We start from the raw sequence: 909184 nt of genomic DNA on the forward strand, positions 1-909184 counted from the left end.
CCGGCCAGGCCGTAGCGCCGGGCGATCTGCCGCCGCAGTTCGGGATGGCCGGGGGTGACGTAGGCGGTGAAGTCCTGGGCGGGCAGGTCGCGCAGGCCGTGGGCCATGCTGCGGGCCAGGCGCGCCAGGGGAAAGAGATCGGGGCTGGGAAAGGCCGAGCCGAAGGGCACGATGTCCGGGTCCTGCAGCGACTGCAGCACCGAATAGACCAGGTCGCTCACCGCGACTTCGGTGCCCTCCAGGGGCGCCAGCAGTGGCGCCGCGTCCCGCGCCCGGGCCGGTTCGCGGACGAAATAGCCGGATCGCTCGCGGGCCTCGATCAGCCCGCGACTCTCCAGCAGGTAATAGGCCTGGAACACCGTGGAGGGGCTGATTCCGTGGGTCTGGCTGGCGTTGCGCACCGACGGCAGCCGCTCGCCGGGGGCGAGGACGCCGCGGATCATCAGGGTGGCGAGCTGGTCGGCGAATCTTTCGTAGCGCTTCATGCAGGGCCAGGGCAGGGGAGACCGTCACTATAGCGAGCACGGCGCAATCTGATCCGGTTTTTCCTGTGTCTACCTGCTGCTGTAACGCGAGCGCCTTGGGGCCTAAGCTTTACCCATCCCTTTCTGGCATCCCTCGGAGGCAGCCATGGACGATGGTATCTTCATGATTCTCTTCAGCCTGCTCGCGCTCATCCTGCTCGGCGGCGGCTACTACGCTTGCGTGGTACTGAACAAGGACCGGCGCGACGTGGAAAAGAACGATCAGCTGCGCTGATCGCCCAGCGCGCAGACATCCACCCAGCGCGCCTCGCTGAGGGCGGCCAGCCGCTCCGGCGTGAGGCGCACGCAACTGTGGATGGCACCCGCGGCCGGTAGCACCTCGTCGAAGGCTTTCAGCGATTCGTCGCAATAGACCGGCAGCGGGGTGGTCAGGCCGAACGGGCAGACGCCACCCACCGGATGCCCGGTGAGGCCTTCCACGGTGTCAGCATCGAGCAGCTTGGCCTTGCCACCGAAGGCGGCCTTGAGCTTGCGGTTGTCCAGGCGTGCATCGCCGCGAGCCACCAGCAGCAACAGCTGTTCCCCAACTTTCAGTCCCAGGGTCTTGGCGATCCGCCCCGGTTCCACGCCGTGGGCGGCCGCGGCGAGGGTGACGGTCGCGGTACTGGTGGTGGCCTCGAGGATCTCGAGGTCGGGAGCGATGCGGGCGAGGTGCTGGCGGACGGAGTCGAGGCTCATGGGCGTTCCTTGTGTCTAGGTCAGAGCCGACCGTGCCGTTTCAATCGGCTGCTGTCCAGTTCTCGCAGGCCAGATCGGCGACCCGGCTGAATTCCCGCAGATTGTTGCTGACCAGGATCAGCGCCCTGGCGCGGGCATGGGCGGCGATCCACAGATCGTTGTTGCCGATGATCTTGCCCTGGCGCTCCAGCTCGGCGCGGATGGCGCCATAGTGTTCGGCGCATTCCGTATCCAGCTCCAGCACGGCGATCTGCTGGCGGAGCTGTTCCAGGATCGTCCGGGTGTGCTCGGGTTGCTGACTCTTGGCCGCGCCATGACAGAGCTCACCCCAGGTGATCGCAGACATCGCCAGTTCATCGCGACCATGCCGGGCGAAGCGCTCACGGACCTGCGGCGGATTGTGCTTGGCGATGTAGATGCAGATTTTGGTGTCGAGCAGGTAGCGAGCAGGCACTAGAACTCTTCCCGCGCCTGGGGTGGGCTGTCTTCCCGTTCCAGGGTCGCCAATGACAGCGCGGCCAGGGTGTCGAAGATATCGGCGGCATCTGGCCGCAATTCCCGCAGGACGATCTCGTCGCCGCGGCGGAAGATTTCCACCCGATCCGATTCGAAGCGAAATTCCTTGGGCAGGCGCAAGGCCTGGCTGTTACCGGACTTGAACACGCGGGCTTCGGCCATGGACGTCTCCTAGAGGCGTATATACGCAGGAGTATATACGCCGCACTGGAGTGATCAAGCGCCTCTCAACACTCCACGAAGGTCACGGCCAGACCGCCGCGCGAGGTTTCCTTGTACTTGCTGTGCATGTCCGCGCCGGTTTCCTTCATGGTACGGATCACCTGGTCGAGGGAGATGAAGTGCTCGCCGTCGCCGCGCAGGGCCATCTGGGCGGCATTGATCGCCTTGACCGCGGCGATGGCGTTGCGCTCGATGCAGGGCACCTGCACCAGGCCGCCGACCGGGTCGCAGGTCAGTCCCAGGTTGTGCTCCAGGCCGATCTCGGCGGCGTTTTCCAGTTGCGCCGGACTGGCGCCCAGCACCTCGGCCAGACCGGCCGCGGCCATGGCACAGGCCGAGCCGACCTCGCCCTGGCAGCCCACCTCGGCACCGGAGATGGAGGCGTTCTTCTTGCACAGGATGCCGACTGCGGCAGCGGCCAGCATGAAGCGCACCACATCGTCGTCACAGGCGTCGGGATTGAATTTCATGTAGTACATCAGCACCGCCGGGATGATTCCGGCCGCGCCGTTGGTGGGGGCGGTGACCATGCGCCCGCCGGCGGCGTTCTCCTCGTTCACCGCCAGGGCGAAGAGGTTGACCCATTCCATGGCGGAGAGGGTGGAACCGATGACGTTGGGCTTGCCGATGGCCTGCAGACTCTGGTGCAGGCGGGCGGCGCGCCGGCGCACCTTGAGGCCGCCGGGCAGGATGCCCTCGTTGGCGAGACCGTTCTGCACGCATTCGCGCATCACGTTCCAGATGCGCAGCAGGCCGCTGCGGATCTCCTCCTCGGAGCGCCAGCTTTTTTCGTTGGCCAGCATCAGCTCGGCCACGCCCAGGCCATGGCTGCGACACAGGTGCAGCAGCTCGGCGCCGCTGGAGAAGTCATAGGGCAGTTCGGTGGTGTCGCTGTCCAGCACGCCGCTTGCGGCCTGGGCGGCGTCCACCACGAAGCCGCCACCGATGGAGTAGTAGGTGGCTTCAGCCACTTCACCGGTGGTGCCAAAGGCGGTCAGGGTCATGGCATTGGGATGGTAGGGCAGGCTTTCTTCCAGCAGCAGCATGTCTTCCTGCCAGTTGAAATGGACCGCCTGGCGGCCGGCCAGCAACAGCGTGCGCTCGTTGCGCAGGACCTCGATGCGCGGTTCGACAGCGGCGGGATCGACGCGATCCGGCCATTCGCCCATCAGACCGATCAGGGTCGCCCGGTCGGTGCCATGGCCGATCCCGGTGGCCGACAGTGAGCCATAGAGGCGCACCTCGACCCGCTTGACCTGCTCCAGCAGACCTTCGTCGACCAGGCGCTGGGCGAAGAGGGCACCGGCCCGCATCGGGCCCACGGTATGGGAACTGGACGGACCCACGCCGATTTTGAACAGGTCGAAGACGCTGATGGCCATGTCGGTAATCCCTGATTGAGCTTGAATGGTCGCCAGACAAGCTGCCGGCGGATGGCTCATAGTGGTGATAAGCCTTCAACTCGCACAAACGAAAGCTTCTAAGCGATCCTTTAGCGGAACTCATCGATGAGCCGGATCCTCAATGCTCAAACCCAGGCCTGGTTGCAGGTGTTCGTCTGCGCCGCTCGGCACCTGTCCTTCACGCGCTGCGCCGAAGAGCTGCATGTTACGCCTGGCGCCATCAGTCAGCAGATGCGCCAGCTGGAAGAGCGCCTGGGCTTCAAGCTGTTTCACCGGGTGGCCCGAGGCCTGGAGCTGACCGCCGAGGGCCAGCGCCTGGCGACCACCCTGAACCAGGCCTATGGGCTGATCGACGCCGAATTGCGCCGCCTCAATGCCGGTCAGTTCGGCGGCGTGGTGCGCCTCAGGTCGATTCCCTCGTTTCTGGGCAAATGGCTGACCCCGCGGCTGCCGCGGCTGCAGGCGCGCTTTCCCGACCTGCAACTGCGGCTGGTGGCCGAAGACAGCAGCTGGTCGCTGCGCGAGGGCGAATTCGACCTGGCCATCGATCTCAACGACGGCAGCTATCCGGGCCTGGCCTCGACGCCGCTGATGGCCGAAGAGATCTTTCCGGTCTGCGCCCCCAGCCTGCTGGTGGGACGACCGCCGTTGGAGCGGCCGGAGGACCTGGAATTCTATCCGCTGCTGCACGACATCACCGCCTGGCGCGGCAGTTACGAATACGCCGAATGGGAGTTCTATCTGGCCAGTATCGGCGCGCCGGCGCTGGATGTGCGGCGGGGTCACACCTTCAATCGCAACCACCTGACCATCGAGGCGGCCATCGCCGGCATGGGCGTCGCCATCGCGCGCCGCGCCCTGATCACCGACGAACTGGCCCGGGGCGTGCTGGTGGTGCCGCCCTTCGGGCGTTCGGTGCCGGCGCAAAAGAGATACATGCTGCTCTATGCCCAGGGCGCCCTGGCCGATCCCCGCCTGCGCGCCCTGCACGACTGGCTGGTGCAGGAGGTCGACCAGATGGTGCTGGTGCAGCCGGCCTGAAGGGCCGTGATAGCCACGTAGCGTGGAAAACGGCGCAATCTTTTCCGTTGGTGAGTTCTTCGTGAGGCGCGCCCTCACCCCAGCCCTCTCCCCAAGGGAGAGGGGGCTTTCCGAGCGGTTAGGGGCTTGTGCAGGCTTCGTAGCGTGGAAAACGGCGCAGCCTTTTCCACGGGTGAGTTCGTTGTGAGGCGTGCCCTCACCCCAGCCCTCTCCCGGGGGGAGAGGGGGCTATCCGAATGGGGAGTGGCGGTAATAGGTCTTGGAAACGCTTGATCGATCCGTGCGCGGCCTACCCGTAGGAGCGGCCGCATCGGCGGACCGCCATGACCGCGAGGGCTGTAACCCAGCCCCTTGAGCTACGCCTTCAACGTCCCAGCTTGCGCAGCTCGTCCGATTCCACCACCCGCACGCCCTTGCCTTCTTCCAGGGCCAGGCGCCACAGCGCGCGGGCCAGGACGGCGGCTTCGATGCCGTGCCATTTGCCGGGCAGCCACTGCGACAGGGGGGCGGCCAGGCGCTCGCCGAGGCGCTCTTCCTGGCGCTGGCCGATCAGCAGCGACGGTCGCGCCAGGGTCAGTTGCGTCCAGCCCTGGGCACGCAGGGCTTCTTCCAGCTCGCCCTTGACCTTGTTGTAGAAGATCGAGGACTGGGAGTCGGCGCCGATGGCGCTGACCACGATGTAGTGGCGGGCCCCCAGTTCCAGGGCGCGCTGGCCGACCGCCAGGGGCAGGCCGTAATCCACGGCGCGAAAGGCCGCTTCGGAGCCGGCCTGCTTCATGGTGGTGCCCAGGCAGCAGAAGGCCACGTCCAGCGGGCCTTCCAGGGTCGGCAGCAGGCTGTTGAGATCACCCACCGGATTGTCCAGCCGGGCGTGCTCCGCCAGGGGACGGCGCGTTGGCGCCAGCACCCGGGGGACCGTCGGCTCGTTGAGGAGGCGGTCGAGCAGGTGTTCGCCGGTCAGGCCGGTGGCGCCGGCGATGAGGGCATGCTGAGGCGTCAGGTACACGGGGCTCTCCTTGTAGCGGCGACCGCTGATGTCAGGTTGGACCTCAGACGTTCCGGTTGTTCGTCAAAGCCCTGGTCGAAGCCGGCAGTCAGCGACTCGCGCGCCAGGCGCGCCACTTCTGCAGGACGGCGGGCGGTGCCCACAGCTGGGGCTCGGACGGATCGAAGCCTTCGGTCTTCTCGCGTACCGACACGGTGTCGCGGGCACGATGGAAGGCCTGCTCGGGATCGTCGGTGTGCTGGAAGGCCTCGGCGAACAGGGCGCGGCCGAAATAGGTGAAGTCGGCTTCGTCGGTGCAGCCGAAGGAGGTGCGATCGGCCTTGGACGCGGTCATCACCAGGGTGTGGTCGTCCTGCAGTTGCGGGATGAAGCCGCCGCTGTAGCAGCTGGAGACGATGATCAGCTTGTCGCGGCCGCGCAGGGGCGCGAGCAGACGACCGAGCTCCGCTGCCGGCAGGCTGGAGAGATCCAGGCCCGGCTGGGAGAGCACCAGCTGATGGTCGGCCGAGCCGTGACTGGTCAGGTAGATGAGGATCAGGTCTTCGGGACCGGTGCGCTGGGCCAGCGCCTGCAGGCTCTGGTAGAGATTCTCGCGGGTGGCCAGCGGATGGTCGCTGCGGATGTCCTTGGCGTTGATCAGATGGACGACGTCGCGGGCGCCCCAGGTGGTGGTCAGGAAGTTGGCCACATAGTTGGCTTCGCGCTGGAACACGCCCTGGCCACCGTCACCGGCCAGGACCAGGCCATAGAGTTCGGTGGCGGGGGTGGACGCCGGGATCTGCTGCAATTCCTGGTCGAGCACCTTGCCCTGGTCGAGCAGGGCGCGTTCCAGGGGATCGGCGATGTACTGGCCCTGATCGTCGCGGATGCGCTTGCCGCCCTCCCAGAGACCCCGCTCCACCTGACCGTCGGCGCGGGTCAGGACGCCCATGCCGGCATAGACGCCGTCGGCGAAGTTGCCGCGGTAGACGCTGCCGTCGCTGTTGGTGAGCACGCCCTGGCCGTCGAACTTCCAGTTGCGGAAGGCACCGCGATACTGGCTGCTGTCGCTGCCGACGAATTCCCCGTTGCCGGTCAGCTCGCCGCCACTGAAGCGCCCGCGCCAGAGATCGCCGCCGGCACTGCGATAGACGCCGGCGCCTTCGAACTGGTCGTCGACGAATTCGCCGTCATAGCGATCGCCGCCCGGCTCCTGCCACTGGCCGACACCGTTGAGGTGGCCGTCGTTGAAGGTGCCGATGGTCTGGGTGCCGTCGCTGTCGAGCTTGGACCCCTGGCCCTGCATGCGGCCGTTGACGAAGCTGCCGTGGTATTCCCAGCCGCTGCTGCTGATCAGGTTGCCCTGGCCATGGTAGAGACCGCGGCGAAAGGTGCCCTGGTAGTAGGTGCCATCGGCGAATTGCTGCTCGCCAGGCCCCTCGGCCAGGCCGTCCTTGAAGCGGCCCTTGAGCCAGTTGCCGTTGGGCCACTCGATGCGTCCGCTGCCATTGAGCAGGCCGCTGACGATTTCGCCGGTATAGACCCCGCCATCGGGCAGTCTCACGCTGCTCGCGTTGGGCGCCGCCTGGACAGCGCAGGCCGCCAGCAACAGCGCGGCAAGGGCGAGACGGGGCAGGAGGGCGCTCATAGGTGGGGTCGGCGGGCGCGTTACCGCGCCTCGAGCCGGACCAGGTGACGCTCCAGCGTCGCGGAGTAGGGTTCCAGGAGACGTTCCACGCAACTGGCCCCGGCGGGGCTGGCGATGGTGCGGATACGGGCGCGTTTACGCAGCAGCTCGTCCTCGGCGATGCTCTGCTCGACCAGCAACAGGTTGCGACTGTGGCGACTCAGCGCCTGGGCATTGCGTACGGTGGTGTTTTCCAGCAATTGGGCAAGCTCCAGGCCGGCGAGGCGTTCGCCCTGCGTCAGACCCAGTTGCAGCTGCAGGGTTGCACCGCTGCCGACCACTTCCACCTGCAGCGCATGACCGAGGGCGCGCATGATCTCGCCGCAGCAGAGCGCGCGGGTCAGGTAGTCGTCGTCGTCACTGCGTTCGTGGAAGAGAATCAGGCTGCCGCCGTCCTTGAGGGTGTGGAGTTCGCCATCGTAGAGCTCGGTGGCCTGCTGCAGGCAGTCGCGATAGCGCTCCAGCAGCTGTTCGAGGCGGCTGCGTGGCAGCCGGCTAAGCTGGTCCTGGGCGCCGAGCTGGATGGACAGCACCGCCGAGGTGACGATGTCGGGCTCGGTGGGCACCGCCGGGGCCGGGGTGGGTGGCGGTTCGGTAAAGGACTCAGGCACCAGCTCGGCGAAGGCCTCGGCGTCCGGTTCGCTGTCGGCGCCCGCGGCGGGCGCCTTGCGCGCGGCCGGTTTGGCGGCGGCAGCCTTGCGTGCGGGCGGCTTGACGCTCAGGCCACCCTGCTCGTCGGCGAAGGGATCGTCGTCCTCGGCCTCAGCCACTTCCGCCTTGGGCGGCTTGGGCGGGACCAGGCGACTCTGCAGCTGGCGAGCCAGGTCGCCCAGTTCGTCGAGACGGCCGGCGCCCGGTGCGGGGTCATCGGGATCGCGCAGCCAGACGCGCAGCTCCAGCAGCGGAATCGACAGCTGACGACCGAGCCGCAGGCTGAGAATCAGCGTGAGCGCCAGCAGGATCAGGCCCAGCAGACCCATGTTCTGCAGGCTGATCATCATCGGCTGCTGGAACTGGTCCATGTCCAGCGCCAGGCGCACCTGACCGGCGGTGACGTCCTGGAAGCGGATCGGCGTGCTGTAGATGCCATCGGTGGCGGTCAGCAGGCCCTGGCTCGGGCGCGTGCCGGACTCGGCCAGCACGCGGTTGTCCGGGCTGTAGACCGCGGCATGGGCCACCAGCGGATTGCGCGCCAGGTTGCTCAGCAGCACGTTGAGGCTGAGATTGTCGTTGGCCACCAGCAATTCGGCGGCGGAATTGGCCGTCTGGGTCACCAGGCTCTGGCCGACGGCGTCGGCCTGCTGCTGCATGGCATGGCGGAACTGCATGCTCATGATGCCGGCATAGATCACCAGGGCAGCCGCCACCAGCAGCAGGCTGTGGGAAACGATGCGCAAGGCCACCGGCACACGACGCTGGCGCAGGGCTCGGTAGATCAGCAGGAAGAAATTATCGGGCTTGACGGTCGCGGGGCGGGTCACAGAAATCGTTTCTTTGGACAAAAAATGTGCGGCCAGTATAACCAGCGCGCCAGGGGTGCGAAAACGGCGAATGCAGGGCTTCGCCCGCAAAAGAGGCCGGCGGTGGACTCACTCCGCCAGCCGGTGCCCGCGGCTCGGCACCGCCGAGGCGAAAGGGTAGACTGCGCGCTTTTCCGCGAGGGGATCGCCATGCAAGACGTTATCGGACTCCAGGCCGTGGGCATCCTGCCCGCCGACTGGTTGGCTGCTCTCACCGGCGCCCTGGCCGCAGCCGGTGCCCGGCTGGAATCGCTGCAGCAGCAGGGTCTGGACAACAGTGCCGCGGTGACCCTGCTGGTCAGTCCGGCGAGTGCCGGCGCGGCGCTGGGGCAGGCGCTGCAGGCCCTGGGTCTGCAGGTGGCGCCCCTGGCGCAGCCCGCACCGGAGACCGGCGAAGCCCATGTCCTGACGCTGATGGGCCGCGCCCTGGCTGATCTGCCGCTGACCCGCCTGGCCGCGCTGTGCCGCGAGCAGGGCCTGAACATCCACGCCATCCGCGCCCTGAGCGAACCGGGCGCGACCGAACGGGCCGCCCTGGAGCTGCGCGTCACCGGCGAGCCCCACGAACCCCAGGCGCTGCGCGCGAGCCTGCTGGCGCTGGCCCAGGAAGGCCAGGCCGACATCGGCTGGCAGCCGGATGAGCTGCAGCGTCAGCATCGCCGGCTGGCGGTGTTCGACATGGACAGCACCCTGATCCAGGCCGAGGTCATCGACGAGCTGGCCAAGGCCGCTGGTATCGGCGAGCGGGTCGCGGCCATCACCGAGCGCGCCATGCGCGGCGAGATCGACTTCCGCGCCAGCTTCACCGAGCGCATGGCGCTGCTGCAGGGCCTGTCCGAAGAGGTGCTGGAGGACATCGGTGCCGGGCTGCGCCTGACCGAAGGGGCCGAGCGGCTGTTCGCCGAGCTGAAGCGGCTGGGCTACAAGACCGCCATCCTTTCCGGCGGCTTCACCTACTTCGCCCGCCAGGTGCAGGCACGGCTGGGCATCGACTACGTCTATGCCAACGAACTGGAGATCGTCGACGGCAAGCTGACCGGTCGCGCCGTCGAGCCCATCGTCGATGCCCAGCGCAAGGCCGATCTGCTGCAGGAACTGGCCAGCGGTGAAGGCTTGACGCTGGAGCAGACCATCGCCGTGGGCGATGGCGCCAACGACCTGCCGATGCTGGCCCTGGCCGGGCTGGGCGTGGCCTTTCGCGCCAAGCCGCTGGTGCGCCAGTCCGCGCGCCAGTCGGTGAGCGTGCTGGGCCTGGATGGCGTGCTCTATCTGCTCGGCGTGGAAGATCGCCTGACCCGCGGTTGAGTCCGCGCGCTACGAGTTCCAGGCCGAGCCCTAGTGCTCGGCCTGGAACTCGTAGTCCATCGCCTGGCTGGGCTCCTGCAGATAGTAGCCCTGGATGAAGTGCACCCCGACCTGCCAGAGCTGGGCCAGCACGCTGGCGCTCTCGACGAAGGGGGCGATGGTCTGGACGTTCTGCGCGCTGAGTTCGGCGACCAGGGCCTTGAGGCGCTCCTGATGGTCCGGTTGCGCCAGGTCCTTGATCAGCTTGCCCGACAGCTTGACGTAATCCGGTACCAGCAGGCGCAGCGCCGCCAGCGGCGGATCGCCGGCGGCAAAACCGCTCAGGGTGACCGGATGACCCTGGCGACGTAGCCGCTGCGCCATGGCCAGGGCCTGCTCCGGCTGGGCCAGCAGGTCTTCTTCGCTGAGCTGGAAGATCACCGCCTCGGCGTCCAGCTGCTGCGCCTGCAGGGTTTCCCGCAGCCAGGGCAACAACTCCAGATCGCCGAGGGTCGCCCCCGAAAGATGCACGAAGATGCGCGTGCCATGACCGCGGGCGCGGTGCTCGCCGAGCTGGCGCATGGCCTGGTGGATCACCCAGCGATCGATCTGGCCGCTCAGGCCGCTGTCGCGGGCGGTGCGGGCGAATTCGGCCGGTGAGACCTCTTCACCCTGGGGATTGATCAGGCGCAGCAGCGCCTCGTAGTACTCGTGGCTGCCGCCGCGCAGGCTGATCACCGGCTGGAACAGCAGGCGGAAGCCGTTCTGCTGCAAGGCCTGCTTGACCATCGCCACCAGATTGCCGCGATTGGCGGCGGCGGCCAGCTCTTCCTGGGGATCGTAGCGTTTGCAGGCATTGCCGCCGCGCTGGGCGACCTGGCGCGCGGAGCGGTGCGCGCGGTCCACCAGGTCGCCGGCGCTCTTGGTATGGCTGTCCAGGCTGACCACGCCGATGGAATAGCTGATGGCCAGGGTGCGCCCGGCCAGGGTCAGTGGCTGGCGCTCCTGGCGGCCGAGCAGGCGTTCGAAGGCACTGTCCAGGCTGGCGTCGGCCGCCTGCGGCAGGAGGGCGGTAAAGGCGTCGTCGGCGAAGCGCGACAGGGTCACCAGGGTGCCGAAATGCTCGCGCAGGCGCTCGGCCAGGACCACCAGCAATTCGTCCATGGCGCCTATGCCCAGCTCGGCCACCAGGGTCGGATAGCGATCGATGCTCAGGTAGGCGAAGCTGGCTGGGGCGCCGAGCCGAGCGCGTTCCAGGGCATCCTCGAGCAATTCGAGCATGCGGCTGCGATTGAGCAGACCGGTCAGGATGTCCTGGAAGCGCACCTCGCGCAGCTGTTCCTCGAGGGCCTCGGCGCCCGGGGCCGCGCGTTCCTCGCGCAGGTGCAGCTGCACGCAGGGTTCGTCGAGATAGATGGCCGGCGTCAGGCGCAGGCGCACACCAAGGGTGCTGCCGTCCGGACGGACGCAGCGGCAGTCCAGTTCGAGGGGGCGGGGATCGTCGCGCAACTGGCGAAAGGCCTCGCGCAGCGCCGGCTGGTCGGCGGCTACGATGAGGTCCATCAGCGGAGTGATTTCGAGGTCTTCCGCGGACGGATAGCCCAGCAGCTCCACATAGGCCGAGTTGACGTGGATATGCAGACCGTCGTGGACATAGGCGACCGCTTCCACGGCGTTGGCCAGCAGCAGCTGGCAGCGCTGCTCGGCCTCGGCCAGGGCCTGTTCCAGGCGCCGGCGTTCGTGGCGCTCGGCCAGGTTGCCGAGTTCGCGCAGACTGGCCAGCAGCAGGTGTTCGTCGTTGTCGCTGGCGATGCCGTCGCGGGCGCCCAGGCGCAGGGCGTCGAGCACCGCGGCGGGATCGTCCGGTGCCACCCGCTGGATGACGGCGAGCTGGGGTACGCGGCGGCGCAACTGGCGCAGGGCTGCCAGGCTGTCGAATTCCGGCGAGGGGGGGGCGAGGATGGCGAGGTCCCAGGACTGGGACAGCAGTTCGTCGAGACCCGCGGGGTCGGCCAGGCGCTGGGCCCGCGTCGCCCGTCCGGCATTGCGGAACAGGCTGACCAGGCGTTCCGCCTCGTTCTGCGATGCTTCGAGCAGTAACAGGCGGATCGCGCTGTGTTCGGCGGCCATGGTCTATTCGCGCCCTGGCGATAACGATGATTCAGCGAAGCTACAGAGACTTCCACAGCGAGTCAAAGTCTTCTTCCTGACGCGCGCCGCCGCCAGCGGATCCGCCGCTGGGCTGCGTACCGCTCTGCTCCAGCAGGTGATATTCGAAGACGCTGAAGCTGACCGTCATGCTGCGCCGCCGGTCGAGCATGCCGCGCTGCTCGTTGCCCTGCTGATTGATCTGCACCTTGCTGCCTTCCTGGAAGGGCAGTCGCGGCGCGATCAGCGTCGGCGCCTGGTCGATGGCCTTGATCTCCGGCAGGAGCAGGGCACGCAGGTACTGACTGTTCTGCTCGGCCTTGCGCAGCAGCTGCAGTCCACAGGGGCGCGCGGTGGGCGCCAGCAGTTCGACGCCCATCTGGGTCCCGCTGCCGGGCACCTGGCGGACCCAGCGCACCACCGCCGGGCCCCAGTTGTGATCCTCGGGCAGGCGCACGCCGAGCAGTTCGCCGGCCTGCAGTTGCTCGGGCACCTCGCCACTCCAGCTCAGGCAATAGCCGCCCGGACTGTGGTTGACCACCTGCACCGCATGGATCGGAAAGGCGGGACTGGCTGCCTCGCCGTCACCGGGCAGGACGTCGTAGTGGATCTCTTCCAGGTTCTCGGCGCTCCAGTCCAGGGCGTCGGGTGCCTGGGTGTCGGCATCGAAAGCCATTGACCAGACATCGTCCTTGGGCTTGGGCGCAAAGGCGTCCGGCACGACCGCGGCCGACAGGCGCAGGGTGTCGGCGAACACCTGACCACCCGCGAGCTGGTAGTGCAGGGCGCTCATGCCGATGCAGACCTGCACCTGACCCTGGCCGGGCATGCGCTGGAAGGCGCGATCCGCCTCCTGGCCCCAGGCCCCGACGAGGTGTTGCAGCAGATCCAGGGACAGATCACCGTGCACCGGCAGGCGCGCGCGGGGGCGCTGCTCCGGGGCCAGCGCCAGGTAGTCTTCGATGGCCTGCACCAGTTGCTGCGGGGCGAGGCCGAGAAGACCGCTGAGATTGGCTTCGCGCAACAGCGAGCGATAGCGCGGCGGGGCGTCGATCTGCGGCGCCACCACCATCAGGGTGCCGTTCTGCTCGGGACCTTGCAGGCGGATCAGGCTGGCCCAGTCGTCCAGGTGCAGCGTCAGCTGGGCGATGTGGCTCTGGCGCAACTGGTTGCAGCGCGCGGCGCCGAACAGCAGGGCGGCGCCATAGGCCTGGGTGATGGTCTGGCTGCCGTCGCCGGGCAGCAGTTCATCGCGAATCTTCTGGTTGTGCAGCCCGGTGGTCACCGCCAGCCGATAGAGCTGGTGCAGCTCCAGCCAGAGGTTGTCGTGCACCGGGGTGTAGAGCTGGGCGGCGCGGATCAGCGGCCCGAGCAGGGCGCGCAGGGCACGCTGGATGGCGGTCGCCAGCAGCGTGCTGCGTTCGCCACGGTCGCTTTCCTCGACCACGATCAGCTTGTAGCCGGCCGCCAGCAGGTTCTGCAGGGCCTGGCAGAGATTGGCCACCTTGCGCGACCGCTCGTCGAGCACGATGGCCTGGTTGAGCACATGGCGTTCGAGCAGCTGGCAGACCCGCTGCACGTCCGGGCGCAGGGATTCGAGCAGGCGCAGACGCGCTTCCGGCGTCAGGATCAGCCGATTGAGTTCCAGCAGACCCTGGTAGAGCAGCCGGGCGAATTCGCCCAGCTTGGCCCGCGGCAATTGCTCCAGCCAGCGCTTGAGGCCGGCCGGCGTGGCGTCACAAAACGTCAGGCTGCGCTGATCGGGTGTCGGTACCCGCAACATGAGCTGTGGCCTTTTGCTATCCATTCGCCGCGCACACTCCTGTTTCGATGGGCAATGAACCGCGCATCTAGGCGAGAGGCCCTGGCTCGGAAACGGTGGTCAAGGGGGCCGACGTGGTCGGAACCCCCAGCAGTTGCCCCATGTTGACGGTGGACAAGGCGCCGAGTTCAGCGGACCAGTTCACCGCTTCCGGGCCAAACAGCACGATGGCGGTGGAGCCCAGCTTGAAGCGACCCAGCTCGTCGCCGGTGCGCAGGGTGATGGGCGCGCGCGCGGCCTCGTCGTAGGCGAAGCGCTTGAGTTCGCGCTTGGGCGGCGTGACCAGACCGGCCCAGACCGTCTCGATGCTGGCGACGATCATGGCGCCGACCAGAATGACCGCCATGGGTCCCACGGCGGTGTCGAAGATGCACACCACCCGCTCGTTGCGGGCGAACAGCTCGGGCACGTTCTCGGCGGTGAGTTGATTGACCGAGAAGATGCGCCCGGGCACATAGACCATCTCCTTCAGGGTGCCGGTGAGCGGCATGTGCACCCGGTGGTAGTCCTTGGGCGACAGGTAGATGGTGGCGAAATGACCGCCCATGAAGGGCGCCGCGCGCAGGCCGTCGCCGCCGAGCAGCTCCAGCAGGCTGTAGCTGTGGCCCTTGGCCTGGAAGATGCGGCCGTGCTCGATGCGGCCGAGCTGGCTGATGGCGCCGTCGCTCGGGCTGACCACCACGTCGGCTGCGGCCGGCAGCGGACGGGCGCCGGGCTTGAGGGCGCGGGTGAAGAAGGCGTTGAAGCTCTCGTAGGCGGTGGGGTCTTCCACCTGGGCCTGGCGCATGTCGACGTCATAGTGACGGACGAACCAGCGGGTCAGCAGATTCTTGAACCAGGGCACCCGGCACTCGGCGAAGCCACCGATCAGCCGCGACAGCAGATGGTGCGGCAGCAGGTGCTGGGCAAGGATGAACAGACGGTCTTGCAGTTTCATGAGAGGTCCTTGGCAATCATTCGATGGGGGTGTCGGGGTGGTTGCCCCATTCGCCCCAGGAGCCGGCATAGGCTTTGACGCGCGGATAGCCCAGGGCCTTGGCCGCGAGATAGGTGAAGCCGGATCGGTGATGGGTCTGGCAGTGGGTGATGATTTCCTTGTCGCGGGTGATGCCCAGGCGCTCCAGTTCGGCGGCCAGGTCTTCACGGATGCGCAACTGGCGCTCGCGATCCATGCCGGCGGTCCACTCGAAGTTGATCGCCCCGGGGATGTGCCCGCCACGGGCGGTCAGCACCTTTTCGCCGCGGTATTCATCGGCGCCCCGGGCGTCCCAGATGGCCAGGTCCTCGGCGCCCAGCCGGCTCTGCAGATAGGCACGGCTGGCGGTGGGCTCCTCGTGCAGGGTCAGGGCGACCGGCGCGCTCGCCGCAGCCGGTACCTCGGTGCTCAGCGGCAGGCCGGCGGCGATCCAGCCCTGGCGTCCGCCGTTGAGGTAGTGATAGTGGCCATGCCCGATGACGTCCAGCAGCCAGATGAAGCGTCCGGCCCAGCCGCCGCCTTCATCGTCATAGACCACGTAGACGGTTTCGTCGCGTTGCCCCAGTTCGCCGAACAGCCGTTCCAGGTCCGGCTGGGCCGGCAGCAGGCCGGGCGCCGGCTTGCTGCCCAGCTGGGTGCGGGCGGGCGCGACATGGCGCGCGCCGGGCAGATGGCCCTCGGCATAGTGGGCGGCGCTGCAGAGATCCACTAGGATGAGTTCGGGCGCATCCAGGCGCGCCGCGAGATCGGCCGGTTCGATCACCAGGGGCAGGGCGGAAAAGGGCATCGCGGATTTCCCGTCGGTCCGTAGCAAAGGTGAAGTGTACCGAGGTTGACCGGCCAGCGTCAGGTCGGTCGTGCCCGCGGACGATTGGCAAAGGTGCCGATGGCGCGCTCGATGCAGGTGAAGGTCTTGTCCAGCGCGGCGCTGCGCCGCGGATCCGCCGGCTGCAGTTCGCTGTCCAGGATCGCCACCAGTACCACCCGTTCGCCAAAGCCCAGACTGCGCAGCCAGAGCCGCTCGTTGCTGAACAGCCGACGCAGATCGGCGGGCAGGTGCGGTGCGAAGCGCGCTCGGTTGTCGTCATCGATGCGCAACTGGCCGGGGCTGCCGAACAGCTTGGCCAGCAGCGGATGGCTGGCGATGTCCAGCTGCAGACCGGGGGCGTCGTCCAGGCCATGGTGCAGCTGGATATTGCCCTTCTGGCCGTTGCGATCCGGGGTCAGCAACAGCAGCCGCGGCAGGCCGCAGGCCACCAGCGCCTGGCGGGCGCAATCGAACAGCTGGGGCAGGGTGGCGAAGGCGCTGGGCGTGTGCAGCAACTGCTCGCAGAGTCCGCGCCAGCGCTGTGCCTGACTCTCGCTGGCGACCTGTACCCGGGGCACCGGCTTGAGGCGCCGTTCGCCCGGTGGCCAGACCAGGCCTTCCGCCGGATGCCAGAGGCCGGGTCGGGCATGGCGCTGGGCATCCTGCACCGCCAGTTCATGGCTGCGACTCTGCACCCGTGCCAGCGGCAGTTGCAGATAGAGGGCGCTGAAACGCTGCCAGCGCAGGGTATGAGGACCATCCCAGGCATGGTGACTGGCCAGGGCTAGGCCATTGGCCAGCAGGATGGTGTTGCCGGGATGGGTCAGCCAGCGCCGCAGATTGGGGTCGTCGTCGAGGCGCTGCTGCTGTTCGAGGGGATCATCGCCATGGGCGATGTGCAGCGCCCTGACCAGTTGCCGGCGATCCTGGTCCAGCAGGCGATAGCCTTCCACGATCCACTCGGGCAACTGCCAGTGACGGGCCAACGCCTGGCACAGGCGGATCGCCGGCACGCCGAGCAGTTCGCGCTCGACCTTGAGCGCCGGTTCGCCTTCGCCCAGCACCCGCCGTTCCCATTCCTCGAAGAGTTCCGGATAGCGAGTCGCCAGCGGCCAGAGTGGCGCCAGAAAGAGCAGGGCGGCCAGGCGGATGTCCGGCCACAGCCGTGCCAGGGGCACGCCGAACAGGCCCAGCCCCAGGGTCATGGCGTGCTGGCTGACCAGGCACAGCTGCCGCAGCGGACGCGGCAGGCGCTCCTCGGGCAGGGTCGGCTGGCGGGCGATCAGGTACTCCGCCGGCCCGAGACCGACGCGGCCGAGCACGGCTTCCAGACTGGCGGCCGGATCGCCAAGGCTGGCATGGCCGCGATTGGCCTCGCGCAGCAGGGCCAGCGCCAGGGGGGGGGACTCGCAGAGCCGTTCGGCGATCTCATGCAACGCCAGACGGCCATCAGCCAGGGCGCGGCGCAGACGCTCCGCGCTGGCGGTGGCCACCGGCAGGCATACGCCTTCCAGGTGTTTGACCCAGTCTTCGACGGTGTTCGGGCGGCTGGACATACGACGGTCGCCTTGAAATTTGATGAAAGGCCTTCAGTCCGGGGCGCCGGGTCCGATAAAGGGGACGTGAGGGCAGATCCCCGGCTCAATTTTCCTTAGCACACAGTATTCCCAACCATGGCAAAAATCATCGGCATCATCGTGATATTCGCGGCTGTCCTCGGCGGCTACATCCTCGCGCATGGCAAGATCGCTGCGATCATCCAGCCGCTCGAGGTCCTGATCATCGGCGGTGCCGCCCTGGGGGCCTTTCTGCAGGCCAACCCGGGCAGCACCTTCATGCAGGTGTTCAAGAAGTCGCTGAAGATGTTTGGCAACCGCTTCACCCACGCCTTCTACCTGGACGTGCTCAAGCTGCTCTACGAGATCCTCAACAAAAGCCGGCGCGAGGGCATGATGTCCATCGAGGCGGACGTCGAGGATCCCAAGGCCAGTCCGATCTTCAGCAAGTACCCGAACATCCTCAAGGATGAGCGGATGACCGCCTACGTTGCCGACTACCTGCGGCTGATGTCCTCCGGCAACATGGCCCCCCATGAGCTGGAAGGCCTGTTCGACATGGAGCTGGCCGGCATCAAGGAAGAGCTGGAGCATCCGTCCCACGCGGTATCGCGGGTCGCCGACGGCCTGCCCGGCTTCGGCATCGTCGCCGCGGTACTGGGTATCGTGATCACCATGGGCATGCTCGGCGAGGGTGACCAGGCGGCCATCGGTGGCCACGTGGGCGCGGCTCTGGTGGGTACCTTCCTCGGTATTCTCGCCGCCTACGGCTTCTTCGGTCCGCTGGCGACCTGCCTGGAGCACGACGCCAAGGAAGAGCTCAATGTGCTGGAGGCCATCAAGGCCTGCCTGGTCGCCGCCGCCAGCGGCATGCCGCCCACCGTCGCCGTGGAATTCGGCCGCAAGGTGCTGTTTCCGGCGCACCGGCCGTCCTTCAGTGAGCTCGAGCAGGCCATGCGGGGCAGCTGATGGACAACAACCAGCCGATCATCGTCAAGCGCATCAAGAAAAGCGCCGCCGGCCACCACGGCGGCGCCTGGAAGATCGCCTTCGCCGACTTCGCCACCGCCATGATGGCGTTCTTCCTGGTGCTCTGGCTGATGTCCTCGGCCACCCCGGAGCAGAAGAAGGCCATCGCCGGCTACTTCCAGGATCCGATCGGCTTCACCGAAAGTGCCAGCCCCTATGTCATCGACCTGGGCGGCACGCCGACGCCGGCGCCCGACCGCACCCTGAATCCCGAGATCCAGGCGCAACCGGATTCGACCCAGAACAAGGTCAATCCGGACGTGCAGGAGCGCGCCGACCCCAACGATTCAAACCGCGTCGCGCCCGATCCCACCCAGGCGCCCGATCAGTCCGACAAGCGCCAGCCCAACGACGCGGCCCAGCAGCAGAAGGATGCCAGCCAGGCGAAGATGGATCCGAGCCAGGCGGAAAAGATCGCCGAGCAGGTGGACAAGGAACGCCTGGAGCTGTTGCTGCAGGAGTTGCAGAACAAGATCGAGCAGAATCCGGAGCTGCAGAAGTTCAAGGACCAGATCCTGCTGGAGATCACCCAGGATGGCCTGCGCATCCAGATCGTCGATGCCGAGAACCGGCCGATGTTCGATTCCGGCAGTCCGCGGCTGAAATCCTATTTCGAGGACATCCTGCTGGCCATGGCCGACACCATTCGCCAGGTGCCGAACAAGATCAGCATCAGCGGCCATACCGATGCCGCGCGCTACGCCGGCAAGGGCGACTTCAGCAACTGGGAGTTGTCCGCCGGTCGCGCCAACGCCGCACGCCGGGCGCTGATCGCCGGTGGCTATCCGGAAGAGCAGGTGGCGCGGATCGTCGGCTATGCCTCTTCGGCTCCCTTCGATCGCGAACATCCGCTCAATCCGGTCAACCGCCGCATCGACATCATCGTGCTGACCAAGAAGGCCCAGCAGGCCATCGAGGGCCGCGCCGGTGGCAACCAGGCACCCAAGCCCGCGGCCGGCGCCGCACCGGCGGCGAGCCGCAGCGGAGTCTCCAGTGGCGGCGTCAGCGCCACCGGCAACCTGGCGCAACCCATCAACAACGCGGCTTTCAAGAATCAGGTCAATGCCTTCGATGCCGGCGTCATCCAGAGCAAGCCCTGAAGGGTGGCGGTGATCGATAGGAAAATTCGCTGCTAGCGTTCGGTTTTTTCGTCCGTTGGCCTGCGCAGGGCTGGTTAAGCTGCAAGGGTATTCATGCTGGATCGGGCACCTTGCGCCCTGGCGCGCGGTCTCCCGATCTCCGATTCCCTTGCAGGAGCCTTCCGATGAGCAACGCCTTTATCGACACCATCAAGCGCCGCCGCAGCCAGTACGCGCTGGGCAAGAATCTGCCACTGGCCCAGGACCAGGTCACCGCGCTTATCCAGGAAGCGGTCAAGCTGTCGCCCTCCGCCTTCAACTCGCAGAGCTCGCGCGCGGTGATCCTGTTCGGCGCCGAGAGCGACAAGTTCTGGGGCTTCGTCATGCAGGCGCTGCGGCAGATCGTGCCGGCCGACGCCTTCGCCGCCACCGAAGGCAAGATCAACAGCTTCGCGGCCGGCGCCGGCACCGTGCTGTTCTACGAGGATCGGCACGTCGTCGCCGGCCTGCAGGACAAGTATCCCGCCTACGCCGACAACTTCCCCATCTGGTCGGAGCAGGCAAGCGGCATCGCCCAGTTCTCCGTGTGGACGGCCCTGGCCAACGCCGGCATTGGCGCCAGCCTGCAGCACTACAATCCGCTGCCCGACGCCCTGGCCGCCGCCGAGTGGAAACTGCCGGAGACCTGGCACCTGCGCGCGCAGATGCCCTTCGGTTCCAACGAGGGCGACTTCCCGGAGAAGGGCTTCATGGACGACGCCGAGCGCTTCCGCGTCTTTGGCTGATGGTCGTCGACTGATACAAGAAAACGCCGGGCTTGCCCGGCGTTTTGCTTAGTAGCGTGACTCGCCTTCCAGGCTGGCCAGGATGTGCCGGTAACTGGCCATCCGCTGCGGATGGATGTCACCGCGCTCCAAGGCCGCGAGCAGGGCGCAGCCGGGTTCGCGCTCGTGCTTGCAGTCGCGGAAGCGGCAGTGGCCGAGGTAGTCGCCGAATTCCTTGAAGCCGGCTTCGACGTCGTCACGGCTGACGTGGCTGAGGCCGAATTCGCGGATGCCGGGCGAGTCGATCAGATCGCCGCCATCGGGAAAGTGGAAGAGCCGGGCGGTGGTGGTGGTGTGGGTGCCCTTGTTGGTCAGCTCGGACAGCGGTCCGACGCGGGTATCGACGCCCGGCAGCAGGGCGTTCACCAGCGATGACTTGCCCACCCCCGATTGACCGACGAAGACACTGACGTGCTCGTCCAGCTCGCTCTTGAGCTGGTCCATGCTCAGGCCGTTGTGAGCCGAGACTTCCAGCAGCGGATAGTCCAGCTCGCGGTAGACGCCCAGCAGCTCGTCCAGCGCCGGGCCGTTGTGCGCGTCGATCAGGTCGGCCTTGTTGAGCAGCAGCAATGGCTGGATGCCGGCATGCTCGGCGGCCACCAGGTAGCGATCGATGAGGTTGGCGTGAGGCGTGGGCAGCGGGGCGAAGACGATCACCAGGCGGTCGACGTTGGCCGCCACCGGCTTGAGCAGACCGCGCATGTCCGGCCGGCAGATCTCCGAACGCCGCGGCAACTGGGCGACGATGACGCCGTTGCCCTGGAGGCTGGGACGAAACACCACCCGGTCGCCGGTGACCAGGGTCGGCAGGTTGGCGCGCAGGTGACAGCGTTGCAGCTGGCCTTCGTCATCCTCGACCTCCACCTGAACGCCGAAGTGGGCGATCACCAGGCCTTGTTGCTCCGGTCCTAGATCGCCGCCTTCGAGTTCGTCGATCAGCTTGGATTCGCGCTTTTCCGCGCGGGCGGCGCGTTCGGTCTGGATTTTTTCGATCCGCCAGCTCTGGCGACGGGTCAGGTGGCGTTTGGCCATGGGATATCCGCGGGTTTCAGGACCGCTGAGTCTAGCATTGGCCGCCTCTCGCGGATTACCTAAACTTGGCGTACCTCGTCGCTCCGGAGCCCCCATGCTGGCCCATCTCGCCTCGCGCTATCCGCTGTTGCTGGCCGTGCTGGTGCAACTGGCCGCCCTGGTGGTCGCCGTCGTCGGCATCCGCCTGTGGGCCGGCTTCGCCGGCCAGCGCCCCTCGCTGCTGGCGCTGGTCTGCCTGCAGGCGGTACTGGCGGCCCTGCTGGGCGAGCTGCTGGGACTCGCCCGCTGGTGGGTGTTCATCAATGTGCTGTTCGCCCCGGCGCTCTACCTGGTCAGCGGTCGCGGGCTCTCGGCGGGCATCGCCGCGCTCGGCTTCCTGCTGCTCCTGCTGCTGAACTGGAACAGTCTGCGCGAGCGGGTACCGCTCTATCTCACCGGGCGCCAGACCCGCGAGCGGCTGGCCGAATTGCTCGCCGAGCACGAGCCGACCTTTCGCTTCGTCGACCTCGGCTGTGGCCTGGGCGATACCCTGGTCGATCTGTCCCGGCGCTTTCCCCAGGCCACCTTCGTCGGGGTGGAGACGGCGCCACTGAGTTTCGCCCTGGCCTGGCTGCGCTGCCTGCCGCGGCGCAATTGCCAGGTGCGCTATCGCGATCTCTGGCGGGTGGAGCTGGGCGAGTTCGACGTCGTCTACTGCTTTCTCTCGCCGGCGCCCATGCCACGCCTGGGCGACAAGGCCCGCACGGAACAGCGGGCCGGCAGCTGGCTGATCAGCAACACCTTCGAGATTCCCGACCAGCCCGCGGATCAGGTGCTGGAGGTAGGCGACCTGCGTGGCAGCCGGCTGCTGCTCTGGCGCCGGTAGGTACGCGGCAGGCGCGCTGCTACACTGGTGCCATCATCAAGGAGTTCACCATGACCGCCCCCAATCCGCAGCACCTGATCTGGATCGACCTGGAAATGACCGGCCTGGATCCGGATCGGGACGTGATCATCGAGATGGCCACCATCGTCACCGACAGCGATCTCAATGTGCTGGCCGAAGGCCCGGTGCTGGCCATCCACCAGTCGGACGAGATCCTGGCCGGCATGGACGAGTGGAACACCCGCCAGCACGGCGGCTCGGGGCTGACTCAGCGGGTGCGCGATAGCACCGTCGATACCGCCCAGGCCGAGGCCCTGACCCTGGAATTCCTGCAGCAGTGGGTGCCCAAGGGCAAGTCGCCGATCTGCGGCAACAGCATCTGTCAGGATCGCCGCTTCCTCTATCGCCGCATGCCGGAGCTGGAAGCCTACTTCCACTACCGCAACCTGGACGTTTCCACCCTCAAGGAACTGGCCGCGCGTTGGGCGCCCCATGTGCGTGACGGCGTAAAGAAGAGCGGCAGCCACCTGGCGCTGGACGACATCCGCGATTCCATCGCCGAGCTGCGGCACTATCGCGAGCACTTCATCAAGGTCTGACGGCCACCCGTCCGTGCTGCTGTCCATCCTCTATCTGGTCGCGATCACCGCCGAGGCCATGACCGGCGCCCTGTCCGCGGGGCGCCGCGGCATGGACCTGTTCGGCGTGGCACTGATCGCCAGCGTCACCGCCCTGGGCGGCGGCTCGGTGCGCGACGTCCTGCTGGGGCACTATCCGTTGGGTTGGGTAAAGCACCCGGAGTACCTCGCGCTCACCGTCGGCGCGGGCCTCGCCACCGTGGCCATCGCGCGGGTCATGCGCTATCTGCGCCGGCTGTTCCTGGTGCTCGACGCCCTGGGCCTGGTGGCCTTTACCGTGATCGGCTGCCAGGTGGCCCTGGAGATGGGCCTGAGTCCGGCCATCGTCATCGTCAGCGGCACCCTCACCGGCACCTGCGGCGGCATCCTGCGCGACATCCTCTGCAACGACGTACCCCTGATCCTCCGGCGCGAGCTCTATGCCAGCGTGGCGGTGCTCTCCGCGGGCTGCTACCTGCTCTGCCGCCCGTGGCTCGGCGAAGAGCAGGCGCTGCTCATCACCCTGGCCGCAGGGTTGCTGCTGCGCCTGCTGGCGTTGAGATTCAACTGGCAGATGCCGACCTTCACCTATCCGGACGATCCTCACGGTTGAGGCAGTGAGAAATTGCGCGGTATCGCCCTGAAAGGCTTGTCCTAGAGCCTTTTGTGCGGCATTTTTCAGGTCCCAGTTCCCGATAGGGAGATCGGTCGTGTCTGGAAAGCCTGCTGCTCGCCTGGGCGACGCCGTCGCCTGCCCCAAATGCGGTACCACCGCCCTGGTCCAGGGCTCCACCGATGTCGCTTTCGATGGCTTGCCCGCCGCCACCCTCGGCCATGCCTGCGGCTGTGGCGCGGTCCTGAGCGCCGCGGTCATCCCCACGGTCCTGATCAACGGCCGGCCTGCGGCGGTGCTCGGCAGCCTTACCAGCCATGGCGGCGTGATGATCGGCGGCTCGGGCAGCGTCATCATCGGCCTGGACGCCGGCGGCGCGGCCAAGGGCGCCTGCGCAAGCCATGCAGGCACTACCGGCCTGGCACCGGGGCAGGGCAAGCCTTCGGCACTTCGCTCCCGGGAACGACAGGGTATCGGGGAGCCTGCCAACCAACCGGAGAGCGCACCCGTTGCCAGGGATGAAGTCGCCGAACAGGCTGAGCGCCCGCTAGAACAGCGCATCACCCTGCGCATCGGCGTCTTCTTCGACGGCACCGGCAACAACCTCTTCAATGCCGCTACCGGTGCGGCTTGTCGGGCGGAAACCCAAGGGTTTGATGCCGATCAAGCCGAGAGCATCGCTCGTCACTGCCAGGCGTTCATGCGCGATCCGGATAGCAGTTATGCCAATGCCGATATGAACATCGTGCGGTTGTATCGGCTCTATCAAGACGATACTCAGCGTGCCGTCGAGCAGGATGAAAAGTCAGCGGCTATTCCGGTCTATATAGAAGGTATCGGCACTCGAGCCGGGCAACCTGATAGCGCCTTGTCCATGGGGACGGGCTTGGGTGCTAGTGGTGTGCTGAGTTGTGTTCAGACGTTTCCAGTCGCGTTCAGTGAGCGCTACGATCAATTCAAGCGCATCAACCCCGATGTCGTCGTTGAAGCCATCAAGTTCGATGTTTTTGGCTTTAGTCGCGGCGCCGCGGCCGCACGCCATTTCGCCAACGAGGTGCTCAAGGCCGGCGGCGGTATTGCTGCGACGGGTTTGGCTAAGTGCTTTTCGTGGCAGAGCGCTAAGGTCAGGCTCAACTTCATCGGGCTGTTCGATACCGTAACGGCGGTAGTAGACCCGAGGCGTGGCGACTTTACCCCGACTGATATCACCAACCCTGGCGTCAATCTCTATCTGCCTTCAGGGTGTGCAGACAAGGTGGTGCACCTGGTCGCCCGTGACGAGCACCGGCGCAACTTCGCCCTCACCAGTGTCGCGCCTCAGCATCAAGAGATCGCCCTACCAGGCGCCCATGCCGACCTGGGTGGTGGCTATGCTTCCGAGATGACCGAGCGCCTGCTCTTGACGCGACCGCACGCCTCGCGAGAGCGCTATGGCACCGATAGCCAGGCGGCCTGGAGCTATCGCCAAGCCCAGCGTGAGCTGGCGCAGTTGCAACGAGAGCCCTGGTACGACCCAGGTTCCACTACATTGGCAATCGACACCTGGCGCAATAACTTGCCACGTCCCCGCGGCGAGCTGCCGGAAACCGAGGTGATCGCCGCGATTCGCCTGGAACGTCAGGTGCGCGGTGAGCTGTCCTTGGTTTACTTGCGTGTGATGCATCGTCTAGCTGTTGCTCATGGTGCAGTCCTTTCCCCGATTCCTAGGTCGACAGACTTGGCAATTCCTGATGATTTACAAGGTGTCGCGGCTAAGCTGCAAGCCAACGCTCAGGGTGTTCCCCTACATATCGACCAAGCCGAAGCCCGGCTGCTGTTCAGTCGTTATGTGCATCTTTCCGCGCACTGGAACGCGCTATTGGGTAAAGACCTCAGCAACCTTGGCATCTTCTTCGTCAACGCTCCCACGGCCACTGGTCGGCGCAACGTCTATCCCAACCGCCCACAGCCAGGCTATCCCGAATGAGCCGTTGGCTGCTGTGCCTTATCCTTGTGCTTGGCCTGGTTGGCTGCCAAACCAATGCCACGCCCAAACCCAAGCTGCCCTATGACGCCTGGTACCTGGGTTTTCTAGCACCCAACTACATGCAGGTCTGGCTGGAACTGGCCAATGTCAGTGACATCGACGGTCGCTTTTTTCCCAATGCTATGGGCGGGGTAGTTGCCATGGGACAGCCAGCGAGTCTGTCAGCTACCGCCAAGGGCTGGCCTAGGAAAATCGGTTCGGGCAAAGGCCGCTACATGACCGGGCTAGATCTGCCCTATATGGTCGCTGTGCGCTGGCAATCGCTGGTCGAGCCCCAGACCTATCAGACGGTATTCGCCATTCCTGCCTGGGCGCGGAAGAAAATGCTCGAACGCCTGCCCGCTGACTGCCCGGTCAGTGGTCGCACTTCAGATTATCGCAAGGACCTGACCATCGGCTTGGCACCCGGTGGCGTCGTCAAGGTGTGGATCATGGGGCCTTGCCTAGATCCCATTGAGGTCTTGACTTTGCAAGCTGAGGTCGAGCCCAAAGGACCTGATCAAGGCCGCATGAGCGGCCAATATGCTCTGCCGCTGACCGAGGTCACCAAGGCTTATATCGACAAGTACGGCGTCCCCTATGGCAGCTGGTGGGCACCGATCCCCTACACCACGGTAGGGCCCTGAACGTCTAGCCTGCCGCTCAGGCCTCGCCGTGCCGCTGCAGCGCCCATTCCACGTGTTCGCGCACCAGGGGTGAGGGGTGTTCGCGCTGCAGCTTCAGGGCTTCCACAACCGGGATGCTGGTGGGGGCATTGCCCAGGCCGACGGCCAGATTGCGCAGCCAGCGCTCGTAGCCGGCACGGCGCAGGGGCGAGCCTTCGGTGCGGCTGAGGAATTCGGCTTCGGTCCAGCGGAACAGTTCGGCCAGGCTGGCGCTGTCCAGACTGTGACGCGGCTGGAAATCGCCTTCGGCAGTCGGCTTGGCGAAGCGATTCCAGGGGCAGACCAACTGGCAGTCGTCGCAGCCGAAGACCCGGTTGCCGATTAGTGGCCGCAGCTCCAGCGGGATGGAGCCCTTGAACTCGATGGTCAGGTAGGAGATGCAGCGCCGGGCGTCGAGCTGATAGGGGCCGATGAAGGCCTGGGTCGGGCAGATGTCCAGGCAGGCGCGGCAGGTGCCGCAGTGATCGCGCGGGGTAGGTTCGTCCACCGGCAGGGGCACATCGACGAAGAGTTCGCCGAGAAAGAACCAGCTGCCGGCCTTGCGATTGAGCACCAGGGTGTTCTTGCCGATCCAGCCCAGGCCGGCCTGTTCGGCGATGGCCTTTTCCAGCACCGGCGCACTGTCGACGAAGGCGCGATAGCCGAAGGGGCCGATCTCGCCCTGGATGCGCTCGGCCAGTTGTTGCAGGCGCTTGCGGATCAGCTTGTGGTAGTCGCGGCCCAGGGCGTAGCGCGAGACGTAGGCGGCCGCGCCGTCGGCCAGGCGCTCGCTCATGCGGGTGTCGCCGGGCAGGTAGTCCATGCGTAGGGAAACCACCCTCAGGGTCCCCGGGACCAGTTCGGCCGGTCGCGAACGTTTGCTGCCGTGCGCGGCCATATAGTCCATCTCGCCGTGGAAACCGGCGGCCAGCCAGCGCTCCAGATGTTCCTCGTGACGTGCCAGATCCAGCCCGGCGATGCCGGTCTGCTGAAAGCCCAATTCCCGACCCCAGGTCTTGATGAGGTCGGCCAGGGCGGCGAGATCGAGAGCGACAGCGGACATCGACGGGAACGCACAGGCAGGAGGGCCGCCTATTTTGCCAGACTCCGGAGGCTTTCCCAGCATGCACGACGAACTGCCGTTCCAGCTCTACAGCGCCCAGCAGGTACGGGATCTCGACGCCCAACTGATCGCCGGCGGTCTGCCCGGTCTCGAGTTGATGAGACGCGCGGCGGCCGTGGCCTGGCGCTCGTTGCGCCACGGCTGGCCCCATGCTGGCGCCCTCTGCGTGCTGGCCGGCGGCGGCAACAATGCCGGCGACGGCTATCTGGTCGCTGCGCTGGCGCGCAAGGCCGGCTGGCAGGCGCGGGTCTGGCACCTGGCCGAGCCGGCCGGACTCCAGGGCGATGCTGCCCAGGCCCATGCCGAGGCCCTCGCCGCCGGCGTGGATATCCAGCCCTGGCGCGCGGACGCTCCGCTGGAGGGGCTGGTGGTCGATGCCTTGCTGGGCACCGGGCTCAAGGGCGCCGCACGCGAGCCCTATGCCGCGGCCATCGAGCGGATCAACGCCAGCGAACTGCCGGTGGTGGCCATCGACCTGCCGTCCGGACTGGATGCCGACACCGGCGCTGCGGCGGGCGCTCTGGTGCGCGCAGATCTGACCATCACCTTCATCGGCCTCAAGCTCGGGCTGTTCACCGGCAAGGGCCCGGATCACGTCGGCAGTCTGGTATTCGAGCCGCTGGTGGAGGAGCCGCAGAATCCCGCCCATGCCACGGCCCAGCGCCTGGCGCCTGGCAACCTGCCACGCCTGGCGGCGCGCCCGCTCAATGCGCACAAAGGGCAATACGGTCATCTGCTGGTGATCGGCGGCGACGAAGGCACCGGTGGCGCAGCCATCATGACCAGCGAGGCGGCGCTGCGCTGCGGCGTGGGCATGCTCAGCCTGGCGACCCGGCCGTCCAATGTGACCGCGGTGCTGGCGCGGCGGCCGGAGGTCATGGTCGCCGGGGTGCACTCCAGTTTCGCCGTGCTGGAGCTGGCCAGGAAGGCCGATGTGCTCGCCGTCGGGCCGGGCCTGGGCCAGGGCGCCTGGGGCAAGGCCCTGGCCAGTGCCGCCGCGACGCTGGAAGTCGCCCAGGTCTGGGACGCCGATGCCCTCAATCTGCTGGCCGCCGGGATGGTCGAGGCGCCGCGCGGGCCCTGGGTGATGACGCCCCATCCGGGCGAAGCGGCGCGGCTGCTGGAGGTCTCGATCAAGGACATCGAAGCCGATCGCCCCGGCAGCGCCCGCGAACTGGCGCGGCGCTACGGCGGCGTGGCGCTGCTCAAGGGCTTCGGCACCCTGATCGCCCACCCGGACGGCCGCATGGCGCTGTGCGGAGAGGGGCATCCGGCGATGGCGACGGGTGGCCTGGGAGACATTCTCACCGGTATCATCGCTGCCCTGCTGGGGCAGGGGCTGGCGCCTTTCGAGGCCGCCTGTCTGGGCGCCTGGCTGCACGGCCGTGCCGGCGCCGAGCTGGGTCGCCAGGGCCGCGGTCTCGCTGCCAGCGATCTGCCCCCGGTCGCCCGCCAGTTGCTCGAGGAACTCCAGCCATGCCTGAACTGACCCTGCACGCCGCCGACGAAGACGCCATGTATGCCCTGGGTGCCCGCCTGGCCCAGGCCAGTGGCGGTCGCGGCGTGCTCTATCTGCACGGCGATCTGGGTGCCGGCAAGACCACTCTGTCGCGGGGCATCCTGCGCGGTCTCGGCCATGGCGGCGCGGTGAAGAGTCCGACCTTTACCCTGGTTGAACCCTACGAACTGGCCAGCGGTGCGGTCTATCACTTCGACCTCTACCGCCTGGCCGATCCGGAAGAACTGGAATTCATGGGGATTCGCGACTACTTCACACCCGAGGCCTTGTGCCTGGTGGAATGGCCCGAGCGCGGTCAGGGCTTTTTGCCAAAGCCGGACCTGGACATTACCATTACGCCACGCGCCGACGGCCGTGATCTACGCCTGGTCAGCCAGGGCGCTCACGGCGAGGCCTGGTGCGCCGCCCTCGCGCCCTAGGCGCCGATCCCTCGTTCTCCAGCTATACGGTCGCAGGCATGCGCAAGCGTTTTTTCAGGTCGGGACTCGGCCTGTTGTTGTTGATTCTCAGCAGTCAGTTGCTGGCCGCCACCCAGATCAAGGGCATGCGCGTCTGGCGCGCGCCCGACAATACCCGTCTGGTGTTCGATCTGACCGGCCCGGTCAAGGCCAGCGTCTTCACCCTCAGTGCCCCGGATCGCATCGTCATCGACCTGTCCGGCGCGCAGCTCGACGGTGGGCTGAACGAAAAGCCGCTGCGCAACACCCCCATCACCGGCTTGCGGGCGGCCCAGCGCTCGCCGGGCGAGGTGCGCCTGGTACTGGACACCAAGGGTGCCCTGACGCCCAAGAGTTTTACCCTGGCGCCCAACAAGGAATACGGCAATCGCCTGGTGGTCGATCTCTACGACCAGGGCACCGACCCTGCCGCCAGCGATATTCCCGCCACCGTCACGCCCAACCTGCCGGCCACCCCGGTGACCCCGGCCCAGCCGGCGACCCGTCTGCCCTCCAGCCCCAGCGGCAAGCGCGACGTGGTGGTGGTGATCGACCCCGGTCATGGCGGTGAGGATCCGGGCGCCATCGGCCGCGGCCGGCTGTACGAGAAGAACGTGGTGCTGGCCATCGCCAAGCAGCTGCAGGCCAATCTCAATCGGCAGAAGGGCTTTCGCGCCGAGCTGACCCGCACCAGCGACTACTTCATCCCGTTGCGCCAGCGACAGGTCATCGCCCGCAAGAAGGGGGCCGACCTATTCATCTCCATCCATGCCGACTCCGCGCCCAGCGCCAGCGCCGAGGGCGTCACCGTCTTCGCCCTGTCCCAGCGCGGCGCCACCTCCGAGGCAGCGCGCTGGCTGGCCGATGCGGAAAACCGCTCCGACCAGGTCGGTGGGGTGTCCGATGCCCTGGACAACAAGGACCCGATGCTCGCCGGGGTGCTCATGGACCTGTCCATGACCGCCACCGTGGCCTCCAGTCTGGAGGTCGGCCAGACCATCCTCGGTCAGGTCGGGCGCGCGACCAAGCTCCTGCATTCGCGGGTGGAGCAGGCCGGCTTCATGGTGCTGAAATCGCCGGACATTCCCTCGATCCTGGTGGAGACCGGCTTCATCACCAATGCCAACGAGTCGGCCAAGCTGGCCAGTCCGGCGCACCAGGGCCTGCTCGCCCGGCAGATCCAGGCCGGTATCGTGCAGTACTTCCAGCATCGTCCGCCGCCAGGCACCTACCTGGCCTGGCAGCGCGAGCAGCGGGGCGACAAGGTCGGCAGCGTGCGCGGCTTCGATCAGCACCGGGTGCAGCCGGGCGAAAGCCTGAGCCTCATCGCCCGCCGCTATGATGTCGACCTTTCCACCCTGCGCGCCGCCAACGGGCTGCGCGGCAATCGCATCCGCTCCGGTCAGGTGTTGACCATCCCCACCCACGAACTGGCGGCCAGCAATGACTGAACCCCGGCGCATCCAGCTGCTCAGCCCGCGGCTGTCCAACCAGATCGCCGCCGGCGAGGTAGTCGAACGCCCCGCCTCGGTGGCCAAGGAGCTGCTGGAGAACAGCCTGGACGCCGGTGCCCGGCGCATCGACATCGAGGTGGAGCAGGGCGGGGTCAAGCTGCTGCGCATCCGCGACGACGGGCATGGCATCCCGGCGGATGACCTGCACCTGGCCCTGGCGCGCCATGCCACCAGCAAGATCTATCACCTGGACGAACTGGAAAGCGTCACCAGCCTGGGCTTTCGCGGCGAGGCCCTGGCGTCGGTCAGTTCGGTGTCGCGCCTTACCCTGACCTCGCGTTTTCGCGGCGAGGACCAGGCCTGGCAGGTGGAGACCGAAGGCCGCGAGATGCAGCCACGGGTGCAGCCCGCCGCCCATCCCCAGGGCACCTCGGTGGAGGTGCGCGACCTGTTCTTCAATACCCCGGCGCGGCGCAAGTTCCTGCGCGCCGAAAAGACCGAATTCGATCACCTGCAGGAAGTGGTGCGGCGCCTGGCGCTGGCGCGCTTCGACGTGGGTTTTCATCTGCGACACAACGGCAAGAGCGTGCTGGCCCTGCATCCGGCGAGCGATCCCCAGAGCCAGGGGCGGCGCGTCGGCGCGGTCTGCAGCCCGGCCTTTCTCGAACAGGCGCTGCCGCTGGAGCACGAGCGCAACGGCCTGCGCCTGTGGGGCTGGGTCGGCCTGCCGACCTTTTCGCGCAGCCAGGCGGATCTGCAGTACTTCTATGTCAACGGCCGTATGGTGCGCGACAAGCTGGTCGCCCACGCGGTGCGCCAGGCCTATCGCGACGTTCTCTACAACGGCCGCCACCCCGGCCTTCGTGCTGTTCCTGGAAGTGGATCCGGCGGTGGTGGACGTCAACGTCCATCCCACCAAGCACGAGGTGCGCTTCCGCGACAGCCGCCAGGTGCACGACTTCCTCTACGGCACCCTGCACCGCGCCCTGGGCGATATTCGCCCGGACGACCAGCTCGCCGTGGTGGCGCCCACGGCGCCAGCGCCGCTGAGCGGTCCGGCCGCCGGTGAATTCGGCCCCCAGGGCGAGATGCGCCTGGCCGCCGCCATGTTGCACGACAGCCCTCCGCCGCCGGCCCAGCCCTTCGCCGGTGGCGGCTGGGCGGGCGGCGCCGCGCATTACGCGCCCACCCCGCAGCCCTATGCGGGCGCGCCGGTTGCCGAGGTGCAGAGCGCCTACAAGGCCTTCTTCGCGCCGCTGCCGGAGGGTGCCGAAGCCGCGTCCCTGCCGGTGGAGCAAGGCGACGTACCGCCGCTGGGTTATGCCCTGGCGCAACTCAAGGGCATCTACATCCTCGCCGAGAATGCCCAGGGCCTGATCCTGGTGGACATGCACGCCGCCCACGAGCGCATCACCTACGAGCGGCTCAAGGTAGCCATGGCCAGCGAAGGCCTGCGCGGTCAGCCGCTGCTGGTGCCGGAATCCCTGGCGGTCAGCGAGCGCGAGGCCGATTGCGCCGAAGAGCACGGCCAGTGGTTCGAGCGGCTCGGCTTCGAATTGCAGCGGCTCGGCCCCGAGAGCCTGGCCATCCGGCAGATCCCCGCGCTGCTCAAGCAGGCCCAGGCCGCGCGACTGGTGCAGGACGTGCTCGCCGACCTGCTGGACTATGGCACCAGCGATCGCATCCAGGCGCACCTCAACGAATTGCTCGGCACCATGGCCTGCCATGGCTCGGTACGCGCCAACCGGCGGCTGACCCTGCCGGAGATGAATGCCCTGCTGCGCGACATGGAAACCACCGAGCGCAGCGGCCAGTGCAACCACGGTCGGCCCACCTGGGCCCAGCTCAGCCTGGACGACCTGGACAAACTCTTCCTGCGCGGCCGCTGACCGCCCCGCCGTGTCCCGCCCGGCGCCCTTCGAGAATCCCTCATGACCGCCCCCCTGCCGCCCGCCATATTTCTCATGGGGCCAACCGCCTCCGGCAAGACCGATCTCGCCATCGAGCTGGCACGGCTGCTGCCCATAGAGCTGATCAGCGTGGACTCGGCGCTCATCTATCGCGGCATGGACATAGGCACCGCCAAACCTGACGCCGAGCTGCTGGCCGCCCATCCGCACCGGCTGGTGGACATCCGCGATCCCGCCGAGAGCTATTCCGCCGCCGAATTTCGTACCGATGCCCTGGCGGCCATGGCCGAGATCACCGCGGACGGACGCATCCCCCTGCTGGTGGGCGGCACCATGCTCTACTTCAAGGCCCTGCTCGAAGGCCTGGCCGACATGCCGGGGGCCGATGCCGGGGTGCGCGCTGAGATCGAGGCGCTGGCGGCCACGGCGGGCTGGGGCGAGATCCATCGGCAACTGGCCGAGGTCGATCCGGTGTCGGCCGCGCGCATCCATCCCAACGACCCCCAGCGGCTCCTGCGCGCCCTCGAGGTGTATCGGGTCAGCGGCCAGTCGATGACCGCGCATCGCGCGCTGCAAATGAGCGCCAATGCCGATTCGAACGGCGCGCGCCAGACGCAATTACCCTATACTGTGGCCCAATTGATCCTGGCGCCCGGTCGGCGTGAGGTGCTCCATGCGCGTATCGCCGAGCGCTTCAATCTGATGCTGGAACAGGGCTTCATCGACGAAGTTTCAGCCTTGCGGGAACGTCCCGATCTGCATCCTGGTCTGCCGTCCATGCGATCCGTAGGCTATCGTCAGGTGTGGGAGTTCCTGGAAGGGGAATGCACGCGGGAAGAGATGGTGGCGCGTGGCGTTGCGGCGACGCGGCAATTGGCGAAGCGGCAGTTGACCTGGTTGCGTGGCTGGCCCGCCGCGCACAGCTTCGACAGCCTGGCTTGTGACAATCTGCCGCGGATCTTGAAATGCCTGGCCGGTGACACCATATCGCTCCACAGCTGAATCGTTTTTGTCCGCGTGTCCATGGTGGGCAGCGGAAACTGGCATGTCGCCAGATCGGTATTTTCATTTCCTTAGGAGAGCGACACGATGTCAAAAGGGCATTCGCTACAAGACCCTTACCTGAACACCCTGCGTAAAGAGCGCGTTCCGGTTTCCATCTATCTCGTCAACGGTATCAAGCTGCAGGGTCAGATCGAGTCCTTCGACCAGTTCGTGATTCTGCTCAAGAACACCGTCAGCCAGATGGTCTACAAGCATGCAATCTCCACCGTGGTGCCGAGCCGCCCGGTCCGTCTGCCCAGCTCCGAGACGAGCGAGTCGGATAGCGAATAAATAACAAGAGGAGCGCCCTGTTGTTCTTCGAGCGTCACGAAGGTGGTGAGCGGGCCATTCTGGTCCATTTGGAAGGCCTGCATCCCGAGGCGCGCGAAGATCCTCAGGAGTTTCTCGAACTCGCGCGATCGGCGGGTGCGGAGACCGTGTCTTTCGTCACGGTGAATCGCAGTCAGCCGACCGCGCGTTATCTCATCGGTACCGGCAAGGTCGAGGAACTGCACGATCAGGTGCACGTCCATGCCGCCGATCTGGTCATCTTCAACCATGACCTCACGCCCAGTCAGGAACGCAACCTCGAAAAAGCCTTCGAGTGCCGCGTCCTCGACCGCACGGGCCTCATTCTCGATATCTTCGCCCAGCGCGCCCGGACCCACGAGGGCAAGCTGCAGGTGGAACTCGCCCAGCTCGAACACATGAGCACGCGGCTGGTACGCGGCTGGACCCACCTCGAACGGCAGAAGGGCGGTATCGGTCTGCGCGGTCCGGGTGAAACCCAGCTGGAGACCGACCGCCGTCTCCTGCGGATCCGCATCCGCCAGATCCGCCAGCGCCTGGACAAGGTGCGCAGCCAGCGCGAGCAGGCCCGTCGTGGGCGTCGGCGGGCCGAGATCCCCTCGGTGTCCCTGGTCGGTTATACCAACGCCGGCAAGTCCACCCTGTTCAACAGCCTCACCGAATCCGGCGTCTATGCGGCCAACCTGCTGTTCGCCACCCTCGACCCCACCCTGCGCCGTCTGGAGCTGCCGGATCTGGGGCCGATCGTGCTGGCCGATACCGTGGGCTTCATCCGCCATCTGCCGCACAAGCTGGTCGAGGCGTTCCGCGCGACCCTGGAGGAATCCAGCAACTCCGACCTGTTGCTGCACGTGATCGATGCCCACGAGGACGATCGCCAGCTGCAGATCGAGCAGGTCGAGGCGGTGCTACACGAAATCGGCGCCGATGAGCTGCCGATGCTGGAAATCTACAACAAGCTCGATCTGCTCGACGGGGTCGAGCCCCATATCCAGCGCGACGACGAAACCGGACGCCCGATCCGGGTCTGGGTGTCGGCGCGCGAAGGTCGCGGTCTGGAGCTGGTCGGTCAGGCCGTCGCCGAATTGCTTGGCGAGGATCTCTTCGTCGGCGTGCTGCGCCTGCCTCAGCGGCATGCCCGGCTGCGCGCGCAGCTGTTCGACCTGGGCGTGGTTCGCCAGGACGATCATGATGACGAAGGCAACATCCTGTTGTCTGTACGAGTACCCCGCGCCGAACTCAATCGACTGCTCAGCCGGGCCGGTGAAGAACCGGAAGTCTTTATCCAGCAACATGTTTTGCAATAAACCCCCGCTCGGCGCTTTTGTTCGGGCAGGGACCATCCGGTAGCATTGGTCGGCGCGCCATTTCGGCGCGTTTTCGCGTTATCAGTAGGGAGAGCGCTATGGCTTGGAACGAGCCCGGTGGCAACTCGAACAATCAAGACCCCTGGGGCGGCCGCAACAACAACGGTGGCGGCAATGGTGGACGCAAGGGGCCGCCGGATCTCGACGAAGCCTTGCGTAAGTTTCAGGACCGCATCAACCGCCTCGTCGGCGGCAAGAAGCGGTCCGGCGGCAGTGGCGGCGACAGTTTCGGCTCGGGTGGTGGCAAGGGTTTGCTGCTCCTGGGCGTACTGCTGGTCGGCGCGCTCTGGCTGTACAACGCCGTCTACGTCGTGGACGAGCAGGAGCAGGCGGTGGTGCTGCGCCTGGGCAAATACCATGAGACGGTAGGGCCCGGCCTGAACATCTACTTCCCGCCCTTCGAGACCAAGTACCAGGAAAACGTGACCCGTGAGCGGGCCTACAGCAAGCAGGGCGCCATGCTGACCCAGGACGAGAACATCGTCGAGGTGCCGCTGACCGTCCAGTACCGCATCACCAACCTCAAGGACTTCGTCCTCAACGTCGACCAGCCCGAGGTCAGCCTGCAGCAGGCGACCGACAGCGCCGTGCGCCACGTGGCCGGCTCCTCGACCATGGATCAGTTGCTGACCGACGGCCGCGAGCAGGTCGCCACCAATGTGCGCGAGCGTCTGCAGCGCTTCCTCGACACCTATGGCACCGGCATCACGGTGACCCAGGTGAACATCCAGAGCGCGGCGGCGCCGCGTGAAGTTCAGGAAGCCTTCGACGACGTGATCCGTGCTCGCGAGGATGAACAGCGCGAGAAGAACCAGGCCGAAGCCTATGCCAATGGCGTGATCCCCGAGGCTCGCGGTGCTGCCCAGCGCATCATCGAGGAAGCCAACGGCTATCGCGACGAAGTCGTGGCCCGTGCCCAGGGTGATGCCTCGCGCTTCAGCCAGCTGGCGGTCCAGTACGCGGCCAATCCGCAGCTGACCCGCGAGCGTCTGTACATCGAGACGATGCAGGAAGTGCTTGGCCAGTCGAGCAAGATAATGGTCACCGGTCAGGCCGGCCAGAATCTGCTCTATCTGCCGCTCGACAAGCTGATGCAGAACCGTGCCCCGGCACCGACCTCGGCCATCAGCAGCGGTGCTGCCCCGGCGGCATCGAGCGACACGGCGGCCTCGGTCATTCGCAATCTGCCGCAGTCCACCGAAGCGCGTACGAGGGAGAGCCGCTGATGAGCAACAAATCGCTGGCCGCGCTGATCGTCGTGGTCGTTCTGGGCCTTGCGGCCTGGAGCAGTCTGTTCGTGGTGAAGGAGACCGAGCGCGCGGTGATGCTGCGCTTCGGTCGTGTGGTCGAGCCCAACCTGGAGCCCGGTCTGCACTTCAAGATCCCGTACGTCAACCGGGTACGCAAGTTCGATGCCCGCCTGCAGACGCTGGATACCCCGACGCAGCGTTTCCTGACGCTGGAAAAGAAAGCGGTGATGGTCGATGCCTACGCCAAGTGGCGCATCTTCAATGCCGATCGCTACTACACCGCGACTTCGGGCCTCAAGCAGATCGCCGACGAACGCCTGCTGCGCCGCCTGGAAGCGGGACTGCGTGACCAGTTCGGTCGTCGCACCCTGCATGAGGTGGTCTCCGGTGAGCGGGACGCCATGGTCGGTTCGCTGACCGCGGCGCTGAACAAGATGGCCAACCAGGAGCTGGGTATCGAGGTACTGGACGTGCGCGTTAAGGCCATCGACCTGCCCAAGGAAGTCAGTCGCAGCGTCTATGAGCGGATGAGTACCGAGCGCGAACGGGAAGCCCGTGAGCACCGTGCCAAGGGTCGCGAACTGGCCGAAGGCATCCGTGCCGACGCCGATCGTCAGCGCCGCGTGCTGCTGGCCGAAGCCTATCGCCAGGCCGAACAGGCTCGCGGTGAGGGTGATGCCCAGGCGGCCCAGGTGTATTCCCAGGCCTACTCGAAGAATCCGTCGTTCTTCTCCTTCTATCGCAGCCTGCAGGCCTATCGCTCCAGCTTCTCCAGCAAGAGCGATGTCCTGGTGCTGGATCCGAAGAGCGATTTCTTCAAGTATTTCCAGAGTCCGGGGCAGTGAGGTCCGGGATGAACGACGGCTAGGCTTCGCTCGTCGTTCATCCCCGATCGCCGATTTTTTCGTGTTATCATGAATCAGCCGGGGCCATCCCCGGCTTTTTTGCGTCCGTACGAAACCCGTGGAAGGGCGACGCCCTGGCTGATCCGGGTAGCAATCCACGGCAGAGCGGCTTGATCCGGCGGCAGGATTCTCCAGGAATCCACTGCGCCGACCTCGGCAGCCGCGTGCCGATCCATGACATGGAGAAGAGGCCTAATGGCTACGGTAGACCGCTGGCTGCTGCCTGACGGTATCGAGGAAATCCTGCCGCCCGACGCGGCGCGCATCGAAGGCGCTCGGCGCCGGGTGCTGGAACTGTTCCATTGCTGGGGCTACGAGTTCGTCATCACCCCGCACCTGGAATTCCTGGAATCGCTGCTCACCGGCGCGGCCAAGGAGCTGGAGCTGCGCACCTTCAAGGTGACCGATCCCAGTTCCGGTCGCCTCATGGGCTTCCGCTCCGACATCACGCCCCAGGTGGCGCGCATGGAAGCCCATAGCCTCAAGCAGAGCGGCCCAAGCCGACTGTGCTATGCCGGCAGCGTGCTGCATACCCGTCCCCGTGCCCTGTCTACCTCGCGCAGCCCGATCCAGGTCGGCGCCGAGCTCTATGGCGTGCCCGGCAGCGAAGGGGATCTGGAAGTCATCAGCCTGATGCTCGATGTGCTCGAGCAGGCCCAGGTGCCCGATATCCACATGGATCTGGGGCACGTGGGAATCTATCGCGGGCTGTGCCAGGCGGCCGGCATCTCCGGCGCCAGCGAGCAGCAGCTGTTCGATGCCCTGCAGCGCAAGGCGGTGGACGAGATCGGCGAGCTGACCGCCGAGTTGCCCGCCGCCGAGCGCGGCTGGCTGCGTGCCCTGGTCGAGCTCAGCGGCGATGCCGCAGTGCTCGACCAGGCCCGGCAGCGGCTGGCGGGTGCGCCCGCAGGCGTCCTGCAGTCGCTGGACGAGCTGATCGCTCTGGCCGAATCGCTCAGGGGTCGTTTCCCGGGCGTGCCGCTGTATTTCGATCTGGGCGAGCTGCGCGGTTATCACTACCACACCGGGGTGGTCTTCGCCGCCTTCGTGCCGGGCACCGGGCAGTCCATCGCCCAGGGTGGTCGCTATGACAACATCGGTGCCGACTTCGGGCGTTCGCGTCCCGCCACCGGTTTTTCCACCGATCTGAAGACCCTCGTCGAGCTGGGCACCGCCGTGCTCGACGAACCACGTCGCGGCATCTGGGCGCCGGCTGGCCATGCGCCGGTGCTCTGGCAGGCGGTGCGCGAATTGCGCGCCGCGGGCGAGCGGGTGGTGCAGGCCACCGGTCATGACGACGCGGACCAGCTGCACAGCTCGGGTTGCGATCGCCGCCTGGTCGAGCAGCAGGGCGCCTGGGTCGTGGTGCCCTTGAATTCCTAAGCACCGGATCTGGCATCCGGGTGAACGTGAGCATCGTCGGCCTGGCCGACAGAAATCTTCCTGACAGGGGATAAGGTTATGGGTAAGAACGTCGTCGTCCTGGGCACCCAGTGGGGTGATGAGGGCAAGGGCAAGATCGTGGATCTGCTGACCGACCAGGCCGCTGCCGTGGTGCGTTATCAGGGCGGTCACAATGCCGGCCACACGCTGGTCATCGATGGCCAGAAGACCATCCTGCGGCTGATTCCCTCGGGCATCCTGCGCGCCGACACCCAGTGCCTGATTGGCAATGGCGTGGTGCTGTCGCCGGAAGCCCTGTTCAAGGAAGTCGGCGAGCTGGAAGCGCGCGGCGTGCCGGTGCGCGAGCGCCTGCGCATCAGCTCGGCCTGCTCGCTGATCCTGCCCTATCACGTGGCCCTGGATCAGGCGCGTGAGAAGGCCCGTGGCGAAGCCAAGATCGGCACCACCGGTCGCGGCATCGGCCCGGCCTACGAAGACAAGATCGCCCGTCGCGGTCTGCGTGTCGGCGATCTGTTCCACCCGGAGCGTTTCGCGGTCAAGCTCAAGGAAGTGCTGAACTACCACAATTTCGTCCTGCAGAACTACTTCAACGAGCCGCCGGTGGACTTCCAGAAGACCTACGACGAGGCGATGGAGCACGCCAAGGTCATGCAGCCGCTGGTCATGGACGTCGTCAGTCGTCTGCACGAGCTGCGCAAGGCCGGTGAGAACCTGATGTTCGAAGGTGCCCAGGGCACCCTGCTGGACATCGACCACGGCACCTATCCCTTCGTTACCAGTTCCAACACCACCGCCGGTGGCGTGGCGACCGGTTCCGGCGTGGGTCCGTTGTACCTGGACTACATCCTCGGCATCACCAAGGCCTACACCACCCGCGTCGGCTCCGGTCCCTTCCCGACCGAGCTGTTCGACGAGACCGGTGCCTACCTGGCCAAGCAGGGCCATGAATTCGGCTCCGTCACCGGTCGTCCGCGCCGTTGCGGCTGGTTCGACGCCGTCATCCTGCGTCGCTCCATCGAGATCAACAGCATCTCCGGCCTGTGCCTGACCAAGCTGGACGTGCTCGACGGTCTGGAAACCGTGCGCATCTGCACCGGTTACAAGGATGCCGCCGGCAACCTGCTGACCGAGGCGCCCACCGACGCCGACAGCTACACCGGTCTGCAGCCGGTGTACGAGGACATGCCCGGCTGGAGCGAATCCACCGTGGGTGCCCAGAGCCTCGAGGCGCTGCCGGCCAATGCCCAGGCCTACATCCGCCGTATCGCCGAGCTGGTCGAGGCGCCGATCGACATCGTCTCGACCGGTCCGGATCGCAAGGAAACCATCGTGCTGCGCCATCCTTTCGCCTGATGCGCTAAAAGGATGCAGCCTGAAAGCCCCGCCCCGCGGGGCTTTTCTGTTTTCGGGGTGCGAGAGACGCTGGTAGGTCGCGGACGGCCGCTGGTCCGAAATGGCCAGCATATTGCTATGACTATTTATCGCTGAGGCTCCAGCTCTTCTCGAGTTGGCCGACAGCCTGTAAATGTCCCTCGCCGCTGGAGACCCCCATGTCGTTTCTCTTGTCGCTGCTGCGCAGCCGCCTGTTGCTGCCGGTATTCATCAGCCTGTTGCTCGCCGTCGTTCTCCAGGTGGGTCTGGCGCTCTGGCTGACCCAGGATGCGGTGAAGGGCCTGCAGTCCGGTCTGGCCGCACGCCTGTCCGGTGAATCCGAGCAGCTCGCCCATACCCTGCGCCAGGCCGGTGGCGAGGTGGATGGCAGTCTTGCCGAGCTGGCCGGGCAGACCCGCACGCGACTGGCCGAGGGGCTTGCGCAACGCCTGGCGCGCGAGCGGCAGCAGGTGGGTGAAACCCTGACCGCTACCCTCAAGAGCAATGCGCAGAATCTGGCCGAGTTGCTGGCGGGTGTGGCGCCCAAGGCGATGTGGGATGCCGATGTACCGGCGCTGTCCGATCTGGCGCGCCGGGCGCAGGGCAATCCCGAGGTGCTGTTCGTCGTCTTCCAGGATGCCCAGGGCCAGAATCTGACCCGTTATCTCAATCGTCAGGATGAGCGCGTGGCGCGCCTGCTCGCCATGGGGCAGGGCGAGGGTGCCCTGGCCAAGGTGCTGGATGCGGCGACCCGGGATCCCTCGGTCTATCGCGTGGATGCCTCCATCAGTCCCAACGGCGTGGAAATCGGCAAGGTGGTGGTGGGCTTTTCCACTCAGGTCATCGAGCGTACTGGTGCGGCCCTGGACCAGAGTTTCAAGACCTTGGTCGACGACGCCGGTGGTCTGGTCTCCAGTAGCGTGACGGCAGCCGCCAAGGGCAGTGCCGCGACCCTGGCGACGCGTTTGGAAGGCACCCGCCAGGCCGCCCTGGCCATGAGTCGCAATGCCGGTGAGACGGTTGCCACCCTGGCAGGGGCGCTGCGCTGGCAGATCGCCCTGGGGCTGATCGCTGTTGGCGTGGTGATGGTCGTGGCCGTGGCGCTGGTGCTGGGTCGACGGGTGCTGCGCCGGATCGGCGTGCTGCAACGGGCGCTGGACGATCTGGCGGCCGGGGAGGGGGATCTGACCCGCCGCCTGCAGCTGGGGCAGGGCGATGAGATCCAGGCGTTGGGTGGGGCGGTCGATCGCTTCCTGGCCAAGCTGCAGCCGCTGGTGGGCGAGGCCCATGGCGTCGCCGCACGCACCGGCGAAGAAATCCGCGGCTTGGCCGGCAGCAGCGCCACCGCCGAAGCGGCAGCGCTGCGTCAGCGCGAAGAGGTGGCCCGCAGCCTGGAGGCCTTGTCCGGCATCGCCGCGGAGGCCGAGGGCGAAAGTCTGGCCATGCAGGGCGCGTTGCAGCAGGTGGAAGCCATCCGCAGCTCTGCCCAGAGCAATGCCCGGATCGCCACCGAGGTGGCTGAGGGTATCGAGGGGCTGGTGACCCAGGTCGAGTCGGGTGCCCAGGTGATCGAGCGGCTGGCCGCGCAAAGCGAGCAGATCGAGGTGGTGCTGGACGTGATCCGCGGGATCGCCGAGCAGACCAATTTGCTGGCGCTCAATGCGGCCATTGAGGCGGCCAGGGCCGGCGAGAGCGGGCGTGGCTTCGCGGTGGTCGCCGACGAGGTGCGGGCGCTGGCCAGCAAGACCCAGGAATCCACCGGCAGCATCCGGACGCACATCGCCGGACTGCAGGAAGGGGCGCGCGAGGCGGTCGCCGCCATAGGCGAGGCGCGGCAGCAGGCCGGCAGCGGGTTGGCCGTGCTGCGCGACAGCAAGCGCATCCAGCAGGATGTCCACCGCGCAGTGGATCAGGTGCATGCCAGCATGAGCACGGCTGCCCAGGCCGCCCAGCGCCAGGCGGCGGGTGCCGCGGCGGTGCGCCAGCGAGTCGAGGTCATCCATGGTGAGGCGCTGCGTGCAGCCGAGTCGGTGGCGGCCACTGCGGACAGCAGTCGCACCCTGGCGGAACTGGCCGCTCAGCTGCGCGGCAGTCTGGGGCAGTTCAAGGCGTAGGGGAGACCCGCGCCTTTTCGCGGGCAAGAAAAAACCGGCCGAAGCCGGTTTTTTCTGCTGCGTCCGATCTGGGATCGTCCGCTTGGTATTGGTGCCCAGGAGAAGACTCGAACTTCCACGGTGTTGCCACCGCTAGGACCTGAACCTAGTGCGTCTACCAATTCCGCCACCTGGGCCTGCAGCGCGACTTCTGATCGCTTCCCGTCACCCTTGCGGGTTTCAGGATTAAAAAACCGGCTAGCGCCGGCTTTTCGTCGACCGATCTGCAAATCGATCGACTATAATGAGTGGTGCCCAGGAGAAGACTCGAACTTCCACGGTGTTGCCACCGCTAGGACCTGAACCTAGTGCGTCTACCAATTCCGCCACCTGGGCACTCAAGGCGATGATTGCTCATCTCCGACGTCGCGATTGCTCACGGCGTCGTGGGGCGGCACTTTACTTAGGGGGCGTTTGCTTGTAAACCCCTGCTGTGAAAAATATTTTTATTGAGCATGCCAGGCTAACTATTGCGCGGTTTTCACGTTTCAATAGGCGTTATGGCAGTTCCTACCGAACCCAGACTTAGAAGGTAACCCCAGACTGATGGCCGATTGGCAATCCCTCGATCCCGAGGCCGCCCGGGAAGCGGAAAAGTACGATAACCCCATTCCGAGTCGCGAACTCATTCTGGCTCATCTCGCCGATCGCGGCGCCCCGGCCACACGGTCCCAGTTGGCCGAGGAATTCGGTCTCGTCACCGAGGACCAGCTCGAAGCCCTGCGGCGGCGCATGCGCGCCATGGAGCGCGATGGTCAGGTGATCTATACCCGCCGCGGCGCCTATGCGCCCATCGACAAGCTGGATCTGGTGCGCGGACGCATCGCCGGCCATCGCGATGGCTTCGGCTTCCTGATCCCGGACGACGGCAGCGACGACCTCTTCCTCAGCCCGGCGCAGATGCGCCTGGTGTTTGACGGTGACATCGCCCTGGCGCGGGTCGCCGGCCACGATCGGCGCGGTCGTCGCGAAGGCGGCCTGGTCGAGGTGGTCACCCGGGCACATGAATCCCTGGTCGGTCGTTTCTTCCAGGAGAGCGGCCTGGCCTACGTGGTGCCGGACAATCCCAAGATCGGCCAGCAGGTGCTGGTGCCCGAAGGCAAGCACGGCGGCGCCGCCCACGGCCAGTTCGTGCAGGTGCGCATCGACGAGTGGCCCACCACCTTCCGCCAGGCCCAGGGCGAAGTGGTCGAGATTCTCGGCGACTACATGGCGCCGGGCATGGAGATCGAGGTGGCGCTGCGCAGCTACGACATCCCCAACGAATGGCCCAAGGCCGTCGAGAAGGAAGCCGCCAAGCTCAAGCCCGAGGTGGAAGAGAAGGACAAGCAGAAGCGCATCGATCTGCGCCAGTTGCCCTTCGTGACCATCGATGGCGAAGACGCCCGTGACTTCGACGATGCCGTCTATGCCGAGGCCAAGAAGTCCGGTGGCTGGCGGCTCTACGTCGCCATCGCCGACGTCTCCCACTACGTCAAGGTCGGCTCGGCGCTGGACGCCGAGGCGGAGAAGCGCGGCAACTCGGTGTATTTCCCCGAACGCGTGATCCCCATGCTGCCCGAGGCCCTGTCCAATGGGCTCTGCTCGCTCAACCCCCAGGTGGATCGCCTGGCCATGGTCTGCGAGATGACTATCGCCGCGTCCGGGCGCATGACCGGCTACCAGTTCTACGAAGCGGTCATCCACTCCCACGCGCGCCTGACCTACAACAAGGTCTCCACGGTGCTGGAGCAGCCCAAGTCGGCCGAAGGCAAGCAGTTGCGCAAGCAGCTCGGCGAGGTGGTGCCGCACCTGGAGCAGCTTTACAGTCTGTACAGGGTGCTGCTGGCTGCCCGTCATGTCCGCGGGGCCATCGATTTCGACACCCAGGACACTCGCATCGTCTTTGGCGCCGATCGCAAGATCTCCGAGATCCGCCCGACCCAGCGCAACGATGCCCACAAGCTGATCGAGGAATGCATGCTGTGCGCCAACGTGGCCACCGCCAAGTTCCTCGAGAAGCACAAGGTGCCGGCCCTGTACCGGGTACACGATGCGCCACCCCTGGAAAAGCAGACCAATCTGCGGCAGTTCCTCGGTGAGATGGGGCTGTCGCTGACCAAGGGCAAGGCCAACCCGGTGCCGTCGGACTACCAGGCGCTGCTGCAGCAGATCCGCGAGCGGCCGGACTTCCGGCTGATCCAGACGGTGATGCTCAGGTCGCTGAGCCAGGCGGTCTACAGCCCGGACAACAACGGTCACTTCGGTCTCAACTACGAGGCCTATACCCATTTCACCTCGCCGATCCGGCGCTATCCGGATCTGCTGGTGCATCGGGCGATCCGCAGCGTCATCCGTTCCAAGCTGGAGACCAAGCACGTCAAGCGCGCAGGCGCGACGAGCATGGCCAAGGCGCGCATCTATCCCTATGACGAATTGCGCCTGGATCAGCTCGGCGAGCAATGCTCCATGACCGAGCGCCGCGCCGATGAAGCCACGCGGGACGTCTCCAACTGGCTCAAGTGCGAGTTCATGAAGGATCGCGTCGGCGAAACCTTTGCCGGCGTCATCACCGCGGTGACCGGCTTCGGCCTGTTCGTCGAATTGTCCGAGGTGTTCGTCGAGGGTCTGGTGCATGTCACAGCGCTGCCCGACGACTACTACCACTTCGACAGCGTCCACCATCGCCTCTCCGGTGAGCGCAGTGGTCGTAGCTATCGCCTGGGCGATCCCCTCGAGGTGGTAGTGGCGCGCGTCGATCTGGACGAGCGCAAGATCGACTTCGTACTGCCGGCCAGTGCCGGGGCGCCACGGGTGCGTGAAGAGCGCGAGCCGCGCAACAAGCGCGACAACCGTCGCCGCGGTGCGCCAGCGCCAGCGCAGGAGCCAAGCGCTGCTCCGGCTGTCGAAGCCTCGGGCGAGCCCGTCTCCCCGGCGCCAGAGCGAGGGTCTCGCCGCTCGCGTAACGGCCGTCGTCGCGGTGCGGCGGCGCAGGAATCGAGCGTCGTCCCAGTCGCCGAGGCTGCAGTCGAGACCGTTTCGGCGAAGCCTGAGCAGCAGTCCGACCCTTCGCGTAACGGCCGTCGTCGCGGTGCGCCGGCGCAGGAATCGAGCGTCGTCCCGGTTGCCGAGGCTGCGGTCGAGCCCGTTTCGGCGAAGTCTGAGCAGCAACCCAATTCTTCGCGTAACGGTCGTCGTCGTGGTGCGCCGGCGCAGGAGCAGGGTGTCGCCGCGGCGGTCGAGGCAACACCTGCAAGCGTTTCGCCAGAGTCGGAGTCCGAACCGCGGCGCTCGCGCAGCGCTCGTCGGCGCGCGGCCGCTGCGGGGCGAAAGCAGGACGCCGGGGCGTCTATGCCAGCCTCGGTTGAGGCGACTTCGCCAAAAGCGCCGAAGCAGGACGACCCGTTGTTTGGTAATACCGACGTCAGACGTAGTCGTGCGGTGAAGCAGGCGCTGCTGGCCGAAGCCAAGGTCGAGGGCGGCAAGCCCAAAACCCAAGGCAAGGCCAAGGCCAAGGCTAAAGGTAATAGCGACAAGGGCAAGGCCAGCGACACGGCCAAGAGCCGTACCGCGCCAGCACGTCAGGATAAAGGGGCGGCTGCCGAAGGGGCTGCGGCGGTGGATGCCAAGGTCAAGAAGGCCAAGGCTGCAAGTGCCAAGAAGAAATCGGCAGGCAAGTCCAAGGCCGAAGGCCAGACCAAGGCTACAGCCAAAGGCAAGACGAAGACCAAGGCGAAGAAGCCTCATCGCAAGGGTCAGTCGCGCCCCAAGGATGACGCATGAGCCAGCTGGAAACCGTCTACGGTATCCACGCCGTGGAAGCGCTGTTGCGCTTCCATCCGCGGCGGGTGAAGCAGCTGTGGATCGCCGAAGGGCGGCGTGAGCCGCGGGTCGAGGCCCTGCTGGAGCTGGCCGCCGGTCAGCGTCTGGCGGTGGAAAACAAGCCGCGGGCCTTGCTCGATGAGCTGGCCGAGGGTGTGCACCAGGGCGTGGTGGCCCAGGTCAGTCCGAGCCAGGTCTGGGGCGAAGCCATGCTCGAGGAGTTGCTCGACCGGGCCGAAGGGCCGCCGCTGCTGCTGGTGCTCGATGGTGTGACCGATCCGCACAACCTCGGTGCCTGCCTGCGCAGCGCCGATGCTGCCGGGGCCCTGGCGGTCATCGTGCCCAAGGACAAGTCGGCTACCCTGACCGCGGTGGTGCGCAAGGTGGCCTGTGGTGCTGCCGAGGTGCTGCCGCTGGTGGCTGTCACCAACCTGGCGCGGACCCTGGAAAAGCTGCAGAAGCGTGGCCTGTGGATCGTCGGGACCGCCGGTGAGGCGACCCAGGAGATCTACGATGTCGACATGAGCGGGCCGACCGTGGTGGTCATGGGTGCCGAGGGCAAGGGCATGCGCCGTCTGACCCGCGAGCATTGCGATCATCTGGCCCGGCTGCCCATGGGTGGCAGCGTCAGCAGTCTCAATGTCTCGGTGGCGACCGGGGTCTGCCTGTTCGAGGTCGTGCGTCAAAGACGCGCCTCTGCGCCCCGGTAGTCCACGGCAGGAAACGTCTGGGTACCGACGCAGCACGTATCGCACTATACGAATCGCGCCGCAGTGCGCAGAATACCGGCCTCGCCCCGGAAAAGCCCGGGGCGAGGCCTGTCAACAAGAGGATGCCCGCGTGAGTCAGGAGATCCAAGAGCCGGTAGGCTTGCGAGTGCTGCTCGTCGAAGACGATGCCACGCTGCGCATGCTGACCACCGAAGTCATCGAGGAGCTGGACCATCAGGTCACGGCGGTCGCCTCGGCAGAGGCTGCCCTGGAGTTGCTGCCGCAGCGCGAACACGATGTGCTGTTCACCGATATCGGGCTGGGCGGCATGTCCGGCATCGAACTGACCCGGCGCGCCCTGGCGATGGATCCGACGCTGCGCATCGTCGTCGCCTCGGGTTATGCCTTCGAGCGCGAGCCGGGCATGGAAGCGCGGGTCGGGGTGCTGATCAAGCCCTATGACCTGAACAAGATCCGCCAGGCCCTGGCCGACGTGCAACGCTGAGTGCCTGAGGTTGTCCGGCGGTCGCGCCGGACATGCCTGCGGTTGCGCCCTCCGGCGCCCTTCTCTAGAATGTTGCCCCTTGCCCGGAGTGCGTCCGCATTCCACAGGGCAAGTCATCCGAACTATTCACTCCTTGTCTGACCGCGTTTCCGCGGCAGGCTGCAACCCGTAAGGAGCATTAAATGCGTCATTACGAAGTCGTGTTCCTGGTTCATCCGGACCAGAGCGAACAGGTGGGCGGCATGGTCGAGCGCTACACCAAGGCTATCGAAGAAGACGGTGGCAAAGTCCATCGCCTGGAAGACTGGGGCCGTCGTCAGCTGGCTTACGCCATCGACAACGTTCACAAGGCTCACTATGTACTCATGAACATCGAGTGCAGTGCCAAGGCCCTGGCCGAGCTGGAAGACAACTTCCGCTACAACGACGCCGTGATCCGCAACATGATCCTGCGCCGTGACGAGGCCGTCACCGGTCAATCCGAGATGCTCAAGGCCGAAGAAAACCGCAACGAGCGTCGCGAGCGTCGCGAGCGTCCTGCCGAGTCCGAGTCCGCCGAAGGCAACTCCGACGACGCCGACAGCGCCGAGTAATCTGGATCTAGCGAGGAATCATTGTCATGGCACGTTTCTTCCGTCGTCGTAAGTTCTGCCGTTTCACCGCCGAAGGCGTGAAAGAGATCGACTACAAGGATCTCAACACCCTGAAGGCCTACGTCTCCGAAACCGGCAAGATCGTCCCGAGCCGTATCACTGGCACCAAGGCCAAGTACCAGCGTCAGCTGGGCGCCGCCATCAAGCGTGCCCGTTACCTGGCCCTGCTGCCCTACACCGACAGCCACGGTCGTTGATCGACGCCTGATCACGAATAACGGATAAACACGGCATGCGGCCTCTGGCTGAGTTCATCATGCGCGGCCGTACTCAAGCCACCCTCGTGGTGGTGCTGGGTGCAGTCGTGCCGCTGCTGTACTGGATGACCGCTGCCGGTGGCAGCCTGGTGCTGTTGCGCCGGGGACCTGCCGCGGCGGCCGGGGTGCTGGTCTGGGCCCTGCTGCCGGCGCTGTTCTGGCTGTATCTGGGGGATGCCAGCATCGTGCTGGTGTTGCTGGGTTCGACGCTGCTGGCGGCCATTTTGCGCCAGAGCCTGTCCTGGACACGGGTGTTGTTGGCCAGTGTCCCGCTGGGGTTGGTTTTCGCCCTGGTGCTGGGGCAGGTCTATGCCGAGGGCATCGCGCAACTGGCGGAGGAAATCCGCCGGCTGCTGCCCCAGGTGTTGGGCCCGAGCGCGGCGCAGTTGCCGCCGGAAAAGCAGGCGCAGTTGCAGCAGTTGCTGCTGCCCGTGCTGACCGGCCTGATGGCGGCGTTCTTCCAGATCACCTGCCTGCTGTGCCTGATGCTCGGGCGCTACTGGCAGGCGGCGCTGTACAACCCCCAGGGGTTCGGTCGCGAATTTCGCGTCCTGCGTCTGCGTCCGGCCATCGCGCTCGGCCTCTTGGCCCTGCTGGTGCTGGCGCCGAACCTGGGCAGCGGGCTTGGCCTGCTGACCCCGCTGTGCAGCGTGCCGCTGGCCTTTGCCGGCATCGCCCTGCTGCACGGGCTGGTGGCGGCCAAGCGCCTGGCAGGGATTCTGGCTGGTGGGGCTGTACGTGACGCTGCTGCTGTTCGGGCAGCTGATCTATCCGTTGTTGGTGATTCTGGCTGTGATCGATAGCGTGTTCGATTTCCGTGGGCGGTCTGCGCAAGAGCCGCAGGGGCCCGCGGACGGTGAAGGTTAAAAGTTAAGAGGAAAGACTCAATGGATGTCATCCTGCTGGAAAAGATCGCCAACCTGGGCAACCTGGGCGACAAAGTGAACGTCAAGGGCGGCTACGCCCGTAACTTCCTGCTGCCGCAGGGCAAGGCTACCGCAGCCACCGCTGCCAACGTCGAGGCTTTCGAAGCTCGTCGCGCCGAGCTCGAGAAGCAGGCTGCCGAGAAGAAGTCCGAGGCTGACGCCCGTGCCGCCAAGCTGGCTGACCTGACCGTAACCATCGCTGCCAACTCCGGCGACGAAGGCAAGCTGTTCGGTTCCATCGGCACCCGCGACATCGCCGAAGCCGTCAGCGCCGCTGGCGTCGAGCTGGACAAGAGCGAAGTTCGCCTGCCCAACGGCGCGCTGCGCAGCGTTGGCGAATACGATGTCGAAGTGCACCTGCACACCGACGTCGAAGCTACCGTCAAGATCGTCGTCGTCGCTGAATAAGCGCGCCGTCGCCTGACTGGCGGACTTGCGCCCCGGCGCCGGTCTGTCGACAATCGGGCACGTCATTGCCAAGGCAGTGACGTGCCCTTTGTCTTTTCTGCCGTCCAAAAAATCATTTCGCCGCCCGCAATGGGGGCCCAAGACCTGCGCATGAACGAGATTTCCCTGCCCGAGCAGTACGATCTGCAGACCGCTGCCCTCAAGGTCCCGCCGCACTCCATCGAGGCCGAACAGGCCGTGCTGGGTGGTCTGATGCTGGACAACAATGCCTGGGAGCGCGTGCTCGATCAGGTGTCCGATGGCGACTTCTATCGCCACGACCACAGACTCATCTTCCGCGCCGTGGCCCGTCTGGCCGAGCGCAACCAGCCGTTCGACGTGGTGACCCTGTCCGAACAGCTGGACAACGAAGGCCAGCTGCCCCAGGTGGGCGGCCTGGCCTATCTGGCCGAGCTGGCCAGGAACACCCCCTCGGTGGCCAATATCAAGGCCTATGCGCAGATCGTGCGCGAGCGGGCCACCCTGCGGCAGTTGATCGGCATCAGCGCCGCCATCGCCGACAGTGCCTACAACCCGGAAGGCCGCGGGGCCAACGAGTTGCTCGACGAAGCCGAGCGCAAGATCTTCGAGATCGCCGAGGCCCGCCCGAAATCCGGTGGTCCGGTCGGGGTCAACGACATCCTGACCAAGGCCATCGACCGTATCGACACCCTGTTCAACTCCAGCGAAGCCATCACCGGGGTCTCCACCGGTTTTGCCGATCTGGACGAAAAGACCAGCGGCCTGCAGCCGGCGGACCTGATCATCGTTGCCGGTCGTCCGTCCATGGGCAAGACCACCTTCGCCATGAACCTGGTGGAGAACGCGGTGCTGCGCACCGACAAGGCGGTCCTGGTGTTTTCCCTGGAGATGCCCGCCGACTCCATCGTGCTGCGGATGCTCTCGTCCCTCGGTCGCATCGACCAGACCAAGGTGCGTTCCGGCAAGCTCGACGACGACGACTGGCCGCGGCTGACCTCTGCGGTCAACCTGCTCAACGACCGCAAGCTGTTCATCGACGATACCGCCGGCATCAGTCCTTCGGAAATGCGCGCCCGCACCCGGCGCCTGGTGCGCGAGCACGGCGACCTGGCGCTGATCATGGTGGACTACCTGCAGCTGATGCAGATCGGCGGCAGCAGCGGCGAGAACCGGACCGCCGAGATCTCCGAGATCTCGCGCTCGCTCAAGGGCCTGGCCAAGGAATTCAACTGCCCGGTGGTGGCGCTCTCCCAGCTCAACCGCTCGCTGGAACAGCGGCCGAACAAACGCCCGGTGAACTCCGACCTGCGCGAATCGGGGGCCATCGAGCAGGACGCCGACGTCATCATGTTCGTCTACCGGGACGAGGTGTACCACCCGGAGACCGAATACAAGGGCGTGGCGGAAATCATCATCGGCAAGCAGCGTAACGGCCCGATCGGCACCACGCGGCTGGCCTTCATCGGCAAATACACCCGGTTCGAGAATCTCGCGCCCGGCAGCTACGTTTTCGAGGACGAATGATGGTCAAGGACAAGCTGAAGATCGCGGTCCTGCTCGGCGGCACCAGCGAAGAACGCGACGTGTCCATCGCCAGCGGTGCCCAGGTGGTGGCGGCCCTGCGCCGGCGCGGGCACCAGGTGGTGACCGTGGATACCGCCCTGGGCCTGCTCGACGAGGATGCCGAGCGCGCGCTGCTGGAAGCCCGGGTCGGCCTCGAGCCGCCGGAGCGGACCGCGCTGGTGCGGATGCGCGGCCAGGACGCCGGCGCGCTGCTCAGCCGCGCCCAGCTGGGCGACCAGGATCTGCTGTTCCTCGCCCTGCACGGCGGCACCGGCGAGAACGGCACCCTGCAGACCCTGCTCGACCTGGCCGAACTGCGCTACACCGGCAGTGGCCGGGTGGGCAGCGCCGTGGCCATGGACAAGGACCTCAGCAAACGGCTGTTCCGCGCCGCTGGCGTACCCACCGCCGACTGGCTGATGGCGCCGGCAGATGCCGCGACCGTGGCCGCGACCCTGGGTTTTCCGGTGATCGTCAAACCCAGCCAGCAGGGCTCCACCGTGGGCCTGAGCAAGGTCAGCCGCGCCGAAGACCTGCAACCGGCCATCGAGCTGGCGCTGCGCTATGACCGCGAGGTGATGATCGAGCGCTTCGTCGCCGGGCGCGAGCTGACCGTGGGCGTGCTGGGCGACCAGCCGCTGGCGGTGGGCGAGATCGTGCTCGGCCAGAGCGGGGTGTTCGACTACACCAGCAAATACCAGCCCAAGGGCGCGGTGGAGGTGTTTCCGGCCGAGGTCTCGCCCGAGATCGCCGAGGAAGCGCGCCGCCTGGCCCTGGCCGCGCATCGGGCGCTCAAGCTCGACGGCTACAGCCGTGCCGACTTCCGCCTGGACGCCGAGGGGCGGCTCTGGTGCCTGGAGGTCAACACCCTGCCGGGGATGACCGCCACCAGCCTGCTGCCGCAATCGGCGGCGGCCATGGGCATCGACTTCGACGAACTCTGCGAGCGGATCTGCCAGCTGGCCCTGCAGGACTGACCCCCCACGCAGCCGGCGCCGCTATCGCTTCGGGTGGCGGCGGCTGCGTCTCCCGTCGAAGCCGGATTCGGATCCGCCGCCATGCCCCAGACGCTCACCCCGCTGCAGACCCGGGCGCTGTTCTTTTCCGCGCTGCTGCTGTTCGTGCTGCCCTTCATCCTGGTCGACTTCCCCTATGTCGATGACAACTGGCGCATCCAGCTGGAGAACGGTCCGGAGTGGCGGCAGCAGGGGCGGGTGCTTACCGAGGTCTTCTACCGGCTGCTGACCTTCAGCGGCAGCACCCTCAATCTCTTCCCCCTGCCACTGCTGATCGCCTGCGCCGCAGCCGCCTGGGCCCTGACCGACCTGGCCCGCCACTGTTTCGGCGCGCCGCGGCCGACCCAGTGCCTGGCCCTGCTGCCGCTATGGTTCTCGCCGTTCTGGCTGGGCAACCTGACCTACCAGTACGACGGCCCGACCATGGCCCTGAGCCTGGTGGCGGTGATCTATGCGGTGATCTATCGCAGTCGCCATACCGCGCTGGCGCTGCTGGTACCGGCGGCGCTGCTGGCGGCGGCCATCGCCTTCTACCAGGTGGCGTTCAATGTCTTCGTCGGCCTCTGCTGCTTGGAGCTGGTCCGCGCGGTGCAGCGCCGCGAGGCGCCCAAGCAGGCGCTGCGGCTGGTGCTGCGCCAGGGCCTGCAGCTGCTGCTGGGTGGCGTGCTCTATTGCCTGACGGCCTACCAGCTGATGGCGACCACGCGGCACGCCGGCGTGGGCGGCCAGGTGCTACCCGAGCTCTGGCACCGGCTGGGCGAGGTGCTGCACAGCGTCGGCCTGCTGGTCACCCCGGGCAATCTCTGGCTGTGGTGGCTGTTTGGCGGGCTGGCCGCGATCGGTTACGGCCTGGGGGCCCTGACCTATGCCCGCGCCTATGGCCGACGGGCGCTGCTGCCCCTGCTGCTGTACGCTGCGACCTTGCCGGTGCTGGCCTTTTGCGTGGCCGGCATCACCCTGCTGTTCAGCGATTTCATCCTCGAAGCCCGCACCCTGATGGGACTGGCGGTCGTCCTGACCCTGGCGCTGCTGCTGGCCCATGATCTGCTGGAGCGATTCCAGCCACGGCTGACCTGGCTGCTGGTGCTGCCGGTGCTGTGGATGCTGTCGCTGGCCTATGTCTATGGCCAGGTGCTGTCGGCGCAGAAGACCTTCGAGCGCGGTTTCGTCCAGGAGCTGCACCACGACCTCAGCAGTCGTCCAGAGCTGCGGCCGCTCAAGCGCCTGCTCTGGACCGGCGGTCCGCTGGAGGTGGCCTGGCTGCCGCTGGCGCAGAAGACCTTCGAGCAGGTGCCGGTGCTACCCTTCATCCTCGGCCTGTCGCCGGGCAACTTCATGATCGCCGAGCGGCTGCTGGACCTGGGGGTGATCGACGATGCCGACAGCGACAGCTGCAGCCAGCGGGTGGCCGTGCCGGGCGCCGCCACGCGGCTGGTGGACAACCGCTTCTACGACATCTGGGCGCTGGGTGAGGACGGCTGCATCATCATGAAGCCGCAGCGACCCTGGGTGCCGTTCGAGTAGCGGGGTAGGTTGGGCTGAGACGGTTCCCTCGTCGAAGCCCAACGAGCGGTGCCTGATGCAGGTATTGGGCTTCGCTCTGCTCAGCCCAACCTGCGGGGGCGAAGGCGATCAGTCCCGGCGCAGCTTGTAGCAGAGGAACAGGAAGGCCAGCCAGACCGGGATGGCGTAGACCGAGACGGCGATGCCGGGGATGCGCAGCATCAGCACCAGGATCATGCCGACGAAGGCCAGGCACAGCCAGTTGACGAAGGGCGACCAGAACGCCGGGAAGTGCGAGGTGCGCCCGGCCTGGCGCTGGGCAGCGCGGAATTTCAGGTGGGTCAGGCTGATCAGCGCCCAGGCGATCACCAGCGAGGCCACCACCAGCGACATCAGCAGCTCCAGGGCATTCTGCGGCAGCAGGTAGTTGACCACCACGCAGAGCAGGGTCACCGCCGAGGACACGGCGATGCCCAGCAGGGGCACGCCCTGGCGATTGGTGCGCAGCAGGGCGCGCGGGGCATCGCCCTGTTCGGCCAGGCCGTAGAGCATGCGGCTGGTGCAGTAGACGCCGCTGTTGTAGACCGACAGCGCCGCGGTCAGCACCACGAAGTTGAGCAGATGGGCGGCGGTGTCGCTGCCGAGCAGGGCGAAGGTCTGCACGAAGGGACTGCCGGCGTAGTCGTCGCCGCCGGCGCCGATGCTGCGCACCAGTTCGTCCCAGGGATGCAGCGACAGCAGGATGGTCAGGGCGCCGACATAGAAGATCAGGATGCGCCAGACCACCTGGTTGATGGCCTTGGGGATCACGGTGCGCGGCTGGTCGGCTTCGGCGGCGGTGATGCCTACCAGCTCCAGGCCGCCAAAGGAAAACATGATGATCGCCAGCACCGCGAACAGGCCGCTCCAGCCGTTGGGCAGGAAGCCGCCATGGTTCCAGAGATTGCTCACCGAGGCCTCGGGGCCACCGCTGCCGCTGACCAGCAGCCAGAGCCCGAAGGCCATCATGCCGAGGATGGCCACCACCTTGATCAGCGCGAACCAGAACTCGGTCTCGCCAAAGGCCTTCACGTTGAACAGGTTGATGGCGTTGACCAGCACGAAGAACACCAGGGCGCTGGCCCAGGTCGGCACCTCGGGCCACCAGTACTGCACGTACTTGCCCACCGCGGTGAGCTCCGACATGCCCACCAGCACATAGAGCACCCAGTAGTTCCAGCCGGAAAGAAAGCCCGGGAAACGGCCCCAGTAGCGACTGGCGAAGTGGCTGAAGGAGCGCGGCCACGGGCTCCTCGACGATCATCTCGCCGAGCTGGCGCATGATCAGGAAGGCGATGAAGCCGGCGATGGCGTAGCCGAGGATCATCGCCGGCCCCGCCGACTTGAGCACCCCGGCCGAGCCGAGGAACAGACCGGTGCCGATGGCCCCGCCGAGGGCGATCAGCTGGATATGACGATTCTTCAGGCCGCGCTGCAACTGGCCGGCGGCGGGTTGGGGCTGGGACATGGACGGGGGTGTCTCGGTGGTGAGGGGAGCGGGCGGCTATGGTAGCACTCCTGTCGCCAGGGGCCTGGTCCTGGGACGTTGCCCTCACCCCGGCCCTCTCCCGGAGGGAGAGGGGGAAGAGCGTAGCGGGGCAGGGGTCGCCGGTGAGTCTCCCTGTCGGCCCTCTTCCCCTGGAGAGGGGAACGAGCAGGTGCCTGAGGTGCTTTTGCCCCCTCTCCCCCGGGGAGAGGGTTGGGGGGAGGGCGAGTCCAGAGCCACCGTCGATAGCCAAAGGCAATCGATGTCCGGGGGCTGAACTGGTCATTTTTTGTGCTATTCTTCGCGCCCTCCTGAAAACACCCCTATCCCGGAAGCTGCCATGCAAGCCGCCACGCCGCTGTTCGACTATCCGAAATACTGGGCCGAGTGCTTTGGTCCTGCACCCTTCCTGCCCATGAGTCGGGCGGAGATGGAGCAACTCGGCTGGGACAGCTGCGACATCATCATCGTCACCGGGGACGCCTACGTCGATCACCCGTCCTTTGGCATGGCCATCATTGGCCGGTTGCTGGAGGCCCAGGGCTTCCGCGTGGGCATCATCGCCCAGCCGGACTGGCATTCGAAGGACGACTTCATGAAGCTCGGCGAGCCGAATCTGTTCTTCGGTGTGGCCGCGGGCAACATGGACTCGATGATCAACCGCTACACCGCGGACAAGAAGGTCCGTTCCGACGATGCCTATACCCCGGGCAACGTCGCCGGCAAGCGTCCGGATCGCGCCAGCCTGGTCTACAGCCAGCGCTGCAAGGAAGCCTACAGCCACGTGCCGATCGTGCTCGGTGGCATCGAGGCCTCGCTGCGCCGGATCGCCCACTACGACTACTGGCAGGACAAGGTCCGGCGCTCGATCCTGATGGACGCGACCGCCGACATCCTGCTCTATGGCAACGCCGAGCGGGCGGTGGTCGAGATCGCCCAGCGGCTGTCGCGTGGCGAGCGCGTCGAGGCCATCACCGATGTGCGCGGTACCGCCTTCATCCGGCGTGATACGCCCGCGGGCTGGTTCGAGGTCGACTCGACCCGCATCGATCGACCCGGCCGCGTCGACAAGATCATCAATCCCTACGTGAATACGCAGGACACCGAGGCCTGCGCCATCGAGCAGGCGAAGGGTGAGGTCGAGGACCCCAACGAAGCCAAGGTGGTGCAGCTGCTGGAAAGCCCGCGCATGACCCGCGACAAGACGGTGATCCGCCTGCCGTCCTTCGAGAAGGTGCGCAACGACCCGGTGCTCTATGCCCACGCCAACCGCGTGCTGCACCTGGAAACCAATCCGGGCAACGCCCGCGCGCTGGTGCAGCGGCATGGCGAGGTGGACGTCTGGTTCACGCCGCCGCCCATCCCCATGACCACCGAGGAAATGGACTATGTGTTCGGCATGCCCTATGCGCGCGTGCCGCACCCGGCCTATGGCAAAGAAAAGATCCCGGCCTACGAGATGATCCGTTTCTCGGTCAACATCATGCGCGGCTGCTTTGGTGGCTGCACCTTCTGCTCCATCACCGAGCACGAAGGCCGGATCATCCAGAATCGCTCCCACGACTCGATCATTCGCGAGATCGAGGAGATGCGCGACAAGGTGCCGGGCTTCACCGGCGTGGTCTCGGACCTTGGCGGGCCGACCGCCAACATGTACCGCATCGCCTGCAAGGACCCGGAGATCGAGCGCCACTGCCGCAAGCCGTCGTGCGTGTTCCCCGGTATCTGCGAGAACCTCAATACCGATCACTCCTCGCTGATCGAGCTGTACCGCAAGGCGCGGGCGCTACCGGGGGTGAAGAAGATCCTGATCGCCTCGGGGCTGAGATACGACCTGGCCGTGGAGTCGCCCGAATACGTCAAGGAACTGGTCACCCACCATGTCGGCGGCTACCTGAAGATCGCGCCCGAGCACACCGAGCGCGGTCCGCTGGACAAGATGATGAAGCCCGGCATCGGCAGCTATGACCGCTTCAAGCAGATGTTCGAGAAGTACACCAAGGAGGCGGGCAAGGAGCAGTACCTGATCCCCTACTTCATCGCGGCGCACCCGGGCACCACCGACGAGGACATGATGAACCTCGCACTGTGGCTCAAGCGCAACGGCTTCCGCGCGGATCAGGTGCAGGCCTTCTATCCCTCGCCGATGGCCACCGCCACGGCCATGTACCATTCGGGCAAGAATCCGCTGCGCAAGGTCACCTACAAGAGCGACGGCGTGACCATCGTCAAGAGCGACCAGCAGCGCCGCCTGCACAAGGCCTTCCTGCGCTACCACGATCCCAGGGGCTGGCCGATGCTGCGCGAGGCGCTCAAGGAGATGGGGCGCGCCGACCTGATCGGGCCGGGCAAGCACCAGTTGATCCCGGCCACCCAGCCGGTGGGCGACGCCGGCTACCAGAGCGCGCGGCGCAAGAACTCCACCCCGGTGGGTAGCAAGAAGGCCGGCACTGGCGGTGGGCGCATCCTTACCCAGCACACCGGCTTGCCGCCCCGTGCCAGCGATGGCAGCAAGGCCTGGGACAAGGGCCAGGAAGGCCAGGCCGCCGGCTACGCCAAGGGCGGTCCGCGCAAGAAATCGCGGCGCCAGCCGAACATGCCGCGCTGAGGCTATCGCGGCCATGGCAGTCCGCCGAAGCGGTCGCTCCTACGGGGTGCGATGCTTCTGTAGGAGCGGCCCATGGCCGCGATCAAGCCGCTACAAATGTTTAACTGGTCGTTTTCATCTCTCAAGGACGAGCGATGTCATCACGTCATGCGGCGTTGCGCAAGGGTCGTGTTTCTTTGCCCGGCCAGCTGTATCTCCTGACCACGACTACCAGCCAGCGCCAGGCGCTGTTCGCCGATTTCCCCGTGGCATGCACGGTGGCCCGGACCTTTAACGATCCTTGTTTGCTTGATGACGCCAGGCTGCTTGCGTGGGTGTTGATGCCGGATCACGTCCATTGGCTGGTTTCGTTGGGTGAGCGTTTCAGCCTGGACGAGTTGGTCCTGCACCTAAAGTCGGCCAGTGCACGTCGGGTCAATGCGATCCGCAATACCAAAGGGGCTGTGTGGGCGCCGGCCTATCATGACCACGCTCTAAGAGCCGAAGAAGATGTCCAGGCGGTGGCCCGGTACATCGTTGCCAATCCGGTGCGGGCGGGGCTGGTGAAGCGGGCGGGTGATTATCCGTTTTGGGATGCGGTGTGGTTGTAGATCGTGCCAGGAAAGCTGATCGCGGCATGGGCCGCTCCTACGGGGCATATCGGAGCCTATAGGAGCGGCCGCATCGGCGGACCGCCATGGCCGCGATATCAGCCGCGCAATTCGGCGAAGTGGGCCTGCATGCGGTCGGCGTCGGCGCTGCGGCCGCTGAAGAGTTCGAAGGCTTTGACCGCCTGGAACAGGGCCATGGTGCCGCCATCCAGGGTGCGGCAGCCGAGGGCGCGGGCCTGGCGCAGCAGTTCGGTTTCCAGCGGGAAGTAGATGATTTCGGCGACCCAGAGGCCGGGGTGCAGCAGTTCGGCCGGCAGTGGCATGCCGGGCAGCTTGGCCATGCCCACCGGCGAGGTGTTGACCAGGCCATCGGCGGCTGCCACGGCGGCAGCGCGATCAGTGCCGACCGCGGCGCGTCCGGGGCCGAAGTGGCGGGTCAGGTTGTCCACCAGTGCCTGGGCGCGCTCGGCCTCGACGTCGAAGATGAACAGCTGGTCGACGCCCTCGGCGAGCAGGGCGTGGGCCACGGCGCTGCCGGCGCCGCCGGCGCCCAGCTGCACCACCAGGCGCTTGGCCACGTCCGGCAGGCCGCGGCGAAAGCCTTCGGCGAAGCCCAGGCAGTCGGTGTTGTGACCCACGGTGCGGCCGTCGGCCAGCACCACGGTATTCACCGCGCCGATGCCGCGCGCCTCGGGCGAGAGATCGTCGAGCAGCGGGATGATCGCCTGCTTGCAGGGAAAGGTGATGTTGAGGCCGGTGAAGCCGGTGCGCTGGGCGGCCTGCAGCAGCTCGGGCAGGGCGTCGGCAGCGAGGCCGAGGGCATCCAGGTCGATCAGCCGATAGAGGTATCTGAGGCCCTGGGCGTCGCCTTCGCGTTCGTGCATGGCGGGCGTCAGCGAGGCCTGGATGCCGGCGCCGATGAGGCCGGCGAGGACGGATTTGGGTGCGGTCATGGAGTCAGTTTCCCTGGTGGGCGATGAGGGCGGCGATGGCGGCGCGATATCCCTGGCTACCGAGGCCGCAGATGACGCCGACGGCGATGCCCGAGACATAGGAATGATGACGGAAGGCTTCGCGACGGTGCACGTTGGACAGGTGCACCTCGTAGACCGGCAGCTCGCTGGCCACCAGGGCGTCGCGCAATGCCACCGAGGTGTGGGTCCAGGCGGCGGGATTGATCACCACCCCGGCATAGGCGCCGCGGGCCGCGTGGATCCAGTCGAGCAATTCGCCTTCGTGGTTGGTCTGGCGGAAGTCCACCTCGTAACCCCCGGCGGCGGCGCTCTCGGTACACAGCCGGGCGACGTCGGCCAGGGTCTCGTGGCCGTAGGTGGCGGGCTCGCGGGTGCCGAGCAGATTGAGGTTCGGTCCGTTGAGGACCAGGATGCGGCGGGAGGACATGACAGCCTTCTCTCTTGTTGTCTTGCCGGGCAGGCGCTGCCCGGCACTGGAGAGAAAATGTACCAGCCGGTTAATTCCGTCAATCGAGTCGGTCGGGCGGGTGACGGGGCAGGCTGCGGAAGCGTTCGATTATCGGCCCTGGTGACTCAGATCGCCACCAGTCCGCGCACCCCCTCGGCCTCCATGTCGACCCCGCGACCGCGCTGGACGATCTCGCCACGGGACATCACCAGGTAGCCGTCGGCCAGTTCGCTGGCGAAGTCGTAGAACTGCTCCACCAGCAGGATGGCCATGTCGCCGCGCTTGGCCAGGTGGGCGATGACGGTGCCGATCTCCTTGATCACCGAGGGCTGGATGCCCTCGGTGGGTTCGTCGAGGATCAGCAGCCGCGGGCGGCTGGCCAGGGCGCGGCCGATGGCCAACTGCTGCTGCTGGCCGCCGGAGAGGTCGCCACCGCGACGCTGGCGCATCTGCCGCAGCACGGGGAAGAGTTCGTAGATGGATTCGGGCACCTCGCGGGCTTCCCGGGCGGGAAAGCGCGACAGGCCCATGAGCAGATTTTCCTCGACGGTGAGGCGCGGAAAGATCTCGCGGCCCTGGGGCACGTAGGCGATGCCGGACTGCACCCGCTGATGCGGCTTGCGGGCGGTGATGTCCTGGCCTTCCCAGGTGACGCTGCCGCGCTTGGCCGGGATCAGGCCCATGAGGCAACGCAGCAGGGTGGTCTTGCCGACGCCGTTGCGGCCGAGCAGGCTGGTGACCTCACCGATGGGGGCCTCGAAGGACAGGCCACGCAGGATGTGGCTGCCGCCGTAGTACTGATGGAGTTCGTTGACCTGGAGCATGGGGGCCTCGGGGAGATTCTTTGATCGCGGCCATGGGCCGCTCCTACGTAGGAGCGGTCGCAGCGGCGAACCGCCATGGCCGCGATATGCATTCAGTTCGGCGCGGCGCTAGCGCCCCAGATACACCTCGATCACCTGGTCGTTGGCCTGGACCTGGTCCAGCGAGCCTTCGGCGAGGACGTGACCCTGGTGCAGCACGGTGACGTGGTCGGCGATGCTGCCGACGAAGCCCATGTCGTGCTCCACCACCATCAGCGAGTGCCGGGGCACCAGCGACTTGAACAGCTCGGCGGTGAATTCGGTCTCGGCGTCGGTCATGCCGGCGACGGGTTCGTCGAGCAGCAGCAGTTGCGGCTCCTGCACCAGCAGCATGCCGATCTCGAGGAATTGCTTCTGGCCGTGGGACAGCAGCCCGGCGGGGCGCCCGCGCGACTCCTGCAGGCGGATGGTGGTGAGCACCTCTTCCAGACGGTCGCGCTGCTCGCCGGAAAGCCGCGCGCGCAGACTGGCCCAGACCGACTTGTCGGTCCGTTGCGCCAGCTCCAGGTTCTCCCAGACGGTCAGGGCCTCGAACACCGTGGGCTTCTGGAATTTGCGGCCGATGCCGGCCTGGGCGATCTCCACCGGTTGCAGGCGGGTCAGGTCGAGGGTCTCGCCGAACCAGGCGCTGCCGCGGTCGGGGCGGGTTTTGCCGGTGATGACGTCCATCATGGTGGTCTTGCCGGCCCCGTTGGGGCCGATGATGCAGCGCAATTCGCCGACGCCGATGTAGAGATTGAGGTCGCGCAGGGCCTTGAAGCCGTCGAAGCTGACTTCGATGCCTTCCAGGCTGAGGATGGTGCCGTGACGGGTGTCCAGGCCCGTGCCGGCGCGATGGCCGAGACCGCTGGCCTCGGCGCCGATCCCGGGATCGAGCACTTCCGCGGCGGTGGGGGGGATGGGGGCGGCTTTCATGCGTCGCGCTCCTTCTTGATGAGGCCGATCACGCCACGCGGCAGATAGAGGGTGACGACGATGAACAGGGCGCCGAGAAAGAACAGCCAGTATTCGGGAAAGGCCACCGTGAACCAGCTCTTGGCGCCGTTGACGATGCCGGCGCCGAGCACCGGGCCGATCAGGCTGCCGCGTCCGCCGAGGGCGACCCAGATGGCCGCTTCGATGGAGTTGGTCGGGGCCATCTCGCTGGGGTTGATGATGCCCACCTGGGGCACATAGAGGGCGCCGGCCAGGCCGCAGAGCACCGCCGAGAGCACCCAGACGAACAGCTTGAAGCCGCGCGGATCGTAGCCGCAGAAGGTCACCCGGTTCTCGGCGTCGCGGATCGCCGTGAGGATGCGGCCGAACTTGCTCTGCGCCAGGCGCCAGCCCAGCCAGAGGCTGGCGGTCAGCAGGGCCACGGTGAGCAGGAAGAGCACCGCGCGGGTGCCCTGGGCGGCCACCGGAAAGCCCAGCAGGGTGGTGAAGCCGGTGAAGCCGTTGTTGCCGCCGAAGCCGGTCTCGTTGCGAAAGAATAGCAGCATGCCGGCAAAGGTCAGCGCCTGGGTCATGATCGAAAAGTAGACGCCCTTGATCTTCGAGCGGAAGGCGAAGAAGCCGAACGCCAGCGCCAGCAGACCGGGGGCCAGCACCGCCAGGCACAGCGCCCAGAGGAAATGGTCGGTGCCGGCCCAGAACCAGGGATAGCGGGTCCAGGAGAGAAAGCTCATGAAGGGGGGCAGCCCGTCGCCGGCGGCCTGGCGCATCAGGTACATGCCCATGGCGTAGCCGCCGAGGGCGAAGAACAGTCCGTGGCCGAGGGAGAGCATCCCGGCATAGCCCCAGACCAGGTCCAGGGCCAGGGCGACGATGGCGTAGCAGAGGATCTTGCCCACCAGGGTCAGGGTGTAGGCCGAGACCTGGAAGGCATTGTCGGCCGGCAGCAGGGACAGCAGCGGCAGGGCGATCAGCACGGCGAGGGCCAGGCCGAGCACGGCCAGGCTCAGGCGCGGGCCGGCCTTCTGCACAGCGGTAAGCGCGAGTGGCTGGTTCAATCGATGACCCTCCCCTTGAGGGCGAACAGGCCCTGGGGCCGCTTCTGGATGAACAGGATGATCAGGCCGAGGATGAGGATCTTGCCCAGCACGGCGCCGATCTGGGGTTCAAGGATCTTGTTGACGATGCCCAGGCCGAAGGCCGCCAGCACGCTGCCGGCCAGTTGGCCGACGCCGCCGAGCACCACCACCAGGAAGGAGTCGATGATGTAGCTCTGGCCGAGGTCCGGGCCGACGTTGCCGATCTGTGACAGGGCCACGCCACCGAGGCCGGCAATGCCGGAGCCAAGGCCGAAGGCGAGCATGTCGACGCGCCCGGTGGGGACGCCGCAGCAGGCGGCCATGTTGCGATTCTGGGTCACGGCGCGCACGTTGAGACCCAGCCGGGTCTTGTTCAGCAGGGCCCAGGTCAGGACCAGCACGAAGACCACGAAGCCGAGAATGATCACCCGGTTCCACGGCAGGAGCAGGTTGGGCAGCACCTGGATGCCGCCGGACAGCCAGGCCGGGTTGGCCACTTCGACGTTCTGGGCGCCGAACAGCACCCGCACCGCCTGGATCAGCATCAGACTGATGCCCCAGGTGGCCAGCAGGGTTTCCAGCGGTCGGCCATAAAGATGGCGGATCACGGTGCGCTCCAGCGCCATGCCGATGGCGGCAGTGACGGCGAAGGCTACCGGCAGTGCCAGCAGCGGATACCAGGCCAGCCACTCGGGGGCCAGGCGCTGCAGGGTCAGCTGCACCATATAGGTGCTGTAGGCGCCGAGCATCAGCATCTCGCCGTGGGCCATGTTGATGACGCCGAGCAGGCCATAGGTGATGGCCAGGCCCAGGGCGGCGAGCAACAGGATGGAGCCCAGCGACAGCCCGGTGAAGGCCTGGCCGAGCAGATCGCCCAGCAGCAGCTTGCGATCCACCTGGGCGAGGCCGGTAGCGGCGGCCTTGCGGACGTCTTCGTTGGCTTCCACCGCGGGATCGAGCAGGACCTGCAGGCGGGTCTTGGCCTGGGGCTCGCCGGATTCGCCGAGCAGGCGTACCGCGGCCAGGCGCACGGCGGGATCGGGATCGGTCAGCTGCAGGTTGGCCAGGGCGGCGGCGAGGGCGCCTTGCACTTCCTTGTCGGCTTCGCTCTGCAGACGTTTTTCCAGGAAGGCACGCTGCTCGGGCTTGGCCTCCTGGCGCAGGGCCTGGGCGGCGGCCAGGCGCACGCCGGCATCCGTGGACAGCAGCCCGCCGCTGGCCTGGGCAGCGCCGATGAGGATGCGCAGGCGGTTGTTCAGGCGGATCTGCTTGGGCGTGCCGGTCGGCGCCGTGGCCTCACCTTCGGCGGCGCTGTAGCGATCGCCGGTCTTGTAGAAGGGGCGCTTGTCTTCGTCGACATAGAAGCGGCCGTCCTGCAGTGCCTGGAGCACCGGCAGCTGGGTGGGATCAGGCGCGGCGGCCCAGTCCTGCAGCAGTTTGGCCTGGTCGTTGGCGCTGGCGGCGGCCAGTTCGGCGGCGGGGCCGGCCTGGGCGGTGCCCACGAGCAGCAACAGCAGGGGCAGAAGAAAAAGGCGTAGGGACATGCTCGGCCTCGTCGATGGGTAAAGGCTCCTGCGCGACGTCTCCCGGGGGAGGGCGGGCGTGGCCTCGTTTCTGGTGCCGGGCACCGAGCCGTGTGGCCGGGTGCGCTGGCGGGCCCTTACTCCGGCCCTCTCCCGGGGGAGAGGGGGGGCGGAGCGGTGGTGGTGCGGGTGCTTCCTGTTGGCTACGGAACGCCTTTTGCCCTCACCCCAACCCTCTCCCCGAGGGAGAGGGGGGAAGAGCTATTGGCCTCGGCACGGCTTTCGCCCTCAACCCAACCCTCTCCCCAGGGGAGAGGGGGTAGGAGCGGGGTGCCATCTTTCAGGCTTCGCTCCCCCCTCGGGGGAGAGGGGCCTAGGGTGAGGGCTGGCCGTTACTTGCCGCTCTTCACCGGTTCGTCGGACTTCTTGTCGTTGCCGGGGATATAGGGGCTCCAGGGCTGGGCGCGGACCGGGCCCTCGGTCTGCCAGACGACGTTGAACTGACCGTCGTCCTGGACCTCGCCGATCATCACCGGCTTGTGCAGGTGGTGGTTCTTCTCGTCCATCTTCACGGTGTAGCCGTCCGGTGCGGCGAAGGTCTGGCCGGCCATGGCCTTGCGGACCTTGTCGACGTCGGTGCTGCCGGCCTTTTCCACCGCCTGGGCCCACATGTGGATGCCGACATAGGTGGCTTCCATGGGGTCGTTGGTCACGGCGGTCTGGTAGTTGGGCAGGTTCTTGGCCTTGGCATAGGCCTTCCAGGCCTCGACGAATTTCTTGTTCACCGGGTTATCCAGCGACTCGAAGTAGTTCCAGGCGGCCAGCTGGCCCACCAGCGGCTTGGTGTCGATGCCGCGCAGTTCTTCCTCGCCCACCGAGAAGGCCACCACCGGCACGTCGGTAGCCTTCAGGCCCTGGTTGCCCAGTTCCTTGTAGAAGGGCACGTTGGAGTCGCCGTTGATGGTGGAGACCACCGCGGTCTTGCCGCCGGCGGAGAACTTCTTGATGTTGGCGACGATGGTCTGGTAATCGCTGTGGCCGAAGGGGGTGTAGACCTCTTCGATGTCCTTGTCCTGCACGCCCTTGCTGTGCAGGAAGGATCTGAGAATCTTGTTGGTGGTACGCGGATAGACGTAGTCGGTGCCCAGCAGGAAGAAGCGCTTGGCGCCGCCACCTTCTTCGCTCATCAGGTATTCCACCGCCGGGATGGCCTGCTGGTTCGGCGCCGCGCCGGTGTAGAAGACGTTGGGCGACATCTCTTCGCCTTCGTACTGCACCGGGTAGAACAGCAGGCCGTTGAGTTCTTCATAGACCGGCAGCACCGATTTGCGCGAGACCGAGGTCCAGCAGCCGAAGGTGACCGCGACCTTGTCCTGGGTCACCAGCTGGCGCGCCTTCTCGGCGAACAGCGGCCAGTTGGAGGCCGGGTCCACCACCACGGGTTCCAGCTTCTTGCCCAGTACCCCGCCCTTGGCGTTGATCTCGTCGATGGTCATCAGCGCCATGTCCTTGAGCGAGGTCTCGGAGATGGCCATGGTGCCGGACAGCGAATGCAGGATGCCGACCTTGATGGTGTCCGCGGCGTGGGCGGCACTCCAGGGAAACAGGCCGCTCATGAGCAGGGCGGACGCGGCAAGGGTGGTCTTCAGTAGGGGGCGGCGCTTCATGCGAAAGGCTCCTGAGCGAACGTGCGCTGTTGTTGGGCTGGACTGCGGGCCAGCCAGGGCGCCTTTTCAGGAACTGTGCCAGGCGTCGGCAAGGCGCATGGGGACTGGCGCCTTGCCGCCAGCCGCGGCTACGCGACCGGTTGTCCTGCACCAGCCTGGGGCCGAGCAGTGCCCTCGAATCGCGCCTTTGCACGATGCTGGTGCTCCCGCCTGACGTTGCCTTTTGCGCAACATGAAAGTCCGAATGCCGTATTGGTGGTGATGCCTGGGGCCTCCCATACTCGATCACAAGAGGTCGGCCACCGGGTCGGTCACCGCCAATTCGAAGCAGAGGAACAAGGCATGGGCAGGCAGGTCGGGGTCATCGGACTCGGCAACATGGGCGGCAACATGGCGATCACCCTGGCGCGCAAGGGCGTTGTCGTCACCGGGCTGGATCCCTCCAGCGCCGCCTGCGAGCGGGTCGCTGCCCAGGGCGTGGCCATCGCCGGTGATCTGGCGGCCCTGGCCGCCAGCAGCGACGTCATCGTGCTGTCGCTGCCCAAGGCCGAGCACGTCGAGGCCGTGTGCCTGGGCGAGGCGGGCCTGGTCAGCCGCGTGCGGCCGGGCACCGTGGTGGTCGACACCACCACCTCCACCCCGGAGACCAGCCGCCGGGTAGCGGCGGCCTTTGCCGAGGTCGGTGCCGATTTCCTCGATGCCCCGGTCTCCGGCGGCCCCGCCGGTGCCGCGGCCGGCACCATGACCATGGTCATCGGCGGCAGCGAGGCGGCCCTGGCCAAGGCGCTGCCGGCGCTGGAAGCCATGAGCGCGACCCGGGTGCACATCGGTGCCGTGGGCGCCGGCAACATCGCCAAGATCGCCAACAACCTGCTCGCCGCGGCGCACCTGATCACCACCGCCGAGGCGGTGACCATGGCTGCCCGTGCCGGCGTCGCCCCGGAGAAGCTGCTCGAAGGCATCAATGCCGGTTCCGGGCGCAGCGCCGCCAGCCAGGGCATGTTCCCTACCTGGGTGCTGAACAAGGCCTATGACTCCGGCTTCACCATGGGCCTGATGCGCAAGGACGTGGGCCTGGCCCAGCAGCTCATCGCCGAACTCGGCCTCGACCTGCCGCTGGCCGCGGCCACCGCACAGGCCTGGAAGGCCAGCGCCGAGACCCTGGCCGATGGCGAGGATTTCTGCGCCATCGCGCGACGCACCAGCGAAGACCTGTTCGGCAAGGGGGAATGATCATGATGAACGCCAAGACACTGGAATTGCTCAAGCCCTTCTGGGGCGACCGCCAGCAGGTCGCAAGCTTTGTGGACGGCGCCTTCGTCGATGGCAGCGGCGAGCGGATCACCGTGCGCAACGCCCATGACGACAGCCCGGCCTACAGCTACCCCGATGCCGACCTGGCCGTGGTCGAGCGCGCCGATACCGCCGCCCGCCGGGCGCGCGAGGAATGGCGCGCCCTGACCGCCCAGGCGCGCGGGCGCATCATCTACCGCGTCGGCGCGCTGATCCGCGAGGAGGCCGAGGCCCTGGCGCAGCTGGAATCGCTGACCGCCAACAAGCCGATCCGCGATGCCCGCGTCGAGGTGCTCAAGGTCGCCGAGATGTTCGAGTACTACGCCGGCTGGGCCGACAAGCTGCATGGCGAAGTCATCCCGGTGCCCACCAGCCACCTCAACTACGTGACCTACGAACCCCTGGGTACGGTGCTGCAGATCACCCCCTGGAATGCGCCGATCTTCACCGGCGGCTGGCAGATCGCCCCGGCCATCACCGCCGGCAACGCGGTGATCCTCAAGCCTTCCGAGCTGACTCCGGTGACCTCGCTGCTGCTGGGCGTGCTGGTGGAACGCGCCGGTGCGCCAAAGGGCCTGGTCAACGTGCTCGCCGGCCAGGGCCATACCGTTGGCCAGCAGGTGATCGCCCACGCCGACATCCGCAAGGTGGTCTTTGTCGGCTCGCCGGCCACCGGCCGGCACATCGCCGCCGCCGCGGCCCAGCGCTGCATCCCGGTGGTGCTGGAGCTGGGTGGCAAGTCGGCTAACATCGTCTTCGAAGACGCCGACCTGGACCTCGCCGTACGCGGCGCCCAGGCGGCGATCTTTTCCGGCGCCGGCCAGAGTTGCGTCTCGGGTTCGCGGCTGCTGGTGCAGGAATCCATCTACGAGCGCTTCATCCAGGCGGTGGCCCGCGCCGCCAGCCAGTTCAAGGTGGGAGATCCGAGCGATCCCGAGACCCAGATCGGCCCGATCCACAACGCCAAGCAATTCGCCCATGTGCGCAACATGGTGGAAGGCGCCCTGGGTGAAGGCGCGCGGCATGTCGCCAATGGCGTCGAGCCGCTGCCCGCCGGAACCGGCTACTACGTCAATCCCACGGTGCTGGCCGGTCACAACGGCCTGAGTTGCGCCCAGGAAGAGATCTTCGGGCCAGTGGTGGTGGCTATCCCGTTCAAGGACGAGGCCGACGCCATCCGTATCGCCAACGACAGCCGCTTCGGCCTGGCCGGGGCGGTCTGGACCCGCGACGTCGGTCGCGCCCACCGGGTGGCCCGGGGCGTGCGCGCCGGTACCTTCTGGGTCAACGGCTACAAGACCATCCACGTCAGCTCGCCCTTCGGCGGCTACGGCGAGAGCGGCTACGGTCGCTCCTCCGGCCTCGACGCCCTGCGCGAATACAGCGAAGTGAAGAGCGTCTGGGTGGAAACCACCGCGGTGCCCGCCGCTGGCTTCGGCTACGGCGCCAGCCTGGAGTAACAGATGACCATCCATCAAGCCTTGTTGGACGACGCCCGCAGCTGGCGTCGCGATTTCCACGCCCATCCGGAACTGGGTTTCGCCGAGCACCGCACCGCGGCGCGGGTGGCCGAGTTGCTGGAGGGCTTCGGCCTGGAGGTCCATCGTGGCCTCGGTGGGACCGGCGTGGTCGGGGTGCTGCGTCACGGCGAGGGCCCCAGCCTGGGTCTGCGCGCCGACATGGACGCCCTGCCGATGCAGGAGGTGGGGGATGTCCCCCACCGTTCCACCGCCGCCGGGCGCATGCATGCCTGCGGTCATGACGGCCACACCGCCATCCTGCTGGCCACCGCCCGCCACCTGAGCGAAAACCGCGATTTCCGCGGCACCCTCTATTTCGTCTTCCAGCCCGCCGAAGAGAATCTTGGCGGCGCCCAGAAGATGATCGAGGACGGCCTGTTCGAACGCTTTCCCATGGACGCCCTCTACGGCCTGCACAACTGGCCGGGATTGCCAGCCGGGCAGGTGGTGGTCAATCCGGGCGCCATGATGGCTTCGCTGGACACCTTCGCCATCACCCTGACCGGCAAGGGCTGCCATGCAGCCATGCCCGAGCGCGGGCGTGATCCCATCGTCGCCGCGGCGGACCTGATCCTGCAGCTGCAGACCATCGTCGCCCGGCGGATCTCGCCGCTGGCCGCCGCGGTGGTCAGCGTGACCATGCTGGAGGCAGGGGAGGCCATCAACGTCATCCCCGAGGTGGCGCGGCTCAGGGGCACGGTGCGCTGCCTGGATGGCGCGGTACGTGCCGAGGTGGAGCGGCTGATCGGCGAGATCGTCGCCCAGGCGCCGCTGGCCCAGGGGGTGCGCGGCGAGCTGGAATTCACCCGCGGCTATCCGGTGACCCAGAACCATCCCGAGCAGGCGGCGCGAGTACGTCAGGCGGCGGTGACCGCCTTTGGCGCCGAGCGGGTCAGCGATGGCGTACCGCCGTCCATGGCCTCCGAGGACTTCGCCTTCATGCTGGCGGCGCGCCCGGGGGCCTATCTCTGGCTGGGCGTCGACGGCGCCCAGCCCTCGGCACCGCTGCACAACCCGGCCTATGACTTCAACGACGCCATCATCGAGCCGGCCGTACGGCTGTGGGCCGAGCTGGTGCGCCAGGAGTTGCCGGTCTAAGTCTCTTGCAGCGAGCGCCGCCGACGCTCAGCGAAAGGCGGTCATCTGCTGCACCATGGCCGTGCGCAACTCGTCCGCGGCGCGACTGAGCTTGCGCCCCAGGCGGGTGACCAGTTCGACGTGGGCGCGGGCGAAACCCGGATCGGCCAGGGGCAGGGCGCGCAAGGCGCCGCTGTCCAGTTCCTGGGTGGCGGCGAACAGCGGCAGCAGGGTCACGCCGCCCTGCTGGGCGTAGTGCTTGAGCAGGGCGAAGGTGTTGCAGGTCAGGGTTGGCGCCAGGCGCTGGCCGGCGGCCTGCTCCACGGCGTCGAGCATCTGGCGGATGCCGTAGGAGATATCCGGCAGCGCCAGGCGATGCTCGCCCAGCGCTGCCAAGGTCACGGGGCCCTGTGTCGCGGCCAGCGGATGCTCGGGCGCCACCATGGCATACAGCGGCTGCTCGCGGCTGCCATGTACGCGCAGGTGCGGATCGCGCGGCGGATTGAACACCAGCCCCAGTTGCGCCTCGTCTTCCATTACCTGGCGAATCACCTCGTTGGTGCCCACCACATTGACCCTGACCTCGATCTCCGGATGCCGCGCGGAAAAGTCGCCCAGGCTGCGCGAGAGGTCGCCGATGAAGCCCTCGCCGATGGCCAGCACCACGCGGCCGGTGCGCAGGCCCTGGAGATCGGAGATAGCGTCTCTCAGGCCGTCGAGCTGGGTCTGGCGCTGGCGGAAATAGTCCAGCACCAGACGTCCGGCCTCGGTTGGGGTGATGCCACGGCGGTGGCGCTCGATGAGGTCGACACCCAGCTCCGCCTCGACCTGGGCGATCTGCCGGCTGACCGCGGAAGGGGCGATATCCAGGGCGTCAGCCGCGGCGCGCACGCTGCCCAGGCGCACCGCCTCGACGAAATAATGCAAGCGTTGTTCGTGAATTCCACGCATCCGTGTGTTCTCTTAAAGGCAACGGAAAAGGCCATTTCCAGTATTGGAGAGAGAACAGGCCGCTGTCCATACTCGGGCCAAGACCACGGCCGCCCCGGCCTGGCCAAGGCCCGCGACGCAGAGCTCCGGAACGGCGAGAAGTCCCAGGCGAGACCCTGTCCGCGTCGGGCTTCCTCCCTTCGGCACGCCAGGCGTGCGACCTCGACCAGGCCTCCAGAACGACCGGGTCCTGCTCCCTAGCGGAGCCCTTTTCTGCCCAGCGGGCCTAAGAGCGGCTAACAAAACGTAGCGAGCGGTTGTCAGGCGGGTGCGCGCGGCGCGCAGGAACCGGAGTGTACGAGCGGTACATGAGGATTCCGAGCACTGCACGCACGTGTCTGGCGGACGCGCAGTAGTTTTGTTGGTCGCTCTGAGTCGCTCGCGACTGCCAACCAGACCAACAACCGAGCCCGCGAGCGGGCCGCAGGGGGAAGAATGAGCGCCAATCCGACGCTGGCCGTGGGCCAGGACCGAGCCGTCAGCAATACCGTCAGACTCTACATCTGGGCAGCACTGGTGCTGCTGATCGCCGAGCTGATCGGCTCCCTCACCATACCGCTGGGGCCGGGCAAGGTGGTGCTGCTGCCGATGATCTGGGCGCTCTTGCTGGGTGCGGCGGTGGGGCAGGTCGGCAAGCGCATGCCGCTGGGGCTGGGGATCGACCGCGGTGCCCAGGTGCGCTCGGCGGCCATCCTGCAATACGCCTTGCTGGTGTTCATCGCCAAGCTCGGCCTGGTGGTGGGTGGCTCGCTGCCCACGGTGATCGCCGCCGGCTGGGCACTGGCCTTCCAAGAGCTGGGGCATTTCGTCGGCACCATCCTGCTCGGCCTGCCGGTGGCCCTGCTGCTGGGCATCAAGCGCGAGGCCATCGGTGCCACCTTCTCGGTGGGGCGTGAACCGAGCCTGGCGATCATCAGCGAACGCTATGGCATGGACTCCCCGGAAGGTCGCGGCGTGCTCGCCGAGTACCTGACCGGCACCCTGTTCGGCGCGGTGTTCATGGCCATCGTGGCCGGTTTCATCGCCAGCCTGAACATCTTCCACCCCTATTCCCTGGCCATGGGCGCCGGCCTGGGCTCGGGCAGCATCATGGCCGCCGCGGCCGGTGCCATCGCCGCCCAGCAGACCGCCGAGGTGGCCAAGGAGGTCATGGCCCTGGCCGCCGCTGCCAACCTCATCACCCTGACCCTGGGCACCTATTTCACCCTGTTCATCTCCCTGCCGCTGGCTGTCTGGGGCTACCGTGTGATGGAGCCGCGCATCGGCCGTACCACCAAGGCTTCCTTCCAGCAGAGTTCGGTGGATGCCGCCGTGGTGGACGAACCCGTGGAACTGGGCTGGTCGGCACGCTTCAGCGCCTGGCTGGCCTCGGGTGCCCTGGCGCTGCTGGCGACCCTGGTGATGAGCAAGACCCTGCCACCGGCTGCTTTCCTGGGCGTCGCGCTGATGATCCTGGCGGCCTTCGTCGGTGAACTGCTCTGCCAACTGTTTCGCCGCAAGGTGCCGGCGGTGTGCTGGGTATCGCTGGTGGCCATGTTCCTGACCTCGCCCTGGTGCCCGCTGGCGCCGCAGATCACCGCCGCCCACAACGCGGTCGGCATCATGGCGCTGATCACCCCCATGCTGGCCTTCGCCGGCCTGTCCATCGCCAAGGACATCCCGGCCTTCCGTCGCCTCGGCTGGCGCATCGTGGTGGTTTCGCTGATCGCCAGCTTCGGCACCTTCATCGGCGCGGCCTTCATCGCCGAAGTGTTTCACTGATCCTCGCGCGCACCGGGTCCCCGGTGCGCCGCTTCCCGCTGCCGTATCGCTCAGCCGCTTGATCTCTGCGCTTCCCGCATTTCGTGTCGCAGCTCCCAGCCTTGAGTCCTGGCGGCCCGGTGTCGTCCGTGGGCGATCACCGGCGCTTGAGCTGCGCCCCGAGTTGCAGTATCTATGATGGAAAATTAACAAAAACCGTTAATTTAATAACATCAAGAAAAACGGAGGCGCGCTCGGCATGGGCAAAATCGCGGTCATCGGCAGCAACATGGTCGATCTCATCACCTACATCGAGCGACTGCCCGTGCAGGGCGAGACGCTGGAGGCGCCGGACTTCGCCCTCGGCTGTGGCGGCAAGGGCGCCAACCAGGCGGTCGCCGCGGCCAAGCTGGGCAGCGAGGTGCTGATGGTGACCAAGGTCGGCGACGACCTCTTCGCCGACAACACCCTGGCCAACTTCCGCCGCTTCGGTATCGACACCCGTCACGTGATCCGCGCGCCGGGTCGCTCCAGCGGGGTGGCGCCGATCTTCGTCCAGCCCGACTCGCACAACAGCATCCTCATCGTGAAGGGCGCCAACGCCGCCCTCGGCCCGGCCGACATCCAGGCCGCGGAAGCCGATCTGCGCGATTGCGCGCTGATCGTGCTGCAGCTGGAAATCGCCCTGGAGACGGTCTACGCGGCCATCGACTGCGGCCAGCGCCTGGGCATCCCCGTGCTGCTCAATCCGGCCCCCGCGGTGGCCGACCTGAGCGCCGCGCACCTCGCCCGGCTGGATTACTTCGTCCCCAACGAGACCGAACTGGCCCTGGTCAGCGGTCTGCCCGTGCAGGATCGCGAGAGCGCCTTCGCCGCCGCGCGGGTGCTGGCCGGTCGCGGCATCCGCCACGTGGTGGTCACCCTGGGCGCCTCGGGCGCGCTGTACGTGGGCGAGGAGGGCGAATTCAGCCTTCCCGGCCAGCCGGTGGCGGCCATCGACACCACCGGCGCCGGCGATGCCTTCATCGGCTGCTTCGCCCATGGTCGCGTCCAGGGCCTCGGCCTGCGGGACGCCATGCAGCGGGCCGTGGCCTATTCGGCACTGTCGGTGACCGGGCGCGGCACCCAGACCTCCTATCCCGAGGCCGCGGTCTTCGAAGACTACCTCGCGTCCCTGGATCTCTGACGCAAGGTCGGCAATCCCTCACCCTGGCACCCCTACGGAGAACAACAATGAGCCAGTCATCCCTGCGGCCCAGCGCCGACGGCTACTACCTGAACCGCACGCCGTGGTTCGCCTTCATCCTGCTGTGCTGCATCTTCGCGCTCTGGGCCGCCGCGGCGAGCATGAACGACGTGCTCATCGCCCACTTCAAGAAGGCCTTCCTGCTCAGTGACTTCCAGACCGCCTTCGTCCAGTCGGCCTTCTACCTCGGCTATTTCTTCCTGGCCCTGCCGGCCGCGCTGATGGTGCGGCGCTTCAGCTACAAGACGACCATCCTCTTCGGCCTGTTCCTCTACATGGTCGGCTGCCTACTGTTCTTTCCGGCCGCCTCCATGGCCAAGTACGGCATGTTCCTGCTGGCGCTGTTCGTGATCGCCGCCGGGCTGTCCTTCCTGGAGACCGCCTGCAACACCTATTCGACCCTGCTCGGGCCGCGCGAGACCGGCACCCGCCGGCTGAACATCTCCCAGACCTTCCACCCCTTCGGCGCCATGACCGGCGTCTACGTGGGCAGCTTCGTGATGTTCAAGGACGGCGACGCCAGCCAGGCGCAGCTGCTGCAGATGAATCCCGCTGAGGCCGCCGCCCAGCAGCTGCAGATGATCCAGGCCACCCTGACGCCCTACCAGTGGATGATCGGCGTGCTGGTGCTGATCTTCGTGCTGATCGCCTGCACCCGCTATCCGGCCTGCAAGGGCAACGATGCCGTGCGCAGCGAAAGCGACGGTATCGCCGCCAGCCTCGGGCGGCTGCGGCGCAATCCGCGCTTCGTCTTTGGCGTGCTGGCGCAGTTCCTCTATGTCGGCGCCCAGGTCGGCGTCTGGAGCTTCACCATCCGCCTGGCCATGCAGCTCGGCGGCATGAACGAGCGCAGCGCCTCCTGGTTCCTGCTCACCACCTTCGCCGCTTATTTCGTCGGCAAGCTGATCGCCAACCTGCTGATGCGTCGCTGGCATCCGGCCAAGGTGCTGGGCGTCTACGGGGTGCTGTGCATCGCCCTGCTGGCCTACACCATCCTGGTGCCCAACATCACCGCGGTGTACGCCGCCGTGGGCGTGAGCATCTTCCTCGGCCCCTGCTGGCCGACCATCTATGGCCTGACCGTCGACGGCATCGGCCGCGACACCGAATTCGGCGGCTCGCTGCTGGTGATGAGCATCGTCGGCGGCGGGGTGATCCCGATCTTCCAGGGCCTGCTGTCGGACTACACCGGCGGCAACATGCAGCTGGCCTATTCGGTGCCGCTGCTGTGCTTCACGGTGATCGTCGCCTACGCCCTCTATTGCCTGCGTCATCCGGCCAGCGAGCGGCTGCCGGTGGGCGCCGCCCAGACCGCCTGAGGAGGGCACCGCCATGTCCGTACGCCTGCCCCTGCAGCCTGAGCAATTCACCGCGTGCGAGCGTACCCTGCTCGCCAGCGACGCCTTCCAGGTGCGCGCCTGGACCTATCCCTCCGGGGTGCGCGCCCTGGCGCTGGAGAATCGCCGTGGCCGGCTGATCGTACTGCCCTACCAGGGGCAGATGGTCTGGGACGCCAGCTTCGACGGCTGCCGCCTGACCATGCCCGGATTGTTCGACCAGCCGCGGCCAACCCGGCGGATCATCGAGACCTATGGCTGCTTCATGTTCCACGCCGGGGTGCTGCGCAACGGCTGCCCGGCGCCGGAGGACAGCCACGAGCTGCACGGCGAACTGCCCTGCGCGCCGCTGGACGAGGCCTGGCTGGAGCTGGGCCGGGACGCTGAGGGTGACTTCCTGCGCCTGGGCGGTCGCCATGACTACGCCATGGGCTTTGGCGATCGCTATCGCGCCCAGCCCAGGGTGACCCTGAGACCGGACAGCGCCGTGTTCGAGCTGGGCCTGGAAGTGGAAAACCAGGCCGGCCAGCCCATGGACCTGATGTACATGGCGCACATGAACTACGCCTACGTACCTGGCGGCCGCTTCCATGAGCCGCTCGGCGTGGCCCGCACCCGGGTGCGTACCAGCGTGCCGGCCCATGTGCGGCCGACCGCCGACTGGCAGGCCTTCATCGCCGAGCTGGCCGAAGATTCGGAGCGGCTGCGGGTGCTGGATGCGCCCGCGCGCTACCAGCCGGAAATCGTCAGCTTCATCGATGCCCCGGGCACCGACGCGGCGGGGGAAGCGCACTTCCTGCTGGAGCATCCGGACGGCGCCGCCTTCTACACGGCCTATCGCCCGGCGGCCTTGCCCCATGCCACGCGCTGGGTGCTGCACAACCCCGATCAGCAGGTGGCGGCCTTCGTGCTGCCGGCGACCTGTGAGCCGGAGGGCTATCTGGCCGAGACCGCCAAGGGCCAGGTGCAACAGCTGCAGCCGGGTGAACGGCGCGCCTTCAGCGTGCGTACCGGCTATCTCGCCGCCGCCGAGCGCGAGGCGCTGTTGGCGCGCCTGGCCGACCCGGCGCGGATCAGGTAAGCAGTTGCGCGCCGTTCGCCTCGATCCGCTCGCGATAGCTGCGCGGAATGCGCCCGTCGCTGACCACCAAGTCGAAGTCGTCGAGCGCCGCGAAATGCGCGGCGCGCACCACGTCGAACTTGGTATGGTCGACCAGCAGCAGCCGCTGCTGGGCCTGGCGCAGGACCTTCTGCTTGACCTCGACCTCGTTGAAGTTGAAGCAGGTGACGCCGAAGTCCTCGCTCACCCCGGCCGCCGAGACGAAGGCGTGGGTGAGGCGCACGCCATCGAGCACCCCGGTCTCCAGGCGACTCTCGAAGATCTGATTCTTGCGCTGGAAGGTCCCGCCGCACACCACCAGGGTGCAGTTGACCTTCTGCTGCAGCTTGAGCAGCACATTGAGCGAATGGCAGACGGCGGTGAATTCCAGGTCATCGGGAATGAAATCCACCACGAAGGGCGTGGTGGTCCCGCAATCGAGGAAGACGGTATCGCCGGCGCGGATCTGCGCCGCGGCCAGCCGACCGATGCGGCGCTTTTCCTCGACCTGGCGCAGGTCCTGTTCCACCACCTGATAGCCGGGCGCCTCGCTGCCGCCGACATCGCGGGTGACGTGACCGCCGAGCAGCCGCAGGCCGTCCGGCGGGAGCCGCAGGTCGCGTCTGAGGGTCATTTCCGAGACACCCAGCAGCTGGGCCATCTCGCGCAGGTGAATGGCGTGCTGATCCTGCAGCGCCTGGTGCATCAGCTTGAGCCGAGCGGCTTTCTTGCTATCCATGAGGGGTGCGCTACGGGAGTCCGACTAGAGGTGCAGGCCGCACCAACCAAGAATTCTGATCCGATCATACGCTACCCGTGCCTGAGGAGGCCCCATGCAGCTTGAACCCGGCGAACTCGCCAAGACCATCGACCACACCCTGCTCGCCGCCGATGCCCGCCGCGCCCAGATCGAGCGCCTGTGCCAGGAGGCGCGTACCCATGGCTTCTACTCGGTGTGCGTGAATTCCGCCCAGGTCCCCCACGCCGCGGCGCAACTGGCCGGCAGTGCGGTCAAGGTCTGCGCGGTGGTGGGCTTTCCGCTCGGCGCCGGGCTGAGCGCGGCCAAGGCCTTCGAAGCCGAGCAGGCCATCGCCGCCGGGGCGGGGGAGATCGACATGGTGCTCAACATCGGCTGGCTCAAGGATGGCCTGCTGGACGAGGTCTCCGCCGACATCGCCGCGGTCCAGGCCGCCTGCGGTGCGGTACCGCTCAAGGTGATCCTGGAGACCGGTCTGCTCGACGAAACCCAGAAGCGCCAGGCCTGCCGGATCTGTCGCGACCTCGAGGTCGCCTTCGTCAAGACCTCGACCGGTTTCGGCCACGGCGGCGCGACCCTGGAGGATGTGCGGCTGATGCGCGAGGAGGTGGGCCCGGAGATGGGCGTCAAGGCCTCCGGTGGCGTGCGCGATCGCGTCACCGCCCAGGCCATGCTGGACGCCGGCGCGACCCGCCTGGGGACCAGTTCCGGCGTGGCCATCGTCAGCGGCGGCGAGGGTGGGGCGGGGTATTAGAGCAGGACGCCTGTAGGTTGAATTGAGCGCAGCGAAGCCCAACGATGCCGCCTGGTGTTGGGCTTCGGCGGAGGAGCCGCCTCAGCCCAACCTACGCGTGCTACCCCGGTCCTTGCCGATACAGCTTGGAATCCTGGAAATCTCCCGGTGCCAGCACCTCGCCGACCAGGATCAGGGCAGTGCGGCGGAAATCCTTGTCCCGCGCCCGTTCGACGATGTCGGCCAGGGTGCCCTGGACGCTGTCCTGGTCCGGCCAGCTGGCGCGGTGGACGATGGCCACCGGGCAGGCAGGGCCATAGTGCGGCAGGAGGTCGGCGACGATGCGTTCCAGCTGGCCGACGCCGAGGTGGATGGCCAGGGTCGCGCGGTGGCGGGCCAGGTCGGCCAGCGCCTCGCCTTCCGGCATGGCCGTGCGACTGGCATAGCGGGTGAGGATCACCGTCTGGCTGACCCCGGGCAGGGTCAGTTCGCAACCCAGCAGGGCGGCGCAGGCGGCGGTGGCGGTCACGCCGGGAACGATCTCGTAGGGAATGCACAGCGCCTGCAGGCGGCGGATCTGTTCGCCGATGGCGCCATACAGCGAGGGATCGCCGGAATGCACCCGGGCCACGTCCTGGCCGCGGGCATGGGCGGCGGCCAGGTGGCCGACGATGGCCTCCAGGTCCAGGTAAGCGGTGTCGATCACCGTCTCGGCCTGGTGGCCTTCCAGCACCGCGGGCGGCACCAGGGAGCCGGCATAGAGGATCACCGGGCACTGGCGGATCAGCCGCTGACCCTTGACGGTGATGAGGTCGGGATCGCCGGGGCCGGCGCCGATGAAATGGACGGTCATGGGATTTTCTCGGCGAGGGCGGTGAGCAGGTCGGTGACACTGGCGAATTCGCGATCGACGCTAGGCAGGGCTGGGCGACGCAGGATCAGTACCGGCAGGCCCCGCTCGCGGGCGACCTGCAGCTTGGGTTGGGTAGCGGCGCTACCACTGTTCTTGCTGATCAGCACATCGAAGTCACCCTGGGCGAAGAGCGCGCGCTCGGCCTCCAGGGCGAAGGGGCCGCGGTCGGCGATGATCCGCGCCCGGACGTGACCGGGATGGGTATCGAGCAGGCGCAGGGTCCAGAACTGGTGGGGCGGGATCTCCTGGAGATGCTCCAGCGGCTCGCGACCCAGGGTGAAGAAGGGGCGGGCGAAGGGTGCCAGGGCTCGCTGCAGCTCGGCCCAGTCGGCCACCTCGCGCCAGTCGTCGTCTGGTCCGGCCTGCCAGCCGGGTCGGCGCAGCGCCCAGCAGGGGAGGCCAGCGTCAGCAACGGCCCGCGCGGCGTTGTGGCTGATCTGTGCGGCGTAGGGGTGGGTAGCGTCCATCAGCAGGTCGATGCCTTCACTGCGGAGAAAGGCGCTCAGCCCCTCGGCGCCACCATAGCCGCCGACTCGCACCTGGCAGGGCAGGTCCTGAGGCACCCGGCCGAGACCGGCTAGGCTGTAGATCGCCTTCGCCGGCAGTGTGCGGGCGATGGCCAGGGCTTCGGTGGTGCCGCCGAGCAGGAGGATCTTCATGGGCGGTCTTCCGTCAGAGTGGCGGAGGCTTCGTCATGCATGGCGTGCCCTCACCCCCGGCCCCTCTCCCGGGGGGAGAGGGGAGCAAAGCCAGTGCCTGGGATCGAGCGGCGGAATAGGCGTATTGGTCTCGTAGGCGGCTTTCCCGCCGGTCATTGCAGCGTGCTCAGCAAGCGTCGTGGGCGTCAGCCCGGACACCAGATTTCCAGGCCACCACCCAGCGACCCCCTCTCCCCCGCGGGGAGAGGGTTGGGGTGAGCGGGCCAGGCGCCGCTCACAGTCTTCAGGGATGAAGGAGGCACACCCAATCATCCTCTCTACTTGTGCCGAGCGACGGCCACTCACGGCTTCACCACGTCCAGCAAGGTGATAGGCAGCGCCGCGCGCCAGGTGTCGAAGGCGCCCAGTGGCTGGGCCTGGGCCACCTGCAGGCGGGTCAGGTCGCCGCCGTGGCGTTCGCGAAAGGCCACCAGGGCGGCTTCGGTCTGCAGGGTCACGGCGTTGGCGACCAGGCGACCGCCGGGGCGCAGCGCGGTCCAGCAAGCGTCCAGCACGCCCGGCGCGGTAAGCCCACCACCGATGAAGATGGCGTCCGGGGTGGCCAGACCGGCCAGCGCCTCGGGCGCCTGGCCGGCGACCAGTTGCAGCGCCGGGGCGCCGAGCTGGTCACGGTTGTGGAGGATATGGGCCTGGCGACCGGCGTCGACCTCGATGGCCAGCACCCGGCAGCGGGGATGGCTGCGCGCCCATTCGATGCCGATGGAGCCGCAGCCGGCGCCCACGTCCCACAGCAGTTCGCCCGGGCGCGGCGCCAGGCGCGCCAGGGTCACGGCGCGCACGTCTCGCTTGGTCAGCTGGCCGTCGTGGCGATAGGCGCTGTCCGGCAGACCGGGGGTGAGCGGCAGTCCCGCTTCGCCGGTCTCGCTCAGGACCTCGATGGCCACTAGGTTGAGCGCGGCTGCTTCCGCCAGCGACCAGTCCTGGGCGCGGCCGCTGATCCGTCGCTCCAGAGGACCGCCCAGGTGCTCCAACACCTGCAGCTGGCTGGCGCCAAAGCCCTGGTCCACCAGCAGCGCGGCCAGGGCGGCAGGGCTGTGGCCGTCATTGCTCAATACCAGCAGGCGTGCGCCAGGATGCAGGTGGCGCACCACCCCGGCCAGGGGCCGCGCCACCACCGACATCAACGCCACCTCCTGCAACGGCCAGCCCAGACGAGCCGCGGCCAGGGAGTAGGAGGAGGGCGCCGGCAGCACCTGCAGTTCGTCGGCCGACAGCTGGCGCGAAAGGCTCGCGCCGACGCCGAACAGCATGGGATCGCCGCTGGCCAGCACGCAGATCGGGGTGCCGCGGCGGTCCAGGACCGGGGCCAGGGTGAATGGTTGCGGCCAGGGCTCGCGGATGGCGCGAAGGCAGGGTGGCAGCAGCGCCAGCTGGCGTGGACCACCAATGATGACCTGGGCGTCCAGCAGCGCGCGGCGGGCCTGCTTGCCGAGGCCGGGGTAGCCGTCTTCGCCGATACCCACCACGGTCAGCCAGGGGATCATGAACACACCTCATCGAACGTCAGCCGACCGGGCGTTTTCAAGGGGTCGGGCAAAGCGGGCATAATAACGTCTTTCCCCGTTCAGCCCGACCTTCCGCCGTGAATCCTCCCTCTCCTTCCGCCCTCGTCCCGCGGCCTTCGGCCTGTCCGGGGCTGCTGCGCATCGTGCCCGCGCGCGATGGCGGCCTGTGCCGGGTGAAGTTGCCGGGCGGGCGACTCACGGCAGGCCAGGCGCGGGCCATCGCCGCCGCCAGCGAGCGCTGGGCGAACGGGGTACTGGAGCTGACCAACAGAGCCAACCTGCAATTGCGCGGCGTGCGTCCGGACGGCGCCGACGCCCTGGTGGCCGAGTTGCAGGCCGCCGGCCTTGGTCCGGCCGATCCGGCCGCCGACGACGTGCGCAATCTGCTGCTCAGCCCGGCGGCAGGCCGTGATCCTCAGCAGTTGCAGGATGTCCGTCCCCTGGCCGCCGAGTTGCTCGCCCTGCTGGAGGGTGACCGCCGACTGCATGGCCTGTCGCCCAAGTTCGCCCTGCAACTGGACGGCGGCGAAGCCCTGGCGCGGCTCGATCATCCCCATGATGTCTGGCTGTCGGCTCGCCCCGAAGGCTACCTGCTCGGTCTCGCCGGTATCCCGCTGGATGCGCCGGTTGGATTGATCGCCCCGGGCCAGGAGGTGGCGACCGTCGCGCGGCTGCTGCATCGCTTTCTCGATCTCGCCGGTCCCGAGCAGGGCCGCCTGCGCCAGCTGCTGGCGCAGTGCCCGGTCGCAGAGTTGCTGGCGGGGTTGGACCTGCTGCCGGTTCCACGCAGCCCACGCGCGGCGGCCGCAACCGCGCTGCGCCTGGGCAGCCATCCCCAGCTTCAGCCGGGTCGCTGCTGGGTCGGCGCCCAGCCCGCCCTGGGCCGACTGCCGGCAACCAGCCTGGCTGCCGTCGCCGACCTGGCCGAGCACCTTGGCGAGGGCGCGCTGCACCTGACCCCCTGGCAGGGCCTGCTGCTGCCCGATGTGCCGGTCGACAGGGCCTCCGAGCTGCTCGGCGCTCTGGCCACCCTGGAGCTGACCACCGATCCCGCCGCGCCCCTGGCCCGGCTGATCGCCTGCACCGGCAGCCAGGGCTGCGCCAAGGGCCAGGCCGACACCAAGGGCGATGCCCTGCGCCTGGCCGAGCGGCTGCCGGCGGACGTGGAGGTGCATCTCTCCGGTTGCCCGCGCAGTTGCGCCCTGGCCGGCCAGGCACCCCATACCCTCTTGGCGGTGGCTCCCGGCCGCTATGACCTCTTCGTGCGCGACGCCACCCAGCCCGGTCCGGGCCGGCGGCGCGCCACCCATCTATCCCTCGACGAGGCCGCCGCCTGGCTGGCCCGGAGTCCCAGTGATGCTTGAATACGAACGCGACGGCCAGGCGATCTATCGCCAATCCTTCGCCACCATCCGCGCCGAAGCCGATCTCTCGGCCATCCCCGCCGACCTGGAAAAGCTCGCCGTGCGGGTGATCCACGCCTGCGGCATGGTCGACGTGGTCCAGGACCTGGCCTTTTCCCCGGGTGCCGGCGCGGCCGGTCGCGCGGCCCTGGCGGCCGGCGCGCCCATCCTCTGCGATGCGCGCATGGTCGCCGAGGGCGTCACCCGCACCCGCTTGCCGGCCAACAATCAGGTGATCTGCACCCTGCACGACGAAGGCATTCGCGAACTGGCCGTGGCCCAGGGCAACACCCGTTCAGCGGTGGCCCTGGAGCGCTGGCGGCCGCACCTGGCTGGCAGCGTGGTGGTGATCGGCAACGCCCCCACGGCGCTGTTCTATCTGCTGGAAATGCTTGATGCCGGCGCGCCCAAGCCGGCGCTGATCCTCGGCATGCCGGTGGGCTTCGTCGGCGCCAGGGAGTCCAAGGACGCCCTGGCCGCCGACAGCCGCGGCGTGCCCTATGTCATCGTCCGCGGCCGGCGGGGCGGCAGCGCCATGGCCGCCGCCGCGGTCAACGCCCTGGCCACGGAGGTGGAGTGATGGCGGGCCGCCTGCTCGGCCTGGGCGTCGGCCCCGGCGATCCGGAACTCATCACCGTGAAGGCCCTGCGCCTCCTGCAGGGCGCGCCGGTGGTGGCCTATTTCGTCGCCAAGGCCAAGGCCAACGCGGGCCAGGGCGGCAATGCCTATGGCGTCATCGAGGGCTATCTGCTGGATGGCCAGCAGCGCCTGCCGCTGGTCTATCCGGTGACCACCGAGAAGCTGGCGCCGCCGCTGTCCTACGAGACGGTGATCGCCGACTTCTACGACACCGCCGCCGCCCAGGTGGCCGACCATCTCGACGCCGGTCGCGACGTGGCGGTGATCTGCGAGGGCGATCCCTTCTTCTACGGTTCCTACATGTACCTGCACGACCGCCTGGCCGAGCGCTACGAGGCCCAGGTGGTGCCGGGGGTCTGCTCCATGCTCGGCGGCGTGGCCATGCTCGGCCTGCCGCTGGTCTATCGCAACCAGACCCTCACGGTGCTCTCCGGGGTGCTTTCCGCCGAGGAACTCAAGGCGCGTCTCGCCAGCGCCGACGCGGCCGTGGTGATGAAGCTCGGACGCAACTTCGAGAAGGTGCGCCAGGTGCTGCGCGACCTGGGTCTGGACCAGCGCGCCCGCTACATCGAGCGCGCCACCATGGACAACCAGCGCATCGTCGCGCTGGATGCCGTCGAGCCCATGGCTTCGCCGTATTTCTCGCTGGTGGTGGTGCCGGGGGTGAAATGGAAGGGTTGAGCCCGGCCATCGTCATCCTCGGCCCCGGTGCCCTGGCCACCGCCCGCCGCCTGCAGGCTGGCCTGCCGGGTAGCCTGGTGCACGGCCTGGCCGGGCGGGTCGAGGGCGATGTCAGCTACAGCGCCTTCGGCGACCACCTGCGCGACCTCTATCGCCAGCAGCGCCCGCTGCTGGTGCTCTGCGCCGCCGGCATCGTCATCCGCAGCCTGGCGTCCTTGCTGGATGACAAGACCGCCGAGCCACCAGTGCTGGCGGTGGCCGAGGACGGCAGCGCCGTGGTGCCGCTGCTGGGCGGCCTGGCCGGTGCCAATCGCCTGGCTCGCCAGTTGGGTACCTTGCTGGACGTGGCCCCGGCCATCACCACCAGCGGTGAACTGAGATTCGGCACCTGCCTGCTCGATCCGCCGGCCGGCTATGCCCTGGCCGATGTCGACGTGGCCAAGCACCGGGTCGCCGATCTGCTGGCCGGCGCCCCGGTACGCATCGAGGGCGAGGCGCCCTGGCTAGATGAGGTGCCCCTGGCCCGCGATCCCGAGGCGCGGCAACGCATCCTGGTCTCGCCCCTGACCAGCGCCGACAACCATACCCTGCTGATCCACCCCCGCGCCGTGCTGGTGGCGGTACGCGCCGATGCCACCGCCGCCGCCATTACCGCGCTGCTCGCCAGCACCGGCTATGCCACCGGGGCCGTGGCGGTGCTGCTGGCTCAGGCGGCCGACATGGCCGCGCCCGGCCTGGCCGAGCTGAGCCAGACGCTGGAGGTGCCGCTGAGATTCGTCGACGCCCGTACCCCGGAATTCGCCCAGGCGGCCGTGGCACGGGCCCAGGCCCAGGGCCTCGCCCTGCACCTGCATGACCGGCCGCTGGACGCCGATGACCTCGGCCAGCGCCGTGGCCGCCTCAGTGTGGTGGGCCTAGGCCCCGGCGCGGCCGAACTCATGGCACCGGTGGTGCGCCGCGCCCTGGACCAGGCCGAGGACGTGCTCGGCTACGCCACCTACGTGCAGATGGCCGGTCCCCTGCGCCCGGACCAGCTGGCCCATGCCAGCGACAATCGCGAAGAACTGCAGCGCGCCCGCCATGCCTTCGAACTGGCCGCTAGCGGGCGCCAGGTGGTGATGGTGTCGTCCGGCGATCCGGGCGTCTTCGCCATGGCCGCCGCGGTGCTGGAGGTGCTGGAGGGCGCCGCCGACCCGCGCTGGGCGGCGGTGGAGCTGGAGATCCTGCCAGGCATCACCGCGGCCATGGCCAGCGCCGCCCTGGCCGGGGCGCCGCTGGGTCACGACTTCTGCCTGATCTCCCTGTCCGACAACCTCAAGTCCTGGACGGTGATCGAGCAGCGCCTGCGCCAGGCCGCCGCGGCGGACCTGGCCATGGCCTTCTACAATCCCATCTCCAAGGCCCGACCGCATCAGCTGGACCGGGCGCTGGACGTCCTGCGCAGCTGCCGCTCGGCAAACACCCCGGTGATCCTCGGTCGCGACGTCGGCCGTCCCGGTGGCGGTCTCGAATACACCAGCCTCGGCGCCCTGCGCAGCGAGATGGTGGATTCGCGCACCCTGGTGATCCTCGGCTCCAGCCATACCCGGCGCTTTCCGCGGGCCGACGGCGGCGAATGGGTCTATACCCCGCGCTGGTACGATACGGAATTGTTATAAAGTAACATTTAGTGCTTGAATCCTGGTCGCCGCTGGCTCACCCTCGGCGACCTTTCCGTTCCCTGGCGGGAAGCCGGTGCAACTCCGGCGCGGTCGCGCCACTGTGAGCTTCGCGAGAAGTGAGCCAGACCTTGCCAGGGGACATCCATCATCCACCAGGGACGCGTCATCCCAAGGAGAGTCCATGTTTCGCCATCTTCTGCCGCTGCTCGCCGCCGGCCTGCTGTCCGTAGCCTCCCTTACCGCCCAGGCGGCCACCCCCTATCCGCTGACCATCCACAACTGCGGCCGCGACCTGGTCTTCGAGCGCGCGCCTCAACGCCTGGTCAGTCTGGGCCAGGCCAGTACCGAGTTGCTCTTGCGCCTGGGCGTGGGCGCGCGGCTGGTGGGCACCGGCGTCTGGTTCGGCGGCTTGCCCGCGGACCTGCAGGCGGCGGGCAAGGGCATTCCGCGGCTGGCTGACAACGCCCCCAGCTTCGAAGCCGTGGTCGGCACCCGGCCGGATCTGGTGGCGGCCCAGTACACCTATCACGTCGGACCCGGCGGCGAGGTGGCGGACTTCCCCCGCTTTGCCACGCTGGGCATTGCTGCCTATGTGGCGCCCAGCGATTGCGAGGGCAAGGCGGTGACCGCCGACTCCAACAGCGACGGCAGCCGCAGCGCGCCCTTCGACATGAATCTGGTGACCCGCGAGGCTCAGGAACTGGCGGCCATCCTCGATGTGCAGCCGGCCGGCAAGCAGCTGGTCGCCGAGCTGGACCGCCGTATCGCCGCCGCTGGCGAGCAGGCCAAGGCGGCCGGGGTCCGGGGGCGTTCGGTGCTGTTCTGGTTTTCCAGTCCGCGGCTGGAAGGGGATCCCTGGGTTGCTGGCAACCTCGGCGCGCCGGCCTGGATCGCCCGCGCCCTGGGCCTGCGCAACGTGGTCGACAGCGCCGAGGAATGGCCGGCGGTGAGCTGGGAGCGCATCGCCAGTCTGGACCCCGACTATATCGTCGTGGCGCGCATGGACCGCCGTCTCTATCCCGCCGATGACGTGGACAAGAAGCTGGCCTTCCTGCGCAGCGATCCCCTGACCCGCGAATTGCGCGCGGTGCGCGAGAACCACCTGCTGGTGGTGGACGCCCCGACCCTCAATCCCTCGCTGCGGGTGGTGGACAGCGTCGAGACCCTGGCCGCCGACCTGGCCAAGCCGCAACCATGAGTCTGCCCCTGGCGGCCGAGGGGGCCCGGCCCTGGCGCTGGCTGCTGGGCCTGGCCGCGGTGCTGGCGCTGGCGGCGAGCGTGGTGCTGGCGGCGTCCTTCGGCGAGATGCCCATCGCGCCCCTGACCAGTCTGCAGGCCATCGCCAACGGCCTCGGCCTGGGGCCCTACCCGGTGGAACGCATCGTCCAGGGCATCGTCTGGGAATACCGTCTCAGTCGCGCCCTGGTGGCCGCCTGCTGCGGCGCCGGCCTGGCGGTCTCCGGCGCCATCCTCCAGGCGCTGCTGCGCAACGCCCTGGCCGAACCCTATGTGCTGGGGCTGTCGGCCGGCGCCTCCACCGGCGCGGTGCTGGTGATGCTGCTGGGGGTCGGTGGCGGCATGCTCGGCGTGTCCCTCGGCGCCTTTCTCGGCGCGGTGCTGGCCTTTACCGTGGTGCTGCCCTTTCTCGGCAGTGGCGGCAGCACCCGCATCATCCTCGCCGGGGTGGCCGCGTCCCAGCTGTTCAATGCCCTGACCGCCTATATCGTCGCCACCGCGGCCAATGCCGAGCAGGCACGTAGCGTGATGTTCTGGCTGCTCGGCAGCCTGGCCGGGGTGCGCTGGCCGGACGTCTGGCTGGCCGCCGGGGTGGTGCTCGCTGGCTTGCTGGTGTGCCTGGCCTGCGCCCGGGCGCTGGATGCCTTCGCCTTTGGCGAAGACGCCGCCGCCAGCCTCGGCGTGGCGGTGGGGCCGCTGCGCCTGCTGCTGCTGGCGGTCACCGGCCTGATCACCGCCTGCCTGGTCAGCCTGGTGGGTGCGGTGGGCTTCGTCGGCCTGGTGATCCCCCATGTGGCACGCTTCCTGGTCGGTCCGGGGCATGGCCGGCTGTTGCCCACCTGCGCCCTGATCGGCGCGCTGTTCATGGTGCTGGCCGACATCGTCGCCCGCACCCTGGTGGCCAAGCAGACTCTGCCCATCGGCGTGGTCACCGCCCTGGTCGGCGCGCCGGCCTTCGCCTTCATCCTCTACCGCGCGCGGGAGGTCCGATGAGCCTCGCCGCGCGGAACGTGGCCTGGAGCGCCGGCGGCCAGCCGATCCTCGCCGGGGTGACCCTCGCGGTGCCGCCCGGCGGGGTGCTCGGACTGCTCGGCCCCAATGGCTCGGGCAAGTCCAGCCTGCTGCGGCTGCTGGCCGGGCTGCGGCGGCCAGAGGAGGGCAGGGTCAGTCTCGACGCGACACCGCTGGCCGAGCTGCGCCGGCGCGACCTGGCACGGCGGGTCGCCCTGGTGGAGCAGCAGGCCGGTACCGAGGCCGATCTGTCGGTGGCCGAGGTGGTGCGCCTGGGGCGCACGCCCCATCGCGGCCTGCTCGATGCCTGGAGCGCGCGCGACGCCGAGATCTGTCAGCGCGCCCTGGCCCAGGTCGGCCTGGTCGACAAGGCGGCACGGCGCTGGCACAGCCTCTCCGGTGGCGAGCGCCAGCGCGCCCAGATCGCCCGCGCCCTGGCCCAGGAGCCCAGCGAACTGCTGCTGGACGAACCCACCAATCACCTCGACATCCAGCACCAGCTGGAGATCCTCGACCTGGTCCGCCGCCTGCCGGCCACCTGCGTGCTGGCGATCCACGATCTCAATCTGGCCGCGCTGTTCTGCGATCGCCTGGCGGTGCTGCGCGACGGTCGCCTGGTCGCCGAAGGCGCTCCGGCCGCGGTGCTGACGGCCGCGCTGATCCAGCAGGTCTGGGGGGTGAAGGCGCAGGTGACGCTGGACGGCCCCGACGGTCGGCCGACGATCCGCTATCGGCTGGGCTGACGGCGCCGCACCGGGCCGGCCCGCTCTTCGATCGCCTGCCTGAGCTGCGGGCGCCCCCCCAGCCAGAAGACCGCTTCGGTGGCGATGAACAGCGGGCCGATGGCCAGGCCGGCCAGGTCGTCGAGAAAGGCCGGCTTGCGCCCCTCGTAGTGGTGACCAACGAACTGGATGGCCCAGCCGACCAGGAACAGACCCAGCCCCCAGCCCAGCCAGACGCCCGTGGTCCGGGCCGCCAGCGCGGCACCCAGCCAGAGGGCAAGACCAAGCAGCACGCCCATCAGCAGCCCCAGCGGCCGATCCAGGCGCAGGTAGAAGACCGCCACCGCCCCGGCCACCGGTACCGCCGGCGACAGCGGCCAGCCGGCCAGGCTGAAAACCGGTCGCGACAGCAGGATGGCCACCGCCAGCACGATCAGCAGGATGCCGGGAAAGTGGCTGGCGATGTTGCGCGGATCGCGGTGGTAGCTCGCGTACTGGCTGAGATGATCTTCCAGGGTCTTCATCGGCAGGCATCCAGGCGGCTGGGCGGGAAGCCTCAGCATGCACCGGGAAGCTCCGGCGCGTCAGCGGGCACCAGGAGAAATGCGATTGCGATAATCGCCCCCTCGCTCGATAATCGATCAAAAGCCTGCCGAGGACCGGTCCGATGGACGATAACCGCACCGCTCACGCTACGGGCCTGCCGCCACTGGCCGCGCCGCCCATCATTGCCTCGCCGGCCAAGCGCATCGAAGCCTTCACCGGCGACCCGAACTTCATGACCTCCCTGGCCCGCGGCCTGGCGGTCATCCACGCCTTCCAGGAGCGCAAGCGCCAGCTGACCATCGCCCAGATCAGCCATCGCACCGAGATCCCCCGCGCCGCGGTACGCCGCTGCCTGCATACCCTGATGAAGCTGGGCTACGTCACCACCGACGGCCGCACCTATTCGCTGCTGCCCAAGGTGCTGACCCTGGGGCACGCCTATCTGTCGTCGACGCCGCTGGCGGTCACCGCCCAACCGGTGCTTGATCGCCTCAGCGAGCAACTGCACGAAGCCTGCTCCATGGCCACCCTGGAAGGCGACGAGATCCTCTATATCGCCCGCTCGGCGACGCCGCAGCGACTGATCTCGGTGGACCTCAGCGTCGGCAGCCGGCTGCCGGCCTATTGCACCTCCATGGGCCGCATCCTGCTCGCCGCCCTGGACGATGCCGCCCTGCACGACTACCTGGAGCACGCCGACCTGCAGGCCAAGACCAGCCGCACCCTCTATCAGCCGCCGGCGCTCATCGCGTGCCTGGGCCAGGTGCGCCAGCAGGGCTACGTCATCGTCGACCAAGAGCTGGAGGTGGGGCTGAGATCCCTGGCGGTGCCCCTGAGAGACGCCGCCGGCCAGGTGCTGGCGTCGCTCAACGTCGGCACCCACGCCAGTCGGGTCAGTCGCCAGGAACTGGAGACGCGCTTCCTGCCGGTGCTGCTGGCGGCCAGCCAGGAATTGAGCACCCGGCTGTTTCACTAGCGAATCCGGTCGATTATCGGCCATATCGCCGATAATCGAATTGTCAGCTGTTCGGGGTTGGGCTTAACGTCGGCGCAGTGGCGCACTACGCCGATAACAACAACACGAGCAGACCACCATGACACAAACCCTCGCGGGCGCCGTGCCCCTGGCCGATTCTTCGGCCACGGCGACAGCCGGCACCCTGGATGTCCAGCACTTCATCAATCGCCAGGCACTGTCCGCCTACCAGTGGCGCATCGTCGCCCTGTGCTTTCTCATCGTCTTTCTCGACGGCCTCGACACCGCGGCCATGGGCTTCATCGCCCCGGCGCTGTCGGTGGAGTGGGGCATCCCGCGGGCCAGCCTGGGGCCGGTGATGAGCGCGGCCCTGGGCGGCATGGTCTTTGGCGCCCTGGGCTCCGGGCCCCTGGCCGATCGCTTCGGTCGCAAGGGCGTGCTGGTGGTCGCCACCTTCATCTTTGGCGGCTTCAGCCTGCTCTCGGCCTTCAGCGCCAACCTCGAACAGCTGGTGATCCTGAGATTCCTCACCGGGCTGGGCCTGGGCGCCGCCATGCCCAACGCCACCACGCTGCTCTCGGAATACACCCCCGAGCGCCTCAAGTCGCTGCTGGTGACCAGCATGTTCTGCGGCTTCAACCTGGGCATGGCCGGCGGTGGCTTCGTCTCGGCCTGGATGATCCCGGCCTATGGCTGGCACAGCCTGCTGGTGCTGGGCGGCGTGCTGCCGCTGGCGCTGGCCGTGGTGCTGCTGCTCTGGCTGCCGGAATCGGCGCGCTATCTGGTGGTGCACGGCAAGAGCGCCGAGCGCATCCGCCGGGTGCTGGCGCCCATTGGCCGCGAGGCCGCCGAGGCCCGGCACTTCGTGGTGCCCGAGCAGAAGTCGGTCAAGACCGGCAACGTCTTCGCGGTGATCTTCAACCGCAACTACAGCGCCGGCACCCTGCTGCTGTGGCTGACCTATTTCATGGGCCTGGTGATCGTCTACCTGCTCACCAGCTGGCTGCCGACGCTGATGCGCGACGCCGGCGCCAGCCTGGAGCAGGCCGCCCTGATCGGCGCGCTGTTCCAGTTCGGCGGGGTGCTCAGCGCGGTGTTCGTCGGCTGGGCCATGGACAGATTCAATCCGCACAAGGTGATCGGCCTGTTCTATGTGCTGGCTGGGATCTTCGCCTATTGCGTGGGCCAGAGCCTGGGCCAGGTCGCCCTGGTCGCCACCCTGGTGCTGGTGGCCGGCATGTGCATCAACGGCGCCCAGTCGGCCATGCCGTCGCTGGCGGCGCGCTACTACCCGACCCATGGCCGCGCCACCGGGGTGTCCTGGATGCTCGGCATCGGCCGCTTCGGCGCCATCACCGGCGCCTGGATGGGCGCGACCCTGCTGGGCCTGGGCTGGACCTTCACCCAGGTGCTCACCGCGCTGCTCCTGCCGGCCGGTCTTGCCGCCCTGGCGGTATTGATCAAGGGCGTGGTCAGCCACGCCGATGCCACCTAGCGTCGACGGCTTCCCCTTTGCCGGTGGCAGGCGCTAGGCGCAGGCGCTGCCACCGCGTAAAGTTGCACCCTTTGCATGCTCCGCAGTCACCCGTTTAGAGCGGGTGCAGACGTCCAAGGGGTTCCATGAAAGGTTTCGCGCGCAGCGGGCAGTGGGCTGTCCGGCTGGTAACGCTTATCGCTTGCTTTCTGATTGCTCCGGCCTTTGCCGAGACCCGCCAGGTCACTGACGTTCTCGGGCGCACGGTGACGATCGAGGCACCGGCCAAGCGGGTGGTGCTGGGCTTCCACTATGGCGACTACCTGGCGGTCGGTGGCGAGCAGGCCTTCGATGCCGTGGTCGGTGTCTCCCGCGGCGCCTGGGAACGCAAGGTGCCGGCCAACTGGGCGCTCAATGTCGCCCACCGACCCTCCCTGGCCAGCCTTCCCGATGTGGGGGAGACGGAAAACAACAGCTTCTCGGTGGAAAAGGTCCTTGCCCTCAAGCCTGATCTGGTGGTGCTGGCCGCCTGGCAATTCCAGGCGCTGGATAGCGAGGTCAAGCGCCTCGAACAACTCGGCATCCCGGTGGTGGCGATCGACTACAACGCCCAGACCCTGGAGCGCCACCTGGCCTCCACCCGCCTGCTCGGCGTCATCACCGGCCAGGAGGCGCGCGCCGCCGAGCTGGCCGACTTCTATGCCAAGGTGGTGGAGGACATCCAGACCCGCATCGCGGCCGCTCATCGTCCGAAGCCGCGGGTCTATGCCGAGTTCGGCAACAAGGGGCCGGCCGAGTACTCCTTCACCTATGGTCGCAACATGTGGGGCGCCATGGTCACCATGGCCGGTGGCGACAACATCGCCGCGCCCTTCATCCAGTGGTGGGGGGTGATGAATCCGGAACAAGTGCTTATGGCCCAGCCGGAGGTCATCTTCATCTCCGGGCGCGAGGACAACAGCAATCCCACCGCCTTGCCCATGGGCCCTGGCGTCAGCGCCGACGACGCCCGCAGCCACCTGCGCGCCTTCATGCAGCGACCGGGCTGGGCCAATCTGCCGGCGATCCGCGACGGGCGTCTGTATGGCGTCTACCAGGGCGCCTCGCGCAGCCTGGAGGACTTCGCCATGCTGCAGTTCATCGCCAAGCAGCTCTATCCGGATCTGTTCCAGGACGTGGATCCCATGGCCAACTACCGCGACTACTATCGCCGCTACATGCCGATCCAGCCGCAGGGCACCTTCGCCATAGGCCTGACGCCATGAGTGAGGCCGCGAGCGCCAGCCACGGCAACGCCATCGCCGAGCAGCGCGCCCGCGAGCGTCGCCGCTGGCGCGCCTGCGCGGTGTTTCTGCTGTTGACCCTGGCGGCTCTGGTGCTGGACATCGCCACCGGGCCGTCGCTGCTCTCGCCGCTGGAGGTGCTCAAGTCGCTGACCGGGCTTGGCGAGCGGCAGCCGATGACCGACGCCATCGTCCGCGACCTGCGCCTGCCGGTGGCGCTGATGGCCCTGGCGGTGGGCGCCGCCCTCGGTGCGGGCGGGGCGCAGATGCAGACGCTGCTCAACAACCCCATGGCCAGCCCCTACACCCTGGGCATGGCCGCCGCCGCCGGCTGTGGCGCCGCTCTCAGCCTGGCACTGGGCAGCTTCGGCCTGGGCGCGCTGATCGGGGTGCCGCTGGGGGCCTTCGCCTTCGCCATGCTGGCGGCGCTGTTTCTCTTCGCCCTGGCCTCGCTCAAGCGCACCGGCAGCGACACCATCATCCTCGGCGGCATCGCCCTGCTGTTCCTCTTCCAGTCGCTGCTGTCGCTGGTGCAGTTCCTCTCCTCGCCGGAGCTCTCCCAGCAGATCCTCTTCTGGCTGTTCGGCAGCCTCGGCCGCGCCACCTGGACCACCCTGGCCATCGTCGCCGGAGTGACCCTGCTGTGCTGCCTCCTGCTCTTGCGCGATGCCTGGAAGCTGGCAGCCCTGCGCCTAGGCGAGGCCCGTGCCGAGAGCCTCGGCGTGGACATCCGCCGCCTGCGCCTCAAGGTGCTGATCCTGGTGGCGGTGATGACCGCGACGGCCACCAGCTTCGTCGGGGTGATCGGCTTCGTCGGCCTGGTCGCGCCCCATATCGCCCGTTGGCAGGTGGGGGAGGATCAGCGCTTCCTGCTGCCGCTGTCGGCCATCTGCGGCGCCCTGATGCTGTCCTCTGCCTCGGTGCTGTCCAAGTCGATCCTGCCCGGGGCGCTGTTTCCGGTGGGCATCGTCACCGCCATCGTCGGGGTGCCCTTTCTGCTCTGGCTCATCTTCGCCCCGCGCAGGTCCAGCCCATGATCCGCCTCCAGGACCTCGCGCTGAAGCGCGGCGACCGCACCGTGATCTCCGGACTCTGCACCGAGCTGCACGCAGGGCAGGTGCATGTGATCCTCGGCCCCAATGGCACCGGCAAGACCACCCTGCTGCGCGCCCTGGCCGGTGACCTGCCGCTGGCGGCGGGTCATATCGAACGCGGGGAAAGGCGGCTGGTGGCGGGGGCTTCGCTCCGCGCTCAGCGCGAGGGCTGGCGCCAGGGCGTGGCCTATATGCCCCAGGATTCCCATGCCGAGGCGGCGCTGTCGGTGCTGGAGACGGTGGCCATGGGCAGCCTGGAACGGCTGACCCTGCACCTGGACGATGAGCTGCTGGAGCGGGCGCTGGGCAAGCTCGACGAGGTGGGCATCGGCCATCTGGCCTCGCGTCAGCTGGGTGCCCTGAGTGGCGGTCAGCGGCAGCTGGTGTTCTTTGCCCAGGTGCTGATGCGCGAACCCGAGGTGATGCTGCTGGATGAACCGGTCAGCGCCCTGGATCTGCGGCACCAGATCAACCTGCTCGATCGGGTACGCCACGAGACCCGATTGCACAATCAGGTGACCGTGGTGGTGCTGCACGATCTCAACCTGGCCTGCCAGTACGCCGATTCGCTGCTGGTGCTGGTCAACGGTGGCCTGCTGGCCGCCGGCCGACCCGCCGCCATCGTCACCGCCGACCTGCTGGAAGCCACCTACGGCGTGGCGGTGGACATCCTCCACGACCGCCAGGGCCGCCCGGTGGTGCAGCCGCTGACCGGTCAGGCCTTCAGCGAGGCCTGATTTTCAATGGGTCGTAGAGCCTGTTCATAATCTCGCGAGCTAGAGCCAAACAAGGCGAGAAGGCCTGAGGAAGCGGAGTTTACATAGCGTAAATGAGCATTCCGAAGGCCTTCTCAACGCGGTTTGGCCGACGCGCAGCAGATTATGAGCAGGCTCTTAGAAGGTGTAGGTGAAACCGGCCTGTACCGTCCGCGGCTCGCCCGGATAGCTGTAGGCGTTCCAGGAACTCTCGTCGTAGCCCTTGTTGAAGACGTTGCGCACGTCCAGGTTCAGCCGCAGGTGCTCGTCGACCTTGTAGAAGCTCAAGAGGTCGGTGACCGTGTAGCTGTCCATCGTGTAGTCGCTGGCGATGGTCTTCTGGCCTTCGCGCTCACCCACGTACTTGAGGTTGGCACCCAGGCCCAGGCCGCGCAGTGCACCGTCGTGGAATTCGTAGACGTTGAGCAGGTTGACGGCATTGCGCGGGATGTTGGTCAGGCGCGTGCCGCGGGCCAGGGTGTTGTCCTTGGTGACCTCGGCATCGGTGAAGGCGTAGCCGCCGAGGATGCGCCAGCTGGGCGTCAGGTCGCCGGTCACGTTGACTTCGAAGCCGCGGCTGCGCACCTCGCCGGCGGCGATGTTGAAGTTTGTGTTGGCCGGGTCCGGGGTCAGGACGTTTTCCTTGACCGTATGGAAGATCGCCGTGTCGACGCTGAGGCGGCCGTCCAGTGCCGCCCACTTCATGCCCACCTCGTAGGCCTTGCCTTCCTCGGGATCGAAACCGCCGCCTTGGAACGCTGCGCCGGTGTTGGGCTTGAACGACTTGGAGGCGCTGGCGTAGAGGGCCAGTTCCGGGGTGAGGTCATAGCTGACGCCCAGGCGTGGGGTGACGGCGTTGTCGGCGTTGGACCAGCTCTGACCACCGGCGACGAAGTTATCGTAGTCATGCTCGAAGCGCTCCAGGCGCACGCCACCCAGCACCTTGAGGCGCTCGGTGAGGGCGATCTGGTCCTGCACGAAAGCCGCCCAGGTCTTGAGGGTCTCGTGGTCGTGGGTGGGGATGAGGGTCAGGGCCGGGCGCGGCTGACCGAGTACGGGGTTGCGCAGGTTAACTGGATAAGGCGAGACCGCTGGGTCAGAGCGCTGGATGATCGACTGATAGTCGTAGTCTTCCACCTCGATCCCGGTGATCAGGGTGTGGCCGAGGCCGAATGTGTCGAAGCGACCGGTCAGGTTCAGTTGCAGGTCGCGGTCGCTCCACTCCAGCTTGCGGTAGTTGAAGTTGCGTCTGAGGGTCACGCCGTCGGCCTGCACGCCGTTGGCTTCCACGGCATTGCCCTTGAGGCTGCCGTCGAGGTACTGGAAGCCGCCGGCCAGGGTCCAGGCGTCGTTCAACTGGTGCTCGAAGCGCAGCTGATAGGCCTCGCTGTCGCTGTGCAGCAGGTTGGTGGTGCCCTTTTCCCAGGCATTGGTGGAGCGACTGGCCTCGGCGTGCTGGGTCAGGTAGTTGGTGCGGCCGCGATCCAGCGGGGCATTGCTGCGGATGATGTCCGCCTCGAAGGTGATGAGGGTGGCGTCGGTGGCCTGCCAGCTCAGCACCGGGGCGACTTCGTAGCGCTCGGTGTGCACGTCGTCGCGGAAGGTGTCGCCGCCCTCGGCGATCAGGTTGAGGCGATAGGCCAGGCGGCCGTCCTCGTCCACCGGGCCGGTGGTGTCCAGGGTGCCGCGTTTCTGGCCCTGGTCGGTGAACTGGCTGCCAAGGGTGGTCTTGCGCTCGCCCAGCGGCTGCTTGGTGACCACGTTGAAGGTGCCGCCCGGATCGCTGCGGCCATAGAGGGTCGCGGCCGGTCCGCGCAGAACCTCGACCCGCTCCAGGGTGGCGGCATCCGGCGCGCTGGGATAGCCACGATTCATGGGGAAGCCGTTGCGGAAATACTCGGAGCTGGTGAAGCCGCGCACCGTGTAGCTGGTCAGGCCCTGGCCGCCGAAGTTGTTGCCGCGGCCGACGCCACCGGCCTGGTCCAGCGCCTGTTGCAGGCGGGTGGCGGAGAGGTCGTCGAGGGCTTCGCGGGAGACCACGCTCACCGACTGGGGCGTTTCGTGCAGCGGGGTGTCGGTACGGGTGGCACTGCTGGAACGCTCTGCCTTGTAGCCCTGCACCGGACCGGTGGGTGATTCGGCCGTGCCGACGATGGTGAGGTCGGACAGCGCCTGGGGCGAATCTTCCGTCTGCTCCTGCGCATGACCGGCGAGGGGGAGGGCACAGAGGGGCAGCAGATAGAGAGCAGGGGCCAGCCGGTGCATTGTTATCGTCCTGGGGTTCGGGGAGGCGGATTCTAGAGCGGCTTACAAAGTGGATACAACTGCGAGTCGTTACCGCCTGAGACATATTTTCATCGGACTGGTCGGTTCGTTGGCGACGGCGCGCCCAAATACCGTCGTAGCCAATCGCCGGCAGACACCTGGCGGGCCTGCGCCGGGAGGCGAGCCCGGTACTTTTGCCGTAGCATGCCGCTCCTTTGCCGTCGTGACCGCCCATGAATACCGCCACCCTTGCCCACCTCTCCGCGCTGCTGCTCGCCGCCCTCGATTCGCCACCCGCCGAGGCGCGCCGGCTGGTGCACGGCCGTGGCCGGCTGCTGCCGGGGCTGGAACAACTCACCGTGGACTGGCTGGAAGGCGTGGTGCGGGTAGGGCTGTTTCGCGAATTGCCCGCCGCCGAGCTGGATGCCCTGCGCACTACTCTGACCGTCCTGGGCGAGACCCCGGCGTGGCGCGCCAGCGGCGCCCGCAGCCTGCTCCTGCAGCATCGCTATCGCCTGGACGCGGCCAGCGAGGCGCTGATCGGTGCGCCGGTGGGCGAGCACGTCATCCATGAAGACGGCCTGAAGTTCGGCCTGGACCTCACCCGCCACCAGAACATGGGGCTGTTCCTCGACATGCGCCTGGGCCGCCGCTGGGTGCGCGAGCAGGCCGCCGGTCTGCGCATCCTCAACCTGTTCGCCTACACCTGTGGCTTCTCGGTGGCCGCCCTGGCCGGCGGCGCGGCCCAGGTGGTCAATCTGGACATGGCCCGCGGGCCCCTGACCCGCGGTCGCGAGAACCACCGACTCAATGGCCATGACCTGGGCAAGGTCAGCTTTCTCGGCCACGAACTGTTCAAGTCTTGGGGCAAGGTGCGCAAGCTGGGGCCCTATGACCTGGTGATCGTCGATCCGCCCAGCTTCCAGCAGGGCAGCTTCGCGCTGACCAAGGACTACGCGCGCATCCTGCGCCGCCTGCCCGAACTGCTCACCCCCGGTGGCCGGGTGCTGGCCTGCGTCAACGACCCCGGCGTCGGCGCGGATTTCCTCATCGCCGGCATGGCCCAGGAGGCGCCCGGACTGGCCTTCGTCGAGCGCCTGGCCAATCCGCCGGAATTCGCCGACGAAGACGCCGAAGGTGGTCTCAAAGTGCTGGTGTTCCAGCAGGACCAGGCGTCGTAGGTTGGGTTGAGCGTAGCGAAGCCCAACGGTGCCCGGTTTCGGCCCCGCCTTGTTGGGCTTCGACGATAAAGCCGTCTCAACCCAACCTACGGAATCCGCCCGTAGGTTGGCGCTGAGCGCCGCGAAGCCCAAAGGTGCCCAGCCTCGACCCCGGCCCGTTGGGCTTCGACGATGAGGCCGTCTCAACCCAACCTATGAATCCGCCCGCAGGTTGGCGCTGAGCGTAGCGAAGCCCAACAGTCCCCAGGTTCAACCCCAGTTCGTTGGGCTTCGACAGTGGCGCCGGCTCAACCCCACCTGCGCGACGGGGCGCCATTTCATCGGGCGCTCGGTACCACTCGGAGGCCCTGGTGGCGGATGAGCGCAGCAGCAGCCATGCTGTGGCGTTACCTGGAAGGAGCGGCAATGGACGTGCAATGGTGGTACTGGCTGGTGCTGGGCGTCGGCCTGATGCTGAGCGAATTGGTGGTGCCGGCCTTTTTCCTGATCTGGTTCGGCCTGGGCGCCCTGCTGGTCGGCGTGCTGCTGCTGGTACTGCCGGCCCTGGCGCTGGCCGTGCAACTGCTGGTCTGGAGTCTGGCCTCGCTGGTGGCGGTGTTTCTCTGGTTTCGCTATGGCAAGGACCGTGGCAAGCCCGGTGAAGACTGGAGCGCCGACGTCCATCTGGGCGAGATCGGCCTGCTGGTCGCGGCGGTCGGCCCCTTCGCCCGTGGCCGCGTGCGCTTCCAGAAACCCATCCTCGGCAGCGATGAATGGCCCTGCCTGGCCGACGCCGAGATCGCGGCCGGCGAGCGGGTTCGACTGCTCGCCTTCGAAGGCAACCTGGTCAAGGTCGCCCGTCAATCCTGACGTCTTCCATCCATAGGGACATCGTCCATGAGTGTCAGTCTTATCGTCGCCCTGCTGTTGCTGGTTTTCATCGTCGTCACCGTCGCCAAGGGCGTGCGCCTGGTGCCCCAGGGGCAGGAGTGGATCGTCGAGCGCCTCGGCAAGTACCGCACCACCCTCAAGCCCGGGCTGAATTTCCTCATCCCCTACATGGACCAGGTCAGCTACCGCCTCAGCACCAAGGACCTGATCCTCGATGTGCAGCAACAGGAGGTCATCACCCGCGACAATGCGGTGATCCTGGCCAATGCCCTGTGCTTCGCCAAGATCGTCGATCCGGCCAAGGCGGCCTATGGCGTGGAAGACTATGCCCAGGCCATCACCAGCCTGGCGATGACCTCGCTGCGCGCCATCATCGGCGAGATGGAACTGGACCAGGCACTGTCCTCGCGGGACGAGATCAAGGCGCGGCTGAGGGTCAGCATGGCCGAGCAGACCGTGGACTGGGGCATCACCGTCAAGGCGGTGGAGGTGCAGGAGCTCAAGCCGACCCCGTCGATGCAGGCGGCGATGGAAATGCAGGCGGCCGCCGAGCGGGAGCGCAAGGCGGTGGTGACCCGGGCCGAAGGCGCCAAGCAGGCCGCCATCCTGGAGGCCGATGCCCGTCTCGAAGCGGCCAAGCGCGACGGCGTGGCCCAGGTGACCCTGGCGCAGGCCTCCGCCGCCGCCCTGAGCAAGATCTCCGAAGCCGTGGGCAGCGAACCGACGCCGGTGCTCTATCTGCTGGGCGAGCGTTATATCAATGCCATGGAAAAGCTGGCCACCAGCGAGAACGCGAAGACGGTGGTCCTGCCGGCCGATATCCAGCAGACGCTGCGTGGCCTGCTGGGGACCAAGTCCTAGTCCGGCAATTGTCGCGGGCCTGCCCTAGCCCTGCTTCGGCAGGCGCCGATAGAGCTGCTCGACCTTTTCCCGCGCCCAGGGCGTGCGGCGCAGGAAGGTCAGGCTGGATTTGATACTGGGCTCATGGGTGAAGCAGCGCAGCGGGATGCGTCGGCCGAGTTCTTCCCAGCCATGATGCTCCACCAGGCGGGTGAGCAGGGCTTCGAGGGTGATGCCTTCGAGGGGGGCGCGGGGCTTGTCGGACATCGGCTGGGCTCTGGATGAGGGGAGGGCAGTGTAGCCGCTGCAACAGCGCGCCGCGCGTCGAAGCGGTCGACAGTCCACAAACGATGCTGTTCGATAATCGAACTGTTAGTCGATTATCGGATTGTTTGCGTGGGTAGGGCTTTGTAGTCTGGCTCCAGACCGCCGCACCGGGCGGCGCCGACAACAAAGACGCGAGTCGACAATCCATGGCCCAGATCCTGTCCCTGAGCGAAGCCATCCAGCGCTTCGTCCACGATGGCGAGACCGTCGCCCTCGAAGGCTTCACCCATCTCATTCCGACCGCCGCCGCCCACGAGCTGATCCGCCAGAACCGGCGCGACCTGACCCTGGTGCGCATGACCCCCGACCTGGTCTATGACCTGCTGATCGGTGCCGGTTGTGCCAGGCGGCTGATCTTCTCCTGGGGCGGCAATCCCGGGGTCGGCTCCCTGCACCGCCTGCGTGATGCGGTGGAAAAAGGCTGGCCGCACAAGCTGGAGATTTCCGAGCACAGCCACGCGGCCCTGGCCAACGCCTATGTCGCCGGCGCCTCCAACCTGCCCTTTGCCGTCCTGCGCGGCTATCAGGGCTCGGACCTGGCCAAGGTCAATCCGGACATCAGGTTCATCGCCTGCCCCTTCACCGGCGAGCAGCTCGCCGCGGTGCCCAGCGTGCGCCCCGACGTCACCGTCATCCATGCGCAGAAGGCCGACCGCCAGGGCAACGTGCTGATCCAGGGCATCCTCGGCGTGCAGAAGGAAGCGGCGCTGGCCGCCCAGCGCTGCATCGTCACCGTGGAGGAGATCGTCGACGACCTCCAGGCGCCGATGAACGCCTGCGTACTGCCGACCTGGGCGCTCAGCGCGGTCTGCGTGGTGCCGGGCGGGGCGCATCCGTCCTATGCCCACGGCTACTACGAGCGGGACAACCGTTTCTACCAGGCCTGGGACCCGATCGCTCGCGACCGCGACACCTTTACCCAGTGGATCGACACCTACATCCGCGGTACCGCGGACTTCGCCGCCTTCCAGGCGAAGCTGGCTGCGGAGGCCTGAATCATGAGCGACTTCACCACCAATGAAATGATGACCGTGGCCGCCGCACGCCGCCTCGGCAATGGCAGCGTCTGCTTCGTAGGCATCGGCCTGCCGTCCACCGCCGCCAACCTGGCACGCCTGACCCATGCGCCGGACGTGGTGCTGATCTACGAATCCGGCCCCATCGGTGCCAAGCCCTCGGTGCTGCCGCTGTCCATCGGCGACGGCGAACTGGCCGAGACCGCCGACACCGTGGTGCCCACCGGCGAGATCTTCCGCTACTGGCTGCAGGGCGGACGCATCGACGTGGGCTTTCTGGGCGCGGCCCAGGTCGACCGCTTCGGCAACATCAACACCACGGTGATCGGTGACTACCACCAGCCCAAGGTACGCCTGCCGGGCGCCGGCGGCGCGCCGGAGATCGCCGGCTCGGCCAAGGAGGTGCTGATCATCCTCAAGCAGTCGCACCGCAGCTTTGTCGACAAGCTGGCCTTCATCACCTCGGTGGGCTTCGGCGAGGGTGGCGATCATCGCCAGCAGCTGGGTCTGCCGGGCAAGGGGCCGACCGCCATCATCACCGACCTCTGCATCATGGAGCCGGAAGCCGGCACCCACGAATTCGTGGTGACCGCCCTGCATCCCGGAGTGACCCGCGAACAGGTGGTGGCCGCCACCGGCTGGGCCATCCGCTTCGCCGACCAGGTCGCCACCAGCGCGGCGCCGACGGCAACCGAACTCGCGGCCCTGCGTGATCTGCAGGCCCGGACCAATGCCGCCCACGGCGGCCAGAAAGGAGCTGAGGAATGAGTCGCCCCGTCTATATCTGCGACGCCATTCGGACCCCCATCGGCCGGCTCAACGGCGGTCTCTCGGCGGTGCGTGCCGATGACCTGGCGGCCATTCCGCTCAAGGCGCTGCAGGAGCGCAATCCCCAAGTGGACTGGACGGCGGTGGACGAGGTGTTCATGGGCTGCGCCAACCAGGCCGGGGAAGACAACCGCAACGTGGCGCGCATGGCAGTGCTGCTGTCGGGACTACCGGAAACGGTGCCGGGCGTGACCCTCAATCGCCTCTGCGCTTCGGGCATGGAGGCGGTGGGCCAGGCCTATCGCGCCATCGCCCTCGGCGAGATGGAGCTGGTGATCGCTGCCGGGGTGGAATCCATGACCCGCGCTCCCTATGTGATGGGCAAGGCCGACAGCGCCTTCGGTCGCGGCCAGAAGCTGGAAGACACCACCCTGGGCTGGCGCTTCGTCAATCCGGCGATGAAAGAGACCTACGGCGTCGACAGCATGCCGGTCACCGGCGACAACGTCGCCGCCGACTATGGCGTCAGCCGCGCCGACCAGGACGCCTTCGGCCTGCGCAGCCAGCAGCGCGCCGCGGCGGCCCAGGAATCCGGCTACTACGCCGAGGAAATCGTCCCGGTGACGATCAAGGGCAAGAAGGGCGACCTGGTGGTGGCGCAGGACGAGCATCCGCGTCCGGACACCACCGCAGAAGGCCTGGCCAAGCTCAAGCCGGTCAACGGCCCGGACAGGACCGTGACCGCGGGCAACGCCTCGGGTCTCAACGACGGCGCCTCGGCGATCATCCTGGCCTCGGCGGAAGCAGTGCAGAAGCACGGCCTCACGCCCCGCGCCCGGGTACTCGGCATGGCCAGCGGCGGGGTGGCGCCGCGCATCATGGGCGTCGGTCCGACCCCGGCAGTGCGCAAGCTGCTGCAGCAACTGGACCTGTCCATTGAGGCCTTCGACGTCATCGAGCTCAACGAGGCCTTCGCCGCCCAGGGCATCGCCGTCCTGCGCGAGCTGGGCGTGGCCGACGACAGCCCCAAGGTCAATCCCAATGGCGGCGCCATCGCCCTGGGTCATCCCCTGGGCATGAGCGGCAACCGCCTGGTGCTCACCGCGGTGCACCACCTGGAAAAGACCGGCGGCCGCCTGGGGCTCGCCACCATGTGCGTGGGCGTCGGCCAGGGGCTGGCGCTGGCGGTGGAGCGGGTGGACGGGATCTGAGGCTTTGGCGCTTGGGCGCTTAGGCAATCGCGGCCATGGCGGTCCGCCGATGCGGCCGCTTCTACAAGAGCTCGATGTACTTGTAGGAGCGGCCCATGGCCGCGATAAGCCTCTCACTGCAGAGCGGCTAGGCCGGAAAATCGCCCCGGTTTCACTTCTTCTACGCCCACACTTCCCTGTAACCGCGTGTGTCTCTCCTGGTCCGATGGCGGTAGGCTGTCCCCCGTCCATCCATACCTATAATTAAGGATCTCCATGAGCACTCACCCGCATTACAGCTTCGAGGAGCGCAAGAAGCGCATCTTCGCCATCGTCGGCGCCTCGTCTGGCAACCTGGTGGAATGGTTCGACTTCTACGTCTACGCCTTCTGCTCCATCTACTTCGCCGCCGCCTTCTTCCCGAAGAGCGATCCCACCGTGCAGCTGCTGAGCACCGCCGGCGTCTTTGCCGCGGGCTTTCTCATGCGCCCCCTGGGCGGCTGGATCTTCGGGCGCGTCGCCGACAAGTACGGCCGGCGCACCTCCATGGTCATTTCCATCCTGATGATGGGCGCCGGCTCCCTGGCCATCGCCTGCCTGCCCACCTATGCCAGCATCGGCGTCGCGGCGCCGGCCCTGCTGCTGCTCGCGCGCCTGCTGCAAGGCATCTCGGTGGGTGGTGAATACGGCACCACAGCTACCTACATGAGCGAGGTGGCCCTGCGTGGCCAGCGCGGCTTCTTCGCCTCCTTCCAGTACGTCACCCTGATCGGCGGCCAGCTGCTGGCGGTGCTGGTGGTGGTGATCCTGCAGCAGGTCCTGAGCGATGCCGACCTGCGTGCCTGGGGCTGGCGGATTCCTTTCCTGGTCGGCGCCGCCGCGGCCGTGGTCTCGCTGTTCCTGCGTCGCTCGCTGGAAGAGACCACCACCGCCGAGACCCGCGCCAACAAGGAGGCCGGTACCCTCAGCGGTCTGTTCAAGCATCACAAGGCGGCCTTCTTCACCGTGCTCGGCTACACCGCCGGCGGCTCGCTGATCTTCTATACCTTCACCACCTACATGCAGAAGTACCTGGTCAACACCAGCGGCATGGACGCCAAGACCGCCAGCGCCGTGATGACCTGTGCCCTGCTGGTGTTCATGCTCATGCAGCCGCTGTTCGGCATGCTCTCCGACCGCATCGGCCGGCGCGCCTCCATGCTGCTGTTCGGCGGCCTGGGCACGGTCTGCACCTGGCCGATCCTCACGGCGCTGGCCAGCGTCCAGAGTCCCTTCGTGGCCTTCCTGCTGATCTGCCTGGCCATGGCCATCATCAGCCTCTACACCTCCATCAGCGGCCTGGTGAAGGCGGAGATGTTCCCGCCGGAGGTGCGCGCCCTGGGCGTGGGCCTGTCCTATGCGGTGGCCAATGCCATCTTTGGCGGTTCGGCGGAATTCGTCGCCCTGAGCTTCAAGACCCAGGGGCATGAAGAAGTCTTCTACATCTATGTCTCGGTGATGCTGGCGGTGGCCTTCCTGGTCAGCCTCCGGCTGCCGCGGCAGGCCACCTACCTGCATCACGACCACTAGGAGCAACCAACAAAACTACTGCGCGTCCGCCAGGCGGGCGCGTGCAGTGCTCGGAATCCTCATGTACCACTTGTACATTCCGGTTCCTGCGCGCCGCGCGCACCCGCCTGACAACCGCTCGCTACGCTTTGTTGGCCGCTCCGCCACTTGAGGAAGCCCCATGTCCAACCTGCTATTCGACGCCTACTTCACCAGCGCCACCATGCGCGCGGTGTTTTGTGACCACGGCCGACTGCAGGGCATGCTGGACTTCGAAGCGGCCCTGGCGCGCGCCGAGGCGGCGGTGGGGGTGATCCCGCAGACGGCGGTGGCGCCCATCGCCGCTGCCTGCCGCGCCGAGCGTTATGACGCGGCCGAGCTGGCCCGGGCCGTGGTCAGCGCCGGCAATTCCGCCATTCCGCTGGTCAAGGCGCTGGGCCGGCAGATCGCCGCCCAGAACCCCGAGGCCGAGCGCCATGTGCATCGTGGCGCCACCAGCCAGGACGCCATGGACAGCGGCCTGGTGTTGCAGATCCGCCAGGCGCTGGACCTGCTGGACGCCGACCTGGCGCACCTGGCCGAGGCCCTGGCCGCCCAGGCCGAGCGCCATGCCGATACCGTGCTGGCCGGCCGCACCTGGCTGCAGCACGCGACGCCGGTGACCCTGGGCATGAAGCTGGCCGGGGTGCTGGGCGCCATCACCCGGCACCGCCAGCGCCTGGCCGAACTGCGGCCGCGGGTGCTGGTGCTGCAATTCGGCGGTGCCTCGGGCAGCCTGGCCGCCCTGGGCGCTGATGCCCTGCCGGTGGCCGAGGCCCTGGCCCGGGAGCTGGCGCTGAGCCTGCCGGAGCAACCCTGGCACACCCAGCGCGATCGCCTGGTCGAGGTCGGCGCCTGGCTCGGCCTGGTGGCCGGCAGCCTGGGCAAGCTGGGCCGCGATCTGTCGCTGCTGATGCAGACCGAAGCCGCCGAGGTCTTCGAGCCCTCGGCGCCGGGCAAGGGGGGCTCTTCCACCATGCCGCACAAACGCAATCCGGTGGGCGCCGCGGTGCTGATCGCCGCTGCCACCCGCGCGCCGGGTCTGGTCAGCACCCTGTTTTCCGCCATGCCCCAGGAGCACGAGCGCAGCCTGGGGCTCTGGCACGCCGAGTGGGAAACCCTGCCGGAGCTGTTCTGCCTGGTTTCCGGCGCCCTGCAACAGGCTCAGGCCATCGTCGCCGGGCTGGAGGTCGACGCCGCACGCATGCAGGCCAACCTGGAACTGACCCACGGCCTGGTGCTGGCCGAGGCGGTCAGCATCGCCCTGGCCGGGCGCCTGGGGCGCGAGGCCGCCCACCACCTGGTGGAGCAGAGCTGTAAGCGCGCTGTCCAGGAGGGTCGCCACCTGCGCCAGGTCCTCGGCGATACCCCCGAGGTCACCGCCGAGCTTTCCAGTGCCGAGCTGGATCGACTGCTGGACCCCGCCCATTACCAGGGCCAGGCCCGGGCCTGGGTGGCTCGCGCCCTGGCCGAACACCGCACTTTGCTTGCCCATTCCTAGACCAGAGGACTGCCTGATGCCCAGCGTACGTCTCGCCGATGGCGACCTGAATTACCAACTGGAGGGCCCCGCGGGCGCCCCCGTGCTGATCCTGTCCAACTCCCTGGGCACCAACCTGGCCATGTGGGACGACCAGGCCGCCGCCTTCAGCGAGCGCTTTCGCCTGCTGCGCTACGACACCCGCGGCCATGGCGCCTCCCTGGTGACGCCCGGCCCCTATCGCATGGACGGGAACGGTCGCGACGTCCTGGCCCTGGCCGACGCCCTAGGTATCGACCAATTCGCCTTCTGCGGCCTGTCCATGGGCGGCTCCATCGGCCAGTGGCTGGGCATCAACGCCCCCGAGCGGGTCACCCGTCTGGTGCTGTGCAACACCGCCGCCAAGATCGGCACCCCCGAGGTGTGGAATACCCGCATCCAGACCGTCGAAGCCGGCGGCGAGCAGGCCATGCGCGACCTGCGCGACGCCTCCATCGGTCGCTGGTTCACCCCTGATTTCGCCAGCGCCGAGCCGGACCGGGTCGACCGCATCGTCGCCATGCTCGCCGGCACCTCGCCCCAGGGTTATGCGGCCAACTGCGCGGCGGTGCGCGATGCCGACTTCCGCGAGGTGTTGGATGCCATCCGTGCGCCGACGCTGATCGTCGCCGGCAGCCACGACGCCGTGACCACCCCGGCCGACGGCCGCTTCCTGCAGGAGCGCATCCCGGGCGCCGAGTACGTCGAGTTTCCCGCCGCCCACCTGTCCAACGTGCAGATGGGCGCTGCCTTTACCCAGCGCGTGCTGGCCTTTCTGAGCGCCTGAAGGAGTCGATCTTGGACGAAAGAGAACGTTATGAAGCCGGCATGCAGGTCCGCCGCGCGGTGCTGGGCGACGCCCACGTCGATCGCAGCCTGGAAAAGCTGACCCCCTTCAACGAAGAATTCCAGGAGATGATCACTCGCCACGCCTGGGGCGACATCTGGACCCGCCCGGGCCTGCCGCGGCACACCCGCAGCCTGATCACCATCGCCATGCTGATCGGCATGAATCGCGAAGGCGAACTCCGCCTGCACCTGCGTGCCGCCCGCAGCAACGGGGTGACACGAGAGGAGCTCAAGGAGCTGATCATGCAGAGCGCCATCTACTGCGGCATCCCGGCGGCCAACGCCACCTTCCACCTGGCGGAGGCGGTGTGGGATGAGTTGGGGGTGGAGTCGTTGGAGGGGTGAGTTTTCCCTTGGGCCCCTTGGATGAAGCCCGCCGGTTTAGATTTGGTGGGCGTTATTGGTTTTGAATGAGGCGTATGGCGTAGGTTGGGTTGAGCGTTAGCGAAGCCCAACATCACGGGGTTAGCCCTCGATACCTGGCTTTGCCTGCTGGTGCCCTAGCTGCTTATCGAAGTCTAGAGGAGGTCCTTGTTTCGCCCCCTCGGGCGAGTCACTTTTGCCAATCGCGGCAAAAGTAACCAAAAACGCTTGCCCCACGTTTCGGCCCTGCGCTGCGCTCCGGGTCCCCTCGCTCCGGTGCCGCTCCAGGGGCACGGCACGAAGGGGCTTCCTGCCCCTCGCGCCTTGCTCGGCGTCCTGCCTCGCATCCCCCTCCGCGACACCTACACTCGGCCTCACTGACGGGGCGGGGCGACAGCCTGAGGCTTGGGTGTTTAAAGGTTTGTAGCGTGGAAAACCGCGTAGCGTTTTCCACTGATACGCATGGCCATGCTTAGTGGACAAGGCTTCGCCGTTGTCCACGCTACGGCTACGGCTACGGCTACGGCTACGGCTACGGCTACGGCTACGGCTACGGGCTTTTTGTGGCTCTTCAACCAACACTTTCAGGCTAGCGAATCGCCCCGTTCAGGAGGGCGAACGCCAGTGTCGTGGAGTGGGTCGAGCCGCATGGATGCGGCGAGAGGTCCAGTGGGCCATGGACGGCCCATCTGGACCGACCCCGGAACGGCGCTGGTGCGAGCGCACCCGGAGCGAAGCGGAGGGCCGGATGGTCGGGGCAAGCGTTTTTGCTTACTTTTTTCGCGTTTGAAAAAAGTGAGTCGCCCGGGTGGGCGAAACAAAAAGCATGAAGGCGTTTGATAAACAGCTGAGGCACCAATAGGCCAGAGAGTTGGGCTTCGCTATCGCTCAACCCAACCTACAAAAGCGGCCCCCAGCCTAAGACCGAGGGCGTAGGCTTGTTATTTCGCCATCACCCGCGTAATCCGATCCCCCTCGGCATCATCCTGCCCCTTGGCCTTGTTCACCGCGTAGACCACACCCTTGCCATCCACCACCGCGTGGTTGGGATAGGTACCCAGCTCCAGGTTGGCCTTGATGGTGCCGTCCGGGTCGACCACGGTCAGGGTGCCGGCGCCGCGGTTGGTCACGTAGGCCAGGCGCTTGACCGGGTCGAAGGCCACGTTCAGCGCTCCGGCGCCGGTGGTGACGTTGTGCAGGGTCTTGCCGGTCTTGGCGTCGACGATCAGCAGGTTGTCGCTGCCCTGGGCGGTGATGAACAGGCGATCGGTCTGGGGATCGTGGGCCACGCCCATGGGGGTCTTGGCGCCCTGGATCGGGAAGACCTTCTCGACCTGCTCGGTCTTGGCGTCGATCACCGCGGCTTCGTTGGTCTTCAGGCTGACGGCGTAGAGCTTGTGCACCGTCGGGTCCAGGTGCATGCCGACCACGGCGAACTGCTCGCCGCGCACGCCCGATTCGATGGTGATGTGCTTGCGCACGGCCGGGGTCTTGGCGTCGAAGCTGACGATGTCCGGGGTCATGGCCGCCGAGGCAAAGGCGCGTTCGAGTTTCTCGTCGACCACCACGGTGTGGGCATGGGGCACGAGGCCGGGTTCGAATTGCTTGACCAGACCCAGGTCGCTCTGGCGATAGACCGCCACGGTGTTCTGCCGGGTGTTGGTGGTCCAGACGGTGCCGTTGCGATCGTCCACGCCCACGCCGTAGACGGCGTAGACACCGGCCTCCGCGCCGGGGGCGGCGGCCGGGGTGAGCTGGCGTTCGATGGCCAGGTCCTTGGGATCGAGCTTGAGCAGCTGCGAGACCTTGACCGGTGGGCGGCCCACGGCCGAGGTGACGAAGAGGGCGCCGGTCTTGGCACTGCTGTCCACCTGGTAGAGGCCCGGGACCAGTTTGACCGCGGTGAGGCTATAGGCGTCGGCGCCGGATAGCGGCACCACCGGCGAGACCTTGAGCGGGAAGACCGCGGCGCCCGAGGGCTGGGCGGTGCTGATGACGATGGGGTGCTGGCCGGGGGCGGCGTCTTCGGGGATGCGCAGGGTCGCCTTGAAGTTGCCCTGGGCGTCGGCCACGTAGGCGGCGTCGGGGTTGAGCGCTACGCCGCCGCGGGACAGGGTGATCTGCTGACCGGGGGTGAAGCCGCGACCGTCCAGCGCCACCTCGCTGCCGGCCAGGATGGCGGTGCCGGTGACGGGGCTGGCCTTGATCTCGCCGTGGTAGTCCGGATCGGGGGCTTCGAAGCTGGAGCGCGCCTGGGCGGCTTGCCCACCCAGCGCCAGCAGGGTGGCCAACAAGGTAACGGAAAAGACGCGCCGGCCCTTGGCCGAAGACGCTGGAGCGATGTTCATCAGGGATTCCTTGTAGCGGCGATCAAGATACCCGCGCCAGAGCGCCGGGCGGCAGAGGCCCTCCTGGGCTAGGTCATGTTAAGGCGAAAGCGAAATACTTGCATTTAGATTTGCAAGGTTTAGGCGTGCTCGGCATCCGGGGTGTCGAGGGTGCGCTGCATCAGGCAGGCACCGGCGCCATAGCCGGCCAGCTTGGCCTTGAGCGCGGCATCGGCGGGAACCGGATGATAGTGGTGGCGCTGCCAGTAGCCGATGGCGTTGGACAGCGACACCAGCCGCCCCTGGCGCAAGCGGGCACGCCGGGCCTGGCCCTTGGCGTGGCGATAGAGGCGACCGGCCACCCCCTGGCCCTGGGCCTCGGGGTGCACCGCGCAATCGTGCAGGAACCAGGTGGAAGCCTCGCTCGGCAGCTGCTCCAGGCGAGCCCCCAGCACCGGTGGCAGGCCGTCGTCCCAGGGATAGGCGATCAGATAGCCGCGCAGGCGATCTTCGGCGTCGGTCGCCGCCCAGCAGTGCTCCGGGGCGAGCTCCAGGCGATTGACGTAGAAGGCGCGGTCTTCGAGCAGGTCGGCGGGGTAGGTGGCCGCCTGGATATCGAGAACGGCGGGGATATCGGCGGGGCGCAGCGGGCGTATCGAGGGCATGACGACGAGGCGAAAAGGTCCGGCCGGGCAGTATGGTCACTGCCCGGCCGGGAGGCAAATGCCTCGGAGCCGTGGGTGGTGAGTCCCGCTGACAAGCCTGCACCCTGGCACGAGGAACCGGATTCCGCCGACGACCTTGGCATGTCTGGCGCCGCCGCTGGCTTCAAGCCTTGGCGATCAGCCGCGAATTGCGTTCGTTGCGGAATTGCAGGTCCTCGATCCGCTGGGTCGCGGTCTCGGCTTCCTGGCGGGCGGCGAGGATGAGGTCGTGGTGCGGCGACTTGGCGCAGACCGGATCGGCGTTGCGCGCATCGCCGGTGAGCATGAAGGCCTGGCAGCGGCAGCCGCCGTAGTCCTTTTCCTTCTCGTCGCAGGAGCGGCAGGGCTCGGGCATCCAGTCGTAGCCGCGGTAGACGTTGAAGCCGAAGGAGTCGTACCAGATGTGCCGCAGATCCTGCTCCTTCACGTTGGGGAAGGCGATGGGCATCTGCCGGGCGCCGTGGCAGGGCAGGGCGGTGCCGTCCGGCGTGATGGTCAGGAACAGCTTGGCCCAGCCATCCATGCAGGCCTTGGGGCGCTCTTCGTAGTAGTCCGGGGTGACGAAGATCAGCTTGCAGGGATGATTCTCGGCCTTGAGGCGCGCGCGGTACTCGTTCGTGATGCCTTCGGCGCGCTCCAGCTGGGCCCGGGTCGGCAGGAGACCGGCGCGATTGCGCTCGGCCCAGCCATAGAACTGGCAGGTGGCGAGTTCGACGAAGTCGGCCTCCAGGGCCAGGCAGAGGTCGATGATCTGGTCGATGCGATCGATGTTGTGCCTGTGGGTGACGAAGTTGAGCACCATCGGGTAGCCATGGGCCTTGACCGCCTTGGCCATGGCCAGCTTCTGGGCGAAGGCCTTCTTCGAGCCGGCGAGCAGGTTGTTCACCTGTTCGTCGCTGGCCTGGAAGCTGATCTGGATATGGTCCAGGCCGGCTTCCTTGAACTCGGCGATGCGCGCCTCGGTGAGGCCGATGCCGGAGGTGATGAGGTTGGTGTAGTAGCCCAGCCGGCGCGCCTCGCGGATCAGCTCGGCGAGGTCCTGGCGCACCAGGGGTTCGCCCCCAGAGAAGCCGATCTGGGCCGCACCCATCTCCCGTGCCTCGGCCATGACCTTGAACCACTGTTCGGTGGTCAGCTCGCGCCCCTGGGCGGCGAAGTCCAGGGGATTGGAGCAGTAGGGGCACTGCAGCGGGCAGCGATAGGTGACCTCGGCCAGCAGCCACAGGGGCAGGCCAATGCTGGGCGCAGCAACGGTGGGCGGCTGCGGCAACTGCATGGGCGTGCCCGGCAGGCTGGTGTCAGCCGAGCAGGAGCCAGTGCTCGGCACGGGCGACCTCCATGAATTGTTCGACGTCCGCACCCAGTTCGGGAACGCCGGGGAAGCGTTCGTCGAGGGCTTCGATGATGGCGGCCACGTCACGCTGGCCGTCGATCAGCCCGCCGATGGCGGCGGCGCTGTCGTTGAGCTTGATCATGCCCTCGGGATAGAGTAGCACATGGGCGTCCTGCGCCGGCTCGAACTGGAAGCGGTAGCCGGGACGCCAGCGCGGCACCTGGGTACGGTCGAAGCTCATAGGTCGATTCCTCGGTGCCAGCGACGCTCGGCGGTGACGCTGTGATAGGGCGGGCGATGCAGTTCGTAGGCCATGCTCATGGCGTCGAGCATGCTCCAGAGGATGTCCAGCTTGAACTGCAGGATCTCCAGCATGCGCTGCTGGGATTCCCAGGTGGTGTAGTGCTGCAGGGTGATCTGCAGGCCGTGCTCGACGTCGCGCCGCGCCTGGCCCAGGCGAGTGCGGAAGTACTCGTAGCCGGCCGGATCGATCCAGGGGTAATGGGTCGGCCAGGCGTCCAGCCGCGACTGGTGGATCTGCGGCGCGAACAGCTCGGTCAGGGAGCTGCTGGCGGCCTCCTGCCAGGAGGCGCGGCGGGCGAAGTTGACGTAGGCGTCCACCGCGAAGCGTACCCCGGGCAGCACCAGTTCCTGGGAGAGCACCTGCTCGCGATCCAGGCCGGTGGCCTCGGCCAGGCGCAGCCAGGCCTCGATGCCGCCTTCGCTGCCGGGCTCGCCGTCATGGTCGAGGATGCGCTGCACCCACTCCCGACGGATCTCGCGATCCGGGCAGTTGGCCAGGATGGCGGCGTCCTTGAGCGGGATGTTGACCTGGTAGTAGAAGCGATTGGCCACCCAGCCCTGGATCTGCTCGCGACTGGCGCGACCCTGGTACATGGCCACGTGATAGGGGTGGTGGATATGGTAGAGGTCGCCCTTGGCGCGCAGGGCGGCTTCGAATTCGGCGGGCGTGAGGGCGTTGGGCATGGCGTTCACAACTCGATGGACATCCCGTCCCAGGCGACTTCCACGCCCTGGCGCGCGACGATGGCGCGTTCGGGGGAGTCTTCGTCCAGGATCGGATTGGTGTTGTTGATGTGGATCAGCACCTTGCGCTGGCGCGCGAAGCCGGCCAGCACCTCCAGCATGCCGCCGGGACCGCTCTGCGGCAGGTGGCCCATCTCGGTGCCGGTCCGGGTGCCCACGCCGCGACGCTGCATCTCGTCGTCGGTCCAGAGGGTGCCGTCCACCAGCAGGCAGTCGGCCTGGCCCATCAGCTCCAGCAGAGCGGCGTCCGGCTGGCCGAGGCCCGGGGCATAGAACAGCTTGCCGCCGGTGTGTCGGTCATGAACCAGCAGCCCCAGGTTGTCGCCCGGGTGCGGATCGTAGCGATGGGTCGAATAGGGCGGCGCGGCGCTGCGCAGCGGAAAGGGCGTGAATTCCAGATGCGGACAGGCCGGAATGGTGAAGCTGCCGCTCAGGGCGATGGGCTGCCAGCTGAGCCCGCCGTTCCAGTGTTCGAGCATGTTGAACAGCGGAAAGCCGGTGGTGAGGTCCTGGTGGACCATCTCGGTGCACCAGACCTGGTGGGGGCAGCCTTCACGCAGGCTGAGCAGGCCGGTGGTGTGGTCGATCTGGCTGTCCAGCAGGACGATGGCGCGGATGCCGGTGTCGCGCAGGGCCCGCGCCGGCTGCAGCGGGGCGAAGCCGGCCAGCTGGGCGCGGATGTCGGGCGAGGCGTTGCACAGGATCCAGTTCACCCCGTCATCGGACAGGGCGATGGAGGACTGGGTACGGGCCTGGGCCCTGAGGGTGCCCTGGCGGAAGCCGTCGCAATTGACGCAATTGCAGTTCCACTGGGGAAAGCCACCGCCGGCGGCGGAGCCGAGAATCTGGATATGCATGGGAAAGGCTAAACCTGGAAAAAGTACGCCCCGGCGAACCGGGGCGTGGGGCGCATCAACGGTTGGCGAAGTACATGGTGACTTCGAAGCCGATGCGCAGGTCAGTGTAAGCAGGCTTGGTCCACATGGGAGGTCTCCTCTTTGACTGCGAAAGCCGGATGGATCCGGTCGTCAAGTCTAACAAATGTTATCTAGCTAAGGGTTTTTGCCGCGACGAATCGCTGGCGGTCCGGCGGACATAACAGTCTTACCGATCCTGCAACAGATTGACCGCCGGCAGCAGCCGACGCTCCCGGGAAAGTGTTGAAAGCTATGACATCCAGCCGGATGGCGCGTCGGCATTGGCCAGGGCGAAGCGCGGTGCGTCGCTGGCGATGAGTTGCTGCCAGGCCTGCTGCAGGGCCCTGTCGTCCAGGGCGGCCAGGGCGTGTTGCAGGGGCGCAAGATCCAGCGCACCGCTGCGCTGGAAGCCCCACCAGAGGCGCTCGGCCAGAGCTGCGCGTTGAGGGGTGCCGGGGCTGAAGTCGCGCACCAGTTGGCGGATGTTCTGTGAAAGCGTAGCGCCCTCGGCCTGTATGGCGGCCAGGCTGTCAGCCAGGCAACCCTCGATTTCCGCCAGGATCTCCGCCGCCCGGGCATGGGGTGACTGGACACCGATCAAAAGACCGGCCTGATCGCCCAGCTGGCGATAGGCGGAAAACACCGCATAGCCCAGTTGCCGCTCGCTGCGCAGGCGCTGGAACAGCGGTCCCTGCAGGCGCGCCGCCAGCAGCCGCCAGGCGGCTTCGGTGGTGGCGCGCGCGTCGGGTTGCGGACAGAACAGCAGCAGCGCCTGCTGGGCATCGGCGCTGGGTTCGGGGTGCCAGTGGCGACCGGTGAAGCTGGGCAATTCGCCCTGCGGCCCGGCCTGGGGCTGGGGCGGCGGGGTGACGGCAGCCAGGGATGCCTGCGCCGTCTGCGGCAGGCCGCAGGCCAGGGCTTGCCAACGCGGGCCTTCGGTAATCTCCGTCAGCGGCGTGACCGCAGTCAGTCGCTCGGGCAGGACCTTGAGCAACTGGCGGATCAGCATGGGCTCTGGCGGTACCGCGGGTGCCGGGCTGCCGTTATCCCGCTCCGCCGTCAGGCGGCCGAGCGCCTGCTCCAGCACCGCCGGCAGCGCCGCGGCCCAGCCTTGCAGTCGCAACTCCCAGGGCGCCCCCGGTGGACTCCAGCGCAGGTTGACGCCCGCCTCGGCGGCCCGCCGGGGGAGCGCGCCCAGTACCTGGGCATCGGGCGCAACCGGTCCCGGCCATCGCCAGCGCAGGAACAGCAGGCCTTCGCGCTGCTGCGGGGCAAGGGCCTGGCTGGTCGGCCAGGGTTGCAGCGCCGGGGCGCTCGAAGGTACGGGGTCAACGAGCAAAGGATTGGGCGGTGGCAGGGTAAAGGGAGCGGCGACGGGCGACGCCCGGTTCGCTGCATCGGCCAGGCCGGCGGCGAAACCGCTGAGGCGTTCCGGGACCAGTTGCGCGAGCAGCCGCGGCCAGGCGGCCTGGGCGGCGGGCGAGAGGGCCGGTTGTGGCCAGGCGTCTCCTCGTCGATCCAGCCAGAGGCGTTCAACCAGGCGTCTTGCCAGCGCCAGGGCGGGCAGGGTGGCCCAGACGCGCTGGATGCGTTCGGCGTGGCCCTGCTGCAGCGCGGCGAGAGGTGTCTGGCGCAGGGTGTCCAGCCAGGCGAACAGGAGGCTGGTCAGGTGGCCGGGGCTGGCCTGAGGACCGGGTGAGAGATCCAGCTGGAGCAGGCCCTGGCCTGCCTGGCGATAGGGCCAGGCGAGGCTGAGCCGTGCGGCCTGGCCCGCCTGGCGCAGGAGGGCGGGCAGGCCGCCGGGATGGTCGCCGAGCAGCAGGGTCTCCAGCAGCTCTGCCGCTTCCCAGCTGCCGGGCGGCAGGTCGTCGAGAGCGAATTGCAGCGCCAGCCTGGGCGGCGTGGCGGTAATGGTCTGCCAGTGTTCACCCCTGGCCGGGAGTGGCGGGGGCGTTGCATTTGCGGACGCAGAACCGGATGCCAGGACGGCACCCTGCTCGCGGGCCAGGTCTGCCAGTTCGGCCAGCGATTGTGGCCCGGCCAGCACCAGCAGAGCGTTATCGGCGCGGTAGTGCTGGTGCTGGAAAGCGCGCAGCGCCCTTTGGAAGGCAGGGCTCTGCAGCGGCAGGCTATAGCGATTGCCGGCGTGAAAGCCGGCGGCGGGATGGTCCGCGGGCAGGGCGGCCGCCAGGGCCAGGTCGCGGCGGGTATCGGCGCTGCGCGACCAGGCGATGAATTCGGCGTGCAGTACCTCGCGCTCGCGGCGCTGGGCGCATGGTGCCAGCAGCGGTGCGGCGAGCATGTCCAGCAGTCGGGCGAGCCCGGCGGCCAGATGCTCGGGGGCCAGGGCGAAAAAGAAGTCGGTGGTGGTCTCGCGGGTGCTGGCGTTGAGTTCGCCACCCAGGCGCTGCACCAGCGGCATCAGGCCGTCCGTCGCCGGATAGCGGCGGCTGCCGAGAAAGAACAGGTGTTCGAGAAAGTGCGCCAGCCCCGGAAAGGCCCGCGGTGCCTGATGGCTGCCGGCGCCGATGCGCACCAGGGCGGCGGCCTGGGGCAGCTCGGGGTCGTGCAGCAGGGCGACGGCCAGGCCATTGGCCAGGCGCAGGCGGCGGTGTTGGGAAAGAGAGCTGGGCATGGGGATAGCTTAACCGAGTCCAGGGGAAGGTAATGGAGCGGGGCGTGCCCTCACCCCGGCCCTCTCCCTGGGGGAGAGCGGGAAGAGCGAGAGCCGTGCCTGGTTTGGCCCTCACCCCGGCCCTCTCCCCGAGGGAGAGGGGGAGGAGCGGGTGGGGTGCCTGGGTTTGTCCTCCCCCTGGCCCTCTCCCAGGCGGAGACGGAGCGTTCGAGGCACGGTCTTGACACTGTAGCGTGGAAAACGGCGCAGCCTTTTCCGCTGGGCCTCAGGTGCCAGGGGCTCTTTTCATAGCAAGAAAAGCCCGGGTGAAAAAAATCCCGGCTGGGCCGGGATTTCGGGGTGGGGCGAGGGGGGTTCCAACAGGATGTCAAAAATGCTCGAAGCATCCTCGCCCCGAACCCTCTCCCGGAGGAGAGGGGAGCTCAGGCGCGGGCGCCCTTACTTCTTCTCGGGCAGGGTGAAGGCCATCACATAGTCACCCTGCTTGGTGCCCAGCGAGCCATGGCCGCCGGCATAGACCAGCACGTACTGGCGACCGTCCTTGCCGGTGTAGGTCATGGGGGTGGTCTGACCACCGGCCGGCAGGCGGCCTTTCCACAGTTCCTTGCCGTTCTTCACGTCATAGGCACGCAGGTACTGGTCCAGGGTGCCGCTGAGGAAGGCCACGCCACCGGCGGTGGTGACGGTGCCGCCCAGGCTGGGCACGCCCATGGGCAGGGGCAGCGGAACCGGCGAGTTGTCGCGCACGGTGCCGTTCTTGTGCTTGTAGACCAGTTTGCCGGTGGTCAGGTCGAGACCTGCCACATAGCCCCAGGCGGGTGCCTGGCAAGGCAGGCCCAGCGGCGACAGGAAGGCCGACAGGATCACGCCGTAGGGCGCGCCCTTGTTGGGCTGGATGCCCTCGGTCTCGCTCTTGCGCGCCGGCTGGTTGGCAATCTCTTCACGCGGCACCAGCTTGGAGGTGAAGGCCATGTAGCTGGGGTTGAGGAAGGCGATCTGGCGCACCGGATCGACCGAGAGGCCGCCCCAGTCGAACACGCCGAAGTTGCCCGGGTAGACGATCGACCCTTGCGTGGACGGCGGGGTGTAGATGCCCTCGTAGCGGTGCTCGCGGAAGGCGATGCGGCACAGCGCCTGGTCGAAGGGCGTACCGCCCCACATGTCGCTTTCCTTGAGGGTCGGCGCGGCCAGGTTGATCGAGGAGACCGGCTGGGTCGGCGAGGTGTGGTCGCCTTCCACCGCGCCCTGGGGCACCGGGGTTTCCTTGATCGGGTAGATGGGCTGACCGTTGGTGCGGTCCAGCACATAGATGCTGCCCTGCTTGGTCGAGGCCATCAGCGCGGGTTTCACGCCGCCTTCGGTCTTGATGTCCACCAGGGTCGGCTGACCGCCCACGTCCATGTCCCAGAGGTCATGGTGGGTGAACTGGTAGTTCCAGCGCACCTTGCCGGTGGCGATGTCGAGGGCGACCACGCCGGCGCTGTACTTCTCGGAGGCCGGGGTACGGTCACCGCCCCACTGGTCGGGCATCTGGTTGCCCATGGGCAGATAGACCATGCCGATCTTTTCATCGACGGCCATCATCGACCACATGTTGGGCGAGTTGCGGGTGTAGATGCCATCGGCGGCGATGGGCGCGGTGGCGTCCGGATTGCCGCTGTCCCAGTTCCACACCAGCTTGCCGGTGTGCACGTCGTAGGCGCGGATCACGCCGGACGGCTCGTCGGTGGAGACGTTGTCGGTGACGTGGCCACCGATGATCACCAGGTTGCGGGTCACCGCCGGCGGCGAGGTGGAGTAGTAGCCGCCGGGCGTGAAGCTGCCCATGTTGGCGGTCAGGTCGACCTGGCCGTTGTCGCCGAAGTCGCTGCACACCTTGCCGGTGTCGGCGTTGATGGCGATCAGGCGGGTGTCGGCGGTGGGCAGGAACAGGCGGCGCGGGCAACTGCTGGCGGCCGGGGTGCTCTGCTCGTCGACCGGGACGGCACTGCCGGTAGCCGGGCTCTGGCCTGCGGTGGTGGTGCCGGCGTAGGTGGCGTCGTCGTGGTAGGCCACGCCGCGGCAGGTCATGTGCGCCCAGCCCTTGAAGCTGTCGGCGTGCTGGGTGCTCAGCTTGGGATCGAAGCGCCAGATTTCCTTGCCGCTGTCGGGGTCCACGGCGATCACCTGGCTGTGCGGCGTGCAGACATAGAGCTTGCCGTTGACCTTGAGCGGGGTGTTTTCCGCGGTGGTCTCCTGGGGATCGTTCGGGCCGGGGATGTCGCCGGTACGGAAGGTCCAGGCCGGTTGCAGCTCCTTCACGTTGTTGACGTCGATCTGCTTGAGCGGCGAGTAGCGATCACCGAACGCGGTGCGGCCATAGGACGGCCAGTCGCCATCGGCGGCGGTCGGGGCGGCGCTTTCGACGCCAGCGGTATCGCGGCCCAGGTCACCGTCCAGACGGTTGTAGTTGACGAACTGGGCGATCAGGGCGACGACCGCGGCGATTACCAGGGAGCCGACCAGCGGCAGGCCGCCGCTACGGCTGTCCAGCGGACGGCGGAACATCGGGATCAGCAGCACCAGGCCGAGGACGAACCAGAGCGCCAGGCGCGGCACCAGTTGCCACCAGTCGAACTGGACTTCCAGTACGGCCCAGGCGGTGGAGACCACCAGGAAGAAGGCATAGACCCAGACCCCGCTGGCCCGCCGGATGCACAGCAGGTAACCACTCAGGGCGAGCAGCACGCCGCCGCCGAGGTAATACAGGGAGCCCCCGAGGGTGGCCAGTTTGATGCCCAGCCCCAGCAGGGCGAGGCCCAGGAGGATGAACAGGATGCCGAGTAACCTGGCAGGCAGGCCTCCCGGTCTCGCGTTGGAAGTGACAGTCATGGCAGCGCTCGCAATGCAATCGTGAAAAGAGACTTCGACTCGATCGACGACATCGCAAATCGGAACCGCATGCGGATCTGTCGTCTGCTACGTCTGAACCTGTTGTCTGTCTTATTGTTCCACCCCTTCGCCGGCTTCCCTGGCAGGAAGCTAGAGCGGTCGCGCTGAGGCGAAGCGGGGGATGGATCGGGGGCGTCGTCTGAATCGGGCGGGTAGATAGTAAGCTAAGCATTGACTGATGTCACTTCGCGATGACGGAAGGAAGGGACCCGTGGCGCGCCGTGCCTGCTAACATCGCGAGCCGTTTCCGCGATGCCTCCTGCCATGTCCGACGTGCTTGCCCTGGTCCAGGCGACCTTCGACGTCACCGCTCCGGTCTTCGCCCTGGTGCTGCTGGGCTGCGTGCTCAGGCGACTGGGCTGGATCGACACCCCCTTCATCAACACCGCCTCGGCGCTGGTGTTTCGCGCCACCATGCCGACCCTGCTGTTTCTCGGCATCCTCAAGGCCGATCTCGGCGAGGCGCTGCAGCCGCTGCTGCTGGGCTATTTCGCCCTGGCCACGGTGGCGAGTTTCCTGGCCGCCTGGGGCTGGGCGATCTGGCGCTGTCCCCATGCCGATCGCGGGGTCTATGTGCAGGGCGCCTTCCGCGGCAACTGCGGCATCGTCGGCCTGGCCCTGGCGACGACCCAGTACGGCGACTATGGATTGTCGGTGGGCGGGATCATGGCCGGCATGGTCATCCTCTTCTACAACGTGCTTTCGGCCATCGTGCTGGCGATCTACAGTCCGCACCTGGAAGCCAACTGGCGCACCCTCCTGCGCAGCATCCTCGGCAATCCGCTGATCATCGGCATCCTGCTGGCGATTCCCTTCGCCTATTTCCAGTGGCAGCTGCCGCGCTGGCTGGACACCTCGGCGCGCTACTTCGCGGGTCTCACCCTGCCGCTGGCGCTGATGTGCATCGGCGCCACCCTGTCACTGACCTCGCTGCGCGAGAGCAGCGGCCTGGCGCTGGGCGCCAGCCTGTGGAAGATCGTCTGGATTCCGCTGCTGGGCGTGCTGGGCGCCCTGGCGCTGGGCATCCAGGGACCGGCACTGGGCATCCTCTTTCTCTACCTGGGGTGCCCGACGGCCGCCTCGAGCTTCGTCATGGCCCGCGCCGCCGGCAGCAATGCCCAGCTGGCGGCGACCATCGTGGTGCTCAGTACCCTCGGCGGGATGCTGACCACCAACCTGGGCCTGCTCCTGCTGAAAGCATTCAGCCTGCTGTAGGGCGCGCCGGCCAGACATCGGCGTTGTGAGAACGTTTATCGGTTGGCGCCAGCTAAAAGTCAGATTTGAGCGTAATAGTGCGACGTCGCCCGTCCCAGGTCGTCTTGCCCTCTCTATACTTATCGCACTATCTACTTGCGAGGAGAGCGGCTGCTCACTACCCAAGCCCTACGCGTGGTATCCATGAAACGCTCGCTCCAATTCAGCCACAAGATCCTGCTGGCGGCCGCCCTGGTGGTGACCATCGCCCTGGCCGGCTTCGCCAGCTTCAATGCCTATCTGCAGCGTCAGGCGATCACCCAGAGTCTCGAAGCTTCGCTGGGCGAGATCGGGCGCATTACCGCCGGCAACATCGCCTACTGGCTGGACGCGCGGGTCAAGCTGATCGACAGCCAGGCCCAGGCGCTCAGCCGCGACAGCAGCCCGGCCAACGTGGTGGGCCTGCTGGAAGAGAAGCTCTATACCAGCAACTTCGACTCCACCTACCTGGGTGAGGTCGACGGTACCTTCACCGACCGCCCCCATACCCCCATGGAGGCCGGCTACGACGCCCGCCAGCGCGACTGGTACAAGGCTGCGGTCAGCGCCGGCGGCCCCATCCTCACCGAGCCCTATCTCACCGCGCCGCCGCAGAGCTTCCTGTGCATCACCATCGCCGCGCCGGTCCTGCAGAACGGCAAGCTGATCGGCGTGGTGGCTGGCGACCTGGTGATGGACAGCCTGATGAAGATGATCACCTCGCTGGACGCCGGCGGTCTGGGCGAAGCCTTCCTGGTGGACGGTGACGGCAAGATCCTGGTCAGCAGCCACGCCGACCAGGTGCTGAAATCGCTCAAGGAGGTCTTCCCGGAGCAGACGCCGAGCCTGGCCCCCGGTTTCCATCACGTGCTGCAGAACGGCAGCGAGCGCCTGGTGAGCTTTACCCCGGTCGCGGGCCTGCCCTCGGTCAAGTGGTACCTGGCGCTGTCCATCGACCAGGCCAAGGCCTATGCCCCGGTGACCCAGGCACGCAACCTGGCCATCGTCGCCACCCTGGTGGCGGTGGTCGCCATCATCCTGCTGCTGGGCTTGCTGATCCGCGTGCTGCTGCGGCCGCTGCACGACCTGACCCGCGCCATGGACGACATCGCCGAAGGCGAGGGCGACCTGACCCGCCGCCTGCCGGTGCAGTCACGCGACGAATTCGGCGCCCTGGCGGAAGCCTTCAACCACTTCGTGGCGCGCATCCACACCTCGATCCGCGACGTGGCCCAGAGCACCGGCGAGCTGAATCAGGGCACGCGCCGGGTGCTGGAAGCCTCGCAGTCGTCCATGCAGCAGTCCGATATCCAGGCCCAGCGCACCACCAGCGTCGCCGCGGCGATCAACGAACTGGGCGCCGCCGCCCAGGAGATCGCCCGCAATGCCGCCCATGCCTCGGGCGAGGCCAGCACCGCCCGCGCTCAGGGTGAAGAGGGTCGCGAGGTGCTCGACGAGGCCCTGCACGCCATGCAGGCGCTGTCGGCCAAGATCGGCACCAGTTGCGAGCATATCGAGGCACTCAACGGCAAGACCGCCAACATCGGCCAGATCCTCGAAGTCATCCGTGGCATCTCCGAGCAGACCAACCTGCTGGCGCTCAATGCCGCCATCGAGGCGGCCCGCGCCGGTGAGGCCGGGCGCGGCTTCGCCGTGGTGGCCGACGAGGTGCGCTCCCTGGCCAGCCGCACCCAGAGTTCGGCGCAGCAGATCCAGCAGATGATCGAGGAACTGCAGACCGGCTCGCGCGACGCCGTGGCGCTGATGCAGGAAAGCCAGCGGCAGAGCGCCCACAGCATGCAGGTGGCCAAGAGCGCCGGCGAACGGCTGGGCAGCGTGACCGAGCGCATCGGCGAGATCGACGGCCAGAACCAGTCGGTGGCCACCGCGACCGAGGAACAGACCTCGGTGGTGGAGACCCTGAACATGGACATCAGCGAGATCAACCTGCTGAACCAGCAGGGCGTCGACAACCTCCAGGCCACCCTGGCGGCCTGTACCGCCCTGGAAGCCGAGGCCGGTCGCCTGCAGCGGCTGGTGGGTGGCTTCCGCATCTAGCGCGGGCCCCCGAAAAGAGGTTGCCGCTCCGCTCAAGTCGTAACGTACGTGCCCGATAACGAGTGACCGCCATGCCCTGAATCCGGCATGGCTCCACCCTGGCCACGGACGCAGACCTGTATGAAGCGACACCTGAAATTCAGCCACAAGATCCTGCTGGTCGCGGCGCTGGTGATCACCACCGCGTTGGCCGCTTCCGCCGGTTTCAATGCCTATCTGCAACGCCAGGCCATCGACCAGAGCCTGAGTGCCAACCTCGCGGAAACCGGCCGGGTCACCGCCGGCAACGTCGCCTACTGGCTGGATGCGCGGGTCAAGCTCATCGAAGGCGAAGCCCAGACCCTGGCACGCGATCGTTCGCCCGACGGCCTGGTCGGTCTGCTGGATCAGAAGATCTACACCGGTACCTTCGATTCCACCTACCTGGGCGAGGTGGACGGTACCTACACCACCCGTCCGCTGCGCACCCTGCCGGCCGGCTACGATCCACGCAAGCGACCCTGGTACGCGGCCGCCACCGCCGCCGGCGCCACGGTGCTGACCCCGCCCTATATCTTCGCCTCTTCCGGCCAGTTGGGCGTGACCATCGCCACCCCGCTGCAGCGCGACGGCCAACTGGCCGGTGTGGTGGCCGGCGACCTCAACCTCTCGGCGCTGGTGGAGATCATCACCTCGCTCAACGTCGGCGGCCTGGGCGAAGCCTTCCTGGTCGACGGCGACGGCAAGGTGCTGGTCAGCAGCCATCCCGAGCAGGTGCTCAAGACCCTCAAGGACGTCTTCCCCGAGCAGACGCCGTCCCTGCAGCCGGGCCTGCATGCCGTCACCCAGAATGGCAGCGAGCGCCTGGTGAGCTTCACCCCGGTCGCGGGCCTGCCCTCGGTCAAGTGGTACCTGGGCCTGTCCATCGACCAGGCCAAGGCCTATGCCCCGGTCATCCAGGCGCGCAACCTGGCCATCGTCGCCACCCTGGTGGCGGTGGTCGCCATCATCCTGTTGCTGGGCTTGCTGATCCGCGTGCTGCTGCGGCCGCTGCACGACCTGACCCGCGCCATGGCCGACATCGCCGAAGGCGAGGGCGATCTGACCCGCCGCCTGCCGGTGCAGGCCCGCGACGAATTCGGCGCCCTGGCCGAGGCCTTCAACAAGTTCGTGGCGCGCATCCACACCTCGATCCGCGACGTGGCCCAGAGTACCGGCGAGCTGAATCAGGGCACGCGCCGGGTGCTGGAGTCGTCGCAATCCTCCATGCAGCAGTCGGATCTGCAGGCCCAGCGCACCACCAGCGTGGCCGCCGCCATCAACGAACTGGGCGCCGCCGCCCAGGAGATCGCCCGCAATGCCGCCCATGCCTCGGGCGAGGCCAGCACCGCCCGCGCTCAGGGTGAAGAGGGTCGCGAGGTGCTCGACGAGGCCCTGCACGCCATGCAGGCGCTGTCGGCCAAGATCGGCACCAGTTGCGAGCATATCGAGGCACTCAACGGCAAGACCGCCAACATCGGCCAGATCCTCGAAGTCATCCGTGGCATCTCCGAGCAGACCAACCTGCTGGCGCTCAATGCCGCCATCGAGGCGGCCCGCGCCGGTGAGGCCGGGCGCGGCTTCGCCGTGGTGGCCGACGAGGTGCGCTCCCTGGCCAGCCGCACCCAGAGTTCGGCGCAGCAGATCCAGCAGATGATCGAGGAACTGCAGACCGGCTCGCGCGACGCCGTGGCGCTGATGCAGGAAAGCCAGCGGCAGAGCGCCCACAGCATGCAGGTGGCCAAGAGCGCCGGCGAACGGCTGGGCAGCGTGACCGAGCGCATCGGCGAGATCGACGGCCAGAACCAGTCGGTGGCCACCGCGACCGAGGAGCAGACCTCGGTGGTGGAGACCCTGAACATGGACATCAGCGAGATCAACCTGCTGAACCAGCAGGGTGTCGACAACCTCCAGGCCACCCTGGCGGCCTGTACCGCCCTGGAAGCCGAGGCCGGTCGCCTGCAGCGGCTGGTGGGCGGCTTCCGCATCTAGTCCGCGCGACAGGTCCTTGAAAAGGGAGCGCCGACGTCAGGTCGGCGCTCCCTTTTTGCTGTCCGACAGGTCAGCAAATCGCCCCCGGACACTGATTGGGCCTAGACCACTCGTCAGAAACAGTAAAACTGATTAGCGCGTGAACTTGCTCTGGCCTGCCGCTTTGCGCGGATCGCCCACTGCGCCTCGGCCCGACGACCGATCCGCGGTATCAAGAAAGCCTTTTTTCCCGCCGATGGGCTAGCTGTTACCGCCAGGTCTGGTGGAGGCCCTGCTCCGTCCGCGCTTCCCGCTCCTGGCACCGCCTAACCTACGGCGTGGCACCCTTTGCCACCAGGGGCTTCATGTTCAGCAGGCTGTGCAAATCCTCTCGCGTACGCTGGAGTCTCGGCGTCTTTCTGTTCGGCGTTCTGCTGACCAGCCTGACCATGCGCCATCTGACCGAGCGCAATGAACAGCAGCTGCGCAGCGCCCTGGACGACGTCGCCGATGACGTTCGCGATCAGGTGCTGGATCGGCTGCGCATCTACGAATACAGCCTGATCGGCATGCGTGATGTGGTGGTGGTCGCCGGCGGCAACCTGTCGCGCGAGCTGCTCGGCGATTACGGGCGGGTCCATGACCTGGGCCAGGAGTTTCGCGGTGCCCGTGGCGTCGGCTTCATTCGCCGTGTGCCTCAGGCCGACGAGGCCCGCTTTCTGCGTGAGGCCCGTGCCGACGGCTGGCCCAACTTCAGCATCCGCGCCTTCGCGCCGCACGACGGCGATCGCTACGTCGTCCAGTATCTCGAACCCGCCTGGCGCAATTTGAAGGCCATCGGCCTGGATACGGCCTCCGATCCCACCCGCCGCGAGGCCGCCGTGCTGGCCATGCGGCATGCCGACATCCACCTGACCGGTCCGTTGCAGCTGCAGGCCTCCCAGCCCCCGGAACCGGGCTTTCTGATGCTGCTGCCCATCTACCAGGGCGGGCAGGCGCCGGCCGATCCGATGGCCCGCGAGGCGGCGACCATCGGCTGGTCCTATGTGCCCCTGAGCATCGATGAGATGTTCGGCAGCATGCGCCTGAACATCCCGGGGCTGATCATCCGGCTGAGCGACGTGACCGTTCCCGAGGCCCCCAGCCTGTTCTATCGCCAGGGTGAGGAAGAGGAGCAGGGCGCCGAGGCGCCGACCGAGCGGCGGCTGGTGCAGGAGGTCTATGGCCGCCAATGGCAACTGGCGCTCACCGCCACCCCGACCTTCGTCGCCGCCCAGCACCTCGTCTCGGTGCCGCTGGTGCATCTGTTCGGCAAGCTGTTCAGCCTGCTGGCCGCCGGCCTCACCTTCGCCGTGATGACCACGCGCCAGCGGCGCCGTCAGTATCAGCAGGACCAGGCCAACCTCACCGCGGTGGTGGAAAGCTCGTCCGACGGCATCATCAGCAAGGACCTCCAGGGCGTGGTGCTGAGCTGGAACCACGCGGCGGAAGAGCTGTTCGGCTACAGCGCCAGCGAAGCCGTGGGCCAGCGCCTGCTCGACCTGGTGGTGCCCACCGAGCTGGAGCACGAGGAATGGTCGGTGCTCGCCCGCATCGGCCGCGGCGAGCCGGTGCCGCACTTCGAGACCCGTCGTCAGCACCGCGACGGCCGCCTCATCGATGTCCTGGTCAGCGTCTCGCCCATGCGCGGCCGTGACGGCCGGATCATCGGCGCCTCCAAGACGGTGCGCGACATCTCGCTGCAGAAGGCCGCCCAGGCCGAGATCCTGGCGCTCAATGCCCGGCTGGAAGAGCAGGTGGCCCAGCGCACCGTCGAACTCAGCCAGACCAACCGCCTGCTCGGCGACGTGCTGCGCGCGGCCTCCGAGGTGGGCATCATCGCCACCGACCACGAAGGTCGCATCACCCTGTTCAATGAAGGCGCCGAGCGCCTGCTGGGCTACCGCGCCGCCGAGGTGGTGGGGCTCTGGCAGGCCAGCGACTTCCATCTGCCGGAAGAGTTGGCGACTCAGGGCGCGGCCCTGGAAGCCGAATACGGGCTGCCGGTCGCCGGCTTCCGGGTGCTCGTGGAGCGCTCCGAACGCGCCGGTGCCGACGCCCGCGAGTGGACCTTCGTCCGGCGCGACGGCGAACACCGCGACGTCAGCCTGGTGGTGACCACCATGCGCGATGTCTCTGGCCAGGTCAGCGGCTATCTGGGCATCGCCTCCGATGTCACCGAGCGCAAGGCCGCCGAGCAGGAGCTGGCTGCCAGCCTCGCCCTGACCCGGGCGATCCTGGACACCGCGGTCAGCCCCATCGTCACCGTGGACAGCAATGGCCTGGTGCGCTCCTTCAACCCGGCCGGCGAACGCATCTTCGGCTATCGCGCGGCCGAGGTGATCGGTCAACCCGTCCGCCGGCTGATTCCCGGCTATCTGGCCGGCTACGAGGCGCTGTTCAGCTGCTCGCAGGCGGTGCCCGACGACAATTCCGCTCAACAGGGCCAGGAAATGGAGGGGCGCCGGGCGGACGGCAGTGTCTTCCCGATCACCCTGAGCCTGGGGGTGATGTGGACCGATGGCGAGCGCCTGGCGGTGGCCATCATCGCCGACATCACCGAACAGAGTCGCCAGCGCCAGGCGCTCGTGCAGACCCGCGATCAGCTGACCATGGCCGCCGACGTCGCCCAGCTCGGCATCTGGTGCTGGCAGCCCGACACCGGCCAGGTGCAGTGCAACGAGCGGATGTTCGATCTCTACGAATGGAACGAGGAGCAGCGCACTCGCGGCATCACCTACAACGACTGGCGCGACCGCGTGCACCCCGACGACCTGGGCAGCGCCGAAGAGCGCCTGGGCGCCGCCATGGCCGGACGCGCGGTGTTCGATCCGGTGTTCCGCATCCGCCGTCGGGATGGCTCGCTGCGGCACATCATCGCTGGCGCCCGCACCGAGCGCGATCCGCGCGGCCGGGTGCTGCGGGTGGTGGGCATCAACCGCGACATCACCGAACAGCTGGAGCTGGAACACCGGTTGCGCGAGGAGCGTACCCGCGCCGACCTGGCCAGCCAGGCCAAGTCGTCCTTCCTGGCCAACATGAGCCACGAGATCCGCACCCCGATGAACGCCGTGCTGGGCATGCTGCAACTGCTGCAGCGCACCACGCTCGATGCGCGCCAGGGCGACTACCTGACCAAGGCCCAGCAGGCGGCGCGTTCGCTGCTGGGGCTGCTCAACGACGTGCTGGACTATTCCAAGATCGAAGCCGGCAAGCTGCAGCTGGATGTCCATCCCTTCAGCCTGGAGCAGGTGCTGCGCAACCTGGGCGTGGTGCTCTCCGGCAACAGTGGCGAGAAGAACGTCGAGATCAACTACCACCTGGATGCCGGGCTGCCCACCGCCCTGATCGGCGACAGCCTGCGCCTGCAGCAGATCCTCATCAACCTGGCCGGTAACGCCCTCAAGTTCACCGAGGCGGGGCAGGTGCTGGTCAGCGTGCGCCAGCTGTCGCGGGACGGCGGCCAACTGCGCCTGGAATTCTCGGTGCAGGACACCGGCATCGGCATCAGCCCGGCCCAGCAGGAACAGCTGTTCCAGGGCTTCACCCAGGCCGAGGCCTCGATCAGCCGGCGCTTTGGCGGGACCGGGCTGGGCCTGGCCATCTGCAAGCGCCTGGTGGAGCTGATGGATGGCCAGTTGCAGGTGGAAAGCGAGCTGGGGGTGGGCAGCCGCTTCTGGTTCGATGCCGCTCTGGCGGTGGACAGCCAGGGCGAGACCCAACTGGCGCCGGTATGCCGGCGGGTGCTGCTGGCCGACGACAACACCCTGGTCGGCGAGGTGCTGGTGGAAACCCTGGCCGCCCTCGGCTGGCAGGTGGACCTGGTCACCAGCGGCGCCGCCGCCCTCGCGCGGGTCGTCCAGGCCCAGCAGCAGGCGCAGCCCTATGAGGCAGTGCTCATGGATTGGCGCATGCCTGACGGCGATGGCCTGCTGGCGGCCCGACAGCTGCGCGAGCGGCAGGCCGACAACCGACCCAAGGTCATCATGCTCACCGGCTTCGGCCGCGACTTCCTGTCCGAAACCCAGCAGAGCGCCGATGCGCCCTTCGACGACTACCTGACCAAGCCGGTGACCCCGGCGCAGATCGTCGAGGTGGTGGAGCGGGCCCTGGGCGCCGAGATCCCGGCCGGGGTGCACGCCGCCGCGGTGGTCGACGAGAGCCACCGGCTGGCCGGCCTGCGCCTGCTGGTGGTGGAAGACAATGCCCTCAACCGCCAGGTGGCCGCCGAGCTGCTGCTGGCCCAGGGCGCCCAGGTGGAACTGGCCGAGGGTGGACTGGAAGGCGTCGAGCGGGTGCTCTCCGGCGCGCCGCTGGACGTGGTCATCATGGACATGCAGATGCCCGACATCGATGGCCTGGAAGCCACCCGCCGCATCCGCGCCGACGGGCGTTTCCGTACCCTGCCGATCCTGGCGATGACCGCCAATGCCTCCCATACCGACCGCGACGCCTGCCTGGCCGCCGGCATGGACGACCATATCGGCAAGCCCATTGACCTGGAATTGCTGGTCGCCCGCCTGCAGCGCCTGACCGGCCAGGAGGTCAGCGTCGCGCCCGTTGCCGCGCCGGTCGGCGAGGATCGCCAGGTGGAACCCCTGAGCCTCGTCCTGCGCCGCTTCGGTGGCGATGCCCGGCTGTTCGGCTCGCTGCTGGAGCGCTTTGCCGAGGACTCCGTCAGCCTGCTGGAAGGACTCGCCCGAGCCTGGCACGCCGCCGACAGCGAGGCAGCGGTGGCCGTACTACACTCCCTCAAGGGCAGCGCCGGCACCATGGGTGCGCAGCGCCTGGCCGCGCGCGCCGCCGAGGGCGAACGCGCCGGCAAGGCCGGAGCGGGTGTCCCCCCGGAGGTGGCGATGGAACTGACGACCCTGCGACAGCTGCTCGACGAAGCCCTGGTCGAATTGCGCAGCGCCCTGGCCGAGCTCCTGCCACCGCCCGCCATTGCCGCAACCGCAAGCGCAACCCACACCGACCCCCAGGTCGACTGGCGCGCCCGCCTGGACGAACTCGAACAGCTGCTCAGCCAGGGCAATCTCGACGCCCTGGAACTGATCGCCGAGCTGCCCGTGCACTGTCGCGCCGAAGCTCAGGTGCGCTACGACCTCTTGCGCGCCCAGGTCGAGACCCTCGACTTCACCGCGGCGCTCATCACCCTGCCTGATCTGAAGGAAGCCCTATGACTCCGCCGACCGCGCAGGCCGCCGGACGCAGCAAGCCCAAGCTGCTGATCGTCGACGACCAACCGCTGAACATCCGCATCCTCCACGAACTCTTTCGCCAGGATTGCGAGACGCTGATGGCCACCAGCGGCGCCCAGGCCTTGCAACTGGCCCTGGCCCAGCAGCCGGATCTGATCCTGCTCGACGTGATGATGCCCCAGCTCGACGGCCACGAGGTCCTGCGGCGATTGCAGGCCGAGCCCGCCACGGCCGCCATCCCGGTGATCTTCGTCACCGGCCAGGAAGGCCCCGACGAAGAGGTGACCGGCCTGGAACTCGGCGCGGTGGACTTCATCAGCAAGCCGATCAATCCGGTCATCGTCCGCGCCCGGGTGCGCACCCAGCTGACCCTCAAGGCGCAGCGCGACGCCCTGCGCAGCATCGCCCTGGTCGATGGCCTCACCGGCGTCGCCAATCGCCGCCAGTTCGACGAAGCACTGCTGCGTGGCTGGCGCCAGAGTCAGCGCGAAGGCACGCCGTTTTCGCTGATCCTCATGGATATCGATCACTTCAAGGCCTACAACGACCACTATGGCCACCTGGCCGGCGACCAGTGCCTGCGCCAGGTCGCCCAGGCGCTGGGGCAGGGCCTGTTCCGTCCCTATGACCTGCTGGCGCGCTACGGTGGCGAGGAATTCGGCTGCCTGCTGCCCGGGACCGACCTGGAAGGCGCCACCCAGGTCGCCGAGCGGCTGCTGCAGCAGGTGCACGACCAGCGCCTGACCCACGGCTATTCCTCGGTGACCGGCTACGTCACCCTGAGTCTGGGCGTGGCCACCGCGCTACCGCCCACCGCCGTCGATCCGGCCGCCCTGATCACCGCCGCCGATGCCCAGCTCTATGCGGCCAAGCACCAGGGCCGCGCCCGGGTCTGTGCCGCGGAACTGGCTGGCTGAGGCCATCCTTCGTAAGGCCCGTTCGGGTAACGCCGGGTAACAGAGGTCCGGCCTTTATTCGCTGTCTAGTATGGTGTTTCAGAAGTTCGCGCAGGAATTGGCGAGTGCTTTTTGTTCATGGGCTAGGCGCCGGGACGAGTCATGGCAGGGCTATGGCGAGCAGGGGCAACGACGTCCAGGGATAAAAGGCGCCGGCAAAATTGCCTAGATAACTTTTGAAACACCACACTAGGCTGGGCGGCGAGGCGGCAGACTGTCAGACTGCGGGCAGGGATTCTGCCGCCGGTAATCTATGTACGCCTTCACGCAACGCCAGGCCATCTTGGCCAGCTGGATCATCGTCTTCACCGCGCTCTATCTGGTTCTCCCGCTCAAGCTCCTGCCCAGCCTGCTGGCCGGCCTGCTGGTGTACGAACTGGTCAACACCCTGGCCGGGCGCCTGCAGCGGCAAATGCCCGGCGGCGGCGCGCGCTGGCTCGCCGTGGCCCTGCTCGGCGCCCTGGTGGTGAGCCTGCTGACGCTGTTCTTCGTCTGGTTCACCAGCTTCATCATCCAGGAAGTCCAGAACCCCGGACGCCTGCTGGACAAGTTCATGGTGCTCACCGAGCGCGCCCGTGCCCAGTTGCCGCCTTCGCTGGATGCCTACCTGCCGGCCAACGCCGACAGCATGAAGCAGGAGCTGGTGGAATGGGTGCGCGCCCATGTGGCGCAACTGCAGCTGTTCGGTCGCGACGCGGCACGGACCTTCGTCATCGTGCTGATCGGCATGATCCTCGGTGCCATCGTTGCCCTGCAGCCCACCCCCGATCCCGAGCGCCTGCGCCCGCTGTCCGGCGCTTTGCTGGTGCGTCTCGGCCTGGTGGCCCAGGCCTTTCGCAACATCGTCTTCGCCCAGATCAAGATCTCGCTGCTCAACACCACCCTGACCGGCATCTTCCTGCTCGGCGTGTTGCCGCTGTTCGATGTCCATCTGCCGCTGGCCAAGACCCTGGTGATCCTCACCTTCATCCTTGGCCTGCTGCCGGTGATCGGCAACCTGATGTCCAACACCCTGATCTTCATCGCCGGCCTGTCGCTGTCGATCTGGGTCGCGGTGGCGGCGCTGGGCTACCTGATCGCCATCCACAAGCTGGAGTACTTCCTCAACGCCCGTATCGTCGGCGGCCAGATCAGCGCCCGTTCCTGGGAGTTGCTGGTGGCCATGCTGGTGTTCGAGGCGGCCTTCGGCCTGCCCGGGCTGGTGGCGGCGCCGGTGTACTACGCCTATCTCAAGAGCGAGTTGAGGGCGGAAGGGCTGGTTTGATGAGCGGTCAGATTCGCGTCCTGGCACTCTGCATCCTGCGTCAGGGCAAGCGCATCCTGGTGCGCGAGACGCAGGATCCGCAGGATGGCCGAAGCTTCTGTCGGCCCCTGGGTGGTGGCGTGGAATTCGGCGAAACCAGTCTGGCGGCCGTGCGGCGCGAGATGCGCGAGGAACTGGGCGTCGAACTGGCCGAGGTGAGGCTGCTGGGCACCCTGGAATCGCTGTTCAGCTACGCCGGGCGGCCGGGCCACGAGGTGGTGCTGGTCTACGCCGCCGAATTCGTTGATCGGCAGCTCTATGCGCAGACCGAGCTGCCTGGTCAGGAGAGCGATGGTGAGGCCTTCATGGCTACCTGGCGCTCGCTCGATTCCTTCGACGACAGCTGTCGGCTGGTACCCGAAGGCCTGCTGGCGCTTCTCGCCTGAAGCCGCGGCCCCTCACTGACGATCCAGATTCGCCCACATGCGTTGCCAGAAGGCACCGGCCTCCTCATTGATGGCGCGCCAGCGCTGCTCCAGGCGTTCGCGCTCGGGCGTGCCCAGGTCCTCCGGGCAGGCCAGGTAGCGGTCGGCGGCGGCCTGGGCCTCGGCCTGCAGGCGGCGCCATTCGCGCACGTCATCCAGCCAGCAGCGGCCGGTGATGGTTTCGTAGTACTCGTGGGCGATCGCGTCTTTGCTCATAGGGCGTTCCAGGTAGGGGATACAGCCCTAGACCGCGCCTTACGCCCGGGGTGCCCGTCTCGGCGGTCAAAGGAGTCCAGGAGGCCCATTCGCCGGGGGCGGCAGGCGTCCGCTGCTCTTCGAGCGCCAGGTGCTGGACAGCAGGAAGCCGCGTCGAGACGCGGCTTCCTGGCGTGCCAGACAGGACTTACTGCCGCGCCAGCACCGTGCTGCGACCGGCCTTGGGCGCGCCCGGCAGGGGGCTCAGCGCGCCGGTTTCCAGCCAGCGGCGCACGCGGGTGGCGTCGGCCATGTGGGTGAACTTGCCGAAGGCGTCCATCACCACGAAGGCCACCGGACGACCGGCCATCACGGTACGCATCACCAGGCAGTGACCGGCCTTGTCGGTGTAGCCGGTCTTGGTCAGCTGCACGCTCCAGTCGGCGTTGTAGACCAGGTGGTTGGTGTTGCGAAAGCCCAGCACATAGTTGGGGTTGTGGAAGGCCTGGGTCTTTTCCGGGGTGGTGCTGAGCTGGCCGAGCAGCGGATAGTGCTCGGTGGCCTTGAGCAGGGTGACCAGGTCACGCGCGGTGGAGACGTTCAGCGGCGACAGGCCGGTGGGTTCGGCGTAGCGGGTGTTTCTCATGCCCAGGGCGCGGGCCTTGGCATTCATGGCGGCGACGAAGGCCCGCTGGCCACCCGGATAGTGATGAGCGAGGCTGGTGGCGGCGCGGTTTTCCGAGGACATCAGCGCCAGTTGCAGCATGTCGCGCCGGGTCAGCTGGCTACCCAGGCGCACCCGCGAGAAGATGCCACGCATGGCCGGATTCTCGCTGATGTCGATGTCGATGGTCTGTTCCAGCGGCAGCCGGGCATCGAGCACCACCATGGCGGTCATCAGCTTGGTCACCGAAGCGATGGGGGCGACCTGGTCGGGATTCTGGGAAAAGAGTACCTGGTTGGTCTTGAGGTCGACGACCAGGGCGTGGTTCGAAGCCAGGCGCTGGGCGGTGGCGGCAGCCGCGGCCTTGACCTTCGGTGGGGTCTGGGCCAGGACGGCCGGACTCAGCCCGACCAAGCCAGCCAGCAACAGGCCAGCAAGTTGATGACAGATCTTCACGGTGGCAGCTCTCAAAAGGGGGGCGGGGTTAGAACAACCGCGAACGGCAATGCCCCTTGCAGATCAAGGACATTGCTCAGAGATTTCACGTCTTTTATCACCCGGAATGTCGGCTGGGAATCCGACAAGGCAGCTTTTTACACAGCGCGCTGGCAAAAAGTCACAATAAGTTGCATATGGGCGACGGACGGCGGGGATGGCGGAGCGAAAGGGCGCCCGAGAGGCCTCGGACGCCTTGCCTTTCAGTCGTGGGCTTCCTGGGCGGTGGGGCCGAGCATGCTGCCGGTGACCAGGTAGCGTTCGTGCCAGGCCAGAGCCTCGGGCAGCAGGTGCGGGGTGTGCTTGCCGTGGCTGCCGGCCAGGGCGCGTTCGAAATAATCTTCCAGCGCCGGACGAAAGCTCGGGTGCACGCAGTGCTCCAGGATGGCCCGGGCGCGCTGCTTGGGGCTGAGCATGCGCAGGTCGGCCAGGCCCTGGTCGGTAACGATCACCGAGACATCGTGCTCGGTGTGATCGACGTGACTGACCATGGGCACCAGGGTCGAGATCAGCCCATTCTTGGCCATGCTCGGCGCCATGAACACCGACAGATAGGCGTTGCGGGCAAAGTCGCCGGAGCCGCCGATGCCGTTCATCATCCCGGTGCCCATCTGGTGGGTGGAGTTGACGTTGCCATAGAGGTCGGCTTCGAGCATGCCGTTCAGGGCGATGCAGCCTAGCCGCCGCACCAGTTCCGGATGATTGCTCACGCCCTGCTGGCGCAGGATGATGCGCTGGCGCAGCGACTCGGCGTGCTCGACGAAGCGCTCGATGCCCGCCGGACTCAGGGAAAAGGAGGTGGCCGAGGCCAGCTCCATCTTGCCGCTGATGAGCAGCTCCAGCATGCCGTCCTGGATCACCTCGGTGAAGGCGGTCAGCCCCGCGAACTCGCTCTCGGCCAGACCCTGCATGAAGGCGTTGGCGATGTTGCCGACCCCCGACTGGATGGGCAGCAGATTGGCCGGGATACGTCCCTGGCGTACCTCGAAGCGCAGAAAGTCCAGCAGGTGCGCGGCGATGGCCTGGGAGGCGGCGTCCGGGGCCTTGAACGGACTGTTGCGGTCGGGGGCATCGGTCTCCACCACGGCCACCACCTTGTCCAGTGGCACTTCCAGATAGGGCGAGCCGATGCGGTCGCCGGGGTGCGCCAGGGGGATGGGCGTGCGGTGGGGCGGCAGGGCGCCGTCGGTGTAGATGTCGTGCATGCCGTCCAGGGCGTCGGGCTGCCAGCGATTGACCTCGAGGATCACCGCATCGGCCATGTCCAGCCAGGTCTTGTTGTTGCCCACCGAAGAGGAGGGCACCAGCAGACCGTCTTCGCGAATGGCGGCGATCTCCACCACCGCCACGTCGATCTTGCCGAAGAAGCCATAGCGCACCTTTTCCGCCAGCTGGCCCAGGTGGATGTCCATGTACTCCAGGCCACCGGCGTTGATGCGACTGCGCAACTCCGGATCGGACTGGAAGGGCACCCGCAACTCGATGCCATCGACCCGCGCCAGGGCGCCGTCCAGCTCCGGTGCGGTGGACGCGCCGGTCAGCACCTTGATGCGAAAGGGCTCGCCGGCGCCGTGGCTGGCGGTGATACGCTGGGCCAGGGCGCCCGGCACGGCCTTGGGGTAACCGGCCCCGGTGAAGCCGCTCATGCCCACGGTCATGCCGTGACGAATGAACTGCGCGGCCTGCTCGGCGCTCTGGCGCTTGGCGGCGAAACCGGGATGGCGAATACGGTGGGACATGACGACCTCTGCGGGTGTTATCGAAAGCACACTAAGAATGTGGATTCTACGCCGAAGGGATGCTTAGGTCCCTAAGCAAAAGGTCGGGTGGGCGGGGAAATCTTTGGGAGTGGGGCGTAGGTTGGGTTCGGTAGGTTGGGTTGAGCGCAGCGAAGCCCAACGGTGCCTGGTCATCCCAAACATCGGCATTCGTAGGTTGGTGCTGAGCGTAGCGAAGCCCAGCCTATGGTACTCCGCCCGGGCCTCGGCCTCACACCACCATCATGATCCACGGCACCCCGATCCCCAGCAGCACCAGCAGGAACAGCGCGCCGAAAATGGTCCCCAGTCGCCAGTAGTCGGCGCTGGGCAGGTAGCCGCTGCCGTAGTACACCGGGCTCGGCCCGGTGCCGTAGGGCGTGATGATGCCCATCAGCCCCAGCGAGGTGCCCAGCAGCAGGGCGAATACCGGCAGGTCGATGCCGGGGATGCCCATGCCGGCGGCCAGCATCACCGGCAGCAGCGCCGTGGTGTGGGCGGTGGAGCTGGCGAACAGGTAGTGGGCGAGATAGAAGACCGCCACCAGCACCACCATGGCGGTACCGGCATGGAAGCCGCCCAGGTGGCCGGCGACCCACTGGCCGAACCAGGCGACGAAGCCGACCCGGGTCAGGCCGTCGGCCAGGGCTACCAGGGTGGCGAACCAGGCGAAGGTGTTCCAGGCGGCCTTGTTGCCCAGGGCATCGTTCCAGGTGATGACCTTCAGCAGCAGCATCAGCACGATCACCAGGATGCCCACCAGCGCCGGATCGGCCCAGGCGGCACCAAAGATCCACAGCGCCAGGGCACCGATCACCAGGGCCAGTAGCAGCTTTTCATCGCGGGTCAGCGGGCCGAGTGCGGCCAGTTCCTTGGCCGCCCACAGCGGCACCTGGTCGTTGCGCTTGATCTCCGGCGGATACAGCCAGTAGGCCAGCAGCGGCAGCAGGGCCAGCAGCAGGATGCCCATGGGCGCGGCGGCGATGAACCACTGGCCCCAGCTGATGTGCACCTGGGCGGTCTTCTCGATCAGCGCGGCGGCCAGCAGATTGGGGGCGAGGGCAGTGAGGAACAGGGTGCTGGTGACGCAGGTGGAGGAGATCGCCACCCACATCAGGTAGGAACCGATGCGCCGGGCGCTGGGGTCGTTGGGCTTGGAATCGTAGAGCAGCGGCAGGTTGCGGATCACCGGGTAGACGGTGCCGCCGCTGCGCGCGGTGTTGGACGGGGTGAAGGGTGCGAGGGCCAGATCGGCCAGCATCACCGCGTAGCCCAGGGTCAGGGTGCGCCGGCCCATGGCCTTGACCAGCAGCAGGGCGATGCGTCGCCCGAGCCCGGTCTTCTCGTAGCCCAGGGCGAACATGAAGGCGCTGAAGATCAGCCAGACGGTGTTGTTGGAAAAGCCCGCCAGACCCCATTTCAGCGCCTCCTGGGGGGCGCGAAAGCCCGGTGTTGCCAGCTGCGCCGGACTGAACAGCACCCAGGGCGCCAGCAGCGCCGCCACGGCCACCCCGATCAGGCCGACCACTGCGCCGGGCAGGGGTTCGAGGATCAGTCCCACCACCACGCCGGCGAAGAGGGCGAAGTACAGCCAGGCATGAGCGGGCAGGCCCTCCGGTGCCGGCAGCAGCGCCAGCAGTCCGGTGACGGCGAGGGGCAGCAGGAATTTCCAGGTGGTACGCATCGGGTGCTCGCAGATTCCGGTGGTCTCGGGAAACCGGCCTGGGCCGGGATGGCTGACGGTACTGTGCCAGAGGGCTGCGCGGTCAGCGGCAGCCAGCTTTGCAAAGGCCGGGCTGCTTTCCCAGCGCTCTGGCCGTGGTCATTCGTCGCAGTCCTGCGGTCTTAGGTTCCCTGAGGGCATTCTTTCGCTATCGAGAATGACTTGCAACAACGCGAAGACGCCGGTCGTTGCCGATTGCGCCCGTCGTTCACCTCGGCGAACAATCGGACTTTCCGCCAACCCTGACAACACGAGGATGACCGCCATGAAGTACCGCCTGGGAGAACACCGTGTCGACGCCCATCCGCACAGCTGGGTCGCGCCTACCGCTGCGGTGATCGGCAAGGTACGCCTGGAAGAGGGCGCCAGCGTCTGGTTCGGCGCGGTGTTGCGTGGCGACAACGAGCTGATCCATATCGGCCCGGACAGCAATGTGCAGGACGGCGCCGTGCTGCACACTGATCCCGGCTCGCCGCTGACCCTGGGGCGTGGCGTCACCGTCGGCCACCAGGCCATGCTGCATGGCTGCGAGATCGGCGACGGCAGCCTGATCGGCATCCACGCCGTGGTGCTCAACGGCGCCCGCATCGGGCGCAACTGCCTGGTGGGCGCCAATGCCCTGGTCACCGAGAACGCGGTGATTCCCGACGGCTCTCTCGTGCTCGGTTCGCCGGCCAAGGTGGTGCGCACCCTGAGCGAGGCTCAGCAGGCGCAGCTGGCGGCCAACGCCCAGGTCTATGTGGCCAATGCGCGGCGCTATCTGGAAGAGTTGTTCGAGCAGGGGGAGTAGGGCGATCGGGAGCCGCGCCCCGCGCTGGATGACCTTCTGCCTCCGAGCAAGGGCTGGGATGAGGGGAAAGCCGCTTCGGTCCGTTGGGCTTCGCTACGCTCAGCCCAACCTACAAGGCAGGTAGCGCCCTGGCCGAAGCCGTAGCGTGGAAAACGGCGCAGCCTTTTCCACCTGAAGAGTTGTTGCCAGACGTGCCCTCACCCCAACCCTCTCCCGGAAGGAGAGGGGGCTGTCCGAGCAAGCGTTTGGGTCTAACGGTCCAGATGGGCCGCGATCCGTTGTCGCCCGGCTATCCGTTAGCGCAGAGCCACCCCCTCTCCCCTTGGGAGAGGGCTGGGGTGAGGGAAAAGCCGCGACGGTCCGTTGGGCTTCGCTGCGTTCAACCCAACCTACAAGGCAGGCAAAGCGCCCCGGCCGAAGCCGTAGCGTGGAAAACGGCGCAGCCTTTTCCACCTAAAGAGTTGTTGCCAGGCGCGCCCTCACCCCAACCCTCTCCCGGAGGGAGAGGGGGCTGTCCGAGCGAACGTTCGTGTGCAGCGCCAAAGGCAGATTCGCGATTCATTGTCGCCAGGCTATCCGTTAGCGCAGAGCCACCCCCTCTCCCCTTGGGAGAGGGCTGGGGTGAGGGAAAAGCCGCGCCGGTCTATTGGGCTTCGCCGCGCTCAACCTAATACCGGCTGCGTAGCGTGGAAAACGGCGCAGCCTTTTCCACCTGAAGATTTGTTGCCAGGCGTGCCCTTACCCCAACCCTCTCCCGGAGGGAGAGGGGGCTGTCCGAGCGAACGTTCGTGTGCAGCGCCAAAGGCGAATTCGCGATTCATTGTCGCCAGGCTATCCGCTAGCGCGGAACCACTCCCTCTTCCTGTGGGGGAGGGAAGGCTAGGAACTGATCGCGGCCATGGGCCGCTCCTACAGGTGTTTCCCGGTATGTAGGAGCGGTCGCTACGGCGCACCGGCATGGCCGCGATGAGCATCTACCTCACGGCTTCTCGAACCGATAGAACAGATTGGGCTCGCTGACCACGTACAGCCGGCCCTGGTCGTCCATGGCGACGCCTTCCGCCTGGGGCACGCTGCGGCTCAGGCCGTGCTGGCCGCGCAGCAGCGACAGCGAGCTGATCGGCTTGCCGTCGTCGTCCAGTTCCAGCACCAGGCGCGACTGATCCGAGAGCGCCAGCAGGTGGCCGGTGCCGGGGTCGAATTGCAGGCTGGAGAGATCGCGCACGAAAAGGCGGCGATCACGCTGTGGATCCGTGCGCAGCGACAGCGCCTGCAGGCCTTCGAAGGCTTCGCTGCCCAGGCCGTCGATCTCGTAGATGCGTACCGGATCGCTTTCCTTGGCGACGAAGAAGCGCTCGCGGGCCGCGTCATAGGCCAGGCCTTCGTTGCCGCGGTTGTCGCTTTGCACATCGCTGAGGCTGAAGGGGTGGCTGACCTGGCGGTCGTCGACGTCCACCACCCGGGTGTCGGCGCCGATCCGTACCCGCACCAGGCGCTGGCGGCGCTCTTCGCTGATCATGTAGACACCTGGCTCGATGTACTCGATGGCTTCCGGATCGCTGAAGCCCCTGAGCTCCACCTGGCGCAGCAGCCGGCCATCCAGGTCCAGTTCGAGAAAGCGCGCCGGCTTGTTGGTGACACTGACCAGGGTGCGGCGATCCGGATCGAAGCTCAGTGCCGAGACATCGGTGATGCCCTCGCCAATGGGGCGGGCTTCGACGGTGACCCGGTAGCTCGGCAGCCACAGCGAGCGGGCCTGGCGGCTCTCGGCCTGAAGCTGGTTCTGGACGTTGAACAGGAGCCGCTCGAATAGCCGGTGCTGCTGGGCCACCAGGGTTAGGGCCAGCAGCAGGGCGCCGCTCAGCAAGGCGCCCAGGGTGCGAGGGGAAAACAGCGGAAACATCGACAGGGTCCTGAGGCGGTAATGCCGCGCAGCCTAAGGGCGCCACCCTGAATTCAAGCTGAATAGGCGCTCATTGCGCCGCTTTGGACGCCTTGTGAAACACGTGGAAGAGATTGGGTTCACCAATCAGGTAGAGATTGCCGGCTTCGTCGAGGGCCACGCCTTCCGGTTGCTCCATGGTCGCGTCCAGGCCGTGCAGGCCACGTCTCAGGCTGATGAAGCTGACCGGTTGTCCCTCGGCGGTCAGCTCCACCAGGGTATGGGACTGGTCGGACAACGCCAGTAGGTGCCCGGTGCGCGGATCGACCGCCACCGCGGAGTAGTCGATCACCAGCTGCTTCAGCGGAAAGGGTTGCAGGCTGCCGGTAACGCCGCGGCCGTCGCTGGCCAGGGTGAAGAGGGCGGCCGGGTCGCGCTCCTTGCTGAGGATCAGGCGCTGGTGCCGCCGGTCCCAGGCGATGCCTTCGAAGCCCTTGTTGCCGGCGTCGGGAAAGCCCAGGTCGTGGTGTTCGAAGGTGTTGGCATCCAGCTCCCGGGTGTCGTCCTTCAGCTGGAACAGCGACAGCCGCCGCTGGCGTTCGTCGACGATGGCCAGGCGCCCGTCTTCCAGGGCGGTCACGCCTTCCAGGTTGGAGACGTTGCGGATCGGGATGCGTCTGAGGATGTCGCCGGTCAGGCTCAGCTGCACCAGGTAGGAGGTGCTGCCGGTAACGGCGAAGAGGGTGCGGGTACGGGGATCGTAGGTGAGATCGGAGGTCTCGGCCTCGGCCAGCCCCGGCAGCTGCTTGCCCTGGATCACCGCCTGGTAGTCCGGCAGCCAGACCGCCTGGGCGCGGACTTCCGGCGGCGTGCTGTATTCCTGCCACCAGAGCAGGGCCCGGTCGTTCCAGTGCCAGACGAAGGTGAGGACGATCAGCACCAGCAGGACGAAGGCGGGAAGGAGGCGCGACAGGATGAGGCGGGGGAGTCTGGACATGCGGGCTCGTACGGCTTCTTGTTATGGCTTGTCTGCAAAGTCGCCGAGCGTAGGCACTTTTCAGGCAAGGCCTGGAGCATCGTGGCCGCGCCGGCACACCGTCGCCCGGCACCGGCCGGGAGACGGTGGGTGGCGGGGTTATAGCACGCGCGTTTCGAAGCGGCTAACGTCCGGCAACTCCAGCACCAGGTCATCGCCCACGTTGAGAGGTCCGACACCCACCGGCGTGCCGGTGAGGATGACGTCGCCCGGTTGCAGGGAGAAATGCCCGGCGATGGCCTGGATCAGCGGCAGGATGGGATTGAGCATGTCGCGGCTGTTGCCGTCCTGGCGCACCTCGCCATTGATGGTCAGGCGCACCGGGATGTCGGCCAGGTCCTCGAAGGCATCGCCCGGCACGAAGGGCGCGAGCACGCAGGCGCCGTCGAAACTCTTGGCGATCTCCCAGGGATAGCCCTTTTCCTTGAGCCGGCTCTGAACCTCTCTGAGGGTCAGGTCCAGGGAAGGGGCGAAGCCGGAGATGGCGTCGCGCACCTCTTCGGTCGACGGCTTCTTCGACAGCGGCTTGCCGATCAGCACGGCGATCTCGGCCTCGTAGTGCACCGAACCCTGATCGGTGGGGATGGCGAAGCCCTCGGCCACCGGCACCACGCAACTGGCCGGCTTGATGAACAGCAGGGGTTCGGTGGGAACCGGGTTGTTCAGCTCCTTGGCGTGCTCGGCGTAGTTGCGGCCGATGCAGACGACCTTGCCCAGGGGGAAGTGGATCTTGGTGCCATCGAGGTACTGGTGCTGGTAGGCCATCTGGTGCTCCTGGTGAGTGGCGTCTGCGGGCGATCTTGACCTCACGATCTTAACCAAAAGCGCGGGCCGCGGCGCGGTCCTGGTCGCAAGGCGCTCATGGTCGCCCTGAGAAAGCTTCAGGTCGCAACCGGACCTGCATGCGACGGCTCATGCTAAGATAGCGCCCCCTTTGCCGCTGGCTGAACTGGCCTGCGCCGCGCCGGCATCCTTCTCCCTGGACACTCTGGATTCAACGCAGATGAGCAAGACTTCCCTCGACAAGAGCAAGATCCGCTTCCTTCTCCTGGAAGGCGTCCACCAGTCCGCCGTGGATATCCTGAAGTCCGCGGGTTACAGCAACATCGAGTACGTCACCAGCTCCCTGCCGGATGCCCAGCTCAAGGAAAAGATCGCCGACGCCCACTTCATCGGCATCCGCTCGCGCACCCAGCTCACCGAAGAGGTGTTCGACTGCGCCAAGAAGCTGGTCGCCGTCGGGTGCTTCTGCATCGGCACCAACCAGGTCGACCTGCAGGCCGCCCGCGAGCGCGGCATCGCTGTGTTCAACGCGCCCTATTCCAACACCCGTTCGGTCGCCGAGCTGGTGCTGGCCGAGGCCATCCTGCTGCTGCGCGGCATCCCCGCCAAGAACGCCTCCTGCCACCGTGGCGGCTGGATCAAGAGCGCGGCCAATTCCTTCGAGATCCGTGGCAAGAAGCTGGGCATCATCGGCTACGGCTCCATCGGCACCCAGCTGTCGGTGCTGGCCGAGGGCCTGGGCATGCAGGTGTTCTTCTATGACGTCATCACCAAGCTGCCCCTGGGCAACGCCCAGCAGGTCGGCTCCCTGACCGAACTGCTCGGCATGAGCGACATCGTCACCCTGCACGTGCCGGAAACCCCCGCCACCCAGCTGATGATGGGCGAGCGCGAGATCCGCGCCATCAAGAAGGGCGGCATCCTGATCAACGCCGCCCGCGGCACCGTGGTCGACCTCGACGCCCTGGCCGCCGCCATCAAGGACGAGCACCTGATCGGCGCCGCCATCGACGTCTTCCCGGTGGAGCCGCGCTCCAACAACGACGAGTTCGTCTCGCCGCTGCGCGGCCTGGACAACGTCATCCTGACCCCGCACATCGGTGGCTCCACCGCCGAGGCCCAGGCCAACATCGGCCTGGAAGTGGCCGAGAAGCTGGTCAAGTACAGCGACAACGGCACCTCGGTGTCCTCGGTCAACTTCCCCGAAGTGGCCCTGCCGTCGCACCCGGGCAAGCACCGCCTGCTGCACATCCACCAGAACGTGCCGGGCGTGCTGTCGGAGATCAACCGCGTCTTCTCCGAGAGCGGCATCAACATCTCCGGTCAGTACCTGCAGACCGACGAGAAGGTCGGCTACGTGGTGATCGACGTCGACGCCGACTACTCCGACCTGGCCCAGGAAAAGCTGCAGAACATCAAGGGCACCATCCGTTGCCGCGTGCTGTTCTAAGCGTTAATGCACCACAAAAAAGCCCCGGTCGGGTTCGCCTGACCGGGGCTTTTTTGTGGGCTGAGAGCATGGGATCGTTGGGCTTCGCTTCGCTCAACCCAACCTACGGGAGCCCAACGCCGCGTAGCGTGGATAACGGCGCAGCCTTATCCACTGGCCGTGCTTGAGCTCACCTGTGGAAAACGCTGGCGCGGTTTTCCACGCTACGGGTGGCTTAGCTGCGCTCCAGGCGCTCCACGCCCTGGGCGGTGCCCAGCAGCAGCACGTCCGCCGGGCGGGCGGCGAAGAGGCCGTTGGCGACCACGCCGACGATGTTGTTGATCTTGGCTTCCAGGCCCACTGGATCGACGATGTGCATATTGTGCACGTCGAGGATGACGTTGCCGTTGTCGGTCACCACGCCGTCGCGGTATTCCGGGTCGCCGCCCAGCTTGACCAGTTCGCGGGCCACATAGCTGCGGGCCATGGGGATGACCTCGACCGGCAGCGGGAATTCGCCGAGCACCTCGACGCGCTTGCTGGCGTCGGCGATGCAGATGAAGGTGCGCGCCACGGCGGCGACGATCTTCTCGCGGGTCAGGGCCGCGCCGCCGCCCTTGATCAGGTTGAGGTGGCCGTCGGCTTCGTCGGCGCCGTCCACGTAGAATTCCAGGTTGTTGACACCGTTGAGGTCATAGACGGTGATGCCATGGCTCTTCAGCCGGTCGGCGGTGGCCTGGGAGCTGGCCACCGCGCCGTCGAATTCCAGCTTGTGCTTGGCCAGCAGGTCGATGAAGAAGTTGGCGGTCGAGCCGGTGCCCACGCCGATCACGCTGTCGCGGGAGAGTTGGGGAAGGATGAGGTCGACCGCGGCCTGGGCGACGGCCTGCTTGAGCTGGTCCTGATTCATGGGGGTATCCGCGAAACGGGTGGAGGGTCGCCGATTATAGCCGCTCGGACGGCCTGGCTAACCCACCCGGGGGTGCCCGTAGTAGACTTTTCGCCCCCGCCGCACCTACCGGATCGCACCGCCGATGCTCGAACAGTACGTGAAGAAGACCCTGCTCGCCCCCGTCTACGACGTGGCGATCGAAACGCCCCTGCAACCGGCGCGGGCGCTGTCCGAGCGGCTGGGCTGCCAGGTGCTGCTCAAGCGCGAAGACCTGCAGCCGGTGTTTTCCTTCAAGATCCGCGGCGCCTACACCAAGCTGGCCAGCCTCTCGGCCAGTGAGAAGGCCCGCGGGGTGATCACCGCCAGCGCCGGCAACCATGCCCAGGGCCTGTCCCTGGCGGCCCGCGAGCTGGGCGTGCGGGCGATCATCGTCATGCCGCGCACCACCCCCGAGCTCAAGGTCATCGGCGTGCAGTCCCGTGGCGGCGAGGTGGTGCTGCACGGCGACGCCTTTCCCGAGGCCCTGGCCGAGGCGCTGCGCCTGGTCGAGGAGCAGGGCTACACCTTCGTGCCGCCCTATGATGATCCGGACGTCATCGCCGGCCAGGGCACCGTGGCCATGGAGATCCTGCGCCAGCATCCCGGTCGGCTCGACGCCATCTTCGTCCCCGTGGGCGGAGGCGGTCTGATCGCCGGCATCGCCGCCTATGTGAAATACCTGCGGCCCGAGATCAGGGTCATCGGCGTCGAGCCGGACGACTCCAACTGCCTGCAGCAGGCCATGGCGGCGGGTGAGCGGGTAGTCTTGCCGCGAGTCGGGCTGTTCGCCGATGGCGTGGCCGTGGCCCAGATCGGCCACCATACCTTCGAGATCTGCCGGCGTTATGTCGATGAAGTCATTACCGTCAGCTCGGACGAGATCTGCGCGGCGATCAAGGACATCTACGACGACACCCGCTCCATCACCGAGCCCTCGGGCGCCCTGGGCGTGGCCGGGATCAAGAAGTACGCCGAGCGCGCGGGCTCCGGCGGCCAGGTGCTGGTGGCCATCGATTCCGGTGCCAACATCAACTTCGACCGCCTGCGCCATGTGGCCGAGCGCGCCGAACTGGGCGAGCAGCGCGAAGCCATCATCGCCGTGACCATCCCCGAGCGGCCGGGCAGCTTCCGGGCCTTCTGCGAAGCCCTGGGCCGGCGGCAGATCACCGAATTCAACTACCGCTACCATACTGGCGAAGAGGCCCATATCTTCGTTGGCGTCCAGACCCATCCGCAGCGCGATCCGCGCGAGGCGCTGCTGCAGGGGCTGCGCGACCAGGGTTTCCCGGTGCTGGACCTGACCGACAATGAACTGGCCAAGCTGCATATCCGCCACACCGTGGGCGGTCATGCCGCGCGGGTGGGCCAGGAGCAGGTGTTCCGCTTCGAATTCCCCGAGCGACCGGGCGCGCTGTTCGACTTCCTCGAAAAGCTGGGCGGACGCTGGAACATCAGCATGTTCCACTACCGCAACCACGGCGCGGCGGACGGCCGGGTGTTCGCCGGGCTGGAAGCCAGCCAGGCCGAACGGCCGGAGCTGCTGGCGACGCTGGATGCCATCGGCTATCGCTACTGGGACGAGACCGAGAATCCGGCGTACCGGTTGTTCCTGGGCTGAGATCTGGCGGTGTTGGGCTTCGCCAGGCTCAGCGCCAACCTACAGGGGCATACGGGTAGCGTGGATAACGGCGTAGCCTTATCCACCCTTGGTACTGGAGCCCGTTAGTGGAAAAGGCTGCGCCGTTTTCCACGCTACAGAGTTCAACCGCCCCCTCTCCCTCTGGGAGAGGGCTGGGGTGAGGGCGGCCAGACACCGCGGCTCCTGCCCGTTGGGCTTAGCTGTGCTCAGCGCCAACCTACGGGTAGGATGCCTTGTCCACTATTGGCACCGGAGCCCCTCAGTGGAAAAGGCTGCGCCGTTTTCCACGCTACGGTGATGATCGCGGCCATGGGCCGCTCCTACAGGGAATGACGCTGTTGTAGGAGCGGCCGCAGCGGCGAACTGCCATGGTCGCGATGCGCCCACAAGCCCACGCTGGACCAGACCGCCCCCTCTCCCTCGGGGAGAGGGCTGGGGTGAGGGTAGCCCCATACCGGAAGGTGCCACCTGCTGGACTTTGCGGCGCCCAGCGCCAAGCTACGGGTAGGGTGGATAACGGCGCAGCCTTATCCACCGTTGGCACCGCAGCTCGTCTGTGGAAAAGGCTGCGCCGTTTTCCACGCTACGGGTAAGCGCAATTGATCGCGGCCATGGGCCGCTCCTACGATCAAGCCTGTAGGAGCGGCCCATGGCCGCGATTGGTATTTGGCGCAAAAAGTGGAAAACGCTGCGCGGTTTTCCGCGCTACGCGCTGCGGAGCCCAACCGCCCCTTCTCCCTGCGGGAGAGGGTTGGGTGAGGATGACCACGCGCCAGACGCTCGACACCAACCTACGAAGCCAGCGGCTCCACTTGGATATCCGTCAGTCCATGCACCTCCGCCTGGCGCAGGATGGCCGCGGCGGGGGCATCGGCGGGCGGCAGCGCCAGGCTGTTCTCGGCGTCGGCGCGCAGCTGTTCCAGCACCGCCAGGGCGGCTTCGTGCGGGGCGAGACTGGCCTGCGGATGCTCGAGGTCGAGCTGGCGGGACTCGCCGTCCTTGCGGTAGTGGACGCGAAACGTGGGCATGGCGGCGGCCTCTAGGTAGGTCTCTAGAAAGACCCACCCGGCCGCGCCGCCGTTCCGAGCTACTTGAGGATGACCAGCTTGCCCTTGAGGGCGACACCGGCCATGAGGGCGCCGGCGTGGCACTCGTAGCGGGTGGGATCGCTCCACTCGTTCTTCTTGTAGTAGCTGGTGATGTCGGTGACCGCATTGGCACCGGCGGCCTTGGCCGCCTCCTGCAGGCGGATCAGCGCCGATTGCAGCACCCAGCGGCAGGCGACCTCGTCGGTCTTGTTGAAGGCGTTGGTCTTCTGGTTGGTGGTGATGCTGGAGTTGACCACCGTGGCCTTGCCCGGCACCGGGTTGCCGGCCAGGTAGAACTTCACGCTGCCATCCAGACGCTTGGCGGCCAGGGCTTCCTGGACGACTTCGGCGAAGGGCAGTTGCAGGGTGGTGTCGCGGGCCTGGGCGGCGCTGGGCAGCAGGGTGGCGAGGCTCAGGGTAAGGGCGAGGGTGGAGGCTAGGGTACGCATGGCGACTTCCTTGTGGTGGTGGGGATGACTGTTTAACCCAGAACGTCCGCGCCGTCAGCCTGGAGAGCGGCGTTCTGCGCTATCGCGCAGGCCACGGGCGGTCATTCCGCGTCGGCTGCGGGGGCGGGCAACTGCAATTGCCGGCGGATGTCGGCGTCGAGCAGCTGGACCCATTTGTTGTAGTTGCGATGGATGCGTTCGCCGTCGTAGTCGAGGCCGGCGCTGTCGCGGTAGCGGATCTGGTAGCCCTTGGTGCTGTAGGGGATATCGACCCAGGCCTGGTGGCGATCGCGCACCACGATGCTGGCGACCACCAGGCCGGGGCTCTCCTGGCCGACGCTCCAGCCACGGCGTTCGAGGGTGTCGACGATGGCGCGGCGGACATCGGCGGCGTTCTCCGTGCGGTCGGCGGGAAAGACCTCCTGGGGCGTCACCAGGGGCGCGCGGGTGCAGGCCGCCAGGAACAGCAGCGCGGAGACGAGCAGCAGGCGACGCAACATGGGAGTACCTCGGGCTATGGCCATCAGGACCAGCGACGGAAGATCAGCGAGGTGTTGACCCCGCCAAAGGCGAAATTGTTGTTCATCACGTGATCGGTACGCAGGGTCCGCGGTCCGTCACGCAGATAGTCCAGCTCGCCGCACTGGGGGTCCAGGTCATCGAGGTTGAGCGTCGGCACGAACAGCTCCTCGTTCATCATGGCGATGCTGAACCAGGATTCCAGGGCGCCGCAGGCACCGAGGGTATGGCCCAGGTAGCTCTTCTGCGAGCTGATGGGCATGCGGGCGCCGAACAGCGCCTGGGTGGCGCGGGTCTCGGCGATGTCGCCCTGTTCGGTGGCGGTGCCGTGACCGTTGACGTAGCCGATGGCCTCCGGCCTCAGCCCGGCGTCTTCCAGGGCCAGCTCCATGGCGCGCTGCATGGTGGCCTGCTCGGGGCGGGTGGAATGCTGGCCGTCGGCGTTGCTGCCGAAGCCGACGATCTCGGCGTGGATGTGCGCGCCGCGCGCCAGGGCGTGCTCCAGCTCTTCCAGCACCAGGATGCCGGCGCCTTCGCCGATCACCAGGCCGTCGCGTCCGCGGTCGTAGGGACGCGGCGAGGTGTGGGGGGCGTCGTTGCGCAGGCTGGTGGCATAGAGGGTGTCGAAGACCATGGCCTCGCTGGGGCAGAGTTCTTCGGCGCCGCCCGCCAGCATCAGCGGCAGACGGCCGAACTTGATGGCCTCGTAGGCGTAGCCGATGCCCTGGCTGCCGCTGGTGCAGGCGCTGGAGGTGGGGATCAGCCGGCCCTTGAGGCCAAAGAACAGACTCAGGTTGGCGGCCGCCGTGTGCGGCATCATGCGCACATAGGTGTTGGCATTGAGGCCCACCGCGGCGTCGCTGAGCAGCATGTTGGCCAGCGCCTTGATGTCGTCGGTGCTGCCGGTGGAGGAACCGCAGGCCACGCCCATGCGGCCGTCGGTGATGCGGGCGTCGTCCAGCAGCCCGGCATCGGCCAGGGCGCGCTCGCCGGCGGCCACCGCCAGCTGGGAGACGCGGCCCATGCTGCGCAGTTGCTTGCGCGTCCAGTGGCCGGGCACCTGGAAGTCGACGATGGGTCCACCCAGGCGGGTGTTCATCTCGGTGTAGCGATCCCAGGCGTCCATGCGGCGGATGCCGCTGTGGCCGGCGAGAAAATGGTCGCGGATGGTCGGCCAGTCACTGCCCAGGGCGGTGACGCCGGCCATCCCGGTGATCACGACGCGGCGGCCGTTCATCAGCACAGTCCTCCGTTGACCGCCAGCACCTGGCGGGTGATGTAGCCGGCTTCGGGGGCGAGCAGGAAGGCCACGGCGTGGGCCACCTCCTCGGGGGTGCCCATGCGCCCGGCGGGAATCATTTCGAGGATCTTGTCCACCGGTACGTGCTCATCGAGAATCTCGGTGTCGATCAGCCCCGGGGCCACGCAGTTGACGGTGATCCTGCGCTTGGCCAGCTCCACGGCCAGGGCCTTGGCGGCACCGATCAGCCCCGCCTTGGAGGCGCTGTAGTTGACCTGGCCGCGATTGCCGATCAGTCCGGAGACCGAGGTGATGCAGACGATGCGCCCTGGCGCGCGGCGGCGGATCATCGGCATGACCACCGGGTGCAGGACATTGTAGAAACCGTCGAGATTGGTGCGCAGGACCACGTCCCAGTCTTCCCCGGTCAGCGCCGGAAAGGCGCCGTCGCGGGTCAGGCCGGCGTTGCAGACCACCCCGTAGTAGCCGCCGTGGGCCTCGGTGTCGGCCTCCAGGATGGCGGCGCAGGCGGCGCGGTCGCCGACGTCGAATTGCAGCACCCGGGCCGTGCGGCCCAGGGCCTCGACCTCGGCGCGTACCGCGTCGGCTTCCTCGCGGCGGCTGCGGCAGTGCAGCACCAGGTCGTGCCCGGCGGCGGCCAGGCGCAGGGCGATGGCGCGGCCCAGGCCGCGGCTGGAACCGGTCACCAGGACCGGGGCGGGGGCGACGCTCATGGCGCGGGCTCCTCTAGGTACAGATCCGCCCGGGGCGGACGATAGACGTTCAGTCGGGCGCTGGCCTGGCAGCCAGGGCCCTGCAGGTGGCAGTCGAAGATGGCCATGCCATCGTCGTTTTCCAGCGCCGGCTGGGCGCGGATGCGCAATTCGCCACCGGCGGGAAAGGCCGGCACGTCGCAGGCGAACTGGCGGGTGCCGAGCAGGAAACCCAGGGCCGGGGCCTCGCCACGACGGCGCGCCTGGCAGCCAGCGAAGGCGGCCACGCTCTGGGCCATCAGCTCCACGCCGATCCAGGCCGGCAGGGCGCCGTCGGCGTCGGTGAAGAGGCCGCAACGCACCACCAGGCGGGTCTCGATGCCCTGATCGTCGCAGGCGAGGATCTCCTCGATCAGCAGCATGTCGCCGGCGTGGGGCACCAGCTCGGCGAGGGTCCAGGGGATCATGGCGTGGCTCCCAGGATGAGGCTGACGTTGCTGCCGCCAAAGGCGAAGCTGTTGCTCATGGCGTGGCGACGACCGTCCAGGCGACTGTCGGCGTGGGCCAGCGCCAGGCGTGGCAGGGCCGGATCGGCCTGGCCGTCCCAGCGCTGCGGCGGCAGCTGGCCGGCGGGGTTGAGCTGCGGGTCCAGGGTCAGCCAGGCGAAGGCGGCTTCCAGGGCGCCGGCGGCGCCGAGGGTATGGCCGGTCAGCGGTTTGGTCGAGGAGCAGGGCACCCCGGCCGGGAATACCTCATGGGTGGCGTGGCTTTCCATGGCGTCGTTGTGTGGCGTGGCGGTGCCGTGCAGGTTGAGATAACCGATGTCGCCCGGCTGCAGACCGCTGGCGCGCAGGGCCGCCTGCATGGCCTGGACGGCGCCGCGGCCGCTGGGATCGGGGGCGGAGATATGGTGGGCATCGGAGCTGGCGCCGCCGCCGAGCAGGGCGATGGGGCCGGGCTCGCGGGTCAGCAGGAACAGCGCCGCGCCCTCGCCGATGTTGATGCCGCAGCGATTGACCGAGAAGGGATTGCACAGCGACTCGCTGACCGCTTCGAGGGCGGCGAAGCCGTTCAGGGTCAGGCCGCAGAGGCTGTCGACGCCGCCGCAGAGCACGGCATCGCAATGGCCCTGGACCAGCAGCCGACGGGCGCTGAGCAGGGCACGGGCGCTGCTGGTGCAGGCGGTGGACAGGCCGTAGCAGGGGCCGCTCAGGCCCAGGTAGCGGGCAAGGAAATCCGCCGGCGCCACCAGTTCCTGCTGGGCGTACTGATAGCCCTCGGGCAGCTGGCCGCTGCGCTGGTGCACGGCGATGCCCTGGCTGGCCTCGTGAATGCCCGAGGTGCTGGTGCCCAGCACCACGCCGATGCGGGCGGGGCCATGGCGCTCGATGGACTGGCGCACCTGGGGCTCGATCTCGGCCAGGGCCGCCAGCAGGAGCTGGTTGTTGCGACTGAAATAGGGCGTCCAGGCCGCTGGCCAGGCCGGCAGCGGGGCGCTGACGGTGCCCACCGGTGGCTGGCGCGCGGGAATCCAGCCCGGGGTGGGCTGCATGCCCGCCGTGTCGCCGGCGAACAGACCGCGCGCCACCTCGGCCTTGCCCTGGCCCAGGGCGCAGAGCAGCCCCAGGGCGTTCAGGTAGGCGCTCAAGGCGCGGACTCCGGCAGCAGGGTCAGGCGATAGTGCGACCCGTCCGGCGCCTCCAGCTCCAGGCGCTCGGTAGCAGGGTAGCGCACCTGCCAGTCCTTGAGGCGGCGACTGCCGTCGGCGTCCCTGTGCCAGTCGCCCGCGGCATAGGCCCGCGGCAACTGGTCGGTCGGGGTCAGGGCGAACAGCAGCACGCTGAAGAAGGTGCGCGCCCGGGGATTGGGCGGCAGCAGGCCGTCGGCGTGCCAGGCGCCGTCGAGCAGCCGCTGGCGCGCCTGGGGCACGCCCAGGGGATCGAACAGCGAAAAGCGCAGGGCCTGACCTTCCGGCTGGATGGCCAGCAGCAGGGCGTCATTGCCCTCGGCGGTCTGACGCTCCACCTGGTAGACGAGGGCGCGCGCCAGCGGGGGCGGATTGCTGGGCAGTGGCGGCTGGCTGGCGCAGGCGGCGAGCAGCAGCAGGCAGGCCAGCGCGAAGACGAACGGACGGGGCAGGGTCATGCAGGATGGGCCGAATTCAGCTGGCAGAGCTCGACAAGCAGGCGCAGGCGCCGCTTGGGCTCCTTGACGAAGGGGTTGCGAAGGTCCCAGGCGTAGCCGGCGAGAATGGCGCAGATCATGCGGCGGATCTCGGGATCGGCGTTCTCGAAATAGATGACGTCCTGGAAGCTGCCATCGTACCAGCCCTCCACATAGGCACGGAACGTATCGACGCCCGCCTTGAGCGGTCGGGCGAATTCGCCCTCCCAGTCCACCGCCTCGCCACGCAGCTGGCGATCCACCAGCGGCGCGGCCAGGCTGGCCGAGCGCAGGGCGATGGTGACGCCCGAGGAAAACACCGGATCGAGGAATTCGGCGGCGTTGCCCAGCAGGGCGAAGCCAGGGCCGTGCAGGCGCTTGACGTTGGCCGCATAGCCGCCCAGTTCGCGCACCGGGGTATCCCAGACCGCATTGTGCAGCACCCGGGCCAGGCTCGGGGTCTCGGCCACCCAGTCGCGCAGACAGGTGGCGAGATCGGGGGCGCGTCCGGCATAGCGCTCGGCGGCGGCCACCACCCCGAGCGAGGTGCGGCCATCGCTGAACGGAATGGTCCAGAACCAGACGTCGCGCAGGGTCGGATGGGTGGTGATGAGGATGCGTTCGCGGTCGAAGCCGGGATCGTCGATGCGATCCTCGACATGGGTGAAGAGGGCGCGACGCACCGGGAAGTCCGAAGGGGCTTCCAGGTCCAGCAGGCGTGGCAGCACCCGCCCGTAGCCGCTAGCGTCGAGCAGGAAGTCGGTGGTCAGCGCATAGGCCTGGCCGTCGTCGCCCAGCACCTCGATCCGGGTCCTTTCACCGCCTTCGCCCAGGGTCACGGCGGTCACCCGCTGGCCGTAGCGGATCGCCACGCCCTGGCGCGCGGCGTCATCGGCGAGGATCTTGTCGAAGGGGCCGCGCTGGACCTGGAAGGTGCTGCGGCCACCGCTATAAGTGTCGCGAAAGTCGAAGTCGGTGTAGCGCTCGCCCCAGGCGAAGGCGGCGCCGACCTTGGTCTGGAAACCGGCGGCCTCGACCGCCGGCAGCATCCCGGCTTCCTCGACGAAGTCCAGGCTGTGGGAGAGCAGGCTCTCGCCGATGGAAAAGCGCGGAAAGTGCTGGGCTTCCAGCACCAGCACCGGATGGCCGCGACGCTTGAGCAGGGCGGCGACCACGGCGCCGGCCGGGCCGGCACCGATGACGACCAGGGGGTGATGTTCAACCATGACGAAGGTCCTTTTCGTGGGAGACGGGGGGCGAAGCCCAAGGCGCCAGCAGGAAGCTGAATACCAGCCCCAGGCTGATGGCCAGGCCGAAGTTGGCGATGGCCGGGGTGCTGCTGAGCATCAGCAGACCGAACGACAGCCAGCTGCCGACGCCGGACAGCAGGCCGCCGAGCAGACTGACCGCCGCGCCGCCGATGGCCTCGTGCATGAGGATGGCGTAGTCCACGCCGATGGCGGTGATGAGCAGCAGGGCGAAGAGGCTGAACAGGGTCAGCGGCTGGCCCAGCCAGCCCAGGCAGGCCAGGGCCGCGAGGGCCGCCAGGAGCGGCAGGCAGACGATGCGTAGCGCCGCGCGGCGACCGAAGGCCCAGAGCAGTAGGAGGAAGATGGCCCCCGAGGCCAGCAGCTTGAGTTCCACCGCCAGGCGCTGGGTATGAAGGAACAGTCCGCGCAATTCGCCGAGGCGATCCACCAGCTGCACCCCGGGCAAACCCTCGGCCACCGTCTGCAGCACCTGGGCGTTGCCCAGCCCTTGCAGGCTGACCAGGCCGGCTGCGTTGCCGTCGGCCGTGCGGCCCAGCCAGAGCGGTCGCCAGGGCTCGCCCAGCGGGCCGGCCAGGGCCTGGTCGAGACTCAGGTCGGGTAGCTGCTGCAATAGCTTGAGTTCGGCGTCCAGCGCCTCGGCCGGTATGCCTACCGCCAGCAGGGGTTGCAGGCGCTCGCCCCAACCGGCCAGGGCCTGGCGCAATTCGGCCTGGGCTGCGGCAGGGGCGACCAGACCACTGAGGGCGCGATAGCCCTGCAGCTGACCCTGACTGACCAGGCTATCCAGGCGCTGCCCCAGGGCGGCCTGGCGGCGCAGCACCTCATCGGCATCCGCCCCGCGCACCAGGAAGAACTGGCTGGTGGGTTGCAGCCCGGTAAGGCGGGCGATGGCCTGGGCTTCGCGGGTCAGGGCCGGGTCTTGGCCAAGCCAGAGGCGCAGATCGTTCTGCAGGTGCAGTTGCCAGACGCCCGCGCCGCAAAAGGCCAGCAGCGCCAGCAGCAGCGGCAGGCTGCCGGTACGCGCCAGCAGGCGCAGCCGCAGGTCGAGCAGGCGCTGCATCAGCCGCAGCGGCGCGGCGGGCGGTGCCAGGTCCAGACGCTGCCACCAGGCCGGCAAGAGGCAGACGGTGGTGAGGTAGGCGCCGATCAGGCCGGCGGCGGAAAACGCCGCCACCTGGGTCAGCGCCGGAAAGGGCGTGCAGGCCAGCGCCAGGTAGCCCAGCAGATTGGTCGCCAGGCTCAGGGACAATCCCGGCAGCGTCTCGCGCAGGATGGCCGTGGCATTCCAGGGGCCGCCCTTCCAGCTCTTGCTCAGGTAGTGCAGCGGATAGTCGGCGGCCACCCCGGTCAGGCTGGCACCGAGGATCAGGGTGAGGGCGTTGATCTGGCCGAACAGCAGCACGCAGGCGGCGCTGCCGGCCAGGAGCGCCACGCCCACCGCCAGCAGGCTGAGCAGTACCCGCCAGCGGCGGAACAGCCCCAGCAGCAGGGCCAGGGTGCCAAGGGTGGCCAGGCCGCCGATCAGCGACATCTCGCGACTGGCGGTGGCCTGGCCGGCGGCGGCGTATCTCAGGCCGCTGGCGGCGAGTAGCTGACCGCCCTCCGCGACCACCTCACGGCGGGCGGCCTCGATCAGGGCTTCCACCCGGGGCGGGGCATCGAAGTCGAAGGCATCGGCGCGGGTACGTGCGCGGATCAGGGCCCAGGTCAGGTCGTCGCCCTGGGTCAGCAGCAGGCCGCTGCCGGCGTCGAATTGCACCTTGCTCGCCGGGGTGAGCTGGCGCTGCAGCAGCAGGCCGAGGCCGAACCAGTCCTGCTCCAGGGGCAGGGCGCCGGCGCCGGCGAAGGGATCAAAGAGGGCCGCGGCGCGGGCCTGTAGATAGCTGTTGGGCGTCTTGAGCAACTCGTCGCGCGCCGGCCCTGGTGCCAACGCCAGGCGACTGGCCAGGAGTTGCTGGCGCAGACCGGGCAGGTCCGGCGTGAGTTGCCACTGCACCTTCTCGAACAGCGGCTCCCGCGACCAGGCCTGGCCCAGGCGCTCGGTCAGGGCCGGCAGTCGCTCGCGCTGGGGATGGCCGACCAGCAGCAGGACCTCGCGATTGAGCGGCTCGGTCATGCGCGCCTCGGCCTGCAGGGTGAGGGCATCACCGGCGCCCTGGGGCAGCAGCGCCAGCAGGTCGGCGGCCACCGGCGGACCCTGCCGCCACTGCCAGGCGCTGAGCGCCAGCAGGGCGAGCAGGAACAGCAGGAAGGGGCGCTGCAGCCGGGTCACTGGAAGACCGCGCGCTGCTCGGCGCTCAGGGTGTCGCCAGGCTGGCCGTCCAGCTTGAGCAGGCTGCGGTCGCCCTGGGTCTCGCGGATCTCCACCTGTTCGACCAGGGCGCCGCCCTGGATGAGGATGCCGTCGAACACCTGCTTGAGCAGGGCGCCGCGCGGCGTCAGGCGCAGCTGCCAGTGGTTGGCGTCGCCGGTCAGGGCCAGCTCGAAGCCGCGTTCCAGGCCGCTGCGATCACCGCCGAGCACGGCCAGGAACAGCGCGCTCTGGCGCGCGGCCAGGTCGCTGCCGGGCAGGGGCGTCCAGCCCGTCGGCGTCTGCTTGGCGATGGCCCCGGGGGTGATGCGATAGGTCTGCGCCAGCGGCTTTTCCAGCCGCCAGAGCAGGCCCAGGCCGCGGGCCAGGGTGAAGTGACCGCTGCTGGTCAGCGGCTGCGGCAGGGCGCGCAGATAGCGCTGCTGGACGAAGCTGCCCGCGACCGCCGCGGGGCGCGCCAGCTGGGCGGCCAGGTCGTCGAGATCGAAGGCCTGGGCCAGGGGCGCGGCCAGGATGAATAGCAGAGCGATCAGCGTGCGCATGCCAGGGCCCTCTCCACGGCGTCGATGAAGACCCTGGGCGAGGCCAGCTGCATCTCGCGGCTGGCCAGGTCCACGGCGACCTGCACGGTGCTGGCGCGGGTCAGGCGCTCGCCGGTGGCGGCATCGCTGATCAGGTAGTTAAGCTTGAGGCGGTTCTCCCACTCCACCAGATCGGCCTTTACCCGCACGCGCTGCTGAAACAGCAGGGGGCGGATGTAGCGGATCTGCAGGTCGATCACCGGCCAGCCATAGCCGGAGTCGCGCATCTGCAGGTAGTTATGGTCAAGGCGGTCGAGCAGCGCGCAGCGCGCCACCTCCAGGTACTTCACATAATGGCCGTGCCAGGCGATTTCCATCATGTCGACGTCGAAGAAGGGGATCTGCATCTCCACCTCGACCTGCAGGGCACCGGTCTTACGCATAGAGCCTCCAGTGGCGGGCGCGAATCAGGGTCAGGGTCTGGCGCAATTCGGCTTCCAGGGCACGGTCTTCGATCAGCGGCGGGAAGGTCTCGCCCAGCGCGCGGTGCATGGCGGCCAGGGGTGCGGGCGGTTGCCCGCCCTGCTCGCACCTGAGCCAGACGCCCTGCTGGGCGGCCAGCAGGGTGGCGGCGGCCACCTGCTCGGTGAGCTCCAGCACGCGCAGGGCATCGCGGGCGGCGATGGTGCCCATGCTGACCTTGTCCTGGTTGTGGCATTCGGTGGAACGGGAGAAGACGCTGGCCGGCAGGGTGCCCTTGAGCGCCTCGGCGGTCCAGGCGCTGGCGCCGATCTGCACCGCCTTGAAACCATGGTTGAGCATGGCCCGCGCGGCCGGGGCGCCGGAGAGATTGCCCGGCAGGCCGTGGTTATAGCGCGCATCCACCAAGAGAGCGAGCTGGCGGTCGAGCAGGTCGGCGACGTTGGCCACCAGGGTCTTGAGACTGTCCATGGCGCAGGCGATATGGCCGCCATAGAAGTGGCCGCCGTGCAGCACCCGCTCGTCTTCGGCGTCGATCAGCGGATTGTCGTTGGCGCTGTTGAGTTCGGTCTCGATGAACTGGCGCAGCCAGGGCAGGCTGTCGGCCAGTACCCCCAGCACATGGGGCGCGCAGCGCAGCGAATATCTGTCCTGCAGGCGGTGCAGGGGCGCGGCCGGACCCTCTGCGGCCAGATCCGCGCGCAGCCAGGCGGCCACCTGGCCCTGGCCCGGATGGGGCTTGGCGGCGAACAGGCGCTGGTCGAAGTGCTCGGGGTTGCCGGCCAGGGCCACCACATTGAGCGCGGTGATGCGGGTTGCCAGGCGCAGCAGGTACTCGGCGCGGGAGAAGGCCAGGCAGGCCAGGCCGGTCATCACCGCGGTGCCGTTCATCAGCGCCAGGGCTTCCTTGGGTCTGAGCACCAGCGGCGTCCAGCCCAGCTCGGCATGGACGTCCGCCGCTTCCCGTAGCTCATTGCGCCAGAGCACCTGGCGCTCGCCGCAGAGGGCGGCGGCCACATAGGACAGCGGGGTGAGATCGCCGCTGGCGCCCACCGAACCCTCTTCGGGGATCAGCGGCAGGATGTCTTCGCGCAGGAAGGTGGTGAGGCGTTCGAGCAACTCGACGCGCACCCCGGAGACGCCCTGGCACAGCGACTGCAGCCGCGCTGCCAGTACCGCGCGGGTCGCCGCCGCATCCAGATGGCGACCCAGGCCGCAGCCGTGGAAGGTATAGAGCTGACGCGGCAGCGCCTCGACCTGGGCCAGGGGCACGGCGACCACGCAGGAGTCGCCATAGCCGGTGGTGATGCCGTAGACCGAGCCCTCGCGGGCCAGCAGCGACTCGACGAAGCGGGCACCGCGGGCGATGCCGTCGCGAAAGGCGGCGTCGTCCTGCAATTCGGCCTGGGCCCGGCCCTCGGCCAGGGCGACCAGGTCTTCGATGGCGAGGGCTTGGCTACCAAAGCGAACACTAGCGTTCATCGCGACTCCAGAAGGGGTAGAAGTTGAACCACTGCCGCGGCGCCTTGAGGCAATGGGCGGCAAGGCGCTCGGCATAGGCCTGGGCCAGGCCCTGGATGCCGGCGGCGCGCTCCTGGCGACGCCAGGCCGGGGCCGGGGCGAAGTCTTCCAGGTAGAGGTGGTAGCCGTCGGCTTCGCGCAGGCAGAACAGCAGGTTGGTCGGGCAGCGCAGCAGGTGCGCCAGCAGCCAGGGGCCCTGGGGGAAGGGCGCCGGGGCGCCGAGGAAATCCACCTCGACGGTCCGGCCGCCGTGCAGCGGCACCCGGTCACCGGCGATGGCCAGCCATTCGCCGCGCTCCAGGCGCTCGCTGAGCTGCAGCATCACCGCCGGGTCCAGCTCGCTGACCTGGATCAGCCGCAGATCACTGGCGCCGGCTTCCTCCAGCAGGCGATTGAAGGCTTCGGCATGGCGGGTGTGCACCAGCACATTGAGGCGCACCCGCCGCCCCAGCTGGGCCAGGGCGCGACAGACTTCGAGGTTGCCCAGGTGGGCGGTGACCAGGATCTCGCCGCGCGGCGCGTGCATGCGGCTGTGCACCTGATCCGGATCGTGCAGTTGCACCTGATCCAGGCCGAGACGGCCGTTCCAGGCATCGAGCTTGTCCAGCAGGGCTTCGGCGAAGGCCATGAACTGGGCGTAGCCGCTGCGCCAGCTGGGCTGCAGGTCGGGACGACCGCTCCAGCGGGCCAGGCGCTGCTGGTAGTCGCGGATGCCACGGCGGGCGCGGGCGCCGAACAGGAAGAAGTACAGCACGATCAGCCGCAGCAGCGGGGCGATGGCGCGGCGGCCCAGGTGCCGTGCCAGCCAGGCGGTGAGGCGCATCAGCAGGGGGCTGCCACGCTCGCGCTGCTGCGCCCAGTGGCCGCTCACGCGCGCACCCGGCGCCAGAGCAGGCGCGGCGCGCGCAGCAGCATGCCGAAGAACAGCCGGGTGTGCATGCGCGAGATCAGCACGTTGTCCTGCCAGAGGCGAAAGTGCGACCGGCCATCCAGCGGATAGTGCACCCGGGTCGGCCGCCAGCGCATGGGCTGCTCGCGCCAGGCCAGGCGCACCAGGATCTCCGGGTCGAAATCCATGCGCTTGCCCAGGCCGCCGGCGCGGATCACCGCCAGGGTCGGCGCCAGTGGATAGACGCGAAAGCCGCACATGCTGTCGCGGATCGCCAGCGACAGGCTGTTGATCCACACCCAGACATGGGTGAGGTAGCGGGCATAGAGCCGACCCCTGGGCACCGAGTCGTCGAATTGCGGATAGCCGCAGATCAGCGCCTCGGGATAGGCCTGGGCCTCGGCGAGAAAGGCGGCCACGTCGGCCAGGTCGTGCTGGCCGTCGGCATCCACCTGCAGGGCATGAGTGAAACCCAGGCGCTGCGCCTCGGCGAGTCCGGCCATCACCGCGCCGCCCTTGCCCTGATTGACCGGCAGGCGCAGCAGATGGACGTCGGCTTGGGTCGCCAGCTCGTCCATCACCTGGGCGCAGGCAGGGCTGGAGGCATCGTCCACCAGCACACAGGGCAGGGCGCTCTGGCGCAGCGCCTGGACCACCAGCGGCAGGGCGTGCTCATGATCGAACACCGGGATCACCGCGCAGGCGCGAAAGCTCATGGCTGCGCCTCCTTGAGCAGGATGCGCCCGGAGGAGCAGGCCGCGGTGCCCTGGCGAAAGGCGAAGTGCAGCTTGCTGCGGGTGGCGTCGAAGTGGAAGGTCAGGGTCACCCGGTCGCCGGGGCGCAGCAGCTGCTGGAATTTCAGCACCTCCATCCCGGCGAAGTCCACGGGTAGATCCAGGTGCTGACGGGCCAGGCGCTGGGCCCAGCCGACCTGCACCACCCCGGGCACCACCGGCGCCGTGGGGAAGTGGCCGGAAAAGAACGCCAAATCCGGGGCGACTTCCAGCTCCAGGCGCCAGCCGTCCGCGGTCCGCTCGACGTCGAGCGGTTCGATCTCCACTGGCCGTGGCTGGGCCAGCAGGCGTTCTACTTCGGCCTGGGCCAGCTTGCCCTGGGCGCTGTAGGGCAGCGCCAGCAGCAGGCGCCAGCGGCGCGGCAGGGCGATGGCCTCGCAATGGCCGACCAGGTGTTCGCGCAACTCGGCCACCAGGGCGCGGCGACCGCCATTGCGCAGCTGGTGCAGGCCGTGTTCGCTCAGGGCGACCAGGGCGCCGAGCAGGGCGCGACCCTGTTGCACCACGCCTAGGCGGACGTCAGCGACGGCGGGATGGTCGAGCAGGCGCGCTTCCAGTGCCGGCAAGGCGATGCGCTTCTCTTCCAGTTTGACGATGCGATCCAGGCGCCCGAGCAGTTCGAAGCGACCGTCATCCAGCAGGCGGACGCCGTCCATGGTCTGCTCGCGCACGCCCTGGGGCAGATAGGGCGAGGTCAGCCAGAGGGCGCCGTCAGCGTCCTGGCCCAGCTTCAGGTCAGCGAAGGCCTGCCAGGGCTGCGGGCCCTGGCGCCAGGCGATGCCGCCGGTCTCGGAGCTGCCATAGACCTCGGTGGGGTACTGGCCGAAACGGACCTGGCAGGCCGTCGCCGCCGCTTCCGGCAGCACGCCGCCAGAGGAAAACACCCGTACCACCTGAGCGAGGATGGCGTCGTCGAGGTTCTCGCCCAGGCGCTTGAGCAGCGCCGGGCTGCTGATCCACACCACACGGCGACCTTCGCGCAGCAGAGCGGCGGTCTCGCGCTGCAGTTCCTCGGTGAAGGGCAGCGCCTGGCGGGCGAAGGGGCGACCGGCGCAGAGCGGCCAGAGCACGCGAAACAGCAGGCCATAGATGTGCTGGGTGGAGACGCTGCCAAGGAGGGTCGCGTCGCCAAGAGAGCCACCCCACAGCCGCTCCAGGGCAGCGACCTCGTTGGCCAGCTGGAACAGCTGCTTGGCGATCAGTTTGGGTTCGCCACTGGAGCCCGAGGTGCTCAGGGTCAACAGCGGTGCCTGGAGGTCGAGCGCGGCGGGCGCCAGGGGCTCGGCAGCGGTCCAGCCGGCAAGATCGTCGAGCCAGGCATCGAGCGTAGGCATCAGCCGAGCACGGGTTGCGGGCTGGACGTCGGCCGGCAGGATCACCTCGATGCTGGCGCGCCAGGCACCGAGCAGGGCGCAGGCCAGGTCCTCGGCATCGTCCAGGTGCAGCGCCAGGCGCTTGAGGCCAGCGGTCTGGAAGGCCGCTGCCAGGCTCAGGGCGCGCTGCTTGAGGGCCGCATCCAGCGGGCTCGCGGCGCCCAGCAGCTCGGCGAGGGGGGTGAAGGTCATGGCAGCCTCCGCACGCGCTGGCGGACCAGCCATTCACCGGCGAACAGCAGGCCCATCAGGCCATAAGCGATGACGCCGGTATAGAGCGTCCACCAGGCCAGGGGCGCCCAGAGCGCCAGGGCAGCGGCGGTGAGCGCATTGAACAGAAAGAACAGGCACCAGACCTGGGTCACCCGGCGGGTGTAGCGCACCGCACGGGGTGGCAGCTCGGGTTCGCGCAGCCGCGCCAGGCGCTCGATCACCGGCTGGCCGCGCAGCAGGCTCAGGCCGAACACCGCCAGCAGGAAGAGGCTGAGCAGCACCGGATACCAGCGGAGCAGCACGGCGGCGTCGCTCAGGGCCAGCAGCAGGCAGAAGCCCAGGGCGACCAGGGCGGTGCCGCGCTGCAGGCCGTTGAGGCCGGGTTGCAGCAGGCGCAGGCCCCAGAGCACACCGAGACCGACCGCGAACAGCCGCGGCGACAGGTGCTGCAGGCCGAAGTACACGGCGAAGGGATAGGCCAGGCCGAGCAGGAGCAGCAGGGCAGCGGCGAGCAGGCCCAGCGGGGAGCGGGAAGGCAGGGCACTCATAGGCGGCGGATCAGGCGTCCGCCTGGCTGATGCGATAAACAGCCTCGACCACGTCGCCCACGGTACGCACCTGGCGGAATTGCTCGGCGGCGATCTTGTGGCCGGTCTGGCGGCGCAGGTGGTCGATCAGGTCGACGGCGTCGATGCTGTCGATCTCCAAGTCCTCGTAGAGGTTGGCCTCCAGGGTCACCCGCTCGGGCTCCAGTTCGAAGAGCTCGACCAGGGCGCTGCGCAGGGTCTCGAAGATGGCTTCACGGCTTTGCATGGCGATCTCCTCAGGCGGCGCGCTGGGCGGCCACGAAGGCCGCGAGGGCGTTGACGTTGGCGAAATGGGTGCGGGTGTCCTTGGCTTCGGCGTCGATGCGGATGCCGTAGCGCTTCTGGATCGCCAGGCCCAGCTCCAGGGCGTCCACCGAATCCAGGCCCAGGCCGTCGCCGAACAGGATCTGGTCGTCGCCGATATCGTCGACGGTGACGTCCTCGAGGCCGAGCGCCTCGATGATCAGGCTTTTGAGCTCAAGGTTGAGATCAGTCATGGTTGCCGGTTTCCTTCAGGTAGAGCTGGTGCAGCTGGTCGTTGAGTTCACGCGACGCCAGCGGCAGCGGCCGCCCGGCGAAGGTGGAGGGATCGATGTCGGCGCCGACGTCCAGCTGGAAGTCGAAGCGCCGGGAGGGGATGCGATACCAGGGCGTGGCCTTGGTCAGGGTGCTGGGCACCACGCGGATAGTGACCGGGGTGATGCAGCGGGCGCCGCGCAGGGCGATGGCCGCGGCACCGCGATGGAAACGCGGCGGCTCGCCGGGGGTGGTACGGGTACCCTCGGGAAAGATGATCAGCGTCTGGCCTTCGCGCAGGGCGTCGGCGGCTTCGTCGAGCATCTCGGCGCTGCCGTTGTTGCTGATATAGCCGGCGGCCTGGATCTGCCGCTTGAGATAGGGGTTCTGCCAGAGGCCCTGCTTGACCACGCAATTGGCGTCGGGCACCAGGCCGATGAGCACCACCACGTCGATCAGCGAGGGATGGTTGGCGATGATCAGCTGGCCCGGACGCCCCAGCCGCCCGCGGCCCTGGATGCGCAGATTCATCACCCGGGTCAGCACCATGAAGGCCACGAAGAAGCGGAACAGCCGGGCATTGGCCCGCCGCGCACGCTGGCGGCGGCGCAGGGGATCGCCCGGCAGCACCAGCAGGAGCGGCAGGATCAGCAGGCGAAAGACCAGGGCGCCGCAGCCGAACACCACGAAGTTGAGCCCCGTGGCCAGCAGTCGATAGCCATAGTCCAGGCGGCCGCTCATCCGCAGGCCTCCGCCTGCCAGTGCCAGGCGCGCCCGGCATAGGCGAGGTGCAGGGCGCCAGGCGCTTCCAGCAGGCGCAGCAATTCCAGGGCATGGGGCCAGGCACTGGTCGCGGCATCCGCCGGGGCCGGCTCGCCGCTCAGGCCATGGCCGCTGCCAGGGGTGAGCAGCAGGCCCACGGCATAGGGGAAGGGGACGTCGTCGATCTGCGGCGCATAGAGCGTCGGCGGCGCCTCTTCGGCGATCACCACCAGCACCCCGCTGGCGCCTTCGGCGAGCAGGGTGCAGGCTTCCAGCACGGCGTGTTCGAGACCGTCGCGGCCGGTGGCCAGGGCATTCATCTCGCTGTGGTCGCCGCGCAGGATCGACCATTGGCCGATGATGGCGTTGTGCACCGAGAGGCTGAACTGGGTCGGGGAGAGCGGCTCGCCGCGAGCCAGTTCCTGGAGGATGGCCAGGGTGCGCGGGGTCTCGCCATGACGCGAGGCAAAGATCAGCGGCAGCGGCTCGCCATGGGCGTCGGCCAGCGGCCAGGCCACCTGGAAGGTCATGCGCGCCAGCCGGCTCAGGCGGCGGCGCTGCATGGCCGGCAGGAAGCTGGCATCGGGTTGGCTGCCGTCGTCCGCCGGACGCCAGGGCGCGGCGCACCACTGCCGCCAGGCGTCCTGGTCGCCAAGACCAGGCGCCCAGGCGCGCCAATCGCTAATCTGGAAGTGCATGTTCACAGCCGAATCTACCCCGGAGCCTTGCGTGCTTGCCGTTTCATCTATCCCTGATGAGCAGGGTATTGCAGCGTTCGGCGCGCATTATCCAAGCGGCTCCCACCCTAGGCAAACATTTGTCTGAACTTTGCGAAGAGGTGACAGTCGCGCCGCCAAGCCAGGGACAGGCTAGCGTGGCGGGAGGCAGAGGGCCCCTTTTCAGGGCACGAAACGCCGCTCCGTGCGACGAGCGGCAGTAGAAACGGCGATTTAGGGAAGAGCGCTGAAGGTAAAGGTGAAGCTGTCGCTGACGGTTATCGCGATCATGGCTGCAGGGGGCCGCTCCACGGGCGTTTCAACCTCAAGGGAGCGGTCGAGGCCTGGCGTCACGCCGCTGGCAACGGCTGTAACCTGGACAGGCGGACCGCCACGGCCAGGGCCGCGAGCAGCAGGGCGCCGATGAACAGGCCGACGCCGGTCCAGCCCCCCAGGTGCCAGCAGACACCGCCCAGGGTGCCAGCCACGCTGGAGCCGGCGTAGTAGCTGAACAGATAGAGCGACGACGCCTGGCCACGCGCCTGGCGCGCCCGCCGCCCCACCCAGCTGCTGGCCACGGAGTGGGCACCGAAGAAGCCGAAGGTGAACAGCAGCATGCCCGGCAGCACCAGCCACAGCGGGGTGAACAGGGTCAGCAGCAGCCCGCACAGCTTGAGTACGATGGCGCCAGCGAATACCTGCCGCCGGCCGAAGCGATCGGCCAGGCTGCCGAACTTGGCCGAGCTGTAGATCCCCGCCAGATAGACCAGCGACAGCACGCCGATCCAGGCCTGGCTCAGATGGTAGGGCTCGGCCAGCAGGCGATAGGCGATGTAGTTGAACAGGGTGACAAAGGCGCCCATCAGCAGGAAGGCTTCCAGGAACAGCCAGGGCAGCCCGGCATCGCGAAAGTGCAGGGCATAGCCGGCGAGCAGGCTGCGTGGCCGCAGCGGCCGTGGCTGAAAGCGCTTCGAAGCCGGCAGGCTGCGCTTGAACAGCACCGCCGCCACCAGGGCCAGCACCCCCAGGGCGCCGAGGGCGATGCGCCAGGAGACGAAATCCACCAGCACCCCGCTGATCACCCGGCCGGACATCCCGCCCAGGGCGTTGCCACTGATATAAAGGCCCATGGCATAGCCCAGGTGTTCGGGATGCACCTCTTCGGCCAGGTAGGTCATGGCCACCGCCGCCACCCCGGCCAGCGAGAGCCCTACCAGGGCGCGGGTCACCAGGATGCCGTCCCAGGTGGGCATCAGGGCGCTGAGCAGGGTGAAGCCACCCGCGGCGAACAGCGCATAGACCATCACCGACTTGCGCCCGATGGCATCGGAAATCGGCCCGGTCACCAGCAGGCCGCAGGCCATCAGGCCGGTGGCCAGGGATAGCGACAGACTGCTGGCCGCGGCGGTCAGGCCAAAGGCCTGGGAAAAGATCGGCATCAGCGGCTGCACGCAATAGAGCAGGGCGAAGGTGGCGAAGCCGCCGCAGAACAGCGCCAGGGCGGTGCGCAGGAATTGCGGCGTCCCCTTTTCGATGAAGGCGTCCGGTGCGTGCTGCGGCTCATTGGCGGCAGGGCGGGTTTCCAGCGGCGGGGCAGGGGGCGTGGCGGACGACCGGGACGTGTTCACGGGTACCTCAGGGCAGGTCTGATCTCATCACCCTAGGCTGGTCGCTGTCATATATCCAATATATTGTCCGTCTCGATTGATAGGTTTTACGACTCAATGGAGACGACATGGAATTGCGCCACCTGAGGTACTTCGTGGCGGTGGCCGAAGAGCTGCACTTCGGTCGCGCCGCCCAGCGCCTGAATCTCTCCCAGCCGCCGCTCAGTCAGCAGATCCAGGCCCTGGAGACCGAACTGGGCACGCGTCTGCTGGAGCGCACCAACCGACGCGTCGCCCTCACCGAAGCCGGCCGGCTGTTTCTCGACGAAGCCCGGCAGATCCTCCTGGCCAGCGAGCGCGCCGCCGAACGGGTCCGCCGCGCCGGCCGTGGCGAGACGGGGCAGTTGCAGGTGGGCTTCAGCGCCTCTTCGCCCTTCGTCGCCACCATCCCCAAGACGCTGTTCGCCTATCGCCGCGCCTATCCCGAGGTGCGCCTGCAACTGCAGGAGATGAGCAGCCGTGAACAGATCGACGCCATGCTCGCCGGCAACCTGCAGATCGGCCTGATCCGCCCCATTGAATTGCCCGATGCTCTGGTGGCTGTCGAACTCTTCCGCGAACCCCTGGTGGTCGCCCTGAGACACGACCATCCACTGGCCCAGCAGGGCACCGCGCCGCTGCCCCTGGCCGCGCTCGCCGAAGAACCCTTCGTCTACTTCCCACGCAGCTTCGGCACCGGCCTCTACCAACAGCTCCACACCCTCGCCGCCCGCGCCGGCTTCACCCCGCGCATCGTCCAGGAGGCCAGCGAAGTCCTCATCATCCTCGGCCTGGTCGCCGCCGGCCTCGGCGTCACCGTGCTGCCCGCTACCTACCAGCGCACCCAGATGGAAGGGCTGGTGTATCGGGAGCTGGACGATCCCGAGGCGACCTCGGCGGTGTGGTTGCTGAGGCGTAAAGAAGAAAAGTCTCCGCTAGTTCGAGCATTTGAAACTCTACTTTTGGAGAGTATAAGAAAGTGAGTCAAGTGAGTCTTGATGGTTTCTTTATCTTTGGTTTTAGTTAAGATTTCCGAGGTTGAGGTTTAGGAGTGTGCGCCCCAGTTTCGAGCGATTATCCATTTTGGAGGCCACGTAACGAACTCCTTAGGATCGAATTTTTCGTTTAAGACTGTTATTTCTATTATTTGATTGGGTAGTAGGCTTAGTGTGTGATTCTGTTTGTCGCTCTCATAGTCCCATGAGTGAAAGCGGTCGGATTTGTTATGTGCTCGAGTGCTGGGGCCATAATCCATGGGTGCACATTTTCGCGTAATAGTATGTCCGTCCTCTTTTGAGTGAAAGGTAATGCTGATTTTATTTTTTGTGTGTATGGCTTGGATGAAGACTTCTTTCATTTAGGCTTCCTCTGGTTCTATATGGTTCTGATTTATACGTCAATCTGGTGTGTCCACCTCGGTACCCAGCCTTTTGCAAGATACTTAGTCAGGTTGGTATCCCCGTAGAAATGCACTCTTCCGCTTGACATGTATGCTAAAGCAGATTGATCTAGCTTTAGACCGGACAACCTTGCCGCATTGGTAAGTTGATATAGAAGCTCGTCGTTATTGCCTGTGGTTGATTTCGCGTCGAATACCGCAAAGTCTATCCATCCTCCTGTGGTCGAGCGTTCCCTTAAGTGCGCCATGTTTACTTTCATTTTCGTCTCTCTCTTCTGGTTTGTTGGGTGTGGTTGTTGATGTGTGTTGAGTTGAGCTAGGATTTGCCGACGTTTATGCGTGGGTTTGTAATGGTTGGTTTATGTAAGGACGTAGCTTTGACGTAAATGTCGAGCTGATTTGATAACTCATCACCAACCGATCAATCGCCCGCGTCATCGCCACATACAACAACCGCGCCTCATCTGCCTCCGGCTCGCCCTGCCTGGGCATTTCGCCTAGTCCTGGAATCAGCACCAGGCCGAATTCCAGCCCCTTGCTGGAGTGCATGCTGACGATCTTGACGCTGTCTTCGGCGTCGTAGAGTTGGGCACGGCCCTTGTTGCTGGCGCCGGAGCGGTAGGGGATGGCGACCTTCTTGAGTTCGTATTCGGCCTGGTAGGCCTGGCTGCTGCTGCGGTAGAGGATGGCCATGTCGCTGAGCTGGCGGCCGGCGGCCTGTTCGTCGCGGATGCGGGCGATGAGCAGGTCCCATTCCTCGCGGTCGCTGCCGCACTGGATGAGTTCGGGGAAGGGGCCGCGGCGACCGGCGCTTTCCGGGGCGATCAGGGGCACGCCGTCTTCGCTGGCGTCACGGCTGGTCAGCAGTTCGGTAGCGAAGGCGCGGGCCACGGCGAGAATTTCTACCGTGTTGCGGTAGTTGAGCTTGAGGATGGTGGTGCGGCCCTGTGCCTGGATGCCAACGCTGGCGAAGCTGAAGTCCAGCGCCTTCTTGCCGCCCTTGCCGCGGTAGATGGCCTGGGCGTCGTCATAGAGCACCAGCAGGGACTGGGTGCTGGGGTCGACCATCTGCACCACCAGCGTGAACCACTCGGGGGCGAAGTCGTGGCCTTCGTCGATCAGTACGGCGCTGTACTGGCCGCGGGGGATCTGGCCGCGGTCGACGCCCTCGATGGTGCGCAGCACGTACTGCTCCATCTTGGCCGCTACCGGCAAGCGGTGGTCCGGCTTGTCCACCTGGTAGGCGGTGAGCATCTCGGCGCACCAGGCGTGAAAGTTCTGCACCACCACCCGTTCGCCCAGGCCCTTCTGCTCGATCACCTGGCGTAGCCGCCCGGCCAGGGACTTGTTGTAGCAGAGCACCAGGATGGGTTTGACCGAGACCTTGGCCAGGTGGGCGCAGCGATAGCCGAGGATCATGGTCTTGCCACTGCCGGCGGCGCCATGGATGACGCGGTGGCCGTCGCCCAGGGAGCGGGCCAGCTGTTCCTGTTGCAGGTCCATGACCTTGATCAGGCTGGGCAGCGGCGCCTCGGCGGCGTCGAACAGGCCGAATTGGCCGGGCTGGCTGTTGACCCGCACCTCGGGGTAGAGGTGATAGCGCACCCGGTCGATCTGCGGCAGGCTGAGGGCGCAGGGGAAGACGTGGGGGAACATGTCCCAGAGGCGCTGCTGGAAGGCTTCCGGGTCGGCGGACTCGGTCATCTCGTCCTGGAAGAGCACGCGCTGGGGATCGAGGACGTCGGCGAGATCGGTCTGCTCGAACTGGCGACGGGTGATGCCGGTGAGCACCACGCCCCAGCCCCAGGGCATGATCAGCTGGCCCGGATGGGGCGAGCCGGCGCTCTGGCGCAGCAACGGGTCCTTTTTCAGCAGCAGGTCGACTTCGAGGATGTAGGAGCGGGCTTGCAGCAGGGGATTGGCGACGGTCTTGAGGCCGTCCTGGGTATGCAGGCGGACCTTGCCCTGGGTGACGGATTCCAGGGTGGCCAGCTTCCAGTCCTTGACCTCCAGCACCAGGATGCCGCGCCGTGGATGCAGTACGACGAAATCCGGGTAGCGCGCCTTGGGGCCGACCGGGACGTTGCTCCAGCAGAGGTAGTCGTCTTCGAGCAGTTTTTCCAGGCGTTCGGCGAAGCGGCGTTCACCGGGGGTATCGAACTGGCATTGGCTGCGAGCGGGGAAAAAGCGGGCCATCGGTCATCCATTCCGAGAGGCGGCAGGGCGCGGCAAAGCGAGACCTGGCGCACAAAAATCCTTTCGTCATACGTTAGTCAGGCAGGTGGGGCGGGTAAAGCACGAGACGGGTGTTGCCGGGCGATTGGCCGAGTTGGCCGACCGATGGTGGCTGGCAGGTGGCCGGTATTGGGCTGTTTTGGGGGGATAGCGGTACTTCGAGGTTTGGTTTGCCCTCACCCCGGCCCTCTCCCGGCGGGAGAGGGGGCGTTTGGGTGGGGGCGTTGCTTTTGGGTGTTGGGCTTCGAAGGTGGGGCTGTCTCAGCCCAACCTACGGGGTCTGGGTTGCCCTCACCCCAGCCCTCTTCCTAGGGGAGAGGGGGTTTTTGGGTGGGGTGCGTTGCTTTTGGGCGTTGGGCTTCGAGGGTGGGGCTGTCTCAGCCCAACCTACGGGGTCTGGGTTGCCCTCACCCCAGCCCTCTCCCGGAGGGAGAGGGGGCGTTTGGGGGAGGAGCGGTGCCTTGGGGTGTTGGGCTTCGACGGTGGGGCTGTCTCAGCCCAACCTACGGGGTCTGGTTTGCCCTCACCCCGGCCCTCTCCCTGGGGGAGAGGGGGCGTTTGGGGGAGGTGCGGTGCCGTGGGGTGTTGGGCTGAGCGCGGCGAAGCCCAACAGGCCCCAGGCCGGCTCAGTAGTAACTACGCATCACCGCGATTCCCGCTTCCAGCACGCCCTGCCATTCCTGGCGCAACGCTGGAGAGAAGTCAGCATCGTGTTGAGCCAGGGTGGCGAGCAGACAGTCGACCCAGAGGTCGTAGAGCTCGGGGTCGATGTCCAGCCTTGCGCGGCAATGGCTTTCGCCAAGCTGACGCAGCTTGGTGGTGGGCATGCCGCGGGCGACGAGTACCAGATTCATGATGCCGTGACGCAGCAGCAGCTTCTGCGCGGCCATGTCGGTGTGGGCGAATTTCTCCCGGACCCGGGGCGAGCTGGCCAGGAAGCGCTGGTAGAAATCATCGAAGAAGGCGGGGCTGGCGCAGCAGCGTCCATAGCTCAGCATCACGTTCTGGGCCGGCAGCATGCGGATTCCTGGGCGGGCATGAAGCGGCGCAGCCTGCCTGGGCGCGGGGCAGGCCGTGTTGATCCGGATCAGGTGACAGCCAGTTTGCCGCCCTGAAACATTTTGAACCAATTCACAGGGCCGCTTCTCTACCCTAGGCGCAGCGGTAGCCGAGAAACCCCTACTCCAGAGGGTCTGGTTCGTCGCGGCGCGACTAACGTACCCTGGAGAACCCCATGAGTCAGACTCCCCTGCTAATCGGCTTCGTCATCATGTCGCTGGCTTCCCTGGCCATCTATGCCAAGGGTGCGCACCGCGGACCGTTGCGCGGCCATACCCTGGTCCATGCCGCAGTGCCCTTCATCGCTGCTACGGCCTATCTTTCCATGTACCTGGGAGTCGGTAATCTGATCAAGCCCGATGGGAGCATCACCTATCTGGCTCGCTACCTGGACTGGACCTTCACCACGCCGCTGCTGCTGGCCGGAGTGGTCAGCTCGGCCTATCTGGGCGCACGCGAGCAGGAAGGCCAGGCCGGCTTCGTGGCCTCCATCGTCACCCTGGACGTGGTGATGATCGTCACCGGCCTGGTCGCCTCCCTGGCGCCCTACGGCACCCTCAAGTGGGTGTTCTTCGCCTGGTCCTGCGCGGCCTTCGTCGGGGTGCTCTATCTGCTGTGGAAACCGCTGGCGGCCCTGGCTGGGCAGCACGCTGCGATCGGCGCGGCCTATCGCAAGAATGTCGGCTTTCTCAGTGTGCTCTGGCTGATCTATCCGGTGGTCTTCGCCGTGGGTCCCGAGGGGATCTGGGCGGTGAGCGACGCCGCCACGGTCTGGGTCTTCCTGATCCTCGATGTGCTGGCCAAGGTGGTTTATGCCTTCACCTCGGAGCGCAATCTCAAGGCGGCCCTGGCGCGGCCTGGCGTCTAGGGATGAGCGTGAGCGGGCGCGGCTGGCTGGCGCTGGTGCTGACCGCCGGGCTCGCCAGTCTGGCGAGCGGGGCCGGGCAACTGGCCTATGCCCTGGCGGTAGGCCTGGGTCTGGGCCTGCTGCATGGGGCCAGCGATCTGCGCCTGGTCGCACCCGGGCGGCGCCTCGCCTTTCTCGGCTGCTATCTGGCGACAGCCCTGGCCTGCCTGCTCTGCTGGCAACTGGCGGGCACGGCAGCGCTGCTGCTGTTCCTGCTGCTCTCGGCCTGGCATTTCGCCCATGAAGACGAGCTGTTTCCCAATCGGCTGACCTCGCTGGCCCTGGGGCTGTTCATCATTGGCGGTCCGGCGGTGGTGCACGAAGCCGCCGTCGCCCGGTTGCTGGCTTTGGCCATGGGGCCGGCTGCCTCTCTGGCCCTCGCGGACTGGCTGGCCCGCGTGCTCGCCCTGGGTGGGCTGCTGGCGCTGCCGGTGCTGTTGCTGGCCGCCTGGCAGCAGCGGTGCCCCAGGTTGGCGGTGACGCTGCTGGCCGTGGTGCTGGCGCCGCCGCTGGTGGGGTTCGCCCTGGGCTTCTACCTGCTGCACGCCGCGCCCCAGACCGGGGTGCGCCAACGTTTGTTGGGGGCGGCCACCTTCAAGGCCTATCTGCGTCTGACGTGGCCGATCCTGCTGGGCGCTGCGCTGTTTACCCTGGCCGGTGGCCTGGTGTTCCTGCTGCAGGAGCGCACCGGCATCCGCGCGCTGTTCGCCGTGCTGGCTGCCTTCGCCGTGCCGCACATGCTGGTGTTGCCGCGTTTTCTCGAAGCCGGCGTCGAAGCCGCGCCGCGCTCAGGGCCGCAGGTGATTGAGCGGTAGCTCGGTACTGGCCAGGATCTGGTTGAGCACAAAGCTCGACCGCACGCTGGAGACGCCCTCGATGCGCGTCAGGGTGCCCAGCAGCAGCTGCTGGTAGTGCTCCATGTCGGGTACGACGACCTTGAGCTGATAGTCCGCATCCATGCCGGTGACCAGGCAGCACTCCAGCACCTCGGGGCACTGGGCGATGATCGCCTGGAAGTTCTCGAAGCGCTCGGGGGTGTGCCTGTCCATGCCGATCAGCACGAAGGCGGTCAGCGACAGGCCAAGTTTCTTGCGATCCAGCAGGGCGACCTGGCGGGTGATGTAGCCGCTGTCTTCCAGTTGCTTGACCCGGCGCGAGCAGGGTGAGGGCGACAGGCCAATGCGTTCGGCCAATTCCTGGTTGGAGAGACGCGCATCGCGCTGCAGTTCTGCCAAGATTTTCAGATCGAAGCGATCGAGTTTGTCCATTTTGTGTGCCTTGCGCTAGCCGATTGCGTTCAATCCTAGGTTTGTGGCCATGGATTGCGCAAGAGGCAGGAAAGAAGCTGCACAACGCAACCCGCTGCCGGCAGCAGGGGCGTAAGCTGAACTCAACTTCGATAGCCCGGTAGAGCTGTCCAACGAAGGCGCCCCAGGAGGGCCTTTCGCATCGTCAACGACGGTATCCCGTCCGCGACGCCCGGGCCCGCCCAGGTCACCATTCCTGGTCGATCGCAGCCACCGTCACGAGCGGTGCGAGAGGACAACGAATTCAAGGGGAGGCCGCAAGGTCTCCCCTTTTCTTTTGGGCGGAAGTTTTTGGCGTTTGGCTTACCCTCACCCCGGCCCTCTCCCAGGGGGAGAGGGGCATTTGGGGGAGGTTGGGTGGGAAGAGCATCGCGGCCATGGGCCGCTCCTACAACAGTGCATGCCTATAGGAGCGGACCGCCATGGCCGCGATTGGGGCTTACGCCTGCCCGGGCGGTTGCTTGTCCACGGTCAGGGGCGCGTCGCTGGCGAGGAATTCCTTGGCCTCCTCTTCGCTGGCCACTGAGGGCGGCGAGCCGCGCAGGGGCTGGCCGGCGGTTTCGCGCACGGTGAGCATGGTCAGGATGCCGATCACCGCCGCGGCCATCATGTAGTAGGCCGGCACCAGGGGGTCGCCGGTCTTTTCCACCAGCCAGGCGGTGACCAGCGGGGTGGTCCCGCCAAACAGCGACACCGAGATGTTGAAGGCGATGGACAGGGCGCTGTAGCGGATCGGGGTGTAGAACAGCGCCGGCAGGGTGGACGGCATGGTGCTGGTGAAGCAGGCCAGGGCCATGCCCAGGAGCATCAGGCCGAGGAAGATCAGCCAGTCGTGGCCGCTGCCGATCAGCTTGAGGCAGGGAATCGCCAGCACCAGGATCGCCAAGCAGGCACCGATGATCATCGGCTTGCGGCCCAGGCGGTCGCTGAAGAAGCCACCAAGGATGTTGAGCGGCATCATCACCACCATGACGATGAGGATCAGCAGCAGGCCCTTGGTCTCTGCATAGCCCATGGTCACGGCCAGGTAGCTGGGCATGTAGGTCAGCAGCATGTAGTCGGTGACGTTGAACACCAGCACCAGGCCGATGCACTTGAGCAGGGCGACGCGATGCAGGGTGAACAGCTCGCGCAGGCTGTGCGCCGGGCCGTCCGCCGCCTTGCCCTCGTTGGCCTCGGTATGAGCCTTGAATGCCGGGGTCTCTTCCAGCTTGAGACGCATGTAGAGGCCGAGCAGGCCGAGCGGGCCGGCGATGAAGAAGGGCACGCGCCAGCCCCAGTCGAGCAGCTGCTCCTGCGTCAGGGCCGCCGTGAGCGCCGTCACCGTTCCCGCGCCGGCGATGTAGCCGGCGAGGGTGCCGAACTCCAGCCAGCTGCCCATGCGTCCGCGGGTCTTGTCGGTGGCGTATTCGGCGATGAAGGTGGCCGCGCCGCCGTATTCCCCCCCGGTGGAGAAGCCCTGCACCACCCGCGCCAGCAGCAGCAGGGCGGGCGCCCAGATGCCGATGCTCTGATAGCTGGGGATGAGGCCGATGCTGAAGGTGCCCAGGGCCATCATGATCATGGTCAGGGCCAGCACCTTCTGGCGACCGTACTTGTCACCCAGGGGGCCAAAGACCATGCCGCCGATGGGGCGAACCAGGAAGGCCACGGTAAAGGTGGCGAAGGTGGCGATCAGCTGGGCCGCGGCATCGCCGTCGGGAAAGAAGACCTTGCCGAGGGTTACGGCCAGGTAGCCATAGACGCCGAAATCGAACCACTCCATGGCGTTGCCAAGGGCGGCGGCACCGACGGCGCGCTTGACCAGGGAATTGTCGACGATGGTGAGGTCGTCCGGTTTTACCTCATGGCGGCGCTTGAACCAGCCAACGTGATGATGGTGTTTCGACATGTGTTTTCCTCCTTGCGTGGGGCCATAGACCCGAGCGGACCGCTAGAAGTGCGATGACAGAGGGGTAGAAACTTCCCCGCTACCCTTAGGGATCGACCCCGGGAATGCCCGAAGCCCGAGATGATTGCAGGCGCGGACGTTCGCTCCGTCCTTGCGGGCTCCGGGTTTCTCGGCGTGCTCTCGGCACCTGCAGTGGCCGTTCGATGGCAGATCGGCGCGGGGCTAACAGCCAAGCTGGGGCAGGGTCCAAGCCTTGGGGTACTCTGGGTCATCCCCTCGTGGAGCCGTGCGATGAAATCGCCTGCCGTGCTGTGTGCGCTTGTCCTTTCCGGCGTTTCCCTGTGGAGCGCCGGGCCCGCCTGGGCCGATAACAACTATCGCCTCGGCGGCGGCTATGTCACGCCCCCGGCGGGCGCCCAGCCGCCACCGGTCATGCCCCCAGGCAATGCCGGACGCTGGCAGGGCGGAGGTCAGGGTGACTGGAATGGTGGCCCACCTGGGCGGGGCGACGGTCCCGGGCGCGGCAATGGTCCGGCCCTGGAGCGCTGGGAGCGCAACGACCCCCCACCACCGCGGCCGGGCTATCAGCCGGCCTGGCAGGATCGACCCGTCCCCGTGCCGCGTCCCGGCTACATGATGCCGGCGCCCGACCAGCCGGGTCGGAACTATCCGCCGCCCCCGCCACCGCGTCCGGAGCGGGATCCGCACTGGGCCGGCCAGCGTCCGGGTTGGGGCGCCAATCCCCAGTGGCGACCGGGTTTCGAGGTGCCGGGCGTGCCGACCGGCTTCACCCGCGTCTGGTATCGCGACAGCCAGTATTACTATGCCGATGGCTACTGGTATCGACCCCAGGGGCCGCGCTATGTGGTGACCCTGCCGCCGACCGGGGTGCGCGTCAGCGTCCTGCCGGCCTTCGCCGAGACCCTGTGGATGGGCGGCACCACCTACTACTTCGCCGCGGGTAGCTACTACCGCACCGATCCGGGCGGCGGCTTCGTCACCGTCGCCGATCCCAACGTGGCGGCCGTGCCGACTACGACGGCAGCGCCGGCAGGAACGGGTTACGACGCCTATGACGTCACCGCCTATCCCTTGCAGGGGCAGTCGCCGCAGCGCTACGCCACGGATCGCTACGACTGTCGGCGCTACGCCGCCGGAGAGTCGGGCTTCGATCCCGAACGCCCCGGCGCGGTCGCCGATCCCTATCTTGCCCAGCGCTTCCGCCAGGCCTTGGCGGCCTGTCTGGCGGGGCGTGGTTATCGCGTAGAGTAGCCGTCGCCTGGAGTAGTGCTCAGTCGTTGGTCAGTTGCACCAGGGTGAACAGTCCGAAGGGCGGCACGCTGCTGCGACTGGCGCGGCGCAGGTCTTCGCGGGAGAGGATGGAGTCCATGGCGAAGTCCGGGTGCCAGCCAAGCTTGCGCGAGGCCGGCGCCAGGGCTTTTTCCGCCAGCAGCCGCAGGCCGCTCTCGGCCTGGAAGTGATTGACCAGCAGGAGGTGACCGCCCGGCTTCACCACCCGCCGCATCTCCTGCATCAGCTTGCGCGGATTGGGCACCACGGAGGCCACGAACATGGCCACGGCGATATCGAAGGAGCCGGTGGGCAGCCCGGTGTCCTCGGCATTGGCTTCGAGCAGGGCGTCCACCGTGGTGATGGCGTCGCGGCTGACCCGCTCCCGGGCCTTGGCCAGCATGTCGGGCGAGAGATCGATGCCGGTGACGCGCTTGTCGGCGCTGTAGTGGGGCAGGGCCAGCCCCGTCCCTACCCCAACTTCCAGTACCCGGGTACCCGCCAGGGCGTTGACCGCTGCCACGGCGCGCTTGCGGCCGGGGGCGGAAACGCCGCCGAACACCCGATCATAGACATTGGCCCAGCGCCGATAGGCGGAAATGATGGCGGCATTGTCCAGCGCGGAGTGCGGTGCGGAGCTGTCGGCAGTATTCAGCGAATAATCGATTTTCTTCGAGTCGTGCATAGCGGCCTTGTCATTGTCGGTAGATGAAAGCAGCGGCGTTACGAAGCGAATTCGGCGCGGCGTCCGAGGGTGATAAGTGCGATCTATGAGTGGATAAAGGCGCTTCGCTATTTCGTCGTGCGGATTGAAAGATGGCCTGCCGCCTGACTGTCCACGGCCTGCAAGCCAGGCGTAGCGGCTGCTCGAGATAGGATTGTTACCGTTTTAGAACAATCTAACGGTGTTTGGCTAGTTATGTCTGGTGTTATCTCGCCTGGATGAGAAGTTGGTAATTTTAATTATTTTTGATTGTTCGTTCTTTCAATTTAAATATTATTTTATTATTTGTTCGTTCAATTAATGGACTTGACCAGTTACCCAGCGGCGCTCTTCCTGGCGCAGCTCCGGGTAGGAGAGAACGAGCACACCGCCGGGAGCGGCGGAAGGCGGGGAGGGTAGGGAAAGCCATGGTCAGCAGGCCGTGAGGCATCTCCATTAAAAGTCTTGCCTTTTCCAGAGCGTCAACCGATCAAGACCCGCGTTTCAGAGCATGCGAGCAAGCGACAGATGCTTAGATAGCATATTGATAGGTGGCTTTATTTACGTTATGCAAAGGAATCCGCCACGCTGCCATCACTCGTTTCGCTCATCTCCGCGCCGTCCAGTCATCCCGCCAAGATGGCCGAATATCCCGCTATTGCTGATTTACAGCCCGCTTGAGTGCAGCATCCTCGCCATTCCGTCACGCACAAGGCAGACCTGGCATGCAGAAGGCTGCGGGCTTCACTCTTACCGAATTGCTCATAGTCATGGCGCTGGTGGCGATTTTGGTCTCCATCGCAACCCCCGGCTTCGGCGCCATGACAAGAGCCAATCGCGTCCTCGTCGCCACGAATGAGCTGACTAATCTGCTCACCTATGCCCGGAGCGAAGCCCTGACCCGAGGTCTCAACGTCAGCGTCGAGGCTCCCGGTGTCAATAACTGGTCCGGGGCGCTCAAGGTCGCTACCGCCAGCACCACCGTGACCGGTGGCGTGGAAATCCTGAGGACCTTCGAGGGCACCGGCCTGGCGCCCAGCGGCCTCAACAGCACCGGGACCGCCACGCGCCTGACCTTCAGGCCCAACGGCACCCTGGCGAGTGCCTTCACCATCCGGCTATGCGCCAGCAACGACAGGAGCACCCCGGGCAAGGTCCTTACCGTCACCCAGGGTGGCCATACCGAAGTGGCCGACTTCACACCGACATCGGTAAGCACCGGATGCAGTTGAGTCGCAAGTCTTCCCAGGCAGGCTTCAGCCTGATCGAGGTGCTGGTCAGCCTGGTGATTATCTGCATCGGCGTGCTGGGACTGGTGGCGCTGCAGTCGCGCAGCCTGGTGCTGTCCCAGGATGCCATCCAGCGCAACAACGCCATCATGCTGGCCGGCGACCTGCTGGAGCTGATGCGCAGCAATGCCGGGGCCGCGCTGGACGGCAAGGGTCGATTCAGCATCGACAGCCCCTATGCCAAGCCAGTCGCTGAGGACTTCGCCACCCGGGCCCTGGAGGCGGCCGATGGCTCCTGCGCCACCCTCGCTCGCGGTCAGGGCGGGGAGGCCATCGCCGGCAAGGATCTCGCCTGCTGGCTGCAGCAGGTGCGGACGCTGCTGCCGGTCAGCGATGCCATCCTCAAGGCCAACTTCGCGGTATGCCCGACGCGCCAGCCGCCGCAGGTGGGCAGCGCCGCGCCCTATGCGGACCCCGATGCCTGCGTGTCACCCGATGCCTCCATGGTCATGATCGTCCTTGCCTGGCAGGACAAGACCGGCAACAGCGCCGGCTGCAGTGGCGGCCTGTGCTTCTACACCCTGAGGGGCGCGTTATGAGGGCAGAGCGCGGCCTGTCCATCATCGAACTGATGGTAGCCCTGACCCTGAGCAGCTTTCTCATCCTGGCGGTGACCCAGCTGTACCTGAACAACAAGCGACACGCGCTGTTCCAGGAAGGCCAGGTCAGCAACGAGGAAAACGGCCGGACCGCCCTGCTGCTGCTCGACCAGCAACTGGCGCGCGCGGGCTTCCGGGCCAATCCGACCCTGCAGACGACGCTGGAGACCGCCTTTGCCGCGCGTCCCGCTGCCAACGGCTGTCCGGCGATGAGCAGCGGCCAGGTCATCGCCCTGACCGACGACAAGACCGGGCTGTGCCTGCGCTACCAGGGCGAGACCAAGGGCAGGGACAGCGACTGCCTGGGCAGTCCCATCGCCGAAGATGCCAACGGTAACGGCACCGAGGTGCTGACCCGTATCAGCTACGTCGCCGATCCCAATGGCGCCCTTGGCCGCGGCACCCTGCAGTGCAGCGCCCAGGGCAGGCCGGCCCAGGTCATCGTCGCCGGCCTGGCGGATTTCGTCTGGTTCACACTGCCCACCCCCAGCCAGCCGAGTCAGGCCGTGCGCTATGCCGCGCTGTTTTCCAGTCGCGCCGTTCCCACCGAGGGTATGGCCAACGCCATGGCCGCCAACTGGAAGCCCCTCACCGGGCGCGAGTTGCCCGCGGGCGCCAGCACCCAGGTGCTGCAGATCGTCCAGGGCAGCGTCACCTTGCGGAATCTGATGCCATGACGTCCCGTTCACCCCGGAAGCAAGGGGGCGCGGTGCTGCTGATCGCCCTGGTCATGCTTCTGCTGCTCACCCTGCTGGCCGTTACCAGCATGCGCGAGACCACCTTGCAGAATCGGGTGGGTGGCAACGTCTCCGAACAGAAACGCGCCTACAACGCCGCCGAATCGGCGCTGCGCGAAGCCGAACGGCGGCTCAGCAGCCTGCGGGGGACCCTGGCCTTCGGCAATGCCAGCGGCGGCTTCGACTCCTGCACGACTAGTGCGAATGCTCTGGCGGCCACTGTCGAGAATCTGTGCATCCTCAGCGACAGCAAGGATCTGGACACCCAGGCCAAGGTCCAGGCCTGGGCCAAGGTCGCCCTGCAGACCCTGGACCCGGTACCAGGGGAAAACTCCGTGGGTTATCGCGGTTTCGATGGCCAATCCCGCTATCGCCTGGCGCCGCGCTGGGTGATCACTGCGATAGGCAGCTCCAGCAGCGAGCTCTACGACAGCACCTACTACTACCGCGTCACCGCCGTTGCACGCAGCGGTGGCGCACGCTTCCCGGTCATTCTGCAAAGCATCGTCAAGCTGGAGGTGCCATGAACCTTTCATCCCGTCTGGCGCTGCTAACCACGCTACTTGCTTCCCTAAGCGCCAGCGCCAGCAACTTGAACATCAGCCAGCAACCGCTGTTCCTGAGTACCGGTGTCGACCCCAATATCATCGTCACGCTGGACAACTCCAACAGCATGAAGTGGGGCTTCATTCCGGACTCATTGGGCTACAGCGCCAATGGCCTGCGCACCACGCGGCGGGTCAAGTCGGCCGCCTTCAATGCGCTCTACTACAACCCGGCGGTGAGCTATGCCGTGCCGAAGAAGGTCACCTTCAGCAATGGGGTTCTGACGACCTCGGACTATCCGGTCAGTAGCGGCACCGGCTTCGATTTCACCCGGGTATACGTGAACGGCTTCCGACCTGGGGCCGGCACCGTGGATCTGAGCCGGGACTATCGCGTCGCCTGGGAGTACGACACCGCTCGTGGCCAGGATACCAACTACAACGCCGGGACCAATTACGGTGGAAACACTGGGGTCATCTATTACCTGGCGGAAAATCCTCAAGCGGACTTCTATGATCGGCGGAACGATAGAACCGAGACCGGGGTGCCTGCCTATTATTATCGGTTCAACAGCGACAATCCGAATTGCAGGACCTGGGACGATAGCTGTTACGCCTTGGTGAATCCCACTTCCGCAGCGGATCGGCAGAACTTCGCCATCTGGTATGCCTTCTATCGCAATCGCGCCCTGAGCATGCAGTCGTCGGCCAATCTGGCCTTCTCGCAATTTTCCAGCTCGGTGCGGCTGACCTGGCAGGACCTGAGCAACTGTACCATCCTGAACTCCGGCACCGACTGTGAAGGAATCAGCTACCGCGGCAGCAATCAGCTGCGCACCTTCGACGGCCAGGCGCGGGCCAATTTCTTCCGGTGGCTGGGCGATATCAACTTCAATACCGGCACGCCGCTGCGCAGTGCCCTGGATCGTGCCGGGCGTTTCCTGCAGAGCAGCGGCAAGGACGCGCCCTACGCCAAGGACCCCGGGGTGACCCAGAGTCCCGAATACGCCTGCCGCCCGAGTTATCAGATCATGATGACCGATGGTAAGTGGAACTCGGACACCATCGGGGCCGGTAACGTGGATGGCAGTGGGCAGACGCTTCCGGACGGCATCAGGTACTCGCCGCGGGCGCCTTTCACCGACAGCGCGAGCAATACCCTGGCCGACCTGGCGTTCAAGTACTGGGCGACCGATGCCCAGCCAGGCATCTCGAACCAGCTTTCGCCCTATGTCCGCGACGCCAGCAGCAACACCGATACCCAGTACTGGAATCCCAAGAACGATCCGGCGACCTGGCAGCATCTGGTCACCTATACGGTCGGCTTCGGCCTGAGTTCATCACTGACCAATCCGGCCTGGGGCGGCAGCACCTTCGCCGGCGGCTACAGCCCCACCATGGGCTGGCCCGCTGCCAGCAGCGACAGCGACAACAACGTCTATGACCTCTGGCACGCGGCGATCAACTCGCGCGGCGACTTCTTCAGCGCCGACGATGCCAATGGCCTGGTCGACTCCCTGAATCAGGTGGTCAATCGTATCGCCCAGACCAATACGGCCAGTGCCGGCCAGGCCTCGTCGCCGCTGCTGGACAGCACCCAGAGCTCCAACTACAGCTATGTGCCCAGTTTCTCCAGCAGCGACTGGAGCGGCGACCTTGCCAAGTACCTGCGCACCTCGACGAGCACCACCAAGGTCTGGAGCGCCCAGGGTCGTCTGGATGCGGCTTATGGCACGGGCGCCTTTGCCGCGCGCAAGGTGTACATGAGCGTGGGCGGGGTGCGTCAGCCATTTATCTGGAGCAATCTGAGCGACGACCAGAAGGCGACGCTGAACCGCAACGCCAACGGTACCCGCGACAGCTATGGCGAGGCCCGGGTCAATTACCTGCGTGGCGATCGCAGCAAGGAAAGCCAGACGGCCACGCCGGCCCTGCGCATTCGCAATCATCTGCTCGGCGACATCATCGATTCCACACCGGCGCTGGTCAGTACACCCAGCAGTCCTGCTGCCAGGATGAATGCGCTCGGCGCTGCCGGCAGCTACAGCGCCTTCCAGCAAAAATGGGCGAAGCGAGCCACGCGGATCTACGTCGGTGCCAACGACGGCATGCTGCACGCCTTCGACGACAACGGCGACGAGGCCTTCGCCTTTGTTCCCAGTGCGGTCATCCCCACTCTCTACAAGCTCAGCGATCCGAGCTACACCAGCAGCACTCACCAGTTTTCGGTGGACGGCGCCCCGGTGGTGCAGGACGTCTACTACGACAATGACTGGCATAGCGTGCTGATCGGCACCCTGAGAGGCGGTGGTCGGGCGGTGTTCGCCCTGGATATCACCGATCCCGATAATCCCAGGGTTCTCTGGGAGCTCAGTGCCAGCGATCCGGATTTCAGCGAGCTCGGCCTGACCTACAGCCAGCCCGTGGTCGCTCGGCTGCACAGTGGCGACTGGGCGGTGCTGCTGGCCAACGGTTACAACGGTGCCAATGACAAGGCGGTGCTCTATGCCCTGGACGTCAAGACCGGCAAGCGCCTCGCCGCGCTCACGCCCGAGCCCAAGGACGGTCTGACCACCCCCAATGGTCTGGCTGCGCCGACGGTGGCCGATGTCGATGGTGATCTGATCGCCGACTACGTTTACGCAGGCGACCTGCATGGCAATCTCTGGCGCTTCGATCTGATCGGCAGCGATCTCAAGGCCAACGCCAGTGCGAGCGCCTTCAAGGTCGCCTTTGGCGGAGCGCCCCTGTATCGCGCCCGGGCGTCCCGCTACACCAGCGGCGACGCCAACCAGGTCCAGGCCATCACCGCGGCGCCGCGCCTGCTGCGGCATCCCTCGGGGATCGGCCATCTACTGCTCTTTGGCACCGGCAAGTACCTGGAGACCGGCGACGCCACCGCCGTCACCGGCAAGGCCATGAGCCTGTATGGCATCTGGGACCGCCAGACGGCAGGCAAGGCTGCCGACAGTACGCCGACCCTCAGCACGGCCAATCTGCAGGTGCAAACCCTGGGCAGCGACACTCAACTCACCTATACCAGTACGGCCCAGGTTTCGATCACCACGACGGCCAATACCCTGAGCACCAATGCGGTGGACTGGTACGGCGACAGCAACAGGACCGGCAAGTACGGCTGGTACCTCAACCTGCCGTCGACGGGGGAGATGATCGTCACCAAGCCGCTCTACCTGGCCGATACCCTGCTCGCCGCGGCTCTAGTGCCCAATGACAATCCTTGCGATTCGGGCGCGGTTACCTATCTTTATGCAGTGGATCCCTACACGGGTGGCGGGACCGATCACCTGCAACTGGGCAGCCAGCTCCGCTACGCCCGTCTGCAGATGGCCGGACTGCTGAGCGGACTGAACGCCTTTGTGTATGGCGATGGTCCTATCAGTGTGGGCGGTACCATCCTGCCAGGCAGTGTTGATAAGTCGAAGCCTGATGAGGTGCCGCCCGGTTCAGACGTTGGACTGGCCGGACTGCGCGAACGCCAGACCTGGCGCACCTTCTCCAATCAGAATCCCGATCCCTGAGGTAACGATGCGAGCACGAGGCTTTACCCTGATCGAGCTGATGATCGTCGTGGCGATCGTTGGCATCCTGGCGGCCATCGCCTATCCAAGCTATCAGAACTATGTGCTGCGCTCCAACCGCAGCGAGGGGCAGGCCCTGCTCAACGAGGCGGCGGCGCGGATGGAGCGTTTCTATGCGCAGAACAATGCCTATCCGACCAGCGTGGCCAATCTGAACATCGTCAACAACAGGACGCCGGCGGGCAGCCAGACGGTGACCTCGACCAGCGGCTACTACCAGTTGAGTGCCGCCATCTATGCCGCCAACAGCGCAGACTACGCCAGCAACGGTCCCTATCTGCTGACCGCTACCCGCAGTGGTACCCAGACCCGCGATACCCTGTGTGGCGATCTCACCCTCAATGCCCAGGGCGTGAAAGGGATCAAGGGTTCCGGCAATGCCGCCGACTGCTGGCGCTAATCCTCCCGCCCCTGTACCAGGCCGGCGTCCTGGTCCTGTTCCACGCGATAGCCGCCAAAGCCCAGGGTGACCCGCTGGGTGGCGTCGGGCTTGCCGGCGTCGCGGGCTTCGTGTTCGACCACCAGGCGGTTGAGACGGTTGAGCAGGTGCATGGATTCGTCGTAGGCGGTGCGATAGAGACTCAGGGTCGAGTCCTGGGTCAGGTTGTGGCCGTAGACCACGTGAAAGGTGAAGTCTGGTGCGGCGCGGTCCTGTAAATAGAGGCGCTCGAAGCCGGCCAGCAGGTCGCCGGTGAAGTGGGCCAGCAGCCGCCCCGCGCCTTCCTGGCTCTCGGTGCCGCGCAGCAGCGAGCGGGGCGTGAGCACCACGCGATCTTCCTCGTCGAGACGGGCGTACCCCTTGCGCAGCCATTCATCCAGCACGGTGCGGGCGCGGACGTCGCTGCCGACGCTGGCGACCAGGGCGTCGAAACTCTGTTCGCCGCCGCGCCGCTGGGTGCGGGGGAGGGGGCGCAGATTGCCCTCGGCATCGAGCAGATCCAGCCGTGAAGTCCAGGCGCTGAGCACCTGCCATTCCAGGCTGGGCGTACAGGGTGTGCGTTCCGGGCTGGCCTCGCGCAGGGCGCGGACCTCGCGGCGCGGCAGGCCGGTCAGCACCGAGATGCGACTGTCGGAATTGGGCTTGTCGCGGAGCGGTTCGAAATCCTGGGCGACCTCGAAATAGGTCTGGCGCAGCAGGCGATCGAAGGTCTGGTAGGTCACGCCGGAGGCGATGGCGATACGCACCAGCCGACCGATCAGGCTGCGCAGAAGCAGGGGAACCTTGGTGGAAAGCATGGGGGACTCGACGCGGCAGACGCCCGCCCATCTTCGCGGGGCCTCGGGCCCCCGTCAAACCAGCCGGTCACAAAGTGTCGCGGACGCCGCTCAGGCTGTCGTCCGCGGGTCAGGGCGCCAGTTAGCCAGGCGTGCCCGATTCGGTCGCGCCGGCCACGTCCGGATCGTCCGGAAATTCCTCGGGTTCCATGTCCGCATAGGGTAGTTCTTCAGGCGGCGGGGTGTTGCTGGGGTTGTCGTAGGTCTTCTGGTCGGCGTCGCTCATGGTGGCTCTCCGGGGTAGGTATAGAGATATCGAACCCCTCTGGGCGGGGCCGTTCCCGAACAGCTGTCGACAGCGACCTCAGGTCGGCCAGATGGCGAGGGGCCGAACGTCGTTAGCGCGATAGCGGTCCATTGGCTGACCGTCTCCTCCGAATGACGGCGCCCGAGGATTCCCGTGATGACCACGCCCACCGCTGTCCATCCGTTGCCGTTCCAGCCCGCCTTCGAACAGGTGCCGGATGATGAAGCCGCCACCATTCGCGAAATGGTGGCGGCCATGAGAGACATCACCGAGACCACCTACGCCAATGGTGGCCATGCCATCCGCAGCGTGCATGCCAAGAGTCATGGTCTGCTCACCGGCCAGGTGACGGTATTGGGCGGCCTGCCGCCGGCCTATGCCCAGGGCGCCTTCGCCGTGCCGGGCAGCTATGCCGCGGTGCTCAGATTCTCGACCAATCCGGGCGATATCCTGGCCGACAGCGTCTCCACCCCGCGGGGCCTCGCGCTCAAGCTGATCGACGTGCCGGGCGAGCGCCTGCCTGGCAGCGAAGGGCAGGTGACCCAGGATTTCGTCATGCAGAATGCCCCGGCCTTTACCGCGCCGGATCCCAAGACCTTTCTCAAGACGCTCAAGCTGCTGGCCAAGACCACTGACCGCGGCGAGGGCCTGAAGAAGGTCGCCTCGGCAGTGTTGCGGGGTACCGAGAAGGTGGTGGAAGCCCTTGGCGGCGAGAGTCCGACGCTGAAGAGCCTGGGTGGCCACCCGGAGACCCATCCGCTCGGCGAAACCTTCTACACCATGGTGCCCTTTCTCTATGGTCCCTATTTCGCCAAGCTCAGTGTGGTCCCGGTGGCGCCCGAGCTGACCGCCCTGACCGATGCCCCGGTCGAGGTCAACGGCAAGCCCGACGGCCTGCGCGAGGCGGTCAATGCCCATTTCGCCCGGCACGGCGGCGTCTGGGAGATCCGCGTGCAGCTGGGCGTCGATATCGAGCAGACGCCCATCGAGGATGCCTCGGTGGTGTGGCCGGAAGATATCAGTCCCTATGTGACCGTGGCGCGCCTGGAGGTCCAGCCGCAGCCGGCCTGGAACGAGGCGCGCTCGCGCGAGGTGGACGACGGCATGGTGTTCAGCCCCTGGCACGGTCTGGCCGCGCATCGCCCGCTGGGCGGCATCATGAGGTCGCGGCAGCCAGCCTACGAGATGTCGTCGCAGTTCCGCAGCGAGCGTAACGGCTGCCCGTTGCACCATCCGCGTGGACCGGTGGAGCTGTAGCCGCGGTACTAGTTGAGCGTGGCGAGCTCGGCGTCGTCGAGTTCGCGGGCGCGTACCGCGGCCGGGCGGCTTACCAGCCCGGCGACATAGCGCTCGAAGTGCGGACGTTTCTCGACGGTGCCAAAGGCCATGCCCCAGGCGAGATGAGCGCCGACATAGACGTCGGCGGCGGTGAAGCGATCATCCACCAGGTACTCGCCCGGGGCCAGGGCGGCGTCGAGGGTGTCGAGCACCTCGTCGAGACTGCCATAGCCCACCGCGCCGCGCCTTTGCGGGTCGTCGGGCAGGACGACGCCCAGCGCCTGGTTGGTGGTGGCGGCCTCCAGCGGACCGGCGGCGAAGAACAGCCAGCGGTAGTAGGCACCGCGCGCCGGATCGCTCAGCGGCGGCGCGAGCCCCGCGGCGGGAAAGGCGTCGGCGAGATAGGCGCAGATGGCGGCGGTCTCGGTCACCACGGCGGCGCCATGGCGCAGCGCCGGCACCTTGCCCATGGGATTGATGGCGCGATAGGCCGGGGATTTCATCGCCGGCCCGTAGTCGACCCGCTGCACCTCGTAGGGTTGTCCGAGCTCCTCCAGCAGCCAGCGCACGATGCGTCCGCGCGACATGGGGTGGGTATAGAGCACAGGCCGGTCGAACATGGTGAAGCTTCCTTGAGTTGTCGTACCCCTTAGCATAGGTAGCCCCTCATCCAGCGTCCATTCACAGGAGCCTGGGTACCCTTCTGCTAAACTGGTAAACCTTTACCAGCCGTTTCACAGGACTCCCGTGCCCTCATCCTTCGCTTCCCTGCCACTGGCCGAGACCATGCAGGCCAATCTGGCCGAGCTCGGCTACCTGAGCATGACGCCCATCCAAGCGGCCAGCCTGCCCATCATCCTCAAGGGCCAGGACCTCATCGCCCAGGCCAAGACCGGTTCGGGCAAGACGGCGGCCTTTGGCATCGGCTTGCTGACGGGACTCAATCCGCGCTATTTCGGCTGTCAGGCCCTGGTGCTCTGTCCGACCCGCGAACTGGCGGATCAGGTGGCCCGCGAACTGCGCCGCCTGGCGCGCACCACGCCCAACCTGAAGATCCTGACCCTCTGCGGCGGCATGCCGCTGGGGCCGCAGATCGCCTCCCTGGAGCATGGCGCCCAGGTGATCGTCGGCACCCCGGGGCGGGTGCAGGAGCACCTGCGCAAGGGCACCCTGGTGCTGGACGGCCTCAATGTTGCGGTGCTCGACGAAGCCGATCGCATGCTCGACATGGGCTTCATCGAGGCCATCGCCGACATCCTCAGCCAGACCCCGGCACGGCGGCAGACGCTGCTGTTCTCGGCGACCTATCCGGAAGGCATCGAGCGCCTGGCCCAGGACTATCTGCGCGCGCCGCTGCGCATCAGCGTCGAGAGTCAGCACAGCGACACCCAGATCCGTCAGCGCTTCTACGAGATCGCCGCCCAGGACCGCCTCGCCGCCGTGGTGCGCCTGCTCCGGCACCATCGCCCGGCCAGCGCCGTGGCCTTCTGCCAGACCCGTCAGCAGTGCCAGGAGGTGGTCGAGGCGCTGCATGCCCAGCGCATCTCCGCGGCTGCCCTGCATGGCGATCTTGAGCAGCGCGAGCGCGATCAGGTGCTGGCGATGTTCGCCAACCGCAGTCTCTGCGTGCTGGTGGCCACCGACGTGGCGGCCCGCGGCATCGACGTCGCCGGCCTGGAAGCCGTGATCAACGTGGAGCTGTCCCGCGATCCGGCAGTGCACGTGCACCGTATCGGCCGCAGCGGGCGGGCGGGTGAGCAGGGCCTGGCGCTGTCGCTGGTGGCACCGGCCGAGGCCAGCCGCGCCCAGGCCATCGAGGCTCAGCAGGGCTCGCCGCTGGACTGGCAGTCCCTCGGCGCCCTGCGCGATACCCCGGAGCCGCTGGTGCCGACCATGCACACCCTGGCCCTGGCGGCGGGCAAGAAGGACAAGCTGCGCCCCGGCGACATCCTCGGCGCCCTGACCGGCGACGCCGGCCTGCCCGGAGCCAAGATCGGCAAGATCACCCTGTTCGACAACCAGGCCTTCGTCGCCGTGGAGCGCGATATTGCCCGCCAGGCGCTGCAGCGGCTGAGCGAAGGCAAGATCAAGGGCCGGTCGATCAAGGTGCGGATGCTGTAGGGGCGAGTTGGCCCCTTCGCATCCTGGTTACATCTTTCGGCAGGGGCTTTATCGCGGCCATGGGCCGCTCCTACGGATAGATTGGATACCTGTAGGAGTGGTCGATACGGCGCACCGGCATGGCCGCGGGCCTGTCTCAGGTGAGTGGTAGCGCCGTAGCGTGGAAAACGGCGCAGCCTTTTCCACTGGGACTTCGCCGCGAGGCGCGCCCTCACCCCAACCCTCTCCCAAGGGGAGAGGGGGCTATCCGAGCAGGTGTTCGTCTCCATTAGCCTGCGTAAGAGTGGTCGCCCCGGCGCACTGTCATGCCCGCGATCACGGCGAAGACTGACCCTCGATCCCCATCCGCCGCCTGGCGCGATGGGAAGAGCCGTTGCGGACGGCCCAGCGCAGCACCGGGGCGGTGGCGCCGATACCGGTGCGAATCAGCTGCCGTTGCAGCGGACCCTGGTGGAAACCCAGTTCCGCGCTGGCCCAGCCGGGCAGCAGGTCGATGCCGGCCTGCATCATCAGGGCGCCGAAGGGCTTGGCCAGAGCGCTGGGCGCGGGCGCCTGCAGCAGCACCCGGCAGACCTCGCGGCTGCGTTCGTCGCAGACCAGTTGGGGGCGTATTGCCTGGTAGTAGGCGGCGATCTCCGCTCGCGAGCGGGGCACGTCGGTCGCGCCCAGGCGTTCGGCGACTAGGGCGATCTCGGCGTAGTAGCGATCCTGTTCGGCACCCGGCAGCTGAGGATCGAAATAGCGCAGATAGGCCGCGAGAAAATGGCTGACCTCGGCCACATGGACCCAGGTCAGCAGCGCCGGGTCTTCGGCGCTGTAGGGGCGACCGTCGGCGGCCTGGCCGCGGATATGCCGGTGGATGGCCTGGACCCGGGCGATCAGCCGCTCGGCATCGCCGCGGCTGCCGAAGGTGGTGGCGGCGATGAACTGGCCGGTGCGGCGCAGGCGGCCGAGCATGTCTTCGCGAAACTTCGAATGGTCCCAGACCCCGGCCAGGGCCAGCGGATGCAGGGTCTGCATGAGCAGGGCGGCGATACCGCCGATCAGCATGCAGGTGAAGTCGCTGTGTACCCGCCAGGGGATGCTGTCAGGCCCGAACAGCCCCGGATCGCCCGGCGGCTGCTCGTAGTCGACTTCGCCCAGGGACAGTCCGGTGAGGCTCATCACCTGCCGCTCGATACGGTTGCGGATCAGTTCCATGGGCTAGCGCGACAGCAGGTAGAGGGCGGCGTACTGCAGCAGCATGATGGTCTTGCCATCCAGCAGCCGACCGTCACGGGCCATGGCCAGGGCCTCGTCGAAGGGCAATTCCAGCAGCTCGATGTCCTCGCCTTCCTCGTGCAGGCCACCGCCGTCGGCGATGCGCTGGTCGGCGCGGTATTCAGCGGCGAAGAAGTGCAGCAACTCGGTCACCGAGCCGGGACTCATGAAGGCGTCGAACAGGTGCTGGACGTTGTCCAGGCGATAGCCGGTTTCTTCCTCGACTTCGGCCTTGATGCGCTCTTCCGGGGCGGCCGCGTCGAGCAGGCCGGCGGGGGTCTCCACCAGCAGGCCATCGGCCAGGCCGTTGCCCAGGGTCGGCAGGCGGAACTGGCGGATCAGCAGCACGGTGCGCCGTTCGCGGTCATACAGCAGGATGGTGGCGCCATTGCCGCGGTCGTAGGTCTCGCGGGTCTGGCGTTGCCAGCTGCCGTCGCGGCGCAGGTAGTCGAAGGTGGTCTTTTTCAGCAGGCCCCAGTCGGCGGAAAGGGTCTCGACCTGCTGGATGCGAACGCGCGGGGTATCGGGCATGGGGGCTCGTCTGGACGGGAGGCGTCGGGCCACGGTAGCAGAAGCGGTGCCTTTTTAAGGCACGCGCCGCGACCCCGGGTTCCACCCCGCCGTGAGGACGGCTGATAGCCGACGTCTAGAACCAGCGGTCGTTCTTCTTGCGACCCCGCGTCATGGACGGCAGGATCAGGCCGGCCAGCAGGCCGGCGCCGGCGATGCTGCCGCCGTAGACCATGTACTGCATCAGCGCCTGCTTGTTCTCGTTGCCGAGCTTGGCCTGGGTGCTGCGCAATTCCGACTGGGCCTGGGTGAGCTGGGCGTCGAGATCCTTGCGGCGGCTCTCCAGTTCGTCGATCTGCTTCTTGCGCGAATCCAGGGTCTCCTGCATGCCCTGGACGCGATTCTTCCAGCTGTCGTCGATGGTCTTGAGCTGGCCGCTCAACTCGGCCACCTGCTGTTCCAGCTGCGGCAGGCGCTCGGCCTGGCCGGGCTTGGCCTGCAGGTCGGCATTGGGGATCCAGACGGTGCTGCCGCCTTCGCCGCGCACCTGGCTGTAGTCGCCCTGGGTGCTGATCAGCTCGACCTTCTGCCCGGACTTGAGGGTGCCGACGATGCGATAGCCATCGGTGGGACCACTGCGGACATAGGTGGTCAGGCTGTCGCTGACCCAGCGGGCAGTGCCTTCCTGGGCCACGGCGGTGCCGGCCAGGGAAGCGAGGGAGGCGGCCAGGCAGAGGCCGAGATGCGGGAGGCGGGACAGCAGGCGAGATGGGGACATGGGCATGATCGGGTCTTTATGCATGAGCTGAAAAGATGAAGGCCGTGGTGAACAAGCCGGATTATTGTGGGGCAGTACCCTAGCAAGCTGCCGCGCTCTATCCGCCAACCCGTAGCGCCCGCTGTTCGAGACGGTGAAGCAGTTCAAGCTTTGGCGGCGGAAAGCGACGGCCAGTGTCATCTTGCCGCCATGCGGCGGCAGGCGAAAGCTGCCAGGTCATTCAGGATCTTGCCGGCGGCGCTTCAGAGGCGCTGCAACAGATCCAGACTCAGGGCCGCGAGTGCGCCCAGGCCGGCGCAGCCGAAGGCCAGCGCCTTGCCCCACCAGTGTTTCCAGGCGATGGCGCCAGCCAGCATGCCCACCCCGCAGAGCAGCAGGCCGGACTTGAGATAGAAGTCGGACCAGGCGAGCAGCTGATCGATGAAGTCGAAGAGTTCTTGGAATTCCTGCGGCATGGGGCCTCCTGGCGCGCTGGCGCTATTGAGTCGCCGGGGCCCCGGTCGTTCCCTGGCAGTCCGCCGCCAGCAGCCGCTCGGCGGAACCCTGGTCGCCCGGCTGGCTGCCTGCGCGGCCGGCCAGCAGCAGGAACTGGCGGCTGGCGTCCCGGCTCGGCAGCGCCATCACCGCCAGCGACAGCCGTGGGTCCGGCAGCGGATAGGGCGGCTGGCTGGCCAGGGCCTGGAAGAAATCCGCGGCCAGCAACTGGGCTTCGCTCAGCCGCCGCGCCTGATAACGACTGCCCGCCAGCGCCATGGGCAGCGTGCGCCAGTGTTCGTCCAGCTCGGGCACCAGTGGCGAGAGCTGTTCGCGCACCTCGGGCCGCAGGCAGGCCAGGTGCACATGCAGCTGATCCTGGCTGCGCCCGCTGGGGGCATTGAGGGCCAGGGCGATCCGCTCGTCCGCCACCGGCGCCTGGCCCCAGGCGCCCAGGTACCAGCGCTGGCGCCAGGCCAGACCGAACCAGTTGGGTTGGCCGGGCTGCCAGAGCGCCGGACTCTCCAGCCCGCGCAGGGGCCGCAGCGGCACTAGGATGAAATGCTGTCGCTCACCTGGCGCGCGCAGCACGGCGAAGCCGGAGTCCTTGACCACCTGGCGACAGGGGGTGGCCAGGCCGGTGAGGCGGGCATTGGGTACGCAGAGCCCGGTCGTGACCTGGCGCAGCAGGTCGCGGCTGGCACAGCCTGTCAGCGCCACGCCCAGCATCAGCAGCCAGAGCAGGCGCTGCCACGACGAGCGGATGCTGGGCGGCAGCGAACAACTGCGCGAACTGCGCTTCCAATGGCTATCAGGACAATGCAGCGGGAGATCAGCCATGGCCAATGGTTGGGCCGGAGACGGCGCGGTTCAGGAACAGATCGACAGCACGGTGGACGATGCGGTGCAACGCGCCCGCAGCCGTCTGCACCGAGGCGCGAGCCTCACCCATTGTGAGGAGTGCGGCGACGCCATCCCCGAGGCACGCCGCCAGGCGGTCCCGGGTGTGCACCTGTGCATCCGCTGCCAGTCCGAGCAGGACGCCGAAGACCAGCGCGCCGGCGGCTACAACCGGCGGGCGAGCAAGGACAGTCAGTTGCGCTAGGGGTGGATGGGGCAGTGGCATGGTGCGGCGACCTGGACAGGGCTGGACGTCTCGCAGGATCGAGGCTGCTAAGGGTTTGTACCATGCGGGCCTCACTCCAGCAGCTGGCATGTGACGTGCCAGCTGCTGGAGTGAGGCCGCCAGCAGGAATCAGTCGGGATGCACCGCATAGCCTCGCAGTCGGTTACCGTCAGGATCGCGTACGACGAAGCTGCGGCCGAACGGCAGGTTGGTTGGCGGTAAAAGCGCTTCGGCGCCCTGCATGCGCCAGCGATCGTACAGCTCATCCACCGCCGGCATGCTGGCCACCTTGAAGCCCAATTCACCCGTCGCGCTTCCCGCGCCAACCGCAGGAACCACGGCTTCCCTTGTCCACAAGCCCAGGGCGAGACCGGACGGAAGCACGAAGAGGGCGAAACCAGGGCCGTCCTCGACCGGGGTGAGGCCAAGCAATTCGGCGTAGAAATTCCGGCTGGTACGGACATCGGCAACATAGAACATCAGACTGGTGCTGTAGTGCATGGCGCATCTCCTCTGTGGTGATGCCGCCCAGTCTAAGGAACCCCACTGCCAGTTTCTGTCAGCATTCAGGCAGGCATGGAACCCTGGCGTTTCATCTGCCTTCGCCAATCTCTGAGCAGGCTCTGACGGCGCTGTGGATAGCGTTCTTCGCAGGCCTTTGCCGAGACGATGCGATCGGCGCGAAAGCTACGGAAGTCTTTACGCAACTCACACCAGCCGAGCAGCACCCGTGCGGCGTCGAAGTAGGCCAGCGCGAAGGGCCAGATGGTGCGCTGGGATTCGCTGTCAGTGGCATCGCGATAAACCAGGGTGAGCTTGGTTTCCTGGCGTATGGCTTGACGCAGGATCGCCGGATCGACCTGGTTGCGGGGTGTTTCCCGACTCGGTCCGATGAGCAGGGTGGTCATGGCCAATTCGTTTTGCAGCTCGCTCGGCAGGACCGCGGAGATCCGTGCCAGGGCATTGCTGGCGGCCGCTGCCAGGCTGCCATCGGTGCGTTCGGCTACCCAGCGCGAGCCGAGGACAAGGGCTTCAAGTTCTTCGGGGGTGAACATCAGCGGTGGCAGCAGAAAACCTGGCTTGAGGATATAGCCGACGCCCGGTTCACCCTCGATCGCCGCACCCAGCGCCTGCAGGCTGGCGATGTCGCGGTACAGAGTGCGTAGACTGACTCCCGTTTCTGCGGCCAAGGCGCGGCCACTCACGGCGCGGCGGTGCCTGCGCAAGGCCTGGAGCAGATCGAACAGCCGTTCTGAGCGTGACATCCGCGCAGTTTAATCTGGGAGCAGGTGATGCTCTAGCCGTGGCCAGGCGCGTTTAGGCTTCTTGATAGGGCAGGTCGGCTATAGAAAGTTACCGGGCTGACGCAAAAGCTCGTTGGCCATCTCTCTGAGGCGCGCGATCTCGATCCTTTGCGTCTGTTGCTCCTCTGGCCCAAGGTCTCGCTCGCCATATTCGCGGCTCAGATAGAGGATGGCATCGTTGCCATCCGGGTCGTCGCTGTAACTGGAGTGGGCTGCGATTTCGTTCAGCAGTGCGTGCGAAATCGGCGCAATGTGCACGTGCAGGGAGAAGCCTGCGGAAAAGCCCAGCTTGTAGAAGACCACCCTGTAGGGTGCATAACAGCGCTGCAGAAGTTTCTCGGCGAACCCCAGTTGCTGACCTAATTCGGCCAGACTAGGCGCGTCGAGTGTGTTGAAGTCGCTCACGGCTTGTTGACTGCTCAGGGTCAGAAGACCGGGATACCGAGAGTCCCGCCGATAACCCAGGCGCCAGTGGACTGTCTCGACTATCAGGGTCGCCTCGTGTGTATCCGGCCTTGCAGTCATCGGTACCGCTCTACCTTGGAGAAGGGGACAGTCTACTCAGCTGCGACGCGCGCGGCCGTCCATTGCGCCTGGCTCAGCCGAAACAGCCGATGCGGTCGAAGCGGATGGCTTGGTGGCAGACGCGGATGTTCGAAGTGACCGGCGTCGGCCATCGCCAGCCGGCGCATCACGGCCAGTGACGGCTGATTGGCTGCCGCGGTAAAGGCGACCACTTCGTCGAGTCCGAGAGTGTCGAAGGCGTGGGCCAGGGCCAACTGGGCACCGCGGCTGGCGTAGCCCTTGCCCCAATAGGGGCGATCCAGCCGCCAGCCGATCTCGACCGCAGGTGCAAAAGGAAGATCGGATGACACCGGGCTGATGCCGAGCAAGCCGAGCAGGGCGCCGTCGGTACGGCGCTCCAGCGCCCAGAACCCCCAGCCGCGCTCGGCAATGCCCTGCCGGCAACGCTGGAGCAGCGCATCACTGGCCGCCCGGTCCAGGCAGGCAGGAAAATGCCGCATCACCTCGGGATCGGCATTCAGCCTGGCGAACGCGGCGCCATCCTCCGCTCGCCACTGGCGCAGCCCCAGGTCGACGTCGGCCGGCATCAGGACGCAGCCGGGATCTGCAGGCCGCGTTGCACCGCCGGGCGGGCGAGGAAGGCGTCGAGGGCGCGACGGACCTTGGGAAAGTCCTGGAAGCCGATCAGGTCGGCCACCTGGTAGACCTCCAGCAGGGCGCGGATCCAGGGGAAGGTGGCGATGTCGACGAGGCTGTAGTCCTCGCCCAGGATCCAGGCGCGGCCCCCGAGCTGACCTTCCAGCACGCCGAGCAGGCGCCGGGCCTCGGTCACGTAGCGGTCGCGGGGGCGCTTGTCTTCGATGTCCTTGCCGGCGAACTTGGTGAAGAAGCCGAGCTGGCCGAACATGGGGCCGATGCCTCCCATCTGGAACATCAGCCACTGGATGGCCTGGTAGCGTTGCGCCGGCGCCTCGGGCAGCAGGCGTCCGGTCTTTTCCGCGAGGTAGAGCAGGATGGCGCCGGATTCGAACAGTCCCAGGGGTTCGCCACCGGGGCCGTCGGGGTCGAGGAGGGCGGGGATCTTGTTGTTGGGGCTCAGGGAGAGGAATTCCGCAGTGTGCTGGTCGTCCTGGCCGAAGTCGATGCGATGCACCTCGTAGGGCAGGCCGAGCTCTTCCAGCAGGATGGCCACCTTGAGGCCATTGGGCGTAGGCAGCGAATAGAGTTGCAGGCGCTCGGGATGCCGGGCGGGCCAGCGATGGGTGATGGGGAAGCGCGACAGATCGGCCATGGTGGACTCCGGAAAGGGGGTGGTTCTGGGTGAGACCGGCGAGCGCGGCCCGGGTTGCCGGGTCTTCAGCGAAGCGGAACTTCGCGCGATGCCTACCCCTCCATCTGAGACGTATCCGCCTTCAGCCCCGCACCGAGGATTTCCCATGCTTCCCCACAGTCAGCAGGGCAGCGGTTCGCCCACCTTCGTGCTCATGCACTTTCTCGGCGGCTCGCACCGCACCTGGTTTCCCACCGCGCCCTACCTGGATGGCGAACACCGTTGCGTGGCGCTCAATACGCCAGGCTTCGGCGATGCCGCCGCGGTCGAGGGTTACAGCGTCGCCGAGATGGCCGACCAGGTGGATGCCAGCATCCGTGCCCTGGGCCTGGAGCGTTGCATCCTGGTGGGCCACTCGATGACCGGCAAGGTGGCCGTGGTGCTGGCGGCGCGGCGACCGGAGTATCTGCTCGGGCTGATCCTGGTGGCGCCTTCGCCGCCCGGGCCGCAGCCCATGAGCGAGGCGGATCGCGATGCCCAGCGCGCCTATGGCAAGAGCCGGGCGGAGGCCGAGGCCTTTGTCGACGAATCCAGCGCCCATCGCCTGCCCGATGCCATCCGCGAGGTGGTGATCGCCGATGCCCAGCGGCTGAATCTGCAGGCCTGGCGGGCCTGGGTCGATCAAGGCAGTCGGGAGGACTGGAGCGACCGCATCGAGACCCTGGACTATCCGGTGCTGCTGGTCTGCGGCGCCGATGACCAGCAGGTGCCGGGTCCGGACGAACAGCGCCGCACCACCCTGGCGGCCTTCCCCAACAGCCGGCTGGAGGTCATTCCCGGTGCCGGTCACCTGATGCCGCTGCAGACGCCCCAGGCCCTGGCGCGGCTGATGCTCGACTTCGCCCGGGAGCTCTGACCGGTGGATTCGCTGACCCAGGCCGTGCTCGGCGCTACCGTCCAGACCGCACTGCTGGGTCGCTGGCAGGGTCGGCGCGCGATCCTCTATGGCGCCGCCCTGGCCACCCTGCCGGATCTCGATGTGGTCATCGACTACGGCGATGCCGTCAAGGAGATGACCTACCACCGTGGCTTCAGCCATTCGCTGTTCGTGCTGACCGGACTGGCCCTGCTGCTGACCTCGATCTGCAGTCGCTGGCGCGATCCGGGTTACAGCCAGGCACGCCTGTTCCTGACGCTCTGGCTGGTGCTCATTACTCATCCCTTGCTGGATGCCTTCACCACCTATGGCACCCAGCTGTTCTGGCCGCTGCCGACCACCCCGATAGCCTGGTCCAGCGTCTTCATCATCGATCCGCTCTATACCCTGCCGTTGCTGGTGGCGGTACTCGCTGGCCTGGTGATTGGCCCCCGGGGCCGAACCCCTCGGCTGGCCATGGTGGCCCTGCTGCTCTCCACGGCCTATCTGGGTTGGACCCTGGTGGCCAAATATTCCGCCGAGCGCCAGGTACGCCAGGCGCTGGCGGCCCAGGGGCAGGCGGATGCACGCCTGTTCAGCGCGCCGCTGCCCTTCACCAGTCTGCTCTGGCGGGTCATGGTGGATGACGGACCCGAACGCTACCGGGAAACCTGGGTGGGGCTGTTCGACGACCGCCCGCCCACCTTGGTCCCGCTGCCACGCGGGGGCGAACTGGCGCCGATCGTCGCCGACTCGCCGGCCGAACAGCGGCTGCGCTGGTTCACCGACGACTGGCTGCGCTATGACCGCCTGGGCGACGACCTGGTGGTGACCGATCTGCGCCTTGGCGCCACCGGCTACCACAGTTTCCGTTTCGCCCTGGCTCAGCGCGAGGCCAGCGGTTGGCGACTGGTCGCCGAACCCTCGCTGTGGCCGCGCGAGCGCGGCGGTCGCGAACAGCTGGCGGTGGTCTGGCGCAGACTCTGGCACCCGGAGTCGCCGGCACCGGTGGCGGACTGGGCGGCGCGGCTGTCGCGCCTGCCGGACTGACGCCAGGCCTCCAGCAGCAGCCGCCACCAGGGGCGCTGGGCCTCGTGCAGGGCGGTATGGCGATCCAGGCCGATATCGGCCAGTTCCCGGTCGGTAAGGTCCGGCAGGATGCGGCGGGTGGTCAGCTGGCGCTGGAACAGCAGCCAGCAGCCGCTGGCGCGGGTCTGATCGTGAAGGCTGGGGTCTCTGGGCATGGCGTCTCTCCTGGGCTGTCTCCATGCTCCGCCGCCACTACGGTCAGGGGCAGACCCAGGTCGATGGGTTGTCCGCCATACAGCCGCCTTACAGCGGTCAGCTGTATGGTGCAGGGCGTGGCCATCTGTATGGCGCGCGTTTCCTGTCTACGCCGCTATAGTCCGGGCATGAATCGCTATCAGCTGCTGGCCGATGCCCTCGGCCGTCGTATCGAACAGGGTCTCTATCGACCGGGCGAACGCCTGCCGTCGGTGCGCGTCCTGGCCCAGGAGCACGGGGTCAGTCTGGCCACGGTGCAGCAGGCCTATCGGCTGCTGGAAGATCGCGGGCTGGTGGAGCCACGGCCCAAGTCCGGCTATTTCGTCCGCCTGGAAAGACGCGTCATCGAGTTGCCGCGGGTGACCCGTCCGGCGCGCTGGCCGGTGGAGGTGTCCGGGTGGGAGCCGGTGCGCGAGCTGATGACCAGCACTCCGGATTCGGTACGGGTGCAACTCGGCCGCGGCCTGCCGGATACCGAGGCGCCGACCCTGGCCCCCTTGCTGGCCGGCATGGCGCGCCTGGCGCGGCGGCCGGGCAATGCCGGGCTGTCCTACGACAGCATCCAGGGCGTGGTGGCCTTGCGCGAACAGGTGGCCCGGCTGCAGCTGGATGCCGGCTGCGTGCTCACCGCCGATGACATCGTCATCACCAGCGGTGCCCACGAGGCCCTGGCCACGGCCTTGCGCGCCACCTGCCAGGAGGGCGACATCGTCGCGGTGGATTCGCCGACCTTTCACGGGGTGATGCAGACCCTCAAGGGTCAGGGCCTCAAGGCACTGGAGATCCCTACCGATCCGCGCACCGGCATCAGCCTGCCGGCGCTGGAACTGGCCCTGGAGCAATGGCCGGTACGGGCCATCCAGCTCACCCCCAGTTGCAACAATCCCCTGGGCTACTGCATGCCCGAGGCCAACAAGCGCCAGCTGGTGGCCCTGGCGCGCAAGCACGACCTGGCGGTGATCGAAGACGATGTCTATGGCGATCTGCTCTATGGCTATCCGCGGGCGCGAGCGCTCAAGGCCTTCGACGAAGACGATCGGGTAATCCTCTGCAGTTCCTTTTCCAAGACCCTGGCACCCGGTCTCCGGGTTGGCTGGGTGGCGCCCGGGCGCTATGCCGAGCGAATCCTGCACCTCAAGTACATAGGCACCGGCTGTACCGCTCCCCAGCCGCAGCTGGCCATCGCCGAATTCATCGCCGCCGGTCACTACACCGTGCACGTCCGCCGCATGCGCGCCCAGTACCAGCGCAATCGCGACCTCATGAGTGCCTGGGTGCAGCGCTACTTTCCCGCCGGAACCCGGGTCAGCCAGCCCCAGGGCAGCTTCCTGCTGTGGGTGGAGTTGCCCGAGGCCTGCGACAGCCATCGACTCAATCGCGAACTGCTCGCCCAGAGCGTGCAGATCGCCTGCGGCAGCATCTTTTCTGCCTCGGGCAAGTACCGTAACTGCCTGCGCCTGAACTATGCCCAGGCCCAGCGTCCGGGGATCGAGGAGGGCGTGCGGCGTGTGGGCGAGGCCGCCTGCCGCCTGCTCGACGAAGCGCTGCCGCGGTCGCTGGCCCTGCCGGTCTAGCCGAGTTCGGCGATCTCGCTGCAATTGCGCCCGCGATGCTTGGCGCGGTAGAGGGCGGCATCGGCCTGGGCCAGCAGGCGGACCGGGACGCCTTCCGCCAGCCGCGGCGTCACCGCCACGCCGAAGCTGGCGGTGACCGGCAGCGCCTCGGTCGGGCCGACGGCGAAGGGCGCCTCGGCGATGCCGCAGCGCAGGCGCTCGGCCAGTGCCAGGGCGTCGGTCGGCTGGGCTACATCGGCGAGCACGGCGAATTCCTCGCCACCGATCCGGGCGATGCGATCACCGGGACGCAGCAGCTCGCGGCAGCGCTGCGCCAGTTGCTGCAGCAGCAGATCGCCGGCGGCGTGCCCGTAGGTGTCGTTGATGCGCTTGAAGTGATCGATATCGAAGGCGATCGTCGCCAGCTGCCCGGTGGTGCGGGTCACCCCCTGCGCCAGCTCGCGTTCGAAGGCGCGGCGATTGGCCAGGCCGGTCAGGTAGTCGGTCTCCGCGCGGACCCCCAGTTCGGCGATCAGGGCATCACGCTCCTCACGCAGCCGGTCGGCCTGCAGCAACTCGTCCTCCAGCTGGGCGAAGGCGGCGAACAGGCTGCGCGGGTCGTCTTCGGCCACCGTCCCGAACGGTCGGGCGCGCCGGCTGAGGCTGAGCAGTCGCTGGGTATTGGCCAGCAGCGGCGTCAGCAGGCGCTGCTTGAGCAACAGCAGACCGGTACCCAGCGCCAGCAGGATGCCCACCGCCGCGGCGATGGTCAGCCATAGCCGCAGCTGGGCTTCGCGCGCCAGGGCATCGGCTTCGTCATGGGCCAGACTCAGCATCTCGTCGCGCAACTCCAGGATGCTGACCATGGTCGGGACATAGCCCTGGGCGAAGCTGGCCGCAGTGGGCGCCGTGCCGGTCGCCAGGGCGGCGAGGGTCTGGTGGTACCAGTCCAGGCCTTCGCCCAGGTAGCGCTCCTGCACCTGCACGAAGCGGTCGTGCTCGGGACGGCCGGGGGCCAGGTTGAGGTTGCTGCGCAGGAGATCCATCAGCTGGTTGATGCGGCCCTGGGTCTGCAGCAACTGGACCTGTTCCGCGCCGCTGGGCAGGCGCTGCGCCTGCAGCGCGGGGGTCAGCAGCGAGCCCAGGCGTCCGGCGGTGTCGCGCAGGCGGGCGGCCAGCTTGGCATTGACCAGGTAGATGGCCACGGCCGGGCTGCGCTGGATGAGGTCGTGCAGGGTGAGGTCGGCGGTGATGAAGTTGCTGTCGAGGGCGCGGAACATGCCCTGGACCAGGGTGGCGATGTCCTGGGTGGCGGGATCATCAGGCGTGGCCCAGAGGCGCTGATCGACCTGGGCACGGGCCTGCAGCAGCGTCTGATAGCCGTTTGCCGCCTGCTCGGCGGTCACGCTGCATTGCCGGCAGCCCTGCAACAGCACCTGTAGCCGGGCGAAGCGTTGATCGCTCAGGGTCCGGGCGCGCGCCAGCTCATGGCTATCGCCGCCGCGACCGCCGAGCAGGGCATTGGTCGGGCCACGCTCGGCGGAGACGGCTTCCACCAGCCGCAGCGCCTCCCCATAGACCGGCAACTGATCACGGGTCAGGCCCATGCTCGTCGAATTCTCATGGGCCTGCTGGACGAGCAGGGCCATGCCGCAGGCGGTGGCGAGCGAGGTCACCACCAGCAAGGCATTAATCAGTCGATTGAGATGAGCGGTCAGCAGAAAACGGCCAGACATCAGGCGACACCGAAGCGAGCATGCCCAGGAGGCGAGCCGATTCCGGACAGCGGAGGATTCAGGCTCTCAAGGTGCGCCGATGTTAAAAGGTCTAGCTTTCAAAACGTATACAGCCGGGGCCGGGCGGATTGGTTATTGCGTAAACGGTCATGCCGGCAGCACGAGTGGCAGGGCGCCCACGAAACCTCGTCAGGCAGACGGGGTATCGCCCACCCTCTACACTGGCCATTTCGCGAGGTCCTGCCATGCCACCCCGTATCTATCTTGCCGGTCCCGAGGTCTTCCGGCCCGATGCCGTCGCCCAGGGCGAGGCGCTCAAGGCGCTATGCGCCCGTCACGGCTGCACGGGGCTGTTTCCGCTGGACAACGCCCTTCCCCCGGGGCTGACCGAACCAGGGGAGCAGGCGGCCTGGATCTATCGGGCGAATCTGGCGCTGATCGAGCAGGCGGATGGCGTCCTGGCCAGCCTGGATTTCTTTCGCGGCGCCGAGCCTGACAGCGGCACCTGTTTCGAGGTGGGCTATGCGGTGGCGCTGGGCAAGCCGGTGGTGGGCTATGTCCCGGAGGCGGGCAGCCTGGCCGAGCGGATTCGCGCGCGACATCCCGAGTGGGTAGGCGTGGGGCTGCTGGACCGTGACGGCTGGACGCTGGAGGAATTCGGCCTGCCGCTGAACCTGATGCTGGCGGTACCGGCCAGCATCGTCGTCGGTGGGCCGGAGGTGGCCCTGGCGGTATTGCGCGAGCGGCTCGGCTAGCGAGTCAGGTGGGTACGACCCTCACCCCGGCCCTCTCCCAGGGGAGAGGGGGTGGTTAGCGGTCAGTCCAGTGGAAAAGGCTGCGCCGTTTTCCACGCTACGGAGTTTCGCCCCGTAGGGGAGAGGCGGTCTGAACGGAGTCAGCCGCGTGCCAGGGACGCCAGTTCGTCCAGTCCGCTGTTGCCGTCGGCATAGGCCGCGCGGAAGCTGTCGCGCTGCTGCCAGCGCGCCCAGAAGGCCGCCAGGTGCTCGAAGCGCTCGTCCAGCGGCGTCTGGTTGGTGGGGAACTTGGAGAAGGCGATGGCGGTGCACAGGGTGATGTCGGCAAAGGTCGGCGCCGCGCCGCCCAGCAGCCACTCGCGACCATCCGCCAGGTGCCGATCCACCAGCGCCGCGTGCATCAGGGCTTCCTTGCGGCAATGCTCGCCCCACTGCGGATTGTGGGTCAGCTCCAGCTTGTGGCCGAGGCCTTCGTGCTGCACATGGAACATGGTCACGATGCGATAGAGCACATGGATGAAGATGCGGTCATTCCACATGGCGTCCTGGCCCTGCTCCAGCGGCGTTTCGCCCATTACCTTGCGGCCGGGATAGCTGTTGTCCAGATAGCGGGCGATGGCCGCGCTCTCGGCCAGGTAGCCGCCGTCGGCGAGTTCCAGGGTCGGCGTCTCGCCCCAGGGATTGCGCTTGAGATGCTGCCACTGGCGTTGCTCGCCTTCGGGCGCCATCTTCAGGATGACCTCCTCGAATTGGTCGGCGATGCCCTTTTCCTGGATGAACAGCCGCAGCCGTTGCGGGTTGGGAAAGGCAGATGGCGAGGTGAAGAGACGTAGCTTGGCCATGGAGGACTCCGGAAGGGACAGTGACGAAGCATGTGACTGCGGGCAGTCGTGCCGCGTTCGTACGAGGTGACCAAGGATGCCGGGCCAGGGCCGGGGCGAACAGCCAAGCCGCTGTATGCCCTCCATGCAGAGAGTCGATTGGTCAGGCGGGCGTTCAGCTCACGAGGCTGGCGACGATCCGTTCGCGCAGCCAGGCATGGGCTGGATCGCGGTGCAGGCGTTCGGGCCAGAGCAGCAGCATGTCGAAGCCCGGGATGGCCAGGGGGGGCGGCTGGACCTGGAGACCGGGATGGTTCAGGGCGATCTGGGCGGGCAGCAGGGCCACCAGATCGCTGACCAGGAGGACACTGGCCAGGGTGGCGAAGTGGGGCACCGACAGCACCACCCGCCGTTCGCGGCCCTGTTCCGCCAGCAACCGGTCAGTGACGCTGGCGAAGCCGCCACCGCTCGGCGAAACCAGCGCCTGATCCAGTTGGCAGAAGGTTTCCAGGGACACAGGTTGCTGCAGCGCCGGATGGCCGCGCCGGCCCGCCAGCAGATAGTGTTCGGTGAACAGCAGCCGCTGACGCAGACCCGCTGCGGCGGTATCGGCCACGTCCAGCGCCAGGTCCAGGCGATCCCCCTCCAGTTGCTCGGCGAGCAACGCCGGCTTCTTGTCCAGCAGCGCCAGGCGGATGCCGGGCGCCTGCTGGCGCAGGTCAGCCAGCAGCGGGGTGAGCAGGGTGGTGGCACTGTGGTCGCTGGCGGCGATGCGCCAGGTTCGCTCGGCGCGAGCCGGTTCGAAGGGGGCGGCCGGTGCCAAGGCCTCGTCTAGGGCTGCCAGCGCCTGGCGCAAGGGTTCACGCAGCGCCGCCGCGCGCGCCGTGGGTCGCATGCCGCGCGGCCCAGGTAGCAGCAGAGGATCGTCCAGCAGCTGGCGCAGCCGACCCAGCTGCAGGCTGACGGTGGGCTGCGCCAGATTCAGGCGGCGCGCGGCGCGGGTGACGTTGAGTTCCACCAGGAGGGCGTCGAGAGTCACCAGCAGGTTGAGATCGAGGCGGCGCAAGCTATTGTGCATGGCAATGGCTACTGTTTCGGTAATTCATTTCCAGCATAACTCCGCCGTCACCTAGCCTGGCCACCTTTCCCTCGAGAGGTACGTGCCATGAAGGTCCTGCTGGTCTACGCCCATCCCGAACCCCGATCGCTCAACGGTGCGCTGCGCGACTTCGCCGTGGCCCATCTGCAGGCGGCCGGCCATGAGGTCCAGGTCTCCGATCTCTATGCCCTGCACTGGAAGGCCACCCTGGATGCGGCGGACGCGCCACACCTGGCGCCTGGGGCACGCTTCGATGCGGTCCTGGATTCTCGGCAGGCCTATGCCGCCGGCCAGCAACCGGCGGATATCGCCGCCGAGCAGGCCAAGTTGCTGTGGGCCGATGTGCTGATCCTGCAATTTCCGCTGTGGTGGTTTTCCTTGCCGGCCATCCTCAAGGGCTGGGTGGAACGCGTCTATGCCTGCGGCTTCGCCTATGGCGTCGGCGAGCACAGCGACACTCACTGGGGTGACCGCTATGGCGAAGGCACCCTGGCCGGCAAGCGCGCCATGCTGGTGGTGACCTGTGGCGGCTGGGCCTCGCATTACAGCGAGCGCGGCATCAATGGCGCGCTGGATGACATCCTCTTTCCCATCCAGCACGGCATCCTCTTCTATCCCGGCTTCAGCGTGCTACCGCCGTTTCCGGTCTATCGCACGAGCAAGCTGGACGCCGCCGGCTTCGAGCGACTGTGCCAGGCCTATGGGGCACGGCTGGATGGACTGGTCACGGACACGCCCCTGGCGTTCCGGCGGCAGAATGGAGGGGATTACGAGATTCCGGCACTCACCCTGAAGCCCGAGCTGGAGCCGGGGCGGACCGATCTGGGGATTCATCTGCGGGAGGAATGAGGGCTGGCGCGGCCATGGTTTCCATGGCTCGGGGCCCAACGGCGGGGCTGGGCCTTGGGTGGTGTTGGGCTTCGCTGGCGCTCAGCCCAACCTACGAAGCGTCCCTCACCCCAGCCCTCTCCCAGGGGGGGAGGGGGCGGTTACATGCGGTGTATGGACTGCAGTGAAGTTGACCTTATCAGTGGAAAACGCTCTGCGGTTTTCCACGCTACGGAGCGAGTCTACCGGGTTGAGCCGAAGGTTGGGTTGAGCGCAGCGAAGCCCAACGGTGCCTAGGATTGAACATCCTCGTTGGGCTTCGACGATGGAGCCGTCTCAACCCAACCTACGTGACTACGACGCTTCAGTGGAAAAGGCTGCGCGGTTTTCCACGCTACCGGCTGTAGGGTGGACGACGGCGCAGCCTCGTCCACGCGAATCATTCAAGGCAAGTCGCCTCAGTCGGCTCTCTTGCTGTCTACCTGATCCAGGCGGCCGCCGCGGAAGGTAAGGAAATGCAGCATGCCGTTCCAGGGACCGTAGGCCCATTCCTCGACGAATTCCACCTGGCGATAGCCATAGCCGTCGGTGACCTGGCGTTCGCCCAGGGGCGTGACGCTCAGCGGCTCGCCGCACTTGCCGCGAACCTCGTGGGTGGTGGAGCCGGTGGAGACCAGGGCGCTGCCGCAACGCAGCGACGCGGCCTGGCTGGTGCCGGTGGCGAGCAGGAGCAGCAACAGCAGGGGGCGCAGATTCATTGGCGCTGGAACTCGATGCGAGTGAGGCGGTTGGCTTCGAAGGTGAGGATGTAGTTGGCGCCGTTCTTCGGGCCGTACACCCATTCCTCGATCACCGCCTCGCGGCGTTCGTTGCGGCCCAGTTCGTAGCCCACCAGGTCGCGGTGGGCGGGTTCGCCGCATTTCTGCAGCACTTCGAAGGCGCGATCGCCCCGGCTGACCAGGGCGTTGCCGCACCTCATGGAATCGGCGGCGGCGCCGGTGACGACCAGCAGGGTGAGGGCGGCGAGTAGGCAACGCATGGGGGTCTCCTGACCGGTCAGAGCACCCCGAGCTGCAACTGCGCGGCCGTGGGCGATTCACCGGATTGGGCTTGAGTGCTGACGTCCAGCAGATAGACCCGCTGGGCATCCAGTTTCGCCGTGTCCACCAGATAGGTCTTGATGGCGCCCGCGCGCTGCTGGGCCAGGCTGCGCAGGAGGCCGTCGTTGCCACTCCAGGCTTCAAGCACCGCCTGGCGCAGGCGCGCCGTGCGGGGGGCATCGTCAAGACTATCCCATTCCTGCGGGGGTTGCGCCTGCAGTCGCAGGCGGTACAGGCCTTCCAGCAGGGGCGCGCGCATGGCGGCGGGTACCTGCAACTGGCTGGGATCGGCGGGGACCTTGTCGCCGCGACGCTGCAGCAGGTTGAAGTACTGGGTCTGAAAGTCCTTTTCCAGCTGGCTGGCGGCCAGGGCGCGACCATCGCTGGCGGCGCCGGCATGGCCCCTGACCTCCACCGTCAGCTGCGGCCGCTGGCGCAGGGCCGCGGCCAGTTTGTCCAGCTCGCCGCGGGCCTGGGCCGAGAGCGTGGTGCTGCCGGCGGCGAAGTCGATGGCGCTGAGATCCGCCTCGTGCCCGCCAACCAGTCCCGCCAGCATGCGGAAGGGCGCCTGGACGGCGCGGCTGAGCACATTGCGCAGGGTCTGCCAGACCACCGGCATGACGCTGAAGTTGGGATCAGCGAGATTGCCCGCCACCGGCAGGCGCAGGTCGATGCGACCGTGGCTGTCCTTGAGCAGGGCCACCGCCAGGCGCACCGGCAGGTCAACGGCGTCCTTGCTGTCCACCCGCTCGCCCAGTTCCAGCTGGTCGAGCACCACGTGGTTCTGCGCCTGCAGCCTGCCGTCGTCGATGCGGTATTGCAGGTCCAGGTCGAGGCGCCCCTTGCGCACCGCATAGCCGGCGAACTTGCCGGTGTAGGGCGACAGGGTGGTGAGTTCGACCTGACGGAAGTAGGCGGTCACGTCCAGTTGCTGCAGGGGATCGAGGGGATCGAGGCGGCCCTTGATCTCCACCGGGGCGAAGCGATCGACCTTGCCGGCGAGGTGGATGTCGGCCGGCTTGGAGGCGGCGGTGTCCAGGGTGCCGATGCCGCCTTCCAGCGACTGGATGTTGGTGGCGAAACCAGGTTTGAGGCTGTTGTCGGCGAAGTCGGCGCTGCCATCCTTGATGGTTACTCCGCCAATGCGGATCTGCAGCGGTGGCGAGCTGTCCTTCGACGCGGTTTTCGGCTGGGGGACCAGCAGGGCGCTGAAGTTGTTGCTGAGGTCTTCGTTGATCACCAGGGTGCCATAGGGCTTTTCCAGGTCGATCTTGTCGATGACCAGCTGTTTGCCAAGGGTGAAGGCGATGCCTTGCAGGTCCAGCAACTGCCAGCGCATGAAGTCCTGCTGGTGCAGGGTGTCGAGCACATGCACCTGGGTGACCTGGGCCGCGCCGCTGACGGTCAGCCCCAGCGGCTCGCCCGGGGCCAGGGCTACCTTGAGCCGGCTGGCCAGCTGGCCGCTGCGGATCTCCAGACGCACATAGGGGCTGAGATAGGGCTGGGCCTGACGCAGGTTGAGTTCGTCGATGCCGACGTCGAAGCTGCCCTGCAGGGGCGTCAGCGCCAGCTGGCCGCTGGCGGTGATGCGGCCGCGATCACCGAGGGTGGTCTTGAGCTCCAGGCCGAAGGGCTTGCTGCTGGCGGTGTCGAAGCCTTTCACCGCCAGGTCCAGGCCGCTGAAATAGAGACTGGCCGGCTCCTGGGGCACGCGGTCCACCAGGTGCAGCTGGTTATCGCTGAGCTGGGCGTCGTCGAGCTTCACGCGCCACGCCGGGCCACTGCTGGGGGCATCGCTGGTGGGGAAGAGCTGCTGCCAGTCGAGCGTGCCGTCCTGTTCGCGATTGCCCCAGGCATCCAGGCCGTTGCCGCGCAGGCGGGCGATGCTGACTTCGCGCTTCTGCAGATCCAGCCCGATACCCTCGGCGGCCAGGCGCTTGAAGCTGGCCTTGGGTTCGGCATTCACCGCCTGCACGGCGACGTCGTCCAGCGCCAGGCGGCCTTGGCTGAGTTGCAGTTGCAGAGTCTTGCTCAGGTCCAGGCGGTAGTGGGCGCTGGCTTCCAGGCGCCCCTTGCCCAGCGCCAGCGGCAACTGGTTGCGCACATAGGGCCACCAGGGCGCGAGGCTGACGCCCTTGAGGGTCAGGTCGCCTTCGCTGCGCAGCGGCAGGAGATCCAGGCTGCCCTTCCAGGTGAGCTGGCCGCCCTGGGCGGTGGTGGCGGTCATGGCCAGTTGGCCCGGGGTGTCGCCGCTGCGAGTGCGGAAATCCTGCAGGGTGGCATCCAGGGGGGTGAAGGTGGCTTCCACCGGCTGGGCGCCCTGGGCATCGAGGAAATGCAGCCGGCCACCGACCAGGGCAATGCGCTCGATGTGCACCGGGAAGGGCTGGCCCGGCTCCGCATCCGCCGGGGTCGGCGCGGCGGTGGCGGTGGGGTCGCTGCGCCAGAGCTGGGCCAGATTGACCTGGCCACCCTTGGCAATGCGCAGATCGACCTGGGGCTGGTCGAGGCGCACCTCGGTCAGGTGCAGGGTCCGTCGCCAGAGGCTGTCCCACTGCACATCGGCCGAGAAGCCTTCGGCCACCACCACGGGGTGCTCCGCCGGACCGATCAACAGCTTTTCGGCGTGCAACTGCAGGGTGAAGGGGTTGAAGCTCAGGGCCTGCAGGCTGGCCGGCTGGGTGAGACGCTCGGCCAGCGTCTGGTTGAGGTAGTGCAGGGCGAGGCGCGGTCCGGCCAGGAATCCGAGCAGACTGTAGAGGGCCAAGAGCACGAGCAGCACGAGGCTCGCTTTCACAATTCTGGGCATGCAGGCATCTAGGACGGCGAAGGTGCCCGGATTATGGCACGGCACCTTCGCCAACGAGGGCGGTGGCCGTCCAAAAGCACTGCTGGCTATGGGAGTCATCAGGGCCACGACTACAGGAGCGGCTGCAGAATCGCTCACAGTTTCGCCAACCCGGACGAGCGGAGCGGGCGCGCGACCGATCAGGGGTCAGGCGGACGGGAAGGCTTCTGGTAGAGGCGCCGAGGCCTGTGCCGAAGGCTCTAACACGGCACTTTGCCATGATCCGCCCGTCGCTCCGGATTAAGTTTGACTTAAGGACTGCCGACTAGTCTCGCGAACAGGTTGCATTCTCAGGGAGGGGGACACGGCGACGGGCTCAGCGGCTCGCGGCGTGACGACAGGACGGCCAGGGCAACCGCGAATCGAGAAGCCGCGCCGCCGGGAGTCGCAGATGTCCAGTCCGATCCAGCTCCATTCCATCCAGAAGAAGATCCAGTTCCTGCGCACCACCTTCAGCTACGTCGGCTGGTCGCTGTTCGGTCTGCTGCTGTGGGACGTGGCGGTGACGGTGGACGCCATGCTGTTCGTCGACGAGCGCTTCGACCTGCCGCTCACGCCCCTGACCCTGCTGTGCTCGGCGCTGGTGGTGCTGATCAGCTTTCGCAACAGCAGCGCCTATGCCCGCTGGTGGGAGGCGCGGACCCTGTGGGGCGCCATGGTCAACAGCTCGCGCAGCTTCGGCCGCCAGGTGCTGACCCTGATCGACGACCAGGGCAGGGCGCAGAACCGGGTCAAGGCCGTGCTGCTGCGTCGGCACATGGGCTATCTGCATGCCCTGCGCGCCCAGCTCAAGCGCCAGGACCCGGCCGCGGCGGCCGCGCCCTATCTGGCCCGCCACGAATTGGCGTTGGCCGACGGCAGCCTCAACTTCGCCAACGACATCCTTGCAGGCACTGCCGAGCTGATCGCCAGCGAATACCGCCAGGGCCGGCTGGACAGCATCCGCCTGGCGCGGCTGGAAGAGACCCTGGTGGACATGTCCAACTGGCAGGGCGGCATGGAGCGCATCGCCAACACCCCCTTGCCCTATCCCTATGTCTGCTTTCCGCAGCTGTTCAGCTTTCTGTTCTGCATCGCCATGCCGCTGGGCCTGGTCTCGACCCTCGGCTGGTTCACCCCGCTGGTGTCGACCGTGGTCGGCTTCATGCTGCTGGCGCTGGAGCGCATCGGCAGCGATCTGCAGGCGCCCTTCGCCGACAGCCAGCACCAGATCACCATGGACAAGCTGTGCGCCACCATCGAGGCCAACCTGCTCTCGATGCTGCGGCCGCGCAGCGAAGAGGGCAGCGCCGTGGCCCTGGCCCAGCCCGAAGTCGACGCCTTGCCAAGCCGACGGGTGGCCTGACCGGCGGCGTTACCCAGGAGGCGTCGGGTCGCCAGGCTGCAAAACGTGCGGAAAGTCCCGCGCCAGAGGCATTTCTTTCCTGAGGGCACGGCACTAGCGCCGCTTCGCTCCGGTCACATTTTGCAATCTCCCCTGGCAGCGGTGGTTGGCTGGGGCCCAGCGGGTCATGCCGTGGGTCGCTGGCGGGCCGGGGCGAGAGGTGCCGTGGGGCCTGCGTCCCGCGACCTATATCTCGCTACGGATGCCCGCTCATGTCCGAAACCCGTTCCCCGACCGCCGGGGCCAGCGCCGAACCCTCTCGCCGCGCGCGCCATGCCCTGGATGCCCTGAACTTCACCCTGGCCGACGTCCGCGACGGCCTGGGGCCCTATCTCGCCATCTACCTGATCGCCGTGCGCGGTCCGGGGGAGGGCTGGAACGAGGCCACCGCCGGTTTCATCATGACCCTGGCCGGCATCGCCGGGTTGATCGCCCAGACCCCGGCCGGCGCCCTGATCGACCGTACCCGCCACAAGCGCCTCATGGTCGGTGTCGCCGCCCTGGTGGTGACCGTCTGCAGCGTGCTGCTGCCCTTCGTCTCCAACTTCTATGTGGTGGCGGCCACCCAGTCGCTGGCCCATGCCGCGGCGGCCATCTTCGCCCCGGCGCTGGCGGCCATCACCCTGGGTATCGTCGGGCCCAAGGCCTTCACCCGGCACATCGGCCGCAACGAAGGCTTCAACCACGCCGGCAACGCCGTCTCGGCGGCGCTGGCCGGTGGCCTGGCCTATTTCTTCGGCCCCACCGTGGTGTTCTGGCTGATGGCGCTGCTGGCGGCGGCCTCCATCGTCGCCATCGTCCGGGTGCCCCAGGACGAGATCGACGATGACCTGGCCCAGGGGCTGGGTGACGAAGTCGGTGCCCGCGACGCCAAGCCGGTGTCGGCCTGGCAGGCGCTGCTGGCCAATCGCAAGTTGCAACTGCTGGCGCTGCTGGCCGCCATCTTCCACCTGGCCAATGCCGCCATGCTGACCTCGGTCGGCCAGCAGCTGACCCATATCGTCGGCAAGGACAGCGCCACCTCGCTGGTGGCCGTCTGCATCGTCGCCGCCCAGTGCGTGATGGTGCCGGTGGCCATCCTGGTGGGGCGCAAGGCCGACGTCTTCGGGCGCAAGCCGATCTTTCTCTTCGCCTTCGCCGTGCTGGCGATCCGCGGCGTGCTCTACACTTTTTCTGACAGCCCCTACTACCTGGTGGCGGTGCAGCTGCTCGACGGCATTGGCGCCGGGATCTATGGCGCCCTGATGCCGGTGATCGTCGCCGACCTGACCCGCGGCAGCGGACGCTTCAACGTCAGCCAGGGCGCCATCGCCACCGCCCAGGGACTGGGCGCGGCGATCAGTGCCACCATCGCCGGGATCATCATCGTCCGCTTCGGCTACGCGGCGGCCTTCACCACCCTGGCGGCCATCGCCGCGGTAGGCTTCGTGCTCTATCTGCTGCTGATGCCGGAGACCCGCGACGAGCACGTCGCCGGGGACGCGGCGCGGTCGAGCGGCTCGGTGGTGGGAGGCTGAAATGACACGCCAAGATGAGTTTCTTGCCTTCGCCCATATCGGCGATCTGCACCTGACCACCGCCGAGGCGGACAATGCCCGGGCGCTGCAGACCCTCCTGCAGCGCCTGCGCGGGCGCAGCGAACTGGATTTCGTCTATCTGCCCGGGGACAACGCCGACAACGGCACCGCGGAGCAGTACCGGCTGCTCAGGCGGTTGCTGGACGACTTTCCGCTGCCGATAACGGTGATCACCGGCGACCACGACATGGAGGGCGGCGATCTCGGGCCCTTCTACGCCGAGTTGCAGGTGCCGCAACTGCCTTATGCCAGGGAGGTGGGCGGCGTGCGTTGCCTGTTCCTCGACATGTGTGGACCGGGCACCGGCGGGCCGGATTTCCGCCTTGGCCGCGAGCAGGTGCAATGGTTGGAGCAGGAGTTGCACCAGGCGACCCGGCTGGAGCAGCGCTGCGTGGTCTTCATGCACAGCTATCCGGCGGACCTGCAGGGGCCCGGCGAGGCCGAGCGGGTGGCGCGGCTGCTGCACGAGGGCCCGGTGCGCCTGGTGGAGATCGGTCATACCCACTACAACGAACTGGCCCACGACGGCGGCGTGCTCTATGCCGCCTGCAGATCCACCGGCCAGATCGAGGAAGGCGGTGTAGGATTCGCGCTGGTCACCCTGGACGGTCCGGCGGTGAGCTGGCGCTTTCGCGAATTGCCCGACGGCTGGCCCTGGGTGCAGATCACCGCGCCCGGTGATGCCCGCCTCAACGGCGCCGGCGTGGCCAAGGTCCGCGAGTGCCGGGTGCTGGTGCTGGCCGAGAGCGACCTCACGGCCTGCGAGTGGCAATGCGACGACGGTCCCTGGTGGCCGCTGCAGCCGCTCGGCAAGGGCCGCTATCAGGGGGACCGACCCGTGCCGGAGGGCGTCCGCCGGTTGCGGGTCCGGGTCCGGGATGCGCAGGGCGGCGAAGACCGTGACGAGGTGGAGCTGAGCGCTCATCTCAGCCCCGTCGCCGCGCCCGCCGACTGGGGTTCGGATCGTACCCAACTGGGTGAATGGCGGGCCAGGGGCGTCCTGGGGACCCAGCTGGGGCCCAATCGCAATGGCCGCAAATGGTGAGGTCGGCCAGGCCGGCTTCGCGAATCGACTAGAAGGAACAGCGCTTTCATGGGGTCCATCATCACCACTCCCCACGTCCTGACGTGGGTCATCGCCGCCCTGGCCACCCTCGGGGTGGTCTCGCGGCCCTTCGGTCTGCCGGAAGCGCTGTTCGCCGTCGCTGGCGCCGCGCTGCTGGCAGTCTTCGGTCTGTTACCGCTGGACGGCGTCTGGCACGGGATCGCCAAGGGCACCGACGTCTATCTGTTCCTCATCGGCATGATGCTGCTGGCCGAGATCGCCCGGAAGGAAGGGCTGTTCGACTGGGTCGCTGGCCATGCGGTGCGCGCGGCCAAGGGGTCGGCGCTGCGGCTGTTCGCGCTGGTCTATGGCGTCGGCATCCTGGTCACGGTGTTCCTTTCCAACGACGCCTGCGCCGTGGTGCTGACCCCGGCGGTCTACTACGCCACCCGCGCGGCGAAGGTGAAGAATCCGCTGCCCTATCTGTTCTCCTGCGCCTTCATCGCCAACGCGGCGAGCTTCGTGCTGCCGATCTCCAACCCGGCCAACCTGGTGGTCTTCGCCGAGCACATGCCGGAGCTGAGCCGCTGGCTGGCGCTGTTCACGGTGCCGTCGATCCTGGCCATCGCCGCGACCTTCCTCACCCTCTGGGCGACCCAGGCCAAGGTCCTGCGTGCCGAGCGGTTGTCCGAGGGGGGCGCGGTGGAGGCGCTGCCCACCACCGGACGCATCGCCGGCTGCGGTCTGATCCTGACCATCCTGGTCCTGCTCGGCGCCTCGGCGCTGGATCTTGAGCTGGGTCTGCCGACCTTTCTCGCCGGCTTCGCCACCTTCCTGGTGGTGGTGGCCTGCAAGCGTGGCGGCGGCCTGGAGTTGCTCAAGCACATTTCCTGGGGCGTCCTGCCGCTGGTGGCCGGGCTGTTCGTGCTGGTGGAAGCCCTGGAGACCACCGGGGTGCTGCAGGCGCTGGCCAATCAGCTGCAGGCCGCCGCCCAGGCGACCCCGGAGCGCGCCGCCTGGGGCGCCGGGCTGCTGGTGGCCTTTGGCAGCAACCTGGTCAACAACCTGCCGGCCGGCCTGCTGGCCGGGGCGGCGGTGCAGACCGCCCATGTCTCGGAAAAGATCGCCGGTGCCGTGCTGATCGGCATCGACCTCGGGCCGAACCTGTCCATCACCGGCTCGCTGGCGACCCTGCTGTGGCTGGCCGCGCTGCGCCGCGAAGGGCTGTCGGTGAGCTTCTGGCAATTCCTCAGGCTGGGCGCCGTGGTGATGATTCCGGCGCTGGTGCTGGCGCTGGCTGCCCTGATCCATCTCTGACGGACGGTCACGGCTTATCCTCAGGCAAGGCGATTTTTGCCCTCTGCCTGGGGCACTATCGGCATACCTCTGCTACGAAGAGCTGCCCATGGCCATCGCGCGCTACACCGGCTTCGCCCAGGCCCTGCACTGGCTGACCGTCGCCCTGCTGTGCCTGCTGCTGCCCTTCGTCTGGGTGGCGGAAAACTTTCCGCCCGGACCGGTGCGGACCCTCTGGTACCTGCTGCACGAATCCACCGGGATCTCGGTGTTCCTGCTGATCCTGATCCGGCTGACCTGGCGCTGGCGGCATCCGGCGCCGCCGGCCCATCCCCGTGACGGTCGTCTGCTGCGGCTGCTCGCCGCGCTTAACCATGGCCTGCTCTATGCCGTGCTGCTGCTGATGCCGGTGACCGGCTACCTGATGGCCGGCCAGGGCCAGCCGGTACCGGTGTTCGGGCTGTTTTCCCTGCCGGGTTTTCCCCGGCATGAAGCCCTCGGCATCCTCGCCAATCGCATCCATGTGGCTGGCCAGTTCGCCGTCTATGGGCTGGTGATCCTGCACGTGACGGCGGTGGTCTGGCATGTGGCGATCCGCCGCGATGGCACCCTGGAGCGGATGTTGCCCGAGCAACGGCTTTAAGGCGTCAGCTCCCTTCCACCCGCTGCCGGTCGCGTTCCAGCAGGGCCGGCAGGGTCTCGCGCAGGTGGTCCACCAGGGTGCGGATCTTGGCGTCGAGAAAGCGCCGCGACGGATAGAGCGCATGGATGTCCAGGGCATAGAGCCGGTGCCCCGGCAGCACGCGCTGCAGGCGGCCACTGGCCAGGCCGGCGACCGCGGCGTACAGCGGCAGGGCGCCGATGCCCAGGCCGCTGGCCACGGCTTCGGCCAGGGCATCGGCGGTGTTGACCTGGAAGGGCGGTCGATCCACCGCCACCTCGGCTATGCCCTCCGGCCCTTCCAGCAACCAGCGATCCGGCGCCATGGCGCGATTGACCAGCCGCAGGCAACGATGCCCGACCAGCTCCGCCGGGGTGGTCGGCCGGCCCTGGCGCTCCAGGTAGGCGGGCGCCGCGCAGAGCACGCTGTGGGTGCTGCCCAGATGCGCCGAATGGAAGGCCGAGTCCGGCAGACCGTCGGCCAGGATCAGCGACAGGTCGTAGCCTTCCTTGAGGATGTCGGTGAAGGTGTTGGTCAGCTGCAGATCCAGGTCGACCTCGGGATAGCGCTCGCCGTAGCCGGCCAGGCTCTGGATCAGATAGTGCTGGCCGAGGCCGGTCATGGTGTGGATGCGCAGCCGGCCACGCGGCACGGCCAGGGCATGACGGGCCTCGGCATCGGCTTCATCGAGGTCGGCGAGGATGCGCTGGCAGCGCACCAGGTAGCGTTCGCCGGCTTCGGTCAGGCGCAACTGGCGGGTGGTGCGGTGCAGCAGTCGGGTCTGCAGGTGCTGCTCCAGCTGGCTGACCGCCCTGGATACATAGGCGGTGGTGAGTTCCAGCTGGCGCGCGGCGGCGGTGAAGCTGCCGGTCTGGGCCACGCAGGCGAAGGCGCGCAGATTGAAGAGATGATCCATGGACGGGGCAGGGCGGTGGAAAGGGCCATTGTGGGCCATTACCCGCCCGTTGGTTAAGGCTCTTTGCTGCCATACCCGGCTTAATCCGGGCGGGCGAGGCTTTCTAGAATGGCCGCCGAGGCGCTGCGCCTCCCCCCTTCCGCTCGCTCTCGTCGTTGCCCAGCATGCCTCTCGCCTCACCGCCACTCGCGCGGCCCGCCGCTGCCTTCTCCCGTACCCGCTGGCCGGGCCGCAACGCCTGGCGCCGTGCCGCTCGCGAATGGGTGCGTACCGATGGCCAGACCTGGGCCTTTATCGCCAAGGCGCTACTGGCCGCGGCCCTGGCGCTGTGGCTGGCCTATCGCCTGGAGCTGCCGCAACCGAGCACGGTGCTGGTCACCGTCTTCATCGTCCTGCAGCCGCAGAGTGGCCAGGTGCTGGCCAAGAGTTTCTATCGCATCCTCGGCAGCCTGGCCGGCCTGACCTTTACCGTGGCCGCCATCGCCCTGTTCGCCCAGGAGCGAGTGCTGCTGCTCGGCGCCCTGGTGCTGTGGATCGGCTATTGCACCCGTGGCGCGGCGCGCTATCGCGACTTTCGCAGCTATGCCTTCCTGCTGGCCGGCTATACCGCCTGCCTGGTCGGACTGCCGGCGGTGGCCCAACCCCAGGGCGCCTTTCTCCAGGCGATCTGGCGTCTGCTGGAGATCGCCTTGGGCATCTGCTGCGCCGGCGTCGTGAGCGTGGCGATCCTGCCGCAGACCACCCGCGGCGTCCTGCGCCGGACCCTGGCGCAGCGCCTGCGCGATTTCCTGGCCATGGCCCATGACGGTCTGCTGGGCCAGCTCGACGGCGAACGCTTCGCCGGGCTCAGTGCGCGTTTCGCTGCCGACTCCGTGGGCTTCGAAAGCCTGCGCAGCGCCAGCGTCTTCGAAGAGCCCTATCTGCGCCGACGCAGCGGACGGCTGGCCGCCCTGGGCAATCGTCTCATGCTGCTCAACACCCGCTTCCATGCCCTTCATCAACTGCTCGACCGTCTGGCCGGACGGCCACCGGCGGTGCGCCAGGCGCTGGCGCCCGCCCTGGGGCTGATCGCCGCCGCCCTGGCGCCGGGCCTGGGTCACCTGCCGGAAGAGCGTGACCTGCGCCGCCTCAGTGAGCGCCTGGCCGGGGAGCGCGAGATGCTGATGACGGCGATCCGCGACGGTCGCCAGCAACTGGGCCAGACAGCGCCTGGCGCCGCAGTCGATCGCCTCGACTACGACACCGCCGCCGAACTGCTCTATCGCTTCGCCGAGGACCTGCACCTGCTGCTGAATACCCAGCTGGAGCTGGACCTGCCGACCAGCACCGCGCCCAAGACGCGCGAGACCTTCACGCCGCTGGCCAGTCGCGCGGTGGCCTGGATGGCCGGGCTGCGCAGCGCCCTGGTGGTGCTGGGCGTGGGACTGTTCTGGATCGAAACCGCCTGGCCGAGTGGCGCGGCCTGCACCCTGGCGGCGGCGCTGATCTCGGCGCTGGCCTCCACCTCGGCCGATCCGCGCCGCTATTGCCTGCAACTGGCCGGTGGCACCCTGGTCGGGGCCCTGGCCGGTGGCCTGCTGCAATTCCAGGTGCTGCCCTGGATCGACGGCTTCGCCCTGTTGCTGCTGGTGCTGGCGCCGGTGTTCGCCGCCGGCGCCTGGCTGATCACCCGGCCACGCCTGGCCGGCTATGGCACCGGGCTGATGGTCTGGTTCTGCTCGGCGGCGCTGCCGGGCAATCTGCCGCGCTACGACGCCGACCTCTTCTGCAACACCTACCTGGCCTATCTGGTGGCCTGCGGCGTGGCGGTGCTGGCCGTCAGCGTGCTCTTGCCGCCCAGCCAGCCCTGGGTCTGGCGCCGGCTGGAGGCGGCCCTGCGCGAGCGACTGGTCCACGCCATCGGGGCACCCCTGGCTGGTTTGAGTGGCCGCTTCGATTCCGGCCTGCGCGATCTGCTCAATCAGGTACAGGTGCTCACCGTGGGCCAGCCGGTGGTGCAAAGGCAGCTGCTGCGCTGGACCTTCCTCAGTCTGGAGCTGGGCCACGCCATCATCGAGTTGCGCCTGGAGCAGGCCGCGCTGCCACCCTTGCCCTGGTATCGCGAACAGCGCGCCTGGCGCCTGGCGATCCGCGCCCTGGGTCGGGCGCTGGTGCGCCTGTTCCGCCAGCCCGATGCCGCCAACCTGGCCCGCGCCCTGACCGCCGTGGACCACGCCATCACCCTGGCGCACCAGGCCCAGCGCCACCTGGAGCCCAATCCGGGCGACTTCGATCGCTCGCCGCTGCGGCGCATCGCCAGCTACCTGCACTTCATCCGCACTTCGCTGCTGGCGCCGGATTCGCCCCTGGCCGGGTACCTGCCGCAGGCCCGGCCACCGGCGCGCGACGAAGGCTAGGCAGCAGGCCGCCAAAATCCGACTAGGCTTACGGACGGGGAGGGCCACAGGCCCTCTGCCATGCGACTTTCGGCACAACCAGAACAAGGCCCGCCTGCCCATGCCCGTCCGCTTCGTCCGTCCGCTGCTCTGTTCCGCCAGTTTTCTCCTGACGCCCCTGGCGTCCGCCCTGGAAGCCCCCGGTGCCCCCGGCGCCGCACCCTTCTGGTCCTATTCCGGCAAGACCGGCATCGGCACCAGCTACGAGGCCTATCGCGACGGCGCCTACAGCGACCAGGCCAGCACCGGCCGCGTCTCGCGGGTGTGGTTCTCCCTGGCCCAGGGGGTGGTCACCGAGACCATGCAGGGACTCATCCACGAGGCGCAACTGCGCGAGATGCAGCTGGTGATCCGCGGACCCGACTTCACCCACCTGGAGCGCGACGACACCGACAGCCGCATCGAATACCTGGCCACCGATGCCGCCGGCCGGCCCACCTCGCTGGCCTACAAGATCGTCAACCGCGACCGCCAGGGCCGCTACGAGATCGAAAAGCACATCTTCACCGACCCGGACCAGGACACCCTGGTCATGCGTGTCATCTTTCGCAGCCAGGACCCGCGCATCCAGCCCTATCTCTATGTCGATCCGGCGCTGGCCAACAGCGGCAGCCACGACCGCGCCGCGGTGAAGGGTGGGGTGCTCTACGCCAGCGAAGGCGAGCACGCCCTGGTGGTCAAGGCCAGCCAGCCGCTGCAGACGCCCACCGTGGGCTTCGTCGGCAGCTCCGACGGCCTCGACGACCTGCGCCGCAACGGCAAGCCGACCCAGACCTACAGCAGCACCGGCGACCAGGCCGGCAACGTCGCCATGCTCGCCAAGCTACCGCTCAAGGGCGCCGAGACCACCCTGGACGTGGTGGTGGGCTTCGGCGCCAATCCGCGCCAGGCCGAGGCGGCGGCGGATGCCACCCTGGCCCACGGTTATCAAAAGGTGCTGGCCCACTACAACGGCGAGGGCGACGCCATCGGCTGGCAGGACTACCTCGCCAGCCTCGACCAGCTGCCGCGTCTGCAGGCCCAGGCCGGCGACGGCGGCAAGCTGCTCAACGCCAGCGCCCTGGTGCTCAAGGCCCAGGAAGACAAGACCCACGCCGGCGCCCTGATCGCCTCGCTGTCCAACCCCTGGGGCGAAACGGTGCCGGCGGGCAAGGGCACCACCGGCTACAAGGCGGTCTGGCCACGGGACTTCTACCAGTGCGCCATGGCGCTGCTGGCGCTGGGTGACCGGCAGACGCCCAAGGTCGCCTTCAGCTACCTCAAGCAGGTGCAGGTGGATGCCAATACCGCGCACAAGCCGGCCGACAGCTCCGCCTTCATCCACCAGCAGAAACAGGGCGACGAGGTGCGGGCGCCGGGCGCCACCGGCTGGTTCCTGCAGAAGACCCACGTCGACGGCACCATCGAGTGGGTGGGCGTACAACTGGACCAGACCGCCATGCCGATCATGCTCGGCTATCGCCTCTGGCAGGGCGGCCTGCTGGGTGACGCCGAGATCGATCGCTGGTACCGCGCCATGCTCAGGCCCGCGGCGGATTTCCTCGCCCGCGACAGCCAGGTCAACCTGGGCTGGAACACCTGGCAGGTCAAGCCGCCGCAGACCCAGCAGGAGCGCTGGGAAGAGCAGTGGGGCTATTCGCCATCCACCACCGCGGCGGTGATCGCCGGTCTCGCCACCGCCAGCGAACTGGCGCGCCATGCCGGCGATGAGGCCAATGCCAGCCGTTACCGCGACACCGCCCGGCGCTATTCCGGCCAGGTGGAAAAGACCATGGCCACCACCCAGGGCAGCCTGGGCGCCGGCAACTACTATCTGCGCATCACCCAGAACGACGATCCCAACGACAAGGGCAAGCTGGTGGACAACAACAGCCGCCCGGGCCTGCCGGAGGACCAGGTGCTGGACGCCGGCTTCCTCGAACTGGTGCGCTACGGCGTGCGGCCGGCGAGCGATCCCCTGGTACAGAAGAGCCTGGCGGTGCTGGACGACGAAGGCCTGCCGGAGAATCTGCGGGTCAAGTACAGCTTCCAGTACCCGGGGGTGAACGGCACCTTCCCCGGCTGGCGGCGCTACGGCAACGATGGCTATGGCGAGAGCGAAAGCTCCGGCATCAATTTCCCCGCCACCGAGCAGCCGGTACCCAACTCCGGACTGCGCGGCCGGGTCTGGCCGATCTTCACCGGCGAACGCGGCCATTACGAGCTGGCGCGTCTGGTCCTGCAGGGCAAGCCGGATGCGGCAGCGCTGGGCAAGCTGCGTGACACCTACGTTCGCGGCCTGGAACTGTTCGCCAACGCCGGCCTGATGCTGCCCGAACAGGTCTGGGACGGCGTAGGTGACAACCGGCGCCACGGCTACACCCAGGGGCAGGGCACCGATTCGGCGACGCCGCTGGCCTGGTCCCATGCCGAATACGTCAAGCTGCTGCGCTCCCTGGCGGACGGCCAGGTATGGGATCGCTACCCGTTGGTGGCGCGGACACTGGCGCCCTGAAGCAAGCCAGTTGTCGGATCGCGAGCGCTGCTAGCGCTCGCGATCCGATAGCAGCTCTGGTCGATTTTGCTTCAGCCAATGCGTGACGTGCTGGAGCAGGATCTCGGCCTGCTGCAAGGCCTCCTGCGCCATCGAATCGCTGACTAGATCGCCCGAGTAGTCGATGACGTTGCGTTGCTTGCGCAAGGTATCCAGTACCAACATCGTCGCTGTATCAAGCTCGATGGTCCGGGGTAGTGACTGGATCATGGTCTGATGGTGACCGGGGCGGCTAGTGAGGGTCCGATAGCCATTGGCCTGAAGCGCTGCGTTCGCGCCCTGCATGATTGCCTTGTAGGCCAGATCGAAGCGGCTTTCGCTGCTCAGTATTGGCAGACAGGCATCGGTCAAGCTGCGTTGCGCTGCCTCCAGCAAGCGCTGGATGCTCGCAGGGTCCGGTGTGATCGCCTCAAGACTCTTGCCGAGCAGATTATCCAGGGTCATCTGTCTTTCCTTGTGACAGGTACGAAGCGTCGCCGATGACGAACACCTTGGGCTTTTCCAGCAGGTCCGTGATGAAGGCTCCTCCTTCCGCCAACAGCCTCTGCCATTCCTCTCGCTGGTATACCTTGGGATTGATCTCGCGCCCAAGCGTCTCCTGACAGGGATAGAGCACTGCCACTGCCTCGCGGAAGGTCACGGTACCCAGGATCATGAGGTCAATATCGCTTCCAGCGCTTGCTTTGCCGCTAGCCATCGAGCCGAAGACGAAAGCTGCCGATATTTGGTCTGCAATGGGGCTCAGCGCCTCGGCTAGAATATCGGTCAGGCCACTGGTCTTGCGCAAGATGCTCGCCAGCTCTTCGAAGATGGGGCACTCCCGATTGGCGCGATAGTGCTGTTGATTACCCACGCGCGTCTTCACGGCCAGACCTGCCGCGACCAGCTTGACGAGCTCACGGCTCAGGGTGCCAGACTGGGTCTCGGTCAAGCGCGCGATTTCGCGCTGATGGTAGCTGCTCTCCGGATGGAGCAGAAGAAGCGCCAGGACCTTGCGGCGATAGTCGGGAAATAGAACGGAAGCAAGGGACATAAGAAATTCGTTTGCTGCCTTTTGGGCTGCAATTGAAGCCTAAAAGGCAGCAAACAGCCAGTGCGATTGCCCTTGATGTATTCCAGCGCCTGAGCAGCCGACCAACGGTAGCGCGTTACCAATGCCTGTGCCAGGGCCGCTGAGCCAGGGCAACGAAACGTCGACCCCAAGGGAACGCCTGTAACAAGACTTGTCTGATGGGCGTTCTCGCGCTTTGCTGAGGCAGCGGATCCTTCCGCTCGTCGCTGTTCTCCTTTCTTTCCGGTCCCTCTGCCCTCGGTCGCGTACCGCGCGGTAGCGTGCCCGGCTGTCGCGCTTTTCTCTCGCTCGCTCCGGCGACCGCTCCGGTGGTCTGGGGGCGTGTCTTTGCCGGTTCCTGTCAAGAAGGTCACGGATATGACTGACGTCGCTCTCCCCATCGCCCTCTACCTGGGCACCCTGGTGCTGCTGGCTTTCGCCCTGCGCCGCAGCCCGCTGCTCACCGAGGAGACCCTGGCACGCTCCTCGCCGCTGGATGCCCTGCGCGGCATCCTCGCCACCGCCGTGGTCTGCCTGCATTTCGTGCTGACCTATCACCTCAAGGCCGAGGGCCAGTGGCGCGAACCCGACAGCGACCTGCTCTACAACATGGGCGTGGTGCCGGTCTCGCTGTTCTTCATGATCACCGGCTACCTGTTCTTCGGAAAGGTCTATCGGCGCACGCCGGACTGGAGCGAACTGCTCCGTTCACGGGTGCTGCGGGTCATGCCGCTGTATCTCTGCGTGGTGGCCGTGGTGGTGCTCTTCACCCTGATCCGCACCCACTTCGTCATCGCCGACGGCCAGCACTTCATGCTCGAACTGCTCAGCTGGGAGCTGTTTTCCGGCTTCAGTCTCAACGGCCTGGAAGAGAGCGGCTGGATGACCGCCGGCGCCCACTGGACGCTGCGCTACGAGGCGCTGTTCTACCTGGCGCTGCCGCTCATCGCCGCGCTGTTCAATCGCCGTGGCTTCGGCCTGCCGCTGCTGGTCTCGGCGCTGCTGGTGGGTGGCCTGGTCGCCGCCGGTTATCACTATCACGTGCTGGGCGCGCGCTTCGGCCTGCTGTTCCTGCTGGGGTTTCTGCCGGTGTTCGTCAAGGTCCATCGGCCGGCGCTGCTGGCACGCCTGCGCACGCCCCTGGTGGCCGCGCTGTCGCTGGCGCTGGTGGCTTACGCCATGACCCAGCCGGACTACAACCTCAGGCAGATGCTGGCGCTGGCGTTGCCCTTCGCCGCCATGGCCGCCGGCAACGACCTCTTCGGCCTGCTGCGCAGTCGCGGCCTCAAGGTGCTGGGCGAGATCAGCTACAGCCTCTATCTCACCCACGGCCTGCTGCTCTACGGCCTCTTCACCCTGCTCAACCTGGGTTCGGTCGAGACCCTGGGTACCGTCGGTTTCATGGCCCTGCTGCCGCCGGTGCTGGTGCTCGCCTGCCTGCTGTCGATGCTCAGCTACCGCTGGATCGAGCGTCCGCTGATGCACCTGGGAAGGGCGCCACGGCCTCGGCACGTGCCGGCGTAAGCGCCGGCGCTGCCCCGGGATACTCCAGCAGAAAGGCCAGTGCCTGGGCGCAGGAGGCTTCCACCTTGAGCGCCAGCAGGTCGTCCGCGCGGGTCCGCCCATAGCCCAGGGCGGCGATGGGCAAGCCGGCGCGGGCCGCGGCCTGGGCGAAGCGAAAGCCGGAATAGACCATCAGCGACGAGCCCACCACCAGCAGCGCATCGGCGCGGCCCAGGTGGGCGAAGGCGCGCTCCACCCGCGCGCCGGGCACGTGTTCGCCAAAGAACACCACGTCCGGCTTGAGCAGAGCCCCGCAGCGTGGGCAGTCGGGCACCCGGAAACTCATGAAGTCCACGCCTTCCAGATCGGCATCGCCATCCGGCGCGGTAGCCGCGTCCAGCGCTAGCCAGTCGCCATTGAGTTCGCCCAGCCACTGCTGGAATTCCTGGCGCGGCAGGCGTAGCTCGCAACCTAGGCAGCGGATCTGGTCGAGGCGGCCGTGCAGGTCGATCACCGCCTCGCTGCCGGCGGCCTGGTGCAGCCGATCGACGTTCTGGGTCAGCAGCATCTCCACCTGGCCACGCCGCTCCAGGGCCGCCAGGGCCTGATGGGTGGCGTTGGGCCGCGCCTGGCAGAAGCGCGGCCAGCCGATCAGGCTGCGCGCCCAGTAGCGGCGGCGCAAGAGTTCGTCGCCGACGAAGGCCTGCAGGGTGACCGGTTGCGGGCGCTTCCAGGCGCCGTCGCGGTCGCGGTAGTCGGGAATGCCGGAATCGGTGCTGCAACCGGCACCGGTGAGCAGGAAGATCCGCTCGTGCCGGGCGATAAAGGACTGGAGCTCGGGCAGGGACATCGGGCACCTGGAGTTGCGGACGATACCCCCAGCTTGGAAAGGGTTATGCCGGGAGGCAAGCCGCAGCTGACGAACGTCCTGCCCGTCGCGCGGCGCTCCGCCCGAAGGCAGCCTTGCTAGAACACCGGGACGTAGATGTAGATCTGCGAATCCTGGGCATCCACCCCGGTGAAGGCCTCGGTGTAGTGCTCGAAGCAGGCGCCCGGGCGGGGTTGCAGGCCGCGCGCCGGCAGCAGCTCGGCGAACAGTCGGCCGAGGCTCTTGGCCACGCTGGGCGCGGTGCCCAGGTGCACGTAGCGGGCATAGCGGCCTTCCGGCAGTTCCTGGCGCACCATGCCGGCGGGCAGGGGCGCGCCCGGCGCGGTGGCCACCGCGGCCAGGTAGTGCATGGCGCCGGCCTGACGCCAGCTCAGGCCATACCATTCGGCGTCGCCTTCGCGGCCGGTGATTTCCCCGGCGCGGTCGGCGAAGCGCCGCCAGAGGGCGGCGATGTCTTCGCCCTGGCCAGGCTCGAACAGCAGACCGGTCACTTCCAGGGCGGGATGGTCGACGATTTCCAGCGACATGGGACAGACTCTCTCGAAGATGCGATGAAGGCCGCCACCTTACTCCAGCGGCGCCTCGCGGTCAGCCTGGGCAGGGCATAAGCGGTCAGGCGAAAGGTCGCAGCGGACCCGTGGCGCCATTCCGGTTCGCCGGGTGTGTTCCTAACGGCTGCCCATTCGGCGAGTGCACCTGCTGCGCCACCCGGGCGCCAGGCTGGGGTTTAGCGGTCCTCGGCAAGCGCCTGGGTCAGCGCCAGGCCCGCCAGGCGCGCGCTGGCCAGCAACCGCTCCGGACTCTGCCCATGGCGGGCACTGGCGGAGAGCCCGGCCATGGTGGTGATGACGAAGTCGGTCAACTCCTGCGCCCGTTCTGGCTTGCAGGCGGCGACCCGGGTGCGGATGAGCGCCTGGGCCGCCTGGTGGTAACGGTCGGCCGCCGCGCGGGCCTGGGGATCGTCGGAATGGGTGCCCTCCAGCACCAGGCAGCCGGCCGCGCGGGGATCGACGGTATAGCTGCGCGCCACCTCTTCCAGCACCTGGGTCAGGACCTCCGCCAGGGATAGCTCGGCCTCCAGGATGTGCTGCAGCAGCACGGCGCCCGTCGCAATGTAGCGATCGAGCACCCGCTGGTAGAGCTCGAGCTTGCTGCCGAAGGCCGCATAGAAGCTCGGCGGCCTGATCCCGAGCGCCTCGGTCAGGTCGGCGACGCTCACCCCGTCGTAGCCCCTTTCATGGAACAGGCGCTGGGCCTGGACAATGGCCTCGTCCGGATCGAAACGGCGGGGCCGCCCACGGGGTGCGGATTTATTTGTAGTGTTCATTACAAAAATACTTTGACAGCAAACGGGAGAGGCTTATTGTAGCACTCACTACATTAATCAGGAGGCAGATCCATGAGCAATTTCGCAGGCAAGAAGATCCTGGTACTGGGTGGCAGTCGCGGCATAGGCGCCGCCATCGTGCGGCGCTTCGCCGCCGAAGGTGCCCGGGTAACCTTTACCTATGCCAGTTCCGCTGACGCCGCCCTGGCCCTCGCCGCGGAGACCGGGAGCACCGCCGAGCTGACCGACAGCGCCGACCGCGACGCGGTGATCGCCCGGGTGCGCGCCTGTGGTCCGCTGGACGTGCTGGTGGTGAATTCCGGCGTGGCGCTGTTCGGCGATGCCCTGGAACAGGATCCGGACGCCGTCGATCGCCTGCTGCGCATCAATGTCCAGGCGCCCTATCATGCGGCGGTCGAGGCGGCGCGGCAGATGCCGGCAGGCGGGCGGATCATCGTCATCGGCTCGGTGAATGGCGATCGCATGCCGTTGCCCGGCCTGGCCGCCTATGCCATGAGCAAGTCTGCCCTGCAGGGGCTCGCCCGTGGTCTGGCGCGGGACTTCGGTCCGCGCGGCATCACCGTCAACGTGGTGCAGCCCGGCCCCATCGATACCGAGATGAATCCGGCCGATGGCCCCATGAAGGAGCTGATGCACAGCTTCCTGGCGATCAAGCGCCACGGCAGCGCCGACGAGGTGGCCGGCATGGTCGCCTGGCTGTCCGGCCCCGAGGCCGGCTTCGTCACCGGTGCCATGCACACCATCGACGGCGCCTTCGGCGCCTGATCGAGCGTGCGACCGGCGCCGAGCGTGGCGGCTATCCTAGCCGTAGCGCTTGAACGCCTCGATGGCCAGGCCGTTGCCGATGTTGCCGAAGCGGTCGCCGTCCACCAGGCGGGCGCCGGGGAAGCGCCTGGCCAGGGCCTGGCGCAGCGCCGGGATGCCGCTGGAGCCGCCGGTGAAGAACAGGCTGTCGACCCGCGCGGGATCGAGGTCGGCGCGGGCCAGCAGGTCGTCCACGCCGCGGCTCAGGCGTTCCAGTTGCAGGGCGATGGCGGCATCGAATAGCGGCCGCTCCAGATCCGCGGCCAGGCCGGTCTCGATGCGATCCAGGCGCAGGGTGCGGCGCCAGTCGTCGGTCAGGGCGATCTTGGCGTCTTCCACCTGGATCGCCAGCCAGTGGCCGGCGCGCTGTTCGATGAGCTTGAACAGCCGATCCATGCAGCGGGTGTCCTGGGCGTCGTATCTCATGTCGCGCAGGCCCAGCACGCTCTTCTTGGCGTAGACGGCGTTGATGGTGTGCCAGGTCGCCAGGTTGATGTAGTGGCTGGTGGGCATGGTGGCGCCGCTCTTCATGGCGCTGCCGTAGCCCAGCAGCGGCATCACGCCTTCCAGACTCAGCTGGCGGTCGAAGTCGGTGCCGCCGACGTGCACGCCGCCGGTGGCGAGGATGTCGCCGGCGCGGTCGGCCAGGTTGCGGCGCTCCGGCGCCAGGCGCACCAGGGAAAAGTCCGAGGTACCACCGCCGATGTCGACGATCAGCACCAGCTCTTCGCGCTCGATGCTGCGCTCGTAGTCGAAGGCGGCGGCAAGGGGTTCGAACTGGAAGGAGATGTCGCTGAAGCCCACCTGGCGCGCCACCGCGGCCAGGGTGTTCTCGGCCTCCTGGTCGGCGACCGGATCGTCATCGACGAAATGCACCGGACGGCCCAGCACCACGGCGTCGAAGGGGCGATCGGCCTGCTGTTCGGCGCGCTGCTTGAGGGTGCCGAGGAACAGGCCGAGCACCTCGGTGAAGGGCAGGGCACTGCCGAGGATGCTGGTCTCGCCCTTGAGCAGGTTGGAGCCGAGCAGACTCTTGAGCGAGCGCAGCAGACGCCCCTCATAGCCTTCCAGGTATTCGTGCAGCGCCTGGCGGCCATAGGCCGGGCGGCGCTCCTCGGCGTTGAAGAAGATCACCGAGGGCAGGGTCGCCTTGCCTTCTTCGAGGGCCAGCAGGACCTCGCCGGAAGGCCTGAGCCAGCCAGCGGTGGAGTTGGAGGTGCCGAAGTCGAGGCCCAGGGCGCGGGCGGGTAGAGCAGCAGACATGTCAGGATCCGTAACGCGAGCAGCCGCGCAGTTTAGCCGAGACACGCGTGCAGGCGAACCCTGGCCGGATGCCAGCAGGGTTGGCCGGTGTCTTTCAGGCCCGCGGCGAGTGCGGGCGGTGATGTCAGCCCTTGCGCGAGCGGTCGCGCGGCTCTTCCACGGTGCAGACATCATCCTGGCAACGCCGACTGCCCTCCGGATGCGGCAGCCAGGTCAGACCCGGGCGCAGCTTGAGAAACAGGCGATAGCCCACTTCCAGCAACGGCCGCAGCGGTCGCCAGCCCAGCGGCCGCGCCCAGTGACCGAGACCGGCGGTGCGCCAGCTCCAGTAGGTGGCGTCCAGGCCCTTGAACCAGCGGCCATCGGCATCCCGGGCATGCAGCAGGTCGAGCATGGCCTGGCGCGGCGGGGCATCGGCCGGCGCCTGCGCGGGGTAGTCCGGCGCGGCCAGGTCCACCAGCCGCAGTTGGCTGGGGTCGGCATGGCGGCGCAGCCAGGCTATCTCGCGGGCGCACAGCGGACAGGCGCCGTCGTGAAAGAGGGTCAGGGGCAGGCGAGGTGCGTGCATCGTGATCTTCCCAGGGGGCTTGCCTATCTGGACCGGCAGGCAGGGCGGCCGTTGCGCTTTCCGCCGAACGGTAAGCGCAACGGCCTCTCGTGGCGAGTCGGAATCAGAGACGCCGGATCACGGCATGGTAAGCAATCTGATAGCGAGGTCGGTATGGATCTGGGAATCAAGGGGCGCGTCGCCCTCATCACGGGTGCCAGCGGTGGCATGGGTCTGGCCACGGCGAAGCTGCTGGCCGAGGAGGGCGTCAAGCTGGTGCTCTCCGATCTGGAGCAGGGCAAGCTGGAAGAGGCGGCCAAGGGCCTGCCAGGCGATACGCTGCTGATCGCCGCCGACATGACCGACCAGGCGGCGGTGGACCAGCTGGTGGAGCAGGGCGAGGCCCGCTTCGGCCAGATCGACATCGTAGTGCACACCGCCGGTGTCACCGGCGCCAAGGGCGATCCCCTGGAACTGGCCGATGCCGACTACGAGGAAGCCTGGGCCACCGACTTCTTTTCCGCCGTGCGCGTTGGCCGCGCCGCCATCCCGCGCATGCGCCAGCGCGGCTGGGGTCGCTTCGTCTGCATCACCTCGGAAAACGCCGTCCAGCCCTATTGGGAAGAGGCCGTCTACAACGTGGCCAAGGCCGCCCTGGCCGCCTTCATCAAGAACCTGTCGTACAAGGAGGCGGCCCACGGCGTGCTGTGCAATACCGTGTCGCCGGCCTTCATCGAGACCGGCATGACCGACGGCATGATGGAAAAGCGCGCCAAGGAAAAGGGCGTCTCCTTCGAGGAAGCCATCGAAAGCTTCCTCGACGAAGAGCGGCCCGGCATCGTGCAGAAGCGCCGCGGCAAGGTGGAAGAGGTGGCCGCGGCCATCGCCCTGCTGGTGTCCGAGCGCGGCTCCTTCATCAACGGCAGCAACCTGCGTGTGGATGGCGGTTCGGTCCAGGCGGTGCAGAACTAAGACGGGCGGGGCGGCTCCTCGGCCGTCCCGTTTTCCTGCTGGCGGCGCACGGCTTCTTCCAGAGGAATGAATTCCACCTGGCGATCCTTGACCACTGGCGGCAGGGTGATGCCCATGGAGACATAGATGCTGGTGAACATGTCGATGCCCATGTCCGCCGGTTTTACCCAGTCCACCGGGACATAGAGCAGCCCGCCACCCACCGGCACCGGCGCCGAGGGCACCAGCACGGCGTGATAGTGGCGACCCTCGATGTCGATCACCGCCGGATTGGGCAGCAGCGCCAGCACCGCCACGCCCTTGCCCCCAAAGAAGCACCACACCGGACTCATGGCGCGGATGTCCGCTCCACCTTCCTTGCGGTCGAGCAATTCGACGAAGCGCTCGGCCAGGCCATAGAGCTTGCCCACCACCGGAATGCGGCGAAAGGTCATGTCGGCGAACCAGCCCAGCGGCCGACGCAGCCCCAGCTTGACCGCCAGGCCCAGCGGATAGAGCAGCACCAGCAGCAGCAGGGTGCCGAGGCCATAGGCCGCCAGGGAATTGCCGACGAAGGGATGACCGACCGCCACGAACAACCGGCCCAGGGTGGTGTTGGGTCCGATCAGGCCATTGAGGAAACTGACGATCCAGCCGATCAGCGCCAGGGTCAGTACCAGCGGCAGGAGCAAGAGCAGACCGGCCAGCCAGGTGGAGACGATGCTTTCGATACCGCGGCGAACGAAGGGCATGCAAGAACTCGACGGCTAAAGCGCCATTCTATACGGGCCAGGCGCACCCAGCGTCGGCGCGGGCCGACTTTCTGAGCGCGCCTTCCTTACAGCCAGCGACGATAGAAGGCGGCTTCCTGTTCCAGGGCGTCCGCCTGGTTGACCGCCCGGCGAAAGCCATGGCCCTCGTCGGGATAGCGCCTGACCACCACCGGTATGCCGCGTGCCTCCAGCGCCGCAGCCATGGCATCGGTCTGGGCGGGGACCACCACGGCGTCCTTGAGGCCCTGCAGGAAGATCACCGGCGCCTGGATGCCCTCGGCATGCAGCAACGGTGTGCGTGCCTCGTAGCGCGCGCGATCGGCTTCGGGATCGCCGATCAGCCAGTCCAGGTAGTCGGCCTCGAACTTGTGGGTGGCCTTGGCCAGCGCCAGGGGGTCGCTGACGCCATAGAGGCTGGCCCCGGCGCGAAAGACGTCGCGGAAGGCCAGCGCGCAGAGCACCGTATAGCCACCGGCGCTGCCACCGCGGATAAAGGCGCGCGCCGGGTCCGCCAGGCCCTGGGCGCCCAGGTAGGCGACCACCGCACAGGCATCCTCGACGTCCACCTCGCCCCAGCGCAGGTGCAGCGCCTGGCGATAGGCCCGGCCGTGGCCGCTGCTGCCGCGATAGTTGAGATCGGCCACGGCGAAGCCCTGGCGGACCCAGAACTGGATGCGCGCATCGAACACCGGATAGGTGCAGGAGGTGGGTCCGCCATGGATGCTGACCAGCAGCGGCGGCGGACTCTCGCCCTGCCGTTCCGGCAGATAGAGAAAGCCCTGGGCCTGGCCGTCGCCACTGGGATAGCTCAGCGACCGGGGCGCGACGATGGCGCTGTCGCCGAGGGGCGCGACGCCACCGGTGACGATTTCCACCGCACCACTCCGGCGATCGATGGCCAGCACCGCCGAGGGGCGTGTGGGCGCCGCGGCGATGCAATAGCAATGATTGTCGTCCAGGGCCAGGCCACGGAAGCGGCTGAAGTCTGTGGCCAGGTGGCGGGTCTCGCCCGCGGCCCGGCGCTCGCCAAGCACACCGAAGCCGTCTTCCTGCCAGGTCGCCAGCCAGCCTTCCGCGGTCGGCAACCAGCTGCTACCGCCCAGCTGCCAGGGCGCCGCCGCGTGATCCGCCGCGGGTGCCTGCTGGGGCGCGAAGCCCTCCGCGGACGCGCACCAGGGCTGCCACCAGCCCTGGCGATCGCTCAGCGCCCAGAGCCGCTGCTCGCTGTCGAACAGCGGTTGTTGCAGCGATTCGTCGGGGTCGGCCGACACGACGGTGGGCGCCCCGGGGCGTCCTGCGGTATCCAGCGTCGCCGTCAGCAGCCGGGTGCGGGTCCAGGGCTGGTGGGGCCGGTCCCACTCGATCCAGGCCAGGCGGCGGCCGTCAGCGCTGGTGCGCGGTGCGGCGTAGAAGTCCGCGCCTTCGGCCAGCACCTGGCGCGCGCCACCGGCACGCAGGGCGACCAGGCGATGCCGCGGCGGCTGCTCGCGGCGATCCTCCTCGACCGCCAGCACCTGCTGCCGGACGCCATCCCAGTGCAGATCGCCGTAGCGCCAGGCCTCGCCCCCGGCCAGCCATTCGGGCGCGCCGCCCTCTCGCGGCTGGCGATAGACCGCCTGGTCGGCTTCGTTGACGAACAGCGGTCCCTGGTCACCCAGGCAAAGGGCACCGCCGCCGTATTCATAGACCTTGCTCCGCAGGCTGAAGCCCGCCGGCGTAAGGCACCGCGGCGCCGCGCCGGCCTCGCGAACCCAGAGGCGAGTAGCGCCGTCGGTGGGATCGTATTGGCTCCAGTAGAGGCCGCTGGCATCGACCTTGAGTTCGGCGAAGTCGATACCGGCGGCAACGGCCTGGGCTGGCGTGAGCGGGATAGGGGCGGTCATGGCGACTCCAGAGAGGGACACAGCCGTCTAGCCTAGCAGCTGGGTGGGAAGGGCTGGGTGAGGGATACCACGCTGTTGGGCTTCGCTGCGCTCACCCCAACCTACGGGGTGTGTGCCGCTTTTCCCCCTCTCCCTCTGGGAGAGGGTTGGGGTGAGGGGCAGTCCGTTCGGCGCCGGTGCTAGAACAACCCCAGCTGCTGCCCCGGCGGGGCGAACTGGCTGCAATCCAGGCCCTCGCCCTCGCGGCGCTCCAGGCCGAAGCGTCGGCGGGCCAGGCGAAAGCGCTGGGCCAGCAGTTCGGCGAACTGGCCTTCGCCCTTCATGCGGATGCCGAAGCGGCTGTCGTAGTTCTTCCCGCCGCGCGACTGGCGGATCAGGCTCATGACATGGGCGGCGCGTTCGGGAAAGTGCGTCTGCAGCCATTTCTCGAACAACTCGACGATTTCCAGGGGCAGCCGCAACAACGTATAGCCGGCCGAGCGAGCGCCGTGGTCGCGGGCCGCCTCCAGCAGGGCTTCCAGTTCATGGTCGTTGATCATGGGAATCATCGGCGCCAGCAGGGCGCTCACCGGCACCCCGTGCTCGTGCAGCGTGCGCATGGCGCGCAGCCGGGCCTGGGGTGCCGCGGTGCGCGGTTCGAGGATGCGCTTGAGGTCATCGTCCAGCGTGGTGAGGCTGAAGGCGACGCGCACCAGGTTGCGCTCGGCGAGCTGCACGAAGAGCTCCAGGTCGCGCAGGATCAGCGCGCTCTTGGTGATGATCGTCACCGGATGGCGATAGCGCAGCAGGATCTCCAGCGCCTGACGGGTCAGCTGGTACTGCCGCTCGATGGGCTGGTAGCCGTCGGTATTGATGCCCAGGGCGATGGGCTGCGGCTGATAGCCCGGCTTGCTCAGCTCCGCCTCCAGCCGCTCGACCAGATTGGTCTTGGCGATCAGCTGGGTCTCGAAGTCGATACCGGGCGAGAGGTCCCAGTAGGCATGGGAAGGACGGGCGAAACAGTAGATGCAGCCATGCTCGCAGCCGCGATAGGGATTCACCGAACGATCGAAGCCGACATCCGGCGACTGGTTGCGGCTGATCACCGTCTTGGCCGTTTCCTGGCGCACGCGGGTGGTGAAGGTCAGCGGGGTGGCTTCTTCGTACCAGCCGTCGTGCTCGCTCTCGCTGCGGGTCGCGGCAAAGCGATTGTGCGGATTGCTGGCGGTGCCACGACCCCGTGGCGGGCGTTGAGGCTGGGTCACGGGCAGACCTCGATGGCTGTATTTCTATACAGTATAGGGTCTGGTCGATCCGGGCAAGGGTGCGGCTGCCACCCGGGCAGCCGCACCGCGTTTCCTACAACACCGAGATCGGGTAGTTGAGGATGATGCGGTTCTCGTCGAAGGAGCCGCTGGCACTGTAGTCGCGTCTCATGCTGGAGTTGCGCCAGCGGATCAGCAGCTTCTTCAGCGGGCCGCTCTGCACCTCGTATTGCACCTCGGATTCGCGACCCCATTCCTTGCCGTCGGTGATGGTGCCGGTGTGCACGTTGTCGCCACTGAGGTAGCGGTTCATCAGGGTCAGACCCGGCACGCCGAAGGCGGCGAAGTTGTGGTCGTAGCGCACCTGCCAGGAGCGTTCCCGGGCGTTGTCGTAGCTGGAGTTGTAGCTGTCGTTGGCCAGGGTGCCGCCGCTGGTGCCGTTGACCCTCATCCAGGCGCTGTCGCCGCTGACGCGTTGCAGGCCGACATAGAAGGTGCCGCCGCCCTGCTTGGCCGAGAGCAGCGCATAGGCGGTGCGGTTGTCCAGGGCACCGGCGCGGGCGGAGCCGTCATCGTCGCCGATGAAGTAGCCGAGGTTGGCGCCCAGGGTCCAGCTGCCCACCGGCTGGTAGTGGATCAGGTTGATGAACTTCTGGTTGTAGATGTCTTCGAGCTGGGCGTACCAGAGGCCGATCTGGGTGCGCTTCTCGTTGAACTTGTATTCGCCGCCGACGAAGTTGAAGCGGTCGGAGGTGGCATTGGCGCGGCCCTGCATGAACATGTCTTCCATGCTGGCGTCGTTGCGCGGGCTGTTCTGCCGCATCTGGCCGCCCCAGAGTTCCAGGTTCTGGATCTCGGTGGAGTGGATCTGCGCGCCCTGGAAGGTCTGCGGCAGCGAGCGGCCGTCGTCGGACCTGAGGATCGGCAGCACGGCGAACCACTCGCCGACCTTGATATCGGTCTTGGAGACCTTGGCCTTGGCAGCCACCGCCAGGCGGCCGAAATCCTTGGCCGGTTCGTTGCCGGCATGGGTCGGCAGCAGCTGGGTGCCGTAGGTGCCGGCGCCACCGTCGAGCTTGACCGAATACAGCCCCAGGGCATCGATGCCAAAGCCCACCGGCCCCTGGGTGTAGCCGGAGGTCAGGCCGAAGATGAAGCTCTGGGTCCATTCCTCGGCCTTGTTCTGCGCGGTGTAGGCCGGATCGACGAAGTTGCGATTGAAATAGAAGTTGCGCAGGTTGAGCGTGGCCTTGGTGCCTTCGATGAAACCGTCCGCGGCCCACAGTGGCGTGGTGCTGGCGAGAGCGGCGAAGGCGGCGCAGGCACGGGCGAGCCGGCCGGAAGCGAGTCGAGTGCTCATGGTGTTCCTTGTTCTTGTAGGTAAGGGGTGCCCTGCCGGCGCGGAGGCGGCATCTGACGAGGGCGGGTAGGGCGGTGGTGCGAGGTACGGCTAGGAAGGTGCAGGCGACATGAGGGATTCCTTTCTTATTTGAATTATCGGAAAGCAGCGACCGAGGCGTTCGGTCGAGTAGTTATATGACAACGTATGTCTTACGGCAAGACTACCAAGGTAGCAGGGCGGAGCCCTCGCCAGGCGAGGGCTCGCGAGGGGTCAGACGCTGGCCTTGAGGCTGTCCTGACGGGCCGTGTCATAGGCGTGCTTGTCCATCTGCACGGCGCCCGGCTTGCCCAGGTCGCTCATCGGTACCCGGTAGGTTTCCGGCGACAGGTAGGCCGCCAGGGCCGACAGGCAGGTCACGCCGAAGGCCAGGCTACCGACCACCAGCCAGATGTTGTCGGTGCCGGGCGGGGCGACCAGGGCGAACAGGGCCGGCAGCAGGGCGGTGAGCATGGTGCCGATGTTCTGGGCGATGGCCATGGCCGAGACGCGGTAGCGGGTCTGGAACTGCTCCGGGTAGAAGCTGGGGAAGACCGCGTTGTAGCCCTGGTAGACCACGCCCCACATCAGCAGCGACATGAGGAAGGCCAGCGGCAGGTTGTGGATGCTGATGGCATAGAGATAACCGAAGGCCAGCAGACCCGAACCCAGGGCGCCACCGATCATGGTCGGCCGGCGGCCGATGCGGTCGGAGAGGTTGCCGACCAAGGGGATCACCAGCACGGCGACGATGTTGCCCACCACCGGTATCCACAGGTAGACGCTCTTGTCGAAGCCGATGCCGTAGGCCGGTTGCACCGCGTAGGCGGCGCCGAAGATGGTGGCCACCACCGGGATGACGTTCATCAGCGCCATCAGCGCGACCAGGATCATGGCCTTCCAGCTGGTGGTCAGGGCTTCGCCGATGGGCGAGCGTCTGGCCACGGTGGCGGTGCCGGTCTTGGCTTCTTCCTTGACGAAGGCGGGCGTCTCCTGGACTTCCCGGCGGATGATGAAGCCGGCCAGCAGGACGAAGGCGCTGAGCAGGAAGGGGATGCGCCAGCCCCAGCTGTTGAAGGCATCGGCGGGCATGAAGTAGGCCAGCGGCAGGAACACCGCGGCGGCCATCACCTGGCCGGCCTGCACCCCCTGCAGGGTAAAGCTCGCATAGTAGCCACGTCGGCCGAAGGGCGCGTGTTCGAGCACCATGGAACTGGCTCCGGAGATCTCGCCAGCCACGGCGAAGCCCTGGATCAGGCGCAGTACCACCAGCAGGATGGGCGCGAGGATGCCGATCTGGTGGTAGGTGGGCAGCAGGCCCACGGCCATGGTGGCGATGCCCATGAGGAACATGCACAGCAGCAGGACGTTCTTGCGGCCGCGGGTATCGCCCCAGTGACCGAGCACGAAGGCGCCGACCGGCCGCGCCAGATAGCCCACGCCATAGGTGGCGAGGGAGGCGACGATGGCCATCTTGGGATCGCTGGAGGGGAAGAAGATCTGCGGAAAGATCAGCGCCGCCGCCTGGGCGTAGATGAAGAAGTCGTAGTATTCCAGCGCCGAGCCGATCCAGCCGCTCGCGGTGGCTTTCTTGGCTTGGGAGCCGGGGGTGGGGGAGGCGGTAGTGGCCATGGTTGTCTCCGGAATTTTATTGTCAGGCCAGGAGGGTTTCAGCGCCGCGCACGAACTCGCTCGGACAGCGGGAGCCGAAGATGAAAAGGACGGGAAGACCTAGCCTGGCCGTCGCCGACTGAGCGCGGTGGGACTGCAGACGCGACGGGGGACGCAGGATAACGTGGATAGCTGAGGCATGGACGCACACTCTTGTTTGTCTTGTTATGGTCGACGCGGCGGAAGCGACGAGCGCTGGGCTCTGCGATCCATAGTGCGAGGCGCTGCTGGGGCGGGTCAATTCGCCGGATGACCAAATGTTCGATCAGCGAACAGAAACTAACCGGTTCGTACATAATCCATTGTTGGGCCACGCGGTGCCACGAATAATCGGTGCCAGACCCGACGAATCCGCGCCACCCGCCCGCATGTCCCGCGGCGTGGCCGTTCAACAGAGGAGCACCGGCATGCAGCGTTCCATCGCGACCGTATCCATCAGCGGCACCCTGACCGAGAAGCTCGAGGCCATCGCCGCGGCGGGTTTCGACGGTGTGGAGATCTTCGAGAACGACCTGCTGTATTCCGGGGCCAGCCCGCGGGAGATCCGCCAGCGCGCCCAGGACCTGGGGCTGGCCATCACCCTGTTCCAGCCGTTCCGCGACTTCGAGGGCAATCGCCGCGAGCGCCTGCAGCGCAATCTCGACCGCGCCGAGCGCAAGTTCGACCTCATGCAGGAACTGGGCACCGACCTCATCCTGGTGTGCAGCAACACCGCCGCCGACAGTCTCGGCGACGAGCGCCTGATCGCCGACGACCTGCAACTGCTGGCCGAGCGCGCCGCCCGGCGCGAACTGCGCATCGGCTACGAGGCCCTCGCCTGGGGGCGCCACGTCAACACCTGGCAGCAGGTCTGGCGCCTGGTGAAGGCGGTCGATCATCCCAATCTCGGCGTGCTGCTCGACAGCTTCCACACCCTGTCCATCGGCGGCGATCCGGCGGCCATCGCGCAGATCCCGGGGGACAAGATCTTTTTCGTGCAGATGGCCGATGCGCCGCTGCTGCAGATGGACGTGCTGGAGTGGAGTCGGCATTTCCGCTGCTTCCCGGGGCAGGGCGAATTCGACCTGGCCGGTTTCCTCGCGCCCATCCTGCAGACCGGCTACCAGGGACCGCTGTCGCTGGAGATCTTCAACGACGGTTTCCGCGCCGCCCAGACCCGCGCCACCGCAGCCGATGGTCTGAGATCCCTGCTCTACCTGGAAGAGCAGACCGCCGCGCGGCTGCAGCGCGAGGAGACCCCGGTGGCAGCGCCGCTATTCGCCCCGCCCGAGGCGCCGCGCCTGGAAGGCACCGAATTCCTCGAATTCGCCGTCGACGACGGCCATGGCGCCGAACTGGCGCGCTGGCTGGGCAAGCTGGGCTTCGCCCAGGCCGGCCGGCATCGCTCGAAGAACGTCACCCTGCTGCGCCAGGGCGAGATCAACCTGGTGCTCAACGCCGAACCCTATTCCTTCGGCCACAACTTCTTCGAGGCCCACGGGCCCTCGCTGTGCGCCATGGCCCTGCGCGTGCCGGACAGCCAGGCCGCCCTGGAGCGCGCCCAGCAGTACCGGGCGCAGCCCTATCGCGGCCTGGTCGGCCCCAACGAGCGGGAAATCCCGGCGGTGCGGGCACCGGACGGCAGCCTGATCTATCTCGCCGATCGCGGCGTGGATGGCCGCAGTCTCTACGACACCGACTTCGATGTCAGCGCCGGCGCCAGCGGAGGGCTCGGTCTGACCCATGTCGACCACGTGGCCATCGCCCTGCCGGCCGATGCGCTGGACAGCTGGGTGCTGTTCTACAAGAGCCTGTTCGACTTCAGCGCCGACGACGAGGTGGTGGTCCCGGACCCCTATGGCCTGGTCAAGAGTCGTGCGCTGAAGAATCGCGAGAGCAGCGTGCGCCTGGCGCTGAACATCTCGGAGAATCGCAACACCGCCATCGCCCGGGCACTGTCCAGCTATCGCGGCTCGGGGGTGCATCACATCGCCTTCGCCTGCCAGGACATCTTCCAGGCGGTGGAACAGGCCAAGGCCGCCGGGGTACCCCTGCTGGAGATCCCGATGAACTACTACGACGACCTGGGCGCGCGCTTCGATTTCGACGACGACTTCCTCAGTCGGCTGGCCTACTACAACGTGCTCTACGACCGTGACGCCCAGGGTGGCGAGCTATTCCATGTCTACACCGAGTCCTTCGCCGACCGATTCTTCTTCGAAATCCTCCAGCGCAAGGATTACAGTGGCTACGGCGCGGCCAACAGCCCGGTCCGCCTGGCGGCCATGCTGCAGGCCCGCCAGGGCCGCCCGGCACCCCTGGAATTCTGAGCCAGGCGGGCACCTGCGGGTGCCCGCGCCTCTCCTCCGACAAGAGTCAGCCCGATGCAGGACACCCCGGCGCTCGCGCCTACGCTCCGTACCCCGCGCAAGAACAATCCCGAGAAGACCCGTCAGGCCATCCTCGCTGCCGCCGTGGCCGAGTTCGCCGACCTGGGGCTGAGCGGAGCGCGGGTGGATGCCATCGCCGAGCGCACCCATACCTCCAAGCGGATGATCTACTACTACTTCGGCAGCAAGGAGCAGCTCTACCTGACGGTGCTGGAAAAGCTCTACAGCGACGTGCGCGGCAACGAGGCCGAATTGCCACTGGACCGCCTGCCGCCGCTGGAGGCGATCCGCACCCTGGCGGAATTCCTCTTCGAGCACCACCGCAGCCACGACGACTTCATCCGCGTGGTGAGCATCGAGAACATCCACCGCGGTCGCCACCTGGCGCAGTCCGAGACCATCTCCAGCCTCAACTCCTCGGCGCTGGAGGCCCTGCGCCGCATCCTGGCGCGCGGCGAAGCCAGCGGCGAGATCCGCAGCGGGCTGGACGCGGTGGATGTGCACCTGCTGATGTGCTCGTTCTGCTTCTATCGTGTCTCCAACCGCCATACCTTCGGCCACATCCACGACATCGACATGGAAGAACCGGCCGTGCTGCGCCGGCACAAGACCATGATCGGCGATGCGATGGTGCGCTACCTGCAGCCGTAGGGTATACGAGCGCCCCTCTCCCCAAGGGAGAGGGGCGTTTGACCGAGGCTTCCGGTCGCCGGCATGGATGCGTAGGGCAGAAAATTCCGTGGGTTGGACTGAGACGGCTCCATCGTCGAAGCCCAACGCTGCTGGATGTCCAACGTTGGGCTTCGCTGCGCTCAACCCAACCTACGGAGCTACCCCGTCTCCCTCCGGGAGAGGGCCGGGGTGAGGGCAAACCCAAGCACGCTAGCTCCGTAGGTTGGGTTGAGACGGCTCCATCGTCGAAGCCCAACATTGCCGGATATCCCGCGTTGGGCTTCGCTGTGCTCAACCCAACCTACGAAGCTACCCCCTCTCCCTCCGGGAGAGGGCCGGGGTGAGGGCGAGCCCAGGAACCCTAGCCTCGTAGGTTGGGTTGAGACAGCTCCATCGTCGAAGCCCAACGCTGCTGGATGTCTAACGTTGGGCTTCGCTGCGCTCAACCCAGCCTACGGAGCACGGAGTCCAATCGCCCCCTCTCCCTCCGGGAGAGGGCCGGGGTGAGGGCAAACCCAGGCACCCCAGCCAGAACCCTTAGAGCACCGGCATCCCGCCCGTCACCGGCAGCATGGCGCCGGAGATATAGCTCGCCTCGTCGGACGCCAGCAGCACATAGGCTGGCGCCAGTTCCACCGGCTGGCCGGGGCGACCCAGCGGCGTGCTGCTACCGAATTGCTCCGGCTCGTCCGGTTTCATGGTGCTGACGATCAACGGCGTCCATATCGGGCCAGGGGCCACGCTGTTGGCGCGGATACCTTTCTCTCCCAGCAGCTGCGCCAGACCCGCGGTGAAGTTGGCGATGGCGCCCTTGGTGGCCGAATAGGCCAGCAGGGTCGGCGGGGCGATGTCGGCGTTGATCGACGCGGTGTTGATGATGGAGCCGCCGCGTGGCATGTGCTTCAGGGCGGCCTGGGTGATGCGGAACATGGCATGGATGTTCACGTTGAAGGTATGCACCCATTCCTCGTCAGGGATCTCGTCGAGGCTGTCGCGCACCTGCTGGAAGGCGGCGTTGTTGACCAGCACGTCGATGCGGCCAAAGGCTTCGACGGTCTTCTGCACCACGTCCAGGCAGGTCTGGCGTTCGGCCAGATCGCCCGGCAGCAGCACGGCCTGGCGCCCGGCTTCGGTGACCAGGCGGGCAGTCTCCTGAGCATCCTCGTGCTCGTCCAGGTAGGCGATGGCGACATCGGCGCCCTCACGGGCGAAGGCGATGGCCACGGCGCGACCGATGCCGCTGTCGGCACCGGTGATCAGGGTCTTCTTGCCCGCCAGGCGACCCGAGCCGCGGTAGCTCGCGGCGCCGCTGTCGGGTTGCGGATCCATGCGTGCTTCGGAACCGGGAAAGGTCTGGGGTTGGGGTTTCAGCGGGGGTTTGGGATGGTCGCTCACGAGCGGGCTCCGAATGCGGAAAAAGAAGGGCCGACCCCGGCCTGTGCCGGGGCGCAGGGCTGGTCAGAGGATCGGCTTGCCACCGGTGACGGCGATGCGCGCGCCCGAGGTGTAGCTGGATTCGTCCGAGGCCAGCATCACGTAGACCGGCGCCAGTTCCACCGGCTGGCCAGGGCGGCCGAGCGGGGTGTTGCCGCCGAATTCCTTGACCTGCTCCGGCGGCATGGTGGCCGGGATCAGCGGAGTCCAGACAGGGCCGGGAGCCACGCTGTTGGCGCGGATGCCCTTCTCGCCGAGTAGCTGAGCCAGGCCGGCGGTGAAGTTGGCGATGGCGCCCTTGGTGGTGGCATAGGCCAGCAGCGTCGGCCGTGGCATGTCCGAATTCACCGAGGTGGTGTTGATGATGGAGCCACCCGGGCCCATGTGCTTTATCGCGGCCTGGGTGATGCGAAACATGGCGGTGATATTCACATCGAAGGTGTAGACCCACTCGTCGTCGGGAATCTCTTCGAGGGTCTCGTGGGTCATCTGGAAGGCGGCGTTGTTGACCAGCACATCGAGACGGCCGAAGGCGGCCACGGTCTGGTCCACCACTGCCAGGCACTGCTCGCGCTTGGACAGGCAACCCGGCAGCAGCAGCGCCTCGCGGCCGGCTTCGCGCACTAGGCGGGCGGTGTCCTCGGCGTCTTCGTGCTCGTTCAGGTAGCTGATGGCGACATCGGCGCCCTCACGGGCGAAGGCGATGGCCACGGCACGGCCAATACCGCTGTCGCCACCGGTGATCAGCGCCTTCTTGCCGGCCAGCCGGCCAGAACCCTTGTAGCTTTGCTCGCCGCAATCCGGCACCGGATTCATGCGCGATTGCAGGCCGGGAACGGCCTGCTGCTGTTCCGGCATCGGGGCTTTGGGGAAGTCGGTCATGGAAGAATCCTCGTCGCGGTAACTTTTGCGGGCCTGTCAGTACCGACAGGCCACAAGCGGCGAGGGTTCGAGATCCGGGACGGGCGGTGTACCGGCGCTAGCGGGGTGCCGCTTCGGCCCAGCGCGGTGGCACCGTGGGTTGCCAGGCGGCGAGGGCGTCTAGCAGGGCCGTTGGTGAAGCTTCCACCTGCAGCATGGCGCGATGCGGCGCGGCGACGAAGCCCTGGGCGACCAGGTGATCGAGGAAGCCTTCCAGTTGGGCATAGAAGCCATCGACCTCCAGGAGGCCCATGGGCTTGGCGTGATAGCCGAGCTGAGCCCAGGTCCAGACCTCGAAGAGTTCTTCCAGGGTGCCCAGGCCGCCGGGGAGGGCGATGAAGGCATCGGCCAGTTCCGCCATTCGCGCCTTGCGCGCATGCATGCCGTCGACCACTTCCAGGCGGGTGCAGCCGGTATGGCCCAGCTCGGCGGTCTTGAGACTCTGGGGAATGATGCCGATGACTTCGCCACCGGCAGCCAGGGCGGCATCGGCGACCACACCCATCAGGCCGACCTTGCCGCCCCCATAGACCAGGGTGAGGCCGCGCTCGGCGAGGGTGCGCCCGAGGTGCGCCGCGGCTTCGGCGAAGACAGGCGAGGCACCGGGCTTGGCGCCACAGAAGACACAGACGGTTTTCAGCGACATAGGGACTCCTAGGCAGGCAAAGCGCCTAGCCTAGCCGCCCGCTCCGCCGGAGCAAAGCACCCTCATCGCGCGAGGAAAGCGACCTCCGGCGCATTGCCGCTGGCGGCCTGGGCATAGTTGGCGAACAACTCGTGCAGCAGGGCGGTAAGGGTCATGGCGGGCGTCCTTGGCTGGCGGATGATGGAGGGATAGTACCCAGAGCTAAGGTCCGGCGACCTGGCAAAGGTTTCGATGGAGGCGATAGAGCGAAGCCGTGCCCTTGCCATGGCCGCTGGAACCCGCCACCCTCGCATCGGTCTGACTGGCGACTTTCACGCATCCGGAGGGTTCATGAAATCCACGCTTTTCGCCGCCGCGCTGTTCGCCCTGGGAAGTACCGGCGCCTGGGCCGCCGACAGCTGTACCACCCAGATCGAAGCCGGCGACCAGATGACCTACAGCCGCGCCTCGATCCAGGTCCCGGCCTCGTGCAAGACCTTTACCGTCGAGCTGATCCACAACGGCAGCCTGCCGAAGAACGTCATGGGCCATAACTGGGTGCTGACCCGCTCCACCGACGCCTCGGCCGTCGACGCCGCCGGCATGAACGCGGGCGAAGCCAAGGGCTATCTGCCCGAGGGCGACGAACGCATCATCGCCCATACCCGCATGCTGGGCGGCGGCGAGAAGGACGCGGTGACCTTCGATACCGGGGCCCTGGAAGCGGGCAAGGAATACACTTTCTTCTGTTCCTTCCCGGGGCATTTCGGCTCCATGCGCGGGGTGTTGCAGCGGGGGTAAGGGGAAGGTTGGGTTGTGGCGGTCGACCGTCGCAATGCGACCTCTTGTGCAGAAGACGCCTGTAGGTTGGGTTGAGCGTTAGCGAAGCCCAACGGCTTCGAAGTTGTTTGCCCTAGCTGTTTACCGGCATTGCTGCTGCCCCTATTTCGCCTGGCCGGCGACTTACTTTTCTTTGCTTGTGCAAAGAAAAGTAAGCAAAAGAAAGCACACCCCACGTTTCGGCCCTTCGCTGCGCTCCGGGTCCCCTCGCTCCGGCGCCGCTCCAGGGGCACGGCACGAAGGGGCCTCCTGCCCCTCGTGCCTTGCTCGGCGTCCTGCCTCGCATCCCCCTGCGCGACACCTGCACTCGGCCTCACTGACGGGGACGGGGCGCCAGCCTGAGGTTGCGGTGTTTACAGGAGGAACCAGAGTGATTAGTTGCGTGGAAAACCGCGCAGCGTTTTCCGCTGGTGCGTAACGCGATCCCTGTGGATAAGGCTGCGCCGTTATCCACGCTACGGGGTACGAGCGGTTCATTGCTCTTCAACCAACACTTCCAGGCTGGCGAATCGCCCTGTTCAGAAGGGCGAACGCCAGTGTCGTGGAGTGGGTCGAGCCGCATGGCTGCGGCGAGAGGCCTACACGGGCCATGGACGGCCCGTGTAGGCCGACCCCGGAACGGCGCTGGCGTGAGCGGACCCGGAGCGAAGCGTAGGGCCGGATGATCAGGGCAAGCGATTTTGCTTACTTTTGCCGCGACTGGCAAAAGTGAGTCGCTCGGGAGAGCGAAACAAGAGGTGCCAGCAAAACTCGATAATCAGCTAGGGCACCAATATTGAAGGTTGGCCCTGGCAGTGTTGGGCTTCGCTGGCGCTCAACCCAACCTACGAATCAGGTCACGCCTCGCCATTTACCGGCAGGGCAGCTTCAGCCCTTCGCCAATTCCTTCTCGATGGCCGCCACCAGCCGCGGATCATCCGCGGTCACATCCGGTGCGAAGCGCCCCACCACCTCCCCATCCCGCCCGATCAGGAATTTCTCGAAATTCCACAGCACCTCGGGCTTGGGGTTGGGCGTGCCTCCACGGCTCAGCATGCGCTCGCGGAAGGGGCCGTCGCCGGTCGTCTCGGGTTGCGCCTGGGTCAGTTCGGCATAGAGCGGATGCTTGTCTTCACCCACCACGCTGAGCTTGGCGAACATGGGGAATTGCACGCCATAGGTGAGGGTGCAGAATTCCTTGATCTCGGCGTCGCTGCCCGGCTCCTGCTGCTTGAAGTCGTTGGCGGGAAAGCCGAGCACTTCCAGGCCGCGCTCGCGCTGGGCCTCATAGAGGCGTTCCAGGCCTTCGTACTGGCTGGTCAGGCCGCACTTGGAGGCAACGTTCACCACCAGCAGCACCTTGCCCAGGTAGCGCTCCAGGGTCAGGGTTTCGCCGTCGATGGATTGCAGCGGGAGTTTCATCAGGGTCGCGGTCATGGTCGGCTTCCTCGGAAAGAAGCGATCAGCCTAGCGCAAAAACGCCGCCTCGATGGGCGGCGTCGATCGGACGGCTGGGGCTCAGCGCTTGAGCTTGACCACGTCGCCGGAAACGGTGGTGGTGAAACCACTCAGCACGTAGGCCCAGAACCAGTTTTCCTGCACCTGGGCATTGATCAGCGCATCGCCGCCGCGGGACTTGATGGCGGCCTGCTGGGCGCGCACGAAGCGGTCGTTCTGCTGGACCGGAATGAAGCCCAGGATCATGAGGCCGGTCGCCTTGCCTTCGCCATGACCGACGACGGTGTACTGCGACGGATCCAGGTTCTGCGTCTTCATCGCGGTGCCGGTGCAGCCAGCGACGGCGGCGGTGAGGGCGAAGGAAGCGGCGAGCTTGGCGAAACGTTGCATGGAGTATTCCTTTTCTGATGTGGCAGGGCCGGGCGTCATTTCCCGGTTGGCTGAACTCTAGCAGCGCAACGCCCTGGACGAGCCCCGTTCACCCCGGCGATAGGACCGCTCCTCCCGTTATCAGGTGATAGCACCTCGATCTAAGCCGAGGCGGCCCGAGCTGCTACCATCGCCGCCTTTTCGTCCGGCGGTCGTGTCGGGCGCCGTTCTGGAGACCTCGTGTGAATCTGCCTCTCGTCCTCAACCTCGTCGCCTTCGCCGTGCTGCTCGGCCTGCTGGCGCGTACCCGCAACACCGGCTGGAGCCTGGCCGTGCGCGTCTTCATTGGTCTCGCCCTGGGCGTGGCCTTCGGCCTGGTGCTGCAATTCGTCTACGGGCATGACGCCCCAGTGCTCAAGACCTCCATCGGCTGGTTCAACCTGGTCGGCAACGGCTATGTGCAGCTGCTGCAGATGAGCATCATGCCGCTGGTGTTCGCCTCCATCCTGGCGGCCGTGGCGCGGCTGCGCGAAGCGTCTTCCATGGGGCGCATCAGCCTGCTGACCCTGGGTACGCTGCTGTTCACCACCGCCATCGCCGCCCTGGTCGGGGTGCTGGTCACCTGGCTGTTCGGCCTGAGCGCCGAGGGCCTGGTGCAAGGCGCCCAGGAGACCGCGCGCCTGACCGCCCTGCAGAACAGCTATGTCGGCAAGGTGGCGGATCTGTCGGTGCCGCAGCTGCTGCTGTCCTTCATTCCGAAGAATCCCTTCGCCGATCTCACGGGTGCCAATCCCACCTCCATCATCAGCGTGGTCATCTTCGCCGCCTTCCTCGGCGTCGCCGCCCTGCGCCTGCAGCGCGACGATCCGGTGCGTGGCGAGAAGGTGCTGGCCGGCATCGACGTGCTCCAGGCCTGGGTGATGAAGCTGGTGCGCCTGCTGCTGCAACTCACCCCCTACGGCGTACTGGCGCTGATGACCAAGATGGTCGCCACCGCCAGTCCCCAGGACGTGCTCAAGCTGGGCACCTTCCTGATCGCCTCCTACCTGGGCCTGGGCATCCTCTTTGGCGTGCATGCGCTGCTGCTGACCCTGAGCGGCCTGTCGCCCGCGCGCTTCTTTCCCAAGGTCTGGCCGGTGCTGAGCTTCGCCTTCACCAGCCGTTCCAGCGCGGCGACCATCCCGCTGAGCATCGAGGCCCAGACCGAGCGTCTCGGCGTACCGCCGGCCATCGCCAGCTTCGCCGCCTCCTTTGGTGCCACCATCGGCCAGAACGGCTGCGCCGGTCTCTATCCGGCCATGCTGGCGGTGATGGTCGCCCCGACCCTGGGCATCAATCCGTTCGATCCGCTGTGGATCGCCACCCTGGTGGGTATCGTCACCCTGAGTTCGGCGGGTGTGGCGGGCGTAGGTGGTGGTGCTACCTTCGCCGCCCTGATCGTGTTGCCGGCCCTCGGCCTGCCGGTCACCCTGGTGGCGCTGCTGGTGTCCATCGAGCCGCTGATCGACATGGGCCGTACCGCCCTCAACGTCAACGGCTCCATGACCGCCGGCACCCTGACCGCACGCTGGATGGGCCAGCTGGACAAGGCCACCTATGACCGCAACGACCGCGCCGAAGCCCCGGCGGCGCCGATCAGTCGCGGCTGAGTCCGTAGGTTGGGTTGAGCGCAGCGAAGCCCAACGGCGCCCGATGCCTGCTGCGGTGTGCTGGGCTTCGGCGGTGGAGCCGCCTCAGCCCAACCTGCGGGTGCCTAATGTTGACTGGGTACAACGTGGATGGTTGAACCGCGTAGGTTGGCGCTGAGCGCAGCGAAGCCCAACAGGCACGATCTATCCAACAGCCCTGAAAAAGGCTCTAGACTGCGACTTTCCATTCACCAGGGACGGTGATCTTGGACTATCGACGCAGCCGTGCCGCGGGCGGCATCTTCTTTTTCACGCTCAATCTCAACGACCGCTCGGCCACTCTGCTCGTCGACCATATCGGATCGCTCAAGCAGGCCGTGCGCGAGGTGAAGGTCCGGCATCCCTTCGATATCCTCGCCATGGTGGTCCTCCCCGATCACCTGCACGCGCTCTGGCGTCTGCCAGATGACGATGGTGACTATCCGCTGCGTTGGAGCCTGATCAAGGCAGGCTTCTCGCGTCAGTTACCGCCGTTGGAGACGGTGAATCTATCGCGCCGGCTGAAACGCGAACGCGGCGTCTGGCAAAGACGCTATTGGGAGCACCGAATTCGGGACGAGCAGGATCTGCAGCGACATTTCGACTACATCCATTTCAACCCGGTGAAGCACGGCCATGCGCCTAGGGCGGTGGAGTGGCCCCATTCGTCCATTCATCGCTATGTGCGAGCGGGCGTCCTGCCGGTGGATTGGGCAGGACAGCGCGATGAGGACTGGGCGGTGGGCGAGCGGTGAGAGTTGGTCGTGTTGGGCTTCGCTACACTCAGCGCCAACCTACGCGGTTCAACTCTCCACGTCGTGCCAAAGCGACGTTGGAGACCCGTAGGTTGGGTTGAGCGCAGCGAAGTCCAATAGGCCGTGCCTTTGGAACAGGCCTCGTTAGAACAGGAAATACCGCTGCGCCATCGGCAGCACCTCGGCCGGTTCGCACCAGAGCAGCTGGCCATCGGCCTTGACCTGGTAGTTCTGCGGATCGACCTCGATGGTCGGCAGGTAGCCGTTGTGGATGAGGTCGCTCTTCTGCGCGGTGCGGCAACCCTTGACCACCCCGATGCGCTTCTTCAGCCCCAGTTGCTCGGGTACCCCGGCGTCGAAGGCGGCCTGGCTGATGAAGGTCAGGCTGGTGTCGTGGAGCATGCCGGCGTAGCTGCCGAACATCGGGCGGTAGTGCACCGGTTGCGGGGTGGGGATGGAGGCGTTGGCGTCGCCCATCAGGCTGGCCGCGATGGCGCCGCCCTTGAGGATCAGCGTCGGCTTGACGCCGAAGAAGGCTGGGCGCCAGAGCACCAGGTCGGCGAACTTGCCCACCTCGATGGAGCCCACCTCGTGGCTGATGCCATGGGTGATCGCCGGGTTGATGGTGTACTTGGCGATGTAGCGCTTGACCCGGAAATTGTCGTTGCCAGCGGTGTCCTCGGGCAGTGGGCCGCGCTGCTTCTTCATCTTGTCGGCGGTCTGCCAGGTGCGGGTGATGACCTCGCCGACGCGGCCCATGGCCTGGCTGTCGGAACTGATCATGGCGAAGGCGCCGAGGTCGTGGAGGATGTCCTCGGCGGCGATGGTCTCGCGGCGGATGCGGCTCTCGGCGAAAGCCACGTCCTCGGCGATGCTCGGGTCCAGGTGGTGGCAGACCATGAGCATGTCCAGGTGCTCGTCGATGGTGTTCTTGGTGAAGGGCCGCGTCGGGTTGGTGGAGCTGGGCAGCACATTGGGGAAGCCGCAGGCCTTGATGATGTCCGGCGCATGGCCGCCCCCGGCACCCTCGGTGTGGTAGGTGTGGATGGTGCGACCCTTGAAGGCGCCCAGGGTGGTCTCGACGAAACCGGATTCGTTGAGGGTGTCGGTGTGGATGGCCACCTGGATGTCGAAGCGATCGGCCACCGCCAGGCAGTTGTCGATGGCGGCCGGGGTGGTGCCCCAGTCCTCGTGCAGTTTCAAGCCGATGGCGCCGGCGCGGACCTGCTCTTCCAGCGGCCCGGGCAGGCTGGCGTTGCCCTTGCCGGTGAAGCCGATGTTCATCGGGAAGGCGTCGGCGGCCTTGAGCATCTGCGCCATGTGCCAGGGACCGGGGGTCACGGTGGTGGCATAGGTGCCGGTGGCCGGGCCGGTGCCGCCACCGATCATGGTGGTGGTGCCGCTCATGAGCGCCTCTTCGATCTGCTGCGGGCAGATGAAGTGGATGTGCGAGTCGATGCCACCGGCGGTGAGGATCATGCCCTCGCCGGCGATGACCTCGGTGGCGGCGCCGATGGGCACGCTGACGCCGGGTTGGATATCCGGGTTGCCGGCCTTGCCTATGGCGTGGATGCGGCCCTGTTTGAGGCCGACATCGGCCTTGACGATGCCCCAGTGGTCGACGATCAGCGCATTGGTGATGACGGTATCCACCACCTCGGCCGCCAGCAGCTGGCTCTGGCCCATACCGTCGCGGATGACCTTGCCGCCGCCGAATTTCACTTCTTCGCCGTAGACGGTGTGGTCTTCTTCGACCTCGATCCAGAGCTCGGTATCGGCCAGGCGCACCCGGTCGCCGGTGGTGGGGCCGAACATGTCGGCATAGGCTTGGCGGGAGATTTTCATAGGTGTGAATCCCGAATAAAGGTGGTCCGGTTTGCCCTCACCCCGACCCTCTCCCGGAGGGAGAGGGGGAAGAGCGAGTGGCATCCTGTTGCCTCGTTCAGGGAGTTATTCCTGGACGGCAGGGTGTTCTGGTTTGCCCTCACCCCGCCCCTCTCCCAGGGGGAGAGGGGGAAGAGCGGGTGGCATCCTGTTGCCTCGTGCAGGGAGTATTCCTGCACAGCAGGGTGTTCTGTTTTGCTCTCACCCCGACCCTCTCCCAGGGGGAGAGGGGGAAGGGCGGGTGTTCCGGTTTGGCCTCTCGCTCCGCTCCAGTCTCGCGGACCAGGAGGAAAGCGCGAAAGGCACGGTGTCTGCTTTCAGCCCCCTCTCCCTGAGGGAGAGGGTTGGGGTGAGGGGGCTTGTTCCTACAACTTCCCCATCACCCGCCCGGCGAAGCCGTAGACGGTGCGCAGGCCGGCCAGCTCGACCAGTTCCACCTCGCGACTCTGGCCCGGTTCGAAGCGCACGGCGGTGCCGGCGGCGATGTTCAGGCGCATGCCGCGGGCCAGGGCGCGATCGAACAGCAGGGCGTCATTGGTCTCGTGGAAGTGGTAGTGGGAGCCCACCTGGATCGGCCGGTCGCCGCTGTTGGCGACGGTCAGGCTCAGGGTGCGGCGGCCGGCGTTGAGTTCGATATCGCCGTCCTGGATCTGGTATTCGCCGGGGATCATGGGCGCTGCTCCAGCATCAGTTGCATGAAGGTGAGATCCAGCCAGCGACCGAACTTGGTGCCGACCTGGGGCATCTGCCCGGTGGTGATGAAGCCCAGGCGCTCGTGCAGGCGGATGGAGGCCTGGTTGCCGCTCTCGATGGCGGCCACCATCACGTGCTTGTCGCAGGCACGGGCGCGCTCGATGAGCATCGTCATCAGGCGCGGGCCGATGCCCTGGCCGCGCTGGTCGGGGTGGATATAGACCGAGTGCTCGACGGTGTGGCGAAAGCCCTCGAAGGGCCGCCAGTCGCCAAAGGAGGCATAGCCCACCACCACGCCGTCGGCATTCTCGGCGACCAGGATGGGGTAGCCCTGGGTGGCGCGCAGGTCGAACCAGGCCTGGCGATTGGCCAGGTCTACCGGGGTCTCGTTCCAGATCGCCGTGGTGTTGCTGACGGCGTCGTTGTAGATGTGCAGCACGGCCGGCAGGTCGGCGGGGATGGCGTCGCGGACGATCAGACTCATGGCGGTCTCCCTAGGCGATCGGCTGGTGGACGGTGACCAGCTTGGTCCCGTCGGGGAAGGTGGCTTCCACCTGGATCTCCGGGATCATCTCCGGAACGCCTTCCATCACTTGGTCGCGGCTCAGCAGGGTGGTGCCATAGTGCATCAGCTCGGCGACGGTGCGACCGTCACGGGCGCCTTCGAGCAGGGCGGCGGAGATCAGCGCCATGGCTTCCGGGTAGTTGAGCTTCACCCCACGCGCCAGGCGGCGTTCGGCCACCAGGCCGGCGGTGAAGATGAGCAGCTTGTCTTTTTCGCGGGGCGTCAGGTCCATGGGTGTTCCGGTTGGCAGGTTCGGTCAAGGAAGGTCGATCATCGCGGCCGTGGGCCGCGCCTACAAGAGTGACGCGGCCTCAGGTGCTCCAGATCCGCGGTGGCACGGCGGCGCGGCCGAGCAGGGCCGGGCGCAGCAGGCGCCAGACCTCGATCAGCCAGGCGCGCGCCTGCAGCGATTCGGCGGCCAGGCAGCGGGCGACCACCAGTCCGGGCAGCTGGGTCAGGTCGCCGCGGACCGCCAGGCCGAGTTCGCGGCAACGCGCCAGGGTATCGGCGTCCAGGGTGCCGGTGATCAGCAGGGTGGCGAACACTGGCTGACCGGCGAGGCCGATGGGCGAGTCCAGCAACCGATCCGCACCGACCAGGCGCTGGCGCTCGTGCCATAGCGGAGTGCCATCGCGACGGATGTCCAGGTGCGCCTGGAACAGCCCCTCGGCGAAGCGCTCGGCACTGGCTGGGCGGCCCAGGGCGACGATGTCCCAGTAGCAGAGGCGAGCGTCGCCCTCCAGCTCGATGCGGGTGGCGAGACGGGCCTGGGCGCCGGAGAAGACGATGGTCTCCTGGGGCAGCCATTCCAGGGTGGCGCCGGCAGCGACGCGCAGGTCGATCTGCTGGTGGGCGGCGCTAGCGGCGCGATACCACTTGGCCGCCCCGGGGCTGGTGAGCTGGGCCCAGGCGGTCGCGCCGACGCTGACGTCGATGTCCAGCCGATCGCCTCCGGCGATGCCACCTGGGGGATGGACGATGATGTGCTGGCAGACCTCGGGACCTTCGGCGTGCAGGTGTTTCTGCACCCGCAAGGGGCCGAGGTGGCGGCGGGTGGTCGGCCGGGTCCAGTCGCCCTGGCGGGCATAGGCCAACTCCAGGCGCGCCAGCCAGGCGGGGGTGAAGAGGGCAGGGGGCAGGGCAGAGGTCATCGGGTTGGTCGTTGTTCTGGTTGGGCTATTTGGGGAGGGCCTTGCAAGAATCTGACCGGGTGGACATAGGTTGCCTTTCGGCTAGGTATGGTGGAGGTGTTTGGCTGATTCTCGCGTTTTGATGATGCTTATATTTCGCTCACCCAAGCGCACCACCTTCACTGCTTCGGTAGGTTGGCGCTGAGCGGAGCGAAGCCCAACGTTGCGATGGTGCAAAATTTATTGGTTCCTCAGCTGCTTACCGAGCTTTGCTGATCCCTCTTGTTTCGCCCACCCGGGCGAGTCACTTTTGCCAGTCGCGGCAAAAGTAACCAAAAACGCTTGCCCCACCATCCGGCCCTCCGCTGCGCTGCGGGTCCGCTCACGCCAGCGCCGTTCCGGGGTCGGTCCAGATGGGCCGTCCCTGGCCGACTGGACCTCTCGCCGCATCCCTGCGGCTCGACCCACTCCACGACACTGGCGTTCGCCCTCCTGAACTGGGCGATTCGCCAGCCTGAAAGTGTTAGTTGAAGAGCCATAACCGTCCGTAGCGTGGACAACGGCGAAGCCTTGTCCACTGTCCAAGGCCAGACTCACCCGTGGAAATCATTACTGGGGTTTGAGCCTGTTGAAATCGCGCCCATGCCGGTGCGCCGTAGCGACCACTCCTACAAGCTGAGTCCAACCCTGTAGGAGCGGCCCATGGCCGCGATAACACAGTTGCACCTATGGGCGCTGGGCTTCGGCGGTTGATAGCTGTCACAGCCTCAGGCTGGAGTCCCGTCCCCGTCGGTGAGGCCGAAACGTGGGGACAGCGTTTTTGGTTACTTTTGTTCGGGACGCGTAGTCCGGGGCGCGCAGCCGCGATTGGCAAAAGTGACTCGCCCGGGTGGGCGAAACAGAATCTTCCCCCAAATTCGATAAGCAGCCAGAACACCGATAAGCCAGACCTGACGCACCGCTCTGTTGGGCTTCGCTCCGCTCAGCACCAGCCTACGTCAGCCGGTCTTCGGCGCGCCGACCCTTCCCTACGAAATCCCCCGCCACTGCCGCGGACTCACCTGAAACCACCGCCGGAACGCTCGCGAAAAGGCACTCGTCTCCGAATAGCCCAGCAGCGGCGCCAAGTCGCTGACCGGCAGCCGCTGCCGCAGGTAGTGCTGAGCCAGGTCGCGGCGAACGCCCTCGACCAGCGCCGAGAAGCTCGCGCCCTGGTCGCGCAGGCGCCGTTGCAGCTGGCTGGTGGAAAGGTCCAGGCGCTGGGCGATGGACTCCAGGCTGGGCTCGCCCAGGGGCAGCGCCAGGCGCACCGAGGCACGGACCTCTTCGAGCAGCTCCATCTGCGGCAGGCGCTGGCCGAGTTGGCGGATGGCGTCCTGTACCACCAGCAGGAGCAGCGGATCATGGTCGGGCATGGCGCGGTCGCGCAGGTCGGCCTTGGGCACCAGCATGGCGTTGCAGGGCTGGCCGAAGCTGACCGGGGCGTCGAATAGCCGGCGGTGCTCGTGCCAGCCCTCGGGGCGCGGGTGTTCGAACTGCACCGTGCGCGGTGCCCAGGTAGCGCCGAGTACATGGCGCAGCAGGTTGAGCAGCATGCCCAGGGTCAGCTCGGCGTCCTGGCGGCGGGCGACGATGGCGCCGTGGCGTACCTGGTAGTCGAAGCGCCAGCACTCACCGGCGTCCACCAGCTGGATCAGGGTGCTGTGCTGGTGGAAGGGAAAGGCGCCGGCGAAGTTCTGCAGCGCCGCCTCGGCAGTGGGCGAACAGAGCCCCACGTAGCCCAGCAGGCCGAGCATCTGCGGCTTGAACTGCCCGCCGTAGTGCAGGCCGAAATTGTCGCAGCCGGACTGGGCGGCGGCCTCTTCCAGGACCCGGCAGTAGTTGCCCAAGCCGAGGCTCAGCGTCGGGTGCTGCAGCTGTTCGGGATCGATGCCGGCGGTGCCGAAGATGCGGTCGACGTCACCGCCGTGGCTGGTGATGACGGCGTCCAGGCCGCTGGCGGCGGCGGAGAGCACGCCAAGGTTGCGCGACGGTGCGGTCAGGGCGGCAAAGCCGGAGGCGGCCAGGGGCATGGTGCGGGTCCAGGGAGGAGATCGGCATGAATGAAGCAAAGGCTGTGCCCCGGGGTGGAAAGCGGTCCTCCAGTGCGGCTGGAACGCCGAGGCCTTCACGTTATCGAGCGCCTTGGCGTGCTTCATCGCGGGGCGAGTGGTCGGGCATCGCACCAGCGTGGTGCGGTCTCGGGTAGCACTCTGGGAAGAGGGGTAACGCCGACTTGACCCGAGGTCACGGCGACCGTGCCAAGCGGTCAAGTCGGCACGGCCCCGAGCTGTTTAAGCTCGAAAAAGCCGGGCGTCGCGGGATCGCGGTGACCCATTCGGATCACGTCGCTACACGGGGAGTGGCCTGTCATGACCAACGAGAAACTCAAGCCGACCCTCGGCACCCTGCACCTCTGGGGCATCGCCGTGGGGCTGGTGATCTCCGGGGAATACTTCGGCTGGAGCTACGGCTGGGGCGTCGCCGGGACCCTGGGCTTTCTGATCACCGCGCTGGTGGTGGCGGTGATGTACACCTGCTTCATCTTCAGCTTCACCGAACTGACCACCGCCATTCCCCATGCCGGCGGGCCCTTCGCCTACAGCCGGCGCGCCTTCGGTCCTACGGGGGGTACCATCGCCGGCATCGCCACCCTGATCGAATTCGTCTTCGCGCCGCCGGCCATCGCCATGGCCATCGGCGCCTACCTCAACGTGCAGTTTCCCACCCTCGATCCCAAGCTTTGCGCGGTGGCGGCCTATTTCATCTTCATGACGCTGAACATCCTCGGGGTGAGCATCGCCGCCACCTTCGAGCTGGTGGTCACGGTGCTGGCGGTGATCGAGCTCTTGATATTCATGGGGGTAGTGGCGCCGGGCTTCAGCCTGACCAACTTCACCAGCGGTGGCTGGGCTGGCCAGGATCAGTTCTCCCTGGCCGCGGTGGGTGGCATGTTCGCCGCCATTCCCTTCGCCATCTGGTTCTTTCTCGCCATCGAGGGCGCGGCCATGGCCGCCGAGGAAGCCAAGGATCCCAAGCGGACCATTCCCAAGGCTTACATCGCCGGCATCCTCACCCTGGTGACCCTGGCCATCGGCGTGATGATCTTTGCCGGCGGGGTGGGCGACTGGCGCGCCCTGTCCAACATCAACGACCCGCTGCCGCAGGCCATGAAGGGCGTGGTGGGCGAGGGTTCGGTGTGGCTGCACCTGCTGGTGGGCATCGGCCTGTTCGGCCTGGTGGCCAGCTTCCACGGCATCATCCTCGGCTATTCCCGGCAATTCTTCGCCCTGGCTCGTGCCGGCTTCCTGCCCCGCGGCCTGGCCAAGCTGTCGCGCTTCCAGACCCCGCACCGGGCGGTGCTCGCGGGTGGCGTGGTGGGCATCGCCGCCATCTTCAGCGACGGCGTGATCAGCCTGCAGGGCCTGACCCTGACCGCCGCCATGATCACCATGAGCGTGTTCGGCGCCATCGTCATGTACATCATGAGCATGCTCAGTCTGTTCAAGCTGCGCCGTAGCGAGCCGAACCTGGAGCGTACCTTCCGCGCCCCGGGCTATCCGGTGGTGCCGGCCATCGCCCTGGTGCTGGCGGTGGTCTGCCTGGTCGCCATGGTCTGGTACAACCCGGTGATCGCCAGCGTCTTCGTGGTGCTGATGGTGATAGGCGCGCTGGTCTGCGGTCTCAGCCGTAGACAGGGCGACATTGCACCCGACGCTGCCTTCGGCGAGGCCTGAGCAGCGCAACCCGAGGAGGTAGCATGAGCGGTTTCCAGCACAGCGTGGGCGGCCAGACCTGGCGTTTCGCCGATCTCAAGGAGCTGCTGGCCAAGGCCACCCCGGCGCGTTCCGGGGACGTCCTGGCCGGGGTCGCCGCCGGCAGCGACGTGGAGCGGGTGGCGGCGCAGATGGCGCTGGCCGAAGTGCCGCTCAAGCACTTTCTCAGCGAGGCGGTGATCCCTTACGAGGCCGACGAGGTCACCCGGCTGATCCTGGATACGCACGATGCCCAGGCCTTCGCCCCGGTCGCCCACCTCACCGTGGGCGGCTTCCGCGACTGGCTGCTGGGTGCGGCGGCCGACGAGACCAGTCTCGCCGCCCTGGCCCCGGGGCTGACCCCTGAGATGGTGGCCGCGGTGTCCAAGATCATGCGCATCCAGGACCTGATCCTGGTGGCGCAGAAGGTTCGGGTGGTGACCCGCTTTCGCAATACCATCGGCCTGCGTGGACGACTGTCGACCCGGCTGCAGCCCAATCATCCCACCGACGATCCGGCCGGCATCGCCGCCAGCGTTCTCGACGGCCTGCTCTATGGCAACGGCGATGCGGTGATCGGCATCAACCCGGCCACCGACAGCACCAGCGGCATCTGCGAACTGCTGAAGATGCTCGACGCCGTGATCCAGCGCTACGAGATTCCCACCCAGTCCTGCGTGCTGACCCACGTCACCACCAGCATCGCCGCCATCGAGCGCGGCGCGCCGGTGGACCTGGTGTTCCAGTCCATCGCCGGGACCCAGGGCGCCAACGAGAGCTTCGGCATCAGCCTGGCGCTGTTGCAGGAAGGCTACGAGGCCGGGCTGTCGCAACGCCGTGGCAGCCTGGGCGACAACCTCATGTATTTCGAGACCGGGCAGGGCAGCGCCCTCTCGGCGGGGGCCCACCATGGCGTCGACCAGCAGACCTGCGAGGTGCGCGCCTACGCCGTGGCCCGTCAATTCAAACCGCTGCTGGTGAATACCGTGGTCGGCTTCATCGGCCCCGAGTACCTCTATAACGGCAAGCAGATCATCCGCGCCGGGCTGGAGGATCACTTCTGCGGCAAGCTGCTCGGCGTGCCCATGGGTTGCGACATCTGCTACACCAACCATGCCGAGGCCGACCAGGACGACATGGACATGCTGCTGACCCTGCTGGGCGCGGCGGGCATCAACTTCATCATGGGCATCCCGGGGTCGGACGACGTGATGCTCAACTACCAGACCACCTCCTTCCACGACGCCCTCTACGCCCGCCAGGTGCTGGGCTTGCAACCGGCGCCGGAATTCGCCGCCTGGCTCGACCGCCTGGGCATCCTGCGCCTGGAAGACGGCCGCTTTCGCCTGGGCGAGGGCTTGCCGGCGCCGTTCCAGCGGGCGCTGGCGCAGATTTAGGGAGGATCGCGGCCATGGCGGTTTGCCGATGCGGCCTTATCGCGGCCATGGGCCGCTCCTACAGGGATAGATGCTCTCGTAGGAGCGGCCCATGGCCGCGATGAACCTAATAGCTCAGGAGTCTTGCCGATGAAGCCTAACGACACCGCCCGTCCCGACCCCTGGGCCGAATTGCGTCGCCTGACCCCGGCGCGCATCGCCCTGGGCCGCGCCGGCACCAGCCTGCCCACTGCCGCCCAGCTGGACTTCCAGGCCGCCCATGCCCAGGCCCGCGATGCCGTGCACCTGGCCTTCGATCACCAGGCGCTGCGCGAAGGCCTGACTGCCCAAGGCCGCGAGACCCTGGTACTGAAGAGCGCCGCGCCGGATCGCCACACCTATCTGCAGCGCCCCGACCTGGGACGCAAGCTGTCGGAGGAATCCGCCCACGAACTCCAAGCCTATGCCGCCGAGCATCCCGAGGGCTTCGACGTCGCCGTAGTCATCGCCGACGGCCTCTCGGCCCTGGCGGTGCATCGCCATGCGCTGCCGTTCCTGGAGCGCCTGGTCGACCAGGCCGGGGCCGAGGACTGGCGCTGGGCACCGGTGACCCTGGTGGAGCAGGGCCGGGTAGCCGTGGGTGATGAAATCGGCGGGCTGCTCAAGGCGCGCCTGCTGGTGATGCTGATCGGCGAGCGCCCTGGTCTGAGTTCGCCCGACAGCCTCGGCCTCTACTTCACCTACGGCCCGCGCCCGGGCCTCAACGACGCCTATCGCAACTGCATCTCCAATGTGCGGCTGGAAGGCCTCGCCTATGGCCTGGCGGCGCACAAGCTGCTCTACCTGATGCGCGAAGCGGATCGCCGCAAGCTCTCCGGCGTGCAACTCAAGGACGAAGCCGAGGTGCCGCTGCTGGAGGGTGACGAGGAGAACGCCCGGATCGGCAACTTCCTTACCGCTCAATGAGCGGGACTGGCCGTCATCCTGCCTTGAGCGTCTTGCGCAGGAAGTACCGCGCAAAGCCCGGCGGATAGTCCGCCAGTTCGCCGAACACCTCGTAGCCCAGCCGCTCGTAGAAGCCGCGGGCCTGGAATTCGTGGGTGTCGAGCCAGGCGCCGTGGCAGCCGCGGGCCAGGGCTTCGGCCTCGGCGCGCCGCAGCAACTCGCGGCCGGCGCCCTGGCCGCGAGCGGCTTCCTCCACCGCCAGCAACTGCACATAGAGCCAGCCATAGCTGGTGTAGCCCCAGAGTCCGCCGAGGGATTCGCCGCCACGGGTCAGGCTGATGACCAGGGCCCGGTAGCCGCTCGGGCCAGCCTGGCTGTCGTTGTAGCGTCTCAGCGGCGCGGCGATGGCCTGGCGCAGGTCTTCGCGCGCTTCGTCGGTCAGGTGGTAGTCCAGTAGCGCTGCGGGCATGGCGATGGTCTCTGGAAGGGTCTGCCCGAGCATAGCGCAGCACCGCTGCGTGACCGCCGGGTTCTGCCGCTTTCGCCGCGCCGGCCTTGGGGTAGCATGACCCTTTGCCCATTTCGCGGGGGAGCCATGGACATACGTGAAGGTCGCGCCCGGGTCGGTGCTCTCGAACTGGCCTATGAGGACTGGGGCGATCCCGCCGATCCGCCGCTGCTGCTGATCATGGGCTTTGGCGCCCAGCTGCTGCTCTGGCCGGAAGGCTTCTGCGAGGCCTTGGTACGCCGGGGCCTGCGGGTGATCCGTTTCGACAATCGCGACGTCGGCCAGTCCTCGCGGCTGAGCTGGCCGGGTGGACGGCCGCCTTCGCTGTGGCCGGTGCTGGGGCGGGCGCAACTGGGCAAGCCCAGTGCGGTGCCCTATCACCTGGAAGCCATGGCCGCCGATGCGGTCGGGCTGCTCGATCACCTGGGGCTGGAGCGCGCCTTCGTGCTGGGCGGCTCCATGGGCGGCATGATCGCGCAGATCCTCGCCGCCGACTGGCCGCAGCGGGTCGCGCGGCTCGGCATCCTGTTCTCGTCGACCAATCAGCCGCTGTTGCCGCCGCCCTCGTTCAGGCTGCTTGGCAGCCTGCTGCTGCGGCCGCCGACCGATCTGCCGGCGGAAGCGGCGCTCGCCCGGCAGAAGGCCCTGCTGCGCGGTATCGAGAGCCCGCGCTATCGGCAGCGCGAGGTGGATCTCGAACGACTGGTGCAACGGATCCTGGCGCGCGGGGTGGATGTGGACGGGGTGCAGCGGCAGCTGTTCGCCCTGCTCGGCAGCGGCGATCTGCGGCCCTTTGCCCGGCGCATCCAGGCGCCGACCCTGGTGGTCCATGGGGCGCGGGATCCGCTGTTGCGTCCGGCCTGTGGCCGCGCCGTGGCCCGGACCATTCCCGGTGCCCGCTTCGAGTTGATACCCGACATGGCCCACGACCTGCCGGCACCGCTCTGGCCGAGACTGAGCGAGCTGTTCGCCGACTTCTTCCTGGCGCCCTGAGCCGGGCTTCAGCCTCTGAGGCGCGGGCGCAGCCCGTCGATGAGCAGGGTTTCCAGGCCGCGCAGAACCTCGTCGAAGAAGGCTGGATCCTGCAGGGTACGGCCACAGAGTGCCTGCACCTGGACCCTGAAGTCCGCATAGTGTTGGGTGGTGGCCCAGAGGCTGAACATCAGCTGGTACGGGTCCACCGGTGCCAGCCGGCCGGCATCGATCCAGGTACGGATCACCCGGGCCTTCTCGTCTATCAGATCGTGCAGGCTGCCCTGCAATTCCGGCAGCAGCAGCGGCGCGCCCTGGACCATCTCCAGGCAGAACAGCCGGGACTCGGCGGGATAGTCGCGGGACATCTCCAGCTTATGGCGCAGATAGCCGCGCAGGGCGTCGAGGGGATCCTGGTCTTCGCTGAAGGTGCGCAGGGGACTCAGCCAGGTCGCCAGCAACTGGCGCAGCACGGCGACATAGAGCTCTTCCTTGCTGCTGAAATAGTAGAGCAGGTTGGTCTTGGAGACGTCTGCCTGCAGGGCCACCTGATCCAGGCTGGCGCCGTGCAGGCCGAAGCGGGAAAAGATATCGAGCGCGGCGCCGAGGATCTGGGCGCGCTTGGCTTCTATCTGACGCTGCCGGCGTTGCTGGGCGGCAGGGCTGGGTTGACGCGGCTTGCGTGGCGGAGGATCACTGGCCTGACTCACGAACTGCTCCTTGGGCCTTCTTGGACATCTGACGCGGACCGACCGCTGGACGAGCAGGAGGGCCGGCTTCAGGCGCGGTCGTTGAGATTCGCACCTTCCTGGTGACGAATCGTCGGCGGACGCCAGAGGGTAGCGCGCCGGTCTCCAAACTCTAGCATGGCCCGACATCCTGCATGCCCCGGATTCGGGCGCCTTGCACAAACTAGGTGCTCTGATCTGGACCAAATGGTCTGGATATATTTCTAGATTTCCCCCAAGTGTTTGATTGGCTTGAAATTTCAAGACTTGGCAAGCTTTCTGCTCCGATCCTGCAGCCACGGCGCATCTCGATGCGCCTCGATTCCTGACTGCGGGAGAGTGCGAGCGATGAACATCGGTGTCTTCATTCCCATCGGCAACAACGGCTGGCTGCTGTCGGAAAACGCGCCCCAGTACCGGCCCACCTTCGAGCTGAATCGCGAGATCGTGCAGCGCGCCGAGCACTACGGCTTCGACTTCGCCCTGTCGATGATCAAGCTGCGCGGCTTCGGCGGTAAGACCGAATTCTGGGACCACAACCTGGAGTCCTTCACCCTCATGGCCGGGCTGGCGGCGGTGACCTCGCGCATCAAGCTGTTCGCCACCGCCGCGACCCTGACCCTGCCGCCGGCCATCGTCGCGCGCATGGCCGCCACTATCGACTGCATTTCCGGTGGCCGCTTCGGCGTCAATCTGGTCACCGGCTGGCAGAAACCCGAATACAGCCAGATGGGGCTCTGGCCGGGGGATGAGTTCTTCGCCAGCCGCTATCAATACCTCGGTGAATACGCCCAGGTGCTGCGCGACCTCTGGGGCACCGGCCAGTCGGATTTCCAGGGCGCGCACTTCCGCATGGAGGACTGCCGGGTCAGTCCCCAACCCCAGGCGCCCATGGAGATCGTCTGCGCCGGGGCGAGCGACGCCGGCCTGGCCTTTGCCGCCGAACACGCCGATTACAGCTTCGTCTTCGGCAAGGGCGTCAACACGCCCAAGGCCTTCGCCCCGGCGGTGGAGCGGCTGCAGGCGGCCACCGCCAAGACCGGGCGCGAGGTCTCCTCCATCGCCCTGTTCATGATCATCGCCGCCGAGACCGACGAGGCCGCCCGCGCCAAGTGGGAGCACTACAAGGCCGGTGCCGACGAGGAAGCCATCGCCTGGCTGGGCGCCCAGGCCGCCGCCGACACCAAGTCCGGCAGCGACACCAACGTGCGACAGATGGCCGATCCGACCTCGGCGGTCAACATCAACATGGGCACCCTGGTGGGTTCCTTCGCCAGCGTAGCGCGGATGCTCGACGAGATCGCCGAGGTGCCCGGGGCCAGCGGGGTGCTGCTGACCTTCGACGACTTCGTCCAGGGCGTGACCGACTTCGGCGAGCGCATCCAGCCGCTGATGCAGAGCCGCCGTCACGTCGACCTGCTCAAGGAGAGTGCCTGATGAATGCCGTGGAAACTCTGGCGGGCTATGCCTTGCCTGCGAGCGACACCGAAGCCGTGACGCTGCCGGCGCGACCCGAACCGCTGCGGCTCAAGGCCAGCGAGACCGCCCTGATCGTGGTGGACATGCAGAATGCCTATGCCAGCCAGGGTGGTTACCTGGATCTGGCCGGTTTCGATGTCTCGGCCACCGGCCCGGTGATCGAGAACGTCGCTGCGGTGGTGGAGACCGCCCGCGGCGCGGGTATCCAGGTGGTCTGGTTCCAGAATGGCTGGGACCCGGAGTATCGCGAGGCGGGCGGGCCGGGTTCGCCCAACTGGCACAAATCCAATGCCCTCAAGACCATGCGCAAGCGACCCGAACTGCAGGGGCAGCTGCTGGCCAGGGGTGGCTGGGACTATGCCCTGGTCGACCGGCTGCAACAGGCGGCTGCGGACCTGGTGGTGCCCAAGACCCGCTACAGCGGCTTCTACAACACCCACCTGGACAGCCTGCTGCGCGCCCGTGGCATCCGCAATCTGGTGTTCGTCGGCGTGGCCACCAATGTCTGCGTGGAGTCGACCCTGAGGGACGGCTTCTTCCTCGAATACTTCGGCGTCTGCCTGCACGACGCCTGCCATCAGGCCGGGCCCCGTGCGGCCCACGAGGCCGCGCTGTTCAACATCGAGACCTTCTTCGGCTGGGTCGCCAGCTGCGCCGACTTCCACACCACCTTCGCCAAGGACTGAGCCACCATGCCCAAGCAAGCCGTGATTCCCGCCGGTACCGGTACCCCCATCGCCCCCTTCGTGCCCGGCAGCCTGGCCGATGGCGTGCTCTATGTCTCCGGCACCCTGCCGTTCGATGCCGAGAACAACGTGGTCCACGTCGGCGACGCCGCCGCCCAGGCACGCCACGTGCTCACCACCATCCAGGGCGTGGTGGAGGCGGCTGGCGGCAGCATGGCCGACGTCACCTTCAACATGATCATGCTCACCGACTGGGCGAACTACGCCGCCATCAACGCGGTGTACGCCGAATTCTTTCCCGGCGAGAAGCCGGCGCGCTATTGCATCCAGTGCGGCCTGGTGAAGCCCGACGCCCTGATCGAGATCGCCAGCATCGCCCATGTCGGCTAGCTCCCGCTCCGTACCTACCCCCTCTCCCCTTGGGAGAGGGTTGGGGTGAGGGCCGCCTCAACCAACCAACCTTCAAGGACCGCCCATGCACTTCGAACTCCATGGCCGCCAGGACCCGGCGGCCGAGACCCTGCTGCTCAGCTCCGGGCTGGGCGGCGCCGGGGCCTTCTGGGCGCCGCAGCTGGCGGCCCTCGGCGAAAGATTCCGGGTGGTGGTCTACGACCAGACCGGCACCGGCAGGAGTCCGGCCGAGCTGCCGGCGGATTACCGCATCCAGCATATGGCCGAGGACCTGCTGGCCCTGGCCGATCGCCTGGAACTGCGCGAGTGCCTATTCATGGGCCATGCCCTGGGCGGTCTGGTGGGCCTGCAGGCCAGTCTGCTGCGTCCGGGCCTGATCCGCCGCCAGGTGCTGGTCAATGCCTGGAGCCGACCCAATCCGCATACCGCGCGCTGCTTCGCCCTGCGCCAGCGCCTGCTGCGCGACAGCGGCGCCGCGGCATATGTCCAGGCCCAGGCGATCTTTCTCTATCCGGCCACCTGGATCGCCGAACACGGCGAGCGCCTGACCGCCGACGAAGCCCATGCCCTGGCGCACTTCCCCGGCGAGGCCAATGTGCTGCGGCGCATCGGCGCGCTACTGGCCTTCGACCTGGACGCCGAGCTGGCGCGCATCCCGGTGCCGACCCTGGTGCTGGCCAATCGCGACGATGTCCTGGTGCCCTGGACCTCGTCCCAGCGGCTGGCCGCGGGTCTGCCCCGGGCCAGCTTCCAGTTGCTGGAGTGGGGCGGCCACGCCTCCAGCGTCACCGATTCCGCCACCTTCGACCGGGTGGTGCTCGACTATCTCAGCCAAGATCTGGAGGCGTAACGCCATGTCCGTTGCCCATGCCTTGCCCCTGTCCGCCGCCAGCCCCGCCGCCCCGGTCGAACGCGATCTCTTCCGCGGGGCCATGGCGCGCCTGGGCGCTGCGGTCAACCTCGTCACCACCGATGGTCCGGCCGGCATGGCCGGCTTTACCGCCACCGCCGTGTGCAGCGTCAGCGATACCCCGCCGACCCTGCTGGTCTGCCTCAACCGCAGCGCCTCGGTGCACCCCGCCTTCAGTGCCAACGGCGTGCTCTGCGTCAACGTCCTGGCCGCCGGCCAGCAGGCGCTGGCCAACCTCTTCGGCGGCAAGACCGCCATGGCCGAACGCTTCGCCGCGGCGCGCTGGACCCGCCTCGCCACGGGGGCGCCGGTGCTGGACGGTGCCCTGGTGGCCTGCGACTGCCGCATCGCCGAGGTGCAGTCGGTGGGTAGTCACGATCTGCTGCTCTGCGAGGTGCTGGGGGTGGCCGAGCCGGGTGGCGAAGGCGGATTGCTGTACTTCGACCGGCGTTATCACGAGCTGGCTTAGCCAGGGCTGCCGGACTTCGGCGCTGGCGCCGTTTCAGCGCCAACCTGCGTCAGAACGTCCGACGAACCCGCTCCTCAGGCGCGTACCAGCAGCGCCTTGTCGCCCCCTTCACGCACCCAGAACAGCGTCGCCCCGGCCACGGCGGCGGGCATGAACAGGGCGTTCAGGCCGGGCACCAGCAGCGCCAGGTAGGTCACCCCGCCAAAGCCCAGGCAGCGCAGGCGGCGGGGTGCGCAGCCAGGCGAGCATGCTGCGGAAATCCAGCTGGTGGTTGTCGGCGGGGAAGTCGATGTACTGCACCGCCATCATCCAGACGCCGAACAGGATCCACAGCGGCGCGGCGATCAGGTTCAGACCGGGGATGAGGGTCAGCACCAGCAGGCCCAGCGCACGCGGCAGGTAGTAGCCCAGCTTGCGCAGTTCACGCTGCAGGGTACGCGGCACCATGGTGACCAGTTCAGCGAGATTGAACGGTGGGAAATCGTCCTGGCCGCGTACCATGACCTCGACCTTTTCCGCGAGAAAGCCGTTGAAGGGCGCTGCCACCAGATTGGCCAGCATCGTGAAGGTAAAGAAGATGATCGCCAGCAGCAGGAGCACGAACAGCGGCCAGAGCAGCCATTCGACGAAGCTCGCCCAGGCCGGCAGGCTCGGCATCAGCTGCTCCAGCCAACCCTCGAAGCCGCGCACGGCAAAGGTGAGGATGGCCGCGTAGAGCAGCAGATTGATGGTGAGCGGGATGACCACGAAGCGGCGCATGCCGGGGCGAGTCACCAGGCGCAGCCCTTCGGCGAAATAGGCGGAGCCGGACAGCGGAGCGACAGCCATGAAGATTCCTGACGGGGAGCGGGAATGCACAGCTTACCTCAGGGCTCGATTGCCGCAGCGGTCGACATAGGCGCGCCCTATGGTCTGGATTTAGAATGGTCGCTTCTGTGGAGGGGCGGTACCCGTTAGGCTGAGCCCCATCCCTGGACCCGGTGTCCGCCTATCGGCGCCGGTCGCGCCGTCGCCAGGAGCGACCGGCGCTGCGGAACGGCTCCGCACGCACACCGGCCGGCATGCCCATGGGGCGCGCCGGCCTCTCTACTCTTAGGTCTGCCGGAGATCCCGGCAGGGAGAATGTCATGTCTGAAGCCAGCACCTCGCGCCATTCGCGCCTCATCATCCTCGGTTCCGGTCCGGCCGGTTACACGGCTGCGGTCTATGCCGCCCGCGCCAACCTCAAGCCGCTACTGATCACCGGCATGCAGATGGGTGGCCAGCTGACCACCACCACCGAGGTCGACAACTGGCCGGGCGATCCCCACGACCTGACCGGTCCGGCGCTGATGGAGCGGATGCGCGAGCACGCCGAGCGCTTCGAGACCGAGATCGTCTTCGACCACATCAATGCCGTGGACTTCGGTGGCAAGCCCTACACCCTCAAGGGTGACAGCGCCACCTACACCTGCGACGCCCTGATCATCGCCACCGGCGCCAGCGCCCGCTACCTGGGCCTGGCCAGCGAAGAGGCCTTCATGGGCAAGGGCGTGTCCGCCTGCGCCACCTGCGACGGCTTCTTCTATCGCAACCGCGAGGTGGCGGTGGTCGGCGGCGGCAACACCGCAGTCGAGGAAGCCCTGTACCTGGCCAACATCGCCAGCAAGGTGACCCTGATCCACCGCCGCGAGACCTTCCGCGCCGAGAAGATCCTGCAGGACAAGCTGCGCGCCCGGGTCGCCGAAGGCAAGATGGCGCTCAAGCTCAATGCCAGCGTCGACGAGGTGCTGGGTGACAACATGGGTGTCACCGGGGTACGGATCAAGAACAACGATGGCAGTACCGAAGAGCTGCAGGTGGCCGGTCTGTTCGTCGCCATCGGCCACACGCCGAACACTGGGCTGTTCGAAGGCCAGCTGGACAGCCACGACGGCTACCTGGTGGTGAAGGGCGGTCGCGAGGCCAATGCCACCGCCACCAACGTACCCGGCGTGTTCGCCGCCGGCGACGTGGCCGACCACACCTATCGCCAGGCCATCACCTCGGCCGGTGCCGGCTGCATGGCCGCCCTGGACGCCGAGCGCTACCTGGACGGCCTGGGCGATCTGCAGGTCCTCTGAGGCCTGAGCAGCGTCTGACAAAGAAAACCCCGGCACTGGCCGGGGTTTTCGTTTTCGGGGGCTTCCGGCGTGCGCCAGGGTCCGGCTTGGCGGCCTTGACGACCCTGCTGGAAATGCAGCGAGCCCCGGCCGATTGGTCGGGGCTCGTTGTTTGGGGTTTTTCCTCACCCCGGCCCTCTCCCAGGGGAGAGGGGGAAGGCGGACCTCTTACTTGCCGTATACCGGCAGGCGGGCGCAGACGGCCTGGACCTTCTCACGCACGGCGTCGATCACGGATTCGTCGCCCATGTTGCCGAGGATGTCGCAGATCCAGCCGGCCAGCTCGCGGCACTCGGCTTCCTGGAAGCCACGAGTGGTGACGGCCGGGGTGCCGATGCGCAGACCGGAGGTGACGAAGGGCGAGCGCGGATCGTTCGGCACCGAGTTCTTGTTCACGGTGATGAAGGCGCGACCCAGGGCGGCGTCCGCGTCCTTGCCGGTGATTTCCTGCTTGATCAGGCTGAGCAGGAACAGGTGGTTGTCGGTGCCGCCGGAGACGACGTCGAAGCCGCGCTCGATGAACACGCCGGCCATGGCCTGGGCGTTCTTGATCACCTGCTGCTGGTAGGTCTTGAACTCGGGCTGCAGGGCTTCCTTGAAGCACACCGCCTTGCCGGCGATGACGTGCATCAGCGGGCCGCCCTGGGCGCCGGGGAAGACCGCCGAGTTGAGCTTCTTCTCGATGGCTTCGTTGGCCCTGGCCAGGATCAGGCCGCCGCGCGGGCCGCGCAGGGTCTTGTGGGTGGTGCTGGTGACCACGTCGGCGAAGGGTACCGGGTTCGGATAGACACCGGCGGCGACCAGGCCGGCGAAGTGGGCCATGTCGACGAACAGGTAGGCACCCACGGCATCGGCGATGGCGCGGAAGCGGGCGAAGTCCAGCACCTGGGAATAGGCGGAGTAGCCGGCGACGATGACCTTGGGCTGGTGCTCGCGGGCCAGGCGCTCGACTTCGGCGTAGTCGATCAGGCCCTGCTCGTCGATGCCGTACTGCACGGCGTTGTACAGCTTGCCGGAGGAGGACACGGTAGCGCCGTGGGTCAGGTGACCGCCGTGAGCCAGGCTCATGCCGAGGATGGTGTCGCCGGCTTCGATCAGCGCCAGGTACACGGCCGAGTTGGCCTGGGAGCCGGAGTGCGGCTGGACGTTGGCGTAGTCGGCGCCGAACAGTTGCTTGGCGCGGTCGATGGCCAGTTGCTCGACCACGTCGACGTATTCGCAGCCGCCATAGTAGCGCTTGTGGGGATAGCCTTCGGCGTACTTGTTGGTCAGCACGCTGCCCTGGGCTTCCATGACCGCCGGACTGGTGTAGTTTTCCGAAGCGATCAGCTCGATGTGATCTTCCTGACGCTGGGCTTCCTGCTGCATGGCGGCATACAGGTCGGCGTCGAAGCGGGCGAGGGTGGTTTCACGGCTGAACATGGCGGCAGGGTCCCCTGAGGCATGGCGAAGAGCGAGCCCGATCGGGCTCGTGAGGGGCGACATTCTACCCCATCGCGGGAACTCTGAGGTATGAGCGCCGGTCATGCGCCGCCGCCATCGGTCTCATGTCAGGACGGGGAACAGCCCCTGGTGCTCCAGCCGCTCGCGCAGCAGATCCGGCGGCAGCGGACGGTCGAAGAGGAAGCCCTGCACCTCGTCGCAGCCATGGAGGCGCAGGAATTCCAGTTGCGCCGGCTCCTCGACGCCCTCGGCGATCACCGAGAGATTGAGGCTGTGGGCCATGGCGATGATGGCCCGGGCGATCTGCGCATCCTGCTCGCCGTGGGGCAGGCCGTCGACGAAGCTGCGGTCGATCTTGAGGATGTCGATGGGGAACTGCTTGAGGTAGTTGAGCGAGGAATAGCCGGTGCCGAAGTCGTCGACCGCGATGCACAGGCCCAGGCTCTTGAGTTCGCCCAGCAGCTGCAGGGCCTCGCCGACGTCGCGCATCAGGATGCTTTCGGTCAGTTCCAGCTCCAGGCAGGCCGGCGCCAGGCCGGTCTCGGCGAGGATCTCGGCGATGCGCTGGCCGAGCTGGCCATCGCTGAACTGGCGGGCGGAGAGATTCACCGAGACCTTGGGAATGCGCACCCTGGCCGCGTGCCATTCGCGCATCTGCCGGCAGGCTTCGCGAATCACCCAGTCGCCGACCTGGACCACCAGGCCGATCTCTTCCAGCACCGGGATGAATTCCGCCGGCGAGACGTGGCCGCGCACCGGATGCTCCCAGCGCAGCAGGGCCTCGACCCCGGTCAGGCGCCGGTTGTCGCAACGGTACTGCGGCTGGTAGTGCAGGCGGAATTCACCCTGCAGCAGGGCGTGCCGCAGATCGGCTTCCAGTTCCAGGCGCTCCAGGGCGCGGGCGTTCATCTCGGCCTGGTAGAACTGGAAGTTGTTCTTGCCCATCTCCTTGGCGTGGTACATGGCGGTGTCGGCGTTCTTCATCAGCTGGCTGAGTTCATGGCCGTCCTGGGGCGAGAGGGCGATGCCGATGCTGGCGGAGACGAAGAATTCGCGGCCTTCGAGCACGAAGGCCTCGGACAGCTGGGAGAGGATCTGCTCGCCGACGCGGATCGCCTGGGCCAGGGCGACCTCGCGGCTTTCCAGACCGGACAGCAGCAGGGTGAATTCGTCGCCACCCATGCGCGCCACGCTGTCCTCGGTGCCGACGCAGGCGGTCAGGCGCATGGCCACGTCCTTGAGCAGGCGGTCGCCGGCGGCGTGGCCGAGGCTGTCGTTGATCGGCTTGAAGCGGTCGAGGTCGAGGAACATCAGCACCACCCAGCTGCCGTTGTGGCGGCTCTGCTGCAGGGCGTTGTGCAGGCGATCCTGGAACAGGGTGCGGTTGGGCAGCAGGGTCAGGGCGTCGTAGTAGGCCAGGCGGTGGATGCGCCTTTCGCTGGCCTTGCGCTCGCTGATGTCGACGAAGAAGCAGACATAGCTCATCAGGTCGCCGTCGTCGTCGCGGATGGCGGTGATGCCGACCCAGGAGGGATAGGGCTCGTTGTCCTGGCGGCGCTGCCAGAGTTCGCCTTCCCAGCTCTCCTGGGTACGCAGCTGCTGCATCACGTGCTGCAGCTGGTTGGCTTCCTGCTTGTCCGCGCAGAGCATCATCGGCTGCTGGTCGAACACCTCTTCGGGACTGAAGCCGGTGATGCGGGTGAAGGTGCGGTTGACCCGCACGATGTAGCCGGCCGGGTCGGTGACCAGGATGGCGCCGGCGGAGTGGTCGAACACCGTGGCCGCCATGCGCATGTCCTTTTCCGTGCGGCGCTGGGCGGAGATATCGCGGCAGATGCCGAGCAGACCGGCGAAGCGCTCGTGGTCGTCCCACAGCGGCTTGAGGCGCAGCTCGATCTGCAGGGTGTGGCCCTGGGCGTGCAGGCAGTCGAGCAACAGGGGCGCGAAGTGTTCCCGGCGCAACTCGGCCAGGGCGCGCGGATTGTCGAGGCTGCGCAGCAGCCGCTGCAGGGTGCGGCGCACCTCCTGCCACTGGCGCGAGTGCACCACCAGTTCGGCCAGGGTGCGTTGTTGCAGCTCGCCGACGGGATAGCCGAGCAATTCCTCCACCGAGGGACTGATGTAGTTGAGCACCAGCTGGGCGTTTCGGTGGTGAAGATGACGTCGCTGATGCTTTCCGCCAGCTGCCGGTAGCGATTCTCGCTTTCGCGCAGGCGCTCGCTGGCCCGCACCATGTCGGTGACATCCAGGGCCAGCCCGACCACGCTCGCCGCGGTGCCGTCCGCCGCACGGGCGAGGCGCTGCTCGCGCACGTCGAACCAGCGCCAGCCGCCGTTGCGGTGCTGCCAGCGCAAGAGGCTGCTGCTGGGCTGGTCGGAGAGCGTCGGCCGCATGCTCACCACCCGCTCGTGCAGTTCGAGGTCATCCGGGTGCAGGCGCGCGCGCCCGAGGCTGGCGAAGGCTTCCGGCGGATAGCCGAGCTTGAGGGCCAGCGAACGACTCTCGTAGGTCAGCTCGCCGCTGGCCACGTCATAGGTATAGAGGGTGTCGGGGATGGCGCTGATCAGATTCGACCAGAAGCTGTCGCGCTCGAGCAGGCGCAATTCGCCGAGCTTGCGCTGGGTGATGTCGTTGAGGCTGAGCAGGGTCGCGTCGAGGTGCCGGGGGTCGGCTGGCAGGTGCATGGTCAGCCAGAGGTGCCGTTCGCCCTCGGCAGTGCCGATGCAGGTCTCGAGTTCCAGTACCTGCTGGCCGGAGAGCAGGCCGGCCAGCAGGCGGTATCTCTTGCCACCGAGCTGGACGCGGGAGTCACCCACCAGCCGCGCCCAGGCCTGGTCGAGGTGCTCGATGCCGAGCATTTCCAGGGCGCGCTGGTTGATCTCGGTGATGCGCACCTGGCGGCCCAGGCTATCCAGGACTTCGGGCTCGCGGGCGAACAGCTCCCCCAGTTGCTCGGGGCGCTCCAGGCCGAGGGCCTGCATGTGCGGCTGGACGGCGCTCAGATCCACCACGCAGATGCCGGTGTGCACCCCGTTGAAGATGCTTTCGTAGCGCTGCCGGGTGGTCTGGATGGTCTCCAGGTTGCGCTGCTGTTCGGTGACGTCGCGCAAGACCCAGACGAAGCCATCCTGGGTCTGGGTGCGGTCGCGCAGGACCCGGGCACTGGGCTGGCTGTCCGCCAGGGCGTGGCAGCTGACCGCGAAGCGCCGCGGCTGGCCTTCCACCGCCAGGGTGACCAGGGCGCCGCTGTCACGCTCGGCGGCCGTCAGGGCGACCAGCTCGGGCAGCAGGCTGGCGAGGAAGAATTGCTGGGCGTCATTGGCGGCGATGCCCAGCAGCCGCGCGGCGGTGGCGTTGACATGCACCAGGCGACCATCGGCCTGGGTCATGCAGACGGCTTCCTCGATCCCGTTGAGCGCGATGCCGGCCAGGCGCAGGCCGCGTCGCGAGGCGAGGGTGAGGGCGCGCAGGCCACGTTCTTCGCGCAACAGCAAATAGAGCAGGATGACGGCCACCAGGCCGGACAGGCTGAACAGCGCCAGGCGGCCGAAGGAGGCCCCCAGCAGCGTGGTGCCCATGTCTTCGGCGGGATGGCTGCCCACTACCTGCCAGTTGCTGTAGGCCAGCTCCTGGCGTACCTCGTCGACGCTGTTCGCCGCCGGGGCTTCTCCGCCGCGGAACAGCAGGGTGCCCTGGGAGCGATCTTCCAGACGCCAGTCGAGGCCGGACGGTACCCGGGTCGGCCGCCACAGGGGTTCGAGCAGGGGGGCGCTGGTCAGCACCCACCAGCCATTCTGCAGTTGTGGATCGCCGGCCAGCAGCACATAGAGGGGCGCCGCGGTGGCCTGACCGTTGTAGCCGTAACGGAAGTCGGCCTGGCCGGCGCGCGCGATCAGTTGCTGGATGAAGGCGGCGTCCGGCGTATCGCCCAGGCGCGCACTGCGCAGGTTGGCGTTGGCCGGCAGCCAGCGTACCTGTTGCAGTCCGGGAAAGAAGTCCTTGAGGCCGAGCAGCAGATTGGGGGCCAGCGGCAGGGTGGGGTCCAGCGACCAGCGCAGGGTGCTGCGCACCGCCTGGGCCTTGAGCGCCAGCCCGAATTCGACGGTGTTGGCCAGCTGTCGGGTCAGGCCATCCAGCTGTTCGCGCCGCAGCGTCTCGCGCTCGGCCACGCTGGCGAGGGCCTGCCAGAACATCAGGGCCAGCATGGCCACCAGCGAGAGGATCAGCAGACCGCGGGTCAGGCGTCGCGAAGCGGGGGCGAGCGGCTCTTCCGGCAGCGAGGAGGGCGGGCTGTTCACGACGGACTGCGTTCCTGCAGAGACGATGGCCGTTCGGCTGCGCCCGATTCCGCGGGGCAGGGATGGCCTATGATAAGGGACCGGACGGTGTCTCCGCCGGTTTTTTCCGCGTGATCAGCACCGGCGCTTTCGTCGCGCGGGGTTTCGACAGCGTTCGCTGCTGACGCCATACTGTGTCCCCTGTTTTTCATTCCGGTCCCAAGGTCCCACCATGGCTCAATACGTCTACACCATGCACCGGGTCGGCAAGGTCGTGCCGCCCAAGCGTGAAATCCTCAAGAACATCTCCCTGTCGTTCTTTCCCGGCGCCAAGATCGGCGTGCTCGGTCTGAACGGTGCGGGTAAATCGACGCTGCTGCGCATCATGGCCGGCGTCGATACCGAGATCGAAGGTGAAGCGCGGCCGATGCCCGGTATCAATGTGGGTTATCTGCCGCAGGAACCGAAACTTGATCCCGAGCAGACAGTTCGTGACGTGGTCGAGGAAGCGGTCGGTCAGATCAAGCAGGCCCAGGCCCGGCTGGACGAGGTCTATGCCGCCTACGCCGAGCCGGATGCCGACTTCGACGCCCTGGCCGCCGAGCAGGCCAAGCTGGAAGCCATCCTCCAGGCCGCCGACGGCCACAACCTGGAGCGCCAGCTGGAAGTCGCCGCCGATGCCCTGCGCCTGCCGGCCTGGGACGCCAAGGTCGGCGTGCTCTCCGGTGGCGAGAAGCGCCGCGTGGCGCTGTGCCGCCTGCTGCTGTCGGCCCCCGACATGCTGCTGCTGGACGAACCCACCAACCACCTGGACGCCGACTCGGTCGCCTGGCTGGAGCACTTCCTCCACGACTTCCCCGGGACCGTGGTGGCCATCACCCACGACCGCTACTTCCTCGACAACGTCGCCGGCTGGATCCTGGAACTGGACCGCGGCCAGGGCATCCCCTTCGAGGGCAACTACTCCGGCTGGCTGGAATCCAAGGCCGCGCGCCTGACCCAGGAAGCCAAGCAGGAAGCCGCCCACGCCAAGGCCATGAAGGCCGAACTGGAATGGGTGCGCTCCGGTGCCAAGGCCCGCCAGTCCAAGTCCAAGGCCCGCCTGCAGCGCTTCGAGGAAATGCAGTCCCAGGAATTCCAGAAGCGCAGCGAGACCAACGAGATCTACATCCCCGCCGGCCAGCGCCTGGGCGACAAGGTCATCGAGTTCAAGAACGTCAGCAAGGGCTATGGTGATCGCCTGCTGATCGACGACCTGAGCTTCGTGGTGCCCAAGGGCGCCATCGTCGGCGTCATCGGCGGCAACGGCGCCGGCAAGTCGACCCTGTTCCGCATGATCATGGGCAAGGAGCAGCCGGACGTCGGCAGCATCGAGATCGGCGATACCGTGCAACTGGCCAGCGTCGATCAGAGCCGCGAGAACCTGTCCGACACCAAGACCGTCTGGGAGCAGGTCTCCGACGGCTCCGACGTGATCAAGATCGGCAACTACGAGGTGCCTTCGCGCAGCTACGTGGGTCGCTTCAACTTCAAGGGCGCCGACCAGCAGAAGTTCGTCAAGGACCTCTCCGGCGGTGAGCGCGGTCGTCTGCACCTGGCGCTGACCCTCAAGCAGGGCGGCAACGTGCTGCTGCTGGACGAACCCTCCAACGACCTGGACGTGGAAACCCTGCGCGCCCTGGAAGACGCCCTGCTGGACTTCCCCGGCGCGGCCATCGTGATCTCCCACGATCGCTGGTTCCTCGACCGCATCGCCACCCACATCCTCTCCTACGAGGACGATTCCAACGTGGTGTTCTTCGAAGGCAACTACACCGAGTACGAAGCCGATCGCAAGAAGCGCCTGGGCGAGGCCGCGGCCCAGCCCAAGCGGGTCAAGTACAAGAAGCTGGCCTAAAAAGCTCTCCACGATCTGCTGCGCGTCGGCCAAACGGCGTTGAAAATGCCCTGGGTGGCTAGCCCCGTCGGAATGCTCATTTACCGGTGTGGGCTCCGCTTCCTCAGGGGTTTTCGCGGGGCCGCCTAGGCCTTGTTTGTCTCTAGCTCGCGAGATCGTGAATAGCTTCTCAAGCGCCAAGCGAAACGCCGGCAGGGAAACCTGCCGGCGTTTTCTTTTGTCTCACGCTATATACTTTAGGCTATAACGCCCTGGCGGATCGGATCCGCCGCCCCCAGGATCAGGCCGGGACCCCCAGGATCACATGAGACGCCTTGAACACCGCCGTGGCGGCCACGCCCGGTGCCAGCTGCAGCTCCTGCACCGCGTCACGGGTGACCATGGCCACCACGCGGCTGCCACCGGGCAGGGCGATGACCACCTCGGCGTTGACCGCGCCATCGCTGATGCTCTCCACGGTTCCGGCCAGGCAGTTGCGCGCCGACAGGCGCAGTCCGCTATCGGCGCTCATCACCATCACCCAGGGCGCCTTGACCAGGGCCACCGCCGACGTGCCCGGCGCCAGTTCCAGGCTCTTCACGCTGTCCAGGGTAACCACGGCCACCAGCTCGGTACCGCCGGTCAGGGTAAGGGTCACCTCTGCATTCACCGCGCCTTCGCGCACCTGGCTGACGGTTCCCGGGAAGACATTGCGGGCACTGACCTTCATTGGATATCGCTCCTGAACGTTGGGGAAGAGGCAGGGGGCGCCACTCTAGGTCGGAGCGTTGTAGTCATACAACCCGGACGCCGGGAGTCCCTGACATGAGCGCCTCGCCCTTCATTGCCCACCTGTCGCTGGAAAGCAGTGTCGGCGCCGAGCTGACCCAGACCCGCATTCGTCTGCTGGAGGCCATCGCCGCCACCGGCTCCATCAGCCAGGCGGCCAAGCGGGTGCCACTGTCCTACAAGGCGGCCTGGGACGCGGTGGACCAGATCAACAACCTCTCCGCCCAGCCCCTGGTCGCCCGCAGCGCGGGGGGCAGCGGCGGCGGCGGCACCCGGCTGACCGCCTATGGCCAGCGTGTGGTGGCCTTCTATCGGGCGCTGGAGCAGCACTACCAGACGACCCTGGACCAGGTGGCGGCCGGACTGGACGAGGCCAGTCGCACCGAAGTGGCCGATTTTCGCCAGTTGCTGCTCAACCTCAACTGGCGCAGCAGCGCCCGCAACCAGTTTTCCGGCGTGGTCGAGGCGCTCGAACAGGGCGATGTGGAAAGCGCCGTGGTGCTGCGCCTGGACGATGCCACGCGACTCACTGCCCTGGTCACCCGCGACAGCGCCGCGCAGCTCGGCCTGGCGCCAGGTCGCGCCGTGGTGGCCCTGGTCAAGGCTTCGGCAGTGCTGATCGGCACCGATCCGGGGCTGCGCCTGTCGGCGCAGAATCTGTGGTGGGGAGAGGTCGAGCGCGTCCATGAGGGACCGATCAACCACGAGGTGGTGCTGGCGCTACCGGCCGGTCGCCGCGTCACCGCCACCCTGACCGCCACTAGCAGTCGCCAGCTGGGACTCGTCCCGGGCCTGGCCGCCTGCGCCTGTTTCAGCTCCGCCAGCGTCCTGCTGATGAGCGCATCCTGACCATCCCAAGGAGCCCGATCCGATGACCACCAGCCGTTCCCGCCTGTTGCTTTCCCTGCTCACCGCGACGCTGGCCGCGCCCGCCCTGGCCGACGAGGTCCAGGTGGCCGTGGCCGCCAATTTCAGCGCACCGCTCAAGGCCATCGGCGAGCAGTTCACCCGGGACACCGGCCATCAGCTGGTGATTTCCAGCGGCGCCACGGGTCAGCTCTACACCCAGATCAGGAATGGCGCCCCCTTTGCGGTCTTCCTCTCCGCCGACGACAGCACCCCGGCCAAGCTGGAAAGCGAGGGCGCGGCGGTCAAGGGCTCGCGCTTCACCTATGCCATCGGCACCCTGGCGCTCTGGTCGCCCAGGACCGGCTACGTGGACAGCGAAGGCGCGGTGCTCAAGCAGAACGCCTTCGCCCACCTGGCCGTGGCCAATCCCAAGACCGCGCCCTATGGCCTGGCCGCCACCCAGGTGCTGGCCAAGCTGGGCCTGACCGAGGCGGTCGCGGCCAAGCGGGTGGAAGGTCAGAACATCACCCAGACCTACCAGTTCGTCGCCACCGGCAATGCCGAGCTGGGTTTCGTTGCCCTGTCGCAGATCTATCAGGACGGCAAGGTCAAGGAAGGCTCGGCCTGGATCGTACCGGCCGAGCTCTATGCGCCGATTCGCCAGGACGCCGTGTTGCTGGACAAGGGCCAGGATCAGCCGGCAGCCAAGGCGCTGCTGGCCTATCTCAAGGGACCCCAGGCGGCCACGGTGCTCAAGGCCTACGGCTACCGGCAGTGATCCCATGAGCCTGAGCGCGGCGGACTGGGCGGCGATCCGCCTGACCCTGGAACTGGCCAGCGTGACCACGCTGCTGCTGCTGGTGCTGGGTACGCCCCTCGCCTGGTGGCTGGCGCGCACCCGCTCCTGGCTCAAGGGGCCGGTCGGTGCCCTGGTGGCCCTGCCGCTGGTGCTACCGCCCACGGTGATCGGCTTCTACCTGCTGCTGGCCATGGGGCCGGAGGGCTGGGTGGGACAGGCGACCTCGGCCCTGGGGCTGGGGCGGTTGCCCTTCACCTTCGCCGGGCTGGTGGTGGGCTCGCTGTGCTATTCGCTGCCCTTCGTGGTGCAGCCGCTGCAGAACGCCTTCGAGGCCATCGGTCCGCGCCCCCTGGAGGCCGCGGCCACCCTGAGGGCCAGTCCCCTGGATACCTTCTTCCACGTGGTGCTGCCGCTGGCGCGGCCGGGCTTCGTCACCGCCGCCATCCTCGGCTTTGCCCATACCGTGGGCGAATTCGGCGTGGTGCTGATGATCGGCGGCAACATTCCCGGGCGGACCCAGGTGGTCTCCACCCAGATCTTCAATCACGTGGAAGCCATGGAGTATCCCCAGGCGCATCTCCTGGCCGGCGGCATGCTGGCCTTTTCCTTCGTGATCCTCCTGCTGCTCTATGGCCGTCGCGGGCGGTCGGCCTGGACATGAGTCTCGCCGCGCGCTTCGAACTGCGGCATGCCGACTTCGTGCTGGCTGTGGACCTCGCCCTGCCAGGCAGCGGCGTCACCGCCCTGTTTGGGCCCTCGGGTTCGGGCAAGACCAGCTGCCTGAGGTGCGTGGCCGGACTCGAACCCGCCGCCCGCGGGCGTCTGGTGGTGGCCGGGGAGACCTGGCAGGACAGCGACCGCGGCCTGTTCCTGCCGCCGCACCGACGCGCCCTGGGCTATGTCTTCCAGGACGCCAATCTGTTCGAGCACCTGGACGTGCGCCGCAACCTGCTGTTCGGCTGGCAGCGGGTCGCGCCGGACGAGCGCTGGCTGGCGCTAGAGCAGGTCATCGAGCTGCTGGGCATCGAGGGACTGCTTTCGCGGATGCCGGCGCGCCTGTCCGGCGGCGAACGCCAGCGGGTCGGCATCGCCCGGGCGCTGCTGACCAGTCCGCGGCTGCTGCTGATGGATGAACCCCTGGCGGCGCTGGACGCCGAGCGCAAGGCGGAGATCCTGCCCTACCTGGAGCGCCTGACCCGTGAGCTGGCGCTGCCGATCCTCTATGTCAGCCATGCCCCCGACGAGGTGGCGCGACTGGCCGATCACCTGGTGCTGCTGGAGCGGGGTCGGGTGCTGGCCAGTGGGCCGACCACCGAGGTACTGGCGCGCCTCGACCTGCCCATCGCCCTGGCCGATGACGCCGGGGTGGTGCTGGAAGGGCGGGTGCTCGGCCATGATCCGGACTACGGCCTGCTCAGCCTGGGCTTGGCCGGCGAGCAGCGCGTGCTGCTGGCCCATGCCCCGCTACCGCCCGGCCAGGCGCTGCGCATCAAGGTACTGGCGCGGGATGTCAGCCTCAGCCTGGAGCGCCAGCACAGCAGCATCCTCAATGTGCTGCCGGCAACCATCGCCGAGATCGCCCCGACCCGTTCGCCGGCCCAGGTGCTGGTGCGCCTGGACCTGGGCGGCGCGGCGCTGCTGGCACGGATCACCCGCTATTCGCTGGAGCGGCTGGCGTTGCAGCCGGGGAGCCGGGTCTGGGCGCAGCTCAAGTCGGTGGCGGTCCTGGCTTGATGCCTTACATAGGCGTTCCCATATGTAAGAAAAAACCTCTGCTCTTACATATGGGGACGCATATGTAAGAGCAGGACATCAGCGCATGAACAGGCGGAAATAGCGCTCGAAGAGGAACAGGCGATTGCGTCCATAGCCTGTTGTCTCGACCAGTACGCCTAGCTCTTCGAGCTTACGAATCAGAATATTAGCGCTCTGGTGGGTAACGCCCAGATGCTCGGCTGCTTCGTTCACACTGAGCATGGGGCGCTGGTACAGATACAGCAGTAGACGCTTGGCATTTTCCGCACGGCCACCCAGGGCGAGGATTTGATGCTCGACACCCTGGCGTAACGCCATGATTTCCATGAAGGTGTTCTTGCTGCTGGTGGCGGTCTCGGCAACGGCTGTCAGAAAGAAACGTAGCCAATGGAGTAGGTCGTTGGAGCTGCGGACCACCGTCAAGGCGTCATAGTAGGCACCACGATTGCGTTCGAAGAAGTCGGACAGGTACAACGCGGGCTTATGCAGCAAGCCTTTGTCTACCAGGTAGAGCGTGATCAGCAAGCGACCGATTCGACCGTTGCCGTCTAGGAAAGGGTGGATAGTCTCGAACTGGTAGTGGCTCAGTGCAATACGTATGAGATCGGGTACCAGGATCTGCTCGTTGTGCCAGAACTTCTCCAGATCACCCATCAGCTCAGCGACCTGATCGGGATGAGGGGGCACGAAGACAGCGTTGTTCAGGTTGCTGCCGCCAATCCAGTTTTGCGAGCTGCGAAATTCGCCAGGTAGCTTGTGCGCGCCGCGTACGCCCTGCATCAACACTGCATGGGTCTGTTTGAGCAGGCGAATGGATAGCGGCAAATGCTCCAGGTCGGATACTGCAGTGTTGATGGCCTCGATGTAGTTCTGCACTTCCTGCCAGTCGTCGCGCTTTTCGGGCGCCACTTGTTCCCGACGCATGATGGCTTCGTCCATCTGCGTTTGGGTCCCTTCGATACGACTGGAGGTATTGGCTTCCTTGGCAATGTGCATGCGGATGAAAAGATCCACGTCCGGCACCATCAGGGAAAGTGCATTCAATTCCGCCAGTGACCGAGAGGCTCGCTCCAGAAGGGTATTGAGTTGAGGATCCAGCCATTGCCATTCGCAGTTGATCGGAGCAGGGGAAAAGCTCTTGTATTGATACTGCTGCAGCCAATGGCCGGACACGAACTGTTCGACTTGCATCCTGCGAGGATCCTCATGGCGATTGGGGGCCTGGCTGTACCAGGGAGTAGGAAGAATCCTATTGCAAAGCAAAATGAACGGGTTGAGTAGGGGTATCTGAAGGGACTGCTATCGGCCTGCTCTAGAGCTGGACAGCCGCTCCAGCAGGAAATCCACCAGCACCCTGACCGCCGCTGGCAACTGGCGATCCGGCGGATAGAGCAGCCAGGCGGTGCCCTGGTAGGGGCCGAGGTATTGCCAGTCGGGCAGCACCCGCCGCAGACTGCCGGCGGCCAGGCCGGCTTCGGCGGCGAAGGCCGGCAGGCAGGCGATGCCCAGATCGGCGAGGGTCGCCTCCAGGCGCACGCCGCTGTGGTTGCAGGCCAGGCGGCCGCGCACCGTTACGCTTTCCACCCGGTCGCCACGGCGCAGTTGCCAGCGCTGGTCGCCCGGGGTTTCGCCGAGGTAGAGGCAATCGTGCTCCGCCAGCGCCTGGGGCTGCTGCGGCGTGCCGCGGCGCTGCAGATAGGCCGGGCTGGCGCAGAGCACGAAGTCCATCTCGCGCAGTGGCCGGGCGACGAAGCCGGCGGGTGGCTGCTCGGTGATGCGCACCAGCAGATCCTGGTCGTCGGCGATAGGATCCAGCGGGCGATCGTCCAGGCGCAGTTGCAGATCCACCTGCGGATAGCGCTGGAAGAATTCCGGCAGCAAAGGGGCGATCAGCCGGTAGCCGACCGCCTTGGGCACCGCCAGTCGTACCTGCCCGCGCGGTTCCTCGCTGTGCTGCAGGCCACTGTCCAGCGCCGCACCGGCGGCGGCCAGCAGCTGACGGCAGTGGCCGAGTACCTCGCGGCCGGCTTCGCTCAGCCGCAATTGGCGGGTGGTGCGCTGCAGCAGACGCACCCCCAGCTCCCGTTCCAGCCGCGCGACCTGACGACTGACCGCCGAGGGTGTGGCGTCCATCAGCCGGGCGGCCGCGGTGAAGCTGCCGGTCTCCACCACCTTGGCGAAGGCGACCATGCAGGGCAGCAGGGGGAGGGCGCGCAGGAGATCCATGCCGAAGTCCGCCAGAAGCAATAGGGCTGGAAAGGCTGCCATTGCTTCCCCGGGGGAACAAGAGCTATGCACGCTGGCGGGCTTATCGTGCTGGTCAGGGGCGGGCACACTGGCGGCCTGATTCAGGGAGAAGCTGTCATGTCGCAACGCCCCACCTTCGGTCTCGCCGAAGGCCTGCTGCTCGCTACCGCCCTGGTCTGGGGGACCAGCTACGCCGTGGTCAAGGACGCCGTGATGCTCTATCCGGTGCTCGGCTACCTGGCGCTGCGCTTCTGTCTCACCGCGGCGCTGCTACTGCCAACCCTGAAGGGCGAGGGCCGGCGGGCCTGGCGACCCGGGGTGCCGACCGGGCTGCTGCTATTGGCGATCTTTCTCGCCGAGACCTATGGCGTGGCCCTGACCAGCGCCAGCAACGCCGCCTTTCTCATCAGCCTCTGCGTGGCCCTGACGCCCTTCGCCGAGTGGTGGCTGCTCGGTCAGCGCCCCGAGGCCCGCGCCCTGGGCGCCGCGGGGCTGGCGGTGGCGGGCGCCGGGCTGCTGACCCGTGGGGTGACCCTGAGCTTCAACCTGGGTGACGGCCTGATCCTGCTGGCGGCCGTATTGCGCGCGGTCAATGTCTGCGTGGTGCGTCGGCGTCTGCAGCAGGCCAGTGCCCCGGTGCCGGCCCTGGCGCTGACCGCCGTGCAGACCGGGGTGGTGGGCCTGGCCTGTCTGCTGCTGTTCGCCCTGGGCCCGGGCCTGGCACCGCTGCCCATGCAAGCGGGCTTCTGGCTCGCCACCGGCTACCTGGTGCTGTTCTGCACCCTGGGCGCCTTTCTCGCCCAGAACTTTGCCCTGGGCCGCACCAGCGCCACCCGCGTCGCCCTGCTGATGGGCGCCGAGCCGCTGTTCGGCGCGCTGTTCGCCAGCTTCTGGCTGGACGAACGCCTGGGCCTCTGGGGCTGGCTGGGCGGCCTGCTGATCGTCATCGCCTCGCTGTGGGGGACGTTGCCGCGGCGGACGCCAGACCGTTCGGCCCCGGCTATTCGAACACGATCCGCGGAAAATAGAAGCTGACCACCCAGTTGGGCACGTCGACGATCTCGCTGATGCGCAGATCGCCGCAGACCGAGCAGAGCAGATAGGCCTGCTCCGCCGGCAGGTTGCGGGTCTGCCCGAGCCAGTCGATGGCGCCGCTGACGGCCATCCGCGCCGCGGCCAGCAGGTCGGGTCCGACACCGGTGAAGACCTCGTAACCGGCGCCGTCGAGGTGTCGGGTGACCGGCCCCGGGGTGCTGAAGCGGGGCATGGCCAGCGGTCGCCCCTTGATCAGCTCGAAGGTGGCGGTGACCGCCATGGCGCTCTCGATGGCGGTGCCGCAGACCTCGCCATCGCCTTGGGCGGCATGGGTGTCGCCAATGGAAAACAGCGCCCCGGCGACCTCCACCGGCAGGTAGAGGCTGGTGCCGGCGGCCAGGTCGCGGATATCCAGATTGCCGCCCACCCGTCGCGGCGGCACCACCGAGTGCAGACCCGGCGCCGCGGGCGCCACCCCCAGGGTGCCGGCGAAGGGCTTGAGCGGGACCCGCGCCAGCTCGCCGAAGGCGGCCGGCATCTGACCGCTGCGGTCGTAATGCCAGAGCTGCAGCACCGGGTCCGGAAACTGGTCGGCGAGCAGGCCGAAGCCGGGAATGTTGGCGGTCCAGCCAAAGCCGCTGGGGGTGAAACTGTCCAGCGTCACCTTGAGCACGTCGCCCGGCTCGGCACCCTCGATCCACAGCGGACCGCAGACCGGATTGACCCGCTCGAAGGGCAGGGTGGCGATGTCGGCGGCGCTGGAGTGGCCGTGGAAGTGGCCGTCTGCCGCGTCGCGGCAGGCAAAGCTGACCGTCTCTCCCGGCGCGACCTCCAGCGCCGGGGGGAGGCTGTGATCCCAGCCACAATGGCAGTGCTGGCTGTGCAGGGTCTTGATCATCGGGAGCCTCCGCGGCGGGTCTGTGCCTAATGGACGGCGTCGTTCGCCTTGAATTCCGTGGTCCGGCCGCTGAGCCTGAGGAAGGCCAGCACGGCCAGGCCCAGCACCATCCAGCAGCTGCCGCCGACCTTGGCGTAGACGTCGGCGTTGAACAGCACATAGGCGAGGATGATGAAACCGACCAGCGGGACCAGTGCATGCAGCAGCGGGCGACCGGCGCCGCGGTGATGCCAGGCCACTGCCACATGCAGGAGCAGGAAGGCGGTCAGCGCACCGAAGTTGCACATGGAGGCGAGCAGGTTGATCTGGCCGACAAAGAACAGCCCCAGCACCAGGCTCAGGGCCGCCACCAGCAGGATGGCGCGCTGCGGCACTTGGGTCACGGGATGGATCTGCCGCAGGAACTGCGGCATCTGGCGATCACGGGCCATGGCGAACAGCAGGCGCGACGTGGCGGCCTGGGCCACCAGGGCGTTGGCGATGGCGGCGCCGATGGCCACCGCCAGGGCGATCACCACCTGCAGCCAGGGGCCGGCGATCAACCGACCGATCTCGTAGAAGGCGTTGTTCGAGGCATCGGCGTCGGGGTACTGGATCAGGTTGGGTTGCAGCAGGGCGGCCAGCCAGGTCTGCACCATGAACAGCGCGGCCACCAGGGTCAGGGCCAGCAGCGTGGCGCGACCCACTACCCGGCTGCCGCCGCGGGTTTCCTCGGAGAGGGTGGAGATGGCGTCGAAGCCGAGAAAGGACAGCACCGCCACCGACAGCGCGCTGAAGATCAGTGGCAGGGAGAATTCCTGGGGGTTGTACAGCGGCTTCAGGCTCCACTCGGCGCCATTCACGCCGCGGCTGATGGCCAGCGCGGCCAGCACCACGAACACCAGCAGCACCGCCAGCTGGCCGTAGAGGAACAGCCGGTTGGCGCGGGCGGTGGTCTCGATGCCGCGCAGGTTGACCAGGGTGTTGAGGCCGACGAAGAAAACGATCCACAGCGGCTGGGGAATGACCGGGATGACGTTGGCCATGGCGTTGGCGCCGATCACATAGAGCAGGGTGGGCACCAGCAGGTAGTCGAGCAGGATGGCCCAGCCGGCGAGAAAGCCCAGCGCCGGGTGCAGGCCGCGACCGACGTAGGCGTAGACCGAACCGGCCACCGGAAAGGCGCGCGACATCTGCTGGTAGCTGACCGCGGTGAACAGCATGGCGACGAAGCCGATCAGGTAGGTGAGGGGCACCATGCCGTGGCTGGCGTCGAACACCCCGCCAAAGATGGAGAAGGGCGCGATGGGCACCATGAACACCAGGCCGTAGATGAGCAGGTCCTTCAGCCCGAGCTGGCGCTTGAGTTCCTGGGTGTAGCCGAAGCGAGCGAGGTCGGCGGCGTCGCCGGACGGAGCGTGCTGAGTCATGGGGCTTCCTCGAAGGGGCGGGGTAGGCTCGACTCTAGGCCAGGGTGGGGCCTGGCCCCATCCACAAAAGTGCTAGGTTTGCAGCAGGCCGGGGGCGACTGGCAGAGCCTTTGCTTCGCTTTCCCCATCGCCATCAGGGCAGGAGCTCCAAGATGCATGCCGATCTGCTCACCGTCAGCAGCCGCCTCGCCGGGCTGCCCACGCTTGACGCCTGTCTGGATGCCGTCCAGGCCAGTGCCGGCCACCTGGGCTGCAAGGCGCTGATCTACGACTACGCCCCGGTGCCCCTCAGTCACGACGGGGTACTCATCACCCCCTCGGTGTTCAAGGTACGCAACGCCCCGGCGGACATGCAGGCCTTCTGGTGCGAGCGCGGCTACTACCAGATCGACCCGGTGCAGCAATGCGCCAGTCGGCGTGCGGCGCCCTTCGTCTGGTCGTTTCGCAGCGAAACCCGCAGCGCCCTGCGCGAGTACCTGGGTGACAGTCATCGCCCGGTCACCTGCTATGTGCGCGACAGCGGCCTGGCCACCGGGGTGACCGTGCCGCTGCACCTGCCGGGGGGCGCCTTCGCCACCCTGACCGGCATCCTCGATGCCGAGGCCCCGGACGCCGAGGCCGCCGGCGAAGCCTGCCTGGGCGCCTTCCTGGTGCTGGCCCATGCCTTCCAGGCCCGCGCCGACGAATTGCTCGCGCCCGCCGAACGGCGCTGCGGCCAGGTCCGCCTGACACCGCGCGAGCGTGAATGCCTGCAATATTCCGCCAAGGGGCTGACCGCCAAGCGCATCGCCGCGACCCTCAACCGCTCTACCGCCACGGTCAACCTGCACCTCAACTCCGCCGCCCGCAAACTGGGCGCACGCAACCGGGTCGAGGCGGTGGTGCGGGGATTGCACTATCGCCTGGTCGAGGTCTGAGAGCCTGTTCAATGTCTCGCGAGCGAGAGCCAAGCAAGAAGCAAAGGGCTGAGGAAGCGGGTCGGACCCGCGCTCGGGTTCACGAGTGGTAGATGAGCATTCCGACCGGGCTGGCGACCCAGGCCATTTTCAAGGCAGTCTGGCCGACGCGCAGCAGCCGTTGAACAGGCGCTGAGCAACTTGGCCGGATCCGTGGGCCGTTCGACCTTGTGCCACCCCCGCCACGGCCCGACACTGGGGCCTCATCTGCCCAGGAGAGTCCCATGAGCGCTGCCCGTCCTCCCGTCCCGCCGTTCACCCTCGAATCCGCCCAGCAGAAGGTCCGCGCCGCCGAAGATGGCTGGAACAGCCGCGATCCCGCCAAGGTGGCCCTGGCCTACACCGTCGACAGCCGCTGGCGCAATCGCGCCGACTTCCTCCAGGGCCGCGTCGCCATCGAGGCCTTTCTCACCCGCAAGTGGCAGCGCGAGCACGAGTACCGGCTGATCAAGGAACTCTGGGCGCATGACGGCGCGCGCATCGCCGTGCGCTTCGCCTACGAATGGCGGGACGAAGACGGCCAGTGGTACCGCGCCTACGGCAACGAGAACTGGCACTTCGACGACCAGGGCCTGATGGCCGAGCGTCACGCCAGCATCAACGACCTGCCGATCACCGCGGCCGAGCGGCTGTTTCACTGGCCCCAGGGGCGGCGGCCGGATGACCATCCCGGCTTGAGCGACCTGGGTCTCTGACCGGAGGCGGGCGGCTAGCCCGGGCGGGCCTGGTCCTGTACAAGGACCTCTGGCCGCCAGGACCGCAAGACGATGCACTACCGCAACCTGCTCCGCCGCCTCGACCTGGTCTCGCTGCAGCTGCTGCTGGCGGTGCACGAGGAGGGCACCCTGACCCGCGCCGCCGAGCGCGAGATGATCGCCCTGTCCGCCGCCAGCAAGCGCCTGCATGATCTGGAGCGGTCGCTCGACATCGAACTCTTCGAGCGCAACGCCAAGGGCACCACCCTTACCCCGGTCGGCGAGACGCTGCTGCATTACGCCAAGCGCATCCTTGCCGACGTCGAGCGCATCAGCATCGACGTCGGCGAACACCTGCAGGGCGTGCGCGGCTACGTGCGGATGATGGCCAACATCTCCGCCATCATCGAATTCCTCCCCGAGGACCTGCAGGCCTTCACCGTCGGCCATCCCCAGGTCAAGATCAGCCTGGACGAGCGACCCAGCGCCGGGGTGGTGAAGGGCGTGCTGGAAGGCGCCGCCGACCTGGGCATCTGCTCCTCGGACACCGACACCCGCGGCCTGCTGGCCGTGCCCTACCGGCAGGACACCCTGGTGGTGGTGATGCGTCCCGATCATCGCCTGGCCGCCCGCGCACGGCTGGCCTTCGCCGAGACCCTGGACGATGACCACGTCGGCCTGCACGCCGACAGCTTCATCAACCTGCGCACCAAGGCCGCCGCCCGCAGTCACGGCAAGGCCTTGCGCCTGCGCATCCATGTACCCGGCTTCGATGCCGTGTGCCGCATGGTGCAGGCGGGTTTCGGGCTGGGCGTGCTGCCGCTGCAGGCCTTCGAACTCATCGGGCGACCGCTCGGACTGATCGCCGCGGCGCTGGATGACGACTGGTCCCAGCGCAGCCTGGCGCTGGTGGTCCGCGACGTCGAGACGCTGTCGCCGGTCAGCCGGCTGCTCTACGACCACCTGCTGGAGGTCTGAATCCGGGTCTTCGCGATTCGCGAAGACCCCTTGCCGAAAGACGTTAACCACCGGCTGCTCTATTGTCCTAGCATCGGCCTCATTCCAATAACAAAGAGGCTCGCCCGCCATGACGGCTCTCACCGGACTCCGTGTCATCGAGATCGGCACGCTCATCGCCGCCCCCTTCGCCGCCCGCCTGCTGGCCGAATTCGGCGCCGAAGTGATCAAGATCGAAGCCCTGGACAAGGGCGATCCCCTGCGCAAGTGGCGCAAGCTGCACGAGGGCACCTCGCTCTGGTGGTACCTGCAGTCGCGCAACAAGAAGTCCCTCGCCCTAAATCTGCGTTCCGCCGAAGGCGTGGCCCTGGTCAAACAGCTGGTCGAGGGCGCCGACGTGCTCATCGAGAATCTGCGCCCGGGCGCCCTGGAAAAGCTCGGCCTGGGCTGGGACGTGCTGCACGCCCTCAATCCCAAGCTCACCCTGGTGCGCATCTCCGGCTACGGCCAGACCGGCCCCTATCGTGATCGCCCCGGCTTCGGTGCCATCGGCGAGGCCATGGGCGGCATCCGCTACACCACCGGTACTCCGGGCGTGCCGCCGGCGCGGGTCGGGGTCAGCCTGGGCGATTCCCTGGCTTCCATGCACGCGGTGATCGGCGCCCTGATGTCGGTGCTGCGGGTCAAGACCGGCCAGGGCGATGGCCAGGTGGTTGACGTCTCCCTGGTCGAGAGCGTCTTCAACGTCATGGAAAGCCTGGTACCCGAATACTCCATGCTCGGCCATGTGCGCGAGCGTACCGGTGGCGCCTTGCCCGGTATCGCCCCGTCCAACACCTATCCCACCGGCGACGGCGGTTTCGTGGTGATCGCCGGCAACAGCGATCCCATCTATGTGCGGCTGATGCAGGCCATCGGCCGACCCGATCTGGCCGAGCGCCCGGATCTGGCGCAGAACGACGGGCGCGCCCGCCACTGCGAGCTGATCGACGAGGCCATCGCCGCCTGGACCGGCAGTCGCGGCATCGACGAGGTGCTGGAGATCCTCGAAGGTGCCGAGGTTCCGGCCGGACGCATCTATTCCGCCGCCGACATCGTCACCGATCCCCATTACCAGGCGCGGGAGATGCTGCTGGACACCACTCTGCCCGACGGCGCCACCCTGAAGATGCCGGGCATCGTACCCAAGCTGTCGGCCACCCCGGGCCAGGTCAACTGGCAGGGTCCGACCCTCGGTGAGCACACCGATGGCCTGCTGGCCGAACTGGGGCTGAGCGAAGCGGATATCCAGCGACTCAGAAAGAGCGGGGTGGTGCAATGAGTAGCGAACGCCTGATCGTCCAGGAAGTCGCGCCCCGTGACGGCTTGCAGATCGAGCCGAGCTGGGTGGAAACCGCCGACAAGATCGCCCTGATCGACGGGCTCTCCGCGCTGGGTTTCTCGCGGATCGAGGCCGGTTCCTTCGTCTCGCCCAAGGCGGTGCCCATGCTGCGCGACGGCGAGGCGGTGTTCCAGGGCATCGCCCGCCGGGCCGGGGTGACCTATGTCGCTCTGGTGCCCAATCTCAAGGGCGCCCAGCGCGCCCTGGCGGCAGGCGCCGACGAGCTGAACCTGGTGCTCTCCGCCAGCCAGACCCACAATCGCGCCAACATGCGCATGAGTTGCGAGCAGTCCCTCGCCAGCTTCGCCGAGGTGGTGCAGCTGGCCAAGGGGCAGGCGGTCTCGCTCAACGGCACCGTGGCGACCACCTTCGGTTGCCCCTTCGAAGGACGCATCGACGAAGGCTGGGTATTCGAACTGGTGCAGCGCTATCTGGCGCTGGGCATGACCGGCATCACCCTCGCCGACACCACCGGGATGGCCAATCCGCGACAGGTTGCGCGGATCGTCCGCCAGGTGCTGGAACTGATCCCGGCGTCCGCCCTGACCCTGCATTTCCACAACACCCGCGGCCTGGGCCTGAGCAACGTCCTGGCCGCCTACGAAGCCGGCGCCCGGCGCTTCGACGCCGCCCTCGGTGGCCTCGGTGGCTGCCCCTTCGCCCCGGGCGCCTCCGGCAATATCTGCACCGAGGACCTGGTGAATCTCTGCGCCGAGATCGGCGTGGAGACCGGCATCGACCTGCAACGGCTGATCGAGTTGTCGCGCACCCTGCCGGCGCTGCTGGGGCACGACACCCCCGGCCAGGTGGCCAAGGCCGGGCGCAATTGCGATCTGCATCCGCCGCCCGCGACCGCTGGCTGAGCCGCACCCGCTTTCATTCGTTCGCCCTGACTACAACAACAAAGGAGCGCCAGTCTGGCCGCTCCCGGGAGACCGCTATGCCCTTATCCGCAACCTCCGCCGCCGCCGTGGCGGCCGCCGAACAGGCCATCGTCCGCAAGGTCGCCTGGCGGCTCATGCCGCTGATCATGATCTGCTACCTGTTCGCCTTCTTCGATCGCATCAACATCAGCTTCGCCAAGTTCCAGCTGCAGGCCGACCTGTCGCTGAGCAACACCGCCTATGGCCTGGGCGCGGGACTCTTCGTGGTGGGCTATGTGCTGTTCGAGGTACCCAGCAACATGATGCTGTACAAGGTCGGCGCTCGGCGCTGGATCGCGCGCATCATGATCTCCTGGGGCATCGCCACGGCGCTGATGATGTTCGTCACCTCCGAATGGCAGTTCTATGTGCTGCGCTTCCTCATCGGCGCCATGGAAGCCGGCTTCGCGCCGGGGATACTCTACTACCTGACGCTGTGGTTTCCGCAGAGCTATCGCGGGCGCATCACCTCGACGCTGTTCCTCGCCTCGGCCTTCGCCGGGCTGATCGGCGCCCCCGTCTCCGGGATGATCCTCGGCCAGATGGACGGCCTGCTCGGCATTCGCGGCTGGCACTGGCTGTTCCTGGCGGGTGGCATCCCCTGCGTGCTGCTGGGCGTGCTGGTGCTGCGCCTGCTGCATGACCGCATCGCCGATGCGCCCTGGCTCAACGCCGACGAGAAGACCTTCCTGGCCAGCCGCATCGCCCGTCATGAAAACAACAGCCATGGCTCGCTGCTGGCGGCGATCCGACTGCCGGGCTTCCTGCTGCTCGCGGTGATCTACTTCCTGATCCAGGTCGCCTCCTATGGCCTCAACTTCTGGGCGCCGCAGCTGATCCGCAGTGCCGGGACCGAGAGCCCCACCCTCATCGGCCTGCTGACCGCCGTGCCCTACGTCTTCGGCGCCATCAGCATGGTGGTGGTGGGCCGGCTGTCGGACGCCAGCGGCGAGCGGCGCAAGTTCGTCTGCGGTCTGGTGATCGCCGGCGCCCTGGGGTTCTTCAGCGCGGGACTCTTCGCCGACCACACCACCTTCCTGATCCTGTCCCTGGCCCTGATGGGCGCCGGCATCATCGCCGCCATCCCGACCTTCTGGTCGCTGCCGCCGAAACTGCTGGCCGGCGCGGGCGCAGGGGCCGCGGGGGGTATCGCCCTGATCAACACCCTGGGGCAGCTCGGTGGCATCGTCAGTCCGGTGATGGTGGGCTACATCAAGGACATGACCGGCAGCACCACCCCGGCGCTCTATCTCATTGGCTGCACCAGCCTGCTGGCCGCCGGCCTGATGTTCTGGGCACTGCCGCAGAGCCTGCGGACCTCGGACAAGATCGGCGCCCGCCCGCCGGAGCCCGCGCCGGTCGAGGATGCCGCGCTGCTGGGCGACAAGCGCTCCCTCAACTCCTGAGGCTAGAGTTCCGGCGCGTGCCAGCGCCGGACCAGCCGCAGCACTAGCACGAAGAACACCGGCACGAAGACCAGCGCCAGGGTGGCGCTGAGCATGCCGCCGATCACCCCGGTGCCCACCGCCTGCTGGCTCGCCGAGCTGGCACCGGTGGCCAGGGCCAGGGGCACCACACCGAGAATGAAGGCCAGCGAAGTCATGACGATGGGTCGCAGGCGTAGCCGGGCGGCGCGACAGGTGGCCTGGTACAGGTCCAGGCCGCCATCGTGCAGGCGCTTGGCGAATTCGATGAGCAGGATGGCGTTCTTCGCCGTGAGACCGATCACCGTGATCAGGCCGACCTTGAAGAAGACATCGTTGGGCATCCCCCTCAGGGTCACCGCCAGCACCGCGCCGAGTACGCCCAGGGGCACCACCAGCAATACCGCGGTGGGAATCGACCAGCTTTCATAGAGCGCCGCCAGACAGAGGAACACCACCAGCAGTGACAGCCCCAGCAGCACCGGTGCCTGGCCGGCGGAGAGGCGTTCCTGCAGCGACAGCGCCGTCCATTCCAGGGCGAAACCACGCGGCAACTCGGCAGTCAGGCGCTCCAGTTCGGCCATGGCCTCGCCGGTGGTGTGACCGGGCAGCGGTTCGCCGGACAGGCTGATGGCGGGATAGCCGTTGTAGCGCGACAGCTGCGCCGGGCCCTGGGTCCAGTCGGCGTTGACGAAGGCGGACAGCGGCACCATGCGGCCGCGCTCGTTGCGTACCTCCAGGCGCAGCAGGTCGTCCACCTGGCTGCGGCTGCCCAGCTCGGCCTGCACGATCACCTGCTGCATCCGGCCGCGATTGGGGAAGTCGTTGACATAGCTTGAGCCCAGGGCAGTGCCCAGGGTCTCGCCGAGGGCGGCGAAGCCTACCCCCAGGGCGGCGGCCTGGCGGCGATCCACCACTAGCTGCACCTGGGCGCTGTCGGCCAGGGCGGTCTCCCGCACGTAGGCGATGATCGGATTGCCCGCCAGCCGGGCCTGCAACTCATCCCGCGCCGCCTTGAGCGCCGCCTGGCCGCGATTGGACCTGTCCTGCAGGCGCACCTCGAAACCGCTGGAAGTGCCCAGGCCTTCCACCGGTGGCGGCAGCACGGCGAAACCCTGGGCTTCGCTCTCGCCGGCCAGGGCGGCGTTGGCGCGTTCGGCGATGGCCGCGGCGGAGTCGGTCGGGCCGCGGGCGGACCAGTCCTTGAGGGTGGTGAAGGCCAGGGCGGCGTTCTGGCCGCTGCCGGAAAAGCTGAAGCCGAGCAGCACGAGGTCGTTGGCCACCCCGGGTTCGGCGGCGTAATGGCGTTCCAGTCGCTCGAGCACCTTGAGGGTGCGCTCCTGGGTGGCGCCGGGCGGCAGCTGGATGTCGGTGATCAGATAGCCTTGGTCCTCGGTAGGCAGAAAGGCGCCGGGCAGGCGGCCATAGAGCGCCACCAGGGCCACCAGCAGGACGGCGAACAGCAGGAGATTGGGCAGCAGCCGGCGGATGGCGCGGGCCACCCAGCCTTCGAAGCCGGCGGTCAGCCGCTCGAAGCCCCGGTTGAAGGCGCCAAAGAAGCCGCCGCGGGCATGGGTACCTTGGGGAATCGGCTTGAGCAGGGTGGCGCACAGCGCCGGGGTCAGACTCAGGGCGAGAAAGGCGGAAAGGAGGATGGCCACCGCCATGGATGCCGAGAATTGACGATAGATGACGCCCACCGAGCCGCTCATGAAGGCCATGGGCACGAAGACCGCGGTGAGCACCAGGGTGATGCCGACGATGGCGCCGGAGATCTCGCCCATAGCCTTGCGGGTGGCGGCGCGCGGATCCAGTCCCTCCGTGGCCATGAGCCGCTCGACGTTCTCCACCACCACGATGGCGTCATCCACCAGGATGCCGATGGCCAGCACCATGCCGAACAGGGTCAGCACATTGATTGAATACCCTAGCGCCAGGAGCACGGCGCAGGTGCCCAACAGTGCCACCGGCACCACCAGGGTCGGGATCAGGGTGTAGCGCAGATTCTGCAGGAACAGGTACATCACCGCGAACACCAGCGCCATGGCCTCCAGCAGGGTATGGATGACCTGGGTGATGGAGATCTCGACGAAGGGCGCCGTGTCGTAGGGGATGTCGTATTTCATGCCCGGCGGAAAGTACCGGGACAGCTCGGCCAGCTTGGCGCGCACCGCCTTGGCGGTGGCCAGGGCGTTGGCGGTGGGTGCCAGCTGCACCCCGACCGCCACCGAAGGCTTGCCGTCCAGCCGCGTGCCGAAGTTGTAGCTCTGGCTGCCCACCTCGACCCGGGCCACGTCGCCCAGGGTCACGCTGGAGCCATCGGCCCCGGCACGCAGCAGGATGCCGGCGAACTCCGCCGGGTCGCTCAACTGGCCCTTGATCAATACCGGCGCGCTCAGCTCCTGGCCGGCGGGGGCGGGCAACTCGCCAAGGCTGCCGGCCGCCACCTGGACGTTCTGCTCGGCGATGGCGCGGGTCACGTCCGCCGGGGTCAGACCGACCGCCACCAGGCGACTGGGATCGAGCCAGACGCGCAGGGCGTGCTCGGCGCCGAACAGCTGGGCCTTGCCCACGCCGTCCAGGCGGCGCAGCTCGTTGACCACGTTGCGCGCCAGATAGTCGCTCAGGGCGGTGGTGTCGAGGCGCTCATCGGTGGCGGTAAGGGTGACGAACAGCAGATAGCCGGCGGAGGTCTCCTCGATCTGGATGCCCTGCTGGGTGACCGCACGCGGCAGGCGCGGCTCCACCACCTTGAGGCGATTCTGGATGTCCACCTTGGCCAGCTCCGGATCGGTGCCGGGCTGGAAGGTCACGGTCAGGGTGGCGCTGCCCTGGCTGCTGCTGGAGGAAAAGTAGAGCAGATGGTTGACGCCATTGAGCTCCTGCTCGACCAGGCTGACCACGCTCTCGTCCAGGGTCTGCGGCGAGGCGCCCGGATAGCTCAGGGTCAGCTCGATCTGCGGCGGTGCCACGTTGGGATACTGGGCCACCGGCAACTGCGGCAGGGCCAGCAGGCCGGCGAGCAGGATGAACAGCGCCACCACCCAGGCGAACACCGGGCGGTCGATGAAGAAGCTGGCCATCAGCGCACCTCCGCCGCGGTGGCCTGGGCTTCTTCAGGCTCCACCACCAGGCCCGGCTGCGCCTGTTGCAGGCCGGAGAGCAACACCCGCTCACCGGCGGCGAGACCGGACTCCACCACCCAGCGCCCTTCGACTACCGGGCCCAGACGCACCTCGCGCAGGGCCACCCGGTTTTCGGCGTCCACCACCCAGACCTGGGCCCCACCATCGACGCTGCGCTGCACCGCCCGCTGCGCCACGCTCAGGCCCCGGTCGAGGCGCGCCTGCTCCAGGCGCACCCGCACGAAGCTGCCCGGCAGGAGGTCGTGCCGCGGATTGGGAAACTGGCTGCGCAGGGTGATCTGCCCGGTGCTGGCGTCCACCGCCAGATCGGCGAACAGCAGGCGGCCGCTCTCGGGATAGGGGCTGCCGTCCTCCTGCAACAGGGTCACCCGGGCCTGATCCGGCGCCACCTGCTGCAGACGACCGTCCCGCAGCGCATCGCGCAGGGTCTTGAGCTGGCGGGTCGACTGGGTGACATCGGCATGGATGGGGTCCAGTTGCTGGATGATCGCCAGGGGCGTGGCATCGCCCTGGCCGACCAGGGCGCCTTCGGTGACCAGGGCCTTACCGATGCGCCCGGCGATGGGCGCTTTGACCGTGGCATAGCCCAGGTTCAGTCGCGCCCGCTTGAGCGCTGCCCGGGCCGCTGCCACCTCGGCCTGTGCCTGCAGGCTGGCACCGCGGGCGTTGTCCTGCTCCTGGCGACTGATCGCCTCGCTCTCCACCAGCGCCGCATAGCGCTCGGCCAGCCGCTGCGCCTGGAAGGCGCTGGCCTCGGCCTTGCGCAGGGCGGCCGCGGCGCTGTCCACCTCGGCCTGCAGCGGCGCCGGATCGATACGGAACAGCACCTCGCCGGCCTTGACCTCGCTGCCCTCGCGAAACACCCGCTGCAGCACGATGCCGGCGACCCGTGCCCGCACCTCGGCGCTCCGTGGCGCCACCAGGCGGCCACTGAGTTCGCTGGCGATGGCCAGGGGCGTCGGTTGCAGTGTCTCCACCTGCACCCTGGGCGCGGGCGGGGCGGCGGCGTCCGGGGCCGGACGGTCGCAGGCGGCGAGCAGCAGGCAGAGCAGCACGAGGCTGCCGAGGGCAGGGCGGGACAGGGACATCGAGGCTTCCTCCAGGAGAGCGCCATGGTAGGCGTCTCGCTCAAGCCACCCTGTAAACGTCTGTAGGTCTCTTGTGAAAGAGTGTTAAGCCGTGCGCCCGCCCGCCCGGGGCTCGGCTATGCTCGGCACTTGCCCGCCACGAAGACCTGCCGTGATCCCCTTGCTCATCGTCGAAGACGACACCGCCCTGGCCGAGCTCATCGCCACCTACCTGGGTCGCCAGGGCTATGCCGTGACGGTGATCGGTCGCGGCGACGAAGCCCTGGCCGCGGTGCAGCGACTGCGCCCACAGCTGGTGGTGCTCGACGTCATGCTGCCCGGGCTGGACGGCCTGCAGGTCTGTCGCCAGCTGCGCGCGACCCAGCCGAGCCTGCCGATCCTGATGCTCACCGCCCTGGACGACAGCCACGACCAGGTGCTGGGGCTGGAGATCGGCGCCGACGACTACGTCAGCAAGCCCTGCGAACCGCGGGTGCTGCTGGCACGCATCCGCACCCTGCTGCGCCGCTGCCAGCTGGTCGAGGCGCCTGCCGATGACCGTCTGACGATCGGTCAGCTGCAACTGCTGCCGGGCGAGCGTCAGGTCTGGTGGCGCGACCAGCTGGTGGAGGTGTCGTCCACCGAATTCAACCTGCTGGCGATCCTCATGCGCCATGCCGGCGAGGTACTCAGTCGCGACCAACTGATCCAGCAATTGCGCGGCATCGAATTCAACGGCGTCGACCGTTCGGTGGACGTGGCCATCTCCAAGCTGCGCCGGCGTTTCGAGGAGCATCCCGGCGAAGCCCGGCGGATCAAGACCGTCTGGGGCAAGGGTTATCTGCTCTCCCGGGCCGAGTGGGACTAGTGTGGTGTCTCAGAAGTTAACTGCACAATTTTGGCGGCGCTTTTTGATTCTGAGCGTCGTTGCCCCTCCTCGCCATAGCCCTGCTATGACTCGTCGCGGCGCCTAGCCCATAAGCAAAAATCACTCGCCAATTCTTGCGCGAACTTCTGAGGCACCACACTTGATGCTCAAGATCCTCGTCCGCCTCTACCTCATCCTGCTGGTGACCTACGGTGCCGCCAGCTACCTGGTGCCCGAGGCGCTGATCAGGGTGTTCGACGAACGTTACAGCCGCTACGCCCTGGAGCAGTTGCACGGCCCGCTCAGCCTGGCGCAGCGCGCCTTCGTCACCACGCCGCCGGAGCGCTGGCCGGCGGTGCAGCAGGAACTGGCCACGGATCTGGCGCCCATCACCCTGCGCCTGGTCGCGCTCGAGGATCCGGTCTTCACCGTTGCCGAGCGCAGGGCGCTCGAAGCCGGCGAGCGGCAGGTGCGCCTGGGCGACTATGGCGAGCCCAGCGCGGCCCTGGTGCCGCTGCCGGCGGCTCAGGTGCTCTGGGTCGGCATCCCCGAGGCGCCCACCGACATCGCCCTGACCTACTGGGCCATGAACGCCCTGATCGGCGCCGCGCTGCTGGTCTGTCTCTACGTCTGGCTGAGACCGCACTGGCGTGACCTGGAACGGCTGCGGCGTACCGCGGCGCGCCTGGGCAAGGGCCATCTGGGCGAACGCACCGCCATCTCGCCGCGCTCGGACATCGGCGAGGTAGCGCGGGCCTTCGATGACATGGCCCAGGAGCTGGAGGCGCTGATCGTCCAGCAGCGCGACCTGCTCAACGCCGTCTCCCATGAATTGCGCACACCGCTGTCACGCCTGGAGTTCGGCCTGGCGCTGCTGCAGGCCGATCCGCTGCCGGCCGAGACCCAGCGGCAGCTGGAGCAACTGGTGCGTCACGTTCGCGAACTGGATGCCCTGGTCGACGAATTGCTGTCCTTCGCCCGCCTGCAGAGCAGCCAGCAGCCGCCCGAACGCCTGAATCTGGAACTCGAGGCCTTTCTCGACAGCGTGCTGGCCGACTTCGCCGAGGAGCAGGAGCGCCGCGGACTCGAGGTGCACCTGGACGTGACGCAGGCGCCCAGGCGAGTGGAGCTGGCGCCTCGCCTCACCGCCCGTGCCCTGCAGAATCTGCTCGGCAACGCCCTGCGCTATGGCCAGCGCGAGGTCTGGGTAACGGTCCGCGGCGACGGCGAAGAGCTGCTGATCGCTGTCGAGGACGACGGCGAAGGCATTCCCGCGGTGGAGCGCGAACGGGTCTTCGAGCCCTTCTACCGGCTGGATCGCAGTCGCGACCGCGCCACCGGCGGCTTCGGCCTGGGCCTGGCCATCAGCCGTCGCGCAGTGGCAAACCAGGGTGGCCGCCTGGACCTGAGCACCGGCGCTGGGTGTGGCGCCCGGTTCGAGATCCGCCTGCCGCTGCAGCCGCGCCTGGGGCTCGCCTGAGGCCGCCGCGGCCCCTACACTTGGCGCCCCCGCCCGTTTCGGAATCGTCATGGCAGAGCCCTTCGACCGCCAGCCGCTGCAACCCCTGCTCGACCGTATCGCCGCCGCCGCGCCGCGCCATTTCGGCGAAGGCGCGGTGGCCGACTACATCCCGGCCCTGGCCGAAGTGGCACCGGATCAGTTCGGCATCGCCGTCTGCGACGTCAAGGGCCAGGTCTGGCGCGCCGGGGCGGCCGACACGGCCTTTTCCATCCAGTCCATCTCCAAGGTACTCAACCTGGTGATCGCCATGCAGCGCCTGGACGAGCCGGACATCTGGACCCGCGTCGGCCGCGAGCCCTCCGGCCATGCCTTCAATTCCATGGCGCAGCTGGAAGAAGAGAAGGGCGTGCCACGCAATCCCTTCATCAACGCCGGCGCCGTGCAGGTCTGCGAACTGCTGGTGTCGCGCATCATGTCGATCCACTGGATGATGCGCGAGCAGGCGCGGCGCCTGGCCGGCAATCCGGCGATCAACTTCGACGACCGCGTGGCCCGCTCGGAGATGGACCACAAGGCGCGCAACGCCGCCCTGGCCTATCTGATGAAGGCCTACGGTAATTTCCATAGCGAGGTCGATGACGTCCTCGACGTCTATTTCCACGGCTGCGCCCTGGCGATGAGTTGCGTCGACGTGGCCCGCGCCTTCGCCTTTCTCGCCAACGGCGGGGTCAATCCCCAGGATGGCCAGGCCGTGGTGACGCCCCAGCAGACCCGCCAGCTCAACGCCCTGCTGCTGACCTGCGGCCTCTACGATGCGGCGGGCGACTTCGCCTGGCGCGTCGGCCTGCCGGGCAAGAGCGGGGTAGGGGGTGGCATCGTCGCCATCGTGCCCGGGCAGATGAGCATCTGCGTCTGGTCGCCCCGGCTGGACAGCTACGGCAACTCGGTCGCCGGCCTGCGCGCCCTGGAGACCCTGGTGGAAGGGCTGGGCGTGGCGCCGCTGGGCTAAGAAGCTATTCACGATCTGCTGCGCGTTGGCCAAACGGCGTTGAAAAGCCCCTGGAAGGCCAGCCCCGCCGGAATGCGCATTTACGACGAGTAAACTCGAGCGCGAGCCCGGTCCGCTTCCTCAGGCCTTTTCGCGGGGCCGCCTAGGCCTTGTTTGGCTCTAGCTCGCGAGATCGTGAACAGCTTCTAATAGGCCATGGATAGACTGAGGGTCACCTGGGGCACCACGCCGTCGGTCTCGCCCTCCGGACCGCTCAGGTCGCGCAGGGCGCCGTCGCGATAGAGCGCCAGGGCTTCGGCGCGAGCGCTCCAGCGCGTCTCGCCCCAGCGAAAGGGCTGTTCCAGGGCCAGGCCGGTGCGCGCATAGAGGCGGTCGCCGGAGTCCGCTCCATAGAAGCCGTTCCAGCCCACCCCCAGGGCGCTGGGGAAGCTCAGACGCAGGCCGCTGGCCGAGAGATCCAGGCCTGGTTCCAGGCTGCCCTGGGTGTAGAGACCGCTGTCACCCTGGGTGCGGGTGGTCACCGCAAGTCCCGGGCGCCAGGCACCCAGGCCCGTATCGGCCTGGTAGGCCAGGGTCAGGCTGGCCTCTTGCGTGGTGGCGGCGACGTCGTTGGGGCTGCTTTTGACCGTGTAGACGAAGCCGACCCTCAGACCCTCGGCCGGTGACACCACCAGGCCCACCAGGTTGTTGCTCTCGTACCAGCGCCGCGGGCTGACCCGTTCCTCGCTGGACGGGCTGTGCAGGCCGTTGCTGCTGCTGAACACCAGCCAGGCATCGGCTACGCCGTCGCTTCCCTGGTGCAGATCCAGCGCGAAGCCCGCCTGCAGGTGCAAGGGGATGCGGTCGAGGCTGGCTGCGTCGTCATCGTAGTTGCCGCGGGAGAAGTCGCCGTTGCGCACGTCCAAGCCCAGTTGCGGATGGAAGCGCCCGGAGTTTTCGCTGACCTCCACGCTGCCCAGGGCGGCGTCTTCGCTTTCGATGGAGGGCACGCTGCGCGGCGCGGCGGTGGCCGTCAGAGCCAGACCACCTGCCAGCAGGCAGACGCAACGCAGGGGCGAAAAGAATGGCATGGCAGGTGACTCCGGGGGCGCTCCGGGCGTGGCGCCATGAGCTATCGGACCGAGCCGTCGCAGAGCGGGTTCCGAGGCCCTAGAGCACCGGCGAAAACACCCGCGCCACCCGCATGGCCACCCGCCGCCAGCGGCGCAGGGCGGTGTTGTCCTCGGGGGTGAGTTCGCGGGAGCGACTGAAGTCCTGTTCCAGCATCTTACGCACCTCCCAGGCGAAGGCGACGTCCATCACCATCACCATGACCTCGAAGTTGAGGCGGAAGGAGCGGTTGTCCAGGTTGGCGCTGCCCACCGCGGCCACGTCCTCATCGATCAGCACCACCTTCTGGTGCAGGAAGCCCGGTCCGTAGCGGAACACCCGCACCCCGGCATGCACCGCTTCGAAGGCATAGAGGTAGGAGGCGGCATAGACCACCTTGTGGTCCGGTCGCGAGGGCAGCAGGATGCGCACGTCGACCCCGCGCAGGGCAGCCAGGCGCAGCGCGGCCGAAACGGCTTCGTCAGGGATGAAATAGGGCGTGGTGATCCAGACCCGGTGGCGCGCCGAGTGGATGGCCTCGACAAAGAACAGCGAGCAGGTCTCCTGGTCGTCCGCCGGCCCGCTGGGTACCACCTGGCAGAGCACACCGCCCTCTTCGTAGCGTTCCGGCAGCAGCAGGGTGGGCAGCCGCCGGGTGACCCAGTACCAGTCCTGGGCGAAGGTCTCCTGCAGGGTGGCCAGGGCCGGGCCGCGCATTTCCAGGTGGGTATCGCGCCAGGGCGCCAGGGGCGGCTTGAGGCCCATGTATTCGTCACCGACGTTGAGCCCGCCGGTAAAGCCCACCTCGCCATCGACGATGACGATCTTGCGGTGATTGCGGAAGTTGACCTGGAAACGGTTGATCAGCCCGCGTCTGTTGCTGAAGCCCTTCACCTCGCAACCGGCCTCGCGCAGCTTTTCCACATAGGCGCGCGGCAGGGCATGGCTGCCGATGGCGTCGTACAGCAGAAAGACCTGGACCCCGGCGCGGGCCCGGTCGAGCAGGGTGTTCTGCAGGGCCAGGCCGAGGGCGTCGTCGTGGATGATGAAGAACTGCACCAGCACCACCTTCTGTGCACCGCGGATGGCCGTGAGGATGGCGGCGAAGGTTTCCTCGCCGTTGATCAGCAGGCGCACCTGATTGTTGGCGACGCAGGGGGTACCGGTGAGGGCGGTCATGGCCCTGAGCTTGCGATTGGCCGCGCTGCACTGCTGGGCGGCCATGGCCTCGGCGATCCAGGGCCGCCAGTCCAGCTCGGCGGCCTGCCGCGCCATCTCCTCGTCGGCCTGGCGCCGCGCCTTCACATAGCTGTCGAAGCGCCGCCGGCCAAAGACCAGATAGGGGATCAGGCTGAGGAAGGGCATGAACACCAGCGCCATGGCCCAGGCCATGGCGCCCTGGGCGGTACGCACCGTGATGATGGCGTGGATCGCCGCGCTGATGCCGATCAGTTCGAGGACCAGGGCGATGTAGTGGAGATCGAGGGGCAGGGAAGGCACGCGGGCAGCTCTCGCTCCGGGGTGGATGTCAGAGAGGTTGGACCGCCCTGAGCACCACGAATTTCGGGGTGGCCGCGATCTGTTCGACGCGTCTGAACAGCCGCTTGAGTTTGGCGTGGTAACCCAGGTGGCGATTGCCCACCAGCCAGAGTTCGCCCTGCTCGGTCAGCGCCGCTCGCGCCTGCTGGAACATGCGCCAGGCGAGGAAGTCACCCACCACCTGCTGCTGGTGGAACGGCGGGTTGCAGAGGATCAGGTCCAGCGACCGCGGCGGCTGGTCGGCCAGGCCGTCGGCCGCGCGGATCGCCACCGGCCGGTCGCCGAAGGCCGCGGTCCAGTTCTCCCGTGCCGACTGCACCGCCATGTAGGACTCATCCACCAGGGTGAATTGCGCCTCCGGATTGGCCAGGCCACAGGCCAGTGCCAGCACGCCGTTGCCGCAACCGAGATCGGCTATCCGGGCCTGGCCCAGTTGCTGAGGCAGGTGCGGGAGGAAGGCACGGGTGCCGATATCCAGACCCTCGCGGCAAAAGACGTTGGCGTGGTTGACCAGGGTCAGCGGCGGTGCATCCAGGCGATAACCAGTCGGGTAGGGCGAGGTCACCGCTGGTCGCGCCTCGGGCGTGGCGGTCAGCAGCCGCGCCTTCTTCACCGCCAGCGACGCCTGCACCGGGCCGATATGCCGCTCCAGCAGGTCGCCGGCGGCGCGGGGCAGGTGCTTGAGCATGCCGGCGGCGATCACCCGCGCACCGGGCGCCAGCTGGCCGTGCAGGCGGATCAGTTGTTCCTCCAGCAACGCCAGGGTCTTGGGCACCCGTATCAGCACCAGATCGAAGGGACCGCCGGTCGCCTCGCTGGCCGGGACGAAGGTCACCGCCTCGGCGGCAAGGCCGTTGCGCGCCAGGTTGGCTACCAGCGCCAGGGCCGCCAGGTGCGAGTCGCCACTGGAGGTCACCCGGGCATGAGTGGCGAGGCTGGCGGCCAGGGCGCCGAAGCCGTCGTTGAGCACCAGCACCCGGGCGGCGGGGTCCAGGCCATCCTCCGCGACCTGTTGCAGCAGGTATTCGTCGGCGGCGTCGAAGGCCTGCAGGGGATCGTCGCGGCGTGGTGGCTGGCGGTCGAGTTCTAGGGTGGCGAAGGGCGAGACGAGAGAAGGCATGGTTTCTGTCGGTGTTTATCGGCGGCTCACTGCGGGACAATGGCGCCAGGCAATCGGGAAAAAGAGGCCAGTATGACCGCCACCGAAGACAAGTTCACCCGCGAGACGATCACCGCCGTCTGGCCCTGGAGCGATAACCTCTTCAGCCTGAGGACCACCCGCGACCCGCGCTATCGCTTTCGCGCCGGCCAGTTCGCCCGGCTGGGCGTGCGCAAGGCCGATGGCGACATCGTCTGGCGGGCCTACTCCATGGTCTCGGCACCCCACGACGACTTCCTCGAATTCTTTTCCATCGTGGTGCCGGGCGGCGCCTTCACCAGCGAGCTGAGCCGCCTGCGCGAGGGCGACGAACTGCTGGTGGAAAAGCAGCCCTACGGCTATCTCACCCTGGAGAGATTCGGCGGCGGTCGCGACCTCTGGCTGCTGGCCACCGGCACCGGTCTGGCGCCCTTCCTGTCGATGCTGCAGGAACCCGACACCTGGGAGCGCTTCGAGCGCATCGTGCTGGTCTACAGCGTGCGCGAAGCCCGCGACCTGGCCTACCAGGCCGTCATCCGCGGTTACGGCGAGGTGGAACACCTCGAAGGCCTCACCGACCGCCTGGTCTATGTACCCGTGGTCACTCGCGAGGAGCATCCCGGCGCCCTGCGTGGCCGCATCACCACCCTGATCGAGAACGGCGAGCTGGAACGCGCCGCTGGCGTCGAACTCTCGCCCGAGCACTCGCGCATCCTCATCTGCGGCAATCCGGAGATGGTCGACGACACCCGCCAGTTGCTCAAGACCCGCGATCTGCAGCTGGCCCTGAGTCGCCGACCCGGCCAGGTGGCGGTGGAGAACTACTGGTAGATAGGGTGCGGTGTTTCAGAAGTCACTGCACAATTTTGACGGCGATTTTTGCGTGTACTTCTAAAACACCACACCCGGCGCACCGGCGTCTTTACGTTTTCTTCACAATTGGAAAAGGTTGGGCCTTTAGTTTTGGGCCCGCCTTGCTCTAGGATCGGAATTTCCAAGGCTACCTTTCGAGTTCCGATGAGCAGTGACAGATCCGAGCCGCCCCCGGCCCCTGTGCCAGGTGCGGCTGACACCCCCTCCCGCCTTATCCCCTCCGTGGCCGTTCGGCCCCTTCAGACGGAGGTCCGCTGCTGATGGAATGGATCGCCGATCCCACCGCCTGGTTGGGACTGCTTACCCTGATCGTCCTGGAAATCGTCCTGGGCATCGACAACCTGGTCTTCATCGCCATCCTCGCCGACAAGCTGCCGCCCGCGCAGCGTGACAGGGCGCGGGTGATCGGCCTGTCGCTGGCGCTGATCATGCGCCTGGGCCTGCTGGCCAGCATTTCCTGGATGGTGACCCTCACCGAACCGCTGTTCGAGGTCTTCGGCAAGGCCTTCTCCGGTCGTGACCTCATCATGCTGTTCGGCGGTATCTTCCTGCTGTTCAAGGCCACCACCGAGTTGCACGAACGGATCGAGGGCCATACCCACAAGACCGGGGGCAATCGCGCCTACGCGGCCTTCTGGCCGGTGGTCGCGCAGATCGTGGTGCTCGACGCCGTGTTCTCGCTGGACGCCGTCATCACCGCCGTGGGCATGGTCGAGCACCTGAGCGTGATGATGATCGCCGTGATCATCTCCATCGGTCTGATGCTGGTGGCGAGCAAGCCGCTGACCGCCTTCGTCAACGCCCACCCCACGGTGATCATGCTGTGCCTGGGCTTCCTGATGATGATCGGTCTGAGCCTGACCGCCGAAGGCCTGGGCTTCCACATTCCCAAGGGCTATCTCTATGCCGCCATCGGCTTCTCGATCCTCATCGAGCTGGCCAACCAGGTGGTGCGCTGGAAGCGCAAGCGCCAGTTGCACGAGCGCCTCGGCATGCGCGAGCGGACCTCCCAGGCCGTGCTGCGCCTGCTGGGCGGTCGCCTGCGCGAAGACGAGGTGGACGAGGACATCGCCGAGTTGATGGACGGCGAGAAGGGCGAAGGCCCGATCTTCGATCGCCGCGAGCGGCTGATGATCAGTGGTGTGCTGCAACTGGGCGAGCGCCCGGTGCGCACGGTGATGACCGCCCGCGCCGACGTCGACATCCTCGATGCCGATGCCGCCCCGGAGCGCCTGCGCGAGCAGTTGCTGGCCTCGGCCCACTCGCGCCTGCCGCTGGTGGTCAACGGCAATATCGATGAACCCCTGGGCTACGTGCACAAGAAGGAGTTGTTCACCGACATCCTGCAGGGGCAGACCCCCGACCTGCGCAATCGCGTACGTACACCCATCCATCTGCCGGCCCAGGCCTCGGTGCTCAGCGCCCTGGAGCAACTGCGTGCGGCCTCGACCCACGTGGCCTTTGTGGTCAACGAGTTCGGCGGCTTCGAAGGCTTGCTGACCCTGACCGACATTCTCGAGGCCATCGCCGGCGAACTGCCGGATGCCAGCGAGGACAGCCTGCCGGAGCTGGAAAAGGTGGAAAACGGCTATCGCGCCAGCGGTGGCCTGACGCTGCATCCACTGGCGCAGCGCACCGGCTTCCAGATCGCCGAAAACGAGGACTACCAAACTCTCGGCGGCCTGGTGGTGGACCTGCTGGGGCGCCTGCCGGTGGCCGGCGATCGCCTGGAATACCAGGGCTGGCAGCTGACGGTGGAGTCGGTCAAGGATCGGCGGATCGGCTGGATCCGCCTGGAGCGACCCGCCTCCTAGCGAGGCGGGCGTTGTGTAAGCCTGTTCAAAGGCTGCGAGCTAGAGTCAAACAAGGCGAAAATGGCTGAGGAAGCGGAGTTTACAAGTCGTAAATGAGCATTCCGACCGGGCTGGCGACCCAGGCCATTTTCAACGCAGGTTGGCCGACGCGCAGCCGCCTTTGAAAGGCTTACAGCGGGTTGACCGGCGGTTCCTGCTTCACCACAGGGGCCGCGGTCGCCTGGCTGTTCTGTTCCTTCAGCAGGTCACGGATCTCGGTCAGCAGGACTTGGTCCTTGGTTGGACCGGACGGGGCGGCCTCCTGATGCAGACGCAGGCGGTTGAGCACCTTGATCGCCATGAAGATGGCGAAGGCGATGATCACGAAGTCGAAGATGGTCTGCAGGAACTTGCCATAGGACATCACCACCGCCGGCTGGTCGCCCATGGCCGCGCGCAGGGTGATCGCCAGCTGCGAAAAATCCACGCCCCCCAGCAACAGGCCCAGCGGCGGCGTGATGATGTCGGCCACAAAGGACGACACGATCTTGCCGAAAGCCGCGCCCAGGATGATGCCGACCGCCAGGTCGACCACGTTGCCTCTCATGGCGAATTTCTTGAACTCGGCAATGATGCTCATGCTGCACTCCTTTGGATGGTTTCGAAGAGACGATAGACGATTGTGCTCGCTTCGCTCGGGTTTGGAACCCTGCGAGCGGTCCGGAGGTTCCCCGGCAGCGGCAAATCGCCGCGAAATCGGCAGCTGGTCTTGGCTGTCGCACTTTGTCGAAGGGGCCGGGTCCACCCTTGTACGCCGAGGGCTGCAGCCCTCGCGACTTCCACTTCTCGCCCCCAAGGAGCCCCTGATGGTTGCCAAACACGACCTGCACAAAGACTTTCCCGAATACGCCGAGCAGCTGGACAGCCGTCCCCAGACCGATGCGGCCTTTGCCAAGCTGCTGGAAGACTACGCCAAGCTCGACCAGCAGATCCTCGATCTGGAGGAGGTGGAAGAATCCAGCGGCGACGAGGAACTGGGTCGCCTGCGGCGCGAACGGGTCCTGCTCAAGGACAAGATCGCTCAACAGCTGAAATACCCGTCCTAGCCGTGCCGGGCTCGGCCCTTGGTGCCGAGCCCACGTTTATGCGATTGGCAAGGGCCGCCGGCGTTGCCATCATGGCCTCCCAGGAGAGGACCGATGACCGACGAAGTGGCGATGTACCAGCAGTGGCACCTGTGGATTACCGAGGCGGCCGTGGAAGCCCAGCGCCGTCGCGTACAACTCGAATTCGCCGAATACAGCCGCCTGCTGGCCAACCTGCAGCTGCTCGAACAGGAGCGCTGGCAGCAGGCATTGCCGGTCTGGCTACGGGGCGACGTGGAGATGGTGTCGACGCTCAAGCACTAGCGCCAGAACCTCGCGGCAGACACTGATGACCAGGCGCTGAACGACCGGCGGTACCTGGCGGTCAATGGGGTACCCCAGGCGAATTTCGCCGGGTGAGCGAGGTTTATCCGGCCTACCTGGCCCTCCCAACGAGGATGTCCCCATGAAGCGTACCGCCCTGATCGCCCTGATGATGTTCGCCGCTGCACCCGTATTCGCCAAGGATCTGTGCGCGGTCCAGCTGCAGAAGCTGGACGATGCCAGCAAGATGAAGACCAGCATGATCGGCCCGGGCAGTTCCCAGGCCCAGCAGATCGCCGGTTTCCGCAAGAGCGCCATGGAGGCACAGAAGGCCGGCGACGAGAAGAAGTGCATTGCCCAGGCCAACCAGGCCCTGACCATGCTGCGTCAGCCGGGTGGCGAGGGCAACTAAGGCTCAAGCCCGCTTTTGAGAGAGGCGCGCTCCCCCGGGATCGCGCCTTTTTACTGTCCATGCATCCAGTCGTGATATGCTGGGAATCTTCCTTTCTCGACTGGAGAACTTCGCCATGGCCAAGGCCAAGCGTCTCTACGGCTGCACCGAATGCGGCGCCACCTTTCCCAAGTGGGCGGGTCAGTGCGGCGAGTGCGGTGCCTGGAACACCCTGGTGGAAACCGTCGTCGAGACCTCCGCCGTCCCTTCCGGTCGCGCCGGCTGGGCCGGGGCGCAGGCGACCATCAAGACCCTGGCCGAGGTCAGCGTCGAGGAGACCCCGCGCTTCACCACCGACTCCACCGAACTCGACCGGGTGTTGGGGGGCGGCCTGGTGGATGGCTCCGTGGTGCTGATCGGCGGCGATCCCGGCATCGGCAAGTCCACCATCCTGCTGCAGACCCTCTGCCACCTGGCGGCGCGCATGCCGGCGCTCTATGTCACCGGCGAGGAATCCCAACAGCAGGTGGCCATGCGCGCCCGCCGCCTGGGGCTGCCGGAAGACAAGCTCAAGGTCATGACCGAGACCTGCATCGAGACCATCGTCGCCACCGCCCGCCAGGAAAAGCCGCGGGTCATGGTGATCGACTCCATCCAGACCATCTTCACCGAACAGCTGCAGTCCGCTCCCGGCGGCGTGGCCCAGGTACGCGAGAGCGCGGCGCTGCTGGTGAGATTCGCCAAGCAGACCGGCACCGCCATCTTCCTGGTCGGCCACGTCACCAAGGAAGGCGCCCTGGCCGGGCCGCGGGTGCTCGAGCACATGGTCGACACCGTGCTCTATTTCGAGGGCGAGTCCGACGGCCGTCTGCGCATGCTGCGAGCGGTCAAGAACCGCTTCGGCGCGGTCAACGAACTGGGCGTGTTCGGCATGACCGACAAGGGCCTCAAGGAAGTCTCCAACCCCTCGGCGATCTTTCTCAACCGTGCCCAGGAAGCGGTGGCCGGCAGCGTGGTCATGGCGACCTGGGAGGGCTCGCGGCCGATGCTGGTAGAGGTGCAGGCCCTGGTGGACACCAGTCACCTGGCCAATCCGCGCCGGGTCACCGTGGGCCTCGACCAGAATCGCCTGGCCATGCTGCTGGCGGTGCTGCACCGCCATGGCAGCATTCCCACCTACGACCAGGACGTCTTCATCAACGTGGTCGGTGGGGTCAAGGTGCTGGAGACGGCGGTGGATCTGGCACTGATGTCGGCGGTGATCTCCAGCCTGAGAGACCGCGCCCTGCCGCACGACCTGCTGGTGTTCGGCGAGATCGGCCTGTCCGGCGAGATCCGCCCGGTGCCCAGTGGCCAGGAGCGCCTCAAGGAAGCCGCCAAGCATGGCTTCAAGCGTGCCATCGTACCCAAGGGCAATGCTCCCAAGGATCCGCCGCCCGGTCTGCAGGTAGTCGCGGTGACCCGCCTCGAGCAGGCGCTGGATGCGCTCTTCGAATAGCCCTGGGCAGCATTTGTAATATTTTTTAAAACTCTCGGCGGGGCAGGGTGGTCTATCGGGCGCTTCCACGAACCCGGATACCCGCCATGCCTCGTCTGCTCCCGCTTTCCCTGTTCCTTGCCACCCTTGCCACCAGTGGCCTGGTCCAGGCCGCCGATCCCAGCAGCTCCGCCCCGGCCAGCCTGGAGGTGGATCAGCTGGAGTGGCAGCATGCCGACGAAGGCAGCGTCTTCAATTGGGATCTGGAGGGCTGGGCGCTGGGCGGTGGTGCCAATCGCCTGGATTTCCGCAGCCAGGGCGAGCGCAGCAACGGCCACACCGAGCAGGCCGAGGTGCAGGCGCTCTGGGGACACAGCCTGGCCAAGGGCTGGGGCAGCGTGGCCGGCATTCGCCAGGATTTCAAACCCGGCTCGCCACAGACCTGGGCCGCCCTGGGCATCCAGGAGCACGATCCCGAGGATCTCGACATCGAGATCACCGCCTTCTTCGGCGAGAACAGCCAGACCTCCCTGCGCCTGGAAGCCGAATACGACTGGGCCCTGACCCAGCGGCTGATCCTCCAGCCCCATACCGAGCTCAACTTCTACGGTCGCAACGACGAGTCCCGCGGCCAGGGCGCCGGCTTTGCCGAAAGCGAGGCAGGCTTGCGCCTGAGATACCAGGTGACCCCGGAGGTCGCGCCCTATGTCGGGGTGTCCTGGAACGCCACCCATGGCAATACCGCCGCCATGGCGCGGGAAGAGGGCGAAGACACCCACGACGCGCGCCTGGTGGTGGGTCTGCATCTGGAGTTCTAAACCCGTTGGACTTCGTTTTCGCTCAACCCAACCTACGAGGCTACCGTGTAGGTTGGGTTGAGACGGCTTCATCGTCGAAGCCCAACAGCCAGGGCTGAGCCTCGCGCTCCGTTGGGCTTCGCTTTCGCTCAACCCAACCTACAAGGCTACCGTTACAGGTTGGGTTGAGATGGCCTCATCGTCGAAGCCCGACAGCCAGGGCTGAGCCTCGCGCCTTGGGTTTCGCTTTCGCTCAACCCAACCCACCCAGGTGCTCAGGGCGTGCCCAATGCCGCCAGCTCGCGCTCCAGCAGGGTCTCGTCGCCCAGGTTCAGCTCCACCAGGCGGCGCAGGTGGCTGATGGAATCCAGGTCGATCTGGCGGCAGGCGAAGGCCAGCTGCTCGGGAGTTTCCCGCACCAGCTCCACGCCCATCTTCACCTGGGCCTCGTCGTTCAGCAGGACGCGCAGTTCATAGGTGGCGCTTGGCTGGGCCGACCAGTCGGCGGGCCGCGCCAGCAGCACGCCCTTGAGCGAGATGTCGTCGACGGGCGCTGCCCACTGGTGCTCACCCTGGTGCAACTGCGCAGGGGCATCGAAGGTGAAGCGGGTAAAGCGGCGACGCTCGTTGGTGTCGTTCATGGAAAGGCTTCCTGAGGTTTCCTGATCACTGTAGACGACCGTGGCCGTCCCGTATCGACTGCGCCTGGAAGGGTAGCCGGCTGCGGCCAGCGGAGCCACAGCGAGAGGGCTCATTGGTCGCCAGGATGCGAGCAGTGGCCTTGGTCAGACGCTGGACGTGCCCTCGGGGCGCCAGCCGTACTCACGTGCATGGCGGACCAGGTCGGCCGGCTTCTGGATGTCCAGCTTGCGGCGGATGCTCAGGCGATGGGTCTCCACCGTGCGCACGCTGAGCCCCAGTTGCTGGGCCATGGTCTTGTTGTTGAGACCCTGGGCCATCAGCAGCAACACCTGGCGTTCCCGCGGCGTGAGGTCGCCCTCGCTGGCGCCCCCTTCGCCCAGGCGGGCGGCGATGGCGCTGCTGTAGAAGCGGCCGCCGACCGCCAGGGCTTCCACCGCAGCGATGATCTCCTCCGAGGGTGCATCCTTGAGTACATAGCCGGCCGCGCCGACCCGCAGCGAGGTGCTTACGTACTCGCGATTGTCGTACATGCTCAGGATCAGTACCCGGGCGCGGGGTGCGCGCTCGGCGATCAGGGCGGTCAGCTCCAGGCCATTGATGTCCTTGAGGCCGATGTCCACCAGCAGGATGTCCGGATCGAGGCGCGCCAGCAGGTCGAGGGCCTCCGCGCCGCTGCCGGCCTCGCCGACCACGACGAAGCGCTCGATGGTTCCCAGCAGCGCCCGCACGCCGGCGCGGACCAGGGCATGGTCGTCGACCAGGAGGATGCGGATGGGCGTCATGTCGGGCTTTCCTCGTCGGCCGGGAGGTCCGAGCGTAGCAGAACCACGTCGAGGGTCGTGCCGCCGGGTCCGGACTGGATGGCGCAGCGACCCCCGAACAGCTCCACCCGCTCGCGGATGTTGCGCAGGCCGATGCCGCCGCTGAGGCGCTCCACCTGGCCGGTATCGAAACCGCGGCCGTCGTCGTGCACGGTCAGGCAGATCCAGCGACCGCGGCGTTGCAGGTCGATGACCACGCGCCGGGCCGCGGCGTGGCGCTCGATGTTGGTCAGCGCCTCCTGGACGATGCGAAACAGGGCGACGTCCATGTCGCCGCCGGCGGGACTGTCGTCCAGGGTCTGCCGATAGTCCACGTCCAGGCCGCTGCGTTGGCGGAATTCCTCCACCAGCTGGCCGAGTGCGGCAGGCAGGCCGAGGGTGTCCAGCAGGGAAGGGTGCAGGTCGTGGGAGATGCGGCGGATCTCGCCGATGGCGGCGGCCAGGCGCTGGGTGCCCTCGCGCAGGGTCTCGCCGGCGCCGGACTTGCCCGCGCCCAGTTCGCGGCTGGCCAGTTCGAACTGGAACTTGATGGACACCAGCAACTGGCTGATGCCGTCATGCAACTCGCGCGACAGCCGCGACCTTTCCTCTTCCTGGGAGGTGATGAGTCTCTGGGTCAGCTGCTTGAGCTTGCGATCGGCCAGGCGGTGCTCGCTGACGTTGAGCGTCAGGCCGCCGGCGAACACCAGCAGCACCGCCACCAGGGCCACCCCGGCGCTGGCCAGCAGGGTGGTGCGGATGCCGGCGGCCACGTCGTGGCGGACCTGGGCGAGGGCGGCGTCCACGTCGTCCAGGTAGAGGCCGGTGCCCAGCACCCAGCCCCAGCGTTGCAGCTGGGTCACGTAGGCGAGCTTTTCCGCCATCTGCCCGCTGGAGGGCTTCTGCCAGCCATAGCGCTGGAAGCCATCGCCTTCCCGGGCGCTCCTGAGCAGCGCCTGGATCACCAGCAGGCCGGTACCGTCGGTCAGTTGCCAGAGATCCCGGCCGACCAGTTCGGGCTGGCGTGGATGCATGAGATTGCGGCCATGCTGGTCGTAGACGAAGAAATAGCCGTCGCTGCCGAAGTTCAGACTGGCCAGCAACGCCAGTACCCTGGCCTTGGTCTCCTCGTCGTCGCGACCGCTGCCGTACAGCGGCTGGATGGCGCTGACGCCCATCTCCACATAGTTGCGCAACTCGGTCTTCTTGCTGCCGAGGATGCTGTGTTCGAGCAGCCGGGCCTGCTGCTCGCCCAGGCGCTGGCTCTGTTCCAGTACCACCAGGCAGACCGCGGCCACCGCCAGCAGCAGGGGCAGCAGTCCGAGGGCAACCATCTTGTATTTGAGCTGCATCGGCACCTGTCCGGACTGCCCGCTACGTAGAACTACGTAGCGGGCCTTGGGTAGTTCTGCGAATTTCGCTGTCGCGTCGAGCCGCCGATAGTAATATGGCTCCGCTGTGGGCTCTCACAATAACAAGTATCGCCGCGGCCACTGGTGCGCGGCAGGAGAACAAGCATGACCCGAATGGCCAGCCATCTTGCCTGGTTCGCCGTTGCCGTACTGGGCGCCTTCGCGCTGGGTACCGTGGCGCTGAGTCGAGGCGAAGCGATCAACGCCCTCTGGATCGTGGTCGCCGCCGTGGCGATCTACCTCGTTGCCTACCGCTACTACAGCCTGTTCATCGCCACCAAGGTGATGGGGCTCGACGCCAAAAGAGCCACGCCCGCCGTCCTCAACAACGACGGCCTGGACTACGTCCCCACCAACAAGCACATCCTCTTCGGCCACCACTTCGCCGCCATCGCCGGCGCCGGTCCGCTGGTCGGTCCCGTGCTCGCTGCCCAGATGGGCTATCTGCCCGGCACCCTCTGGCTGATCGCCGGGGTGGTCTTCGCCGGCGCGGTGCAGGATTTCGTGGTGCTGTTCCTCTCCACCCGCCGCAACGGTCGCTCCCTGGGCGACATGGTGCGCGAGGAGATGGGGCGCATCCCCGGCACCATCGCCCTGTTCGGCTGCTTCCTGATCATGATCATCATCCTCGCGGTGCTGGCGCTGATCGTGGTCAAGGCCCTGGCCGAGAGTCCCTGGGGCATGTTCACGGTGATCGCCACCCTGCCGATCGCCATGTTCATGGGCGTCTACATGAGATACATCCGCCCCGGGCGCATCGGCGAGATCTCGCTGGTCGGCGTGGTGCTGCTGCTGGCCTCCATCTGGGCCGGTGGCGTGGTCGCCGCCGATCCGGTGTGGGGTCCGGCCTTCACCTTCACCGGCGTGCAGATCACCTGGATGCTGATCGGCTACGGCTTCGTCGCCGCGGTGCTGCCGATCTGGCTGGTGCTGGCGCCGCGTGACTACCTGTCCACCTTCCTCAAGATCGGCACCATCATCGCCCTGGCCATCGGCATCCTGGTGACCATGCCGACGCTCAAGATGCCGGCCCTGACCCAGTTCGTCGACGGCACCGGTCCGGTGTGGAAGGGCACCCTGTTCCCCTTCCTGTTCATCACCATCGCCTGCGGCGCGGTGTCCGGCTTCCATGCCCTGATCAGCTCGGGCACCACGCCCAAGCTGATCGCCAAGGAAACCCACGCCCGCTACATCGGCTACGGCGCCATGCTGATGGAATCCTTCGTCGCCATCATGGCCATGGTCGCCGCCTCGGTGATCGAGCCGGGCGTCTACTTCGCCATGAACAGCCCGGCCGCCGTGGTCGGTGCCGACGTGGTGTCGGTCGCTGCCAAGATCAGCACCTGGGGCTTCGTGGTAACGCCCGAGATGCTGCAGGCCACTGCGACCGAGATCGGCGAGCACACCATCCTGGCCCGTGCCGGTGGCGCTCCGACCCTGGCGGTGGGGATCGCCCAGATCATGCACAACGTGCTGCCGGGCGAGAACACCATGGCCTTCTGGTACCACTTCGCCATCCTGTTCGAGGCGCTGTTCATCCTCACCGCGGTGGATGCCGGTACCCGCGCCGGACGCTTCATGCTGCAGGACCTGCTGGGCAGCTTCGTGCCGGCGCTGAAGAAGACCGACTCCTGGACCGCCAACGTCATCGGCACCGCCGGTTGCGTCGCCCTCTGGGGCTGGCTGCTGTACCAGGGCGTGGTCGATCCGCTGGGCGGCATCAACACCCTCTGGCCGCTGTTCGGCATTTCCAACCAGATGCTCGCCGGTATCGCTCTGATGCTGGGCTCGGTGGTCCTGATCAAGATGAAGCGCCAGCGCTATGTCTGGGTCACTCTGGTACCGGCCGTCTGGCTGCTGATCTGCACCACCACCGCCAGCCTGATCAAGCTGTTCGATTCGAATCCGGCGGTCGGCTTCCTGGCCCTGGCCAAGAAGTACAGCACCGCCATAGCCCAGGGGCAGGTGATCGCCCCGGCCAAGAGCATGGAACAGATGCAGCACATCGTCTTCAACGCCTACACCAACGCCACCCTGTCGGTGCTGTTCCTGGTGGTGGTGATGAGCATCCTGTTCTTTTCCATCAAGGTCGGTCGCGCCGCCCTGGCCAAGCCCGAGCGCAGCGATCGAGAGACCCCCTTCCAGCCGGTAGCGGGTTCCTAAAGGAGCACTCTCATGTTCAATGACCTGGGTCGCATGGGCAAATACCTCGGGCAGGCCGCCAAGATGCTGGTGGGCATGCCCGACTACGACACCTATGTCGAGCACATGCGCGGCAAGCATCCGGACCAGCCGGTGATGAGCTACGAAGCCTTCTTCCGCGAGCGCCAGGAAGCGCGCTACGGTGGCGGCAAGTCCGGCGCCATACGCTGCTGCTGACCCAGGGTCTCCATTGGAACCTGTTCATGATCTGCTGCGCGTCGGCCAAACGGCGTTGAAAAGGCCCTGGAAGGCCAGCCCCGTCGGAATGCTCATTTACCACTCGTAAACTCGAGCGCGAGTCCGATCCGCTTCCTCAGGCCTTTTCGTGGGGCCGCCTAGGCCTTGCTTGGCTCTAGCTCGCGAGATCGTGAGCAGGTTCCAAGGCCGGGCTCCATGCCCGGCCTCTTTCTGTCTGGAGTTTTCCATGCGTGAACCTATTCCCGTCACCGTCCTGACCGGCTTTCTCGGTGCCGGCAAGACCACCCTGCTCAAGCACATCCTGCAGGCCGAGCACGGCCTCAGGATCGCCGTGATCGAAAACGAATTCAGCGCCCTCGACGTCGACGGCGAACTGCTCGAAGACGCCGGCGCCGTGCAGCTGATGAAGGTCGCCAACGGCTGCGTCTGCTGCACCGGCAGCAAGGACCTGGCCTATGCCCTGACCGTGCTGCTGGAGCGGCTGGACAGCGGCGAGCTGGATTTCGAGCGGCTGGTGGTGGAGTGCACGGGTCTCGCCGATCCCGGTCCGGTGGCCCAGACCTTCTTTACCGACGAGCTCCTGCGCGAGCGCTATCTGCTCGACGGGGTGCTGACCCTGGTGGACGCCGTCCACGCCAGCGAGCAACTGAGCGATCCGCTGCTGCAGGCGCAGATCGGGTTCGCCGATCGCCTGCTGCTGACCAAGCTCGATCTGGCCGAACCGGCGGCGATCGAGGCGCTGGAGAATCGCCTGCAGCGCATCAACCGCCGCGCGCCGATCCGCCATGTCGACCATGGCCGCATCGACCTGGCCGAGTTGCTGGATATCCGCGGCTTCAACCTGCACGACGAGGACCTGGCGCCACCGACGCTGTTCCGGCCGCTGCGACCGGTGTCGGAAGCCGTCAGTCTCACCGAGCGCATCCAGTCCATCGCCATCCGCGAGTCGCGCCCCTACGACCAAGACAAGATCGGCAAGGTGATGGAGATGCTGCTCGACACCCTCGGCTGCGACCTGCTGCGCTACAAGGGCCTGCTCAACATCGCGGGCGAGGAGCGCCGCCTGCTGTTCCAGGGCGTGCAGCAGATCTATGCCGCCGACTGGGAGCGCGACTGGCTGGCCGACGAGGAGCGCGAGAGTCGCGTGGTGCTGATCGGCATGGACCTGCCGGAAGAGCGCATCCGCGCCGCCTTCGAGCGGGCAGTGGCGCGCGCCTGAGGCGGGCTGGGTCACCAGCAACAGAATCAGGGCGGGTAGCGCCGTGGGACGCAGAACCCTAAGGCGCCTTCGATATGGGCTTCAGCGATCCGGGCTTCCGGCCATGCCTGAGCGCGGTGTCGGCGCCAATGGGATGGCGGCAATCCGGTCGATGACGCCGGACGAGGCGTAGCGCCACCGAACCAAATATCCCTCACCGAGGACGCTCTGCATGCTCCTGCTATGGCAAGCCCTGGTCACTGGCGGCCTGATCCTGCTAGGCGCGCTGCTGATCGATCACCTGCTGCCGCACCGGGAGACGCGCGCACGGCGCTGGTGGCGGCGAATTGCCCTGGTCGTCATGGGCAGTCTGGCCGGTATCGCTGGTCGGCTATTGGTGGGCTGGCCCTAGACGTCGCTATCCGCGGCCTGGCCGGTACGACTGGCCAGTCGCTCCAGGGCCGCCTTGAGCTTGGGGTCGCGGATGCCGGCCGCGACTTCGCGCAGGCTGTCGGCGCCGACCTGACTGACCTGGCGCAATGGCCGGACACGGGTGGCGACGCCAGGGTTCGGCTGCATCTTGAACTGCAGGCGCGTCAGTCCGGCGAACTCCGGCGCCTTCTGCAAGAAGCGCAGTAGGCGCGGCTGCTGGTAGCGCAGTCGCGTCGCCCAGTGGGCGTCGTTGACCACCAGCAACAGCGTGCCCTCGCGCCAGCTGGCCACCCGGCAATGAGGTCGGGCGGCGGGTTGCAGCTGCTCTTCCAGCAACTGTTGCAGCCGGCCCAGCCGCTCGGCCTCGCGAAACAGCGCCTTGAGCGGTTTGGCCTGGCGCAGCAGGGCGGCGGGAGCGACGGCGGAGAGGGGGCGAAAGGCCATGCGCAGGACTCGCGATGGGCGAAGAGGAGACGCCGATGGTAACAGATCGCTCTGGCGTCCTGGCGGCCAGGGGGCCGTCGTTCTTTCCTCATCGGCATTTCCGAGTAGAATGCCCGATTACCATCGCGGGACACCGCGGGTTTCAACCCCCGCGCCCAGGCGTCTGGCCAGGCTCTGCAGAGGCCTTGCCGCCCGTTTCGCTCCCCTCATTCCAGCGGAAGAATTCCAGTCGATATGTTTGCGCCTTTGTTGAAGAAATTCTTTGGAAGCAAGAACGAACGAGATGTCAAACGCCTAGGCAAGGTCGTGGTGGCCACCAATGCGTTGGAATCCCAGATTGCCTCCCTGAGCGACGAGCAACTGCGCGCCAAGACCGAGGAATTCAAGCAGCGCGTCGCGCAGGGCGAGTCCCTCGACGTGCTGATGCCCGAGGCCTTCGCCGTGGTCCGCGAGGCCGGCAAGCGGGTCATGGGCATGCGCCACTTCGACGTCCAGCTGATCGGCGGCGCCGCGCTGCACGAAGGCAAGATCGCCGAGATGCGTACCGGTGAGGGCAAGACCCTGGTGGGCACCCTGCCGGTCTATCTCAACGCGCTGTCCGGCAAGGGCGTCCACGTGGTCACGGTGAACGACTACCTGGCCCGCCGCGACGCCAACTGGATGCGGCCGCTGTACGAATTCCTCGGCCTGTCGGTCGGCATCATCCTGCCGTTCCAGCCGCCGGAAGAGAAACGCGCCGCCTATGCCTCGGACATCACCTACGGCACCAACAACGAATTCGGCTTCGACTACCTGCGCGACAACATGGCCTTCAGCATGGCCGAGAAGTACCAGCGCGAGCTGAACTTCGCGGTGGTCGACGAGGTGGACTCCATCCTCATCGACGAAGCCCGGACCCCGCTGATCATCTCCGGCCAGGCCGAAGACAGCTCCGAGCTCTACCAGAAGATCAACCTGCTGATCCCGCGTCTGCAACAGCACATCGAGGAAGAGGAAGGCAATCCGACCCAGGTCGGCCACTACACCATCGATGAAAAGACCCGCCAGGTGGAGATCACCGAGCTGGGTCACCAGTTCATCGAGGAGATGCTCACCGAGACCGGTCTGCTGGCCGAGGGCGAGAGCCTCTACTCCGCGCACAACCTGGGCCTCTTGACCCACGTGTTCGCCGGCCTGCGCGCCCACACCCTGTTCCATCGCAACGTCGAGTACATCGTCCAGCAGGACCAGGTGCTGCTGATCGACGAGCACACCGGCCGGACCATGCCGGGTCGTCGTCTCTCCGAAGGCCTGCACCAGGCCATCGAGGCCAAGGAAGGACTGCCGATCCAGCCCGAGAGCCAGACCCTGGCCTCGACCACCTTCCAGAACTACTTCCGCCTCTACAACAAGCTCGGTGGCATGACCGGCACCGCCGACACCGAGGCCTTCGAATTCCGCCAGATCTACAACCTCGACGTGCTGGTGATCCCGACCCACCGCGAGATCGCCCGTAAGGACTTCAACGACCTGGTCTATCTGACCCAGGCCGAGAAGTACCAGGCCATCATCGAGGACGTGAAGCAGTGCCAGGCCGAAGGCCGTCCGGTGCTGGTGGGTACCGCCTCCATCGAGAGCTCCGAGTACGTCGACCAGCTGCTGACCCAGGCCGGCATCGAGCACAAGGTGCTCAACGCCAAGTACCACGAACGGGAAGCCGAGATCATCGCCCAGGCCGGTCGTCCGGGCGCCGTGACCATCGCCACCAACATGGCCGGTCGTGGTACCGACATCCTGCTCGGCGGCAACTGGGAAGTGGAAGCCGCGGCCCTGGAGAATCCCACCGCGGAGCAGATCGCCGCGATCAAGGCCGCCTGGCAGGCGCGCCACAAGCAGGTCATCGATGCCGGCGGCCTGCACGTGATCGCCTCCGAGCGCCACGAATCCCGCCGGATCGACAACCAGCTGCGCGGTCGTGCCGGCCGCCAGGGCGACCCGGGTTCCAGCCGCTTTCTACCTGTCGCTGGAAGACAGCCTGATGCGCATCTTCGCCTCCGACCGGGTGAAGAACTTCATGAAGGCCCTGGGCATGCAGGGTGGCGAGGCCATCGAGCACCGCATGGTCACCAACGCCATCGAGAAGGCGCAGCGCAAGGTCGAGGGTCGCAACTTCGATATCCGCAAGCAGCTGCTGGAATACGATGACGTGGCCAACGAGCAGCGCAAGGTGATTTATCACATGCGCGACACCCTGTTGGAAAACGAAGACGTCGGCGACACCATCAAGGGCTTCCGCGAGGAGACCCTGACCCAGGTGGTCAACGAGCACATCCCGCCGCAGTCGCTGCCCGAACAGTGGGACGTTCCCGGCCTGGAAGCCGAGATCTACAGCGTCTTCGGTCAGCAACTGCCCATCGGCCAATGGCTGGACGAAGACGACAAGCTGTACGAGGACACCCTGCGGGTGAAGATCCTCGAACAGCTCGAAGCCGCCTACCTGGAAAAGGAAGACATGGCCGGTCGCGAAGCCCTGCGCAACTTCGAGAAGCAGATGCTGCTGCGGGTGGTCGACGACCTCTGGAAAGACCACCTCACCACCATGGATCACCTGCGTCACGGCATCCATCTGCGCGGCTACGCCCAGAAGAACCCAAAGCAGGAATACAAGCGCGAGTCCTTCAACCTGTTCCAGGAACTGCTGGACAGCATCAAGCGCGACACCATTCGCGTGCTGTCCCACGTCCAGGTACGCCGGGAAGATCCGGCCGAGGAAGAAGAGCGCATGCGCCGCGAGGCCGAGGCCCTGGCCGAGCGCATGCAGTTCCAGCACGCTGAGGCCCCTTCGCTGGTCGACCCCGAGGTGCTCGAGGACGAGCAGGGCGAGGACACCGTGGTGCCCTTGCAGCCCCAGCGCAATGACCAGAAGATCGGTCGCAACGAGCCGTGCCCCTGTGGCTCCGGCAAGAAGTACAAGCAGTGCCACGGCAAGCTCGACTGAGGGCCGGTCCGGGCAGCCGCGGCGACGGCAACCTGTCGGCATAGGCGCCGACAGGTTGTAAACTCCACCCGCTAGGCTGTCTGCGCCCCTTGCCCAGGCTGGGCGAGGCGAGCGCGGGAAGGCTGCTTTCCACGCCGCGACCGGTTTTCCGCTCGCGGCGTTTCCTTTTCTTTCACTGGAGTTTTCCCATGGCTGTCGGTCTCGGTCCGCTCTCCACGCTGCACCCGGTTCCCGGTTTCGAACTCGGTATCGCCTCCGCCGGCATCAAGCGTCCCGGGCGCAAGGATGTGGTGGTGATGCGCTGTGCCGAAGGCTCCAGCGTGGCCGGGGTCTTCACCCTGAACGCCTTCTGCGCCGCGCCGGTGATCGTCGCCCGCCAGCGCTTTGCCGGTCCCGTGCGCTACCTGCTGACCAACACCGGTAACGCCAACGCCGGTACCGGGCAGCCCGGTCTGGCCGCGGCCGAGCGCACCACCAAGACCCTGGCTACCCTGGCCAGCGTCGGCGAGGAGGCGGTGCTGCCGTTCTCCACCGGGGTGATCGGCGAACCGCTGCCCGTGGAGAAGATCGAAGCCGCGCTGCCGGCCGCCCTGGCCGATCTTGCCGAAGACAACTGGGCCGCTGCCGCCACCGGCATCATGACCACCGACACCCTGCCCAAGGGCGCCAGCCGCCAGTTCCAGGTGGACGGCATCACCGTTACCGTGACCGGTATCAGCAAGGGCGCCGGCATGATCAAGCCGAACATGGCGACCATGCTCGGCTACGTGGCCACCGACGCCAAGGTCGCCCGGAGCCTGCTGCAGGATCTGCTGGCCGACGCCGCCAACCGCTCCTTCAACCGCATCACCATCGATGGCGACACCTCCACCAACGACTGCTGCATGCTGGTGGCCACCGGCCAGGCGGCCATGGCGGAAATCACCCAGCCCAGCGGCGGCGCCTTCGAGCAACTGCGCGAGGCGGTGTTCGCGGTATTCGCCGAACTGGCCCAGGCCATCGTGCGTGACGGCGAGGGTGCCACCAAGTTCGTCACCGTGCAGGTCAATGGTGGCGGCAATGCCCAGGAGTGCCTGGACGTCGGCTACGCCGTGGCCCATTCGCCGCTGATCAAGACCGCGCTGTTCGCCTCCGATCCCAACTGGGGCCGCATCCTCGCCGCCGTCGGCCGGGCCGGCGTGCCCCAGCTGGATGTCAGCCTGATCGACGTCTTCCTTGGCGGCGTGCAGATCTGCCAGCAGGGCGGTCGCGCGGCCACCTATACGGAAGAGCAGGGCGCGCGGGTCATGGCCCAGGCCGAGATCGAGATCCGCATCGAGCTGGGTCGCGGCAGCCATAGCGAGACCATCTGGACCACCGACCTGTCCCACGACTATGTGAAGATCAACGCCGAGTACCGTACCTGACGGCTACCCGACGCCTGGGCGTCCGCTCCGGCGGGCGCCTGCGGCGGTCCTCGCGGGCCGCATCGTTTCGAGGAATCCCCGCATGTCCCAGCTGCAACTCGTGATCGGCAACAAGAATTTCTCCTCCTGGTCGTTACGGGCCTGGCTGGCCATGGAGCTCAGCGGCGCCGCCTTCGAGGAGGTGTCGATCCCGCTCTATACCCCCAACAGCCGCGCCCTGCTCAAGGCCCAGTCGCCTACCGGCAAGGTGCCGGTGCTCAAACTGGCCGAGGGCACCATCTGGGATTCCCTGGCCATCGTCGAGTATCTCGCCGAGGCCTATCCCGATGCCGGGCTGTGGCCGACGGACACCCTGGCCCGCGCCCATGCCCGCGCCCTGTGCGCCGAGATGCACAGTGGCTTCCTGGCCCTGCGCCGCGAGCTGCCCATGGATCTGCGTCGCCGCCAGCGGCTGAAGTCGACCACCGCCGAGGCGGTGGAAGACATCCAGCGCATCCAGCGCCTGTGGCGCGAATGCCGCGAGCGCTATGGCCAGCAGGGCCCCTACCTGTTCGGTACGCCGACCATCGCCGATGCCTTCTATGCCCCGGTCGCCAGCCGCTTCCGCAGCTACGGGGTGGAACTGTCGGCCGAGGCGGCCGCCTATGTCGAAACCATCTACGCCTGGCCGGCCTTCCAGCGCTGGCTGGCGGAGGCTGAAACGGAGGAGCAGAGCGCATGACTCGTCTGCATGTCGTCGCGGCGGTGATTCGCGACCCCCAGGGGCAGATCCTTATCGCCCAACGCCCCGCGCACAAGCACCAGGGCGGCCTCTGGGAGTTTCCGGGAGGCAAGGTGGAGGCCGGTGAAGCTCCGGCCGTGGCCCTTGCGCGCGAACTGGCCGAAGAGCTGGGTATCCAGGTGACAGCGGCTCGCCCGCTGCTGCAGGTGCGCCACGACTATCCCGACCAGGCGGTACTGCTGGATGTCTGGCAGGTGGACGCCTTCAGCGGCGACGCCCATGGCGCCGAAGGCCAGCCGCTGGCCTGGGTGGCCCCGCGTGACCTGGTCAACTACGACTTCCCGGCGGCCAATCGGCCCATCGTCCAGGCGGCGCGTCTGCCAGACCGCGCTACCTCATCACCCCTGGCGAATTGACCACTGCGGAATTGCTCAACGGCCTGCACCGGGCCCTGGACAGTGGCATCCGCCTGGTCCAGCTGCGCACGCCGGACAACTTCGATCCGCAGTACCGCGACCTGGCGGGCGACGTCCAGGGGCTCTGCACCGGACGCGCCCAGCTGATGCTCAAGGGACCGCTGGAATGGCTGGGCGATTTTCCTGCCGCCGGCTGGCACCTGACCGCCGAGCAACTGCGTCGTTATGCGCCCAATGGCCGACCCTTCCCGGAGCAGCGCCTGCTGGCGGCTTCCTGCCACGACGCCGAGGAGCTGGCCCTGGCCCAGCAGATGGGGGTGGATTTCATCACCCTGTCGCCGGTGATGCCCACCGCGAGCCATCCCGGCGCCCCGACCCTCGGCTGGGTCAAGGCCCAGCAACTGCTGGCCGACTGCAACCTGCCGGCCTATCTGCTGGGGGGGCTAGGCGATGACGATCTCGCCGGCGCCTGGCAGGCCGGCGCCCAGGGCGTGGCGGCGATCCGCGCGTTCTGGCCTACACCGGCGTAGGTTGGCGCTGAGCGTAGCGAAGCCCAACAGGGACGAACGGAACTCGTGACCCTGGGCTTCGTCGGTAGAGCTATCCCAGCCGCCTGCGAAGCCCAAGAAAAAGCCCGCCAATTGGCGGGCTTTTCCTAACGGCGAAGAAAATTACAGCCGCGGATAGTCGATGTAGCCCACCGGGCCCTTGCTGTAGAAGGTGTCCGGGTGCGGCTCGTTCAGCGCGGCGTCCTGTTCCAGCCGTTGCGGCAGATCCGGGTTGGCGATGAAGGGCACGCCGAAAGCCACGGCATCGGCCTTGCCTTCGTCGAGCCAGGCATTGGCCTTGGCCTTGTCGAATTTCTCGTTGGCGATGTACACGCCACCAAAGGCCGCCTTGAGGTCCGGGCCGAGGCTGTCGCTGCCGGCCGCTTCGCGGATGCAGATGAAGGCGACCTGGCGCTGGCCCAGCTCGCGAGCGACATGGCCAAAGGTGGCGGCAGGGTCGCTGTCGCCCATGGTGTGCATGTCGCCACGGGTGGACAGGTGCACGCCGACGCGATCGGCGCCCCAGACATCGATGCAGGCATCGGTCACTTCCAGCAGCAGCCGGGCGCGATTCTCGATGGAGCCGCCATAGTTGTCGGTACGCTGGTTGGTGTCGCTCTGCAGGAACTGGTCGAGCAGATAGCCGTTGGCCCCATGGACCTCGACGCCGTCGAAGCCGGCGCGCTTGGCGTTCTCGGCGCCATGCCGATAGGCGGCGACGATGCCGGGGATCTCGGCGGTTTCCAGCGCCCGCGGGGTGACATAGTCACGCTTGGGGCGCAGCAGGCTGACGTGACCCTGGGCGGCGATGGCGCTTGGCGCCACCGGGAGTTCGCCGTCGAGGTAACGGGGATCGGAGATGCGGCCCACATGCCAGAGTTGCAGCACGATGCGGCCACCGGCCTTGTGCACGGCAGTGGTCACCCGTTGCCAGCCAGCCACCTGCGCGTCGGACCAGATGCCGGGGGTGTCGGGATAACCCACGCCCATGGGGTCCACCGAGGTGGCCTCAGTGATGATCAGTCCGGCGGACGCGCGTTGCACGTAGTACTCGACCATCAGGTCGCCCGGGACCCGGCCCGGTTCGGCGCGGCAGCGAGTGAGGGGCGCCATGATGACGCGGTTGGGCAGTTCCAGGGCGCCGATCTTGATCGGCTCGAACAGCTGAGTCATGGCTAGCTCTCTTGATTAGCTGGCGGTCGCCAGGCCGCTCTTGCGGGCCTGGCTGGCGGTCAGCAGGGTGGCGATGAGGGCCAGCAGGGCGAGCCCGCTGGCGGCAAGGGGTACCGCGGTAAGACCCAGGCCGTGGTCGATCACCAGGCCGCCGACCCAGGCGCCGAGGGCATTGCCCACGTTGAAGGCGCCGATGTTGAGGGTCGAGACCAGATTCGGCGCGTCCTTGCCGAAGGTGACCACGTTGATCTGCAGGGCCGGCACGGCGGCGAAGGCGGCCGCGGCCCAGAGGAATAGGGTGATTTCCGCCGGCAGGAAAGCGTGGCCGGTCCAGCGCAGCGCGGCGGAGGTCAGCGCCAGGGCGACGAAGATGCCTACCAGGCTGGTAGCCAGGCGCCAGTCGGCCAGGCGGCCGCCGATGAAGTTGCCCAGGGTCAGGCCCAGGCCGATCAGCAGCAGGGTGCCAGTGACGCCGCGCGGCGAGACACCGGTGACTTCCTGCAGCAGCGGCGCCACATAGGTGAAGAGGGCGAACATGGAGGCGGCGAAGAACACCGTCATCGACAGCGCCAGCCAGAAGCCCAGGCCGCGCAGGGCGAGCAGCTCCCGGCGCAGGTCTGCGCGCGGCTGGTTGCGGTCGGCCGGCAGTACCCGCCAGAGCCCGATCAGGGCGACCACGCCGATCACCACCACCGCCCAGAAGGTCGAGCGCCAGCCGGCCGCCTGGCCCAGGGCGGTACCCAGGGGCACGCCCAGCACATTGGCCAGGGTCAGACCGGTGAACATCAGGGCCACCGCCGAGGCGCGGCGATTCTCCGGGACCAGGCTCGCGGCGACGACCGCGCCGATACCGAAGAAGGCGCCATGGCAGAGGGCGGTGACCACCCGCGCCAGCATGAGCATGTTGTAGCCGCTGGCCACCGCGCAGAGCAGGTTGCCGACGATGAAGATGCCCATCAGGGCGAGCAGGGCGCGCTTGCGCGGCCAGTGGGCCGTGGCCAAGGCCATGAAGGGCGCGCCGACGGCTACACCCAGGGCATAGCCGGTGACCAGCCAGCCGGCGCTGGGGATGGACACGCCGAGATCGGCGGCGACGTTGGGCAGCAGGCCCATGATGACGAATTCGGTGGTGCCGATGGCGAAAGCGCTCAGCGCCAGCACGATGAGAGAAGCGGGCATCAGGATTCCTTGCAGACTAGAGTTCGCGAGCGAGACGTTGCACAAAGGCCTGGATGGCGGCCTCGTCGCGTTGATAGAACACCCATTGGCCGATGCGCCGCGTAGTGACCAGGCCGGCCCGGGTCAGTACCGCCAGGTGCGCCGAGACCGTCGACTGCGACAGCCCGGCACGGGCCTCGATCTGCCCGGCGCAGACGCCCGTGCCCAGGTCATGGTCCTGGTGCGGGAAGTACCGTTGGGGATCGCGCAGCCAGTCGAGGATCTGGCGGCGCAGGGGATTGGCCAGGGCTTTGAGGATCTCGTCCATCACGGTCGCATCGTCATATTGGGTGGTAGCGAACCTTAGATCGTAAAAAACCGATATGCAAGCTATCCATCTTCGATTCTGCCTATCGTGGACTTAGAGGCTCACTATCGCGATAAGTGTCCAGGGGCGCCGCTTCGTTCAGTTGCGATTCAGATCACGCGGCTAGAATTGCCAGGTGCGGCCCCATTCGCCGCAATGGATCTTCAAGGAGTAAAGACATGGCGCTGCCCACCCGTATCCTTCTCGCCAGCCTGGCCCTGGCCACCCTGGCTGGATGCGCTTCCCCCAATCCCTACGAAAATCAGGGTCAGGCCAGCGGTGGCACCTCCAACACCGCCAAGTACGGTGGCCTGGGCGCTCTCGCCGGCGCCGTCGCCGGTGCTGCCATCGATCACAATCATCGGGGCAAGGGTGCGCTGATCGGCGCCGCGGCCGTGGGCGCAGCGGCAGCGGGCTATGGCTACTACGCCGACCGCCAGGAAGCCGAATTGCGCCGGCAGATGGAAAACACCGGCGTCGAGGTGCAGCGCCAGGGCGATGACATCAAGCTGATCATGCCCGGCAACATCACCTTCGCCACCGACTCGGCCGACATCGCCAACAGCTTCTACAAGCCGCTGAACGACCTGGCCAATTCCTTCAAGCAGTTCGATCAGAACAGCATCGAGATCGTCGGCTATACCGACAGCACCGGCAGCCGCGCCCACAACGTCGAGTTGTCCCAGCGCCGGGCGCAGAACGTCGCCGGCTACCTGACCGCCCAGGGCGTACCCGCGGCGCGGCTGAGTACCCGCGGCGCCGGTCCCGATGCGCCCATCGCCAGTAACGCCACCGCCGACGGCCGGGCGCAGAATCGTCGCGTCGAGGTCAATCTGCGTCCCCTGCCCGGAGCGACCGGCACCCCCGCCCAGTAATGACCGCTCGTCGCCCGTGAACCGCAGTTTCCACGCCCTCGTGAAGGGCGGCGGAAACTGCTTTTCCATTTTGCGCTCTGATAGACGTCGCAAAGGCCCCCTCCTGTCAAATGGCAGGCGGCAGGCGCCTGTCCGGCTGCTACGCTAGTAGGGTTGGAGCGACACATCGCATAACGGACACGAAGGGAAGGGGTAGCCAGCCGCATATGGCTGCTGCACGGCGGCAGAAGCCGCGGGGAGAAAAGGCTTGATGGAGTGCCCGTTACCGCAGTCAGAGCAAGGCCCGGTGTTGCTGGTGGTGGACGACCGCCAGGAGAACCTGTTCGCCATGCAGGCCGTGCTGGAGGTCGGAAATTGGCGAGTGATCACCGCTGCCTCGGGTGAGCGTGCCCTGCAACACCTGCTGGACGAAACCGTGGACCTGGTCCTGCTCGACGTCCAGATGCCGATCATGGACGGCTTCGAGGTGGCGCGCATCATGCGCAGCAACCTGCGTACCCGCTTCACCCCGATCATCTTCGTTTCCGCCGAAGCCCACTCCTACGAATCGGTGCTGCGTGGCTATGCCACCGGCGCGGTCGACTATCTGCTCAAGCCCGTCGATCCCAATATCCTCCGCCACAAGGTGCGCTCGCTGCTCGATCACGAGCGCAATCGTCGCGAGTTGCTGCAGGCCACCCAGCAGCTGGAGCTGGCCAAGTCCTTCAGCGACTCGCTGCTCGACAATGCCGCCGAGGGCATCCTCACCGTCAACGAGCAGGGCCGGGTGACATTCGCCAACGCCGCCATCGCCCGCATGTTGCGCTGCAGCGTCAGTGACCTGGTGCATGCCAACTTCCTCGACTTCCTCGAAGGGGGCAGCGGTCTCGACGACTGGCAGACCTCGCCCTTCATGGAACACTACGACCGCCGCGAGACCTATCGCCTGCACGACGCCCGCCTGCGCACCAATCGCGGCGACAGCCTGCCGGTGGCGCTGTCCTGCGCACCGCTGCCGCGCATGCAGCGGGCCATGGTCATCATCGCCCTGGACATGTCGCGCATGCGCGAGTTGCAGGACCAGCTCGAATCCCAGGCCGTCACCGATGCCCTGACCGGGCTGCTTAATCGCCGCGGCTTCAACCAGACCCTGGAAGCGGCGCTGGCGCGCAGCGGCCGCAACGGCAAGCGCATGGCCGTGCTCTACATCGATCTCGACGGTTTCAAGCGCATCAATGATTCGCTCGGCCACGAGGCCGGGGATCGGGTGCTGTGCATCGTCGCCGAGCAGCTCAAGAGCTGCATGCGGCCCTACGACATCCTGGCCCGCATGGGCGGCGACGAATTCACCGCGCTGCTCGATTCCCTCGAACATCCCGAGGATGCCGCCCGCGTCGCCGAGAAGCTCCTGGAGCTGCTGGCCACGGTGCATCGCATCGACGGCATGGAGGTCAGCCTGGGCGCCAGCATCGGCATCGCCAGCTATCCCGATTGCGGCCATACCGTGGACGGCCTGCTGAGATCCGCCGACATCGCCATGTACGAGGCCAAGCGTGGCGGGCGCCAGCAGTATCGCTTCTTCTCGCCGGAAATGAATGGCCGTGCGCGTTCCCGGCTGATGCTCGAAGAAAGCGTGCGCAATGCCATCGACAACAAGGATTTCGTGCTTGCCTACCAGCCGCAGGTCTATCTGCGCGATGGTCGCCTGCGGGGCTTCGAGGCGCTGCTGCGCTGGGAGCACACGGTGGCCGGCAAGGTCTCGCCCAGTGTCTTCATCCCGCTGCTGGAAGAGACCCGGCTGATCAACCGCATCGGCGACTGGATCTTCCGCGAAGGCGCCACCAAGCTGCAGTCCCTGCAGGAGATCTACGGCGACGAACTGTTGCTGAGCATCAACCTCAGCCCCGTGCAGTTCGGCATGCCGCAATTGGCGGAAAGCCTGCGCCAGATCATCGAGACCCATGGGCTGCAACCCAGGCAGCTGGAAATCGAGGTGACCGAGTCGGCGCTGATGCACGACATCGACTACACGCGGGCGCAGCTGTCGCAACTGCGCGCCCTCGGTGTGCGCATCGCGGTGGACGACTTCGGCACCGGCTATTCCTCGCTGGCGTACCTGCGCCACTTCGAGCTGGATACCCTCAAGATCGATCAGCTGTTCATCGCCAACATGCTCGATTCCTCGCGCGATGCCGCCATCGTCAGCACCATCCTCGAGCTGGGCCGCAACCTGGATCTGGAAGTCATCGCCGAAGGCGTGGAGACCCTGGAGCAGCGTGACTGGCTGATCGAGCACGGCTGCGAGATCATGCAGGGCTTCCTGGTTTCCCGACCGCTGAGCGCCGAGGTGACCGGACGCTTCCCCCAGCAGGTGGACTGGGCCGCCAAGCGGCCCGAGCCAACGCTCTAGGCGCCCTGAGGGCCTGCGCCAGCAGCGAGCAGCCGCCGTCCATCGGCGCAGGCCGCGGACCAGGCGGCGTGCCAGAGCTGGCGGGACTTCCCGGGCCGGCACCTGGCCAGCCAAACCACGCACGCCACTGAACGAACACCCGTCCGTGCCTTCTTATGCAAGGGCCACAGGCACGGAGTAGGAAGCATGCGGGGCGCCGTCTTTCCATGGCGGGAAAACAACAGGTTCGAATTGCTGGTGGACGGCGGTCGGTTCTTTCCGGCCATGCTCGAATCCATCGCTGGCGCCAGTCGCCAGATCGATGTCGAACTCTATCTGGTGGAAGCCGGCAGCTGCTCCGAGCAGCTGCTCGTGGCCCTGACCGAGGCGGCCCGCCGCGGCGTCGCGGTACGCTGCCTGTTCGATGGCTTCGGTACCCTGCGGATGGATGCCGGCTTGCGCCGTCAGCTGGAGGAAGCCGGCGCCGAGCTGCGCGTCTTCAATCCCGTGCGCTTCGGCCACGGCCTGCACAACCTGCACCGCGATCATCGCAAGATCTTCATCATCGACGGCGCGGAAGCCTTCGTCGGTGGTAGCGGCGCGACCGACGACTTCTGGGATCCGGCCAAGAGCGACTGCAACTGGCACGAGGTGATGGTGCGCATCCAGGGGCCGCTGGTGGAAGACTGGCTGGCCCTGTTCGAGCGCCAATGGGAAGCGGTCGGTCGCCGCCGCGCCTGGAAGCCGCGTCCGCGGCGCGGGCGCGAGCGTCCACCGCCACCACCCGCTGCCCAGGAAGGGCAGGGCCGGGTGGCCTATGCCGACGCCCGCCAGCACCGAGACATCCTCCAGGCACTGATTCGGGCCCTGGTGGGCGGCCAGCAACGCATCTGGTTCGCCACTCCCTATTTCCTGCCGACCTGGCGCGTGCGCTGGGCGCTCAGGCGCGCGGCGCGCCGCGGCGTCGACGTGCGCCTGCTGCTCACCGGTCGGCACACCGATAATCCGCCGGTGCGTTTCGCCGGGCAACGCTACTACCGCAGTCTGTTGCGCGCCGGTGTACGCATCTACGAATACCAGCCGAGATTCATCCACGCCAAGATGGTGCTGGTGGACAACTGGGTCAGTGTCGGCTCCTGCAACTTCGATCACTGGAATCTGAGGTTCAACCTGGAGGCCAATGTCGAAGCGGTGGATCGCGGCCTGAGTCAGGCGGTGGCGGCCAGCTTCGTCAAGGATTTCGCCCAGAGCCGCGAGATCACCCTGGAATTCTGGCGCAGTCGCCCCTGGTGGAGACGGGCGCGCGAATGGCTGTGGGGTTCGCTGGATCGCCTGGTGATCGGTGTACTGGGTCGCGGTTAGCAGCCCCGGTTGTCAGGTGCGGGTAACATAACCGATCCGGCGCTGTTGGCCGGACCCATCGTCCCGCGGACGAGGCCAGACGAGTAACGCCTTAGTGCAGACTTTAGATAAACACCGCTTCATCGGTCTGGAGTGGCTCAGGTTCCTGATGGGTTTCTATGTGGTCGTCTACCACACCATCCATTTCTATCCCGAGCGCAAGACCATCCCCCTGCTGGACGAGATCACCAGCATGGGCTTCTTCGCCACCAGCACCTTCTTCGTGCTCTCCGGCTTTCTGCTCGCCCATGTCTATTGCGGTCGCGGCAGCCTGCGCGAGCCGGCGCGCAGCTTCTGGGTCAAGCGTTTCGCCAATCTCTATCCGATCCACATCTTCGCCCTGCTGCTGGCGATGGCGGTGGTGACCTGGATCGGCAGTCTGGGTATCCCGCCGGGCGCCGCCACGGCCAGTATTCGCTTCGTGGTGTTCGACACCAACGAACCCCTGGCGCGAACCAACCCCGAACTGTTCCAGCACTTCATGAGCAACGCGGAGCTCGCCTTCAACGCCGTGCTGCAGCTGTTCATGCTGCAGGCGTGGAATCCCTATTACCTGACCTTCAACGCGCCCCTCTGGTCGATCTCGGCGCTGTTCTTCTTCTATCTGACCTTTCCCAAGCTAGCCCCGCGACTGATGACCAGCGAGCGTCCCTGGCAGTTGTTGCTGCTGGTCTGGGTGCTCTATCTGATTCCGCCGCTGCTGGTGATCGCCAACCAGAACTATGGCATGCCCTTCACCGGCCTTCTGCAGCGGGTGCCCCTGTTCCGCTTGCCGGAATTCCTTGCCGGCATCCTGCTGTATGCCGTCTTTCGTCGCCAGCACGCGCGGGGCTGGGCGCCGTCGGAACGGCAGCGGCTGTTGCTGGCGAGCTACCTGATCCTGAGTTTCGCCCTGGGTACGGCACTCTTCACCCATGGGCCCAAGTTCTGGTACTTCCTGTTCCATAACGGCCTGTTCCTGCCGTCGCAACTGATCCTGGTCTATCTGGCCGCGCTGGCCCAGGAGCCGGCCAGCGAGCGCATCCGCCACTGGTCGCCGCGACTCGGCGGCGCTTCGCTGTCGATGTTCGCCCTGCATGTGCCCCTGTCGGGAATCTACATGACCCTGGAGCAGCTGATCGGCGGCGATCTCAAGGCCTGTCTGAGCGGCAATCACGAGGTCTGCATCGCCGCCGCCGGGGCCTATACCAACTCCATCGAATGGTACTGGCTGTTCCTGCTGGCAGTGGTGGTGCTCTGCGTGCTGTTCCAGGAGCGGCTGGTGGTGCCGACTCGCAAGCGCATTCTCAAGGTGCTGCTGCCGCGCCTGGCGCCGCAGCAGCAGCCGCCCCAGGCTAGCGGCGGAAGCCTTCGGCCATGACGAAGAAGCGCGCATTCAGCGCCGCCAGCGGCGCGCGTAGCTGCTCCAGCTGATCGGCCGCACCGAACACCTCGAAGCGTTCCAGGGTGGCGATGGCCTGGGCCTGCTCCAGCAGGTCACCGACGTTGTCCAGGTGGGCCAGCAGCGCCTGGGCATCGCGATAGCCTTCGCGGCAGCGCGCCGTGGTACCGTCGTAGCAGAAGCCATAGTAGAGGCAGCCGGGTTCGTTCCGGGTGCGCTGCAGCATGGCCTCGCCCAGGCGCTTGAAGGCCTCGAGCTGATCGGGTTGGACGGCGAAGACGGGGGCCAGGCTGCAGACGGAATCGCTGGGAAGAGTGGGCATGGAAACTCCTGGGTCAGGGGTGGTCTCCATGCGACCCCTGCCGAGGGGAAGGCGCTCCCGTCAACTGACGGACGTCAGCCGCCGACCTGGGCGATCCAGTCGTTTAGGTTGTAGTAGTTGGTTACCCGCGCCACCTTGCCGTCGCGGATCTCGAAGAAGGCCCCCACCGGCAGGCGATAGGTCTGGCCGTTGGCCGGCGGCAGGCCTTCATCGCTGGCCAGGTATTCGCCATGGATGACGAATTCGGCGGCGGCGCGGCGCCCGCTGGGTTCGGCCATGACGACCAAATCGGTCAGGCGTTCGCGATAGCAGCGATTCATGTGTGCCATGAAGGCCGCGAAGGCGGCCTTGCCCACCTGACGCTCGCCCTGGTTGATGTCGTGGACCACATCATCGGTGAGCAACTCCAGAAAGATGTCCATATCGCCGGCATTGAAGGCGGCGTAGTAGGCGTCGATGAGGTCGGTCGTGGTCATGGCGGTTCCTGTCGTGAACGAAAAAATGGCCTTGTCTGCACATGGTAGGGTGCCGCTACGCGGCCGACATAGCCATTCACGTCTCCTGCTTAACCAGAAGAGTCCATGGACATCCAACTCCTCCACGGCGCTGCCATCACCCCACGGATTCCCGAACTCGCCACCCTGCGCATCGCGGTCTTTCGCGAATTTCCCTATCTCTACGACGGCACCCTGGCCTACGAGTCCCGCTATCTGCAGACCTACGCCCAGTCGCCGGACAGCCTCTGCGTGCTGGTCAGCGACGCCGGCCGCGTAGTGGGCGCTGCCACCGCCTTGCCGCTGGCGGACGAGACCGCGGAATTCCAGCAGCCCTTTCTCGCCAGTGGCTGGCCAGTGGAGCGGATTTACTACTTTGGTGAGTCCCTGCTACTGCCGACCTACCGCGGCCGGGGACTTGGCCGGCGCTTCTTTGCCGAACGCGAGGCCCGGGCGCGGCAGCTGGGGCGCTTCGCCTGGTGTGCCTTTTGCGCCGTGCAGCGCCCGGACGACCATCCTCGGCGACCGCCGCACTACAGACCGCCACACAGCCTCTGGCAGCGTCAGGGCTTCACCGAACAGCCGACGCTGACCACCCAGTACCGGTGGCAGGATCTCGACGAAACGTTCGAGTCGCCCAAGCCCATGACCTTCTGGCTAAAGGAGTTGCCATGATCCGCCTCGCCGCCTGTCAATACGCCATCGAGCTGCTGGAGTCCTGGGACGCCTACGCTGCGCACCTGACCGACCTCTGCGAGGAGGCCGCGGCCGCAGGCAGTCAGCTGCTGCTATTGCCTGAATACGCCGGCCTGGTGCTCAGCGGCCAGCTGCCTCCCGACGAGCGCAGCGACCTGCAGGGCTCCATTGCCGGCATCCAGCCCCTGATTCCGGTCTGGCGCGACCTCTGCGAAGGTCTGGCGCGCCGGCTGCAGCTCTATCTGCAACCCGGCTCGCTGCCAGTCCTCGACGACGACGACGGCCGGTATCGCAACCGGGCCTGGCTGTTCGGCCCCGAGGGCTGCCTGGGCCATCAGGACAAGCTGATGATGACCCGCTTCGAGCGGGAGGAGTGGCACATCGTCGGCGGCCGCGAAGGCCTGCGGACATTCGATACGGCCCTTGGGCGTCTCGGCATCCTGATCTGCTACGACAGCGAATTCCCGCTGCTGGCCCGCCACCTGGCCGAAGCGGGTGCGGACCTGATCCTGGTACCGAGTTGTACCGATACCGTCGCCGGCTTCCACCGGGTTAGGGTCGGTGCCCAGGCCCGGGCGCTGGAAAACCAGGTCGCCGTGTTGCAGTCGCCGACGGTGGGTTTGGCACCCTGGTCGCCGGCGCTGGACGAAAATGTCGGTCGGGCCGGGCTCTTCGTCCCGCCGGATCGTGGCCTGCCCGCGAACGGCGTGATCGCCCAGAGCGCAGAACTCTGTCCGGACGTCAGCCAGTGGCTCTATGCCGACCTCGATCTGGACGAGGTGCGACGGGTGCGGACCCATGGCCAGGTGTTCATCCGCCATGACTGGCTGGAGCAGTGGCAAGTACTGGAACCCAGGCGCTGAATGAAAAAAGCCCAGCACTGAGCTGGGCTTTTTCGTGGGACGGAATCTAGATCTCGACGGCGAGGCTGTCGGCGATCTTCTTCTGCCACACCTGCGGGCCGGTGATGTGCACCGACTCGCCACGGGTGTCGACGGCCACGGTCACCGGCATGTCCTTCACCTCGAACTCATAGATGGCTTCCATCCCCAGTTCCGGGAAGGCCAGCACCTGGGAGCCCTTGATGGCCTGGGCCACCAGGTAGGCGGCACCGCCGACGGCCATCAGGTACACCGCCTTGTGGTCCTTGATCGCCTCGATGGCGATGGGGCCGCGCTCGGACTTGCCGATCATGCCCAGCAGGCCGGTCTGGTCGAGAATCTGGCGGGTGAACTTGTCCATGCGGGTCGCCGTGGTGGGACCGGCCGGGCCGACCACCTCGTCGCCCACCGGATCGACCGGGCCGACGTAGTAGATGAAGCGACCCTTGAGGTCCACCGGCAGCGACTCACCCTTGTTGAGCATGTCGACCATGCGCTTGTGGGCCGCATCGCGTCCGGTGAGCATCTTGCCGTTGAGCAGCACGGTCTCGCCCGGCTGCCAGCTCTGCACCTCTTCCGGGGTCAGGGTGTCGAGGTCGACGCGACGGGCGCTCGGACCGGCTTCCCAGACGATTTCCGGATAGGCGTCCAGCGGCGGCGCTTCCAGACTGGCGGGACCGGAGCCGTCCAGCACGAAGTGGGCGTGACGGGTGGCGGCGCAGTTGGGGATCATGCACACCGGCAGGGAGGCGGCGTGGGTCGGGTAGTCCTTGATCTTGACGTCCAGCACCGTGGTCAGGCCGCCCAGGCCCTGGGCACCGATGCCCAGCTGGTTGACCTTGTCGAAGATCTCCAGGCGCAGCTCTTCCAGGCGATTCTGCGGACCGCGGGCCTTCAGCTCATGGATGTCGATCTCGTCCATCAGCGATTCCTTGGCCAGTACCGCGGCCTTCTCGGCGGTGCCGCCGATGCCGATGCCCAGCATGCCCGGCGGGCACCAGCCGGCGCCCATGGTCGGCACGGTCTTGAGCACCCAGTCGACGATGGAGTCGGACGGGTTGAGCATGGCCATCTTGGACTTGTTCTCGGAGCCGCCGCCCTTGGCCGCGACATCGATCTCCACGGTGTTGCCGGGGACGATCTGGTAGTGGATCACCGCCGGGGTGTTGTCCTTGGTGTTCTTGCGGGCACCGGCCGGGTCGGCCAGGATCGAGGCACGCAGGACGTTTTCCGGCAGGTTGTAGGCGCGTCGGACACCCTCGTTGATCATCTCGTCCAGGCTCAGGGTGGCGCCGTCCCAACGCACGTCCATGCCGACCTTGGCGAAGACGGTGACGATGCCGGTGTCCTGGCAGATCGGCCGATGGCCGGTGGCGCACATCCGCGAGTTGATCAGGATCTGGGCGATGGAATCGCGCGCGGCGGCGGATTCTTCGCGCAGATAGGCCTCGTGCATGGCCTGGATGAAGTCGACGGGGTGGTAATAGGAGATGAACTGCAGGGCGTCGGCAACGCTCTGGATCAGGTCATCCTGCTTGATCACGGTCATGTACGCGCTCCTCTTGGCGGTTTCTTGCGTCCCGGCCACGGGCGGTGGCGAGACGGGCGCGCAATTCGGGTCGCACGGACCGGGCCGCGAAGGAGCCCGATCGGAGGGGTGGCCTGACACACTGAGAAAGGCCCACCCGGCCAGGGCGGCCGACCCGAGAGCGGCGCGGCAGTATAGCCTTTAAGCGGCCGGACGGCACGCCACCTGGGTCGACGGTGGGCGATCAGCGCCTAGCGGCGGTCCAGGGCCGCCGGATTGACCAGATCGGTCGGCTGCTTGCCTTCGAGGGCAGCGATCAGGTTGTCCACCGCGCGTTCGGCCATGGCATAGCGGGTCTCGTGGGTGGCCGAACCTATGTGCGGCAGGGTGACCACATTGGGCAGTTCGAACAGCGGCGAGGCTTCCAGCGGTTCACGGGTATAGACGTCCAGACCCGCGCCGCGGATCTGGCCCTGGCGCAGCGCCTCGATCAGCGCCGGCTCGTCGATGACCGGGCCACGCGCCAGGTTGATCAGGATGGCGCTGGACTTCATCAGCCCCAGTTCGCGTGCGCCGATGAGGCCTTCGGTAGCGGCCGACAGGGGCACCACCAGGCAGACGAAGTCGGCTTCCCTGAGCAGGTCGTCCAGCTCGCGGCGCTGGGCACCCATCTGCTCTTCCAGCTCGGGCTTGGCGCTGTTGGCGGTATAGAGAATCGGCATGTCGAAGCCGAAGTGGCCCCGTTTGGCGATGGCGGCACCGATGCGACCGGCGCCGACGATGCCCAGCGTACGGCCATGGATGTCGGTGCCGAAGTGTTCTTCGCCGATGCCCTTGCGCCAGTGTCCGGCCTTGACGAAGGCATCCAGCTCCGGCACCCGCCGGGCGGCGCTCACCAGCAGGGTGAAGCCGAGGTCGGCGGTGGTGTCGGTGAGCACGTCCGGGGTGTTGGTGAGCAGGATGCCGCGCTCGGTCAGGTAGTCCACGTCATAGCTGTCGTAGCCGACCGAGACGCTGGCGATGGCTTCCAGGGTGGTGGCCATTTCCAGCTCCTTCTCGCCCAGCTTGCGACTGGCGCCGATCAGGCCCTGGGCCTTGGCTGCGGCAGCGGCGAAGAGATCGAGGTTGGCACTGAAGGGGATCACCTCGACGGTGAAGTGTTCGCGCAGGCGTTCCACCAGCTGTTCGGGCAGGCGGTTGAAGACCACTACGTGCTTCTTGCTCATCGATACCTCGGCGTGTGGAAAAAGGGGTCAGGCCAGGCCGGCTGCCGCGAAACGCGGCAACGCGGGATGCTGCTCCAGCAGGGCGGCGAGACCCTCGCGGGTGGGCTCCTGATTGAAGTCCAGGCCCAGGGCCTCGCGGTGGATGCCGGTGGCGGCCAGCCACAGACAGTCGATGTCCGCCGCCACCGCGCCGGGCACGTCGGTCACCAGGGAATCCCCGACGAACAGCAGGCGCTGGGCACCGCGGGTGGCCAGTTCCTCGGCTGCGCAGCGGAAGGCATAGGGATCGGGCTTGCCGTACCAGGTGACCTCGCCACCCAGGGCGGCAAAGCGATCGGCCAGCTTGCCGGCCGCATAGAAGGGTAGACCCCCGGACACCACGTTGCGATCCGGATTGGCGCAGAGAAAGGGCTTGTCCAGGGCGGCGGCCAGGGGCGCGAAGCGGGCTTCCAGCTCGTCCTCGGGGAAGCTGCCGACGCCGAGGATGATGGCCGCCTGGTCGATATCCTCGACGAAGCGCGCGCGGATCTCCGCGGGCCAGCCGGCCTGGCCGGTGCCAGGACCGGAGAGGTAGATACCGCCTGCGCGGAATTTCGGATCCTGCTGAAAGGCGTCGATGGCCAACTGACCCGAGGTGGTGATGCCGGCAAAGAGTTCGCGCGGCACGCCCAACTTGCCCAGTTCTTCGACCATGCCGTCCGCATCGCGAGAGGCATTGCTGAGAAACCACACCGGCTTGCCCTCGGCGGCGCGACGCTCCAGCCAGGCGCGGGCACCGGGAAAGGTCTCGTAGCCGTCGATCAGCACGCCCCAGAGGTCGAGGATGAAGCCGTCGTAGGCGGCCAGCGCCTCGTCCAGTTGATCGAGGCGGAGCAGGGTGGGAGCGGTCATGCGGCGGATCCGATGGCGAAAAGGGAAACGACAAGCCTAACCCGTTTTGCCGAGCGGCTGCCGAAAACACAGACACCGGCCTGAGCCGGTGTCTGTTTGGTGCCTGTTGGCAGTGCTTAGCGCGTGGGCGCCTTGCCGGCCTTGGCGACTTCCAGGGCCTGGGTGTCGACGCGGCCGTAGATGTCTTCGAAGCGGACGATGTCGTCTTCGCCCAGGTAGCCACCGGACTGCACTTCGATCAGCTCCAGCGGTACCTTGCCGGGGTTGGCCAGGCGGTGCACGGAGGTCATCGGCAGGTAGGTGGACTGGTTCTCGGTCAGCAGGAAGACCTTGTCGTCACAGGTGACCTCGGCGGTACCGGAGACCACGATCCAGTGCTCGGCACGGTGGTGGTGCATCTGCAGCGACAGCTGAGCGCCCGGCTTGACGGTGATGCGCTTGACCTGGAAGCGCTGGCCCATGTCGATGGAGTCGTAGGAACCCCAGGGACGGAAGACTTCCTGGTGTGCCTTGACCTCGTTGCGGTTCTGCTTCTCGAGGGCGTTGACCAGCTTCTTGACGTCCTGGACCTTGTCCTTGTGGGCGATCATGACCGCGTCCTTGGTTTCCACCACGACCACGTTTTCCAGACCGACCAGGGTCACCAGCTTGCCGTTGCCGTGCACCAGGCAGTTGCGGCTGTCATGCAGGACGACGTCGCCCTTGATGACGTTGCCGTTGTTGTCCTTGGCATGGACGTCCCACAGCGCGGACCAGGAACCGACATCGTTCCAGCCGGCGCTCATGGGCACCACGCAGGCGCGGGTGGTCTTTTCCATCACGGCGTAGTCGATGGAATTGTCCGGGCAGACGGCGAAGGTGGCGGCGTCGATGCTGATGTTGATGCCGTCGATGCTGCTGCGCTCCAGCGCCAGCAGGCAGGTGTCGTAGATATCGGTGTCGTGCTTCTTCAGCTCTTCCAGGAAACGGCTGGCGCGGAACAGGAAGATGCCGCTGTTCCAGCAGTAGTCGCCGGAGGCCACGTATTCGGTGGCGGTGACGGCATCGGGCTTCTCGACGAAGCGCTCGACGCGGGATACGCCCTGGGGCAGACCGTCGTTGGAGCCGGTCTTGATGTAGCCGTAACCGGTCTCGGGCGCGGTGGCCGGAATGCCGAACAGCACCATCTCGCCACGCTCGGCGGCGGCGGCGGCCTGTTGCAGGGCGGCCTTGAATTCGGCTTCGTCCTCGATCACGTGATCGGCGGGCAGCACCAGCATCAGGTCGTCCTTGCCGTCAGCGACCAGTTGCATGGCAGCGATGGCCACGGCCGGCGCGGTGTTGCGACCGAAGGGCTCCATGATCAGCGCCTGCGGCTTGCACTCGACGGCCTTGAGCTGCTCTTCCACCAGGTAACGGTGTTCGGCGTTGCAGACGATGATGGGGCAATCGATGCTGCCCTCGCAGCCCAGGCGATTGATGGTCTCCTGGAACATGGTCTGTTCGCTGGTCAGGGCCAGGAACTGCTTGGGGTAAAGCTTGCGCGAGAGGGGCCAGAGTCGCGAGCCGCTACCACCGGACAGGATGACGGGAATCATGGGCGTTACTCCTTCAGCGTCTGCTGATTTGTGGCCGCTGTCCCTGAGGTCGGGACGAAGCGTCCATGCTTCGAAAGATCAACCGGCCGAAAGGTCGACCGGTACAAATTGAACGTGCGGACTGATTGCCATTGGCCAGCATGACCCGGGGCAAGGACCAGACAAAGACAGAATCAAACGAAAGTGGTTCTCAGCGAATTTTCCTTTTTTCGGAAAGGCAGCGGTTTTGAGAGGTCCGGCAACTTTTCGCGCCTAGAACGTCTCCGCCACGGGGCTGAAACCTTTTTTATTGGAGGGAGATGACAGTCTTTCACGGATGGCGGGCACCGAATGTGACCCTCTAGCCAGTTCGATGGCCCAGCGTGTGGGCAATTGTGCCATCCGTCGATTCGCTCGGCTAATTCGGCGGTGTATCGCGCAGAAACACCAGCTTGTCTGCCGAGGAACGCTCGGTCGAGTAGTGATAACCCTGGTCATCGAAATCGCGCAGGTCGTCCACCGTGGAAACGCGTTGCTTGATCACGTGCCGTGCCATCAGGCCCCGTGCCTTCTTGGCGTAGAAGCTGATGATCTTGTAATCGCCATTCTTGAGATCGCGAAACTCCACATCTACGATCCGGGCCTGCAGGCGCGCCCTGCGCACCGCGCTGAAATACTCGTTCGAGGCCAAATTCAGCAGGACGTCGTCACCCTGGGCCGCAAGATCCGCCTTGAGCCAGTCACTGATACGGTCGCCCCAGAAGGCATAGAGGTCCTTGCCGCGCGGATTGGCGAACTTGGTACCCATCTCCAGGCGATAGGGCTGCATCAGATCCAGCGGACGCAACAGGCCATAGAGTCCGGACAGCATGCGCAGGTGCCGTTGGGCGAAGTCGAAGTCGTCTTCCTCGAAATCCTCGGCGGCCAGGCCGGTGTAGACGTCGCCTTTGAACGCCAGCAGCGCCTGCTTGGCATTCTCCGGTGTGAAATCCGAAGTCCAGCTGCCGAAGCGGGCGACATTGAGCGTGGCGATCTTGTCGGACACCCCCATGAGCGCGGCGACCTCAGCCGGGGCGAGCTGGCGGAGCCCGTCGATCAGTTCGCGGGAATGCTCCAGGTATTGCGGCAGGGTATGGCGGGACGTGCTCGGCGGTGTGCTGTAGTCCAGCGTCTTGGCGGGTGAAATCACCATCAGCATCGGCTTGGCTCCTCTTGGCGAGGCGCCATTCTAGAAGTCTCCGCCGCCGGGCTCCAGTGGGCCGTGCCGATGGGATCAATAGGTATTGACCACGTTCCCGGGGCGAGGTTGCCGGGTCAGGCGGCAGGAAACAGGGACGCGCGAAAAAAATCGGGTACGGCCAAAAAAAGCTTTTGTGCCTCAGGTCTTTTGCGTTATTACCGAAGTGTCCGTCGCATCTCCCGGGTCCCGTGCCCTCATGTTGGCCGGTCCGTGAACCCGTTGCTGGAGCGACGGCACCTTTCGCAGCGGAGCGTCGTCTGGCGCTCCGTCGACAGGCTTGCGAGTCAAGCGTTTCTACGAGGTGACCGAGTATGGATGATCACGGACGTTCCCGCCCCACCCAGCCCACCCTCTATGTGCTCGACACCAACGTACTGATCCACGACCCGAACGCGCTGCTCAATTTCGAGGAGCACCACGTTGCCATTCCCATGACGGTCCTGGAGGAACTCGACAAGCTCAAGACCGGCAAGCACAACGTTGCCGCCGAGTGCCGGCAGGCGATCCGCCTGATCGACAGCGTGCTCGCCGAATCCTCGCCCGAGGACGTCGAGCGGGGCGTACCCATTCCCCGCGGCAAGGGCGAGGCCAAGGGGCGACTGTCCATTCTCATGGGCCGCCGCGCCGGCCCCATGGCCTGCCTGCCCGACGACATCAACGACAACCGCATCATCAACCAGCTCGTCGAATTGCGCACCCAGCATCCCCAGGAGCGGGTCGTGCTGGTGACCAAGGACATCAACATGCGCCTCAAGGCGCGTGGCTGCGGCATCGCCGCCGAGGACTACCAGACCGACCAGCTGCTCGACGACGTCTCCCTGCTGTCCCAGGGTTATCACAATCTGCCGGGATCCTTCTGGGATAACGTGAGCAAGGTGGAAAGCCGGCAGGAGCTGGGTCGCGTCTGGCACCGGGTACAGCTGTCGGCCGAGATGCCACCCTTCAACGTCAATGACTTCGTGCTCGACGAGCAGGGCTTCGTCGGCTGGGTCAAGGCGGTGCGCGACGGCGAGGTCATCCTGCTCGACATGCATCAGGAACCCCTGATGCACCAAGAGGCCTGGGGGCTGAAGCCGCGGGACATCTACCAGGCGCTGGCGCTGTTCGCCCTGCTGGAGCCTGACATTCATCTGGTCAACCTGACCGGTGCGGCAGGCTCGGGCAAGACCATCCTGGCGCTGGCCGCGGCCATCGAGCAGACCATGGTCACCAAGAGATACCGGCGGATCATCGCCACCCGCAGCGTCCAGGGTCTGGACGAGGACATCGGCTTCCTGCCCGGCACCGAGGCCGAGAAGATGGAGCCCTGGCTGGGCGCCATCACCGACAACCTCGAAGCCCTGCACATGGACGACCACAACCCCCACGGCAGCGTGGACTACATCCTCAGCAAGGTACCGCTGCAGTTCAAGTCGCTGAACTACATCCGCGGCCGCAGTTTCCAGCAGAGTCTGATCCTCATCGACGAATGCCAGAACCTCACCCCGCACCAGATGAAGACCATCATCACCCGTGCCGGCAGCGGCTCCAAGGTCATCTGTCTGGGTAACCTGGCGCAGATCGATACGCCCTATCTCTCGGCCACCAGCTCCGGCCTCACCTACCTGTCCGAGCGCTTCAAGGGCTTCAACCACGGAGTGCACATCACCCTGCAGGGCGTACCCCGGTCCATCCTCGCCGAATACGCAGAGTCCCATCTGTAAGTGCCAGGACTTGTCTGAAAAGTAGCCGAGCGAAGGTCAGGCAAGGCAAGAATCCGTGAGGAAGCGGAGTTTACGAGTGGTAAATGAGCATTCCGAACGAATTTTTAACGCAGCATGACCGAGCGCAGGCACTTTTCAGACACAGCCCACGATCCCCGTCCGGTCACGGGCGGGGATCAAATTCCCAGCCGCAGGTCTACAATGGCAGGTCCTTTCCAGGAGTCATGCCGTGCTGACCCATCTCGATTCCCAAGGCCGTGCCAACATGGTCGATGTCACCGACAAGCAGGTGACCTTCCGTAAAGCCACCGCCGAAGCCCGGGTGCGCATGCGTCCGGAAACCCTCGACCTGATCCAGAGCGGCGGCCATCCCAAGGGCGACGTCTTCGCCGTGGCGCGTATCGCCGGCATCCAGGCAGCCAAGAAGACCGCCGACCTCATCCCGCTCTGTCATCCGCTGATGCTGACCGGTGTCAAGGTCCAGCTGGTCGCCGAAGCCCCCGATGGAGTACGGATCATCGCCACCTGCAAGCTGTCCGGTCAGACCGGCGTGGAAATGGAGGCCCTGACCGCCGCCAGTGTCGCGGCCCTGACGCTTTACGACATGTGCAAGGCGGTCGATCGCGGCATGACCATCGAGGCGGTGCGGCTGCTGGAAAAGAACGGTGGCAAGAGTGGCCACTTCCGCGCCGAGGAGCAGCCCGCATGATCCGCGTGCAATTCTTCGCCCGCTATCGCGAAGTGCTGGGCCTCGCCGAGGACAGCCTCGCCTGGGAGCCTGGGCTGGCCACCGTTGGCGACCTGCGTGAACACCTGGTCCAGCGCGGCGGGATCTGGGCCGAGACCCTGGGCGAGCGCGGTCTGATGTGCGCGCGCAACGAAGAGCTCTGCGGACTGGCCGAGCCTTTGCGCGAGGGTGACGAGGTCGCCTTCTTTCCGACCGTGACCGGAGGTTGAGCATGACGATCCGTGTGCAGGCCGAGGCCTTCGATCCCGGCCAGGAACTCAACGCCCTGCATGCCGCCAACACCGGTATCGGTGCCGTGGTGGGCTTCGTGGGTTACGTGCGGGATTTCAACGACGGCCGGGACGTCGGCGGGTTGTTTCTCGAGCACTTTCCCGGCATGACCGAAAAGGCCCTGGCGCGCATCGTCGAAGAGGCGAACCAGCGCTGGCCACTGCTCAGGGTCGATATCCTGCATCGCATCGGCCGACTGGAGCCAGGCGAGCCCATCGTCTTCGTCGGCACCGCCAGCGCCCATCGCCAGGCGGCCTTCGAGGCCTGTAACTTCGTGATGGACTATCTCAAGACCCGCGCCCCCTTCTGGAAGAAAGAAGATACGTCCGAAGGACCGCGCTGGGTGGAAGGCCGCACCAGCGATCAGCATGCTGCGGGGCGTTGGGCGAAGGGGTAACGGAGCAGGGTGGAAAACCGCGTCAGCGTTTTCCACCTGCTGCCTCAAGGCTGGCGGTGGATGAGTTTACGCCGTCATCCACCCTGCGACGGGTTACTTCCAGCAGCTGGCAATCACCGCGCGTGCACGCCGGTAACACTTATCGCGGCCATGGGCCGCTCCTACAGGGGCGCGATACAGGTGTAGGAGCGGCCCATGGCCGCGATAAGAGAGGTTCAGCAAGCGGTCGCGTTGATAGGCCGCTTAGAGTGGCGTTCCAACGCGTCTGCCTCAACGCTGCCGCGGCACCGGCTTGAGCAACTCGGCTGGCGGCATCTCGCAACCGATCTTGCGGCCCAGCAGGGCTTCAATGGGCGGCAGGGCGAAGGAGTCGTCCTCGCCGGCAAAGCTGATGGAAGTACCGGTGGCGCCGGCACGACCGGTACGGCCGATGCGGTGCACGTAGTCGTCCGGGTCTTCCGGCAGGGTGAAGTTGATCACGTGGCTGATGCCGTCGACGTGGATGCCGCGGCCGGCCACGTCGGTGGCTACCAGCACGCGGATCTTGCCGGCACGGAAGCCTTCCAGGGTCTTGATGCGCTTGTGTTGGGGCACATCGCCGGACATCTGGGCGGCGCTGATGCCGTCCTTGGTCAGGCGCTCCTCGATGCGGCGCACCTCGTCACGCCGGTTGGCGAACACCATCACCCGCTCCCAGTTGTTCTGGGCGACCAGGTTGTAGAGCAGGCGGTACTTGTCGCTGGAGGACACGGCATAGACGTGCTGCTCGACGGTGTCGCTGGCCACGTTTTCCGGCTCGATCTCGACGATGGCCGGATCGGTGGTCCACTGCCGCGCCAGATTCATCACGTCGTCGGTGAAGGTGGCGGAGAACAGCAGGGTCTGGCGTTCGCTCTTGGGCGGGGTCTGGCGAATGATCTGGCGAACCTGGGGGATGAAGCCCATGTCCAGCATGCGGTCGGCCTCGTCCAGCACCATGACCTCGACCATGTCCAGGTGCACCTCGCCGCGCTGGTTGAAGTCCAGCAGACGGCCCGGGGTGGCGACCAGGATGTCGCAGTAGCGCGCTTCAAGCTGCTTGAGCTGCTTGTCGAAGTCCATGCCGCCGACAAAGCTCATGACGTTGAGCCCGGTGTACTTGGCCAGGTCCAGGGCGTCGTTGGCGATCTGCACCACCAGTTCGCGGGTCGGCGCGATGATCAGCGCCCGTGGCTCGCCCATGTATCTTTCCTTGGGCGGCGGCGTGGTCAGCAGCTGGGTGATCGTCGAGATCAGGAAGGCGGCGGTCTTGCCGGTGCCGGTCTGGGCACGGCCGATGGCGTCCTTGCCCTTGAGGGTGAAGCCCAGTACTTCCGCCTGGATCGGCGTGCAGTAGGGAAAGCCAAGGTCATGGATGCCGTGCATCAGCCGCGGATCCAGCTTGAAGTCATGGAAGCGCGTCTTGCCTTCCTGCGGTTCGACCGCGAAGTCTTCCAGTTTCCAGGTGTCGACCGGCTTGGGCTTGCGCGGGCTGCGCTCGCGGCGCGGCTTGGCGGATTTTTCCGCCTGGGCGCGAGGTTCCTGTTTTTCGGCCTGGGCACGCGGCTCATGGCTACGGGATTCGCCTGAGGTGCGCGGTTTGCGTGGCACACGCTCGGCCTGAGGCTCGGGCGCGATGGGTGCAGGAGAGGAGGGGGCTGCAGGAGCGACGCTGGGGGTAGCTTGGGGCGCAGGGGAGGGAGTCGGCTGAGCGACCTCCTGATCCTTGCCCAGAAATTTTTTGAGTGCCTTGAGCACGGAGGGTCTCGATCATCGAAAGCGGAATGAGACCGCAGTGTAAAGCAACCGACGTGCCCGGCAACAACTACCTGCCGAACGCAGGCGCAATCCGGTCAGCCACTGATCCGATTGCGCCCGGCATCCTTGGCCTGGTAGAGCGATTTGTCCGCACGTCCGACCAGTTCATCCAGGGAGTCGGCCTTGCGCATCTGCGCCAGGCCGATGGAGACGGTGACCCCCGGCAGCCTGCCGCAGGGCGAATAGAAGTCCTTGATCTCCGCCAGGCTCTGGCGCAGGCGCTCGGCGATGGCGATCGCTTCGTCGCGATCGATTTCCGGCAGCAGGATGACGAACTCTTCACCGCCATAGCGCGCCATGCTGTCCTTGGGCCGCAGCTGGTCGCGCAGGGTGTTGGCGACCAGGCACAGGGCATAGTCGCCCGCCAGGTGGCCATGGGTATCGTTGTAGCGCTTGAAGTGATCGACATCCAGCATCAGCAGGCTCAGCGGCTGCCGGTTGAAGGCGCAACGGGTGCTTTCGCGCTCGAACAGCTGCTCGAGACGCCGACGGTTGAAGAGGCCGGTCAGGGTGTCGACGTTGGCGTTGCGTTCGGTGTCGACGATGAGCTGATTGCCACGACGCATCCGCTCGCAGAGGATGCCGAGCAGGTTGTGCATGGCCTTGGAAGAGCGTTCGATCAGCTCCAGCACCAGGTCGCGATGCAGGCAGAGCACCAGGGTATCGGCTTCGGCGATGACATGGGCGCTGGGCCGCTCGCTGTCCATGAAGCTGATTTCGCCCGAGCACTCACCCGGACCGAGCAGATAGATGGGCGGATTTTCCGGCGAACCCAGGTGGACCCGCAGGCGACCTTCCAGCACGAGGTACATGTACTGGTTGATCATGGCGGGCGAGAGCAGGCACTCACCGGCGACCAGGCTGCGGGTGGCCGAGCGGGCGATCAGGGCTTCCAGCAGATGGGTCTCCACGCCCTTGAACAGGCGCAGGTCCTTCAGGGAAGCGACCGGGACTTCGGCCAGCCAGGCCGACAAGGGGGCGGCCATCAAAGGATCACCCCGGGGGCTGAAAGGAAAACTCGGGCCATAGCTGCTCCATGCACATCACGACCTTCAGGCACCCCTACTGGACCGGATGGGTACCCCAAAGTTCGTTCGCTTTGCCCTTTCCAGGCCTCCCTTCGCCCCCAGATTCCGCAAATTGTCGACCGGTTTCCAAAAACGAAGCGGTCCGCTGATTCGCGCTTTATTTTCCGCCGAGACGTGCCAGCAGCCAGTCCCGGATATCCTGGATTTCCGCCGGAATCACCTCGTGGCGCATGGGATAACTGTGCCAGAGCGCTTCCACGCCCGCGGCCACCAGCGCCTCGTAGGCGGCGCGCCCGAGGGCCAGGGGAACCACATCGTCCTGGTCGCCATGCAGGCACAGCGCCGGGGTCGCCCCACCGCGATTGACCTGGGCGTCTTCGAAGCTGGGCGCGTAGGTCGACAGCGCCATGACCCCACCCAGGGTGGGGCAGGAGGTGTTGTAGGCGGTATGCAACACCACGGCGCCACCCTGGGAGAAACCGGCCAGCACGATGCGTTCGGCGGGAATGCCCTGGGCCTGCTGGGTCTCGATCAGGCCTCGTACCGTGGTGGCCGATGTTTCCAGCTGGGCGCGGTCGATGGCCCGGGCAGGATTCATGGCCAGGATGTCGTACCAGGAGGGCATGGCCCAGCCGCCATTGATGGTGACCGCCTGGGTCGGTGCCTGGGGCAGGACGAAACGGGTCGAGCTCAGGCTGCGCTGCAACAATTCGGCAACGGGTTCAAAGTCATGCTGGGTTGCCCCCAGGCCATGCAACCAAATGACGCAGCTATCGGCGGTTCCGCTGGGCGATTCCAGCACAAGAGGCGAATTTTCCAAGGCTTTGCTCCAGTTTGGTGCCACTAAAAATGGGTGTGGTAACAGATGGTGCACAAAATGCGTGTCGCATTTTCGTAATTTAGTTGTCCGGCTTTTTGCTCGAAGTCTCGCGATTGCCGGGTTTGAGCCAAGTGAGCATCTGTCGCATTCACTGGTCCGCAAATTGCCTCATCTAGGCTGCGGCCAGGTAGTGCACTAACAGGTAACACTGACTCACTGCTTCGTCATGCCTTCCAGTGCGTCTCCTTCTTCCCTTGATGAAGGACGCCCAGGGATCGGGTGGGCGGGTTCCACGGCAATCAGGCGAGAGACATCGTGCTGCCGTGCGACTGGAACGTAATTCATAAACAAAGTGGAGCTTATCGATGAAGATGGTGAAGTCTACCCTGGCAATTCTGACCACCGCCGCTGCTCTTGGCCTGTCCGGCATGGCTCACGCAGGCGCTACCCTGGATGCGGTGAAGAACAAAGGTTTCGTGCAATGCGGCGTCAGCGATGGCCTGCCGGGCTTCTCCTACACCGATTCCAAGGGTGACTACAAGGGCATCGACGTCGACGTCTGCCGCGCCGTGGCCGCTGCGGTCTTCGGTGACTCCACCAAGGTTCGTTTCACTCCCCTGACCGCCAAGGAGCGCTTCACCGCGCTGCAATCCGGCGAGATCGACGTGCTGTCGCGCAACACCACCTGGACCAGCTCCCGCGATGGCGGCATGGGCCTGATCTTCGCCGGGGTCACCTACTATGACGGCCAGGGCTTCCTGGTGAACAAGAAGCTGGGTGTGAAGAGCGCCAAGGAACTGGACGGCGCCACCGTGTGCATCCAGGCCGGTACCACCACCGAACTCAACCTGGCCGACTACTTCCGTTCCAACGGCATGAAGTTCACCCCCATCACCTACAGCACCTCGGACGAGAGCGCCAAGTCGCTGGAAGCGGGTCGTTGTGACGTCCTGACCTCCGACCAGTCGCAGCTGTACGCCCAGCGCAACAAGCTGTCCAAGCCCGACGACTATGTCGTGCTGCCCGAGGTGATCTCCAAGGAGCCCCTGGCACCGGCCGTCCGTCGTGGTGACGAGGACTGGCTGACCGTGGTCAAGTGGTCGCTGTTCGCCCTGGTCAACGCCGAAGAGCTGGGTCTGACCTCCGCCAACGTCGAGGCCCAGGCCAAGGACTCCAAGAACCCTGACGTACGTCGTCTGCTGGGTGCCGATGGCGAATTCGGCAAGGATCTGAAGCTGCCGAAAGACTGGGCGGTGCAAATCGTCAAGCAGGTCGGCAACTACGGCGAAGTCTTCGAGCGCAACGTCGGCATGGGCAGCGATCTGAAGATCAAGCGTGGCCTCAACGCCCTGTGGAATGCAGGCGGTCTGCAGTACGCCCCGCCGGTCCGTTGATCTCGGCGCCTTAGTCGCCGACCACCTTCCGGATGTGCAGATTCTCGCCCTGCAGCGTTCCCCGCGCTGTGGGGCGAGAATTTAATGAGGCTTCTAGTAGATGCAAAACGTTAGCAAACCGTCCTCGCCGGTCCGTGGGTCTCTGCTCACCGATCCGCAGGCACGCTCCTGGCTGTTCCAGATCGTGGCCGTGATCGCCGTTGTGGCCTTCGGCTGGTTCCTGTTCACCAACACCCAGGCCAATCTCGCCAACCGGGGTATCACCTCCGGCTTCGGCTTCCTGAACAATACCGCCGGCTTCGGCATTCCCCAGCACCTGATTCCCTACAGCGAAGGCGACACCTACGGGCGGGTCTTCCTGGTCGGACTGCTCAACACCCTGCTGGTGTCGGTCATCGGTATCTTCCTGGCGACCATCATCGGTTTCACCGTGGGTGTGGCCCGGCTGTCGAACAACTGGCTGCTGCGCAAGGTCGCCACGGTCTACATCGAGACCTTCCGCAACATTCCCCCGCTGCTGCTGATCTTCTTCTTCTATTTCGCCGTGCTCGCGCCCCTGCCAGGTCCGCGCCAGAGTCTGAGCCTGGGCGAAGCCTTCTTCGTCAACAACCGCGGTCTGTACATGCCCGCGCCGATCGCCGATGCCGGGTTCCTGCCCGGCTTGATCGCGCTGCTGATCGCCATCGTCGCCAGCGTGGTGGTGGTGCGCTGGGCGCGCAAACGGCGGCATGCCACGGGCCAGCGCTTCCCGGTGCTGTGGACCGTACTGGCGCTGCTGATCGGGATCCCGCTGCTGGCGGCCCTGGTCTTCGGCAGGCCGTTGCACTGGGAGGTGCCGGAACTGCAGGGCTTCAACCTGCGCGGCGGCTGGGTGATCATCCCCGAGCTGGTGTCCCTGGCGCTGGCCCTGTCGGTCTACACCGCGGCCTTCATCGGCGAGACGGTGCGTGGCGGCATCCAGGCGGTCAGCCACGGTCAGACCGAGGCGGCCAGTTCGCTGGGGCTGCGTCCGGGGCTGACCCTGCGGCTGGTGATCATTCCCCAGGCCTTGCGGGTGATCATTCCGCCGCTGACCAACCAGTATCTGAATCTGATGAAGAACTCGTCGCTGGGTGCCGCCGTCGGCTATCCGGAGATGGTGGCGCTGTTCGCCGGCACCGTTCTGAACCAGACCGGTCAGGCCATCGAGACCATGGCCATCACCATGAGCGTCTACCTGGCCATCAGCATCAGCATCAGCATCCTGATGAACTGGTACAACAAGCGCATCGCGCTGATCGAGCGTTAAGGAGCGCGTATGAGTAACCAGACCCATACTTTCAAACCGGACCTGCCGCCGCCGCCTTCCAGCGTCGGTGTCCTGGCCTGGATTCGGGGCAACCTGTTTTCCAGCATCGGCAATACCCTCCTGACCCTGTTCGGTCTCTACCTCGTCTGGCTGATCGTGCCGCCGGTGGTGAACTGGGCCTTCATCAATGCCACCTGGAGCGGCAGCACCCGTGCCGATTGCGTGCCAGGCGGTGCCTGCTGGGTGTTCATCAAGGAGCGCTTCGGGCAGTTCATGTACGGCTTCTACCCTGGCGATCAGCGCTGGCGCGTGGATCTGACCGTGGTGATCGCCGTGATCGGGGCGATTCCGCTGTTTCTCGACAGCTTCAAGCACAAGGCCCGCTACGGCCTGGCCCTGCTGGTGATCTATCCGCTGGTGGCCTTCTGGCTGCTGTATGGCGGTCTCGGTCTGCGCGTGGTGCCCTCCAGCGAGTGGGGCGGCCTGATGCTGACCGTGGTGATCGCCGCGGTAGGCATCGTCGGCGCCTTGCCGCTGGGCATCCTGCTGGCCCTGGGGCGCCGCTCCAAGCTGCCGGCGATCAAGGTCATCTGCGTGACCATGATCGAGTTCTGGCGGGGGATCCCGCTGATCACGGTGCTGTTCCTGTCGTCGGTGATGCTGCCGCTGTTCCTGCCCGATGGCATGAACCTGGACAAGCTGCTGCGCGCCATCGTCATGGTGATCATCTTCGAGGCGGCCTATATCGCCGAGGTGGTGCGAGGTGGCATGCAGGCCATTCCCAAGGGGCAGTACGAAGCCGCTGCGGCCATGGGCCTGGGCTACTGGCGGACCACCGGCCTGGTGATCCTGCCGCAGGCGCTCAAGCTGGTGATCCCGGGCATCGTCAACACCTTCATCGCGCTGTTCAAGGATTCGAGCCTGGTGGTCATCATCGGCCTGTTCGACCTGCTCAACAGCATCAAGCGCGCCACCTCCGACCCGGCCTGGCCTGGTCTGTCCACCGAAGGCTATGTGTTCGCCGCCCTGGTCTTCTGGATTTTCTGTTTCGCCATGTCCAGCTACTCCGCCCGTCTGGAGCGCAAGCTGAACACCGGCCACAAGCGTTAGGAGTCAATAGATGAATGTAAGCAACAAGCAGCCGGTCGACAGCAGCAAGGTCATGATCCAGCTGAAGGACGTGAACAAGTGGTACGGCCAGTTCCACGTGCTCAAGGACATCAACCTGACCGTTACTCAGGGCGAGCGTATCGTGCTGTGCGGACCGTCCGGCTCGGGCAAGTCCACCACCATCCGCTGCATCAATCGCCTGGAAGAGCACCAGAAGGGCCAGATCATCGTCGACGGTACCGAGCTGACCAACGATCTCAAGCAGATCGAGACCATTCGCAGCGAAGTCGGCATGGTGTTCCAGCACTTCAACCTCTTCCCGCACCTGACCGTGTTGCAGAACTGCACCCTGGCGCCCATGTGGGTGCGCAAGCTGCCGAAGAAGCAGGCCGAAGAGATCGCCATGCACTACCTGCAGCGGGTGCGCATTCCCGAGCAGGCCAACAAGTTTCCGGGCCAGCTGTCCGGCGGCCAGCAACAGCGCGTGGCCATCGCGCGGGCGCTGTGCATGCAGCCGCGCATCATGCTGTTCGATGAGCCGACCTCGGCGCTCGATCCGGAAATGGTGAAGGAGGTGCTGGACACCATGATCGGCCTGGCCCAGGACGGCATGACCATGCTCTGCGTGACCCACGAGATGGGCTTTGCCCGCACCGTGGCCAACCGGGTGATCTTCATGGACAAGGGCGAGATCGTCGAACAGGCCGCGCCGGACCAGTTCTTCGACAACCCGCAGAACGAGCGCACGCGGCTCTTCCTCGGCCAGATCCTGCACTAGGAAGCGACCGGGGCGGACGTGCTCCGCCCCGGTCGTCCTGCGAACCCAGTCACGGGCGTTCGGCGGGAAGGCGGGCAAAGGACGGCAAGGCGCGGTATCCTCGATGTTTGGCGCCCGGTTTCCGGGGTCGGCGGTCAAGGCCCGCCTTGCCGTTCACCGGCTTCATTGTCGATTTCGTAGCGTATTGCCAGAACAGGCGGTGCGCTGGACAGTCGAAGCCGTCATCATAGAGAGACGCCCGTGAACTCCATTTCCCATCCGCTCATGCTGACAAAAGCCAAGGCCTGGGGCGCCCATGCGGTGACCTCCAGTGGTGTGATCCTCGCGCTCCTGGCGCTGCTCGCTCTGGTCGACGGTCAACCCAAGGGTTGCCTGATGTGGCTCGGCATCGCCCTGCTCGTCGACGGGCTCGACGGTACCCTGGCGCGCAAGTTCGAAGTCAAGCGGGTCCTGCCCCATTTCGACGGCTCGGCGCTGGACCTGGTGGTCGACTACCTGACCTATGTGTTCATTCCGGCGATCTTCATCTATCGCTTCGTTCCCTTGCCGCCGCACTTCGAGCTGGTGGCGGTGGGCATCATCCTATTGTCGTCGCTGTTCTGTTTCTGCAATGTGAACATGAAGAGCGCCGACAACTATTTCGTCGGCTTTCCCGCGGCCTGGAATGTGGTGGCGCTGTATTTCTACGTGCTGGACCTGGCGCCCTGGTTCAGCATGGCGGTGGTGCTGGTGCTGGCCGCCCTGACCCTGACCCGGGTCAAGTTCCTGCATCCCTTCCGCGTGCGTCAGCTGATGGCCTTGAACATCGCCGTGACCTCCATCTGGCTGCTCAGCAGCGCCATGATGGTGTTCGTGCATCCCGACAAGCCGCTGTGGCTGATGGTCCTCTGGTTCGCCAGCGGCATCTATTTCGTCGGCGTGTGCGTCTGGCGTACCGCCCGGGAGTGGTTCGCCTGACGGTGAGCGACGATCCCCTGCCACCCGCGCGCACCTGGTATGTCTACCTGGTGCGCGCCGAGAATCAGGCGCTCTATTGCGGCATCAGCGATGATCCCGAGCGCCGTTTCGCCCAGCACCGCAGTGGCCGCGGTGCCCGCTTCTTCGCTTCCAGCCCGGCCCAGGCGCTGGTCTATGTGGAAGCCTGCGGCGACAAGTCGACCGCCCTGCGCCGCGAAATCCAGATCAAGAAGCTACCCAAACGAGCCAAGGAAGCCCTGGTGCTGGCCCTGTCCGGCACCTCGCCCGTGGCTGATTCAGGAGTGCTGTCATGTCCGAGCTGATTCTGCATCACTATTGGCAATCGCCCTTCGCCGAGAAGGCGCGCCTGCTGCTGGGTTTCAAGGGGCTGGCCTGGCGTTCGGTGATCATTCCGCGGATGCTGCCCAAGCCCGAGCTGGTGGCGCTCACCGGCGGCTATCGCAAGACCCCGGTGCTGCAGGTGGGGGCCGATGTCTATTGCGACACGGCGCTGATCGCCCGCCGGCTGGAGGCGGAGAAGGCGGTACCGGCGCTGTTTCCGGAAGGTCAGGAAGCGGTCGTGGCCGCCTTTGCTGGCTGGGCGGATTCGGTACTGTTCCAGCATGCGGTGGCGCTGATGTTCCAGCCGGAGATCATGGGGCCGCGCCTGGCAAGTCTGCCGCCGGAGCAGGCCCAGGCCTTCATGGATGACCGCAAGGCGCTGTTCAGTGGTGGCAGCCTGAGTCGTCTGACACCCGAGCAGGCCCGGCAACAGCTGCCAACCCTGCTGACCCGGCTGGAAACCCAGCTCAGGCGCAGCGCTGGCGAATTCCTGTTTGGCGCGCCTTCGCTGGCCGACATCGCCCTGGCGCACAACTTCTGGTTTCTCAAGAGCACACCACAACTGGCGCCCCTGATCGACGAGCGTCCCGAGATCGCCGCCTGGTTCGCCCGGGTGCTGGGGTTCGGTCATGGTACCCATGAGGAACTCGGCGCCGCCGAGGCGCTGGAGATCGCCAGGACCGCGGAGCCGCTGGCCTTGCCGAGCGACCAGGCCGTTGCCGTGGAAGGCTTCGCCTGGGGTGACCGGGTGAGCGTGGCGGCGACCGACTATGGGGTGGATCCCGTGGTGGGCGAGCTGGTGCATGCCGACAGCGAAGCCCTGGTGATCCGTCGCCACGACGCGCAACTGGGGGCGCTCCAGGTGCATTTCCCGCGACTGAATTTTCGCGTCAGCGCCGCAGGCTAGTGAGCCTGGAATGCAAAACGGCGCCCTGGGGCGCCGTTTTGCATTCCAGGGCCGACCGCTCAGTCGGGGCGACGCATGCGGAACAGTGCGGCCTCGGTGATCTCGAAATAGTCGGCCGGGCCACCGCCGCGCACGATGGGGCGGGCAGCCGCGGTCTGGTAGATGCCATCCTTGAGCAGGCGCTTGTCGATATGGGCGGCGACCACCTCACCCAGCACCAGCCACTGATCCAGTTCGTCCCCGGCAGCGGTCTTGAGGCGGACGACCTGGCTCAGCTTGCACTCGAAGGCCACCTGGGCCCGGGCGACCCGCGGCACCTTGACGACGCTGGAGGGTGCAGGCTCGAGGCCGGCCAGAGCGAATTCGTCCACCTCGGGTCCGACCATGGCGCTGCTGGTGTTCATCTCCTCGGCCAGTTCACGGGTGGCCAGGTTCCAGACGAACTCGCCCGTGCGCTCGATATTGGCCACGCTGTCCTTGTAGCCCTGGCTGGAAAAGCCGATCAGCGGGGGCTTGTAGTTGAAGGCATTGAAGAAGCTGTAGGGCGCCAGGTTGAGAACGCCGCTTTCGCTATGGGAGGAGATCCAGCCGATGGGACGGGGCGCGATGATGGCGTTGAAGGGATCATGGGGCAGGCCGTGGCCCTGGCTGGGTTCGTAGAAGTGGTAATCGATGCTCATCGGGATTCCTTCAGGGGGTGAGTTCCAGGATCTCGGCCTGGAGCTGGCCGGCATCCAGGGTCAGGCGGCCGACGCTGATCGGCAGCCGAAAGCGCCGCGGGCCAGCGCTGCCGGGGTTTATGTAGAGTACGCCAGCCCGCTCTTCGATCAGCGGCTTGTGCGAATGGCCGCTGACCACCACCCGCACCTTGGCACCGGCGGCCGCCAGATCCAGCTCGGGCAGGATGTGCAGCATATGGATGTCGACGTCGGCCAGGGTCAGGGTGACGCGCTCCGGGATGTCGTCGGCCCAGGGCAGGTCGTCGTTGTTGCCGCGGACCACCGCCAGCGGCGCCAGCTCGCGCAGGGCGTCGAGGATCTCGGGCTTGCCGATGTCACCGGCGTGCAGGATGAAGTCGCTGCCGGCCAGGGCTTCCAGCGCCTGGGGGCGAAGCAGGCCATGGGTATCAGCGATCAGGCCGACGCGATAGGGACGAGACGCGGGGGGTAGGGGGGCGTTCATGGGGCTCGGTATCTCTCAAGGCCTTCAGCGGGATCGCCATCGATCACGGGGCTGACGCTTCAGTTGAGAGGTGTCCGGACACCCAGGAGTTCTATGCGGAAGCGAAACGCTGGGTGATGCTCGGCGCGAATCGAGGAACGGCTGTCCTGACCCAGGCTCAGCACGCCGTGGCGCCCGGCTGGGCAAAAGGCTGGCGGCAGAGACGCCTCATCGAAGAGCGTCCGGTAGGGCGCCTTCACGGGACCGAAGCTGCTAGAGGTCGAGCACCAGATTGGACGTGGGCCTGCTGCAGCACAGCAGTCGCAACCCGCGGTCGATCTCGCGCTGGCGAATGCCACCGGCATGCCGCATCTCCACCTGGCCTTCGAGCAGGGCCGTCTTGCAGGTACCGCAGAGGCCTTGCCCGCAGGAGGAGGGCACGATGGCGCCCGCGCGCCTGGCGGCGCTGAGCACAGTCTGGTCGCCCGCCATGCTGAACACCTTGCCCGAGCGGGCCAGGGTGACGGTGAACAGGGCCTCGCCGACCGCGGTCGGCGCGGTTTCGGCGGGGGCCGCCGGACTGCCGATCGTGAAGCTCTCCTGGTGAAAGTGGGCAAGATCGAAGCCGCCTTCCTGCAGGGTGCGCTGGACGGCGTCCATGTAGCCCTGGGGGCCACAGATAAAGACCTCCCGTTCGCGGAAGTCCGGCACCAGTCGCTCCAGCAGGGGCAGATCCAGACGGCCGAGCGCGCCCTGCCAGTCCGCTTCGGCGCCGGGTGCCTCGCAGATGGCGAATACCCTGAGGCCAGGTTGTGTGGCCTGCAGGTGCGCCAGTTCGTCGCGGAAGATGATATCCCGGGGGGTACGGGCACTGTGGACGAAGGCGATGTCCGGATCGCTACCCAGGTCGAAGGCGGCGCGCGTCATGGCCATCAGCGGCGTGACCCCCGAGCCGGCGGACAGATAGAGCAACCTGCGCACCGGATGTCCGACCGGGGTAAAGATGCCTGCCGGGCCGGAAGCCTGCAGCCGGCTGCCAACCTCCAGGTGATCGTGCAGCCAGTTCGACACCGGCCCGCCGGGTACGCACTTGACGGTGATGGCAAGGCTGAAGGGGCGGGTCGGCGTGGAGGACAGGGTGTAGCAGCGCGACAGCCGCTGGCCGTCGATGGTCAGCGACAGGGTGATGAACTGACCCGGCTCGAAGGCGAGGGCCACGAAGTCGGGACAGCGAAAGACGAAGGTCTTGACGTCGGCGGTCTCGACCCGAATGGCGCAGCATTCGAGGGTCTTCTGTTCGGCACTGCTCCAGGCCGCGCCGAACGCCAACCAGGTCCGGGCGTCGTTGAAGCGGCTGCCTTGCGCGGTGGCCAAGGGGGTGAGCGCGGTCATGGTCATTCCTCACACCCCGTGGGCCGCGAGGCGGGCGGCGTACCAGCGGGTGAATTGCTCGACGTAGGTCTCGGTGAAGGTCGAGAAGGGGCCGGGCACGTAGGCGGGATCCTGGGTGCCGCGCTGGGTGAGGGCGACGAGCCCGGCGTCCTGCAGATTGGTCGCCTGCCAGACCTCGATCAGGGTCTGGAGGTCGTAGTCGACGCCTTCCACGGCCTCGGCATGGACCAGCCACTTGGTCCTGACCAGGGTCTGGTCCGGGCCGAGCGGGATGAGGTAGGAGACCACGGCGTGATCGCTCATCACGTGGGTCCAGGAGTTATGGGTCCAGAAATGCACATCGCCCAGGTCGCGGCGCTGCAGGTCGCCCAGCAGCCGGGTGCAGGCCACGCGGGTGGTCAGGGTCTGGGATTCGCCGTGGTTGGCGATGACCAGGCGCTGCGAGCGGAACTGGGTGACGCTGTCTTCTTCCAGGTGCTCCACGGCGGCGCAGAGATGGCCCTGGTCTTCCCAGTCCTGCCGGGCCGCGGCATTCTTCGCCTGATACTCCACCAGGGCCTGGAGCGATTCCGGACTCATGCCGTCGGTGCAGACGCCGAAGTCTTCCGGCAGGAAGGAGGCGTTCAATTCCGGATGGCCCGCAGCACAGTGATAACACTCGCGATTGTTCTCGATCACCAGCTTCCAGTTGCCGTTCTCGATGATCTCGCTCTCGTGGGCGATCTTGCTGAGCTGCAGGGCGTAGGGCGCGAAGCGGGACGTCATCTCGGACGCGAGCGTAGCGATGTCCTGGGGTGAGTCTTCGCTCAGGCAGACCAGGATATGGGCACCCACCACCCGTACCGCCACCGGCAGGAGGCTGCGACAGCTGGCGTCGAAGTCCTGGCCCATGTGCGCGGCATGCTTCAGTTGGCCGTCGAGGTCGTAGGTCCACTGGTGATAGGGGCAGACCAGCATGCCTACGGTGGACTTGCCCGCCTCCCTGAGCCGCGCGCCCCGGTGCCGGCAGACGTTGCGAAAGGCCCGGATGTTCTCGTCGTCGTCGCGCACCAGGATGATGGAGGCCTTGCCGATGTCGAGGGTGGAGACATCGCCCGGCTCGGGGATGTCCGCGGTCACGCCGACCACGATCCAGTGCCGGTTGTAGAAGATCTCGAGGTCCGTGGCGAAGACGTCTTGCCGGCCATACAGCTCGCCGGGTAGACCATGACCCGGCTGGCGCTGGGCGAGCAGGTCGCGATGGCTCCTGGCAGGGGCGTTATCCATGGGGCACCTCAGGGGAGACGTTGGCCGGGGGTAGGTGGCCGCAGTATCGAAGCACCCCTGGAAGGGGTCAACGCGCTTTATTGTTAAGCTGGCATGAGTCTGGGTTATGCGATGAAAGCCTTGCTCTAGAGCGGTCCATGGGCGCCTGGCTCGTCGCGTAGCCAGGTCGGCAGCAGCTCGCCCACCACCGACTGGCGACCATGGGGCACCACCAGGTAATAGGCATCGCGCGGCTTGACGATGAAGTCCGTCACCCGGACCAGTTGGCCGTCTGCCAGCAGTGGGGCGACCAGACGCTGCCAGCCCAGGGCGATCCCCAGGCCCTGGGTCGCCGCCCGGATGGTGTCGGCATAGTGGGTACAGCGCAGGCCGATGCGTAGCCGTGGTGGGGTATGGTCCAGGGCGCGGAACCAGGTGCTCCAGGTCATCCAGCCTTCCAGCGTGGCGTCCGAGTCGATCAGCGGACTCTGGTAGAGGTCCGCGATGGAGTGCGGTGCGGCATGGCTCACCAGCCACTCGGGGGCGCAGACCGGAAAGACCTCTTCGTCGAACAGCAGGGTGGCCGTGCCATCATCCCAGCTGCCATCGCCGTAGCGGATGGCCAGATCGGCCTCGCGATGCAGCGGCGGGACCAGGCGCAGCTGGAGATCGGGCAGCAGTGCCTGCAAGGCCGGCAGGCGGGGCATGATCCGCAGATGGGAGAAGGCGCTGGTACAGGCCAGGACGATTTCCTGCTCGGCCTGGCCGTCGAGGATCTTGTCGAAGGTCGCCGCGATGCGCTGCAGGGAATCACCCATGACCAGAAACAGCGCGCTGCCGTGGGGGGTGAGCTGGATGGCCCGGTGCAGGCGATGGAACAGGCGGGTATCCAGCAGTTCCTCGAGAAAGCGGATCTGCTTGCTGACTGCGGCCTGGGTCACCCCGAGTTCCTGGGCGGCCAGGGTGAAGCTGCCAAGGCGAGCGGCAGCCTCGAAGACCAGCAGGGCGTTCATGGACGGGATGAGCCGGCGATAGCCTTTGGAACGTCGCATGGATTCGGAGCGCTGCATGGGAGCCTGCCTTCGCCGGGGCTATGCCTTCAGTCCCGATTCGTCACGGCGGACGCCGTCGAGAAGCAGGAATCCACCTGGGTGCGCAGAGAAAAGCGCGGTGCTGTACAGTTGCTGGACAGTATTGCACGGGATAAGCGGTTGATGGCGCGACAGAGCAAGGCGCGGGACAGGGAAAAGGCCGCCGACAGTGGCTGGCGCGGCTCGGCCGATGGCTGGCTGGAGGCAGCCTACGAGGCCCTGAAGGAATCCGGCATCGATGGCGTCAAGGTGATGCCGCTCGCCAAGCGTCTGAAGCTGTCGCGTACCAGCTTCTACTGGTTCTTCGAGGATCGGGAGCAGCTGCTGGCCGCGCTGCTCGATCGCTGGCGCGACAAGAACACCGGCAATCTGATCCGGCAATGCGAGAGCTATGCGGAAAGCATCGCCGAGGCGATCCTCAATGTCTTCGAGTGCTGGTTGAACGCTGAGCTGTTCGACTCCCAGTTCGAGTTCGCGGTACGCAGCTGGGCGCTGCAATCCGCGGAAGTGACGGAGGCCATCGCCCTTGCCGATCGCACGCGCATGGCGGCGCTTTCCAGCATGTTCCAGCGCTTCGGCTACGACGCCGATGCGGCCGACACCCGGGCGCGGACGCTGTACCTGACGCAGATCGGCTATATCTCGATGAAGACCGCCGAGGGGCTGACCGAACGCTTCCGGCGCATTCCGCACTACACCAGCATCTTTACCGGTGAGCGCCCCACCCAGCGTGAACTCGACCGCTTCTTTGGCAAGTTCGGTTATGCCGAAGCCGAGCCCGGGGTCTTCGTGCCGCTCAGCGAGACCTTCCGCCAGACGCCGGCAGCGGACGAGCTGTAGGGCTGTAGGCAGCTAACCCTGGCCGGCGACCAGGGCGGCTCGCTGGGCTACAGATCCTTCATCAGGCGCAGCGCATCGTAGATCGCCGCATGGGTATTGCGCGCGGCCACGGCATCGCCGATACGGAACAGCTGGAAGCGCCCGGCCGGGTTGGTGACGAGGTTCTGCGGCTTGCCGGCGATCAGGTCCTGGTGCTCCACGGCGCCGTCGTTCTTCGACTGTGGCCGCAGCTCGAAATAGAGATCGTCCAGTGGCACGGTCCCGTGGTTCACCACCACCTGATCGATCACGCGTTCCTTGTGCACCGGGCCGTAGTCGCTCTTGAAGGTGGCGACCAGCCGACCTTCGCGCCGTGCGACCCGGTCGACGCGGTAGGTCACCGTGAAGGTCACGTCGAGGTCCTGCAGCGTCCTCATGTAGGGCACCAGGTTCATGGCCATGACTTCCGCGGAAAAGGCCCGATCCGGGGTGACGATCTCCACCTGGGCGCCGCTCCTGGCGATGACCTCGGCGGCCTGCAGGGCGGCATGATCGCCGGCGTCGTCGAAGATCAGCACCTGACGACCGGGTTTGACGTCGCCGGAGATGATGTCCCAGGTCGAGACGGTGAGGTCGTTGCCCTGGCTGAGGATCTCGGTGTGGGGCAGGCCGCCGGTGGCGACGATCACCACGTCGGGTTCTTCGGCCAGCACCGTGTCGGCCTCGGCCCAGGTGTTGAAGGCGAATTCCACGCCCAGGCGTTCGCACTGGGCCATGCGCCAGTCGATGATGCTGATCATCTCGCGCCGCCGTTCGCTCTGGGCGGTCAGGCGGATCTGGCCGCCGGGGCGATCGGCGGCTTCGAACACCTTGACGCGGTGGCCGCGCTCCCCGGCTACCCGCGCCGCTTCCAGACCGGCCGGGCCGGTACCTATGATCACCACCTTGCGCGGCAGCGCCGCCCTGGGGATGTCGTGCGGCATGGTGGTCTCGCGGCCGGTGGCGGCGTTGTGGATGCAATAGGCCGCGCCCCCCTGGTAGATGCGATCCAGGCAATAGTTGGCGCCGACGCAGGGGCGGATCTCTTCTTCGCGCTTCTCGATGATCTTGCGCACAATATGCGGATCGGTCATGTGCGCCCGGGTCATGCCGATCATGTCGACCTTGCCCGAGGCGATGGCGTGGCGCGCGGTGGCGACGTCGGGAATCTTCGCGGCGTGGAAGGTCGGAAAGCCGGTGGCCGAGCGGATTTCACCGGCGAAATCCAGGTGCGGCGAATTGCGCATGCCCTGGATCGGGATGACGTCGGTCAGGCCGGCATCGGTTTCGATATGGCCGCGGATCACGTTGAGGAAATCCACCAGGCCACTGTCCTTGAGCAGTCGGGAGATGGTCATGCCGTCGTTGGCGTCGATGCCGCCGGGCAGGGTCTCGTCGCCGGTGTAGCGAATGCCCACCAGGAAGTCTTCGCCGCAGCGCTGGCGAATGCCGCGCAGGATCTCGAAGGTGAAGCGCATGCGATTTTCCAGCGAGCCGCCATAGGGGCCGTCCAGGGTATTGGTCAGCGGCGACCAGAACTGATCCATCAGATGGCCGTAGGCCTGCAGCTCCAGGCCGTCGAGGCCGGCGTACTTCATGCGCTCGGCGGCGTCGACGTAGTCCTTGATGATGCGCTCGATATCCCAGTCTTCGATCTGCTTGGGGAAGGCCCGGTGCGCCGGCTCGCGCTCGTGGGAGGGCGACACCACCGGCAGCCAGTCCGCCTTGTCCCAGCGGGTGCGGCGGCCCAGGTGGGTGAGCTGGATCATCACCGCCGCGCCATGCTCATGGCATTCGTCCGTCAGGTCCCGCAGCCAGCCCACCACCTCGTCCTTCCAGGCCAGCACGTTGTTGAACACCGGCGGGCTGTCGCGGGAAACGGCCGCCGACCCGGCCGTCATGGTCAGGGCGACCCCGGCCTTGGCGCGCTCGACGTGATAGGCGCGGTACAGCGCCTTGGGCATGCCGTCCTCGGGATAGGCCGGCTCGTGGGACGTGGTGATGATGCGATTGCGCAGGGTCAGGTGCTTGAGCTGGTACGGCTGCAGGAGCGGATCGGTGGACATCTCGGGCTCTCCGGGCTGAAGACATCAGGCGTGTTTTCACTCAATCTGGGGTGAATGTACATTAGTGTCAATAAATAAATCCATCGTGTACATTTCTCTTGCCGACGACGCCGAGCCATGGCTAGGATTGGCCCATCTCAGGTGGTAGCCACGGCCCCAGGGGCCCCAGGAGAGACGATGAAAGTGCTGGTCGCGGTGAAGCGCGCCATCGATCCGAACATCAAGGTGCGGGTGAAGACCGACGGTTCCGACGTCGAGCTGGCGGGCGTCAAGATGGCCTTGAATCCCTTCTGCGAAATCGCCGTCGAGGAAGCCATCCGCCTCAAGGAGAGGGGCATCGCCCAGGAGGTCGTGGTGGTGACGGTCGGCGGCAGCGCCGCGCAGGAGCAATTGCGCGTGGCCCTGGCCCTGGGAGCGGATCGAGCGCTGCTGGTGGAGCTGCCGGGCCCCCTGGAACCCTTGAACGTGGCCAAGGCGCTGACCCGGGTCGTCGAGCGCGAGCGTCCGGACCTGGTGCTGTTCGGCAAGCAGGCCATCGACCAGGAAAACAGCCAGACCGGCCAGATGCTGGCGCAACTCGCCGGCCTGCCCCAGGCCACCTGCGCCTCGTCGCTGAGCCATGCGGCGGGTGAATGGATCGTCGAGCGTGAGATCGATGGCGGGCGCCAGACCGTCGCGCTGCGCTCACCCGCGGTCGTGACCTGCGATCTGCGGCTCAACGAGCCCCGCTATGCCTCGCTGCCCGCGATCATGAAGGCCAAGAAGAAGCCGCTGGAGATGCTTGACGGCACGGCGCTGGGCATCGCGACCAAGACGCATACCCGCTTGCTGGGCGTGCAGCCTCCCATCCAGCGCTCAGCCGGCATCCGGGTCCAGTCCGTCGATGAACTGGTGAGTCACCTCAAACAGCGTGCGGGAGTGCTCTGATGGCTACCTTGATCCTCGCCGAACAGCACCAGGGCCAGCTCAAGGCTGGCACGGCGAACGTTGTCATGGCGGCCAGGGAGCTGGCGCAGCCCATCGAGTTGCTGTTGATCGGGCCAGGTGCTGCCGCGGCGGCGGAGCAGGCGGCGGCCCTGGTTGGGGTGGACCGGGTGCTGGTGGTCGAGACCGCCGCGCCGTGCGCCCCGGAAAGCCAGGCCGAGCTGATCGCCGGGCTGGCGGGCCGGCAGCCCGGGCAGTTGTTGGCCGAGGCCAGCGTCCAGGGGCGTAGCGTCCTGCCGCGGGTGGCAGCCTTGCTGGATGTGGGGATGATCGCCGAGGTCATCGGCATCGACAGCCCGACCGTGTTCCGCCGGCCGATCTATGCCGGCAATGCCATCGCCCGAATCGAATCCCTCGATGAGGTGCAGGTCCTGACGATTCGCGCGTCCGCCTTCGCCCCGGCGGAGCAGGGGGAGCCGCCTTGCCCGATCGTGCGCCTGGAACAGGCGTTGCTACCGGCGGCGAGCCGCGTCGTCAGCGAGGTGCTCAGCACCAGCGCACGGCCCGAGCTGGGCAGTGCCCGCGTGGTGGTATCCGGCGGGCGTGGTCTGGGCAGCCGGGAGAACTTCGCCCTGGTCGAGCGGGTGGCCGATCGACTGGGTGGCGCCGTCGGGGCCTCGCGCGCCGCGGTGGATGCCGGCTTTGCCGGCAACGACCTGCAGGTGGGCCAGACCGGCAAGCATGTCGCGCCCGATCTCTATGTGGCCGTGGGGATCAGCGGCGCCATCCAGCATCTGGCGGGCATGAGCGGTTCCAAGGTCATCGTCGCCATCAACCAGGATGCCGAGGCGCCCATCACCCAGGTGGCCGACTACACCCTGGTGGCCGATCTGTTCCAGGCCCTGCCGGATCTGGAGCGGGCGCTCTAGCGGACGCTTTCTACTCAACAACAACACGTTCTTCGCCTTGAGACTGCCAGCAACAACAACACTACAAACGCCGGAGATAGAGCTGATGAATGTCGTACAGAACATGAAGCGCAAGGTGCTGGGTCTGGTCGCCGTGGTGGGCCTGACGATCGCCAGCCAGGTAGTCCAGGCCGCCCAGGGACCGGTCCGCATTGGCTGGGTCAACTGGTCGGACGCGGAAATCACCGCGAAGCTTGCCCAGGTCGCCATCGAAGACCAGCTGAAGCTGCCGGTGAAGCTGGTGCAGGCCGACATCGGCATCCAGTTCCAGGCCATGGCCAATGGCAGCATCGATCTCATTCCCATGGTCTGGTTGCCCACCACCCATGCGGTGTTCGTCGACAAGCACAAGGACCGGCTCACCGATCTGGGCGTGCTCTACGAGGGCAAGCTGGGGATGGCGGTGCCGGAGTCCGTTCCCCAGGGCGAACTCTCCAGTATCGAGGACCTGAAGAAGCCGGAAGTGCGAGCCAAGCTCGACGGCAAGATCCTTTCCTCGGAAGTCGGCAATGGCCAGTACAAACTGACCGAGAAGGCCTTCGACGTCTATCAGCTCAAGGGCTACAAGATCGTCGCTTCGTCCGAAGTCGGCATGCTCACCGAGATGGATCGCAATCTGAAGCGCGGCAAGTGGTCGGTGATCAATGCCTGGAGTCCGCACTGGATGTTTTCCAAGTGGAAGCTGCGCTATCTCGACGATCCCAAGGGGGTCTTCGGCACGGCGGAGCAGATCCATGCCATGGCGCGCAAGGAATTTCCGGCCGAGTACCCGCAGGTTGCCACCTTCTTCGCCCACTACCACCTGCCGGCCGGCGACTTGCAGCAGCTGATGCTCCAGGCGCGTGACAGTTCCGCCGACAAGGTCGTGGCCGATTACTACGCGGCCCACAAGCAGCTGTTCAGCGAGATGTTCAACGCGAAGAACTGAGGCGCCTCGGAGCGACCGGAACGCCCCTGTCCCGCAGGTGCGTCCGGGTCGTTCCCGCTCAGGACGTTGCCAGGACGTCCAGGGCACGTGCGCGTGATAGCGGCTGGCGCATGAGCTGGCTCAGCACCGCGGTGGCGTGCTCCCGCTGGCAAGCCACGACGCCGACCACCCGGTCTTCGGCCAGCAGCAGGGCGACGAAGGTCTGGTCGCCCAGGCTGCCGTCGAGGTGCATGTCGTCCCACTGGCGGGGATGACCGAGGTATTCGTAGCGCTTGCCGTGATGCAGGGTCCAGAAGAAGGGCACGTCCGTGTAGCGTTCGGCGTGGCCGAGCAGATTGCGCGCCGCCAGGCGGCCGTGTTGCTGGGCCAGGCGCCAGTGTTCGATGCGGGTGGGTTGGCCGGCATGGGGAAAGGTGGCCAGATCGCCGACGGCGTAGAGGCCCGCGGCGGCCTGGAGCTGGGTATCCACCGGGACGCTGCCGTCATCCGCCAGGGGCAGATTGGCCAGGAAGGCGGTCGCCGGGGCGATGCCGGTACCCACCAGGACCAGGTCGGCGGGCAGGTGGGTACCGTCCTTGAGGCTGACCTGGCGCACCTGGTCGTCGCCGGCAAAGCCCACCACCTCGCTGGGAGCATGGAAGGTCACGCCATTGGCTTCATGCAGGGTCTTGAAATGCTGGCCGAGGGTCTCGCCCATCTGCTTGACGAAGGGCAGGAAAGCGGGGGCGACCACGTCCACCGCCAGGCCCTGCTTACGCAGGGCGGAGGCGGCTTCCAGGCCGATGAAACTGGCACCGACGATCACCGCGCGGCCCTCTGCAGGCAGATTGGCCAGGATGGCGGCCGCGTCGGCGCGGGTCCGCAGCAGGTGGACGCCCTTGAGCCCGGCACCGGGCACCTCAAGGGGCCTGGGTTCGCCGCCGGTGGCGAGCACGCAGCCGTCGTAGCTCAGGGTCTGGCCGTTGGCGAGTTGCAGCTGGCGGAGCTGGGGATCCAGGCGCGTCACCTCGGCGTGCAGGCGTTCGATGCGCTGCTGGCGGAAGAAGTCGGCCTCGCGCAGCGGTGGGGCTTCATCGGGGGCCTTGTCGCCCTGGAGGACGAATTTGGACAGGGCGGTCCGGTCATAGGGCTCACCCGGTTCGCGGCCGATCAGCAGCAGGCGGCCGCCAAAGCCGAATTCTCGCAGGGCCGCCGCTGCGGCGGTGCCCGCGGCGCCCGCACCGATGACGATGAACAGGCGATCGTCGGACTGGGGCTCCGCCGTCTGCGCGGGCAGGGGCTCGGTCCCGACCAGCACCTCGCCGTCGCGCACGTCCACCGGATAGCGTTGCAAGGCATCCAGCGCCGGTGGTTCGCAGAGGTGGCCATCGTCGACGGCGAAACTCGCCTTGTGCCAGGGACAGACCAGGCGGCCCTGACAGACCGCGCCCTCGGCCAGCGGCGCGCCGGCATGGGGGCACTGCGCTTGGAAGGCACGTACCTCGTCACCGACGCGCAGCAGCAGGATTTCGGTGCCTTCGATCTCGACCGCGGTGCCGCGGTCTTCGCGCAGGTCGGCAAGGCGCGCGACCGGGTGCATGGTTTTCATGGTGGACTCCGGCGCCGTCTGGGGCGCTCTCTCGAATCAGGCTCAGCAGATTCGAGAGAGCGCAACGGCGCCAGGTTCCGCTCAGGAGGCGGGCGGCAACGGATGACGGTGCGGAACGTCGGGTGCGTCCAGCGGATCGGCGTGGACCAGCACCTCGGCCTGGGGATACTCGGCGCGGATGGCGGCTTCCACTTCGTCGCACAGCACATGGGCACGGGACAGGCTCATCTCGCCCGGCAGCTCCAGGTGCAGTTGCACGAACCAGTGATTGCCGGAGAGGCGGGTGCGCAGGTCATGGGCACCTTCCACCCCCGGAACCTGGCAGGCCAGCTGCAGCATGTGTTCGCTGATGTCGGCGGGCAGTTCCTGGTCCATCAGCACGCCAAAGGAATCGCGGGCGATGCCGTAGGCGCTCCAGAGGATGTAGAGGGCGATGGCCAGGCCGAACAGCGGATCCAGCCAGTACCAGCCGAAGCCGGTCAGCGCCAGGGCGATCAGGATGCCGACATTGAGCAGCAGATCGGAGCGATAGTGCAGGGCGTCGGCGCGGACCACCGTGGAGTCGGTGAGGCGGATGACGTGCTGCTGATAGGCCACCAGCACGGCGGTCAGGGCCAGGGAAAACAGGGTGACGGCGATGCCCAGGGCATGGGCGCCCAGGGGTTCGGGTTGCTGCAGCCGCCCGATGGCCTGCCAGGCGATGAGCACGGCGCTGACGCCGATGAAGACCGCCTGGGCGATGCCGGCCAGGGACTCGGCCTTGCCATGGCCATAGCGGTGGTCGTCGTCCGCCGGCTTGAGGGCGTAGTGCACCGCCAGCAGATTGAACACCGAGGCCAGGCCATCGAGCAGCGAGTCGGTCAGGCCGGCAAGCAGACTGACCGAGCCGCTGAACCACCAGGCCACGGCCTTGGCCAGGATCAGCGTCGTCGCCACCGCCACCGAGGCGGCAGTGGCGCGACGCAGGAGCCGCTCGGTGCCGTGCGGGTCGCTCATCAGGCGCGCGGGGCGAGGCCCAGGCTGGCGAGCTGCTCGTTGCTGCCGCTGCGCTGCAGCAGGCGCGGATCGTCCAGCGGCAGGTTGTGGCCGGTGGCCTGCTGGATGATGGCCTTGAGGCGCGCGCGATCGACGCTGCCATCCGGGTTGACCGCCTTGTTCAGCTCGCTGGGATCAACCTCGGCGCGCTTGTTGTCGGGCAGGTAGATGGCGCCGGTGGCGAAGTCCACGCCAAAGGCGATCAGGCCGGGAATGATGTAGAACAGCAGGCCGATGGCATCGAGGGCGACGATGCCCGGATCGATCCGGCCACTGCCGGTGATCTGGCCGCGGCGCTCGGGATAGAACAGCGAACCGCAAGCGGTCAGCTGGGTGAACAGGGCTGCGGCGAGGACGCCACACACCGCGCGGGTACGCATCGACATAGACAACCTCCGGTTGGATGAGGCCGCCACTATAGCGGCCGGAATCACGGCGGGCGAGACGCTTTGGAGCGACAAACAAAACTACTGCGCGTCTGCCATACAGGCGCGTGCAGTGCTCGGAATCCTCATGTACCACTCGTACACTGCGGTTCCTGCGCGCCGCGCGCACCTGCCTGACAGCCGCTCGCTACATTTTGTTAGCCGCTCTTATACTGCCCGCCCCGTTGAGACCACCGGCCGTGCCCAATGACGCCCTTGCCCATCGATGTTGTCCTGCCCGAGCTGCGCCAGGCCCTCGCCCACCGCGATGACTGCGTGCTGGAAGCGCCGCCGGGGGCCGGCAAGACCACCCGGGTGCCCCTGGCGCTGTTGCATGAGCCCTGGCTGGCCGGTCAGCGCATCCTGCTGCTGGAGCCGCGCCGGCTGGCGGCGCGCGCCGCCGCCGAGCGCCTGGCCGCGGAACTGGGCGAAGGCGTTGGCGAGACGGTGGGCTATCGCATCCGCCTGGAAAGCCGGGTAGGCCCGCGCACCCGCATCGAGGTGGTCACCGAGGGCATCCTCACCCGACGGCTGCAGGACGATCCGGCGCTGGAGGGCGTCGGCCTGGTGATCTTCGACGAATTCCACGAGCGCAGCCTGGACGCCGACCTGGCCCTGGCGCTGACCCTGAGCGGCCGCGAGCTGCTGCGTGACACCCCGCTCAAGCTGCTGGTGATGTCGGCAACCCTGGAAGGCGAACGCCTGGCTGCCTTGCTGGGCGGAGCGCCGGTGGTGCGCAGCGAAGGGCGCATGTTTCCGGTGACGACCCGCTGGAGCCGACCGCTCGGCCAGGACGAACGCCTGGAGGCGCGGGTGGCCGCCACGGTGCTGCAGGCACTGGACGAGGAGACCGGCAGCCTGCTGGTCTTTCTGCCCGGCCAGGCGGAGATCCGCCGCACTGCCGAGCGCCTGGCGGAGCAACTGCCCGCGGGGGTATTGCTCTGTCCGCTGCACGGCGAGCTGGAGCTGGCCGCCCAGCGCGCGGCCATCGAGCCGGCGCCGGCGGGTACGCGCAAGGTGGTGCTGGCCACCAACATCGCCGAGACCAGCCTGACCATCGAAGGGGTGCGGGTGGTGGTGGACGCGGGCCTTGCGCGCGTGCCGGCCTTCGATCCCGGCAGCGGCATGACCCGCCTGACCACCCGCCGCATCTCCCGTGCCTCGGCGACCCAGCGCCAGGGTCGCGCCGGCCGCCTGGAACCGGGGGTCTGCTATCGACTCTGGTCGGAAGAGCTGCATCAGCAGCTGCCGGCCTATGACAGCGCCGAGATCCTCCAGGCCGATCTGGCCGGTCTGGCCCTGCAACTGGCGCGCTGGGGCATGAACGCCGAGGAGCTGGCCTGGCTCGATCCCCCGCCCGCTGCCGCCCTCGCCCAGGCCCGCGATCTGCTGCTGCGGTTGGGCGCCCTGGACGACCAGGGCGTGCTCACGCCTCACGGCCAGGCCATGAGCGGCCTGCCGGCCCATCCGCGGCTGGCCCACCTGCTGTTGCGCGGTCAGGCCTGGGGCCTGGCCGAGCGTGCCTGCGAGATCGCCGCGCTGCTGGGCGAGCGCGACCTGACCCCGGGGCAGGGCGCCGATCTGCACACCCGTCTCCTGCTGCTGGCGGGCGAAGGCCGGGGGCCGCGCGGCGGCGTGGCGCGCATTCGTCAGCTGATCCGCCAGTATCGCGGCCTGTTGCGCGGCCCGGCCGGGCAGCCGGTGGCCGATCCCGAACACCCGCGCTGGACCGGCGCTTTGCTGGCCTGCGCCTATCCGGATCGCATCGCCCAGCAGCGCAAGGCCGGCGGCCAGGACTATCGCCTGGCCAATGGCCGGGCCGCCAGCTTTGGCGAGCCGGATGGGCTGATGAAATCGCCCTGGCTGGTGGTGGCCGACCTGGGCAGTCGCCAGGGGCAGCGCGAAGAGCGCATCTACCTCGCCGCCGAACTGGATCCGGCGCTGTTCGAAGGGCCGCTGGCCGAGCAGGTGGTGAGTCACGACGAACTGGACTGGGATGAACGCGAGGGGGTGCTGCGTGCGGAACGCCAGCGGCGGATCGGCCAACTGGTGCTGAGTCGCGAGCCGCTGAAGAATCTGGACGCCGCCGCCCGCAGCCGGGCGCTGCTCGGGCTGGTGCGGCGCAAGGGCCTGGAGTTGCTGCCCTGGACGCCGGACTTGCGCCAGTGGCAGGCGCGGGTGGCGCTGCTGCGCCAGCTGGACCTGCAGCAGAAGCAGACGAGCGACTGGCCGGATGTGAGCGACGCCGCCCTGCTGGTCAGCCTGGAAGACTGGCTGCTGCCCTATCTGGAGCGCGTCACCCGGCTGGCCCATTTCGCCACTCTGGACCTGGCCACCATGCTGCAGGGCCTGCTGCCCTGGCCGCTGCCGCGGCAATTGGACGAGCTGGCGCCGCGCAGCCTGGCGGTGCCCTCCGGTTCCAGCATCCGCCTGGACTACAGCGAGCAGCCGCCGGTGCTGGCGGTACGGCTGCAGGAGCTGTTCGGCCTGGCCGACACCCCGCGCCTCGCCGGTGGACGACTGGCGGTCAAGCTGCACCTGCTCTCGCCCGCGCGGCGACCGGTGCAGGTCACCCAGGACCTGGCCAGTTTCTGGGCCAATACCTATGGCGAGGTGAAGAAGGATCTCAAGGGTCGCTATCCCAAGCACTACTGGCCGGACGATCCCTTGATCGCCGAACCCACGGCGCGAGCCAAGCCGCGGGGAACCTGACCGAAGCCTCGAGCGGAACCGCCTGGACGTAGGCCCGACCTGACTGGCCTGGCGTTCCGCACGCTCAACCGTTGCTGCCGGCCGGACGCTTTCGCAGATGATTGGTGGGCAGGGCCGTGGTGTATTTCACCTGGCTCAGGGCAAAGCTCGATCTGATGCTGGCCACGACGGGGATGGACGTCAGGCAGTCGAGCAGGAGCGTCTGGTATTTGCTCAGGTCTTCGCTCACCACCCGCAACATGAAGTCCGCCTCGCCGCTCATGAGGTAGCACTCCATCACTTCCGGGCGCTCCTTGATCGCATTGGTGAAGATCTCCAGGGACTGCTTGTCCTGAAGCTTGAGCGACACATGCACGAAGACGTTGATGGCCAGGTTGAGCGCTGCCGGATCGACCAGCGTCACAGCGCCGCGCAGGACGCCACGCTCCTTCATTTCCGCGACGCGTCGCCAGCAGGGTGAAGCGGAAAGGCCCACGATGTCGGCCAGCTCCGCATTGCTGAGCTCCGCATTTTCCTGAAGCGCATCGAGGATACGCAGGCTGGCCTCATCGAGCGTCGCTCGGCTCATGGTGAGATTTTCCTATGCTGCTCATTTTGTGGGTAGAACTTACCTATCTTCTCTTTTTAGAGGAACAGATAGGTGCGTTTTTTCGCTGGTATCGCCGCATCATGACCCTGGGAAATCTGCTTGCGACAGGGTGGCACCATGAGCGTTTCAATCCAGCATCTGGCGAAAAGCCGCATCAAGGGCCGGGGCATCTCCTCCACCTACCTGTGCCTGGGACTCATGGTGCTGCTGTGGGGCAGTAGCTGGCCGGTGACGAAGCTTGCCCTGCACAGCGTGCCGCCGCTCTGGCTGGCGACCCTCAGATTCGCCAGTGCCGCGCTCTGCCTGTTCGCCTATCTCGGCGTGCGCGGGCAACTCAGGCGGCCCACCCGGCAGGACCTGCCCATCGTCGCCAGCGTTGGCCTGTTGCAGATGATGACCTTTACCGGACTCGGCATGGTGGCGATGGTGCATGTCGACACCAGCAAGGCCGTGCTCCTGGCCTACACCACGCCGCTGTGGTGCGTGGTCGTGGCCTGGGTGCTGTTTCGTGAAGTGCCGACCCGGCTGCAGCTTGCCGGGCTGCTGGTGGGGATGGCGGGCGTCGTCGCGGTCTGCTCCCCTGGAGAGCTCGACTGGACGCAGCCGGACACCCTCGTGGGGGCGGCCTTCCTGCTGCTGGCGGCGGTGAGCTGGGCGTTCGTCATCCTGCATGTGAAGCGCCACCGCTGGGTAACCCCGGCCCTGCTCCTGGCGCCCTGGCAGATGCTGTTGGCCACCATTCCCCTAGCCATTGCCGCCTACCTCGTCGAGGGGCCGCCGGTCGCCATCGTCTGGGATCGAACGCTGGTCGAGGCACTGTTGTTCATCGGTCCGATCGCGACGTCGGCCTGCTTCGTCATCTCGGCGGAGCATGGGCGGAGGATCTCCACGTTCGGCATGTCGAATTTCACCCTGGGGGTGCCACTCGTGGGTACCGCCTTCTCCTGTCTGGCGTTTGGAGCGACCGTCTCCCCGCTGTTTCTCACCGGGCTCGGTCTGGTGATCCTGGGGGTCGGGGTCTCGGCCCTGGCTACGCGGACCGGGCGTCGCTAGCGGGGTGTCTCCGCAGTCGCCAGCACATCGTTGGCTGGACGCCTGCGGCCACGCAGCCAGGGAGCCCCAGCTACCCCACAGGATCACTGGGTCTGCCAGGCCTTCTGCAGGTTGGACCAGAAGGCCCCGCCATCCTTGAAGGGTACGTTTGCCGCGCCAAAGTCATAGCTGTTCAGGGTGTTCTTGGCGGGTACCGGCATCCGGCTCCAGCTGATCAGTGGCTGGCTACGCCCCATGTCGTTGGTGGCATCGGGAGAGTGGTCGGCGAAGCCCTTGTAGGTCGCATGATAGGTAACCTTGGGATGGACGCCCTGGGCAAGATAGCCGCTGCGGCCGCGCCAGACGGGCGGATTGAAATTCACCTGGTATTTGCCGTGGGTGGAATAGTCTATCTTCAATATGGGCGAGCCGACTTTGCACTCATTGGTCCAGACGACGATATCTTCCCAGTCATGGCGATGACCGCCGGCGGCGCCCAGATAGTTCGGCGGCTGATCCTTGGGGAAATACCAGGAATACATGATCGCGCAGTGTTTGAAGTATTCGGCCATGCGCGAATAGACCTGGCCATTGGTGCCGCGACAATGTCCATCCGGAGCGCCCGAGGGATGCAGGCCGCCGCTGACATTGCCCGCGGAATCCACCGCCGGATAGTTGTTGCAGGAGTCCGGACCGTCGGCAATCATCGGCTGATAGTAGTATTCGACGGCGGTGGCGTCGGCACGGATCTGTTGTACCTGATCGTGGTTGATAACGGCGGCGAATACCGGTGACGTCAGGCAGAGTGTCGTTGATACCATCAATAGCGAGATCTTACTGCTCATGAAGAATCTCTCCGCTAAGTAGTAGGGCTGGCGTTCATTCGAAGGCGTGGTGCTTGCCGAAAGTTGCTGTATCGGCAACCAAGTCGAACTTGGTCCGCTGGGATTTTCCCTGGCGCGCTTGTTGGTTTTATTTAACGGCGGTGACACTTGAATGGCAGGTGCGGCCTAAGAAAGGGAGCGTTGGCATAAGGCGACAGGGGGATGACCGATCTGCATGAGTGCAGGTCATTTCCACTGAACGCCCTCCGTCCGAAAAGCCCGGTCGCGGCCGCTGCGCCGGAACCAAGCGGCAGCCGCCCCCGGTCTGAATGCAGACGGGCACTGCCTGCCCGCCCAACCGGAGCGACCCCCATGGCCGACAAGACCCTGCACGACCTTTCCAAAGCGATGCGCGATCTGGATTTCTGCATGCTGACCACCGGCACCGGGCGTTTGACCAGCCGGCCGATGAGCAACAACGGCGACGTCGAATATGACGGGGACTCCTGGTTCTATGCCTACGAGGACTCGGCCAAGATCCGCGACATCGAGCAGGATCCGGCGGTGGGGCTGAGCTTCAGCGAGGGCAAGAGTCTGCTCGGCAAGCCTGGCATCTTCATCGGCATCGAGGGGCATGCCGAGCTGATCCGCGACAAGGCGCAATTCGAGGCTCACTGGACCAAGAGTCTGGACCGCTGGTTTCTCCAGGGTACCGACACGCCCGGCATGATCCTCATCAAGGTGCATGCCGAGCGCGTGCGTTACTGGGATGGGGAGGAAGAGGGTGAGCTGCGCCCCTAGGCTTTGTCTGAAAGGTGCCTGCACTCGGTCATGCTGCGTTAAAAATCTGTTCGGAATGCTCATTTACCATTCGTAAACTCCGCTTCCTCACAGATTTTTGCCTTGCCTGACCCTCGTTCGACGACCTTTCAAACAAGCCTAAAAGCAGGTCGCGAAGGTCTCCACGACCTGCAGACCTTCGACGATGCAGCCCTGGCGCCACTTGTCGAAGGTCAGGCAGGGGTGGGAGGTGCCCAGGGCGATGATGTCGCCGATGGCCAGTGCGGTCCCCGGGGCCACCACCATGAAGGCGTGCTGGTCCATGATGGCCGTGACCGTGCAGCCGCTGACGTCTACGGCGTCGGCAGCGGTCTGGTCCGGTCGGTAGCGGCGCAGTGGCAACGGCAGGCCGGCATCGTGGGCGATGTCGCGCTTGCCCAGCGCCAGGATGGCGAAACCGGGTTCGGGCATGGACTGCACATGAGCCCAGACCTCCAGCGCCGGTTGCAGGCCCTCGTTCAGACCGGTGCGGGCCAGGACGCCACACTGGGCATCGCGATAGATCCCGTGGTCATGGACCACATAGCTGCCGGGACGCATGACGGCGAGAAAGCGCTCGCGCACTTCCAGCTGGTCGAAGGCGGCGGCGATCAGGTCGTACCAGGCCGAACCCGAGGCGGTGACGATGGGGCGGTCGAGGGCGAAGGCGCCCTGGCCGCGCAATTCCTCCGCCAGGCGCACCAGGGAATCGGCGAAGGCGCGGATGTCGGTGGCCGCCTCGGCGCCATGGATCACCCCCTCGTAGCCTTCGATGCCGGTCAGGCGCAGCGCCGGTTGCCCGGCGATGGCGCGGGCCAGTTCACGGACCTCGGCTTCGCTGCGGCAACCGCAACGGCCGCCAGGTACGCCGTATTCGATCATCACCTGCAGCGCCAGGCCGCGTGCGCCAAAGAAGACACCCAGGGCGGTGACCTGGTCGGGATGATCCACCAGGCAATGGAAGTCGAAGTCCGGATCGGCGGTGAGCAATTCGGCGATCAGCGCCATGTTCGGCGCGCCCACCAGCTGATTGGCCATCAGTACCCGGCGCACGCCATGGGCCTGGGCGGCGCGGGTCTGCACCGCGGTGGCCAGGGTCATGCCCCAGGCACCCGCGGCCAGTTGTCGCTGGAACAGCGCCGGCGCCATGCTGGTCTTGCCATGGGGCGCCAGTTCGGCACCGCGCTCGCTGGCGAAGGCCTGCATCCAGGCGATGTTGTGGTCGAGTGCGTCCTGGTGGATGACCAGGGCGGGCAGGGCGATGTCGCTGAGCAGGCTGGCGCCAGGACTGGCGGCGCCTTTCTCGGGGGCGTTGAGAGGGGTCATGGATTCTCCTGGCCGCCCAGGCGCTGGGACAGGCGGCGGGCGCTGTCGACCAGCACCTGGCGGTACTCGGCATGGTGGGCCTGGGCGTCGGCGCGGGGCGCCACGATGCACAGGGTGGCGATGCTCAGGCCGCTGGCGTCCTGCACCGGGGCGGCGAAGCAGTGGGTGTAGGTGTCGGCGATGCTGTCGAAGGAAAAGAAGCCTGCGGCGCAGGCGCTGCGGATCTCGGCGATAAAGGTCGCCGGGGCCAGGCGGCTGCCGTCGGGCAGGATGAAGTCGTCCGGATCGATCAGGGCGAGGATCTCGGCATCGCTCAGATGACCGAGCAGCAGTCGTCCGGAAGCGGTCCAGGGAATGGGCGCGTCCTCGCCGACATTGGACGAGATACGAAAGGCGCGGGCGCCTTCCTTCATCAGCGAGACGGTGTACTTGCGGCCGTTGAGCTGGCACAGCTGGGCGGTCTCGCGGGTCTGGGCGACGATGTCGTCCAAGAGCAGCCCGGCCTCGCGGGCCAGATCGAAGTGGCGCAGGTGCGCCTGGCCGAGAAAGTACAGCTCGCGGCCCAGGTAGACCTGACCGTCGTGGCCCACGGCATCGAGCATGTGCCGCTCCAGCAACAGGCCGACCAGGTCGTAGACGGTGGACTTGGGAATGCCCAGGCCGGCGGCGATCTCGTTGGGTCGCAGCGGCCGACCCACCCGCTTGAGGTGATCGAGGATATCGAAGGCGCGGTCCAGGCCGCGGGCGCGCTGGCGGGTAGGTTCGGTCATGGCTCCGGGTTGTCTCAGCTCTTGGGTTTGTAGGCGATGCAGTCGATCTCGACCTTGCAGTCCACCATCATGGAGGATTGCACGCAGGCGCGCGCCGGGGCGTTGCCGGCGAAGTACTCGGCGAACACCTTGTTGAAGCTCCAGAAGTCGCGCGGATCGTCCAGCCAGACGCCGGCGCGCACCACGTGTTCCAGACCGTAGCCGGCTTCGTGGAGGATGGCGATCAGATTCTGCATGGTCTTGTGGGTCTGGGCGACGATGCCGCCGTCGATGATCTCGCCATTCTCCATGGCCACCTGGCCGGAGACGTGCAGCCAGCCATCGGCTTCCACCGCGCGGGCGAAGGGCAGGGGTTGGCCACCTGCGCCGCGTTCGCCGGCGCCGTATCGAGTGATGCTCATAAGGTTGCTCCTGTTACGGGGGAAGGATTCAGAAAGAGGTCCGGCCGAGGAATTCGGCGAGACGGGTGGAGCGCGGCCGCTCGAACAGCTCGCGGGGCGGACCCTGCTCCTCGATGCGGCCCTGGCTCATGAAGACGATGCGATCGGACACCTCGTAGGCGAATCTCATCTCGTGGGTCACCAGCAGCATGGTCATGCCGTCCTGGGCCAGGTCCTTGATCACCGCCAGCACCTCGCCGACCAGCTCCGGGTCCAGCGCCGAGGTGGGTTCGTCGAACAGCATCAGACTGGGATTCATGGCGATGGCGCGGGCGATGGCCACCCGCTGCTGCTGCCCGCCGGAAAGCTGGCCGGGATGATAATCGCGGCGCTCGATCAGGCCGACCCGGCGCAGCCACTGCTCGCCGATGGCCACGGCTTCGTCCTTGCCCATCTTCTTGACCTTGCGCAGGCCGAGGGTGACGTTTTCCAGGGCGGTGAGGTGGGGAAACAGATTGAATTGCTGGAAGGCCATGCCGGTGAGCGAGCGCTGGCGGGCGATCTCGCGCTCCGGCAGGCGCTGGCGGCGACCGCCTTCCTCGCGATAGCCGATGGCCTCGCCGGCCAGCCGGATGCTGCCGCCCTGGAAGTCTTCCAGCAGGTTGACGCAGCGCAGCAGGGTGGTCTTGCCCGAGCCGCTGGAGCCGATCAGGGTGACCACGTCGCCGCGATCCAGGGACAGGTCGATGCCCTTGAGCACCTCCACGGCGCCAAAGCTCTTGTGCAGGTCATTGATGCTCAGCAGGGGGACGTTGGAATCGGTCATGGCAGGGTCACCCGTTTTTCCAGATAGCGGCCGAGCCGCTCGATGGCGAAGTTGATGAGAAAGAACAGCAGCCCGGCGAACAGATAGAACTGCAGGGTCATGAAGGTGCGGGCGATGACCTGCTGGCTGCTCAGGAGCAACTCGGCCACGCCGATCACCGAGAGCAGGGTGGAGGCCTTGACGATCTCGGTGGAGGCGTTGACCCAGGTCGGCAGGATCTGGCGCAGCGCCTGGGGCAGGAGCACCTCCTTGAGACTCTGGGCGAAGGTCAGGCCGATGGCCTTGGCCGCCTCGTGCTGGCCACGCGGAATGGCCTGCAGGGCGCCGCGGACGATCTCCGCCACATGAGAGCCGCAGAACAGCAGCAGCGCCGCGGTGCCGGCCTGGAAGGGCGTGGGCCGCAGGCCCAGGGCCGGTGCCATGTAGTAGCAGGCCAGCACCAGCACGAACACCGGGGTACCCCGGATCAGGTCGGAATAGATGCGGAACGGCAGGCGCAGCGGCCAGCGCCCGTAGGTCAGCGCCAGGCCGCCGAGGGTACCGAGCAGGGTGCCGCCCAGTACCGCCAGCACGGAGCAGGCCAGGGTGGTGGCGAAACCGGCGGCCAGGGTCTGGCGGGCGTTCCACAATTCCAGGAACCAGGAAGGGGCTTCGTACACGATCGGGCTCCTAGCGGGTCAGGCTCAGCCGCCGCTCCAGCTGGCGCAGCAGCAGGGCGATGACGTAGCAGGTGAGGATGTAGAGGGCGCTGGTCACCAGCCAGGTCTCGATGACCCGGTAGCTTTCCAGGTTGATCTTGCGCGCCTGGTAGGTCAGTTCCGGCACGGCGATGGCCGCCGCCAGGGAGGTGTCCTTGAACAGCGAGATGAAGCTGTTGGACAGCGACGGCAGCACGTTGCGCAGCATCACCGGAATGATGACGTAGGCCTTGATCTGCCATTCGCGCAGGCCGATGGCCAGACCCGCCTCGCGTTGGCCCTTGGGAATGGCCATGAGGCCGCCGCGAAACACCTCGGCCAGGTAGGCGCCGGCGTAGAGCGCCAGGGTGATGAGAAAGGAGCTGAGCTTGTCCAGGCGGATGCCGATGCTGGGCAGGGCGAAGTACAGCAGGAGGATCAGCACCAGGATCGGGGTGTTGCGCACCAGGGTGACGTAGCCCGCCGCCAGCCAGCGCAGCGCCCGCACCGGCGAGAGCAGGGCGAAGGCCGTGGCCAGGCCGATCAGGCAGCCGATGGCGATGCCCACCAGCGCCAGCTGCAGGCCGAGGGCGAGCCCGGCCAACAGGTGGTCCAGGTTCTGCCACACGGGGGCGAAGTTGAGGGTGTAGTTCATGCTCGACGTCTACCTAGAGGGCGCGGACGGGCCGCGCCAGGGCCAGGATCACTTGAACTCGACGGGGAAGCCGATCGCCGGGGACGGCAGCTCGACGCCGAACCACTTCTTGAAGGAAGCCTGGTAGGTGGGGAATTCCACACCGGTCATGGCCTCGTGCAGGGCGGTGTTGACGAAGTTCAGCCAGTCCTGGTCGCCGCGCTTGACCGCACAGGCGTAGGTCTGGGGACTCCAGGCGTAGTCGGGCGAACGGTAGCGACCGGGATTCTGGGTCATCAGGTACTTGACCGAGGACTGGTCGGTGGCCACGGCGTCGGCGCGACCGGTGCCCAGGGCCTGGTAGAGCAGGTCGACGCTGTCGTACTGGTCGACCTTGGCGCCGGGCAAGGCCTGGTGCACCAGTTCCTCGGCATAGACGTTCTGCAGCACGGCCACGGTCAGGTCGCTCTTGGCCGCCTTGAGGTCATCGATCTGCTGGTAGCGGCTGTTGGCCGGCAGGAGCAGGGCCACACCCTCGCGGTAGTAGGGCAGGGTGAAGGCGACCTGCTGGGCGCGGCTGGCGGTCACGGTGATGAACTGGCAGCTGATGTCGACCTTGTCGGTGAGCAGGTTGGGAATGCGCGCATCCGAACCCTGCACGACGAATTCGACCTTTTCCGGATCGTTGAACAGGCCCTTGGCGATGACCTTGGAGATATCGATATCGAAGCCCTGCAACTTGCCGTCGGCGCCCTGGAAGTGCCAGGGGGCGTTGGTGCTGCCGGTACCCACGACCAGATGGCCGCGCTTGAGCACGTCATCCAGCTTGGCCGCCTGGGCGCCGGTCATGGCGACCAGGCCGACCAGCAGCGCCAGCGTTTTCCACCCCTTCGTCTTGCCTGTCATAGCGTCTCTCCGTTTCCGTTATAGCGGAATTGTGTTCGTAACAACGGAATAGATTGCAGTGACTGTGCCAGCTATTCGCCCGGCGTTGCAAATCAAGGGCTTGGCTTGAGCGACAGGCAGCAGAGGGTGCTCCCGGTGCCTCAGAGGGCACCGGGAGGTGGCGGAAGGTAACGAGGGCGCACCAGGGCGAGGCGTTACCCGGTAGCGCTCAGGCCGGGCGCGGGAAGCCGTGCCGCAGATCGCCGGCGCGTGGCAGGAAGCGCCCATGGCGTTCGCCAATGGCCTGGTCCGGGACATAGGCCAGGCGGCCATTCACCCAGACGGCGTGGATGCCTTCGGCAGGCCGTTGCGGGTCGCTGAAGTCGGCCACGTCGCGGATGCGCCGGGGATCGAACAGCACCAGGTCGGCCTGGGCGCCCGGCTCGATCAGGCCGCGCCCGCTGAGGCCGAAGCGGGCGGCGGACAGGCCGGTCATCTTGTGCACGGCGGTGTGCAGCGGAAAGAGGCCGAGGTCGCGGCTGAAATGACCCAGCACCCGCGGGAAGGCGCCCCAGAGCCGCGGATGGGGGAAGGGATCCTCGGGCAGGCCGTCGGAACCGATCATGCTCAGCGGATGAGCGAGGATCAGCTGCACATCGGCCTCGCTCATGCCGTAGTAGACGGCGCCCGCCGGTTGCAGGCGACGGGCGGCTTCCTGCAGATCCAGGCCCCAGTCGGCGGCGATGGCGGCCAGGTCGCGGCCGCCACAGTCGGGATGCGGGGTGGACCAGGTGATGGTGATGCGGTGGCGATCGGTGACCTGCCTGAGATCCAGGGTGGAGGAACTGGCCGCATAGGGATAGCAGTCGCAGCCGACCGACTGACGATGGGCGGCCTGCTCCAGGGCGCCGAGCAATTCCGGCGCGCGGCCCCAGTTGTCCACCCCGGCGCACTTGAAGTGGGAGACCACCACCGGCGCCCGTGCCTGCCGACCGATGTCCAGGGCTTCGTCCAGGGCCTCGTGCACCGCGGCGAATTCGCTGCGCAGGTGGGTGGCATAGAGTCCGCCCACGGCGTCCAGCTCCGCGGCCAATTCGACTACCTCCGCGGTCGGCGCCGCCGCGGCGGAGGCATAGGCCAGCCCGCTGGAAAGCCCCAGGGCGCCAGCCGCCAGACTTTCACGCAATTCGAGGCGCATGGCGGCGATTTCGGCGGGGGTGGCGGCACGCTGGAGATCGTCCAGATGATTGCTGCGCAACGCCGTGTGGCCGACCAGGGCGGCCACGTTGACGCCGGGCCGCGCCTGCTCCACCGCCGCGCGGTAGGCGGCAAAGGTGGGGTAGCCGAAGACCGCGGCCGGGCCGAGCAGATTCAGCGGATCCGGCGGTTCGCCGCGCAGCCGCACCGGGGCGGCGCTGATGCCGCAGTTGCCGACCACCACGGTGGTGACCCCCTGGCTGAGCTTGGGCAGCTGCTGTGGCCGGCGGATGACCATGGTGTCGTCGTGGGTATGCACATCGATGAAACCGGGGGCCAGCACCAGGCCGCTGCCATCGCGGACCTCCCGTGCCGGTTGCCCGGCCAGTTCGCCCAGCGCCTGGATGCGCTCGCCGGAAATCGCCACGTCGAGTACCCGGCCCGGACGGTCGCGACCATCCAGCACAAGGGCATTGAGAATCACTACATCATGCATGCTAGAGCCATCCTGCAACCGTTGAGGGGCACGTTTCGACCGTCGGGTGGCAAAGCGCCATATAAGCGAAGCGGCAGGCCGATAGCGATAGAACTGTTACAGAATACTTTGTCTATTGGGTCACAAATTGGGCGGTACAGCCCGAGTGACCCCTTCTGCTGCCCGTGAGCTCGCCATGAATCTGTTGACCCCTGTCGTAAGTCTAATGAATCGCTTGAGATTCCCCGCCAAATTCGCCTGTCTGGCGGCCATCGTCTTGGTGCCGCTGGTATTCCTCAGCGTCTATCTCTATCAGGATATCCAGGAGCAGCGCGTCGGCCTGGCCCAGGAAATCGACGGTCAGCGCTATCTGACGCAACTGACCCCGGTCGCTCGCCTGAGCATGTTGCAGCGCGCCCTGACCAAACGGCTCCAGGATGGCGATGCCTCCGCCCAGCAGGACTGGCAGAGCAACCGTGACAACCTGCTCAAGGCTTATGACGATCTGGGCCGGCTGGACCGCGAACTCGGCACCCAGCTGGAAACCGGGGATCGCCTGAGCCAGCTGCGACGGGGCGCCGAGCGCCTGATGCAGGGGACTACGGGCACCTCACTGGAGGTGTTCGAGGCCTGGAACGAGCAACTGACCCAGACCCTGAATCTCTTCTATTACGTCTCGGCCACCTCCGGCCTGGCGCTGGACTCGGATTACACCAGTCTCTTTCTCATCGACATCACCTCCGTGCGCCTGCCGCGGGAAATCAACCTCATCGGCCAGCTACGTGGCCTGGCCTTTGGCCTGAGCGCCAATAATCGCTTCGATCCCGCCAGTCTGAATCTGGCGCGCAGCGTGGTGAGCCAGGAACGGCAGAGCGCCGACGAACTGGAGCAGGGTCTCAGACTCCTGGCACGTCAGGCGCCGGAGCTGGCCCAGCGCCTCAAGGGCTCCCTGGCCCAGGCGGCGGATGACTATGCCAACTTCCGCCAGGGCATGCAGGCGGCCATGACCAACGAGGGTACGGTCTCCGGGCGCGCCCTGGGTACCCAGGGCAATGCCGTGGTCGCCCGCTATTACAAGGTGCAGGAAGAGGCGCAGGGCCAGCTCTCCCAGTTGCTGGCCGAGCGACTGGTCCATGCGACCACGCTGCGTAATCTGGTAGTGGGCCTGATCCTGGGTGCCCTGCTGCTGCTGATCTACACCTTCGCCGGTATCTACCAGGCGCTGCGCCAGGGGATCGCCGAACTGGTCGGGGTGACCGCCGCCGCTGCCCAGGGCGATCTGAGTCGCCGCGCCGCCCTGCGCGGACGTGACGAGATCGCCGACATCGGCCGTAGCCTGGACGCGATGCTGGAGGCCTTCGGTCGTTCGCTGCGGGAGGTCGATCAGGCCTCCAACGCGGTGGCTGAGGCCTCGGGATCTCTGGCTGGCTCCATTGGCCAGGCGCGTTCGACCATGCAGACGCAACAGGGCGAAACCGACCAGGTGGCCACCGCCATCACCGAGATGACCGCCAGCGTGGCGGACGTCGCCAACAACACCGAAGGTGCCGTGGCCGCCGCCCAGCAGGCCGATCAGGCCACCCGGGAAGGCACCCGGGTGATGCAGCAGACGCAACAGGCCATCGAGGCCCTGGCCGCCGAGGTGGACCTCAGCGCCACCAAGGTCGCGGCCCTGGAAAGCCACAGCCAGGCCATCGGCGGGGTCATCGCGGTAATCCGTACCATCGCCGAGCAGACCAACCTGCTGGCGCTCAACGCCGCCATCGAGGCCGCCCGGGCCGGCGAGCAGGGCCGTGGCTTCGCCGTGGTGGCCGACGAGGTCCGCACCCTGGCCTCGCGCACCCAGACCTCCACCGAGGAAATCCGCCGCATCATCGAGCAGTTGCAGGCCGCCACCGGCGAGGCCGTCGGGCAGATGCAGGCCAGTCGCGGCCATGCCCTGACCGGCGTCGCGGCGGCCGAGCAGGCCAGCGTCAGCCTGACCAGCATCGGCGCCGCCGTGGAGCGCATCGTCGACGTCAACGTGCAGATCGCCAGCGCCGCGGAACAGCAGGCCGCGGTCTCCGAGGACATCAACCGCAACACCACCGGCATCCGCGCCAGCACCCTGCAGGTCCTGGGCGGGATCGAAGCCGATGCCGGCACCGCCGAGCGTCTCGCCGGTCTCTCCCAGGACCTGCGCGGCATCGTTTCGCGCTTTCGCCTCAGCGCCTGAGGGCGCCGCTCATCGGCGAGGGTTAGGTCGGACTTTACAACACGGCAGCTGCGGATAACTGTATAAATAGACAGTTATCCGCAGGAGCGCCTTGTCATGTCCGTTACCGTCCTGGGTTGCCTGGAGTCGTCCGAGACCCGGCTGCCGCTCTATGATTTTCGCCTGCCGTGCGGCTTTCCCTCGCCGGCCCAGGATCATCTGGAGCGCCAGGTCTCGCTGGACGAACTGGTCGACCTGCGCGCGCCCCACACCTATGTCATCCAGGTCAGTGGCGACAGCATGACCGGCGCCGGGATCTTTGCCGGCGATCTGGTGATCGTCGATCGCGCCAGGCCGGCACGGGTCGGCGACATCGTGGTGGCGGTGCGCGATCGCGAACCCACCCTCAAGCGCCTCGGCCGGCGCGGCGCCCATTTCGTCCTGCTGGCGGAAAATCCCGCCTATGCGCCCCTGGTCATCGGCGAGCGCGATGACTTCGAGGTCTGGGGCGTCGCCACCCACAGCCTGAGGCGCTTCGGCCATGGCTGAGTCGGTGCTGGCGCTGATCGACTGCAACGCCTTCTATTGCAGTTGCGAGCGGGTCTTCCGCCCCGATCTCGCGCAGCGGCCGGTGGTGGTGCTGTCGAACAACGACGGCTGCGTGATCGCCCGCTCGGCCGAGGCCAAGCGCCTGGGCATCGCCATGGCCGCGCCCTGGTTCCAGGTCCGCGAACTGGCCCGGCGCGGCGAGGTCGAGGCCTTCAGTTCCAACTACGCCCTCTATGGCGATCTCAGCGATCGGGTGATGCGCACCCTGGCGACCCTGGTGCCGCGCCTGGAGCGCTACAGCATCGACGAGGTGTTCGCCGATCTGGCCGGCCTGCCCGAACCCCTGGATGCCCTCGGCCAGCGTCTGCAGGCGCGGGTGCAGAAGTGGACGGGTATCCCGGTCAGCGTCGGCATCGCCGGCACCAAGACCCTGGCCAAGCTGGCCAATGCCGCCGCCAAGCGCTGGCCGGCGCGCACCGGCGGGGTGCTGGATCTGCGCGACCCGGCAGTGCACGACTGGGTGCTCAAGCATTCGCCCATCGAAGACGTCTGGGGGATCGGCCGGCGCCTGGCCGCGCGCCTGCGCGGGGAGGGCGTCAGCACCGCCTGGGAATTGGCCGGGCAGGACGCCTGGTCGCTGCGCCAGCGCTACAGCGTGGTGCTGGAAAAGACCGCACGGGAATTGCGCGGACTGGCCTGCCTGAGCCTGGAGGAACTGGAAGCGCCACGGCAGACGATCTGCAGCAGTCGCATGTTCGGGCGCCGCCAGTACCAGTTCGGCGCCCTGGCCGAGGCGGTGGCCAGCTACACCGCCCGCGCCGCGGAAAAGCTGCGCGCCCAGGGCTCGCTCTGTCGCACCCTGAGGGTCAGTATCCAGACCGGCATGCACGGCGCCGACGACGGCCGCTACGCCAATGCCGCCCTGCTCAACCTGCTGGCGCCCAGCGACGACACCCGGGTGCTCAACGACCAGGCCCAGGCGGGCCTGCGCGAGATCTTTCGCGACGGCTTCGGCTATGCCAAGGCCGAGGTGCTGCTGCTCGATCTCTGCGGCCGTGGCGAGGTGGCGGCGGATCTCTTCGCCGCCGCCCCGGATCCGGCCGCTGCCCGACTGATGGCGACCCTGGACGCCATCAACGGCCGGTTCGGTCGCGAGACCCTGAGACCGGCACGGATTCCGCGCGATCCCGCCTGGCAGATGCGCCGCGACCTGCTCAGCCCGCGCTACACCACCCGGCTCGATGAACTCTGGACGGTGGGCTGAGCGCCCAGCGCCGGTCTAGCCGGCGCGTACCGCCCGCCGCCTGCGCCACCAGTAGCCCACGCCCAGCAGCAGGAACCACAGCGGACTGGCCAGCAGCGCCTGGCGGGTGTCGTCCTGCAGGGTCAGCAGGACCAGCACCGCGGCGAAGAAGGCCAGCACCCCGTAGCACACCCAGCGTCCGCCGGGCAGGCGAAAGGCCGAGGCGGCATGGCGCTCCGGACGGTTGCGGCGGTACGCCAGCCAGGCCAGCAGGATCAGCGACCAGACGAACATGAACAGCACCGCGGCCAGGGTGGTGACCAGGGTGAAGGCGGTGACCAGGTTGGGGATCAGGTAGATCAGCACCGTACCCAGCAGCAGGCACAGGCAGGACAGCACCAGCCCGCGCGCCGGCACCGCCGCCCGCGAAAGGCGGGTGAGGCCGCGTGGCGCATGACCTTCGCGGGCCAGGCCATAGAGCATCCGGCTGGTGGAGAAGATGCCGCTGTTGGCCGAGGAGGTGGCCGAGGTCAGCACCACGAAATTGATCAGGCTGGCGGCCATGGGCACGCCGGCCAGCACGAAGAGTTCGACGAAGGGGCTCTTGTCCGGCACCACCTGGCGCCAGGGCGTCACCGCCATGATCACCACCAGCGCCAGCACATAGAACACCAGGATGCGCAGCGGAATGGAATTGATCGCCCGCGGCAGGTTGCGTCGCGGATCGGCGGTTTCCGCGGCGGTGGTACCCACCAGTTCGATGCCGACGAAGGCGAAGACGGCGATCTGGAAACCGGCGAAGAAACCGCCCAGCCCCATGGGAAAGACGCCGCCGTCGTTCCACAGATTGGCCAGGCTGGCGACGTTGCCCGAGGGCGACTGGAAGCCCCAGAGCACCAGGCCGAAGCCGGTGACGATCAGCGCGCAGATGGCGACGATCTTGATCAGCGCGAACCAGAACTCCAGCTCGCCGAACAGCCGCACGGTGACCAGGTTGAGCCCCAGCAGGAGCAGCACGCAGAGCAGCGCCGGGATCCAGGGGGCGAGGCCTGGAAGCCAGAACTGGGCATAGGCGGCGATGGCGATGACATCGGCGATGGCGGTGACGATCCAGCAGAACCAGTAGGTCCAGCCGCAGAAGAAGCCGGCCCAGGGGCCGAGCAGATCGGTGCAGAAGTCGATGAAGGACTTGTAGTCCAGGTCCGACAACAGCAGTTCGCCCAGGGCGCGCATGACAAAGAACAGGGCGCTGCCGATGATCAGATAGACCAGCAGGATCGAGGGGCCGGCCAGGGCGATGGTCTTGCCCGAGCCCATGAACAGGCCGGTGCCTATGGCGCCGCCGATGGCGATCAGTTGCAGATGGCGATTGGACAGGCTGCGTTGCAGCCCCTCGGGCGGGGTGGAAGACGCGGACATGACGAGCGGATACCTGACAGCGACAGCGGGGGCCACACGGTAAGAGATGCACGGCGGACGTGCCAGTCGTTTCACCGGGACAGCATGCCGCAGGGCCGGCCTGCCACTGATGGGGGCGGCGGCGCCGTCGGTCACCTGGAACTCTGGCAGGCAGGCTCGTACCTGCCTATCATGGCCATCCGGGCTCCTGCAGCGGACCCGGACGGCCACGAGATCCCTCAGTGCCTCTGCCAGTGAGTCGTCCCTTGTCCTATCTCGAAAGTTTCGCCTGGGAAACCACGCCACTGGGCGCGCGCGCCAGCTGGCCCGTGGCCCTCCGGACTACCTACGACCTGCTGATGGCGTCCCCCTTCGCCATGTGCGCCACCTGGGGCGCGGAGCAGACGCTGATCTACAACCAGGCTTACGCCCCCTTTCTCGGCGCGCGACATCCTGCCGCATTGGGGCAGCCGATCGATAAGGTCTGGGCGGAACTGTGGGACGAGATCGCGCCGCTGATCGAGCGGACGCTGTCCGGCGAGGCACTGCACTTCGTCGACAAGCACTTCGTGATGACCCGCAACGGCTATCCCGAGGACACCTACTGGAGCTTTTCCTACAGCCCGCTGCGTGACGGCGAGGCCATCGTCGGCATGCTCAACATCACCACCGAGACCACCGCCGGCGTCCAGGCCCACCACCAGCGCGATGTGGCCGAGGCCGCCCTGCGCCGGCACAACCTGACTCTCGAACAGGAACTCTCGGCGCGCATCGACGAGCGCGACAGTGCGCGCGCCGCGGAGAGCAGCGTGCTGGCCGCCGCCGAGCGCGTGCAGCTGGCCCTCGCCGCCGGTGCCATCATCGGCACCTGGTACTGGGACCTGCCCACCGACAGATTCACCGTCGACGAGGCCTTCGCCATCAACTTCGGCCTCGACCCGGCGCTGGGCCGCGATGGCCTGAGCCTGGCGCAGGTGGTGGCCACCGTCCACCCGGACGACCAGGCCGGCCTGGCCGCGGCCATCGCCGACGTCATCGCGCGCGGTGGGCGCTATGCCTACCAGTACCGGGTCCGCCGCAGCGACGGCCGCTACTACTGGCTGGAGGCCAATGGCCACGTCGAACTGGCGCCGGACGGTACCCCGTTGCGCTTTCCCGGCGTGCTGCTGGACGTGGATGCCCGACGTGCCCTGGCCGACGAGCGCGACCGCGCCCTGGCGGAGTTGCGCGACCTGACCGCCACCCTGGAGCAGCGCGTCGAAGAGCGCACCGAGGAACTGCGCCGCTCGGAAGAAGCCCTGCGCCAGTCGCAGAAGATGGAAGCGGTCGGCCAGCTCACCGGCGGCCTGGCCCATGATTTCAACAACCTGCTCGCGGGGATCTCCGGCAGCCTCGACCTCATGAGTCTGCGCATCGGCCAGGGGCGCTTCACCGAGCTGGAAAAATACCTGCTGGCCGCCCAGGGCAGCGCCAAGCGCGCCGCGGCCCTGACCCACCGGCTGCTGGCCTTCGCCCGCCGCCAGACCCTGGCCCCGGAGGCCACGGTGGTCAACCAGCTGGTGGGCGGCATGCTCGACCTGGTGCAGCGCACCGTGGGGCCGGCCATCCAGGTGCACTTCACCAGTCTGCCGGACGACCAGCCGCTGCTGGTGGACCAGTCCCAGCTGGAAAACGCCCTGCTCAATCTGTGCATCAACGCGCGCGACGCCATGCCCAACGGCGGGCGTATCCTCATCGCCGCCAGTCATCGCACCCTCGGCGAAGGGGACAGCCGCGATTTCGAACTGGCCCCCGGGCGCTATCTGCACCTGAGCGTGACGGATACCGGCAGCGGCATGCCGCCGGAGGTCGCCGCCAAGGCCTTCGAACCCTTCTTCACCACCAAGCCGATGGGGCAGGGCACGGGCCTTGGACTGTCGATGATCTATGGCTTCGCCCGCCAGTCGGGCGGCCAGCTGCGGCTGCGCTCGATGCCAGGCGAAGGCACTACGGTCTGCCTTTACCTGCCCCTGCGACCGGTGGGGCGACCATGCGGCTCGCCTCTGGCAGCGGGCCAGCCCGATCTGCTGGAAGGTGCCCATGCCACGGTGCTGGTGGTCGACGACGAACCCACGGTGCGCATGCTGGTGACCGATCTGCTGCGCGAACTGGGCTACGTCATCATCGAGGCCGCCGACGGCGCCGGCGGCCTGGAAGTGCTGCACTCCGATGCCCGTATCGATCTGCTGGTCACCGACGTCGGCCTGCCCGGCGGCATGAATGGCCGCCAACTGGCCGACGCCGCCCGGGTCCAGCGTCCGGCACTCAAGGTGCTGTTCATCACCGGCTTCGCCGAAACCTCGCTGCTCAGCGACGGCCACCTGGAGCCCGGCATGGCGATCCTCACCAAGCCCTTCGCGGTGGAGGCCCTGGCGCAGCGGGTGAGGAGCCTGGTAGCGGGGTAGGTTTCGCGCACGCAAAACCCCTTGGCAGAGCCCGGAAACGCAACGGCCCCCAATCAGCGTGTCCGCAAGGACTGATTGGAGGCCGCCTGAAATCTGGAGCGGGCGAAGGGAATCGAACCCTCGTCATGAGCTTGGGAAACTGCTCCGCCTAGAATCTCAGGTTGATTCATGAAGTGTCAGATTGGCGCTGGAAGCCAGTAGAATTGCGGGTTTCCATACCCATGGGCCGTCTCACCTCGTCTCAGGTGAAACCACCTTGATTCCGGCGAACGGCCCCCAGAAACGGACCCCAAACATGCTCACGGAAAAGCAGATCCGCGCCCTCAAGCCGCGAGAGAAGGAGTACTCGGTTTCAGACGGCCGCACTGCCCGGGGCGAGGGTGTCCTGGTGCTCCGGGTGCGGCCCAACGGCTCTAAGGAGTTCTATTACCAGCGCCGAATCGGCGAGCAGAAGACCAAGCGCAAGCTGGGTAACTGGCCGGCATTGACGCTGACGGATGCGCGCGATCGCTGCCGGGACGAAAAGGAGCTGGTGGCGGCCGCTGGCACCTTCCAGGAGCTGCTGGATTCGTACCTGGCGAAGCTGGAAGGGGAGGGGGCGGCCTCGGCTGGCAATGTGGCCTGGTCGTTTCGGCATTATGTCTGCGAGCCGTTCCCGGGACTGGTGAAGCGGCCGGCTTCGCTGATCGGTCCTGCGGACATTCGGGACATCATCAGCCGCATGATCGATAACGGCGTCACTACCTACTGCAACCGAGTGCGATCGCAGCTGCACGCAGCATTCCAGGCAGGGCTTGAGCAGGAATACAACCCGCGTAGCTATCTGCAGGTGAAGGTGCGCTTCGGCCTGCAGAGCAATCCGGTGGCCAGCATCCCAGTGCAAGAGGACTGGGAGCAGCCTGGAGACCGGGCGCTGTCGAAGGTCGAACTCCGGACGCTCTGGCAGCTGCTGCCGGAGAAATTGTCTCTTACCACCGCCGAGCTGCTCCGCTTTCTCATCGCCGCCGGCGGTCAGCGACCAGAGCAGCTGCTCGCGTCTGATCGGTCGATGTACCACGACGACCACCTGGTGATTCGCAGTGCGAAGGGCAGGGTCCAGGGAGAGCGGCAGCTGCACGTGGTGCCGTTCAACGAGCCGATGCGGCAGGTGCTGCACACGATGGCAGAGATCGATGAGCAGAGTCCCTATCCGTTTCAAGGCCGGGTCCAGGGCCGGCCGCTCAACGTGCAGTCACTGTCCAGGGCGGTGACAAAGCTCTATCAGCGGCATGAGAAGGCATTCGCCGGGCCATTCACGCTGCGCGACCTGCGGCGGACCTGTAAGACGCTGATGGCCAGCGCCGGGTTGAGCAAGGAATTGCGGGACCGGATCCAGGGGCACGCCTTCAACGACGTATCGTCGAAGCACTATGACCGCTATGACTACTTCGAAGAGAAGCGGGCCGGTCTGCAGGTGTGGGCTGAGTGGTTGGAGCGGAACGTCAGCAAGTAAAAGGGGCTGCTCACGCAGCCCCGCCTTGCCATCTCATTGGGTCGCTCTGCCACCCGGCAATGGCCGACTCACGCCAGCCGACCCGGCCAGGGGTAATGTTGACCGGCGGCGGAAACTGGCTGGCCTTCACCAGTCGCCAGATGGTAGCGCGAGAGAGGGAGGTCACCGCGACGACCTCTTCCTCGCGCAGAAATCTATCCAGCTTGCTGGCCATTGGTCTCTTCCTCACGTAGGCGCCGGTACTGACGGCGCATCTCTTGAATCAGTTTCTCAGCCGCGGCTGCGCCGCGGTGCTTGGTGATGGTTGCCCGCAATTCTTGGATCCGCTCGGGCGAACTGTAGCCCTTACCGATCCAGGCGCGCGCCTCGGCCTCGAGGAGCTGTTGGACGTTCTCGATCGTCATTACCCGGCCTGCTGGTCAGTGGGTTGCTGGTGCTCCAGCGATGCCACCCGGCTTGCCTCCGCCTTTGCGCAGTCCAGGCGGAGGGCATGGACGGACAGGGCCTGGATCAGCTGATGCGCTTCATGGCGGGCATCGTGCAGAGCGTGGTGACGGATACCATTGAAGTGGCGCGGCTTGGCGGCCGGATACAGGTCCAGCAGCGTCCGCAGGTCGCGCTCTTCCCGGTGATGCCAAGGCACCAGGTTGCCGCCGATGCGGTAGGCGTTGCCCAGGATGACGCAGTCGAAACTAGGACTGTTGCCCCAGATCCGCCGCTCGACATCGGCGAGACAGCCGTCCTGGTCGGGCTGAGGCTCGGACTGCTGGAGCAGCCAGTTGGAGAAGAGCACCAGCGCGGCCCGGATATCGTCCCGATCGCGGCTGCCGTCGATCTCGGCCCGGGCTTCGGGCGTCTGCTGCCACCACCACTCGATGGTTTCGCTGTCAGGCACGGCGCCGCGGGCAATGGCGGATTCCAGGTCGACGCGGCTATAGAACTCGCCGGCGATCGCCGCGGCGGCTGTGCCGGCACCAGTCACGGCAACGGCGCCGATGGACAGGATTGGGGCATTGTTTCCCTGACCGAGGGTCTCCAGGTCGATGACAATATCGATGCGGCGGCTCATTGAATGAACCCCTTCCTACTGGCACGGGCGCCGTCATAAGCCGCTAGCGCGAAATCAAGGCTGACAAAGAGCCCATGTCTCACCTTCTGAGTGCCCTTGGCGAAGGCCTCATCGTTTATTTTCCTCGCTGCGGCAATCACGTACTGGGTTGACTGCCGAACCTCCTCTTCCTCCTTTGAGGCGACGTAGAGCAAGCGAACCTCTTTGCCTTCTGAAACGGCGTCCACGAAGCCTTGCTGGGAAACTTCCACCCAGCACTCCTCATCACCCCGCTGCGACCCCGAATTACCCTTGATCTGATACACCGGCTCACCAGCTGCGGGCAGGGTTGTGTAAAGCGGAGGTGCAACTGGCTCCGGCTGGGATTGCTCTTTGCTCGACGTGAACGTCTGCGAGCCCTTCAGACAGTCAGGATCACCGCACTCGCAGATGGGCTTGGGGCGTTTGTCGTTGATGGTCATACGGATGCTCCGATGTGCTGTTGGGCCGGCTTGGCCAGGGTGGTTTCGATGACCTCGGCATCCTCGGCGGTCAGGGCGCCGAGGGTGTTGGCCATGCTGGCCAGGGCGAGGAGGTGGATGCGATCGCCGCTGGAGCGGCTGACCTGGTAGCGGATGACCGCCTCGCCCAGGAGGGCGGTGGCCTGGCAGCGTTGCACCAGGGCCGGGTGGAGCGTGATAGGCTGAGCATTGCTACTGCGCTGGTTTACGTTAGGCATGATGTTTCTCCAGTGGTGGTGGTCGGCCTGGGCGAGTTGCTGCTCCCCAGGCCTCTTTTTTCCGGTGTCCCGTCAGCGGATCCGGATCTTCTTCTCTCCCTCGATCACGAACAGCTGGACGTCCTCGAGGCGGTACTGGCCGCCAGGTCCGCCCTGGACGACATAGCCGCCGAATTCGTCAGAACTGATCGACACAGGAAAGGGCGAAGGCCAGCCGGCAAAATCACGCTGGTATGCGTACTGGCTGCTTTTCTTGATCTCGGCGTAGAGCTGCTGGCCGGTAGGTTCGGTTGCTGCTGCAACCTGCCAGAACTGCCAGAGCACCTCGACCGGCCGGCGAACGTAGACGCCGTCGACGTGCTCGAGGTCGTTCTCGCCGGTGAAGCCCTGCTGAAAAGCTACTTCCTCGAACCGAGCGCGTCGGGCTGCCAGATCCAGCTGCTTGGCGTTCATGCGGCCTCCCGGTTGTAGTCGCGGCGGGCGGCGTCGTAGTGGCTAGGCAGGATCTCCTCAGCGCCCTCGATCCAGCCGGCGCTGGGCTTGCCCGCGGCGACGTTGGCCAGGTGGCTGGCGTGGTCGATGGCGAAGCCCAGGCAGAAGTAGGCCGAACCGTGCTGGGTGAAGAACAGGCCGCCGCTGAGCAGCAGGTTGCCGGTGTTCACGCCCAGGCGATCCCAGAACGCATGCACGTCGAGCGACGCCGGGCAATGCTCCTGCCACAGCTGGACCAGACGCTGGTGCTCGACCTGGAGGGCTTCGCGTTCTGCCTTGGGCGTGCCCTTGGCCGTCTTCGGCTTGACGCGCAGGCGGCGGAAGCCCCACTGATCAGGTCGGCACCAGTGGACGTCCAGCTCCTGGCCACCCTTGAGCTTTATGCCGCCGGGCATGACGTCGGTCGTGGATCGCAGCAGGGCGACCTCACCCCCGAAGGCCTCGCCCAGACGATCAGCAGCGAGCCGCAGAGCTTGGCGTTGGTTGAAGCAGTCCTGGACGATGGCGACGACGGCAGGATCCGTGGAGCGGTAGTGGTATTGCTGCATGGCGTTTCTCCTTGGGTGGGTGGATCAGGGCTTGAAGTGCCAGCACTTCACGTTGGGTTCTTTCTTTTGGCTCAGGGGGTTACACCGCATTTCGCGGGTACGAATTTCACTGGAGGTCGAGATGTTGATGCCCACCAGCTTGTGCCGGCGGCAGTCGGGCAGCATGCGGCGCAGGGTGTTGAGGTCCGGGATCTTCTGCTTGAACTCAGCGGCCTTCTCGGCGAACTGGTTGAGGTTGATGGCGATGAGTTCGTCGGGCTTCTTGGCGTGGTTGACCATGGCGTGGTCGCCGCGCGATTCCAGGTAGTCGTACACGGCCCAGAATTCGTCCAGCTCGGCCGGATCGGCGCTGATCGCGCTCTGGCGCTCCATGGCCATCTGCAGCAGCTGCTGATCACAGGCAGCCAGCTGGGTCTCGCTCAGCGGCAGGATCAGGGCCAGGCAGTCCACCAGGGCCAGGATCATGGCGTGGTTCTTCACCACCCGAGCCGAGCGCAGGGCGCTCATCTTGCGCAGCCGCTGGCGGTGGTGCGGGTAGCGCTCGGCGAATAGGGCCATGACCTGGGGCTCGGCCTTGATGGCCTTGACCAGGAAGTGGCTCAGCTCCTCGATCTCCATCAGGTTGATGGCGTCTGCGGCCGCGCTGCTGGCCTCGGTGATCTTGGGCTTGGTGAAGTGCAGCTTCACGATCCGCGAGAGGATGGCTTCGTGGCCGGTTACCGGCGCGTTCTGGCTGATGACGATGGTCCCGCGGAAGGGCGGCTCGTAGGTTTCGTTGGTGTTGTTCTTGACGCCACGGGTCCGCAGCAGACCGCCGCCGAAGAAGTCCTTCAGCTCGTCCCAGTCAAAGCTCTTGGTGTTGGCGGCATCGCTGTTGCGGTCGCCCTCGAGGAGCACGACGGGCATGCCGGCAACCTGGCCCATGGCGCGGCTGCGGCCAGAGGCCGAGCCCTTGGTCGGGTCGAAACCTTCGTAGTTGCGGCCGAACAGCTTCCAGATGAAGACCAGCAGGGTGGATTTGCCGGCGTCGGGCTCGCCGGTCACTTCCAGGAAGGGAAAGCTCTCGTACTGGCCGCGGATCTGCTCGGCGAAGAGGGAGCCGAACCAGTAGGTGAGGGTGATCAGGCCCTTGGCACCGAAGCAAAGCCAGAGCTTGGGCAACCAGTCTTCGCGGTAGCCGGTGCTATCGGGCTGCGCCTTGATCTTCAACAGCGACGGCGACTTCACCCGGCGCTTGCCCAGTTCGAAATAGTCCTCGCTGTTGGCCTTGACCACGTTGCCGTTGTGGCAGGCGATGTCGTTGAAGATGTAGGCCTGGTGGTCCTTGCTGTAGCCCATGAAGTCGATGGTCTCGACGGTCTTCACGCCCTCGGTTTGGGTGATGACGATCTGGTCCAGGTGCTTCTGGGTGCCGAGCCAGGTGGCGCCGGCGTGCAACAGCTTGGCCTTGAATTCACCGCTCGAGGCCATCTGCTTGGGCGTGAAGGCCAGCTTCTCGGCCGGGCCGTCGTGGGGCGGGTTGACGCGAAGGTAGTACCAGGCCTCGCCGGTGGATTCGCTGATCTGCTTGTAGAGGGTCTCGAAGTTGCAGTTGGCCAGCAGCTTGAGCGAGCAGACATTCTCCAAAGCGCGGCGGCGGGCGCTGTTCTCGTTGAGCATCCGGTCCTCGGGCTCGTCGCTGTCCAGGATGGCGCGCTGCTCTTCGTCCAGCTTGCTGAGGTCGAACTTGGCCCAGTACATGCGGTTGCCGAAGTCGAAGTAGAACTCGCTGCTCGCTTCCTCGAAGCCGTAGATCCGCAGCGCCTTCTCCTTGGGGGAATCGGCCAGCAGCAGGGTGCCCTGGTAGTGGGCTATCTCCAGGTCGCGCTCGATGCGGCCTTTGCGCTTGTCCTCTTTCTCGAACATCCAGCGCTGGTGCAGATCGTTCCAGTCGACCTTGCGGCCACCTGGTTGCGGAATTTGAGCGGCTTCCTGGTTGCGATAGCCCAGGTCCTTGGCCAGGCGTACCCACTTGCGGATGTTCTCCCGGGCGGTCGGCTCGTTATCCAGGGCCCAGACCAGTTTCGGCAGCTTGGGGCCGCGGGTACGGGCCAGCTCCTTGAGAGCTTCCTCGGGAAAGGGCGCGCTCGACATCATGGAGACGGCCTGGATGCCGTGATGCAGCAGGGCGATGGCGTCGAAGATCCCCTCGACGATCCACAGCTCCTGGACCTGCAGCAGGTCGACGGTCGGCGGCACCCAGAGCTTGCCCTTGTAGCTCCAGGCCGGCTTGAAGCGGGCCTTCTTGCTGCCGAATCGGTTCGGGCGGTCGATCAGCCGTTCCCAGTAGCCGCCGGCGGGCATTTCAAACCGCACGGTGGCCGAGCCGATGCCGAGGTCGCGGTCCCAGTAGTTCTCCTGGGTGTACCAGCCTTTGATCAGGCCCAGATCGAAGCCGCGGGCGAACTGGAGGTAGCCATCAGCACTGGCGGCCGGGGCTTCGTTGGTCGGCTTGAAGCGCTCGGACCAGTCCTCAAACAGGTCGCTATAGAGCTCCTTGACGTGCCAGGTCTGGCCACACTTCGCCTCGCGGCCGCATTTCACCACCCAGGGATTGGCATGGCTGGTGAAGAGCTCGGTCTTGTGGCACGCCGGGCAGGTACCCTTGCGCATGTAGTCCGTGCCGTTGATGTGCCGCAGGCCGAGGTCAGCCTCGAGGCGCTGCAGCACGTCGGCGCGGAGTTGGTGATCCATTTGGTACATGCTCAGAACTCCGCCGCGTGGCCGGTACCGAGCTCGCGCACCAGGCGCAGGTCGCTGCCCTCATGGCGTTCGGCGTCGGTGGCTAGGATGTTCAAGGCGCGGGCGAGCTCGCGCAGATCGGCGGGGGTCCAGAAGTCCTCCTTGCCCAGGGCGCCGTCATTGGAAACGACCAGGGGCTGGCCGGCGTTGCGGTGAAGGGTGACATCGAGCTGGCGGCGCATCAGTTATCCCTCTGCGCTGCAATGACCAGATCGGCGTACTCGTTCAAGGTCCAGAGCTCGTTAAAAGCATCATCGGCGTGTTCGGCCTGGAGCTGTTTGGCATTCACCAACGCAGCCATGTACCCCTTGATCAGCCCCATTTCGAAGGCACGGTCTTTGGTGTTGCAGCTATCAAAGCGAAGCAGCGACCGCCAGATAGCGGGGTAGCCTTCGGCTAGGATGGAGAGCTTCGGACAGGTGAGGACGACGACCGGATTGATCTGTTTCATGTTCATGCGGAAGCCTCCGTAGCGGAGAGCTGAGCGCGGATCTGGGCGGCGGTCTGATGGGCGGCGAGCATGGAGGGGAAGCGCTGGAGAATGGCGGCGCGGCGCTTGTCCGTGTTCTCGATCCGGACGTAGCGCGGCTCGTTCCAGTGCTGGTTGACGATGTAGTCGGCGCGGCCCTGGAGCCAGCGGGCGTAGGTCTCAGCGACTGCCGGCGGCAGTTCGATCTGGAGGGAAAGGGTGTTCGGCATGATGTTTCTCGCTGCAAAAAGGCGCAGTTCACCCATACCCACGCAAGGCGGGCATGGATCAGGTATTCAGGGGCTTAGCGGAAGGCGTTCTGTCGCGTGCCGGGGTCTTCGTCGATCAGGGCGTCGAAGATTTCCACGACCGGAATGCAGTAGCGCAGGCCAGTGGCCGGGTTGACGAGGACGACGACGTCGCCGGTGCTGGCGTCGATGTCCAGGAAGCGGTGGCCCTTGAGGGCTTCGAGTTGATCATTAGCGCGAGTGACCAGGCGCTCGGCGGTGTGCTGGGGCACGCCCATCAGCTGCAGGTGCGCGGCGGCAGCATCCTGCAGGGCCTGGCTGCGGCCGAGGTGCTTGGCTTCGTGGTTGCGCAGGTAGGCCAAGGCAGCGGCCTGCATGGTGTCGAGGTAGTCGGCGGGGTGGTTGGTGGTGGTCACGATGCGATGTCCTCTCTGACGTGCTGCTGGTCTTCTTCGTGCTCTTCCTGGAGCAAATTGAGCTGCTCTTCACGGACAGCTTTGTTGTTCTCGTATACCTTCTGCGCCATGGCAGTCAGGTGGCTGTTGCTTGGTGGCAACTCGCACGCTGGCGCATTGGGCAAACCACTCGGGCTGGCCAGGTGAGTCAGCTCGGTGTGGGCATAAAACGACGCGCTGCAGGGCGCGAAGTGACACTGGAACACCTGTTGCCGCAGGAACACGTGGGCAAACCAGCTGGTCCGGCAGACCAGGGGCGCACCACAGAAGCAGCACCAGAATTGCCCCTTCTTCTGTTTCTTGAACAAAGACATCTATCTTCCCTGCCGCCTGCGGCGGCTCCGGTCTAGCCGGTTTCTGGCGCTCCGCGCCGACTACGTGCCCGCTGTCCTGGCAAGCTTTCAGGGTTCGCCCTTCGGCTAGTGTTTTCGGCCAGATGACCTGGCCGCGTGCAGCGTGATCACAGCCCAGACCTCTTCCTCACGTGCCGCCATATGCCGGCGATGCGCGCCAAGGATTTGCTCGATCTCCTTCTCATCGATGACGCCATCCTCGAGCGCTTGGCCGATGATCTGGTCCACCAGGCCACGCTTGACGGCGGTCTTCACCGAGCGGGCGTAGAGGTCCAGGTTGTCCAGGTCGCCGATCTCGGCCTGGCGCACGAAAAAGCCGCCGTACTGAGAGGCCAGGTAGTCCACCAGGTGGGTGGTGCCGGTCTCCTGCTCGAGCAGCAGGATCTGGGCATCACTCAGCGGGCGGCAGCCGGCAGTTTCGTAGGCGTGGTTATCGAACTTCTTGAGCGGCAGGCCGAGGCGGGCTGCGGCGCACTCGCGACCACCGGGATATGCGCAGATCACGGCGCTGATGACCTGGCGGCGAGTTTCTAGGGCGGGGCGTTTCATCTTCCAGTATCTCCCTGGGCCATCCGGCCCTATCTTTCAGCTGCAGCCAGCGCCGGGATGGCTCCCTGCTTGATACCGAGCAGGACAGCAGCTCGATGCGCTTCGCCGCGGAGGCACTTTTTTTGCCCGTTGATCACCGCATAAACGGTGCTCGGGCTCAGCTGATGCCGCAGCGCGAACTCCTTCACGGAAATGCCCTGCATTTCGAGACGAGAACGGGCGTCCTTACAGGCTTGCTCGGTAGCGTAGGTGTCGGCCATAGTTAACATTCGTGTGATTTCGAGTGAACAAGGCGGACAATATTCAACATACGTTGAATCGTCAAGCGCTAAGGGGTCGTTCTGTTGAAAATTGGCGATAGGCTGCGCTTGGAGCGCCTCAGGCTGGGTTTAAACCAGGCTGACTTCGCTGCTTTGGCCGGAGTGACCAAGACCAGCCAATTCAATTATGAGAAGGGTGAGCGAAGCCCCGATGCCAACTATCTAGCTGCGATCAAGCAGCATGGGGCAGACGTCTATTTCATCCTGACGGGGGATCCGCTTCCCATACCGGAGGCTGCACTCTCGCCGGTGGAGGCGGAGATCGTTGGCTACTTCCGGTCTATGCCCGATTTCAAGAAGGAGTCTTTACAGCGGGTCGCGTATGCGATGTCCGTATCTGATGGCGCTACTGATTCCAGCGCGTCGTAGGAGCATCAACTGCTTGGCGTCTGGCCAGGCTTTAACACGGAAGATTCAAGGAGCCTTTCATGGCGCAGTTCCTGCCATTTCTATCTCGCCCTCTCCTGGGTATCTCTCTAGCCGCTGCACTGGTGGGGACATTGATCCCAGGATCAGCCAGCGCTGCGAGACTCAATGACGGCTATATCGGCTGCATCAGCAAGGATGCCCTCAGCGAGTTCACTCAGGCGCTGATCAAGAAGGACGAACGCGCGCAGAAATACCTGCTTGGGACGTCCTGTGTGCCTACCAGTAGCAAATTCCCCATCACCGTGCTGGATCGCGGAATCATGCGGACTCAGTACCGGGTGTACGTCGGCAAGGATGCTCTGGAGCTCTGGAGCCCAAGCGAAGCGATCAGCAACTGAGGGAAGCCCGGCCAAGTGCCGGGCTTCTTGCTTCTGCAATCAGGCGTAAAAACGCAAAAACGTAAAAGCTTGGCGACGTGCGTCACAGTATGTACTGTATACAAATACAGTAATTTGAGTCTGTGAAGTCCATGGAACAGGTAAAGCCCGCGGTTCTGCATATCTTCGAGCGACAACCAGTGGCGGCAGCCATTGATGCGAAAGAGGCGGCAATGCTGCGCCTATACCGAAGTCTCTCAGCGCAGGACCAGGCCACCTTACGGATGATCGCCGAGGACTTGCGGCGGGTTTCTGGCCCGATCCGGTAGGCTGTGGCCGAGTTGCCGAGGGCAGGCCGAGCTAACCTATTTTGGTCTGGATATGGTTTCCCATCGCTTTTTTCAGCCTATGCGAAAAACAGGGTGCTCCCAGGGGTTGCGTTCTGGAAAAGTCTGTTACCGAGGGTAGGCCGCGCTAACCTATTTCGGTCTGAATATGGTTTCCCATCGTTTTTTTTCAGCCTATGCGAAAAATAGGGTGCTCCCAGGGGTTGCGTTCTGAAAAAGCCTGTCAGGGTGGATCAGCAACCCCATCATCCAGAGGAGCAGTAGATGGCGAGAAGAAACGGGTGGCTGTGGTCGACACGCAGTGAGCGGCTGATGGTGAGGCGGATCCGGCAGCTCAGCGATAGGGATCAGGAGACGGTAAGGATCATTGTGAGGGACCTATGTAGCGCCGGCCCTCAGAAGCGATAGGAATAGCCCCGGAGCGGAAGCGCCCGGGGCTTTTTCATGCTTGGGCCTTCTCGGCCTGCAGCTTCTTCCATTCTCGCTCCACCGCCCGCTTCGCCGTCGCCTTGGTGGCGTAGAGGTGCCGCAGCCGTCGCGGCTTGCTCTGGTCGCCTTCGGTGAGGGTGTGCTCCTTGCCGGTCTTCGGGTCGCGGTAGTAGGCGATGATGCCGGTGTAGTCGCCCTGGATCTCGTCGACCAGGTCGGCGACCAGGTCTTCCGGCAGCTTGGCTTCCAGCTCCAGGCGCGTGGTGTAGCCGCCGTCCGCGGTGAGGCTGTGCTGCACGTTCCCCCCGTACCAGATGATGGCGTCGATCTCGGCCTTCACGCCCTGCAGGGTGTAGGTGAGCTCGGGCATGAGCTCAGGGCGGCCCAGGGCGAGCTGGTAGGTGAGGGTGGCGGTACCGCGCTGCAGGCGGTTCCACTCGGCCCGGGCGGCGCGCAGCGCGGAGAGCTCATCGGCGTAAGTGTGGCGCAGGTCCTTCACGTTCTCGCCGCCGCCGGCGATGGCCTCCTTCTTCTTCGCACTGTTGACGTCGTAGTAGAAGGCCCGCACGGCGTCGTAGCTCTCGCGGTCGGCCTGGAGGTAGCTGTGCTGGTCGCCGTCCTTGCGGGTGAGGGTGACGTGGCCCAGGTCGGCGCCGCTGACCGACTTGCCGCCGCCGGCTGGGAGGAACAGCAGCCGGCCCGCTTTCACGGTGGCCACCGCGTCGTAGTCTTCACCCAGGCGGGTGAGGAGGTTGGCGTCCGATTCGCCGGTCTGGTCCAGCTGCAGGACCTGCTGCGCTTCGAGGGCGGGCGCGATGAGCGGGGTGAGCCCCTGGCGCGCGGCCAGGACGCGCAGTACGGCGCCGAGGGTGGTGGCGCTGTAGCTCTGGTCCCGCTTGGTCTTGAGGCCCTTGCGCAGGTCGGCGCTGCGGGCGCGGATGCTGAGCACGTCGGGGGCGCCGCTGTGCTCGGTCTCATCGACGACATAGCTGCCCTTGTCGATCAGGCCGGTGGTGGACCAGCCCAGCCAGAGGCGAATCTTGGCGCCCCGGGGCGGGATGGCCAGCAGGCCGTCGTGGTCGGACAGCACCAGGCTCAGCTGGTCGGCCTCGAGGCCGCGGTTGTCCGTCAGATCCAGGCTGATCAGCCGCGGCGCGATGAGGGCGCTGATGTCCTGGCCGTCGACCAGGATCTGGTAGCGCGCCTGGGCATAGGTAGCGCCCTGCACCAGGTCGCGGCCGAGGGTGCGCAGCTGGCCGGTGGCGGTGTCGAGCAGCTCCTGGATCACAGCAGTTTCCTCAGCAAGGTACCCATGCCGGCCATGCCGGCGCCGAGCAGCTCGCGGCCGGTGTCGTCGTCGACGCGCTTGAGGGCGATGCTGAACTCGATCCGGCGCGGGGTGCCGTCCGAGAAGAAGAGCGTCTTGGTCTCGGTGATGCTCTCGATGACCCAGAGCCCGTAGATCCGCCCGCTGCCCTCGATCAGTGGCCAGGCGCCGCCGGTGCCGGCCATGTAGCGCAGCACGTCCAGGCTGCTGGGCGTGCCGGCAAGCTCCGGGGCGAGCCAGCCGGGCAGGGTGATGCTGTCGTCGCCTTTGCCCAGGAACTGGCGCGCCGGCGCGGCGCCCACGCGGGAGCTGGTGGCGTGGCGGTAGTCGGTCTGCCGCTGGAGCTCCTGGTAGGCGAGGGTGTAGAGGCTGAAGATGAAATTGCCGAGGGCCATCATCATGGTGGTCAGGTCCTGTCCTTGAGGCTGCTGCGGCTGCGGGCGGCCTTCTGGCTCTCGATGCGGGCCAGGGCGGCCTGGACCTCGCGGGCGATCGCCTGGGCGTCCGTACCGGCACCCGCGTTGATGGTGATGTGGTAGACGTCGCCGCCTGCCGGCGCAGCAGGCGCGGCGGCGGACATCGCGGGTCGGTCGTCAAAGGTGATGCCGTTGGCTAGCGCCGGGGTGGCGGCAGTACCGACGCCCAGGGCGACCGCGCCGGCGCTGGCGATGCGCTTGGCGGTATCGGCGATCTGGGCCAGCGGGCTGCCTTCTCCCTTGCCCAGGCCGATGGCCAGGCCCTGCATGGTGAACTCACCCAGGGAGGCGAAGACGCGGGAGGGCGAGTGGATGTCCAGCTTCTCCTTGAAGAAGTTGATCGCGCTCTCGCCGGCGCCCATCACCGCGTTTTTCACCGCGCCCAGGCCGCTGGTGATCCCGTTGACCAGGCCCTGCATCATCATGCCGCCGAGCTCGGTGAATTTGGCCGGTAGCTCGAAGCCGAAGTAGTTCATCACCGCGGCGAAGGCGCGGTAGAAGAGGCCGATCGGCGAGAAGTCCAGGATCAGCTTGGCGATCCCGGTAATACCACCACTGGCTCCCAGCTTCATCTCCTCCCAGATCCCTTTGAACCAGGGCCCGATGGTGCTCCAGTTGGCGTATAGCAAAGCGCCGGCGGTGACCAGGCCGAAGATGATCGCGGCGATGGGGTTGGCCATCACGGCGGCGCCGAGCAGCCTGAAGCCGGTGGCCACCAGGGGCAGGGCGGTCTTACCGAGGTTGAACAGCAGGCCGATGAGGCTCGGCAGGCGGATGCCAACCTGGGCGAGCATGAAGCGCAGCGCGAGGAAGGGGCCGAGCACGCCGGCGACGCCCAAGGCGACGGTGCCAAAGGCGATCGAGACGGCAGACAGCACTGCGGCCACCTTGACCAAATTGCCGGCGAGGACCGGATTCTCGCGGGCCCAGGCGCCCGTCTTGCCGGCCAGGTCGCCCAGCCAGTTGATGATTTGCTTGAGCTGGGGCGCAATGGCGGCGCCGAATTCGGACTGGGCGTTGGTAAAGGCGCCCGTCGCGGCCTCCCAGGTGTTGGACAAGGTGCCCAGCTGCTCATTGACGCGCATCTGCAGGTCCGCCTGGGCCTTCATCTTGCCCTGGACTTCCTGGTAGCCGGCCAGTCCCTTGGACATCATGGTATTGAGCGCGGTGAGGGTCTCGGAGTCGTCGCCGAAGACCTGTTTCAGCACACCCAGGCGGGTCTCGGTGTTGAGGGCCTTGAGCTTGTCCAGCTGGGCATAGAGCTTCTCCATGCCGCCGAATTCGCCCTTGCCGTCGGTGAAGTCGAGCTTGATGCCCTTGTCCTTGAGGCCCTTGTTGGCCTTGCCGACCTTGGTGGTATCCATGCCCATCTGGAAGATCTTGCGCAGGGCGTTGCCGGCGGCGCCGCCTTCCATGCCGGTCTGGTCGAGCTGGATCAGCAAGGGCGCCAGGGCATTGGCTGCCTCGAGGCCTTCCTTCTTGATGATGTCCAGCGCCGGGCTGATCTTGCTGAAGCCCTCGAGCATGTTGTTGGAGTCGACGCCCAGGTAGAAGCCGCGCTGGATGGTGTCCATCAGCCCCATGAGGTCCTTCTCGCTGGTGCGGGTAGCGTCCTGCATCTTGGCGGCGAACTCAGCGGCCTCGGTGACCGGCATCTTGAGCTGGACGCCCAGGTAGGCCGCGGCCTCGCCCATGCCGCCGAGGATGGTCTTGGCCGACATCCCCTGGCGCACCAGCATGGTCATCATTTCCTGGAATTCGGCTGTGGTACCGGGCAGGCGATCGCCCAGGCGCGTGGCCAGGTCGGAGATCTCCTTGAATTCCTTGGGGGCGGTGCCGTCGCTCAGCATCAGCGAGGCGCGCAGCTGGGTGGCCGCATCTTCTGCCGGGGCGAAGGCCTTGATCATGCCCAGCACCGGGCCGCCGATCGCGGCGCCGGTGGCCGCCGAGCTGGCGCCGGCCATGGCGGCGTTGCCGGCGAGCTCCTGGCCGCGCTTGAGCTTGCCGCGGGCGCTGGCCAGCTTTTCCTGGGTGCGATTGAGGCGATCGAGCTTGCCCCGTTGGGTGTCGATCGCGGCATTGGCGCTGGTGATCTGCGCCTGCAGCCGCGCCTGGGCGCCACCGAGGTCGCGGGTATCGACGCCACTGGCGCGCATGATGGGCAGCAGGCGCTGCAGCTCGGTGCGCTGGGCGGTGTGTTTGGCCTGCAGCTTGTCGACGGCTGCGGCCGCGTTGGCGAAGGTCTTCTGGAAGGCGGCGGACGGCGCGTCCATGGCCTTGAGCTGCTCGCGGTAGGACCGCAGCTTCTCCTGGCCCTTGGCCAGGGCCTCGGCGCTCTGGCGCACGGCCTCGCGCTGGCGCTGGTAGGCGCTGATGTCTTGCTGCTGCTGGTTGAGCTCTTTGACCCGGTCCCGGGCAGCCTTGAGCGCCCGGGCGGTCGCGTTGCCGCCCCCGGCGATGCGTTTGAGCGGGGCCGTGACCTTGTCCAGGGCGGACAGGAGGACGCGGATCTGCAGGTCATTGGCCATCGGGGGAGACTCGCTTGCGGGCGCGTTCGCGCCAGTCCATCAGTTCGGAAACGCTCAGCTGATCGAGCTGAGCGGGGTGCCAGTGGAAGGTGATGGCGAGGTCTGCCATCGCATCCTCTACGTGGCGGGGAAGAGATCCGCCTTCATGGACTTCTTGAGCAAAAAACTCGCGACGACACTCCCGGCGTCGACCAGGTCGGCGGGGTCCATGGCGCGGACCTCGGCCTCGGTGAGGGTCGGGGTGCTGATGCGCGGGATCACGCGGACGATGGCGTTGACATCCATCTGCAGCAGGTCGGACAGGGTGATGCCACGCAGGGCGCCGGCGTTGGGCTTGCGCAGGGCGATCTGGGCAATGGTGGTAGCGCCGCGGACGATGGGCTGATCCAGGACGACTACGTTTTCCGGTACCGGCTGCGGCGCGTTGTGGCTGTTGCTGCCGGCCTGGTCGACGTTGTAGGTGTGGGTGTGGTCGCCTGCAGGAACAGCGTTGGTGGTGTCGCTCATGGTGGTACTCCAGGTAATAGGCTTGGGAGATCAGGTGGCCCGCCTGAGCGGGCTGGAAAAGGGGAGGGATCAGATGCCGAGCGAGGCGCGCTGCTTGGCCAGGCGGTCTTCGCCGCCAACGATCTCGATGAAGTTGAGGAGGTCGATCTCGATCACGGTCTCGCCGTCCACGATCAGCTTGTAGTAGCTGCCCGCGGTGGTGATCTTGTGCTCGGTGTCCTCGCCGGCGCTGGCTTCACCCATCTCGATGGTTTCGTGGCGGCCGCGGACGACGATCTCGACGGCGGTCTCTTCGCCGGTGTCGTCCTGCTGGTAGCTGCCGGTGAAGCGCAGGGGCACGGCTGCAGCGCCCACGGCGCCGAATTGCTTGAGGACGGTGAGGTCCAGGCCGCCGAGGGACCATTCCAGCTGGATACCGTCGTCGGACATACCCAGGTCAGCTTTTACGGGGCCGTTCATGCCGGCGCCGCGGAAGGCTTCCATCTTGCGGCCGAGGGTCGGCAGGGTGACGGACTTGGCGACGCCCAGGTAGGAGTGGCCGTCGTTGAAAAGCATCATGTTCTTGAGTTTGCGGGGCATGGCCATGGGGCAGCTCTCCAGTGGGCGCCCATAGGGGCGCCGGGTGATCAGGATCAGGCGTTTACGCGGGTCGCGAAGTCGGCCAGGTAGCGGTCGGTGATGCGCTGGCGCAGGGTCATGTCTTCCAGCGGCGGGACCGGGGTGTAGTCGTAGTCCAGGAAGAGCTTGCCGGCCTTGAGGGTGCTGGAAGCGTTGGCGTCGGCGTCGTACCAGCACTCGCCGCCCAGCAGGTAGCCCTGGCGGGTCAGCTCGCGGAACTTGGCGTTGATGCCTTCGACGATGTCGCGCACCAGGCTCGGGTGCATCGGGCGATCGACCGCCCAGAAGTGCGCCTCGGCCATGGTGTCCGCCAGCACCTGGGCGGTGCGGGTGTAGTTCTCGAAGGTGAAGAGCGCGTCGTCGCTGCAGGTGCGCGAGCCCCAGAAGCGGTAGCCCTCGTGGTTGATCAGCGTGGTGATCTGGTTGCCGTTGAGGTAGTCGCTGTCGGTGGCGGTGTTCTGCAGGTCCCAGAAGACATCCTTGGACACGCCGGTGACGCCGGCCACGGCGACGTTGGAGAGGGTCTTGTGCCAGCCCGTCTCTTGGTCGATCTGGGCACGCAGGCCTAGGGCGCGGGCGGTGGCTGCCGCGGTGACGGTCTTGTTGTCGGTGGTCGACCAGGCCAGGAAGTCCGGCCAGTGGAGCATCAGCTCGCGGGCGCTGAACTGGGTGCGGTAGGCGACGGCCTCTTCCTTGGTGGCGCAGCCATAGCAGCTGGCGTAGACGAAGGCGCGCAGCTGCTTGGCGATCGGCAGCAGGGCGGCGGTCACGGCCTGGGTGTCGAGCCCGGGAATGCCGAGGATGCGCGGCGTCACGCCGAGCTTGGCCTTGGACGCGAGCAGGGCCTTCATGCCGGTGTATCGGCCGGCGACGACGCCACCGATCAGGTTGGATTGCAGCTCGGCCGCGCTGGCGCCGTCTGCGACTCGGACCACAACCACGACGGGCTTGGACTGGTCGGCGATCGCCTGCAGGGAGGTGGCCAGCGTGCCCTTGGTGCCGGCCTTGCCGACAGCGGCCTGGACGTTGGTCAGCAGAACGGGCGTGTCGACCGGGAAGGCGGTGGCATCGGCATCGCTGCCGGTGCAAACCATGCCGATAACGGCCGTGGAAACGGTGGAAATGGAGCGGGTGCCCTGATTGATCTCGAGGACACGCACGCCGTGATGGAAGTCAGCCATGGAGGGTAAGCCTGCGCAGGTGGGTAGGTGACGCTGCACAGGCTGGCGGATCCGCGCGCGCGGGTCGCGGGGCGGGAGTTGTAGCGGGCGCCGCTACAAAATCAGGCGGCGGTGATGAGGCTGGCCACGTCTGGGTTGGCGGCGAGGAAGGCCTTGAGCTTGTCGACCGGATCCTCAGCGTCGAAGGCCTTGGGGCGATTGACCAGACGCCAGGCGGTGCCATCCCAGCGCGGCCACTGGTTGTCCTCCCAGGCGGCTGGCGGCGGCGTTTCCACGCAGCGCGCCGGCAGGTGATAGACGCCAGGCTCGAGCGGCGACTCATCGGCGGAGGTCTGCCCCTGGTAGAAGCCGGCCTGGTCGGTTTGATAGACGATCTTGTCCATGGGACACCTCAGTACTTGATGATGGCCAGCAGCGCGATGTTGCGCGGGCGCGCCTCGCTGCCGCCGCTCGGGTCAATGGTGACAACGTGGGTGTGGTCGCCGTTGGTGCTGGTGTTGTAGCTACTCGTGCGGTCGGTAAAGTTGTTGCCGCCGGACAAGCCACTGCTGCTGGTTTCGTAGGTGTCGGTGTCCGAATAGACGTGCGAGTGCGCGCCGGCCTGAGAGGTCTTGCCGGTGTGGACGTGCTCCTGGTTCTGGCTCGCCTGCGCTGTCCCCAAGCCACGCCCCTTGTCGACGCCGCGGCCGTCGTCCACGCAGCGGATGAATTCGCCGCGCAGATCCGGCAGGTTGAAGGTGGTAAAGCCATCACCCGCGCCGTGATAGGTGCCCAGCGCGGCGAAAAGCTCGGCGTAGGCCGTACGCGAGATCGCAGCACCGTTGGCCTTGAACCAGCCAGCCGGGGCGGTGGTACCGGCGAAGTAGCCGACCGTACCGGCCGGCACCCGCGTGATCATCGCGTCCACCTCGCCCTTGCTATAGAGCTCCATGTTGGCTCGGGCCTTGGCCTTGTCCGGCACGTCGGCCAGGTTCTGGGTCTTCATCAGCGGATCGAAGAAGGTGCCGAGCGGGTCGTTCTGGGCCAGCACGATCTTACTGCCGGCGGCGTAGCTGCTGGTGAGCTTGAGTGCGGTGGTGCTGGTGGCGTTCCACTCCTCGCCGGCACGCAGTCGGGTACCGCCCACGTAGACCGCCAGGCCCACGGTGGTGGTCTTGGCCAGGTTGACCACGGTCTGGTTGGCAGCCAGCGTCTGGATCTCCTCGATCGAGCGCACGACAACGTTGGTTTCCGTGGGGTCCTCCCAGCCGTATTCGCCGGGGCCGTTGCCCCACTTGGCCAGTACCTGGCGTACGGTCCCGCCAGGGATGATCAAGGCCTTGGCGAAGGTGTTGAGCACCCAGGTGTGGCTGGCCACCGCAAGGTTCGGGTCCACCTGCAAGTTGATCACCGAGGCGTTCGAGGCCAGGAATTGCACGCGCAGCACGGCGTCCGAATAGGCCCCTTCGCCGGGGAGCGGTTTGTAGGTGTCCGGCAGGTTGCCGACCACGAACAGGCTGCCCTGGTCGTCGTAGAGGCCGACCTCACGCAGGGTGAAGCCGCCGGTAGCCGCTGGGATCACGATCTCGGCGATGAAGCCGCGCGGTTCGTCCGGATCCTGGTAGACGCGGTTGATGGTGGTGCGATAGCGCTCGCGTACCAGTTGGGTCATACCCTCGGCCGGGGTGACGGCGTTGCCGTTGCCATCGCCCACGGCGGCCTGGGTCAGGTTGATGGCGACGCCGGCAGCCTCGGCCTGGGCCAGGCGCTTGAGCCCGTAGGCGGTGTGTATCGTGTGGAAGTCCATGATCAGCCCTTGCTGCCGGTGTGGTAGTGACTGGCCCCGCCGAGGCGTGGCCCGATCCAGAAAATGAATGCTCGCCAGCGCGCTTCACCCTCAGCCCGGCAGGCGCGGTACAGCACCGCGTCCGCCGCAGCGCGCGGCAGCTGGCCAGTGCGGTAGAGGAAGTCGTGGACGAAGGCGGCCAGCACGGCGTAGCCGGCCAGAGCGGCGTAGATGCCGGTGGCGCCGATGCTGGTCCACAGCAGCGGATCCGCGGCCGCCTGCAGGGGCAGCAGCAGCGCGCAGACTGCGCCGGCCACCCAGGCTACAGCCGCCAGGATCAGGGCCCAGCGCGCGACCTCTCGCAGAAAGCGGATCGATGCCAGGTCGCTGCGCTCGCCAGTGGGCACGACAATCCGGCCGTAGACCGGGTCGACGAAGACCAGCGGCTCGACAAGCTCCCAGGTCCAGCGGTCCACCTGGCGCATGGCCGGGCGGTTCTCGAAGTAGCCCTTGCTCATACCGGCCACCACTTGTCGGCGGCGAAGTCCTGGGGGATGGGCACCATCGCCTTGAGGTCGCTGCCAGCCTGTACCAGTGCGCTCTTGCGGGCCGTGGCGGCCTGGCCCAGGGCGAGGGCTGTCTGGGCATCCATCGGCACGCGGGTGTTGTCGGCGGCGATCCAGAAGAAGTCCTTGGCCGCGTCTGCCCAGCGCAGCTCGCCGACCTTGGCGCCGTTCATGATGGCCGCGAGCGCGTTGTTCATGGCGCCCAGGATGTTCTCTCGGTCGCCCGCCTCGCGGGTCTGGTAGTGCTTGCCCTGGAACTCGAAACCCAGTTCCACGCGGCGGTCCCGCTCGGCGTCGACCTGGTCAGCAGTAACCACCGGCAGCGGCTGCTCTGGCGCCTTGTCGGCGGCGATCCAGCCCTGACCATTCCAGACTGCCACTTGGCCAGCCTTGAGCTTGGGCGGCGCGGTCGGCGTGCTGCGCTCGGGGATGCCCGTCATAGGGTCGGCCTGGATGGATCCAGCCAGGACGCCATCGGCGCCCCATTGGTAGAGGTTGATGGGGTCCATGGTCATTTGGCCTTGACGAAAGTTGCGTAGGGCGCCACTTGGGCGAGTGATTTCGGGACTTTGAAGGCGGTGCGCACGTCGTATACCGGAACGCACTTGTTGATGACGTAATTGCTCCCGCCCTGCGCGTACCAGGTTCCCAGGCCGTCGGTACAGACGTTAACCGTCCAGCTCTGGTTGGTTGGCGCGGCGCTAACAGCGACGTTCGTCACGCCCGTCGTGTCGGTTGTTACGACAAACCGCATCGCGCCACTGGTAAAGCAACCGGCGACGCCTATCCCGTAGGAGTCAAGTGCAACCGTGTACGGATTCCCGGAACCGTACATGTTCAAAACGCCGTATTTCCAATTAAGGCCGTCGGTAGTACAGGCCATCACCTGGTAATAGCTGCTACTAATCACGTAGGTCCCGGCCAGGACCATGACGCCATTACTTGAGGCGGCGCAGTAATAGTCGGCCGAGCCATAACCCATTGTGATCTGGGTCCAGGTCAGGCCGTTGTCCGCACTTCGGAAGGCAATATTTTGCTGCCCCGCAATCGCCAGCCACACGCCCGCGCCATTTGTGGCAGTTCCCCCTCTGCTATTGTTTGGCGTCGTCACCTTTGCCCAGGTCAGGCCGTTATCCGTCGAGCGCATAACAAAAGCGCCGTTGGAGCTAGCGATCCAGGTGCCCTTGTTGTCGGTGCCGACGCCCAGCAGGTTCTGTCCTGCCCCGGTGTTGATCGCGGTCCAGGTCAGGCCATTGTCCGCCGAGCGATAAACGTAGCCCGAATAACAAGTGACGACGAAAACGCCCTTGCCATCTGTACCGCCGCCCGTAATGGTTGCGGTTCCCGGCGCGTTGATCGTGGCAAAGGAGGCGCCGCCGTCCGTGCTGCGCCGGAATACGGGAGCGCTACTGGAGCCATCACTAAAAACAAGGACGCCATCCTTTCCGACCGCCATAAAAGCGGCTTGCGTGGCCGGAACGGTTGAAATCTGCGGCCAATTCGCGGCGCCCGTCGCGTCAAATCCCGTGAGCCCGACCTTTGCGAACAGGTCCGGGTAGCTCGCCTGTAAATAGACCGCGCCATCAGGAATCCAGGTTGCATCGGGGGCGCCGCGCAGGGTCGCGAGAACATCCCCAATGCCCGGCTTCCAGTAGGTTCCGATCAGGGTCTCCGCCCAGCCTTTCGGGACCGCATGGAGCGGGTCGGTCGGGGCGCCCGACAGCTTGAGCGGGCCGGTCATGGTGCCGCCGCCCTTGGCGAGCTTGGCGGTGTCCAGGTCGGTGATGGCCTTCGCGTTGTCGGCGATCTCCTTCGCCTGGTTGGTCAGGGCGGCATCGACCGTGACTGTTCCGAACCCGATCAGCTTCGCGCCGCCGGTGCCCTTGAGAGTCTCAGCCGTAGCGCTGGCCGCTGCGATCGCAGCTGCAAGGCGGGATACCACGCTGGGCAGCGTCTCGACCTTCTTGCCGTCGACGGTGATGTAGTAGCCCGCGGCGTTGCCGTTGGCGAAGTCGGCGACGCGCGCCTCATTCCCCCGGAAGCGGGTGATTACCTCGGGTAGGGTCAAGTCAGCCATTTTTCAGTTCCAGCGCCTGGACCAGGTCCACGTTGGTGAGTTGGTGCAGCCCGGACTCAGCCAGGACGAAGCCAGGCTCCAGGGCGGCGTATTGGGTGTCGGAGGGGCGGACGGTCAGCTCGAAGCCGGCCGCAGTGACGGCGCCGCGGTAGGCGCGGGTCTTGGTGGCGACGCGCAGCTCGATGGTGTCCAGGTGCGAGCGCAGGTTCTTGGCTGCCTCGACGACGGGCATAAAGCGCAGGGCGCTGCTGTTGGGCACGCCGATCTGGTCGACGTCGATCAGCAGGCGGAAGGTGCCGGGCTTGCCGGGCGGATCCTGCTGGTACCACTCCTGGACGCGGATCGGGAAACCCAGCGCGGCCAGGGCGTCCTTGATGGCGCCGAAGGTGCCCTTGGTGCGGTGGACCTGGATGCTCGCGCGGATGGTCTGGCGCTTCTGGTTCTCGCTCCACAGCGGATCCCAGGCGTCGACCGACAAGGCCCAGGCGAGCCAGGGCAGCTGCTCGGCCGGGGCGGTGTTCGGGTCCCAGACCGACCGGGTAGGCACCGGCACGTCGCTGATGGCGCTGCCGGTTTCAGCCAGGCGCCGCTCCAGGTCCGTGCTGTTGGGTGGCAGCAGCTCAGACATTGGTAGCACCCGCCACGGTCAGGGTGACGCCGGTCAGGTTGCTGGCTTCGCCGTTGCCCAGCACCAGGCTGGCGGCGGGCTTGGTGAGCTTGACTGCCTGGACGCCGGACTGGTGCAGGGCCTTGTACAGGCCGGACAGGGCGACGTCATAGCCGATCTTTTTCACGCTGGCGGCGTAGTCCTCGACCGCCTTGTAGGCAGCAGCGACCACGACATCGGAATCCGGGCCGTCGTAGAGGGTGAGCTCGGCGTTGACCTGGTAGTCCACGATGTTGGCCGACAGCACGGTCACCTTGTCGGTGAGCGGCCGGACCTTCTCGGCGTTGAGGGCGGCGGTGACTTTGGCCAGCAGCTCGGGCGAGGCCAGGCCGGTGCCCAGGCGCGACAGCACGTAGACGGTCACCTGGGTCGGCGCCGGACTGATGGCCTGGACGTCACGGACGTTGCCATCGGCGGACAGGCCGTGGAAGACGTAGCTGCCTTGGCTGCCGGCGGTGGTGTAGCCCTCGGGGGACAGCTGGATCCGCGCGCGGAAGTCGTCGTCGGATTCGTAGACGGCAGCGGTGGGCGGCACGGCGTTGGGGTTGGCGGCCTTGAGCAGCAGGCGGGTCACGCTGAAGTTCGCGCCGAGCTGGTCCAGGTCGGTGCCAACGGCGAAGGCCAGCATCACGCCGCGGGTGGCATCGTTGACCCGCTGGCGCAGCACCAGCTCCCGGTAGGCGTTCTCCTGGAGCAGCTTGTTGACCGGGTCCGACTCCAGGGCCAGGCGCTCGCGAATGGCGGCGCGCTCGGCCGCGGGGTAGAGGCTGATGAGCCGTTCCTTGCGGGCGGTGAGCAGGGTCTCGAAGTCCAGGGTCTCGACGATGGTCGGGGCTGGCAGCTGGCTGAGGTCGATAGGGCTGAAGGTGTCGACCATTACAGGCCTCCCAGGGTGAGCGGTGCGCGGAGGCTGACGGCGGCGTCGTTGACGGTGCTGTAGCCCTCGAGGTCAACGAAGGCCTGGCCCGGGGCGTCGCCCAGGCTGATGCCGATGTAGGTGAGGTTGAGGCGGGGCTCCCAGCGCAGCAGGGCCGTCACCGCGGTGGCCTTGGCCTGCAGGGCGAGGGCAGGGTTGAGCGGCTGGTCGAGCAGGCTGAACAGGTCGCAGCCGTACTCGCGGCGCATGGTCCGAGTGCCGATCGGCGTGGTGAGAATGTCGGCCACCGACTGCTGCAGGTGCTCGAGCTCGGTGACGGTCAGGCCGGTGGTGCGGTTCATGCCGGCGCTCCTGTCTGGGCGCCGCCACTCTGGACGCCGCCATGCTTGTGCTTGACCAGGCTGATGCCGGCGGCGACCACGTCTTCGCTGACGGTCACCTTGCCGGTGACGTTCTGGTTGCCGGTCTGGGTGTAGTCGCCCTGGTGGTTGATCGGGCCGACGATGTTGATGCCGCCGGGGCTGGTCAGGTCGGTGACGCCGGCGGCGGGCAGGATGGCGCGCAGGCGATGGGCCACGCTGTCGTACTCGACGACGGCGCCGTCCGGGTAGGTGCGGCGGTGCAGGCCGGCGCGATCGCCGTTGGCGGGAATGAGGGCGCTGAACAGGCCGGTAATGGCGATGCCCTGGGCGGTCTGGCCGCTGGGACTGAAAACGACCACCTGCTCGCCCACGGTGGGTGGATCCCAGTCGCGAGTGGTGCCAGCGCGCAGGGCGGTCCAGGGCAGCCAGCCGGTCAGCAGCTCGCCGCTCTGAACCCGGACCCGGGCAGGGCGTTTGTTTGGGAGACTGCCATGGTCGACCTCGGCAACGGTGCCGAGGCGGATCAGGTTCTCGATGAGGCGGGAAAGGGCGGCGATGTCGGTCATGCGGGCGAGGATGGCGACCGCGGTAATGCGTTGCACTGGACTAGAGTTGTAGGCGGTGCAGGTACAAATTTTGGTTCAAGGGATAGGAGCTGATGATGGATAGCGGGAAGAAGATTCAACTGATAGTAAAGCGAGGGGTTGAGCTGGCAGGCGCGGCGGCTGGGCCAGCTATATCACTTGCGTTAGGTGATCCGTCTGGTGCCTCTGGTGCTTTTCTTGCCCAGGCGGGGGTTGTTATCACCCAAGAGCTAACTGACTTTGTTGATAGACAGCAGTCTGATCGAGAGCTTGTAAGAGCGGCCGGGGCAATCACCCTGGCGGTGCACCGGATCCAACAGAGAAGGGAGCAAGGCGAAGAAATCAGAGACGATGATTTTTTTAGAGTCCGCTCAGGAACAGTTCCAGGTGGTCGTGTGATCTTGGACGGTGTCTTAACAAAGGCTAAGCATCAATACGAAGAGCAAAAGGCACTAATTCTAGGTGAGGTTTTTACCTCTACCGCCTTCGATTCTACGATTTCAGCAGCTGATGCGTCTTGGCTTATCAGTTGTGTCGATCGGCTAACTTACAGGCACCTTCTTATACTTGCTCACTTCGCAAGTATTGATCCGCCGATTTGGCATGATAATAATTTGAAGTATATAGCGGCTAGAAGTCCTGTTGTTGTAACTCAGATTCGCGAGTTGCGATCTGCCTCTTTGCTTTCGCATCAATCAACTTACGCTGCTGATGTTGTAATAACAGAGGCGGGTAAAAAGTTAGTTGAGGCTGGTAATTTGCGCCACTACCTAAGAGAGGATGGAGCAGAGCTTGAGCAGCCACTCGCACCGCCTCCTATTGATTGGCAAAGTCGATAGCATTCAAAGCCCCAAGCCATCCAATAGCGAGTCGCGCAGCTGTTGCAAGTCTTGGTCAGACAGGCCGAGCAGTTCGCGGCGGGCATAACGGACCTCGGGGGCTCCACGCTCGGCGCGGTCTTTCAGGCCGTACTGGTGAACGCGGGCGATGCGAGAGACGCGGCCAGCGAAGCCGATCACCGCCTGCTGCGGCGAACCCTTGGCCTTGAGGTAGCGGGCCATCTTGAGCTTCTCGAACATGCGCCGCTTGATGCGCCCCTTCTTGCCGCGTAGATCCCGCGGTTTGCGTGCGTCGAACGGCGAGCCGTCCGGGTTCACCTGGGCGCGGATCCGCTGCTGCTGGCTGCGGCGCAGCTGCTGGGCAGCCTTGCGGGCCAGTTGAGCCCGGCCGCGGCCGTCGAGCTTCTGCAGGAGCGGCGAGAGCCAGGTCTCCAGCGCCTCGAGGTCAGCCACGGCTGCGGCCCGGGTGCGGTGTCTCCAGGGCGAGGGCGTCGCCAGCGGATCCGGACTGCCACTCGGCCAGCAGCTCGCCACCGGCGAAGACCTGCCAAGTGCCTGGCTCCTGGTACTCGGTGTATTTCGATTCTGGAACGTGGCTCAGCTGATAGGTGCCGTCTGGCTGGCTCTTGACGACCACGCGCTCGGTGAGGGGCAGCGTGATCGCCAGATCCACCTTGGAGTTGTCCAGGATGTCGGCCTCGAAGCCGATGCCCTGGGCGGACTTGTCCAGGTTGACCAGGAGCTCGGACTGGTTCGTCCGGACCCAGGCCAGCAGCGGCAGCATCACGGCGTCTGGGTGGCCGGCGAAGTCGGTCAGGATGATCTGCAGCTCGTAGCCGTACTCCCAGGACAGGCTGGCCGCCGCGGTGCAGCGCAGCTTGCCCTTGTCGATGAAGACCAGCAGCCGATCAGGGCTGTGGCGCAGCTCCGGCACTGCAGCGAGCAGGTGGGCGCGGAGGCTTTCAGGCTTGTTCATGGGTGGACCTGCTGGGCGTCATAGACCATATCGACCTGGGCGGCGCAGTCGGCCCAGGCAGCTTCCAGGGCCTCGCTGTCGTCCAGGAGCTCGCCGTTATTGCGCGGGGCGGTCGACGGCAGCTGGCAGCGCGTTACCACTGGACAGCCACTCACGGTAAGCCGTGGCTCCGGTGAGGACGGGCCGCTGGCGCAGCCGGCGAGCAGCAGCAGGCAGAGGCTGGCCAGCCCAAGCCTTGAAGTCGGCGTTTTCATCTTCGAGCTCCTGGATCCGGCGCTTGCGGACATCGATCTCGCGGCGCAGGTCTGTCTGGGTGGTTTGCAGCTGGGCCTGGGCGGCCCGCTGCTGGGTGAGGGTGGCGGTGAGGTGGTCGCGCTCGCCGGTCAGCTGGGTGACCTGGTCCTCGGCGGCCTCGCGCTTCTGGTTGGCCTGGTCTATGCGCAGGCCCTGCGCATAGAGGGTCAGGCACAGCACGGCGATCGTCAGGGCCAGGGCGAGCGCGAAGAGCGCCTTCTCCTTCCAGCTGATCATTGGCGGTACCAGCCAGCGCGGTTCATCGCCGCCTGGTCCAGGTGCTCGAGCTCGCCGATCACCACGACAGCCCGCACGCCAGGCTTGGCTGTCTGGATGGCTTCGCAGAGGCGCTCGGCTTCTTCAAAGGACGCGCCGGCCGGCAGGATGAAGACCTCCCCATCCTGCGGATCCAGGCGCTGCACGTCGGTGACGGGTGTCATGCGGCGTCCTTAGCCGGGGCGGCGGTGCTGTAGCGGGCGAAGGCGCGCTCGAGCTTCACGTCGTAGAGGTTGCGGGCGTAGGCAGGCCCGTTGTAGCCGCGGGCGAAGTCGGCCCACTTGCCGGCCTTGAGCGCCTTGAGCAGGGCGGGCTCCGCCTTGATGAAGCGGACGAAGGCGGCGAGCTGCTCGGCTTCGCTCGCGCGCATGCGGGTGACGAAGTCCTGGACGCTGGCATAGCCCAGGTCCTGCCAGTGGTAGCCCATGACTTGGAACAGCCCCCAGCTGCACGACTCCAGCGCGCAGGCCTCGTCGATCTGCCGGGCCAAGGTAAGGCGCTGCCACTCGGCCGCACCGCCCGCATAGCCGCCGGACTTCGGGTTGATCAGGTTCGGATTGAGGGCTGCCAGGCGATCGGCCTCGGCCTGGCCGTGGGCTTTCACCAGTCGCTGGTAGAAGACGTGGCGCTCGAACAGGATCACCACTAGGCCGTTATCCAGGAAGCCTTCGCCCTTGGACTCGACCTCATTGACCGCCTGGACGGCTGCGACGGGGACGCCCAGGGTCTTGGCGGCGAGCTCGAGGTCGGCGTAGCCCAGGTGCAGCGGGTCGCGCTTGCCGAGGAGGGCGGCGAAGGTCTTCGGGCCGGCGATGCCATCGGCCACCAGGCCGACAGACCGCTGGAAGGCTTCGACGGCCTGCTCGGTGCCTTCGTCATAGTCGCCGTCCAGGTCGACGGTGAAGCCAGACGCGGCCAGGGCTTTCTGCAGGTCGCGCACAGCCAGGCCGTGGGCGCCGAGGATCAGGATCTTGGGCTGGTTCATTGCGTTTCCACCTTGCGTTCGACGAAGCGTTTGGCCGCGGCGCGAGTGCCCTCGACGCCCAGCAGTCCGATGATTCCGCCCCAGAAGGGGCCGGTGCTGGCAGGGATGCCCAGCAGGGAGAGGCCGTGGCTTGCGGCCAGGGCCAAGGCGCCGCAGAGCGGGGCCTCGAGCAGCACGCGACGCAGGGTGCCGCCGCTGTAGGCGATCCGGAGACCCGCGATGACGCAGGCGACCATGGCGGCGTAGAGCGCGGGCCAGTTGTGTTCGAGCCAGGTGGCGAACCAGGCCCAGGAGTCAGGACGGTCAGGCATGATGTTTCTCATCTAGTCCCAGAGGCTGACCGGCTGCTGCGCGGCGATGCCGGCAGAGACCTGGGCAGGGGCGTCTGGGAGGGTGATAGGGGTGCCAATCGGCAGGATGGGGCCCAGCTCTGCCAGGCCCGGGTTGGCTTCGAGCGCGGCCTCGGTGACGTCCTGGGTGCGCCCGTAATGCCGCAGGCAGATCCGGTCCAGGGTGTCGCCTTGCTGGGCGCGCACGACGGTGGCCATCAGATGAGCTCCACGGTGGTGCGGGCCAGGCCCAGGAAGTCGCGGATGGCCCAGCGCTGATCGCGGCGGTAGTCGTCGATGGTGGGAGTCTCCGCCTCGGCGTCCTTGTCGCCCTTGGCGGTGCTGTCGTAGCTGCGGTACCGCTCGGCGACCTCGGCCGCGGTGGCGGCATCGATCGCACGCAGGTACAGGTGGGCACGCTCGCTGACGCCGTCGACCAGTAGCCCGGGCACGGCGGCCAGGGTGGCGTAGCCGCTGGTGGCCTGGGCGAAGCGATAGCCGGCGAGCTCGCGGTTGACGGTGATCGCTGCGGCGATCACGGCGGCCTTGAGCTTTTCAGTGCTGACGCTGCTATCGATCCGCAACCGCGCGCGGACCTGGTCCAGCTCGATCGCGGGCCAGAAAGGGTCGGACACCACCTGACCGCTGGCGACGGTGCCGCCTGCAACGAATCCGCTCATGGTGCTGCTCTCGAATGAGTCGCCGGTGGTCGAGGCTTCACGGTCCAGGCTAGGCCTGTCCGATCCGCCCCGAGCCGGCGGGGTTGCGGGGGACCGCTCGGTTAGCCGCCAGGGGCGGCATGTTTCTTGGCCAGGCGCTCGGCCCGTTCCAGGTCTTTCTTGCCGCCGCAGCGGTCATGCAGGCTGATGGCGCGCTGCAGAGCAGCGATGCCGCGAGCCAGCTGGCCCTCGGCGCCCGGCCGCTCTTCATCGATGCCCTCGAGCTCGGCCCGGCCGATGGCCAGATAGAGCTTGGCGCGTGCCTCGTCGGGCATGTCCTGCTCGACGGTGAGCGCATCGGTGTAGAACAGGAGGTCCGGCTCGAACGGCTGACCGGCTTTCTGGGCGTTGAGAGCGGCGGTGGCCACCTCTTCAGCGATCAGGCAGCCGGTGGTCCGGGCGAAGCGATCCGGCATCACCAGACCGTGCTTGAGCACGTAGGCGGCGATATGCAGCGCACCCCAGAAGTCGCCGGCATCGATGCGCCAGATCATCACGGTGACCAGCACCTCGTCCTGGGCGCCATTGCCGCCCTCGAGCACGCCTCTGACGTAGTCGGCATAGGCGCCGAGCAGCTGCCGCTTGAGCTCGGCCTTGGCCTGGGTGGATTGCACCTGCTTGAGTCGCAGCCGGTCCTGCAGCAGCTGAGCCAGCTGCTGCTCGTACACGGTACGGCCCGCCATGCTGTCGGCCGGCCCGACCGCTGCTGCGGCGAGTGCCGCTGCGGCTGCCAGGAAGTGCCGTTTCGCGGGAGAGGAGGCCATGGCTTATACGCCCGTCACGATGTTTTCGATCAGGCAGCCGAAGCCGTAGTCCTCGACCACATAGGCGTCGTTGCTCGACTCGTAGTTCTCGATGCGGTTCTTCTCCGGCGCTTCCTTGACGAAGCGGCGGCGGCCGCCGGTTTGGTAGTAGAGCGACAGGTTCTGCAGCGAGGTGATGAAGAGTGCGTTGTCGGGGATGTAGGGCACCTCGACTGGCTGCAGGCCACCCATACGGTTAGCGGCCAAGATCAGGTCAGTGGCCAGCTTTTCAGAGGCCGCCTGTTCCTTGTTCACCAGCGGGAAGTACTTGTCGTGGACCAGGTCGCGACCGACGATGACGACCAGGCCCGGATCCTTGCGGTGCCAGGGGTCGATCAAGTTGCTGATGGCGTCGAATACCAACGAGTCCAGGTTGTTGTAGTCGGCGTCGGTGCCAGCGCCAATCACGATCTTGCCCGCGGCCTTGCCCGTCTTTAGCACGCGCTGGGGCGCGTTGTTGCGGTACTGCTGCAGCCAGCCGATGTTGACGTCCTGCAGCAGCGGGTTGGTGGCGCGGTTGGTGGTGGCCGCAGCGCTGATGCCGTTGAAGCCGATCATCAGGCGGTCCAGGGCCTGACGCTTGACGATGGCGTCACGCAGGCGCGCCTGGAAGTCCGGGAACTTGGCCCAGGCGTCCAGCAGGGAGTAGGGGATTGCAGTGTCGAAGTCGGTCTTCTCGCACTTGTAATCCGACTTATCGGTGCTGGACACGTCGCGGGGGCTGCGGCTGGCAGTGCCGGTGGTGTCGGTACGGCTGGCGATGGTGCCAGAGACGCCCAGACCGACCTTTTGGCCGAGCAGCTCGTCGACGGGAATGTTGTTGATCTTGCTCAGGAAGTCGCTGGACTCCTGGATGCGGGTTTCCAGCTTTTGCTGGACGGTGGGGTCGACGGCGAAGGTCGCGCTCGCCGAGGACACACCGCTCAGGGCGGCGACTTGGGCCAGGTATTGGTTGAACAGGGCACGAGTATCGTTACGCATGGATCTCTCCGGGAAAGTGAACGGCTGATCAGCAGTCGGTCAGGTTCTGGCCATCGCCGCCGGTGACCGGAGGGCGCTTGGTTTGGTTGGGGTCTTGGGTCTGGCTGAGTTGCACCTGCAGGGCGGTAAAATCGGTCTGCAGCTGCGCATGCTTGCCGGCCAGTTCGGCGAAAGCGGTTTCGGCGTTGGTAAAGCGGCTGTCCTGCTCGCGGACGTGCTCGGCCACCGCGGTCACGGCAGCGCCGAACTGGGCGAACTCGCCTTCGGTGCGTGCTTCCTTGCCCTTGAGCAGCTCCTGGACCTTGGCGAAGAGCAGGGCGCCCAGGCCGGGCTTGTCATCAACTTCGGCGAAGGTGAGGACGGTCTCGTCAGCCACGGTGAAGAGGTTGTCGGCGTGCAGCTTGCGGCTGGCATAGGGATTGACCGCCGGATTGGCCGCGGCGAAGGACAGCACGTCGGTACCCAGGCTGGCAGGGCTATCAGTGATGCCCAGGCCGACCAGGTAGGCGGCGCCGGTGTCGGCGAACTTGGGCGAGATCTCGACCGAGGTGTAGATCTTCTGCTTGGCCTTGTTTAAGGCCACCAGGTCGGCGGTGGGCTCGATCTGGGCAAACAGAGCCAGCTTCTTCTGGCCGTTGATCTCGACTTCCTCAGCCTTGACGGCGATCACGTCGCCATAGGCGCGGAAAGGGCTGTCTGCCAGCGAGCTGCGGATGTGCTCCATCCAGATGCGGGCGCCGTAGGTCTTGGGGTCGTAGCTGGCAGCCATCTGCTCGATCTGGCTGCGCTCGATCTGGCGGCCATCGCTGGTAGCGCCTTCGACGGCGACACGGAAGAAAGGAGAGCGGAGTTTGGGGGTCTTGGGGTCGGCCATGCCGGGGATCCTCAGAGGCTTAGCGGGAGTGCTTGGGCGATGAGGGGCATGGTCGGGACGCGCGCGCGTCCCAGCAACGAGAGGGTTTTGTAGGCGCGCTCGGTACACGGTCGCGCGCTATGGAGGAGGGGATCAGGGCGGCAGTCTGGCGGCCATGAAAAGCCTATCCGATTCCTCGCCCCTGCCAAGCCCGGCCGAAACGCCGGCGGCCGCCCCGTCCACCGACCTGCTGATGGACGTGCGGCGGCGCGCCAAGCATCTGTACTGGATGGGCTGGCGGGTGACGGAGATCGCCGAGGCGATCGGCGAGAAGGAGAAGACCGTCCACAGCTGGAAGGCCCGGGACGAATGGGATCGGGCGGACAACGTCGAGCGGATCGGCGGCGCCCTTGAGGCGCGCCTGGTGCAGCTGATCCTCAAGGACAGCAAGACCGGCGGCGACTTCAAGGAGATCGATCTGCTGCACCGCCAACTGGAACGCCAGGCGCGAATCCAGCGCTTCCAGGGCGGCGGTACCGAGGCCGAGCTCAATCCCAAGCTGGACAACCGCAATGCCGGTCCCAAGAAAAAGGCCGCGCGCAACGAATTCACCGAGGAGCAGATCGAGGCCCTTGAGAGTGCCTTCCGTGATCAGTGTTTCGGCTACCAGCTGGACTGGCTGCGGGCCGGCGGTCAACGGACCCGGGCGATCCTCAAGAGCCGGCAGATCGGTGCCACCTTCTACTTTGCCCGGGAGGCCTTCCTGGACGCCCTGATCACTGGGCGCAACCAGATCTTCCTCTCAGCCAGCAAGAACCAGGCGCATATCTTCAAAGCGTATATCCAGGCCTTCGCCCGGGAGGTCTGTGGTGTCGAGGTGACCGGGGATCCGATCATCCTCGCCAACGGCGCCGAGCTGCACTTCCTGGGCACCAATGCCCGCACCGCCCAGGGCTACCACGGCAACTTCTACTTCGACGAATTCTTCTGGACCTTCCGCTTCGAGGAGCTGAACAAGGTCGCCAGCGGCATGGCCATGCAGAAGCAATACCGCCGGACCTACTTCTCGACGCCGAGCTCAATGGCCCATGAGGCCTATACCTTCTGGACCGGCGAGCGCTTCAACAAGGGCAAGCCGGTCGCTCAGCACCTCAAGCTGGACGTCTCCCATGAGGCCCTGCAGGAGGGGCGGCTCTGTGAGGACCGGATCTGGCGACAGATCGTCACCATCCTGGACGCTGAGTCTCGCGGCTGCGACCTCTTCGACTTGGAGGAGCTCAAGCTCGAGTACTCGGCCGAGGCCTTCCAGAACCTGCTCATGTGCCAGTTCGTCGATGACGGCGCGAGCATCTTTCCGCTGGCCATGCTGCAGCCGTGCATGGTGGACAGCTGGGTCGAGTGGGCCGAGGACTACAAACCCTTCGCCACCCGGCCGCTGGGCGAGCGCCCGGTGTGGGTCGGCTATGACCCGGCCGAGACCGGCGACACCGCTGGCCTGGTGGTGGTCGCGCCGCCGCTGGTACCGGGCGGCAAGTTTCGCGTGCTCGAGCGCCACCAGTTCCGCGGGATGGACTTCGCCGCCCAGGCCGAGGCGATCCGCCAGGTCTGCCAGCGCTACTGGGTGACCTATATCGGCATCGATGTCACCGGCATGGGCAGCGGTGTGGCCCAGCTGGTGCGCCAGTTCTTCCCGAACCTGACCACCTTCAGCTACTCGCCCGAGGTCAAGACGCGCTTGGTGCTCAAGGCCTACGACGTGATCAAGAACGGCCGGCTCGAATTCGACGCCGGCTGGACCGACGTCGCCCAGTCGCTCATGGCCATTCGCAAGACCACCACTGCCAGCGGCCGCCAGTTCACCTACACGGCCGGACGCAACGACACCACCGGCCACGCGGATCTCGCGTGGGCCCTCTTTCATGCCCTGCACAACGAGCCGCTGGAAGGGCAGACCGCCCGTAATACCGGCGTCATGGAGATTTTTTGATGAGCAATTCCACCGAGCTGGCCGTTTCGACGCCTGGCCCTATCGAGGCCTTTACCTTCGGCGATCCCATGCCGGTGCTGGAAGGCCGCGAGGTCTTCGACTACCTGGAATGCTGGTTCAACGGCCGCTACTACGACCCGCCGCTATCGCTTGATGGCCTGGCCAAGGCCACGCGGGCCAGCGTCTATCTGGACTCCGGGCTCAAGTTCAAGCGCAACATGCTGGCCCGCACCTTCATCCCGCATCGCCTGCTGAGCCGCGCGGCGTTCGAGCAGTTCGCCTTGGACTGGCTCTGGTCGGGCAATGCGTACCTGGAGCGCCGGCAGTCGCGCCTGGGCACGCCGGTCAGTCTGCAGCCGGTGCTGGCCAAGTACATGCGCCGCGGCGAGGACAACCGCTTCTTCCAGGTGCGCGGGTGGCGAGACGAGCACGAATTCACCCCGGGCACCATCTGCCACCTGCGCGAGGCCGATATCAACCAGGAGATCTATGGCATGCCCGAGTGGCTCGCGGCCATGCAGTCGGCGCTGCTCAACGAGTCGGCCACGCTGTTCCGGCGCAAGTACTACAACAACGGCAGCCACGCCGGCTTCATCTTCTACATGACCGACCCGGCGCAGAAGGAGGAGGACATCGACAACGTCCGCACCGCGCTGCGCCAGTCCAAAGGGCCGGGCAACTTCCGCAACCTCTTCGTCTATGCCCCAGGCGGCAAGAAAGACGGCATCCAGCTGATCCCGGTCAGCGAGGTGGCGGCGAAGGACGAATTCAACGCGATCAAGGGCATCACCCGCGACGACATGCTCGCTGGCCTGCGGATCCCACCGCAGCTCATGGGCATCGTGCCGCAGAACGCGGGTGGCTTCGGCTCGATCCGCGATGCCGCCCTGGTCTACGCCGCCAACGAGCTGGAGCCGCTGCAGGCTCGCCTGGCCCAGGTCAACGAATGGCTGGGGGAAGAGGTGATCCGCTTCCGGTCATACGAACTCACGCAACTCCCACAGTAATGAAGAAGTTGTTCAAACTCAAAGCTCCTTCGGGGGCTTTTTTAATGATGAGCAGTATTCGGATGCCCAGGTATGATTACTTTGTATTCGGTAGGGGAGAGCTCCGATTTGAATATAGGTATTTTCTTTTTGCAGTCTTTCTCTGCTGTTTTAACTGCGCGTTTTAATGTCTTGAAATTGTCAGGGCTTATTTTGCTTCCGGAGATCACACAGTTTAAGAATGCTTCTCTGTCGTAGCTGTGTATTCCGTGGCCTTCGTTCGTTGTAACAACTCTTTCCTCTTGTTCGTAGGCCCATTTTAAGGATTTCTTTAGGAAATACTCTTCTACTTCCAATGTGGTTCCAAACTCTAGAACGGGACGAGTTTCAGAGTAAATTACCGGGTGTGGCATCATCAGATCGTGTTTGCCCTCAATGTAGTTTTTGAGGTCAATCTTGAACTCTACTACGAATCCTTGATGATGCTTAGTGTAGTGTGACCACATTAATATTTCAGTCGGTATTCTACTCAGCGATAAAACACCCACTGTAGAAACCAGTCCCTTGATGAAAGCACCGCTTTCGACCAGGCTCTTTGTTCTTGCGACTATTCTTTGCTTGCCAGTGATTCTTGCCGCCGGTGTGCTTTTGCTCTTGGCAAGCGCAATTTCCAGATACTCAGGATGTTCGTTGAGGTAGGTTGCTATGCTGGCAGTGTTGTATGCAGGCATGCAATCAAACGGATCATTAAATTCAAGTGGGCATGTATACTTTAATGTCCCCTCGGTGATTACCTTCAAGCTTCCCTCTTCAAAAGGCATGTACTTATATCGGTACAATATCTTTTCGCTATCCATGGGTTTCAGACTCCTGGGTGCCTATCTATAGTTCAATATCAGTTTGTTCTTTGATCTTTTTCTTAATGAAGCCGAGCGCTAGGTCTTTCATGAGTTCAAGAGTGAATCCGCCGGCTTGGCGGGCCCCTGATTTTGCTTTAGACCAGACCTCGGGATCTCTAACTGAATCTACAAAGTCGTGGCCAGACCACGAAAGCCCTTGGAAATACATCCCGCGAGTCGTTCCACCCTTATCTGGAAGTATAAGTCTAGCTTCGCGAAGCAGCGAAAGGTGGTATCCGATTTGTTCGCTGTTATATCCGTCGACTTGTAATTCCTCAGAGTCCTTCTTGATAACCAATACACTATCGGCTTTCTGACATAAGTCTTCGAGCTTCAGCAGAAGCTCTCGTATCAGATCCATGTCCCTTTTCATCTTTGGGCCCACCTCGGCTCAAATCCGTTTGCATGTTAGTACGACAGAGAATTCTAGACGGTTGCCGGCGCTGCGCGCGCCGTCGTCCCCCCGCCACGCCCGCGGTCTAAATGTGTCGCTTTTTCTGCAGCCCTGCACCAGGCCCCGTTCCGCGCCGCTACTGGGGCTGTACGGGGGTTGGCAGGCCTGAAAAACCCTGCGAATCCCTGCACCACCAGCCTTTTTTCAGACGGCCAAATGCAGCCCCAGGCCGTTGAGTGCTTGAGGACTTTTTCAGGTCGCCGAAAAAAGTAGGTTACCGAGGGTAGAGGGGGCGCTTGACAGGGCTCCAGGCCGCGTCATTGCTGGGTTTCGCCGGTAACCTGGGTGAGGTTACTTCAGGTTTTTTCCGAGGTTACTTTTTCTAGAACCGCTCTAGATCAAGGGTTTCAGCATGGAGGGAAGTAACCTGTCTGGAAAGTTACTAATAACCTCAAATAACCTGGAAAAAACTTTTGGCTAAACCGCTGGAGGCCTTGTCTGGCAAGGGATAGAGGGTGATTAGAAAAAAAAGTAACCTCAGTAACCTACTTTTTTCGCCAACCTGAAAAATTGCTTTCGCTACCGGGGGGAGGGATTCACGGCCGAGACTCTCGCCGTCACTCTCTAACGCTCTGACAGTCTCTCTGCCACTTGGACAGATACGGCCCCCAAAACGGCCCCCGGCACTTCCGCGTAACGCTAATGCAGCCCTGAAAGCCGCATGAATTCTGGAGCGGGCGAAGGGAATCGAACCCTCGTCATGAGCTTGGGAAGCTCAGGTAATGCCATTATACGACGCCCGCGTGGGGTGCCTTTGTACCAGAAGCCTGCCTCCGGGTGAAGAGGCGGGAGTGGTCCGGCTGTTTCGTGGTCCAACGGACAGGACCGCACGCTGCGGTGATCGGGGACCTTTGTCCCCCAGAGGAGGAGGTCGCGCATGTCTCGTTATCCGGGCACCTACCAGGGAGTGATTCCCCCCTACATTCTTGGCCGCATCATCGATCATGGCGATGAACACCAGCGTTCCTGCGCCCTGACCACCCTGAGCCACGTCCAGAGTCTGTTGCACAATCCCGGTCGGCCCGGGGTGCGCCAGGCGCCGATCGGGCCGCTGCCGCGTACCGATGACGCCAGTCCGCAGCGCAGCATCTTCGATGCCGGCAATGCCATGCAACTGCCCGGGCGCCTGGTGCGCCAGGAAGGCCAGCCGGCGCTGAGCGATGTGGCGGTGGACGAGGCCTACGACTACCTGGGCGCCACCTTCACCTTCTTCAACGAGGTCTTCGGGCGCAATTCCATCGATGGCCAGGGCCTGCCGCTGGCCGGCACCGTCCACTATGGCCAGGACTATCAGAATGCCTTCTGGAACGGCGAGCAGATGGTGTTCGGCGATGGCGACGGCGAGATCTTCAACCGTTTCACCATCGCTCTCGACGTCATCGCTCATGAGCTGGTGCACGGCGTCACCGAGAGCGAGGCGGGGCTGGTGTACTTCAACCAGTCCGGCGCACTCAACGAGTCGGTCTCCGATGTCTTCGGCATCTTGGTCAAGCAGTACAAGCTCAAGCAGACGGCTGCCGAGGCCGACTGGATCATCGGCGCCGGGCTGCTGACCAAGAAGATCAAGGGCAGGGGCCTGAGGTCGATGGCCGAGCCGGGCACCGCCTACGACGATCCGACTCTGGGCAAGGATCCCCAGCCTGGCCATATGCGCGACTACATCGAGACCCGCGAAGACAATGGCGGTGTCCACCTCAATTCGGGCATTCCCAACCGGGCCTTCTACCTGGCCGCGCTGGCCCTGGGCGGTCACGCCTGGGAAAAGGCCGGGCCGATCTGGTACGACACCCTCTGCGACAGCCGCCTGGCCAACGATGCGGATTTCGCCGCCTTCGCCCGCCTCACTGTGTCCAACGCCGGGCGCCGTTTCGGCGCCGAATCGGCCGAGGTCCGCGCGGTCGAGGAGGCCTGGGCCGGCGTGGGTGTCACCCTTAGCTAGAGGAGCAGGGCAATGCGCGAACTTCCCCCGCTGGGCAAGGACACCGTGGTGCGGCTCTCGCGACAGGGGGGCTTCGCCCCCTTGCATGCGTTGAGCAAGCCGCGGGAGATCGAATTCGGCCAGTACGACAGCGCCCAGCGCGGGCGCATCTGCTCGGTGCTGGAGCGCTGCCTGCCGGAATCCGGCGAACCAACCCAGGTCGGGCGCGGCGATCAGCGCTACTTCAAGGTGGAGCTGCGCTTTCGCCCGCAACCCGCCGAGCAGGAAGACGAACTGACCCTGCTGATCCCCGAAGACCGGGCGCCCAGCGAGCTGGTGCGGCTCTGGGACAAGGGGCTGGTGGAGTAGCGTCCAGCCCCCTTTCGTCTTGAACCTAGGGCACCGACCAGGCCTCGCCCGGCGCCAGTGTCCGGAACGCCTCGTCGGCCAGGCCATGCAGGGCGCGGGCATGGGCCAGGTCGCGGGGCGGAGCGAATTGTCCTTCGTCGCTCAGGGAAAAGGTGCCGAAATGGATGCCCAGACTGCTCACGGCGCCCAGTGCCTGATGAGCGCGTACCGCATCGTCGGGATTCAGATGGCTGTCCCGCATGAACCAGCGCGGTTCATAGGCGCCGATGGGCAGGGCGGCGAAGCGCGGCGCGCCCAGGCGTTCGCGGATCTGCGCGAAGTGCGGGCCCCAGCCGGTATCGCCGGCGAAATAAACCGGTCCGGTCGGCGCTTCCAGCACGAAGCCACCCCATAGCCGGCGATTGGTGTCGAAGCGGCTGCGTGCCGACCAGTGCTGGCCTGGCACCAGGTGCAGGCGCATGTCATCCTTGAGCGGCAGACTCTGCCACCAGTCCAGTTCGCTGACGGTGACGAAACCGGTCTCGCGGCGGATCAGCTCGGCGTTGCCCAGGGGCGTCACCACCGGCGTCAGGGGCGCGCGCTCGGCCAGGCGCCGCAGGGTCGCCAGATCCATGTGATCGTAGTGGCTGTGGCTGACGAAGATCAGGTCCAGCGGCGGCAGGTCGTCCAGGGCCACGCCGGGGGCGTGATAGCGCCGCGGACCGATGAAGCTGAAGGGACTCACCCGCTCCGACCAGACCGGGTCGGCGAGGATGTTGAGGCCCTGATGCTGGATCAGCAGGGTGGCATGGTTGACGAAGGTCACCCGCAATTCGCCACCCTCGACCCGGGCCGCTGGCCGCGTCGGCACGGCCGGCCCTTCCTGCCAGGTCCACTCGGGACGGGTGCGGGTGAACTGCCATTTCAGCACCGTCCAGAGACTCTTGTCCTCGCGCGGCGCCAGGTTGTGGAAGCGCTCGCCGTCGAAGTGATCGGAGCGCGGGCCTTCGTAGGCGGACGAGGCGCAACCGGCCAGGGTGAGCAGGTGGATCAGCCACAGCGGACGAAAGATGCGCATGGGACCTCGGACGAATAGACTGGGCGGTCCAGATTACCCTTTGGCCAGCCGCCGTCGATCCCCATGTCGCGAAATACCCGTTCCACCCCCGGCCAGCGGCCCCGTCGCCAGGCCAAGGCGCCGCCGATCACGCCGCGGCTGCTGCTGCTCAACAAGCCCTTCGATGTACTCACCCAGTTCGCCGACGCCGATGGCCGCGCGACCCTGAAGGCCTACGTCGCGGTACCAGGTGTCTATCCGGCTGGCCGTCTGGATCGTGACAGCGAAGGCCTGCTCCTGTTGACCAACGATGGCCAGCTGCAGGCGCGCATCGCCGATCCCCGGCACAAGCTGCCCAAGACCTACTGGGCCCAGGTGGAAGGCACCCCCAGCGAAGCGCAATTGCAGTGCCTGCGCCAGGGGGTCGAACTCAATGACGGCCCCACGCTGCCGGCCGAAGCCCGTCTGCTGGCCGAGCCGCCGGTGCTCTGGGAGCGTGATCCACCGGTGCGCTTTCGCAAGAGCGTGCCGACCGCCTGGATCGAGCTGACCATCCGCGAAGGGCGCAATCGCCAGGTGCGGCGCATGACCGCCGCGGTGGGCCTGCCGACCCTGCGCCTGGTGCGCGTACGCATCGGCCCCTGGACGCTGGACGATTTGGCGCCGGGCCAATGGCGCGAGGTACCGGCGCAGCTCTAGCGCCGCCGCTCAATCCTGCCGCTGGCTGGCGGCCTCCTGCAGATCGCCGGCGATGTCGGCGAGGCGACGGCTGACCTCTTTCAGGACCTGCGGATCAATCGCGCGCGCGGGCTGACCCGGTTCGGTCAGCAGCTGACTGGCAAGCAGGGCGCTCAGGGCGCTGACCTCGCTGGCCTGATGGCGCAGCTCATGGGTGTGCTGCACGGCGGCGTCGCGCAGGAGATTGGTGCTGAGGGTCAGGCGGCCCAGTTCGTCATCGCGCCCGCCGGGCAGGCGCTCGCCGAAGCGCCCGCGCGCCAGCAGCCCCAGTTGCCGGGCGCAGGTCACCAGCGGGTCCACCAGCCGGCGCTCCACCAGCCTGACCCCCAGGAACAGCAGGCCGCCGCCGCAGAGCAGCAGGGCCAGACCGGCGAGCAGGATGTCGCGCTGGGCCTCGGCGCGGATGGCGGCGATCTGCTCTGCGGTACGGCCGTGCAGTTCATCGACCAGGGCGGCGAAGCCCTCGGCGGTCTCGCGGTCGATACCCCGGACCTCGGCATCGCCGCGGCGTGGATCGCGATCATGGGCGAGATAGGCGGCATGGCCGGCGCGATAGCGCTCGCCCAGACGCCCGTGCTGGGTCCGCAGCGCCTGGAGGCGCGGTTGCAATTCGGGGTCGACGCGGGTGGCCAGCTGTTGCAGTCGCTGATCGACCTCGGCTTCGCGGGTCAGAAAGGCCTGCCAATAGCGCTCGGCGGTGTCGGCATCGCCACCGCGCAGCAGAAAGTTCTTCCACTCCTGCACCTGGATCTTGAAGGTCAGGTGGGTGTCATCGATCTCCACCAGCCGCTCCAGCGGGCCCTCGATCAGGTGCTGGTAGCGGTGCAGTTCGCGGGAAAGCAGGCCGAAGCCGGCCAGGGCGATCAGCAGCATCAGCAGCAGACTGCCGCCGAACAGGAGCAGGCTCTGGCTGCGGAGCGAGCGGGCGAAGGGCATAGGGACTCTCGACAGGAAACGCAGAGCCGCAGCTTAGGGCGCTCGCCGGGCGAAGGCCAGCCTCAGGTCGAGACCAGCAACTGCACCGCGACGGCAAACATCACCCCGGCCACCAGCAGATCGATCAGTCGCCACACCCCCGGACGGGCCAGGTAGGGTGCGGCCCAGGCCGCGCCCAGGGCGAGTCCGAAAAACCACAGCATGGAGGCGGTGGCGGCGCCGAGCACATAGGCCAGGGGCGCGGCCTGCTGGCTGCCCAGGGAGCCCACCAGCAGCACCGTGTCCAGATAGACATGGGGATTGAGCAGGGAGACGGCGGCCGCGGCGAGCAACGCCTGCCGCCGGCTGCGCGGACTCGTGGTCTCCAGCTTGTCGATGGCCGCCGGCCGCCAGGCCCGGCGTAGCGCCTGGGCGCCGTACCAGAGCAGAAAGGCCGCGCCGCCCCAGCGCAGGATGACCACCAGCAGCGGGCTGTGCTGGATCAGCGCGGCCAGGCCCAGCACCCCGGCGGCCACCAAGATCACGTCGCAGGTGAGGCAGAAGGCGGCGATGGCCAGATGGTGCTCGCGGCGCAGCCCCTGGGCCAGCAGATAGGTGTTCTGGGCACCCAGCGCCATGATGAGACTGGCCATGGTCAGGAGGCCGGTGAAGTAGCTGTTCATTGCAAGGGTGTCGCCTTGTGGTGCGGGAATGGCTGCCACCTTGCCGGGTCCGGGTGTATAAGAAAAACCAATATTCCTTATGCAGCATTAGCTGAATCGATGATCGACTACAAGTTGCTGGAAGCCCTGGCGGTGGTGGTGGAAGAGGGTGGCTTCGAACGGGCGGCGCGCCGGCTGGGCCTGTCGCAATCGGCGGTGTCCCAGCGCATCAAGCTGCTCGAAGCCCGGGTCGGCCAGGCGGTGCTGGTGCGGGAGACACCGCCCCAGCCCACCGCGCCGGGGCTGCGGCTGTTGCGCCATATCCAGCAGGTCCGCCTGCTGGAAGCCGACCTGGGCAGCGAGGTGCCGGGACTGGCCGAAGAGGTGCCGCAGCGGCTCCGTATCGCCCTGAACGCCGACAGCCTGGCCAGCTGGTGGCCGGCCGCGGTCGGCCCCTGGCTGGTGGAGCAGGGGCTGCTGCTGGATCTGGTGGTAGAGGATCAGGACGTGGTGCTGCGCCGCATGCGCGCGGGCGAGGTGGCGGCCTGCCTCTGCGCCAGCGGTCAGCCCCTGGCGGGCGCCCGGGTGCGATCCTTGGGCGCCATGCGTTATCGCGCCGTGGCCAGTCCGGATTTCTGTGCCCGCTGGCTGACCGGGCGGCCGATCGCCCAGGCCTTGGTGCGCGCGCCCGCCATTGTCTTCGGTCCGGACGACCGCCTGCAGCACCGCTACCTGGAGCAGCTCGGTGTCACCGCGCCCTTCGACTACCACCTCTGCCCGTCCGCCGAAGGTTTCCAGCAGATGGCCCTCAGTGGTATCGGTTGGGGTCTGCTGCCCGATATCCAGAGTGCGGCCGCCCTGGCCAGTGGTGCCCTGGTGGATCTGGCGCCCGGTCACTGGGTGGATGTCCCGCTGTTCTGGCATCACTGGCGCAATGGCGGTGTCGCCCTGCAGGCGCTGACCCGCCATCTGGAGGGCGTCGGCGGCCAGTGGCTGGTGCGCGACTAGCGGCGCCTGTCGAAGGCTTTGGTTACACTGGTCTCTGGGTCGTCCTCGGCGACCGCGGACAGGTTCGGGAATCCCAGCGACATGCGTATCTTGATCACGGGCGCCAGCGAGGCGCTCGGTGCGGGTCTGGCCTGCGATCTGCTCGACCGCGGCCAACTGGTGCGGGTGCACGGCCGCCCCGGCGCGACCCTGGACGCCCTGGTCGAACGCGGCGCCGACTACCACCCGGCCTTGCTCGACCAGCCCGCGCAGGTGGTGGCGCTGTGCGACGACATCGACGCCATCGCCCACTGCACCGACGTGGCCGGCGTGCCGAGCGCCGCCGATCTGGATCATGGTCAGGTGCTGATCGAAGCCGCCCTGCAGCAGCAGGTCGCGCAATTCGTCTATGTGTCGTCCGCGCGCCTCTACGAGAGCGGCGGCGAAGCGCTCAAGGAAGACCAGGTGCCGACCAAGCCCAGGAGCCGCGAGGCCCAGCGCCGTCTGCAACTGGAGCGCCTGGCCCTGGCCGCCGGTGAATTCGGCCCCCAGGTCACGGTGTTGCGGCCGGCCCAGGTGCTCGGCCTGGCCGATCGCGACTGGGCGCGTTGGTTGTTGGAGCGGGCCAAGGCCAGGCAGCTGGGGCGCAGCGGCAACGGTCTCAATCGCTGGGACTTCACCAGCGCCGGCAACCTGCGCAAGGCCCTGGTGACCTTGCTGCTCAGGCAACCGGCCGCCACCCACGGCAAGGTCTTCAACCTCAGCGATGGCCAGCCCCTGGTGTGCTGGGATGCGATCAACTTCCTGCTGCGCCGCTTCGAGCTGCCGCCGGTGGTCGAGCGCAAGGCCTTCGATCCCCGGCGGCTCTATGCCCGCTTGCGCACCCCAGGTCATGAATCCTGCTGGCCCGAGTTGCTCGACAGCGCCTTCACCCTGGACATCCGCGCCGCCCAGGAGGCCTTCGGCTACCTGCCCGAGGCCAGTTCCTGGAGCGCCCTGGAAGAATATCGCCCGCGGGCGCCCCAGGCCCATAGCGGACCGGTCTAGCGGCAATCCTCAGCGCACCCAGGGCAGGGCATGCTGGCGCTTTGCTATCGACGCAGACTGCGTTTCGGCGCACGCTCCCGGGGCCAATCCGCGTGCCGGCTGCCTCGCGTCCATGGCGACGGCCGTTATACTGGCCGCGATTCCGTCTTCTTGCCTCTGCTCACAGGTCTGCCATGCGCAACGATCTTCTCGATGAAATGGATAACGTCCCGAGTCTGACCCCGGAGCGCGACGATCGCCGTCCCGGCAGTCGGCGTCCGGTCGAAGCCGAAGAGGTCTATCGCGAACCCGCTGCCGGTCACTCCCGCCCGGTACGCCGCGGACCCTCCACCGCGCCGCTGTGGGTGCTGGTCGCGGCCCTGACCCTGGCCCTGGCCGGGGTCGCCTGGTGGAGTCATCAGCAACTGGTGCTGATGCAGGAGCAGGTGGTGGCCACCCAGGAAAACTTCGCGCGCATCAGCGAAGACGCCCAGGGTCGCCTGAGGGACATCTCCGGCAAGCTGGTGGAGAGCGAATCCTCCGGCACTACCAGTCGCGAGGCCCTGCTGCTGCAGGTCAAGACCCTGCAGAGCAAGGTCGCCGAACTCACCCGCCAGCAGCAGGGGGTGACGGACAACCAGCAGGCCCAGGACAACCGCCTGCAGAATCTCTCCACCGCGGTGCAGACGGTGCAGACCGGCAGTGGCGAGGTGGATACCCGACTCAAGGCCCTGGCCGAGGAGCAGACCACACTGAAGAACGGCCTGGCGCAGACCGCCAGCCTGACCGAGCAGGTCGCCAGCCTCACTGCGCAGAACAAGGCGCTGCAGGCCGACATCGCCGCGCTGAAGAAACCCAGCGCCCAGAACCAGGCCCTGGGCGAGATGCAGCAGGACCTGCTGGTATTGCGCAGCGAACTGGACGCCCGCCCGGTGGGCCCGGACAGCAAGGAATTCGACGCCTTCCGCCTGCAGACCACCCGCAACATCACCACCCTGCAGACCCAGGTGCAGAATCTGCAGCAGCAGATCAGCGCCGGGGCGCGTTGATCGGATCGATCTCGCTGCGCTGCCAGTCCTGCGGCCAGAGCTCGCCGTCGAGCTGATCGAGCCGGCGCTGCAGGACCTTCTGCTTGAATACCTCGAGGATCTCCACCAGCACCTCGTCCAGGGCATTGTCCTGGGCGCCGCTGGGCAGACTCTGATCGAAGCCGTGATCGGCCAGGCGACTGGCCAGGGCGCGGAAGTCGCGGGTGCGCAGACTGGCCGCTGCTTCCCGGACCAGGCCGTTGACGATGTCGGTGAGCACCCCGTCCAGGGTATCTGCCAGGCGCTCACCCATGGGCAGGCGCTTGAGCCGGGCCAGGTCGGGATTCTCGTCCAGCGCGCCCTGCACCACGTCGCCGACCAGGCGTTCCAGGGTGGCGCGATTCTGGCTGTAGCCCTGCTCCACCATCGCCTGGATACGCAGCGCCATGCCGTCGATCAGCCGCTGCTTGCGCGGACGGATGACGCGGTCGATCACGCTCTGGGAGAAGTCGTCGCGGGTGTTGAGTTCGTCCTGCAATTCGCCGCAGATCTTGATCATCACCCGATCCGACAGGTCTTCCATGAGCAGCTGGTAGTAGTGGTTGAACAGCCGATAGGGCCGCCAGCCGCGCATGTCGATCAGCCCCAGGCGCTGCAGGCGCAGGAGCAGCGAGACGATGCGCAGCGCCCGCAGCAGGCGGAAGCCGCCCAGGGGAATGCAGCCGAGCACGTCGTACCAGTGGATGAAGGGATAGTGGTACCAGCGGGCATGGCGGCGCTCGACCACCGCCACCAGCCAGCCGAGCAGCACATCGGCGAGGAAGAAGGCGACGAACACCAGGTCGATGCGGGTGAAGTGGGCGTGGATGCGTTCGCCGTAGAAGGCGTGGAAGCCGGGCAGCATGGCGGCCAGGGCCTGGTTGAGCGGCCCCAGGGCGTAAAGGCTGTCGAACAGGATCAGCGCCAGGTTCACGCAGACCAGGATCAGGATCAGGCCGTCCCAGAGCGCCAGCAGGCCCTCGTGGCGGCGCGGTGGTGGCGCGGTTGGTGCCGCCGGCGCGCTCATGGCCGTGCGGCCTGCCAGAGCACCTCGCTCACCCCCTGGCGCCGGGCGACGATGCGGGCGGCGACGAACAGCAGGTCGGACAGCCGATTGAGATAGGGCAGGCCCTGGCCTTCCAGCGGCTCCACCGCGTGCAGACTGCGGCAGCGCCGCTCGGCGCTGCGGGCCAGGGTGCGGCAGACATGGGCCTGGGCCACGGCACGCGAGCCGCCGGGCAGGATGAAATTCTCCAGCGGCCCCAGCTCGGCGTTCCAGCGGTCGATGGCGCCTTCCAGACGCTCGATCTCCCCCGCCTGCAGGGCGCGATAGCTGGGCATGGCCAGTTCGCCACCGAGGTCGAACAGCCGGTGCTGGCAGGGTGCCAGGGCGTCGCTCACCTCGGCCAGGCGGGTATCGTCCGCCAGCTCGGCGAGCAGCAGACCCAGGGCACTGTTGAGTTCGTCCACCGCGCCGATGGCCTCGATGCGCGGATGATCCTTGGGTACCCGGCTGCCGTCGGCCAGGCCGGTATCGCCGGCGTCGCCCTGGCGGGTGTAGATCTCGGTAAGGCGAAAACCCATGGCGCAGCTCCTGTGAAGTCCTAGGCCGCGTCGAAGTCGGCCTGGATAAGGGGCAGCCGCAGGGTGAAGCAGGTCCCTACGCCGGGCGTGGAGTGCACCTCCATCTGCCCCTTGTGGTTGTTGGTGATGATGAAGTACGACACCGACAGGCCCAGACCGGTGCCCTGGCCCACTTCCTTGGTGGTGAAGAAGGGCTCGAAGATGCGCTTGCAGATGTCCTCGGGGATACCGATGCCGTTGTCTTCCACCTGGATCTCCGCCCAGCCGCCGCGCAGCCTGGTGCGCAAGGTGATGCGGCCGTATTCGCCTTCTTCCTCGTCGTCGCGCAGGTGGATCGCCTGGGCGGCGTTCTTCAGCAGGTTGAGCAGCACCTGCTCAAGTTCATTGCCGATCACCGGCACCGGCCCCAGTGCCGGATCGAATTCGCGGATGATCGACAGGGTGCGGAAGTCGAAGCCTTCCGCCAGGTCGAAGTCGTTGCCGGCGATCTCGATGGCCTGGTCGATCAGCGGCGGCAGTTCGCTGGCTTCCATCTTGCGATTGCTGCGCCGGCTGAAGGCCAGCATGTGGCTGACGATCTTGGCCGCGCGGCTGCCGGCCTGGTGGATGCCGTCGAGCAGCCGCGGGATCTGCCGGCTTTCCAGGTAGCAATTCACCGCATTGAGTTCGACGCCGGATTCGGCCGCCTGCTCGAGATTCTTCGGCAACTCCGGCGACAGCCGCCGGCGGATGTTCTGCACGTTGTGCAGGATGGCGCCCAGGGGATTGTTGATCTCGTGGGCCATGCCGGCGGCCAGGCCGCCCACCGAGAGCATCTTTTCCGACTGCACCATCATCTCTTCCATGTTGAGGCGCTGGGTGATGTCGTCGATGCGGATCACCACGCCACGTCCGGCGCCGCCCATCAGCGGGTAGAAGGTCAGGGTGTAGTGGCGCGGGGTATCGGTCAGCGCCCAGGTCACCCGCTCCACCTTTTCCACCCGCAGCAATTCGGCGGTGCGACTCAGTTGCGGCAGGAACGGCTTGAGCGAGGGAAAGGCGAGAAACACCGGCTGGTTCAGGGCTTCGTCCAGCTGGGTGCCGGAGAGGTGGGTGGCCTCCTGGTTCCACTGGGTGACGTAGAACTGCTCGTCCACCGCGATCAGGGCCGAGGGCATGGAGTCGATGATGCTGTTGAGGTAGTTCTGGAAGCCGGTGAGCTTCTTCTCGATCTTGCCGCGGACCTGTACCTCCAGTTCCAGCTTGCGGTTGGAGCGGCGCGTCTCCTCGGCCAGGCTCTGGGCCTGCAGCACCGCGTACTGGGCGTCGTCGCGGGCGCGCTTGAGTTGCTGCTCGCGGCCCTGGATGCGGCCGAGCATGGTGTTGAAGGATTCCGCCAGGCGACCCAGTTCGTCCTCGCTGCCCTTGCTGGCGCGCAGCGAGTAGTTTTCCTCGCGGGTCACCTGGCGGGAAAGTTCTTCCAGCTCGCGGATCGGCAGGGTGATGAGTCGCTTGATCTGCCGCGCCACTACCAGCCAGAGCAGGATGCTGAAGGTCAGGATCGCCAGGCTGGCGGTCAGGGTGCCGCGGTAGAAGGCGCCCGGCAGCTCGCTGCTGGCCACCAGCAGCAGATGCCCGGGCGGGCCCTCGGGGCGCGGCAGTTCCACCAGCAGGTTGGTGCGGAATTCCCGCAGGCGCCAGGTCTGCAGCTCTTCGAAGCGTGCGGGTACCTGCAGGCGATCGCCGTTGTGCAGCTCGGCCAGGCGCTGGCCCTGGCTGTCGTAGACCGCGGCCAGGCGCAGCGGCGCATAGCCGTCCAGCTGGCGCAACTGCACCTGGGCCGCCTCCGGCGAGGCCAGCACCTCGCGACTGAGCACCGGGCTGGCGAACAGCCGGCCCAGGGTCTGCAGCGCCTGGGGCGCCACGCTTTCCTGGGAGATCCAGTAGGCGGCACTGATGAAGGTCACGTTGGCCACCACCAGCACCGCGATCATCATCACCAGCAGGGCGGCCAGCAACTTGCGGCCGACCGGGAGATTCTTCAGGCGTTTGGCGAGGATCATGGCGCAGCCGCGGCAACAGGGAAGCGGGCAGGGTAGCCCGCAGCTAGTCCTCGGGCAATCCGCGCTCCGCGAGCCGGGTCCGCAACCGCTGCTGGAGGTCCGTCAGATGCGGCACCGGCAGGCGCAGCCGTCCGGCGATCGGCAGGGCATGACCGAGCAGATGGCTCACCTCGGTGCGCTGGCCGCGCTCCACGTCCTGCAGCATGGAAGAGCGGTTGTTGGCGGTGGCGGCGATCACCGCCTCGACCTCCTGCTGCAGCCCCTGGGCCGCCGGGGCGAGGCCCATGGCTTCCAGCAGGGCCGTGAGTTCGTCGCAGAGCGCCGCTACCTCCGCTGCGTGCTGGCGCAGCTCGCCGTTGCGGCAGCGATGCAGCACGGTCAGCGGATTGATGGCGCAGTTGATCGCCAGCTTGCGCCACAGCCGGGCGTCGATGTCTTCGGTCCAGCGCACCGGGAAACCCAGCTGGGTAAGGGTGTCCAGCCAGGGTGGCGGGGTATGGCTGCCGAGCTGGTCGCCGATCCAGATCTGCCCGGCGCCGGCCGCCACCACATGGAAGTCGGTCTCGCGATAGGCCCCCTCGGTGGTGCTGGCTCTCAGGCAGCGCGCCCGCGGGACCCGGGCGGCCACGGCATCCTGGCTGCCCAGGCCGTTCTGCAGCAGCAGGATCTCGGCCTCCGGTTCCAGGCGCGCGGCGACGCTGGCGATGGCTTCTTCGGCGTCATAGCTCTTGCAGGCGAGGATCAGGCGGCGGATCGGATTGCCGGCCTCGGGCGTCTCGGCCGGCAGCGGATAGAGGCTGGTGGTGTCGCCTTCGCTGAGTTGCAGTCCGCCGCCGGCGCGATACTGCGCCAGGCGTGTACGGTCACGCAGGATCAGCCGCACCGGTTCGCCACCGCGAAACAGCCGCGCCGCCCAGAGTCCGCCGAGACTGCCGGCACCCAGTACGTGCCAGCTCACAACTGTGACTCCAGGGTGGATTCGCGGGGCATGGTTGGATTCCTGCAAGGCTAGGGTCAGTCGTTATAATGGTCGGTCATGCCGCAGCGTCAAGGCTGCCCCATCGCAACCGAGGAGAAAATCCATGCCTTCCTTCGACGTGGTATCGGAGCTGGACAAGCACGAAGTCACCAATGCCGTCGACAACGCCATCAAGGACCTTGATCGCCGCTACGACCTGCGCGGCAAGGGCAGCTTCGAAGCCAAGGACCTGACGGTGACCCTCACCGCCGATGCCGACTTCCAGCTCGAACAGATGCTGGAGATCCTCAAGGTCAACCTGGCCAAGCGCAAGATCGACGTCCAGTGCCTGGAGGTCAAGGATGCCTATGCCTCCGGCAAGTCCGTCAAGCAGGAGACCGTCCTGCGCGAGGGGATCGACAAGGAGCTGGCGAAGAAGATCGTCGCCCTGATCAAGGACAGCAAGATCAAGGTTCAGGCCGCCATCCAGGGCGAGCAGGTGCGCATCACCGGCAAGAAGCGCGACGAGTTGCAGGAGGTCATCGCCCTGCTGCGCGGCCAGTCCCTGGACATGCCGCTGCAATACCAGAACTTCCGTGATTGAGCTGACTCCCTTTAGGGTCGCCGCCGAGCGCGGCGGCATCTGACTGAAGAGGTAACAGGAGACGCCGTTTGGATATCGAAAACCAATACAACCACCTGCTGGCGATGACCGCGGGCTGGCTGCCCATTGTCCTGCAGTATTCCGGCCGGGTGCTGCTGGCGCTGCTGACCCTGGCCATCGGCTGGTGGTTGATCAATAAGGTCTCGGCCAAGGCCAGCGGCCTGGCGGCCCACCATGGCGCCGACCCGGCGCTGCTGAGTTTCCTCGGCAGCCTGGTCAGCATCATCCTCAAGATCCTGCTGGCGGTCAGCGCGGCGTCCATGATCGGCATCGCCACGACCTCCTTTGTCGCCATCATCGGTGCGGCCGGTCTGGCCGTGGGTCTGGCACTGCAGGGCAGCCTGTCGAATTTTGCCGGCGGTGTGCTGATCCTGACCTTCCGCCCCTTTCGCGTCGGTGAATTCATCGAAGCCCAAGGCGTGATGGGGACGGTGAATTCCATCCAGATCTTCCACACCATCCTGCTGACCGGGGACAACAAGACCGTCACCATCCCCAACGGCAATCTGTCCAACGGCATCATCACCAACTACTCGCGCCAGCCCAAGCGCAAGGTGATCTTCGATGTCGGCGTGGATTACGAGGCCGATCTGCAGAAGGGCCGCGAGGTGCTGCTGGCGCTGGCGGAAGACTCGCGGGTGCATCGGGATCCGGCCGCCGAGGTGGTGGTATCGGCCCTGGGCGACAGCGCCATCACCCTGTCGCTGCGCTTCTGGACCGACAGCGGCGACTACTGGCCGCTGATGTTTATGCTCAACGAGCAGGTCCGCGACCGTCTGGGCGCGGTGGGTATCGGCATTCCCTTCCCGCAGCGAGTGGTGCACTTCGCCAACACTGCACCGGTCGCTGAGGCGCAGGGCGAGTCCAGCCCCGCCGCCTAGGTCCCGCTCAGCTCCCGCCGGTCTTGACGACGGCGGGATCGCGCCGCTGACGCAGCCAGAGCACGGCGATCAGCAGCAGCGTCGGCACCCCCATCAGCGCGGTCAGTGAGAAGAACGAGCTGTAGCCGACGTGCTCGACCATGGCCCCCGAATAGCCACCCAGCAGGCGCGGCAACAGCAGCATCAGCGAGCTGAGCATGGCGTACTGGGTGGCCGAGAATCTGAGGTTGGTCAGACTCGACAGGTAGGCGACAAAGGCCGAGGTGGCCATGCCGCCGCTGACGTTGTCGGCGCAGATCGTGGCGATCAGCAGCGGCACGTTGGCGCCGGTGGAAGCGATCACCACGAACAGCAGATTGGTCAGCGCCGAAGCGGCGCCGCCGAGGAAAAGGATCGGCAGGATGCCTACCCGGGTGATCAGCACGCCGCCCAGGCCCGCGCCGAACAGGGTCATGAACACCCCGAAGATCTTGCTGACTCCGGCGATGGTTTCCTTGCTGTAGCCCACGTCGATATAGAAGACGCTGGCCATCACCCCCATGACCGTGTCGGACAGCCGATAGGTGGAGATCAGGCCGAGCAGCAGCAGCGCCTGCCACTGGTAGCGCTGGATGAATTCGGTGATGGGCGTCAGCACCGGTGCCATCAGCCGGCGCCCCGGCGCGGTCAGGCACAGCCAGACGATCAGGCCGTACATCAGACCGCGCGGCCAGTAGCCGCCGGCCAGGGCCGACAGGCCGCCGGTGGCGGCCACGATCAGCACGATCAGCAGGATCACCGAGACCATCTGGTGGACGAAGTCGAAGCGTGGCAGTTCTTCGGCATTGGCCGCATCGCGCAACCGCAGGGGCTCGCGCATGCGGCGCATGAGATCGCTCAGCGGCTTGGAGCAATAGCGGCCCCAGGGCGACAGGCAGCCGACGATGAACAGGCTGTAGAGCAGGGCGCGTGGCCAGGCCTGGGCGATGGCGGCATTGATGGCGGCGGGGATGGAGATCAGCATCACCAGCAGCAGGGCAACCGCCACCAGCTGGTGATTGAAGCCGAAGCGCGATTCCGCCATGGCCATGGGCGCTACCGGCTCGGGTTCGCGAATCAGCACGCTGGTCACCAGGCCCGGCAGCACCAGGAGGGCGAACAGCATGTAGGTGGTGGCCCAGGCGCTCTGGCTGTAGCCCAACCGGGACGAGCCCAGCTCCTCGGCGAGAAACAGCGCGCCGGCGCTGGCCAGCAGGGCGGCGATGCGATAGCCGGTCATGTAGCAGGCGGCCAGGGCGGCCTGGCGATCGTCGTCGGCGATTTCCAGGCGATAGGCGTCCACGGCGATGTCCTGGGTGGCCGAGGCAAAGGCCACCAGCACGGCCAGGGCGATGAGTTGCTCCAGGTGCTGCTGCGGATTGCACAGCGCCATGCCGATCAATCCCAGGCCCACCAGGATCTGCGACAGCACCAGCCAGGAGCGTCGCCGCCCGAGCTTGCCGATCAGCGGCAGCTTCCACAGGTCGAGCATGGGTGACCAGACCCACTTGAAGGCATAGGCCAGGCCGATCCAGCTGGCATAGCCGATGGTCTCGCGACTCACGCCCGCTTCGCGCAGCCAGACCGACAGGGTGGAAAACACCAGCATGGCTGGCAGGCCCGCAGCGAAACCCAGCAGCAGCAGGGCCAGGCAGGCCTTTGACTTGTAGGTGGTGACGGCTTCACGCCAGAAACGTGCAAACATGCCCTTGGGCTCGGAAAAAACGCGCACTCTACTCGACACTCTCAGCTGGATTCCACCGGTACCGACGCATGTCCACCCGGTCCTCGTGCAGCAGTACACCCTCGGCCCGCAGCCGCTCGCGTTGCTCCCGGCCAGAGGGGCTGTCCTGGGTCAGGCTCGGCCGGCCATCCGCCGCGATCACCCGATGCCAGGGCAGGGCACTGCCCTCCGGCAGACGCCCCAGCACCCAGCCCACCCAGCGGGCTCCGCGACCGAGCCCGGCGAGTTCCGCCAACTGGCCATAGCTGACCACCCGCCCCGCGGGAATGGCGGCCAGTGCCAGGAAGACGGCCTGGCGACGGGATTCGAGGGGAGGGGGTGCACGCATGACGCCCTGCTGCTCCGGGGGAGAAGAGTGCCAGTGTGCCGAAAAGTTTGGTTACGGTGGTGCTGAAACGTGTCGAGCTGCCGCATTCTCCCAAGACGTCCGACCTTTGGGCAGTATTTCCGGAAACTTGCCTAACTTTTACCCAGGAACGGTTGCGCGAGCCTCTGGCACCCGGATAATCGCGCCCCTCTCGTTTCGTTACCTTTCCACCCAAGTCCACCCAAAGGTGTCCTGGTGCCCATGCGTTTTCGATTGCTCTCCTCGCTCGCGCTGTTGTCACTCGCCTCTTTCGCCCATGCCGACACCGTCTGGCTCAAGAATGGCGATCGTCTGACCGGAACCATCAAGCTGCTGGACAGCAAGAAGCTGCTCTTGCAGACCGAATACGGCGGCAACATTCCCCTGTCCTGGGACAAGATCAAGACGCTGCAGCGTGACAAGCCCGTCATCGTCCAGCGCGGCAAGTACGAACCCGATTTCCCGGTGGAAAGCCTCAAGCCGGCCGACGACGGCCAGGTGGTGGTCACCACCACCGATGGCCAGCAGACCGTCCCCCTGGCCAGCATCACCCAGATCGTGCCGCCGCGGCCCTTCCTGCGCGACTTCGCCTGGAAAGGCAACATCGACGCCGGCCTGGACTACATCAGCTCCTCCGAGGACAGCCAGAAGTACGACATCGACTTCAAGACCCAGGCGCGGCATGGCATGTGGCGGCACAACGCCAACGGCAGCTACGACCGCTACAAGGCCAACGATACCGTCTCGACCAACAAGTACGATCTGCAATACGCCCTGGATCGCTTCTTCGACGAGAAATTCTTCTGGCAGGGCCGCGCCGAATACAAGCGCGACTGGATCCAGGCGCTGGCCAAGCAGCGGACCCTGGGTACCGGTCCCGGTTACCAGTTCTGGGACAACGAACTGGGTGCCTTCTCGCTCACCGGGCTGCTCAACCACAATCGCTACCAGTATGCCGACGGCGGCTCCGACCAGTTCCTCTCGGCGAGCATGAAGTGGGACTACAACCGCTATCTGTACGGTCAGACCATCCAGTTCTTCACCACGGGTGAACTGGGTCGTCCGCTGGACAACACCGCCAACTTCACCTTCGACGGCGATGTCGGCCTGAGATACAAGGTGACCAACTGGGCGTCGCTGAACCTCAAGGCGTCCAAGGAACTGACCAGCGGTGCCGAGGGCAACGTCAACCAGACCGAGTACACCGCCGGCGTCGGCGTGTCCTGGTAACCCGATATTTCCCTGACCCTGTGCAACCCCCTCAAGGCCGCGACTTTCGCGGCCTTGTCGTTTGTGCCGGGCGCCTGGCGGCGACCTTGAAATCGGCTCGACCGCCTCCATCTCCTGTCTTTCAACCGGCTTCCACCGTGAAGGACCTGAGATGCGCGTGACCGCCTTACTCTTCTTGCTGTTTCCCTTTGTGGAACTGGCCGTACTCATCAAGATCGGCAGCGAAATCGGCGTGCTCGCCACCTTCGCCCTGCTGCTTCTGAGCTTTCTGGTCGGCGTCGCCCTGCTGCGTGTCGCCGGCTTCACCACCCTCTGGCGCATCCGCATGCGCCTGGCCCAGGGGCAAATGCCCGAGCAGGAAGTCATCCAGGGCCTGACCCTGGCGATCGCCGGCGCCCTGCTGATCTTCCCGGGCTTCATCAGCGACGTTCTGGCGCTCGTCTGCCTCTTGCCGGTGACCCGCAAGGCCCTGCTGGGCGCGGTGATCGGCCGGGTGACCCGGCGCAATCCCGGCGCCCAGGGCTATCAGCCGGGCGCCGGTCAGGGCGCGCCTCATCGCCCCGAGGTGATCGAGGGTGAAGTGGTGCACCGCGACGAGCAAAAACGCTAAAAATTTTGTCCTCCGCCCTTGAAATGCCTGGCGACAACCTCATGTAGCGGACACCGCAAGGTTGTCGCCGCAAGGCGAGCAGGTTTCGCGTCCTGTCATGCACGGGGCGCACCCGGCGCAGCCGGTAAAAACAAACTGCCGATGCAGTCATCGGCGCTGGAAACACTTAGAACTTTGGGAGATACGACAATGGCGCTTCGTCCTCTGCATGATCGCGTTGTGATTCGTCGCAGCGAAGAAGAGACCAAATCCGCTGGCGGCATCGTGCTGCCGGGCTCGGCTGCCGAAAAGCCGAACCGCGGTGAAGTGGTTGCCGTAGGCACTGGACGCGTGCTGGACAACGGCGACGTCCGTGCTCCGGCGGTGAAAGTGGGTGACAAGGTGGTTTTCGGTCCCTATTCCGGCAGCAACGCCATCAAGGTCGATGGCGAAGAACTGCTGGTGATGGCTGAGTCCGAAATCCTGGCCGTTATCGAAGGCTGATCCCCGCTCACTTTTCGAATTTCTTAGAGGAAACAGAACATGGCTGCAAAAGACGTCAAATTCGGTGACTCCGCGCGCAAGAAGCTGCTGACCGGTGTCAACACCCTGGCCGACGCCGTCAAGGCCACCCTGGGCCCGAAAGGCCGTAACGTGGTTCTGGAGCGTAGCTTCGGTGCTCCCCTGATCACCAAGGACGGCGTGTCCGTCGCCAAGGAGATCGAGCTCAAGGATCGCATCGAGAACATCGGCGCCCAGCTGGTGAAAGACGTGGCCTCCAAGGCCAACGACGCTGCCGGCGACGGCACCACCACCGCCACCGTGCTGGCCCAGGCCATCGTCACCGAAGGCCTGAAGTCCGTGGCCGCCGGCCTGAACCCGATGGATCTGAAGCGCGGCATCGACAAGGCTACCGCTGCCGTCGTCGCCGAGCTGAAGAACCTGTCCAAGCCCTGCGCCGACAGCAAGGCCATCGCCCAGGTAGGCACCATCTCCGCCAACTCCGACGAAAGCATCGGCAACATCATCGCCGAAGCCATGGAGAAGGTTGGTAAGGAAGGCGTCATCACCGTCGAAGAAGGCTCGGGCCTGGAAAATGAACTGTCCGTCGTCGAAGGCATGCAGTTCGACCGTGGCTACCTGTCGCCCTACTTCATCAACAAGCCCGACACCATGTCGGCCGAGCTGGACAGCCCGCTGCTGCTGCTGGTCGACAAGAAGATCTCTAACATCCGCGAACTGCTGCCGGTGCTGGAATCTGTCGCCAAGGCCGGTCGCCCGCTGCTGATCGTCGCCGAAGACGTCGAAGGCGAAGCCCTGGCCACCCTGGTGGTCAACAACATGCGCGGTATCGTCAAGGTCGCTGCCGTCAAGGCGCCGGGCTTCGGTGATCGTCGCAAGGCCATGCTGCAGGACATCGCCATCCTGACCGGCGGTACCGTCATCTCCGAAGAAGTCGGTCTGAGCCTGGAAAGCACCACCCTGGAGCACCTGGGTCAAGCCAAGCGTGTGGTCCTGAACAAGGAAAACACCACCGTCATCGACGGCGCTGGCGTGGAAGTCGACATCCAGGCCCGCATCAAGCAGATCCGTGCCCAGGTCGAAGAAACCTCTTCCGACTACGACAAAGAGAAGCTGCAAGAGCGTCTGGCCAAGCTGGCCGGCGGTGTTGCCGTGATCAAGGTTGGCGCTGCCACCGAAGTCGAGATGAAAGAGAAGAAAGCCCGCGTTGAAGACGCCCTGCACGCTACCCGCGCTGCCGTGGAAGAAGGCGTGGTGCCTGGCGGCGGTGTCGCCCTGGTCCGTGCCCTGGACGCGCTGAAGGACCTGAAAGGCATCAACGAAGAGCAGAACGCCGGTATCAACATCCTGCGTCGCGCCGTCGAAGCCCCGCTGCGCCAGATCGTGGCCAACGCCGGTGACGAAGCCTCCGTCGTGCTGGACAAGGTCAAGCAGGGCAGCGGCAACTACGGCTACAACGCCGCCACCGGCGAATACGGCGACATGCTGGAATTCGGCATCATCGACCCGGCCAAGGTGACCCGCAGCGCGCTGCAGGCCGCTTCTTCCATCGCCGGTCTGCTGATCACCACCGAAGCCATCGTGGCCGAGCTGCCGAAAGACGACTCCGCTCCGGCCATGCCCGACATGGGCGGCATGGGTGGCATGGGCGGCATGATGTAACACCCGCTCCGGCCCCCGGGCCGAGCCCAACCCCGGTGCTCCTCGCGGACACCGGGGTTTTTTATGGCCGGTCGCCGGCCCGCCCGCGCTGGTCGAGGCCGCCGGGGCCGGTTAGGCTCTGTGCCGAACAGACGACAACGAGGCCCGCGGTGGGCTCGGGCAAGAGGTCAGCGACATGCGTATCCTGGTGGTGGAAGACAACCGCGACATCCTCAGCAATCTGCTGGACTACCTCAGTCTCAAGGGCTACAGCGTGGATTGCGCCCAGGATGGGCTGTCGGGCCTGCACCTGGCCGCGACCGAGCACTATGACCTGCTGATCCTCGACATCATGCTGCCCGGCATCGATGGCTACACCCTCTGCCAGCGGCTGCGCCAGGATGCCCGCCGCGACACCCCGGTGATCATGCTCACCGCCCGCGATCAACTCGACGATCGTCTGGAAGGCTTTCGCTCCGGCGCCGACGACTATCTGGTCAAGCCCTTCGCCCTGTCCGAATTGGCCGCCCGCGTCGAGGCGGTCATGCGCCGGGCCAAGGGCGGCGGGCGGCGGCAGCTGCAGGTCGCCGATCTCAGCTATGACCTCGACACCCTGGAGGTCAGTCGCGCCGGCAAGGCGCTCAAGCTCAATCCCATCGGCCTCAAGATTCTCGCCCTGCTGATGCAGAAGTCGCCCCATGTGGTGCGGCGCGAGGTGCTGGAGGAAGCGGTATGGGGCGAGGACTACCCTGATAGTGACAGCCTGCGCAGCCACGTCCACCAGTTGCGCCAGGTGATCGACAAGCCCTTCGAGCAGCCGCTGCTGCGCACCATTCACGGCGTGGGCTACAAACTGGTCGAGCAGGACTAGCCATGGAATATCACCTGAGCCTGTCGCGACGGATCGTCATCGCCTTCGTGCTGATGACCTTTCTGGTGGGTGGCGTCTTTGCCCTGGGGATCGTCGCCGCGGTGCATACCGTCGAGGAACGCCTGATCTCCACCGATCTGCACAATGAACTGGAGCGCATGGTGCAGCGCGACATGAAGCGCGGCGGCCAGCCGGTGCTGGACCCGGACATGCGCCTGTATTTCGTGCCTCTCACCGAGGTGGCACAGCTGCCAGCGCACCTGCGCGAGCTGCCGGCCGGCTTCAGTGAAGTGGAGGAGGATCAACAGTACTTCTATGCCTATGTGGCCGAGCTGGAGGGCAATCACTTCGTCCTGCTGCAGAACCAGAGCGATTTCGAGGCGCGCGAACGCCTGCTCTACAAGGTGGTGCTGGTCGGCTTCCTGATCAGCGTGGCCCTGGCCTGGCTGCTGGGCTGGGCCCTGGCGCGGCGGGTGATCGCCCCGGTCGTACGGCTGGCGCGTCAGGTGCGCCGGCGTGACCAGTTGCTCGATGTAACCCCGCCCCTGGCGCCGGACTACGCCAAGGACGAGGTCGGCGAGCTGGCCGGGGCCTTCGACGATGCCCTGGAGCGCCTGCGTGCTGCCCTGGCCCGGGAACGGCTGTTCACCAGTGACGTCAGCCACGAATTGCGTACTCCGCTGATGGTGATCAATTCCTCCTGCGAATTGCTCGAGGCCACGCCGGATCTGCCAGCGCGGGCGAAGGGTCCGCTGGAACGGATGATCCGTGCGGCGCGGGAGATGCAGGAACTGGTGCAGACCTTTCTGGCCCTGGCGCGCAACCAGGGCGACAACGACACCCAGGCCCCGCGGGCCACCCTGGCCGACGTGGCGCGGCGGCAAACGCAGGAGTGGCAGGCGGCGGTGGAAGCCAAGGGCCTGCAGTGGCGGCTGAGCGTGGCGCCGGGGGCTGACCAGGCGCTCTGGCACGAGCCCTTTCTGCGCTCGGTAATGAGCAATCTGTTGCGCAATGCGCTGCATTACACCGAGCGGGGTTACATCGGCCTGCATGTCGGGACGGACGGCTTCGTGGTGGAAGACAGCGGCGTCGGCATCCCCGAGGAGCAGCGCGAGGCGATGTTCCAGCCCTTCGTGCGGGGCGCGGAGGGGCGTGGCGAGGGCCTCGGGCTGGGCTTGTCGCTGGTGCGCAGGATCTGCCAGCTGCAGGGCTGGCACGTGAACCTGGGTGAAAGCACGGCGGGCGGTTGCCGCTTCGAGATAGCACTCGGCACCGACAGACTAGCGGACTGAGGTTACAGAAATTTCACAAAGGCTTGACCGGGGTTTGACAGGGGGCCGGGTAGGGTGGCGGCACTTCTCCACTCCCTCAGGAGCCGCCTCCGTGAAAGCGCCCATCGACCTGCCCTTTTCGCAAAAGTACGACGCCGACCACGCCCGCCAGTATTACCTGAAGCATCAGGACGGTCTGGCCCGGCGTCTGTCCAACTGGCGCGACCAGCAACTGGCGCGGCAGGCCCTGAGCATCGCCGGCCAACCCAATCTGGTGCTGGATCTGCCCAGTGGGGCAGGGCGCTTCTGGCCGCTGCTGGCGGAAAAGCGCAATCGCCTGATCATCGGTGCCGATTACTCGGAAAACATGCTGGCCACCGCCCGCGATCAGCAGCCGGCGGACGTCGTGGCCCGAGTGAAGACGCTACAGACGTCGGCTTTCGCTATCGACCTGTCTGACAATTCTGTAGATTGCATTTTCTGTATGCGCTTGTTTCACCATGTGGGCGAATCGGCGGACCGACTGGCACTGCTGCAGGAGTTCCACCGGGTGACCCGCGACAGTGTCATCCTGTCGTTGTGGGTGGATGGCAACTTCAAGGCCTGGCGGCGTCAGGCGCTGGAGCGCCGTCGCAAGGCCCAGGGCCGCGACCGTGGCGGTTATCAGAACAGATTCATCGTCGAGCGCAGCCAGTTCGAGGCGGAGGTCGCCCAGGCCGGCTTCGTCGTCGACCGCGCTCTGGATTTCCTGCCGGGCTATGCCATGTGGCGGGTCTATGTCCTGCGCAAGGCCAATTGAAGCTATCTAGAATAAGAGAGGCAGCTGATGGGAGCCGTAACGCAAGGCGAAGAGCGTTTCGATCGCTGGTGGAACACCGCGGGTGATTGGGTGGAAGCCCCCAACGTCCGCCGCGGTGGCGAAAGCGGTGTTCAGCGCCTGCAGCTGCCCGACGGTACCCTGGCCTACGTCAAGCGCCAGGTCGGCCATCTCTATCGCAGCCTGCGTCATCCCCTGGGACGTCCCACCGCTCTGCGCGAGCGCGATGCGCTGATCGCCTTTCGCGACCTGGGCATTCAGGTTCCCGAACTACTGTTCTGCGATGCCCAGCATGCCCAGGGCGGCTGGCGCGCGCTGCTGGTGAGCGCCGCTCTGGAAGGCTATCAGGACCTCGATCAGTGGTACGCCGAAGGTGGCGGCCAGTCTCTCAGCGAAGCCGAGCACGAGCGTTTCCTGACCACCCTGGGCGAGGTGCTGGCGCGCATGCATCGGCACCGCTGGCAACACGGTTGCCTCTATCCCAAGCACATCTTCGTGGCCGAACGAGTCGGCCCTCAGGGCAAGGAATTCTCCGTCGCCCTGCTCGATCTGGAGAAATGTCGCCAGCGCATCGGTATAGACACGGCCGCCCGTCGGGATATGCTGCAATTACGCCGCCATTCGTCGTGGAATGCTGCGCAATGGCGAACTCTCCTCTACGTTTACCAACAGGCGTTGGGACGGAAGATCAGAGGGTTAGAGCCATGACTTCACAAATTACTCGAGGTTTGCTGATCGCGGCTTTCTGTGGGGTCACCACATTGGCCTATGCGAGCTGGCTGCGGCCGGCGGCGGTGGTGGTCGGCAGTGAAGGCCTCGAGTATTGCCAGACGCCGGTGGCTCGCAGCCTGACCACCTCCAGCACGGGTAGCCAGGACCTGCTGCTGTTTCTCTTCGGCATGACCCAGACCCACAACCGCTAGGCCCTCGGGCGGTCAAGCGCCTTTCGCTTCCTCGGCAAGTTGGGCATCCTGTCGTCTGACTTCTAGCTGCCGAGCCCCCGCCGATGATGGCCGATAGTTTTTCCGAGCAGGCCGTGCAAAGCCTGCTGGACACCGACTTCTACAAGCTCACCATGATGCAGGCCGTCCTGCACAACTATCCCAATGCGGAAGTCGAGTGGGCCTTTCGCTGCCGCAACGACGAAGACCTGCGGCCCTATCACGCGGCCATCCAGGCCGAGATCGATGCCCTCGCCGATGTCGCCATCAGCGACGGTCAGCTGGCCTTTCTCGAGCGCATCCCCTTCATCACCCCGGACTTCATCCGCTTCCTGCGGCTATTTCGCTTCAATCCGTCCTATGTGTTCCTGGGCGAGGAAGAAGGGCGCTTCACCCTGACCCTGAAAGGTCCCTGGCTGCACCTGATCCTGTTCGAGGTGCCGATCCTGGCGCTGATCAGCGAGGTGCGCAATCGCCAACGCCATGCCGATCTGCCGCTGCAGGTGGCGCAGGATCAGCTCTATCGCAAGTTCGACTGGCTGGCACGAGAGGCGGGCGCCGATGAACTGGCCGAGTTCAAGATGGCCGACTTCGGCACCCGGCGGCGTTTCTCCTATGGGGTGCAGGAGATGGTGGTGCGCAGCCTGAGGGACGACTTCCCCGGTCGCTTCGTTGGCACCAGCAATGTGCACCTGGCCTGGAAGCTGGATGTCGCGCCCCTGGGCACCATGGCCCACGAGTGGCTGATGGCGCACCAGCAACTGGGGCCGCGACTGATCGACAGCCAGATCTCCGCCCTCGACTGCTGGGTGCGCGAGTATCGCGGTCAGCTCGGTATCGCCCTGACCGACACCATCACCATGGATGCCTTCCTGCGCGATTTCGATCTCTACTTCGCCAAGCTGTTCGACGGCCTGCGGCACGACAGCGGCGATCCCCTGCAGTGGGCGGAAAAGGCCATCGCCCACTACCAGCAGCTGGGCATAGATCCCCTGACCAAGACCCTGGTGTTCTCCGACTCGCTCAACCTGGAAAAGGCCCTGGCGCTGTTTCGCGCCCTGCGCGAGCGGATCAACGTGAGCTTCGGTATCGGCACCCACTTCACCTGCGACATCCCCGGGGTGCAGCCGATGAACATGGTGCTTAAGATGAGTCGCTGCAACGGTCAGCCGGTGGCCAAGATATCCGACGCCCCGGGCAAGGCCCAGGGCGGCGAGCCGGACTTCCTGCATTATCTGCGGCACGTCTTCCAGGTCAACGGCGCCTAGATACGGTCAGCTCTCAGAGCCTTTTTATAATCTCGCGAGCTAGAAGCAAACAAGGCCTGGGCGGCCCCACGAAAAGGCTTGAGGAAGCGGACCGGGCTCGCGTGCGAGTTTACGAGTGGTAAATGAGCATTTCGACGGGGCTGGCCTTCCAGAGCCTTTTCAACGCAGTTTGGCCGACGCGCAGCAGGTTATAAATAGGCTCTCAGGACGAGCAGCTGATCTCCAGGTGCTTGCCCCAATCCGGCGGCCGCTGGGCGAAGCGCTCGCGTCCCGGCTGGGCCTCGAAGGGGCGTGACAGCACCTCGTGCAGCAGGCGCACCTCGCGGTAGTCGCCCGCTTCGGCCTGCTCGATGGCCTGCTGGGCCAGGTAATTGCGCAGCACATATAGCGGATTGACCGCATTCATGCGTGCGGTGCGGTCGGCTGCGGTACCGCCTTCGGCCTCCAGGCGCGCGCGATAGGCCTGGCCCCAGTCGTCGAAACCGCGCAGGTCGATGAAGTCCTCGCGCACCCGGGCCAACGCCGCGGCAGGTTCGTCTTCGCCCAGGTGACGGAAGAACAGGTGATAGTCCACGCCGCCCTGCTGCATCAGGGCCAGCAGGCGCTCGACCAGCTCCTGGTCTTCGTCCCGCGCCTCCTGCAGACCCAGCCGATGGCGCATCAGGTCGAGATAGTGCGCCTGGTACAGCGGCAGGAAGAGGGCGATGCTCTCCTGCAGCGTCTCCACCGCCACCTTGGGCGTCAGCGCCTGGGCCAGGGCCGCCAGGTTCCAGTGGGCGATGGGCACCTGGTTGCTGTAGGAGTAGCGCCCGGTGTGATCGGAGTGATTGCAGATGAACTGGGCGTCGAAGTCGTCGAGAAAGGCGAAGGGGCCGAAATCGAAGGTGAGCCCCAGGATCGAGAAATTGTCGGTGTTCATCACCCCGTGGCAGAAGCCATAGGCCTGCCAGTGGGCGATCAGCCGGGCGTTGCGCTCCACCACCTCGCGGAACAGCGCGGCCCAGGGCTCAGGCGTCGTCAGCAATTCGGGGAAGTGCGCGGCCAGCACATGCTCGCCCAGCTGCGCCAGCAGCTGATGCTGGCGGGTGTAGTAGAAGTATTCGAAATGGCCGAAGCGCACGTGGCTGGGCGCCATACGTAGCAGGGTGGCGCCGGTTTCCAGTCGTTCGCGCACCACCTGGGTGGCGGAGCCGATCACGCACAACGCCCGGGTGGTGGGGATGCCCAGAGCGTGCAGGGCCTCGGAAGCGAGGAATTCGCGGATGGAGGAGCGCAGCACGGCGCGGCCGTCGCCCATGCGCGAGAAGGGTGTGAGACCGGCGCCCTTGAGGTGCAGGTCCCAGTGTTCGCCGCGGTCGTTGACCGCCTCGCCCAGCAGTAGGCCGCGGCCATCGCCGAGGCGGGGGTTGTAGGAGCCGAACTGATGGCCGGAATAGACCATGGCCCGGGGTTCGGCGCTGTCCCAGAGCTGGGCCCCGGCGAACACCTGGGTGAATTCGGGCGTCTCGGCCACTGCCGGGTCCAGGTCCAGCAGCGCCATCGCTGCCGGCGAGGCGACCACCAGCCGCGGATCGTCCAGCGGCCGGGGGTCGATATGGGTGGAGAAGTCATCGCCCAGGCGGGCGAATCTGTTGTCGAAGGTCAGGTCGAGCAGCTGTTTCATGGGTATCCCAGGGGCTGTAGAGCCTGTTCATAATCTCGCGAGCTAGAGCCAAATAAGGCGAAAATGGCGGAGGAAGCGGATCGGACTCGCGCTCGAGTTTACGAGTGGTAAATGAGCATTCCGAAGCCATTTTTAACGCAGTTTGGCCGACGCGCAGCAGATTATGGACAGGCTCTTGGGGGCCGTCAGGCCTTGGATGGCTTGGGATCCTCGGCCTCCTGCTGGGCATCCCCTTCAGATAGGAGAGGCTTTTTGCCCAGTTGTTTCTCCGCACCGTGACGATTCTTTAGGGTGATCTCCATCTGCGGCGTCGACAGCAGGTTGATGCCGGCCTCGCGCAGCAGCTGGTCGACCCGGCGAATCAGCTCGTCGGTGGCGGCGCTGCGATCGCCCAGTTCCCGGACATAGATGCGCAATTCGTGATCGAGGGTGGTGGCGCCATAGTGGGTGACGAACAGCGAGGGTTCGGGGTCGTGCAGGACGCGAGTATTCTCCTTTACCGCCTGCATGATCAGCTGTTGCGCCTGGGCCAGGTCGCTGCCGCGATTGACCCCGAAGGTCAGCACGATACGGGTGACGGTGTCGGTCAGCGTCCAGTTGATCAGCTGGCTGGTGACGAAGGTCTTGTTCGGCACCACCACCGACTTGCGGTCGGCGTCGGTGATATGGGTGGCGCGGATGCGGATCTTGTTCACCGTACCGGTCACGTTGCCGATGGTGATGAGATCGCCGACGCGCACCGGGCGCTCGAAGAGGATGATCAGACCGGAGATGAAGTTACCGAAGATCTCCTGCAGACCGAAACCCAGACCGACCGAAAGGGCAGTGGCCAGCCACTGCAGCTTGTCCCAGCTCACCCCCAGGGTCGCCAGGGTGGTCACGGTGCCGAAGCCGACGATGACATAGGACAGCAGGGTGGTGGTGGCGTAGGCGCTGCCCTGGGCCAGATTCAGGCGTGACAGCACCAGCACCTCCAGCAGGCCAGGCAGGTTGCGCGCCAGGGCGACGGTGAGGCCGGCGATCACCAGGGCGATGATGAACACCCGCAGCGTCAGGGGGACCTGGGTGGCGGCGGCGCCGGTGCCGCTGGTGTACTGGTAGAGGGTGACGTTGTCCAGGTAGGAGAACACCGCCACCACGTCGGCCCAGACCAGGTAGAGGACGCCGAGGAAGGCCAGCAGCAGGGTCAGGCGCAACAGCCGCGAGGACTGCTGGTTGACCTGTTCCATGTCCAGGGTCGGCTCCTGCACCACCTCGACGCCCTCGGCGTCCTCCTGCTGCGCCTGGCGCTTCTGGATGGCGCGCTGGTAGGCCAGGCGCCGCGCGGCCACGCTCAGGCCGCGGGCCAGGGTGGCTTCGAGGATGATCCAGGCCATCAGCACATAGAGGGTGTCCACCAGGCGATCGGTGAGCTTGAGCGCCGTGTAGTAGTAGCCGAAGAGCACGGCGAAGAACAGCACGGCCGGAATGGCGGTGATCATCAGGCCGAGCAGCAGGCGGAAGAACGGCAGGCGCTCGCGGGCGGTGGCATTGAGCAGGGAGCGACCGAGCATCCAGGCCAGGCTGGCATAGGCGACCAGCACGATGAGGATGCCGAGGACGTCGTCGGCGAGGCCAGCCAGCTGGCGCTCGGCGATGGCCACCACCGCCATCAGCGCCAGGGCCAGCAGCCCCACCCGTCTGACCAGCCGGCGCAACGACTGCGCCTGGGGCCGGGCCCAGCGGAAATGGGTCTCGGCCACGCCGCCGGAGGCCAGCAGGCGATACACCGTGTAGAACACCAGCCAGCCGGCGGCGATCTCCAGCAGGGCCGCGCCGATGGCGGCGTTGACCCCGCGTTCGTCACCTTCCAGGGCCACGCCGCCCAGCCAGAGCACCAGGCTCGCCGGCAGGCCCAGCAGGATGGTGAGCAGGATCGCCTGGGGCGTGTGCAACTGGCTGTCGCGCTGATAGTGGCCGATGTCCTGGTTGAGCTTGTGGACCCGGCCATAGAGGCGTGGGCGCTGCCAGATCAGGGTGGCGAAGGCCAGCACCAGCGGCAGCAGCAGCAGCGGGCGCTCGGCCAGGCCGACATAGAGTTCATGCAGGCTGGAGCCCCAGGGCACGTCGCGCAGCTGCTGCAGCAGCTTGCGCGGCGCGGTCTTGACCCAGTTCCAGTCCAGCGGCTTGTTGCTGGGAATCCAGAACATCTGCTCGTCGAGGGTGCCGCGCAGGCTGGTGATGGTGCTGCGCAGCTGGTTCTGGTTGAGCTGCAGATCGATGGATTCGCTGAGCAGGGCATTGAGTTCGGTGTTGAGGCGCTCCTGCAGTTCGCTGCGGGTCTTGAGCAGGTCGAGCAGTTGCTGACGCAGCTGCGGGGTGGCCTTTTCCGGCGGCTGCTGGGCCAGCAGATTGTCGACGTAGCCTTCCGGATTGGCGATCTGGGCGCGCTGCTGATTGAGTTCGAACTGATAGAGGCGCAGATCGGCGATGTCGTCGGTGAGGTCCTTGTTGACCTTGACCGAGGGCAGTGCCGCCCGCTGCTGATAGAGCAGCTTGGACAGCAGCACGCTGCCCTTGAGCACGCCGATCTGCTGCTCCATGTTCTCGGTGGTCTGCTTGAGCTGGTCCAGCTGCTGACGCGACTCGAGATTGCGGCGGTTGAGGTCGTTGAGGCGATCGGTGGCGCGCAGCAGGTAGTCCGACAGCTGCAGATTGAGCCCGGTCTCCTGGGACAGCACATCGTCCCCGGCGGTCTTTTCCGATTCGCGGGAGGCTTCGGCCAGGGTCTTTTCCGATTGCTGGCGGCGCTTGCCGCTGATCAGCGTCTGCAGGTCCAGGGTCTCCTGCTCGTAGCGCTTGACCTGTTCGGTGAAGAGTTCGCGGCGGATGGCCCCCAGATCCTGCAGCACGCTGTTGCCGCCCAGTTCCTGGCGCAGCAGCTGGATCTGCGCATTGGCGGCCGCCTGTTCCGCCAGCAACTGACCGCGTCGCTCGGGCGTAATTGGCTTGGCGTTCTCGCGCCCGTTCTTGAGCAGATCGGCGATCTGCTGCAGGCGCGTCTGCAGATTGGCGATGTCCACCTGGGCGCGTTCGGGACGGGTCTGGGCATTGATCACCAGACTGTTGGCCGCATTGAGGTCGTCCTGCACGCTGTTGAGCGCCAGGCTGGTCTCGCTCAGACGCTGCTCCAGGGCCTGGGGCGTGGCGCCGGCATAGCGCTGTTCGGCCGGTTTGATAGGCTCGGCGCGCAGTCGCGCCAGTTGCCGCTGGGCATCCTTGATCTGCTGCGGCGCCTGGGCCAGCTGCTGGCGCAGATCGGCCAGCTGCTTGACGTACTGGTCACGCTGATCGAGCAGCTTGAGGGTCTGCTGCAGACTGTCCTGGGCGGCGCTCTGCTCGGGGGCGGGCAGCTTGCGATCGGCCAGCCCGGTCAGATTCTGCTGCACCTGCTGGGCATCCGGCGGCCCGGAATCCTGAGCCACGGCGGGAAGGGTGAACAGGCAACCGCAGAGAGCGGCGGCGCGAAGCAGAGCGGACAGGCGGTGCATGCGGCGAGCGTCGGGCAGTGGAAAGGCGCGAGGTTAAAGCCAGGCTGCCATGGGCGCAAGATAGCGCTTTCCAGGGCGCGAACCCTGTTCATCCACCGTTAAAGAAAGAGCGCGGGCCCGCTGCTGCGGCCTTCGGGAAACTTCACGCCGACCTTGCGCACGCGCTTGTTCTCGATGGCCGCGACGATCCAGACCAGGCCATTCCATTCCACCAGGTCGCCGACGATGGGTTCGCCGCCGATCTCGTGGGTGATGAAGCTGCCGAGGCGCTGGTTGCCGTCCACCTCGCCCAGTTGCAGGCCGTACAGCGCGGCCACGGCGCTGAGTTCGGCGTCGGCTTCCAGGACGAAGTCGCCGAAGAATCTCTGGGTCTGCTGCGGTGCCTGGCTGAACAGCCGGCCGAGGGCCGGCAGATCGTGCTCGTGGCCGACCACACAGAGGATGTCGCCGGCTTCCAGGGTGGTACTGCCGGAGGGGTGCAGCAGGGTCTCGCCGCGGAACAGCGCGGCGATACGGGTGCCTTCGGGCATCTTCAGCTCGCGCAGGGCGGCGCCGATGCACCATTTCTCGGCGCCCAGGCGATAGATGAACAGCTCCCATTCGCTGGTCGGATGGACCTGCAGGCCGGCGCGGGAGAAAGGCGCCGGCTCCGGTGGCACCGTCACCTTGAGCAGCTTGGCGGCCAGCGGCAGGCTGGAGCCCTGCACCAGCAGCGACACCAGCACGATGAAGAAGGCCACGTTGAAGAACAGCTGGGCCTGGGGCAGCCCGGCCATCATTGGGAACACCGCCAGGATGATCGGGACCGCGCCACGCAGCCCGACCCAGGCGATAAAGGCCTTTTCCCGGTCGTGGAAGGCGCGGAAGGGCAGCAGGCCGATGGCCACCGACAGCGGGCGGGCGACCAGGATCATCCACAGGGCAAGGCCGAGGGCGGGCAGGGCGATGGGCAGCAGGTTGTGCGGCTCCACCAGCAGGCCCAGCACCAGGAACATGCCGATCTGCGCCAGCCAGGCCATGCCGTCGAGCATGTGCAGCATGCCGTGGCGACTGCGGATCGGCAGATTGCCCATCAGCAGACCGGCCAGGTAGACCGCGAGGATGCCACTGCCATGGGCGGTGTTGGTCAGGGCGAAGATCAGCAGGCCACCGCTGATGGCCAGTAGTGGATAGAGGCCGTCGGCGAGATGGATGCGATTGATCAGCTGCAGCAGCAGCCAGCCGCCGCCCAGGCCGATCACCCCGCCGATGGCGAATTCGCTGACGAAATGCCCGAGCAGGCTCCAGGAAAAGCCGCTCTGGCCGCTGGCGAGCATCTCGATCAGGGTGACGGTGAGAAACACCGCCATGGGATCGTTGCTGCCCGATTCGATTTCCAGACTGGCGGTGACCCGTTCGTTGAGGCCCCGGCCGCCGAGCAGGGAAAACACCGCCGCAGCGTCGGTGGAGCCGACGATGGCGCCGATCAGCAGGCCCTGCAGCAGGCTGAGATCGAACAGCCAGGCGGCGGCGACCCCGGTCAGGCCGGTGGTGATCATCACCCCCACGGTGGCGAGCGACAGCGCCGGCCAGAGCGCCACCCGGAAACTCGACACCCGGGTGCGCATGCCGCCGTCGAGCAGGATCACCGCCAGCGCCAGGTTGCCCACCAGGTAGGCCATCGGATAGTTGTCGAAGGCGATGTGACCGGGACCGTCGATGCCGGCGAACATGCCGACCACCAGGAAGATCACCAGAATCGGGATGCCGACCCGCGAGGAAATCGAGCTGACCAGAATCGACAGGCCGATCAGCACCGCACCGATCAAGAACAAGCTGTTGATGGTGACAGCGTCCAAGCGTGACTCCTGGGGTAAAGAATTGAAGAACCTGGGGATTTAACCCGCTGGGTGGCCGGGGTGTCAAAGCGCGACGCCGCTGGCGCCCGAGGAAGACGGTACACTGTAGGGCTGACGCTGGAGTATCCCATGAATTACCGACACGCCTTCCACGCCGGCAATCACGCCGATGTCTTCAAGCACGCCACCCTGTTGCGCCTGGCCGCGCTGCTGGCGCGCAAGGAGACGCCCTTCGCCTATCTGGACAGCCATTCCGGCGTCGGTCGCTATGACCTGGCCGGCGATCAGGCCAGTCGTACCGACGAATGGCGCGAAGGCATCGGACGGCTGTGGGCCCTGGAGTCCGCGCCGGCGGCCTTCGTCGGTTATCGCGAGGCGGTGGCGGCGCTCAATCCCGACGGCGCGCTGCGCTACTACCCCGGTTCGCCCGAGCTGATGCGCCAGGCCCTGCGTCCCCAGGATCGCCTGCTGCTCAACGAGCTGCACCCGGAGGATGGCCGCCTGCTCAAGGAAAACATGGCTCGCGATCGCCGGGTCGCGGTGCATCAGAAGGATGGCTGGCTGCTGCCGCGGGCGCTGCTGCCGGTCCCCGAACGCCGGGCCTTGCTGCTGATCGATCCGCCCTTCGAGAAGGCCGACGAGCTGGAGCGTTGCGTCAAGGCGGTCGCGGAGGCCATCGGCCGGATGCGCCAGACGGTGATTATGCTCTGGTATCCGATCAAGGATCGCCGCCAGCTCCGACGCTTTCATGCCGGTCTGCAGGCCAGCGGCGCGCCCAAGCTGCTCAATGTCGAATTGCTGATCCGTGCGGCGGACGATGCCACCCGGCTCAATGGCTCGGGGTTGGCCATCGTCAATCCGCCATGGGGACTGGAAGAAGAGTTGCGCGACCTGCTGCCCTGGCTGGCCGAGCATCTGGCCCAGGGCGAAGGCAGCTGGCGGCTGGACTGGCTGATCGCGGAATAGCGAGGCCCGGCGCTGTTGGGCTTCGCTGCGCTCAACCCAACCTACGGGAAAGGTTGGCGTAGGTTGGATCGAGGCGGCTCTACCGCCGACGCCCGACAAAAGAGAGCCGCGGCAGCGGCTCGGGATCAGACCGCCAGGCTGGGCGGCAGGCAGACGCCGGTGCCGGCCAGGCCGCAATAGCCGTTGGGATTCTTCGCCAGATACTGCTGGTGATAGGCCTCGGCGTAGTAGAAGGGCGGCAGCGGGGCGATCTCGGTGGTGATCTCGCCATAACCGGCCTCGGCCAGTTGGGCCTGGAAGGCGGCCTGGCTGGCTTCGAAGGCTTCCTGCTGATTGTCGTCGGTGTAATACAGCGCCGAGCGATACTGGGTGCCGACGTCGTTGCCCTGGCGCATGCCCTGGGTCGGATCGTGGGCTTCCCAGAAGATCTTCAGCAGCGCCTCCAGCGAGGTCTGGGCCGGATCGAACACCACCAGCACCACCTCGGTATGACCGGTCAGGCCGGAGCACACCTCTTCGTAGGTCGGATTGGGGGTATGGCCGCCGGCATAGCCGGCCGCGGTGGTCCAGACGCCTGGCTGTTGCCAGAAGCGCCGCTCGACGCCCCAGAAGCAGCCCATGCCCACCACCAGACTCTGCAGACCGGTGGGGAAGGGGCCTTGCAACGGATTGCCGTTGACATAGTGGGCCGCGGGCACGGCCATGGCCGTCTCCCGGCCGGGCAGGGCCTGCTCGGCGGCGGGCAGATGAGTCTTCTTGGTCAGGATTTCGGAACGCAGGACCATGGGATACCTCGTGGGAAAGGGCCAGGCGAAAAGCTCAGTGTACGCAAAATCGCAGCAGCGGGGTCGAGTCCGCGCGGCGGGTCAGCGCGTCGGCAGGTAACGCGCCAGGGCGGCGTCGAGCTGATCGGCCGGGATGGGCTTGTCGAACAGATAGCCCTGGCCGATATCGCAGCGATGGTGGCGCAGGAAAGCCAGCTGTTCGGTCGTCTCGATGCCCTCGGCAACCACCTGCAGCCGCAGGTTGTGGGCCATGGCGATCACCGCGGAGGTGATTTCCATGTCGTCCTGGTTGTCCGGGATGTCCTTGATGAAACTCCTGTCGATCTTGATGACGTCGATGGGGAATTTTTTCAAGTAGCTGAGCGACGAATAGCCGGTGCCGAAGTCATCCATCGCCAGGCTCATGCCCAGGCGCTTGAGGGCTTCGAGGGTGTTGCGGGTGGCGTCGGTGGCATCCAGCAGGAGGCTTTCGGTCAGTTCCAGCTCCAGACGCTTGGGCGCGATGCCCTCCTCGTCGAGGATGGTGACGAAGGACTGCACCAGGTCGGGATCGGTGAACTGCTTGGGCGACAGGTTGATGGCGATCTGCAGATCGTCGAAGCCGGCGGCGTCGAGGCGATGCAGCTGGCGGCAGACCTCGCGGATGACCCATTTGCCGATGGGCACGATGAGCCCGGTTTCCTCGGCGATGCTGATGAACTGGTCCGGGCGGATCATGCCCTTTTCCGGGTGCTGCCAGCGGATCAGGGCTTCCAGGCCGAGCAGCTTGGCGCGTTTCAGGCAGACCTTGGGCTGGTAGTGCACCAGCAGTTCGTTCTGTTCCAGGGCTCGGCGCAGGTTGTTCTGCACGAACAGCTTGTTGCTGGCTTCGGCGATCAGCGCCTCGGTGAACACCTGGACCTGATGGCCGCCGGTAGCCTTGGCCCTGTGCAGGGCGAGGCCGGCGTGCTTGATCAGGGTCTGCGGATCGGTCTCGTGCGGCCGCGCGGTGGTCAGGCCGATCGAGCAACTGATCAGGGTCGGGTGGCCTTCCACATAGAGTGGCGGATCCAGGGCCACCAGGGTGTCGCGGGCCAGGCTGTCAGCGGCGACCGCATCCATGCCTTCGAGCAGCACGGCGAATTCGTTGCTGGCGATGCGGGCGATCAGTGCGCCCTTGCCCAGGGCGCTGCGCAGGCGCCGGGCCAGACCCACCAGCAACTGGTCGCCGATGCGATGACCGAGGCTGTCGTTGACTCTCTTGAAATTGTCGACGTCCACCAGCAGCAGCGAGTGTTCGCGGCTTGGACTGGACTGCTCCAGGCGCGCTTCCAGGCGGGCGATGAAGTGGCTGCGGTTGGCCAGCCCGGTGAGGCTGTCGCGAAACACCAGTTCGTCGTTGTGCTGCTGGGCGAAGCGGGTCTTGCTGGTGTCCTGGAAGATGCCCAGATAGCCCTGCAGGTCGCCATTGGGCTGCTGGATCTTGGACAGCGACAGCTGGCCCCAGTAGGTCTCGCCGTCGCGACGATAGCAGCGCAGTTCGCCTTGCCAGCTGTCCTGGTGCGCCAACCGCTGCCAGGCTTCGTAGAGCAGCTCGCCCCAGTTTTCCAGGGCTGGCAGGGATTCGACGTGCAGGCCCTGCAGCTTGCCGATGGGGTAGCCGGTGATCCGCGCGAAGCTGTCGGTGGCGTGCTCCAGGCAACCGCTGGCATCCAGCAGCAGGAAGGCATCGTTGCTGGCCTCCATCACCCGGGTCAGGGGATGGGCGACCTTGGGCAGGCGCTCCGGCTGCTGGAGGAGGGCGGCCAGGCACTCGGCCAGGCTGCGGGCGAAGGCGACGTCCTCGGCTTCCCAGGTGGCCGCGTGGTCCCGGCGCAGGCAGAGCAGACCGATCAGCTGATTGTCATGCAGCAGCGCCACGTCCAGCGCCGTTCCGCCCCCGGTATGGGGCGGGTGCAGCACCTGACTGGCGTCTTCGATCACGCCCTGCTCGCGCAACCGGCGCCGATGGTCGCTGCACAGCGTTGGCAGGCGCTCTTCCTTGCACAGGGTGACGAGGCCATTGCCCTCGTAACGCCACAGGCTGAGTTCGTCCGCGGCAAAGGCGGCCGGGCCCTCGGCGCGCAGCAATTGTACCAGTTCGTCGTCGACCGGTGCCTGGCGCAGAGCCAGCCGGGACAGTTCGAGCAGCAGGGTCTGCCGCGCCTGGGCCATCCCCAGCCGTTGCTGGCTGTGGTCCTGGCTGTCCTGCAGGAGCGCCAGGGTGGAGCGCAGGGCCAGGTTGTGGGCTTCCCATTCGCCGGCCAGGCCGTCGTCGTTCATCACTCGCAGCAGATAGCCGCGCAGCAGGGGGCGGCCATGGCGCTGCAGGCTTTCGCCCACCTCGACCACCTGGTACGGAGCCGCAGGGGAGTGGAACAGGTAGCGCACCTGATAGCTGCCGTGCTCGGCGAGTTGCAGCTGGATGTCTTCGTGCAGGCGATGACGGACGCTGGGCTCCATCAGGCTGGCATAGGGGGCATCGATGAGCGAGCACAGCGCCTGGGCAGGCAGGCCAAGGCTGGCTTCACAGCGGGAATCGAGATAGAGCATCGCCCAGGAGGCTTCATTCAGACGCTCGAAACGCAGCAAGCCCAATCGGGCAGGAGCGCTGAGCGCGCCCGCCTGATCGGCTACCGCGGCATCGGCAGCATCGGAGTGAATACTCATGCGAGGGTCCGCGTCCTTGTGAAGACGGAAAGATGTCCTAGGTTTATCGGAAAGGACAGACAAATCATTAATCCTTTTTCCTCTCCGCCTCGCCAGCACCCTGGGATGGCTGTCAAGGTTGCCCGATAGAGGTCGACCCATGCAAGGGGCGGCGCTCGGGGCGCCCATCCTACCTTTTTCCTGGATCTTTCGGTTGATCTGGCAGCAAAAACCCCGCCTGAGCGGGGTTCTTGCGCTACACCAGAAGACGGTAGCGGGAAGCCGTTACCATCCTGTGGCGGCTTACAGCAGCAGGCCGCGGATTTCCGCCAGCAGATCGCCCAGGCGCTTGGTGAAGCGCGCGGCGGCCGCCCCGTTGATCACGCGGTGATCGTAGGACAGCGACAGCGGCAGCATCAGGCGCGGCTGGAAGGCCTTGCCGTCCCAGACCGGCTGCATGCTGGCCTTGGACACCCCGAGGATCGCCACTTCCGGAGCATTGACGATCGGCGTGAAGCCGGTACCGCCGATGTGACCCAGGCTGGAGATGGTGAAGCAGGCGCCCTGCATGTCGTCACCGCTGAGCTTCTTGGTCCGCGCCTTTTCCGCCAGCTGGGCGGCTTCGGCGGCGAGTTGCAGGAGGCTCTTCTGGTCGACGTTGCGGATGACCGGGACCAGCAGGCCGTCCGGGGTGTCCACGGCGAAGCCGATGTGCACGTACTTCTTGCGGATCACCGCCTTGCCGCTGGGGGCCAGGGAGGCGTTGAAGTCCGGCAGTTCCCTGAGCACATGGGCGCAGGCCTTGAGCAGGAACGGCAGGATGGTCAGCTTGACGCCGGCCTTTTCCGCCACGGCTTTCTGGCCGACCCGGAAGGCTTCCAGATCGGTCACGTCGGACTGGTCGAACTGGGTAACGTGGGGCACGTTCAGCCAGCTGCGATGCAGGTTGTTGGCACCGACCTGCATGAGGCGCGTCATCGGCACCTCTTCGATCTCGCCGAACTTGCTGAAGTCCACGGTGGGGATCGGCGGGATGCCGGCGCCACCGGTGACGCCCGCGGCCGCGGCCGGAGCCGCCTTGCTCTTCTGCAGCTGATCCTTGACGTAGGTCTGGACGTCTTCCTTGAGGATGCGACCCTTGGGACCGGTCGGGGTGACCTCGCCCAGATCGACACCGAACTCCCGGGCGACCATGCGCACGGCCGGACCGGCATGGACCTTCTTGCCCTTGCCGGCGGCAGGGGCGCTGGCGGGAGCGGCGGCCTTGGCCGGAGCCTCGGCTTTCTTCTCGGATGCCTGAGCGCTGGCGGCGGCATTGCCGGCAGCCGGCTTGGCCGCCTGCTTGGGCGCGGCACCGGCCACCTTCAGGGTCAGGATCAGATCGCCGGTCTTGGCCTGGTCATTGACCTTGATGGCGACGCTTTCCACCACGCCCGCCTTGGGCGCCGGAATTTCCATGCTGGCCTTGTCGGACTCCAGCACGATCAGCGACTGCTCGGCCTTGACCTGGTCACCGGCCTTGACCAGCACCTCGATGACGTTGGCACTGCCGGTGGAGCCGATGTCGGGGACCTTGATCTCCTCGACCGATTCACCGGCCGGCTCGGCGGCGGCTTCCTCGTGCAGCTCGGGCTCGGCGGCTTCCTTGGCGGGCTTGTCGCCGGCCTTGGATTCGACGCTCTTGCTCGGCTTGGCATTGGCGGCGCCCTTGAGGACCAGGATCAGATCGCCGGTGCCCACTTCGTCGCCGACCTTGACGGAAACGCTCTCCACCACGCCGGCGGCGGGGGAGGGGATTTCCATGCTGGCCTTGTCGGATTCCAGGGTGATCAGCGTCTGCTCGGCGGCGATGGTGTCGCCAGGCTTGACCGCCACCTCGATGATGCTGGCCTTGCCGCTGGAGCCGATGTCCGGAACGTGAATTTCCTGGGACTCGCCTTCGCGGGCGGACGCCGAAGCGTCCTCGTCGCCGGCCGGCGTCGGGGTTTCGCTTTCCTCGACCTGGGTCTGCTTGGACTCGGCCTTGGGCTCGGCGGCGGGTTCGCTGCCGCTGGCGGCGTCCTCGCCTTCCAGGTCGATCAGCAGATCACCGGTCTTGAGGGTGTCGCCGACCTTGATGTGCAGGGCGGCGATCTTGCCGGCCTTGGGGGCCGGAATCTCCATGCTGGCCTTGTCGGACTCCAGCACCACCAGGCTCTGTTCGGCCTCGATGGTATCGCCGACCTTCACCAGCAGCTCGATGACTTCGCCGTCGCCACTGCCGATGTCGGGTACGCGGATGGTCTCGCTCACAGTTGTTTCCTCTTATCCGTGTGCCGCATCAGCAATCCAGGGGATTGCGCTTCTCGGTGTCGATGCCGAACTTGGTGATGGCGTCGGCCACGACCTTGCGTTCCAGCTTGCCTTGGTTGGCCAGCGCCTGCAGAGCGGCGACGGCGACCCAGCGACGGTCGACCTCGAAATGATCACGCAGCTTCTTGCGGCTGTCGCTGCGACCGAAGCCGTCGGTACCCAGCACCTGGAATTCGGTGGGGACCCACTGGCGGATCTGGTCGGCGAACAGCTTCATGTAGTCGGTGGAGGCGATGACCGGACCCTGGCGCTCGCCCAGGCACTGCTCGACGTAGGTCAGGCGGCGCTCTTCCAGCGGGTGCAGGCGGTTCCAGCGGTCGACGGCCAGGCCTTCGCGGCGCAGTTCGTTGAAGCTGGTGACGCTCCAGATGTCGGCGCCGACACCCATCTCGCGCAGGAGGCTCGCAGCCGCGCGGACCTCGTTGAGGATGGTGCCCGAGCCCAGCAGCTGGACGCGGTGCTTGAAGTCGCCTTTTTCTTCTTCCAGCAGGTACATGCCCTTGATGATGCCTTCCTCGACACCCTGGGGCATGGCAGGCTGCTGGTAGTTCTCGTTCATCACGGTGATGTAGTAGAAGACGCTCTGCTGCAGTTCCATCATCTGATGGATGCCTTCGCGCATGATCACCGCCAGCTCGTAGGCATAGGTGGGATCGTAGCTGCGGCAGTTGGGGATGGTGCCAGCCAGGATGTGGCTGTGACCGTCCTCGTGCTGCAGACCTTCACCGTTCAGGGTGGTACGGCCGGAGGTGCCGCCCAGCAGGAAGCCGCGGGTCTGGGCATCGCCCGCCGCCCAGGCCAGGTCGCCGATACGCTGGAAGCCGAACATCGAATAGAAGATGTAGACCGGCAGCATGGGCTGGTTGTAGTTGCTGTAGGCGGTACCGGCGGCGATGAAGGAGGACATGGCGCCGGCCTCGTTGAGGCCTTCCTGGAGGATCTGGCCGTCCTTCTCTTCGCGGTAGTACATCACCTGGTCGCGATCGACCGGCTCATAGAGCTGACCGTGGGGCGAGTAGATGCCCAGCTGGCGGAACATGCCTTCCATGCCGAAGGTACGGGCCTCGTCGGCGAGGATGGGCACGATGCGCTTGCCCAGGTCCTTGTCCTTGACCAGTTGCGACAGGATGCGGCCGAAGGCCATGGTGGTGGAGATCTCGCGATCGCCGGAGCCGTCCAGCACCGCCTTCAGGGTTTCCAGGGGCGGGGTGGGGATGCTCAGGCTGCGCGCGCGACGCTGGGGCAGGTGACCGCCCAGGGACTCGCGACGGCTCATCAGGTACTTCATCTCGGCACTGTCGTCGGCCGGACGATAGAAGGGCAGTTCGCTGAGCTGGGAATCGTTCAGCGGGATGTCGAAGCGATCGCGGAATTTCTTCAGCGACTCCACATCCACCTTCTTGGTGTTGTGCGCGGTGTTCTTGGCTTCGCCCGCACCGGTGCCGTAGCCCTTGATGGTCTTGGCCAGGATGACGGTGGGCTGGCCCTTGTGGTTGACCGCCTGGTGGTAGGCCGCATAGACCTTGTAGGGGTCGTGACCGCCACGGTTGAGCTTCCAGATCTCGTCGTCGGACAGGTCCTCGACCATCTTGAGCAGCTCGGGGTTGGCGCCGAAGAAGTGCTTGCGCACATAGGCACCGTCCTTGGCCTTGTAGTTCTGGTATTCACCATCGACCACGGCGTCCATGCGCTGCTGCATGCGGCCTTCGGTGTCGCGGGCGAACAGCGGATCCCACATGCGGCCCCAGAGGACCTTGGTGACGTTCCAGTCGGCGCCACGGAAGATGCCTTCCAGTTCCTGGACGATCTTGCCGTTGCCACGGACCGGGCCGTCGAGGCGCTGCAGGTTGCAGTTGATGACGAAGATCAGGTTGTCGAGGTTCTCGCGGCCGGCCAGGGAGATGGCGCCCAGGGTTTCCGGCTCGTCGCACTCGCCGTCGCCGATGAAGCACCAGACCTTCTGCTTGCCGGCGGGGATGTAGCCGCGGTTCTCCAGGTACTTCATGAAGCGGGCCTGGTAGATGGCGGTGATCGGACCCAGACCCATGGACACGGTCGGGAACTGCCAGAAGTCGGGCATCAGGTGCGGGTGCGGGTAGCTCGACAGGCCCTTGCCGTCCACTTCCTGGCGGAAGTTGTTCATCTGGTCTTCGGAGAGGCGGCCTTCCAGGAAGGCACGGGCGTAGACGCCGGGGGACGCGTGGCCCTGGTAGTAGATCAGGTCGCCGCCGTGCTCTTCGTTGGGCGCCTTCCAGAAATAGTTGAAGCCGATGTCATAGAGGGTGGCGCTGGAGGCGAAGGTGGAGATGTGACCACCCAGATCCGGATCCTTGAGGTTGGCGCGCATGACCATCGCCAGGGCGTTCCAGCGAACCAGCGAGCGGATGCGTCGCTCCATGAACAGGTCGCCCGGCATGTGGGCTTCCCGGGTCACTGGAATGGTGTTGCGATAGGGGGTATTGATGGAGTAGGGCAGCTGGGTACCACTGCGGGTAGCCAGTTCGCCCATGCGGGTCATCAGATAATGAACGCGCTCCTCGCCTTCGTGGTCGAGGACGGACTCCAGGGCGTCCAGCCATTCCTGGGTTTCGACGGGATCGAGATCTTGCATGGCTTGCTCCAGGGCGGAAAGGCTTCCAAAATCGGTCGCCTCAGGGTCGCCGCCGGCCTCTTGGGGGCAGCGAAAATTCTTGGATTTATGACCGGACGGTTCCGATCGGCGTGTAGTTTTACTACAAATTCAAATCCGTTTCAGCTCCGAGCTGTAATGCGATAAAAAACAATTCGACGTTTGTCGAACGCGCTGCTCGAGGGCTCGCGAACTCCGAACCGCGGACGAGAAAACGGTTCCCGCTCGGACCAGGTGGTCCGTCGGAATGTCCCGGGTAGGGGGTTCGCGGCAGGGTGGTGGGGTTCGACCGTCCCTGCGCAGGACTGCCCATGATACCCCTCCTTCGTCCCGAACTGCCTCCGACTCTTGTCGCCTGTGCCGAGCTCGCCGACCGGCGTCTGGCCGACGCCCTGTCCCCGCTGCCCGCGGCGGCGGCCCGCCAGGCGAACTGGCCCGCGCCGCTGCGCGCCGAGTGGCGGCGGGTGGCCGCCCTCAGCGATTTCGTCGTCGAGCAGTTCTGCCGCCTGCCCGAGCCTTGCCTGGCGCTGGTCGACAGCGGCGATCTGGAGCTGTCGCTGGCGCCGGGGGCGATGGCGCAGCGCCTGCGCGAGGCCCTGGCCGACTGCCCGGACGAAGCCGAATTGGGGCGCCGGCTGCGGCGTTTTCGCATGCTGCAGCAGGTGCGCGTCGTCTGGCGCGACCTGACCCGGCGCGCCGATCTGGTGGAGACCTGTCGGGACCTCAGCGACCTGGCCGACGCCTGCATCGACCAGGCCTGCGCCTGGCTCTATGCCCAGCAGTGCGGCCAGTTCGGCGTGCCGACCGGGCGCCACAGCGGTCAGCCCCAGCAGCTGGTGGTGCTGGGCATGGGCAAGCTGGGTGCGGGAGAGCTGAATCTGTCCTCCGATATCGACCTGATCTTCGCCTATGGCGAGGGCGGGGAGACGCGCGGCGCGCGGCGCGAGCAGGACAACCAGGAATTCTTCACCCGCCTCGGACAACGCCTGATCAAGGCGCTGGACGCCACCACGGTGGAGGGCTTCGTCTTTCGCGTCGACATGCGCCTGCGGCCCTATGGCAGCGCCGGCGCCCTGGTGCTGAGCTTTGCCGCCATGGAGCTCTATTACCAGGACCAGGGCCGCGACTGGGAACGCTACGCCATGATCAAGGCACGGGTGGTCGGCGGCGACCAGGCCAGCGGCGCCGAGCTGCTGACCCTGCTGCGGCCCTTCGTCTATCGGCGCTATCTGGATTTCTCCGCCATCGAAGCCCTGCGCAGCATGAAGCAGCTGATCCGCCAGGAGGTGCGCCGGCGCGGCATGACCGACAACGTCAAGCTGGGCGCGGGCGGCATCCGCGAAGTGGAATTCATCGCCCAGGCCTACCAGCTGATCCACGGCGGGCGCGATCCGGCACTGCAGCAGCGCCCGCTGCTCGGGGTACTGACCAGTCTGCGCGAGCGCGACTATCTGCCGGCCGCGGCCGAAGCGGAGCTCCGCGAGGGCTATTGCTTCCTGCGCTATGTGGAGCACGGGCTGCAGGCCATCGCCGACCAGCAGACCCAGACCCTGCCAGTGGACCCTCAGGGTCGGGCGCGGGTGGCCTTCCTCATGGGGTATGCCGACTGGGATGACTTCAGCGCGGCGCTCGACGGCTGGCGCAGCCGCATCGACTGGCACTTCCAGCAGACCATCGCCGATCCAGAGGAGGAGACCCAGAGCGCCGAGCTGGAAGACAGCTGGCTGCCGCTGTGGGAAGACCTGCTCGATCCCGAGGAGTCCCTGGCGCGACTGCGCGCGGCGGGCTTCCAGGCGCCGGAGCAGGCGCTGGAATTGCTGGCCAGTCTGCGGGCCAGTGGCCAGGTGCGGGCCATGCAGCGCGCCGGTCGCGAGCGCCTGGATGCCTTCATGCCACGGCTGCTGGATGCGGTCAGCGCCGACGAGCAGCCCGATCGGGCGCTGGAGCGGGTGCTGCCGCTGGTGGAAGCCGTGGCGCGACGCTCCGCCTACCTGGTCCTGCTCAGCGAGAATCCGCCGGCCCTGGCGCGGCTGCTGGAGCTCTGCGGCGCCAGTGCCTGGGTGGCCGAACAGATCACCCGCTATCCGGCGCTGCTCGACGAATTGCTCAACGAGGGCCGGCTCTATCATCCGCCGCAGAAACCGGAGCTGGCCGCCGAATTGCGCGAGCGCCTGATGCGCCTGCCCGAAGAGGATCTGGAGCAGCAGATGGACGTGCTGCGTCACTTCAAGCGCGCCCACAGCCTGCGGGTGGCGGCGGCGGAGATCGCCGGGAGCCTGCCGCTGATGAAGGTCAGCGACTATCTCACCTGGCTCGCCGAGGTGATCCTCGAAGAGGTCTTCGGCCTGGCCTGGCGCCAGCTGGTGCAGCGCCATGGCACGCCGCAGCGACGCGACGGCTCGCCCTGCCAGCCGGACTTCGTCATCGTCGGCTACGGCAAGGTCGGCGGCATCGAGCTCGGCCATGGTTCGGATCTCGATCTGGTGTTCATTCACGACGCCGATCCCCTGGCCGAGACCGATGGCGCCAAGCCCATGGATGGCGCCCAGTTCTTCAATCGCCTCGGCCAGCGCATCATCCATCTGCTCACCACCACTACCCCGGTGGGCACCCTCTACGAGGTGGACATGCGCCTGCGGCCGTCCGGCGCGGCGGGGCTGCTGGTGAGCTCGCTGGAGGCCTTCGAGCGCTACCAGCAGAGCGAGGCCTGGACCTGGGAGCACCAGGCGCTGGTGCGCGCGCGGGTGGTGGCGGGTTGCCCGCGGCTTGGCGCGCGCTTCGACGCGGTGCGGGCGCGCATCCTCGGTCGGCAGCGGGAGCTGGCGACCCTGCAGGCCGACGTGGCCGGCATGCGCGACAAGATGCTCGACAACCTCGGCACCGCGGTGACCGCCGGCGGACTGGGGCCGAACGCGCGCCGGCCGGAGCAGCGCTTCGACCTCAAGCAGGATGCCGGCGGTATCGTCGATATCGAATTTATGGTCCAATATGCCGTTCTGGCCTGGTCGTGGCAGCATCCCGAATTGCTGCGTTTTCCCGACAACATCCGCATCCTGGAATCCCTCGAAGCGGCTGGTCTGGTACCGGCCACGGACGCCATTGCCCTGCGCGAAGCCTACAAGGTCTACCGCGCCGCGCTGCACCGCCTGGTGCTGCAGAAGCAGCCGGGCAAGGTGCCGGCCGACGGCTTTCTCGCCGAGCGCGACGAAGTGCGCCGTATCTGGCACGGCCTGGGGCTGGACACGCCGTCCGGCAATCCGGCCACCTTTTAGGCCGTCATCAGTAAGGAGAGGCAAGATGTCGATGTCCGTGCGCGAGCTTTCGATCAGGCCGGGCCTGAGGGAGTGGGAGTCGGCCACCCGCTAGGTGCCGATCGCCTTCCAGCATGAATATTCTGATCATCGGACCCAGTTGGGTCGGCGACATGGTGATGGCGCAGACCCTCTTCGTCTGCCTCAAGCGCCAGCATTCCGACTGCCAGATCGACGTCCTCGCCCCCGAGTGGAGTCGCCCGCTGCTCGAGCGCATGCCCGAGGTGCGCGAAGCCCTGAGCTTTCCCCTCGGCCACGGCGCCTTCGAGCTGGCCACCCGCCGGCGCATCGGCCAGCAGCTGCGCGGTCGCTATGACCAGGCGATCCTGTTGCCCAACTCGCTGAAGTCGGCGCTGGTGCCCTATTTCGCCGGCATCCCCAAGCGTACCGGTTGGCGCGGCGAGATGAGATTCGGCCTGCTCAACGACATCCGCACCCTCGACAAGGCGCGCTATCCGCTGATGATCGAGCGCTTCATGGCGCTGGCTTACGCGCCCGGTGCGGAGTTGCCCAAACCCTATCCCAAGCCACGGCTGGCCATCGACCCGGCCAGCCGTGACGCCGCCCTGGAGCGCTTCGGCCTGAGCCTGGACCGGCCGGTGCTGGCGCTCTGCCCGGGCGCCGAATTCGGCGAGGCCAAGCGCTGGCCGGCCGAGCACTACGCCGCCGTGGCCGATGCCCGGCTGCGTCAGGGCTGGCAGGTCTGGCTGTTCGGCTCGCAGAAGGACGCCCCCGGTGGCGAAGAGATCCGCGAGTGGGTCACCCCCGGTTTCGAGGAGGATGTCTACAACCTCGCCGGGCGTACTTCCCTGGCCGAGGCCATCGACCTGCTTTCCTGTGCCAGTGCGGTCATCAGCAACGATTCCGGTCTGATGCACGTGGCCGCCGCCCTGGATCGCCCGCTGGTGGCGGTCTATGGCTCCACCTCGCCGGGCTTCACGCCGCCGCTGGCCAGCCAGGTCGAGGTGGTGCGCCTGGGGCTGGAGTGCAGTCCCTGCTTCGACCGTACCTGCCGCTTCGGCCATTACGATTGCCTGCGCCTGCTGCAGCCGAGCCTGGTGCAGGAGGCGCTTGGCCGCCTGGTCGCCGATCCGGTCGAGGTGGGCTAGATGCGCGTGCTGCTGATCAAGACCTCCTCCCTTGGCGATGTCATCCATACCCTGCCGGCCCTGACCGATGCGGCGCGGGCCATCCCCGGCATCTGCTTCGACTGGGTGGTGGAGGAGGGCTTCGCCGAGATTCCCGCCTGGCACCCGGCCGTGAGCCAGGTGATCCCGGTGGCCCTGCGCCGCTGGCGCAAGCAGCCCTTTTCCGCCTGGGCCAGTGGCGAGTGGGGCGAATTCAAGGCGCGCGTGCGCGAGCAGCGCTATGACCGGGTGATCGATGCCCAGGGCCTGCTCAAGAGCGCCTGGCTGACCCGCTACGCCGAGGCGCCGGTGGCCGGTCTCGACCGCAACTCCGCCCGCGAGCCCCTGGCCAGCCGCTTCTATGACGAGCGCTATCATGTCGCCAAGGGGCAGCACGCCCTGGAGCGGATCCGCCAGCTGTTCGCCCAGGCCCTGGACTATCCGCTGCCGGCGGGCGTGGGTGACTACGGCCTGGATCGGCAACGCCTGGCCGGCCCCAACGAGACGCCCTATGTGGTGTTCCTGCACGGCACCACCTGGGTCAGCAAGCACTGGCCCGAGGCCCACTGGCGCGAATTGGCCGAGCGCATGAGCCAACTGGACTGGCCGGTGCGACTGTTGTGGGGCAACGAGGCGGAACATGCCCGAGCCGAACGCATCGCCGACGGCCTGGATGGCGTCCAGGTGCTGCCGCGACTGAATCTCGCCGGGGTGGCCAAGGTGCTGGCCGGCGCCCGTGCCTGCGTGGCGGTGGATACCGGCCTCGGCCATCTGGCCGCGGCCCTGGACGTGCCCACCGTGTCGCTCTATGGCCCGACCAGTCCGAAGAAGGTCGGCGCCTATGGCCGCTCCCAGGTGCACCTGAGCGCCGTGGGGCTGGACGGCACCGACGAGCCGCGCGATCAGCCCGCGGCCAGTCTCGCCGCCCTGACCCCGGAGCGGGTTGAACTGGAACTGGAAACCCTGCTGTTGGAAGACCTCCCCGCATGACCCTGGCTTTCGTGCTCTACAAGTACTTTCCCTTTGGCGGCCTGCAGCGGGACTTCCTGCGCATCGCCCAGGAGTGCCAGCGCCGGGGCCATGCCATCCGCGTCTACACCCTGATCTGGGAAGGCCCGGTGCCGGAGGGCTTCGACGTGCGGGTGGCCAGGGTCAGCGCCCTGTTCAATCACCGACGCAACGAGAAATTCCACGCCTGGCTGCAGGCCGACCTCGCCCGCGATCCGGTGGACCGGGTGATCGGCTTCAACAAGATGCCGGGGCTGGACGTCTATTACGCCGCCGATCCCTGCTTCGAGGACAAGGCCCAGACCCTGCGCAATCCGCTGTATCGCCAGTGGGGTCGCTATCGCCATTTCGCCGAATACGAGCGCGCGGTGTTCGCGCCCGAGTCGTCGACCGAGATCCTGATGATCTCCGAGGTGCAGCAGCCGCTGTTCGTCAAGCACTACGGCACGCCGACGCCGCGCTTCCACCTCCTGCCGCCGGGCATCGCCGCCGATCGTCGCGCGCCGGCCAACGCCGCCGAGATCCGCGCCGACTTCCGGCGCGAATTCGGGCTGGAGGAGGGCGAGCTGCTGCTGGTGCAGATCGGTTCCGGCTTCAAGACCAAGGGCCTGGATCGCAGCCTGCGCGCCCTGGCCTCTTTGCCCAAGGAGTTGCGCAAGCGCACCCGGCTGTTCGCCATCGGCCAGGACGATCCCAAGCCCTTCCTGCTGCAGGCCAAGGCGCTGGGCGTGAGCGAGCGGGTCGAGATCCTCAAGGGGCGCAGCGACATCCCGCGCTTCCTGCTCGGCGCCGATCTGCTGATCCATCCGGCCTACAACGAAAATACCGGCACCGTGCTGCTGGAGGCGCTGGTCGCCGGGCTGCCGGTGCTGGTCACCGATGTCTGCGGCTATGCCCACTACATCTACGAGGCCCGCGCCGGCGCGGTGGTGCCGTCGCCCTTCGTCCAGGAGACCCTGGACCGGATGCTCGCCGAGCTGCTGGCCGATCCCGAGCGCCGCGCGGTGCAGGGCCGCAATGGCCTGGCCTTCGCCGCCAGCGCCGATCTCTATTCGCTGCCCGAACGCGCCGCCGATGTCATCCTGGGGGTGGCATGACCCTGCAATTGCGTGAGCCCTTCGCCAGCCGCTGGGCCGGCCAGGATCCCTTCGTCGCCGTGGAGGCCCTGCAGGGCCAGGTCTATCGCGAGCTGGACGGACGCCGCACCCTGCGCACCGAGGTGGCCGGTCGTGGCTACTTCGTCAAGATCCACCGCGGCATCGGCTGGGGCGAGATCGCCAAGAATCTGCTGCAGGCCAAGCAGCCGGTGCTGGGTGCGCGCCAGGAATGGCAGGCCATCGAGCGGCTGCACCAGGTCGGTGTGCCGACCATGACCGCGGTGGCCTTCGGCGAGCGCGGCGCCAATCCGGCGACCCAGCACTCCTTCATCATCACCGAGGAGCTGGCGCCCACCGTCAGCCTCGAAGACTTCAGCCTCGACTGGCTCCGCCAGCCGCCCGAGCCCCTGCTCAAGCGGGCGCTGATCGCCGAGGTAGCGCGCATGACCGGGGCCATGCACCGGGCGGGCGTCAACCATCGCGATTGCTACATCTGCCATTTCCTGCTCGACACCGCCCAGCCGGTCACCGTGGCCAATCTGCGACTCTGGCTGATCGACCTGCACCGCGCCCAGTGCCGCACCCAGGTGCCCCGGCGCTGGCGCGACAAGGACCTGGCCGGGCTGTATTTCTCCGCCCTGGGCATCGGCCTGACGCAGCGCGACTTCCTGCGCTTCCTGCGGGGCTACTTCCAGCGGCCGCTGCGCGAGATCCTGCGCGACGAGGCGCCGCTGCTGGCGCGTCTGGAACGCAAGGCCGCCGCCTTGCTGGAGCGCAAGGAACGCTACGGGGACCGGCTCTGATGGCTGACTGGCGCATCGATTCCAGCGTTGCCCACCTGCCCGAATTCGCCACCCTGGAAGCGGTGTTCGCCCTCGACGGCGAACGCCTGACCAGCGATCCGCTGTCGGAAGTGGTGCGCATCGAGCGCGACGGCATCCGCTACTACGTCAAGCGCTACCACGGCGCCGGCAAGGGGCTGCGGCGCTATGTCGGGCGGCCGCGGGTCAAGGCCGAATGGCAGAATCTCAAGCGTTTCGCCAAGTGGGGCATCGCCACCGCGCCGGTGGTGGCCTGGGGGATGGAGCGCTCGCCCCGGGGCTTCGCCCGCGGCGCCATGATCACCCGCGAGATTCCCGACACCCTGGACCTCGCCGAGCTGGCCAGGCGCGAGGATCCGCGGCTGCGCGACCGGGTGTGGGTGGACAACGTCAGCCGTCAGCTGGCCGCGGCGACCCGTACCCTGCACGACCACCATTTCGTCCATAACGATCTCAAGTGGCGCAACCTGCTGGTGGATGGTCAGGGCGTGCTCTATCTCATCGACTGCCCGGCCGGCGCCTTCTGGGTCGGCCACTGGCTGCGCTGGCGCATCGTCAAGGACCTCGCCTGTCTGGACAAGGTGGCCAAGTACCAGCTGTCGCGCACCCAGCGCCTCAGGTTCTATCTGCAATACCGCGGTCGCGCGCGCCTCAGCGACAACGACAAGGGGCGCATCCGCGAGGTACTGGACTATTTCAAGGGGCGGGAATGAACGAGGTGTGGGCGGCCGAGGATCGGGCCGTGCTGGCCGGCCAGGGCCTGGACAGCTTCGCGGCGCTGTGGGCGCTGGAGCTGACCGCGGTGGACGAACCCAACCAGGGACGCGGCGGTTTCAGCCAGGTGTTTCGCCTGGACGTTGGCGGCCATGGCTACTACCTCAAGCGCCAGCGCGACTACCTGACCCGCACCCTGGCCCGCCCGCTGGGCGAGCCGACCTTCGCCCGCGAGAATCGCAACATCCGCCGCTACGCCGAGCGCGGCATCCCGGCGCTGGAGCTGGCCTATTACGGCGAGCGCCGCGATGACCAGGGTTGGCGTGCCATCCTGCTGACCCGGGCGCTGGATGACTGGCGCGATCTCGACAGCTGGCTGCGTGTCTGGGCGCACCTGGCCCCCGAGGAGCGCCAGGCGGTGCTGGTCGCCGTCGGCGAACTGGCTCGCCAGCTGCACGGCGCCGGCCAGGTGCACGGCTGCTTCTATCCCAAGCATCTGTTCCTGCAGCGTCAGGGCGAAGGCCTGGCCGCGCGGCTGATCGATCTGGAAAAGACCCGGCCGCTGCTGTTCGGCCGGCGCGATCGCCTGCGCGATCTCGAACCCCTGCTGCGCCGCGCGCCGCAATGGCGCGAGCAGGACATCGCCCGCCTGCTGGCGAGTTATCTGGATCAGCCGCTGGACAGCGTCGCCGTGCGCGGCTGGAGTCGGCGTCTGGCCGGGCGTCGCCGCCACAAGGAGCGCAAGGCATGACCCTGGAGCAACTGACCAAGGCCGGTCGTGCGCCGACCCTGCCGTTGCGCATCGAACTGCCCAGTGGCGAGTTGGAACTGCTGTCGCTGCTCAGGGTGCTGCCCGGTCAGCGCTATGTCGGCGAGGCCCGCTGGCAGGGCCGGCAGGTGCTGGCCAAGCTGCTGGTCGGCGAGCGCGCGAGTCGGCAATTCGCCCGCGAGCGCGAGGGTTGCCGCCTGCTGGCGGTCGCCGCGGCGCCGACCCCCACGCTGCTGGAGAGTGGCGAGGCGAGCGGGCAGGGCGCCTGGCTGCTGTTCGACTTCATCGCGGCGGCGCCCAGCGTCGAGCAGCTCTGGCAGCCGCTCGTCACCGAGCCGCCCCTGTCGCCGGCACAGGACGCGTTGCTCGGCGCGGCCCTCGCCACCCTGGCGCGGCTGCATGCCCAGGGGCTCTGGCAAGCCGATCTGCACCTGGACAATCTGCTGGTCAAGGACGGCGCCGCCCTGGTCATAGACGCGGCGGACATCCAGGCCGAGACCGTTGGCCAGCCACTGTCCCAGGCGCGGGTGCAGGAGAATCTGGCGGTGTTCTTCGCCCAGTTGCCGGCCGCCCTGGATGCTCAGCTGGAAGAGCTGCTGATCCACTACCTGCTGGTCAATGCCGAACACGCCCTGCGCCTGGAAGCTCTGCTGGCGCGTATCGCCGAGATCCGCCGCTGGCGCCTGGCCGACTACCTGAAGAAGAGCGGCCGGGAATGCACCCTGTTCGCCGTCACCCGCAGCGCCTTTGGCCTGATCGCCGTGCGGCGCACCTGGCTGAGTCGCCTGGAAGGCCTGCTGGCCGATCCCGACGCCGCCCTGGCCGGCCTGCCGACCTTCAAGGACGGCGGCGCCGCCACCGTGGCCCGCGTGCAGTGGCAGGACCAGGACCTGGTGCTCAAGAGATACAACATCAAGGGCTTCGGCCATTGGCTGACGCGCTTCTGGCGACCGAGCCGAGCCTGGCACAGCTGGCGCGAAGGGCATCGGCTGCGATTCCTCGGCATTCCCACTCCCGAGCCGCTGGCCGTGCGCGAGCGCCGCTTTGTCGGCCTGCGCGGGCGCGCCTATCTGGTGACGCCCTTCGTCGACGGGCCCAATCTGCTGGAGCGCTTCGCGCCCTATGTGCAGTCGGCGCCACCCGCGGTCGAGCTGGAGGCCCTGCTGGCGCTGGTCGACGCCCTGCGTCGCGAGCGCCTCGGCCATGGCGATTTCAAGGGCACCAACCTGATCTGGCATGAAGGTCGCTGGCTGGTGATCGACCTCGACGCCCTCCAGGCCCATGGCAGCGACCGTGCCTACGCCGCCGCCTATGCCCGCGACCGCGCCCGGCTGCTGCGCAACTGGCCGGCCGACAGCGCCCTGCATCGCCTGCTCGACGAGCGCCTGCCGCCAGCCTGAGCGCCGACCCGCCATCTGTACCGGGGCTGAATCGCCGTGCGCTAGGCCCCGCTCCGGCGTGCGGCCATTACCCGTGGCCTGCCTGAACGGCTATAATTCGCCGTTTTTGAGGCGAGGCGGGCCTGCAGCGGCCTCGCGAAACCCCGGCGAACTCCTCTGGCTTCGCCCTGTACAGAGGCTTTACCTGTGTCCCTGACCGTCCTTGGCCTGTCCGGCGCCCTCAGCCACGATCCCTCCGCCGCGCTCTATATCGACGGCAAGCTGATCGCCGCGGTGGAAGAAGAACGCTTCGTGCGCGACAAGCATGCCAAGAATCGCATGCCCTACGAGTCGGCCAAGTTCTGCCTGGAACAGGCCGGGATCAGCCCCGCCGATGTCGACGTGGTGGCCATTCCCTATGCGCCCATCAGTCTCTTCGGCGAAGCCCGCTGGCACTACGCCAAGCGCTATGCCTACGCCCCGGATCGCGCCCTGGACGCCATCCTGTTCGGCAATCGTCGCTACCACCGCTACCAGAAGCGCATCGAGTGGTGCCTGGTGCAGCTCGGCTTCGACCTGAAGAAGGTCAAGCTGGAAGCCGTCGAGCACCACCTGGCCCATGCCTCCAGTGCCTACCACTGCTCGGGTTTCAGCGAAAAGACCGCGATCCTCGGCATCGACGGCAAGGGCGAGTACGCCACCACCTTCTTCGGCTACGGCGAGAACGGCAAGATCCACAAGATCAAGGAGTTCTACGACCCGGACTCCCTGGGTGGCCTCTATGGCGCCCTCACCGAATTCCTCGGCTTCGAGATGCTCGACGGCGAATTCAAGGTCATGGGCATGGCGCCCTATGGCGATGCCAGCAAGTACGATTTCTCGCGCCTGGCGAAATTCGAGAACGGCGAGCTGATCATCAACACCGACTACGCCAACGTCATCGGCTTCCGCCGCTACAAGGAAAAGGGCAAGGGCTACTACTTCTCGCCCAAGCTGATCGAGTGGCTGGGGCCCAAGCGTGAAGGCGACATCGCCGACGATCCCTACATCCACTATGCCGCCAGCATGCAGGCACTGTTCGAACGCCTGGCGCTGGAGATGATGGACTACTACCTGGGCGACATCATCCGCCAGACCGGGAAGATCGCCTTTGCCGGCGGCTGCGCGCTCAACGTCAAGCTCAACCAGAAGATCATCGCCCGTCCCGAGGTCAAGGAGCTGTTCGTCCAGCCCGCCTCGGGCGACGCCGGCACCGCCGTCGGCGCTGCCGCCTACGTCTCCCACGCCCGTGGCGTGCCGGTGGAGAAGATGGAGCACGTCTATCTCGGCCCCGGCTACAGCAACGAGGACGTCATCGCCGCCTGCGCCCGCCATCCCAACGCACCCAAGTGGGAGCGGATCGACAACATGCCCCAGCGCATCGCCGAGATCATGGTGGCCGGCAATCCGGTGGCCTGGTTCCAGGGCCGGCTGGAGTTCGGTCCGCGCGCCCTGGGCGGTCGCTCCATCATCGGCTGCCCCAGCGTGCCGGGCGTGGCCGATCGCATCAACGCCCAGATCAAGTTCCGCGAGCGCTGGCGGCCCTTCTGCCCGTCCATGCTCGATACCGTGGCGCCGCAGATGCTCAAAGTCGACCATCCCTCGCCCTTCATGACCTTTACCTTCGAGGTCAATGACGAGTGGAAGAACCGGGTGCCCGAGGTGGTCCACGAAGACGGTACCTCCCGCGCCCAGGTGCTGGAGCGCCGGCATAATCCGCGCTGGTACGACCTCATGGTCGAGCTGGAAAAGCTCACCGGCAACGGCGTCTCCCTCAATACCTCACTCAACCGCCGCGGCGAACCCATGGTCTGCTCGCCCACCGATGCCCTGAACATGTTCTTCGGCTCGGACCTGCAGTACCTGATCATGGAAGACGTCCTGGTGATCAAGGAGGGGGGCCGGCCTATGACGCGTTCCGCCGAACCGCGGGTGCTGCAGTTCTGTCATGGCTACGACGGTCCCTTCCTCGACTGCGCTCGCCAGACCGCCAGCCTCTTCGCGGGCAGCGGCTATCGCGTCACCACGGTCTTTCTCACCGGCACGGCCGATGCCGAGGTGGCCGCCGGCTGCGGTAGCGACGAGGTGCTGTTCCTCGAGTATTCCTCCAAGGACGTGCGGGGCCTCAAGCTCGGCGCCATCCAGGCGCTGCGCGAGATCGTCCGCTCGCGCGGTATCCGCTTCGTCATCGCCCATAGATTCAAGCCGATCTGGATCGCCTGCCTGGCCACCAATCTGCCGGTGATCGGCGTCCACCATGCCTTTGGCGACTACGACCGGCTCGGCCGGCGGCTGTTCGCCAAGCTGATGAGCAAGCGCCTGACCCTGCTGGGCGTCTCCGACGCGGTACGCGACGAGTTGCGCCAGCGCCTCAAGGACTGGCCGGCCGAGCGCATCGAGACCCTCTACAACCGTCTGGACGTCGAGGCGGTGGAACGCGAACTGCTGCCGGCCGACGAGGCCCGCGCCGGGCTCAAGCTGCCCCAGGACGCCTGGATCGTCGGCAACGTCGGTCGCCTGCATCCGGACAAGGACCAGGCCACCCTGCTGCGCGGCTTCGCCGCCGCCCTGCCGAATCTGCCGGCCAATGCCCTGCTGGCGATCCTCGGCAAGGGCCGCCTGGAAGAAGACCTCAAGGACCTGGCCCGCGAACTGGCCATCGCCGACCGGGTGCTGTTCCTTGGTCAGGTGGACGGCGCCCGGCGCTATTTCAAGGCTTTCGACGTCTTCGCCCTGAGTTCCGACCACGAGCCCTTCGGCATGGTCCTGCTGGAGGCCATGGCCGCCGGCGTCCCGCTGATCGCCACTTCCTGCGGTGGCGCGCGGGAGATCGTCGAGGGGGTCGGCTTCCTCTTTCCCCTCGGCGACGCCGAAGCCCTCGGCCAGGGCCTGCAGCACCTCGGCCGCCTGGCGCCGAGCCAGCGACGCGCCTGCGTGCAGCACATGCGCGAGCGCCTGGCCGAACGCTTCTCCGACGAAGCGGTGCGCCGTGACTTCTGGCGCCTGCCGATGGTCGCCGCCTTCAAGGCCCCGGCTCCGTGAAAGTCCTGTTCCTGGTCCAGAAGGAGCAACGCATCCTGCTGGACCACTTCTATGCCAGCATCGCCGCCCACTGCGAGTGCGACCTGCGCTGGCTGAGTGACGAGGAACAGGCCGATCTGCGCGGCTATTTCCGCCGCGCGGTGCCCCAGCCCGAGCAATACGATCGCATCCTGCTGTTTCTCAGATTCAAGAAGCAGCTCAGGCAGGTCGCCTTCATCCGCAGCCTGCCCAATCTGGTGGAGCTGGAGCACGACGCCTACCAGAATTTCATCCCCTGCAAGTACACCGGCAAATTCAGCCGCTACTACCGGGCCATGCCCCACGTCCGGGTGCTGGTCTCCGGCGCCGGCGTGGCGCGGCGGCTGCAGGAGGAGGGGGTGGACGCCCACTTCGTGCCCAAGGGCTACGACGACAGCCGGCTGCGCGACCTGGGGCTCGAGCGCGACATCGAACTGGGCTTCGTCGGCAGCCTCGGCAGCGTGGCCTACAGCGGGCGCAAGCAATTGCTGGAAGACCTGGCCAAGGTCGAGCCGCTGCTGATCACCAAGACCCGCTCGGGCGACGAATACCTGCAGACCCTCAACCGCATCCGCTACTTCGTTGGCGCCGATGTCGGCATGGGCGAATACATGATCAAGAACTTCGAGGCCATGGCCTGCGGCTGCGTGCTCTTCACCTTCGATCAGGGTGAAGAGGAGAACCGCGCCCTGGGTTTTGCGGATGGCGTCAACGTGGTGCTCTATCGCTCGCTGGACGAGTTGCGCGAGAAACTCGCCCGGCTGCGCGGCGATCCGGCGCACGCCGCGGCCATCGCCAGGGCTGGAGAGGCCCTGGCGCGTCACTCTTTCGCTTTCGGCCACTTGGGTGAGCGCATCGTTTCGGCTATAACCCCAGCGCTGCGACCGGCAGTCGCTCCGGGGTTCCTGCACCGCCTGCTCGGCAGGCTGGGACGCTGATGCGCTGCCCGAGGTCCGGCTTTCGACTCAACTGGCAGAAAGGGTAGAACGTGCAGTTTTCCGCCGACAGCGACATCTCCGTGGTCGTCACCAGTTGCGGGCGCTTCGACCTGCTGCGGCAGACGCTGGCGACCTTCGACGAATTCAACACCGCGCCCATCCGCCGCGTCTTCATCACCGAAGATTCCGGTGACGAGGCGGTACGCGACTGCATCCCCGCCCATTGGCGCGAACACACCGAGTTCATCGTCAACAATCCCAAGCTTGGCCAGATGCGCAGTGTCGACGCCGCCTATGCCCGGGTCGAGACCAGCTGGATCTTCCACTGCGAAGACGACTGGGCCTTCTATCGCCCGGGCTTCATCGAGGACTCCCAGGCGCTGCTGGAGGCCGATCCCCAGGCGCTGCAGGTCTGGCTGCGCAGCCATGCCCATGACCTGGCGATCCACAGCCCCTACGTCTATCTCAAGTCGCGGCAGGTGCATGCCGGTATCGCCTTTTACGAAGTCGGCTCGCACAAGCCCGAATGGCAGGGCTTTTCCTTCAATCCCGGTCTGCGCCGGCGCGCCGACTACCTGCTGCACGCCCCCTATGGCGACCTGAGCGGCGAGAAGGAACTGTCCCGGCGCTATGCCGACGCCCAGCGCCACGCGCTGATCCTGGAAAACGATGCCGTGCTGCATACCGGCTTCGGCCAGCACGTGGTCAGCGACAAGGACCGCAACGACAAGCAGAAGCGCCGGCGGATGGAACGCATCAAACTGGCACTGGCCTTCCTGGTCGGCGCACTCCTGGGAGCCCTGTTGTGGTGACACCCTTGCTCGATCGCCTGCAGCAGAGTCGTTATTTCACCCTGGCGGTGCTGGTGTTCATGGCCGCCTACCTGTGCATCCCCACGGCCAAGTGGATCAACAGCTACTTCTATGCGGCGATCGCCCTGCCGGCGCTGATCCTCTTCGTGCTGCGGCCGCGGCTGATCGACTGGCGCTCGCCGCTGCTGCTGCTCTGGCTGGTGTTTCTCGCCTGGTTCATCGTGCCGGGGGCACGGGCCGAAGAGGGGCAGTTCTTCAAGCACATCCTCTATGTGCTGCTGTTCGTGCTGACCGTGGCCTGCCTGGTGGATGGCGACTTCTTTCGTCGCCCCGGCCTCGTACGCCTGGCCTTCTGGGTGGTCTGCGCCTATGCCGTGGGCTCCAGCCTGGTGTTCTGGCTGACCGGCCACTATGCCGTCGGTCAGCGGGTCATCCACCTGCCGGGACGCATCTCCAATCCCATCTATGTGAGCATCTGGATGGTCTGCCTGGGCGGCCTGGCCGCGCCCAGCTGGATCCGCGAGCGGCGCTGGATCGAGTTGCTGGCGGCGGTGGTGGTCAGCATCGTCGGCATCTCCTTCGCCCTGCAGACCCGTACCGGCCTGGTGGGCATCGGCTTCCTGGCCGCCCTCGGCGTGCTCTTCGCCTTTCCGCGCTTTCCGCTGCGCACCCTGGCGCTGGTCGTCCTGGTCAGTGCCCTGATCGCCGGAGTGGTCCAGGTGGTGCATACCGAAGCCTGGTTCGTCGCCTTCTGGGGCCGGGCGGATTCCGGACGCATCGAGCTGTTCCACTTCATGATCAAGGACTGGGAGTCCTGCGGCTGGTGGCTGGGCTGCGGCCTGGGTTACCAGAGTCACGACCTGCTGCATGGCACCGAGGCCATCCAGCACCCGCACAACATCTTCGTCTCCTTCGGCATCTACACCGGCCTGGTATCGCTGCTGATCTTCGGCGTGCTGATGCTGGCCAGCCTGGGCGCGGCTCTGCGCCAGCGCGATCCCTGGGGACTCTATCTGGCCGTGGCCCTGCTGATGCTCAATTTCGACGGCGCCAAGCTGATCGGCAATCCGGACGAGTTGTGGCCGCTGGTGCTGTTGCCCGCGGCGATGATCGTCGGCGCCGAGGTGCAGCGCCGGCGCAAGCTGGCGCTAGGACAGGCGGTGCCGGTCCAGTCCTGATCTAGTCCTGCAGCTGCCGGTCGAGTTCGCGCCAGTCCAGGGGCTGGCGGCAGGCTTCGGCATAGGCCCTGAGGAAGGGTTCGCGACCGGGTTCGAACAGCCAGTCGCGGTCTTCGCCGTAGCGCAGCAGGTGATGGAAGTTGCGCACCCGCAGGCGCAGCGGCAGACGCCGCGCATGACAGCGCAGATCGGCGATGTCGATCAGGCCCAGTTCGCCTTCTGGCGTCAGCACCACGTTGCCCAGGTGCAGCGAGCGGAAGTAGACGCCACTGTCGTGCAATTCGGCTATGAAGCGACCCAGGGCGGGGCGCAGCGCCGCGGCCTCGTCCGAGGTGCGCAGCTGGCGCAGGGTGGCACCCGGCAGCGGGCTGTAGTGCACCAGATCGCGCTGCAGCGAGGCGGCGCGATAGACCTCCAGCACCTGCGGACAGGGAATGCCGCGCTCGGCCAGTTGGCGGGCGTTGTCGGCAAAGCGCTGGGCATAGGGAAACAGCGCCGCCGAGGTCAGCAGCCGCTTGCGGCGAAAGAGCTTGAGATAGCTGCCATCGGTGAGGCGCAGGACCTTGTCGCCATAGTGATCGGCTTCCACTACCTGGGCGGCGTCGCGCAGTTCGAGATAGCGCGAATGTTCGAGAGGCTTCATGCAGGACCCGTCAACGTCAGGGCGTGCATGTTACCCGAAGGTGGCAGGCTGTGAAGTGACCCCTGCGACCTATCCGGCCGCTTGTTGCTAGAATCAGATTTTTGCCGGCAGCTTTACATGCGCCCCACACGCCAACTCCTGTATTTCGTCTACGGCGGTGCCCAGGCCTATCGGCAGGAGCTGAAGTTCAGCCTGCTCAGCGCCCTGCACTGGCGGCAGGGCCAAGACATCGCCCTCCGTATCCTGACCGATCGGCCGCAGGACTATCGCGGCTGGCCGGCGGAAGTAGTGGCCATCGAGGCCGCGACGCTCAGGGAGTGGCAGGGGCAGCATGGCTATCTGCACCGCAGCAAGGCCTGCGCCATCGCCTGGGCCTTGCCGCGGGCCGACAGGACCCTGTTCCTGGACAGCGACACCGTGGTCCAGGCGCCGCTGGCGTCGTTGTTTGACGGCATCGACAGCGGACGCGGGCTGCTGGACATCGAGGAGTGGTCCTGGCGCAAGGCCCGTACCCGCCCGGAATTCGCCCGCTTCGCGGCAGCCCTGGCCGCGCGTGGCCAGGAGCCGGCGGAAGAGACCCGGCTCTACAACAGCGGCGTCTGTGGTCTGGCGCGGGTCCATCTGCCGCGGGTCGAGCAGGCCATCGCCCTGATCGACGACTGGCATGGCCACGACGAGGAGGTCCATACCTTGGAGCAGATCGCCCTGTCGTTCAGCCTGGCGGATCTGGCCATCGGCGAGGCGCGCGGCCCCGTGCGCCACTACTACGCGGAAAAGCGCTTTCTGCACTTCATGCTGGCGCACTTCTTCGAGCGCTATGGCGAAGACTTTTCGCCGGTGCTGCAGCAGCACTGGCAGGAGGTGCCCCTGACCAAGCCGCTGCCCGATGTCTGGACCCGGTTGCGGGTGAAATGGCAACTGGCCGGCCTGGACAAGCAGCGGGCGAGCCTGGGACGCAAGCTGCTCTATGGCTGCCTGGCGCCCCAGGACAGCTATGCCCGTGCCTGTCGCCACGTCTGGTGGGAGCGGGCGCTGAGCGAGCGTCTCGGCGGCGGCGATCGCCAGGCCTTCGCCGAAGGCATCTGGCCCAACGACCTGCCACGTCCGCACCTGGCCGACGAAGCTGGCGCGGCCCTCGACTATCTGCGCAAGCGGGTGCGCGGCTAGGCCGCGATCCCCAGGGAAGTCCATGCGAACGCTCTTTCTCGTTGTCCTCTATGGCTTGCGTCCCGCGGAGTCGGCCACCCTCGACAGCCTGCTGGCCCAGCCCCCGGCCAGCCTGCCGGCCGACAGCGCCCTGCTGGTCTGGAACAACGGCCCCCGGACGCTGGAGGACGCGGAGCGCCAGGCGCTGCTGGCAGCCCCGGGTTGGACGACGGTCCTGATCGAGGAAGACCTCGGCAATCCGCCCCTGAGTCGGGTCTACAACCAGGCACTGCGGCTGGGCGCCGAGCGCCTGGTGATCTTCGACCAGGACACCGTGGTGGACGGGCGCTTTCTGCAGGCGCTTGGCCAGGGCGCCGAGTTGCTGGTACCCCTGGTGCTGGGGGCGGGCACCATCCGCTATCCCCACCAGTACAAGGCGGTGGTGACCGCGGAAGGGCCCCTGGATCCCCAGGCCACCGTGACCATCAGTTCGGGCCTGTGCCTGACGCAGGGCCTGGCCGCGCGTATCGCGGCTCGCTACGGCGATGTCTTCGACGAGCGCTTCGCCCTCTATGGCGTCGACGTCTCCTTTTTCCTGCGGGTACAGGCGCTGGCGCGGGACGAGCCGGTGGCGCTGCGCTGCGCGGGCATCCTCGACCATTCGCTGTCCGAACTGGAAGCGGAAACTCCGGCCCAGCGGCGCTTTCGCGACATCGAGAAGTTCTATGTCGCCCTGCTGCTGCGCCTGCACTACAAGGGCGCCTCGCGCGGCAAGGTGCTGCGCTACCTGGGGCGGCAGCTGTTGGGCAATCGGCCGTATTTGTACAGCGTGCTGCCGCAGATGCTGCGGACCATCCTCAGCGGGCGCCATCCCCGGGCGTAGCGCCCGGCAGCGGACGGATCACCGCCTCGTGGCGACTGTAGTAGAGGCTGTCGGCGGGGATGTCGCGCATCACCAGGGCGCCGGCGCCAACCACCACGTTGTCGCCGATGGTCAGGTGGTCGCCGACGATGCAGACGTGGGCGCCAAGGCTGACATTGTCGCCAATGAAGATGCCGACCAGTTGCGCCGGATCGTCGCTCTTGATGCCGATGGTGGTGTGCTGGCGGATCATCACGTTGCGGCCGATCACCGCCAGATTCGACACGCAGATACCCATGCGATGGGGCAGGCGCAGCCCGGGGCCGATACGGGCGCCCAGCAGGATCTCGATATTGTGCCGACGGATCAGCCGGCGATTGATCCGCTCCGCCAGCTTGCGGTAGTTGAGCAGGCCGCGCGGGCGGCAGTAGAGGAATTGCGCCAGGCGATACCAGAACAGGAAGCTCGGACTCTCTCCCGCGGTGACGCGCCGGAGCAGACGCTTGAGTCGCAAGGGCTTGCCGGGTGCGTCCAGCACCTCCAGGCGCCAGTAATCCTTGAGTTCGGCGAAGGTGGCGATCAGCGGCGGCATGATAGGTGTTCCGGGGCGGGGGAGGGCAAGTCTGGGCTCTGTACGAAAAGAGTCTGCGCTCGGTGATGCTTCGTTGAAAAAGACATGCGGAATGCTCATTTACCGCTCATAGACTCCGCTTCCTCGGCCTTTTTCGCCTCGCCTGACCTTCGCTCGACGACTTTTCGTGCAGAGCCTAGCGGAAAATCCCGCCGCTGGGTCGGCGGCGGGTGCGTGTTAACATGGCGCTTTTGCGTCACGACGAGACCATGAGCCAAGACTCCCCTGCGCAGACCTCCAGTCTGAAGATCTATTTCCGCCTGCTCGGCTACGTGCGGCCCTACATCGGCATGTTCGCCCTGAGTATCGTCGGCTTTCTGATCTTCGCCTCCACCCAGCCGATGCTGGCGGGCATCCTCAAGTACTTCGTCGATGGCCTGAACAACCCCAACGCCTCCATGTTCCCGGGCTGGCCCATCGTCGGTGGCCTGCACCTGGTGCAGGCGGTGCCGCTGATGATCATCCTGATCGCCGCCTGGCAGGGGGTCGGTTCCTTTCTCGGCAACTACTTCCTGGCGCGGGTCTCCCTCGGCCTGGTGCACGACCTGCGGGTGGCGCTGTTCAACCACATGCTGCGCCTGCCCAATCGCTACTTCGATGCCAACAACTCGGGTCACCTGATCTCGCGCATCACCTTCAACGTCACCATGGTGACCGGCGCCGCCACCGAGGCGATCAAGGTGGTGATCCGCGAAGGCATGACCGTGGTCTTCCTGTTCGCCTCGCTGCTGTGGATGAACTGGAAGCTGACCCTGGTGATGGTGGCCATCCTGCCGCTGATCGCCCTGATGGTGACCAGCGCCAGTCGTAAGTTCCGCAAGCAGAGCAGCAAGATCCAGTCGGCCATGGGCGACGTCACCCACATCACCTCCGAGGCCATCCAGGGCTATCGGGTGGTGCGCAGCTTCGGCGGCGAGACCTACGAGCAACGGCGCTTCCTCGATTCCAGTCTGGCCAACACCGACAAGCAGCTGACCATGACCAAGACCGGCGCGGTCTATACGCCCATGCTGCAGCTGGTCATCTATTCCGCCATGGCGGTGCTGATGTTCCTGGTGCTCTGGCTGCGCGGCGAAGCCTCCGCCGGTGACCTGGTGGCCTACATCACCATGGCCGGCCTGCTGCCCAAGCCGATCCGCCAGCTCTCCGAGGTCAGCTCCACCATCCAGCGCGGCGTGGCCGGTGCGGAAAGCATCTTCGAGCAGCTCGACGAGCCCGCCGAACGCGATGAAGGCCGTGAAGAACGCGAGCGCGTCCAGGGTCGGCTGGAGGTGCGCAATCTGACCTTCCGCTACCCGGGCACCGACAAGCCGGTGCTGGAAGGCATCGACTTCGTCGCCGAGCCCGGCCAGATGGTGGCCCTGGTGGGCCGTTCCGGCAGCGGCAAGTCGACCCTGGCCAACCTCATCCCCCGTTTCTACCAGCACGAGCAGGGCGAGATCCTCCTCGACGGCCTGGAGATCCAGGACTATCGGCTGACCAACCTGCGCCGGCACATCGCCCTGGTGACCCAGCACGTCACCCTGTTCAACGACAGCGTCACCAACAACATTGCCTATGGCGATCTGGCCGGGGCGCCGATGGAGCAGGTCAGGGCGGCGGCCGAGGCGGCCTATGCCGACGAATTCATCCAGCGCCTGCCGCAGCAGTACGACACCCAGGTCGGCGAGAACGGCGTGCTGCTCTCCGGCGGCCAGCGCCAGCGCCTGGCCATCGCCCGGGCGCTGCTAAAAAACGCGCCGCTGCTGATCCTCGACGAAGCCACCTCGGCGCTGGACACCGAATCCGAACGCCACATCCAGGCGGCGCTGGATCGCGTCATGCAGGGCCGGACCACCCTGGTGATCGCCCACCGCCTCTCCACCATCGAGAAGGCCGACCTGATCCTGGTGATGGACCATGGCCGCATCGTCGAGCGCGGCAGCCACAGTGAGCTGCTGGCGCTGAACGGCTACTATGCGCGCCTGCACGCCAAGCAATTCGAGGAGGTCGTGCCGCCGGCGCCGACGATCGAATGCTGAATAGATTCCGTTTCTGGCGTGAGCGCGGCTGGACGACCATTTCCGCCGCCGACTACGCCGCCGCCTGGCAGTGCCATGGCGGCAGCGTCGCCAGCCACCCCGAGGTGGTCGACCGGCTGGCCGGACTGGCCGGGATTCCGGTGCGCTACCTGGGCTGGCCCGGCGCGGATGGCCTGCAGGCCGCGGTGCCCTGCTGGGGGCGCGAGCTGGCGCTGTCACGTACGGTGCTGAAGAAGCGCCGCCAGCGTGCCCTGTTCGACCTGGGCAACGCCGAGATCATCCTGCCAGCCGCTCCGGGTAGCGCAGCGCCCCTGCGGCAGCGCGCCCGCTATCTGTCGCCCCTGTGCGACGAGCGTTTCGCCGGTCTGCGCCGGCAGAGCGAAGAACTGGCCATGCTCCGCGAGCCGGAAGCCTGGTCGAAGAAATTCCGCTACAACCAGCGTCGCGAGCAGCGCCTGTTCGAAGACGCCGGTGGGCGCGTGGTCCCCATGGCCGAGCTGGACAGCACCGAGCAGGCACGGATCTATGCCGAGCTGTTCGAGGCGCGCTGGGGCTTCGAGGTGCCGGGCAAGGCCCGGCTGGCCGAGGTGTTCGGCCTGCTGCGGGAATTCATGACCGGCTCGCTGCTCATGCTCGGCGAACGTCCGGTGGCGATCCAGGTGCTCTATCGGGTGGAGGCGCCCGAATGGATCAGCGTCGAATACGTCAACGGCGGTGTCGATCCGGCTGCCAGCGACCTGAGTCCCGGCAGCGTCCTCACCTATCTGAACACCCAGGCCGCCTGGCAGGATGCCCGCGCCCTCGGCAAGGCGTTGCGCTATTCCTTCGGCCGCGCCGATCGCGACTACAAGGACCGCTGGTGCCACCGCGTCACCGTCTTCGAGAGCTGAGATGACCGCCCGCAAACAAACCCTGCTCAAGCGTCACCGCCGTCACAAGCGGCTGGTCCTGGTGGTCATCGCCGTCGTGCTGCTCGGTTGCCTGGCGCTCGGGCCCTGGTGGAGCGCGCCGCTGCTGGCGCTGCTGGTCTGGCTCGGCCACGAGGCCTGGTTCGCCGACCATCTCTTCTATTCGCCGCGCGACAACTACAGCTACCAGTTCCCCGCCGACACCCTGGTGCTGGGCCTGCATCTGGAGCACGGTCGACTGGCCGCGGTGGAATTGCCGCCGGGCGAGCTGACGCTGTTCCTGGAAGGTCGGCTGCGGGCCGGCTGGCTTGGTCGCCTGCTGGATCCCCGGGTGCACCTGCGCGCTGGTGACGAAGGCGATCGCCAGGACTTCGAGCGCGGCGTGGCCGGGCGGCGCTATGTCAATCTCAGTGGCTACGCCGAAGCCCTGCGGCGTGGCGAGTTGCACCTCTGGACGCGCTTCTGCCGGTTGCAGGGCGAGTTGCGTCTGCACGTCTTCGCCCAGCCGGATTTCCGCAGCAAGAGCGTCATGGTCATCGCGCCCCACGCCGACGACGCCGAACTGGCGGCGTTCGGCCTCTACAGCCAGGCGCGGGAAGCCAGCATCGTCACCCTGACCCAGGGCGAGATCGAGGCCGGGCACTATCAGCGCCTGGGCCTCGATCGCCAGGCCGCGGCCCGGCTCAAGGGGCGGCTGCGCACCTGGGACAGCCTAGTCACGCCGCTGTGGGGTGGGGTACCGCCGGAGCGCTGCGTGCAGTTGGGTTACTACTGCCTGCAATTGCCGGCCATGCGCCAGGCGCCGGAAGACACCTTCGGCTCCCGCGAGTCCGGCGACAGCGATGTGCATAGCGCCCGGCGCCACAATCCCCTGCAACTGCCCGGCGATGTCGACGGCGCCCCCACTTGGCGCAATCTGGTGGCCGATCTGGTGGCCCTGCTGGAGCACTTCCGTCCCGAGGTGGTGGTGCTGCCGCATCCGCAGATCGATCCCCATGCCGATCACGTGGCCAGTACCCAGGCCCTGCGCGAAGCCCTGACGTTGAGCCAGTGGCAGCCCGAACTCGAACTGCTCTACGCCAACCACCTGCACGACAACGACCGCTGGCCCATGGGCCCGGCCGAAGGCGGCATCGCCCTGCCGCCGGCCATCGAGACGCCCGCGCCCCTGGTGCCCTGGAGTCCGCTGCTGACCCCCGAGCGACGGCTGGACAAGGCCATGGCCCTGGGTATGCAGCACGACCTGCTGGTGCCGCTGCCGGCGAAGAAACGCCTGCGTCGGGCCATCCAGTGGCTGCTGGCCGGACGCCGCTGGCCGCGCACCGGCGAAGACGAGTTCTTTCGCAAGGCCGTACGCCGTCACGAGCTGTTCTGGATAGACCGCCGCGACGAGCTCTGAACCCGGCATCTCCCGCTGGCAGGCGCTTCCGGGACGCCTGGGCCCCTATGCTATGATCGCCGCCATTTTCGCGCTTTGGAGCCTGTCCCTATGAAGCTGACCATGCCTCGCTTCGATCTCGCGCCGGTCCTGGTGGTCGGCGACGTGATGCTCGACCGCTACTGGCACGGCACCACCTCGCGGATCTCGCCCGAGGCACCGGTACCCGTGGTGCGCGTTGACCAGCACGAGGATCGTCCCGGTGGCGCGGCCAACGTCGCCCTCAACATCGCCGCCCTGGGCGCGCCGGCCTATCTGGTCGGCGTCACCGGCCAGGACGAAGCCGCCGATGCCCTCACCGACAGCCTGAGAGCGGCCCATGTGCAGGTGCGCTTCCAGCGCATCGCCCAGCAGCCGACCATCGTCAAGTTGCGCATCATGAGTCGCCATCAGCAACTGATCCGGGTCGACTTCGAAGAGCCCTTCGACACCGATCCCCAGGCGCTGGCCTCGGACACCGCCGCCATGCTGGCCGGGGTCAAGGTGCTGGTGCTGTCCGACTACGGCAAGGGCGCGCTGAAGAACCACCAGGCGCTGATCCAGCTGGCCAAGGCCCGCAACATCCCGGTGCTGGCCGATCCGAAGGGCAAGGATTTCTCCATCTATCGTGGCGCCAGCCTGATCACGCCGAATCTGTCCGAATTCGAAGCCATCGTCGGTGTCTGCGCCGACGATGCCGAGCTGGTCGCCAAGGGCAACGAGCTGATGGCGCGCCTGGAGCTGGGCGCCCTGCTGGTGACCCGTGGCGAGCACGGCATGACCCTGCTGCGTCCCGCCCAGCCGGCCCTGCACCTGCCGGCCCGGGCCCGCGAGGTGTTCGACGTCACCGGCGCCGGCGACACCGTGATCTCCACCCTGGCCGCCGCCCTGGCCGCCGGTGAAGACCTGCCGCAGGCCGTGGGGCTGGCCAATCTGGCTGCCGGTATCGTGGTCGGCAAGCTGGGCACCGCCGCCATCAGCGCCCCCGAGCTGCGTCGCGCGGTGCAGCGTTCGGAAGGCTCCGAGCGTGGCGTCCTGTCCCTCGAACAACTGCAACTGGCCATCGAGGACGCTCGCGCCCATGGCGAGAAGATCGTCTTCACCAACGGCTGCTTCGACATCCTCCACGCCGGTCACGTGACCTATCTGGAACAGGCACGCGCCCAGGGCGATCGGCTGATCGTGGCGGTCAACGACGATGCCTCGGTGACCCGGCTGAAAGGCCCCGGTCGACCGATCAACAGCGTCGACCGGCGCATGGCGGTGCTGGCCGGCCTCGGCGCGGTGGACTGGGTCATCCCCTTCAGCGAGAACACCCCGGAGCGCCTGCTGGAACAGGTGCGCCCGGACGTGCTGGTCAAGGGCGGCGACTACAAGAGCGTGGACGAGGTGGTCGGCGCCCAGATCGTGCAGGGGTACGGCGGCGAGGTGCGCATCCTCGGTCTGGTGGAGAACAGCTCCACCACCGCCATCGTCGAGCGCATTCGCAACCGTACCTGAGCCCGGACGCTCGGGTTAAGCTGGCGCAGAACTGCTACGGAGCTGCGCCATGTCCTCGACGCCCCTGCTGATCCTGGGTACTGCCGTTTCCAATGACCAGAGCGCTGGTCAACCGCTCGGCCATCCACTCAAGCTGGCCAACCGCCACGGCCTGATCGCCGGCGCCACGGGCACCGGCAAGACCGTGACCCTGCAGCGCCTCGCCGAAGCCTTCAGCGATGCCGGCGTCGCGGTCTTCGCCGCCGACATCAAGGGCGATCTCTGCGGCCTCGGCGCGGCCGGCGCGCCCCAGGGCAAGCTGGCCGAGCGCATCGCCGCCCAGGGCCTGCCGCACCAGTCCCAGGCCTATCCGGTCACCCTCTGGGACGTCGATGGCCGGAGCGGTCATCCGCTGCGCACCACCCTGAGCGAGATGGGCCCGCTGCTGCTGGGCAATCTGCTGGAGCTGACCGACAGCCAGCAGGCCGCCTTGCACGCCGCCTTCAAGGTGGCCGATCGCGAAGGCCTGCTGCTGCTCGACCTCAAGGACCTCAAGGCGGTCCTCAATCACCTGCGCGAACAGCCCGATGCCCTGGGCGAGGACCGTGCCCTGTTCACTGGCGCCTCGGCCCAGGCGCTGCTGCGCAGGCTGGCGACCCTGGAGCAGCAGGGCGCCGAGGCCTTCTTCGGCGAGCCGGCTCTGCAACTGGAAGACGTGCTGCGCCCCGAGCCCGACGGCCGTGGACGCATCCACCTGCTCGACGCCAGCCGCCTGGTGCACGAGGCGCCCAAGGTCTACGCCACCTTTCTGATCTGGCTGCTGGCCGAGCTGTTCGAGCAGTTGCCCGAGCGCGGCGATGCCGATAAGCCGGTACTGGCGCTGTTCTTCGACGAGGCCCACCTGCTGTTTGGCGACACCCCCAAGGCCCTGCGCGAGCGCCTGGAGCAGGTGGTGCGGCTGATCCGTTCCAAGGGCGTCGGCGTCTATTTCGTCACCCAGTCCCCCGCCGATCTGCCGGATACCATCCTGGCCCAGCTCGGCTTGCGCATCCAGCACGGCCTGCGCGCCTTTACCGCCCGGGAGCAGAAGGCGTTGCGCGCGGTGGCCGACGGCTTCCGCCCCAATCCGGCCTTCGACAGCCTGGAGGTGCTGACCGAGCTGGGCATTGGCGAGGCCCTGGTGGGCAGCCTGGAAGACAAGGGTACGCCGGCGCTGGTCCAGCGCGTGGCCATCGCCCCGCCGCAATCCCGGGTCGGCCCGCTGAGCGAAGCCGAGCGCCAGACGCTGATCCGTCAGTCGCCCCAGGCGGGTCGCTATGACCGGGCGGTGGATCGCGAATCGGCCTACGAGATCCTGCGGGATCGTCAGGCCGAGCGGGTCCCGGCGCAGGCGCCGGTAGCGGAAAAGACCCAGAGCGGGCAGGGTGGTGCCCTCGGCGATCTGGTGGGCGAGCTCGCGGGCAATGCGCTCAGAAGCGCGGCGCGCCAGGCGGCCAATCAGCTCGGGCGGCAGCTGGTACGGGGACTGCTCGGCTCCCTGCTGGGTGGCAAGCGCCGCTAGCCGATCCGCCGGCAAAAAAAGACCCCGCCTGGGCGGGGTCTTCTAGCTTCACGCAGTCGTTACATGCGCGGGGCGACGGGGTTGGCGTCGTTGGAGATGGTCACTTCCACGCGACGGTTCAGGGCGCGGTCGGAGGCGTTGCTGTTGCTGGCCACCGGGAAGTTCTTGCCATAGCCACGGGCCTGGATGCGGCTCGGCTCGACGCCAGCGCTGACCAGGGCGGTCTGGATGGCCTGGGCGCGACGCTCGGACAGCTGCTGGTTGTAGGAGTCGCTGCCGACGCTGTCGGTGTAGCCCTCGACGATCACCTTGCGCTCGGGATTCTGCTTCAGGTAATCGGCCAGCTTCTGCGCGTTGGCATAGCCCTGGGGCTTGAGTTCGGCCTTGTTGAAGTCGAACAGCACGTTGCCGAAGGTCACCACGGTGCCGCGCTCGGTCTGCTTGGCCTGCAGGGCGTCCTGCAGCTGCTTGAGCTGGGCGGTACGGGCGTCCAGGCGGGCCTGGGTGCGCTCGGCATCGACGCCCTGCATCTGGGCTTCGGTCATGCGCAGCTTGATGGTCTGCATGGCCGTCTGGATGCGCTGGTTGGTCAGGTAGGCCAGCTGGTCGACGGTCTTCTCGTTTTCACCGTCCTTGTAGGCCTTCTCGGTCTTCTGCAGCCAGGTACCGGCGTCCTTGGTCTCCAGGGCGGCCAGCTGGGCGGCCTGCGGCTGGGATTCCAGGGCGGAGTAGTCGGACTTGGCCTTTTCCAGGTTGGGGTTGGGCGGCGTGGAGCACGCGGCCAGGGCCAGGCTGAGCAGCGACACGGCAGGGATCAGAATGTGTTTACGCATGATGGTCGTCCTTTTAATTCGTGAAGGGAGGAAAGGGGCGGTCGCTTACTGCTGGACCTTCTTCTGCAGGTTCTGCTGGAGCTGCAGGTTGATCTGACCTTCCTCACGGATCTGCTGGATGCTGTTCTGGGCATCCTTGAGCGCGGCATCGGCCTTGGCGGCCTGGGTCTTGCGGGTGGCCAGGCGGGCATCCCATTCGGCCTGCTCGGCCAGTTGCTTGGCTTCGTCGTACTTCTCGTTGGAGAGAGCGGTCTGGGCCTGGGTCCACTTGTCCTGGGCCGACTTGGTCTCGATGGGCGCGAACTGGTTGCCACCGGAGCTCACCGCCTCGTTGACGGCGGACTGGGTCACGGCCATCTGGGCGGTCGGCGGATTGCCGGCGCAACCGGCCAGCAACAGCGAGCTGCCCAGGGCAAGGGCTGCAAGTTTCAGGGTGCAGGCTTTGGAAAGGGACTTTTGGGCAGTGGCACTCTTCATGGATTCAAGCTCCGTTGTTGATCCGAAAAGCGCGCCGCCGGCACGGGCAGGGCGGGCGCCTGGTCAGTTGAAAGCCGCACGTGGAAGCAAGTCCGATCCGTCCCCAAGGGGCCGTGACGGGTACTGGTAACCAGCCCTCGTCCAGCGCTGCGGTCTGACTCTGTGACCGCTCATCCGGCAAAAATGTTCACTGGCTATCGAATTTCGCCATGCGCGGAGGCCCTTGGCAGAGCGGTAGCGGCGTAGGTAAAGCTGCAGGTCGGCGGCTAGCCGGCCGTTTCGGACTGCAGGCGATGCAGGTGCTTGCGCGCCAGTTCCAGGAAGCGCGGCGTGGTGCCGGCATCGGCATAGAGGGGGTCGCCGAGTTCATCGGTGGCCACCACTTCCTCGCCCTGCACGTAGGGGAAACTGGCTTCCAGTTCTTCGAAGGCGGCCGCCAGCAACTCGCCGAGCAGGGCTTCGGGCGTGCGCTGGGGATAGAGTTCGCAGAGCGCCTCGAGACGGGCCGCGGTCTCGACTTCCAGGTCGAGGCGGTAGCTGCGGGTGGTGCCGGAGGTGGTGGCCTGCTGCTCCCATTGGTGAGCGAGTTCGCGAATCTTCATGAGCATCTCCCGTGGCTTAGGCAAAGGTCGGATATTCAGGTTGAGCGAGGCTGGGCACCCTGCAACAGCCGGGGCTTGCAACCGTGACAGCAGGGTGCTGTCCTCTGCGCTAGACCGCAGCGGTTGCCGTGAGGTCCGAACCGGTACTTTCGAGGAGCACGAGATGGTGGAAATCGACGTTCGCCTGCGCGAGCAGGTGCGGTTGCTGGGCGATCTGCTGGGGCAGACCATCGCCGACCAGCATGGCGCGGCCTTTCTCGACAAGATCGAGCGGATCCGCAAGGGCGCCAAGGCCGCCCGTGGCGGCTCCGCGGAGGGTGCCCGCCAACTGGGCGACACCCTGGATACCCTGGCCGAAGACGAGCTGCTGCCAGTGGCGCGGGCCTTCAGCCATTTTCTCAACCTGGCCAACATCGCCGAGGAATATCATCGGGTCAGACGGCGCACCGAGGACGAGCCGCCACCCTTCGAGCAGCAGGTGCTGCCGGAATTGCTGGAGCGTCTGGGCGCGGCCGGGCACTCCGGCCAGGCGCTGGCCGAGCGGGTCGCGGCGCTGGACATCGATCTGGTGCTGACCGCTCACCCCACCGAGGTCTCCCGGCGCACCCTGATCCAGAAATACGACGAGATCAGTGCGCAACTGGCGGCCCTCGATCATCGCGACCTCACCGCTGCCGAGGTGGCCGCCATCGAGGCACGGCTGCGCCGGCTGATCGCCGAGGCCTGGCACACCGAAGAGATCCGCCGCCAGCGCCCGACGCCGGTGGACGAAGCCAAGTGGGGCTTCGCGGTGATCGAGAATTCGCTCTGGCAGGCGATACCCAGTCTGCTGCGCAAGCTGGATGCCGGCCTGCTGGAACGCACCGGCCAGCGGCTGCCGCTGACGGCGGCGCCGGTGCGCTTCTCGTCCTGGATGGGGGGCGACCGCGACGGCAATCCCAATGTCACCGCCGCCATTACCCGCGAGGTGCTCCTGCTGGCGCGCTGGATGGCCGCCGATCTCTATCTGCGCGATGTCGATCGGCTCGCCGCCGAGCTGTCCATGCAGGCGGCGAGTCCGGCCCTGCGCGAGCAGGCCGGCGATCACCCGGAGCCCTATCGCAAGGTGCTCAAGGTGCTGCGCGAGCGGCTGCAGATCACCCGCAGCTGGGCGGCCCATGCCATCACCGATCCCCATGCCGGCGCCCGCCATGTCCTCAGCGACAACGCCGAGCTGATCGCGCCGCTGCAGCTGTGCTACGACTCCCTGCAGCGCTGCGGCCTGGGGGTCATCGCCGACGGTTCCCTGCTCGATACCCTGCGGCGGGCCCGCACCTTCGGTCTCTATCTGGTCCGCCTGGACATCCGCCAGGACGCCGCGCGCCATGCCGCAGCCATGGCCGATATCTGCCGCTACCTCGACCTGGGCGACTATGCCGCCTGGAGCGAGGCGCAGCGCCTGGAATTCCTCCGCGGCGAGCTCGGCAGCCGGCGCCCCCTGCTGCCGCTGGACGCCGAGCTGGAGGCCGATACCCGGGAGGTGCTCGCCACCTGCCGCGTCATCGCCGCTTCGCCGCCTGACGCCCTGGGTTCCTATGTCATCTCCATGGCCGGCGCCGCATCCGACGTGCTGGCCGTGCAGCTGCTGCTGCGCGAGTGCGGGGTACGGCAGCCGATGCGCGTGGTGCCGCTGTTCGAGACCCTCGACGATCTGGATCACGCCGGCACGGCCATCGCCAGCCTGCTCGATCTGCCCGACTATCGCGAGCGTCTGGCCGGTCCCCAGGAGGTCATGATCGGCTATTCCGACTCGGCCAAGGACGCCGGCACCCTGGCGGCCGCCTGGGCTCAGTACCGTGCCCAGGAAGCCCTGGTGGACATCTGCGCCAGTCGTGGCGTCGAACTGCTGCTGTTCCATGGCCGTGGCGGCACCGTGGGGCGTGGCGGTGGCCCGGCTCACGCGGCCATTCTCTCGCAACCGCCGGGCTCGGTGGCCGGGCGCTTCCGCACCACCGAACAGGGCGAGATGATCCGCTTCAAGTTCGGTCAGCCAGCCATCGCCGAGCAGAATCTGGCGCTGTACCTGGGCGCCGTGCTGGAGGCCACCCTGTTGCCGCCACCGGCACCCGAGCCGGCCTGGCGCGAGCAGATGGATCGCCTGGCCCGCGACAGCCTGCAGGCCTATCGCGGGGTGGTGCGCGAGGATCCGCATTTCGTCAGCTATTTCCGGCAGGCCACGCCCGAGCAGGAGCTGGGCCGCTTGCCCCTGGGCAGTCGCCCGGCCAAGCGCCGCGAAGGCGGCGTGGAAAGCCTCAGGGCCATCCCCTGGATCTTTGCCTGGACCCAGACCCGGCTGATGCTGCCGGCCTGGCTCGGCTGGGAAAGGGCGCTGGAAGAAGCCGAGCGCCGTGGCGAATCGCCGCTTTTGCGCGAGATGCGCGAGCGCTGGCCGTTCTTCCAGACGCGCATCGACATGCTCGAAATGGTGCTGGCCAAGGCCGAGGCCGAACTGGCGCGGCTCTATGACCAACGCCTGGTGGAAGCCGATCTGCAGGTGCTCGGCAGCCAGTTGCGCGAGCGGCTGCGCCAGGCCGGGGTGGCGGTCCTGCGCCTGACCGGACAGGCCGAATTGCTCGAGCACCATCCGGAAACTCTGGTGTTCATCGCCGTGCGCAATACCTATCTCGATCCGCTGCATCTGCTGCAGATCGAGTTGCTGGCCCGCGCGCGAGCGGCGGGCGAAAGCCAGCCGGCCGCACTCGATCAGGCCCTGCTGGTGAGCGTGGCCGGGATCGCCGCCGGACTGCGCAATACCGGTTGAACAGACTGTCGCTTTTGCCGGGGTCCGCCGTCGTCTGGACGGCCCCGGCACCTGCGACGCTTGGTAACTTGTGCGGCCAGGGGGCGCTGTGTATGGTTGGTCCCTTTGGCCGTCTCGTGTCGTCGACAACAATCATCGCGACAGCGCCCCGCGCGGGCTGCCAGTCCGAGACCATTCTAAGGAGCAACAGATGCGCGTAATCCTGCTGGGAGCGCCCGGTGCCGGCAAAGGTACTCAGGCCCGGTTCATCACTGAGAAATTCGGCATTCCGCAGGTTTCCACCGGCGACATGCTGCGTGCCGCGGTCAAGGCCGGCACGCCCCTGGGCCTGCAGGTCAAGGACATCATGGACAACGGCGGCCTGGTCTCCGACGAGATCATCATCGCCCTGATCAGCGAACGCATCCTCGACGCCGATTGCGCCAAGGGATTCCTGTTCGACGGCTTCCCGCGCACCATTCCCCAGGCCGAGGCCCTCGAAGCCGCGGGCGTCAAGATCGACCACGTGCTGGAAATCGCCGTCGACGACGAGGAAATCGTCCAGCGCCTGTCCGGTCGCCGCGTGCACCCGGGTTCGGGCCGCGTCTATCACGTCGAGCACAATCCGCCGAAGGTCGCCGACACCGACGACCTGACCGGCGAGCCGCTGGTACAGCGCGAAGACGACCGCGAAGCCACCATTCGCAAGCGTCTGGACCTCTATCATTCCCAGACCAAGCCGCTGGTGGATTTCTACCAGAAGCTGGGCGCCGCCCAGGGCACGCCGAAGTGCAGCCGCATCGAGGGCGTGGGTTCGGTGGATGCCATCACCGCCAAGGTGCTGCAGGCCCTGAACTAAACGCCGGTAACGGCCGCCTGTGCCTGCAGGCGGTCCGGTCAAGGCGCCGTCCTGGCGTCATGACCGATGGGCGGGTCCCCTCGCGTCCCGTCTTCCTCTAGAATGCGCAGCCCTTTTCCTCGTCGCGGATTCGCCCCCATGTCCATCCTGCTCGCCCTCGACACCGCCACCGAAGCCTGTTCGGTCGCCTTGCATCTGGGCGACGAGATCATCCATCGCTACGAGATCGCGCCACGCCTGCATGCCCAGCGGGTCCTGCCCATGGTGCAGGAGCTGTTGGCCGAGACCGGTCTGAGTCTGGCGCAGGTGGACGCCATCGCCTTCGGTCGCGGTCCGGGCGCCTTCACCGGCGTGCGCATCGCCATCGGCGTGGTGCAGGGCCTGGCCTTCGGTCTGGAGCGACCGGTGCTGCCGGTGTCGAATCTGGCGATCATCGCCCAGCGCGCCTGGCGCGAGCGTGGCGTGACCCAGGTGGCCGCGGCCATTGATGCGCGCATGGACGAGGTCTACTGGGGCTGCTATCACCTCGCCGACGACGCCATGGTGCTGGCAGGAACGGAAGCCGTGCTGGCCCCCGAAGCCGTCGTCCTGCCGGCTGCCGCCACCGGCGACTGGTTCGGTGCCGGCACCGGGTGGGGTTACGGCGATCGCATGGCTGTGCCCCTGATCGAGCGGGATGCCAGCCTGTTGCCCCATGCGCAGGATCTGGCGGTGCTGGCGGCCTCGGCCTGGCAGCGCGGCGAAGCCGTGTCGGCCGAATCCGAAGCGGCGCAACCCGTCTATCTGCGTGATCGGGTCGCCACTCCCAAGCAGTCGGTCTGACGTCAGGAAACCCGACGTAATAGTCTGACGTCCAAGCTGTATATGCCGCTCGTCCGCCGGTCGCGACGGGCGTCTGGCCGTTGATTGTCATAGCTTTCGACCCTACTTAGAGTAGTGCCATCCGTTCGGGACCTGCCATGCGCATTGACAGCGGCTATTCCTCCTCTGCTTATCCCCTGAATCGTTCCTCGCGCGCGGTCACGCCCGTACGCGAGGTGGCGAAGGACGAGGACGCCCGTCAGAACGCCATCGCCCGCGAGGCCACGGGTAATTCCCGGTCCGACGTCGCGCCCGTCCGCCGCGTCGAGGCGACCGCGGCAACCGATACCGGCAACGGCGGTGGCAATGGCCTGGTGCTCAGCGAGCGGGAAGGGCGCTTCGCCAGTCAGCTCACCGCGCGTGCGCAACAGGCGCTGGCCAGCTACGGCAGCACCGCCGCCCTCGGCGCCGAGGCGGACGGCTCCTCCAGCGTCGTGGGCCTCGATCTCTACGCCTGATGCTGCCGTACTTTCTCGGCTGCCCTTCCTGGAACGACAACGCCTGGCGTGAAAGCCTCTACCACGGCCTGCGCCCGGGAGATTTCCTGCCGCGCTACGCCCAGGTGTTCAATGCCGTGGAAGGCAATACCACCTTCTATGCCTGGCCCGCGGCGGACACCATCCGCCGCTGGGCCGAGCTGATGCCTGCCGACTTTCGCTTCTGCGCCAAGTTTCCCCGCGACATCAGCCATGCCGAGGATCTGCGCGTGCAACTCGCCAGCGCACGCACCTTTCTCGACTTGCTGGCGCCCCTTGGCGAGCGCGCCAGTCCGTTGTGGCTGCAACTGCCCGCCGGCTTCGGGCCCGATCGGCTCAAGGAACTACAGGTCTTTCTCTCGGCCATGGCGCCGCGTTGCGCCCTGGCCGTGGAGGTCCGGCACCTGGCCTTTTTCGACAAGGGCGAGTCCGAGCGGGCCTTGAACCGCCTGCTCATGGACCTGGGCGTGGAGCGCGTCGGCCTGGATTCGGCTGCCCTGTTCAGCGCCGATCCGAGCGAGCCGGCCGTGCGCCTGGCCCAGGCCAAGAAGCCGCGGGTACCGGCGCGTGCCCTGGCATTCAGCGAGCATCCCCAGGTGCGCTTCATCGGCCGCCTGGAGCTCGCTGCCAACGACTATTACCTGGCCAAGTGGGTCACCCGGGTAGCCGACTGGATCGAGGCGGGCAAGGTGCCCTATGTCTTCCTGCATACCCCGGACAACCGCCAGGCGCCCGAGCTGGCCCTGAGATTCCACGCCCAGCTGCGCGAGCGCCTGTCCGGCTTGCCCGCATTGCCCGAGTTGAGCACCGCTGATACCGAACAACTCGGCCTGCTCTAGTCCGCGCCGTCCACCGCGATACGTTTGGCGACGTTTTCGCCGGCATTCCCGTGGTCCGCTCCGGTCAGATGAAGTCTCTCGCTTGACGATCCTCTTCGGCGCGCCGCATGAAAGCCAGACACCTGCTCGGTCTCGTCATCCTGCTCTATGGCGGTCTGCACACCGCCTTCGACCAGGGCTGGCTGCGCATTCCGCCTGCCTACAACCCCTGGGCGCCGCTAGACATCCAGGCACCCACCACTGCCGTCACCCGACTCAAGCTCTGGCGCCTGCAGGCCGATGCCGACTATTGCGCGGCGTCCCTGGCCACCTCGGCGCTCAACTATCGCGAATTACGTGGCAATGCCGGTTCGGCCGACTGCCCGCTGGAGCGGACGGTGCGCATCCAGCGCGGCGAAGGGGTGAGACTCAGCGGCAGCTTCCTCGCCAGCTGTCCCCTGGCCGTCAGCTTCGCGCTGTTCGAGCGGCAGGGCCTGCAGCCGGCGGCCGAAGCCGTCTATGGCCAGCGGGTGGCCGAGGTGGAGCACTACGGCAGCTTTGCCTGCCGCAACATCTATGGCCGCGCCAGCGGCCGGCGCAGTCAGCACGCCACGGCCAACGCCCTGGACATCGCCGGACTGCGCCTGGCCGATGGCCGCCGCATCAGCGTGGCACGGGACTGGAAGGGCGATCCCCAGGCCCAACGCTTCTTGCGGCTGGTACGCGATGGGGCTTGCCGGTCCTTCAATACCACCCTGGGACCGGACTACAACGCGGCGCACCGCGATCATTTCCATGTCGACATGGGTGGCTTTCGCGTCTGCCGGTAGAATGGCCGGTCCTTTCGCCAGCGAGTCGCCCATGTCCACCGCCCGCCCCGCGCTTATCGTCGAAGCCCTGGAACCCGCCTTCACCGAGGCCGCCGCTGCCTGGGCCGCGCGCCTTGACCTGCCCCTGGGCACCGCCACGACCGAGGAATTCGCCCTGCAGGTCGGTATTCAGGGCCTGCAACTGGTGCAGCGCGGCCCGGAGGCACCGGGTCCGGTACGGGTGGACTTCGTCGAGGGCGCGGCGGCGCACAGGCGCAAGTTCGGCGGTGGCGCCGGCCAGATGATCGCCAAGGCCATCGGAGTCGGACCCGGCGTGCGCCCGCGCGTGCTCGACGCCACCGCGGGTCTGGGCCGCGACGCCTTCGTGCTGGCGACCCTGGGCTGCACGGTGACGCTGGTCGAGCGCCAGCCGCTGATCGCCGCCCTGCTCGAAGACGGCCTTGCCCGCGCCGCGCGGGATCATGAAGCGGCCGGCATCGCCGCCCTGATGACCCTGGTGCAGGCCGACTCCACCGCCTACCTGCAAGGCGGGGAAGGCGAGGCGCCCGAGGTGATCTACCTGGATCCCATGTTCCCGCACCGCGACAAGAGCGCCCTGGTGAAGAAGGAGATGCGCCTGTTCCGGCCGCTGGTGGGCGACGACCTGGACGCCCCGGCACTGCTGGCCGCGGCCCTGGCCCTCGCCAGTCACCGGGTGGTGGTCAAGCGCCCGCGCAAGGCGCCGGCCATCGAGGGGGTGAAGCCGGGCTATGTGCTGGAAGGCAAATCCAGCCGCTACGACATCTATCCGAAGAAGAGCTTCAAGTCCTCCTAGAGCAGCTAACAACCCTACTGCGCGTCCGCCAGACGGGCGCGTGCAGTGCTCGGAATCCTCATGTACCGCTCGTACACTCGTGCGCGAGCCCGGTGCGGTTCCTGCGCGCCGCGCGCACCCGCCTGACAGCCGCTCGCTACGTTTTTTTAGCCGCCCTGAACGAAAACGCCCGCGGGCGGAAGGACTCCGGCCGCGGGCGCTGGTGTCACCGACTTCAGACGGTCGCGGGCTTGGGCGCGCGACGCTTGCGCCAGGCCCGGTAGAAGGGCAGGGCCACCATCAGGATGCAGACGATCCAGATGACCTGGCTGATGCCGCTCTGCCAGAGAATGCCCACGTCGCCGTTGGAGATCGACAGCGCGCGTCTCAGGCTGGTCTCCATCAGCTCGCCGAGGATGAAGCCCAGCAGCAGCGGCGAGAGGGGGAAGTCCAGCTTGCGCATGATGTAGCCGAAGATGCCCACGCAGACCATCAGCACCAGATCGAAGGTGGTGGCGTGCACCGCGTAGACGCCGATGCCGGTGATGATGGCGATGGCCGGGGCCAGCGACCAGTTCGGCACATCGAGGATCTTGGTGAACATCTTCACCATGGGCACGTTGAGGATGAGCAGCATCACGTTGGCGATGAACAGCGAAGCGATCAGGCCCCACACCAGATTCGGCTCGTTCTGGAACAGCAGCGGGCCGGGGGTGATGTTGTACAGGGTCAGGGCTCCGATCATCACCGCGGTGGTGCCCGAGCCGGGGATGCCCAGGGTCAGCATGGGAATCATGTTGCCGCACACCGCCGCGCCGATGGCGGTTTCCGGCGCGGCCAGGCCACGCAGGTCACCTTTGCCGAACTTGCCATCGGCACCCGCCAGACGCTTCTCGGTGGTGTAGGCCAGGGCGCTGGGCCAGGGTCGCGCCAGCACCTGGCAGGACGCCGATGATGAAGCCGCTCACCGAACTGCGCATGTTGACCATGAATACGCTGCGGGCTTCGCGCACGTTGAACAGCATGCGCCCGGTGGCCTTAACCGCGACCTGGCCATGATGGGTCTGCTCCAGCAGCAGGAGCAGTTCGCTCACCGAGAACAGCCCCAGCACCAGGATCACGAAGTCGATGCCGTCGGCCAGGTGCACGTTGTCGAAGGTGAAGCGATAGACGCCGCTGTTGGCATCGATGCCCACGGAGGCGATGGCCAGGCCGAAGAGCGCGGCGACCAGGGTCTTGACCGGCTTCTCGGCGGCCATGCCGGAGAGGCTGAGGATGGCCAGGGCCATCAGCGCGAAGTATTCCGCCGGACCGAAGGCGATCGCCCACTTGGCCAGCAGCGGCGAGAACAGCACCATGCCGCAGGTGGCGATGAAGGCACCGATGAAGGAGCTCCAGGCCGACAGCGACAGGGCCACGCCCGCCATCCCTTGCCGTGCCAGCGGATAGCCGTCCAGACAGGTCATCATGGTCGCGGCTTCGCCGGGGATGTTCAGCAGGATCGAAGAGATCCGGCCGCCGTATTCGCAGCCCAGATAGACCGCCGCCAGCAGGATCAGCGACGTCTCCGGCGGCAGGCCCAGGGCGAAGGCCACCGGGATCAGCAGGGCGATGCCGTTGATCGGCCCGAGACCCGGCAGCAGACCCACCACGGTGCCGATCAGGGTGCCGATCAGCGCCACGATCAGGTTGGTCGGCGTCATGGCGACGCCAAAGCCCTGCATCAGAAAATTCAAGGTTTCCATGTCAGCCTTCCAGGAATTCCAGCACGCCAAGGGGTAGGGGGACTTCCATCACCCGGTCGAACAGCACATAGAGACTTATCGAGAGCAGCAGGCTGACCAGGGCACAGGGCATCAGGCGACCGCCATAGAGCAGGCCGCACAGGGTGGCGGTAAGGAAGGCGCTCAAGGGGAAGCCCAGCGGCTGGAAGGTCAGGGCGTAGCCCAGCAGGATGACGCAGCAGGCCACCACCTTGCGCAGCGACGAGGCGTCCAGCGGCTTCTGGTCTTCGCCATCGCCGATCGGCGTGGGGCGGATGATCAGATAGGCGAGGCCCAGGCTCATCAGCCCGAACATCAGCATCGGATAGGCCCGCGGACCGACCGGTTCGTAGGAGAAGGGCGCCTGGTAATCCCGGGCGATGAACAGCATGACGAGTCCGGCCACCAGCCAGACCGCCATGAAGGCGCGTTGGAAGATCATGTCGACATCCTCGAAGGCGCCCGGAGGGGCGCCAGGGGCGGGGGCTCTGTTACTGGATCAGGCCGAATTCCTTGGCCATGCCGCGATAGCGCGCGACTTCCTTCTGCACATAGGCGTCCAGTTCGGAACCGGTCATGGCGAAGGGGAAGAGCTCGCGCTGATCACGCAGCTTGGCGAAGTCGTCGGACGCCAGCAGCTTGTCGAAGCTGGCTTTCCACCAGTTGTACTGCTCGTCGGTGACCTTCGGGCCGACATAGAAGCCGCGGACCACCGGCCAGACGATGTCGTAGCCCTGCTCACGTGCGGTGGGGATGTCCTTCATCGCCGGTTCGTCGAAACGCTGCTCGGCGAAGACCGCCAGGAGGCGCATGTTGCCGGCCTCGACATGGGGCATGGAGTCGGAGATGTCGGTGCTGCCGACCTGGATGTGGCCGCCCAGCAGCGCGGTGGCGATCTCGCCGCCACCTTCCAAGGCCACGTAGCGCAGGTCCTTGGGATTGATGCCGGCGGCCTTGGCGATCAGCGCCGTCTGCATCCAGTCCTGGCTGCCGACGGTGCCGCCGGAACCTATAACCACCTTGCTCGGATCCTTCTTCAGCGCCTCGACCAGATCACCCAGGGTCTTGTAGGGCGAATCGGCCTTGACCGCGATGGCACCGTAGCTGGCACCCACCGCCGCCAGCCAGCGCACGGCCTTCTCGTCGAAGCGACCGAACTTGCCCTGGGCCAGGTTCAGCAGCGAACCGCTGGAGAAGGCGACGATGGTGTCGCCATCCGCCGGACGCTGAGCCACCACGGTGTTGTAGGCCACCGCGCCGACGCCGCCGGGCATGTAGGTCACGCGCATGGGCCTGTCCAGCAGCTTGGCTTCCACCAGGCCGCTCTGGGCCAGCTTGCAGGTCAGGTCGAAGCCACCACCCGGCGAGGCTGGGGCGATGCATTCGGGACGCTTGGGTTCGGCCATGGCCTGGGCGGACAGCAGCATGGAGGCGGCCAGGGTCAGGGTGAGGGTGCGCAAGGTGGTGCTCATCGACGTCTTCCTTTTGTTGTTATTTCAGAAGCTGACAGGCGGACACGGCTCAGGCTCGCCAGGGCGGCGATCGTTCGGAGAGGTAGCACGGGAGCACGTGGAGCTGCGCGAGGGCGAGCATGGATGTCGTTCCGCTTGTTATTGTTGTTGGCCAACCAGGGGTGGCGCTTGGGCAAGCATCATGCGGTTCTGGGACCGCTACCTTTCACTCTAGACCGCCAAGCTTTCAACAGCCTTTCAGTCGTGAAAGGCAACGAATGTGCGGGGCGGGCAACGGGTCAAGGGGCCACTATCCGGTAAACTCGGGCCTTTTAGGCAGGAGCTGTCAGCGTGCGCATCCTACTGGTCGAAGATCATCCGCCTCTGGCCGAAAGCGTCGCCCAGGCGCTCAAGAATGCCGGTCTCAACGTCGATCTGCTCAACGATGGCGTGGCCGCCGACCTGGCCCTGCAAAGCGAAAGCTATGCCCTGGCCATTCTCGACGTCGGCCTGCCGCGCATGGATGGCTTCGAGGTGCTGGCGCGCCTGCGCGAGCGCGGCGATCGCCTGCCGGTGCTGATGCTCACCGCCCGCGGCGAGGTCAAGGATCGGGTCCAGGGGCTTAATCTCGGCGCCGACGACTATCTGGCCAAGCCCTTCGAGCTCACCGAGTTGGAAGCCCGGGTCAAGGCCCTGCTGCGCCGCAGCGTGCTGGGCGGCGATCGCCAGCAGCGCTGCGGTCCGCTGATCTACGACCTCAATACCTCGCGCTTCACCCTGGGCGATGAGGCGCTGTCGCTCACCTCCCGCGAGCACGCCGTGCTGGCTGCGCTGATCGCCCGTCCCGGACGGGTCATGAGCAAGGAACAACTCGCCGCCCAGGTCTTCGGCCTGGACGAAGAGGCCAGTCCCGAGGCCATCGAGATCTATGTCCACCGCCTGCGCAAGAAGCTGGAAGCCGGCGCGGTACGCATCGTCACCTTCCGCGGCCTGGGCTATCTGCTGGAAGAACAGCATGGCTGAAGTGGCGAAGGCGGCGGGCAGCCTGCGTGGCCGCCTGCTGCTGCGAATGGTCATCCTGCTTGCGGTGATCCTGGCAATCAGCAGTCTGGCGGCCTATCTCAATGGCCGGCGCCTGGCCGACGTGGCCTATGACCGGACGCTGCTGGCTTCGGCCCGGACCATCGCCGCAGGCCTGTCGGCGTCCAACGGCACCCTGCGCGCCGATGTGCCCTACATCGCCCTGGACAATTTCGCCTACGACAACGTGGGGCGCATCTTCTACCAGGTGCTGGATACCCGTGGCCGGCTGATTTCCGGCTATGAAGAAATCCCACCGCCACCGCCAGGCACCGCCCTGACCCGCGAATACCCTGCGCTGGCGCGCTTCTACAACAGTACCTATCGCGGCAAGGACGTGCGGGTGGTCAGTCTGGCCCAGCCGGTCAGCGAGCCGGATCTCACCGGCATGGCCGAGATCCGTGTCGCCGAGACGTCCGAGGCACGTGAAGAGGTGGCCCGCAGCCTGCTCACCGATACCCTGATCCGTCTCGGCCTGCTGGGTCTGGGCGCCATCCTGCTGGTGTGGATGGCGGTCGGCGCCGCCCTGCGGCCCCTGGAGCGCCTGCGCCAGGCCGTGGAAGAGCGCGGGGTGGACGACCTGCGCCCGCTGCCCGAGGTGCGGGCGCCCCAGGAACTGCTGCCCTTGGTGCATGCCCTGGAGGGCTTCACCCTGCGCCTGCGCCGCCTGTTCGAGCGCCAGGCCGACTTCATCGCCAACGCCGCCCACGAATTGCGCACCCCGCTGGCGGCGATCAAGGCGCGAGTCGAACTGGGCCTGCGTGAACGCGAGCCCCAGGCCTGGTACGCCACCCTGGAAGAGACCCGCGCGAGCACCGATCGCCTGGCGCGCCTGGCCAACCAGCTGCTGTCGCTGGCACGCATCGAGAGCGGCGCCCAGGCCATCGCCGAGGGTGGCGCCGAACGGCTGGAACTCAGCGAACTGGCCAGGGAGCTGGCCATGGCGCTGGCGCCGCTGACCCATGCCAAGGGCGTCGCCCTGGCCTTCGAGCCCTTCGCCAAGGCGCCGGTGATCGGTGAGCCGACGCTGCTCAACGAGCTGCTCTGCAACCTGGTGGAAAACGCCCTGGCCCACAGCCAGCCAGGTGGCAACATCGTGGTGCGGGTGCTGGCGCCGGCGGTGCTGGAAGTCGAGGATGACGGTCCCGGCATTCCGGCCAATGCGCGGGTCAAGGTCTTCGAGCGCTTTCAGCGCCTGGATCCGCAGTCCGGGGGCGCCGGTCTGGGATTGGCCATCGTCGGGGAGATCTGCGCCGCCCACCGCGCGCGTATCCAGTTGCTGGACGGCGCGCTTGGCGGGCTACGGGTGCGGGTCGAATTTCCCGCCGAGGAAGCCTAGGCCTTGTCTAAAAGTGCCGGACCTTCGCTAGGCGACGTTTCAGCCAAGCCCGATGCTCAGCCGAGCAGGGTGCGCGACTGTTCCACCGCGTCCCAGAAGGACTGATCCTGGGCGGGGTCGGGCTGGTTGTTCAGCCCCAGGCGGATGCCGGCCGGCAGTGTCTGCACCGCGATCTCCTGCTGACCCTGGCGCTGCGCGTGCAGCTGGGTAGCGATCTGCACGATATCGGCATAGTCGGCCGCCGCGGGCTGGCGTTCCAGCACCAGATACTCCCGGGGCACGCAGGCGATGTCGGCCGGGAAGTCCCAGACCTTGAGAATGCGTTCGCCGATCTGCGGATGGATGCGCGCCGTCACCTGGTCGAGGGTGATGGCGTTGGCCAGCAGCTCTTCCTGTTCTTCGGCATAGGTAAGGATCGGCAGCACGCCGATCTGGTGCACCAGGCCGGCGAGCAGGGCGCGGTCGGCCATCAGGCGCGTGTACTTCTTGCACAGCGCATGGCTGATGGCGGCGATCTCGGTGCCCTGGCTCCAGACCTCGCGCATCTTGCGATCCACGGCGTCGCTGGTGGCCTGGAACATCTGCTGCATGGCCAGGCCCGTGGCCAGGTTCGCCGTGTAGTTGATGCCCAGGCGCCCGACCGCCATCTGCAGGTCGGTGATCTCCTTGCTGGTGCGCAGCAGCGGGCTGTTGACCACCTTGATCAGGCGCGCGGTCAGGGCGGCGTCCATGGCGATCACCCGGCTCAGCTCGGCGACACCCACGTTGGGGTCTTCGGCCGCTTCTCTGACCTTCAGCGCCACCTCGGGAAGGGTGGGCAGCACCACGCGATCCGTGTCTATCGCGTGCAGAAGATCCTGGACAACTTTTTCGGCAAGAGGAGTCATGACGTACCTGTGTGAGGAGCGGAAAAGGCGATCCCAACCTTCAGCGCTTTATTTCACGATCGCTATCGAGTGAGTAGGGCAAATCGAGTAAACGGCAGTTTGGCCCGCCCGAGCTGCCCACCGAGACGCGTCCATCCTCGGCGGCATCGCCCTGCAGCACCGCCAGGAATTCGCAGCCCTCGGCGCTAGACGCGGCGAGCACCACCTCGCCCACGCTGCTGCCATGCACCGGCGAGAACAGCTCGGTACCCACGGCGGGGGGCTGGTCGCTGCCGGCGAGCCGATAGAGGCGCCGCTTGAGCTTGCCCAGGTACTGCATACGCGCGACGATCTCCTGGCCGGTGTAGCAGCCCTTGCGAAAGCTCACGCCATCCAGCGCCTGCAGATTGATCATCTGCGGGACGAACAGCTCGCGGGTCGCGCCGAACACCTGGCCCACGCCGGCCCGCACCTGGGCCAGCAGCCACTCATCGAGCGCGACCTCCGGCAAGGCTGGCGCCGCTGCGTCCACGGCGCGCCAGGTCTCGACCCGGCCATCCTCCAGCCGCAGGGCGAAGCCGCCATCGAGCGGTGCCACGGCATTGGCCTGGTCACCCAGCACGACGTCGGGATAGGCGCTGGCGAAGCCGGCGGCAGAGAGCCCCAGGCGTTGCCAGTGGCTGCTTTCATCGGTCAGCGTCGACTTGGAGAAGACCGCATACTTCTTCAGATCGGTCAGCAAGGGCTCGACCAGCTCCGCGGCCATCGCCAGCAGATAGCCGTCGGCCTGCTTGACGATGCGGAAGCTGGACACCAGGCGCCCCTTGGGCGTGCAGCGACCCCCCAGGCCGGCCTGGTCGTCAGCGAGATAGTTGAGGTTGCAGGTCACCTGCCCCTGGAGAAACTTGGTCGCATCGACCCCGCGGAGGGCCAGGACGCCTTCGTGGGTCAAGCGGCAGAAATACGGCGAGTCGGCCATTGCGGCAGCAGCTCCGTGTCGAGTGAAGCCGCTCATCATAGGCGTGCCCGGGGTGAATGTCAGGCGCACTGCGCGGCGGGGCGCTTCGGGCTTATACTGCGCCGATTGTCGCAGGAGTCCCCATGAGTACCGAAGCTACCGAACTCAACAGATTGTACTGGCACAGCCGTCGCGGCATGCTGGAACTGGATGTATTGCTGGTGCCCTTCGTCAAGGAGGTCTATTCCTCCCTGGGCGCGGAAGACCAGGCGCGCTATCGCAAGCTGCTCGAGTGCGAGGATCAGGACATGTTCCACTGGTTCATGCAGCGTGGCGAACCGGAAGACGCCGATCTGCAGCTCATCGTGCGCATGATCCTGGACCGTGTCCAGCCGGCTTGAGCCCCTCGAATGCCGCTGGAGCGCCTCTGCCGGCCTCCTGCGGCTGCACGCCTTGGCCGCCTTCGGCGCGGGGATCTGCCCCTGGCTGGCGGCCATTCCCTGGACGCTCAAGCCCCTGCTGACGCTGCTGGTGCTCTGGTCCTGGCAGCGCGTGCGCCAGCGCCAGCTCCAGCAGCGCTACCCGGGCGTGCCACGGCGGCTGCGGCATGGCGCCGAGGGTTGGCAGCTCTGGTCGCCAGCGACCGGTTGGCAGGCCATCCAGGTGCGCCCGGACAGCCTGGCCCTGGCGCGGTTGGTGGTGCTGCGTTATCGGGTGCCGGACGAAAGACGCACCCGCAGTCTCTGCATCGCCCGCGACAGCCTCACCGCGGACGCCCATCGCCGCCTGAGAGTCAGGCTTCGCTTCGCGCCGCGTCGGTTCGCGGCACCAGAATAGTGTCCCGGGCCGTGCTGGCGAGCTGCGGATAGTCCAGGGTGAAGTGCAGGCCGCGACTCTCCTGACGGGCGAGGGCGCTCTCGATGATCAACTCCGCGACCTGCGCCAGGTTGCGCAACTCGATCAGATCGCGACTCACTCTATAGTTGCTGTAGAACTCGTCGATCTCGTCCATCAGCAGCCGAATCCGATGGCGGGCGCGCACCAGTCGCTTGGTGGTGCGCACGATGCCGACATAGTCCCACATGAAGCGCCGCAATTCGTCCCAGTTGTGCGCGATCACCACGTCCTCGTCCGAGTCCGTCACCTGGCTGGCATCCCAGTCGGGCAGGTCGCGCGGCATGGCGATCTCGGCCTCTTGCGCCTGAATGTCCAGTGCCGCCGAGCGCGCATAGACGAAGCACTCCAGCAGTGAATTGCTGGCCATGCGATTGGCGCCATGCAGACCGGTACAGCTGGTTTCGCCGATGGCGTAGAGGCCGGCGAGATCCGAGCGTCCGTGCTCATCGACGCGCACCCCGCCACAGGTGTAGTGCGCGGCCGGCACCACGGGGATCGGATCGCGGGTGATGTCGATGCCCAGTTCCAGGCAGCGGCGATAGACCGTCGGGAAGTGCTCCTGCACGAAGTCCGCCGGCTTGTGGCTGATGTCGAGAAAGACGCAGTCGATGCCCAGGCGCTTCATCTCGTGGTCGATGGCTCGCGCCACCACGTCGCGCGGTGCCAGGTCGGCGCGGGGGTCGAAGCGCGGCATGAAACGCTCGCCATCGGGCAGGCGCAATACGGCACCCTCGCCACGCAGGGCTTCGGTGATCAGGAAGCTCCGCGCATGGGGGTGATAGAGGCAGGTAGGATGGAATTGGTTGAATTCCAGATTGGCTACCGAGCAGCCGGCGCGCCAGGCCATGGCGATGCCGTCACCGCTGGCGCTGTCCTGGTTGGTGCTATAGAGGTAGGCCTTGCTGACGCCACCGGTGGCCAGCACCGTGAAACGCGCGTGCAGGGTATCCACCTGGTCGCTGGTGCGGTCGAGCACATAGGCGCCCAGGCAGCGCGTACCCGGCCGGCCGAGTTTTTCCATGGTGATCAGATCCACCGCCACGCGCTGGCTGAGAAGCTGGATATTGGGACGGCCTTCCGCGGTCCGCAGCAGGGTGTCGAAGATCGCCATGCCGGTGGCATCGGCGGCGTGAATGATGCGTCTGTGGCTGTGGCCGCCTTCCCGGGTCAGGTGAAAGCCCAGGCCACCCTTTGCGCCGTCCTGCTCGCGGGTGAAGGGTACGCCCTGGTCGATCAGCCACTGCATGGCCTCGCGGCTGTGCTCGACGGTGAAGCGCACGGCGGCTTCGTCACACAGCCCGGCGCCCGCGACTAGGGTATCCTGCACGTGCGCCTCGACGGTATCGCCCTCGTCCAGCACGGCGGCGACACCCCCCTGCGCCCAGTAGGTCGAGCCATGTGCCAACTCGCCCTTGCTCAGCACCGCGATCGACAGCGTCGCGGGCAGATTGAGCGCAAGCGTCAGGCCCGCGGCGCCACTGCCGATTACCAGGACATCGAATTCCAGATGACGCGCCATGACGTTTCCTTCTCACCGAGACGGCGAGTATAGGAACACGGCGACTGATGGCATAGCCATCGATGGCAAGGGGGCAGGGAACTCGCGGGCGTCAAACGGGGTCTATGTACAGATAATCGCTCATCCGTGCGGCCGGAGTGCCTGGACGAGAATGGGCCATCTGCCAAAGCTAAATCAGTGATACCCAGGAGCGATTAGCAGCCATTTCAGTGCTCGCTCATCAACTGCTGTGGAGGGGAGAAACTTCGTGCAACAGCCCAGTCTAGCAGCGCGCGTCGATAGTGAAGGCAAGGACGATACCGAGCTGCAAGCCAAGGATAGCAAGCAAGTCCTGCCCACTCAGGAGCAGGATCAACAACTGGTCGAGCGCGTACAGCGCGGCGACAAGCGTGCCTTTGACCTGCTGGTGCTCAAGTATCAGCACAAGATTCTCGGTCTGATCGTGCGTTTCGTCCACGATACCCAGGAAGCCCAGGACGTCGCTCAGGAGGCTTTTATCAAAGCCTATCGCGCCCTCGGGAACTTCCGTGGCGATAGTGCTTTCTACACCTGGCTCTATCGCATCGCCATCAACACGGCAAAGAACCATCTGGTTGCCCGGGGTCGTCGTCCACCGGATAGCGACGTCAGTGCCGAAGATGCGGAATTTTATGAAGGCGACCATGCTCTAAAGGATATCGAGTCCCCGGAGCGGTCCCTTTTGCGGGATGAGATCGAGGCCACCGTGCATCGGACCATCCAGCAACTCCCGGAAGATCTGCGCACCGCGCTGACTCTTCGCGAGTTCGAAGGCCTCAGCTACGAGGACATTGCCAATGTGATGCAATGTCCGGTGGGAACGGTCCGGTCCCGGATTTTCCGGGCTCGGGAAGCGATAGACAAAGCATTGCAGCCTCTGCTGCGTGATGCATAGACAGCGGCGACAGCTTTTAGAGAGGTAATACGTATGAGTCGTGAAGCCCTGCTGGAATCCCTGTCCGCTGTTATGGATAACGAAGCGGACGAATTCGAAACCCGGCGCGTCATCGCCGAGGTCAGCAAGGACCCGGAATTGCGCGCCACTTGGTCGCGCTACGCCATGGTCAGCGCCGTGATTCGCGGTGAGCCCATGCTGCCGAATCTGGATATCGCCAAAGGCGTCACCACCACGCTGGAGCGTGATGAGATCGCCACAGCGCCAGTAGCAGCACCTGTTGCTGCTCAGGCGAGCAAGGGTCGTTGGTCGAGCCTGGGTCGTGTCGCGGTCGCCGCGTCCGTGACCTTCGCCGTACTGGCGGGCGTGCGGATGTACAACCAGTCCGACGTCTCCACCCAGAGTCTGGCCCAGCAGGCGCCGAGCCAGTTGACCGTGCCACAACCTGCACGTAGCCCGGCTGTATTGGCCAGCTTCAGCGAAGAAAGCACCAAGGCCAACGCCCAGGGCAAGGCTGATCAGCCTGCAGCAGGTGAAAAGCAGGACGCTCCTGCCCAGCGCTGATCCGCTGGCTTCACCTCGAAACGGCGCCCGGAGCCCAACTCCAGGCGCCGTTTTTTTTGCCCTGGAGATTTTCGACCAGGTCGCAAAAAAGCTTCGAAAGCTATCGTTCAGCAAGGGCGTGGTATTTCTGCTGCCAGTCGTCACTGACAGTGCCTCCGATCCCGGAAAGGCAGGTCGCCAGCGATGTGTTTAAGTCATTGGATAGAGTGGAGCTGCATGCGCATGCGCAATCTAAAGCATTACACGGCTGCCCTGATGGGGCTCTGGCTGATGGGAATGACGGCCATGGCCCGGGCCGATCTGCCGGATTTCACCGGTCTGGTCGAGGCGGCATCTCCCGCGGTCGTCAACATCAGCACCCGGCAGAAAATTCCCGAAGGTCGCGGCGCCGGCGCCATGACCATGCCCGACCTAGAAGGCCTGCCACCGGGTATCCGTGAATTCTTCGAGCGCAGCATTCCGCAGATGCCGCGCAGTCCCCGGGGCAAGCAGGAGCAGGCCCAGTCGCTGGGTTCCGGCTTCATCATCTCGCCCGATGGCTACATCCTGACCAACAATCATGTGGTCGCCGATGCCGACGAGATCCTGGTGCGCCTGTCCGACCGCAGCGACCATACCGCCAAACTGATCGGCGCGGATCCCCGCACCGACGTGGCCCTGCTGAAGATCGACGCCAAGGACCTGCCTACCCTCAAGCTGGGCAACTCCGACCAGCTCAAGGTGGGTGAATGGGTGCTGGCCATCGGCTCACCCTTCGGCTTCGATCATTCGGTCACCGCCGGCATTGTCAGCGCCAAGGGTCGCAGCCTGCCCAATGAAAGCTACGTCCCCTTCATCCAGACCGACGTAGCCATCAACCCGGGCAACTCCGGCGGCCCCCTGTTCAACCTCAAGGGGGAAGTGGTCGGGATCAACTCGCAGATCTTCACCCGCTCCGGGGGCTTCATGGGGCTGTCCTTCGCCATCCCGATCGACGTCGCCATGAACGTGGCCAATCAGCTCAAGACCGAAGGCAAGGTCAGTCGCGGCTGGCTCGGCGTGGTCATCCAGGAAGTGGACAAGGACCTTGCCGAATCCTTCGGCCTGGATCGTCCGGCGGGTGCCCTGGTCGCCCAGACCCTGGACGACGGTCCCGCCGCCAAGAGCGGCATCAAGGTGGGTGACGTCATCCTCTCGGTCAATGGTCAGAAGATCGAGGAGTCCGCCGACCTGCCGCACCTGATCGGCAACCTCAAGCCGGGTGCCAAGGCCGACATGGAGATCATCCGCGAAGGCAAGCGGCAGAACCTCAGCGTTACCGTGGGCGACATGCCGAAGGATGACCAGGCCGCTTCCGGTGGCGAGCGTGGCTCCGACCGCGCCAGCAATCGCCTGGGCATCGCCGTCGCCAATCTGACGCCCGAGCAGAAGAAGACCCTGGATATCCAGGGCGGTGTGGTCATCAACAAGTTGAGTGGCGACGGTCCCGCTGCGGCCATCGGCCTGCGTCCGGGCGATGTCATCACCCACCTGAACAACCAGCCGATCGAATCGGCCCCGGCCTTCGAGAAGATCACCTCGGCGCTGCCGGCGGGTCGTTCCATCTCGATGCGCGTGGTGCGCGACGGTCGCGCCAGCTTCATCACCTTCAAGCTGCCGGGCAAGTAACGGCAAGGCAGGCGCGTAGGGGCGGGCGACCGCCCCTTCTTTTTGTCCGCTCGAACGGCGCGAGTCCCCTTGTTTGCCGCATTCAGGTAAACTCCCCCGCTATTTTCCCGGCGGATGTTCCGCCGCTGGCTATTCGAGTGCTGATTCGTGAGTGATCTGAGCCATATCCGCAATTTCTCCATCATCGCCCACATCGATCACGGCAAGTCGACGCTTGCGGATCGGTTCATCCAGATGTGTGGTGGTTTGAGCGACCGAGAAATGGAGGCCCAGGTCCTGGATTCCATGGATCTCGAGCGTGAGCGCGGCATCACCATCAAGGCCCACAGCGTTACGCTGTACTACAAGGCCGAAGACGGTAAGACCTACCAGCTCAACTTCATCGATACCCCTGGCCACGTCGACTTCACCTATGAGGTCAGCCGCTCGCTGGCCGCCTGCGAAGGCGCGCTGCTGGTGGTGGACGCGGGGCAGGGCGTGGAAGCCCAGTCGGTCGCCAACTGCTACACCGCCATCGAGCAGGGCCTCGAGGTCATGCCGGTGTTGAACAAGATGGATCTGCCCCAGGCCGATCCGGACAAGGTCAAGGCCGAGATCGAGCACATCATCGGCATCGATGCCACCGACGCCGTGCCCTGCAGTGCCAAGAGCGGCATGGGCGTACCCGAGGTGCTCGAACAACTGGTCAAGGTCATTCCGCCGCCGGAAGGCGAGATCGACGCACCGCTTCAGGCCCTGATCATCGACTCCTGGTTCGACAACTACCTGGGCGTCGTCTCGCTGGTGCGCGTCAAGCACGGTCGGGTCAAGAAGGGCGACAAGATCCTGGTCAAGTCCACCGGCAAGGTGCACCAGGTCGACAGCGTCGGTGTCTTCTCGCCCAAGCACACCGAGATGCCTGACCTGAAGGCCGGTGAAGTAGGCTTCATCATCGCCGGCATCAAGGAAATCCTCGGTGCTCCGGTCGGTGACACCCTGACCCTCAGCGCCACCCCTGACGTGGCCATGCTGCCGGGCTTCCAGCGGGTCAAGCCGCAGGTCTACGCCGGTCTGTTCCCGGTCAGCTCCGACGACTTCGAGGACTTCCGCGAAGCGCTGCAGAAGCTCACCCTCAACGACGCGGCCCTGCAATACGAGCCGGAAAGCTCCGAGGCCCTCGGCTTCGGCTTCCGCATCGGCTTCCTCGGCATGCTGCACATGGAGATCATCCAGGAGCGCCTGGAGCGCGAATATGATCTCGACCTCATCACCACGGCGCCGACCGTGGTCTTCGAGGTGGTGCTCAAGGATGGCAGCACCATCTATGTCGACAACCCCTCGAAACTGCCGGACCTGGCCTCCGTCGCCGAGATGCGCGAGCCCATCGTCCGCGCCAACATCCTGGTACCCCAGGAGCACCTGGGCAACGTCATCACCCTGTGCATTGAAAAGCGTGGCGTCCAGCGCGACATGCAGTTCCTCAGCAGCCAGGTGCAGGTCAGCTACGACCTGCCGATGAACGAGGTGGTACTGGACTTCTTCGACCGCCTGAAGTCGGTGAGTCGCGGCTATGCGTCGCTCGATTACAGCTTCGATCGCTTCGAGGCGGCCAGCCTGGTCAAGCTCGACGTCCTCATCAACGGCGAGAAGGTCGACGCCCTGGCCCTGATCGTCCATCGCGACAAGGCGCACTACAAGGGTCGCGCCCTGACCGAGAAGATGAAGGAGCTGATCCCGCGGCAGATGTTCGACGTGGCGATCCAGGCAGCCATTGGCGGTCAGATCGTCGCCCGCACCACCGTCAAGGCGCTGCGCAAGAACGTCCTGGCCAAATGCTATGGCGGTGACGTCTCCCGTAAGCGCAAGCTGCTGGAAAAGCAGAAGGCGGGCAAGAAACGCATGAAGCAGGTTGGTAGCGTAGAGATTCCTCAAGAGGCCTTCCTGGCCGTGCTCAAGGTGGATAGCTGAAGCCCATGTCCTGGAACTTCCCTCTGTTGCTGGTTCTCGCGGTCGCCGTCTGCGGCGCCCTGGCGCTCATCGATCTGCTGGTGCTCGCACCGCGTCGTCGCAAGGCGATCCAGACCTACGGGCAGCAGGTCAGCGAGCCTGATCCCGTGGTCCTGGAGCAGTTGAACAAGGAACCGGCGCTGGTCGAGTACGGGAAGTCCTTCTTTCCCGTCCTGGCCATCGTGCTGATCCTGAGATCCTTCCTGGTGGAGCCGTTCCAGATTCCTTCGGGCTCCATGAAGCCGACCCTGGAAGTGGGCGACTTCATCCTGGTGAACAAATTCGCCTACGGCATCCGCCTGCCGGTGATCGATCTCAAGGTCATCCCGATCGGTGATCCGCAGCGTGGCGACGTCATGGTGTTCCGCTATCCCAGCGATCCCAGCGTCAACTACATCAAGCGCGTGATCGGCGTGCCGGGCGATACCATCCGCTATACCAGCGACAAGCAGCTGTACATCAACGGCCAGCGCGTCAGCGAGGAGCTGGTAGGCGACGAGCCGGGTTCGCTGGGCAGCGTCAAGCTGTTCAAGGAACAACTGGGCAAGGCCGAACACCTGATCCGCGAAGAGATGACCCGCTACCGCATGGAGCCCGACCACGAGTGGAAGGTGCCGGCCGGTCACTACTTCATGATGGGTGACAACCGCGACAACTCCAACGACAGTCGCTACTGGGACGATCCCAACATTCCCCGTGATCTGCTGGGCATGGTTCCCGACCGCAACATCGTCGGCAAGGCCTTCGCCGTCTGGCTGAGCTGGCCGGAGCCCAAGCTGCAGAGCATGCCCACCCTGTCTCGCGTAGGTATCATCAGATGAATGAACGCAGAGTGCCCGGTCTCCCGTCGCGTCAGCAGGGTCTGTCGTTTCTCGGTGGTCTGCTCGGACTCTGCGTCATCGCCTTCCTGGCCAGCACGGCCATGAAACTCGTTCCGCATTACCTGGACTACAATGCTCTGACCAAGGTCATCGAATCCATCGGCGACAACCCCGATAACCAGATTCGCAGCGTGTCCGACGTCTACAACTACGTGGGGAAGGGTATGCAGGTGAACGACATCCGTGATCTCGATCTGCAAAAGGCCATGCGCGTCGAAGCCGACGGCAACCACCTGCAGATCCACCTCGACTATGAAAAACGTGAACACCTGATCCGCAACATCGATCTGGTCGTTCGTTTCAATCGTGATTTCCGTATAAATCTCCCGTGACTTTATCTCTAGATCGCCTCGAGCGTCGGCTGGGTTATACCTTCCAGGACCCGGACCTGATGCTGCTCGCCCTCACGCACCGCAGCTTTGCCGGTCGCAATAACGAACGCCTGGAATTTCTCGGCGACGCCATCCTCAACTTCATCATCGGCGAAGCCCTCTACGATCACTTCCCCCAGGCCCGCGAAGGCCAGCTGTCCCGCTTGCGGGCCAAGCTGGTGAAAGGCGAGACCCTGGCGCTGCTGGCCCGCAGCTTCGAACTTGGTGACTACCTGCGCCTGGGTTCCGGTGAGCTGAAGAGCGGCGGCTTTCGTCGCGAATCCATTCTCGCCGATGCCATGGAAGCCCTGATCGGCGGCATCTATCTGGATGCCGGCATGGACGCGGCGAAAGACCGGGTCATGGCCTGGCTGGGGCCGCAACTGCGCGAGCTGACGCCGGTGGATACCAACAAGGATCCCAAGACGCGGCTGCAGGAGTTTCTCCAGGCGCGCGCCTGCGACCTGCCGCGCTACGAGGTGGTCGCCATCGAAGGAGAGCCCCATTGCCGGGTCTTCTTCGTCGAATGCGAGATCGCCATGCTCAACGAAAAGACGACGGGGCAGGGCGCCAGTCGCCGCATCGCCGAACAGATAGCGGCCTCGGCGGCCTTGATCGCCCTGGGCGTGGAGAATGGTCATGAATGATGAGCTGAAGGCATCGCGCTGCGGCTACGTAGCCATCGTGGGTCGCCCCAACGTTGGCAAGTCCACGCTGCTCAACCATATCCTGGGGCAGAAGCTGGCCATCACCTCGCGCAAGCCGCAGACCACCCGGCACAACATGCTTGGCATCAAGACCGAGGGTGAGGTCCAGACCATCTATGTGGATACCCCCGGTCTGCACAAGGAAAACCAGAAGGCGCTCAACCGCTTCATGAACAAGACGGCCGTCACCGCCCTGCGCGATGTGGACGTCGTGGTGTTCGTGGTCGATCGCACCCGCTGGACCGACGAAGACCAGATGGTGCTGGAGCGAGTGCGCTTCGTGAAGTGCCCGGTGCTGCTCGCCGTCAACAAGATGGATCGCCTGGAAGACAAGGCCGACATGCTGCCGCACCTGCAATGGCTGCAGGAGCAGTTGCCGGAAGCCGCGCTCATTCCCATCTCCGCCCAGCATGGTCACAATCTCGACGCCCTCGAAGAGCTGGTCGCCGAACGTCTGCCGGAAGGTGACCACTTCTTCCCCGAGGACCAGATCACCGACAGATCCAGCCGCTTTCTCGCGGCCGAGCTGATCCGGGAAAAGATCATGCGCCAGCTGGGGGCGGAGTTGCCCTATCAGGTCGCGGTCGAGATCGAGGAATTCAAGTACGACAACGGCGTGCTGCACATCCACGGCCTGATTCTGGTCGAGCGTGATGGCCAGAAGAAGATCCTCATCGGCCAGGCCGGCGAGCGCATCAAGCGGATCGGCCAGGAAGCCCGCCACGACATGGAAACCCTGTTCGACGCCAAGGTCATGCTCAACCTCTGGGTCAAGGTCAAAGGCGGTTGGTCCGATGACGAGCGTGCCCTGCGCTCTCTGGGTTACTCCGACCTCTAGCGATGCAGGCGTCCGAGCCGCTGTTCGTCCTGCATTCGCGCCCCTACCGGGAAAGCAGTGCGCTGGTGGATGTGTTCGGCGCCTTTGGCCGGGTCCGTACCGTATTGCGCGCGGCCCGCTCCCGCTCCGGAAGTCTGGCCAGACCCTTCATTCCGCTCGAAGCCCAGCTCAGCGGGCGAGGGGAGTTGAAGAATCTGCAGAAGGTGGCGGCCCTGGCGCCGCCCTTTCTGCTTCAGGGACAGGCCCTTTTCAGTGGCTTCTATCTCAACGAACTGCTGGTCCGGCTGCTACCCGCCGAAGATCCCTATCCCGCCCTCTTCGAACTCTATGGTCTGACCCTGGCCGCCCTGGTCCAGGGCCGTCCGGTCGAACCCCTGTTGCGTACCTTCGAATGGCGTCTGCTTGATCTGCTGGGCTACGGTTTTTCGCTGGCCCAGGCCCTGGATGGTCGGGCCATCGAAGCCCAGCGTCTCTATCGCTTCATTCCGGATCAGGGCTTCGAGCCCGTCGACGAGGTTCGCCCGGGCTGTCTGGCCGGCGCGGAAATCCTGGCACTGGATCGTGGCGAATGGGACGATCCCACGGTAGTCCGCGCTGCCAAGCGCCTGATGCGTCAGGCCCTGGCGCCGCACCTGGGCAGCAAACCCCTGATGAGTCGCGAATTGTTCGCCAAGCCAAGTGAATAAGCCATGAAAGAGTTCAGTCGTGTTCTGTTGGGCGTCAACATCGATCATGTCGCTACCCTGCGCCAGGCCCGGGGTACGAGATATCCGGATCCGGTCAAGGCAGCACTGGACGCCGAAGAGGTAGGGGCGGATGGCATCACCCTGCACCTGCGTGAGGACCGTCGCCATATCCAGGAACGGGATGTACGCCTGCTGCGCGAGCTCCTGCAGACCCGCATGAATCTCGAAGTCGCCCTAACCCCCGAGATGCTGGACTTCGCGCAGGAGATCCGTCCCGAGCACGTCTGCCTGGTGCCCGAGCGCCGGGAAGAGCTGACCACCGAAGGTGGTCTGGATGTCCTGGGGCAGGTCCAGCGCATCCGCACTGCCATTGCCGCGCTGCCCGCTTCGGAAGTGTCCCTCTTTATAGACCCGGATCTGCAGCAGATTCAGGCGGCCAAGGACTGCGGCGCCCCGGTGATCGAACTCCACACCGGTCGCTATGCCGAGGCAGACACCCAGCACGAGCAGACCCTGGAGCTGCAGCGCCTGGCCAAGGCCGTGGAATTCGCCACCGGCCTCGGGCTGGTGGTCAATGCCGGCCATGGCCTGCACTACCACAATGTTCAGCCGATCGCGGCCCTGCCAGGTATCAACGAGCTGAACATCGGTCACGCCATCGTCGCCCAGGCAGTCTTCGTCGGCTTCAAGCAGGCGGTCAGGGACATGGCCGAATTGATCCGCTGCAGCTCGGTCGTAAAATAACTGTTGACCTGTCCTGAAACTCCCCTATAATGCGCCCCACTTCCGGCGCAGACGCTGAAGCGGCTTGAAAATCAAGCACTTAGGTCTGAGCCGGGCGAGGGGTCCACGGATTCTTCGCTGTTTGGTCTTCACCTCCGGGTGATGACGGGATGAAGCGGAGGGGGTTGACAGCGTCTTGGGATGCTGTAGGATTCGCCTCCCGCTGTCGAGATTGGCTAGACCAGTCAGGCAAGCGCAAGTGGTTGAGTTGAAACGAAAAAGTTCAAATCAACGCTTGACAGGATGTGAGGACAGCGTAGAATGCGCGCCTCGGTTAGCGACACGGTCGCAACCAACTGCTCTTTAACAAGTTGAATCAAGCAATTCGTGTGGGTGCTTGTGAGATAAGTCTGATGTCGCAAGATTATCAGCAACACAAGTAACTCGTGAATTCATGAGTTTTTTGCGATTGCTGAGCCAAGTTTAGGGTTTTCTCAAAACCCGATCAGTATACTCAACTGAAGAGTTTGATCATGGCTCAGATTGAACGCTGGCGGCAGGCCTAACACATGCAAGTCGAGCGGATGAGAGGAGCTTGCTCCTCGATTCAGCGGCGGACGGGTGAGTAATGCCTAGGAATCTGCCTAGTAGTGGGGGACAACGTTTCGAAAGGAACGCTAATACCGCATACGTCCTACGGGAGAAAGTGGGGGATCTTCGGACCTCACGCTATTAGATGAGCCTAGGTCGGATTAGCTAGTTGGTAGGGTAAAGGCCTACCAAGGCGACGATCCGTAACTGGTCTGAGAGGATGATCAGTCACACTGGAACTGAGACACGGTCCAGACTCCTACGGGAGGCAGCAGTGGGGAATATTGGACAATGGGCGAAAGCCTGATCCAGCCATGCCGCGTGTGTGAAGAAGGCCCTCGGGTCGTAAAGCACTTTAAGTTGGGAGGAAGGGCTTACAGCGAATACCTGTGAGTTTTGACGTTACCGACAGAATAAGCACCGGCTAACTTCGTGCCAGCAGCCGCGGTAATACGAAGGGTGCAAGCGTTAATCGGAATTACTGGGCGTAAAGCGCGCGTAGGTGGCTTGATAAGTTGGATGTGAAATCCCCGGGCTCAACCTGGGAACTGCATCCAAAACTGTCTGGCTAGAGTGTGGTAGAGGGTAGTGGAATTTCCAGTGTAGCGGTGAAATGCGTAGATATTGGAAGGAACACCAGTGGCGAAGGCGACTACCTGGACTAACACTGACACTGAGGTGCGAAAGCGTGGGGAGCAAACAGGATTAGATACCCTGGTAGTCCACGCCGTAAACGATGTCAACTAGCCGTTGGGATCCTTGAGATCTTAGTGGCGCAGCTAACGCATTAAGTTGACCGCCTGGGGAGTACGGCCGCAAGGTTAAAACTCAAATGAATTGACGGGGGCCCGCACAAGCGGTGGAGCATGTGGTTTAATTCGAAGCAACGCGAAGAACCTTACCTGGCCTTGACATGCTGAGAACTTTCCAGAGATGGATTGGTGCCTTCGGGAACTCAGACACAGGTGCTGCATGGCTGTCGTCAGCTCGTGTCGTGAGATGTTGGGTTAAGTCCCGTAACGAGCGCAACCCTTGTCCTTAGTTACCAGCACGTTATGGTGGGCACTCTAAGGAGACTGCCGGTGACAAACCGGAGGAAGGTGGGGATGACGTCAAGTCATCATGGCCCTTACGGCCAGGGCTACACACGTGCTACAATGGTCGGTACAAAGGGTTGCCAAGCCGCGAGGTGGAGCTAATCCCATAAAACCGATCGTAGTCCGGATCGCAGTCTGCAACTCGACTGCGTGAAGTCGGAATCGCTAGTAATCGTGAATCAGAACGTCACGGTGAATACGTTCCCGGGCCTTGTACACACCGCCCGTCACACCATGGGAGTGGGTTGCTCCAGAAGTAGCTAGTCTAACCTTCGGGAGGACGGTTACCACGGAGTGATTCATGACTGGGGTGAAGTCGTAACAAGGTAGCCGTAGGGGAACCTGCGGCTGGATCACCTCCTTAATCGAAAGATGTCAGCTTGCTGGCAAGCACCCACACGAATTGCTTGATTCACTGATAGAAGAGCAATTGAGTTAGTTAGACTCAAGGTAAGACGATTGGGTCTGTAGCTCAGTTGGTTAGAGCGCACCCCTGATAAGGGTGAGGTCGGCAGTTCGAATCTGCCCAGACCCACCAATCGATGGGGCCATAGCTCAGCTGGGAGAGCGCCTGCCTTGCACGCAGGAGGTCAGGAGTTCGATCCTCCTTGGCTCCACCATCTCCACCTACCGCTAACGCGATTGCTTGAAAAGCTCAGACATGAGCGTTTGATGCGCCTTCCGGTGCAGCCCAAACTCTGATGTCTGGTCTTTGATCAGAACTGTTCTTTAAAAAATTGGGAAAGTGATAGAAGTAGACTGCATTAACTGTTTTCACTGGCAGTTAGTGTCGTCAAGGTAAAATCTTGCGAACTCAAGCGCAAGTTTTCGGCGAAATGTCGTCTTCACTCATGTAACGCCTGCAGATCGGTAGCGTCCTTGGATGCCAGCGAGATTGCTTGGGGTTATATGGTCAAGTGAAGAAGCGCATACGGTGGATGCCTTGGCAGTCAGAGGCGATGAAAGACGTGATAGCCTGCGATAAGCTTCGGTGAGGTGGCAAATGACCTGCGACCCGGAGATCTCTGAATGGGGAAACCCACCTAGCATAAGCTGGGTATCTTAACCTGAATCCATAGGGTTAAGAGGCGAACCAGGGGAACTGAAACATCTAAGTACCCTGAGGAAAAGAAATCAACCGAGATTCCCTTAGTAGTGGCGAGCGAACGGGGACCAGCCCTTAAGTTGATTTGAGAGTAGCGGAACGCTTTGGAAAAGGCGGCCATAGTGGGTGATAGCCCTGTACGCGAAACGCTCTTATCAATGAAATCGAGTAGGACGGGGCACGAGAAACCCTGTCTGAATATGGGGGGACCATCCTCCAAGGCTAAATACTCCTGACTGACCGATAGTGAACCAGTACCGTGAGGGAAAGGCGAAAAGAACCCCGGAGAGGGGAGTGAAATAGAACCTGAAACCGTATGCGTACAAGCAGTGGGAGCCTACTTTGTTAGGTGACTGCGTACCTTTTGTATAATGGGTCAGCGACTTATTTTCAGTGGCGAGCTTAACCGAATAGGGGAGGCGTAGCGAAAGCGAGTCTTAATAGGGCGTTTAGTCGCTGGGAATAGACCCGAAACCGGGCGATCTATCCATGAGCAGGTTGAAGGTTAGGTAACACTGACTGGAGGACCGAACCCACTTCCGTTGAAAAGGCAGGGGATGACTTGTGGATCGGAGTGAAAGGCTAATCAAGCTCGGAGATAGCTGGTTCTCCTCGAAAGCTATTTAGGTAGCGCCTCATGTATCACTCTGGGGGGTAGAGCACTGTTTCGGCTAGGGGGTCATCCCGACTTACCAAACCGATGCAAACTCCGAATACCCAGAAGTGCCGAGCATGGGAGACACACGGCGGGTGCTAACGTCCGTCGTGAAAAGGGAAACAACCCAGACCGTCAGCTAAGGTCCCAAAGTCCTGGTTAAGTGGTAAACGATGTGGGAAGGCTTAGACAGCTAGGAGGTTGGCTTAGAAGCAGCCACCCTTTAAAGAAAGCGTAATAGCTCACTAGTCGAGTCGGCCTGCGCGGAAGATGTAACGGGGCTCAAACCAGGCACCGAAGCTACGGGTATCACCTTTGGTGATGCGGTAGAGGAGCGTTCTGTAAGCCTGTGAAGGTGAGTTGAGAAGCTTGCTGGAGGTATCAGAAGTGCGAATGCTGACATGAGTAACGACAATGCGAGTGAAAAACTCGCACGCCGAAAGACCAAGGGTTCCTGCGCAACGTTAATCGACGCAGGGTGAGTCGGTCCCTAAGGCGAGGCTGAAAGGCGTAGTCGATGGGAAACGGGTTAATATTCCCGTACTTCTAGTTACTGCGATGGGGGGACGGAGAAGGCTAGGCCAGCTTGGCGTTGGTTGTCCAAGTTTAAGGTGGTAGGCTGACTGTTTAGGTAAATCCGGACAGTTAAGGCCGAGAGCTGATGACGATCCTTCTTTTAGAAGGAGAAGTGGTTGATGCCATGCTTCCAGGAAAAGCCTCTAAGCTTCAGGTAACTAGGAACCGTACCCCAAACCGACACAGGTGGTCGGGTAGAGAATACCAAGGCGCTTGAGAGAACTCGGGTGAAGGAACTAGGCAAAATGGCACCGTAACTTCGGGAGAAGGTGCGCCGGTGAGGGTGAAGGGTTTACCCCGTAAGCTCATGCCGGTCGAAGATACCAGGCCGCTGCGACTGTTTATTAAAAACACAGCACTCTGCAAACACGAAAGTGGACGTATAGGGTGTGACGCCTGCCCGGTGCCGGAAGGTTAATTGATGGGGTTAGCGCAAGCGAAGCTCTTGATCGAAGCCCCGGTAAACGGCGGCCGTAACTATAACGGTCCTAAGGTAGCGAAATTCCTTGTCGGGTAAGTTCCGACCTGCACGAATGGCGTAACGATGGCGGCGCTGTCTCCACCCGAGACTCAGTGAAATTGAAATCGCTGTGAAGATGCAGTGTATCCGCGGCTAGACGGAAAGACCCCGTGAACCTTTACTGTAGCTTTGCACTGGACTTTGAGCTTGCTTGTGTAGGATAGGTGGGAGGCTTTGAAGCGTGGACGCCAGTCTGCGTGGAGCCATCCTTGAAATACCACCCTGGCAATCTTGAGGTTCTAACTCTGGTCCGTTATCCGGATCGAGGACAGTGTATGGTGGGCAGTTTGACTGGGGCGGTCTCCTCCTAAAGAGTAACGGAGGAGTACGAAGGTGCGCTCAGACCGGTCGGAAATCGGTCGTAGAGTATAAAGGCAAAAGCGCGCTTGACTGCGAGACAGACACGTCGAGCAGGTACGAAAGTAGGTCTTAGTGATCCGGTGGTTCTGTATGGAAGGGCCATCGCTCAACGGATAAAAGGTACTCCGGGGATAACAGGCTGATACCGCCCAAGAGTTCATATCGACGGCGGTGTTTGGCACCTCGATGTCGGCTCATCACATCCTGGGGCTGAAGCCGGTCCCAAGGGTATGGCTGTTCGCCATTTAAAGTGGTACGCGAGCTGGGTTTAGAACGTCGTGAGACAGTTCGGTCCCTATCTGCCGTGGACGTTTGAGATTTGAGAGGGGCTGCTCCTAGTACGAGAGGACCGGAGTGGACGAACCTCTGGTGTTCCGGTTGTCACGCCAGTGGCATTGCCGGGTAGCTACGTTCGGAAGAGATAACCGCTGAAAGCATCTAAGCGGGAAACTTGCCTCAAGATGAGATCTCACTGGAGCCTTGAGCTTCCTGAAGGGCCGTCGAAGACTACGACGTTGATAGGTCGGGTGTGTAAGCGCTGTGAGGCGTTGAGCTAACCGATACTAATTGCCCGTGAGGCTTGACCATATAACACCCAAACAATCTGACCGTGGTCAGAGCGTGAGGAAGACGACGCCGAAAACAGGCGCGTGGGTTCGCAAGACCCCAAAGACGAGTTGTCTACTTCGATCACAGACCCAATTGGGCCAGCTAGGCAGCCTCATCGCCTGGTCAGCCAACCGAATTGCTTGACGAACATAGAGCATTGGAACCACCTGATCCCTTCCCGAACTCAGAAGTGAAACGATGCATCGCCGATGGTAGTGTGGGGTTTCCCCATGTGAGAGTAGGTCATCGTCAAGCGCCTAACACCCAGCACCCCCGCTCAGTTCACTCTGGCGGGGGTGTTGTCTTTGGGGCGGAAGAAAGTCGAACGGAGCCTGGGAATGCCGTTGCTGAAACTGCTGAGTGATGGAAAATTTCATTCCGGCGTCGAGCTTGGTGAGGCCTTGGGCGTCTCCAGAAGTGCCATCTGGAAGCGGCTGAAGACGCTGGAAGATGACTTGGGCGTCGAGGTGTTCAAGGTGCCGGGCCGGGGTTACCGCCTGGAAGAGCCCCTGTCGCTGCTCGATGCCGAGCGGATCGCCCAGGAGGGCGGTTGGCCGGTAGCGGTCCTGGCTTCCATCGACTCCACCAATGCCGAAGCGCAACGGCGTTTGCATCAGCAATTGCCTCCATTCGCCTTGCTGGCCGAGCATCAGCAGGCTGGCCGCGGCCGTCGTGGGCGCGCCTGGGTCAGTCCCTATGGCAAGAATCTTTATCTCACTGCTGTGGTATCCAGTCAGGGCGGGATCCAGAAGCTGCAGGCCCTGAGCCTGACCATGGGCCTGGCGGTCATCAGGACGCTGCAACAGCTGGGCGTCGAGGATGCCTGCCTGAAGTGGCCCAACGACGTCCTGGTGCGTGGCCGCAAGCTGGCCGGCATCCTCATCGAATTGTCGGGTGATCCGCAGGACGTCTGTCAGGCCATCATCGGCATCGGTATAAACGTCAACATGCGTCTGGCCGACAACATCGATCAGCCCTGGATCTCCATGGCCGAAGCCCTGGGTGGTCTGCAGGATCGCAACCAGGTTGCCAGCCTGATGCTCCGGGAGATCGATAACCTGTGGCAGATTCACCGCCAGGCCGGATTCGCCGCCCTCCGCGACGAGTGGGAGCGTTATCATGGCTGGCAAGGTCGAGCGGTAACCCTGTCTTCGGGGGTTCGCTGTATTCAGGGCACAGTGGCAGGAGTTGCCGAAGATGGGGCTATCCTCATGCATGTAGACGGTCAGACACAGGCCTTCAGCGGTGGCGAATTGAGCCTGAGCCTAGATCATGATTCTTGAACTCGATTGCGGTAACAGCCTGATCAAATGGCGACTGCTTGCCGCAGGCGCCGAAGTGGCCGCTACGGGCATCGTCGACAGCGACGAGGCCCTGGTGGCGGCCTTGTCCCAGCCGGATACACCGCCACTGGCGGCTTGTCGCCTGGTCAGCGTGCGTAGCGACGAAGAGACCCAGCAACTCAAGGAGCTGCTGACCGCTACCTTCGGCATTCCCTGTCACCAGGCCGTCCCGATCGAGGCCTGGAATGGCGTACGTAATGGCTATCGTGATTATCAGCGCCTGGGCATGGATCGCTGGCTGGTGATCCTGGCCGCGGTACGGCTGGCAGAGGGAAAGGCGTGCGTGGTCCTGGATCTGGGCACCGCGGTCACTGCCGATCTGGTCGACGCCCAGGGCGAGCATCAGGGAGGGTTCATCTGTCCGGGGATTCCGTTGATGCGTCGGGAACTGCAGACCCATACCCGGCGGATCCGCTACGATCCACATTGGGCCAGTGGTGAACGCTACGAGGCGCCGGGACGCACGACCAGCGAGGCCGTGGAGCGTGGGTGTCTGTACATGCTCAAGGGATTCGTCCGTACCCAGTACGAACTGGCTCAGGAGATGTTCGCCGAAGGTTGCGAGATCTTTCTGACCGGGGGTGACGCGGAACTGGTCAAACATGTCGTTCCGGGCGCGCGAATCGTGCCCGATATGGTGTTTGCTGGATTGGCTTTGGCGTGTCCGCTCGAGAACGAATGATGCGTTGGTTGTTTCTGCTATTGGTGGTACTGAACGTTTTCTACTACATATGGCACCAACAGCAGGTGCCATTGCTGGGTAAGGAAATCGCCCCTCTGGCGCTGTACAAAGGCGAGCGTGAAAACATTCGTCTGTTGAACGAGACGGCATCTGGTGACGCTGCACGGCGTCAGTGACGGCGGTACCCTTCGATGAGGAGCGAAGATGCTGACGCTAGGTAATCTCAGCCTGTTACTGGGCGCAGTCGGCATTGGCCTGTGGTTCTGGCACGCCCACGGCATTCGCGAACGGGCGCTGTTGCTGGCCGAGCAGGAGTGTCGTCGCCGCAAGGTCATGCTGCTCGATGGCGCCGTGGCCTTTTCCCGCTTTCGCTGGCTGGCCGATGCCAAGGGGCGCAAGCGCCTGGCGCGGTTGTTCGCCTTCGAGTTCACCGTGACGGGCGAAGAGCGGCTCGATGCCTCTCTGGCCCTGTTCGGCAAGACCCTGGCCAAGGTCGAGTTCGCGCCCTTCCTGGTACCCGAGGTCGAGCGCCCGGCGGCAGATTCGGTGGTGGCTTCGGCCCCTGCCTATCAGGCCAAGCCCGAACACGGCCAGGTGGTCTATCTGGATCAATGGCGGCAGCGCCAGCGTACCGAGACCAGCAGGCGCCAAGAGCCGGAGTGATTTCCGGCGCTATCTCCTAAAGCTTTTCCTTCCGTAGTCCCGACGATCAGCTCCGGCTGGTCCGTTCCGGCTTTCCGCTTCTTTTCATGTGATCCCTGATGTTCAGCCCTCTCGTTACCTTTCCTGCACTCTATTTCGCCACTCTCCTGATGCTGGCCGGCTCCGGCCTCTTCACCACCTATATCGGTCTGAGACTGACCGGCGAGGGGGCGGGGGATCTGTGGACCGGCGCCCTGATGGCGGCCTACTACTTCGGACTGGTCTGCGGTGGCAAGTTCGGTCATCGCCTGATCGCCAGCGTCGGCCACATCCGTTCCTATGTGGCCTGCGCCGGTGCGGCCACGGTCACGGTGCTCATCCATGCCCTGATCGATGACCTGAACGTCTGGATCGCGCTGAGATTCGTCATGGGCGTGGTGATGATGAATCAGTACATGGTGATCGAGAGCTGGCTCAACGAGCAGGCGGAGAATCATCAGCGCGGCAAGGTGTTCGCCGGCTACATGGTGGCGGTGGACCTGGGGCTGGTGATCGGTCAGGCGCTACTGGCCTGGCATCCGCAACTCGACTACAAGCCGCTGCTGCTGGTCGCCATCTGCTTCGCCTCCTGCCTGATTCCTCTGGCCATGACCCGCCGGGTGCACCCGGCCAAGCTGGTGGCGGCGCCGCTGGAGATCCGTTTCTTCTGGCAGCGGGTACCCCAGTCGCTGGTCACCATCTTTACCGCGGGCCTGCTGGTGGGCGGCTTCTATGGCCTGGCGCCGGTATTCGCCAGTCGCAGTGGCCTGGATACGGCGCAGTCGAGCTTCTATGTGGGGTTGTGCATCGTCGCGGGCTTCTGTGCCCAGTGGCCGCTGGGCTGGCTGTCGGATCGCCTCGATCGCTGCAAGCTGATCCGCGCCAATGCGGTGTTGCTGTGCCTGGCGGCGGTGCCGCTTTGGGGGCTGATCAGCTTGCCCTATCCCTGGCTGCTAGCCGCGGGCTTCGTCTCGGGAATGCTGCTGTTCACCCTCTACCCGCTGGCCACGGCCTTCGCCAACGACCACGTCGAGCCCGAGCGGCGCGTGGAATTGTCGGCGATGCTGCTGACCACCTATGGCGTCGGTGCCTGTATCGGGCCGCTGCTGGCCGGTGCGGCGATGGAGCATTTCGGCCCCGGCACCTTCTATGTGCTGACCTCGGCCTATGCGCTGATCCTGATCGTCTTCGTGCAGCCCCGGTTCGTCAGTGGCGAGCACCGGCTGGACGCGGCGCCACTGCATCACGTGGCCATGCCGGATTCTGTGAGTCCGATGGCAGCGGCGCTGGATCCGCGCATCGACGAGGTGCCGCAGGAGATGGTGGTGGAGGCCCCCGCCAGCATTGGGCCGGGTAGCGAGAAGACCTGATTAGGCGAGCCCGGCGCAAGGCCGGGCAGGAAGGGACGGGTAGGACTCAGGCCTGACGGGTCTGGCCGGCCCTGATCAGGCGGTCGAGGGTCTGGGCCGAGCCATTTTCGGCCAGGGCGTCATCCTGCAGGCGATGCTGCTGGCGGTCGATGAGTCGACCCATGGGGCGCTGGCTGGATTCTTCGGCCACTGCATCGTCACCGAGACGCTGTTGCTGGTCTTCGATCACCTGTCCCAGGGGGCGCAGGCTGGATTCCTCGGCGATCCGACGTTCCTGCAGCTGGCGTTGCTGCTGCTTGATGACCCCACCCAGGGGACGCAGGCTGGATTCTTCGGCCAGGGTACGTTGCTGCAGGCGCTGCTGCTGTTGCTTGATCAGCTGGCCCAGTGGGCGTTGGCTGGATTCCTCGGCGATCTGGGTGGCAGCGTTCGGGGTGAAGGCGAAGTCCTGGGCGAAGGTGTTCAGAGCCAGGGCGGTCAGGGCGAAACCGAAGGCGATACGCAGGTTCATGGTGGTGTCCTCTGGGGAAACTGTGCTGGAGTGCGTTCAGTATCCCGAGCAGGACCGCCCAGAAAAAATAGACTGGCCAGATAGTGACTATCAGCGCCGTCGATGCCTTTCAGAAAGTCTCTAGCTTCCCGTCGATGATTGCCCCTTTTCCGCTTCACTCAGTTGAGCGCCGCCGAACAGTTCGCGCAAGGCGGCAGCGTAGTCGCGCGTGCCTATCACCATGCTGTTGGAGTGAGTCCCACCGGGGATCAGCAGCAGGCGCTTGGGCGGCCGGGCCGCCGCATAGAGGGCTTCGCTGAAGCGAGGAGGGACATAGCGATCGTCGCTGCCGTGGACGATGAGCACCGGGATATGGATGTCCGGGATCTTGTCCAGGGAATCGAATTTCTCCGACATCAGCCAGCGCAGGGGAAAGCGGGTGTCGACCACTGCCGTGGCGGCATCGGCCAGGGTGGTGAAGGTGGACTCGATGATCAGACCGGCCGCGGCGGGGTAGTCGCCGGTGGGATTCCCGTCGCGGGCGATGCGCCAGGCCAGGTCCACCGCCACGGCGCCGCCCAGGGAGTGGCCATAGAGGTATCTCTTGCGGGGATCGGGCTGCAAGCTCTGCAAGTACTTCCAGGCGACCCGGGCATCCTGGTAGACGCTGCGTTCGGAGGGCACGTCGCCCGGACTTTCGCCAAAGCCGCGATAGTCGATGGCCAGCACCGAATAGCCGAGTTGCCGCAGGGTGGCGATGCGCCGGACCTGGGCGGTGAGATTCCAGCGGGTGCCGTGCAGATAGAGAAGGGTGGGGGCGTCTGGCCGGCGGGCGGGCCACCACCAGGCGTGCAGGTAGTCGGTGCCGGTCAGGCCGTCCGGCACTGGCAGGTTGAACTGGCGGACGCCTTCCGGCACGCCGGTGAACCAGCTGGCATTGCCCGGTTCAATGCTGAACACCCACTGGCGTTCGCGATAGGCCAGTTCCGAGCAGCCATAGGGGACCCCGACCCCGACCAGCAGGGTGACGAAGAGCAGCGGGATCAGGCGGCGGCGGAGCAGGGTGGCGAGGGACATGGCTTTCTCTGGATACCGGAAGACGCAGGGTAGGGGCATCCGTCGCCTGGCGCGAACCCCCGTTTCGGTTGGACAGTCATCCTAGAGACAGCGACTGCAGTGACCCCCAATCCGAGGTGAGCCATGAGTGCGACGGCCAAGAAGAGCGATCCCGAACTCTGGGAAAAGGTGAAGAAAGAGATTACCAAGGGCGACAAGGGCGGCAAGCCCGGTCAATGGTCGGCGCGCAAGGCGCAACTGGCCTCCCAGGAGTACCAGAAGCGCGGTGGTGAATACCAGGGCGGCAAGGGCAAGGACAATCATCTGCAGCAGTGGACCGACGAGAAGTGGGACACCCGCTCCGGCAAGAAATCCGAGGACACCGGCGAACGCTATCTGCCGGAAAAGGCCCGGGACTCCCTGAGCAAGGAAGAGTACCAGCGCACCACGGCCAAGAAGCGCCGTGACACGCGCCGGGGCCAGCAGCATTCCAAGCAACCCGCCGATGTGGCACGCAAGACGGCCGCGGCGCGTGAGTCGGGCCTGGCCGGCCTGACCAAGGACGAGCTGATGAAACGAGCGGCGCGCCGCGAGGTGCGGGGGCGTTCGCGCATGAAGAAAGACGAACTGGTCAAAGCGTTGCAAAAGGCAGGTGAAAAATGAGCACCAAGAAGGCTTCCAACGACGACAAGAAAGACGACAAGAAAGAGGTACGCAGCGAGTTCAAGCAGGTGGTCAACATGACCCCGAGTCAGCTGCGTAAATGGCTCAGTGGCGACACCAGCAAGGGCGTGGGCATGACCAAGGGTGGCAAGAAGGTCACGGCGGCCAACGATGGCAAGGCGGTCGGCCATGCCATGGGCGAACGCATCCTGGAGCTCAAGGGCAAGCGTCAGGCTGAGCTGGAAGACGATGACTACCAGGCCATGCGCAAGGTCATCGGCTATGTGCATCGCCATCTCAAGCAGCGACCGGACGGCGACATAGAAGACTCGCGCTGGCGCAAGTCGCTGATGAACTGGGGTCACGACCCCCTGCGCGACAAGCGCAGCGCCTGATCCCGACGAACCGCAGCCCAGGCTGCGGTTTTTCTTTGGCAGAGAGTGACTGGCCGAATTTGTGGGCAACTGTGACGCCGCAGCGCGGACACAAAGGAGTAGGGTAGCCGCCTATCTATCTGAACGCGTTCAAGGAGTTGTCGATGGCACCCCGGGATCTGTTGCTGGCACTGGTCGTCATCCTGGCCTGGGGGGTGAACTTCGTGGTCATCAAGGTTGGCCTGCATGGCGTGCCGCCCATGCTGCTGGGAGCCCTGAGATTCTGCCTGGCGGCCTTTCCGGCCATCCTCTTCGTGCGCCGCCCCCAGGTCTCCTGGCGATTGCTGCTGGCCTACGGCCTGACCATTTCCCTGGGCCAGTTCGCCTTTCTGTTCTCGGCCATGTACGTGGGCATGCCGGCGGGCCTGGCCTCGCTAGTCTTGCAGGCCCAGGCCTTCTTTACCCTGGCCTTCGCCGCGACCTTCCTCGGGGAAAAGGTGCGCCGGGCGAGTCTGGCCGGGCTGCTGGTGGCGGCGCTCGGCCTGCTGCTGATCGGCACCGAACATGGCGTCACCATGACCCTGGCCGGTTTCCTGCTGACCCTGGCGGCGGCGGCCATGTGGGGGCTGGGCAACATCGTCACCAAGAAGATCGGCAAGGTGGACATGCTCGGTCTGGTGGTCTGGGGCAGCCTGATTCCGCCCATTCCCTTCTTCATCCTCTCGCTGCTGCTGGAAGGCCCGCAACAGATCACCACGGCGCTGACGTCGCTGTCGGGCGGGTCGGTCTTTGCCATCGTCTACCTGGCCTTTATCGCCACCCTGGTCGGTTATGGCATCTGGAGCCGGCTGCTGTCGCGTTATCCGGCCGGCCAGGTGGCGCCCTTTTCGCTGCTGGTGCCGGTGGTGGGGCTGAGTTCGGCCGCCGTGCTGCTGGGTGAGCAGATGACCGTTCAGCAGGAAGTGGGCGGCGTGGCAGTCATGCTCGGGCTGTTGATCAATGTCTTTGGCGGCCGCTGGCTGGATGCCCGGAGCAAGGCGTCGCCCGGTGCATGATATTGCACGATCATAAATGATTGTGCATGATGTGCTGGTCCTCTTGGAGTATCAGCATGAATGCAGCAGCCGTCCACCTTCCCGAAGAACGCCAGGCCGCGATCCTGGCCCTGTTGCGCGAACAAGGCCGGGTCCTGTCGGCTGAACTGGCCGCGACCTGGGGCATTTCCGAAGACAGCGTGCGTCGCGACCTGCGCGAACTGGCCCGCCAGGGCCTGTGCCGTCGGGTGTACGGTGGGGCGCTCTCGCTGCTGACGCCGCCGGAGGCGCTGCCGGCGCGTATCGGTCAGGACGAGGCGGCCAAGCAGACACTCGGGCAGGCCGCGGCCAGGCTGGCGCAACGGGGGCAATTGCTGCTGCTGGACGCCGGCTCGACCAACCTGGCCATCGCCCAGGCGCTGCCCATGGATCTCGACCTGACCGTGGCCACCAATGCACCGGTGATCGCTGCGGCACTGCTGCAGCGCCCGGGGATCCGGGTGTTGATGATCGGCGGCCTGGCCACGCCGGAGTCGGGTGCCTGTCTGGGCGCCCGGGCGCTGCGTGACCTGCGTGGCGTGCGCGCCGACCTGGCCTTTCTCGGGACCTGCGCCCTGGCGGTGGAGACCGGCGTGACCGGCTTCGACCTGGAAGAAGCCGAATTCAAGGTGGCCGTGGCCGAGCAGAGCAGCCAGGTCGCCGTCGCGGTGACCGCCGAGAAGCTCGACAGCGTGGCCTTCTATCACGTGCTCCGACTCGATCAGCTGAACCATCTGGTGCTGGAACCGGGGCTGAGCGAGGAGCGCCTGCAGCCCTATCGTGACGCCGGGCTGCAGCTGCATTCGCTCGATCGCTAGACTCGCGTCCAAGGATCGCCATGACTTCTGCCGTATTGCGGCGCCAACGCCGCGCCACCTTTACCGTCTTTCTCGCCAACGGTTGCGGAATCGGCGGCTGGGCGGCGGCCATTCCCGAACTCAAGCGCGATCTGCTGCTGGGCGACGGTCAGTTGAGTCTGGTGCTGCTGGCGGTCGCCCTGGGCGCCCTGCTGACCATGCCCTTCGCCGGGGTGCTGGTGCCGCGCCTGGGCGGGACCGGACGCCTCACCCGCCTGAGCATCCTGGCCTTCGTGCTGGTGCTGAGCTGGCCCGGGGTGGCACCGTCCCTGGGCTGGCTGCTGCCCTGCGCGCTGCTGCTCGGCGCCTGTAACGGGCTGATCGACGTGGCCATGAACGCCCATGCCAGCGATGTCGAAAGCCGCTGGAACGGCCCGCTGATGTCGTCCTTCCACGCCGCCTTCAGCCTGGGCGGATTTCTCGGCGCCGGCCTGGGGGCGCTGGTGCTGCACCTGGGCGCCTCGGCGCTGGCGGTGCTGCTGACTGCTGCCCTGGTGGCGCTGCTGCTGGCGCTGCCCGCCGCCCTGGCCCTGGACGAAGGTGATCGCAGTCCGGTGAGTCAGGCCCTGCGGCTGCCGGATCGGCGGGTCCTGGCGCTGGGACTGATCGCCCTGGGCTGCCTGATGCTGGAGGGCGCCATGACCGACTGGAGCGCCGTCTACCTGGGCCAGGTGGGCGGCGCGAGTCCGGTGGTGGCGACCCTGGGCTATGCGGCCTTTTCGCTGACCATGCTGGTGGGACGGCTGTTCGGCGACGGTATCCGCGGCCGCTTCGGTGGTCCCCAGGTGATCGTTGGCGGGGCCCTGCTGGCGACCCTGGGACTGGCGCTGGCGGTCCTTCTGCCGGCGCCCTGGACCGCGATCCTGGGCTTCGCGCTGGTCGGCCTGGGGCTGTCCAATGTGGTGCCCGCAGCCTTCAGCGCCTCTGGCCAGGTGGCCGAGACGCCGGCTGCGGGTATCGCCATGACCGCCACGGCCGGCTATCTCGGTTTCCTGCTCGGCCCACCGCTGATCGGCGCCGTGGCGGGGCAGGTGGGCCTGCGTGGCAGTCTGCTGCTGCTGACTCTGATCGGGGTGGCGGTGGCACTGCTCGCCCTGCGCCAACGCACGGCATGATGGCTGTCCAGGGAACCCCGCTGCGCTGAGCAGACCCAAGAGGGAACGGAAATCCAAGGAGGCGGCCATGACGCGCCCACGCAAGATCCTCGCCTGGCTGCTGGGAATCATCCTGCTGCTGTTCGTCCTGCTGGTGGTGGTGCTGGCCACCTTCGACTGGAATAGGCTCAAGCCGACCCTCAACGAGCAGGTGTCGAGCGCCCTGCACCGGCCCTTCGCCATCGAGGGCAACCTGGGGGTGGTCTGGCACCGCGAGCCGGATCAAGGCGGTTGGCGCGCCTGGATTCCCTGGCCGCACATCGCCGCCGAAGACCTGACCCTGGGCAATCCGGAGTGGGCGAAGGAAAAGACGTTCGTTCACCTCGACCGGGTGCAGTTGCGGATCTCGCCGCTGGCCCTGCTGGCCAAGCAGATCTATATCCCGCGCATCGACCTCAGCGGACCGGTGGTCAATGCCCAGCGACTCGCCGATGGCCGCAACAGCTGGACCTTCGCGACCGCCGAGAAGGACCCCAAGGCCGAGCCTTCGGCCTGGACCGTCGACATCGGCACCATCGGCTTCGACGCCGGCCAGGTCGGCTTCGACGATGCCCAGACCGCTACCCGGCTGCGCGCGCGGATCACCTCCCTGGACGCTCCTATCGCCTATGCCGATCTGGTGGGCAAGCAGGGCACTTCGCGCCAGCGCTCCAACGTCAGGCAGACCCAGTCCTTCCAGTTCGCCCTGGCGGTAGAGGGCAGCTACAAGCAGGTGCCGGTCAGCGGCCGTGGCCAGATCGGTGGCCTGCTGGCGCTGCAGGACGCCGATGTGCCTTTCCCCATCCAGCTCGATGCCCGGGCGGGCGAAACCCGTGTTCAGGTCTTTGGCACCCTGACCGATCCGCGGCGCCTGGGCGCCCTGGATCTGCACCTGGTGCTGGAAGGCAAGAGCCTGGCGCAGCTCTATCCGCTGACCGGGGTCACCCTGCCGGAGACGGCACCCTATGCCACCGACGGCCATCTCACGGTCAAGCTCAACGATCCGGCGGGCGCCCGCTTCAGCTATGAAGACTTCAATGGCCGGGTCGGCAAGAGCGATCTGCATGGCGAGGTGCTGTTCACCGGCGGCAAGCCGCGACCCAAGCTCAGTGGCACCCTGCGCTCCGATCAGTTGCTGTTCGAGGACCTGGCCCCGCTGATCGGTGCCGATACCAAGGAGCAGCAGGTGGCCAAGGGCGAGACCAGCCAGCAGCCGGCGGACAAGGCGCTGCCGGTCTCCGAATTCCGCACCGAGCGCTGGCGTGCCATGGATGCCGATGTGCGCTTCACCGGCAAGCGCATCGTGCAGAACGCGCAGCTGCCGATCACCGATCTGAATACCCATGTGCGCCTGACCGATGGGGTGCTGCTGCTCGATCCCCTGCGCTTCGGCGTGGCCGGGGGCGATCTGAACACCACGGTGCGCCTGGAAGGCGACAAGACGCCGCTGCAGGGGCGGGTCGATCTGCACGTGCGGCGGGTCAAGCTGAACCAGCTGTTCCCCACCGTGGAGGCCATGAAGCGCAGCATGGGCGAGCTCAATGGCGATGCCACCCTGAGTGGCACCGGCAACTCGGTGGCTGCGCTGCTTGGCACCAGCAACGGCGAACTCAAGCTGCTGATGAACGACGGCCGTATCAGCCGCAGCCTGATGGAGCTGGCCGGACTCAATGTCGGCAACTACCTGGTCGATCGGCTGTTCGGCGATGACGAGGTGGAAATCAACTGTGCGGTCGCCGACCTCGACTTCAAGAAGGGCCTGGTGCAGCCCCAGGTCTTCGTGCTCGACACCGAAAACGCCCTGATCAACATCACCGGCACCATCAACCTGGCGAGCGAGCGCCTGGATCTTACCGTCGATCCGCACAGCAAGGGCCTGCGCATCTTCTCGCTGCGCTCGCCGCTCTATGTGCGCGGCACCCTGAAGAGTCCCTCGCCGGGGGTCAAGGCATTGCCATTGGCGGCCCGCGGCGCGGCGGCGGCACTGCTCGCCACCTTCGCAGCGCCGGCCGCCGGTCTGCTGGCACTGGTGGCGCCCAGCAACGAGCAGGGCGCCCAGTGCAGCGCCCTGTTGCAGCAGATGCGGGCAGGGCGTTGAGCTCGTGCGCCAGAGCCGGTTCGCGGTACTTGACAGACGACCGTTCGGCGGCGTCTGACGGGCGGAAAAGAACCGCTCTGGTTGCCCAGGCTCTATAGAAATAACCCGAGTCGGGCAGCCTTTTCGCGGAGATCCCTCATGCGTGACGACACCGATAGCCACTACGAAATCCACTACAAATTGCTGGGCGAAAGCTATACCGACCGTATCAGCAACCTGGACGTACCCATCACCGACGTGGTCCGCGAACTGGCCTGCCGGCACCTGGACGCGATCAACGACGAGCGCTTCCACCTCGCCGACATCGAGTCCGGTCAGGCGCTGGTGGCACTGCACGATGTCTCCATCCATCGCGTCGCACCGGAAGCCCCATGAAACGCCTGCTGAGCGGTGGATTGCTGACCATGACCCTGCTGGGCCTTGCGGCCTGCTCCACCGAGACGGTGGTGACCCTGCAGGACGGTACCCAGTACATCACCGAAGATAGGCCCAACACCAAGACGGCCGATGGCTTCTATGAATTCACCGATGTGGCGGGTCGTCATGTGCGGGTGAAGGCAGGCGATGTCGCCACCATCAAAGCGGAAGACTAGGCCTTGCCTGACCTTCGTTCGGTGACCTTTCAAACAAGTCCTTCCCAGGAGACTGCCATGCCCCGCGGCGACAAATCCACGTACAGCGACAAGCAGGTACGCAAGGCCGAGCACATCGAGGAGAGCTACGAGAAAAAAGGCGTCTCCAAGGATGAAGCCGAGGCGCGGGCCTGGGCGACGGTGAACAAGCAGTCCGGCGGTGGCGAACAGAGTGGCTCCGGCAAGTCCAAGAGCGGTACCGCCAAGCGCGCGGATCGCAAGGATTCCGCTCGGCGTGCGGTGGCGACCAGGCAGGGCCAGTCGCCCAACAGCGGTCGTGCCGCGGCGCGACGTTCGCCTGGCAGCAGCACCTCGCTAAGCGACATGACTCGCGATGAGCTGGTCAGGAAGGCGGCCGAGCAGAACGTTCGCGGTCGGTCGCGAATGAAGAAAGACGAGTTGATTCGTGCCTTGAGTTGAGGCATTGGAGATACAAAAAAGCCAGACAGTGTCCGGCTTTTGTCTGCCTGGCGTTCAGCTGGGCAGCAGACGGCAGGTGAGGCTCTTGATGTAGCGAGTCTCCGGGATGGCCGGGTGCACCGGGTGATCCGGGCCCTGGGCACCGCGTTCGAGGATCTGCAGGTTGCGATCCAGATGGCGGGCGCTGCCGAGCAGGATGTTCTGCAGGTCGTCTTCGGGCAGGTGCATGGAGCAGGAGGCGCTGACCAGGATGCCGTCTTTGTTCAGCAGGCGCATGGCCTGTTCGTTGAGACGACGGTAGGCGGCCTCGCCATTCTTCAGGTCCTTGCGCTTCTTGATGAAGGCCGGCGGGTCGGCCACGATGACGTCGAATTTCTCTTCGCCGGCCTTGAGTTCCTTGAGCGCCTCGAAGACATCGCCCTCGACGCACACCAGCTTTTCCGCCAGGCCGTTGAGGGTGGCATTGCGCTCCACGCCGTCGAGGGCGAAGCCCGAAGCGTCCACGCACATGACCTCGCTGGCGCCGAAGGCCGCAGCCTGCACGCCCCAGCCGCCGATGTAGCTGAACAGATCAAGCACCCGCTTGCCTTCGACATAGGGCGCCAGGCGCGCACGGTTCAGGCGGTGGTCATAGAACCAGCCGGTCTTCTGGCCTTCGCGGACCGGCGCCTCGAAGCGCACGCCGTTCTCTTCCAGCGCCACCCAGTCGGGGACCTCGCCGTAGGCCACTTCCACGTAGCTGGAGAGGCCTTCGGCGGCGCGGGCGCTACCATCGTTCTTCCAGAGCACGCCCTGAGGTTTGAACACCTGCAGCAGGGCGGCGAGGATGGCGTCGCGCTGGCGCTCCATGGTGGCGGAAGCGATCTGCACCACCAGGATGTCGTTGAAGCGATCCACCACCAGGCCGGGCAGGAAGTCCGAATCGCCGTAGACCAGGCGATAGCAGTGGCTGCCGAACAGCCGCTCACGCAGGCTCAGGGCGACCTTGAAACGGTGCACCAGCAGCGACTTGTCCAGCGGGTAGCCGGTGTCGCGGGAGAACAGGCGGGCGCAGATCAGGTTGTTGGGCGACAGCGCTACCAGGCCCAGCGGTTTGCCGCTGGTGGTTTCCAGGATGGCCTGGTCGCCCGGCTCGAAGGCGGTGAGCGGGGTGGCGACGACGTCCACCTCGTTGCTGTACACCCAGAGGTGCCCGGCGCGCAGACGGCGGTCGGCATTGGCTTTGAGGCGCAGGCGGGGCAGGGTCATGAAGGTCTCCGGCGAAGGGGGCAAAAGCGCGGAATTATAGCGCAAAGCCACCTGCCTGGGCCGGCCGTCAGTCCCGCTGGCTGACCTCGATATCGCTCAGCCCGGCTTCCTGGGCGCGGCGGGCGATGCTCGGCTGGGCATGACGCTCCCAGGGTGCATCGACCACTACCTGGGGCTCCTCGACGTGCTTGATGAGCAATTGCAGCAACGCTTCTTCCTCGGTGACCGGCTCGAAACTCTCCAGCTCGTGGGTAAGGGGCTCGCCATTGAGGCGATAGTGGATCTGGTAACGGTGCAGGGTCTGCATGGGGGTACCTCGGCAGCGGGGGATAAGCGATGGACCCCGCGAGGCGGCAGCGGTTGCGTCAGCCGCCCAGGCTATCGAGGATCGGGCACTCGGGACTGGCGTCGCCATGGCAGCAGGAGACGAGTTCGCCCAGGGTCCCGCGCAGGCGGGTCAGCTCGGCGATCTTCAGATCCAGCTCGGCGATGTGCCGCTTGGCCAGCGCCTTGACGTCGGCACTGGCGCGCTGGCGATCCTGCCAGAGGCTGAGCAGCTGGCGGATCTCCTCCAGGCTGAAGCCCAGCTCCCGCGAGCGGCGGACGAAGGCCAGCACCCGCAGGTCTTCCGCGCCATACTGGCGATAGCCGCTGTCGGTGCGCCCGGCGGGCGCCAGCAGGCCGATGCGCTCGTAGTAGCGCAGCATCTTGGCGGTGAGCCCGCTGGCCTTGGCGGCCTGACCGATGTTCATGACAGGGAGTCTCCGGACGGGCGCCAGCGGCCGAGCAGCAGGGCATTGGCCAGGACACTGACGCTGGAAAAGGCCATGGCGGCGCCGGCATAGACCGGATCGAGCAGACCCAGGGCGGCCAGCGGCAGGCCGATGACATTGTAGACGAAGGCCCAGAACAGATTCTGGCGGATCTTGCGCTGGGTGCGCCGGGCGATGTCCAGTGCCGCCACCACCTGGCGTGGGTCCTCCTGCAGCAGGGTGATGCCGGCCGCATGGCGCGCGGCGGCGGTACCTGAACCCATGGCGATGCCCAGTTCGGCGGCGGCCAGGGCCGGGGCGTCGTTGAGGCCGTCGCCGACCATGGCGACGCCGCCCCGGGTCGCCTGCAGCCGGGCCACCACGGCGGCCTTGTCGGCAGGCAACACCTCGGCCTCCCATTGCTCGATGCCCAGGGCGGTAGCCACCTGGCGGGCGCTGCCGCGGTTGTCACCGGTCAGCAGCCAACTGTCGATGCCGTCGCGGCGCAACCGGGCGATGGCCTCGGCAGCACCCGGACGGATCTCGTCGCCAAAGGCCAGCAGCCCCAGCACCCGCGCCGGGGCACCGGTCTCCAGCAGCCAGGACAGCGTAAGGCCCTGGTCCTCCCAGGCGCGGGCGGCGTCGGCCAGCGGGCCGGCGTCCAGCTGCTGTTCGGCCAGGAGTCGCGCATTGCCCAGCAGCAGGGAGCGCTCCTGCCAGCTGCCCTGGAGGCCTCGGCCGGGCAGGGCGCGGACGTCCCGGGCGGGTGGGGTGTCCAGGCCGCGGTCGCGACAGGCCAGGAGGACCGCCGCGGCCAGGGGATGCTCGCTGCCGCGTTGCAGACTGCCGGCCAGGCTCAGCAATTCGGCTTCCTCGATGCCGGGTGCCGTGGCCAGCTGGCGCAGGCGCAACTGGCCGGCGGTCAGGGTGCCGGTCTTGTCGAAGACCACGCTGGTGATGCCCTGCGCGCGCTCCAGGGTCTCGGCGTCCTTGATCAGGATGCCGTGGCGCGCCGCCACCCCGGTGCCGGCCATGAGGGCGGCGGGGGTGGCCAGCCCGAGGGCGCAGGGGCAGGCGATGACCAGTACCGCCACGGCGGCGAGCAGACTGGGCTCCAGGGCGTGGCCGCTCAGCAGCCAGCCGAGCAGGGTGACCAGGGCCAGGGCCACCACCACCGGGACGAACACCCGGCTGATGCGATCCACCAGCTGCTGGATGGGCGCCTTGGTGGCCTGGGCGTCTTCCACCAGGCGGATGATGCCGGCCAGCACCGTCTCGCCACCCAGGGCGGTGACCTCGATCTGCAGATTGCCCTCGCCGTTGATGGCGCCCCCCACCACCTCGTCGCCGGGACCCTTGGCGACCGGGCGGCTTTCGCCGGTGAGCAGGGCTTCGTCCACCTGGCTTTCACCCTGGAGGATGCGGCCGTCGGCGGGGATGCGTTCGCCCGGCCGCAGCTGCAGGCGATCGCCCAGGCGCAGGCGATTCAGGGCGAATTCTTCTTCCTCGCCGTTCGCGTCGAGGCGCCGGGCGCTTTCCGGGCGCAGCGCTTCCAGGGCGCGCAGCGCCGCGCCGGTGCGGCGCTTGGCGCGGGTTTCCAGGTATTTGCCCAGGCGCACCAGGGCGATGACCATGGCCGCCGTCTCGAAATAGAGGTGCGGGCTGCTCTTGACCAGCCAGAGATAGAGGCTGAGGCCGAAGGCGGCACTGGTGCCCAGGGCGACCAGCACATCCATGTTGCCGCTGCGCGCGCGCAGGGCATGCCAGGCGCCGCGATAGAAGCGCGCGCCGACCAGGAACTGCACCGGCGTCGCCAGCAGCAATTGCAGCCAGGCGGGCGGCATCAGGTGCCAGCCGAAGGGCGTCAGCAGCATGGGCAGGATCAGTGGCGCGGCCAGCAGCAGCGCCAGGGCCAGCTCCAGACCCTCCCAGGGCACGCCCTGACGGGCCGGCGCTGAACGCTCGTCTTCGGCGTGGCGATCCTCGGCGCCGTAGCCCGCGGCTTCCACCGCGGCGATCAGGGCTGGCGTCTCGACCGCGGCCAGGGTCTTCACCCGGGCTCTTTCGCTGGCCAGGTTGACCTCGGCGGCCAGCACCCCGGGCACCGTACGCAAGACCTTTTCGATCCGCCCGGCGCAGTTGGCGCAGCTCATGCCGGACAGCGCCAGGTCATGCTCGGCTTCGGCCACCCGGTAGCCCGCCGCGCTAACCGCCTCGGCCAGCGCCGGCGCCGCGTCGACCGGCGCGCTGACGCGGGCCTTTTCGCTGGCCAGGTTGACACCGGCCGCGCTGACCGCCGGGACCTTCTGCAGGGCGCGCTCGACCCGACCGGCGCAGGCCGCGCAGGTCATGCCACTGATGGAGAGTTCGAATTCGTGCATGGGCACCTCCTGAGCCCAGTGTTGACCTTGACCTCGGGTCAAGGTCAACACTGGAACCCGAGCCTGGCGCTGGCGTCAGGAGAAAGAGGTCAAGACCGACAGGAGCAGACCATGCATGTCATCAAGGTGATCGGAATGAGTTGCGCCCATTGCGTGAGCGCCATCGAATCCGCGGTGCTCAAGGTGGACAGCCGCGCCCGGGTGGAGGTGGACCTGCAGGCGGGCGAGGTGCGCATCGACAGCGTCGAGGTGAATGCGCCCTTCCGCCAGGCCATCGAGCAGGCGGGCTATACCGTCGCCGACTGAGTCCAGTCGCGCACGATGGCACGGAAGAAGGTGGTGAACACCTGATCGGCGGCCAGCAGCGGGGCGAAGGTCTGTTCGTCGCGCAGCAGATCGGAGAGGGTGCCGAGAAACAGGCTGTGCAGCATACGGCTGGCCAGCTGCGGCGTCACGCCCGGTTGCAGGCGGGCGGCCTGGGCGGTGAAGAGGGCGTCGGTGATGCGGATGAACTGCCGCAGGAACTGCAGATCGCGCTCCTCGGCCTCGCGCAACTCTTCGGTGAATTCGCAGCGGTGCAGCAGGATGGTCATCACCCGCTGCTCCCGGCCGGGCTGGGTGAATTTCGCCATGCCTTCGATGCACAGTTTGAACAGCCGCTGCAGGCTGTCTTCCTCGCCGTCGACGCGCAGGCGCTCGGTCAGTTCGTCGGCCGGGATCCTTATCTGGCTAAGCATTTCGTGGAACAGGTGGGCCTTGTTCTGGAAATGCCAGTACACTGCACCCCGGGTGACGCCGCATTCGCGGGCGATCATTTCCAGGCTGGTACGCGCCACGCCATTGGTCAGGAACAGGGCTTCCGCCGCATCGAGAATGGCTTGGCGGGTCTGTTCGGCTTCTTCTTTCGTACGACGCATGGGTGATCTGACTGGCAGTGGGTCTGCCACGCAGTCTAGCTCGCCTCGCCGCTTTTACAAACATGATTGTATGTAACTGCGTGACATTTCCGCTTCCATCGGATCAGGCTTCATGACCTTTCGCTTATTGTTGATTCTCGGGGCCCTCTCGGCCTTCGCTCCCTTCGCCATCGACATGTACCTGCCCAGCTTCCCCTCGCTGGCACGGTCGTTCGCCACCGATATCGAACACGTGCAGCTGAGTCTGGCGGTGTATTTCGCCGGTCTTGCCAGCGGCCAGCTGTTCTATGGCCCCCTGGCAGACCGCTTCGGCCGCCGCCTGCCGCTGCTGATCGGCATCGGCCTGTTCTGCCTGGCCTCGCTGGGCTGTGCCCTGGCGCCCAACCTGCCCTGGCTGATCGCCGCGCGCTTCGTCCAGGCCCTGGGCGGTTGCGCCGGCATGGTGATCGCGCGGGCCGTGGTACGCGATCTCTGCGAGCCGATGGCCGCGGCGCGGGCCTTTTCGCAGATCATGCTGGTAACCGGGATCGCCCCCATCATCGCGCCCTTTGCCGGCAGCCTGCTGCTCAGCACCTTTGGCTGGCAGGCGATCTTCGTCAGCCTGGCGCTGTTCGCCGCCGCCTGCGGCACCGCGGTGGCGCTCTGGCTGCCCGAATCCCTGCCGGCGCACCATCCGCGGCCGCCGCTGCGGGGGGCCTTGCGCAACTACCTGCGGCTGCTGCGCGATCGCACCTTCATCGGCCACACCCTCACCGGCGGCATCGCCATGGCCGGAATGTTCGCCTACATCTCCGGTTCGCCCTTCGTGCTGATCGAACTCTATGGCGTCAAACCCGAGCACTACGGCTGGGTATTCGGCCTCAACGCCGCCGGCTTCATCCTGCTCGGACAGCTCAATGCCCGCCTGGTGGTCCGCCAGGGCCCGGCCTTCTGGCTGCGGCGCGCGGTGGTGGCCTATGCCGCGGCGGGACTGGTCCTGCTGCTGGTCGGCGCCTTCCAGCCCAAGGCGCTGCCGGTGCTGATGATCCCGCTGTTCTGCGCCATCGCCCTGCTCGGCGGCATCGTGCCCAATGCCTCGGCCTGTGCCCTGGCCGGGCAGGGCGCCAATGCCGGCAGTGCCTCGGCGCTGATGGGCAGCCTGCAATTCATCCTGGCGGCGCTGGCTTCCAGCAGCGTGGGCGCCCTGCACAACGGCACCGTGGTGCCCATGTGCGCGGTGCTGGCGCTCTGCGCGGTGGCGACCGCGCTGATGGCGCGCTGGACCCACAGATCCACAGCCGTCTGAGGTAGAGTGGATTTTTCCCGGCGCGGCAGGTCAGATAGGCGAACCCTCATCCTTCCAGGGACGCCGACATGACCTTTGCCTACTGGTGCATCTTCCTCGTCTACCTCGTGCCCTATGGCGCGGCCTACTACGCCAAGTTCAAGGGCAGCGGTTTCACGCCCGAGGACAATCGGGATCCGCGCAGCTTTCTCGGCAAGCTGGAGGGTGCCCGGGCGCGGGCCAACGCTGCCCAGCAGAATGCCTTCGAGATCAATCCGCTGTTCGCCGCGGCGGTAATCGTCGCCCACGTCACCGGTGGCGCCGACCAGGGCACCATCAACTTCTGGGCCTTCCTCTTCCTGCTGAGCCGCATCGCCTATACTTGGCTGTATATCCGTGACCACGCCACCCGCCGTTCGCTGGCCTGGGTCGGCGGGATATTTTGCTGCCTCTGCCTGTTCATCGCCGCGGCCTGAGTGCAACGTCGCTGCCGGTCTTGACCGGCAGCGACGGCTGTAGCTTCATTAGCGCCCTGTCTTTCCCGGCTGGCCGCCTGCATGACGTCTCCTTCGCCCGCCCAGCAGGTGCTGGGGCACTTCGCCGAGCTCGCCCAGGGCCGCGGCTATACCCTGGATGCAGCGCAACAGGCCGCCATCGACCGTTTTGCCCAGCTCGCTGACGAACTCCTGCGCCCGCGCCTGTTCCGTCGCCAGGCGCCGCGCAGTCTCTATCTCTGGGGCCCGGTAGGGCGCGGCAAGAGCTTTCTGCTGGACGGTTTCTTCGCGCCGCCCTGCCATTCGCCGAGAAGCGCCGGGTGCACTTCCATGCCTTCTTTCGTGAACTGCACGAGCGGATGTTTCGCCAGCCGCCGGGTGGCGATGCCCTGGCCGCCAGCCTGGACGAACTGCTCGCAGGTTGCCGACTGCTCTGTTTCGATGAATTCCATGTGCATGACATCGGCGACGCCATGCTCATCACCCGGCTGTTCAAGGCGCTGTTCAGCCGCAGCGTGGTGCTGATCACCACCTCCAACTATCCGCCGGAAGGACTGCTGCCCAATCCGCTCTACCACGAGCGCTTCCTGCCGGCGATCCGGTTGATCGAGACGCGCATGGACATCCTCGCGGTGGCCGGTACCCAGGACTATCGCGGCGCCAGTCCTGCCGAGCCCGATCCCTTCGGTATCGGCGCCTATCTCTGGCCGGGCAGCCTGGAACAGCGCCAGGCGCTGGGGCTGCCGCCGCTGGCGGAGACCCGGATCGAGGTGCCGGTAGGCCATCGCAGCCTGCCCGCCATCAGCGCCGCGGAGGGGCTGCTGCACTTCAGCTTCGCCGATCTCTGCGAAGGCCCCACCGCGGTCCTCGACTACCTGACCCTGAGCGAAACCTGGCAGCGCTGGCTGCTCGATGCCGTGCCGCCGCTGCGCGACGCCAGTCCCGCCGCCCGCCAGCGCTTCATCAACCTGGTGGACGTGCTCTACGACCGTCGCCTGGCGCTGTTCCTGGTCAGCACCGCGCCCCTCGACGAGACCCTGGCCGACAGCGAGATCGCCGACATGTCGCGGACGCGCAGCCGGCTATCCCAGCTGCGGCAGATCGGGCCGGACTAGCACTGTACGAAAAGTGCCTGCGCTCGGCGACCTTTCATACAGAGCCTAGCGCTCGGCCTTCAGCTTCGCACTGCCCAGGTGCCAGCGGCGCTGCTCGGCCGAGGCGCCGTCGACGTCGTTGACCCGGCGTAGCTGATAGCGGCCGCTGAAGGTCTGGCGGGTACCGTCGGCGAGGCGCGCCTTGACCGTCACCGGGATGCTGACATAGCTCGAACCCGCCGCACCCTCGACCGGGCCAGGTTGACCGAGGGTCACCTGGACGCTGCGAGTCCTAGCATAGCCCTGGCGGAATTTCTCGTAGCTGTTGCCGGGCTGGCCGTCGCTTCCCCATAGCTGCCAGGCGGTGCCGTAGTCCCGCGCATCCAGCGCCCGGTAGTAACGCCGGACCACGGCCGCCGCCGCCTCGGCGCTGCTGGGCAGCGGACCGCAACCGGGTTCCTTGGCCGCCTCGCCATCGCCGAACAGGGCGCAGCTGCGGGCGATCTCGTCCTGCATCAGGGCGCAGCTGTTGGCCGCGTTGCAGGGCGGTCGCGTGGCGGGGGAAAGCGCTCGGCAGGTGGTGGCCAGGGCCTGAGCGGGCCGCTGTCCGATTTCCTGGGCGCAACTGCGCGGTGAAGGCTCCGTGGCGGCCAGGGCGCCGGTGACGAGGGGCAGCAGCAGGGGGCAGAGCAGCCAGCGCGGGGACATCGGCGAGATCCTTGAGCAAAGTCCCAGCCTAGCAGGGCAGGCACGACGTGGAAAAAAGCCCGCGACGGTCATCCGTCGTCTGGCCACCTCGCTGACGTAAAAGCGTCATGTGGCCGGCGCAGGGTAGGCAAATCCCGTGTCGGAGTTCGCCCCATGCCTTCGTCCAGTCCAGTCGCCTCCCTGTCACCGCTGTCCCATCCCCTGCACAGTTCGCGCAAGCCCGGTCCGCTGCGGATCGTGCTGTTCATCGCGCTGCTGCTAACCGGTCTGGCGGTAACCCTCGGCGGTATCCACAACGATGTCAGCGATGCCCAGTCGCCGCCCACCACCTGGCTGCCCTTCGCCGGTCTGGCGCTGGCGCTGGTGATCGCCCTCGGCTTCGAATTCGTCAATGGCTTCCACGACACCGCCAACGCCGTGGCCACGGTCATCTACACCCACTCGCTGCCGCCCAATGCGGCGGTGCTCTGGTCCGGCTTCTGCAACTTCCTCGGGGTGCTGTTCTCCAGCGGTGCGGTGGCCTTCAGCGTCATCGCCCTGCTGCCGGTGGACCTGGTGGTGGAAATGGGCGCGGGCAAGGGCTTCGCGATGATCTTCGCCCTGCTGATCGCCGCCATCATCTGGAATCTCGGTACCTGGTGGCTGGGCTTGCCGGCGTCGTCCTCCCATACCCTGATCGGCTCCATCATCGGGGTCGGTCTGATGCATGCCTGGCTGGGTGGGATGGATGGCAGCAGCGGCGTGGACTGGGGCCAGGTGGCCAAGGTCGGCTATGCGCTGCTGTTCTCGCCGCTGATCGGCTTCGCCTGCGCCGCGCTGCTGCTGGTGCTGCTCAAGCGGATCGTGCGCGACCAGACGCTCTACCAGGAGCCGAAGAGCGCCGAGCCGCCGCCGCCGTGGATCCGCGGCCTGCTGATCCTGACCTGCACCGGGGTGTCCTTCGCCCATGGTTCCAACGATGGCCAGAAGGGCATGGGCCTGATCATGCTGATCCTGGTCGGCGCCCTGCCGACCGCCTATGCGCTCAACCGAGCCGTGCCGGCCACGGCCACGCCAGCCTTCGCCGCCGTCGCCGAGGTCACCGCCAGCGGCCTGCGCCAGGCGGCGCCCCAGGCCGCACCGGCCGATCCCCACGGGGTGCTGCTGGAATTCGTGCGCAAGCGGCAGAGCAACCCCAAGGTGCTGCCCGCGCTGGCGGCCATCACCGACGACATCGCCCGCGAGGTGCGCCAGTACGGCGCGCTCAACAACGTGCCGGCGCAGAGCATGCCCAACGTGCGCAACGCCATGTACCTGGCCTCGGAATCCATCCGCCTGCTGGAAAAGGAGCACCTGCCGGGGCTGGCGCCCAAGGCGCAGGAGGATCTCAAGGAGTTCAAGCGGCAGATCGACCAGGCCACCCGTTTCATCCCGCTGTGGGTCAAGGTGGCAGTGGCCATCGCCCTGGGGCTGGGGACCCTGGTCGGCTGGCGGCGCATCGTCATCACCGTCGGTGAACGTATCGGCAAGACCCACCTGACCTATGCCCAGGGCGCCTCGGCCGAACTGGTGGCCATGGGCACCATTGGCGCGGCGGACGCCTTCGGCCTGCCGGTCTCCACCACCCATGTGCTGTCGTCCGGGGTGGCCGGGACCATGGCCGCCAACGGCTCCGGACTGCAGTGGGCGACGGTACGCAATCTGGCGCTGGCCTGGGTGCTCACCCTGCCGGTGGCCATGGCGCTGTCCGCGTCACTCTACTGGCTGCTGGTGCACCTGTTCTAAGAGCCTGTTCAAAATCTGCTGCGCGTCGGCCAAACTGTGTTGAAAATGGCCTGGAAGGCCAGCCCCGTCGGAATGCTCATTTACCACTCGTAAACCCGAGCGCGGGTCCGATCCGCTTCCTCAGCTATTTTCGCGGGGCCGCCCAGGCCTTGTTTGTCTCTAGCTCGCGAGATTTTAACCAGGCTCTGACACGGCTTCGGTCAGGCAGCGGCGGAATAGCGCCACGGCCGGCAGGTCGCGCCCGGCGTGGCGAGCGATGATCTGCAGTTCGCGGTGGAAGGTGAGGGGGCCCAGGGACAGCCGGCGCACCCGGGGATGCTCCAGCCAGAGGCCGGCGCAGGGCACCAGGGCCACGCCCAGGCCGTGTTCCACCATCTTGACGATGGCATCGAGTTCGTCCAGTTCGAGCACCTGGCGCACCGCCAGCCGCTGCTCGCGCAGAAAGGCGCTGACCCGGCGCCCGCCAAAGGAGTGGCGGTCGTAGCGGATGAAGGGCTGGGTTTCCAGCAGCAGGCGCGGATCATCGCCGGGCAGGTCCGGCGGCGCGATCAGCACGAAGGGTTCCTGCAGCAGGGTGGTGGCGTGCAGCTCCTTGGGCAGTTCGAAGGGCGGGCGGATGAGGATGGCCAGGTCCAGCTCGCCGGCATCCACCTGGCTGAGCAGCGCCAGGGATACGCCCGGCACCAGCCGCGGTTCCAGGCGTGGCGCCCGCTGGCGCAGCCGTACCAGGGTGCCGGGCAGCAGGCCGGTCTGGACGCTGGCGATGGCGCCGATGCGCAATTCGCCCTGGATCTCGTCACCGGCGCCGGCCATGCGCGCATAGGTGGCGAGGATCTCTTCGGCCAGCGGCAGGGCCCGGCGACCGGCGGCATTGAGCAGGGCGCTGCGACCATTGCGGTCGAACAGGCTCACGCCCAGATTCTGTTCCAGGGTGCGGATCTGGGCGCTCACCGCCGAGGGCGTGAGGCCCACGTGCAGACCGGCCGCGGCAAAACTGCCATGGCGGGCCACGGCGAGCAGGGTCTTGAGTTCGCGAAGCATGATGGTGGCCTGAAGTCAGGAGAGGCCACTGTAGCGAGCCCCAAAATTTTTGTCGCTCGGGGGCAGTAAAATACGCTTTATGCACAGGAAAACCTGGGGTGAGAATGGCTGCATTCCCCCTCAGCAGGATTTCCCAGCATGGCCCTGTCGCCCTTTCACCTCGCCATTCCCGTTTACGATCTGACCGCCGCCCGGCACTTCTACGGTGATGTCTTCGGCCTCGCCGAAGGTCGCTCCAGTGACCACTGGGTCGACTTCGACTTCTATGGCCATCAGCTGGTGATCCACGAGCACCCCAAGACCGCGTCCCAGGACGAGGCCCATACCAACGCCGTGGACGGGCACAACGTGCCGGTACCGCACTTCGGCATCGTGCTGGGCTGGGACGAGTGGGAAGCCCTGGCCGAGCGTCTGCGCGCCCGGGAAACCCGGTTCGTCATCGAGCCCTATATCCGCTTCCAGGGCCAGGTCGGCGAGCAGGCCACCATGTTTCTCTTCGACCCCTGCGGCAATGCACTGGAGTTCAAGGCCTTCAAGGACATGAGCCAGCTGTTCGCCAAATAGGGCGACTCGGCAGGTCTGATGTCACGCAACCTAGGCAAAAGACGCGGCAGCGGCCATCCTTGCAGCCTTGCCCGTCGCCCGGTTGCCGTCATGAATGCCCGCCAGCCCTTTCTCGATCCCTATCACCAGACCATTCGCCAGCTGTCCGATCGCATCGTCGCGGCCCAGGCGCCGATCCGCATCCTTGATGCGGTGAAGTGGGACGACGGGGTGCGCCAGGGTTTCCTGGAGGGCAAGGGCAAGCGCCTGCCGGCGGTGGATCGCGCCTTCTACGAGGGACGCCCGCTGGGCTTCGACGGCGATGCGCTCAAGGGCGAATTCCAGAGCATCGAGCGCGAGGTCACCCGCCAGCTCGGCCAGTTCAATCCGGTCGGCCAGATCATGAGGCGCATGTGCCGCGAATACCGCATGGTGATCCGCATGCTGCAGGCGCGCGGTACCCCGGATTTCGGCCTGATCTCCCAGGAGCTCTATGGCGCGGCCTCGGACGCCTTCCATGCCGGCGATCCGACCCTGGCCGACCTGGGCATGATGATGTCCAGCTACCTGGACAACATCGCCCATCGCGGCGCCCTGGAAGACGAACCCAAGACCCTCACCGCCAAGGACGCCGTACCCATCCTGCAGGCGCGCCTCAATCGGGTGTTCGGTGAGACGGAAGGCACCATCCGGGTGTTCGAATCCGATGGCATCGTCGCCGACGCCGCGGCCGGCGCCGACTATATCAAGGTGCGCGCCGACGCCCTGTTCAACGAACGCGACGTCCGTGCGCTGGAGGTCCACGAGGGCCTGGTGCACGTCGGCACCACCCTCAATGGCCAGAACCAGCCGATCTGCACCTTCCTGGCCAAGGGCCCGCCGTCGTCCACCGTGACCCAGGAAGGCCTGGCGATCCTCATGGAGGTGATCGCCTTCGCCTCCTATCCGACCCGGCTGCGCAAGCTGACCAATCGCACCCGCGCCATCCACCTGGCCGAGGACGGCGCCGATTTCCTCGAGGTGTTCCGCTTCTTCCAGGAGCAGGGCTACGACCTGGAGTCGGGCTACCAGAACGCCAGCCGGGTGTTTCGCGGCTCGACGCCGACGGGGCTGCCCTTCACCAAGGACCTGTCCTATCTCAAGGGCTTCATCCTGATCTACAACTACATCCAGCTGGCGGTGCGCAAGGGCAAGCTGGAGCAGATCCCGCTGCTGTTCTGCGGCAAGACCACCCTGGAAGACATGCGCATCCTGCGCCAGCTGGTGGATGAAGGCGTGGTGGTGCCGCCCAAGTACCTGCCGGCGCAATTCCAGGACCTCAACGCCCTGGCGGCCTGGATGTGCTTCTCCAACTTCCTCAACCACCTGAGCCTGGATCGGATCGAGGCGGATTACGCCAATATCCTCTAAGAGTCTGCTCAGGCGCTGACATGAAAAAGCCCCGGCAGGCCGGGGCTTTTTCGTTTCAAGGCGTCGTGGGCGTCACTCGCCCTTGAAGGCCGCCGCGATGCTCGGCTCGCTGTCACCCGCGCGCGAATCAGTCGAACGCTCCGGCACGAAGGCCAGGGCGCGATTGAGGGCGCCGCAGGCTTCCAGGCCGCTGGCGCGGGCGATGGCTTCGGCCACGGCGCTGCCGGGGATGGTCTCGTCGCGCAGCAGCTGGTCGGTGATGTCGTCCAGCGCCGGCTTGAGTTCGGTGATCAGCGCCAGGCAGCGGTGATCCAGGCTGTGCAGCAGCTGATCGGCAGAGGCGATGCTGGGCCCGGCGTCGAACTCGATGCCGGCGTCGCGCAGGGCCTGCAGGCTGAGCAGCGAGCCGCTCGGGCCCATGCCCAGGGAGGCGACCATGGACAGCGCCAGCTTGGAGGCTTCCTGCAGATCCTGGGCGGCACCCGAGGAGACCTCGTTGAAGTACAGCTGCTCGGCGCAACGACCGGCCAGCAGCATCTGGATGCGGCCTTCGAGTTCCGACTTCAGGTGCAGGCGCTTGTCTTCGGTGGGGGTGATCAGGGTCACGCCCAGGGCCTGGCCACGGGGCAGCAGGGTGACCTTTTCCACCCGACCGACGTTGAGCACCGCGGCGACCAGGGCATGACCGGCTTCGTGCACGGCGATGCGGGTGCGCTCGGCCGAACCCAGCGGGGTGACGCCGACCGGTTGCTCGCCGATGCGGCAGGTCTCGATGGCCTCGACGAAGTGCGCCATGGTCACGGCGCTGGCGTTCTCGCGAGCGGCCAGCAGGGCGGCATGGTTGCTGATGTAGGCGATGGCCGCCGGGGTCAGGCCCACGGTGCCGCGGGAGAGGGCGGCCAGATCCAGCTCGCCTGCGCAGGGCAGCTTGCCGGCATAGAGTTCGAACAGCGCACGGCGGTCTTCCAGACTCGGCAGCGGCACGGCGATGGTGCGGTCGAAGCGACCTTCGCGGCGCAGCGCCGGATCCAGGGAATCGGCGAAGTTGGTGGCGCCCAGCACCAGCACGCCGCTGGTGCCGTCAAAGCCGTCCAGCTCGGTGAGGAACTGGTTGATGATGCGGTTGGCCTCGGCATCGCTGGAGCGCGACTGCTCGGCGCGGCGGCCGATGCCGTCGATCTCGTCGATGAAGATGATGCAGGGCGCCTTCTTGCGCGCGGTGCGGAACAGCGACTTGACCTTCTGGATGCCGACCCCGAAGAACATCGAGGAGAAGTCACTGCCGGTCACCTGGATGAAGTGGGCGTTGCACTCGGTGGCCAGGGCCTTGGCCAGCTGGGTCTTGCCGGTGCCGGGCTCGCCGGTCAGCAGCACGCCCTTGGGCGGACGGGCACCCAGGGCGGCGAAGGCTGCGGGATTGCGCAGGCAGGTGGTGACGTCTTCCAGCGCCCGCTTGGCTTCGGCGGCGCCGACCACATCCTTGAAGGAGATGCCGGTGCCCTTGCGATGCAGCTTGAAGGGGCTGGCGAATCTCAGGGCCAGGGGGATGGCCAGCAACAGCAGGAGCAGGTAGCCCGGCAGGTTGATCAGCAGGGCGTCGAGCCAGGGATGACGCTGCCCGGATTCGCTCCAGGTGGCCACCGGGAACAGCGGTTCGGCCTGGGTGGCGTAATCGGCCAGCAGGCGATCGGCGATGCGCCCGCCGTTGTCGGCCACGGCGTAGTGCTCGCCGCGATTGGTGTCTATGTAGAGGGTGTGATCACCGATCACGGCGCCGGTGATGGCCTTGGCGCGCAGATCGCCCAGCAGCACGGAGAGATCACGTGGCTGCTGGGTCCAGTGTTCGGGAGCCTGCTGCACGCTGGCGAGCATGGCGGTGGCGGTAGGCGCCGGCGTGCTGGGCGTGAGCCACAGCCAGCTGGCCAGGCTGAGGACGGTGACGAGGGCCAGGGCGCCGGCGATGAGCAGGCGCGGATATTTGGAAACGACGGACTTCTTCATTCACATACCGTTAGGGTAGGAGCGACATCGGACGCGGACTCCCGGATTATCGGCCTGTGGCGAAAAGGGTGAACCTCAGTTCCCCGGAAAACGATGAGTGGACTCACCATCCGTCGAGTAGCGTCACACTTTCGGTCTTTTTCGCGGTCCGCAAGACCCTGTTGTTTTGCCGCAGATGTCAGGAGTCAACGCATCCATGCCCAATCCCATCGACTGTCGCGACGGTCTCGCCGCGTTGCCGCCGGTGCTGCTCGAACACCTGCGCCAGGCCGACGAGGTGCTGGTCCTGACCGGTGCCGGCGTGTCGGCGGAAAGCGGCATCGCCACCTTTCGCGAGGCCCTGACCGGGCTCTGGGCGCGCTTCGATCCGGCGCAACTGGCCACGGCCGAAGCCTTCGTCGAGGATCCGGTGCGGGTCTGGAGCTGGTACGAGTGGCGACGTGCCCAGGTGCTGGCGGCCCAGCCCAATCCCGCGCATCGTGCCCTGGCGGACTGGGGCCGGCAGCACGGGCGGTTGCGCCTGGTCACCCAGAATGTCGACGACCTGCACGAGCGCGCGGGCAGTCGCGAGGTGATTCATCTGCACGGCAGCCTGCATGCGCCGCGCTGCTTCGCGTGTGCGCGGCCCTTGGCAGCGCCGGCGTTGCCGGAATCGGCGGAGCAACTCGTGGCGCCGCCGCTCTGTCCCGCCTGTGGCGGTCTGGCCCGGCCTGGGGTGGTCTGGTTCGGCGAGGCTTTACCGGCAGAGGCCCTGGCCAGCGCCTGGGCCCTGGCCGAGCGCTGTGACCTCTGCCTGGTGGTCGGTACCTCGGGGCTGGTGCAGCCGGCGGCCAGTCTGCCCGGGGTGGCGCGCCAGCAGGGCGCCACGGTGGTGCGCATCGATCCGCAGCCGGCGGCGGATTTCAAGGGTGACTGGCAGCTGCTGGGCGCAGCCGGGATGATTCTGCCGGCGCTGCTGGAGCGCCTCTAGCCTTTAGTGCAGCGCCTGGCCACCGGTCCCCAGGGCATCCAGGGTGCGCTTGAGGGCGGTGTAAGCCTGACGCTGCTCGTCGTCTTCGGTCAGCAGGCCGTCGAACAGGGTGGCGACCAGCGCCGGATCCTGGGCGACGAAGCGGTCGATCAGGACGTCGTTGTCCTGGCGCCCGGCGGTGATCAGCAGCACGGCGAGCTGGGCGACATAGCGCGCCGCCAGCGGATAGGCCTTGAGAAAGACCTTGAAGGGCGCATCGGCCAGTCCCGGCGCGAAACCCTTGGCCAGGCCCTGCTGGGCCGCGGCGATGGCCTGGCGGACGGCGTCCTGCCAGTTGCCGGCGGTCACCGCGCCCGCCGGCAGGGCGCGGCGCATCTGGCCGAGCAGGCTGTTGAGGAAGATGCGGCGGTTGGTCTGGTAATCGTCGTCGGTATCGAGCAATTCGCGGCGAATGCGGACCAGGACGCGATCGTCCTCGGCGTCGGCGGTCACCGCCTGCTTGAAGGCCAGGGTCAGTTCGCGGTCCAGCAGGCCGGGCTTGCGACCTTCCAGCTCGGCCTGCAGCAACGGACCGCTGGAGTCGGCGAAGAAGAAGCGCTCGGCGTGGGGCGCCAGGCGTTCGCGCAGGCGCGGCCAGAGCTCCGCCGCGAACAGTTGCTCGGCCGTGCTGCCGGAAACGATGACGCGGTGCTGCGGCGCCTCGGCCAGATAGTCGAACAGCGCGGGGGTATCGAGCGCGGTGCGATCGACGATGAGGTAACGGTGCTTCACGGCAACTCCTGAATGCGACGGCCGCACCTGTCGGGGTGCGGCGGGATGGCCGTTAGTCTATAGGAAGGCGGGAACGCTTGGCCCGGGCTTTGGCCTAATCAACCAGGGTGCAGCCCGCGACACCCTTCCTTTCGCGGCCGGAGGACACCAAGATGCGCAAGACCCCGCTGATCCTTGCCCTGAGCGCTGCCCTGGCCCTGGTGGCCGGTCCCAGCCTGGCCGCCAGCAGCAACAACGACGCCGGGGTGACCGGCAACGGCATCGGCGCCCCGGGCAGCTCCAACACCAGCAACAGAGACAGCGCGGACGATACCTCCAGCGCCACGCCGTCCACCCAGAAGAAGGCCGACAAGACGCCTGCCACCAAGGGCCAGGGCAGCCAGCAGAAGCGCGTGCTCAACGATTGATGGTCAAACAAAAGGCGCCTTTCGGGGCGCCTTTTTTCGATCACAGCCTGTGACGGCGGAAAAGCCTCAGCAGGCGCGGGTGTAGCGGACCTGCCAGTCGAGTCGCTCATGGGTGGCCCGCTCGATACGGGCGCGACTGTCGCAGATGAAGGCTTCCAGCAGGGAGTTGTCCAGCAGATCGACCCGCGCGATGCGGCGTTGCAGGAGCGCCGTACCGTTGGGCGCATAGACCTCGACGTTGAAGGTCGCCTGATCCTGGGCGGTCATGGCGCACAGCATCGGTTGAAAAGCGCCCTTGATAATGGTGTTCGCATCCGTGAACTTCAGCGGCTCGGCCATCGCAATCACTCCTGTCAGCTATAACGCTTCGACCGATTCTTGGGCTACCCGTTCGACTTTTGCCATGACCGGCTGGCAGATTTGTGATGCAGGCGGTGGCGCTGCCCGTGCAGGGGACGGCCGGTCAGTTGATCAGGGTACCGAAGGCCTTGTCCGCCTCTATCACCTCGGGCAGTTCGCCCAGCAGAAGCTCCAGATCCACGCCTTCCAGCAGCGGATTGGCCAGCGCCGCCTTGGCCTGGTCGTTGATGCCGCCGTGCCGCCGCAGGACAAAGGAAATCAGGCGCGCCTGGGCAACCATGCGCGCCGGAGCGGAATCCTCGGGCGCATCCTGGGGATGCAGCTGGTAGGCGATGGCATGCTGGATCACCACCGGCAGCTGCCAGCGGCGGGCCAGCTCGGCGCCCACCTCCGGATAGCCGAAGCCGATGGCCTGGTCGGCCGGCACCGGGGCGCGCTGCTCGGCGTCGATGCGCACGGCGATGTCGGGCGCCGCGGTCCTGATCAGCAACTCGCCGATGCTGTGCAGCATGCCGCAGGTGAAGGCGGTCTCGGGATCGGCACCGGCCTGGCGGGCGAGGACGCGGCAGATGCTGGCCACATCGAAGCTGTGCTGCCAGAAGTCCCGCGGATCGAAGCTGGGGTTGTGGCGGAAGGCCGCGGTCACTGCCGAGGCCAGCACCAGGGTGCGCAGGGCGTCGAAGCCCAGGCGGATGGCGGCGCCTTCGATGCTGGTGGACGGTCGCACGCCACGAAAACGCACCGAGTTGGCCAGGCGCAGGACCTTGGCCGAGAGCACCGGATCCAGCGCCAGGTTGCGAGCGACGTCTTCGATGCTGCTGTTGGGATCGTCGAACTGCTGGATCAGCTCCTGAGCCACCTTGGGAATGCTGGGAAGGGTATGCAGGTGATCGAACAGAGCATCGATTTCCATGATGGCGCCTGGTTTGTTCTATACCGAAGGTGGGAACTGATAAGTCGCTGAAAGCATGAACGACGGCCTGGGCGCTGCCAAGCCTAGCCGAGAATCCGCAGCGATGAGCTTAGCGGGCCGGGCGCTGCGGGTTGCAGGATGAGCTGACCGGTGGCGTCATTTCGCCGCCGTCCGTTGGCTCGATCCGTGCGTGGCCGTGGTCCTATGCGTTCCAGTGATGGGCGAAGCGATAACCAGACGTCTATTGTCTTGCTTGAGTCCGCTTTCCGCCGACGACGGGCCACGAATGGGATAGCATCCAGTGATATCAGTTGGCCACTAAATTTGGCGTTCGAGTTGTGCAATGACTTATCAGACTCACATTCGCCAGATGCTGCAGTTGCCCAATGTGCTGGCGCAGAGCACCGGCATCCTGGGCTGGTTGATCAGCACGCTGATCAACCCCTTCCTGACCGCCGGGGTGCCGGCCTGGGGCTGGCTGGCCTTTGCCGGCATGATCGGCTCCTGCCTGGCCATGACCACTGCCCGGCGTTTTGCCGTCTGGCGCCTGTTCGCCCTGGTATTCGTGCTGTTCGAGGCCCTGGCCTTTCGCTTCCAGATCCTCGGCATGGGCGAGGCTGGCCATGCCTGGATGATTCCCATGGCCATCGTCATCATCCTCGGCTCGACCATTCTGTTTTCCCATGTGCTCGACTACGGCATCGCCGCCGCGGCGGTCTGGTTGCTGCTGTTCTATGGCGAACTGGACACCATCACCGCGGCGGCCCTGCCGCTGTTCGTGGTCATGCTGGGGGCCAGCCTGGCATTGGGGCTGTTGCTCAATGCCACCTTCGTCCGCATCGTCGCCAGCACCCTGGAACTCAAGGAAAGCTATCGGCTGCAGGCGGAAACCGATGCCCTCACCGGGATCAGCAACCGCCGCGCACTGATGCTGGACATGGAGCAGGTCTGCCGAGAGGGATCGCCGTCCTGGTATTTCGTCATGCTCGACATCGACGACTTCAAGCGGATCAACGACAGATTCGGCCACGACGTGGGGGACCAGGTGCTCAGGGAGATGGCCGTTACCCTGGGCAGGCACTTCCCGGGTGGACGCTTCGGACGCCTGGGCGGCGAGGAATTCGGCGTGCTGTTGCAGGCCGAGGATGAGCGCCAGCTGGCGCAGCGACTGCAGGCGCTGCTGGACGATATCCGCAGCAGCACCTGTACCGGCAGCTGTTTTTCCTTCAGCGCCGGGGTGGCGCGCCTCGCCCCGGGCTATCAGCCCTCGGAGCTGCTCAAGCAGGCCGATGGCGAGCTCTATCAGGCCAAGCGCGCCGGCAAGGACCGGGTGCACTACCGCGGCGGCATGATCTGCGGCTAGGCCCGTCCGCACGGCGCCCGGGCCACGCCTAGAGCCCCTGATCTGCCAGCGGCGGATGGGTGCGATTGCGGCCCAGGTGCTTGGCGCGGTAGAGCGCGGCATCGGCGCTGGCCAGCAGGTCGGCGGGCTGGGGCGGCGGGGTCTGGCCGGGCGGCTGGACGGCGATGCCGAGACTGACGGTGATGCGACCGAAGGGACTGGTGGCATGGGCCACCTCCAGTACCTGCAGGCGTTCCTGGACCGTGGCGGCCACCCGCTGGGCGCCGCTTTCGTCGCAGTTGGGCAGCAGCAGGACCATCTCCTCACCGCCGTAGCGCGCCGCCAGGTCGCCCGGGCGGCGCGCCGCCGAGGCCACCACGCCGGCCACTGCCTGCAGACAGCGATCGCCCGCGGGATGGCCGTAGTGGTCGTTGTAGGCCTTGAAGTGATCGATGTCGATCATCAGCAGGCTGAGCGACTGGGCGTTGCGTTGCGCCCGGGCCAGCTCCACTGGCAGCAGGTTGTCGAACTGCCGACGATTGCCCAGCCCGGTCAGGCTGTCCTTTAGCGTCAGCAGGTGCAACTCGTCATGGGCCTGGCGCAGGGCCACGGCGTTGCGTTCGCCGGCGCGGATCTCGCGCAGCAGGCTGAAGCCGAAAACCAGCATGCCGACGATGATGAGGCCCACCACCGTCACCGATCTCAGCATGTCCTGGCGCCAGCTGGCGAGGATGTCGCTCCGGGAGATACCGGCCAGCGCCACCAGCGGATAGCCTTCCAGATGCTGGAAGGCATAGAGGCGTTCACGGCCGTCGAGCATGGCGCGCACTAGGGCGGTACCGCTGGGGGCCTGGGTCACGTACTGGCGAAACAGCGTGCTGCTGGCCAGCGGGGTGCCGACGTGCTCGGGCACATAGGGCCGGCGGACCATCAGGGTGCCATCGTCCTGCGCCAGGGTGATGGCGCCGCGGGCGTCCAGTTTGAAGCGCTCGTAGTAGTCGACGAAGTACTGTAGGCGGATGGTGGCCAGCAGGACACCGGCGAAGCGACCGTCGCGGTCTTCCAGCCGGCGTGATACCGGGATGATCAACTCGTGGGTGCTGCGACTCTCGATCACCGTGCCGACGTGCAGTACGTCGGCGGCGTGCTGGCGGTGAAACTGGAAATACTCGCGATCGGCATTGTTGGCCCGGGGCGGCTCGCTGCTCTTGTCGGTCACCCGCCATTCGCCATCGCGACCGTAGATGAACAGCCCGTGCAGTTGCGGCAGGAGGGCGGCCTGGCGCGCCAGCAGGCGATGCACCCGGGGGCGGTCCAGGTGATCGAGGGGTTGATCCTCCAGGCGGTCGCGGATGCTGACCAGCAGCGAATCCGCTTCCTTGATGGCGTCGTCGGCATGCTGCGCCGCCGCCAGGGCGATGTTGCCGACGTCGCTGCGCGCGCTGGCGAAGGCGTTCTGGTAATTGCGCCATACCTGCCAGGACTCCAGCGCCAGGATCACCGCGACGGCACAGACCAGCAGCCACAGCGCCCGGCGCTGGGTGGCCGGGTTGCGCGGCGGGAGGGGAGTATCGTCGGCGTCGACCATGGCGGGAAAGCTTCCTCGTCCTCGGTGTGCAGGAGACCGCGCGCCGGGCGATTCAGGCCACTACACGGGGATAAAAGTCAGACAAGTCTACAGTTTCGTCGGAATCTTGCAGAGCGTACGAATCCTCGCGCCACAGCCGTGGTCACTAGCGATATAGCTGTCCTTGGGATGGCGCCCAGCCAACTGCCCGACCGGGAGGTCAAAGATGTCGCAGATCGCCGAACAGATCGTCGAAGACGCCATGCAGCGCATCGAGGAGAACGAGCCGCAGCATGCCGCCGATCCCGTGCGCAACTTTTCCCTGACCCTGACCGATCCCGCGGAGATCCGGGTCGGCGCGGAAATCTACTTTCTCTTCGAACAGCGCCTCAAGGGGTTCTATCCGGACGCCCGGGTAGTAGTGCGCGGCCATGCCGCCGAGGGCTACAACATCACCGCCCAGGTCGAGCGTCGCCGCTCGGCCTGATGGCCGCGCCCTCAGCTCGTGCTAGCTGGGGGCCAGCTTGACCAGTTGCCGGGCCAGCAACGGCCCGGTCAGCACCACCCCGATCAGGCGCAACGCCTGCATGGCCAGCACCAGGCCGACATCGGCATGGGCATCCACCGCGATGATGGCCATGGAATCCAGTCCGCCCGGACTGGTCGCCAGGTAGGCGGTAAGAAAGTCCACGTGCATCAGCTTCGCCATCAGCAGGGCCGAGAAGGCACAGAGCGCGATCAGCAGCAGTGAGGCGAAGATCATCTTGGGCAGGGCGCGCCAGACATAGGCGACCGTGGCCCGGTCGAATCTCAGGCCGACATAGCAGCCCATGGCGCCATAGGCCGCCGCGAGCAGCAGATGGGGCAGGGTGATGTCCAGCCAGCCGTTGAGTTGCAGCAGGGTGCCCAGGGCGATCGGCAGCAGCAGGGCACCGGCAGGAAACAGCCGGCCGCCCAGCCAGCTGCCGGCGAGGGCCACCGCCAGGGTCAGGGCCAGGTTGAAGGCGAAGTGGCCGTCCAGGCTGACCACCGTCGCCTGATGCCCGGTGCCGCTGCCTTCGGCGCCCAGCAACCGGCCGACCAGGGCACTGATCAGCACCACGCAGACCACCCGGACATATTGCATGGTGGCGACGATGCGGGGGTCGGCACCGTATTCCTCGGCCATGGCCACCATGGCGGCCGCGGCGCCAGGCGTGGTGCCCCAGGCAGCGGTACTGCCGGGCAGACCACCGAAGCGCACCAGCAGGGCGCCGGTGAGCAGGCTGAGCAGTACGGTCAGGGCGGTGGCCAGCAGCATCACCGGCCAGTGTTCGGCGACCGTGAGCAGCACCGCGGCGGTCATGGCATGGGCGATCAGGCAGCCCACCACGCCCTGGCCGGTCTGGAACAGCCGTCGTGGCAGGCGGATGGAGGCACCGCAGACGCCAAAGCCGATGGCCACCAGCATGGGGCCGAGAAAGAGCGCCGCGGGTACTTGCAGCCAGCTGAGTCCGCCGCCGACCAGGGCGGAGCAGAGGATCAGGGCCAGCCATTGCAGCAGTGGAGGATAGGGCGAGGGGGCAGGCGGGGTGGGCAAGGCGGTCTCCGGACGGCGGGGGACCGGCGCAGCGTACCGACCCCGGGGCCGACACGGGGTCGACCCTGGAGACGATTATACGACCTTTGTCGCTTTCAATGGCCTTTCAGTCACTGAAAAAACCGTTGGCTAGCGCACCAGGTGCAGGAACTGCAGATGGCGTTCGTACTGGTCGAGCATGTCGTTGAGGATCTGCTCGCGGTTGTAGCCCACCAGGTCATAGTCCTGGCTGCCTTCGGTGAGGTGCACCTCGGCGCGGTAGTAGCGCCGATTCTTCAGGTGCAGGCCGCCGATGCCGGCGCGGGCAAAGGAGGGCGTGAAGTAGCCCTGCATGATCACCTGGTAGATGAAGGGGTGCTCTTCGCCATGGCCGATGATGAGTTGCAGGTTGGCGTTGGTGGCGTCGAATTGGGTCTCCACCACCAACCCTTTCTCCCGCGAGACCTCGACCATCTCTTCCATGGCTGGCCGCACGGTACTGTCCATGAAGCGATAGACCTCGTCCCGCGAAGGGAAGTACACCGCCTGGGACAGCCGCTGGCGCCAGCCGCCATGGCGGGCCTTGCCATTGGTCGCCACCGGCGCCAGCGAGTGCAGCCGCGCCCGCTGGCGCTGGGATTCCAGGTGCAGCGCCTTGTGCAGGCCCCACATCATCAGCAGCACCACCACCGAGAAGGGGAGCGAGGTCAGCACCACCGCTGATTTCAGCGCATCCATGCTGCCGGCGAACAGCAGGCCGCCCGTGACCAGGGCCACGGCCGCGCCCCAGAACACCCGCAACCACTTGGGACCGTCTTCATCGGCCTCGCCGCCGGTGGACGACAGGGTCGAGAGCACCACGGTGCCGGAATCGGCCGAGGTGACGAAGAAGACGAAGCTCACCAGCACGGCGACGCTGATCACCACGCGGCTGGCCGGATAGGTTTCCAGCACCTGATAGAAGACCATGGCCGGATCGGTGAGAGCGGTCTGCGCCAGGCCGGTCATGCCCTGGCCGAGGACCAGCTCCAGGGCGCTGTTGCCGAAGATCGACAGCCAGGCCAGGGTGAAGCCCAGCGGGATGAACAGCACGCCGAAGACGAATTCGCGGATGGTGCGACCGCGCGAGATGCGCGCGATGAACAGCCCGACGAAGGGCGCCCAGGCGATCCACCAGGCCCAGTAGAACACCGTCCAGCCACCCAGCCAGTCGGACGGCTCGTCATAGGCATAGAGATCGAAGCTCTTGCCCGGCAAGGCCGAGAGATAGTCGCCGATGTTCTGGATCAGGGTGTTGAGCAGGTGCTGGGTCGGACCGGCGAACAGCACGAACAGCAGCAGGGCGACGGCCAGCACCATGTTGATGTCGGACATGATGCGCACGCCCTTGTCGACGCCGGACACGGCCACGGCGATGGCCGCGCCCATCATCAGTACGATGAGGATCAGTTGCACCCAGTGGCTGTGGCTGATGCCGAACAGGTAGTCGAGGCCGGCATTGAGGTGCAGCACCCCGAAGCCCAGGTCGGCGCCGAGGCCGAAGATGGTGGCGATGATGCCGAAGGCGTCCACGGCGTGGCCGATGGGCCCGTTGATGCGCTTGCCGATCAGCGGATAGAGCGCCGAACGCAGTGCCAGCGGCAGGTTGTGGCGATAGGCGAAGTAGGCCAGGGCCATGGCCACCAGGGCGAACACGCCCCAGCCGTGCAGGCCCCAGTGCAGGAAGAGAATCTGCATGGCCTGGCGCGCGGCTGCCGGATTGCCGCCTTCACCGGCCGGGGGCTGGGCGAAGTGGGTCAGGGGTTCGGATACGCAAAAGAAGAACAGGGTGATGCTGATGCCCGCGGCGAACAGCATGCCGGCCCAGGACAGATAGCTGAACTCGGGTTGGTCGTGGTCGGCACCGAGCTTGATCTTGCCGTAGCCGGACAGCGCGGTGACCACCACGAACACCAGATAGAGCGACATGGCCAGCAGGTAGTACCAGCCGACCGTATTGGCGGCCCAGGTCTGGGCCTGCAGCAGCCAGGCGCCGGCCTGCTCGGGACGGCCGATGACCACCAGGGAAAACAGCAGGATCACTGCGGCCGCACAATAGAAGGCGGGAGGATTCAGCTTTACGGTGCCGGATGAGGGCGTTGCACTCATGAGGACTCCTTGCAGACTGCCAAAGGGAGAATGCTTTTTTAATTGATCGTTCGATTAAAAAAGAATACCACAGGAGGTCCCCGAGGTGAACGCTTCGAGTCAGCGAGGCGTTGAAAGTTGCCGCTTAGAGGGCTTGCTTATGCCGGTGGTCGACTTTGGTCGAGCCAGGGCCGAATGGTCAGAACCGTGACCTCTTGGCAAAGTCTGTTGGGTATGACTCAGGCATCTTCTCCCTTCGGCTCCTATCGTCCACTACTGCTTCTGGTAGAGGACGAACCCTTGCTGCGGGAATTGGCCACCGAGGCCCTGGAGTCGCTGGTGGACCTCCAGGTGGTGGCCATGTCGACCGCCGATGCGGCGCTGAGCTATCTGGAACAGAACGGTGCCCGCATCGACGTGCTCTTCACCGACGTGCGCATGCCGGGACGCCTGGATGGTGAGGCCCTGGCCCAACTGGTCGCTCAGCGCTGGCCGCACATCCCGGTGATCCTCACCTCCGGCGATCGCCTGACCGTTCCCCGCGGCGCCGGCCGCACCCGCTTCATGCCCAAGCCCTGGCATATCGACGACATGGCCAATTGCGTCAACGAGGTGCTGGGGCCGAGTCGGGTGGCGTGAGGGGGCGGTTGAAAAGTCGGGACCTATGGCCGACTATTCGAGGGCTGATCCAGCTTGAGTCATGCCATGCGACCTTCCTTAGCCCTAGACCTCAAACGCGCAGTAATACGAGACGCTGCAGCGCGTTTTCGCGTGGCCAATCCGCGGGTATTTGGCTCTGTCCTGGACGGTACCGATCAGGACGGCAGCGATCTCGATCTGCTGGTAGACGCATTGCCGGGGGCGACATTGTTTGATCTGGGAGGCCTGCAGGATGAGCTGGAGGAGTTGCTGGGCGTTCCTGTGGATCTGGTGACCCCTGCCGATCTGCCCGGATCTTTTCGCACTCAGGTCCTGCTGGCAGCACGACCGATATGAATCGCACAGCGGACTATCTGGTTCATATGCAACAGGCGGCCGGCGAAGCCGTAGGCTTTATCGAGGGCCTCACTCGGGAAGACTTCCTCGAGGACCGCCGGACACAGCAAGCGGTGGTCATGAGCCTGATCATCATTGGCGAAGCGGCGACCAAGATCATGATCGCGGACGAGGCTTTCACCCAAATGCATCCGCACCTTCCATGGCGCAGCATGAGGGGTATGCGCAACCGTATCGCCCATGGCTATTTCGACATCGATCTCGATGTCGTCTGGGAAACCGTCGTTACCGCTCTACCGGAGCTTCTGGAGCAACTGCGTTTGTTACCGGGAAAGTAGCCTGGTAGCTCGCTGTGCCCTCACCCCAACCCTCTCCCAGGGGGAGAGGGGGCTGTCCGAGCGGGTTTCCTGCTTTATCAGCTCCAGCGAGCAAGATCGCGATCCGCTATCGGGCGGGCACCCGCAGGGGCGGCCGCATCGAGGACAGCCATGGCTGCATCGGCTCGCCCTACGGCTGCCATTGCGGATCCTTGCCGCTCAGCTTGCGATCGAGGAAGAAGGCGGTGCTGATCAGGGCCAGGTGCGACAAGGCCTGGGGCAGGTTGCCGAGGGGATAGCCGCGCTTGTCCAGTTCCTCGGCGTACAGGCCCAGCGGATTGGCGTAGCCCAACAGCTTTTCGAACTCCAGGTGGGCTTCGTCGACACGACCGGCGCGGGCCAGGCATTCGACGTACCAGAAGGAGCAGGCGACAAAGGCGCCTTCTTCACCCTTGAGGTTGTCCGCCGGGGTGTCGACCGGGTTGTAGCGGCGGATCATGCCGTCGTAGGCCAGGCTGGTCTTGATGGCGTCGAGGGTGGACAGCCACATGGGGTCGGTGGCGCTGACGAAGCGTACCAGGGGCATCAGCAGCAGGGCGGCGTCCAGACTCTTGCCGTGGCGGGTCGAGGTGAAATGACCCAGTTCGGCGTTCCAGAAGTTGTCCCAGATGTCTTCCTGGATGGCGGCGCGCGCGGCGTACCAGCGTTCATAGGGCATCGGCAGCGAGCGCTTGACCGACAGCCGCATGGCGCGGTCGATGGCTACCCAGCACATCAGCCGTGAATGCAGGAAGTGCTCGGGATCGCCGCGCATCTCCCAGATACCGGCATCGGGCTGGTTCCAGTGTTCGCAGACGTGATCGATCATCCGCACCACGTCCTTCCAGCCATGGTGGGAGATGGCTTCGCCATACTTGTTGGACAGGTAGATGGCGTCCATCAGCTCGCCGTAGATGTCCAGCTGGACCTGCTTGTAGGCCTCGTTGCCGATGCGCACCGGACTCGAGTTTGCATAGCCCGCCAGGTGGTCGAGGGTTTCCTCGGGCAGGTCCAGCCCGCCGTCCAGGCGATACATGATCTGCAGCTTTTCCGGGGCGTTGTGGCTGTTTTCCACGCACTGGCCCACCCAGTGGGTGAAATCCTTGGCTTCCTGGGTGTAGCCCAGGCGCATGAAGGCGTAGACGGTAAAGGAGGCGTCGCGGATCCAGGAGGCGCGATAGTCCCAGTTGCGCTCGCCACCCAGTGCCTCGGGCAGGCTGAAGGTGGCGGCCGCGGCGATGGAGCCGTGCTTGCAGGAGGTCAGCAGCTTCAGCGCCAGGGCCGAGCGGGTGACCATCTCGCGCCAGCGCCCCTGGTAATGGCTCTTGGCGGCCCAGGAAGTCCAGTAGGAGAGGGTGTCCTCGAAGCAGAGATCGCTCTGGCCGGCGACGACCTTGTCGTCTTCCTTGCAGCCAAAGACGAAATCCAGTTGCTCACCCTGTTCCAGTTCGAACTCGGCCGATGCGGCATTGCCGTCGACCCGCAGGGTGACGCTTGACGCCAGGCGCAGGGTCGGCTGGCCAGCGGCCTCGAACAGGGCGCCGCCGTCCACCAGGCGGGCGCGGGTCTCGGCGCGGGCATAGTCGTGGGCCGGCGCGCAGACCAGGCGGAAGCGGCAGCGGCCGGCCACCACCTGTACGCGGCGGACGATACGCGGCTTGGTATCTTCGCTGCTGCACACCGGCATCAGGTCGGTGATCTCGGCGACCCCTTCCGCCGACAGCCAGCGGGTCTGCAGGATGTTGGTATCCGGCAGGTAGAGCTGTTGCTCGCGGGCGTCTTCCCAGACCGGCGCCAGGCTGAAATAGCCGGCCTTTTCCGAGTCGAGCAGGGCGGCGAACACCGAGGGGCTGTCCAGATTCGGCCAGCAGAAGTGGTCGATGGTGCCGTCGGTGGCGACCAGGGCGCAGGTACGCAGGTCGCCGATGACACCATGGGCGCCGATACTGCGACGACCCTGTACGGAGGTGGAATCAGCCATTGTCTTCGAATCCCGGATAGAGGCACATGCCGCCGTCGACGAACAGGGTGGTGCCGACGATGTAGTCGGCCAGGTCGCTGGCGAGAAAGACCGCCGCGTTGCCCACGTCGTCGACATGGCCGACGCGCTTGTAGGGGATCAGCCTGAGCAGTTCGCGGGCCTTGGCCTCGTCGCCGGTCACCTCTTCATTGATGGCGGTGGCGATGGCGCCCGGGGCGATGCTGTTGACGCGGATGCCCTCGGCGGCGACTTCCTGGGCCAGGCTGCGCATCAGCAGATTGACCCCGCCCTTGGAGGCGGCGTAGTTGACGTGTCCAGCCCAGGGAATGACCTCGTGCACCGAGCTCATGTGGATGATCTTGCCGAGGGCGCGGGAAATCTTCTCGTCGCGGCCCTGCTTGCGGAACTGGCGGATCGCCGCCTGGGCGCAGAGAAACTGGCCGGTGAGGTTGGTGTTGATCACCGTGTTCCAGTCCTTGAGGGACATGTCGGCCACCGCCGCGTCCTTTTGCAGACCGGAGTTGGCGACCAGGATGTCCAGGCGGCCGAAGGCTTCCAGGGTGCGCTCGAACAGGGCCTTGACCGCGTCCTCGTCGCCGACGTCACCGCCCACGGCGATGGCGCGGCCTCCAGCGTCCTGGATGCGCCTGGCCAGTTCTTCGGCAGGTTCGGCGTGGGAGTGGTAGTTGATGGCGACGGCGGCACCGGCCTTGCCCAGGGCTTCGGCAACGGCGGCGCCGATCCCGGAGCTGCCGCCGGTGACCAGGGCGACCTGGCCGTTGAGGGAAAGCTGCATGTCCAGACTCCTGCGCAGAAAAGGTGTCTGACTGCTGACCGTTGCGCTCGCGTCTAGGTTCAGCCCGCGAGCGTTGCCGGATGTTCAGGCACGGGTGGTGCGGAACAGACTCATGCGGCGTTCCAGGTCTTCGGCCAGCTCCGCCAGCTGACGACTGGCCCCGGCGATCTGCTGCGACCCACTGGCGGTTTCCAGGGTGGCCGCATGGATGCGATTGATGTTTTCGTTGACCTCTTCGGCCACGGCGGTCTGTTGCGCCGCGGCGGTGGCGATCTGCGCATTCATGGCGTTCACCGAGCCGACGTCCGCCTGGATGGCTGCCAGGGCCGCGACGGCGCGCTGGGTCAGCTCGGCGGTCTCGTGGGCCTGGCCGCGACTCTCTTCCATCTGCGCCGCGGCGCGTCCGGCTCCTTCTTGCAGGGTGGCGATCATGCCGCGGATCTCGCGGGTCGATTCCTGGGTACGGGTCGCCAGGTTGCGGACCTCATCGGCCACCACGGCGAAACCGCGGCCCTGCTCTCCGGCGCGGGCGGCCTCGATGGCGGCATTCAGCGCCAGCAGGTTGGTTTGCTCGGCGATGCCGTTGATGACGGCGACGATGTTCTCGATGCTGGCGCTGTCGCTGGAGACCTGCTGCACGGTGACGCTGGCCTGCTCCAGGGCCTGCACCAGCTGACCGATGGCCTGGCCGGAGCTGGCGACCAGCCGGTTGCCGGTGTCCACCTGGGCACTGGCATTGCCGGTGGCCTGGGCGGCCTGGGCCGCGTAGCCGGCGACCTCGCCGATGGTGGCGGCCAGCTCGGTGACGGCGGCGGCCATGTGCTGGGCCTGGTTGGACTGCACATCGGTGTGGCGCTGGTTGGTCTGGGCGGTGTCCTGCAACTGGGCGGCAGCGGCGGCGACCGAACTGGCGGTATGGCGGACCTGGACGATGGTCTCGCCCAGGTGCGCGGTGGCGCTGCCCAGGGTGCCCATCACGCTGTCCGGATGACGGGTGGCGGGGCGCTCGTCCAGGCGGCCCTCGGCCAGCCGGCGGATGGCGGCGGCCACGACATGGGGTTCGCCGCCCAGGGTCGCGCCCATCTGGCGGATGATCAGGATGGAGACGGTCACGCTCAGCAGCAGGGCGAGGGCGCAGGTCACCAGCATCAGCCAGCGGAAGCCACCGGCGATGCCGCGGACCTCGGCCAGATGGCCGCTGGCGATGGCTTCCTCATGATCGATGAGCGCATTGATGCGCTTGAGCCACTCGACATAGGCCGGCGAAACGCGCTCCAGCAGGAACATCCGGGCGCCTTCCAGATCACCGGCCTGGCGCAGTTGCAGCAGGCGATCGGTCAGCGGCAGGGCGGTGCCTTCTATGTCCTTGATGGCCGCCAGCAGGCGCTGTTCCTCGGCAGTGGCGCCCTGGCTGGCATACAGCTGATCCATGGGCTCGGCGGACTGGCGATAGAAGGCCTTGAGGCGATCGATGTCGGCCAGGCGGCTGGCCAGGGGCGCGGCGTCGTGGATCAGTACCGTATCGCGAATGGCGATGGCGCGGTCGTGTACGCTGCCTCGGAAGTTGATGGCGTAACGCTGCTTGACGCTGGCGCCCTGGCTGACGGCGGTCAGGGTGTCATCGATGACGCCGACCCGCTGGACGCCGACGAGGGTGATCAGCAGCATCAGCACCAGGATCAGGCCGAAGCCCAGGCCCAGGCGGGCGGCCATGGAAAGAGGGGTGCGCATGGGAACCTCAGGAATCTATCGGAATGTGATATGGATCACATTTTGTGGTAAAGGTTTGCGCGATAACTCTTTTCCGGGGCGAGCGGTCATGGCCTCGGGATGAGTGGCCGTGTCAGAGCGACTGGCCAGGATTCAACCGTCGTCGCGTGGCTCCGTCAGCCGGTCGCGCCTGGCCAGGCCCGGGAACAGCTTCATCCAGACCCCGGTGATCACCAGGGTGCCGACGCCGCCCAGCACCACCGCCGGCACGGTGCCGAAGAAGTGCGCGGTGACCCCCGATTCGAATTCGCCGAGCTGGTTGGAGGCGCCGATGAACAGCCCGTTGACCGCACTGACCCGGCCGCGCATTGCATCCGGGGTTTCCAGCTGCACGAAGGAGCTGCGGATCACCACGCTGACCATGTCGGCGGCGCCCAGCACCACCAGGGTGGCCAGCGAGAACCACAGCGAGGTGGATAGCCCGAAGGCGATGGTGGCGACGCCGAACAGCGCCACCGAACCGAACATGATGCGGCCCACGTGACGATTGAGGCTGACGTAGGCGAGCAGAAAGGACATGCCCAGGGCGCCCACCGCGGGTGCCGAGCGCAGCAGGCCAAGGCCCCAGGGCCCGGTGAGCAGGATGTCGGCGGCGAACACCGGGAGCAGGGCGGTGGCGCCGCCCAGCAGCACGGCGAACAGATCCAGGGAGATGGCGCCGAGTACGTCCGGGCGACTCCTGATGAAGCGGATGCCGGCCAGCAGGTTGTTCAGGGTCGGCTTTTCCTTCTGGCTGGGCGTCTGCCGCGCCGGCAGGCTGGAGACCAGCAGGATGGCGATGCCATAGAGCACCAGCGCCGGGCCATAGACCCAGGCGGCGCCCAGGGCATAGAGCAGCCCGCCCAGCGCCGGGGCGATGATGGTGGCGCCCTGCATGGCCGAGGCCGCCGCGGCGATGGCGCGGGGAAAGATCGAAGGCGGCACGATGTTGGGCAGCAGCGCCTGGGTGGTGGGCTGCTCGAAGGCGCGGGCGGTGCCCAGGCAGAACGCCAGGATGAAGATCAGTTCGCGGGTTACCGCGTGATTGAGGCTGCCCACCAGCAGCACCAGGGCGATCAGTCCCTGGCCGCTCTGGCAGAGGGCGGCGACCCGACGGCGGTCGTAGCGATCGGCGACATGTCCGGTGTGCAGCATGAACAGCACCCGCGGCAGGAATTCCACCAGCCCCACCAGGCCGAGGTCGAGCACGTTGCCGGTGAGGGAATAGAGGTGCCAGCCGATGGCGACGGTGAGCATCTGGAAACTGCCGGCGGTACAGATGCGGGCGAACCAGAAGGCGACGAAGGGACGGTGGTGACGCAGCTGCAGGGTATCGCCGGACATGACTGGGGCTCGCGAGGGCAGAGGCGGCATCTTAAGCCACCCCGAGGCTGATCGTCATACAACTGCGGGGTGCGACAGCCTGCCCGATGCGACATCGAACCACGTAAGCAAATGTATCGAGGAGGACTATCCTAAAGCCTGACGTTGATCCACGTCAGCTTCCGACCTGGTCCTTTGGGCTAGCGGCGGCGGCGCCTTTTTAGCGTCCCGCTCGAACCCCAGGCGACGCCGGAGGTTCGAACCTCGGTCAGCGTCAACTCGACCGGCTGCTCTCGACGGCCGGCGTGCCTGAGAGGAATAGCTATGTTCGGCCTCGAAGCCCTGGATCTCGCCCGGATCCAGTTCGCCTTCACCGTGTCCTTCCACATCGTCTTTCCGGCGCTGTCCATCGGTACCGCGAGCTTTCTTGCCGTGCTCGAAGGGCTGTGGCTGAAGACCGACAACCACGTCTACAAGGATCTGTATCATTTCTGGCTGAAGATCTTCGCGATCTTCTTCGGCATGGGCGTGGTGTCCGGTCTGGTGATGGCCTACGAGTTCGGCACTAACTGGAGCGGCTTCGCCGACTATGCCGGCGCCGTGACCGGCCCGCTGCTGACCTACGAGGTGCTCACCGCCTTCTTCATCGAGGCCGGCTTCCTCGGCGTCATGCTGTTCGGCTGGAATCGCGTGGGCCGCGGCCTGCACTTCTTCTCGACGGTGATGGTGGCGATCGGCACCCTGATGTCGACCTTCTGGATCCTGGCCTCCAACAGCTGGATGCACACCCCGAGCGGCTACGAGATCGTCGATGGGCGCATCGTCCCGGTGGATTGGCTGGCGGTGATCTTCAACCCGTCGTTCCCCTTCCGCTGGGCGCACATGACCATCGCCGCCTACCTGTCGGTGGCCTTCCTGGTCGGCGCCTCGGCGGCCTGGCACCTGCTGCGCGGCAACGACAACCCGGCGGTGCGCAAGATGTTTTCCATGGCCATGTGGATGGCCCTGCTGGTAGCCCCCATCCAGGCCTTCGTCGGCGACGCCCACGGCCTCAACACCCTGGAGCACCAGCCGGCCAAGATCGCCGCGATGGAAGGCCACTGGGAGAACCCCCCAGGCGAGGCGACCCCGCTGATCCTGTTCGGCTGGCCGGACATGGAGCGCGAGGAAACCCGCTTCAAGCTGGAGATCCCGGTGCTCGGCAGCCTGATCCTCAAGCACAGCCTCACCGAGCCGATCCCGGCGCTCAAGGACTTCCCCAAGGAAGACCGGCCGCCGGCCTATGTGGTGTTCTGGTCGTTCCGCATCATGGTCGCCCTCGGCATGCTGATGATCGCCGCCGGCCTGTGGAGCGCCTGGCTGCGCTGGCGCGGCAAACTGTTCGAGACCCGCGGCTTCCTGCGCCTGGTCACCTGCATGGGGCCGGTCGGCCTCATCGCCCTGCTGGCCGGCTGGTTCACCACCGAGGTGGGCCGCCAGCCGTGGATCGTCTACGGCCTCCTGCGCACCAAGGACGGGGTGTCCAACCACAGCGTCACCCAGCTGAGCATCACCCTGGTGGCCTTCGTGGTGGTCTACTTCGCCGTGTTCGGCATCGGCACCCTCTATGCGCTGCGCATGATCGGCAAGGGTCCGCACACCGGTGAAGGCGACCTGCCCACCTCCGGCGGCCCGGGCACCGATCGTCATCCCAAGCGTCCGCTGTCCGGCGCCGATGGCGGCCTGGAAGAAGACAATCCCAATGACCAGCTGACCGGAGACCGCACATGAACGGCATCCCTGGCATCGACCTCCCGCTGATCTGGGCGATCATCATCATTTTCGGCCTCATGATGTACGTGGTCATGGACGGCTTCGACCTGGGCATCGGCATCCTCTTCCCCTTCGTCAAGGGCAAGGAAGATCGCGACGTCATGATGAACACCGTGGCGCCCATCTGGGACGGCAACGAGACCTGGCTGGTGCTCGGCGGGGCGGGGCTCTATGGCGCCTTCCCGCTGGCCTACGCGGTGATCCTGCCGGCGCTCTACCTGCCGCTGATCTTCATGCTGATCGGCCTGATCTTCCGCGGCGTGGCCTTCGAATTCCGCTTCAAGGTCCAGGAAGGCAAGGAAGCCCTGTGGGACAAGTCCTTCATCTTCGGCTCGCTACTGGCCAGCTTCTGTCAGGGCGTGGCCCTGGGCGCCTTCATCGAAGGCTTCCCGGTGGAGAATCGGCAGTATGTCGGCGGTCCGCTGGACTGGCTGACGCCCTTCTCGATGTTCTGCGGCCTGGGCGTCATCGCCGCCTATGCGCTGCTGGGCAGCACCTGGCTGATCATGAAGACCGAGGGCCCGCTGCAGGCCACCATGCGTCGCCTGACCAAGCCGCTGCTGTTCCTGCTGCTGGCCTTTACCGCGGTGGTGAGCATCTGGACCCCGCTGAGCCAGGCGGCCATCTCCGCCCGCTGGTTCAGCATGCCCAATCTGGTCTGGTTCCTGCCGGTGCCGATCCTGGTGGGCGTGGTGACCCTGGCCCTGCTGCGCGCCATCCTGCGCGAGGACTCGCACCACGCGCCCTTCCTGCTGACCCTGGCGCTGATCTTCCTCGGCTACAGCGGTCTGGGCATCAGCCTCTGGCCGAACATCATCCCGCCGGGCGTTTCCATCTGGGAGGCCTCGTCGCCGCCGCAGAGCCAGCTGTTCCTGCTCATCGGCACCCTGTTCATCATTCCGATCACCCTGATGTACACCTTCTGGGGCTACTACGTGTTCCGCGGCAAGGTCCGCGCGGGGGAGGGCTACCACTGATGGTCGGCCGCTCGCGCGAACCCAATCCCGCCGATAACAAGCCGCTCTGGCAGCGGCTCGCCTGGATGGCCGCCATCTGGGCCTGCAGCCTGGTAGCACTCGGCGTGGTGGCCTGGGTGCTGAGATTGGTGCTGACGGCGGCGGGGCTCAAGTCGCACTGACCCTTCCGTGTGTTGGTAGATGAGGCTGCGCCGTCATCCACCCTACGCAGGGCACGATCCTGTGCTGGAAAGCTACCCTTTACGCCAGACGCCCCCTCTCCCGCTTGCGGGGGAGGGTTGGGGTGGGTCAACCTGCCGAGCTGATTTGCGGTGTGCTCGGTAGGCTTTTGTTCCGCCCTCGCCGGGCGGGTTACTTTTTTCAGTCGCAAAAAAAGTAACCAAAAACGCTCGCCCTGGTCATCCGGCCCTACGCTGCGCTCCGGGTCCCCTCGCTCCGCCGCTCTTCCGCCGGGCCGCCGTCGAAGGGCCGTCCTGGCCCTCGACGCCTTTCGCGGCATCCCTGCCGCTCACCCGCCTCCAGAGTGGCTGCGTTCGGCCTACTGAACAGGGCGCTTGGGTGCCGGCTGAAAGTGTCTTTTTAAAAGGCTGATCAGTTCTTCTCTTCTCTTCTCTTCTCTTCCCTTCTCTTCACATGTTTCTTGGCGGCACTGATTCAGTAGATCAGCAGGTTTGGAACGCAGGTCTGCTCTATGACGCCCAACTCTCAGCCGGCACCCCAGTGCCCCGTTTGGCCGGTCGAACGGCAGTGTCGCGGAAGTGGGTGAGCGGCATGGATGCCGCGAAAGAGGCCGAGGGCCAGGACGGCCCTTCGGCCACGGCCCGCTGGAGCGGCGCTGACGTGAGGGCATCCTGCGCAAGGCGCAGGACCGGCCAGTCGGGGTGAGCGTTTTTGGTTACTTTTTTGGCAATTGAAAAAAGTGACCCGCCCGGCGGGGCGGAACAAGGATCGTCAGCAGATTCCTAAAATCAGCTTGGCGGCCTGAGCAAAAGCACTACCCCCACCCCAACCCTCCCCCGCAAGCGGGAGAGGGGGCAGTCCGGCGTGAACGGGTCAAACGCCGCGCATCAGCCGCGGAGCTGATTAAAACTGCAACGCAGCCCACTCCCCAAACCTACAACTTTTCCCAGTTATCCCGCTCCCGCCCGCCCGCTAGCCTGACTCCGTTCCCATCGCGACGAGGAAGGCATCCATGCAGGTTCAAGAAGGCTACGCCGATTTCCAAGGCCACCAGACCTGGTACCGGGTCACCGGTGAGCTGGCCAGCGGGCGATTACCGCTGGTGGTGGCCCACGGCGGTCCCGGTTGCACCCATGACTATGTCGACAGCTTCAAGGACCTGGCCGAGCACGGCTGGCCGGTGGTGCATTACGACCAGCTGGGCAATGGCCGTTCCACCCACCTGCGCGGCATCGATCCGGGATTCTGGACGGTGGAGCTGTTTCTCGACGAGCTGAACAACCTGCTGCGCCACCTGGGTATCGGCCAATACGCGCTGCTCGGCCAATCCTGGGGCGGAATGCTGGCTGCCGAGCACGGGGTGCGTCAGCCTGCAGGACTGCGGGGGCTGATCATTGCCAATTCGCCTGCGTCGATGGCGCTCTGGCGCGCGGCTGCAGCAGGGCTGCGGGCCGAGTTGCCGTCCGCGGTGCAGGCCACCCTGGAGCGCCACGAGGCCGCCGGCACCACCGACTCGCCCGAGTATCGCGCCGCCAGCCAGGTCTTCTATGACCGCCATGTCTGCCGGGTGCAGCCGCTGCCGGCCGAGGTGGTGCGGACCTTCGCCGCCATCGACGCCGATCCCACCGTCTATCACGCCATGAACGGTCCTACCGAGTTCCATGTGATCGGCAGTCTGCGGGACTGGAGCGTGATCGAGCGGCTGGCGCGGATCCAGGTGTCGACGCTACTGATCTCCGGGCGTCACGACGAGGCCACGCCGGCCTGCGTGGAGCCCTTCGACCGGCTCATCCCGGACGTGCGCTGGCGCATCTTCGAGAATTCCAGCCACATGCCCCACGTGGAAGAACGCGAGGCCTGCATGGCCATCGTGGCGGACTTTCTCGCCGAGGTGGAGCGCGGTTAGGCCTCGGCGTCGAGGGCCGCAGCGATCTCGTCGATGCGGGTCTGGCGGTCGTCGGCCTGCAGGCGCGACCGCGGATTGAGCGCCGACCATTCCGGGTGGGCCCGGGCTACCTGCACGGCGGCGGGCAGCTTGCCTTCGCGCCAGCGCTGCTCGTCAGGCGCGGCCACTTCGATGGCACCCTGGGCGGCGTGGCCGCGGATTTCCAGCGCCGCCAGCAGCTGACGCTGCCGCAGCGCCAGCAGGCGCAGCACGGCGTCGTCGATGGACAGTTCCCGTCCGCCGCGCAGCTTGCCGAACAGCCGCCGGCCATAGTGGCCGCCGGTCTGGGCCAGGCCACCGGCCAGGGCGCCCAGTACCGTGGCGGCGCCCAGGGTCAGGCCGCCGGCGAGCAGGTCCAGACCGACCCCTGCAGCCGCCCCGGCCGCCACGCCGCCGCCCAGGCGGATGCCGAGCAGGCGCAGGGTTTCCGGATTGAACAGGTCATCGCCCCAGCGGCCGTCCAGCAGCGGCAGGTCGCTGGCATGGGCATCGCCCGGGCGAAAGCCGAACAGCCGCAGGAGTTCTTCCACACAGCGTTGTTCACGGGTGCGCAGGGCGTCGCGCAACTCGGCGGTCGCGGTACTGACCTCGGCTTCGCCCGGCGCCACGCTGCGCCGGGCGGCGGCGGCGTCCACCAGCAATTCGGCGATCAGCCGCACGCCTTGCTGATGGCGGCGGCGGGCCTGCTCGGCATGGTCGGCGATCAGCCGTTGCAGCGCCGGGCGGCCGCTTTCCAGCAGGGTCGCCAGGCTTTCGTAGAGACGCGCCTCGCCATCCGCCGGCGGGGCGACGCTGTCGAAGCGCACCAGGGCGTGCAGGCCGAGACGGGCCAGGATGGCGCGCCAGTCGTCGGCGCGGTGACCGTCGGCGGCGACGAAATTGAGCACCGGCACCAGCGGCCGCCCGCAACCAGCCAGCACCGCCAGTTCGTCGCGGTACTTGGCCAGCACCGGCTCGCGGGCGTCGATCACATAGAGCCCGGCATCGGAGGCGCGCAGCTGGCGAATCACCTTGGCCTCCTGCTCGAATCTCTGGCGGGCTTCCACGCTGTCGAGAAAGCGATCGAGCAGGGTGGCGGCGTCCAGGCGTTCGCCGGGTCTTTCCAGTTGCTCCAGGTAGTCGCGCAGGGCGATGGCGTCCTCCAGGCCGGGGGTATCGTAGAGCTCCAGCAGGGCCTCGCCGTCCACCGACAATCGGGCACCCTCGACATGGCGGGTGGTGCTGGGACGATGGGAAACCTCGCCGAAGTCGATGTCGCGGGTCAGGGTGCGCAGCAGTGAGGTCTTGCCGACATTGGTGTGACCGACCAGCGCCAGGCGCAGGGGGCCGCTCATGGATTCGTCTCCAGCCAGGCCAGTTCTTCGAGATCGCCGGCGCAGTGTGCCAGACGCAGGGCGTCCAGCGCCTGCCGCCAGTTGTCCAGGCGGACCGGATCGAGCTTGCTGCCCAAGGGCGCGGGCAACAGCCAGACGCGGGTCGCCGTGGCACAGCGCGACAATTCTGCTAGCAAGGCCAGGGTACCGCGATCCGGCGACCGGCGCGGATCGCAGGCGATCAGCAGGCGGCGCGCCGGATAGCGGGTCAGCTGTTCGAGCAGATGGCGCCGGCCCTGGCCATCGTCAAGGATGCCGGCATCGCGCACGCCCTCGGGCAGCGGCGGCGGCCAGGTATGGTCGGTGAGTTCGATGCCCACCAGCAGCGCCTCGTCGCCGGTGCGGGCGAGACCGCCGGCGTCCTGCTGGGGCAGGTGGGCGGGGGCGGCGTCGTTGACGCCCAGGCGTTCGCTGGTGGGTAGCAGGCGTTCGCGCAGTTGCAGATAGCCCGGGCGCTCGACGTCCAGCCGCAGCCGTTGGCGACCGCGTCGCCAGCGCCACAGGCAGAGCAGGGTCAACAGCAGCCGTGGCAGCAGGCCGTAGACCAGTACCACGCCCAGCAGCCAGCCGGCCCAGGCCTGCCGTGCCGTGGCCAGGGGGCTGCCAGCATCGCCACTGGCGGCGATGCTGGCCGGATCGGGCAGCGGAAAACCCAGCAGCTGGGGCAGGGCGCCGAGTACCTGGGTGAGCAGCACGAAGGTGTCGCTGCCAAGCAGGGTGGTCTCCCAGACGAACAGATAGCTGCGCCCGGAAAGCAGGGCCAGCAGGGTGGCCAGGGCGCTGCCGAGGATCAGCAGCCAGAGACCGTGCACCAGCCCGCCCAGCGCCCAGGGCAGCAGACGGGCGCGGCCGAGCAGCCCGACCAGCGCGGGCCCCAGGTGCAGGGCGCGGGCATCGCGCGCCAGGCGGCCGGAGAGCCACAGCCAGAGGCGCGCCAGCGGCGAGGCCAGCTGGCGGCCGCCGCCCAGCAGGCCGAGGGTCCAGACCAGCAGGCTGAGCAGGTTGATCCCGAGCAGACTGCCCAGCGCCCAGAACACATTGACCGGGCGACTGCCATCGCCCAGGGCCCCGGCGGCGAGTCCCGCGCCGCAGAACAGCGCCACGATGCCCAGCAGCCAGGCGGCCAGCAGCGCGCCCTGGCGCCAGCGACGCCGTGCCGCCAGCAGACCGTCGCGCTGACCGAGCAGACGGGCGCGCGTCACCAGTCGCGCCTCGAAGGGACCGCCGGCCGCGCGTGCCTGGCGATTGGCCTCGGCGTCTTCCAGCGGGCCGCTGTCTTCCTCGGTCAGGCGCAGGGCTTCGGTGAGCCAGAGATCCTCGAAGGCGGGAGAGGGGAGTGCGGTCACGCGTCGACGCCCTTGCGGCAAAGACGCCGAGCATAGTCCCTGGCGCCCTGGCTGTTAACGCCTCTGTTATGCTCTGTCACCATGAAAACCTCTCTCCCCCTGAGCCTGATCGTCGCCGTGGCCGACAACGGCGTCATCGGCATCGACAATCGTCTCCCCTGGCACCTGCCGGCGGAGCTCAAATATTTCAAGGCCGTGACCCTCGGCAAGCCGCTGGTCATGGGTCGCAAGACCTGGGATTCCCTGGGCCGCCCGTTGCCGGGCCGACTGAATCTGGTGGTCTCCCGTCAGACTGATCTGGTGGCCGAAGGTGCCGAGGTGCGGACCTCGCTGGCCGCTGCCGTGGAGCGCGCCGAGGCCTGGGCCCGGGAGCGCGAGGCCAGCGAGATCATGCTGATCGGTGGCGCCCAGCTGTTCGCCGAAGCCCTGCCGGTGGCCCAGCGCCTTTACCTGACCCGGGTCGCCCTGGCGCCGGCCGGGGATGTGTTCTTTCCCGATTGGCAGGAGGCGGAGTGGGAGCTTGTCTCGCGCCAGGAACATGCGGCCGAGGACGACCGTCCGGCCTATGCCTGCGAGGTCTGGGAGCGCCGGGCCTAGGGGCGGTCGCCTGCAGCCTTCCCGCCTGGCTCCGGTCATTGTTTCGACCTTAAGTAAAACCTAAGACGGGTATGGCATAAAGACGCTGAGGCAGGCCGCCTGGGCGGCCGGAGGGCACGACCATGAGGGCGATCGACAGCCAGACTTCGACGGCAATGGCAGGGACTCAGCCTGCCAATCCGAGCGTTACCGCCAGTCAGGGCGCATCCGCCAGTGACTCCACCAGCGCGGGGGGAATCCCAGCCGGCACCGATGTGGCGGTGGATCTGTCGCCCGCCGCCCAGCTCATAGCCGGATTGCTGCCGGGCCAGTCGAACGGTAACAGCGATCTCGATGGCTTCATGCAGATCCTCCAGCAGCAGATCCGCAGCCAGGGCACCGATGCCGCCGTGCTCGGCGAACTGCCCCAGGATGCCAGTGCCGACCGCGTGCAATTGGCCAAGCAGGCGGCCAATCACCTGCTGGTGAGCTATTACCATGACGACAGTCGCTATGCCGACGCCTCTACCCAGGATCCCTTCGCCAATCTGGACAGCGACAGCCTGACCCGGATCGCCAGCGACGATTCCGGCACCTTTACTTCGGCTGAGCGTCAGCTGGCCTATTTCGAAGGGGCGCAGCGCGGTACCGATGGCGCCAACGTGGCCTTTTCCGGTCTCTCCACATCAGGCCAGGGCGCCGCCGTGTGGAACTGGGCACCTGCCGCCACCGAGGATGCCGGCATTCTCGGGACCCTGAATCCGGGCGCGCCGGACTGGCAGTCGGGTCAGTTGAACAGCCAGCTCATTGATGGCCTGAACCCTGGCGGGGTGGCGACTGCGGCGGCTCAGGAAACGGCCGCGTTGGCGGCGCCGACCTTTGGCGTCACCACCGGGGCGGATGGCGCACCCCAATGGACGATGCAACCGGCGGACGGGCAGGACGCCGAAGCGAGCACCGTACTGGATGGCAGCATCCTCACCCAGATGACCGGCGCGGCGGCGGCGCCTTCGCTGTCGCTCTATCGCCAGATCGCCGCCTTTGGTTGAGTGACGCTGTTGGGCTAAGACCTGCTTGTTGGGCTTCGACGATGGAGCCGTCTCAACCCAGCCTACGTCAGAGCGGTAGGTTGGCGCTGAGCGCAGCGATGCCCAACATCGTGTCGCTCAGACCTGTCTGTTGGGCTTCGACGATGGAGCCGTCTCATCCCAACCTACGCGGTCGGTAGGTTGGCGCTGAGCGCAGCGAAGCCCAACATCGTGGCGCTCAGGTCTATCTGTTGAGTTTCGACGATGAAGCCGTCTCAACCCAATCTACGTCGGAGCGGTAGGTTGGCGCTGAGCGCAGCGAAGCCCAACGCCAAGATGCCCTCAGATCGCCCGCAGCTTCTTCGCCGGCAGGTAGTCGCGGTGGACGCGCTCTTCCACCAGGTACAGCCAGCAAGGGCCTTCCACCTGGGGAAAAAGGCGCACTTCCTGAATGCTGCTGGGCTTGGGTTCGCCATTGCCGACCTGCACGGCCACCGTCTGGCCCAGGCGGAAGCGCGGGACCACGCCGGCGTCCACCACGCTCTGCTCGGCCTTGGTCGCCGGACGGCCCAGGTATTCGCCCAGGTCCACCGGACCGGAGGGGCCTTCGGCGACGGTGTCCACATGGAAGCTGTAGGCGGTGGCCAGGCCTTCGTCACCACCGTGGATCTCGCCCTGCTTGATGCGCGACACGGCCTGGTCGAGGGCGGCGTCGAGCGTCAGTTCGTTGTTCGATTGCAGGGTGATGACGATGCGGCGTTCGAAGGGGTACTGGCTCATGGTTTCGACTTTTTCGGCAGATAAGGAAAAGAAGGGACATCTTGTGCCCCCTTTGGCCGGCCGCTGTCCAGCCGGGGGCGCCCGATCGGTGATCGCGTTTGCAACCCCAGGTGTCCAGCGGCCCGGCGGTCACCGGGGCCTGGCTGAAAAGTGCCTGCGCTCGGCCAGGCTGCGTTGAAAAGCCGTTCCGAACGCTCATCTACTGCTCGTAAACGCCGCTTCCTCACGAATTTTCGCCTTGCCTGACCTTCGCGCGGCGACTTTTCGGACCAAGCCTAGTCATTGCGCCGCTTGAGCTGGTCTTTCAGCTGGGTCGGCACCTCGCGAATGATCAGCAGATCCTGGCCTTCGTCGTATTCGATGCGCGAGCCCAGCAGGTGCGCCTCGAAGCTGATCGACAGCCCCTCGGCACGGCCGGTGAAGCGGCGGAATTGATTGAGGGTGCGCTTGTCCGCCGGGATCTCCGGGGCCAGACCGTAATCCTTGTTGCGGATGTAGTCGTAGAAGGCGCGTGGTGCCTGGTCATCCATCAGCTCGGAGAGGGCGTCCAGGGCCATGGGCTCGCCGCGCTTGGCCTGGCTGCTGGCGTAGTCCACCAGGGTGTCGGTCTTTTCCTTGGCGGCTTCTTCCGGCAGGTCCTCGCTTTCCACGTAGTCGCTGAAAGCCTTGAGCAGGGTGCGGGTCTCGCCCTTGGCGTCGACGCCTTCCTGGCAGCCGATGAAGTCGCGGAAGTAATCCGAGACCTTCTTGCCGCCCTTGCCGCGAATGAAGGAGATGTACTGGCGCGACTGCTTGTTGTTGCGCCATTCCGAGAGGTTGATGCGCGCCGCCAAGTGCAGCTGGCCCAGGTCCAGGTGCTTGGCCGGGGCCACTTCCAGACTCTCGGTGACGGTCACCCCCTCGCTGTGGTGCAGCAGGGCGATGCTCAGGTAGTCGGTCATGCCCTGCTGGTACTGGGCGAACAGCACATGGCCGCCGGTGGAAAGGTTGCTGCTCTCCATCAGCCCCTTGAGGTGCTCCACCGCCTGGCGACTGAAGGCGACGAAGTCCTGCTCGCCTTCCAGGTAGGCATGGAGCCAGCCGCTCAAGGGATAGGCGCCGGATTCCTCGTGGAACAGGCCCCAGGCCTTGTTGGGCTTGGCGTTGTAGCTGTCGTTGAGATCGGCCAGCAGATTCTCGATGGCCTGGGAGTCGGCCAGTTCGGCGTCCCGCGCGTGCAGGGTCGCGGGCTGGCCGTCGGGCTTCTTGTCGATCAGATGGACGATGGCGTGACGGATCGGCATGACGGCCTCGGGTAACGGAGAAAAGTCCGCCAGTCTAACGCCCCCGCGCCCTGGCGGGCAGGCCCTGGGCGCCGCAGGCTCAGCGCGCCGCCGTGGCCTGCTTTTCCTGCAGCGCGTTGCCCAGGTGGCGGGTCATGAAGACCGCGGCTTCTTCACGGCGATCCTCGAGCAGCAGGTCGATCAGCTGCAGGTGCTCCTGACAGCGGCGCTGGGCCTGCTCGCGATCCACCGACTTCTGGTATTCGATCAAGCGGCGCAGGCGATTGAGCCGGCGCAGTGCATCGAGGATGAAGGCATTGCCCGAGCAGCGGACGATGGTCTCGTGCAGGCGGGTGTTGGCGTCGAAGATCTCCGCGGGCGAGGCCTCGAACACCCGGCCCGCGGCCAGCAGCGCCTGCTCGTCGCGGCAGCGCCGCAATTCGCCGGCATCCAGGGTGAAGCCGGCGTCGCGGATGCCAGCCGGCTCGATCAGCAGGCGGAAGGCATAGCTCTGGGCATAGGCATCCGGCGAGGTGAGACCTTCGACGAAGCTCCAGCCGTAGCCCGGCAGGCGCTCCGCCCAGCCTTCCTGGACGATGCGCCTGAGGATATCGGCCAGTTGCCCACGGGTGACCTGGTAGCGGCGGATCAGCTCGTTTTCCGTGACCTTGAGCGGCAATTCGCCCTCGATGCGGTCGCGGGCGATGGTCAGGTACAGGCGTTCGCTGGCGGACACCTCTTCGCGCGCCTGGGGCGTGGCGTCCAGGGCCGCGGCGGCCACGGCGAAACCGCCCTCGGGATGCCGCGCCAGCAGGCTCTGGTCGGCCATCTGCTGCAGGGCGCTGCGCACCGGCGAGCGCGACACCCGCAGCCGCTCGGCCAGGGCGCGCTCGGGCAGCCGGGTGCCGACCGCCAGCTGGTGCGAGGCGATGTAGGTGAGGATGTCGGGAATCAGTTGGGAGGCGAGGGTGGTGCCCATGGCAGCGCTGGCGAGTCGATCGGAAAGATCCGGGATGCTAGCACGGGACCCGCCGGGCGCAGCCGGCGGGTCCCGCGGGCGAGCGCTCAGTCGCCGCTCGGGCTGACGTCCATGTCCTTGAGCTTAACCAGCCGGCTGCCGTGCTTGCAGCGATAGCCCAGCCAGACGGCGAGAAACAGCGGCAGGCTGATGTAGGTGGCGGCCAGGCCCAGCCAGTCGACGCCGTGCGGCCCGAACAGGGCGGCATAGTTCTGCCCCAGGGTGATCACCAGGCAGAGGGCGAAGGCCAGCAGCGGCCCGAAGGGAAACAGCTTGGCACGGTAGGGCAGGTCTTCCAGCCGGCGACCCTGGGCCAGGTAGCCCTGGCGGAAGCGATAGTGGGACACGGCGATGCCCAGCCAGGCGATGAAGCCGCACATGCCCGAGGTGTTGAGCAGCCAGCCATAGAGCGCCTTGTCGCCCACCAGGGAGGTGAAGAAGCACAGGGCGCCCACCGCGGTGGTGGCCAGCAGGGCGTTGCGCGGCACGCCATTGCGCGAGACGCGGGCGAACAGCCGCGGCGCCTTGCCCTGTTCGGCCAGGCTGTGCAGCATCCGCGTCGAGGCGTACATGCCCGAGGTGCCGGCGGAGAGCACCGCCGAGAGGATCACCGCGTTCATCAGGCTGGCGGCGAAGGCCAGGCCGGCGCGCTCGAACAGCAGGGTGAACGGCGAGACGGAGACGTCGGTGGCATCGTTCTGCAGCAGGCGCGGATCGGTATAGGGGATCAGCATGCCGATGACGAAGATCGCCAGCACATAGAACATCAGGATGCGCCAGAACACCTGGCGGATGGCGATGGGCACGTTCTTGCGCGGATTTTCCGATTCGCCGGCGGCGATGCCGATCAGCTCGGTGCCCTGGAAGGAAAAGCCGGCGATCATGGCCACCCCGACCATGGCCTGCAGGCCGCCGACGAAGGGCGCCTCGCCCTGGGTGAACACGGACAGCCCAGGCGGCTCGATGCCGCTGAAGATGCCGAGGATGGCGGCCAGGCCCAGGCCGATGAAGACCACCACGGTGGCCACCTTGATCAGCGCGAACCAGAATTCGCTCTCGCCGAAGCCGCGCACCGACACCGCATTGAGCAGGAACATCAGCGCGAGGAACAGTGCGCTCCAGATCAGCCCGGGCACCTCGGGAAACCAGAAGCCCATCACCAGTTGCGCCGCCACCAGTTCGGCGGCGATGGTCACCGCCCAGTTGTACCAGTAGTTCCAGCCGAGGGCGAAGCCGAAGCCGTCCTCGACGAAGCGACTGCCATAGATGGAGAAGGAACCCGACACCGGCTGGTAGGCGGCCATCTCGCCGAGGCTGGTCATGAGGAAGTAGACCATCAGGCCGATCAGCGCATAGGCCGCCAGGGCGCCGCCCGGGCCGGCAGTGGCCACGGTGGCGCCGGAGGCGACGAACAGCCCGGTGCCGATGGAGCCGCCGATGGCGATCATGTTGAGGTGGCGGGGCTTGAGCCGGCGCTGCAGACTCGGAGAGGCAGTGGACATGGGGTTTCCAGCTGGCAGTTTAACGGGGGCCGGCGCTGGCTCTGGCGGCCAGTCGCGGTCGTCGAATGAAGGGTGGTGTGCGGAACGCCCGCGGCCGTCGGCGCGGGCAGCGCCAAAAAAGCCGCGAAGCTTAGCAGGCCAAGGGCGCCAGGTGGGATGGCGGTCGTCGGTGCGCGACTGTCGCAGTCCGATCAACGCCGGGCCGAGCTTCGGCTAGCATGGCCCAAGGTCGGAGAAGGCAGCGCAGCGTGATCGATTCGAGAACCTTTGGCAGCGGTATCCAGGGCAAGAACTACCTGCAGTTGCAGTCGACGCGGCCGCGGCCGGAATTTTCCCGGCTGGTCGGCTTCATCCTGCTTGATCACTTTTCCCTGCCGTCCTTCACCCAGGCGCTGGATACCCTGGTCACCGCCAACCTGCTGGCCGCCGGGACCTTCGCTACCCGGACCTACAGCCCGACCGGCGCCGAGGTGCTCAGTGACCTCGGCATCGTCATCCGTCCGGACGGCGACTACCGCGCCGCGGAGAGCGCCCGCTTCGATCTGCTGGTGGTCTGTGGTGGCCTGCGGACGCCGCTGGAGCTGGACCCGCGGCTCAAGGCGCTGCTGCTGCGCGCGGCCAAGCAGCAGGTGACCCTCTGCGGCCTGTGGAACGGCGCCTGGCAACTGGGTCAGGCCGGGATGCTGGACGGCTATCGCTGCGCCATCCATCCCGAGCAGCGCAGCGCCTTCAGCGAACGGGTGCGCGGTTGCAAGACCTCCGCGGAAAGCCATGTGCTGGATCGCGATCGCCTCACCGCGGCCAGTCCCAGCGGCGCCTTCCATCTCTTTCTCGAATGGATCGGCGCCCAGTGCGGCAGCGCCCTGGCCGATGGCCTGGTCAACATTCTGGCCTTCGAGGAGTCGCGCTTTCGCCAGGTCAATCCGACGCTCAAGGTGCAGATGACCCCGCCGCTGCGCGAGGTGGTGACCCTGATGGAGGCCAACATCGAGGAGCCCCTCACCATCGAGCAGCTGTGCGACTACGCCGGCCGCTCGCGGCGCCAGGTCGAGCGGCTGTTTCGCGAGCAGCTCGACACCGCGCCCATGCGTTATTACCTGGAGCTCCGCATCACCGAGGGCCGCCGCCTGCTGCAGCATTCCACCCTGTCGGTGCTGGAGGTGGCGGTCGCCTGCGGCTTCACCTCGGTCACCCACTTCAGCAAGAGATATTCGGCCTACTTCGGCTATCCGCCGTCCAAGGAGCGGCGGTTGAAGTACTGAGCCGCCTGGCGCTGCGCTCGGGGCAAAGGGCAAAGGGCAAAGGGCAAAGGGCAAAGGGCAGAAGGCAGAGGGCGCGCCCCAGAGCGTTTCGTCGGCGCACAGGAACGGCTGCCTGCCGTCCCGCTCGAAGCCTTATCCCGGCGCGACACGGCTTGCGTGACGCGGCGACGGATAACCTGATGACCTACCGAGCGAGGATGTCCCATGACTGACCCACGTAACGTCGCCCACGACAAGAAAGTGCAGCAGGAAAAGAAGCATCAGGGCGAGGACATCGCACCCGATGCCGAGCACGCGCCGCAACCGGGCAAGAAACCCGCGCTCAAGGACCACGACGAGCAGGCCGACGACAAAGCCTGACCCTCTGCCAGCCTCGCAGCACGCGAGGCCTCCCGGTGCTGACGACCGTCAGTATCGCACCTTCCCGCCAGAGTCAGCTGCCCGATGCCAGCGCCGGCTCCGGCTGCCGGGGCCGCTCCGCCGCATTCAGGCACAGCAAGCCCGCCAGGGCGAACAGCAGGCCGAGCAGCATGCCCGGCGCCAGCGGCTCGTCGAAACAGGCCCAGGCCCACAGCAGCGCCACTGGCGGACTCAGGTAGAGCGCGCCACTCACCGCCTGGGGGCTGCCCTGGCGCAGGCACAGCCAGTAGAGGCCGAAGCCGAGCAGGGTCGGGATCAACAACCAGAGCACCGCCAGGGCGAAGCCGAGGGTCAGCGGTGGGGTCAGCGGACCTTCCACCCCGGCCACCCCCAGCATCACCAGACTGCTGGCCGCCAGCTGGATGAACAGCTGCGTCCGCAACGCCAGTCGGCTCGGCGGCACGCGACTCTGCACCAGGGTCGCCAGCGCCAGGGCCAGGGCGCTGCCCAGCGGCAGGGCGTAGGCCCAGCCGGGGGCCACGCCCAGTCCCACGCCCGCGCCGGTGGCCAGCAGGACGCCCGTCAGGCCCAGGCCCAGGCCGAGCCACTGGCGCCCGTTGGTGCGCTGGCCCGGCAGCAGGCAGCAACCCAGGGCCACCAGCAGCGGCGACAGATCCGACAGCAGCGCCGCCAGCCCGGGTGAGACGCCCAGTTCGATGGCCTTGGCGGCCGGCCCTGCCGCTCCGGCGAAGGCCAGCACGCCGATGCCCGCCTGCTGGCCGATGATCTTCAGCGGCAATCGCCGCACCTCGGCCCAGGCGAAGGGCAGCAGCAGCACGGCGGCCAGCAGCAGGCGCCAGAAGGTCACCAGCAGGGTAGGGGCCTGGTCCGCTGCGTAGCGATAACCAACGAAACCGGCGCTCCAGCACAGCACCAGGGCGAGCTGGCGCAGCAGCGGGGAAGACAGGATGGCAGGCATGGCCGGGCTCCAGATGACGGGATGCCTTGAGCCTGGCCCAGGGTAGTAATACACTCAAACGACATTATCGGTAGCTATGGTTCGATAAAAACGCATCATGCCTGCACCTCTCGATATCGACGTCCTGCGTACCTTCCACACCATCGTGCGGCTGGGGCAGTTTCGCGCCGCCTCCTTGCAGCTCAATCGCAGTCCTTCGGCGGTGAGCAGCCAGATCCGCCGACTGGAGGAGCAGACCGGCGGCCGGCTGTTCGAGCGGGACAACCAGGCGGTGACCCTGACCCCGCTCGGGCGCCGCGTGCTGCTGGAGACCGCCGACCTGCTGCAGGCCCATGACCGCATCCTCGCCGGTCTCACCGGCCAGCCGGTGGTGGGCGAGGTGCGCCTGGGCGTGGCCGAGGACTATGCCGCCCGCCTGCTCAAGGCCGTGCTGCCGCGCTTGCAGGGCGAGCATCCCGGGATCGTCCTGCAGGTGCTGACCGGCAACAGCAGCCAGCTCCGGCGCTGGCTCGGCCAGGGCCTGCTGGACCTGGCGCTGCTGGTGGGACCGCCCCGCACCGATCGGGCGGACGGCCAGAGGTTCGGCCATACCCAGCCGGTGTGGGTCGCCGGTCCCGGACTGCAGCTGAGCCCGGACGCCAGCGTGCCCCTGGCGCTGCACGGCGAGGGCTGCAGCTATCGCGAACTGGGCATCGACCTGCTGATCCGCCAGGGCCGGCGCTGGCATGCGGTGGTGACCAGTGCCGCCTCTTCGGCATTGGAAGCGGCGGTCGAGCTGGGCCAGGCCGTGGCCATCACCGACCGGGCGCGCATGACCCCGCCGATGCGCGAACTGACGCCGGAAGAGGGCTTTGCGCAACTGCCGGTGCACGAGCTGCGGCTGGCCTCGCCGCCCGGTGAGCGCAGCCCCGCCTGCGCCTCTCTGGCCGGGCTGATCGCCGAGGATTTTCGCCTCTAGCCAGGCGGCGCGAGGTTTGACCGGGCGACCGCGCAGCCACTAAGGTGCCGGCCCTGGCGCGCGACCTGCCGCCTGTCGATTCGTCGTTCCGCCTGGAACGGACACCTCCCGAGACCACTCGGACCCTCTGCGACCGCCTGAGCTGTTGCCTCCCGAGATATCCGGGATCGGCCCCTACATCCGGCCCGTTACCGCCGCTCCTGTCCGCTTTTTCTGGAATATCCCGCTGTCATGACTGCCCCACCCGCCATCCCCCGTCTCATCTATCTGCTGGCCCTGACCATCTTCGCGCTGACCACCGCCGAATTCATGGTGGCCGGCATGATGCCGGCGCTGGCCGCCGATCTCGGCGTCTCCATTGGCCAGATCGGCTATCTGATCTCCTGGTATGCCCTGGGCATGGCCCTGGGCGGCCCGCCGCTGACCCTGTTGCTGCTGGCCCTGCGCTTGGCGGAAAAATCGGCGCTGCTGTGGCTGCTGGCGCTCTATCTGGTGGGCGCCGTGGTCGCCGCGCTGGCGGCCAGCTATTCGGTGATGGCGGCAGGGCGGGTGCTCATGGGCATCGCCAGCTCCGCCAGCATCGGCCTGTGCCTGACCCTGGGCGCCAACCTGGTCACGCCGGATCGCCGCGGCCGGGCGGCCTCGCTGATCCTGTCCGGCCTCATGCTGGCGCCGGTATTCGGAGTGCCGGGCACGGTGCTGATCGAGCAACTGGCCGGCTGGCGCGCCAGCTTCTGGGCGGTCGCCCTGCTGGCGGCCTGCTGCACCCTGCTGGTCGGCCTGTGCGTGCCGCGCACGCCGGCGCGCGTGGCCGGGCAGTTGGGCGGTGAACTGCGCACCCTGGTCAGCGCCCGGCTCTGGGCGGCCTACCTCACCAGCGGCCTGATCATCGGCGCGACCTTCGCCGGTTTCAGCTACTTCTCGCCCATCCTCATCCAGGTGACGGGCTTCGCGTCCACCACCATTCCCTGGTTGCTGATGGGGTACGGCCTCGCCAACGTGCTGGGCAATCTGCTGGTGGGCCGCCTGGCCGATCGCTACACCCTCAAGGTGCAGGGCGTCGGGCTGGCGGTGCTGGCGCTGGGCTTCGCCCTGTTCGTCAGCTGCGCCGAGAATGCCGCGGCCAGCCTCCTGGCCCTGGCGCTGATCGGCCTGACCGGAGTGGCGCTCAACCCGGCCATGGTCGCCCGGGTCATGGCCGCGGCCACCCCAGGGCCCCTGGTCAACACCCTGCATACCTCGGTGATCACCGCGGGCCTGGCAGTGGGGGCCTGGGCCGGCGGCGCGGCCATCGATGCCGGCCAGGGCCTGCGCGCGCCCCTGTGGGTTGGCCTGGGAATGGCGCTGCTGGGTGTGCTGAGCCTGGTGCCCAGCCTGGTGCAGCGGCTGACCCTGGCGCCGCCGCCCGCGAGTCGCTGCTAGCGCCTGGCAGCTGGCCGCGCCAGGCTGCCGCCGCGCTGCCAGGGGTTTTGCCCGCGAAAGGCTCTACGACGGTCCTTTCGGCGGGACCGTGCGTGCTGTCTTCGCTGTAGCCTGACTGTCATCTCTGCCTGGCATGTTGCCTTTCGAACAGGAAGGCGCGATTTCGCGCCTTCGATCCTCAGGCTATCGATAAGGGCGGCACAGACATGCAGGCTTCGCTTCGCGGTATGACGTTGGGATTGGTACTCGGGCTGGTGAGTAGCGGCCCGGTGTGGGCGGCGACGCCCATTCCCTTCTGGCATTCAATGGATGCGGAGCTTGGCAAGGAGGTCGATTCCCTGGCCCAGCGCTTCAACCAGGCGCACCCGGAATTCCAGGTACAGCCGGTGTACAAGGGTGACTACGAGCAGAATCTGGCCGCTGGCATCGCGGCCTTCCGGACCGGCAAGCCGCCGGCCATTCTGCAGGTCTACGAGGTGGGCACCGCGACCATGATGGCCTCCCGGGCCATCGAGCCGGTCTACCAGGTGTTCAAGGACGCGGGCCTGAAGCTGGATGAAGCGGGCTTCGTACCCACCGTCGCCAGCTACTACAGCGACGCCAAGACCGGTCAACTGCTGTCCATGCCGTTCAACAGTTCCACCCCGGTGCTCTACTACAACAAGGCCGCCTTCAAGCAGGCCGGCCTCGATCCGGAAGCGCCGCCCAAGACCTGGAAGGACCTGGCGGAGGACAGCGCCAAGCTGCGCGCCGCCGGTCTCAAGTGCGGCTACACCAGCGGCTGGCAGAGCTGGGTGCAGCTGGAAAACTTCAGCGCCTGGAACGGCCTGCCCTTCGCCAGCCGGGACAACGGCTACCTGGGGACCGATGCCGTGCTGGACTTCAACCAGGCGCCCCAGGTCAAGCACATCGCCCTGTTGCAGGAGATGGGCAAGCGCGGTGACTTCACCTACGTCGGCCGCAAGGACGAACCCACGGAGAAGTTCTACAACGGCGACTGCGCCATGCTGACCACCTCGTCCGGCTCGCTGGCCAACATCCGCCACTACGCCAAGTTCGACTTCGGCGTGGCCATGATGCCCTACGACGGCGACCTCAAGGGCGCTCCCCAGAACGCCATCATCGGCGGCGCCAGCCTCTGGGTGTTCAAGGGTCAGGATGCCGCGGTGAAGCGCGGCGTGGCCGAATTCCTCGCCTTCCTGGCGCAGCCGGAGATCGCCGCCGAATGGCACCAGCAGACCGGCTACCTGCCGATCACCAAGGCGGCCTACGACCTGACCCGCGAGCAGGGCTTCTACAGCAAGAATCCGGGGGCGGACATCGCCACCCGGCAGATGCTGAACAAGCCGCCACTGGCCTTCACCAAGGGCCTGCGCCTGGGCAACATGCCGCAGATCCGCGCGGTGATCGACGAAGAGCTGGAAAGCGTCTGGACCGGCAAGCAGGCCCCGCAGCAGGCGCTGGATACTGCCGTGCAGCGCGGCAACGTGCTGTTGCGCCGCTTCGAGAAATCCACCCAGTAAGCCTGGGGTCCGCCCTGGCGGCGCCTGCCGACGAGTGCCGGCGCCGCTCCTCTTTTCGCGACGATGCGTGCGCCTATGTCCACATCCCGTCAGGTCTTTCCTTCCGGCTGGCTGCCCTATGCGCTGCTCGCGCCGCAGCTGGCGATCACCGCCGTGTTCTTTCTCTGGCCCGCCGGCAAGACGCTCTGGTACTCGTTGCAGAGCGTCGATCCCTTCGGCCTGTCCAGCCAGTTCGTCGGCCTCGACAACTTCCGTCAGCTGTTCCAGGACCCGCTGTATCTGGCCTCCTTCTGGACCACCCTGACCTTCAGCGCCCTGGTGACCGGCTGCGGCCTGCTGGTGTCCCTGGTCCTCGCCGCCCTGGTCGATCTGGTGGTGCGTGGCAGCCGGATCTACCAGACCCTGCTGCTGCTGCCCTATGCGGTGGCCCCGGCCATTGCCGCGGTGTTGTGGATCTTTCTGTTCAACCCCGGTCTCGGTCTGCTCACCCTGTTGCTGGAGCGCTACGGCTATCACTGGAACCACGCCCAGAACGCCGGTCAGGCGCTGTTCCTGGTGGTGCTCGCTTCGGTGTGGAAGCAGATCAGCTACAACTTCCTGTTCTTCTTCGCCGCGCTGCAATCCATCCCGCGCTCGCTGCTGGAAGCTGCCGCCATCGACGGCGCCGGGCCGCTGCGCCGCTTCCTGCAGCTGTCGCTGCCGCTGATCGCGCCGGTCAGCTTCTTCCTGCTGGTGGTCAACCTGGTCTACGCCTTCTTCGACACCTTTCCGGTGATCGACGCGGCCACCGGCGGCGGACCGGTGCAGGCCACCACCACCCTGATCTACAAGATCTATCGCGAGGGCTTCACCGGACTCGATCTCGCCGCCTCCGCCGCCCAGTCGGTGGTGCTGATGCTGCTGGTCATCGTGCTCACGGTGGTGCAATTCCGCTACGTCGAACGCCGGGTGCGCTATCAATGATCGAGAATCGTCGCGGGCTGACGCTGCTGTGCCACCTGATGCTGGTACTGGGCATCGGCGTCATCCTCTTTCCGCTCTATGTGGCCTTCGTGGCCGCCACCCTCGACGACCGGGCGGTGTTCGCCACGCCCATGAGCCTGATTCCGGGGCGCCATCTCTGGGACAACCTCAGCCTGATCTGGACCCAGGGCGTGAGCAACAGCACCGCACCCTTCTGGCTGCTGCTGCTCAACAGCTTCCTGATGGCGCTGGGCATCACCCTGGGCAAGCTGTCGGTCTCCATCCTCTCGGCCTTCGCCATCGTCTGGTTCCGCTTTCCGCTGCGCCCCCTGGCTTTCTGGCTGATCTTCATCACCCTGATGCTGCCGGTGGAGGTGCGCATCTTTCCCACCGTGGACACCATCGGCCATCTCGGAATGCTGGACAGCTACGCCGGTCTGACCCTGCCGCTGATGGCCTCGGCCACCGCCACCTTCCTGTTCCGCCAGTTCTTTCTGACGCTGCCCGAGGAATTGCTCGAAGCGGCGCGCATCGATGGCGCCTCGCCGCTGCGCTTCTTCCGCGACATCGTCCTGCCGCTGTCGCGGACCAACCTGGCGGCGCTGTTCGTCATCACCTTCATCTACGGCTGGAACCAGTACCTCTGGCCGCTGCTGATCGTCAGCAACCCCGACCTCGGCACGGCCGTGGCGGGCATTCGCGGCATGCTCTCGCTCGGCGAACGGGTGCCGCAATGGAACCAGGTGATGGCAGCCATGCTGCTCACCCTGATCCCGCCGGTGGCGGTGGTAATGGTCATGCAACGCGCCTTCGTGCGCGGTCTGGTGGATAGCGAAAAGTAACCATGGCAAACCTCGAACTCAGGACCGTTTCCAAGAGCTGGAACGGCGGCAAGACCCAGGTCATCCAGCCCCTCGATCTGCAGGTGGCGGATGGCGAATTCATCGTGCTGGTGGGGCCTTCGGGCTGCGGCAAGTCCACCCTGCTGCGGCTGGTGGCCGGGCTGGAGCGGGTCAGCGCCGGCAGCATCCATATCGGTGGCCGGGACGTCACCGCGCTGGAACCCAAGGCGCGCGGCATCGCCATGGTGTTCCAGAACTACGCCCTCTATCCGCACATGAGCGTGGCCGAGAATCTGGCCTGGGGTCTCAAGATCGCCGGACTCGGCCGTGCCGAGATCGCCACCCGGGTCAAGGAGGCGGCGCGCATTCTGGAACTCGATGGCCTGCTCGAACGGCGGCCGCGAGAGCTGTCCGGCGGCCAGCGCCAGCGGGTGGCCATGGGCCGCGCCCTGGTGCGTGATCCGGCGGTGTTCCTGTTCGACGAGCCGCTGTCCAACCTGGACGCCAAGCTGCGGGTGCAGATGCGCCTGGAATTGCAGCAGCTGCACCAGCGGCTCAATACCACCAGCCTCTATGTCACCCATGACCAGGTGGAGGCCATGACCCTGGCCCAGCGGGTGGTGGTGATGCAGGCGGGGGTGGTCGAGCAGCTCGGCACCCCGGTGGAGGTCTACGAACGTCCGGCCACGCGCTTCGTCGCCAGCTTCATCGGCAGTCCGGCGATGAATCTGCTGGACGGCCAGGTCGACGCCGCTGGCAGCCACTGCGAAGTGCCGGGCGGTCTGCGCCTGCCGCTGGGGCCGGGCTATCACCATCTGGCCGGACGTCCGGTCTGCCTGGGCATCCGGCCCGAGCACCTGCAGCCCTGCGGCGTTTCGGAGCAGGGCCTGCCCCTGGTGGTCCGCACCCTGGAGATCCTCGGCGCCGACAACCTGGCGCATGGGCGCTGGGGCGAGCAGGCGCTGGTGGTGCGCCTGCCCCATCAGCAGCGGCCGGCGCCGGGCCACGTCCTGCAGCTGCGCGCGCCGGAGGAGCACCTGCACCTGTTCGATGCCGCCTCCGGTCAGCGCCTCGATCCCCGGCGCTAGGCACGCCGGTCCGGTCAGGGCGCGGGGCGGTTTCCCTCAGGCGCCCCGGAGAGGATACTGCGCCCTTTGCCGCTCTGACCGCCGATACCCATGGAAAACCTCCCGCTGTTCGATCTGCCCGCCGCTGCCCCCGAGGAAAAACCCAAGCCCAGACGTGTTCGAAAGTCTGCTTCCGCGAGCGGTCTGCGTCTGCTGCACACCTCCGACTGGCACCTGGGGCAGCATTTCCTCGGGCGCACCCGCGAGGCCGAGCATCGCGCCTTTCTCGCCTGGCTGGTCGACCAGGTGGCGGAGCAGGCGGTGGACGTGGTGCTGGTGGCAGGCGACATCTTCGACACCGCCACCCCGCCGAGCTATGCCCGCGAGCTGTACAACGGCTTCATCGTCGCCCTGCGCGGCACCGGCGCCAGCCTGGTGGTGCTGGGCGGCAACCATGATTCCGCTGCAGTGCTGGCCGAGTCCCGCGAATTGCTGGCCTGCCTGGACACCCGGGTGATCCCCTGCGTCAGCGAGACGCCAGCCGACCAGCTGCTGGAATTGCGCCGCCGCGACGGCGAGATCGGCGCACTGCTCTGCGGCATTCCCTTCGTGCGACCGCGTGACGTGGTGCAGAGCCAGGCCGGACAGAGCGCCGAGGAAAAGCGCCAAGCGCTGCAACAGGCCATCCAGGGGCACTATGCCGAGTTGTACGCTCTGGCCGAGGCGCGCCGCGCCGAACTGGGCGTTGCCTTGCCGATCATCGCCACCGGCCATCTGACCACCGTGGGCGCCAGCACCAGCGAGTCGGTACGGGAGATCTATGTCGGCAGCCTCGACGCCTTTCCCACCAGCGCCTTTCCGCCGGCGGACTACATCGCCCTTGGCCATATCCATCGCCCCCAGCGGGTCGGCGGCCTGGAGCAGGTGCGCTACAGCGGCTCGCCGCTGTGCCTCAGCTTCGATGAGGAGCGCGCCAAGGAGGTCCTGCTGGTGGAGTTCGGCGCGACCCTGGAGCGGGTGACGCCCGTGGCGGTGCCCTGTTTCCAGCCGCTGGCCGTGGTGCAGGGCACCCTCGACACCCTGGGCGCCGCCCTGGTCGAGGCAGCGGCCGACGGCCGCCCCGAGTGCCCGGTGTGGGCCGAGGTGGTGGTGGCCGGTGACGACTACCTGGCCGATCTGCAGCCGCGCATCTCCGCGCTGGTGGCCGAGTTGCCGCTCGACGTGCTGCGGGTAAGGCGCGCGCGCAGCGCCATCGCGCCCACCCTGCAGGGTACCCAGCGCGAAACGCTGGAAGAGCTCAGCCCGCTGGATGTCTTCAGCCAGCGCCTGGCCGAAGAGACCCTGGACGACGACCTGCGTACCCGGCTGGAAAGCCTTTATCGCGAGGTTCTCGGCGAGTTGCCCGCCTGATCGCAGCGAAACGCGTCCATCGGACGGTATTTCTCCTCCGGAACAAGGCCCGCTGCCCCGGGGTCACCCTCTCTATGTAGCCCATATCGGAGGAGACCCCAATGCACGACCTGTCGCAACCCCTCGCCGCCACGCGTCACGCACGTTCCGACAACCAAGTTCCCAATGTCCAGGGCACCGAACGCCTGGTGTCCCTGCTTGGCGGTGGTCTGCTGATCCTTGGCGGCCTGCGCCGCGGTGGCCTCACCGGCTGCGTGAAGCTGGCGCTGGGCGCCATGGCCCTCAGTCGCGGCGTCCGCCAGCGTTGCGAGCTCAAGGCCGCGCTGCAGCCATCACCTTTCGAACAGGCCCTGGCCGAGCGCTGGGGCTGGCGCAATCCCACCGCCATCCAGCGCAGCGTCACCATCGCCAAGCCGCGTGAGGAGGTGTTCGCCTACTGCACCGACCTGCAGCACCTGCGCGCGCTGCTGCCCTTCGTCGACCGCATCGAGCTGGGCGCCGATGGCGACAGTCACTGGCATGCCTCCGGTCCCCTGGGGCGCACCCTGAGCTGGACGCTGGAGCAGAGCGAGCGCCGCGAGAACGAATTCCTGCTGTGGAGCACCGTGCCCGGCACCTTCATGGCGCACAAGGCCAGTCTGACCTTCAGCGACGCACCCCAGGGCCGCGGTACCCTGGTCCAGGCCGTACTGGCCTGCGAAGCCCCGGTCGGCCTGCTCGGTCATGCCGTCACCGAAGGGATCAGCCGCTTCACCGGCAAGGCGGTCAATCTCGGCCTGCGCCGGCTCAAGCAGCAACTGGAAACCGGCGAGATCGCCACCCCCGAGGTCTCCCGCAGCGGTCGCCCGTTGGCGCCGCCTCATCCGCCGGTGACTCGCCCGGCCGACGAACCCCAGGCCGACATCAATGCCGGCCTGGGCACTCAGGCGAGGTCCGAATAATGCGTGCCCTGACCTGGCAAGCCCCCAATCGTCTGCAGGTGGAAACCGTCCCGGACCCGGAGATCCTCAATCCGCGCGACGCCATCGTGCGCATCATCATGTCCTCGGTGTGCGGTTCGGACCTGCACCTGCTGGGCGGCTACGTCCCGGCGATGAAGCCTGGCGACATCATCGGCCATGAATTCCTCGGCGAGATCGTCGAACTGGGCAGCAGCCTGCGTAACCAGGGCCTGGCCGTTGGCGACCGGGTGGTGACCGTCTCCATCATCGGTTGCGGTGACTGCGAGCACTGCCAGCGCGAGGATTACAACTGCTGCGACAACAGCAACCCCAAGCCCGAGATGACCGAGCTGGCCTATGGGCAGCCCTGTTCCGGCATCTTCGGCTACAGTCATGCCTTCGGCGGCTATGCCGGCAGCCACGCCACCTACGTGCGGGTGCCCTATGCCGACGTCAATCTGTTCAAGGTGCCTGACGGCGTCAGCGATGCCCAGGCGGTGTTCGTGTCCGATGCCGTGCCCACCGGCTACTACGCCGCCGACATCGCCGACATCCAGCCTGGCGATACCGTGGCGGTCTGGGGGTGTGGCGGCGTTGGCCAGATGGCCATTCGCAGCGCCTACCTGCTGGGCGCCGAGCGGGTGATCGCCATCGATCGCTTCAGCGATCGCCTGCAGCTGGCGGCCGAGAAGGCCGGCGCCATCGTCCTCGATTACGAGACCACCAACATCCATGAGGCGCTGCTGGAGCTGACCGGTGGCCGTGGCCCGGATCGCTGCATCGATTGCGTCGGCATGGAGGCCCACGGTACCCAGGTCGACTATGCCTACGACAAGACCAAGCAGCTGCTGCGCCTGCATACCGAGCGCGGATCGGCGCTGCGCCAGGCCATCCGTGCCTGTCGCAAGGGCGGTACGGTGTCGGTAATCGGCGTCTATGGCGGGGTGATCGACAAGTTTCCCATGGGCGCCATCGTCAACAAGGCCCTGACCCTGAGATCGGGCCAGCAGCCGGGGCAGCGCTATGTGGAGCGGCTGTTCGAACACATCCAGAAGGGCGAGCTGGATCCGTCTTACCTGCTCACCCATCCGATGAGCCTGGAAGAGTCGCCCTACGGCTACGAGCTGTTCAAGTCCAAGGACAGGAACTGCATGAGGGCGGTGTTCATGCCGTGAGGGGCAGCCCGGCGATCCCAGGATCGGCGGGCTCTTTATCCGCTAGACCAGCCAGGTCGCCAGCGGCTGCCACAGCGCGGCGACCTTGTGGCCGCCACTGCAGCTGACCAGCGCCAGGGTGCCCACACCGACCAGCAGGGGCATGCCGAGGAAATCGAAGGGAGAGAGGGGCGAGCGCACGACGGATCCTCCGGGAAACGTGATTGCAGAGCGATACCTTGCAGTTGAGAGCGGGGGGCGAAGCAAGTTCAGCGGTGGGCACGACCATAGGTCGAGTGGTCGGTTGGCATGGGCGAGCGGGCCCAACAATGCCAGAATTGGCGGTTCGCCGAGTCGTCCTGGAAAAGCCCGATGAAGATCCTCACCCTGCGCCTGAAGAACCTCAATTCCCTCAAGGGTGAGTGGAAGATCGACTTCACCGCCGAACCCTTCGCCAGCAGTGGCCTGTTCGCCATCACCGGACCGACCGGGGCGGGCAAGACCACCCTGCTGGACGCCATCTGCCTGGCGCTCTATCACCGCACGCCGCGCATGAGCAAGGTGGGTGGGGAGAGCAACGAACTCATGACCCGCCACACCGGCGACTGCCTCGCCGAGGTGGAATTCGCCGTGCGTGGCGAGCGCTATCGAGCCTTCTGGAGCCAGCGACGCGCCCGCGACCGCGCCGATGGCGCCCTGCAGCCACCCAAGGTGGAACTGGCCAGGCTCGACGGCAGCATTCTCGCCGAAAAGACCGGCGACAAGCTCAGACTTACCGAGGAACTCACCGGCCTCGACTTCGAGCGCTTCACCCGCTCCATGCTGCTGGCCCAGGGGGGCTTCGCCGCCTTTTTGGAAGCCAGTGCCAGCCAGCGTGCCGAACTGCTGGAAGAGCTGACCGGCACCGCCGTGTACGGGCAGATCTCCCAGCGGGTGTTCGAGCGCGCGCGGGAGGCCAAGGGCGTCCTGGAGGGCCTGCGCCAGCGCGTCGCCGGGGTCGAGGTGCTGGACGCCGAACGCCGCCAGGCGCTGGCCGCCGAGGGCAGCGGCCTGGCGCAGCGCGAAGAGCGACTGGGCGCAGACCTCAAGACCTGGCAGGCCCAGCGCCAGTGGCTGTCCGCCGTGGAGCAGACGGCGGCGGACGAGCAGCAGGCCCAGGCGCGCCTGGCCGCGGCGCAGCAGGCCTGGGAGGCCGCCGAGCCGCAACGTCAGCGGCTGGCGGCGGCCGAACCGGCGGCCCGGTTGCTGCCCGTCGAGCAGGCCTGGCGCGAGGCCGCGGCACGTGAACAGCGCAGCCGGGACGAACTGGCACAGCTCGATCAGCGGATCCAGACCCTGGCCAGTCGCCGCGACGCCGCCCTGGCCCAGGCCCTGGGAGCCAGTGGCGAACAACTGCGCCAGGCCGAGGCGGAGCAGGCGCAGGCGCTGGACGAACAGCAGCATCTAGAGCTGAGCCTGGCCGAGCGCAGTAGTCATGCCGAACTTGGCGAACGCCTGGGCGACTGGCGCAGCCAGCTGGCCCTGCGCGACGAAAGAGCCGAGGCCCTGGCGCGCCTGACGCGCCGCCAGGAGGAGCAGACCCGGCAGCTGCAGCTGCTGGCCGAGGAACGCGAAGCCCAGCAGGAGGCGGTGACGCGGGCACGCGAGCAGGCCGCCCAGGCCCAGGCGACGGAGCAGGCCCAGCGCGAACGCTGGCAGGCCGCGCTGGACGGCCGCGACGAAAAGGCCTGGCGTGCCCTCTGGCAGGCCACGCTGGGCCGGGTCAACGAGGTGGATCAGCTGGATCAGCTGGTCGAGCGCCGGCGCCAGCTGCAGACCCAGGTGGAGCGTCTGGCCCGCAGCCAGGATGAGCGTCAGCGCCAGCATGGCGATCACCAGGTGCGCCTGGACGCCCTGCGCGGGCGCTATCGCGAGGTGGCCCAGCAGGTGCGCGAGCGCGAGAAGCTGCTCGAACAGGAAAGGGTCATCCGCAGTCTCGAGGCCCAGCGCGCCGAATTGCAGCCCGACGAACCCTGTCCGCTGTGCGGTTCCCGTGATCACCCTGCGGTGGCCGACTATGCCGCGCTGGACGTCTCCGCCACCCAGACCGCCCTGCAGGACGCCAAGACCGAACTGGAGCGCCTGACCCAGGAGGGCAAGGAGCTCAGCGAAGCCCTGGCCGCGCTCAAGGCGCAACTGGATCAGGCCACCGAACAGCAGACCGAGGCCAGTCAGCAGCTGGAGCAACTGGGCGAACTCTGGCGTCAGCGTTGCACGGCCCTGGGTGCCGATCCTGAGGTGCCTGGCGCGGTGGCCGAATTGCGCCGCCGTCAGGACCAGGAGCTGGCGCGCATCCAGCAGGTGCTCGCCACCCTGGATGGCCTGCGTCAGCAAGGCGAGGAAGGCCGCAACGAAGCCCAGCGCCTGGCGCGTCAACAGGCCGATGCCGAACAGCGCCAGGCGCTGGCCGAGGCGGCCTGGGAGCGAGCGCAGCAAAGTCTGGCGGAGGGTGCCAGGGAACAGCGGGAGGCCGAGGCGCAACAGGCCACGGCAGAGCGCCAGTTGGGCGCGGAGCTGGCGCGCTGGGGACATGAGGTGCCCAGTCGTGCCGGCGAATGGCTGACGCTGCGCGAGCAGGAGTGGCGCCGCTGGCAGGCCGATCGCCAGCGAGCGCAGGAACTGCAGCAGCACCTGAAGGACATTGCCCAGCGCCTGGCCACCCTCGTGCCGCTGGTCGAGACCTGGCGCCAGCGCGCCGGCGAGGTCGCCGCCGTCCCGGTAGCGCCGGAGGCCGCTGCGGCCGTGCTCGCGGAGGCGACCGCGACCTGGGAAGACTGCCGTGAGCAGGGTGCGGCGCTGCAGGGCAGCCACCAGGCGCTGCACGAGCGACTGGCGGGCGAGGTGCAGCTGGCCAGCGAAGCCGGCGTCCGTTGGCAGACCGCTCTGGCCGCCAGCGCCTTCGCCGACGCCGACGCCTGGCGCGCCGCACAACTGGACGACCACGAGCACAGCGCTCTGACGCTGGAGCGCACCCGTCTCGAGACCGGTCTGACCGAGGCGCGCGCCCTGGCCGGTGCGGCGCAGGAACGCCTGAACACCCTGAACGCCGAGCCGCAGACCGAGCGCAGCGCCGCCGAGCTGGATGCCGAACTGGCCGCCGCCGGCGCCGAATTGCGCGCCCTGGGCCAGCGCCAGGGCGAGGTCAACGCCGCCCTGCGCGAAGACGAGCGCCGCCGCGATGGTCTGCAGGCCCTGCTCGGCGAGATCGCCGCCCAGGAGCGCGATCACGACCTCTGGCAGCACCTCAACGGTCTGATCGGCTCGGCCGACGGCGCCAAATTCCGCAAGTTCGCCCAGGGCCTGACCCTGGATCACCTGGTGCATCTCGCCAATGGTCAGCTGATGCGCCTGCACGGTCGCTATCGACTCTTCCGGCGCCAGGCCGCCGAGCTGGAATTGCAGATCCTCGACACCTGGCAGGCCGATGCCCTGCGCGACATCCGTACCCTCTCCGGTGGCGAGAGCTTTTTGGTGAGCCTGGCCCTGGCGCTGGCCCTGTCGGATCTGGTCAGCCAGCGCACCGGCATCGACTCGCTGTTTCTCGACGAAGGCTTCGGTACCCTCGATGGCGAAACCCTGGAGGTCGCCCTGGATGCCCTCGATCAGCTCAATGCCAGCGGCAAGACCATCGGCATCATCAGCCACGTGGAGGCGCTCAAGGAGCGCATCCCGGTGCAGCTCAAGGTGCGCAAGGGCGTCGGTCTGGGCCATAGCGGTCTGGAGCGGCGCTATGCCGTGGAGAAAAACGCGACCGAGTGAGTAATTTTTCCGGCGCAGTGGTCGAAGCCCAGCGCGAAGCGAAACGATGAAACTGTTAACGTAGACAGGTTCGTCGTTTCTGCTGGCGTTATGACATCTCCTTCTCCTACCGGCCACCTACCCACCATGTCCCAATTTCTTGCCGTCGGCCTGTTCGAATACGATCCCAGCCGCGCCGAGTGGCGCGCGGATGCCGCGTGTGCGGCCATGCTGGAACGGGACGCCGAGGCGCTGGCCCGGGGCCTTTCGCCCGCCGAGCTGCTCAGCGGGCTGCAGAGTCGCAGCGCACCGCCCGAGGGGCTGCTGCCCGCCGCGGGCCAGGTCTGGGAGGCCTGGCGCCAGGGCACCGATGGCCAGTTGCGCTGCCTGCAATTCCAGCGGCGCGAGGCCGGTGGCGTACTGCTCGACATCACCGCGCAGCGACGCCATGAAGCCGAGCTCTGGCAGGGCGAGGCCTTCAAGCGCAGCGTCATGGTCTGCAGCGTTGACTGCATCAAGCTGATCGATCTGGAAGGGCGTCTGGAATACATGAATCCGGGCGGCCTGGTGGTCATGGAGATCGACGACTTCATTCCCTTCCAGGGCCGTCCCTGGGCCGAACTCTGGCCCGAAGGGCAGCGCCATGAGGTGACCGCCGCCATCGAGGCGGCGCGGCAGGGCGGCATCGGGCGCTTCACCGGGCTGGCACCCACGGCGAAGGGCACCCGGCGCTGGTGGGACGTGGTGGTCACGCCGATCCTGGGCGATGACGGCCAGCCCCTGAGATTCCTCTCCATTTCCCGCGATGTCAGCGAAGCCGTCCACACTCGCGAAGCCCTGGACGAACTCAATCGCAACCTCGAGGAGCGCATCGAGATACGCAGCCAGGAGCTGATGGCCCTGGAAGAGGAGCTGCGCCAGGCGCAGAAGATGGAGGCCATCGGCCAACTCACCGGCGGCATCGCCCACGACTTCAACAACCTGCTGACCGGCATCGTCGGCTCGCTCGATCTGATGCGTCGCCGGGTGCAGCAGGGGCGCATCCAGGAGCTGGAGCGCTACCTAGACACCGCCACCCGCTCGGCCGAGAACGCCGCGGCCCTGACCCAGCGCCTGCTGGCCTTTGCCCGCCGTCAGGTACTCGAACCCCGTCCGGTGGATGCCGGCCAGCTGGTGCAGGGCATGCACGAATTGCTGCGTCACAGCCTGGGCAAGAAGATCCGCAAGGACGTCCAGCTCGACGCCGACCTCTGGCTGCTGCACTGCGATCCGCATCAGCTGGAAAACGCCATCCTCAACCTGGCCATCAACGCCCGCGATGCCATGCCCGAGGGCGGCAACCTGAGCATCCGCGTGGACAATGTCAGCGGACCGCTCAGCATCGGCCTGCCGATCGAGACGGTGGCCGGTGATTTCGTCCGTATCCAGGTCTGCGATACTGGCACCGGCATGGACGCCGATACCCTCAAGCGCGCCTGCGAACCCTTCTTCACCACCAAGCCCAGCGGGCGTGGCACCGGACTCGGGCTGTCGATGATCTATGGCTTCGTCCGCCAATCGGGTGGTCAGGTGGAGATCCATTCGGTGGTGGGCGAGGGCACCTGCATCAGCCTCTATCTACCGCGGCTACTGGCTCAGCCCGTGGTGGAGCCCGCGCCCAGCGAAGCCGAAGGTCCGGTCCTGCCGGAGGTCTCCGGTGACTGCGCGCTGATCGTCGAAGAAGAGCGTGAAGTCCGCGTCATCATCGGCGAGGTGCTGGCGGAGCTGGGTTACACGCCCCTGGCTGTCGCCGACAGCGCCACCGCCGTGGCCCTCATCGCCTCGGGCAGCCTGCGTATCGATCTGCTGGTGACCAGTCTCGGCCTCTCCGGGCTGGACGGCCGGCAACTGGCCGAGCAGGCGCGGGCCACCAGCCCCGGGCTGCCGGTGCTCTATCTGTCCGGTCAGGCGGACCCGGCGTCCCTGCCGGAGCTGGCGGAAGAGGGCGTCGAACTCATTGGCAAGCCCTTCGGTCTCGAAGAGCTGGCACGCTGCGTAAGGCGTCTGCGTCCGGGCGGCTGAGCCGATTGCGGCGAACTGTCGCGGCGCTCCAGGGTCGATCCTTTCGTGTCGCAACGTCCGTTGCGGCTGCTGTCGTGTCGACAAGAAAAGGAGCGCTTCATGAAACGCCTGCCACCTGCGCCACCCGCGCGGATGCTCGTCCTGTCCCTGTCCATCGCCTTTCTCGCCGCCTGCGCCCATGAGGGCAGCAAGCCGGAAACCCCGACCTGGAGTTGGCGCGACGCCAGCAACGCCCGCGCCGTGCCGCCGGACCAGGCCTATCCCGAGCTGTTCGCCGCCGTGCAGCAAGGCAAGCTGTTCAGCGACCAGAAGCACTTCGTCGATGCCCTGCCCACGCGCAATCCGGCCGACATCCGCCAGGACTACCTGGCCCAGCGCGACAAGCCGGGCTTCGACCTCAAGGCCTTTGTCAGCGCCAACTTCGAAGAATCCGATCCGATCAAGGCCGCACCGCCCAAGGCGGGGGCCGACCTGCCGACCCACGTCAAGGATCTCTGGCCGGTGCTGACCCGCCACTACGAAGAGGTGCCGGCCTACAGCAGCCTGCTGCCGCTGCCCAAGCCCTATGTGGTGCCGGGTGGACGCTTCCGCGAGGTCTACTACTGGGATTCCTACTTCACCATGCTGGGACTGGCCAAGGACGGGCGCACCGACCTGGTCCGCGACATGGTGGACAACTTCGCCCATGAGATCGACGTCTACGGCCACATCCCCAACGGCAATCGCAGCTACTACCTGAGTCGCTCGCAGCCGCCGTTCTTCGCCTACATGGTCGATCTGCAGGCCAGCCTGGAAGGCGACTCCGCCTATCGCCGCTACCTGCCGCAACTGCAGAAGGAATACGCCTACTGGATGGCCGGGGCCGAAGGCCTGCAACCGGGCCAGGCCAATGCCCATGTGGTCAGGCTGGCCGACGGCACCCTGCTCAATCGCTACTGGGATGCTCGCGATACCCCGCGCCAGGAGTCCTACCTGGAAGACCTGGCCACCGCCGCCCAGGCCAAGGGCCGACCGGCCGGCGAGGTCTATCGCGATCTGCGCGCCGGAGCCGAGAGTGGCTGGGACTTCTCCTCGCGCTGGCTCGGCGATGGCAAGACCCTGGCGACCATCCGCACCACCGCCATCGCCCCGGTGGACCTGAACAGCCTGCTCTATCACCTGGAACAGACCATCGCCAAGGCCTGCGAGAAGACCGGCGAGGCCAGTTGCGTCCAGGCCTACAGCCAGAAGGCCAAGACCCGCCAGCAGGCCATCGACCGCTACCTGTGGAATCCGGCCGGTTACTACACCGACTTCGACTGGCAGGCCAAGCGCCGTACCGACAAGGTTTCCGCCGCTACCCTGTTCCCGCTGTTCGTGGGCGCCGCCAGCCAGAGCAGCGCCGACCAGACCGCCGCGACCGTGGCCAACCAGCTGCTGCGTCCGGGTGGCATCGCCACCACCACGGTCAAGACCGGCCAGCAGTGGGACGAACCCAATGGCTGGGCACCGCTGCAGTGGGTGGCCGTGGACGGCCTGCGTCGCTACCAGCAGGACAAGCTGGCCGCCGACATTGGCACCCGCTTCCTGACCCAGGTGCAGAACCTCTACGCCCGCGAGCAGAAGCTGGTGGAGAAATACGACCTCACCGGCGGCCAGGGCGGCGGCGGCGGCGAGTACGAGCTGCAGGACGGCTTCGGCTGGACCAATGGCGTCACGCTCAAGCTGCTCGAACTCTACAAACCGCAACCCGGCGCGAAATAAGGCCAAAGAAAAGGTCCGCCACGGCGGACCTTTTTCATGGTGTGAACATTTTCAGCTTGGGCTTCGTTACGCTCAACCCAACCTACGGGCTGCTCTTTCCCCCTCTCCCTCCGGGAGAGGGCTGGGGTGAGGGCAATCCCTATGCCAGCTCCATCCGGATACCGACTCCAGGCGTCAAAGCGGATCCACCGGCGGCGCATCGTCCTCGTCGGCCGGCAACTCCGCCGGATGCAGCCCCTCCGGATCTCCGTCCTCGGGCAACGGCAGGATGGCGTTCATCAACTGTACTCCGAATTGCGCGGATTCTTCTGCGGCAGGCGTTCCTCGATCGGCTTGTCATCCGGATCTTCGCCCACGGGCTCTTCGGGATCGGGCGCAATGTCCGGATCGATGTCCAAGTCGTCGGGGTTTTCCTTGATCTGATCGTTCATGCGGCCTCCGCGAGTGGTTGTTAAGCGTTGGGCATAGCCCTCCACGCGAAGTTCGCCACCGGCGATCAGCGATAGCCTCTGGCCTGCAGATCGAACAGCTGGGCATAGCGGCCGCCGCTGGCCAGCAGCTGCTCGTGATCCCCTCGCTCGCGGATCTCGCCGCCTTCCAGCACCAGGATCTGATCGGCATTGCGCACGCTGGAGAAGCGGTGCGAGATCAGCAGGGTCATGCGCTGCTGTGCCTGGGCGCGAAAGCGCTCGAAGATCACCGCCTCGGCGGCGGCGTCCAGCGCGGCGGTGGGTTCGTCCAGCACCAGGATGTCGGCGTCTTCGCGCATATAGGCGCGTGACAGGGCAATCTTCTGCCACTGGCCGCCGGACAACTCCTGGCCGCCCATGAACCAGCGTCCGAGCTGGGTCTCGTAGCCCTCGCGCAGACCGGCGATGACTTCGTCGGCCAGGCCCTGTTCGGCCGCCTTGCGCCAGCGCGCCCCGTCGTTGAAGGCCGTGGTGTCGCCGACCCCCAGATTTTCGCCAGCGGTGAGCTGGTAGCGGATGAAATCCTGGAAGATGACGCCAATGCGCCTGTGCAGGGCGGCCGGCTGCCACTCCTGCAGATCGCTGCCATCGAGCAGGATGCGTCCCTGGGTAGGCGCATGCAGCCGGGTCAGCAGCTTGATCAGGGTGGTCTTGCCCGAGCCGTTGGCGCCCACCAGGGCCAGGCTCTGGCCCGGCGCCAGGTGAAAGCTGATGTCCTTGAGCGTCGGTGCGGTCGCGCCCGGATAGGTGAAGCCGACCCCGTCGAATCTCAGGCCATCTCCGGGCTGGCTGCCGGCGGTGAGGCTGCCGCCCTCGGCGCTGGTCGGCTGGCCCAGGTAGTCGTAGAGATTGCTCAGGTAGAGGCTGTCTTCGTAGAGTCCGCCAAGGGCCGTCAGGCTGGCGCTGACCGCGGCCTGGCCCTGGCGGAACAGGGTGAGATAGAGGGTCATCTGGCCCAGGCTCAGACGCCCGCGCACGGTATCGAGCACCACCCAGGCATAGGCGGCATAGAAGGCGAGGGTGCCCAGCAGGCCAAAGACGAAACCCCAGCCGTCACGTCTCAGGGTCAGGCGACGGTCCTCGGCATAGAGCTTGGTGAAGGTGGTGCGATAGCGCTCCAGCAGCAGCGGCGCCAGGCCGAACAGCTTGACCTCCTTGATGTAGGCCTCGTGGGAAAGCAGTGTCTCCAGGTAGGTCTGGCGGCGCGTCTCGGGTGCACGCCGACTGAACAGGCGAAAGGCATCGCCGGAAAAGCGCGCCTCGGCCAGAAACACCGGCATGGCACCCACCACCAGCAGCAACAGCGCCCAGGGCGAGAAATGCACCAGCAGCACGGCGAAGCTGACGAGCGAGATCAGGTTCTGCAGCAGGGTCAGGGACTTGGTCACCAACGCCAGGGGCCGGATGGACGCCTCGCGCCGGGCCCGCACCAGCTTGTCGTAGAAATCCGCGTCTTCGAATTGTGCCAGCGACAGGGTCTGGGCCTTTTCCAGGATCAGCAGATTCACGGTCTGCCCCAGGCGTACCCGCAGTAGCGATTGCTGCACCGACAGCAGCCGCTGGGCTCCCGCCAGGGCGGCCAGCACCCCGGCTTCGGCCAGCACGAACTTCAGCACTGGCCACAGCGGCGCCTGGCCCTGCTCGGCATGCAGCCGCATGGCCGCCACCACGGCATCGACGATGCGCTGCCCGAGCCAGGCGGCCAGGGCCGGCAGCAGGCCGGCGACCAGGGTGGCCAGAACCAGGCCGATCATCAGCGCGGGAGAGGTACTCCAGACCAGGCCGGCAGCGCGGCGCATCTGCTGTTGCACGATAGCGAAGGAAGTCGAGAGGGCCATGGCGGATCTTCGGCGAGGTTCAGTATTAGTCGAGGCGGCGGTCGCCGTGTTCCCGAGGGGATGGCGAAAGGCTTACACGCACTGGTGTCACCTGGCCATGTTGCCATCTCGGCAGGCTGCGTAATCTACACCTATCAGCGGCGCAGGATGCGCAGCTCTGAGGTCACGGATGAAGACCAGGCCAGGATGGCGCCCGACAGGATGTTGGGGTGGTCGCAACAAAGAACCCGCTTCGGCGGGTTTTTTGTTGGGCGTGATTTGAGGCCGGCAGGCGGACCGGGCAGGGTATGGCAAAAGGCTTACACGCACTGGTGTCACCTGGCCATGTTGCCATCTCGGCGGGCTGCGTAATCTACACCTATCAGCGGCGCAGGATGCGCAGCCTTGAGGTCACGGATGAAGACCAGGCCAGGATGGCGCCTGACAGGATGTTGGGATGGTCGCAACAAAGAACCCGCTTCGGCGGGTTTTTTGTTGGGCGTGATTCAGGGTTGGCGGGCGCACCGGGCAGGGTATGGCAAAAGGCTTACAAGGACTGGTGTCACCTGGCCATGTTGCCGCCCCGGCGGGCTGCGTAATCTACACCTATCAGCGGCGCAGGATGCGCAGCTCTGAGGTCACGGATGAAGACCAGGCCAGGATGGCGCCTGACAGGATGTTGGGATGGTCGCAACAAAGAACCCGCTTCGGCGGGTTTTTTGTTGGGCGTGATTTGAGGCCGGCAGGCGGACCGGGCAGGGTATGGCAAAAGGCTTACACGCACTGGTGTCACCTGGCCATGTTGCCATCTCGGCGGGCTGCGTAATCTACACCTATCAGCGGCGCAGGATGCGCAGCTCTGAGGTCACGGATGAAGACCAGGCCAGGATGGCGCCTGACAGGATGTTGGGATGGTCGCAACAAAGAACCCGCTTCGGCGGGTTTTTTGTTGGGCGCGATTCAAGGACAGCGGGCGATTAAGGTCCGGGTTCCGCAGCGATGCGGTTGCGACCGGCGTTCTTGGCCGCATAGAGCGCCCGGTCGGCGCCTTCGGTGAGGGTGTAGGCATCCATCCCGGTCCTGTAGGTAGCGATACCAACGCTCAGGGTCACCGCGCGCCGTGACCAGGCATGGTTGGCGACGGCAGCCCGACAACGCTCGGCCACCAAGTGGGCCGCGGTGAGATCGGCACCCGACAGCAGGATGGCGAATTCCTCGCCGCCGTAGCGAAAGCAGGCGTCATTGTCGCGACAGCTTTGTAGCAGCAGCTGACTGACCGTCTGCAATGCGGTATCACCGGCCTGGTGGCCAAAGGCGTCGTTGTAGGTCTTGAAGTGATCGACGTCGATCAGCAGCATGGACAACGGCGTGCCCTGGTCCTCGGCGCGCCGCAGATGCTCCGCCAGGCGCAGGTCGAAGGCGCGTCTGTTGAACAGACCGGTCAGGGCATCGGTGACGCTGCGTTGCTCGGCGGCCTGCATCATGTCCAGCAGTTGGCGCTGCGAGGCCTCCAGCATGTGCTGTTGCTCGATATGCTCGGTGACGTCCACCGACAGCCCCGCCAGGGCGATGCCCTGCCGCGTGACCAGGGGAAACTTGTAGGACTGCCAGAAGAGGCGTCGACCATCCGGGGCCGTCATGCGCTCGACGAGTCGGCTCGGCTTGAGTTCGTTCATCACCTGCTCGTCGACCTGGCGGAAACGTGGCGCCGCCTCTGGCCAGATGGTGAAGTCGTCCTGGCCGAGGACCTCGTCACGGGTCAGTTCCAGCTGCTGCAGGAAGGGCTCGTTGACATAGCGGTAGCGCCAGTCGCGGTCCTTGATGTAGGCGATGAAGGGCCCGTTGTTCATGAAGGCGGAAAAGTTGATGTCCAGCTCTTCCAGCTGGCGCAGGGTCTCGCGCTGTTGCAGCAGGATGATGACCTGCCGAGCCAGCCGTTGCAGGTTGTCGACCTGAGCCGCCTCGAACCGCCGGACCCGGTCGTCCATCACGCAGAGGGTGCCGAGGGCGACCCCGTGCCGGTCGAGCAGGGGAATGCCCAGGTAGGCGCGCATCCGCTCCAGCCCGGGTGCCGCCCTCAGGTGTGAAACGCGCGGGTCCCTCTGCAGATCCTCCACCAGAAAAGGCTGGCGAGGGGTGCGGATCGCCAGGTGGCAGAGCGAGGCGTCGGCCGGTACCTCGGCCACCGTCATGCCCTGGCAGGCCTTGAACCAGAGACGCTGCCGATCGGCCAGGGTGATGAAGGCCACCGGCGCCCGGGTCAGTTGGCAGGCCAGGGCGACGATGTCCTCGTAGGCGGCTTCGACACCGCTATCGAGAATCTGCAGCTCGCTCAGGGCTTGGAGACGCTGGGCGTCATCGGGGTGAGTCATGCGGGCTCGCGAAGGCGGGGTCTCTGGCTAGAGCATAGTATCCAGGGCGACAGAGGAAAACTGTAGCCTTGCCGCAGTTCGCCCAGGCGCCGGTCGCTCCCGGCGCCTGGGCGTTAGCGGACTAGCGGCGGGGTTGCAGCAGCAGCGCCACCAGGGCGCTCCAGCCAGTCTGGTGGGAGGCCCCGAGTCCGCGGCCGTTTTCGCCGTGGAAATACTCGTGGAACAGCACCAGGTCGCGACTGCGCGGATCGTTCTGCAGTTGTGGATAGTCGACCATGCTCGGGCGTTTGCCGTCGGCGTCCTTGAGGAACAGCCGCGTCAGGCGCTGGCTGAGGCCGTCGGCGACCTCTTCCAGATTGGCCAGGTAGCCGGAGCCGCTGGGGTATTCCACCGAGAAACTGTCGGCGTAATAACGGTGGAACTCGTGCAGCGACTCGATGAGCATGTAGTTGATCGGCATCCACAATGGCCCGCGCCAGTTGGAGTTGCCGCCATAGAGGCGCGAATCCGATTCCCCCGGTTGATAGCGGGCGCTGAGCAGGTTGCCGTCGGCCTGGCGCATCTCGAAGGGTTGCTGTTCGTGGGCCTTGGACAGCGAGCGGATGCCGTATTCGGAGAGGAATTCGTTGTCATCCAGCATGCGCTTGAGCAGCAGCTTGGTACGGTGGCCGCGCAGCAGCGAGAGCAGGAATCTATTGCCCTGGCCGGGTTCGGTCCAGCGCGAGACCAGTCGGGCGAGATCCGGACGCTGGCGCAGGAAGCCGCGCAGTCGTCCGCCGAGGCCGGGGAGGCCTTCGTGCTCGCGCTGTTCCAGCACCTGCACCGCGAACAGCGGGATGAGGCCGACGATGGACCTCAGGCGCAACGGCTCGGCACTGCCATCCGCCTTGTGCAGGACGTCGTAGAAGAATTCGTCCTGTTCGTCCCAGAGGCCGTCTTCGCGATCATCGCTGTGGTTGATGGCGCCGGCGATGTGCAGGAAGTGCTCGAAGAACTTCACCCCGAGATCGACGTACACCGGATTTTCCTTGGCCAGCTCCAGGGCGATGCGCATCAGGTCCAGCGCATAGGCGGCCATCCAGGCGGTGCCGTCGGCCTGGTCCAGGTGATAGCCCTCCGGCAGGGGGGCCGAGCGGTCGAAGAGGGCGATGTTGTCCAGGCCGAGGAAACCGCCCTGGAAGATGTTGCGACCCTCGGTGTCCTTGCGGTTGATCCACCAGGAGAAATTCAGCAGCAGCTTGTGGAAGACGCGTTCGAGAAAGACCCGGTCGCCCACCCCGGTCAGAGACTTTTCCTGCAGGTAGACGTGCCAGGTGGCCCAGGCATGCACCGGCGGATTGGCGTCCTCGAAATTCCACTCGTAGGCCGGCAGCTGGCCATTGGGATGCATGAATCTGTCCTTCACCAGCAGCAGCAGCTGCTGCTTGGCGAAACCGGGATCGATCAGGGCGTAGGCCACCGCCTGGAAGGCCAGGTCCCAGGAGGCGTACCAGGGGTACTCCCATTTGTCCGGCATGGAGACGATGTCGAAATTGAGCAGGTGGCGCCAGTGGCCGTTGCGGATGCGCTGGCGCTGCGCCGGCGGCGTCGGCTGGGCCGGATCGCCATCGAGCCAGCGATTGACCTCGAAGTAGTAGAGCTGCTTGGACCAGAGCAGGCCGGCCAGGGCCTGGCGCTGCACCAGGCGCGCATCGGGATCGGCGATCTTTTCCTGCAGGGCGGCATAGAAGGCATCGGCCTCGGCGATGCGCTCGGCAAAGATCGCATCGGCATCCACCGACAGCGCATTGGTCGGCGCCAGGCGCAGGTAGACCACGGTCTTGGCGCCACCCTCCAGCTCCACGGCGAAATGAGCGGCCGCCTTGCTGCCGAAGTCGCGGCGGATCGCCTCGCGGGCGCCGCGCACCACGTAGTCGTTGATGCCGTCCTTGAAGGGGCCCTCGGCAGCTTCACCGGTCAGGCGGGGCAGGTTGGTTTCGTTGTTGCAGAACAACCACTCGGCCTCGCGCGGGCCCCAGGCGCTGACCACCAGGTCGGGCCGGTCGAAATAGCTGGCGCGGACCTGGTCCCCCTCCAGGCTGAGCATGGAGCGCGGCGGGGTGCCGGTCCAGGCCCAGGTGTTGCGAGACCAGATCTGCGGCAGCACTCGCAGGCTGGCGCGCTCGGTCCCGCGGTTTTCCACGGTGACCCGCATGAGGATGTCGTCGGGGGTGTGCTTGGCGTATTCGACGGTGACGTCGAAATAGCGATCCTCGGCGAAGACGCCGGTATGGAGGATCTCGTATTCGCGATCCTCCAGGCCGCGTCGGGCGTTTTCCTCAGTGAGCTGGGCATAGGGAAAGGCGGCGTGGGGATACTTGTAGAGCATCTTCTGGTAGGCATGGCTCGGTACCCCGTCCAGGTAGAAGTACAGCTCCTTGACGTCCTCGCCATGGTTGCCTTCGGCGTTGGTCAGGCCGAACAGCCGTTCCTTGAGGAAGGGATCGCGCTCGTTCCACAGGGCGATGCCCAGGCACCATTGCTGAGCCTTGTCGCAGAAACCGGCGAGGCCGTCTTCGCCCCAGCGATAGGCGCGGCTGCGCGCATGGTCATGGGGGAAGTAGCGCCAGGCGTCGCCATCGGCGCTGTAGTCTTCACGGACCGTGGCCCACTGGCGCTCGCTCAGGTAGGGCCCCCACTGCCGCCAGGCGGCGGCATCGGTATCAGCCAGGCGCTGGCCTTCTCGGGTATGCAGGATGCCCGGGGCGGGATGTGCCGTCATCGTGTCTCCAGATTCAGGTAACGGTTAAGGCTCGAGGATAGATCACCATTGTGGCGTGCAACGACCTGCCTTGGCGTATCGCTGCAGTTTTTAGTGCCTGTCTGACCGGAAAAAATTCACGCCGTTGCGGTTTTCGTCACAGGGCCTGAGCGGGCGCAAGGGCTCTATCCCGGGCAAGCGGCGGACGAAAAAAAGCCCCACGCCGGGTCGGGGTGGGGCCTTCTGGTCATCGCGAAGCGCCCGCCGCTCGCGCAGCGGGCCTGGCAGCGATCTACAGCGCCATGTCGTTGGCGGCCTTTTCGGCGCGCGGGGCGCTGGCGGTGGCCTTGGCGTTCTCGGTGCCGGTGGCGACCGGCGGGGTGGCCAGTTGCAGGACTTCGGCGGTGTAGTTCCACTCCTGCTGCACGCGCGCTGGGTCGCTGTTCAACTTGGTGCCGTAGCTGGGCACGATCTGGTGCAGCTTGGCTTGCCACTCAGGGGTCGCGACCTTGTCCTTGAACACCTTCTCCAGCACGCTCAGCATGATGGGCGCGGCGGTCGAGGCACCCGGGGAGGCGCCCAGCAGGCCGGCGATGCTGCCATCCTTGGCCGCGACGATCTCGGTGCCCAGCTTCAGCACGCCACCCTTGTCGGCGTCGCGCTTGATGATCTGCACGCGCTGACCGGCCTGCCACAGGCGCCAGTCTTCCTTCTTGGCGTTGGGGAAGTACTCGCGCAGGGCGGCCATGCGGTCGTCATCCGACAGCATCAGCTGACCGGCGAGGTATTCCACCAGCGGGTACTCGGCCACGCCCACGCGGACCATCGGCCAGGCGTTGTGGGTGTTGGTGCTGGTCAGCAGGTCCAGGTAGGAACCCTGCTTGAGGAACTTGGTGGAGAAGGTGGCGAAGGGCCCGAACAGGATCACGCGCTTGCCGTCGAGCATGCGGGTGTCCAGGTGCGGTACCGACATCGGCGGTGCGCCCACCGACGCCTTGCCGTAGGCCTTGGCCAGGTGCTGCTGGGCGATCTCGGGGTTGTCGGTGACCAGGAAGGAACCACCCACCGGGAAGCCGGCGTAGTCGTTGGCTTCGGGGATGCCCGACTTCTGCAGCAGGTGCAGGGCACCGCCGCCGGCGCCGATGAAGACGAACTTGGCGTCGGTTTCGGTCTTCTTGCCGTCCTTGAGGTTCTTGTACTCCACGCGCCAGCTGCCGTCGGCATTGCGGGTGATGTTCTCGACTTCGCTGGACAGGTTCAGCTTGAAGTTCGGCTTGGACTGCAGGTTGGCGGCGAACTGGCGGGTGATCTCGCCGAAGTTGACGTCGGTGCCCAGCGGACTCCAGGTGGCGGCGATCTTCTGCTTGGGATCGCGACCTTCCATCATCAGCGGAACCCACTGCTTGATCTGCGCGGGATCTTCGGAGAACTGCATGCCGGAGAACAGCGGGCTGGCCTTGAGCGCCTCGTAGCGCTTCTTCAGGAAGGCGATGTTCTCGTCACCCCAGACGAAGCTCATGTGCGGGGTGCTGTTGATGAAGCTCTTCGGGTCCTTGAGGACACCGTTCTTGACCTGCCAGGACCAGAATTGACGGGAGATCTGGAAGGCTTCGTTGATCTCGATGGCCTTGGCGATGGTGACCTTGCCGTCCTTGTCTTCCGGGGTGTAGTTCAGCTCGGCCAGGGCGGAGTGGCCGGTACCGGCATTGTTCCAGCCGTTGGAGCTCTCGTCGGCGACCTGGTCCAGGCGCTCGACCATTTCCATGGTCCAGTTCGGCTCCAGCTCGTTCAGCCAGATGCCCAGGGTGGAGCTCATGATGCCGCCGCCGATCAGCAGGACGTCGACCTTCTTGGTGTCTTCGGCCTGTGCGGTGCCCAGGGCGGAGGCGATGGCGACGCCGAGCAGCGCGCCAGTCATTTTCTTCAGCATGTGATCTCTCGTTCGATAGAAGCTGGGTCTGCTTATCGAGTTTCGGTGCGGTGCGGCACCATGGCACATGGGGGGATGTGCAGTGGGCAAGGCAGAATGCAGCCGGAAACACGCAAGGGCAGGTTCTTTTCCCTCCACCGCCCCTCTCTCATGAGTCACCGGAGGAGTCGGAGCAAAAACGCAAGACGCGGCCTTGGCAGCGGCTGACCGGAGACAGAGGTCTCGGGCGCGGCTGCGTGCGCGTGGCGTAATTGTTGCCGGACATTTTAAAGGGAAGGGTTAGGGCTGCCTAGCCCGTAATTCATTGGCTTTGCCTATTAGCCTTTAGTCTAATCCTCTGTGACGACAGTCAAAGTCCCGCCAGCTGCCGCTCCGGGCGAACCGGAGCGGTCTGGACGGCTTTCCGCGAGCCGCCGGCGGCACCGACGAAAGCGGCCGGAAAGCCGCCGGAGGGTCGTCGTTCAAGTGTGGAGAGGTCGATCAGGCGAAGCGCCAGGCGAGAAAGCGACTCTGCTTCTGGCCCTGGGCCATGGCCACCACGCGACTTTCACCGACCTGTTCGCGGCGCAGTGCCGCCTGCAACGGCGGCAGATTGCTGACCTTGGACACCAGGCAGGTGAACCAGCCGACCTGACCGGCAAAGGCGCGACTCTCGCGGATCATCCGCTCGACAAAGACGGCCTCGCCCCCGGGGCACCAGAGTTCAGCCGCCTGGCCGCCGAAATTGAGCAGGGGTACCTGCTTGCCGGTGGTCTTGCCCAGGTTCTTCCACTTGCGCCGGCTGCCGCGCACGGCATCGTCGGGGCTGGCATGGAAGGGCGGATTGCACAGGGTGGCGGCGTAGCGCTCACCGGGTTGCAGGATACCGGCGAATATGGCCTGGGGATCCGGCTGGCGGCGCAACTCGATGGCGGCGGCGCAATCCGCATTGGCCGCCAGGGTGCGGCCGAAGGCAGCCAGCGCCGCCGGGGCGATGTCGCTGCCAACGAAATGCCAGCCATACTCCTTGAAGCCGATCAGCGGATAGACGCCATTGGCGCCCGTACCCACGTCCAGCAAGCGCGTCGTCGCACCCCGGGGAATCCGGCCGCCATTGCCCTCGGCCAGCAGGTCGGCCAGGTGGTGCAGGTAATCCGCCCGGCCGGGAATCGGTGGGCAGAGGAAATCGGCGGGGATGTCCCAATCGCGCACGCCATGGTGCAGCGCCAGTAACGCGCGGTTGAGCGCGCGGACGGCCTGGGGATCGGTGAAGTCGATGGACAGATTGCCCCGCGGCGTCGGCGCCACGAACGGCCTGAGCGCCGGGCTCGTGCGCATCAGCGCTGGAAAGTCGTAGCTGCCCTGGTGGCGATTGCGTGGATGCAGGGGCGCAGGGCGGCCAGGAAGGGGGCGGCGGGGCGAGGTCATGAAGGCAGGCAGGGTGGAAAAGGGGCGGCGAGCCTAGCACAGCCACCCTTTTAGAGCCTGTTTTAAGTCTCGCGAGCCAGGTACAAACAAGGCGAAAATGCCTGAGGAAGCGGAGTTTACAGTCGGTAAATGAGCATTCCGGAGGCATTTTCAACGCCGTTTGCCCGACGCGCAGCAGGCTTTAAACAGGCTATACGGCTCACGCGGGCGTCGGGGCGTCTTCCGGCAGCACGCCGATCTCGCGCAGGTTGCGCCAGAAGGCGGCAGGGATGGGCGCCCGTAGCAGTTCGGCGTTCTGCCGGGCCCGCTCTGGCGTGCTGCTGCCGGGAATGGTGGCGGCCACCGTGGGATGGGCCAGGCAGAACTGCAGGGCCGCGGCGCGGATGTCCACCCCGTGATCCTGGCAGACGCCCTCGATTAGCTCGACCTTGCGGCGCAGTGCCGGCTCGGCTTCGGCATAGTTGTAGTGCTTGCCACCGGCGAGCAGGCCGGAGTTGTAGGGCCCACCCACCACGATGCCCACGCCGCGGCGTTCGCATTCGGGAAAGAGCGTGTCCAGGGCTTCGCGATGATCCAGAAGGGAATAGCGACCGGCCAGCAGGAAGGCATCGGGATCGCTCTGCTCCAGCGCCAGGCGGCAGGGTTCCACCAGGTTGACGCCCAGGCCCCAGCCCAGGATCAGCCCTTCCTCGCGCATCTCGGTGAGGGCCTTGGCCGCACCCTGCATGGCCTGGGCGAAGTAGTCGCGCCAGGCCGGGCCATGCTGGTCCTCGGACAGATCGTGGATCCAGACCAGATCGAGGCGGTCGGTCTTGAGGCGTTCCAGACTGGCCTCGATGGAGCGGCGGGCGCCGTTGGCGGAATAGTCGAGCACCCGCTTGAAGGGCAGTTCGTTGACGAACGGCGGCGCATTTTCCGGCCGGTCGGCCGGTTCCAGCAGGCGGCCGACCTTGCTGCAGAGGACGAAGTCGTCGCGCGGCTTGTCGGCCAGCACCTCGGCGAAACGTCGCTCCGACAGCCCGGCGCCATAGTGGGGCGAGGTGTCATAGAGGCGGATGCCGGCGTCCCAGGCGGCTTCGAGCGTCGCCCGGGCGTCGGCGTCGCCTACCTCGCGGAACATGTTGCCCAGCGGGGCGCCGCCAAAGCCGAGGGAGGGGATGTCGATACGCATGGGAAGTCTCCAGGGTGGTGCGTGTCTGTACCCCGACCGGTGTCCCCGGGCTCCTGTTCCCCTAGTCCGCCGGACGTAGCAGGGCCACCTCGGCGCGGGTGAGCGGGCGATAGGCACCCTCGGCCAGGGCGGGATCCAGCGCCAGCTCGCCGATGCGGTCGCGATGCAGGGCGATGACCTCGATGCCGAAGCGGCCGAACATGCGCTTGACCTGGTGATAGCGGCCTTCGACTAGGGTCAGGAAGGCGTTGTGGTCGTCCAGCAACTCCAGCTGCGCCGGTTGGGTGGTGAGGTCCTCATAGGCGAAGTAGAGCCCTTCGGCGAAGGCGGCCACCAGCTGCGGCGGGATGACCTCGGCGGTGGTGACCCGGTAGCGCTTGGTCTGCCTGTGACGCGGATGACTGAGGCCGCGCGACCACTGGCCATCATTGGTGAGCAGCAGCAGGCCGGTGGTGTTGAAGTCCAGCCGTCCGGCCAGGTGCAGATCGGCGCGCTGGTCCGGGGCGAGGCAGTCCAGCACCGTGGCATGGCGGGCGTCGACGGTGGCGCTCACGCAGCCGCGCGGCTTGTGCAGCATCAGGTAGCGACCGCCGGGGCCGTCCTGCAGCAGGCGCTCGTCGGCCTCGATGCGGTCGAAGGCGAACACCTCCTGCTCGGCCCGCAGGGTGGTGGTGCCGTTGACCCTTACCCGGCCCTCGGCGAGCAGGCGCCGCCCCAGTTGTCGGCCCAGCTCGGGTCGGTTGCCCAGCCAGCGGTCCAGGCGCATCAGCGAGGTTCGCTCGCGACGCCTGCCGCGCAGGCCGGGCAGAGGCAGCGGCGATCGCGCTCTTGCGCGGGCAGGCGGTCCAGGACGGCGGGATCGATCGGCGTCTGCAGGCACCAGCAGTCGCGGATCTCGCCCCCGGCCGCCAGGACGCAGCTGTTGGCCTGGCCGCACAGCGGGCAGCGGGTGGGATCGAAGGGGATGGGCGATGCGGCCATGGTGATCTCGTCGGGCGAAGCGGGCGGCAGAGTACCGGGAATTGCGACCTGGGTAACGTCCGCTACGCTGGGGGTCTGCGTACTGTTGCAACCAGGGTGCAAGCTGCATCCTAGCTCCGATCGTCGGACCACCCGAGGAACCCATGACAATAACTGCTCTGCGCACCCTGATCCGTACCCTCATTCCCGGCACCCTGCTAGTCAGCCAACTGGCGCTGGCCACCGAAGCCGATGTCGGCCAGACCCTGGCCCGCCAGGCCGGCATTCCCTGGCCGGCGGTGATCGCCCATCGCGGCGCCTCCTTCGACGCCCCCGAATCCACCGCGCCGGCCTATCTGGTGGCACGGGAGCTGGGCGCCGACTACCTGGAGCTCGACCTGCAGCGCACCAGGGACGGCCAGCTCATCGCCCTGCACGACGACACCCTGGAACGTACCACCGATGTCGCCAAGCGCTTCCCCGACCGCGCCAAGGCCCCGGTCAGCCAGTTCACCCTGGCCGAACTCAAGTCGCTGGACGCCGGCAGCTGGTTCAACCAGGCCCATCCCGACCGCGCCCGGCCAAAGTTCGCCGGACTCAGGATCCTTACCCTCGACGAGGTCATCGACATCGCCGAAGGCGGTCGCAACAAGCCGGGTCTCTACATCGAAACCAAGCAACCCAAGCTGTTCCCCGGCATCGAGCGCGACCTCAAGGCCAAGCTGACCCAGCGCGGCTGGCTCGGCAAGCCCAAGCCGGGTGCCACCGGCGTCGCCGCCATGCCCGGGCGGGTGATCCTGCAGACCTTCGAGAAGAGCAGCCTGGAGCTGTTGCAGAAGGAGATGCCGAAGACGCCGAAGATCCTGCTGCTGTGGCTGGGCGACGACTACATCCCGGCCAAGCCCGGGCCGAGCTACGCCGAGTCGGGCGAGGCCAGCAAGGCGGCCTACTACGCCAAGCAGCAGGTGCGCTCCGAAGGCGATTTCACCGCCTGGATCGAGTGGGCCAAGGCCCATGGCGCCATCGGCATCGGCCCCTCGGCGGCCCTGGAGGAGGGTGGCGACCAGAGCTATGCGGACCTGGTGAAGCCCTGGATGAACGACGTCGCCCACGAGCGGGGTCTGCTGGTGCATGCCTATACGGTGGACTCGGCGGTGGACTACGCGCGTCTCGCGCCCCGTGGCGTGGATGGCTTCTTCAGCAATCGCGCCGCCGAATTGCTGAAGTTCTATGAGCGTCCGGCCAAGCAGGCACCCGGTGCCCTGCTCAAGCAGCTGGGTTATTGAGTCCAGGCGGGGAGGCCTGCCGGTCTCCCCGTCGCCAACGGAGGCCTCCTCATGTCCCGCCATGCCTTCAACGGTGCCAAGCTGGCGCTGCTCTGCGCTGAGCAGATCCTGGTCTATCAGCGTGATGACAAGCCCGACATCCCCTGGCCGGCCCTCTGGGACCTGCCCGGCGGTGGTCGCGAAGACGGCGAGACGCCCGAGCGCTGCGCCCTGCGCGAGCTGGAAGAAGAATTCGGCCTGGTGCTGGACGAGGCGCGGCTGATCTGGGGGCGTTGCTATCCGCCGCGCCAACCCGGCTATCTGCCCAGCTGGCTGTTCGCCGGGCAATTGCATCCCGCCGAACTCGCCGCCATCCGCTTTGGCGACGAAGGCCAGCACTGGCAGCTGATGAGCATCGCCGACTTCCTCTCCCATCCCCAGGCCGTACCCCATCTGCAGGCGCGGCTGCAGGACTACCTGGGCGAGCGGGAGGAGAGCCGACCGGCGTCTCTTAATCCCGGCTGAATGAACGCGCGATAACCGGGCGCGGCGCCTGGCCAGGGCTTAAGCTTTGTCCAGGCCCATCCGGGCCGTTCTGGAGATATTCCCCATGCGCCATTTCCTCTTGGCGTCGCTCTGTGCCCTGACCTTCACCGGCTGCACCGTCTACGACACGTCCCCGCGCTATTACAGCCGTCCGGCCCCTCCTGCGGCGGTCTTCTACGGTACGCCGGCCTATCCGCCGCCCGTGGTCATCGTGCGACCCTATGGCTACGGCTATTACTATCGGCCGGCACCGCCACCACCGCCTCACTGGGGTCCGGGTCCCGGTTGGGGACCGCCGGGCTGGGGGCCGCGTCCGGGTTATGGTCCGCCCGGCTGGGGCCCGCGCTACGGTCCGCGCTGGTAGCGGGTTTGACAGGGGCAGCCGGCTTTTCTAGGGTGCTGCCCTTGTCTTGACCAGGAAGCCTCGAATCGTGGACGACGATCGCATCAAGCTCGACCCCCAATGGAAAGCCGCGCTGCGCGACGAATTCGAGCAGCCCTACATGCGTCAGCTGAGCGAATTCCTCAGGCGCGAGAAGGCGGCGGGCAAGGTCATCCATCCGCCCGGGCCGTTGATCTTCAATGCCCTCAATACCACCCCTCTGGATCAGGTCAGGGTGGTCATCCTCGGCCAGGACCCCTATCACGGTCCGGGTCAGGCCCATGGGCTGAGCTTCTCGGTGCAGCCTGGGGTACCGGCGCCGCCGTCGCTGCAGAATATCTTCAAGGAACTCAAGCGCGACCTGAACCTGCCCATTCCCAACCACGGCTATCTGCAGCACTGGGCCGAGCAGGGCGTGCTGTTGCTCAATACCTCGCTGACCGTGGAACAGGCCAACGCCGGTTCCCACGCCAAGGCCGGTTGGCAGAGATTCACCGATCGCATCATCGAGGTGGTCAGCGCCGAGCGGGAGAACCTGGTGTTCCTGCTCTGGGGCAGCCATGCCCAGAGCAAGCAGACGCTCATCGATCCCCAGAAGCACCTGATCCTCAAGTCGGCGCATCCCTCGCCGCTGTCGGCCCACCGCGGTTTCATCGGCAACGGCCACTTCGGCCGCACCAATGAATTCCTGCGCAACGCCGGCCTCACCCCTATCGACTGGGCGCTGCCACCGCTGGCGTAGGAGGGCGCAGCCGGCCACGACCCTCGCGTTCAGGTCGCCCCTGCCGCGACTGTCCGAGACGGGCGCCGGTGGCACTGCAGGCACCAGCTCGTCCCGAGCATGAGCAGGAGAATCGCCAGGGATTCCAGGCGAGTCGGCCAGCGCCCGCTCCAGAGAAAGCCATAGGTCAGCGAGGCCAGGGTCTCGATGACGATGGCCTGACCACTCAGGGTCAGGGGTAGCCGGCGGCTGGCCTGATTCCAGCAGGCGCCGCCGATGACCGAGGCAAGCAGCGCCACGCCGGCAGCCACCAGCAGCGGCTGCAGCCAGTCCGCCGGTGCCCGCAACGCCAGCTCTTCTCCCAGCAGCCAGGGCGCGACCAGCAGTGCCTGGGCACCGGTCATCCCGCCCAGCAGCAGGCCCCAATCGTGAGCGCCGATCGGCGTCCTGGTCAGAAAGCGCGTGTTGACCACCGCGAACCAGCTCCAGGCCAGCAGGGCGCCACAGGCGCACAGCAGGCCCAGGGCAGGCCGCTCGCCAACCGCGGTGGTGGTCAGCGTCTCGTAGCTGATCAGGACCACGCCGAGCAGCGCGCAGCAGAGCGATGGCCAGAGGCGACCGAATCCCACAGCGCCCGCGTCGCGCTGCCCGGCCAGGGCCACCAGCAGCGGGATCAGGCCGACGATCAGGGTGGTCGCCGCGATACCGGCCTGCTTCACGCCCACGCCGACCAGGGTGTAGTACGCCAGGTTGCCGATCAGGCTGAGCCAGAACAGGCGCGTGCCGTCGGCCCAGGTCAGCTGCCTGCGCAGTCGGCGCCAGCAGGGCAGCAACAGCCCGAGTGACACCAGTCCGTAGCAGAGAAAGCGCAGCACGGCGAATTGGGCGCCGCTCAGGTCAGGGACCAGCGCCGGGGCCAGAAAGATCACGCCCCAGCACAGGCCTGCCGCCAGCCCGTAGCCGATACCCACTGCCGACAGTTCTCGTTCCTGCATCGCGCCGTCTCCACCGATTCGACACCAGTGTGGTGACGGCGACCTGGACCGGTCTTGCGCGAGACTGCGGGGTTTTTTACCTGGACTGCGTACCTGGACTGCCTACCCCGGCAGTCGCTGACCGCGCCGCCAGGCGGCCGGGCTGATGCCCTGGCGGCGGGTCATGGCGCGGGTCAGGGCGGCTTGGTCGGAAAAGCCGACGCGCAGGGCGATGTCGGCGATGGGCAGGCGGCTGTCGGCGAGCCAGCGCTGCGCCTGGCGCAACCGTAGGTCGGTGAGCCAGGCCTGGGGCGTCTGGGCGAAACGCTGGTGGAACAGCAGGTGCAGCCGGGTCAGCCCCAGGCCCGCCAGGCGGGCCATGGCCGCATTGTTCCAGTCCCCTGCAGGCTGGGCCTCCACCTGGACCAGCAGGCGGTCGAAGGCCGCGCTGGCGGTCGCGGCGGTGAGCGAGGCGAGCAGCAGACGGGTGAGTTCGGGCGCGTGTTGGTCGAGGGTGTCAGGCGAGGTCAGCTCGGCGAAGGCGATCAGCTGGCGGGTCGCAGGCGGAATCGCCAGGCCCGGCTGCCGTAACGCGCGATCCAGGAGCGGAGCAGGCACCCAGTCGGCCGCGCAGTCGATCACCAGAAAGCGGCTGCCTGGCTCGGATTGCTGGGCATGACCGCAATCGGGCGCCACCAGGGCCGCGAGACCGGTATGCAACCGCGTCCCGCTACGCCCGGCGAGCTCCAGCTCCATGCCGCCCTGGATGGGCAGCACCAGCTGCGCGAAGGCATGGGCATGGGGCTGGTGTTCGCCCTGATAGCGCTTGATGGCGAGACGGGGAGTCAAGGCGCACCTCGGTGGCGAAGCGGGGGGTCGAGAGCCTTGATCCTAGCATGTCGCCCCGGGCCCTACGGACCTCAACGCACCGGCTGCAGCGGCAACTCCACTTCGCCACCATTGCTCAGGTCCACGGCCACCGGCTCCTGGCTCAGATACAGCGGGCGACCGCCGAGGAGGATGCGCCCGCTGAGCAGATAGCGCTCGCCGCTCTTGACCTTGGCCGGGGCGTAGTCAAGGCGGAAGGGCACCTGGCCGGGCTGCTTGACGAACAGGGTGCGCTGGGCCAGGCGACCGGCAGGGGTGTCGCCGGCACTGGCGCTGTAGAGGCTGACGGTGAGCTTGGCGGTGGGCGGCACCGGCTCGTTGGCGGTAAAGGTGGCCTGGCCGCTGAGGCTGGTCATGCTCGGCTGGGCCGGCACGCCAGGCGTGGTGGTATGCGGCTGCTCGGTGGGCGGCAGCGGCTGGCCGGCGGGCGGCGGTGGCGTCGCGGGACCGGGGCGCAGCCCGCTACAGGCGCTGAGCAGCAGCGAGGTGGCGAGCAGGGTGGCGATTCTTTTCATGGGTAGATCCTGGACTGAAATCGACTGCTGTGACCCATGGACGCCGGCTTAGTTGCCGGCGACCGCAGGGGATTCGGGATCCGGCAGGTCGGGCGCATCGGGTCGGTCCAGCGCCACCTGACGGATCGACAGGCGGATCTCCGCCGGCAGCACCCGCTTGCCGGCGCCTTCGGCCAGTTCGCCGAGCAATTCGTGATGGCCCAGGGTGCCGTCGTCGGCCTTGCGCAGCACACCCTCGGCCAGCAGCGTCTGGATGAAGTGGCGAAACAGCGACTTGTCGAAGAATTCCGGCGCATTGAGGCCATGCAGCACCGACAGCCGCTGGGCCATCACGGTGCAGAGTTCTTCCAGTTGCGGCGCGGTCAGGCTGTTCTGGCCGTGGTTGAGGATCAGCGCGGTGGTCATGTAGTAGCGCTGCAGGGTCTGCAGGATGGCCCGCGCCAGCAGGGTGAGGCGGACGAATTGCCGCGAGCTGGGCGCCGCACGCACGAAGACGTCGTCCTCGATGCGCAGCAGGCCGCGCTCCACCATGGCCTCCAGCCAGCTGTCCAGCACCAGCGGCAGCTCCTCGCGCTCCCAGTGGATGAACAGCTCGGCCTGCAGATAGGGATAGAGCGCCAGGGCGAATCTGTGGATCAGCTCGCGGGTCATGCGCCCGGTGTTCTGGAAGAAACTGGCGATCAGCGCCGGGATGGCGAAGAGGTGCAGGACATTGTTGCGGTAGTAGGTCATCAGCACCGCGTTCTGCTCGTCCAGGTAGAGGATGCGTCCCAGAGCGTCCTGCTGCTCGGAGAGGAAACCCAGGGCGCGCACCTCTTCGATGATCGCCTGGCCGTCGCCCTCGGGCAGGGTGACGCTGGTGGAGTAGGGCACCCGCTTCAGCAGATCCAGATAGAGGTCGATGGCGCGTACCAGGGCGCCTTCGTCGAGGGCCTGGCGGTTGGTCGAGAGCAGCGCCAGGGCCACCAGGTTGACCGGGGTGACGGCCGCCGCGGCATTGATGCGGCGGACCACCCGCTCGCCCAGTTCGTGGGTGACCGAATTGAACCAGGCGGGCTTCAGGTCTTCGTCGAGGGGTTCGTCGCGCCAGCCTGGACGGCGGGCATCGAGGAAGCCTTGCAGCGGGATGGGCTCGCCGAAGTTGACCCAGACCCGACCGAAGCGCTGGCGCAGGGCGCCAAAGACCTTGACCAGGTCGAAGATGGATTCCTTCTTCTTGGCCGCGCCGCGCAACTCGCCCAGGTAGGTGTGGCCCTCGAAGACCTTCTCGTAGCCGATGTACACCGGTACGAAGACGATAGGGCGCCGCGAATCGCGGAGGAAGCTGCGCAGGGTCATGGCCAGCATGCCGGTGCGTGGCTGCAGGGTCCGTCCGGTGCGCGAGCGACCGCCCTCGACGAAGTATTCAGTGGAGAAGCCGCGGCTGAACAGGCTGTGCAGGTATTCGTTGAACACCGCCGCATAGAGGGCGTTGCCCTTGAAGCTGCGCCTCATGAAGAAGGCCCCGCCACGGCGCAGGATGTTGCCCACCACCGGCATGTCCAGGTTGATACCGGCGGCGATGTGCGGCGGGGTCAGGCCGTTCTGGAACAGCAGGTAGGACAGCAGCAGGTAGTCGATGTGGCTGCGGTGGCAGGGGACGTAGACCACGGTATGACCGGGCGCCATCTCCTGGATCCGCTCGATGTGGCTGACCGTGACGCCGTCATAGATGCTGTTCCAGAACCAGCGCAGGCCGACGTCCAGGCAGCGCACCACCGGATAGGAGAAGTCCGAGGCGATCTCGCGCGCATAGTGCGCCGCCTCGTCTTCGATGCGCCCGGGGGTAGCCTTGCGCTGGGCGATCTCGTGGGCGATGGTCGCCCGTACCTGGGGCGCGCGGAGCAGGCCGCGCAACAGGGTACGGCGGTGCGACAGGTCCGGGCCGATCACCGCCTGGCGCACGTTGCGGAAGTGGATGCGCAGCTGCCGCATCACCAGGCGCTCCAGGCGTTGCGGATCGGGACGCTGGCTGGCCAGTTCGCCCAGCGACAGCGGCTTGGAGAATTGCACCCGGGTCAGCCGGCCCAGCACCAGGATGCGCGCCAGCTTGCGCAGCCGTCCGGTCACCACCCAGTTGTCCGCCCAGAGCAGTTTCCAGGGACTGGTCTCGCGATCCGGCGACTGGCCCCAGAAGACGCTGACCGGTACCAGCTGGACGTCTTCCAGCTGCTGCTCGGTTACCGCGGCCACCACCCGGCGCAGGGTAGGGGGTACCGAGCGCCGGGCTGGGCGGCCGCGCCAGTTCGCCTTGCCGGTGGCGTTGAAGTAGGCCAGTGGCTCGGTCTTGCTACCCAGCACCAGCGGGCGTAGCGGTCGCGGCAGGCCGGCCTTGCGGCATTCCCGGTCGAGCACCGCCAGATCGCTCAACGAGGCCTCGGGGAGGACATAGAGCACCGGCCTGGCGGGATCGATGCGGCTGAGCAGGCTGGCCGCCTGGGTGGTCTCGGAGCGGACCCAGAGATAGAGCAGGCGCTTGAGCAGCGAGAAGGCCAGCAGGCGCAGCGGCGAACGGGTCATGGAGGGCTACCGGAGTGACGGGGCGGCAGTGTGCCGGATGGCCTGGCGGGCGTAAAACCGCCCGTGTTGTTCTCTCTTCGACCCGGTAGTCGGCGGCTTGTCCCCGTTGTCGAAAAAATGCCGCTCAGATCGTCGAAAACCCGGCATTGGCGCGGCTTTCAGCCATGCTGGCACTTTGCGTAAAGAACGTTGCTTTTACTGGGAAAGCCATGCTTCATAAGGCATCGGCAGGTTCTTGCCGATGGTCGGAATCGGGCTGCCAGCCTGGCGACCGGTCCGGCGAGCGATCTGTACCGATACAACAAAGCAACCCGAGCGCCCAGCTTGTGGCGAGCGGGGATAGGAAATCCAGAAAGCTTCGGAGAGATGTGATGGGTGAGCAACGCGAAACCGGGACCGTCAAGTGGTTCAATGACGCCAAGGGATATGGATTCATTCAACGCGAAGGCGGTGCCGACGTGTTCGTTCACTACCGCGCCATCCGCGGTGAAGGTCATCGTTCCCTGAACGAAGGCCAGCAGGTGGAGTTTTCGGTGATCGAGGGCCAGAAGGGTCTCCAGGCCGAAGACGTCGCCCAGGTCTAGATCCGTTGCGCGAGGAGCGCAAGGCTCCTCGCGCCTTCAGTTCACTCGGTGCGCCAGACAATCTCTTCGACGCCCGCGTCCGTCACCTTCAGCCAGCGATCGGCGGCTTCTTCCTCTTCTTCCTCGCTCCAGCCGCTCGGGGCGCAGCGCACCTGTACCTGGAGGGCTGCATAGGCATCGCGGGCGCAGGCCAGGTCATCCACCCAGGGCGACACATCGCTTTCCAGCAGCAGGCTGTGCCACTTGCCGACTGCCTTCGGCAGCCAGGTCACCGGAATCGACTCGCCGCCATAGCGCAGGGTGCATTTGAAGGTCTGTCCGTGCGCCTGCCAGACGCAGGGCATGGCGAACACCTGTTCGAGCCAGGCCGAGATGGCGTCCTGATCGACGTCCTTGAGGTAGATTTCGATATCGGGCTGGCGCATGGGGCTTAGGCTCCGGATTTGATGATCCAATCGTAACGTACTGCCACCCGCACCTCGAAGGGCTCGGCCAGGACCCGCTCGCGGCGCTCGGCGTTGACGCGCCAGCCGTGGGGCGTCATGGCCAGCAGGTCTTCGCGGGTCTGGCGCTCGGCCAGTGGCAGCACGAATTCGAGCCCCTCGCTGTGAGCCAGTTCCAGGTCCGGCGGCAGATCCTGGAGGTGCTTGTCTTCGGCATAGTCGCGCACCTCGTCATAGAGCCGCTGGCGCAGCTCCAGCAGGTGGGCGCTGGCCGGCCCCAGGCGCAGGATGCCGCCGCCGGGTGTCAGCACGCGCCGGGCTTCGCTCCAGTCGATGGGGCTGAAGACGCTGGCCAGCAGCTGGCAACTGGCGTCCGGCAGCGGCAGGCGCGCCATGCTCGCCACCAGCCAGGTCAGCGCCGGGGTACGCCGGCAGGCGCGGCGCACCGCCTCGCGGGAGATGTCCAGGGCATAGCCGTCGGCGGCGGGCAGGGCCTGGGCCAGGCGCGCGGTATAGAAGCCTTCGCCGCAGCCCACGTCGATCCAGCGCCGGGGCGCGCGTTCGGCGGCCAGGTGCGCCAGGCGCTCGGCCAGGGGCGCATAGTGGCCGGCATCGAGAAAGCGTCGGCGTGCCTCGACCATGGCGGCGTTGTCGCCCGGGTCCAGGCTCTTCTTGTGTTGCACCGGCAAGAGATTCAGATAGCCCTGGCGGGCGCGGTCGAAGCGATGGCCTGCGGCGCAACCGACGCCACCCTCGAGTTCGGCCAGCGGGGCCTGGCAGAGCGGACAGGTCAGCTTCATGCCAGCAACCGTACCAGGGTGCCGTAGTACACCTCGGTCAGCAGATCCAGGTCGCTGGCCAGGACGTGCTCGTCCACCTGGTGAATGGTGGCGTTGACCGGACCCAGTTCCACCACCTGGGCGCCCAGGGTGGCGATGAAGCGACCATCCGAGGTGCCGCCGCTGGTGGAGGCTTCGGGGCGATAGCCGGTGACCGCTTCCACGCTGGCCGAGACGGCGTCGAGCAGGTCGCCCGGCTCGGTGAGGAAGGGCAGGCCGGACAGTGACCAGTCGATGTGCCAGTCCAGGCCGTGGCGATCGAGGATGGCCTCTACGCGGGCCTGCAGGCCTTCCACCGTGGATTCGGTAGAGAAACGGAAGTTGAACAGCGCCTGCAGCTCGCCCGGCACCACGTTGCCGGCGCCGGTGCCGGAATTGAGGTTGGAAATCTGGAAGCTGGTGGGCGGGAAGAAGGTGTTGCCCGCATCCCACTGCTCGGCGGCCAGATCCGCCAGGGCCTGGGCCGCCAGGTGGATGGGGTTGCGTGCCAGATGCGGATAGGCCACGTGGCCCTGCTTGCCGCGCACGGTCAGGCGGCCGTTGAGCGAGCCGCGGCGACCGTTCTTGACCACGTCCCCCAGCAACCGGGTGCTGGAGGGTTCGCCGACGATGCACCAGTCCAGGCGCTCGCCGCGCGCGCGCAGGCGCTCCACCACGGCGCGGGTGCCGTGCAGGGCCGGGCCTTCCTCGTCGCTGGTAATCAGGAAGGCGATGGCGCCATGGTGCTCGGGATGGTCGGCAACGAAGCGCTCCACGGCGATGATCATGCTCGCCAGGCTGCCCTTCATGTCGGCGGCGCCCCGACCGCGCAGCATGCCGTCGGCATCCACATGGGCATTGAAGGGGGCCTGCTGCCAGGCCTCCAGCGGGCCGGTGGGCACCACGTCGGTGTGACCGGCGAAGCACAGCACCGGACCCTCGCCCCCACGCCGCGCCCAGAAGTTGTCCACCTCTTCGATGCGCAGGGGTTCGAGGGCGAAGCCCAGGCGCTCCAGGCGCTGCATCATCAGGGCCTGGCAGCCTTCGTCCAGCGGCGTGACCGAAGCCCGGCCGATCAGGTCGCAGGCGAGTTCCAGGGTGGGGGTGAGGGCGGTGGTCATGGCGGGTCCCGGGAGGCAGCTAGGGTTCAGGGGGAGCGGTATGGTAAAGGAAAACCTATACTGTGGCTTTTGTGGAAAGCCTTCATGACGTTCGATGAACAACGCTTCGGCGGGATCGCCCGGCTCTATGGGCAGGAGGCCGTCGAGCGCCTGGCCGTCAGTCACGTCGCCGTGGTCGGCATCGGCGGGGTGGGTTCCTGGGCCGCCGAGGCCCTGGCGCGCAGCGGTGTCGGTCGCATCAGTCTGTTCGATCTGGACGACGTCTGCGTCAGCAACACCAATCGGCAGGTACATGCGCTGGAAGGGCAGGTGGGGCGGCCCAAGGTCACGGTGATGGCCGAGCGCATCCAGGCCATCAACCCGGCCTGCGCGGTCAAGGCGGTGGCGGACTTCGTCACCCGCGAGACCATGGCCGACTACATCACCGAAGAACTCGACCTGGTGCTGGACTGCATCGACAGCGTGGCCTCCAAGGCGGCGCTGATCGCCTGGTGCAAGAGACGCAAGATCGCCATCGTCACCACCGGCGGCGCCGGCGGTCAGATCGATCCCACCCAGATCCAGGTGGTCGACCTCAATCGCACCTACAACGACCCCCTGGCCTCGCGGGTGCGCTCGCTGCTGCGCCGCGACTACGGCTTCTCGCGCAATCCCAGCCGCCACTACAGCGTGCCCTGCGTCTTTTCCACCGAGCAGCTGCGCTATCCCAAGCCGGACGGCAGCGTCTGCCAGCAGAAGAGTTTCGTCGGCGAAGGCGTCCGCCTGGACTGCGCTGGCGGCTTCGGCGCGGTGATGATGGTCACCGCCACCTTCGGCATGGTCGCCGCGGCCCGCGCCGTGGACAAGTTGATCCAGAAGCCCAGGGGGTAGGGCTTTTCGTCGGTTGGGTGGAGCTCGGCGAAGCCCAACCTACGTTCAGCTGTGTAGATACCGTCTTCGCCCCTCAGTGTGCAATCGCTAAAGCAGGGTCGAAAGGCTTGCCTGATTTGAGCACGCCATAGGCGATGGTCAGCAGCTTGCGCATGGCGGCGCAGACGGTTTGTTTACCTTTCTTCCCCCTGGTTTTCAGACGCTCGGCTTGCGCCTTGATAGCCGGGTTGTAGGTCAGCGCCACGACGGCGGGTAGGTATAGCGCACTTCGTAAGCGGACCGATCCCATGCGCGAGATGCCGGTATGGCCGCGGTAAAGACCTGATTCCTGTAGGCGTGGGTTCAAACCGGCAAAGGCGGTCACGGCGCGGGCATCGGCGAAGCGACCGATATCGCCGAGCTCCGCCAGGATCAGGGCGGCGGTCTTGTCGGCGATGCCGTCTATGCTCACCAGCAGATCACGTTTGCCGCTCAGGTCCGGGTCATCGTCGATATGCCGTTTGATCTGTTCGAGCGTCCAGGCGATCTGCTCATCGAGCCGCTGCACGACCGCCTGGATCGAGTTTTGGACTTTTTCCGGGCTGACCTCGAGCCGATTGAGTTCCATCTGCCGTAGCGATTGGAGATCCTCCAGGCGCCGGGTCAGCGCGCGAAGCGTGCGGATGGACACAGGCTCGGGGTGCCAGGCCCGCAGGCTGTCTTCATGCCGCTGGCCATAGGTGGCGATCAGCTTGGCGTCGAGTTTGTCCGTCTTGCTGCGCTGCAACTGGCTTTGCGCATAGCGAGCGATCTGTGCCGGATTGAGCACGGCGATTCGGTAGCCCAGCGCATGGAAATGTTCGGCGAGCGCTTCGTGATAGGTGCCCGTGGCCTCCATCACGATCCAAGCGCCTGGCTCGGCATGCTGTTGCAGCCAGTCGGCAAAGACCGCGAAGCCTGACGGATCATTGCTCAGCCTGCCCTTGGTCCGGTGCTTGCCATTGGATTGCAGGACCGCCAGATCGAAGCTGCGCTTGGCGATATCAACACCGATTACGGCCATGATGTCTCCTCCTTCAGATGCGACACGATCACGTCATCCCGTCCAACCTTGTGCAATACGAGCTCTGGAGGCTCTAGATACCGTTCGGACTCGGGGATGGGTGTGGAGGAGGCAGCCTATCTACGTTGCAAGCTCAAAGGCTTAAGGGTGGACACGGCCTGCCATCCTCCCCCGATGATCAGCCGGGGACTATGCCCCCTGAGGAGGCTGTCGTCGAGATACAAGGGTGGACAACGGCGCAGCCTTGTCCACGCGGGACGGTGCCGGAGGTTGCCGGTGGAAAACGCTGGCGCGGTTTTCCACGCTACGAGGGTTCGAGCGCGGCGGCCCTCACATATCCTGGGGCGTTTCCCGGGCGGGGCGGTCGTCGGCGATGGCGGGGACGTGCAGGCCGGTCTTGGCCAGTTGCTGACCTTCCATCTGCGGCTGGGTGGTCCAGGTGAGGATGTCGTAATAACGGCGCACGTTCTGCACGAATTCCACCGTCTCGCCGCCGCGGGCGTAGCCGTAGCGGGTCTTGCTGTACCACTGCTTCTGCGCCAGGCGCGGCAGCATCTTCTTCACGTCCAGCCAGCGATCCGGGTCCAGGCCCTGGGATTCGGCCAGCCGGCGGGCGTCGAGGATATGGGCGATGCCGATGTTGTAGGTGGCCAGGGCGAACCAGGTGCGATCCGGTTCGTGGATGCTGTCGGGCAACTCGTCGCGGATCTGGTCGAAGTACTTGGCGCCGCCGGTGATGCTCTGCTCCGGATCCAGGCGGTTGGCGACGCCCATGGCCTGGGCCGTGTTGTTGGTCAGCATCATCAGGCCGCGCACCCCGGTCTTGGAGGTGGCGTCCGGGGTCCACAGCGACTCCTGGTAGCCCATGGCGGCGAGCAGGCGCCAGTCCAGCTGATGCTTCTGCGCCACCTTGCGGAAGTGCTTCTCGTACTTGGGCAGGCGTTCCTGCAGGTGCTGGGCGAAGGTGTAGGCGCCAACATAGCCAAGGACGTCAACGTGACCGTAGTAGCGCTCCTTGAGCTGCTGCAGGGTGCCGTCGCGGCGGACCTTGTCCAGGTAGGCGTTGACCGCATCGAGCAGGCTGTTGTCCTCCCCGGGTTGCAGTGCCCAGGCCTGGCCCTGGTTGTCGCCCAGGTCGAAGGCCACCCGCACGTTGGGAAAGTACACCTGGTTCATGGCCAGTTCGTTGGAATCCACCAGGGTCAGGTCGATCTGGCCTTCGTCGACCATGCGCAACAGGTCGCTGACCTCCACCTGATCGGATTCGTCGAAGGTGAGTCCCGCTACCTGAGCCTGCAACGCCCTGAGCTGCTGCGCCTGGCTGCTGCCTTTGAGCACCAGGATGCGCTTGCCGACCAGATCCTTGGGGGTGCTGGGCCGGACGGTGCCGTTGCGGTAGATGACCTGGGGCACCACGTCCAGATAGCTGCGGGAAAATTTCAGATTCTGGCGATTGACCGAGGGCGTGAGGCCGGCCGCGGCGATCACCGGGCCGTCCGGCGCGGTCAGGCGATTGAAGAGGTCGTCGAGGTTGTCGGCGGTGCTGATTTCCAGGCGCACCTTGAGGGATTCGGCGAAGCCCTTGACCAGTTCGTATTCGAAACCGGTCTCGCCGTTGCGGTCCTGGAAGTAGGTCGCCGGACTGTTGCGCGTCACCACGCGCAGCACACCCGCCTGCTGCACCTGCTCCAGCGCGGTCGGCTTGGGCGGCGCAGGCACGTCGGCCTCCCCGCAGCTCATGAGCAAGGCGAGGAAGGGCAGGGTAAGCCAGGCGAATCGCTTGAAGGCTCTATTCAAATGGGCTAGCTCGGCCATACGGCATCAAAACGGCACTGGCGCCTTGCTGACGCGCCTCATCGGTCGGCCCCTCCGGGCACTCGTTATGGTCGGGACGCTCCGCGCCACCGGTCCGGCCAAAGGCTCTATCCTGAGCCCAATGGGGAGCCGCGTCCATGGGGCGCGGCAGGCCGTAACGGCGGGCAGTATACGCGAGAAGTGGCACAGCGCCCATTTTATACATACAAGAGTGGTGGTAAGGCTGCATGAACCCTCGTCGCCGGAAGGTGTCCCCGGCGCGCCTTTAGGCTAGAATGCACGGCCCCAAAGTGACTTGGCCCCGAGGCTGTCCCCGATGCTGATCCTGCGCGGCGCTCCCGCTCTATCTTCGTTCCGTCACGGCAAACTTCTCGACCAGCTGACTCGCCTGGTTCCCGGTGTCTCCGGGCTCTATGCCGAGTTCGTTCATTTCGCCGAAGTCGCCGGCACCCTGAGCGCGGAGGAAGAGGGCATCCTCGGCCGACTGCTGCAATACGGCCCCAGCGTCCCCCAGCAGGAACCCAGCGGCGCGCTGTTCCTCATCGTGCCCCGCCTGGGCACCATCTCGCCCTGGTCGAGCAAGGCCACCGACATCACCCACAACTGTGGCCTGGCGCAGATCGAGCGCCTGGAGCGCGGCGTGGCCTACTATGTCGCCGGCGAACTGGACGCCGCTGCCCACGCGCAGCTGGCCGCCGCCCTGCATGACCGCATGACCCAGCGCGTGCTGCCGACCCTGGACGCCGCCGCCGACATCTTCAGCCATGCCACGCCCAGGCCGCTCACCGCGGTGGACGTGCTCGGCGGTGGTCACGCTGCCCTGGAGCAGGCCAATCTCGAGCTGGGCCTGGCCCTGGCCGATGACGAGATCGACTACCTGGTCAAGAGCTTCACCGCCCTGGGGCGCAATCCCCATGACATCGAACTCATGATGTTCGCCCAGGCCAACTCCGAGCACTGCCGGCACAAGATCTTCAATGCCAGCTGGGACCTCGACGGCGAGAGCCAGGAGAAGTCGCTGTTCGGCATGATCAAGAACACCTTTGAGCTGAACCGCGCCGGCGTGCTGTCCGCCTACAAGGACAACGCCGCGGTCATGGAAGGCTTCACCGCCGGGCGCTTCTACCCCGACGCCGAGTCCCGCGAATACGGGGCGCACAGCCAGCCCGTGCACATCCTGATGAAGGTGGAGACCCACAACCACCCGACCGCCATCGCGCCCTTCCCCGGCGCCTCCACCGGCTCCGGTGGCGAGATCCGCGACGAAGGCGCCACCGGTCGCGGCTCCAAGCCCAAGGCGGGCCTGACCGGCTTCACCGTCTCCAACCTGAACATCCCCGGTTTCGCGCAGCCCTGGGAGCAGCCCTACGGCAAGCCCGAGCGCATCGTCACCCCGCTGGACATCATGATCGAGGGCCCGCTGGGTGGCGCCGCCTTCAACAACGAATTCGGTCGCCCGGCCCTGGCCGGCTACTTCCGCACCTTCGAGCAGCAGGTCGAGACCCCCCGCGGTCCCGAGGTGCGTGGTTATCACAAGCCGATCATGCTCGCCGGCGGCCTGGGCAACATCCGCGCCGACCACGTGCAGAAGGGCGACATCTCGGTGGGCGGCAAGCTCATCGTGCTGGGCGGTCCGGCCATGCTGATCGGCCTGGGCGGCGGCGCGGCCTCGTCCATGTCCACCGGCGCCAGCTCCGCCGACCTGGATTTCGCCTCGGTGCAGCGCGAGAACCCGGAAATGGAGCGCCGCTGCCAGGAGGTCATCGACCGCTGCTGGCAGCTGGGTGAAAACAATCCCATCACCTTCATCCACGACGTGGGTGCGGGCGGCCTGTCCAACGCCTTCCCCGAGCTGGTCAACGATGCCGGTCGCGGTGGTCGTTTCGAATTGCGCAACGTGCCCAACGACGAGCCGGGCATGAGTCCGCTGGAGATCTGGTGCAACGAGTCCCAGGAGCGCTACGTGCTCTCCGTGGACGCCGAGAACTTCGAGACCTTCAAGGCCATCTGCGAACGCGAGCGTTGCCCCTTCGCCGTGGTCGGCGAAGCCACCGAGGAGCGCCAGCTGACCGTGGCCGACAGCCACTTCGGCAACAACGCCGTGGACATGCCGCTGGACGTCCTGCTCGGCAAGCCGCCGCGCATGCACCGCAGCGCCACCCGGGAAGCCGAACTAGGCGACGCCTTCGACGGCGCCGGCCTGGACCTGACCGAGTCGGTGGAGCGCGTCCTGCGCCACCCGGCCGTGGCCAGCAAGAGCTTCCTGATCACCATCGGCGACCGCACCATCACCGGCCTGGTCGCCCGCGACCAGATGGTCGGCCCCTGGCAGGTGCCGGTGGCCGACTGCGCCGTGACCGCCACCAGCTTCGACGTCCACACCGGCGAAGCCATGGCCATGGGCGAGCGCACCCCGCTGGCGCTGCTCGACGCGCCTGCTTCCGGCCGCATGGCCATCGGCGAGACCATCACCAACCTGGCCGCCGCGCGCATCGAGAAGCTCGGCGACATCAAGCTGTCCGCCAACTGGATGGCCGCTGCTGGCCACCCCGGCGAAGACGCGCGTCTCTATGAAACCGTCAAGGCGGTGGGCATGGAGCTGTGCCCGCAGCTGGGCATCACCATCCCGGTCGGCAAGGACTCCATGTCCATGAAGACCCGCTGGCAGGACGGTGGCGAAGACAAGAGCGTCACCGCGCCGCTGTCGCTGGTGATCACCGGCTTCGCCCCGGTGCAGGACATCCGCCGCACCCTGACCCCCCAGCTGCGCCTGGACAAGGGCCAGACCGACCTGATCCTCATTGATCTGGGTCGCGGCCAGAATCGCCTGGGCGGCTCCATCCTCGCCCAGACCCACGGCAAGCTCGGCCAGCAGGCCCCCGACGTCGACCAGGCCGAAGACCTCAAGGCCTTCTTCGCGGTGATCCAGGGGCTCAACCAGGACGGCCTGCTGCTGGCCTACCACGACCGTTCCGACGGTGGTCTCATCACCACGGTGGTGGAAATGGCCTTCGCCGGTCACTGCGGCCTGGCCCTGCGCCTGGACGCCCTGGCCGCCGACCGCGACGAACTGACCCGCGCGTTGTTCGCCGAGGAGCTGGGCGCCGTCATCCAGGTGCCCCAGGACTTCACCCACGAGGTGCTGGCCCAGTTCAGCGCGGCCGGTCTGGAAGACTGCGTGGCGGTGATCGGCAACCCGGTCAACGGCTACGAGATCAACATCCATTACCACGACGAGCACCTCTACCGGGCCGAGCGGCGCATGCTGCAGCGCGTCTGGAGCGAGACCAGCTTCCAGATCCAGCGCCTGCGCGACAACGCCGAGTGCGCCCAGCAGGAATTCGATGCCCTGCTGGAAGAGGATCATCCGGGGCTGTCGGCCAAGCTGGCCTACGACCCCAACGAAGATATCTGCGCGCCCTACATCAAGAAGGGCGTACGGCCGCAGGTCGCCATCCTGCGCGAGCAGGGCGTCAACGGTCAGGTGGAGATGGGCGCGGCCTTCGATCGCGCCGGCTTCGCCGCCATCGACGTGCACATGAGCGACATCCTCGCCGGTCGCATCGACCTGGCGGACTTCAAGGGCGTGGTCGCCTGTGGCGGCTTCTCCTATGGCGACGTCCTCGGCGCCGGCGGTGGCTGGGCCAAGTCCATCCTGTTCAATGCCCGTGCCCGTGACGGCTTCCAGCAGTTCTTCGAGCGCACCGACACCTTCACCCTGGGCGTGTGCAATGGCTGCCAGATGGTCGCCAACCTGCGCGAGCTGGTGCCCGGCAGCGAATTCTGGCCGCGCTTCGTGCGCAACCGCTCCGAGCAGTTCGAGGCGCGGGTGGCCATGGTCCAGGTGCAGGATTCCCCTTCGCTGTTCCTCGCCGGCATGGCCGGGTCGCGGCTGCCCATCGCCATCGCCCATGGCGAAGGCTTCGCCGAGTATCCGAACCAGCAGGCGCTGGTCGCCGCTGACGTCTCCGGCACCGTGGCGCTGCGCTATGTCGATGGCCACAGCAAGGTCACCGAGACCTATCCGGCCAACCCCAACGGCTCGCCGCTGGGCATCACCGGGCTGTCCAGCCAGGACGGTCGCGTCCTGCTGATGATGCCGCACCCCGAGCGCTGCTTCCGTGCCGTGCAGAACTCCTGGATTCCCGCTGACTGGCAGGGCGAGGACGGCGGCTGGATGCGCCTGTTCCGCAATGCGCGGGTCTGGGTCGACTGAGGGTTCGGCGTCTGGCCAGGCTTGCTCGACCTGCGGTCGGGTGAGCCTGGCTCATAGGCTCTCTTCCAAACCGACGGCGAGCCACCCGGCATCCGCCGCTGCGCTCTTACCCCCTCTCCCTCAGGGAGAGGGCTGGGGTGAGGGTCGCCCAGCCGGAGAGCGTCACCATGCTCAAACTCTGCTTCTATGTCCCCGACTCCCACCTGGAAGCCGTCAAGCAGGCGATCTTCGCCGTGGGCGCTGGCCGCATCGGCCTGTACGACAGCTGCTGCTGGCAGGTCCAGGGCCTCGGCCAGTTCCGTCCACTGCCAGGCAGCCAGCCGCACCTGGGCGAGCACGGCAGTCTCGAACAGGTCGCCGAATGGCGGGTGGAACTGGTACTGGCCGACGAGCAAGTCGCCCGCCAGGCCGTGGCGGCGCTCAAGGGGGCGCATCCCTATGAGACGCCAGCCTATGACGTGGTGCAGGTGCTGGATTTCTAGCCGTCAGGGATAACCCAGAACCGTCCTGATCCGCGGCAATTCACACTCGACCCAGCGCGGATCCACCGCGCCCCAGTCGCGGATCTCGTAGCCACCGGCGTTGTTGCGCGCGCCTTCGCCCTGCACGAACTGACAGTCGATATCCAGATCGGCCAGCGCCAGCAGGGTGTCCTGGGCCGTGCGCCTTGGCATCCCGGTAGCGGCCATCAGCGCGGGTACGCTGGTGGCGGTGCCGCTGGCCACCAGCCAGGCCACATAGAGCCGGCGATAGAAGCTGGTCTTGGTCTTGCTCACGTCCATGAAAATCTTCCGGTCAAGAAAAAGCCCACCGCGAGGGTGGGCTTCAGGGGCATCAGAGGGTGGCGATGCGCTGCCGCTGGTCCACCATCTTGGCCAGGGCCTGTTCGGCCTCGGCCAGTTTGGCGCGCTCCTTCTCCAGCACCTCGGCCGGGGCCTTGGCGACGAAGCCTTCATTGGCCAGCTTGCCGCCGACGCGCTTGACCTCGCCTTCCAGGCGGCCGATCTCCTTGTCCAGGCGCGTAAGTTCCGCGTCCTTGTCGATCAGGCCGGCCATGGGCACCAGCACTTCCATCTCGCCTACCAGGGTGGTGGCGGACATCGGTGCTTCCTCGCCGGCGGCCAGGACGCGGACCGATTCCAGCTTGGCCAGCTTGTTCAGCAGCGGCTCGAAGTCGGCCAGGCGGCGCTGGTCCTCGGCACTGGCATTGGCGACGATGATGTCGATGCGCTTGGCCATGGAGATCTTCATCTCGCCACGGATCTGCCGTACGCCCAGCATCAGCGCCTTGACCCACTCGATGTCGCCTTCGGCGGCGGCATCGATGCGCACCTCGTTGGCCACCGGCCAGGGTTGCAGCATCAGGGTCTCGCCCTGGACACCGGCCGGCGCCTTGAGGCGCTGCCAGATTTCCTCGGTGATGAAGGGCATGAAGGGATGCGCCAGGCGCAGCACCACTTCCAGTACCCGCGCCAGGGTACGGCGGGTGCCGCGCTGACGCTCGATGGAGGCGTTCTCGTCCCACAGCACCGGCTTGACCAGTTCCAGGTACCAGGCGCAGTACTCGTCCCAGACGAACTCGTAGAGCGCCTGGGTGGCCAGGTCGAAGCGGAAGGCGTCGAGCTGACGGGTCACCTCGGCCTCGGTGCGCTGCAGCTGGGAGATGATCCAGCGATCCACCGAGGACAGCTCGACCGGTTCGTCGTTGACGCCGGTATCCTGGCCCTCGACGTTCTCCATGACGAAGTTCGCCGCGTTCCACAGCTTGTTGCAGAAGTTGCGGTAGCCCTCGACGCGACCCATGTCGAACTTGACGTCGCGGCCGGTGGTGGCCAGGGAGCAGAAGGTGAATCTCAGAGCATCGGTGCCGTAGCTGGCGATGCCGTCCGGGAATTCGGCGCGGGTCTGCTTGGCGATCTTCTCGGCCAGCTTGGGCTGCATCAGGCCGCTGGTGCGCTTCTCCAGCAGGGTGTCCAGGTCGATGCCGTCGACGATGTCCAGCGGGTCGAGCACGTTGCCTTTGGACTTGGACATCTTCTGGCCCTGGCCATCGCGCACCAGGCCATGGACGTAGACGGTCTTGAACGGGATCTGCCCGGTCAGGTGGGTGGACAGCATGATCATCCGGGCGACCCAGAAGAAGATGATGTCGAAGCCGGTCACCAGCACGTCGGTGGGGTGGAAGGTCTTCAGCGCCTCGGTCTGCTCGGGCCAGCCCAGGGTGGAGAAGGTCCACAGGCCTGAGCTGAACCAGGTGTCCAGCACGTCGTCGTCCTGACGCAGGGCGATGTCACCCAGGTTGTGCTTGGCGCGTACCTCGGCCTCGTCGCGACCGACGTAGACGTTGCCGGCCTGGTCGTACCAGGCGGGAATGCGGTGGCCCCACCAGAGCTGGCGGCTGATGCACCAGTCCTGGATGTCGCGCATCCAGCTGAAGTACATGTTCTCGTACTGCTTGGGCACGAATTGCACCTCGCCGCTCTCGACCACGGCGATGGCCTTCTCGGCCAGGGGCTTGGTGGAAACGTACCACTGGTCGGTCAGCCAGGGCTCGATCACGGTGCCGGAACGGTCGCCCTTGGGCACCTTGAGGGCGTGGTCGTCGATCTTTTCCAGGCGGCCGGCGGCCTCCAGGTCGGCGACGATGCGCTTGCGCGCCTCGAAGCGGTCCAGCCCGGCGTAGGCGGCGGGGAGGGTGGCGTCGAACATGCCGTTGACGCTGCCGTCCAGGTTGAACACCTGGGCGCCGGGGAGGACGGCCGCGTCGGCATCGAAGATGTTGATCAGCGGCAGGTTGTGTCGCTTGCCGACTTCATAGTCGTTGAAGTCGTGGGCCGGGGTGATCTTGACGCAGCCGGTGCCGAATTCGGGGTCGCAGTAGTCGTCGCCGACAATGGGGATGCGCCGGCCCACCAGGGGCAGCTCGACGTACTGGCCGATCAGATCCTTGTAGCGCGGGTCTTCCGGGTGCACGGCCACGGCGGCGTCGCCCAGCAGGGTCTCGGGGCGGGTGGTGGCGACCACCAGATGGTCCATGCCCTCGGCGGTGCGGGCGCCATCGGCCAGCGGATAGCGCAGGTGCCAGAGGTGACCCTTCTCGTCATGGCTTTCCACTTCCAGGTCGGAAATGGCGGTGTGCAGCTTGGTGTCCCAGTTGACAAGGCGCTTGCCGCGATAGATCAGGCCGTCCTCGTGCAGGCGCACGAAGGCTTCCTTGACCGCCTCGGAGAGGCCCTCGTCCATGGTGAAGCGCTCGCGCGACCAGTCCACCGAGGAGCCCAGGCGGCGGATCTGCCGGCTGATATTGCCCCCGGATTCGTTCTTCCATTCCCAGACCTTCTCCAGGAATTTCTCCCGGCCCAGGTCATGGCGCGACAGGCCCTCGGCGCCGATGCGGCGTTCCACCAGCATCTGGGTGGCGATGCCGGCGTGGTCCGTGCCCGGCTGCCAGAGGGTGTTGCGACCCTGCATGCGGCGGAAGCGGATCAGGGCGTCCATGATGGCGTTGTTGAAGCCATGGCCCATGTGCAGGCTGCCGGTCACGTTCGGCGGCGGGATCATGATGGTGTAGGGCTCGCCCGACCCCTGGGGCGCGAAATGGCCCTGGCGTTCCCAGGTCTGGTACCAGGAGGTTTCGATGGCGTGCGGCTGGTAGGTCTTGTCCATGGAGGGGGCTTTTGTCGCTGGAAGAGGAAAGCCTCCGAGTATAGCGACTCCGGCCCGCCGACGGCAGGGCGCCTTGGCGCCCCGCGCTCAGGGACGCTGCAGCAGTTCTTCCAGCCGCTGCTGGAGACGGCGCTGCAATTCGGCCTCCAGGCGTGGCAACTGCTCGTCGAGCAGTTCCTGAAGAATGGCCGGTGCTTCCTGGCGCAGGCGCACCTGGGCCAGGTCTTCATGGGGCGCGCTGGGCGTCACCTCTTCGATCACGTCCGGCACGATCTGGTCGAGCAGCGGCGGAATGGCCTTGAGCCGCTCAGCGCTGGGCGCGATGACATCGGAGAGGATGGGAATGCCATCGGCGCTGCTCGGATGGACCGTGTTACGGCTCTTGTCGAGCACCTGGCGGATGGCTTCGAGGTCTTGCAGGACGTGCGCGGGAGGCTTGGTGCTGGTCATGAAATCAGACACGTGACAGCTGATGGTCCTGTAGAGCATAGCCAAGCTTGCGGTAGAAGCGAAAACCTTCGCGCATCGCCTGGCGGACTTCGGGGGCTTCGACGACCACTTCGGCGATCCGAGCGAAACCCGCATGGCAGGGCGGCGGCGCCAGACTGAGGTTGATCAGCAGCTCACCCCTCTGCTCGGCGGGCGTGGTCAGGCCGAGCACCACCGGGCTGTCGCTGGATGTTTCCGCAAGATCATGGGGAATGAAGCTGTCCGGGCGGAAGGCCCACAGCTGGTCATCCAGGCGCTGGCGCTGCTCGGCGTCGGCGAAGTGCACATAGACCGGCATGCCCTGCTTCCAGGCCTTGTCCACCAGCCGACAGGCGAAGGCCAGCCGCGCCGCGGGATCGGTGGAAGGCAGAACATAGAAGTCGACACGGGTCATGGCGGATCACGAAGAAGGGGAGGGAAACGGCAAGGCCGCGACGTAGGGCGTCGCGGCCTTGGGCAGAGGCTTAGGCCTCGGCGGTGCGGTCGAGCAGGTACTGCACCAGCAGCGGGACCGGACGACCGGTGGCGGCCTTGTCCTTGCCGCCGCTGATCCAGGCGGTACCGGCCACGTCCAGGTGCACCCAGGGATAGGCCTTGGCGTAGCGCGCCAGGAAGCAGCCCGCGGTGATGGTGCCGGCCTTGGGGCCGCCGATGTTGGCCATGTCGGCGAAGGGACTGTCCAGCTGCTCCTGGTATTCGTCGTGCAGCGGCAGTTGCCAGACGCGGTCGTCGGCGCGATCGCCGGCCTGCTTGACCTGGTCGATCAGGGCGTCGTCGTTGCCCATCAGGCCCGAGACCAGCGAACCCAGCGCGGTGATGCAGGCGCCGGTGAGGGTGGCGATGTCGATCACCGCCTTGGGCTGGAAGCGCTCGGCGTAGGTGAGGGTATCGCACAGCACCAGGCGGCCTTCGGCGTCGGTGTTTAGGATCTCGATGGTCTGGCCGCTCATGCTGGTGACGATGTCACCCGGACGGGTAGCGGTGCCGCTGGGCATGTTCTCGGCCAGGGCCAGGAGGCCCACCACGTTGATCGCCGGCTTGAGCTCCATGAGGGCGCGGAAGGTGCCCAGGACGCTGGCGGCGCCGCACATGTCGTACTTCATCTCGTCCATGCCGGCGCTGGGCTTGATGCTGATGCCGCCGGTGTCGAAGGTGATGCCCTTGCCGACCAGGGTGTAGGGCTGGGCATTCTTGGACCCGCCCTTGTATTGCAGCACCACCAGGCGCGGCGGCTGGGCGCTGCCCTGGGCCACGGCGAGGAAGGAACCCATGCCCAATTCGCGCATCTTCTTCTCGTCGAGCACCTCGACGGAGAGGCCGGCGTCCTTGAACTGCTTGCCCAGGACCTTGGCCTGATCGGCGACATAGACCGGATTGCAGACGTTTGGCGGCAGGTTGCCGAAGTCCTTGGCGTAGGCGGTGCCGTGGGTGATCGCCAGGGCATGGGCCAGGGCACGCTCGGCCTCCGGCTGGGAGGCCTTGGTGGTGACCAGGGTCAGCTTCTTCAGCGGCCGCGGCTCGGCCTTCTTGCTCTTGAAGCGGTCGAAGACGTAATCGCCATCGGCCAGGGTCTCGGCCAGCAGGCGCAGGCGGGCGTAGCCGTCGCGATTCTTGACCGGCACATCGCCCAGGGCGATGGCGGCGTCGCTGCCGCCCAGGCTCTTGAGCACGCCCAGGGCGCCACTGGCCAGCTTGCGGTACTGACGGTCGGAAAGGCCTTCGGTAGCGCCGCTACCCACCAGCAGCACGCGCTCGGCCTTGATACCGGAAAGATTGGTAAGCAGCAGGGTCTGGCCGGCCTTGCCGGCGATGTCGCCGCGCTTGACGGCCGCGCTCAGGGCGCCGGAAGTGGCAGCGTCCACGGCGCTGGCCGCTGCGTCGAGCGCACCGCCTTCACCGACGGCCACGACCAGCGTGGCGGTTTTCAGGGTTTCCGGACGAGCGTTTTTGACGACGAATTCCATTAGGAGAAGCTCCCCAAGACAAACACATGAGTTCGCAGGATATAATGCGGGGCTTTCGCCAGGGCCTTTCCCGGCGATCGGCCTTCAACGGGTGGGCCTTGCAACGCAAGCCATGCAGCCGAGCTAGTGTGAGCGTTCGCGCCAGAGCCTGACAACCCTGGAGAATCCTGTTTGATCGTCTTCCGCTATCTGTCTCGAGAAGTTCTCACCACCCTCGGTGCGGTCAGTGCCGTGCTGCTGGTGATCATCATGAGCGGCCGCTTCATCAAGTACCTGGCCCAGGCGGCCCAGGGCCTGCTGGATCCGGGTGTGCTGCTGCTCATCATGGCCTACCGCATTCCGGGCTTCCTGCAGCTGATCCTGCCGCTGGGGCTCTTTCTCGGCTTCCTGCTGGCCTATGGCCGACTGTACCTGGATAGCGAGATGACCGTGCTGACCGCCACCGGCCTGAGTCCGCGCCGCCTGCTGGCCTACAGCATGGCGCCCGCCGCGCTGGTGGCCCTGGTGGTCGCCTGGCTGAGTCTGTCGCTGGCGCCCCTGGGCGTGCAGAAGGTCACCACCATCCTCAACCAGCAGGACGCCATGACCGAGTTCGACACCCTCGAACCCGGCCGCTTCCAGTCGCTGCGGGACAACTCGCGGGTCACCTACACCGAGCGCCTCTCGGCGGATCGCAGTCAGCTGGGCGGCGTCTTCATTTCCGAGCGCAATACCTCCACCGTGGGTGGCAAGGACCGTGGCGTAGGCGTGCTGGTGGCCGACACCGGCCGGCAGGAAATTCACCCGGACGGCAGTCGCTACCTGATCCTGCAGAACGGCTTCCGCTACGACGGCGTCCCCGGCCAGGCCGACTACCGCGCGGTGCAGTACGACACCTATGGCGTGCTCCTGCCCAAGCCCGCGGTCAGCGAGGACATTAGCGAGCGTGACGCCGTCACCACCGGCGAACTCATGCGCAGCAACGAGCTGCAGTATCGCGGCGAACTGCAATGGCGGCTGTCGCTGCCGATCCTGGTGTTCATCGTGACCCTCATCGCCGTGCCCCTGGCCAAGGTCAATCCGCGCCAGGGCCGCTTCCTCAAGCTGCTGCCGGCGATCCTGCTGTACATGGCCTACCTGTCGCTGCTGATCGCCGCCCGCGGTGCCCTGGACAAGGGCCGCCTGCCGCCGGCCATCGGTCTGTGGGGCGTGCACCTGCTGTTCCTGGTGCTGGGCCTGCTGCTGGCCTTCTGGGAACCGCTCACGGCGCGTCTGCGCGGTCGCAAGCCGGAGGTAGCGGCATGAACAAGCTCGACTGGTACATAGGGCGCACCGTCTTCGTCAGCATCCTCTCGGTGCTGGGCGTGATCGTCGGTCTGGCCCTGCTGTTCGCCTTCATCGACCAGCTGGGCGACTTCGACGACAACTACGGCGTCGCCGAGGCCCTCAAGTTCGTCCTGCTCACCACGCCGCGGCGGGCCTACGAGATGCTGCCCATGGCTGCGCTCATCGGCTGCCTGATCGGCCTGGGCACCCTGGCCAGCAGCAGCGAGCTGATCGTGATGCGCGCCGCCGGCGTTTCCCTGGGACGCATCGTCTGGGCGGTGATGAAGCCGATGTTCGTGCTGCTCATCGCCGGCATCCTGGTCGGCGAGTACGTGGCGCCCTGGTCGGAGAACCTGGCGCAGAGCGGTCGCGCCCTGGCGCAAAGCGCTGGCAAGGCGCAGAGCTCGCGGCACGGCCTCTGGCATCGCCAGGGCCACGAGTACACCCACGTCAACGCCGTGCAACCCAACGGCCTGCTGCTGGGCGTGACGCGCTACGAATTCGACGACAATCGCCACCTGCTGCAATCCAGCTTCGCCCAGCGCGGTATCTATCGTGGCGATCACTGGGAGCTGGAAAACGTCAGCATCACCGACTTCGGCAATCGCCAGACCAGCGTCCGCCAGGAGCCCAAGGTGATCTGGAACGTCGAGCTGACCCCGCAGGTGCTCGACACCGTGATCATGGAGCCGGATGCGCTGTCGATCTCCGGGCTGTGGTGGTACATCCACTACCTGGCCGACCAGGGTCTGAGCAACAAGAGCTACTGGCTGGCGTTCTGGTCGAAGATCTTCCAGCCGCTGGTGACCGCCGCCCTGGTGCTGATGGCGATCTCCTTCATCTTCGGCCCGCTGCGCTCGGTGACCCTGGGTCAGCGGATCTTCACCGGCGTGATCATCGGCTTCGCCCTGCGGATCTTCCAGGACCTGCTGGGACCGTCCAGCCTGGTATTCGGCTTTTCGCCGCTGCTGGCCGTGCTGGCGCCGGCGCTGCTCTGCGCCGTGGCTGGGGTGCTGTTGCTGCGACGGGCCGGCTAGCGCCGCCCGGCGGCGCCGCTCGCTAGGCGGCGCCCTTGCTCGCTGCCGGCTGCGGCTGCAACCAGCCGGCGTGCGCTTCGCAGAAGTTCAGGATCCGCTGCACCCGGCGGATCTGATCCCGGTGGCGGCATTCGCCCACCACGGTACGCACCAGCAGATCGACGTTCTGCATGTGGATCAGGCGCAGATCCGCGCTCATGTCGGGGCAGGCTTCCATCTCGTCAATGCGCGTCTCGCAACGCGAGAGCAGCCGCTCGATGAAGGCCGGAGAGAAGCGGGCGGGGGGCTGGGCCGTTTCCAGGTCCTTGACCGCCACCTGGGAGAGGGGGGAGAGCGTTTCCATGCACAAGATCTCGCGTCCGTATCGATGTCTTACTATTGCATGCTTTGCCCCTGCGTTTCAGCTGCCGGTGGTCAGCTGGCTATCCGGTCATTTGCGGGGCTCAGCGCGGATGTCCGGGCACTTCTGTCGCCACGTCGAGCAGCGCTGAACGCGCCTTAAGATAAGACTGCTTCTGCTGCAAGTCGGCCGGATGATCGATGGTGAGCCCGGCCAGATAGCTCTGCCAGGCGGCCAGATAGGCCTTCTGCGCATTGCGCAGCAGTCGATCCTGGCCGGCGGGTAACTGGTCCGTAGCAGACTTCTCTTCGGCAGCGGCCCGGGTCTGGCAACTGCTCAGCCGCTGACGAAAGTCCGCCAGCCGCCCTTGCTCGCCCGCCAGGCGAGCGTTGTTGCCATGCAGCACCAGCAATTCGCAACCATAGAGCGCACTGTGCAACCGGGCCTGCAGCGTCCAGCTGGGCGAGCGATCCAGGTCGATAGCTGCACCGGCTGGCTGGGCCGGTTGCTGCACGGCGCAGCCACCCAGGATCAGCAGTAGGACGAGCAGCAGGGGAGGGCTCAGACGCATCTTCCGGTCTCGGTAAGCCTTTGGCAGGCGCCAGCCTAGTGGTAACGCTGCCATTCCCGATACTTGTCCATCAGATAGTTGCCGACAGGCTGCCGCTTCTGGCAGTCCTCGCCGCTCAGCGGACTCGGCTCGCAAAGCGGGCCGGCATCGCTGTAGTGACTGCAGCCGGACAGCAGTAGCGCAAGGCCAAGCAATATCCATTTCAAAAGGCATCCTTCCCTACGATGAAAGCGGGAGTGGGGTGATCAAGAGCGTGCCCGATCAGTGGGAGTCGGCGCATTGGAAGGTACAGGAACCGCACTTAATGCAATGCTGCGTACCTTCGGAATTCGTCCAATCTGTATCGCTTGGCCGTCTTGCCGCCCGGGTAACATACCCTTCCTGCCCCGGGTAATGGCCGTCATGCAACTGAGCGACATTCCATTCGGGACCACTGACTGGTCGAAAATCGAACCTGTAGTCCATGTGGGAACGACCGGCTTGGCGCTTTGGCGTACCTGCCAGTTTGGGGCAATACGAGTCCGCATGGTCGAGTACAGTGAGGGTTACCTTGCCGATCACTGGTGCAGCAAGGGACACATCCTGCTTTGCCTGGAGGGTCGGCTGGATACCGAGCTGGCCGATGGTCGCGTCTTCACCTTGACCGCCGGCATGAGTTACCAGGTGGCCGACAATGCAGAGGCTCACAGATCCTCGACCGCGATTGGGGCTAGGTTATTCGTCTTGGATTGAGGCTCGTATCGACGCCGCGACCAGGGCGCACCAGGCACAAAAAAACCGCCTCAAGGGGCGGTTTCTTCAGTTTCCATGCCTTTCAGAGGCGGCCTGGAAGGTACAACTTGGTGCCCCGGGGGAGACTCGAACTCCCACTCCTTTCGGAAACGGATTTTGAATCCGCCGCGTCTACCGGTTCCGCCACCGGGGCAATGGCGGCGGAGTATAGGGACGCGGGCAGGCCCGGTCAATCCAAAGTGCTTTGGTGAAAAAGGTCGCTTCCGGTAAGCTGTGCGGCCTTTCGAGATCTACCTGCCATGCACGTCGCCGACTTCCATTTCGACCTCCCCGAATCCCTCATCGCCCGTCATCCGCTGGCCGAGCGCCGCGGCAGTCGATTGCTGGTGCTCGACGGCCCCAGCGGTGAGCTGAGTCATCGCCACTTCGCCGATCTGCTGGGTTATCTGCGACCCGGCGACCTGATGGTGTTCAACGACACCCGGGTGATACCCGCGCGGCTGTTCGGCCAGAAGGCCAGTGGCGGCAAGCTGGAGATCCTGGTGGAGCGGGTGCTGGACGAAGAGCGGGTGTTGGCCCATGTGCGTTCCAGCAAGTCGCCCAAGCCGGGCAGCCGCCTCCTCATCGACGGCGGCGCCGAGGCCGAGATGGTGGCGCGCCACGAGGCGCTGTTCGAATTGAAGTTCGCCGAGCCGGTGCTGCCGCTGCTGGAGCGGGTCGGTCACATGCCGCTGCCGCCCTATATCGACCGGCCCGACGAAGCCGAGGATCGCGAGCGCTACCAGACCGTCTATGCGCGCAATGCCGGCGCCGTGGCCGCGCCCACCGCCGGGTTGCACTTCGACGAGCCGCTGTTGGAGGCCATCCGCGCCAAGGGCGTGGCGACCGCCTTCGTCACCCTGCACGTCGGTGCCGGTACCTTCCAGCCGGTGCGGGTGGAAAAGATCGAAGACCACCACATGCACCGCGAGTGGCTGCAGGTCGACCAGGCCGTGGTGGATGCCGTGGCCGCCTGTCGCGCCCGTGGCGGCCGGGTGGTCGCGGTCGGCACCACCAGCGTGCGTTCGCTGGAGAGCGCCGCCCGTGACGGCGAGCTCAAGGCCTTCGCTGGCGAGACGGACATCTTTCTCTATCCCGGCCGGCCCTTCCACGTGGTCGATGCGCTGGTGACCAACTTCCACCTGCCCGAGTCGACCCTGCTGATGCTGGTGTCGGCCTTCGCCGGTTACCGCGAGACCATGGCCGCCTATGCCACGGCCGTGGCCGAGGGCTATCGCTTCTTCAGTTATGGCGACGCCATGTTCATCACCCGCAATCCCGGGGCCCAGGGCCCGGAGAGCTGATATGAGTTTCATGAATTTCGAATTGCTGGCCACCGAGGGCAAGGCCCGTCGCGGTCGCCTGACCTTTCCCCGCGGCGTGGTCGAGACCCCGGCCTTCATGCCGGTCGGTACCTACGGCACGGTCAAGGGCATGCTGCCCGACAGCGTCGCCGATATCGGTGCCCAGATCATCCTCGGCAACACCTTCCATCTCTGGCTACGGCCTGGGACCGAGGTGATCCAGCGCCATGGCGACCTGCACGACTTCATGCAGTGGCAGGGGCCGATCCTTACCGATTCCGGCGGCTTCCAGGTGTTCAGCCTGGGCGCGCTGCGCAAGATCAAGGAGGAGGGCGTCTACTTCGCCTCGCCGGTGGACGGCGCCAAGGTCTTCATGGGCCCCGAGGAATCCATGGCGGTGCAACGCGCCCTGGGCTCGGACATCGTGATGATCTTCGACGAGTGCACGCCCTATCCGGCGGACTTCGACACCGCGCGTCGTTCCATGGAACTGTCGCTGCGCTGGGCCAAGCGCTCCCGCGAAGCCCATGGCGACAATCCCTCGGCGCTGTTCGGCATCGTCCAGGGCGGCATGCACGAAGAACTGCGCCTGAGATCCCTGGAGGGGCTGGAAGGCATCGGCTTCGACGGCTATGCCATCGGCGGCCTGTCGGTGGGCGAGCCCAAGGAAGAGATGATCCGGGTGCTGGACTTCCTGCCACCGCACCTGCCGGCGGACAAGCCGCGCTACCTGATGGGCGTGGGCAAGCCGGAAGACCTGGTGGAAGGCGTACGCCGCGGCGTCGACATGTTCGACTGCGTGATGCCCACCCGCAACGCCCGCAACGGCCATCTGTTCATCGACACCGGCGTGCTCAAGCTGCGCAACGCCGTGCACCGTCACGACGAGACGCCGCTGGATCCCACCTGCGACTGTTACACCTGCAAACATTTCTCCCGGGCCTATCTGCACCATCTGGATAAATGCGGGGAAATGCTGGGGAGTATGCTGAATACGATCCACAACCTGCGGTATTACCAGCGCGTGATGGCCGGTTTGCGCCAGGCTATCCAAGAGGGTAAATTGGCCGACTTTGTGGACGCCTTCTATGCACGGCGCGGCCTGCCTACGCCGCCGCTCGACCGCTGAAAGCCCCTGTCCGATCGTCCAGGCGAAACGGCGCTCGCGCGTCCTTCGCCGGGTGCGTGAGCGGGGTCCCGAGGCGGTCGGAACGGCTGCGAGCGACCCCCGGCATCTCTTCTTTTTCCGTCATCCAACTCTGCAAGGAGTAGTGCAATGAGTTTTCTGATTTCCACGGCCCAGGCCCAGGAAGCTGCCGCGCCGGCCGCCAACGCTGCACCGGGAGGTGAATACATTCAGTTCATCTTCCTGATCGGCTTCGTGGTGATCTTCTATTTCCTGATCTGGCGTCCCCAGGCCAAGCGCACCAAGGATCACAAGAACCTGATCGGCGGCCTGCAGAAGGGTGACGAAGTGGTGACCACCGGTGGTATCGCCGGCCGCATCAACAAGGTCACCGACGAGTTCGTGGTGCTGGAAGTGTCCGACAACGTCGAACTGAAATTCCAGAAGGGCGCCATTGCCGCGACCCTGCCGAAAGGCACCCTGAAGGCGCTCTGAGCCTTCCTCAATCTAGCTAACACCGGGGCGCGCAAGGCGCCCCGCCTTTATCTCGGGCGGTGTCATGCTCAACAAATATCCCCTCTGGAAGTACCTGCTGATCCTGGCCGTACTGGTCGTGGGCGCCATCTATTCGGTTCCTAATCTGTACCCCGACGATCCGGCCCTGCAGATCAGCGCTTCCAGCACCGAACGCGCGGTGACCCCCGCCGAGGTCCAGCGTGTAGACGCGGCCCTGGCGCAGGCGAAGCTCGCCGTGAAGTCCAGTGATCTCAACGCCAATGGCAGCCGGGTGCTGATCCGCCTGACCCGCGCCGATGATCAGCTGCCGGCCCAGGAAGTGGTCCGGCGTACCCTCGGCGACGACTTCGTGGTTGCCCTGAACCTGGCTCCTACCACGCCGCAGTGGCTGCGCAAGCTGGGCGCCAGCCCGATGAAGCTCGGCCTGGACCTGTCCGGCGGTGTGCACTTCCTGCTGGCGGTTGACATGGACAAGGCCGTGGATGCGCGCCTGAAGGTCTATGACAACGAGGTCAAGACCCTGCTGCGTCGCGAGAAGGTGCGCTATCGCAGCATGCCCGACCAGAACGGTGCCCTGCAGCTCGGCTTCACCGACGCCGCCGACCTGCAGCAGGCGCAGAGCCTGATCCGCAAGAACTACACTGATTTCGAGCTCACCACCGATACCCGGGGCGACCTGCAGGTGCTGCGTCTGCAGCTGACCGAGGCCAAGTTGCGCGAGATCCGCAACTATGCCGTCACCCAGAACCTGACCACGGTGCGCAACCGGGTCAACGAACTGGGCGTGGCCGAGCCGCTGGTGCAGCGTCAGGGCGCCGACCGCATCGTGGTCGAGCTGCCGGGCGTGCAGGACACCGCCGAAGCCAAGCGCATCCTCGGCAAGACCGCCAACCTGGAATTCCGCCTGGCCGCCACCGCGGACACCCCGCGGGCCTCCACCGAGAGCTTCGAATTCCGCGAGCCCGGTCGCCCGGCGGTGCCGCTGGAGCGTAACGTCATCATCACCGGTGACCAGGTCACCGACGCCTCGGCCAGCTTCGACGAAAACGGCCGGCCCCAGGTCAACATCCGTCTGGATGGCCATGGCGGCGATCTGATCAACCGCGCTACCCGCAGCAACGTCGGCCGCAGCATGGCGGTGGTGTTCATCGAGCAGCGTCCGGTCACCCGCTACACCACCCAGACCGTGGATGGCGTGCAGAAGGAAGTGGCGGTGCCCGGCTTCGAGGAAGAGCGGCGCATCATCAGCCTGGCGACCATCCAGTCGGCCCTGGGCAACAGCTTCCGCATCACCGGCCTGAACGGTTCGGGCGAGGCCTCGGAACTGGCGCTGCTGCTGCGTGCCGGTGGCCTGGCCGCACCCATGTACTTCGCCGAAGAACGCACCCTCGGCCCGAGCCTGGGCGCCGACAACATCGAGAAGGGCATCGACGCCTCGCTGTGGGGCATGGTCTTCGTCTCGCTGTTCCTGATTGCCATCTACCGCTTCTTCGGGCTGCTGGCGACCATCGCCCTGGGCTTCAACATGGTCTTGCTGATGGCCTTGATGTCCATCCTGCATGCCACCCTGACCCTGCCGGGTATCGCCGGTATCGTCCTGACCATGGGCCAGGCGGTGGACGCCAACGTGCTGATCTTCTCGCGGATCCGCGAAGAGATCGCCAACGGCATGCCGATCCAGCGCGCCATCCATGAGGGCTTCAGTCGCGCCTTCACGGCGATTCTGGACTCCAACCTGACGACCCTGCTGGTGGGCGCCATCCTGTTCGCCATGGGCACCGGGCCGGTCAAGGGCTTCGCCGTGACCATGTCGCTGGGTATCTTCACCTCCCTGTTCACCGCCATCTTCGTGACCCGTGCCATGGTCAACCTGATTTATGGCGGCCGGAACGTCAAGAAGCTGTGGATTTGAGGACGCGGCGATGAAAAAGACCATCAATTTCATGGGCGTACGCAATATCGCGTTCGCCATCACCGCCCTCCTGACCGTTCTGGCGTTGTTCAGCTGGTTCTACAAGGGACTGAACTTCGGCCTGGATTTCACCGGCGGTACCCTGATCGAGCTGCGCTACGAGCAGCCCGCCGACCTTGGCAAGATCCGTCAGGAATTGCAGGGCGCCGGCTTCGGAGAAGCCGTGGTGCAGAGTTTCGGCGCCACCACCGATGTGCTGGTACGGATGCCGGGTGACAACCCGCAGCTGGGTCAGCAGGTGACCGGCGCGCTGCAGAAGGCGAGCACCGAGCGCTTTTCCCTGACCCGCACCGAGTTCGTCGGTCCGCAGGTGGGCGCGGAGCTACGTGACCAGGGCGGCCTGGGCATGCTGCTGGCCCTGGGCGGGGTGCTGCTCTACGTGGCCTTCCGCTTCCAGTGGAAGTTCGCCGTGGGCGCCATCATTTCGCTAGTGCACGACGTGGTGGTGACCCTGGGTCTGTTGTCGTTCTTCCAGATCACCTTCGACCTGACGGTGCTGGCAGCGGTCCTGGCCATCATCGGCTACTCGCTCAATGACACCATCGTGGTGTTCGACCGGGTGCGGGAAAACTTCCGGGTGCTGCGCAAGGCCAGTCTGATCGAGAACATCAACGTCTCGACCACCCAGACCCTGCTGCGTACCCTGGCGACCTCGATCTCGACCCTGCTGGCCGTGGCGGCGCTGCTGTTCTTTGGCGGCGACAACCTGTTCGGCTTCTCGCTGGCGCTGTTCATCGGCGTGCTGGCCGGTACCTACTCGTCGATCTATATCGCCAACGTGGTGCTGATCTGGCTGGACCTGAAGAGCGAAGACCTGATCCCGCCGCAAGCCAAGGAACTCGACGAGCGTCCCTGATGTCCCAGGCATGGCAAAGGGCCAGGTGCCCGCTATGACAGAGTAGTCAGGAGGTTGTAGTGAACAAGTCGATGCTCGTAGGTACGGTTCTGGGAGCCATCGTCGCCACCGCAGGTGGCGCCGTGGCGTACAGTTTCGTCGACCGCGGGCCTCAGTACGCCGAGGTCGTCGCCGTCCAGCCGGTCAAGGAAACGGTCAAGACCCCGCCGCGAGGTCTGCAAGGAGGTCGCGGTAACTCACCGTCGGCCGGTTCAGGACCAGCACCAGATCGCCGGGACCGCCGTAGGCGCGGTCGTCGGCGGTCTGCTGGGCAACCAGGTCGGCAACGGCAGCGGCAAGACCCTGGCGACCATCGCCGGTGCCGTTGGCGGTGGTTACGCCGGCAACAAGGGTCAGGAATACATGCAGAACCGCGACACCTACACCACCAGCCAGACCCGCTGCAGCACGGTCAATGATAGCAAGGACCAGGTGGTCGGCTATGACGTTAAGTACCTGCTGGATGGCAAGATCGGCCAGGTCCGCATGGACCACGAGCCGGGCAAGCAGCTGGAAGTGAAGAACGGCCAGGTGCTGGCCAGCCAGTGATCCGCGCCAGCGGCTGAAGTCGCCAGGGCTTCAGGCACAAAAAACCCGCTACCAGGCAACTGGTAGCGGGTTTTTTGTTGGCGCTCGCGCGGTGGTTCGAGAGGGCTGTCGCTCCGGCCGGGCGCGCCGGGCGCCCTGGCCGGTGCCATCACTCAGACGGCGGGGCGGGGGGTTTCTGCTTTGGGCCGAAGCCACCGCCGGGCGGAGATCCACGCCGGCGCCTCGAACAGACCGTTGATGCCGCGCGCTTCCAGCAGCTTGGCGATGGCCACCGGCACCAGGATGCCGAAGGCGCAGCCGGCGACGATATGCAGCAGGCCGTCGTTGATATGCAGGCCCTTGCTCAGGATGATGCGGGCGCCGCTGCCGCTCAGTACGTGCATCACGTAGATCGGCATGGACAGCGCGCCCAGGGTGAGTACCCATTGCAGCGGCCGCTGCGCCAGCACCATGCAGGTGGCGCTGACGAAGACGATGCCGTTCAGCGCCAGCACCAGGGTGGCCAGGCCGCGATCGGTGTAGACCAGGCCCAGCAGGCCGTGGAACCAGTATTCGAGCACCACGAACAGCAGACCCGAACCCAGCATCACGCGGCCGGCCTGCTCCTCGATGGCCTGCTTGAAGTTGTTGAACCAGACACCGAAGGCGAAGAACACGAAGTTCTGCGCGGTGAAGGTGAAGAAGAAGTCTTCCGGGCCGGCGTTCTGGAACAGATAGACCAGGGCGCCAAAGGCGAACACGGCGAAGAAGGCCAGCGGCTTGGCCCAGCGATAGGCGAGCATGGCCAGGCAGAACACCAGGAACAGCGCATAGAGGAACCAGAACTGCTGGCGTGGCTCCCAGACCGTCAGGACTTCGCTGAAGCTCACGCCGCCGTTGGTGTAGCGCGACATCAGCGCCTCCACCGAACCCTGCAGCAGCGACCACACCAGGAAGGGATAGACGATGGTGTCGATCTTGTTCACCAGCAGGCCGCCGGTGCCGCGCTTGACGAAGGAGTTGTAGAAGAACAGGCCGGACAGGAAGAAGAACAGCGGCATGTGGAAGCTGTAGATGACGCTGTCCACCAGGCCGTGGAATTCGGCGTCCTGCAGGATGCCGGCGTTGAGCAGGCCGCGGACGACATGGCCATAGACGACCAGCACGATGCCTATGGCTTTCGCATAGTCGACCCAGAGATTGCGAGTGTTCATTGAATGATCCTTTTCAAAAGAGAACCTGTGCAGCTGAGGCCAAAGCACTGGGGCAAACGAAAGCAGGGACGCTGCGGCGCCAGGGCGCGCGTGGCGACAGGTTCGGTCATGGTAGGACTCCCGAAGGAACGACGTCCGTAAGTAGCCGGTTACAGGAAGGGGCTCCTTGCCCGCGTTCTGACCGTGGCTATCTGCCATTGTTCATGGCCTGTTTCCGGCGATGCGTGACCGGGACGACACTTTGGCCGCCCGAGGGGCAATTGTCCGACGAGCTGTAACCGGATGTTTAAAGGGAATCTTTGACGAACTGCAGCTGCTTCTCCTTGAGCAGGGGCTCGTAGCGCGGCGAGGTATAGATCAGCAGGACCTGCTTCTTGCGCGCCGCCTGGGCGCTGAACTTGTAGACGACGGTGTCGTGATCGAAGGCCAGATAGGCCTGGGCGTCGTCGTCCTGGTTCAGACGCTCGAAGGCGGCGGCCGACGACTGGGAGGAGGGTTTGCCGTACTTCTGGGTGAGGCCTTCGGCAATCAGGAAGGACTGCGCCAGGGGCGTGACGATGGACAGGCGCAGGAAGCGGCCATCGATGAAGAAGGCGCCGGCCTCGACCTTTTCACCGGCGAAGCCGAGGTCAGTGCATTCGAAATACTCGACGCCGACCACATCGATCTTGCGCGGCTGGAAGGTGCAGAGCTTTTTCGCCAGAAAGGCCTTCTGGTCAGTGCCGAAGGCAATGCCGGCGTAGCCGTCCACGGCCCTGGCCGGCGCGGGGACGAGCACCAGCAGCGCCAACAGGGGCGCAAGGAGAGGCGACAGGTAGGACCTGACGGTCATGGTGATCTGGATTCCCTTCACGAAGGCCCGCAGGCCCACTCAACCCGACGGATGCTAAGAGCTCCGCCGGGGCTTTGCCACCGCTGTCGACGGCTTTTGTCGAGGGGTTCAGGGTTGGCGTCAGGCGATGCCGGGCGGAATCTGATCCTTGCCGTAGTCCTTGAGCTTTTCCAGATTTTCCGGCTTCTGGTGCTCGGGGACGTCGTCGCCGTCGGCGGGGGTGTCCAGGGGTTCCTGATCGCGGGTGTCTTCGCTCATGGCAGCGCTCTCGGCAGGGGATGTCCGACTTTGAGGGGAGCGCCGCCCCGGCGGTTCCGCAGGATCAGCCGCCGCCGCCGTCGTCGCTGAGCCAGCCTTCGCGGCGGGCCAGGCGCCAGGCGAGCAGCGCGGAGATCAGGCCACGCAGCGCCATGAAAGCGAGAAAGGCCAGCCACAGGCCGTGATTGCCGAGGCCGCGCAGCAGGCCGCCGAGCGGCAGCGCCAGTAGCAGGGCCAGCAGCATCGAGTTGCGCATCTCCCGGGCGCGGGTGGCGCCGATGAAGAGGCCGTCCAGCAGGTAGCTGACCATGGCGATCAGCGGCAGCACGGCCAGATAGGGCAGGTAGGCGTGGGCCGCCTGGCGCACCTCGGCGATGTCGCTCTGCAGGGCGACGAACAGATCGCCGCCGAGGGCGAAGGCCAGGGCGAAGCCGAGGCTGGCCAGCAGCGACCAGCCGCCGGCGATCACCAGCACCCGGCGCAGGGTGGCGCCTTCGCGGGCGCCGAGGGCATGACCGGCCAGGGCCTCCACCGCATGGGCGAGGCCGTCGAGGGCGAAGGCGGTGACCAGCAGGCCATTGAGCAGCAGGGCGTTGACCGCCACCGTGGTCTCGCCCAGCTGGGCGCCCTGGGCGGCGAACAGCAGGAATACCGCCTGCAGCGCCAGGGAGCGGATGAAGATGTCGCGATTGACCGCCAGCAGCGGCCGCCAGCTGGCGAGGCGACGCAGCGCCAGGCGGTCGATCCGGCCGGGCCACAGCCGCAGACGGCGCAGCACCAGCCAGAGGCCGAGCAGCATGCCGCTCCATTCCGCCAGGACCGAAGCCAGCGCGATGCCCTGTACCCCGGCGCCGAGGCCGAGCACGAAGCCGGTCACCAGCAGCAGATTCAGGGCATTGGTGGTGAGCAGCAGCACCAGCGGCGTGCGCGCATCCTGGGTGCCGAGCAGCCAGCCGATCACCGCGTAGCTGAGCAGCGCGGCAGGCAGGCCGAGCAGGCGCAGGTGCAGGAAGCGCGCGGCCAGGTCGGCGAAGGCGGGATCCAGGCCGAGCCAGCCGAACAGCGGTTCCAGCGCCAGGCTGGCGGCCAGCAGCAGGAGCAGCGACAGGCCCAGCCCGAGAAGGCCGGCCTGCAGGAGAATCTGGCGCAGGGCGGCGCCATCGCGCCGCCCGCTGGCCTGGGCGGCGAAACCGGTGGTGCCCATGCGCAGGAAGCCGAGGATGCCGAGCAGGGCGGTGTAGAAGGCGCCGCCCATGGCCACCGCGGCGAGCTGGCGGGCTTCGGGCAGATGGCCGGCGATGGCGCTGTCGACCAGGGTCACCAGCGGCACGCTGAGATTGGACAGGATCATCGGCGCGGCCAGGGCCCAGACGCGACGGTGCAGCAGGGGATGACGCCAGTCGGCAAGCAGGGTGGACATGGGCTAATCGCAGCGGCGGCGGAGGGCGCATTGTAGGCCAGCCGGACCGGGTGGTCCTCCGCCGCCGCGCCTGCGGGTGTCAGTCCAGTTGCCCGCCACCTTCGCGCAGGTCCGCCTGGGTGGTCGCCGCGCAGGTGAGCGCCAGGCGCAGGCCGGCGACCAGGGTCTCCAGGGCCATGGACGGCGCCCCGGGCTGGTGTGCGGCCTGGGCCGGCAGGTAGGGGATGTGGATGAAGCCACCGCGTACCCCGCTGCCCTGCAGGCGATGCTGCAGGCCGTAGAAGACGTGGTTGCAGACGAAGGTGCCGGCGGTCTGGGACACCGCTGCGGGGATGCCGGCGTCGCGCAGGACCCGGGTCATGGCCTTGATCGGCAGGGTGCTGAAGTAGGCCGCGGGGCCGCCGGCCACCACCGGCTCGTCGATCGGCTGGCGCCCGGCATTGTCGGGAATGCGGGCATCGTCGACATTGATGGCGATGCGTTCCAGCGACAGCTCGGCTCGCCCGCCGGCCTGGCCGACCGCCACCACCAGGGTCGGGCGATGGCGGTCGAGCAGCTCATCCAGGACCCGGAGCGCCGCGCCGAATGCGGTCGGCAGCTGCGCCGCGACCACCGGTAGATCGCCGAGACATTCGCCATCCAGGCGGCGCACGGCTTCCCAGGAGGGGTTGAGGGCCTCGCCGCCAAAGGGGGCGAAACCGGTGAGCAACAGGGTCATGGGACCTCACATCAGCAGATAGAGCAGCACCACGTTGCAGGCCAGCACCGCCAGGGCGGTGGGGACCTGGGCCTTGATCACGGCGTTTTTGTCGTCCAGTTCCAGCAGGGCCGCCGGGACGATGTTGAAGTTGGCCGCCATGGGCGTCATCAGGGTGCCGCAGTAGCCGGAGAACATGCCGATGGCGGCCATCACCGCCGGATCGGCATGGTAGACACCCACCAGCACCGGCACGCCGATGCCGCCGGTCATCACCGGGAAGGCGGCGAAGCCGTTGCCCATGATGACGGTGAAGGCGGCCATGCCCACCACATAGACCACCACCGCCACCAGGCGCAGGTCGAGGGCCACGTAGGCGGTGGCCAGGTGCGCCACCGCCTTGCCGACGCCGGCATCGGTGAAGACCAGGCCGAGCATGGCCAGGGCCTGGGGCAGCACCAGCGACCAGCCCAGGGCATCGGTCAGGCGGCGCGACTCGCGCATCGCCTGGATCGGGGTGTCACGGGTCAGCCAGCAGGCCAGCGCCAGGGCCACCAGGGCGCCCAGGCCGAGGGAGACGAAGGTGACGTTCTTGGGATCGAGCAGTGGCAGGCCGGCGATCTGCACGTCCTTGAGCAGCACGCTGCCGATCACCGTCACCACGGGAATCGCCAGGGCCGGAATGAACAGGCGATTGCCCAGGCGGCCGGCGCTGGCACGGGGTCTCGCGTTCCGGGCGCGTCACGTGGTGACCACTGCCCACCGCGCCGCAGCCGGCCAGCACCGCCATCAGCAGCACCCCGGCGCCCACCCAGGCCGGCGGCAGGCGATCGCCGATCAGGAAGACCAGGCTGAACAGGCTCCAGAACAGGCCGCTGGTCCAGCGCTTGGGATGCTGACGATCGGCCAGGGTCATGACCGCGGTCAGCGCCAGGATGGCGCCGGCCAGCCAGAACAGATACTGGATCGACAGGATCATGGCTGCACCTCCTTGCGCGCGGTCAGCTCGCGGTAGAGCTGGCGATCGAAGCGGTGCAGGCGCAGGGCATGGATGAAAAAGGCGCAGAGCGCCGTGGGAATGCCCCAGAGGGCAATGTGCAGGGGTTCGACATCGAGTCCGGCGCCGAGCAGAAAGGTGTGCATCAGGGCGATGGCGCCAAAGGCGACAAAGATGTCCTCGCCAAAGAACAGCCCGATGTTGTCGGTAGCGGCGCAAAAGGCCAGCAGCCGCTGGCGCAGGGCCTCGGGCAGGCGGCCGTGGATCTTTTCGGCGGTGCCTTCGGCCATGGGCGCCAGCAGCGGCCGCACCATCTGCGGATGGCCGCCGAGGCTGGTCAGCCCCAGGGCGGCGGTGGTCTCGCGGACGAAGAGATAGAAGATCAGCAGGCGGCCGACGGTGGCGTTGCGAAAGCGCGCGATCCAGTTCTGCGCATGCAGGCGCAGGCCGTGGCGTTCGAGCAGGCCGATCACCGCCAGTGGCAGCAGGATGATCAGCGGCAGGGCGCGCGCCTTGATGAAGCCGGTGCCGATGGCGGCGAGCAGCGCCTCGGGGCTGAACTGGGCGGCGATCCCGGTGGCCACGGCGGCCAGGGCCACCACCAGCAGCGGATTGAATCTCAGCAGGAAGCCGACCACGATGACCAGCACGCCCAGCAGCGGCCAGAGGTTGACGGTGGTTTGCATGGGTGGATGTCTCCAGCGGGTCCACCGCGCTCCGGGCAGACGGTGCGGCGGACGGTAGGAAGCCGCGGACGGCTTCGGCTGATCCAGGCAGTGCCCCAGGCACGGCTCGTTATTGTTGTCAGGCGTCATGTGGCATAACGCCGGCTGGCATCTTTCGCCGCCGGTGGAGGTGGCGTCCAGCAAATAAAACTGTTCGCCGCCGATAGGGAAAAGCGGGGCAGACAAGGCCGCTGGTGGGGGTAAAGTGGCGGGATAGCCTTGTCGAGGTCCCCATGAATCTGCGCTTTCTCGATACCTTCGTCTGGGTCGCCCGGCTGGGCAGTTTCCGTCTGACGGCGGAAAAGCTGTCCACCACCCAGGCTGCCATCTCCAGTCGCATCGCCGTGCTGGAGAGCGAACTGGGCGTGCAGCTGTTCCTGCGCGATTCCCGCGGCGTGAGCCTGACCGCCGAGGGTCATCGGGTACTGGGCTACGCCGAGCGGATGCTGGCCACCCAGCGCGAGCTGCACGAGGCCCTGGGCCATGGCCAGACCCTGGAGGGCCGCCTGCGCATCGGCGTGATGGATACGGTGATCCACAGCTGGCTGGATCAGCTGATCGCCGCCGTCACCCAGACCTATCCGGCCATCGAGCTGGAACTGACCGCGGACACGGCGCTGAATCTGGCCGAGCAACTGGCGCGCGGGCAGCTCGACCTGATCTTCCAGACCGATCTGCTGCGCGCCGAGGGCATCCGCAATCTGCACCTCGCCAGCTATCCGGTGCGCTGGCTGGTGGCCAGTGACAGTCATCTGGCGCGACCCTACGCCAATCTGGCCGAACTGGCTGGCGAGCGCCTGATCACCTTTTCCCGCCATTCGCGACCGCACCAGGACATCCTCGGCCTCTTGCAGCGCGAGGGCATCGCCGAACCACGGGTCTGCTGCATCAACTCGGTGGCGGCCATCATCAAGCTGATGGGCGAGGGCTTCGGCATCGGCGCCCTGCCGCCGGCCCTGGTGATCGAGGAATTGGCCCGTGGCAGCCTGATGCCCTTGCCACTGGCCGGGCCGCCGCCCTTCGATGTCCAGGCCAGCTGGCATGGCGGCGCTGGCCTGGCGCTGAGCGAGGCGGTGGTGGCCCTGAGCCAGACGGTGGTAGCCGACTGGTGTACGCGGCTGGGCCCGGAGCGCGCCTTGCCGGTGCTGGTCTAGCCCGGGTGTTTCAACGGCTTCTTATCGCCAGCGCCCGGAATCTTTTGTTGGACAGCGGCGCCCCGGCTTTCCGACACTCCAGCTACTTCCTCAGAGGATCCTGTCATGTCCGCTCGCCTGCTCCTCAATTGCGATTCCGGTGAAAGCTACGGTGCCTGGTCCATGGGCGACGACGCCCATGCCATTCCCCTGGTCGACCAGGCCAACCTGGCCTGCGGCTTCCACGCCGCCGATCCCCTGACCATGCAGCGCGCCGTGACCCTGGCGGTGGCCAATGACGTGCAGATCGGCGCCCATCCGGCCTATCCCGATCTGGTGGGTTTCGGTCGGCGGCCCATGGCCTGCACCCCGGCCGAGGTGGAAGCCATGATCCTCTACCAGATCGGCGCCCTGGACGCCTTCTGTCGCGCCGCAGGCGTGCGCGTCGAGTACGTGAAGCCCCATGGCGCCCTCTACAACGCCCTGGTCAAGGATGATGCCCTGCTCACCGCCGCGCTCGCTGCCTGCGCCCGCTATCGCCAGGGGCTGCCGCTGATGGTGCTGGCCAAGGCCGACAATGACCGCGAGCGCCGACTGGCCGAAGCCGCCGGGGTGCCGTTGCTGCTGGAAGCCTTCGCCGATCGCGCCTATCTGGCCGACGGTTCCCTGGCGCCGCGTGGCCAGGTTGGCGCCGTTCACCATGACCCCGAGCGCATCCTGGCCCAGGCCGTCGCCATCGCCCGGGGTGAGGACTTTCCCGGCTTCGATGGCCAGCCCATGCGGCTGCAGGCCGACAGCCTCTGCGTGCATGGCGACAATGCCGAATCCCTGGCAGTGCTGCGTCGGCTGCGCGCCGCACTGGATGCCCTATGATCGTCGGCAAACCCTTTGGCGTCGCGGCGCTGCTGCTCGAGCTGGCCGAGCATCCCGACGCCGAGCTGCCCCCGCGTATCGCCCGCCTGGGCGAACGGATTCGCCAGCGCTTCGGCCTGGCGGTGACCGATCTGGTGGCGGGCTGGACCAGCCTGCTGGTGCACTACGATCCCCTGCAACTGACCCTGGTCGAGCTGCAGGCCGGCCTCGCCCCCCTGCTGGCCGACTGGCCGGGCGCCGCGCAGGCGGGCGAGGGCGGGCGTCTGCACCAGGTGCCGACGCTCTATGCCGGACCCGATCTGGCCGAGGTGGCCGAGCGCTGTGGCCTGAGCGCGGCCGAGGTCATTGGCCTCCACAGTGGGCGTGACTATCAGGTGGGCGCCATCGGCTTCATGCCGGGCTTCGCCTTTCTCGGCGAGCTGGACGAGCGCCTGGCGCTGCCCCGGCGCAGCACGCCGCGTACCAGCGTGCCCGCCGGCAGTCTGGCCATCGCCGAGCGCCAGACAGCGGTCTATCCGCAGGCCTCGCCGGGCGGCTGGAATCTCATCGGCCGCTGCCTGTGGACGGTCTTCGATGCCCAGGCCGAACCGCCGTGCCTGCTGGCGCCCGGGGATCGGGTGCGCTTCGTCCCGGTGGACGAAGCCGCCTTTCGCGCCCAGGGAGGTCAGCCATGAGCGGTCTCAAGGTCATCAAGTCCGGTCCCCTGACCCTGTTGCAGGACCTGGGGCGCCAGGGCTGGCAACACCTGGGCGTGGCCCCCTCGGGACCCATGGACGGCCATGCCGCGCGCTGGGCCAATCGCCTGGTGGGCAATCCGATGGCAGCGCCGCTGCTGGAGATCGCCCTGGGCGGTGCCGAATTCGAAAGCGAGACCGACACCTGGCTGGCGCTGACCGGTGCGCCGCTGGACGCGCGGCTGGATGGCGAGCCGCTGCCGGCCTGGTCGTGCTTTCCGGTACAGGCTGGCGCGCGCTTGCGCCTGGGCTTCGCCCAAGCCGGGCAGCGCGCCTACCTGGCCGCCGCCGGTGGCGGTTTCCAGGCGCCGGCGACCCTGGGCAGCGTGGCCAGCAATCGCCGCGAAGGCCTGGGCGGGCTGGAGGGCAGGGGCGCGCCGCTCGCGGCCGGTCAGCGGCTGACCTGTGCGGCGGTGAGCGAGCTGCATAGCCACGGCTGCGGTCCGGCTGCGCGCTTCGTGCCGGACTATCGCCAGGTGCCGACGCTGAGGGTGATCCTTGGCGGCGACGCCGAGGCCTTCGGACCGGCGCAGCAGCGGGCGCTGTTCACGCAACCCTGGCGGATCAGTCCGCAATCCGATCGCATGGGTATCCGCCTGGCTGGCGACGTACCCCTGGCGCCGCCCCGCCGCCAGTGGTCGCTGGGGGTGGTGACCGGTGCCATCCAGGTACCGCCCGACGGCCAGCCTATCGTGCTCATGGTCGATCGCCAGACCATGGGTGGCTATCCGCTGCTGGGCTTCATCCATCCACTGGACCTGGCGCGCCTGGCCCAGTGCCCGGCCCATCACGAGGCTCGCTTCGCCCCGGTGGAACTGGCCGTGGCCCAGGCCGAGTGGCGGCGTTTCCTGGCCTTCTTCGGGGGTTGAACACGCAGTCGGTCACGGCCGAGGAATCTTGTCCGCTTCGATGAGTCGCACGCTCAGGGGCGACGCCGACTTCCCTTTCTCGGCGTCTGGCTTGAAACTTGCCTCATACGTCCCCCTGTGACGACCGACAAGAAGGAGCTGGAACCGGCGATGAAAACTCCCAAACGCATCGAGCCGTTGATCGAGGACGGCTTGGTCGATGAGGTGATACGGCCCCTGATGAGTGGCAAGGAGGCGGCGGTCTACGTGGTGCGCTGCGGCAGCCAGGTGCGCTGCGCCAAGGTCTACAAGGAGGCCGACAAGCGCAGCTTCCGCCAGGCCGCCGAGTACCAGGAGGGGCGCAAGGTGCGTGGCAGCCGAGAAAACCGCGCCATGGCCAAGGGCTCCAAGTTCGGTCGGCGCGAGCGCGAGGACAACTGGCAGAACGCCGAGGTGACGGCGCTCTATCGCCTGGCCGACGCCGGGGTACGGGTACCCAAGCCCCACGACTTCCTCGACGGCGTGCTGCTGATGGACCTGGTCACCGACGGCAATGGGGAGGCCGCACCGCGGCTCAACGACGTGACCCTCACCGCCGAGGAAGCGCTGCGCTATCACGAGCTGATGATCGGCCAGATCGTGCGCATGCTCTGCGCCGGACTGGTCCACGGCGACCTTTCCGAATTCAACGTGCTGCTGGCCGAGGACGGCCCGGTCATCATCGACCTGCCCCAGGCGGTGGACGCGGCCGGCAACAACCACGCCTTCCGCCTGCTGGCGCGGGATGTGGAGAACATGGCGCTCTACTTTGGCCGCTTCGCGCCTGAGTTGCGCACGACCCGCTATGCGCCGGAGATGTGGGCGCTGTTCGAGAAGGGCGAGTTGTTCGCCAATACCCGCCTGACCGGCGAGTTCGCCGAGCGCGAAGACCAGGCCGATGTCCATGCGGTGATGCGCGAGATCGAGGCGGCGCGGCGTGACGAGGAACGACGGCAGGCGGCGCGTCGCGAACAGGATGAGCCCAGTGTGCGCGAAGAGCCGCCACCGCCGTGGCTAAGCTGATCGTGAAGCAGAACGATTAGCGCTGCGATGAGACGAACGGCCCCAGTGGTCGGGCGATGAACGGCGTCCTCTGGGCGCCAGCGCGCTAAACTGGGCACTGAACAGCACAGGACTCTTTTCATGCAAGGCCATCCGGACGTCATCAATTACCTCAACCAGCTGCTGCGCGGCGAGCTGGCGGCGCGCGACCAGTACTTCATCCATTCGCGGATGTACGAGGACTGGGGCCTGATGCGCCTGTACGAGCGGATCGGCCACGAGATGGAAGAGGAAACCCAGCACGCCGATGCGCTGCTGCGCCGCATCCTGTTCCTCGAAGGCACGCCGGACATGCGTCCCAATGCCATCACCGTCGGCCAGACCGTGCCGGAGATGCTGCGCGCGGACCTGGCGCTGGAATACGAGGTACGGGAAGCCTTGGCCCAGGGCGTGGCCCTGTGCAACCAGCACAAGGACTTCGTCACCCGCGAGATCCTGGTGGTCCAGCTGGAAGACACCGAGGAAGACCACGCCTACTGGCTGGAGCAGCAGCTGGGCCTGATCGACAAGATCGGCCTGCAGAACTACCTGCAATCGCAGATGAAGGGCGGCACCACGCCCCATGGTGCCGGCCTCTAGCATCGGCTGAGCGGCGCCGCCAGGCGTCGCTCAGGACGTGCGGGCGTCGTCCTCCGGCGCTCGCGGCAGATAGAGCGAGATGCAGGTCCCCACGCCAGGCGTGGTATCGACCTGGATCTGGCCACCCGACTGGTGCACGAAGCCGTGCACCATGGACAGGCCCAATCCGGTGCCTTGACCCGGCGGCTTGGTGGTAAAGAAGGGATCGAAGATCCGTTCTAGGATTTCCGGCGCGATGCCGCTACCGGTGTCGCTTACCTTGACCCGCACATAGTCTCCGGCAGGCAGATCGTCCGGTCGCTCAGGCGCGTCCTCGGGCAGATTGGCCGTGGACAACCGCAGCTGTCCTCCGTGGGGCATGGCATCCCGGGCATTGATCGCCAGGTTGAGCAGGGCGCTTTCCAGTTGCACCGCATCGATCACCGTGGACCACAGCGGTTCCGCCGGCTCGGCCTGGACGTCGATCGCCGGGCCGACGCTGCGGCGGATCAATTCCTCCATGGCCAGCATCAGCTCGTTGACGTCGGTGGGCTTGGGTTCCAGGGTCTGCCGCCGGGAAAAGGCCAGCAGCCGCTGGGTCAGGGAGGCGGCGCGTGCGGCATAGGCCTGGGCGCCACCGAGCAGCCGGTCGAGCTGGTCGGTACGCTGCTGCTGCAGACGGCGCTCGATCAGTTCCAGGCTGCCGATGATGCCGGCCAGCAGGTTGTTGAAGTCATGGGCGATGCCACCGGTCAACTGGCCGATGGCTTCCATCTTCTGCGCCTGATGCAGCGCCTGCTGCGCCTGGGTCAGCTCGGCGGTGCGCTCGATGACGCGCTGTTCGAGGGTCTCGTTGGCGGTACGCACCGCCTGGAACAACTGGGCCTGCTCGATGGCGATGGCCGCGCGAGCGGCCAGGGCCGCCATCAGCCGTTCATGGCGAAGGCTGAAACGCCCTGGTTCGGCATGGCCGAAGAAGAGTCCACCCAGCACCGTCCCGTCACGGGCCACCACGGCGACGGCCAGATAGCTGCGCACCGGCGGACGTCCAGGCGGCAGGCCCTGGTGCAGTGCGGACTGGCCATAGCGCGGATCGGTAGCCACATCGTCGGCTCGCACCACGCCCGCGTTCTCCAGGGTGGGGGCGAACATGGCCGTGGCGCCGGGCTCGCCAAGGCACTCGAAATCGACGCGCTCGGCACCGGATAGGGTGAAGAGACGCAGGGAGCCGCCGTCCTCGGCGGCCTGATGACTGAAATAGGCGCCGAAGCGGGCGCCCGTCAATTCCACCCCGGCATCGGTCACGGTCTGCACCAGATGCGCCAGATCCAGCTCGCTGGCCAGTTCCGTGTCGATGCGCTTGAGGGCTTCCAGGGTGCGGGTTTCCTCGCGCAACTCGGCTTCGGCCTGCTTGCGGTCGCTGATGTCGACCAGGAATTCGAAGGCGCTGCCATCAGGCAGGCGCTTGGCGGCCACGAGAGCCCAGCCGGTCGAGTCGTCGCGGCGTCGATAGCAACGCTCCTCGGGCGGCGCCTGGGCGTCGGCGCGTGGCAGTCTCGGTGCCGGCCAGGCGATGCGCCCGGCAGCCAGGTCCGCGCGGTCATGGCCGCTCATGCGCAGGAAGGCGTCATTGGCATCGATCAGCCGCCCTTCGGCATCGAAGCAGAGGGCGCCCACCGTCTCGATTTCCAGGGCGGTGCGAAAGCGTCGTTCGCTGGCTTCCAGGGCAGCCCGGGCCAGATGGGCCTCGGTGACGTCCTGCCCCTGGCAGAAGATGCCGATCACCTGACCGGTTTCGTCGGTCAGGGGTTCGTAGATGAAATCCAGATACAGTGTGCGGACCGGCTCGCCCACGGTCTCCAGGCGCAGGGGCTGGTGCTCGGCGACAAAGCGGCGTCCGCTGCGATAGACCTGTTCGAGCCACTCGAGGTAGCCCTGACTCTGCAATTCGGGAAAGACTTCGCGCACCGTGAGGCCTTCGCGGGGCCGGCCATCGAACAGGCGGCTGTAGGCGACATTGACGAAGTCGAAGACGTGGTCCGGCCCGCGCACGATGGCGACGAAGCCGGGCGCCTGCTCGAACATCCGCCGCTGGCGCGCGGCCTCGGCGGCGCGCCGGCGCTCGTCGAGGATGCGCTGGGTGGTCTCGTGGCCCTGGTTGAAGATCCCGGCGATCTCGCCGCCCTCACCGCGAATCGCCGTGAAGCTGTAGTTCCAGTAGGTCTCGCTGGCCACGCCCTGGCGCACCATCGGCAGCAACTGGTCGAAGACCGAAAAGCCCTGGCCGCTGCTCAGGACCTGCTCGAACTGCGGTCCGACCACCGGCCAGATGTCCTGCCAGACCTCTTGGGCGGGACGTCCGAAGGCCCAGGGGTGGCGTTCCGCGGGAATCGGTACCCAGGCATCGTTGTAGAGCAGCAGCAGGTCGGGGCCCCAGTAGATGGCGGTGGGAAAGCTGGAGTTCAGGCAGATGCTCAGTGCCGAGCGCAGCGATTGCGGCCACTGCGACGGCGGGCCCAGGGGCGAATCCGACCAGTCGTGGGTGCGCAAGCGGGCACCCATCTCGCCGCCGCCGGCGAGAAAGTCCAGTTCGTTCCAGTCGGCAATCTGCGTTGCCATCTATCGAGCCTCCCCCGGCCACCTCTGCAATTCCAGGCGTTCAGACCACAAGAGAGGCGAAACTGCAGGAACCTGAGCGGATTTTTTGGCTAGCGGCGGCCTTACAGCCGGGGCGCATAGCGCTCGATGGCCTCTGGCAGGGCCCAGCCGGCGGCGAAGGCCAGCACCAGCACCACCATTGGCAGCAGCACCCACCAGGTCCGCGTCGGAATCGGCTCCAGGCGATTGCCGCCGGTCTTCTGCAGCAGCGCCAGGCTCAGGCCACAGAAGCCCCCGGCGAGCAGGGCACCGGCGAGGACGTCGGTGGGCCAGTGCACGCCCAGGTAGACGCGGCTGAGGGCGATGAGTACCGCTGGCAGGGCAGCGATCACCAGCCAGGCGAGGCGCCCGCGCGGACCATAGCGGCGCCCGACGAGGATGCCCAGGGTCAGGAAGAAGGCGAAGGAGGCCGAGCTGTGGCCGCTGGGCAGGCTGTAGGTGGTCAGCGGCTCGGCGAGCACGTCGGGGCGGGCGCGGGCCAGCAGATTCTTCAACTGGCCGTTGGCCAGGGCGGTCCCCAGGGTGGTGCCCAGGGCGAACAGCAGCGGGCGCCACTGGCGGTAGGCGGCCAGCACCAGGATCAGCACGGCGGCCAGGATCAGCTGGGTGCGGAAATCGCCCATGCGGGTGATGACCACGGCGACCAGGTTGAGCCAGCCTTCGCGATGCTCCTGGACCAGCGCCATCAGGCCTTCGTCGAAGGCGCGCAGGTGATGCCAGCCGAACAGCAGCGCCAGCAGCCCGGCCAGGCAGAGGGCGCCGCTGATCAGCGTGGTGCCGGCGCGCTCGCGCCAGGCGCCATGGGCCACCACCGTCAGCAGCACCGCCGCACCACCGAAGACGATGCCGGCCTGTTGCCAGAAGCCCTCCGGCAGCGGCAGGCGGAAGGCCGCGCCGGTCACCCAGCCCGGGCCGAGATAGGCGATGGACCAGCCGGCGGCGGCCACCAGGCTGACGCTGACGAATTTGACCAGGGGCATGTCGAGCATGCCGGCGATCAGCGGCAGCAGCGGGCGCAGCGGACCGATGAAACGACCCACCAGCAGACTGGCCACGCCGTATCTGTGGATGAAGCCCTCGGCCGAGCCGATCCATTCCGGATGGGTGCGCAGTCCGGGCAGGCGGCGGATGCCTTCATGGAAGCGCCGACCGATGAAATAGGACACCGCGTCGCCGAGGATGCCGCCGAGAAAGCCCAGCAGCAGGGTATCGAAGAGGTTGAGCGCGCCATTGCCGGCGGCGATGGCCACGGCGAACAGGATCACCGTGCCGGGTACCACCAGCCCGGCCAGGGCCAGGCACTCGAGAAAGGAGATGATGAAGATGGCCACGCCCAGCCACTGGTGGTGCTGGTTGATCCACTGGGTCAGGCCGTCTAGCAGTTCCGTCATCGAAAGGCTTCCTGGGGCTGGGGGTTGCGTCCTCAGACCCATTGGGAAAGCCTTGGTTGCCTCAAGGACGCGGATCGAGACGCAACGCCTCGGGGCCGGGGGATTGTAAATCGCGCTCGGGAATTTCCCAGACCAATAACTGTGGCGGGGTTTGTCGGAAGGCGGGACTGGCGAAGTAGTCGCGCGCCGCGCCGGCGAAATGCCCGCCGTCCTTGGCGAAGCGCCCGACGCTGGCGCCCAGGGCCTGCTCCAGGAGCGGCAGGAAATTGGAATTGCGCGAGAAGGAAGTGCCGATCACCGCGACGTTGGGCAGGTCGCCATCGCCGAACAGGTCATCGCTGGCCTCGGCCGGGGCGCGGCTGTCGACCTGGGTCAGGCGCAGCACCTCGGGGGCGGTTTGCAGGCGTGGCGGCAGCCAGTCCAGGCCGGCCAGGCGCACCAGGTCTCCGGGGCGCGGTGCCGGCGCCAGCAGCGTGCGAGCGAATGTCCGTGCCGGGCTGGCCTGGAAGGGCAGCGCCTGGATGCGCAGCGCCAGGGCGCGGGCCGCGGCCTCGGCACCGGCCTCGTTCCAGTGGGTATCGGTGCGCAGGAAGGCGGCGCTGCCCAGGGGCGTGAGTGCCGTGGTCAGGTCGAGCACCGGCACGCGCGCGGCACTCAGCATCCGCGTCCAGTCGGCGACCCGGTTGGCGAAGGCAGCGGGGCGTCGCAGTCCGCACCGCTGGTCGGCGGCGATGCGACTCTTGTCCGGCACCACGGCGACCAGCAGCTGGATGTCCCGGGCGGCCAGTTGCTGGCGTAGCTCGATCACCGTCTGGGCGCGGGCCCGGGCATTGGCGTCGGCGTGGCGCGGGACCTCGAGTTCTTCGGCGAGAAACAGCCACCCGGGGCAACCCTGGCGCACCCGCGGTCCGCTGTCGCCCAGCAGCAGCCAGCTGGCGCCGCGTTCCAGGCGGGCGGCCGCTTCCGGCAGCGGCGCCTTGGCCAGCTCCTTGGCGATGTGGTGGGTGAGCTCGCCTTCGAGCAGGGCATGGCGATCCACCTGTTCCGGCCAGAGCGAGAGGCGATCGGTCAGCAGCGCCCAGGCGCAGGACAGCAGGCCGATCGCCAGGAACAGGGCGAAGACCACCCCGGCGAGCGGGGCCAGTCGCACGCTGCTGGCGCTGGGCGGCTGGGGTGCGGGTGAGGACGGCAGGGCGGGAGCGCTCATGGCGGCGGCCTCAGAACTGGAAGTAGAGGAAGGGCACGGCTTCGCGGCTGGCGATCAGCGCGAAACAGAGCAGGAAGCCGGCTACCGGCCAAAGGGCACCGACACCGCGCAGCAGGGCGCTACCGGGCAGACGCGCCTCGATGCGCGCCTGCCACAGCGGGGCCAGGACGCAGGCCACGCCCAGGGCGGCGGCCAGGCCGTGCACCGGTCTCAGGGTCACGGCCAGGGCATCGCCCAGGGCGAAGCCGTGCAGGCCGAACTGGCCGGCGTACATGGACAGCGCCGTGGCGAAGTCCGGCGCGCGGAACAGCGTCCAGGCCAGGGCCACGAACAGCAGGGTCAGGCCATGGGCCAGGAGCCGCGGCAGCGGGCGGCCGCCGAGTTCGTCCCAGAGGCGATCCAGGCACAGCGCCAGGCCGTGCAGCATGCCCCAGAGCAGGTAGTTCCAGCTGTCGCCGCCGTGCCAGAGACCGGCGATGGCCATGGTCACAAAGAGGTTGCGATAGGTGCGCCAGCGACCGCCGCGGTTGCCGCCCAGGGAGATGTAGAGGTAGTCGCGCAGCCAGCTGGACAGCGACAGGTGCCAGCGCCGCCAGAAGTCCTGGATGCTGCGGGCGAGATAGGGCCGGTTGAAGTTTTCCGGGAAGTGGAAACCCAGCATCAGGCCCAGGCCGATGGCCATGGCGCTGTAGCCGGCGAAGTCGAAGAACAGTTGCAGCGAATAGGCCAGGCAGCCGATCCAGGCGTCGGCGAAGGACGGCTGGTCAAGGTGGAAGGCCACATCCACCAGTGGCGACAGGGTGTCGGCCACCAGCACCTTCATGCACATGCCGATCATGAAACGGCGCGCGCCGAGGGCGAAATTCTCGCGATTGAACCAGCGCTGGTTGAGTTCGCGGCGCACCCAGTCGTAGCGGATGATCGGCCCGGCGATGGAATGGCCGAACATGGAGATGTAGGTAGCGTAGTTGACGAAGCTGCGCTCCACCGGGACCACGTGACGATGGACATCCACCAGGTAGGAGATGGCCTGCAGCACGATGAAGGACAGTCCGGCCGGCAAGGCCACCTTCTGCCAGTCCAGCGGCAGGGCGCCGGCGCTCACCAGCACCTGGCTCCAGGTGGCGGCGACGATGTTGGCGTACTTGTACCAGCAGAGCACCGCCAGGTTGATCACGATCAGCCCGGCGAGCAGCCGCAGCCTTGCTCGCGAGCCTTCGCGCGCGCCATCCACCAGCAACCCGCCGACCCAGGCCAGCAAGGCCAGGGCCATGTGCAGCAGCAGGAACAGGGGACTCAGCCAGCCATAGAACAGCCAGCTGCCCACCAGCAGCACCCCGTTGCGCCCGCCGGGCCGCGCCAGGGCATAGACCAGCAGGAACAGCGGCAGGAAGAGGGTGAGGAATTCCAGCGAGGCGAAGACCATCGAGCGGCTGTCCTTAGTGGGCGATAGCGTCCTGGGTGGCGAGCAGCCGCGGACCGCTGGCGCCGGGCAGCAGCAGCACGCTGTAGCGCTCGCCGGCCTTGAGTTCGCCCAGGTCCAGCGCCTCGCCCGTGGCCTGGCCGGCACAGGTCAGCTGCACCTTGAGCGCCACGGCGTTGAGGCTGCGGCGCTGCAGGGTGCCGTCGACCACGTTCTTGAAGATCTCGGCATTGCGCCCGACCGCCTGCAGACCCGGGCTCGCGCACTGCGGATCCAGGCTGTAGAAGGCCAGCGAGGCCTTGAGGGCGTTGAAGTCGTCGGGTTGCTCGCGCACCAGGCGTTGCGCCAGCGGCGTGCCGGGCAGGACCACCAGGGTGGCGAATTCACCGGCGGCCACGGTCAGCTCAAGCGGCGCCTTGGCCGCGCCCTGGACCAGTTCGCCCTTGATCGTCTTGGTCGCCGGCACGGTCAGGTAGTCGGAGACCGGCTTGCCGGCCTCCAGCTGCAGCCGCGCGGCGGAGCCGGAGGCCTGCAGCGCCAGGGGCTGGCTGCCGGCGTTGACGAAGCGGAGGAAGGCCGAGTCTTCGCTGGGACCGGTGGGGTAGAGGGACACCTCGGCCTGGGCGATCCCGCCCACCAGCAGGCCGAGCAGCAGCAGGGCCTTCACTGGGCGGCTCCCTTGAGCTTGTCGGCGGGCAGCTTGTTGAGGGCGTCGACGATGGCCGAACTCCAGGACTTGTAGCCCGGACCGGTCAGGTGCTGGCCGTCGATGGTCGCCCATTGGCCGGGCTTGGCGAAGCTCAGCGAGTCGATGTAGCTGCAGGGCGCGACGTTGTTGGCGAGGAAGCCGGACATCAGCTTGACCCGATCGAAGGTCTTGCCGTACTTGCCGCCCTCGGTGCCCCAGGTCGGGCCGACCCAGGCGCAATGGGTCTTGGTCGCGGCGATGGCCTTGGTCAGGCTGGTGGTCTGCTGCCAGACCCAGGTCTTGGGAAAGCTGGGATTGGTGTAGCTGGCCATGGTGTCACCCATGACGATCAGTACCAGGTCGGGCTTGTCGGTGGCGATGAGTTCGTTGATCGGCTGGGTGGCGGCCTTGCCGCCGAGCACCACGGCCTTGTCGCCGTTGCGCCGCTCGGCGCCGCCACAGGTGCCGGGGGTGACCTTGAGCCAGTCGCCGGCGTTGCTCCCGCAGATACCCAGGGTATGCACCTTGGCGCCTTGCTGCACCAGGCTGTCCTGCAGCGCGCCGATCAGGTAGTCGGGGGTGGCCAGGTGGCTGTCGCCGATCATGAGAATGGTAAGGCCGGTAAGGAGGCTGGCTGCCATGGGAGCTCCGTGAATCAGTTGTCGTAGGGGGAACGATAGGGACTGACCGGCAGGGCGAGTGCACGGTCCTGGGGTTCCAGCGCATAGCGCAGATAGACGGCGCCATTGAGCTGTTGGAAATCGCGGCCGTTGTCGACGCCGAGGTTGCCGCCGACGAACAGCTGGCGCCCGAGCTGGTACTCGGTGGCGCCATGGAGGCTGTAGCCGAGACTGGTCTTGCTCTGGCCGCCATAGGCCGCCGGGGCGCCGAGCGCCTGGCTCGCCGCGGCCTGCAGCCGGGCGTCGGTCGGATAGAAATCGGCGCCGTCCTGCACGATGCGCTGCACGCCCACCGCGCCACGTAGCTGCCAGGTCCAGCGATCGGTACGCTGCGACCAGGTCAGGGGTACGCCCAGGGCGTAGAAGCGCTGGGGGCTGAAGTAGCCGCCATGGCCATAGGTGAAGAAGGCCTGGTTGTTGTCATAGGCGATGCCAGTGAGGGACAGACCCAGCGTCAGGCGGCTGTCTTCGCTGTTGATCAGATAGCGGTACAGCCCGGCACCCAGTTCGCCGCGGCTGTTGTCGGCGACATGATTGCCCAGCAGCCGGTACCAGGAGGCATAGGCATAGGCACCGAACTGGCTGTCGTCGTAGCCGAGCTGGCCGCGTACGCCATTGGCGGTCACGCCGCCCCATTGCTGGCCGGTACGGGTGTCTTCGCTGCCGGCGAAGGAGGTCAGGCTGTCGATCACCGCGCGGCGCGAGGCCGAGAGGGTATAGCGGCTGTTATCGGTCATCGGCCGGTCCAGGCTCACCCCACCCACTGGCGTCGAATAGCGAAAGCCCAGTGGCGTGGTGCCGGCGTCGGCCTTGAGGCCGAGCTGCGGATCGCTGTAGGCCACCGCCAGGCCGACGCCGCTGTCGCTCTGGCTGCCCGGTGAACCCTCCGGCGCGGCCTGGGTGGCGGCCGGACCGCCCCCGAAGCGACTGCGGGCATCGCGGCCGACGCTGCCAGCGTTCAGGCTGACCGGGGTCACCCGCACGGCCAGGCGCACGTCGCCCAGCGGGAAGTCGATCTCCAGTGGCGCTTCCACGTCGGTGAGCTTGCCGAGGCCGCGCTCGTTATCGTTGCTGCGCACGGTCAGGCCCTGGGTGATCCGCGCGCTGCGCGTCTGCAGCAGGTCGTCGAGGGCGCGTTCGGCGGCGCTGTCGCGCGGGGCCTCGGCTACGTCCGCTGGCGGGGCGGTCTTGGCCGCCACCAGCAACTGGTCGGCGGTCGGCGGAATGGCCTGGCTGGCGAGCGTGGCGCTACCGCGTCGTGGACCGAAGGGATTGGCGGGTGCATCCGCCAGGGGGCGTGCGGTTTCGGCATCCCGGCGCTGCACGGCAACCACCTGACGCAGCAACTCGGTGGCCCGGCCTTCCCGGCCCAGCTGGCGATAGAGGCGGGCGGCATCGGTCAGCACCGCCACGTCGTCGGCGCCCAGGGCGACAGCGCGATCCAGGGCGCGTTCGGCAAAGGCGGTGTCTCGTGCGCGCACGGCGGCATCGGCCGCGCCCAGTTGCAGGCGGGGATTGTCGGGCGCGCGGCGCAGTAGCGGTTCATAGAGCCGTAGCGCCTTGTCGGCGTCGCCATTGGCGAGGTAGAGCCGCGCCAGGGCGGTGTTGACCAGATCGTCGTCCGGGCGCTGGGCAAGGGCCGGCGCCAGGGTGTCGTAGGCGGTCACCAGATCGCCACGCTCGCGCAGCTGGTCGGCCTGACGCACCCGGTAGCGATAGAGCAGGTCCTCATAGCCCTGGCGCTGCGTGGCGCTCAGGCGCTGACCCTGGAGCTCGTGCAGCAGGGCGTTGACCTCGTCGTCGGCACCACTGCGCAGCAGCACCTCGCCGTATTGCAGGCGCAGGGCGGGATCGGGCGTGCGTTCGCGGGCCAGGACATCGCGCAGCAGACGCAGCCCGTGTTCCGGGTCACCGGCCTCGGCATAGGCCGCCGCCAGGCCACCCAGGGCGGCGGCGCGCTCGCCGGCTTGCGGCTCCAGGATCGCCAGCTGGCGCCGTGCGGCCTGCTGCTGGCCGCGGCGGGCCAGGTCGCGGGCGGCGCCTACCCTGGCATCGAAGTCGAGATCGGCGGCCAGGCCGTTCATGGCCGGGCTGCGCTGGGCCGACGGGATGCGACCGAGCAGCTCGCGCGCCGCCGCGGGATCGTTCTGCTCCAAGGCGAACAGGGCGCGTACATAGAGCGCCTCGGGACGCTGGGGATCCTTGGCCAGGCCGCTGTCCAGGGTCTGGCGGGCGGCCTGGGCCTGGCCCTGACGCAGCTGCAGACGGGCCAGGGCGAGCAGGGTCCAGACGTCGTCCGGATCGGCGCGCCGGGCGTCTTCCAGGGCGCGACGGGCGCCCTGGAGATCGCCACGGCCTTCGGCCAGCTTGGCTTCCTGCAGCGCCTGGGTGGCCTTTAGCCGATCCAGGTTGCCGAGCTTGGCGAGTTCAGCCGGAGTCAGGGTGTCGAGCAGGCGCAGGGCCTCGGCCGGACGCTCGCTCTCGGCCAGCAGGTCGATCAGGCCCCGGCGGGCTTCCAGATTGCGCGGATCCTGCTGCAGGATCCGCCGATAGCCGGCCTCGGCGGCGTCCAGCTGCCCGGTCTGGGCCTGCAGCCCGGCCAGGGCCAGCGGTGCTTCCGGACGCTTGGCGTCCAGTCGCAGCGCCTGCTCCACCCGGGCGCGAGCGGTAGTGAAGTCGTTGGCCTGCTGGGCCTGACGGGCCTGGACGAGCAGCGCCCAGTAGCGCACCTCGGCCAGCGGCGCCTGCCAGCGCGCACCGCCCGGTTGGCGGCTGGCGCGGCCCAAGAGGTCCTCTGCGTCGCTGAAGCGCTCCTGGCGCTGGCGGACGATACCCAGTCCGCCCAGGGCGTTGGCATCGTTGGGGGCCGTCTTGAGGCGTGCCTGGAAGGCGCTTTCGGCCGCGCCCAGTTCATTGCGCCGCAAGGCCTCGATGCCGCGCGCCAGTTGCGGATCAAGGCCGCCGCTGCGACTCAGGGTACGGCCCTTTTCCAGCTGGGCGCGCAACTCGGCGTCATCCGGATGCTGGCGCAGGTAGGCCTCGAACAGCGGTGCCTCGGCCGGATCGGGCGGACCGCTCCAGACCAGCGCCTGGCGCCAGTATTCGGCGGCTTCGCCACCGATGTCCTTGCGCGTGCTCAGCTCCGCCAGGGCCTGGATGCCACGGCTGCGACTGGCCGGAAAGCGCGCCAGGTGCTTGGCCTGGATCAGCATCAGCGCCGGATCGCTGGGTTGCAGCTTGCGCAGGCGCTCAATGCCCGGACCGGCTTCCTGCCAGCCATTGGGGGTGTAGGCGAGGATGTCGTAGTACTCGCGCGCCAGATCGCCCTGGGGCAGCCGACCGCCAAACAGCTGGCGATAGAGCGCCAGCGCCTGCACGGGTTTGTCTTCGCTGACGAGCTGGCGGGCATCCGCCAGGCGCTGGGGATTGTCGCCACTGGCCAGGGCGATGTCCTGCTCCAGTTGCAAGGCCTGCTGGGGCAAGGGTTTGAGGGCCTGCAGGCGGCGCAGATAGGCCTGGGCCGCAGGCAGCCGGTCAGCCTGCACCTCGATCAGCCCCAGGCCGTACAGCGCCTCGGGCTGCTGCGCATCCAGTTCAAGCAGCTTGTTCCAGGTCTCCTGGGCGCGGGGCGCGTTCTTGCGCGCCTGCCAGAAGTGACCCTGCTCGATGAGCAGCGCTTCGGGGGTGCCGGCCGCCAGGACCAGCGGTGGCAGCAGCAGACCGGTCAGCAGGGTAGCCAGCAGCGGTGCACGGGTCATGGTCTAGCGCTCCAGCCGCTGACGGGCACGGGCGCGCAGCGCCGCATACAGCAGGCCGGCCAGCAGGGCCACGCCCAGGGCGCTCAGGCCCAGCATCAACAGGGGATGACGCGCCAGCTGCCAGCGGACATAGAGCAGCGGCCCCAGGCTGCCGACGTGATAGGTCTCGTCGGCTACCAGGCTCTCCACCTGCTGGCCACGCACCATGGCCAGGCTGCCCTGCAACCCCTGGGCATAGTCCTCCCGGGTGGTGAGGGCGCGGCTGATGTCGGCCAGGCCCTCCGGGCGGGCGGCGACCAGGGCCACCACGCTGCGACCGCTCTTCAGCGGTGACTCGAAGCCGGCCACGAAGGCGCCACCGGCACCACCACTGGCGCTCAGCGCCGCGCGGCTGCGCTCCAGACTGATCTCGTTGTCACTGCTGAACCACTGGCGCACCTTGAACGCCAGGTCGGAAACCTCGAAGCGCTGGCCGTTGCCGGCGAAGCCGGCCGGCAACTGGGCGGCCCAGCGTTGCAGCAGCGGCTGGTCGGCGCCGCTGGCGATCAGCAGCAGGTCCTTGTCGGCCAGGCCCTCGACCTCGCCAGCGCGGGCCACCGTCACCGCGGCGGCGGGATAGCCGGTGGAACTGCCGAAGCGGCCGAGCACGTTCAGGTAGCTGTCGATCTCCGCCGCACTGGGCGCATCGGGCAGGATCACCGCGGTTTCGCTCAGATCCGCCAGGCGGGTGAAGGGAAAGCCGCTGTCCTTGAACACGCCCAGGTTGGGCAGGGCGATGAAGTGCCGATAGCCGGACAGGTCCAGGGTCGAGTCCGGTTCCAGGGTGCCGCGCATGTTGTCGATGATGACGTCGCGGCATTCACCCTGCTTGAGGTAGTCGTACATGAAGCGGAATTGCAGGCGGGCCTGCAGCGCCTCGCCCTCCAGTGGCAACCGCACCTCGGCCTCGCGGGGCAACTCCTCGTCCTTGATCAGACCCAGCAGCCCCTGGTCCAGGTGCTCCTGGGACGGCAGGGGGATGGACTGCACGAAGCGGTCGTTGAAGCTCACCAGCAGCGAGGAATTGGTCGCCACCGGCTGCGGGGTATAGCGGTATCTGAGGTGCAGCGGCAGCCCCTGGTTGCGCCAGAGGAACAGGTCCGGGGGCAGTCGCAGCGGCACGGTCACCGTCCCCGGAGCGTAACCGGAGACGCCGAGTTCCTTGGGCGTCGCCAGCTCGCCCAGACGCACCGGCCGGTCGCTCGGCAGCCAGTTGGGCGCATCGTAGGGCTTGCGCGGTTGCAGCGCCTGCAGGGTGTCGATGGTCATGCCCTGGCCGGACAGGGTCTGGTGACCCAGCGCCACGGCGCTCGCGGCGCGCTTGAGTTCGTTGGCATCACGCCCGGAGATCACCAGCAGCTGGCCCTGGGGATCGAAGGGGTTGACCAGGATGTCGACCCGGGCCGCCGCCGGTGCGGGCAGACTCAGGCCCAGGGTCTTGGCGCGCTCCTCGCTGGTGACCAGCACCACCGCGTTGCCCTTGGCCGGCAGGGCGCTCTGGCTGCTGGGGAAGCGGGCGCCGCGATAGCTCGCGAGGGCGCCGAACCAGGAGGTCAGGGTGCCGGCGGCCTCCAGGGTGCCGTTGTCCGCCGCACCGGCGATGACGAAGGGCAGCTCCAGCTGCCGGGCATCGCGGCGATCGAAGAAGGGCTGCGGCAGGCGCGCCAGGTCCGGTGCCAGGTCCAGGCGGCTGACCTGGATGTCCAGGCGGCTGCCATTGCTCACCTTGGCCCAGAGGCTGGAGTGCAGCGGGTCTTCGCACTGCATGGTGTAGTGGCCGATCAGCTGGATGCTCAGCCGGTTGAATTCGGTGATCAGGCGCGGCGGGATGTCCACCACCCGGGTCTGGGGCGTACCGGCGCCTTCCTTGGGCAGCGGAATGCTGGCGGCGACCTCGTCGTTGACCAGCACATTGAGCTGGGACAGCTCCGGCAGCAGCGCCGGGGAATAGGTGTAGTTCAGCGTCACCTTGGCGGCGCTGACGATCTCGTCGGCGCGGATGTCGAAGCCGACCCCGTCGCGGCTGTCGATGCCGCGCAGGTTGAAGGGATAGACCGCGCCGAGCTGCTTGAAGCTGTTGTCGTAGCCGCTGCCGGCCAGGGCTACGGCCACCGGGAGGGCGCTCTGGGCCAGGGCGATGGCGGGCGCGGTAGCCAGGGTGGCGAGCAGGAGCGGAGCGAGACGAAGCGACACGGTCATGGGCGGTCCAGGGAGGCGGAAGAGGAGGGCGCCGTGCGCCGGGAGGGTCGGCTCAGGCGCCAGACATTGCGATTGAGATCGGCGATGCCGCGCAGGCCGATCAGACTGACCTCGCGCAGCGAGCCCAGCAGGGAATCCGGGCGGTGATTGCCCCAGGCCTCGGCCCAGAGATCGGCGCGGGAAAAGGTCATGCGCACCAGCTCGCGCTGCTCGGTGACGCTGAGTTCGGCGAAGCGGGTGCCCACCGCGCCGGCGCGGCTGAAGGCCACGGTGGCCGGGAAGCGGCGGCTGCGACCGTTGCGGCTGAGTTCCACCTCCACCGCGCTGCCCTCGGGCAGGTGCAGGCCCGCGGGCAACTTCAGGCCGATGCCGCTCTGGGAGAAGTCCAGGGTGCTGCACTCCAGGCGGCTGCCATCGGCGAGGACCAGTCCGGCCGGCAGCGTGGCGGCCACCCGGGGTTCGGCGCGCACCTGGCGCGTCTCGCTCGCCACGGCTACCGCGGCACTGGCGATCACCAGGTTGTAGAGGGTCCAGACCAGGTTGATGGCGACCGTGGTCACCGCCTCGGGATCGCCGAAGAACAGCCGGCCGATGCCCACGCCCAGGCCGAGCAGATTGAGCGCCAGCAGCACGATGTAGGGGCGCGCCAGCTCCCAGTCGAAGTAGTCGCTGGCGATGATGCCGCCCTTGTCGGTGACGTTGAACTTGCCCAGCCGCGGGTTGATCAGCGCCAGCAGCGTGGGCCGGAGGATGTACCAGGCCAGCACCGTCTCGTAGACCTCGTTCCAGAAGGAGTGACGGAATTCGCCCTGGATACGCGAGTTGGTCAGGTTCGAGTGCAGCACATGGGGCAGCACGTAGCAGGTGATCAGCAGCGCCGAGGCGTGAAAGATCTGCGCACTGAACAGCAGATAGGCCAGCGGTGCGGTAAGGAACACCAGCCGCGGCAGGCCATAGAAGAAGTGCAGCATGGCGTTGAGGTAGCAGAGCCGCTGGCCGAGGGCGAGACCCTTGCCCAGCAGCGGATTGTCCATGCGAAAGATCTGCGCCATGCCGCGGGCCCAGCGGATGCGCTGGGCGATGTGGCGCGACAGGCTTTCGGTGGCCAGACCGGCGGCCTGGGGAATGCCCAGGTAGGCGGTGTTGTAGCCGAGCCGGTTGAGCTTGAGCGCGGTGTGGGCGTCCTCGGTCACCGTCTCGGTGGCCACCGCCGCCGACCTCTTCCAGCATGGTGCGCCGGATCACCGCGCAGGAGCCGCAGAAGAAGGTGGCGTTCCACAGGTCGTTGCCATCCTGCACCAGGCCGTAGAACAGCTCGCCCTCGTTGGGCACGGTGCGAAAGGTCTTGAGATTCTTCTCGAAGGGATCCGGGGAAAAGAAGAAGTGCGGGGTCTGCAGCATGGCCAGCTGCGGGTCCTTGAGGAACCAGCCCAGGCAGACCTGCAGGAAGGAACGCGTCGGCACGTGGTCGGCATCGAAGATGGCGATGTATTCGCCGTCGGTGACCTTCAGCGCCGCATTGAGATTGCCGGCCTTGGCATGCTCGTTGTTCTCGCGCACCAGGTAGGAGACGCCGGCGGTCGCGCAGAAGTGGCGGAAGTCCTCGCGACGGCCGTCGTCGAGCACGTGCACCCGCAGCTTGTCGCGTGGCCAGTCGATGGCCTGGGCCGCCAGGATCGACAGCTTCACGATGCTCAGGGCTTCGTTGTAGGTGGGGATGAAAACGTCCACGGTGGGCCAGGTGGCCGGATCAGCCGGCAGCGGGACCGGGGTGCGGCGCAGCGGCCAGATGGTCTGCAGATAGCCGAACACCAGCACCGCCAGGGCATAGAGTTCGGCGGCCACCAGTCCGTAGCCGAGCACCATCTCCAGCGGCGTCTCGAAGCCCAGGGTGCTGGTCAGGCGCCAGTAGAGGTAGCGCAGTGACGCCAGCAGCGACAAGAGCACCAGCGCGATCACCGGCAGCCGCCCGGGCAGCCGGCGCAGCAGCAGGGCCGCGCCGAAGCAGCCGATGGCGAACAGCGCCTGCTCTTCCAGTGCCAGGGGCACGCTCACCAGCAGAACGCCCAGCAACGCGGCGGCTGTCCAGGCCAGCAGTTGCAGCCACAAAGGCGCCGCTGGCGGGGTGGACGTTGCCTCGGCAGCACGCGCCGCGCGGCGCTGGCGAACCTGTTCCAGGCGGTCGAGAAAGCTCATGGCTAGGCGCGCGCGGCGTGCAGCGCGGGCGAGCGGCGATCGCCCAGCAATTCCTCGCCCAGCTCGGCCAGGCCGCGTGCCCAGGCATCCTGGACGCTGGCCAGGCCCTGGCCCAGCGCCAGGGCCTGTTCCAGGTCGGGGCTTTCCGGCAGAACACCCAGCAGGCGTTCGCCCCAGGAGTGCGCCACGATGGCGGCGATATCCTGGCTCAGGGGCCGGGCGGGATCGACCCGGTTGAGCAGGTGCAGCGGAGTGACCTGACCGCTGCAGCGCTGCCACTGGCGTTCGAGGCGCGGCAGACTGGCGTAGCCGGTCGCATCCGCGGTCGTTACCCCCAGGATCCGGGTGGCCAGGGCCATGGCCTGACGACTCAGAGGCGTCGAGCCGGTGGGGCAATCGAGGATCACCAGGGTATCGGCCGGGACGTCCAGCGCCTGCAGGCGTCGGGTCAGCCACTGGGTGTCGGTGGCCAGGGCCTGTTCCAGGGCCTGGAGATCCAGCTCGTCGGGAGCACCGAAGGGCACCAGGCGCAGGCGGTCGTCCACCGCCAGGCAGACGGAGAGCGGCGCCCTGATCGAGCCGGTGGTGGACGAAGCTTCCTGCAGCAACAGCGAAGACAGCACGTTCTGGCTATCCAGCTCCACCAGCAGCACCGGTTGACCGCTGCGGCTCAGCGTCTGGGCCAGCCCCGCGGCGATGACCGTCTTGCCCGTGCCGCCGCGCGCCGACATCAACGCCAGGACCGGATTGGCCAGTGGCGGCAGCGCGCGACTCAGCGCCTGATCCAGGGCGACGACCGCCTGGCTGGCCTGGCGGCTGCTATGCAGCTGCGCCAGCTCTCGCGACAGCGGAGGCAGGGCGCCCGGTTCCGCCTGGCTGGCCGCCTCGGCCATCGTGATGACCGGTTCGCCCTGGGCGCTCGGCACGATCTGCGGCTGCGGCTGCGGCTGCGGCTGTGGCTGCGACGCGGCCGGCGGGGTCGCTTCGTGCAGCGCCGGCTCGGCTGTTTCGAACTCATGGTAACGCTGGGGATCACCGCCGAAGGAGCGGAACAGATTGGCAATATCCAGCGAACGGACCATGGCGGATTCCGAAAAGGTGAAGGGTCTGGGCAGGTGCTTGACGTCAAAATTATGGCTAAAAGCCATCAGGTGTCATTTTTTGCGGATACTGTCACGCGGAGTTCGTGACGCACCAATTGAAAATGCGTATGCGGGCATTGAAGCGGAGCGAACGGATAGTCTCGCTTTTTAGCGCCGGTTCACTTCAATGTTTAGATCACCTCAAGCAGCCGTCAACGTCACGCCTGGCGCCGTGCGGACGAAAGGCGTGGGCCGGGGACGGGGCGGTCGCGGGGGCGACGAGCGTGGGGACGAGCGGTTGTTTCGGCGGCAACGGACCGCGTGCCGAGGCAAAAAAAGGCCCGCGGGTGCGGGCCTTTTTCCTTATTCCTCGTTGCGCGAGCGGTAGGGCTGCGGCCGCGAGAGTTGCGGTCGGCCTTCCTGCTCTTCGAAGAAGTAGCGCAGATAGAGGTTGCCGTTGACGTCGCGCTCGTCTTGGGAATTGTCCATGCCCAGGCGACCGCCCAGGGCGAACTGCCCGCTGAGGCGGTATTCGCCATTGGCGGAGAGGCTGTAGGCCACGCCGGTCTTGCTCTTGCTGCCGTATTGGCCTTCGCCGGCGGCTTCCGCGGCCGCCTGCAGGGCAGCGTCGTCCGGATAGCGATCCGCGGCGTCCTGGCGAATGGTCTGCACGCCCAGCATGCCCTGCACCTGATAGGCCCAGAGATCGCCCCGCTGTGCCCACACCAGGGGTACGCCGATGGCGAAGTAGCGCTGCGGGCTGAAGTAGCCGCCATGACCGTAGGTCAGGTGGTTCTGGTTGTTGTCATAGCCGATCGCGGTGGCCGAGAGGCCCACGGTGAACAGGCTGTCCGGGCCATTGCGCAGGTAGTAGTAGACGCCGGTGCCGATCTCGAAGCGGTCGTTGTCCTTGACGTCATGACCGGTCAGGCGATGGGCCGCGCCGTAGATGTAGGAGCCGTAACGACCATCGTCGTATCTCAGCCGCGCCAGGCCGCCATTGGCGGTGACGCCGCCCCACTCCTGGCCGGTACGCGGATCGCGGATGCCGCCGTAGGACGCCAGGGAATCGGTCACCGAACGCCGCGACACGCTCAGGGCATAGAGCAGGTTCTCGCTGAGGCTGCTCAGCGGACGTTCCAGGGTCGCGCCGCCGACCACGGTGCTGTATCTCAGGCCCACCGGCGAGACGCCGATGTCGCCCTTGAGCCCGCGTCCGGCATCTTCCACGGCGATGGACGCCGCCACGCCGTTTTCCTTCTGGCTGCCATCGCTGCTGCTGTCGTTGATGCGGGTCGGGGTGACGCGCACGGCCAGGCGCTGGTCGCCGGCGGGGAAGGAAATCTCCAGCGGTGCGCTGACGGTGGTCTGGCGCGAACTGCCGCTGGGATCGTAGCTGCGTACGCTCAGACCCTGGGTGATGCGGATGCTGCGCTCGCGCTGCAGCTGGCCGAGGATCTGCTCGGTGGCCAGGCTGCTCGACAGGCTGCTGGTAGGTACCACGGACAGGTCGTTGAAGGGGTTGTTGGCAGCCTTCTGCGCCTGCAGCGGATCGCTCCAGGCGTAGTCGCCGCCGGCGGCGTTGCCACCCGCGGCGGCCGGAACGGCGGCCAGGGCGTCATCGCTGCGGGTCTGCCCGGGCAGGGTGGCGAAGGGATTGTCACTGGCGCCGGCGGCGCGGGCCGCGGACTCGTGATCCTTGCGCTCCACCTGCACCACTTGCTCCAGCAGGCCGGTCGCGGTGCCGGCCATGCCGATGTCGCGGTAGAGCAGGGCGGCGCGGCGCAGCACCAGGGGATCGCTCTGGCCGAGTTTGACCGCCTGGTCCAGGTACTGGCGGGCGGTGACGCTGTCCTGGGACTTGGCGGCGATTTCGGCGGCGCCCAGATAGAGCTCGGCGTCCTTCGGCTGGTCGCTGAGCACGTCGCGATAGAGCTGGCGGGCCTTCTGGGTGTCGCCGCTGGCCAGGTACATGCGTGCCAGGGCGGCCTGGGCGGCCTTGTCGTCGGGACGGGCCTTGAGCGCCGGCGCCAGGGTGTCGTAGGCGGCGGCCAGCTTGCCCTGGTCGGTGAGGCGATCGGCCTGACGAATGCGGTAGCGGGCGAGGAGGTCGTCGTACTGCTGCTTCTCGCCGCTGTCGAGCACCACCCCCTGCAGGTCGCGCAGGACATTGCCCACGGTCTGGTCCTGGTTCAGCTGCAGCTGGATGCTGGCGTAGTGCAGCTGCATGGCGGGTGCCGGGCGGGTATCGCCGGTGATCATCGGCTTGAGCAGGGCCAGGCCGTGCTCGGGATCGCCGGCGGTGGCGAAGGCTTCGGCCAGGTCGCCGATCAGATCCGGATTGCGGCCGGCGCGGGCTTCCAGGCGCTGCATCAGGCTGCGCGCTTCCTCGCGGCGACCCTGCTTGGCCAGGGCCACGGTTTCGGCCAGTTGTTCGTTGAAGGTGATGCGCGCGGCCAGGGCGTTCATGTCCGGCGAACGCTGCGCCTGGGGAATGCGCATCAGGGTCTGCATGGCGCGCGGGTATTCGCCCAGCTCGTTGGACAGCAGGGCGCTGGCATAGAGCACCTCGGGGCGCTGAGCGCCATCCTTGACCAGGCTGTCCACCAGATCGCGGGCGGCGCGCGGCCGGCCCTGACGAACCTCCAGGCGGGCCTGGGCCAGGCGCAGCCAGGGATCTTCCGGGGCTTCCTTGCGCGCCTGTTCGAGCAGCCGCGAGGCGCCCTGCAGATCGCCCCGCGCTTCGGCGGCTTCGGCTTCCTGCATGGCCTGGCCGGCGCGCAGGCGATCCAGGCCCTTGATCGGGCTCTTGGCGCTCGGCTGCAGATTCTTGGTGAGTTGCAGGGCTTCTTCGGTGCGGCCCAGCTCGTTGAGCGCGGCGATGCGCCCATAGTAGGCGTCGACGTTGGCCGGCTCGCGCATCAGCACCTGGCGGTAGGTGGCCTCGGCCAGTTCCCATTGGCGTTTCTGGCTCTGGATGCCGGCGAGGAACAGCTGCGCCTCGACCGCTTCGGGCTTCAGCCGGATGGCTTCCACGCTGAGATCCCGCGCCTGGTCCAGCTCGCGTTTGTTCTCGGCCGCGTGGGCGCGTTCCAGCAGGTGATGGTAGCGCGCCTCGTCCAGCGCCGGCTGCCAGGTCTTGCCCCCTTTCTGCACGGCCTGGGTCAGCAACTGCTCGGCATCGGTCCAGCGCTGCTGCGCCAGGCGGGCACTGCCCAGCTTGCCCAGGGCATCCGGATCCTGGGGCGTCTTCTTCAGCTGGGCTTCCAGCGCCTGGACGGCGGCCGCGGTCGGCGCGGCGTCGGCAGCGGCGGCCCAGGTCGCGTCGGCATGGATCAGCAGGGCGAGCAGACCAAGGGACAAGGTGAGGTGCTTGGGCATGGTTCTTTCCGTGAAGGCTGGTAGGCGTCGCTGCAGCACCTGGCGCAGAGCTGGAACGATTTCGGCTATTAGGGAATAGCTGAACGCAAGCTGAACGGCAAATACAGCCGGGGATGATTCCCGACAGGCCGTGGCGAGTCAACCAAATAGCGCAGACGAATGCCACCGCCAGGCCCCCCGGCGCTGGCCGCGCAGGGCCCGGCGACGCTATACTCTGCGGCTTTCCCACCGTCTTCCGCAGGCCGCCGACCATGACCGAGTCCGTCTCCGCCTACATGACCCGTCTTGGCCAGGCTGCCCGTACTGCGTCGCGGGTCCTCGCTCGTACGTCCACCGGCCAGAAAAACTTGGCGCTGAACGCCATTGCAGATGCCTTGGGTGCCGATCGCGAAGCGCTGGTCGCCGCCAATGCCGAGGATGTCGCGGCCGCTACGGCTGCTGGACTCGAGTCGGCACTGCTTGATCGCCTGACGCTGACGCCGGCGCGGATCGACGCGATGATCAACGGCCTCAAGCAGGTTGCCGCCCTGCCGGATCCGGTAGGCGCCGTTCGTGACCTGAGCGCTCGGCCGTCCGGGATCCAGATTGGCAAGATGCGCGTGCCGCTGGGGGTCATCGGCATCATCTATGAATCCCGGCCCAACGTGACGATCGACGCGGCCAGTCTCTGCCTGAAATCGGGCAACGCAGCCATCCTGCGCGGTGGTTCCGAAGCCATTCGCTCGAATCGCGCCATCGCCGCCTGCATTCAGAAAGGGCTGGCCGAGGTCGGCTTGCCCGCCGCTGCAGTCCAGGTAGTTGAGACCACCGACCGGGCTGCCGTCGGCGCCCTGATCACCATGCCCGAGTTCGTCGACGTCATCGTGCCGCGGGGTGGCAAGAATCTGATCGAGCGCATCAGCAACGATGCCCGCGTCCCGGTGATCAAGCACCTCGACGGAATCTGCCACGTCTATGTCGACGAGGCTGCTGACCTTGCCAAGGCCGAGTCCATTGCCTTCAACGCCAAGTGCTACCGCTATGGCATCTGCGGTGCCATGGAAACGCTGCTGGTCGATGCCAAGGTGGCCGAGGCCTTCCTGCCGGCCATGGCGCGCCGCTTCGAAGAGAGGGGCGTGGAGTTGCGGGGCTGCGAGCGTACGCGGGACCTGATCCAGGCCCTGCCCGCCACCGAGGCCGACTGGTCCACCGAATATCTGGCGCCCATCCTGTCCATCCGCATCGTCGATGGTCTGGACCGGGCGATCGAGCACATCAACCACTACGGCTCCCATCACACCGATGCGATCGTGACGGAAAGTCTTGGCCGTTCGCGGCGCTTCCTGGCCGAAGTCGATTCCAGTTCGGTCATGGTCAATGCGCCGACCTGTTTCGCCGATGGCTTCGAATACGGCCTGGGCGCCGAGATCGGCATTTCCACCGACAAGCTGCACGCCCGCGGGCCGGTGGGCCTGGAAGGGCTGACCAGCGAGAAATACGTGGTCTTCGGCGACGGTCACGTCCGTAGCTGATGAGCAGCCTGCCCACCCGCATCGGCCTGTTCGGCGGTACCTTCGATCCCGTGCACATCGGTCACCTGCGCGCCGCACTCGAGGTGGCCGAGGCCCTGGCGCTGGACGAACTGCGGCTGATCCCCAGCGCCCGGCCGCCCCATCGCGAGGCGCCCAGCGTCTCCGCCGAGGATCGCCTGGCGATGGTGCGACTGGCGGTGGCCGACGTCGCGACCCTGGTGGTCGATGACCGGGAACTGCGCCGGACGCGCCACTCCTATACCATAGAGACCCTGGAAAGCCTGCGCGCCGAACTCGGCGATGAGGTGCAGCTGTTGCTCATGCTGGGTTGGGACGCCTTCTGCGGCCTGCCGGGCTGGCACCGCTGGCGCGAATTGCTGGAGCTGTGCCACATCCTGGTCCTGCAACGACCCGACGCCGACAGCGAGCCCTGCCAGGAATTGCGCGATTTCCTGGCGGCGCGCAGTCAGCCCGATCCCCAGGCCCTGAAGGGACCGGGCGGGCAGATCACCTTTATCTGGCAGAACCCGCTCGCGGTGTCCGCCACCCAGATCCGCGGCCTCCTGGCCACCGGGAAGTCCATCCGCTTCCTGGTGCCCGATGCCGTGCTTGATTACATCCGGACGCACGGCCTCTATCCGGCGTCCTCCGAACCGAGGTAAGAGTTACACCATGCAAAGCGAACAACTCGTCCAGGTGGCCATCGCCGCCCTGGAAGACATGAAGGCCCAGGACATCATCTCCCTGGACGTCCGTGAGAAGACCAGCGTGACCGATATCATGGTCATCGCCAGCGGCACCTCCAGCCGCCACGTCAAGTCGCTGGCCGACAACGTGCTGGAAAAGGTCAAGCAGCAGGGCGTACGCCCGCTGGGCAGCGAAGGCCTGGAAGGCGGTGAATGGGCGTTGCTCGACCTCGGTGACGTGGTCGTCCACGTGATGCTGCCGACCACCCGCGAGTTCTATGACCTCGAGCGCCTCTGGCGCGGTGCCGAGCAGAGCCGCGCCGCCCACGGCGAATAACGCCGGTGCGCCTGCGTCTCATCGCCGTCGGCTCGCGCATGCCGCGCTGGGTCGAAGAGGGTTGGCACGAGTACGTCAAGCGTCTGCCACCGGAACTGCCACTGGAACTCGTCGAGATCCCGCTGCAGACCCGTGGCAAGAACGCCGACGTCGCCCGGCTGATCCGCCAGGAGGGTGAGGCCATGCTGGCCAAGGTGCAACCGGGCGAACGCGTGGTGACCCTGGAGGTCACCGGCAAGCCCTGGAGCACCGAGCAACTGGCTGAAACACTCCAGCAGTGGCGCCTGGAAGCCCGCACCGTCAACCTCATGGTCGGCGGTCCCGAGGGTCTCGCGCCCGAGGTGCAGGCGCGCAGTGAACAGCGCTGGTCGCTCTCGCCGCTGACCCTGCCGCATCCGCTGGTGCGCATCCTCGTCGGTGAGCAGCTCTATCGCGCCTGGACCGTACTGGCCGGCCATCCGTATCACAAGTAGTCCGTACCTGCGATGTCGCAACCCATACGCCTCAAGGACCACGAGAAAGACGCCCAGCTCGTCCGCGCCCGCGTGACGGTCGGGGCGGTGCTCTTTCTCGTGCTCGCCTGCGTACTGGTGGCGCGCATGTACTACCTGCAGGTCATCCAGCACGACTACCACTCGACCCTGTCGGAAAACAACCGGGTCCATGTCCAGCCGATCCCGCCCACCCGCGGCCTGATCTACGACCGCAACGGCATCATCGTCGCCGACAACCGCCCCAGCTTCAGCCTGACCATCACCCGCGAGCGGGCCGACAACTGGCGGCAGACGCTCGATACCCTGGTGCAGGTGCTGGGCCTGACCGAGGAAGACCGCGAGCTGTTCGAAAAGCGCATGAAGCAGGGCCGGCGGCCTTTCGAGCCGGTGCCGGTGCTGTTCGAACTGACCGAGGAGCAGATCGCCAAGATCGCCGTCAACCAGTTCCGCCTGCCCGGGGTCGAGGTGACGGCGCAACTGGTGCGTCATTATCCCATGGGCGAGCACTTCGCCCATTCGGTGGGTTATGTCGGGCGGATCAACGAACAGGAGCTCAAGCGCCTGGATCCGGTCAACTACAGCGGCACCCACCACATCGGCAAGACCGGCGTGGAGCGCTTTTACGAGCCCGAGCTGCACGGCGAGGTGGGCTACGAAGAGGTGGAGACCAATGCCCGCGGCCGGGTGCTGCGGGTACTCAATCGCACCGACCCCAAGCCGGGCAAGGACATCGTCCTGACCATCGATTCACGCCTGCAGGCCGCCGCCGAAGCCGCCCTGGGTGGGCGCCGTGGCGCCATCGTCGCCATCCAGCCCAAGACCGGCGAGGTGCTGGCCATGGTCAGCCAGCCGAGCTACGACCCCAATCCCTTCGTCACCGGGATCAGCTTCAAGGAATATTCCGAGCTACGCGACTCCATCGACCGCCCGCTCTACAACCGGGTGCTGCGTGGCCTCTATCCACCTGGTTCGACCATCAAGCCGGCGGTGGCCATCGCCGGTCTCGACAGCGGTGCCACCACGCCCCAGGCGCGGGTCTTCGATCCGGGCTACTACGAGTTGCCCAACTACGATCACAAGTACCGCAACTGGAACCACGGCGGCGACGGCTACGTGGATCTGGACATGGCGCTGATGAGATCCAACGACACCTACTTCTACGATCTCGCCCACAAGATCGGCATCGATCGCCTCTCCGAGTACATGGGCAAGTTCGGTCTCGGCCAGAAGGTCTCCCTGGACATGTTCGAGGAGGCACCGGGCCTGATGCCCTCGCGCCAGTGGAAGCGTGCCACCCGCCGCCAGGCCTGGTTCCCCGGCGAGACGCTGATCCTCGGCATCGGCCAGGGCTACATGCAGACCACGCCGCTGCAGCTGGCCCAGGTCACCACCCTGATCGCCAACCATGGCAAGTGGATCCGTCCGCACCTTGCCAGGACCCTCGATGGCCAGCCCCCGGTGGACAGCAATCCCATGCCCGACATCGAGCTCAGGGACCCGACCTACTGGGACAGGGCCGTCCACGGCATGGAAATGGTGGTGCAGAATCCGCGCGGCACCGCCCACAAGATCAATGTCGGCGCCCAGTACCGCATTGCCGGCAAGAGCGGTACCGCCCAGGTGGTCGCCATTCGCCAGAACGAGAAGTACAACTCGGCGGCGCTCAAGGAGCGGCACCGCGACCACGCCCTGTTCGTCGCCTTCGCCCCGGCCGACAATCCGCAGATCGCCGTGGCGGTGATGGTCGAGAACGGCGAGTCGGGCAGCGGCGTGGCCGCCCCGGTGGTGCGCCAGGTACTGGATGCCTGGCTGCTTGATGACCAGGGCCATCTCAAGGCCGAGTACGCCAAGCCCAATACCGCCGCGGCCACCGCCGCCGCGACCAAGGTGCAGCCATGAGTCTTGCTCCCAACTTCGATCGCACCATCCCCGAAGGGGACGTGATGAAGCGGCGCGCCACCCTGCTGCAGCGCCTGCACATCGACGGGCCGCTGCTGATCCTGCTGCTGATGCTGGGGGCGAGACCGGGCTGTTCGTCCTCTATTCCGCGGGCGGGCGCAATCTCGACCTGCTGTTCAAGCAGGCCAGCTCCTTTGGCCTCGGGCTGGTGGCCATGGCCGTCGTCGCCCAGCTCGAACCGCGTTTCATGGCACGCTGGGTGCCCCTCGGCTACGTGATCGGCGTGGCCCTGCTGGTGGTGGTGGACGTCATGGGCCACAACGCCATGGGTGCCACCCGCTGGATCAACATTCCCGGGGTCATCCGCTTCCAGCCGTCGGAATTCATGAAGCTGCTGATGCCCATGATGATGGCCTGGTACCTGTCCAAGCGCAGCCTGCCGCCCAACTTCAAGCACAGCCTGATCAGCCTGTCGCTGGTGGTGGTGCCCTTCGTGCTGATCCTCGACCAGCCCGATCTCGGCACCGCCATGCTGGTGCTGGCCTCGGGCGGCTTCGTGCTGTTCGTCGGCGGCCTGCAGTGGCGCTGGCTGATCGGCGCGGTGAGCGCCGCGGTGCCCATGGCCGTGGCCATGTGGTTCTTCGTCCTGCACGATTACCAGAAGCGCCGGATCCTGACCTTCCTCGATCCGGAGATGGATCCGCTGGGCGCCGGCTGGAACATCATCCAGTCCAAGGCCGCCATCGGCTCGGGCGGGGTGTTCGGCAAGGGTTGGCTGCTGGGTACCCAGTCTCATCTGGATTTTTTGCCGGAAAGTCACACGGACTTTATCATTGCCGTCCTCGGCGAAGAGTTCGGCATGGTCGGCGTCTGCCTGCTGCTGGTGCTCTATCTGCTGCTGATCGGTCGCGGCCTGACCATCACGGTGCAGGCCCAGACGTTGTTCGGCAAGTTGCTCGCCGGCGGCGTGACCATGACCTTCTTCGTCTATGTCTTCGTCAACATCGGCATGGTCAGTGGCCTCTTGCCCGTGGTGGGCGTACCGCTGCCATTCATCAGCTATGGCGGCACCTCGGTGGTCACCTTGTTCACCGGGTTCGGAGTTTTGATGTCGATCCACACGCACCGCAAGTGGATCGCCCAGGTTTAACACGCAACAAAGAAGGGTTAGATGCCGACAATGGGATGGATGCGTCGCTGCCTGCTGAGCCTGGGGCTCGCGGGGGCGATGGGCGTGACGACCGGCGTCGTCGCGGGTGACTACGACGCGGCACCGCTGACGCGCGACTTCATCGCCGAGATGAGTCAGAGCTATGGCTTCGCTCCGGAACAGCTGCAGGCGCTGTTCGGCGAGGTCGAGCGCAAGCAGGCCATCCTCGACGCCATCTCGCGACCAGCCGAGCGGGTCAAGCCCTGGAGCGAATACCGGCCCATCTTCATCACCGATCGGCGCATCGCCCAGGGCGTCGACTTCTGGAAGGCCCACGAAGAAGCCCTGGCCCGCGCCGAGCGCGAATACGACGTGCCGGCCCAGTTCATCGTCGCCATCATCGGCGTGGAAACCTTCTACGGTCGCAACACCGGCAACTACCGGGTGCTGGACGCGCTCTCGACCCTGGCCTTCGACTATCCGCCCCGCGCGCCCTTCTTCCGCAGCCAGCTGCGCGAATTCCTGCTATTGGCCCGCGAACAGCAGGTCGATCCGCTCAGCCTCACCGGTTCCTATGCCGGCGCCATGGGCCTGCCGCAATTCATGCCGGGCAGCTTCCGTGCCTATGCGGTGGACTTCGACGGCGACGGCCACATCAACATCTGGTCCGATCCCACCGACGCCATCGGCAGCGTGGCCAACTATTTCAAGCGCCACGGCTGGTCCGGTCGCGGACCGACCGCCATCCGCGCCCAGGTCAGTGGCGAGCGGGTGGAGGAGGGCGTGGTGGCCGGGATCGAGCCGGTCAAGAGCGTCGCCGAGCTGCGCGCCCTGGGCTGGAACGCCCAAGACCCTGCCCTGCGTGACGATTTGCGTGTAACCTCGTTCCGCCTCGACGGAGACAAGGGACCGGAGTACTGGATGGGCCTGCCCAATTTCTACGCCATTACCCGATACAACCGCAGCGTCATGTACGCCATGGCGGTGACCGATCTGGCGAACGCCATCGCCGAGCGCCATGCCGCGGAGGGTGCCAAGCCGTGATGCGCCTGACTGCCCTGGCGCGCCTGGCCGGTTGCCTGGGCGTCGGCCTGCTGCTGGTGAGCTGCTCCAGCCAGGCGCCCAAGCCGACCAGCAAGGGCGTGGCCGGGCCGGGTGGCTACCTGCGTCCGCACCGTGACGGCGCGCCCTGGTGGGACGTGGACGTCAGCCGGATTCCCGACGCCGTGCCCATGCCCTACAACGGGCCGCTGAAGAACAATCCCTACACCGTGCTGGGCAAGACCTATTTCCCGCTGACCGATTCGCGCAACTACCGCGTGACCGGCACCGCCTCCTGGTACGGCACCAAGTTCCACGGTCAGGCCACCGCCAACGGCGAGACCTACGACCTCTACGGCATGACCGCGGCGCACAAGACCCTGCCGCTGCCCAGCTATGTGCGGGTCACCAACCTGGACAACGGCCGCAGCGTGATCCTGCGCGTCAACGACCGCGGTCCCTTCTATTCCGACCGGGTCATCGATCTGTCCTTCGCCGCCGCCAAGAAGCTCGGCTATGCCGAGATCGGCACCGCCCGGGTCAGCGTCGAAGGCATAGATCCGCAGCAGTACTGGGCCCAGCGTGGCCAGGCGGTGCCCATGGTGCTGGCCCAGCCGCGCCAGGCACCGGTGGCCCAGAAGACCACCGAGACGCAGACCTTCGGCGCCATCGAGACCTATACGCCACCGGTCAACCAGCATGCCGAACCGGTGACGCCCGCGGCCGTCGACGCAAAAAAAAACGTTTCTGCCCCAGCCGCTGGGCTCTATCTGCAGGTGGCGGCCTTCGCCAATCCGGACGCTGCGGAATTGCTCAAGGACAAGCTCAGCGACCTGACCGGTGCCCCGGTGTTCATCAGTTCGACGGTGCGCAACCAGCAGACCTTGCATCGGGTCCGCCTCGGACCGGTCCAGCCGGCTGAGGTCTCCCAGCTCCAGAACAGCGTACGCGTGGCCCGCCTGGGTCAGGCGTCTCTCGTGCAACCGGATTGAAGCAGGGATGCTTCATGACGCCCAGTCGCCGGTCCCAGCCGTCGTGATCCGCCTCGCGCGGATCGACGTGGACCGAGCGGTCTGGGTCCGCTGCTCCTGCCATACCCCAACCTTTCAGAGATTCGGATGACAATCGCAAAACTCGCTCGACGCCTGCTCCTCCTAGTAACGATCGCCTGTGTCCCGGCCGTCTGGGCGGCCGAGACAATGGTTCCGGCAGCGCCCCAGCTGGCCGCCAAGGCCTGGATTCTCATGGATGCCAACAGCGGCGCCGTGCTCACCGAATCCAACTCCGACCAGCGCCTGCCGCCGGCCAGCCTGACCAAGCTGATGACCGCCTATATCGCCACCCTGGAAATCAACCGGGGTCGCATCAAGGAATCGGACATGGTCACCGTCAGCGAGCACGCCTGGCGTACCGGCGGTTCGCGGATGTTCATCAAGGTCGGCACCCAGGTGTCGGTCGGTGACCTGCTGCACGGCATCATCATCCAGTCCGGCAACGACGCCAGCGTCGCCCTGGCCGAGCACATCGCCGGCAGCGAAGACGCCTTCGCCGACATGATGAACACCACCGCGCAGAAGCTGGGCATGCAGAACACCCACTTCATGGACGCCACCGGCCTGCCGGACCCGAACCACTATTCCTCGGCCCATGACATGGCCATCCTGGCGCGCGCCATCATCAATGCCGATGCCCAGCACTACGCCATCTATTCCCAGAAGGAATTCTTCTGGAACAACATCAAGCAGCCCAACCGCAACCTGCTGCTGTGGCGCGACAAGACCGTCGACGGCCTGAAGACCGGCCACACCGACGAAGCCGGCTACTGCCTGGTGGCCTCGGCCGTGCGCGACGGCATGCGCCTGGTCGCCGTGGTGTTTGGCACCAACAGCGAACAGGCCCGCGCCGCCGAGACCCAGAAGCTGCTGACCTACGGTTTCCGCTTCTTCGAGACCCAGTCCTTCTACAAGAAGGGCACCGAGCTGGCCAAGGCACCGGTATGGAAGGGTGACACCCGCGAAGTCCAGGCCGGTCTGGCCAACGACCTGACCATGACCCTGCCGCGCGGCCAGGCCAAGAAGCTACACGCCGAGATGGTGCTCAATCCGCAGCTGATCGCACCCATCGCCCAGGGCCAGGTGATCGGCAAGGTCGAGGTGAAGCTGGATGACAAGGTGGTGCACACCGCCGACCTGGTTGCCCTGCAGCCGGTCGAGGAGGGTGGCCTCTTCCGTCGCCTGTGGGATAGCATTCGCCTGTTCTTCTACGGCTTGTTCAACTGATCCGTCACCCTGCAAAGGCCCGCATCCGCGGGCCTTTCACCCCCTGCCGACAGCGATCGGCCTGGAAGTCCGCATGACCGAAGACGTTCAACCCCCAAAGATCGAATTTCCCTGCCCGCGCTATCCCATCAAGGTGATCGGCGATGCCGGTGCCGACTTCGCCGAGCTGGTGCTCGACATCGTCCAGCGCCATGCACCGGATCTGGAGCGCGACACCCTGGTGACCCGCGACAGCCGCAACGGGCGTTTCCTGTCGGTGCAGGTACTGATCACCGCCACCGGCGTGGACCAGCTACAGGCCATCCACCAGGATCTGCGCGCCACCGGCCGCGTGCACATGGTGATCTGATGAGCACTCCCGCCCCGGCCAGCCTGGGCGTGCGCCGCTGGGGCCTGCGGCCCTACGAGGCGACCCTGGAGGCCATGCGCCGCTTCACCGACGAGCGCGGCCCCGCGACCCCCGACGAACTCTGGCTGCTGCAGCACCCCGCGGTGTTCACCCAGGGGCAGGCCGGCAAGCCCGAGCACCTGCTCGCCGTGGGTGACATTCCGGTGGTGCAGGTCGATCGCGGCGGCCAGGTCACGTACCATGGTCCCGGTCAGCTCATCGCCTATGTGCTGCTGGATGTTCGCCGCAAGGGCCTGGGCGTGCGAGAATTGGTCAGTGCCATGGAAGACAGCCTGATCGCGCTGCTCGCCGACTGGGGCGTGCAGGCCGCGGCCCGGGCCGATGCGCCGGGTGTCTATGTGGATGGCGCCAAGATCGCCTCCCTGGGCCTGCGCATCCGCAATGGCCGGTCCTTCCACGGCCTGGCGCTCAACGTTGACATGGATCTGGCACCCTTCCGCCGGATCAACCCCTGCGGTTATGCCGGCCTGGCCATGACCCAGCTCCGCGATCTGGTGACCGGGCCACTAGCTTTCGACGAGGTCCGCGAGTCTCTGGTCCGTCACCTGAGTCTGCGCCTGGGCTACCCCGAACCGATCACCCTGGAATCGGATTGACATGACCACTACAGTACAAGACAGCGTCCAGACCCTTACCCCGCCCGCCCGCCCCAGCAAGGTGGAAGCCGGCGTCAAGCTGCGCGGCGCCGAAAAGGTCGCACGCATCCCGGTAAAGATCATTCCCACCGAGGAGCTGCCGCGCAAGCCGGACTGGATCCGCGTGCGCATCCCGGTCACCCCCGAGGTCGAGCGCATCAAGCAGCTGCTGCGCAAGCACAAGCTGCACAGTGTCTGCGAAGAGGCCTCCTGCCCGAACCTGGGCGAGTGCTTCTCCGGTGGCACCGCCACCTTCATGATCATGGGTGACATCTGCACCCGTCGCTGCCCCTTCTGCGACGTCGGCCACGGCCGACCGAAGCCGCTGGACGTGGACGAGCCGAAGAACCTGGCGGTGGCCATCGCCGACCTGGGTCTGAAGTACGTGGTCATCACCTCGGTGGACCGCGACGACCTGCGCGACGGTGGTGCCCAGCACTTCGTCGACTGCCTGCGCGAGATCCGCAAGCTGACCCCCGGCATCCAGCTGGAGACCCTGGTGCCGGACTATCGCGGTCGCATGGACGTCGCCCTGGCCATCACCGAGCAGGAGCCGCCGGATGTCTTCAACCACAACCTGGAGACCGTGCCGCGCCTGTACAAGGCGGCGCGCCCGGGTTCGGACTTCGAGTGGTCGCTGGACCTGCTGCAGAACTTCAAGAAGCGCGTGCCCCACGTGCCGACCAAGTCCGGCCTGATGCTGGGCCTGGGCGAGACCGACGAGGAAGTCATCGAGGTCATGCAGCGCATGCGCGAGCACGAGATCGACATGCTGACCCTCGGCCAGTACCTGCAGCCGTCGCGCAACCACCTGCCGGTGCAGCGTTTCGTCCATCCGGATACTTTCGCCTGGTTTGCCGAGGAAGGCGCCAGGATGGGCTTCAAGAACGTGGCCTCGGGTCCGCTGGTGCGTTCCTCGTACCATGCCGACCAGCAGGCGCACGGCGCCAAGAAGATCAGCTGATCCTCGCGTCGCAATGAAAAAGGGCAGCCACGGGCTGCCCTTTTTGTGGATAGACACCTTCACCCCCGCCGATCCGTTTTCAGCGCCCTCTCCCTGGGGAGAGGGTTGGGGTGAGGGCGCGCGCCGTCAGCCGCGCAGCACGCCATCCACCAGCGCCTTGGCTTCTTCCTGGATGCGACCCAGGTGGGCTTCGCCCTCGAAGCTCTCGGCGTAGATCTTGTAGACGTCCTCGGTACCCGAAGGACGGGCGGCGAACCAGCCGTTCTCGGTGACCACCTTGAGGCCACCGATGGCGGCGCCGTTGCCGGGTGCCTCGGTAAGGATGGCGGTGATCGGCTGGCCGGCCAGCTCCTTGGCGGTGACCTGGGCGGCGGACAGCTTGCCGAGGCGGGCCTTCTGCTCGCGGTCGGCGGCGGCGTCGATGCGCTGGTAGACCGGGGCGCCGAAGCGTTCGGTCAGCGCCTGGTAGCGCTCGCCCGGGTCCTTGCCGGTCACGGCGGTGATTTCCGCGGCCAGCAGGCCGAGGATGAGGCCGTCCTTGTCGGTGGACCAGGCGCCGCCGGCCTTGCGCAGGAAGGACGCGCCGGCGGATTCCTCGCCACCGAAGCCCAGGCTGCCGTCCAGCAGGCCATCGACGAACCACTTGAAGCCTACCGGCACTTCCACCACCTGGCGGCCGATGCCCTGGGCGACGCGGTCGATCATCGAAGAGGACACCAGGGTCTTGCCGATGCCGGCCTGCGGGCTCCACTGCGGACGGTGGGTGAAGAGGTATTCGATGGCCACCGCCAGGTAGTGGTTGGGATTGAGCAGGCCCACCGAGCGGGCGACGATGCCGTGACGGTCATGGTCGGTGTCGCAGGCGAAGGAGACGTCGAATCTGTCCTTGTTCTCGATCAGGCCGGCCATGGCGTGGGGCGAGCTGCAGTCCATGCGGATCTTGCCGTCCCAATCCAGGCGCATGAAGCGGAAGGTCTGGTCGACGTGGGTGGACAGCACCTCCAGCGGCAGGCCATAGCGCTCGGCGATGCGCGGCCAGTAGTGCACCCCGGCGCCGCCGAGGGGATCGACGCCAAAGGTCAGCCCGGAGCCGCGGATGGCATCCAGGTCGATGACCTGGCCCAGGCCGCCGACATAGCTGTCGAGGAAGTCGAACTTATGGGTGGTGGCCGCCTTGAGTGCCTGGCGGTAATCCATCCGCCTGACGCCGTCGAGACCGGCCACCAGCAGGGCATTGGCGCGGTCCTGAATACTCTTGGTGACGTTGGTGTCGGCCGGGCCGCCATTGGTGGGGTTGTACTTGAAGCCGCCGTCGGCCGGCGGATTGTGCGACGGGGTGATGACGATGCCATCGGCCAGGCCCGAGCTGCGGCCGGCGTTGTATTCGAGGATGGCGTTGGACAGCGCCGGGGTGGGCGTATAGCCCGGCTCGCCGTTGGTCTCGGCGCAGCCGGCGTCGATGCGCACTTCCACGCCGTTGGCGGCGAGCACTTCCAGGGCGGAGATGAAGGCCGGCTCGGACAGCGCATGGGTGTCCATGCCCATAAACAGCGGGCCGTCGACGCCCTGGGCCTTACGGTATTCGCAGATGGCCTGGGTGATGGCGAGGATGTGCCATTCGTTGAAGCTGCCCTTGAGCGAGGAACCGCGGTGCCCGGAGGTGCCAAAGGCGACCTGCTGACCCGGATCGCTGGGATCGGGGCGATCGCTGTAGTAGCGTGCCACCAGGCGCGGCAGGTGGGTCAGGGTATTCTCGTCGGGGAGGCGTCCTGCGTTGGGAGCGAGCGTCATGAAAGCGTCCTGTATACGTCGGAAAGAGGCAGCGGTCAGGCACAAGGCCGGGTCGAAGGGGCGCCGTGGCACGGCGACCCTTCAATTACGCCCATAGACCCTGCTGCCCGTCGAAGGTGCAGCCTACACCGGCTGTACCTGACAGCACTGTGACGGATTCAGCCAAGATAGCCCAGGCGCAGCAGATAATGCAGGACGGCGTAGGCTCCCAATAGCAGCAATCCAGCAAAGAACAGCCGGCGGAACAGGCGCTCATCGAGACGCTGACGCACGCGCTGGCCCAGTCCCATGCCCAGGAGGGCCGGGAGCAGCAACAGGCTGGAAGTACCCAGGCGCTCGACCGCCAGTCCGTTCTGCCACCAGAGGCCCACCAGCAGGGCCAGGGTGGCGACGGTAAAGCTCAGCCCCAGGGCCTCGATCAGCTGTTCCTTGTCCAGCGCCAGACTCTGCAGATAGGGCACCGCCGGCAGCACGAAGACGCCGGTCATGCCGGTGATCAGACCCGTGACTAAACCCACCAGCGGAGCGACCTTCCCTTCATGACGACCGGGCGCGGGCAGGCGCCAGCCCGTCCAGCCGATCAGGCCGTAGGCGACCAGCACCGCACCGAGCGCGGCGGCGAGTCCGGTACCATCGCTCCCGGTCAGCAGCGGGATGCTGAGCAGGGTGCTCGGCACCAGGGCCAGTTGCAGCGGCAACAGGCGTTTGAACGTCTGCCGGGGCGAAGGACCGGCGCAGAATTGCCAGACATTGGTGAGCAGGGAGGGGATCAGCAGCAGGGCGGCGGCTTCGGCTGGCGTCATCAGCAGGGCCAGCAGACTCATGGCGACGGTGGGCAGGCCCAGGCCCAGCACGCCCTTGGTCAGACCGGCGAGCACGAAAATCAGGGTACAGAGCAGCAGGGTCATGGTCGCCTCCTCGGGTGGAGGCGTTACCATGGATTTCAGGACCGCAGGTGAGAAGCCGGGATTGACGAAGGCTGCCTACGGTCGGCACAGAGGCTCTCCGGCGATGCGCTACGACCTGCTCGACCTGCGTCTGTTTCTCCACGTCGTGGCAGCGCGCAGCATCACCCTGGGCGCCGAACGGAGCCACCTGGCGCTGCCTTCCGCCAGTGGCCGCATCAAGGCCCTGGAAGACAGCCTGGGAACGCTGCTGCTGATCCGCCACGCGCGTGGCGTACGCCCCACGCCGGCTGGCGTGACCCTGGAGCGCCATGCCCGGGCGATCCTGTCGCGGCTGGAGGAAATGGACCAGGACCTGGCTGGCGCGGTGGCGGACAGCCGGACACGGGTGCGGCTGTTGGGCAACGGCGCCGCGGTGATGGAGCATCTGGATGACCCCCTGGCCGCTTTTCTCCAGGCGCAGCCCAGGGTGGACGTGGAGGTCGAGGAGCTGCCCAGCTCACGCATAGTGCTGGCGCTCCGCGAAGGTCGCGCCGACCTGGGAATCTTCGTGGCGGCGCCGGGTTTGGAGGATCTGCAGATTCGGCCCTTTCGCGACGATCCCCTGGTGCTGGTCGCTGCGCCGGGTAGCCTGCCTTTGCCGGATGGGGAGGCGGTCGATTTCGCGCGACTGCTCGAGCAGCCCTTCGTCGGCCTGTCTCGCGGCAATGCCCTGCAGCTCCATGTGGAAGCCCAGGCGGCGCAGTGGGGCCGGGAGCTGGCGATCCGCATTCGGGTACCGAGTCCGATCCAGGCCTGCGCTCTGGTCGCCCGCGGCTTGGGCCTGGCGATCCTGCCGGCCGCCAGTCTGGTCCGGGCAGGACCGGGCGTGGCGCTGGTCAGCCACCCGCTGCGCGATGCCAGGGCGCGTCGCGAACTGGTGGTGGGCTGCCGGGACGGCAACGAGCTGTCGCCGGCGGCGGCAGCCTTGCTGGAGGTGCTGGTGGAGACCGGAAGGGAGGGTGTCGACGCAGGCTGATCGGCGACCCGGTCTCGGTTGAGACACGGGTCGCCAGCGGGCGTCAGCCGCGCAGTTTATCCAGCAGCTGATGATTGGGATAGCCGTCGGCCGGCCAGCCCTGGGACTGCTGGTAGGCGCGGATGGCCTTGCGGGTATTGGCGCCGATGATGCCGTCGGCGCTGCCCGGATCCAGGCCCAGCGCGGCCAGGCGCTGCTGCAGTTCGACGCGCTCGCTGCGGCTCAGCGGCAGATCGTCGGTGGGCCAGTTGCCGGCGATCTGGCCGGCGTCGCGATAGCGCTCCGAGAGCAGCGCCACGCCCAGGGCATAGGAGCTGGAGTTGTTGTACTTGAGGATGGTGCGGAAATTGTTGAACACCAGGAAGGCCGGGCCGCGATGGCCGGCGGGCAGCAGCAGCGAAGCGCTGTCGCTCGGCTGGGCGGCCGGTTGCGGCAGGCCGAGGCCCTGGATGCCCAGGGCGTTCCACTCGGCCAGGCTCTTGCGCACGCCCATGTCGGCCAGGCTGTAGTCGAAGTTGGCCGGCACCCGGACCTCGTAGCCCCAGGGCTTGCCGTCCTGCCAGCCGGAGGCCTTGAGGTAATTGGCGGTGGAGGCCAGGGCATCGGCGGTGGAGCCCCAGATGTCGCGGCGACCGTCGCCGTCGAAGTCCACCGCGTACTGGTCGTAGGTGGTGGGGATGAACTGGGTCTGGCCCATGGCGCCGGCCCAGGAGCCGATCATGCGGTCGGCGGTGACGTCACCGTGCTGCAGGATGCCGAGGGCGGCGATGAGCTGGTCCTGGGCGAAGTCCGGGCGGCGACCTTCGTAGGCGAGGGTGGCCAGGGAGCGGATGACGCCCTTGTTACCCATGTTGTTGCCGTAGTTGCTCTCCATGCCCCAGAAGGCGACCAGGCGCGCCGGCTCGATGCCGTAGCGGGCTTCCAGGGAGGCCAGCAGCCCGGCCTGCTGGATCAGCAGACTCTTGCCATTGCGCACCCGCAGAGGCGAGACGGCGGATTCCAGGTATTCCCAGACCGGCTTGGTGAATTCCGGCTGGCTGCGATCGGCGGCGATCACCGCCGGGTCGGGTTGCACGCCAATGAAGGCCTGGTCGAAGGTGGCGGCGGATATGCCCCGGCCCAGGGCCAGGGCGCGGAAACGGCTACGCCACTGCTCGAAGCTTTCCTCCGGTTGCGGCATGGCCTCGGCCGCCGAAGCGGGGGCGTTCGCCGCGGGTGCGGGTTTGGACGAGGAGGGCGAAGAGGGCGCCGCGGTGGGCGTCGTCGGAGTCTGGGCGCAGGCGGCCAGGGCGGCGGTCAGCAGGGTGACCAGGGTTCCGGCGAGGAGGCCGCCGGTCTTGAATCCGCGGGTTTTCCCGAATTGCATCTGTCTCCACCGGACGTCTAGGCAGGAAGGCTCACCTTAGCACGGCCCGGGTCCCGACGTCTGTCAGGCGTCTGCACGCGGCTTTCAGGCGGCCAGAAAGACCGAAGCCTTCTCGTCTTGCAACGAGAAGGCTTCGCGGCGGTAGCTGCCTTTGCCCTTGGCGGGCTTTTCCTGGCGGGCGCGATAACGGGGATCGCTGACGAGGACCTTGGCCTTGTTGGGGCCGCGGCTGTATTTCTTGGCCATGGTGCGGGCTCCGAGTGATGGGGGTTCCCCCTTGATGGGGACGCGCCAGTCTATTGCAAGGGCCGTGAATTACCAGGCCCGCCAGCGCTAGGACCTGGGCAGGGTCAGTCGCTTGCCGGCGAGCGTCAGCGCCAGGCTGGCCAGGGTCAGCCAGACCTCGCCGGGCGCCTGGCCCTTGATCTGTTCGTCGGCGACCTGGGCCTCGCGCAGCAGGGCTTCCAGTCGGCGGGCACCCTGGCGCTGCAGGGCGCGGCTGACCAGTGGACGACGCTTGTCCCATACCGGTGGCTTGACCTGGGTGAAGGCGCGTTCCAGCGGCGTGCCGCTTTCCTGCAGATGGGCCAGGTTGGCCAGCAGGCGCAGTTCCCGGGCCAGGGCCCAGAGCACCACGGCTGCTTCCACGCCTTCGCCGCGCAGGCCTTCGAGAATGCGCAGGGCGTGCTCCGCATCGCCGGCCAGGGCGGCGTCCAGCAGGCCGAAGACGTCGTAGCGGGCACTGTCGGCCACCGAGGCGCGTACGGTCTCGGCATCCACCTGGGAGCCTTCGATGAGCAGGCGGAGCTTTTCGATCTCCTGCGCCGCGGCCAGCAGGTTGCCTTCCACCCGCTCGGCGATCAGCTCGACGGCTTCGGGGGTGGCGGCCAGCCCCAGGCGCGACAGGCGCTGGTTGATCCACTGCGGTAACTGCGCCAGTTCCACCGGCCAGATCTGCACGAATTGCGCCTGCGGGTGCTCCAGCAGGGCCTTGGCCCACTTGGTCTTCTGCGCGGCGGCGTCCAGGCGCGGCAGGCTGATCAGCAGCAGAGTGTCCTCGGCCGGGCGGGCGAGGTAGTCGAGCAGGGCGGCGGAGCCCTTGTCGCCGGGCTTGCCGGTGGGCAGGCGCAATTCGAGGATGCGTTTCTGGGCAAACAGGGAAAGGCTGGCGCCGGCCTCGTAGAGGCGGCCCCAGTCGAAGCCGGCATCGACGTCGAAGACCTCGCGCTCGTCGAAAGCCTGGGCGCGAGCCGCGCCGCGAATGGCGTCGCTGGCTTCCTGGCAGAGCAGGGGCTCATCGCCACTGACCGCATAGACGGCGGCCAGCGAGCCCTGGAGCTGCTTACCGAGCTGGTTGGCGTTGAGTTTCATGCTGAACCGGAATGGCAAACCGGAGCCTTGCGGCTCCGGGTGCGGCGCTTAGCGCGCGGGGGTGGGGATGTCGATCGGCGACTGCTGCGGCGGGGCGGACTCGCGGGCACGGCGGTCGGCGTCGGCCTTGGCGGCGGCACGGGCATCGGCGTCGCGCTGCAGCTTCTCCAGGCGCTCCGGTGTCAGGGCCTGCAGGCGGGCGGCCAGCTGCTGCACCAGTTCGCGGCGCATCTCGCGACGCAGCTGGTCCTTCTGCTGCTCGGAACCGACGATGTTGTTCTGGTCGGTCACGTAGTAGCGCTGGGTTTCCAGGTAGTCGCTGACCAGCACCGCCTGGTTCTTGCCGACGATGGTATAGGGCTGACGGGTGGTCAGCTCGACCTCGGCACTGCGGGCGCCGCTGGTGTAGCTGGCGGTGCGCTCGCTCTGGGCTTCGCCGCCCAGATCCAGGGTGTAGGGCGCGCCCGAGCTGATCCGCACATGGGCGTCCTCGAGCATGTCGCGCACGTCCTTGACGGTCTGGCCATAGGCGTCGCGCGCCGTCAGGTTCAGCTCGTTCACGGTCAGGCGGGTTTCGCCGGTGCCACGCAGCTGGAAGCCGCAGGCGGTCAGCAGGGTCGCCAGGCCGACTACCGCAAGGCCGGGGAGAATCCGTTTCTTCATCTGTTGTCTGCTCCGTTCGCGTGTCTTAGTTGGCGACGATGTTGACCAGTTTACCCGGGACCACGACCACCTTGCGGATGGTCAGGCCCTCGGTGAAGCGTGCCACGTTCTCGTTGGCGCGGGCGGCGGCCTCGATGGCCTCGCGGCTGGCATCGGCCGGTACTTCGATCTGGCCGCGCAGCTTGCCGTTCACCTGGATGACGATCTGCAGACTGTCCTGCACCAGGGCGCTTTCGTCCACCTGCGGCCAGCGGGCGTCGATGACCGCATCGCTGTGGCCCAGCTGCTGCCAGAGACCGTGGGCGATGTGCGGGGTGATGGGGGCCAGCAGCAGGGTGACGGCCTCCAGGCCCTCCTGCAGCAGACGGCGATCGGTGTCGCTGTCCTGGGCGGCCTTTTCCAGCACGTTCATCAGGGTCATGACCGCGGCGATGGCGGTGTTGAACTTGTGGTGCTGACCAATATCCTGGCTGGCCTGGCGGATGGCCAGGTGGATGGCGCGACGCACCTCCTTCTGGGCCGGCGACAGCTCGCCGAGGGCGCCGGCGCTCGGCAGGCCCTGGGTGACGTGGGCCTGGGCCAGACGCCAGACGCGGCGCAGGAAGCGGCTCGCGCCCTCGACGCCGGAGTCGGACCATTCCAGACTCATGTCCGGCGGCGAGGCGAACATCATGAACAGCCGGCAGGTGTCGGCGCCGTACTGGTCGATCATCGCCTGGGGATCGACGCCGTTGTTCTTCGACTTGGACATCTTCTCGACGCCGCCGATTTCCACCGGCTGGCCGTCGCTCTTCAGGCGCGCGCCGATCACCTTGGCCTTGGCATCGCGCTCCACCTCGACATCGGCCGGGTTGAACCAGTCCTTGCTGCCGTTGGCCAGGGTGCGGTAGTAGGTCTCGGCCACCACCATGCCCTGGGTCAGCAGATTCTCGAAGGGTTCGTCGGAATCGATCAGGCCCTGGTCGCGCATCAGCTTGTGGAAGAAGCGCGAATAGAGCAGGTGCAGGATGGCGTGCTCGATGCCGCCGATGTACTGGTCGACGGGCAGCCAGTAGTTGGCCTCTTCCTTGTCCAGCATGCCGCCGGTGAAGTTCGGCGAGGCATAGCGGGCGAAGTACCAGGAGCTTTCGACGAAGGTGTCCATGGTGTCGGTCTCGCGACGGGCCGGCTGGCCGTTGCGCGGATCGACGGTCTCGTAGAATTCCGGCATGCGCGCCAGGGGCGAGCCGGCGCCGTCCGGCACCACGTCCTCGGGTAGCACCACCGGCAGCAGGTCGGCCGGGACCGGGATGTCGATGCCGTCGTCACCATGGATGATGGGGATCGGGCAGCCCCAGTAGCGCTGGCGGCTGATGCCCCAGTCGCGCAGGCGGAACTGGGTGCGCGGCTGACCCAGACCCTTGGCCTGCAGATCGGCGCCGATGGCGTCGAAGGCGGCGTCGTAGGCGAGGTTGTCATAGGCGCCGGAATTGATCAGGAAGCCTTCCTTGCTGCCGTACCAGTCCTTCCACTGCACCGGGTCGAACTGGTAGCGCTCGTATTCCGCGGGGCTGAAGTCGTCCGGATTGGCCAGCACGCGGGTGGCCTCTGCGGTATCCACCACCTGGACGATGGGCAACTGGTACTTGTTGGCGAATTCGAAGTCACGCTCGTCGTGACCGGGCACGGCCATGACCGCGCCGTCGCCGTAGTGCATCAGCACATAGTTGGCGACCCACACCGGCAGGCGCGCGTCGGTCAGCGGATGGCGGACGAACAGGCCGGTGTCCAGGCCCTTCTTCTCCTGGGTGGCGATGTCGGCTTCGGCGACGCCGCCGCGCTTGCACTCGTCGATGAAGGCCTGCAGCTCGGCGTTGCCCTGGGCGGCCTGGGTGGCCAGCGGGTGTTCGGCGGCCACGGCGACATAGGTGGCGCCGAGCAGGGTGTCGGGGCGGGTGGTGAAGACCTTCAGGGTGCCTTCGGCGCCGATGCTGTCCTGGTCATAGGGGAATTGCACCTCCATGCCGCGGGACTTGCCGATCCAGTTGCGCTGCATGGTCTTGACCTGCTCGGGCCAGCCGGGCAGGCCGTCGAGGGAGGTCAGCAACTCTTCCGCATAGTCGGTGATGCGGAAGTAGTACATGGGGATCTCGCGCTTCTCGATCAGCGCACCACTGCGCCAGCCGCGGCCGTCGATGACCTGCTCGTTGGCCAGTACGGTCTGGTCCACCGGGTCCCAGTTCACCGTACCGTTCTTGCGATAGATGATGCCCTTCTCGAACAGCTGGGTGAACAGCCACTGCTCCCAGCGATAGTAGTCGGGCTTGCAGGTGGTGACCTCGCGGGACCAGTCGATCGCCAGGCCCAGGCTCTGCAGCTGGGACTTCATGTAGGCGATGTTCTCGTAGGTCCACTTGGCCGGGGCCACGCCGTTCTTCATGGCGGCGTTTTCCGCGGGCATGCCGAAGGCATCCCAGCCCATGGGCTGCAGAACGTTCTTGCCCAGCATCCGCTGGTAGCGGGCGATGACGTCACCGATGGTGTAGTTGCGCACGTGCCCCATGTGCAGCTTGCCGCTGGGGTAGGGGAACATCGACAGGCAGTAGAACTTCTCCTGGCCCGGGCGCATGGTGGCCTTGAAGGACAGATTCTGGTCCCAGAAGGACTGGGCGGCGGCTTCTATTTCGCGGGGCTGATAGTGTTCGTGCATGGGCGTGTCGAGGGCTGCAGAGGCGTTTGATCGAGCCGCCAAGCATACATGACCCCCCGAGCGCGGGGAAATGTCCCGGTCCGCCGCTTGTTTCGCACTCTGGGGGAGGCAGGGTTGGAAGGGCCGTACTAGGCTGTTCAAACGTCCGTTCAATTACCCGGGAGGATGATCGCCATCATGGGAAAGTTTCGACGCGAGTCCGAAAAGCTGCCCGTCGACGTGCGCCTGCAACGGCGCCTGGCGCTGGCGCTGGATGAGGCGGTGACCCAGGAACGCCTCTATGACAGTGCCAACGGGGAAGTCGAGGTGCAGGGCCTGAGTCCGGCCGAATATGCCCTGGTCAAGCGCTGGCTGGCGCGCCATCAGGCAGCCGATGCCGCCCTGGCCTGTTGCCTGGGCTGTGGCCGGGTCCAGCCGGCGGGGGCCTTCTGTACTCAGTGTCAGGGTCGACAACTGCTGGTCGAGGGTTCTTCTGCCCCGGTTGGCGCTCCCCTACACTAGGCGCCGCCGCGACCCGGAGGTCGCCCCCGACCGGAGGGACCATGGGTCTGCGCTATTTCTTCAAGCAACTGCTGCTGCCACCGGGCGGCCTGCTGCTGCTCCTGCTACTGGGCTGGTGGTTGCGCCGGCGTTATCCGCGCCTGGGCCTGGCCTGTTTCCTGGGTGGTCTGCTGGGCCTCTGGGCCAGCACCCTGCCGGTCGTGGTGGAGACGGGTGGGCGCTTGCTGGAGCGCGATGCCGCGCTGCCTGAGGCGCGCTGGGCGACGCTTGCCCAGCAGGCCGACGCCATCGTGGTGCTGGGTGCCGGTCGCGAAGTGGACGATCCGGGCTGGGCGGGCGATGCCGCCAGCCATCTGGCCGTGGAGCGGCTGCGCTATGCGGCGCGGCTGGCCAAGGCCAGCGGCCTGCCGGTGCTGATCACCGGGGGCTCGCCCCATGACCGCCCACTAAGCGAGGCGGCGCTGATGACCGAGGTGATGGAGCGCGACCTGGGGGTGCCGGTGCGCTGGCAGGAAGGCGCCAGTCGCACCACCTGGGAAAACGCCACCCTGAGTGCGCCGCTGCTGCGCGAGGCCGGGGTGAAACGGGTGGTGCTGGTGACCCAGGCCTATCACATGGCCCGTTCGCGCTGGTGTTTCGAACGGCAGGGCCTGCAGGTGGTGGCCGCGCCCATGGGCTTCATCGGTATCGCCAATGCCCGGCCCTTCGGTGGCTGGCTGCCGGAGGCCAAGGCGGTCGAGCAGACCGCCCAGTTGCTCAACGAGGCCGCCGGGCTGCTGCTCTATCCGCTCGCCTATCGCTGAGTCACCACCAGCGGCGCCTCTTCCGGACGATCCTGCCGACGCAGCAGCAGGCCCCACAGCAGCACCAGGGCGGAAAAGATCGCCAGTGGCCAGAGGCGGTAGTGCAGATAGGGCGTCAGGCCATCCATGGGTACCACGCTGCCTTGTAGCACGCCGACCTGGAAGGCCGGGATCTGCCGGCTGATGCGACCGAAGGGGTCGACCAGGGCGGTGATGCCATCGTTGGTGACCCGCACCAGCCAGCGACCGCTTTCCAGGGCCCGCATCTGCGCCATCTGCAGGTGCTGCTGCGGACCGATGGACTTGCCGAACCAGGTGTCGTTGCTGATGGTGAGCAGCAGCTGACTCTGGGCCGCCATGCTGGCGACGAATTCCGGATAGACCACCTCGTAGCAGATATAGGGCGCCACGCGATAGCCCTTCACCAGCAGCGGCTCCTGCTGCTCGGGACCGCGGACGAAGTCGGACATGGGCAGATCGAAGAAGCCGATCAGGCCACGCAGGTATTCCTGCAGCGGCACGTATTCGCCGAAGGGCACCAGCTTCTGCTTGTAGTAGGTGCCAGAGCCATTGCCGACCGCGGTGATGCTGTTGAAGTAACGCGAATCGCCGTCGGCGTCGCGTTCGCGGGCGGGCAGGCCGGTCACCAAGGCGCCGCCATGGGCCGCCACCTGGGCACCTTCGGCGGCAAGGAAGTCACTGACGTATTCGCGCAGCACGGGAATGGCGTTTTCCGGCCAGACCACCAGGTCGGCATCGCCTTGCTCGGCGGTGCGGTCGCGATAGAGCGCCAGGGTGGCGCGGGCGTGGTCGGGATTCCACTTGAGTTCCTGGGCGATGTTGCCCTGGACCCCGGCGACCTGGAGCGGCGCGCCCGCAGGTTGGGTCCAGACCTGGCCCTTGAAGACATCGCCGGCGACCCAGGGCAGGGCCACCAGCACCAGGCTCGCGACCAGGGCGAGCGGCCGCATGATCAGGCGTGGGGCGTTGACCAGCAGCGCCGCGGTAAAGGCCAGCGCGGCCGAGATCAGCCAGACGCCGCCCAGCGGTGCCAGGCCCTGCAGGGGGCCGCTGAGCTGGCTGTAACCCAGCAGCAGCCAGGGAAAGCCGGTGAGCGCCCAGCTGCGGAACAGCTCCAGGGCGAACCACAGGCCGGCAAAGGTCAGGGCGTCGCCCAGGGGCGCCTGGTTGCGTCTCAGGCACAGTGCCCAGAGCCCGGCGGGCAGGGCGAAGAACAGGGCGATGCCGGCGCAGAAGCCCGCGGTGAGAAAGAGCGCCAGGGGCACCGGCGCGGCACCGTAGGTGTGGATGCTGACGTAGATCCAGCTGGTGCCGGCGAGAAAGGCGCCGAAGCCGTAGCACCAGCCGCGCAGCAGGGCGCGCCAGGCACCGAGCCCCTTGAGGCCCAGGTAGAAGAGGCCGGCGGACAGCAGTGCCAGCGGCCAGATGTTGAAGGGGGCCAGCGCCAGGGGCGTAAGGGCACCGGCGAAGAGCGCCAGAAGGTTGCCCTTCCAGCCGGGTTGAGAGATCCAGCGCATCGAAAATCCTTGGTCCGATCGAGGCTGCGCAAGCTTACTCGTCGCCGCGAGGGAGTGCCAAAGGCGTGTGCGGGGGAGCGAGCTGGATCGCAGTTGAAGAGGGGGATGGAGCTTGTCGCGGCGCGAGCGTCCCGTAGGTTGGGTTGAGACGGCTCCCTCGTCGAAGCCCAACGGTATCGACCTCGAAGCAAGGCCTGTTGGGCTTCGCTGCGCTCAACCCAACCTACGGAGGGCCGTAGGTTGAGACCGACCCTCACCCCAGCTCTCTCCCGGAGGGAGAGGGGGCAAGAGCGGCTAGCGGTTGACCGGGGTGACGCGCAGCAGGTGGATGCGGCGGCCGTCGGCGTTGAGCACGCGGAAGCGGAAGTCGTCGATCACCGTTTCCTCGTTGCGCTTGGGCAGGTGACCCAGGCGATTCATCACCAGGCCACCGGCGGTGTCGGCCTCGGCATCGGCGAAACGGGTCTCCAGGGTCTCGTTGAGCGTCTCTATGGGGGTGAGCGCCTTGACCACGAAGTCGCCGTTGGGCAACGACTTGATGAAGCTCTCTTCCTCCACGTCGTGCTCGTCCTCGATCTCGCCGACGATCTGTTCCAGCACGTCCTCGATGGTCACCAGGCCGGCGACGCCGCCGTATTCGTCCACCACGATGGCCATGTGGCTGTGGGTCGAGCGAAATTCCCGCAGCAGCACGTTGAGGCGCTTGGACTCGGGCACGAAGGTGGCCGGGCGCAAGGCCGTCTTGAAGTCGAAGACCCGCGCCTGGTCCAGCAGCAGCGGCAGCAGGTCCTTGGCCAGCAGCAGGCCGAGCACGTCGTCGGGGCCGTCGCCGATCACCGGATAGCGGGAATGCGCCGCCTCGATCACCGCCGGCAGGAATTCCGCCGGGGTCTGCTGGGCGCGGATGCTGATGATCTGCGAGCGCGGCACCATGATGTCGCGCACCTGCAGGTCGGCCACCGAGATGGCGCCCTCGACGATGGACAGCACTTCGCTGTCGGAGCACCTTGTTCTCATGCGCCTCGCGCAGCAGTTCCAGCAGTTCCTGGCGACTCTTGGGTTCATGGGCAAAGGCCTGGACGATGCGTTCCAGCCAGGAACGATGCCCAGTGCCTGATCGATCTTCGTTCATGTGTCTGTCATTCACCGTAGGGATCGGGGTAGCCCAGTTCAGCGAGCAATTGGCGTTCCAGTTCTTCCATCTCCTCGGCTTCGTCATCGTCCAGATGATCGTAGCCGAGCAGGTGCAGGCAGCCGTGGATGACCAGGTGCGCCCAGTGCGCCGCGGCGGGCTTGCCTTGCTCGGCGGCCTCGCGCGCAACCACGGGGGCGCAGATCACCAGATCGCCGAGCAGGGGGATGTCGAGGAATTCGTCCGGCACGTCGGCCGGAAAGGACAGCACGTTGGTGGCGTAGTCCTTGTGCCGCCAGGTGCGATTCAGCTCGCGGCCTTCGTCTTCGTCCACCAGGCGGATGGTGAGTTCCGAGTCGCCCTGGCGGGCGCGCAGGGCCAGTTCACACCAGCGGCGTAAGTCCGGCTCCTCGGGGAGGTCGGCCGCCTCGCTGGCGACCTGGACGTCCAGCTCAATCGCCATGGCGATCCTCTCCCTGAGCACGCGGCCTGTCCTGCAGCGCCTCGAAGCGGTCGTAGGCCTCGACGATGCGCTGTACCAGCGGGTGGCGCACCACGTCCTTGGATTCGAAGTGGGTGAAGCCGATGCCGGGCACGTCGCGGAGGACCTCGATGACGTGCTTGAGGCCCGACTTGGTGCCGCGCGGCAGGTCGACCTGGGTGACGTCACCGGTGATCACCGCGGTGGAGCCGAAGCCGATCCGGGTCAGGAACATCTTCATCTGCTCGAGGGTGGTGTTCTGACTTTCGTCGAGAATGATGAAGCTATTGTTGAGGGTGCGGCCGCGCATGTAGGCCAGCGGCGCGACCTCGATGACCTGGCGCTCGATGAGCTTGGCCACCTGCTCGAAGCCGAGCATCTCGTAGAGGGGCGTCGTACAGCGGGCGCAGGTAGGGGTCGATCTTCTGCGCCAGGTCGCCGGGCAGGAAGCCGAGCTTCTCGCCGGCTTCCACCGCCGGGCGCACCAGCAGGATGCGACGGATCTGCTCGCGCTCCAGGGCGTCCACGGCGCAGGCCACGGCCAGATAGGTCTTGCCGGTACCGGCCGGGCCTATGCCGAAATTGATGTCGTGATCGAGGATCGACTTGACGTAGCGCTGCTGGTTGGCGCCACGCGGGCGGATCATGCCCTTCTTGGTGCGCAGGGCCACGCTGGTGTCGCCACCGCTGCGGTGCTCTTCCTGGAGGGCTTCCAGGCCGGATTCCTGCAGATAGAGGTGGACCAGTTCCGGGGCCACCGCGGTGCCGCTGGCGGTCTCGCGATAGAGGCGCTGCAGGAGGTTCTGGGCCGCGCGGGTGCGCTCGGGATCGCCGACCAGTTCGAACTGGTTGCCGCGATTGCGGATCTCGATGCCGAGGCGACGTTCGACGCTGGCGCAGATTTTCATCGAGCTGGCCGCACAGGTTGGCGAAACGGTCGGCATCGAAGGGTTCGAGGGTGAAATGCTGGAGCGTCTGGGGGGTATTCAAGGTGTGCTGGGAAACCCTTTGGATTGGCTTTACGAAAACTTGACGTAGCTTGAGAGTAACCTGCGTCGCGCCCTTGGCAAAGGGCGCGTGCGACCATCCATCAGGCCAGCGCGACGGCGACGGGCGGGCGCGCACCGCTGGCGACGGGGGCCAGCAGGGTGCCGCGCAGGGAGTGCGGCAGGGCCTCGTCGATGTGCACCTGGACGAACTGGCCGATCAGGCTGGCATCGCTGCAGCGGAAGTTGACGATGCGGTTGTTCTCGGTGCGACCCTGCAGCATGCCGGGATCGCGCTTGGAGAAATCGCTGACCAGGATGGTCTGGACGCTGCCGGCCATGCGCCGGCTGATCTCGAAGCCCTGCTGGTGGATGCGCGTCTGCAGGATCTGCAAGCGCTGCTTCTTGAGCTCGTCGGGGGTGTCGTCGACCAGATCGGCCGCCGGGGTGCCGGGGCGGGCGCTGTAGATGAAGGAGAAGGAGAAGTCGAAACCGACGTCCTCGATCAGCTTCATGGTCTGTTCGAAGTCTTTCTCGGTCTCGCCGGGGAAGCCGACGATGAAGTCCGAGCTGATGCAGATGTCGGGTACCGCCGCCTTGAGCCGGCGGATGCGCGACTTGTATTCCAGCGCCGTGTGGTTGCGCTTCATGGCCGCCAAGATGCGATCCGAACCGGCCTGCACCGGCAGGTGGACGAATTTCACCAGCTCCGGGATCTCGGCGTGGGCCTGGATCAGGGCGTCGGAGAATTCCAGCGGGTGCGAGGTGGTGTAGCGGATGCGGTCGATGCCGTCCACCGCCGCCACCACATAGAGCAGTTCGGCGAAGTCGGCGATGCGCCCGTCGCCGGTGGCGCCACGATAGCCGTTGACGTTCTGGCCCAGCAGGGTCACCTCGCGCACGCCGTGCTCGGCGAGGTGGATGATCTCGGCGAGGACGTCGTCCAGCGGCCGACTGACCTCTTCGCCGCGGGTATAGGGCACCACGCAGAAGGTGCAGTACTTGCTGCAGCCTTCCATGATGGAGACGAAGGCGCTGGGTCCGTCGATGCGCGGCTCGGGCAGGCGGTCGAACTTCTCGATCTCGGGGAAGGAGATGTCCACCTGGGGCGCCCGGGTGGTGCGCGCGGCGTCGATCATCTCCGGCAGGCGATGCAGGGTCTGGGGCCCGAAGACCACGTCGACATAGGGGGCGCGGTCACGGATGGCAGCGCCTTCCTGGCTGGCCACGCAGCCGCCGACGCCAATCACCAGGTCGGGATTCTCCAGCTTGAGTTCGCGCCAGCGACCGAGCTGGGAAAACACCTTTTCCTGCGCCTTCTCGCGGATCGAGCAGGTGTTGAGCAGGATGACATCGGCCTCGGCCGGATTCTGGGTGACTTCCAGCGGCTCCCGTTCGCCGAGCAGGTCGACCATGCGCGACGAATCGTATTCGTTCATCTGGCAGCCATGGGTTTCGATATAGAGCTTCTTGGACATGCGCGGCAGGGAGTCGGTGGCGAGTGGACCGCGCATTATAGTGATGGCCTTCCGCACGGGGAAGAGCCGCCCGGAAGGCGGTCGGCCTAGGCCTGGGCAGCGCCCTCCGGCAGCCGGGCGATGACCTTGATCTCGAAGCGAAAGCCGGCCAGCCAGGTGGCGCCGACCGCGGTCACCGTCGGGTAGGGCGCCGTGCCCCAGTGCTCCAGCAGCACCGGCCAGATCCGTTCGAAGCTGGCTTCGGCATCGACCATGAACAGGGTGACGTCCACCACGTCGGCAAAGGCGGCGCCGGCCGCGGCAAGGACGGCGTCGAGATTGGCGAAGGCCAGGCGGACCTGGTCTTCCAGCTCCGGCTCGGGCGAACCGTCGGCGCGGCTGCCGACCTGCCCCGAGACGAAGAGAAAGCCGTTGGAACGGATGGCCGGCGAATAGCGGTGCTGTTCGTAGAGGGCGTGGCGCTGGGCGGGAAAGACGACGTCGCGGGTCATGATGGGGCTCCGGTAAGGATCGCTGGAGCCACCTTAGGCGCCGTCCGCCAGGGGATAAACCCGGCCAGGCGGTCAGCATTGTTTGTACAATCCAAACAATCCCCTGTTCAGGAATCGGCATGGATCTGTTCGCCGCGATGCAGACCTTCGTGCGGGTGGTGGAAGCCGGCAGCTTCACCCGCGCGGCCGAGACCCTCGGCCATAGCCGCACCCGCGTCACCCAGCAGGTGCAGCAGCTGGAAGCGCACCTGCAGGTGCGCCTGCTCAATCGCACCACCCGGCAGGTGCAGGTCACCGCCGACGGCGCGGCCTATTACGACCGCTGCCTGGGCGTGCTGGCGGCGGTGGACGATGCCGAGACGGGGCTTTCGGTGGCCACCCGCACGCCCCGTGGCCGCCTGCGGGTGGACGTGCCCAGTCCGCTGGCGCGGCTGATCCTGATCCCGGCCCTGCCGGACTTCTTCCAGCGCTATCCGGACATCCAGCTGGAGCTGGGTGTCAGCGATCGCCAGGTGGATCTGATCGGCGACAACGTCGATTGCGTGATCCGCGGCGGGCGCATCCGCGAGCAGTATCTGGTGGCCCGGCCGCTCGGCGCGCTACGGCTGGGTTGCTATGCCGCGCCGGCCTACCTTGCCACCCAGGGCACGCCGGTTCATCCCGCCGAGCTGGCCGAGACGCCACACCGGGTGGTGCGGTTTCTCTGGGGGGCGGGCAAGGGCTTTCCCTACGCCCTGCAACGAGGTGCCGAGCGTCTGGAGCTGCAGAGCCGGCACAGCCTGGAGGTGGACGACGGCAACGCCTGCCTGGCGGCGGGGCAGGCCGGCCTCGGGGTGGTCTGCCTGCCGCATTACCTGGCGGCGGCGGCCATCGCCCGTGGCGAACTGGTCAGGCTGTTCGCGGACTGGCAGGTGGCGCCCATGCCGCTGTATCTGGCCTTCGCGCCCAACCGTCACGTCAGCGCCAAGTTGCGGGTCTTCATCGACTGGGTGAGCGCGCTGGTCGCCGAGCGGGCCTGGCTGGAAACCCCAGGCGACGGCTGACGGGAGTCGAGGCCGGCGTGCTATGCTCGCCGCCCTCTTTTCACCGTCGAAACCCGCCTCCGCCATGAGCTCATCCCCCAGCAAGCCGGCCATCTACAAGGTCATCTTCGTCAACCAGGGCCAGGTCTTCGAGATCTACGCCAAGCAGATCTTCCAGAGCGATCTCTGGGGCTTCCTGGAGATCGAGGAGCTGGTGTTCGGCGAGCGCACCCAGGTGGTGGTGGATCCGAGCGAGGAAAAGCTCAAGGCGCAATTCGAAGGCGTGGTGCGCAGCTTCGTGCCCATGCACTCGATCATCCGCATCGACGAGGTGGAGCGCCTGGGCCAGCCCAAGATCAGCGAAGCCAAGGGCGGTACCAACGTCATGCCGTTTCCCATGCCCATGCCCGACAAGCCCTGACCGGGCTCGCCGTCAGTTCTGCGGCGGCTGGAAGGGATTGAGGTTGCCCGCGGTCTGCATGTCCTGCAGATAGTCGCGAAAGATCTGGCCCAGCACCTGGGTGGCCATCTCCAGCTCGTCCCGGCGCATCTGGGCGCTGACCAGGTCGGCGGTGTCCATGGCTTCGTCGTTGCCATTGATGGCGGCCATCTTCAGCACGATGTAGGCCTGGATGTTGTTGGGCGGTACGCCCTCGCCGCGAAAGAACATGTTGCCGAGGCGATTCTGCGCATCGGCATTGCCCTTGAGCGAGGCCTGCTCGAACCACTGGCGCGCCTGGTTGAGATCCTTGGGCGTCTGCTTGCCTTCGTAGTAAAAGTCGCCGAGTTCGTACTGCGCCTGGGAATCGCCGTCGTGGGCGATCTGCTGGCAGCGGGCGATCGCCTGCGCCAGGGCTTCGTTGGCCAGATTCAGGTTGCAACGGCTGGTGCTGGGGACGAGCAGCGAATTGCCTCCGGCCAGGGCGACCAGGGGCATCAGAATCAGGGCTGCGCACAGGGTACGACCAGCGCGGTGCATGAAGCGCCTCCACAAGCGAGGCAGGTTCGAAGAACCCGGTCGGCGAAACGCGCCGACATCTCATTATGGGTCAAGCCGACGCACGCTTTCAAAACCTTTACGCGCAACGGCGGAACTTTTTTACCTGTGACGCCGGCCACTCAACTAGGTGTGAGGCCGGCAGGGCAGAGAGGTTCCGCAAGCGGGACGAATGACACCTAGGCTTTGCCTGAAAAGGCCTGTGCTCGCCCAGGCTTCGTTAAAATTCGTTCGGAATGCTCATTTACCACTCGTAAACTCCGCTTCCTCACGAATTTTTGTCTTGCCTGACCTTCGCTCGGCGACTTTTCAGCCAAAGCCCTAGTCCTTGAAGGTGGCGAAGGCGCGCTCGGCGGCGTCCAGGGTGATGCGCAATTCCTCGTCGCCGTGGGCGATGGAGGTGAAGCCGGCTTCGAAGGCGCTGGGCGCCAGGTAGACGCCACCGTCCAGCATCAGGTGGAAGAAGCGCTTGAACCTCTCGCTGTCGCTGGCCATGACATCGCTGAAGGTGACGATGTCTTCGGCGCCGCTGAAGTAGAGGCCGAACATCCCGCCCGCCTGGGTGGTGACGAAGGGCACACCGGCGGCATCGGCGCGGTCCTGCAGGCCCTGCAGCATCCGCGTGGTGTAGTCGGTCAGCTCGGCGTGGAAGCCGGGACGGCGGATCAGTTGCAGGGTGGTGAGGCCGGCGGCCATCGCCAGCGGATTGCCCGACAGGGTGCCGGCCTGGTAGACCGGGCCGAGCGGGGCGATCTTTTCCATGATCTCGCGCTTGCCGCCAAAGCAGCCCACCGGCATGCCGCCGCCGACGATCTTGCCGAAGGTGGTCAGGTCCGGACGGATGCCGTAGTGCGCCTGGGCGCCGCCCAGCGCGACGCGGAAGCCGGTCATGACCTCGTCGAAGATCAGCACCACGCCGTAGCGGTCGCAGAGGTGGCGCAGCCCTTCCAGGAAGCCTGGCGCGGGCGGTACGCAGTTCATGTTGCCGGCCACCGGCTCGACGATGATGCAGGCGATCTGGTCGCCGACGTTCGCCAGGGTTTCTTCCACTTCGCCCAGGTCGTTGTAGGCCAGGGTCAGGGTGTGCTGCGCGAAGGCCGCCGGGACGCCGGGTGAGCTGGGCACGCCCAGGGTCAGGGCGCCGGAGCCGGCCTTGACCAGCAGGCTGTCGGAGTGGCCGTGGTAGCAGCCCTCGAACTTGATGATGGTGTCGCGCCCGGTGTAGCCGCGCGCCAGGCGGATGGCGCTCATGGTGGCCTCGGTGCCGGAGCTGACCATGCGCACCATTTCCATGGACGGCACGATCTCGCAGATGAGGTCGGCCATGGTGGTTTCCAGGGCGGTCGGCGCGCCATAGGAGAGGCCGTGTTCCAGCTGGCGGCGCACGGCATCGAGCACGTCCGGATGGCTGTGGCCGAGGATCATCGGACCCCAGGAACCGACGTAGTCGACATAGCGCTTGTCATCCTCGTCGACGATGTAGGCGCCCTGGGCGTGCTTGAAGAACAGCGGCGTGCCGCCGACGCTCTTGAAGGCGCGGACCGGCGAGTTGACGCCACCGGGGATGTGGCGCTGGGCTTGGTCGAAGAGTTGCGCGGAGCGGGACATAGAGGTCTCCTTGAACGGGATCAGGCCGCGAACAGCCGGGCGAAGGCGCGCGCGCGGCGCTCCACCTCGCCCGCGTTGGCGGCGGCAAATAGACTGTGGACGACGGCGAGCAGATCGACGCCGTGGGCGAGCAGGTGCGGGGCGTTGTCCAGGGTGACACCGCCGATGGCGCAGACGGGCAGGGCGAAGCGGCGGTGGGCCTGGTCGAGCAATTCCAGGGGCGCTGGCGGGGCATCCGGCTTGGTGCTGGAGGCGAAGAACCGGCCGAAGGCCAGGTAGCTGACACCAGCCTGGACTGCAGCCTCGGCCAGTTGCAGGCTGGCGTGACAGGTGCCGCCGAGAATCGCCTCCGCGCCCAGTGCGGCGCGGGCCGCGACCAGGGAGCCGTCTTGCTGGCCCAGGTGCAGGCCGACGCCCAGCTGGCGGGCCAGGGCGAGGTCGTCATTGATGATCAGGTTGGCGCCATGCTGCTGGCAGAGCTCGGCCAGGGCGGCGGCTTCGTCCTGGCGGCGGCTGGCGTCGCCTGACTTGTCGCGGTACTGCACCAGCCGGGCTCCGCCCTGCAGCGCGGCTTCGACATAGGGCAGCAGGCGACCCTCGGCGAGCAGGGCGCTGTCGGTGATGGCATAGAGGCCGCGCAGCGGGCTCATGAGCAGAAATCCAGCGGCAGGCGGCGCGGCACGTACTGGCCGCGCCCGGGGCGTTCGGCGTCTCTCAGGGTGCGCCAGGTGTAGTCCAGGGCGCTGCGCACCGCACTGGGCAGGGCTTCGCCCAGCGCCAGGCGCCCGGCCAGGGTGCTGGCCAGGGTGCAGCCGGAGCCGTGGTAGCTGCCGGGCAGGCGCTGGCAGACGTGGGTCTCGCAGCCACCGGCACGGTCATAGAGGCGGTTGTGCACCTCGTGCTCCTCGCCATGACCGCCGGTGATCAGCAGGTGGGCGCAGAAGGGCAGCAGGCGCTCGGCGCACTCCTCTGGAGTGCCTTCGGGCAACTCGGCGAGGATGCGTGCCTCGGGCAGGTTGGGGGTGGCGATGGTGGCGCGCGGCAGCAGCCGCTCGCGGATGGCGTAGCCGACCTCGTCCTTGCCCAAGGCGCCGCCGCCACCGGCGCGCAGCACCGGATCGCAGACCAGGGGGACGCCGGGCAGGGACTCCATGATCTCCAGCACCGTCTCGACCATCTCCACCGAACCGAGCATGCCCAGCTTGACCGCCGCCACCGGCAGGTCGGCGATGATCGCCCGCGCCTGGGCCAGCACCCACTCGCGATCCAGCACCCGGAAGTCATGCACGTCGACGGTGTCCTGCACGGTCAGGGCAGTGACCGCCGGGGCGGCATGGCAACCCTGGGCGAGCAGGGCTTCGATGTCGGCCTGCAGCCCGGCGCCGCCACTCGGATCGTGGCCGGACAGGCAGAGGACGACAGGACGTTGGGGTTCGAGGGTCATGGGCGTCAGCCTAGCAAAGGGAAAAAGGGGCGCAGCGGCCGGGTGCCGCAGGGAGTGGCACCCTACAACGACCTTGCGCCCTGCGCCACCCGTTGACATGGGACCCGGATCGGGACGAAGGAACTCCGCGGCCGGTTGGGTAGCCGATATACTGCACCTTTGCTCGGGTAAGGCGGTTCTATGGCGTTGTGGCGGTTGTTGCGTGATTTCTTCCTGCGCCAACGGCGTGCCTACGGGACTGCCATCCTCTGCCTGCTGGGCGTCGGCCTGCTCAACCTGACGCTGCCCTGGTGGATCGGCAAGGCCATCGACGCCCTGCGCGCCGGCGAGCTGGATCAGACCGGCCTGCTCTGGCGCGTCGCCCTGATCGTGGCGGTCGGCTGTGGCCTCTATGTGCTCCGCTATCAGTGGCGGGTGCGCCTGTTCGGCACCTCCTACCAGGTCGGCGTGGAGCTGCGCGACGCCTTCTTCGCCAAGCTGGCGCGGCTGGACCCCGGCTTCTTCCAGTCCAGTCGCACCGGTGACCTGCTGGCCCGCGCCACCCAGGACATCGACGCCGTGGAGACCGCGGCCGGCGAAGGGGTGCTGGCCAGTTTCGATGGCATGCTGACCCTGCTGCTGGTGCTGCTGGCCATGTTCATCGGCATCGACGCGCCCCTGGCCGCCCTGGCGCTGTTGCCCTTTCCCTTCATGGCCTGGGGTTTCTATCGCGTGGCGCGGCGGGTGCAGCAGCGCTTCGGCCTGGCGCTGGCCGGCTTTTCCGCCCTCAACGACCGCACCCAGGAAGCCTTGAGCGGCCTGCGCATGCTGCGCCAGCATGCCTTGATCGAAGCCGAGCTGGACGACTTCGACGCCCGCGCCCGCAGCGTGGCCAAGGCCGACTACCAGGTGCAGCGCACCGAGGCGCGCTACGAGCCGATCATCTTCGTCGCCCTGAGTCTCGCCACCCTGCTGACCCTGGTCATGGGCAGCTGGCGCTATCTCGACGGCCACATTACCCTCGGCCAGCTGACCAGCTTCAGCCTCTATCTGGTGCAGCTGATCTGGCCGATGTTCGCCATCGGCTGGTGCTTCAACCTGCTGCAGCGCGGCGAGGCCGGGGCCCGCCGGCTGGAAGAGGTGTTCGCCGTCACCGAGCGCATTCGCGACGAGGGCACCCGGACGCCGCCGGACCAGGCCGATCTGTCGGTCTATATTCCGGCCTTCACCTATCCCCAGGCGCGTCAGCCGGCCTTGCAGGATGTGGTCATCGACCTGCCCGCCGGCGATACCCTGGGCATCGTCGGCGCCACCGGCAGCGGCAAGAGCACCCTGCTGCGCCTGCTGCTGCGCCAGTTTCCGCTGGAGCAGGGCAGCATCCGCTTGGGCGGGGTGCCGCTGGAGGAGTATCGGCTGGGCGATCTGCGCGCCCAGTTCGCCTATGTGCCCCAGGATCCCTTCCTGTTCGCTCGCACCCTGGGTGAGAACGTCGCCCTCAGTCGTCCCGATGCCACCGCCGGGGAGATCCGCGAAGCCCTGGACGCCGCCGCCTTCGCCACCGATCTGGCGGCGCTGCCGCACGGGCTGGATACGCCGGTGGGCGAGCGCGGCCTGACCCTCTCTGGCGGCCAACGCCAGCGGGTGGCCCTGGCCCGGGCGCTGCTCTCGCCCGCGCCCATCCTGCTGCTGGACGACACCCTCTCGGCGGTGGATACGGCCACTGAAGCCCGCTTGCTCAAGACGCTGGCCGGGCTGCAGGGACGTACCACTCTGATCGTCAGCCACCGTCTCTCGGCCGTGCAGCACGCCGACGAGATCATCGTGCTCGACCAGGGCAGCCTGGTCGAGCGGGGTCGCCATGGCGAGCTGCTCGCCGCCGGGGGGCTCTATGCCCGACTGTGGAATCTGCAGCAGGCGGAGGAGGCCAGCCAATGACCAGGACGCGCGTGCTCTCGCTGCTGCTCAAGCCGGTACTGGCCAATCCGCGCAAGCTGGCCGGCACCCTGGCGATCCTGGTCGTGGCCACGCTGTTCGACGTGCTGGGGCCCTGGCTGACCAAGCACTACCTGGACAACTACCTGGTGCCCCACGACCTGCGCCTCTGGCCGCTGTTGGGCCTGGTCGCCGCCTATGTGGTTTCCCAGGGCCTGGCCGCTTATGGCCGCTATCTGCAATCGCTGAGATTCGCCGAGATCGCCATGGACGTGGTGCTCCTGCAGCGGCGCCGGCTGTTCCGCCATGTGCTGAGCCTGCCGCAGAGCTTCCACGATCGTACCGCCACCGGCGAACTGGTGGCGCGGGTCACCAACGACACCGATGCCCTGCGCGAACTCTATGTGGCCTTCCTCGGCAACATGGTCGGCAACATCGTGCTGCTGATCGGCATCCTGGTGGCCATGGCGCTGCTCGACGTACGCCTGATGGCCATCGCCGTGCTGCTGATCCCGGCCGCGGTGCTGATCGTCTGGGCCTACCAGCGATACAGCGGCGCGGCGGCCATGGAGGTGCGCATGCTGCGCGCCGAGCAGAGCGCCCGCCTGGGCGAGGCCATCGGCGGCATGGGTCTTCTGCAGGCCTTCAACCAGACCGAGCGCTTCCGCCAGGATTTCCAGCGCCTCAACCAGGCCCAGTACGGTGCCCGCATGCGCACCATCCGCGTCTCCGGGTTGCTGCTGCGCTCGGCGCTGGATCTGGTCAGCGTGGCGGTGCTGGCGGTGCTGCTGCTGGTCTACGGGATGGGCCATCTGCAGGGCGGCGCCGAGATCGGTGTGCTCTATGCCTTCGTCACCTACCTGGGGCGGGTGACCGAGCCGCTGATGGACATCACCCAGAGATTCAACCTGTTCCAGCAGGCCACGGTGGCCGGCACCCGGCTGCTGCACCTGCTGGAAGAGAAGCCGGCATTGAGTGGCGAAGATGACCGGCCCATCGCGACCGCGCACTTCCACCTCGACGCGGTGCGTTTTCGCCATGGCGGCGCGGGTCACGACACCCTGCACGGCATCGACCTGGACATCGCTCCGGGCACCTTTCTCGGTATCGTCGGCCCCACCGGCAGCGGCAAGTCGACGCTGCTCGACCTGCTCGCCGGACTGCAACCGGTCACCGGCGGCCACCTCTGCCTGGACGGTCGCGAACTGGGCACGCTGACCCCGGAAGTGCTGGGCGCCGCCCTGGCCAGCGTGCCCCAGGAGCCCTTCATCCGTTCCACCAGTCTCAGGGACAACCTGCTGCTGGGCAGCCAGGTGTCGGATGCGCGGCTGCGCGAGGCCCTGGCTGCCGCCCATATGGACGACCTGGTGGCGCGGTTGCCGGAAGGCCTGGATACCCTGCTGGGCGAGCGTGGCTTCACCCTGTCCACCGGCGAGCGGCAACTGCTGGCGCTGGCCCGGGCGCTGCTGCGCGAACCCAAGGTGCTCTTGCTCGACGAGGCCACCGCCAGCATCGACAGCGCCACCGAGGCGCGGCTGCAGGGGGCGCTGGACGAGTTGCGTGGCCAGGTCACCCTGATCGTGGTGGCGCACCGGTTGTCCACCATCCGCCATGCCGATCGCATCCTGGTGCTGCGTGATGGCCGCAAGGTGGAGGAGGGCAGTCACGAGGCCTTGCTGCAGCGGCCCGACGGCCATTATCGCCGGCTGTGGGAACAGCATGCCCAGGGTGACAAACCCCTATGAGCCGTCACAGCCGTTGTCAACCAGGGGTGTTAGGGTGTCAGCTATAGCCAGCGCCCCAACAAGGAAACCTGCATGACCTCCGTATCCGAGGATTTCACCGCCGTTGCCACCGCCAGCGAGGCGGTCGACCGTCTTGCGGCTCTGCACGACGAGGCCACCCAGGCCCTGGGTGCCGCCCTCAAGCGCTATCTCAAGGATCGCGTCGAACCCAGCGCCGCCGAGCGCGAGCTGTTCCGCTACCCCGAGATCCGCATTCGCTATCGTGCTCCCGGCGTGCCGCCGGCCACCACCCGCGCCTACGCCAAGATCCAGCTGCCCGGCACCTATGTCGCCACCGTGACCCATCCGGCGGCCTTTCGCGGCTATCTGCTGGAGCAGCTCGAGCCGCTGATGCGCGACTACGACCTCCAGGTCGAGATCGGTCGCAGTCGCCAGGACATTCCCTACCCCTATGTGGTGGAGCAGGGCGACGAACTGGCCGGTAGCGGCGTGACCGCCGCCGAGCTGGCGCGGGTCTTTCCCAGCACCGATCTCTCCGCCGCCCACGACGACATCGCCGACGGCCACTACGACTGGGAGCGCATCGATCCGCTGCCGCTGGCCTTGTTCGATGCCGCCCGCACCGACTTCTCGCTGAGACGCATCGTCCACTACACCGGCAGCGACTGGCGCCACGTGCAGCCCTGGATCCTGCTGACCAACTACCATCGCTACGTCGACCAGTTCATCCAGCACGGCCTGGAACAGCTGCGCAGCGATCCGCGCTTCGAGCGCCTGGTGCTGCCGGGCAACGTCATCATCGAACGCGACATGGACCCCACCGAGGCCCAGGCGGTCATCGCCGCCATCGCCTGGCACCGCTTCCAGATGCCGGCCTACCACCTGATCGCCGGTGATGGGCATGGCGTCACCCTGGTCAACATCGGCGTCGGCCCGTCCAACGCCAAAAACATCACCGATCACCTGGCGGTGCTGCGTCCGCACTGCTGGCTGATGATCGGCCACTGTGGCGGCCTGCGGCAGTCGCAGACCATCGGCGACTACGTGCTGGCCCACGCCTACATGAGACGCGACGGCATCCTCGACCGTGTGGTGCCACCGCACATCCCCATCCCGGCGCTGGCCGAGGTGCAGGTGGCGCTGCAGGAAGCCGCCGCCAGCGTCACCGGCGAACGCGGGGAGGCGCTCAAGCGTCGCCTGCGCACCGGTACGGTACTGACCTACGACGACCGCAACTGGGAGCTGCGCTGGGCCCAGGAACGCCCGCTGATCAACCTGGCGCGCGCGGTGGCGGTGGACATGGAAAGCGGCACCATCGCCGCCCAGGGCTATCGCCTGCGGGTACCCTACGGCACCCTGCTGTGCGTGTCCGACAAGCCCCTGCACAGCGAGATCAAGCTGCCGGGCTCGGCCAACGCCTTCTATGCCCGCGCGGTGAGCCAGCACCTGGCCATCGGCATCGCCGCCCTGGACCAGCTGCGCACCCAGCTCGACTCCCTGCACTCGCGCAAGCTGCGCAGCTTCGACGAGCCGCCGTTCCGCTAAGGCGCTGGGGTTGGGGTTGGGCGTGTTGGGCTTCGTTGCGCTCAACCCAACCTACGGCGAGGCGCCTGAATCGAAGGTGGCCTGGCATCGCTCGGATGACCCCCTCTCCCCCTGGGAGAGGGTTGGGGTGAGGGCGTACTCAGGCACCGAACGCCCCAGTGGAAAAGGCTGCGCCGTTTTCCACGCTAGGGTGCCATGCCCGCGATGACGCAACTCCATCGCCAACGCCCGACGATGACGTCGTCCGGCCTCCTGATTTCCCCCTGTCATCGCCCTCCAGGAACATCTCGGCGCCCGCTCCGGTCGGTTGCAGGAGAGGGGTGAGTCCGCACGCGTCACCGTTCGGTAAAGATCATGGATTTAACATTGATCTTCAGGGCGTCTGGCCCTAAAGTTCGCGCCCGAACGTCCATGCTGGAAACGATCCATCCGGCTCAAGTACCGACGACGAGACAGCGAGGTCAACGCCAGTACGCGTTGACCTTTTTGCTTTCGGCGATGTGCCTTGGGAAGTAGGCGAACCAAAGTGGGGAAACGGATTAGGCGTTCAGAACACCCCCTCCTTCAATTTGTTCTGCCCATCGGGAGTCCGACGCATGTCCATCAAGGTCGAAGATTACTATTCTCGCGAAACCTTCCAGAAGATGAAGGCCTTCGCCGACCAGCAGGAAACCCCCTTCGTCGTCATCGACACCGCCACCATCGGCCGGGCCTATGACGATCTCGTTGGCAACTTCCCGTTCGCCAAGATCTATTACGCGGTCAAGGCCAACCCGGCCATCGAGATCACCGAGTTGCTGCGCGACAAGGGCTCGAACTTCGACATCGCCTCCATCTACGAGCTGGACAAGGTGCTGTCCACCGGTGTCGAGCCGGAGCGCATCAGCTACGGCAACACCATCAAGAAATCCAAGGACATCCGCTACTTCTACGAGAAGGGCGTGCGCATGTTCGCCACCGACTCCGAGGCTGACCTGCGCAACATCGCCAAGGCCGCCCCGGGCTCGCGCATCTATGTGCGGATCCTCACCGAAGGCTCCAACTCCGCCGACTGGCCGCTGTCGCGCAAGTTCGGCTGCCAGCCCGACATGGCCCTGGACCTGCTGATCCTGGCCCGTCAGCTGGGCCTGGAGCCCTATGGCATCTCCTTCCACGTCGGCAGCCAGCAGCGCGACATCGACGTCTGGGACGCCGCCATCGCCAAGGTCAAGGTGATCTTCGAGCGCCTCAAGGAAGAAGACGGCATCACCCTGAAGATGATCAACATGGGCGGTGGCTTCCCGGCCAACTACATCCATCGCACCAACAGCCTGGAGACTTATGCCGAGGAGATCATCCGCTTCCTCAAGGAAGACTTCGGCGACGAGCTGCCGGAAATCATCCTCGAGCCGGGCCGCTCGCTGATCTCCAACGCCGGCATCCTGGTCAGCGAAGTGGTGCTGGTGGCGCGCAAGTCGCGTACCGCCGTGGAGCGCTGGGTCTACACCGACGTGGGCAAGTTCTCCGGCCTGATCGAAACCATGGACGAATCCATCAAGTTCCCGATCTGGACCGAGAAGAAGGGCGAGATGGAAGAAGTCGTTATCGCCGGTCCTACCTGTGACAGCGCCGACATCATGTACGAGCACTACAAGTACGGCCTGCCGCTGAACCTGGCCAGCGGTGACCGCCTGTACTGGCTGTCCACCGGTGCCTACACCACCAGCTACAGCGCGGTGGAATTCAACGGCTTCCCGCCGCTGAAGGCCTTTTACCTCTAAGGGCTTTCCGCGTCGATCGAGCCCGCGTCCCGTCAGGGACGCGGGCTTTTTCATGGCTGGTGAAAAGCGCTGTGTCAGACGCTTTTCCGGATTGTTAAGAATAATTTACATTCGCTATGGATTTGATAATCGTTTGCAAATAGAATCGCGCCGCATTCACATAAGGAGGCGGCTCGCCATCATGTCCAAGGAAATGTCCTCGCTGTCCCAGCGTCGTTTGCTGGTTTCTACCTTCAGTGTCGCCGTCGCTTCGCTGTCCCTCGGGGCGCAGGCCCAGGACGCCAAGGAGCCGGTGACCCGACTGGAAAGTCTGACCATCGAAGGTCAGGCGCAGCAGGAAGGCTTCAAGGCCGAGCAGTCCGCCTCGCGCAAGTACACCGCGCCCCTGCTGGACACCCCGCAGACCGTGACGGTGGTGCCGGCGCAGGTCATCCAGGATCAGCAGGCTCTGAGTCTGAGATCGGTGCTGTCCAACGTGTCCGGCATCACCTTCAACGCCGGCGAGGGTGGTGGCGGCTCCGGCGACAGCATCAATATCCGCGGCTTCAGCGCCAACTCGAACATCCAGATCGATGGCCTGCGCGACAGCACCCAGACCAACCGCACCGACACCTTCAACCTGGAATCGGTCGAGGTCATCAAGGGCCCCAATTCGGTGTTCGGCGGCGCCGGCACCACCGGTGGCTCCATCAACCTGATCAGCAAGAAGCCCCAGGAGCGCCAGTTCACCCGCATCGGCGCGGGCCTCGGCACCGACAGCTATCGCCGCCTGACCCTGGACACTAACCAGCCGCTGCAGGGCGTGGGCACCGACAGCGCCTTCCGGCTGAACCTGATGGCCCACGAGAACGATGTGCCCGGCCGCGACCAGATCGATCGCGAGCGCTGGGGCATCGCGCCGTCGCTGGCCCTGGGCCTGTCGGACGATACCCGCCTGACCCTGAGCTACTTCCACCAGACCGACAACAACCAGCCCGACTACGGGGTGCCGGCGCTCAACGGCAAGCGCCTGGGCGGGGTGGATCGCGATGCCTATTTCGGCTTCCAGAACATCGACAAGGAAGACATCAACAACAATGTCTTCACCGTGGAGCTGGAGCATCGCTTCAACGACAACCTGAGTCTGCAGAACCTGACCCGCTACAGCCGCATCGAGCGCGACGTGGTGATCTCGGCGTCCCACGTCAACCTGGGTGGCGTCGCCGCGGGCCGCTATCGCCCGGCCGGTCCCCAGGGCTATGGCCGCGACGTGACCTCGGAGATGTGGATCAACCAGACCAACCTGACCGGCAACGTCGATACCTTCGGCCTGGGGCATTCCTTCGTCCTGGGCGCCGAGTTCTCCCGCGAGGACTACGACCGCGACACCTACAGCTATGGCCTGACCTTCCCCGCTGCCGGCTACTCCCTGGCCGCGCCGCCGGAGCGCTATGACGGCGCCACCGACAAGCAGACCTCGGCCATCGCCAACAACGTGCTGATCGACAAGGCGCTCTATGCCTTCGACACCATCGCCCTCAACGACTACTGGGATCTGAACCTGGGTCTGCGCTACGACTGGTTCGACGGCGACAGCGATACCACCCCGGTTGCCAACGGCGTGCGCGGCAGCAAGACCCGCCTGAGTGCCGATGACGCCAAGCTGAGCGGGCGCGCCGGCCTGGTGTTCAAGCCGGCGCCGAACGGCCGGGTCTACGTGGCCTATGGCACCTCCTTCAATCCCTCGGCGGAAAGTCTGACCTCCACCGGCGCCGGTCTGAGCGCGGCCAACCAGGATCTGGGTCCGGAAAAGAACAAGACCTGGGAACTGGGCACCAAGTGGGAATTCCTCGACAAGCGCCTGGAGCTGGACGGCGCCCTGTTCCGCGTCGAGAAGAGCAATGCCCGGGAGACCCTGGCCGATGGCAGCACCGCCCTGGCCGGCAAGCAGCGCGTGCAGGGCATCGAACTGGGCGCCACCGGGCGGATCACCCCGCAGTGGAATGTCTACGCCAACTTCACCTTCCTCGACAGCGAGACGCTCAAGGCCGCCGACACCCTGGACGGGCGCAATCGCGAAGGCCAGGCCCTGGCCAACACCCCGCCGCGTTCGCTCAATCTCTGGACCACCTATGAGCTGCCGGCCGGTTGGCGGGTGGGCTATGGCGCCCGCTATGTCAGCGAGCGCAACGTCACCTCCAGCAACGACGGCGCCAAGCTCGACGACTACTGGCTGCACAACGCCATGGTCGGCTATCGCGTCAATCGCAACGTCGACCTGCAACTCAACGTCAACAACGTCTTCGACAAGGACTATGTGGAGCGGGTGCGCTCGCAACTGGGCGTGAGCACGAGATCGTCGGCCATCGAATACGGCGATGCCCGTTCCGCCATCCTGACCGCGACCTACAGCTTCTGAGGTCGCCTGCAGCAACCGAAGCCCTGCCTGCGCAGGGCTTTCGGCGTTAGAGGGAATCACCATGATGATCAGCGTTCCGGGCGTGCTGACGCCCGAGCAGGTAGGGGAGTGCCGCCAGCGGCTGGAGGCGGCGGCCTGGGCCAATGGCCGGCACACGGCCGGCTTCCAGTCGGCCATGGCCAAGGACAATCTGCAGCTGCCGGCGGACGAGCCGGCGGCGCGCGCGGTGGGCGAGCTGATCCAGCAGGCGCTGGCGCGGCATCCGCTGTTCGTCGCCGCGGCGCTGCCGGCACGGGTGTTTCCGCCGCTGTTCAATCGCTACCAGGGCGGCCAGTCCTTTGGCCTGCACGTGGACAATGCCCTGCGGCCGCTGCCGGATGGCAGCGGCTACCTGCGCACCGATCTGTCGGCCACGCTGTTCTTCTGCGAGCCGGACGAATACGACGGGGGCGAACTGGTGGTGGAAGACACCTATGGCGCCCACAGCGTCAAGCTGGCGGCGGGCGATCTGATCCTCTATCCGGCCAGCAGCCTGCACCGGGTGCTGCCGGTCACCCGAGGCGCGCGGCTGTGTTCCTTCTTCTGGATCCAGAGCCTGGTGCGCGATGCCGGTCAGCGCGGCCAGCTGTTCGAACTCGACCAGGGCATCCAGCGAGCGGCCGCCGAGCTGGGGCAGGGCCATGAGGCCTGCCTGCAGCTGACCGGCGTCTATCACAACCTCCTGCGCCAATGGGCTCAGCCCTGATCCGCAGAGGCCTCTTCCAGCTGCACAGCCTGCTGGGCCTGGCCGCAGGTCTGGTGCTGGTGGTGCTGGGCGTGACGGGGGCGCTCTACAGCTTTCAGCTGGAGTTGCTGGAGCTGCTCAATCCGCCGCCGACCGCCGCGACGCCGGATCGGCGTCCGCTGACGCTGCCGGAGGTGCGGCAGCGCCTGCTCGCTCCGGGCCAGGAATTGAGCTTCGTCTCCAGCATGGCCGGGGAGGGCTACGGCCTGCTCGGCCTGGCACCGGTGAAGGGTCAGGGCCGGGGCGAGGTGCAGCTGTTCGATCGCTACACGGGCGAAGTACTGACGGCGCCTCGCGGCCAGGGGTTCTTTCGCCTGATCCTGGACCTGCACCGCTCCCTGGCCCTGGGGCCGGTCGGCAAGGCCCTGACCGGCGCCGCCACCCTGATCCTGCTGGTGCTCTGTCTGTCCGGCCTCTACCTGCGCTGGCCGCGCCAGGTTCGGCGCTGGCGCACCTGGCTGACCCTGGACTGGCGGCGCCAGGGGCGCAGTTTCCATTGGGACCTGCACGCCGTGGCCGGCACCTGGTGCCTGCTGCTCTATCTGCTGGCGGCGCTGACCGGCCTCTACTGGTCGTACGGCTGGTACCGTGATGCCGGCGAGCGCCTGCTGGGCGCCGCCCCGGAGCCCCGGATCTCGGGGGTGGTGGCGCGCCAGGACGTGGACCTGGACGCGCTCTGGCGAAGCTTTCGGCAGGAGACCGGCGGACGGGTGGAAGGCTACGGCCTGCTGCTGCCCAATCCGGCGCGCAAGGTCAGCCATCCCACCCTCTGGTACCTGCCCGACGATGCCGAGCATGTCCGTGCCCTCAATCGCATCGTCTTCGACAGCGCGGGGCGGGTGCTCGATCATCGCCGCTACCGCGAGCAGCCGCTGGGCGCTCGGTTGCTGCTCAGCGTCTATGCCCTGCATTCGGGCGAATACTTCGGCCTGGCGGGGCGGGTGGCCCTGCTGCTCGCCAGCCTGGCCATGCCGCTGTTCATGGTGACCGGGCTCTGGCTCTATCTGGATCGCCGGCGCAAACGCCGCCAGGCGCGCCAGGCGCAAAGCGGGCTGACACCGGCCGCGGCGGGCGCCGCCGACTGGCTGATCGGCTACGCCAGCCAGAGTGGCCAGGGCGAGGCGCTGGCCTGGCAGGCCGCCAGCCAGTTGCAGGCGGCGGGACTGAGCGCCGAGGTGGTCGCGCTGGGGCGGCTCTCGGTCGAGCGGCTGCAGCGGGCCACCCGGGCGCTGTTCGTCGTCGCCACCCACGGCGACGGCGAGGCCCCGGATGCCGCGCGCGGCTTCGAGCGACGTCTGCTGACCCAGGCAGCCGCGCTGCCGGGCCTGAACTATGGGCTGCTGGCCCTGGGCGACCGGCGCTATCCGGCCTACTGCGCCTTCGCCCAACGGCTGGATACCTGGCTGGGTGGGCAGGGCGCCCGGCCGCTGTTCGCCCCGGTGGAGGTGGACAATGGCGACGCCCAGGCGCTTGCGCTCTGGCAGGCTCAGCTCCAGGCCCTGGGCGCCGCGCGTGCCGAGGCACCGCCCGAGCGTCCGCTGCAGTCCTGGCAACTGGCGTCGGTGCAGCGGCTCAATGCCGGCAGCCCCGGTGGAGCGGTCTTCGAGCTGCAGCTGTTGCCACCGCCCGGGAGCAGCTGGGCACCCGGCGATATTCTCGAGATCGCGCCACGCCAGCGTGCCGAACGGGTGGCGGCCTGGCTGTCGTCCCTGGGTCTGGCTGCGGACAGTGTGGTGACGCGCGAGGGCTTCACCCAGACCCTCGCCGTGGCCCTGGAAACCCTGCTGCTGCCGGAAGACCAGACCGCGCTGCGGGGGCTGGACGCCCAGGCCCTGCTCGACACCTTGAAGCCCCTCGCCGTGCGCCAGTACTCGATCGCCTCGCTGCCCGGCGAAGGGCCGTTGCGGCTGCTGGTGCGCCAGGCGCGCCAGGCGGATGGCCGCCTGGGCATCGCCTCCGGTTGGCTGACCACGGCGCTGCAGCCGGGTGACGTCGTGGAGGCGCGGCTCCGCGTCCATCCCGGCTTCCGACCACCGCTGGACGAGCGCCCGCTGATCCTGATCGCCGCCGGGACCGGCCTCGCGGGTGTACGCCCGCTGCTGGCGGCCCGTATCGCTGCCGGGCACAGGCGCAACTGGCTGCTCTTTGGCGAACGCACGGCAGCGCACGATGATTTCTACGGCACTGAATTGCAGGCCTGGCAGGCACGGGGCGAACTGGCCGGGCTGGACCGGGTGTTCTCGCGGGACGGCGACGGCTATGTGCAGGACCGCCTGCGGGCGCAGCGCGAAAGGCTGCCGGACTGGTTGGCGGCCGATGCCGTGATCATGGTCTGCGGCAGCCTGCCGGGCCTGGGGCGCGGCGTCCAGACCACGCTGCAGGCGCTGCTTGGCGAGGCCGAGGTCCAGCGCCTGATCGATCAAGACCGCTACCGCCGCGATCTCTATTAGGCCTGGACCTAGGCGCGGGCGATGCACCAGACGCCGGCACCGATCAGCACCACGCCGGCCAGCTTGCCGAGGGTCACCGGATCCTGGCGAAAGCCGGCCCAGCCGAAGTGATCCAGGCTCAGCGACATGGCCAGCTGCCCGGCGATCACCAGCGCCATGAACAGGGTGGCGCCGATGCGCGGACCGGCGAAGGCGGCCATGGCGATAAAGAACATCCCCAGCAGGCCGCCGCACCAGTGCCACCAGTGCAATTCGCGCAGGGCACCCAGGGTGGGGACGCCACGCTGCCAGAGGGTCAGGCCCAGCAGGGCGAGCAGGCCGACCATGAAGGAAATGGACGCCGCGGCGAAGACGCTGCCGAGGTGCCGGGCCAGTTGGCCGTTGATGCCGGCTTGCAGCGGCAGGCAGGCACCGGCGATGAAGGGCAGGACGAGCAGCCACCAGACGGGCATCGACAGGACTCCAGGTGAAAAGGGGCGCGCAGTATGCCCCAGGGTTGGGCGAAACAGTCGTGGCGACGATTTCCGGTAGCTGTCCCTGACGCCTGTATTCAGCCGAAGGCCCCCGCAGGGGGCCGTGTCAGCGCGGATTCAGGGATGATCGCTGGGGACTGGACGACGAGGGCTGGGCGAGGGTGGCCCTGCCGCTCACTGCCTAGAAACCGTCGATGGGAATCTTCAGGTAACGGCGGCCATTGGCCTCGGCCGGCGGCAGGGTGCCGGCGCGGATGTTCACCTGGATGGCCGGCAGGATCAGCGTCGGCATGGACAGGGTGGCGTCGCGGCGGGTACGCAGGGCGACGAAAGCGTCTTCGTCCACGCCATCGCGGACGTGGACGTTGAGGGCGCGCTCTTCACCCACGGTGGTCTCGTGGCGCGCTTCGCGGCCGGCGGGCGGATAGTCGTGGCACAGATAGAGGCGGGTGGCCTCGGGCAGGGTCAGCAGCCGGCGGATCGAACGATAGAGATCGCGGGCGCTGCCACCCGGGAAGTCGCACCGCGCCGAGCCGACATCGGGCATGAACAGGGTGTCGCCGACGAAGACATGGTCTTCCTCCACCTGGTAGGCCATGTCGGCCGGGGTGTGGCCGGGCACGTGCAGGGCGCGGGCGCTCAGGGCACCGATATGGAAGACCTCGTCGGGCTGGAACAGGTGATCGAACTGGGAGCCGTCGAGGCGGAATTCCGCTTCCAGGTTGAAGACGTCCTTGAAGGCGCCCTGGACGCGGCGGATGCCTTCGCCGATGGCGATGCGGCCGCCCAGCTGCCGCCTTAGATAGGGCGCGGCGGAGAGGTGGTCGGCGTGGGCATGGGTCTCCAGCAGCCACTCCACGGTCAGCCCCTGGTCGCGCACGAAGCGGGCGACGCGATCCGCCGACAGGGTGGCGGTGCGGCCCGAATGCGGATCGTAGTCCAGCACCGAGTCGACGATGGCGCAGCGGCTGCCGGGTGCCTCGTAGATCACATAGGTGAAGGTGGACGTGGTGGCGTCGAAGAAGGGTTCGATGCGCGGAGTCATGACCGGGCCTCGTGAAGAGATGGGATGTCCCACCTTAACACGGGGCTCCGCCGCTCCGCGGCGTGCCTCGTCGCCGCAGGACCGATCCGGTCTAGTAGCGCGCCTGCTGCATCTCCCTCAGGCGACTCAGGGTGCGGCGGAAGGGGAATTCCAGAAAGCCGCGGGTGTACAGCTGCTCCAGGGGCACGGCGGCGTCCAGGTAGAGCGGGCGGCGGCGGTCGTAGGCTTCGTCGACCAGGGCGATGAAGCGGCGCACGGCGTCATCCTGGGGCGCCAGGCGGGGCAGTTCGCGGTCGCCGGCGAGGACCCGCGTCGCGCCGTCTTCGGTGCCGCGGGCGATACGGCCCGCGCGGGGATCGCCGGACAGGCAGGGGACGTTGCCCAGCAACAGGGCGGGGAAGCGGGTACAGAGATCGATGTAGTCGGTGGTGGCCCAGGCGCCCCGGCAGAGCACGGCGAAGTCCAGCCAGATCGCGCTGGAGGCCCGCTGCACCACGGGCAGGGGGCGCTCGCCGAGTATCAGGGGCGCGGTCGTCACGGCTTCCCCCGGGGTGAGGCGGGCAAAGGTCGTGGCGAGGGCGGTGGGATCGTCCACCCAGAAGCGCGGTTCGGCTTGGCCTTCGTGCAGGCGGTGGTCCTGGCCGCCGTCCACCTCCAGCACGTTCAGTCGCGCCTGCAGCGCGGCGATGGTGGGCAGCAGGCGCTCGCGATTGAAGCCGCCGGCATAGAGCTGCTCGGGCGGCTGGTTGGAGGTGACCACCAGCACCAGGCCCTGGTCCAGCAGGGCGCGCAACAGGCCGCCCACCAGGATGGCGTCGCCGATGTCGCTGACGAAGAGTTCGTCGAAGCACAGCACCCGCACCTCGGCAGCCAGTTCCCGGGCCAGCACCTGCAGGGGATCGCGGGTGCCGCTGAGCTGGAACTGCCGCTGGTGCACCCAGCGCATGAAGTGATGGAAGTGCTGGCGGCGGGCGGGCACCGGCAGGCTGGCGTGGAACAGATCCAGCAGCCAGGTCTTGCCACGCCCCACCGGTCCCCAGAGATAGAGACCGCGTGCCGGACGCCCGGCCAGCAGGTCGGCGTGACAGGCGTCCAGCTGGCGCGCAGCGGCTTCCTGAGCGACATCGGGCAGGCGGTCGCCCTGGGCCAGGGCCCGGCGGTAGGCGGCGAGGGGGGAAAGGGCATTGGACATGGCCGCCACTCTAGCGCCCGTGCTGGCAGCAGACCATGCCCCGGCGGAATGACGTGAGTCCTTTATAGCGTTTGAAGGCCGGCCGCGGCGGTTCGATAGTGCGAGACGACCCTGCCGGACGCCGCCGGCACCCGCTTTCATCTCTGCCTGGAGCCCTGTCATGGCCGCCGATTCGACCCTGCACCTTGCCCACTGCCTCGCCTCCGTGGGCGTCTCCGAGATCCTCAAGATCACCGAGCGGGCCAACGCCCTGCGCCGCCAGGGCGCCGATCTGCTGGTGCTGGGTGCGGGCGAGCCGGACTTCGATACCCCGGAGCACATCAAGGAAGCGGCGATCCAGGCCATCCGCGCCGGCCAGACCAAGTACACGGTGCTGGACGGCAGTCCGGCGCTCAAGGAGGCCATCCGCCGCAAGTTCGCGCGGGAGAACGACCTGGTGTTCGCCCAGGACGAGGTGACCGCCTCGGCCGGTGCCAAGCAGGTGATCTTCAACGCCATGATGGCGACCCTGGACGCGGGTGACGAGGTGATCATCCCCGCGCCCTTCTGGGTGACCTATGCCGACATCGTCACCATCCTCGGCGGCACGCCGGTGGTGCTGCCGTGCCGTGAGGAGGATGGCTTCCGCCTGACCGCCGCGGCCCTGGAGGCGGCGATCAATCCGCGCACCCGCTGGGTGATGCTCAACTCGCCGTCCAACCCCTCGGGGGCGGCCTATGGCGAGGAACACTATCGCCCGCTGCTGGAGGTGCTGCTGCGTCATCCGCAGGTCTGGCTGATGGTCGACGACATGTACGAGCACATCCTCTACGACGGCTTTCGCTTCGTCACCCCGGCGGCGCTGGAGCCACGGCTGCGCGAGCGGACCCTGACCATCAACGGCGTCTCCAAGGCCTATGCCATGACTGGTTGGCGCCTGGGCTATGCCGGTGGACCTAAGGCGCTGATCCAGGCCATGGCCAGTGTGCAGAGCCAGGTGACCTCCTGCCCCTGCTCGGTCAGCCAGGCCGCGGCCATCGCCGCCCTGGATGGGCCGCAGGGCATCGTGCGCGAGCGCTGCGAACTGTTCCGCGAGCGACGGGATCTGGTGGTGGATGCCTTGAACGCGGTGCCGGGTCTGTCGGCGCGGCGGCCCGAGGGGGCCTTCTATGTCTACGCCAGTTGTGCGGGGATATTGGGTCGGCGGACGCCGGGCGGGGAGGTGATCGACAGCGACACGGCCTTTGCCCGCTACCTCATGGATGAGGGCGGGGTGGCGGTGGTGCCAGGCTCGGCCTTTGGCCTGGAGCCTTACTTCCGGGTTTCCTACGCCACCTCGCACGAGGTGCTGGAGGAAGCCTGCCGCCGGATCGCCGAAGCGACCCGGCGGCTGCTGGCCTGATCAGCCGGCCGGGGGAGCCGGGGGCGCCGGCGGTTGGGCACCCGGGGCGACCGGCTGGCCGCCGGGGGGCGGGGGCGGCGGCAGACGACCGGGGCCGCGGGGTGCCGGCGGGGTGTCCAGGGTCTGCAGCGAGTTGGCGTCGGCGCCCAGGGCGCTGACCCGGAAGGCACGCCCCTGGGCATTGGCCACCAGCTCGCCGCGCACGGCCACGTTCTGACCCGGCTTGAGCAGGGCTTGCAGGCGCAGGGCCTCATGGGGCGGCAGGCGCAGGGCGGTACCGTCCTGCAGCAGGGCGCCGTTCACGTCGCCACGGGGACCGTGCAGCAGCTGGACGATCTGGCCCTGGAGGCTGTCGCCATCGCGCTCGGTGCCCGGTGCCGGGGGCGCCGGCGGACGGCGACCGCCCACGCGATCCGGGCCTTCGTCGGTGACGGTCTTGCCGGTCTGGACGTTGGTCAGGGACACCGCCTGGACCAGCGGCAGGCTGGCGGCGCGCAGGCCGGCGACGTTGATGCTGTCACCCGGCTTGAAGGTGGCGGCGAGTTGCTCGGACAGGTGCGGCGGGGTGTTGACCTCGGTGCCGTCGGCCAGGATCAGGCCATCGATATCGCCCCGGGGATTGAGCAGGAACTGCTTGAGCTGGCCCTGCTGGGTGGGAATCTGGGCGCTGGCCGCGGTGTGTGGTGGCGGTGCTGCCGGCGGGTGCGGTCTGTGCCAGGACGAGGCCGCTGACGGACAGCAGGGCGAAGGTCCCGATCACGAGGGTTTGGGTCTTGGTAGGCATGGATGACTCCTGCGGTGGTTGACGATCAGGCTATTGCAGGGCCTGTGCCAACTTTTATTTTGTATATAAATCAATAGTTTGCGAATTTAAGTGGCCATCCGGGCCAGGCATTGCGTCCGGCTGACGGACATACCTGTCGGCAAAGCGGACAGCCTAAGAGCCTGTCCAAAGTCTGCTGCGCGTCGGCCAAACGGCGTTGAAAATGGCTTCGGAATGCTCATTTACCACTCGTAAACTCCGCTTCCTCAGCCATTTTCGCCTTGTTTGTCTCTAGCTCGCGAGACTTTGAATAGGCTCTAAGCAGGACTGTCGTCTGCGCCGACACCCAGGCCCAGCCGACTCAGCTTGGTATAGAGCAGCTGGCGATGGATACCCAGGCGGCGGGCCGCTTCGGCGCGATTGCCATTGCTGCGCTGCAGGGCGCGCTCGATCAGCAGGCGTTCCAGGCGCGCGGTGGCCTCGGCCAGGGTCTCCTCCGGCCAGCTGGCGTCGATGGCTAACTCATCCGGCGTCTCGCCCTGCAGGAAGGCCAGGTCGGCGGCGACGATGCGCTCGCCCTGGGCCAGGGTCGCGGCGCGCTGGATGGCGTTGCGCAATTCCCGCACGTTGCCGGGCCAGGAGTGGCGCAGCAGCAGGGCGGCGGCATCGTCCGCCAGCACGCGACCGCTGGCGGCGAGGAAGTGCTCGGCCAGCGGCAGGATGTCGGCCCGCCGCTCGCGCAGAGCCGGCAGGTGGATGGGCACCACGTGCAGGCGATAGAAGAGGTCTTCGCGGAAGTCGCCACTGGCGACGCGCTGGGCCAGGTCGCGGTGGGTGGCCGCTACCAGCCGCACGTCCAGCCGTACCGGTGCGCCACCCACCGGCGTCACCTCACGTTCCTGCAGGGCGCGCAGGATCTTGGCCTGCATCGGCAGCGGCATGTCGCCGATCTCGTCGAGAAAGAGGGTGCCGCCCTGGGCCTCGCGAAAGGCACCCAGGCGATTGGCGGTGGCCCCGCTGAAGGCGCCGCGCACATGGCCGAAGAGTTCGCTTTCCAGCAGGTCCGGCGGGATGGCGGCGCAGTTGACCGCCACGAAGGGCGCCCCGCGTCGCTTGCCGTGCTCGTGGATGGCGCGGGCCACCAGTTCCTTGCCGGTGCCGGTCTCGCCGGTGACCAGAACCGTGGCCTCGCTGTCCACCAGGCGGCCGATGGTCTTCTGCACCTGGCGCAGGGCGTCGCTGCCGCCCACCAGCGTATGGCCTTCGACCGCGGTCGGCGGCACGCTGGCCGGGCCGCGCTGGGCGGTCATCCCGGCCAGCACCCGGATCAGTTCTTCGCGGCCGATGGGCTTGGTGAGGTGGTCGAAGGCGCCCAGGCGCATGGCCTCGATGGTGTTGCCGGCGCTGGCGAAGGCGGTCAGCACCGTGACCGCCGGCGGCTCGGGGCGGGCGCGAATGCGCGCCAGCACTTCCAGGCCATCCAGCCCCGGCATGCGCAGGTCGAGCAGCACGGCGTCCACCGGTTCCTGCGCCAGGCGCTGCAGGCCCGCTTCGCCCCCGTCGGCCTGCAGCACCCGGTAGCCCTGGTCCGCGGCGGTTTCCGCCAGGGCGTCGCACAGAGCGGCGTCGTCATCGATGATCAGCAGGGTTGGCATGGCAGGAGGATCTCGAAGCGAGTGGGGACGGAGGGTTCGATCAGGCGCGCCTCGCCGCCGTGGGCGCGGGCGGTCTCGCGGACCAGGGCCAGGCCCAGGCCGGTGCCTTCGGGGCGACCGGTGACGAAGGGCTCGAAGAGCTGGCCGCGCAACTCGGCAGGTGGTCCCTGGCCTGCGTCTTCCACCGCCAGCACCAGCCAGTCGCCACGGCGGCTGGCGTCGAGACGGATCTCGCTGGCGGCCGGGGCGGCCTGCAGGGCGTTGAGCAGCAGGTTGTCCAAGGCGCGGGCCAGGGCGTCGCGATCGAAATAGCCCTGCTCGACGGCCACCCTGGCGGTCAGGCGGATGCCGCGCTGGGCGGCCTGGTCTTCGTGACCGGCCAGCACCTCGCGGCAGAAGACCGGCAATTCGATGGCGGTCGGTTGCAGGTGCAGCGGCTGGGTGAGGTCGAGCAGGCGGCGCAGCAGGCGGTCGAGGCGGGTGACCTGCAGCAGGATGGCGTCCAGCGCGCGCTGCTGACGGCCGCTGTCGCCGGCCAGGGCGTTCTCGGCCTTGAGGCGCATGGCGGCCAGCGGATTGCGGATCTCGTGGGCGACCCCGGCGGCCACCCGACCAAGGGCGGCCAGCCGTTCACTGGCGTGGACCTGGGTGGTCAGCCGCTGGGCCTCGTCCCGTGCCTGGGTCAGGCGCTGCCCGGCCTGGTTGAGCGCCGCCAGCACCCGATCCAGCTCGCGTTCGCCGGTGAGGGCGAGGGTGGGCAGGTCGTGGCTGGCGCTGGCGCCCAGATCTCGCTCGACTCGCGCGACATGCCGCGACCACTGCCAGGTGAGCCGCCCGAGCAGCAGGGTCGCGGCGAGCATGGCCAGCAGCAGCAGGCCCAAGCCCAGTTTCAGCTGGCGCTGACCGCTGCCCTCGGCGAAGGTCAGGCGGGTCAGGGTCCAGGCGGCGAGATCGGGGATGGGGCCGGACAGCGGGCAGGCGGCGACCAGCACTGTGGCGCCGTCCGCGCTGAAGCTGTCGCTCAGGCTGCGCGCCTCGGCCAGGGTCGCGGCGGAGAGATCGGCCAGGTGCTGGCGTTCGGCGGCGGTCAGGGAGAAGGGACTGGCATCGGCCAGGAGCCCCGCCTGCTGCTGCCAGAGACCGCCGGCCATGCCGCGATAACGCAGCAGGGCGACACTGGCCACGCCGGCGAGACTGCGCTGCAGGGCCGGATCGGCGAGGCCAGCGGTAGGGCCGGACCAGCCATTGCTGTAGAAACGATAGCTGCTGGCGATGGCCTGGCAGGCCTGCTCGGCTTCCACCGTGGCCTGGCCGAGCTGGGCGCTTTCCGACTGGCGCAGCAGCAGGATCATCAGCCAGCCGACCCCGACGGCCATGCCGCCGAGCATCAGCAGCAGGGCAATCAGACGACTGCGCAGCGATCCGAACATGGGCTTTCTCTTCCAGGCCTTGGCCTGGATAGAGTGCCACACCCCGGCGGAGTTCGAGTGCCAGCGCGGGGGTCAGGCGCGCCGGCCGAATTCCGCTTCCTGCGCCGTCCAGCCGGGTACCCGCTCGCTCAGGGACAGCCCGAGACCCGGACGGGTCGGTACCTGCATCCGCCCGTCACGGGTTTCCAGGCGTTCGTTGAACAGCGGCTCCAGCCATTCGAAGTGTTCCACCCAGGGCTCGGTGGGATAGGTGGCGGCCAGGTGCACGTGCAATTCCATGGCGAAGTGCGGTGCCAGCATCACGCCGGCCTGCTCGGCCAGGGCGGCCACCTTGAGGAAGGGCGTGATGCCACCGACCCGTGGCGCGTCGGGCATCAGGAAGTCGGCACCGCGCAGGCGGATGAATTCCTGGTGCTCGGCGATGCTGGTCAGCATCTCGCCAGTGGCGATGGGGGTGTCGAAGGCCGCGGCCAGGGCGGCGTGACCTTCGGCGTCGTAGCAGTCCAGCGGCTCCTCGATCCAGATCAGGTTGAATTCCTCGAAGCGCCGGCACATACGCTGGGCGGTGGGTCGGTCCCATTGCTGGTTGGCGTCGACCATCAGCGGGAAGCTGTCGCCCAGGTGGCGGCGCACGCGGGCGACGCGCTCAAGGTCCAGGGCGCAGTCGGGCTGGCCGACCTTGAGCTTGATGCCGCCGATGCCTTTTTCCCGGGAGAGGTCGGTGTTCACCAACAACTGCTCCAGCGGCGTATGCAGGAAGCCGCCGGAGGTGTTGTAGCAGCGCACCGAGTCGCGCTGAGCACCCAGCAGGCGTGCCAGGGAGAGGTTGGCGCGACGGGCCTTGAGGTCCCAGAGGGCCACGTCGAAGGCGCCGATGGCCTGGGTAGCGAGACCGCTGCGACCTACCGAGGCGCCGGCCCAGCAGAGCTTGGTCCAGAGCTTCTGGATGTCGCTGGGATTCTCGTCGAGCAGCACCGGGGCAATTTCATGGGCGTGGGCGAACTGGCCGGGGCCACCGGCGCGCTTGGAATAGCTGAAGCCCAGGCCGCGCTGGCCGTCGCGGGTTTCGATCTCGACGAAAAGGATGGCGATCTCGGTCATTGGCTTCTGCCGGCCGGTGAGCACCTTGGCGTCGCTGATGGGGGTGGCCAGCGGCAGGAACACGGAAGCCAGGCGGACCCAGACGATGCGGTCCTGGTCGGCGCTGTAGGCGTTATCGGACATGGGGATGCTCCAGGGTAAGGAATCAGGGACGGGTGGCAGGCAGGGCGGCGTCGGCGGTGGCGGCTGGCTCGTCATTGAGTTCACCGAGGTCCAGGCGCTTGAGCGGACCGACGATGACCAGGTAGGAGAAGGCGCCGAGCAGGCCCATGGCGGCGACGTAGGTGAGGGCCACGTCGAAGGAGCCGAGCTGGTTGATCATCAGGCCGATGGCCAGCGGGGTGACGATGCTGGCGATGTTGCCGCAGAAGTTGAAGAGGGCGCCGCTCACGCCCATGGCGCGCTTGGGCGAGACATCGCCGACGATGCACCAGCCGAGGTTGCCCACGCCCTTGGCGAAGAAGGCGATGGACATCACCAGGGTGACCAGGGCGATGGACTGGGTGTAGTTGGCCACCACGATGCTGCTGGAAAGCAGCAGGCCGACGATGATCGGCGTCTTGCGCGCGGCGGTGAGGCTGTAGCCGCGGCGCAGCATGCCGTCCGACCAGAGTCCGCCGAGAACGCCGCCCAGGCAGCCGGCCACCGGCGGGATGGCGGCGATCAGGCCGACCTTGAGCATCGTCAGCCCCTTGGCCTCGACCAGGTAGGTGGGAAACCAGGTGAGAAAGAACCAGGTGATGGTGGTCAGGCAGAATTGCCCCAGGTAGATGCCCAGCATCATGCGGTTGCCGCTGATGGCCTTGAAGGTGCGCCAGCTGAAGGGCGCCCGGGTGTCGCCCAGATCGGGCAGGCCGCCACCGGCTTCGATATGGTCCAGCTCGCTCTGGCTGACGCGCCTGTCGTGCCGGGGCTCCTGCACGGTGGCGAACCACAGCAGGCCGATGAGGATGCCGGCGCCGCCGGTCCAGAAGAACACGTGCTCCCAGCCGAACTGGTTGAGCAGGATCACCATCAGTGGCGTGAACACCGCCAGGGCGAAGTACTGCGCCGACTGGAAGATGGCGGTGGCCAGGCCACGCTCCTGGCGCGGGAACCACATCACCGTGAGACGGTTGTTGGCCGGAAAGGCCGGCGACTCGGCCACGCCCATGAGAAAGCGCAGCACGAACAGCGCCAGCAGCGCCGAGGAGAAGAATTCAACGTAGCCCTGCAGGAAGGTCAGTACCGACCAGAGAATCAGGCTGGCGCCCAGTACCAGCCGCGAGCCGAAGCGATCGAGCACGATGCCGCCGGGAATCTGCATGGCGGTGTAGGCCCAGCCGAAGGCCGAGAAGGCGAGCCCCATGGCCACGGCGTCGAAACCGAGGTCGTGACGCAGGGCCGGCGCGGCGATGGAGAGGGTGGCGCGGTCGACGTAGTTGAATACCGTCACCAGAAAGATCATCGCCAGGACGAGATAGCGGACGCGAGTGCACCGCGACGGCTCAGGGGAAGTGGGCATTGTTATTGTCCTTTTCAGCGGGCAAAGCCGGCGGCGAGGCCGGCACCTGCAGGAGGACGCTAAGCTGATTACGCAATCATTCAAGCGTCAGCGCGTACTCTCGCGCATGACCAGTTCGAAGCCGGTATCCCGTTGCCGCGGCGCCTCGGCGCCCGCCAGACGGGCGAGCAGGGCCGTGGCGGCATGGGTGCCCATCGCGGCGCCGCGCACGTCCACGGTGCTCAGTGCCGGGATCAGATGGGCGGCGCTGGCCAGGTTGCCGAAGCCCATCACGGCCAGCTTTTCCGGTATTTGCAAGCCGCGGGCATGGGCTTCGGCCAGCACCCCGTGGGCGAGGGTGTCGGAGCTGCAGACCACCACCTCGGGGCAGGCGCCAGCGGCGAGCAGGCGGGCCAGGCCCTGGCGACCCAGTGCCGGGGTGGCCGGCGGTGGCAGGCTGACATCGGCTGGCGCGGCCAGTCCGTGGATGGCCAGTTCGTCACGGAAGGCATCGCGGCGCAGCCGTCCGCGGGGATCGTCCAGGGGCAGGCTGGCGAAGTGGCGATAGCCGCGCGCCAGCAGCTCCCGGGCGACGGCCTGGCCCACCGCGACATGGGAAAAGCCCACCAGCATGTCCAGCGGTCGCTCACCCTGGTCCCAGCACTCCACCAGCGGAATGCCGGCCTGTGACAGGCGCAGTCGGCTGGCGGCCGTGTGCAGGGTGCCGGTCAGCACCATGGCGTCGGGGCGCGGCGGCGCAGCAAGGCGTCCAGCAGCCGCTCCTCGCGTTCGGCGGAATAGTCGGTCAGGCCCAGCAGGGTCTGGTGGCCGGCCTCGGTCAGGGTCTGCATGAGCGCCTGCACGGTGTCGGCGAAGATGGAGTTGACGATGGTGGGCACCAGGATGGCGATCAGCCGACTCTCCAGGGGCGCGCTGCCGGTAGTAAGCATGGCCGGCTGGTAGCCGCTCTCGCGCACCGCGCGAAAGACCTTTTCGCGCAGCGCCGGCCGGACGATCTCCGGCTGGTTGAGGGTGCGCGAAACGGTGATCGGCGAGACCCCGGCCAGGCGGGCCACGTCCTTTAGGGTCGGTGGCTTGCCAGTGGGACGACCAGGCCAGGACGGGGCGTTGCGATCACCGGACAAGGGCGACTCCGCGACAGGACAGGGAATGGCCGATTCTGCCGAGTCATACGATGACTCTCAAGGTGAACGAGCCACAGACGTACAAGCCAGCACCACACGTGCTGGCTAGCCTGGGTCTCCTTCTCGAAGCCTGACAGGTGTCCCTTGGAAATCGTCCTCTATGCCCTGAGCGTCATGTACAGCCCCGGTCCGGTCAACGCCCTGGGGCTGAACGCCGGTCTGCGTGGCCAGGCCCGGCGGGCGCTGGGTTTCTATGCCGGGGTGGGCTGCGCCATGCTGCTCCTGTTTCTGGCCCTGGGCTATGCCGGTGCGGTCCTGGTCTCGGGGGCGCTGCTGCCGTGGCTGGCGCTCCTGGGCGGTGGCTATTGCCTGTATCTCGGCTATCTCATTGCCCGGGCCGCGCCGCCGACGGCGGCGGGAGAGGAGGAGGGCGCCGCAACGCGGCTGACCTTCGCCCGCGGCTTCCTGATCCAGGGGCTCAATCCCAAGGGCTGGCTGGCGGTGCTGCCCATCGCCACGGTGATGTTTCCGGCGGCTCAGGTGACCGGTGGCAAGATCGCCCTCTGGTCGCTGCCCCTGGCCCTGTCGGCGGGCGGCGCCCCGGCCAGCTACGCCTTGCTTGGCGCGCTGCTCGGACGTTACCTGGTGCAAGGACGTGGCTTGCGCGGGGTGAATCTGCTGCTGGGGCTGAGTCTGGTCGGCTGCGCCCTGCTGCTGTTCCACGATGCCTGGCGCGGTCTGCTAGGCTGAGCGCCGGAGGAGTCGCCATGAGCAGCCAGATCGAATTGCCCGGTGCCACGGACTGGGTACGCCACGCTCCGGCCTTCGATGAGCTGGAGTCCATCGAGGCCTTTTTCAGCGGCCACGCCTTCAATCCCCATCGTCATGCGACCTATGCCATCGGTCGTACCCTGGCCGGGGTGCAGAGCTTTTCCTATCGCGGCGCCAAGGCCAGCAGCCTGCCGGGCGAGACCATGGTCTTCCACCCGGACGAGGTCCACGACGGTCGCGCCGGCGCCGCCTGCGGCTTTCGCTATCGGATGCTCTATGTACCGCCGGCCCTGGTGCAGGACATCCTTGGCGGGCGGCCCTTGCCCTTCCATCGTGAGGGTGTCTCCCTGGATCCGCGCCTGGCACGGGCCACCGATGCGGTGTTCGCCACCCTTGACGAGCACCCCGATGCCCTGGGGCGCGACGATGCCCTCTATGGCCTGGTCGCCACCCTGGCCGAGGTTTGCCAGACCTGGCCCAGTCGCGGTCGGGTCGATTTCGCCGCGGCGCTGCGCGCCCGCGAATACCTGGAGGACAACCTCGACCAGGCCGTCACCCTGGACGACCTGGCCCGTTGCGCTGGCCGTGACCGCTGGAGTCTGACCCGGGATTTTCGCGCCTACTTCGGTACCAGTCCGCATCGCTACCTGACCCTGCGCCGCCTCGACCGGGTCCGCCTGCACGTGCGCCTGGGGCTGGGGCTGGCCGACGCGGCCGTGGCGGCGGGCTTCTACGACCAGAGTCACATGACGAAACATTTCCGCCAGGCCTTCGGCATGGCGCCAGCCCGCTGGTTTCGTGGGCTGGCCAGACCGCCCGCCGTGTCTGCCACGGCTAGCGCACCCGGCCCTTAGCGCCCTAGCGATTGGAGCGCTAGCGCTCAGCGGCATGCGTCGTTCCAGAAGCGTCGCCAGCGAAACGATTCAGGCCGAGGGCAGTCAACCTGTGCGCACTTCATGAACAGGAGCTCAGTCTATGAACGGCCAAGGAGAATCCGCCGCTCGCAACACCTTCAGTCCCCCCGTGTTCTGGACCTCGACCGGCATCCTGCTGGCCCTGGTGCTCTACGCCAGCGTTTTCCAGGCCAATGCCCAGGAGGTGTTCGGGACGGTCCAGACCTGGATCATCGGCAATCTCAGCTGGTTCTACATTCTCGCGGTGGCCATCATCCTCGGCACTGTGGTCTTCCTGGGCGTCAGCCGTTACGGCGACATCAAGCTCGGACCAGACCACAGCGAGCCCGATTACAGCAGCACCACCTGGTTCGCCATGCTGTTCTCGGCGGGCATGGGCATCGGCCTGATGTTCTTTGGCGTCGCCGAGCCGGTGATGCACTTTCTCTCGCCGCCGGTAGGCGCTGGCGGTGGTGTCGATGCCGCCCGCGAGGCGATGAAGATCACCTTCTTCCACTGGGGCCTGCACGCCTGGGCGATTTACGCCATCGTCGCCCTGATCCTGGCCTATTTCAGCTATCGCCATGGCCTGCCCCTGACCCTGAGATCGGCGCTCTATCCGCTGATCGGCGAACGCATCTATGGTCCCATCGGCCATGCGGTGGACATCTTCGCCATCATCGGTACCGTACTGGGCGTCGCCACTTCCCTTGGCTTTGGCGTGGCCCAGATCAACACCGGGCTCAACGCGCTGTTTGGCATTCCGATTTCAGTACCGGTGCAGATCGTGCTGATCATCGTTACCACCGCCCTGGCCACCCTGTCCGTGGCGACCGGTCTGGACAAGGGCGTCCGTCGGTTGTCCGAGCTGAACCTGGGGCTCGCGCTGCTGCTGATGGTCTCGGTGATCGTGCTCGGCCCCACCGTGCTGATCCTGCAGACCTTCGTGCAGAACACCGGCGGCTATCTCAGCGAGATCGTCAGCCGCACCCTGAACCTCAATGCCTACCAACCTACCGACTGGATCGGTGGCTGGACGCTGTTCTATTGGGGCTGGTGGCTGGCCTGGTCGCCCTTCGTCGGGCTGTTCATCGCGCGCATCTCGCGCGGCCGGACCATCCGCGAATTCGTTTCCGGTGTGCTGCTGGTGCCCGCCGGCTTCACCCTGCTGTGGATGACCGTGTTCGGCAACACCGCCATTCACATGATCCTCACCGACGGCTTCACCGATCTCGCCGCCGCGGTAAACAAGGACAGCTCCCTGGCGCTATTTGCCTTCCTGGAGCACTTCCCGCTGCACAGCGTGATTTCCATGGTGGCCATCGTCATGGTGGTGGTGTTCTTCGTCACCTCGGCCGACTCGGGCGCCATGGTGGTGGACATGCTGGCCTCCGGTGGCCAGGACAAGACACCGGTCTGGCAGCGGGTGTTCTGGGCCTCCAGCATGGGGCTGGTGGCCATCGCTTTGCTCTTGGCCGGTGGCCTCAAGGCGCTGCAGACCGCCACCATCGCCAGTGCGCTGCCGTTCACCATCGCGTTGCTGTTCAGCATGCGCGGACTGCTCAAGGCACTCAAGCTGGACGCCACCAAGCGCGGTCTGCGGCATCAGGCGCTGAGCATCTCGCCACCCACCATGAGATCGCCCGGAGGCTGGCAGCGCCGGCTGCGCGGTCTGGCGATGTTCCCGCGACGCAGTCATGTGGTGCGCTTCATCGGCGAGGTGGCCAAGCCGGCCTGCCTGGCGGTGGCTGAGGAATGGCGCAAGCAGGGTTATATCTGCAGCGTCGAAGACCGTGACGATGGCGGCGTACGCCTGAGGGTCGGCCCGGCCGATCAGCCGGAGTTCGTCTACCAGGTAAGACCCCACGCCTATGCCATGCCCAGTTTCGTCATGGGCAGCGAGCCGAACGAGGAGCGCAAGTACTTCCGCGCCCAGGTCTATCTGCGCGAGGGTGGCCAGGACCATGACGTCATGGGCTGGTCGCGCGAGGACGTCATCGGCGACATCCTCGATCAGTACGAACGCCACATGCATTTCCTGCATCTGGTGGGTTGAGAACCTGTCCACGATCTGCTGCGCGTCGGCCAAACTGCGTTGAAAATGCCTTCGGAATGCTCATTTACCACTCGTAAACTCCGCTTCCTCAGGCATTTTCGCCTTGTTTGTCTCTAGCTCGCGAGATCGTGAACAGGTTCTGAAACGAAAAAGCCGGGCGCAGTGCCCGGCTTTTTCGTGGTGCGGCGTCTGGGTCACTTCACCCGGAAGCGCCGGACCACCGCGATCAGCTGCTCGTTGGACGACTGCACCGCCGCGGTGCTCTCGGCGGTACGCTGCCCGCTGGTGACCAGATCGTCGACGATATGGCGTACGGCGACCATGTTCTGGTTGATCTCGCCGGCCACCGCGCTCTGCTCCTCGGCGGCCGCGGCGATCTGGGTCGACAGGTCGCTGATGCGCACCACCGAACCGCTCATCTCGTCCAGGCCGTCGGTGACCTCACGGGTCTTCTCGGCGGTGCTCTGGCAACTGGTCTTGGTCACTTCCATGGCCGCGACCGCGGAACTCACGCCCTGCTGCAAGCGGCTGAGCATCTCGTTGATCTCGGCGGTGCTCTGCTGGGTGCGTCCGGCCAGGGCGCGCACCTCGTCAGCCACTACCGCGAAGCCACGCCCCTGCTCGCCGGCCCGGGCCGCCTCGATGGCGGCGTTGAGCGCCAGCAGGTTGGTCTGGCCGGCGATCTCGCCGATCACCCCAAGGACATCGTTGATGCGCTGGGCATCGCTCTGCATGGCCTGCACCTTGAGGGTGGCGTCTTCCACCTGGTCGACCAGGGCGAACACGCTGGCGGAGGCCTGTTGAACCACGGCGCGCGATCGCTCGGCCTGGCCGTTGGCGGCCTGGGTGAGGGAGGCGGTATCGCTGGCACTGCGGGCCACGGAGTCGGAGGTGGCGCTCATCTCGGTGATGGCCGTCACCGCCTGGTCGGTTTCGCTGGCATGGCGGGCCAGGATGGCACCGTTCTGCTGGGCCTGGCCGTGCAGTTGCTTGAGGCCGGTGTCGATGCGGTCGGTGGCGTCGCCCACCTCGCCGATCAGTCGCTGCAGATAGCCGATGAAGCCGTTGACCGCGCCGGCCACCGCATCCACCTCGTCCTTGCCGTGCACCGGGATGCGTCGGGTCAGGTCGGCATCGCCTGCCGAGAGCGATTCGATATTGCGTTGCAGCAGACCCAGCCGACCCATCAGCTTGCCGAGCGCCAGCACCATGATGCCCACCAGCAGCAGGACCAGCGGCAGCTGGATCGCCGCCAGGGTCTTGAGGATGCCGGTGTTGGTCGCCGCGATGAGCGAGGTGGGCAGCGCCGTGGCCAGCAGCCAGGGCGTGCCGGCCAGCGGGCGCAGGAAGAAGGTGTGGGGCGTGCCGTGCTCGTCGACATAGGTGTCGCGCACCACCGCCTCACCCTTGAGCTTGCCGAGGTTCTGCTGGATGGCGGCCACGAAGGGCGAACGGGCGGCATAGGCCGAGACGTTGTTCAGGATCTGCGAATCGCCGAGTTCGCTGAGGTTGCTGAGGATCTTGCCGTCGGCCTCGACGATCATCATGTCGGTGTCGTCGAGTTCCTTGCGCAGGCTGTCCACCAGGGGATTGAAGAAGCCCAGGGTGAGGTCGATGGTCGAGACGCCAAAGGCCTTGCCGTCGCGCTGGATGGCCATGGCGCAGTTGGTGCGCGGCTCGGCGCTGGCGGCGTCCTTGTAGGCGGCGGCCCAGACGCACTGGCCGGCGGGCCCCTTGAGGCCGGCCTGGAACCAGGGCTGCTCCCAGTAGTTGAGCGACTCGGGGGAGTTCCAGTGGGTGTTGACGATCAGCTTGCCGCCGGCATCGCGGTGATAGAAGGTGCTGAACTTGTCGCGCCCTTGCTCGCGCTGGTTGGGCAGCGGCCAGATGCCGCCGCCGAACACCTTGGCATCGCCGTACTGGTCCACCAGGCCGGGTAGTACCCGGTCGATGGCGGCGCTGTCCAGCAGCGGCACGGTCTGGGTGATGGAGCGCTGCTGCGCCTGGATCTGGTTGAGTTCGCGATAGATGCGGGTGCCCACCTCGTTGACGCGGGTCAGCACGGCGGATTCACCGGCGGCGACCAGGTCCGGGGTCACCCACAGGCGGATGCCGATGACGGTGGCCGCGAGGGTCGCGCCGATGAAGCCTAGGAAGATCAGGGTGTAGCGGGTCCGAATGGTGTTCAAGGCCATGGTGTCGCTCCTGCGGTTACAGCGTCTTTCACGCTGCGAAAGGCATCCTTGGCGGTGTTCTGAACAGGGATGTCAGAGCCTTATCGGCGTGCGATGTGTGACCTTTAGTCGCAGAGGGGTCGAGATATCAAATCGCCATTCCGGTCGTGGCGTGACCTGCTAGCCGCTTTTTAGTCAGAGGATTGCGCCGTGCAGCGATCAGGATCGCAAGGCGCGTAGCTCGCCCTGCCAGACGCCTGCGTGCCGGCGGACGATCACCAGGCAGGGGCCGTCTCCTGGCGCCGCGACCAGGCACTGGCCATCGGTCTGCCAGAATGCACTGCGACCCACGCAGGCATAGCCGCCGGTGGGCGCGCCGTGGTTGGCCATGAGCACGGCCATGTTCAGCCGCCGGGCATGGCCGGCCAGCAATGCGCTGTCGGCGGGATAGCCGGTCGGACCTATCACCGCCGAGGCCAGGTAGAGATCGGCGCCCTGGACGCGAGCGGCATCGGCATGGGCCGGGTGATTGCTGTCGGCGCAGATGGCCAGGGCGGCCTTTACGTCCCGTACCTCCAGCAAATCCCCACCATTACCGGGGACGAAGGGCGGTGTCTCGCCCGGATGCAGGTATTGCTTGGTGTGGACGCGACAGCGGCCATCGGCGCCGAGGATCAGCGCACCGATCTGCAGCCCCGTCGGACCCTGGATCGGCGCCCCGACCACGGCCGTGAGCCCGGCCACACGGCAGGCCTCGCGCAGGGGCCGCAGGCGTGCATCGGCACCGTCCAGCGTCAGCGCTGCCGCCAGGGTCGGTTCATAGCCGGTCAGGGACAGTTCCGGAAACAGCAGGAGCTCCACCCCGGCGTCGGCCGCCGCGGCGATGAGGTCGAGATGGGTGCGCAGATTGGCGGCGAGATCGCCGGCGATCGAAACGGACTGGGCGGCGGCCAGGGTAAGGGTGGGCATCGAGACTCCAGAGCAAGCGGCAGCGACCGGGCGATCCGGGCCCGTCCACCGCGGGTGTTGGGGCGTCCAGCTGGGGGGCACGATAGCTCCGTGCTACCCGAATACGCTGGGTTGCCTGCCGGTTATACCGCTATCGCTACCTCTCAGTATTTGGCGCGGAAGCGCCTCGCTATAGTCGGGCCGTCTATCAATTTCAAGAATAACAGGACGGGTCATGGCGATAATCAACTATGTAACGGAGATCCGCTTCGGCGCCGGCTGCGCGGCCGAACTGGCCGAGGTCAACGCGCGGCTGGGCTTCCAGCGACCGCTGATCGTCACCGACCGGGGCGTGGTGGCAGCCGGTCTCATCGAGCAGCTGATGGCGCTCAATCCCCTGGCCGCCTACCAGGTGTTCGACGCCACCCCGGCCAATCCCACCGAGGCCGCCACCCGCGAGGGCGTCGCCTGTTTTCGGGACGCGGAATGCGACGGCATCATTGCCGTCGGCGGCGGGTCGCCCATCGACCTGGCCAAGGCCATCGCCGTGTCCGCGCGTCATCCGGGACCGCTGAAACAGTTCGCCGTCATCGAGGGCGGCCTGGCGCGCATTACCGCGGCGACGGTGCCCATCGTGGCCATTCCGACCACCGCCGGCACCGGCAGCGAGGTGGGACGTGGGGCCATCATCATTCTCGATGATGGCCGCAAGGTCGGCATCCTCTCGCCCCATGTCATCCCGCGGGTGGCCATCTGCGACCCCCTGCTGACGCTCAGCCTGCCGCCGCACCTGACCGCCGCCACGGGCATGGACGCGGTGGCCCACTGTATCGAGACCTTTCTCGCGCCCGGCTTCAATCCGCCGGCCGAGGGCATCGCGCTGGACGGCCTGCGCCGGGCCTGGCGCCATCTGGAGCTGGCGTTCAACGAACCGGACAATCTGGAAGCCCGTACCCAGATGCTCAGCGCCTCGCTGCAGGGGGCGCTGGCCTTCCAGAAGGGGCTGGGCTGCGTGCACAGCCTGAGTCACTCGCTGGGTGGCATCGATCCGCGGCTGCACCATGGCACCCTCAACGCGGTCCTGCTGCCGGCCGTGGTGGCCTTCAACCGGAGCGCGGAATCGGTGATCCGCGACGAGAAACTCGAACGCCTGGCGCAGGCCATGCAACTGCCGGCGCAACTGTCGGTGGAGCAGGCGCTGGCGCACAAGGCCGAAGCCCTGCGGCTGCCGACGGGACTGGCGCAGATGGGCGTCGACCCGGGACTCATCCCGCGCATCGTTAGCGGCGCCCTGGCCGATCACAGCCACAAGACCAATCCCCGGGAAGCCTCGGCGGAGGACTATGCCCAACTGATCAGGGCCTCGCTCTGAAGCCCTGTCGTCCGTAGCGGAAAGCCCTTCCGCTGCAGCGTCGTCCGCCGTCCTGCCTTGCGCCCCGACTCGTTCCGGGCGGGCAATGGGCTGCGGATGACCGACGACTGCCCTGCAACACCCTCGCGACAATCACAACAATTAAAGGACGCGAAACATCATGGCCCATCCCAGTACCAGCGCATCCCCGGTGCCGTTCGATCCGCTCTATCGCAAGGTCGCCTGGCGCGTGTTGCCCCTGCTGCTGCTCGGCTACATCATCGCCTATCTCGATCGGGTCAATGTCGGCTTCGCCAAGCTCGCCATGCTCAGCGACCTCGGCCTGTCCGACGCGGCCTATGGCCTGGGCGCCGGCATCTTCTTCATCGGCTACTTCATCTTCGAAGTCCCCAGCAACCTGATGCTGCATCGCGTCGGCGCCAAGCTGTGGATCGCGCGCATCATGATCACCTGGGGCCTGGTCTCGTCGCTGATGGCCTTCACCGGGCCCATCGCCCAGTGGCTGGGCATCAGCCATGAGCTGACCTTCTACGGCCTGAGGTTCCTGCTCGGCGTCTGCGAGGCGGGCTTCTTCCCCGGGGTCATCCTCTACCTGACCTACTGGTTTCCCTCGGCGCTGCACAGCCGCATGATGGCCATCGTCATCCTCGGCAACCCGGTGTCCTTCATCTTCGGTGGTCCGCTCAGCGGCGCCATCATGTACTACATGGGCGGCAGCAGCCTGCTGGCCGGCTGGCAGTGGATGTTCGTCATCGAGGCCGTACCGGCCGTGGTGGTTGGGGTGGTGGTGCTCTGCCTGCTGGATAACGGCATCCAGGATGCCAAGTGGCTGAACGTGCAGGAAAAGGCCGAGCTCACCCGGCGCCTCGCTGTGGAGGCCGCGGAAAAGCCCCGCATCGCCCTGAAGCGCCTGTATGCCCTGCCCATCATCTGGCTGCTGACCGGCATCTACGTCCTGCTGATGCTCGGCAACTACGGCATCAATTTCTGGGTGCCGACCATCATCAGGAACGCCGGGGTGGCCTCGGTCCTGGACATCGGCCTCATCACCGCCATCCCCTATGTGTTCGGCGCGCTGACCATGGTCTGGATCACCCGTCAGGCCCAGCGCACGGGTAACCAGCGCGCCTATGGCGCCCTGATGTCGGTGCTGGCCGGTATCGGCCTGATCCTCTGCGCGGCCTTTCCCCAGCACCTCCTGCTGATGATCCTGGGGGTCGCCTTCGCCGTGGGTGGCAGCCTGAGCGCCATCGCGCTGTTCTGGGGGCTGCCCGGCGCCTTCCTGCAGGGCGCCGCGGCCGCGGCCGGCATCGCCATCATCAACTCCTTCGGCAACCTGGGCGGCTTCGCCGGCCCCTATCTGCTGGGCCTGCTGACCACCCTGTTCGGCTCGGCGCAAGGGGGGCTGATGCTGCTCGGGGGTTGCCTGCTGGTGTGCGCGGCGCTGATGCTGTGGGTGACCCGACGCCCCGGTCAGTCGACCACCGGGCTGCTGGCCGAGTAGCCACGCCGGGATAGCCGCGCGTTTTCGAGCGGAAGCGACCGCCGTTCGCTTCCGCTTTCCTTGTCAGTGAAGAGGACGTCATGGATCTGGTCAGCGAGTTGCAAACCATCGTCGGGCGGCGCCATGTCCTGCAGGGCGACGCCGCGACCCGACGCTTCCGCCTGGGAATCCGCTATGGCGGCGGAGCGGTGCTCGCCGTGGTCCAGCCCGGCACCCTGCTGGAGATGTGGCGGGTGCTGCAGCGTTGCCACGGCGCCGGGACCATCATCATCTGTCAGGCGGCCAACACCGGTCTGACCGGCGGCTCCACCCCGGTGGCCGAGGGCTACGACCGGCCGGTGGTGCTGATCAACACCCTGCGCCTGACCCGCCTGGTCCTGCTGCGCCAGGGCGAGCAGGTGCTGTCCCAGCCAGGCGTGACCCTGAGCCAGTTGGAGACGACGCTGAAACCCCTGGGGCGCGAGCCCCATTCGGTGATCGGCTCGACCTGCATCGGCGCCTCCGTCACCGGTGGCGTCTGCAACAATTCCGGCGGCTCGCTGATCCGTCGCGGACCGGCCTTTACCCAGCTGTCGCTGTTCGCCCGCATCGACGAGGCCGGGCAACTGCAACTGGTCAACCATCTGGGCCTGGCGCTGGGCGACACCCCCGAGGAGATCCTCACCCGGCTCGACGAGGGCCGCTTCGACGACAGCGCCGTGCAGGACCCGGTCGGGGCCATGGCCTCCGATCGCGAATACGCCCGCCATGTCCGCGACGTGACCTCGGCCACCCCGGCCCGCTACAACGCCGATCCGCGGCGGCTGTACGAGGCCTCGGGCTCGGCGGGCAAGCTCGCCGTGTTCGCCCTGCGCCTGGATACCTTTGCCGCCGATCGCAATACCCGGGTGTTCTACATCGGTTCCAATCGAGCGGCTGACCTGGAAGCCATCCGCCGGCACATCCTGGTCAATTTCGCCTCTCTGCCGATTGCCGGCGAGTACATGCACCGCACGGCCTATGAGCTCAGTCGCACCTACGGCAAGGATCTGTTCCTGTTTATCCAGCGTTGCGGTGCGCAGCGGGTACCCCAGGCCTTTGCCTGGAAGACCCGCTTCGATGCCCTGAGCGAACGCCTGGGCCTGGGCGCCCAGCTCGGCGACCGACTCCTGCAACGCCTCGCCGCGCCGCTGCCCGAGCATCTGCCAGCGCGGCTCAACGCGTTCGCCGAGCGCTTCGAGCATCACCTGCTGCTCAAGATGGGCGAAGAGGGCATCGACGAGGCGCGCGCCTATCTGCAGGCCTGGCTGCCCAGCGCGGACGCGGACTTCATCGAGTGCGATGCGGAAGAGGGCAACGCCGCCTTCCTCAATCGCTTCGCGGTCGGCAATGCCATCAACCGCTACCGCGCGGTGCACCGGGACAGCGTGGAAGACATCCTCGCCCTGGATATCGCCCTGCCGCGCAACACCCAGGACTGGTTCGAGACCCTGCCGCCGGAGCTGGCGGAGCAGATTGAGGTGACCATGTATTGCGGGCACTTCTTCTGCCACGTGCTGCACCAGGAGTACCTGGTGAAGAAGGGGCACGACTGCGCGGCGCTCAAGCGTCGCCTGCTGGACCTGCTGGATGCCCGCGGCGCCCGCTATCCGGCCGAGCACAATGTCGGCCACCTCTACGCCGCGGCGCCGGAACTGGAGCGGCACTATCGCCAGCTCGATCCGACCAACGCCTTCAATCCCGGCATCGGGCAGCTGACGCGGCGCCATCGCTGGCAGGAGGACTGCTGCGCGGAGCACTCCAGCGACGCCATCGCCGCGGCGGCGAAGGCGGCCCGAGCGGCGCCTGCGGAGACGAGTCGCACGTCCTGAACGGGAGTGCCGGGCGGCTCAGTTTTCCTGCTGGATCGCGTAGAGCGATTCCACCAGCAGCGCGAACGCCGGATTCTGCTGAGCGCTGCGCCGCGAGACCAGCTCATAGGGTTCGCTAGGGGACCTGAGCTGCAGCGGCAGGCGACTGACCAGGCCATGCTGGCAGACATAGTCCGCCACCTCGACCGAGACCAGCGCCACCAGCCGCGGATCGCGGCTCAACAGTGACAGGGTGGTCAGCGCCGAGGTGGTCTCGATCAGGTGCAGGGGAAAGGGTAGCTGCGCCTCGAAGAACTCGTGTTCCAGGGTGCGCCTCATGGGCATGTTGGCCCGATAGACCACCCAGCGACTGTCGGAAAGATCCTGCAGCTCGACCCGTTCGCGCCGGGCGGCCGGATGGGAGGCGTGGGCGATGACCGCGAGGGACTCGTCCTTGATGACCAGGGTATCGTAGCTTTCCGGCCGCTCGCTCACCGACAGGCGACAGATGGCCGCGTCCAGCCGTCCCTGGTCGATCAGACCGAGCAGGGTCGTGCTGGTGTCCTCCACCACCTCGATGGACAGCCGCGGCTGCAATTCCAGCAGCCGCGAGATGGCATGGGTGAGCAGGGGCACGGCGCCCATTATGGTGCCGATGGCCAGCTTGCCGCCCGAGCCGCTGGCGATGGCGTGCAGCTCATGGCGCAGATTGTCCAGGTCGGCCTGGATCAGGCGGGCGAAGCGAATGGCGCAGGTGCCCGCCGGGGTCGGCAGCAGGCCGCGGTTGGTGCGCAAGAACAATTCCACTCCCAGGGTGGACTCCAGCTCCTTGAGCGCCTTGCTGGCGCCTGGCTGCGTGAGCCCCAGGCCTTCCGCGGCGTTGAGCAGTGAACCCTTTTCCGCCAGGGCGATGAGCAGGCGCAGCTGCTTGGCGTGCAGGCGCGACATGATGGTGTTGAGGCTGGCGAGATTCTTCATTGACTGAACGTTATACCGCAGTGGCTGCGATCACATCCTCAACAATAAACAGCGGGTACGAGGTCTGGCTCGATTCGTTGGGCTTCGGCGATAGAACCGCCTCAACCCAACCTACGGGGCTGTGTAGGTTGGGTTGAGCGCCAGCGAAGCCCAACGGACCGGCGTCAAGGCGCGCATCCGGTCCCTCACCCCAACCCTCTCCCGGAGGGAGAGGGGGCGGCAAAGGCGCGAAGGGAGGCAGCGGCACTGAGAGGCACGCTTTTACCCTCCCGAAGGGAGAGGTTAGCGTTCAAGGCGCGCAGGGAGGCAGGACGGTATCAGGGGGCACGCTTCTACCCCTCTCCCTTTGGGAGAGGGTTGGGGTGAGGGCGTAAGGGAGGCGGGGCGGTATCAGCAGGATGCCGGCTTCTACCCCCTCTCCCTCTGGGAGAGGGTCGGGGTGAGGGATGATCCCCATTAGAGCAGTGTAAAACTCCCCTCGCGCACCCGCTCCGAATCCAGGCCGACCATCACCTTGAATTCGCCCGGTTCCGAGACCAGCTTGAGGTCGTTGTTGTAGAAGCGCAGGTCCGCCTCGGTGATGGGGAAGTCCAGCTCGCGGCTTTCGCCCGGTTGCAGCATCACCTTCTGGAAGCCCTTGAGCTCCTTGACCGGTCGCGCCAGGGAGGCGGTCACGTCGTGCAGGTAGAGCTGCACGACGGTGGCGCCGGCGCGGGTGCCGGTGTTCTTGACCGTGACCTTGGCAGTCAGGGTGTCGCCCTTCTTCAGGGTGGCGCTGGACAGCTGCGGCGCCGAGACGTCGAAGGTGGTGTAGCTCAGGCCGTAACCGAAGGGGTAGAGCGGGCCGTTGACGATGTCGAAGTAGCGCGAGGTGTACTTGTTCGGCTTGGCCGCATCGAAGGGGCGACCGCTGCTCAGGTGGTTGTAGTACAGCGGCACCTGGCCCACTTCGCGGGGAAAGGTCATGGTCAGCTTGCCGGAGGGGTTGTGGTCGCCAAACAGCACATCGGCCACGGCGTTGCCGCCCTCGGTGCCGGGGAACCAGGCTTCCAGCAGCGCACTGGCCTGCTCCTGTTCCCATTCCAGCGCCAGCGGGCGGCCGTTCATCAGCACCAGCACCAGCGGCTTGCCGGTGGCCTTGAGCGCCTTGATCAGCTCGCGCTGGGTGTCGGGCACGCTGATGCGGGCGCGGCTGGAGGCCTCGTGGGCCATGCCCTGGGATTCGCCGACCACGGCCACCACCACCTCGGCCTGGCGCGCGGTGGCCACGGCTTCGGCGATCAGCTCGCTGGCACTGCGCGGATCCACCGCGACCGCCGGTTCGTAGGAGTTGAGGTAGGCCAGCACATCGCGGTCGTCCAGCAGGTTGGCGCCCTTGGCATAGAGCACCTTGCCTTGACCGGCCACGGCGTTTTCCAGGCCGCGGCGGATGGAGACGGCCTGGGCGGCCACGCCGGCGGCGGACCAGTTGCCCATGACGTCGCGTGGACTGTCGGCCAGCGGACCGACCACCGCCAGGGTGGCGCCCTTGCGCAGCGGCAGCACGGCCTTTTCGTTCTTCAGCAGCACCAGGCTCTCGCGGGCCACCTGGCGCGCCTCGGCGCGGTGCAGGCGCGATTCGGCGTTGGTGTCGACCGGATCCTGGCCCTGCAGGCGGCGATAGGGATCGTCGAACAGGCCCAGGCGGTACTTGGTCAGCAGCATGTCGCGCACGGCCTGATCGATCTCGGCCTGGGTCACCTTGCCGGCGGCCAGCAGGGCGGGCAGCTGCTTGCCATAGACGTCGTCGTGCATGTTCAGCTCGACGCCGGCCTTGAGCGCCTGCTCGGCGGCGTCGCGGGTATCCCTGGCCACGCCGTGCAGCACCAGTTCGTTGATGGCGCCGTGATCGCTGATCAACAGACCCTGGTAGTTCCAGTCCTTGCGCAAGAGGTCCTGCAGCAGCCAGCGATTGGCCGTGGCCGGCACGCCATTGATGCTGTTCAGGGCCACCATCACCGCCCCGGCACCGGCCTCGGCGGCGGCGCGATAGGGTGGCAGGTAGTCCTGCATGAGCCGCTGCGGACTCATGTCGACGTTGCTGTAGTCACGTCCGGCTTCCACGGCGCCATAGCCGCCGAAGTGCTTGATGCTGGCCATCAGGCTGTCGGGGGCGCGCAGGTCGTCACCCTGGTAGGCGTGCACCAGGGTGGCGCCGATGCGCGAGGTCAGCCAGGTGTCTTCGCCGAAGGTTTCCGAGGCACGGCCCCAGCGCGGTTCGCGGGTCACGTCGACGGTGGGGGAAAAGGTCAGGTCGAGGCCATCGGCTGCCGCTTCCAGGGCGGAGATGCGCCCGCTGGTGGCGATGGCGTCGAGATTCCAGGTACTGGCCAGGCCCAGGTTGATGGGGAAGATGGTGCGCATGCCGTGGATGACGTCATAGGCATAGAACAGCGGGATCTTCAGCCGGCTGTGCACGACCTGGTCCTGCATCTGGCGGATGTCGGGGCGGGTCACAGTGTTGAACATGGCGCCCACCTTGCCGGCGCGGATGTCCGCCATGATGGCTTCCTTGGGATAGTCCGGCCCGACGCTCACCAGGTTGAGCTGGCCGATCTTTTCCTCCAGGGTCATCTTCGCCAGCAGGGCGTCGACATAGGCGCGCGCCGGATCCTGGTTCTGCGCCGGGGCGAGGGTGGCGCTGACCGCCAGTCCCAGGCCGAGCATGAGTGCGGTGAGGCGTGGTGCGTTCAACATCGTCCCCAATTCCCTGTGCGTACTTTCTCGTTGTTCTTGAGCACCCTTGTGCCGAGGGGATTGTACAGCCGCGACGCCGGGAAGCGGAGCCGTTGACGGCCGGCGGCAAGGCCGGTCGTCAGGGGCGTGGAAGCGGGGGGCGAAGAGCTAGAAACGCGGCTTGCGGGTTTCCCAGTCCGGCTGGTACTTGCGCATCTGGCGCACGTCGTCGCGGCTGCGGATGTCGATGGCGAGGAATTGCTCGTGCAACTTGGCGAGCTGGTCCTGATCCAGCTCCACACCCAGGCCGGGGGCATCGCTGATTGCCACGCAGCCATTGCGGATCGGCAGCTTGCCGCCCTGGATGACCTCTTCGTCCTCTTCCTGCCAGGGATAGTGGGTGTCGCAGGCATAGGCCAGGTTGGGTACCGCGGCGGCCACGTGGGTCATGGCCATGAGGCTGATGCCCAGGTGCGAGTTGGAGTGCATGGAAACGCCCAGGCCGAAGGTGTCGCACATCCGCGCGAGGATCTGGGTGTCCCTGAGGCCACCCCAGTAGTGGTGGTCGGCGAGCACGATCTGCACGCTGTTCTGGGCCACGCTGCGGCGGAATTCGTCGAAGTCGGTGACCACCATGTTGGTGGCCAGGGGGATGCCGGTGCGCCGGTGCAGTTCGGCCATGCCGTCGAGGCCCGGGGTCGGATCCTCGTAGTACTGCAGGTCGTCCTTCAGCACCTCGGCGATGCGCAGGGACGTTTCCAGCGACCAGTTGCCGTTGGGGTCGATACGCAACGGTGCCTCGGGAAAGGCCTGGCGCAGCGCCTTGATGCAGGCCGCTTCGTGATCCGGGCCAAGCAGAGTGCCGGCCTTGAGCTTGATGCTCTGGAAGCCGTTCTCCTCGATCATCCGCGCCGCCTGGGCCACCACCTGCTCGGGGCTGATGGCTTCGCCCCAGCGATCGGGCTTGTAGGGCGCATCGATATGCTCGGCGTACTTGAGGAACAGGTAGGCGCTGAAGGGCACCTCGCGGCGCACCGCACCGCCTAGCAGCTCGACCAGAGGAATGCCCAGGGAGCGTGCCTGCAGATCGAGGAAGGCTACTTCGAAGGCGGAATAGGCGTTGGCCGCCTGCTTGCTCGGATGGGAGCCGGGTGCCAGCTCGGCACCGGCCACCACGCCACTGGCGAGGCTGGCGACGGTCGTCACCACCCGCGCACGCAGACCATTGAGGTCCCAGGCGGAGAGCCCGACCAGGCTGCTTTCCATGGCCTTGAGTACCGCCAGCACCGGGGCGTCGCCATAGCTCTCGCCGAGACCGATGTGGCCGTTGTCGCCTTCTACCTCGATGATGGATCTCAGCGCATAGGGTTCATGGATGCCGCTGGCGTTGAGCAGCGGGGCATCGCGAAAGGCGATGGGGGTGACGGTGATCCGTTTGATCTTCACGCTCAGACTCCTGGACTTGTCATTGTGGTGGTCTTTGTCAGTCATCGTATGACTAGCGGTCGGGATCTTCAACCGAAAGAAGTGCCAAGATCCTGATGGCATGACCGCATATCGCATCGGGGTTGCCCGCTCCGGGCGGGGCTGGATAAATAGCCAGCCGCCACCTCATTCGTCCGTTTCGCATGAAAGCTCCGCTCGAAGATCCCTTCTACTATCTGCACAACTTCCAGCGGGTACTGGACTGGGTCGCCCTGCGCTATCCCGACCTGCTCGACGACCGCGAGCAGGCCTTCATCGCCGCCTTCGCCGACCTGCCGCAGCCTTCGCGGGCCCTGCTGGTGCGCCTGGTGATGCGCAAGGGCGAGGTGTTCCGCGCCAGCAAGCTGGTCTATGGCGAGATCGGCTGCCCCCGCGCCGCGGCGACCCCCCTGGTGGGTCTCGGCTGGCTGCTGGCCGATCCGGAATTGCACCTGATCGAACTCTTCGCCCTGCTGCGCAAGGAAGAACTGCTCGGCTGTTTCGGCGCCCGCCTGCCCAAGGCCGGCCGCAAGGAAGACTGGCTGGCGCGCCTGGAAGCCGAACAGGCCACGCCCCTGGCCTTCAGCGGCTGGGCCGGCACCGTGCCCGAGCTGGTGGAGGAGGGCGTCTGGCGGCTGACGCTGATGGATCTCTGCGATCGCCTGCGTCTGCTGTTCTTTGGCAACCTGCACCAGGACTGGACCGACTTCGTGCTGGCCGACCTGGGGATCTTCCAATACGAGACGGTGGCCTTCAGCGCCGAATCCCGCGCCTTCGGTCAGCGCCAGGAGGTGGATGCCTATCTGCACATCCAGCGCTGCCGGCAGGCGCTGCGCGACGGGCTGCCGGCCGCCGAGCTGCTGCCGTTGCTGCCCGCCGGGCGCTTCGCCAACACCTGGCTGGAGTTGCGCCGCGGCAAGCTGCTCCACGAACTGGCGCAGCACCACGAACGCCTCGGCGAACTGGCCCAGGCGCAGGCGCTCTACGCCGCCTCGGCGCATCCCGAATCGCGCATCCGCGCCCTGCGCATGCTCGAACGGCTGGAGGACTGGTCGGCCGCCCAGGCACTGGCGGAAGCCATCGTCGCCGCGCCGGCCCATGACGCCGAACGCCAGCAGGTGGCGCGCATCCTGCCGCGGCTGGTGCGCAAGCAGGGTGGGCCGCCCAACAGGCGCCGCCCGGCCAGTCCGGTGGAGCGGCTCGATTTCGAACTGGTCAACGACGGCCTGCGCCGGGTCGAGTGGCTGGTGCGCGAGCACCTGGGCCGCGACGAGGCGCCGGTGCACTATGTGGAAAACACCCTGCTCACCAGCCTGTTCGGGCTGCTGTGCTGGGACGCCATCTTCCTCGCCATCCCCGGCGCCTTCTTCCACCCCTATCAGCGCGAGCCCGCCGACCTGCGCCTGCCGGGCTTTCGCGAGCGACGGGCCGAGGCCTTCGCCGCCTGCCTGGCGCGGCTGGACGACGGCTCCTATCCAGCGGTGATCCGCGAACGCTTCGCCAGCAAGCGCGGCCTGGCCTCGCCCTTCGTCGCCTGGGGCATCTTGAGCAGCGACTTGCTCGACCAGGCCCTGGCCTGCCTGCCGGCGCGTCATTTGCGGCTGTGCTTCGAGCGGCTGCTGGAAGATCCGGAAAACAATCGCACCGGCTTGCCCGACCTGATCCAGTTCTGGCCGGCGGACGGCCGCTACCGGATGATCGAGGTCAAGGGCCCCGGCGACCGCCTGCAGGACAACCAGCGCCGCTGGCTGGACTTCTTCGCCGCCCATGACATCCCGGTCAGCGTCTGCCACGTGCAGTGGCAGGTGGCCGCGACCTCCGCATGAGCTATCGCATCGCCGTTCGCGCCCTCTGCGAATTCACCGCCAAGGCCGGCGACCTGGATCTCAGGTTCACCCCGTCGCCCACCGCCCTGGAAGGCATCGAAGGCCACCAGCGGGTGGCGGCGCGGCGCGGTCCCGGCTATGAGTGCGAGGTCAGCCTGCAGGGCGATTTCGAGGATCTGCAGGTGCGTGGTCGCGCCGACGGCTTCGATGCCGCTGCCAATCGCCTGGAGGAGATCAAGACCCACAGGGGCAGCCTGGAACGCCAGCCGGGCAACCATCGCCACCTGCACTGGGCCCAGGCCAAGGTCTATGGGCATCTGCTCTGCCAGAGCCGCGCGCTGGCGGAGCTGACCCTGGCGCTGGTCTATTTCGATATCGGCACGGGCGCCGAGACCGTCTTCACCGAGCAGTGGACGGCCGCGGATCTGGCTGCGCATTTCGAGCTGCAGTGTTCGCGCTTTCTCGCCTGGGCGCGCCAGGAACTGGCCCATCGCGCCGCGCGCGACACGGCGCTGGCGACCCTGGCCTTTCCCCATCCCGACTTTCGCCACGGCCAGCGGCCCCTGGCGGAGGCCGTCTACAAGGCCGCCAGCGTCGGCTGCTGCCTGCTGGCCCAGGCGCCCACCGGCATCGGCAAGACGATGGGCACCCTGTTCCCGCTGCTCAAGGCCATGCCGCGGCAGAACCTGGACCGGCTGTTCTTCCTGGCCGCCAAGACCCCCGGCCGCGCTCTGGCGCTGCATGGCCTCGAATCCCTCGCCGCGCCGGTGCGGGTGCTGGAACTGGTGGCGCGGGACAAGGCCTGCGAGCACCCGGAGCTGGCCTGCCATGGCGAGTCCTGTCCGCTGGCTCGTGGCTTCTATGACCGGCTGCCGGCCGCGCGCACCGCGGCCCTGGCCGTGCCCACGCAACTGACCCGGGCACGGGTGCGGGAGACGGCCCTGGCCCATGAGGTCTGCCCCTACTACCTGGCCCAGGAACTGGCGCGCTGGAGCGACGTGGTGGTGGGCGACTACAACTACTACTTCGACGGCAGCGCCATGCTTCATGCCCTGGCCCAGACCCAGGAGTGGCGGGTCGGGGTGCTGGTGGACGAAGCCCACAACCTGCTCGACCGCGCCCGTGGCATGTACAGCGCCAGTCTCGACCAGCGTCGCCTGGCGGCGGGCAAGGCGGTGGCGCCGCCGGCCATCGCCAAGGGCCTGCAGACGCTCAATCGCGAATGGAATCGCCTGCACAAGGAACAGCAGGTCGACTACCAGGTGCAGGCGGAATTGCCCGCTGCCTTCCTGACCGCCCTGCAACGGGTGGTGGGTCTGCTCACCGAGCATTTCGGCGAATCCGGGCAGCCACCGGCGCCGGAGCTGCAGACGCTGTTCTTCGACCTGCTGCAGTTCATGCGCCTGGGCGAGACCTTTGGCGATCACTCGCTGTTCGACGTCACCCTGCTCAAGGGCCGCGGCAAGGCGCAGTCGCAACTCAATCTGCGCAACCTGGTGCCGGCGCCCTTCGTCGGTCCGCGGCTGGCGGCGGCGCACAGCTGCACCCTGTTCTCGGCCACCCTGATTCCCCAGCATTTTCACCGCGACCTGCTCGGGGTCCCGGCCGGCAGTGCCTGGGTCGATGTCGCCTCGCCCTTCGCCGCCGAGCAGCTGGAGGTGCGCCTGGTGCGGCTCTCCACCCGCTACGCCGACCGCGCCGCCTCCCGCGCACCCATCGCCGCCCTGATCGCCAGTCGCTATCGCCAGCGACCGGGCAACTACCTGGCCTTCTTCAGCAGCTTCGACTACCTCGACCAGGTGGCCGAGGCCCTCGCCGAACTGGCGCCCGACGTGCCCCAGTGGCGCCAGTCCCGCGGCATGGACGAGGCCGCCCGCCAGGCCTTTCTCGAGCGTTTCCAGGCCGACGGCCGCGGCATCGGCTTCGCCGTGCTCGGCGGCAGCTTTGGCGAGGGTATCGACCTGCCCGGCGACCGCCTGATCGGCGCCTTCGTCGCCACCCTGGGCCTGCCCCAGCTCAATCCGGTCAACGAACAGCTGCGCCAGCGCCTGCAGCGGCGCTTCGGCGACGGCTATCGCTACGCCTACTTCTATCCGGGCCTGCAAAAGGTCATCCAGGCCGCCGGCCGGGTGATCCGCACCGTGCAGGACCGCGGCTGCCTCTACCTCATTGATGACCGATTCACCCAGCCCGAGGTCAGGGCGCTGCTGCCGACCTGGTGGCAGGTGGAGGAGGGCGCGGTGCCCACGGGCGAACCTGCGCCCGCTTGAAGGCTACCGTGGTCATGGCCGCCCGCCGATGCAACTGATCCTATGGCACTCCGGTGTTTTGTTGATCGCGGCCATGGGCCGCTCCTACGATTACATCGAGCCTGTAGGAGCAACTGCCTTAGCCGTTATAGGGGTGCACCAGTTGTAGAGCCGTAGCGTGGAAAACGGCGCAGCCTTTTCCACTGGGGACTTCGTGGCGAGGGCGCCCCCACCCCAACCCTCTCCCGAGGGGAAAGGGAGCCATCCACGCAGGCGGTCATCTCCATCATCGAGCCTGTAGGAGCGGCCCATGGCCGCGATCACCGTACAGCCGTCGCTTAGGCCTCCGGCGTCTCCTCGCAAAACCTCAATCTGTTGCCAAAGGGATCGGCGATCTCCATCACCAGGCCCCAGGGCAAGGCCTCGATGCCCGGGCGGGCGAAGCCATAGTTCCTGGCCAGCAACTCGGCCTGGAAGGCGCGGATGCCGGTCATTCGGACGAAGACCGTCGAGCCCGGGCAGGCGTCGCCGTGGTGACCGGACAGGTGCAGGCGCAGGCCGGCGCGCTCGACTTCGGCGTAGAGCGGCAATCCCGGCTCGAAGCGATGCTCCCAGACCAGGCGGAAACCCAGGAAGTGGCAGTAGAATTCACGCGCCTTTTCGTCATCGAAGATGCGCAGGATGGGGCTGGGTTGCCCGAAGGTGATGGCGGCATTGGCCATGAGCGGTCTCCAGGGGCGCGAGAGGAATGTCGATGATGCCCATTCCACCGCGTCCGGCAACCCGAAGTGTGATCCGGAAAGCTTTGGTAACCGCTCTGGCAGGCCAGAGCGTGCGCTAGGCGGCAGTTCACCGGTGCGATGGCGAACCTATCCGGGTATCGTGCATTCTTTTCCTTTCTGGCGGTTCGGCTGGACCGAATCTTTCATCCTTTGTGACCAAGGTTGATCCATGCAGCGTAGACACCTGCTCAAAGCGTCCCTGGCCCTGGCGGCCTACACCGGCATTCCCTCCACCGGGCTGTTCGCCCTCCAGGCCTTTGCCAATCCGGCCAATGGCGATGGGCAGGCCTTCGATTTCGACTGGCTCAAGCAGCACGCCAAGGAGCTGGCCGGCCAGGCCTACCAGCCCACCGCCCAGAAACTGCCCGACACCCTGGCGAACATGACGCCCCAGCAGTTCAATGCCATCGGCTACGATGCCCAGCATTCGCTCTGGCACGACCTCAAGGGCCAGCTGGACATACAGTTCTTCCACGTCGGCATGGGCTTCAAGACGCCGGTACGGATGTATTCGGTGGACCCCAAGACCAATGAGGCCAAGGAAGTCCACTTCCGCCCCGAGTTGTTCAACTACAACGACAGCGGCGTCGACAAGAGCCAGCTCAAGGGCGACCTGGGCTTTGCCGGCTTCAAGCTGTTCAAGGCGCCGCACCTGGCCCAGTACGACATCGTCTCCTTTCTCGGCGCCAGCTACTTCCGCGCCGTGGACAAGACCCGCCAGTACGGCCTCTCGGCCCGCGGCCTGGCCATCGACACCTATGCCGATCGGCCCGAGGAATTCCCCGACTTCACCAAGTTCTGGTTCGTCACCCCGAACAAGAACAGCACCCGTTTCGTGGTCTATGCGCTGCTGGATTCGCCCAGCGCCACCGGGGCCTATCGCTTCGACATCGACTGCCTGAACGACCGGGTGGTGATGGACGTGGACGCCAACGTCAACGCCCGCCGCGACATCAAGCAACTGGGCATCGCGCCTATGACCAGCATGTTCGGCTGCGGCACTCACGAGCGCCAGACCTGCAATACCTACCATCCGCAGATCCACGACTCCGACCGCCTGGCCATGTGGAAGGGCAACGGCGAGTGGATCTGCCGCCCGTTGAACAATCCGCCCAAGCTGCAGTTCAACGCCTTCAAGGACGACAGTCCCAAAGGCTTCGGCCTGGTGCAGACCGATCACGAATTCGAGAGCTACCAGGACGTCATGGTCCGCTACGATCGCCGGCCGAGTCTGTGGGTCGAGCCCACCTCCGCCTGGGGCGAGGGTGCCATCCAGCTGCTGGAGATCCCCACCACCGGCGAGACCCTGGACAACATCGTGGCCTTCTGGGCGCCGGCCGAGACCATCACCGCCGGCAAGTCGCTGCACTATGGCTACAAGCTGCACTGGAGTGCGCTGCCGCCGGTGAGCACGCCGCTGGCGCGGGTCAATGCCACCCGTTCCGGGATCGGCGGCTTCCCCGAGGGCTGGGCGCCCGGTGAGCACTGGCCCAAGGTCTGGGCACGGCGCTTCGCCATCGATTTCAACGGCGGCGGTCTGTCGTTCCTGCCCGAGGGTACCGGCATCGAGCCGGTGGTGACCGTCACCGACGGCAAGGTGCAGGATTTCCACGTGCTCAAGATCGACGAGATCGGCGGCTACCGGGTGATCTTCGACTGGTACCCCACCAGCGACAACGCCGATCCGGTGCAGATGCGCGCCTTCATCCGCACCCAGGACCGCGCCCTGAGCGAAACCTGGCTGTACCAGTACTTCCCGCCGGCCGCCGACCAGCGCCGTTATCCGGACTGGAAGCAGTCCTAAGCGACGGCTGGGAAAAAGCCGCTGTGCCTCTCCGGCACAGCGGCTTTTTTATGCCCGGAGCAAGGGCGCAGAGCCTGACAGGTCGCGGTGATCAGTCGGCCAGCACCACCTGGTTGCGCCCTGCACGCTTGGCCCGGTAGAGGGCCGCATCGGCCAGGCCGTAGGCGAGCTCGAAGTCGGTGCCCGGCTGGTTGATGCTGAGGCCGAAGCTGGCCGTCACCGGCGCCGTGCCGGTCGCCTCCCGGGCGATGCGCAGGCGCAGGCATTCGGTCATGGCCAGGGCCTCGTCCCGTACCAGGGTCGGCAGCAGCACGGTGAATTCCTCGCCGCCCACCCGACCGACGATGGCCGGCGCCTGGACCAGCTCCTGCAGGCAGCGGGCGATGGCCTGGATCACTCGATCGCCGGCGGGATGGCCGAAGTCGTCGTTGATGCGTTTGAAGTGATCGATGTCCAGCACGATCATGGCACCGCCCCGCTGTCGCAGCGCCTGGCCGGCCTGGTCGATCACCGCGCCGCGATTGAGCATCCCGGTGAGGGCGTCGTGGGTGGCGCGGTATTCCAGCTGCTGGCTGAGGGTCTGCAACTGCTGGTTGAGGGCGTTCATCTCGCGTTCGGCGCGATCGCTGCGGGCGATCAGCCGGCGGGTCTCGCGCATCAGGCGTTCGAAATGCAGTGTCAGGTCGCCCAGGGCGGCGCGGTAGCGTTCGGCATCGGCGTCGTCGGCCACATAGAGGGCGCGCGCCGCCTGCAACACCCCGGCTTCCTGTTCGAACAGGTCGGGACCCGCTTCGACCGGGCTGCAGCGCCTGACGCTGGCGGTCATGCCGGCAGCTCGGGATGCTCGACGAACGTCAGCGCCTGGAAGTCCAGTCGCAGCTCTTCGCCGAATTCCTGGATGGTCTCGTCCTCGGCATCGTAGTACCAGTGCAGCTCCACCTGGTTGCCGGCCTGGGCCGCCTGGTCCAGAGCATCGAACAGGGTGAACAGCATCTTGGTGCTGGAGCTGTTGAAGTAGGCCAGGGCTACGTGCACCCGGATGCTGGCGTCCTGGCGCTGGTCGAGATAGGCCCGCAGCGACTCGATCACCGGCAGGTAGAAGGCCGCGGCGTTTTCCGGAAAGGATTCGCCCTTGAGCCAGAGCTCGTCCTCGGCGAAACGGAAGTCCACTTCCGGAGAGGTGGCGGTGGGCGCGATGAACACGGTGTCCATACGAGGTCGGAGTCCCATGTCAGATGATGGCTTTCAGGCAGAACAGGGTGGTGCCCGGCGTCTGCGTGGAGGGATGGAAGGCGAATTCCAGGGGTGCGCTGGCATCGCGCGCCATGGTCAGGAAGCCGAGGCCGGCGCCCTTGCTGTCGGCCGGGGTCTCGGCGCGCAGGGATTCGCGATAGGCCTGCTTGATCTGCTCCAGGGACATGCTGCACAGCGGCTCGAGCCGTGCGCGCAGGGCGTCGACCTTGTCGCTGACGATGGGGTTGGCACAGAGCATCTGGTAGTTGCCGTCCTGGCGGGTGATACAGACCGAACCCTGACCCAGCTTGGCGTCCGCCAGGGCGTCCGGGGGCAGGGCATCGGCGGAATAGTGCAGGACGTTCTGTGACAATTCGATGAACGAGGAGAACAGCTTGCGCCGGGTGGCGCTGCTGATCCCTTCGAATTCCAGTTGCAGCTTCACCACCTCGGCCATGGCGGCGACGATGCCATGGGAGAAATAGCCGCGGTGATAGAAGATCACGTGCTGCTGCTGGGCAATTTCGAGAAAGGCGCCGTTCGTGGGAAAGGAAGCGGTCATGTCGGTCAGGCCACGCGGATGCAGAGAAAGGTGAGGTCATCGCGACGCAGTTCGTCGCCCTGCCAGCGGGCGAGGTCCGCGCTGAGCTGTGCACAGAAGGCCGCGGTGGGCGCCGTGCGCGACTCGCTCAGCCGGGCCAGGGCGCGGCGTTTGCCGAAGGAGGTGCGCCGCGGACCGCCGATCTGGTCGATCAGGCCGTCGGTGGTGGCGAACAGCAGGCTGCCCGGTTGCAGCGGCAGGGTGGTGGCCGGCCAGCACTGGTCGAGCGGGCTGTCGGCGTAGCCGATGCCCAGACGCAGTGGCGCCAGGGTCAGGACCTCCGCGGCGTCGGGTGCCAGGAGGTGGAGGGGCATGCGGGCGCCGGCGTAGGTCAGGCTGTGGCTGTGTCTATCCACCCAGAAACAGGCCAGGTCCAGGCCGTCGTTGGATTCGGAGATGCCGCCGGACTGTCCCAGCATCGCCTTGACGCTGCCGTTGATCGCCGCCAGCAGCGCCGAGGGATCGCGCGGTCCCAGCTGTTGCAGGGCCTGGGTCAGGGACGCCGAGGCGATCAGGGTCATGAAGGCGCCGGGCACGCCGTGGCCGGTGCAGTCGGCGATGGCGCCGAACCAGCCGTCCTCGTGCTGGGCGAAGTGATAGAAGTCGCCGCCGACCACGTCGCGCGGCTGCCAGACCAGGGTGGCGTCCTGCTCCATCACCGCCAGGGCCTCGCGCGAGCTGCGCAGCATGGCGCGCTGAATGACGCTGGCATACTCGATGCTGTGCATGATCTGGCGATTCTTCTCGGCCTGCAGGTCCGCGACCATGCGCATCAGCTGCACACCCAGGCCGAGTCCGACGAAGCGACCCTCGCGGGTGACGATGAAGCCGTCGGCCAGGGCCTTTTCGCCCACCTCGACGGTGCGCCGGGTCAGCTCCTCGATGGACAGGGCGGCGTCCACCACCAGCGGCTCCTTGTCCATGAAGGCGATGCAGCTCTTGCGATCGTAGACTTCGCGGTGATACGGCTTGCTCATCTGCGAGAGAAAGATGTCGCGGTTGATCAGCCCGATCGGACGGTCGTGCTCGATCACCGCGAGACTGGTGATCTCGCGGCGTGCGTTGAACAGGTCCATGACCATGGCGTTGGTGTGCTCGGCCTCGACCGCGGGCCACTGGGTGCAGAGGTCGAGGGCGCAGCCCTGGCTGGGACGGGAGGAGGTACGCGAGGAGGACAGGGGAGCGGACGACATCGATACGAATCCGTTCTCGGAAGGTCGATGCAGCCTAGGGGCTCCGTATTGAGCTTTGATGACAGAAGCTGGCCAGGCGCCAGCACGGAGTGGCGCCCGGTCAGGGGGATGGCGTCAGCCGGTCAGGATGCCCAGGGCGGCGCGGGTGAAGGGCGGGGGTGGCACGGCGTTGAGCACCGCACCCTGCAGCTGCAGACCGCTGTGGGCGAACTGGCGCTGGGTCGCCTCGATTTCCTTGGCCGTGTTGCAACCGTAGCGCGACACCAGCAGGCAGGTGCCAGCCTGGGCGGCCAGCAGCACGGCATCGGTCACCGCCAGCACCGGCGGGGTGTCGAGGATGACCAACTCGTAGTCCTGCTGCAGACCGCGCAGCAGTTCGGTACAGCGCGCACTCATCAGCAATTCGGCCGGATTCGGCGGGCGGATGCCCCCCACCAGACAGTCCAGGCCGGGTATCGCCGAGGGCTGGATCGCCTGCTCGGGCGTCGCCAGTCCCGCCAGCACCTCGGCGAGGCCCGGGCGGCGGGCCAGCTGCAGGCGCCGGTGCAGGCGCCCGCGCCGCAGGTCGGCATCCACCAGCAGCACCCGCATTCCGCCTTCGGCCAATACCCGCGCCAGTTGCACGGCCACCGACGACTTGCCGGCGGCAGGGCTGGCACTGGTGATCAGCAGCAGATCGTTGCGCGCCTCGGTGCGGGCGAAGGCCAGGCTGGTCCGCAGGATCCGCAGGGCTTCCTGGTAGCCGCTGTCGAGCGAGGTCTGCAGTGGCCCGCCGACCTGGCGACTCGGCGCCAGCGGCAGTTGCGCCAGCACCGGCAGGCCGAGGTCTTCCAGGCCCTCGGCGTCTTCGATGCCGCGCTCGAGACTGGCGCGCAGATAGACCCAGGCGGCGCCGGCCAGGCAGCCGAAGAGCAGGGCGCTGAGGATCAGCAGGGGCTTCTTGGGATAGACCGGGGCGATCTGGGTGTAGGCGCTGTCGATGATGCGCACATCGCTCACCGTGCCGGCGCGCACCACCGACAATTCCTGGATGCGCTTGCTGATCAGTGCATAGACCTTGTCCGCCGCCTCCACGTCGCGCTGCAGGCGCAGCACCTCCTGCTGGGTCTGCGGCAACTTGGCCAGGCGCTGCTGCAGGGCCTGACGCTCGCCGTTGAGCACCTGGCGGCGCGCCAGCAGGCCCTGGTAGAGCGGATGGGTGGGAGTGAAGCGCAGGGCCAGGCCCAGGCGCTCCATTTCCAGGGCCGATAGCTGGGCGTCGAGCTCCACCGCCTGGCTCAGCAGGCTGCGTCCCTCCGCGCCGATGGCGATGGAGCCCCGTTGCCGCTGGTAGCGGTCCAGGGCCTGGCGACCTGCAGTCAGGCGCTGGTTCACCTGCGGCAGTTCCTGGCGCAGGAAGGCCAGCTGCTGGGTGGATTCATCGGCGTTGCGGGTCACGTCCTGGCGCACATAGGCCTCGGTGATGCCGCGCAGGATGCGTTGCGCCCTGAGCGGATCGGTGTCCTGCAGCTGGATCGAGAGGATGCCCGAGCGCTTGCCGCGCTCGCTGACCATGAGCCGTTCCTGCAGCGCCTGGATGGTCACGCCACGACGCTGCTTGACCAGGATGAATTCGGTGCCCGGATAGGCGTGCAGCTGGGCGATGTCCAGGCGCAGCTCGCCGGCGCTGGCCGGCTCGCCCAGCCGACTCTCCAGCAGCCGCTTGCCCTGGGCATCGCTCAGCAGGAAGCGATCCGGGGCCTCGGCGGTGAGGGTGAGTGGCTGGCCATAGAGGGCATCGGGCACGCTCAGGCTGGCGATGGTCAGCTGCTCGCCGCCCCAGCCGAACTGCTTGAGGCCGAACAGCGGCGGGGCGACGGCCCCACCGGCTCGCTCGTGACGCCGGGCCAGCCAGTCGCCCAGCAGCGGCAGGCGCCGCGGGGTGACGCTCAGGTCCAGGCCCTCGGCGTCCACGACCTCGCCGACCACCCGCCGCGAGGTGAGCAGCTGCATTTCGGTGACGGCTTCCGGCGGTGGCATGGGCCGGCCATTGTCGGATTCGTCCAGACGCACGATGCCGCGCTGGTATTCGATCTGCACCGTCGCCACCGCCTGATAGCGCGGCGCGGCCAGCTGGGTATAGGCCACGCCCAGCAGGGTGCAGAGGGCAATGCAGACGAGCAGGCTGCGGCGATGGCGCCAGAGGGCGGCGCAGTAGCGGGCGAAGCCGATGTCCGCCGCCTGGGTGGCAGCGGGTAGCGAGTGATGCGACTGGTCCATGCAGGAGCGGGCCTTGGGCAGGTACGGAGGAGGACAGCCGTCGCGGCCGCGCGCTGTCGAGGAGACACCGCGCGGCGAACCGGGGGCGAAATCGTCACGCCAGGCAGGGCACAGCTTGGAACACCAGGCGCTGGATCAGGGATCCGCACCTTGTCGGCTGGAGTGCTGCGTCGACTCTAAGCGAAAGCAAAAGCCAAAAATGTGACACTCCATGCAGAACGTGACAGATGCCCGCTTGGCAGTCTCAAGGTGCTAAGGCAGTCTTCTTCGCGACCTGTCGTGTCTCCGGACGACAAGCCCTGGCTTGCGCCGGGTTTTCCGGAGCCGCTGGTGCCCTGCCGAGGCTGGCGGGCGCACCCGGGTATCAGATGCAAACGCCGCTGCCTCCCGGCAACGGCGTGTTCCTGACGGCTTCTTGAATGTAGTCAGCGGTTGAAGCCCGGTTACCCGCCCATGCGCCGCTTGGCCTGCGTGGGCGGTCTTGCACCGGCTGTACCAGGCCTGCGGAAGATGGCGCCTGGTTCTTCACTGCCCTGGACGGCGTTCTCGACTGCATGGCTGTCAGGAGACAGGACAATGAGCGTGGTATCTGACGTTACCCATCCCGGGGTCCGGGTGGGACGGTGGCCGTTCTGGCTGGGCGGTCTGGCGGTCGGCCTGCTGTTATTGCTGGCCCTGCTGTGGCGCCTGCCGGATTTCCGCGACGGCACCGGGGCGCAGAATCTCGAAGCCAGCTATCACGTCCTGCTCAGCCTCAATGCCCTGGACGAGTCCGGCGTGGCCCGGCACTGGTGGTTGCCCACGGTGACCCTGGGTGGCAGTCACGACAAGCAGGTGTCCTGGGGCGCGACCATTCCCACCCACAGCGGCGACTATGTCTACACCAGCTTCAGCAGCTACGGCTTCCTCGCGCCCTATTTCGGTCTCAAGGCCGCGGGCCTGACGCCTTCGCTGCACAGCCTCGCGCTGTTCAACGCCGCCCTTGGCGCCCTGACCGCGCTATTGCTGTTTCGCCTGCTCTATCTGGTGCTGCGCAGCCATGGCGCCAGCCGCGGCCTGGCCGCCACGAGCGCGGTGCTGGGCTGCCTGATCGCGATCTTCAGCCGCGAGGCGCTGCTCTCCCAGGGCCTGCTCTACTGGGTGCAGAGTTTCTACCAGGTGCTGCTGCTGGCCAGTCTGCTGACCTTCTTCCACTACCTGCGGGCGCCGGCTGGCCAGCGCAACCGCCTGGGCTGGCTGCTGGCCGGCCTGGTCTGCTTCGGCGCCCTGACCGAATGGACCGGCTACGTCTTTGGCGGTGGACTGGTCGCGCTGTTCTGGCTGCAGCACCGGCACCTGCCGGAAGGCCGGCGGATGGCCTGGCGCCTGGCCTTCGCCACGGCGCTGGCTGGCCTGCTGGTGCTGTTGCACTACAGCCTGGCGGCGGGTCTGTTGCCGACGCTCAAGGCCTTTGCCCGGCGCTTTCTCGCCCGCAGTCCGAACAATGCCCACCTGGCCGATTTCTTCACCGGCTACGGGCTGTCCTTCGGCCTGTTCCTGGCCGCGGTGGCCATCGCCCTGGGGGTGCTGCTCTGGAAACGCAAGTCGCTGAACTGGCCGCGCAGCACCGCGCTGCTAGTGGTCGCCGCCAGCGTGCCGCTGCTGGAGAATCTGCTGCTGCTGCAGCACGCCACCCAATTTTCCTTCGATCGCCTCAAGTTCATCTTTCCCGCCGCGCTGCTGCTCGGCCTGGCCTTCCTGGCGCTGAAGACCCCAGGGCGTGCGGTGCTCGTCGTGGTGCTGGTGGCCGCGGCCCTGCAGAACGGCCAGACCTATCGCCAGGACCTCGCCGGCTATGCCGGCTGGGGCGCCATCGACCGGCAGAACCAGGCGCTGGTGAGCCTGGTGAAAGGCCAGGTCGCGCTGGACTGCACCCTCATCTCCACCGACATGACGGTGCGCGGCTACGCCAACCTGCTGTTCCACCGCAGCATCCACGAATTGCAGCGCCAGTCGCTGGACTACCACGGCGAGCCGGGGGCCTGTGGCGGGCTCTATCTGGAAGGCCGGGAATTCCGCGTCGACCTGCCGGAATACACCCGCGCCCGCCTGAGTCTGGCGGATGGCCGTCAACTGACCTACGCCAAGGTCGAGGGTGACTGGCGCCTGCAATGAACGCCCTATCCATGAACACGCTGCGAGGAAACCGGGCATGCCGGGTACGCTGATCAATCGACTGAGTTTTCTGGCCCTGGGTGGCCTGATGGTCCTGCAGTTCGGCGTCTTCGAACAGAGCCCGACCAATCCGGTGGGCATCCGCTACGTGGGTGAACTGTACCTGGCGATCTGCCTGGGCTTCTTCGCGCTCTTCACCCTGAGCACCTGGCATCGGCCGCAGCGCGACTACCGGCTGCTGATGGGCTTCTGCCTGTTTTCCACGGCGATGTTCGTCGGCCTGCCAGCCGTGTTCGCCCAGCTGTTCTGGGGGCAGCCGCTGGTCTACGGCCTCATCGAGGAGCGGCGGGTGCTCTACTGCTTCAGCGCCTTCCTGGTCCTGTACCTGGCCAAGCGGCTGAATGCCGTGCAGTTCGAGAATCTGATCATCCTGGTCGGGTTGCTCTCGGCGCTGCTGTGCTGGCTGTCCTACTTCAAGATGCTGCCGGACCTGCGCGACGAGGTGAAGGACCTCAGCCGCCCCGGACGGGCCTCCACGGGAGCGGGCGCCATCTTCTTCGGCTATTTCATCTGCATCTACTTCGCCGGTCGCGGGCGTTCCTTCATCGACGGCCAGTTGCGGCCCAAGCTGAGGCACGGCCTGCTGGCGCTGTTCTTTCTGGCGACCATCGTGGTGGTGTTGCAGACCCGCCAGCTGATCGTGGTCTGCCTGGTATTCACCATCCTTGCCCTGCGCGCGCGCCTGATCGGACCGGCGCTGTTCGGCGCCATCATCATCGCGCCGCTGATCCTCTATCCGCATCTCCTGGAAACCCTCGGCTTCAACCTGGATTTCTATGCGCGCTCGGTGCAGGAAGGCCCCACCGACAATGTCCGGGAAAACACCATTTCCCAGATCATCAACCACCTGCAGCTGTACAACGGCCTGCCCAGCGGCAGCCTCAGCCTGATGTGGAACGACGGCTTCAAGCCGATCTTCGGCGACTACTTCTTCCTCTCCGATGTCGGCATCTTCGGCACCGTGTTCCGCTTCGGCTTCCTGTCGATCCTGGTGATTCCCATCGGCCTGGCGGTTCACTACCTGGTGGCGCGCAAGCTGAGCCGCGACCTGGAATTCACCCTGGCGGTGTTTCTCGCCTTCATGACCATCTGGCCGCTGCAGGGCCTGTTCGAATACCAGGGCACCGCGGCCCTGCTCTTCGTCATGCAGGCGCTGAAGACCTACCACGGTTTGCCCCAGTACGGGGTGGTGAGCCTGCCGGAGCCACCGGGGGCACTGCCGCCCGGTCGCCAGGTCCTGCCGGTCTAGCAGCCGGTCAGGCGTTCGACGCGGCGTTCGCCGGGAAAGAAGAAGGGACGCAGGCGCACGCCCAGGCTGTTGCCGAAAAAGGCGGCCACCAGCCACAGCCAGCCATGCAGGCTGCCCGAGGCGATGCCGCTGAAGTAGGCGCCGATGTTGCAGCCATAGGCCAGCCGCGCACCGTAGCCCAGCAGCAGGCCGCCGAGCACCGCCGCCACCAGCGATCGCGCGGGGATGCGCAGGCTGGGGGCGAAGCGCCCGGCGAGGCCCGCGGCGGCCAGGGCGCCCAGCATGATGCCGAGATTCATCACGCTGGTGACATCGAACCAGAAGGGCTCGGCCAGCGCCCGCGCATTGGCCGGTTGCTGCCAGAAGGCCCAGCCAGAGACGTCCAGCCCGAGCAGACCGGCACCCTTGGCGCCCCAGAGAGCGAAGGCCGAGGTGACGCCCCAGGGGCGACCGGCCAGGGCCAGGGTGACGAAGTTCAGTATCGCCAGGGCGATGGCGCCCCAGACCAGCGGCCAGTTGCCGCGCAGCAGGCGTGCCGCGCCCTGGTGTTCGCCGGGGACCGTGGCTTCCAGTCTGCCGTGGCGACGGCGCTCCAGCACCACCGAGATCCAGGCGATCAGGGCGAAGGCCGCCAGGCTGACCAGGATGCCGGGCAGCACGCCCAGGCTGGTCACCAGGGAGGTGGGCGGCAGGCTGGGCAGGGCGAACCACCAGCCCAGGTGCTGGGTGGCGATCAGCGAACCGATGACGAAGAACAGCAGGGTCACCAGCATCCGCGCATTGCCGCCGCCGGCGGTGAACAGGGTGCCGGAGGCGCAGCCACCGCCCAGTTGCATGCCGATGCCGAACAGGAAGGCGCCGATCACCACCGAGGTGGACAGCGGCGAGACATTGCCGCGCACCGCCTCGCCGAACAGACTGCCGGCGCCGAGGGCGGGAAAGAACAGCAGCACCGCCAGGGCCAGCATCACCATCTGAGCGCGCAGCCCGGCACCGCGACGGTCGAGGATGAACACCCGCCAGGCCGAAGTGAAGCCGAAGGCGGCGTGGTAGAGGGTCAGGCCCAGGGCGCCGCCGAGCAGTAGCAGCAGGGCCTGACGACCGCCCACGGCCTGGTTGAGAAAGACCATGCCCACGGCCAGCAGGCAGGTCGCCCACAGGGCCGCCCAGGGCAGGCGAGGAGAGGAGAGCGTAGAGGTCTGCTGCATCATGGTTCCGGTAGCTTCGAACTAAAGTCCGACTATTTTAGTGGGACTTGTTCGGGAATCCCAGCGGACATTCGCTGCTGGTTGAATGAAAAGGTTACATCGATATAACCAGAAGTTATTGGCCGGGCATTACAGCCATTTGCTCGGCGTTGTGGTCAAAGCGGCCAAAGGAATCTTCCGGAGTTACCGTGTCCGCTGCTGTCGCCCTGTCCGCTTCCGCTTTGCCCACCCTGTCGCGGCTGCGCGGCTGGACTGCCCTCGTCGCTGCACTGGTCCTGGCCGGTTGCAGCCTGACGCCGACCTCCCAGGGGCCCACGCGCTCGCCGGCCGAGGTGCGCGCCGAGTTGCTGCGGTTGTTGCCCGCCAGCGTGGCGGATCGGCAGGGCTGGGCCAGCGATATCCAGACCGCCTTCAGCGCCCAGGGTCTCGAGCCGTCGACGGACAACCTCTGCGCGGTGCTGGCGGTGGCGGAGCAGGAATCCACCTACCAGGTCGATCCGCCGGTGCCGGGGCTGGGGCGGATCGCCCGGGAGGAGATCGATAGACGCGCGGCGCGGGCCTATGTCCCCCAACTGCTGGTGCGCACCGCGCTCAACCTCAAGTCGCCCAGCGGCAAGACCTACGCCCAGCGCCTGGACAGTGCCCGTACCGAGCGCGAGCTGAGTCTGATCTTCGAGGACTTCATCGCCATGGTGCCCCTGGGCGGCCAGCTGTTCGGGCGCTTCAATCCGGTACGCACCGGCGGACCCATGCAGGTCAGCATCGACTTCGCCGAGGCCCATGCCCGCGGCTATCCCTATGACCGCGACGGGTCCATCCGCCACGAGGTGTTCAGCCGCCGGGGTGGTCTCTATTTCGGCACCGCGCACCTGCTCGGCTATCCGGCGGACTATTCCACGCCGCTGTATCGCTTCGCCGATTTCAACGCCGGCTGGTACGCCAGTCGCAATGCCGCCTTCCAGAGCGCGGTGAGCCGGGCTACGGGGGTGAAGCTGGCGCTGGATGGCGATCTGGTGGTGCCCGGCTCGCGCACCCAGGGCGAGACCGAGCGCGCGGTCAATCGCCTGGCGCCGGCCCTGGGCATGAGCGACATCGCCATCCGCCATGACCTGGAGGCGGGTGAGTCCGAGGACTTCGCCAAGACCGATCTCTATGCCAAGGTCTATGCCCTGGCCGAGCGCAAGGCCGGTCGCAGCCTGCCGCGCGCCATGCTGCCGGGCATCACCCTGGAAAGCCCCAAGATCACCCGGACCCTGACCACCGCCTGGTTCGCCCAGCGGGTGGAGGAACGTTGGCAGCGCTGCCGGGGCCGTGCCTCGCGCTGAGCGGGCAGGGGGCCGAACGGCGTTTTCCAGGTGACGAGGGTCGGGCCCGGGGATGGCAATTGGCCAGACTATTCGCCTACCATGGGGAGATGAAGCGGCCTCGCGCCGTGCGGTTCTGGTGTAGTCCCTAGAGGTCCAGATGACCGATATCCCCGGCTCCCGGTTGACGCTGATCGTCGACCAGCCCACCCCCACGGCCCGCCATCGGCTGCCGCCCCGCGAACAGGCCAAGGCCCTGCGCCTGCTGCGCACCCTGGGCCTCGAAGCCGATACCCCGCCGGAACTGGTGCTGGCCTGGCTGGAGCGCCGCGATGGCGGCTGCTCGCTGCCGGAAGCGGCGCGCCAGATCGGCCTGGGCAACTGGCTGGGGATCACCACCAGCCTGGCCGATCTCACCCAGAATCTGGCGCGCTTTGAAGCGGCCTACGCCCTGGACAGCGTGCTCGACTCCCTGAACGTCCTGGTCGAGCAATCGCCGCCGGAGTCCCGCTAGCCGCTAGAGGCCGGCACCGCGGATGTTGACGTAGAGGCTGTAGAGCGAGTGGGAGCCGGCCATGAACAGCCGGTTGCCTTCCGGGCCGCCAAAGCACAGGTTGGGGCAGCGTTCCGGCAGGTGGATGTGGCCCAGCGCCTTGCCGCTGGGATCGAACACCCGCACGCCATCGAGGGCTTCGGGCTTGGCCGCCGGCGCGCCACTGCTGCCCCAGCCGCACCAGAGATTGCCCGCCACGTCGCACTTGATGCCATCCAGGGCGCCGTATTCCAGCGCCTCGATGTGCTTGCGGCGCTCGCCCAGGCTGCCGTCGTCCTTGACCGTATAGGCCCACACCAGGCGATTGGGCTTGGCGCGGCCCTCGACCACATAGAGCAGCTTCTCGTCCGGCGAGAAGGCCAGGCCGTTGGGACCGTTGAGATCGCCGATCACCCGGGTCACCGCCAGACTCTCGCCGTCGATGCGATAGACCCCGTCGGGCTGCTCGGTCTTGACCCGATGGCCCTCGTAGTCGCTGTTGGCCTGGAACGGCGGATCGCTGAACCAGATGGAGCCGTCACCCTTGACCACCACGTCGTTGGGCGAGTTGAAGGGCTTGCCTTCGAAGTTATCGGCCAGCACCGTGAGGCGCCCGTCGTGCTCGGTGCGGGTGACCTGCCGGCCGAGACCGTGGGTGGTCGAGCCTTCACAGGCGATCAGCCGACCCTGACGGTCGCGGGTCAGGCCGTTGGCGAAATTCGACTGGGCGCGATAGGTGTCCAGCCGGCCGCTGACCTCATCCCAGCGCACGATGCGGTTGTTGGGGATGTCGCTCATCAGCAGGTAGTTGCCGTCGCCGATCCATACCGGCCCTTCGGCCCAGCGCAGACCGGTGGCCAGGCGCTCGACGCTGGCGTTGAACAGCCGCAATTCCAGGAAGCGGTCGTCGAGGATCTCGATCAGCGGATCGGGATAGCGTTGGCTCAGGGGTTCGGCAGCGCGGGCGAGGGTGGGTAGCGCGAGGGCCGCGCTGCAGATGAGGCCGCCCTGAAGCAGACGACGACGCGACAGCGGCCGGGCGAGCCCCGGGGAAGAGTCATGCATGGTGCAGGTCCTTGATTGTTATTGTTCAGACGAGGCTATGCGGATCGACCTGCGGCAGCAGGCCAATCGTCTGACATCATATGTCTTGTGACGCAGGGCGCCAACCCGGGATCCGCGCTACTCGGCGTCCAGCACCAGGCAGGTGCGGGCACGGCCCTGGCGCTTGGCCTGATAGAGGCGGCGATCGGCTTCGTGGAGGAAGCCTTCGAGGTCATTGGCGACGCCGCTGAAGACCCCGGCGCTGAACGACAGTGGCGGGGCGCCCGGGGCATAGGTCTGGGCGTGGCAGTAGCGCCGCAGCAGGTCCAGCGCCTGCAGCAACTGCTCCGGGGGCATGCGGCTGACCAGGGCGAATTCCTCGCCGCCGAGGCGGCCGGTGAGGTCCTGGGGCAGGGTGCGGGCCAGCGCCTGGGCGAAGACCACCAGGGCGCTGTCACCGCTGGCATGGCCGTGCTCGTCGTTGATGCGCTTGAAGTGATCCAGGTCGAGCATGGCCACGCTCAGCGAGTGACCTTCGCGTTCGGCCTGGCGAAACCACTCCTGGGCCTGGTCCTGGAAGGCGCGGCGATTGCGCAGTCCGGTGAGGGAATCGTACTGGGCGGCGTGGGTGAGGGCGCGCATGAGGTCCCGCCGCTCCAGGGTCGAGACCACCCGGCAGTTGAGCTCCTCGGGGCAGAAGGGCTTGCGCAGGAAGTCGTCGGCGCCCTGCTTGATGAACTTGGCGCTGAGCGAGCCCTTTTCGTCGGCCGACAGGCCGATGATGCTGAGGTCGTGGCGGCGCAGCTTCTGCCGCAGCAACTGCACCAGTTCGAAGCCGCTGAGACCAGGCATGCTGTGGTCCACCACCAGCAGGTCGATGTCCGGCTGCTCCTGCAGCAGGCGCAGCGCCTCGTTGCCGTCGCAGGCGTCCAGCAGCTGGTAGCGGTGGGGCGTCAGCACGTGGCGGATGTAGTTGCGGGTGGCGTCGGAGTCCTCGGCGATGAGGATCTTGACCGCGGTGTTGCTGTCCAGCCGGCGCAGCAGCCGGAAGGCGAATTCGTAGGAGTACTGGCTTTCCTTGAGCACGTAGTCGACCACGCCCTTGGTCAGCAGATCATCGCGCCGGCGTTCGTCGTAGGAGCCGCTGAGAACGATGCAGGGCAGGCGATAGCGCAGCACCAGATCGACGCTTTCGCCATTGGGCGCATCGGGCAGGTTGAGGTCCACCAGGGCGGCAAAGAACAGATTGGCCGAGGTTTCCAGCATCAGCTCGGCTTCGGCCAGGGTGGCACAGAATACCGGCTCGAAATCGCGCTGCTGACGAAAGAGGTGCGCCAGAATCTTGAGGACCATGGGGCTGTCTTCGATGACCAGGATGGAGCGCACCGGTAACTCCTGCAGGACAAGGATCGGCCGAGAGCCGGCCTGGCGTCAGATGAAGCGATCATTCGCCTAGGCGTATCGGCCAAAGGATCGGCGACTTGAATGGTCGCCGATCCTTGGCGTTTCAGCTGTCCGGCAGGCCTTCCAGGGGGCGCTGCCGGGGCAGGCGCAGGGCGTCGTCGCGCGGCAGCGGACGGCTCAGCAGGTTGCCCTGTACCTTGTCCACCTGCAGTGCCTTGAGCGTCGCCAGTTCGGCGAGGGTTTCCACGCCCTCGGCGATCACCTCCTTGCGGGTCTCGCGGGCGAAGGCAATGATCGCCGAAGCCAGCGCCCGGCGTTCGGCGTCGCTGTCGATGTCACGGACCAGACTCATGTCCAGCTTGATCATGTCCGGCCGCAGCCTGAGGATGTGCCTCAGGCTCGAATAGCCGGCGCCGGCATCGTCGATGGCCAGGCGCACGCCCTGGGCCCGTAGCGGTTGCAGCTGGGCATGGAGGGCGGCGTAGTCGTCGACCTCGGCGTGCTCGGTGATTTCCAGCACCAGCCGGCCCGGCGGATTGCCCGCCAGCAGCGCGGGCAGGCGGCCGGCCAGGATGGTCTGCGGTGAACAGTTCATGGTCAGGTAGGTATCGTCCGGCAGGCTCTGCAACCCTTGCAGTGCATAGCGCATGGCGCTTTCTTCGAGTTCGTCGCCCAGGCCCACCGCCGTGGCCTCGGAAAACCACAGATCCGGACTGCGCTGCGGCGGGCAATGGAAGCGCGACAGGGATTCCCAGCCAGCGATACGCAGATCGGCGAGATGATAGATCGGCTGGTAGACGATGCTGGGTTGGTGGGCGGCCACCGCCCCCTGGATGCGCTCGCGCATCTCCACCTGGCCGCGGCGGCTGGAGACGTCCAGGCTGAGGCGATCGGCCACCAGCTCGGCGAAGGTCCGCACCAGTTCCAGGTCTCGGGGACTGAGGGTTGGATCGGGCTGGTACTTGAAGCAGCAGAAGGTGCCATAGAGCTCGCCGTCGTTGAGTCGCACGGGCACGCTCAGGTGCGCGCCGATGGGCACGGCGCGGGTCTCCGGAATCAGCCGGGTGGCGCCGACGGCCCGGGTGTCGGGGATGAGTTCGGGGAGATGGCCGGTGACCACCTGCTGGCAATAGCCCTGGCTGAGCGGCAGGGCATCGCCGGCCTTGATCGGCGCATCGGGCACGGCATCGACATTGCGAAAGACCCGGTCCTGCTGGCGAAATTCGGCCAGGAAGGCCACGTCCATGTTCAGATGGGTACGCAGCGCGTGCAGCACCTTGTCGATGCAGCCCTGGCTGCTCAGGTTGCCGGTATCCAGGCCAACCACGTCCAACAACTCGGTACCTGATTCCCTCATGTCCTCACTCCCGGGAAACTGCGACCTGAACCAGTGTAGAGCCTGGAATGAATTTGTCAGTCAAATGACCTCATCCGTTCGGCTTAACCCTGTTCGGCGTACCAGGCCTCGAAGGCGGGCAGGGCCATGGGGCGGGCCAGCAGATAGCCCTGAACCTCGTCGCAGCCGGCTTCCTGCAGGAAGGCCAATACCTCTGGCGTCTCTATCCCCTCGGCAACGCTGCGATAGCCGAGTTTGCCGATCAGCGCCAGCAGCGCCCTGACCACCTCCTGCTTGCGCGGATCCTGGGGCAGGTCGTGGATCAGCGAGCGGTCGAGCTTGACGCTGGTGACCGGCAATTCGTAGAGATAGGCGAAGTTGCTGTAGCCGCTGCCGAAGTCGTCGATGGCGATCTCCACACCCAGCTCGCGCAGGGCATGCAGCTGGGCGATGGCCTCCGGATTGCGTCTGAGCCATTCGCCTTCGGTGATCTCCACCTCCAGCCGGCGGGGATCGACGCCCTCGCGCCGGCAGGTCTCGCGCAGCAGTTCGACCAGGTCGCCCTCGTCGAAATCCCGTGGCGACAGGTTGAGCGACAGTCGCCCCTGATAGCGATTGTCCCAGTGCGCCAGCTGGCTGACGGCGGTACGGATCACCCAGCGGGTGACGCTGTGGATCAGGGCGGTCTTCTCTATCGCCGGAATGAAGTCGCCGGGCGCGATGGGGCCGAGTTGCGGGTGGGTCCAGCGTAACAGGGCTTCGGCGCTGCGCAGTCGGCGTCCGGGCAGGGCCAGGCGTGGCTGGAAGGCCAGGCTGAAGTCGCCGCGCTCCAGGGACTCGGGAATCTGCCGGACCAGCTGGAAGATGCGCTGGAAGGCCTCGTCCTGCGGACGCTCGTAGACGACCCAGTGACGACTGCTCAGCGTCGCCTGATCGACCGCCACCATGGCCTTGCGCAGCAGGTCACGGACTTCGCCCGAGTCGAGCAGGAAGGGCACCACACCGGCCTTGACCGGTGGATCGATGGGAATACGGTCGGCCTGGACCGGCATCCGCAACTGGGCGATGAGCGCATCGAGCAGCGGCGGATAATCGCAGTCCTCCGGCAGCAGGAAGGCAAATCTCTTGGTGTCCACGTGATAGACCTTGGCCAGGCCGTTCAGGGCATCGCACAGGCGCAGGGCCAGGCTGCGCAGGAAGGTCTCGAAGGGCCACATGCCCTGGGCCAGGATCAGCTGCTCCTTCCAGTGGGTCTCCAGCGGATCCACCAGCACCAGCAGGCGCCCCTCGTCGGGCTGGAATTCGGCCAACTGAGCGACATCGGCCTGGAACTGCTGACGATTGGGCAGGCCGCTGACCGGATCGCGACGGCGCAGGTGCTGGCGCAGGGCGATGAGCCTCATCACCTGGGCGGCGAAATCGTCCAGGCGCTTGCGTTCCGCGGTCGTCAGTTCGCGCGGCTGGCTGTCGAGGATGCACAGACTGCCGATGGCATAACCGCCCTCGGTGACCAGGGTCGAGCCGGCATAGAAGCGCACATGGGGTGCGCGGACCACCAGGGGGTTATGGCTGAAGCGGGTATCGCAGCAGGCATCGTTGATCTCCATCCGGCCATTCTCGGCCCGGATGGTGTGGGCGCAGAAGGCGTCCTCGATGGGCATCTGCGCCAGGTCGAAGCCAACGCGGGCCTTGAACCACTGACGGTCGCGGTCCACCAGACTGATCAGCGCGGTCGGCACATTGAAGCTGCTGGCGACCAGCTCGCAGAGTCGATCAAATTCCTCCGCCGGCGCCGAATCCAGCAGCTCCAGGGCGTGCAGGGCGTTGAGGCGGTCATCTTCGTACTTCAGTGAATCGGCCATCAGGCTATCTCGGGAATGTCGATGAGCCTTGTGCGAGCAACAAGCACATCCTGGAAGAACTGCCGCCACCCGAGCCAGGCGGGTGCAGCAAACGAGAGGCAGGTCTGTGGAGGTATCGGCAAGAAATCGTAAGACTTTAGCCGTTTCGTCTCGCCTGCCAGTCTGGAACCTTAGCGCGGCTGCACGTCGGGTGCGAGCCCTGGTCGAAGAGGTATCCCTGCCGAGTAGCGACCATGACCCTGACCTGCCTGTTCGACATCAACGAAACCGTGCTCGACCTGTCCGCGCTGGATGGCCTGTTCACCGAGCTGTTCGGTGACCCCCGGAGCCGCACGCTGTGGTTCGCCCAGACCCTGCAGAACGCCATGACCGCCGAGCTCTGTGGCCGGCACGCGCCCTTCGAGGCCCAGGGCCAGGCGGCGCTGGAGATGATCGGCGCACGACTCGGACGGACGCTGACGGCCGCTGACAGACAGCGTGTGGCCAAGGCCCTGCAGGCGCTGCCCGCTCACGTCGATGTCCGAGCCGGGCTCGATTTCGCCCGGGCGCAGGGGGTGCGTTGCATCGCCTTTTCCAACAACGCGCGCGCCGCCACCCAGGCGCAACTGGCGTACGCCGGCCTGAGCGACGCCTTCGCCGGCATCCTCTCGGCCGAGGACGCCGGTGCCAGCAAACCCGCCACGGCGGCCTATCGCCAGGCCGCCGCCAGCCTGGATCAGCCGGCCGAACAGCTGTGGCTGGTCGCCGTCCATGCCTGGGACATCGCCGGCGCCCAGGCGGCCGGTTTCAAAGGTGCCCTGCTGCAGCGGCAGGCCGAGCAGGTGGCCAACCCCCTTGCGCCGCCCGCGGTGACCGCCGGCACCCTGCAAGAGGCAGTGGCGCGCATTCTGGCGCACGAGGGCCGCAGCCAGCGGCCCGGCGTGCTAACGTCCGCGCCATCACCGGCGGGTGCCGGGTTTTCAAGACAGTGAGAGTCGCTTTCCCATGACGGATACCCTTGCCCGGCTGCGCGCCGGCGAACTGGCCGGGGCCACGCGCCTGACCCTGCGTGCCGACCTGACCGAATTCCCCGAAGAGATCTTCAGCCTGGCCGACAGCCTGGAAATCCTCGACCTGTCGGGCAATCGGCTGACCCGCCTGCCCGCCGACCTGGGCCGGTTGCACCGCTTACGCATCCTCTTCTGCTCGGGCAATCCCTTCACCGAATTGCCCGAGGTGCTCGGCACGCTACCCAGGCTGGAAATGATCGGCTTCAAGGCCTGCCAGCTGGAGCGGGTGAACGCTGCGGCCCTGCCGCCGCGCCTGCGCTGGCTGATCCTCACCGACAACCGCATCGCCGCATTGCCTGCCGCCCTGGGCGAGCGGCCCGCCCTGCAAAAGCTGATGCTGGCCGGCAACCATCTGCAGAGCCTGCCGCCGTCCATGGCCGACCTGCACCAGCTGGAACTGCTGCGGCTGTCGGCGAATCGCTTCGCGGCGCTGCCGCCGGCCATCTTGGAGTTGCCGCGGCTGACCTGGCTGGCCTATGGCGACAATCCCCTGGGGGCCGAGCGCGAGCGCGCGGTACGCACCCAGGCGGCGCGGCAACAACGCATCGCCTGGAGCGACCTGGCGCTGGGCGAGCGGCTGGGGGAGGGCGCCTCCGGCATCATCCACCAGGCGCGCTGGCAGTCGCCCACGGGGCCGCGCGAGGTCGCCGTCAAGCTGTTCAAGGGCAGCATGACCAGCGATGGCACCCCGGAAAGCGAAAGCGCCGCCAGCCTCAGCGCCGGCATCCATCCCTGGCTGATCGGCGCCCTCGGCGATCTGGCCGAGCATCCGGAGCAGCGCAGTGGCCTGGTCTTGGAGCTGGTGGAGCCGGCCTTCGGCAACCTGGCCGGTCCGCCCAGCTTCACCACCTGCAGCCGCGACGTATATTCCGAGGACACCCGCTTCACCGCCCGCGCCGTGCGCAGCATGGCGGGCGGCATGGCCAGCGCCCTGGCGCACCTGCACGGGCATGGCCTGGTCCACGGCGACTTCTATGCCCACAACATCCTCTGGGACGGTGGCGCGCGCTGCCTGCTGGGCGACTTCGGCGGCGCCTCGCTGCTGCCCGAGGACCGGGCGCAGGCCGCGCGGCTGCAGCGCTTCGAAAGTCGCGCCTTCGGCATCCTGCTGGAGGAGTGGCTGACGCGTTGCAGCGAGCCCGTGGATCCGGCGCTGGCGGCCCTGGCCGCGCAGTGCCAGCAGCCCGCGCTCGATGCGCGCCCGCTGCTGGCCGAGGTGGCGCAGCGGCTGCAGGGCTAGCCCTGGGTCTCGTCCAGGGCCCAGTCCACGGCGGCCAGGGCGTGCAGTCGCGTGGTGTCGAACAGCGGCACCGCGCTGTCGCCCTGGTCCACCAGCAGCATGATCTCGGTGCAGCCGAGCACGATGCCCTCGGCGCCTTGGGCGACCAGCTCGGCGATGATCGCGCGATAGGCTGCCCGCGACTCGGGGCGCACCTCGCCACGTACCAGCTCGTCATAGATGATGCGGTGCACGATCTGGCGCGCGGCCGCGTCAGGCACCACCACTTCCAGGCCGAAGCGCTCGGTCAGCCGCTCGCGATAGAAAGCCTGCTCCATGGTGAAGGCGGTGCCCAGCAGGCCGACGGTCCGCAGGCCCCGGGCGCGGATCGCCGCACCCGTGGGGTCGGCGATGTGCAGCAGCGGCAAGGTCGTGGCCGCCTCGATCTCCGCCGCCAGGCAGTGCATGGTGTTGGTACAGAGCACCAGCGCCTCGGCACCACCGGCGGCCAGTTGCCGCGCATGGTCCTGCAAGCGCTGACCCAGCGCCGTCCAGTCGCCGGCATGCTGCAGCGCGGCGATCTCGGCGAAATCCACCGACAGCAGCAGGCAGGCCGCCGAATGACTGCCGCCCAGCCGGCGCCGGACCTCTTCGTTGAAGATGCGATAGTAGTGCGCCGAGCTTTCCCAGCTCATGCCGCCCAGCAGGCCCAGGGTGCGCATGGTCGTTCTCATAGTGATTGGCGAACGGGCATCTTGGCGTCTGTTTAAGCGGTGCGTGAGGATCAGTAGGCCGGAGATCGAGCAGTACAGTGAGCGGCCTGGTAAGCCGCAAAAAAGTCGAGGGGGATCGGCGGGTGGTTTCCCGATGGAGCTGTGGCGGATGCTGACCCGAGGCCTTGAACGGCAGGTCAGGAAAAGCAGATAGGGAGCGCCCGACTCCTGGTTCGTCCAGGCAGAAGATGAACGCCCAGGGTCATGGCAAGGTGGCGCGCGCTCAGGATGGCGAATGTGTTTTCAGCCAATCCTTGAGCGCGGCATCCATGCGGGTCTGCCAGCCTGAACCCGTCGCGCGGAAGGCGTCGACAACGTGCGGGGAAAGCCGAATGGTGATGCGCTCCTTGGTGACGCTGGCTTGGGGGCGGCCACGACGCAGCTTGGCTTGCAAGGTCACCGGCAATGCACCGATGCGCACCGATTGCTCGACTTTTTCGTCGGTCCACTCCGGGTTTTCCACGTCGATCAATTCAGGATTGAGTGGCTTGCTCATAGCGTTTTACCTCGCGATTGTTTGCCTTGCGGAAGCTGATGACCCGGATGCCAGTGGCGGTTTCGGTGAACACCACGGCGTGCACCCGGCGCGCAATCAGGCCCAGGGCCGAATACCGTACTTCCGGATAGATCCTCCGGTCATCGACCCAGATCAGCGCCGTTTCGAAGTCGAAGTTGGCAACCCCTTCGAAGCTCAGTCCACGAGCGGCGATGTTGGCGATGTTCTTGGCCGGATCGAAGCTTATGTCCATGATTTATTGTATGTACATTAATTGAGGCCGGCAAGACATCCTTGTACAGCGGATCCCACGGTAGGTGAGGCGGTCTGCCGCTAACGTCGACGAGTCTGGAAGAGGTGGCCTCGACAGCCGTCGAACATGCCTGACATCGTCCGCTCCAGCGCCTGGATACGAGCCCTTATGTCATCAGTGCCCATGGCACACCCCACGTGCGCAAGCTACGCTTCGAGAGGCCACTCCCGGCCCTTGGAGGTGATCGTCATGCTCAAAGCTCTGTTCGCCGCGGTAGCCCTGACCCTCTTCGCAGCCGCCAGCGTCCAGGCGGCACCCTGCCGGGATGCCCACGGCAAGTTCGTCAAATGCGACACCACCAAGACCAAGGCCGCGCAATGCAAGGATGCCAAGGGCAAGTTCGCCAAGTGCGGTACGCCCGGAGCCACGCCGGTCAACTAGAGGCGGCCAGCCGGACGTCAGGCAGGGTCTTGGTCATGACGCCTCGCCTGACGTCGCCACCTGCGCCTGCCAGCGCCCCGGCGCAAGGGCCGCTAGTCCTTTTCCGCCGACCCCGGCTCCGACCAGGCGCGATGGCGCTCGGCCTTCTGCGCCTCGCTTTCCACCCGATTGAGCACCTCGCCCTCGTGCTGGACTTCGGGGCCGCCGCCATAGACATGGTCGAGGCCCTGCATCAGCGCGGCGTAGCCTTGGGCGGCCACCTGCACCGGATCGTTCTTGGGCCCGGCGCCGACGCTGGTGTCGTCTTCGCCGGCGCGGTGGAAGAAGTTGGTGTCGGTCTGGCCGGGCATGAGTACCGTGAGGGTCACGCCACTGTCCTTGAGTTCGTTGCGCAGGGCGAAGGCGAAGGAGTTGATGAAGGCCTTGGAAGCACCGTAGACGGCCTCGAAGGGAATCGGCGCCGTGGCCGAGATGGACGACGTGAAGAGCACCCGGCCACGGCCGGCGGCGACCATCTCCGGCAACACTAGCTTGGCCAGGTGCACGGTGGACATGACATTGAGCTGGATCAGCGCCATCTCGTCTTCCAGCCGCGTCTGGCCGACGAAGGCGCCGCCCAGGCCGACCCCGGCGTTGAGTACCACGACGTCCAGCGGCCGCCCCTGGCGGCGCAGGAATCTATAGGTCTCTTCCACGCCCACGGCGGTGCGCAGGTCAGCCGCATGACTCCAGACCTTGACTCCCAGGGCGCGCAATTCACGCTCGGCGGCGTCAAGGCCGTCGCCGCGGGAAACCAGCAGCAGATCATGGCCATGGCGGGCCAGCTGCTTGGCCAGTTCGAAGCCGATGCCGCTGGAGGCACCGGTAACGGCGGCCAGTGGCCGGGTAACATTGCTCATGCTGAAATCCTCTGCAGACCTGGTGTAGCTGGGATCGTCGCGGAGAGCTGGTGCTCCCCGCGGCCGACGGTTGACCCCTGACGGCATGGCATAATCGCCAGGCCGTGTAGAGGAGACAAGCGATGCAACCCGCGGATCTGGACGCCCTGGTGACCTGGACCATGCCCTATGGCAAGTACGCCGGCCGCCTGCTGGCCGACCTGCCGGGCCACTACCTCAACTGGTTCGCCCGCAGCGGCTTTCCACCTGGCGAGCTGGGCCGGTTATTGGCGCTGATGCAGGAGATCGACCACAACGGCCTCAAGCCGCTGCTCGATCCGCTGCGCCGCCGGCGCTAGTCCGCCAGGCGACGCATGTCGATATGGGGAATTCCGTCCTCGTCGTACACCGCTGAGCAGGGCGTGAAGCCATAGCGGCCATAGTAGGCCTGCAGATGAGCCTGGGCGGAGAGAAACAGCGAGCGCCCGGGCCAGCGCTCGGCGCAGACGCGCAGGGCTTCCGCCAGCAGCAGGTGCCCCAGCCCGCCGCCGCGGCCCTCGGGGGCGACGATCACCCGGCCGATCACCACGTCCTCGCGTACTGCCCCGAGCAGGCGCAGGTAGGCGTGCAACTGGTCGTCACGCCAGCCGAACAGGTGCCAGACATCCGCTGCCAGATCCAGGCCATCGGCGTCGGGATAGATGCACTGCTGCTCCACCACGAACACCCGGGCGCGCAGCACCAGGGCGGCATAGAGCTCGGCGGTGGTCAGCGCTGGCGCGGCGCGGCAGCTCCACTGGAGGGTCATGGTCAGTCCTTGCGGCGGCCGGACAGCATGCGGAAGCGGTTGCGGTTGAGCAGCACGTAGCCGGTCAGCTGCAATCCCGCTGCGAACAGCAGGCTGCGCATGGCACCGGGTTCGGTGGGACGCGGACCCTGGTAGAGGCCATAGAGGGAGAAGGCCACGCCCAGCAGGCCAAGGATGAAGAAGACCAGGCCGATCTTGGTCAGGCGGGGGAGGTTGCGCAGATTCATGGGCATATCGTCAGAGGCGAAGGCCGCCACGCTAACCGTCCGCGCCGGGCTTGTCGAGCCGATAGGCAGGCGCGACGGACTGGTCTAACGTGGCTTGATGACCCCTGCAGCGGGAGAGCGTCCATGTTCAGCCATGTACAGCTAGGTGCGCGCGATCTGGAGCGCCTGATCGAATTCTACGACAGCGTCTTGCACGAACTCGGGCTGGTGCGCATGCCGGCGGAAGACGACGGTGGCCCGCCCGGGTGTGGCTGGCAGCGGCCGGGGCGGGCGTGGCCGCAATTCTATGTGCAGCTGCCGTTCAACGGCCTGCCGGCCTCCTGGGGCAATGGCGTCCAGGTGAGCTTTGCCGCGCCTAGTCCCGCGGCCGTGGAGAGGGCCTGGCATCGCGCCCTGCAACTGGGCGGCAGCGACGAGGGTGCGCCGGGCATCCGAGCGGGCTACGGACCGGACTTCTATGCCGCCTATTGCCGGGACCCGGAGGGCAACAAGCTGTGTTTCGTCCACGCCGAGGGATTGGCCGCCGCCTGCGACTAGCGTGTGGTCCGGCGATCCGGCGATCCGATGGTCAGACGTTGGCCGCCAGGGCGACTGCGTCGGTACGGGCGGCCATGATGAAGTCGTTGCGGTGCAGGCCGCCGATGTTGTGCGTCCACCAGCTCACCGTCACCGCGCCCCATTCGGTGAGCAGGGCCGGGTGATGGTCCTCGTCCTGGGCCTCGCGGCCGACGCGGTTGGTGAAGTCCAGGGCCTCGAGGAAGTTGCCGAAGGCATAGCGGCGTTCCAGCCGCGCAATCCCCTCGCGTTCCACCAGCGTCCAGCCGGGGACGGCCTTGAGCAATTCGCTGCTGGCGGCCGCGCTCAGGGCCGGCTCGCTGGAGCGGCAGGGGACGCAATGAGAGTGGGCGAGATCGGCCATGGGGCGCTCCTTGGGAAAGAAAGTCACGAAAGGGCAAGGGTAACAGACCCGCCGGTCAGCTCCCGGCGCCCCGTCCGACCATGGTCGAATGGTCCGAAACCGGTGCGCGCCGTACAACGGAAGACAACAAGAACAACAGTTTCCCGCCGAGGAGATCGTCCCATGAGTGCCGCCTTCTACCCGGTCCGCGCGGAAGTCGCTTCCCGGACCCTGACCGATGAAGTCACCTATCGCCGGCTGTACCAGCAGTCCATCCTCAACCCCGATGGCTTCTGGCGCGAGCAGGCCCAGCGCCTGGATTGGATCAAGCCCTTCAGCCGGGTCAAGCAGACCTCCTTCGACGATCATCGCGTCGACATCCAGTGGTTCGCCGATGGCACCCTGAACGCCTCCTACAATTGCCTGGATCGCCACCTGGAAACCCGCGGCGACCAGACCGCCATCATCTGGGAAGGCGACGATCCGGCCGACAGCCGCCACATCACCTACCGCGAACTGCATCGCGAGGTCTGCCAGTTGGCCAACGCCCTGCGCGGCCAGGACATCCACCGCGGCGACGTGGTGACCATCTACATGCCGATGATTCCCGAGGCCGTGGTGGCCATGCTGGCCTGCGCCCGCATCGGCGCGGTGCACTCGGTGGTGTTCGGCGGCTTCTCCCCCGAATCCCTGGCCGGCCGCATCAGCGACTGCCAGTCCAAGCTGGTCATCACCGCCGACGAAGGCGTGCGCGGCGGTCGCAAGATCCCGCTCAAGGCCAACGTCGACGAGGCCCTGACCAATCCGGCCACCTATTCGGTGCGCAAGGTGATCGTCTGCAAGCGCACCGGCGCCGACATCGCCTGGCACCGCCACCGCGACGTCTGGTACGAGGACATCACCTCGGTGGCGCCGGAACATTGCGAGCCCAAGGAGATGTCCGCCGAGGCGCCGCTGTTCATCCTCTATACCTCCGGTTCCACCGGCAAGCCCAAGGGCATCCTGCACACCACCGGCGGCTACCTGACCTATGCCGCCCTGACCCACGAGCGGGTCTTCGACTATCGCCCCGGCGAGGTCTACTGGTGCACCGCCGACGTCGGCTGGATCACCGGCCACAGCTACATCGTCTACGGCCCCCTGGCCAACGGCGCCACCACCCTGCTGTTCGAGGGCGTGCCCAACTACCCGGACGTCACCCGCATGGGCCAGGTGGTGGACAAGCACCAGGTCAACGTCCTCTACACCGCCCCCACCGCCATCCGCGCCATGATGGCCCAGGGCGATGCGGCCATGCGCGGCGTCGACGGCAGCAGCCTGCGCCTGCTCGGTTCGGTGGGCGAGCCCATCAACCCCGAGGCCTGGCACTGGTACTACAAGACCGTGGGCCAGGAGCGCTGCCCCATCGTCGACACCTGGTGGCAGACCGAGACCGGCGGCATCCTCATCAGCCCGCTGCCGGGCGCCATCGGCCAGAAGCCCGGTTCGGCGACCCGTCCCTTCTTCGGCATCCAGCCGGCGCTGGTGGACAACGAGGGCAACCTGCTCGACGGCGCCGTGGAAGGCAACCTGGTGATCCTCGATTCCTGGCCGGGCCAGTCGCGCTCCATCTATGGCGACCACGACCGCTTCGTCGACACCTACTTCAAGACCTTCAAGGGCATGTACTTCACCGGTGACGGTGCCCGCCGCGACGAGGACGGCTACTACTGGATCACCGGTCGCGTCGACGACGTGCTCAACGTCTCCGGCCACCGCATGGGCACCGCCGAGATCGAGAGCGCCCTGGTGGCCCATCCCAAGGTGGCCGAGGCCGCGGTGGTGGGCATGCCCCACGACCTCAAGGGCCAGGGCATCTATGTCTACGTCACCCTCAACCAGGGCGAGGAGGGCAACGAAGCGCTGCGCCAGGAGCTCAAGCAGTGGGTGCGCAAGGAAATCGGCCCCATCGCCACCCCCGATGTGATCCAGTGGGCGCCGGGTCTGCCCAAGACCCGCTCCGGCAAGATCATGCGGCGGATCCTGCGCAAGATCGCCGTGGGCGAATACGACTCGCTCGGCGACATCTCCACCCTGGCCGACCCGGGCGTGGTGCAGCATCTGGTCGGGACCCATCAGCAGATGAGCCAGGCCGTCGCCTGATCCGGCTGCCTCAGCGACCGCCCGCTATCGTCCAGGTAGCGGGCGGTTTCTTTTTTGGCGGTCCTGTAAGGACGTGTCGCCAGGGTAGAAGCCGCCGCCGTTGCGCTGGCGCTAGAATCGCGCCAGCCGGCGGGCCGCAGGGTACTCCGGTCCGCTACCCGGGGCAAAGGCCGGGACAGGGGCAGCGCTCCGGCGTACCATGCGTGCCACCCCACAAGGGTTTCATGGCGCGCGGGCCCCGGATCGGTCGCCCCCGCCGCTCTCGACAGGAAGCCAGACGTTAGATGACCATCCGCATCGCCTTTCTGCTGTGGCCCGACGTTCGTCCGCTGACCGTGGGCCTGGTCGAGGAAGCGCTGGAACTCGCCTCGCGCCATTCGAGCGATACGCCCTACGAGGTGCGCTTTCTGCAGGCCGGCAGCGAGTTGCAGCCGCGACTGCCGGGTGGCCACTGGGAAGGGCAGCTGGAACGCCTGGATCGGCTCTTCGTGCTGGCCGACGAACCCTCGCCGCCGCTGCCGCCACCGCTGGTCGCGGCCCTGCGCCAGACCGCCCGGGCCGGGGTGGTGATGGGCGGTTTTTCCGCCGGGGTGCACATCCTCGCCCAGCTCGGGCTCCTCGACGGTCATCGCGCCGCCGTGCACTGGCGCTGGCTGGAGGAGTTCAGCGAGCAATTCCCCAAGGTCATCGCCACCCACCACCTCTACGAATGGGACCGCGATCGCCTGACCGCCTGTGGCGGCCTGGCCATCCTCGATCTGCTGCTGGCCATGATCGGCCGTGACCGCGACGCCGAGCAGGCCGGCACCATCGCCGAGGAGCTGATCGTCGAGCGGCTGCGCGAAGGCAGCGAGCGACAGCGCATTCCGCTGAAGAATCGCCTGGGGTCGAGTCATCCCAAGCTGACCCAGGCGGTGATGCTGATGGAGGCCAACATCGAAGAGCCCCTCACCACCGACGAGATCGCCCAACACGTCTGCGTCTCCCGCCGGCAGCTGGAGCGGATCTTCAAGCAATACCTGGCCCGTGTACCCAGCCAGTACTACCTGGAGTTGCGGCTGAACCGGGCGCGCAAGATGCTCACCCAGACCAGCAAGTCGATCATCCAGATCGGCCTGTCCTGCGGCTTCTCGTCGGGACCGCATTTCTCCAGCGCCTATCGCAACTTCTTTGGCGTCACCCCCCGCGACGACCGCAACCAGCGGCGTGGCGCGGCGGGCGAGGGCAGCATGGTGGCCGAGCGCTAGGCGCCGAGCCCCTGCCGATTCAGCTCAGCGACTCGGTCGCCAGTTCGTCCAGCCAGGCGCCCAGCTGGTCGGCCGGCAGGGGCGCGCCGCAATGGAAGCCCTGGATCTCGTCCGCCGGCAGGTGCTGCAGCTGGCGCAGGTGCTCGGCGTCTTCCACCCCCTTGAGGGTCACCCTTAGTCCCAGCGAGCGGCCGAGATCGATCATGGCCCGCACCAGGGCGCTGTCTTCCGGCGCCTGATGGTGGCGGGCGATGAGGCTGCGATCCAGGCGGATGCCGTCCAGCGGATAGCGGCGCAGATAGGCCAGGGAGCAGAGGCCGGAACCGAAGTCGTCCAGGCACAGGCGTACGCCCAGGCCCTTGAGCGCGCCCAGGGTGTTGGCCACGTCGGCGGCCGGATCCAGCAGGGTGCGTTCGGTGAGTTCCAGCTCCAGGCGCGAGGCCGCCAGGCCGCTCTGGTAGAGCGCCTCGGCCACGGTCTGCACCGGATCTTCGTTGGCGTGGAATTGCTGCGGCGACAGATTGACCGACACCGAAAGTCGTTCCGGCCAGCCCTGGGCATCGTGGCAGGCGGTCTCCAGCACCCAGCGTCCCAGGCGCTGGCCGAGGCCGGCGTCCTCGGCCAGGGTCAGGAAGTCCAGCGGCTCCAGCAGCCCCTGGGTCGGATGCTCCCAGCGCACCAGCGCCTCGAAGCCACGCAGGCTGCCATCGGTCAGGCAACGCCGCGGCTGGTAGTAGAGGCTGAGGCGGTCATCGCGCAGGGCCTGGCGCAGGTCCTGCTCCAGCTGCCGGCGCAGCAGCACCTGCTCGTTCATGGCTGGCTCGTGGAAGCGCCAGGTGCCGCGGCCAGCGGCCTTGGCCTGGTAGAGGGCGATATCGGCCAGGCGCAGCAGTTCCGCCGGGATGCCGGTATCCCGCGGCGCCAGGGCCACGCCCAGGCTGCTGCCGATGAAGACCCGCTGCTGGCCGAGGCGGAAGGGTTGGCGCAACTGCTCCACCAGCCGTCGACAGAGGTCGGCGATGGCGCCCGGGTCGCGATCGCCGCTGAGCACCACGCAGAATTCATCGCCGCCCAGGCGGGCCACCAGGTCGGTGGCGGTCACGTTCTGCCGCAGGCGCTGCGCCGCTTCCTGCAGGACCTGATCGCCGGCGGCATGGCCGAGGGCGTCGTTGACCGTCTTGAATCTATCCAGGTCCAGGCTGATCAGCGCCAGGGGCCGCGGCTCCGGTCCTTCCAGGTGGGTGGCGAGAAACTGGTGCAGGCGATGGCGATTGGGCAGGCCGGTCAGGGGATCGTGCCAGGACAGGTGCTGGACCTGGGCCAGGGCCTCGATCTCGTCGGTGAGGTCGGTGACGGTGCCGCGATAGCCACCCTCGGGAATGGCCCGGGCGGCGACCCGACAGGTGCGTTCGCGGCCGTTGCCGTCCAGGTAGTGACAGACCAGCGGCGGTCGCGGCTTGCGGTCGTGCGCCTGGCCGGCGAGCCAGTGCGCCAGGGTATCGGCATGGGGCGTCAGGAGTTCGTTGAGCGGCCGCCCCAGCCAGCGGTTGGTGGCTTCCCCGGTGACTTCGGCGAAGCGATCCGAGACATAGACCAGGCGCAGGGTGGCGTCGACCTCCCACAGCCAGTCCGAGGTGGCCTCGGCGATGTCGCGGAAGCGTCGCTCACCGATGGCCAGTTCGCTGCGACTGGCCAGCAGGTCATCGTACTGGGCATCCAGCTGGCGCATCGACAGCAGCGCCTGGCGAAACAGCCAGATCAGCCCCAGCAGCAGGATCAGCACCCCACCGCCGAACAGCGGCAGGGTCTGCTGCATCAGCCACAATCCCGGTCGCGGCGGGCGCCAGGTCAGCTGATAGCCGGAGCCGGGCAGTTGCCAGCTGGCACGGCTGCCAGCCGGGTCGGTGGTGATGCTCAGCGGCGGCAGGTTGTTGGCTTCGCTCAGGGCGGCCAGCCGGGCGGGACTCAGCACATTGACGAAGACCAGTACCGAGGCCGGCGCCTCCTGGGGGCGGACGCCGGCATGATCGCCCGGGGTGATGGCGGCGGCGGCCACCAGCGCCGGCATCCCGGCCACGGTCAGCACACCGGACACGCTGCCGGCGCGGGCGTCGGCGCTGCGTGCCGCTGCCAGCAGGCCGGCGATGTCGCCCTGCAGCCAGGGCGTAGCGGGATCGGCCAGTTGGCCATCGAGCAGGCGATAGCGGGGGCGGTCCTGGCCGTCGAATACCAGCACCCCTTCGTAGCCATAGACGCGGTACAGCGATTCGCCGAGGTTGCCCTGGTCGTAGGCCCAGTCGGGGTCCAGTTCCTGATGCAGGCGGCGATAGGCCTCGTCCCATTTGCTGTAGTCGATCAGGTTGCGGGCGACCTCTTCGTCGAGGCGGGTAAAGGTGCGACCGATCGCGCGCTCGGTATGCTGGGCGACGGTGGCATCCTGGCGCACGGCATTGTCGACCAGCAGATAGCAACCCAGGCCGATAAGGCCGAGGAGCAGTACGCAGAGCGCCGGGAACAGCCGCAGGAGGACGGTATGGCCCCGCCGACGCGGTAAGGCGCTGCGGGACGCGGGAGATGTTGGCATGCCTGGACCCTGGCTGGATGAGCGTTCCTGTGGCTTCGCCCGGCGCGACCCGGAGGTGGCCAAGCGAAGCGGATGAAGCCTTGCCGTCGCTAGACTAGCCCCTAGGGGCGCACGACGCTAAACGTAAAGCGGAAGATGCCAAGGGGATCGCGCTAAGCATCGCGCGAACGCCCGACTTAGGTGGGGTTGCCGGCACCACCGTAGAAGGCGCAGCCCTGCCAGGTCTGGCCATTGATGCGTAATTCGGCCTGCAGCGACTGCACGGTGCCGGTCCGGCCATCCACGCAGCGCCGGGGATTGATCCACAGCTCGACCTTCTCGCCATTGGCCTCGGTGGACAGGGCGCGCATGCCGCCGGGCAATTCTTCCTGCACGAAGGGCAGGGCGCGGCGCTGTTGGCCGGCGGTACTGACCAGCATGCCCTGGTTGCTGACCTGGACGCTCCAGTCCGGTCCATGGCCACCGGCATTCATGGCGGTACGCTTGAAGTTGGGATCGCTGCAGCCCGGACCGCTGTACTGCACGCGGTAGACGTCGGTGACGGCGAACACGCCCTGGGCGCCATCGCGACCGCCGGACTTGAGCTTGCCGCGCAGATCGGCGAATAGCGAAGCGGCACCGCTGTCGGCGGCCAGTTCATGGGCATCGCGCAGGATGGCGGTGTTGTTGGCGTCGGTGACGTCGAAGAAGCGCTGTTCCTGGCAGGGGCGGAACAGCAGCTGGTCACCGTTCCAGCGCAGATCACCCTGCAGGCGCTCGCCGCCCGGTGCACGCGGGGTGTCGTCGCTCTGGAACAGGCTGCAGCCGCCGAGGAGGCCGAGCAGGGCAAGGGGAAAGATGGCACGCGGCGCAGGCATCGCAGGACTCCGACTGAGGTGGGCACACGTTACTCAGACAGCGCCGCAAGCTCAAGGACTTACCAGGCGCGATAAGTCTTGCCGGTTTCCCGCCCTTCCACGCTGCGTTCGTAGGCCAGGGTAGCCTCGGCCCCCGATACCGCCTTGAAGCCGCGGAAGAAATCGCCGTAGTGCCCCAGCGATTCCTCCAGCACCGTCGGACTCACGGCATTGATCCGCTGACCCCGCGGCAGCTCGATGGCCGCGCCGCGGACGAAGCCCTCCAGGGCGGCATTGACCATGGCCGCCGAGCTGCCCTGAGCGATGGGCTGTTCGCTGAGGATGCCGGTGGTCAGGGTAAAGGAGGCACCCTCGGCCGCCTGGGTCTGGCCCAGCAGCACCAGGTTGACCTGGCCCATCAGCTTGTCCTGCAGGCCCTTCTGATAGGCCTCGGGCGTCATCTCGGTGAAGGGGGCGAAGGTCACCGACCCCACCGCGCTGACCAGGGCGTCGAAGCGCCCGACCTGGGCGAACAGGGCGCGGATGGAATCCGCTTGGGTGATATCGACCTGCAGATCGCCGGATTGGCGGCCAACGCGGATCAGCTCGTGGCGGCTGCCCAGGCGTTCGGCGATGGCGCTGCCCAGGGTACCGCTGGCACCGACGAGGATGATTTTCATGAGGCGACTCCGTGAAGGGAAGGAGTCTCCAGCCTAGAATGGCTCATTGCCTTGATAAATCACCTGAATGGCAATCCAGTGTTTCCCGGAGGAAACGATGCAGGACGATTTCGCCGATCTCGCCGCCTTCGCCATCCTCTGTGAAAGCGGCAGCTTCACCCGCGCCGCCGAGCGCCTGGGCTGCAGCAAGGGGCAACTGTCGAAGCGCATCCGGGCGCTGGAGGTGCGCCTGGAGACCCGCCTGCTGCACCGTACCACCCGACGTCTCGATCCCACCCCTGCCGGACGCGCCCTGCTGCCCGAGGCGCAGGCCCTGGTGCGCCAGCGCGAGCGGGCCCTGCAGAGCGTGGCCCGCCTGCAGGAGGAGGCAGCCGGGCCGGTACGCCTGACCGTTCCGGTGTCCCTGGGCTACACCTTTTTCGAGGTGCTGCTGGCCTGTCGTGCCACCCATCCCGCCATCCAGCTGGACCTGGTGCTGGACAACGGCTATCGCGACCTGGTGGCCGAGGGTTTCGACCTGGCGATTCGCGCCCGGCTGGACCCGGACGAACGTCTGGTCGCGCGACCGCTGTTCGCCATGCAGGAGGTGACCTGCGCGGCACCCGCCTATCTGGCCGGGCGCGAGGTCCCCCAGGCGCCCGAGGAGCTGCTCGGCCACCGCTGCCTGGTCAACAGCCACTATGCCAAGGGAGAGGTCTGGCTCTATCACCGCGAGCACCGACTCGACCGCGTGCAGGTAATCCCCAGCCTGGCCTGCAATCACTACAGCCTGCTCAAGCAGGCCGCCCTGGCCGGGCAGGGTATCGCCCGGCTGCCCTCGTTCATGGTGCACGAGGAGCTGGCCAGTGGCGCCCTGGTCTGGCTGCTCAGGGACTGGCGCACCCCCAGCCAGCCGCTGTTTCTGGTGCATCCCTACCAGGGTGGCCTGCCCAAGCGAACACGGGTGGTGGCGGAAGCCCTGAGCGACTGGTTCGAGCGTAGTCGGCAGCGCCTGGAGGCGTTGGGGTAGCGGAGCCGATGAGCTGAACGCTGGTGCGGATAGCTCCCTCTCCCCGCGGGAGAGGGCTTGGGTGAGGGCACTCTTCGCCAGGAAGCCCCGGTGGAAAAGGCTGCGCCGTTTTCCACGCTACGGTGCTGTTGGGCTTCGACGGTGGAGCCAACTTACGTGGCGCACAGATAGCCCCCTCTCCCTGCGGGAGAGGGCTGGGGTGAGGGCACTCTTCGCCAGGAAGTCCCAGTGGAAAAGGCTGCGCCGTTTTCCACGCTACGGTGCTGTTGGGCTTCGACGATGGAGCCAACCTACGTGGCGCACAGATAGCTCCCTCTCCCCGCGGGAGAGGGCTGGGGTGAGGGCACCCTTCGCCAGGACGCCCCGGTGGAAAAGGCTGCGCCGTTTTCCACGCTACGGTGCTGTTGGGCTTCGACGATGGAGCCGTCTCAACCCAACCTACGTGGCGCACGGATAGCCCCCTCTCCCTGCGGGAGAGGGCTGGGGTGAGGGCACCCTTCGCCAGGAAGCCCCGGTGGAAAAGGCTGCGCCGCTTTCCACGCTACGGTGCTGTTGGTCGAGGCATGTGGGGCGGCGACGGGGTGACTCAACCGCCCAGATAGGCCTTGCGCACGTCCGGGTTGGCCAGCAGCTCGGCGCCGCTGTCCTGCATGACGATGCGGCCGTTCTCCAGCACGTAGCCGCGGTCGGCCAGTTTGAGTGCCTGGTTGGCGTTCTGCTCGACCAGGAACACCGTCACCCCATCCTGGCGCAGCTGTTCGATGATCTCGAAGATCTGCTGGATGATGATGGGCGCCAGGCCCAGCGACGGCTCGTCGAGCAGCAGCAGGCGCGGCTCGCTCATCATCGCCCGGCCGATGGCGAGCATCTGCTGCTCGCCGCCGGACATGGTGCCGGCGCGCTGGGCATAGCGCTCCTTGAGGCGCGGGAAGAGGCCGAGGACCTTCTCCAGCTGGCGGTCGTAGGCGTGCTTGTCGGTGAAGAAGCCGCCCATGGCCAGGTTCTCCTCCACGGTCAGACGGGCGAATACCCGGCGACCCTCGGGCACCACCGCGATGCCCTTGCGCATGATCTGCGCGGTTTCCTGGCCGACCAGCTCCTCGCCTTCGTAGCGGATGCTGCCGCCGTGGGCCCGCGGGGTACCGCAGAGGGTCATCAGCAGGGTGGACTTGCCGGCCCCGTTGGCGCCGATCAGGGTGACGATCTCGCCCCGGTTCACCTGCACGCTGACGCCATGCAGCGCCTGGATCTTGCCGTAGAAGGTGGAGACGTTGTCGAACTGCAGCATGGTGGTCTCCATCAGGATTCGCCCAGGTAGGCCTTGATCACGTCGGGGTTGTTGCGGATCTGCTCCGGCGTCCCGTCGGCCAGGGGGGTGCCCTGGTTGATCACCACGATGTGGTCGGAAATGCTCATCACCAGGTGCATGTCGTGCTCGATCAGGAGCACGGTCACGCCGTGCTCGGCGCGCAGCAGCGCGATGAGCGCCTTGAGGTCCTCGGTCTCGCGCGGGTTGAGGCCGGCGGCCGGCTCGTCGAGCATGAGGATCTGCGGGCGGGTCATCATGCAGCGGGCGATTTCCAGGCGGCGCTGCTGGCCGTAGGCGAGGTTGCCGGCGTTGCGGTTGGCGAATTCGGTGAGGTTGACCTGCTCCAGCCAGAAGCGCGCATAGTCCATGGCCTCGGCTTCGCTCTTGCGAAAGGCCGGGGTCTTGAACAGCCCGGCCAGGAAGCCGGTGTTGAGGTGGCGGTGCTGGGCCACCAGCAGGTTCTCCACCGCGGTCATTTCCTTGAACAGGCGGACGTTCTGGAAGGTGCGCACCACGCCCTTGCGGGCGATCTTGTGCCCGGGCAGTCCCTGGATGGCTTCGCCATTGAGCAGGATCTCGCCGCCGCTGGGCCGGTAGAAGCCGGTCAGGCAGTTGAACACCGTGGTCTTGCCGGCGCCATTGGGGCCGATCAGCGAGACCACCTGGCCCTGTTCCACGCGGATGTTGACGCCGTTGACGGCCAGCAGGCCGCCGAATCTCATGGATAGGCCGGAGACATCGAGAAGGGCTTGGCTCATTTGTGCAACTCCAGGTGCGGGCGTTGCATCGGGAGCAGGCCTTGCGGACGCCAGATCATCATCACGACCATCAGCAGGCCGAACATCAACATGCGGTATTCGCTGAATTCGCGCATCAGCTCCGGCAGCAGGATCATCACGATGGCCGCGAGGATCACGCCGAGCTGGGAGCCCATGCCGCCCAGCACCACGATAGCCAGGATGATGGCCGATTCGATGAAGGTGAAGGATTCCGGCGACACCAGGCCCTGGCGCGCGGCGAAGAAGCTGCCGGCGAAACCGGCGAAGCAGGCGCCCAGGGTAAAGGCCGAGAGCTTGATCAGCGTGGGATTTAGACCCAGGGCGCGGCAGGCGATCTCGTCTTCGCGCAGGGCTTCCCAGGCGCGCCCGATGGGCATGCGCAGGAGGCGGTTGATCACGAACAGGGTCAGCAGCACCAGCAGCAGGGCGATCAGATAGAGGAAGATCACCTTGTATTCGGAGTTGTAGGGGATGCCGAAATACTCGTGGAAGGGCGTCATGCCCTCCGGCGCCCGGCGTTCGAAGGTCAGGCCGAACAGGGTCGGTTTTTCGATGCCGCTGATGCCGTTGGGGCCGCCGGTCCACTGGGTGAGGTTGCGCAAGAGGATGCGGATGATCTCGCCGAAGCCCAGGGTGACGATGGCCAGGTAGTCGCCGCGCAGGCGCAGCACCGGGAAACCGAGCAGGAAGCCGAACAGCGCCGCCATCAGCCCCGCCAGCGGCAGGCAGACCCAGAAGCCCAGGCCGTAGTAGTGGGAGAGCATGGCGTAGGTGTAGGCGCCGACGGCATAGAAGCCGACGTAGCCCAGGTCGAGCAGACCGGCCAACCCCACCACGATGTTCAGGCCGAGGCCGAGCATCACGTAGATGAGGATCAGGGTGGCGATGTCCACCGCGCCGCGCGAGCCGTAGAAGGGCCACACCAGGGCGATCAGCACCAGGCCGAGGATCACCCAGCGCTGGGTCTTGGGTTCGGTGAGCTTGGTGCCCAGGCCGGTGGCCGGCAGCTGCAGGCCGCCATTGCGGCGCCAGCCGGCGGTGAGCGGGTCACGCACCAGTTGCCAGACGAACATCAGTACCGCAGCCAGGGCCACGATCCAGAGGGTGCGCGGCGGGGCGCCGTGCACTTCCAGGTTGACGCCTACCGTCTCCAGCTTGAGGCCGAGGATGGGATAGGCGACGGCCAGCACCAGCAGGGCGCTGAAGAAGGCGGTTCGCAGACGGGCACTCATACCTTTTCCACCTCCGGGCGACCGAGGATGCCGGTGGGGCGGAACAGCAGCACCAGCACCAGCAGACTGAAGGCCACCACGTCCTTGTACTGGTCACCGAAGACGTCGGCGCCAAAGGCCTCGGCCACGCCCAGCACCAGGCCGCCGAGCATGGCGCCGGGGATGCTGCCGATGCCGCCGAGCACGGCGGCGGTGAAGGCCTTGATACCGGCCAGGAAACCCAGACTCGGATTGATCACGCCGTACTGGATGCCCAGCAGCACCGCGGCCACGGCGGCGAGGGTGGCGCCGATGACGAAGGTCAGGGCGATGATGCCGTTGGTGTTGATGCCCAGCAGGTTGGCCATCTTGATGTCCTCGGCGCAGGCGCGGCAGGCGCGGCCCAGGCGGGAGCGGGAGATGAACCAGGTGAGGCCGAACATGGTGAGCAGGGTGACGATGAAGATCAGCACCTGCACATAGGAGATCACCACGCCGTTCATGGCGTCGGTGCCGATGATGAAGTTGCCCGGCAGCAGGTTGGGGATCGACTTGTCCTTGGAATCCTGGGCCAGCAGCACCCAGTTCTGCAGGAAGATCGACATGCCGATCGCCGAGATCAGCGGGATCAGCCGGTTACCGCCACGCAGGGGGCGATAGGCGATGCGTTCGATGCTGTAGCCGTAGGCACTGGCGATGATGATGCTGGCGCCAAAGGCGGCGAGCATGACGATGGGCAGGCTGTGGATACCCAGCATGGCCAGGCCGGCGATGGCGATGAAGGCCACATAGGAGCCGATCATGTACACCTCGCCATGGGCGAAGTTGATCATGCCGATGATGCCGTAGACCATGGTGTAGCCGATGGCGATCAGCGCATAGGTGCTGCCGACCGTGAGGCCGTTCACCAGCTGTTGCAGGTAGTGGTAGAACTCGGGCATGGGTGTCTCCAGGGGACCTTGGTGCACTTCTGGTGCGGGTCCCAGGCCTCGGATGGAGGCGGATAAACGAAGCCCACCGCCGTTGGCGGTGGGCTCCGGTGTTACAGGCAGGGCTTACTTGGCTTCAGTCTTGGTGCCGTCGGCGTGCCATTCGTAGACCACGAACTCGAAGTTCTTCAGGTCGCCTTTCTCGTCGAACGCCAACTCACCGGTGGGGGTGTTGAAGGTGTTGCTGCGCAGTGCCTTGGCCACGTCCTCGGGCTTCTCGTCGCCCGCCTTCTCGATGCCTTCGGCGATGACCTGCACGGCGGCGTAGGAGGGGAACACGAAGGGACCGCTCGCATCCTGCTTCTTGTCCTTGAACGCCTGTACCAGGGCCTGGTTCTTGGGATCCTGGTCGAAGGAGCGCGGCAGGGTGACCAGCAGGCCTTCGGAGGCCTTGCCGGCGATGGCGGAGATGGAGCTGTTGCCCACGCCTTCCGGACCCATGAACTTGGCGGTCAGGCCCTTCTCGGCCGCCTGACGCAGGATCAGGCCCAGCTCGGGGTGGTAGCCGCCGTAGTAGACGAAGTCGACGTTGGCCTGCTTGAGCTTGGCGATCAGCGAGGAGAAATCCTTGTCGCCGGAGTTGATGCCCTCGAACACGGCGACCTTGACGCCGGCCTTGTCCAGGGTCTGCTTGACCGCGGTGGCGATGCCTTCGCCGTACTGCTGCTTGTCGTGGATGACCGCGACGATCTTCGGCTTGACGTGCTCGACGATGAACTTGCCGGCGGTCGGGCCCTGCATGTTGTCCAGGCCGATGGTGCGGAAGATCAGCTTGTAGCCACGGTTGGTGATGTCGGGGCTGGTTGCCGCCGGGGTCACCATCAGGATGCCTTCGTCCTCATAGATGTCGGAGGCGGGCTGGGTGGAGCTGGAGCAGAGGTGGCCGACAACGAACTTGACGCCATCGTTGACGATCTTGTTGGCAACCGCCACGGCCTGCTTGGGATCGCAGGCGTCGTCGTAGATCACGCCTTCGAGCTGCTTGCCCTTGACGCCGCCGGCCTTGTTGATCTGCTCGATGGCCATCTGGGCACCAATGAACTCCATGTCACCGTACTGGGCGACCGGACCGGTCTTGGGGCCGGCCAGACCGATCTTCAGGGTGTCGGCTGCCAGGGTGTGGCTGGCCATGCCGGCCAGGGCCAGGGCCGCGACCAGGCGGGAGAAACGCAGAGTTGCCTTTTTCATGAGTGCTCCACTCGGAATGCTTTTATTAATGAGGCAGTTGGAAGCGAAAATGTGCCGATTTTGTTCTTTATGACGCGCCGCGCAGTTTAATCACCGTCTGTTCGTCTTGGAAAGCTGGCGACGACAACTTGTCGGATCTGTGGCCCGTGCGTCCGGGCGCTCGGCAAGCGGGGAGGGCAACGGTAGAATCCGCCCTTTTCGCGAGGCCCGCACCATGACCGATCACGCAACGCGCTACGCCACCCTGCTCGGGCAGACCGCCGCCATCGGCTGGGAAGAATTGCAACCGCATTTTGCGCGGGGCGTGCTGCTGGAAGTGGCGCCCGAGCTGGACCTGATCGAAGCGGCCATCGCCGTGACCCAGGACGATGCCGCCCGGGTGGGTCTGTGGCTGCAGCAGGGCCAGTTGGCCAAGGTCGACGAAGACCGCGCAAGGCGCCGGCTGGAAGCGCCCGAGGTGCCCCTGTGGGCGGTGGTGGTGGCGCCCTGGGTGCTGATGCAGGAGCGTCCGGCCGAGCGCTGAAACGCAAGGGCCCGCGCAAGGCGGGCCGCTGCTGGCGGGCGTGACTCAGCGTTCGCTGTCGAGATCGCGCAGCTGGTGTTCGCCGTAGCGATCGCCGGCCACGGCGTCCGGCGGCAGCAAGCGTTCCAGTTCGGCACGATCCGCAGCGCTGAGGGCCACCTCCAGCGCCCCGAGGGATTCGTCGAGCTGACCGCGGCGGCGGGCACCGACCAGCGGCACGATGTCGTCGCCCTGGGCGGCGACCCAGGCCACCGCCAGTCGGGCCGGGGTGGTGCCCCGGTGTTCGGCGAACTGCTTGAGGCCTGCCACCAGCGCCAGGTTTTTCTCCACGTTGCCCGGCTGGAAGCGCGGACTATGAGCGCGGAAGTCGCCGCTGCCCGAGGGTTGGCGCCAGTGACCGCTGAGCAGGCCACGGGAGAGCACGCCATAGGCGGTGATGCCGATGCCCAGTTCGCGGCAGGTTGGCAGGATCTCCGCCTCGATGCCGCGCGAGACCAGCGAATACTCGATCTGCAGGTCGCAGACCGGATGTACCGCGGCGGCCCGCCGCAGGGTCTGGGCGCCCACCTCGGAAAGGCCGATATGGCGGATGTAGCCGGCCTGCACCAGCTCGGCGAGGGCGCCCATGGTGTCCTCGATGGGCACCTGGCGATCCAGCCGTGCCGGGCGATAGATGTCGATGTGGTCCACACCCAGGCGCTTGAGGCTGTAGGCGACGAAATTCTTGATCGCCGCCGGCCGGGTGTCGTAGCCCAGCCACTCGCCGCCCGGACCGCGCAGGGCGCCGAACTTGACGCTGATCAGCGCCTGGTCGCGTCGACCGCGCAGGGCTTCGCCCAGGAGCAGTTCGTTGTGGCCCATGCCATAGAAGTCACCGGTGTCGAACAGGGTGACGCCGCGTTCGAGGGCCGCCTGGACCGTGGCGATGGCCTCGCCACGGTCGGCGCTGCCATAGAGATCGGACATGCCCATGCAGCCCAGACCAAGGCTCGATACCAGGGGGCCCTGCTGGCCCAAGCGACGCTGTTGCATGTGGGATTCCTCGTCAGGTGAATGAGGCTTCACTCTAGCCAGGATGACGCTGTGCGATAATCCGGTCTCGACACAACGACCTGTTCGCTCAGCCGTACAATGGAGGCGCCTTGAATCTGGATGACCTGGCGGCCTTCGCCGCCGTGGCCGAGGCCCGCAGCTTTCGTGGCGCCGCCTATGTGCGCGGTGTGGCGGCGTCTTCGCTGAGCGATGCGGTGCGGCGGCTGGAGCGGGAACTGGATGTCCGGCTGCTGCACCGCACCACCCGCAGCGTGACGCCCACCGCGGCCGGCCAGCGTCTGCTGGAGCGCCTCACCCCCGCGCTGCGCGAGGTGCGCGGCGCGCTGGACGCCATCAATGCCGAGGGCGAGAGTCCGGTGGGGAGCCTGAGACTCAATGTGCCCACCATCGTCGCCCGCGTGCTGCTGCCGCCGCTGATCGGCCCCTTCCTGGCCCGGCATCCGGGCATTCGCCTGGAGGTGGTGGCCGAGGATCGGCTGATCGACGTGCTCGCCGCGGGTTTCGATGCCGGCGTGCGCTACGACGAGCACCTGGAAGCGGACATGATCAGCGTGCGACTGGGCCCGGTCACCCAGAGATTCGCCGTGGCCGGAACCCCTGCCTACCTGGAACGGCACGGCGTACCGGCACACCCCGCCGACCTGGTCCGGCATTCCTGCATCGGGCATCGCTTCGCCAGCGGCCTGGTGGCGCAGTGGAGCTTCGAGCGCGGCAGCGAGGTCAGCAACGTCACGCCGGGCAGTCGCCTGCTGGCCTCGGCGCTCGACCTGGAGCTGCAAGCCGCCCTCGACGGCGTCGGCCTGATCTATTCCTTCGCCGACTATCTGGCCGAGCCCCTGGCCGACGGTCGCCTGGTGGAAGTGCTGGCGGACTGGTCCACGTCCTTTCCCGGTCCGCGGCTCTACTATGCGGATCGCCGCCAGCTGCCGGCCCCGCTGCGGGCCTTCGTGGCCTTCTTGCGCGAGCGTCACGGCTAGGCGATCGCGCGGGGCGCCGCTACCCTGAGCGCCAGTCCGCCGCCTGGAGCCGCCATGACGTCCCTGTTCATCCGCCTGGTACCGTGCCCATGATCATCGGCACCGCCGGTCACATCGACCATGGCAAGACCGCCCTGATCCAGGCCCTCACCGGGGTCGCCGGTGACCGCCGCCGCGAGGAACAGGCGCGCGGCATCACCATCGACCTGGGCTATGTCTATGCCGATCTGGGCGACGGCGGTCTCACCGGTTTCATCGACGTCCCCGGTCACGAGCGCTTCGTGCACAACATGCTGGCGGGCGCCAGCGGCCTGGATCTGGCCCTGCTGGTGGTGGCAGCCGACGACGGCGTCATGCCGCAGACCCGCGAGCACCTGGCGATCCTCGAATTGCTCGGCATTCCCCGGCTGCTGGTGGCCCTGACCAAGGCCGATCGGGTGGATGCCGAGCGACTGGCCCAGGTGCGTCAGGACGTCAGTGCGCTGCTGGCCGCCGGCCCCTTTGCCGGAGCGCCGCTATATCCGGTGGCCAGCCCCAGCGGCGTGGGCATCCCCGAATTGCGCGCCGCCTTGCTCGCGGCCCTGGGCCAGGTGCACCAGCGCAACGCCCGCGGCAGCTTTCGCCTGGCAGTGGACCGGGTGTTCAGCGTCGCCGGGGCCGGGGTGGTGGTCACCGGTACTGCCTTTGCCGGCCAGGTGGCCGTCGGCGACGAACTCATCCTCACCCCGCGCGGCCAGCGCCTGCGGGTGCGGGGGCTGCATGCCCAGAACCGCGCGGCGGAAACCGCCCAGGCCGGCCAGCGGGTGTCCCTCAATCTCGCCGGTGAGCGGCTGAGCACCGACAGCCTCGCCCGCGGTGACTGGCTGGTGGCCGAGGCGCTGCATGCGCCCACCACCCGTATCGACGTGGAGCTACGACTGCTGCCCGGCGAGGCGCGCAACCTGGCGCACTGGACGCCGGTGCACGTGCACCTGGGCGCCCAGGATCTCACCGGTCGCGTCGCCCTGCTGGAAGGCGACAGCCTCGCCCCGGGCGCCACGACCCTGGCGCAGCTGGTGCTCAATGCGCCGCTACACGGGGTGCATGGCGATCGCCTGGTGCTGCGCGACCAGTCTGCCCAGCGCACCCTGGGCGGCGCCCGGCTGCTCGATCCCTTCGCCCCGGCGCGCCATCGCCGTACGCCCCAGCGCCTGGCCCAACTCCAGGCCCTGCGTCGGGGCGGTCTGGAGGAGGCGCTGCCCGAACTCCTGGCCCAGGCCGACGGCGGTCTCGATCCGCGACTGCTGGCGCGGCAGTTCAACCGCCCCGAAGGCGACTGGCAATTGCCCGCCGACACCCTGAGGGTGGAGACGCGGGTCGGCCCGCGGCTGTTCGCGGCGGCGCTGTGGCAGGCGGCGCTCGAGCGCCTGGGCGCGGCGCTGGCGACCTTTCACCAAGAACAACCCGACGAGCTGGGTCCCGATCGGGATCGCCTCCGCCGCATCGCCGCGCCGGAACTGGAGCGGACGGTCTATTTGGCCCTGCTGGAGACGGCCCTGGCCGAGGGGCGATTGCAGAGCAGCGGTCCCTGGCTGCACCTGCCCGATCACCGGGTTCGCCTCACCGAGGCGGAGGAGGGGCTCAAGACCCGCCTCTGGCCGCTGCTGGAGGCCCAACGCTTCGATCCGCCCTGGACTCGTGATCTGGCCAGGAGTCTGGATCAGCCCGAGGCCGAGGTGCGGCTGCTGCTGCGCAAGCTGGCCCGGCTGGGGGAACTGACCCAGGTGGTCAGGGATCTCTTCTATCCCCAGGCGAGTCTGGAAGCCGCGGCCGGCGAGGCATTGCGCCTGGAGCGCGAAGCGGGGATCATTCGCGCCGCGGCCTTTCGCGATGCCCTCGGCATCGGTCGCAAGCGCAGCATCCAGATCCTCGAATGCCTGGATCGCATCGGTTTCACCCGTCGCTTCGGCGACGAGCGCCGGGTCCGCCCGGACAGCGCCTGGGCCCGCGCGGCCGAGGGCTAGCGCAACAGAGGAAGGCAATCACGCCCGGTGGCGTGGCCGGGCTTCAAACCCGGTTGGGGACGGCAGCCGTTCCCGGGTGGGTTCGACTCCCACTGCCTTCCGCCATTTCCCGCCGTCAGTGCCCATCCGTCTGGCGATGGATCACCGCGCCCTCCCGTTGCAACTCCTGCAGAAACCACTCGGCCGCCCAGAGGTGTTCGGGCATATAGAGACCCGCCGGCAGGGGTTCACCGCCCGCCAGGCCCAGCACCCGCTCCAGCGACAGCACCAGCCCGAGGGCGGTCAGCGAGGCCTGCCCCTGGTTGAATTCCAGCACGGCGCGTGCGCCGGTGGTCTGGCCGTCCCTTTCACCGCTCACCCTGACCGCGATCTCGGCCGCTGTTTCCGCGCCCCGCCGCCGGCTGGAGGACTCGCCCATGGCGATGTCGAAGCGGAGCTCCGGGGCGGCGGTGGCGGCCCGGAGACTGAGCAGATCGATGGAGCCGAAGGCCGTGGCGGCCAGCGTGCGACCGTCCAGCGCCGTAACGCTGCCCTGCAGGTCGGCACCGCTCAGCCAGGCGCGGCGTCCATGATGGAAGGCCAGGGCAGCGGGTGCCGTGCTGTGCACCCGCTCCATGTCCTCCCAGGCCAGGGGACCGGCCGGGTCCGCCTCATCCAGCAAGACCTCTATACCGATGGCCGCGACCCGGGTGAAGCGGCGGGCGAGATCGAGTGCCAGCGCCAGGGCGGCGCCCGAGGCCCAGTGGCTGGACAGCACCAGGGCATGGGCGGCGGGGCGGTGCATGAACTGGGCGACCTCCGGCCCCAGTTCGGTGACGCCGGTGTTGGCATTGAGATAGGGGATGCCCAGGTGCTGGGCGAGGCGCAAGCCGTGCAGGGCCTGATCCGGTGCCAGCATGATCATGGCTGCCGGGGTGAGCGCGGGGTCCAGTCCCAGCCCCGGCTGGTCGAGATCCAGGCGCACCGCCCGGGCCTGGCTGGCGGCCTGGGCGACATCCTCGGCCGTGGCGAGGTTGCGGCCGCCGACCAGCAGCGGCCAGTCAGGCTGGCGCTGGCGGAACCAGTGGACGGCCTGGCGGCCTACCGTGCCCGAACCGCCGGCAAAGAGTATGGGTTGCAGTGGCATGATGCTGTCCTCTTCGTTGCAGTGCTGAGGTTCCGGAGACCGCACAGCCGATTGCCACGGGCTGTTCTCCGCATTAACCTACCATGTGTAGGTTCCAGTTCAGGATTAACCTACCTTTAGTAGGTTTGCAAGAAGACGTGACCAATGGCAGCGCGATCCATCCCTGAAAAACCGGTCTCCGAAGGGACCGGACGGCGTCTCTCCAAGGCAGCCCGGCGTCAGCAATTGCTGGACACGGCGCGGGTCATCGTTCGGGAAGAAGGTGCGGATCGCCTGACCCTGGGCTATCTGGCCGTGCAGGCGGGCGTCTCCAAACCGGTCGTCTACGAGCATTTCGGTACTCGCTCGGGGCTGCTCATCGAGCTCTATCGCTGGCTCGATCTGGCGCAGATGGATGCCTTTCGCCAGGCCATGACCGCCCGGCAGCAGGGCGCCGAAGAAGCCACCGCGGCGCTGGCCGAGGGCTACATCCGCTGCGTGACCGACATGCAGGGTGAAGTCGGCGTAGTGGCGGCGGCGCTGGCGGGGAGCGAGGAAAAGACCGCGGTGTACCAGGAGTTGCTGGAACATGGCACCCAGATGGTGACGGCGGTGCTCACGCCGCACAGCAAAAGATCCACCGCGGAGTTGCAGGTGTCCTGCATCGGTCTGGTCGGCGCCGGCGAGGCCCTGGCCGCGGCCGTGGTGCGCGGGGCGCTGGGCGAGCGCGAGGCCATCGAGGCCTTCACCCGCCTGGTGCGCGCGGTGCTGTAGCCGGCGGCGCTAGTAGACGTCCTTCAGATAGCGCTTCTGTTCGCTCATCCCGCGCAGGTACTCGCTGGCGGCCTCGTCGCTGAGATGGCCATGGGTCGCCACCACCTGGCGCAGGGCCTGGTCGACGTCCTTGGCCATGCGGCTGGCGTCGCCGCAGACATAGACGCGGGCGCCGTCCTGCAGCCAGCGCCAGACGTCGGCACCGCGTTCGCGCAGCCGATCCTGCACATAGATCTTTTCGGCCTGGTCGCGGGAGAAGGCCAGGCTCAGTTCGTTCAGCAGGCCATCGCGCTGGAAGGCTTCCAGTTCGTCGCGGTAGTAGAAGTCGTGGGCGGCGTGCTGCTCGCCAAAGAACAGCCAGTTGCGGCCCTGGTCGCCCCGGGTGCGGCGCTCGTGAAGAAAGCCGCGGAAGGGCGCGATGCCGGTGCCGGGGCCGATCATGATCAGCGGGACGTCGCCCTGGTCCGGCAGGCGGAAATGGCGCGAAGGCTGGATATGCACCTCGGTGGCGGCCTCGCCCAGGCGGTCGGCGAGAAAGCTGGAGGCCACGCCCTTGCGCTTACCGTAGCGCACCGCCGAGACGGTGAGGTGCACTTGGCCGGCATGGGCCAGGGGGCTGGAGGCGATGGAGTAGAGGCGCGGCTGCAGGCGCTTGAGGCTGCCGAGCAACTCGCGGGCGTCGTGGCGGGCGGGAAAGCGGGCCAGCACATCGGCCAGTTGCCGGCCCCAGAGCCAGCGCTTGAGTTCGTCCCGGTCGCCCAGCAGGGCGCGGCAATCGGCACTGCCGCTGCGCTCGGCGATCAGCGCCAGGGTCTCGGGGTTGGGGCGGGCGATCTCGTAGTGTTCGCTCAGCGCCTGGCGCAGCGACAGCTCGCCGACCTTGGCCACGGCGACCGGCTGTTCGCCGTCCAGCCCGGCGAGGGCGAGGACCTCCTCGACCAGCTCCGGGCAGTTGCGCGCCATCACGCTCAGGGCGTCGCCAGCCTCGTAGGCCAGCGGTTGCTCGGACTCGAAACCGAATAGCCGCACCTCCTTGTTGGACCCGGCACTGTTGAGTCTCTGGTTGATGACCAGCCGCGCGGGCACCGCCGTCGGGCGGCTGGTCGTGGCTGAACTGGCGATGGGCACGTGCTCGGCCTGAGGTGCCAGTTGCGCCTGCAGGGCGGTCAGCCAGGCGTCGGCGCCGTCGAGGCCATCGGCGTCGCAGTCCAGGCGCGGGCAGAGGCGCCGGGCGCCGAGGTCGGCCAGGCGGGCGTCGAGGCGCTGGCCATGGCCGCAGAATTGCTCGTAGGTGGAATCGCCCAGGGCCAGCACGGCGTAGTTCAGTTCGGCCAGGGAGGCGTCGAGGCGATTGAGGCCCTGCCAGAAGGCCTGGCCATTGTCCGGCGCTTCGCCATCGCCAAAGGTGCTGCTCACCAGCAGGACGCGGCGGGCACCGGTCAGGCGTTCCACGGCATAGGCGGCCATGTCGTGCAGTTCCACGCTGAGACCGGCCTGGCACAGGCGGGCGACGCAGTGCTCGGCCAGGGCTTCGGCGTTACCGGTCTGGGAGGCCCAGAGCACCACCAGATCGGCCGGCGCGGTGGGGGCCATGGCCAGGCCGGCGGGCTGGCTTTCCGGCAGGCGGCTGAACAACCCGGCGAGCAGGCCGTCGAGCCAGAGGCGGGTGTCGGCGGCCAGCGGCGCCTGGGCCGGCAGGCAGGGCACGCCCTGGGTCGCGCCGTCGCGCAGACCGTCCATGAAGCCGGCCAGGTAGGTGCGTTCGGCCGCGCTGAGCTGGGGCCGTACCGCAGTCGCGACCCCGGTGAGCTCGGCCAGCCGCGCCAGGGCAGGCAGCCGGGCGCTCCCCGTGACAGGCTCGTCGGCCGGCAGCTGGCGATGGGGAATGGTGGCGACGCGGGTCAGGCGCACCGCGCAGACCTTGAGTTCCGGTTGCAGCGAGAGCGGATCGACGGCGTCGCTGGTGACGGCGTTGATGGCCAGGTCGCTGCCCTGGACGTCGGCCCAGTGAAAGGGCGCGAAGCAGTTGCCGGGCTGGACCCGGTCGCTGACGGTCACCGGCAGCACCGCGCGGCCGCGGCGTGAGGTGATCTCCAGGCGGTCGCCCTGCGCCAGGCCCAAAGCCTCGGCATCCTGGGGATGCACTTCCACGAAGGGCGCCGGATTGAGGCGGTTCAGGGCGGCGATCTTGCCGGTCTTGGTGAGCGTATGCCACTGGTGCTGCAGACGCCCGGTGTTGAGCACGAAGGGGTAGTCGGCATCGGGCAGTTCGGCCGGGTCCAGGTGCGGGCGGGCGAAGAATTGCGCCTTGCCGCTGGGGGTGGCGAAGTTGAGTGCGGTCGGTTCGCCGCGGTTTCGTCCAGGCGCAGGGTCTGGCTGCGGCCGTCGTTGCGATAGCGGATCGGCTGGCGCGGATCGCTCTCCGCGCTGGGGCAGGGCCATTGCAGCGGCGTCTCGCGCAGCCGGGCATGGCTGGCGCCGCGGATGTCGTAGCCGGTCTGGGGGTTGTGGAATTGCCGGATCTCGTCGAACACCTCGGCGGCCGAGGCGTAGCTGAAGTGTTCGCCATAGCCCAGGGCGCAGGCCACGTCGGCGATGATCCGCCAGTCGGCGCGGGCCGCGCCGGGCGGGGTGACGGCCTGGGGTGCCAGGGTCAGGTTGCGCTCGGAATTGATCATGACCCCGTCGGCCTCCGCCCAGAGCGCGGCGGGCAGGAGGATGTCGGCGTAGTTGTTGGTCTCGGTGTCGAGAAAGGCGTCCTGGGTGATCACCAGTTCGGCGGCCTGCAACCCGCGGATGACCGTTTCGCGATTGGCCACGCTGGCCACCGGGTTGGTGCAGATGATCCAGCAGGCCTTGACGGTGCCGGCGGCCAGGTCCTCGAACAGGGCGACGGTGCCCTGGCCCAGGCGGGTATGCAGGGTGCCTTCGGGGATGCCCCAGGCCCGCTCGACGAAGGTGCGGTCGGCGGCGGACAGCAGGCTGCGCTGGCCGGGCAGGCCGGGCCCCATGTAGCCCATCTCGCGCCCGCCCATGGCATTGGGCTGGCCGGTCAGGGAAAAGGGACCGCTGCCGGGGCGGCAGATCTTGCCGGTGGCCAGGTGCAGGTTGCACAGGGCATTGGTGCTCCAGGTGCCGTGGGTGCTCTGGTTCAGGCCCATGGTCCAGAGGCTGGTCCATTCGCCGGCCTCGCCGATCCAGCGCGCGGCGGTGCGGATGTCCGCCTCGGTCAGCCCGGTCCCCGCGGCCACCCGTGCCGGGGTGTAGTCGGCAAGAAACTCGGGCATCGCCGCCCAACCTTCGGTATGGGCGGCGATAAAGGCTTCGTCTACATGGCCCTCGGCGTGCAGCAGATGCAGCAGGCCGCTGAGCAGCAGCAGATCGGTGCCCGGACGCAGTTGCAGGAAGAGATCGGCCTTCTCGGCGGTGGCGGTGCGCCGCGGATCTATCACGATCAGCTTGGCGCCGCGCTTGACCCGATCCAGCAGCCGCAGAAAGAGAATGGGATGACAGTCGGCCATGTTGGCGCCGCTGACCAGGAAGAGGTCGGCGCGATCGAGGTCGTCATAGGAGCCGGGCGGACCGTCGGCGCCGAGGGACAGCTTGTAACCGGTGCCGGCACTGGCCATGCACAGGCGGGAATTGGATTCGAGCTGGTTGGTGCCGATGAAACCCCGCGCCAGCTTGCTCGCCAGGTACTGGGCTTCCAGCGACAGCTGCCCGGACACATAGAAGGCGATGGCGTCGGGTCCGTCGCGGTCGAGGATGGCGCGCAGGCGTTCGGCGGTGGCGGCGATGGCCTGGTCCAGCCCGGTCTGCACCGGTTCGTGGGAACGGTCGTGGCGGACATAGGCCTGCTCCATGCGTCCGCTGTCCACCAGCGCCTGGTGGCTGGTGCTGCCCTTGGTGCAGAGCCGACCGCGATTGGCGGGGTGGTCGCGATCGCCGCTGACCTTGGTGATCCGACCGTCTTCCACCTGCATGAGGATCCCGCAGCCGACGCCGCAGTAGGGGCAGACGCTCTTGATGTGGGTAGTGGCCATGGCAAGGATCCTTCGAAAACCAGAAAGCGAAAAGGCGCCGGTCGCGCTCCCCGGAGGGAGGCGAACACGGCGCCTTTGTCGTGAAAGGAAGCGATCGGCGTTGACCGCTCCATGCTGAGGATTTAGCAAGGCTCGCGCCAGCTTGGCCCGGCGCGCGCGGGGGGCGCATTCCTACTGCTCTGGCGGGGTGCCGGTGGCGCTGGCCGAGGCCACGGCGGTGGGGGTCGCGATGCGCCGTGACGGGGCAGGCCGGCCCGCTCTTGCACCGTTGTGGTTCTGCTCGGCGGGCGTTCGGACAGCCTCCGGCAAGCCACTCGGCAGGCCGCAGCCCGCGCCAGCGGCGGATCTTCGGGCGATCAGGCGGAACTGGCACAGCCGATGCAAAAGCCCTGACAGACCCGCACATTCGGGTCGCCCGGTCGATCAACGGCGATCGACAGCCACCGCAGGCGACGGGCATGGAGCAGAGCCAAGGGCTCCTCCCTACCAGAACAGGCAAAGGCGCCTGAGACCGCAAGGTTTCAGGCGCCTTTTTATTTGCCGCGAATCAACCTGATTGGCCTCGGCCGGGGGATAGCCTCCATGAACAGCATCGTGACCCGCAAAGAACGCCTGATCGTCGTCGGCAACGGCATGGTCGGCCATCACCTCGTCGAGCAGCTGCTGGCGGCCGGCGCCCTGGACCACTACGAGATCCATGTCTTCGGCGAAGAGCGTCAGCGCGCCTATGACCGGGTCCATCTCTCCGAGTACTTCGCCGGTCGCGACGCCGAATCCCTGGCCATGAGCGAAGCCGGCCTCTATGCCGTGCCCGGCCTGGTGCTGCATCTGGGCTGCGCGGTGACCGCCATCGACCGCGAGCAGCGCGAGGTACTGACGCCCGAGGGTGCCTTTGGCTACGACCGCCTGGTACTGGCCACCGGCTCCTATCCCTTCGTGCCGCCCATCGAGGGCGCCGAAGGCGACTCACGCCTGGTCTATCGCACCCTGGACGACCTGGACACCATCCGCCTGGCCGCCGCCAGGGCGCGCCGCGGCGTGGTGGTGGGCGGCGGCCTGCTCGGCCTGGAAGCGGCCAATGCGCTGAAATCCCTGGGTCTGGAGGCCCATGTGGTGGAATTCGCCCCGCGGCTGATGCCGGTGCAGCTGGATGACCTCGGTGGCGCCGCGCTCAGGCAGCGCATCGAGGACCTGGGCGTGGGCGTGCATCTGTCCAAGGCCACCCAGAACATCACCGCCGGCAGCGAGTATCGCTACCGCATGAACTTCGCCGGCGAGGATTTCCTCGAGACCGACCTGATCCTGTTTTCCGCCGGCATCCGGCCCCAGGACGCCCTGGCCCGCAACTGCGGCCTGGAACTCGGCGCCCGCGGCGGGGTGGCGGTGGACAACGGCTGCCTGACCAGCGATCCCTTCATCCATGCCATCGGCGAATGCGCCGCCTGGAACGGCAGCATCTTCGGCTTGGTCGCCCCGGGCTACCAGATGGCGCGCCTGGTGGCCGCCACCCTCTGCCATGGCCAGGCCACGCCCTTCACCGGCGCCGACATGTCCACCAAGCTCAAGCTGCTGGGCGTGGACGTGGGCTCCATCGGCGATGCCCACGGCGCCACCCCCGGCGCGCGCAGCTATCGCTACATCGACGAAGCCAGCGCCAGCTACCGCCGCCTGGTGGTCTCCGCCGACGGCAAGCACGTCCTCGGCGCCGTGCTGGTGGGCGACAACAGCTACTACGACACCCTGCTGCAATACGCCCAGAACGGCATCCCGCTGCCCCAGGATCCGGCCAGCCTGATCATGCCGGTGGGCGAGGGCGCCCCGACCCTGGGCGCCGATGCCCTGCCGGCCACCGCCACCCTCTGCTCCTGCCACAACGTCACCAAGGGCGCGGTCTGCGCCGCCATTGACGCCGGCTGCACCGACCTCGCCGGCATCAAGAGCTGCACCAAGGCCGCCACCGGTTGCGGCGGCTGCGCGGCGCTGGTCAAGCAGGTGTTCGAGCACGAGCTGATCGCCCGCGGCGTCGAGGTCGACAAGAGTCTCTGCGAACACTTCGCCCACACCCGCCAGGAGCTCTATCACCTGGTGCGGGTTGAAGGCATCCAGAGTTTCGACGAGCTCCTGGCGCGCCACGGCCGCGGCCAGCATGGTTGCGACATCTGCAAGCCGGCGGTAGCCAACGTCCTGGCCTCCTGTTGGAACGCCCCCATTACCGATCCGCACCTGGTGCCGCTGCAGGACACCAACGACACCTTCATGGCCAACATGCAGAAGAACGGTACCTATTCGGTGGTACCGCGCATCCCGGGCGGCGAGATCAGCCCGGAAGGCCTGATCGCCATCGGCCAGGTGGCGAAGAAATACGATCTCTACACCAAGATCACCGGCGGCCAGCGCATCGACCTCTTTGGCGCCCAGTTGCACGAGCTGCCGGACATCTGGGGCGAGCTGATCGCCGCCGGCTTCGAAACCGGCCATGCCTACGGCAAGTCCACCCGCACGGTGAAGAGCTGCGTGGGCAGTACCTGGTGCCGCTACGGGGTGCAGGACAGCGTCAAGATGGCGCTGGACATCGAGCACCGCTACAAGGGCCTGCGCGCGCCGCACAAGCTCAAGTTCGCCGTCAGCGGCTGCACCCGCGAATGCGCCGAGGCGCAAAGCAAGGACATCGGCGTGATCGCCACCGAGAACGGCTGGAATCTCTATGTCTGCGGCAATGGCGGCATGCGCCCGCGCCACGCCGAGCTGTTCGCCACCGACCTGGATGACGAAACCCTGATCCGCTACATCGACCGGCTGCTGATGTTCTACATCCGCACCGCCGACCGTCTGCAGCGCACCTCGGTGTGGCGCGAGTCGCTGGAGGGCGGGCTGGACTACCTCAAGCAGGTGATCATCGAGGACAGCCTGGGCCTGGGCGCCGAACTGGAAGCCCAGATGCAGCTGGTGGTAGATCGCTACGAATGCGAATGGGCCAACGCCCTGAACGATCCCGACAAGCTCAAGCGCTTCCGTACCTTCGTCAACCAGCGCGGCAACGACCCGGACATCCACTTCGTCAAGGAACGCGGCCAGCGCCGGCCGGCTCGCCATGGCGAACTGCACCTGATCAACCTGACCGAGGAAGCCTGACCATGACCCAGACCAATACCGCCCGCGCCCTGGAGCCCCGCTGGCAACCCCTGTGCAGCCTGGCCGACCTGGTGCCCCAGTCCGGTGTGGTGGCCCTGCACGAGGGTGAGCAGGTAGCGCTGTTCTACCTGCCGGAGACCGAGCAGAAGGTCTTTGCCGTGGGCAATCGCGATCCCAAGTCCGGCGCCAACGTCATCGGCCGCGGCATCGTCGGCCAGCTGGGCGCGGATCTGGTGATCGCCTCGCCGCTGTACAAGCAGCACTTCCGGCTGGCGGACGGCGGCTGCCTGGAGTATCCCGAGCAGGCCCTGCCCATCTGGACGGTACGACTGAATGGCGAGCGAGTGGAGATCGCCTGAGGCGGCTTGGCCCTCACCCCAACCCGCTCCCGGAGGGAGAGGGAGCGGTCCGGAGTGGGGCGGGCTTCGCGCGTAGCCTGGACAACGGCGCAGCCTTGTCCGGGAATAGCTGACGCAATACCAAGTGACCCTCACCCCAACCCTCTGCCGGAGGGAGAGAGGACGGTCCGGAGCGGGGCGGGGCTTCGCGCGTAGCCTGGACAACGGCGCCGCCTTGTCCGGGTTCCCCGCCGAATACCGCTATCCCCATTGTTGCAGCTGCCGCAGTGCAGCTTTGCGCAATCGGGACCTGCGCCGGGCGGCGAAATGACTGCCGGGGGACGATACTCAAGGAGCGGGGACGCTGTCTGCCGATCCTGGTCATCGTCCCGCCGGAGGTCACCATGCGCCTGACAAGAACAATTCGCTCCGCGCTGTTCATCGCCCTGCTCTCGGCCCTGGCCGCTATCGCCCTGTTGGAGGGCTGGCGCGCGTAACCGGTGGGCGAACTCGCCCTGCGCGCCGATCCGGTCTGTACCCACGGATATGCACCCTATGGCTGCTATCCGGTTCCGGCCAGAGGGGGCGATCTGGGGTGGCTGGAGCGCCTTTAGGTCGTCAACCCGCCTGCAGGTCGGTTGCCAGCAGCGCTGCCAGCTCGCGGTCAGTCAAAGAGGGACCGAACAGGGCCCCCTGGACCTCATCGCAATGCTGCGCCTGCAGCCAGGCCAACTGGCCGGGCGTCTCCACGCCCGTCGCCGTCACCCTGAGGCCCAGGGTTCGTCCCAGGCCAGTCAGAGCCTGGACGATGGCGGCATCGACCTGCTGGTCTTCCAGGTGCGCGACCAGTCGGCTATCCAGGCTGATGCCATCCAGCACGGGGTGGCGCAGCCCCTCCAGGGCGCTAGAACCTCGGCCGAAGTCGGCCAGACTCAGGCGCACGCCCAGCGCCTTGAGCGGCATCAACATCGGGGCGCTGTCTGCCTGCAACAGCGCCTCGGGCAGTTGCAGCTCCAGGCGGTCCGCTGCCAGGCCGCTTGTCTGCAAGGCGCGGGCGACCGCCGCCACCAGGGCCTCGCCATCGGCGAACGGACGCGCGGAAAGATTGATGATCAGCCGCAGTGGCGCGGGCCAGGTCGCGGCAGCGTGACAGGCGTTGTCCAGCAACCAGAATTCCAGGGGAACGCTGAGTCCGGTCTCCTCGGCCAGGGGCAGGAGGACCTCCGGCGGTAGCAGGCCGCGCTGCGGGTGGGCCCAGTGCAGCCGGACCTCGATGGCGTTCAGCCGACCCTCGGCGGCGCTCCGCCGGGGCAGGTAACCCAGGCGCAGCTGGTCGAGCGCCAGCGCCTGGCGCAGCTCCTGTTCCAGGTCACGCCGCTGGCTGAGCTGGGCGTCCATCGCCGGGGCATGGAAGCACCAGCCGTTGCGGCCCGCGGCCTTGGCCTGGTACAGCGCGATATCCGCCAGGCGCAGCAGGTCCTCGACCTGGCTGGCCTGCTCCGGCGCCTGGGCGATGCCGATGCTGGTGCCGACGCTGACCGACTGTTCCTCCAGCAGGATGGGTCGGCCGATGGCATTCACCAGCCGCGCACAGATCTGGTCGACGGTTGCCACATCCAGGTGACCGAGCAGCACCACGATGAATTCGTCGCCGCCCAGGCGCGCCACCAGGCCGCCAGGTCTCAGACTGGCCTGCAGACGCCGGGCGATTTCCTGCAGCACCCGATCGCCGGCGGCGTGGCCGAGGCTGTCGTTGACCGGCTTGAAACGATCCAGGTCCAGGCTGAGCAGCGTCAGCGGGGTCCTGGCTTGCGTCAACTTGCGCGCCAGGTAGTGCTGCAATTGCAGGCGATTGGCCAGGCCGGTCAGGCTGTCATGTTGCGACAGGTGTTCGATTTCCGCCTGGGCATTGACCGCGGCGGTGATGTCACTGGCGGTGCCGCGAAAGCCAGCGTCCTTGGGCAGCGGCCGGGCGGTGATCTCGCAGATCCGGGAGTGACCCAGGCGGTCGCGATAATGGCAGCGCAGCACCTGGCGCTCGTCGAGCTGGCGGGCATTGCCCTGGAGCCAGGCAGCCAGCGGGGTCGTCTCGCTGCTGAACAGCTCCGCCAGCGGCCGCCCGAGCCAACTGCCGGGCGTATGCCCGGTGATGCGGGCGAAGCGTTCGGACAGATAGGTGATGCGGCCCGCGGCATCGCTTTCCCACAGCCAGTCGGAGGCGGCCTCGGCGAGTTCGCGAAAGCGCCTTTCGCTGCGACTCAGTTCGGCCTGGCTGGCGATCAGGGCATCGAACTGTTGGTCGAGCTGCCGCGCCGAATTCAGCGCATGGCGGATCAGCAGGGCCAGCACCAGCCCGAGCAGCAGCACCCCGGCCAGAAAGACCGGCAGGGTGCGGTGCAGGAGCTGGGCGCCGGGTTGCGGCGGTTGCCAGTTGAGCAGCAGCGGTGAATCCAGGAAGCGCAGCGTTTCATGATCGACCAGGGGCACCCGCGACGCCTCGAGTCGCGGCAAGCCATAGGTATCGCTGAGATGGGCCAGGGTGTCCGGATCGAGCACGTTGACGAACAGCATCACCGACGGGGCGCCGGGACCCGGGGCCACGCTGTAGCTCGCGCCGGGCGTGATGGTGGCCGCGGCGACCAGCGCCGGGACACCACCCACGCTCAGCACCCGTACCAGGCTCTCGGTCTCGCCAGGACGCTGGCGGGTGGCCGCCAGCAGGCCGGCCAGATCGCCTTCGAGCCATTGCGCCGCCGCGCGCTCCGTCGGCCGGCCATCGATCACCGCATAGACGGTACGATCCTGCGGATCCAGCACGAAGACCCCGTTGTAGCCATAGAGCTCATAGGGGATGTCGCCGACGTTGCGCTCGTCGTTGGCCCAGAAGAGGTCGACCGCCAGGTGCAGGTGCTTGTAGGCCTCACCCCACTTGGCGTAGTTGATGATGTTGTGGCCGATCTCGTTTTCGACCTGCACCAGGGTGCGGTCGATGTAGGTGCGGGCGCGTTGCTGGACGTCGGCGTCCTGGCTGGTGGCGGTCCTGATCAGCAGGTAGCAGCCGAGGCCGAGCAGGATCGGCAGGGCGCAGATGACCGGAAAGAGGCGCAGCAGCAGGTTGTGGCTGCGGCGGGTGGCGATGGGCGTGGACGGCATGGTGAACCTGGGCGGTGCTGGACGACGGTCAGGATTCCCGCGAGGTGGCCAAGGACGGCGCGAGGGGTGCCTGGCCAGCGGCCATTATCCGCCACCATCACCCAGCCGTCTGCTCGCGGCCTGACCAGGGGCAGCGCTGAGCTGCCCGGACGGTCGACCGTTCAAGGCCGCGGTGGATAGCTGACCAGCAGCTCGTTGATCAGACGGCTGAAGGCGGCGCTGCGTTGGCTGGGCGTGGCGTTCTGATCGTCCAGCAGGCGCTCTTCGCTGGCACGCCAGACCAGCTTGCCGTCACGGCCATCGAGCATGTCGAGCTGGACCGTCATCACCGGGTAGGTGACGGTCTGGGTGCGCACATAGCTTGGTCCCCAGGGGCCGGGACCCCAGGCGGAGCCCCAGGGACCGCCCCAGCCCGGACCCCAGTAGGGATCGGCATAGCTGTAGCTCTGCTGGCGCTGGTCGAGGATCACATAGAGCTTGAGCTTCAGATCCGGGCGCGTGCCCGCCGCCGCTGGGCGCAGCCCGCGCTGGTCGAGGCCGCTGCTCACCGAATCGCGCAGGCGCTGCTCGGTGAGATCGCTGCGCACCCGCGGATCGTTGGGGCGGTACTCGATGGCCGGGTCCGCCCAGCCCCAGCTGCGATAGGCGGCGAAATCACGGCTGGCGTCATAGTCCAGATTGCGCGGGCCGCGCTCTGCGCAGGCTGCCAGCAAGAGGACCGCAAGCAGCAGGAGACAACGTTTCATGGGCGATCCTCTGAGGTGAGCGCGCTAGTCTGCTTGGACTGGCTTAAGGGCCACTTATCCCTTCAGCTCGGCGGATAGTTGGCCAGCAGGCGGCGGGTGGTCTCGCGCAGGGTGCGCGCGCGTTCGCCGCTGTTGCCGTTGCTGGCCTGCTCGGCGGCCGAGTGCCAGAGCACCTGGCCGGTGGCGGGATCGAGCAATTCCACCTCCAGCACGTCGACCAGGAAGGTCCGGGTGCGGGTCCGCGCCTGGCCGACCGTGGCGCCATAGCCGGGGCCGTAGCCATAGGGCCCGTAGCCGCCGTAGCCGTAGCTGGTGTCGTAGTAGTCGGTGTATTGCTCGCTGCGCTGCTGCTGGGTCAGGCGGGCGCGTACCTGCAGATCGGCGCGGGCACCGCCGATGGCGGGCCGCAAGCCGCGCTGGTCGAGACCATCGGCCACCGCCTGCTGCACGGTCTGGCCATCCAGGCCGCCGCTGACCACCGCGGCGCCCGGTGCCCAGCTCCAGGTGCGATAGCGACTCCAGTCACGCGGTGCCGGCGGATAGGCCGCCGGATCCTGCTGCGGCAATACCGGGAGCGACGCCTCTGGCAGGCTGCTGGCGACATAGGGATTGGGCGTCTGGCAACCGGCCAGGGCGAGCAGCGCGAGCGACAGGCAGAGCAGGGGGTGACGCATGACCGGTTCCTCGGAGGAATGCTGGCCAGAGCATACCGCGCCCTACGTCATCCTGCCTTAGCTTGGCAGAGCCAATGCAGATAGCGCCCCAGGCCCGCGAAAGCCGGGTGCCGTCGGTGGGCCAGTTCCATGGCCACCAGCTCCTCGCCGTCGGCACGGGTCTGGAATTCCGGCGGCATGTAGTCGTGAAAGACCCGGACGCCACTGCGCGCCCGAACCTGCCAGTCTGCCGCCAGCCAGGCCTCGACCTCGCGCGGATCAAGCGGCCGTTGCGGCGTCAGGCCGCGTTGGCCCGCGCCGGCGTAGTCACCCTGCCGGAGTTTGCGAAAATGCCCCTTGAGCAGGTTGCGATAGATCAGGGCGTCGCGGTTGTAGAAGGCCAGCGACAGCCAGCCGTCCGGGGCCAGGCAGCGTTGCAGCGTAGGCAGGATCGCCGGGGGCGTCTCCAGCCATTCCAGCACCGCGTGGCAGAGCACCAGGTCGAAGGGCTCGGCGAAGGCGGGCAACTCCTGCCAGGGCAGCGCCAGCCAGTCGGCGTCGAGTCCGGCGGCGGCGAACGCCTCCTGGGCCCCGGCCAGCATGGGCGCCGAGGGCTCGGCCAGGGTCACGGCATGGCCCTGCTGCGCCAGCCAGAGACTCATGTGGCCGAGCCCGGCGCCGATGTCCAGCACCCGCAGCGGCCGCGCGGGCAGTACCTCGGCCAGATCCGCCTGCAGCACGGCCAGGCGGATGGCGCCCTTGGTGCCGCCATAGATGTTGGCGGCGAAACGGGTGGCGCGGTCGTCGAAGAAGGTATCGGTCACGGCAGGAAACGCCTCTCGTTGTCGGCCAGCTTGGCCAGCACCGCCTGCTCCACGTCCAGCTCCAGTTCGCTGCCCAGTTGCAGCAGATAGAGCAGCACGTCGGCGATTTCCTGGCCGGCGTGTTCGCGCTCGGCGGCGCTCAAGGTGCGGGCTTCGGCATCGCTCTTCCACTGGAAGATCTCCACCAGCTCGGCCATCTCGACGCTGGCGGCCATCGCCAGATTCTTGGGATTGTGATAGCGGCGCCAGGCGTTGGCATCGCGGATCGCGTGCAGGCGGGTGAGCAGGGCAGGGAGGTCCATGGGCGTCCGGGGGTCGACAAAACGCCATTCTCCCATGGCGAGACGGCTGTCGTCCGCCGGCCTGCGCGACAGCCTGACGCCGCTGTTCTACCCTGGGGCCCATCACCGACACCCTGGTTGCTGGAGCCCTGATGAAATCTTGCCTGACCGGACTGGGCTTGGCCCTGCTGTTGACCACTGGCGTCGCCCATGCCGAAAAGCTGCTCTTGGAGGGCACCCTGGGCCAGGTCCGAGTGGTGGTGGAGGTCGATTCCACCGCCAACGACGAAGCCTATGGCCGCTACTTCTACGACCGCTATCGCCGCGACCTGCGCCTGAGCGGTCCGGCGCAATCGGGCGACCGGCTCAAGCTGGAGGAGGGTGCGCCCTGGCAGGACGGTCCCAAGGCCAGCTGGTCACTGACGCGCGGCAAGGATGGTTCCTGGACCGGCACCTGGAGCGGTGCCGGCAAGACCCTGCCGCTCGCCCTGGCGCCGCTGCAACCGGGGCAGTCCGCGGCAGCGGATCGCTATCGGCAGAAATTGCGCCAGGGCGATCCCTATGAGTATCGCCGCCTGCAGGGACTCAGGCTGGAACAGGGCGAGCGCCAGACCTTCATGGGCCGGGGCCTGCGCTGGTGGCGCGAGCCGGTCTCGGGCATGCGGCTGTTCACCGTGGAGGGTGCCAGCGAGGCAGCCAATGCCGTACTGCGCGAACGCCTCTGGGCGGAGGTCGATGCCCACCTGAGCTGCATCGGCACTGACGGCGAGCACAGCCTGGAGGTGACCCCGCAGCTGCTCAGCGAGCGGGTGCTCAGCGTCAATCTGTTCAGCCAGTACAGCTGCAGCGGCGCGGCTCACCCGGATTTCGGCAGCGCGCCCCTGACCCTGGATCTGCAGACCGGCGAGGAGCTGGCGCTGGAGGATTTTCTCTGGTTGGGCCACGGCCAGCCGATTCGTCCGCAGCCGGAGGATCGCTATTCCCAGGCCCTGGCAGACTATAGGCAACAGACCCTGGCGCCCTGGGTGATCCGGCTGTTCACCCGCCTGTATCCGCAACTGATGCAGGCGCCCGCCGACGGCGACGGCTGCGACTATCGCAGCGCCGACGTCTGGCAATTCGCGCCCTGGTATCTGACGCCCAAGGGCCTTTACCTGGGCCCGACCTTCTTCCGCGCTGCCCGGAGCTGCGACGAACCCGGTGGCACCCTGGTGCCCTACGCCGAGGTCCGCAAGCACCCAGGGCCATTGGTGGACCTCCTGCCCCGCTGACGTAGGTTGGCGCTGAGCGCAGCGAAGCCCAACAGCGCCGCCTGCCTCGAAGGTCTGGCTGCCCAGTAGCAGCGCCATGACCAGCTAGGCGGTTCAGCTGCGCCTAACGCTGGTGCCGATCGGTGGCTTTTCCTACTTCCGCAAGAGCTTTTGCAGCCGGGCGTACTGCCAGAGGGCGATCCTGTCGCGCAGGAAGAAGGTCTGGATGCCACGACCCAGTAACAGAATTCCCCAGATGGCGGCGACCCACAGGGACCAGTGGCTCTCAGGCGAGGTCGCGCGATTGAGCACATAGAGAAAGACACAGATGACCATGCCGCGCAGCACCTGCCAATAGAAGCCGATCTCGGCGGCGACCTGTTCACGGGCATTCGCGATTCGCTCGTCTGCAGCGGATCCCACTGCTTGAGTGGCTTGACCTGTCAGGTCGGCAACGCTGATTTCCAGAACGGCAGCCAGGGCGCTCAGGGTCTCCAGACTGGCCTGCTCGCCATTTTCGATGCGTTGCACCGTACGGGTGCTTATGCCCGCGAGTTCAGCGAGCTGCTCTTGCGACCACGCTCGGGCCAGGCGGTGTTCCTTGATTTTGTTGGGCAGTTGCATCTCGGTTTCTCCAGCGGTGGTGGACGAGCAAAAGCCTAGCCGCAAGGCCCTCTGTCCGACACGACGACAACCCGACAGCAGCCTGACAGCGAGGTGACAGGGACCTGACGGCCTCGCTGACAGGGAAGAGCGGAAGCCCGTCTCCTGACAGGGTCTTCCCTGTCCATCCACTCTACACCGGCTACACGCGGTGAAAACCGTCCAGGGATTTCCACAGCAGGTTCGGCTCCGCGGGGTAAGGCTGCGCCGTTACCCACCCTACGATCAGCCGTGAGCCCGTAGCGTGGAAAACCGCAGGGGGTTCTCCATTGGACGTTGAGTATCGGCAGCGGACAGGGCTTCGCCGCCTTCCACCCTAGTCGTCGGCGATCAGCCGCTTGCCCAGGGTGACGACCTCGGCCTCGGCATAGCCCAGGGCCGCATAGAAGCCGAGGATCGCCGCATTGTCCCGGCGCACCATCAGCTGCAGCTTGGGACAGCCGCGTTCGCTCAGCAGCTGTTCGGCGGTCGCCACCAGCCGCCGGGCATGGCCGCGGCGCTGATGCTCCGGGGCAACTGCGAGGTAATAGAGCCAGCCGCGATGACCGTCGGTGCCGACCATGGCGCTGGCCATGAGGGTGCCGTCCGCTTCGCCCACCAGGAACAACTCGGGTTGTTCGGCGAGCTTGCGCTGGATGTCGCGGTAGGGATCGTTCCAGGGGCGAGTCAGTCCGCAGGCCTGCCACAGATTGATCACGGCCTCGGTGTCGGCGGACTGGAAGGGGCGGATGTGCATGGGGCGGGATCTCCATCGCGGCCATGGCGGTGCGCCGTAGCGACCGCTCCTACAGGTTACGGTACACCCTGTAGGAGCGGCCCATGGCCGCGATCAGCTTTTCCAGCTAGAGAAAGTTCTCCGCATAGTGGCAGGCCACCTGGCGGGCTTCCACGTTGCGCAACGCCGGGACCTCGGTCTTGCACTTCTCCGTCGCATAGGGGCAGCGACGGTGGAAGACGCAACCGGGTGGCGGATCCAGCGGGTTGGGCAGCTCGCCCTGGATGCGGATGCGCGGCTTGCTCGGGTCCGGGTGCAGACTCGGGGTGGCCGACAGCAGCATCTGGGTATAGGGATGCAGGGGCCGCTCGAACAGCAGGTCGCGGCTGGTCTTTTCGACGATGCAGCCCAGGTACATCACCATCACTTCATCGGCGATGTGGCGCACCACCGACAGGTTGTGGGAGATGAACACATAGGCGGTCCGGTACTGCTGCTGCAGATCCATGAACAGGTTGAGCACCTGCGCCTGGATGGACACGTCCAGCGCCGAGGTCGGCTCGTCCGCCACCAGCACCTTGGGCTGCAGCATCATGGCGCGGGCTACGGCGATGCGCTGGCGCTGGCCACCGGAGAACATGTGCGGATAGCGCTGGTAGTGCTCCGGCCGCAAGCCCACCTGCTGCATCATCGCCTGTACCTTCTCGCGCCTTTCGGTGCGGGAGAGGCTGGTGTTGATCTGCAGCGGCTCGGCCAGCTGGTCGCCGATCTTGCGCCGTGGATTGAGCGAGGCATAGGGATTCTGGAACACCATCTGCACCTCGCGGCGCAGTTCCTTGCGGCGGGCGGCGTCGGCGTTTGCCACGTCCTGACCGCCGATGACCAGGCTGCCGGCGGTGGGCTGCTCGATCAGGGTCAGGGCGCGGGCCAGGGTCGACTTGCCACAACCCGACTCACCCACCACGGCCAGGGTGCGCCCGGCCTGAAGGTCGAAGGAGACGCCGTTGAGCGCCTTGACCGTGGCGTTGTCCTTGAACAGGCCGCGGGAGATTTGATAGTGCTGGGTCAGGCCCTTGGCTTCGAGCACGAGGTGCTCGGGCGCCTGCTCCGGGGTGGTGGAGCGGGCGAGGACGGTGGCTTCAGACGGCGCCATGGCGATCCTCCGGCAACTGGCTGGGACGTTGATGTTCGGGCAGCACCGCAGGCGCCTCGCCCGGGGCGACGTTGCGCGGGAAGAAGCAGCGCACCGCACCACGGTCGTAGGGCTCCAGCGCCGGACGCTCCTGGCAGCGCGGCTGCACATAGGGGCAGCGCGGGCTCAGCAGGCAGCCGGCGGGCCGGTCGTAGCGACCGGGAACGATGCCGGGCAGGGTGTGCAGGCGGTCCGTCTGGCTGTGCTCGGGAATGGCCGCCAGCAGGGCTTCGGTATAGGGGTGGGCGGGGGCGTCGAACAGGGTCGGCACCACGCCTTTCTCCACCGCCTGGCCGGCGTACATCACCACCACGCGCTGGGCGGTCTCGGCCACCACGGCGAGGTCGTGGGTGATGAGGATCAGGCCCATGCCCTCGTCGCGCTGCAGATTGACCAGCAGCTCCATGATCTGCGCCTGGATGGTCACGTCCAGGGCGGTGGTGGGTTCGTCGGCAATCAAGAGGCGCGGCTCGGCGGCGATGGCCATGGCGATGGCGACGCGCTGGCTCATGCCCCCGGACAGCTGGTGCGGATAGGCGCCCAGGCGACTGGCCGCGGCCGGGATCTCGACCTTTTCCAGCAGCTCCAGGGCGCGCTGGCGAGCGGCGCGACCCTTGAGGCCCAGGTGCTGGCGGATCACCTCTTCCAGCTGGAAGCCCACGGTGTAGCTGGGGTTGAGCGCCGTCATCGGGTCCTGGAAGACCATCGACAGCTCCTTGCCGATCAGATGTCGCCGGCGGCGGCCCTTGAGGCTGAGCAGGTCCTGGCCGTCGAAGGCCAGGCGGTCGGCGGTGATGCGGCCGGGGTGATCGATCAGGCCCATCACGGCCATCATGGTCACCGACTTGCCGGAGCCGGATTCACCGACGATGGCGACGATCTCGCCCTGATCCACGGTGAGATCGAGGCCTTCCACCACCGGCGGGGCGTCGGTGCCGCCGAAGCGCACCGAGAGGTTTTGGATTTCGAGGAGGCTCATGACTGCACCTTCAGACGCGGATCGAGGGCATCGCGCAGGCCGTCGCCCATCAGGTTGATGGCCAGCACGGTGAAGAGGATGGCGAGACCCGGCAGGGTCACCACCCACCAGGCGCGCTCGATGTAGTCGCGGGCCGAGGCCAGCATGGTGCCCCACTCGGGGGTGGGCGGCTGCACGCCGAGGCCGAGGAAGCCCAGGGCGGCGGCATCGAGGATCGCCGAGGAAAAGCTCAGGGTCGCCTGGACGATCAGCGGCGCCATGCAGTTGGGCAGCACGCTGACGAACATCAGCCGCAAGGTACCGGCGCCGGCCAGCCGCGAGGCGGTGACGTAGTCGCGATGCAGTTCGCCCATCACCGCGGCGCGGGTCAGGCGGACATAGGAGGGCAGCGAGACGATGGCGATGGCCACCACGGTGTTGATCAGGCCTGGGCCGAGAATGGCGACGATGGCCACGGCCAGCAGCAGCGAGGGCAGCGCTAGCATGATGTCCATCAGGCGCATGATCACCGGACCGGCGCGGTTGGGCGAGAAGCCGGCGACCAGCCCGAGCAGGATGCCAGGGATCAGCGAGAAGACCACCGAGGCCAGGCCGATCAGCAGCGACAGCCGGGCGCCATGGATCAGCCGGCTGAGCAGGTCACGTCCCAGCTCGTCGGTGCCCAGGGGGAACTGGCTGTTGCCACCGTCCAGCCACAGCGGCGGGGTGAGCATGAAGTCGCGGAACTGCTCGCTGGGCGCATGGGGTGCGACCCAGGGCGCGAAGAGCGCGCAGAACACCACGATGACCATGAAGATCAGACCGCCGAGGGCGCCCTTGTTGCGGGCGAAGGCATGCCAGAACTCCTTGAAGGGAGAGGGATAGAGGGCGCTCGGGTCTTGAGCGGCCGGGGTGTTTACCGTTGTCATAGGCTCTGTCCGTATGGGCGCATCAACGCTGGTGGCGGATGCGCGGATTGACCAGGCCGTAGAGGATGTCCACGACGAAATTGACCAGGATGACCAGGGTGGCGATCAGCAGGATGCCGTTCTGCACCACCGGATAGTCCCGGGCGCCGATGGCCTCGATCAGCCACTTGCCGATGCCGGGCCAGGAAAAGATGGTCTCGGTGAGCACCGCGCCGGAGAGCAGGCTGCCGACCTGCAGGCCGAGCACCGTCAGCACCGGGATCAGGGCGTTGCGCAGGGCGTGGACGAAGACCACCCGCCCCGGCGACAGGCCCTTGGCGCGAGCGGTGCGCACATAGTCCTCACGCAGCACCTCGAGCATGGCCGAGCGGGTCATGCGGGCGATCACCGCCAGGGGGATGGTGCCCACCACGATGGCCGGCAGGATCAGGTGCTTGAGGGCATCGACGAAGGCGCCGGGCTCGTCGGAGAGCAGGGTGTCGATGAGCATGAAGCCGGTGCGCGGCGGGATGTCGTAGAGCAGGTCCAGGCGACCGGAAACCGGGGTCCAGCCGAGCTGCACGGAGAACAGCATGATCAGCAGCAGGCCCCACCAGAAGATCGGCATGGAATAGCCGGTCAGGGCCACGCCCATCACCCCGTGGTCCACCGTGGTGCCGCGCCTGAGGGCGGCGATGATGCCGGCCAGCACACCGAAGACCGTGGCGAACAGCATGGCCGCCACCGAGAGTTCCAGGGTGGCCGGGAACAGGGTCAGGAATTCGTCCCAGACCCCGACGCGACTGCGCAGGGATTCGCCTAGGTTGCCCTGGGCAAGGTTGCCGATGTAGTCGAAATACTGCTGGTACAGGGGCTTGTCGAGGCCCAGGCGGTGCATGGCTTCGGCGTGCATCTGCGGATCGACGCGGCGTTCGCCCATCATGACCTCCACCGGATCGCCGGGGATGAGGCGGATCAGGGCGAAGGTCAGCAGGGTGACGCCAAAGAACGTCGGTATCAGCAGCCCGAAGCGACGGGCGATGAAGGCGAGCATCGGAGGGGGTATCTCCTCTTGAGGCTGATCAAGACGGCGCGAGTACATGCCCGGCCGCGTTTTTAAGTGAGAGCCCGCGCAAAAGCTAATGAGCTTTTGATCTGACTCTCAGACCTTGTGGGTCTGGATTCATCCCTGACGAGACCATCCTGGTCCGCAACGAACGACACCTGCGGACAGCAGGCTCGTTCGGTCCTACGAATAGGTTCGAAGAGCGCTCTGGAGCAAGGCTCCAAACCCGGCAGACTACCACGTTGCCACGGGCGTCGATATCCTCGACACGGCCCGGGCTTCGCCGGTGTTCGCAGCGCGATCCCGGCCAGATGCCGGACACTGCGTGGAAGCCGCCAGGTCCCGCCATTACAGCAGGTTGAACGGCAGGGTGGAGACCAGGCGCAATTCCTTGACGTTGCCGTCGACCTGGTTCTGGCTGGCGCGGTGATCGGTCAGCAGCAGGCGGAAGCGACTGTCCTTGAGCGCGCCCTGCTGCACCTTGTAGGTGGTGACCAGGCCGATCTCATGGTGCTTCTCGCCATCCTGCTGCAGGACCTCGGCATAGTTGGCGTACTTGCCGGCGCCGGCATCATAGTGGGTGCCGTTGATGTCCCAGCCCTTGGCGTACCAGACGCCGGTGCTCAGGCCGGGCACGCCGAAGTAGCTCCAGTCGGTCTCGTAGCGGATCTGCAGCGACTTCTCGTTGGGGCCGTTGTAGTCTGAGACCAGGGAGTTGGCCAGGTAGATGGCCGCGGTCTCGTGGGCGTAGTCGAAGTACTCGTTGCCGTCGATCTGCTGGTAGGCCAGGGTCAGGCTGTGGGCCTGGTGGCTGCCGGTGAACGCCAGGCTCCAGGCGGTGTTGTCGATGTCACCAGCCTTGGCGCTGCCGGCATCGACGGTGCGGTAGGCGTTGGCCACCGCCTTCCAGGCGAAGGTATCAAGAGAACCGCCGGCCTGGGTGACGCTCAGGAAGTACTGATTCCAGACGTCCTCGAAGTTGGCGCCATAGACGCTGACTTCCCAGCCCTGGGGCAGCTTGTAGTTGCCACCGAGAAAGCTCAGGCGGTCGGCGGTGACCTCGCGGGTACCGTACTCGGTGGTCCACTTCTCGTCGCCGGCACCAGTCCGCGGACTGACGCGGGTGAAGCTGCCACCCTGCAGCGAGAGGTTGTCCCATTCGTCGCTGGTCAGGGCGAAGCCGTCGAAACCGGAGGGGAAGGGCCGGTTGTCGTTGTAGCTGATCACCGGGGTGTCGAGCATGAACCGGCCGATCTTGAGCTCGGTGTTGGAGACGCGGAAGCGCGCATCGGCGATGCCCAGCTTGGACCACTCGGCATGGCCCTCGCCCTCGGCGTTGGCCAGGGTGCGGTTGCCGCCGCCACCGATCTGACCCTTGCCCCGCTCCAGGTTGGTGGCCTGATAGCCGGCCACGTCGATACCGAAGCCCACCGGGCCCTGGGTGTAGCCGGAGCTGTACTTGAGCGCGGTGGCCTGGACCCAGGTATTGCGCGAGTGGGTGCGCACCCGGGTGCCGTTCTTGCTGTAGCTGAAGATCGGATCGGAGCTGGTCTCGCGGGCAAAGAAGTTGCGCGTGGTCAGGGTCAGGCTGTCGTCGGCGAAAAAGCCCTTGGCGCCTGCCTGGCCCTTCACCGGCTTCTGCACGTTGGGCAGGGTCTGGACCTCGTTGGCGTAGCTGGGATCTTCCGGCGCCGGGGACTGGGCGTGGGCGGTCAGGGCCAGGGTGAGCAGGGAGAGGGCGAGGCCTCCCCGGTGGACGTTGGTCATCAGGTGTGCTCCAAAGCGGTCGTTTTTTCTGTTATCTGGGCGTTTTCCGGCACGGCCGAACCCGTCGCGCCGAAACACGGCGCGAGGCGGGAAAGGTCGAGGGACGGGCCGCCCGGGCCCGGTCGCTTACGGCATCAGTTGCCGATCAGTCGAGGGTCACCGTGGAGAAGTCGTAGACCCCCAGCGGACTCTGCACATAGCCCTGCACCTTGGGTTGCAGGACATCGGTGAACAGCGGGTGCGCCAGCGGAATCCAGGGCATCTGCTGGTGGAAGATCTGCTGGGCCTGCTCGTAGAGCGCGGTACGCTGGGCCGGGTCGTTGATGCGCTTGGCCTTTTCGATGGCGTCGTTGAAGGCCTTGTCGCACCAGAAGGCGCGGTTCTCGCCGCCCTGCACCGCGGCGCAGCTCAGGTTGTTGGTGAGGAAGTTGTCCGGATCCCCGTTGTCGCCGGTCCAGCTCATCATCATCAGGTCGTGCTCGCCGGCCTTGGTGCGCTTGACGAACTCGCCCCACTCGAACTGGGTGATCTCGGCCTTGATGCCGATCTTGGCCAGGTCGCCCTGGATCAGCTGGGCCACCAGGGCCGGACTGCCGCCGGGGCCGGTACCGGTGCTGATGTAGTACTTGAGGGTGAAGCCATCGGCGTAGCCGGCTTCCTTGAGCAGCGCCTTGGCCTTTTCCAGGTCATGGGGCCAGGCCTTGATGTCCTTGGCGTAGCCCAGCAGCGAAGAGGGATAGGGATTGATCGCCGCCTTGGCGCCGCCTTCGCCGAACACCGTCTTCAGGTAGTTCTGCTGATCGAAGGCCATGGCGATGGCCTGGCGCACCCGCACGTCGCTCAGCGCCTTGTGCTTGGTGTTCATCGCCAGGTAGGAGGTGGTCTGGCTTTCCACCTGGGCCAGCTTGAGGCTCTTGTCCTGCTTGAGCATCGGCACGTCCTGCGGTTTCACCGTCAGGCCGATCTGGCATTCGTTGTTGCGTACCCGCTGGATGCGCACATTGGGGTCCAGGGTCACCGCCAGCACCAGGCCATCCATCTGCGGCTTCTTGCCGAAGTAGTCCGGATTGACCTTGTAGCGGGTGTTGGAATCCTTGGCATAGCGCTGGAAGACGAAGGGACCGGTGCCGATGGGCTTCTGGTTGATGTCGTCGGTCTTCTTGCTGGCCAGCAGGCTGTCGGCGTATTCCTTGGACAGGATCGAACCGAAGGCCATCGCCAGGTCGGCGAGGAAGGGCGCCTCGGGCTGGTTGAGGGTGAAGCGCACGTGGCTGTCGTCCACCTTGTCGATGGACTTGATCAGGCTGCCCATCTCCATGGCCGCCGCATAGGGATAGCCGCTGGGGGAGAGGTTGTACCAGGGATTGTTCTTGTCGAGCATGCGCTCGAAGCTGAACACCACGTCGTCGGCGTTGAAATCACGCGTCGGCTTGAAGTAGTCGGTGGTGTGGAATTTCACCCCCTGGCGCAGGGCGAAGGTGTACTGCAGGCCATCGGGGGAGACCTCCCAGCTTTCGGCCAGGCCCGGCTCCAGCTCGGCGGTGCCCTGCTTGAATTCCACCAGGCGGTTGTACAGCGGCGTGGCCGAGGCATTGAAGGTATAGCCGGAGGTGTAGCGACCCGGATCGAAGCCTTCCGGATTGGCCTCGGTGCAGACCACCAGGGGCCGGGCCAGGGCGGCATTGGCCGTCAGGCAGAGGAGGGCGGCGAGAGACAGCGAGAATAGCGGTTTGGACACGGAAGGCTCCTCGTGAAGGCCCGCAGGGCGGGCCGGACAGAATCAGCGGTCGAGGCTTACGCCATAGAAACCGGTGACGCCAAAGGGATTGATCTTGAAGCCCTGCACTTCTTTGCGCATGGGCTGGGACACCACCGAGTGGGCCATGGGGCTCACCGGCATCTGCTGGCGAATGAGCTGCTGCGCCTGCTCGTAGAGCCGGGTGCGTTCGGCGCGATCGTTGCTGGTCTTGGCCTTCTGGATGAGGGCGTCGTAGTCCTTGTCGCACCAGCGCGCATAGTTGCTGCCGCCGATGGCGCTGCAGCCGTAGAGCACGCCCAGCCAGTTGTCCGGATCGCCGTTGTCGCCGGTCCAGCCATAGGTCAGCACATCGTGTTCGCCAGCCTTGGCGCGCTTGATGTACTCACCCCATTCGTAGCTGACGATCTTGGCCTTGATGCCGACCTTGGCCCAATCCTGCTGGATCATCTGCGCCGACTGGCGGGCGTTGGGATTGGAGGCGCGCTGCACCGTCATGGCCCAGAGCGCGATCTCGGTGCCGTCCTTGATCCCCGCCTGCTTGAGCAGCGCGCGGGCCTTGGTCGGATCATAGGGCGCGCCCTTGATATTCTTGTCGTAGGACCACTGATTCGGCGGGATCACGTTCTGCGCGACCTGACCGGCGCCCTGGAACACGGTGTCGACGATGGCCTGCTTGTTGATGGCCATGTCCAGGGCACGCCGCACCTCGGGCTTGTCCAGCGGCGGGTGCTGGACGTTGTAGGCAAGGAAGCCGACGTTGAAGCCCGGCTGCTGCAGGACCTTGAGGTTGGCATCCTGCTTCATCTCCACCAGGTCCGCCGGACGCGCATAGCCGCTGACCTGGCACTCGTTGGCCTTGAGCTTCTGCAGGCGGGTGGCGGCGTCGGGGGTGATGGCGAAGATCAGGTTGTCGAGCTTGACGTCCTCGGGCTTCCAGTAGTCCGGATTGCCCTTGAAGCGGATCACCGCATCCTTCTGGTAGCGGCTGAAGACGAAGGGGCCGGTGCCGATGGGCTGCTGGTTGAGCAGCTCCGGCTTGCCCTCCTTGAGCAACTGCGCGGCGTACTCCGCCGACTGGATGGAGGCGAAGCTCATGGCCAGGTCGGCGGCGAAGGCGGCATCGACCTTGTTCAGGGTGAAGACCACGGTGTGGTCGTCGACCTTGGCCACCTTGGCGATGTTCTGGTCCAGCCCCATGTCGGTAAAGTAGGGGAATTCCGTGGGGTAGGCCTTACGGAACGGCTGCTCCTTGTCGAGCATGCGCTGGAAGGTGAAGACCACGTCGTCGGCAGTGAAGTCGCGGGTGGGCTTGAAGTAGTCGGTGGTATGGAATTTCACGCCCTGGCGCAGGTGGAAGGTATAGGTCCTGCCATCCGCGCTCACGTCCCATTTGGTAGCCAGGCCCGGCTCCAGGGTGGTACCGCCACGCTGGAACTGCACCAGGCGGTTGAAGACGGTTTCCGCGGAGGCATCGAATTCGGTGCCCGAGGTGTATTGCGCCGGATCGAAACCGGCCGGGCTGGCTTCCGAGCAATAGACGAGATTGCTCGCCGCCTGGGCGAGCGGAGCACAGGCGAGCAGGCTCGCCGCCAGCAACGAGTAGGCGTAGGGAAGGCGCATGGGTCTCACTCCATCAGTCAAATGAACGGCCAGGGCCGGGAGTCTGGCTCCCGACCCTGGCCAAGAGGCTTCACTTGCTGACGCTGACGCCGTAGAACTCGTTCAACCCGAAGGGGCTGATCTTGTAGTCCTGGACTTCCTTGCGCATCGGCATGTAGACCGTGGAATGCGCGATGGGCGTCATGGGTACCTGCTGCTTGAGCACCTGCTGGGCCTGTTCGTAGAGCTTGGTGCGCTCGCCCTGGTCGGTCACGCGCTTGGCCTTGACCACCAGGTCCTCGAACGGCTGGTAGCACCAGCGGGAGAAGTTGTTGCCACCGATGGCCTTGCAGCCGAAGAGGGTCGCCAGCCAGTTGTCGGGGTCGCCGTTGTCGCCGCTCCAGCCGATCAGCATGATGTCCTGCTCGCCGCTCTTGGAGCGCTTGATGTACTCGCCCCATTCGTAGCTGACGATCTTGGTCTTGACGCCGATCTTGGCCCAGTCCTGCTGCAGCATCTCTGCCATCAGGCGCGCATTGGGATTATAGGGACGCTGCACCGGCATGGCCCAGAGGGTAAGTTCGGTGCCTTCCTTGAAGCCGGCTTCCTTGAGCAGGGCCTTGGCCTTTTCCGGATCGTAGGGCGCGTCCTTGATGGAGTTGTCGTAGGACCACTGGGTCGGCGGCATGGCGTTGACCGCCACCTGGCCGGCGCCCTGGTAGACGGCGTTGATGATGGCCTCCTTGTTGACGGCCATGTCCATCGCCTGACGCACCTTGAGCTTCGCCAGATCGCCATGTTCGACGTTGTAGGAGATGTAGCCCAGGTTGAAGCCCGGCTGCGACGGCAGCTTGAGATTCGGGTCCTTCTTCAGGCCGTCCAGGTCCGCCGGACGCGGATAGACGGTGATCTGGCACTCGCCGGCCTTGAGCTTCTGCATCCGTACCGAAGGATCGGTGTTGATGGAGAAGATCAGGTTGTCCACCTTGGGCCCATCGACCTTGTCCCAGTAGTCCGGGTTGGCCTTGTAGCGGATCACCGCATCCTTCTGGTAGCGGCTGAAGACGAAGGGACCGGTGCCGATCGGCTTCTGGTTGATCTCGGCAGCCTTGCCGGCCTTGAGCAGCTTGTCGGCGTATTCGGCCGACTGGATCGACGGGAAGGGCATCGCCAGGTTCTGCAGGAAGGCGGCGTCCACTTCGTTGAGGGTCATGCGCACCGTGTAGTCGTCGACCTTTTCCACCTTGGCGATGTTCTGGTCGAGGCCCATGTCGGTGAAGTAGGGGAATTCGGTGGGGTAGGCCTTACGGAACGGATTGTCCTTGTCCAGCATGCGCTGGAAGGTGAAGAGGACGTCATCGGCATCGAAGTCGCGGGTCGGCTTGAAGTAGTCCGTGGTGTGGAATTTCACGCCCTTGCGCAGGTGGAAGGTGTACACCTTGCCGTCTTCGCTGATGTCCCAGCTCTCCGCCAGACCCGGCTTGACCTGGGTACCGCCGCGCTCGAACTGGGTCAGCTTGTTGAAGATGGTTTCCGCCGACGCATCGAAATCGGTGCCAGTGGTGTATTGCGCCGGATCGAAACCGGCCGGGCTGCCTTCGGAGCAGAACACCAGGTTGGTTGCCTGGGCCAGGGGTGCGCCGGCCAGCAGACCGGAAGCGAAGAGGGCAGCGAGTACGTTCTTGTGCATGGAGACCTCATGTCGGGGACGGCGCAACACGATGTGGCGTTGCGAAACAGAATGCCGATGTCTTGTGGACAGATGAGCCCACATGCACAGCTTATGCCCATGTCCATAGCTCAGGCGAGCTATTGACCCTGAGCGACCCAAACAGGAAACAGATGTCGCAAAGATGTAAGACGAGGTATCACGACGGGAAGGCAGTGCGCACCAAAAGTGCGCACCGATACAGCGTTGTTACTTTTCTGCCCTAGATCAGGGCATCTGTACCTCGATGGTACCGCCCGCAGTCACTTCGACGGTGGTGGTACCGGGGGCAACGTCCGGAGTCACGGCATCGCTGGCAGCTTTCATCGCCGACATGCGCAGCATCGGCAGCGGCTGGGGTACGCCACTGGTGCCCAGGTCCAGGTTGACGATGCGATAGCCCGAGCCACCCAGGGCTTCGGTGGCCAGCTGGGCACGCGCCTTGAAGGCGGCCACGGCGTCCTTGAACAGGGCATCCTCCTGCTGCTTGCGGGTGCCATCGGCAATGGTGAATTGCAGGTTGCCCATCTTCAGGTTGCCCAGCAACTCGCCGGTCAGCTTGGACAGGGCAGCGAAGTCGGCGCTTTCCAGACGCAGTTCGCCGCGCTCGCGCCAGGCATTGATGGCGCGGCCCTGGTCTTCGTAGACCGGGTAAGTGTTGCGATTGCCCAGGGAAACGTCCACGCCGGCGACCTTGCGCGCCTGTTCCAGGGCGGCGTTGAGGGTCTTGGTGGTGTCGCTGGCCAGGGCCGCCGGATCCTGGCCCTGGCTTTCGGTGTAGAGCATGACCTGCATGCGGTCGCGCGGCACCTCACGACTGACCTCGGCCCTCAGGCTGATCTGGTTGTAGCGCGCTTCGTCGGCCTGGGCGCCGGTGGCGAGCAGGGTACTGAACAGGGCGGCGCCCAGCACGAGCGGGCGTAGGGAAGGGGTCATGGTGTTCTCCTGGTTGGCAGTACGACAGCGGTGTGACCGCGGACCCGGCGGATGGTGCGTCGCTTTGCCGCGTCGGCGGCTGCGGACGGATACCCATCGCTATAATGCCAAGTCTGCTCTGACCGGCAGGTCCCTCGGGGCTGCCGTCTCGATCGTTTCTTGCGCCTGGAACCTCGCATGTTCTCCTTGCCCGTTCAATGGTTGTCCGCCAATCGCCAGAATCTCGGGCGCCTGGTCCTTATCCGCGTGCTGGTACTGGCCGCCCAGGCCGGCTCGGTGGGTATCGCCCGGCTGTCGGGCATCGTCCAGCTGCCCTGGACGGCCCTGGCCATCACTCTGGGCGTCTCGGCGGTGCTCTGCCTGTTCGCCGCCCTGCGGCTGACCCGCCCCTGGCCGGTCACCGAGCAGGAGTACGCCGCGCACCTGGGTTGCGACCTGGCCATTCACAGCGCCCTGCTGTATTTCGCCGGCGGACCCACCAACCCCTTCGCCTCCTATTACCTGGTGCCCCTGACCATCGCCGCGGCCACGCTGCCCTGGCTCTATACCCTGGTGCTGGCGGCCCTGACCCTGGCGGTCTTCTCGCTGATGCTGCTGTCCTACGAGCCGCTGCACCTGCTGGTGGCCAACGATGGCGCGGTGCTCAGCTACGGCATGTGGCTGAGCTTCGCCCTGTCCGCCGCCGTCATCACCCTGTTCGTCGCGCGCATGGCCACCGCCCTGCGCGAGCAGGAAAGCCTGCAGGCCCAGCGCCGCGAGCAGGCCATGCGCGATCAGCAACTGCTGGCCGTGGCCACCCAGGCCGCCGGCGCCGCCCACGAGTTGAGCACGCCGCTGTCCACCATGAGCGTGCTGCTCAAGGAGCTGCAGCAGGAGTACGCCGGCCAGCCGACCCTGAGCGAAGACCTGGCGCTGTTGCAGGCCCAGGTCGGGCAGTGCAAGCAGACCCTGCAGCAACTGGTACGCGCCGCCGAAGCGGACCGCCGCCAGACGGTGCAGGAGCAGACCGCCGTGGAATGGCTGGAGGCGACCATGGATCGCTGGCACCTGATGCGACCGGAAGCCACCTACAGCTTCGAGGTGGTCAGTCTGGGCACGCCGCCGCGCCTGACGCCGCCGGTCGAACTTACCCAGGCACTGCTGAATCTACTCAACAACGCCGCCGACGCCTGCCCGGAAAACCTGGCCATCCGTCTGCACTGGGACGCCCGCGAATTGTGCCTGTCGATTCGTGATCACGGTGCCGGAGTGCCCCTGGCCATTGCCGAGCAGCTCGGCAAGCCCTTCTTTACTACCAAGGGCAAGGGCTTCGGCCTGGGCCTGTTTCTCAGCCAGGCCAGCGTCACCCGCGCCGGCGGCACGGTGAAGCTCTACAATCACGAAGAAGGCGGCACCCTGACCGAATTGCGCCTGCCGCGGCACTACGCCCTGGCGTGAATGCCTGGAGAATTCTATGACTGACGACCTCAACAGCGGTTTCGACGACCAGCCCCACATCCTGCTGGTCGACGACGATCCCACCTTTACCCGGGTGATGGCCCGCGCCATGGACCGCCGCGGTCTGCGCGTGTCCATCGCCGACAGCGCCGAGGAAGGCCTGCAACTGGCCAAGGAAGACCTGCCGGACTACGCCGTGCTCGACCTGAAGATGGAAGGCGACTCGGGGCTGGTGCTGCTGCCCCAGCTGCTGGAGCTGCATCCGGAGATGCGCGTGGTGATCCTCACCGGCTACTCCAGCATCGCCACCGCGGTGGAAGCCATCAAGCGCGGCGCCACCAACTACCTGTGCAAGCCGGCCGATGCCGACGACGTCCTGGCCGGCCTGCTCGCCCAGCACGCCGATCTCGACACCCTGGTGCCGGACAATCCCATGTCGGTGGACCGCCTGCAGTGGGAGCACATCCAGCGGGTGCTGTCCGAGCACGAAGGCAACATCTCGGCGACCGCACGCGCCCTGGGCATGCATCGCCGTACTCTGCAGCGCAAGTTGCAGAAGCGTCCGGTCCGCCGCTGAGAACCTATTCAAAGTCGGCTGCGCGTCGGCCAATCAGCGTTGAAAAGACCTTCGGAATGCTCATTTGACACTCGTAAACCCGAGCGCGGGTCCGATCCGCTTCCTCAGGTCTTTTTGCCTTGTTTGGCTTTAGCTCGCGCGACTTTGAACAGGCTCTTTCTGCTCGCCATCGCCCACGGCAGCGTGGGCGACAAACTGTTACATTGTTTCAGTCAGAATTCATTCAGGCTTTCCGGCATAGGCTGTGCAAGCGTCTACTTGAGCAGTCCCTGAGAGTCCGAGCATGTCCGAATCCGCCGTACCCGTGCCCTCCGTCTACGGTGCTTCCCGTGGGCATTTCCTGGCCCGCGTCTGGGCCCTGATCACCCCCTACTGGCGCAGCGAAGAGAAAGGCAAGGCCTGGCTCCTGCTGTCCGTGGTCATCGCCCTGTCCCTCGCCGGGGTCGGCCTGTCGGTGGCCCTGAACACCTGGTACCGCTACTTCTACGATGCCCTGCAGAATCGCGATCTGGCCGCCTTCATCCGGCTGATGCTGTACTTCTGCGGACTGGCCGCCACCGCCATCCTGCTGGCCGTGTACCGCCTCTATCTGACCCAGGCGCTGACCATCAACTGGCGGCGCTGGCTGACCGAAAAGCACTTCGGCCTCTGGCTGTCGGATCGCAACTACTACCAGCTGGAACGCGAAGGCGGCGCCGATAACCCCGACCAGCGCCTCACCGAAGACATCCGCGACTTCGCCGACACCACCCTGAGCCTTGGGCTGGGCTTCATCCGTACGGTGGTCAGCCTGGTGTCCTTCAGCGTCATCCTGTTCGGCATCTCCGGCGACATCACCCTGTTCGGCATCACCATCCCGGCCTATATGTTCTGGGCCGCGCTGATCTACGCCACCATCGGCACCTGGCTGACCCATCTGATCGGCCGGCGACTGATCGGCCTCTACAACCAGCAGCAACGCTATGAAGCCGACCTGCGCTTCGGCCTGATCCGCGTCCGCGAAAAGGCCGAGAGCGTGGCGCTGTTCCGCGGCGAAGCCAACGAGCACCGGCGCCTGCTGGATCGCTTCGGCTACGTCTGGGGCAACTACCACCTGGTGATGAACTACACCAAGCGGCTGACCTTCTTCACCGCCGGCTACAGCCAGATCGCCATCATCGCCGGCTTCGTGCTGGCCGCGCCGCGCTATTTCTCCGGCAAGATCCAGCTGGGCGACCTGATGCAGATTAACTCGGCCTTCGGCAATGTCCAGGAGAGTCTCAGCTGGTTCGTCGACGCCTATGTCAGCCTGGCCGGCTGGCGCGCCGTCTCCGACCGTCTGCTGACCTTTCGCGAGACCATGGCCGAATTCAGCCAGGAGACCGACATCCTGGTGCCCCATGCCAGTGACAGCGACCTGATCCTGGAAGGGCTTTCCCTGGGCGCCGCCGGCCGGTTGCTGCTGCATCCCACCGATCTGCGCATCGCCTGTGGCGAACACCTGCTGATCGAAGGTGCCTCGGGCAGTGGCAAGAGCACCCTGTTGCGGGCCCTCGCCGGACTCTGGCGGCAAGGGCAGGGCGGTATCGCCGTACCGCCGGGGCGCCAGCTGTTCCTGCCGCAGCAACCCTATCTGCCCATTGGCACCCTGCGCGAAGCCCTGGCCTATCCGCAGCCGGTGGCGGCCTACAGTGACGAGCGCCTGACCGAAGTCCTGCGGCACTGTCGCCTGGACCAGCTGGTGGAGCACCTCGACGAAAGCCGTCATTGGGAACGTACCCTGTCGCCGGGCGAGCAGCAGCGTGTCGCCCTGGCCCGGGCGCTGCTCTATGCCCCCGACTGGCTGTTTCTCGACGAAGCCAGTTCGGCGCTGAGCGAAGCGGACGAGCGCGCGCTCTATGAGCGCCTGCTGGCAGAGAACCCCGGCCTGACCCTGGTCAGCGTCGGCCATCGTCCGAGTCTGCGCGCCTACCACCGTCGCCACCTGCTGCTGGAGGGGCAAGAGTTGCGTCCTAGAGCGGTCGGCGAGGCATCCTGATATGGACTAAGCGGTCTAAATCGGGCGTTTGGGAAGAGGGGGGTGCTATGATTCCAGAGTCCCTTCAATCGGTACGAGAATCCATGTCAGCACCCACCGTATCCCGCCCCCGAAAAAGACCCCGTAGCCTGGCAGAAGAGGTCGTCGGGGTGCTGATTCAGCAGATCGGCGACGGCCAGTTCCAGCCCGGCGACAAGCTTCCCACCGAGTCGGCCATCATGCAGGCCCAGGGCGTGAGCCGCACCGTGGTGCGCGAGGCCATTTCCCGGCTGCAGGCCGGTGGCTATGTGGAGACTCGCCACGGCATCGGCACCTTCGTGCTGGAGCGGCGCCCCGAGTCGCCGCTGCCGATCGATCCGGCCACCATCACCACCCTCAAGGACGTGCTGGCGATGCTCGAGTTGCGTATCAGCCTGGAAGTCGAGGCCGCCGGCCTGGCCGCCCAGCGTCGCTCGGCCGAGCAACTGCAGGCCATGTGGGCATTGCTGGAAGCCATGCGTACCGGCGTCGAAGAGCCTGATCGCGCGGTAAGCGCCGACCTGGAGCTGCACCTGCTGATCGCCAGCTCGACCGGCAATCGCTATTTCAGCGACATCATGAGCTACCTGGGCACGGTGCTGATTCCCCGGACCCGCCTCAATTCCGCCTATCTCGCCCACGATGACCAGCAGCTCTACCAGCGCCGTCTGGATGCCGAGCACGAAGCCATCGTCCAGGCCATCGAAGACGGCAACCTGGAAGCGGCTCGCGCCGCCATGCGTCTGCACCTGAGCAACAGCCGTGAGCGCCTGAGACGCGCTCACGAAGAAATGGAGCGCCAGGCGGAAGAGGTCTGAAACGGGGCTCCAGCGCGCTGAAGAGCATTTTTCTGGTTGGGGCTTGCCCCTTCCATAAAAGAGGTTGTACGATGACTTACAACAGGTAGCGGACCTGCCGCACCTCAGTCCAACCTATGCCGAGGCACTCAAGATGACTCCACAAGAACTCAAACACGTCCTCTCTTCCGGTCTGCTGTCCTTCCCGCTGACCGACTTCGATGCCAACGGCGACTTCCGCCCCGACACCTATGCCAAGCGCCTGGAGTGGCTAGCTCCCTATGGCGCGACCGCGCTGTTCGCCGCCGGCGGCACCGGTGAATTCTTCTCGCTGGAAGCCAGCGAATACAGCGGCGTCATCAAGACCGCGGTGGACACCTGCCAGGGCAGCGTGCCGATCCTCGCCGGTGTCGGTGGCTCCACCCGCCAGGCCATCGCCTATGCCCAGGAAGCCGAACGGCTGGGCGCCAAGGGCCTGCTGCTGCTGCCGCACTACCTGACCGAAGCCAGCCAGGACGGCGTGGCCGCCCATGTCGAAGCCGTCTGCAAGTCGGTCAAGATCGGCGTGGTGGTCTACAACCGCAACGTCTGCCGCCTGCAGCCCCATCACCTGGAGCAACTGGCCGAGCGCTGCCCGAATCTGATCGGCTACAAGGACGGCCTGGGTGACATCGAGCTGATGGTCGCCATCCGCCGTCGCCTGGGCGATCGCTTCAGCTACCTGGGCGGCCTGCCCACCGCCGAAGTCTATGCCGCCGCCTACAAGGCGCTGGGCGTACCGGTCTATTCCTCGGCCGTGTTCAACTTCGTGCCCAAGACCGCCGTGCAATTCTACGAGGCCATCGCCCGTGACGATCACGAGGCGGTCGGCAAGCTGATCGACGACTTCTTCCTGCCGTACCTGGAAATCCGCAACCGTTGCGCCGGCTACGCCGTCAGCATCGTCAAGGCGGGCGCCAAGATCGCCGGCTACGACGCCGGTCCCGTGCGGACCCCGCTGACCGATCTCAAGCGGGACGAATACGAGCAGCTGGCCGCGCTGATGGACAAGCTCGGTCCGCAGTAAGGTCTGCTACCCGGGAGGTGCTCCGGCATCTCTCCTCCCGTTGCACAACCCGCGGCCAGTCGCTTGGTCGCGGGCTTTTTTTTGCCCGCTCGCCGGGGTTGGCAGACCTTCGGCAGCACGCGGCGAAAGGCGATCGGCTTAAGCTATCGCTAAGGACCGGGTGCGAGTCTGAGCAGACCAGCGCGCCTGAGCGTGAAGCCGGGCAGGGTGGCGCTCCAGCCCTTTCCTGAGCAACGCTTCGCTTGGAGGTCCCCGCCATGAGCGCCGCCCTGCTGTATCTCGCCCTGGCTGCAGCCCCCGGACACACGACCTGCCTGGCGGCAAGACCGCCCTCGGCCGCGGCGCTGGCGCAGGCGGTCAGTCATCCTCCCGCGGCCGGGCCCCAGGCGCTGCCGGTCATCCATACCGCAGGCACCCTGCCGCATACCGGCATCCACGACCAGTCCGCCGCGGCGGTACGGGATTTCGGCTACATGCTCGATCTGGCGCTGGCCTGGCGGGACAGTCGCGATGCCGCGGCCCTGGCGCGCCTGGCCAGCTATCTCGATGCCTGGCTGCCAGGGTATCGGCCCAGCTTCCAGCCCATCGACGAGACCAATCTGAGCAATCTCATCGTCGCCTATCAGCTGACCGCGGCAGACCTGCCCGCCGCGACGGCCCGGCGTTCCCGCGCCTTCATCAAGACCCTGGCCGAGGGTTATCTGCAGCAGATGGCGGCGCATCGGGGGGACACCCACGGGGTCTGGAGCAACAACTGGCAGAGTCACAGGATCAAGCTGGCGACCCTGGCTGCTGGCGCGCTGGACGATCCGGCGCTGTTCGCCCAGGCGCGGGCGGCCTTCGTGGCGCAGCTGTCGGTCAATCTCAAGCCCGATGGCGAGGTGCTGGACTTCGGCGAGCGCGATGCCCTGCACTATGTCGTCTACGACCTCGAACCCCTGGTGCTGGCGGCGGCGGTGGCCCAGGGGCGCGGCGAGGACTGGTTGCACCTGCCAGGCGCTGAAGGCCAGACCCTGGCCAGGGCGCTCGACTGGCTGCTGCCCTATGCGCAGGGCCAGCGCATCCACGAGGAGTTCCGCAATACGACGGTACGCTTCGATGTGCAGCGTGCCCAGGCCGGGCTACCCGGCTATGCAGGCACCTGGCAGCCCCGGGGTGCCAGAAACCTGTACTGGTCGGCCAGTCTGCTCGATCCGCGCTATGCGTCCATCGCCCGCCAGCTCGCTGCGGCACCGCCGCGGATGCTGTGGGCCTATACCCCGGCCTGTCAGGGCTAGCGCCCCTATCAGTCCAGGCTGCGGATGCTGACCCGGGAGGTGCCGTCGGCCACCATGTCGAGCCGATCGGCCGCGCTGCGCGACAGGTCGATCAGGCGTCGACGAACCGTCGGGCCGCGATCGTTGATGCGCACCACCACGCTGCGGCCGTTGGCCAGGTTGGTGACCTGCACGCGGGTGCCGAAGGGCAGGGTGCGGTGGGCGGCGGTCAGGGCGCCAGGGTCGTATTTTTCACCGCTGGCGGTACGGCGACCGGCGTGCCACTTGGAGTAGAAGGACGCCATGCCGGTGTCCTGATAGTCATGGGCAGCGGTAGGGGACAGCGTGGGCGGGAAGCTTTCCTGACTGGCGCACCCGGCGAACAGCAGGACCAGCGACAGCAGTCCGGCACGGTGGATCCTATGCATCTCGATGCCTCCTGGCAAAACGACCGGCAGCAGCTTAAGGGCTCGCACCGAGGCTGTCAGCCCCGGTCCGTAACCCCGTACGACTGCCGTCAGCCTTCCAGTTTCTGCTTGAGCAGCTGGTTGACCTGGCCGGGGTTGGCCTTGCCCTTGGAGGCCTTCATCGCCTGGCCGACAAAGAAGCCGAACATCTTGCCGCGCTTGGCTTCGTCGCTGGCGCGGTATTGCTCGACCTGGGCGGCATTGGCCGCCAGGACCTCGTCCAGCATCGCCTCGATGGCACCGCTGTCGGTGACCTGCTTGAGACCCTTGGCTTCGATGATGGCATCGGCGCTCGCGCCTTCGCCGGCGGCCAGCGCCTCGAACACCATCTTGGCGATCTTGCCGGAGATGGTGTCGTCCTTGATGCGCAGGATCAGGCCGCCCAGCTGGGCCGCGCTCACCGGCGCCTGGGCGATGTCCAGGTCCTGCTTGTTGAGCAGGCTCGACAATTCGCCCATCACCCAGTTGGCCGCCAGCTTGGCATCACCGCTGACCTGCTGGACTTCCTCGAAGTAGTCGGCCAGTTCGCGGCTGGCGGACAGCACGCTGGCGTCATAGACCGACAGGCCGTACTCGCTCTGGAAGCGATCGCGCTTCTCGGTCGGCAGCTCGGGCAACTGACTGCGCACCTCGGCCAGGAAGGCCGGCTCGATCACCACCGGCAAGAGGTCGGGGCAGGGGAAGTAGCGGTAGTCGTTGGCTTCTTCCTTGCTCCGCATGGAGCGGGTCTCGTCCTTGTTGGGATCGTACAGGCGGGTTTCCTGCACCACCTTGCCGCCGTCCTCGAGGAGTTCGATCTGGCGCTGAACCTCGTGGTTGATGGCCTTCTCGATGAAGCGGAAGGAGTTGACGTTCTTGATCTCGGCGCGGGTACCGAAGGCCTCCTGGCCCTTGGGGCGCACCGAGACGTTGCAGTCGCAACGCAGCGAGCCCTCGGCCATGTTGCCGTCGCAGATGCCCAGGTAGCGCACCAGGGCATGGATGGCCTTGACGTAGGCCACGGCTTCCTTGGCGCTGCGGATGTCCGGCTCGGAGACGATCTCCAGCAGCGGCGTGCCGGCGCGATTCAGGTCGATGCCACTCATGCCGTGGAAGTCTTCGTGCAGGCTCTTGCCGGCGTCTTCTTCCAGGTGCGCGCGGGTGATGCCGATGCGCTTGACGGTGCCGTCTTCCAGGGTGATGTCCAGGTGCCCCTTGCCGACGATGGGATGATCCATCTGGCTGGTCTGGTAGCCCTTGGGCAGGTCCGGGTAGAAGTAGTTCTTGCGCGCGAAGACGTTGCGCTCGGCGATCTCGGCATCGATGGCCAGGCCGAACTTGCAGGCCATGCGCACGGCCTCGGCGTTGAGCACCGGCAGGGTGCCGGGCATGCCGAGGTCGACCAGGCTGGCGTGGGCGTTGGGCTCGGCGCCGAAGCTGGTGGCGCTGCCGGAGAAAATCTTCGATTGAGTGCTGAGCTGAGCGTGGATCTCAAGCCCGATCACGGTTTCCCATTGCATGTCTCTATCCTTCCTCAGAAGCCGCTCGGCGCCTGGCGATGCCAGTCGCTGACCTGCTGGTACTGGTGGGCGACGTTGAGCAGACGGCCTTCCTGGAAATAGTTGCCGAGCAGTTGCACGCCCACCGGCAGGCCGTCGACGAAGCCGGCCGGCATCGACAGGCCGGGAATGCCGGCGAGGTTGGCGGCGATGGTGTAGAGGTCTTCGAGATAGGCGGAGACCGGGTCGTTGCTCTTCTCGCCGAGTTTCCAGGCCAGGTTCGGCGTGGTCGGGCCGAGGATGACGTCGACCTCGGCGAAGGCCGCGACGAAGTCGTTCTTGATCAGCCGGCGGATGCGCTGGGCCTTGAGGTAGTAGGCGTCGTAATAACCGGCCGACAGGGCATAGGTACCGACCATGATGCGGCGCTTCACCTCGGCGCCGAAGCCTTCGCCACGGGATCTCTTGTAGAGATCTTCCAGATTGACCGGATTCTCGCAGCGATAGCCGAAGCGCACGCCGTCGAAGCGTGACAGGTTGGAACTGGCTTCGGCCGGGGCGATGACGTAGTAGGCCGGAATCGCGTGCTGCAGGGTGGGCAGCGAGATGTCCTTGACGGTGGCGCCGAGCTTCTTGAGCGCCTCGACCACGGCCAGCACCTTCTCGCCGATGCGGGCGTCCAGGCCGGCACCGAAGTATTCCCGCGGCAGACCGATGCGCAGGCCGCTCAGCGGCTGCTGCAGGGCCGCCTGGTAGTCGTCCACCGGCTGGTCGACGCTGGTGGAGTCCTTGGGGTCGAAACCGGCCATGGCCTGCAGCAGCAGGGCGCAATCCTCGGCAGTGCGCGCCAGCGGGCCGCCCTGATCGAGGCTGGAGGCGTAGGCGATCATGCCCCAGCGCGAGACGCGGCCGTAGGTGGGCTTGATCCCGGTGAGGTTGGTCAGGGCCGCCGGCTGGCGAATCGAGCCACCGGTGTCGGTGCCGGTGGCGGCCGGCAGCAGGCGCGCGGCCACGGCCGCGGCGGAGCCACCGGAAGAGCCGCCCGGTACCCGGGTGACGTCCCAGGGATTCTTCACCGGACCGTAGTGGCTGGACTCGTTGGCCGAACCCATGGCGAATTCGTCCATGTTCAGCTTGCCGAGGGAGACGGCGCCCGCCGCGGCCAGTCGCTCGACCACGGTGGCGTCATAGGGCGCCTTGAAGCCGGTGAGGATCTTCGAGCCGCAGCTGGTCAGCACCCCCTGGGTGCAGAACAGATCCTTGTGGGCGAGAGGTGCACCGAGCAGGGCGCCGTTTTCGCCGGCGGCGCGCCGCGCGTCGGCAGCCCGCGCCTGGGCCAGCGCCTGGTCGGTGGTCACGGTGATGAAGCTGTTGAGCCGCGGGTCGAGCTGCTCGATCCGCTGCAGCAGGCTGCGGGTCAGCTCCTCGGCGGAAAAATCCTTGGCGGCCAGGGCGGCAGCGATTTCGGTCAGGGTCAGCTGATGCATGTCGTGTCTCACTCGATCACCTTGGGAACCAGGTACAGGCCGGCTTCCACGGCCGGGGCGATGGCCTGGTAGGCCTCGCGCCGGTCGCCTTCGGTGGCCTGGTCGGGTCGCAGGCGCTGGGTGGCTTCCAGCGGGTGGGCGAGGGGGGCAATACCCGTGGTATCCACGGCCTGCATCTGGTCGACGAGGCCGAGGATGTCGTTGAGGGTGGCGGTGGTAGCGGCGAGATCCGCTTCATCGAGACCCAGGCGGGCCAGGTGAGCAATCTTTTCGACGTCGGTGCGTTCGAGCGCCATCGGCTTCTCCAAGCAGGAAGGCGGCGTGACCCGGTTGGCGGCCGCGTATGCTGGAGACGGGCTGGGCGGGTCGGGCGCCGCGTTGAACAGGGGCTTAACGGCCCGGAAAAGCTCTCAATCTAGCATATCGGCGCCTTGCCCTAAATCCCTGCGATTGTTAGAGTCTGCCGCACTTTTTTACCCGCACGTTTGTCCTGTCGCGTGCCTGCTTGTCACCGCCTAGGGTCACCTCATGTTCAAGAAATTGCGTGGCATGTTCTCCAGCGATCTGTCGATCGACCTGGGAACCGCCAACACCCTGATTTATGTCCGCGAGCGTGGCATCGTGCTCAACGAGCCGTCGGTCGTCGCCATCCGTACCCATGGCAACCAGAAGAGCGTCGTCGCCGTCGGTACCGACGCCAAGCGCATGCTCGGTCGGACGCCGGGCAACATTGCCGCCATCCGCCCGATGAAGGACGGCGTCATCGCCGACTTCAGCGTCTGCGAAAAGATGTTGCAATACTTCATCAACAAGGTGCACGAGAACAGCTTCCTGCAGCCCAGTCCGCGGGTGCTGATCTGCGTGCCCTGCAAGTCGACCCAGGTCGAGCGCCGCGCCATTCGCGAATCCGCGCTGGGCGCCGGTGCCCGTGAGGTATTCCTGATCGAGGAGCCGATGGCCGCGGCCATTGGCGCCGGTCTGCCGGTCGAGGAAGCCCATGGCTCCATGGTCGTCGACATCGGCGGTGGCACCACCGAGATCGCCCTGATCTCGCTGAACGGCGTGGTCTATGCCGAATCCGTCCGCGTCGGCGGCGATCGCTTCGACGAAGCCATCGTCACCTACGTGCGTCGCAACTACGGCAGCCTGATCGGCGAATCCACCGCCGAGCGCATCAAGCAGGAAATCGGTACCGCCTACCCGGGCGGCGAGGTCCGCGAGATCGACGTCCGTGGCCGCAACCTGGCCGAAGGCGTACCGCGCAGCTTCACCCTCAATTCCACCGAGGTGCTCGAAGCCATGCAGGAATCCCTGGCGACCATCGTCCAGGCGGTCAAGAGCTGCCTGGAGCAGTCGCCGCCGGAGCTGGCCTCCGACATCGCCGAGCGTGGCCTGGTGCTGACCGGTGGTGGCGCCCTGCTGCGCGACCTGGACAAGCTGCTGTCGCTGGAAACCGGCCTGCCGGTGATCGTCGCCGAAGACCCGCTGACCTGCGTGGCCCGTGGCGGCGGCAAGGCGCTGGACATGATGGATCGCCACGCCATGGACCTGCTGTCCACCGAATAAGGCAGTTCCAGGCTACAGGCCCCGCTCTGGCCGCCCCTGGCGGCCGGAGCGCCGGGCGCGTTCTGCGAGGAACTCACCATCAAGCCGATTTTCAGCAAAAGCCCGGCGCTGGGCATTCGTCTGCTGATCCTGGCCGCCCTTTCGGTGGGTGTCATGGTCACCGACGCGCGCTTCGACTACCTGAAACCGGTACGCAGCGAACTGGCGCTGGTCCTCTCGCCCCTCTATGAGGTGGCGGGCTTTCCCCTGCGTGCCTGGGAAGGCGTCAGCGACCAGTTTTCCAGCCGCACCGAACTGATGGCGGAAAACGAGCGGCTCAAGGCCGAGCAACTGCTGCTGCAGCGCCGCCTGCAGAAACTCGCCGCCCTCACCGAGCAGAACGTGCGCCTGCGCGAGCTGCTCAATTCCGCCGCTTTGGTGGACGACAAGGTACTGGTCGGCGAACTGATCGGCGTCGACCCCAATCCCTATACCCATCGCATCATCATCGACAAGGGCGCGAAGGACGGCGTCTTCGTCGGCCAGCCGGTGCTCGACGCCAGCGGCCTGATGGGCCAGGTGGTGGAGGTGATGCCCTATTCGGCGCGGGTGCTGCTGCTCACCGACGTGACCCACAGCATTCCGGTGCAGGTCAATCGCAACGGCCTGCGCGCCATCGCCGTCGGCACCGGCAATCCCGAGCGGCTGGAACTGCGCTATGTGGCCGACACCGCCGACATCAAGGAAGGCGACCTGCTGGTGAGTTCCGGCCTGGGCCAGCGCTTCCCGGCGGGCTATCCGGTGGCCACCGTCTCCAAGGTGATCCACGACTCGGGGCAACCCTTCGCCGTGGTGCGCGCCATTCCCACCGCCAAGCTCAATCGCAGTCGTTACATGCTGCTGGTGTTCAGCGATACCCGCACACCCGAGCAGCGCGCCAACGACGCCGCCGAGGCCCAGGAGGCCGCCGATCGCCACGCGGCCCAGCGCCCGGCCGCGCCGGCGAATCCGCCGCCGGCCGGCGCCTCGGCTGCGCAGCCGGCGGCCGCCAATGTCACGCCGGCGCCCGGCACCGGCACCGGTAGTCGCAGCGCGACGCCGGCCAAGCCGCCCGCGGGCCAGGGCAGCAGCTCGGCCCATCCCGCCACGCCGACCAAGCCACCCGCGAACGCGAGCGGCAGCGCGGCGCATCCGGCGACACCGGCCAAGCCGCCGGCGCAGGGCGCGACCGCCACGCCGAGCCATCCGGCCGCTAACGCCGCTCAATCACAGCGCCGGGTCCAGCAACCCGCGCCGGAACTGCCGGACGAGGGTGATCGTTGATGGCTTTGCGCATCGGCCACAACGGGTGGGTGATCTGGCTCACCCTGTTGGTCGGGTTGCTGCTGTCCGTCGTGCCCATGCCCGAGTTCATGGAGATCGGCCGGCCGCTGTGGCTGGCGATGCTGCTGACCTTCTGGACCCTGACCCTGCCGCACCGTGTCGGCCTGTTCACCGCCTGGACGATGGGCATCGCCGAAGACGTGCTCTACGGCAACCTGCTGGGCCAGACCGCCCTGGTGCTGAGCCTGGTGGTCTTTCTGGTGCGCTCCCTGGCGCAGCGACTGCGGGCCTTTCCCATCTGGCAGCAGAGCTTCGTGCTGCTGGTGGTCTACGGCATCGCCCAATTGCTGGCGCTGTGGCTCAACGCCCTGGCCGGCAGCCGGCCACCGACCCTGGTGTTTCTCACCCCCTCGCTGGTCAGCGCGCTGCTCTGGCCGTGGATCTACCTGCTGCTCCGCGGGCTGCGCCTCAGATTCGGCGTCAACTAAGCTGGTTTCACCTGCAACAGGCTGGCATTCTCCCGTCATCCCCCCGCCGTCTGGTTGTTGTCGATGTCCCAGCTCTACCTCGCCTCCGCTTCGCCCCGCCGCGCCGAACTACTCGAACAGATCGGCGTGGCCTTCCAGAAGGTCGTCGCAACGGTGGACGAAACCCCGCATCCGGGGGAGGCGGCGGACGCCTATGTCGAACGCCTGGCGCGGGCCAAGGCAGCCATGGGCCGACAGGTGCTGGGCAGTGCCTCCGCCGGCTGCGTGCTGGGCGCCGATACCTGTGTGGTGCTCGATGACCAGCTGCTCGGCAAACCCCGGGATCGCGCCGACGCCCTGGCCATGCTCGCCGCCCTCAGCGGACGCCGGCACCGGGTGGTGACCGGCGTCGCCGTCGTCGATGGCGAGCGCTGCCTCAGTCGCGTGGTGTCCGCCGAGGTGGAATTCCGCCCCCTGGCGCCCGGCGAGGCCGAACGCTACTGGGACACCGGCGAGCCGGCCGACAAGGCCGGCAGCTACGCCATCCAGGGCGCCGGCGCGGTCTTCGTGCGCGGCCTGACGGGTAGTTACAGCGCCGTGGTAGGGCTGCCGCTGTGCGAGACCGCGGAACTGCTGAGCGCTTTCGCCATCCCTTGTTGGCGGTCTGTCTGACGGCCGAATATCCCGTGCTGAGGCGCCTGGCGCCACGGTCCCCTTTCTGCCCTTCCACGTTGTCCAAGAGTCCTCCATGAGCGAAGAGATCCTCATCAACATCACTCCCATGGAGTCCCGTGTCGCCGTCGTGGAAAACGGTGTGCTGCAGGAGGTGCACGTCGAGCGCACCCTGAGACGCGGCATCGTCGGCAACATCTATCGCGGGCGGGTGGTGCGGGTGCTGCCGGGCATGCAGGCGGCCTTCATCGACATCGGCCTGGCGCGGGCGGCCTTCATCCATGCCGCCGAGATCTCCCAGCGCGAGGGTGCGGCGGTGGAAAGCATCAACGCCCTGGTACGCGAGGGCCAGACGCTGGTGGTGCAGGTCACCAAGGATCCCATAGGCACCAAGGGCGCCCGCCTCACCACCCACCTGTCGATTCCCTCGCGCTACCTGGTCTACATGCCGCGTACCTCCCACGTCGGCATCTCGCTGAAGATCGAGGACGAAGCCGAGCGCGAGCGGCTCAAGGCGATCATGGCGCGCTGCGTGGAGAGCGAGGGCATCGAGCACGAGGGCGGCTTCATCCTGCGCACCGCCGCCGAGGCGGCGCGCGAAGAAGACATCCTCGCCGACATCCGCTACCTGCGACGGCTCTGGCAGCAGATTTCCGGCAACCTCCAGGGACCGACGCCGGTGCCCATCTACGAAGACCTGACCCTGGCCCTGCGCGCCCTGCGCGATCTGGTCGGGCCGCGCACGGAAAAGATCCGCGTCGACAGTCGCGAGAATTTCCAGCGCATCGGCCAGTTCGTCGAGGAGCTGATGCCTGAGGTGGCGACGCGGCTGGAGCACTATCCGGGCGAGCGGCCGATCTTCGACCTCTATGGCGTGGAAGACGAGATCCAGAAGGCCCTGGAGCGCAAGGTGCTGCTCAAGTCCGGTGGCTATCTGGTGATCGACCCCACCGAGGCCATGACCACCATCGACGTCAACACCGGCGCCTTCGTCGGCCATCGCAATCTGGAAGAGACCATCTTCAAGACCAACCTGGAGGCGGCCACCGCCATCGCCCGCCAGCTGCGGCTGCGCAATCTCGGCGGCATCATCATCATCGACTTCATCGACATGGAAGACGAAGAGCACCAGCGCCAGGTGATCCGTACCCTGGAAAAGCAGCTCGAACGCGACCATGCCAAGACCAACATCATCGGCATCACCGAACTGGGCCTCTTGCAGATGACCCGCAAGCGCACCCGCGAGAGCCTGTCCCAGGTGCTCTGCGAGCCCTGCGCCAACTGCCAGGGGCGCGGCATCCTGCGCACCGCCGAGACCATCTGCTACGAGATCTTCCGCGAGATCCTGCGCGAGGCGCGGGCCTACCAGGCCAATTCCTACCTGGTGCTGGCCAACCAGAAGGTGGTGGATCGGCTGCTGGACGAGGAATCGGGCAACGTCGCCGATCTCGAGGCCTTTATCGGCCGCACCGTCAAATTCCAGGTCGAGACCATGTATTCCCAGGAGCAGTACGATGTCGTGCTGCTCTAGGTCCGGGTCTTGATATCCCTGCTCAAACGCGGCGCGCTGGGTCTGGCGCTGCTGGTGCTCGTCCTGTTGACGCTCTACCTCGGCCTGGGGCGGTTGCTCATGCCCTGGGTCGGCGAATACCGCAACGAAGTCGAGTCGCGCGCTGCGGCGGCGCTCGGCGAGCCGGTGCGCCTGGGCCGACTCGAAGGACGCTGGGCCCGCTGGAATCCGGTGCTGATCCTGCGCGATCTGTCCCTGGGACGCGGCGAGGGCATGGTGCAGCTGGATCATCTCCAGGTGGTGCCGGATGTCTTCGGCAGCCTCTGGCATCGCCAACTGCGACTCAAGTCCGTGCAGGTTGATGGCGTCCATCTGGTCCTGCAGGAGGACGCCCAGGGGCACTGGCAATTGCGCGGCCTGCCGCCGCGAGCGCCGGATGCCAAGCCCTTCGATCCGGGTCCGCTGCTCGATGGCCTGGCGCGTCTGGGGCATGCCAGTCTGCTGGACAGCCAGCTCAGCCTGATTCCCCAGCAGGGTTCGCCGGTGACCCTGAGGTACGCCGAGGCCAGTCTGTCCCGGCAGCTCAGTGGCGCCTTGGAACTGGCGACCCGTTTCCGGCTGCCCGACGGTGGCACGGTAGCGGCGCACTTCACCGCCATGCCGCGTCCCGAAGACTGGCGTGCCAGCACCGTCGAAGGCTATCTCAGCCTGCCCGCCAGCGATTGGTCCCGCTGGGTGCCGGCGGCCCTGACCCGGCAGTGGCAACTGCGGCGTGTCCAGGCGGCAGGCGAGCTCTGGTTCGCCTGGGCCGAAGGTCGACTGGAGCGCTCCCACCTGCGGCTGAAGGCGGATGAATTGACGCTCGCCTACGCCGATCATCCGCCGGTGCGCCTGCAGGCCCTGACCCTGGACGCCGACCAGCAGGCCGGCGACGCCAGCCAGTACCGTGGGGCCCTGGCGTTCAAGGCCCAGCTCGACGGCAAGCCGCTGGAGGCCCGCTATGGCCTGGGCTATGACAGCACCGCCCAGCACCTGCAGGTGCGCGGCGACCAGCTGGATCTCAGGCAGGCCGCCAGGCTGGCGCGGGACCTGGCGCCCCTGCCGGCACCGGTTGCCCAGGCGCTCCAGGCCCTGGCGCCCCATGGCCAGCTGCGCAACCTCAATGCCGACTTCTATCCGCAGAAGCCGCTGCGCGAGCGCCTTTCCTATGCAGCCAACCTGGATCGCGTGGGCTTTGCCGCCTATCACGGTGCCCCGGCCGCCGAGGGCGTCACCGGCAGCCTGAGCGGTAGCCTGGGCGGTGGCGAATTGCGTCTGGATACCACCGACTTCATGCTGCACCTGAGCGATCTCTTTCCCGAACCCTGGCGCTATCGCACCGCCAGGGCGCGGCTGACCTGGAGTCTCGACGACCAGCGCTTCACCCTGGGCAGTGCCCTGATGCAGGTCACCGGCCCGGAAGGCGCTGCCAGTGGCGACATGCATATCCAGCTCGGCTTGCATCCCGAGGTGGACAGCTACATGGACCTGCGCGTCGGCCTCAAGGATGGCGACGCCAGCTACACCCGCAAGTACCTGCCGACCAAACTGCCGGCCACGGATTTCAGCCCGGAGCTGGCCCAGTGGCTGAGCACCGCCATCGTCGGCGGTCGCATCGACGAGGGTATCTACCAGTACCAGGGATCGCTGCGCCACGGCTCGCCGGCGCACTCGCGCACCATGAGTCTGTTCTTCCGGGTGCACGACGCCCAGTTGGCCTATCAGCCTGGCTGGCCCGCCCTGCGCGAGGCGCGCGGCGATGTCTTCATCGAAAGCGATGGGGTCAAGGTGCAGGTCCCCGAAGGACGCATCCTCGACACCCGGGTCAGGGACGTCGAGGCGCGCATCCCGCTGCTGCACGATGGCAGCGCGCCGCACCTGCGGCTCAGCGCGCGACTCGACAGCAGTGTGCGCGATGGACTGAAGATCCTCCAGGAAACGCCGCTGCCGACCGCCAAGGTCTTTGCCGGCTGGAAGGGCGAGGGCGCGCTCGCCAACAGCAGCCTGAACCTGGACATCCCCCTGGCCAAGGGGCAGCCACCGGTGGTGGTGGTCGAGCTGACGCCGGACAAGGCGCGCCTGGAACTGGCCGATCCCCCGCTGACCCTCACCGAGCTGCGCGGCACCTTCCGCTACGACACCCGCAGCGGCCTCAGTGCCCCCGACATCCAGGCGCGGGTCTTCGACCAGCCCATTCGCGGTCAGGCGCTGGCCGAGGGCAAACCCGACGATCCGCGCACCCGGCTGGTGGTGGACGGCCGGGTCGACGTCGACCAGCTGGCGCGCTGGCTGGGCAGCGAAGGACGACCCATCCCGGCGCGTGGCCTGCTCGGCTATCGCCTCGGCCTGACCCTGGCCGAGCACAGCGAACTGGCGGTTACCTCGGATCTGCGCGGGGTGGCCATCGATCTGCCGGCGCCCTTCGGCAAGAATGCCGACGAGGCACGTGACGGCTTCTTCAGCCTGGCGCTCAACGACGGCGAGCGGCGGGTGGAGGCGACCTACAAGGGCCTCGCCGATGCCGTGCTGCTGCTCGATCCCAAGGCCATCGCCAAGGGCCGCGGCGAGATCGTGCTGGGCGGCGGCACCGCCAATCTGCCCACCGCCGCCGGCTACGACCTGCGCGGGCAACTGGCGGAATTCGACCTGGCCGCCTGGCAGGACATCTACCAGCGCTATGGCAAGGCGGGGAGCGGCGGCAGTGCAGGGCAGGGCGGTGGCAACACCCTGGACGTCTCCAGCCTCGGGCGGGGCGATCTCAGCTTCGGGCGCTTCCTGGCCTTCGGGCAACAGATCGACAACCTGCGCCTCACCTATGAACCCCAGGGCAGCGCCTGGCAACTCGGCCTGGCCAGCCAGACCATCGCCGGCCAGGTGCGCATCCCGCGCCAGACCGGCCAGCCGATCGACATCAACCTGCAGCACCTGCGCATCCCCCAGACGCCGGCGGACCCCTCGGTGGAAAGCGAGGCGCCGCGCCCCGATCCGCTGGCCGACGTCGATCCGCGCAGCCTGCCGGCGCTGAATCTGGTCATCGATCGCCTGGAGCTGGGCGGCCGTCTGGTGGGTGCCCAGCGCCTGCAGCTCAGGCCTTCGCCCTCAGGCGCCAATTTCAACGCCCTGGATCTCGACCTGCGGGGCCTCAAGGTGCAGGGCGCGCTGCGCTGGGAAGGCGCGCCAGGTGCAACCCACAGCTACTACCAGGGCCGCCTCGCCGGCGGCAATATCGCCGATATCCTGCTGGGCTGGAATTTCGCCTCCAGCGTCACCAGTCGCGATTTCCGCCTGGATGCCCGGGTCGACTGGCCCGGCTCGCCAGCCTATGTCGCCCTGGCCCGCCTCAATGGCAGCCTCGATGCCCGCTTCAATGACGGCCAGTTGCGCCAGGTGGAAGGCACGGCCTCGGCGCTGCGTATCTTCGGTCTGCTCAATTTCGAATCCATCCGCCGCCGCCTGCGGCTGGATTTCTCCGATCTGTTCGGCAAGGGCCTGAGCTACGACAGCATCACCGGGGTGCTCGACGCCCAGCAGGGGGCCTTCCGCACCCGCAAGCCCATCAGCCTCAGCGGGCCGGGTGCCGAGATGAGTCTGCAGGGCCTGCTGGACATGGCCAGCAACCGGGTCGATGCCAACCTCAAGGTGGGGCTGCCGGTCAGCAACTCCCTGCCGCTGGCCGCGCTGATCGCCGGGGCACCGGCCATCGGTGGCGCGCTGTTCATCGTCGATCGACTGATCGGCGATCGCATCACGCGCATGGCCAGCATCAACTACCACATCGAAGGCCCCTGGCAGAATCCGACCATGACCACGGGCAAGCGCGATTGAGCATTGCCCTGCGGCCGCACCGCTGCTTAGGATGGACGCTCCCTTCTGGAGTGCCTGCATGTCCATAGCCATCCTGCAGATGGTCAGCGGCCCCGCGGTGGCGGCCAATCTGCGCGCCGCCGAGCGACTGCTCGAACGCGCTGCCGGAGCGGGCGCGCGCCTGGCGGTGCTGCCGGAAAACTTCGTCGCCATTGGCCATCCAGCCCCTGCCGAACTGGCGCGGGCCGAGGCGCTGGGGCAGGGCGAGATCCTGCCCTGGCTCTCCAGTCGGGCGCGCGAACTGGGGCTCTGGTTGCTCGCCGGTACCCTGCCGCTGCTGCCCGACGGTGCCACCGAGGGCAAGCCGTGTGCCTGTTCGCTGCTGTTCGACGACCAAGGTCGCCGCGTCGCCCGCTATGACAAGCTGCACCTCTTCGATGCCGACGTCAGCGACAGCCAGGGCAGCTATCGGGAATCCGACCACTATGCCGCCGGTGAGACCCTCACGGTGGTGGATACCCCGGTCGGCCGCCTGGGCCTGACCGTCTGCTACGACCTGCGCTTTCCCGAACTCTACAGCGCCCTGCGCGCTGCCGGTGCGGAGCTGATCAGTGCCCCCTCGGCCTTTACCGTGCCCACCGGCCAGGCCCATTGGGAGCTGCTGCTGCGCGCCCGGGCGGTGGAGACCCACAGCTACCTGCTGGGCGCTGCCCAGGGCGGTGTCCACGCCAATGGCCGCACGACTTGGGGCCACGCCATGGCCGTGGATCCCTGGGGCGAGGTGCTTGCCGTCCAGGCCAGTGGCGAGGCCGTGCTGCTCATCGAGCGCGATGCCGAGCGCCAGGCCCAATTGCGCCAGCGAATGCCCGTCACCCAGCACCGCCGCTTCCTGCCGGCGCGCCTGGCCGAACGGCAATGACGGCCATTGGTCTTTTGCATCAGGGCCCCGAGACTTCCGCGAGTAGGCTAGAGGCCAGGTCGCGACCCTTTCATCGTTCCGACGCCCCTGGTGGCGTCGTCTGGAGTTTCCATGAGTGATTACCTGAATAGCGTCGGCTCGGCCCTGCTGGGCCCCGGCGGACTCGCGGTGGACGATCTGCAACCCGTGCTGCAGCGTCTGGCCGGACCCGGCATCGACGCCGCCGACCTGTATTTCCAGAGCATCGTCTCCGAGTCCTGGCTGCTGGAAGACGGCATCGTCAAGGAAGGCGGCTTCCACCTCGACCAGGGCGTCGGGGTGCGGGCGCTGTCCGGCGAGAAGACCGGTTTCGCCTACAGCAACGCCATTACCGGCGAGGCCCTGGATCTGGCCGCCCAGGCCGCGCGTTCCATCTCCCGCAGCGGTGCCGAAGGCCAGGTCCAGGCGTTTCGCGCGGTAGAGCCGGCGCAGCGGCTCTATGGCCAGGACAATCCCCTCGAAGTGCTGGATCGCGCCACCAAGGTCACCTTCCTGAAGCAGCTGGACGAGGCGACCCGCGCCCTGGATCCGCGCATCCAGCAGGTCACCATCAGCCTGGCCGGGGTCTGGGAGCGCACCCTGGTGGCCGCGGTCGACGGCACCCTCGCTGCCGACGTACGCCCGCTGGTCCGCCTGGGCGTCAGTGTCATCGTCGAGCAGAACGGCCGCCGCGAGCGCGGCAACAGCGGCGGCGGCGGTCGCTGCGACTACCGCTATTTCCAGCGTGACGACCGCGCCCTGGGCTATGCCCGCGAAGCGGTGCGCCAGGCGCTGGTCAATCTCGAAGCCACCGCGGCCCCGGCGGGCACCCTGCCGGTGGTGCTGGGGGCCGGCTGGTCCGGCGTGCTGCTGCACGAGGCGGTCGGCCATGGCCTGGAAGGCGACTTCAACCGCAAGGGCAGCTCCAACTACAGCGGCCAGCTCGGTCGCCAGGTGGCGTCCTCGCTGTGCACCATCGTCGACGACGGTACCCTGCCGGATCGTCGCGGCTCCCTGTCCATCGACGACGAGGGCACGCCCAGCGGCTACAACGTGCTGATCGAGAACGGCATCCTCAAGGGCTACATGCAGGACAAGCTCAACGCCCGGCTGATGGGCGTGGCGCCCACCGGCAACGGTCGCCGCGAATCCTATGCGCACCTGCCCATGCCGCGCATGACCAACACCTACATGCTGGCCGGCCAGAGCGATCCGGCCGAGATCATCGCCTCGGTGGAGAAGGGCATCTATTGCGCCAGCCTGGGCGGCGGTCAGGTGGACATCACCAGCGGCAAGTTCGTCTTCACCACCAACGAGGCCTATCTGATCGAGAACGGCAAGCTCGGTCGCCCGGTGAAGGGCGCCACCCTGATCGGCAACGGCCCCGAGGTCATGAATCGGGTGTCCATGGTCGGCAACGACCTGGCGCTGGATGCGGGGGTAGGGACCTGCGGCAAGGACGGCCAGTCACTGCCGGTGGGCGTGGGTCAGCCGACCCTGAAGATCGATGCCATCACCGTGGGCGGTACCGGCGCCTGATGCGGGCGCCGGTCGTGGCCATCGCGGACAGGGACCTAGCGCAGACCGCGCTGGCTCTCGTCGAGGGTGCGGATGTACTTGAACACCTTGCGCGCCGCCGCGGGCGGCTTGTTGTGCGCGGCCTCGTGCTGGGCATGCCGCACCAGGCCGCGCAGGTGCTGGCGGTCGGTTTCCGGATAGAGCGCCACGAAGGCTTCCAGGGCCTGGTCGCCCTCGGCGATCAGGCGGTCGCGCCAGCGCTCCAGGGCGTGGAAGCGCTCGTTGTACTGCCGCGTCGAGGTGTCCATCTGGTCGGCCAGGGCCAGGATGGCTTCCAGGTCCTGGTCGCGCATCAGCTTGCCCAGGTACTGGACATGCCTTTTGCGCGCGATGTGCGTCTTGTGCTTGGGCGCCTCGGCCAGGGCCTTGCGCAACGGATCGGTCAGCGGCAGGCGGTCCAGCTGCTCGGCCGGCAGACCGGCCAGGCGTTCGCCCAGATCCTGCAGCGCATGCAGCTCGCGCTTGACCTGTGTCTTGCTCTTTTCGCCCAGCGGCGCGTCGTCGTCGTAAGAATCAACCATGAACTATGGGGTCCAGCTAAGAATGGGCGCCATCATAACGAGTTGCCGCACGGTTGTCCGGCCTGGCCGGCGCCGTCCGTAAGGAGAACGTCATGAATCGCAACGCCGCCGTGGGTCCCGCTGCGCTCCCCGAATTGCGCGAACAGGTCGAGGCCATCCTGGCCGAGGCCCGGCGCCAGGGCGCCAGTGCCGGTGAAGTGGCCGTATCGGTCGACCAGGGCCTGTCCACCTCGGTCCGCAAGGGCGAGGTGGAAACGGTCGAATTCAATCGCGACCAGGGCTTTGGCATCACCCTCTATGCCGGTCAGCGCAAGGGCTCGGCCAGTACCTCCGCCACCGGTCCCGAGGCGATCCGCGAAACCGTGGCTGCGGCCCTGGCCATCGCCAAGCACACCTCCGAGGATCCCTGTGCGGGCCTGGCCGACGCCGAGCTGATGGCGCGCGGCGAGTTGCCCGATCTCGATCTCTATCATCCCTGGGACATCACCCCCGAGCAGGCCATCGAGCAGGCCCTGGCCTGTGAGGCGGCGGCCTATGCCGCCGACAGTCGCATCGGCAACGCCGACGGCACCACCCTCAATACCCACCAGGGCTGCCGGGTGTACGGCAACAGCCACGGCTTCGTCGGCGGCTATGCCAGCACCCGCCACAGCCTGAGCTGCGTGATGATCGCCGGCAGTGGCGAGGCCATGCAGCGCGACTACTACTACGACGTCAACCGGATCGGCAGCGAGTTGATGAGTGCCGAGGAAATCGGCCGCCGCGCCGCCGAGCGCGCCGTGAGCCGCCTGGGCGCGCGGCCGGTGCCCACCGCCAAGGTCCCGGTGCTGTTTTCCCCGGAAATGGCGGCCGGTCTGTTCGGCACCTTTCTCGCCGCCATCTCCGGCGGCAATCTCTATCGCAAGTCGTCCTTCCTCGAAGGCGCCCTGGGCCAGCAGGTGTTTCCCGACTGGCTGACCCTGGACGAGCGGCCGCACCTGCCGCGCGCCCTGGGCAGTGCCGCCTTCGACGGCGAGGGCCTGGCCACCTACGCCAAGCCCTTCGTCGAGAATGGCCGCCTGGTCTCCTATGTGCTCGGCAGCTATTCCGCGCGCAAGCTGGGCATGCAGAGCACGGCCAATGCCGGCGGCGTGCACAACCTCCATGTCAGCCACGGCACGGCGGACCAGGCCGAACTGATCCGGCAGATGGGCACCGGCTTCCTGGTCACGGAAATGATGGGGCAGGGCACCAACCTGGTCACCGGCGACTATTCCCGTGGCGCGGGCGGCTTCTGGGTCGAGAATGGCGAGATCCAGTTTCCGGTCCAGGAGGTCACCATCGCCGGGCGGCTGGGCGACATGTTCCGCCAGATCCTGGCGGTGGGCAGCGACGTGGAACGCCGCGGCAGTCTGCGCACCGGCTCGGTGTTGATCGATGGCATGACCCTGGCGGGCAGCTAGTGCAGGTCACCGCAGACGTCGTGGAAAGGAAAATCCTGTCGAACGGGAGACAGCCCACCCCGTTACTCGTTAGTATCCTAGCAATGCACTAGGACATAGCCGTGCGGTCGAATCTGCTGACCGGACGGCCCAGGCTTCAGACGGTGCGCCGTGGCGCACCGGCCGTACACCCCATCGCCCAAGGGCAATGGGTCCTTACCAAAGCCACCATGGAGACAATCCGCATGCCGCATACTCTGCCTCAGCTGCCCTACGCCTACGACGCGCTGGAACCGCACGTCGATGCCCAGACCATGGAAATCCACCATACCAAGCATCACCAGACCTACATCAACAACCTGAACGCGGCGCTGGAAGGCACCGAGTTCGCCAGCCTGTCGGCCGAAGACGTGGTTCGCCAGCTGGACAAGCTGCCCCAGGACAAGCGCGGCGCCGTGCAGAACAACGGTGGCGGCCATGCCAACCACAGCCTGTTCTGGACCGTGATGGCCCCCAACGCCGGTGGCAAGCCCGAAGGCGCCCTGGCCGAAGCCATCGAGTCCCAGCTGGGCGGCTTCGATGCCTTCAAGGAAGCCTTCACCAAGGCTGCCCTGACCCGCTTCGGCAGTGGCTGGGCCTGGCTGAGCGTCACCCCCGAGAAGAAGCTGGTGGTCGAGAGCACCGGTAACCAGGACAGCCCGCTGATGACCGGCAACACCCCGATCCTCGGCCTGGACGTCTGGGAGCACGCCTACTACCTGCGCTACCAGAACCGCCGTCCCGAGTACATCGGCGCCTTCTTCAACGTCATCAACTGGCCGGAAGTGACCCGTCGCTACGAAGCGGCGCTGAACGCCTGAGTCGACGCCCAATAAAAAAGCCGCCCTCGGGCGGCTTTTTTATTGGGCGATGCTGGAGGAGGGCCGATCACTCACCTTCGTCGAAGTAGTTGTTGATCAGCTCGACCAGGGCGCGCATGGCCTCGTCGCTCTGTTCACCCTCGGTTTCCAGTTGCAGCACCGTGCCCTTGCCAGCGGCCAGCATCATGACCGCCATGATGCTCTTGCCATCCACGGGCGGCTCGCCACTGCGGCCGACACGAATGCTGGCAGGATAGCGGCCGGCCACGCCGACGAACTTGGCAGCCGCACGGGCGTGCAGGCCCAGCTTGTTGATGATGGTGATCTGTTGGGCAGGCATTGAGTCTGTCCTTGTCGAAACAAAACGGGCGTCAGAGATCGCGGTGACGAATCTGGACGTTCTTGAGCAGGTCTTTGAGTTCGCGACCCAGGCGATCGGCCAGATAGACCGAACGGTGGTGACCACCGGTACAGCCAATGGCCACGGTCACATAGGACCTGTTGTTGGCGGCAAAACGCGGCAGCCACTTCACCAGGTAATCGCGGATGTCATTGTACAGGGTCTCTACCTCGGGCTGTTGCTCGAGATAGTCGCGTACCGGCGCATCCAGTCCGGAAAAGTCGCGCAGGTCCGGTTTCCAGTAGGGATTGGGCAGGAAGCGCACATCGAACACCATGTCCGCGTCCACCGGCAGCCCGCGCTTGAAGCCAAAGGATTCCACCAGGTAGGCGGTACCGGGCTCCGGCGCGTTCAGCAGGCGCAACTTGAGGATGTCACGCAGCTGATAGAGATTCAGGTGGGTGGTGTCGATCTTCAGGTCGGACAGGTCGGCGATGGGCGACAGCAGCACCTGCTCGTCATGGATAGCTTCGGCCAGGGACCTTTCCTGGTTCGACAGCGGATGCCGGCGGCGCGTCTCGGAAAAGCGCTTGAGCAGCGCCTGGTCATCGGCATCCAGGTAGAGGACGTCGCAGCGGATGTTGCGACTGCGCACCTGTTCGAGCAATTCGGGAAAGCGTTGCAACTGACTGGGCAGGTTGCGCGCATCGATGGACAGGGCGACTTTGGGCTGGGGGCGCTCCATGTCGGTCAGCGCATGCTGGGCCAGATCGGGCAGCAGACTGGCCGGCAGGTTGTCGATGCAATAGAAGCCATTGTCCTCAAGCACGTTGAGCGCCGTACTCTTGCCCGACCCGGAACGTCCGCTCACGATGATGAGGTGCATGTCAGTGTCCGCTCTGGGCCTCGACGACGATCTGATAGAGCGCCTGGCTATCCCTAGCCTTGCGCAGCCGCTCGCGGATGTCGGCGCGATCAAGGATGCCGGCGATCTGGCGCAGCAGGGTGAGGTGCTGCTCGGTGGCGGCTTCCGGGACCAGCAGGACGAACACCAGGTCTACCGGAGCGCCGTCCAGGGAATCGAAGTCCACCGGTTGCTGCAGGTGGAAGAGCACGCACAGCGGTTGTTGCAGACCCGCCAGGCGGCAGTGGGGAATGGCAATGCCATTGCCGAAACCGGTCGAGCCCAGGCGCTCGCGCGCCATCAGGCATTCATGGATGTGCGCCGCGTCGTGGCCGGGCAGTTCCTGCGCGGCCAGTTCGGCAATGCGCTCCAGTACAGCGGCTTTGCTGCCACCCGGCGCACCCGTCTGGGTGCGGCCGGGGGTCAGGATGTTTTCGAGTCTGATCATAAAGCGGCGATCGAAACCTCAGCGGACGCCGACGCCCTGCTGGCGTTCGATCGATTTTTCCTTGTGTTTAATCAGTTGGCGGTCGAGCTTGTCGGCCAGGAGATCGATGGCGGCATACATGTCGTCGTGCTCGGCATTGGCAACCACCGCGGCGCCGGCGACGTGCAGGGTGGCTTCGGCTTTCTGCTTGAGCTTGTCCACTTCCAGGATGACCTGGACGTTGGTGATACGGTCGAAGTGCCGTTCGAGGCGGGCGAGTTTCTCGCCGATGTAGTCACGCAGGGCTTCTGTCACTTCAAGCTGATGGCCACTGATGTTGACTTGCATACCGCTTCTCCTTATTGCCGGGCTGCGATCGGCGAAGCTGCTCGCCGACATGACAAGGATCGAACGAAGCACGGTCACACATCAGGACGCGTCAGATGAGACGCTTGCGTTCGCTGGACGGAGCGATACCCAGGGATTCCCGATACTTAGCCACCGTGCGACGAGCGACTTGTATACCTTGCGATTCCAGTAAACCAGCGATCTTGCTGTCACTCAACGGCTTTTTCGCGTTTTCCGCCGCCACCAATTTCTTGATGATCGCGCGGATCGCGGTGGAGGAGCATTCGCCCCCCTCGGCGGTGCTGACGTGGCTGGAGAAGAAATACTTGAGTTCGTAGATGCCACGCGGGGTGTGCATGAACTTCTGGGTGGTCACCCGGGAGATGGTCGACTCATGCATGCCCACCGCCTCGGCGATGTCATGCAGGACCAGCGGCTTCATCGCCTCTTCGCCGTATTCGAGAAAACCGCGCTGGTGCTCGACGATCTGGGTCGCCACTTTCATCAGGGTCTCGTTGCGGCTCTGCAGGCTCTTGATGAACCAGCGCGCTTCCTGCAGCTGGTTGCGCATGTAGGTGTTGTCGGCGCTGCTGTCGGCGCGCTTGACGAAGCCGGCGTACTGGGGATTGACCCGCAGACGCGGCACGGCTTCCTGATTGAGCTCCACCAGCCAGCGCTCGTTGTGCTTGCGGACGATGACGTCCGGCACCACGTATTCGGCTTCGCCGGATTCGATCTGCGAGCCGGGGCGCGGATGCAGGGTCTGGATCAGTTCGATGACGGGCTTGAGCTCGTCTTCCTTGATCTTCATGCGCCGCATCAGCTGCGCATAGTCGCGGCTGCCGAGCAGATCGAGATAGTCACTGACCAGGCGCCTGGCCTCGCCGAGCAGGGGGAGATTGGCCGGTAGCTGGGCCAGCTGGATCAGCAGGCATTCGCGCAGATTGCGGGCGGCGACGCCGGCCGGCTCGAATTGCTGGACGCGTCTGAGCACCACCTCGACTTCATCGAGATCGACTTCCAGCTCGGGATCCAGCGAGGCATGGATGTCTTCGAGGCTTTCCTGCAGATAGCCGTCGGTGTCGATGCCGTCGATGATCGCCACGGCGATCAGGCGATCGAGATCCGACATGGGCGCCAGGTTGAGTTGCCAGAGCAGGTGGGTCTGCAGGCTCTCGCCCGCCGAGGTGCGGGTGGTGAAGTCCCACTCGTCGTCGTCATTGCTGGGCAGGCTGCTGGCGCTGGTCTGGTAGATGTCTTCCCAGGCGGTATCGACCGGCAGCTCGCTGTCGCTGGGAATACGCTCGCTCCATTCGGAGTCGTCGGCCATCTCGTTGACGGCGACCGAGGTTTCCTTGAAGGTGGTTTCCAGGTTGCCCGCGCCCGAGCTCTCATCGCCTTCGCTCGAGGCTTCGCTCTGGTCGAAGTCTTCACCTTCTTCCTGGCGTTCCAGCATCGGATTGGATTCCAGGGCTTCCTGGATTTCCTGCTGCAAGTCGAGCGTCGAGAGCTGAAGCAGACGTATGGCTTGTTGCAGCTGCGGCGTCATCGTCAGCTGCTGGCCCATCTTGAGGACTAGCGATGGTTTCATGGCTGCGGAAATACACCTTGTCTACCGACGCGAACAGCGCCACCGAACCTCGCGAACCCTGCGAGCGTTAGCAAATTATATGCCTTGTTTCCCCGGGTTTGCCTAGAGGCGGAATTCGTGGCCCAGATAGACTTCCTTGACCAGATCGTTGGCGAGGACTTCCTCGGCGGTACCCTCGGCGATGAGCTGGCCGTCGTTGACGATGTAGGCCGTTTCGCAGATGGTCAGGGTTTCCCGGACATTGTGGTCGGTGATGAGCACACCGATGCCCTTGGCCTTGAGGTGGCGAATGATCTGCTTGATGTCGCCCACCGAGATGGGGTCCACGCCGGCGAAGGGTTCGTCCAGCAGGATGAACTTGGGTGCGGTGGCCAGGGCGCGAGCGATCTCGACGCGACGTCTTTCGCCACCCGACAGGCTCATGCCGCGATTGTCGCGGATATGGGTGATGTGGAATTCCTGCAGCAGGCTTTCCAGTTCGCGCAGGCGACCGGCCTTGTCCAGATCCTTGCGGGTTTCCAGGATGCCGAGGATGTTGTCGGCCACGGTCAGCTTGCGAAAGATCGAGGCTTCCTGCGGCAGGTAGCCGATCCCGGCGCGGGCCCGGCCATGCATGGGCAGGGCGGTGACATCCTGATCGTCGATCAGCACGCGACCCTGATCGGCCTTGACCAGGCCGACGATCATGTAGAAACAGGTGGTCTTGCCGGCGCCGTTCGGACCGAGCAGGCCGACGATCTGACCGCTGTCGATGCTGACGCTGACGTCGCGAACGACCTGACGACCCTTGTAGCTCTTGGCCAGATGCTGGGCTTTGAGCGTGACCGTCATTGTCCCTGCCCCGACTGCTGCTGATCCTTGGGCTGGATGACCATGTCGATGCGCGGCCGCGGCGTGGTGACCTTGCTGCCGTTGGCGCGCCCGGCGTTGACGATCTGGCGCTGGGTGTCGTAGACGATCTTCTCGCCTTCGAAGGTGTTGCCCTGTTGGACCACCTTGGCCTGATCGATCAGGATGATGCGATTTTCCTGGGCGAAATACTGGATCGTCAGACCATAGGCCTTGACGATGTCCTTGTCTGCCGAGGGCTTCTGCTCGTAGTAGGCCGGTTTGCCCACTGCGGTGGCGACCTTGATGTTGCCCTGATTGTCCTGGGTCAAGGTCACCGTGTTGCCGGTGATCTTCATGCTGCCCTGGGTGATGACCACGTCTCCGCGGTACACGGCCACGCCCTGCTTGTCGTCGAGCTCGGCGCTGTCGGCCTGCACGCGGATCGGCTGGGTGCGATCGGTCGGCAGGGCCCAAGCCGCGGCACTGCCAAAGGTGGCGCCGAGGGTGAACAGGAAGGGGAGGGTTTTAACGAACCTCATGCTGGCCTCTTACGTTGGACAGCAGGAGCATTCTGCCGTCTTCTAGATACGCTTTCATGCCATTGGCCGTGGTCACCCCATTGGCGGCCTCGATTCTAACGGCTTGCTCGGTTTGCGCATATTGTTTGTCAGGAAAGACGGTCATGCGGGTGGTGGTCAACACCACCGGGCGGCCTTTTTCATCGGTACGCTCGACACGCACGTCATCGATCAGCTCCGCCTGACTGCCACCGGGGGCGACCTCGGCGCGGGCACTGCGAATGTGCCAGGGATAGTCGGTGCCGCGAAAGGCCAGCATGTCGGGCCGGGTCACCAGGGTGACGTCGGTCGCCTTGACGTGTTCGCTGCGCTCCGCCTTGAGTTCGTACTGGATCTTGCCGTCCAGGCGATACTGGATCGTCCGGGTATTGAGGGCATAGCCGTCGATGGCGCTGTCTTGCGGGGTCGACGAGGCCGGAGCATCGACGAAGCGCTGCGGCAGGATGTTCCAGTAGCCGATCGCGATGAGCGCGGCGGCGATCAGGACCAACAGCACGGGGCGGCGCAAGCTGCGAAACATGAGGGTACCTGTGGTGGGCCGCACCAGGGGCGGCGGGTTGAACACGAGATTGCGGCGTATTAGTCGGGCAGTATAACCCGGCCTACAGCACCCCGGCGCGTAGCAGGTCACCCATGTTGAGGGCGCCGATCGGCCGGTGCTCGTCATCGATCACCACCAGCGCGTTGATCTTGTGCTCTTCCATGATCTTCAACGCCTCGGCGGCGAGCATCTGCGCCCTGGCGGTTCGACCGCCACGGGTCATCACGGTTGCGATCGCCGTGGTGCGCACGTCGATGCCGCGATCCAGGGCGCGACGCAGATCGCCGTCGGTGAAGATACCGGCCAGACGACCATCGGTGGCGAGCACGCTGGTCATGCCCAGCCCCTTGCGCGACATCTCCAGCAGGGCATCGGAGACCAGGGTGTCTTCGCTGACCTGCGGCAGGTCGGCGCCGGCATGCATGACGTTTTCCACCTTGAGCAGCAGGCGCCGACCCAGGGCGCCACCCGGATGGGAGAAGGCGAAATCCTCGGCGGTGAAGCCGCGGGCCTCGAGCAGGGCGATGGCCAGGGCGTCGCCCAGTACCAGGGCGACGGTGGTGGAGGAGGTGGGCGCCAGATTGAGCGGGCAGGCCTCAGTGGCGACGCTGGTATCCAGGTTGACGTCCGCGGCCTTGGCCAGCGGCGAGGCCGGATTGCCGGCAAAGCTGATCAGCGGGACGCCAAGGCGCTTGATCAGCGGCAGCAGGGTCAGGATCTCGCTGGAGGTGCCCGACTGGGAGATGGCGATGATGACGTCATCGCGGGTGATCATGCCCATGTCGCCATGGCTGGCTTCGGCCGGGTGTACGAAGAAGGCCGGACTGCCGGTGCTGGCCAGGGTCGCGGCGATCTTGTTGCCGACATGCCCGGATTTGCCCATGCCCAGGACCACGATGCGCCCACGGCAGGCGAGCAGGTGGCGACAGGCGGCGGCAAAGCTTTCGTCGATGCGTTCGCCCAGGGCGGCCACGGCCGCTCGCTCTACATCTATGGTGCGCTTGGCGGAAGCGATGAAATCTATTGAGTCGGGCATGGGTCAGAAGGCAGGTGACGGGACAATCGGAAATTATATGCGCAAAGCCGCGACACTCAGCAACGCCGCCCGCAGTTCAGGAGTCACATCGGCAACGAATGCTATAGTGCCGCCCTTTTGCCGGGGGCGCCGAACGCGAGAGCCGCGTGCCCTGAAGCGGCGGAGCGGCGTCTCCCTGCACAGAGTTGAACCTTAGGAGTCTCGATGACCGTCGATAGCCCGTACGCCGTGGAGCTAAAGGGCGTTTCCTTCAAGCGCGGCACGCGTCTCATCTACGACCGGGTCGATATCCGCATCCCGCGGGGCAAGGTCACCGGGATCATGGGACCGTCCGGCAGTGGCAAGACCACCCTGTTGCGCCTCATCGCTGCCCAGTTGCGACCGAGCAGTGGCGAGATCTGGGTCAATGGCGCCAACCTGCCGCAGTTGTCCCGGGGTGAGCTGTTCGACATGCGCCGGCAGATGGGCGTGCTGTTCCAGAGCGGCGCGCTGTTCACCGATCTCGATGTGTTCGAGAACGTGGCCTTTCCACTGCGCGTGCACACCAAGCTGCCCGAAGAGATGATCCGCGACATCGTCCTGCTCAAGCTGCAGGCGGTGGGCCTGCGCGGTGCCGTTGAGCTGATGCCGGACGAGCTGTCCGGCGGCATGAAGCGCCGGGTCGCCCTGGCGCGGGCCATCGCCCTGGATCCGCAGATCCTCATGTACGACGAGCCCTTCGTCGGCCAGGACCCCATTGCCATGGGCGTGCTGGTACGGCTCATCCGCCTGCTCAACCAGGCGCTCGGGCTGACCAGCATCGTGGTCTCCCACGACCTGGCCGAGACGGCCAGCATCGCCGACTACCTCTATGTGGTCGGCGATACCAAGGTGCTCGGGCAGGGCACGCCGAAGGAGCTGCGCGAATCGCCCGATCCGCGGGTTCGTCAGTTCATGCAGGGCATCCCCGATGGCCCGGTACCCTTCCACTACGCCGCGCCTGATCTGCGCGATGCCTTGCTGGGGAAACACTGATGCGTAAGGTCTCCGCCGTGGAGCGGATTCGTCGGCTGGGCAAGGCCGGGCTGGACGTCGTGGCGGCCATTGGCCGCTCGGTCATCGTCCTGCTCCTGGCGGTGTTCGGTCGTGGTGGCGTGGGCAGCGGCCTGCAGCTGCTGGGCAAGCAACTCTATTCGGTGGGCGTGATGTCACTGCCCATCATCGTGGTGTCGGGCTTCTTCATTGGCATGGTGATCGCCCTGCAGGGCTACAACATCCTGGTCAAGTATGGCTCCGAGCAGGCCGTGGGGCAGATGGTCGCCCTGACGCTGCTGCGCGAATTGGGCCCGGTGGTGACGGCCTTGCTGTTCGCCGGTCGGGCCGGTTCCGCCCTGACCGCCGAAATCGGCAACATGAAATCCACCGAGCAGCTGTCCAGCCTGGAAATGATCGGCGTGGATCCGCTCAAGTACATCGTCGCGCCGCGTTTCTGGGCCGGCTTCATTTCCATGCCCTTGCTGGCCGCCATGTTCAATGTGGTGGGTATCTGGGGCGCGGCCATGGTCGCCATCGACTGGCTCGGCGTCTACGACGGTTCCTTCTGGGCCACCATGCAGAACAGCGTGATGCTCAGTGACGTGCTCAATGGCGTGATCAAGAGCCTGGTGTTCGCCTTCGTGGTGACCTGGGTCGCCGTCTTCCAGGGGTATGACTGCGAGCCGACCTCCGAAGGCATCGGTCGCGCCACCACCCGTACCGTCGTCTATGCGTCGCTTGCCGTGCTCGGCCTCGACTTCATTCTTACCGCCCTGATGTTTGGAGATCTCTGATGCAAACCCGCACCCAGGAAATCGGTGTCGGACTCTTCCTGCTGGCCGGCGTGCTCGCATTGCTGCTGCTGGCGCTGCGGGTAAGCGGTCTGACGATGAGCGACCATCACGATACCTACAAGGTCTATGCCTACTTCGACAACATCGCCGGTCTCACAGTGAGATCGCGGGTGACCATGTCGGGCGTGACCATCGGCAAGGTCACCGCCATCGATCTCGACCGCAACAGCTACCGTGGTCGGGTCACCATGCAGATCGACAAGCAGGTGGACAACCTGCCGACCGACTCCATCGCCTCGATCCTGACTGCCGGCCTGCTCGGCGAGAAATACATCGGCATCAGCGTGGGCGGGGACGAACAGGTGCTCAAGGAAGGCTCGACCATTCGAGATACACAATCCTCCCTGGTTCTCGAAGACCTGATCGGCAAATTCCTGCTCAATTCGGTCAATAAAGACTCTTCCACCAATAAATGATGAGAGGCTTCTCCATGCTCAAGCTACTTCGTCACGGAGTGATCGCGATCCTGGCCCTGCTGCCCCTGGTGTCCCAGGCGGCACCCTCGGCCCACGATGTGATCCAGCAGACCACCAGCACGCTGCTCAGCGATCTCGAGGCCAATCGCGACAAGTATCGCAGCAGTCCGGAAGCCTTCTACGAGTCGCTCAACAACATCCTCGGCCCGGTGGTGGATGCCGAAGGCATCTCGCGCAGCATCATGACCGTGCGCTATAGCCGCAGCGCCTCGCCCGAGCAGATGACGCGCTTCCAGGAAAACTTCAAGCGCAGCCTGATGCAGTTCTATGGCAACGCGCTGCTGGAGTACAACAACCAGGGTATCCGGGTACTGCCCGAAGGTCCGTCCGATGGTCCCGATCGCACCAGCGTGGGCATGGAGGTCAAGGGCAACAACGGCGCCGTCTACCCGGTGCAGTACAGCATGGTCAAACAGGGCAATGACTGGAAGGTGCGCAACGTCATCATCAATGGTCTGAATCTCGGCAAGCTGTTCCGCGACCAGTTCGCCCAGGCGATGCAGGAAAACGGCAACGACCTGGACAAGACCATCAACAACTGGGCGGGCACCGTGGCCAAGGCCAAGGATTCTCCCGAGGCCCAGAAGGCCAAGGTCGGTTCGTGAGTCGCGCCGCCATCACCCGCGAGGGCGCCCGGCTGCAGCTGTCGGGCGTACTCGATCACGCCAGTGTGCCGTCCCTGCGCGAGCAAGGTCGTACCCTGATCGCCCAGGGCAGCGGTCCGCTGGTGCTGGACTGTGCTGGCGTTGAACACTCCAACAGCGCCGGCCTGGCGCTGTTGCTGGCCTGGTTACGCGATGCCCAGGCCGCAGGGTGCTCGCTGGCCATCGCTGGCCTGCCCTCCGAGTTGCGGCAGATCGCCGAGGTCTCGGATGCCCTCGAACTGCTGCCCCTGGCGGACGACGCTCACGGGTAACGGTCATCGCAGTCGCCGTACAGCCGGTTTTTTTGTATGATCGCCGGCTGTACTAGATTGCCGAGGTGCCGCCATGCAGGCCCAAGAAGTCAAAAGCCTCCTTGAGGCAAAACTGGCCGATACCCAGGTCGAAGTGGAAGGCGAGGGCTGCAATTTTCAGCTCTACCTGATCAGCGACGAGCTCCAGGCACTCAGCCCGGTCAAGCGTCAGCAGCAGGTCTACTCCCATCTCCAGCCGCAGATCGCCGATGGCAGCATCCATGCTGTCACCATGAAATTCTTCACCCGTGCTGCCTGGGCCGAACGCGCCTGATTCGCAGCGCCGAGAACTCGCTATGGACAAACTGATCATTACCGGCGGCAACTGCCTGAACGGTGAAATTCGCATTTCCGGGGCCAAGAACTCCGCCCTGCCGATCCTCGCCGCGACCCTGCTCGCCGATACCCCGGTGACCATCGCCAACCTGCCGCACCTGCACGACATCACCACCATGATCGAGCTGTTCGGCCGCATGGGCGTCCAGCCGGTGATCGGTGAAAAGCTCAATGTCGAGGTGGATGCGTCCAGCATCAAGACCCTGGTCGCGCCCTATGAACTGGTCAAGACCATGCGCGCCTCGATCCTGGTGCTGGGTCCGATGGTCGCGCGCTTCGGCGAAGCGGAAGTCGCCCTGCCCGGCGGTTGCGCCATCGGCTCGCGTCCGGTCGATCTGCACCTGCGCGGCCTGGAGGCCATGGGTGCCAAGATCACCGTCGAGGGCGGCTACATCAAGGCCAAGGCGCCGGCCGGCGGCCTGCGCGGTGCCCACTACTATTTCGATACCGTCAGCGTGACCGGCACCGAGAACGTGCTGATGGCCGCCACCCTGGCCAAGGGTCGCAGCGTGATCCAGAACGCCGCTCGCGAGCCCGAGGTCGTCGATCTGGCCAACTGCCTGATCGCCATGGGTGCCAACATCCAGGGCGCCGGTACCGACACCATCACCGTGGAAGGCGTCGAGCGCCTGGGCGGCGCCACCTATTCGGTGCTGCCGGACCGCATCGAGACCGGCAGCTACCTGGTCGCCGCCGCTGCCACCCGCGGCCGCGTCAAGCTCAAGGACACCGATCCGACCATCCTCGAGGCCGTGCTGGCCAAGCTGGAAGAGGCCGGTGCCCACATCTCGACCGGCAGCAACTGGATCGAGCTGGACATGAAGGGCAATCGCCCCCGCGCGGTCAACATCCGCACGGCGCCCTACCCGGCGTTCCCCACCGACATGCAGGCCCAGTTCATCTCCATGAACGCCGTCGCCGAAGGCACCGGTACCGTGGTCGAGACCATCTTCGAGAACCGCTTCATGCACGTTCACGAGATGGTGCGCATGGGCGCCAACATCGCCATCGAAGGCAATGCCGCCATCGTCACCGGCGTCCAGCGCCTCAAGGCCGCCCCGGTCATGGCGACCGACCTGCGCGCCTCGGCGAGCCTGGTCATCGCGGCCCTGGTGGCCGAAGGCGATACCCTGATCGATCGCATCTACCACATCGACCGCGGCTACGAATGCATCGAGGAGAAATTCCAGCTGCTCGGTGCCAAGATCCGTCGTACGCCCAAGTAAGGACCTCCGATGCTGACCATCGCCCTGTCCAAGGGCCGTATCCTCGACGACACCCTACCGCTGCTGGCAGCGGCGGGGATCGCGCCGACCGAGAATCCGGACAAGAGCCGCAAGCTCATCATCCCGACCACCCAGGACGATGTGCGCCTGCTCATCGTCCGCGCCACCGACGTGCCCACCTACGTGGAGCATGGCGCCGCGGACCTGGGCGTGGCCGGCAAGGACGTGCTGATGGAATACGGCGGCGATGGCCTCTATGAGCCGCTGGACCTGCGCATCGCCCGCTGCAAGCTGATGACCGCGGGTGCCGTGGGCGCTCCGGCGCCGCGTGGCCGGCTGCGGGTGGCGACCAAGTTCGTCAATGTCGCCAAGCGCTACTATGCCGAGCAGGGCCGCCAGGTCGACATCATCAAGCTGTACGGCTCCATGGAGCTGGCACCGCTGGTGGGGCTGGCCGACAAGATCATCGACGTGGTCGACACCGGCAATACCCTCAAGGCCAACGGTCTCGAACCCCAGGAGCTGATCGCCCACATCAGCTCGCGCTTGATCGTCAACAAGGCCTCGATGAAGATGCAGCACGGTCGTATCCAGGCGCTCATCGAGACCCTGCGCCAGGCCGTCGAGGTGCGAGGCGCCTGAGAACCTGTTCAAAGCCTGCTGCGCGTCGGCCAAACTACGTTGAAAATGGCTTCGGAATGCTCATTTACCACTCGTAAACTTTGCTTCCTCAGCCACTTTTGCCTTGTTTGTCTCTAGCTCGCGAGACTTTGAACAGGCTCTGGGTCCTGGCCGGCAGGTTGATGCCGGCTCGGACCGCTTCCATCCCTCCAGCTTCGCCTATCCGTGCCATAGCCAAATTGTCGGGCGCCCACACGGAGCCGGCTGTTACTCTCGGGCGCCCCTTTCGCTCTCCTGAAGAGGATCCGCCATGACCGCTCCGCTCGCCATCCGCCGACTCGCCGCCGCCGCTCCGGATTTCGCCGAGCATCTGGATCATCTGCTGAGCTGGGAAGGGGTGTCCGACGCCGACATCAACCAGCGGGTCCTGGCGATCATCGCCGACGTGCGCCACCAGGGCGACGCCGCGCTGCTCGAATACACCCGCCGCTTCGATGGCGTCGAGGCGACCGCTATGAGCGATCTCATCCTGCCGCGCGCGCGCCTGGAAGAAGCCCTGACCCGCATCACGCCGGAGCAGCGCACCGCGCTGGAAGCCGCCGCCGAGCGCGTCCGTCGTTATCATGAAAAGCAGCGCCAGGATTCCTGGCAGTACCAGGAGGCCGATGGCACCGTGCTCGGCCAGCAGGTCACCCCGCTGGATCGTGCCGGTCTCTATGTGCCGGGGGGCAAGGCCTCCTATCCGTCCTCGGTGCTGATGAACGCCATCCCCGCCAAGGTCGCCGGTGTGCGCGAGGTGGTCATGGTGGTGCCGACGCCCCGCGGCGAGGTCAACGAACTGGTGCTGGCCGCTGCGGCCCTGGCCGGTGTCGATCGCGTCTTCACCATTGGCGGCGCCCAGGCCGTGGCCGCCCTGGCCTATGGCACCGAAAGCGTACCGCCGGTGGACAAGATCGTCGGTCCCGGCAACATCTATGTCGCCACCGCCAAGCGCCACGTGTTCGGCAAGGTCGGCATCGACATGATCGCCGGCCCGTCGGAGATCCTGGTGGTCTGCGATGGCCAGACCGATCCCGACTGGATCGCCATGGACCTGTTCTCCCAAGCCGAGCACGACGAGGACGCCCAGGCCATCCTGGTCAGTCCGGACGCCGCCTTCCTCGACGCCGTGGCGGCCAGCATCGCTCGCCTGCTGCCGGAGATGGAGCGCGCCGACATCATCCGCGCCTCCCTGGAAGGGCGGGGTGCCCTGATCCAAGTCACCGACATGGCCCAGGCCATCGAGGTGGCCAATCGCATCGCCCCCGAACACCTGGAACTGTCCGTCGCCGAGCCCGAGCAATGGCTACCCAAGATCCGCCACGCCGGCGCCATCTTCATGGGGCGCTACACCGCCGAGGCCCTGGGCGACTACTGCGCCGGTCCCAACCATGTACTACCGACGTCGGGCACCGCGCGCTTCTCCTCGCCCCTGGGCGTATACGACTTCCAGAAGCGTTCCTCGATCATCCACTGCTCGGCCGCTGGCGCTTCCGCGCTGGGCCGGGTCGCCTCGGTCCTGGCGCGTGGCGAGTCGCTGACCGCCCACGCCCGCAGCGCCGAATACCGCATTCAGGAGGAGCAGGCATGAGCGAACTCTGGAGTCCCTTCGTCAAGAATCTGGTGCCCTATGTACCCGGTGAGCAGCCCAGGCTGACCAACCTGGTCAAGCTCAACACCAACGAGAATCCCTACGGTCCGTCGCCGCGGGCGCTGGACGCCATCCGCGCCGCAGCCACCGACGACCTGCGCCTCTATCCCGACGCCCAACGGCCAGGCGCTGAAGGACGCCGTCGCCCGCTACTACGGCATCCAGAGCGACCAGGTGTTTGTCGGCAACGGCTCGGACGAGGTGCTGGCGCACATCTTCCTGGGGCTGTTCGGCCATGGCCGACCCGTGCTGTTCCCGGACATCAGCTACAGCTTCTATCCGGTCTATTGCGGCCTCTACGACATCGCCTTCGAGACCCCGGCGCTGGACGAGGATTTCCAGATCGTCCCCGAGGACTATCTGCGCCCCAATGGCGGCATCATCTTCCCCAACCCCAATGCACCGACCGGCAGCGCCCTGGCGCTGGACGCCATCGAGCGCATCGTCGCCGGCAATCCGACCTCGGTGGTGGTGGTGGACGAAGCCTATGTCGACTTCGGGGCGGAGTCGGCGGTTGCCCTGATCGAGCGCCATGCCAATCTGGTGGTGACCCAGACGCTGTCCAAGTCCCGTTCCCTGGCCGGTCTGCGGGTAGGCCTGGCCATGGGTCAGGCGCCGCTGATGGAGGCCCTGGAGCGGATCAAGAACAGCTTCAACTCCTATCCGCTGGATCGCCTGGCCCTGGCCGGCGCGACCGCTGCCTTCGAGGATCGCGCCTATTTCGACGAGACCTGCCGGCAGGTGGTCGAAAGTCGCGAAGCCCTGGTCGGCCAGTTGCTGGAGCGCGGCTTCGAAGTCCTGCCCTCGGCCGCCAACTTCATCTTCGCCCGTCATGTGCAGAAGGGCGGGGCGGTGCTGGCCGCGGGCTTGCGCGAGCATGGCGTCATCGTGCGCCACTTCAGCCGTCCCGAACGCATCGCCGACTTCCTGCGCATCACCATTGGTACGCCCGTGCAGAATCAGGCGTTGATCAAGGCCCTCGATACCCTCTGAGCTTAGGCTCTGTTCGAAAAGTTGCCGAGCGATGGTCAAGCGAGGCGAAAAGCGCCGAGGAAGCGGAGTTTACGAATGGTAAATGAGCATTCCGAAGCGCTTTTCAACGAAGCATCACCGAGCGTAGGCACTTTACGTATAGAGCCTAGCGTGCCTTTTCCATCAGGGGGCGCAGCCCGACGGTAACCTTGACCTGCACGGTCTTGTCTTGTCGCAGCACCTCGATGGGGATGCTGTCGCCGGGTTGCTTGCGGGCGATCTGGTTCATCGCCAGCCGGCCGTCCCTGATCGGTTGGCCGGCCAGCTTGACCAGTACGTCGCCCGCGCGCAGACCGCCCTTGTGCGCCGGTCCTTCCGGATCGATATCGGTCACCACGATGCCCTGGTCGACCTTGAGGCCGTAGGTCTTGACCAGCTCTGGCGTGATGACTTCCACTGCCACCCCCAGCCAGCCGCGGATGACCTGGCCATGCTGGATGATCGAGCGCATGACCTCCATGGCCAGCTTGATCGGGATGGCGAAGCCGATGCCCTGGGAGCCGCCGGAAAGGATGGCGGTGTTGATGCCGATCAGATTGCCGTTGGCATCCACCAGCGCTCCGCCCGAATTGCCCAGGTTGATCGCCGCATCGGTCTGGATGAAGTCCTCGTAGGTATTGAGACCCAGCTGGTTGCGGCCGGTGGCGCTGATGATACCCATAGTCACCGTCTGGCCGACGCCGAAGGGATTGCCGATGGCCAGTACCACGTCACCGATGCGGATGGCGGTCGAATCGCCCACCGAGATGGCCGGCAGGTTGGGCAGGTCGATCTTGAGCACGGCGAGGTCCGTGGCCGGATCGTTGCCGATCAGCTTGGCCAGGGTCTGACGCCCGTCGGCAAGCGCCACCACGATGGATTCCGCGTCGAGGGTCACGTGGTTGTTGGTCAGCAGATAACCGTCATGGCTCATCAGCACGGCCGAGCCCAGGCTGAGCTCCTCCACCGGTTTGGTCGCACCCTTGCGGTCACTGGCCGTGTCACCGGCCTTGCCCGGCTTGGCCGCCTTGGTCGAACGCAGCGAGACCACCGCTGGCGCGGCGCGACTCGCCGCGTCGGCATAGGAGACCGGTCCCTGCTGGCGCGAATGCGCAGGCGCCTGGGCCGCCTCGAACAGCGGCGGCTGGGCGGGCAGGCCGAGCCATTGCGGATAGCGCTGCATGATCAGGGCCGCAACGAGCAGACCGCACAGCACGGGCCAGCCGAGATAACGCAAAGCCTTGTACATCGATCACATCCTTGAATTTGTCCACCCGGGGTGCGCCGGATAAGCTGGTGGGCATTATAAGGAGCGGCGCCACCCGAAGACACGCTGTGGCGCCGCCAGCGAGGAGGTAAGCCGTCCGTGACCCTGTCCCTTGATCAACTGGTGGAGACCGCCGACCGCTACCTGGAGTCGGCCCGGATCCAGGATTATTGCCCCAATGGCCTGCAGGTCCAGGGCCGCGAGCAGGTGCATCTGCTGGTCAGTGGCGTCACCGCCTCCCAGCAGCTGCTGGACGCCGCCGTGGCGGCCGGGGCCGATGCCATCCTGGTGCACCACGGCTATTTCTGGAAAAACGAGGACGCCCGCCTTATCGGCATGAAGCACCGGCGGATCAAGACGCTGCTGAGCCACGACATCAGCCTGCTGGCCTATCACCTGCCGCTGGACGTCCATCCCGAGGTGGGCAACAACGTCCAACTGGGTCGCCGCCTGGGTCTGCAGGATATCCGACCGCTGCCGGGTGATGCCAAGGGACTGATCTGGCAAGGCGAATTGCCGCAGCCACGGTCCGCCGCGGACTTCGCTCGGCAGGTGGCGCTTGTGCTGCAACGCGAGCCGCTGGTGGTCGACGGCGGGCGGTCGATCCGGCGCCTGGCCTGGTGCACCGGCGGTGCCCAGGGCTACATCGATCAGGCCATTGCCGCGGGAGTGGATGCCTATCTCACCGGTGAGGTGTCCGAGCAGACGGTGCACAGTGCCCGCGAGAACGGGGTGAGTTTCTTTGCCGCCGGCCACCATGCCACCGAGCGCTATGGCGTCCAGGCGCTGGGCGACTTTCTGGCCGCGCAGCTGGGCATCGAGCATCGCTTCATCGACTGCGACAATCCCGCCTGAGCGTCATAAGCATATAACTTCTGGATCTAGATGGCTTGGCGGGCCATAACCGTTGCCTATGGTAAGGTTGAGGTTCGTCCACGGCCCGCTCTGTCCGGTGTGTCCAGTCGACTGGATGCCGCAACGGACATCTCCTAGGCCACCTTTCTGCAATCGTGAGTAGCCATGCTCGACAAACAGACGCACCTCAAACAGCTTGAGGCGGAAAGCATCCACATCATCCGTGAAGTGGCCGCCGAGTTCGACAACCCGGTCATGCTGTATTCCATCGGCAAGGATTCGGCCGTGATGCTGCACCTGGCCCGCAAGGCCTTCTTTCCCGGCAAGCTGCCGTTCCCGGTACTCCACGTGGACACCGGCTGGAAATTCCAGGCCATGTACGAATTCCGCGATCGCATGGTCGCCGACATGGGTCTCGATCTGCTGGTGCACAAGAATCCGGAAGGGGTCGCCCAGGGCATCAATCCCTTCACCCATGGCAGCGCCAAGCACACCGACATCATGAAGACCCAGGGCCTCAAGCAGGCGCTGGACAAGTACGGCTTTGACGCGGCCTTCGGCGGCGCGCGCCGCGACGAGGAGAAGTCTCGCGCCAAGGAGCGCGTCTATTCCTTCCGCGACAGCAAGCACCGCTGGGATCCCAAGAACCAGCGTCCCGAGCTGTGGAACATCTACAACGGCAAGACCAACAAGGGCGAGTCGATCCGCGTCTTTCCGCTGTCCAACTGGACCGAGCTGGACATCTGGCAGTACATCTATCTCGAAGGCATCCCGATCGTGCCGCTGTACTTCGCCGCCGAGCGCGAGGTGATCGAGAAGAACGGCACCCTGCTCATGATCGACGACGACCGCATCCTCGAACACCTCTCGCCCGAGGAGAAGGCACGCATCCACAAGCGCCAGGTGCGCTTCCGTACCCTCGGCTGCTACCCCCTGACCGGCGCGGTGGAGTCCCAGGCGACCACGCTGACGGACATCATCCAGGAGATGCTGCTCACCCGCACCTCCGAACGCCAGGGCCGGGTCATCGACCACGATGGCGCCGGATCCATGGAAGAGAAGAAACGTCAGGGGTATTTCTAAGATGTCGCACCAATCCGATCTGATCGGCCAGGATATCCTGGCCTACCTCGCGCAGCACGAACGCAAGGAGCTGCTGCGCTTCCTCACCTGCGGCAATGTCGACGACGGCAAGAGCACCCTGATCGGGCGCCTGCTGCACGACTCCAAGATGATCTACGAGGATCACCTGGAAGCCATCACCCGCGATTCCAAGAAGGTGGGGACCACCGGCGAGGAGGTCGACCTGGCGCTGTTGGTGGACGGCCTGCAGGCCGAGCGCGAACAGGGCATCACCATCGATGTGGCCTATCGCTATTTCTCCACCGCCAAGCGCAAGTTCATCATCGCCGACACCCCCGGCCATGAGCAGTACACCCGCAACATGGCCACCGGTGCCTCCACCTGCGACCTGGCGATCATCCTGGTCGACGCCCGCTACGGCATCCAGACCCAGACCCGCCGGCACAGCTACATCGCCTCGCTGCTGGGTATCAAGCACATCGTGGTCGCCATCAACAAGATGGACCTGCTGGGCTTCGACGAAGCGGTGTTCGAGCGTATCAAGGACGACTACCTGGCCTTCGCCCAGCGCATCGAGCTGAACGCCAAGGACATCCATTTCGTGCCCATGTCGGCGCTCAAGGGCGACAACGTGGTCAATCGTAGCGAGCAGACGCCCTGGTACAGCGGCAAGCCTCTGATGGAGATCCTCGAAAGCGTCGAGATCGCTGCGGATCGCAACCTCGACGACCTGCGCTTCCCGGTGCAGTACGTCAACCGGCCCAACCTCAACTTCCGCGGGTTCGCCGGGACCCTGGCCTCGGGCGTGGTCACCAAGGGCGATGCCGTGGTGGTCCTGCCGTCGGGCAAGGGCAGCCGGGTCAAGTCCATCGTCACCTACGAAGGTGAGCTGGAGCAGGCGGGTCCTGGCCAGGCGGTGACCCTGACCATGGAAGACGAGATCGACATCTCCCGTGGCGATGTCCTGGTGCATGCCGACAATCGTCCGCAGGTGACCGACAGCTTCGAGGCCATGCTGGTGTGGATGGCCGAGGAGCCCATGCGCCCGGGCAAGAAGTACGACATCAAGCGGGCCACCAGCTATTTGCCGGGTTCGCTGCCGAGCATCGTGCACACGGTGGACGTCAATACCCTAGAGCACGGCGCGGCCAGCGAACTCAAGCTCAACGAGATCGGCCGGGTCAAGGTGGCCCTGGATACCGCCATCGCCCTGGACGGCTATGGCGTCAACCGCACCACCGGTGCCTTCATCGTCATCGACCGCCTGACCAACGGCACCGTGGGCGCCGGCATGATCATCGCCGAACCGGTGGGCGCTACCGGCCACGGCCAGGGCGCGCATCAGTTGCACGTCGCCACCAGCGAGCGGGCGGCCCGTTTCGGTCAGCAGCCCACCACGGTGCTCTTTACCGGTCTCTCCGGTGCCGGCAAGACCACCCTGGCCTATGCGCTGGAGCGTCGGCTGTTCGATGCCGGGCGTGCGGTCTTCGTGCTGGACGGCCAGAATCTGCGCCACGACCTGAACAAGGGGCTGCCGCAGGATCGCGCCGGTCGTCGCGAGAACTGGTTGCGCGCCGCCCAGGTGGCCCGCCAGTTCAACGAGGCTGGCCTGATCGCCTTGGCTGCCTTCGTTGCACCCGATGCCGAGGGCCGGGCCCAGGCCCAGGCGCTGATCGGCGCCGAGCGGCTGCTGACCGTGCATGTCAAGGCATCGCCCAAGGCCTGTGCCGAGCGCGATCCCCAGGGGCTCTATGCGGCCGGTGGTGACAATATCCCGGGCCTGTCCTTCGCCTACGATTCCCCGGAAGACGCCGATCTGGTGCTCGACACCGAGCAGCTGTCGGTGGAGGAGGGCGTCCAGCAGATCCTCGACGTCCTGCGTCGGCGTCAGGTGATCTAGGGCGTTCAGTCATGAAAAAACCCGCCTCTCGGCGGGTTTTTTCATGGGCCTTTACCAGCGCGGGGGCGGGCCGTAATAGTAGGCGCCAGGCGGCGGGCCGTAGTACACGGGGCGCGGCTCCACCACGCGATATTCGTAGACCGGTGCCGGTTCGTAATAGACCACGCGCGGCGGAGGCGGCGGCGGTGGCCCTTCGACATAGACTGGCTCGCGGGCGTAGGAATGGGAGACGATGGCTCCGCCAACCACGGCGCCCACTACGGCACCGAGAAAGGCCGGACCGGGGCCACGACTGTGGGCGGACGCCTGACCGGCGATGGTGAGGCAACCGGCAAGCACCACGACTTGAGTGATGCGACGTAGCATGATCATTCTCCTGCAACCCGGGGATATGAAACCGGGTATGTCTATCAGACCGCAAGGGCGGCGAGTCGCCTAGATCGACACGGGTAAAGTTTGGGTAAAACCAAATACGGGGACATCAGTCCCAACAACTCGAGGTCGACGTGTCCCCACTCCCGCGGGATGCATCTCCTGTATCTGGTACCGCAACCGGTGCCCTGACCACGAGACCACCGTGCAGATTCTCTATACCGCTCTGATCCTCCTGCTGATGGTGGGTGCCACCCGTCTCAGCGTCCATCTCATTCCCATTCCGCTGCCCCTGATCCAGGTGGTGGTCGGCGCCTTGCTCGCCTGGCCCACCCTGGGGCTGCATGTCGCCCTGGACCCCGAACTCTTCCTGCTGCTGTTCATCCCGGCATTGCTGTTCTCCGATGGCTGGCGCATGCCCAAGCGGGAGTTCTGGCGCCTGCGCCGACCGATCTTCGTCCTGGCCTTCGGCCTGGTGTTCCTCACGGTGCTGGGCGCCGGCTGGTTCCTGCACTGGATGTTGCACCTGCCTTGGGCGGTGGCCTTCGCCCTGGCGGCGGTACTGTCGCCCACCGATGCCGTGGCGGTTTCCAGCATCGTCCGCGGCCGGCTGCCCAGCGCCCTGCTGCACGTCATCCAGGGCGAGGCCCTGCTCAATGACGCCTCGGGTCTGGTGACCTTCAAGTTCGCCGTGGCGGCGGCCCTGACCGGCGCCTTTTCGCTGAGCCAGGCCAGTCTGGAATTCGTCATCGTCGCGGTGGGCGGCGTACTGGTCGGCGGGGTGCTGAGCTGGCTGGTCGGCCAAGCGCGCGCCTGGATGGTGGTGAAGCGCGGCTGGAGCGACGCCGCGCCTCATGTCGTCTTCATGCTGTTGCTGCCCTTCGCCGCCTATGTGCTGGCGGAGCGACTGGGCGTTTCCGGCATCCTGTCCGCCGTGGCCGCCGGAATGATGCAGAGCCGGGTCGACATGCTGCCCCGCCAGACCGCTACCCGCCTGCTCAATCACAGCGTCTGGGGGCTGGTGGAGTTCGCCTTCAACGGCCTGGTGTTCCTGATCCTGGGTCTGCAGCTGCCCGACATCCTGGCGGCCGCGCTGCCGGCCTCCCAGGCGCTCTGGCCGGCCGCGGGCTGGCTGACGCTCTATGTGCTGGGTGCCTACGGGGTGATCATGGCCATTCGCTTCGGGGTCATCCTCGGCTACTGGCACCTGACCCAGCCTGGCAGCGGGCCCATCACCATCGCGGGCGACCCCCGCCTGATCGCCGCCATCGCCTCGCTCAGCGGGGTCCGTGGTGCCGTGACCCTGGCCGGTGTGCTCTCGCTGCCGCTGCTGCTCTCGGATGGCACGCCCTTTCCCCTGCGTGACATCCTGGTGTTCATCGCCGCGGGCGTGATCCTGCTGTCACTGGTGGTGGCGAGCATCGGGATTCCGTTGCTACTGGCGCGCTTGCCGGAGCAGTCCAATGACCTGCTGGAGCGGGAGCGTTGCGAGGTGCGAATCAATGCCGCCCGAGCCGCCATAGCGGCGCTGGAAGACGTGGCATCGAGCGATGCCGACGAGCCGGCGCGGGCCGCGCTGCAGGCGGAGATCAAGGCCGGCATCATCGCCGAATTCCGCGACGAACTGAGTTCCGCCGATGACAGCGAGGATGCCCGTTCCCTGGCGCGGCTGAGGGATACCCTGGATGGCGAGCTGCGCCTGCTCGCCATCCGCGCCCAGCGCCGCGAACTCTATCGGTTGCGTATCGCCGGGGTAATCGATGACCTGGTGGTCAGCGAATTCCTGCGTGAGCTGGACATCCAGGAGACCGCGCTGATGCGCGATCAGGGCAACCGCTAGCCCTGGCAGAAGCGGCAGATGCGCTCCGCCGCCTCCACGCACTCGGCCAGGGGCGCGACCAGCGCCATGCGGATCCGACCGGCGCCCGGATTGATGCCCGCGACGTCCCGCGACAGGTAGGAGCCCGGCACCACGGTCACGTGTTCGCGGGCGAACAGATCGCGGGCGAAGGCTTCGTCATCGACCGGTGTCCGAGCCCAGAGATAGAAGCCGCCATCCGGCAGCGACACTTCCAGGCTGCCCTGCAGGATATCCAGCACGGCGGCGAATTTCTGCCGATAGAGCTCGCGGTTCTCACGGACATGGGCCTCGTCGCGCCAGGCCACGGCACTGGCCTTCTGCACCTGCACCGGCATGGCGCAGCCGTGGTAGGTGCGATAGAGCAGGAAGCGCTTGAGAATGGCGGCATCGCCCGCGACGAAGCCCGATCTCATGCCCGGCAGATTGGAGCGCTTGGACAGGCTGTGGAAGACCACGCAGCGGGCGAAGTCGCTGCGACCCAGTTCGGCGCAGGCGGTAAGCAGGCCGGGCGGCGGGCTGGCTTCGTCGAAATAGAGTTCGCTGTAGCACTCGTCGGCGGCGATCACGAAGTCATAGCGATCGGCCAGGGCGATGAGCTTTTTCAGCGTCGCCACCGGCAGCAGGGCACCGGTAGGGTTGCCGGGTGAGCACAGGAACAGCAGTTGGCAGCGCTGCCAGACCGCGTCCGGCACACTGTCGAAATCGGGATTGAAGCCCTTGTCCGCCAGACAAGGCAGGTAGTGGGGCTCGGCGCCGGCGAGCAGGGCCGCGCCTTCGTAGATCTGATAGAAGGGGTTGGGACTCAGCACCAGACCCGCCTGGCTGCGATCCACCACCGCCTGGGTAAAGGAGAACAGCGCCTCCCGGGTACCGGTTACCGGCAGCACGTGACGCGCCGGATCCAGCCAGCCCGCGGGTACGCCGAAGCGCTGGCCGGCCCAGCTGGCGATGGCCTCGCGCAACTCGGCGATGCCAAGGGTGGTTGGATAGACCGCCAGCTGATCCAGGTTGGCGGTCAGGGCCTCGGCGACAAAGGCCGGTGACGGGTGCTTGGGCTCGCCGATCGACAACGGAATCGGCTTGAGCGCCGCCGGCGGGGTCACGCCGGCGAGGAGGGCACGCAGCTTCTCGAACGGATAGGGCTGCAGCAGGTCGAGGGTGGGATTCATCGTCGGGTGGTCCTTCGTTCGAGACTAGATGCTGATACGACTGAGCGGCGGCGTCTGGCTGTCCGGCTCGCGCAGCTGTTTGATCAGGGCCTGCTGCAGGGCGCTGCACAGGCCGGGATCCGCCAGCGGACGACCCTCGGCGTCAGTGACGTAGAAGACGTCTTCCACGCGTTCGCCGAGGGTGGCGATCTTGGCGTTGAGCACGGACAGGTCAAAGTCGAGGAAGATCCGCCCCACCCGCGCCAGCAGTCCGGGTCGATCCGGTGCCGTCAGTTCGATCAGGCTCGCCGAGCGCGTGGTGTCGGTGTAGATGTTCACCTGGGGCGAGAAGGCGAAATGCTTGAGCTGGCGGGTCACGCGGCGGTTGATGATGCTCGGGTATTCCTCGGGATGCTTGAGCGCCTCGATCAGGCCGCCGCGGATCTGGGCAATGCGCGCGGGATTGTTGCCGATCGAGCCGCCATCGGTATCCAGCACGATGTAGGTGTCCAGGGTGAACTGGCTGCTGGAGGTGATGATGCGCGCGTCCTGAATGTTCAGGTTGAGCTGGTCCATCACCGCCACGGTCACCGCGAAGAAATCGTGCTGGTCCGCGGCATAGATGAAGATCTGGGTGCCGCCTTCGGAATCGCGCTGGGTGGTCTCGCGGATCAGTACCAGCGGCTCGGCGGTATCGCCATGGCCGAGGATGGCCTCGGTGTGCCAGGCGACGTCCAGCGCGGTATGCCGCAGGAAATAGGTGTCGCCCAGCTGCGACCAGAGCTGCTCGGCGTCATCGGCATCGATGCCGCGCCGCATCAGGGTGTCCAGCGCCGATTGCTGGGTGCTGCGGATCTGCTCTTCGCGATTGACCGGATTTTCCAGGCCGCGCCGCAGGGCGCGCTTGGTCTCGGTATAGAGCTGGCGCAGCAGGGTCGCGCGCCAGGAATTCCACAGCGACGGATTGGTCGCGGTGATGTCGGCCACGGTGAGGACGTACAGATAGTCCAGGTGAGTGTGATCTCCGACCGTCAGGGCGAAATCGTGGATCACCTGGGGGTCGGAGAGATCCTTGCGCTGGGCGGTGGTGGACATCACCAGGTGATTGCGCACCAGCCAGCTGACCAGGCGGGTATCCCATTCCGGCAGCTGGTGGCGCCGGCCGAAGGCTTCGACGTCTGCCGCGCCCAGTTCCGAGTGATCGCCACCCCGGCCCTTGGCGATGTCGTGGTAGAGCCCGGCGATGTAGATCAGCTCAGGCTTGGGCAGCTTGTGGATCACCCGCGTCGCCAGCGGATACTTCTCCGCCAGGACGTCGTAACTCATCTTGCGCAGATGCTTGATGAGATTGAGGGTGTGGGCGTCCACCGTATAGATGTGGAAGAGGTCATGCTGCATCTGGCCGACGATCTGGCCGAATTCGGGCAGGTAGAGTCCCAGCAGGCCGTAGCGATTCATCCGCCGCAGGTTGCGATGGATGCCGGATTCGCTCTTGAGCAGTTCGATGAAGAGGCTGGTGTTGCGGATGTCCTGGCGAAAGGCATCGTCGATGAGGTGACGGCTGTCGCGCAGCAGACGGATGGTGCCGGCACTGGGTCCCTTGATCGCGGGATTCTGCGCCAGCAGCACGAACAGCTCCATCAGCGCGAAGGGGGTGCGCAGGAATACCTGGGGGTGCACCACCTCCAGGTAACCGTTGCGGATCTGGAATCTGTTGTTGAGCGGGGTCACCGCCACCGGTACCTGCTCGTCGCGCAGATTCACTTCCTCGAAGTGCTGCATGACCACATCGCTGAGCTGGGACACGTCCATCACCACCCGGTAGTACTTCTGCATGAAGCGCTCTACCGCCAGCTTGGCGTCGTTGTCCTCGTAGCCGAGCAGGCTGGCGATGCGCCGCTGGTGGTCGAACAGCAGCCGATCCTCGGCGCGCCCGGCCAGCATGTGCAGGGCATAGCGGACCTTCCACAGGTATTCCTGCGCCGAGATCAGCAGGCTGCATTCGCTTTCGGTCAGGAAGCCCTGGCCTACCAGCGCCTGCAGGTTGAGGGTGCCGAACTGCCGCCGGGCGATCCACAGCAGCGTCTGGATGTCGCGCAAGCCGCCGGGCGAACCCTTCACGTTGGGTTCGAGGTTGTATTCGGTGTCGTTGTACTTGGCGTGCCGCGCACTCTGCTCGGCGCGCTTGGCCAGATAGAAGGCGCGTCCCGGCCAGAGGTGCTCGACACTCGTGGCCGCCAGCATCGCCTGGCGCAGGTGCTCGGGGCCGGCGAGGGTACGGCTTTCCATCAGGTTGGTGATCACCGTCAGGTCGGCCAGGGCTTCGGTGGTGCATTCGCGCAGAGATCTGACGCTCTGCCCCACGGCCAGGCCCACGTCCCACAGCAGGGTCAGGAAGCCCTCGATGGATTCGCGGAAGCGTTCCTGTTCCTCCTCGGCCAGCAGGATCAGCAGGTCGATGTCCGAGTGCGGATGCAGCTCACCGCGGCCATAGCCGCCCACCGCGAGCAGGGCGATGCCATCCTCCGGCCAACTGAAGCGATTCCAGGCGGCGATCAGCATCTGGTCGATGAACCAGGCGCGATCCTCGACCAGCCGGCGCACGCTGCGGCCCGCCATGAAGCGGGCATCGAGAGTGGCGTTCGCGGCCCGGATGAATTTCTTGAAGGCCGCGAGAGGGCTGGCTTTCAGCGAAAGCTCAGCCTGGAACTGACCGGCGTCGAACAACTCCGAATCGACCTGGGGCATGGGCGCTCACTCACGCAGAAACGCGGGGAAAGGTTTCGTCCTTGCGCAGGGTCAGGATCTCGTAACCCTCTTCGGTGACCAGCACCGTGTGTTCCCACTGCGCGGACAACTTGCGGTCCTTGGTGATGGCGGTCCAGCCATCGCCCAGCAGGCGGGTCTCGTAGCGGCCCTGGTTGATCATCGGCTCGATGGTGAAGATCATCCCGGCCTGCAGTTCGAGGCCCGTGCCGGCACGGCCGTAGTGCACCACCTGCGGCTCCTCGTGGAAGCCCTTGCCGATCCCGTGGCCGCAGTATTCGCGAACCACCGAGAAGCCGTTCTTCTCGGCGTGCTTCTGGATCACTTCGCCGATATCGCCCAGCCGCGCGCCGGGGCGCACCAGGTCGATGCCCTTGTAGAGGCATTCCTGGGTGACCTGGCAGAGCCGGTCGGCCCACTCGGGCACGTCGCCCACCAGGTACATCTTGCTGGTGTCGCCGTGGTAGCCATCTTTGATGACGGTGATGTCCACGTTCATGATGTCGCCGCTCTTGAGCGGCTTGTCATTGGGAATGCCGTGGCAGACCACGTGGTTCAGCGAGGTGCAGATGGATTTCGGATAGCCCTTGTAGTTCAGCGGGGCGGGGATGGCCTGCTGCACGTTGACGATGTAGTCGTGGGCCAGCCGATCCAGTTCTTCGGTGGTGATGCCGGGACGCACGTGTTCGTCCAGCATTTCGAGCACTTCGGCGGCCAACTGGCCGGCGATGCGCATCTTGGCGATGTCTTCAGGGGTCTTGAGGATGACGGTCATCGGAAATCTCTAGGTATCACGCCGGGTGTCAGCTTTCGATCCGCTATTCTATCAGAGCCGGCGCCCGCGCTGTGGCTGCCGGCGGTACCCCGGACCTCCGGCATGCGGCAATCGCCGCTGGTGGTATCCGGCAGGGCGTGATATAAAGTCGCGCGCTTTTTCGGGGCTATGCCCTTCAGCGCTCCTAACCCCACACACGCATCGACACGATGACCTGGGTGCTTCCCGATGGGAAGTTGGTCATTGGGATGCGTGGAGGCCCAACCCGACTACGAGGAACATCTAAATGTCTCAAGTCTCCATGCGTGACATGCTGAAAGCCGGCGTGCATTTCGGCCACCAAACCCGTTACTGGAACCCGAAGATGGGCAAGTACATCTTCGGCGCGCGTAACAAGATCCACATCATCAACCTCGAAAAGACCCTGCCGATGTTCAACGAGGCCCTGACCTTCGTTGAGCGCCTGGCGTCCGGCAAGAACAAGATCCTGTTCGTCGGCACCAAGCGCGCCGCCGGCAAGATCGTTCGCGAAGAAGCCGCGCGTTGCGGTCAGCCCTTCGTTGATCATCGCTGGTTGGGCGGCATGCTGACCAACTACAAGACCATCCGTGCCTCGATCAAGCGTCTGCGTGATCTGGAAGTCCAGTCCCAGGACGGTACTTTCGACAAGCTGACCAAGAAAGAAGCCCTGATGCGTACCCGCGACCTCGAAAAGCTCGAGCGCAGCCTGGGCGGTATCAAGGACATGGGCGGTCTGCCGGATGCCCTGTTCGTGGTCGACGTTGACCACGAGCGCATCGCCATCACCGAAGCCAACAAGCTGGGCATCCCGGTCATCGGCGTCGTCGATACCAACAGCAGCCCGGAAGGTGTTGACTACATCATCCCCGGCAACGATGACGCCTTCCGCGCCGTTACTCTGTACCTGAGCAGCGTTGCCGATGCCGTGATCCGTGGCGGCAGCAATGGCGGTGCCAGCGAGCAATTCGTCGAAGAACCCGCTGCCGAAGCCGTCGAGGGCTGAGCATTTCGACCCTAGGGTCGAGCGGTTCGACGTGCGAGAAGGGGGCCTAGCCCCCTTTTTGCCTACTGGCGTTTCATTGGCTCCGCCTGCGTGCGGAGTGACCTCGAAACCGATTCAAGAGGATTTCAAACATGGCAGAAATCACTGCAGCCCTGGTCAAAGAACTGCGCGAGCGCACCGGCCAAGGCATGATGGATTGCAAGAAGGCCCTGACCGCTGCCGGTGGCGACATCGAGAAAGCCATCGACGACATGCGTGCCGCTGGCGCCATCAAGGCTGCCAAGAAAGCCGGTAACGTGGCTGCCGAAGGTTCCATCGCGGTCAAGGTCGCTGACGACCACAAGGCTGCCGTCATCATCGAAGTCAATTCCCAGACCGATTTCCTGGCTCTGCAGGACGACTTCAAGGGCTTCGTCGCCGCCAGCCTGGACAAGGCCTTCGCCGAGAAGATGAGCGATGCCGCTCCGCTGATCGCCGCTCAGGAAAGCGCCCGTGAAGCGCTGGTCGCCAAGTGCGGCGAGAACGTCAACATCCGTCGCCTGACCCGTGTCGAAGGCGATGTCGTTGGCGCCTACCTCCATGGTCACCGCATCGGTGTGGTCGTTACCCTGCAGGGTGGCACCGCCGAACTGGCCAAGGAAATCGCCATGCACGTCGCGGCGAGCAATCCTCAGTTCCTGAATCCCTCCCAGGTTTCCGAAGAAGCTGTCGCCAAGGAAAAGGAAATTTTCCTGGCGCTGAATGCCGACAAGATCGCCGGCAAGCCGGAAAACATCGTGGAGAACATGGTCAAGGGTCGTATCAACAAGTTCCTGGCCGAAGCCAGCCTGGTTGAGCAGCCTTTCATCAAGGATCCGGAAGTCAAGGTCGGTGAGCTGGCCAAGAAGGCCGGCGCCGAAATCGTTTCCTTCGTGCGTTACGAAGTAGGCGAAGGCATCGAGAAGGCTGAAGTCGACTTCGCTGCCGAAGTCGCTGCCCAGCTGGCTGCCAGCAAGCAGTAAGACCGGCATCCGCCGTTGACCAGGAGGCCGCCCGCTTCGAGCGCGCGGCCTCTTTGTCAAATTGGAAGGCAGATCTGATTTCTGGTCTTCCAAGGAGTTTTTTGCCGATTGGAGTGAACGCAACTGCGGTTGCGCTTTCCTATCGCAGGATCAAAATCCCCCGCATATGTTCATCGCCACAGGAGAGAGTGAATGGCACAGCAGATGAGTGGTCGCCAACCCCGTTACAAGCGTATTCTGCTGAAGCTCAGTGGCGAAGCCCTGATGGGAAGTGAAGACTTCGGGATCGATCCGAAGGTGCTGGATCGCATGTCGCTGGAGATCGGCCAACTGGTGGGCATCGGTGTCCAGGTCGGTCTGGTGATTGGCGGTGGCAACCTGTTCCGCGGTGCGGCGCTGTCCGCCGTGGGTATGGACCGGGTGACCGGCGACCACATGGGCATGCTGGCTACCGTGATGAACGCCCTGGCCATGCGCGACGCCTTGGAGCGTTCCAACATTCCTGCCACGGTGATGTCCGCCATTTCCATGGTCGGCGTGACCGACCAGTACGACCGCCGCAAGGCCCTGCGTCAGTTGAAGGACGGCGAAGTCGTCATCTTCTCCGCCGGTACCGGCAATCCGTTCTTTACCACCGATTCCGCCGCCTGCCTGCGGGCCATCGAGGTCGAAGCCGATCTGGTGCTCAAGGCCACGAAGGTGGATGGTGTATACACGGCAGATCCCTTCAAGGATCCCAACGCCGAAAAATTCGAGCGTCTGACCTACGACGAGGTGCTCGACCGCAAGCTGGGTGTCATGGATCTCACGGCCATCTGTCTCTGCCGTGATCACAACATGCCCTTGCGGGTTTTCAACATGAACAAGCCCGGCGCCCTGCTCAATATCGTGGTGGGCGGAGGTGAGGGCACCCTGATCGAGGAGGGAGCAGCATGATCAACGAGATCAAGAAGGATGCGCAGACGCGCATGACCAAGACCCTGGAAGCCCTGGGCCACGCCTTTGCCAAGATCCGTACCGGACGCGCTCATCCGAGCATTCTGGATAGCGTCATGGTGTCCTACTACGGCAGCGATACCCCGCTGCGTCAGGTGGCCAACGTCACCGTCGAGGATTCGCGGACCCTGGCCCTGAGCGTGTTCGACAAGAGCATGATCCAGGCGGTCGAGAAGGCCATCATGACCTCCGACCTGGGCCTCAACCCGGCCACCGCCGGTACCACCATTCGCGTGCCGATGCCGGCGCTGACCGAAGAGACCCGCAAGGGCTTCACCAAGCAGGCGCGCTCCGAGGCCGAGCAGGCGCGCGTTTCCGTGCGCAACATCCGCCGCGATGCCCTGGCTCAGCTCAAGGATCTGCTCAAGGAAAAGGAAATCAGTGAAGACGAGGATCGTCGCGCTCAGGATGAAGTCCAGAAGCTGACTGATAAATTCGTCGCCGAGGTGGACAAGGCTCTGGAGGCCAAGGAAGCCGACTTGATGGCTGTTTGACAACGGTTGGGATGTAACATGGGCATGAGCAAGCCAGGCAAGGTGGTGCCGCGTCACGTGGCGATCATCATGGATGGGAACAATCGCTGGGCGCGCCGACGGTTGCTGCCGGGCGTCGCCGGTCACAAGGCCGGAGTGGACGCCGTGCGCGCGGTCATCGAGGTGTGTGGCGATGCGGGCGTCGAGGTGCTGACGCTGTTCGCCTTCTCCAGCGAGAACTGGCGGCGTCCGGCCGACGAGGTCGGCGCTCTGATGGAACTCTTCCTTTCCGCCCTGCGGCGGGAGGCCAAGAAGCTGCACCAGAACGGCATCCGGCTGCGCATCATCGGCGATCGCTCGCTGTTCCATCCGGAACTGCAGGCAGCCATGGCGGAAGTCGAGGCACTCACTGCCCATCACACCCGGTTCGTGCTGCAGATTGCCGCGAACTACGGGGGGCAGTGGGACATCACCCAGGCCGCCCAGCAGCTGGCGCTGCAGGTTCAGCAGGGCACGCTGCAGCCGGGTGAGATCACTTCCGAGCTGTTGCAAGGCCGTCTGGCGACGGCCGACCTGCCACTGCCTGATCTATGCATCCGCACCGGCGGCGAGCGGCGGGTGAGCAACTTCCTGCTCTGGCAGATCGCCTATGCCGAGCTGTATTTCTCCGACCTGTTCTGGCCGGACTTCAAGCACGAGGCCATGCGTGCCGCGCTGGCCGACTTCGCCACCCGCCAGCGGCGGTTCGGTCGGACCTGCGAACAGGTGGAAGCGGAGCTACGCGCCTAATGTTGAAGCAGCGAGTTATCACGGCGATGGTGCTCCTGCCCATCGCCCTGGCCGGATTTTTCTGGCTGGAAGGGGCGACCTTCGCCCTGTTCATCGGTGCGGTCGTGGTCCTGGGTGCCTGGGAGTGGGCGCGCCTGGCGGGGCTGGAAACCCAGCCGCTGCGTTGCGCCTATGCCGCCGTGATCGCGCTGGCGCTGCTGCTCTGCTGGTGGTTGCCCGGCGGTGCTCATGGTCTGCTGTTCATCAGTCTGGCCTGGTGGCTCTATGCGACCGTGCTGGTGCTTACCTATCCCGACAGCGCCCGGGCCTGGCAGGCTTCCTGGCGGCGTCTGCTGATCGGTCTGGTGGTGCTGGTTCCGGCCTGGCAGGGGCTGATGCTGCTCAAGGCGGCACCGGGTGGCAATCTGCTGATTCTCGAAGTGATGATGCTGGTGTGGCTGGCCGACATTTTCGCCTATTTCTCCGGGCGGGCCTTCGGCAAGCGCAAGCTGGCGCCGGCCGTGAGTCCGGGCAAAAGCTGGGAAGGCCTCTACGGCGGCCTGGCCGCCGCGCTGGTGGCGACCCTGGTGCTCGGCCTGGTGCGTGGCTGGGGGCTGGGTGATCTCTTGCAGGCGCTCATCGGCGCCGCCTGCGTGGTGCTGATCTCCGTGGTCGGCGATCTCACCGAGAGCATGTTCAAGCGCCAGGCCGGACTCAAGGACAGCAGTCAGCTGCTGCCCGGACACGGTGGCGTGCTGGATCGCATCGACAGCCTCACGGCTGCCGTTCCGTTGTTTGCCCTGCTGCTCTGGTGGGCTGGCTGGGGTGTTCAGTGAGTCTCCAGCAGCTTTGCGTGCTGGGTGCGACCGGCTCCATCGGCGCCAGCACCCTGGATGTCGTGGCCCGGTATCCCGATCGCTATCGAATCTTCGCCCTCAGCGGACATCGTCGGCTGAAGGAGCTGGCTGACCTTTGCCGGCGTTTCCAGCCGATCTATGCGGCCGTGCCTGACCAGGCCTCCGCCGAGCAGTTGGCTGGCCTGCTGCAGGATGTCGAGCAGCGCCCCGAGATCCTGGTGGGGGAGGGTGGCCTGGAGGCTATCGCGGCTCATCCGGAGGTCGATACCGTCATGGCGGCGATCGTCGGCGCGGCGGGTCTGAAGCCGACGTTGGCTGCGGTCAAGGCCGGCAAGCGCGTGCTGCTGGCCAACAAGGAAGCCCTGGTCATGAGCGGCGCGCTCTTCATCGAGGCGGTGCAGGCCAGTGGCGCGACCCTGCTGCCCATCGACAGCGAGCACAATGCGATTTTCCAGTGCCTGGTCGATCCGGCGACTCCGGGGTTGGCCCGTAAGGGTGTGCGTCGAATCTTGCTCACGGCCTCGGGCGGTCCGTTCCGTGAGACACCGGCCGAAGAGCTGATCGGCGTGACACCGGACCAGGCCTGTGCCCATCCCAAGTGGTCGATGGGGCGCAAGATTTCGGTGGATTCGGCCACCCTGATGAACAAGGGGCTGGAGCTCATCGAGGCCTGCTGGCTGTTCGAGGCGACGCCGGAGCAGGTCGAGGTGGTTATCCATCCCCAGAGCGTGATCCATTCGCTGGTGGACTACGTGGATGGGTCAGTGCTGGCCCAGCTGGGCAATCCCGATATGCGCACGCCGATCGCCCATGCCCTGGCCTGGCCCGAGCGGATCGACTCCGGTGTTGCGGCGCTGGATCTGTTCGAGATCGGCCGCCTCGACTTCGAGCGGCCCGACGAAGAGCGCTTTCCCTGTCTGCGCCTGGCGCGAGAGGCGGCTCAGGCGGGCGGTTGCATGCCGGCGACGCTCAACGCGGCCAACGAGATCGCCGTCGAAGCCTTTCTCGAAGGGCGGCTGGGCTTCACCGAGATCCCCCTGCTGATCGAAGCGGTCCTCAAGGGTGTCGAGCCCGGTGCGGCCACTGATCTCGCTGCGGTCTTCGCGGCCGACAACACCGCTCGGCGGCTGGCTGGGGAGTGGCTGTCGAGACGCTGATCCCGCGCCTCGACACCTGGCCTGCGAGTCCGCAGAATCTGCACACTGAGGTAGCGGAGGCAGCCAATGTCCATCCTTTATACGATACTGGGAACCCTGATCGCCCTGGGCGTGCTGGTGACCATCCACGAGTATGGCCATTTCTGGACGGCGCGCCGTTGCGGCGTCAAGGTCCTGCGTTTTTCCGTAGGTTTCGGCAAGCCGCTGTTGCGCTGGCACGACCGTCAAGGCACCGAATTCGTGGTGGCCGCGATCCCGCTGGGCGGTTACGTGAAGATGCTGGACGAGCGCGAAGCGCCGGTGGCGCCCGAAGAGCAGCATGCGGCCTTCAATCGCAAGACGGTCCGCCAGCGTATCGCCATCGTCGCCGCCGGACCGATCGCCAATTTCCTGCTTGCCATCCTGTTCTTCTGGCTGCTGGCCATGCTTGGCTCCCAGCAGCCGCGCCCGGTCGTGGGAGCGATCGCGCCCGATACTCCGGCTGCCACCGCGGGCATTCCCGTCGGCGCAGAGTTGACCGCGGTCGATGATGCGGCGGTAGACAGCTGGTCGGCGGTCAATCTGCGGCTGGTCGATCGCCTGGGTGAAAGCGGTCCGCTGCGCCTGAGCTACCGGGTGCCGGGCACCACCGCCGAACAGAGCAGCGTCATCCAGCTCGATGCCTGGTTGCGTGGTGCGGAAGATCCCGATCCGATCCAGGCCCTGGGCCTGAAACCCTGGCGACCGCAGATTCCGGCGGTCTTCGCCGAGCTCGATCCGGCCGGCCCGGCGAAAGCGGCCGGCCTGCAGGCGGGAGACCGCCTGATCGCCCTGAACGATACTTCCATCGGCGACTGGCAACAGGCCGTGGACTGGGTACGGGCGCATCCCGGTCAGCAGGTCAGGCTGACCTATGAGCGCGAGGGCCAGCAACGGGACCTGACCCTGCGCCTGGGCGCGCGGCGCGTCGATTCCACCGAGAGCGGTTACCTCGGTGCGGGTGTGGCCCCGGTCAAGTGGCCAGCGGAAATGGTTCGCGAAATCAGCTATGGACCCGTGGCTGCCGTAGGCGAAGGTATCGGTCGAACCTGGCAGATGAGCGTGCTGACGCTGGTTTCCCTGAAGAAGATGCTCTTGGGAGAGCTGTCGGTAAAAAACTTGAGCGGGCCGATAACCATTGCTAAAGTGGCGGGCGCTTCAGCTCAGTCAGGCCTGGGGGATTTCCTCAATTTTCTGGCGTACCTGAGCATAAGCCTGGGGGTTCTGAATCTGTTGCCTATCCCTGTGCTCGACGGTGGTCATCTGGTCTTCTACTTCGTCGAGTGGATTCGCGGGCGGCCCTTGTCCGAGCGTGTACAGACATGGGGCATGCAGATCGGTATTAGCCTCGTCGTGGGTGTGATGCTGCTGGCCTTGGTCAATGACCTCGGTCGCCTCTGACACTCTGCTGATTGCCGAATCTGCCGCCCAGTGCGGCAGATTCTTTATTTGCCAGTTGGAATAAAAGGGACTCATGAAACGCCTGCTGCTACCTGCGGTAATAGCCGCGCTGATGATCGGCGAGGTACACGCCGAGTCCTTCACCATCTCCGATATCCGCGTCAACGGACTGCAACGAGTATCGTCCGGCAGCGTCTTCGGTGCCCTGCCGCTCAATGTCGGCGAGTCCGTCGACGACAACAAGTTGGCCGAAGCCTCGCGCTCGCTCTTCCGTACCGGATTCTTCCAGGACATCCAGCTGGGTCGTGACGGTAACGTCCTGGTCGTGAACCTGGTCGAGCGTCCCTCCATTTCCAGCATCACCCTGGAAGGCAACAAGGCGATCTCCAGCGACGACCTGATGAAGGGTCTCAAGCAGGCCGGCCTCGCCGAAGGCGAGATCTTCCAGCGTGCGACGCTGGAAGGCGTGCGCAATGAATTGCTGCGCCAGTACGTCGCCCAGGGCCGTTATTCGGCCAGCATCGACGCCGAAGTGGTGCCTCAGCCCCGTAATCGGGTGCAGCTGAAGATCACCATCAACGAGGGCGAGGTCGCGACCATCTCCCACGTCAACGTGGTGGGCAACACGGTTTTCCCCGAAGATGACCTCACCTCGCTGTTCGAGCTCAAGCCGAGCAACTGGTTGTCGTTCTTCCGTAACGATGACAAGTACTCCCGGGAAAAGTTGTCAGGTGACCTCGAGCGCCTGCGCTCCTATTACCTGGATCGTGGCTACATCAACATGGACATCACCTCGACCCAGGTGTCCATCACGCCCGACAAGAAGCACGTCTACATCACCGTCAACGTCAACGAAGGGCAGAAGTACACCGTTCGTGAAGTCAAGCTGTCCGGCGACCTCAAGGTGCCGGAGGAAGAGCTGCGCAAACTGATGCTGGTCCAGCCGGGCCAGGTCTTCTCGCGCAAGGTCATGACCAGCACCTCGGATCTGATCACCCGCCGATTGGGCAACGAAGGCTATACCTTCGCCAACGTCAATGGTCTGCCCGAGCCCCATGACGACGATCACAGCGTGTCCCTGACCTATGTGGTCGATCCGGGCAAGCGTGCCTACGTCAATCGCATCAACTTCCGCGGCAACACCAAGACCGAGGACGAGGTGCTGCGTCGCGAGATGCGTCAGATGGAAGGCGGTTGGGCTTCCACCTATCTCATCGACCAGTCCAAGACCCGCCTCGAGCGCCTGGGCTACTTCAAGGAAGTCAAGGTCGAGACGCCCCAGGTACCGGGCACCGACGACATGGTCGACGTCAACTACAATGTCGAAGAGCAGCCGTCGGGCTCCATCACCGCCAGCATCGGCTTCGCCCAGAGCGCCGGTCTGATCCTCGGTGGTTCTATCAGCCAGAACAACTTCCTGGGCACCGGCAACCAGGTCAGCATCGGTCTGACCCGTTCCCAGTACCAGAGTCGCTACAACTTCAGCTTCACCGATCCCTACTTCACGCCGGATGGCGTGAGCCTGGGCTACAACATCTTCTATCGCAGCACCGACTACAGCAAACTGTACGACAGTGACGTCTCCTACTACTCGATCAACAGCCTGGGTACCGGTGTCACCCTGGGCTATCCGATCAGCGAGACCTCGCGCCTGACCTATGGTCTGAGCGTGCAGAACGACGAGATCAACCCCGGTACCTACAGTGCCGACGAGATCTACGATTTCGTCGAGCGCGAAGGTGACAACTTCACCAACTTCAAAGCCAGCATCGGCTGGTCGAGCTCGACGCTGAACCGCGGCGTCCTGCCGACCCGTGGTGCTTCCCAGAGCATGACCGGCCAGATCACCATCCCGGGTAGTGACCTCAGCTTCTACAAGCTCGACTACCGCGGCCAGCTGTTCACGCCACTGACCGACACTACGGCGCTGCGCTTCCACACCGAGCTGGGCTATGGCGACAGCTATGGCAGCACCGATGGCCTGCCGTTCTATGAGAACTACTACGCGGGTGGCTTTAACTCGGTACGAGGCTTCGAGGACAGCAGTCTAGGTCCGCGGACTACACCGCCACGAATCAATCCAGCGACTGGTCAGACCAACTATGGGCCTCAGGGGCAGGGTTATCGTGACCGTGATAAGTCAGAGGCATTCGGTGGCAACGTCCTGATCACAGGCGGCGTGGAATACCTCTTCCCTCTGCCGTTCGTGAAGGATCAGAAATCGCTGCGTACCGTGTTGTTCTGGGACGTGGGTAATGTGTTCTCGACGGGCAACTGCTACAAGGCGGCTGATGGCGTCGGCGGTACATCGAATTGCGGAGATATCAGCCTCTCCAACATGGCCAGCTCCGTTGGCGTCGGCGTGACCTGGGTTACCGCCCTGGGCCCGCTGAGCTTCAGCCTGGGCGTCCCGGTCAAGAAGCCGACCAACTCCGATCCGCAGGTCTTCCAGTTCTCGCTGGGTCAGACGTTCTGACCCAGGCAACACCTTTGCGCTTTACGCAGGAGTCAACTGTGCACAAGTACACTCGTTACGCTCTGTTCGCTGCCGTTCTCGTTGCCGCTCCGGTCTTCGCCGATACCAAGATCGCTGTCCTGAACTACCAGATGGCCCTGCTGGAATCCGATGCCGCCAAGAAGTACGCGGTGGATTCCGAGAAGAAGTTCGGTCCCCAGCTGAACAAGCTCAAGGGTCTGGAAAGCTCCGCCAAGGACATTCAGGACAAGCTCAACAAGGGCGGTGACAAGCTGGCCCAGGCCGAGCGTAGCCGTCTGGAGAACGACTTCCGCCAGAAGGCCCGTGACTTCCAGTTCCAGTCCAAGGAACTCAACGACGCCAAGGCCGCCTCGGATCGCGACATGCTCAAGCTGCTCAAGCCGCGCCTGGACAAGGCCGTCGAAGAGGTGCTGAAGAAGGGTGACTACGATCTGGTGCTCGAACGTGGCGCCGTGGTTGACGTGAAGCCGCAATACGACATCACGCGCCAGGTCATCGAGCGCATGAACGCGGGTCGTTGATGAGTCATAGCACCTTTACGCTGGGCGAACTGGCGCAGTGGCTGGAAAGCCGCCAGTTGACCGTGGAATTACGCGGTTCGTCCGAGCGCCTGGTCACCGGTCTGGCTACCCTGCCCGAGGCCGGTCCCGACCAGTTGAGTTTTCTCGCCAATCCGCAGTACCGCCGTTACCTGGCCGATACCCAGGCCGGGGCCGTGCTGCTGACGGACAAGGACGCCGACGGCTATGCCGGCGATGCCCTGATCCTGGCGAATCCCTATCTGGCCTACGCGCGGCTTTCCCACCTGTTCGATCGCAAACCGCGCAGCGCGGCCGGTATTCATCCGACTGCACTGGTCGCGGCGGATGCCCAGGTCGATCCGACCGCGGCCATTGGTCCCTATGTGGTGATCGAGGCGCAGGCATGCATCGGCGCAGGTGTCAGTCTCGGTGCTCACTGCGTGGTGGGTGCGCGCAGCGTCATCGGCGTCGATAGCTGGCTGGCGCCGCGGGTCACGCTCTATCACGACGTGACCATCGGTGCGCGCGCCGTCGTGCAGTCCGGGGCCGTGATCGGTGCCGAGGGCTTCGGCTTCGCCAACGAGCGTGGCCAGTGGCAGAAGATCGCCCAGCTGGGTGGCGTGCTGATCGGCGACGACGTCGAGATCGGTGCCAACACCACCATCGACCGTGGCGCCCTGGCGAACACGGTCATCAGCGATGGCGTCAAGCTCGACAACCAGATCATGATCGCGCACAACGTCCAGGTCGGTGAGCACACCGCCATGGCCGCCTGTGTCGGCATCTCTGGCAGTACCAAGATCGGCAAACACTGCACCATCGCCGGCGGCGTGGGCATGGTCGGTCATATCGAGGTGTGCGATCACGTGTTCGTCACCGGTATGACCATGGTGACCCGCTCGATTACCGAGCCTGGCGCCTATTCCTCCGGCACGGCCATGCAGCCGGCCGGTGAATGGAAGAAGAGCGCCGCGCGGATTCGTCACCTCGACGACATGGCCCGCCGTCTGCAACATCTGGAAAAAATCGTTGCTACCGTGACCTCGCGGGATGACGCTGCTTCTGATGCTTGATTCTGCATCGGATGTTCCCCCTTTCTTAACAGGCCTTCCCCGACCATGATGGACATCAACGAGATCCGTGAATATCTCCCGCATCGCTATCCCTTTCTGTTGGTGGATCGCGTGCTGGAGCTGGATATCGAAGCCAAGCGCATTCGCGCCTACAAGAACGTCAGCATCAACGAACCGTTCTTCACCGGCCATTTTCCCCAGCACCCGATCATGCCGGGCGTGCTGATCGTCGAGGCCATGGCGCAGGCCGCCGGCGTGCTCGGCTTCAAGATGATGAATTCCTCGCCGGCCGATGGCACCCTGTACTACTTCGTCGGATCGGATAAGCTGCGTTTTCGCCAGCCGGTGACGCCGGGTGATCAGCTGATGCTCGACGCTCGCTTCATCAGCACCAAGCGCGGTATCTGGAAGTTCGAATGCCACGCCAGTGTGGACGACAAGCCGGTCTGCTCGGCTGAAATCATCTGTGCGGAACGCAAGCTATGACGTTGATTGACCCCAGGGCTATCGTCGACCCCAAGGCACGGCTCGCTGCCGATGTCCAGGTCGGCCCCTGGTCGATCATCGGGCCCGATGTCGAGCTTGGCGAGGGGACCGTCGTCGGTCCTCACGTCATCCTCAAGGGGCCGACCGTGATCGGGCGTCACAATCGTATCTTCCAGTTCTCGTCCATCGGTGAGGACACCCCTGACCTCAAGTATCAGGGCGAACCGACCCGGCTGCGGATCGGCGATCACAACACCATCCGTGAAGGGGTCACCATCCATCGCGGTACCGTGCAGGATCGGGAAGAGACGACCATTGGCGATCACAATCTGCTGATGGCCTATGTGCACATCGGGCATGACAGCGTGATCGGCAATCACTGCATCCTGGTCAACAACACGGCCCTTGCCGGGCACGTGCATGTCGATGACTGGGCGATCCTGTCCGGCTATACCCTGGTGCATCAGTTCTGCCGCATCGGCGCCCACAGCTTTTCCGGCATGGGCACGGCCATTGGCAAGGATGTACCGGCCTATGTCACGGTGTTCGGCAATCCGGCGGAAGCCCGCAGCATGAACTTCGAAGGCATGCGGCGGCGGGGTTTCTCGGCCGAAGCCATCAAGGAATTGCGCCGCGCCTACAAGGTGGTCTACCGCCAGGGCCTGACCGTCGATGACGCCCTGCGCGAGCTGGAGCCGGTGGCTCAGCAGTTTCCCGAGGTGGCGGTGTTCCGCGATTCCATTCTGAGTGCGACGCGTGGCATCACCCGCTGAGTTCGCCCAGCGCCCGCTGCGCGTGGCGCTGGTGGCCGGGGAGGCGTCGGGTGATCTGCTGGGCGCCGGCCTGATGCAGGCGTTGCGCGAGCAGCACCCGAATATCTCCTTCATGGGGGTGGGCGGTCCGCGGATGGAAGCCGAGGGCCTGGTGTCCGAATTTCCCATGGAACGCCTGGCGGTCATGGGGCTGGTCGAGGTGCTCGGCCGCCTGCGCGAACTCCTGGGGCGGCGCAAGGCGCTGATCGCTCAGTTGCTCGACGCCCGTCCCGATGTCTTCATCGGTATCGACGCCCCGGATTTCGTCCTCGAGATCGAAGCCCAGCTGCATCGCGCGGGCATTCCCGCCGTGCATTACGTCAGCCCCTCGGTCTGGGCCTGGCGGCAGAAGCGCGTATTGAAGATCCGCGATGGCTGCGACCTGATGCTGACCCTGTTCCCCTTCGAGGCGCGCTTCTACGAAGAACAGCAGGTGCCGGTGCGCTTCGTCGGCCATCCGCTGGCCGATACCATTCCCTTGGACAGCGACCGGCTGGCGGCCCGGCAGGCCCTGGGGCTGCCGCAAGACGGTCAGGTCGTCGCCCTGCTGCCCGGCAGTCGCGGTGGCGAAGTAGGGCGCCTCGGTGCGCTGTTTCTCGACGCCGCCGCTCAGTTGCTGGCCGTACGTCCTAACGTGCGCTTCGTGTTGCCCTGTGCCAATGCCGCGCGGCGGGCGCAGGTGGAGCAGTTGCTGGAAGGGCGGCCGCCTTTGCCGCTGCTGCTAACCGATGGCCGTTCCCATGAGGTGCTGGCCGCCTGCGACGGCGTGCTGATCGCCTCGGGCACAGCCACCCTGGAGACACTATTGTTCAAGCGACCCATGGTGGTCGCCTATCGAGTGGCGCCCCTGACCTATCTGATTCTCAAGCAGCTGGTGAAGAGTCCCTACATTTCGCTGCCGAACCTGCTGGCCGGGCGCAAGCTGGTGCCCGAGCTGATCCAGCACGAGGCGACGCCGGAACGGCTGGTGGCCGAGCTCCTGCCGTTGCTGGAACAGCCACAGCAGCAGACCGATAGCTTCGCGGCCATCCATCACAGCCTGAGGCGCGATGCCTCGGTAGAGGCGGCCGCTGCCGTGCTGGATCTCCTGCGGTCGCGCAGCTGATGCAGCTGGGTCTGGACTTCAACCTGGTCGAGGCACTGGTCGCCGGGGTGGATGAAGTCGGCCGCGGTCCGCTGTGCGGCGCCGTGGTCACGGCCGCGGTGATCCTCGATCCGGGCAAGCCCATCCTCGGGCTGAACGATTCGAAGAAGCTGTCGCTGGCGCGCCGCGAAGCCCTGTTCGACGAGATCCAGGAAAAGGCCCTGGCCTGGTGCGTGGCCCGTGCCGAGGTCGCCGAGATCGACCAGTTGAACATCCTGCACGCCACCATGCTGGCCATGCAGCGCGCGGTGGAAGGCCTGCAGGTGCAGCCGCGGCTGGCCCTGATCGATGGCAATCGCTGTCCCAAGCTGGCGGTGCCCAGTTCGCCGGTGGTGAAGGGCGACAGCCAGGTCCCGGCGATCGCCGCGGCCTCCATCCTGGCCAAGGTGAGTCGCGATCGCGAGATGCAGGTGCTGGATGCTCTCTATCCGGGCTATGGCCTGGCCGGGCACAAGGGCTATCCCACCGCCGAGCACCTGGATGCGCTCAGGCGCCTGGGGCCCACGCCCATCCACCGGCGTTCCTTCGCGCCGGTGCGTGACGCCTGGCACGCCCTCGAGACCCAGGCCTCCACCCAGATCATCGCGACCTACTGACGGCCGTCGCGGCGGTCTGACCCCGGGTCGACAATCCAGTACAATCTCGCGCCTCATGCATCAAGGGGTCTCTGCCATGTCCGCATCCTTCGTCCACCTGCGTCTGCACACGGAATACTCCCTGGTCGACGGGATCGTGCGGGTGAAGGGGCTGGTAAAGGCCGCCGAAGCGGCCGGAATGCCGGCCGTGGCGGTGACCGACCAGGGCAACCTCTGTTCCCTGGTCAAGTTCTACAAGGCCGCCATGGGCGCCGGGATCAAGCCTATCGCCGGCGCCGACATCTGGCTGGCCGGTCGCGATGGCGATGCGCCGCTGAGCCGCATGACCCTGCTGGTCATGAACGCCAAGGGTTATCGCAACCTCACCGAGCTGCTGTCGCGGGGCTTCCAGGAAGGTCAGCAGGATGGCCAGATCGTCATCCAGCGCGACTGGGTGAAGGCTGCCAGCGAAGGCCTGATCGCCCTTTCCGGCTCCAAGGAGGGCGAGGTCGGCCTGGCGCTGCTCGAAGGCGATCTGGCCCTGGCCGATCAGCTGTTCGCGGAATGGCAGCAGGTCTTCCAAGATCGCTTCTATCTGGAAGTGCAGCGCACCGAGCGCGTCGGTGACGAAGAGCACCTGCATGCCGCCGTGGCCCTGGCCGATCGCTGCGGTGGCGCCCTGGTGGCGACCAATGACGTGCGCTTTCTCAAGCCCGAGGACTTCGAGGCCCACGAGACCCGTGTCTGCATCGGCGAGGGCCGCCCGTTGGACGATCCTCGTCGCGAGCGCAAGTACAGCGACCAGCAGTACCTGAAGTCGGCGGCCGAGATGGCCGAGCTGTTCAGCGACCTGCCCGAGGCGCTGGAAAATACCGTCGAGATCGCCAAGCGCTGCAACATCGAGATCCAGCTGGGCAAGTATTTCCTGCCCAACTTCCCGATTCCCAACGGGATGACCATCAACGACTACCTGCGCCATGTGTCCTTCGAGGGCCTGGAAGAGCGCCTGGCCGTGCTCTGGCCGCGCGAGACCACGCCGAACTACGAAGAGAAGCGCCAGGAGTATGTCGACCGACTCAACTTCGAGCTCGACATCATCATCCAGATGGGCTTCCCCGGTTACTTCCTCATCGTGATGGACTTCATCAAGTGGGCGAAGAACAACGGCGTGCCGGTCGGCCCCGGCCGGGGCTCGGGTGCCGGCTCCCTGGTGGCCTATGTGCTCAAGATCACCGACCTCGATCCGCTGGCCTACGACCTGCTTTTCGAGCGCTTCCTCAACCCCGAACGGATCTCCATGCCCGACTTCGACGTCGACTTCTGCATGGACGGTCGTGACCGGGTCATCGAGTACGTGGCCGACCTGTACGGCCGCGAGGCGGTGAGCCAGATCATCACCTTCGGCACCATGGCGGCCAAGGCGGTGGTGCGCGACGTGGCGCGGGTGCAGGGCAAGTCCTATGGCCTGGCCGATCGCCTGTCGAAGATGATCCCCTTCGAAGTGGGCATGACCCTGCAGAAGGCCTTCGAACAGGAAGAGGTGCTGCGCGACTTCCTGGCGACCGACGAGGACGCCAAGGAAATCTGGGACATGGCCCTGAAGCTGGAAGGCATCACCCGCGGCACCGGCAAGCACGCCGGGGGCGTGGTGATCGCGCCGACCAAGCTGACCGACTTCTCGCCCATCGCCTGCGACGAGGACGGCAACGGCCTGGTGACCCAGTTCGACAAGGACGACGTCGAGCAGGCCGGCCTGGTCAAGTTCGACTTCCTCGGTCTGCGTACCCTGACCATCATCAAGTGGGCGCTGGAGACCATCAACCGCACGGAAGTGGAGGAGGGGCGCGAGCCGCTCAACATCGACTTCATCCCGTTGGACGACAAGCCGACCTACGCCCTGCTGCAGAAGGCCGAGACCACCGCCGTCTTCCAACTTGAATCCCGCGGCATGAAGGAGCTGATCAAGAAGCTCAAGCCGGACTGCCTGGAAGACCTCATCGCCCTGGTGGCGCTGTTCCGCCCCGGTCCGCTGCAGTCCGGCATGGTGGACGACTTCATCAACCGCAAGCACGGCCGCGCCGAGTTGGCCTATCCGCATCCGGACTACCAGTACGACGGCCTGCAGCCGGTGCTGGCGCCCACCTACGGCATTATCCTCTACCAGGAACAGGTGATGCAGATCGCCCAGGTCATGGGCGGCTACACCCTGGGCCAGGCGGACATGCTGCGCCGGGCCATGGGCAAGAAGAAGCCCGAGGAGATGGCCAAGCAGCGCGGCGGCTTCATCGAGGGCTGCGCCAATAACGGCATCGATGGCGAGCTGGCGGGCAACATCTTCGACCTGGTGGAGAAATTCGCCGGTTACGGCTTCAACAAGTCGCACTCGGCCGCCTACGGCCTGGTTTCCTACCAGACCGCCTGGTTGAAGACTCACTATCCGGCGCCCTTCATGGCCGCGGTGCTGTCGGCGGACATGCACAACACCGACAAGGTGGTGATCCTCATCGAGGAATGCCGCCACATGAAACTGCGCATCGACACGCCGGACGTGAACATCTCCGAGTTCAAGTTCACCGTGAACGAGGGCGGACGCATCGTCTACGGCCTGGGCGCCATCAAGGGCGTGGGCGAGGGGCCGGTGGAGGCCATCGTCGAGGCGCGTGCCGAGGGGCCCTTCAAGGACCTCTTCGATTTCTGCGCGCGGGTGGATCTCAAGCGTATCAACAAGCGCACCCTGGAAGCCCTGATCCGTTCCGGTGCCCTGGACCGCCTGGGGCCGCACTATCACGATGAGCTCAAGGCCTATCAGGCGACCATCGACCAGAATCGCGCCGTACTGCTGGCCGCCATGGAAGAGGCCATCGCCTCGGCCGAGCAGACCGCCCGCAGTCACAACAGTGGTCACGTGGATCTCTTTGGTGGCGTCTTTGCCGAACCCGAGGCCGACGTCTATGCCAACCACCGGCGCGCCCGCGAGCTCAATCTCAAGGAGCGTCTGCGCGGGGAAAAGGAAACCCTGGGGCTGTACCTGACCGGCCACCCCATCGAGGAATACGAAGGCGAGGTCCGGCGGCTGGCGCGTCAGCGCATCGTCGACCTCAAGCCCTCGCGCGAAACCCAGACCGTGGCCGGTCTGATCGT

Annotated in this window: 800 protein-coding genes, 7 tRNA genes, 3 rRNA genes, 4 other RNA genes, 27 pseudogenes and 1 riboswitch (2 of these 842 only partly in view); of the genes and pseudogenes, 424 read left to right on the forward strand and 417 right to left on the reverse strand. The window is 66.6% G+C overall.

Going from position 1 to position 909184, the window contains the following annotated elements; genetic code table 11:
• On the reverse strand, positions 1-485 hold the start of the coding sequence (locus QE444_RS05095) for a PLP-dependent aminotransferase family protein (protein WP_309737469.1). The gene continues 919 nt to the left of window position 1, outside the view; only the first 485 of its 1404 coding nucleotides appear in the window; it begins with the start codon at positions 483-485; its stop codon lies beyond the left edge, outside the window.
• A gap of 145 nt (positions 486-630) precedes the next feature.
• On the opposite strand from QE444_RS05095, the gene QE444_RS05100 reads away from it, so the two are divergent.
• Positions 631-759: a hypothetical protein gene (locus QE444_RS05100; protein WP_007161186.1), complete on the forward strand. Its 129-nt coding sequence runs from the start codon at positions 631-633 to the stop codon at positions 757-759.
• Here QE444_RS05100 and QE444_RS05105 read toward each other — a convergent pair.
• From QE444_RS05105 to QE444_RS05120, 4 genes are all read right to left on the reverse strand, one after another.
• Positions 747-1223: a YbaK/EbsC family protein gene (locus QE444_RS05105; RefSeq protein WP_309737471.1), complete on the reverse strand. Its 477-nt coding sequence runs from the start codon at positions 1221-1223 to the stop codon at positions 747-749. The two genes, QE444_RS05100 and QE444_RS05105, sit on opposite strands and share 13 nt — an antisense overlap.
• A 40-nt stretch (positions 1224-1263) precedes the next feature.
• Positions 1264-1677 carry a type II toxin-antitoxin system VapC family toxin gene (locus QE444_RS05110; RefSeq protein WP_309737472.1) on the reverse strand — a complete coding sequence of 138 codons (414 nt, stop codon included), beginning with the start codon at positions 1675-1677 and terminating at the stop codon, positions 1264-1266.
• Positions 1677-1901, reverse strand: a complete 225-nt coding sequence (locus QE444_RS05115) for an antitoxin (RefSeq protein WP_133862345.1) — start codon at positions 1899-1901, stop codon at positions 1677-1679. Before QE444_RS05115 ends, QE444_RS05110 begins: the two co-directional genes overlap by 1 nt.
• A 65-nt stretch (positions 1902-1966) precedes the next feature.
• A complete protein-coding gene (locus QE444_RS05120; protein WP_285389520.1) occupies positions 1967-3343 on the reverse strand; it encodes an L-serine ammonia-lyase in 1377 nt (458 codons plus the stop codon).
• A 126-nt stretch (positions 3344-3469) separates the two neighbouring features.
• Between QE444_RS05120 and QE444_RS05125 the strand changes: the two genes are divergently transcribed.
• The gene (locus QE444_RS05125) at positions 3470-4405 is read left to right on the forward strand and encodes a LysR substrate-binding domain-containing protein (protein WP_285389522.1); all 936 of its coding nucleotides are present in this window, start codon (positions 3470-3472) and stop codon (positions 4403-4405) included.
• Positions 4406-4769: 364 nt separating this feature from the next.
• On the opposite strand, the gene QE444_RS05130 is transcribed toward QE444_RS05125, so the two are convergent.
• The 3 genes from QE444_RS05130 to QE444_RS05140 all read right to left on the reverse strand — a co-directional run bounded on the left by QE444_RS05130 (position 4770) and on the right by QE444_RS05140 (position 8558).
• On the reverse strand, positions 4770-5411 hold the full coding sequence (locus tag QE444_RS05130; RefSeq protein WP_007161182.1) for an oxidoreductase: 642 nt from the start codon (positions 5409-5411) through the stop codon (positions 4770-4772).
• 88 nt (positions 5412-5499) lie between these two features.
• Entirely contained in the window at positions 5500-7038 is a 1539-nt protein-coding gene (locus QE444_RS05135) for a C13 family peptidase (RefSeq protein ID WP_309737473.1), read from the reverse strand.
• A 20-nt stretch (positions 7039-7058) separates the two neighbouring features.
• Positions 7059-8558 (reverse strand): AhpA/YtjB family protein, encoded by a 1500-nt coding sequence (locus QE444_RS05140; protein WP_285389524.1) that lies wholly within the window; start codon positions 8556-8558, stop codon positions 7059-7061.
• Between the two features lie 189 nt (positions 8559-8747).
• On the opposite strand from QE444_RS05140, the gene serB reads away from it, so the two are divergent.
• Entirely contained in the window at positions 8748-9902 is a 1155-nt protein-coding gene (gene serB / locus QE444_RS05145; protein ID WP_309737474.1) for a phosphoserine phosphatase SerB, read from the forward strand.
• 30 nt (positions 9903-9932) lie between these two features.
• Here the strand turns inward: serB and QE444_RS05150 are convergent, their stop codons facing one another.
• The 5 genes from QE444_RS05150 to QE444_RS05170 are packed head-to-tail and all read right to left on the reverse strand — an operon-like array spanning position 9933 to position 17191.
• Positions 9933-12011: an EAL domain-containing protein gene (locus QE444_RS05150; RefSeq protein ID WP_309737475.1), complete on the reverse strand. Its 2079-nt coding sequence runs from the start codon at positions 12009-12011 to the stop codon at positions 9933-9935.
• A gap of 40 nt (positions 12012-12051) precedes the next feature.
• Positions 12052-13836, reverse strand: a complete 1785-nt coding sequence (locus QE444_RS05155) for a molecular chaperone (RefSeq protein ID WP_252977258.1) — start codon at positions 13834-13836, stop codon at positions 12052-12054.
• A 43-nt stretch (positions 13837-13879) separates the two neighbouring features.
• Positions 13880-14788 carry an archaetidylserine decarboxylase gene (asd, locus tag QE444_RS05160; protein WP_309737476.1) on the reverse strand — a complete coding sequence of 303 codons (909 nt, stop codon included), beginning with the start codon at positions 14786-14788 and terminating at the stop codon, positions 13880-13882.
• Positions 14789-14804: 16 nt separating this feature from the next.
• Positions 14805-15614: a rhodanese-like domain-containing protein gene (locus QE444_RS05165; protein WP_309737477.1), complete on the reverse strand. Its 810-nt coding sequence runs from the start codon at positions 15612-15614 to the stop codon at positions 14805-14807.
• Positions 15615-15673: 59 nt separating this feature from the next.
• Positions 15674-17191 carry an HDOD domain-containing protein gene (locus tag QE444_RS05170; RefSeq protein ID WP_309737478.1) on the reverse strand — a complete coding sequence of 506 codons (1518 nt, stop codon included), beginning with the start codon at positions 17189-17191 and terminating at the stop codon, positions 15674-15676.
• Positions 17192-17308: 117 nt separating this feature from the next.
• Between QE444_RS05170 and motA the strand changes: the two genes are divergently transcribed.
• From motA to QE444_RS05185, 3 genes are all read left to right on the forward strand, one after another.
• Complete coding sequence (motA, locus tag QE444_RS05175) at positions 17309-18160, forward strand: flagellar motor stator protein MotA (RefSeq protein ID WP_017642892.1); 852 nt, start codon at positions 17309-17311, stop codon at positions 18158-18160.
• The gene (locus QE444_RS05180; RefSeq protein WP_187980989.1) at positions 18160-19320 is read left to right on the forward strand and encodes a flagellar motor protein MotB; all 1161 of its coding nucleotides are present in this window, start codon (positions 18160-18162) and stop codon (positions 19318-19320) included. The genes motA and QE444_RS05180 overlap by 1 nt, the downstream gene beginning before the upstream one ends.
• 164 nt (positions 19321-19484) lie before the next feature.
• Positions 19485-20084: a nitroreductase family protein gene (locus tag QE444_RS05185; RefSeq protein WP_007161171.1), complete on the forward strand. Its 600-nt coding sequence runs from the start codon at positions 19485-19487 to the stop codon at positions 20082-20084.
• 48 nt (positions 20085-20132) lie between these two features.
• Here the strand turns inward: QE444_RS05185 and rsgA are convergent, their stop codons facing one another.
• A complete protein-coding gene (gene rsgA / locus QE444_RS05190) occupies positions 20133-21155 on the reverse strand; it encodes a small ribosomal subunit biogenesis GTPase RsgA (protein ID WP_158896607.1) in 1023 nt (340 codons plus the stop codon).
• A gap of 94 nt (positions 21156-21249) precedes the next feature.
• Here rsgA and QE444_RS05195 point away from each other — a divergent pair, with 94 nt between their 5' ends.
• The 5 genes from QE444_RS05195 to QE444_RS05215 all read left to right on the forward strand — a co-directional run bounded on the left by QE444_RS05195 (position 21250) and on the right by QE444_RS05215 (position 25902).
• Positions 21250-22020 (forward strand): class I SAM-dependent methyltransferase, encoded by a 771-nt coding sequence (locus tag QE444_RS05195; protein ID WP_309737479.1) that lies wholly within the window; start codon positions 21250-21252, stop codon positions 22018-22020.
• Between the two features lie 50 nt (positions 22021-22070).
• Entirely contained in the window at positions 22071-22619 is a 549-nt protein-coding gene (orn, locus tag QE444_RS05200) for an oligoribonuclease (RefSeq protein ID WP_273862772.1), read from the forward strand.
• A 16-nt stretch (positions 22620-22635) separates the two neighbouring features.
• On the forward strand, positions 22636-23250 hold the full coding sequence (locus QE444_RS05205; RefSeq protein ID WP_042137396.1) for a trimeric intracellular cation channel family protein: 615 nt from the start codon (positions 22636-22638) through the stop codon (positions 23248-23250).
• 97 nt (positions 23251-23347) lie between these two features.
• Positions 23348-25216 carry a PAAR domain-containing protein gene (locus QE444_RS05210; protein ID WP_309737480.1) on the forward strand — a complete coding sequence of 623 codons (1869 nt, stop codon included), beginning with the start codon at positions 23348-23350 and terminating at the stop codon, positions 25214-25216.
• On the forward strand, positions 25213-25902 hold the full coding sequence (locus QE444_RS05215) for a DUF2931 family protein (protein ID WP_309737481.1): 690 nt from the start codon (positions 25213-25215) through the stop codon (positions 25900-25902). Before QE444_RS05210 ends, QE444_RS05215 begins: the two co-directional genes overlap by 4 nt.
• 16 nt (positions 25903-25918) lie before the next feature.
• Here the strand turns inward: QE444_RS05215 and queG are convergent, their stop codons facing one another.
• Positions 25919-26983 carry a tRNA epoxyqueuosine(34) reductase QueG gene (gene queG, locus QE444_RS05220; protein WP_280311229.1) on the reverse strand — a complete coding sequence of 355 codons (1065 nt, stop codon included), beginning with the start codon at positions 26981-26983 and terminating at the stop codon, positions 25919-25921.
• Positions 26984-27044: 61 nt separating this feature from the next.
• Between queG and QE444_RS05225 the strand changes: the two genes are divergently transcribed.
• From QE444_RS05225 to QE444_RS23520, 13 genes and pseudogenes are all read left to right on the forward strand, one after another.
• Positions 27045-28532 carry an NAD(P)H-hydrate dehydratase gene (locus QE444_RS05225; protein ID WP_309737482.1) on the forward strand — a complete coding sequence of 496 codons (1488 nt, stop codon included), beginning with the start codon at positions 27045-27047 and terminating at the stop codon, positions 28530-28532.
• Positions 28520-28981 (forward strand): tRNA (adenosine(37)-N6)-threonylcarbamoyltransferase complex ATPase subunit type 1 TsaE, encoded by a 462-nt coding sequence (gene tsaE, locus QE444_RS05230; protein WP_133862326.1) that lies wholly within the window; start codon positions 28520-28522, stop codon positions 28979-28981. The genes QE444_RS05225 and tsaE overlap by 13 nt, the downstream gene beginning before the upstream one ends.
• 38 nt (positions 28982-29019) lie before the next feature.
• The gene (locus QE444_RS05235; protein WP_158891399.1) at positions 29020-30450 is read left to right on the forward strand and encodes an N-acetylmuramoyl-L-alanine amidase; all 1431 of its coding nucleotides are present in this window, start codon (positions 29020-29022) and stop codon (positions 30448-30450) included.
• Positions 30443-32342 (forward strand): annotated as a pseudogene (gene mutL, locus QE444_RS05240) (DNA mismatch repair endonuclease MutL). Before QE444_RS05235 ends, mutL begins: the two are co-directional and overlap by 8 nt.
• 42 nt (positions 32343-32384) lie before the next feature.
• Positions 32385-33365 carry a tRNA (adenosine(37)-N6)-dimethylallyltransferase MiaA gene (gene miaA, locus QE444_RS05245; protein WP_309737483.1) on the forward strand — a complete coding sequence of 327 codons (981 nt, stop codon included), beginning with the start codon at positions 32385-32387 and terminating at the stop codon, positions 33363-33365.
• Between the two features lie 87 nt (positions 33366-33452).
• The gene (gene hfq / locus QE444_RS05250) at positions 33453-33698 is read left to right on the forward strand and encodes an RNA chaperone Hfq (protein WP_007161156.1); all 246 of its coding nucleotides are present in this window, start codon (positions 33453-33455) and stop codon (positions 33696-33698) included.
• A gap of 20 nt (positions 33699-33718) precedes the next feature.
• Positions 33719-35023 (forward strand): ribosome rescue GTPase HflX, encoded by a 1305-nt coding sequence (hflX, locus tag QE444_RS05255; RefSeq protein ID WP_309737486.1) that lies wholly within the window; start codon positions 33719-33721, stop codon positions 35021-35023.
• 98 nt (positions 35024-35121) lie between these two features.
• A complete protein-coding gene (hflK, locus tag QE444_RS05260) occupies positions 35122-36309 on the forward strand; it encodes an FtsH protease activity modulator HflK (protein WP_158891391.1) in 1188 nt (395 codons plus the stop codon).
• Positions 36309-37178 (forward strand): protease modulator HflC, encoded by an 870-nt coding sequence (gene hflC, locus QE444_RS05265; RefSeq protein WP_017642910.1) that lies wholly within the window; start codon positions 36309-36311, stop codon positions 37176-37178. Before hflK ends, hflC begins: the two co-directional genes overlap by 1 nt.
• Before the next feature lie 255 nt (positions 37179-37433).
• Positions 37434-38621: an ATP phosphoribosyltransferase regulatory subunit gene (locus QE444_RS05270; protein ID WP_187981000.1), complete on the forward strand. Its 1188-nt coding sequence runs from the start codon at positions 37434-37436 to the stop codon at positions 38619-38621.
• A 78-nt stretch (positions 38622-38699) separates the two neighbouring features.
• Positions 38700-39995 carry an adenylosuccinate synthase gene (locus QE444_RS05275; protein WP_285389566.1) on the forward strand — a complete coding sequence of 432 codons (1296 nt, stop codon included), beginning with the start codon at positions 38700-38702 and terminating at the stop codon, positions 39993-39995.
• A gap of 1103 nt (positions 39996-41098) precedes the next feature.
• Positions 41099-41269: pseudogene (locus QE444_RS23515) on the forward strand (HAMP domain-containing protein); the annotation flags it as partial.
• Positions 41270-41611: 342 nt separating this feature from the next.
• Positions 41612-42127: pseudogene (locus tag QE444_RS23520) on the forward strand (methyl-accepting chemotaxis protein); the annotation flags it as partial.
• Between the two features lie 89 nt (positions 42128-42216).
• Here QE444_RS23520 and QE444_RS05285 read toward each other — a convergent pair.
• Both QE444_RS05285 and QE444_RS05290 read right to left on the reverse strand, forming a co-directional pair.
• Positions 42217-42303: transfer RNA gene (locus tag QE444_RS05285), tRNA-Leu, on the reverse strand.
• 112 nt (positions 42304-42415) lie between these two features.
• A tRNA-Leu gene (locus tag QE444_RS05290) sits at positions 42416-42502 on the reverse strand.
• Between the two features lie 210 nt (positions 42503-42712).
• Here QE444_RS05290 and rnr point away from each other — a divergent pair.
• The 10 genes and pseudogenes from rnr to QE444_RS05340 all read left to right on the forward strand — a co-directional run bounded on the left by rnr (position 42713) and on the right by QE444_RS05340 (position 53550).
• On the forward strand, positions 42713-45928 hold the full coding sequence (gene rnr / locus QE444_RS05295; RefSeq protein WP_309737488.1) for a ribonuclease R: 3216 nt from the start codon (positions 42713-42715) through the stop codon (positions 45926-45928).
• Positions 45925-46677 (forward strand): 23S rRNA (guanosine(2251)-2'-O)-methyltransferase RlmB, encoded by a 753-nt coding sequence (gene rlmB / locus QE444_RS05300; protein WP_273862784.1) that lies wholly within the window; start codon positions 45925-45927, stop codon positions 46675-46677. Before rnr ends, rlmB begins: the two co-directional genes overlap by 4 nt.
• A gap of 130 nt (positions 46678-46807) precedes the next feature.
• A complete protein-coding gene (locus tag QE444_RS05305) occupies positions 46808-47182 on the forward strand; it encodes a response regulator (protein ID WP_007161147.1) in 375 nt (124 codons plus the stop codon).
• 182 nt (positions 47183-47364) lie between these two features.
• Complete coding sequence (gene rpsF, locus QE444_RS05310) at positions 47365-47775, forward strand: 30S ribosomal protein S6 (protein WP_058791034.1); 411 nt, start codon at positions 47365-47367, stop codon at positions 47773-47775.
• 26 nt (positions 47776-47801) lie between these two features.
• Positions 47802-48032 carry a 30S ribosomal protein S18 gene (gene rpsR, locus QE444_RS05315; RefSeq protein ID WP_059316384.1) on the forward strand — a complete coding sequence of 77 codons (231 nt, stop codon included), beginning with the start codon at positions 47802-47804 and terminating at the stop codon, positions 48030-48032.
• Between the two features lie 35 nt (positions 48033-48067).
• A pseudogene (locus tag QE444_RS05320) lies at positions 48068-48959 on the forward strand (hypothetical protein).
• A gap of 20 nt (positions 48960-48979) precedes the next feature.
• Entirely contained in the window at positions 48980-49426 is a 447-nt protein-coding gene (gene rplI, locus QE444_RS05325) for a 50S ribosomal protein L9 (protein ID WP_158896715.1), read from the forward strand.
• 150 nt (positions 49427-49576) lie between these two features.
• Positions 49577-50971, forward strand: coding sequence for a replicative DNA helicase (gene dnaB, locus QE444_RS05330; protein ID WP_158896716.1), 1395 nt, complete (start codon positions 49577-49579; stop codon positions 50969-50971).
• Positions 50971-51987, forward strand: a complete 1017-nt coding sequence (locus QE444_RS05335; protein WP_187981006.1) for a D-alanine--D-alanine ligase — start codon at positions 50971-50973, stop codon at positions 51985-51987. The genes dnaB and QE444_RS05335 overlap by 1 nt, the downstream gene beginning before the upstream one ends.
• Before the next feature lie 81 nt (positions 51988-52068).
• Positions 52069-53550, forward strand: a complete 1482-nt coding sequence (locus QE444_RS05340) for a glucosyltransferase domain-containing protein (protein ID WP_273862786.1) — start codon at positions 52069-52071, stop codon at positions 53548-53550.
• A gap of 108 nt (positions 53551-53658) precedes the next feature.
• Here QE444_RS05340 and QE444_RS05345 read toward each other — a convergent pair.
• A pseudogene (locus QE444_RS05345) lies at positions 53659-55036 on the reverse strand (amino acid permease).
• Between the two features lie 358 nt (positions 55037-55394).
• Between QE444_RS05345 and QE444_RS05350 the strand changes: the two are divergent.
• Both QE444_RS05350 and QE444_RS05355 read left to right on the forward strand, forming a co-directional pair.
• Positions 55395-57662 carry a YgiQ family radical SAM protein gene (locus QE444_RS05350; RefSeq protein ID WP_187981009.1) on the forward strand — a complete coding sequence of 756 codons (2268 nt, stop codon included), beginning with the start codon at positions 55395-55397 and terminating at the stop codon, positions 57660-57662.
• A gap of 134 nt (positions 57663-57796) precedes the next feature.
• The gene (locus tag QE444_RS05355; RefSeq protein WP_309737489.1) at positions 57797-58252 is read left to right on the forward strand and encodes an REP-associated tyrosine transposase; all 456 of its coding nucleotides are present in this window, start codon (positions 57797-57799) and stop codon (positions 58250-58252) included.
• 98 nt (positions 58253-58350) lie between these two features.
• Here the strand turns inward: QE444_RS05355 and QE444_RS05360 are convergent, their stop codons facing one another.
• The 7 genes from QE444_RS05360 to urtA all read right to left on the reverse strand — a co-directional run bounded on the left by QE444_RS05360 (position 58351) and on the right by urtA (position 65739).
• Positions 58351-59205 carry a shikimate dehydrogenase gene (locus QE444_RS05360; RefSeq protein ID WP_309737490.1) on the reverse strand — a complete coding sequence of 285 codons (855 nt, stop codon included), beginning with the start codon at positions 59203-59205 and terminating at the stop codon, positions 58351-58353.
• Positions 59206-59209: 4 nt separating this feature from the next.
• Positions 59210-59653: a type II 3-dehydroquinate dehydratase gene (gene aroQ / locus QE444_RS05365; RefSeq protein WP_133862306.1), complete on the reverse strand. Its 444-nt coding sequence runs from the start codon at positions 59651-59653 to the stop codon at positions 59210-59212.
• 146 nt (positions 59654-59799) lie between these two features.
• The gene (gene urtE / locus QE444_RS05370; protein ID WP_187981302.1) at positions 59800-60498 is read right to left on the reverse strand and encodes an urea ABC transporter ATP-binding subunit UrtE; all 699 of its coding nucleotides are present in this window, start codon (positions 60496-60498) and stop codon (positions 59800-59802) included.
• A gap of 108 nt (positions 60499-60606) precedes the next feature.
• Positions 60607-61452, reverse strand: coding sequence for an urea ABC transporter ATP-binding protein UrtD (urtD, locus tag QE444_RS05375; RefSeq protein WP_309737491.1), 846 nt, complete (start codon positions 61450-61452; stop codon positions 60607-60609).
• Complete coding sequence (gene urtC / locus QE444_RS05380; protein WP_187981013.1) at positions 61449-62528, reverse strand: urea ABC transporter permease subunit UrtC; 1080 nt, start codon at positions 62526-62528, stop codon at positions 61449-61451. The genes urtD and urtC overlap by 4 nt, the downstream gene beginning before the upstream one ends.
• The gene (gene urtB, locus QE444_RS05385; protein WP_309737493.1) at positions 62525-64093 is read right to left on the reverse strand and encodes an urea ABC transporter permease subunit UrtB; all 1569 of its coding nucleotides are present in this window, start codon (positions 64091-64093) and stop codon (positions 62525-62527) included. The genes urtC and urtB overlap by 4 nt, the downstream gene beginning before the upstream one ends.
• Before the next feature lie 371 nt (positions 64094-64464).
• Positions 64465-65739, reverse strand: coding sequence for an urea ABC transporter substrate-binding protein (gene urtA / locus QE444_RS05390; protein WP_187981015.1), 1275 nt, complete (start codon positions 65737-65739; stop codon positions 64465-64467).
• A gap of 261 nt (positions 65740-66000) precedes the next feature.
• Between urtA and QE444_RS05395 the strand changes: the two genes are divergently transcribed.
• Genes QE444_RS05395 through QE444_RS05405 form a run of 3 tightly spaced genes read left to right on the forward strand, consistent with a single transcriptional unit; the run spans position 66001 to position 69650 of the window.
• Positions 66001-66972 (forward strand): NAD(P)-dependent oxidoreductase, encoded by a 972-nt coding sequence (locus tag QE444_RS05395; RefSeq protein WP_273862791.1) that lies wholly within the window; start codon positions 66001-66003, stop codon positions 66970-66972.
• Positions 66973-66974: 2 nt separating this feature from the next.
• Positions 66975-68492 (forward strand): aldehyde dehydrogenase family protein, encoded by a 1518-nt coding sequence (locus QE444_RS05400; RefSeq protein ID WP_309737494.1) that lies wholly within the window; start codon positions 66975-66977, stop codon positions 68490-68492.
• A gap of 3 nt (positions 68493-68495) precedes the next feature.
• On the forward strand, positions 68496-69650 hold the full coding sequence (locus QE444_RS05405; RefSeq protein ID WP_133862299.1) for a M20 aminoacylase family protein: 1155 nt from the start codon (positions 68496-68498) through the stop codon (positions 69648-69650).
• A 27-nt stretch (positions 69651-69677) separates the two neighbouring features.
• Here the strand turns inward: QE444_RS05405 and QE444_RS05410 are convergent, their stop codons facing one another.
• Positions 69678-70580 (reverse strand): LysR family transcriptional regulator, encoded by a 903-nt coding sequence (locus tag QE444_RS05410; protein WP_187981017.1) that lies wholly within the window; start codon positions 70578-70580, stop codon positions 69678-69680.
• A gap of 273 nt (positions 70581-70853) precedes the next feature.
• Positions 70854-70929, reverse strand: a non-coding RNA gene (locus QE444_RS05415) — sX9 sRNA.
• Positions 70930-71054: 125 nt separating this feature from the next.
• Between QE444_RS05415 and QE444_RS05420 the strand changes: the two genes are divergently transcribed.
• The 4 genes from QE444_RS05420 (at position 71055) to QE444_RS05435 (ending at position 76023) form a co-directional block, all read left to right on the forward strand.
• The gene (locus tag QE444_RS05420) at positions 71055-72380 is read left to right on the forward strand and encodes a DUF3100 domain-containing protein (RefSeq protein ID WP_309737496.1); all 1326 of its coding nucleotides are present in this window, start codon (positions 71055-71057) and stop codon (positions 72378-72380) included.
• Between the two features lie 238 nt (positions 72381-72618).
• Positions 72619-73545: a ribokinase gene (gene rbsK, locus QE444_RS05425; protein ID WP_309737497.1), complete on the forward strand. Its 927-nt coding sequence runs from the start codon at positions 72619-72621 to the stop codon at positions 73543-73545.
• Positions 73546-73592: 47 nt separating this feature from the next.
• Positions 73593-74924, forward strand: a complete 1332-nt coding sequence (gene fucP / locus QE444_RS05430) for an L-fucose:H+ symporter permease (protein ID WP_187981019.1) — start codon at positions 73593-73595, stop codon at positions 74922-74924.
• 13 nt (positions 74925-74937) lie between these two features.
• Complete coding sequence (locus QE444_RS05435; RefSeq protein ID WP_187981020.1) at positions 74938-76023, forward strand: aldose 1-epimerase family protein; 1086 nt, start codon at positions 74938-74940, stop codon at positions 76021-76023.
• Here QE444_RS05435 and deoR read toward each other — a convergent pair.
• Complete coding sequence (deoR, locus tag QE444_RS05440) at positions 76016-76780, reverse strand: DNA-binding transcriptional repressor DeoR (RefSeq protein WP_017642939.1); 765 nt, start codon at positions 76778-76780, stop codon at positions 76016-76018. The two genes, QE444_RS05435 and deoR, sit on opposite strands and share 8 nt — an antisense overlap.
• Positions 76781-76874: 94 nt before the next feature.
• Here deoR and deoC point away from each other — a divergent pair, with 94 nt between their 5' ends.
• A complete protein-coding gene (gene deoC, locus QE444_RS05445; protein ID WP_309737498.1) occupies positions 76875-77552 on the forward strand; it encodes a deoxyribose-phosphate aldolase in 678 nt (225 codons plus the stop codon).
• Positions 77553-77652: 100 nt separating this feature from the next.
• Here the strand turns inward: deoC and cobM are convergent, their stop codons facing one another.
• The 3 genes from cobM to cbiE all read right to left on the reverse strand — a co-directional run bounded on the left by cobM (position 77653) and on the right by cbiE (position 80647).
• Positions 77653-78384, reverse strand: coding sequence for a precorrin-4 C(11)-methyltransferase (cobM, locus tag QE444_RS05450; RefSeq protein WP_309737499.1), 732 nt, complete (start codon positions 78382-78384; stop codon positions 77653-77655).
• Positions 78381-79103 carry a cobalt-precorrin-6A reductase gene (locus QE444_RS05455; RefSeq protein ID WP_309737500.1) on the reverse strand — a complete coding sequence of 241 codons (723 nt, stop codon included), beginning with the start codon at positions 79101-79103 and terminating at the stop codon, positions 78381-78383. Before QE444_RS05455 ends, cobM begins: the two co-directional genes overlap by 4 nt.
• 341 nt (positions 79104-79444) lie before the next feature.
• Positions 79445-80647, reverse strand: a complete 1203-nt coding sequence (gene cbiE, locus QE444_RS05460; RefSeq protein ID WP_309737501.1) for a precorrin-6y C5,15-methyltransferase (decarboxylating) subunit CbiE — start codon at positions 80645-80647, stop codon at positions 79445-79447.
• A 98-nt stretch (positions 80648-80745) separates the two neighbouring features.
• Between cbiE and cobG the strand changes: the two genes are divergently transcribed.
• The 7 genes from cobG to QE444_RS05495 all read left to right on the forward strand — a co-directional run bounded on the left by cobG (position 80746) and on the right by QE444_RS05495 (position 88042).
• Positions 80746-82032 (forward strand): precorrin-3B synthase, encoded by a 1287-nt coding sequence (gene cobG, locus QE444_RS05465; protein ID WP_309737502.1) that lies wholly within the window; start codon positions 80746-80748, stop codon positions 82030-82032.
• Entirely contained in the window at positions 82025-82651 is a 627-nt protein-coding gene (locus QE444_RS05470; RefSeq protein WP_273808144.1) for a precorrin-8X methylmutase, read from the forward strand. The genes cobG and QE444_RS05470 overlap by 8 nt, the downstream gene beginning before the upstream one ends.
• A complete protein-coding gene (locus tag QE444_RS05475; protein ID WP_133862286.1) occupies positions 82651-83391 on the forward strand; it encodes a precorrin-2 C(20)-methyltransferase in 741 nt (246 codons plus the stop codon). Before QE444_RS05470 ends, QE444_RS05475 begins: the two co-directional genes overlap by 1 nt.
• Positions 83379-85049: a precorrin-3B C(17)-methyltransferase gene (gene cobJ, locus QE444_RS05480; RefSeq protein ID WP_309737503.1), complete on the forward strand. Its 1671-nt coding sequence runs from the start codon at positions 83379-83381 to the stop codon at positions 85047-85049. Before QE444_RS05475 ends, cobJ begins: the two co-directional genes overlap by 13 nt.
• A gap of 6 nt (positions 85050-85055) precedes the next feature.
• A riboswitch (cobalamin riboswitch) is annotated at positions 85056-85203 on the forward strand.
• Positions 85204-85233: 30 nt separating this feature from the next.
• Positions 85234-86250 carry an ABC transporter substrate-binding protein gene (locus tag QE444_RS05485; protein WP_309737504.1) on the forward strand — a complete coding sequence of 339 codons (1017 nt, stop codon included), beginning with the start codon at positions 85234-85236 and terminating at the stop codon, positions 86248-86250.
• The gene (locus QE444_RS05490) at positions 86247-87281 is read left to right on the forward strand and encodes an iron ABC transporter permease (protein ID WP_133862284.1); all 1035 of its coding nucleotides are present in this window, start codon (positions 86247-86249) and stop codon (positions 87279-87281) included. Before QE444_RS05485 ends, QE444_RS05490 begins: the two co-directional genes overlap by 4 nt.
• The gene (locus QE444_RS05495) at positions 87278-88042 is read left to right on the forward strand and encodes an ABC transporter ATP-binding protein (protein ID WP_280311154.1); all 765 of its coding nucleotides are present in this window, start codon (positions 87278-87280) and stop codon (positions 88040-88042) included. The genes QE444_RS05490 and QE444_RS05495 overlap by 4 nt, the downstream gene beginning before the upstream one ends.
• Here QE444_RS05495 and QE444_RS05500 read toward each other — a convergent pair.
• On the reverse strand, positions 88027-88545 hold the full coding sequence (locus QE444_RS05500) for a DUF962 domain-containing protein (protein ID WP_280311153.1): 519 nt from the start codon (positions 88543-88545) through the stop codon (positions 88027-88029). The two genes, QE444_RS05495 and QE444_RS05500, sit on opposite strands and share 16 nt — an antisense overlap.
• Before the next feature lie 143 nt (positions 88546-88688).
• Between QE444_RS05500 and QE444_RS05505 the strand changes: the two genes are divergently transcribed.
• The 5 genes from QE444_RS05505 to QE444_RS05525 all read left to right on the forward strand — a co-directional run bounded on the left by QE444_RS05505 (position 88689) and on the right by QE444_RS05525 (position 94131).
• On the forward strand, positions 88689-89543 hold the full coding sequence (locus tag QE444_RS05505; RefSeq protein WP_133862282.1) for an IclR family transcriptional regulator C-terminal domain-containing protein: 855 nt from the start codon (positions 88689-88691) through the stop codon (positions 89541-89543).
• 118 nt (positions 89544-89661) lie between these two features.
• Positions 89662-91038 (forward strand): MFS transporter, encoded by a 1377-nt coding sequence (locus tag QE444_RS05510; protein WP_252977260.1) that lies wholly within the window; start codon positions 89662-89664, stop codon positions 91036-91038.
• Positions 91039-91163: 125 nt separating this feature from the next.
• On the forward strand, positions 91164-92282 hold the full coding sequence (locus tag QE444_RS05515) for an ABC transporter substrate-binding protein (RefSeq protein WP_309737507.1): 1119 nt from the start codon (positions 91164-91166) through the stop codon (positions 92280-92282).
• Positions 92279-93337 carry an iron ABC transporter permease gene (locus QE444_RS05520; RefSeq protein WP_187981034.1) on the forward strand — a complete coding sequence of 353 codons (1059 nt, stop codon included), beginning with the start codon at positions 92279-92281 and terminating at the stop codon, positions 93335-93337. Before QE444_RS05515 ends, QE444_RS05520 begins: the two co-directional genes overlap by 4 nt.
• Entirely contained in the window at positions 93334-94131 is a 798-nt protein-coding gene (locus QE444_RS05525; protein WP_309737508.1) for an ABC transporter ATP-binding protein, read from the forward strand. Before QE444_RS05520 ends, QE444_RS05525 begins: the two co-directional genes overlap by 4 nt.
• 156 nt (positions 94132-94287) lie before the next feature.
• On the opposite strand, the gene QE444_RS05530 is transcribed toward QE444_RS05525, so the two are convergent.
• Positions 94288-96414: a TonB-dependent siderophore receptor gene (locus QE444_RS05530; protein WP_309737509.1), complete on the reverse strand. Its 2127-nt coding sequence runs from the start codon at positions 96412-96414 to the stop codon at positions 94288-94290.
• Between the two features lie 233 nt (positions 96415-96647).
• Here QE444_RS05530 and QE444_RS05535 point away from each other — a divergent pair, with 233 nt between their 5' ends.
• The 3 genes from QE444_RS05535 (at position 96648) to QE444_RS05545 (ending at position 99326) form a co-directional block, all read left to right on the forward strand.
• On the forward strand, positions 96648-97595 hold the full coding sequence (locus tag QE444_RS05535) for a class I SAM-dependent methyltransferase (RefSeq protein ID WP_273862810.1): 948 nt from the start codon (positions 96648-96650) through the stop codon (positions 97593-97595).
• A 405-nt stretch (positions 97596-98000) separates the two neighbouring features.
• Positions 98001-98444: an NfeD family protein gene (locus tag QE444_RS05540; protein ID WP_158891696.1), complete on the forward strand. Its 444-nt coding sequence runs from the start codon at positions 98001-98003 to the stop codon at positions 98442-98444.
• A gap of 27 nt (positions 98445-98471) precedes the next feature.
• Positions 98472-99326, forward strand: coding sequence for an SPFH domain-containing protein (locus tag QE444_RS05545; protein ID WP_187981038.1), 855 nt, complete (start codon positions 98472-98474; stop codon positions 99324-99326).
• A gap of 24 nt (positions 99327-99350) precedes the next feature.
• Here the strand turns inward: QE444_RS05545 and QE444_RS05550 are convergent, their stop codons facing one another.
• The gene (locus tag QE444_RS05550; protein WP_273862812.1) at positions 99351-99572 is read right to left on the reverse strand and encodes a VF530 family protein; all 222 of its coding nucleotides are present in this window, start codon (positions 99570-99572) and stop codon (positions 99351-99353) included.
• 206 nt (positions 99573-99778) lie between these two features.
• On the opposite strand from QE444_RS05550, the gene QE444_RS05555 reads away from it, so the two are divergent.
• The 8 genes from QE444_RS05555 (at position 99779) to pcaC (ending at position 106906) form a co-directional block, all read left to right on the forward strand.
• Complete coding sequence (locus tag QE444_RS05555; protein WP_309737512.1) at positions 99779-100627, forward strand: CoA transferase subunit A; 849 nt, start codon at positions 99779-99781, stop codon at positions 100625-100627.
• 3 nt (positions 100628-100630) lie between these two features.
• A complete protein-coding gene (locus QE444_RS05560) occupies positions 100631-101416 on the forward strand; it encodes a CoA-transferase subunit beta (protein ID WP_093257255.1) in 786 nt (261 codons plus the stop codon).
• Entirely contained in the window at positions 101413-102627 is a 1215-nt protein-coding gene (gene pcaF, locus QE444_RS05565) for a 3-oxoadipyl-CoA thiolase (protein WP_187981042.1), read from the forward strand. Before QE444_RS05560 ends, pcaF begins: the two co-directional genes overlap by 4 nt.
• Before the next feature lie 255 nt (positions 102628-102882).
• Positions 102883-104175: an MFS family transporter gene (locus QE444_RS05570; RefSeq protein ID WP_158891708.1), complete on the forward strand. Its 1293-nt coding sequence runs from the start codon at positions 102883-102885 to the stop codon at positions 104173-104175.
• Between the two features lie 61 nt (positions 104176-104236).
• A non-coding RNA gene (locus tag QE444_RS05575) (sX9 sRNA) lies at positions 104237-104312 on the forward strand.
• Positions 104313-104335: 23 nt separating this feature from the next.
• Complete coding sequence (locus tag QE444_RS05580; RefSeq protein ID WP_309737513.1) at positions 104336-105694, forward strand: 3-carboxy-cis,cis-muconate cycloisomerase; 1359 nt, start codon at positions 104336-104338, stop codon at positions 105692-105694.
• A 16-nt stretch (positions 105695-105710) separates the two neighbouring features.
• On the forward strand, positions 105711-106499 hold the full coding sequence (gene pcaD / locus QE444_RS05585) for a 3-oxoadipate enol-lactonase (protein ID WP_273862816.1): 789 nt from the start codon (positions 105711-105713) through the stop codon (positions 106497-106499).
• Between the two features lie 11 nt (positions 106500-106510).
• Positions 106511-106906 (forward strand): 4-carboxymuconolactone decarboxylase, encoded by a 396-nt coding sequence (pcaC, locus tag QE444_RS05590; protein ID WP_093257243.1) that lies wholly within the window; start codon positions 106511-106513, stop codon positions 106904-106906.
• 959 nt (positions 106907-107865) lie between these two features.
• Here the strand turns inward: pcaC and QE444_RS05595 are convergent.
• The 9 genes from QE444_RS05595 to QE444_RS05635 all read right to left on the reverse strand — a co-directional run bounded on the left by QE444_RS05595 (position 107866) and on the right by QE444_RS05635 (position 118758).
• Positions 107866-109272, reverse strand: coding sequence for an ATP-binding protein (locus QE444_RS05595; protein ID WP_309737514.1), 1407 nt, complete (start codon positions 109270-109272; stop codon positions 107866-107868).
• 119 nt (positions 109273-109391) lie between these two features.
• Complete coding sequence (locus tag QE444_RS05600) at positions 109392-109916, reverse strand: GNAT family N-acetyltransferase (RefSeq protein WP_280311124.1); 525 nt, start codon at positions 109914-109916, stop codon at positions 109392-109394.
• A gap of 163 nt (positions 109917-110079) precedes the next feature.
• Positions 110080-111231: a pyrroloquinoline quinone biosynthesis protein PqqE gene (gene pqqE, locus QE444_RS05605; protein WP_280311249.1), complete on the reverse strand. Its 1152-nt coding sequence runs from the start codon at positions 111229-111231 to the stop codon at positions 110080-110082.
• Between the two features lie 22 nt (positions 111232-111253).
• A complete protein-coding gene (pqqD, locus tag QE444_RS05610) occupies positions 111254-111529 on the reverse strand; it encodes a pyrroloquinoline quinone biosynthesis peptide chaperone PqqD (RefSeq protein WP_133862265.1) in 276 nt (91 codons plus the stop codon).
• Positions 111526-112275 carry a pyrroloquinoline-quinone synthase PqqC gene (pqqC, locus tag QE444_RS05615; protein ID WP_133862264.1) on the reverse strand — a complete coding sequence of 250 codons (750 nt, stop codon included), beginning with the start codon at positions 112273-112275 and terminating at the stop codon, positions 111526-111528. The genes pqqD and pqqC overlap by 4 nt, the downstream gene beginning before the upstream one ends.
• Positions 112276-112280: 5 nt before the next feature.
• Entirely contained in the window at positions 112281-113192 is a 912-nt protein-coding gene (pqqB, locus tag QE444_RS05620; protein ID WP_285388594.1) for a pyrroloquinoline quinone biosynthesis protein PqqB, read from the reverse strand.
• 55 nt (positions 113193-113247) lie between these two features.
• Positions 113248-113319 carry a pyrroloquinoline quinone precursor peptide PqqA gene (gene pqqA, locus QE444_RS05625; RefSeq protein ID WP_003243383.1) on the reverse strand — a complete coding sequence of 24 codons (72 nt, stop codon included), beginning with the start codon at positions 113317-113319 and terminating at the stop codon, positions 113248-113250.
• Between the two features lie 183 nt (positions 113320-113502).
• Positions 113503-115887, reverse strand: a complete 2385-nt coding sequence (pqqF, locus tag QE444_RS05630) for a pyrroloquinoline quinone biosynthesis protein PqqF (protein WP_309737515.1) — start codon at positions 115885-115887, stop codon at positions 113503-113505.
• 438 nt (positions 115888-116325) lie between these two features.
• Positions 116326-118758, reverse strand: coding sequence for a glucose/quinate/shikimate family membrane-bound PQQ-dependent dehydrogenase (locus QE444_RS05635; protein ID WP_309737516.1), 2433 nt, complete (start codon positions 118756-118758; stop codon positions 116326-116328).
• A gap of 333 nt (positions 118759-119091) precedes the next feature.
• On the opposite strand from QE444_RS05635, the gene QE444_RS05640 reads away from it, so the two are divergent.
• From QE444_RS05640 to QE444_RS05670, 9 genes and pseudogenes are all read left to right on the forward strand, one after another.
• Entirely contained in the window at positions 119092-120033 is a 942-nt protein-coding gene (locus tag QE444_RS05640) for an AEC family transporter (RefSeq protein WP_405046460.1), read from the forward strand.
• 183 nt (positions 120034-120216) lie between these two features.
• Positions 120217-121251 (forward strand): annotated as a pseudogene (locus QE444_RS23525) (cache domain-containing protein); the annotation flags it as partial.
• A gap of 93 nt (positions 121252-121344) precedes the next feature.
• On the forward strand, positions 121345-122109 hold the full coding sequence (locus QE444_RS23530) for a methyl-accepting chemotaxis protein (protein WP_405046461.1): 765 nt from the start codon (positions 121345-121347) through the stop codon (positions 122107-122109).
• 120 nt (positions 122110-122229) lie between these two features.
• Positions 122230-123261 (forward strand): annotated as a pseudogene (locus QE444_RS23535) (cache domain-containing protein); the annotation flags it as partial.
• Positions 123262-123354: 93 nt separating this feature from the next.
• Positions 123355-124119, forward strand: a complete 765-nt coding sequence (locus tag QE444_RS23540) for a methyl-accepting chemotaxis protein (protein ID WP_374941207.1) — start codon at positions 123355-123357, stop codon at positions 124117-124119.
• Between the two features lie 344 nt (positions 124120-124463).
• The gene (locus QE444_RS05655; protein ID WP_309737519.1) at positions 124464-129320 is read left to right on the forward strand and encodes a PAS domain S-box protein; all 4857 of its coding nucleotides are present in this window, start codon (positions 124464-124466) and stop codon (positions 129318-129320) included.
• A complete protein-coding gene (locus tag QE444_RS05660; RefSeq protein ID WP_273807146.1) occupies positions 129317-130255 on the forward strand; it encodes a diguanylate cyclase domain-containing protein in 939 nt (312 codons plus the stop codon). Before QE444_RS05655 ends, QE444_RS05660 begins: the two co-directional genes overlap by 4 nt.
• Positions 130256-130547: 292 nt before the next feature.
• Positions 130548-131558, forward strand: coding sequence for an AI-2E family transporter (locus tag QE444_RS05665; RefSeq protein ID WP_133862255.1), 1011 nt, complete (start codon positions 130548-130550; stop codon positions 131556-131558).
• Positions 131558-131983 carry an NUDIX hydrolase gene (locus QE444_RS05670; protein WP_280311095.1) on the forward strand — a complete coding sequence of 142 codons (426 nt, stop codon included), beginning with the start codon at positions 131558-131560 and terminating at the stop codon, positions 131981-131983. The genes QE444_RS05665 and QE444_RS05670 overlap by 1 nt, the downstream gene beginning before the upstream one ends.
• Positions 131984-131995: 12 nt before the next feature.
• Here QE444_RS05670 and QE444_RS05675 read toward each other — a convergent pair whose 3' ends face one another.
• From QE444_RS05675 to QE444_RS05690, 4 genes are all read right to left on the reverse strand, one after another.
• The gene (locus QE444_RS05675) at positions 131996-132238 is read right to left on the reverse strand and encodes a hypothetical protein (RefSeq protein ID WP_133862253.1); all 243 of its coding nucleotides are present in this window, start codon (positions 132236-132238) and stop codon (positions 131996-131998) included.
• Between the two features lie 187 nt (positions 132239-132425).
• Positions 132426-133337: a D-alanyl-D-alanine endopeptidase gene (gene pbpG / locus QE444_RS05680; RefSeq protein WP_037006760.1), complete on the reverse strand. Its 912-nt coding sequence runs from the start codon at positions 133335-133337 to the stop codon at positions 132426-132428.
• Positions 133338-133579: 242 nt separating this feature from the next.
• Positions 133580-135115: an acetyl-CoA hydrolase/transferase family protein gene (locus QE444_RS05685; protein ID WP_309737521.1), complete on the reverse strand. Its 1536-nt coding sequence runs from the start codon at positions 135113-135115 to the stop codon at positions 133580-133582.
• 250 nt (positions 135116-135365) lie between these two features.
• Entirely contained in the window at positions 135366-136817 is a 1452-nt protein-coding gene (locus tag QE444_RS05690) for an anion permease (RefSeq protein ID WP_133862251.1), read from the reverse strand.
• A gap of 304 nt (positions 136818-137121) precedes the next feature.
• Between QE444_RS05690 and QE444_RS05695 the strand changes: the two genes are divergently transcribed.
• Positions 137122-137646 carry a gamma carbonic anhydrase family protein gene (locus QE444_RS05695; protein WP_187981057.1) on the forward strand — a complete coding sequence of 175 codons (525 nt, stop codon included), beginning with the start codon at positions 137122-137124 and terminating at the stop codon, positions 137644-137646.
• 979 nt (positions 137647-138625) lie between these two features.
• Here the strand turns inward: QE444_RS05695 and QE444_RS05700 are convergent.
• From QE444_RS05700 to QE444_RS05710, 3 genes are all read right to left on the reverse strand, one after another.
• On the reverse strand, positions 138626-139549 hold the full coding sequence (locus QE444_RS05700; protein ID WP_309737522.1) for an SdiA-regulated domain-containing protein: 924 nt from the start codon (positions 139547-139549) through the stop codon (positions 138626-138628).
• Positions 139550-139619: 70 nt separating this feature from the next.
• Entirely contained in the window at positions 139620-140525 is a 906-nt protein-coding gene (locus QE444_RS05705) for an SdiA-regulated domain-containing protein (protein ID WP_309737523.1), read from the reverse strand.
• Positions 140526-140663: 138 nt separating this feature from the next.
• Positions 140664-141329: a fumarylacetoacetate hydrolase family protein gene (locus tag QE444_RS05710; protein WP_133862247.1), complete on the reverse strand. Its 666-nt coding sequence runs from the start codon at positions 141327-141329 to the stop codon at positions 140664-140666.
• A 238-nt stretch (positions 141330-141567) separates the two neighbouring features.
• Between QE444_RS05710 and serA the strand changes: the two genes are divergently transcribed.
• Positions 141568-142797 carry a phosphoglycerate dehydrogenase gene (serA, locus tag QE444_RS05715; RefSeq protein WP_017639986.1) on the forward strand — a complete coding sequence of 410 codons (1230 nt, stop codon included), beginning with the start codon at positions 141568-141570 and terminating at the stop codon, positions 142795-142797.
• 214 nt (positions 142798-143011) lie between these two features.
• On the opposite strand, the gene rpiA is transcribed toward serA, so the two are convergent.
• Positions 143012-143686, reverse strand: coding sequence for a ribose-5-phosphate isomerase RpiA (rpiA, locus tag QE444_RS05720; protein ID WP_133862246.1), 675 nt, complete (start codon positions 143684-143686; stop codon positions 143012-143014).
• 124 nt (positions 143687-143810) lie between these two features.
• On the opposite strand from rpiA, the gene ilvA reads away from it, so the two are divergent.
• A complete protein-coding gene (ilvA, locus tag QE444_RS05725; protein ID WP_309737524.1) occupies positions 143811-145325 on the forward strand; it encodes a threonine ammonia-lyase, biosynthetic in 1515 nt (504 codons plus the stop codon).
• A gap of 812 nt (positions 145326-146137) precedes the next feature.
• Here ilvA and QE444_RS05730 read toward each other — a convergent pair.
• From QE444_RS05730 to QE444_RS05835, 22 genes are all read right to left on the reverse strand, one after another.
• Positions 146138-146374, reverse strand: a complete 237-nt coding sequence (locus QE444_RS05730) for a hypothetical protein (RefSeq protein ID WP_133862244.1) — start codon at positions 146372-146374, stop codon at positions 146138-146140.
• Positions 146375-146433: 59 nt separating this feature from the next.
• The gene (locus tag QE444_RS05735) at positions 146434-146883 is read right to left on the reverse strand and encodes an excinuclease (protein WP_158894320.1); all 450 of its coding nucleotides are present in this window, start codon (positions 146881-146883) and stop codon (positions 146434-146436) included.
• 101 nt (positions 146884-146984) lie between these two features.
• On the reverse strand, positions 146985-147383 hold the full coding sequence (locus QE444_RS05740; protein WP_133862242.1) for a hypothetical protein: 399 nt from the start codon (positions 147381-147383) through the stop codon (positions 146985-146987).
• A 23-nt stretch (positions 147384-147406) separates the two neighbouring features.
• Positions 147407-148639 carry a beta-ketoacyl-ACP synthase gene (locus QE444_RS05745; RefSeq protein WP_273862459.1) on the reverse strand — a complete coding sequence of 411 codons (1233 nt, stop codon included), beginning with the start codon at positions 148637-148639 and terminating at the stop codon, positions 147407-147409.
• Positions 148639-149376: a 3-oxoacyl-ACP reductase FabG gene (gene fabG / locus QE444_RS05750; protein ID WP_273862460.1), complete on the reverse strand. Its 738-nt coding sequence runs from the start codon at positions 149374-149376 to the stop codon at positions 148639-148641. Before fabG ends, QE444_RS05745 begins: the two co-directional genes overlap by 1 nt.
• Positions 149373-149822, reverse strand: a complete 450-nt coding sequence (locus QE444_RS05755) for a 3-hydroxylacyl-ACP dehydratase (RefSeq protein ID WP_273862461.1) — start codon at positions 149820-149822, stop codon at positions 149373-149375. Before QE444_RS05755 ends, fabG begins: the two co-directional genes overlap by 4 nt.
• Entirely contained in the window at positions 149819-151003 is a 1185-nt protein-coding gene (locus tag QE444_RS05760; protein ID WP_309737525.1) for a beta-ketoacyl-[acyl-carrier-protein] synthase family protein, read from the reverse strand. The genes QE444_RS05755 and QE444_RS05760 overlap by 4 nt, the downstream gene beginning before the upstream one ends.
• Complete coding sequence (locus tag QE444_RS05765) at positions 151000-151500, reverse strand: hypothetical protein (RefSeq protein ID WP_309737526.1); 501 nt, start codon at positions 151498-151500, stop codon at positions 151000-151002. The genes QE444_RS05760 and QE444_RS05765 overlap by 4 nt, the downstream gene beginning before the upstream one ends.
• On the reverse strand, positions 151497-152744 hold the full coding sequence (locus QE444_RS05770) for an NAD(P)/FAD-dependent oxidoreductase (RefSeq protein WP_093257486.1): 1248 nt from the start codon (positions 152742-152744) through the stop codon (positions 151497-151499). The genes QE444_RS05765 and QE444_RS05770 overlap by 4 nt, the downstream gene beginning before the upstream one ends.
• Positions 152737-155061 (reverse strand): MMPL family transporter, encoded by a 2325-nt coding sequence (locus QE444_RS05775; RefSeq protein WP_187981070.1) that lies wholly within the window; start codon positions 155059-155061, stop codon positions 152737-152739. Before QE444_RS05775 ends, QE444_RS05770 begins: the two co-directional genes overlap by 8 nt.
• On the reverse strand, positions 155058-155642 hold the full coding sequence (locus tag QE444_RS05780) for an outer membrane lipoprotein carrier protein LolA (protein WP_187981071.1): 585 nt from the start codon (positions 155640-155642) through the stop codon (positions 155058-155060). Before QE444_RS05780 ends, QE444_RS05775 begins: the two co-directional genes overlap by 4 nt.
• Positions 155630-156064 carry a thioesterase family protein gene (locus tag QE444_RS05785; protein WP_187981072.1) on the reverse strand — a complete coding sequence of 145 codons (435 nt, stop codon included), beginning with the start codon at positions 156062-156064 and terminating at the stop codon, positions 155630-155632. Before QE444_RS05785 ends, QE444_RS05780 begins: the two co-directional genes overlap by 13 nt.
• Entirely contained in the window at positions 156057-157583 is a 1527-nt protein-coding gene (locus QE444_RS05790; protein ID WP_309737527.1) for an aromatic amino acid ammonia-lyase, read from the reverse strand. Before QE444_RS05790 ends, QE444_RS05785 begins: the two co-directional genes overlap by 8 nt.
• A complete protein-coding gene (locus QE444_RS05795; RefSeq protein ID WP_187981074.1) occupies positions 157573-158493 on the reverse strand; it encodes a glycosyl transferase in 921 nt (306 codons plus the stop codon). The genes QE444_RS05790 and QE444_RS05795 overlap by 11 nt, the downstream gene beginning before the upstream one ends.
• A complete protein-coding gene (locus QE444_RS05800; protein ID WP_309737528.1) occupies positions 158490-159227 on the reverse strand; it encodes a glycosyltransferase family 2 protein in 738 nt (245 codons plus the stop codon). Before QE444_RS05800 ends, QE444_RS05795 begins: the two co-directional genes overlap by 4 nt.
• On the reverse strand, positions 159224-160870 hold the full coding sequence (locus QE444_RS05805; protein WP_309737530.1) for an AMP-binding protein: 1647 nt from the start codon (positions 160868-160870) through the stop codon (positions 159224-159226). The genes QE444_RS05800 and QE444_RS05805 overlap by 4 nt, the downstream gene beginning before the upstream one ends.
• Positions 160867-161439, reverse strand: a complete 573-nt coding sequence (locus QE444_RS05810) for a hypothetical protein (protein WP_309737532.1) — start codon at positions 161437-161439, stop codon at positions 160867-160869. Before QE444_RS05810 ends, QE444_RS05805 begins: the two co-directional genes overlap by 4 nt.
• A 10-nt stretch (positions 161440-161449) precedes the next feature.
• Positions 161450-161704, reverse strand: a complete 255-nt coding sequence (locus QE444_RS05815; protein WP_017642723.1) for an acyl carrier protein — start codon at positions 161702-161704, stop codon at positions 161450-161452.
• Between the two features lie 10 nt (positions 161705-161714).
• Complete coding sequence (locus QE444_RS05820; protein WP_017642722.1) at positions 161715-161975, reverse strand: phosphopantetheine-binding protein; 261 nt, start codon at positions 161973-161975, stop codon at positions 161715-161717.
• On the reverse strand, positions 161968-162735 hold the full coding sequence (locus QE444_RS05825; RefSeq protein WP_309737533.1) for a lysophospholipid acyltransferase family protein: 768 nt from the start codon (positions 162733-162735) through the stop codon (positions 161968-161970). Before QE444_RS05825 ends, QE444_RS05820 begins: the two co-directional genes overlap by 8 nt.
• Positions 162732-163454 carry a beta-ketoacyl synthase chain length factor gene (locus tag QE444_RS05830; protein ID WP_309737534.1) on the reverse strand — a complete coding sequence of 241 codons (723 nt, stop codon included), beginning with the start codon at positions 163452-163454 and terminating at the stop codon, positions 162732-162734. Before QE444_RS05830 ends, QE444_RS05825 begins: the two co-directional genes overlap by 4 nt.
• Positions 163455-163822: 368 nt before the next feature.
• On the reverse strand, positions 163823-165100 hold the full coding sequence (locus tag QE444_RS05835; RefSeq protein WP_133862224.1) for an MFS transporter: 1278 nt from the start codon (positions 165098-165100) through the stop codon (positions 163823-163825).
• Positions 165101-165207: 107 nt separating this feature from the next.
• Between QE444_RS05835 and QE444_RS05840 the strand changes: the two genes are divergently transcribed.
• The gene (locus QE444_RS05840) at positions 165208-166101 is read left to right on the forward strand and encodes a LysR substrate-binding domain-containing protein (RefSeq protein WP_309737535.1); all 894 of its coding nucleotides are present in this window, start codon (positions 165208-165210) and stop codon (positions 166099-166101) included.
• Between the two features lie 749 nt (positions 166102-166850).
• On the opposite strand, the gene QE444_RS05845 is transcribed toward QE444_RS05840, so the two are convergent.
• Positions 166851-168713 carry a 3'-5' exonuclease gene (locus QE444_RS05845; RefSeq protein WP_309737536.1) on the reverse strand — a complete coding sequence of 621 codons (1863 nt, stop codon included), beginning with the start codon at positions 168711-168713 and terminating at the stop codon, positions 166851-166853.
• A 665-nt stretch (positions 168714-169378) separates the two neighbouring features.
• Positions 169379-169771 carry a globin domain-containing protein gene (locus tag QE444_RS05850; RefSeq protein ID WP_187981083.1) on the reverse strand — a complete coding sequence of 131 codons (393 nt, stop codon included), beginning with the start codon at positions 169769-169771 and terminating at the stop codon, positions 169379-169381.
• Positions 169772-169986: 215 nt separating this feature from the next.
• Here QE444_RS05850 and QE444_RS05855 point away from each other — a divergent pair, with 215 nt between their 5' ends.
• Positions 169987-170679: a bacteriorhodopsin gene (locus QE444_RS05855; protein ID WP_280310698.1), complete on the forward strand. Its 693-nt coding sequence runs from the start codon at positions 169987-169989 to the stop codon at positions 170677-170679.
• A gap of 2 nt (positions 170680-170681) precedes the next feature.
• Positions 170682-171533: a Brp/Blh family beta-carotene 15,15'-dioxygenase gene (locus QE444_RS05860; RefSeq protein WP_187981085.1), complete on the forward strand. Its 852-nt coding sequence runs from the start codon at positions 170682-170684 to the stop codon at positions 171531-171533.
• On the opposite strand, the gene QE444_RS05865 is transcribed toward QE444_RS05860, so the two are convergent.
• A complete protein-coding gene (locus tag QE444_RS05865) occupies positions 171507-171986 on the reverse strand; it encodes an Lrp/AsnC family transcriptional regulator (protein WP_064309082.1) in 480 nt (159 codons plus the stop codon). The two genes, QE444_RS05860 and QE444_RS05865, sit on opposite strands and share 27 nt — an antisense overlap.
• A 478-nt stretch (positions 171987-172464) precedes the next feature.
• On the reverse strand, positions 172465-173916 hold the full coding sequence (gene proP / locus QE444_RS05870) for a glycine betaine/L-proline transporter ProP (protein WP_133863240.1): 1452 nt from the start codon (positions 173914-173916) through the stop codon (positions 172465-172467).
• 291 nt (positions 173917-174207) lie between these two features.
• Here proP and QE444_RS05875 point away from each other — a divergent pair, with 291 nt between their 5' ends.
• Positions 174208-175188 (forward strand): DUF6515 family protein, encoded by a 981-nt coding sequence (locus tag QE444_RS05875; protein WP_309737537.1) that lies wholly within the window; start codon positions 174208-174210, stop codon positions 175186-175188.
• A 19-nt stretch (positions 175189-175207) separates the two neighbouring features.
• On the opposite strand, the gene QE444_RS05880 is transcribed toward QE444_RS05875, so the two are convergent.
• Positions 175208-175891, reverse strand: a complete 684-nt coding sequence (locus QE444_RS05880; RefSeq protein ID WP_133863242.1) for a class I SAM-dependent methyltransferase — start codon at positions 175889-175891, stop codon at positions 175208-175210.
• A gap of 743 nt (positions 175892-176634) precedes the next feature.
• Between QE444_RS05880 and QE444_RS05885 the strand changes: the two genes are divergently transcribed.
• Genes QE444_RS05885 through QE444_RS05910 form a run of 6 tightly spaced genes read left to right on the forward strand, consistent with a single transcriptional unit; the run spans position 176635 to position 183078 of the window.
• Positions 176635-177141, forward strand: coding sequence for a GspH/FimT family pseudopilin (locus QE444_RS05885; protein ID WP_231355840.1), 507 nt, complete (start codon positions 176635-176637; stop codon positions 177139-177141).
• The gene (gene pilV / locus QE444_RS05890) at positions 177138-177737 is read left to right on the forward strand and encodes a type IV pilus modification protein PilV (protein WP_309737538.1); all 600 of its coding nucleotides are present in this window, start codon (positions 177138-177140) and stop codon (positions 177735-177737) included. The genes QE444_RS05885 and pilV overlap by 4 nt, the downstream gene beginning before the upstream one ends.
• Positions 177734-178474 (forward strand): prepilin-type N-terminal cleavage/methylation domain-containing protein, encoded by a 741-nt coding sequence (locus tag QE444_RS05895; RefSeq protein ID WP_309737539.1) that lies wholly within the window; start codon positions 177734-177736, stop codon positions 178472-178474. Before pilV ends, QE444_RS05895 begins: the two co-directional genes overlap by 4 nt.
• Entirely contained in the window at positions 178471-179061 is a 591-nt protein-coding gene (locus tag QE444_RS05900) for a PilX N-terminal domain-containing pilus assembly protein (protein WP_269216687.1), read from the forward strand. The genes QE444_RS05895 and QE444_RS05900 overlap by 4 nt, the downstream gene beginning before the upstream one ends.
• On the forward strand, positions 179058-182618 hold the full coding sequence (locus QE444_RS05905) for a PilC/PilY family type IV pilus protein (RefSeq protein WP_309737540.1): 3561 nt from the start codon (positions 179058-179060) through the stop codon (positions 182616-182618). The genes QE444_RS05900 and QE444_RS05905 overlap by 4 nt, the downstream gene beginning before the upstream one ends.
• A gap of 7 nt (positions 182619-182625) precedes the next feature.
• Positions 182626-183078 carry a type IV pilin protein gene (locus QE444_RS05910; RefSeq protein WP_133863246.1) on the forward strand — a complete coding sequence of 151 codons (453 nt, stop codon included), beginning with the start codon at positions 182626-182628 and terminating at the stop codon, positions 183076-183078.
• Here the strand turns inward: QE444_RS05910 and QE444_RS05915 are convergent.
• On the reverse strand, positions 183075-183914 hold the full coding sequence (locus tag QE444_RS05915; RefSeq protein ID WP_273862464.1) for a DUF6502 family protein: 840 nt from the start codon (positions 183912-183914) through the stop codon (positions 183075-183077). The two genes, QE444_RS05910 and QE444_RS05915, sit on opposite strands and share 4 nt — an antisense overlap.
• Before the next feature lie 121 nt (positions 183915-184035).
• The gene (locus tag QE444_RS05920; protein ID WP_007161029.1) at positions 184036-184179 is read right to left on the reverse strand and encodes a hypothetical protein; all 144 of its coding nucleotides are present in this window, start codon (positions 184177-184179) and stop codon (positions 184036-184038) included.
• A gap of 177 nt (positions 184180-184356) precedes the next feature.
• On the opposite strand from QE444_RS05920, the gene QE444_RS05925 reads away from it, so the two are divergent.
• A complete protein-coding gene (locus QE444_RS05925) occupies positions 184357-185457 on the forward strand; it encodes a catalase family protein (protein ID WP_280310723.1) in 1101 nt (366 codons plus the stop codon).
• 8 nt (positions 185458-185465) lie between these two features.
• Here QE444_RS05925 and QE444_RS05930 read toward each other — a convergent pair whose 3' ends face one another.
• Positions 185466-186098, reverse strand: a complete 633-nt coding sequence (locus QE444_RS05930) for a glutathione S-transferase family protein (protein WP_280310725.1) — start codon at positions 186096-186098, stop codon at positions 185466-185468.
• Between the two features lie 127 nt (positions 186099-186225).
• Here QE444_RS05930 and dbpA point away from each other — a divergent pair, with 127 nt between their 5' ends.
• Positions 186226-187599 carry an ATP-dependent RNA helicase DbpA gene (gene dbpA / locus QE444_RS05935; protein WP_280310727.1) on the forward strand — a complete coding sequence of 458 codons (1374 nt, stop codon included), beginning with the start codon at positions 186226-186228 and terminating at the stop codon, positions 187597-187599.
• Positions 187600-187914: 315 nt separating this feature from the next.
• Here dbpA and QE444_RS05940 read toward each other — a convergent pair whose 3' ends face one another.
• The 5 genes from QE444_RS05940 to QE444_RS05960 all read right to left on the reverse strand — a co-directional run bounded on the left by QE444_RS05940 (position 187915) and on the right by QE444_RS05960 (position 191461).
• Complete coding sequence (locus QE444_RS05940) at positions 187915-188799, reverse strand: oxygenase MpaB family protein (protein ID WP_309737541.1); 885 nt, start codon at positions 188797-188799, stop codon at positions 187915-187917.
• A 3-nt stretch (positions 188800-188802) separates the two neighbouring features.
• Entirely contained in the window at positions 188803-189390 is a 588-nt protein-coding gene (locus QE444_RS05945) for an NUDIX domain-containing protein (RefSeq protein ID WP_133863251.1), read from the reverse strand.
• Between the two features lie 115 nt (positions 189391-189505).
• The gene (locus tag QE444_RS05950) at positions 189506-190153 is read right to left on the reverse strand and encodes a TIGR04211 family SH3 domain-containing protein (RefSeq protein WP_133863252.1); all 648 of its coding nucleotides are present in this window, start codon (positions 190151-190153) and stop codon (positions 189506-189508) included.
• Between the two features lie 236 nt (positions 190154-190389).
• On the reverse strand, positions 190390-190602 hold the full coding sequence (locus tag QE444_RS05955) for a hypothetical protein (RefSeq protein ID WP_133863253.1): 213 nt from the start codon (positions 190600-190602) through the stop codon (positions 190390-190392).
• A gap of 22 nt (positions 190603-190624) precedes the next feature.
• A complete protein-coding gene (locus tag QE444_RS05960) occupies positions 190625-191461 on the reverse strand; it encodes a CDP-diacylglycerol diphosphatase (RefSeq protein WP_273862469.1) in 837 nt (278 codons plus the stop codon).
• Between QE444_RS05960 and QE444_RS05965 the strand changes: the two genes are divergently transcribed.
• The gene (locus QE444_RS05965; RefSeq protein ID WP_017642690.1) at positions 191460-191726 is read left to right on the forward strand and encodes a DksA/TraR family C4-type zinc finger protein; all 267 of its coding nucleotides are present in this window, start codon (positions 191460-191462) and stop codon (positions 191724-191726) included. The two genes, QE444_RS05960 and QE444_RS05965, sit on opposite strands and share 2 nt — an antisense overlap.
• 150 nt (positions 191727-191876) lie before the next feature.
• Here the strand turns inward: QE444_RS05965 and QE444_RS05970 are convergent, their stop codons facing one another.
• The 5 genes from QE444_RS05970 to QE444_RS05990 form a co-directional block, all read right to left on the reverse strand.
• Positions 191877-192248, reverse strand: coding sequence for a VOC family protein (locus QE444_RS05970; protein WP_187981093.1), 372 nt, complete (start codon positions 192246-192248; stop codon positions 191877-191879).
• Between the two features lie 65 nt (positions 192249-192313).
• Positions 192314-193012 carry a YafY family protein gene (locus tag QE444_RS05975; RefSeq protein WP_273862470.1) on the reverse strand — a complete coding sequence of 233 codons (699 nt, stop codon included), beginning with the start codon at positions 193010-193012 and terminating at the stop codon, positions 192314-192316.
• 78 nt (positions 193013-193090) lie between these two features.
• A complete protein-coding gene (locus QE444_RS05980; protein ID WP_252977265.1) occupies positions 193091-193456 on the reverse strand; it encodes a hypothetical protein in 366 nt (121 codons plus the stop codon).
• A 152-nt stretch (positions 193457-193608) separates the two neighbouring features.
• Complete coding sequence (locus QE444_RS05985) at positions 193609-194163, reverse strand: GNAT family N-acetyltransferase (protein WP_273862471.1); 555 nt, start codon at positions 194161-194163, stop codon at positions 193609-193611.
• Positions 194163-194867: a glutathione S-transferase N-terminal domain-containing protein gene (locus tag QE444_RS05990; RefSeq protein ID WP_309737542.1), complete on the reverse strand. Its 705-nt coding sequence runs from the start codon at positions 194865-194867 to the stop codon at positions 194163-194165. Before QE444_RS05990 ends, QE444_RS05985 begins: the two co-directional genes overlap by 1 nt.
• 145 nt (positions 194868-195012) lie before the next feature.
• Between QE444_RS05990 and QE444_RS05995 the strand changes: the two genes are divergently transcribed.
• Positions 195013-195762: an alpha/beta hydrolase gene (locus QE444_RS05995; RefSeq protein ID WP_309737543.1), complete on the forward strand. Its 750-nt coding sequence runs from the start codon at positions 195013-195015 to the stop codon at positions 195760-195762.
• 3 nt (positions 195763-195765) lie between these two features.
• Positions 195766-196812 (forward strand): metal-dependent hydrolase, encoded by a 1047-nt coding sequence (locus tag QE444_RS06000; RefSeq protein ID WP_208694025.1) that lies wholly within the window; start codon positions 195766-195768, stop codon positions 196810-196812.
• Positions 196813-196898: 86 nt separating this feature from the next.
• Here the strand turns inward: QE444_RS06000 and QE444_RS06005 are convergent.
• Positions 196899-197006, reverse strand: a pseudogene (locus QE444_RS06005) (hypothetical protein); the annotation flags it as partial.
• Between the two features lie 168 nt (positions 197007-197174).
• On the opposite strand from QE444_RS06005, the gene QE444_RS06010 reads away from it, so the two are divergent.
• A complete protein-coding gene (locus QE444_RS06010; RefSeq protein ID WP_280310743.1) occupies positions 197175-198620 on the forward strand; it encodes a PLP-dependent aminotransferase family protein in 1446 nt (481 codons plus the stop codon).
• Here QE444_RS06010 and QE444_RS06015 read toward each other — a convergent pair.
• Positions 198617-200335 carry a GGDEF domain-containing protein gene (locus tag QE444_RS06015; RefSeq protein WP_285389311.1) on the reverse strand — a complete coding sequence of 573 codons (1719 nt, stop codon included), beginning with the start codon at positions 200333-200335 and terminating at the stop codon, positions 198617-198619. The two genes, QE444_RS06010 and QE444_RS06015, sit on opposite strands and share 4 nt — an antisense overlap.
• Positions 200336-200580: 245 nt before the next feature.
• Here QE444_RS06015 and QE444_RS06020 point away from each other — a divergent pair, with 245 nt between their 5' ends.
• Complete coding sequence (locus tag QE444_RS06020) at positions 200581-201090, forward strand: nucleoside 2-deoxyribosyltransferase (RefSeq protein ID WP_282286122.1); 510 nt, start codon at positions 200581-200583, stop codon at positions 201088-201090.
• A gap of 140 nt (positions 201091-201230) precedes the next feature.
• Here QE444_RS06020 and QE444_RS06025 read toward each other — a convergent pair whose 3' ends face one another.
• Together QE444_RS06025 and QE444_RS06030 are read right to left on the reverse strand one after the other, a co-directional pair.
• The gene (locus QE444_RS06025; RefSeq protein WP_187981100.1) at positions 201231-201932 is read right to left on the reverse strand and encodes a glutathione S-transferase family protein; all 702 of its coding nucleotides are present in this window, start codon (positions 201930-201932) and stop codon (positions 201231-201233) included.
• 154 nt (positions 201933-202086) lie between these two features.
• A complete protein-coding gene (locus tag QE444_RS06030; protein ID WP_309737544.1) occupies positions 202087-202989 on the reverse strand; it encodes a LysR family transcriptional regulator in 903 nt (300 codons plus the stop codon).
• A gap of 87 nt (positions 202990-203076) precedes the next feature.
• Here QE444_RS06030 and QE444_RS06035 point away from each other — a divergent pair, with 87 nt between their 5' ends.
• Positions 203077-203859 (forward strand): NAD(P)H-dependent oxidoreductase, encoded by a 783-nt coding sequence (locus QE444_RS06035; protein ID WP_309737545.1) that lies wholly within the window; start codon positions 203077-203079, stop codon positions 203857-203859.
• A gap of 437 nt (positions 203860-204296) precedes the next feature.
• Here QE444_RS06035 and QE444_RS06040 read toward each other — a convergent pair whose 3' ends face one another.
• From QE444_RS06040 to QE444_RS06050, 3 genes are read right to left on the reverse strand one after another with little or no spacing between them, the layout of a single operon-like run.
• Positions 204297-204596 carry a DUF2845 domain-containing protein gene (locus tag QE444_RS06040; protein ID WP_309737547.1) on the reverse strand — a complete coding sequence of 100 codons (300 nt, stop codon included), beginning with the start codon at positions 204594-204596 and terminating at the stop codon, positions 204297-204299.
• On the reverse strand, positions 204593-204877 hold the full coding sequence (locus QE444_RS06045; RefSeq protein ID WP_309737548.1) for a DUF2845 domain-containing protein: 285 nt from the start codon (positions 204875-204877) through the stop codon (positions 204593-204595). Before QE444_RS06045 ends, QE444_RS06040 begins: the two co-directional genes overlap by 4 nt.
• A 17-nt stretch (positions 204878-204894) precedes the next feature.
• The gene (locus tag QE444_RS06050) at positions 204895-207720 is read right to left on the reverse strand and encodes a DUF748 domain-containing protein (RefSeq protein ID WP_309737549.1); all 2826 of its coding nucleotides are present in this window, start codon (positions 207718-207720) and stop codon (positions 204895-204897) included.
• A 457-nt stretch (positions 207721-208177) separates the two neighbouring features.
• On the opposite strand from QE444_RS06050, the gene QE444_RS06055 reads away from it, so the two are divergent.
• The 5 genes from QE444_RS06055 (at position 208178) to QE444_RS06075 (ending at position 213731) form a co-directional block, all read left to right on the forward strand.
• A complete protein-coding gene (locus tag QE444_RS06055) occupies positions 208178-209131 on the forward strand; it encodes a bestrophin family ion channel (RefSeq protein WP_309737550.1) in 954 nt (317 codons plus the stop codon).
• 251 nt (positions 209132-209382) lie between these two features.
• Complete coding sequence (locus QE444_RS06060) at positions 209383-210687, forward strand: MFS transporter (RefSeq protein WP_133862212.1); 1305 nt, start codon at positions 209383-209385, stop codon at positions 210685-210687.
• Position 210688: 1 nt separating this feature from the next.
• Positions 210689-211792 carry a metallophosphoesterase gene (locus QE444_RS06065; RefSeq protein ID WP_309737551.1) on the forward strand — a complete coding sequence of 368 codons (1104 nt, stop codon included), beginning with the start codon at positions 210689-210691 and terminating at the stop codon, positions 211790-211792.
• Between the two features lie 48 nt (positions 211793-211840).
• Positions 211841-213109, forward strand: a complete 1269-nt coding sequence (locus tag QE444_RS06070) for an arsenic transporter (RefSeq protein ID WP_309737552.1) — start codon at positions 211841-211843, stop codon at positions 213107-213109.
• Between the two features lie 88 nt (positions 213110-213197).
• Complete coding sequence (locus QE444_RS06075) at positions 213198-213731, forward strand: cytochrome b (protein ID WP_280310759.1); 534 nt, start codon at positions 213198-213200, stop codon at positions 213729-213731.
• Positions 213732-213735: 4 nt separating this feature from the next.
• Here the strand turns inward: QE444_RS06075 and QE444_RS06080 are convergent, their stop codons facing one another.
• Positions 213736-214665, reverse strand: a complete 930-nt coding sequence (locus tag QE444_RS06080) for a LysR family transcriptional regulator (RefSeq protein WP_309737553.1) — start codon at positions 214663-214665, stop codon at positions 213736-213738.
• Positions 214666-214829: 164 nt separating this feature from the next.
• Between QE444_RS06080 and QE444_RS06085 the strand changes: the two genes are divergently transcribed.
• Together QE444_RS06085 and QE444_RS06090 are read left to right on the forward strand one after the other, a co-directional pair.
• Positions 214830-217061 carry an FUSC family protein gene (locus QE444_RS06085; protein WP_309737554.1) on the forward strand — a complete coding sequence of 744 codons (2232 nt, stop codon included), beginning with the start codon at positions 214830-214832 and terminating at the stop codon, positions 217059-217061.
• A 100-nt stretch (positions 217062-217161) separates the two neighbouring features.
• Entirely contained in the window at positions 217162-219594 is a 2433-nt protein-coding gene (locus tag QE444_RS06090; protein ID WP_309737555.1) for a glucan 1,4-alpha-glucosidase, read from the forward strand.
• Between the two features lie 30 nt (positions 219595-219624).
• Here the strand turns inward: QE444_RS06090 and QE444_RS06095 are convergent, their stop codons facing one another.
• Together QE444_RS06095 and QE444_RS06100 are read right to left on the reverse strand one after the other, a co-directional pair.
• Positions 219625-220077 (reverse strand): DNA-binding protein, encoded by a 453-nt coding sequence (locus tag QE444_RS06095; RefSeq protein WP_187981109.1) that lies wholly within the window; start codon positions 220075-220077, stop codon positions 219625-219627.
• Positions 220064-220666 carry a nucleotidyltransferase domain-containing protein gene (locus tag QE444_RS06100; protein WP_187981110.1) on the reverse strand — a complete coding sequence of 201 codons (603 nt, stop codon included), beginning with the start codon at positions 220664-220666 and terminating at the stop codon, positions 220064-220066. The genes QE444_RS06095 and QE444_RS06100 overlap by 14 nt, the downstream gene beginning before the upstream one ends.
• 396 nt (positions 220667-221062) lie before the next feature.
• On the opposite strand from QE444_RS06100, the gene QE444_RS06105 reads away from it, so the two are divergent.
• Complete coding sequence (locus QE444_RS06105) at positions 221063-222208, forward strand: acyltransferase (RefSeq protein WP_187981111.1); 1146 nt, start codon at positions 221063-221065, stop codon at positions 222206-222208.
• Here the strand turns inward: QE444_RS06105 and QE444_RS06110 are convergent.
• The 3 genes from QE444_RS06110 to QE444_RS06120 form a co-directional block, all read right to left on the reverse strand.
• Positions 222135-223037 (reverse strand): NAD-dependent protein deacetylase, encoded by a 903-nt coding sequence (locus tag QE444_RS06110; protein WP_187981112.1) that lies wholly within the window; start codon positions 223035-223037, stop codon positions 222135-222137. The genes QE444_RS06105 and QE444_RS06110 overlap by 74 nt on opposite strands.
• A 116-nt stretch (positions 223038-223153) precedes the next feature.
• Positions 223154-223603, reverse strand: a complete 450-nt coding sequence (locus tag QE444_RS06115) for a GyrI-like domain-containing protein (RefSeq protein ID WP_133862204.1) — start codon at positions 223601-223603, stop codon at positions 223154-223156.
• A 200-nt stretch (positions 223604-223803) separates the two neighbouring features.
• Positions 223804-224403: a TetR/AcrR family transcriptional regulator gene (locus QE444_RS06120; protein ID WP_187981113.1), complete on the reverse strand. Its 600-nt coding sequence runs from the start codon at positions 224401-224403 to the stop codon at positions 223804-223806.
• 72 nt (positions 224404-224475) lie between these two features.
• Here QE444_RS06120 and bdcA point away from each other — a divergent pair, with 72 nt between their 5' ends.
• A complete protein-coding gene (gene bdcA / locus QE444_RS06125; RefSeq protein WP_309737556.1) occupies positions 224476-225189 on the forward strand; it encodes an SDR family oxidoreductase in 714 nt (237 codons plus the stop codon).
• A 36-nt stretch (positions 225190-225225) separates the two neighbouring features.
• Here bdcA and QE444_RS06130 read toward each other — a convergent pair whose 3' ends face one another.
• Together QE444_RS06130 and QE444_RS06135 are read right to left on the reverse strand one after the other, a co-directional pair.
• Positions 225226-226491: an Hsp70 family protein gene (locus QE444_RS06130; protein ID WP_133862196.1), complete on the reverse strand. Its 1266-nt coding sequence runs from the start codon at positions 226489-226491 to the stop codon at positions 225226-225228.
• Between the two features lie 124 nt (positions 226492-226615).
• The gene (locus tag QE444_RS06135; RefSeq protein ID WP_309737557.1) at positions 226616-227059 is read right to left on the reverse strand and encodes a DUF393 domain-containing protein; all 444 of its coding nucleotides are present in this window, start codon (positions 227057-227059) and stop codon (positions 226616-226618) included.
• Between the two features lie 153 nt (positions 227060-227212).
• Between QE444_RS06135 and QE444_RS06140 the strand changes: the two genes are divergently transcribed.
• A complete protein-coding gene (locus tag QE444_RS06140; RefSeq protein WP_187981120.1) occupies positions 227213-228010 on the forward strand; it encodes an SDR family NAD(P)-dependent oxidoreductase in 798 nt (265 codons plus the stop codon).
• On the opposite strand, the gene QE444_RS06145 is transcribed toward QE444_RS06140, so the two are convergent.
• The 5 genes from QE444_RS06145 to QE444_RS06165 all read right to left on the reverse strand — a co-directional run bounded on the left by QE444_RS06145 (position 228007) and on the right by QE444_RS06165 (position 234899).
• A complete protein-coding gene (locus tag QE444_RS06145) occupies positions 228007-228741 on the reverse strand; it encodes a DUF502 domain-containing protein (protein ID WP_187981121.1) in 735 nt (244 codons plus the stop codon). The genes QE444_RS06140 and QE444_RS06145 overlap by 4 nt on opposite strands.
• 86 nt (positions 228742-228827) lie before the next feature.
• Entirely contained in the window at positions 228828-230645 is a 1818-nt protein-coding gene (locus QE444_RS06150; RefSeq protein WP_285389781.1) for a S9 family peptidase, read from the reverse strand.
• 179 nt (positions 230646-230824) lie between these two features.
• Positions 230825-231889 (reverse strand): PA0069 family radical SAM protein, encoded by a 1065-nt coding sequence (locus tag QE444_RS06155; protein ID WP_309737559.1) that lies wholly within the window; start codon positions 231887-231889, stop codon positions 230825-230827.
• Between the two features lie 94 nt (positions 231890-231983).
• A complete protein-coding gene (locus tag QE444_RS06160; protein WP_133862190.1) occupies positions 231984-233249 on the reverse strand; it encodes an OprD family porin in 1266 nt (421 codons plus the stop codon).
• Positions 233250-233501: 252 nt separating this feature from the next.
• Positions 233502-234899, reverse strand: coding sequence for an MFS transporter (locus tag QE444_RS06165; protein ID WP_282288640.1), 1398 nt, complete (start codon positions 234897-234899; stop codon positions 233502-233504).
• Between the two features lie 446 nt (positions 234900-235345).
• On the opposite strand from QE444_RS06165, the gene quiC reads away from it, so the two are divergent.
• Both quiC and QE444_RS06175 read left to right on the forward strand, forming a co-directional pair.
• Positions 235346-237247, forward strand: coding sequence for a 3-dehydroshikimate dehydratase QuiC (gene quiC / locus QE444_RS06170; protein ID WP_309737560.1), 1902 nt, complete (start codon positions 235346-235348; stop codon positions 237245-237247).
• Positions 237248-237301: 54 nt separating this feature from the next.
• A complete protein-coding gene (locus QE444_RS06175; RefSeq protein WP_158896317.1) occupies positions 237302-237958 on the forward strand; it encodes a TetR/AcrR family transcriptional regulator in 657 nt (218 codons plus the stop codon).
• 558 nt (positions 237959-238516) lie between these two features.
• Here QE444_RS06175 and QE444_RS06180 read toward each other — a convergent pair.
• From QE444_RS06180 to QE444_RS06190, 3 genes are all read right to left on the reverse strand, one after another.
• On the reverse strand, positions 238517-239374 hold the full coding sequence (locus QE444_RS06180) for a glucose 1-dehydrogenase (protein ID WP_133862186.1): 858 nt from the start codon (positions 239372-239374) through the stop codon (positions 238517-238519).
• 63 nt (positions 239375-239437) lie between these two features.
• Positions 239438-240295, reverse strand: coding sequence for an SDR family oxidoreductase (locus tag QE444_RS06185; RefSeq protein ID WP_187981128.1), 858 nt, complete (start codon positions 240293-240295; stop codon positions 239438-239440).
• A gap of 97 nt (positions 240296-240392) precedes the next feature.
• Positions 240393-240980, reverse strand: a complete 588-nt coding sequence (locus QE444_RS06190; RefSeq protein WP_273862496.1) for a TIGR00730 family Rossman fold protein — start codon at positions 240978-240980, stop codon at positions 240393-240395.
• A gap of 330 nt (positions 240981-241310) precedes the next feature.
• On the opposite strand from QE444_RS06190, the gene azu reads away from it, so the two are divergent.
• Positions 241311-241760 (forward strand): azurin, encoded by a 450-nt coding sequence (azu, locus tag QE444_RS06195; RefSeq protein WP_309737561.1) that lies wholly within the window; start codon positions 241311-241313, stop codon positions 241758-241760.
• Positions 241761-242666: 906 nt separating this feature from the next.
• On the opposite strand, the gene QE444_RS06200 is transcribed toward azu, so the two are convergent.
• Both QE444_RS06200 and QE444_RS06205 read right to left on the reverse strand, forming a co-directional pair.
• Positions 242667-243215 carry a glutathione peroxidase gene (locus QE444_RS06200; RefSeq protein ID WP_280310797.1) on the reverse strand — a complete coding sequence of 183 codons (549 nt, stop codon included), beginning with the start codon at positions 243213-243215 and terminating at the stop codon, positions 242667-242669.
• A gap of 81 nt (positions 243216-243296) precedes the next feature.
• Positions 243297-243626 carry a hypothetical protein gene (locus QE444_RS06205; protein ID WP_309737562.1) on the reverse strand — a complete coding sequence of 110 codons (330 nt, stop codon included), beginning with the start codon at positions 243624-243626 and terminating at the stop codon, positions 243297-243299.
• A 221-nt stretch (positions 243627-243847) separates the two neighbouring features.
• Between QE444_RS06205 and QE444_RS06210 the strand changes: the two genes are divergently transcribed.
• Positions 243848-245254: an L-cystine transporter gene (locus QE444_RS06210; RefSeq protein WP_133862180.1), complete on the forward strand. Its 1407-nt coding sequence runs from the start codon at positions 243848-243850 to the stop codon at positions 245252-245254.
• A 242-nt stretch (positions 245255-245496) separates the two neighbouring features.
• Positions 245497-246027: an REP-associated tyrosine transposase gene (locus QE444_RS06215; protein WP_252977293.1), complete on the forward strand. Its 531-nt coding sequence runs from the start codon at positions 245497-245499 to the stop codon at positions 246025-246027.
• Positions 246028-246171: 144 nt separating this feature from the next.
• Here the strand turns inward: QE444_RS06215 and ureC are convergent, their stop codons facing one another.
• From ureC to QE444_RS06245, 6 genes are all read right to left on the reverse strand, one after another.
• On the reverse strand, positions 246172-247872 hold the full coding sequence (gene ureC, locus QE444_RS06220) for an urease subunit alpha (RefSeq protein ID WP_187981133.1): 1701 nt from the start codon (positions 247870-247872) through the stop codon (positions 246172-246174).
• Positions 247873-248276: 404 nt separating this feature from the next.
• A complete protein-coding gene (locus tag QE444_RS06225; RefSeq protein ID WP_064307547.1) occupies positions 248277-248582 on the reverse strand; it encodes an urease subunit beta in 306 nt (101 codons plus the stop codon).
• Positions 248579-249088 carry a GNAT family N-acetyltransferase gene (locus QE444_RS06230; protein WP_187981134.1) on the reverse strand — a complete coding sequence of 170 codons (510 nt, stop codon included), beginning with the start codon at positions 249086-249088 and terminating at the stop codon, positions 248579-248581. The genes QE444_RS06225 and QE444_RS06230 overlap by 4 nt, the downstream gene beginning before the upstream one ends.
• 10 nt (positions 249089-249098) lie before the next feature.
• Positions 249099-249401, reverse strand: coding sequence for an urease subunit gamma (ureA, locus tag QE444_RS06235; protein WP_187981135.1), 303 nt, complete (start codon positions 249399-249401; stop codon positions 249099-249101).
• A 79-nt stretch (positions 249402-249480) separates the two neighbouring features.
• Positions 249481-250320 carry an urease accessory protein UreD gene (locus QE444_RS06240; protein ID WP_187981136.1) on the reverse strand — a complete coding sequence of 280 codons (840 nt, stop codon included), beginning with the start codon at positions 250318-250320 and terminating at the stop codon, positions 249481-249483.
• Between the two features lie 1007 nt (positions 250321-251327).
• Positions 251328-252371, reverse strand: coding sequence for an AraC family transcriptional regulator (locus tag QE444_RS06245; RefSeq protein WP_187981137.1), 1044 nt, complete (start codon positions 252369-252371; stop codon positions 251328-251330).
• A gap of 339 nt (positions 252372-252710) precedes the next feature.
• On the opposite strand from QE444_RS06245, the gene eat reads away from it, so the two are divergent.
• The 3 genes from eat to eutC all read left to right on the forward strand — a co-directional run bounded on the left by eat (position 252711) and on the right by eutC (position 256435).
• Positions 252711-254075, forward strand: coding sequence for an ethanolamine permease (gene eat, locus QE444_RS06250; protein ID WP_187981138.1), 1365 nt, complete (start codon positions 252711-252713; stop codon positions 254073-254075).
• 23 nt (positions 254076-254098) lie between these two features.
• Complete coding sequence (locus tag QE444_RS06255; protein ID WP_187981139.1) at positions 254099-255490, forward strand: ethanolamine ammonia-lyase subunit EutB; 1392 nt, start codon at positions 254099-254101, stop codon at positions 255488-255490.
• Between the two features lie 129 nt (positions 255491-255619).
• The gene (gene eutC / locus QE444_RS06260) at positions 255620-256435 is read left to right on the forward strand and encodes an ethanolamine ammonia-lyase subunit EutC (RefSeq protein ID WP_309737563.1); all 816 of its coding nucleotides are present in this window, start codon (positions 255620-255622) and stop codon (positions 256433-256435) included.
• Positions 256436-256448: 13 nt separating this feature from the next.
• On the opposite strand, the gene QE444_RS06265 is transcribed toward eutC, so the two are convergent.
• Positions 256449-256883, reverse strand: a complete 435-nt coding sequence (locus QE444_RS06265; RefSeq protein WP_187981141.1) for an N-acetyltransferase — start codon at positions 256881-256883, stop codon at positions 256449-256451.
• A gap of 126 nt (positions 256884-257009) precedes the next feature.
• Here QE444_RS06265 and QE444_RS06270 point away from each other — a divergent pair, with 126 nt between their 5' ends.
• A complete protein-coding gene (locus QE444_RS06270) occupies positions 257010-257915 on the forward strand; it encodes an alpha/beta hydrolase (protein ID WP_309737564.1) in 906 nt (301 codons plus the stop codon).
• An 8-nt stretch (positions 257916-257923) separates the two neighbouring features.
• Here the strand turns inward: QE444_RS06270 and rutR are convergent, their stop codons facing one another.
• A complete protein-coding gene (rutR, locus tag QE444_RS06275; RefSeq protein WP_133862169.1) occupies positions 257924-258604 on the reverse strand; it encodes an HTH-type transcriptional regulator RutR in 681 nt (226 codons plus the stop codon).
• Positions 258605-258970: 366 nt separating this feature from the next.
• On the opposite strand from rutR, the gene rutA reads away from it, so the two are divergent.
• The 5 genes from rutA to QE444_RS06300 all read left to right on the forward strand — a co-directional run bounded on the left by rutA (position 258971) and on the right by QE444_RS06300 (position 262577).
• Positions 258971-260059, forward strand: coding sequence for a pyrimidine utilization protein A (rutA, locus tag QE444_RS06280; RefSeq protein ID WP_027600944.1), 1089 nt, complete (start codon positions 258971-258973; stop codon positions 260057-260059).
• Positions 260059-260787 carry a pyrimidine utilization protein B gene (gene rutB, locus QE444_RS06285; RefSeq protein ID WP_285386843.1) on the forward strand — a complete coding sequence of 243 codons (729 nt, stop codon included), beginning with the start codon at positions 260059-260061 and terminating at the stop codon, positions 260785-260787. The genes rutA and rutB overlap by 1 nt, the downstream gene beginning before the upstream one ends.
• Positions 260788-260793: 6 nt before the next feature.
• The gene (rutC, locus tag QE444_RS06290) at positions 260794-261177 is read left to right on the forward strand and encodes a pyrimidine utilization protein C (protein WP_187981143.1); all 384 of its coding nucleotides are present in this window, start codon (positions 260794-260796) and stop codon (positions 261175-261177) included.
• Positions 261178-261262: 85 nt separating this feature from the next.
• A complete protein-coding gene (gene rutD / locus QE444_RS06295; RefSeq protein ID WP_309737565.1) occupies positions 261263-262048 on the forward strand; it encodes a pyrimidine utilization protein D in 786 nt (261 codons plus the stop codon).
• A 4-nt stretch (positions 262049-262052) separates the two neighbouring features.
• Positions 262053-262577, forward strand: coding sequence for a flavin reductase (locus QE444_RS06300; RefSeq protein WP_285386841.1), 525 nt, complete (start codon positions 262053-262055; stop codon positions 262575-262577).
• 74 nt (positions 262578-262651) lie between these two features.
• Here the strand turns inward: QE444_RS06300 and cysZ are convergent.
• Positions 262652-263405: pseudogene (gene cysZ / locus QE444_RS06305) on the reverse strand (sulfate transporter CysZ).
• Between the two features lie 299 nt (positions 263406-263704).
• On the opposite strand from cysZ, the gene trxB reads away from it, so the two are divergent.
• Positions 263705-264679, forward strand: coding sequence for a thioredoxin-disulfide reductase (trxB, locus tag QE444_RS06310; protein ID WP_133862163.1), 975 nt, complete (start codon positions 263705-263707; stop codon positions 264677-264679).
• A gap of 207 nt (positions 264680-264886) precedes the next feature.
• Here the strand turns inward: trxB and glyA are convergent, their stop codons facing one another.
• Positions 264887-266140, reverse strand: a complete 1254-nt coding sequence (gene glyA, locus QE444_RS06315) for a serine hydroxymethyltransferase (RefSeq protein WP_309737566.1) — start codon at positions 266138-266140, stop codon at positions 264887-264889.
• A 123-nt stretch (positions 266141-266263) separates the two neighbouring features.
• Positions 266264-270459, reverse strand: a pseudogene (locus tag QE444_RS06320) (EAL domain-containing protein).
• Between the two features lie 211 nt (positions 270460-270670).
• Here QE444_RS06320 and ettA point away from each other — a divergent pair.
• Complete coding sequence (ettA, locus tag QE444_RS06325) at positions 270671-272335, forward strand: energy-dependent translational throttle protein EttA (RefSeq protein WP_285386835.1); 1665 nt, start codon at positions 270671-270673, stop codon at positions 272333-272335.
• Positions 272336-272615: 280 nt separating this feature from the next.
• Here the strand turns inward: ettA and QE444_RS06330 are convergent, their stop codons facing one another.
• Positions 272616-273044 carry a molybdopterin-binding protein gene (locus QE444_RS06330; protein ID WP_187981148.1) on the reverse strand — a complete coding sequence of 143 codons (429 nt, stop codon included), beginning with the start codon at positions 273042-273044 and terminating at the stop codon, positions 272616-272618.
• Between the two features lie 95 nt (positions 273045-273139).
• On the opposite strand from QE444_RS06330, the gene QE444_RS06335 reads away from it, so the two are divergent.
• From QE444_RS06335 to modC, 4 genes are read left to right on the forward strand one after another with little or no spacing between them, the layout of a single operon-like run.
• Positions 273140-273952 carry a TOBE domain-containing protein gene (locus QE444_RS06335; RefSeq protein ID WP_280310833.1) on the forward strand — a complete coding sequence of 271 codons (813 nt, stop codon included), beginning with the start codon at positions 273140-273142 and terminating at the stop codon, positions 273950-273952.
• A 22-nt stretch (positions 273953-273974) separates the two neighbouring features.
• Complete coding sequence (gene modA / locus QE444_RS06340) at positions 273975-274730, forward strand: molybdate ABC transporter substrate-binding protein (RefSeq protein ID WP_187981149.1); 756 nt, start codon at positions 273975-273977, stop codon at positions 274728-274730.
• Between the two features lie 4 nt (positions 274731-274734).
• Positions 274735-275412, forward strand: coding sequence for a molybdate ABC transporter permease subunit (gene modB / locus QE444_RS06345; protein WP_187981150.1), 678 nt, complete (start codon positions 274735-274737; stop codon positions 275410-275412).
• Complete coding sequence (modC, locus tag QE444_RS06350) at positions 275409-276485, forward strand: molybdenum ABC transporter ATP-binding protein (protein ID WP_187981151.1); 1077 nt, start codon at positions 275409-275411, stop codon at positions 276483-276485. Before modB ends, modC begins: the two co-directional genes overlap by 4 nt.
• 78 nt (positions 276486-276563) lie before the next feature.
• Here the strand turns inward: modC and QE444_RS06355 are convergent, their stop codons facing one another.
• Both QE444_RS06355 and QE444_RS06360 read right to left on the reverse strand, forming a co-directional pair.
• A complete protein-coding gene (locus tag QE444_RS06355) occupies positions 276564-277697 on the reverse strand; it encodes a Fic family protein (protein WP_187981152.1) in 1134 nt (377 codons plus the stop codon).
• Between the two features lie 108 nt (positions 277698-277805).
• Complete coding sequence (locus QE444_RS06360) at positions 277806-278732, reverse strand: LysR family transcriptional regulator (RefSeq protein WP_285386824.1); 927 nt, start codon at positions 278730-278732, stop codon at positions 277806-277808.
• Positions 278733-278870: 138 nt separating this feature from the next.
• Here QE444_RS06360 and QE444_RS06365 point away from each other — a divergent pair, with 138 nt between their 5' ends.
• Complete coding sequence (locus QE444_RS06365) at positions 278871-279788, forward strand: DMT family transporter (protein ID WP_273863155.1); 918 nt, start codon at positions 278871-278873, stop codon at positions 279786-279788.
• On the opposite strand, the gene QE444_RS06370 is transcribed toward QE444_RS06365, so the two are convergent.
• Both QE444_RS06370 and QE444_RS06375 read right to left on the reverse strand, forming a co-directional pair.
• Positions 279754-280686: an acetamidase/formamidase family protein gene (locus QE444_RS06370; protein WP_285386823.1), complete on the reverse strand. Its 933-nt coding sequence runs from the start codon at positions 280684-280686 to the stop codon at positions 279754-279756. The genes QE444_RS06365 and QE444_RS06370 overlap by 35 nt on opposite strands.
• Before the next feature lie 26 nt (positions 280687-280712).
• Positions 280713-282095 carry an APC family permease gene (locus QE444_RS06375; RefSeq protein ID WP_187981154.1) on the reverse strand — a complete coding sequence of 461 codons (1383 nt, stop codon included), beginning with the start codon at positions 282093-282095 and terminating at the stop codon, positions 280713-280715.
• A 152-nt stretch (positions 282096-282247) separates the two neighbouring features.
• Between QE444_RS06375 and QE444_RS06380 the strand changes: the two genes are divergently transcribed.
• From QE444_RS06380 to QE444_RS06405, 6 genes are all read left to right on the forward strand, one after another.
• Positions 282248-283012, forward strand: coding sequence for a LuxR family transcriptional regulator (locus QE444_RS06380; RefSeq protein ID WP_187981155.1), 765 nt, complete (start codon positions 282248-282250; stop codon positions 283010-283012).
• 263 nt (positions 283013-283275) lie between these two features.
• Positions 283276-283746, forward strand: a complete 471-nt coding sequence (locus tag QE444_RS06385) for a nuclear transport factor 2 family protein (protein ID WP_133862145.1) — start codon at positions 283276-283278, stop codon at positions 283744-283746.
• Between the two features lie 72 nt (positions 283747-283818).
• Positions 283819-284724, forward strand: coding sequence for a LysR family transcriptional regulator (locus QE444_RS06390; protein WP_133862144.1), 906 nt, complete (start codon positions 283819-283821; stop codon positions 284722-284724).
• A gap of 109 nt (positions 284725-284833) precedes the next feature.
• The gene (locus QE444_RS06395) at positions 284834-286024 is read left to right on the forward strand and encodes a CaiB/BaiF CoA-transferase family protein (RefSeq protein ID WP_280310847.1); all 1191 of its coding nucleotides are present in this window, start codon (positions 284834-284836) and stop codon (positions 286022-286024) included.
• Complete coding sequence (locus tag QE444_RS06400) at positions 286021-286947, forward strand: hydroxymethylglutaryl-CoA lyase (RefSeq protein WP_285386820.1); 927 nt, start codon at positions 286021-286023, stop codon at positions 286945-286947. The genes QE444_RS06395 and QE444_RS06400 overlap by 4 nt, the downstream gene beginning before the upstream one ends.
• Before the next feature lie 77 nt (positions 286948-287024).
• Positions 287025-288413, forward strand: a complete 1389-nt coding sequence (locus QE444_RS06405; RefSeq protein WP_285386818.1) for an MFS transporter — start codon at positions 287025-287027, stop codon at positions 288411-288413.
• A 2-nt stretch (positions 288414-288415) separates the two neighbouring features.
• Here the strand turns inward: QE444_RS06405 and QE444_RS06410 are convergent, their stop codons facing one another.
• Both QE444_RS06410 and QE444_RS06415 read right to left on the reverse strand, forming a co-directional pair.
• On the reverse strand, positions 288416-291514 hold the full coding sequence (locus QE444_RS06410; RefSeq protein WP_309737568.1) for a multidrug efflux RND transporter permease subunit: 3099 nt from the start codon (positions 291512-291514) through the stop codon (positions 288416-288418).
• Entirely contained in the window at positions 291514-292665 is a 1152-nt protein-coding gene (locus QE444_RS06415) for an efflux RND transporter periplasmic adaptor subunit (protein WP_309737569.1), read from the reverse strand. Before QE444_RS06415 ends, QE444_RS06410 begins: the two co-directional genes overlap by 1 nt.
• A 118-nt stretch (positions 292666-292783) precedes the next feature.
• Between QE444_RS06415 and QE444_RS06420 the strand changes: the two genes are divergently transcribed.
• From QE444_RS06420 to glsB, 3 genes are all read left to right on the forward strand, one after another.
• On the forward strand, positions 292784-293512 hold the full coding sequence (locus tag QE444_RS06420; protein WP_252977271.1) for a response regulator transcription factor: 729 nt from the start codon (positions 292784-292786) through the stop codon (positions 293510-293512).
• A 163-nt stretch (positions 293513-293675) separates the two neighbouring features.
• Positions 293676-294992, forward strand: a complete 1317-nt coding sequence (locus QE444_RS06425; protein WP_273863147.1) for an ATP-binding protein — start codon at positions 293676-293678, stop codon at positions 294990-294992.
• 76 nt (positions 294993-295068) lie between these two features.
• A complete protein-coding gene (gene glsB, locus QE444_RS06430) occupies positions 295069-295983 on the forward strand; it encodes a glutaminase B (protein WP_405046462.1) in 915 nt (304 codons plus the stop codon).
• A 185-nt stretch (positions 295984-296168) separates the two neighbouring features.
• Here glsB and QE444_RS06435 read toward each other — a convergent pair whose 3' ends face one another.
• The 3 genes from QE444_RS06435 to QE444_RS06445 all read right to left on the reverse strand — a co-directional run bounded on the left by QE444_RS06435 (position 296169) and on the right by QE444_RS06445 (position 299731).
• On the reverse strand, positions 296169-297053 hold the full coding sequence (locus QE444_RS06435) for a hypothetical protein (RefSeq protein WP_309737571.1): 885 nt from the start codon (positions 297051-297053) through the stop codon (positions 296169-296171).
• A 79-nt stretch (positions 297054-297132) separates the two neighbouring features.
• The gene (gene cls / locus QE444_RS06440) at positions 297133-298572 is read right to left on the reverse strand and encodes a cardiolipin synthase (protein WP_309737572.1); all 1440 of its coding nucleotides are present in this window, start codon (positions 298570-298572) and stop codon (positions 297133-297135) included.
• Between the two features lie 28 nt (positions 298573-298600).
• On the reverse strand, positions 298601-299731 hold the full coding sequence (locus QE444_RS06445) for a class I SAM-dependent methyltransferase (protein ID WP_280310859.1): 1131 nt from the start codon (positions 299729-299731) through the stop codon (positions 298601-298603).
• Positions 299732-299803: 72 nt separating this feature from the next.
• Here QE444_RS06445 and QE444_RS06450 point away from each other — a divergent pair, with 72 nt between their 5' ends.
• Together QE444_RS06450 and QE444_RS06455 are read left to right on the forward strand one after the other, a co-directional pair.
• Positions 299804-300580, forward strand: coding sequence for a ferredoxin--NADP reductase (locus tag QE444_RS06450; RefSeq protein ID WP_187981164.1), 777 nt, complete (start codon positions 299804-299806; stop codon positions 300578-300580).
• A 302-nt stretch (positions 300581-300882) separates the two neighbouring features.
• Entirely contained in the window at positions 300883-302436 is a 1554-nt protein-coding gene (locus QE444_RS06455) for a TerC family protein (protein WP_187981165.1), read from the forward strand.
• 169 nt (positions 302437-302605) lie between these two features.
• Here the strand turns inward: QE444_RS06455 and mscL are convergent, their stop codons facing one another.
• Complete coding sequence (gene mscL, locus QE444_RS06460; protein WP_309737573.1) at positions 302606-303055, reverse strand: large-conductance mechanosensitive channel protein MscL; 450 nt, start codon at positions 303053-303055, stop codon at positions 302606-302608.
• A 226-nt stretch (positions 303056-303281) separates the two neighbouring features.
• Between mscL and QE444_RS06465 the strand changes: the two genes are divergently transcribed.
• From QE444_RS06465 to QE444_RS06485, 5 genes are all read left to right on the forward strand, one after another.
• Positions 303282-303521 carry a YdcH family protein gene (locus QE444_RS06465; RefSeq protein WP_007162691.1) on the forward strand — a complete coding sequence of 80 codons (240 nt, stop codon included), beginning with the start codon at positions 303282-303284 and terminating at the stop codon, positions 303519-303521.
• Between the two features lie 93 nt (positions 303522-303614).
• On the forward strand, positions 303615-303824 hold the full coding sequence (locus tag QE444_RS06470) for a hypothetical protein (RefSeq protein ID WP_183633565.1): 210 nt from the start codon (positions 303615-303617) through the stop codon (positions 303822-303824).
• 142 nt (positions 303825-303966) lie between these two features.
• Positions 303967-304236 carry a hypothetical protein gene (locus QE444_RS06475; RefSeq protein ID WP_309737574.1) on the forward strand — a complete coding sequence of 90 codons (270 nt, stop codon included), beginning with the start codon at positions 303967-303969 and terminating at the stop codon, positions 304234-304236.
• Positions 304237-304351: 115 nt separating this feature from the next.
• Positions 304352-305713, forward strand: coding sequence for a DNA repair protein RadA (gene radA / locus QE444_RS06480; protein ID WP_017639095.1), 1362 nt, complete (start codon positions 304352-304354; stop codon positions 305711-305713).
• An 86-nt stretch (positions 305714-305799) separates the two neighbouring features.
• Positions 305800-306510, forward strand: a complete 711-nt coding sequence (locus tag QE444_RS06485) for a copper resistance protein B (protein WP_285386806.1) — start codon at positions 305800-305802, stop codon at positions 306508-306510.
• A 254-nt stretch (positions 306511-306764) separates the two neighbouring features.
• On the opposite strand, the gene QE444_RS06490 is transcribed toward QE444_RS06485, so the two are convergent.
• The 3 genes from QE444_RS06490 to QE444_RS06500 all read right to left on the reverse strand — a co-directional run bounded on the left by QE444_RS06490 (position 306765) and on the right by QE444_RS06500 (position 309283).
• On the reverse strand, positions 306765-307130 hold the full coding sequence (locus QE444_RS06490; protein WP_309737575.1) for a PilZ domain-containing protein: 366 nt from the start codon (positions 307128-307130) through the stop codon (positions 306765-306767).
• A gap of 144 nt (positions 307131-307274) precedes the next feature.
• Positions 307275-307913 carry a response regulator transcription factor gene (locus QE444_RS06495; protein WP_187981170.1) on the reverse strand — a complete coding sequence of 213 codons (639 nt, stop codon included), beginning with the start codon at positions 307911-307913 and terminating at the stop codon, positions 307275-307277.
• The gene (locus QE444_RS06500) at positions 307910-309283 is read right to left on the reverse strand and encodes a cache domain-containing protein (protein WP_273863139.1); all 1374 of its coding nucleotides are present in this window, start codon (positions 309281-309283) and stop codon (positions 307910-307912) included. Before QE444_RS06500 ends, QE444_RS06495 begins: the two co-directional genes overlap by 4 nt.
• Before the next feature lie 165 nt (positions 309284-309448).
• Between QE444_RS06500 and QE444_RS06505 the strand changes: the two genes are divergently transcribed.
• From QE444_RS06505 to QE444_RS06520, 4 genes are all read left to right on the forward strand, one after another.
• Positions 309449-311506 carry a carbon starvation CstA family protein gene (locus QE444_RS06505; protein ID WP_280310872.1) on the forward strand — a complete coding sequence of 686 codons (2058 nt, stop codon included), beginning with the start codon at positions 309449-309451 and terminating at the stop codon, positions 311504-311506.
• 12 nt (positions 311507-311518) lie between these two features.
• On the forward strand, positions 311519-311722 hold the full coding sequence (locus tag QE444_RS06510; protein ID WP_007162682.1) for a YbdD/YjiX family protein: 204 nt from the start codon (positions 311519-311521) through the stop codon (positions 311720-311722).
• Between the two features lie 247 nt (positions 311723-311969).
• Positions 311970-312962: a GTPase gene (gene yjiA, locus QE444_RS06515; RefSeq protein ID WP_309737577.1), complete on the forward strand. Its 993-nt coding sequence runs from the start codon at positions 311970-311972 to the stop codon at positions 312960-312962.
• Positions 312963-313173: 211 nt separating this feature from the next.
• Positions 313174-313353 (forward strand): hypothetical protein, encoded by a 180-nt coding sequence (locus tag QE444_RS06520; RefSeq protein WP_280310879.1) that lies wholly within the window; start codon positions 313174-313176, stop codon positions 313351-313353.
• On the opposite strand, the gene QE444_RS06525 is transcribed toward QE444_RS06520, so the two are convergent.
• Positions 313350-313817, reverse strand: coding sequence for a DUF721 domain-containing protein (locus tag QE444_RS06525; protein ID WP_280310881.1), 468 nt, complete (start codon positions 313815-313817; stop codon positions 313350-313352). The two genes, QE444_RS06520 and QE444_RS06525, sit on opposite strands and share 4 nt — an antisense overlap.
• A 234-nt stretch (positions 313818-314051) precedes the next feature.
• On the opposite strand from QE444_RS06525, the pseudogene secA reads away from it, so the two are divergent.
• The 4 genes and pseudogenes from secA (at position 314052) to QE444_RS06545 (ending at position 319867) form a co-directional block, all read left to right on the forward strand.
• Positions 314052-316794 (forward strand): annotated as a pseudogene (secA, locus tag QE444_RS06530) (preprotein translocase subunit SecA).
• A gap of 188 nt (positions 316795-316982) precedes the next feature.
• Positions 316983-318200, forward strand: coding sequence for a bifunctional glutamate N-acetyltransferase/amino-acid acetyltransferase ArgJ (gene argJ / locus QE444_RS06535; RefSeq protein ID WP_280310884.1), 1218 nt, complete (start codon positions 316983-316985; stop codon positions 318198-318200).
• Between the two features lie 82 nt (positions 318201-318282).
• Positions 318283-318921 (forward strand): glutathione S-transferase family protein, encoded by a 639-nt coding sequence (locus tag QE444_RS06540; RefSeq protein WP_133862118.1) that lies wholly within the window; start codon positions 318283-318285, stop codon positions 318919-318921.
• A pseudogene (locus QE444_RS06545) lies at positions 318918-319867 on the forward strand (Nudix family hydrolase). The gene QE444_RS06540 and the pseudogene QE444_RS06545 overlap by 4 nt, the downstream one beginning before the upstream one ends.
• Positions 319868-320008: 141 nt before the next feature.
• Here the strand turns inward: QE444_RS06545 and QE444_RS06550 are convergent.
• Genes QE444_RS06550 through QE444_RS06560 form a run of 3 tightly spaced genes read right to left on the reverse strand, consistent with a single transcriptional unit; the run spans position 320009 to position 322544 of the window.
• Positions 320009-321058, reverse strand: a complete 1050-nt coding sequence (locus tag QE444_RS06550) for an alkene reductase (protein WP_093254064.1) — start codon at positions 321056-321058, stop codon at positions 320009-320011.
• A gap of 15 nt (positions 321059-321073) precedes the next feature.
• The gene (locus QE444_RS06555) at positions 321074-322237 is read right to left on the reverse strand and encodes an MFS transporter (protein WP_133862115.1); all 1164 of its coding nucleotides are present in this window, start codon (positions 322235-322237) and stop codon (positions 321074-321076) included.
• A gap of 16 nt (positions 322238-322253) precedes the next feature.
• Positions 322254-322544: a metalloregulator ArsR/SmtB family transcription factor gene (locus QE444_RS06560; RefSeq protein WP_309741933.1), complete on the reverse strand. Its 291-nt coding sequence runs from the start codon at positions 322542-322544 to the stop codon at positions 322254-322256.
• A 195-nt stretch (positions 322545-322739) separates the two neighbouring features.
• On the opposite strand from QE444_RS06560, the pseudogene QE444_RS06565 reads away from it, so the two are divergent.
• The 4 genes and pseudogenes from QE444_RS06565 to QE444_RS06580 all read left to right on the forward strand — a co-directional run bounded on the left by QE444_RS06565 (position 322740) and on the right by QE444_RS06580 (position 328587).
• Positions 322740-323458: pseudogene (locus QE444_RS06565) on the forward strand (OmpA family protein).
• Between the two features lie 250 nt (positions 323459-323708).
• Positions 323709-325847 carry a bifunctional diguanylate cyclase/phosphodiesterase gene (locus tag QE444_RS06570; protein WP_280310893.1) on the forward strand — a complete coding sequence of 713 codons (2139 nt, stop codon included), beginning with the start codon at positions 323709-323711 and terminating at the stop codon, positions 325845-325847.
• 186 nt (positions 325848-326033) lie between these two features.
• Positions 326034-327188 (forward strand): phosphatidylserine/phosphatidylglycerophosphate/cardiolipin synthase family protein, encoded by a 1155-nt coding sequence (locus QE444_RS06575; RefSeq protein ID WP_187981179.1) that lies wholly within the window; start codon positions 326034-326036, stop codon positions 327186-327188.
• 94 nt (positions 327189-327282) lie between these two features.
• Entirely contained in the window at positions 327283-328587 is a 1305-nt protein-coding gene (locus QE444_RS06580) for an acyltransferase (RefSeq protein WP_309737579.1), read from the forward strand.
• Here QE444_RS06580 and QE444_RS06585 read toward each other — a convergent pair.
• Both QE444_RS06585 and QE444_RS06590 read right to left on the reverse strand, forming a co-directional pair.
• A complete protein-coding gene (locus QE444_RS06585; RefSeq protein ID WP_309737580.1) occupies positions 328562-328930 on the reverse strand; it encodes an antibiotic biosynthesis monooxygenase in 369 nt (122 codons plus the stop codon). The genes QE444_RS06580 and QE444_RS06585 overlap by 26 nt on opposite strands.
• Positions 328931-329004: 74 nt before the next feature.
• Positions 329005-329406: a ketosteroid isomerase-related protein gene (locus QE444_RS06590; protein WP_187981182.1), complete on the reverse strand. Its 402-nt coding sequence runs from the start codon at positions 329404-329406 to the stop codon at positions 329005-329007.
• A gap of 105 nt (positions 329407-329511) precedes the next feature.
• Between QE444_RS06590 and QE444_RS06595 the strand changes: the two genes are divergently transcribed.
• Both QE444_RS06595 and QE444_RS06600 read left to right on the forward strand, forming a co-directional pair.
• Positions 329512-330099 (forward strand): GNAT family N-acetyltransferase, encoded by a 588-nt coding sequence (locus tag QE444_RS06595; RefSeq protein WP_309737581.1) that lies wholly within the window; start codon positions 329512-329514, stop codon positions 330097-330099.
• Complete coding sequence (locus QE444_RS06600) at positions 330096-330983, forward strand: carbon-nitrogen hydrolase family protein (RefSeq protein ID WP_309737582.1); 888 nt, start codon at positions 330096-330098, stop codon at positions 330981-330983. Before QE444_RS06595 ends, QE444_RS06600 begins: the two co-directional genes overlap by 4 nt.
• 46 nt (positions 330984-331029) lie before the next feature.
• Here QE444_RS06600 and QE444_RS06605 read toward each other — a convergent pair whose 3' ends face one another.
• The 5 genes from QE444_RS06605 to yaaA all read right to left on the reverse strand — a co-directional run bounded on the left by QE444_RS06605 (position 331030) and on the right by yaaA (position 337400).
• Complete coding sequence (locus tag QE444_RS06605) at positions 331030-332550, reverse strand: fumarate hydratase (protein WP_187981185.1); 1521 nt, start codon at positions 332548-332550, stop codon at positions 331030-331032.
• A 230-nt stretch (positions 332551-332780) separates the two neighbouring features.
• Positions 332781-333755 (reverse strand): D-glycerate dehydrogenase, encoded by a 975-nt coding sequence (locus QE444_RS06610; protein WP_285386801.1) that lies wholly within the window; start codon positions 333753-333755, stop codon positions 332781-332783.
• Between the two features lie 27 nt (positions 333756-333782).
• Positions 333783-334646, reverse strand: a complete 864-nt coding sequence (locus tag QE444_RS06615) for a TIGR01459 family HAD-type hydrolase (protein ID WP_187981187.1) — start codon at positions 334644-334646, stop codon at positions 333783-333785.
• A 116-nt stretch (positions 334647-334762) separates the two neighbouring features.
• Positions 334763-336223, reverse strand: a complete 1461-nt coding sequence (locus QE444_RS06620; protein ID WP_187981188.1) for a mannose-1-phosphate guanylyltransferase/mannose-6-phosphate isomerase — start codon at positions 336221-336223, stop codon at positions 334763-334765.
• Between the two features lie 397 nt (positions 336224-336620).
• The gene (gene yaaA, locus QE444_RS06625) at positions 336621-337400 is read right to left on the reverse strand and encodes a peroxide stress protein YaaA (RefSeq protein ID WP_285386800.1); all 780 of its coding nucleotides are present in this window, start codon (positions 337398-337400) and stop codon (positions 336621-336623) included.
• Between the two features lie 353 nt (positions 337401-337753).
• Here yaaA and QE444_RS06630 point away from each other — a divergent pair, with 353 nt between their 5' ends.
• The 4 genes from QE444_RS06630 (at position 337754) to moaE (ending at position 340560) form a co-directional block, all read left to right on the forward strand.
• On the forward strand, positions 337754-339145 hold the full coding sequence (locus QE444_RS06630) for a PhoH family protein (protein WP_017639124.1): 1392 nt from the start codon (positions 337754-337756) through the stop codon (positions 339143-339145).
• 229 nt (positions 339146-339374) lie between these two features.
• Complete coding sequence (gene moaC / locus QE444_RS06635) at positions 339375-339854, forward strand: cyclic pyranopterin monophosphate synthase MoaC (RefSeq protein WP_285386799.1); 480 nt, start codon at positions 339375-339377, stop codon at positions 339852-339854.
• Positions 339851-340102 carry a MoaD/ThiS family protein gene (locus tag QE444_RS06640; RefSeq protein ID WP_158896819.1) on the forward strand — a complete coding sequence of 84 codons (252 nt, stop codon included), beginning with the start codon at positions 339851-339853 and terminating at the stop codon, positions 340100-340102. The genes moaC and QE444_RS06640 overlap by 4 nt, the downstream gene beginning before the upstream one ends.
• 2 nt (positions 340103-340104) lie before the next feature.
• Positions 340105-340560: a molybdopterin synthase catalytic subunit MoaE gene (gene moaE, locus QE444_RS06645; protein WP_285386798.1), complete on the forward strand. Its 456-nt coding sequence runs from the start codon at positions 340105-340107 to the stop codon at positions 340558-340560.
• Between the two features lie 270 nt (positions 340561-340830).
• Here moaE and rhlB read toward each other — a convergent pair whose 3' ends face one another.
• The 3 genes from rhlB to QE444_RS06660 all read right to left on the reverse strand — a co-directional run bounded on the left by rhlB (position 340831) and on the right by QE444_RS06660 (position 344226).
• The gene (gene rhlB, locus QE444_RS06650) at positions 340831-342336 is read right to left on the reverse strand and encodes an ATP-dependent RNA helicase RhlB (RefSeq protein WP_309737583.1); all 1506 of its coding nucleotides are present in this window, start codon (positions 342334-342336) and stop codon (positions 340831-340833) included.
• A 95-nt stretch (positions 342337-342431) separates the two neighbouring features.
• Positions 342432-343382: a GGDEF domain-containing protein gene (locus tag QE444_RS06655; RefSeq protein ID WP_187981193.1), complete on the reverse strand. Its 951-nt coding sequence runs from the start codon at positions 343380-343382 to the stop codon at positions 342432-342434.
• Between the two features lie 199 nt (positions 343383-343581).
• Positions 343582-344226: an alpha/beta hydrolase gene (locus QE444_RS06660; RefSeq protein WP_187981312.1), complete on the reverse strand. Its 645-nt coding sequence runs from the start codon at positions 344224-344226 to the stop codon at positions 343582-343584.
• Between the two features lie 383 nt (positions 344227-344609).
• Here QE444_RS06660 and QE444_RS06665 point away from each other — a divergent pair, with 383 nt between their 5' ends.
• The 7 genes from QE444_RS06665 (at position 344610) to QE444_RS06695 (ending at position 351020) form a co-directional block, all read left to right on the forward strand.
• On the forward strand, positions 344610-345638 hold the full coding sequence (locus QE444_RS06665) for an amino acid ABC transporter substrate-binding protein (RefSeq protein WP_187981194.1): 1029 nt from the start codon (positions 344610-344612) through the stop codon (positions 345636-345638).
• Positions 345639-345738: 100 nt separating this feature from the next.
• A complete protein-coding gene (locus QE444_RS06670; RefSeq protein WP_187981195.1) occupies positions 345739-346926 on the forward strand; it encodes an amino acid ABC transporter permease in 1188 nt (395 codons plus the stop codon).
• Positions 346927-346935: 9 nt separating this feature from the next.
• Entirely contained in the window at positions 346936-348036 is a 1101-nt protein-coding gene (locus tag QE444_RS06675; protein ID WP_187981196.1) for an amino acid ABC transporter permease, read from the forward strand.
• A gap of 10 nt (positions 348037-348046) precedes the next feature.
• Positions 348047-348814, forward strand: a complete 768-nt coding sequence (locus tag QE444_RS06680; RefSeq protein ID WP_039976153.1) for an amino acid ABC transporter ATP-binding protein — start codon at positions 348047-348049, stop codon at positions 348812-348814.
• 264 nt (positions 348815-349078) lie between these two features.
• Positions 349079-349771: a phosphatidylcholine synthase gene (pcsA, locus tag QE444_RS06685; protein ID WP_133862217.1), complete on the forward strand. Its 693-nt coding sequence runs from the start codon at positions 349079-349081 to the stop codon at positions 349769-349771.
• Positions 349772-349773: 2 nt separating this feature from the next.
• Complete coding sequence (locus QE444_RS06690) at positions 349774-350094, forward strand: GIY-YIG nuclease family protein (protein ID WP_187981197.1); 321 nt, start codon at positions 349774-349776, stop codon at positions 350092-350094.
• Positions 350082-351020 carry a glutathione S-transferase family protein gene (locus QE444_RS06695; RefSeq protein WP_309737584.1) on the forward strand — a complete coding sequence of 313 codons (939 nt, stop codon included), beginning with the start codon at positions 350082-350084 and terminating at the stop codon, positions 351018-351020. Before QE444_RS06690 ends, QE444_RS06695 begins: the two co-directional genes overlap by 13 nt.
• Positions 351021-351079: 59 nt before the next feature.
• On the opposite strand, the gene QE444_RS06700 is transcribed toward QE444_RS06695, so the two are convergent.
• The 5 genes from QE444_RS06700 to QE444_RS06720 form a co-directional block, all read right to left on the reverse strand.
• Positions 351080-351700 (reverse strand): flavin reductase family protein, encoded by a 621-nt coding sequence (locus QE444_RS06700; RefSeq protein WP_208694100.1) that lies wholly within the window; start codon positions 351698-351700, stop codon positions 351080-351082.
• Between the two features lie 10 nt (positions 351701-351710).
• Positions 351711-352202 carry a metallophosphoesterase family protein gene (locus tag QE444_RS06705; protein ID WP_309737585.1) on the reverse strand — a complete coding sequence of 164 codons (492 nt, stop codon included), beginning with the start codon at positions 352200-352202 and terminating at the stop codon, positions 351711-351713.
• Between the two features lie 252 nt (positions 352203-352454).
• Positions 352455-353579, reverse strand: coding sequence for a 2Fe-2S iron-sulfur cluster-binding protein (locus QE444_RS06710; RefSeq protein WP_405046408.1), 1125 nt, complete (start codon positions 353577-353579; stop codon positions 352455-352457).
• 3 nt (positions 353580-353582) lie between these two features.
• Positions 353583-354839 carry an aromatic ring-hydroxylating dioxygenase subunit alpha gene (locus QE444_RS06715; RefSeq protein ID WP_309737587.1) on the reverse strand — a complete coding sequence of 419 codons (1257 nt, stop codon included), beginning with the start codon at positions 354837-354839 and terminating at the stop codon, positions 353583-353585.
• Between the two features lie 125 nt (positions 354840-354964).
• Positions 354965-355888 carry a LysR substrate-binding domain-containing protein gene (locus QE444_RS06720; RefSeq protein ID WP_309737588.1) on the reverse strand — a complete coding sequence of 308 codons (924 nt, stop codon included), beginning with the start codon at positions 355886-355888 and terminating at the stop codon, positions 354965-354967.
• 144 nt (positions 355889-356032) lie between these two features.
• Between QE444_RS06720 and QE444_RS06725 the strand changes: the two genes are divergently transcribed.
• Positions 356033-356749: a TetR/AcrR family transcriptional regulator gene (locus QE444_RS06725; RefSeq protein ID WP_309737589.1), complete on the forward strand. Its 717-nt coding sequence runs from the start codon at positions 356033-356035 to the stop codon at positions 356747-356749.
• 47 nt (positions 356750-356796) lie between these two features.
• Here the strand turns inward: QE444_RS06725 and QE444_RS06730 are convergent, their stop codons facing one another.
• The gene (locus QE444_RS06730) at positions 356797-358833 is read right to left on the reverse strand and encodes an NADH:flavin oxidoreductase (RefSeq protein ID WP_273863115.1); all 2037 of its coding nucleotides are present in this window, start codon (positions 358831-358833) and stop codon (positions 356797-356799) included.
• A 177-nt stretch (positions 358834-359010) separates the two neighbouring features.
• Between QE444_RS06730 and QE444_RS06735 the strand changes: the two genes are divergently transcribed.
• From QE444_RS06735 to QE444_RS06745, 3 genes are all read left to right on the forward strand, one after another.
• The gene (locus QE444_RS06735) at positions 359011-359760 is read left to right on the forward strand and encodes an electron transfer flavoprotein subunit beta/FixA family protein (RefSeq protein WP_187981206.1); all 750 of its coding nucleotides are present in this window, start codon (positions 359011-359013) and stop codon (positions 359758-359760) included.
• Positions 359760-360686, forward strand: a complete 927-nt coding sequence (locus QE444_RS06740) for an electron transfer flavoprotein subunit alpha/FixB family protein (RefSeq protein ID WP_273863114.1) — start codon at positions 359760-359762, stop codon at positions 360684-360686. Before QE444_RS06735 ends, QE444_RS06740 begins: the two co-directional genes overlap by 1 nt.
• An 85-nt stretch (positions 360687-360771) precedes the next feature.
• Positions 360772-361653, forward strand: a complete 882-nt coding sequence (locus QE444_RS06745; RefSeq protein ID WP_309737590.1) for a glycine betaine ABC transporter substrate-binding protein — start codon at positions 360772-360774, stop codon at positions 361651-361653.
• Positions 361654-361711: 58 nt separating this feature from the next.
• Here QE444_RS06745 and QE444_RS06750 read toward each other — a convergent pair whose 3' ends face one another.
• The 3 genes from QE444_RS06750 to QE444_RS06760 form a co-directional block, all read right to left on the reverse strand.
• The gene (locus tag QE444_RS06750) at positions 361712-363241 is read right to left on the reverse strand and encodes an FAD-dependent oxidoreductase (RefSeq protein ID WP_309737591.1); all 1530 of its coding nucleotides are present in this window, start codon (positions 363239-363241) and stop codon (positions 361712-361714) included.
• 81 nt (positions 363242-363322) lie between these two features.
• On the reverse strand, positions 363323-364237 hold the full coding sequence (locus tag QE444_RS06755) for a cation diffusion facilitator family transporter (RefSeq protein ID WP_309737592.1): 915 nt from the start codon (positions 364235-364237) through the stop codon (positions 363323-363325).
• On the reverse strand, positions 364237-364662 hold the full coding sequence (locus QE444_RS06760) for a hypothetical protein (protein WP_017639149.1): 426 nt from the start codon (positions 364660-364662) through the stop codon (positions 364237-364239). Before QE444_RS06760 ends, QE444_RS06755 begins: the two co-directional genes overlap by 1 nt.
• Before the next feature lie 127 nt (positions 364663-364789).
• On the opposite strand from QE444_RS06760, the gene QE444_RS06765 reads away from it, so the two are divergent.
• Together QE444_RS06765 and hrpB are read left to right on the forward strand one after the other, a co-directional pair.
• Positions 364790-364865, forward strand: a non-coding RNA gene (locus QE444_RS06765) — sX9 sRNA.
• A 43-nt stretch (positions 364866-364908) separates the two neighbouring features.
• Positions 364909-367413, forward strand: coding sequence for an ATP-dependent helicase HrpB (gene hrpB / locus QE444_RS06770; RefSeq protein WP_187981211.1), 2505 nt, complete (start codon positions 364909-364911; stop codon positions 367411-367413).
• Positions 367414-367477: 64 nt separating this feature from the next.
• Here the strand turns inward: hrpB and QE444_RS06775 are convergent, their stop codons facing one another.
• Positions 367478-367981, reverse strand: a complete 504-nt coding sequence (locus QE444_RS06775) for an Lrp/AsnC family transcriptional regulator (protein WP_133862081.1) — start codon at positions 367979-367981, stop codon at positions 367478-367480.
• A 138-nt stretch (positions 367982-368119) separates the two neighbouring features.
• Between QE444_RS06775 and QE444_RS06780 the strand changes: the two genes are divergently transcribed.
• Positions 368120-369055 (forward strand): DMT family transporter, encoded by a 936-nt coding sequence (locus tag QE444_RS06780; RefSeq protein ID WP_187981212.1) that lies wholly within the window; start codon positions 368120-368122, stop codon positions 369053-369055.
• Positions 369056-369138: 83 nt separating this feature from the next.
• Here the strand turns inward: QE444_RS06780 and QE444_RS06785 are convergent, their stop codons facing one another.
• On the reverse strand, positions 369139-369879 hold the full coding sequence (locus QE444_RS06785) for an NPP1 family protein (RefSeq protein WP_187981213.1): 741 nt from the start codon (positions 369877-369879) through the stop codon (positions 369139-369141).
• A gap of 351 nt (positions 369880-370230) precedes the next feature.
• Here QE444_RS06785 and QE444_RS06790 point away from each other — a divergent pair, with 351 nt between their 5' ends.
• Positions 370231-370659 carry a pyridoxamine 5'-phosphate oxidase family protein gene (locus QE444_RS06790; protein ID WP_309737593.1) on the forward strand — a complete coding sequence of 143 codons (429 nt, stop codon included), beginning with the start codon at positions 370231-370233 and terminating at the stop codon, positions 370657-370659.
• 138 nt (positions 370660-370797) lie between these two features.
• Here QE444_RS06790 and QE444_RS06795 read toward each other — a convergent pair whose 3' ends face one another.
• From QE444_RS06795 to QE444_RS06830, 8 genes are all read right to left on the reverse strand, one after another.
• Positions 370798-372003: an amino acid deaminase gene (locus QE444_RS06795; protein WP_309737594.1), complete on the reverse strand. Its 1206-nt coding sequence runs from the start codon at positions 372001-372003 to the stop codon at positions 370798-370800.
• Positions 372000-372773 (reverse strand): IclR family transcriptional regulator, encoded by a 774-nt coding sequence (locus QE444_RS06800; RefSeq protein WP_273863105.1) that lies wholly within the window; start codon positions 372771-372773, stop codon positions 372000-372002. The genes QE444_RS06795 and QE444_RS06800 overlap by 4 nt, the downstream gene beginning before the upstream one ends.
• Before the next feature lie 14 nt (positions 372774-372787).
• Positions 372788-373174: a RidA family protein gene (locus tag QE444_RS06805; RefSeq protein ID WP_273863104.1), complete on the reverse strand. Its 387-nt coding sequence runs from the start codon at positions 373172-373174 to the stop codon at positions 372788-372790.
• Positions 373175-373202: 28 nt separating this feature from the next.
• Positions 373203-373979 carry an amino acid ABC transporter ATP-binding protein gene (locus QE444_RS06810; protein WP_273863103.1) on the reverse strand — a complete coding sequence of 259 codons (777 nt, stop codon included), beginning with the start codon at positions 373977-373979 and terminating at the stop codon, positions 373203-373205.
• Positions 373976-374638 (reverse strand): amino acid ABC transporter permease, encoded by a 663-nt coding sequence (locus QE444_RS06815; RefSeq protein WP_273863102.1) that lies wholly within the window; start codon positions 374636-374638, stop codon positions 373976-373978. The genes QE444_RS06810 and QE444_RS06815 overlap by 4 nt, the downstream gene beginning before the upstream one ends.
• Before the next feature lie 10 nt (positions 374639-374648).
• Positions 374649-375311, reverse strand: coding sequence for an amino acid ABC transporter permease (locus QE444_RS06820; protein ID WP_133862070.1), 663 nt, complete (start codon positions 375309-375311; stop codon positions 374649-374651).
• A gap of 48 nt (positions 375312-375359) precedes the next feature.
• Entirely contained in the window at positions 375360-376139 is a 780-nt protein-coding gene (locus QE444_RS06825) for a transporter substrate-binding domain-containing protein (protein ID WP_236712125.1), read from the reverse strand.
• A gap of 265 nt (positions 376140-376404) precedes the next feature.
• Positions 376405-377868 (reverse strand): D-aminoacylase, encoded by a 1464-nt coding sequence (locus tag QE444_RS06830; RefSeq protein ID WP_309737595.1) that lies wholly within the window; start codon positions 377866-377868, stop codon positions 376405-376407.
• A gap of 175 nt (positions 377869-378043) precedes the next feature.
• Here QE444_RS06830 and QE444_RS06835 point away from each other — a divergent pair, with 175 nt between their 5' ends.
• From QE444_RS06835 to QE444_RS06845, 3 genes are all read left to right on the forward strand, one after another.
• Entirely contained in the window at positions 378044-380062 is a 2019-nt protein-coding gene (locus QE444_RS06835) for a methyl-accepting chemotaxis protein (RefSeq protein WP_309737596.1), read from the forward strand.
• A 96-nt stretch (positions 380063-380158) separates the two neighbouring features.
• The gene (locus QE444_RS06840) at positions 380159-380590 is read left to right on the forward strand and encodes a LexA family transcriptional regulator (protein WP_133862066.1); all 432 of its coding nucleotides are present in this window, start codon (positions 380159-380161) and stop codon (positions 380588-380590) included.
• Complete coding sequence (locus tag QE444_RS06845) at positions 380583-381854, forward strand: Y-family DNA polymerase (protein ID WP_309737597.1); 1272 nt, start codon at positions 380583-380585, stop codon at positions 381852-381854. Before QE444_RS06840 ends, QE444_RS06845 begins: the two co-directional genes overlap by 8 nt.
• Before the next feature lie 15 nt (positions 381855-381869).
• Here the strand turns inward: QE444_RS06845 and cycA are convergent, their stop codons facing one another.
• Positions 381870-383252 carry a D-serine/D-alanine/glycine transporter gene (cycA, locus tag QE444_RS06850; protein ID WP_309737598.1) on the reverse strand — a complete coding sequence of 461 codons (1383 nt, stop codon included), beginning with the start codon at positions 383250-383252 and terminating at the stop codon, positions 381870-381872.
• A 245-nt stretch (positions 383253-383497) separates the two neighbouring features.
• Between cycA and QE444_RS06855 the strand changes: the two genes are divergently transcribed.
• Positions 383498-385675, forward strand: a complete 2178-nt coding sequence (locus QE444_RS06855) for an ATP-binding protein (protein ID WP_309737599.1) — start codon at positions 383498-383500, stop codon at positions 385673-385675.
• Positions 385676-385970: 295 nt separating this feature from the next.
• A complete protein-coding gene (locus tag QE444_RS06860; protein WP_309737600.1) occupies positions 385971-387167 on the forward strand; it encodes an integrase arm-type DNA-binding domain-containing protein in 1197 nt (398 codons plus the stop codon).
• A 10-nt stretch (positions 387168-387177) separates the two neighbouring features.
• Here QE444_RS06860 and QE444_RS06865 read toward each other — a convergent pair whose 3' ends face one another.
• The 15 genes from QE444_RS06865 to QE444_RS06935 form a co-directional block, all read right to left on the reverse strand.
• Positions 387178-387381: an AlpA family transcriptional regulator gene (locus QE444_RS06865; protein ID WP_115946727.1), complete on the reverse strand. Its 204-nt coding sequence runs from the start codon at positions 387379-387381 to the stop codon at positions 387178-387180.
• A complete protein-coding gene (locus QE444_RS06870; protein ID WP_309737601.1) occupies positions 387362-387571 on the reverse strand; it encodes a hypothetical protein in 210 nt (69 codons plus the stop codon). Before QE444_RS06870 ends, QE444_RS06865 begins: the two co-directional genes overlap by 20 nt.
• The gene (locus tag QE444_RS06875) at positions 387571-388236 is read right to left on the reverse strand and encodes a 3'-5' exonuclease (protein ID WP_309737602.1); all 666 of its coding nucleotides are present in this window, start codon (positions 388234-388236) and stop codon (positions 387571-387573) included. The genes QE444_RS06870 and QE444_RS06875 overlap by 1 nt, the downstream gene beginning before the upstream one ends.
• On the reverse strand, positions 388233-388697 hold the full coding sequence (locus QE444_RS06880) for a hypothetical protein (protein ID WP_309737603.1): 465 nt from the start codon (positions 388695-388697) through the stop codon (positions 388233-388235). The genes QE444_RS06875 and QE444_RS06880 overlap by 4 nt, the downstream gene beginning before the upstream one ends.
• The gene (locus QE444_RS06885; RefSeq protein ID WP_309737604.1) at positions 388694-388954 is read right to left on the reverse strand and encodes a hypothetical protein; all 261 of its coding nucleotides are present in this window, start codon (positions 388952-388954) and stop codon (positions 388694-388696) included. Before QE444_RS06885 ends, QE444_RS06880 begins: the two co-directional genes overlap by 4 nt.
• Before the next feature lie 72 nt (positions 388955-389026).
• Complete coding sequence (locus QE444_RS06890; protein WP_309737605.1) at positions 389027-389407, reverse strand: hypothetical protein; 381 nt, start codon at positions 389405-389407, stop codon at positions 389027-389029.
• Positions 389404-389994, reverse strand: coding sequence for a hypothetical protein (locus QE444_RS06895; protein WP_309737606.1), 591 nt, complete (start codon positions 389992-389994; stop codon positions 389404-389406). The genes QE444_RS06890 and QE444_RS06895 overlap by 4 nt, the downstream gene beginning before the upstream one ends.
• A gap of 24 nt (positions 389995-390018) precedes the next feature.
• Positions 390019-392736, reverse strand: coding sequence for a toprim domain-containing protein (locus tag QE444_RS06900; protein WP_309737607.1), 2718 nt, complete (start codon positions 392734-392736; stop codon positions 390019-390021).
• A gap of 2 nt (positions 392737-392738) precedes the next feature.
• Positions 392739-392957, reverse strand: coding sequence for a hypothetical protein (locus QE444_RS06905; RefSeq protein WP_309737608.1), 219 nt, complete (start codon positions 392955-392957; stop codon positions 392739-392741).
• Positions 392957-393232, reverse strand: coding sequence for a hypothetical protein (locus QE444_RS06910; RefSeq protein ID WP_309737609.1), 276 nt, complete (start codon positions 393230-393232; stop codon positions 392957-392959). Before QE444_RS06910 ends, QE444_RS06905 begins: the two co-directional genes overlap by 1 nt.
• Entirely contained in the window at positions 393229-393474 is a 246-nt protein-coding gene (locus tag QE444_RS06915) for a hypothetical protein (protein ID WP_309737610.1), read from the reverse strand. The genes QE444_RS06910 and QE444_RS06915 overlap by 4 nt, the downstream gene beginning before the upstream one ends.
• Positions 393475-393548: 74 nt before the next feature.
• Positions 393549-393908, reverse strand: coding sequence for a hypothetical protein (locus QE444_RS06920; protein WP_309737611.1), 360 nt, complete (start codon positions 393906-393908; stop codon positions 393549-393551).
• Positions 393905-394261: a hypothetical protein gene (locus QE444_RS06925; protein WP_309737612.1), complete on the reverse strand. Its 357-nt coding sequence runs from the start codon at positions 394259-394261 to the stop codon at positions 393905-393907. Before QE444_RS06925 ends, QE444_RS06920 begins: the two co-directional genes overlap by 4 nt.
• Before the next feature lie 105 nt (positions 394262-394366).
• Positions 394367-394849 carry a YmfL family putative regulatory protein gene (locus QE444_RS06930; RefSeq protein WP_280307902.1) on the reverse strand — a complete coding sequence of 161 codons (483 nt, stop codon included), beginning with the start codon at positions 394847-394849 and terminating at the stop codon, positions 394367-394369.
• Positions 394850-394878: 29 nt separating this feature from the next.
• The gene (locus tag QE444_RS06935; protein WP_309737613.1) at positions 394879-395109 is read right to left on the reverse strand and encodes a DNA-binding protein; all 231 of its coding nucleotides are present in this window, start codon (positions 395107-395109) and stop codon (positions 394879-394881) included.
• A gap of 84 nt (positions 395110-395193) precedes the next feature.
• Between QE444_RS06935 and QE444_RS06940 the strand changes: the two genes are divergently transcribed.
• The gene (locus tag QE444_RS06940; RefSeq protein WP_309737614.1) at positions 395194-395538 is read left to right on the forward strand and encodes a helix-turn-helix domain-containing protein; all 345 of its coding nucleotides are present in this window, start codon (positions 395194-395196) and stop codon (positions 395536-395538) included.
• 59 nt (positions 395539-395597) lie between these two features.
• Entirely contained in the window at positions 395598-395936 is a 339-nt protein-coding gene (locus QE444_RS06945; RefSeq protein ID WP_309737615.1) for a hypothetical protein, read from the forward strand.
• Positions 395937-396704: 768 nt separating this feature from the next.
• On the opposite strand, the gene QE444_RS06950 is transcribed toward QE444_RS06945, so the two are convergent.
• The 16 genes from QE444_RS06950 to QE444_RS07025 all read right to left on the reverse strand — a co-directional run bounded on the left by QE444_RS06950 (position 396705) and on the right by QE444_RS07025 (position 410208).
• Entirely contained in the window at positions 396705-397979 is a 1275-nt protein-coding gene (locus tag QE444_RS06950) for a phage late control D family protein (protein ID WP_309737616.1), read from the reverse strand.
• A complete protein-coding gene (locus tag QE444_RS06955; RefSeq protein ID WP_280307914.1) occupies positions 397976-398419 on the reverse strand; it encodes a phage tail protein in 444 nt (147 codons plus the stop codon). Before QE444_RS06955 ends, QE444_RS06950 begins: the two co-directional genes overlap by 4 nt.
• Before the next feature lie 5 nt (positions 398420-398424).
• The gene (locus tag QE444_RS06960) at positions 398425-401022 is read right to left on the reverse strand and encodes a phage tail tape measure protein (protein WP_309737617.1); all 2598 of its coding nucleotides are present in this window, start codon (positions 401020-401022) and stop codon (positions 398425-398427) included.
• A complete protein-coding gene (locus tag QE444_RS06965) occupies positions 401012-401131 on the reverse strand; it encodes a GpE family phage tail protein (protein ID WP_017640277.1) in 120 nt (39 codons plus the stop codon). The genes QE444_RS06960 and QE444_RS06965 overlap by 11 nt, the downstream gene beginning before the upstream one ends.
• Positions 401132-401139: 8 nt before the next feature.
• Positions 401140-401529 carry a phage tail assembly protein gene (locus tag QE444_RS06970; protein WP_309737618.1) on the reverse strand — a complete coding sequence of 130 codons (390 nt, stop codon included), beginning with the start codon at positions 401527-401529 and terminating at the stop codon, positions 401140-401142.
• 69 nt (positions 401530-401598) lie between these two features.
• Positions 401599-402114, reverse strand: coding sequence for a phage major tail tube protein (locus QE444_RS06975; RefSeq protein WP_309737619.1), 516 nt, complete (start codon positions 402112-402114; stop codon positions 401599-401601).
• Between the two features lie 47 nt (positions 402115-402161).
• Positions 402162-403328, reverse strand: coding sequence for a phage tail sheath protein (locus QE444_RS06980; RefSeq protein ID WP_309737620.1), 1167 nt, complete (start codon positions 403326-403328; stop codon positions 402162-402164).
• 101 nt (positions 403329-403429) lie between these two features.
• Positions 403430-403711 carry a phage tail protein gene (locus QE444_RS06985; RefSeq protein ID WP_309737621.1) on the reverse strand — a complete coding sequence of 94 codons (282 nt, stop codon included), beginning with the start codon at positions 403709-403711 and terminating at the stop codon, positions 403430-403432.
• 8 nt (positions 403712-403719) lie between these two features.
• Positions 403720-405114, reverse strand: a complete 1395-nt coding sequence (locus tag QE444_RS06990) for a phage tail protein (protein ID WP_309737622.1) — start codon at positions 405112-405114, stop codon at positions 403720-403722.
• A 2-nt stretch (positions 405115-405116) separates the two neighbouring features.
• Positions 405117-405611, reverse strand: coding sequence for a DUF1353 domain-containing protein (locus QE444_RS06995; protein WP_309737623.1), 495 nt, complete (start codon positions 405609-405611; stop codon positions 405117-405119).
• The gene (locus QE444_RS07000; protein ID WP_309737624.1) at positions 405608-406168 is read right to left on the reverse strand and encodes a DUF4376 domain-containing protein; all 561 of its coding nucleotides are present in this window, start codon (positions 406166-406168) and stop codon (positions 405608-405610) included. The genes QE444_RS06995 and QE444_RS07000 overlap by 4 nt, the downstream gene beginning before the upstream one ends.
• Before the next feature lie 2 nt (positions 406169-406170).
• Entirely contained in the window at positions 406171-407736 is a 1566-nt protein-coding gene (locus tag QE444_RS07005) for a sialidase family protein (RefSeq protein WP_309737625.1), read from the reverse strand.
• Positions 407729-408364 carry a phage tail protein I gene (locus QE444_RS07010; protein WP_187978430.1) on the reverse strand — a complete coding sequence of 212 codons (636 nt, stop codon included), beginning with the start codon at positions 408362-408364 and terminating at the stop codon, positions 407729-407731. Before QE444_RS07010 ends, QE444_RS07005 begins: the two co-directional genes overlap by 8 nt.
• Positions 408357-409280, reverse strand: coding sequence for a baseplate J/gp47 family protein (locus tag QE444_RS07015; protein WP_309737626.1), 924 nt, complete (start codon positions 409278-409280; stop codon positions 408357-408359). The genes QE444_RS07010 and QE444_RS07015 overlap by 8 nt, the downstream gene beginning before the upstream one ends.
• Positions 409280-409621: a GPW/gp25 family protein gene (locus QE444_RS07020; RefSeq protein WP_309737627.1), complete on the reverse strand. Its 342-nt coding sequence runs from the start codon at positions 409619-409621 to the stop codon at positions 409280-409282. The genes QE444_RS07015 and QE444_RS07020 overlap by 1 nt, the downstream gene beginning before the upstream one ends.
• On the reverse strand, positions 409618-410208 hold the full coding sequence (locus tag QE444_RS07025; protein ID WP_309741937.1) for a phage baseplate assembly protein V: 591 nt from the start codon (positions 410206-410208) through the stop codon (positions 409618-409620). Before QE444_RS07025 ends, QE444_RS07020 begins: the two co-directional genes overlap by 4 nt.
• Before the next feature lie 95 nt (positions 410209-410303).
• Here QE444_RS07025 and QE444_RS07030 point away from each other — a divergent pair, with 95 nt between their 5' ends.
• Positions 410304-411065 (forward strand): hypothetical protein, encoded by a 762-nt coding sequence (locus QE444_RS07030; protein ID WP_309737628.1) that lies wholly within the window; start codon positions 410304-410306, stop codon positions 411063-411065.
• 3 nt (positions 411066-411068) lie between these two features.
• Here the strand turns inward: QE444_RS07030 and QE444_RS07035 are convergent, their stop codons facing one another.
• The 12 genes and pseudogenes from QE444_RS07035 to QE444_RS07090 all read right to left on the reverse strand — a co-directional run bounded on the left by QE444_RS07035 (position 411069) and on the right by QE444_RS07090 (position 417302).
• On the reverse strand, positions 411069-411518 hold the full coding sequence (locus QE444_RS07035; RefSeq protein WP_309737629.1) for a phage virion morphogenesis protein: 450 nt from the start codon (positions 411516-411518) through the stop codon (positions 411069-411071).
• Positions 411511-412041 carry a phage tail protein gene (locus tag QE444_RS07040; protein WP_309737630.1) on the reverse strand — a complete coding sequence of 177 codons (531 nt, stop codon included), beginning with the start codon at positions 412039-412041 and terminating at the stop codon, positions 411511-411513. The genes QE444_RS07035 and QE444_RS07040 overlap by 8 nt, the downstream gene beginning before the upstream one ends.
• Complete coding sequence (gene lysC / locus QE444_RS07045; protein ID WP_309737631.1) at positions 412038-412295, reverse strand: Rz1-like lysis system protein LysC; 258 nt, start codon at positions 412293-412295, stop codon at positions 412038-412040. The genes QE444_RS07040 and lysC overlap by 4 nt, the downstream gene beginning before the upstream one ends.
• Positions 412219-412572, reverse strand: a pseudogene (locus tag QE444_RS07050) (LysB family phage lysis regulatory protein); the annotation flags it as partial. The pseudogene QE444_RS07050 and the gene lysC, both read right to left, overlap by 77 nt.
• Positions 412569-412775, reverse strand: coding sequence for a hypothetical protein (locus tag QE444_RS07055; protein ID WP_027599399.1), 207 nt, complete (start codon positions 412773-412775; stop codon positions 412569-412571). The gene QE444_RS07055 and the pseudogene QE444_RS07050, both read right to left, overlap by 4 nt.
• A complete protein-coding gene (locus QE444_RS07060) occupies positions 412772-413596 on the reverse strand; it encodes an N-acetylmuramidase domain-containing protein (RefSeq protein WP_309737632.1) in 825 nt (274 codons plus the stop codon). Before QE444_RS07060 ends, QE444_RS07055 begins: the two co-directional genes overlap by 4 nt.
• Entirely contained in the window at positions 413593-413907 is a 315-nt protein-coding gene (locus QE444_RS07065; RefSeq protein WP_115946757.1) for a phage holin, lambda family, read from the reverse strand. The genes QE444_RS07060 and QE444_RS07065 overlap by 4 nt, the downstream gene beginning before the upstream one ends.
• Before the next feature lie 12 nt (positions 413908-413919).
• Entirely contained in the window at positions 413920-414144 is a 225-nt protein-coding gene (locus QE444_RS07070) for a tail protein X (RefSeq protein ID WP_309737635.1), read from the reverse strand.
• Positions 414144-414605: a head completion/stabilization protein gene (locus QE444_RS07075; protein ID WP_309737636.1), complete on the reverse strand. Its 462-nt coding sequence runs from the start codon at positions 414603-414605 to the stop codon at positions 414144-414146. The genes QE444_RS07070 and QE444_RS07075 overlap by 1 nt, the downstream gene beginning before the upstream one ends.
• Positions 414606-414706: 101 nt before the next feature.
• The gene (gene gpM / locus QE444_RS07080; protein ID WP_309737637.1) at positions 414707-415408 is read right to left on the reverse strand and encodes a phage terminase small subunit; all 702 of its coding nucleotides are present in this window, start codon (positions 415406-415408) and stop codon (positions 414707-414709) included.
• A 3-nt stretch (positions 415409-415411) separates the two neighbouring features.
• A complete protein-coding gene (locus QE444_RS07085) occupies positions 415412-416428 on the reverse strand; it encodes a phage major capsid protein, P2 family (RefSeq protein WP_309737638.1) in 1017 nt (338 codons plus the stop codon).
• Between the two features lie 28 nt (positions 416429-416456).
• The gene (locus QE444_RS07090) at positions 416457-417302 is read right to left on the reverse strand and encodes a GPO family capsid scaffolding protein (RefSeq protein WP_309737639.1); all 846 of its coding nucleotides are present in this window, start codon (positions 417300-417302) and stop codon (positions 416457-416459) included.
• 232 nt (positions 417303-417534) lie between these two features.
• On the opposite strand from QE444_RS07090, the gene QE444_RS07095 reads away from it, so the two are divergent.
• Together QE444_RS07095 and QE444_RS07100 are read left to right on the forward strand one after the other, a co-directional pair.
• Positions 417535-419268 (forward strand): terminase ATPase subunit family protein, encoded by a 1734-nt coding sequence (locus tag QE444_RS07095; protein ID WP_309741939.1) that lies wholly within the window; start codon positions 417535-417537, stop codon positions 419266-419268.
• Entirely contained in the window at positions 419268-420275 is a 1008-nt protein-coding gene (locus QE444_RS07100) for a phage portal protein (protein WP_309737640.1), read from the forward strand. Before QE444_RS07095 ends, QE444_RS07100 begins: the two co-directional genes overlap by 1 nt.
• 41 nt (positions 420276-420316) lie before the next feature.
• On the opposite strand, the gene QE444_RS07105 is transcribed toward QE444_RS07100, so the two are convergent.
• The 3 genes from QE444_RS07105 to QE444_RS07115 all read right to left on the reverse strand — a co-directional run bounded on the left by QE444_RS07105 (position 420317) and on the right by QE444_RS07115 (position 422350).
• Entirely contained in the window at positions 420317-421111 is a 795-nt protein-coding gene (locus QE444_RS07105) for a DUF2971 domain-containing protein (protein ID WP_309737642.1), read from the reverse strand.
• 25 nt (positions 421112-421136) lie between these two features.
• Positions 421137-421514: a DUF2513 domain-containing protein gene (locus QE444_RS07110; protein WP_309737643.1), complete on the reverse strand. Its 378-nt coding sequence runs from the start codon at positions 421512-421514 to the stop codon at positions 421137-421139.
• Positions 421515-422276: 762 nt separating this feature from the next.
• A tRNA-Gly gene (locus QE444_RS07115) sits at positions 422277-422350 on the reverse strand.
• A 134-nt stretch (positions 422351-422484) separates the two neighbouring features.
• On the opposite strand from QE444_RS07115, the gene QE444_RS07120 reads away from it, so the two are divergent.
• Positions 422485-423546, forward strand: a complete 1062-nt coding sequence (locus QE444_RS07120; RefSeq protein ID WP_280311295.1) for a M4 family metallopeptidase — start codon at positions 422485-422487, stop codon at positions 423544-423546.
• 12 nt (positions 423547-423558) lie between these two features.
• Complete coding sequence (locus QE444_RS07125) at positions 423559-423894, forward strand: protealysin inhibitor emfourin (RefSeq protein ID WP_017640065.1); 336 nt, start codon at positions 423559-423561, stop codon at positions 423892-423894.
• Between the two features lie 25 nt (positions 423895-423919).
• Here QE444_RS07125 and QE444_RS07130 read toward each other — a convergent pair whose 3' ends face one another.
• Entirely contained in the window at positions 423920-424951 is a 1032-nt protein-coding gene (locus tag QE444_RS07130; RefSeq protein ID WP_309737644.1) for an MBL fold metallo-hydrolase, read from the reverse strand.
• Positions 424952-425014: 63 nt separating this feature from the next.
• On the opposite strand from QE444_RS07130, the gene QE444_RS07135 reads away from it, so the two are divergent.
• Complete coding sequence (locus QE444_RS07135) at positions 425015-425629, forward strand: pseudouridine synthase (RefSeq protein WP_309737645.1); 615 nt, start codon at positions 425015-425017, stop codon at positions 425627-425629.
• A gap of 9 nt (positions 425630-425638) precedes the next feature.
• Here the strand turns inward: QE444_RS07135 and QE444_RS07140 are convergent, their stop codons facing one another.
• Together QE444_RS07140 and QE444_RS07145 are read right to left on the reverse strand one after the other, a co-directional pair.
• Positions 425639-426604 (reverse strand): HAMP domain-containing protein, encoded by a 966-nt coding sequence (locus tag QE444_RS07140; RefSeq protein WP_133863020.1) that lies wholly within the window; start codon positions 426602-426604, stop codon positions 425639-425641.
• Between the two features lie 62 nt (positions 426605-426666).
• Positions 426667-427266, reverse strand: coding sequence for a LysE/ArgO family amino acid transporter (locus tag QE444_RS07145; RefSeq protein ID WP_309737646.1), 600 nt, complete (start codon positions 427264-427266; stop codon positions 426667-426669).
• A gap of 99 nt (positions 427267-427365) precedes the next feature.
• Between QE444_RS07145 and QE444_RS07150 the strand changes: the two genes are divergently transcribed.
• The 3 genes from QE444_RS07150 (at position 427366) to QE444_RS07160 (ending at position 430307) form a co-directional block, all read left to right on the forward strand.
• On the forward strand, positions 427366-428253 hold the full coding sequence (locus QE444_RS07150) for a LysR family transcriptional regulator ArgP (RefSeq protein ID WP_309737647.1): 888 nt from the start codon (positions 427366-427368) through the stop codon (positions 428251-428253).
• A gap of 81 nt (positions 428254-428334) precedes the next feature.
• Complete coding sequence (locus QE444_RS07155; protein ID WP_309737648.1) at positions 428335-429279, forward strand: NAD(P)-dependent oxidoreductase; 945 nt, start codon at positions 428335-428337, stop codon at positions 429277-429279.
• 173 nt (positions 429280-429452) lie between these two features.
• Complete coding sequence (locus QE444_RS07160) at positions 429453-430307, forward strand: ATPase (RefSeq protein ID WP_285386787.1); 855 nt, start codon at positions 429453-429455, stop codon at positions 430305-430307.
• Here the strand turns inward: QE444_RS07160 and QE444_RS07165 are convergent.
• Genes QE444_RS07165 through QE444_RS07180 form a run of 4 tightly spaced genes read right to left on the reverse strand, consistent with a single transcriptional unit; the run spans position 430288 to position 434909 of the window.
• Positions 430288-431352 carry an ion transporter gene (locus QE444_RS07165; protein ID WP_285386786.1) on the reverse strand — a complete coding sequence of 355 codons (1065 nt, stop codon included), beginning with the start codon at positions 431350-431352 and terminating at the stop codon, positions 430288-430290. The two genes, QE444_RS07160 and QE444_RS07165, sit on opposite strands and share 20 nt — an antisense overlap.
• Positions 431349-431909 carry a cob(I)yrinic acid a,c-diamide adenosyltransferase gene (locus QE444_RS07170; protein ID WP_273863088.1) on the reverse strand — a complete coding sequence of 187 codons (561 nt, stop codon included), beginning with the start codon at positions 431907-431909 and terminating at the stop codon, positions 431349-431351. The genes QE444_RS07165 and QE444_RS07170 overlap by 4 nt, the downstream gene beginning before the upstream one ends.
• A 20-nt stretch (positions 431910-431929) precedes the next feature.
• Positions 431930-433951 carry an ATP-binding protein gene (locus QE444_RS07175; RefSeq protein WP_273863087.1) on the reverse strand — a complete coding sequence of 674 codons (2022 nt, stop codon included), beginning with the start codon at positions 433949-433951 and terminating at the stop codon, positions 431930-431932.
• A gap of 43 nt (positions 433952-433994) precedes the next feature.
• On the reverse strand, positions 433995-434909 hold the full coding sequence (locus QE444_RS07180; protein ID WP_285386785.1) for a putative 2-dehydropantoate 2-reductase: 915 nt from the start codon (positions 434907-434909) through the stop codon (positions 433995-433997).
• Positions 434910-435033: 124 nt separating this feature from the next.
• Between QE444_RS07180 and QE444_RS07185 the strand changes: the two genes are divergently transcribed.
• Positions 435034-435513 (forward strand): YajQ family cyclic di-GMP-binding protein, encoded by a 480-nt coding sequence (locus QE444_RS07185; RefSeq protein ID WP_133863011.1) that lies wholly within the window; start codon positions 435034-435036, stop codon positions 435511-435513.
• 104 nt (positions 435514-435617) lie between these two features.
• Positions 435618-436454: a mechanosensitive ion channel family protein gene (locus QE444_RS07190; protein WP_405046463.1), complete on the forward strand. Its 837-nt coding sequence runs from the start codon at positions 435618-435620 to the stop codon at positions 436452-436454.
• A 7-nt stretch (positions 436455-436461) separates the two neighbouring features.
• On the opposite strand, the gene QE444_RS07195 is transcribed toward QE444_RS07190, so the two are convergent.
• Together QE444_RS07195 and QE444_RS07200 are read right to left on the reverse strand one after the other, a co-directional pair.
• Positions 436462-438177, reverse strand: coding sequence for an AmpG family muropeptide MFS transporter (locus tag QE444_RS07195; RefSeq protein ID WP_158889438.1), 1716 nt, complete (start codon positions 438175-438177; stop codon positions 436462-436464).
• Between the two features lie 28 nt (positions 438178-438205).
• Positions 438206-438544, reverse strand: a complete 339-nt coding sequence (locus QE444_RS07200; RefSeq protein WP_133863008.1) for an MGMT family protein — start codon at positions 438542-438544, stop codon at positions 438206-438208.
• Positions 438545-438784: 240 nt separating this feature from the next.
• On the opposite strand from QE444_RS07200, the gene QE444_RS07205 reads away from it, so the two are divergent.
• The 10 genes from QE444_RS07205 (at position 438785) to pncB (ending at position 447712) form a co-directional block, all read left to right on the forward strand.
• A complete protein-coding gene (locus QE444_RS07205) occupies positions 438785-439792 on the forward strand; it encodes a DUF481 domain-containing protein (RefSeq protein ID WP_133863007.1) in 1008 nt (335 codons plus the stop codon).
• A 151-nt stretch (positions 439793-439943) separates the two neighbouring features.
• A complete protein-coding gene (locus tag QE444_RS07210; protein ID WP_133863006.1) occupies positions 439944-440402 on the forward strand; it encodes an FxsA family protein in 459 nt (152 codons plus the stop codon).
• Between the two features lie 189 nt (positions 440403-440591).
• Complete coding sequence (locus tag QE444_RS07215; protein ID WP_007161933.1) at positions 440592-440885, forward strand: co-chaperone GroES; 294 nt, start codon at positions 440592-440594, stop codon at positions 440883-440885.
• Positions 440886-440924: 39 nt separating this feature from the next.
• Positions 440925-442565 (forward strand): chaperonin GroEL, encoded by a 1641-nt coding sequence (gene groL / locus QE444_RS07220; protein ID WP_133863005.1) that lies wholly within the window; start codon positions 440925-440927, stop codon positions 442563-442565.
• Positions 442566-442740: 175 nt separating this feature from the next.
• Positions 442741-443415 (forward strand): response regulator transcription factor, encoded by a 675-nt coding sequence (locus QE444_RS07225; RefSeq protein WP_187978456.1) that lies wholly within the window; start codon positions 442741-442743, stop codon positions 443413-443415.
• Between the two features lie 2 nt (positions 443416-443417).
• Positions 443418-444707 (forward strand): HAMP domain-containing sensor histidine kinase, encoded by a 1290-nt coding sequence (locus QE444_RS07230; protein WP_309737649.1) that lies wholly within the window; start codon positions 443418-443420, stop codon positions 444705-444707.
• A 91-nt stretch (positions 444708-444798) separates the two neighbouring features.
• Positions 444799-445485 (forward strand): class I SAM-dependent methyltransferase, encoded by a 687-nt coding sequence (locus QE444_RS07235; protein WP_133863002.1) that lies wholly within the window; start codon positions 444799-444801, stop codon positions 445483-445485.
• A 27-nt stretch (positions 445486-445512) separates the two neighbouring features.
• On the forward strand, positions 445513-446211 hold the full coding sequence (locus tag QE444_RS07240; protein ID WP_187978458.1) for a lipopolysaccharide kinase InaA family protein: 699 nt from the start codon (positions 445513-445515) through the stop codon (positions 446209-446211).
• Positions 446208-446426 carry a hypothetical protein gene (locus tag QE444_RS07245; RefSeq protein ID WP_178083940.1) on the forward strand — a complete coding sequence of 73 codons (219 nt, stop codon included), beginning with the start codon at positions 446208-446210 and terminating at the stop codon, positions 446424-446426. Before QE444_RS07240 ends, QE444_RS07245 begins: the two co-directional genes overlap by 4 nt.
• Before the next feature lie 83 nt (positions 446427-446509).
• A complete protein-coding gene (gene pncB / locus QE444_RS07250) occupies positions 446510-447712 on the forward strand; it encodes a nicotinate phosphoribosyltransferase (RefSeq protein ID WP_187978459.1) in 1203 nt (400 codons plus the stop codon).
• A gap of 202 nt (positions 447713-447914) precedes the next feature.
• Here the strand turns inward: pncB and selO are convergent, their stop codons facing one another.
• From selO to QE444_RS07265, 3 genes are all read right to left on the reverse strand, one after another.
• Positions 447915-449375, reverse strand: coding sequence for a protein adenylyltransferase SelO (selO, locus tag QE444_RS07255; protein ID WP_309737650.1), 1461 nt, complete (start codon positions 449373-449375; stop codon positions 447915-447917).
• 185 nt (positions 449376-449560) lie between these two features.
• Positions 449561-452905, reverse strand: coding sequence for a mechanosensitive channel MscK (gene mscK / locus QE444_RS07260; RefSeq protein ID WP_309737651.1), 3345 nt, complete (start codon positions 452903-452905; stop codon positions 449561-449563).
• Positions 452906-453003: 98 nt separating this feature from the next.
• A complete protein-coding gene (locus QE444_RS07265) occupies positions 453004-454743 on the reverse strand; it encodes a potassium/proton antiporter (protein WP_133862997.1) in 1740 nt (579 codons plus the stop codon).
• Between the two features lie 129 nt (positions 454744-454872).
• Between QE444_RS07265 and QE444_RS07270 the strand changes: the two genes are divergently transcribed.
• Positions 454873-455709, forward strand: coding sequence for a 23S rRNA (adenine(2030)-N(6))-methyltransferase RlmJ (locus QE444_RS07270; RefSeq protein WP_187978460.1), 837 nt, complete (start codon positions 454873-454875; stop codon positions 455707-455709).
• Between the two features lie 125 nt (positions 455710-455834).
• Here QE444_RS07270 and msrA read toward each other — a convergent pair whose 3' ends face one another.
• The 4 genes from msrA to aceE form a co-directional block, all read right to left on the reverse strand.
• Positions 455835-456494: a peptide-methionine (S)-S-oxide reductase MsrA gene (msrA, locus tag QE444_RS07275; RefSeq protein WP_187978461.1), complete on the reverse strand. Its 660-nt coding sequence runs from the start codon at positions 456492-456494 to the stop codon at positions 455835-455837.
• A gap of 81 nt (positions 456495-456575) precedes the next feature.
• A complete protein-coding gene (locus QE444_RS07280) occupies positions 456576-459182 on the reverse strand; it encodes a bifunctional diguanylate cyclase/phosphodiesterase (protein WP_187978462.1) in 2607 nt (868 codons plus the stop codon).
• 282 nt (positions 459183-459464) lie between these two features.
• On the reverse strand, positions 459465-461453 hold the full coding sequence (gene aceF / locus QE444_RS07285; RefSeq protein WP_309737652.1) for a dihydrolipoyllysine-residue acetyltransferase: 1989 nt from the start codon (positions 461451-461453) through the stop codon (positions 459465-459467).
• Positions 461454-461481: 28 nt separating this feature from the next.
• Positions 461482-464124 (reverse strand): pyruvate dehydrogenase (acetyl-transferring), homodimeric type, encoded by a 2643-nt coding sequence (gene aceE, locus QE444_RS07290; protein WP_273809804.1) that lies wholly within the window; start codon positions 464122-464124, stop codon positions 461482-461484.
• 329 nt (positions 464125-464453) lie between these two features.
• On the opposite strand from aceE, the gene glnE reads away from it, so the two are divergent.
• The 13 genes and pseudogenes from glnE to QE444_RS07355 all read left to right on the forward strand — a co-directional run bounded on the left by glnE (position 464454) and on the right by QE444_RS07355 (position 480395).
• Complete coding sequence (gene glnE, locus QE444_RS07295; RefSeq protein ID WP_309737653.1) at positions 464454-467414, forward strand: bifunctional [glutamate--ammonia ligase]-adenylyl-L-tyrosine phosphorylase/[glutamate--ammonia-ligase] adenylyltransferase; 2961 nt, start codon at positions 464454-464456, stop codon at positions 467412-467414.
• Between the two features lie 113 nt (positions 467415-467527).
• Positions 467528-468562, forward strand: coding sequence for a lipopolysaccharide heptosyltransferase II (gene waaF, locus QE444_RS07300; RefSeq protein ID WP_273863078.1), 1035 nt, complete (start codon positions 467528-467530; stop codon positions 468560-468562).
• A complete protein-coding gene (waaC, locus tag QE444_RS07305; protein ID WP_309737654.1) occupies positions 468563-469570 on the forward strand; it encodes a lipopolysaccharide heptosyltransferase I in 1008 nt (335 codons plus the stop codon).
• Positions 469567-470685 (forward strand): glycosyltransferase family 4 protein, encoded by a 1119-nt coding sequence (locus tag QE444_RS07310; RefSeq protein WP_309737655.1) that lies wholly within the window; start codon positions 469567-469569, stop codon positions 470683-470685. The genes waaC and QE444_RS07310 overlap by 4 nt, the downstream gene beginning before the upstream one ends.
• Entirely contained in the window at positions 470682-471488 is an 807-nt protein-coding gene (rfaP, locus tag QE444_RS07315) for a lipopolysaccharide core heptose(I) kinase RfaP (RefSeq protein WP_309737656.1), read from the forward strand. Before QE444_RS07310 ends, rfaP begins: the two co-directional genes overlap by 4 nt.
• The gene (locus tag QE444_RS07320; protein WP_309737657.1) at positions 471488-472219 is read left to right on the forward strand and encodes a lipopolysaccharide kinase InaA family protein; all 732 of its coding nucleotides are present in this window, start codon (positions 471488-471490) and stop codon (positions 472217-472219) included. The genes rfaP and QE444_RS07320 overlap by 1 nt, the downstream gene beginning before the upstream one ends.
• Positions 472216-472971, forward strand: coding sequence for a lipopolysaccharide kinase InaA family protein (locus QE444_RS07325; RefSeq protein WP_285386772.1), 756 nt, complete (start codon positions 472216-472218; stop codon positions 472969-472971). The genes QE444_RS07320 and QE444_RS07325 overlap by 4 nt, the downstream gene beginning before the upstream one ends.
• Positions 472968-474389, forward strand: a complete 1422-nt coding sequence (locus QE444_RS07330; protein WP_309737658.1) for a lipopolysaccharide kinase InaA family protein — start codon at positions 472968-472970, stop codon at positions 474387-474389. The genes QE444_RS07325 and QE444_RS07330 overlap by 4 nt, the downstream gene beginning before the upstream one ends.
• Positions 474390-474575: 186 nt before the next feature.
• Positions 474576-476306 (forward strand): annotated as a pseudogene (locus QE444_RS07335) (carbamoyltransferase); the annotation flags it as partial.
• Between the two features lie 9 nt (positions 476307-476315).
• On the forward strand, positions 476316-477449 hold the full coding sequence (locus QE444_RS07340; protein WP_133862982.1) for a glycosyltransferase: 1134 nt from the start codon (positions 476316-476318) through the stop codon (positions 477447-477449).
• Positions 477446-478405, forward strand: coding sequence for a glycosyltransferase (locus tag QE444_RS07345; protein WP_309737659.1), 960 nt, complete (start codon positions 477446-477448; stop codon positions 478403-478405). The genes QE444_RS07340 and QE444_RS07345 overlap by 4 nt, the downstream gene beginning before the upstream one ends.
• Before the next feature lie 50 nt (positions 478406-478455).
• Positions 478456-479217: a glycosyltransferase family 2 protein gene (locus QE444_RS07350; RefSeq protein ID WP_017640113.1), complete on the forward strand. Its 762-nt coding sequence runs from the start codon at positions 478456-478458 to the stop codon at positions 479215-479217.
• Positions 479218-479222: 5 nt separating this feature from the next.
• On the forward strand, positions 479223-480395 hold the full coding sequence (locus QE444_RS07355; RefSeq protein WP_187978470.1) for an O-antigen ligase: 1173 nt from the start codon (positions 479223-479225) through the stop codon (positions 480393-480395).
• A 1-nt stretch (position 480396) separates the two neighbouring features.
• On the opposite strand, the gene QE444_RS07360 is transcribed toward QE444_RS07355, so the two are convergent.
• Entirely contained in the window at positions 480397-481038 is a 642-nt protein-coding gene (locus tag QE444_RS07360; RefSeq protein WP_309737661.1) for a lipopolysaccharide kinase InaA family protein, read from the reverse strand.
• 117 nt (positions 481039-481155) lie between these two features.
• On the opposite strand from QE444_RS07360, the gene QE444_RS07365 reads away from it, so the two are divergent.
• Entirely contained in the window at positions 481156-482205 is a 1050-nt protein-coding gene (locus tag QE444_RS07365) for a hypothetical protein (RefSeq protein WP_309737662.1), read from the forward strand.
• A 22-nt stretch (positions 482206-482227) separates the two neighbouring features.
• The gene (locus QE444_RS07370; RefSeq protein ID WP_309737663.1) at positions 482228-483067 is read left to right on the forward strand and encodes a hypothetical protein; all 840 of its coding nucleotides are present in this window, start codon (positions 482228-482230) and stop codon (positions 483065-483067) included.
• Here QE444_RS07370 and QE444_RS07375 read toward each other — a convergent pair.
• Positions 483042-483638, reverse strand: coding sequence for a serine acetyltransferase (locus QE444_RS07375; RefSeq protein WP_187978473.1), 597 nt, complete (start codon positions 483636-483638; stop codon positions 483042-483044). The genes QE444_RS07370 and QE444_RS07375 overlap by 26 nt on opposite strands.
• A gap of 248 nt (positions 483639-483886) precedes the next feature.
• On the opposite strand from QE444_RS07375, the gene msbA reads away from it, so the two are divergent.
• From msbA to QE444_RS07400, 5 genes are all read left to right on the forward strand, one after another.
• Positions 483887-485698 carry a lipid A export permease/ATP-binding protein MsbA gene (msbA, locus tag QE444_RS07380; protein WP_280311366.1) on the forward strand — a complete coding sequence of 604 codons (1812 nt, stop codon included), beginning with the start codon at positions 483887-483889 and terminating at the stop codon, positions 485696-485698.
• On the forward strand, positions 485692-486588 hold the full coding sequence (locus QE444_RS07385; RefSeq protein WP_280311368.1) for a GNAT family N-acetyltransferase: 897 nt from the start codon (positions 485692-485694) through the stop codon (positions 486586-486588). The genes msbA and QE444_RS07385 overlap by 7 nt, the downstream gene beginning before the upstream one ends.
• Position 486589: 1 nt before the next feature.
• The gene (locus QE444_RS07390) at positions 486590-488005 is read left to right on the forward strand and encodes a PIG-L deacetylase family protein (RefSeq protein ID WP_280311370.1); all 1416 of its coding nucleotides are present in this window, start codon (positions 486590-486592) and stop codon (positions 488003-488005) included.
• Between the two features lie 90 nt (positions 488006-488095).
• Positions 488096-489523, forward strand: coding sequence for a bifunctional D-glycero-beta-D-manno-heptose-7-phosphate kinase/D-glycero-beta-D-manno-heptose 1-phosphate adenylyltransferase HldE (hldE, locus tag QE444_RS07395; RefSeq protein WP_027598567.1), 1428 nt, complete (start codon positions 488096-488098; stop codon positions 489521-489523).
• Positions 489524-489572: 49 nt separating this feature from the next.
• Complete coding sequence (locus QE444_RS07400; protein ID WP_309737664.1) at positions 489573-491063, forward strand: helicase HerA-like domain-containing protein; 1491 nt, start codon at positions 489573-489575, stop codon at positions 491061-491063.
• Between the two features lie 59 nt (positions 491064-491122).
• Here QE444_RS07400 and QE444_RS07405 read toward each other — a convergent pair whose 3' ends face one another.
• The 3 genes from QE444_RS07405 to QE444_RS07415 form a co-directional block, all read right to left on the reverse strand.
• Positions 491123-491896 carry an OmpA family protein gene (locus QE444_RS07405; protein ID WP_007161971.1) on the reverse strand — a complete coding sequence of 258 codons (774 nt, stop codon included), beginning with the start codon at positions 491894-491896 and terminating at the stop codon, positions 491123-491125.
• A gap of 45 nt (positions 491897-491941) precedes the next feature.
• Positions 491942-492373: a DUF4398 domain-containing protein gene (locus QE444_RS07410; RefSeq protein ID WP_007161972.1), complete on the reverse strand. Its 432-nt coding sequence runs from the start codon at positions 492371-492373 to the stop codon at positions 491942-491944.
• Between the two features lie 266 nt (positions 492374-492639).
• Positions 492640-492975: a pilin assembly protein gene (locus QE444_RS07415; RefSeq protein WP_133862969.1), complete on the reverse strand. Its 336-nt coding sequence runs from the start codon at positions 492973-492975 to the stop codon at positions 492640-492642.
• A gap of 163 nt (positions 492976-493138) precedes the next feature.
• Between QE444_RS07415 and ppc the strand changes: the two genes are divergently transcribed.
• The 8 genes from ppc (at position 493139) to QE444_RS07455 (ending at position 500564) form a co-directional block, all read left to right on the forward strand.
• Complete coding sequence (gene ppc, locus QE444_RS07420) at positions 493139-495775, forward strand: phosphoenolpyruvate carboxylase (RefSeq protein ID WP_309737665.1); 2637 nt, start codon at positions 493139-493141, stop codon at positions 495773-495775.
• Between the two features lie 190 nt (positions 495776-495965).
• Positions 495966-496613, forward strand: a complete 648-nt coding sequence (adk, locus tag QE444_RS07425) for an adenylate kinase (protein ID WP_133862967.1) — start codon at positions 495966-495968, stop codon at positions 496611-496613.
• A gap of 138 nt (positions 496614-496751) precedes the next feature.
• Positions 496752-497435: a tRNA (adenosine(37)-N6)-threonylcarbamoyltransferase complex dimerization subunit type 1 TsaB gene (tsaB, locus tag QE444_RS07430; RefSeq protein ID WP_309737666.1), complete on the forward strand. Its 684-nt coding sequence runs from the start codon at positions 496752-496754 to the stop codon at positions 497433-497435.
• 137 nt (positions 497436-497572) lie between these two features.
• Positions 497573-497932 (forward strand): hypothetical protein, encoded by a 360-nt coding sequence (locus QE444_RS07435; protein WP_309737667.1) that lies wholly within the window; start codon positions 497573-497575, stop codon positions 497930-497932.
• A complete protein-coding gene (locus QE444_RS07440) occupies positions 497932-498789 on the forward strand; it encodes a DUF72 domain-containing protein (protein ID WP_273863057.1) in 858 nt (285 codons plus the stop codon). Before QE444_RS07435 ends, QE444_RS07440 begins: the two co-directional genes overlap by 1 nt.
• A 107-nt stretch (positions 498790-498896) precedes the next feature.
• Positions 498897-499598 (forward strand): extensin family protein, encoded by a 702-nt coding sequence (locus QE444_RS07445; protein ID WP_273863056.1) that lies wholly within the window; start codon positions 498897-498899, stop codon positions 499596-499598.
• A gap of 31 nt (positions 499599-499629) precedes the next feature.
• Positions 499630-500412, forward strand: coding sequence for a class I SAM-dependent methyltransferase (locus QE444_RS07450; RefSeq protein WP_285386763.1), 783 nt, complete (start codon positions 499630-499632; stop codon positions 500410-500412).
• 60 nt (positions 500413-500472) lie between these two features.
• Positions 500473-500564, forward strand: a non-coding RNA gene (locus QE444_RS07455) — sX9 sRNA.
• A 62-nt stretch (positions 500565-500626) separates the two neighbouring features.
• On the opposite strand, the pseudogene QE444_RS07460 reads toward QE444_RS07455, so the two are convergent.
• The 3 genes and pseudogenes from QE444_RS07460 to QE444_RS07470 form a co-directional block, all read right to left on the reverse strand.
• Positions 500627-502136: pseudogene (locus QE444_RS07460) on the reverse strand (tripartite tricarboxylate transporter permease).
• 1 nt (position 502137) lies between these two features.
• A complete protein-coding gene (locus tag QE444_RS07465; RefSeq protein WP_187978485.1) occupies positions 502138-502596 on the reverse strand; it encodes a tripartite tricarboxylate transporter TctB family protein in 459 nt (152 codons plus the stop codon).
• A 49-nt stretch (positions 502597-502645) separates the two neighbouring features.
• Positions 502646-503626 carry a tripartite tricarboxylate transporter substrate binding protein gene (locus QE444_RS07470; protein WP_280311384.1) on the reverse strand — a complete coding sequence of 327 codons (981 nt, stop codon included), beginning with the start codon at positions 503624-503626 and terminating at the stop codon, positions 502646-502648.
• A gap of 330 nt (positions 503627-503956) precedes the next feature.
• Here QE444_RS07470 and QE444_RS07475 point away from each other — a divergent pair, with 330 nt between their 5' ends.
• Together QE444_RS07475 and QE444_RS07480 are read left to right on the forward strand one after the other, a co-directional pair.
• Positions 503957-504628, forward strand: a complete 672-nt coding sequence (locus tag QE444_RS07475; RefSeq protein WP_309737668.1) for a response regulator — start codon at positions 503957-503959, stop codon at positions 504626-504628.
• Positions 504621-506024, forward strand: coding sequence for a sensor histidine kinase (locus QE444_RS07480; RefSeq protein ID WP_309737669.1), 1404 nt, complete (start codon positions 504621-504623; stop codon positions 506022-506024). Before QE444_RS07475 ends, QE444_RS07480 begins: the two co-directional genes overlap by 8 nt.
• 56 nt (positions 506025-506080) lie before the next feature.
• On the opposite strand, the gene QE444_RS07485 is transcribed toward QE444_RS07480, so the two are convergent.
• Together QE444_RS07485 and QE444_RS07490 are read right to left on the reverse strand one after the other, a co-directional pair.
• On the reverse strand, positions 506081-506911 hold the full coding sequence (locus tag QE444_RS07485; protein WP_280311387.1) for an HDOD domain-containing protein: 831 nt from the start codon (positions 506909-506911) through the stop codon (positions 506081-506083).
• 40 nt (positions 506912-506951) lie between these two features.
• Complete coding sequence (locus QE444_RS07490; RefSeq protein ID WP_273863051.1) at positions 506952-507869, reverse strand: folate-binding protein YgfZ; 918 nt, start codon at positions 507867-507869, stop codon at positions 506952-506954.
• A 122-nt stretch (positions 507870-507991) separates the two neighbouring features.
• Here QE444_RS07490 and QE444_RS07495 point away from each other — a divergent pair, with 122 nt between their 5' ends.
• Positions 507992-508249: a succinate dehydrogenase assembly factor 2 gene (locus QE444_RS07495; protein WP_133862956.1), complete on the forward strand. Its 258-nt coding sequence runs from the start codon at positions 507992-507994 to the stop codon at positions 508247-508249.
• A complete protein-coding gene (locus QE444_RS07500) occupies positions 508233-508685 on the forward strand; it encodes a protein YgfX (RefSeq protein WP_273863050.1) in 453 nt (150 codons plus the stop codon). Before QE444_RS07495 ends, QE444_RS07500 begins: the two co-directional genes overlap by 17 nt.
• Here the strand turns inward: QE444_RS07500 and nadB are convergent.
• Complete coding sequence (gene nadB, locus QE444_RS07505; RefSeq protein WP_309737670.1) at positions 508642-510264, reverse strand: L-aspartate oxidase; 1623 nt, start codon at positions 510262-510264, stop codon at positions 508642-508644. The two genes, QE444_RS07500 and nadB, sit on opposite strands and share 44 nt — an antisense overlap.
• Positions 510265-510595: 331 nt before the next feature.
• Here nadB and rpoE point away from each other — a divergent pair, with 331 nt between their 5' ends.
• The 20 genes from rpoE (at position 510596) to QE444_RS07605 (ending at position 529169) form a co-directional block, all read left to right on the forward strand.
• Positions 510596-511177, forward strand: coding sequence for an RNA polymerase sigma factor RpoE (rpoE, locus tag QE444_RS07510; RefSeq protein WP_026083736.1), 582 nt, complete (start codon positions 510596-510598; stop codon positions 511175-511177).
• A gap of 33 nt (positions 511178-511210) precedes the next feature.
• Complete coding sequence (locus QE444_RS07515) at positions 511211-511741, forward strand: RseA family anti-sigma factor (protein ID WP_309737671.1); 531 nt, start codon at positions 511211-511213, stop codon at positions 511739-511741.
• A 222-nt stretch (positions 511742-511963) separates the two neighbouring features.
• Positions 511964-513388: a DegQ family serine endoprotease gene (locus tag QE444_RS07520; RefSeq protein WP_187978493.1), complete on the forward strand. Its 1425-nt coding sequence runs from the start codon at positions 511964-511966 to the stop codon at positions 513386-513388.
• A gap of 147 nt (positions 513389-513535) precedes the next feature.
• Positions 513536-515335, forward strand: coding sequence for a translation elongation factor 4 (gene lepA / locus QE444_RS07525; protein WP_187978494.1), 1800 nt, complete (start codon positions 513536-513538; stop codon positions 515333-515335).
• Positions 515336-515340: 5 nt separating this feature from the next.
• The gene (lepB, locus tag QE444_RS07530) at positions 515341-516195 is read left to right on the forward strand and encodes a signal peptidase I (RefSeq protein WP_133862950.1); all 855 of its coding nucleotides are present in this window, start codon (positions 515341-515343) and stop codon (positions 516193-516195) included.
• Positions 516192-516587, forward strand: a complete 396-nt coding sequence (locus tag QE444_RS07535; RefSeq protein ID WP_309737673.1) for a DUF4845 domain-containing protein — start codon at positions 516192-516194, stop codon at positions 516585-516587. Before lepB ends, QE444_RS07535 begins: the two co-directional genes overlap by 4 nt.
• The gene (gene rnc, locus QE444_RS07540; RefSeq protein WP_133862948.1) at positions 516584-517273 is read left to right on the forward strand and encodes a ribonuclease III; all 690 of its coding nucleotides are present in this window, start codon (positions 516584-516586) and stop codon (positions 517271-517273) included. Before QE444_RS07535 ends, rnc begins: the two co-directional genes overlap by 4 nt.
• On the forward strand, positions 517266-518171 hold the full coding sequence (gene era, locus QE444_RS07545; RefSeq protein ID WP_133862947.1) for a GTPase Era: 906 nt from the start codon (positions 517266-517268) through the stop codon (positions 518169-518171). The genes rnc and era overlap by 8 nt, the downstream gene beginning before the upstream one ends.
• Positions 518172-518173: 2 nt before the next feature.
• The gene (recO, locus tag QE444_RS07550; RefSeq protein ID WP_187978495.1) at positions 518174-518857 is read left to right on the forward strand and encodes a DNA repair protein RecO; all 684 of its coding nucleotides are present in this window, start codon (positions 518174-518176) and stop codon (positions 518855-518857) included.
• A 3-nt stretch (positions 518858-518860) separates the two neighbouring features.
• The gene (gene pdxJ, locus QE444_RS07555) at positions 518861-519601 is read left to right on the forward strand and encodes a pyridoxine 5'-phosphate synthase (protein WP_309737674.1); all 741 of its coding nucleotides are present in this window, start codon (positions 518861-518863) and stop codon (positions 519599-519601) included.
• Between the two features lie 494 nt (positions 519602-520095).
• Positions 520096-521632: ribosomal RNA gene (locus QE444_RS07560) — 16S ribosomal RNA — on the forward strand.
• A 97-nt stretch (positions 521633-521729) separates the two neighbouring features.
• Positions 521730-521806 (forward strand) — tRNA-Ile (locus QE444_RS07565).
• Between the two features lie 6 nt (positions 521807-521812).
• A tRNA-Ala gene (locus tag QE444_RS07570) sits at positions 521813-521888 on the forward strand.
• A 291-nt stretch (positions 521889-522179) separates the two neighbouring features.
• Positions 522180-525072 (forward strand): 23S ribosomal RNA (locus QE444_RS07575).
• Between the two features lie 160 nt (positions 525073-525232).
• Positions 525233-525348, forward strand: a 5S ribosomal RNA gene (gene rrf, locus QE444_RS07580).
• Together the 16S, 23S and 5S rRNA genes with 2 tRNA genes alongside form the textbook arrangement of a ribosomal RNA operon.
• Before the next feature lie 83 nt (positions 525349-525431).
• Entirely contained in the window at positions 525432-526376 is a 945-nt protein-coding gene (gene birA, locus QE444_RS07585; protein WP_280311529.1) for a bifunctional biotin--[acetyl-CoA-carboxylase] ligase/biotin operon repressor BirA, read from the forward strand.
• Entirely contained in the window at positions 526366-527118 is a 753-nt protein-coding gene (locus QE444_RS07590) for a type III pantothenate kinase (RefSeq protein ID WP_309737675.1), read from the forward strand. The genes birA and QE444_RS07590 overlap by 11 nt, the downstream gene beginning before the upstream one ends.
• Positions 527115-527294, forward strand: a complete 180-nt coding sequence (locus tag QE444_RS07595; RefSeq protein ID WP_037006863.1) for a hypothetical protein — start codon at positions 527115-527117, stop codon at positions 527292-527294. The genes QE444_RS07590 and QE444_RS07595 overlap by 4 nt, the downstream gene beginning before the upstream one ends.
• Positions 527295-527322: 28 nt before the next feature.
• Positions 527323-527781, forward strand: coding sequence for a DUF3301 domain-containing protein (locus QE444_RS07600; RefSeq protein ID WP_280311531.1), 459 nt, complete (start codon positions 527323-527325; stop codon positions 527779-527781).
• Between the two features lie 98 nt (positions 527782-527879).
• Positions 527880-529169 (forward strand): MFS transporter, encoded by a 1290-nt coding sequence (locus tag QE444_RS07605; RefSeq protein ID WP_133862851.1) that lies wholly within the window; start codon positions 527880-527882, stop codon positions 529167-529169.
• Between the two features lie 46 nt (positions 529170-529215).
• Here QE444_RS07605 and QE444_RS07610 read toward each other — a convergent pair whose 3' ends face one another.
• Both QE444_RS07610 and QE444_RS07615 read right to left on the reverse strand, forming a co-directional pair.
• Positions 529216-529680 (reverse strand): hypothetical protein, encoded by a 465-nt coding sequence (locus tag QE444_RS07610; protein WP_133862852.1) that lies wholly within the window; start codon positions 529678-529680, stop codon positions 529216-529218.
• Positions 529681-529800: 120 nt separating this feature from the next.
• Entirely contained in the window at positions 529801-530736 is a 936-nt protein-coding gene (locus QE444_RS07615; RefSeq protein ID WP_273863012.1) for an alpha/beta hydrolase, read from the reverse strand.
• 123 nt (positions 530737-530859) lie between these two features.
• On the opposite strand from QE444_RS07615, the gene QE444_RS07620 reads away from it, so the two are divergent.
• The 9 genes from QE444_RS07620 (at position 530860) to QE444_RS07660 (ending at position 537965) form a co-directional block, all read left to right on the forward strand.
• A complete protein-coding gene (locus tag QE444_RS07620) occupies positions 530860-531378 on the forward strand; it encodes a hypothetical protein (RefSeq protein WP_187978503.1) in 519 nt (172 codons plus the stop codon).
• The gene (locus tag QE444_RS07625; protein WP_158896396.1) at positions 531375-531773 is read left to right on the forward strand and encodes a DUF3140 domain-containing protein; all 399 of its coding nucleotides are present in this window, start codon (positions 531375-531377) and stop codon (positions 531771-531773) included. Before QE444_RS07620 ends, QE444_RS07625 begins: the two co-directional genes overlap by 4 nt.
• A 143-nt stretch (positions 531774-531916) precedes the next feature.
• Complete coding sequence (locus QE444_RS07630; RefSeq protein WP_285388631.1) at positions 531917-532807, forward strand: EamA family transporter; 891 nt, start codon at positions 531917-531919, stop codon at positions 532805-532807.
• A gap of 56 nt (positions 532808-532863) precedes the next feature.
• The gene (locus QE444_RS07635) at positions 532864-533643 is read left to right on the forward strand and encodes a DeoR/GlpR family DNA-binding transcription regulator (RefSeq protein ID WP_187978504.1); all 780 of its coding nucleotides are present in this window, start codon (positions 532864-532866) and stop codon (positions 533641-533643) included.
• 20 nt (positions 533644-533663) lie between these two features.
• The gene (locus tag QE444_RS07640; RefSeq protein ID WP_187978505.1) at positions 533664-534797 is read left to right on the forward strand and encodes an MFS transporter; all 1134 of its coding nucleotides are present in this window, start codon (positions 533664-533666) and stop codon (positions 534795-534797) included.
• 67 nt (positions 534798-534864) lie between these two features.
• Positions 534865-536913 (forward strand): AsmA family protein, encoded by a 2049-nt coding sequence (locus QE444_RS07645; protein ID WP_285388635.1) that lies wholly within the window; start codon positions 534865-534867, stop codon positions 536911-536913.
• A gap of 138 nt (positions 536914-537051) precedes the next feature.
• On the forward strand, positions 537052-537288 hold the full coding sequence (locus QE444_RS07650; protein WP_133862860.1) for a hypothetical protein: 237 nt from the start codon (positions 537052-537054) through the stop codon (positions 537286-537288).
• Complete coding sequence (locus tag QE444_RS07655) at positions 537285-537506, forward strand: YgdI/YgdR family lipoprotein (protein ID WP_187978506.1); 222 nt, start codon at positions 537285-537287, stop codon at positions 537504-537506. Before QE444_RS07650 ends, QE444_RS07655 begins: the two co-directional genes overlap by 4 nt.
• Before the next feature lie 57 nt (positions 537507-537563).
• The gene (locus QE444_RS07660) at positions 537564-537965 is read left to right on the forward strand and encodes a Rho termination factor N-terminal domain-containing protein (RefSeq protein ID WP_187978507.1); all 402 of its coding nucleotides are present in this window, start codon (positions 537564-537566) and stop codon (positions 537963-537965) included.
• A gap of 54 nt (positions 537966-538019) precedes the next feature.
• On the opposite strand, the gene QE444_RS07665 is transcribed toward QE444_RS07660, so the two are convergent.
• From QE444_RS07665 to QE444_RS07680, 4 genes are all read right to left on the reverse strand, one after another.
• Positions 538020-539213, reverse strand: coding sequence for a class I SAM-dependent rRNA methyltransferase (locus QE444_RS07665; protein ID WP_187978508.1), 1194 nt, complete (start codon positions 539211-539213; stop codon positions 538020-538022).
• A 67-nt stretch (positions 539214-539280) separates the two neighbouring features.
• Positions 539281-539520 carry a hypothetical protein gene (locus QE444_RS07670; protein WP_285388640.1) on the reverse strand — a complete coding sequence of 80 codons (240 nt, stop codon included), beginning with the start codon at positions 539518-539520 and terminating at the stop codon, positions 539281-539283.
• A 58-nt stretch (positions 539521-539578) separates the two neighbouring features.
• A complete protein-coding gene (cueR, locus tag QE444_RS07675) occupies positions 539579-539965 on the reverse strand; it encodes a Cu(I)-responsive transcriptional regulator (RefSeq protein ID WP_133862865.1) in 387 nt (128 codons plus the stop codon).
• Entirely contained in the window at positions 539962-542346 is a 2385-nt protein-coding gene (locus QE444_RS07680) for a heavy metal translocating P-type ATPase (protein WP_309737676.1), read from the reverse strand. Before QE444_RS07680 ends, cueR begins: the two co-directional genes overlap by 4 nt.
• Positions 542347-542457: 111 nt before the next feature.
• Here QE444_RS07680 and QE444_RS07685 point away from each other — a divergent pair, with 111 nt between their 5' ends.
• On the forward strand, positions 542458-542652 hold the full coding sequence (locus tag QE444_RS07685; protein WP_187978512.1) for a heavy-metal-associated domain-containing protein: 195 nt from the start codon (positions 542458-542460) through the stop codon (positions 542650-542652).
• Here the strand turns inward: QE444_RS07685 and QE444_RS07690 are convergent.
• Positions 542634-543263, reverse strand: coding sequence for a TetR family transcriptional regulator (locus tag QE444_RS07690; protein WP_133862868.1), 630 nt, complete (start codon positions 543261-543263; stop codon positions 542634-542636). The genes QE444_RS07685 and QE444_RS07690 overlap by 19 nt on opposite strands.
• A gap of 112 nt (positions 543264-543375) precedes the next feature.
• On the opposite strand from QE444_RS07690, the gene QE444_RS07695 reads away from it, so the two are divergent.
• The 3 genes and pseudogenes from QE444_RS07695 (at position 543376) to zapE (QE444_RS07710) (ending at position 546136) form a co-directional block, all read left to right on the forward strand.
• Positions 543376-544548 (forward strand): multidrug effflux MFS transporter, encoded by a 1173-nt coding sequence (locus tag QE444_RS07695; protein WP_187978513.1) that lies wholly within the window; start codon positions 543376-543378, stop codon positions 544546-544548.
• Between the two features lie 68 nt (positions 544549-544616).
• Complete coding sequence (locus QE444_RS07700) at positions 544617-545003, forward strand: MAPEG family protein (RefSeq protein WP_133862870.1); 387 nt, start codon at positions 544617-544619, stop codon at positions 545001-545003.
• A gap of 81 nt (positions 545004-545084) precedes the next feature.
• A pseudogene (gene zapE / locus QE444_RS07710) lies at positions 545085-546136 on the forward strand (cell division protein ZapE).
• Positions 546137-546181: 45 nt separating this feature from the next.
• On the opposite strand, the gene QE444_RS07715 reads toward zapE (QE444_RS07710), so the two are convergent.
• Entirely contained in the window at positions 546182-546823 is a 642-nt protein-coding gene (locus QE444_RS07715; protein WP_309737678.1) for a hypothetical protein, read from the reverse strand.
• A 153-nt stretch (positions 546824-546976) separates the two neighbouring features.
• On the opposite strand from QE444_RS07715, the gene QE444_RS07720 reads away from it, so the two are divergent.
• On the forward strand, positions 546977-548587 hold the full coding sequence (locus tag QE444_RS07720) for an inorganic phosphate transporter (protein WP_273863001.1): 1611 nt from the start codon (positions 546977-546979) through the stop codon (positions 548585-548587).
• Positions 548588-548761: 174 nt separating this feature from the next.
• Here QE444_RS07720 and QE444_RS07725 read toward each other — a convergent pair whose 3' ends face one another.
• On the reverse strand, positions 548762-549628 hold the full coding sequence (locus QE444_RS07725) for a LysR family transcriptional regulator (RefSeq protein ID WP_273863000.1): 867 nt from the start codon (positions 549626-549628) through the stop codon (positions 548762-548764).
• A 138-nt stretch (positions 549629-549766) separates the two neighbouring features.
• On the opposite strand from QE444_RS07725, the gene QE444_RS07730 reads away from it, so the two are divergent.
• On the forward strand, positions 549767-550192 hold the full coding sequence (locus tag QE444_RS07730; RefSeq protein WP_309737679.1) for a VOC family protein: 426 nt from the start codon (positions 549767-549769) through the stop codon (positions 550190-550192).
• Positions 550193-550282: 90 nt separating this feature from the next.
• Complete coding sequence (locus QE444_RS07735) at positions 550283-551581, forward strand: flavohemoglobin expression-modulating QEGLA motif protein (protein WP_007162583.1); 1299 nt, start codon at positions 550283-550285, stop codon at positions 551579-551581.
• A 72-nt stretch (positions 551582-551653) separates the two neighbouring features.
• Here the strand turns inward: QE444_RS07735 and QE444_RS07740 are convergent, their stop codons facing one another.
• Positions 551654-553582 carry an AAA family ATPase gene (locus tag QE444_RS07740; RefSeq protein ID WP_309737686.1) on the reverse strand — a complete coding sequence of 643 codons (1929 nt, stop codon included), beginning with the start codon at positions 553580-553582 and terminating at the stop codon, positions 551654-551656.
• A 196-nt stretch (positions 553583-553778) separates the two neighbouring features.
• Here QE444_RS07740 and QE444_RS07745 point away from each other — a divergent pair, with 196 nt between their 5' ends.
• Complete coding sequence (locus QE444_RS07745; protein WP_187978519.1) at positions 553779-554552, forward strand: NAD-dependent deacylase; 774 nt, start codon at positions 553779-553781, stop codon at positions 554550-554552.
• A gap of 3 nt (positions 554553-554555) precedes the next feature.
• Here QE444_RS07745 and QE444_RS07750 read toward each other — a convergent pair whose 3' ends face one another.
• Entirely contained in the window at positions 554556-555323 is a 768-nt protein-coding gene (locus QE444_RS07750; protein WP_187978520.1) for a hypothetical protein, read from the reverse strand.
• 152 nt (positions 555324-555475) lie between these two features.
• Between QE444_RS07750 and QE444_RS07755 the strand changes: the two genes are divergently transcribed.
• A complete protein-coding gene (locus QE444_RS07755) occupies positions 555476-555730 on the forward strand; it encodes a hypothetical protein (RefSeq protein WP_133862880.1) in 255 nt (84 codons plus the stop codon).
• Between the two features lie 66 nt (positions 555731-555796).
• Here the strand turns inward: QE444_RS07755 and QE444_RS07760 are convergent, their stop codons facing one another.
• Complete coding sequence (locus QE444_RS07760) at positions 555797-556069, reverse strand: hypothetical protein (protein WP_133862881.1); 273 nt, start codon at positions 556067-556069, stop codon at positions 555797-555799.
• 124 nt (positions 556070-556193) lie between these two features.
• Complete coding sequence (locus tag QE444_RS07765) at positions 556194-557006, reverse strand: HDOD domain-containing protein (protein ID WP_218568720.1); 813 nt, start codon at positions 557004-557006, stop codon at positions 556194-556196.
• A gap of 340 nt (positions 557007-557346) precedes the next feature.
• On the opposite strand from QE444_RS07765, the gene QE444_RS07770 reads away from it, so the two are divergent.
• Positions 557347-558366, forward strand: a complete 1020-nt coding sequence (locus QE444_RS07770) for a GGDEF domain-containing protein (RefSeq protein ID WP_285388665.1) — start codon at positions 557347-557349, stop codon at positions 558364-558366.
• Between the two features lie 28 nt (positions 558367-558394).
• Here QE444_RS07770 and QE444_RS07775 read toward each other — a convergent pair whose 3' ends face one another.
• Entirely contained in the window at positions 558395-559933 is a 1539-nt protein-coding gene (locus tag QE444_RS07775; protein WP_309737693.1) for a sensor domain-containing diguanylate cyclase, read from the reverse strand.
• Positions 559934-560138: 205 nt separating this feature from the next.
• On the opposite strand from QE444_RS07775, the gene QE444_RS07780 reads away from it, so the two are divergent.
• Entirely contained in the window at positions 560139-560399 is a 261-nt protein-coding gene (locus QE444_RS07780) for a hypothetical protein (protein ID WP_133862885.1), read from the forward strand.
• Positions 560400-560420: 21 nt separating this feature from the next.
• On the opposite strand, the gene QE444_RS07785 is transcribed toward QE444_RS07780, so the two are convergent.
• Both QE444_RS07785 and betT read right to left on the reverse strand, forming a co-directional pair.
• Positions 560421-561491: an AbrB family transcriptional regulator gene (locus QE444_RS07785; RefSeq protein WP_282287836.1), complete on the reverse strand. Its 1071-nt coding sequence runs from the start codon at positions 561489-561491 to the stop codon at positions 560421-560423.
• 129 nt (positions 561492-561620) lie between these two features.
• A complete protein-coding gene (betT, locus tag QE444_RS07790) occupies positions 561621-563585 on the reverse strand; it encodes a choline BCCT transporter BetT (protein ID WP_187981318.1) in 1965 nt (654 codons plus the stop codon).
• A 246-nt stretch (positions 563586-563831) separates the two neighbouring features.
• Between betT and QE444_RS07795 the strand changes: the two genes are divergently transcribed.
• The 3 genes from QE444_RS07795 (at position 563832) to QE444_RS07805 (ending at position 564931) form a co-directional block, all read left to right on the forward strand.
• Positions 563832-564236: a response regulator gene (locus QE444_RS07795; RefSeq protein ID WP_309737696.1), complete on the forward strand. Its 405-nt coding sequence runs from the start codon at positions 563832-563834 to the stop codon at positions 564234-564236.
• A gap of 66 nt (positions 564237-564302) precedes the next feature.
• Positions 564303-564593, forward strand: coding sequence for a nucleotidyltransferase family protein (locus QE444_RS07800; RefSeq protein WP_133862887.1), 291 nt, complete (start codon positions 564303-564305; stop codon positions 564591-564593).
• Positions 564590-564931 (forward strand): DUF86 domain-containing protein, encoded by a 342-nt coding sequence (locus QE444_RS07805; RefSeq protein WP_309737699.1) that lies wholly within the window; start codon positions 564590-564592, stop codon positions 564929-564931. The genes QE444_RS07800 and QE444_RS07805 overlap by 4 nt, the downstream gene beginning before the upstream one ends.
• A gap of 169 nt (positions 564932-565100) precedes the next feature.
• On the opposite strand, the gene QE444_RS07810 is transcribed toward QE444_RS07805, so the two are convergent.
• The 4 genes from QE444_RS07810 to QE444_RS07825 form a co-directional block, all read right to left on the reverse strand.
• On the reverse strand, positions 565101-566930 hold the full coding sequence (locus tag QE444_RS07810) for a glycoside hydrolase family 15 protein (RefSeq protein WP_285388673.1): 1830 nt from the start codon (positions 566928-566930) through the stop codon (positions 565101-565103).
• Positions 566923-567726, reverse strand: a complete 804-nt coding sequence (locus QE444_RS07815) for an SDR family oxidoreductase (protein WP_309737701.1) — start codon at positions 567724-567726, stop codon at positions 566923-566925. The genes QE444_RS07810 and QE444_RS07815 overlap by 8 nt, the downstream gene beginning before the upstream one ends.
• Before the next feature lie 84 nt (positions 567727-567810).
• Entirely contained in the window at positions 567811-569457 is a 1647-nt protein-coding gene (locus QE444_RS07820; protein WP_280311067.1) for a methyl-accepting chemotaxis protein, read from the reverse strand.
• Between the two features lie 132 nt (positions 569458-569589).
• Positions 569590-570819, reverse strand: coding sequence for an MFS transporter (locus QE444_RS07825; RefSeq protein ID WP_309737704.1), 1230 nt, complete (start codon positions 570817-570819; stop codon positions 569590-569592).
• A 303-nt stretch (positions 570820-571122) separates the two neighbouring features.
• Between QE444_RS07825 and QE444_RS07830 the strand changes: the two genes are divergently transcribed.
• The 4 genes from QE444_RS07830 (at position 571123) to QE444_RS07845 (ending at position 575673) form a co-directional block, all read left to right on the forward strand.
• The gene (locus QE444_RS07830; protein WP_133862892.1) at positions 571123-572568 is read left to right on the forward strand and encodes a cytochrome ubiquinol oxidase subunit I; all 1446 of its coding nucleotides are present in this window, start codon (positions 571123-571125) and stop codon (positions 572566-572568) included.
• Positions 572565-573587: a cytochrome d ubiquinol oxidase subunit II gene (gene cydB, locus QE444_RS07835; protein ID WP_133862893.1), complete on the forward strand. Its 1023-nt coding sequence runs from the start codon at positions 572565-572567 to the stop codon at positions 573585-573587. The genes QE444_RS07830 and cydB overlap by 4 nt, the downstream gene beginning before the upstream one ends.
• On the forward strand, positions 573587-573748 hold the full coding sequence (locus tag QE444_RS07840; protein WP_160923579.1) for a DUF2474 domain-containing protein: 162 nt from the start codon (positions 573587-573589) through the stop codon (positions 573746-573748). The genes cydB and QE444_RS07840 overlap by 1 nt, the downstream gene beginning before the upstream one ends.
• A gap of 1031 nt (positions 573749-574779) precedes the next feature.
• On the forward strand, positions 574780-575673 hold the full coding sequence (locus QE444_RS07845) for a proline iminopeptidase-family hydrolase (protein WP_273862992.1): 894 nt from the start codon (positions 574780-574782) through the stop codon (positions 575671-575673).
• Here the strand turns inward: QE444_RS07845 and QE444_RS07850 are convergent.
• Together QE444_RS07850 and QE444_RS07855 are read right to left on the reverse strand one after the other, a co-directional pair.
• Positions 575670-577046: a GTPase/DUF3482 domain-containing protein gene (locus QE444_RS07850; RefSeq protein ID WP_187978530.1), complete on the reverse strand. Its 1377-nt coding sequence runs from the start codon at positions 577044-577046 to the stop codon at positions 575670-575672. The genes QE444_RS07845 and QE444_RS07850 overlap by 4 nt on opposite strands.
• Positions 577043-578431, reverse strand: a complete 1389-nt coding sequence (locus QE444_RS07855; RefSeq protein ID WP_309737713.1) for a DUF2868 domain-containing protein — start codon at positions 578429-578431, stop codon at positions 577043-577045. Before QE444_RS07855 ends, QE444_RS07850 begins: the two co-directional genes overlap by 4 nt.
• A gap of 81 nt (positions 578432-578512) precedes the next feature.
• On the opposite strand from QE444_RS07855, the gene QE444_RS07860 reads away from it, so the two are divergent.
• Positions 578513-579028, forward strand: coding sequence for a dihydrofolate reductase (locus QE444_RS07860; protein ID WP_187978532.1), 516 nt, complete (start codon positions 578513-578515; stop codon positions 579026-579028).
• A 260-nt stretch (positions 579029-579288) separates the two neighbouring features.
• Positions 579289-580056, forward strand: a complete 768-nt coding sequence (locus tag QE444_RS07865) for a hypothetical protein (protein WP_309737715.1) — start codon at positions 579289-579291, stop codon at positions 580054-580056.
• A 321-nt stretch (positions 580057-580377) separates the two neighbouring features.
• On the opposite strand, the gene QE444_RS07870 is transcribed toward QE444_RS07865, so the two are convergent.
• The 4 genes from QE444_RS07870 to QE444_RS07885 form a co-directional block, all read right to left on the reverse strand.
• Complete coding sequence (locus QE444_RS07870; RefSeq protein WP_133862900.1) at positions 580378-580815, reverse strand: hypothetical protein; 438 nt, start codon at positions 580813-580815, stop codon at positions 580378-580380.
• Positions 580816-581090: 275 nt separating this feature from the next.
• Positions 581091-582098 (reverse strand): nucleoid-associated protein YejK, encoded by a 1008-nt coding sequence (yejK, locus tag QE444_RS07875; RefSeq protein WP_017640943.1) that lies wholly within the window; start codon positions 582096-582098, stop codon positions 581091-581093.
• A 79-nt stretch (positions 582099-582177) separates the two neighbouring features.
• Positions 582178-583056, reverse strand: coding sequence for a GntR family transcriptional regulator (locus QE444_RS07880; protein WP_285388692.1), 879 nt, complete (start codon positions 583054-583056; stop codon positions 582178-582180).
• Between the two features lie 86 nt (positions 583057-583142).
• Complete coding sequence (locus tag QE444_RS07885; RefSeq protein WP_263259714.1) at positions 583143-584597, reverse strand: amino acid permease; 1455 nt, start codon at positions 584595-584597, stop codon at positions 583143-583145.
• 218 nt (positions 584598-584815) lie between these two features.
• On the opposite strand from QE444_RS07885, the gene QE444_RS07890 reads away from it, so the two are divergent.
• Positions 584816-585859, forward strand: a complete 1044-nt coding sequence (locus tag QE444_RS07890) for a GlxA family transcriptional regulator (protein ID WP_263259713.1) — start codon at positions 584816-584818, stop codon at positions 585857-585859.
• Between the two features lie 204 nt (positions 585860-586063).
• The gene (locus QE444_RS07895) at positions 586064-586219 is read left to right on the forward strand and encodes a hypothetical protein (protein WP_007162553.1); all 156 of its coding nucleotides are present in this window, start codon (positions 586064-586066) and stop codon (positions 586217-586219) included.
• A gap of 73 nt (positions 586220-586292) precedes the next feature.
• Here the strand turns inward: QE444_RS07895 and QE444_RS07900 are convergent, their stop codons facing one another.
• Positions 586293-587198, reverse strand: a complete 906-nt coding sequence (locus tag QE444_RS07900; protein WP_187978541.1) for a DMT family transporter — start codon at positions 587196-587198, stop codon at positions 586293-586295.
• Between the two features lie 97 nt (positions 587199-587295).
• Here QE444_RS07900 and QE444_RS07905 point away from each other — a divergent pair, with 97 nt between their 5' ends.
• The 9 genes from QE444_RS07905 (at position 587296) to QE444_RS07945 (ending at position 597499) form a co-directional block, all read left to right on the forward strand.
• The gene (locus QE444_RS07905) at positions 587296-588156 is read left to right on the forward strand and encodes a LysR family transcriptional regulator (protein WP_158895281.1); all 861 of its coding nucleotides are present in this window, start codon (positions 587296-587298) and stop codon (positions 588154-588156) included.
• A gap of 231 nt (positions 588157-588387) precedes the next feature.
• Positions 588388-589578: an MFS transporter gene (locus tag QE444_RS07910; RefSeq protein WP_309737726.1), complete on the forward strand. Its 1191-nt coding sequence runs from the start codon at positions 588388-588390 to the stop codon at positions 589576-589578.
• A gap of 206 nt (positions 589579-589784) precedes the next feature.
• Positions 589785-591101: a sn-glycerol-3-phosphate ABC transporter substrate-binding protein UgpB gene (ugpB, locus tag QE444_RS07915; RefSeq protein ID WP_133862913.1), complete on the forward strand. Its 1317-nt coding sequence runs from the start codon at positions 589785-589787 to the stop codon at positions 591099-591101.
• Positions 591102-591176: 75 nt separating this feature from the next.
• Positions 591177-592064 (forward strand): sn-glycerol-3-phosphate ABC transporter permease UgpA, encoded by an 888-nt coding sequence (ugpA, locus tag QE444_RS07920; RefSeq protein ID WP_187978544.1) that lies wholly within the window; start codon positions 591177-591179, stop codon positions 592062-592064.
• On the forward strand, positions 592061-592906 hold the full coding sequence (gene ugpE / locus QE444_RS07925; RefSeq protein WP_273862985.1) for a sn-glycerol-3-phosphate ABC transporter permease UgpE: 846 nt from the start codon (positions 592061-592063) through the stop codon (positions 592904-592906). The genes ugpA and ugpE overlap by 4 nt, the downstream gene beginning before the upstream one ends.
• 2 nt (positions 592907-592908) lie before the next feature.
• Entirely contained in the window at positions 592909-593994 is a 1086-nt protein-coding gene (locus QE444_RS07930; RefSeq protein ID WP_273862984.1) for a sn-glycerol-3-phosphate import ATP-binding protein UgpC, read from the forward strand.
• A gap of 183 nt (positions 593995-594177) precedes the next feature.
• A complete protein-coding gene (gene sbcD / locus QE444_RS07935) occupies positions 594178-595383 on the forward strand; it encodes an exonuclease subunit SbcD (protein ID WP_309741950.1) in 1206 nt (401 codons plus the stop codon).
• Positions 595384-595484: 101 nt separating this feature from the next.
• Positions 595485-596324, forward strand: coding sequence for an SRPBCC family protein (locus QE444_RS07940; protein WP_309737729.1), 840 nt, complete (start codon positions 595485-595487; stop codon positions 596322-596324).
• Positions 596324-597499: a zinc-dependent alcohol dehydrogenase gene (locus tag QE444_RS07945; protein WP_187978548.1), complete on the forward strand. Its 1176-nt coding sequence runs from the start codon at positions 596324-596326 to the stop codon at positions 597497-597499. Before QE444_RS07940 ends, QE444_RS07945 begins: the two co-directional genes overlap by 1 nt.
• 42 nt (positions 597500-597541) lie before the next feature.
• Here the strand turns inward: QE444_RS07945 and QE444_RS07950 are convergent, their stop codons facing one another.
• Positions 597542-597679, reverse strand: coding sequence for a hypothetical protein (locus QE444_RS07950; protein WP_158895263.1), 138 nt, complete (start codon positions 597677-597679; stop codon positions 597542-597544).
• A 171-nt stretch (positions 597680-597850) separates the two neighbouring features.
• Here QE444_RS07950 and QE444_RS07955 point away from each other — a divergent pair, with 171 nt between their 5' ends.
• The 3 genes from QE444_RS07955 to treA all read left to right on the forward strand — a co-directional run bounded on the left by QE444_RS07955 (position 597851) and on the right by treA (position 605059).
• A complete protein-coding gene (locus QE444_RS07955; RefSeq protein WP_309737733.1) occupies positions 597851-601276 on the forward strand; it encodes an AAA family ATPase in 3426 nt (1141 codons plus the stop codon).
• A 126-nt stretch (positions 601277-601402) separates the two neighbouring features.
• Entirely contained in the window at positions 601403-603316 is a 1914-nt protein-coding gene (locus QE444_RS07960; protein WP_187978550.1) for a PAS domain-containing sensor histidine kinase, read from the forward strand.
• A 99-nt stretch (positions 603317-603415) separates the two neighbouring features.
• The gene (gene treA / locus QE444_RS07965) at positions 603416-605059 is read left to right on the forward strand and encodes an alpha,alpha-trehalase TreA (RefSeq protein ID WP_309737735.1); all 1644 of its coding nucleotides are present in this window, start codon (positions 603416-603418) and stop codon (positions 605057-605059) included.
• A gap of 278 nt (positions 605060-605337) precedes the next feature.
• Here treA and QE444_RS07970 read toward each other — a convergent pair whose 3' ends face one another.
• The 9 genes from QE444_RS07970 to QE444_RS08010 form a co-directional block, all read right to left on the reverse strand.
• Positions 605338-605490, reverse strand: coding sequence for a hypothetical protein (locus QE444_RS07970; RefSeq protein ID WP_285388731.1), 153 nt, complete (start codon positions 605488-605490; stop codon positions 605338-605340).
• 65 nt (positions 605491-605555) lie between these two features.
• On the reverse strand, positions 605556-607367 hold the full coding sequence (locus QE444_RS07975; protein ID WP_309737737.1) for an ABC transporter ATP-binding protein: 1812 nt from the start codon (positions 607365-607367) through the stop codon (positions 605556-605558).
• Between the two features lie 956 nt (positions 607368-608323).
• Positions 608324-609718, reverse strand: coding sequence for a diguanylate cyclase (locus tag QE444_RS07980; protein ID WP_273862000.1), 1395 nt, complete (start codon positions 609716-609718; stop codon positions 608324-608326).
• A gap of 121 nt (positions 609719-609839) precedes the next feature.
• Positions 609840-612479 (reverse strand): MGH1-like glycoside hydrolase domain-containing protein, encoded by a 2640-nt coding sequence (locus tag QE444_RS07985; protein ID WP_273862001.1) that lies wholly within the window; start codon positions 612477-612479, stop codon positions 609840-609842.
• 271 nt (positions 612480-612750) lie between these two features.
• Complete coding sequence (mqo, locus tag QE444_RS07990) at positions 612751-614388, reverse strand: malate dehydrogenase (quinone) (RefSeq protein WP_133862924.1); 1638 nt, start codon at positions 614386-614388, stop codon at positions 612751-612753.
• Positions 614389-614868: 480 nt separating this feature from the next.
• The gene (gene rlmF / locus QE444_RS07995; RefSeq protein ID WP_309737741.1) at positions 614869-615795 is read right to left on the reverse strand and encodes a 23S rRNA (adenine(1618)-N(6))-methyltransferase RlmF; all 927 of its coding nucleotides are present in this window, start codon (positions 615793-615795) and stop codon (positions 614869-614871) included.
• A 199-nt stretch (positions 615796-615994) separates the two neighbouring features.
• Positions 615995-616966 (reverse strand): aldo/keto reductase, encoded by a 972-nt coding sequence (locus tag QE444_RS08000; protein WP_309737743.1) that lies wholly within the window; start codon positions 616964-616966, stop codon positions 615995-615997.
• A 61-nt stretch (positions 616967-617027) separates the two neighbouring features.
• Positions 617028-617732, reverse strand: a complete 705-nt coding sequence (locus QE444_RS08005) for a pseudouridine synthase (RefSeq protein ID WP_309737745.1) — start codon at positions 617730-617732, stop codon at positions 617028-617030.
• Positions 617732-617947: a cysteine-rich CWC family protein gene (locus QE444_RS08010; protein WP_309737747.1), complete on the reverse strand. Its 216-nt coding sequence runs from the start codon at positions 617945-617947 to the stop codon at positions 617732-617734. Before QE444_RS08010 ends, QE444_RS08005 begins: the two co-directional genes overlap by 1 nt.
• 143 nt (positions 617948-618090) lie before the next feature.
• On the opposite strand from QE444_RS08010, the gene QE444_RS08015 reads away from it, so the two are divergent.
• The 4 genes from QE444_RS08015 (at position 618091) to ung (ending at position 620861) form a co-directional block, all read left to right on the forward strand.
• Positions 618091-619212, forward strand: a complete 1122-nt coding sequence (locus QE444_RS08015) for a glycerophosphodiester phosphodiesterase (protein ID WP_133862929.1) — start codon at positions 618091-618093, stop codon at positions 619210-619212.
• A 51-nt stretch (positions 619213-619263) separates the two neighbouring features.
• Positions 619264-619716, forward strand: a complete 453-nt coding sequence (locus QE444_RS08020; RefSeq protein WP_309737750.1) for an NUDIX hydrolase — start codon at positions 619264-619266, stop codon at positions 619714-619716.
• An 85-nt stretch (positions 619717-619801) separates the two neighbouring features.
• Positions 619802-620101 carry a hypothetical protein gene (locus QE444_RS08025; protein WP_309737752.1) on the forward strand — a complete coding sequence of 100 codons (300 nt, stop codon included), beginning with the start codon at positions 619802-619804 and terminating at the stop codon, positions 620099-620101.
• Between the two features lie 64 nt (positions 620102-620165).
• Positions 620166-620861, forward strand: a complete 696-nt coding sequence (ung, locus tag QE444_RS08030) for a uracil-DNA glycosylase (RefSeq protein WP_133862944.1) — start codon at positions 620166-620168, stop codon at positions 620859-620861.
• A gap of 29 nt (positions 620862-620890) precedes the next feature.
• Here the strand turns inward: ung and QE444_RS08035 are convergent, their stop codons facing one another.
• From QE444_RS08035 to plsB, 4 genes are all read right to left on the reverse strand, one after another.
• Positions 620891-621835, reverse strand: a complete 945-nt coding sequence (locus QE444_RS08035) for a DMT family transporter (RefSeq protein WP_309737754.1) — start codon at positions 621833-621835, stop codon at positions 620891-620893.
• 102 nt (positions 621836-621937) lie between these two features.
• Positions 621938-622663 (reverse strand): AraC family transcriptional regulator, encoded by a 726-nt coding sequence (locus QE444_RS08040; protein WP_273862005.1) that lies wholly within the window; start codon positions 622661-622663, stop codon positions 621938-621940.
• A gap of 71 nt (positions 622664-622734) precedes the next feature.
• Entirely contained in the window at positions 622735-623217 is a 483-nt protein-coding gene (locus QE444_RS08045) for a YbaY family lipoprotein (protein WP_309737757.1), read from the reverse strand.
• Between the two features lie 48 nt (positions 623218-623265).
• Entirely contained in the window at positions 623266-625776 is a 2511-nt protein-coding gene (gene plsB, locus QE444_RS08050) for a glycerol-3-phosphate 1-O-acyltransferase PlsB (RefSeq protein ID WP_273862007.1), read from the reverse strand.
• A gap of 371 nt (positions 625777-626147) precedes the next feature.
• On the opposite strand from plsB, the gene QE444_RS08055 reads away from it, so the two are divergent.
• Entirely contained in the window at positions 626148-626360 is a 213-nt protein-coding gene (locus QE444_RS08055; RefSeq protein WP_133862934.1) for a cold-shock protein, read from the forward strand.
• 41 nt (positions 626361-626401) lie between these two features.
• Here the strand turns inward: QE444_RS08055 and QE444_RS08060 are convergent, their stop codons facing one another.
• The 3 genes from QE444_RS08060 to dapE are packed head-to-tail and all read right to left on the reverse strand — an operon-like array spanning position 626402 to position 628742.
• Positions 626402-626785 (reverse strand): hypothetical protein, encoded by a 384-nt coding sequence (locus QE444_RS08060; RefSeq protein WP_133862935.1) that lies wholly within the window; start codon positions 626783-626785, stop codon positions 626402-626404.
• Positions 626786-626790: 5 nt separating this feature from the next.
• Positions 626791-627603 (reverse strand): putative RNA methyltransferase, encoded by an 813-nt coding sequence (locus QE444_RS08065; protein WP_285389866.1) that lies wholly within the window; start codon positions 627601-627603, stop codon positions 626791-626793.
• Positions 627600-628742 (reverse strand): succinyl-diaminopimelate desuccinylase, encoded by a 1143-nt coding sequence (gene dapE, locus QE444_RS08070; RefSeq protein ID WP_309737760.1) that lies wholly within the window; start codon positions 628740-628742, stop codon positions 627600-627602. The genes QE444_RS08065 and dapE overlap by 4 nt, the downstream gene beginning before the upstream one ends.
• An 84-nt stretch (positions 628743-628826) precedes the next feature.
• Between dapE and tcdA the strand changes: the two genes are divergently transcribed.
• Complete coding sequence (gene tcdA / locus QE444_RS08075) at positions 628827-629612, forward strand: tRNA cyclic N6-threonylcarbamoyladenosine(37) synthase TcdA (RefSeq protein ID WP_405046411.1); 786 nt, start codon at positions 628827-628829, stop codon at positions 629610-629612.
• A 73-nt stretch (positions 629613-629685) separates the two neighbouring features.
• On the opposite strand, the gene QE444_RS08080 is transcribed toward tcdA, so the two are convergent.
• Entirely contained in the window at positions 629686-630654 is a 969-nt protein-coding gene (locus QE444_RS08080) for an IS110 family transposase (RefSeq protein WP_252977129.1), read from the reverse strand.
• A gap of 330 nt (positions 630655-630984) precedes the next feature.
• Positions 630985-632469 (reverse strand): membrane-bound lytic murein transglycosylase MltF, encoded by a 1485-nt coding sequence (gene mltF / locus QE444_RS08085; protein ID WP_133863121.1) that lies wholly within the window; start codon positions 632467-632469, stop codon positions 630985-630987.
• Between the two features lie 316 nt (positions 632470-632785).
• Here mltF and purL point away from each other — a divergent pair, with 316 nt between their 5' ends.
• Both purL and QE444_RS08095 read left to right on the forward strand, forming a co-directional pair.
• Positions 632786-636685: a phosphoribosylformylglycinamidine synthase gene (purL, locus tag QE444_RS08090; protein WP_309737764.1), complete on the forward strand. Its 3900-nt coding sequence runs from the start codon at positions 632786-632788 to the stop codon at positions 636683-636685.
• A gap of 167 nt (positions 636686-636852) precedes the next feature.
• Positions 636853-637167, forward strand: coding sequence for an NGG1p interacting factor NIF3 (locus tag QE444_RS08095; protein WP_309737765.1), 315 nt, complete (start codon positions 636853-636855; stop codon positions 637165-637167).
• 3 nt (positions 637168-637170) lie between these two features.
• Here the strand turns inward: QE444_RS08095 and QE444_RS08100 are convergent, their stop codons facing one another.
• The 5 genes from QE444_RS08100 to QE444_RS08120 form a co-directional block, all read right to left on the reverse strand.
• Positions 637171-637467 (reverse strand): winged helix-turn-helix domain-containing protein, encoded by a 297-nt coding sequence (locus QE444_RS08100; protein WP_309737767.1) that lies wholly within the window; start codon positions 637465-637467, stop codon positions 637171-637173.
• A gap of 52 nt (positions 637468-637519) precedes the next feature.
• The gene (locus tag QE444_RS08105) at positions 637520-640351 is read right to left on the reverse strand and encodes a valine--tRNA ligase (protein WP_309737769.1); all 2832 of its coding nucleotides are present in this window, start codon (positions 640349-640351) and stop codon (positions 637520-637522) included.
• Positions 640352-640438: 87 nt separating this feature from the next.
• Positions 640439-640801 carry a hypothetical protein gene (locus tag QE444_RS08110; protein ID WP_187978568.1) on the reverse strand — a complete coding sequence of 121 codons (363 nt, stop codon included), beginning with the start codon at positions 640799-640801 and terminating at the stop codon, positions 640439-640441.
• A gap of 4 nt (positions 640802-640805) precedes the next feature.
• A complete protein-coding gene (locus QE444_RS08115; RefSeq protein WP_273861996.1) occupies positions 640806-641234 on the reverse strand; it encodes a DNA polymerase III subunit chi in 429 nt (142 codons plus the stop codon).
• A gap of 70 nt (positions 641235-641304) precedes the next feature.
• Positions 641305-642804 (reverse strand): leucyl aminopeptidase, encoded by a 1500-nt coding sequence (locus QE444_RS08120; protein WP_187978569.1) that lies wholly within the window; start codon positions 642802-642804, stop codon positions 641305-641307.
• A gap of 171 nt (positions 642805-642975) precedes the next feature.
• Between QE444_RS08120 and lptF the strand changes: the two genes are divergently transcribed.
• The gene (gene lptF, locus QE444_RS08125) at positions 642976-644088 is read left to right on the forward strand and encodes an LPS export ABC transporter permease LptF (RefSeq protein ID WP_187978570.1); all 1113 of its coding nucleotides are present in this window, start codon (positions 642976-642978) and stop codon (positions 644086-644088) included.
• Entirely contained in the window at positions 644085-645146 is a 1062-nt protein-coding gene (gene lptG, locus QE444_RS08130; protein ID WP_187978571.1) for an LPS export ABC transporter permease LptG, read from the forward strand. Before lptF ends, lptG begins: the two co-directional genes overlap by 4 nt.
• Positions 645147-645168: 22 nt before the next feature.
• Here the strand turns inward: lptG and QE444_RS08135 are convergent, their stop codons facing one another.
• The 3 genes from QE444_RS08135 to QE444_RS08145 all read right to left on the reverse strand — a co-directional run bounded on the left by QE444_RS08135 (position 645169) and on the right by QE444_RS08145 (position 646263).
• Positions 645169-645489: a hypothetical protein gene (locus QE444_RS08135; RefSeq protein ID WP_273861992.1), complete on the reverse strand. Its 321-nt coding sequence runs from the start codon at positions 645487-645489 to the stop codon at positions 645169-645171.
• 100 nt (positions 645490-645589) lie between these two features.
• Positions 645590-646057 (reverse strand): hypothetical protein, encoded by a 468-nt coding sequence (locus QE444_RS08140; RefSeq protein WP_187978573.1) that lies wholly within the window; start codon positions 646055-646057, stop codon positions 645590-645592.
• Between the two features lie 35 nt (positions 646058-646092).
• Entirely contained in the window at positions 646093-646263 is a 171-nt protein-coding gene (locus QE444_RS08145) for a hypothetical protein (RefSeq protein WP_187978574.1), read from the reverse strand.
• Positions 646264-646459: 196 nt separating this feature from the next.
• Between QE444_RS08145 and QE444_RS08150 the strand changes: the two genes are divergently transcribed.
• On the forward strand, positions 646460-646789 hold the full coding sequence (locus QE444_RS08150; protein ID WP_187978575.1) for a DHCW motif cupin fold protein: 330 nt from the start codon (positions 646460-646462) through the stop codon (positions 646787-646789).
• A 108-nt stretch (positions 646790-646897) separates the two neighbouring features.
• Here QE444_RS08150 and QE444_RS08155 read toward each other — a convergent pair.
• Positions 646898-646982 (reverse strand) — tRNA-Leu (locus QE444_RS08155).
• Positions 646983-647088: 106 nt separating this feature from the next.
• Between QE444_RS08155 and queA the strand changes: the two genes are divergently transcribed.
• From queA to QE444_RS08185, 6 genes and pseudogenes are all read left to right on the forward strand, one after another.
• Positions 647089-648132, forward strand: a complete 1044-nt coding sequence (gene queA / locus QE444_RS08160) for a tRNA preQ1(34) S-adenosylmethionine ribosyltransferase-isomerase QueA (protein WP_309737778.1) — start codon at positions 647089-647091, stop codon at positions 648130-648132.
• A 10-nt stretch (positions 648133-648142) separates the two neighbouring features.
• Positions 648143-649261: a tRNA guanosine(34) transglycosylase Tgt gene (tgt, locus tag QE444_RS08165; protein ID WP_051226203.1), complete on the forward strand. Its 1119-nt coding sequence runs from the start codon at positions 648143-648145 to the stop codon at positions 649259-649261.
• Positions 649262-649408: 147 nt separating this feature from the next.
• The gene (gene yajC / locus QE444_RS08170; RefSeq protein ID WP_007162951.1) at positions 649409-649753 is read left to right on the forward strand and encodes a preprotein translocase subunit YajC; all 345 of its coding nucleotides are present in this window, start codon (positions 649409-649411) and stop codon (positions 649751-649753) included.
• 64 nt (positions 649754-649817) lie between these two features.
• On the forward strand, positions 649818-651686 hold the full coding sequence (gene secD, locus QE444_RS08175; RefSeq protein WP_273808566.1) for a protein translocase subunit SecD: 1869 nt from the start codon (positions 649818-649820) through the stop codon (positions 651684-651686).
• A gap of 10 nt (positions 651687-651696) precedes the next feature.
• Complete coding sequence (gene secF / locus QE444_RS08180; RefSeq protein WP_187978578.1) at positions 651697-652602, forward strand: protein translocase subunit SecF; 906 nt, start codon at positions 651697-651699, stop codon at positions 652600-652602.
• Positions 652603-652661: 59 nt separating this feature from the next.
• Positions 652662-653190, forward strand: a pseudogene (locus QE444_RS08185) (glycine zipper 2TM domain-containing protein).
• 152 nt (positions 653191-653342) lie between these two features.
• On the opposite strand, the gene QE444_RS08190 reads toward QE444_RS08185, so the two are convergent.
• From QE444_RS08190 to QE444_RS08220, 7 genes and pseudogenes are all read right to left on the reverse strand, one after another.
• Positions 653343-654383, reverse strand: a complete 1041-nt coding sequence (locus tag QE444_RS08190) for an acyltransferase (protein WP_133863140.1) — start codon at positions 654381-654383, stop codon at positions 653343-653345.
• Positions 654384-654669: 286 nt separating this feature from the next.
• Positions 654670-655215, reverse strand: a complete 546-nt coding sequence (locus QE444_RS08195; RefSeq protein WP_273862736.1) for a hypothetical protein — start codon at positions 655213-655215, stop codon at positions 654670-654672.
• Between the two features lie 120 nt (positions 655216-655335).
• Entirely contained in the window at positions 655336-655473 is a 138-nt protein-coding gene (locus tag QE444_RS08200) for a hypothetical protein (RefSeq protein ID WP_007159685.1), read from the reverse strand.
• Between the two features lie 64 nt (positions 655474-655537).
• Complete coding sequence (locus QE444_RS08205) at positions 655538-656893, reverse strand: MATE family efflux transporter (RefSeq protein WP_273862735.1); 1356 nt, start codon at positions 656891-656893, stop codon at positions 655538-655540.
• A 79-nt stretch (positions 656894-656972) separates the two neighbouring features.
• Positions 656973-657611, reverse strand: coding sequence for a pyroglutamyl-peptidase I (gene pcp / locus QE444_RS08210; protein WP_187978581.1), 639 nt, complete (start codon positions 657609-657611; stop codon positions 656973-656975).
• 6 nt (positions 657612-657617) lie between these two features.
• Positions 657618-658569: pseudogene (locus tag QE444_RS08215) on the reverse strand (DUF979 domain-containing protein).
• Positions 658566-659273 (reverse strand): DUF969 domain-containing protein, encoded by a 708-nt coding sequence (locus QE444_RS08220; RefSeq protein ID WP_273862734.1) that lies wholly within the window; start codon positions 659271-659273, stop codon positions 658566-658568. The pseudogene QE444_RS08215 and the gene QE444_RS08220 overlap by 4 nt, the downstream one beginning before the upstream one ends.
• Positions 659274-659545: 272 nt before the next feature.
• Here QE444_RS08220 and QE444_RS08225 point away from each other — a divergent pair, with 272 nt between their 5' ends.
• From QE444_RS08225 to bfr, 6 genes are all read left to right on the forward strand, one after another.
• Positions 659546-660466: a LysR family transcriptional regulator gene (locus QE444_RS08225; RefSeq protein ID WP_027597217.1), complete on the forward strand. Its 921-nt coding sequence runs from the start codon at positions 659546-659548 to the stop codon at positions 660464-660466.
• A 105-nt stretch (positions 660467-660571) separates the two neighbouring features.
• Complete coding sequence (locus QE444_RS08230) at positions 660572-661318, forward strand: 5-oxoprolinase subunit PxpA (protein ID WP_133863146.1); 747 nt, start codon at positions 660572-660574, stop codon at positions 661316-661318.
• Positions 661315-661992, forward strand: coding sequence for a 5-oxoprolinase subunit PxpB (gene pxpB, locus QE444_RS08235; protein WP_273862732.1), 678 nt, complete (start codon positions 661315-661317; stop codon positions 661990-661992). Before QE444_RS08230 ends, pxpB begins: the two co-directional genes overlap by 4 nt.
• Positions 661989-662921: a biotin-dependent carboxyltransferase family protein gene (locus QE444_RS08240; protein ID WP_309737798.1), complete on the forward strand. Its 933-nt coding sequence runs from the start codon at positions 661989-661991 to the stop codon at positions 662919-662921. Before pxpB ends, QE444_RS08240 begins: the two co-directional genes overlap by 4 nt.
• Positions 662922-663071: 150 nt before the next feature.
• Positions 663072-663962, forward strand: coding sequence for a PA4780 family RIO1-like protein kinase (locus QE444_RS08245; RefSeq protein ID WP_017642530.1), 891 nt, complete (start codon positions 663072-663074; stop codon positions 663960-663962).
• Positions 663963-664082: 120 nt separating this feature from the next.
• The gene (bfr, locus tag QE444_RS08250) at positions 664083-664580 is read left to right on the forward strand and encodes a bacterioferritin (RefSeq protein WP_007159675.1); all 498 of its coding nucleotides are present in this window, start codon (positions 664083-664085) and stop codon (positions 664578-664580) included.
• Between the two features lie 30 nt (positions 664581-664610).
• On the opposite strand, the gene QE444_RS08255 is transcribed toward bfr, so the two are convergent.
• The 11 genes and pseudogenes from QE444_RS08255 to QE444_RS08305 form a co-directional block, all read right to left on the reverse strand.
• Positions 664611-667178: an ATP-binding protein gene (locus QE444_RS08255; RefSeq protein WP_309737803.1), complete on the reverse strand. Its 2568-nt coding sequence runs from the start codon at positions 667176-667178 to the stop codon at positions 664611-664613.
• 101 nt (positions 667179-667279) lie between these two features.
• Positions 667280-668608, reverse strand: coding sequence for a bifunctional DedA family/phosphatase PAP2 family protein (locus QE444_RS08260; RefSeq protein ID WP_309737805.1), 1329 nt, complete (start codon positions 668606-668608; stop codon positions 667280-667282).
• A gap of 61 nt (positions 668609-668669) precedes the next feature.
• Positions 668670-669815 (reverse strand): alginate O-acetyltransferase AlgX-related protein, encoded by a 1146-nt coding sequence (locus QE444_RS08265; protein ID WP_309737809.1) that lies wholly within the window; start codon positions 669813-669815, stop codon positions 668670-668672.
• 10 nt (positions 669816-669825) lie between these two features.
• A complete protein-coding gene (locus QE444_RS08270; RefSeq protein ID WP_309737812.1) occupies positions 669826-671241 on the reverse strand; it encodes an MBOAT family O-acyltransferase in 1416 nt (471 codons plus the stop codon).
• Positions 671242-671254: 13 nt separating this feature from the next.
• The gene (locus QE444_RS08275) at positions 671255-671905 is read right to left on the reverse strand and encodes an alginate O-acetyltransferase AlgF (protein WP_273862727.1); all 651 of its coding nucleotides are present in this window, start codon (positions 671903-671905) and stop codon (positions 671255-671257) included.
• Positions 671902-672567, reverse strand: a complete 666-nt coding sequence (locus QE444_RS08280; protein WP_273862726.1) for an SGNH/GDSL hydrolase family protein — start codon at positions 672565-672567, stop codon at positions 671902-671904. Before QE444_RS08280 ends, QE444_RS08275 begins: the two co-directional genes overlap by 4 nt.
• Positions 672568-672581: 14 nt before the next feature.
• A complete protein-coding gene (locus tag QE444_RS08285; RefSeq protein ID WP_309737814.1) occupies positions 672582-676364 on the reverse strand; it encodes a cellulose synthase subunit BcsC-related outer membrane protein in 3783 nt (1260 codons plus the stop codon).
• A 3-nt stretch (positions 676365-676367) separates the two neighbouring features.
• Positions 676368-678602 carry a cellulose biosynthesis cyclic di-GMP-binding regulatory protein BcsB gene (gene bcsB, locus QE444_RS08290; protein ID WP_273862724.1) on the reverse strand — a complete coding sequence of 745 codons (2235 nt, stop codon included), beginning with the start codon at positions 678600-678602 and terminating at the stop codon, positions 676368-676370.
• A pseudogene (gene bcsA / locus QE444_RS08295) lies at positions 678599-680798 on the reverse strand (UDP-forming cellulose synthase catalytic subunit). Before bcsA ends, bcsB begins: the two are co-directional and overlap by 4 nt.
• Before the next feature lie 2 nt (positions 680799-680800).
• Positions 680801-681880: a cellulose synthase operon protein YhjQ/BcsQ gene (locus tag QE444_RS08300; protein ID WP_309737817.1), complete on the reverse strand. Its 1080-nt coding sequence runs from the start codon at positions 681878-681880 to the stop codon at positions 680801-680803.
• 363 nt (positions 681881-682243) lie between these two features.
• Positions 682244-685261: a cellulose synthase subunit BcsC-related outer membrane protein gene (locus tag QE444_RS08305; RefSeq protein WP_309737819.1), complete on the reverse strand. Its 3018-nt coding sequence runs from the start codon at positions 685259-685261 to the stop codon at positions 682244-682246.
• A 251-nt stretch (positions 685262-685512) separates the two neighbouring features.
• Between QE444_RS08305 and QE444_RS08310 the strand changes: the two genes are divergently transcribed.
• From QE444_RS08310 to lipA, 12 genes and pseudogenes are all read left to right on the forward strand, one after another.
• Positions 685513-686772, forward strand: coding sequence for a glutamate-5-semialdehyde dehydrogenase (locus QE444_RS08310; RefSeq protein ID WP_309737821.1), 1260 nt, complete (start codon positions 685513-685515; stop codon positions 686770-686772).
• Entirely contained in the window at positions 686772-687434 is a 663-nt protein-coding gene (gene nadD / locus QE444_RS08315) for a nicotinate-nucleotide adenylyltransferase (protein WP_017642517.1), read from the forward strand. The genes QE444_RS08310 and nadD overlap by 1 nt, the downstream gene beginning before the upstream one ends.
• Positions 687435-687444: 10 nt before the next feature.
• Positions 687445-687795: a ribosome silencing factor gene (gene rsfS / locus QE444_RS08320; RefSeq protein WP_007159669.1), complete on the forward strand. Its 351-nt coding sequence runs from the start codon at positions 687445-687447 to the stop codon at positions 687793-687795.
• Between the two features lie 5 nt (positions 687796-687800).
• Positions 687801-688268: a 23S rRNA (pseudouridine(1915)-N(3))-methyltransferase RlmH gene (gene rlmH, locus QE444_RS08325; RefSeq protein WP_007159668.1), complete on the forward strand. Its 468-nt coding sequence runs from the start codon at positions 687801-687803 to the stop codon at positions 688266-688268.
• 12 nt (positions 688269-688280) lie between these two features.
• Positions 688281-690188 carry a penicillin-binding protein 2 gene (mrdA, locus tag QE444_RS08330; protein WP_133863155.1) on the forward strand — a complete coding sequence of 636 codons (1908 nt, stop codon included), beginning with the start codon at positions 688281-688283 and terminating at the stop codon, positions 690186-690188.
• Between the two features lie 44 nt (positions 690189-690232).
• Positions 690233-691338, forward strand: a pseudogene (rodA, locus tag QE444_RS08335) (rod shape-determining protein RodA).
• 39 nt (positions 691339-691377) lie between these two features.
• Positions 691378-692382, forward strand: a complete 1005-nt coding sequence (gene mltB, locus QE444_RS08340) for a lytic murein transglycosylase B (protein WP_371099744.1) — start codon at positions 691378-691380, stop codon at positions 692380-692382.
• Positions 692382-693371 carry a septal ring lytic transglycosylase RlpA family protein gene (locus QE444_RS08345; RefSeq protein ID WP_133863161.1) on the forward strand — a complete coding sequence of 330 codons (990 nt, stop codon included), beginning with the start codon at positions 692382-692384 and terminating at the stop codon, positions 693369-693371. The genes mltB and QE444_RS08345 overlap by 1 nt, the downstream gene beginning before the upstream one ends.
• 126 nt (positions 693372-693497) lie before the next feature.
• Positions 693498-694658 carry a D-alanyl-D-alanine carboxypeptidase family protein gene (locus tag QE444_RS08350; protein WP_133863156.1) on the forward strand — a complete coding sequence of 387 codons (1161 nt, stop codon included), beginning with the start codon at positions 693498-693500 and terminating at the stop codon, positions 694656-694658.
• 73 nt (positions 694659-694731) lie between these two features.
• Entirely contained in the window at positions 694732-695007 is a 276-nt protein-coding gene (locus QE444_RS08355; RefSeq protein WP_133863157.1) for a DUF493 domain-containing protein, read from the forward strand.
• The gene (gene lipB, locus QE444_RS08360) at positions 695007-695663 is read left to right on the forward strand and encodes a lipoyl(octanoyl) transferase LipB (protein WP_183631280.1); all 657 of its coding nucleotides are present in this window, start codon (positions 695007-695009) and stop codon (positions 695661-695663) included. The genes QE444_RS08355 and lipB overlap by 1 nt, the downstream gene beginning before the upstream one ends.
• 1 nt (position 695664) lies before the next feature.
• Positions 695665-696666, forward strand: a complete 1002-nt coding sequence (gene lipA / locus QE444_RS08365) for a lipoyl synthase (protein ID WP_187978593.1) — start codon at positions 695665-695667, stop codon at positions 696664-696666.
• Positions 696667-696792: 126 nt separating this feature from the next.
• On the opposite strand, the gene pgm is transcribed toward lipA, so the two are convergent.
• Together pgm and QE444_RS08375 are read right to left on the reverse strand one after the other, a co-directional pair.
• A complete protein-coding gene (pgm, locus tag QE444_RS08370) occupies positions 696793-698457 on the reverse strand; it encodes a phosphoglucomutase (alpha-D-glucose-1,6-bisphosphate-dependent) (RefSeq protein ID WP_309737832.1) in 1665 nt (554 codons plus the stop codon).
• Between the two features lie 158 nt (positions 698458-698615).
• Complete coding sequence (locus tag QE444_RS08375; RefSeq protein ID WP_280310354.1) at positions 698616-699365, reverse strand: sulfite exporter TauE/SafE family protein; 750 nt, start codon at positions 699363-699365, stop codon at positions 698616-698618.
• Positions 699366-699468: 103 nt separating this feature from the next.
• Here QE444_RS08375 and QE444_RS08380 point away from each other — a divergent pair, with 103 nt between their 5' ends.
• The gene (locus QE444_RS08380) at positions 699469-700380 is read left to right on the forward strand and encodes a LysR family transcriptional regulator (RefSeq protein WP_309737835.1); all 912 of its coding nucleotides are present in this window, start codon (positions 699469-699471) and stop codon (positions 700378-700380) included.
• A gap of 43 nt (positions 700381-700423) precedes the next feature.
• On the opposite strand, the gene QE444_RS08385 is transcribed toward QE444_RS08380, so the two are convergent.
• The 5 genes from QE444_RS08385 to leuS form a co-directional block, all read right to left on the reverse strand.
• Positions 700424-701746 (reverse strand): lytic murein transglycosylase, encoded by a 1323-nt coding sequence (locus QE444_RS08385; protein WP_273862716.1) that lies wholly within the window; start codon positions 701744-701746, stop codon positions 700424-700426.
• A gap of 84 nt (positions 701747-701830) precedes the next feature.
• Positions 701831-701992, reverse strand: coding sequence for an alternative ribosome rescue factor ArfA (gene arfA, locus QE444_RS08390; RefSeq protein WP_007159657.1), 162 nt, complete (start codon positions 701990-701992; stop codon positions 701831-701833).
• Between the two features lie 87 nt (positions 701993-702079).
• On the reverse strand, positions 702080-703117 hold the full coding sequence (gene holA / locus QE444_RS08395) for a DNA polymerase III subunit delta (RefSeq protein WP_187978598.1): 1038 nt from the start codon (positions 703115-703117) through the stop codon (positions 702080-702082).
• Between the two features lie 48 nt (positions 703118-703165).
• The gene (gene lptE / locus QE444_RS08400) at positions 703166-703780 is read right to left on the reverse strand and encodes an LPS assembly lipoprotein LptE (RefSeq protein ID WP_133859965.1); all 615 of its coding nucleotides are present in this window, start codon (positions 703778-703780) and stop codon (positions 703166-703168) included.
• A gap of 25 nt (positions 703781-703805) precedes the next feature.
• On the reverse strand, positions 703806-706469 hold the full coding sequence (gene leuS, locus QE444_RS08405; RefSeq protein ID WP_309737842.1) for a leucine--tRNA ligase: 2664 nt from the start codon (positions 706467-706469) through the stop codon (positions 703806-703808).
• 177 nt (positions 706470-706646) lie between these two features.
• On the opposite strand from leuS, the gene QE444_RS08410 reads away from it, so the two are divergent.
• Entirely contained in the window at positions 706647-706970 is a 324-nt protein-coding gene (locus tag QE444_RS08410; RefSeq protein ID WP_263259742.1) for a hypothetical protein, read from the forward strand.
• A gap of 41 nt (positions 706971-707011) precedes the next feature.
• Positions 707012-707773: a YdcF family protein gene (locus tag QE444_RS08415; RefSeq protein ID WP_187978601.1), complete on the forward strand. Its 762-nt coding sequence runs from the start codon at positions 707012-707014 to the stop codon at positions 707771-707773.
• On the opposite strand, the gene lnt is transcribed toward QE444_RS08415, so the two are convergent.
• From lnt to QE444_RS08445, 6 genes and pseudogenes are all read right to left on the reverse strand, one after another.
• Positions 707764-709311 carry an apolipoprotein N-acyltransferase gene (gene lnt / locus QE444_RS08420; protein WP_309737847.1) on the reverse strand — a complete coding sequence of 516 codons (1548 nt, stop codon included), beginning with the start codon at positions 709309-709311 and terminating at the stop codon, positions 707764-707766. The two genes, QE444_RS08415 and lnt, sit on opposite strands and share 10 nt — an antisense overlap.
• A gap of 294 nt (positions 709312-709605) precedes the next feature.
• A pseudogene (locus QE444_RS08425) lies at positions 709606-710443 on the reverse strand (HlyC/CorC family transporter).
• 7 nt (positions 710444-710450) lie between these two features.
• The gene (gene ybeY, locus QE444_RS08430) at positions 710451-710906 is read right to left on the reverse strand and encodes an rRNA maturation RNase YbeY (RefSeq protein WP_158896205.1); all 456 of its coding nucleotides are present in this window, start codon (positions 710904-710906) and stop codon (positions 710451-710453) included.
• Positions 710896-711914 (reverse strand): annotated as a pseudogene (locus tag QE444_RS08435) (PhoH family protein). Before QE444_RS08435 ends, ybeY begins: the two are co-directional and overlap by 11 nt.
• Before the next feature lie 100 nt (positions 711915-712014).
• Complete coding sequence (miaB, locus tag QE444_RS08440; RefSeq protein ID WP_093251001.1) at positions 712015-713388, reverse strand: tRNA (N6-isopentenyl adenosine(37)-C2)-methylthiotransferase MiaB; 1374 nt, start codon at positions 713386-713388, stop codon at positions 712015-712017.
• Positions 713389-713474: 86 nt separating this feature from the next.
• On the reverse strand, positions 713475-713882 hold the full coding sequence (locus tag QE444_RS08445; RefSeq protein WP_187981324.1) for a Rid family hydrolase: 408 nt from the start codon (positions 713880-713882) through the stop codon (positions 713475-713477).
• 116 nt (positions 713883-713998) lie between these two features.
• On the opposite strand from QE444_RS08445, the gene QE444_RS08450 reads away from it, so the two are divergent.
• Both QE444_RS08450 and QE444_RS08455 read left to right on the forward strand, forming a co-directional pair.
• Positions 713999-714922 (forward strand): LysR family transcriptional regulator, encoded by a 924-nt coding sequence (locus tag QE444_RS08450; protein WP_309737853.1) that lies wholly within the window; start codon positions 713999-714001, stop codon positions 714920-714922.
• 64 nt (positions 714923-714986) lie between these two features.
• A complete protein-coding gene (locus QE444_RS08455) occupies positions 714987-715322 on the forward strand; it encodes a DUF1820 family protein (RefSeq protein ID WP_007159644.1) in 336 nt (111 codons plus the stop codon).
• A 12-nt stretch (positions 715323-715334) separates the two neighbouring features.
• Here QE444_RS08455 and QE444_RS08460 read toward each other — a convergent pair whose 3' ends face one another.
• From QE444_RS08460 to QE444_RS08475, 4 genes are all read right to left on the reverse strand, one after another.
• Positions 715335-715880 (reverse strand): tetratricopeptide repeat protein, encoded by a 546-nt coding sequence (locus QE444_RS08460; RefSeq protein ID WP_027597185.1) that lies wholly within the window; start codon positions 715878-715880, stop codon positions 715335-715337.
• A gap of 339 nt (positions 715881-716219) precedes the next feature.
• Positions 716220-717506 carry a glutamate-1-semialdehyde 2,1-aminomutase gene (gene hemL, locus QE444_RS08465; RefSeq protein ID WP_263259734.1) on the reverse strand — a complete coding sequence of 429 codons (1287 nt, stop codon included), beginning with the start codon at positions 717504-717506 and terminating at the stop codon, positions 716220-716222.
• A gap of 20 nt (positions 717507-717526) precedes the next feature.
• Positions 717527-718156 carry a thiamine phosphate synthase gene (gene thiE, locus QE444_RS08470; protein ID WP_309737857.1) on the reverse strand — a complete coding sequence of 210 codons (630 nt, stop codon included), beginning with the start codon at positions 718154-718156 and terminating at the stop codon, positions 717527-717529.
• The gene (locus tag QE444_RS08475) at positions 718153-718950 is read right to left on the reverse strand and encodes a hydroxymethylpyrimidine/phosphomethylpyrimidine kinase (protein WP_273862708.1); all 798 of its coding nucleotides are present in this window, start codon (positions 718948-718950) and stop codon (positions 718153-718155) included. Before QE444_RS08475 ends, thiE begins: the two co-directional genes overlap by 4 nt.
• Positions 718951-719130: 180 nt before the next feature.
• On the opposite strand from QE444_RS08475, the gene QE444_RS08480 reads away from it, so the two are divergent.
• From QE444_RS08480 to QE444_RS08510, 7 genes are all read left to right on the forward strand, one after another.
• Positions 719131-720864 carry an ABC transporter ATP-binding protein gene (locus QE444_RS08480; protein ID WP_133859952.1) on the forward strand — a complete coding sequence of 578 codons (1734 nt, stop codon included), beginning with the start codon at positions 719131-719133 and terminating at the stop codon, positions 720862-720864.
• Positions 720861-722606: an ABC transporter transmembrane domain-containing protein gene (locus tag QE444_RS08485; protein WP_309737859.1), complete on the forward strand. Its 1746-nt coding sequence runs from the start codon at positions 720861-720863 to the stop codon at positions 722604-722606. The genes QE444_RS08480 and QE444_RS08485 overlap by 4 nt, the downstream gene beginning before the upstream one ends.
• A gap of 72 nt (positions 722607-722678) precedes the next feature.
• Positions 722679-724151 (forward strand): AMP nucleosidase, encoded by a 1473-nt coding sequence (gene amn / locus QE444_RS08490; protein ID WP_158896223.1) that lies wholly within the window; start codon positions 722679-722681, stop codon positions 724149-724151.
• Positions 724152-724747: 596 nt separating this feature from the next.
• On the forward strand, positions 724748-725911 hold the full coding sequence (locus tag QE444_RS08495) for a type III PLP-dependent enzyme (RefSeq protein WP_158896225.1): 1164 nt from the start codon (positions 724748-724750) through the stop codon (positions 725909-725911).
• 181 nt (positions 725912-726092) lie between these two features.
• Positions 726093-728309 (forward strand): TonB-dependent siderophore receptor, encoded by a 2217-nt coding sequence (locus tag QE444_RS08500; RefSeq protein ID WP_280310400.1) that lies wholly within the window; start codon positions 726093-726095, stop codon positions 728307-728309.
• Between the two features lie 61 nt (positions 728310-728370).
• Positions 728371-729054, forward strand: coding sequence for a Fe2+-dependent dioxygenase (locus QE444_RS08505; protein ID WP_187978611.1), 684 nt, complete (start codon positions 728371-728373; stop codon positions 729052-729054).
• On the forward strand, positions 729039-731543 hold the full coding sequence (locus tag QE444_RS08510) for a sulfite reductase flavoprotein subunit alpha (protein WP_187978612.1): 2505 nt from the start codon (positions 729039-729041) through the stop codon (positions 731541-731543). The genes QE444_RS08505 and QE444_RS08510 overlap by 16 nt, the downstream gene beginning before the upstream one ends.
• Before the next feature lie 8 nt (positions 731544-731551).
• On the opposite strand, the gene QE444_RS08515 is transcribed toward QE444_RS08510, so the two are convergent.
• From QE444_RS08515 to zapE (QE444_RS08525), 3 genes are all read right to left on the reverse strand, one after another.
• Positions 731552-732001, reverse strand: a complete 450-nt coding sequence (locus tag QE444_RS08515) for a DMT family transporter (RefSeq protein WP_241495391.1) — start codon at positions 731999-732001, stop codon at positions 731552-731554.
• A gap of 196 nt (positions 732002-732197) precedes the next feature.
• A complete protein-coding gene (locus QE444_RS08520; protein ID WP_133859944.1) occupies positions 732198-733061 on the reverse strand; it encodes an MBL fold metallo-hydrolase in 864 nt (287 codons plus the stop codon).
• A 91-nt stretch (positions 733062-733152) separates the two neighbouring features.
• Positions 733153-734253 (reverse strand): cell division protein ZapE, encoded by a 1101-nt coding sequence (zapE, locus tag QE444_RS08525; protein WP_309737866.1) that lies wholly within the window; start codon positions 734251-734253, stop codon positions 733153-733155.
• Positions 734254-734413: 160 nt separating this feature from the next.
• Between zapE (QE444_RS08525) and QE444_RS08530 the strand changes: the two genes are divergently transcribed.
• Positions 734414-735634 carry a pyridoxal phosphate-dependent aminotransferase gene (locus tag QE444_RS08530; RefSeq protein WP_309737868.1) on the forward strand — a complete coding sequence of 407 codons (1221 nt, stop codon included), beginning with the start codon at positions 734414-734416 and terminating at the stop codon, positions 735632-735634.
• On the opposite strand, the gene QE444_RS08535 is transcribed toward QE444_RS08530, so the two are convergent.
• From QE444_RS08535 to QE444_RS08560, 6 genes and pseudogenes are all read right to left on the reverse strand, one after another.
• The gene (locus tag QE444_RS08535) at positions 735635-736099 is read right to left on the reverse strand and encodes a hypothetical protein (protein WP_309737870.1); all 465 of its coding nucleotides are present in this window, start codon (positions 736097-736099) and stop codon (positions 735635-735637) included. It abuts the gene before it with no gap.
• A gap of 615 nt (positions 736100-736714) precedes the next feature.
• Positions 736715-738052 carry a sigma-54 dependent transcriptional regulator gene (locus tag QE444_RS08540; protein ID WP_309737872.1) on the reverse strand — a complete coding sequence of 446 codons (1338 nt, stop codon included), beginning with the start codon at positions 738050-738052 and terminating at the stop codon, positions 736715-736717.
• Positions 738037-739482 (reverse strand): ATP-binding protein, encoded by a 1446-nt coding sequence (locus QE444_RS08545; protein ID WP_309737873.1) that lies wholly within the window; start codon positions 739480-739482, stop codon positions 738037-738039. Before QE444_RS08545 ends, QE444_RS08540 begins: the two co-directional genes overlap by 16 nt.
• Before the next feature lie 72 nt (positions 739483-739554).
• On the reverse strand, positions 739555-740706 hold the full coding sequence (locus QE444_RS08550; RefSeq protein ID WP_133859938.1) for an L-talarate/galactarate dehydratase: 1152 nt from the start codon (positions 740704-740706) through the stop codon (positions 739555-739557).
• A 22-nt stretch (positions 740707-740728) separates the two neighbouring features.
• A complete protein-coding gene (locus tag QE444_RS08555; protein ID WP_309737875.1) occupies positions 740729-742087 on the reverse strand; it encodes an MFS transporter in 1359 nt (452 codons plus the stop codon).
• 87 nt (positions 742088-742174) lie between these two features.
• A pseudogene (locus QE444_RS08560) lies at positions 742175-743211 on the reverse strand (LacI family DNA-binding transcriptional regulator).
• A 144-nt stretch (positions 743212-743355) separates the two neighbouring features.
• Here QE444_RS08560 and QE444_RS08565 point away from each other — a divergent pair.
• From QE444_RS08565 to QE444_RS08575, 3 genes are all read left to right on the forward strand, one after another.
• Positions 743356-743961: a LysE family transporter gene (locus QE444_RS08565; RefSeq protein WP_309737876.1), complete on the forward strand. Its 606-nt coding sequence runs from the start codon at positions 743356-743358 to the stop codon at positions 743959-743961.
• A 17-nt stretch (positions 743962-743978) separates the two neighbouring features.
• Positions 743979-744836 carry an AraC family transcriptional regulator gene (locus QE444_RS08570; RefSeq protein ID WP_309737879.1) on the forward strand — a complete coding sequence of 286 codons (858 nt, stop codon included), beginning with the start codon at positions 743979-743981 and terminating at the stop codon, positions 744834-744836.
• Between the two features lie 121 nt (positions 744837-744957).
• Complete coding sequence (locus QE444_RS08575) at positions 744958-746931, forward strand: choline BCCT transporter BetT (RefSeq protein WP_187978623.1); 1974 nt, start codon at positions 744958-744960, stop codon at positions 746929-746931.
• Between the two features lie 194 nt (positions 746932-747125).
• Here the strand turns inward: QE444_RS08575 and QE444_RS23545 are convergent, their stop codons facing one another.
• From QE444_RS23545 to QE444_RS08585, 3 genes and pseudogenes are all read right to left on the reverse strand, one after another.
• Positions 747126-747833: a methyl-accepting chemotaxis protein gene (locus QE444_RS23545; RefSeq protein ID WP_405046464.1), complete on the reverse strand. Its 708-nt coding sequence runs from the start codon at positions 747831-747833 to the stop codon at positions 747126-747128.
• A 153-nt stretch (positions 747834-747986) separates the two neighbouring features.
• Positions 747987-749126: pseudogene (locus tag QE444_RS23550) on the reverse strand (cache domain-containing protein); the annotation flags it as partial.
• A gap of 198 nt (positions 749127-749324) precedes the next feature.
• On the reverse strand, positions 749325-750074 hold the full coding sequence (locus tag QE444_RS08585) for a carbon-nitrogen hydrolase family protein (protein ID WP_309737882.1): 750 nt from the start codon (positions 750072-750074) through the stop codon (positions 749325-749327).
• 214 nt (positions 750075-750288) lie between these two features.
• Here QE444_RS08585 and QE444_RS08590 point away from each other — a divergent pair, with 214 nt between their 5' ends.
• The 3 genes from QE444_RS08590 (at position 750289) to dld (ending at position 754779) form a co-directional block, all read left to right on the forward strand.
• Positions 750289-751425, forward strand: coding sequence for an iron-containing alcohol dehydrogenase (locus QE444_RS08590; protein WP_133859930.1), 1137 nt, complete (start codon positions 750289-750291; stop codon positions 751423-751425).
• 160 nt (positions 751426-751585) lie between these two features.
• Positions 751586-752929, forward strand: coding sequence for an MFS transporter (locus QE444_RS08595; protein WP_280310433.1), 1344 nt, complete (start codon positions 751586-751588; stop codon positions 752927-752929).
• 80 nt (positions 752930-753009) lie between these two features.
• A complete protein-coding gene (gene dld / locus QE444_RS08600; protein WP_187978627.1) occupies positions 753010-754779 on the forward strand; it encodes a D-lactate dehydrogenase in 1770 nt (589 codons plus the stop codon).
• A gap of 18 nt (positions 754780-754797) precedes the next feature.
• Here dld and QE444_RS08605 read toward each other — a convergent pair whose 3' ends face one another.
• The 3 genes from QE444_RS08605 to QE444_RS08615 form a co-directional block, all read right to left on the reverse strand.
• Positions 754798-755736, reverse strand: coding sequence for a LysR family transcriptional regulator (locus QE444_RS08605; protein ID WP_273862689.1), 939 nt, complete (start codon positions 755734-755736; stop codon positions 754798-754800).
• A gap of 456 nt (positions 755737-756192) precedes the next feature.
• Positions 756193-758472: a beta-glucosidase BglX gene (gene bglX / locus QE444_RS08610; protein WP_187978629.1), complete on the reverse strand. Its 2280-nt coding sequence runs from the start codon at positions 758470-758472 to the stop codon at positions 756193-756195.
• Between the two features lie 147 nt (positions 758473-758619).
• On the reverse strand, positions 758620-759897 hold the full coding sequence (locus QE444_RS08615) for a glucarate dehydratase family protein (protein ID WP_273862688.1): 1278 nt from the start codon (positions 759895-759897) through the stop codon (positions 758620-758622).
• A 182-nt stretch (positions 759898-760079) separates the two neighbouring features.
• Here QE444_RS08615 and QE444_RS08620 point away from each other — a divergent pair, with 182 nt between their 5' ends.
• Both QE444_RS08620 and QE444_RS08625 read left to right on the forward strand, forming a co-directional pair.
• Complete coding sequence (locus QE444_RS08620) at positions 760080-761741, forward strand: VRR-NUC domain-containing protein (RefSeq protein ID WP_309737890.1); 1662 nt, start codon at positions 760080-760082, stop codon at positions 761739-761741.
• Entirely contained in the window at positions 761738-764011 is a 2274-nt protein-coding gene (locus QE444_RS08625; RefSeq protein WP_309737892.1) for an ATP-dependent DNA helicase, read from the forward strand. Before QE444_RS08620 ends, QE444_RS08625 begins: the two co-directional genes overlap by 4 nt.
• A gap of 317 nt (positions 764012-764328) precedes the next feature.
• Here QE444_RS08625 and QE444_RS08630 read toward each other — a convergent pair whose 3' ends face one another.
• A complete protein-coding gene (locus tag QE444_RS08630) occupies positions 764329-764712 on the reverse strand; it encodes a glyoxalase superfamily protein (protein ID WP_133859922.1) in 384 nt (127 codons plus the stop codon).
• Between the two features lie 229 nt (positions 764713-764941).
• Here QE444_RS08630 and QE444_RS08635 point away from each other — a divergent pair, with 229 nt between their 5' ends.
• Positions 764942-766576 (forward strand): glucan biosynthesis protein D, encoded by a 1635-nt coding sequence (locus tag QE444_RS08635; protein ID WP_280310446.1) that lies wholly within the window; start codon positions 764942-764944, stop codon positions 766574-766576.
• Between the two features lie 91 nt (positions 766577-766667).
• Here the strand turns inward: QE444_RS08635 and QE444_RS08640 are convergent, their stop codons facing one another.
• The 5 genes from QE444_RS08640 to QE444_RS08660 form a co-directional block, all read right to left on the reverse strand.
• Positions 766668-767402 carry a GGDEF domain-containing protein gene (locus tag QE444_RS08640; protein WP_280310448.1) on the reverse strand — a complete coding sequence of 245 codons (735 nt, stop codon included), beginning with the start codon at positions 767400-767402 and terminating at the stop codon, positions 766668-766670.
• Complete coding sequence (locus QE444_RS08645) at positions 767399-767788, reverse strand: DUF1987 domain-containing protein (RefSeq protein WP_208694355.1); 390 nt, start codon at positions 767786-767788, stop codon at positions 767399-767401. Before QE444_RS08645 ends, QE444_RS08640 begins: the two co-directional genes overlap by 4 nt.
• 19 nt (positions 767789-767807) lie before the next feature.
• A complete protein-coding gene (locus QE444_RS08650; RefSeq protein ID WP_187978635.1) occupies positions 767808-768371 on the reverse strand; it encodes a SiaB family protein kinase in 564 nt (187 codons plus the stop codon).
• Positions 768372-768376: 5 nt separating this feature from the next.
• Positions 768377-769603 (reverse strand): SpoIIE family protein phosphatase, encoded by a 1227-nt coding sequence (locus tag QE444_RS08655; protein WP_285387485.1) that lies wholly within the window; start codon positions 769601-769603, stop codon positions 768377-768379.
• A 114-nt stretch (positions 769604-769717) separates the two neighbouring features.
• A complete protein-coding gene (locus QE444_RS08660; protein WP_309737897.1) occupies positions 769718-771862 on the reverse strand; it encodes a polysaccharide biosynthesis tyrosine autokinase in 2145 nt (714 codons plus the stop codon).
• Between the two features lie 576 nt (positions 771863-772438).
• Between QE444_RS08660 and QE444_RS08665 the strand changes: the two genes are divergently transcribed.
• Both QE444_RS08665 and QE444_RS08670 read left to right on the forward strand, forming a co-directional pair.
• Positions 772439-774016 (forward strand): hypothetical protein, encoded by a 1578-nt coding sequence (locus tag QE444_RS08665; protein ID WP_309737899.1) that lies wholly within the window; start codon positions 772439-772441, stop codon positions 774014-774016.
• A gap of 37 nt (positions 774017-774053) precedes the next feature.
• Positions 774054-775325, forward strand: a complete 1272-nt coding sequence (locus tag QE444_RS08670) for a hypothetical protein (RefSeq protein ID WP_309737901.1) — start codon at positions 774054-774056, stop codon at positions 775323-775325.
• Here QE444_RS08670 and QE444_RS08675 read toward each other — a convergent pair.
• Positions 775322-776533 carry a YeeE/YedE family protein gene (locus tag QE444_RS08675; RefSeq protein WP_405046413.1) on the reverse strand — a complete coding sequence of 404 codons (1212 nt, stop codon included), beginning with the start codon at positions 776531-776533 and terminating at the stop codon, positions 775322-775324. The genes QE444_RS08670 and QE444_RS08675 overlap by 4 nt on opposite strands.
• Before the next feature lie 221 nt (positions 776534-776754).
• Between QE444_RS08675 and QE444_RS08680 the strand changes: the two genes are divergently transcribed.
• Positions 776755-777858: a DUF1615 domain-containing protein gene (locus QE444_RS08680; RefSeq protein ID WP_309741962.1), complete on the forward strand. Its 1104-nt coding sequence runs from the start codon at positions 776755-776757 to the stop codon at positions 777856-777858.
• Between the two features lie 139 nt (positions 777859-777997).
• The gene (locus QE444_RS08685; protein ID WP_133859912.1) at positions 777998-778351 is read left to right on the forward strand and encodes a hypothetical protein; all 354 of its coding nucleotides are present in this window, start codon (positions 777998-778000) and stop codon (positions 778349-778351) included.
• A gap of 3 nt (positions 778352-778354) precedes the next feature.
• Here the strand turns inward: QE444_RS08685 and QE444_RS08690 are convergent, their stop codons facing one another.
• The 4 genes from QE444_RS08690 to QE444_RS08705 form a co-directional block, all read right to left on the reverse strand.
• A complete protein-coding gene (locus tag QE444_RS08690; protein ID WP_309737904.1) occupies positions 778355-779434 on the reverse strand; it encodes an SMP-30/gluconolactonase/LRE family protein in 1080 nt (359 codons plus the stop codon).
• A gap of 117 nt (positions 779435-779551) precedes the next feature.
• Positions 779552-780799: a diguanylate cyclase domain-containing protein gene (locus QE444_RS08695; protein ID WP_133859910.1), complete on the reverse strand. Its 1248-nt coding sequence runs from the start codon at positions 780797-780799 to the stop codon at positions 779552-779554.
• 121 nt (positions 780800-780920) lie between these two features.
• Positions 780921-782174 carry an EAL domain-containing protein gene (locus QE444_RS08700; RefSeq protein ID WP_187978642.1) on the reverse strand — a complete coding sequence of 418 codons (1254 nt, stop codon included), beginning with the start codon at positions 782172-782174 and terminating at the stop codon, positions 780921-780923.
• Between the two features lie 83 nt (positions 782175-782257).
• Positions 782258-784015: a bifunctional diguanylate cyclase/phosphodiesterase gene (locus QE444_RS08705; protein WP_273862679.1), complete on the reverse strand. Its 1758-nt coding sequence runs from the start codon at positions 784013-784015 to the stop codon at positions 782258-782260.
• A gap of 233 nt (positions 784016-784248) precedes the next feature.
• Between QE444_RS08705 and QE444_RS08710 the strand changes: the two genes are divergently transcribed.
• Together QE444_RS08710 and QE444_RS08715 are read left to right on the forward strand one after the other, a co-directional pair.
• Positions 784249-784986: a haloacid dehalogenase type II gene (locus tag QE444_RS08710; RefSeq protein ID WP_309737908.1), complete on the forward strand. Its 738-nt coding sequence runs from the start codon at positions 784249-784251 to the stop codon at positions 784984-784986.
• 13 nt (positions 784987-784999) lie between these two features.
• Positions 785000-786304, forward strand: a complete 1305-nt coding sequence (locus QE444_RS08715; protein ID WP_309737910.1) for a leucine-rich repeat-containing protein kinase family protein — start codon at positions 785000-785002, stop codon at positions 786302-786304.
• On the opposite strand, the gene QE444_RS08720 is transcribed toward QE444_RS08715, so the two are convergent.
• The 3 genes from QE444_RS08720 to QE444_RS08730 all read right to left on the reverse strand — a co-directional run bounded on the left by QE444_RS08720 (position 786301) and on the right by QE444_RS08730 (position 787805).
• Positions 786301-787005, reverse strand: coding sequence for an aspartate/glutamate racemase family protein (locus tag QE444_RS08720; protein ID WP_309737912.1), 705 nt, complete (start codon positions 787003-787005; stop codon positions 786301-786303). The genes QE444_RS08715 and QE444_RS08720 overlap by 4 nt on opposite strands.
• A gap of 274 nt (positions 787006-787279) precedes the next feature.
• Positions 787280-787552 (reverse strand): BrnA antitoxin family protein, encoded by a 273-nt coding sequence (locus QE444_RS08725; RefSeq protein WP_133859905.1) that lies wholly within the window; start codon positions 787550-787552, stop codon positions 787280-787282.
• A complete protein-coding gene (locus QE444_RS08730) occupies positions 787530-787805 on the reverse strand; it encodes a BrnT family toxin (RefSeq protein WP_133859904.1) in 276 nt (91 codons plus the stop codon). The genes QE444_RS08725 and QE444_RS08730 overlap by 23 nt, the downstream gene beginning before the upstream one ends.
• Positions 787806-788054: 249 nt before the next feature.
• Between QE444_RS08730 and QE444_RS08735 the strand changes: the two genes are divergently transcribed.
• Positions 788055-788246, forward strand: coding sequence for a hypothetical protein (locus QE444_RS08735; RefSeq protein WP_133859903.1), 192 nt, complete (start codon positions 788055-788057; stop codon positions 788244-788246).
• A 92-nt stretch (positions 788247-788338) separates the two neighbouring features.
• On the opposite strand, the gene QE444_RS08740 is transcribed toward QE444_RS08735, so the two are convergent.
• Entirely contained in the window at positions 788339-789145 is an 807-nt protein-coding gene (locus tag QE444_RS08740; protein WP_187978646.1) for an SDR family oxidoreductase, read from the reverse strand.
• A gap of 122 nt (positions 789146-789267) precedes the next feature.
• Here QE444_RS08740 and QE444_RS08745 point away from each other — a divergent pair, with 122 nt between their 5' ends.
• Positions 789268-789483, forward strand: coding sequence for a DUF3820 family protein (locus QE444_RS08745; RefSeq protein WP_158892131.1), 216 nt, complete (start codon positions 789268-789270; stop codon positions 789481-789483).
• Here the strand turns inward: QE444_RS08745 and QE444_RS08750 are convergent.
• Positions 789480-789932, reverse strand: coding sequence for a GNAT family N-acetyltransferase (locus tag QE444_RS08750; protein ID WP_273862677.1), 453 nt, complete (start codon positions 789930-789932; stop codon positions 789480-789482). The genes QE444_RS08745 and QE444_RS08750 overlap by 4 nt on opposite strands.
• Before the next feature lie 2 nt (positions 789933-789934).
• Positions 789935-790159 (reverse strand): hypothetical protein, encoded by a 225-nt coding sequence (locus QE444_RS08755; protein WP_133859899.1) that lies wholly within the window; start codon positions 790157-790159, stop codon positions 789935-789937.
• Between the two features lie 123 nt (positions 790160-790282).
• Here QE444_RS08755 and QE444_RS08760 point away from each other — a divergent pair, with 123 nt between their 5' ends.
• Complete coding sequence (locus QE444_RS08760; protein WP_309737918.1) at positions 790283-790696, forward strand: VOC family protein; 414 nt, start codon at positions 790283-790285, stop codon at positions 790694-790696.
• Positions 790697-790727: 31 nt separating this feature from the next.
• Here QE444_RS08760 and QE444_RS08765 read toward each other — a convergent pair whose 3' ends face one another.
• The gene (locus QE444_RS08765) at positions 790728-791078 is read right to left on the reverse strand and encodes a 4a-hydroxytetrahydrobiopterin dehydratase (protein WP_187978649.1); all 351 of its coding nucleotides are present in this window, start codon (positions 791076-791078) and stop codon (positions 790728-790730) included.
• Between the two features lie 162 nt (positions 791079-791240).
• Between QE444_RS08765 and acs the strand changes: the two genes are divergently transcribed.
• Together acs and QE444_RS08775 are read left to right on the forward strand one after the other, a co-directional pair.
• Complete coding sequence (acs, locus tag QE444_RS08770; protein WP_133859896.1) at positions 791241-793199, forward strand: acetate--CoA ligase; 1959 nt, start codon at positions 791241-791243, stop codon at positions 793197-793199.
• A 284-nt stretch (positions 793200-793483) separates the two neighbouring features.
• Positions 793484-794446, forward strand: a complete 963-nt coding sequence (locus QE444_RS08775; RefSeq protein ID WP_133859895.1) for a GlxA family transcriptional regulator — start codon at positions 793484-793486, stop codon at positions 794444-794446.
• 19 nt (positions 794447-794465) lie between these two features.
• Here QE444_RS08775 and QE444_RS08780 read toward each other — a convergent pair whose 3' ends face one another.
• The 3 genes from QE444_RS08780 to QE444_RS08790 form a co-directional block, all read right to left on the reverse strand.
• A complete protein-coding gene (locus tag QE444_RS08780) occupies positions 794466-797030 on the reverse strand; it encodes an EAL domain-containing protein (protein ID WP_309737921.1) in 2565 nt (854 codons plus the stop codon).
• Positions 797031-797206: 176 nt separating this feature from the next.
• Positions 797207-797887, reverse strand: a complete 681-nt coding sequence (locus QE444_RS08785; RefSeq protein ID WP_133859893.1) for a hypothetical protein — start codon at positions 797885-797887, stop codon at positions 797207-797209.
• Positions 797888-797946: 59 nt separating this feature from the next.
• Positions 797947-798546, reverse strand: coding sequence for a short chain dehydrogenase (locus QE444_RS08790; RefSeq protein WP_280310485.1), 600 nt, complete (start codon positions 798544-798546; stop codon positions 797947-797949).
• 97 nt (positions 798547-798643) lie between these two features.
• On the opposite strand from QE444_RS08790, the gene QE444_RS08795 reads away from it, so the two are divergent.
• Positions 798644-799555, forward strand: coding sequence for a LysR family transcriptional regulator (locus QE444_RS08795; protein WP_187978652.1), 912 nt, complete (start codon positions 798644-798646; stop codon positions 799553-799555).
• 586 nt (positions 799556-800141) lie between these two features.
• Here QE444_RS08795 and QE444_RS08800 read toward each other — a convergent pair.
• From QE444_RS08800 to QE444_RS08820, 5 genes are all read right to left on the reverse strand, one after another.
• Positions 800142-800843, reverse strand: a complete 702-nt coding sequence (locus QE444_RS08800) for an ABC transporter ATP-binding protein (protein WP_007159574.1) — start codon at positions 800841-800843, stop codon at positions 800142-800144.
• A gap of 11 nt (positions 800844-800854) precedes the next feature.
• Positions 800855-801622, reverse strand: coding sequence for a high-affinity branched-chain amino acid ABC transporter ATP-binding protein LivG (livG, locus tag QE444_RS08805; protein ID WP_133859890.1), 768 nt, complete (start codon positions 801620-801622; stop codon positions 800855-800857).
• Complete coding sequence (locus QE444_RS08810; RefSeq protein ID WP_187978653.1) at positions 801619-802875, reverse strand: high-affinity branched-chain amino acid ABC transporter permease LivM; 1257 nt, start codon at positions 802873-802875, stop codon at positions 801619-801621. Before QE444_RS08810 ends, livG begins: the two co-directional genes overlap by 4 nt.
• Positions 802872-803795, reverse strand: a complete 924-nt coding sequence (gene livH, locus QE444_RS08815) for a high-affinity branched-chain amino acid ABC transporter permease LivH (RefSeq protein WP_007159571.1) — start codon at positions 803793-803795, stop codon at positions 802872-802874. The genes QE444_RS08810 and livH overlap by 4 nt, the downstream gene beginning before the upstream one ends.
• Before the next feature lie 114 nt (positions 803796-803909).
• On the reverse strand, positions 803910-805031 hold the full coding sequence (locus QE444_RS08820) for a branched-chain amino acid ABC transporter substrate-binding protein (protein WP_133859888.1): 1122 nt from the start codon (positions 805029-805031) through the stop codon (positions 803910-803912).
• A 214-nt stretch (positions 805032-805245) separates the two neighbouring features.
• On the opposite strand from QE444_RS08820, the gene QE444_RS08825 reads away from it, so the two are divergent.
• The gene (locus tag QE444_RS08825) at positions 805246-805554 is read left to right on the forward strand and encodes a DUF2288 domain-containing protein (RefSeq protein ID WP_309737936.1); all 309 of its coding nucleotides are present in this window, start codon (positions 805246-805248) and stop codon (positions 805552-805554) included.
• A 45-nt stretch (positions 805555-805599) separates the two neighbouring features.
• Here QE444_RS08825 and QE444_RS08830 read toward each other — a convergent pair whose 3' ends face one another.
• The gene (locus tag QE444_RS08830; RefSeq protein ID WP_309737938.1) at positions 805600-806586 is read right to left on the reverse strand and encodes an aldo/keto reductase; all 987 of its coding nucleotides are present in this window, start codon (positions 806584-806586) and stop codon (positions 805600-805602) included.
• 110 nt (positions 806587-806696) lie between these two features.
• On the opposite strand from QE444_RS08830, the gene QE444_RS08835 reads away from it, so the two are divergent.
• The 3 genes from QE444_RS08835 (at position 806697) to QE444_RS08845 (ending at position 809692) form a co-directional block, all read left to right on the forward strand.
• Positions 806697-807584 (forward strand): LysR family transcriptional regulator, encoded by an 888-nt coding sequence (locus tag QE444_RS08835; RefSeq protein WP_158892160.1) that lies wholly within the window; start codon positions 806697-806699, stop codon positions 807582-807584.
• Positions 807585-807673: 89 nt separating this feature from the next.
• Entirely contained in the window at positions 807674-809587 is a 1914-nt protein-coding gene (selB, locus tag QE444_RS08840) for a selenocysteine-specific translation elongation factor (protein ID WP_309737942.1), read from the forward strand.
• A 9-nt stretch (positions 809588-809596) separates the two neighbouring features.
• A tRNA-Sec gene (locus QE444_RS08845) sits at positions 809597-809692 on the forward strand.
• Positions 809693-809702: 10 nt separating this feature from the next.
• Here QE444_RS08845 and QE444_RS08850 read toward each other — a convergent pair.
• Entirely contained in the window at positions 809703-810713 is a 1011-nt protein-coding gene (locus QE444_RS08850; RefSeq protein WP_309737943.1) for a hypothetical protein, read from the reverse strand.
• Positions 810714-810857: 144 nt separating this feature from the next.
• Between QE444_RS08850 and QE444_RS08855 the strand changes: the two genes are divergently transcribed.
• Complete coding sequence (locus QE444_RS08855) at positions 810858-811466, forward strand: TetR/AcrR family transcriptional regulator (RefSeq protein ID WP_273862669.1); 609 nt, start codon at positions 810858-810860, stop codon at positions 811464-811466.
• Between the two features lie 9 nt (positions 811467-811475).
• On the opposite strand, the pseudogene QE444_RS08860 reads toward QE444_RS08855, so the two are convergent.
• Positions 811476-815509, reverse strand: a pseudogene (locus QE444_RS08860) (molybdopterin-dependent oxidoreductase).
• A 582-nt stretch (positions 815510-816091) separates the two neighbouring features.
• Between QE444_RS08860 and nirB the strand changes: the two are divergent.
• Both nirB and nirD read left to right on the forward strand, forming a co-directional pair.
• Entirely contained in the window at positions 816092-818641 is a 2550-nt protein-coding gene (gene nirB, locus QE444_RS08865) for a nitrite reductase large subunit NirB (RefSeq protein ID WP_273862667.1), read from the forward strand.
• A 2-nt stretch (positions 818642-818643) separates the two neighbouring features.
• Positions 818644-819000: a nitrite reductase small subunit NirD gene (nirD, locus tag QE444_RS08870; protein WP_273862666.1), complete on the forward strand. Its 357-nt coding sequence runs from the start codon at positions 818644-818646 to the stop codon at positions 818998-819000.
• Positions 819001-819597: 597 nt separating this feature from the next.
• Here the strand turns inward: nirD and QE444_RS08875 are convergent.
• From QE444_RS08875 to QE444_RS08895, 5 genes are all read right to left on the reverse strand, one after another.
• Complete coding sequence (locus QE444_RS08875) at positions 819598-822132, reverse strand: EAL domain-containing protein (RefSeq protein WP_309737947.1); 2535 nt, start codon at positions 822130-822132, stop codon at positions 819598-819600.
• Positions 822133-822293: 161 nt separating this feature from the next.
• Positions 822294-822878 carry a DUF4136 domain-containing protein gene (locus QE444_RS08880; RefSeq protein ID WP_187978664.1) on the reverse strand — a complete coding sequence of 195 codons (585 nt, stop codon included), beginning with the start codon at positions 822876-822878 and terminating at the stop codon, positions 822294-822296.
• A 62-nt stretch (positions 822879-822940) separates the two neighbouring features.
• Positions 822941-823552 carry a DUF4136 domain-containing protein gene (locus tag QE444_RS08885; protein WP_187978665.1) on the reverse strand — a complete coding sequence of 204 codons (612 nt, stop codon included), beginning with the start codon at positions 823550-823552 and terminating at the stop codon, positions 822941-822943.
• Between the two features lie 47 nt (positions 823553-823599).
• Positions 823600-824355: a methyltransferase domain-containing protein gene (locus QE444_RS08890; protein ID WP_187978666.1), complete on the reverse strand. Its 756-nt coding sequence runs from the start codon at positions 824353-824355 to the stop codon at positions 823600-823602.
• Positions 824352-824657, reverse strand: coding sequence for a nucleotide pyrophosphohydrolase (locus QE444_RS08895; protein ID WP_187978667.1), 306 nt, complete (start codon positions 824655-824657; stop codon positions 824352-824354). The genes QE444_RS08890 and QE444_RS08895 overlap by 4 nt, the downstream gene beginning before the upstream one ends.
• 131 nt (positions 824658-824788) lie before the next feature.
• On the opposite strand from QE444_RS08895, the gene QE444_RS08900 reads away from it, so the two are divergent.
• Entirely contained in the window at positions 824789-825907 is a 1119-nt protein-coding gene (locus tag QE444_RS08900; protein ID WP_309737948.1) for a hypothetical protein, read from the forward strand.
• A 132-nt stretch (positions 825908-826039) separates the two neighbouring features.
• On the opposite strand, the gene QE444_RS08905 is transcribed toward QE444_RS08900, so the two are convergent.
• The 11 genes from QE444_RS08905 to QE444_RS08955 form a co-directional block, all read right to left on the reverse strand.
• The gene (locus QE444_RS08905; protein WP_309737950.1) at positions 826040-826510 is read right to left on the reverse strand and encodes a helix-turn-helix domain-containing protein; all 471 of its coding nucleotides are present in this window, start codon (positions 826508-826510) and stop codon (positions 826040-826042) included.
• Between the two features lie 355 nt (positions 826511-826865).
• Positions 826866-827285 carry a GNAT family acetyltransferase gene (locus QE444_RS08910; RefSeq protein WP_187978670.1) on the reverse strand — a complete coding sequence of 140 codons (420 nt, stop codon included), beginning with the start codon at positions 827283-827285 and terminating at the stop codon, positions 826866-826868.
• 106 nt (positions 827286-827391) lie between these two features.
• A complete protein-coding gene (locus tag QE444_RS08915; RefSeq protein ID WP_133859869.1) occupies positions 827392-828417 on the reverse strand; it encodes a peptide ABC transporter ATP-binding protein in 1026 nt (341 codons plus the stop codon).
• Positions 828404-829435, reverse strand: a complete 1032-nt coding sequence (locus QE444_RS08920; RefSeq protein WP_133859868.1) for an ABC transporter ATP-binding protein — start codon at positions 829433-829435, stop codon at positions 828404-828406. Before QE444_RS08920 ends, QE444_RS08915 begins: the two co-directional genes overlap by 14 nt.
• Entirely contained in the window at positions 829432-830343 is a 912-nt protein-coding gene (locus QE444_RS08925) for an ABC transporter permease subunit (RefSeq protein WP_027602553.1), read from the reverse strand. Before QE444_RS08925 ends, QE444_RS08920 begins: the two co-directional genes overlap by 4 nt.
• A gap of 22 nt (positions 830344-830365) precedes the next feature.
• Positions 830366-831376, reverse strand: a complete 1011-nt coding sequence (locus tag QE444_RS08930; RefSeq protein WP_133859866.1) for an ABC transporter permease subunit — start codon at positions 831374-831376, stop codon at positions 830366-830368.
• Positions 831377-831736: 360 nt separating this feature from the next.
• The gene (locus tag QE444_RS08935; protein ID WP_273862661.1) at positions 831737-833155 is read right to left on the reverse strand and encodes an OprD family outer membrane porin; all 1419 of its coding nucleotides are present in this window, start codon (positions 833153-833155) and stop codon (positions 831737-831739) included.
• A gap of 145 nt (positions 833156-833300) precedes the next feature.
• The gene (locus tag QE444_RS08940) at positions 833301-834893 is read right to left on the reverse strand and encodes an ABC transporter substrate-binding protein (RefSeq protein WP_187978672.1); all 1593 of its coding nucleotides are present in this window, start codon (positions 834891-834893) and stop codon (positions 833301-833303) included.
• 42 nt (positions 834894-834935) lie between these two features.
• Positions 834936-836534, reverse strand: a complete 1599-nt coding sequence (locus QE444_RS08945; protein ID WP_187978673.1) for an ABC transporter substrate-binding protein — start codon at positions 836532-836534, stop codon at positions 834936-834938.
• A 70-nt stretch (positions 836535-836604) separates the two neighbouring features.
• Positions 836605-838203, reverse strand: a complete 1599-nt coding sequence (locus QE444_RS08950; protein ID WP_309737959.1) for an ABC transporter substrate-binding protein — start codon at positions 838201-838203, stop codon at positions 836605-836607.
• A gap of 246 nt (positions 838204-838449) precedes the next feature.
• Entirely contained in the window at positions 838450-839157 is a 708-nt protein-coding gene (locus tag QE444_RS08955) for an SIMPL domain-containing protein (protein WP_158892193.1), read from the reverse strand.
• Positions 839158-839334: 177 nt separating this feature from the next.
• Between QE444_RS08955 and QE444_RS08960 the strand changes: the two genes are divergently transcribed.
• The 6 genes from QE444_RS08960 (at position 839335) to QE444_RS08985 (ending at position 846346) form a co-directional block, all read left to right on the forward strand.
• Complete coding sequence (locus tag QE444_RS08960; RefSeq protein WP_183631112.1) at positions 839335-840594, forward strand: ATP-binding protein; 1260 nt, start codon at positions 839335-839337, stop codon at positions 840592-840594.
• Positions 840595-840610: 16 nt separating this feature from the next.
• The gene (locus QE444_RS08965; RefSeq protein ID WP_007159542.1) at positions 840611-841171 is read left to right on the forward strand and encodes a response regulator transcription factor; all 561 of its coding nucleotides are present in this window, start codon (positions 840611-840613) and stop codon (positions 841169-841171) included.
• 283 nt (positions 841172-841454) lie between these two features.
• Positions 841455-843188, forward strand: a complete 1734-nt coding sequence (locus tag QE444_RS08970) for an ABC transporter ATP-binding protein/permease (RefSeq protein WP_309737964.1) — start codon at positions 841455-841457, stop codon at positions 843186-843188.
• 83 nt (positions 843189-843271) lie between these two features.
• Positions 843272-844024 carry a FadR/GntR family transcriptional regulator gene (locus QE444_RS08975; RefSeq protein WP_026083998.1) on the forward strand — a complete coding sequence of 251 codons (753 nt, stop codon included), beginning with the start codon at positions 843272-843274 and terminating at the stop codon, positions 844022-844024.
• 133 nt (positions 844025-844157) lie between these two features.
• Positions 844158-845069, forward strand: a complete 912-nt coding sequence (gene kdgD / locus QE444_RS08980) for a 5-dehydro-4-deoxyglucarate dehydratase (RefSeq protein ID WP_133859859.1) — start codon at positions 844158-844160, stop codon at positions 845067-845069.
• 257 nt (positions 845070-845326) lie between these two features.
• Positions 845327-846346, forward strand: a complete 1020-nt coding sequence (locus QE444_RS08985; RefSeq protein WP_309737967.1) for an alginate lyase family protein — start codon at positions 845327-845329, stop codon at positions 846344-846346.
• Positions 846347-846354: 8 nt separating this feature from the next.
• Here QE444_RS08985 and QE444_RS08990 read toward each other — a convergent pair whose 3' ends face one another.
• The 4 genes from QE444_RS08990 to gatC all read right to left on the reverse strand — a co-directional run bounded on the left by QE444_RS08990 (position 846355) and on the right by gatC (position 850053).
• Positions 846355-846753, reverse strand: a complete 399-nt coding sequence (locus QE444_RS08990; RefSeq protein WP_133859857.1) for a septal ring lytic transglycosylase RlpA family protein — start codon at positions 846751-846753, stop codon at positions 846355-846357.
• A gap of 89 nt (positions 846754-846842) precedes the next feature.
• The gene (gene gatB / locus QE444_RS08995) at positions 846843-848291 is read right to left on the reverse strand and encodes an Asp-tRNA(Asn)/Glu-tRNA(Gln) amidotransferase subunit GatB (RefSeq protein WP_133859856.1); all 1449 of its coding nucleotides are present in this window, start codon (positions 848289-848291) and stop codon (positions 846843-846845) included.
• 14 nt (positions 848292-848305) lie between these two features.
• Positions 848306-849757: an Asp-tRNA(Asn)/Glu-tRNA(Gln) amidotransferase subunit GatA gene (gene gatA / locus QE444_RS09000; protein WP_280310560.1), complete on the reverse strand. Its 1452-nt coding sequence runs from the start codon at positions 849755-849757 to the stop codon at positions 848306-848308.
• Between the two features lie 8 nt (positions 849758-849765).
• On the reverse strand, positions 849766-850053 hold the full coding sequence (gatC, locus tag QE444_RS09005) for an Asp-tRNA(Asn)/Glu-tRNA(Gln) amidotransferase subunit GatC (protein WP_133859854.1): 288 nt from the start codon (positions 850051-850053) through the stop codon (positions 849766-849768).
• Positions 850054-850285: 232 nt separating this feature from the next.
• Between gatC and mreB the strand changes: the two genes are divergently transcribed.
• From mreB to tldD, 8 genes are all read left to right on the forward strand, one after another.
• Positions 850286-851323 carry a rod shape-determining protein MreB gene (gene mreB / locus QE444_RS09010; protein ID WP_133859853.1) on the forward strand — a complete coding sequence of 346 codons (1038 nt, stop codon included), beginning with the start codon at positions 850286-850288 and terminating at the stop codon, positions 851321-851323.
• A gap of 87 nt (positions 851324-851410) precedes the next feature.
• Positions 851411-852625, forward strand: a complete 1215-nt coding sequence (mreC, locus tag QE444_RS09015) for a rod shape-determining protein MreC (RefSeq protein WP_273862749.1) — start codon at positions 851411-851413, stop codon at positions 852623-852625.
• Positions 852625-853113: a rod shape-determining protein MreD gene (gene mreD / locus QE444_RS09020; protein ID WP_133859851.1), complete on the forward strand. Its 489-nt coding sequence runs from the start codon at positions 852625-852627 to the stop codon at positions 853111-853113. The genes mreC and mreD overlap by 1 nt, the downstream gene beginning before the upstream one ends.
• Before the next feature lie 63 nt (positions 853114-853176).
• Positions 853177-853764 (forward strand): nucleoside triphosphate pyrophosphatase, encoded by a 588-nt coding sequence (locus QE444_RS09025; RefSeq protein ID WP_273862656.1) that lies wholly within the window; start codon positions 853177-853179, stop codon positions 853762-853764.
• Positions 853765-853840: 76 nt separating this feature from the next.
• Positions 853841-855295 (forward strand): ribonuclease G, encoded by a 1455-nt coding sequence (gene rng, locus QE444_RS09030; RefSeq protein ID WP_133859849.1) that lies wholly within the window; start codon positions 853841-853843, stop codon positions 855293-855295.
• A gap of 9 nt (positions 855296-855304) precedes the next feature.
• Positions 855305-859138 carry a YhdP family protein gene (locus QE444_RS09035; protein WP_309737975.1) on the forward strand — a complete coding sequence of 1278 codons (3834 nt, stop codon included), beginning with the start codon at positions 855305-855307 and terminating at the stop codon, positions 859136-859138.
• Between the two features lie 58 nt (positions 859139-859196).
• Positions 859197-860036, forward strand: a complete 840-nt coding sequence (locus tag QE444_RS09040) for a carbon-nitrogen hydrolase family protein (RefSeq protein WP_309737977.1) — start codon at positions 859197-859199, stop codon at positions 860034-860036.
• 111 nt (positions 860037-860147) lie between these two features.
• Positions 860148-861593: a metalloprotease TldD gene (tldD, locus tag QE444_RS09045; RefSeq protein ID WP_158892217.1), complete on the forward strand. Its 1446-nt coding sequence runs from the start codon at positions 860148-860150 to the stop codon at positions 861591-861593.
• A 35-nt stretch (positions 861594-861628) separates the two neighbouring features.
• On the opposite strand, the gene yjgA is transcribed toward tldD, so the two are convergent.
• Positions 861629-862153 (reverse strand): ribosome biogenesis factor YjgA, encoded by a 525-nt coding sequence (yjgA, locus tag QE444_RS09050; RefSeq protein WP_133859845.1) that lies wholly within the window; start codon positions 862151-862153, stop codon positions 861629-861631.
• 92 nt (positions 862154-862245) lie between these two features.
• On the opposite strand from yjgA, the gene pmbA reads away from it, so the two are divergent.
• Entirely contained in the window at positions 862246-863595 is a 1350-nt protein-coding gene (pmbA, locus tag QE444_RS09055) for a metalloprotease PmbA (protein WP_133859844.1), read from the forward strand.
• Between the two features lie 224 nt (positions 863596-863819).
• Positions 863820-864434, forward strand: coding sequence for a superoxide dismutase (locus QE444_RS09060; RefSeq protein WP_309737982.1), 615 nt, complete (start codon positions 863820-863822; stop codon positions 864432-864434).
• A gap of 67 nt (positions 864435-864501) precedes the next feature.
• On the opposite strand, the gene QE444_RS09065 is transcribed toward QE444_RS09060, so the two are convergent.
• From QE444_RS09065 to QE444_RS09105, 9 genes are all read right to left on the reverse strand, one after another.
• The gene (locus QE444_RS09065; protein ID WP_133859842.1) at positions 864502-864774 is read right to left on the reverse strand and encodes an HPr family phosphocarrier protein; all 273 of its coding nucleotides are present in this window, start codon (positions 864772-864774) and stop codon (positions 864502-864504) included.
• A 31-nt stretch (positions 864775-864805) separates the two neighbouring features.
• Complete coding sequence (gene rapZ / locus QE444_RS09070) at positions 864806-865660, reverse strand: RNase adapter RapZ (RefSeq protein ID WP_133859841.1); 855 nt, start codon at positions 865658-865660, stop codon at positions 864806-864808.
• 1 nt (position 865661) lies between these two features.
• On the reverse strand, positions 865662-866126 hold the full coding sequence (ptsN, locus tag QE444_RS09075; RefSeq protein ID WP_133859840.1) for a PTS IIA-like nitrogen regulatory protein PtsN: 465 nt from the start codon (positions 866124-866126) through the stop codon (positions 865662-865664).
• Positions 866127-866144: 18 nt separating this feature from the next.
• On the reverse strand, positions 866145-866453 hold the full coding sequence (gene hpf / locus QE444_RS09080; RefSeq protein ID WP_007159519.1) for a ribosome hibernation-promoting factor, HPF/YfiA family: 309 nt from the start codon (positions 866451-866453) through the stop codon (positions 866145-866147).
• Positions 866454-866544: 91 nt separating this feature from the next.
• Complete coding sequence (locus tag QE444_RS09085; RefSeq protein WP_133859839.1) at positions 866545-868044, reverse strand: RNA polymerase factor sigma-54; 1500 nt, start codon at positions 868042-868044, stop codon at positions 866545-866547.
• 102 nt (positions 868045-868146) lie between these two features.
• Entirely contained in the window at positions 868147-868875 is a 729-nt protein-coding gene (gene lptB / locus QE444_RS09090; RefSeq protein WP_017640054.1) for an LPS export ABC transporter ATP-binding protein, read from the reverse strand.
• Positions 868872-869414 carry a lipopolysaccharide transport periplasmic protein LptA gene (lptA, locus tag QE444_RS09095; protein ID WP_007159516.1) on the reverse strand — a complete coding sequence of 181 codons (543 nt, stop codon included), beginning with the start codon at positions 869412-869414 and terminating at the stop codon, positions 868872-868874. Before lptA ends, lptB begins: the two co-directional genes overlap by 4 nt.
• Complete coding sequence (gene lptC, locus QE444_RS09100) at positions 869401-869973, reverse strand: LPS export ABC transporter periplasmic protein LptC (protein ID WP_007159515.1); 573 nt, start codon at positions 869971-869973, stop codon at positions 869401-869403. Before lptC ends, lptA begins: the two co-directional genes overlap by 14 nt.
• Before the next feature lie 82 nt (positions 869974-870055).
• Positions 870056-871030, reverse strand: a complete 975-nt coding sequence (locus QE444_RS09105) for a KpsF/GutQ family sugar-phosphate isomerase (protein WP_208694423.1) — start codon at positions 871028-871030, stop codon at positions 870056-870058.
• Positions 871031-871234: 204 nt separating this feature from the next.
• Here QE444_RS09105 and QE444_RS09110 point away from each other — a divergent pair, with 204 nt between their 5' ends.
• From QE444_RS09110 to hisC, 10 genes and pseudogenes are all read left to right on the forward strand, one after another.
• Positions 871235-872044, forward strand: coding sequence for an ATP-binding cassette domain-containing protein (locus QE444_RS09110; protein ID WP_187978685.1), 810 nt, complete (start codon positions 871235-871237; stop codon positions 872042-872044).
• Positions 872044-872838 (forward strand): lipid asymmetry maintenance ABC transporter permease subunit MlaE, encoded by a 795-nt coding sequence (gene mlaE / locus QE444_RS09115; RefSeq protein ID WP_059314028.1) that lies wholly within the window; start codon positions 872044-872046, stop codon positions 872836-872838. The genes QE444_RS09110 and mlaE overlap by 1 nt, the downstream gene beginning before the upstream one ends.
• Positions 872838-873314, forward strand: coding sequence for an outer membrane lipid asymmetry maintenance protein MlaD (gene mlaD / locus QE444_RS09120; protein WP_280310588.1), 477 nt, complete (start codon positions 872838-872840; stop codon positions 873312-873314). Before mlaE ends, mlaD begins: the two co-directional genes overlap by 1 nt.
• A 14-nt stretch (positions 873315-873328) precedes the next feature.
• Positions 873329-873979, forward strand: coding sequence for a phospholipid-binding protein MlaC (locus tag QE444_RS09125; protein WP_187978686.1), 651 nt, complete (start codon positions 873329-873331; stop codon positions 873977-873979).
• The gene (locus QE444_RS09130) at positions 873976-874290 is read left to right on the forward strand and encodes a lipid asymmetry maintenance protein MlaB (RefSeq protein WP_133859835.1); all 315 of its coding nucleotides are present in this window, start codon (positions 873976-873978) and stop codon (positions 874288-874290) included. The genes QE444_RS09125 and QE444_RS09130 overlap by 4 nt, the downstream gene beginning before the upstream one ends.
• Positions 874291-874363: 73 nt before the next feature.
• Positions 874364-874603: a BolA family protein gene (locus QE444_RS09135; protein ID WP_007159508.1), complete on the forward strand. Its 240-nt coding sequence runs from the start codon at positions 874364-874366 to the stop codon at positions 874601-874603.
• A 22-nt stretch (positions 874604-874625) separates the two neighbouring features.
• Positions 874626-875891 carry a UDP-N-acetylglucosamine 1-carboxyvinyltransferase gene (murA, locus tag QE444_RS09140; protein ID WP_187978688.1) on the forward strand — a complete coding sequence of 422 codons (1266 nt, stop codon included), beginning with the start codon at positions 874626-874628 and terminating at the stop codon, positions 875889-875891.
• Positions 875892-875900: 9 nt separating this feature from the next.
• Positions 875901-876533 (forward strand): ATP phosphoribosyltransferase, encoded by a 633-nt coding sequence (gene hisG, locus QE444_RS09145; protein WP_187978689.1) that lies wholly within the window; start codon positions 875901-875903, stop codon positions 876531-876533.
• A 289-nt stretch (positions 876534-876822) separates the two neighbouring features.
• Positions 876823-878142, forward strand: a complete 1320-nt coding sequence (gene hisD / locus QE444_RS09150) for a histidinol dehydrogenase (RefSeq protein ID WP_309738011.1) — start codon at positions 876823-876825, stop codon at positions 878140-878142.
• Positions 878139-879195, forward strand: a pseudogene (hisC, locus tag QE444_RS09155) (histidinol-phosphate transaminase). The gene hisD and the pseudogene hisC overlap by 4 nt, the downstream one beginning before the upstream one ends.
• 145 nt (positions 879196-879340) lie before the next feature.
• On the opposite strand, the gene QE444_RS09160 reads toward hisC, so the two are convergent.
• Positions 879341-880462 (reverse strand): trypsin-like peptidase domain-containing protein, encoded by a 1122-nt coding sequence (locus tag QE444_RS09160; RefSeq protein ID WP_309738015.1) that lies wholly within the window; start codon positions 880460-880462, stop codon positions 879341-879343.
• Between the two features lie 117 nt (positions 880463-880579).
• On the opposite strand from QE444_RS09160, the gene QE444_RS09165 reads away from it, so the two are divergent.
• The 3 genes from QE444_RS09165 to cysN all read left to right on the forward strand — a co-directional run bounded on the left by QE444_RS09165 (position 880580) and on the right by cysN (position 884318).
• Positions 880580-881335 (forward strand): Nif3-like dinuclear metal center hexameric protein, encoded by a 756-nt coding sequence (locus tag QE444_RS09165; protein ID WP_273862650.1) that lies wholly within the window; start codon positions 880580-880582, stop codon positions 881333-881335.
• A gap of 165 nt (positions 881336-881500) precedes the next feature.
• A complete protein-coding gene (gene cysD, locus QE444_RS09170) occupies positions 881501-882418 on the forward strand; it encodes a sulfate adenylyltransferase subunit CysD (RefSeq protein ID WP_007159501.1) in 918 nt (305 codons plus the stop codon).
• 1 nt (position 882419) lies between these two features.
• Complete coding sequence (gene cysN, locus QE444_RS09175) at positions 882420-884318, forward strand: sulfate adenylyltransferase subunit CysN (protein WP_309738021.1); 1899 nt, start codon at positions 882420-882422, stop codon at positions 884316-884318.
• Positions 884319-884369: 51 nt separating this feature from the next.
• Here the strand turns inward: cysN and QE444_RS09180 are convergent, their stop codons facing one another.
• Positions 884370-884684, reverse strand: a complete 315-nt coding sequence (locus QE444_RS09180; protein ID WP_285387644.1) for a hypothetical protein — start codon at positions 884682-884684, stop codon at positions 884370-884372.
• 211 nt (positions 884685-884895) lie between these two features.
• Between QE444_RS09180 and QE444_RS09185 the strand changes: the two genes are divergently transcribed.
• Positions 884896-886530: a Na+/H+ antiporter gene (locus tag QE444_RS09185; RefSeq protein WP_273862647.1), complete on the forward strand. Its 1635-nt coding sequence runs from the start codon at positions 884896-884898 to the stop codon at positions 886528-886530.
• Here the strand turns inward: QE444_RS09185 and dapC are convergent.
• From dapC to map, 3 genes are read right to left on the reverse strand one after another with little or no spacing between them, the layout of a single operon-like run.
• Positions 886527-887720 (reverse strand): succinyldiaminopimelate transaminase, encoded by a 1194-nt coding sequence (dapC, locus tag QE444_RS09190; protein WP_285387642.1) that lies wholly within the window; start codon positions 887718-887720, stop codon positions 886527-886529. The two genes, QE444_RS09185 and dapC, sit on opposite strands and share 4 nt — an antisense overlap.
• A 24-nt stretch (positions 887721-887744) precedes the next feature.
• Positions 887745-890447, reverse strand: a complete 2703-nt coding sequence (locus tag QE444_RS09195) for a [protein-PII] uridylyltransferase (protein WP_133859823.1) — start codon at positions 890445-890447, stop codon at positions 887745-887747.
• Positions 890448-890457: 10 nt separating this feature from the next.
• Positions 890458-891240 (reverse strand): type I methionyl aminopeptidase, encoded by a 783-nt coding sequence (map, locus tag QE444_RS09200; protein ID WP_133859822.1) that lies wholly within the window; start codon positions 891238-891240, stop codon positions 890458-890460.
• Between the two features lie 286 nt (positions 891241-891526).
• On the opposite strand from map, the gene rpsB reads away from it, so the two are divergent.
• The 16 genes from rpsB to dnaE form a co-directional block, all read left to right on the forward strand.
• On the forward strand, positions 891527-892264 hold the full coding sequence (gene rpsB, locus QE444_RS09205) for a 30S ribosomal protein S2 (protein WP_309738030.1): 738 nt from the start codon (positions 891527-891529) through the stop codon (positions 892262-892264).
• A gap of 131 nt (positions 892265-892395) precedes the next feature.
• Positions 892396-893265, forward strand: a complete 870-nt coding sequence (tsf, locus tag QE444_RS09210) for a translation elongation factor Ts (RefSeq protein ID WP_187978696.1) — start codon at positions 892396-892398, stop codon at positions 893263-893265.
• 192 nt (positions 893266-893457) lie between these two features.
• Complete coding sequence (pyrH, locus tag QE444_RS09215; RefSeq protein WP_017639054.1) at positions 893458-894201, forward strand: UMP kinase; 744 nt, start codon at positions 893458-893460, stop codon at positions 894199-894201.
• On the forward strand, positions 894198-894755 hold the full coding sequence (frr, locus tag QE444_RS09220) for a ribosome recycling factor (protein ID WP_133859819.1): 558 nt from the start codon (positions 894198-894200) through the stop codon (positions 894753-894755). Before pyrH ends, frr begins: the two co-directional genes overlap by 4 nt.
• 18 nt (positions 894756-894773) lie before the next feature.
• Complete coding sequence (gene uppS / locus QE444_RS09225; protein WP_166655864.1) at positions 894774-895523, forward strand: polyprenyl diphosphate synthase; 750 nt, start codon at positions 894774-894776, stop codon at positions 895521-895523.
• Positions 895523-896338: a phosphatidate cytidylyltransferase gene (locus QE444_RS09230; protein ID WP_187978697.1), complete on the forward strand. Its 816-nt coding sequence runs from the start codon at positions 895523-895525 to the stop codon at positions 896336-896338. Before uppS ends, QE444_RS09230 begins: the two co-directional genes overlap by 1 nt.
• Entirely contained in the window at positions 896335-897516 is a 1182-nt protein-coding gene (gene ispC / locus QE444_RS09235) for a 1-deoxy-D-xylulose-5-phosphate reductoisomerase (RefSeq protein ID WP_309738038.1), read from the forward strand. Before QE444_RS09230 ends, ispC begins: the two co-directional genes overlap by 4 nt.
• A 66-nt stretch (positions 897517-897582) precedes the next feature.
• The gene (rseP, locus tag QE444_RS09240) at positions 897583-898935 is read left to right on the forward strand and encodes a sigma E protease regulator RseP (RefSeq protein ID WP_273862643.1); all 1353 of its coding nucleotides are present in this window, start codon (positions 897583-897585) and stop codon (positions 898933-898935) included.
• 73 nt (positions 898936-899008) lie between these two features.
• Entirely contained in the window at positions 899009-901411 is a 2403-nt protein-coding gene (bamA, locus tag QE444_RS09245) for an outer membrane protein assembly factor BamA (protein WP_309738041.1), read from the forward strand.
• Between the two features lie 38 nt (positions 901412-901449).
• Positions 901450-901953 (forward strand): OmpH family outer membrane protein, encoded by a 504-nt coding sequence (locus QE444_RS09250; RefSeq protein WP_187978700.1) that lies wholly within the window; start codon positions 901450-901452, stop codon positions 901951-901953.
• On the forward strand, positions 901953-903026 hold the full coding sequence (gene lpxD, locus QE444_RS09255) for a UDP-3-O-(3-hydroxymyristoyl)glucosamine N-acyltransferase (RefSeq protein WP_405046415.1): 1074 nt from the start codon (positions 901953-901955) through the stop codon (positions 903024-903026). Before QE444_RS09250 ends, lpxD begins: the two co-directional genes overlap by 1 nt.
• Before the next feature lie 45 nt (positions 903027-903071).
• A complete protein-coding gene (fabZ, locus tag QE444_RS09260; protein WP_007159483.1) occupies positions 903072-903512 on the forward strand; it encodes a 3-hydroxyacyl-ACP dehydratase FabZ in 441 nt (146 codons plus the stop codon).
• Positions 903509-904285 carry an acyl-ACP--UDP-N-acetylglucosamine O-acyltransferase gene (lpxA, locus tag QE444_RS09265; RefSeq protein ID WP_187978702.1) on the forward strand — a complete coding sequence of 259 codons (777 nt, stop codon included), beginning with the start codon at positions 903509-903511 and terminating at the stop codon, positions 904283-904285. Before fabZ ends, lpxA begins: the two co-directional genes overlap by 4 nt.
• A gap of 16 nt (positions 904286-904301) precedes the next feature.
• On the forward strand, positions 904302-905429 hold the full coding sequence (lpxB, locus tag QE444_RS09270; protein ID WP_187981330.1) for a lipid-A-disaccharide synthase: 1128 nt from the start codon (positions 904302-904304) through the stop codon (positions 905427-905429).
• Positions 905429-906064 (forward strand): ribonuclease HII, encoded by a 636-nt coding sequence (rnhB, locus tag QE444_RS09275; protein ID WP_187978703.1) that lies wholly within the window; start codon positions 905429-905431, stop codon positions 906062-906064. Before lpxB ends, rnhB begins: the two co-directional genes overlap by 1 nt.
• Before the next feature lie 76 nt (positions 906065-906140).
• Positions 906141-909184, forward strand: the 5' portion of a protein-coding gene (gene dnaE, locus QE444_RS09280; RefSeq protein WP_309738049.1) for a DNA polymerase III subunit alpha. The gene runs 478 nt beyond the window's last position; only the first 3044 of its 3522 coding nucleotides appear in the window; its start codon is at positions 906141-906143; the stop codon falls past the right edge of the window.

This window comes from Pseudomonas sp. SORGH_AS_0199 (assembly GCF_031453735.1).
Lineage (GTDB): Bacteria > Pseudomonadota > Gammaproteobacteria > Pseudomonadales > Pseudomonadaceae > Chryseomonas > Chryseomonas aestiva.

What these genes read in the sequence shown, in the direction of transcription:
- dnaB (WP_158896716.1), top strand. Translation starts at nt 49,577, where the DNA reads ATGAACGAGATTTCCCTGCCCGAGCAGTACGATCTGCAGACCGCTGCC.
- QE444_RS05785 (WP_187981072.1), bottom strand. Translation starts at nt 156,064, where the DNA reads ATGCGTAAGACCGGTGCCCTGCAGGTCGAGGTGGAGATGCAGATCCCC.
- cydB (WP_133862893.1), top strand. Translation starts at nt 572,565, where the DNA reads ATGAACGGCATCCCTGGCATCGACCTCCCGCTGATCTGGGCGATCATC.
- QE444_RS08230 (WP_133863146.1), top strand. Translation starts at nt 660,572, where the DNA reads ATGTCCGCTCGCCTGCTCCTCAATTGCGATTCCGGTGAAAGCTACGGT.
- QE444_RS05900 (WP_269216687.1), top strand. Translation starts at nt 178,471, where the DNA reads ATGACGTCCCGTTCACCCCGGAAGCAAGGGGGCGCGGTGCTGCTGATC.
- QE444_RS08950 (WP_309737959.1), bottom strand. Translation starts at nt 838,203, where the DNA reads ATGCACAAGAACGTACTCGCTGCCCTCTTCGCTTCCGGTCTGCTGGCC.
- QE444_RS07375 (WP_187978473.1), bottom strand. Translation starts at nt 483,638, where the DNA reads ATGCCGCCGCTGATCGCCACCTTCGCCGAACTCAAGGATTACTGGCGC.
- acs (WP_133859896.1), top strand. Translation starts at nt 791,241, where the DNA reads ATGAGTGCCGCCTTCTACCCGGTCCGCGCGGAAGTCGCTTCCCGGACC.
- QE444_RS05335 (WP_187981006.1), top strand. Translation starts at nt 50,971, where the DNA reads ATGGTCAAGGACAAGCTGAAGATCGCGGTCCTGCTCGGCGGCACCAGC.
- QE444_RS05695 (WP_187981057.1), top strand. Translation starts at nt 137,122, where the DNA reads ATGAAGTACCGCCTGGGAGAACACCGTGTCGACGCCCATCCGCACAGC.
- QE444_RS07370 (WP_309737663.1), top strand. Translation starts at nt 482,228, where the DNA reads ATGCGAACGCTCTTTCTCGTTGTCCTCTATGGCTTGCGTCCCGCGGAG.
- QE444_RS06200 (WP_280310797.1), bottom strand. Translation starts at nt 243,215, where the DNA reads ATGACCGCGACCCTGATGAAACTCCCGCTGCAATCCATCGACGGCGAA.
- QE444_RS08945 (WP_187978673.1), bottom strand. Translation starts at nt 836,534, where the DNA reads ATGCGCCTTCCCTACGCCTACTCGTTGCTGGCGGCGAGCCTGCTCGCC.
- QE444_RS08135 (WP_273861992.1), bottom strand. Translation starts at nt 645,489, where the DNA reads ATGGAAACGCTCTCCCCCCTCTCCCAGGTGGCGGTCAAGGACCTGGAA.
- QE444_RS08265 (WP_309737809.1), bottom strand. Translation starts at nt 669,815, where the DNA reads ATGAGCGCTCCCGCCCTGCCGTCCTCACCCGCACCCCAGCCGCCCAGC.
- QE444_RS06710 (WP_405046408.1), bottom strand. Translation starts at nt 353,579, where the DNA reads ATGACCATGACCGCGCTCACCCCCTTGGCCACCGCGCAAGGCAGCCGC.
- QE444_RS08955 (WP_158892193.1), bottom strand. Translation starts at nt 839,157, where the DNA reads ATGACCCCTTCCCTACGCCCGCTCGTGCTGGGCGCCGCCCTGTTCAGT.
- QE444_RS05270 (WP_187981000.1), top strand. Translation starts at nt 37,434, where the DNA reads ATGGCTACGGTAGACCGCTGGCTGCTGCCTGACGGTATCGAGGAAATC.
- QE444_RS06300 (WP_285386841.1), top strand. Translation starts at nt 262,053, where the DNA reads ATGTCCGTTGCCCATGCCTTGCCCCTGTCCGCCGCCAGCCCCGCCGCC.
- hisD (WP_309738011.1), top strand. Translation starts at nt 876,823, where the DNA reads ATGACCGCTCCGCTCGCCATCCGCCGACTCGCCGCCGCCGCTCCGGAT.
- QE444_RS06525 (WP_280310881.1), bottom strand. Translation starts at nt 313,817, where the DNA reads ATGGCCTTTCGCCCCCTCTCCGCCGTCGCTCCCGCCGCCCTGCTGCGC.
- QE444_RS07595 (WP_037006863.1), top strand. Translation starts at nt 527,115, where the DNA reads ATGATGCGTTGGTTGTTTCTGCTATTGGTGGTACTGAACGTTTTCTAC.
- QE444_RS08065 (WP_285389866.1), bottom strand. Translation starts at nt 627,603, where the DNA reads ATGAAGCTGACCTGTCCGCTCTGCCAGGCCCCGCTGGCCGAACTCGAG.
- QE444_RS08785 (WP_133859893.1), bottom strand. Translation starts at nt 797,887, where the DNA reads ATGCCTGCGCCGCGTGCCATCTTTCCCCTTGCCCTGCTCGGCCTCCTC.
- serB (WP_309737474.1), top strand. Translation starts at nt 8,748, where the DNA reads ATGCAAGACGTTATCGGACTCCAGGCCGTGGGCATCCTGCCCGCCGAC.
- QE444_RS08920 (WP_133859868.1), bottom strand. Translation starts at nt 829,435, where the DNA reads ATGAGCCTCCTCGAAATCCAAAACCTCTCGGTGCGCTTCGGCGGCACC.
- QE444_RS05580 (WP_309737513.1), top strand. Translation starts at nt 104,336, where the DNA reads ATGTCCAACCTGCTATTCGACGCCTACTTCACCAGCGCCACCATGCGC.
- pncB (WP_187978459.1), top strand. Translation starts at nt 446,510, where the DNA reads ATGATGGCCGATAGTTTTTCCGAGCAGGCCGTGCAAAGCCTGCTGGAC.
- QE444_RS05665 (WP_133862255.1), top strand. Translation starts at nt 130,548, where the DNA reads ATGTACGCCTTCACGCAACGCCAGGCCATCTTGGCCAGCTGGATCATC.
- QE444_RS08345 (WP_133863161.1), top strand. Translation starts at nt 692,382, where the DNA reads ATGCGCCTGACTGCCCTGGCGCGCCTGGCCGGTTGCCTGGGCGTCGGC.
- QE444_RS05895 (WP_309737539.1), top strand. Translation starts at nt 177,734, where the DNA reads ATGAGGGCAGAGCGCGGCCTGTCCATCATCGAACTGATGGTAGCCCTG.
- QE444_RS05910 (WP_133863246.1), top strand. Translation starts at nt 182,626, where the DNA reads ATGCGAGCACGAGGCTTTACCCTGATCGAGCTGATGATCGTCGTGGCG.
- QE444_RS06695 (WP_309737584.1), top strand. Translation starts at nt 350,082, where the DNA reads ATGTCCGAGCTGATTCTGCATCACTATTGGCAATCGCCCTTCGCCGAG.
- QE444_RS07715 (WP_309737678.1), bottom strand. Translation starts at nt 546,823, where the DNA reads ATGTCCCCGCGCTGGCTGCTCTGCCCCCTGCTGCTGCCCCTCGTCACC.
- QE444_RS06085 (WP_309737554.1), top strand. Translation starts at nt 214,830, where the DNA reads ATGCCTCTCGCCTCACCGCCACTCGCGCGGCCCGCCGCTGCCTTCTCC.
- QE444_RS08595 (WP_280310433.1), top strand. Translation starts at nt 751,586, where the DNA reads ATGGCCCATCCCAGTACCAGCGCATCCCCGGTGCCGTTCGATCCGCTC.
- deoC (WP_309737498.1), top strand. Translation starts at nt 76,875, where the DNA reads ATGCAGCTTGAACCCGGCGAACTCGCCAAGACCATCGACCACACCCTG.
- quiC (WP_309737560.1), top strand. Translation starts at nt 235,346, where the DNA reads ATGCAGCGTTCCATCGCGACCGTATCCATCAGCGGCACCCTGACCGAG.
- pyrH (WP_017639054.1), top strand. Translation starts at nt 893,458, where the DNA reads ATGGCACAGCAGATGAGTGGTCGCCAACCCCGTTACAAGCGTATTCTG.
- QE444_RS07325 (WP_285386772.1), top strand. Translation starts at nt 472,216, where the DNA reads ATGAACGAGGTGTGGGCGGCCGAGGATCGGGCCGTGCTGGCCGGCCAG.
- cobM (WP_309737499.1), bottom strand. Translation starts at nt 78,384, where the DNA reads ATGACCGTCCATTTCATCGGCGCCGGCCCCGGCGATCCCGACCTCATC.
- QE444_RS08455 (WP_007159644.1), top strand. Translation starts at nt 714,987, where the DNA reads ATGAGCTCATCCCCCAGCAAGCCGGCCATCTACAAGGTCATCTTCGTC.
- rng (WP_133859849.1), top strand. Translation starts at nt 853,841, where the DNA reads ATGAGCGAAGAGATCCTCATCAACATCACTCCCATGGAGTCCCGTGTC.
- QE444_RS06420 (WP_252977271.1), top strand. Translation starts at nt 292,784, where the DNA reads ATGCTCGGCACTTGCCCGCCACGAAGACCTGCCGTGATCCCCTTGCTC.
- hrpB (WP_187981211.1), top strand. Translation starts at nt 364,909, where the DNA reads ATGACGCCCTTGCCCATCGATGTTGTCCTGCCCGAGCTGCGCCAGGCC.
- QE444_RS07700 (WP_133862870.1), top strand. Translation starts at nt 544,617, where the DNA reads ATGACCTTTGCCTACTGGTGCATCTTCCTCGTCTACCTCGTGCCCTAT.
- QE444_RS09180 (WP_285387644.1), bottom strand. Translation starts at nt 884,684, where the DNA reads ATGCTACGTCGCATCACTCAAGTCGTGGTGCTTGCCGGTTGCCTCACC.
- QE444_RS08310 (WP_309737821.1), top strand. Translation starts at nt 685,513, where the DNA reads ATGACCGAGTCCGTCTCCGCCTACATGACCCGTCTTGGCCAGGCTGCC.
- QE444_RS08735 (WP_133859903.1), top strand. Translation starts at nt 788,055, where the DNA reads ATGCTCAAAGCTCTGTTCGCCGCGGTAGCCCTGACCCTCTTCGCAGCC.
- QE444_RS05525 (WP_309737508.1), top strand. Translation starts at nt 93,334, where the DNA reads ATGATCCGCCTCCAGGACCTCGCGCTGAAGCGCGGCGACCGCACCGTG.
- QE444_RS07535 (WP_309737673.1), top strand. Translation starts at nt 516,192, where the DNA reads ATGAATGAACGCAGAGTGCCCGGTCTCCCGTCGCGTCAGCAGGGTCTG.
- QE444_RS08110 (WP_187978568.1), bottom strand. Translation starts at nt 640,801, where the DNA reads ATGACCAGCACCAAGCCTCCCGCGCACGTCCTGCAAGACCTCGAAGCC.
- modC (WP_187981151.1), top strand. Translation starts at nt 275,409, where the DNA reads ATGAGTCTCGCCGCGCGCTTCGAACTGCGGCATGCCGACTTCGTGCTG.
- deoR (WP_017642939.1), bottom strand. Translation starts at nt 76,780, where the DNA reads ATGGATAGCAAGAAAGCCGCTCGGCTCAAGCTGATGCACCAGGCGCTG.
- QE444_RS08205 (WP_273862735.1), bottom strand. Translation starts at nt 656,893, where the DNA reads ATGTCCACCCTGCTTGCCGACTGGCGTCATCCCCTGCTGCACCGTCGC.
- QE444_RS08755 (WP_133859899.1), bottom strand. Translation starts at nt 790,159, where the DNA reads ATGAATCTGCGCAACCTCCCCCGCCTGACCAAGATCGGCCTGGTCTTC.
- livH (WP_007159571.1), bottom strand. Translation starts at nt 803,795, where the DNA reads ATGCCCGAGTTCTACCACTACCTGCAACAGCTGGTGAACGGCCTCACG.
- QE444_RS05530 (WP_309737509.1), bottom strand. Translation starts at nt 96,414, where the DNA reads ATGCACCGGCTGGCCCCTGCTCTCTATCTGCTGCCCCTCTGTGCCCTC.
- QE444_RS05880 (WP_133863242.1), bottom strand. Translation starts at nt 175,891, where the DNA reads ATGCACGACTCGAAGAAAATCGATTATTCGCTGAATACTGCCGACAGC.
- pcaD (WP_273862816.1), top strand. Translation starts at nt 105,711, where the DNA reads ATGCCCAGCGTACGTCTCGCCGATGGCGACCTGAATTACCAACTGGAG.
- QE444_RS06785 (WP_187981213.1), bottom strand. Translation starts at nt 369,879, where the DNA reads ATGAGCAGTAAGATCTCGCTATTGATGGTATCAACGACACTCTGCCTG.
- QE444_RS05755 (WP_273862461.1), bottom strand. Translation starts at nt 149,822, where the DNA reads ATGATCCCCTGGACCCTCGCCGAGCTGGTGCCCCACGCCGGCGACATG.
- QE444_RS08880 (WP_187978664.1), bottom strand. Translation starts at nt 822,878, where the DNA reads ATGAAACGTTGTCTCCTGCTGCTTGCGGTCCTCTTGCTGGCAGCCTGC.
- QE444_RS06165 (WP_282288640.1), bottom strand. Translation starts at nt 234,899, where the DNA reads ATGGCCACTACCGCCTCCCCCACCCCCGGCTCCCAAGCCAAGAAAGCC.
- QE444_RS08895 (WP_187978667.1), bottom strand. Translation starts at nt 824,657, where the DNA reads ATGGACCTCCCTGCCCTGCTCACCCGCCTGCACGCGATCCGCGATGCC.
- QE444_RS08010 (WP_309737747.1), bottom strand. Translation starts at nt 617,947, where the DNA reads ATGGCCGCATCGCCCATCCCCTTCGATCCCACCCGCTGCCCGCTGTGC.
- QE444_RS08885 (WP_187978665.1), bottom strand. Translation starts at nt 823,552, where the DNA reads ATGCGTCACCCCCTGCTCTGCCTGTCGCTCGCGCTGCTCGCCCTGGCC.
- QE444_RS05970 (WP_187981093.1), bottom strand. Translation starts at nt 192,248, where the DNA reads ATGCACTACAGCACCAGTCTGATGTTCTATGTTGCCGATGTCCGTACC.
- QE444_RS07740 (WP_309737686.1), bottom strand. Translation starts at nt 553,582, where the DNA reads ATGAAGAAGTCCGTCGTTTCCAAATATCCGCGCCTGCTCATCGCCGGC.
- QE444_RS06270 (WP_309737564.1), top strand. Translation starts at nt 257,010, where the DNA reads ATGGACATACGTGAAGGTCGCGCCCGGGTCGGTGCTCTCGAACTGGCC.
- QE444_RS08285 (WP_309737814.1), bottom strand. Translation starts at nt 676,364, where the DNA reads ATGACCCGTGCACCGCTGCTGGCTACCCTGCTGACCGGTCTGCTGCTG.
- ugpE (WP_273862985.1), top strand. Translation starts at nt 592,061, where the DNA reads ATGATCGAGAATCGTCGCGGGCTGACGCTGCTGTGCCACCTGATGCTG.
- QE444_RS08705 (WP_273862679.1), bottom strand. Translation starts at nt 784,015, where the DNA reads ATGGCCGATTCACTGAAGTACGAAGATGACCGCCTCAACGCCCTGCAC.
- QE444_RS06735 (WP_187981206.1), top strand. Translation starts at nt 359,011, where the DNA reads ATGAAAGTGCTGGTCGCGGTGAAGCGCGCCATCGATCCGAACATCAAG.
- QE444_RS07360 (WP_309737661.1), bottom strand. Translation starts at nt 481,038, where the DNA reads ATGAAGCCTCTCGAACATTCGCGCTATCTCGAACTGCGCGACGCCGCC.
- mltF (WP_133863121.1), bottom strand. Translation starts at nt 632,469, where the DNA reads ATGGCCGAGCTAGCCCATTTGAATAGAGCCTTCAAGCGATTCGCCTGG.
- mlaE (WP_059314028.1), top strand. Translation starts at nt 872,044, where the DNA reads ATGCGTAAGGTCTCCGCCGTGGAGCGGATTCGTCGGCTGGGCAAGGCC.
- QE444_RS05840 (WP_309737535.1), top strand. Translation starts at nt 165,208, where the DNA reads ATGGAATTGCGCCACCTGAGGTACTTCGTGGCGGTGGCCGAAGAGCTG.
- tsaB (WP_309737666.1), top strand. Translation starts at nt 496,752, where the DNA reads ATGTCCATCCTGCTCGCCCTCGACACCGCCACCGAAGCCTGTTCGGTC.
- QE444_RS05410 (WP_187981017.1), bottom strand. Translation starts at nt 70,580, where the DNA reads ATGCGTGGAATTCACGAACAACGCTTGCATTATTTCGTCGAGGCGGTG.
- QE444_RS08850 (WP_309737943.1), bottom strand. Translation starts at nt 810,713, where the DNA reads ATGCCACTGCAACCCATACTCTTTGCCGGCGGTTCGGGCACGGTAGGC.
- lptA (WP_007159516.1), bottom strand. Translation starts at nt 869,414, where the DNA reads ATGAGGTTCGTTAAAACCCTCCCCTTCCTGTTCACCCTCGGCGCCACC.
- QE444_RS05545 (WP_187981038.1), top strand. Translation starts at nt 98,472, where the DNA reads ATGAGTGTCAGTCTTATCGTCGCCCTGCTGTTGCTGGTTTTCATCGTC.
- QE444_RS05685 (WP_309737521.1), bottom strand. Translation starts at nt 135,115, where the DNA reads ATGTCCCACCGTATTCGCCATCCCGGTTTCGCCGCCAAGCGCCAGAGC.
- QE444_RS08540 (WP_309737872.1), bottom strand. Translation starts at nt 738,052, where the DNA reads ATGCCAACCCTGCTGATCATCGATGACGACGCCGCTCTGTGCGACGCC.
- lptB (WP_017640054.1), bottom strand. Translation starts at nt 868,875, where the DNA reads ATGACGGTCACGCTCAAAGCCCAGCATCTGGCCAAGAGCTACAAGGGT.
- QE444_RS08575 (WP_187978623.1), top strand. Translation starts at nt 744,958, where the DNA reads ATGAACGGCCAAGGAGAATCCGCCGCTCGCAACACCTTCAGTCCCCCC.
- QE444_RS06240 (WP_187981136.1), bottom strand. Translation starts at nt 250,320, where the DNA reads ATGACCTCTGCCCTGCCCCCTGCCCTCTTCACCCCCGCCTGGCTGGCG.
- lipB (WP_183631280.1), top strand. Translation starts at nt 695,007, where the DNA reads ATGAGCACTCCCGCCCCGGCCAGCCTGGGCGTGCGCCGCTGGGGCCTG.
- QE444_RS07930 (WP_273862984.1), top strand. Translation starts at nt 592,909, where the DNA reads ATGGCAAACCTCGAACTCAGGACCGTTTCCAAGAGCTGGAACGGCGGC.
- QE444_RS08350 (WP_133863156.1), top strand. Translation starts at nt 693,498, where the DNA reads ATGACAATCGCAAAACTCGCTCGACGCCTGCTCCTCCTAGTAACGATC.
- lptC (WP_007159515.1), bottom strand. Translation starts at nt 869,973, where the DNA reads ATGTTTCGCAGCTTGCGCCGCCCCGTGCTGTTGGTCCTGATCGCCGCC.
- kdgD (WP_133859859.1), top strand. Translation starts at nt 844,158, where the DNA reads ATGACTCCACAAGAACTCAAACACGTCCTCTCTTCCGGTCTGCTGTCC.
- birA (WP_280311529.1), top strand. Translation starts at nt 525,432, where the DNA reads ATGCCGTTGCTGAAACTGCTGAGTGATGGAAAATTTCATTCCGGCGTC.
- QE444_RS06190 (WP_273862496.1), bottom strand. Translation starts at nt 240,980, where the DNA reads ATGTCGCTGAAAACCGTCTGTGTCTTCTGTGGCGCCAAGCCCGGTGCC.
- QE444_RS05855 (WP_280310698.1), top strand. Translation starts at nt 169,987, where the DNA reads ATGAGTCAGACTCCCCTGCTAATCGGCTTCGTCATCATGTCGCTGGCT.
- map (WP_133859822.1), bottom strand. Translation starts at nt 891,240, where the DNA reads ATGACCGTCATCCTCAAGACCCCTGAAGACATCGCCAAGATGCGCATC.
- QE444_RS07330 (WP_309737658.1), top strand. Translation starts at nt 472,968, where the DNA reads ATGACCCTGGAGCAACTGACCAAGGCCGGTCGTGCGCCGACCCTGCCG.
- QE444_RS05825 (WP_309737533.1), bottom strand. Translation starts at nt 162,735, where the DNA reads ATGAGCGGCCGCCTGGACTATGGCTATCGACTGCTGGCCACGGGGCTC.
- QE444_RS07200 (WP_133863008.1), bottom strand. Translation starts at nt 438,544, where the DNA reads ATGCGTGCACCCCCTCCCCTCGAATCCCGTCGCCAGGCCGTCTTCCTG.
- QE444_RS05975 (WP_273862470.1), bottom strand. Translation starts at nt 193,012, where the DNA reads ATGTCACGCTCAGAACGGCTGTTCGATCTGCTCCAGGCCTTGCGCAGG.
- QE444_RS07365 (WP_309737662.1), top strand. Translation starts at nt 481,156, where the DNA reads ATGCGCCCCACACGCCAACTCCTGTATTTCGTCTACGGCGGTGCCCAG.
- lipA (WP_187978593.1), top strand. Translation starts at nt 695,665, where the DNA reads ATGACCACTACAGTACAAGACAGCGTCCAGACCCTTACCCCGCCCGCC.
- QE444_RS06070 (WP_309737552.1), top strand. Translation starts at nt 211,841, where the DNA reads ATGGGGTCCATCATCACCACTCCCCACGTCCTGACGTGGGTCATCGCC.
- QE444_RS06150 (WP_285389781.1), bottom strand. Translation starts at nt 230,645, where the DNA reads ATGACCGCCCCTATCCCGCTCACGCCAGCCCAGGCCGTTGCCGCCGGT.
- urtA (WP_187981015.1), bottom strand. Translation starts at nt 65,739, where the DNA reads ATGAAGCGCCGCCCCCTACTGAAGACCACCCTTGCCGCGTCCGCCCTG.
- QE444_RS08765 (WP_187978649.1), bottom strand. Translation starts at nt 791,078, where the DNA reads ATGGCCGATCTCGCCCACTCTCATTGCGTCCCCTGCCGCTCCAGCGAG.
- QE444_RS07015 (WP_309737626.1), bottom strand. Translation starts at nt 409,280, where the DNA reads ATGGTCGACACCTTCAGCCCTATCGACCTCAGCCAGCTGCCAGCCCCG.
- QE444_RS06415 (WP_309737569.1), bottom strand. Translation starts at nt 292,665, where the DNA reads ATGTCCCTGTCCCGCCCTGCCCTCGGCAGCCTCGTGCTGCTCTGCCTG.
- QE444_RS06475 (WP_309737574.1), top strand. Translation starts at nt 303,967, where the DNA reads ATGAAGCGTACCGCCCTGATCGCCCTGATGATGTTCGCCGCTGCACCC.
- QE444_RS05770 (WP_093257486.1), bottom strand. Translation starts at nt 152,744, where the DNA reads ATGGTTGAACATCACCCCCTGGTCGTCATCGGTGCCGGCCCGGCCGGC.
- QE444_RS08355 (WP_133863157.1), top strand. Translation starts at nt 694,732, where the DNA reads ATGACCGAAGACGTTCAACCCCCAAAGATCGAATTTCCCTGCCCGCGC.
- QE444_RS08750 (WP_273862677.1), bottom strand. Translation starts at nt 789,932, where the DNA reads ATGACCCTCCAGTGGAGCTGCCGCGCCGCGCCAGCGCTGACCACCGCC.
- uppS (WP_166655864.1), top strand. Translation starts at nt 894,774, where the DNA reads ATGGGCATGAGCAAGCCAGGCAAGGTGGTGCCGCGTCACGTGGCGATC.
- cysD (WP_007159501.1), top strand. Translation starts at nt 881,501, where the DNA reads ATGCTCGACAAACAGACGCACCTCAAACAGCTTGAGGCGGAAAGCATC.
- QE444_RS07800 (WP_133862887.1), top strand. Translation starts at nt 564,303, where the DNA reads ATGCGACCTTCCTTAGCCCTAGACCTCAAACGCGCAGTAATACGAGAC.
- QE444_RS06750 (WP_309737591.1), bottom strand. Translation starts at nt 363,241, where the DNA reads ATGAAAACCATGCACCCGGTCGCGCGCCTTGCCGACCTGCGCGAAGAC.
- QE444_RS06025 (WP_187981100.1), bottom strand. Translation starts at nt 201,932, where the DNA reads ATGGCCAAGCTACGTCTCTTCACCTCGCCATCTGCCTTTCCCAACCCG.
- QE444_RS08450 (WP_309737853.1), top strand. Translation starts at nt 713,999, where the DNA reads ATGGATCTGTTCGCCGCGATGCAGACCTTCGTGCGGGTGGTGGAAGCC.
- lptE (WP_133859965.1), bottom strand. Translation starts at nt 703,780, where the DNA reads ATGAAGAAACGGATTCTCCCCGGCCTTGCGGTAGTCGGCCTGGCGACC.
- QE444_RS09135 (WP_007159508.1), top strand. Translation starts at nt 874,364, where the DNA reads ATGCAGGCCCAAGAAGTCAAAAGCCTCCTTGAGGCAAAACTGGCCGAT.
- QE444_RS08790 (WP_280310485.1), bottom strand. Translation starts at nt 798,546, where the DNA reads ATGAAAATCATCCTCGTCGGTGCCAGCGGTACCCTGGGCAGCGCCATC.
- QE444_RS05850 (WP_187981083.1), bottom strand. Translation starts at nt 169,771, where the DNA reads ATGCTGCCGGCCCAGAACGTGATGCTGAGCTATGGACGCTGCTGCGCC.
- QE444_RS07185 (WP_133863011.1), top strand. Translation starts at nt 435,034, where the DNA reads ATGCCTTCCTTCGACGTGGTATCGGAGCTGGACAAGCACGAAGTCACC.
- QE444_RS06795 (WP_309737594.1), bottom strand. Translation starts at nt 372,003, where the DNA reads ATGACCCCTCTCAACGCCCCCGAGAAAGGCGCCGCCAGTCCTGGCGCC.
- QE444_RS07085 (WP_309737638.1), bottom strand. Translation starts at nt 416,428, where the DNA reads ATGCGTAACGATACTCGTGCCCTGTTCAACCAATACCTGGCCCAAGTC.
- QE444_RS08900 (WP_309737948.1), top strand. Translation starts at nt 824,789, where the DNA reads ATGAAATCTTGCCTGACCGGACTGGGCTTGGCCCTGCTGTTGACCACT.
- QE444_RS05995 (WP_309737543.1), top strand. Translation starts at nt 195,013, where the DNA reads ATGCTTCCCCACAGTCAGCAGGGCAGCGGTTCGCCCACCTTCGTGCTC.
- proP (WP_133863240.1), bottom strand. Translation starts at nt 173,916, where the DNA reads ATGTCGAAACACCATCATCACGTTGGCTGGTTCAAGCGCCGCCATGAG.
- mltB (WP_371099744.1), top strand. Translation starts at nt 691,378, where the DNA reads ATGCGTCGCTGCCTGCTGAGCCTGGGGCTCGCGGGGGCGATGGGCGTG.
- QE444_RS08970 (WP_309737964.1), top strand. Translation starts at nt 841,455, where the DNA reads ATGTCCGAATCCGCCGTACCCGTGCCCTCCGTCTACGGTGCTTCCCGT.
- QE444_RS06410 (WP_309737568.1), bottom strand. Translation starts at nt 291,514, where the DNA reads ATGGCCAGCTTCTTCATCGACCGCCCGGTGTTCGCCTGGGTGGTGGCG.
- waaF (WP_273863078.1), top strand. Translation starts at nt 467,528, where the DNA reads ATGAATATTCTGATCATCGGACCCAGTTGGGTCGGCGACATGGTGATG.
- QE444_RS06465 (WP_007162691.1), top strand. Translation starts at nt 303,282, where the DNA reads ATGGTTGCCAAACACGACCTGCACAAAGACTTTCCCGAATACGCCGAG.
- QE444_RS08625 (WP_309737892.1), top strand. Translation starts at nt 761,738, where the DNA reads ATGAGCTATCGCATCGCCGTTCGCGCCCTCTGCGAATTCACCGCCAAG.
- QE444_RS07150 (WP_309737647.1), top strand. Translation starts at nt 427,366, where the DNA reads ATGATCGACTACAAGTTGCTGGAAGCCCTGGCGGTGGTGGTGGAAGAG.
- QE444_RS07090 (WP_309737639.1), bottom strand. Translation starts at nt 417,302, where the DNA reads ATGGCCGACCCCAAGACCCCCAAACTCCGCTCTCCTTTCTTCCGTGTC.
- QE444_RS07880 (WP_285388692.1), bottom strand. Translation starts at nt 583,056, where the DNA reads ATGGGCACCACCCTCGCCTCCCAACTGATTCCCGACATCCTCACCTAC.
- QE444_RS07900 (WP_187978541.1), bottom strand. Translation starts at nt 587,198, where the DNA reads ATGCCTGCCATCCTGTCTTCCCCGCTGCTGCGCCAGCTCGCCCTGGTG.
- QE444_RS06890 (WP_309737605.1), bottom strand. Translation starts at nt 389,407, where the DNA reads ATGAACGCCAAGCAGCTGGATCTGGCAGCCCGACGCGCTCGGTTCGAG.
- QE444_RS05490 (WP_133862284.1), top strand. Translation starts at nt 86,247, where the DNA reads ATGAGTCTGCCCCTGGCGGCCGAGGGGGCCCGGCCCTGGCGCTGGCTG.
- QE444_RS08675 (WP_405046413.1), bottom strand. Translation starts at nt 776,533, where the DNA reads ATGCAGCAGACCTCTACGCTCTCCTCTCCTCGCCTGCCCTGGGCGGCC.
- moaE (WP_285386798.1), top strand. Translation starts at nt 340,105, where the DNA reads ATGACGATCCGTGTGCAGGCCGAGGCCTTCGATCCCGGCCAGGAACTC.
- rplI (WP_158896715.1), top strand. Translation starts at nt 48,980, where the DNA reads ATGGATGTCATCCTGCTGGAAAAGATCGCCAACCTGGGCAACCTGGGC.
- recO (WP_187978495.1), top strand. Translation starts at nt 518,174, where the DNA reads ATGCAGGCGTCCGAGCCGCTGTTCGTCCTGCATTCGCGCCCCTACCGG.
- QE444_RS06510 (WP_007162682.1), top strand. Translation starts at nt 311,519, where the DNA reads ATGTTCAATGACCTGGGTCGCATGGGCAAATACCTCGGGCAGGCCGCC.
- QE444_RS06500 (WP_273863139.1), bottom strand. Translation starts at nt 309,283, where the DNA reads ATGCAGCTCAAATACAAGATGGTTGCCCTCGGACTGCTGCCCCTGCTG.
- QE444_RS06555 (WP_133862115.1), bottom strand. Translation starts at nt 322,237, where the DNA reads ATGCCCGCTTCTCTCATCGTGCTGGCGCTGAGCGCTTTCGCCATCGGC.
- QE444_RS08720 (WP_309737912.1), bottom strand. Translation starts at nt 787,005, where the DNA reads ATGCGCACCCTGGGCCTGCTGGGCGGCATGAGCTGGGAAAGCTCGGCG.
- QE444_RS07960 (WP_187978550.1), top strand. Translation starts at nt 601,403, where the DNA reads ATGTCCCAATTTCTTGCCGTCGGCCTGTTCGAATACGATCCCAGCCGC.
- QE444_RS06995 (WP_309737623.1), bottom strand. Translation starts at nt 405,611, where the DNA reads ATGAGCAAGGGCTACTTCGAGAACCGCCCGGCCATGCGCCAGGTGGAC.
- QE444_RS07040 (WP_309737630.1), bottom strand. Translation starts at nt 412,041, where the DNA reads ATGAACAAGCCTGAAAGCCTCCGCGCCCACCTGCTCGCTGCAGTGCCG.
- QE444_RS07340 (WP_133862982.1), top strand. Translation starts at nt 476,316, where the DNA reads ATGACGCGTTCCGCCGAACCGCGGGTGCTGCAGTTCTGTCATGGCTAC.
- dapE (WP_309737760.1), bottom strand. Translation starts at nt 628,742, where the DNA reads ATGACCACCGCCCTCACCCCCACCCTGGAACTCGCCTGCGACCTGATC.
- QE444_RS07820 (WP_280311067.1), bottom strand. Translation starts at nt 569,457, where the DNA reads ATGCGCACCCCTCTTTCCATGGCCGCCCGCCTGGGCCTGGGCTTCGGC.
- QE444_RS08530 (WP_309737868.1), top strand. Translation starts at nt 734,414, where the DNA reads ATGGCCGCCGATTCGACCCTGCACCTTGCCCACTGCCTCGCCTCCGTG.
- yejK (WP_017640943.1), bottom strand. Translation starts at nt 582,098, where the DNA reads ATGCCGATCCGTCACGCCATCGTCCATCTGATCGACAAGAAGCCCGAC.
- QE444_RS05595 (WP_309737514.1), bottom strand. Translation starts at nt 109,272, where the DNA reads ATGAACATCGCTCCAGCGTCTTCGGCCAAGGGCCGGCGCGTCTTTTCC.
- QE444_RS07665 (WP_187978508.1), bottom strand. Translation starts at nt 539,213, where the DNA reads ATGACCCTGCCCCGCCTGCGCCTCAAAGCCAATGCCGACCGCCGTCTG.
- QE444_RS07655 (WP_187978506.1), top strand. Translation starts at nt 537,285, where the DNA reads ATGAAACGCCTGCTGAGCGGTGGATTGCTGACCATGACCCTGCTGGGC.
- gatA (WP_280310560.1), bottom strand. Translation starts at nt 849,757, where the DNA reads ATGCATCAGCTGACCCTGACCGAAATCGCTGCCGCCCTGGCCGCCAAG.
- QE444_RS06445 (WP_280310859.1), bottom strand. Translation starts at nt 299,731, where the DNA reads ATGCCTTCTCTCGTCTCGCCCTTCGCCACCCTAGAACTCGACCGCCAG.
- QE444_RS08570 (WP_309737879.1), top strand. Translation starts at nt 743,979, where the DNA reads ATGAGCAGCCAGATCGAATTGCCCGGTGCCACGGACTGGGTACGCCAC.
- QE444_RS08480 (WP_133859952.1), top strand. Translation starts at nt 719,131, where the DNA reads ATGGCGTTGTGGCGGTTGTTGCGTGATTTCTTCCTGCGCCAACGGCGT.
- QE444_RS07850 (WP_187978530.1), bottom strand. Translation starts at nt 577,046, where the DNA reads ATGAGCGGCCCCCTGCGCCTGGCGCTGGTCGGTCACACCAATGTCGGC.
- QE444_RS07320 (WP_309737657.1), top strand. Translation starts at nt 471,488, where the DNA reads ATGGCTGACTGGCGCATCGATTCCAGCGTTGCCCACCTGCCCGAATTC.
- QE444_RS07195 (WP_158889438.1), bottom strand. Translation starts at nt 438,177, where the DNA reads ATGTTTGCACGTTTCTGGCGTGAAGCCGTCACCACCTACAAGTCAAAG.
- QE444_RS08685 (WP_133859912.1), top strand. Translation starts at nt 777,998, where the DNA reads ATGACCGATATCCCCGGCTCCCGGTTGACGCTGATCGTCGACCAGCCC.
- QE444_RS07120 (WP_280311295.1), top strand. Translation starts at nt 422,485, where the DNA reads ATGTCTCGTTATCCGGGCACCTACCAGGGAGTGATTCCCCCCTACATT.
- nadB (WP_309737670.1), bottom strand. Translation starts at nt 510,264, where the DNA reads ATGGCGCGTCATCTGGAATTCGATGTCCTGGTAATCGGCAGTGGCGCC.
- QE444_RS05235 (WP_158891399.1), top strand. Translation starts at nt 29,020, where the DNA reads ATGCGCAAGCGTTTTTTCAGGTCGGGACTCGGCCTGTTGTTGTTGATT.
- ureA (WP_187981135.1), bottom strand. Translation starts at nt 249,401, where the DNA reads ATGGACCTGACGCCCCGCGAAAAAGACAAGCTGCTCATCTTCACCGCC.
- QE444_RS06880 (WP_309737603.1), bottom strand. Translation starts at nt 388,697, where the DNA reads ATGACCATCAACGACAAACGCCCCAAGCCCATCTGCGAGTGCGGTGAT.
- QE444_RS07435 (WP_309737667.1), top strand. Translation starts at nt 497,573, where the DNA reads ATGCGCATTGACAGCGGCTATTCCTCCTCTGCTTATCCCCTGAATCGT.
- QE444_RS05150 (WP_309737475.1), bottom strand. Translation starts at nt 12,011, where the DNA reads ATGGCCGCCGAACACAGCGCGATCCGCCTGTTACTGCTCGAAGCATCG.
- QE444_RS08630 (WP_133859922.1), bottom strand. Translation starts at nt 764,712, where the DNA reads ATGGCCAATGCCGCCATCACCTTCGGGCAACCCAGCCCCATCCTGCGC.
- QE444_RS06505 (WP_280310872.1), top strand. Translation starts at nt 309,449, where the DNA reads ATGACCCGAATGGCCAGCCATCTTGCCTGGTTCGCCGTTGCCGTACTG.
- QE444_RS07795 (WP_309737696.1), top strand. Translation starts at nt 563,832, where the DNA reads ATGACTCAGGCATCTTCTCCCTTCGGCTCCTATCGTCCACTACTGCTT.
- QE444_RS07060 (WP_309737632.1), bottom strand. Translation starts at nt 413,596, where the DNA reads ATGAACCAGCCCAAGATCCTGATCCTCGGCGCCCACGGCCTGGCTGTG.
- QE444_RS07755 (WP_133862880.1), top strand. Translation starts at nt 555,476, where the DNA reads ATGCGCAAGACCCCGCTGATCCTTGCCCTGAGCGCTGCCCTGGCCCTG.
- QE444_RS07450 (WP_285386763.1), top strand. Translation starts at nt 499,630, where the DNA reads ATGTCCACCGCCCGCCCCGCGCTTATCGTCGAAGCCCTGGAACCCGCC.
- QE444_RS06715 (WP_309737587.1), bottom strand. Translation starts at nt 354,839, where the DNA reads ATGGATAACGCCCCTGCCAGGAGCCATCGCGACCTGCTCGCCCAGCGC.
- QE444_RS06875 (WP_309737602.1), bottom strand. Translation starts at nt 388,236, where the DNA reads ATGAGCCGCCGCATCGATATTGTCATCGACCTGGAGACCCTCGGTCAG.
- QE444_RS08485 (WP_309737859.1), top strand. Translation starts at nt 720,861, where the DNA reads ATGACCAGGACGCGCGTGCTCTCGCTGCTGCTCAAGCCGGTACTGGCC.
- QE444_RS08725 (WP_133859905.1), bottom strand. Translation starts at nt 787,552, where the DNA reads ATGAGCAAGCCACTCAATCCTGAATTGATCGACGTGGAAAACCCGGAG.
- QE444_RS07760 (WP_133862881.1), bottom strand. Translation starts at nt 556,069, where the DNA reads ATGGCCGAGCCGCTGAAGTTCACGGATGCGAACACCATTATCAAGGGC.
- secD (WP_273808566.1), top strand. Translation starts at nt 649,818, where the DNA reads ATGCTCAACAAATATCCCCTCTGGAAGTACCTGCTGATCCTGGCCGTA.
- QE444_RS07670 (WP_285388640.1), bottom strand. Translation starts at nt 539,520, where the DNA reads ATGCAGACCCTGCACCGTTACCAGATCCACTATCGCCTCAATGGCGAG.
- nirD (WP_273862666.1), top strand. Translation starts at nt 818,644, where the DNA reads ATGACCCAGACCAATACCGCCCGCGCCCTGGAGCCCCGCTGGCAACCC.
- QE444_RS05510 (WP_252977260.1), top strand. Translation starts at nt 89,662, where the DNA reads ATGACACAAACCCTCGCGGGCGCCGTGCCCCTGGCCGATTCTTCGGCC.
- QE444_RS05660 (WP_273807146.1), top strand. Translation starts at nt 129,317, where the DNA reads ATGACTCCGCCGACCGCGCAGGCCGCCGGACGCAGCAAGCCCAAGCTG.
- rnr (WP_309737488.1), top strand. Translation starts at nt 42,713, where the DNA reads ATGGCCGATTGGCAATCCCTCGATCCCGAGGCCGCCCGGGAAGCGGAA.
- QE444_RS06120 (WP_187981113.1), bottom strand. Translation starts at nt 224,403, where the DNA reads ATGAACACTACAAATAAATCCGCACCCCGTGGGCGGCCCCGCCGTTTC.
- holA (WP_187978598.1), bottom strand. Translation starts at nt 703,117, where the DNA reads ATGAAACTCAACGCCAACCAGCTCGGTAAGCAGCTCCAGGGCTCGCTG.
- msbA (WP_280311366.1), top strand. Translation starts at nt 483,887, where the DNA reads ATGAGCCAAGACTCCCCTGCGCAGACCTCCAGTCTGAAGATCTATTTC.
- QE444_RS08060 (WP_133862935.1), bottom strand. Translation starts at nt 626,785, where the DNA reads ATGCGCCAGCCCGATATCGAAATCTACCTCAAGGACGTCGATCAGGAC.
- QE444_RS08635 (WP_280310446.1), top strand. Translation starts at nt 764,942, where the DNA reads ATGCAGCGTAGACACCTGCTCAAAGCGTCCCTGGCCCTGGCGGCCTAC.
- QE444_RS23545 (WP_405046464.1), bottom strand. Translation starts at nt 747,833, where the DNA reads ATGAGCGCCACCTCCGACTCCGTGGCCCGCAGTGCCAGCGATACCGCC.
- QE444_RS05560 (WP_093257255.1), top strand. Translation starts at nt 100,631, where the DNA reads ATGAGCGACTTCACCACCAATGAAATGATGACCGTGGCCGCCGCACGC.
- QE444_RS07910 (WP_309737726.1), top strand. Translation starts at nt 588,388, where the DNA reads ATGACTGCCCCACCCGCCATCCCCCGTCTCATCTATCTGCTGGCCCTG.
- QE444_RS07590 (WP_309737675.1), top strand. Translation starts at nt 526,366, where the DNA reads ATGATTCTTGAACTCGATTGCGGTAACAGCCTGATCAAATGGCGACTG.
- QE444_RS06265 (WP_187981141.1), bottom strand. Translation starts at nt 256,883, where the DNA reads ATGCCCGCAGCGCTACTGGACTACCACCTGACCGACGAAGCGCGCGAA.
- QE444_RS07075 (WP_309737636.1), bottom strand. Translation starts at nt 414,605, where the DNA reads ATGAGCGGATTCGTTGCAGGCGGCACCGTCGCCAGCGGTCAGGTGGTG.
- QE444_RS07405 (WP_007161971.1), bottom strand. Translation starts at nt 491,896, where the DNA reads ATGCGTAAACACATTCTGATCCCTGCCGTGTCGCTGCTCAGCCTGGCC.
- dld (WP_187978627.1), top strand. Translation starts at nt 753,010, where the DNA reads ATGGATCTGGTCAGCGAGTTGCAAACCATCGTCGGGCGGCGCCATGTC.
- QE444_RS07010 (WP_187978430.1), bottom strand. Translation starts at nt 408,364, where the DNA reads ATGTCTGAGCTGCTGCCACCCAACAGCACGGACCTGGAGCGGCGCCTG.
- cycA (WP_309737598.1), bottom strand. Translation starts at nt 383,252, where the DNA reads ATGTCCGCGTCTTCCACCCCGCCCGAGGGGCTGCAACGCAGCCTGTCC.
- ybeY (WP_158896205.1), bottom strand. Translation starts at nt 710,906, where the DNA reads ATGGCGATTGAGCTGGACGTCCAGGTCGCCAGCGAGGCGGCCGACCTC.
- QE444_RS06540 (WP_133862118.1), top strand. Translation starts at nt 318,283, where the DNA reads ATGTCCCAGCTGCAACTCGTGATCGGCAACAAGAATTTCTCCTCCTGG.
- orn (WP_273862772.1), top strand. Translation starts at nt 22,071, where the DNA reads ATGACCGCCCCCAATCCGCAGCACCTGATCTGGATCGACCTGGAAATG.
- QE444_RS06840 (WP_133862066.1), top strand. Translation starts at nt 380,159, where the DNA reads ATGTCCGTTACCGTCCTGGGTTGCCTGGAGTCGTCCGAGACCCGGCTG.
- QE444_RS05120 (WP_285389520.1), bottom strand. Translation starts at nt 3,343, where the DNA reads ATGGCCATCAGCGTCTTCGACCTGTTCAAAATCGGCGTGGGTCCGTCC.
- QE444_RS08190 (WP_133863140.1), bottom strand. Translation starts at nt 654,383, where the DNA reads ATGAACACTCGCAATCTCTGGGTCGACTATGCGAAAGCCATAGGCATC.
- QE444_RS06185 (WP_187981128.1), bottom strand. Translation starts at nt 240,295, where the DNA reads ATGACCGACTTCCCCAAAGCCCCGATGCCGGAACAGCAGCAGGCCGTT.
- QE444_RS07630 (WP_285388631.1), top strand. Translation starts at nt 531,917, where the DNA reads ATGGCACCCCGGGATCTGTTGCTGGCACTGGTCGTCATCCTGGCCTGG.
- QE444_RS06485 (WP_285386806.1), top strand. Translation starts at nt 305,800, where the DNA reads ATGCCTCGTCTGCTCCCGCTTTCCCTGTTCCTTGCCACCCTTGCCACC.
- QE444_RS08620 (WP_309737890.1), top strand. Translation starts at nt 760,080, where the DNA reads ATGAAAGCTCCGCTCGAAGATCCCTTCTACTATCTGCACAACTTCCAG.
- pqqE (WP_280311249.1), bottom strand. Translation starts at nt 111,231, where the DNA reads ATGCAGTTGCCGCAGCCGCCCACCGTTGCTGCGCCCAGCATTGGCCTG.
- amn (WP_158896223.1), top strand. Translation starts at nt 722,679, where the DNA reads ATGACCTCCGTATCCGAGGATTTCACCGCCGTTGCCACCGCCAGCGAG.
- QE444_RS07945 (WP_187978548.1), top strand. Translation starts at nt 596,324, where the DNA reads ATGCGTGCCCTGACCTGGCAAGCCCCCAATCGTCTGCAGGTGGAAACC.
- QE444_RS06630 (WP_017639124.1), top strand. Translation starts at nt 337,754, where the DNA reads ATGGATGATCACGGACGTTCCCGCCCCACCCAGCCCACCCTCTATGTG.
- QE444_RS08500 (WP_280310400.1), top strand. Translation starts at nt 726,093, where the DNA reads ATGTCCAAGGAAATGTCCTCGCTGTCCCAGCGTCGTTTGCTGGTTTCT.
- QE444_RS08875 (WP_309737947.1), bottom strand. Translation starts at nt 822,132, where the DNA reads ATGCCGTCCACGCCCATCGCCACCCGCCGCAGCCACAACCTGCTGCTG.
- QE444_RS23530 (WP_405046461.1), top strand. Translation starts at nt 121,345, where the DNA reads ATGCAGCAGTCCGATATCCAGGCCCAGCGCACCACCAGCGTCGCCGCG.
- QE444_RS07890 (WP_263259713.1), top strand. Translation starts at nt 584,816, where the DNA reads ATGGCCCAAGGTCGGAGAAGGCAGCGCAGCGTGATCGATTCGAGAACC.
- QE444_RS07600 (WP_280311531.1), top strand. Translation starts at nt 527,323, where the DNA reads ATGCTGACGCTAGGTAATCTCAGCCTGTTACTGGGCGCAGTCGGCATT.
- QE444_RS05100 (WP_007161186.1), top strand. Translation starts at nt 631, where the DNA reads ATGGACGATGGTATCTTCATGATTCTCTTCAGCCTGCTCGCGCTCATC.
- QE444_RS08100 (WP_309737767.1), bottom strand. Translation starts at nt 637,467, where the DNA reads ATGGACGTGAGCAAGACCAAGACCAGCTTCTATCGCCGGCTCTATGTG.
- QE444_RS08200 (WP_007159685.1), bottom strand. Translation starts at nt 655,473, where the DNA reads ATGAGCGAAGACACCCGCGATCAGGAACCCCTGGACACCCCCGCCGAC.
- QE444_RS07100 (WP_309737640.1), top strand. Translation starts at nt 419,268, where the DNA reads ATGAGCAATTCCACCGAGCTGGCCGTTTCGACGCCTGGCCCTATCGAG.
- rbsK (WP_309737497.1), top strand. Translation starts at nt 72,619, where the DNA reads ATGGGCAAAATCGCGGTCATCGGCAGCAACATGGTCGATCTCATCACC.
- QE444_RS06400 (WP_285386820.1), top strand. Translation starts at nt 286,021, where the DNA reads ATGAGTAGCGAACGCCTGATCGTCCAGGAAGTCGCGCCCCGTGACGGC.
- QE444_RS06375 (WP_187981154.1), bottom strand. Translation starts at nt 282,095, where the DNA reads ATGACTCAGCACGCTCCGTCCGGCGACGCCGCCGACCTCGCTCGCTTC.
- modA (WP_187981149.1), top strand. Translation starts at nt 273,975, where the DNA reads ATGACCACCAGCCGTTCCCGCCTGTTGCTTTCCCTGCTCACCGCGACG.
- QE444_RS08585 (WP_309737882.1), bottom strand. Translation starts at nt 750,074, where the DNA reads ATGCCCACCCTTACCCTGGCCGCCGCCCAGTCCGTTTCGATCGCCGGC.
- QE444_RS08305 (WP_309737819.1), bottom strand. Translation starts at nt 685,261, where the DNA reads ATGCCCAAGCACCTCACCTTGTCCCTTGGTCTGCTCGCCCTGCTGATC.
- QE444_RS06365 (WP_273863155.1), top strand. Translation starts at nt 278,871, where the DNA reads ATGTCGCAACGCCCCACCTTCGGTCTCGCCGAAGGCCTGCTGCTCGCT.
- QE444_RS06520 (WP_280310879.1), top strand. Translation starts at nt 313,174, where the DNA reads ATGCTCCTGCTATGGCAAGCCCTGGTCACTGGCGGCCTGATCCTGCTA.
- QE444_RS08730 (WP_133859904.1), bottom strand. Translation starts at nt 787,805, where the DNA reads ATGGACATAAGCTTCGATCCGGCCAAGAACATCGCCAACATCGCCGCT.
- queG (WP_280311229.1), bottom strand. Translation starts at nt 26,983, where the DNA reads ATGTCCGCTGTCGCTCTCGATCTCGCCGCCCTGGCCGACCTCATCAAG.
- QE444_RS05815 (WP_017642723.1), bottom strand. Translation starts at nt 161,704, where the DNA reads ATGCAAAGCCGTGAAGCCATCTTCGAGACCCTGCGCAGCGCCCTGGTC.
- waaC (WP_309737654.1), top strand. Translation starts at nt 468,563, where the DNA reads ATGCGCGTGCTGCTGATCAAGACCTCCTCCCTTGGCGATGTCATCCAT.
- QE444_RS08830 (WP_309737938.1), bottom strand. Translation starts at nt 806,586, where the DNA reads ATGCAACAGCGTCGCTTGGGCCAGCAGGGCCCCCTGGTATCGAGCCTT.
- QE444_RS06405 (WP_285386818.1), top strand. Translation starts at nt 287,025, where the DNA reads ATGCCCTTATCCGCAACCTCCGCCGCCGCCGTGGCGGCCGCCGAACAG.
- QE444_RS05135 (WP_309737473.1), bottom strand. Translation starts at nt 7,038, where the DNA reads ATGAGCGCCCTCCTGCCCCGTCTCGCCCTTGCCGCGCTGTTGCTGGCG.
- QE444_RS05275 (WP_285389566.1), top strand. Translation starts at nt 38,700, where the DNA reads ATGGGTAAGAACGTCGTCGTCCTGGGCACCCAGTGGGGTGATGAGGGC.
- QE444_RS06335 (WP_280310833.1), top strand. Translation starts at nt 273,140, where the DNA reads ATGAGCGCCTCGCCCTTCATTGCCCACCTGTCGCTGGAAAGCAGTGTC.
- QE444_RS08260 (WP_309737805.1), bottom strand. Translation starts at nt 668,608, where the DNA reads ATGACGGAACTGCTAGACGGCCTGACCCAGTGGATCAACCAGCACCAC.
- QE444_RS07280 (WP_187978462.1), bottom strand. Translation starts at nt 459,182, where the DNA reads ATGAGTATTCACTCCGATGCTGCCGATGCCGCGGTAGCCGATCAGGCG.
- QE444_RS05570 (WP_158891708.1), top strand. Translation starts at nt 102,883, where the DNA reads ATGAGCACTCACCCGCATTACAGCTTCGAGGAGCGCAAGAAGCGCATC.
- QE444_RS06585 (WP_309737580.1), bottom strand. Translation starts at nt 328,930, where the DNA reads ATGCCCACTCTTCCCAGCGATTCCGTCTGCAGCCTGGCCCCCGTCTTC.
- motA (WP_017642892.1), top strand. Translation starts at nt 17,309, where the DNA reads ATGGCAAAAATCATCGGCATCATCGTGATATTCGCGGCTGTCCTCGGC.
- QE444_RS06790 (WP_309737593.1), top strand. Translation starts at nt 370,231, where the DNA reads ATGGCCGACAAGACCCTGCACGACCTTTCCAAAGCGATGCGCGATCTG.
- QE444_RS08745 (WP_158892131.1), top strand. Translation starts at nt 789,268, where the DNA reads ATGCAACCCGCGGATCTGGACGCCCTGGTGACCTGGACCATGCCCTAT.
- hldE (WP_027598567.1), top strand. Translation starts at nt 488,096, where the DNA reads ATGAAGCTGACCATGCCTCGCTTCGATCTCGCGCCGGTCCTGGTGGTC.
- QE444_RS08225 (WP_027597217.1), top strand. Translation starts at nt 659,546, where the DNA reads ATGAATCTGCGCTTTCTCGATACCTTCGTCTGGGTCGCCCGGCTGGGC.
- pdxJ (WP_309737674.1), top strand. Translation starts at nt 518,861, where the DNA reads ATGAAAGAGTTCAGTCGTGTTCTGTTGGGCGTCAACATCGATCATGTC.
- bamA (WP_309738041.1), top strand. Translation starts at nt 899,009, where the DNA reads ATGAAACGCCTGCTGCTACCTGCGGTAATAGCCGCGCTGATGATCGGC.
- QE444_RS07020 (WP_309737627.1), bottom strand. Translation starts at nt 409,621, where the DNA reads ATGAACCGCACCACCGGCCTGACCGTCACCGAGCTCGAGCACCTGCAG.
- QE444_RS06810 (WP_273863103.1), bottom strand. Translation starts at nt 373,979, where the DNA reads ATGACCGATTCCAACGTCCCCCTGCTGAGCATCAATGACCTGCACAAG.
- QE444_RS05820 (WP_017642722.1), bottom strand. Translation starts at nt 161,975, where the DNA reads ATGACTGATCTCAACCTTGAGCTCAAAAGCCTGATCATCGAGGCGCTC.
- QE444_RS07445 (WP_273863056.1), top strand. Translation starts at nt 498,897, where the DNA reads ATGAAAGCCAGACACCTGCTCGGTCTCGTCATCCTGCTCTATGGCGGT.
- QE444_RS08780 (WP_309737921.1), bottom strand. Translation starts at nt 797,030, where the DNA reads ATGCCAACATCTCCCGCGTCCCGCAGCGCCTTACCGCGTCGGCGGGGC.
- QE444_RS05505 (WP_133862282.1), top strand. Translation starts at nt 88,689, where the DNA reads ATGGACGATAACCGCACCGCTCACGCTACGGGCCTGCCGCCACTGGCC.
- QE444_RS07975 (WP_309737737.1), bottom strand. Translation starts at nt 607,367, where the DNA reads ATGGCCCTCTCGACTTCCTTCGCTATCGTGCAACAGCAGATGCGCCGC.
- QE444_RS08020 (WP_309737750.1), top strand. Translation starts at nt 619,264, where the DNA reads ATGTCCCGCCATGCCTTCAACGGTGCCAAGCTGGCGCTGCTCTGCGCT.
- QE444_RS07310 (WP_309737655.1), top strand. Translation starts at nt 469,567, where the DNA reads ATGACCCTGGCTTTCGTGCTCTACAAGTACTTTCCCTTTGGCGGCCTG.
- QE444_RS05930 (WP_280310725.1), bottom strand. Translation starts at nt 186,098, where the DNA reads ATGTTCGACCGGCCTGTGCTCTATACCCACCCCATGTCGCGCGGACGC.
- QE444_RS06910 (WP_309737609.1), bottom strand. Translation starts at nt 393,232, where the DNA reads ATGAACATGAAACAGATCAATCCGGTCGTCGTCCTCACCTGTCCGAAG.
- adk (WP_133862967.1), top strand. Translation starts at nt 495,966, where the DNA reads ATGCGCGTAATCCTGCTGGGAGCGCCCGGTGCCGGCAAAGGTACTCAG.
- yaaA (WP_285386800.1), bottom strand. Translation starts at nt 337,400, where the DNA reads ATGCTGATGGTGATTTCACCCGCCAAGACGCTGGACTACAGCACACCG.
- QE444_RS07720 (WP_273863001.1), top strand. Translation starts at nt 546,977, where the DNA reads ATGCCTTCGTCCAGTCCAGTCGCCTCCCTGTCACCGCTGTCCCATCCC.
- QE444_RS07825 (WP_309737704.1), bottom strand. Translation starts at nt 570,819, where the DNA reads ATGTCCGGCGATACCCTGCAGCTGCGTCACCACCGTCCCTTCGTCGCC.
- QE444_RS08550 (WP_133859938.1), bottom strand. Translation starts at nt 740,706, where the DNA reads ATGTCCGATAACGCCTACAGCGCCGACCAGGACCGCATCGTCTGGGTC.
- QE444_RS09125 (WP_187978686.1), top strand. Translation starts at nt 873,329, where the DNA reads ATGCTCAAGCTACTTCGTCACGGAGTGATCGCGATCCTGGCCCTGCTG.
- QE444_RS06830 (WP_309737595.1), bottom strand. Translation starts at nt 377,868, where the DNA reads ATGCATGATGTAGTGATTCTCAATGCCCTTGTGCTGGATGGTCGCGAC.
- QE444_RS08380 (WP_309737835.1), top strand. Translation starts at nt 699,469, where the DNA reads ATGCGCTACGACCTGCTCGACCTGCGTCTGTTTCTCCACGTCGTGGCA.
- QE444_RS05655 (WP_309737519.1), top strand. Translation starts at nt 124,464, where the DNA reads ATGTTCAGCAGGCTGTGCAAATCCTCTCGCGTACGCTGGAGTCTCGGC.
- QE444_RS06925 (WP_309737612.1), bottom strand. Translation starts at nt 394,261, where the DNA reads ATGTCTTTGTTCAAGAAACAGAAGAAGGGGCAATTCTGGTGCTGCTTC.
- QE444_RS06145 (WP_187981121.1), bottom strand. Translation starts at nt 228,741, where the DNA reads ATGCCCTTCGTTCGCCGCGGTATCGAAAGCATCGTCTCCACCTGGCTG.
- radA (WP_017639095.1), top strand. Translation starts at nt 304,352, where the DNA reads ATGGCCAAGGCCAAGCGTCTCTACGGCTGCACCGAATGCGGCGCCACC.
- murA (WP_187978688.1), top strand. Translation starts at nt 874,626, where the DNA reads ATGGACAAACTGATCATTACCGGCGGCAACTGCCTGAACGGTGAAATT.
- QE444_RS06730 (WP_273863115.1), bottom strand. Translation starts at nt 358,833, where the DNA reads ATGTCCACCGATCCGCTCCTGCAGCCGTACCAGCTCAAGCACCTGACC.
- cueR (WP_133862865.1), bottom strand. Translation starts at nt 539,965, where the DNA reads ATGAACATCGGTCAGGCCGCCAAGGCCAGCGGGCTCACCGCCAAGATG.
- fabG (WP_273862460.1), bottom strand. Translation starts at nt 149,376, where the DNA reads ATGAGCGTCGCCCCCGCCCCGGTCCTGGTGACCGGTTCCAGCCGCGGC.
- mscL (WP_309737573.1), bottom strand. Translation starts at nt 303,055, where the DNA reads ATGAGCATCATTGCCGAGTTCAAGAAATTCGCCATGAGAGGCAACGTG.
- QE444_RS05990 (WP_309737542.1), bottom strand. Translation starts at nt 194,867, where the DNA reads ATGGCCGATCTGTCGCGCTTCCCCATCACCCATCGCTGGCCCGCCCGG.
- rlmF (WP_309737741.1), bottom strand. Translation starts at nt 615,795, where the DNA reads ATGACCTCGCCCCGCCGCCCCCTTCCTGGCCGCCCTGCGCCCCTGCAT.
- QE444_RS05765 (WP_309737526.1), bottom strand. Translation starts at nt 151,500, where the DNA reads ATGACCCTGCCCCGTCCGTTCGTCTTCGCGCTGGCCTGCCTGCTGCTG.
- QE444_RS08760 (WP_309737918.1), top strand. Translation starts at nt 790,283, where the DNA reads ATGTTCAGCCATGTACAGCTAGGTGCGCGCGATCTGGAGCGCCTGATC.
- QE444_RS08985 (WP_309737967.1), top strand. Translation starts at nt 845,327, where the DNA reads ATGAGCGCCGCCCTGCTGTATCTCGCCCTGGCTGCAGCCCCCGGACAC.
- QE444_RS09160 (WP_309738015.1), bottom strand. Translation starts at nt 880,462, where the DNA reads ATGTACAAGGCTTTGCGTTATCTCGGCTGGCCCGTGCTGTGCGGTCTG.
- QE444_RS06020 (WP_282286122.1), top strand. Translation starts at nt 200,581, where the DNA reads ATGCCACCCCGTATCTATCTTGCCGGTCCCGAGGTCTTCCGGCCCGAT.
- QE444_RS05215 (WP_309737481.1), top strand. Translation starts at nt 25,213, where the DNA reads ATGAGCCGTTGGCTGCTGTGCCTTATCCTTGTGCTTGGCCTGGTTGGC.
- QE444_RS07615 (WP_273863012.1), bottom strand. Translation starts at nt 530,736, where the DNA reads ATGTCCCTCGCCACCCTGCTCCGCCGCCGCCTGATCCCGCTGCTCTTC.
- rsgA (WP_158896607.1), bottom strand. Translation starts at nt 21,155, where the DNA reads ATGGCCAAACGCCACCTGACCCGTCGCCAGAGCTGGCGGATCGAAAAA.
- leuS (WP_309737842.1), bottom strand. Translation starts at nt 706,469, where the DNA reads ATGCACGAACACTATCAGCCCCGCGAAATAGAAGCCGCCGCCCAGTCC.
- miaA (WP_309737483.1), top strand. Translation starts at nt 32,385, where the DNA reads ATGACCGCCCCCCTGCCGCCCGCCATATTTCTCATGGGGCCAACCGCC.
- QE444_RS06245 (WP_187981137.1), bottom strand. Translation starts at nt 252,371, where the DNA reads ATGCCCCTGGCCGCCTCCGGCTTTGCCGCCCTGACCGCACCGTCGCGC.
- QE444_RS05495 (WP_280311154.1), top strand. Translation starts at nt 87,278, where the DNA reads ATGAGCCTCGCCGCGCGGAACGTGGCCTGGAGCGCCGGCGGCCAGCCG.
- QE444_RS06255 (WP_187981139.1), top strand. Translation starts at nt 254,099, where the DNA reads ATGAGCGGTTTCCAGCACAGCGTGGGCGGCCAGACCTGGCGTTTCGCC.
- thiE (WP_309737857.1), bottom strand. Translation starts at nt 718,156, where the DNA reads ATGAGCCCGCTGCGCGGCCTCTATGCCATCACCGACAGCGCCCTGCTC.
- QE444_RS05710 (WP_133862247.1), bottom strand. Translation starts at nt 141,329, where the DNA reads ATGGCCTACCAGCACCAGTACCTCGATGGCACCAAGATCCACTTCCCC.
- QE444_RS07155 (WP_309737648.1), top strand. Translation starts at nt 428,335, where the DNA reads ATGCGTATCTTGATCACGGGCGCCAGCGAGGCGCTCGGTGCGGGTCTG.
- QE444_RS07415 (WP_133862969.1), bottom strand. Translation starts at nt 492,975, where the DNA reads ATGAAGATTCGCGAACTCGCTCACCAATGGGAGCAGCAGGCCACCACC.
- QE444_RS07245 (WP_178083940.1), top strand. Translation starts at nt 446,208, where the DNA reads ATGACTTCACAAATTACTCGAGGTTTGCTGATCGCGGCTTTCTGTGGG.
- QE444_RS06965 (WP_017640277.1), bottom strand. Translation starts at nt 401,131, where the DNA reads ATGGCAGACCTCGCCATCACCTTCCACTGGCACCCCGCTCAGCTCGAT.
- QE444_RS07410 (WP_007161972.1), bottom strand. Translation starts at nt 492,373, where the DNA reads ATGAAGAGTGCCACTGCCCAAAAGTCCCTTTCCAAAGCCTGCACCCTG.
- QE444_RS06955 (WP_280307914.1), bottom strand. Translation starts at nt 398,419, where the DNA reads ATGATGATGGCCCTCGGCAATTTCATCTTCAGCCTCTACACCCTCGCC.
- QE444_RS06360 (WP_285386824.1), bottom strand. Translation starts at nt 278,732, where the DNA reads ATGGATCTCCTGCGCGCCCTCCCCCTGCTGCCCTGCATGGTCGCCTTC.
- QE444_RS08925 (WP_027602553.1), bottom strand. Translation starts at nt 830,343, where the DNA reads ATGACAACGGTAAACACCCCGGCCGCTCAAGACCCGAGCGCCCTCTAT.
- QE444_RS06980 (WP_309737620.1), bottom strand. Translation starts at nt 403,328, where the DNA reads ATGGCTGACTTCCATCACGGCGTGCGTGTCCTCGAGATCAATCAGGGC.
- tgt (WP_051226203.1), top strand. Translation starts at nt 648,143, where the DNA reads ATGAATTTCGAATTGCTGGCCACCGAGGGCAAGGCCCGTCGCGGTCGC.
- gatC (WP_133859854.1), bottom strand. Translation starts at nt 850,053, where the DNA reads ATGGCGCTCGAACGCACCGACGTCGAAAAGATTGCTCACCTGGCCCGC.
- hisG (WP_187978689.1), top strand. Translation starts at nt 875,901, where the DNA reads ATGCTGACCATCGCCCTGTCCAAGGGCCGTATCCTCGACGACACCCTA.
- QE444_RS05125 (WP_285389522.1), top strand. Translation starts at nt 3,470, where the DNA reads ATGAGCCGGATCCTCAATGCTCAAACCCAGGCCTGGTTGCAGGTGTTC.
- QE444_RS06970 (WP_309737618.1), bottom strand. Translation starts at nt 401,529, where the DNA reads ATGAGCGACACCACCAACGCTGTTCCTGCAGGCGACCACACCCACACC.
- QE444_RS05745 (WP_273862459.1), bottom strand. Translation starts at nt 148,639, where the DNA reads ATGAACGGCCGCCGCGTCGTGATCACCGGGATGGCCGGCGTCACCGCC.
- QE444_RS05115 (WP_133862345.1), bottom strand. Translation starts at nt 1,901, where the DNA reads ATGGCCGAAGCCCGCGTGTTCAAGTCCGGTAACAGCCAGGCCTTGCGC.
- QE444_RS05925 (WP_280310723.1), top strand. Translation starts at nt 184,357, where the DNA reads ATGACCACGCCCACCGCTGTCCATCCGTTGCCGTTCCAGCCCGCCTTC.
- QE444_RS05555 (WP_309737512.1), top strand. Translation starts at nt 99,779, where the DNA reads ATGGCCCAGATCCTGTCCCTGAGCGAAGCCATCCAGCGCTTCGTCCAC.
- glnE (WP_309737653.1), top strand. Translation starts at nt 464,454, where the DNA reads ATGATACCCCTCCTTCGTCCCGAACTGCCTCCGACTCTTGTCGCCTGT.
- selO (WP_309737650.1), bottom strand. Translation starts at nt 449,375, where the DNA reads ATGAAACAGCTGCTCGACCTGACCTTCGACAACAGATTCGCCCGCCTG.
- QE444_RS09110 (WP_187978685.1), top strand. Translation starts at nt 871,235, where the DNA reads ATGACCGTCGATAGCCCGTACGCCGTGGAGCTAAAGGGCGTTTCCTTC.
- QE444_RS07170 (WP_273863088.1), bottom strand. Translation starts at nt 431,909, where the DNA reads ATGGGTTTTCGCCTTACCGAGATCTACACCCGCCAGGGCGACGCCGGC.
- QE444_RS06570 (WP_280310893.1), top strand. Translation starts at nt 323,709, where the DNA reads ATGGAGTGCCCGTTACCGCAGTCAGAGCAAGGCCCGGTGTTGCTGGTG.
- QE444_RS07620 (WP_187978503.1), top strand. Translation starts at nt 530,860, where the DNA reads ATGAGTGCGACGGCCAAGAAGAGCGATCCCGAACTCTGGGAAAAGGTG.
- QE444_RS07390 (WP_280311370.1), top strand. Translation starts at nt 486,590, where the DNA reads ATGACCGCCCGCAAACAAACCCTGCTCAAGCGTCACCGCCGTCACAAG.
- QE444_RS09195 (WP_133859823.1), bottom strand. Translation starts at nt 890,447, where the DNA reads ATGCCCCAGGTCGATTCGGAGTTGTTCGACGCCGGTCAGTTCCAGGCT.
- QE444_RS07780 (WP_133862885.1), top strand. Translation starts at nt 560,139, where the DNA reads ATGTCGCAGATCGCCGAACAGATCGTCGAAGACGCCATGCAGCGCATC.
- QE444_RS05195 (WP_309737479.1), top strand. Translation starts at nt 21,250, where the DNA reads ATGCTGGCCCATCTCGCCTCGCGCTATCCGCTGTTGCTGGCCGTGCTG.
- rutC (WP_187981143.1), top strand. Translation starts at nt 260,794, where the DNA reads ATGCCCAAGCAAGCCGTGATTCCCGCCGGTACCGGTACCCCCATCGCC.
- QE444_RS07775 (WP_309737693.1), bottom strand. Translation starts at nt 559,933, where the DNA reads ATGGTCGACGCCGACGATACTCCCCTCCCGCCGCGCAACCCGGCCACC.
- QE444_RS07135 (WP_309737645.1), top strand. Translation starts at nt 425,015, where the DNA reads ATGTCGCGAAATACCCGTTCCACCCCCGGCCAGCGGCCCCGTCGCCAG.
- QE444_RS07970 (WP_285388731.1), bottom strand. Translation starts at nt 605,490, where the DNA reads ATGAACGATCAGATCAAGGAAAACCCCGACGACTTGGACATCGATCCG.
- mlaD (WP_280310588.1), top strand. Translation starts at nt 872,838, where the DNA reads ATGCAAACCCGCACCCAGGAAATCGGTGTCGGACTCTTCCTGCTGGCC.
- pmbA (WP_133859844.1), top strand. Translation starts at nt 862,246, where the DNA reads ATGAATCGCAACGCCGCCGTGGGTCCCGCTGCGCTCCCCGAATTGCGC.
- QE444_RS08045 (WP_309737757.1), bottom strand. Translation starts at nt 623,217, where the DNA reads ATGAAAAGAATCGCCACCCTGCTCGCCACCTCGCTGCTGCTCAGCGCC.
- QE444_RS06370 (WP_285386823.1), bottom strand. Translation starts at nt 280,686, where the DNA reads ATGATCAAGACCCTGCACAGCCAGCACTGCCATTGTGGCTGGGATCAC.
- QE444_RS06110 (WP_187981112.1), bottom strand. Translation starts at nt 223,037, where the DNA reads ATGTCCCTGCCCGAGCTCCAGTCCTTTATCGCCCGGCACGAGCGGATC.
- QE444_RS06895 (WP_309737606.1), bottom strand. Translation starts at nt 389,994, where the DNA reads ATGCAGCAATACCACTACCGCTCCACGGATCCTGCCGTCGTCGCCATC.
- mrdA (WP_133863155.1), top strand. Translation starts at nt 688,281, where the DNA reads ATGTCGCAACCCATACGCCTCAAGGACCACGAGAAAGACGCCCAGCTC.
- QE444_RS08710 (WP_309737908.1), top strand. Translation starts at nt 784,249, where the DNA reads ATGACCCTGACCTGCCTGTTCGACATCAACGAAACCGTGCTCGACCTG.
- tldD (WP_158892217.1), top strand. Translation starts at nt 860,148, where the DNA reads ATGAGTGATTACCTGAATAGCGTCGGCTCGGCCCTGCTGGGCCCCGGC.
- QE444_RS05875 (WP_309737537.1), top strand. Translation starts at nt 174,208, where the DNA reads ATGAAATCGCCTGCCGTGCTGTGTGCGCTTGTCCTTTCCGGCGTTTCC.
- QE444_RS08640 (WP_280310448.1), bottom strand. Translation starts at nt 767,402, where the DNA reads ATGACCGCCAGCGTCAGGCGCTGCAGCCCGGTCGAAGCGGGTCCCGAC.
- gatB (WP_133859856.1), bottom strand. Translation starts at nt 848,291, where the DNA reads ATGCAATGGGAAACCGTGATCGGGCTTGAGATCCACGCTCAGCTCAGC.
- azu (WP_309737561.1), top strand. Translation starts at nt 241,311, where the DNA reads ATGAAATCCACGCTTTTCGCCGCCGCGCTGTTCGCCCTGGGAAGTACC.
- rnhB (WP_187978703.1), top strand. Translation starts at nt 905,429, where the DNA reads ATGCAGCTGGGTCTGGACTTCAACCTGGTCGAGGCACTGGTCGCCGGG.
- QE444_RS08300 (WP_309737817.1), bottom strand. Translation starts at nt 681,880, where the DNA reads ATGGTCCGTTCGCTGGATATTGCCAATCTGTTCCGCTCCTTCGGCGGT.
- lpxA (WP_187978702.1), top strand. Translation starts at nt 903,509, where the DNA reads ATGACGTTGATTGACCCCAGGGCTATCGTCGACCCCAAGGCACGGCTC.
- QE444_RS05955 (WP_133863253.1), bottom strand. Translation starts at nt 190,602, where the DNA reads ATGCCGCAGGAATTCCAAGAACTCTTCGACTTCATCGATCAGCTGCTC.
- QE444_RS06720 (WP_309737588.1), bottom strand. Translation starts at nt 355,888, where the DNA reads ATGCAGCGCTCCGAATCCATGCGACGTTCCAAAGGCTATCGCCGGCTC.
- QE444_RS07645 (WP_285388635.1), top strand. Translation starts at nt 534,865, where the DNA reads ATGACGCGCCCACGCAAGATCCTCGCCTGGCTGCTGGGAATCATCCTG.
- QE444_RS06990 (WP_309737622.1), bottom strand. Translation starts at nt 405,114, where the DNA reads ATGGACTTCCACACGATACACACCGCCTACGGGCTCAAGCGCCTGGCC.
- QE444_RS08930 (WP_133859866.1), bottom strand. Translation starts at nt 831,376, where the DNA reads ATGCTCGCCTTCATCGCCCGTCGCTTCGGGCTGCTGATACCGACGTTC.
- QE444_RS05780 (WP_187981071.1), bottom strand. Translation starts at nt 155,642, where the DNA reads ATGCGCACGCTGATCGCTCTGCTATTCATCCTGGCCGCGCCCCTGGCC.
- QE444_RS08605 (WP_273862689.1), bottom strand. Translation starts at nt 755,736, where the DNA reads ATGAAGAATCTCGCCAGCCTCAACACCATCATGTCGCGCCTGCACGCC.
- QE444_RS07635 (WP_187978504.1), top strand. Translation starts at nt 532,864, where the DNA reads ATGAATGCAGCAGCCGTCCACCTTCCCGAAGAACGCCAGGCCGCGATC.
- QE444_RS05455 (WP_309737500.1), bottom strand. Translation starts at nt 79,103, where the DNA reads ATGAAGATCCTCCTGCTCGGCGGCACCACCGAAGCCCTGGCCATCGCC.
- pcaF (WP_187981042.1), top strand. Translation starts at nt 101,413, where the DNA reads ATGAGTCGCCCCGTCTATATCTGCGACGCCATTCGGACCCCCATCGGC.
- QE444_RS06800 (WP_273863105.1), bottom strand. Translation starts at nt 372,773, where the DNA reads ATGACCGAACCTACCCGCCAGCGCGCCCGCGGCCTGGACCGCGCCTTC.
- QE444_RS08255 (WP_309737803.1), bottom strand. Translation starts at nt 667,178, where the DNA reads ATGGCAACGCAGATTGCCGACTGGAACGAACTGGACTTTCTCGCCGGC.
- QE444_RS07095 (WP_309741939.1), top strand. Translation starts at nt 417,535, where the DNA reads ATGGACGTGCGGCGGCGCGCCAAGCATCTGTACTGGATGGGCTGGCGG.
- QE444_RS08240 (WP_309737798.1), top strand. Translation starts at nt 661,989, where the DNA reads ATGAGCGGTCTCAAGGTCATCAAGTCCGGTCCCCTGACCCTGTTGCAG.
- QE444_RS05960 (WP_273862469.1), bottom strand. Translation starts at nt 191,461, where the DNA reads ATGGCTGATCTCCCGCTGCATTGTCCTGATAGCCATTGGAAGCGCAGT.
- QE444_RS06395 (WP_280310847.1), top strand. Translation starts at nt 284,834, where the DNA reads ATGACGGCTCTCACCGGACTCCGTGTCATCGAGATCGGCACGCTCATC.
- bcsB (WP_273862724.1), bottom strand. Translation starts at nt 678,602, where the DNA reads ATGACCGTGTCGCTTCGTCTCGCTCCGCTCCTGCTCGCCACCCTGGCT.
- QE444_RS06915 (WP_309737610.1), bottom strand. Translation starts at nt 393,474, where the DNA reads ATGCCGAACACCCTTTCCCTCCAGATCGAACTGCCGCCGGCAGTCGCT.
- QE444_RS07215 (WP_007161933.1), top strand. Translation starts at nt 440,592, where the DNA reads ATGGCGCTTCGTCCTCTGCATGATCGCGTTGTGATTCGTCGCAGCGAA.
- QE444_RS09040 (WP_309737977.1), top strand. Translation starts at nt 859,197, where the DNA reads ATGTCCATAGCCATCCTGCAGATGGTCAGCGGCCCCGCGGTGGCGGCC.
- QE444_RS06945 (WP_309737615.1), top strand. Translation starts at nt 395,598, where the DNA reads ATGGCGCAGTTCCTGCCATTTCTATCTCGCCCTCTCCTGGGTATCTCT.
- QE444_RS07625 (WP_158896396.1), top strand. Translation starts at nt 531,375, where the DNA reads ATGAGCACCAAGAAGGCTTCCAACGACGACAAGAAAGACGACAAGAAA.
- QE444_RS08025 (WP_309737752.1), top strand. Translation starts at nt 619,802, where the DNA reads ATGCGCCATTTCCTCTTGGCGTCGCTCTGTGCCCTGACCTTCACCGGC.
- QE444_RS08120 (WP_187978569.1), bottom strand. Translation starts at nt 642,804, where the DNA reads ATGGAATTCGTCGTCAAAAACGCTCGTCCGGAAACCCTGAAAACCGCC.
- mreD (WP_133859851.1), top strand. Translation starts at nt 852,625, where the DNA reads ATGGCTTTGCGCATCGGCCACAACGGGTGGGTGATCTGGCTCACCCTG.
- QE444_RS07955 (WP_309737733.1), top strand. Translation starts at nt 597,851, where the DNA reads ATGAAGATCCTCACCCTGCGCCTGAAGAACCTCAATTCCCTCAAGGGT.
- QE444_RS08690 (WP_309737904.1), bottom strand. Translation starts at nt 779,434, where the DNA reads ATGCATGACTCTTCCCCGGGGCTCGCCCGGCCGCTGTCGCGTCGTCGT.
- QE444_RS07905 (WP_158895281.1), top strand. Translation starts at nt 587,296, where the DNA reads ATGCCTGCACCTCTCGATATCGACGTCCTGCGTACCTTCCACACCATC.
- glyA (WP_309737566.1), bottom strand. Translation starts at nt 266,140, where the DNA reads ATGTTCAGCCGTGAAACCACCCTCGCCCGCTTCGACGCCGACCTGTAT.
- pqqD (WP_133862265.1), bottom strand. Translation starts at nt 111,529, where the DNA reads ATGAGCTTCGACCGTACCCAGGTGCCGCGCTGGCGTCCCGGCTACCGC.
- QE444_RS06455 (WP_187981165.1), top strand. Translation starts at nt 300,883, where the DNA reads ATGGAATGGATCGCCGATCCCACCGCCTGGTTGGGACTGCTTACCCTG.
- QE444_RS07695 (WP_187978513.1), top strand. Translation starts at nt 543,376, where the DNA reads ATGACCTTTCGCTTATTGTTGATTCTCGGGGCCCTCTCGGCCTTCGCT.
- QE444_RS05475 (WP_133862286.1), top strand. Translation starts at nt 82,651, where the DNA reads ATGGCGGGCCGCCTGCTCGGCCTGGGCGTCGGCCCCGGCGATCCGGAA.
- QE444_RS07735 (WP_007162583.1), top strand. Translation starts at nt 550,283, where the DNA reads ATGAATGCCCGCCAGCCCTTTCTCGATCCCTATCACCAGACCATTCGC.
- QE444_RS05600 (WP_280311124.1), bottom strand. Translation starts at nt 109,916, where the DNA reads ATGCCCTCGATACGCCCGCTGCGCCCCGCCGATATCCCCGCCGTTCTC.
- lnt (WP_309737847.1), bottom strand. Translation starts at nt 709,311, where the DNA reads ATGCGCTGGATCTCTCAACCCGGCTGGAAGGGCAACCTTCTGGCGCTC.
- QE444_RS08590 (WP_133859930.1), top strand. Translation starts at nt 750,289, where the DNA reads ATGGCGATAATCAACTATGTAACGGAGATCCGCTTCGGCGCCGGCTGC.
- QE444_RS06590 (WP_187981182.1), bottom strand. Translation starts at nt 329,406, where the DNA reads ATGACCACGACCGACCTCATCGACGCCTACTACGCCGCCTTCAATGCC.
- QE444_RS05730 (WP_133862244.1), bottom strand. Translation starts at nt 146,374, where the DNA reads ATGCCCACGTTTCGCGTCCACTACCGCAAGGACGGCGAGTCCCGCCAG.
- pqqB (WP_285388594.1), bottom strand. Translation starts at nt 113,192, where the DNA reads ATGCATATCCAGATTCTCGGCTCCGCCGCCGGCGGTGGCTTTCCCCAG.
- QE444_RS06010 (WP_280310743.1), top strand. Translation starts at nt 197,175, where the DNA reads ATGAATCGCTATCAGCTGCTGGCCGATGCCCTCGGCCGTCGTATCGAA.
- QE444_RS06985 (WP_309737621.1), bottom strand. Translation starts at nt 403,711, where the DNA reads ATGGACAAGATCGTCTATCAAACCGACCAGGCCGGCTTCTACCAGGGG.
- QE444_RS07495 (WP_133862956.1), top strand. Translation starts at nt 507,992, where the DNA reads ATGAGTACCGAAGCTACCGAACTCAACAGATTGTACTGGCACAGCCGT.
- QE444_RS07210 (WP_133863006.1), top strand. Translation starts at nt 439,944, where the DNA reads ATGCGCGTGACCGCCTTACTCTTCTTGCTGTTTCCCTTTGTGGAACTG.
- dapC (WP_285387642.1), bottom strand. Translation starts at nt 887,720, where the DNA reads ATGAATCCCACCCTCGACCTGCTGCAGCCCTATCCGTTCGAGAAGCTG.
- QE444_RS06080 (WP_309737553.1), bottom strand. Translation starts at nt 214,665, where the DNA reads ATGGATCATCTCTTCAATCTGCGCGCCTTCGCCTGCGTGGCCCAGACC.
- QE444_RS07980 (WP_273862000.1), bottom strand. Translation starts at nt 609,718, where the DNA reads ATGACTCACCCCGATGACGCCCAGCGTCTCCAAGCCCTGAGCGAGCTG.
- QE444_RS08990 (WP_133859857.1), bottom strand. Translation starts at nt 846,753, where the DNA reads ATGCATAGGATCCACCGTGCCGGACTGCTGTCGCTGGTCCTGCTGTTC.
- pgm (WP_309737832.1), bottom strand. Translation starts at nt 698,457, where the DNA reads ATGACGCTCGCTCCCAACGCAGGACGCCTCCCCGACGAGAATACCCTG.
- QE444_RS07810 (WP_285388673.1), bottom strand. Translation starts at nt 566,930, where the DNA reads ATGGCTGATTCCACCTCCGTACAGGGTCGTCGCAGTATCGGCGCCCAT.
- QE444_RS06665 (WP_187981194.1), top strand. Translation starts at nt 344,610, where the DNA reads ATGAAGATGGTGAAGTCTACCCTGGCAATTCTGACCACCGCCGCTGCT.
- urtD (WP_309737491.1), bottom strand. Translation starts at nt 61,452, where the DNA reads ATGAAAGCCGCCCCCATCCCCCCCACCGCCGCGGAAGTGCTCGATCCC.
- QE444_RS08195 (WP_273862736.1), bottom strand. Translation starts at nt 655,215, where the DNA reads ATGACCGTCAGGTCCTACCTGTCGCCTCTCCTTGCGCCCCTGTTGGCG.
- QE444_RS07515 (WP_309737671.1), top strand. Translation starts at nt 511,211, where the DNA reads ATGAGTCGTGAAGCCCTGCTGGAATCCCTGTCCGCTGTTATGGATAAC.
- tsaE (WP_133862326.1), top strand. Translation starts at nt 28,520, where the DNA reads ATGCCTGAACTGACCCTGCACGCCGCCGACGAAGACGCCATGTATGCC.
- fabZ (WP_007159483.1), top strand. Translation starts at nt 903,072, where the DNA reads ATGATGGACATCAACGAGATCCGTGAATATCTCCCGCATCGCTATCCC.
- QE444_RS06705 (WP_309737585.1), bottom strand. Translation starts at nt 352,202, where the DNA reads ATGAACGCCCCCCTACCCCCCGCGTCTCGTCCCTATCGCGTCGGCCTG.
- QE444_RS08015 (WP_133862929.1), top strand. Translation starts at nt 618,091, where the DNA reads ATGACAATAACTGCTCTGCGCACCCTGATCCGTACCCTCATTCCCGGC.
- yajC (WP_007162951.1), top strand. Translation starts at nt 649,409, where the DNA reads ATGAGTTTTCTGATTTCCACGGCCCAGGCCCAGGAAGCTGCCGCGCCG.
- QE444_RS07650 (WP_133862860.1), top strand. Translation starts at nt 537,052, where the DNA reads ATGCGTGACGACACCGATAGCCACTACGAAATCCACTACAAATTGCTG.
- trxB (WP_133862163.1), top strand. Translation starts at nt 263,705, where the DNA reads ATGTCTGAAGCCAGCACCTCGCGCCATTCGCGCCTCATCATCCTCGGT.
- QE444_RS07440 (WP_273863057.1), top strand. Translation starts at nt 497,932, where the DNA reads ATGCTGCCGTACTTTCTCGGCTGCCCTTCCTGGAACGACAACGCCTGG.
- QE444_RS05860 (WP_187981085.1), top strand. Translation starts at nt 170,682, where the DNA reads ATGAGCGTGAGCGGGCGCGGCTGGCTGGCGCTGGTGCTGACCGCCGGG.
- rutD (WP_309737565.1), top strand. Translation starts at nt 261,263, where the DNA reads ATGCACTTCGAACTCCATGGCCGCCAGGACCCGGCGGCCGAGACCCTG.
- QE444_RS05170 (WP_309737478.1), bottom strand. Translation starts at nt 17,191, where the DNA reads ATGTCCAGCCGCCCGAACACCGTCGAAGACTGGGTCAAACACCTGGAA.
- QE444_RS06775 (WP_133862081.1), bottom strand. Translation starts at nt 367,981, where the DNA reads ATGAGCCGAGCGACGCTCGATGAGGCCAGCCTGCGTATCCTCGATGCG.
- QE444_RS06435 (WP_309737571.1), bottom strand. Translation starts at nt 297,053, where the DNA reads ATGCCATTCTTTTCGCCCCTGCGTTGCGTCTGCCTGCTGGCAGGTGGT.
- QE444_RS08495 (WP_158896225.1), top strand. Translation starts at nt 724,748, where the DNA reads ATGTCCATCAAGGTCGAAGATTACTATTCTCGCGAAACCTTCCAGAAG.
- QE444_RS05805 (WP_309737530.1), bottom strand. Translation starts at nt 160,870, where the DNA reads ATGACCTTCACCCCCCTCGCCGAGCTGCTGGGCGCCGCGAGCCCGCTG.
- QE444_RS08775 (WP_133859895.1), top strand. Translation starts at nt 793,484, where the DNA reads ATGACCATCCGCATCGCCTTTCTGCTGTGGCCCGACGTTCGTCCGCTG.
- QE444_RS07805 (WP_309737699.1), top strand. Translation starts at nt 564,590, where the DNA reads ATGAATCGCACAGCGGACTATCTGGTTCATATGCAACAGGCGGCCGGC.
- QE444_RS08095 (WP_309737765.1), top strand. Translation starts at nt 636,853, where the DNA reads ATGCTCAAACTCTGCTTCTATGTCCCCGACTCCCACCTGGAAGCCGTC.
- lpxD (WP_405046415.1), top strand. Translation starts at nt 901,953, where the DNA reads ATGAGTCATAGCACCTTTACGCTGGGCGAACTGGCGCAGTGGCTGGAA.
- QE444_RS06670 (WP_187981195.1), top strand. Translation starts at nt 345,739, where the DNA reads ATGCAAAACGTTAGCAAACCGTCCTCGCCGGTCCGTGGGTCTCTGCTC.
- QE444_RS06160 (WP_133862190.1), bottom strand. Translation starts at nt 233,249, where the DNA reads ATGAGCACTCGACTCGCTTCCGGCCGGCTCGCCCGTGCCTGCGCCGCC.
- QE444_RS08975 (WP_026083998.1), top strand. Translation starts at nt 843,272, where the DNA reads ATGTCAGCACCCACCGTATCCCGCCCCCGAAAAAGACCCCGTAGCCTG.
- QE444_RS05985 (WP_273862471.1), bottom strand. Translation starts at nt 194,163, where the DNA reads ATGCCGGCCGACGTCGACCTGGGGCTGCGCCAGTGGCGAGCGGAGGAT.
- QE444_RS07690 (WP_133862868.1), bottom strand. Translation starts at nt 543,263, where the DNA reads ATGCGTCGTACGAAAGAAGAAGCCGAACAGACCCGCCAAGCCATTCTC.
- QE444_RS07730 (WP_309737679.1), top strand. Translation starts at nt 549,767, where the DNA reads ATGGCCCTGTCGCCCTTTCACCTCGCCATTCCCGTTTACGATCTGACC.
- QE444_RS06835 (WP_309737596.1), top strand. Translation starts at nt 378,044, where the DNA reads ATGAATCTGTTGACCCCTGTCGTAAGTCTAATGAATCGCTTGAGATTC.
- QE444_RS08035 (WP_309737754.1), bottom strand. Translation starts at nt 621,835, where the DNA reads ATGCAGGAACGAGAACTGTCGGCAGTGGGTATCGGCTACGGGCTGGCG.
- QE444_RS05180 (WP_187980989.1), top strand. Translation starts at nt 18,160, where the DNA reads ATGGACAACAACCAGCCGATCATCGTCAAGCGCATCAAGAAAAGCGCC.
- QE444_RS05920 (WP_007161029.1), bottom strand. Translation starts at nt 184,179, where the DNA reads ATGAGCGACGCCGACCAGAAGACCTACGACAACCCCAGCAACACCCCG.
- QE444_RS06755 (WP_309737592.1), bottom strand. Translation starts at nt 364,237, where the DNA reads ATGAGCGACCCGCACGGCACCGAGCGGCTCCTGCGTCGCGCCACTGCC.
- QE444_RS07465 (WP_187978485.1), bottom strand. Translation starts at nt 502,596, where the DNA reads ATGATCTTCCAACGCGCCTTCATGGCGGTCTGGCTGGTGGCCGGACTC.
- QE444_RS07885 (WP_263259714.1), bottom strand. Translation starts at nt 584,597, where the DNA reads ATGTCCACTGCCTCTCCGAGTCTGCAGCGCCGGCTCAAGCCCCGCCAC.
- argJ (WP_280310884.1), top strand. Translation starts at nt 316,983, where the DNA reads ATGGCTGTCGGTCTCGGTCCGCTCTCCACGCTGCACCCGGTTCCCGGT.
- bfr (WP_007159675.1), top strand. Translation starts at nt 664,083, where the DNA reads ATGCAAGGCCATCCGGACGTCATCAATTACCTCAACCAGCTGCTGCGC.
- QE444_RS07065 (WP_115946757.1), bottom strand. Translation starts at nt 413,907, where the DNA reads ATGCCTGACCGTCCTGACTCCTGGGCCTGGTTCGCCACCTGGCTCGAA.
- hfq (WP_007161156.1), top strand. Translation starts at nt 33,453, where the DNA reads ATGTCAAAAGGGCATTCGCTACAAGACCCTTACCTGAACACCCTGCGT.
- QE444_RS06905 (WP_309737608.1), bottom strand. Translation starts at nt 392,957, where the DNA reads ATGCGCCGCCAGCTCGATGTCACCCTTCACCGCAACGCCGGCCAGCCC.
- QE444_RS07660 (WP_187978507.1), top strand. Translation starts at nt 537,564, where the DNA reads ATGCCCCGCGGCGACAAATCCACGTACAGCGACAAGCAGGTACGCAAG.
- QE444_RS06610 (WP_285386801.1), bottom strand. Translation starts at nt 333,755, where the DNA reads ATGAGCAAGAAGCACGTAGTGGTCTTCAACCGCCTGCCCGAACAGCTG.
- QE444_RS06845 (WP_309737597.1), top strand. Translation starts at nt 380,583, where the DNA reads ATGGCTGAGTCGGTGCTGGCGCTGATCGACTGCAACGCCTTCTATTGC.
- QE444_RS05865 (WP_064309082.1), bottom strand. Translation starts at nt 171,986, where the DNA reads ATGGACAAACTCGATCGCTTCGATCTGAAAATCTTGGCAGAACTGCAG.
- nadD (WP_017642517.1), top strand. Translation starts at nt 686,772, where the DNA reads ATGAGCAGCCTGCCCACCCGCATCGGCCTGTTCGGCGGTACCTTCGAT.
- secF (WP_187978578.1), top strand. Translation starts at nt 651,697, where the DNA reads ATGAAAAAGACCATCAATTTCATGGGCGTACGCAATATCGCGTTCGCC.
- QE444_RS05790 (WP_309737527.1), bottom strand. Translation starts at nt 157,583, where the DNA reads ATGAACGCTAGTGTTCGCTTTGGTAGCCAAGCCCTCGCCATCGAAGAC.
- QE444_RS05675 (WP_133862253.1), bottom strand. Translation starts at nt 132,238, where the DNA reads ATGAGCAAAGACGCGATCGCCCACGAGTACTACGAAACCATCACCGGC.
- QE444_RS05165 (WP_309737477.1), bottom strand. Translation starts at nt 15,614, where the DNA reads ATGCCCTTTTCCGCCCTGCCCCTGGTGATCGAACCGGCCGATCTCGCG.
- QE444_RS06825 (WP_236712125.1), bottom strand. Translation starts at nt 376,139, where the DNA reads ATGACCGGCGCCCAGGCGGCCAAGCTGGATGACGTGCTCAAGCGCGGC.
- QE444_RS08820 (WP_133859888.1), bottom strand. Translation starts at nt 805,031, where the DNA reads ATGAAAAAGGCAACTCTGCGTTTCTCCCGCCTGGTCGCGGCCCTGGCC.
- QE444_RS05155 (WP_252977258.1), bottom strand. Translation starts at nt 13,836, where the DNA reads ATGGATAGCAAAAGGCCACAGCTCATGTTGCGGGTACCGACACCCGAT.
- arfA (WP_007159657.1), bottom strand. Translation starts at nt 701,992, where the DNA reads ATGGCCAAGAAATACAGCCGCGGCCCCAACAAGGCCAAGGTCCTCGTC.
- QE444_RS06470 (WP_183633565.1), top strand. Translation starts at nt 303,615, where the DNA reads ATGACCGACGAAGTGGCGATGTACCAGCAGTGGCACCTGTGGATTACC.
- QE444_RS07520 (WP_187978493.1), top strand. Translation starts at nt 511,964, where the DNA reads ATGCGCAATCTAAAGCATTACACGGCTGCCCTGATGGGGCTCTGGCTG.
- QE444_RS05470 (WP_273808144.1), top strand. Translation starts at nt 82,025, where the DNA reads ATGCTTGAATACGAACGCGACGGCCAGGCGATCTATCGCCAATCCTTC.
- QE444_RS05540 (WP_158891696.1), top strand. Translation starts at nt 98,001, where the DNA reads ATGGACGTGCAATGGTGGTACTGGCTGGTGCTGGGCGTCGGCCTGATG.
- QE444_RS08905 (WP_309737950.1), bottom strand. Translation starts at nt 826,510, where the DNA reads ATGCAACTGCCCAACAAAATCAAGGAACACCGCCTGGCCCGAGCGTGG.
- QE444_RS08375 (WP_280310354.1), bottom strand. Translation starts at nt 699,365, where the DNA reads ATGACCCTGCTGCTCTGTACCCTGATTTTCGTGCTCGCCGGTCTGACC.
- QE444_RS08080 (WP_252977129.1), bottom strand. Translation starts at nt 630,654, where the DNA reads ATGGCCGTAATCGGTGTTGATATCGCCAAGCGCAGCTTCGATCTGGCG.
- QE444_RS05500 (WP_280311153.1), bottom strand. Translation starts at nt 88,545, where the DNA reads ATGAAGACCCTGGAAGATCATCTCAGCCAGTACGCGAGCTACCACCGC.
- QE444_RS06675 (WP_187981196.1), top strand. Translation starts at nt 346,936, where the DNA reads ATGAGTAACCAGACCCATACTTTCAAACCGGACCTGCCGCCGCCGCCT.
- ptsN (WP_133859840.1), bottom strand. Translation starts at nt 866,126, where the DNA reads ATGATCAGACTCGAAAACATCCTGACCCCCGGCCGCACCCAGACGGGT.
- QE444_RS07240 (WP_187978458.1), top strand. Translation starts at nt 445,513, where the DNA reads ATGGGAGCCGTAACGCAAGGCGAAGAGCGTTTCGATCGCTGGTGGAAC.
- QE444_RS06140 (WP_187981120.1), top strand. Translation starts at nt 227,213, where the DNA reads ATGGATCTGGGAATCAAGGGGCGCGTCGCCCTCATCACGGGTGCCAGC.
- QE444_RS08510 (WP_187978612.1), top strand. Translation starts at nt 729,039, where the DNA reads ATGGGCTCAGCCCTGATCCGCAGAGGCCTCTTCCAGCTGCACAGCCTG.
- QE444_RS09085 (WP_133859839.1), bottom strand. Translation starts at nt 868,044, where the DNA reads ATGAAACCATCGCTAGTCCTCAAGATGGGCCAGCAGCTGACGATGACG.
- QE444_RS05940 (WP_309737541.1), bottom strand. Translation starts at nt 188,799, where the DNA reads ATGGAACTGATCCGCAACCGTATCGAGCGGCAGGTGATGAGCCTCACC.
- mqo (WP_133862924.1), bottom strand. Translation starts at nt 614,388, where the DNA reads ATGCTGAAGAAAATGACTGGCGCGCTGCTCGGCGTCGCCATCGCCTCC.
- hflK (WP_158891391.1), top strand. Translation starts at nt 35,122, where the DNA reads ATGGCTTGGAACGAGCCCGGTGGCAACTCGAACAATCAAGACCCCTGG.
- QE444_RS06780 (WP_187981212.1), top strand. Translation starts at nt 368,120, where the DNA reads ATGAGCGTTTCAATCCAGCATCTGGCGAAAAGCCGCATCAAGGGCCGG.
- rpsB (WP_309738030.1), top strand. Translation starts at nt 891,527, where the DNA reads ATGTCTCAAGTCTCCATGCGTGACATGCTGAAAGCCGGCGTGCATTTC.
- QE444_RS07000 (WP_309737624.1), bottom strand. Translation starts at nt 406,168, where the DNA reads ATGGACCCCATCAACCTCTACCAATGGGGCGCCGATGGCGTCCTGGCT.
- QE444_RS07125 (WP_017640065.1), top strand. Translation starts at nt 423,559, where the DNA reads ATGCGCGAACTTCCCCCGCTGGGCAAGGACACCGTGGTGCGGCTCTCG.
- QE444_RS05845 (WP_309737536.1), bottom strand. Translation starts at nt 168,713, where the DNA reads ATGGCCCGCTTTTTCCCCGCTCGCAGCCAATGCCAGTTCGATACCCCC.
- rutA (WP_027600944.1), top strand. Translation starts at nt 258,971, where the DNA reads ATGAACATCGGTGTCTTCATTCCCATCGGCAACAACGGCTGGCTGCTG.
- QE444_RS06090 (WP_309737555.1), top strand. Translation starts at nt 217,162, where the DNA reads ATGCCCGTCCGCTTCGTCCGTCCGCTGCTCTGTTCCGCCAGTTTTCTC.
- livG (WP_133859890.1), bottom strand. Translation starts at nt 801,622, where the DNA reads ATGAGCCAAGCCCTTCTCGATGTCTCCGGCCTATCCATGAGATTCGGC.
- QE444_RS06055 (WP_309737550.1), top strand. Translation starts at nt 208,178, where the DNA reads ATGTCCAGTCCGATCCAGCTCCATTCCATCCAGAAGAAGATCCAGTTC.
- lysC (WP_309737631.1), bottom strand. Translation starts at nt 412,295, where the DNA reads ATGAAAACGCCGACTTCAAGGCTTGGGCTGGCCAGCCTCTGCCTGCTG.
- QE444_RS07055 (WP_027599399.1), bottom strand. Translation starts at nt 412,775, where the DNA reads ATGACACCCGTCACCGACGTGCAGCGCCTGGATCCGCAGGATGGGGAG.
- QE444_RS07680 (WP_309737676.1), bottom strand. Translation starts at nt 542,346, where the DNA reads ATGCACGAATTCGAACTCTCCATCAGTGGCATGACCTGCGCGGCCTGC.
- QE444_RS06065 (WP_309737551.1), top strand. Translation starts at nt 210,689, where the DNA reads ATGACACGCCAAGATGAGTTTCTTGCCTTCGCCCATATCGGCGATCTG.
- QE444_RS06885 (WP_309737604.1), bottom strand. Translation starts at nt 388,954, where the DNA reads ATGCCTAACGTAAACCAGCGCAGTAGCAATGCTCAGCCTATCACGCTC.
- QE444_RS06930 (WP_280307902.1), bottom strand. Translation starts at nt 394,849, where the DNA reads ATGAAACGCCCCGCCCTAGAAACTCGCCGCCAGGTCATCAGCGCCGTG.
- QE444_RS08855 (WP_273862669.1), top strand. Translation starts at nt 810,858, where the DNA reads ATGGCAGCGCGATCCATCCCTGAAAAACCGGTCTCCGAAGGGACCGGA.
- QE444_RS06725 (WP_309737589.1), top strand. Translation starts at nt 356,033, where the DNA reads ATGGCGCGACAGAGCAAGGCGCGGGACAGGGAAAAGGCCGCCGACAGT.
- QE444_RS07870 (WP_133862900.1), bottom strand. Translation starts at nt 580,815, where the DNA reads ATGAGCCAGTACCCCTTCGAACGCCGCATCGTCATCACCCTGCAATCG.
- QE444_RS07070 (WP_309737635.1), bottom strand. Translation starts at nt 414,144, where the DNA reads ATGGCCACCGTCGTGCGCGCCCAGCAAGGCGACACCCTGGACCGGATC.
- QE444_RS07005 (WP_309737625.1), bottom strand. Translation starts at nt 407,736, where the DNA reads ATGGCTGACTTGACCCTACCCGAGGTAATCACCCGCTTCCGGGGGAAT.
- rapZ (WP_133859841.1), bottom strand. Translation starts at nt 865,660, where the DNA reads ATGCACCTCATCATCGTGAGCGGACGTTCCGGGTCGGGCAAGAGTACG.
- QE444_RS07190 (WP_405046463.1), top strand. Translation starts at nt 435,618, where the DNA reads ATGACCGCGGGCTGGCTGCCCATTGTCCTGCAGTATTCCGGCCGGGTG.
- QE444_RS07610 (WP_133862852.1), bottom strand. Translation starts at nt 529,680, where the DNA reads ATGAACCTGCGTATCGCCTTCGGTTTCGCCCTGACCGCCCTGGCTCTG.
- rsfS (WP_007159669.1), top strand. Translation starts at nt 687,445, where the DNA reads ATGCAAAGCGAACAACTCGTCCAGGTGGCCATCGCCGCCCTGGAAGAC.
- QE444_RS06105 (WP_187981111.1), top strand. Translation starts at nt 221,063, where the DNA reads ATGACTGACGTCGCTCTCCCCATCGCCCTCTACCTGGGCACCCTGGTG.
- QE444_RS05360 (WP_309737490.1), bottom strand. Translation starts at nt 59,205, where the DNA reads ATGACCGCACCCAAATCCGTCCTCGCCGGCCTCATCGGCGCCGGCATC.
- gpM (WP_309737637.1), bottom strand. Translation starts at nt 415,408, where the DNA reads ATGGCCTCCTCTCCCGCGAAACGGCACTTCCTGGCAGCCGCAGCGGCA.
- hemL (WP_263259734.1), bottom strand. Translation starts at nt 717,506, where the DNA reads ATGTCCCGCTCCGCGCAACTCTTCGACCAAGCCCAGCGCCACATCCCC.
- QE444_RS06135 (WP_309737557.1), bottom strand. Translation starts at nt 227,059, where the DNA reads ATGCACGCACCTCGCCTGCCCCTGACCCTCTTTCACGACGGCGCCTGT.
- urtB (WP_309737493.1), bottom strand. Translation starts at nt 64,093, where the DNA reads ATGTCCCTACGCCTTTTTCTTCTGCCCCTGCTGTTGCTGCTCGTGGGC.
- QE444_RS08410 (WP_263259742.1), top strand. Translation starts at nt 706,647, where the DNA reads ATGGGAAAGTTTCGACGCGAGTCCGAAAAGCTGCCCGTCGACGTGCGC.
- QE444_RS07845 (WP_273862992.1), top strand. Translation starts at nt 574,780, where the DNA reads ATGCAGGTTCAAGAAGGCTACGCCGATTTCCAAGGCCACCAGACCTGG.
- yjgA (WP_133859845.1), bottom strand. Translation starts at nt 862,153, where the DNA reads ATGGTTGATTCTTACGACGACGACGCGCCGCTGGGCGAAAAGAGCAAG.
- aceE (WP_273809804.1), bottom strand. Translation starts at nt 464,124, where the DNA reads ATGCAAGATCTCGATCCCGTCGAAACCCAGGAATGGCTGGACGCCCTG.
- era (WP_133862947.1), top strand. Translation starts at nt 517,266, where the DNA reads ATGAATGATGAGCTGAAGGCATCGCGCTGCGGCTACGTAGCCATCGTG.
- QE444_RS05740 (WP_133862242.1), bottom strand. Translation starts at nt 147,383, where the DNA reads ATGTTGCGTCGCCTGCTGCTCGTCTCCGCGCTGCTGTTCCTGGCGGCC.
- QE444_RS05420 (WP_309737496.1), top strand. Translation starts at nt 71,055, where the DNA reads ATGAGCGCCAATCCGACGCTGGCCGTGGGCCAGGACCGAGCCGTCAGC.
- pqqC (WP_133862264.1), bottom strand. Translation starts at nt 112,275, where the DNA reads ATGCCCAACGCCCTCACGCCCGCCGAATTCGAAGCCGCCCTGCGCGCC.
- QE444_RS08520 (WP_133859944.1), bottom strand. Translation starts at nt 733,061, where the DNA reads ATGACTCCGCGCATCGAACCCTTCTTCGACGCCACCACGTCCACCTTC.
- QE444_RS09065 (WP_133859842.1), bottom strand. Translation starts at nt 864,774, where the DNA reads ATGCCTGCCCAACAGATCACCATCATCAACAAGCTGGGCCTGCACGCC.
- QE444_RS07985 (WP_273862001.1), bottom strand. Translation starts at nt 612,479, where the DNA reads ATGACGGCACATCCCGCCCCGGGCATCCTGCATACCCGAGAAGGCCAG.
- QE444_RS08385 (WP_273862716.1), bottom strand. Translation starts at nt 701,746, where the DNA reads ATGCAATTCGGGAAAACCCGCGGATTCAAGACCGGCGGCCTCCTCGCC.
- QE444_RS07205 (WP_133863007.1), top strand. Translation starts at nt 438,785, where the DNA reads ATGCGTTTTCGATTGCTCTCCTCGCTCGCGCTGTTGTCACTCGCCTCT.
- QE444_RS06205 (WP_309737562.1), bottom strand. Translation starts at nt 243,626, where the DNA reads ATGCAACGTTTCGCCAAGCTCGCCGCTTCCTTCGCCCTCACCGCCGCC.
- QE444_RS07160 (WP_285386787.1), top strand. Translation starts at nt 429,453, where the DNA reads ATGCGCAACGATCTTCTCGATGAAATGGATAACGTCCCGAGTCTGACC.
- QE444_RS06100 (WP_187981110.1), bottom strand. Translation starts at nt 220,666, where the DNA reads ATGTCCCTTGCTTCCGTTCTATTTCCCGACTATCGCCGCAAGGTCCTG.
- QE444_RS05915 (WP_273862464.1), bottom strand. Translation starts at nt 183,914, where the DNA reads ATGCTTTCCACCAAGGTTCCCCTGCTTCTGCGCAGCCTGATCGGTCGG.
- QE444_RS08700 (WP_187978642.1), bottom strand. Translation starts at nt 782,174, where the DNA reads ATGAGGGAATCAGGTACCGAGTTGTTGGACGTGGTTGGCCTGGATACC.
- rutB (WP_285386843.1), top strand. Translation starts at nt 260,059, where the DNA reads ATGAATGCCGTGGAAACTCTGGCGGGCTATGCCTTGCCTGCGAGCGAC.
- QE444_RS08715 (WP_309737910.1), top strand. Translation starts at nt 785,000, where the DNA reads ATGACGGATACCCTTGCCCGGCTGCGCGCCGGCGAACTGGCCGGGGCC.
- QE444_RS06760 (WP_017639149.1), bottom strand. Translation starts at nt 364,662, where the DNA reads ATGTCGATGCGTACCCGCGCGGTGTGTGGCGTCCTCGCCGCAGCCCTG.
- ilvA (WP_309737524.1), top strand. Translation starts at nt 143,811, where the DNA reads ATGCTCGAACAGTACGTGAAGAAGACCCTGCTCGCCCCCGTCTACGAC.
- QE444_RS06030 (WP_309737544.1), bottom strand. Translation starts at nt 202,989, where the DNA reads ATGCACAATAGCTTGCGCCGCCTCGATCTCAACCTGCTGGTGACTCTC.
- QE444_RS06870 (WP_309737601.1), bottom strand. Translation starts at nt 387,571, where the DNA reads ATGACGATCGAGAACGTCCAACAGCTCCTCGAGGCCGAGGCGCGCGCC.
- hpf (WP_007159519.1), bottom strand. Translation starts at nt 866,453, where the DNA reads ATGCAAGTCAACATCAGTGGCCATCAGCTTGAAGTGACAGAAGCCCTG.
- QE444_RS08270 (WP_309737812.1), bottom strand. Translation starts at nt 671,241, where the DNA reads ATGGTCTTCGCCTCGCTGGAATTCCTCACCCTCTTCCTGCCGCTGTTC.
- QE444_RS07130 (WP_309737644.1), bottom strand. Translation starts at nt 424,951, where the DNA reads ATGCGCATCTTTCGTCCGCTGTGGCTGATCCACCTGCTCACCCTGGCC.
- QE444_RS07165 (WP_285386786.1), bottom strand. Translation starts at nt 431,352, where the DNA reads ATGAGCGCGCCGGCGGCACCAACCGCGCCACCACCGCGCCGCCACGAG.
- QE444_RS08555 (WP_309737875.1), bottom strand. Translation starts at nt 742,087, where the DNA reads ATGCCCACTTCCCCTGAGCCGTCGCGGTGCACTCGCGTCCGCTATCTC.
- QE444_RS06550 (WP_093254064.1), bottom strand. Translation starts at nt 321,058, where the DNA reads ATGACTCAGCTGTTCGAGCCGATCAAGATCGGCGCCCTGGAACTGCCC.
- rpsF (WP_058791034.1), top strand. Translation starts at nt 47,365, where the DNA reads ATGCGTCATTACGAAGTCGTGTTCCTGGTTCATCCGGACCAGAGCGAA.
- QE444_RS08670 (WP_309737901.1), top strand. Translation starts at nt 774,054, where the DNA reads ATGCCGGGTACGCTGATCAATCGACTGAGTTTTCTGGCCCTGGGTGGC.
- QE444_RS06575 (WP_187981179.1), top strand. Translation starts at nt 326,034, where the DNA reads ATGCGGGGCGCCGTCTTTCCATGGCGGGAAAACAACAGGTTCGAATTG.
- mreB (WP_133859853.1), top strand. Translation starts at nt 850,286, where the DNA reads ATGTTCAAGAAATTGCGTGGCATGTTCTCCAGCGATCTGTCGATCGAC.
- QE444_RS07605 (WP_133862851.1), top strand. Translation starts at nt 527,880, where the DNA reads ATGTTCAGCCCTCTCGTTACCTTTCCTGCACTCTATTTCGCCACTCTC.
- QE444_RS05690 (WP_133862251.1), bottom strand. Translation starts at nt 136,817, where the DNA reads ATGCGTACCACCTGGAAATTCCTGCTGCCCCTCGCCGTCACCGGACTG.
- QE444_RS08505 (WP_187978611.1), top strand. Translation starts at nt 728,371, where the DNA reads ATGATGATCAGCGTTCCGGGCGTGCTGACGCCCGAGCAGGTAGGGGAG.
- QE444_RS07725 (WP_273863000.1), bottom strand. Translation starts at nt 549,628, where the DNA reads ATGCTTCGCGAACTCAAGACCCTGCTCGCCGTGGCCCGCCATGGCAGT.
- QE444_RS05535 (WP_273862810.1), top strand. Translation starts at nt 96,648, where the DNA reads ATGAATACCGCCACCCTTGCCCACCTCTCCGCGCTGCTGCTCGCCGCC.
- pqqF (WP_309737515.1), bottom strand. Translation starts at nt 115,887, where the DNA reads ATGCCCAGCTCTCTTTCCCAACACCGCCGCCTGCGCCTGGCCAATGGC.
- QE444_RS06620 (WP_187981188.1), bottom strand. Translation starts at nt 336,223, where the DNA reads ATGATTCCCGTCATCCTGTCCGGTGGTAGCGGCTCGCGACTCTGGCCC.
- QE444_RS06975 (WP_309737619.1), bottom strand. Translation starts at nt 402,114, where the DNA reads ATGGCCATGCCCCGCAAACTCAAGAACATGATGCTTTTCAACGACGGC.
- QE444_RS07030 (WP_309737628.1), top strand. Translation starts at nt 410,304, where the DNA reads ATGGATAGCGGGAAGAAGATTCAACTGATAGTAAAGCGAGGGGTTGAG.
- QE444_RS06600 (WP_309737582.1), top strand. Translation starts at nt 330,096, where the DNA reads ATGATCCGCCTCGCCGCCTGTCAATACGCCATCGAGCTGCTGGAGTCC.
- QE444_RS08660 (WP_309737897.1), bottom strand. Translation starts at nt 771,862, where the DNA reads ATGGACCAGTCGCATCACTCGCTACCCGCTGCCACCCAGGCGGCGGAC.
- QE444_RS08415 (WP_187978601.1), top strand. Translation starts at nt 707,012, where the DNA reads ATGGGTCTGCGCTATTTCTTCAAGCAACTGCTGCTGCCACCGGGCGGC.
- QE444_RS06385 (WP_133862145.1), top strand. Translation starts at nt 283,276, where the DNA reads ATGAGCGCTGCCCGTCCTCCCGTCCCGCCGTTCACCCTCGAATCCGCC.
- QE444_RS08460 (WP_027597185.1), bottom strand. Translation starts at nt 715,880, where the DNA reads ATGCACCGCGCTGGTCGTACCCTGTGCGCAGCCCTGATTCTGATGCCC.
- QE444_RS05705 (WP_309737523.1), bottom strand. Translation starts at nt 140,525, where the DNA reads ATGTCCAGACTCCCCCGCCTCATCCTGTCGCGCCTCCTTCCCGCCTTC.
- QE444_RS06230 (WP_187981134.1), bottom strand. Translation starts at nt 249,088, where the DNA reads ATGAGTCTGATCGTCCGCGACGCCATCCCCGCCGACCTGCCGGCCGTG.
- QE444_RS05810 (WP_309737532.1), bottom strand. Translation starts at nt 161,439, where the DNA reads ATGAGTGCCCTGCCTTCCCGCTCCCCGCTGGGCCTGCTCGCCGCTGCC.
- rpiA (WP_133862246.1), bottom strand. Translation starts at nt 143,686, where the DNA reads ATGAATCAGGACCAGCTCAAGCAGGCCGTCGCCCAGGCCGCGGTCGAC.
- urtE (WP_187981302.1), bottom strand. Translation starts at nt 60,498, where the DNA reads ATGCTCCAGGTCAACGAACTCCATCAGTACTACGGCGGCAGCCACATC.
- QE444_RS08000 (WP_309737743.1), bottom strand. Translation starts at nt 616,966, where the DNA reads ATGCGTATCGACATCCCCTCCCTCGGCTTTGGCGGCGCCCCGCTGGGC.
- QE444_RS06035 (WP_309737545.1), top strand. Translation starts at nt 203,077, where the DNA reads ATGAAGGTCCTGCTGGTCTACGCCCATCCCGAACCCCGATCGCTCAAC.
- QE444_RS05700 (WP_309737522.1), bottom strand. Translation starts at nt 139,549, where the DNA reads ATGTTTCCGCTGTTTTCCCCTCGCACCCTGGGCGCCTTGCTGAGCGGC.
- QE444_RS06040 (WP_309737547.1), bottom strand. Translation starts at nt 204,596, where the DNA reads ATGAATCTGCGCCCCCTGCTGTTGCTGCTCCTGCTCGCCACCGGCACC.
- QE444_RS07025 (WP_309741937.1), bottom strand. Translation starts at nt 410,208, where the DNA reads ATGACCGACATCGCCGCCCTTTCCCGCCTCATCGAGAACCTGATCCGC.
- QE444_RS08005 (WP_309737745.1), bottom strand. Translation starts at nt 617,732, where the DNA reads ATGCGCCTGGACCGCTGGCTGGGCAACCGACCCGAGCTGGGCCGACAA.
- ureC (WP_187981133.1), bottom strand. Translation starts at nt 247,872, where the DNA reads ATGAAAATCTCCCGCCAAGCCTATGCCGACATGTTCGGCCCCACCACC.
- QE444_RS06015 (WP_285389311.1), bottom strand. Translation starts at nt 200,335, where the DNA reads ATGTCTGGCCGTTTTCTGCTGACCGCTCATCTCAATCGACTGATTAAT.
- QE444_RS08475 (WP_273862708.1), bottom strand. Translation starts at nt 718,950, where the DNA reads ATGACCCTCGAACCCCAACGTCCTGTCGTCCTCTGCCTGTCCGGCCAC.
- asd (WP_309737476.1), bottom strand. Translation starts at nt 14,788, where the DNA reads ATGAAACTGCAAGACCGTCTGTTCATCCTTGCCCAGCACCTGCTGCCG.
- QE444_RS08935 (WP_273862661.1), bottom strand. Translation starts at nt 833,155, where the DNA reads ATGACCAACGTCCACCGGGGAGGCCTCGCCCTCTCCCTGCTCACCCTG.
- treA (WP_309737735.1), top strand. Translation starts at nt 603,416, where the DNA reads ATGAAACGCCTGCCACCTGCGCCACCCGCGCGGATGCTCGTCCTGTCC.
- rseP (WP_273862643.1), top strand. Translation starts at nt 897,583, where the DNA reads ATGTCCATCCTTTATACGATACTGGGAACCCTGATCGCCCTGGGCGTG.
- QE444_RS05105 (WP_309737471.1), bottom strand. Translation starts at nt 1,223, where the DNA reads ATGAGCCTCGACTCCGTCCGCCAGCACCTCGCCCGCATCGCTCCCGAC.
- rpsR (WP_059316384.1), top strand. Translation starts at nt 47,802, where the DNA reads ATGGCACGTTTCTTCCGTCGTCGTAAGTTCTGCCGTTTCACCGCCGAA.
- QE444_RS05395 (WP_273862791.1), top strand. Translation starts at nt 66,001, where the DNA reads ATGCCTGGGGCCTCCCATACTCGATCACAAGAGGTCGGCCACCGGGTC.
- QE444_RS07105 (WP_309737642.1), bottom strand. Translation starts at nt 421,111, where the DNA reads ATGGATAGCGAAAAGATATTGTACCGATATAAGTACATGCCTTTTGAA.
- QE444_RS06700 (WP_208694100.1), bottom strand. Translation starts at nt 351,700, where the DNA reads ATGAGCATCGATTACCACTTCTACGAACCCAGCCAGGGCCACGGCCTG.
- QE444_RS06860 (WP_309737600.1), top strand. Translation starts at nt 385,971, where the DNA reads ATGCTCACGGAAAAGCAGATCCGCGCCCTCAAGCCGCGAGAGAAGGAG.
- QE444_RS05735 (WP_158894320.1), bottom strand. Translation starts at nt 146,883, where the DNA reads ATGCGTACCCTAGCCTCCACCCTCGCCCTTACCCTGAGCCTCGCCACC.
- frr (WP_133859819.1), top strand. Translation starts at nt 894,198, where the DNA reads ATGATCAACGAGATCAAGAAGGATGCGCAGACGCGCATGACCAAGACC.
- QE444_RS08740 (WP_187978646.1), bottom strand. Translation starts at nt 789,145, where the DNA reads ATGAGCAATGTTACCCGGCCACTGGCCGCCGTTACCGGTGCCTCCAGC.
- ugpA (WP_187978544.1), top strand. Translation starts at nt 591,177, where the DNA reads ATGTCCACATCCCGTCAGGTCTTTCCTTCCGGCTGGCTGCCCTATGCG.
- ettA (WP_285386835.1), top strand. Translation starts at nt 270,671, where the DNA reads ATGGCTCAATACGTCTACACCATGCACCGGGTCGGCAAGGTCGTGCCG.
- bdcA (WP_309737556.1), top strand. Translation starts at nt 224,476, where the DNA reads ATGAGCAATTTCGCAGGCAAGAAGATCCTGGTACTGGGTGGCAGTCGC.
- QE444_RS06655 (WP_187981193.1), bottom strand. Translation starts at nt 343,382, where the DNA reads ATGGCCGCCCCCTTGTCGGCCTGGCTGGCCGAAGTCCCGGTCGCTTCC.
- mscK (WP_309737651.1), bottom strand. Translation starts at nt 452,905, where the DNA reads ATGCACCGCCTGTCCGCTCTGCTTCGCGCCGCCGCTCTCTGCGGTTGC.
- QE444_RS05950 (WP_133863252.1), bottom strand. Translation starts at nt 190,153, where the DNA reads ATGCCCATGTCCCCATCTCGCCTGCTGTCCCGCCTCCCGCATCTCGGC.
- QE444_RS05830 (WP_309737534.1), bottom strand. Translation starts at nt 163,454, where the DNA reads ATGCACTTCCAGATTAGCGATTGGCGCGCCTGGGCGCCTGGTCTTGGC.
- QE444_RS07110 (WP_309737643.1), bottom strand. Translation starts at nt 421,514, where the DNA reads ATGGATCTGATACGAGAGCTTCTGCTGAAGCTCGAAGACTTATGTCAG.
- QE444_RS06865 (WP_115946727.1), bottom strand. Translation starts at nt 387,381, where the DNA reads ATGGCCAGCAAGCTGGATAGATTTCTGCGCGAGGAAGAGGTCGTCGCG.
- QE444_RS08825 (WP_309737936.1), top strand. Translation starts at nt 805,246, where the DNA reads ATGACCGATCACGCAACGCGCTACGCCACCCTGCTCGGGCAGACCGCC.
- fucP (WP_187981019.1), top strand. Translation starts at nt 73,593, where the DNA reads ATGAGCCAGTCATCCCTGCGGCCCAGCGCCGACGGCTACTACCTGAAC.
- QE444_RS06355 (WP_187981152.1), bottom strand. Translation starts at nt 277,697, where the DNA reads ATGCAAGTCGAACAGTTCGTGTCCGGCCATTGGCTGCAGCAGTATCAA.
- QE444_RS07175 (WP_273863087.1), bottom strand. Translation starts at nt 433,951, where the DNA reads ATGATCCTCGCCAAACGCCTGAAGAATCTCCCGGTCGGCCGCAAGTTG.
- QE444_RS08055 (WP_133862934.1), top strand. Translation starts at nt 626,148, where the DNA reads ATGGGTGAGCAACGCGAAACCGGGACCGTCAAGTGGTTCAATGACGCC.
- QE444_RS05885 (WP_231355840.1), top strand. Translation starts at nt 176,635, where the DNA reads ATGCAGAAGGCTGCGGGCTTCACTCTTACCGAATTGCTCATAGTCATG.
- miaB (WP_093251001.1), bottom strand. Translation starts at nt 713,388, where the DNA reads ATGTCCAAGAAGCTCTATATCGAAACCCATGGCTGCCAGATGAACGAA.
- QE444_RS06075 (WP_280310759.1), top strand. Translation starts at nt 213,198, where the DNA reads ATGGCCATCGCGCGCTACACCGGCTTCGCCCAGGCCCTGCACTGGCTG.
- QE444_RS06740 (WP_273863114.1), top strand. Translation starts at nt 359,760, where the DNA reads ATGGCTACCTTGATCCTCGCCGAACAGCACCAGGGCCAGCTCAAGGCT.
- QE444_RS07815 (WP_309737701.1), bottom strand. Translation starts at nt 567,726, where the DNA reads ATGCAGCTTTCCCTCAACGGCCAGGTCGCCCTGGTCACCGGCGGCAGC.
- QE444_RS08105 (WP_309737769.1), bottom strand. Translation starts at nt 640,351, where the DNA reads ATGGACAAGACCTACCAGCCGCACGCCATCGAAACCTCCTGGTACCAG.
- queA (WP_309737778.1), top strand. Translation starts at nt 647,089, where the DNA reads ATGCACGTCGCCGACTTCCATTTCGACCTCCCCGAATCCCTCATCGCC.
- eat (WP_187981138.1), top strand. Translation starts at nt 252,711, where the DNA reads ATGACCAACGAGAAACTCAAGCCGACCCTCGGCACCCTGCACCTCTGG.
- QE444_RS08280 (WP_273862726.1), bottom strand. Translation starts at nt 672,567, where the DNA reads ATGGCAGCCAGCCTCCTTACCGGCCTTACCATTCTCATGATCGGCGAC.
- purL (WP_309737764.1), top strand. Translation starts at nt 632,786, where the DNA reads ATGCTGATCCTGCGCGGCGCTCCCGCTCTATCTTCGTTCCGTCACGGC.
- QE444_RS06425 (WP_273863147.1), top strand. Translation starts at nt 293,676, where the DNA reads ATGCTCAAGATCCTCGTCCGCCTCTACCTCATCCTGCTGGTGACCTAC.
- nirB (WP_273862667.1), top strand. Translation starts at nt 816,092, where the DNA reads ATGAACAGCATCGTGACCCGCAAAGAACGCCTGATCGTCGTCGGCAAC.
- QE444_RS07940 (WP_309737729.1), top strand. Translation starts at nt 595,485, where the DNA reads ATGCACGACCTGTCGCAACCCCTCGCCGCCACGCGTCACGCACGTTCC.
- QE444_RS08915 (WP_133859869.1), bottom strand. Translation starts at nt 828,417, where the DNA reads ATGGCGCCGTCTGAAGCCACCGTCCTCGCCCGCTCCACCACCCCGGAG.
- QE444_RS09105 (WP_208694423.1), bottom strand. Translation starts at nt 871,030, where the DNA reads ATGCCCGACTCAATAGATTTCATCGCTTCCGCCAAGCGCACCATAGAT.
- QE444_RS07230 (WP_309737649.1), top strand. Translation starts at nt 443,418, where the DNA reads ATGGAATATCACCTGAGCCTGTCGCGACGGATCGTCATCGCCTTCGTG.
- QE444_RS05520 (WP_187981034.1), top strand. Translation starts at nt 92,279, where the DNA reads ATGAGTGAGGCCGCGAGCGCCAGCCACGGCAACGCCATCGCCGAGCAG.
- QE444_RS06605 (WP_187981185.1), bottom strand. Translation starts at nt 332,550, where the DNA reads ATGACCGTGATCAAGCAGGATGACCTGATCCAGAGCGTTGCCGACGCC.
- QE444_RS06805 (WP_273863104.1), bottom strand. Translation starts at nt 373,174, where the DNA reads ATGAGCATCACTCGATACGGCGCCGGCGAACGCGGCGCAGGTGGCCAA.
- QE444_RS07840 (WP_160923579.1), top strand. Translation starts at nt 573,587, where the DNA reads ATGGTCGGCCGCTCGCGCGAACCCAATCCCGCCGATAACAAGCCGCTC.
- QE444_RS06390 (WP_133862144.1), top strand. Translation starts at nt 283,819, where the DNA reads ATGCACTACCGCAACCTGCTCCGCCGCCTCGACCTGGTCTCGCTGCAG.
- QE444_RS08810 (WP_187978653.1), bottom strand. Translation starts at nt 802,875, where the DNA reads ATGAGTGCCCGTCTGCGAACCGCCTTCTTCAGCGCCCTGCTGGTGCTG.
- QE444_RS06495 (WP_187981170.1), bottom strand. Translation starts at nt 307,913, where the DNA reads ATGACGCCCATCCGCATCCTCCTGGTCGACGACCATGCCCTGGTCCGC.
- QE444_RS06490 (WP_309737575.1), bottom strand. Translation starts at nt 307,130, where the DNA reads ATGAACGACACCAACGAGCGTCGCCGCTTTACCCGCTTCACCTTCGAT.
- tcdA (WP_405046411.1), top strand. Translation starts at nt 628,827, where the DNA reads ATGACGTTCGATGAACAACGCTTCGGCGGGATCGCCCGGCTCTATGGG.
- QE444_RS08245 (WP_017642530.1), top strand. Translation starts at nt 663,072, where the DNA reads ATGAAAACTCCCAAACGCATCGAGCCGTTGATCGAGGACGGCTTGGTC.
- QE444_RS06060 (WP_133862212.1), top strand. Translation starts at nt 209,383, where the DNA reads ATGTCCGAAACCCGTTCCCCGACCGCCGGGGCCAGCGCCGAACCCTCT.
- QE444_RS06745 (WP_309737590.1), top strand. Translation starts at nt 360,772, where the DNA reads ATGAATGTCGTACAGAACATGAAGCGCAAGGTGCTGGGTCTGGTCGCC.
- QE444_RS06820 (WP_133862070.1), bottom strand. Translation starts at nt 375,311, where the DNA reads ATGAACTACACCCTCAACTTCGCCCCCGTGTGGCAGAACCTGGACCAC.
- QE444_RS06175 (WP_158896317.1), top strand. Translation starts at nt 237,302, where the DNA reads ATGCAGGACACCCCGGCGCTCGCGCCTACGCTCCGTACCCCGCGCAAG.
- rfaP (WP_309737656.1), top strand. Translation starts at nt 470,682, where the DNA reads ATGACCCTGCAATTGCGTGAGCCCTTCGCCAGCCGCTGGGCCGGCCAG.
- QE444_RS05485 (WP_309737504.1), top strand. Translation starts at nt 85,234, where the DNA reads ATGTTTCGCCATCTTCTGCCGCTGCTCGCCGCCGGCCTGCTGTCCGTA.
- QE444_RS07270 (WP_187978460.1), top strand. Translation starts at nt 454,873, where the DNA reads ATGAATTACCGACACGCCTTCCACGCCGGCAATCACGCCGATGTCTTC.
- zapE (WP_309737866.1), bottom strand. Translation starts at nt 734,253, where the DNA reads ATGTCCAATGCCCTTTCCCCCCTCGCCGCCTACCGCCGGGCCCTGGCC.
- QE444_RS05225 (WP_309737482.1), top strand. Translation starts at nt 27,045, where the DNA reads ATGCACGACGAACTGCCGTTCCAGCTCTACAGCGCCCAGCAGGTACGG.
- QE444_RS06115 (WP_133862204.1), bottom strand. Translation starts at nt 223,603, where the DNA reads ATGTCGCTGGAAATCGTCGACCATCCCGCCCTGGAAGTGACCGGTCTG.
- lepB (WP_133862950.1), top strand. Translation starts at nt 515,341, where the DNA reads ATGTCCTGGAACTTCCCTCTGTTGCTGGTTCTCGCGGTCGCCGTCTGC.
- QE444_RS06225 (WP_064307547.1), bottom strand. Translation starts at nt 248,582, where the DNA reads ATGATCCCCGGCGAATACCAGATCCAGGACGGCGATATCGAACTCAAC.
- QE444_RS08220 (WP_273862734.1), bottom strand. Translation starts at nt 659,273, where the DNA reads ATGCAAACCACCGTCAACCTCTGGCCGCTGCTGGGCGTGCTGGTCATC.
- QE444_RS06595 (WP_309737581.1), top strand. Translation starts at nt 329,512, where the DNA reads ATGGACATCCAACTCCTCCACGGCGCTGCCATCACCCCACGGATTCCC.
- rlmB (WP_273862784.1), top strand. Translation starts at nt 45,925, where the DNA reads ATGAGCCAGCTGGAAACCGTCTACGGTATCCACGCCGTGGAAGCGCTG.
- yjiA (WP_309737577.1), top strand. Translation starts at nt 311,970, where the DNA reads ATGCGTGAACCTATTCCCGTCACCGTCCTGACCGGCTTTCTCGGTGCC.
- bglX (WP_187978629.1), bottom strand. Translation starts at nt 758,472, where the DNA reads ATGTTGAACGCACCACGCCTCACCGCACTCATGCTCGGCCTGGGACTG.
- QE444_RS05435 (WP_187981020.1), top strand. Translation starts at nt 74,938, where the DNA reads ATGTCCGTACGCCTGCCCCTGCAGCCTGAGCAATTCACCGCGTGCGAG.
- QE444_RS06330 (WP_187981148.1), bottom strand. Translation starts at nt 273,044, where the DNA reads ATGAAGGTCAGTGCCCGCAATGTCTTCCCGGGAACCGTCAGCCAGGTG.
- QE444_RS05965 (WP_017642690.1), top strand. Translation starts at nt 191,460, where the DNA reads ATGGCCAATGGTTGGGCCGGAGACGGCGCGGTTCAGGAACAGATCGAC.
- QE444_RS07225 (WP_187978456.1), top strand. Translation starts at nt 442,741, where the DNA reads ATGCGTATCCTGGTGGTGGAAGACAACCGCGACATCCTCAGCAATCTG.
- serA (WP_017639986.1), top strand. Translation starts at nt 141,568, where the DNA reads ATGAGCAAGACTTCCCTCGACAAGAGCAAGATCCGCTTCCTTCTCCTG.
- QE444_RS06045 (WP_309737548.1), bottom strand. Translation starts at nt 204,877, where the DNA reads ATGCGTTGCCTACTCGCCGCCCTCACCCTGCTGGTCGTCACCGGCGCC.
- hflC (WP_017642910.1), top strand. Translation starts at nt 36,309, where the DNA reads ATGAGCAACAAATCGCTGGCCGCGCTGATCGTCGTGGTCGTTCTGGGC.
- QE444_RS23540 (WP_374941207.1), top strand. Translation starts at nt 123,355, where the DNA reads ATGCAGCAGTCGGATCTGCAGGCCCAGCGCACCACCAGCGTGGCCGCC.
- QE444_RS07485 (WP_280311387.1), bottom strand. Translation starts at nt 506,911, where the DNA reads ATGACTCCTCTTGCCGAAAAAGTTGTCCAGGATCTTCTGCACGCGATA.
- pcsA (WP_133862217.1), top strand. Translation starts at nt 349,079, where the DNA reads ATGCTGACAAAAGCCAAGGCCTGGGGCGCCCATGCGGTGACCTCCAGT.
- lptG (WP_187978571.1), top strand. Translation starts at nt 644,085, where the DNA reads ATGAACAAGCTCGACTGGTACATAGGGCGCACCGTCTTCGTCAGCATC.
- QE444_RS05945 (WP_133863251.1), bottom strand. Translation starts at nt 189,390, where the DNA reads ATGCCCGATACCCCGCGCGTTCGCATCCAGCAGGTCGAGACCCTTTCC.
- ugpB (WP_133862913.1), top strand. Translation starts at nt 589,785, where the DNA reads ATGCAGGCTTCGCTTCGCGGTATGACGTTGGGATTGGTACTCGGGCTG.
- QE444_RS06960 (WP_309737617.1), bottom strand. Translation starts at nt 401,022, where the DNA reads ATGGCCAATGACCTGCAGATCCGCGTCCTCCTGTCCGCCCTGGACAAG.
- QE444_RS06615 (WP_187981187.1), bottom strand. Translation starts at nt 334,646, where the DNA reads ATGACCGCTCCCACCCTGCTCCGCCTCGATCAACTGGACGAGGCGCTG.
- QE444_RS07640 (WP_187978505.1), top strand. Translation starts at nt 533,664, where the DNA reads ATGACTTCTGCCGTATTGCGGCGCCAACGCCGCGCCACCTTTACCGTC.
- selB (WP_309737942.1), top strand. Translation starts at nt 807,674, where the DNA reads ATGATCATCGGCACCGCCGGTCACATCGACCATGGCAAGACCGCCCTG.
- QE444_RS05355 (WP_309737489.1), top strand. Translation starts at nt 57,797, where the DNA reads ATGTCATCACGTCATGCGGCGTTGCGCAAGGGTCGTGTTTCTTTGCCC.
- QE444_RS05550 (WP_273862812.1), bottom strand. Translation starts at nt 99,572, where the DNA reads ATGTCCGACAAGCCCCGCGCCCCCCTCGAAGGCATCACCCTCGAAGCC.
- QE444_RS08545 (WP_309737873.1), bottom strand. Translation starts at nt 739,482, where the DNA reads ATGTTCGGATCGCTGCGCAGTCGTCTGATTGCCCTGCTGCTGATGCTC.
- QE444_RS05405 (WP_133862299.1), top strand. Translation starts at nt 68,496, where the DNA reads ATGACCATCCATCAAGCCTTGTTGGACGACGCCCGCAGCTGGCGTCGC.
- QE444_RS06680 (WP_039976153.1), top strand. Translation starts at nt 348,047, where the DNA reads ATGAATGTAAGCAACAAGCAGCCGGTCGACAGCAGCAAGGTCATGATC.
- cobJ (WP_309737503.1), top strand. Translation starts at nt 83,379, where the DNA reads ATGGAAGGGTTGAGCCCGGCCATCGTCATCCTCGGCCCCGGTGCCCTG.
- cbiE (WP_309737501.1), bottom strand. Translation starts at nt 80,647, where the DNA reads ATGATCCCCTGGCTGACCGTGGTGGGTATCGGCGAAGACGGCTACCCC.
- QE444_RS06130 (WP_133862196.1), bottom strand. Translation starts at nt 226,491, where the DNA reads ATGTCTGCTGCTCTACCCGCCCGCGCCCTGGGCCTCGACTTCGGCACC.
- QE444_RS07770 (WP_285388665.1), top strand. Translation starts at nt 557,347, where the DNA reads ATGACTTATCAGACTCACATTCGCCAGATGCTGCAGTTGCCCAATGTG.
- groL (WP_133863005.1), top strand. Translation starts at nt 440,925, where the DNA reads ATGGCTGCAAAAGACGTCAAATTCGGTGACTCCGCGCGCAAGAAGCTG.
- QE444_RS08650 (WP_187978635.1), bottom strand. Translation starts at nt 768,371, where the DNA reads ATGACCGCTTCCTTTCCCACGAACGGCGCCTTTCTCGAAATTGCCCAG.
- QE444_RS08140 (WP_187978573.1), bottom strand. Translation starts at nt 646,057, where the DNA reads ATGCGTCTGAGCCCTCCCCTGCTGCTCGTCCTACTGCTGATCCTGGGT.
- aroQ (WP_133862306.1), bottom strand. Translation starts at nt 59,653, where the DNA reads ATGTCCTCCCGCCGCATCCTGGTCCTCAACGGACCGAACCTCAATCTG.
- pcp (WP_187978581.1), bottom strand. Translation starts at nt 657,611, where the DNA reads ATGACCCTGTTGCTCACCGGTTTCGCCCCCTTTGGCGGCGAGGCCCTC.
- QE444_RS07140 (WP_133863020.1), bottom strand. Translation starts at nt 426,604, where the DNA reads ATGCCCTTCGCCCGCTCGCTCCGCAGCCAGAGCCTGCTCCTGTTCGGC.
- QE444_RS06900 (WP_309737607.1), bottom strand. Translation starts at nt 392,736, where the DNA reads ATGTACCAAATGGATCACCAACTCCGCGCCGACGTGCTGCAGCGCCTC.
- QE444_RS06450 (WP_187981164.1), top strand. Translation starts at nt 299,804, where the DNA reads ATGACCGCCACCGAAGACAAGTTCACCCGCGAGACGATCACCGCCGTC.
- ppc (WP_309737665.1), top strand. Translation starts at nt 493,139, where the DNA reads ATGGTGGAAATCGACGTTCGCCTGCGCGAGCAGGTGCGGTTGCTGGGC.
- msrA (WP_187978461.1), bottom strand. Translation starts at nt 456,494, where the DNA reads ATGGTCCTGCGTTCCGAAATCCTGACCAAGAAGACTCATCTGCCCGCC.
- QE444_RS05350 (WP_187981009.1), top strand. Translation starts at nt 55,395, where the DNA reads ATGCAAGCCGCCACGCCGCTGTTCGACTATCCGAAATACTGGGCCGAG.
- QE444_RS07830 (WP_133862892.1), top strand. Translation starts at nt 571,123, where the DNA reads ATGTTCGGCCTCGAAGCCCTGGATCTCGCCCGGATCCAGTTCGCCTTC.
- QE444_RS07745 (WP_187978519.1), top strand. Translation starts at nt 553,779, where the DNA reads ATGCCCAATCCCATCGACTGTCGCGACGGTCTCGCCGCGTTGCCGCCG.
- QE444_RS06095 (WP_187981109.1), bottom strand. Translation starts at nt 220,077, where the DNA reads ATGACCCTGGATAATCTGCTCGGCAAGAGTCTTGAGGCGATCACACCG.
- QE444_RS07480 (WP_309737669.1), top strand. Translation starts at nt 504,621, where the DNA reads ATGGCTGAAGTGGCGAAGGCGGCGGGCAGCCTGCGTGGCCGCCTGCTG.
- QE444_RS05515 (WP_309737507.1), top strand. Translation starts at nt 91,164, where the DNA reads ATGAAAGGTTTCGCGCGCAGCGGGCAGTGGGCTGTCCGGCTGGTAACG.
- pxpB (WP_273862732.1), top strand. Translation starts at nt 661,315, where the DNA reads ATGATCGTCGGCAAACCCTTTGGCGTCGCGGCGCTGCTGCTCGAGCTG.
- QE444_RS08800 (WP_007159574.1), bottom strand. Translation starts at nt 800,843, where the DNA reads ATGCTGCAGTTCGACAACGTCTCCACCTTCTACGGCAAGATCCAGGCG.
- QE444_RS07685 (WP_187978512.1), top strand. Translation starts at nt 542,458, where the DNA reads ATGCATGTCATCAAGGTGATCGGAATGAGTTGCGCCCATTGCGTGAGC.
- QE444_RS07490 (WP_273863051.1), bottom strand. Translation starts at nt 507,869, where the DNA reads ATGGCCGACTCGCCGTATTTCTGCCGCTTGACCCACGAAGGCGTCCTG.
- QE444_RS06935 (WP_309737613.1), bottom strand. Translation starts at nt 395,109, where the DNA reads ATGGCCGACACCTACGCTACCGAGCAAGCCTGTAAGGACGCCCGTTCT.
- QE444_RS05185 (WP_007161171.1), top strand. Translation starts at nt 19,485, where the DNA reads ATGAGCAACGCCTTTATCGACACCATCAAGCGCCGCCGCAGCCAGTAC.
- QE444_RS06640 (WP_158896819.1), top strand. Translation starts at nt 339,851, where the DNA reads ATGATCCGCGTGCAATTCTTCGCCCGCTATCGCGAAGTGCTGGGCCTC.
- QE444_RS08960 (WP_183631112.1), top strand. Translation starts at nt 839,335, where the DNA reads ATGTTCTCCTTGCCCGTTCAATGGTTGTCCGCCAATCGCCAGAATCTC.
- eutC (WP_309737563.1), top strand. Translation starts at nt 255,620, where the DNA reads ATGAAGCCTAACGACACCGCCCGTCCCGACCCCTGGGCCGAATTGCGT.
- QE444_RS08795 (WP_187978652.1), top strand. Translation starts at nt 798,644, where the DNA reads ATGCAGGACGATTTCGCCGATCTCGCCGCCTTCGCCATCCTCTGTGAA.
- QE444_RS08655 (WP_285387485.1), bottom strand. Translation starts at nt 769,603, where the DNA reads ATGTCGTCCGCTCCCCTGTCCTCCTCGCGTACCTCCTCCCGTCCCAGC.
- QE444_RS08910 (WP_187978670.1), bottom strand. Translation starts at nt 827,285, where the DNA reads ATGCACATCCGCCCCTTCCAGTCCGCCGACACCGAGGCCGTGATCAAT.
- tsf (WP_187978696.1), top strand. Translation starts at nt 892,396, where the DNA reads ATGGCAGAAATCACTGCAGCCCTGGTCAAAGAACTGCGCGAGCGCACC.
- QE444_RS07860 (WP_187978532.1), top strand. Translation starts at nt 578,513, where the DNA reads ATGAAAACCTCTCTCCCCCTGAGCCTGATCGTCGCCGTGGCCGACAAC.
- QE444_RS05635 (WP_309737516.1), bottom strand. Translation starts at nt 118,758, where the DNA reads ATGACTGTCACTTCCAACGCGAGACCGGGAGGCCTGCCTGCCAGGTTA.
- QE444_RS07400 (WP_309737664.1), top strand. Translation starts at nt 489,573, where the DNA reads ATGTCCTCGACGCCCCTGCTGATCCTGGGTACTGCCGTTTCCAATGAC.
- QE444_RS08115 (WP_273861996.1), bottom strand. Translation starts at nt 641,234, where the DNA reads ATGACCCGTGTCGACTTCTATGTTCTGCCTTCCACCGATCCCGCGGCG.
- modB (WP_187981150.1), top strand. Translation starts at nt 274,735, where the DNA reads ATGAGCCTGAGCGCGGCGGACTGGGCGGCGATCCGCCTGACCCTGGAA.
- cysN (WP_309738021.1), top strand. Translation starts at nt 882,420, where the DNA reads ATGTCGCACCAATCCGATCTGATCGGCCAGGATATCCTGGCCTACCTC.
- QE444_RS08150 (WP_187978575.1), top strand. Translation starts at nt 646,460, where the DNA reads ATGCAACTGAGCGACATTCCATTCGGGACCACTGACTGGTCGAAAATC.
- QE444_RS06560 (WP_309741933.1), bottom strand. Translation starts at nt 322,544, where the DNA reads ATGGACGAGATCCTCAAAGCCCTGGCCAATCCCCTGCGCCGCCAGATC.
- plsB (WP_273862007.1), bottom strand. Translation starts at nt 625,776, where the DNA reads ATGACCCGTTCGCCGCTGCGCCTGCTGGCCTTCTCGCTGCTCAAGCGC.
- QE444_RS05800 (WP_309737528.1), bottom strand. Translation starts at nt 159,227, where the DNA reads ATGAGCTTTCGCGCCTGCGCGGTGATCCCGGTGTTCGATCATGAGCAC.
- QE444_RS05905 (WP_309737540.1), top strand. Translation starts at nt 179,058, where the DNA reads ATGAACCTTTCATCCCGTCTGGCGCTGCTAACCACGCTACTTGCTTCC.
- QE444_RS05400 (WP_309737494.1), top strand. Translation starts at nt 66,975, where the DNA reads ATGATGAACGCCAAGACACTGGAATTGCTCAAGCCCTTCTGGGGCGAC.
- QE444_RS08665 (WP_309737899.1), top strand. Translation starts at nt 772,439, where the DNA reads ATGAGCGTGGTATCTGACGTTACCCATCCCGGGGTCCGGGTGGGACGG.
- QE444_RS09060 (WP_309737982.1), top strand. Translation starts at nt 863,820, where the DNA reads ATGCCGCATACTCTGCCTCAGCTGCCCTACGCCTACGACGCGCTGGAA.
- QE444_RS09230 (WP_187978697.1), top strand. Translation starts at nt 895,523, where the DNA reads ATGTTGAAGCAGCGAGTTATCACGGCGATGGTGCTCCTGCCCATCGCC.
- QE444_RS09025 (WP_273862656.1), top strand. Translation starts at nt 853,177, where the DNA reads ATGTCCCAGCTCTACCTCGCCTCCGCTTCGCCCCGCCGCGCCGAACTA.
- QE444_RS07145 (WP_309737646.1), bottom strand. Translation starts at nt 427,266, where the DNA reads ATGAACAGCTACTTCACCGGCCTCCTGACCATGGCCAGTCTCATCATG.
- QE444_RS08645 (WP_208694355.1), bottom strand. Translation starts at nt 767,788, where the DNA reads ATGGACACCGTGTTCATCGCGCCCACCGCCACCTCTCCGGAAGTGGAC.
- QE444_RS07385 (WP_280311368.1), top strand. Translation starts at nt 485,692, where the DNA reads ATGCTGAATAGATTCCGTTTCTGGCGTGAGCGCGGCTGGACGACCATT.
- QE444_RS07895 (WP_007162553.1), top strand. Translation starts at nt 586,064, where the DNA reads ATGACTGACCCACGTAACGTCGCCCACGACAAGAAAGTGCAGCAGGAA.
- QE444_RS08965 (WP_007159542.1), top strand. Translation starts at nt 840,611, where the DNA reads ATGACTGACGACCTCAACAGCGGTTTCGACGACCAGCCCCACATCCTG.
- QE444_RS05670 (WP_280311095.1), top strand. Translation starts at nt 131,558, where the DNA reads ATGAGCGGTCAGATTCGCGTCCTGGCACTCTGCATCCTGCGTCAGGGC.
- QE444_RS05340 (WP_273862786.1), top strand. Translation starts at nt 52,069, where the DNA reads ATGCCCCAGACGCTCACCCCGCTGCAGACCCGGGCGCTGTTCTTTTCC.
- QE444_RS06380 (WP_187981155.1), top strand. Translation starts at nt 282,248, where the DNA reads ATGCATGCCGATCTGCTCACCGTCAGCAGCCGCCTCGCCGGGCTGCCC.
- QE444_RS07470 (WP_280311384.1), bottom strand. Translation starts at nt 503,626, where the DNA reads ATGAGCACCACCTTGCGCACCCTCACCCTGACCCTGGCCGCCTCCATG.